We start from the raw sequence: 913,879 nt of genomic DNA on the forward strand, positions 1-913,879 counted from the left end.
CCTGCCCCCGCAGGGCGGCGTCCAGCTCCAGGTGTCCGTGGGCGCCCCGGACGAGACCGGCCGCCGCTCGCTGACCCTGCACTCGCGCCTGGAGGAGGCCCCCGACGGCACCTGGGGCGAGGGCGAGTGGACCCGCCACGCCACCGGTGTGCTCGCCGCCGGGGCCACCACTCCCGACGACAACCTGACCGCATGGCCCCCGGCCGGTGCCACCGAGGTCCCCGTGGACGGCCTCTACGACTGGCTCGCCGGGACCGGATTCGCCTACGGCCCGGTCTTCCAGGGGCTCCAGGGCGCCTGGCACCACGACGACCAGGTGTACGCCGAGGTGCGGCTGCCCGAGAGCGCCCGCGCCGAGGCCGAGCTGTTCGGGCTGCACCCGGCGCTGCTGGACGCGGCCCTGCACGCCGTGGGCATCGGCTCCCTCCTGGAGGACACCGAACACGGCCGCCTCCCCTTCTCCTGGAGCGGGGTCCGGCTGCACGCCGTGGGCGCCGCCACGCTGCGCGTCCGGCTCTCGCCCGCCGGTCAGGACGCGGTGGCCGTACTGGTGACGGACGAGAGCGGGGCGCCCGTCGCCTCCGTCGACTCGCTGCTGCTGCGCCCCGTCTCGCCCGACCAGGTGCACGCCGCGCGCGGGGCCTTCCACGAGGGGCTGTTCCGCGTCGAGTGGACCCCCGCCCCGGTGCCCGCCAACACCACCGTGGTGGCCGGGCAGTGGGCGGTGCTGGGCGCCGAGCACCCCGAGCTCGCCATCGCCCTGCCCACCGCCGCCGGGTACGCCGACCTGGCCGCGCTCGGCGCGGCCGTGGACGCCGGGGCCCCGGTGCCGGAGGCCGTCGTCGCGCCGTTCCTCGCGGGTGACACCGGGCTTCCCGTCGAAACCGCCGTGCGCGAGGCCCTGCACCGCGCGCTGGAGCTGGTCCAGAGCTGGCTCGCCGACGCCCGCTTCGAGGGCTCCCGGCTGGTGATCGCCACCCGTGGCGCCGTGGCCACCTCGACGGACGCCGACACCGAGGATCTGGCCCACGCCCCGCTGTGGGGTCTGCTGCGCTCCGCGCAGTCCGAGAACCCGGACCGCTTCGTCCTGGCGGACCTCGACGGCACCGACGAGTCCTACCGGGTGCTGTCCGCCGCCCTGGCCACCGGCGAATCGCAGCTCGCCGTCCGCGCCGGGACCGTCGTCGTACCGCGGCTGGCCAAGGTCGCCTCCGCCGCCGAGCGGACCGCCCCCGCCCTCGACCCCGAGTCCACCGCCCTGGTCACCGGCGCCACCGGCACCCTCGGCGGCCTCGTCGCCCGCCATCTGGTGGCCGAGCACGGCATGCGCCACCTGCTGCTGCTCAGCAGGCGCGGGGGAGACGCCCACGGCGCCGCCGAACTCGTCGCCGAGCTGCGCGCGGCGGGCGCCGAGGTCACCCTCGCCGCCTGTGACGTGGCCGACCGCGACGCGCTCGCCGGGGTGCTGGCCGCCGTTCCGGCCGAGCACCCGCTGACCGCCGTGGTGCACACCGCCGGTGTGCTGGACGACGGCGTCATCGGCTCGCTGACCGCCGAGCGCGTCGACCGCGTCCTGCCGCCCAAGGTGGACGCCGCGTGGAACCTCCACGAGCTCACCCGCGACCTCGACCTGTCCGCGTTCGTGCTGTTCTCCGCCGCCGCCGGTACCCTCGGCGGCCCCGGCCAGGCCAACTACGCGGCCGCCAACGCCTTCCTGGACGCGCTCGCCCACCGGCGCCGCGCCCAGGGGCTGCCCGCCACCGCCCTGGCCTGGGGCCTGTGGGCCGAGCGCAGCGGGATGACCGGCGACCTGGACGACACCGACATCCAGCGCATCACCCGCGCCGGAGTGGCCGCCCTCTCCTCCGAGGAGGGCCTGGCCCTCCTGGACACCGCCCTCGCCGTGGGCGACCCCACGCTCGTCCCCATGCACCTGGACCTGGCGCCGCTGCGCCACGCCGATGCCACCATGGTCCCCGCGCTGCTGCGCGGCCTGGTGCGGGCCCCCGGCCGCCGCGTGGTCGAGGCGGGCGGCGGCGCGGCCCCCGGCGGCCTCGCCGACCGGCTCCTCGGGCTGTCCGTCCCCGAGCGCGACCGGCTGCTGCTGGAGATCGTCCGCGGCCAGGTGGCCGCGGTCCTCGGCTACGCGGGCCCGGAGGCCGTCGGCTCGGCACGCGCCTTCAAGGAGCTGGGCTTCGACTCGCTCACCGCCGTCGAGCTGCGCAACCGCCTCGGCGCCGTCACCGGCGTACGGCTCCCGGCCACCCTCGTCTTCGACTACCCGACGCCGACCGCGCTCGCCGGTTTCCTGCGCACCGAGATCCTCGGCGACCAGGCCGACGAGGCCGCCGCGGCCCCGGCCGCCACCGTGGCCGTCGCCGACGACGAGCCCATCGCCATCGTCGGCATGAGCTGCCGCTACCCCGGCGGGGTCACCAGCCCCGAGGAGCTGTGGCAGCTGGTCACCGGCTCGGTGGACGCCATCTCCGGCTTCCCGACCGACCGCGGCTGGCAGCTGGAGGGGCTGCTGGGCGACGACCCCGAGCAGACGGGCACCAGCGCCACCATCGAGGGCGGATTCCTCTACGACGCGGGCGAGTTCGACCCCGACTTCTTCGGCATCAACCCGCGCGAAGCCCTCGCCATGGACCCGCACCAGCGGCTGCTGCTGGAGAGCTCCTGGGAGGCGTTCGAGCGGGCCGGGATCGACCCGGCGACCGTACGCGGCAGCAAGACCGGCGTCTTCGCGGGCGTCATGTACCACGACTACCTCTCCCGGCTGACCGCCCTGCCGGAGGGCCTGGAGGGCTACCTCGGCACCGGTACGGCGGGCAGCGTGACCTCGGGCCGGGTGGCGTACACCTTCGGTCTGGAGGGCCCGGCGGTCACCATCGACACGGCGTGCTCGTCGTCGCTGGTGGCGCTGCACCTGGCCGCGCAGGCACTGCGCAACGGCGAGTGCACCATGGCCCTCGCGGGCGGTGTCACCGTCATGTCCACCCCGGACACCTTCATCGACTTCAGCCGCCAGGGCGGGCTGTCGGCCAGCGGCCGCTGCAAGTCCTTCGCGGCCGACGCGGACGGCACCGGCTGGGGCGAGGGTGTGGGCATGCTGCTGGTGGAGCGGCTGTCGGACGCGAGGCGGAACGGTCACAAGGTGCTGGCGGTCGTGCGGGGCACGGCGGTCAACCAGGACGGTGCGTCGAACGGTCTGACGGCACCGAACGGCCCCTCCCAGCAGCGGGTGATCCGTCAGGCCCTGGCGAACGCACGCCTGTCGGCGTCCGAGGTGGACGCGGTCGAGGCGCACGGTACGGGTACGACGCTGGGCGACCCGATCGAGGCGCAGGCGCTGCTCGCCACGTACGGCAAGGAGAAGACCGAGGACCAGCCGCTGTGGCTTGGCTCGATCAAGTCCAACGTCGGCCACACCCAGGCCGCCGCCGGTGTCGCGGGCATCATCAAGATGGTGCAGGCCATGCACCACGGCGTACTGCCCCGGTCGCTGCACCTCGACGAGCCCTCGCCGCATGTGGACTGGGCGGCGGGCGCGGTGTCGCTGCTGAGCGAGGCGCGGGAGTGGCCGGAGACCGGGCGGTCCCGCCGGGCCGGTGTCTCCTCCTTCGGCGTCAGCGGCACCAACGCGCACGTCATCATCGAGCAGGCGCCGGAGACCGAACCGGCCGGGGCCCCCGCGCTTCCGGCGGTTCAGCCGTCCGTGCTGCCGTGGACCGTGTCCGGGAAGAACGCCGACGCGCTGCGGGCACAGGCCGAGCGGCTGCTCGCCGACCTGGAGCGGCGGCCGGACGTCTCCCCGACCGACCTGGCGTACTCGCTCGCGACCTCCCGCGCCGCGCTGGACCACCGTGCCGTCGTGGTCGGCGGCGACCGTGCGGCGCTGATCTCGGGCCTGGAGGCGCTGGCGCGCGGCGAGTCGGCCGCGGGGCTGGTCCAGGGCTCGGTGGCGGAGGGCAAGGTGGCCTTCCTGTTCACCGGCCAGGGCAGCCAGCGGCTCGGCATGGGCCGTGAGCTCTGCGACGCCTACCCGGTGTTCGCGGAGGCGTTCGACGCCGTGTGCGATGAGCTGGACGCGTATCTCGAACAGCCGCTGAAGACCGTGGTGTTCGGGGAGGACGCGGCGGTACTGGACCGGACCGGGTTCACCCAGCCCGCGTTGTTCGCGGTCGAGGTGGCGTTGTTCCGGCTGGTCGAGGCGTGGGGTCTGCGGCCCGATTTCCTCTCCGGGCACTCCATCGGTGAGCTGGCCGCCGCGCATGCGGCGGGTGTGCTGTCGTTGGCCGACGCGGCGAAGCTGGTGGCGGCGCGTGGGCGGTTGATGCAGGCGCTTGCCGAGGGTGGCGCGATGATCGCGGTGCAGGCGTCGGAGGACGAGGTGGCGCCGCTGCTGAATGAGCGTGTCTCGATTGCCGCGCTCAACGGGCCGTCGTCGGTGGTCATCGCGGGTGATGAGGACGCGGCTCTGGAGATCGCTTCCGGTTTCGAGGCGCGGGGCCGTAAGACCAAGCGGCTCACCGTGAGTCATGCGTTCCACTCCCCGCGCATGGACGGCATGTTGGACGCCTTCCGCGAGGTGGCGCAGGGGCTGTCGTACGAGGCCCCGCGCATCCCGATCGTCTCCAACCTGACGGGCGAGCTGGTCTCCGCCGAGGAGATCACGAACCCCGAGTTCTGGGTGCGCCACGTCCGCGAGGCCGTCCGCTTCCTCGATGGCGTACGGACGTTGGAAGCCCAGGGCGTCACCACCTACCTCGAACTCGGCCCCGACGGTGTCCTCACCGCCATGGCGCAGGAGTGCGTCACCGACGCCGACGCGGCCGGTTTCGCCGCCGCGCTGCGCAAGGACCGCGCCGAGGCCGAGACCGTCGCCACCGCCCTCGCCGCCCTGCACGTCCGTGGGGTGACCCCGGACTGGGCCGCGTACTTCGCCGGGACCGGCGCCCACCGCGTCGACCTGCCGACCTACGCCTTCCAGCACCGCCGCTTCTGGCTGACGTCCCCCGCGGGCTTCGTGGGCGACGTCGAGTCGGCGGGTCTGGACCGGGCCGACCACCCCCTGCTGGGCGCGGCCGTGCCGCTGGCGGACTCCGACGGCTTCCTGTTCACCGGCAGGCTCTCCCTCGAAAGCCACCCGTGGCTGGCCGACCACGCCGTCATGGGCACCGTTCTGCTGCCCGGCACCGCCTTCGTCGAACTGGCCATCCGCGCCGGTGACCAGGTGGGCTGCGACCGGCTGGACGAGCTGACGATCGAGGCGCCGCTGGTGCTGCCCGAGCGCGGCGCGGTCCAGCTCCAGATCGTCGTCGGCGCCCCGCGGCAGGACGGGCACCGCACGCTGGAGCTGTACTCGCGGGCGCAGGACGCGCCCGCCGAGATGCCGTGGATCCGGCATGCGAGCGGTGTGCTGGTGGCCGGTGGCCCGCGGCCCTCGTTCGACCTGACGGCGTGGCCGCCGCAGGGCGCCGAGCCCGCCGAGGTCGAGGGGCTCTACGAGCACCTGGCGCGGGGCGGCTTCGCGTACGGGCCGGTGTTCCAGGGGCTGACGGCGGCCTGGCTGCGCGGCGACGAGGTGTTCGCCGAGGTGCGGCTGCCGGAGGACCGCAAGGCCGACGCGGGCGGGTTCGGGCTGCACCCGGCGCTGCTGGACGCCGCGCTGCACAGCACGTTCGCCCGCGCGGGCGGCGATGAGCAGGGGCGGCTGCCGTTCTCCTGGAGCGGGGTGTCGCTGCACGCGGTGGGCGCCGACGCGCTCCGGGTCCGGCTGACCCCGGCCGGTGCCGACGGCGTGTCGCTGGAGCTGGCCGACGGCACGGGTGCCCCGGTGGCCTCGGTCGAGCAGCTGGCGCTGCGCCCGGTCTCGGCCGGGCAGCTCGCCGAGGGCCGCTCCGCCGCGTACCACGAGTCGCTGTACCGGCTGGACTGGGCCACCGTGCCGATGTCCACCGAGAGCCCGGCCGCGTCGTGGACGGTGCTCGGCGAGGGCGCGCCCGCCCCGCTGACCTCCGGTGCGGCGATCCACGCCGACCTGGACGCGCTGGCCGCGGCCGGGGACGCGCCCGCGTACGTCCTGGCCTGTCTCGACCCGCGCGGCGCCACCGGGGACGAGGTGACCGCCGCCGTCCACACCGCCACCCAGCGGACGCTGGCGCTCGTCCGGGCGTGGCTGGCCGACGACCGGTTCGCCGCGTCCCGGCTGGTGCTCGTCACCCGGGGCGCGGTCGCCACCGCGGGCGACGCCGGAACCCACGACCTGGCGCACGCCCCGGTGTGGGGTCTGGTGCGCTCGGCGCAGTCGGAGAACCCGGACCGGCTGGTGCTGGTGGACCTCGACGGCACCGACGCCTCCTACGAGGCGCTGGGCGCCGCGCTCGCCTCCGGCGAGCCGCAGTTCGTACTGCGCCGGGGCGCCGTGCACGCCCCCCGGCTGGCGCGCACCGCCGCCGCCGGGCCCATGGTGCCGCCGCCCGGAGAGCCGGCCTGGCGGCTGGACATCCAGGACAAGGGCACCCTGGAGAACCTCACCCTGCTGCCCAGCCCGGAGGCCGCCGCGCCGCTGGAGGCCGGGCAGGTGCGGGTCGCGGTCCGGGCCGCCGGTGTGAACTTCCGCGATGTGCTCAACGCGCTCGGCATGTACCCGGGTGACGCCGGCCTGATGGGCAGCGAGGGCGCGGGAGTCGTCCTCGAAACCGGCCCCGGGGTCACCGACCTGGCGCCCGGCGACCGGGTGATGGGCATGCTGCCCGGCGGCTTCGGCCCGCTGGTGGTCGTCGACCGCCGCATGATCGTGCCGATGCCGGAGGGCTGGTCGTACGCCCAGGCCGCGTCCGTGCCGATCGTCTTCATGACGGCCTACTACGCGCTGCGCGACCTGGCCGGCCTCCGGGGCGGGGAGTCGCTGCTGGTGCACGCCGCCGCCGGTGGTGTCGGCATGGCCGCCGTGCAACTGGCCCGCCACTGGGGCGTGGACGTCTACGCCACCGCCAGCCGGGGCAAGTGGGACACGCTGCGCTCGCTGGGGCTGGCCGACGACCGGATCGCCTCCTCCCGCGACCTGGCCTTCGAGGACACGTTCCGCGAGGCCAGCGGCGGTCGCGGCGTGGATGTCGTACTGGACTCGCTGGCCCGGGAGTTCGTGGACGCCTCGCTGCGGCTGCTGCCGCGCGGCGGCCGGTTCGTCGAGATGGGCAAGACCGACGTCCGGGCGCCGGAGGAGGTCGCCGCCGCCTACCCCGGCGTCTCCTACCAGGCGTTCGACCTCACCGAGGCGGGCCTGGACCGCATCCAGGAGATGCTGGGCGAGCTGCTTGAGCTGTTCCGGCAGGGCGCGCTGCGGGCGCTGCCGATCACCGCGTGGGACCTGCGGCAGGCCCCGGACGCGTTCCGCTACCTCAGCCAGGCCCGCCACATCGGCAAGGTCGTGCTCACCGTGCCCGCCCCGTGGAACCCGGACGGCACCGTGCTGATCACCGGCGGCACCGGCACCCTGGGCGGCCTGGTCGCCCGGCACGCGGTCACCGAGCGCGGCGTACGCCGCCTGGTGCTCACCAGCCGCCGCGGTGAGCAGGCCGCGGGCGCGGCCGAGCTCGCCGCCGAACTGCGCGAGCTGGGCGCCGAGGTCACCATCGCCGCCTGCGACGCGGCCGACCGGGACGCGCTCGCCGCCGTCCTGGCCGACATCCCCTCGGTGCGTCCGCTGACCGCCGTCGTGCACACCGCCGGGGTGCTGGACGACGGGGTGATCGACGCGCTGACGCCGGAGCGGCTGGAGAAGGTGCTGCGCCCCAAGGTGGACGCGGCCGTCAACCTGCACGAGCTGACCCGTGACCAGGACCTGGCCGCGTTCGTGCTGTTCTCCTCGGCGGCGGGGACGTTCGGCGGCCCCGGTCAGGCCAACTACGCGGCGGCCAACTCCTTCCTGGACGCCCTGGCCCGCCACCGCCAGTCCCAGGGCCTGGCCGCCACCTCGCTGGCCTGGGGCCTGTGGGCCGAGGCCAGTGGGATGACCGGTGAGCTGGAGGCCACCGACAAGTCCCGGATGACCCGCTCCGGGGTGCTGGGGCTCTCCTCCGACGAGGGCCTGGCGCTGTTCGACGCCGCCCAGGAGGTGGGCGACGCGTTCCTGGTGCCCATGCAGCTCGACCTGGCGCCGCTCACCGGCGCGCCCATCGAGATGGTGCCGCCGCTGCTGCGCGGCTTGGTGCGCGGCGGTACGACCCGCCGCACCGCCGAGTCGGGCGCGGCCGGGGACGGCCCCTCGCTGGTGGAGCGGCTGGTCCGGCTGGACGCGGCCGAGCGCGAGCAGACCCTGCTCGACCTGGTGCGCGCCCAGGTGGCCGTGGTGCTCGGCCATGACTCGCCGGACGCGGTGGAGGCCGGCCGGGCCTTCAAGGACCTCGGCTTCGACTCGCTGACCGCGGTGGAGTTCCGCAACCGCCTCGGCGGCGCCGCCGGGCTGCGGCTGCCCGCCACGCTGGTCTTCGACTACCCGACGCCGACCGCGCTCGCCGGATATCTGCTGGAGGAGCTGCTCGGCTCCGAGGCGGCGGCGGCCGTGCCCGCGCGGGCGGAGGGCCCGGCGGGCGCCGGGACGGACGAGGACGACCCGATCGCCATCATCGCGATGAGCTGCCGCTTCCCCGGGGATGTGCGCACCCCCGAGGACCTGTGGGAGCTGCTGGCCGAGGGCCGGGACGGCATCGCCCGGCTGCCGGAGGACCGGGGCTGGGACCTCGACGCGTTCTACGACCCGGACCCGGACCGGCCCGGCACCTCGTACGCCCGCGAGGGCGGCTTCACTTACGACGCCCACCACTTCGACCCGGCGTTCTTCGGCATCAACCCGCGCGAGGCGCTGGCCATGGACCCCCAGCAGCGGCTGCTGCTGGAGACCACCTGGGAGTCCTTCGAGCGGGCGGGCCTCGACCCGGGGGCGCTGCGCGGCAAGCAGGTCGGTGTGTTTGTCGGCCAGATGCACAACGACTACGTGTCCCGGCTGCACACCGTCCCCGAAGGCGTCGAGGGCTACCTCGGCACGGGCGGCTCCAGCAGCATCGCCTCCGGCCGGGTGGCGTACACCTTCGGCTTCGAGGGCCCGGCCGTCACGGTCGACACGGCGTGTTCGTCGTCGCTGGTGGCGCTGCACCTGGCGGCGCAGGCGCTGCGCAACGGCGAGTGCACGATGGCGCTCGCGGGCGGTGTCACCATCATCACCACCCCCGACGTCTTCACCGAGTTCAGCCGCCAGCGCGGCCTGGCCAGGAACGGCCGCTGCAAGCCGTTCGCGGCGGCCGCCGACGGCACGGCCTGGGGCGAGGGTGTGGGCATGCTGCTGGTGGAGCGGCTGTCGGACGCGAGGCGGAACGGTCACAAGGTGCTGGCGGTCGTGCGGGGCACGGCGGTCAACCAGGACGGTGCGTCGAACGGTCTGACGGCGCCGAACGGCCCGTCGCAGCAGCGGGTGATCCGTCAGGCGCTGGCGAACGCGGGTCTGTCGGCGTCCGAGGTGGACGCGGTGGAGGCGCACGGTACGGGTACGACGCTGGGCGACCCGATCGAGGCGCAGGCGCTGCTGGCCACGTACGGCAAGGAGAAGACCGAGGACCAGCCGCTGTGGCTGGGCTCGATCAAGTCCAACTTCGGCCATACGCAGGCCGCCGCCGGTGTCGCGGGCATCATCAAGATGGTGCAGGCGATGCGGCACGGTGTGCTGCCGAAGTCGCTGCACATCGATGAGCCGTCACCGCATGTGGACTGGGCGGCGGGCGCGGTGTCGCTGCTGAGCGAGGCGCGGGAGTGGCCGGAGACCGGGCGTCCGCGCCGGGCCGGTATCTCGTCCTTCGGCATGAGCGGCACCAACGCGCACGCCATCATCGAGCAGGTGCCGGAGCCCGAGGAGGCCGAGGCTTCCGCGCCGCCGTCGGGCGTGCCGTCCGTGCTGCCGTGGGTGCTGTCCGCCAAGACCCCCGAGGCGCTGCGCGCCCAGGGGGCCCGGCTCCGCGCCCATGCGGCCGACCGCCCCGAGCTGTCCCTGGCCGACCTCGGCCACTCCCTGGCCACCTCCCGGGTGCTCTTCGAGCACCGGGCGACCCTCGTCGCCCGGGACCGGGACGCCTTCCTGGCCGGTCTCGACGCCCTCGCCGAGGGCCGCACCACGACCGGGCTGGTCGAGGGCGCGGTGGCCGAGGGCGGCAAGCTGGCCGTCCTGTTCACCGGCCAGGGCAGCCAGCGGCTCGGCATGGGCCGCGAGCTCCACGACGCCTACCCGGCGTTCGCCGAGGCGCTGGACGAGGTGTGCGACGCGCTGGACCCGCACCTCGAACGGCCCCTGAAGACGGTGATGTTCGGGGACGACGCGGAGCGGCTGGACCAGACCGGCTTCACCCAGCCCGCGCTGTTCGCGATCGAGGTGGCGCTGTTCCGCCTGGTCCAGGCGTGGGGCGTGAAGCCGGACTTCCTCTCCGGCCACTCCATCGGCGAACTCGCGGCGGCCCATGTGGCCGGTGTGCTCTCGTTGGCCGACGCGGCGAAGCTGGTGGCCGCCCGTGGGCGGTTGATGCAGCGGCTGCCGGACGGTGGCGCGATGATCGCCGTCCAGGCGTCCGAGGACGAGGTGACCCCGCGGCTCGGCAAGCGTGTGAGCATCGCGGCCGTCAACGGCCCGACCTCGGTCGTGGTCGCGGGCGACGAGGACGCGGCACTGGAGATCGCGGCGGCCTTCGAGGCGGAGGGCCGCAAGACCAAGCGGCTCACGGTCAGCCACGCGTTCCACTCGCCCCATATGGACGGCATGCTGGACGCCTTCCGCGAGGTGGCGCTGGGGCTGACGTACCAGGCCCCGCGCATCCCGATCGTGTCCAACCTGACCGGGAAGGTGGTCTCCGCCGAGGAGATCATGACGGCTGACTTCTGGGTGCGCCACGTCCGGGAGGCCGTCCGCTTCCTCGACGGTGTCCGGACGATGGAGGCCCAGGGCATCACCACCTACCTCGAGCTGGGCCCCGACGGTGTCCTGACCGCCATGGCCCAGGACTGCGTGACCGACGCCGACGCGGCCGCCTTCGCCGCCGCGCTGCGCAAGGGCCGCCCCGAGGCCGAGACGCTGCTCACGGCGATCGGCACCGCCCATGTCCGGGGCGCCGCCGTGGACTTCGGTCCGCTGTTCGCCCCGTACGGCCCGCGGCTGGTCGATCTGCCGACGTACGCCTTCCAGCGCCGCTCGTTCTGGCTGGACGCCGGACCCGCCGGCGGGGACGCCACCGCGATCGGCCTGCACGCGGCGGGCCACCCGCTGCTGGGCGCCGCCGTGGAACTGCCCGACTCGGACGGCATCGCCTTCACCGGACGGCTCTCCCTCCAGACCCAGCCCTGGCTCGCGGACCACGCCGTCATGGGCACGGTGCTGCTGCCCGGCACCGCCTTCGTGGAACTGGCCCTGCGCGCCGGGGACCACGCGGGCTGCGACCGCCTGGACGAACTCACCCTGGAAGCCCCCCTGATCGTCCCCGACCAGGGCGCCCTCCAACTCCGCCTCTCCCTCGCCGCCCCCGACGACACCGGCCGCCGCGCGCTCACCCTGCACTCCCGCGCCGAAGGCGCCCCGACGGACGAACCGTGGCTGCGCCACGCCACGGGCGCGTTGGCGGCGGGCACGGTGGAGACTCCGTTCGACCTGACCGCCTGGCCGCCCGCCGAGGCGGAGCGCATCGACACCGACGGCCTGTACGAGGGCCTGGCCGAGGCGGGCTTCGCCTACGGCCCGGTCTTCCAGGGCCTGACCGCCGCCTGGCGACGCGGCGACGAGGTGTTCGCCGAGGTACGCCTGCCGGAGGACCGCACGTCCGACGCCGCCGCGTTCGGCCTGCACCCGGCGCTGCTGGACGCCGCACTGCACGCACTGGGCCTGAGCGCGTCCGAAGAGGGCAACGGCCAGGGCCGCCTGCCCTTCTCCTGGACCGGAGTATCCCTGCACGCGGTGGGCGCGTCGGCCCTACGAGTGCGGCTGGACGGCACGACCACAGGCACGGTGACCCTGGAGCTGGCCGACACAACGGGCGCTCCGGTGGCATCGGTCGGGGGCCTGGCCCTCCGCACGATCTCCCCGGACCAGCTGAGCGCCACCCGCCCGGGAGCCGCGTCCGACTCCCTCTTCCACCTGGACTGGCTCCCGGCCCCGGCCCAGCCCACCGACGTCACCCCCAACCGGTGGGCAGCAGTAGGCCCGGACACCCTGGGTCTCCAGACCTACGCGGATCTGGACGCACTGGCAGAGGCGGTCGCCTCCGGCACGCAGCTCCCGGAATACGTCGTGGCCGACCTGACAGCCCCGGGCCGGGCACATCAAGCCCGTCCGGTGCTTGAGGACCGGGGTCCGGGGGCGGAGCCCATGGTTTCGGGAAGGGGCGGGATTGGGGAAAACCCCTCGCCCGCCGAGACGGCGCACCAGGCCACCACCCACACCCTGGCCCTCCTCCAGAAGTGGCTGACCGAAGACCGCTTCGCAGCCGCCCGCCTGGTCATCCTCACCTCAGGAGCCGTAAGCACCGGCACGGACACCGCCCCCGCCACCGACCCGGCCCAAGCCGCCATCTGGGGCCTGGCCCGCTCCGCCCAAGCGGAGAACCCGGACCGCATCGTCCTCGTGGACACCGACGCCAAGGGCAAGCCCCAGGACACCCTGGCCACCGCCCTGGCAACGGGCGAACCCCACGTCGCCCTCCGCGACGGCGCCCCCCGGGCGCCAAGGCTGGCCAGGGCCACCGTGGCGACGGCGACGGAGAACCAGGCGCCCGAGTGGAACGCGGACGGCACCGTCCTCCTCACCGGCGCCACCGGCACCCTGGGCACCCTCCTGGCCAAGCACCTGGTCACCGAGCACGGCGTACGCCACCTCCTCCTGCTCAGCCGCCGCGGCGAAACCGCCCCCGGCGCCGCCGAACTCACCACCGAACTCACCGAGCTGGGCGCCGACCCCCACTGGGCGGCCTGCGACGCCGCCGACCGAAACGCCCTCGCCGAGGTCATCGCGAACATTCCCGCCGACCACCCCCTCACCGCCGTGATCCACACGGCAGGCGTCCTGGACGACGGGGTGATCGGTTCGCTCACCCCCGAGCGCATGGCTACCGTCCTCCGCCCCAAGGCACACGCGGCGTGGAACCTCCACGAGCTGACCCAGGAGGCGGACCTGTCCGCGTTCATCCTGTTCAGCTCGGCCGCAGGCGTCTTCGGCGGCCCCGGACAGGGCAACTACGCGGCGGCCAACGCCTTCCTGGACGCCCTCGCCCAGCACCGCCGCGCGGGCGGCCTGCCCGCCACCTCCCTCGCCTGGGGCCTGTGGTCGGTGGCCGGAGGCATGGGCGGTGAGCTGGACGAGGCCGAGATCGCCCGCATCCGGCGCGGCGGGGTCGGGGTACTCACGGCCGAGAGCGGCATGGAGCTGTTCGACGCCGCACAGGGCGTCGCACAGAACTCGGACGAGGCCCTCCTCGTACCGCTGCCGCTCGACATGGCCGCCCTCAGGGCACAGGCAGGGAGCGGCATGCTGCCCGCGCTCTTCCGCGGCCTCGTGCGGGCCCCCGCCCGCCGCGCCGCCGAGTCCGCGGCGGCCGCCGCGGCCGGTGCCGAGGCGCTGCGCGAACGGCTCGCCGGGCTCTCCGAGCCCGAGCGCGAGGAGGTGCTGCTGGAGCTGGTGTGCACCCAGGTGGCGGCCGTCCTCGGCTACCCCGGCCCGGAGACGGTCGACCCGGCCCGCTCGTTCAGTGAGGTCGGCTTCGACTCGCTCACCGCGGTCGAGCTCCGCAACCGTCTCAACGCGACGACCGGAGTCCGCCTCCCGGCGACGCTGGTCTTCGACTACCCGACCCCGGGCGCACTGGTCGAGTACCTCAGGGGCGAGATCCTGCCGGACGACGCGTCGGCGGTCACCTCGCTGCTCGCGGAGCTCGATGGGCTGGAGAGGTCCCTGGCCCTGGCCGGAGCCGCCCCGGACGACGAGGGCCGGAGCAGGGTCACCGCGCGGCTTCAGGCCCTGCTCGCGCAATGGAATGACAACCGAGGACCGGAAGACGGCGCCGGAGTCGCCGAGGAACTGGAGTCCGCCACGGACGACGACCTCTTCGACTTCATCGGCAAGGAATTCGGGATCTCCTGAAGTGACCGCAGCCGGCGCGAAGTGACAAGGCCTTCCGGATTCCTCGAGAGGGAAACGCACGTATGAATGAGGAAAAGCTCCGCTACTTTCTCAAGCGGGTGACCGCCGACCTGCACGAGACCCGGCGCCGCCTGCAAGAGGTGGAGTCGGAGGACCAGGAGCCCATCGCGATCGTCGGCATGAGCTGCCGCTACCCGGGCGGGGTCGGCTCGCCCGAGGATCTGTGGCGGCTGGTGTCCGAGGGCGGGGACGGCATTTCCGAGTTCCCCACCGACCGCGGCTGGGACATCGGGCGGCTCTTCGACGACAATCCGGACGGCGCGGGCACGAGCTATGTCCGGGAGGGCGGTTTCCTCCACGACGCCAACTACTTCGACCCGGCGTTCTTCGGCATCAATCCGCGCGAGGCCCTGGCGATGGACCCCCAGCAGCGGCTGCTGCTGGAGACCACCTGGGAGGTGTTCGAGCGGGCGGGCATCGACGCCACCTCCGTGCGCGGCACCCGTACCGGTGTCTTCGCGGGCGTCATGTACCACGACTACGCCTCGCGGCTGCGCGCCGTGCCGCCCGGCGTCGAGGGCTACCTCGGCACGGGCGGCTCCAGCAGCATCGCCTCCGGCCGGGTGGCGTACACCTTCGGACTGGAGGGTCCGGCGCTGACCGTCGACACGGCGTGTTCCTCGTCGCTGGTGACCCTGCACCTGGCCATGCAGGCGCTGCGCAACGGCGAGTGCTCGCTGGCGCTCGCGGGTGGTGTCACCGTGATGTCGACGCCCGGCACGTTCACCGAGTTCAGCCGCCAGCGCGGGCTGTCCTTCGACGGCCGCTGCAAGTCCTTCGCGGCGTCCGCCGACGGCACCGGCTGGTCCGAGGGCGCGGGCATGCTGCTGGTGGAGCGGCTGTCGGACGCCCGCCGCAACGGCCACAAGGTGCTGGCCGTCGTCCGTGGCTCGGCCATCAACCAGGACGGCGCGTCCAACGGTCTGACCGCGCCCAACGGCCCGTCCCAGCAGCGCGTCATCCGCCAGGCGCTCGCCAGCGCCCGGCTGACGGCCGACCAGATCGACGTGGTCGAGGCGCACGGCACGGGCACGACGCTGGGCGACCCCATCGAGGCGCAGGCGCTGCTCGCCACGTACGGCAAGGAGAAGCCCGCCGAACGGCCGCTGCTGCTCGGCTCCATCAAGTCCAACGTCGGCCACACCCAGGCCGCCGCCGGTGTCGCCGGGATCATCAAGATGGTCAAGGCGATCGAGCACGGCTATGTGCCCAAGTCCCTGCACATCGACGAGCCGTCGCCGCACATCGACTGGTCGGCCGGGGCCGTCTCGCTGCTGACCGAGGGCCGGCCGTGGCCGGAGACCGGCCGTCCGCGCCGCGCCGCCGTGTCGTCGTTCGGCATCAGCGGCACCAACGCCCATCTGATCATCGAGCAGCCCCCGGCGGAGGACCCCGAGGGCGAGGAGCCCGCCGAGGGCACGGTGGCACCCGCCGAGGCCACGGTTGTCCCCGCCGAGGAGACGGCCGCGCCCCGCACCCTCCTCCTCCTGCCGTGGCTGGTGTCCGGCAGGGGCGAGGACGCGCTGCGCGCCCAGGCCGCCCGGCTCCACGCCTACGTGGCCGAACGCCCGGATCTTGACCCGGTGTCCCTCGGCCACTCCCTGGCCACCACCCGCGCCGCCCTGGAGAACCGCGCCGCCGTCATCGCCGGTGACCGCGCCACCTTCCTCGACCGCCTCGCCGCGCTCGCCTCCGGCGAGCCCGCCGCCGGGGTGGTCCAGGGCGTGGAGACCCGGGGCAAGCTGGCGTTCCTCTTCACCGGCCAGGGCAGCCAGCGCCTCGGCATGGGCCGCGAGCTCTACGAGACCTACCCGGCCTTCGCCGAGGCGCTGGACGCGGTGTGCGCCGCGCTCGATCCGCGCCTCGAACGGCCGCTGAAGGACGTGCTGTTCGGGGACGACGCCACCGCGCTGGACCGGACCGGCTTCACCCAGCCCGCGCTGTTCGCCATCGAGGTGGCCCTCTTCCGCCTCGTCGAGTCCTGGGGCCTGAAGCCGGACGTGGTCTCCGGCCACTCCATCGGCGAGATCGCCGCCGCGCATGTCGCGGGGGTGCTCTCGCTCGACGCCGCCGCCCTGCTGGTGGCGGCCCGGGGCCGCCTCATGCAGCGGCTTCCGGGCGGCGGCGCGATGATCGCCGTCCAGGCGTCCGAGGACGAGGTGGCGCCGCTGCTCACCGACCGGGTGAGCGTCGCCGCGCTCAACGGCCCGACGTCGGTGGTCATCGCGGGCGACGAGGACGCGGCTCTGGAGATCGCTTCCGGTTTCGAGGCCGAGGGCCGTAAGACCAAGCGCCTCACCGTCAGCCACGCGTTCCACTCGCCGCTGATGGACCCGATGCTGGAGCCGTTCCGCAAGGTCGCGGAGAGCCTGACGTACGAGGCCCCGAAGATCCCGGTGGTCTCCAACCTCACCGGCGGCATCGCGCCCGCCGCGGAGATCGCCACCGCCGACTTCTGGGTCCGCCATGTCCGCGAGGCCGTGCGCTTCCTCGACGGCATGCGCACGATGGAGGCGCAGGGCGTCACCACCTACCTCGAACTCGGCCCGGACGGTGTGCTGTCCGCGCTCGGCCAGGAGTGCCTGGCGGGCGAGTCCGAGCACGTGGCGTTCGCCCCCGCCCTGCGGTCCGGCCGCCCCGAGGCCGAGACCCTGACCACCGCCCTGGCCACCCTGCACACCCGGGGCACGGTCCCCGACTGGGCGGCGTACTACGCGGGCACCGGCGCCGAGCGCGTCGAGCTGCCCACGTACGCCTTCCAGCGCGAGCACTACTGGCTGGACGCGGGCACCGCCTACGGCGACGTCTCCTCCGTCGGCCTCGGCACCGCCGACCACCCGCTGCTCGGCACGGCCGTCTCCCTGGCCGACGCGGAGGGCTTCCTCTTCACCGGGCGGCTCGCGCTGGACACCCATCCGTGGCTGGCCGACCACGCCGTCATGGGCGCGGTGCTGCTGCCCGGCACGGCGTTCGTGGAACTGGCGGTGCGCGCCGGTGAGCAGGCCGGATGCGATCTGGTGGAGGAGCTCACCCTGGAGGCCCCGCTGATCCTGCCCGAGCGGGGCGGGGTCCAGCTCCAGATCGCCGTGGGCGCCCAGGACGACACCGGCCGCCGCACCCTGGCCCTCCACTCCCGCCCCGACGAGGCCGGAGACGACGAGCCGTGGCTGCGGCACGCCACGGGTGCCTTGGCGGCGGGCACGGTGGAGAGTTCGTTCGACCTGAGCGCCTGGCCACCCGCCGGAGCGGAGCGCATCGAGACCGACGGTCTGTACGAGGGCCTGGCAGAGGCGGGCTTCGGCTACGGCCCGGTCTTCCAGGGCCTGCGCGCCGCCTGGCGCACCGACGGCGCGGTCTACGCCGAGGTCGCCCTCCCCGAGGACGCCGACCCCGGCGCCGCCCTCTTCGGCCTCCACCCGGCCCTGCTGGACGCCGTCCTGCACACCATCGGCCTCAGCGACCTGACCGAGAACCCGGGCCAGGGCGGACTCCCCTTCTCCTGGAGCGGCGTCCGCATCCACTCGGTGGGCGCCGACACGGTACGCGTCCGCCTGTCGTCAGCGGGAAACGGCACGGTGTCCCTCCAACTCGCGGACGTGACGGGCGCCCCGGTGGCCACGGTGGACCGCCTCGCCCTCCGCACGGTCTCCCAGGACCAACTGACCACCCCGGGCACCGCCCCCGACGCCCTGTTCACGGTGGACTGGACCCCCGTCCCGGCAACGTCCGAGCCGCTGCCCGAGGACAACTGGACGACGATAGGCCCCAACACCCCCTACCCGGACCTGTCAGCCCTGGCCAGGGCCATCGATTCCGGCACCCCGCCGCCGGAGTACGTAGTGGTGCCCCTGAACCAAGCCGGTCCGGCAAATCAAGCCCGTCCGGCGATTGAGGACACGCCCGAAGGGCGTACCCATCCGCACGCAGACGGCGCGGCACTCGAATGCCCGGGTGCGGCATCTCCAGCCCGTCCGGCGCTTGAGGACCGGGGTCCAGGGGCGGAGCCCATGGTTACGGGAAGGGGCGGGATTGGGGAAAACCCCACCGAAGCCGCACACCAAGCAACAACCCAAGCCCTCACCCTGCTCCAGTCCTGGCTGGCCGACGACCGCTTCGCGGACTCGCGTCTCGTGGTCGTCACCTCCGCGACCGACCTGGCCCACGCCGCCGTCCGCGGCCTGGTCCGCTCCGCCCAGTCGGAGAACCCGGGCCGTCTGGTCCTGGTCGAAGCCGACGCGGACACCTCGTTGAAGTCCCTAGCGACGGCCGTCGCAACCGGCGAACCCCAGGTGGCCGTGTTCAACGGCGAGATCCGGGCGCCGAAGCTGGCGCGGGCAGGCGTGGACGCCGACCGGGAGACCCCCGAGTGGAACCCCGACGGCACGGTCCTGATCACCGGCGCGACCGGCACCCTCGGCACCCTCTTCGCCCGCCACCTCGTAACCAACCACGGCATACGCCACCTCCTCCTCGTGAGCCGCCGCGGCGAAAACGCCCCCGGCGCCGCCGAACTCACCGCCGAACTCACCGAGCTGGGCGCCGAAGCCCACTGGGCCGCCTGCGACGTAGCGGACCGGGACGCCCTCGCCGCAACCCTCGCCACCATCCCGGCCGAGCACCCCCTCACCGCCGTCGTGCACACCGCAGGCGTGCTGGACGACGGCGTGATCGCGTCCCTCACCCCCGACCGGCTCACCACTGTCCTCCGCCCCAAGGCGGACGCGGCCTGGAACCTGCACGAGCTGACCCAGGACGCGGACCTGTCCGCATTCATCCTCTTCAGCTCGGCCGCCGGCGTCTTCGGCGGCGCTGGCCAGGGCAACTACGCCGCGGCCAACGCCTTCCTGGACGCCCTCGCCGAGCACCGCCGCGCGGGCGGCCTGCCCGCCACCTCCCTCGCCTGGGGCCTGTGGGCCGAGCCCGGCGGCATGGCCGGAGACCTGGACGAGGCGGAACTCGCCCGCCTCCAGCGCGGAGGCATCGCCGCCATCACCGCCGACCAGGGCCGAGAGCTGTTCGACCTGGCGAACGCCACGGACAGCGCGCTGCTGGTCCCCATGCCCCTCGACCTGGCCGCCCTCCGGGCACAGGCAAGCGCCGGAATGCTGCCGCCGCTCTTCCGCGGACTCGTCCGCGTCCCGCCCCGCCGCGCGGCCCAATCCGCCGCCGCGAAGGATGGCGCGCTCGCCCAGCAGCTGGCCGGGGCGGCGTCCGAGGCCGAGGCCGAGGCCATCGTCCTCGGCCTGGTCCGTACGCAGGTGGCGGCCGTGCTCGGCTACGCCGGGCCCGAAGCGGTCGAGCCCCAGCGCGCGTTCAGCGAGGTCGGCTTCGACTCGCTCACCGCCGTGGAGCTGCGCAACCGACTGACCGCCGTCAGCGGCGTCCGGCTCCCCGCCACGCTGATCTTCGACTATCCGACCCCCGCCGCCCTCGCCGCGTATCTGCGGGCCGAGGCCCAGGGGAGCCAGGAGGACGCGGCGGAGCCCGTGGCCGCCGCCACCGCACACGACGACGACCCGATCGCGATCGTGGCGATGAGCTGCCGGTTCCCCGGCGGGGTGACCTCGCCGGAGGACCTGTGGAAACTGGTCACCGACGGCGCGGACGCCATCACCGACATGCCCACCGACCGCGGCTGGGACATCGAGTCGCTCTACGACGACGACCCCGACCAGCAGGGCACCAGCTACGCCCGCAACGGCGGGTTCCTGCACGACGCCCACCACTTCGACCCCGTCTTCTTCGGGATCAGCCCGCGCGAAGCCCTCGCCATGGACCCACAGCAGCGGCTGCTGCTGGAGACCACCTGGGAGGCGTTCGAGCGCGCGGGCATCGACCCGGCGACCGTGCGCGGCAGCCGGACCGGTGTCTACACGGGCGTCATGTACAACGACTACGGCACCCTCCTGCACCGCGCCCCCGAGGGCCTCGAGGGCTACATGGGCACCGCCAGCTCCGGCAGCGTCGCCTCGGGCCGGGTGTCGTACACCTTCGGTCTTGAGGGTCCGGCGGTCACGGTTGACACGGCGTGCTCGTCGTCGCTGGTCACCCTGCACATGGCGGTGCAGGCGCTGCGCAACGGCGAGTGCTCGCTGGCGCTCGCGGGCGGTGTCACCGTGATGGCCACCCCCGGCACCTTCGTGGCCTTCAGCAAGCAGCGCGGCCTCGCGACCGACGGCCGTTGCAAGCCCTTCGCCGCGGCCGCCGACGGTACGGCCTGGGGCGAGGGCGTCGGCATGCTGCTGGTCGAGCGGCTGTCGGACGCGAAGAAGAACGGCCACCCGGTCCTTGCCATCGTGCGTGGCTCGGCGATCAACCAGGATGGCGCGTCCAATGGTCTGACGGCGCCCAACGGCCCGTCCCAGCAGCGTGTCATCCGGCAGGCCCTGGCCAACGCGCGGCTGTCCGCCTCGGAGGTGGACGTCGTGGAGGCACACGGCACCGGTACGACGCTGGGCGACCCGATCGAGGCGCAGGCGCTGCTCGCCACCTACGGCCAGGAGCACACCGAGGACGAGCCGCTCTGGCTGGGCTCGGTGAAGTCCAACTTCGGCCACACCCAGGCCGCGGCCGGTGTCGCCGGGATCATCAAGATGGTCAAGGCCATCGAGCACGGCGTGCTGCCGAGGACCCTGCACGTGGACGAGCCGTCCCCGCACGTGGACTGGACGGCGGGCGCGGTGTCGCTGCTCACCGAGCAGACCGAGTGGCCGGAGACCGGACGCCCGCGCCGGGCCGCGGTGTCCTCGTTCGGCATCAGCGGCACCAACGCGCACACCATCATCGAGCAGGCCCCGGCGGAGCGGCCCACGGCCACCGACACGGCCGCACCCGAGCCGGGTCCGCTGCCGTGGATCCTGTCCGGCAGGAGCGAGACGGCGCTGAGCGCCCAGGCCGAGCGGCTGCTGGCCCACCTCGACGCCCACCTCGACGCCCACCCGGGACCGCGCCCGGCCGACGTCGGCTACTCCCTGGCCACCACCCGTGCCGTCCACGACCAGCGCGCGGTGCTGGTCGGCACGGACCGCGAGGACTTCACCCGCGCCCTGACCGCGCTCGCCCGGGGCGAGGCGGCGGCCCAGCTGGTGCGGGGCACCGGGACGGCCGGCAAGACGGCGTTCGTGTTCCCGGGGCAGGGGTCGCAGTGGGCCGGTATGGCGGTGGCGCTGATGGACACCTCGCCCGTCTTCGCGTCCCGTATCCATGAATGCGCCGCCGCGCTCGCGGAGTTCACCGACTGGTCGCTGGTCGATGTGTTGCGCGGCGCGGAGGGCGCGCCGTCGCTGGAGCGCGTGGATGTGGTCCAGCCGGTGCTGTTCGCGGTGATGGTGTCCCTCGCCGAGCTGTGGCGCTCGTTCGGGGTCCGGCCGTCCGCCGTGGTCGGCCACTCCCAGGGCGAGATCGCGGCCGCGTGCGTGGCCGGAATCCTGTCGCTGAGGGACGCGGCCCGTGTGGTGGCGCTGCGCAGTCAGGCGATCGGCCGGGTGCTCGCGGGCAAGGGCGGCATGGTGTCGGTGGCGCTCCCGGTGGCGGACGTACGGGAGCGCATTGCCCCCTGGAGCGAGGAGCGCATCTCTGTCGCGGCCGTCAACGGCCCCTCCTCGGCGGTGGTCTCGGGCGAGCCGGAGGCACTGGACGAGCTGCTCGCGTCCTGCGAGGCCGATGAGGTGCGGGCGCGCCGGGTGCCGGTGGACTACGCCTCGCACTCCGCGCAGGTGGAGCTGCTCCGCGAGGAGCTGCTGGAACTGCTGGCCCCCGTACAGCCCAGGGCGGCCGAGGTGCCGTTCCTCTCGACCGTCACGGGGGAGTGGGTCGACGGCTCCGAGCTGGACGCCGAGTACTGGTTCACCAACCTCCGTCGCACCGTCGAGCTGGAGAGTGCCGTCCGCCGCCTGCTGGACGAGGGCTTCGGAGCCTTCATCGAGTCCAGCGCGCACCCCGTCCTCACCATGGGTGTGCAGGAGACCGCCGAGGACGCGGGCCGTGAGGCCGCCGCGATCGGCTCGCTGCGCCGCGACGAGGGCGGCCTGGTCCGCTTCCACACCTCGCTGGGCGAGGCGTGGACGCGTGGCGTGGCCGTGGACTGGGAGGCGGTGTACGAGGGGACGGGCGCGGCCCGTGTCGAGCTGCCCACGTACGCGTTCCAGCACGAGCGCTACTGGATCGAGGTGCCGCTCTCGGTGGGCGACGTCGCCTCCGCCGGTCTCGGCGCCGCCGGGCATCCGCTGCTGGGCGCCGCCGTCGAACTGCCCGACTCCGACGGCTTTCTGCTCACCGGGCGGCTCTCCCTCCAGACCCACCCCTGGCTCGCCGACCACGCCGTGTCCGGCACCGTGCTGCTGCCGGGGACGGCCTTCGTGGAGCTGGCGATCCGCGCCGGTGACCAGGTCGGCTGCGATCTGCTGGAGGAGCTGACCCTGGAGGCGCCGCTGATCCTGCCCGCCCGGGGCGGGGTCCAGCTGCGGCTGACCGTCGGCGCGCCCGACGAGAGTGGCCGCCGGGCGCTGGAGGTCTACTCCCGCCCGGAGCCGGACGCGGACCGGGGCGGTGCCCCGGACGGGCCCTGGAGCCGCCACGCCGGCGGCGTGCTGGCCTCCGGTGACGCCACCGACGGCGGAGCGGACCTGTCCGTATGGCCGCCCGCGGATGCCGTCGCGCTCGACGTGGACGACCTCTACGAGCGGTTCGCGGCGGGCGGCTTCGGCTACGGCCCGGCGTTCCAGGGGCTGGAGGCCGCCTGGCGGCGCGGCGAGGAGGTCTTCGCCGAACTGCGCCTGGACCAGCGGCAGCACCGCGACGCCGCGCTGTTCGGGCTGCATCCGGCGCTGCTGGACGCCGCGCTGCACGGGGTCGCGCTCGGCGACTTCCTGGGCGCCGGGGCCGACGGCATCCGGCTGCCGTTCTCCTGGAGCGGGGTCACCCTCCACGCGGCGGGCGCCACGGCGCTGCGCGTACGGATCGCCCCGGCCGGTCCTGAGGCGGTCGCGCTGACCGTCGCGGACGGATACGGCGGCGCGGTCGCGTCGGTGGACTCCCTGGTGCTGCGGCGCATCGCCCCGGAGCAGCTACGCGCGGCCCAGGTGACGTACCACGACTCGCTGTTCCGGCTGGAGTGGGCGCCGGTGCCGGCGCCCTCGGCGGCCCCCGGGGCCCTCCGCTGGGCCCTGGTCGGCGAGCAGGCCGCCGCGAACGGCGGGGACCCCTTCGGCCTCGTCGAGGCGCTGGAGTCCATCGGCGCCGAGTGTGCCGTCTTCCCCGATCTGACCGAGCTCGCGGCCGTGGTGGCCTCGGGCAGCCCCCGGCCGGATGTCGTCCTGCTCCCGCTCACGGGCCCCGCCGGTGGCGGTGGCGGCCATCTGGCGGAGGGCGCGCGGCTGGCCACCCACGCGGCGCTGGACACCGCGCAGTCGTGGCTCGCGGAGGAGGGCCTGGCCGGGGCGCGGCTGGCGTTCGTCACGCGCGGGGCGGTCGCCACGTCCCCGGACGCCGAGGTGTCCGACCTGCCGCACGCGCCCGTATGGGGGCTGATCCGCACCGCGCAGACCGAGAACCCGGACCGGTTCCTGCTGCTCGACCTGGACGACGAGGGGGCGTCGGCGGACGTGCTCATGGCGGCCGCGGCCGGCGGCGAGCCGCAGCTCGCGGTCCGCGCGGGCGCCCTCCACGCGCCCCGGCTGGCCCGGGTCGCCGCTCAGGAGGGGGACCGGGCGCCGGAGGGGCTGCCGGAGTTCGACCCGGACGGCACGGTCCTGATCACCGGCGCCACCGGTGTCCTCGGCGGACAGCTCGCCCGCCATCTGGTGGCCGAGCGCGGTGTGCGGCATCTGCTGCTCAACAGCCGCCGCGGCCAGCGCGCCCAGGGGATGCCCGAGCTGGTCGACGAACTGACCGCGCTGGGCGCCCAGGTGAGCGTGGCGGCCTGCGATGTGGCCGACCGCGAGGCGCTGTCCCTGCTGCTGGCCGAGGTGGACCCGGCGCATCCGCTCGCCGCCGTCGTCCACACCGCCGGAGTGCTGGACGACGGGCTGCTGCCCGCGCTCACCCCGGAGCGGATCGACACGGTCTTCCGGCCGAAGGTGGACGCGGCGCTCAATCTGCACGAGCTGACCCTGGACCTGGGCCTGAAGGCGTTCGTGGTGTTCTCGTCCGCCGCCGGTACCTTCGGCGCGCCGGGCCAGGCCAACTACGCGGCCGCCAACACCTTCCTGGACGCCTTCGCCGCGCACCGCCGCTCCGCCGGGCTGCCCGCGCTCTCGCTGGCCTGGGGCCTGTGGGAGCAGCGCAGCGCGATGACCGGCGGCATGGCGGACGCGGACGTGGCCCGTATGGAGCGTTCCGGGATGGCGCCGCTGACCTCGCGGGACGGTCTGGAGCTGTTCGACACGGCGTGCTCGGTGGGAGGTGAGGCGGTGCTCGTACCGCTGCGCCTGGACATCGCGCCGCTGCGCGAGCAGGCCGCCGAGGGCGCGCTGCCCGCCGTCTTCCGCGGGCTGGTCCGGACCCCGGCCCGGCGCCGTACGGTCTCCACCGGCGCGGCCGACACCGGCGGCCCCTCGCTGGCGCGGCGGCTGGCCGGGCTGGCCGGGGCGGAGCGCGAGCAGGCCGTGCTGGACCTGGTGCTCGGCCAGGCCGCCGCGGTCCTCGGCTTCGCGGACCCGGAGGCGGTGGGCGCCGCGCGGGGCTTCCTGGAGCAGGGCTTCGACTCGCTGACCGCCGTGGAACTGCGCAACCGGCTGGGCGCCGCGAGCGGGCTGCGGCTGCCCCCGACGCTGCTGTTCGACCACCCGACGCCCGAGCTGGTCGCCCGGCAGCTGCTCGCCCAACTGGCCGGTGCGGTGGCCGCCGAGGGCGGCGCGGTGTCGGACGCGGCGCGGGACGAGGCGGCGGGCGCGGAGCCGTCGGCCGTGTTCGGCGCGATGATGCGGGAGGCAGGACAGTCCGGTCGGCAGGAGGAGTTCACCCGCCTGCTGATGGATCTCTCTCGCTTCCGGCCCTCGTTCGGATGCGCCGCCGAGCTGGACAGGGCGCCCGCGCTGGTGCGGCTCGCGCGCGGTGAGACCGGGCCCGCGCTGGTGTGCTTCTCCTCGATCCTGTCGATCGGCGGCCCGCACCAGTACGCCCGTTTCGCCGCCGGATTCCGCGGTCACCGGGACGTCCTCGCACTGGGCAACCCCGGCTTCGTCGCCGGGGAGCGGCTTCCGGCCAACCCGGAGGCGGTGGTCGAGGCGCAGGCCGAGGCGGTGCTGCGGGAGACCGACGGGGCGCCGTTCGTACTGCTGGGTCACTCCTCGGGCGGGCTGCTCGCCCATGAGGTGGCCGCGCGGCTGGAGAGCACCGGGGTCTTCCCGGACGCGGTCGTCCTGCTCGACATCTACTCCCACGACCGGGACGCGGCCGTCGCCCTCCAGCCCGGCCTGAGCGCCGGGATGGACGAGCGGAGCGCGGGCCAGGTGCCGGTGGACGACACCCGGCTGCTGGCCATGGGCGCGTACTTCCGGCTGTTCGGGGAGTGGCGGCCCAAGGAGGTCAAGACGCCGACCCTGCTGGTCCGGGCCGGGGACCGGCTCTTCGACTGGTCCCGCGACGGCGACTGGCGGTCGTACTGGCAGCTCCCGCACACCGCGCTCGATGTGCCGGGCAACCACTTCACGATGATGGAGGAGCACGCCGCGACGACGGCACGGGCCGTGGCGGACTGGCTGTCCTGACGGACGGACGGCCTGTTGCCACCCCACAGGGGTGCCAACAGGCCGTCGTCGTGTTCAGAGGAGCTTGAATCGGCCGGGGTTGTTGTGGTGGCGATGGCGGGGGCACTGGCACGGTGGCCACGCCTGCCCCAATGAGTAGGTGTCGCTCTGCTTCCCGTTGAGGACGGTCACCATCGCGCGCCGGGTGGTGACGATCCCGTTGTGCGCCACGGTGTAGACGCGCATCGTCATCTTCGGCCGTTCGTCCCGGTCAGGCCGGTTGTCGGCCATCAGCGGTCCTCCGCTCCCGGCACGGGGGCGAGGAGTTGGAGCAGGCTGCGCAGGCTCCGCTTCACCGCGCCGAGGTGGTAGGTCAGTTCTTCGGGCGTGGCATCGGCCAGATCGAGGGTTTCGGCTCCCGTGAGGGTCTGTCCGGCGACGATCACGACAGCCTGCTCAAGGCCGTCGCGGGTGGGCTTTCCGGCCACGACGCACGCGGGGCACAGGCCCGAACGCGGCTCGGTGGGGGCGTGGGGCCCGAAGTCGCCGGGCTTGGCGCACAGAGCGCACCCGGGGGAGAGGACGGGAGTGACCCGTCCGCTGGCGGTCACCGGATCACCACCATCCCGTGCGGCGCACACAGCAACTCCACCCGTGGACGGCTCTTGCACCGCTGTTCGTGCGCGATGGCGTAGGGCCGGACCATGCCCGCCTCGTGGCCGTCCGGCGGACCGGAGATCACCCGGAACTGGAGGGTGGAGGTGTCCCCGTGCGCCGCCGACGCGGCCCCAGCGGGCACGCCGGACACCAGCACCGGGCGTGGCGTCGGCGCGTCCCGGCGCCGCACGGTAGGGCGGTCGTCGGCAGCATCGGCGTCACGGTGACGACCGGACGACGGCAACAGCAGCCGCAGCAGCGCTTCGAAGATCCACGCGATAGCGTGGGCCATACTCATCAACCTCCAAGCGGCTGAGGGTCACGCCCCCGGACCGGTCGCACGGTCGCGGGGGTCTGTCTCGTGGCCTGTCGGGTACGTATCCCGACCCTTGTCCTGCGGGGGTTGGGGCCGGCGTGGCCCGTTTCCCGTGTCGGGCGACAGTAACCGCGGTATAACCGTGCGTAAGCACGCGAAGTGCGTGCATGACCGGCGAATTTCTGCGAGGTCGTGATGGACACCAGCGGAATTGGTCGGCGTATCGCCTACTGGCGTGGCCGACGGTGCTTGACTCAAGCGGAGTTTGGCGCCTTGATGGGTAAGTCCCGACGGTGGGTGCAGGACATCGAGGGCGGTCAACGGCAGTCCGATCCGCGGTTATCTGTCCTGGAGCGTGCGGCGGAAGTGCTTCACGTGCGCCTTGAGATGCTGCTGTCCGATCGAGACATGCGGGCAGATACCGAGTGTGTCGACGCGGCGGAGCTTGCGGAGATCCGTGCTACGTTGCACCGGCACGACGTCTTGACCGGGGCTTTCGTCGAGCCAGACCCCGTGGACATGGATGCGCTACGGCGAAACGTGGCCTACGGGTGGATGGCGTTTCAGGCGTCGGACTATTCGCCGTTGGGTCGTGTCCTGCCACCGTTGATCGTGGACGCCAACCGCGCCGCCGTACAGGCCAGTGGAGATGCGCTGCGCTCCGCACAGGCACTGCTGACGCTGGTGTATCAACTCACGGTGGCGGCTGCTACGAAGTTCGGGGATGACGCGCTGGCGTGGCACGCGGCGGACCGGGCCATCATGGCGGCCGAGCGTTCCGGGGACGCCGTTGCCATCGCGGGAGCTGCACGGCACGTGTGCGACGCGATGTTCCACCGTGGGAACAGTCGTGAAGCGGTCGACTTTGCCACCGCGACGGCCAGTCGGCATGAGCGGGATCTTGTACGCAGCTCCCAGGGGCTCAGCGTTCTGGGCATGCTGTACCTGAAGGCGTCCATGGCGGCGGCCCACGCCGAACACCGCGGCCAGGTTCCGGACCTTCTCGAAGCGGCCGGGGACGCTGCCGAACGGCTTGGTGCCGACGGCAATGCCCTGTGGACCGCTTTCGGCCCGACCAACGTCAGCATTCATCGCGTCTCGGCCCTCGCGCGCATGAACGACGGGGCCGACGCCGTGGCCGCTGCCGTTCAGATCGAGCAGACCGGCCTGAACGCTCTGCCTCGCGAGCGCCGCGCGGCCCACTTGGTCGACGTGGCCCGTGGCCTCACACAGGCTGGACGCCGCGAGGAAGCGGTGACGAAGTTACTCGAAGCCGAGCGGGAGGCACCGGAAGAGGTGCACTGCCGTCCGCGGACCCGGCGGCTTGTCGAGGACCTTCGCCTACTCGGTGCCGGTTCGGCCGAAGGACGCTTGCGGGGGCTCGCCGGCCGTTGTGGACTTCCCGCATGACAGATTCCCGTGTGCTCTACCTGATCGCCTGCGCTGCTCCGCCTGCTCAACGCATCAGAACCGGTATCGAGAAGGCGCAGGCAGCGGGGTGGGATGTGTGCCTGGTACTCACCCCATCGGCCGCTCGGTGGCTTGATGAGGAACTGCCGGAATTGGCCGAACTGACCGGGCACCCGGTGCGCACGGCGTACAAACTGCCGCAGCAGGCGGACGTCTTCCCGCCACCTGACGCTCTTCTCGTGGCCCCGGCCACCTTCAACACGATGAACAAATGGGCGCAGGGCATTGCTGACACGCTCGCGCTCGGACTCGTCACGGAAGCCATCGGGCTGCAACTTCCAGTGGTCGCCCTGCCGTATCTCAACCAGGCACAGGCAGGACATCCGGCCCTGGGGCGCAGCGTTGACTTCCTACGGGCCAATGGCGTCACCGTTCTTCTTGGGGGAGACGGATTCACTCCGCACATCCCCAAGCAGGGCAACGTAGATGCCTACCCGTGGGATGTGGCCTTGGCCGCCCTTAGCCCTCGGCACGGACCCGGTCGAGGTACTCATGACGATCGGAGAGGCTGACGTGCACCGACGCCGGTTCCTGACTGCCTCCGCCTACTCCATGGCCGCCACCGTGCTGCCGCTGGGCTACGTCAAGGAGATGGCCGAACGCACCGCTGCCGCCCGCGGCGGAGCCGTCATCGGCGCCGCGGAGGTCAGCGCGGTGCGTGACATGGTGGGGCTGTTCGCCGAGATGGACGAACGCCTCGGCGGCCAGCACGGACGGGCCGCGTTCGTGCAGAACCTCATCACCGACATCGTGCCGCTGTGCCAGGCCCGCTTCCGCAACGACGACCTGCGCTGCCAGATGCTCTCCGTCGCCTCCTCCGCCGCCCACCTGGCGGGATGGAAGGCATACGACTCCGGAGAGCAGGGCCTGGCGCAGCGGTACTACATGCAGTCCTTCGCCCTGGCGTTGGAGTCCGGCGAACCCGGCCAGGACGGGTTCGTGATGTGCACCATGTCTCAGCAGGGCATGAAACTGCACCGCCCCGAACACTGCCTCGATCTAGCCGCGAGCGGCCTCGCCCGTGCCCACGACCAGGTCCCGGCCCCCGCCCGGGCGTTGTTCCACATCACCCACGCCCACGCCCTGGCCAAGACCGGTCAGCGCCGCCAGGCCGTCGCCGAGATCGAAGCCGCCCGCACCGCCCTGGACACAGGCCGCGGCGACCAGGTCCCGTTCTGGGCCCTGGCCTGGGGCCCGCCGGAGGCGACCGTCGTCTCCCGCACCGCCAAGGTCCTCGAAGACCTCGGCGATCATCGGCGTGCCAGCCAGTACTACGCCCACGCCGCCGCCTCCCGCCCCTCCGATACCTACGCACGCATCGTCGCCCTGGATCTGGTCGCCGCCGCCGAGTCCCAGCTCAACCAGGGCAGCGTCGAAGAGGCATGCGCCACCTGGAGCCGGGCTATGGACCACATGGACGGCGTGGCCTCCGCCCGCACCCGCAAGGCGGTACGGAACATACGCCGCAACCTCGCCCCATACCGCTGCCGCGGGTTGCGATGCGCCGCTGACCTCGATGAACGCGCCACTAGCTTCCTCACCCGCGTCTGACCGACAACGGGCCCTAGGCACCCGGTCGTCTTCTGTGATGTGGGGTTCGCTGCCCAGTCTCCGGGCTGAGCGGATCAAGATCGCTCCCTTGGATCGCACCCGATGCGTCGGGGGTGGCTCCGGTCGTCTGCCACGGGCATGCGGAAACGACCAGGGCCGGGACCGTCCGCCCCGGACCGCTCACGAGCGTCGGGGCAGGGACGGACGGCGGTCTCAGGGCCGCGTGAAGCGGTCGGGGTTGTTGTGGTCGTGATGGCGGGGGCACTGGCACGCGTGGGGCACGAGGGCCGGGCAGCGGAGATCCGGCAGTACGAAGGGGCGTCATCCCCGGTCTCCAGACGCCGGAGCGGGTGACGTTTGTCGCGGAGCGGCAAGCCGGCCTCGTCCGGACGCCCCCGCCGCTGCTCTTCGTGATGCTGGACGAAAGCCTGTGTCCGTCGGCCCATCGGCGAACCCGTCGTCATGGACGCCCAGTTCGCACGGCTGGTCGAGTTGGCCGAGTTGCCGAACACTGTGCTCCAAGTCGCACCTCAGTCGTGCGGGTCTCGGTTCAGGATCGGGTCTCGGTTCAGGTCGGTATGGGCTTCTCGGCTCGGTCGGGTGCGGGTTTCGTCTCGCGCCTTCGGCGCAATTGAGCAGCGGCGGCGGGGGCGGGGGGCTCGCGCCGCGTCGCCGGGCGCCGGGCCGGTGGATGCGAGCGCCGGTGGCGGCACCTGCGCCCGGGAGCTGGGGCGGATACCGGACTGACGGCCCCTCCGAGCACCCCTCGATAAAACGCTTGATCTGAAGCAACTAATTTGGCAAACGTTTTGGAGAGGGGTACCCCCAACCCCTCCCGCTGTCCGGCACCGCCCCAGCCCTCGGCCAGGGGAGCCGCCACCGGCGCCTGCATAGAGGTCGCCGAGAACCTCGTCGCCTCCGCGGCGTGGTCCCCGTTCGTGGCAGCAAGGACCCGCACGGCCCAGCGCTCATGTTCGAGCTGACCGCCTGGTCCTCGTTTGTCTCTGCCGTCAGGCGCGGGGAGTTCCCCACCACCTGACCCATCCAGCAACCAGCCACCGAAGCGATCGGCCCCCGGAGCCGTCGTCGTATCGAAAGCGACGAAGCAGGCCGCCTTGCCCCAGTCGGCCGCGTTCGCCGTGGTGGCCTCGGCCCACAGCGCCAGCAGCCGCGTGTACTCCTTGGCGACGCTTACAGAACGTCGACGTTCGCGCCGGAGAGCCGGTTTCGACAGTCGAGTACATACGGCGCGTGCTCAAGGACGGTCTCGTAGTCGAATGCCGCGTGGTCCGTGAGCAGTACCACGGCGTCGGAGGCCGCGATCTCCTCCGCGGTCGCCTCTACTCGGGTCAGGCGTGCGTCGGTGCGGATGTCATCCACGACGTGCGGGTCCGCGCCGCGCACCTCGGCGCCGAGGCCGAGCAGTAGCTCAGCGACACGCGCCGACGGCGACTCGCGGGCGTCGGCAGTGTCGGGCTTGTAGGCCAGGCCGAGCAGCAGGACACGAGAGCCACTGACGGCCATGCGACGCGTGTTGAACGCCCCCATGAGCCGCCGGACCACGTAGTCGGGCATGTGGTTGTTCACATCGTTGGCGAGTTCGACGAACCGGAACGGGACGCCGACCGTGCGTTCCACCTTCCACGACAGGAATGACGGGTCGATCGGCAGGCAATGTCCGCCGACGCCGGGGCCGGGCGTGAATCTCATGTACCCGAAGGGCTTGGACGCGGCGGCGTCGATCGCCTCCCAGATGTTCACGTTGAGCGATTTGGCGAGCATTGCCATCTCGTTGATCAACGCGATGTTGACGTGTCGGAAGGTGGTCTCCAGGAGCTTGGTCAACTCGGCGGTGCGCGGGGACGAGACGGGGACGGTGCGCTCGACGATCTGGTCGTAGAACGCCTTGACGGCCTCCCGGGAAGTGGAGTCGACGCCAGAGACGACCTTCGGGGTGTTCTCCAGGTGCCAGCGCGCATTGCCCGGGTCGATCCGCTCGGGGCTGTAGCCGAGGTGGAAGTCCGTACCAGCGCTCAGGCCGGACTCCTTCTCCAAGATCGGTAACATCAGCTCCTCGGTGGTCCCCGGGTAGGTTGTGGACTCCAGGACCACGGTCGCGCCGGGGCGCAGGTGCGCGCCCACCGTGTGGGCACAGGACTCGATGTAGGTCAGGTCGGGCACGCCGTCCCGCAGCGGGGTCGGCACGGTGATCACCGCGATGTCGAACCCGGCCAGCGCGGCGGCTTCGGCGGTCACGGAGTAGGACCCGGAGTCCCGCACTGCGCGGAGCCGCGCGGACGCCACGTCCTCCACATACGACTGGCCGGCGGCGATCTGCTGAACGCGGTGACGGTCCACGTCGTAACCGACGACACGGTGGCCCACCTCTGCGGCGCGCACGGCCAGCGGCAGCCCCACGTAGCCCTGACCAGCGACAACAACATGCATGGCAGCTCCTACTACAATTCCAGTGCTTGAATGGACCGTCGTCCCTGGCCTGGCAAGGAGAAGCGCTGTGCCCCTGGTTTCTGTCGTGATGCCCGTGTACAACTCGGCAGCCACTCTCGGTGCAGCGATTCGATCAGTGCTCACGCAGACCTACAGCGAGCTGGAGCTTCTGGTCACCGACGACAAGTCTTCCGATGGATCTATGGACCTGCTCATGGAATTTGCCCGGCAGGACAAGCGCGTCATGCCGGAATCGGCACCCGAACGGGGTGGTGCGGGCCGGGCGCGGAATCTCGCTATTGAACGGGCCAGGGGGGATTACGTCGCTTTTCTTGACAGCGATGATATGTGGCTTCCGAAGAAACTTGAGCGGCAAATCGACTTCGCGGCGACGGCTAATGCGCCTTTGACGTTCACCTCCTACTACAAGATGGACGCCGACTACGACGGCGAGAGCACCGATTTCGTCCCGAACGGGCGTGTGATTCGGGCGCGAGAGCACGTGGACTATCGCGCGATGCTGGTCCAGGATCACATCGGGGCTCTGACGGCCATGTACGACCGCACCGTCCTTGGCACGAGGCTGATGCCGGAGATGCGTAAGCGACAGGACTACGCCTTGTGGCTGTCGATCATGCGTGACGGTCATGACGCCCGCGGTCTACCCGAGCCGCTGGCGGTGTACAGGGCCCACCGCGCGGGATCGCTGTCCTCGAACAAGCTGTCGCTCGTCCAGTACAACTGGACGCTGTACCGGGAACACGAGCGGCTGTCGGTTCCCCGGTCGACGCGGGCGTTGGCCGGGGCTGTGTGGCAGTCGCTGCGTAATTCGCGGATCTAGGGCTCTCGGCGGCCCCGGCCAGCCGTCCGCCTACACCACCTACGAGGCGATTGGGCCGGTGGTGCCTGCACTGCGCAGGAACAGTTGGAGCAGCAGGCGTCGGTGCTCGGGCGCAACGTCGGCCTGGCCGTCGCCGAGCGGTTCGCGGCCGTGAACCCAGTAGTGCTGGTTCACGATCAAGAAGTCGCCGCGTTGGAGCGTGAAGGCGACCTGTCCGGCGATCATCTGGTCCGCGAGTTCCTTGGCCGCGTGGGCATGTGCCTCATCGAGTCCGGACTCGGCGAGCATCTTGGCGGTGAACCGAACAAATCCGCGGTCTGCGGGTTCGCCGTCCAGGACTGGGAAAGGCTTGTACTCCTCGCCGACGTCGGACAGTTCAAAGAACGATCCGTACCTGTATGCCGCGTCGGTCAGGAGAGCGCGGCTTGATGGCGTCAAGCGCGATACGGCGGCGCGGGCATCGGAGAGGATGCTTGCACCGGCACCGAGCGGGTCGGGTCGGACGCACAGAAGCGTCGTGTAATCCGGGGGCTGGGTCGCGTTGACCAGGTCCATGTGAAATGCGTTGTACCCCGTACCGGTGGACAGACCGGGATTGGCATTGAGATTGGTCCCGATCTCCTTCCACAGCGGCCACCGCTGGAAAGGCTGAAAGGGGATCGCCACTTCGGCAAGAATCGCCATTGCCAAGCGTAGAAACTGGTCCCCGACCCCCAGTGCCTGGGCGATGTTCCGCAGACGCACCACGGCGTATCCGGCACCCGTCCCGCTTAACGTGGAGAGAAGGGAGCCCCTAAATTCATCGAATAGCGGAGTTGAATCCAGTTTGGCCCGGTACCGCTCGATCGTGGAATCCGCCAGGAACGTGCCCTTCACGCTCCAAGCGGGGAGGGCGCTTCCGAGATCGATGAGAGCTTCCTCAAGCTCGCTTGGCAGATCGATGAACAAGCCCTCGCTCGCCACATGATCGAACGTCGGTTCCATCTCCGTATCTCCTCATCAGGGAGTGGCCGAGCCTGATGCCCGGACCTTTGGTGGGAGTGCGGTCGGCGGTCAGCTGCCATACATCGGGAGCAACCGGCGTCGTACGGCATGGATCCTCATGCACTGCCAGGTATGGGCGGAAGCGCCTTCCACAGGCCTCCGTATGCCTCCATATGCCTACGTATGCCTTCTTCCGCAGGAGGCTTGCGGAGCGCTCGCGGACGTGCACGACACTGACCCAAGTGGGTATGTCCCACATAGGGCCCTTGAGATGGAGGACCACGCATGGCCGAGGCCGGCGTGCTTGACCAACTGGGCTGCCCCGACGGCGCCGCGTTTCTGCGTCAAGTAGCCGCGCGCCATGCCTCCCTGGGCTTCGGGGCCATGGCCACCCGCCCAGAGAAGTACTACCGGTGGTGCTCCGGAGTGCGCCCCGAACGCAAGGCCGAGACCGCCATGATCCACATGCTCGAAGTGCCTCTCTGGCGAGCTCGCGAGCTGGGCTGGCCCCACTGGCTGCGCCTCGCCCTCACCGACGACGACCGCGCACTCACCGCCGCCCCATGGACACCGGCCGGATCGCTTCAGGCGATGGACCACCTAGAAGAACTGGACCACCACGGAAGGCTGGCAGACATGGAACGCCGGGCATTCATGATGATCAGCAGCAGCGCGCTGACCGCCACACTCACGAACTGGGCCGCAGCGTCCCCAGCCCAGGCGATCCGCTCCGCCGAGCAATACCCACGCATCGGCGACAGCACCACCGACCTGATCGACGGCCGACTCGATCATCTGCGCCGACTCGATGACCGCATCGGGTCCGCCCAGGCGTACCGACTGGCCAGCGCGGAACGCTCCATGATCAGAGACGCCCTCAAAGACGCCTCGCACGCCGAATCGACCAAACGCCGCCTATTCGCCGTCGCCGCTGAGGCCAGCCGCATCTGCGGCTGGTCCGCTTTCGACTCCGGCCGCGCCGACATCGCCGAACTGCACTACACGGCAGCCCTGCACTGCGCGACGAGCGCCAGTGATCCCGTCGTCGCCGCCAACACCCTCAACTTCTGGGCCATGCTCCGCTACAGCAAAGGCGACACTGCCGGGGCACTGGACATCGTCGACCAAGCGCTCCGCACCGCCCAGCAGACCGGCTCGCCGCGCCTGACCGCCATGCTCCACGCCCGCGCCGGCCGCGCACACGCCAAGGCCGGAGACGAGCGCTCCAGCCGCCGCGCCGAAGACACCGCCTTCGCCACCTACAGCCATGCCGACCGCACCGATGCCGATCCACCGTGCGTCTACTGGGTCGACGCCACCGAACTCCACAGCTGGGCCGCCACCAACGCCCTCGACCTCAACGCCCCCCGACGCGCCCTCACCCACCACGCCGCCATCGCCGCCGCCCAGCAGCAGGATCAGCGCTACGACAGCACCGCCTACCCCCGCTCCGCAGCACTGCGCCTGACACGCAAAGCCGACGCTCACCTCGCCATGTCCGATGTCGACGCCGCCGTACTCACCGCGGAACAGGCGCTGCACCGGATGGGAGGCGTCACGTCATCCCGAGGAAGCAGCATGCTCGCCGACCTGCGAACCAAACTTGGGTCGTACCAGCGCGTGCCCGCAGTCGCGGACTTCCTCGAGCGCACGGTCTAGTCGTCCTGGCACGTGGGCACTGCGGCGCAGTTCGGACATCCCGATCACGCCAACGCCCCGTCAACTCGGAAGAGTCACGGGGCGTTGAGCGGAGTACTGCCGCCGCAGCGCGTTACGCCGTCATCAGCGCCTGCGGGCGGGTCGCGAGCGCTTGCCCGGACCCACCGTCACCACCTCGAAGTTGGACTTGGTGCGGTCCAGCCGGTGGAAGAGGTTGTCCGGCCCGGTGATGTACATCTTCGACACCCCGGCGCCCTTCAGCGTGTCCACCACCTTCGGCCAGTGGATCGGCAGATCGAAGGTGTCCAGCAGCATCGTGCGCAGCCCGTCGGCCGTGGTCACGATGGTGCCGTCCTGGTCGGTGACCACGGGCAGCTTCGGGTCGAGGATGTCGTACTTGGGCAGGATCTCCTCGGCGGCCCGGCGCCGCAGCTCCGCGAACGCGGGCGCGTGCACCGCCGGGACCATGGTGTACATGGAGTAGCCGCTGGCCTGGCTGATCGCCTTCTTGAACCACTCCAGCTCCGTCTCGCGCAGCGACACCATGAAGAAGCCGTCGTCGAGATAGCCGGAGTAGTCGTACCACTCATCGCGCTCGCCGAGCTCGGTGAGGATCTCCGCCAGCTTCTCCCGCGGAGTGCGGACGAAGGTGTGGGTGACCGCGTCCTGGTACTCCTCGGCGAAGTACGCGTGCTCACAGCGGGCCAGCTCCGCGGTGAGTCGCACCACCTCGGGGAACGGCAGCGAACTGACGTAGGCCGCGGCCGCCTTCTGCCCGAAGCTGGGGCCCACGCACAGGTCGGGGACCAGTCCGTGCTCCTGCTCCGCCCGGTCCGCCGAGGCCATCGAGTTCACCAGGAAGGCGATCTGGGTGGCCTCGGAGTAGTCGTCTTCGCAAGTGCGGAGCTGGTCGAAGACCGAGTAGCCCAGCGCCTCGTCGGCCTCGGCGAGCCGCTTCCGGGCGAACGGGTCGAGCGTGAGGAACCTGCCCACCTCGGAGAAGCCGGAGGGTCCCATGCCCGGGAAAACGATGGCTGTCTTCGTCTGCTCGGATGCCGTCATGGTGTGGTGCCTTACTCTCGAGTCCTGCCGCGACTCAGTCCTGCGCCCGGCGGTTGAAGCCCCGGATGCCGATCATCCCGAAGATCAGGATGGCCGCCCCGATGGCCGAGAAGCAGATCCACAGCGGGATCGACTCCGGTGTCTTCGGCCCGGGGGTCAGCAGCAGTCCGCGCATCGCCTCGGTGACATAGGTCAGCGGGTTGAAGGTGCACAGCACCTGGAACCAGCGGACGGTCTCCAGGCTCCGCCACGGGAACTGCGTGGCCCCGGTGAACATGATCGGGGTCAGCGTCATGGCGAAGACGATGGAGATGTGACGCGCGGGCGCCAGGGTGCCCAGGGTGAGGCCGACGCAGCCACCGACGAGTCCGCCGAGGCTGAGGATGCCCAGCGTCACCGGCATCTTGTCCAGCGGCCAGGAGACGTCGTCCAGCAGCGCCAGACCGATCGGGATCATGACCAGCGAGCCGATCAGACCGCGCATCGCGCCGAAGACCGCCTTCTCCACCGCCACCAGTGCGACCGGGATGGGCGCGAGCAATCGGTCCTCGATCTCCTTGGTCCAGGAGAAGTCGATGGCCAGTGGCAGCGCTGTGTTCTGCAGGGCGACCAGGAAGCTGTTGAGCGCCACCACACCGGGCAGCAACACCTGCTGGAAGCCGGGCTGGGTGAAGCCGATCTCGCCGAGCACCTTGCCGAAGACGAACAGCATGAAGAACGGTTCGACGATGACCTGGCCCAGGAAGGGGCCCATCTCGCGGCCGGTGACGAAGATGTCGCGCCACAGGATGAAGAAGAACGTCCGCCACCGGTTGGCGCGGCGCCGGTGACGCCCGCCGCGGCGCTTGGAGTCGGGCAGCTCGAGCTCGAGTTCGGGCTCCGGCTCGGGCTCCACGAGGGGTGAACGGGCGTCGGCCGCCGCGATGATGGCGTTCAGCGCGGCCTTGGCGTCCTGCGCGGCCTGGGAGGCCGACGGAGCCGGTATCGGCTTGATGACCAGCGTCAGGGTGTCGCCGATGTCCCCGCTGCCGTGCGGGGCGCCCATGCCCCTGGGCTCATGGTGCCGGTGCTCCTGCGGCCGGCTCTCGTGGTGCCGGGGGTCATGCGGCCGGTTCTCATGCTTGACCGGCGCGTTCGGCGCGGCCTTCTGGACCTCGGCGCCCGGACGTGGGGCCTGGACCTCGGCGCCCGGACGTGGGGCCTGGGCCTCGGGACCGGGACGCGGGGCGGACGGCTTGGACCGTACGAGCACGGTCCGGGTGTCCTCGAAGCCGTCGTCCTCGGCGGACTTGGGGTCGACGCTCCGCGGATCGGTGGCCCCGGTCCCGTCCGGCTTGGCGCCGGGGGTCCTGGGGTCGGCGGGCCTGCGTGTCGCTGAGGACCGCTCACCGCCCCGGCCGCCGCCCTGGTGCGGAGGCGTCGCCGCGCCGGTCGCGGGCTGCTCCCCGGCGGCCTTGCCGCCGTGGGTCCCGTCGGTCGATGACGTGGGTCGTGAGGAGGAGCTCATCGCATCTCCTTCCCCGTCAGGTCGACAAAGACGTCTTCCAGGCTCGCCTTGCTCACATTCAGGTCCTTGATTTCGCACTCGGTGTCGGTCAGGGCCTTGATGACCGTGGGCAGAAGCACGGAGGACGGCGCGTTGCTGTAGACCTTCATCCGGAAGGTGCCGTCGTTGACGGCCGCGGCCCCGGCGCCCTGCATGAGGGCGGCCATGTCGTCCTCGGCCTGGAGCACCTCGACCCGCTCGGCGACCCCGAGGCCCTGCACCATGTGGACCACGCCGTTCATGCCGGAGTACGGCGGGCGCACCGTGACGGTCAGCGCGGTGTTGCTCATCCGGCTGGTCAGCGCCTCGGGGGTGTCCAGGGCGAGCAGCTTGCCGTGGTCGACGATGCCGATCCGGTCACAGAGCTTGGACGCTTCCTCCATGTCGTGGGTGGTGATCACCACCGTGACGCCGCGGGTCCTGAGCTCGGCGACCCGGTCGCGCACGAAGATCTGGGACTGCGGGTCGAGGCCGGTGGCCGGCTCGTCCAGGAACAGCACCCGGGGGCGGTGCATCAGGGCCCGTGCGATCATCACGCGCTGGGCCTGACCACCGGAGACCTGATCCGCCCGGGCCTTGGCGTGGTCGGAGAGACCGACCCAGTCCAGGCTCTCGTCCGCGAGGCGGTTGCGCTCCGAGCGCGAGAGACCGTGGTAACCGGCGTGGAAGGTGAGGTTCTGGCGGATCGTCAGCGACCGGTCGAGGTTGTTGCGCTGCGGCACGACGGCGAAGGACTGCCGGGCCACCGCCGGCCTGGCCACCACGTCGACGCCCTGTACGAAGGCACGTCCGCCGCTGGGCGCGACACGGGTGGTCAGGATGCCGATGGTGGTGGTCTTACCCGCTCCGTTGGGCCCGAGGAAGCCGAAGACCTCACCGTGCCTGACGGTGAAGCTGAGATTGTCGACAGCCGGAACGGGCCGGCCGGGGTACTTCTTGACCAAGCCGTCGACAACGACGGCGAAATCAATAGGACGTGTTGTGTTCATCGCTGTCGTCGCACCGATTTAATTGGCTTGAGGAGACCATTACTTTGCACATGTTTAACACGACGGCTTGACTCCTGGCCCCTAACTGCCCCCAGATTAGGGGGTAGTGGCACGGGTGAGGGGGCCTTAGGGGGCGCCCACCTGTGTCCCGCGCCACGTCGGGACGGGCGCGGTACCCGCATATAGCGCGTACCTCGAATAGCGGTTACTAGGGGTTGTGGCCCAGGAGAAGGGCTCATAGCCTCACGGAGTCAGCATCTCGGACGAGCGTGGTCGACGCGCCCCACCGTGCACTCGTGCCCGGCCCCTCAGTGCAATCGCGGGGATGTACTCCTTGAGCCAGATCAAGCCCGATGATGTGGGCCTTATTCGGATATTGCAAACGGAAACTCCGAGCAGTTTCCGGCTGATCTGTTTCCCGGAATCCGCCCACTCCACCGCGTACTACCTCTCACTGTCCGAGCTTCTGCTGCCCACGGTGGAGGTGTTGGCGATCCAGTACCCCCTGTATGCCGGGCTCGAGGACGATGAGCGGCTGACCGACTCCGCCGACCTCGCGGACCGGATTTTCGGTGCGCTGGGGGAGTGGATGGACCGCCCGCTGGCCTTCTTCGGCCACCGGGCCGGTGCCGATCTCGCCTACCGCGTCGCCGAGCGCCTGGAACGGGAGACCGGGACGCCGCTGCTGACCCTGTTCGTCTCCGGCCGGACCGCGCAGTGGGGCATGACCCTGGGGCCCCCGGCGCTCGGCTGCCGGATCGTCGCCCTCGCCGGTGAGGGCGACCCCAAGACCCCGCTGCGCGGCGTACGGGCCTGGCGGCGGCGGACGAGCGGACGATTCGACCTCGAGGTGTTTCCCGGTTCCCGCTACTACCTCGACTCGAGCCGGAGAGAGGTCGTCAACCTGGTGCACGACCAGCTGCTCTCCCAAGTCCCCGTCGACGCCGAGTGGGAAGCCGGCGCCGAAGACCAGGGAGCCTAGGGGGACCCGCCCAGGGCTGCCCGTACTCCTGAGCGAAAAGGAAAAGAGTACGTTCGATGACCGCGAAGATCTACGCGCTCGACTCGGTGCAGACCCTGGCCGACTTCGAGCTGGACGCGCTGCGCGTCGCCGATGTGATCCGCGAGCACGGGGTGACCCACGGCGACCGCGTCGTCTTCAAGGCGGGCAACTCCGCCGCCTACGTGAGCGTGCTGTTCGCGCTCATGCACGTGGGAGCCTCCATCGTCCTGATCGACCAGCAGGAGCACCCGGACGAGACCCGGCGGATCGCCGGGCGCACCGGCGCCGCGATCGCCTTCGTGGACGACGACGCCCCGATACACGACGACATCCGTACGGTGAACCTCTACGAGCTGATCGCCCCGGCCGCCGGGCGCCCGCTCACCACCCGGGAGCTGTCCTTCGACGCCTGGGCCGACCGGCGCGACGGCCTGATCATGTGGACCTCCGGCTCCACCGGCGAGCCCAAGGGCGCCGTCAAGTCCGGCGTCAAGTTCCTCACCAACCTGGAGCGCAACGCCGCCCAGGTCGGGCACCGGCCGGACGACGTACTGCTGCCGCTGCTGCCCTTCGCCCACCAGTACGGGCTGTCCATGGTGCTCATCGCCTGGCTCACCCGCTGCTCGCTGGTGATCGCCCCGTACAAGCGCCTGGACCGGGCCGTCCAGATGGCCGGACGGACCGGCGCCACGGTGATCGACGCCACCCCGTCCAGCTACCGCACCATGCTCAACCTGGTGGGCCGGAAGCCGTCGCTGCGGGCCCAGTTGGAGGGCGTCCGGATGTTCTGCTCGGGCGCCGCACCGCTGGACGGCGCGCTCTCCGAGCGCTACGTGGCCGAGTTCGGACTGCCGCTGCTGGACAGCTACGGCAGCACCGAGCTGGGCAACATCGCCTTCGCCACCCTGGAGAACCCGGTCTCCTGCGGCCGGGCCATGGACGGCATCAAGCTGCGCGTCATCGACGAGGACGGCCACCCGGCCGCCCCCGGTGAGGCGGGCGAGATCGAGGTCGACACCCCGGACGCGCTCGAGGGCCACCTCGCCGCGGACGGCACCATCGACGCCGTGCCCACCGGCTGGCAGTCCACCGGCGACCTCGGCTATCTCGACGAGGAGGACAACCTCTTCGTCCTGGGGCGGAAGTTCGCGGTGCACCGCTCCGGCTACACGCTCTACCCCGAGCTGATCGAGCGGAAGGCGGCCCTCGCCGACATCTCCACCCGGATCGTGCCGCTCCCCGACGAGCGCCGCGCCGGTGATGAGCAGCTGGTCTTCTTCGTGGAGGACGAGGAGCTGCGGGACGCCAAGCACTGGCGGGAGCGGCTGTGCCAGGTGCTCCCGGTCTACGAACAGCCCAACCGGGTCGAGGTGCTGGAGAACTTCCCGCTCAACCGCAACGGCAAGCCGGACAAGCGCCGCCTCGAGCAGCTGGCCCAGGGCCTCGCCCAGGGCTGAGACATGACAGGGGGAGCCCGGCGCGCGACGGCTCCCCCTGTGCGTGACGCCGTGGCCGTCAGTCGTACGGAAGCTCCAGCGGCGCGAAGGTGTCGAAGAGATCGCCGGGGCCGGGGTTGTCCGGATGGGTGGTGCCGCCGAGGTGGCGGAGCACGCCCCACACCGCGTTCAGCGCCGTGGTCACCGCTCCCTCGGCGAAACCGGCCGTCCAGGAGACATCGTCCCCGCACAGGAAGAAGCCCTGCTGCGCCGGATCCGTCCCGTCCTGCATGAACTGGGTGAACAGCCGCCGCTGATAGCGGTAGTGGCCGGGCAGATTGTTCTTGAAGGCCCCCATGAAGCGGGGCTCGGTCTCCCAGGTGACGGTCAGCGGCCCCGCGATGATGTGCGACCGGATGTCCACATCCGGATAGATCGCGGCCAGTTTGGTCAGCAGCGTGTCCAGCCGCTCCTCGGCGGAGAGCGTGGCGACCTTCAGCGAGTCGTCGTTCCAGGTGTACGACAGGCACATGACACCGGGCCGGTCGGGTCCGTCGTCGAACAGATAGACCCCGCGCGGCATCCGGTCGGTGAGCGTCATGCTCATCGCGTCGTGGCCGGTGGCCGGGTCGGTGTCCCGCCAGAACGGCCGGTCGACCAGGACGAACAGCTTGGACGCGCCCATGTAGTGGGTGCGCTCCACCGCCGTCCACTGCGGAGTGGACAGCAGCGTCGGATCGCAGTCGACCCGGTTCAGCAGCGTCCACACATGCGGGCTGAAGACCACCGCGGGAAACTCGCGCTCCTCGCCGCTCTCGTCCGTCACCCGGATGCCGTCGGCGGTCCGCCGCAGCCGGGTGACCGCGGGCCGGGGCCGGCCGCCGTGCAGGGAGGCCAGCGAGGTGCCCCGCGGCCAGTGCGCGAGCGTCTCGGGCCGGTGCTCCCACAGCCCGTTCGGCACCTGGGAGGAGCCGCCGACTATGCCCACCTGATTGTCGTCGGCCTCGGTGACCACGACGCGCAGGATCTCCAGCACCGAGTTGGGGAAGTCGGTGTCCCAGCCGCCGGTGCCGAAGCCCACCTGGCCGAAGATCTCCCGGTGGCGGAACGACTGGAAGGTGGAGGAGGTGGCGAGGAAGCCGTAGAAGGACTGGTCGTCGAACTCCTTGACCAGCGAGTTCCATACGGTCTTCAGCGTGCTGACGTCCCGCCGCTGGATGGCGTCCCGCAGCGTGGCCAGGTCGGCCCGCTCCTGGAGCGCCTTGTCCCAGGCGTCGGCGACCTCCTGGTAGACCTCCGGGAGCTCGCCCGTGGTGCGCGCCCGGTCCTGACCGCCGTTCAGATCGATGAGCGTGCTCGCGGTGGCCGGTGCCAAAGGATTAGGGAAAGGACGAGTGGACAGGCCCAGCAGATCGATGTAGTGGAACAGCGATCGGGCGGCGACGGGAAAGCGCATGGCGCCCATCTCCGCCTTGTATTCCGGATTACCGGGGAAGGGCGTGGAGCGCATCCGGCCGCCCAGTTGCTCCGCTTCATAAAGAACTGGGGAAAGCCCTAGTCGTAGAAGCTCATAGGCCGCGGTCAGTCCGGACATCCCGCCGCCGATGACGGCGACTTCGGTTCCATGCATCGCAGCAGGCAGGACGCCCAAACCCGCTGGATGGGACAGCCATCTGTCGTAGGAAAAGGGGAAATCCGGCACGAGCATCGTCGTGGCGGACGCGGTGGCGCACGTCATGGCATCAACCTCGTCGGGGCCGAGTGGCTTCGCGGGGAGATCAGGCGGTATAAGCGACATCGAAATCCAGGCTCGCGGGCAGTTCTCGGCGCTGGCTGATGTTGATCTTCCGGTAGACACGGGTCAGGTGTTGTTCCACCGTGGAGATCGTGATGAAAAGCTTAGCGGCGATCTCGCGGTTGGTGTAGCCGGAAGCTGCTAGTGCTGCCACTCGACTTTCTGCATCGGAGAGTTCGGAAAAGGCGGCGGTATCCTCCCCGGTACGTGCCGCCTCCGACAGGGCCGAACGGGCCGGAGTGCGCTGCAATGAGCGGGACAGCTCGTCGGCACCGCAGCTGTCCGCGAGCCGCAGCGCCCGACGGGTCATCAGCCGGCTGGTGTCCAGATCGCCGAGCTGCTTGTGCGCCTCCGCCAGATCCGCCAGCGCCCGCGCCATCTCGTACCAGCCGCCGCTCGCCTGGAGCACCCCCACCGCCTGCTGGAGCAGGGCGATGCGCTCCTGTCGCGGCCGGGTGGCGGCCAGGATCCGCAATGCCGCGCCCCGGGTGCGCGAGGAGGACTCCCCGGCCAGCTCCAGCTGCTCCTCCGCCAGCCGCGCCGCCCGCTCCTGGCCGCCGAGCGTCAGCCAGGTCTCGGCGGCGCCGAGCCGCCAGGTCAGGGTGGCGGGGGAGTCCAGGCCCCAGTCGGCCATCTTCTCGCCGCAGGCGCGGAAGTCGGTGAGGGCCGCGTGCTGGCGGCCGGTGGCCAGCTGATGCCGGGCCCGTGCGTAGAGGTAGTGCAGCCCGAAGCGGTTGCGGTACATCTCGTCCGGCACCGGGCGGGCGAGCAGTTCGGCCGCCGCGTCATGGTTGCCCATCGCGGTGTGGGCGTTGATCAGCATGCCCAGCGGCATGCCGACGGTGACGCCCCAGCCGCGCGCCGGAAGCTCCTCCAGCGCCCGCTCGGCGTACCGGACCGTGTCCCGCAGCCGTCCCACGCGCAGCGCGACCTGGGCCCGCAGCACGCAGAAGTAGGCCAGCAGCGCCTTGGCACCGCGCTCCGAGGTCTCCTCGATCAGCCGGTCGCACCAGGTGGTGGCGGTGGCGTGGCGGTCGGCGTACACCAGCGTCTGGAGCGCGGCGTGCACCGTCAGCATCGTCCGGTCCGAGAGCGGGACGGTCTCCAGCACCCGCTCCGCGGCCCGTACGGCGCGCTCGTCGACCCCGCGGCTCAGCACGGTCCGCAGCGCGCGGAACGCGGTCAGATGGGGCGACTCCGGGGTCTGGTCGGGCGACAGCGGGACGTCCCACGGGCCGTCGTCGGCCTCCCCCCGGTCCAGGAAGGGCCGCAGTTCGGGGTGGTCGGGGTAGGTGGAGGACAGGGCGAGCCGGATGGCGCGCAGCCCGGTGTCCAGCTCGGTGCCCGGGTGCTCGGCGGCGGCCCGGCTGAGCTGCTTCAGCGCGGCGGCCGCCTCGTCCATCCGGCCCAGCCCCAGCAGCCCGATGACGACAGGGATGGTCTCGGGGGCGGGCAGCAGCCCGCTGCCCGCCGGACCGGCCAGCGACTGCAGCCGCCGCATCTGGGACAGCGGGTTGAACGGCCACATGGCCTGCACCATCGTGGCCTGGAGCTGCAGCGCCTCGCGCTCGTCGGTGGTGTAACGGTCGGCCATCTGGAGGCAGTTCATGGCCAGTTCCCTGCGGTCCGCGGCGATGGCGTGCACGGCCGCGTCGCACAGCGCCTGCGTGATCCACTCCTCGACCGGCTCGGGCCCCTCGTGGCTGAGCAGATGGCGGGCCACGTCGATGGGGTCGGCGCCCTCCTCGTACAGCAGCCGGGCGGCCCGGTGGTGCAGCGGGCCGAGCTCGTGCAGCTCCAGGTCGTCCAGGAGCACGGTGCGCACCGCGTCGCTGCGGAACCGCCCGCCGTGCAGGATCCCGACCTCGGTGAGCAGCGCGACGGACTGCCGGACCAGCCGCTCCTCGACCTCGATCAGCCTGCTCAGCAGGGGAACGGACGTGGCGTCACCCAGCAGCGCGATCCCATGGGCCACCCGGCGGTGGGCCGGACCGCCGCGGTAGACGCAGGACAGCGCCGCCTGCCGGAACAGCTCCCCGGCCACCGGGGCGTCCGTGCCGGGCGCGGGGTCGAGGGGGCCGCGGGTGAGGCGGGAGAACCGGTCGTCCAGCAGACCGCGCAGCAGCAGCAGATTGCCGCCGGTCATCTCGTGGTACGCGGCGGCGTGCAGCCCGGCCTCCTCGGTGCCCAACTCCTCGATCAGCAGCGTGGAGACGCCCGCTACGGTGAGCGGGGCGAGCCGGACGTGGCACACCTTCGGCTCGTGCAGCAGCTCGTCCAGGGCGGTGGCGGCGGGGCCGGTCAGCGACCCGCGGCTCACCACGACGGACAGCGCCTCCGAGCGGCAGCGCCGGATGCCGTACGCCAGGCAGCGCAGCGACGGCAGATCGGCGAACTGGACATCGTCGATGGCGATCAACAGCGGGGCGTCACCGGTCAGTTCGTCGAGGGTGCGGTGGAAGTCCTGGAGCAGCGGGAGCTCGGCCTGGTCCGGGCCGTTCGGGTCGCGGAGCGCCTCGAGGCCGGGGCGCGGCCGGGAACGCTGAAGATGGGTCGGCATGCCCTGGTAGAGCTGCTCGAGCACGGCGTAGGGGAACTTCTGCTCCGAGGCGGAGGCGACCGCGGGCAGTACCCGGACGCCGCGTCCGCCCGCCGTATCCGTCACGGTGTGCAGAAGTGCGGTCTTTCCCGATGTCACGGCGCCGCTGATAACGGCGAGCCGGCTTCCCTCGCGGGCGCCCTCGAAGAGGAGCCGATTGAGCCGGGCTATCTCCTGATCGCGCTCCACCAACACGTACGAAACACCTTCCCCGATTTTCCGTGTGCGCAGGGGTCTTGAAAGCGAATCACCGTGCATGGCGCACCTGGTAATGCATCGTCCCCCGAGATTTGAAAATACCGTGCCGCTGTTCGGGTCCCCTGTCCCTTCCGTTACTGCACCCTGTGCGGCGGCGTCACTGCTCTGCGTTATGTCGCGTGTTCCCCGCCCCACCCGGCCTGGTTGGGCATGCCAACCCGGGGTCACGGGTATGGGGTGGATGCGCACTCTAGCAGTGCCGTTGGTACGAAAAGATGACCGTCTCGTCACGGGAGAAACTGTTCGATTACGGTTTCGTCCCCAGGGTCGAGTTGTGAAGCCCGGAGCCGACTCTCAGATCGGGCCTCGTCGCTGGTAGTTGGGGGGTTCCTGAAGGTAACACCCCTGTCGGATGTGAAAGTTGCGCAAAGGTGCAGGAAGCGGCTGAACCTTGAGTTCGCCCTCTCGCATCCCGTTGTGTGTGTTTCCCCTGTTCGATGGTCGGAGTCATCGTCGCCCGGGGCATCCATTAGCATCGCCGCGGCCACCGAATCGACCGCGGTGTGTCATGGACCACTATGGGAACGGCTACTAGGGAAACAACTAGTTGTCCGAGCGAGGAACGGGAGGAAGTGCGCGTGGTCAACCAGAAGTTGACATTTGTCGTCGGCACCGGACGGTGCGGTTCGACGGCTCTGTCTCAGATTATCAATATTCATCCGGATGTTCTCAGCATCAATGAATTGTTCGCCAGTATTCCCGACTCGGAGATACTGGACGAGGCCCCGCTGAGCGGTGTGGAATTCTGGGGATTTCTGTCCAGGCCCAATGTGGTCACCAATAGCATGATCAAAAACGGCGCCATCCCGCCCGAGTTCCTCTACCACAGGATGCCCAAGCGGCGGTTCGACGCGAAGACCACCGGTATCCCGGCCATCAGCGTCATGGTGCTGCCCCATCTGACCGACGACCCCGACGCGCTCTTCGACGAGTTGGCGGCCGAGGTCACCACCTGGCCCACCCGCCGTCCGGCAGACCACTGGACGGCCCTCTTCGCCACCCTCGGCGCACGGTTCGGCAACCCCGGAGCCGTCGTCGAGCGCACCGGCCTGTCCATCGGCCGTGTACCCGAGATGCACCGGGCCTTCCCCGAGGCGCGCTTCTTGCACCTCTACCGACAGGGCCCCGACTGTGCCGTCTCGATGAGCCGCCACTTCAGCTTCCGGATGATCCCGATGCTGTGGGAGATGGCCATCCACTGCGGTCTGGAGACCCCGCGGCAGCTGACGCCGCAGCACGCGGCCCAGCTCCCGCCCGACCTGGCCCCGCTGCTGAGCGACGCTTACGACCCGGCGCTGGTGTGGGAACGTCCCATCCCGATCGGCGCGTTCGGCACCCTGTGGTCCGAGACGATCATCGACGGTCTGAGGAAGCTGGAGGCGGTCCCGGCGGAGCAGCGCGCCGCGCTGTCGTACGAGAACCTGCTGGAGGAGCCGGAGAAGGAGCTGATCCGGCTCGCCGAGTTCATCGGGGTGGAACCGCACCGCGACTGGCTGGACGCGTCCATCGCCCACCTCGACGGTGGCCGACCGGGCGCGGCGAGCAAGCTGGCCGAGGAGGAGCTCACCTCGCTGCTGGAATCCTGTAGCCCGGGGACGCGGGCGCTGGCCGCCCACCAGTAGGGCGCATGTCGTCACCCGGCGGCGGCCGCCCTCCTGGAGGCCGGTCGCCGGGTGGCGCCCTGCCTCCCCCGGAGTTCTGCTGGGTTCCCGCCCCGAGGGAGCTTCCCCGAGAGGGGCCCATACGTCCTGGACACGCCGTGGCGGGACATCCATAGCCGGTGCCTATCATCGTGGTGTGCAGTTGCATCAGCTGCGTTATTTCGCCACCGTCGCGGAGACCCGGCACTTCACCCGCGCCGCGGAGCTCCTGCATGTCGCCCAGCCCTCGCTGTCCCAGCAGATCCGCGCCCTCGAACGGGAGCTGGGAGCCGATCTCTTCCACCGGGCGCGCGGCAATATCGCCCTCACCGACGCGGGAGAGGCCCTGCTGCCACTGGCCCGCCAGATCCTCGCCGACACCGAGACCGCGCACCGCGAGGTCCAGGAGGTCGCCCAGCTGCGGCGCGGCCGGGTGCGGCTGGGGGCCACGCCGAGCCTGTGCGCCAGCTTCGTCCCCGATGTGCTGCGCCGCTTCCACGACGAGTTCCCGGGCATCGAGCTGATCGTGGACGAGGGCGGTTCCCAGGATCTGGTCCGCACACTCTCCGCGGGCGAGCTGGACCTCGCGCTGATCATCACCCCCGTGCTCGGCCAGGCCCCCGCCCTCGCCGCCACCGAGCTGCTGCGGGAGGAGCTGGTGGTGGCCTCCTCGCCCGCGTCCCCACCGCCCACCCGGCGCCGGCGGATCCAGGTCGAGGATCTGCGGGACCGGCCGATGGTGATGTTCCGGCGCGGCTACGACCTGCGGGAATTCACCACGGCGGCCTGCCGGGCGGCCGGTTTCGAGCCGTCCTTCACGGTCGAGGGCGGCGAGATGGACGCGGTGCTGGGCTTCGTACGGGCCGGGCTCGGCATCGCCGTACTGCCGGGGATGGTGGCGGCCCGGTCCGGGCTGCGGATCACCCCGTTCGCGGGCCACGACATGCGGCGCACCATCGCCGTCGCCCACCGTAAGGACGTCGCGCCGCCCCGGGCCGCGCGGGAGCTGCGCCGGGTGATGCTGGAGCATCTGCGGACGGCGGCCGCGGGGGAGTTCGGCCTGCCGCCGACCACGACGCGACTGCTGCCGTAGCGGAGTGGGGGCGGCGTGAACGGTAAGGGCGTCGCGGGCGGAAGGCCGCCCGGGGGTCGGTGATCAGCCCCAGATCGCGTGGGCCAGCCCCCCACCCGCGAAGGCGGCGCCCACCCCGACCACCACACTCAAGCCGGCATTCGCCACGGCGAAGAGCCGGGCGCCCTCCTCGGCCAGCCGCAGGGTCTCGTACGAGAACGTGGAATACGTCGTCAGCGCCCCGCACAGCCCAGTGCCCAGCAGCAGTTGCGACTGCTGGGACGCCGCTCCCGCCGTCGCCGCGCCGGTCAGCAGGCCCAGCACCAGACAGCCCACCATGTTGACCAGGAACGTGCCCCACGGGAACACCGAGTCATGCCGTGTCTGCACCGCCCGGTCGGTCAGATAGCGCAGTGGGGCGCCGACCATCCCGCCCGCGATCACCAGCAGCCAGTTCACCGGGCCCGCCCCCGGGGGTGCACGATCTCGACCGGGTCGACCACCACGAGGCCGTCACCCACGATCTCCTCCAGCTCGGGCAGGAAGGACCGCACTCGCTCCTCCGTATCGATGATCACGACGGCCATGGGCAGATCCTCGCCGAGCGACAGCAGCCGCGAGGTGTGGATCAGGGACGAGGAGCCGTACCCCTCGACACCGCGGAACACGCTCGCCCCCGCGAGCCCCGCGCGATGGGCGCGGTGCACGATCTCGGCGGACAGTGGTCTGCGGTGCCACGTGTCGTTCTCGCCGATGAAGACGGTCAGCCGCAGCGCGGGCTCGCCGGTCACCGGGCCGCCCTCCCACCGGAGCCGCCGTACGCGCCGAGGACGCGTCGGGTCGCCGCCACGGCCGCCCATACGGCCGTCATCGCCACCACGAGCGTGCCCAGCAGATAGCCGAAGGCGATCGCGATACGGCCGTCCTGGATCAGCCGGGTGAAGTCCACGGCGTACGTCGAGAAGGTGGTGAAGCCGCCGAGCACACCGGTGCCGAAGAAGGGCCGCACCAGCCGGTGGGCCGTCCACGTCTGGGTGATCAGCACCAGGAAGACGCCGATGATCGCGCAGCCGACGGCGTTGACCAGCAGGATCGTCCAGGGGAAGGCGCTGGAGGGGGTCGGCCACAGCAGCGACGCGCCGTAGCGGGCCGTCGCCCCGAGCGCGCCGCCCACCGCCACCACACCCACCACGGGGCCCTGCCCTCGCCACGGGCTGTGCCGGGCGGGCGGGACCGGGCCGGTATCGGGGTCGATGGGCTCGTCCACCACATCTGACCGTGAGCTGCCCATAGGGCTCAGATTACGTCGTGACGTGGACACCGGCCGACCGGGGACGAAGGGGAGGGATGGGAGGGGATGGGCGCCTTACGGTCGCCGTATGGGCGCCTTACGGAGGAGCCCGTCAGTGATCCCGGCGCGCCACGAAGTCGCACAGCGCGTGCAGAACCCGGGTCGCCGGACCGTCCGGCAGTCTGTTGGCCGCGGTGCGGGCGCGCAGCAGCCGGGCGTGCATCACCGTGCGCGCCTCCGCCAGCGCCCCGCAGCGGTGCAGCAGCGCGACGGCCCTCGGCAGCCCGGCGCCCTCCGAGCCCGCGGTGGCGGCGGTCAGCAGGGTGCGCAACTCGCCCGCCTCCGGCCGCTCGTCGGCCAGCGCCAGCAGCACCGGGAGGCTGGCGACCCCGATCGCGAGATCCTTGCCCTGTTCCTTGCCGGAGACCTCGGAGGTGGAGGTGATGTCGAGGATGTCGTCGGATATCTGGAACGCGATGCCCAGATGTTCCCCGTATTCGGCGAGCGTCTGGACGACATGCTCCGGGGCGCCCGTCCGGACCGCACCCAGCTGCAGCGCCATGGCGATCAGCGCGGCCGACTTCCCGGCCACCACCGTGAAGTAGTGGGAGAGCGGATCGTCGTCGTCCGAGGGGCCGACGAGTTCCCGTATCTGGCCCATGATCAGCCGATTGGTGACCTTGGACTGCAACCGTATGGTCTCCGGGCCGAGTTCCGCGGCGAGCTGGGCCGCCTTCGACAGCAGCCAATTGCCCGCGAGGACGGCGGTGGTGTTGCCCCAGCGGGCGTTGACGCTGGGGACTCCGCGCCGGGTGCGGGCCTCGTCCATGACGTCGTCGTGGTAGAGCGAGGCGACGTGCACCAGCTCGGCCAGGGCGGCGGCCTTCACGGCGGCGGATGGGGCGGCGCCAACCGGCGCGCCCGCGCCGAACTCCGCGCCCACCAGCGCCAGCAGCGGGCGCAGCCGCTTGCCGCCGGGGCCGAAGAGATGTCCGGCGACTTCGGCGACACAAGGGTCCTGGGCCTCGGCGGCGAGAGCGCGCAGCCACTCCTCCGAGGCGTCCATTCCGCGTTCCAGCCGGGCCGTGAGCGCGGGGTCGCCGATGGTGAGCTCCATGGCCATGGAGCCCCTGGGCTCGGTTCTGGCGGACGCGACCATGCCGCGGACCGTAGGCGAGGGCCACCCCGGAACCCCGAATTCCGTCAGGAAGGTGCCATTTTCCGTATCCCAGGCTTTTCCCCAGGCCCTCGGTAACCCGTCGGCGGGTGCCCGCCCCCTGCCGGTACCGTCAAGCTCGTCGACGCCGACCGTGAGCGAGGAGACCAGCGATGAGCAACCCCTTCGAGAACCCCGACGGCCGCTATCTCGTGCTCGTCAACGAGGAGGGGCAGCACTCGCTGTGGCCCGCCTTCGCCGAGGTCCCGGCGGGGTGGACGGTCGCCCACGGCGAGGACGACCGCCAAGCGTGCCTGGACTACGTCAATGAGCACTGGACCGATATGCGCCCCACGAGCCTGATCAACGCGATGGACGGCACCACGGCCTGATCAACGCCATGGACGGCACCACGACCCTGATCAACGCCGTGGACGGCGCCTCGGCCTGACCGCGTCCGCACGCGGTTGGCAGTTTCCGGTCATATCTCTTCCCTTCTTGGCGCCGCATGGCCGTAACGCGTGCCTTACGGTCGCCACGGTGCTCACGGCGTTACGTTGGCGAGGTGACGGACACGAACGTCGACCTTCCGGCGACCATGCGGGCATGGGTGGTCCCCACCCCGGGCCGGATCGAGCAGGTGGAGCTGCCGGTTCCACGCCCGGCGGAGGACGAGCTGCTGGTCCGGGTCCGGGCCTGTGGCGTCTGCCGCACCGATCTGCATGTCCGCGACGGGGATCTGCCCCCGCACCGCAGCCCCGTCGTCCCCGGTCACGAGGCGGTCGGCGAGGTCGTCGCGGCAGGCTCGCGGGCGCACGGCCCCGGCCCCGGAATCCGGCTCGGCGTCCCCTGGCTGCGGAGCACCTGCGGCCGCTGCCGCTACTGCCTCCGGGCCCAGGAGAACCTGTGCCCGTTCTCCGAGTACACCGGCTGGGACGCGGACGGCGGCTACGCCGAGTACGTCACCGTACCGGCGGCCTACGCCTATGAGCTGCCCACCGGATACCGCGACGAGGAGCTCGCCCCGCTGCTGTGCGCCGGGATCATCGGCTACCGCGCGCTGTGCCGGGCCGACCTCCCGCCGGGCGGTCGGCTCGGCATCTACGGCTTCGGCGGCTCGGCGCACCTCACCGCCCAGGTCGCCATCGCGCAGGGCGCCGTCGTCCACGTCCTGACCCGCTCATCCGCCGCCCGCGCGCTCGCCCTGGACCTCGGTGCCGCCTCCGCGAACGACGCCTACGACCGCCCGCCCGAGCCGCTCGACGCCGCCCTCCTCTTCGCCCCGGTGGGCGAACTGGTCCCGGTCGCCCTGGAGTCCCTGGACGCGGGCGGCACACTGAGCATCGCCGGGATCTACCTCACCGACATCCCGTCACTCGACTACGAGCGGCATCTCTTCCGCGAACGCACCGTCCGCAGCGTCACCGCCAACACCCGCGAGGACGGCCGCGAGTTCCTCGCCGCGGCCGCCGAGCACCGGATCAGCGCCACGGTCACGCCGTACCCCTTCGACCGGGCGGACGCCGCCCTCGACGACCTCGCCGCCGACCGCGTCAACGGAGTGGCGGTCCTGACGATGCCGCACTAGGGATGACCCCGGGGCTGGGTCTGGCCCCGGGGGCCTGGACCTGGGAAACCCTGGTACCTCGGCCCGTGGCCCCGGCACCTCAGGAATTCGACCAGCCGCGGCGGCACAGCACCAGGCGGTAGCCGTCCGGGTCCTCGATGGTGACGCCCCATTCGTTCCAGTACGGATTGGGGGAGGTGACGCGGGTGCCGCCGTGCTGGGTGAGGCGGTCCACCAGCTCCTCGGGGACCGGTTCGTCGAGGTAGATCACCAGCAGATCCTCCTCGGTCGGCCGGGGCTCCACGGGGTGGGCCGCCTCGTGGACGAGCTCCAGATGCCAGGAGGCGTCCGGCCGGCCCACCATCAGCAGATCGTGCTCCCCGGCCCGGTCACCACCCTCGACCCGGTACACCACGCTCAAGCCCAGCCCCGCACACCAGAAGCGCTCCGCCGCCGCGAGGTCGCGCGAGGGGCGGGCGATGCGGATGTGGCTCTGACCGTCGGCGGGCATGGGCGCCTCCTTCGTCGTGGCGGAACACATTGACGGCGCCGTGATCGCCGGGCCGCGCCCTGAGCCTAGGGACGCGCCCGCCGCGGGGGCATCGGCCGCGCGCCGGGCCTTCCCACGGCCGTGGGACCTACGACCGCGGACCGGTCACCTCGCCCGTGGACCGGTCGCATCGCCTCTCGCGGACCGGTCACCTCACTCCGGCGCCCCCGGACGGCGGCCGAGCGGGCTGATGCGGCGGTATCCCGCCCGAGCGTTGACGATGCGGGCGAGCGCGGTGCCCGCGACGGCCGCCGCCATGAGACAGGCGAGCCAGCGGGCGTCGCGGCCGCCCGCCCAGGAGAGCTGCCCCGCGGGCGGAATGGCGAAGCCGTTGAGGAACAGCCAGCACAGCCCCGCCGTACCGGGCGCCGCGACGAAGCGCGCGCACAGCCCCAGCAGAGCGGCCAGCAGCGAAAGCGCGACCAGGGCGAACATCGGGCGGCCGTGGCCGCCGAGGAAGTTCAGGGTCGCCACCAGCACCAGTGCGCCCAGGAAGGCCCCGCCCCAGATGACGGGAGTGGCGACCGGATCGGGGACTGGCCTGATCCCGGTGGAGAGCCGCCTCCACTCGATCATGGGCACCACCCCTCCTCTGGGCGCCATCCTCTTCGTGGATCGATGGCCCACCCCACCCATACGCGGTCGGCATCGTCCCATCGCACCCTCGCACACCTGCCGTCATTACCAATTCTTTGCCATTCGTTAGGGTGGCACAAGAATCGAGCGACGAGAGGGATGATTGTGGGCGCTCCGCGCATGAGCAGTACGCCATTGCCCGGCATCGGGGTTCGCTACGACCTGACGACACGAGAGAGCAGGCGGCTTTCGGTCATCGCACATCGCGACGGCGGACGGACGCTGAGCGCGTACCGGAACGAGGACCCCGATGAGTGTGCCCTGTCCACCAGGCTGACCCCAGCGGAAGCGGAGGCGCTCGTCGGGGTGCTGATGCCAAGTCATCACAGCCCGAATCTGCTGTCCACCACCGAGTTGGGGCTGGTGGCCGAGCGGATCGAGCTGTCGACCACGTCGTACTGGAACGGGAGGGTGCTGGGCGAGACGCGGATGCGGACGGAGACCGGTGTCTCGATCGTGGCCGTGCTGCGCAGGGCGGAGGCGATCCCCTCCCCGACCCCCGACTTCCGGCTGGCCGGTGGGGACGAACTGATCGTGATCGGCACCCGCGAGGGCGTGGAGACGGCCGCGGCGATACTTGGGCGGGAGTGAGCCCATGCATTCGTCTGCCGTCTTTCTGATCGAGTTCGGCGCGGTCATCCTGTGCCTCGGGCTGCTGGGGCGGCTCGCCGGGCGGCTCCGGTTCTCTCCGATCCCGCTGTATCTGCTGGCCGGACTGGCCTTCGGCGAGGGTGGGCTGCTGCCGTTGGGGACGAGCGAGCAGTTCGTCGCGACCGGCGCCGAGATCGGCGTCATCCTGCTGCTGCTGATGCTCGGGCTGGAGTACACCGCCAGCGACCTGGTCAGCAATCTCAAGACCCAGTACCCGGCCGGGCTCGTCGACGCGTTGCTCAACGCCCTGCCCGGCGCCGTCATGGCCCTGCTGCTGGGGTGGGGGCCGGTGGCCGCCGTCGTGCTGGCCGGCGTCACCTGGATCTCCTCCTCCGGCGTCATCGCCAAGGTGCTCGGCGATCTGGGCCGGCTCGGCAACCGTGAGACCCCGGTGATCCTCAGCATCCTCGTCCTCGAGGATCTGGCGATGGCCGTCTATCTGCCGATCGTCACCGCCCTGCTGGCCGGTGCGGGCCTGGCGGCGGGCAGCGTCACCCTGGCCATCGCCCTCGGCGTGGCGGGTCTGGTGCTGTTCCTGGCCGTCCGCTACGGGAGGCATATCTCCCGCTTCGTCTCCAGCGACGACCCCGAGAAGCTGCTGCTGGTGGTGCTGGGGCTGACGCTGCTGGTGGCGGGGATCGCACAGCAGCTCCAGGTGTCGGCGGCCGTCGGCGCGTTCCTGGTGGGCATCGCCCTGTCCGGGGAGGTCGCCGAGGGTACGCACCATCTGCTCAGCCCGCTGCGGGATCTGTTCGCCGCCGTGTTCTTCGTCTTCTTCGGCCTGCACACGGATCCGGCCAGCATTCCCCCGGTGCTGCTGCCCGCCATGACGCTGGCCGTCCTCACCGCCGGTACGAAGATCGCCACTGGCTACTGGGCGGCGCGCCGGGCCGGGATCTCGGCCCGGGGCCGCTGGCGGGCGGGCGGCGCGCTGGTGGCCCGGGGCGAATTCTCGATCGTCATCGCGGGGCTCGCCGTCACGGCTGGTATCGAACCGTCGCTCGGACCGCTGGCCACGGCGTACGTCCTGATCCTGGTCGTCCTTGGCCCGCTCACCGCCCGCTGGACCGAGCCCGTCGCCCGGCGGGTCACGGCCCGGCTGGCGGCGCGCCGCGAGCCCGCTGTCGCCGCGGCGGTCGAGGGCGGCGGCGATGGTGTGGCGAAGGAGCCGCGAGAGGCGGTGGACGACCCGGACGCGGTGGGGCGCCGCTCATAGCCGTTCGTCGGCGCGTACAGGGAGGGCCGCGGGAAGATCCGTGGCCCTCCGCGTCGCTCCGCGGCTCAGTCCCCGCGCTCCGTGGCTCAGCCCCGGTTCCCCTCCCCGGACCCCGGGCCCCCTAAGTCTCTTCTGTCCCCCAAGCCCTCTAAACCCTCTAAGGCACCCAGATCACGCAAGTCACCCAAGCCCGCTAAGTCACCTAATCCGGCTAAGTTCCCTAACGCGTCGCCGAGCCCGGCCGCGACCATGCCGCCGCCCACGGCCCCACTCGCCGCCGTACCGGCCGTGACGCCCGCGCTGCCCGCGATGCCCGCGATGCCCGCGATGGCCGCACCGGAGCGGCCATCGCGGGCGGTATGCGTCGCGCGGGATTCGATGAGTGCCCGGACCCAGGAGTCGACCTCATCGGTCCAGTCGCGCTGCTCGAGGCCCTCGTTGCGCACGGTGTGGCGGCCCAGGGCGCCAGAGCCGCCGCCGCGCTTGTCGGCCTCCAGGACGACTTCCATGCCGTCGGGCCCGGCGAGAAGGGTCAGCGCGATCTCGTTCACGTCGTGGAGGTACTGAGGGGCGGGGGTGAGCTCGATCTCCTGGTGGAAGGGGAGCCGCTGCCCGGTGCCCGCGATATGGGCGAGCCGCAGATCGGCGGCGACGAGGCCGAAGCCGAGCCGCCCCAGCGCCCCCAGCACGGCATCCTGGACCGGCAGCGGGCGCACGATCAGCGGCTCCGGATCGCCGTGGTCCCTCACGCCCGCCGCCGCGAGCTCGACCCGGACGCCCAGGACGACGCCCAGCGGCTGCCCGGACACCTCGGTGAGCGGCGTTTCCCACGGTATGTGGATGGTGAACGGAATGTCTCTGTGCTCTCTCGCGTCGAGCCGGAACCCGCCGCCGAGCCGGAGGCGGTCGAAGACCACATCACCCTCGTCTTCCTCGCCGCCGTACCCGGCCCCGACTCCGGCGACCAGCTCCAGCGCGAGGTGCTCGAAGTCACAGGCGCTGCCTCCGCCCCGGAGCCGCACATGCCCCCGCACCACCCCACCGGGGCGCACCGGCTCCCGGTCCAGGACCGTGTCCACGACGGGCCCGCCGACCCCGAGCGAGCCGAGCACTCGTTTGAACACCATCGCGGCGTTCACTCCTTCACTGTCACTGTGATCGTTCTCTGTTTCGTGTGGGGGCGTTCGTTCCTGAGTTCCGTGGGGGGGCATGCGTGGAACGAACGAGAAGGTAAAGGGATTCCCATGTACGCGTCCTGGGGCGGCAAAACCAGCCAGAGGCGATGCGGTCCCCGTCGCCGACGTCCCCGACGGCACGGTTCGGTGTTCATCCGCTCACGGAGAGCTATCTGAATGGGTCCTCCGGTCATGGGTAACTCGGGTCGGGCCCGCGGAATCCGGCGCGGCTCATCTCAGCGGCTCATCTCAGCGGCTCATCCCAGAGGACGGGAGAAACCGATGTCACGTGTGCGACGGGTGAGATCGGCGCTGCTGAGCGCCGTGGCAATCGTCGTGAGCGCGGGAATCCGGCGATGGCGGCGCAGATCGGCCCGCGAGCCGCGCCCAGGACTCCGGTGAATGACCCGGCCTCTACGGCGAGTCGGGTCCGAATCGCCATTCCGCTTCGGGTAATGGTGGGCGAATCGATACAACGAATTCGTCGGCCGGTGTCGCCGGCCGCCCACCCATGCAGACGGCCGAGGAGCGGACACGGACATGGCGACGACAACCAAGCCCGAATTTGAAGCTCCCGCGGAACCCACCAAACTCGGCACCATCGTGGTCGACTGGCTCACCACCACGGACCACAAGAAAATCGGACACCTGTACTTGGTGACCGCGTTCGGTTTCTTTCTGATCGGCGGCCTTCTGGCCATGATCATGCGGGCCGAACTCGCCCGGCCCGGACTGCAATTGATCAGCCCGGAGCAGTACAACCAGGCTTTCACCCTGCATGGCACGCTGATGCTGCTGTTCTTCGCCACGCCGGTCTTCGCCGGATTCGCCAACGAGATCATGCCGCTCCAGATCGGCGCCCCGGATGTCGCCTTCCCCCGGCTGAACATGTTCTCGTACTGGCTCTTCCTCTTCGGCGGGCTGATCGTGATCGGCAGTCTGCTCACCCCCGGCGGCGCGGCGGACTTCGGCTGGACGGCCTATACGCCGCTCAGCAGCAAGGCGCGGACACCGGGCGTGGGCGGCGACATGTGGGTGATGGGTCTCGCTCTCTCCGGCTTCGGGACGATCCTGGGCGCCGTCAACTTCATCACGACCGTCGTGTGCATGCGCGCCCCGGGAATGACGATGTTCCGGCTGCCCATCTTCACCTGGAACATCCTCTTCACTTCGATCCTGGTGCTGCTCGCTTTTCCCGTCCTGGCGGCCGCCCTGCTGGTGCTGGAGGCGGACCGAAAATTCGGCGCGGTCGTCTTCGAGGGGGCCAACGGCGGTCCGGTGCTGTGGCAGCACCTCTTCTGGTTCTTCGGCCATCCCGAGGTCTATATCATCGCCCTGCCGTTCTTCGGCATCATCACCGAAATCATTCCGGTGTTCTCCCGCAAGGTGGTCTTCGGATATATGGGTCTGGTGGGCGCCACCATCGGCATCACCGGTCTCTCCGCGACGGTGTGGGCCCACCATATGTTCGCCACCGGAGCGGTGCTCCTGCCGTTCTTCTCCTTTATGACGTTCCTCATCGCGGTGCCGACCGGGGTGAAGTTCTTCAACTGGGTCGGCACCATGTGGCGTGGGTCCCTCTCCTTCGAGACGCCGATGCTCTGGGCCATCGGCTTCCTGGTCACCTTCCTCTTCGGCGGGCTTACCGGGGTGATCCTGGCCTCGCCACCGCTGGATTTCGAGGTCCACGACAGCTATTTCGTCGTCGCCCACTTCCACTACGTGGTCTTCGGCACGGTGGTCTTCGCGATGTTCGCCGGATTCTATTTCTGGTGGCCCAAGTTCACCGGCAGGATGCTCGACGAACGTCTCGGCAAGATCCACTTCTGGACCCTGTTCGTCGGCTTCCACACCACCTTCCTGGTCCACCACTGGCTCGGCGTCATCGGCATGCCGCGTCGCTATGTCGACTATCTGGCCGCCGACGGCTTCACCACGCTGAACACGGTCTCCACCATCGGCTCGTTCCTCCTCGGCCTGTCCACGCTGCCGTTCGTCTACAACGTGTGGAAAACCGGGAAGTACGGGAAGCGGGTCGAACTCGACGACCCCTGGGGATGGGGCCGCTCCCTGGAATGGGCCACCTCCTGCCCCCCGCCCCGGCACAACTTCCTCACCCTGCCGAAGATCCGCTCCGAATCCCCCGCCTTCGACCTCCACCACCCCGAGGTCGTCCCCCATGAGGTCCCCACCACCAACCGGCCGCCCCTCTCCGAGGCCATGGGCGCCCCGGTTGACCTCGGCACCGAGGACGACCGCACCGGCGGCGGACCGGGCCCCGAAGCGGGCGACGACACCGGGGGCCGCGAGGACTGACCCCCGTTGGTTTCCCATGCCCGCCGAATTGCCGCTGAGATCGGCTCAATCACGAGGACGACGACCTGATGCGCCCCTGGGCGATCGTCCGGGACTGACGGGACGGGACTCGAGGACTACTCGCGTCTGGGGCTATATGTGCTCTCAACGGCGAGAAGACCCCCTCCGCTACGTGCGTAGAGGAGAGGGCCCAGTGCGCCCCCGGCAGGACTCGAACCTGCGGCCAAGCGCTTAGAAGGCGCCTGCTCTATCCACTGAGCTACGGGGGCCGGTGGTGGTCATGGAGCGGGTGAGCCCCCGGTGCCTGCGGGGCCGGCGGGGCGGCCGTGGTGCGGGTGGCCGGGCTCGACGGACCGTGACCTTGCCGGGACAAGGATAGGGCTCCTTGCACCTCGCCCCGGTTGCTTCACCTCCGTGGCACGTTGTGGAGGTTCGGTGAAGCGGTCTGATAATCGCAGGCAGGTCCGAAACTTGCATCGTTTTTCACGCCTCAAGGAACGGGTGTTGTGCACTCGTTATGCCCGTGCCCCTGTCGTCACGTCTGCCTCATGCTCCTTTTAGGGTGATCCGGGTGGGTCTCTTTGACGCGCACGAGTGAGCATACGCTTCAAAAAGACACCAAAAGCGGGCATTCTTCATCACGTGGCGATCTTGGATGTACGGCCCCGGCTGCTCGACGCGCTGACCTCACTGCGTGACCGTGTCGACGCCGCTCGGTTTCCGCTCCCCCTTCCCGGCGCCGACCGCGCTCGCCGTAGCCGTGCCGAGCTGCTCGCTCAACTGGACGACTACCTCGTGCCCCGGTTGCGCGCCCCCGAAGCGCCCCTCCTGGCGGTAATCGGGGGATCGACGGGTGCGGGCAAGTCCACCCTGGTCAATTCGCTGGTCGGCCGACGAGTCACCGAGGCCGGTGTGTTGCGGCCCACAACGCGTACGCCGGTGCTGGTGTGCCACCCCGACGATCAGGCCTGGTTCGCCGGGCAGCGGGTACTGCCGCGGCTCACCCGGGTGTGGGTGCCGGCGCAGGGGGAGCGGGCGGAGAGCGCGTACGACGAGGAGGGGCGGGCACAGGAGGGGCCGGCGGCGCTGCGGGTGGAGACCGACCCGGGGCTCGCGCGGGGGCTCGCCCTGCTCGACGCGCCCGACATCGACTCGCTGGTCGCCCGGAACCGCGATCTGGCCGCGGAGCTGATCTGCGCGGCCGACATCTGGGTGCTCGTCACCACCGCCACCCGATACGGCGACGCCGTCCCCTGGCATCTGCTGCGTACCGCCAAGGAGTACGACGTCACCCTCGTCACCGTCCTCGACCGGGTGCCGCACCAGCTGGCCGCCGAGGTCTCGCGGCAGTACGCCGGGCTCCTTACGGCGGCCGGGCTCGGCGATGTCCCGCGCTTCACCATCCCCGAGCTCCCCGAATCCGCGGGCGGTGGCAGTGGGCTGCTCCCGGCCACCGCCGTCGCCGCCCTGCGGGCCTGGCTCACCCAGCACGCACAGGATCCGTACGCCCGTACCGTCGCCGCCGCCCGTACGGCCGCCGGGACGCTGGCCTCGCTGCGTGCCCGGATGCCCGCGCTGGCCGGGGCCGCGGCGGCGCAGCACGCGGCCGCGGTGCGGCTGATCCAGCGGGTCGAGGGCGCGTACGGGGAGGCCGGGGAGCGGGTGCGGCGCGAGATCGCGCAGGGGGCGCCGCTCGCGGGCGGTGCGCTCACCCACTGGCACGGGCTGCCGCACGGCAGCGCCCCCGATGAGCTCCTTACGGCTCTCACCGACTCCCTGGCCACCCTGCTGCGCAGCGCGGCCGCCACGGCTGACGAACGGGTCGCGGAGGCCGGGAGGCAGGACCCGGCCGCGCGGGTCGGGCTCGCCCCGTGCGACGCGCGCGGCGCCGCCGAGCGGATCGGCGTGGCCGTACGGCACTGGCGGCGCTGCGCCGAGGAGCTGGCCGAGGAGGAGGCCCGGGCCCGGATCGCCGAGTGCGGGGGCAACTGCGTGCCCGAGGAGATCGCCGCCCTGCTCGCCGCGTCCCTCCTGGGCGGACGCCGCGCCCGTAAGGCGGGCGAGAAGCTCGCCGAGACCCTGGGCGCGCATGCGGCGTTGCGCCTCGGCGACCGCGGCGGACGGCTGCTCGACGGCTGTGTCACACGCGCCATGCGGGCCGAGCGCGACCGCAGGCTCGCCCCTCTGGAAGCCCTGGACATGTCACCGGAACACCAGGTCGAGCTGATCGCCGCGCTGTCCGTACTGCAGAAGGAGAGGTGACCGTAGGTGACGGCCACGGAGTGCAACGGCGGCAACGAGGGCGGCGGGAGCTGCGGGGGAGACCGGGCGGCGGGGGTCCGCCACACCTGGGACGACGGCCTGATCGCCCGGCGGGCGCACCGCCGGGCCGCCGGGCGTGCCGCGGGCCGCCCGGCCCGTGCGATGGACCAGGAGGCGGCGGAGGAGGCCGCACCGGACATCCCCGGCGCCGCGGCGGGCTACTTCCCGGAGGAGGAGACCGGGCGACGGTCCTTCGGCGGCCCTCCGTACGCCGTGTACCAGGCCGGTGTCCGCAGCTTCGCCACGGGCACCCTGCGGCCCCGTCTGGAGGCCCTGCGCCAGCTCGTCGGGCTGTCCCGGTCCCGGCTCGAGGGGCGCGCGCTCGCCGGGGCCGCGCGGGTGCTCGACGAGGCGGACGCGCGGGGACGGCATCCTTACGGGCACACCGTGGTCGCCGTCGCCGGGGCCACCGGAAGCGGTAAGTCGACACTGTTCAACGCCCTCGCCGGAGCCCCCCTCTCCGAGACCGGGATCCGCCGTCCGACCACCGCCACGCCCCTCGCCTGCGCGTGGACCGACCACGCCGACGGCCTGCTGGACCGGCTCGGCATCCCGGCGGTGGACCGGCGCAACCCGGGCTATCCGTACGACCCCGCGCTGCGCGGCCTGGTCCTGCTCGACCTGCCCGATCACGATTCGGCCGCCCCGGGCCACCGGGAGCGGGTGGACCGGCTGCTGGGTCTCGTGGACGCGGTGGTGTGGGTGGTGGACCCCGAGAAGTACGCGGACGCGGTCCTCCATGAGCGCTATCTGCGGCCACTCGCCGGATACGCCGAGGTGACCTTCGTCGTGCTCAACCAGGTGGACCGGCTCCCGGGCGAGGCCGCGGACCAGGTGCTGGACGATCTGCGGCGGCTGCTGGACGAGGACGGGCTCGCGCTCGGGGAGCACGGGGAGCCGGGAGCGGCCGTGCTGGCCCTGTCCGCGCTGACCGGCGAGGGCGTCGGGGAGCTCCGTGAGACGCTCGCGCGGCTCACGGCCGAGTGCGGGGCGGCCGAGCGCCGGCTGTCGGCGGACGTGGACGGCACGATGACGCGGCTGCGGCCGCAGTATGTGGCGGACAGCGGGCCGGTGGGGCTCACTGAGCGGGCGCGGGCGGAGTTCGAGGACCGGCTGGCCGAGGCGGCGGGCGCGGGCGCGGCCGGGAAGGCGGCCGAGCGCGCCTGGCTGAGGGACGCGGAGTGGGCGTGCGGAACGCCCTGGGGGCGGTTGAGGGCGAGGAAGGGCCGTGCTTCAGGGGGCTCTCGAGGCGGCTCTCGGGGCTCGCGAGCCCACGGAGCCGGGAAGTGGACGGAGATCCCGGGAGCGCGGGCACGCACGTCGGCGGTGGAGGCGGTCACGGCGCGCCCCGCGGTGGAGGAGGCGGTACGGGCGCTCGGGGACGAGGCGACGGCCGGGCTGCCCGGTCCATGGGCCCAGGCCGTCCGGGAGGCGGCGGGATGGGGCGGCAGGGGGCTGGCGGAGGCGGTGGACGAGGCGGTGGCGGCCGAGACGGCGCATCGGCGGCCGGTCCGGCCCGTGTGGTGGTCGATGGTGGCGGCGGCTCAGGTGACCGTGCTGCTGGTGCAAGTGATGGGGGTGCTGTGGCTGTTGGGCGCCATGGCAGGGGTGTTCGGCGGGCCGGGGTGGTGGATGCCGGCGCTGCTGGTGATGGGCGGCGCGGCGGTCGGCCCGACGCTGGCGTGGGGCTCCCGGGCGGCCGCGCGGGGGCCCGCCCGGCGCCACGGCCGGTCGGTGGAGGGCCGCCTGCGGGAGGCGGCGGCCGAGTGCGGGCGCAGACGGGTACTGGAGCCGGTGGAGACGGAGCTGGCGCGGTACGGGGAGGTACGGGCACAGTACGTGGTCGCGGCGGGCGGGGCGTGACGGGCTACGGGTGTCCGGCGGACCACGCGGCGGCCCCGCGTATCGATGCTTTCCCCTCCCCGCCCCTTCCCGCGGCACGCATTTGCGGCTCCGGTGCGTGGCAGGGGCTCCGCCTCTGGACCCCGGGGGTCTGGGGCGGAGCGCCGCCCCTTCCCGCGGCCGCGTATCGATGTTGCGGGAAGGGGCGAAGCCACGGGCCGGGGTCTGGGGCAGATGTCCCGGTTTCGGGAAGGGGCGGGGAGGGGGGCTGCCCGCCGCAGGCGTCACCATCCGTCGGACACCCCCAGCTCGGCGTGTCGGGTGGGGGCTGACGGCCGGGGGCCTGGCGGTCCGGGTGCGGCGGGCGGTCACTCGTCCGGGTGGCCGAGTTGTCCACAAACGCGGGGTCGTGCACAGGCCCCGGCGGGGTTTCGTGATGCCGGGCAGCATGGTCCACGAGCGGCATGGCAGAGCCGCGAAGTGATGGGGGAGGCGTGGCCGGTGAACGAGAGCTGGGTGACCGTGGTGGGCAATGCCGCGACGCGGCCGGACTTCTGGGAGACGGCGGCGGGTGTCGCGGTGGCCCGGTTCCGGCTTGCGGTGACGGTGCGCCGCTGGGACCGGGGGCGGGACGCGTGGGCGGACGCGTACACGAGTTTCTACACGGTCTGGACGTGGCGGTCGCTCGCCGCGAATGTCGCCGGGTCGGTATCGCTCGGCGAACCCCTCGTCGTCCATGGGACGTTGCGGGTGCGGGAGCGCGAATGGGACCGGGAGCGAGAGCGGGAGAGGGACCGGCCGCTTCAGGGAGGCGGAGGAGGGGGAGAGGGAGCGGTCGGTGTGGCCGCGCCTCCGGCCCCGGTTGGGGATTCAGGTGGCGGGACGTATCAGCCCAGGCGCTGGGTCACCGCGGAGATCGACGCGGTGGCGGTCGGACACGATCTCACGCGGGGTACATCCGCATTTCGTCGGGTTTCACAGGCCAAACCGCTTCTAAACACGCCGACCGGGGCAACTTCCCCATGAGCGGCCGCGACTACGGGAGATTTATCGATAATCCCAGGTCATATGGAATCCGGGGATTAGATAACGATTCCGATTCGGATCGGTTGGGTCTAGGTATTACCGGGGAACGTTCGGTTCCTTTCTCCCTAGGATCCCTGCGTGCCCAACGGGGGTTCCTGAGTTTTGAGTTCGCTGGCGAGGCGCACCAACTGACTGGCGCTCGCCCGGAGGGGAAACCATGATTTCTGTAAGGAGGCGGGGCGCTGCCCGCCTTGCGGCCGCCGTTCTGGCGTCCGGCCTGGTCGCTGCGGGTGCGATAGTCACCGCAGGCACCGCCGCCGCCGATGACGCGCCCCCGAGCCAGGGCGGTGCGACCGCCACGCTGGGCGGTCTCAAGACGTTCGACAAGGCCGTCATCCACGACAACGGCAAGGACCAGCAGGTCGGCGCCGGTCTCTTCGAGATGTCGGTCGACAATGGCGGTTCCATCCAGACGTACTGCATTGATCTGCACAACCCGACGCAGAGCAAGGCCAAGTACGAGGAGAAGTCCTGGGCCGAGACGTCCCTGGCGAACAACCCCAACGCGGGCAAGATCAACTGGGTTCTGCAGAACTCCTACCCGCAGGTGAACGACCTCGGCGCGCTGGCGAAGACGGCGGGCACCGGTCCCCTCACCGAGAAGACCGCCGCCGCGGGGACGCAGGTCGCCATCTGGCGCTTCTCCGACAACGCGAAGGTGGACGCGGCCGACCCGCAGGCCGAGAAGCTGGCCGACTACCTGGAAAAGAGCGCGCAGAACCTCCAGGAGCCCAAGGCGTCGCTGAGCCTGGACCCGCCGGCCGTCTCCGGCAAGGCCGGTGAGCGGCTCGGCCCGGTCAAGGTCCACACCAACGCCGACAGCGTCACCCTGGCCCCGGGCGCCGAGTCCGCGGGCGGCGTCAAGCTCGTCGACAAGAGCGGCAAGACCATCACCAGCGCCGCCGACGGCGGCGAGGTGTACTTCGACGTCCCGAAGGGCGCGTCGGACGGCTCCGCCACGCTGACCGCCCAGGCCGCCACCAAGGTTCCGGTGGGCCGCGCGTTCGCCAGCGCCACCAAGAGCCAGACGCAGATCCTGGCCGGGTCCAGCGAGAGCACCGTCTCCGCCACCGCCACCGCGAACTGGGCGAAGAAGGGCGCGGTCCCGGCGGTCTCCGCCGAGAAGGACTGCGCCAAGGGCGGTGTGGACATCACGGCCACCAACAAGGGCGACGAGGCGTTCACCTTCGAGCTGCTGGGCCAGAAGTACACCGTCGAGGCGGGTCAGTCGAAGACCGTCACCGCCCCGGTGAAGGAGGACCAGAGCTACAAGTTCACCATCTCCGGTCCTAACGGCTTCGAGAAGACCTTCTCCGGCGTTCTCGACTGCAAGACCTCCAGCAGCGGCGGCGGCAGCGACACCCCCTCCTCGCAGCCGAGCCCCGCGTCGGCCGGTGGCAGCACCGGTGGTGACACCTCCGGTGGCGACCTCGCCGAGACTGGCAGCAGCAGCAACACCCCGATGATCGCGGGCATCGCCGTGGCGCTGGTCGTGGTCGGCGGCGGCGCGATCTTCTTCGTCCGCAAGAAGAAGGCGACCGCGGGCGAGTGAACGCCGGGGCGGCGACGCCAGGGCGGCAGTGATCGCTGAGTGAAGCGACGGTCACCGGGTGTGGTGATCATCGAAGAACGCGGTGATGGAGGGCCGGAGCCTCATGGAGGCTCCGGCCCTTCGTGTCACCGGGGGACGGCGAATGCCGTACCCATGCCGCACGCCGGACCAAACGGGTTTCCGCCTCGGGCGGGCTGTACGGCAAGATGGCTGTATCTACCCTCACGCGGTGGACTCGCCACGGATACGAACCCGCGGCGGAGCCGCACCTCGATACCTACCAGATTGCCGGACGGTTTCTCTTGGCTGAGTTCATCTACACCATGCGCAAGACGCGCAAGGCGCACGGCGACAAGGTGATCCTCGACGATGTCACGCTGAGCTTTCTGCCCGGCGCGAAAATCGGTGTCGTGGGCCCCAACGGCGCCGGTAAGTCGACGGTGCTGAAGATCATGGCCGGCCTGGAGCAGCCGTCCAATGGTGACGCCTTCCTCTCACCCGGCTACAGCGTCGGCATCCTGCTCCAGGAGCCCCCGCTTGACGAGTCCAAGACCGTGCTGGAGAACGTCCAGGACGGCGTGGCGGTCACCAAGGGCAAGCTGGACCGCTTCAACGAGATCGCCGAGCAGATGGCGACCGACTACAGCGACGAGCTGCTCGAGGAGATGGGCAAGCTCCAGGAGGACCTGGACCACTCAGGCGCCTGGGACCTGGACGCCCAGCTCGAGCAGGCCATGGACGCCCTCGGCTGCCCGCCCGGCGACTGGCCGGTCACCACCCTCTCCGGCGGTGAGAAGCGCCGTGTCGCGCTCTGCAAGCTGCTGCTGGAGGCCCCCGACCTGCTGCTGCTGGACGAGCCCACCAACCACCTCGACGCCGAGTCCGTCAACTGGCTGGAGCAGCACCTCGCCAAGTACGCGGGCACCGTCGTGGCCATCACCCACGACCGGTACTTCCTGGACAACGTCGCCGAGTGGATCCTGGAGCTCGACCGCGGCCGCGCCATCGGCTACGAGGGCAACTACTCCACCTACCTGGAGAAGAAGCAGGCCCGGCTGAAGGTCGAGGGCCAGAAGGACGCCAAGCGCGCCAAGCGCCTCAAGGAGGAGCTGGACTGGGTCCGCTCCAACGCCAAGGGCCGCCAGGCCAAGTCCCGCGCCCGGCTGACCCGTTACGAGGAGATGGCCGCCGAGGCCGAGAAGACCCGGAAGCTGGACTTCGAGGAGATCCAGATCCCGCCGGGGCCGCGTCTGGGCAATGTCGTGGTCGAGGTGGAGAACCTCTCCAAGGCGTTCGGCGAGAAGGTCCTGATCGACGACCTCTCCTTCACCCTCCCGCGGAACGGCATCGTCGGTGTCATCGGCCCCAACGGCGCGGGTAAGACTACGCTGTTCAAGATGATCCAGGGCCTGGAGACCGCCGACGCGGGCAGCATCAAGGTCGGCGAGACCGTCAAGATCTCCTACGTCGACCAGAGCCGCGCCAATATCGACCCCAAGAAGACGCTGTGGGCGGTCGTCTCCGACGAGCTCGACTACATCAACGTCGGCCAGGTCGAGATGCCCTCCCGCGCCTATGTCTCCGCCTTCGGCTTCAAGGGCCCGGACCAGCAGAAGCCGGCCGGGGTGCTCTCGGGCGGTGAGCGCAACCGCCTCAACCTCGCGCTCACCCTCAAACAGGGCGGCAATCTGCTGCTCCTCGACGAGCCCACCAACGACCTCGACGTGGAGACCCTCTCCTCGCTGGAGAACGCGCTGCTCGACTTCCCCGGCTGCGCCGTGGTCGTCTCCCACGACCGCTGGTTCCTCGACCGCGTCGCCACGCACATCCTGGCGTACGAGGGCGAATCCAAGTGGTTCTGGTTCGAGGGCAACTTCGAGTCGTACGAGAAGAACAAGGTCGAGCGGCTCGGCCCGGACGCGGCCCGTCCGCACCGCGCCACCTACAAGAAGCTGACCCGGGGCTGAGTGGATGGCACGCCATATCTACCCCTGTCCCCTGCGCTGGTCCGACATGGACGCGTTCGGCCACGTCAACAACGTGACCTTCCTCCGCTATCTGGAGGAGGCCCGAGTCGACTTCATGTGGCGGCTGGCGCCGGGGAACGGGAGTGACGCGTTCACCGGTGGCGTCGTCGTGGCCCGGCACGAGATCGACTATCTGAAGCCCCTGGTCCACCGGCACCGTCCGGTGACGATCGAGACCTGGGTGACGGAGATCAAGGCCGCGTATCTCACCCTGCGCTATGAGATCAAGGACGAGGACGCCCTGTATGTGCGTGCCGCCACCCGCATCGTGCCCTACGACCTCGACCAGGAACGCCCGCGCCGGGTCACCCCGGAAGAGGAGAAGTTCCTGACCGAGTACCTGGAGCCGGACCCGGTGAGGAAGGGCGCCGCGAAGAAGGCGTCCAAGGCGTCCACGAAGCCCGCCGGATCCGCCGATGGCGCCGAGCGGGCGGAGGCGGAGGGGGCCCTCTCGGTATGACGGCCCCCAGCCAGGAGCTCCACTTCGCCGACGCCGGGGAGGCGGCCGACCTCGCCGCCTTCCTGGCCCGGCTGATCCACTACGACCGGGCGGCGGCGGTGCGGCTGCAGGCGGGCGGCGGTGTGCTCGCCGTCTTCGGCCGGCCGCCGTCCTTCGAGGTCCTCGCGATCCGTACGGCGAGGCTCGGGGCGATCGTGAGCACCGAGGCCGCACCGGACACGCCGCATTCGTCGGCCGGGGCGGGCGCACTGGATACGACCGTCTCGGCGGGCGAGTTCGCGGACGCGCTGGACACGGCGCGGGCCGCGCGGACCGCCGACGGGCCCGAGGGCCGTGACCGGGGTGACCGGGGCCTGGTGGTCACCGTGCCGCAGGCCGTCACCGGCCCGCCATGGGCCGGGGTGCTGCCGCCGCGCGGCGGCTGGCGCCGGGTGAACGGACTGCCGGGCGTGAACGAGGTGCGCGGGGCGGTCACCGCCGCCGTCGCCGAGTTCCGGGCCCGTGATGCGGCGCTCCCCGAAGAGCGGCGTACGCGTGCCGAGCGCGACCGCATCGGCCATGAGATCTGGTCCCGCACCCTGGGCGACACCGGGCTCCCGCTGCGCGCCGTGCACGCCGCCCAGTCGCTGGGCTTCCTGCGGCCGGTCCGGGCGGCGGCACCGGCCGTCACCGCCCGCGGGAGCGGCGTGGCCACCGCGGCGCCCGAACCCCTGGCGCTGCTCGCCGCGGGCGGCTGGCTGCGGCTGCGCACGCCGTACGGTTCGATCGCGGTGCGTACGCAGGGCCTGTCCGGCGGTCTGTCCGGGCTGTCCGTCACGCCCGCCTGAGCCCGCCGGTCAGCCCGCGGGGTCAGTCCTCCAGGTCAGCCCTCCGGGGCAGTCCTCCAGGTCGATCCGCCGGGTCAGCCCTCCGTGTTGATCATGGAGGCGGCGGCGTAGGTGAGGTAGTGCCACAGCTGGCGCTCGAGCTCCGGGGCGAGCTCCAGCTCGTCCACCGCGTCGCGCATATGGCGCAGCCAGGCGTCATGGGCGGCGCGGTTCACGGTGAAGGGGGCGTGGCGCATGCGGAGCCGGGGGTGGCCGCGGTTGTCGCTGTAGGTGCGGGGGCCGCCCCAGTACTGCATCAGGAAGAGTGCGAGTCGCTCCTCGGCCGGTCCCAGGTCCTCCTCGGGGTACATCGGCCGGAGCACCGGGTCCTCCGCGACCCCCTGGTAGAAGCGGTGGACCAGACGCCGGAAGGTTTGCTCGCCACCGACCTGCTCGTAGAAGGTCTGCTCCTGAAGTGTGCCTCGCGGAATCTCTTTCACGCCTCCATGCTCTCAGACGCCCCCGTCTGGAAAAGGGGGCGTGGGTAGCGGCCGGAGGCCGGGCGCAGGAGAGTGGAGTCATGGGCAGCACGGGCGGGAGCACACGCAGTGCGCCGGACGCCGCGGAGCGTGTGGCGCGGCGGAAGCCCGCGGGCCGGGAGGCCGATGGGTGCGCCGAGGAGGCCGCGGCGCTGCGGACCGGGCTGGTCCGGGAGATCGTGGCGGGCGGCGGACTCACCGACCCCGCCTGGCGGGCGGCCTTCGAGGAGGTGCCACGCCATCTGTTCGTGCCCTACTACCACGAGGCGGGGGACGCGGCCACGGCGGCCGCACCGCCGGGCGCCAAGACGGCAGGGGCGGCAGGAGTCGGGGAGGCGGGTGCGGCGCACGGGACGGTCGGCTGCACCCGGCTGTGGCGCGACGACCCCCACCCGCTGCGCCGGGCCCGCTGGCTGGCCGGCGCCTACGCGGACGCCCCGCTCGCCACGCGGGTGCGCGACGGCGAGCTGATCACCTCCAGCAGCCAGCCGTCGCTGATGGCGCGGATGCTCCAGGCGCTCCAGGTGCGGGACGGGGATCGGGTGCTGGAGATCGGCGCGGGCACCGGCTACAACGCCGCGCTGCTGGCCCATCGGCTCGGCGACGCCCACGTCACCACCCTCGATCTCGACCCGGAGATCACCGAGACCGCCCGCAACCATCTGGCCGCGGCCGGATTCCGCCCCGCGGTCGTCACCGGTGACGGGGCGCGCGGCTGTCCGCTGCACGCTCCCTACGACCGGATCATCGCCACCTGCGCCGTGGCGTCCATCCCGTCCGCATGGCTCGGTCAGTGCCGGCCGGACGCGCTGATCCTGACGCCGCTCGCGACCGGGCTGATCGCCCTGAGGGTCGCCGACGCCCGTCATGCCGAGGGGCGTTTCCTGGCCATGCCCGCGTACTTCGTCCCGCTGCGCGGCAGCGGCGCGCCGCCTCAGGCGCCCACCCACGGGCTGCCGTCCCGGCCGCTGCTGGACGACTCCTTCCGCTTCCTGCTGAACGTGGCCGCGGGCCATATGGAGCCGGTCGAAGCCCTCGCGCTGTGGGAGCACGAGGGCAGGCCGGGGCGGGAGCGCTACGGGGTGACGGTGCGGGGCGAGCGCCAATGGGCCTGGCTGGACGACCCGGAGGGCGCCTACGGCTGGCCGCTGGGCCCTCCCGGCCGTCTTGAGCCCGTCCGGGGCCTCAGCCCCGGCGCACCGTGATCGTCGTCCAGGCGCCGACGTGGACGCGGTCGCCGTCCCGGAGCGGGACCGGTACGAACGGCTGGATCGGCTCCTCGCCGCCATTGACCGTCGTGCCGTTCGTCGAGTCCTGGTCGACGACCGCCCAGACGCCGTCGGGCTGCTGGACGAGGAGCGCGTGCTGGTGCGAGACGCCCGGGTCCTCGGGCGGCCTCCCGAGGTCGATGTCGGGGGCCTCACCGGTGCTGTGACGGCGCCGGCCGATGGTGATCTGCTGGCCGTTGAGCGGCAGCTGCTGCTCGGGGGAGTAGGCCGGGAGGTTCAGCCCGGCGGCCTCCGGGCCGCTGCGGTTCATCATCGCCATGAAGTACTCACGGTCCGGGGCGACGACGGCTATCCAGTTGCCGGGCGCCTGCGCCGGGGCCCCGCCCTGGCCGAACTGGGCGCCGCCGGGGTGCTGCTGTTGCGGAGCACCGGGGTGCTGTTGCGGAGCACCGGGGTGCTGCTGCGGGGCACCGGGGTGCTGCTGCGGCGGCTGGTGGCCCGGCCCCTGCTGCTGGGGCGGCGGGGCGTACCCCTCGTTCCCGTATGGCTGGGCCGGGGGCGCCGGGGCCTGGGGGTAGCCGTAGCCGTACTGCGGGGCCTGCGGCGCTCCGTGGCCCGGGGCGCCCTGCTGCGGGGCGCCGTGCGGGGGCGTGCCCTGGTGCGGCGCGCCCCCCTGCGGCGGCGGAAGCGTCCAGTCGCTGTCGCCGCCGAAGCCGGAGGGCTGACCGCCGCCCTGTGTCGGGTGCGGGCCCTGCGGCCCCCCGGGCCCGGGCTGTGGCGGCCCCGGCTGCTGCGGCGGCGCGTAACCGCCCTGCGGCGGGCCGTACGGAGACGGGGTGTGCGTCTGGAAGTTGAAGCGGCACTCCTCACAGAACGGGGCCTGCGCCTCACGTGGCGTACGGCACTGCGGGCACAGCTCCTGCTGCTGTGCCGGATAGCCGTAGCCGCCCGCGCCGCCGGGCGGCGGTGGGCCGCCCGGCCCCGGACTCCCGTAGCCACCCGGTGGCACGGGAACACCGGGACCGTTCGGCATGGGCGGAGGTGGCGGGACGGCGCCGGAGGGCATGGGTGTCCCCGACATCCGGTGCCCACACACCTCGCACCAGTCGTCGGCCGCCGATTGGTGGCCGTTGGGACAGGTCGGCATGTCGGATCCCCCTCTGTGGCGTTCTTGGCGTTTCTGCCGAGAAGAGCTACGTGAGTGCTGGTTATGTGCTACTTCTTAACGCGAACTGTCTTGGTGGAGCGCGTTTCGAGTGTCATCTCGTCCGCCTCCGCGACCTTCGCCTTCAGTCGCACAGTACCTGCCGCCACGTCGAGCACGTCCACCACCTTCGCAAGCAGTTTCGCCGTGTCCTCGTTCCCCGATGTGGCCGCCAGCTGTACGGCACGTCCCAGCTTCGCGGTCGCTTGTTCGGCATCGCCGGACTTGCGGGCATTCATGCCCTGTTTGATGGCCTGTGCCAGTTCGGCCTGGCCCGTATAGTGCGCTACCTGCGGATTCATCGCGGTGGAGACGGCCAGGTCATCGGTCCACATCGCGCGCACCAGCCCCTGAGCCAGAGCGCTGGGCGGGCTGCCGACCCCGTCGGGCACGGGCTGGACCAGGGAAACCCTGGCCGCGAGCATCTCCTGGCCGACCTCGGCCGCCGGAACCCTCACACAGAGGTGGTAGTCGCGGGACTCATCGCCCCAGGACCCGGTGGGGTAGTCGCCCGCGCGCGGACCGGCCTCGACGCGCCGGGCGGTCAGATCCTCGACCGTCGGTGCGACCTGTTTCACATACGCCACCTCGGCGCCCTTGGGGGTCCACAGCCGGAGGCTGACGTCGGCGATCTCCTTGCCCATCGCCGTCTCCATCATCCGCGTGAAGTCCGCGGCGAGCCCGGCGGGGTCGGCGACGATGTCCGCCGTACCGAGCAGGGCGGCGGCGATCCCGGTGACCTCCTCGACCTCCCAGTCCGTGCCCACTCCGCGGGCGTCACAGGTGAAGCGGCCCGCGCAGGCGTCGAGCACGGTTCTCAGCCGCTGCGGCTCCTCGTGCTCGTTCCGCCCGTCGGTGAGCAGGATGCCGTGCCGTATCGCGGCATCGGCGGAGCCGAGCAGCAGATCGGCCTGGAGCAGCCAGGTGCCGATCGCGGTGCCGCCGCCCGGACTCAGACCCCGCAACGCCTCCTTGGCCTGGGCGCGGGTGAGCGGATCGGCGATGGCCAACTGTCCGTTCCCGGGGAATACCTCGACCGCCTTGTGGGTGCCCGCCACCACCGAGAAGGCCACGCCGTCGCGCACGGTGTCGATCGCGGCGGCGGTCGCGTCCCGTGCGTGGCGCATCTTCGTCGGCGGATAGTCCATGGAGCCGGAGCAGTCCACCATGATCACCACGGCCGCGCGGGGCGAGCCGCCGCCCCGGCCGGGGGCGCTGTCGTATGCGCCGGGAGCGTCCTCGTACCCGGCATGGGCGGGGGCGGGTACCGGCCGCCCTGCCGTGGCCCCGCCGCCGGCCGAGGTGACGGTGATGATCGCGTTCACCTCGCGGCCTCCCTCGGGGAGGTACTCGTTCTGGTAGACCTCGACCGAGAACCGCGGCGCCTCGGGCGTGGAGAAGTGGGCCATGTCATCCGCTCCTTGGCGACCGTCAGGCGGATCCTGCCCGGCCCGGGGCAGCGGGGAACGGCACGACCGCCACTGTTACGTTGTCGTGGCCCCCGCCGTCCAGGGCGTGACCGACCAGGAACTGCGCGCTGTTCAGCGGCCGGGCGCGGGCGTCCGGCGGCACCGCGTGGGCCATCTGCTCCGCCGATTCGGCGTAGTTCCACAGCCCGTCGGTGCACACCACCACGACGCCCGGCCGGTCCGGCTTGTACGAGGCGGTGTGGGGCTCCAGCTCATAGGCGTCCGCCCCGAGCCAGCCGGTGATGGCGTGGGCGCGCTCGTCCGCGTACGCCTCCGCCTCCGACATCAGCCCCGCGGCCACCATCTGGGCCGCCCAGGAGTCGTCCTCGGTGAGCCGCGCGGGCGGGGCCGTACGGTCGTCGGGGACCCAGTAGGCGCGGCTGTCCCCGACCCAGCCGACGGTGAGGATGTCGCTGGTGACGACGGCGCTGACGATGGTGCACGCCGGTGCGTTCTGATGGCGCTGCCCCTCGTGGTGGGGAACGGCCGCGCCGGAGTCCAGGGCCAGGGAGTTGACCGCGTCGGCGGCGGCGATGATCGCCTCGTTCATGGCCTGCTGGGGGTGGGCGCCGCGGGGCAGCGAGGTGCGCAGCGCCTGGCTCGCGGCCTGGGCCGCGGCGGCCGAGGCCTCGTCGGGGCGGGTGGCCGAGGAGACCCCGTCGCACACCACGGCGACCGTGACCGGTGAGCCGTCGGGCAGCGCGGCGGTGGACACCGAGAACGCGTCCTCGTTGCGGTGGTGGCGCAGCCCCCGGTCGCTGGCCGCCGCGATCCCCTCCAACTCCGTTTCCATATGGTCGCGTGTCCGTGCCTGGGCGTGTCCGCAGCGCTCGCAGTATCCGTCCTGGTCGATGGTGCCCTCCTGGCACGCGGCGCACCGGGGGCGGTGCTCGTCGCCGGGCAGCCGGGGGTCCGCCCCGGTGCCGGTGCCGGGGCCCGTGCTGCTCGCCGCGCTGGTGTGCGTACTCGCGTTGGTCTCCGGGTGGATGGCGGACTCGCCGGGTGCCTCGGGCGCGCCGAGCGCCGCCGTGGCCCTCGGGTCGGCCACCTGGCCGTACCCGCCGGAGGCCGGGGCCGCCAGCTCGTAGTCGTCCGGCTCGGGCTCCGGGTGGGTGGACCGCGCCGCCCCGTTCACCCGCGGCGGCGCGGGCAGGCCGCCGTGCGCGTCCGACCGGTCGGCGATCGCCTCCGCCGAAAGGGCGGCCTCCGCTGCCAGCGCGGCCGCCACCGTCAGATCGGCACCGCACTGATCGCAGTATCTGTCCCCTGCCTGCGGCGGCTCATCACAGGCCGGGCAGGCTGACAGCTGGGGCGGCTGCGGCATCTGCGACATCGATCACACCCACGTCCTGGGGCGGAAACGGTTGGCCCGCTCCACCAGTTCGATCCTCTCCTCGCCTCGCTGGGCGAGTCTGGCGAGTACACGGTACGAGCGCTCCAATCCGAAGCGCAGCCCGCGCTCGTCCAGGCTGCTGCCGAGCAGAGGCGGCCGGTTGTGTCCCGGGGGTGCCCCGCTGCTGCCGGACAGTACCCAATCCAGGGCGCTGCCCAGGACCTCCGTACGCAGCCGCTCGCGCCGCACCGCGTCCAGACCGAACTCGCCCAGCCGCTCGACCTGGACCGCCGAGGCCGTCAGATCGCTCAGCAGGGCGTCGTACGGGGCGCGCTGGCGCAGCCGGGCCCGTACGGCGGCGACCCGCGCCGCCGTGTAGTGGATCGAGGACTCCGGCACCGACTCCAGGGCCCGCACCGCGCCCGGACGGTCCCCGGCGCACAGCAGCACCCGGGCGAGGCCGAAGGCGGCGCTCACGAAGCTCGGGTCGGTGGCCCAGACCAGCCGGTAGTACTCCGCCGCGTTGTCCAACTGGCCCAGCACCTCGGCGCAGACGCCGAGCGCCAGCTTCGGCGCGGGCTCACCGGGGAACGCGTCGTAGACGGCGTCGAAGGAGAGCGCGGCCGTCTCGCGGTCACCGGTGGCCAGCGCATGCAGCCCCCGGTACCAGACGATCCGCCAGTCGTCGCTGTACGCGGCCTCCAGACCGGTGAGCGCGACGCCCGCGTCATGCTCCTGGGCCAGCTCCAGCTGGGCGCGCACCCGGCGCAGCCGCAGCTCGACCGAGTCCACGGGCGCGGTCCGCAGCGCGGCGCTCACCTCGGTGGGGTCGGCGGCCAGCAGACCGGCCAGGAACCCGGCGTTGGGATCGTCGGAGTCCACCAGCGGCACTGGGAGCGCCAGCGCGGTGGCCCGTCCGTCCAGCGTGGTGATGGCGGGCAGCGGCAGGGCCAGCGGGCCCGGCGGGCGCTGCGCGGGGATGGCGGGCGCGGTGGCGCCCCCGTCGGCGGACCGGGCACCCAGCAGGGACGGATCCTTTCCGTCGTCGGCGAACAACTCGGTGTCAACGACGCGCGGTTCCGGCCCGAAGAGCGTGGACAGGGCCGGCCGGGGCCGCCCGGTCTGCAGCGCCACGACCTCCCGCAGCACACCGGTCAGTTGGTCGGCCATCTCCCGCGCGGAGGCGAAGCGGCGCCCCGGGTCGGGATCGGTGGCCCGCACCAGCAGCCGGTAGAAGGATTCGTAAGCCCGGAAGACCTCGATGTGCTCGGGGTCCGGCAGGCTGTCCACGTAGACGTTCGTATAGCCCTGGAAGTCGAAGGTGAGCACGGCCAGGGTGCGCGCCACCGTGTAGAGGTCGGAGGAGATCGACGGGCCGGACTCGGAGATCTCGGGGGCCTGATAGCCGACCGTGCCGTAGATGGGGCTGTCGTGGTCGTCCATCCGCCGGACCGCGCCCATGTCGATCAGCTTGAGCTGGTCCTGCTGCTGAATGGCGTTGTCGACCTTGAAGTCGCAGTAGAGCAGATTGCGGCTGTGCAGATGGCCGAGCGCCTCCAGCGCCTCGATGCCGTAGGCGCACGCCTGCTCCACCGGCAGCGGATCGCGGCGGCCCTCGGTGGTGCGGCGGGCGTTGGCGATGTCCTTCAGGGACTTGCCGCCCACGTACTCCATGACGATGTAGCCGTCGAGGCTGCCGGTCCGCTGGTCGAGGTGTTCGACGAAGTTGTAGATCCGGACGATGTTGGAGTGCTCGATCTCGGCGAGGAAGCGGCGCTCGGAGACGGCGGCCGCCAGGGCCTCCTCGTCGCCCGTGTCCAGCAGGCCCTTGAGGACCACCCAGCGGTCCGACACCGCGCGGTCGATGGCCAGATAGATCCAGCCGAGCCCGCCGTGCGCCAGACAGCCCGCGACCTCGTACTGGCCGTGGACGATGTCACCGGGGGTCAACTTCGGTACGAACGAGTACGGATGGCCGCACTTGGTGCAGAACCCCTCGGTGCGGCCCGGCCGTTCGCCGCGGGCGCGGCCCACCGGGGCGCCGCAGTCCCCGCGGCTGCAGAACCGCTTGCGCTCGGGGACCTCGGGGTCCGCCAGCACCGCCGTCCGCGGATCGGGGCGCGGCACATCGGGGACGCTGACCAGACCGGCGCCCAGGGCGTTCCGCCCGGAGGAGGCCGAGGTGGAGGAGCGGGAGCTGCGCACCGAGACCGAACGGGACGAGGTCCGCCCGGACATGGAGCGGGACAGCCGCCCGGACACCGAGCGCCGGGACGAGGAGGAGCGTGCCGAACGCGACCTGCCCGAGGCGCCGGACGAGGAGTCCCAGCCGGTCGCCGAGGAACCCCCGCCGCGCGCCGAAAAACGCCCGCTCCGCGCCGACGAGCCCTCGCTCCGAGCGGACGAGCCCTCGCTCCGGGACGAGGAGCTTCCGCCCCGCCCGGCCTGCCCGGTGATCCCGGTGGGCGGTGAGGCCACCATCCCCTGCGGTGAGACGACCGGGGCCATACCGCAGACATCGCAGTACAGCTCGCCTCCGCCCACGTCCTCGTAGGACCCGCCGCAGTCACGCCGCTGGCAGGCGACGACCGCCGCATTCATTCCGTGCCTCCCTCGATGCCTTGCCCGGCCGGGCCCGTCTGGCGTGGCACCAGGGCCTCGGCCGCCGCCTGCTGGTAGCGCAGCACGGCCTGCTCGGCCGCCCGCAGATCACACGGGGCGCTCCACAGCATCCGGCGGGCCACGTCATACCGCTCCACCAGGAACGGATCCTCCGCCATGCCATGGCGGGCGACCTTCGCCTTGTACGCGTCGAGACGGCCGCGCAGCTCGGCGCGGACCGCGAGCGGCGCGGTGACCGCGGTCAGCGACTCGCGGGCCCGCAGCAGCTCGTCGTCGGCGCGCTGCTCCAGGCTCTCCAGCAGCGGCGAGAGCCGGTGCCACTGTGAGCGCCTGCGATAGTCGGCGGCGGCGACCAGCTGCTCGTGCAGCGCGGTCGGCGGGCCGCTGACGGCCGGAACCTCCGATGCCGCGATCTTCGCGAGCACCTCACCGCGCGCCTGGCGCGCCTCCGCCAGGGTGCGATCGGCGCGGGAGAGCACATCGCGCAGCCGCATCAGCCGCCGCTCGGCGTCCTGCCGCACGTCCAGGACCGCCTCGATCTCCCTTCGCACATCCTCCAGGGCGCGGGCGGCGCGGTCATAGCGCTCGGTGTCGGGGCTGCCGCCGCCGGGCGCGGAGCTCCCGCTGGCCGGTTTCCAGAAGGCCAGCGGGTCGGAGACCACTTCGGCGCGCAGCGCGGTCAGCTCGGCGGTGATCTGCTCCAGATCGTCCCCCGAGGGGTGCTCACCGGGGCGCACCCCCACGGAGTGGGCCAGCGAACGGGTGCGGTGCAGCTCGGCGGAGAGCATGTCGATCCGGGCGGGCAGCGCGGACCATATGGCGTCGGCGCTGACGATGACGTCGATGGCCTCCGCGTACCAGCGGTTCATCCGGTCGACCAGCCGGTCCAGGCCCAACTCCTCGCTGAGCAGGGGCGAACCGCCGAGGGTGGCGCTGCTGGGCAGGGTGATCGCGGTGCCGCACAGCAGCTCGGTGAGCTCGGCCAACTCGTCCTGCGTCGGCCAGCGGTGACGGGAGCGCACCTCACGGGCCCGGGTGAGGGCCTCGGTGTACGCGTCGAAGTAGCTCCACAGGAGAGAGATGGCCTGCTCGGTGGTGGACCAGCGGTCCTTGGTGACGCCCGTGAGCTCGGCGCCCTCGAGGAGCCTTCTGCCCGCGTGGTCCTGGAGGGCGAGCAGCGAGGACTCGATCGCCTCGTGTTCGGCGGCGAGCTTCGCCAGTGCGCGGTCCACCTCCTCCCGGCCCATGACCGGGCCGTCGGGTGCCCCCGCGAAACTGGGGAAGGGTCCCGGGACCCCCATCGATCACCTCTCCATGTCCGTAACCGTTATGTGATCCGTCCGCTGCGTCATCCCTACGCGTGTGAGGCGGGTGCTAATCCTTGCCGGTCCGTGATCCTTGCTCTTGCCCGATGTGTCCGGGCCGTCGTGCTCGTGCGCGCGGATCCTCGTCCGCTCTGGTCCTTGTCCGCGCCAGTCCTTGTATCCGCGCCAGTCCTTGTCCGCGCTAGTCCTTGTATTCGGGAACGGGCGGCGTCGGGTTCTCCTGCGCCGTGCTGAAATCCTTGGCGAGCCACTTCTGGTAGGCCTGCATCCAAGGGCTGCCTGCCCCGCCCTGGCGGTAGTCCTCCAGAACCTTGTTGACCCGGCGTACCAGGTCGTCGTCGTCCTTGTTCATCGCCACGCCGTAGAACTCATCGGTGAATCGCGAGCCGACCAGCTTGACGGAGGGGTCCTGGGCCGCCTGGCCGGCCGCCAGCGCGTTGTCGGTGATCACCGCGTCCACCTGGCCCAGTTGCAGTCTGACCAGGCAGTCCAGCTGGTTGGGGACGGGCTTCACCTTGATCGCGCCCAGATGCTCGGCCCCGGTGTCCGGCTTGTCCAGCTCGGCCTCGGCGGTGGAACCCTGCGCGGTGCAGACCTTCTTGCCGCGCAGCGTCTTGTTGTAGCCGGTGATGGACGAGTCGTCGGGGACCAGCACCTGCTGCCCGGCCTGGAAGTACGCGGTGGAGAACGCCACGTCCTTGATCCGGTCGCAGTTGATGGTCATGGTGCGCACCACGACGTCGACCTTGCCCTGCTGGAGGGCCTTGATGCGCTGACTGGTGGGTATGGTGCGGAAGATGACCGCGTCCGGATCGCCGAAGATGTCGTCGGCGATGGCCCGCACCAGGTCGATGTCGAAGCCGGTGAGGTCGCCGGTGGCCGGATCGCGGTATCCCCAGCGGTAGCTGTTCTGGTCGACGCCGGCGATCAGCTTGTTGAGCTTGTGCCCGTTGACCTCCCGGTTCTTGATCCGCTTGATGGCCGGGCCGCTCGCACTGGACGGGCGCAGGCTCGCCTCGGGATCGCGGCAGCTGTCCGCCGCCGCGGCCTCGGCGCCGGTCCGCACGGTATGCGGCTGCCGCGCACCGCCCTTGCTGTCGCCGTCCCCGCCGTCGTCCATCATCGCCGGGACCGCGATGGCCGTGGCCACGCCCAGGGCGCATACCGTCACCGCGGCGGCCGATCGCAGCGATCGCATGCTTCCGCCCCCCATCGTCCTCATCGGTACTCCGACAGTCTGCGGCCTATGCCCAGCACCGCTCCCGCGGCTCCCAGCACGGCCAGCACCCCGGCGCCCAGCGCCATGGCGGTGAACGCGCCGCGTCCGGCGTCGGCGGCCTGCTGGAACTCCCGCTGCTCGTGGTCGAGGGCCTTGGCCAGCTGGCTGTCCACCGCGTCGAAGGACTCGCCGGTGCTGTCCTCGGCGCCGATGACCTTCGTCAGCGCCGTCTTGTAGTCGCCCCCGTCGTCGGCGGCGCGGGCGGCCTTGTGCCGCACCTGCCACTCGTGGATCCGGCCGCCGGCCTTCTCCACCGGCTCGCGGCCCTCGTCGTCGTCGGCGAGGGCGCGCGCCTTGTCCAGCAGACTGCCGTCCGAGGGACGGTCGCCGGACGCCTTGCCCACGAGCGCGGACATCCGCGAGCCGTAGCTGACCTCGTAGGCGTCCTTGCCCTTGTCGGCGCCGTCCTCGTCCACGACGACCGCGCCGCGCGCCACCAGGGTCAGGTTCTCGTCGGCGCGGGCCCGCAGGGAGTCGATCCGCGCCTCGTTGAGCACCTGGAGGGACTTCGCCCCGTGGTCGTTGGAGTCGCTGAGCTGGGTGCTGGCGACCGCGTGGCCGACCACCAGCCACAGCATCACCACCGTGGAGGCGGCCGTGGCGGTGAGCAGACCGCGGCTGAGCACCCGGTTGGTCCGGTGGAACTCACGGCGCTGGGCCCAGCCCAGCGCGCCCAGGGCGACCAGGCCGGTGGCGATCGCCACCCACGGCCATGCCTCGGCGTCCTCGTAGTCCTCCCCGAGACGGGCGGTCTCCGCCTGGTAGAGCCTGCCCGCGGCGGGCAGCAGCTTGTCGCGCATGGTGTCGTTGGCATAGCGCAGATACGCGCCGCCCAGCGGCAGCCCCTGGCGGTTGTTGGCGCGCGCGGAGTCGATCAGACCGGTGTAGACCGGCAGCAGCTGATTGATCTTCTGTATCTCGTCGCGGGCGGAGGACGAGCCCTCGGTATTGGCCGCGGCCCGCACCAGCAGCTTGGACGCGGTGTCGATGTCCCGCACGAACCGCTGCCGGACCTGGGGAGGCTCCTGGCCGCCCGCCAGGAAGCCTCCGGTGGCCGTGGTGTCCGCGTCGGCGAGGGAGCGGTAGATCTGCGCCGCGTCGGCGCTCAGCGGCTGGCTGCGCTCGGCCACGGCGTCCGCCGCGGTCTGCCGGTCGGAGACCTGCCAGGCCGTGACCGCGCCGAACGCGATCACCAGCGCGGCCAGCACCGCCCCGATGACGCGCAGCCTGCCGGGCTCGGTCGTCGCCGCCGCCCGCGCCCGGTCGAGCCCCTCAGCCCACGCGGTCCGCGGCGGGGCCGCGGGCGCGGGCGGCGGTGCGGCTCTGCCGGTGGTCGGCGGGTATGACACAAGACCTCCCCCTTGGCCCGGATTCCTGGATGGTGTCGCGGTCGGTGTCGCAGCAGTATGGACCGCGGCGCCAGGAGAGGTCACCGGTCGAGCCTGGATCTTGTTCGGATCGCGATCTTCCCTCCCCTTTTCATTACGCTTCGGAAGGACTTTCGGTTCCACTTTCCGTGCCATCAGCTGCGGCGGTGTCGTCAGCCGGGGTGGTGTCATGGGCCGGGGCGGTGCCATCGGCCGGGGTGGTGTCATGAGCCGGGGCGTAGTGCGCGCGCAGCCGGGCGTACGCCGATTCCGGCGCGCCGGTACGGTCCAGCCCCAGCAGCGCGGCGCCGAGCACCGGCGGTGCGGTGACCACCCGCGGCTCGGCCTTCGGGGCGCGCTCCGCGAGCAGTTCGCGGATCCGGTCGTCCAGCAGCGGATGGCGGGCCGCGAGCACCCCGCCGCCCAGCACCACCGGGGTCTCCTCGCCCAGCAGATCGAGCCGGCCGAGGGCGACCACGGCCATGGTCACCACTTCCTCAGCCTGGCGGTCGACGATGGCCCGTGCGATCTCGTCGCCGGCCCCGGCCACCGCGAAGAGCACCGGCGTCAGCTCATGCCGCCGCCCCGACTCCAGACGGCCCAGATGCAGCGCCTCGATCAGCTCGTACATGGTGGTCAGGCCGAAGTGCGCGGGCAGGGCGCGCGCCAGCTCGGTCGGCGCGCCGCGGCCGTCCTCCGCACGCGCGCCCCACCACAGCGCCTCCTCCGACAGATAGCCCCCGCCGCCCCAGTCGCCGGAGATCCGGCCGATGGCGGGGAAGCGGGCCACCCGGCCGCCGTGACCGATCCCGGCGCAGTTGATGCCCGCGCCGCAGACGACGGAGACGCCGGTCGGCTCGCCGTTGTCCGCGACTCCGGACCGCAGCAGGGCGAAGATGTCATTGGCGACCGTGACGGTGGCGCCCCAGCCGCGCTCGGCCAGGACGCCCGTCAACTCCTCCTCCTCGCTGGGCAGATCGACGTTGGCCAGACACGCCGAGACATGCCCCGCGGGCGGTGGACCGGCCCGGCCCGCCTGCCGCGCCACCTCCTCCACCAGCGGCGCGAGCGAGCCGACGGCCTGCTCGGCCCCCACGACGGGCGGCCGGAAGCCGCCGCCGCGAGCCGTGCCCAGGACGGAGCCGTCCGGGCCGACGAGTGCCACGTCCGTCTTGCTGTTGCCCGCGTCGATCGCCAGGACCGACCCGTCCGGCGGGGACGCGGACGAGGGGGAAGAGGACGAAGGGGAAGGGGTCGATACGGACTGGGTCAGGCCCACGCCAGATGCTCCCGGTTGTGCGCGATGAGGTCGTCGGTCAGCTTCTCGGCGTATTCGATCTGGCCGATGAGAGGATGGGACAGCAGCGCCTGGAAGACCCGCTCCCGGCCCCCCTTCAACGCCGCCTCCAGCGCCAGGTGTTCGTACGCGGTGACATTCGCGACCAGACCGGCGAACAGGGGCTCGAGGGGGCGCACGGGCAGTGGCTTCGCGCCCTGCGCGTTGACGGCCGCCGGGACCTCGATCACCGCGTCGTCCGGCAGGAAGGGCAGGGTGCCCTCGTTGAACGTATTGACGATCCGCACCTCGCCGGTGTCGCCCAGCAGGGACGAGGTCAGATCGACCGCCGCCTCGGAGTAGAACGCCCCGCCGCGCTTGCCGAGCAGCTCGGGCTTCTCGTCCAGCGCAGGATCGCCGTACATGTCCAGCAGCTCCCGCTCGATCGCCGCGACCTCCGCCGCCCGGGACGGCTTGCTGCGCAGCTCCCGCACCACCGCGTCGTGCTGGTAGTAGTAGCGCAGGTAGTAGGAGGGGACGACACCGAGCCGGCTCACCAGCGTGCGCGGCATCCGCAGATCCTCGGCGATCGCCTCGCCGTGCTCCGCGAGCAGCTTGGGCAGCACGTCCTCGCCGTCGGTGCCGCCGACGCGCACCGCGCGCTCCCAGGTGAGGTGGTTGAGGCCGACGTGCTCCAGCGTCACCTCGCCGGGGTCCACGCCCAGCAGCTTGGCGAACTTCCGCTGGAAGCCGATGGCCACATTGCACAGGCCGACCGCCCGGTGCCCGGCCGTGAGCAGCGCCCGGGTCACGATCCCGACCGGGTTGGTGAAGTCCACGATCCAGGCGTCGGGGTTGCGGCGGCGCACCCGCTCGGCGATGTCCAGCACCACCGGGACGGTGCGCAGCGCCTTGGCGAGCCCGCCCGCGCCGGTGGTCTCCTGGCCGACGCAGCCGCACTCCAGCGGCCAGGTCTCGTCCTGGTTCCGCGCGGCCTGACCGCCGACGCGCAGCTGGAGCAGGACCGCGTCCGCGCCGTCCACGCCCGCGTCCAGGTCGTCGGTCCAGGAGATGGTGCCCGGGTGGCCCTGCTTGGCGAAGATCCTGCGGGCCAGCCCGCCGACCAGCTCCAGCCGGTCGGCGGCCGGGTCGACCAGGACGAGCTCCTCCAGCGGGAGCACGTCCCGCAACCGGGCGAATCCGTCGATGAGTTCGGGGGTGTAGGTGGACCCACCCCCCACGACTGCGAGCTTCAACCCTTGACTCCTGTCAGTGTGACGCCTTCGACGAAGGCTTTCTGAGCGAAGAAGAAGACGATGATGACGGGGGCCATGACGAGCAGGGTCGCGGCCATCGTCAGATTCCAGTTGACGCTGTGCGCGCTCTTGAAGCTCTCCAGGCCGTAACTGAGCGTCCAGGCGCCCGGATTCTGCGAGGCGTAGATCTGCGGGCCGAAGTAGTCGTTCCAGCAGTAGAAGAACTGGAACAGCGCGACGGCCGCGATCCCCGGTTTGGCCATCGGGATCACGATGCGCAGCAGCGTGCCGAATTCGCCGCTGCCGTCCACCTTCGCCGACTCCAGGTACTCCCGGGGAATCGTCAGCAGGAACTGGCGCAGCAGGAAGATGGAGTACGCGTCGCCGAACGCCATCGGGATGATCAGCGGCCACAGCGAACCCGACAGATGCAGCTGCTGGGCCCAGACCAGATACATCGGTATCACGATCACCTGCGGCGGCAGCATCATCGTGGAGATGACCAGGATCATGGCGGTGCGGCGGCCGCGGAAGCGGAATTTGGCGAGGGCGTAGGCCACCGGAATGGAGGAACAGACGGTGAAGAGGGTGCCGAGCCCGGCGTACATCAGCGAATTGCGCCACCAGTCCAGGAAGCCCGGGGTGTTGAAGACATCGGCGTAATTCGACCAGTTCCATTCGGTGGGCCACAGGTCGCCGCTCAGCGCCTGGTCGTCGCTCATCACCGAGGTCAGGAAGACGAAGACGAAGGGCAGGATGAAGAAGAGCGCGGCGGCGATGGCGACCGTGTGCACGGCGATCCAGTGCAGCGCGGCGCGGCGGCGGGCGGCGGGGGCGGGGGAATGTCCGGTGGCGGGGCGCGCGGGCGCGGGCGGCGCCGAGAGGGCGGTGGTGGCGGTCATGGTGAATCGGTCCTCTCAGTCCTCGGCTCAGTCATCGGCCGACAGCAGTCCGGCACGCTTGCGCATCAGCAGCGTCGTCACGGCCATCGCGATCGCGAACAGCACGAGCGAGAGCACGCAGGCGGCTCCGGTGTTGAAGTTCTGGAAGCCGAGCGAGTAGACGAGCTGCGGCACGGTGAGTGTGGAATGGTCGGGATAGCCGGGCTGGATGACCGATCCGGGCCCCACGCTGACCCCGGAGGCGAGCTTTCCGGCGACCAGCGCCTGGGTGTAGTACTGCATGGTCTGGACGACGCCCGTCACGACCGCGAACATCACGATCGGAGTGATCGACGGCCAGGTCACATAGCGGAACTTGTGGAAAGCTCCGGCGCCGTCCAGCTCGGCCGCCTCGTACTGCTCCTTGGGGACGTCCAGCAGGGCCGCCATGAAGATGACCATGAGATCCCCGATGCCCCACAGGGAGAGCAGTACGAGGGACGGCTTGGCCCAGGCCGGGTCGTTGAACCAGTTCGGGGCGTGGATCCCGATGCTCCCGAGAACGTCGTTCACCGGACCGGTACCGGGATTGAGAAGGAAGACGAAGGCGACGGTGGCCGCCACCGGAGGCGCGAGATACGGCAAATAGAAGGCGGTGCGGAAGAATCCCACCCCGGACTTCACCTTGGTGACCAGCAGCCCGATGCCCAGGCCGAAGACGACCCGCAGCGCCACCATGACCACGACCAGCCAGAGCGTGTTCCACAGCGCCGGCCCGAACAGCGGCATCTGCTCCAGCACATAACGCCAGTTGCGCAGCCCCACGAAGGTCGGGGCCTGGATCTGGTTGTAGTGCATGAAGGAGAAGTAGACGGTGGCAACGAGCGGATAGCCGAAGAAGACGGTGAAGCCGACCAGCCAGGGCGAGAGAAAACCGAGGGTGCGCAGCCGCTCGCGCCGGGCTTTACGGCGCAGGGCGGGGGCGTTCGTCAAGGTGGCCATGTCGCACTCCGTCAGTTCTGTGCCTGGAGATTGTCGGCGTCTATCTCGTCATCGAGTTTTCGTAGCCCCGCGTCCAGATCGTGCACCTTGCCCGCCTCGACGCCGTAGGAGAAGTCCTGCAGCGAGGTGACGTACTGACCACCGTTGATCGAGGGCGGCAGGGCGGTGCTGTAGCGGTTCTGCGCGATATCGAGGAAGGCCCGGAAGGTGGGATCCGAGTCCAGCTTCGGGGAGGTGAGCGCCGCCTTCGTGGACGGCACATTGTGAATGGCGTTGGCGAAGGCGACCACCTGATCGGTGTTGGCGGTCAGGAACTTCACCAGCTCCCACGCGGCGTTCTGATGGGTGCTGCTGTGCGCGATGCCGACCACCGTGCCGGTGAGATAGCCCCGGCCATAGGTCTCGGGCCGGTCGTCGGGCACCGGCAGCGGGGCGGTGCCCCATGTGAACTTCGCGCCCTTCATGAAGAGCCCGCGCCATTCGCCGTCCATGTGCATGGCGAGCTTTCCGGTGAGAAAGGCGTTCTGGGACGACATCTCATCACCGAAGGAAGTACGGAACGTCTCCAGCGGGCCATACCCGCCCTGGCTCCGCATCAGCTCCGCGGTGGTGGCGTAGAAATCCTTGACCGCCTTCCCCTTCGCCAGCCGCGCCTTGCCGTCCTTGCCGAAATACGTGGGGCCCCACTGGGCGAGGAACCGGTCCGGGCTGTTCTGGTAGAGCCGGAAATTGGGCATGAAGCCCACCCGCTCATAGCCGCCGCTCTTGGTGCGCTTGGTCAGCTTCACGGCGTCGCGCCGCAGCTCCGACATGGTGCGGGGCGGCCGTTTGATGCCTGCCTCGGCGAAGGCGTCCTTGTTGTAGTACATGCCGTACGCGTCGGCGAGCAGCGGGAGGGCGCACTGGGCGCCCTGGTAGCTCGTGTAGTCCAGCAGCGTTTTCGGGAAGACCTTGGCCTTGTCAAGACCGGTCTTCTTCATGAACGGATCGAGGTCCACCCACATCCCGGAGGAGCAGTACTGCCCCACATTGTTGGTGGTGAAGGAGGAGACGACATCGGGGGCGTCGCCGCCGCCCGCCCGCAGCGCCTGGTTCACGGTGGCGTCGGTGACATTCCCGGTGGCCTCCACCTTGATATTGGGGTGGAGCTTCTCGAACCGGGCGATACTGGCATCGATCGCCTTGACCTCGCTGTCCTCCGACCAGCCGTGCCAGAACTTCAGCGTGACCGGCTTGGTCGGATCGTCCTCGGCGCTGCCGGTACTGGGATTGGCGCAGCCCGTGAGGAGCAGGGCGCCGGCGCTCAGTGCTGCGGCGAGAGCGGCCAGTTTTCGTGCCATGGGGAGACTTCCTTTACTGCGGTACAAGGGGGACGGCAGGGGAAGCGGCGGTGCGGGGCGCCGGACAACGGACAAAGGGGAGAACGGACAGAGCCTCAGAACGGACAGAGCCTCAGAACGGACAGAGCCTCAGAACGGACAGAGCCTGAGAACGGATAGAGGGGAAAGGGGAAGGGGCGTACGGGGTGGTAGGGCGGCGCCCGGTGGATCAGGCGTCGAACCGGGCGGTGTCGAAAACGGTCTGACGGGCATCGGCGACCGCCGTCCGCAGCGCGCCGATGAGAATCGGATCCCCCTCGATCTCACTGATCCGCAGCTGCGGCCGGGGCAGTGCGAGACCGGTCATCTCGGCCTCGACCAGCTGACGCAGCCGGTCCCCGCCGGCCTGCGCGACCTCACCCGAAAGGACGACCAGCTCCGGGTCGACCACGGCGACGACGGAGGCCAGCCCGGTGGCCAGCCGACGGGCCAGCTCGGTCAGCACCTCGTCACCCGGGCCGGGGGTGCGCAGCGCGGCGGAGAGCGCCTTGGTGGCGGTGGGCGCGTCGATCCCGTGGTCGCGGGCGAGCTCCACGACGGCGGGTGAGCCGACCAGCTTCTGGAATCCCCCGCCCCCGTCCGGCCGGGCGGCGGCGTCCGGTCCGCCCCGGGCCAGCGGGGCGCCCGGCAGCGGCATATAGCCGATCTCCCCGGCCCCGCCGGTGGCACCCCGCAGCAGGGTGCCGTGGAGCACGATGGCCGCGCCGACCCCCTCGTCGGCCCAGACCAGCGCGAAGTCGTCGAAGTCCTGGGCGGTGCCGTGGTGCTGTTCGGCGATGGCGGCGAGGTTGACGTCGTTCTCGATGACGATCGGCGTGTGCAGCACCTCGGCCAGGTCGTCCCGCAGGGTGCGGGACTGCCAGCCGGGCAGATGCGGGGCGTAGCGCAGCGTCCCGGTGCGCGGGTCGAGCGCGCCGGGGGTGCCGATCACGGTGGAGTGCAGATCGTCCCGGCCGAGCCCGGCGGCGGCCAGCGCCCCGTCCACCGCCTCGACGACCAGCTCCCCGGTCCGGTTGGTCACGCTCGCGTCGGTCGCCGGAGCCGTCACCCGGTGTTCACCGACCACCTGGCCGGTGATGTCGGCGACGGCGGCGGTGATGCCCTCCTGGTCCACGGCGAGCGCGGCCACATGGGCGGCGGCCGGATCGATCTCGTACAGCTGCGCGTTGGGCCCCGGCCGTCCGGTGACGTTCCCGGTGGTGCGGACCAGGCCGACGGACTCCAGGCGGGTCAGCAGCTGGGAGGCGGTGGGCTTGGAAAGACCGGTCAGCTCCCCGAGCCGGGTCCGGGTGAGCGGTCCGTGGGCGGCCAGCAGCTCCAGCGCGGCGCGGTCGTTCATGGCGCGGAGGACGCGGGGGGTCCCGGGTGTGCCGCCCTGCGTATTGCTGCCGGGTGATACGGCCATGGTGATGCCCCCGTCTCACTCTGTTAAGAAAGTTTCCTATTGATGAATAGCAAGCTAGGGGGCGGACCGGGGCGGCGTCAATGGGTCAAAGGCGGGCTTTCCTTGGCGGGTTCTTGGCGAAGAGATGGATGATCCATGTACCTGGCATGGACAAGTCACCGTAAGAGTGGCCCCCGGTGGGGTGCCTGTGATCGTCAGCCCCCGCTGTCATGCGACGACTCGAATCGCGAGGGGGCTAGGTGAGATCTATTTCTTCCCGGGAGCGCACGGCCCGTTCCAGAAAACGCACGGCTCTGGGGCTGGCGGCGGCGCTGCCGTTGGTGGCCGGTGCGCTGGCGCTCGGCATACCCACGGCCCAGGCCGACTCCGCACCGCACGGCCGTGACACCCTGAACGGCACCAAGCCCGCCTGGGCGACGGCGCGTTCCGACCGCGGCGCGACCGATGACGGCAATAAGGTCACCGCGCGCGTCTATCTGGCCGGACGGGACGCCAGGGGGCTGGCCGACTACGCCAAGGCCGTGTCCGACCCCTCCTCGCCGGACTACGGCACGTTCCTGTCGGCCCGGCAGACCCAGTCACGTTTCGGAGCGACACGGCAGCAGAAGGACGCCGTGACCGCCTGGTTGAAGGGCGCCGGGCTCGAGGTCACCGGCGGCAACCAGCACTATCTGTCGGCCACCGGCGAAGTCTCCGCCGCCGAGCGGGCGTTCGGCACCCAGCTGCACAACTACACCAAGGACGGCAAGGTCTACCGGGCGCCGTCGAACGCGGCCACCGTGCCCGCCTCGCTCCACGGCGCCGTGCTGACCGTCGTCGGCCTGGACAACGCGCCCAAGCGGGCCAAGCACGACGAGACCCTCCCGCCCCCCGGACCGGTCTTCAAGAACGCCGGGCCGTTCTCCTCCTCCTACGGTTCCCGGACCGACCGGAGCCTGCCCTCGGCCTACGGCGCCAAGCAGCCGTACGCGATCAAGGGGTACACCGGCAAGCAGCTGCGCGCCGCCTATGGCGCCAAGAGCCGCAACACCGGTAAGGGCGTCACCGTGGCCATCACCGACGCCTTCGCCTCGCCCACCATCGCCGCGGACGCCACCCGGTACGCCAAGCGCAACGGCGACCCGGGTTACCGCAAGGGCCAGTTGACGCAGGTGCTGCCGGCCGACTACCGCTACACCGAGGAGTGCGACGCCGGCGGCTGGTACGGCGAGGAGACCCTCGACGTCGAGGCGGTGCACGCGGTGGCGCCCGCGGCCGACATCGTTTACGTCGGCGGAGCCTCCTGCACCGACGACGATCTGCTCGACTCGCTCGCCAAGGTCGTCGACAACCGGCTGGCCGACATCGTCTCCAACTCCTGGGGCGATGTGGAGGCCAACGAGACGCCGGACGTGGCCGCCGCCTACGACCAGATCTTCCAACAGGGCGCGGTCGAGGGCATCGGCTTCTACTTCTCCTCCGGTGACAACGGCGACAATGTGGCGTCCACCGGCACCAAGCAGGTCGACACCCCGGCCAACTCGGCATGGGTGACGGCGGTCGGCGGCACCTCCCTGGCCGTCGGCAAGGGCGAGAAGTACCAGTGGGAGACCGGCTGGGGCACCACCAAGGCCACCCTCTCGGCCGACGGCACCAACTGGGACGCGCTGCCCGGCGCGTACACCTCCGGCGCCGGAGGCGGCACCAGCAAGACCGTCGCCCAGCCCTTCTACCAGCGCGGAGTGGTCCCGGACGCGCTCGCCCTGGCAGACGGCGGCACGGCCAAGCAGCGGGTGACCCCGGACATCGCGGCCGTGGCCGACCCCAACACCGGCTTCCTGGTGGGCCAGACGCAGACCTTCCCGGACGGATCGCTCCAGTACGGCGAGTACCGCATCGGCGGCACTTCGCTGGCCGCGCCCGTGATCGCCGGTGTGCAGGCGCTCGCCCAGCAGGCGCGCGGCGGCCAGCCGATCGGCTTCGCCAACCCGTCGCTGTACGACCGGTACGGCACCGCCTCGTACCACGATGTGACCGACCACCCGCTGGGCGCCGGTGTCTCGCTGGGCGTGGTCCGGGTCGACTACGTCAACAGCCACGACGACACCGACGGGCTGGTGACCTCGCTGCGCAGCCTCGGCCGGGACAGCTCGCTCCACGCGGTCGTGGGCTATGACGACGTGACCGGTGTGGGCACGCCCGCGGCCGGCTACCTCACCTCGTTCGGCGGACACCACCGCCGCTGAGCGGCCGGGTCGGACGCGGCTCCCGTCCCGTTCCGGGGCGGGAGCCCCGTCATGTCCGCCGCGCTCACTTCGTCGCGGGCGGCGGCACCGTCGCGGAGGGGGTGGCGGCCGGACCGGCGCCGGGAGCGATCGGGCTGGCCGCCGCCGACTGCGGCGAGTCCGGGTTGGCCAGCGCCGACGGCGCCGCAGTGGTGGCGCTCGGATCGACGGTGTCGGTCTGGAGCTCCGGATCCAGAGGCCGGCCGACGAGTTGGATGCCCGCCTCGTTCAGCGCCTTCTTGATCCGCCAGCGCAGCTCCCGCTCGACGCCGAGCGCCTTGCCGGGCATGGTCCTTGCCGACACCCGCACGATCATCGAGTCCAGATAGACCGCGTCGAGGCCCAGGACCTCGATCGGCTCCCAGAGCCGCTCGTTCCACGGCTCCTCCTTGGCCATGTCCACGCCCACCTGCGTGATCACGGCCCGGACCTGCTCCAGATCCTCCTCGGCCCGGACCTGGACATCGAGCGCGGCCGTCGCCCAGCCCTGGCTGAGGTTGCCGATCCGCTTGACCTCGCCATTGCGCACGTACCAGATCTCGCCGTTGTCCCCGCGGAGCTTGGTGACGCGCAGACCGACCTCGATCACCTCGCCGGAGGCCACCCCGGCGTCGATCGTGTCGCCGACCCCGTACTGGTCCTCGAGGATCATGAAGACACCGGAGAGGAAGTCGGTGACCAGATTGCGGGCGCCGAAACCGATCGCCACCCCCGCGACCCCGGCGCTGGCGAGCAGCGGAGCCAGATTGATCTCCAGCGCGGAGAGGATCATCAGCCCCGCGGTGCCCATGATCAGGAACGAGGCCACGGAGCGCAGCACCGAGCCGATCGCCGCGGACCGCTGACGCCGTCGCTCCACATTGACCAGCAGCCCGCCGAGCGCGGTGCCGTCGACGGCCTGGGCCGTGCGGTTCATGCGCTCTATCAGCTTGGTGATCGCCCGCCGGACGACGGACCGGAGCACGAAGGCGATGATCAGGATCAGGGCTATGCGCAGCCCGATGCCGAGCCAGGTGGACCAGTTCTCCTCCACCCAGCCCGCGGCGTTCGTGGCGCTCTTCTGCGCATCGTCGAGAGTCGTGGGACGAGGCGTCGAGTCAGCGGCCAGAGCAGCGGACCAGAACACAGCAGAAACCCTTCGTATGCGACATGCCCGCACGGATCGCCCGCGCACGCAACCTCTCACACAGTAGCCGGGCGCGAGATGCGCCGTTCCTGTGTTCGAGAGCGCGCGAGCGCGGTCAGGGGGCGCATTCGAGCGGGTCCGGAGGCGGCAATTCCACCTTCTGCCCCGGCCGGGGGCCGTGCGGCGGCACCAGCCGGAGCGGGCCGTGATTCTTGCCACTTCGCGGTGGTATCCCGCTCCCCGCGCACCTCGTTCGCAAGGGCGCCGGAAGGCCGCCAGGGCGGTGGTCAAGCGGTCGGTGTCGCCGCCGTGTACGGGGGGTATACGTGCGGTACGCGGAAATGCCTCTCAACCGTTAACCCGGTGATAGTGGCGTTCCGGCCAGGGTTCAGGGGAAACTGGGGGAGATCGTCCCGGCGCGAGCCACGCGCCGCCGGCGTACAAGGAGGCCCCCGTGCCGCATGTCCTGGTCCTCAACGCGTCGTACGAGCCCCTCGGCGTCGTACCGCTCCGCCGCGCGCTCATACTCGTCCTCAATGACAAGGCCGTCAGCCTCGAGGACTCAGGCGCCCTGATGCACAGCGCGACCCGTGTGATCCCCGCACCCAGCGTCGTCCGGCTGAAGCGCTTTGTGCGGGTGCCCTTTCGTGGCCCCGTCCCGCTCACCCGCCGCGCCCTGTTCGCCCGCGACGGCGGCCGATGCGCCTACTGCGGTGGCGTCGCAACCAGCGTCGATCACGTCATCCCGCGCAGCCGTGGCGGGCAGCACACCTGGGAGAACGTGGTCGCCGCGTGTCGTCGGTGCAATCACGTCAAGGCTGATCGCCATGTCGCCGAGATCGGCTGGCGGCTGCGCCATCAACCCGCGCCGCCGTCGGGGCTCGCGTGGCGGATCATCGGCACGGGGCATAGGGACCCGCGCTGGATGCCATACCTTCAGGCATACGGCGCGGAAGACGCCATGGCCCGGATCGACGGCAAATCTGCCTGAGAGACCGGGCCATTACTGTGTCTGCTCGCGGAAGCCCCTGGGTCCTGTCCGGCGGATCCTCACGGACCCGTCAAGGTCCGCCGGACAGGACCCAGGGGGGAACAGCCCGCCGCAGGCGTCAAGATCCGTCGGACACCTCTAGTCCTTCCGCACCGCGTAGGCGGCGACTGACCAGAGGGAGTAGCCGAAGCGGGTGGCGCGCTCGACGCCCTGGACGCGGATGAACCGCGTGTCGGGGGCGTCCATGCCGATCGACTCCAGGCCGCCCTTCCCATGGGCGACCGTCGCCGCGTCGCGCCAGGTGCGGCCGTCCTTGGAGACCTGGACGCGGTAGCGGGAGGCGTACGCGTCCTGCCAGTTCAGCTCCAGGCGGCCGATCCGGGCCGGGTGGGCCAGCTCCAACTGGAGCCAGGCGCCGTCCTCGGCCCGGGAGGACCAGCGGGTGTCCGCCTTGCCGTCGATCGCGGCGGACGCCGGGAAATCGGCGGTCTCATCGCCGGATGAGGTCGCCTTCGTGCCCTCCGCACGGGCCAGGTCCGGGCCGCCGGTGTGCGGATGCGCCCTTAACGTCAGCATGCGCTGCTCGGACCCGAAGCGGACCGGGAGGGAGTAGCTGCCCGGCTTGGTGCCCTTGGCCACCGATATCTCCAGCCGGGCGGTCGCCGTACCGCCGCGCGGGGCCGTCACTCCGTCGGGGGCGCGGACGGTGATGCCGCGCGGCGCCTTCACCGTAAGGTCGCCGTCCACGTCGCCGGGGCGGTGGGAGACCAGCTGGGCCTCGACCACGGCCGCGTCGCCGCCTATCTGCGCGTCCGCCGTTTTGTGGGACAGCGTGAGCCCGGCGTCCGGGGTGTCGCCGAACCAGGGCGTGATCTCGTGCACGGCGGGCGGGGTGGTGCCCTCCGGCCAGCTGAGCCGGATCGCGTCCGCCGACAGGTCCTTGTCCCCGTCCGCCGCCCTGACCTGGGTGAAGCCGCTGCCGGAGAGGGCGCCGATGCGGCGCCAGCCCTCACCGGGGACATGCGCCTCGACGGTGCCGGGCGCGGCGTCCTGGACCCGGGCGGTGAGCGCGGAGACGGAGGCGAGCGGACGGCTGCGGCCGAAGCGCACGGTGACCGGGCGGCCGGGCGAGGACACCTCGGTGGCGGCCTTACCGTCGGCCGCCGCGCGGTCCTCCTTGCCGGTCCGCAGCCCCAGCTCCGGTGTCCGGTCCACACCCGACCAGGCGTCCGCGCGGACCAGGGCCTTGGCGAGGAAGGGGTCGAGGACGCCCTTGCCGACCGTGACCCGGCTGTCCCCGATCCTCTCGCGCAGCGCCTCCACCGCGAGCTGGGCCTTCCAGGCCGCCGCCCCGTCGCCGCGCGCCTGGGCGGTGAGCATGTCCACGGCCCGCACCCCGGCGTCGCCGTACCGGCTCAGCTGGTCGAGCCAGGGCCGCACATCGTCGCCCAGCGTGCGGGAGAGCCGCTCGGGGGCGTCACGCATCGTCGTGAAGGCCTCGCGCAGCCGGTCGGCCGAGCGCTCCAGCCGCTCCACGTCCGTACCGCCCAGGGCCGTCCAGAACGCGTCGATGAGCGGGCGCAGATACGCGGACTCGTCACCGCCGAGCACCGAGGAGGCGTCGTTCCCGGCGAGGGCGCGCAGGGCGGCACGGGTCTTGGTGTCGTTCCCGGCGAGGTCGTCGATGGCCGCCTGCCAGGACTCCTGGGGGCGGTAGCCGCGCGGGTTCCAGGCGAAGTCGGCGGCGGTGAACAGCGGGATCCGGGAGGCGGTCGGCTGCTCCATGGCGTTGGCCAGCAGCGCCGCGGACTGGGTGGCCACCGCCGGGTCGCGGCCGGTGTACGGGCCGAGGAAGATCCGGTCCTGCGCCCAGTCGTTGACCGGGTAGTTGTCCATGGTGACCAGGCGGTGGCCGAACGCCGACCGGGCACCGGCCAGCTCGCCCCCGGTGATGGTCCTGGGCACCACCCCGACCCCGGTCCAGGCGACCTCCACACGCTGATCGAGCGCCCCGGACAGCGCACGCCGGAACTCGGTGTCGCCGTCCTGGTAGTACTCGGTCGGCATCAGGGACAGTGGGGCCGAGCCTGGGTAGCGGTCGGCCAGATGGCGGGCGAGCGCGCCTGCCACCTTGGCCTGCGCGGTTGCGGCGGCCTCCGGGCCGGAGCCGAACTCATCGGCGTCGGCGCCGCAGTGCCACTCGCTGTAGCTGACGTCCTGGAACTGGAGCTGGAAGGAGCGCACCCCGAGCGCCCACATGGCGTCGACCTTCCGCAGCAGCGCCTTGAGGTCCTTCGAGGACGAGAAGCACATCTCCTGGCCGGGAGAGACCGCCCAGCCGAGGGTCACATGGTTGGCCCGTGCGCGCGTGGCCAGCTCGCGGAACTCCTCGCGCCGCTCGGCCGGGTAGGGGTCGCGCCAGCGGGCCTGCCGGTAGGTGTCGTCGCCGGGCGCGTAGAGATAGCGGTTCTGCTTGGTGCGGCCCATGAAGTCGAGCTGGGCCAGCCGGTCGCGGTGCGACCACGGGGAGCCGTAGAACCCTTCCGTCGTCCCCCTTACGGCCGTCGCGGGCCAGTCGCGGACGGTCACCCCGGCGAAGGCGGAGCCCCGGCCCTCCCGCTTCACCAGCAGCTGGCGCAGGGTCTGGACGGCGTGGAAGAGCCCGTCCGGGCCGACGCCGGACAGCGCGACCGTGGGCTGCCCGTCGACCGGGCCCGTGGCCAGGAGATAGCCGCCGGAGGGGAGGTCGCCGCGCTCGGGCGCGCGCAGGGCGCGCAGCGCGTTCGTCGCGCCCTTACCGCCGACGTGTACCACCAGGCCGCGCGCAGGGGCCCTGCCACCGGGTGTGGCCTCGTCGACGGTGCGCACCCCCGCGTCATGCAGCAGGCCGCGCAGCGCGTCCAGGGCGTACGGATCGGCGTCGCCGTCGGCTATGAGCGTGGCCTCGTCTCCCAGGGCCACCTCCGACCCCCGCGCCCGCAGCGACTGGGGGCGCGGCCATACGGGCGGTGTCCCCTCACTGCTGTCGCGCTCCGGTGTGGCGGCGCCCGGGGCGCCGTGGTCCACCGGTGCCGCGGTGGCCGCCGGGGCACCGCCGAGCAGCCCCCCGATGACCGCGGCGGCCATGGCCGTCGCGCCCGCTGCCCTGGGCCTCTTCCCCCCGAACTGCACGGGCCCCTCCTCGATCCAGATAGCCGGTCCCCGTAGATATGGCGCCGATAGGCGTGAGCCCACCACCAGGCCGGTGAGGGTGTCAACGCGAACGACCGAAGTGTCGGCATTGCCGCATGCGCCGCGCCTCGGGCCGCCTGGCGCCGCGCCTCGGGCGGCCCGCGCCGGGCGCGGCACGCCCGGCGCAAGTCTGACGGATGAAGGGCGGTCCTGTTCGTAAACTCTGTGCCCCTGGTCCCTTCGCGCAGTGAAATCGCCGCCCAGAGGGGATGTGACCTACAGCACGTCCGGGGGGCGTTTACGTCTGCGCCCGTCCGGAGTGGGTAGGGCTCGGGATGACCCACTGCCGACAACCCCACGGAGGTCCGTGTGGCCGCGTCAGCTCAACTTCTGTTTCCCCTGTCCAAACCCGGCCCCGAGGCGTCCATCGAACCGGATCCCTTCGACGGGGTCTCCGACCCCGACTGCGGACTGTGCGGCTTGGACGGCTTCGGGTCCGGAAGCGCCACCGAGGCGCCCCTCACCAGCGAGCCTCCGCTCGCCGACAACATTCCCCTGACCAGCGAGCCTCCGCTCGCCGCCGAAACTCCCCTGACGAGTGAGCCGACCGCCGTCCTTACCGGCGCGGGCGCGGGCTGTGAGCCGATGGAGTACTGATGGGCAGAGCGCGGCTCGCCGAGCTGCACGGTGTCGCCACCTCCTACGACCCCGCCCCGGGCCGCACCGTCCAGGTGCCCGAGGACACGGTCGTCGCCGTGCTCGCCGCGCTCGGCGTGGACGCCTCGACCCCCCGAGCCGTACGCGAAGCGCTGGACCGGCACGACGGCCGGCGGCGCGACCGGCTGCTGCCCCCCTGTGTGGTGGTGCGCCCCGGCAAGGTGCCCCGCCTGAGCCTGCCCGAGGGCACGGCGCTGCGGGTGTGCCCCGATGACGGCGCACCGCACCCACGGGGGCGGGCGGCCGCGCGGGCGTTACGGGCCGATGGCCCCCTGAAGAAGGGCGCCCACGAGAAGGGCGCCCATGAGAAGGGTGTCCTGGACCGTGCCCTTACGAATGGTGTTCTCACGGACGGCGTTCTTACGGATGGTGTCTTTGCGGATGGCGGCGCCACCGCCGATGGCCTCCTTACCGCGCTCGCCGCACTGCCGCCCGGCGCCCACACCCTGCTCGCCGAGGCCCCCGACGGCCGCCGCGCCACCGCCCCCCTCATCGTGGCCCCCGACCGGATGCCGTTGTCCCCGGTCCGCAGCCATGGCTTCCTGGTGCAGCTCTACTCACTGCTCTCCGCGCGCTCCTGGGGCATGGGCGACCTCGGCGACCTGGCCGATCTGGCCGCCTGGTCGGGGCGGGCGCTCGGCGCCGGCTTCGTCCAGATCAACCCGCTGCACGCCGCCGTGCCCGGCACCCCGGCCGCGCCCACCGACCCCTCGCCGTACCGCCCCTCCTCGCGGCGCTTCCCCGACCCGGTCCATCTGCGGGTCGAGGACGTGCCCGAATACGCCCATCTGCGCGGCCGCGCCCGTGAGCGGGCGGATCAGCTGCTGGAGGCCGCCGCCGCCCTCCGTGACTCCGTCCTGCGCGAGGGTGCCCTCATCGACCGGGACGCCGTCTGGGCCCTCAAGCGCGAGGCGCTGGAGCTGGTGCGGACGGTCCCGCTCAGCCCCGGCCGCCGCGCCGCTTACTGCGACTTCCTCGCCGAGCGCGGTCAGGCCCTGGAGGACCACGCCCTGTGGTGCGCGCTCGCCGAGACCCACGGCCCGGAATGGCGCGCCTGGCCCGACGGCCTGGCCGATCCGCGCTCCGCGGGCACCGCACGGGCCCGGGTCGAGCACCTGGACCGCACCGACTTCCACTGCTGGCTGGCCTGGCTCACCGATACCCAACTGGCCGCCGCCCAGCGCGCCGCGCGCGAGGCGGGCATGGGCATCGGCCTCGTCCACGATCTGGCGGTCGGGGTCCATCCCTCGGGTGCCGACGCCTGGGCGCTTCAGGACGTCTTCGCCTCCGGCATGTCGATCGGCGCGCCCCCGGACGCCTTCAACTCCCGGGGCCAGGACTGGGGCCTGCCGCCGTGGCGCCCGGACGCCCTCGCGGCCACCGGCTACGCCCCCTACCGCGATCTGCTGAGCGGCCTCTTACGGCACGCGGGCGCGCTCCGTATCGACCATGTGATGGGCCTCTTCCGGCTGTGGTGGGTGCCGGAGGGGCGGGAGCCGACCGAGGGCTGTTACGTCCGCTACGACGCGGAGGCGATGCTCGGAGTGCTCGCCCTGGAGGCGCACCGGGCCGGGGCGGTCGTCATAGGGGAGGACCTGGGGACGGTCGAGCCCGGTGTACGGGAGGAGCTGGAGCGGCGGGGGGTGCTGGGCACCTCGGTGATGTGGTTCGAGCGGAACTACGACGGGACGGGCGCCGCGCGGCCGCTGGCGCCGGAGGAGTGGCGGGCGGACTGCCTGGCCACCGTGACGACCCACGATCTGCCGAGCACGGCCGCCCGGCTCACCGGCGACCATGTCGAGCTGCGCCACCGGCTGGGCCTGCTGAGCCGCCCCCTGGCCGAGGAGCGCGCGGCGGACGCGGTGGAGGTCGCCGAGTGGCTGGGGCTGCTGGGGCGGCTCGGGCTGCTGCCGGAGGGGCCGGGCGACGAGGAGGCGGTGGTCAAGGCGGTCCACCGCTTTCTGCTGCGCACCCCGGCGAAGATGGTGGGCGTCTGGCTGCCGGACGCGGTGGGGGACCGCAGACCGCAGAATCTGCCGGGCACCTGGGATCAGTACCCCAACTGGCGGCTGCCGATCGCCGATGCCGAGGGGCGCCCGATGTCCCTGGAGGAGCTGGTCGCCTCGCCCAGGCTGCGCGCGCTGATGGACGAGGTGGCCCTGTTGGCGCCTCGTGGCCATTCCGGGGTATCCGGCGGATCGTGACGCCTGCGGCGGGCTGTTCCCCTCCCCGCCCCTTCCCACAACTGAGGCTCCGCCCCACGCCCCGGACCGTGGCTCCGCCCCAGCCCCCGGTGCGGGGCTCCGCCGCAGGCTCCGGAGTGGGCTCCGCCCCGAGCCCCGGAGTGGGGCTTCGCCCCAGACCCTGGCGGGGCTCAGCCGCCCCAGGCTCCGGAGTGAGGCTCAGCCGCCCCAGCCCCGGAGCGGGGCTCTGCCTCGGGTCCCGGAGTGGGGCTCGGCTCCGGACCGGGGCTCTGCCCCCCCGGAGCGGGGCTCCGCCCCACCCCCCGGACGGGGGCTCCGTCGACCCAGGCTCAGGCTCCGGGGTTCAGGGGTGGAGCCCCTGACGCGCGGCGGGGGCCTTGTAGTGGGTGCTCTACTCCACATAGGTGGGACCTCTGTCGTGGGCGGTCTCCCCAGAATGCCTCTGCTCTGCCAGGCTGTCATGGACACCGCCATAGAGATCCGATCAATGCCGATCGGAGACCTGGAGGGGACCATGGCCCGACCTCTGGCCGGAATGCCCGGCACCCACAGAAACCGCGGACGGCGGCGTGCGCTGCTCGCGCTCCGTGCCCTCGCCCTGGCCGCCCTCGCGGCCGCCGCCGTCCCTCCCGCCCCCACGGAGGCCGCCACGGAGGCCGTCGCGCGGGCCGGATGCGAGGGGCCCGTCACCCCCGCCCCGCAGCAGGTCGTCGAGGACTGCGACACCCCCGCCCGCATCATCGACAAGGCCGCCCACACCGTTCCCACCCCCGGGCAGCGGGCCTGGCAGCAGCGCGAGATCACCGCCTTCACCCACTTCGGCATGAACACCATGACCGGCCGCCAGTGGGGTTCCGGGGCCGAGGACGAGAAGCTCTTCGACCCGCCCGAGCTCGCCATGGACCAGTGGATGCGGGCGTACAAGGCCGCCGGTGCCCAGCAGGTCATGCTCACCGCCAAGCACCACGACGGCTTCGCGCTCTACCCGAGCCGCTACACCGACCACGACGTCGAGGCCAGCCCCTGGTGGACGAAGGGCCCCGGCGGCCGGAATCCCGACGGTGATGTCCTGGGCGCGTACGTCAAGGCCGCCCGTAAGGCGGGACTCAAGGTCGGCGTCTATCTCTCGCCCGCCGACGGCGCCGAGCTGCCGCACGCCTGGCACGCCCAGTGGGTCGAGAAGATCCGCGAGAAGCAGCAACACGGCGAGGAGCTGTCGCTGCCCGAGCGGATGGCCCTGGAGGACGGCGACCGCGCACCCGCCGGCCAGGGCCGCTACGGCAACGGCAGCAAGCCCACCGAGCGCACCATCCCCACCCTCGTCCCCGGCGACGACCGGGCGGACAAGGTCGCCTCCGGCGCGCTGCCCACCTTCCGCTTCGCCGCCGACGACTACGACGCGTACTACCTCAACCAGATCTACGAGATCCTGACGCAGTACGGCCCCATCGACGAGTTCTGGCTGGACGGCGCCAACCCATGGGGTGGCGCGGGCGTCACCCAGCACTACAACGTCAGGAACTGGTTCGAGCTGATCCACGCGCTCTCGCCGAACTCGGTGATCTTCCAGGGCGCCCAGGGCGTGCGCTGGGTGGGCAACGAGGACGGCATCGCCCGGGAGACCGAGTGGTCGGTGACCCCGTCCGAGGTCGACCCGTGGACCGTCATCGGCGGCGGGCTGCCCAATGACTCCACCGACGCCGACATCGGCTCGCGCGCGAAGCTGACCGCGCCGGGCGTGCGCTATCTGCAGTGGTACCCGGCCGAGGCCGATGTCTCGATCCGCCCCGGCTGGTTCCACGACCCCGCGGAGCGGCCCAAGACCCCGGACCAGCTGATGTCGCTGTACGAGCGCAGCGTGGGCCGCAACGCCTCGCTGCTGCTCAATGTCCCGCCCGCGAAGAACGGCCGGATCGACGACGCCGATATGGCCTCCCTTACGGCCTTCGGCAAGGCCGTAAGGACGACATACGGCACCGGCTCCCGGCCGGCCCCCGGTCATCCGGTGACCTTCGACCGGGTGCGGCTCGGCGAGGACATCCGCCAGGGGCAGCGGGTGGAGGAGTTCACCGTGCAGGCCCGGGTGGCGGGGACCTGGCGGGACATCGCCTCCGGGACGACCGTCGGGGCCCGGCGCATCCTTCCGCTGGCCGCACCCGTCACCGCTGACGGGCTGCGGATCCGCGTCCTCGCCTCGCGCGCCGCGCCACGGCTGCTGCCGCCCACGGTCCACCTCGGCGAGGCGGGCCGCCGCTGAGCCGGCGATCGGGGGCCATGTCATGGTCATCTCAGCACCGTGTTAAAGGCCACCCCGGGCACGCGGCGCCGGGGGGCGTCGGATAGCTTGAGTCCGTGAGCAACAAGGTCAAAAAGAACGCCGTGCGCGCCGGTGCAGTCATCGCCGCGACGACGGCGATGCTGCTGATGTCGTCCCCCGCGTTCGCGCTCACCCGCGACGACGGTGACGACCCGGGTCCGGGCCTGAGTGTCGCCGAGACACTGGGCCTCTATGTCGCTGCTCCGATCATCCTGTTCCTGGTGATCGCGGGTCTGGTGATGGCGGGAGACAGGAAGTCCCCCAAGCAGACCGACTGACGCGATCGATCGACGAAGCGCGCACGCCGCTGCGGAGCGCCCCGGCCATCCGGCCGGGGCGCTTTTGTTGTGTACGGGGCGAATCGCTCGCGGCGGCGGACCGGTTCCGCCGGCCCGGATCGGGGCAAGTGGGGGCGCGTCACGCCGAGTTCACCGCGCGCCATCCACAGGCCCTGGCCTGTTTATTTTCGCTTTAACCTACGGTGTCGTAACCTACGGGTCCGTAGGTATAGCCCGTCGCCCCCGTCCCCTGGAGCCCCCACCGTGACCCTCGCCCCTACCCACCGCCACGGTCAGGCCGTCTGGAGCGACACCCAGCTCCTGTACGCACTCGAAGAGGTCGTCGAGACCGAGCTCAACCGGCATCTGAAGGTCGCCAAGGAGTGGATGCCGCACGAGTACGTCCCCTGGAGCGACGGCCGGAACTTCGACGGGATCATGGGCGGTGAGGCATGGGCACCCGACCAGTCCAAGGTCAGCGGTGTCGGCCGGATAGCGCTTGTGGTCAACCTCCTCACCGAGGACAACCTCCCCAGCTACCACCACGAGATCGCGACCCTCTTCGGCCGGGACGGCGCCTGGGGCACCTGGGTCCACCGCTGGACGGCGGAGGAGGGCCGTCACGGCATCGTGATGCGCGACTACCTGCTGACCAGCCGCGCCGTCGACCCGGTGCAGCTGGAGCGGTTCCGCATGGAGCACATGTCCGAGGGCTTCGAATCGGACAACCAGCACAGCATGCTGCACACCGTGGCGTATGTCGCCTTCCAGGAGCTGGCCACCCGCATCTCGCACCGCAACACCGGCCATCACTCCGGCGACCCGGTCTGCGACCGGATGCTGGCGCGCATCGCCACCGATGAGAACCTGCACATGATCTTCTACCGGAACCTGCTCGGGAAGGCGTTCGAGCTGGCCCCCGACCAGACCATGTGCGCCGTCCGCGATGTGGTGGTCAACTTCCGCATGCCGGGCCACGGGATGCCCGGCTTCGAGCGCGCCGCCGCCCAGATCGCCATCGGCGGCATCTACAACCTGCGCATCCACCACGACGACGTCCTCCAGCCCGTGCTGCGCTTCCTGAAGGTCCTGGAGATCGGCGGGCTCGGCCCGGAGGGGCTCAAGGCGCAGGAGGAACTGGGGCTCTACATGGGCGGACTGGACGATCAGGCCACCAAGTTCGACGAGCGGCGCCAGGCGCTGCTGGCCCGTCGCAGGGCCCGTGCCGAACGAGCGTGATCACTCTGGCACCATCGGGTGATGGTCGAACATTCATCGCAAGATGCGGCGGTGGATCCGGAAGCCGAAGCGGCCCGGCTGAGGGCCGCGGCGGCGGCCGGGAAGCCGGGCGCGTACCGGGCCTACGCCGAACTCCTCACCGGCCTGGGCCGCTTGGACGAGGCCCTGCCGTGGTGGGCCAGAGCCGCCGACGCCGGGGACGCGGACGCCTCGCGCACGCTCGCGATCTGCCATAAGGACCGCGGCGAGTTCGCCGATGCCGAGCGGTGGTACCGCACGGCCGCCGATCGCGACGGCGGCTGTGCGTTCGGTCTTGCCCGGCTGCTTCAGGAGGCCGGTGACACGGCCGGCGCCGAGCGGTGGTACGAGCACGGGGCCGCGCTCGGCAGCGTCGAGTGCAAGACCAACGGGGCCGTGCTGCTGGCCGCCCGGGGCGTGTGGGACACCGCCCTGGAGCGGCTGGCCGAGGCGTCCGCCGAGGGCGACGACGTCGCCGCCCACAGCCGCCGGGCCATCCAGAACATGCTGAGGGACCTGGACGGCTGGCGCGCGGCACTCGCCCGGGCGGAGGCCGAGGGCGACCCCGAGGAGGCGTACGAGGCGCTGCGCGAGCTGCTCGACCCGGAGCGCAAGGCGATGTTCGAGCGTTACCCCCGGATGGTCGCGGAGGCAGAGGCGCTGTACGCCCGTGCGGCCGCGGTCGGCGGCGCCAAGGCGCTGGTGGACCAGGCCCTCTTCATCGCCCGCGACGACGGCCGCTGGGCCGAGGCCCGCGCCCTCGTCGAACGCGCCCATGAGCGGGGCTACGACGGCGCGGCATACGTCCTCGGCGTCTGGGCCGAGGAGAACGGCGAGCTCCGCACCGCCGAGGAGTGGTACCGCACCGCCGACGCGGCGGACGGCGGCCACATGTGGGCCTGCTTCAACCTCGGGGTGCTGTGCGTGCGGCAGCGGCGGCTGGAGGAGGCGGAGCGGTGGCTGCGGGCCACGGGGGTCGACCGTGTCGACGAGGAGGAGGGCGCGCACCCGTTCGACGAGGGCGAGGAGCGGATCGTCGCGGCGCTGCGGGACATCGCCGCGATCCGGGCCGACCCCGAGCGGATGCCGCCCGCTGAGTGGGAGGAGCGGCTGCCCGGGCTGCGGGCCCGCGCCGAGGAGGGCGGCCCGGACGCCTGGTTCGCGTACGCCGACGCGCTGGACCGGCTGCACCGGCTCCCGGAGGCCGCCGAGTGGTACCGCAAGGCGGGCACTCCGCGCGCCCTGCTCGCCCTCGGGCGGATGCTGTACGAAGGGGGCGGCGCCAAGGGGCTGCGGATGGTGCCGTACTACGAGCCCGCGGCGGCGGAGGGGGACGCCGGAGCGGCGTATGACATCGGCCGGATCCACGACGAGGCCGGGGACCGGCGTACCGCCCAGATCTGGTTCCGCCGGGCGGCCGACCTGGGGCATGGGCGCGCCGCGTGGTGGCTGGGCTGGACGTCGGAGGAGCGCGGCGGGGATCCGCAGCACGCCGAGCGGTGGTATGTGCGCGCCGCGCGCAGCGGTCTTGTGCCGCCCGCGTTTCTGGCGGGGCGGAGCATGGTGCGGCGAGGGGCGTGCGCGGAGGCGGAGCCGCTGTTGAGGGTCGCGTGTGAGGGGGAGCATGAGGAGGCGCCGTACTGGCTGGCGGAAGCGTTGCGGGGGCTGGGGCGGGCGGAGGAAGCGGAACGCTGGCTCCAGGTCGCCGCTGAGGCATACCCGGACCTCCTCCACCAATACGGCGAAATGGCCCGCCTAGCCTTACGAGACCCTGGCTGAGCCGGTTTGTGGGCAATCGTTCCGCGGGGCGGGACGATTGCCCACAACCGGGAACAGGTTGCCCACAACCAGGTATCCGCGGCGCAGTGCGGGGCGTTCGGCCCCGCACTGCGCCGCGCCGTGGTCAGCTCGCGGCGGCGTCAGCCGCCTGTGCCCGTAGCGCACGGTCGACGCCCGCCCGCGACTCCGTCACCAGACGCCTCAGCGCCGCCGTCGGTTCGGCAGACGCGAGCCACGCGTCCGTGGCCTCCAGTGTCTCCGGCGCGACCTGCAGCGCCGGGTACAGCCCCACCACGATCTGCTGTGCCATCTCATGGCTGCGGCTGTTCCAGATGTCCTTCGCCACCGCGAAGTACTTCTCCGTGTACGGCGCCAGCAGCTCCCGCTGATCGGTCTGGACGAAGCCGCCGATCACCGCCTCCTGCACCGCGTTCGGCAGCTTGTCGCTCTCCACGACCGAGGCCCACGCCTCCGCCTTGGCCTGCGGCGTCGGCCGCGCGGCCCGCGCTGTGGCGGCGTGCCGCTCGCCCGCGGAGGTCTTGTCGCGCTCCAGCTCCGCCGCGATCGCGGCCTCGTCGGCACGCCCCGTGGCGGCGAGCCGCTCCAGCAGCGCCCAGCGCAGCTCGGTGTCGACGGCCAGGCCCTCGATCGTCTCGGTGCCCTCGAGCAGCCCGGAGACCAGGTCCAGCTGGGCGTCGGTGCGGGCGGTCGCCGTGAAGGCCCGCGCCCAGGCCAGCTGGTGGTCGCTGCCCGGTGCCGCCGCCCGCAGGTGGTCGAGCGTGGCCTCGGTCCACTGGGCCAGGCCCGTCTCGCGCCAGTCCGGCGCGGCGTACAGGTCCAGGGCCAGCTTCACCTGGCGGTGCAGGGACTGGACGACGCCGATGTCCGACTCCTTGGCGATGCCCGAGAGCACCAGTGCGAGGTAGTCGCGGGTGGCCAGTTCGCCGTCGCGGACCATGTCCCAGGCCGAGGCCCAGGACAGCGCGCGCGGCAGCGACTCCTCGAAGTCGCCGAGGTGCTCGGTGACCACGGCCAGCGAGTCCGGGTCCAGCCGCACCTTCGCGTAGGTGAGGTCGTCGTCGTTGAGCAGGATCACCGCGGAGCGCTTTGTGCCGGTCAGCTGCGGTACCTCGGTCAGCTCGCCGTCCACGTCCAGCTCGATCCGCTCGGAGCGGATCAGCTTGCCGGTCGGGTTCAGGTCGTAGAGGCCGATGGCGATGCGGTGCGGCCGCAAGGTCGGCTCACCCGTGGCGCCCTGCGGAAGCGCCGGGGCCTCCTGCCGCACCGCGAAGGAGGTCACGGTGCCGCTCGCGTCCGTCTCGATCTCCGGCCGCAGCACATTGATGCCCGCTGTCTCCAGCCACTGCTTGGACCAGGTCTTCAGATCGCGTCCGCTGGTCTCCTCCAGCGCGCCGAGCAGGTCCGACAGCCGGGTGTTCTTGTAGGCGTGGCGCTTGAAGTACGCCTGGACGCCACGGAAGAACTCGTCCATCCCGACGTACGCGACCAGCTGCTTGAGCACCGAGGCGCCCTTGGCGTACGTGATCCCGTCGAAGTTGACCAGGACGTCGTCCAGATCGTTGATCTCGGCCATGATCGGGTGGGTGGACGGCAGCTGGTCCTGCCGGTAGGCCCAGGTCTTCATGGAGTTGGCGAAGGTGGTCCAGGAGTGCGGCCACCTGCTGCCCGGCGCGTGGGCCTGGCAGGCGATCGAGGTGTAGGTGGCGAACGACTCGTTCAGCCACAGGTCGTTCCACCACTCCATGGTGACCAGGTCGCCGAACCACATATGGGCCAGCTCGTGGAGGATGGTCTCGGCGCGCGTCTCGTACGCCGCGTCCGTCACCTTGGAGCGGAAGACATACTGGTCGCGGATGGTCACCGCGCCCGCGTTCTCCATCGCGCCTGCGTTGAACTCCGGCACGAACAGCTGGTCGTACTTGGCGAACGGGTACGCGTAGTCGAACTTCTCCTCGAACCACGCGAAGCCCTGCCGCGTCACCGCGAAGATCGCGTCCGAGTCGAGGTACTCCGCGAGCGAGGGACGGCAGTAGATGCCCAGCGGCACCGAGCGGCCGTCCTTCTCGTAGGAGCTGTGCACGCTGTGGTACGGGCCGACGATCAGCGCGGTGATGTACGTGGAGATGCGCGGGGTCGGCTCGAACCGCCAGACGTTGTCCTTCGGCTCCGGCGTCGGCGAGTTCGAGACCACCGTCCAGCCCTCGGGCGCCGTGACGGTGAACTGGAACGTGCCCTTCAGGTCGGGCTGCTCGAAGTTGGCGAACACCCGGCGGGCGTCGGGCACCTCGAACTGGGTGTAGAGGTACGCCTGCTGGTCGACCGGGTCGACGAAGCGATGCAGCCCCTCACCGGTGTTGGTGTAGGCGCAAGTAGCGACCACCCGCAGCTCGTTGCGCCCGGCCAGCAGCCCCGGCAGGGCGATCCGCGAATCCTTGAAGACCTCGTTCGGGTCGAGCGTGTCGCCGTTCAGCACCACCTCGTGCACCGCGGGCGCCACCAGGTCGATGAACGACTCCGCGCCCGACTCGGCGGCGTCGAAGCGCACCGTGGTCACGGAGCGGTAGGTACCGCCCTCCTGGGCGCCGCTCAGGTCCAGTTCGATCTCGTACGCGTCCACCGTGAGGAGGCGCGCCCGCTGCTGCGCTTCCTCCCTTGTGAGGTTGGTGCCAGGCACGTCGGCTAACTCCCGTTCGTCATGTGCGGTACGCCATGCGTCAGGCGGATGGCCATCCTCGCACGTCGGGCGGTCAGTGCCGGTAGACCAACGTGTCCACGAGCGGACGCCGGGAGGGGAGCGGGCAAATCGGCCGCTCCCCTCCCGGGCGAATCGTGGTCGTCAGGTCAGGTCGGCCGCCACCAGCTCGGCGATCTGCACCGCGTTCAGCGCCGCGCCCTTGCGCAGGTTGTCGTTGGACAGGAACAGCGCGAGACCGTGCTCGACCGTCTCGTCCACCCGGATCCGGCCCACATAGCTGGGGTCCTGGCCCGCGGCCTGGAGCGGGGTCGGGATCTCCGAGAGCGCCACGCCCGGGGCCGCGGCCAGCAGCTCATAGGCGCGCTCCACGCTGATCGGACGCTCGAAGCGGGCGTTCACCTGGAGCGAGTGGCCGGTGAAGACCGGGACCCGGACACAGGTGCCGGACACCTTCAGCTCCGGGATCTCGAGGATCTTGCGGCTCTCGTTGCGGAGCTTCTGCTCCTCGTCGGTCTCGAACCGGCCGTCGTCGACGATCTTCCCGGCCATCGGGAGCACATTGAACGCGATCGGGCGGGCGTACACCCCGGGCTCGGGGAACTCCACCGCGGCGCCGTCGTGGGTGAGCTCGGCCGCGCGGTCGGCGGTCTTGCGGATCTGGCCGTCGAGCTCGGCCACGCCGGACAGCCCGGAGCCGGAGACGGCCTGGTAGGTGGTGGCCACCAGGGCGGTGAGCCCGGCCTCGGTGTGCAGCGGGCGCAGCACCGGCATGGCGGCCATGGTGGTGCAGTTCGGGTTGGCGATGATGCCCTTGGGGCGGTCCACCGCGGCGTGCGGGTTGACCTCGGCGACCACCAGCGGCACCTCGGGGTCCATCCGCCAGGCCGAGGAGTTGTCGATCACGACCGGGCCCTGGGCGGCGACCTTCTCGGCCAGTGCCTTGGAGGTGGCGCCGCCGGCGGAGAACAGGACGATGTCCAGACCGGAGTAGTCGGCCGTGGCGGCGTCCTCGACGGTGATCTCGGTGCCGCGCCACGGGAGCGTACGGCCGGCCGAGCGGGCGGAGGCGAACAGCCGCAGCTGCTCGGCCGGGAAGTCACGCTCGGCGAGCACCCTGCGCATCACTCCGCCGACCTGGCCGGTCGCTCCGACGATTCCGATCCTCATATCAGCCCTTTTCCTTGGTTGTGCCTGTTCGGGGCGCCTACCCTCCTGGCAAGTGTCTCAGGCGGGTCCGTTACCGTCCCGTGATTTATCCCACGGCGGGGATCGGCTCCCGGATATGGCGGGGGCGGTTCCCAGATCCGATGAACGCCGAGTGAGCGGAAGAATTCCTGTTCACAAGGGCGCGATGACCGTTTGCTACCGCCAAGATCCACGTGTGGAGATCGGCGACCCGCGTTGCCGCCTCGTTCACTCCCAGGCCATCCCCGATGCCAACGATCCAGGTGAGGACAGCCTCGCTGTCCGCCCGTCACCGCGTGTCCACTCGGGGAGATCGCGCATGTCCCGCATACGGTCCGTACGGTCCGCCGCAGCTGCCGTCGCCACCCTCGACCGGCGCACCTTCCTCGCCGCCGCCACCGCCACCGGTGCCACGGCCGGCCTGGGAATCGCCTTCGGTCCCGGCAGCGGCTCGGCCGGTGCCTCGCAGCCCGCCACCGCGCACGCCGCGGGCCGCCGGGTGGTGCAGGCCCCGGCGGCGCCCTCGACGGCCGGTACGACGCTGGAGACGTTCTCGGCCGCACACGGCGCCACCGGCTACCGGCGGCTTGCCGACGGCCCCGCCTGGGCCCGTGAGGTCCGCACCGAGATCACCGGCGCCAAGGGCGGCCGTGAGGACCGGCGCACCGCGCTCGCCTCCTTCGTCCAGCTCACGGATCTGCATCTGACCGACGTCCAGCACCCGATGCGCTACGAGTTCCTGCGCTCCGGGCGCACCGGGGCATGGCGGCCGCACGAGGCGCTGACCGTCGCCGGGGTCGCCTCGCTCATCGAGCGGATCAACGGGCTGCGCGGCGGACCGGCCACCGGGGCGCCGCTGTCGTTCGTCATGACCACCGGCGACAACACCGACAACAACGCCAAGATCGAGCTGGACTGGTTCCTGACCGCCATGAACGGCGGGCGGATCACCCCCAACACCGGCGATCCGCGCCGCTACGAGGGCGTCCAGAACAGCGGGCTCAAGGAGTTCTGGCACCCCGAGGAGGCGCTGCGCGACGCCGACAAGAAGGCCGGCTTCCCGCGCGTCGACGGCTTCCTCGAGGCCGCGCTGCGCACCGTCAACAGCCCCGGGCTCCGGTTGCCGTGGTACTCCACCATCGGCAACCACGACGATCTGGCGGGCGGTGTCTACTCCCTCGGCCACGACTACTACACGGACTTCGCCACCGGGAAGCGCAAGCTGGAGATCATCCCGGCGGCCGCCGCGGAGCGGCTGTTCAAGGGCACGCGCGTCGGAAACGACCCCAAGGGCGTCCAGATGAAGGCGCTGCTGGACGCGCACGCCAAGGACATGCGCACGGTGACCCCCGACGAGCGCCGCGCGCCCTTCACCCAGACCGAGTACCTGGCCGCGCACCTCGACCCGGCCGCCACGGGCTCCGGACCGGTCGGCCACGGCTACACCAAGGACAACCTCGAGCAGGGCACGCTCTACTACTCGTTCCGGATCTCCGAGAACATGATCGGCATCAGCCTGGACACCACCGACCCGGGCGGCCACTACACCGGTTCGCTCGGCACCGCCCAACTGCGCTGGCTGGAGCGGACGCTGAAGGCGCACAAGGACGACTACGTGATCGTCTTCAGCCACCACTACAGCCGCACCCTGGACAACATGAACCACGACCCGGGCCGCCCGGGCGAGGCCCGCCACGGCGGGGACGAGGTCGTCGCCCTCTTCCAGCGCCACCCCAAGGTGCTGGCCTGGATCAACGGCCACAGCCACCAGAACGAGATCACCCCGCGCGGCACCTTCTGGGAGATCACCACCGCCTCGCATGTGGACTTCCCCCAGCTGGCCCGGGTGTTCGAGGTCGTGGACAACCACGACGGCACGATCTCCCTGTTCACCACGCTCATCGAATCGGCCGCGCCGCACCGCACGGACTTCTCGGACCTGTCCCAGACCGGGCTCGCGGCCCTCTACCGCGAGCTGTCCTTCAACGCGCCCGGCGCCAGCCAGAAGCTGGCCGGCGACGCGACGGACCGCAACACCGAGCTGCTGCTGCGCAAGCCCTGAGCCGTCCGGCGGGCGCCTCAGCGCGGCAGGACCACCACATAGGAGGCCGGTTCGCGGTCGGCCGCCGCGATCAGGGCGGTACGGACCACCGCGGCCTGCTCCTCCGGTGACTCCCGGAGCTTCTTCGGGGTCACGCGCACGACCGTGATCCCGAGCCGCTCCAGGTGCTCGCGCTTGCGGCCGAAGCCGCCGCGCCAGACCTCCTCGTCCTGGCGCGGAGCCCGGGCGTCGATCTCCACCGCCACCGCCTGCTCATGCCAGTAGGCGTCCACCCCGCCGAGGCCGGGACCGCCGGGCAGCCGCAGCTCCACGTGCCACAGCGGCTCGGGCAGATGGTGGCCGCGCACCATGTCGTACAGCCGCCTCTCGGCGATCGCCCGGCCCTCGGCGAGCAGCGCGTCCACGGCGTCCACGACATGCGGCCGGGACAGCAGCCGGGCCGAGTTCAGCTCCGCGACGACGGCCGCGGCCTCGCAGTGGCCGTGGCGCACGGACTCGGTGAGCAGTCTGCGGACCAGTACGGCGTCGGTGAGCCGGGCGACGGCGTCGGCGAGGGCGCGGGCCACCGGGGCGGTGGGCACGCCCGCGAGGTACTGGGGGGCGGGCAGGGTGCCGGCCCGGACGAAGCGGACGAAGCCGGTGGCGCGCAGCCGCCGGGTGCGCGGCACGAGGACGTCGATGTGGTCGAGAGACGCCAGCGGGGGAGCGGAGGAGAAGTGGCACAGGGCGAGCGCCGCCAGCCCGGTGATCATCGCCTCGCCGCCCGGCTCGCCGCCGCCCGGCTCGCCGCCGCCCGCCGACCCGTCGGCCCCCTGGCCACGGCTCGCGGTGTACAGCAGCGCGGCCAGCAGCCGCTCCTCGCTGGTCGCGGGGCCCGGGTGGAGCAGATGGACGCCCGGCAGGATCTGCTGCCAGGGCCCGCCGGTCCGGCAGCGCTCCGCGGCGACGGACGCGGTCACACCGTGCTCGCGCAACTGACGTGTCGTCAGGACCCGGCGCTGGACGTCCGAGAGGTGGTGGAGGGGGCGGGGGGACAGCGGCGTGTTGTGGCTCATGCCTCCGCCATTCCCGCGCCCGGTCCACCGGCTAACCGCTGTTACACAGTCGTCGACAAAAGCGGACAACACCGCACTAAAGTACGGCAGTTCGAATGCCGAAAAGAGCTCCCCTCTTCTCCCGGAGGAGCTCCCCCTTCGGTCGAATCTTCTCCCGGAGGAGCTCCCGCTTCGGTCGAATCTTCTCCCGGAGGAGCTCCCGCTTCGGTCGAATCTTCTCCCGGAGGAGCTCCCGCTTCGGTCGAATCTTCTCCCGGAGGAGCTCCCGCTTCGGTCGAATCTTCTCCCGGAGGAGCTCCCGCTTCGGTCGAATCTTCTCCCGGAGGAGCTCCCGCTTCGGTCGAATCTTCTCCCGGAGGAGCTCCCGCTTCGGTCGGACGTTCGCGTCAGGCGGCCGCCCTCGCGTCGCACTCCTGGCCGCGCAGGGCGCGGGCGAGGTCGTCGCGGGCCTCCAGGACCAGTCGGCGCAGCGCGGGGGCCGCGTCCGGGTGCCCGTCCAGCCAGGCGTCGGCCGCTTCCAGGGTGCGGGTGTCGCCCTGGGCGGCCGGGAACAGCCCGCGCACGATCGCCATCCCGATCTCGATCGACCGCTCCTGCCAGACGCGCTCGATCACCTCGAAGTAGCGGGGTGCGTACGGCGCCAGCAGATCCCGCTGGCCCGGCTGGTCGAAACCGGAGATCGTGGCCTCCACCAGGGCGTTGGAGAGCCGGTCGGACTCCACCACCGCGTCCCAGGCCTCGGCCTTGACCGCGGCGGAGGGCCGGGCGGCCAGGCACCGCACCTGGTGGCGCTTGCCGGAGGCGGTGTCGTCGCGGGCCAGCTCGGCGGCGATCAGCGCCTCGTCGGCCTGGCCGCTCGAGGCCAGCGCGGCCAGGAACGTCCAGCGCAGCTCCTGGTCCACATCCAGCCCGTCGATCCGGGCCGTGCCGTCCAGCAGCCCGCGCAGCAGCCGCAGCTCGGACTCGGCGGCGGCCACCTGTGCGAAGAACCGCGCCCAGGCCAGCTGATGCCCGCTGCCCGGCTCGGCCAGCCGCAGCTCGCTCAGCGCGCCCTCGGCCAGCCGGGCGGCGGCCTCCTCGCGCGCGTCCGGCGCCGAGTAGTCGTGCAGGGCGGACAGCGCCCACGCCTGGACCATCTGGAGCACCCCGATGTCGCTCTCGGCCCCGGCGAACCGCCGCACCAGCTCCAGATAGTCGCGTGCGGGCAGCAGCGCGTCACGGGTGAGGTTCCACAGCGCGGACCAGCTCAGGGCGCGGGCGAGCGGATCGGTCAGCTCGCCGAGGTGCTCGCGCAGAGTGTCCAGCGAGCCCTCGTCGAAACGGATCTTGCAGTAGGTGAGGTCGTCGTCGTTGACCAGGACCAGATCGGGCCGGGAGGCGCCGGTCAGCTCGGGGATCACCGTACGGGGGCCGTCGACGTCCACCTCGGCGCGGGCGTAGCGCACCAGGGCCCCGGGGCGCTCCCCGGCCGGGGCCTCCTTGCGGTACAGCCCCACGGCCACCCGGTGCGGCCGTAGCGTCGGATGACTGTCGGCGGCCTCCTGGACCACCGCCAGCTCGGTGATGTGCCCCTCGGCGTCATAGGTGGCCTGCGGGGTCAGCACGTTCACCCCCGCGGTCTCCAGCCAGGCGCGCGACCAGGTGGCCATGTCCCGCCCCGAGGTCTCGCCGAGCACCGACAGCAGGTCCGACAGCCGGGTGTTGCCGTACGCGTGCCGCTTGAAGTAGCGCCGCGCGCCCTCCAGGAAGGCGTCCTGCCCGGCATAGGCCACCAGCTGCTTGAGCACGGACGCGCCCTTGGCGTAGGTGATCCCGTCGAAGTTGAGCTTGGCGTCCTCCAGGTCACGGATGTCGGCCGTGATCGGATGGGTGGACGGCAGCTGGTCGGCGCGGTACGCCCATGCCTTGCGACGGTTGGCGAAGGTGATCCAGCCGTCGGTGAAGCGGGTCGCCCCGACCAGCGAGAAGGCCCCCATGAAGTCCGCGAACGACTCCTTGAGCCACAGGTCGTCCCACCACTCCATGGTCACCAGGTCGCCGAACCACATATGCGCCATCTCGTGCAGGATGACGTTCGCCCGGCCCTCGTACGACGCCTTCGTGACCTTGCCGCGGAAGATGAACTCCTCGCGGAAGGTCACACAGCCCGGGTTCTCCATCGCGCCGAGGTTGTACTCCGGCACGAACGCCTGGTCGTACTTGCCGAACGGGTACGGATAGTCGAAGTGGTCGTGGAAGAAGTCCAGGCCCTGCTTGGTGACGGTGAAGATGTCGTCCGCGTCGAAGTGCTTGGCCAGCCCCTTGCGGCAGAGCGCGCCCAGCGGGATCTCCAGCGCCGAGCCGTCCGGCAGCGTGCGGCGGTAGAGGTCGCTCTCGTAGTGGTACGGACCGGCGACCACGGCCGTGATGTACGTCGAGATGGGCCGGGTGGTCACGAAGTGGCTGGTCGCGGCGGCGTCGTCGGCACCGGACGGCTCCACCCGGTCCACCGCCCCGTTGCTCAGCACCGTCCAGCCCTCCGGGGCGGTCACCGAGAAGGTGAACGGGGCCTTGAGGTCCGGCTGTTCGAAGTTGGCGAAGACCCTGCGGGCGTCGGCCGGCTCGTACTGGGTGTAGAGGTAGACCTCGCCGTCCTCCGGGTCCACGAAGCGGTGCAGCCCCTCGCCGGTCCGGCTGTACGCGCACTGCGCGTCCACCACCAGCTCGTTCTCCGCGGCGAGACCCTCCAGCGCGATCCGGGAGCCGTCGAAGACCGCCGCCGGGTCCAGCTCCCGCCCGTTGAGCCGCGCCGAGGTCACCGAGGGCGCCAGCAGATCGGCGAAGGTCGCGGCGCCCGGCTCGGCGCAGCGGAAGCGGATCGTCGTGGTGGAGCGGTAGGTGCGCGGCCCGGACCCGGTGTGCTCACCCACCGCGGACCGCAGATCGAGCGCCACCTCGTAACCCTCGACGGCCAGCAGCTTCGCCCGCTCACGGGCCTCGTCACGGGTCAGGTTCTCACCGGGCACGACGCGGCTCCCTCGCCAATGTCTCGCATCTCGGATTTCGGACAGCGGAAATCATGTCACGGGGCACCGACACGCGGCATCGGGGAATGAGCCGCCTCCCGTGCGCGTTGCCTGAAGGAGCCAGCTCTCTATTCGTTTGCTATATCAACGCGCCCGCTTGAGGAGAAACCGTGACCGAGACTGCCAAGACGCCCGCCGATTTCTGGTTCGATCCGCTGTGTCCCTGGGCCTGGATGACCTCGCGCTGGATGCTCGAGGTGGAGAAGGTGCGCCCGGTCGAGGTGCGTTGGCACGTCATGAGCCTGGCCGTGCTCAACGAGCCCAAGCTGGATGAGCTGCCCGAGGAGTACCGCGAGCTGCTGAAGACCGCCTGGGGCCCGGTCCGGGTCTGCATCGCCGCCGAGCAGAAGCACGGCAGCGAGGTCCTCGGCCCCCTCTACACCGCCCTCGGCACCCGCTTCCACAACCAGGGCCTGGAGAAGAACCGCGAGACGATCGTGGCCGCCCTCGAGGAGGCCGGTCTCCCCGCCGAGCTCGCCGACTTCGCCGACTCCGACGCGTACGACACCGAACTGCGCGCCTCCCACAAGGAGGGCATCGACCTGGTCGGCCAGGACGTGGGCACCCCCGTCATCGCCGTCCCGGGCTCAGACGGCGAGCAGATCGCCTTCTTCGGCCCCGTGGTCACTCCGGCCCCCAAGGGCGAGGCCGCCGCCAAGCTCTGGGACGGCACCCTGATGGTCGCCTCTATCCCCGGCTTCTACGAGATCAAGCGGACCCGCACGGTCGGCCCGATCTTCGACTGATCCCTTCTCCGCCGCCACGGCAGGGCCCCCGCGCGAGTCGACCGCGCGGGGGCCCTTTCCCGTTCTCCATCGGCTTCCGTCGGTTATCCGTCGGCTCAGCCGCGGCGGCCCACCAGCTTCCAGGCGGCCGGGAGCGCGCCCATCGCCAGGGCGGCCTTAGGGACTGTCTCCGGTTGTGATCAAGCCCCGGGGTGGGGGCCGGTCCGATAAGACTGTGCTGTGACGCGTGCGCAACTCACCGACCTTGAGTGGGAGTTCATCGAGCCGTTCCTGCCGGTCGGCAGGTTCGGCCCGTACCCCGAGCGGCTGCGTGAGCAGTTCGAGGGGGTGATCTGGCGGTTCCGCACCGGCAGCCAGTGGAGAGAGATGCCCGAGCGGTTCGGCGCCTGGCAGACCGTCTACAACCGCTTCATGCGATGGCGGGACGCGGGCGTCTTCCAGACCCTGCTGGACGAAGCGATCGCCGAGGCCGCCCGCAGGGACGAGATCGACATGTCCCTGGTCAGCGTGGACTCCACCACCACGCGGGCCCATCACGACGCCGCCGGCATGCGGGTCAGCGAACAGACTCTGGCCGCACTCGAGGAGGCAGCCTCGCAAAAGGGGGAGCATCGCAGGGACAAGGCGGGCAGGACGGCGAAACCGATCCGGTCCGGGCCGAACGCCGGCGCATCCGCTTACGACAGCGGGCCCGGCTGAAGGCCGCCCTGCTCGGACGGTCGCGCGGCGGGCTGACCAGCAAGATCCACCTGGCTGCCGACCGGCGGTGCCGGCCGATGGCGCTCCTTCTGACCGCCGGACAGGCCGCCGACAGCCCGCAGTTCATCCCGGTTCTGAGCAAGGTACGGGTCCGTCTGCCGGTCGGCCGTCCCCGCACCCGGCCGGCTGCCGTGGCCGGTGATAAGGCCTACTCCTCCCGCGCCAACCGAGCCCATCTGCGCAAACGCCGCATCAAGGCAGTCATCCCGGAGAAGAGGGACCAGGCCGCCAACCGCAGGAAGAAAGGCAGCCGGGGCGGCAGGCCCGTCACCCACAATGCCGATCTCTACCGCGACCGCAACACGGTCGAGCGGGCCATCAACAGGATGAAGGACTGGCGAGGCATCGCGACCCGCTACGACAAGACGCCCGAGAGCTACCTCGCCGGACTCCATCTCCGCGCAGCGACCATCTGGATCAGCAGCATCCTGAAAGCCCAATGATCACAACTGGAGACAGTCCCTAAGGGCGTCACCGATCAGGAAGGGGGTGAGCCCGGCCGCGATCGCCTCACCGAGGGAGATATGGGTGGCCAGCGCCAGGTACGGGACGCCCACGGCGTAGGTGACCGCCGAGCCGACCGCCATGGTGCCCGCGGTGCGCAGCACCCCGCGGTCACCGCCGCGCCGGGCGAGCGCGCCCACCACGGTCGCCGCCAGCAGCATGCCCAGCACATAGCCGAACGACGGCATGGCGGCGCCGGAACTGGACTCGGCGAACCATGGCACGCCCGCCATGCCGACCAGGGTGTACAGCGCCAGCGACAGGAAGCCGCGCCGGGCGCCCAGCGAGGTGCCCACCAGCAGGGCGGCGAAGGTCTGGCCGGTCACCGGCACAGGCGAGCCGGGGACGGGCACCGAGATCTGGGCCGCGAGGCCGGTGAGCACGGCGCCCCCGATGACCAGCGTGGTGTCGCGGGCCAGGACGCGCCGGGCGGGAAAGACCGCGTCCGCGAGGACCGTACCGGGTGTGGCGGCGGCAGAAACAGTGCTCATCAGCGATGCTCCCAGGTCAGAGGGTGGATACCGGGACGCTAACCCAACGCGCGGCCCGCGGACACCGTCGGATGACCACAAAGCCGGACGCATCGGCTTGGCGGCTTCTGGCAGAGGTCCCTGATACGGAGCGTGACGCGAGTGTCCGATATCCAGAAAAGATTGTCCGCGATGTTGTCCCCGTAGAACACGCCCTTCACACTGGGGACGTTTTGCATCCGCCACCGGCGCTCGTCGTAAGGGACAGAGAAGAAGAATGAACCGGACACCCGCGTCCTCGGCGCCATCCGGCGCCGCCGAGGCGACCGGCACGGGCGCGACCGCCACGCCGCCGCTCTCCCACGGCCTCAAGCAGCGTCATCTGTCGATGATCGCCCTCGGTGGCGTGATCGGCGCGGGGCTGTTCGTCGGCTCCGGCGCCGGAATCGCCGCCGCCGGTCCGTCGATCGTGGTGGCCTACGCGCTGTCCGGGCTGCTGGTGATGCTCGTGATGCGGATGCTCGGCGAGATGTCGGCGGCCAATCCGGCCTCCGGCTCGTTCTCCGTGCACGCCGAGCGGGCGATCGGACCGTGGGCCGGGTTCACGGTGGGCTGGATGTTCTGGATCCTGCTGTGCGTGGGCATCGCCGCCGAGGCGATCGGCGCGGCCGGGATCATGGTCCAGTGGTTCCCGGGCAGCGAATCCTGGATGTGGGTCGCCCTCTTCATGGCGATGTTCTGCGGCACGAACCTCGCGGCGGTCAGCAACTTCGGCGAGTTCGAGTTCTGGTTCGCCGCGCTGAAGATCGCCGCGATCACGATCTTCCTCGTCCTGGGCGTGCTCGCGGTCCTCGGCGTCCTGCCGGGCACCGACGCCCCGGGCGGCTCCCATCTCAGCGGCGACGGCGGTTTCCTGCCCAACGGGGTGAACGGCCTGGTCGTCGGCCTGCTGGCCTCCGTCTTCGCCTACGGCGGCCTGGAGACGGTGACGATCGCGGCGGCCGAGTCCGAGAACCCCGTCAAGAGCGTCGCGGGCGCGGTGCGCACCGCGATGTGGCGCATCGCCCTCTTCTACGTCGGCTCGATGCTGGTCGTGGTCACGCTCATCCCGTGGAACGACAAGTCCGTGGTCGAGGAGGGCCCGTACGTGGCCGTGCTCAACCACCTCGACATCCCCGCGGCCGGCGACATCATGAACGTGATCGTGCTGATCGCACTGCTCTCCGCGATGAACGCCAACATCTACGGCGCCTCCCGGATGTCCTACTCACTGGTCACCCGTGGCGAGGGCCCGGCCTTCCTGGGCCGGGTCACCGGCGGTGTGCCCCGCCTCACCGTGCTCGCCTCCTCCTTCTTCGGCTTCGTCGCGGTGCTGCTGAGCTACTGGTGGCCGGAGACCATCTTCAAGTGGCTGCTCAACATGGTCGGCGCCGCGGTGCTGGTGGTCTGGGGCTTCATCGCCGCCGCCCAGCTGCGGATGCGCAGCCGCTTGCAGCGGGAGGCCCCGGAGAAGCTGGTCGTGAAGATGTGGCTCTTCCCCTACCTGACCTGGGTCGCGCTGGCCGCCACGGTCGGGGTCCTGCTGCTGATGCTGCGCGAGAGCGACACCCGCAGCCAGCTGTACGCCACGGCCGTGATGGCGATCGCCCTCGCGATCATCGGCTTCGTACGGCAGCGGGTGGCGGCGAAGCGGAGCTGAGCCCACACCACCCCGCGCGCATGGAGGCGGGGCGGGTCCTCGATCGGAGGACCCGCCCCGCCTTTCGTCTTTGGGTCCGAGTCTCCTTTGGACCCGAGCCTCCGGTTCCGGCTGGCGGGAATCACTCTTGCTGCTAGCGTGTACTTGCAAGTTGATTGCAATAAGCGGTCCGAAGGGCTTCGCATGGCCATCTACACACTTCCTGAACTTCCGTATGACTACTCGGCGCTGGCCCCGGTCATCAGTCCCGAGATCATCGAGCTGCACCACGACAAGCACCACGCCGCGTACGTCAAGGGCGCGAACGACACGATGGAGCAGCTCGCGGAGGCGCGGGACAAGGATCAGTGGGGCTCGATCAACGGGCTCGAGAAGAACTTGGCCTTCCATCTGTCCGGCCACATCCTGCACAGCATCTACTGGCACAACATGACCGGTGACGGTGGCGGCGAGCCGCTGGAGAGGGACGGGGTCGGGGAGCTGGCCGACGCCATCGCCGAGCACTTCGGCTCCTTCGCGGGCTTCAAGGCCCAGCTGTCCAAGGCCGCCGCCACCACCCAGGGCTCGGGCTGGGGCGTGCTGGCGTACGAGCCGGTCAGCGGGCGGCTGGTGGTCGAGCAGGTCTACGACCACCAGGGGAACGTGGGGCAGGGCTCGGTGCCGATCCTGGTCTTCGACGCCTGGGAGCACGCCTTCTACCTGCAGTACAAGAACCAGAAGGTGGACTTCATCGAAGCCATGTGGAAGGTCGTCAACTGGCAGGATGTGGCGCGCCGTTACACGGCCGCCAAGGAGCGTGCCCACAACCTGCTGCTCGCGCAGTAATGGACCTCCTGCTCACGTGATCGTCTTCTCAACTTTCACGGGCAGGCGGAAAAGGGGCCCCCGCGCGGTCGACTCGCGCGGGGGCCCTGCCCCGTTCAGCCGCCGACGGCCTGGACGCCGCCGGTGCCCGGGAGGTCCTGGACGCTGATGGCGTCCGGGCCCCCGCTCACGGTCACGGTGTTGGTGCCCTTGGCCAGGGAGAGCAGGACGGAGACGGTGCGGCGGGCGGTGGCGGAGCCGGTGGGCGGCAGGGCGAGCGTGGTGGCGTACTGGCCGCCGACGCGCAGGGTGGCGGTGCGCGGGGAGGTGCCGCCGTTCGCGTAGGTGATGTCGGCCAGTTTCAGCCCCGCCGTTTTGGCGGTGACGGTGAAGGAGCCGGTGGTGCTCTGGTACGCGGTGCCCGGGGCCTCCGTGCCCGAGACGGTCAGCAGCATGGCCTCCCCGGCCGGGACGGTGGCCGTGTAGCCGCCGCTGTGGCTGCCCACCGAGGCGCGCTTCCAGAGGTCACGGACGGAGGCGGCGGCGCCGGTCAGCCCGAGGTCGGTCCAGCGGGCGGTGATGGGCTTGGCGGCGGAGGTGCGGTTGAGCAGCAGCACGGCGCGCTTCCCGGTGCCGGACAGCACCTTGGCGTACACCTGCAGCCCCGCGGCGTCCTCGGCGACCTTCACGCCCTGGAGTCCGCGCGGGTCCTGGTCGACGGCGATGACCTCGGGGTTGGTGAAGACGCCCGCGGTCTCCCGCGTCATGGTGGTGAGGTCGTTCCCGGCGAGCAGCGGGGCGCCGGAGATCGCCCACAGGCTCATATGGGTGCGGTCGAGCGTGGCGTTGGAGCCTTTCATGCCGACCATGAGCATGTCCGGGTCGTTGTAGTAGCCGGTGTGCTGGGCGGTGGGGTGCAGGCCCTGGTCGAAGTTGGACAGCATCGCGGTGGCCGAGGGCGTCTGCCCCCAGTAGATGATGTCGGTGCTGGTACGCCACAGATCGCCCACGCCCGGGGCCCAGTTCCACGGCCGCCCCGAGCCCCATTCGCACAGCGACAGCACCAGGCGGCGGCCGGTGACGGCGGTCGCCGCCTTGTTCGCCTCGCTGATCGCCCGGTAGGTGGCCTCCTGGTCGAGCCCCTCGTCCTGGCCCCCGCACCAGTCGACCTTGACGTAGTCGAAGCCCCACTCCTGGAAGGCCCGCAGATCCTGCTCGTAGTGGCCCTCGCTGCCGCTGCCCGGGGCGGGCGGGGTGCCCGGCGGGGTGGGATAGAAGTAGCCGCAGCCGTTCTTGCCGGCGTCGGTGTAGATCCCGGCCTTGAGCCCCTTGCTGTGGATGTAGTCGGCGATGGCCTTCATCCCGCCGGGCCACTGCTCGGTGTCGACGGTGATGTCGCCCTCGCTGTCGCGGGTGCCCCACCACCAGCCCTCGTCGATGTTGACGTACTCGTACCCGGCCTCGGCCATGCCGGAGGACACCAGGGCGTCCACCTGGGCCTTGATCGTGTCGTAGTCGATCTGGCTGGCGAGGCTGTTCCAGGAGGCCCAGCCCATGGGCGCGGCGGGTACGTCGATCTGCGGGGCGGCGGCCAGGGGCTTTACGGCGGCGCGGGCCGCGTCGGCCGGGGGCGCCGCGTACGCGACGGTACCCACCCCGGTGGCGGTCAGCAGACCGGCCAGCAGCGCCCCGGCCAGGCGCCTGGGCCGTGACCGTTCGGGGCGGGATAAGCGCGGCAGGCAGCGGAGGCGGCGAAGGACGAGACGCATGAGCAACCCCATTCGATATGTCGAACCATGTTCGCGATATGGGCCGTAGCCGGTCTCCGAAGGATTCTGTGGACCCGGTCGTTCGGTGACAAGAGGTGTGCGTGGGCAAACTGTCCCCTGACGCCACCCCGCCCCGAGGGAGTCCTTACCGTGTCCGCTTCACCCCACCGCGCCGACCAGGCGCCCCTCGACGAGGAATGGCGGCTGCGCCGCGAACTCGCCGCCGTCTACCGCCTGGTGGCCCACTTCCGGATGACCGACCTGATCTTCACGCATATCTCCGCCCGCGTCCCCGGGCCCGAGCACCACTTCCTGATCAACCCGTACGGCCTGCTCTTCGAGGAGATCACCGCGTCGAACCTGGTCAAGGTCGACCTCTCCGGCCGCCCCGTCGAGGACACCCCGCACCCCGTCAACCCCGCCGGTTTCGTCATCCACAGCGCCATCCACGCCGCCCGTCCCGATGCCCACTGCGTCCTGCACACCCACACCAAGGCGGGCTGCGCCGTCGCCGCGCAGGAGGACGGTCTGCTCCCGCTCAACCAGATCTCCATGGAGTTCTACGGCAGGGTCGGCTACCACGGCTACGAGGGCGTCGCCCTCAACCTCGCCGAACAGCGCCGTCTCGTCGCCGACCTCGCCGGCCACCCCGCGCTGATCCTGCGCAACCACGGTCTGCTGACCGTCGGCGAGACCCCGGGCGAGGCGTTCCTGCGGATGTACTACCTGGACAAGGCGTGCGAGATCCAGACCACGGCCATGGCCGGCGGCGCGAAGCTCACCACGCCCGACCCGGACATCTGCGAGCTCACCGCCCGCCAGCTGTCGGGCGAGGACCACGGTTCCGACTTCACCGACGACCAGGCGTACACCCTCGCCTGGTCCGCCCTCCTCCGCCTCGTGGAGCGCGTCGCGCCCGACCACCGGGACTGAGGCCGACGGATCAGACCGAAAGCAGCCGCCACGGCGAGGCCCCCGCGCGGATGGCTCGCGCGGGGGCCCGGCCGGGGCTTGCGGGGGTCAGCGCGCCGGTTCCGGCTCGCGTCCCCGGCTCCGGCGTAGTGCTCGGGCGGCCATCGGGCCGGCCAGGGCGAGCAGGGACAGGAACAGGATCGCGGCGGAGAGCGGACGGGTGAAGAAGATCGTCCAGTCGCCCTCGCTGAAGGCCATCGCGCGGCGGAACTGGGTCTCCGCCATCGGGCCCAGTACGGCGCCCAGGATCAGTGGGGCGACGGGATAGCCGGCGCGGCGCATGCCGAAGCCCAGCAGGCCGAAGAGCACCGCGATGCCGAGGTCGACCGCGTTCTGGGACAGGGCGTACACCCCCAGGGCGGCGAAGACCAGGATGCCCGCGGTGAGCAGCGGGCGGGGCAGCCGGAGGAGCTTCACCCACAGCGGGATCAGCGGCAGGTTGAGCACCAGCAGCATCACATTGCCGATGTAGAGGCTGGCGATCAGCGTCCAGACCAGCGCCGACTGGGTCTCGAACAGCTGGGGTCCGGGCTGCACGTTGTACATCTGGAACGCGATCAGCAGCACACCGGCCGTCGCCGAGGTGGGGATGCCCAGCGTCAGCAGGGGCATCAGCACCCCGGAGAACGCGGCGTTGTTGGCGGCCTCGGGACCGGCCACACCCTCGATGGCGCCCTTGCCGAACTCCTTCTTGTTCCGGGACAGCCGCTTCTCCACGTTGTAGCTGAGGAACGTGGGGATCTCCGCGCCGCCCGCGGGCAGGGCGCCGATCGGCAGCCCGATCGCCGTACCCCGCAGCCACGGCTTCCAGGACCGCCGCCAGTCCTCCGGGCTCATCCCGATCCTGCCGCCCACCGGGAGCATCTGCTCCTCGGGCGCCCGTCGCATCCGGGCCGCGGTGTAGAGCGCCTCCCCGATCGCGAAGAGGCCGACGGCGACGGCCACGATCTGGACGCCGTCGTACAGCTCCGGCACCCCGAAGGTGTAGCGCGCCTGGCCGGTGAGGCTGTCGATGCCGACGAGCCCGATGGCCAGGCCGAGGAAGAGGCTGCACAGCCCGCGCGCGGGGGCCTCGGCCACGACCGCGGTGACCGTGGCGAAGGCCAGGACCATCACCGCGAAGTACTCCGCGGGCTGGATCTTCTCGGCGATCTGCGCCATGGCAGGGCCCGCGAAGGTGATCCCCACGGTGGAGATCGTGCCCGCCACGAACGATCCGATGGCGGCCGTGGCGAGCGCGGCCCCGGCGCGCCCGGACCGGGCCATCGGATGGCCCTCCAGGGTGGTGGGGACCGACGCCGTCTCGCCGGGCACGTTCAGCAGGATCGCCGTGGTGGAGCCGCCGTACATCCCGCCGTAGTAGATGCCCGCGAAGAGCACCAGCGCGCCGGTGGGGTCGAAGACGAAGGTGAGCGGGAGGAGCAGCGCCACCGTGGTGGCGGGGCCCAGGCCGGGCAGCACGCCGACCAGCGAGCCGAGCGTGCAGCCCGCGAACGCCAGCAGCAGGTGCAGGGGGCTGAACGCGCTGCCGAAACCGCCCATGAGGTCGTTGAGGACATCCATGGTCAGAACGCCAATCGGACGATGCCGGGCGGCAGGTGGATGCCCAGCAGACGGTCGAAGAGGAAGTACACGGCCAGCGCGAGCACCAGGCCGATCAGGGCGTCACGGAGGATCCGGCGGCTGCCGAGCACCCGCGCGACCAGTGCGAAGAGCACGGTCGTCGACTGCCAGTAGCCACAGGGGGCCAGCGCGAACAGATAGCAGACCAGCAGCGCCAGCAGGGCCGCCACCGGACGCCACTCGGTCAGCCGGGCCTCCTCGCGCGCCTGCTCGGTCAGCGCCGGGTCGCTGCCGCGGAACGCCTGGACGACGGCGACCGAAGCCGAGACGCACAGCCCCACGCCGACCAGCAGGGGGAACGCCCGGGGGCCCACGTCCTGGTCGATGGCTCCTTCGGGGATGGCGAAGGCCCAGCCCAGCACGGCCACGCCCGCCGCGAGGAAGAGAAGGGCGGCTATCCGGGGGCTCCAGGGCCGCTCGTCGGGTGGGGACGTGCTGTCCGCGGCACGGTTCGCCGCGCTGTCCGGTGCCGGGTTCGCCGCGGCGTCCGGCGTCAGGTTCGCCGCCTCGTCCCGCGCGCTCACCGCCTCGTCGTGCGCGCTCATGACCCGAGCCCCACGGCCGTGAGCGCCTGGCCGACCTGGCGCTGCTGCTTGTCGATCAGGGCGCCGTACTTCTTCCCCGGCACCCACACGTCCTTCCAGTCGTTCTGCCGCAACGCCCGCTTCCAGCACGAAGTCCGGCGCATCCGCTCCACCACCCTCACGATCGCCCGCTGTTCTTCGTCGCTCAGCCCGGGCGGGGCCATGACCCCGCCGACGCTCACCACGGACTCGTCCCCGTAGCCGAGTTCGCCGAGGGTGGGAGCGTCGATGCCCTCGGGAGCCTTGCCGCCGCTGACCGCGAGGACCCGCAGCTTCCCGGCCTCGATCTGCGGCCGGACCTCCGTCAGCGTGGAGATGCCGACCTTCGAGGCCCCGCTCAGCAGCAGGTTGAGCACCTCTCCGCCGCCACCGGTGGGCACATAGGTGACCTTGCGCGCCGAGACGCCCTCGGACTTGGCGAGCCCGGCCACCGTGATGTGGTCCGGGCCGCCCAGCGACCCGCCCACCCAGGAGGTCCGCTTGGGGTCCTTCCGCATGGCGGCCAGCACCGAGCGCAGGTCGTGGAAGGGGGAGCGGGCGGGCACCACGATCACGGAGGTACTCACCGTGAGCCCCGCCACGGGGGTGAGCTCGGACAGCTTCACGGGGGAGTGGTTCTGGATGGCGCCGCCGATCATGGTCACCGTGTCCATGGTCATCAGCTGGTACGGATCGCCGTCCCGCCCCGCCATCCGGGCGAGCCCGATGGTGCCGCCCGCGCCCGGGGCGTTGGTGACCGTGACGTCCTCGTCGATGATCTCGCAGCCGGTGAGCGCGGAGCCGATACCGCGCGCCCGCGAGTCCCAGCCGCCGCCGACGCTCCCGGGAGCGAGGATCGAAAGACCCCGGGACGGATAGTCGGCGACGGCGCCCGAGTCGTCCAGCGAACCGATGGTGCACGCACTGCTCACCGTGGCCACGAGGGCGACCACCGCTGCCAGACGAGGGCCGTTCCTGAGGAGAGGAGGCATTGGGGACGCTCCAGGCGAGGGAGGGGAGGGAGGGGAAGCCGAAGTGGGCTGGAGCTTGCGCCTCCGCCGACGGCCCGTACAAGACGATTGACTCGAAGGCATCAATGGCCGACGCTGCCCGGATGCCCGTCGTGATCGAGCTGGGGTCCGCCCCGGAGCACCGCATCAGCACCCGTCTGTCCCCGCTCGCCGAGCTGTGCGCCTGTCTGCACGCGCTGGACGGGCCACGCCACCATCCGGCCAGCAGGCGCTGGGTGGGTGCGGTCCTTCAGGGCGCGGACGAGCGGCTGCTGGAGCGGGCCGGCGGATGGGCGCCGCTGTGGGGCGCCTTCCGCGCCCGCTATCTGCTGCCCCTCGCGCCGGGTCCGGAGCGCGAGCTGGAGGAGGAGCTGGCGGAGGTGGCGCGGCTGGACGAGGAGACGTTCGCGACCATGACCGAGCAGGCGCTCGTCGGCAAGAACGGGCACGGTCCGGGGTCCGGGCACGGTCCGGGGTCCGGTCACGGCCTGGGCTCCGGTCATGGCCCCGGCTCCGGTCACGGCCTGGGGTCCGGGGCCCGGCGCGGCGGCCGGACGCCGGAGCGCTTCCTGGCCCGGCTGCGGCAGCTCTCCGAGCGCCGGTTCGCCCTGGGGCTGCGGCTGCTGGCCGATCCGACCGGATTCCGCGACGGCCTCCTCGCCTTCCTGTCCGCCGTGGCCGAGGAGGTCTTCGAGGCGGAGTGGACGCGGCTGCGCCCCGCCCTGGAGGCCGACGCCCGGGTCCGCTCCCATGAACACTCCCGCTACGGGGCGGCGGTGCTGGCCGGATTCCCCACCGCCCGTATGGAACAGGACCCGCCCCGGGTGGTCTTCGACAAGCTCTACAATGCGCGGGCCAGCCTCGCCGACAGCCCCTGTCTGCTGGTCCCGTCGCTGCACATCAACCCGCATCTCGCGATCAAGCACTATCCCGGCTACCCGGTCGTGGTGCAGTACCCGGTGCGTGACGGGGCGGGTGCGGAGCCGACCGCCCTGGACGTGGTGATGCGCGGGCTGCGGGCACTGGACGAGCCGCTGCGCATCCGGATGTGCCGGGCGCTGCTGCGGCAGTCGATGACGACGACGGAGCTGGCCACCCAGTTCGAGATGACGCCGCCGCAGATGTCGCGGCATCTGCGCAAGCTGCGGGAGGCCGGAATGGTGCACACCCACCGGGAGGGGGCGCGGGTGCACTACCAGCTGGACGAGGCGGCGGTGCGCAACCTCGGCGTCGACCTGCTCTCCGCGCTGCACCGCTGAGAAAGCTCTCCGCCCCGCGCAATCGGGAAAGTATCGGCGGAGGTATTGACGCTCAGGCGGCAATCATCTTGAGCGTGCGCCGACCGTTGCGGATCGTGGCGGCACCCGCGACGGCAGAAGGAAGCGATACGTGACCACCCCCCGCGTCAAGACCACCAAGGCGTTCTACCGCACCGGCTCCACCACCTGGTTCGCCTCCCGGCACGATCAGCGGTTCTCGTACGGCCTGCACATCCCGTCCGTCCACGAGACCACCGACACCCCGCTGCCGCTCATGGTGATCCAGCACGGCACCGGGCGCACCGCGTCCCAGTACCGGGACGCGATGGCTGAGTTCTCCGAGCGGCACGGCTGTGTCGTGCTCACGCCGATGTTCCCGGCGGGCATCGACGACCCGGAGGACCTGCACAACTTCAAGTTCATCGAGTACCGCGGCATCCGCTACGACGAGCAGCTGCTCGCGATCGTGGCCGAGGCGGGGGAGCGGTTCCACATCGACACCGAGCGCTTTCTGCTTCAGGGCTTCTCGGGCGGCGGGCAGTTCGCGCACCGCTTCCTGTATCTGCACCCCGACCGGCTGTGCGGAGTGTCCATCGGCGCGCCCGGCCGGGTCACGCTGATCGACCCGGACCGCGAGTGGTGGCTGGGTACGAAGGGGTTCGAACAGCGCTTCGGGGCCCCGCTGCGGCTCGAGGACATCCGTAAGGTGCCCGTGCACATGGTGGTCGGGGCGGAGGACACCGAGACCTGGGAGATCAACAACCCCGGTGACTCCAACTGGATGGACGGCGCCGACGCCGTCGGGCGCACCCGCGTGGAGCGCATCACCGCGCTGCGGGACAACTACACCGAGCTGGGCATCGACGTCACCCTCGACATCGTGCCCGGGGTCGGGCACCGGGGGATGGGGGTGCTGGACGCGGTCCGGCGCTTCGCGGAGCGGGTCCTTCCGCGCGTCGTCTGAGCCCTGTGGGACCGGTGCGCCCATAGACACGGCTGTGCCCACCACGCCATAGATACGGCTGTGCCCCCGGGCGGCGGCGATGATCGGCCGCCACCCAGGGGCACGGGGGAATCAGAATCAGCGGAGCGCGGTTCCTACGGGGCCGCCCGCTCCTTGGGGGCGGGGTCCGAGGAGGCGGCCGGGGCGGGGCCGCGGCCAGCGGTGAGGCGGTCCTTGACCAGGGCGATGGCCACCACGAGCACGGCCACCAGCGCGGAGAGGATCACCTGCTCGCGCCCGTCCTTGTCGGTGAGCATGTAGACCAGGACGAACGAGATCATCGCGATCGTCGCCCAGGTCAGATACGGGAAGAGCCACATCCGGACGATCAGCTTCTCGGGGTTCTCGCGAAGGATCATCCCGCGCATCCGCAGCTGGCTGAAGCAGATCACCAGCCATACGAAGAGCGCCACCGCACCCGAGGAGTTCAGCAGGAAGGTGAAGACGGTGTCCGGCCACTGGTAGTTGAACCACACCGCGACGAAGCCGAAGACGACCGAGCCGAGGATCGCGGCCTGCGGGACGCCGCGGGAGTTGGTGCGGGCGAAGGCGGCCGGGGCGTCGCCGCGCTGGCCGAGCGAGAAGGCCATGCGGGAGGCGGTGTAGAGGCCGGAGTTCAGACACGAGAGCACGGCGGTCAGCACGATGACGTTCATGATGTCGCCGGCGTGCGGTATGCCGACCGAGTCGAGCGCCGCGACATAGCTGCCCTTGTCGGCGATCGCCTTGGAGTCCCAGGGCAGCAGGGTGACCACGACGAAGATCGAGCCCAGGTAGAAGACCGCGATACGCCAGATCACGCTGTTGGTGGCCTTGGTGACCGCCCGCTGCGGGTCCTCGGACTCACCGGCCGCGAGGGTGACGATCTCGCTGCCCATGAAGGAGAAGACCACCAGCAGCACACCGGTGAGGATGGCGCCCGGCCCGTTGGGCAGGAAGCCGCTGTGGTCGGTGAGGTGGGCCAGGCCCGCGCCCTCGTTGTTCGAATGCGGCAGCAGCCCGAACACCGCGAGCCCGCCGACCACGATGAACGCGGCGATCGCCACGACCTTGATCCCGGCGAACCAGAACTCGAACTCACCGTAGGAGCCGACCGAGACCAGGTTAGTCGCGGTGAGCACCACCATCACGATCAGGGCCCAGCCCCACTGCGGGACGGCCGGCCACCAGCCCTCCAGGATCTTGGCGCCGGCGGTGGCCTCGACCGCCAGCACCACGACCCAGAAGAACCAGTACAGCCAGCCGATGGAGAAACCGGCCCAGCGGCCGAGCGCCCGGTCGGCGTAGGCGGAGAAGGAGCCGGAGGTGGGATTGGCGGCGGACATCTCGCCGAGCATCCGCATGACGAAGACGACCATGAGGCCGACCAGCGCATACGAGACGAGAATGCCGGGGCCGGCCTTGGCGATACCCGCACTGGAGCCGACGAAGAGGCCGGCGCCGATCACGCCGCCGATCGCGATCATCGAAAGATGGCGGTTCTTGAGTCCCGCCTTGAGGCCGTCGGGCGAGCCCGGGTCGCCGGGGGGCCGCTGCTGCTCCGGCGTGGTCGCAGGTTGTGCGCTCATGTGCTCGATTCCTTTGCTCTCGCGTTACGAGCGACGCCAGTGAATCTCAGGAGGTCGGCCAGTTGAACCTTTGAATCCAGATTGTTACTTGAGGTTTTCATGAGGTTCTTTGGCATTACAGGGATTTATGCGACGCCTACCCTGGGGGGCGAGGTCCACACGGCCATGACAGACTCGGTACATGCGCGTGTACCTCGGCTCCGACCATGCCGGTTTCGAACTCAAGAACCACCTCGTGGAGTGGCTCAAGGCGGCCGGCCATGAGCCCGTCGACTGCGGCCCGCACCTTTACGACGCCCAGGACGACTACCCGCCGTTCTGCCTGCGCGCCGCGGAGCGGACCGCCGCCGACCAGCGGAGCCTCGGCATCGTCATCGGCGGATCCGGCAATGGTGAGCAGATCGCGGCGAACAAGGTCAAGGGGGTGCGCGCGGTACTGGCCTGGAGCGAGGAGACCGCGGCCCTCGGCCGTGAGCACAACAACGCCAATGTGGTCAGCGTCGGCGCCCGGATGCACACCCAGGACGAGGCCACCAAGTTTGTCGAGATTTTCCTGAACACCCCGTACTCGGGCGAGGAGCGGCACACCCGCCGTATCGAGATGCTCAACGGTTACGAGTCCACCGGCGAGCTGCCGCCCATCCCGGCCCACCACCCGCAAGGCGACTGATGCCCGAAGGGCATACCATCCACCGGCTGGCCGCCGACCACCTCGAGACCTTCGGCGGCCGGCCCGTCCGGGCCACCAGCCCCCAGGGGAAGTTCGCCGACGGCGCCGGGCTGATCGACGGCCAGCCGCTGCGCCACGCCGAGGCGCACGGCAAGCACCTCTTCCTGGACTTCGCGGCCACCGGCTGGGTCCATGTCCACCTGGGGCTCTTCGGTACGTACACCTTCGGCCCGGCCCCCGCCCCGCCGCCCACCGACACCGTCCGGCTGCGGCTGGCCAACCCCGAGGGGTACGCGGATCTGCGCGGCCCGGCCGCCTGCGCGCTGATCACCGACGGCGAGAAGCGGGTGATCCACGACCGGCTGGGCCCCGATCCGCTGCGTCCGGCGGACGACGGCGAGCGGGCCTGGGCCCGGATCTCCCGCAGTCGGGTCAGCGTGGCCGCGCTGCTCATGGACCAGAAGGTGATCTCCGGCGTCGGGAACGTCTACCGCGCCGAGGTGCTCTTCCGGCACGGGATCGACCCCTACCGGCCCGGCCGTGCGCTGACCCGCGCCGAATGGGACGCGATATGGGCCGATCTGGTGGCGCTGATGCGCGACGGGGTGCGGAACAACCGGATCGATACGGTCCGCCCCGAGCACACCCCCGAGGCGATGGGCCGCCCGCCGCGCGTGGACGACCACGGCGGCGAGGTCTATGTCTACCGGCGCGCCGGACAGCCCTGCCACATCTGTGGTGGCGAGATCCGCACCGCCGATCTCGCCGCCCGCAATCTCTTCTGGTGCCCTGACTGTCAGAGCGCCTGAGCTCTCAGAAGCCGTGGGGCAGCCACGGGGCGACCGGGGTCGCGAACGCGGTCGTGGCCTCCGTAAGGGCGCCCTGACGGGTCTCCTGGACGCGCCCCGCACCCGCCAGCGCGGTCAGCGGGACGCCCCCGAGATACGCCGCTCCCAGGTCCCGCACCCCGAGCCGGAGATCGGGGGCGTCGTCCGTGCGCTCGCAGGAGGCGCCCTTGGCGTCGCCGCTCAGCCGCCAGCGCCCCTCGTTCCAGGGGCAGAAGGGGTCCGTGACCTCCAGGACGGTCTCCACGGGCGTGGTGTACGTCCGCGCCTCGAGCGCGGCCCCCACGTCCACCAGGCGGACGAACAGCGAGTCGCGCAGCCTTACGGCGCACCGCCGGATGTCCGAGACCAGGAGCTGCCAGGGATCGTCGACCGGGCGGGGGCCGGTCCCGATCACCGAGGTCAGGTCGAGATCGAAGAGAAAGCGCCACAGCGCCGCGTAGGACGCCGGGTCCAGGGCCTCCAGGTCGCGCAGGACGACCGTGCCCTTCGGCCCGGCCAGATCCCAGCCGGGCTTGACCGCGAACCGCACATAGCCGCTGACCTCGCCGCCCGACTCGGCCAGCACACAGCGCAGCGGGGACGCCCCCTCGCGGTCACCCGGCGGGTCCAGCAGCGGCACCCGCTCCCAGCCGGGGATCCGCTCCAGCATGCCCGGCCGGGTGCGCACCCGCCGGGCGTAGACGGCCTCGCACGCCTCGACGGCGGATTCCAGGGGCACGGCGCGCAGCCGTACGTCGTCGGTGCCTTCGGGGACGGTCAGCCGCACCCGAGTGGTGTCGATCTCGGCGTAGGCGTTCTGCGTGGCCGCGCCATAGCCGAACCGTCCGTAGATGTCCGGTTCCGACGCGGTCAGAACGGCCAGCGGCTCATCGCCCGCCGCGCGGATGTCGTCCAACTGCCGCCGCATCATGGCCCGGAGCACCCCGCGCCGCCGGTGCGTGGCCTGCACGCTCACCATCGTGACCCCGGCCGCCGGGACGATCCCGCCGCCCGGGACCGACAGCCGGAAGCTGAACAGCCCCGCCGTGCCGACGATGTCGGCGCCGTCCCACGCGCCGATCGAGCGCTCGCATTCGGTCAACTCCCGCCAGAGCGCGGATTCCTCCGGCGCTTCGGGAACTCCGCCGAATGCGAGTGCCAGTTTTCCGTACCAATCATCCCAAATCGATGGGTCGAGCACGCGCAGCTCAGTCCTCATATTCCCATCCCTAGCAGCCGTTTCCCGCACACGCGAACGAATTTCGCTTACGATTGCCCCCCTGGCTGGGTGGTTCAACGCGCCACGAATCGACGCGCGTCCGAACGGGTGGGTAGGGTCCCGATGCAATGACTGGCGGCGTGGACACTCCGTGGGCCCGGATGCGCAGAGTTCTGCACCGGGCTCGCACAGGCGTGCGCAAAGCCGGAGTGGACTACTTCCGGGGTGAGGGCTCCGACCGGCTCGCCCTGACCGCGCTGCTCCTCGGCGTCCCCGCCATCGCCGGAGGCACCATCGCCCAGCCCGACTGGTGCTCCCCGTCCGCCCTCGTCCTGCCCATCGTCGCGGGCGGGCTGCTGCTGCGCCCCGCCAGCCTGCTCGCCCTGTACGCGGCGGCCGCCACGGCCCTGATCGTGGAGTCAGCCGTGCTCGGCCCGTACACCGAGGAGGACGCCTCCTCCCGGGTCACCCCCGGCACCATCCTGGTCGTCGCCGCCGTCGGCTTCTTCGGCCTGCTGATCGCCCAGTTCCGCAGCCGCGTCGGAGTGCCCTGGCGGCGCGGCGGCACCATGCTCTTCGACCTGCGCGAGCGCATCCGCGTCCAGAGCAAGCTGCCCAACCTGCCGCGCGGCTGGCATCGCGAGATGGCGCTGCGCCCGGCCGGCGGGCAGTCCTTCTCCGGCGACTTCGTCGTGGCCGCCCGCACCGGCGGCGGCCGCACCCTCGAGGTCGTCCTCACCGATGTCTCCGGCAAGGGCATGGACGCCGCCTCGCGCGCCCTGCTGCTCTCCGGCGCCTTCGGCGGCCTCCTCGGCTCCCTGCCGCCACACGGCTTCCTCCCGGCCGCCAACGGCTATCTCCTGCGCCAGGACTGGGACGAGGGCTTCGCGACCTCCATCCATCTCGTCCTCGACCTCGACAGCGGCGATTTCGAGCTCTTCTCCGCCGGACATCTGCCCGCGCTCCAGCTGAGCGCGGGCACCGGCAAATGGGAGGAGAAGTCCGCCGACGGCCCGCTGCTGGGCGTCTACGACGGCGCCCAATTCGACCCCACCAAGGGCACGCTGCGGCCCGGTGACGTCCTGATGCTCTTCACCGACGGACTCGTGGAGACCGCCGACCGGGACATCAGCGAGGGCATCGACCACCTCACCGGCGAGGCGGACCGCTACGTCGGCTCCGGCTTCCACGGCGCGGCCTGGCACCTGATCGAGACGGTCGCGAAGGACGTCAACGACGACCGCGCCCTGCTGCTGATCTGCCGCCAGTAAGGGCGCCTCGCGTCCGCCGGTAGGGAAATCACCGGAATGAGTGAGAACAAGCTCACCGCGTTGTGCCGCGCCCGCCCCGGGACCCTGCCCTCGCGGGCGCCTGGGCCGTCGAGGGGGCCCGCTGGGCCGCTCACCTGGGCTACGACCGCCTGGCCCGTGCGGCGCTACCTTGAGCCGTAGAAGAGCCGTAGAAGAGCCGCAGAAGAGCCATGGAAGAGCCGAGAAAGGGCTGGCCCGTGGGGATCCGCGGTCCAGCCCTTTGCGTCGTTGGCGGCCGTTGGCGCGCTAGGCCGCCGTCGTCGTACGGCTGCGGGCCTGTTCGGCGGGGTCCTTACGGAAGGCCCAGGCCATCTTCGGCTCCATGGCGAAGCGGAAGGCGCGCTGGACGGGCGGCGTGCACAGCACGGTGACCACGGTGGCGGCGATGATCGTGACCGTGATCTCCCCCAGCGGCTTGTGCAGCCACTGGTAGTCGTCGAACCAGCCCCAGAACCGGGAGCCCTTGGCCAGGAAGCCGTGCAGCAGATAGCCGTACAGCGTTCCGGCGCCCAGCACCGTGAACCACATATGGCGCCGCGGCACCCAGGCGAAGAAGCAGCTGACGAGCACGACGGAGCAGCCGAAGAGGGCGAGCGTCATCACCGGGCCGGTCCACGGCGGGGCGCCCAGCTCCTGGACGCTGTCGCGGTGGTAGAACCACGCCGAGCTCATCCGCGGCGCCGCCCAGTAGGCGAACAGGAGGGCACACGCGAAGATCGGCACCGACGCGATCCGCACCGAGCGGCGGCGGATCATCTGGAAGTGCTCGGGCTTCATGCACAGGCCGAGGATGAAGAACGGCAGGAACTGCAGCAGTCGCTGCATGTCCAGGTCGTCGCCGATGTCGGGCGAGACCGCCGCGAGCGTGGCGACGGCGAGCGCGAGCGGGAGCGGCCAGCGCACCAGCTTCCAGATCGGAGTGGTCAGCCGCCATACGAACAGCGCGACCAGGAACCAGGTGAGGTACCAGGGGTCCAGCAGGCTGAAGTCGTACGTCGGGTCGTCGTCCGCCCAGCGCTTGAACAGCGTGTACGCGACCTCGAAGAGCACATAGGGCACCGCGATGCCGGTGATCAGGCGCTTGAGCCGGTCCGGCCGCATGTCGAAGCTGCGTGAGAAGTAGCCGGAGATCACGATGAAGGCCGGCATGTGGAAGGTGTACACGACCATGTACAGCGCTTCCGCGGTGCGGCTGCTGTCGGTGAGCGGCTCCCAGGAGTGGGCCATCGCGACCAGCACGATCGCGAGGTACTTCGCGTTGTCGAAGAACGCGTCCCGCTGTTTGGGCTTCTGTCCGGCGGGGGAGGCGGCTGGCGGGGTGGTCGCCTGCTGCCCTGGTTCTTCGGTCCGCGGCGAGGGGGGAGTGGGCGCCGCCTCCTGGGGGAGCGGGGTCCGCTGATAACCGTGCGGGCGCAGGGAGTTGGTCACAGGCCCTCCCACCAGGAACTGGGGGAGACCACCCGGCACCTCACTGCGCGTGGGGGAGTCATGGCAGCGTGAAACATCTGAGGCACGATAGCGCTGAAACCTGTATTGCGTAAAACCTCGTTCAGTTTGCTTTCCGTTCATAGCCTTCGTATCGCGGCCGATAGTCGGCCCGGGTAAGTCGGCCGAGGGGTCGACAAAGCGATGCGATCATTCGATATCCGGGCACAGACTGTCCGTTCTGGTGGCCTTCATCCCGCTTAATTGGGGCATATGCCCCGCAGGAGGCTCTGGCGGAATGTCTGATTCATTGATGTTTTGTCACCCTGCCGAGTGACCGCCGAGTGAATTCCGAATTCCTGCCCGAGATCATCCGGGGTGATCGGAATTCACCGGCCGGGCGGCCCGCCGAGTTGTGGGGAGTGTCACCCGTAACCCTTTGAATGAACGGTTACCGGACGGGTACCGGAGGGGTGGGTGTCGTGTGCACATGTGACCGTTTATCGCTCCACCCCACTGCTGGGCGGCGGGAGTTGATGGCACGATGGTGGCTGCGGGGGTGTGCGGGGTCGCGTGCTTCCGGGGCCTGTGAGACGTGTGCGACCGAGGGTGGGATGTTGTGGCCATTTCCCTGTCATTGGTACTGCTGGTGGGCATCATCCTGGTGTTCATGATCCGCAATGGCCGGGTCAAGTGGGGACCGGCCCTGGTCGCGATCCTCTTCGGGTTCCTGCTCGCCTCGTCCAATGTCGCGCCGGACATCCAGAAGTTCCTCGACTCGGCCGCCGAGGCCATCGCCGACATCAACCCCTGATCGCGGATCCCTGGGCCTCCGCCCCCGCGTCCCGGGGCGGGCGCGCCCGGACGCGCGAGTGTGCGCAAAAGCGAACGGCCCGGCTCCGGGGAACTCCCCGGGCCGGGCCGAAAGCCGTGGAGCGGGCGACGGGAATCGAACCCGCGTAGCCAGTTTGGAAGACTGGGGCTCTACCATTGAGCTACGCCCGCACACGCCGCGTACACGGATGCACCGGTCGCCCGGACACCTCCGCCCGGGCATGATCACCCGGATCGCGGCACGGGATGCATCGTAGCGGTTCCCGGCCGTTCCCCGCACACCCTTGCCCACCAGTCGAATAACCGGCAGCCGGGGCGTCCGCGGGCATGTACCCTACGTGTCGCACCGACGGGGTGTGGCGCAGCTTGGTAGCGCGTCCGCTTTGGGAGCGGAAGGTCGTCGGTTCGAATCCGGCCACCCCGACCATCCACAGACGTCAAGATCGCGTTGTGGGGCCCGTCATGCTTGCGGTTACTATGCAAGCTGCGTGTCTGTGTCTTTTTAACCGGACGCGAATCCGCTGCGACGCGACAGCGCACCGCAGCTGAACACCACACGTCAGCCCCCAAGGAGACCGAACCGTGAAGAGCGCCGTGGAGAACCTGAACCCGACCCGGGTTCGGCTCACTGTCGAGGTGCCCTTCGAGGAGCTCAAGCCCAGCCTCGACGCGGCGTACAAGAAGATCAACCAGCAGGTCACGGTGCCTGGGTTCCGCAAGGGCAAGATCCCGGCCCGCATCATCGACCAGCGGTTCGGCCGTGGCGCCGTGCTGGAAGAGGCCGTCAACGAGGCGCTCCCGAAGTTCTACACCGACGCGGTCAACGAGGGTGAGCTGAACCCGCTCGGCCAGCCCGAGGTCGACATCACCGAGCTCAAGGACAACGAGCTGCTGACCTTCACCGCCGAGGTGGACATCCGCCCGGCGATCGAGATCCCGGACTACTCAGGCATCGAGGTCACCGTCGACTCCGTCGAGGTCTCGGACGAGGACATCGACAAGTCCGTCGAGCAGCTGCGGGAGCGCTTCGCCACCACCAGCCCGGTGGAGCGAGCCGCCGCCGACGGCGACATCGTCGTGGTCGACCTCGAGGCCAAGGTCGACGGCGAGGTCCTGGAGGACGGCGTCGCCACCGGCGTCACCTACACCATCGGCTCGGGTGAGCTGCTGGACGGCATCGACGAGGCCGTGACCGGCCTGGAGGCGGGCGGCGAGGCCACCTTCACCTCCGAGCTCAAGGGCGGCTCCGCCCAGGGCAAGGAGGCCGAGGTCTCGGTCAAGGTCTCCGAGGTCAAGGCCCGTGAGCTGCCCGAGCTCGACGACGACTTCGCCCAGCTGGCCAGCGAGTTCGACACCCTCGAGGAGCTGCGCGGCGACAGCCGTGAGCGCCTGGAGCGGTCGAAGAAGTTCGAGCAGGCCACCCAGGCCCAGGAGAAGGTGCTGGACGCCCTGCTGGAGCTGGTCGAGGTGCCGATCCCGGAGAAGCTGCTCCAGGACGAGATCAACACTCGTAAGCACAACCTCGAGCACCACCAGCTGGGCCAGATGGGTCTGAACCTCGACTCGTACCTGGAGATGCAGGGCAAGACCGCCGAGGAGTTCGAAGCCGAGCTCAAGGAGCAGGCCGAGAAGGGCATCCGGACCCAGTTCGTCCTCGACGAGCTGGTCAACAAGGAGCAGCTGTCCGTCGGCCAGGAGGAGCTCACCGAGCACCTCATGCGCCGCGCGCAGTCCTCCGGCATGAGCCCGGACCAGTTCGCCCAGGCCGTCGTCGAGGGCGGCCAGGTCCCGATGCTCGTCGGCGAGGTCGCCCGCGGCAAGGCGCTGGCCGTGGTGGTCGAGGCCGCCAAGGTCGTCGACGACAAGGGCGAGACCGTGGACCTGGACGACGAGGAGGACGAGACCGGCGAGACGGTCGAGGCCACCTCCGAGACCGCCGAGGAGCCCGCCGCGGCCGAGGCGGAGGCCGCCGAGGCGCCCGCGGAGTCCGAGGAGAAGCAGGACAAGGCCGAGAGCTGATCTACGGTTCGCTCCACAGCCCGTACGAACGGGCCCGAACGTCTGCGCGCGTCCGGGCCCGTTCGTGTTCCGCGACGCCGGTCCGGTGCCGGGACATGCGCTCAGAGCGAACAGTTCCTGATGCGGGATGGCGCCCGCCGACCAGCGCGTTAGGGTCCGTAGATACGAGGCAGGGGAGTCTCGCGAGCCCGCCGACCAGATCGGCGGCCAGGCCCCACGCCCCAGAAGAAGACGCTGAGACGGCCAGTCAGCCGTCAGAGACGAGCAGGTGGATACGTGACGAATACGATGCCTTCCGCCGCCGGCGAGCCGACCGTCGGTGGCCTCGGCGACCAGGTCTACAACCGGCTGCTCGGTGAGCGGATCATCTTCCTCGGCCAGCCGGTCGACGACGACATCGCCAACAAGATCACGGCTCAGCTGCTCCTGCTCGCCGCCGATCCGGAAAAGGACATTTACCTCTACATCAACTCCCCGGGCGGCTCGATCTCGGCGGGCATGGCGATCTACGACACCATGCAGTACATCCAGAACGACGTGGTCACCATCGCCATGGGCCTCGCCGCTTCGATGGGCCAGTTCCTGCTGAGCGCGGGCACTCCGGGCAAGCGCTTCGCGCTCCCCAACGCCGAGATCCTGATCCACCAGCCCTCCGCGGGCCTGGCGGGTTCCGCCTCGGACATCAAGATCCACGCCGAGCGACTGCTGCACACCAAGAAGCGCATGGCCGAGCTGACCGCCTTCCACACCGGTCAGACGGTTGAGCAGATCGTCCGTGACTCCGACCGCGACCGCTGGTTCTCCGCCGACGAGGCCAAGGAGTACGGCCTGGTCGACGACGTCATGACGTCCGCCTCCAGCGTTCCGGGCGGGGGCGGCACCGGGGCCTGAGGCCCGCCGTCCCGTAGCCGACCTCCAGCCCTCAGATCGCCACAGGATGGTGAAGACCCAGATGAGCAACTTCCCCGGCAGCGGCCTGTACACCGGCCCGATGGCCGAATCCCGCTATGTCGTTCCGCGTTTCGTCGAGCGCACCTCCCAGGGCATCCGCGAGTACGACCCGTACGCCAAGCTCTTCGAAGAGCGCGTGATCTTCCTGGGCGTCCAGATCGACGACGCCTCCGCCAACGACGTCATGGCGCAGCTGCTGTGCCTGGAGTCGATGGACCCGGACCGTGATATCTCGGTCTACATCAACTCTCCCGGCGGCTCGTTCACCGCGCTGACCGCCATCTACGACACGATGCAGTTCGTCAAGCCCGACATCCAGACGGTGTGCATGGGCCAGGCGGCGTCCGCCGCGGCCGTGCTGCTCGCCGCCGGAACGCCGGGCAAGCGGATGGCGCTGCCCAATGCCCGGATCCTGATCCACCAGCCGTACAGTGAGACCGGGCGCGGTCAGGTCTCCGACCTGGAGATCGCGGCCAACGAGATCCTGCGGATGCGCGCGCAGCTCGAGGAGATGCTGGCCAAGCACTCCACGACGCCCATCGAGAAGATCCGTGACGACATCGAGCGGGACAAGATCCTCACGGCCGAGGAGTCCCTGGCGTACGGTCTTGTCGACCAGATCGTCTCCACCCGTAAGACGTCGGTCGGCCTCGGCTGAATCTTCGGTGGAAACACCCCCCTTGGACCGAGTAGCTCCAAGGGGGGCCCGAACCGGGGGCCCGGCAAGGTACCGTCATAGAGGGCTGAGGGCCCCGGCCCACGGGAAAGAAGCAGAAAGCGCAGCGCAAGCACCCGGTTCCGCGCAGCAAAGCGGATCCAAGGCGAAGGGGAAGCACCTCGTGGCACGCATCGGTGACGGCGGCGACCTGCTCAAGTGCTCGTTCTGCGGGAAGAGCCAGAAGCAGGTGAAGAAGCTCATCGCGGGCCCGGGTGTGTACATCTGCGATGAATGCATCGATCTCTGCAACGAGATCATCGAGGAGGAGCTCGCCGAGACCTCCGAAGTGCGCTGGGAGGAACTCCCCAAGCCGCGCGAGATCTATGAATTCCTCGAGGGCTATGTGGTCGGCCAGGAGGCCGCCAAGAAGGCGCTCTCGGTCGCCGTCTACAACCACTACAAGCGGGTCCAGGCGGGCGAGAACGGCGGCCACAACCGCGACGACGGCATCGAGTTGGCCAAGTCCAACATCCTGCTGCTCGGGCCCACCGGCTCCGGCAAGACGCTGCTCGCGCAGACCCTCGCCCGGATGCTCAACGTGCCCTTCGCCATCGCCGACGCCACCGCGCTCACCGAGGCGGGCTATGTCGGCGAGGACGTGGAGAACATCCTCCTCAAGCTGATCCAGGCCGCCGACTACGACGTCAAGAAGGCCGAGACGGGCATCATCTACATCGACGAGATCGACAAGGTGGCCCGCAAGAGCGAGAACCCCTCGATCACCCGCGATGTGTCCGGCGAGGGCGTTCAGCAGGCGCTGCTGAAGATCCTGGAAGGGACCACGGCGTCGGTGCCGCCGCAGGGCGGCCGGAAACACCCGCATCAGGAGTTCATCCAGATCGACACCACGAATGTGCTGTTCATCGTGGGCGGCGCCTTCGCCGGTCTGGAGAAGATCATCGAGTCGCGGGCGGGTGCCAAGGGCATCGGATTCGGTGCCACGATCCGCTCCAAGCGCGAGATCGAGGCGAGCGACCAGTTCCAGGAGGTCATGCCCGAGGATCTGGTGAAGTTCGGAATGATCCCGGAGTTCATCGGCCGTCTCCCGGTCATCACCTCCGTCCACAACCTCGACCGCGAGGCGCTGCTGCAAATCCTCGTCGAGCCGCGGAACGCCCTGGTGAAGCAGTACCAGCGGCTGTTCGAGCTCGACGGGGTGGAGCTGGACTTCGACCGCCCGGCCCTGGAGGCCATCGCCGACCAGGCGATCCTGCGCGGCACGGGGGCCCGGGGCCTGCGCGCGATCATCGAGGAGGTGCTGATGTCGGCGATGTACGAGGTGCCGTCCCGCAAGGACGTGGCCCGCGTCGTCATCACCGAGGACGTCGTGCACTCCAATGTGAACCCCACGCTGGTGCCCCGCACCCGCGGCACCGAGCCGGGCGAGCGGCACGAGAAGAGCGCGTAGCCGCTCCCGCACGCGCAGCCGCCCCGCTGAGGGTGTACGAAGAGGGCCCCGGTCTCCCGGGGCCCTCTTCGTGTCGTACGCGCCCTGTGGCCGCCTTACGGGCGGTTCAGGCGGGCTTGCGGGTGTCCTGGTAGATGCCCGCGGTCACCTTGGCGAAGGACTCCATGTCGGCGTCCGACGCCGAGGTGTTCTCCGCTTGGACGTCGAGCACCATCGCCGCGTCCGTCTCCTCGGCCCAGACGCAGGCCGGGGCGTAGATCCGGTCGTAGAGCTTGACCACCTCGCACTCCACCGACGGGCCGTCAGCGCCCTTCGGCCGGAACCGCTTGCGCTTCCGCTCCACCGTGGGGGAGCCGTCGCCGCCCGCGAAGCCCTTGAACATCTCGTCGCGGACCGTGTCCGGGTCGCTGATGTCGCCGTACATACCGGAGAAGGCGAGCCCCGAGTTGTCGTCGTCCGACCGCTTGTACTGGGCCAGGACCGAGGTCGCGCCCTCGGGCATGCTGCCCTGCACGCTGGTGCCCTCGTTGTCGAGGTCGTCCGTGCCCTTGTCCAGCGTGTAGGTGCCGTCGGCGAGCGTCTTGGGGGTGACCAGCTTCATCGCCTTCGGGCCGTCGTCGCCGCCGGACAGCACCACGGCGCCGGTGACGATCGCGCCCACCACCACGAGCCCGGCCACCGTCACCGCGATGATCTTGGTGCGGTTGCCGCCCCCGCCGGCCGCGGGCGGCGCGGGGTAGGGCGGCCGGCCGTAGGGACCCGCCTGCTGCGGGTAGCCGTAGCCCTGCGGGGGCTGCGCCTGCGGATAGCCGTACCCCGGCGTCTGCGCGTACGGGTTGGGCTCCGCGGGCCGCTGCTGCCCCCCGCCGTACGGATTGGGCTGGGCGCCCCCGTACGGGCCGGGTCCGCCGCCGTAGGGCCCCGGCGGCGGTGGCTGGTTGTGGCTCATGGCTGTGGGGGTCCCCCTCCGGATCGGCTGTGGCCTGTGAACTGCGCGGCCCGCTCGGCTACTTGATCTCCACGCGCGCGTCGTTGCGGACCTTCGCGGTGATGTCACCGGCCTCGTCGAGCGACATGCCCTTGCCGGACAGCGCCGCGGCCGCGTCGGAGACGACCACATAGGCCACCGTGCTGTTGTCGCCCCACATGCAGATCGGGATCGAGAAGCCCTTGGTGGGTATGCCGCTGGAGCCGGAGTCCCCGGTCGGGGTGAACTTGGTGTTCTGGCACTTCATCACGGCGTTCTCGAAGCCGCTGGGCGTCACCGTCTCCGGGCTGCCCACGAGCTCGGCCTTCATCCCATTGCTGGTGGAGGGGTCCTTCTCGGCCTCTTGCGCGATCTTCGAGAAGGCGCCGTCGACGACCGCCTCGGGGTCCTTCACCTCGCCCCAGACGCCGTTGAGCTGCAACTGCTTGGCGCTCATGCCCTCGCCGGACTTGTACTCCGCGCTCTCGGTCTTGGGGTTGGTGACGCCGAACTTCTCGAAGTCGTCCGCGTCCGAGGAGGTGAGCCCGCCCCCGCCGGAAGAGCTCTTGGTGTAGTCGCCGGCCACCGTCGCGGGGGTGGTGAGCTTGTACCGCTTGCCGTCGTCGGCGACCTTACCGCCGCCGCCACCGCTGTCGTCCCCGCCCTTGAACACCAGGACGCCGCCGACGACCGCGGCCACCACGACCACCGCGCCGATCGCGATCGCCAGGCCCTTCTTCTTGCCGCCGCCCTGGCCCGGGCCCGGCTGGTACGGCCCCGGCATGCCCGGCTGGCCGTACGGCTGCTGCTGGGCGTACGGGTTGGGCTGCTGGCCGTAGGGGCCCGGCTGGCCCTGCGGCTGCCCGGGGTAGCCGTAGCCCTGCTGGGGCGGCTGCTGCGGCTGTCCGTAGGGACCCGGCTGACCCGGCTGCTGCGGGTAGCCGTAGCCGGGCTGGCCGGCCGCTCCACCCTGTCCGTAGGGACCCGGCTGTTGGGGCTGCTGGCCGTAGGGGCCCGGCTGGTTGTAGCTCATCTGTATCCCTCGTTAGAAATCGTGCTGTTGTGTTGCCATGCGCCGGCCGCGGGCTAGCCGTCGATCTCGACGCGCGCGTCCTTGCGCACCTTGGCCGTGATGCCGGCGGCGTCCTCAAGGGACATGCCACCACCGAGCACCGCGGCCGCCGGATCCGCCATGACCGTGACGCCCAGGGTGTCCTTGTCGCCCCAGACGCACGCGGGGGCCTCCATGGATCCCTGGTCCGAGGTGAACTTCATGGACTGGCACTTCAGGACGTCCCCGTCGAAACCGTCCGGCGAGAACGTCTGGGGGCTGCCCTTGGCCTGCGCGGTGCCGTTGTCCTGCAGCGTCTTGACGATGACCGCCAGCGCGAGGTCCGCGCCACGCCGCGGGTCGGTCACCTCGCCCCAGACGCCGGTGAACTTCAGCATCTCCTTGCCGGAGGTCTGGTAGTCGGCCGCCACCAGATGCGGGTCCTTGACGACCGGCACCTGCTGGAGGTCCTTCCGGCCCGCCGCGGACAGATCGCTGTCGTCCGTGCCCGAGCCCTGGCGCTCGTAGTCCGAGGCCACGGTGTCGGGGGTGGTCAGCTTGTACGGGCCGCCGCTGCCGCCGCCGAACAGCGCGAACGCCCCCGCACCCAGCGCCGCCACGATCACCACCGCGCCGACCGCGAGCCCCACCTTCCTGCCCTTACCGTTGCCACCGGCCGTCGGCCCCGGGGGCGGCGGGGTCTGGGGCCCGCCGTAGTAGCCCGGACCCTGCTGGGGCGCGGGGGCCTGCTGGGGCGGCTGCGGCGGCTGACCGTAAGGGTTCGCGGGCTGTCCATACGGGCCTGGCCTGCCCTGCGGCTGCCCGGGGTAGCCGTAGCCCTGCTGGGGCGGCTGCGGCGGCTGTCCGTAGGGACCGGGCTGCTGCGCGTACGGATTGGGCACGGGAGGCTGACCGGCGCCGTACGGCCCTGGCTGGCCCCCATAGGGGCCGGGCTGCGGCGGCGGCTGCTGATGGCTCATGTGCCTCTCCTTATGCGCATGACAGGTTCCAAACATCCTTCCCGACGCCCTCGGGGGCCTTGGCGCCGGGGCCACAACGGGTTCGTAACGGAAGGCCGCGGCCCTTTAGACTGCGGGCGTGACCGAGAACTCTTCGCAGCGCCCCACGAGCGGGCCGAACAGCCACCCCGAACTGCCGACCCAGTACGCGCCGGCCGATGTAGAGGGGCCGCTGTACGAGCGCTGGGTAGAGCGCGGTTACTTCGAGGCGGACGCGAAGAGCGACAAAGAGCCCTACACCATCGTCATCCCGCCCCCCAATGTGACCGGCTCGCTCCACCTCGGCCATGCCTTCGAGCACACGATCATCGATGCGCTCACCCGGCGCAAGCGAATGCAGGGCTTTGAGACGCTCTGGCAGCCGGGGATGGACCACGCCGGTATCGCCACGCAGAACGTGGTCGAGCGCGAGCTGGCCAAGGAGGGCGTCTCCCGCCACGACCTGGGCCGCGAGGCGTTCGTCGAGCGCGTCTGGCAGTGGAAGAGCGAGTCCGGCGGGCAGATCTCCGGGCAGATGCGGCGCCTGGGCGACGGCGTGGCCTGGAACCGCGAGCGCTTCACCATGGACGAGGGGCTCTCCAAGGCCGTCCAGACGATCTTCAAGCGGCTCTACGAGGACGAGCTGATCTACCGCGCCGAGCGCATCATCAACTGGTGCCCGCGCTGTCTTACGGCCATCTCGGACATCGAGGTGGAGTACGACGACGATGACGGCGAGCTCGTCTCGATCCGGTACGGCGATCTGGAAGAAGGGGCGGCGCGTAGCGCCTCGGTTGAGGGTGGTGGCGGGCGACGGGCGGGCGCGTCCATCGTCGTCGCCACGACCCGTGCCGAGACGATGCTGGGCGACACCGCGGTCGCCGTCCACCCCGGCGACGAGCGCTACCGCCACCTGGTCGGCACCGAGATCGAGCTGCCGCTGACCGGCCGCCGGATCCCGATCGTCGCGGACGAGCACGTCGACCCCGCGTTCGGCACCGGCGCGGTCAAGGTCACCCCGGCCCACGACCCGAACGACTTCGAGATCGGGCAGCGGCACGGCCTGCCGAACCTGACCGTCATGGACGAGCACGCGGTCATCACCGCCCACGGCCCCTTCCAGGGCCTGGACCGGCTGGAGGCGCGCAGCGCCGTCGTCGGCGCCCTGCGCGCCGAGGGCCGCATCGTGGCCGAGAAGCGCCCGTACACCCACTCCGTGGGCCACTGCTCGCGCTGCAAGACCACCATCGAGCCGCGGCTGTCCATGCAGTGGTGGGTCAAGGTCGGACCGCTGGCCAAGGCCGCGGGTGACGCGGTCCGCGACGGCCGGGTGAAGATCCACCCGGAGGACATGTCGAAGCGCTACTTCGACTGGGTCGACAACCTCCACGACTGGTGTATTTCGCGCCAGCTGTGGTGGGGCCACCGGATCCCGGTCTGGTACGGGCCGAACGGCGAGGTCGTCTGCGTCGGACCGGACGAGCAGCCGCCGAGCGGCGAGGGCTGGCACCAGGACAGCGACGTCCTGGACACCTGGTTCTCCTCCGGCCTGTGGCCGTTCTCGACGCTCGGGTGGCCCGAGCGGACCGAGAGCATGGAGAAGTTCTATCCCAACTCGGTCCTGGTCACCGGCTACGACATCCTCTTCTTCTGGGTCGCCCGGATGATGATGTTCGGCCTGTACGCGATGGACGGCACCCCGCCGTTCCACACCATCGCGCTGCACGGCATGGTCCGTGACCAGTTCGGCAAGAAGATGTCCAAGTCCTTTGGGAACGCGGTCAATCCGCTGGACTGGATGGACACCTATGGATCGGACGCGGTCCGCTTCACCCTGGCCCGGGGCGCCAACCCCGGCGTGGACGTCCCGATCGGCGAGGACTGGGTCCAGGCGTCCCGCAACTTCGCCAACAAGATCTGGAACGCGACCCGCTTCGCGCTGATGAACGGCGCCACGGTCGAGGGCGAACTGCCCGCCCCCGAGCGGCTGTCGGCCACCGACCGCTGGATCCTGTCCCGGCTGAACGCGGTGGTCGCCGAGGTCGACGCGTACTACGAGGACTACCAGTTCGCCAAGCTCTCCGACGTCCTCTACCACTTCGCGTGGGACGAGGTCTTCGACTGGTACGTCGAGCTGTCCAAGACCACCTTCGCCAAGGGCGGCGCCGAGGCCGACGCCGCGCGGCGCGTCCTCGGCGAGGTCCTGGACGTCACGCTGCGGCTGCTGCACCCGGTGGTCCCGTTCGTCACCGAGAAGCTGTGGACCTCGCTGACCGGCCAGGAGTCCGTCGTCATCGCGGACTGGCCGGGCGACAGCGGCTTCCGGGACGAGGCGGCCGAGCGGGAGATCGAGAACCTCCAACAGGTGGTCACCGAGGTCCGCCGGTTCCGCGCCGACCAGGGCCTCCAGCCCGGTCAGCGAGTCCCCGCCCGGCTGGAGCTGTCCGGCACCTCGCTGGCCGCCCATGAGGACGCGATGCGCTCCCTGCTGCGCCTCCAGCCGGCCGGTGAGGACTTCACCGCCACCGCGTCGCTGCCGGTCGCGGGCGCGACCGTGGCGCTGGACCTGTCCGGCGCGATCGACGTCGAGGCCGAGCGCAAGCGGCTGGCCAAGGATCTCGCCGCGGCCGAGAAGGACAAGGCGCAGACGACCGCGAAGCTGTCCAACGAGGGCTTCCTGGCCAAGGCCCCCGACCATGTCGTGGAGAAGATCCGCACCCGGCAGGCGACCGCCGAGGCCGATATCGCCCGGATCACAGCCCAGTTGGCGGCCCTCCCCAAGGGCTGACCACCGAGGAGTAGCGATCGCACCACAGCGCCCCCGCCGGAATCCGGCGGGGGCGCTTGTGCGTTGAGGTGTGTGTGATGTGCCACAGGCACCCCGGAGAAGCCTCACGGGGCCCCCGAGAAGCCCCACAGACGCCTCACAGGCACCACACAGCAATGCCCCACCGGGAACCAAACACTGCCTTCAGGGAGTTATCCGGCCGTACGTCCCGGAAGGAGCTCCCCCTCCATGAACAAGCCGCTGAGAAGGGCATCGGTGTTCTCGCTGCTGCTCGTGCTGGCCCTGCTCGCCTGGGTCACCTATGTGCAGTTGGCAAGAGGCGACAGTCTCCGGGAGGACCCGCGCAACGCCCGGGTGGCCATCTCCGAGTACGCCGGGCCGCTGGGCGACATCATCGCCGGCGGCAAGCCGGTCACCGGCTCGGCCGCCACCAAGGGCGACCTGAAGTACAAGCGCACCTACACGGACGGGAAGCTCTGGGCGCCGGTCACCGGCTACGCCTCCCAATCCTACGGCAGCACTCAGGTGGAGGCCCTGGAGCGGCAGGTGCTCGACGGCTCCGACAGCCGGCTGAAGAACCCGCTCGAGGCGGTGACGCGGGAGCGGTCCAAGCCCGGCGACGTGATCACCACGATCAACCCGGCCGTGCAGAAGGCCGCCTACGAGGGGTTGGGGAACAAGACCGGCGCGGCCGTGGCGCTCGACCCCACCACCGGCGCCGTCCTGGGCCTGGCCAGCACCCCCTCGTACGACCCCGGCACCTTCGCGGGCTCCTCCACGGCGGACCAGAAGGCGTGGACCGCGCTCCAGAAGGACGACAAGCAGCCGATGCTGAACCGCGCGCTGCGCCAGACGTACCCGCCGGGCTCCACCTTCAAGGTCCTGGTCGCCGCCGCGGCGCTGGAGAACGGGCTGTACCCGTCGGTGGACGAGCCGACCAAGAGCCCGGATCCGTACCGGCTGCCGGGCACGGTCACCGATATGCACAACGAGAACAGGTCGGCGCCCTGCGAGAACGCGACGATACGCACCGCCCTGGAGTACTCGTGCAACACGGTCTTCGCGAAGATGGCCGTGGACCTCGGCCAGTCCAAGGTGGCGGCGGAGGCCAAGAAGCTGGGCTTCGACGACACCGAGCTGGACATCCCGGTGCGCGCCGCGAAGAGCACCTACCCGAGCGGCATGAACGACTCGCAGACGGCCCTGACCGGTATGGGGCAGTTCGATGTGACGGCCACTCCGCTGCAGATGGCGATGGTCTCCTCGGCCATCGCGAATGACGGCAAGCTGATGACCCCGTACGAGGTCGACCGCACCACGGACGGCAGCGCGTCCGCCCTGGACCGGACCTCGGCCAAGACCTACAGCCAGGCGATGTCCCGGCACACCGCGTCCGAGCTGCAGTCCGCGATGCGGACGGTCGTGGACCAGGGCACCGGGACCAACGCGAAGATCCCCGGGGTGACGGTGGGCGGCAAAACCGGCACCGCCCAGCACGGTGAGAACAACAGCGCCAATCCGTACGCGTGGTTCATCAGTTACGCGGACGCCGGCGGCGGCCACAAGGTCGCGGTCGCGGTGGTGGTCGAGGACAGCGACGCGGCCCGCGCCGACATCTCCGGCGGCGGTCTGGCGGGCCCGATCGCCAAGTCGATGATGAAGGCGGCATTGGTCGGCGAGTGAGCCGAAGGGGCGCGTCGCTGTCGAAAGGGAGTCGCGCGCAGGGAGCGAGGAACGAGCGACCGAGCACGTCGACCGTCGACAACGACATGAGCGCCCCGGAGGCGAGCCGCCTTGTCACAGATACCGGCTCGTGACCTGGGTGGGGATGGCGCTGGGCCGGGTTGTCCCCCCTCCCTCGTAGACTGGTCGGCGTGAGCGAGGAGCGCCCCCATGACGAGTCCGACGAGTTCGAAGAGATCGTCGGAGCCGAGACCGACCGCGACCCCGATCTGGCGGTGATCGAGGCCGGCAGCCGGACGCTGCGTGCGCAGTCCGGGCCGCCGCAGGGGGACGGTATCCCGGCCCGCCCGGCCGACCCCGAGGTGGACCGCGCCCTGCGGGAGGTGGAGGGCGAGCTGGCCACGCGCTGGCCGGAGACCAAGCTGGACCCGTCGCTGGTGCGGATCGAGTCACTGATGGACATCCTGGGCTCGCCGCAGCGGGCCTATCCGTCGATCCACATCACCGGTACGAACGGCAAGACCAGCACCGCCCGCATGATCGAGTCGCTGTTGGGCGCCTTCGAGCTGCGCACCGGCCGCTACACCAGTCCCCATGTCCAGTCGATCACCGAGCGGATCAGCCTGGACGGGGCGCCGATCTCCGCCGAGCGGTTCATCGAGACGTATCAGGACGTCCGGCCGTACATCGAGATGGTCGACGCCCAGCAGGAGCACCGGCTGTCCTTCTTCGAGGTGCTCACCGGCATGGCGTACGCGGCCTTCGCGGACGCGCCGGTGGACATCGCGGTGGTCGAGGTCGGCATGGGCGGCTCCTGGGACGCCACCAATGTGATCGACGCGGGCGTCGCGGTGATCATGCCGATCTCGCTGGACCACACCGACCGGCTCGGCACCACTCCGGAGCAGATCGCCGTCGAGAAGGCCGGCATAGTGAAGCAGGACGCCACCGTGGTGCTCGCGCAGCAGCCGGTGGAGGCCGCTTCCGTGGTGCTCAAGCGCGCGGTCGAGGTGGATGCCACGGTCGCCCGTGAGGGCATGGAGTTCGGTGTGCTGTCCCGGGAGGTGGCGGTCGGCGGCCAGCTGCTGACCCTGCGCGGCCTCGGCGGGGAGTACACCGATGTCTTCCTCCCACTGCACGGCGCCCATCAGGCGCACAACGCGGCGATGGCGCTGGCGGCCGTGGAGGCGTTCTTCGGCGTCGGCTCCCAGCACGCCCGTCCGCTCGACATCGACACCATCCGCTCCGCCTTCGCCTCCGTGACCTCGCCCGGCCGGATGGAGGTCGTGCGCCGCAGCCCCACCGTGGTGCTGGACGCCGCGCACAACCCCGCGGGCGCCCGTGCCGCCGCCGCGGCGGTCACCGAGTCCTTCGACTTCAGCCGGCTGATCGGCGTGGTCGGGGCGAGTGACGGCAAGGACGTGCGCGGTCTGCTGGAAGCCTTCGAGCCGATCTTCGCCGAGGTCGTCGTGACCGGCAATTCCAGCCACCGCGCCATGGACCCGGACGAGCTGGCCGCGATCGCCGTCGAGGTCTTCGGCTCCGACCGGGTCCAGGTCGAGCCGCGGCTGGACGACGCTCTGGAGGCCGCCATCACCCTGGCGGAGGAAGAGGGCGAATACGCCGGAGCGGGCGTTCTGGTGACCGGGTCGGTGATCACGGTCGGCGAGGCCCGGCTCCTCCTGGGAAAGGGCTGATATGCGAACGCTGTGCGCTTCCACCCTCATCGGCGAGTTCTTCGTGATCGGCTTCGCCGGGCTGGTCGCGATGAAGACGTCCGGGCTGTCCATGGGCACCGTCTGGACGGTCAGCGGAATCGCCATGGGGCTGTGTGTGCTGCTGTGCGGGCTGCTGAGCCGTCCGGGTGCGGTGCAGATCGGCTGGGCCCTGCAGATCGGGCTGGTGCTGAGCGGTTTCGTGGTGCCCACCATGTTCTTCCTCGGGGCGGTCTTCGCCGCGTTGTGGTGGGCCTCGGTCCACTTCGGCCGCAAGGTCGACGAGGCCAAGGCGCGGTTCGCCGCGTCCTCGGCCGCCTCGCCTGACACTGCGTGACATGGCCGTCGTTCCCCCATGTAGCCTCTGCCTCACAGCCTCGCCGCATGTCTTTTCCCAAAGGAGCCCGCACCGTGAGCCAGCGCACGCTCGTCCTGCTCAAGCCCGACGCCGTCCGACGCGGACTGGTGGGCGAGATTCTGGGGCGGATCGAGAAGAAGGCGGGCTGGACGATCAGCGCCCTCGAGCTGCGTCAGCTGGAGCGTGAGGTCCTGGAGCAGCACTACGCCGAGCATGTCGGCAAGCCGTTCTACGCGCCGCTGGTGGAGTTCATGGCCTCTGGTCCGGCCGTGGCGCTGGTGGTCGAGGGTGAGCGGGTGATCGAGGGCGTCCGGGCGCTGGCCGGGCCGACCGACCCGATCGCCGCGGCGCCGGGCTCCATCCGTGGCGATTTCGGCACCATCGTTCGGGAAAACCTGATCCATGCCTCCGACTCGGCGGAGTCCGCCGAACGGGAAATCAAGATTTTCTTTCCCGGGCTCGCCTGATCCCGATCCGATCGTTACTGATCGGCCATCAGTTTGATCATCAGCTTGCCACACCCCTGCTGACCTGGGGGCGGCCGAATTACCCGGCCGCCCTTCGGCATATGCGAGCCGATCGGGGGAACGCATCTCCGCGACACGACGTCACCATTAGAGGAGGCGGGGTCGTGTTCTGCTGACAATGGCGGAGGACCCCCGCAGCGTGTTCGAGCGGGCGTGACTACGATGAAGTCTCTGCGCCTCGCAGCGCACACCCATCCTGCCGACCTCAAGCAAGCAATCGCTCCAGCAGGGAAGGCCTGACGTATCCTCATGGGGAACAACATGTCGTTCATCGGCCGTGACATGGCTGTCGACCTCGGGACCGCCAACACGCTGGTGTACGTCAGGGGCCGCGGGATCGTCCTCAACGAGCCATCCGTCGTCGCCATCAACACCAACACCGGCGGAATTCTCGCCGTGGGCGCCGAGGCGAAGAAGATGATCGGCCGCACCCCTGGCAACATCGTCGCTGTGCGTCCGCTCAAGGACGGCGTTATCGCCGACTTCGAGATCACCGAGCGGATGTTGCGGTACTTCATCCTCAAGATCCATAAGCGACGGTATCTCGCCCGGCCCCGAGTGGTCGTCTGTGTGCCGTCTGGTATCACCGGGGTCGAGCGCCGCGCCGTCATCGAGGCGTCCACCCAGGCGGGCGCCCGTCAGGTGCACATCATCGAGGAACCCATGGCCGCGGCCATCGGCTCCGGCCTTCCGGTCCACGAGGCCACCGGCAACATGGTCGTGGACATCGGCGGCGGCACCACCGAGGTCGCCGTCATCTCGCTGGGCGGCATCGTCACCGCGCAGTCCATCCGGGTGGCGGGCGATGAGCTGGACAACGCGATCATCCAGCACATCAAGAAGGAGTACAGCCTGCTGCTCGGCGAGCGCACCGCCGAGAACATCAAGATCACCATCGGCTCGGCGTACGAGGGCGACGAGGAGGAGCACACCGAGATCCGCGGCCGTGACCTCGTCAGCGGCCTCCCCAAGACCGTGGTGATCTCCGCCGCCGAGGTCCGCAAGGCCATGGAGGAGCCGGTCAACTCGATCGTCGACGCGGTCAAGACCACCCTCGACAAGTGCCCCCCTGAGCTCTCCGGCGACGTCATGGACCGCGGCATCGTGCTCACCGGCGGCGGTGCGCTGCTGCGCGGCCTGGACGAGCGGCTGCGCCGCGAGACCGGGATGCCGATCCACATCGCCGAGGACCCGCTGGACTCCGTCGCACTCGGGTCCGGCAAGTGCGTGGAGGAGTTCGAGGCGCTCCAGCAGGTGCTGGACGCCCAGCCCCGCAGATGACAACCCGGCGGACCGGCCGTACGGGTGGTTGGCTGCCCGTGCGGCGGAACGCTGATATACAGGCATAAGGCTCCCCAGGACCGACCGGTCATCACATCCCCGGCACCGGTCCGACTTCGACGAGGAAGGCACGTCGCCGCACGTGAGGGACACACGAGAGAGCCGGCTGCTCCTGGTGCTGCTGGTCGCCATCGCGTTCGCGCTGATCACGGTGGATATCCGCGGCGGCGAGGACTCACCCCTCGACGGCGCCCGGCACGCCGCCGCTTCCGTCTTCGGGCCCGTTGAGGACGGCGTCGCCTCCGCCGTGGACCCGGTCGGCAACGCGGTCGCGGCCGTACGGGAATCCGGTGACCGGCACGACCGGGTCCGCCGGCTGGAGGAGGAGAACACCAAGCTCAAGCAGCGGCTCGGCAACAACGCCCGCGACCGCGCCCGCTCCGCCGAGCTCGACAAGCTGCTCAAGACCGCCGGCGCCGGTCAATACGGCATCAAGGGCGCCCAGGTCATCGGCATCGGCGCCGCCCAGGGCTTCTCCTGGACCGTCACCATCGACATGGGCAGCGGTGACGGCATCCGCCGCGACATGACCGTCATCAACGGTGACGGGCTGGTCGGCCGGGTCACCACCGTCGGCTCCTCGACGGCCACCGTGCTGCTCGCGATCGACCCGGACTTCACCGTCGGCACCCGTATGGAGGGATCGGGCGAGCTCGGTTTCGCCACCGGGCGCGGCGACCGCTCGCTCCATGTGCAGCTCCTCAACGGCAAGGCCCGGATCAAGAAGGGCGACCGGATGGTCACCTTCGGCTCCCAGGCGGACAAGCCGTTCGTCCCCGGCGTCCCGGTCGGCAAGGTCGTCGGCGTCGATCCCACCGGGGGCGATCTGACCCGCACGCTCCGGGTGCGCCCGTATGTCCGGTTCAGCAAGCTGGACATCGTCGGGGTCGTCGTCCAGCCGCCGCGGGACAACCCGCGGGACAGCGTGCTCCCGCCCAAGCCCGCGAAGCCCAAGCCGACGCCCACGGTCACCGTCACGGCCAACCCCTCCGCCACCGCCACCAGCCCGGCCGCCAACAGGAGCTGACCGATGCTGCACCTCAACCGGATCGTCCTGTCGACCTGCCTGGTGGTCTTCGCCCTCGTCGTCCAGATCTGCGTACTGGCCCGCCTCCAACTGCCCGGCGCCGTTCCGGACCTGTTGCTGCTCGTCGTGCTCGGTCTCGCGCTCGTCTACGGCCACACCGGCGGCGCGCTCATCGGCTTCGGCGCGGGGCTGCTCGCCGACTTCGCCCCGCCGGCCGACCACGCCGCGGGCCGCTACGCCCTGGTGCTCTGCGTCATCGGCTATCTGGCCGGGCTCGCCAAGCCGGAGACCGGCCAGCTCAGGTCGGCCACCGGGCCGATGCTGGTGGTCGTGGCGGCGGCCATCGGCGCCACGCTGCTCTACGCCGGGGTCGGCATCCTCGTCGGCGACGACGCGGCCCGTCAGGTGGGCCTGGGCAAGCTGCTGTTCACCGCGGCCCTCTACGACCTGCTGCTGGCACCCTTCACGGTGCCGCTGATCATGGGGCTCGCCAGACGGAGCGAGAACGATCCGATGGCCGACAGCGCGGGCGGTGGCGAGAGCCCGTCCCGCTGGATCAGCACGGCGGGCGGCGTCAGCACCGGCCGGATCGGCCGGATGAGCCGGCTCAGGCGGCCGGGCCGGGCGCCCCGGATCGGCAGCCAGCGCGGCGGGCTGCTGGCCCGCACGGGGAAGAACAGGACGGCACGCATCAAGGGGGTCAAGCGCCTGTGAGCAACGCCCTCCCGTCGCTCGCCGCCCTCCTGTCGCTCGCCGCCCTCCTGTCGCTCGCCGCCCGCCCGTCTCCCACCGCCCGCCCGTCTCCCGCCGCCCGCCCGTCTCCCGCCACCGCCCTCAGGGGACGCCATGAGTAATATTCCTGAGACCGGCCGGACCTCCCGGGTCACCATCCGGCTCGTCGCCCTCCAGATCCTGGTCTTCTCGCTGCTGCTGACCCTCGGCGGACGCCTGTGGTACCTCCAGATCCGCAATGGCGACGAGTACACCGCCGAAGCCGCCAACAACCACGTCCAGCAGGTCGTCCACCCCGCCGTGCGCGGTTCCATACTGGACGCCCGCGGGGTGCCGCTGGCCGACAACGAGACCCGTCTGGTGGTCTCGGCCAGCCGTACCGAGCTGATGAAGATGCCGGATGACGGCAAGGCCGTCCTCACCCGCCTCGCCGACGTCCTGGGCATGAAGCCCAAGGACGTCATGGACAAGGTCCGGCTGTGTGACGCCAAGACCCCGCAGCCCTGCTGGAACGGCTCCCCGTACCAGCCCATCCCGATCACCGACGAGGCCAGCGCCAAGCAGGCGCTCCAGATCCGCGAGCGCGAAGAGGACTTCCCCGGCATCAGCGCCGAGCCCACCGCCGTGCGCCGCTACGCCGCGCCCGCCGGTTCCAACGCCGCCCAGGTGCTCGGCTATCTCTCCCCGGTCACCGATGAGCAGGTGAAGGAGGCCGAGCACACCAAGTCGCCCCTGCTCCGCTCCGACCAGGTCGGCAGCAACGGCCTCGAGCGCCAGTACGACAGCGAACTGCGCGGCAAGGCGGGGGTGACCCGCTACGAGGTCGACAACCTCGGCCGGGTCATCGGCCAGCGGGAGAGCCAGCGGGCCCGCCCCGGCGACAACGTCGTCACCAGCATCGACTCGCGGGTCCAGGCCGTCGCGGAGAAGGAGCTGGACCAGGCGATGCGGGACGCCCGCAAGCAGCACGACCGGAACACCGGCACCAACTACAAGGCGGACTCCGGCGCGGTCGTGGTCATGGAGGCCAAGACCGGCCGGGTGGTGGCCATGGCGTCCAACCCGACATACGACCCCAACGCCTGGGTCGGCGGCATCTCCGGCAAGGACTACAAGCAGCTCACCGGCAAGAAGTCCAACTACCCGCTGCTCAACCGGGCGATCCAGGGCCAGGCGGCCCCCGGCTCGATCTTCAAGGTCATCCCGACGACCGCCGCGGTCAACGCCGGCTACGACTTCAACGGCCCCTACGCCTGCACCAGCTCGTTCAACATCGGCAGCCAGGTCTTCAAGAACTTCGAGTCCGAGAACTACGGCGGGATCAGCCTCGGCCGCGCGCTGGAGGTCTCCTGCGACACCGTCTTCTACCGGATCGCCTACGACGAGTGGAAGAAGGACGGCGGCAACAAGCCCAAGAAGAAGCCGGGGGACTGGTTCTACCGGACCGCCCACCAGTTCGGCCTCGGTAAGGAGACCGGGATCGACCTGCCCAACGAGGTCACCGGCCGGATCCCGGACCGCCAGTGGAAGAAGGACTACTGGAAGGCCAACAAGGACGCCTGGTGCAAGACCGGCAAGAAGGACGGGTCCTACGGCCAGCGGATCGCCTACGAGAACTGCCTCGAGGGCATGAAGATGCGCGCCGGTGACTCCGTGAACTACTCCATCGGCCAGGGCGACACCCTCGTCACCCCGATCCAGATGGCCACCATCTACGCGGCCATCAGCAACGGCGGCACGCTCCACGACCCGAGCGTCGGCAAGGCGATCGTCAGCCCCGACGGCAAGGACATCCAGGAGATCAAGCCGAAGGCGCACGGCAAGCTGCCGATCAGCGCCAGTCTGCACAAGAGGATCGACAGCGCGCTCGCGGGCGTCGCCACCCGGGGCACCGCCGCCTGGCGGTTCCAGGGCTGGCCGCAGAGCAAGATCCCGATGCACGCCAAGACCGGTACCGCGGAGGTCTACGGCAAGCAGACCACCTCGTGGTTCGCCACGTACACCAAGGACTACACGGTCGTCATGACGATCTCCCAGGGTGGTACCGGCTCCGGCGCCTCCGGCCCCGCCGTGCGCAAGATCTACAACGCGCTGTACGGGGTCGACGCCAAGGGCGGCATCGACAAGAAGAAGGCGCTGCTGCCCCAGCCGCAGGCCAAACTGCCGAAGATCTCGTCGGACGGCTCCATCGAGTCCCAGCCGCTCGGCAAGCAGTTCGAGGCGGCCGCGCGGGAGCGGCGGCGGGGAGCTGATTCATGAGCGCGTCCACGCATGGCTACTCCGTCCGCCGCTTCACCCCGGAGCGCGGCGCCTGGAGCAAGCTCATGGCGCGCGACTCGGTCGTCCGCCGCCTCGACTGGGTGCTGCTGCTCACCGCGCTGGCACTGTCCGCGATCGGCGGGGCGCTCGTCTACTCCGCCACCCGCAACCGCACCGAGCTGAACCAGGGCGACCCGTACTACTTCCTGGTCCGGCACGCCCTCAACACCGGCATCGGGCTGCTGCTCGCCATCGGCACCATCTGGCTGGGCCATCGCACCCTGCGCGGCGCGGTCCCGGTCCTCTACGGGCTGTCCGTCCTCCTCGTCCTCGCCGTGCTCACCCCGCTGGGCTCGACGATCAACGGCGCCCACGCGTGGATCGTGGTCGGCGGCGGATTCTCCCTGCAACCGGGTGAGTTCGCCAAGATCACGATCATCCTGGGGATGGCGATGCTGCTGGCCGCGCGCGTGGACGCGGGCGACCGGCTCAACCCCGACCACCGCACCGTCGTCCAGGCGCTCGGCCTGGCCGGACTGCCCATCGCGATCGTGCTGCTGATGCCGGACCTCGGCTCGGTGATGGTCATGGCGATGATCGTGCTCGCCGTGCTGCTCTCCTCCGGCGCGTCCAACCGCTGGATCGCGGGGCTCATCCTCACGGCCGTGGTGGGCGCGCTGCTCGTCTGGCAGCTGCACGTCCTCGACCAGTACCAGATCGACCGCTTCGCCGCCTTCGCCAACCCCGCGCTCGACCCGGCCGGGGTCGGCTACAACACCAACCAGGCGCGGATCGCGATCGGCTCGGGCGGGCTCACCGGTAAGGGGCTCTTCCACGGCACCCAGACCACCGGTCAGTTCGTCCCCGAGCAGCAGACCGACTTCGTCTTCACGGTCGCGGGGGAGGAGCTGGGCTTCCTCGGCGCGGGCCTGATCATCCTGCTGCTGGGGGTCGTGCTGTGGCGCGCCTGCCGGATCGCGCGCGACACCACGGAGCTGTACGGGACCGTCGTCGCGGCCGGGATCATCGCCTGGTTCGCCTTCCAGTCGTTCGAGAACATCGGGATGACGCTGGGCATCATGCCGGTGGCCGGTCTGCCCCTGCCGTTCGTCTCCTACGGCGGGTCCTCGATGTTCGCCGTATGGATCGCGATCGGGCTGCTCCAGTCGATCCGGGTGCAAAGGCCCGTATCGGCCTGATCCGTCCGACAGGGCTCCCATTCGCCGGTCTCGGGGGATTACATTCACGTCATGGTGGACGTGACACGGGAGATCGAGCGTAAGTACGAAGCCACCGAGGACGGCTGCCTACCGGACCTGACCGGGGTCGCCGAGGTCGCGGGCGTGACGGACCAGGGCGTCGTCACGCTCGACGCCACGTACTACGACACCGCCGATCTGCGGCTCGCGGCCGACGGCATCACGCTGCGCCGACGCACCGGCGGTGACGAGGGATGGCATCTCAAACTGCCCGTGGGCCCGGACGCGCGGGACGAGATCCGCGCTCCGCTCTCGGACACGCTGCCCGCCGAGCTGGCCGGGCTCGTACGCTCCCGCACGCGCGGCGCCGAGCTGGTGCCGCTGGTCCATCTGCTGTCCGAGCGGCACGTCAAGCGTCTGGTGGACGCCGAGGGGGTGCCGCTCGCCGAGCTGTCCGCCGACCACGTCACGGCGCGGCGGCTCGCACCGGAGCCCGGGGAACCGGTGCGCTGGGCCGAGGCCGAGGTGGAACTGGCGGAGGGCGGCGCCCCGGCGCTGCTGGACGCCCTGGAGCCGCATCTCGCGGACGCGGGGCTGCGGCGGTCGGCCGCCCCCTCGAAACTGGCCAGAGCGCTGGCGCAGACCGACCCGGACCGGCGCGGTAAGAGGGCCAGGAAGCAGAAGGGGCCCGCGGGACCGGTGAAAGCCCCGAAGGAGCGGCGGGAGAGGGGAATCAAGCCCAAGAAGGCCACGGCAGGCGATGTGGTGCTGGACTACCTGCGCCGTCAGGTCACCGCGATCGTCACGCTCGACCCCGCCGTACGCCTGGAGACCCCCGACTCGGTCCACGGGATGCGCGTGGCCACCCGCCGGATGCGCAGCGCCTTCCGCTCGTACCGCGGGGTCCTGGACCGGACCGTCACCGACCCCATCGGCGCCGAGCTGAAATGGCTGGCCGCCGAGCTCGGCGTCGACCGGGACCGCGAAGTGCTCACCGCGCGCCTCGACGAGCGGCTCGGCGAGGTGCCCGTCGAGCTGCGGCTCGGCCCCGTGGCCGCCCGGCTGCGCGTCTGGTCGCACGCGCGCCGGGGCGGCTCGCGCGAGCGGCTCCTCGGTGTGCTGGACGGTGACCGCTATCTCGCGCTCTTGGACGCCCTCGACGCGCTTCTGGCCGCCCCGCCGCTGCGCCCCGCCGCCGCCCGGCCGTGGGCGGAGGTGATTCCGAAGGCCGTGCTGGGCGACTACGACCGGCTCTCCGGCCGCATCGAGGCCGCCCTCGCCACACCCGCCGGGCCGGACCGCGACGTCACCCTTCATGAGGGCCGTAAGGACGCCAAACGGGTCCGTTACGCGGCCGAGGTCGCCCGCCCGGTGCTGGGGAAGCCCGCCAAGGCGTTCGCCGCGCTGATGGCCGAGGTGCAGGAGCTGCTCGGCGACCACCAGGACAGCGTGGTCGCCCGGGAGGCGCTGCGCGAGCTGGCCGTCGAGGCGCACGGCGCGGGTGAGAGCGACTTCACCTTCGGGCTGCTCTATGGGCGCGAGGAGGCGCGGGCGGCCGCCCGCGAGCGTGAGCTGCCGGACCTGTGGGCCGAGACCTCGCGCAAGAAGCACCGGGCGGACCTGGAGGCCTGACCGGGCGGACCGGGAGACCTGATCCGTGGCGAGGGCGCCCGGCGGGGCAGGTAGCCTTGAGGGTCACCCCTGTCAGCTTCACGAAAGTCCGCGATGTCTGTCGAGTCGGTCTTCCCACAGCTCGAGGCCCTGCTGCCGCATGTGCAGAAGCCCATCCAGTACGTAGGCGGTGAGCTCAATTCCACCGTCAAGGACTGGGACTCCTGCGACGTCCGCTGGTCGCTCATGTACCCGGACGCCTACGAGGTCGGGCTCCCCAACCAAGGCGTCATGATCCTCTACGAGGTCCTCAACGAGCGCGAGGGCGTGCTCGCCGAGCGCACCTACAGCGTGTGGCCGGACCTCGAGGAGCTGATGCGCGAGCACAAGGTGCCGCAGTTCACCGTGGATTCGCACCGCCCGGTGTCCGCGTTCGACTTCCTCGGCGTCTCCTTCTCCACCGAGCTGGGGTACACCAACCTGCTCACCACGCTGGACCTCGCCGGTATTCCCCTGGACGCCGTGGACCGCACCGAGGACCACCCCGTGGTGGTCGCGGGCGGCCACGCCGCGTTCAACCCCGAGCCGATCGCCGACTTCATCGACTGCGCGGTGATCGGCGACGGTGAGCAGGCCGTGCTCGACATGACCGGGATCATCCGCGCCTGGAAGGCCGAGGGCCGACCCGGCGGCCGCGATGAGCTGCTCTTCCGCCTCGCCCGCACTGGCAGCGTCTACGTCCCGAAGTTCTACGACGTGGAGTACCTGGCCGACGGGCGGATCTCGCGCGTGGTGCCGAACCGCTCGGGCGTGCCGTGGCGGGTGTCCAAGCACACCGTCATGGACCTCGACGAGTGGCCCTACCCCAAGCAGCCGCTGGTGCCGCTGGCCGAGACCGTCCATGAGCGGATGTCGGTGGAGATCTTCCGCGGCTGCACCCGGGGCTGCCGCTTCTGCCAGGCGGGCATGATCACCCGCCCGGTGCGCGAGCGGTCGATCACCGGGATCGGCGAGATGGTCGACAAGGGGCTGAAGGCCACCGGCTTCGAGGAGGTCGGCCTGCTGTCGCTGTCCTCCGCCGATCACACTGAGATCGGCGACATCGCCAAGGGCCTCGCCGACCGGTACGAGGAGGACAAGATCGGCCTGTCCCTCCCGTCGACCCGGGTGGACGCCTTCAACATCGACCTCGCCAACGAGCTGACCCGCAACGGGCGCCGCTCGGGCCTCACCTTCGCCCCCGAGGGCGGCAGTGAGCGCATCCGTAAGGTCATCAACAAGATGGTCTCGGAAGAGGACCTCATCCGTACGGTGGCCACCGCGTACGGCAACGGCTGGCGGCAGGTGAAGCTGTACTTCATGTGCGGTCTGCCCACCGAGACCGACGACGACGTGCTCCAGATCGCCGACATGGCCACCAAGGTCATCGCCAAGGGCCGCGAGGTGTCCGGCAAGAACGACATCCGCTGCACGGTCTCCATCGGCGGCTTCGTCCCCAAGCCGCACACCCCCTTCCAGTGGGCCCCGCAGCTGAGCGCCGAGGAGACCGACGCCCGGCTGGAGAAGCTGCGCGAGAAGATCCGCGGCGACAAGAAGTACGGCCGCTCGATCGGCTTCCGCTACCACGACGGCAAGCCCGGCATCGTCGAGGGCCTGCTCTCGCGCGGCGACCGCCGGGTGGGCGCGGTCATCCGCGCCGTCTACGAGGACGGTGGCCGCTTCGACGGCTGGCGCGAGCACTTCAGCTACGACCGGTGGATGGAGTGCGCCGAGCGGACCCTGCCCGACTTCGGCCTCGACGTCGACTGGTACACCACGCGCGAGCGCACCTACGAGGAGGTCCTGCCCTGGGACCACCTCGACTCGGGCCTCGACAAGGACTGGCTGTGGGAGGACTGGCAGGACTCCCTCGACGAGACCGAGGTGGACGACTGCCGCTGGACCCCCTGTTTCGACTGCGGCGTCTGCCCGCAGATGCAGACCGAGATCCAGATCGGCCCCACCGGACGGAAGCTGCTGCCGCTGTCGGTGAAGTAGCCGAGTAGCCGTACTCCGGTGACATGGCGGTCGCGCGGTGACGTAGCCGGTCCGGCGGTGATGAGGCCGGTCCGGCGGTGACGTAGCCGTCCGGCGGCCCTCCGTCACCGGGCCGCCCGCGCCGCCCACAAAGTAGGCTGGAAGACATCGGGGCCCCATGGCCCTGGTGTTCGACGGCAAGGAAGCACAAGGAGACAGTCCCCTGGGCAAGCGACAGCCCGAAGGCCCGCCGCCCGCACCCGCGGTGCAGCGCATCCGTTTGCGTTACACCAAGCGCGGCCGCCTCCGGTTCACCAGCCACCGCGACTTCCAGCGCGCCTTCGAGCGAGCGCTGCGCCGCGCCGAGGTGCCGATGGCGTACTCGGCCGGGTTCACCCCGCATCCGAAGGTGTCCTACGCCAATGCCGCACCCACCGGCACCGGCAGCGAGGCGGAGTACCTGGAGATCCAGCTGACCGAGGCGCGCGACCCCGAGAAGCTGCGGGCGGTCCTCGACGAGTCGCTGCCCGAGGGCCTCGATGTGATCGAGTCCGTGGAGGTCCGCACCTCGGGGCTCGCCGACCGGCTGCAGGCGTCCGTATGGGAGATCCGGCTCGACCAGGTCACCGCGGCGGACGCCGAGCGGGCCGTCGCGGCCTTCCTGGAGGCCGACACGGTCGAGGTGGAACGCCGGACGAAAAACGGGTTGCGAACCTTCGACGCCCGTGCCGCGGTGGCCCGGCTGGAGACGCTTCCGGCTCGGGCCGATAGGCCTGGCGACGGTGGCTGTGCGATACTGCGGCTGGTGGTACGGCATCTGACACCTGCCGTGCGACCCGACGACGTCCTGTCCGGTCTCCGCGCTACGGCCGACCTGGCGCCGCCGGTCCCCGCAGCGGTGACCAGGCTGGCGCAGGGGCTGCTCGATGAGGAGTCCGGCACGGTGACCGACCCGCTCGCGCCCGATCGCGAGGCAGTTCAGGCCGCTCCATCCACGGCCGCCGAGCTGACCGCCGCGATGGCGCCGGAAGGTCCCGCGTAGGGCCGCCGTCGATGCGCCGCCGACGCACTTGGGAGCCACCCGGGTCCGGCTGGCGCACTGACCAGAAGACTTTCGCCGGTCCCGGCAGATCCGGTCCCGGCGAGCGAGACGACAGCTCCCGTGCGGCGACCGCGCCCCGGACGGCGGCACCCGCGCACAGTGTGCGGGTGGCCGGCCGGAAGCAGGCGCGGCGCCCGGGAGCGTGACGGGAGAAACGCCCGCATGCTCGAACCTATTGAGCCGACCCAACCTGTCCAGCCCCTGGGGTCATCCGCGCCGCGTGCCGCGGTACCCGGGGAACCCATCGAGAACACGCCCAGCGACACGCTGCCGCCGCGCCGCCGCCGCGCGGCCTCCCGCCCGGCCGGTCCGCCGTCCGGCGCGGTGAGCGAGGCCGAGGTCACCACGCCCTCGGCACCGGCCATAGCCGCTGAGCAGACCGGTGCCTTCGCCGCCGCCGAGGCCGCTTCCGAGCCCGTCGCCGCCGGTGCCGCCATGGCCACCGCGAGTGGATCCGTATCCGGGTCCGACACCGAATCCGCCGCTCCGCCCGCCCGTACGCGGCGCCGGGTCGCCCGCAAGGCGACCGCCCCGGCGGGTTCGCCGGAGGCCGCGGAGACCGTGGTCCCGGCCGACGCCGGGCGTGGCGGCGAGGAGGCCGAGGCCGGCGCCGAGCCCGTGGTGGAGGCCGCCGCCGAGGCCGCTCCGGCCGCCCGTACGCGTCGCCGTGCCACCCGTAAGGTGACCGCTCCGGCCGGTGCCCCCGCGGAGTCGGAGGCCGCGCCGCCGAACGAGCCGGAGGAGGCGGAGGAGCCCGAAGAGACCGAGGAGTCCGCGGCGGCCGCCGAGGCCGAGGCCGAGGTCGAGACCGTGCCCCCGGCCCCCGCCCGTACGCGCCGTCGTGCGACCCGTAAGGCCACCGCCCCCGAGGGCGCGCCGCAGGCGGAGGCGGCCGACGCGGACGCGTCGTCTGCGGCGGCCGCTGGTGGCAGTGGTGACGAGGTCACGGCCCCAGCCGCAGTCGCAGCCGATGCCCAGGCCGATGAGGCCCCGCGTGCCCGTACGCGCCGCCGTGCGGCCCGTAAGGCGACCGCTCCGGCCGGTGCCCCCGCGGAGTCGGAGGCCGCGGAGGTCGTGCCGCCGAAGGAGCCGGTGGAGACCGAGGAGGCCGCGGCGGCTGCCGAGGCCGAGGCCGAGGCCGTGCCCCCGGCCCCCGCCCGTACGCGTCGCCGTGCGACCCGTAAGGCCACCGCCCCCGCCGGAGCGTCCGCGGAGGCCGAGGCCGCCGAGGAGCCCGCCGCCGAGCAGCGCGGCGAGAGCGCCGAGGAGACCGCCGGTACGCGGGCCGAGGCCGAGGCGCCGCGCGCCCGCACCCGCCGCCGTGCCACCCGGAGCACCGCATCCGCCGCCGAGGAGCCGATCGGCGCTCAGGAGCCGCAGACCGCCGAGGGCGAGGCCCCGGCCGCCGAGGCCGCTTCCGAGCCGGAGCCCGCGCCCCGTTCGCGGCGCCGGGCGGTCCGCCCGCCCACGGCCGTGTTCCAGGCGCCCGTCTTCACCGAGCCGGTCTTCCAGACGCCGGAGAGTGCCGCCGCCGAGGCCGCCGCCGCGCTGGAGGAGCCCGAGGAGGAGGACGAGGAGCAGCCGACGGCCGAGGCCGTCGAGCCCGAGGCGCCCGCCGGCCGCCGCCGGCGCCGCCGCCGTGGCGCCGCGCCCGCCGAGGAGCAGCCGGAGGCCGCCGAAGAGCCCGAGGCCGCCGAGGAGGGCGAGACAGAGGCCGAGGCCGGTCAGCCCGAGGGCGAGTCCGGCGAGGAGGAGTCGGGCGACCGCCCGGCCCGTCGCCGCCGCCGTGGCGGCCGCCGTCGCCGTCGTGGCGAGACCGCCGAGGCCGAGGGCGCCGAGGGGCGTTCCGAGACCGGTGAGGGGTACGAGGACGAGTCGGCCGCCGAGGGCGAGGGCGCCGAGGAGCAGAGCGAGGGCCGGGACGAGTCGGGCGCCGAGGCCGGTGAGCCCGGCGGCTCCAGCAGCAGCCGCCGTCGCCGTCGCCGCCGCCGTCGCAGCGGCGACGCCGCCGAGACCGAGGCGACCGGTGACGACCCGGAGCGCACGGTCGTCAAGGTCCGCGAGCCCCGGGAGCGGCGCGGCAAGGAAGCCGAGTCCAGTGCCGACGAGGTGCAGTCGATCAAGGGGTCGACGCGTCTGGAGGCCAAGAAGCAGCGCCGTCGCGAGGGCCGTGAGCAGGGCCGCCGCCGTGTGCCGATCATCACCGAGGCCGAGTTCCTGGCCCGCCGCGAGGCGGTCGAGCGGGTCATGGTCGTCCGGCAGAACGGCGATCGCACCCAGATCGGGGTGCTGGAGGACAACGTCCTCGTCGAGCACTTCGTCAACAAGGAACAGGCCACCAGCTACGTCGGCAACGTCTACCTGGGCAAGGTCCAGAACGTGCTGCCGTCGATGGAGGCCGCCTTCGTCGACATCGGCAAGGGCCGCAACGCCGTGCTGTACGCGGGCGAGGTGAACTTCGAGGCGCTGGGGCTCTCAGGCGGGCCGCGCCGCATCGAGACCGCCCTGAAGTCCGGCCAGTCCGTGCTGGTGCAGGTCACCAAGGACCCGATCGGCCACAAGGGCGCCCGGCTGACCAGCCAGGTCTCCCTGCCCGGCCGCTACCTGGTGTACGTGCCCGAGGGCTCGATGACCGGCATCAGCCGCAAGCTGCCCGACACCGAGCGGGCCCGGCTGAAGCAGATCCTCAAGAAGATCGTCCCCGAGGACGCGGGCGTGATCGTCCGCACCGCCGCCGAGGGCGCGAGCGAGGAGGAGCTGTCCCGCGATGTCGCCCGGTTGCAGGCGCAGTGGGAGGAGATCAAGAAGAAGGCGAAGAGCGGTAACGCCCCGTCGCTGCTCTACGGCGAGCCCGACATGACCGTCCGGGTCGTCCGCGACATCTTCAACGAGGACTTCTCCAAGGTCATCGTCAGCGGTGACGACGCCTGGGAGACCATCCACGGCTATGTCTCGCACGTGGCGCCCGACCTCGCCGACCGGCTCCAGAAGTGGACCTCGGACGTCGATGTCTTCGCCACCTACCGGATCGACGAGCAGCTGATGAAGGCGCTGGACCGCAAGGTCTGGCTGCCCAGCGGCGGCTCGCTGGTGATCGACCGGACCGAGGCGATGGTCGTCATCGACGTCAACACCGGCAAGTTCACCGGCCAGGGCGGCAACCTCGAGGAGACGGTCACCAGGAACAACCTGGAGGCGGCCGAGGAGATCGTGCGCCAGCTGCGGCTGCGCGACCTCGGCGGCATCATCGTGATCGACTTCATCGACATGGTGCTGGAGTCCAACCGCGATCTGGTGCTGCGGCGGCTGCTGGAGTGCCTGGGCCGGGACCGTACGAAGCACCAGGTGGCGGAGGTCACCTCGCTCGGCCTGGTCCAGATGACCCGTAAGCGGGTCGGCCAGGGGCTGCTGGAGTCCTTCTCCGAGTCCTGTGTGCACTGCAACGGCCGCGGCGTGATCGTCCACATGGACCAGGCGTCGTCCGCCGGCGGCGGTGGCGGCAAGCGCAAGAAGAAGAAGTCCGCTGCCGGTGCCGTTCAGCAGCAGGAGCGGGCCGCCGCCGCTGCGGCCGAGGCCGAGGCCGAAGCCGAGGCGGAGTCCGAGGACGTCACCGAGGCGGCGGCCGAGATCGCGGCGGAGGCCACCCAGCCCAAGGCGCTGCCCGAGCCGGTCTTCGCGGCCGACGAGGAGCTGTACAGCAGCGCCGCGGAGGCCGAGGCCGCCGCGACCCGTGGGCGTACGCGCCGCCGTGCCACCCGTAAGGTGTCCGCCCCGGCGGGCGCCCCGAAGGCCGCCAAGGAGCCCGAGGGCGTGGTGGTCGTGGTGGCCGACGAGCGCCGGGAGGCGGCCCAGGCGGAGCCGGAGGCGGCCGCCGAGGCCCCCGCCGCTCCCGCCGAGGAGCCGGCCCCGCTCGAGGGCGTTCCCGCGCCGCGTACGCGCCGCCGTGCGACCCGTAAGGTGAGCGCCCCCGCGGGCTCGCCGACGGGTTCCGAGGAGGCGGCCGTGGTGGTCGTGAGCGGGTCTTCCGTGGAGCCGGAGCCGGAGCCGGAGTCCGGGTCGAAGCCCGAGCCGGAGGCGGCGCCCGAGAGCGCGTCCGCCGAGGGCGAGGCCGAGACCGCGGCACCGGCGAAGAAGACCGCCCGTAAGGCGGCCAAGAAGGCGCCCGCCAAGAAGACGGCGGCCAAGAAGACCGCCGAGAAGAAGACGGCGGCGAAGAAGACGGCCGCCAAGAAGACCACGGCCAAGAAGACGACCGCCAAGAAGACGGCGGCGAAGAAGACCGCGGCGGCGGAGCAGCAGACTCCGCAGTCGGTCTCGGCCGCGGCCGACGACTGACCCGGCCGCCACCCGGCCGACCGGAGGGCACACTGTCACGTGACAGTGTGCCCTCCGGGCTCTGGTAGCCTTGACCCTCGGCGTCTGTACGCCAAACCCCTGAGCACATCCCTTCCGCTTCGCCGGAAGAGGCCGTTCGGCCGATGGTGAGTCGCATGATCACTCGGTTGTCACGACCCCTCGTGGGTCGTGTTGGGCGGCTGGCATCAGAGGTCCGTTTTCTAGCGAGAGAGTGAGAACCGCGTGTACGCAATCGTGCGCACCGGCGGCCGCCAGCAGAAGGTGGCCGTGGGCGATGTCATCGAGGTCGACCGTCTGGCCGGCAACAAGGTCGGCGACACCGTCGAGCTTTCCACTCTGCTCGTTGTCGACGGCGATGCCGTCACCAGCGACCCGTGGGTCCTGGCCGGTGTGAAGGTTCACGCCGAGGTCGTCGACCACCACAAGGGTGGCAAGATCGACATCCTGAAGTACAAGAACAAGACCGGCTACCGGAAGCGGATCGGCCACCGTCAGCTGCACACCGCGCTGAAGATCACCGGCATCGACCCGGCTGCGAAGTAAGGGACTGAGAAGAGATGGCACACAAGAAGGGCGCATCGTCCACTCGGAACGGTCGCGACTCCAACGCCCAGCGGCTCGGCGTCAAGCGCTTCGGCGGCCAGGTCGTCAACGCGGGTGAGATCCTGGTCCGCCAGCGCGGCACGCACTTCCACCCGGGCACGGGTGTCGGCCGCGGCGGCGATGACACGCTGTTCGCGCTGGCCGCCGGTGCGGTGCAGTTCGGCACCAGCCGTGGCCGCAAGGTCGTGAACATCGTTCCGGTCGCTGAGTAATCAGCCCGGGCGATATCGCACAGCCTTTTCCGAGGGCGGACCGCTCTTCCCGTGACGGGAAGCGGGTCCGCCCTCGGCGCGTTACGAGCGTGAGGCACATCAGAACATCCCCGAACCCGTAAGTAACTGGAGGCACCCGTCATGACCACCTTCGTGGACCGCGTCGAACTGCATGTCGCCGCGGGTAACGGAGGCCACGGCTGCGCCTCCGTGCACCGCGAGAAGTTCAAGCCGCTCGGGGGACCGGACGGCGGCAACGGTGGCCGGGGCGGCGATGTGATCCTGGTCGTGGACCAGTCCGTCACCACCCTGCTCGACTACCACCACAGCCCCCACCGCAAGGCCACCAACGGCAAGCCCGGCGAGGGCGGCAACCGCTCCGGCAAGGACGGCACCGACCTGGTCCTGCCGGTCCCGGACGGCACCGTCGTCCTCGACAAGCGGGGCAACGTCCTGGCCGATCTGATCGGGCAGGGCACCACCTACATCGCCGCCCAGGGCGGCCGCGGCGGCCTCGGCAACGCCGCGCTCGCCTCGGCCCGCCGCAAGGCCCCCGGCTTCGCGCTGCTGGGCGAGCCGGGTCACTCCGGCGACGTCATCCTGGAGCTCAAGACCGTCGCGGACGTGGCCCTCGTCGGCTACCCGAGCGCCGGCAAGTCCTCGCTGATCTCGGTGCTTTCGGCGGCCAAGCCGAAGATCGCCGACTATCCGTTCACCACGCTGGTGCCCAACCTCGGTGTGGTCACGGCCGGTTCTACCGTCTACACCATCGCCGACGTCCCCGGCCTGATCCCGGGCGCCAGCCAGGGCAAGGGCCTCGGCCTGGAGTTCCTGCGCCATGTCGAGCGCTGCTCGGTCCTGGTGCACGTACTGGACACCGCGGCGCTGGAGTCCGAGCGCGATCCGCTGACCGACCTCGATGTCATCGAGGCGGAGCTGGCCCAGTACGGCGGTCTGGACGACCGGCCGCGGGTCGTCGTGCTCAACAAGGTCGACATCCCCGACGGCAAGGACCTCGCCGACATCATCCGGCCCGATCTGGAGGCCCGCGGCTACCAGGTCCTCGAGGCCTCCGCGGTCGCCCATCTCGGCCTCAAGGAGCTGTCCTTCGCCCTGGCGAAGATCGTCGCGGAGGCGCGGGAGGCGAAGCCGAAGGAGGAGGCGACCCGGATCGTCATCCGGCCGAAGGCCGTGGACGACGCGGGCTTCAGGGTCGTCGCCGAGGAGGGCTTCTACCGCGTGCTGGGCGAGAAGCCCGAACGCTGGGTCCGCCAGACCGACTTCGCCAACGACGAGGCCGTGGGCTACCTCGCCGACCGCCTGGCGCGCCTCGGCGTCGAGGAGGAGCTGATGAAGGCGGGCGCCCACTCGGGCGATGAGGTCGTCATCGGCCCCGAGGACGACGCGGTCGTCTTCGACTGGGAGCCGAGCCTCGCGACCGGCGCGGAGATGCTGGGCCGCCGTGGCGAGGACCACCGCTTCGACACCCCGCGCCCGGCCGCGCAGCGGCGGCGGGACCGGGATGCCGAGCGGGACGAGGCGGACGAGGAGTTCGACACGTTCAAGCCGTTCTGAGGGCCGCGCGGCCGTAGCCGGGCGCCCCTGCGCGTCCCCGGACGCTCCGGGGCACCCGCGCGGGCTCTGAGCGGGCTTCTCGGCGCCGCGCGGCAGGTGGCACGGCGAAGGGCCCGGGAGGGATCTCCCGGGCCCTTCGTCACGCTCTCCGTGCCTGCCGTCGGCTCGGACCGTCTTACGTCGGACCGTCGGACGTCAGACCGTCGCGGTCTCCTCCGGCTCCGCCGAGCCGGACTCCAGCTCCATCTCCTCCGCCGCGTCCCGGGCCTCGCGCTGCGAGGGGATCTCGTCGGTGAGCCGGGTGGCCATCCGGGCCCGGCGCTCGTCGGCCTTGCGGCACAGATCCTGCGTGGCCCGGTCGAAGCGCACCAGCGACGGCGGGTCGGACGGGCCGAGCAGATGCACCTTCAGCTCCGCGCGGGCACCCGCGAGGGTGTCCTTCTCGGGGTCGCGGACCGCTTCCAGCAGTCCGGTCACGCCCGCGGCTTCCGGTGTGAGGATCGTGGCGGCGCGCACCGTCGGGAAGCCCGCCCGGAACTCCTCCTCCGTCATCCCGCTGGTGTTCGCCACGGCGTACGGCTTCTCGCTCGTCAGGTAGTCCGAGACCACGCTGGAGACATCGCTGATCAGCACGTCGGCCTGGTTGAAGCAGGTGAAGATCGCCGGACGCGGACCGGTGATGATCTGGTGCTCCCAGACCGGCAGCGAGGCCCAGTAGGCGCTCTCCCAGGCGGCGGTGGCCGCGGCGACGGCCGCCGCGCGGTCGCCGTCCGGGGCCCCCTGGAGCTTCATGCGCTCGATCTCGTCCGCGCTGGGGCGGAAGGAGGTGCTGGTGAGCCGGTTGAGCTCATCGGCGCACCGGGCCAGCTCGGCGGCGGCCTCCGCGCCGGGGCGGTCGCCGCCGCGCTTGGTGTTGGCCTCGGCGATCATCGCCTTGATGCGGTCGTTGGCGCGGCCCGCGCGCGGGTCCACGGAGCCGGTCATGGGGTGCGGCTTGTACAGCAGGCGCACCTTGGGGTCGGCGAGCAGCTCGCGGACGATGTTCTCACCGGCCAGGATCACCGAGGTGTTGCCGGGGTTCCCGTCCCAGCCCTCCCAGGTCGGCGCGTACAGCACCGTCGTCAACTCACCGGTGGGCACGCCCGCGTAGGGGCGGATGGGGGCCAGCTGCGGTCGCCCGACCTCCACGACGTCCTTGTCCTCGACGCCGATGTCGGCGAGCTGGTAGCGCTCGCGCGCCGCCGGGCCCGCGACCCACACCTCGTCGTACGCCTTGGCGTACGGGTTGCAGCTGGAGAGCTTGTCGCTCTCGCCGTGGTTGATGAACGCGTGCTTGATCGAGGGGATGCGCAGCACCTGCGAGGTCTTGCCGGAGTTCGCCGGGTGCAGCAGCACCTTGAGCGTCGAGTGCTCCAGCCGCATCAGATGAGCGACCTTGGGGAGGCAGACGATCGGTACGTCCGTGGCCTCGATCTTCTGCACCATGAACCGCTCACGGAGCACGATGATCGGCTTGCCGTCGAGCGCGGCGAGCGTGGAGAGCCACATGTTCGCCTGGTACGCCGAGGAGTTGCCGCCCGAGAAGTACATGCCCACGGTCGGCTGGTAGTCGGCCAGCCACTGGTCCAGCCAGCGCAGGGCCGTGGCCTCGTTCGCCACGCGCTTGCGCGGCAGCAGCCAGCTGGCGAGGTGGGCCGTGCCGCCGATGCCGATCAGCAGCGCGATCGTCAGGCCGACGCCGCCCCAGATGGCGTCCTTGGTGGCGGCGGTGATCAGCAGACCGGCGGTGACCGGCGCGGCCAGCCGCAGCAGACGGCGCCCGTGCTGACGGGCGAACAGCCGCGGCGGGGCCTCGCTCAGGCGCAGCGCGGAAGCGTCGATGTTGCGCGTGACGAACGGCAGCTGCCGGGTCCGGCGGACCAGGATGGCCGCCGCCTGGCAGGCGAAGTGCACCAGGTAGAAGAGCAGCAGCCCCACGGTCAGGGGCGCCTGCTCGTGCAGGGGATTGATGCCCTCGATGCGCAGCAGCCCGACCATGATGAGCATGTCGCGGAACAGCTGGCGCACCGTGACGTCGAGGCGGATCTTCCCCAGCAGCGACAGCAGACCGGGCTGCTTGTGCTGCAGGAAGAGATCGAGCGCGAGACCGCACGCCGAGGCGGCGATGAAAAGCGGTACGTTCGGAAGCACGGCGCCGACGAGCTGTGTGGCGAAGAACACGAGCATCGCGAGCAGCGCCGTCAGCTGTACGACCCGGCGTGGGGCGATTCCGGCAGAGGGCACGGGGAGGGCTCCTGGCAGGAGGGCAACGGACTGGGGGGACCCCTGACCGTATGCCGACGCCCCGCCCGGTGACAATCCGCGCCGGTGCCAACCGGTCGCAATCGGTGTCAAAGGTCCCCCGAGAGGTGTCCGCGGGGCGCTCATGGCGACGGGTGAGGCGGTGTGCGCGGGCGGTGTCCGGAGGCTGAAATGCCGAGGCGGGACGCGGCTCGTCTGTCGTAGATTGCCCCCTTGTCATGATGAGTGTGTAAGGCATGCGTTTCTTCGGGGCGTGTGATGGGCCGGGGACGAACGAGGGAGCGGCGTGGCGGAGCAGGACGGGTCGGCGGTACGGGACGAGGTGGCCGCCGCCCGCAGGATCGTGGTCAAGGTCGGCTCGTCCTCCCTCACCACCGCGGCGGGGGGCCTGGACGCGGACCGTGTGGACGCGCTGGTCGACGTGCTCGCCAAGGTGCTCGACGGCGGCGGTAAGGGCGACGGCGGCAGGGACGGCGACCGTAAGGGCGGTGACGGTAAGGGTGGCGACGGTAAGGGCGGCGCGAACGGCAAGGAGATAGTCCTGGTCTCCTCGGGCGCCATCGCCGCCGGGCTGGCGCCGCTGGGCCTGGACCGGCGCCCCCGCGACCTCGCCCGCCAGCAGGCGGCCGCGAGCGTCGGACAGGGGCTCCTGGTGGCCCGCTACACGGCCTCCTTCGCGCGCTACGGGCGCCGGGTCGGCCAGGTGCTGCTCACCACGGACGACACCAGCCGCCGCGGCCACTACCGCAACGCCACGCGCACCCTGGACCAGCTGCTGGCCATGGGCGCGCTGCCGATCGTCAACGAGAACGACACGGTGGCCACGGACGAGATCCGGTTCGGTGACAACGACCGGCTCGCGGCCCTGGTCGCCCATCTCGTCCGGGCGGATCTGCTGGTGCTGCTCTCCGATGTGGACGGCCTGTACGACGGGGACCCCAGGACCCCCGGCACCTCCCGGATCGACGAGGTCCGGGGCCCTCGGGACCTGGACGGCGTCTCCATCGGCAGCGCGGGCCGCTCCGGGGTGGGCACCGGTGGCATGGTCACCAAGGTCGAGGCGGCCCGGATCGCCACCGCGGCCGGGGTCCCGGTGGTGCTCACCTCCGCCAGCCGGGCCGGGGACGCCCTGCTCGGCCGCCATACGGGCACGTTCTTCCACCGCACCGGCCGCCGCTCGGCGAACCGGCTGCTCTGGCTCGCCCACGCCTCCGCGCCACGTGGCGCCCTCACCCTGGACGACGGCGCGGTACGGGCCGTCGTGGAGCGCCGCACCTCGCTGCTGCCCGCCGGGATCGCGGCCGTGGAGGGTGAATTCACCGCCGGTGACCCGGTCGAGCTGAGGGACACCGAGGGCCGTCCCGTGGCCCGTGGACTGGTCAACTTCGACGCCAAGGAGATCCCGCAGCTGATCGGCCGCTCGACCAGGGACCTGGCCCGCGAGCTCGGCCCGGCCTATGAACGCGAGGTGGTCCACCGCGACGACCTCGTCGTCCTGGACTGAGCCGTTCCGGCGGCACGGCACCCTCGCGGGGACACCTCCCAGCGGTAGCCGGGGGAGAACGGAGCCGCCGGAAAATAACCCCCCTCCGAAAAACCTCAAAAGCGCCCCGCGGGCGGGCGTGGGCTGGTCAACTTTGTTCAACGGGGTCGCGCGGGGCAGCGCGCCGGCTGTGGGAGACGCGGCGGAGTCCGAGCGGAAGGCCGCGGCCATGGCACCGTCATGAGATGCTCCGCCCGCGCGTGAGCGGAGCAGCGAGTTACAGGAGGCCGTCGGTGAGACGAGGGCGCCCGGGGGCGTCGCCCAGAGGGGCGGCGGAGCGCACCCTGACCAGTGTCGGAGCGGGCGACGCCGGGTCCGGCGACGCCGTGGCGCACGATGCCGGACGGGGCGAGGCGTCCCGGCTGTGGCACATCACCCTCAGTGTCTCGGGGAGCGAGGCACCGCTGCCGGAGGTCCGCAGGGCGCTCGAGCAGCTGGCCCATGACCATCCGTTCCTGCTGACCAGCCGCTACGCCAACGATCACGCCGAGATCCGCTACTGGGAAGAGGCCCGTGATCTGCATGACGCCGCGGCGGTCGCGCTGCGGCTGTGGGGCGAGCACCGGGCCTCGGCCAAGCTGCCGCCCTGGGAGATCGTGGGGCTCGAGGTCATCGACCGTGATACGTATCACCAACGGGTCGCGGAGGGATACGGGCCGCCACCGGCCTCCCCGGTGGGCGTGCATCCGTTCTGAGGACGGATGTGCGACGCCGAGATGTGAGAATGCCATCTCGAACTGCGGAATAGTGCGTGGATCTCCGCTCCCGGCTCAGTACGCTTCGGGCATGACCAGCGCACCCACGTCGCCGCTCACCGACCCCTGGCCGAAGTCCCCGGTCCTTCAGACCGCCTACCGGGCCCAGGTCGCGGCCGCCGATCTCGCGCCACTGCCGCGCGCCGTCAAGGACGACGCGCTGCTCGCGATGGCCGACGCCCTGGAGGTGCGCACCAAGGAGATCGTGGAGGCCAACGCGACCGATGTGGAGCGGGCCCGCGAGGCCGGCACCAGCGACGCCATCGTGGACCGGCTGACGCTCACCCCCGAGCGGGTGCGGGCCATCGCCTCCGATGTCCGCGACGTGATCGCGCTGCCCGACCCGGTCGGCGAGGTGGTGCGCGGCTCCACGCTGCCCAACGGGATCGACCTGCGCCAGGTGCGCGTTCCGCTCGGCGTCGTCGGCATCATCTACGAGGCGCGGCCGAATGTGACGGTGGACGCCGCGGCGCTCTGCCTGAAGTCGGGCAACGCGGTGCTGCTGCGTGGCTCCTCGTCGGCGTCCCACTCCAACGCCGCGCTGGTGAAGGTGTTGCGCGACGCCGTCGGCGGGGCGGGGCTGCCCGCGGACGCGGTGCAGCTGGTGCCGGGCGAGAGCCGGGAGTCGGTGCGTGAGCTGATGCGCGCCCGCGGCCTGGTGGACGTGCTGATCCCGCGTGGCGGCGCGTCCCTCATCCGTACGGTCGTCGAGGAGTCCACGGTCCCGGTCATCGAGACCGGCACCGGCAACTGCCATGTGTACGTGGACGCCGACGCCGACCTCGACATGGCGGTCGAGATCCTGGTGAACTCCAAGGCCCAGCGGCCGAGCGTGTGCAACGCGGCGGAGACGCTGCTGGTGCACCAGGACATCGCCCCCCGGTTCCTGCCCCGCGCCCTGGACGCGCTGGCCGAGGCCGGGGTCACGGTCCACGCGGACGAGCGGGTCATGGCGTTCGCGGAGGGCTCCAAGGCCACGATGGTCCCGGCGGTGGTCGACGACTGGGAGACCGAGTACCTGTCGTACGACATCGCGGCGGGCGTCGTGGACTCCCTGGAGGCCGCGGTGAGCCACATCCGCCTGTGGTCCTCCGGGCACACCGAGGCCATCGTCACGACGTCCCAGCAGGCCGCCCGCCGCTTCACCCAGCTCGTGGACTCCACCACCGTCGCCGTGAACGCCTCCACGCGGTTCACCGACGGCGGGCAGTTCGGCTTCGGCGCCGAGATCGGCATCTCCACCCAGAAGCTGCACGCCCGGGGGCCCATGGCGCTGCCCGAGCTGACCTCGACGAAGTACATCGTCACCGGCGACGGCCACACCCGCTGACTCACCCGTTCGGGGGATGGTCGATTTCCGGCGCCGCTGGGGTGGATCTTCCCCCGAATACCATTTCACCCTGCCCAAATTGACCCGTCCGGTCTACTCTGAATGGGTGCCGGACGACGTGGGGGGCAAGCCGTTCCCGGACGGCGACGAGCCCGACGACCGCAGCCACGGCGAGACGAACGACGAGTTCGCCGCCGTGGTCTTCGACGAGGACTTCGTACGGTCGGCCCCGATCCATGAGCCCACCGCCATCGAGCGGATGCTGGCCGCCGCCGAGGCCCGTGCCGAGGCCGAGGCGTCCCGGCGCCGCAGGGCCGGTGTCGCGCCCGAGGACGAGCTCTTCGAGGACGGGTACGGGGCGGAGGCCGACTTCTACGGCGCGAACGACCCCGCCGGGCGCTTCGGTCCCGGTCGGGACGGGGACGACGACTACGGCCCTTATGGGCGCTACGGCAGCGCGGGGCGCCCCTACCGCGGCCATGCCCGCTGGCACCGCCCGGTGGCCTGGCTGCTGGCCGTCCTGATGGGCATCGGAGTGGTCGCCCTGGCCTTCACGGCGGTCTACCGGGGTGCCTCGGGCAACCGCCAGGACCCCGCCCCGCCACCCGCCACCAGCGGTGTCGACGGCTCGCCCTCGGGGCAGCCGCGCCTGGAGCCCTCGGCGTCGGAGTCGGCCCCGGAGCCGACCGGGGCCAAGGGTTCGACCGCCTCCGCCGTACCGCCGTCGCGGTGACGCCCTCGCACCTCGCTAGCACGTCGCGGCGTATGGGGCGTTTCCTCCGCACTCGCCTCCCAAGTTGTGGAGTACCACCGCGTTTACCGTCGCCCCTGGCGACCTACTCTTGAGATATGACCGGGCGTGGAGACCCTCCCGAGGGGACACCCGAGGGCGTCCCGGGAGGTGGTGAGGACGAGTACCGCTCCGTCGTGTTCGACGAGTCGTTCGTCCGTGCTGCCCGGCTCCAGGAGTTCTCCGCCGACGAGCGCATGGGCGAGCACGCACAGGCGGTGCGCAGCCGGCACGCCTGGGCCAGGGCCGGGGCGTCGCGCCAGGCCGTCGCGCTCGTCCTGCTGATCGCCGTCGCCTTCGCGGCGGCCGTCTACATGGGGGTGCGCCACCCGTACCAGACGCCGCAGCCGCAGACCGTGGAGCCACTGCACAGCAGCGTGGTGCCGCTCGCGCCGCGTGGGGAGGTGCCCGGAGGGCCGCCGGACCGGCTGTTCCGCAACAGCCCGGCCGCCGAGTTCCGCACCGGCGCCCAAGGGGTCACCGTGCCCGGTGCCCGCCGCACCCAGAGCTTCTCCGAGAGCCAGGTGATGACGGCGCTCACCACCGCCAAGGACTACCTGGTCAAGTCCGCCATCGACCCGGGTGTGCTCACCGGCGGCCCGGTGCAGTCCGTAAGGATGCTGCTGGATCCCGCCCAGCAGACCCAGTTCGACCAGAGCTTCCAGCACCCGGTCGACGACGGACGGCATGCGGCCACCGGCTGGCTGAACCGCTTCAACCCGGCCGAGGTGACCCTGGCCGACACCCCGGTGCGGGTCCGCGGCACCCTTACGGTCATCGAGCGCAGCGCCGCGACCCTGGAGGTCGCCGCCGACCATGTCTTCGTCTACGCGCTCCAGCCGGCCCATGAGCGCGGACCGGACCATGCCTCGCTGTTCACCGTGCGCCGTGAGACACGGTTCCGCTTCGACCGGGACGATCTGCGCGACCACCATCTGGAGCTGGTGCAGAGCACCGCGCTGGCGGGCCCGCAGGCCTGCGCCGCGAACGCCTCCGGCTATCTGCGGCCGATGCTCGCCGGTCAGAGCGCCAAGGGCGACGCCCCGACGGGCACCGACCCGTACACCACGGGCCGGACCACGGTGTCGCTGTGCGGCGTCATGGCCCCCGGGACCCAGCCCGCCGTCGACGGGCGGTCCTGAGGGCCGCCAGGGGCCGTCTCAGCGCTGTGGCGGGGTGTCCCCGGGCCCGTCGTTCCCCGGTCGCTCCTCCGGCCCGTCTCCGGGGCGCTGGTCCCCGGTCGTGTCCTGAGCCCCGCCCCGGGGTTCGTCACGGCGCTCCTCCCGGGGCGGCGTGCCCTCCTCCGCGGTCTCACCGTGCTTGCCCGCGCCGCCGGTGAACCGGTCGCGCAGCTTGCTGCCCAGGTCCCCGGCGCCGCCCGCCACGTCCCTGACGAAGGCGAACAGCGGGTCCTTGCTGTTCCGGACCGACTCCGCGTAGTGGCTCGCGGACTCCCGGAACGAGTCGCTGACCGAGGTGTCCCGGTCCTCGCCGCGGCGCGGGTAGTGGCCGTCCATGAGCCGCTGGTAGTCGCGGGTCGCGGCCCACTTCTTGAGCTCGGCGGCGCGCACGGTGGTGAACGGATGGCTGCGCGGCAGCATGTTCATGATCTTGAGGACGGAGTCCCGCAGATCGCCGCTCGACTCGTACTCCTCCGCCTGCTCCAGGAAGGCGTCCACGTTCATCTCATGGAGGTGATGGCCGCCCGCGAGCTTCATCAGCCCGCGCATCGAGGCCCGCAGATCCTGCCCGACCAGCAGCCCCGCCCGGTCCGCCGAGAGCTCCGACTTCCGGAACCACTCGCGGAGCGCCGTGACCAGCGCCAACACCGCCACATTGCCGAGCGGAATCCAGGCGACCTTCATGGCGAGGCTGGTGAGGAAGAGCAGTATCGTCCGGTAGACCGAGTGCCCCGACAGCGCATGGCCCACCTCATGGCCGATGACCGCCCGCATCTCCTCCTCGTCGAGCAGCTCGACCAGACCGGTGGAGACCACGATGATCGGCGCGTCCATGCCGATGCACATCGCGGTCGGCTGCGGGTTCTGGGTGACGTACATGGCCGGGACCCGCTCCAGGTCCAGGATGTAGCAGGCGTCCCGCAGCATGTCGTGGAGATGGGTGAACTGCCGCTCGCTGACCCGCACCGAGTCGGAGAGGTAGAGCAGCCGCAGACTCCGCTCGGGCAGCAGACCGCTCATCGCCTTGAAGACGGTGTCGAAGCCGGTCAGCTTGCGCAGCGCGACCAGCGCGGAGCGGTCCGCCGGATGTTCGTACGCCCGTGAGGAGATCCCGGGGAACCGCCGCCGCTCCCGGCCGGGCACATGCTCCCGGGCGTCTCCTGTCCCGTTTCCACCACCGGTCTCGTGGCTGTCGCTCATGTCGCCCCCTCGTTGATTGCCCGCTCGACGGGGAGCCCGGTCCGGGCTCCTCGTCCGGCGGCCCCCAGCCTAGGCCCTGAGCGCCTGGGGGTTAGCGTGGAGACATGCCCGAAATGACTGGCCTCACCGAAGCCCTCGCCGCCACCTCCCACAGCAACGACGGCCCGGGAGCGCTGCTGCGCATCGTCATCGTGGTCGGCGTGGTGGGCGCCGCCCTGCTCGCCTGGTTCCTGCTGCGCGGTTACAAGCAGGACTGAGCGGTACAAGCAGGCAGGACTGAGCGGTTACAAGCAGGACTGATACGAGCGGGGCTGCCACCGGCAGGACGGACATCGGGACCGAAAACCGCCTCGCATACGATGTGGCCGACGTGTTGTGACGCCTAGACCCGGATAGGTACTGCCGCGATGACCGCTTTCAGCACCGCACATGCCGCCCTGACCACGCTCGCGTCCGAGGGCGGTGAGCACACCGATACCCACCCGAGCATCAGCCCCTTCATGACCGGCGGTGCGGCCCTGGTGATCCTCTTCCTGCTGCTGTGGATCACCACGCGCTTCAACCGGGACCGCTGACCTGGGCGATTGCCCCTATGGGCCCCGGCTCCGGGCCGGGCCCAGTAGGGTCTGCACGCATGGAAGAGCAGAAAGGGTCCGGCAAGCGGCGACTGGGTGTGATGGGCGGGACGTTCGACCCGATCCACCACGGCCACCTGGTCGCGGCGAGTGAGGTGGCCTCGCAGTTCCACCTCGACGAGGTGGTGTTCGTGCCGACCGGGCAGCCCTGGCAGAAGAGTCACAAGAAGGTCTCCCCGGCCGAGGACCGCTACCTGATGACGGTCATCGCGACCGCCTCGAACCCGCAGTTCTCGGTCAGCCGTATCGACATCGACCGCGGCGGGCCCACCTACACCACCGACACGCTCCGGGAACTGCGCGCGCTCAACGGTGACGCCGATCTGTTCTTCATCACCGGGGCCGACGCACTCAACCAGATCCTCACCTGGCGCGACGCCGAAGAGCTCTTCTCGCTGGCCCACTTCATCGGGGTGACCAGACCCGGGCACATACTGGCCGACCCGGGGCTGCCGGAGGGCGGGGTGTCGCTGGTGGAGGTCCCGGCTCTGGCGATCTCGTCATCGGACTGCCGGGCGCGGGTCGCTCATGGCGACCCCGTCTGGTACCTGGTGCCGGACGGCGTGGTGCGCTACATCGACAAGCGCGAGCTGTACCGGCACGACTGCTGAAGGGGTACCGGTGAACGACCGGCAGGATCCGTACGACCCGTACGCACAGGACCCGTATGGCCAGGAGCCGCAGATCTACGGCTATGACGCCTATGGGCGTCCGGTTTACCAGCCGCAGGCGGAACAGCAGCAGAGTTACGACCCGTACGCGCAGCAGCAGGCGCAGTACGGGGAGCAACAGCGGCAACAGCAGCAACACGACGGGTACGGGTACGACCCTTACGGCCAGCCGCAGCATTACCAGCACCAGCAGCCCCAGCAGCAGTCCCAGACGCAGAACTACGACCCGTACGCCCAGCAGCAGCAACAGCAGCAGTACCAACAACAGCCACCGCAGGGCTACGGCTACGGCTACCCGCAGGCGGCAGCCGCCCCGACCGTCCCCCCGCAGCGCGAGGAGCCCGGCCCGGAGCCGAACCCCTACGAGGAGCTGAGCCCGGAGCAGCTGCGTCCCGGGTCCGAGCCGCCTCAGGCCGGGGAGCCCCGTTCCACCGGGCCCCGGTCCGCGGAGCGGAAGCGTCCCGGGGGTGCCGATCAGCAGGAGTACCACACCGAGCAGTTCTCCTTCGTCGAGGAGCAGGACGAGGAATCCGACGACGTCATCGACTGGCTGAAGTTCGCCGAGACCCGCTCCGAGCGGCGTGACGAACGCCGTCGTAAGGGCCGCAACCGGCTCATCGCGCTCGTCGTGGTCCTGGTCCTCGCCGCGGCGGGCGGGGTCGGTTACCTCTGGTACGCGGGCAAGCTCCCGGGGCTGTCCGACGACGGCCAGGACCAGGCGGCCGCGGGCGGTCCGCAGAAGCGCGATGTGATCGTCGTCCATCTGCGCGAGACCAAGGGCGGCCGCACCTCCACGGCCCTGCTGGTGGACAACGAGACCACCAAGAAGGGCACCACCGTCCTGCTGCCGAACTCGCTGGCCGTCTCCACCGAGGACGGCGCCTCCACCACGCTCGGCAAGTCCGTGACCGACGAGGGCTCGGACTCCACCCGGGACTCGCTGAGCACCCTGCTGGGGTCGAAGATCCAGGGCACCTGGCGGCTGGACACGCCCTATCTCGAGAACCTCGTAGAGCTGGTCGGCGGGATCAGCCTCGACACCGACGCGACCGTCCCCAGCCCCCAGAAGGGCGAGGACCCCCTGGTCGAGCGGGGCAAGGACCAGATCGTGAGCGGCCAGGCGGCCGTGGCGTACGCCACCTACCGCGCGCCCGGTGAGGCACAGTCCAAGCAGCTCGCGCGGTTCGGGCAGGTCATGCACGCGGCCCTGAAGAAGCTCTCCAGCGATGCGAAGGGCGCCACCAGCACCGTGGAGTCGCTGGCTCAGATCCCCGACCCGTCGCTGTCCGAGCAGCAACTGGGCGCGTCGCTGGCGAAGCTGGCCGGACAGGCCAAGAGCGGTGCGTACGACACCGCGATGCTGCCGGTCCAGCCGGACGGGACGCTCAGCAGCCAGGCGACCGACCATGTGGTCAAGGACATCCTGGGCGGCACGGTCAAGAACTCCGACAAGAGCACCGCACCCCGGGTCAGCGTGACCAACGCCGGAGGCCCCAAGGACGCGTCGAGCGCCGCGCGGGTGGCGCTGGTCAACGGCGGCTTTACGGTCGTCACGGCCACAGAGGGCGGCGATGCGCAGTCGGCCTCGCGGGTGACCTACGCGGACAACGCCCAGGCGGGCCAGGCCAAGGAAGTCGCCAAGACGCTCGGGCTGCCGGAGTCGGTGGTGCGGAAGGGCAAGGGCGCGGCCAACGCGGACATCACGGTCCTCCTCGGCCCGGACTACGACGCCACGGGCTGAGGCGGCCGGGACGGGCCGGGCGGCCCGGACCGCGGCCGCCCGGCGTGACGGTGGGGCGTGAGACCCTGGGGGGAGCCAGATCTTCGAGGTACCACCGACCGAAAGCCTTGCCTGTGACCGCCACGGACCGCTCCCTCGAGCTCATCAACGCCGCCGCCCAGGCGGCCGCCGACAAGCTCGCGCACGACATCATCGCGTACGACGTCAGCGATGTGCTCTCCATCACCGACGCCTTCCTGCTGGCCTCGGCGCCCAACGACCGCCAGGTCAAGTCGATCGTCGACGAGATCGAGGAGCGGCTGAACAAGGACCTGGGCGCCAAGCCGGTGCGCCGCGAGGGCGACCGCGAGGCCCGCTGGGTGCTGCTGGACTACGTGGACATCGTGGTGCACGTCCAGCACAGCGAGGAGCGGGTGTTCTACGCCCTGGAGCGGCTCTGGAAGGACTGCCCGCAGCTGGAGCTCCCGGCCGACGCCGAGGCCACCCGCGGCAAGGCGCAGGAGTACGCGCAGGCGCAGGGCCCGGACGGCGGCGCGGGCGGTGAGCTGAGCTGAACGGCACCCAAGGCGCCCGTGGCCGCCGCATCGTCCTGTGGCGCCACGGCCAGACGGCCTGGAACATAGAACGCCGCTTCCAGGGCTCCCTGGACATCGAGCTGACCGACACCGGTCTCGCGCAGGCGCACCGCGCGGCCCGGCTGCTGGCCGCCCTGAAGCCGGACGCGATCATCGCCTCCGATCTGAAGCGGGCGGCGGCCACGGCCGCCGAGCTGTCCGCCGTCACGGGTCTGTCGATCGCACATGACGCGGGCCTGCGGGAGACCTACGCGGGCAAGTGGCAGGGGCTGACCCACGAGGAGATCATCGGACGCTTCGGCGAGGAGTACGCGGCGTGGAAGCGCGGGGAGCCGATCCGGCGCGGCGGCGGTGAGCTGGAGACCGAGGTCGCCGACCGGGCGGCGCCGGTGGTGCTCGAGAGCGCCGACAAGCTGCCGGACGACGGCACGCTCGTGGTGGTCAGCCACGGCGGCACGATCCGCACCACCATCGGCCGGCTGCTCGGCCTGGAGCCCCGCACCTGGGAGGCGCTGGGCGGCCTGTCCAACTGCTGCTGGTCCGTTCTGGGCGAAGGCGCGCGGGGCTGGCGGCTGCTGGAGCACAACGCCGGGTCGCTGCCCGAGCCGGTGCTCGGCGACGACGACTGAGCGGATTTCCTTTCCCGGCAGGTCACCGGCTATGCTCCTTCTCGTTCGAAGCGCTCCGGCGCGGAGAAGAGCGGGGCTATAGCTCAGTTGGTAGAGCGCCTGCATGGCATGCAGGAGGTCAGGAGTTCAATTCTCCTTAGCTCCACAGGACCAGGGTCCCGTCTCCCTCACAGGGAGGCGGGACCGCTGCTTTCCGTACCGCTTCCGGCCCGGGTCTCCGCCGTGGCTCTCTCCTCCAGCAGTACGGAGAGCGGCTTGGCGTGCATCGTGCAGCCGATCAGCGGGTCGTGAAGGAGGCGCACCCGCCGCACATGGTCACGGCTCTCCTCGTCACAGGGCGTGTAGACCACGATCCGGGTCTCCGGCACCCCGCTGACCTGCATCGAGGTCGAGGTCAGCCGGATCTCGCCGACTGAGGCGTGCCGCACCACCTTGATCCGGGAGCCCGGCGGGGCCACGTCCCCGCTCTGCCACAGCCGGGCGAAGTCGTCACTGGCCTCCAGCAGCCGGGCTATGAAGTCCTCCCAGGCGGGCTCGCCCACATGGCGTCCGTACCCGCCGCGCAGCGTGGCCACCAGGAGCGGCAGCTCCTCGTCGAGGTTCACATAGGGGGCGCAGCAGCGGCGGGCCACGAACAGCTGCCACAGGGCGTTCCGCTCGGAGGCGGCGGAGAGCAGCATCTCCGGGAACAGGCCGCCGTACGCGGCATTGGCGGCCAGGACGTCGTAGCGGGCGTTGTAAACCACCGCCGGGAGCGGGTCGAGCGCGTCGATGATGCCCTGCACCTCCGGGCTCACGCTGCGTGGATCGCGCTCGCGGCCGGGCACATACGGCACCTCGGCCAGGTGGTAGAGGTGCTCGCGCTCGGTCTGGTCCAGCCGCAGGGTGCGCGCGACCGCGTCCAGCACCTGCACGCTGGCGTTGATCGGGCGGCCCTGCTCCAGCCAGGTGTACCAGGTCACGCCGACGCCGGAGAGCTGGGCGACCTCCTCGCGGCGCAGCCCCGGGGTGCGCCGCCGCAGACCGGGCGCCATGCCCACGTCGGCGGGGGTCACCCGGGCACGGCGGCTGCGCAGGAAGGCGGCCAGCTCGGGCCTTCTGCGCCGAGTGTTCGCGGTCATCGTCGCTCTCCCCATCCCCCGTGCCGTCGGGCCGCACGGGCGGTCCCCCGTCGAGCCGTACGGTTCCCCCGTCGAGCCGTACGGTCCCATGCTCCCGGGGGCGGCGGGCGGCTGCCAGGTGCTGCCACTACCAGCATCGGCGGGCTCTCGTTACCGGTATCCGCCCGGCCGCAGGCTCGACCCATGAGACACACCACCCCGACCACCCTTCCTCCGACGGGGGACCTCGGTGGATCCAGTAAAGGCGAGACCACTGACAACCGGGTCAATGGCAGCTCGGCCGCCGACCACCGGGCCGCGCGGCGCCCTGCCTCCCGGCGCCCTCCGCGCCCCGGCTGGCTGCTCGCGATCGTCCTCACCGGCCAGCTCATGGCCGTCCTCGACGTCTTCATCGTCAATATCGCCGCCCCGACCGTGCGCGCCGATCTGCACGCCTCCGGCGCCGGGCTGCAACTTGTCATCGCGGGCTACACCGTCTCCTACGCCGTGCTGCTGATCACCGGCGCGCGGCTGGGCGCCCTGATCGGCCACCGGCGGATGTTCCTGACCGGGCTCGCGGTCTTCACCGGCGCCTCGCTGGCCTGCGGGCTCGCCGCCACCACCGGGCAGCTGATCGCCTTCCGGTTCGTCCAGGGCGCGGGTGCCGCGCTGATGCTGCCGCAGGTGCTGAGCCTGATCCAGCGGACGTTCACGGGCGGTTCGCGGGCACGGGCGCTGGGCGCGTACTCCGCGGTGCTGGCCTCAGGCGCCGCCGGCGGGCAGATCCTGGGCGGACTGCTGGTCGAGGCCGATCTGCTCGGCTCCGGCTGGCGCCCGGTCTTCCTGGTCAACGTGCCGATCGGGCTCGCGCTGCTGGCCATTGGCCCGAGGCTGCTGCACGACCCGGCCGATCCGCCGCGTCCCGCCGATCCGCCGCGTCCCGCCGAGGCCCCGCGCCCGGCCGACACGCCGCGCCCTCGCGGGGAGGGCGCGGCCGTCCGCCGGAGCGGCCTGGACCTGCCCGGTCTGGTGCTGCTCGCGGCCGCCGTGCTGCTGTTCACGGTGCCGCTCGTGCTCGGGCAGGAGCGGGGCTGGCCGCTGTGGTGCTGGATCACGCTCGGGCTGAGCGCGGTCCTGGTGGCGCTCTTCGCCGCGTACGAGACCCGGCTGGCCCGGCGCGGCGGGGCGCCGCTGATCTCCCCCAGGGTGGCGCGGGCGCCGGGGATACCGCTCGCGGTGATCCGTATCGCACTGGGGATGGCGGCCAACGCGGGGTTCCTGTTCGCCCTGACCCTCCATGTGCAGGGCGGGCTCGGCTACAGCCCGCTGCGGGCGGGGCTGACGTTCGTCCCCACGGCGGTCGCGTTCGGCGTCGTGGGCCTCAACTGGCAGCGGCTGCCCGCCCGCTGGCACGCCGCCACCGTCCCGGGCGGATTCCTGCTGGCGGCCGTCTCGTTCGCCGGGACGGGTCTGGCCCTGCGCGACGGCACGGACGGCGGCCCATGGCTCCTCGTCGCCCTTACGGCTTCCGGCGCGGGGCTCTCGCTGGCCTACAGCCCCCTGCTCACGCGGACGTTGGCGACCGTAAGGCAGCAGGACGCGGCGGACGCCAGCGGGGTGCTGGTGACAGCGGCTCAACTCGGCCTGCTCACCGGCGTCGCGGTCTTCGGGGCGGTGTTCCTGGGCGCCGCGGACGATACGGTGCCCAGTGCGGATGCCTCCGCGGACGCCCTGTGGGTGACCTGCGTCGCCTTGGCCGGGGCCGCGCTGTGCGGAGCGCTGATGAGTCTGGTGAGACGAGTGGGGCATCTCCGCTGACCTGCGCGTCGTCCCGTGGCAGAATCGGACGGCCGGAGGGGGATGGGGCCGACACGTCCGATGGGGAGGGCAGGTGGGATGCGGACCAGCATCCTCGATGCGATCGAGGACCCGTCCCGCAGGGCACGAGCGGGCATCGTGTGCCCGTCCTGCGGCTCCGGACACGTGGCACAGGTCCTCGGTGACAACGGCGGTGTTTCCTACGTGTGTACGGCCTGCGGCCATAGCTGGAGCTGAGTGAGATGGGAGCCCACAGCCGGAAGTGCGACTGGTGCGGCACCGGTACACCGATCGTCCGCGACATGGAGCCGCTCAACTCCGACTACCAGTACTGGTGTGCGGAGTGCGCACGGGCGCTGATCATCAGGGGCGATCCCATCGAGACCTACCGCGAGCTGGAAGGGGAGCCGATCTACGGCCGGCTCCTCGATGAGCACTGCACGCTGAAGCGTTTCTATTCGTTCGCGACGGCGTAACGGAGATCTGCTCCGGCCTCCGGCTAATCGATTTGGCGGAAGGCCGGGGCGTCCGTGTAATGTAGGCGTCGCCGCCAGGGAAACCGGGCGGAGCGAGACCTGGGGCTATAGCTCAGTTGGTAGAGCGCCTGCATGGCATGCAGGAGGTCAGGAGTTCAATTCTCCTTAGCTCCACATCAAAGAGGCGGGTCGTCCGTAAGGGCGGCTCGCCTTTCGTTTCGCGTGACGAGGGTCACCACCTCCGTGCGGCCGGTCTGCGCCCTGCGGTAACCTGGCCGCATGCGTGCCGTACGCCTTCTGCTTAGCGGGCCGCGCTGATCAGTACCGACCGAGTAGCTCCGGTCGGCATCAGCGCGGCGTCCCCTCCTGTGCGAGGGGTCTTTTTGTTTCGGAAGCAGGGATCCGCTGCGTTGCCGCAGGCAGAGACGACCGATGGAGCTTTGAGGACCATGAGCGAGACCAATGCCGCGGCCGAGGTGGCCGCGCCGCACCGCTACACGGCCGCCCTGGCCGCCGACGTCGAAGCCCGCTGGCAGGACTTCTGGGACGCGCACGGCACGTATGAGGCGCCCAACCCGAGCGGCGACCTGGCCGGCGACGCCGAGGCCGCCGCCCGGCCCAAGAAGTTCGTCATGGACATGTTCCCGTACCCCTCGGGTGCGGGGCTGCACGTGGGCCATCCGCTGGGCTACATCGCCACCGATGTGTACGCCCGCTACCACCGCATGACGGGCCACAACGTCCTGCACACCCTGGGCTTCGACGCCTTCGGCCTGCCCGCCGAGCAGTACGCGGTGCAGACCGGCACCCATCCGCGGGTCAGCACCGAGGCCAACATCGAGAACATGCGGCGGCAGCTGCGCCGGCTGGGCCTGGGCCACGACCAGCGCCGCTCGTTCGCCACGATCGACCCGGACTACTACAAGTGGACCCAGTGGATCTTCCTGCAGATCTTCAACTCCTGGTACGACCCGGAAGCGAAGACGGCGCGCCCCATCGACACCCTGGTCCAGCGGTTCGCCTCCGGTGAGCGCCCCACCCCCGACGGCCGCCCCTGGGCCGAGCTGACCGAGTCCGAGCGCGCCGACATCCTGGGCGACTACCGCCTGGCCTACGCCTCGGACGCGCCCGTCAACTGGTGCCCCGGCCTGGGCACCGTGCTGGCCAACGAGGAGGTCACCGCGGACGGCCGCTCCGAGCGCGGCAACTTCCCGGTCTTCAAGGCCAAGCTGCGCCAGTGGAACATGCGCATCACCGCCTACGCCGACCGGCTGCTGGACGACCTGGACGAGCTGGACTGGCCCGAGGCCATCAAGCTGCAGCAGCGCAACTGGATCGGCCGCAGCGAGGGCGCCCGGGTCGACTTCCCGGTGGCCGAGAACCCCGATGCCAGGATCACGATCTTCACCACCCGCCAGGACACCCTGTTCGGCGCCACCTACATGGTCCTGGCACCCGAGCACCGCCTGGTGGACGAGATCGTCCCGGACGCCTGGCCCGCGGGCACCCACGACGTCTGGACCGGCGGACACGCCACCCCGGCCCAGGCCGTCGACGCCTACCGCAAGCAGGCCGCGGCCAAGTCCGACGTCGAGCGGCAGGCCGAGGCCAAGGAGAAGACCGGCGTCTTCACCGGCGCGTACGCCGTCAACCCGGTCAGCGGTGAGCGGGTGCCGGTCTTCATCGCCGACTACGTCCTGATGGGCTACGGAACCGGCGCGATCATGGCCGTTCCGGCGCACGACGGCCGTGACTTCGCCTTCGCCCGAGCCTTCGAGCTGCCCATGCGCTGCGTCGTCGAGCCCTCGGACGATCGCGGCACCGACCCCTCCACCTGGGACGACGCGTTCGGCTCGTACGATGCCAAGATCGTCAACTCGGTGGGTGACGGCATCTCCCTGGACGGCCTGGGTGTGACCGAGGCCAAGGCCCGGATCACCGAGTGGCTGGAGTCCCGGTCCATCGGCGAGGGCACCGTCAACTACCGGCTGCGTGACTGGCTGTTCAGCCGTCAGCGCTACTGGGGCGAGCCCTTCCCGATCGTCTACGACGAGGAGGGCGTGGCCCACCCCCTGCCCGAGTCGATGCTGCCCCTGGAGCTGCCCGAGGTCGAGGACTACTCGCCGCGCACCTTTGACCCGGACGACTCCGACACCTCCCCGGAGACCCCGCTGTCCCGGAACGAGGAGTGGGTCAACGTGGTGCTGGACCTGGGCGACGGGCGCGGGCCGCGGCCGTTCCGCCGCGAGACCAACACCATGCCCAACTGGGCCGGCTCCTGCTGGTACGAGCTGCGCTACCTGGACCCGCACAACAGCGAGCGGCTGGTCGACCCCGAGGCCGAGCGCTACTGGATGGGGCCGCGCGAGGGGCAGCCGCACGGCGGTGTCGACCTGTATGTGGGCGGCGCCGAGCACGCGGTGCTGCATCTGCTGTACGCCCGGTTCTGGTCCAAGGTGCTGTTCGACCTGGGGCATGTCTCCTCGGTCGAGCCGTTCCACAAGCTGTACAACCAGGGCATGATCCAGGCGTATGTCTACCGGGACAGCCGCGGTATCGCCGTCCCGGCCGCCGAGGTCGAGGAGCGGGACGGCGCCTACTGGTACAACGGCGAGAAGGTCACCCGGCTGCTGGGCAAGATGGGCAAGTCCCTGAAGAACGCCGTCACGCCGGACGAGATCTGCGCCGAGTACGGGGCCGACACGCTGCGGCTGTACGAGATGGCCATGGGCCCGCTGGACGTCTCGCGGCCCTGGGACACCCGCGCGGTCGTCGGTCAGTACCGGCTGCTGCAGCGGCTGTGGCGCAATGTCGTCGACGAGGGCACCGGAGAGGTCACCGTCGTCGACACCGAGCCCGACGAGGCGACGCTGCGCGCCCTGCACAAGGCGATCGACGGCGTTCGGCAGGACATGGAGGGCCTGCGCTTCAACACCGCCATCGCCAAGATCACGGAGCTGAACAACCACGTCACCAAGGTGCGCGAGGTGCCCCGCTCGGTGGCCGAGGGCCTGGTGCTGCTGATCTCGCCGCTGGCCCCGCATGTCGCGGAGGAGCTGTGGCGTCGGCTGGGCCACTCCGGGTCGGTCGTCCACGAGTCCTTCCCGGTCGCCGATCCGGAGTACGTCGTGGACGAGACCGTCACCTGTGTGGTGCAGGTCAAGGGCAAGGTCAAGGCCCGGCTGGAGGTCGCGCCCTCGGTCTCGGACGAGGAGCTGGAGGCGCTGGCGGTGGGGAACCCGGCGGTGGTGGCGGCGCTGAACGGCGCCGGTATCCGTAAGGTCATCGTGCGCGCGCCGAAGCTGGTGAACATCGTTCCGGCCTGATCGGCTTCTCATATGTGGGCGGGTTGGGGGTTCGTCAGGAACCTCTGGCCCGCTCGGCGCGTTTACGCTGAGAGGACGACCGCCACCGTGCCGTGACCGCCGCCCCAAGGAGCGCACATGGAAGCCATCTGGATCCTGTTGACGCTTTTCGTCCTGATCATGCTGGCGGGGGTCTATGGGGTCGTCCGCGGGGTCAGGGCGGCGAAGCGCGGTATCGACCGTACGGTTCACCAGGCCCGTGTCACGGTGGAGGAGACCAGACTCCGGGCCCGGCAGCTCGCCCAGCCTGGGGCGGCCGGTGAGCTCGCCCAGCTGCGGCTCTCCCTGCGCGGCTCGATGCGCGCCACCGGTCAGGCGCTGCAGGCGGCCGCCCCGCAAGACCGCTCCCTGTCGGAGTCGTTGGGCCTGTTCCAGCGGCTGAGCACCCATGCGCTGGACCTGGAAGCGGATCTGAAGCGGCTGGAGCAGGAGCCCGACAGGGCCAGGCTCGCCGCCCTGCTGCCCGAGATGCGGGAGCGTACGCAGCGGATCACCCATTCGGCCGACTCGCTGCGCTGGGCGGTGCAGGAGCGGACACATCGGATGGCGCACGACGATCTGGACTCGCTGGGCCGCGAGATCGAGATGGAGGCGGGGGCGCTGCGGCACTGGACGGCGGTGGAGCCCGACGAGCCGTTGACGGCGCCCGAGGCGGGTTCACGACCTGGGTCCGAGGCGAGGGTGCGCTCGGGGCCCGAGTCGGGGCAGGAGCCGGAGCCGCCCCGGCCGTCGCTCGGGGCGAGGCCGAATACGGAGCCCCAGGTGTGGCAGAAGCCCTGGCAGCAGTCCCCCCGTCCCGAGAACACGGCCTGAGACCCCGGAACCCGGAACCCCGGAACCCGGAACCCCGGAACCCGGAACCCCGGAGCCCGGGAACCCCTGAACGAACCCGGTCTGAGAACAGGATCTGAGTCACGTCTGAACAGGGCATGATCGGCAAGGCAATTGATCATCCGGTGGGGTCGCGCTGTCGGCAGGCGCCATCCCCGGATAACCTCCCAGTCATGTCCCGCCATGTCGCGATCGTGACCGATTCCACGGCGTACTTGCCGCAGGATGCGATGGAGCGGCACCGCATCACCGCCGTGCCGCTGACGGTGGTGCTCGGAGACCGGGCCCTGGAGGAGGGCACCGAGATCTCGGCCCGGTCCCTCGCGCAGGCGTTGCAGAAGCGGAAGCCGGTGACGACGTCCCGGCCCAGCCCGGAGATGTTCGCGGCCGCCTATCGGGCCGCCGCCGAGGAGGGCGCGACGGGGATCGTCTCCCTGCATCTGTCGGCCGAGTTCTCCGGCACCTACGACGCGGCGGTGCTCGCGGCGCAGGACGCGCCCGTTCCGGTGCGGGTGGTGGACAGCGGAATGGTCGCGATGGCGCTCGGCTTCTGCGCGCTGGCGGCGGCCGGGACGGCGGAGGGCGGCGGCACGCTGGACGAGGCCGTGGCGGCGGCGGAGAAGCGGGCCGACGGCACGGCCGCCTACTTCTACGTCGACACCCTCGACTACCTGCGGCGCGGCGGCCGCATCGGCGCGGCCCAGGCCCTCCTCGGCTCGGCGCTCGCGGTCAAACCGCTGCTCCAGCTCGACGAGGGGCGGATCGAGCTGCGGGAGAAGGTCCGCACCGCCTCGAAGGCGATCGCCCGGCTCGAGGAGATCGTGGTGGAGCGGGCCGGCCGGAGCCCGGTGGACATCGCGGTGCAGCATCTGGCGGCGGGCGAACGGGCGGCGGCGCTCGCGGAGCGGCTGCGGGAGCGGGTGCCGGGGCTGGCGGAGCTGTATGTGAGCGAGGTTGGCGCGGTGATCGGGGCGCATACCGGGCCGGGGCTGCTGGGGGCGGTGGTCTCTCCGCGATAGCGGAGGGCGGGGGTGGCTCTTCACTCGGCGGGGTGACGGAGTTGTCCACAACGCGGGGGTTGTCCCCGGAAATTGATGCGAACCAGCGCGATCGGCTCCATGTGCCTACCGTCAGGAGGCATGAGGTCACGATCACGCACGGTAGTCACGGGCCCGGGGCGGGGCCGCCATCGCGACGGCGGGGCGGGCCGCCGCCCACACCCGCCGTCCGGCACGGGCCTGGTCGGCGCCGGAAGCCGCCACCGCAGCGCCCACCGCCAGACGCACCCTGCCGCATCCTCACACGCGAGCCGCGCTGCGGCGCTCTTCGCCACGGCCTCGTCGGCGCCTCGGGCATCCCCGGTGGCGGTCGGGCCCATGGCTCTGGGCAGCAGGGACGGACCGAAGGGCGTCGTGGGGTCGGCTGTGGCCGTGGAGGAGGTACGGAACGGGGAGCCGCCCGAGGACGGGCACGAGGGCTGGCACGAGGAGGGGCCTGAGAACGCGTCCGAGAACGCCTCCGTGGACTCGTGCGAGAACGGGTCCGAGAACGCTCCGCTGCGCCGACGCGACCGGGCCGGGCTGGCCCTGCGCGAGCGGCTGCCGGTGTGGCTTCAGCTGCGCTGCGGCATGGAGCTGAAGACGGTCGTCGCCCTGGCGGTCGCCCTGCTCACCGCGGTGGCCTTCGCGGCCTACTACTTCTGGACCGGCCGTCCCCAGACCGTGCGCGCCCCGGACCCGGAGCCCCCGCGCGCCGCGCCCTCAGAAACCGGCCCGACGCCGGGCGGGCAGCTCACCTCGTCCGGCGGCGGCCGGAAGGTCGTGGTGGATGTGACGGGCAAGGTCCGCCGCCCCGGCCTGCGCGAGTTGCCGCCCGGGTCCAGGGTCGCCGACGCGCTGGAAGCGGCGGGCGGGGTACGGCCGGGCGCCGACCTGAGCGGGCTGAACCGCGCCCGCCCGCTGGTGGACGGGGAACAGATCGTGGTCGGCGCCCCCGCGGCCGGACCACCGGCGCCGGGCGCGGCACCCGGTGGCTCGAACCCACCCAACGCACCCAACGCACCCAACGGGCCAAGCGCACTCAACGGGCCCAACGCACCCAACGCACCGGCCGGGCCGGGGGCACCCGGTGGCTCCATCAGCCTGAACTCCGCGACCGCCGAACAGCTCGACACCCTGCCGGGAGTGGGCCCCGTCCTGGCCCGGCACATCATCGACTACCGCACCCAGCACGGAGGTTTCCGCTCCATCGATGAACTCCGCGAGGTGAACGGCATCGGCGAGCGCCGGTTCGCCGACCTGCGCCCGCTGGTCCAGCCATGACGTCCGCGCAGACCCCGCGCACCCGCGCCCCGGTCCATGCCGCGGCCGCGTCCCCACGCGGTGCGTCGCACCCACGACAGGAAGGCCCACCCGACCTCCGCCTGGTACCCCCGGCCCTGGCCGCCTGGGCAGCCGCGGCACTGGCCCTGGACGCACCGCCCCTGGCGGTCGCCCTCGCCTGCGCGGCAGCCACCCTCCTAGCGGCGGCCCTGCTCCTCCGGACCCGCCGACGAGCCCCGGCACCGGGCGGCCGACGCCACGGCCCACCCCGCCCCCGCCACGGACCGGACGCGTCCTCGCCGGCACCGCTCCCGGAAGACCCCAACCTGCCGGGGCGGCAAGCCACTTCACCACCACGCGCTGCCGCCTGGCGTGGGCGCCGTATGGCAGGAGCGGTCGCCGCATCGCTGTTGTGCGGGGCCGCTGCCGGGGCGGTCGCCGGGCTGCACGGGGCGGACGTACATCGCGGCCCCGTCCCCGCACTCGCCCGGGAGTACGCGGAGGTCACAGCCGAGGTGACCGTCACGGGGGACCCACGGCTCACTCGGCCACGGGTGCGGGGCGCGGCGCTCGCGCCCGCGTCCGTGGTCCTGGAAGCAGAGGCCCGCCAGGTCACCGGCCCCGGCGGCACCATGACCGCCACCCGCGCGCCCGTCCTGCTCACGGTCCACCCCAGGTCCGGAAAGGAGCGGACGGCCTGGCTCGGGCTGCTGCCGTCCACGCGTCTGCGCGTCCACGGCCGGCTGGCGCCGCCGTTGCGCGGCGGGGACCGTATCGCGGCCGTAGTGCGCGTAAGCGGCGGGCCCCCGAGGGCCACGGGCCCGCCCAGCGCGGTCCAGCGGTTTGCCGGGCGGCTGCGCGCCGGGCTGCGCACCGCGACCGACGGACTCTCCCCGGACGCGCGGGCGCTGCTCCCCGCGCTGGTCGTGGGGGACACCTCACGGGTGCCACCCGAGCTGGACGAGGCGTTCCGGGCCACGGACATGCTGCACCTCATGGCCGTCTCCGGCAGCAATCTGACGCTGGTCCTCGCACTGCTCACGGGCCCGCCGCAGCTGGCCGGGCGGGCCGAGCGGCGCGGTCTCGCGGGCGCGCTCGGCATCCGGCTGCGCACCACCGCCCTCCTCGGCGGCGGGCTCACGCTCGCCTTCGTCATCGTCTGCAGACCCGAGCCCAGTGTGCTGCGCGCCGCCGCCTGCGGGCTGATCACCCTGCTCGCCCTCGGCACCGGCCGCCGCCGCTCCCTGCTCCCGGCCCTGGCCGCCGCCGTCCTCGCGCTCGTGCTCTACGACCCCTGGCTGGCCCGGAGCTACGGCTTCCTGCTCTCCGTTCTGGCCACGGGCGCCCTGCTCACCATCGCTCCGGGATGGAGCGCGGCCCTCCAGCGCCGTGGCGTACCGCCCCGGGTGGCCGAGGCGCTGGCGGCCGCCGGCGCAGCCCAGGCGGTCTGCGCACCGGTCGTCGTGATGATGGCCGCGCGAGTGAGCCTGGTGGCGATCCCCTGCAACCTCATCGCCGAGGTGGCGGTAGCCCCCGCCACCGCCCTCGGCTTCGCCGCGCTCGCGGCAGCCGCCGTCGCACCGCCGCTCGCCCAGTGGATCGCCTGGCCGGCGGGCTGGCCCGCCGAGTGGATCGCCCAGGTGGCCCGGACCGGCGCGGCGCTGCCCGGAGCCGAGGCGGACTGGCCGGACGGCTGGACCGGCGCGCTCCTGCTCGCCGCCGTGACTCTGGCCGTGCTCTTCGCGGGCCGCCGACTGCTGCGCCACCGCCTGCTGTGCGCCGTATGCGCACTGCTGGTGCTGCTGGCCGTCATACGCCCGGCACCCCTGGCCCGGGTCATCACCGGCTGGCCACCGCCCGGTTGGCGGATGGTGGCGTGCGATGTCGGACAAGGTGACGCCCTGGTCCTGGCCGCGGGCCCCGGCACGGCCGTCGTCGTGGACACCGGCCCCGAGCCACGAGCCGTCGACCACTGCCTGCGCTCCCTGGGCGTCGTCCGGATCCCGCTCCTGATCCTGACCCACTTCCATGCCGACCATGTGGCCGGGCTGAGCGGTGCGTTACGCGGCCGCGCGGTCGGTGCGATCGAGGCGACCGCCCTGGAAGAACCACCGGGCCAGGCCGAGTTCGTACACCGCAAGGCCCGGTCGGCGCATATCCCGGTCATCCCGGCGCGGCCAGGGGAGCGACGACGCTTCGGCCCGCTGTCCTGGCAGGTCCTATGGCCCGCCCAGCCCCCCGGCCAGTCCCCCGGCCAGTCCCCTGGCCAGCCACCCGGCCCGGCCGCGACCGAGGGCCCGAACGACGCGAGCGTCACCCTCCTCGTCCGCACGGCGGGCCTGACCCTGCTCCTCCTGGGCGACCTCGAGCCCCCCGCCCAGCAGGCCCTGCTGGCGACGCACCCCGCCCTGCCCGAGATCGACGTTCTCAAGGTCGCCCACCATGGCTCGGCCTACCAGGACCCACAGCTGCTCCGACGCCTCAGTCCCCGCCTTGCCCTGATCTCGTGCGGCGCCGACAACCCCTACGGCCATCCCTCGCCCCGCACCATCGCCTCGCTGCGCGCCCAGGGCGCCGCCGTACTGCGAACCGACACCGACGGCCCCATCGCGGTCACGCACGACCGGGGCCTGCGCGCGGTCCTCGGAGGCCGTGGCGCGGGCACCCATGGGTCGGCCTGAAACACCCCGAAGGGGAGGGACGGGCCTGCCGCAGAGGGCGGTGGGTTGAACCCCCTTGGAGGTGGTGATGGTGGTCGGCTTCTTCAGGTCGTCCGTCACAAAAGAAAAAAGGTGGCGCGGCGGTCTCGTGGAGCGCTTCGCGGTATCCCTAGTGGCGCGAGCCGTCTGGGCAGCGATCGTTGAGGCTCTACGTCACGACTAAGCGGTTTCGGCCGCGAGTAGGGCGCCAGAGGTCTTCCCTTCGACCCTGGCGCCTCAGTCATGTCCGCGGCACGCGTCAGTGGTGGTGGCCGTGGCGGCCGAGAGTCTCCACGGGGGTCGCGCCGGGGCGGGTCCACTGCGGCACGGGGCGGCTGGTCGGGCCCCAGGTGGCGTTCCCGTCCGCGTCCGAGCGCCAGGACCAGCACGGGACGCGCCCCTCGGGACGGCCCTCGGGGTTGTCCTCCCATGCCTCGCCGCGGCCGTAGGGCGTCATGTCGAGGAGGCCGAGGGACCCGTTGACCCGCTCGTTGCCGCGGCCCGTCGTGGAGTAGGTGAGGAACACGCGGTCGCCGTCACGCAGATAGCAGGTGAGGTAACCCATGTCGCCGCCGGCCGGCCCGTCCACGCCGCGCACCGAGTACCAGGGCTGGGTGTAGCCCATGAACTCGACGTAGGAGGCCACCTCGTCCCAGCGGCCCGTGGTGAGGACGGCGAACGAGACACCGCGCGCGTTGAGGTAGTCAGCTTCCCTGAGATGCCAGGCCGTGGTGGTGCAGCCCTCGCACTGCCCCTGGTGCGGCGCGCCGTCGTACCACATGTGCTTGTAGACCACGAGCTCGTCGCGGCCCTGGAACAGGTCCAGGAACGGGACCGGGCCGTCGGGTCCGACGACCTCGACCGTCCCGTCGAACTCCACCATCGGCAGTCGGCGGCGGGCCGCGGCGATGGCGTCGCCCTCGCGGGTGTGGGCCTTCTCGCGGACCAGCAGCTCGTCACGGGCGGCCTGCCAGGTGGCCAGGTCGACCACGGGCGGGCGGCCGGGCAGCGAGGTGGTCGGGTCGTCCGGTGTGGCCGTCATGGTGTCCTCCGTGGTGTCTCGTACCGGGCGGCGTCGTACGGCGTTCTACGACGGTCACCAGAAGAGACTCCCGGCCCGGCCGGAACTCATCGCGACAGGGAGCGCCCCGCCGCTCAGACGCGGTCCAGGGGGCGGTGGGGTTCGGCGGGGAGCTCGGCCTGGATCGGGTCGCCCGGGCGGATCGTGCCGCCCTCCCGCACGACGCTCATGACTCCGGCCTTGCGGATGATGTTTCCGGCCTCGTCGCGGCCGACGACCTGCTTCAGGAGGCCGTTCTGGAAGTGGTCGATCTGCAGGCAGGGGTTGCGGAGGCCGGTGACCTCAAGCACTGCCTCGTCGCCGATGCGCAGCAGGGTGCCGACGGGGAGGGCGAGCAGGTCGATGCCGCGGGTGGTGATGTTCTCGCCCAGGTCACCGGGCAGCACCTTGAAGCCCTCCGCACCGACCTCCGCGAAGAGTTCTTGGTAGATGAGGTGGACCTGGCGCAGGTTCGGCTGGGTGGGGTCCTGGGCGACGCGGGAGCGGTGTTTGACCGTTACGCCGGCGTGGACGTCGCCCTCGACCCCGAGGCCGGTGAGCAGGGTGATGCTGTCCCGGTTCGGTTTGGTGAACGAGTACTCGCCGTTGCTGCTGACTGCCGTCACAGTTCCGTTCATCCTCGGAGCCCCCTCTTCCGTGACCACGATTGGTTACGACACCAGTCTCGGACGCTATTCGGCCTCCAGCCACCCGTCGTACTCGTCCGCGAGCGCGTCCAGCGCCATCGGGTCCAGCCCGCCGACCGGGTCCTCGATCACCACCAGCCACTGGGCGTCCTCGGCGTCGTCCTCGCCCGCCAGGGCGTCCCGCACCAACTGGGGCTCCTGGGTGATGCCGAAGCGCTCGGGGAGGGCCTCGGCCACCTCCTCCGCCGCGTCGCGGTCGGGGAGCACCAGGATGTGCCGGGCGTGCCGGGCGCCGGTCAGTCCTTCATCGATCACCGGAACATTGTCGGACATCCGGGCGGCGGGGCTGTCGGTGGTCCGTGGGATGCTGGACCGCGATGGCCAGGAAGACGACGACCGACGATCCACTCGCCCCGGTGACCCTCGCCGTGGGCCAGGAGGAGCTGCTGCTCGACCGCGCCGTGCAGCAGGTGGTGGCGGCCGCGCGCGCGGCCGACCCCGACACCGATGTGCGCGACCTCATGCCCGACGCGCTCCAGCCCGGCACCCTTGCCGAGCTGACCAGCCCCTCGCTCTTCGCGGAGCGCAAGGTCGTGGTGGTGCGCAACGCACAGGATCTGTCGGCCGACACGATCAAGGACGTGAAGGGCTACCTCGGCACCCCCGCCGAGGAGATCACCCTGGTGCTGCTGCACGCGGGCGGGGCCAAGGGCAAGGGGCTGCTCGACGCCGCCCGTAAAGCCGGGGCGCGCGAGGTCGCCTGTCCGAAGATGACCAAGCCCGCCGACCGGCTGGCGTTCGTACGGTCGGAGTTCCGCGCCACCGGCCGGTCCGCCACCCCCGAGGCGTGCCAGGCGCTGGTCGACGCCATCGGGAGCGATCTGCGCGAGCTGGCCAGCGCGGTCTCCCAGCTGGTGGCCGATGTCGAGGGCACGATCGACGAGGCCGTCGTCGCCCGCTACTACACCGGCCGCGCCGAGGCGTCCAGCTTCACCGTCGCCGACCGCGCCGTCGAGGGCCGCGCGGCCGAGGCGCTGGAGGCCCTGCGCTGGGCCGTCTCCACCGGGGTGCCGCCGGTGCTGATCACCAGCGCGCTGGCCCAGGGCGTCCGGTCCATCGGCAAGCTGGCCTCCGCGCCGCGCGGCGCCCGCCCCGGCGACCTCGCCCGTGAGCTGGGCATGCCGCCGTGGAAGATCGACCGGGTGCGGCAGCAGATGCGCGGCTGGTCGGCGGACGGCGTGGCGATCGCGCTGCGCGCCGTCGCGGAGGCCGACGCGGGGGTCAAGGGCGGCGGGGACGATCCGGAGTACGCCCTGGAGAAGGCCGTCGTCACGATCGCCCGAGCCGCCCGGGCGGGCCGCCGCTAGCGGCTAGCCGCCAGCCTGGGCGGGGGGTAGGGGGGTTCGTTCCCCACCCCGCCCCTCCCCGAACCGAGGCTCCGCCCCGGGCCTGGCTTGGGCTGCGCCCTGGGCCTGGCTTGGGCTGCGCCCCCGCCCCCGCTTGGGTTCCGGCCCGGGGCTCACCTTGGGCTGCGCCCCCGGGCCGGGAACACGGGGCTCGGTCCCGGGCGTTGGCTGGGCGTTCGGTCCGTTGCGCGCTTTGATGGGTGGGTGGCTCCTCCCCCTTACCCCTTCATCTTCTCCAGCGTCGCCTTCGCGCTCTTCCTGAGCATCTCGGTAGCCTCCTCAGGCGTCTTGGCCGAGGCGCTGGACGAGGTCGACACATACTCCGACCAGGTCGACTGATAGGTCATCCAGCCGTCCCGCACGGCGAGGATCACATAGGCGCCGGTGTTGGAGGTGCTGCTCTTGCTCTCCTGCCTCACCACATACGCCTCTTCGCCCAGCCCCTTGACCGGGCTCACCTCATAGCTGTAGGTGGACGTCTTCTGGTCCTCGTACGCCCGGTACTGGGCCTCGAACTCGGGGCCGGGGTCGGTCTTCTTGTGCAGCGACGCCGTTGTGTAGAGCCACACCGAGGAGTAGTCGCTGCTGCTCGCGCCGCTCGGCTCGAAGTCGATGTTGCAGGTCATCGAGTCCAGCGCGGGGTTCTCGGAGCTGCTGTGCTGGGGGTTGGACGACGAGCCGCTCTCGTCCTTCCGCTCGTACCCGGAGTCCTCGATGGCCTGGGAGTCCGTCGAGCCGCACAGGTTGGTCGTATAGCGGTAGCCCGCGAGATCGGCCTCGGCCTCGTTCCCGTCGAAGCCTCCCGTGGCGAACAGCACCCCGGCCCAGACCGCCGAGGCGACGACGGCCCCGCCCAGCCCCCACAGCCAGCCCTTGCCGCCGCGCCCGCCCCCGGCTCCCGGGCCCATGGGCGGCACCCCGGGAGGCGTGCCCGGCGCGCCCATCGGGCCGTAGCCGCCGCCCAGGGGGACGGAAGGCATCGTCGGCTGGGCGGCGTACGGATTGTGCTGGGGCGGCTGGGCCTGGGGCGGCACCTGCCCGTACGGACCGGGCGGCGGCCCCTGCGGCGGGCTTTGCCCCGGCCCCTGCGGCGCGCTCTGCGGCCCGCTCTGCGCCGGGCTCTGCTGAGGCGGCTGAGGCGGTTGGGGCGGCTGCGGCGGCCCGTACGGATTGGGTGTTTCCCCCGATGTCGACATGACGTGAACATACCCGAATTAAGCGCGAAAGCCCCGCGCTGTCCTGGGGGAAAGGACAGGCGCGGGGCCTTCGTGTCGATCAAGTGCGCCACACCCGCGTGGCGAACGCAGGCCGCGTGCGGCGCGGTACCGCTGAAGGGGCTGAAGAGGCTCTCGACTGCCGGTCGGAGCGGGTGAGAGGGACCGCTGTGTCCAAACCGGCTGGAGACCAGCCCCGGAAGGCGCGTCAGCCTTCGAGGTCAGCCCGAAGGCGTCAGCCCTGGATGCTGGAGACCTGCTGGGCGAGCGCCGACTTCTTGTTGGCGGCGTTGTTCTTGTGCAGAACGCCCTTGCTGACGGCCTTGTCGAGCTTGCGCCCGGCGATGCGGATGGCCTCGGCGGCCTTCTCGGCGTCACCGGCGGCCACGGCCTCGCGGGTGCGGCGGATGGCGGTCTTCAGCTCGGACTTGACCGCCTTGTTGCGCAGGCGCGCCTTCTCGTTCGTCTTGTTCCGCTTGATCTGGGACTTGATGTTCGCCACGTAAAAGCCTTCGCAGGTTCGTTGGGTTTCACTTGCTTCGTGGTGCGTCCGCGCCCATCGAGACGTCCATGAAGACGTCCGTGAGGACGTCCACGGCGCCCCTCATGGAGATGTCCTTGGAGATCTCCATGAAAGAGGGGGCACGAGACACAGTCGGCCAGGTTACCAGCAGGGTCCATGGCGTCCCAAACCCGGAAGAGGTCGCCATTCATGGGACCATGGACGGGACTGACCCATACCGATAACACCGAGTCCCGCCTAGACACAGGACCCTGCGTGCCCGCGACCCCTACCAATGTGCCGGAGCCGAGCCGTACCGACCCGGCTCTGATCCGTAACTTCTGCATCATCGCGCACATCGACCACGGCAAGTCGACGCTCGCCGACCGCATGCTCCAGCTGACCGGGGTGGTCGAGCAGCGGCAGATGCGCGCGCAGTATCTCGACCGCATGGACATCGAGCGCGAGCGCGGCATCACGATCAAGTCCCAGGCGGTCCGGCTGCCCTGGGCGCCGACGAAGGACGAGGGCGGCGAGCCCGCCACCCACATCCTCAACATGATCGACACCCCCGGCCACGTGGACTTCACCTATGAGGTCTCGCGCTCCCTCGCCGCGTGCGAGGGCTGCATCCTGCTGGTCGACGCGGCCCAGGGCATCGAGGCCCAGACCCTCGCCAACCTCTATCTGGCGATGGAGCACGACCTCACGATCATTCCCGTCCTCAACAAGATCGACCTGCCCGCCGCCCAGCCCGAGAAGTACGCCGCCGAGCTGGCCCACCTCATCGGCTGCGACCCCTCCGACGTGCTGAAGGTCTCCGCCAAGACCGGCGAGGGCGTGGCCGAGCTGCTGGACCGGGTCGTCAAGCTGGTGCCCGCCCCGGTGGGCGTCCACGACGCCCCCGCCCGCGCGATGATCTTCGACTCCGTCTATGACGCCTACCGGGGCGTCGTGACCTATGTGAAGGTCGTCGACGGCACGCTCAGCAAGCGCGAGCGGATCAGGATGATGTCCACCGGCGCCGCCCATGAGCTGCTGGAGATCGGCACCAACTCCCCGGAGATGACCCCTGCCGACGGGCTGTCCGTGGGCGAGGTGGGCTATCTGATCACCGGTGTGAAGGATGTCCGCCAGTCCAAGGTCGGTGACACGATCACCCAGGTCAGCGGTGGCGCGCAGGAGCCACTGGGCGGCTACAAGGACCCCAAGCCGATGGTGTTCTCGGGGCTGTATCCACTGGACGGCTCGGACTACCCCGAGCTGCGCGAGGCCCTGGACAAGCTCCAGCTCAACGACGCCGCGCTGGTCTACGAGCCGGAGACCTCGGCGGCGCTCGGCTTCGGCTTCCGCGTCGGCTTCCTCGGGCTGCTGCACCTGGAGGTCATCCGTGAGCGCCTGGAGCGCGAATTCAATCTCGACCTGATCGCCACCGCACCCAATGTGGTCTATCGGGTGGAGATGGAGGACGGCACCGAGCACACGGTGACCAACCCCAGCGAGTTCCCGGTGGGCAAGATCGACACGGTGCATGAGCCGGTCGTCCGGGGCACCATCCTCGCCCCGAGCGAGTTCATCGGCGCGATCATGGAGCTGTGCCAGAACCGCCGCGGGGTGCTGCTCGGCATGGACTACCTCTCCGAGGACCGGGTCGAGATCCGCTACACCCTGCCGCTCGCCGAGGTCGTCTTCGACTTCTTCGACCAGCTGAAGTCCAAGACCCGCGGCTATGCCTCGCTCGACTACGAGCCCACCGGTGAGCAGACCTCCGAGCTCGTCAAGGTCGACATCCTGCTGCACGGCGACAAGGTGGACGCGTTCTCGGCGATCACCCACAAGGACAAGGCGTACGCGTACGGCGTACGGCTGGTCGCCAAGCTGCGCGAGCTCATCCCGCGGCAGAACTTCGAGGTGCCCATCCAGGCGGCCATCGGCTCCCGGGTGATCGCCCGTGAGACGGTCCGTGCCATCCGTAAGGACGTCCTCGCCAAGTGCTACGGCGGTGACATCTCCCGTAAGCGGAAGCTGCTGGAGAAGCAGAAGGAAGGCAAGAAGCGGATGAAGATGGTCGGCAGCGTGGAGGTGCCCCAGGAGGCCTTCATCGCGGTGCTGTCCTCCGACTCCGACGGCAAGGACTCCAAGGCGAAGAAGTAGGACCCGGCCCCGGGAGAAAAGGCCCCAAGGCCGGAGCACCGGGGACAGTGTGGTCGGCGGGCCCGGCGTGCTGGACGCGCCGGGCCCGCCGCCTTCCGGGGCTGCTCTTGGGCATCTTGTGAGAACAACGTGACCCGGCCCCCTTACGCCGTAAGGATTCGGCCCCTACCCTGATCACCTACTCGAAGGTTACTCGCGAGTCACCAAGCAATGATGCGGGCCCCGGAGGATGCCGTGACCGACACACAGAACTTGCTCGAGAACCGGCCGCCGTCCCTGGCGACGCACTTCCTCCAGCGCGTCGAGGCGACACCGGACAAGGAGGCGTACCGGTATCCGGTGCCTCCTGCCTCGGGCACGGGCCCCGATGAGTGGCGGCCGCTGACCTGGCGGGAAAGCGCGGATCGGGTCTTCGCCATCGCCGCCGGGCTGATCGATCTGGGCATCCGCCCCGAGGAGCGGGTGGCGCTGGCCTCCTCGACCCGCGTGGAGTGGATCCTGGCCGACCTCGGCGTGCTGTGCGCGGGCGCGGCCACCACCACGGTCTACCCGACCACCAACGCCGACGAGACCTCCTTCATCCTCTCCGACTCCGGCAGCCGGGTGCTGATCGCCGAGGACGCGGCGCAGCTCGCCAAGGTGCGGGCACAGCGCGAGGAACTCCCCGAGCTGGTCCATGTGGTGGTGATCCAGGCCGACGACGCGATCCCCGCCGCGGACGACCCCGAGGGCTGGGTGCTCTCGCTCGCCGAGCTGGAGAAGCGGGGCACGGCCCTGCTGGAACGGCAGCCGGAAGCCGTACGGGAGCGGATGGACGCCCTGCGCAGCGATCAGCTGGCGACGCTCATCTACACCTCCGGTACCACCGGGCGCCCCAAGGGCGTACGCCTGGCGCATGACTCCTGGTCTTACATGGCCATTGTGATCGGTAATCAGGACGGACTGCTCTTCCCCGACGATGTGCAGTACCTGTGGCTGCCGCTCGCGCATGTCTTCGGCAAGGTGCTGACGGCGGGGCAGATCTACGTCGGCCACACCACGGCGGTGGACGGCCGGGTCGACAAGATCATCGACAATCTGCCGGTGGTCCGGCCGACCTATATGTGCGCCGTGCCGCGGATCTTCGAGAAGGTCTACAACGGGGTGGCCCAGCGGGCGCGCGAGGGCGGAGCGGCCCAGTACAAGATCTTCCAGTGGGCGGCCGAGGTCGCCCGGGACTACGCCAGGGTCTCTCAGGACAACTTCCGCCGCACCGGCACCGCCTCCGTGCCCTTCGGCCTCCGGGCCCAGCACGCGGTGGCCGACAAGCTGGTCTACGGCAAGCTGCGCGAGGCGTTCGGCGGCCGGCTGCGGGCCGCGGTGTCCGGCTCCGCCGCGCTCGCGCCCGACATCGGCTACTTCTTCGCGGGCGCCGGGATCAATATCCTGGAGGGCTACGGCCTGACCGAGTCCAGCGCCGCCAGCTTCCTCAACCCGGCGGACTACCGCACCGGCACGGTCGGCAAGGCGTTCCCGGGCCTGGAGGTGCGGTTCGCCGAGGACGGAGAGGTGCTGCTGCGCGGCCCCGGCATCATGCAGGGCTACCACGGGCTGCCGGAGCTGACCGCCCAGGTGCTGGAGTCCGACGGCTGGTTCCACACCGGGGACATCGGCGAGCTGTCCCCCGACGGCTATCTGCGGATTACCGACCGCAAGAAGGACCTGATCAAGACCTCGGGTGGCAAGTACGTGGCCCCGGCGGAGGTCGAGGGCCAGTTCAAGGCGGTGTGCCCGTTCGTCTCCAACATCCTGGTGCACGGCGCCGACCGCAATTACTGCACCGCGCTGATCGCCCTCGACGAGCCCACGATCATGAAGTGGGCGGGCGACCACGGCCTCGGTGGCAAGACCTACGCGGAGGTCGTGGACACCGATGAGGTGCGGGAGCTGATCGGCGGCCATGTGCAGCGGCTCAACGACGGGCTGCAGCGCTGGCAGACGATCAAGAAGTTCCGGCTGCTGCCCCGCGATCTGGACGTGGAACACGGGGAGTTGACGCCCAGCCTGAAGCTCAAGCGACCGGTCGTCGAGCGTGAGTACAAGGATCTGATCGAGGACATGTACGCGGGCGCGCGGGAGGTTTAACGGGCAAGCATACGACCCCGCACCGGATTTCAGGTTGACCGGCCCGCCGGACACATGAATTTTCCCCTTATCGCGGTTCACTTGCGTAACCCGGTGCATATGAGGGCGGTCCGTCTGCCACTCTGTCCGTGCCGGATACGGTTACGCACACGGCGTTATGACGGAGCTTCTTCAGGAGCCGCACAGTGGGGACGTCATCTTCTGCCACTTCTGGTGGGTCGGTTGAGGGCGGTGGGGTGGTTCTACCGGTCGGGGGTGGGGTCGGCCCCGTCCGTACCAGCGCATCGGCACGCGTCAGCCTGCCCTGCAGTCCGCTCGCGGCCTCGGCCGCGCGCCGGTTCGTCCGCACTGCCCTCGCCGACTGGGCCGCGCTCGAGGTCCCGGCCGCCGACCGGGTCACCGAGCAGGTGGCGGACGAGGCCGTACTGCTGGTGAGCGAGCTGGTCACCAACGCGGTGGTGCACGCCGGCACCGCCGTCGAGGTGAGCTGTGCGCTGGATGTGTCGGACCGCGAGGGCGAGCCGCCGTCCCTGGTGGTGGAGGTGACCGATCACCATCCCACCCGGGTGGTGCGCGGCGATCCGCCGGATGCGGACGAGCCGCCGGAGTACGCCGGGGGCCACGGGCTGCGGCTGGTGGCCGAGATCGCCGAGTCCTGGGGGACGACCTACCGGCGGGCGACCAAGTCGGTGTGGTTCCAGATGGCGGTGGCGCCCACGGGCCAGACAGCCGCGGGCGGCATGGGTTCGGCCTTCATGGACGCCGCGGCCGCCGTGGACGTCGGGGATGCCGCGGACGCGGCGAACGCGAACGCGGCCGGGTCGGACGGCGGCTTCGGGGCGGGGGTCGTCCCCGGGGACCTGGAATCCGTTTCCGAGGGCCTGGGGGCCGTCGGTGAAGGCCGTAAGGAGGCCGTCGAGATCGTCGCGCCCGCGCAGGGCCTCGTACCGGTCCGCCGCGACCCCGAGTGGATCCAGCGCGGCGCGCTCTCCTTCCTCGCCGAGGCGTCCGATCTGCTGGCCGGGCAGTTCGACGAGGACATGGTGACCTCGCTCGCCGGGCAGCTGCTGGTGCCCCGGCTCGCCGACTGGTGCGCGATCTGGCTCGACTCCACCAGCGGCCCGCCGCGTCTCGCCCGGGTCTGGCACGCCAGCGAGGGGCGCATCGAGGGCCTGCGGCAGGTGCTGGAGAAGGAGCCGCCCCATGTGCCCACCGCGGTCCGCGGCAGCGCCATGGAGTGGCCCTGGCCGGCCGACCCCGCCGCGTACGGGCCCGGTGGCGCGGCCCTCGCTTGCCGGCTGGTGGCGGGCGGCCGCGCGCTCGGCACGCTGCTGCTGGGGCGGGCCGGGCTGGTGCGGATGCCGGCCGAAGTGGTCGGCCTGATCGAGGACTTCGCCCGCCGCGTCGCCCTGGCGCTCGCCTCCGCCCGCCGCTACACCCGCCAGGCGACCATCAGCCGGGTGCTCCAGCGCGGGCTGCTGCCGTCCGTGATCCCGCGGATCCCCGGGGTCGAGTCGGCGGTGGTGTACGAGCCGACCGGCGAGATCTCCGCCGGGGGCGACTTCTACGACGTCTTCCCGGCCGGTGACGGCCGCTGGTGCTTCGTCCTGGGCGACGTCTGCGGGAACGGCCCGGAGGCAGCCGTGGTGACCGGCCTCGTCCGGCCCTGGCTGCGGCTGCTCGCCCGCGAGGGGTACGGCGTGGGAGAGGTCCTGGACCGGCTCAACCAGCTGCTGGGCGAGGAGGCGGTGGAGCAGGCCGTCGAGGGCGCCGCGGAGGCCGTGGTGGCCGGTGTGGAGGCCGTGGGAGGCCCCGCCGGGGTCGTGGAGCTGGTCGACGGCGGCCTGATCGGAGGCGCGGGGCTGCCGGCGGGCGGCGGGATCGCGCGGTTCCTGTCGCTGCTGTACGGGGAGCTGGAGCCGCTGGGCGACGGCCTGGGGGTGCGCTGCACGCTGGCCAGCGCGGGGCATCCGCTGCCGCTGGTGCTGCGGCCCGACGGCGAGGTACGGACGGTCGCGGCGCCGCAGATATTGCTGGGCGTCGTGGACGATGTGTCGTACGAGAGTGAATCGTTCGATCTGACGCCCGGGGAAACGCTGCTCTGTGTGACGGACGGGGTGACGGAGCACCGATCGGGCGACCGGCAGTTCGACGACGAGGACGGCTTGGCGGCGGCGTTCGCGCTGTGCGGAGGGCTGAGCGCGCGGCAGGTCGCGGAGCGGGTGCGCCGGGCGGTGGACGAGTTCGCGGCGGAGCCGCCGGACGACGACCTGGCGATGCTGGTCCTGAAGGTGCTCTAGGGCGCGGCCGGTGCTCCAGGGGTGTCCGGCGGGTCGTGAGGCCTGCGGCGGGCTGTTCCCCTCCCCGGCCCTTCCCACAACTGGGGCTCCGCCCCAGCCCCCGGCCGCGTCGCAGGTGGCGCGGTCGGCGCCTTGCTCTGGGGTGTCCGGTGCTCTAGGGGGGTCTGGCGGGTCGTGGGGCCTGCGGGCGGGCTGTTGCCTTCCCCGGCCCTTCCCACAACTGGGGCTCCGCCCCAGCCCCCGGCCGCGTCGCAGGTGGCGCGGTCGGCGGCTGGCCGGTGAGCTGATCGCGGCGACGGTCGGCTCGTCGGCCCCGGGGTCCAGGGGCGGAGCCCCTGGTAGCGGGAAGGGGCGGGGAGGGGGAAAGGGGGCCGCGGCGGCTGGGCGCCGTCTCGTGGTCCCGGGTGGCCCCGGTCGTGCCGGACAATGGGGGCATGCCTTCCGTATTGCCTGATGGTGAGCCCATGCCCGAGGACGGCGCACTGCCCGCGACCGCTTTGGCGGGGGCGGAGCGGCGGCCGCTGGGGTTCTATCTGCACGTGCCGTACTGTGCCACCCGCTGCGGCTACTGCGACTTCAACACCTACACCGCCAGTGAGCTGCGCGGTTCCGGCGGTGTGCTCGCCTCGCGGGACAACTACGCCGAGCAGGTCGTCGAGGAGGTACGGCTGGCGCGGAAGGTGCTGGGGGACGATCCGCGGACCGTGGAGACCGTGTTCGTCGGCGGCGGGACCCCGACCCTGCTCGCGGCGGCGGACCTCGGGCGGATGCTGGGGGCGATACGGGACGAGTTCGGGCTGGCCGAGGGAGCCGAGGTCACGACCGAGGCCAATCCGGAATCGGTCGATCCGCGGTATCTGGCGGAGCTGCGGGAGGCGGGGTTCAACCGGATTTCCTTCGGGATGCAGAGCGCCCGGCAGCACGTCCTGAAGGTGCTGGACCGTACGCACACCCCGGGCCGCCCGGAGGCGTGCGTGTCCGAGGCGCGGGCGGCCGGATTCGGCCATGTGAACCTGGACCTGATCTACGGGACGCCCGGCGAGAGCGACGCGGACTGGCGGGCCTCCCTGGAGGCGGCCCTCGGGGCGGGCCCGGACCATGTGTCGGCGTACGCGCTGATCGTGGAGGAGGGCACCCAGCTGGCGCGGCGGATCCGGCGCGGCGAGGTGCCGATGACCGACGACGATGTGCACGCGGACCGCTATCTGATCGCCGAGGAGACCCTTACGGCCGCCGGGTTCGCCTGGTACGAGGTCTCCAACTGGGCCACCTCGCCCGCCGGGCGCTGCCGCCACAACGAGCTGTACTGGCGCGGCGCCGACTGGTGGGGCGCGGGCCCCGGCGCACACAGCCATGTGGGCGGTGTGCGGTGGTGGAACGTGAAGCACCCCGGGGCGTACGCACAGGCCCTGGGCGAGGGCCGGTCGCCGGGCGCGGGCCGGGAGCTGCTGTCCGCCGAGGAGCGCCGGGTGGAGCGGATCCTGCTGGAGCTGCGGCTGGCCGAGGGCTGCCCGCTGGAGCTGCTGCGCCCGGCCGGGGCGGCGGCCGCGGCACGGGCCCTGGGGGACGGTCTGCTGGAACCGGAGCCGTACGGGCGCGGGCAGGCCGTGCTCACGCTCCGGGGGCGGCTGCTGGCGGACGCGGTGGTGCGCGACCTGGTGGACTGACCGGGCATCCCCGCTGACGCGGGGACCACGACCTGCCGGGCGTGTCGACGAGTTGATCGAGGGAGCACCTTCGCGGTGGCGGAGCGAAGCGGCCGGCGCACCATTTGTGTCAACGAGAGGCCGCGGGCGGGTCACCGCCCCGCGGTGACGTGATCGATCAATTCCTCCACCCGCCCCAGGAGCTCCGGCTGGAGGTCCTTGTAGGAGTGGACCGAGGACAGGATCCGCTGCCATGCGGCCCCGGTGTTCTCCGGCCAGCCCAGGGCCCGGCAGACGCCCTTCTTCCAGTCCTGGCCGTGCGGCACCGTCGGCCAGGCCGGGATGGAGAGGGCGGACGGCTTCACGGCCTCCCAGATGTCGATGTAGGGGTGGCCGAGGACCAGCACATGCTCCCCGGTGACCTGTGCGGCGATACGGGACTCCTTGGAGCCTGTCACCAGATGGTCGACGAGGACGCCGAGCCGGGCGTCCGGGCCGGGGGCGAAGTCGTCGACGATGGCGGGCAGGTCGTCGACGCCCTCCAGGTACTCCACGACGACGCCCTCGATGCGCAGATCGTCGCCCCAGACCCGCTCGACCAGCTCCGCGTCATGGCGCCCCTCGACGTAGATGCGCCCCGCGCGGGCGACCCTCGCACGGGCTCCCGGCACGGCGATCGACCCCGAGGCCGTGCGCTGGGGCGCGCTGGGGGCGGCCGCGCGCGGGCGTACGAGGGTGACGACACGCCCCTCGAGCAGAAAACCGCGCGGCTCCATGGGGAAGACGCGATGTTTGCCGAAGCGGTCCTCCAGAGTGACCGTCGGACCCTGAGCGGTCTTCTCGCAGCGGATCACGGCACCACAGAATCCGGTGGTGATCTCCTCCACGACGAGGTCCGGTTCGGCGGGGACCTCGGGGGCGGGCCGCTGCCGCTTCCAGGGCGGGGTCAGGTCCGGGTCGTACTGTCGCATCCGGATGACGATAGCGCGCGACGGCCACCCGCTCCCGCAGCCGCACAACTAGGGCCCTTCTGACGGATCTCCGCGGCGTCGCGACGCCCGGCACGCCCTCTCGCCCCACCGCGCGAAAACCCAAGTAGCTCCGCTACGAGGGCTTCCGCGCGGCACGCCGAGAGCACGCTCCCCCAGCTACCGCTGGGAGGTGCCCCCTGACGCCGCTCCTTCCTCCACGGAGAGACGCCGCTCCTTCCTCCACGGAGATCCGTCAGAAGGACCCTAGGTGAACTGCCAGGGGTGTCCGGCGGATCGTGACGCCCGCGGCGGGCTGTTCCCTCCCCGCCCCCTCCCAGCGGCGGACACCCCTAGGCGAACGACTAGAGTGCGGCTAGCCGGACACGCCGAAGCGGGCGGCCAGTTCGTCGCGTTGGGCCCGTACGAACGCGGCGTCCACGACGGAGCCGTGCCCCGGGACGTACCGCGCGTCCGCGCCGCCGAGGGCGAGCAGCCGGTCGAGCGCGGCGGGCCAGTGGCCGGGGATCGCGTCGGGCCCGGCCTGGGGCGTGCCGGACTCCTCCACCAGATCACCGCAGAAGACCACCTCGGGCCGGCCGGGCACCAGGACGGCCAGGTCGTGGGCGGTGTGACCGGGCCCCACATTGGCCAGCAGCACCGTACGGTCGCCGAGGTCGAGGGTGAGCTCCCCGCAGACCAGGTGGTGCGGGGAGGCCAGATGGTCCACGGCCTCGGTGGCGGCGTCCCGGTCCACTCCGTGGCGGATCGCGTCCTCGCGCAGTGTCTCCCGCTCACGGCGCAGCAGCTCGTCCAGTCCCGTGGCCCCGTAGACCTCGCAGCCCGCGAAGGCGGCCGAGCCCAGGACGTGGTCGAAGTGCGGATGGGTGAGCGCGATCCGGGTGGGGCGGCGGCCGGTCAGCCGGGTGATCCCGGAACGCAGCTCGGCCCCGGCGCGCAGGGTCGCGCCGGTGTCCACGACGAGGATGTCGGTCCGTCCGACGACCACGCCGACCGTCTCGTCCCACTCCGGCAGCCGACGGCGGGCCACACCGGGCGCGAGCCGCTCCCAGCCCGCCTCTTCCCAACACGTCTCCATACCGCGACGCTAGCTCAACGGGGATGGGGGAGAGTTGCTGCCAGCGGCGGCTCTTGCCCATGCCACCGCCCCCCGCCGTACACTGGCGGAGGGGTTCTGGCACTCGTGCCCGGTGAGTGCCAGGCGGACGACCTGATGAGACCGCTGGACTGGAGGTGCGCGGGGTGCTCAGCGAACGCAGACTCGAGGTGCTGCGTGCCATTGTCCAGGACTATGTGGGGACGGAGGAGCCGGTCGGTTCCAAGGCACTCACCGAACGGCACCGGCTGGGCGTCTCCCCGGCCACGGTGCGTAACGACATGGCCGCTCTGGAGGACGAGGGTTTCATCGCCCAGCCGCATACGAGCGCCGGGCGGATCCCCACGGACAAGGGCTATCGCCTCTTCGTGGACAAGCTGGCCGGAGTCAAGCCGCTGTCCAGCCCGGAGCGGCGGGCCATCCAGAACTTCCTGGACGGTGCGGTCGACCTCGACGACGTGGTGGGGCGCACGGTCCGGCTGCTGGCGCAGCTGACCCGGCAGGTGGCGGTGGTGCAGTATCCGTCGCTGACCCGTTCGACGGTGCGCCATGTGGAGCTGCTCCCGCTGGCCCCGGCCCGGGTGATGCTGGTGCTGATCACCGACACCGGCCGGGTGGAGCAGCGCATGGTCGACTGCCCCACCCCGGTCACCGAGGGTTCGCTCGCCGATCTGCGCGCCCGGCTCAACAGCCGGGTCGTGGGGCGGCGTTTCGCGGATGTGCCGCAGTTGGTGCAGGATCTTCCGGAGTCCTTCGAACAGGAGGACCGGGGGACCGTCTCGACCGTACTGGCGACCTTGCTCGAGACGCTCGTGGAGGAGACCGAGGAGCGGCTGATGATCGGCGGCACCGCGAACCTCACGCGTTTCGTGCATGATTTCCCCCTGACGATCCGGCCCGTTCTGGAGGCACTCGAGGAGCAGGTCGTCCTCCTCAAGCTGCTGGGCGAGGCCAAGGACTCGGGTATGACCGTGCGGATCGGGCATGAGAATGCTCACGAGGGGCTCACCGCCACCTCGGTCGTCGCGGTCGGCTACGGTTCCGGCGACGAGGCGGTCGCCAAACTCGGCGTGGTCGGACCGACCCGCATGGATTACCCCGGAACGATGGGAGCGGTACGCGCAGTGGCACGTTACGTCGGACAGATCCTGGCGGAGTCGTAAGTGGCGACGGACTACTACGCAGTCCTGGGCGTGCCTCGTGATGCCTCGCAGGACCAGATCAAGAAGGCATTCCGGCGGCTCGCCCGCGAGCTGCATCCGGACGTGAACCCGGATCCGAAGACCCAGGAGCGGTTCAAGGAGATCAACGCCGCTTATGAGGTCTTGTCGGACCCGCAGAAGAAGCAGGTCTACGACCTGGGCGGGGACCCGAACGCCGGGCCGGGCGGCGGTGGCGCCGGCGGCTTCGGCGCGGGTTTCGGCAACTTCTCCGACATCATGGACGCGTTCTTCGGCACCGCCTCGCAGCGCGGTCCGCGTTCCAGGACCCGGCGCGGTCAGGACGCGATGATCCGGCTGGACGTGGAGCTCAGCGAGGCCGCGTTCGGGACCACCAAGGACATCCAGGTCGACACCGCGGTCGTCTGCACGACGTGCAGCGGCGAGGGCGCGGCGCCGGGCACCTCGGCGCAGACCTGTGACATGTGCCGTGGCCGCGGTGAGGTCTCCCAGGTGACGCGGTCCTTCCTGGGCCAGGTCATGACCTCGCGGCCGTGCCCCCAGTGCCAGGGCTTCGGCACCGTGGTGCCGACCCCGTGCCCGGAGTGCGCGGGCGACGGCCGGATCCGCTCGCGGCGCACCCTTACGGTGAAGATCCCCGCCGGTGTGGACAACGGCACCAGGATCCAGCTGGCCGGCGAGGGCGAGGTCGGTCCGGGCGGCGGCCCGGCGGGCGACCTGTACGTGGAGATCCACGAGGTGCCGCACCCCGTCTTCCAGCGGCGCGGCGACGACATGCACTGCACGGTGACGATCCCGATGACCGCGGCGGCCCTCGGCACCAAGGTGCCGCTGGAGACGCTGGACGGCCTGGAGGAGGTCGACATCCGGCCCGGCACCCAGTCCGGCCAGTCGGTCCCGCTGCACCAGCGCGGCGTCACCCATCTGCGGGGCGGCGGCCGGGGCGACCTGATCGTGCACGTCGAGGTGACCACCCCGACCAAGCTCGACCCGGAGCAGGAGGAGCTGCTGCGGCGGCTGTCCAAGCTGCGCGGCGAGGAGCGCCCGACCGGCGAGTTCAAGCCGGGGCAGCAAGGGCTGTTCTCGCGGTTGAAGGATGCGTTCAACGGGCGGTAGGCGCTTCGGCCGGGGGTGCGGGGGTTGCCCCCCGGGGGAGTGCGGCAAGCCGGGGCAGCAAGGGCTGTTCTCGCGGTTGAAGGACGCGTTCAACGGGCGGTAGGCGCTTCGGGCCGGGAGACGGCCCGCGCGGCGCCGCTGATCTCCGCGGCGCCGTGATCCGGTGGTGAGCCGGTGCGGAGGGCATGACACGATGTGGCCATGTCCTCCGCGCTGACCGATCTTTACCGGTACCCCATCGTGCAGGCGCCGATGGCGGGTGGAGCCTCCTGCCCGCAGCTTGCCGCCACCGTCTCCGAGGCCGGTGGCCTCGGTTTCCTCGCCGCCGGCTACAAGACGCCGGAGGCGATGTATGAGGAGATCAAACAGCTGCGGGGGCTGACCGACCGGCCCTTCGGCATCAATCTGTTCATGCCGCAGCCGCCCAACCCGGACCCGGCCGCCGTCGCGGCCTACGGTGAGCGGCTCGTGGGCGAGGCGGCCTGGTACGAGACCCCGCTGGGCGACCCGGAGTCGGGCTCGGACGACGCGTACGACGCCAAGCTGGCCGTGCTCCTCGACAACCCGGTCCCGGTCGTCTCGTTCACCTTCGGCTGCCCGACCCGAGCCGTCCTCGACGCCCTCGCCAAGGTCGGCACCCGTACGGTCGTGACCGTGACCTCGCCCGTCGAGGCGCAGACCGCCCAGTGGGCGGGCGCCGACGCCGTCTGCGTGCAGGGCGTGGAGGCAGGCGGTCACCAGGGCACGTACAGCAATGACCCGGCCGCGGACGGGATGGGCGTCGGGCTCGGGCTGCTGTCGCTGATCACGCTGGTCCGTGAGTACGTCCAGATCCCGATCATCGCGGCGGGCGGGATCATGCGCGGTTCGCAGATCGCCGCGGCGCTGGCCGCAGGCGCGGTCGCGGCCCAGCTGGGGACCGCGTTCCTGGTGTGCCCCGAGTCCGGGGCGAACGCCCTGCACAAGCAGGCGATGACGGATCCGCTGTTCGGCCGCACCGAGCTGACCCGCGCCTTCTCCGGGCGCCCGGCCCGGGGCCTGGTCAACCGCTTCCTGCGTGAGCACGGCCCGTACGCCCCCGCCGCCTACCCCCAGCTGCACCACATGACCTCGGGCCTCCGTAAGGCGGCCGCGAAGGCGGGAGACCCCCAGGGGATGGCGCTGTGGGCCGGGCAGGGCCACCGGCTGGCGCGTGAGCTGCCCGCCGCGCGGCTGGTGGAGACGCTCGCGGTGGAACTCGACGCGGCGCGGGCCGCGTTGGGCCTTCAGCCCCAGCGGGGTGCGGTGTCGTGACCGCCCCGGTGTTCGTGGCCGATTCCCTGGCGGGGGCGGCCGCGGGGGCCCGGGTCCGGCTGGAGGGCCCGGAGGGGCGCCACGCGGTGTCCGTAAGGCGGCTGCGCGTCGGTGAGCCGGTGGTGCTGACGGACGGTCACGGTACGGGCGTCCAGGGCACCGTGGCGGCCGTCGAGGGCAAGGACAGGCTCGAGGTCGCGGTGGACGAGGTGCGCCGGGAGACCGCCCCGGATCCGAGGATCACCGTCGTCCAGGCGCTGCCCAAGGGCGACCGGGGCGAGCTGGCGGTGGAGACCATGACGGAGACCGGCGTGGACGCCGTCGTGCCGTGGTCGGCCGCCCGCTGCATCACCCAGTGGAAGGGCGAGCGCGGCCTCAAGGCGCTCGGCAAGTGGCGGTCGACCGCGCGCGAGGCGGGCAAGCAGTCGCGTCGGCTGACCTTCCCCGAGGTGACGGACGCGATGACGACCCGGCAGGTTGCCCGGTTTCTCGCCGAAGCCCAGTTCGCCGCCGTGCTCCACGAGGAGGGCGGGGAACCGCTCGCGACGGCCCAACTGCCCGCGAGTGGCGAGATCGTGCTGGTCGTCGGGCCCGAAGGGGGCGTGTCCCCCGAGGAGTTGGCGGCCTTCGCCGAGGCGGGCGCGCGGCCGTACCGGCTGGGCCCGAGCGTGCTGCGCACCTCCACGGCGGGAACGGCGGCCGCCGCGCTGCTGCTCGGCCGCACCGGCCGCTGGGGGTGAGGGGCCCGTCCGGGACCCCTCGCCGGGTACGCCGGCACCTGGCCGAGGACGGCCTTCCGGTTCGCGTCGGCCGATGGGAACCTACCCCCTATGGGGGTATGGAGCCAGGCAAGGCAGGCACGACGGACACGGCAGGCGAGACGGGCACGGCGGACAGGACGGGGACGGACGCTCTTCGCCGTCGCGGCGGTCGGCGCGGCGGCGGCCGCGGTGACGGCATGCGAGCCGACCGGCGGCGGCATCAGCTCCGTGACGGTCGCGATCACCACGGACCAGGTCGCGACCGAGGCGCTGGAGCGGGGTGGTGTCGGCGTCCGCTGGATGAGCTGCAACGCCGAATTCAGGCACGGCCGTACGGCGGGTGCCGCTTCGCCCTCGCAGAGCGAGCGGGCCGGGGGGACCCGGGCCGGGGAGACCGACGCACGGGTGGACTGCCACGGCAGGACCGACAACGACAAGGACGTCAGGGTCAGGGGCCGGGTCACCTACGTCCGGGAGGACCACTGCGTCCGGGGCGACTTGACCGGCCAGGTGGACGGCCGGAAGGTCTTCGAGGCGAATGTGATCGGGGAGTGCCAGGGCGGTGGCCGGGACACCGAGAGCCCCCGGCCGACCCGCAGTCCCCCCTGGGAGCACCGGACCACGGAGGCTCCCGAGCCGACCCGCAGCCACCCTTGGGAGCACCGGACGACCGAGGCCCCTGAGCCGACCCGCCGTCCTCCCTGGGAGCACCGGACCACGGAGGCTCCCGAGCCGACCCGCAGCCACCCTTGGGAGCACCCGTCCACCGAGGGCGGCGCCGGTCAGGTCGGTGCCGATGACGGTGCCGGTGACGACGGTAAGGGCGACACCGGGGGCGGTGGCCGGAGCGAATAGGCCGCGATCGCTTCCGTCGGCAGGCCCTCCCGGTACCATCCGGACCGTACGTGCCGACGATCCGTGAGGAGCCACCGGTGGCGGGAGAACCCCAGGCCGACTGCCTGTTCTGCAAGATTGTGTCGGGGGAGGTGCCGGCCACCGTGGTCCGCGAGACGGACACCACCGTCGCCTTCCGCGACATAAACCCCCAGGCGCCCACCCACGTCCTGGTGATCCCCAAGGCGCACCACCCGGACGCCGCCTCCCTCGCGGCGGCCGACCCGCAGGCCACCGCGGATGTGCTGCGCGAGGCGGGCGCGGTCGCCGCGGATGAGAAGCTCGACGAGACGGGCTACCGCGTGGTGTTCAACACCGGCTCCGGCGCCGGTCAGACCGTCTTCCACGCGCATGCCCACGTCCTGGGCGGCCGCGGGCTCAACTGGCCCCCCGGATAACCCTTGTCCGCGCGGGAACTGATCGTCCTCGGCACCGCCAGCCAGGTGCCGACCCGGCACCGCAACCACAACGGCTATCTGCTGCGCTGGGACGGCGAGGGCCTGCTGTTCGACCCCGGCGAGGGTACTCAGCGCCAGATGGTGAGGGCCGGGGTCGCCGCCCATGACATCGACCGGATCTGCGTCACCCACTTCCACGGGGACCACTCCCTGGGCCTGGCCGGGGTGATCCAGCGGATCAACCTCGACCGGGTGCCGCACCGGGTGACCGCCCACTACCCGGCGAGCGGACAGCGGTTCTTCGAGCGGCTGCGCTACGCGACCGCCTACCGCGAGACGGTCGCGCTGACCGAGGAGCCGGTCGCCGGTGACGGCGCGGTGCTGGCCCGCACCCCCGCGTACACGCTGGAGGCCGCCCGGCTCTCGCACCCCGTCGAGTCCTACGGCTACCGGCTCATCGAACCGGACGGCCGCAGGATGCTGCCCGAGCGGCTCGCCGCGCTCGGCGTCCGTGGCCCGGAGATCGGCCGGCTCCAGCGGGACCGGGTGCTGGAGGTCGAGGGGCGCACGGTGGCGCTCGAGGAGGTCAGCGAGGTGCGCCGGGGTCAGCGCTTCGCGTTCATCATGGACACCCGGATGTGCGACGGCGCCGACGCCCTGGCGCAGGGGTGCGATCTGCTGGTCATCGAGTCGACCTTCCTGGACGAGGAGGAGGCCCTGGCCGTCGAGTACGGGCATCTGACCGCCGGGCAGGCCGCCCGGCTCGCCGCCGGGGCGGGGGTTCGGCACCTGGTGCTGACGCACTTCTCGCAGCGCTACGGCGACCCCTCCGAATTCGAGCGCCAGGCGCGGGACGCGGGGTTCGACGGGGAGCTCACGGTCGCCCAGGACCTCATGACCGTGGCGCTGCCCAAACGGCGCTGAGGGCGCTCCGCCGGGGCCGCCGGGACCGATGACCGCCAGGGTGACGGTGGGCCGGACCCCGGCCCGTTGTCGGTGCCATCGTGCACACTGGCCGCACCCGTATCCGACGGCGGAGGCGGACCGGCAAGACCTGGGAGAGCGCGGTGACGACACACGGCGGCGACAAGCTCACGGCGGCGGGCTACCACCTGCTCGACCCGCTCGCGGACGTGCGCCGCCCCGGCGACGCGGACTGCGACGTCTATCTCACCGGCACGGTCTTCCTGGACATCATCTTCACCGGTCTTGACAGCGCCCCGGTCCGCGGCACCGAGTCCTGGGCCCGCGGCATGGGGTCGAGCCCCGGCGGCGTCGCCAATATGGCCACCGCCCTGGCCCGGCTCGGCCTGCGCACCTCGCTCGCCGCCGCCTTCGGCGACGACCACTACGGGGACTACTGCCGGGACGCCCTGGACCACGGCGAGGGCATCGACCTCTCGCTGTCCCGCACGATCCCCGGCTGGCACTCCCCGGTGACCGTCTCCATGGCCTACGAGGGCGAGCGGACCATGGTCTCCCACGGCCATGAGGCCCCGCCGCCCGAGGAGCCCGCGCCCAGCTGCCCGCCCCCGGCCCGCGCCGCCGTGGCCTCCCTGGTGCCCGGCCGCGGCCAGGAGTGGGTCGCCGAGGCCGCTCGCCGTGGCAGCAGGGTCTTCGCGGACGTCGGCTGGGACGACACCGGCCGCTGGGACCCGGCCGACCTCTCCGAGCTGGAGCACTGCGAGGCGTTCCTGCCCAATGCCGAGGAGGCGATGCGCTACACCCGCACCGACTGCCCGCGTGCCGCCGCCCGGGCCCTGTCCGACCTGGTCCCGCTGGCCGTCGTCACGCTCGGCTCCGAGGGGGCGTACGCGGTCGACGGCCGCACCGGCGAGACCGCCGAGGTGCCCGCGATCTCCGTGGAGGCCCTGGACCCGACCGGGGCCGGGGACGTGTTCGTGGCCGGTTTCGTCACCGGCACGCTCGCCGGGTGGCCGCTCGCCGACCGGCTGGCCTTCGCGGGGCTGACCGCCGCGCTGTCGGTGCAGGAATTCGGCGGTTCGCTGTCGGCGCCCGGCTGGGTCGAGATCGCCGCCTGGTGGCAGCACGCCCGCGCCTACGACGACCAGCCCGCCCGCGCGCTGCGCCGCTACGCCTTCCTCGACCGGCTGCTCCCGGCCGCCGCCCGCCCCTGGCCGCTGCGCCGGGCCGTCCCGACGATCGGTTTCCGCCAGGCGTAGCGCGGGGCGCGGACCAGGGGTGGCGGGCCCCGGGTGTGTGGGGCGATGAGCGGATAGGAGTAAAAGGGCTCGGGTGTTGTCGGTGCTCCGTCGTACCCTGGAACCCAAGGTTGTCGAGCGGCGAGAACCCTTGTATCGGGAGGTAGAAGCAGGCCAGAGAGCCGGCCCATGACGCAACCAACCACAGCACCGCAGGCGCATGCGCAGTTCACGGTCCCGAACAAGCACCCCATGGTCATGGTCCTGGGATCCGGTGATGCGCTGCTCCGTGTGATCGAGAACGCGTTCCCGGCGACCGATATTCATGTACGGGGCAACGAAGTCAGCGCCACCGGGGACCCGAAGGAAGTAGCCCTGGTCCAGCGTCTGTTCGATGAGATGATGCTGGTGCTCCGCACCGGTCAACCGATGACGGAGGATGCGGTGGAGCGCTCGATCTCCATGCTGCGCGCGGCCGAGAACGGCGAGAGCGGGGTGCAGGAGACGCCCGCCGAGGTGCTCACCCAGAACATCCTCTCCAACCGCGGCCGCACCATCCGCCCCAAGACGCTCAACCAGAAGCGCTATGTCGACGCCATCGACAAGCACACGGTCGTCTTCGGCATCGGCCCCGCGGGCACCGGCAAGACCTATCTCGCCATGGCCAAGGCGGTCCAGGCGCTGCAGTCCAAGCAGGTCAACCGGATCATCCTCACCCGGCCGGCGGTCGAGGCGGGGGAGCGGCTGGGCTTCCTGCCCGGCACCCTCTACGAGAAGATCGACCCGTATCTGCGGCCGCTGTACGACGCGCTGCACGACATGCTCGACCCCGACTCGATCCCGCGCCTGATGGCCGCGGGCACGATCGAGGTCGCGCCGCTGGCGTATATGCGTGGCCGTACGCTCAATGACGCGTTCATCATCCTCGACGAGGCCCAGAACACGAACCCCGAGCAGATGAAGATGTTCCTCACCCGGCTCGGCTTCGACTCCAAGATAGTGATCACGGGCGACATCACCCAGATCGACCTCCCCGGCGGGACCAAGAGCGGTCTGCGCCAGGTGCGGGAGATCCTGGACGGCGTCGAGGATGTTCACTTCTCCATGCTCACCAGCACCGACGTGGTCCGTCACAAGCTGGTCGGCCGGATCGTCGACGCATACGACCAGTACGACAGCCGCAACGGAAAGTAACCACGACCCCCATGGCGATCGACGTCAACAACGAATCCGGTACCGATATCGACGAGCGGGCGGTGCTGGACATCGCCCGCTACGCGCTCGCCCGGATGCGTATCCACCCGCTCTCCGAGCTCTCGGTGATCGTCGTCGACGCCGACGCCATGGAGCAGCTGCACATCCAGTGGATGGATCTGCCGGGTCCGACCGATGTCATGTCCTTCCCGATGGACGAGCTGCGCCCGCCGGCCAAGGACGACGAGGAGCCCCCGCAGGGCCTCCTCGGGGACATCGTGCTCTGTCCCGAAGTGGCCAAGAAGCAGGGGGAGGAGGCGCCGACCGGGCACTCCATGGACGAGGAGCTCCAGCTGCTCACCGTCCACGGCGTCCTCCACCTCCTCGGCTATGACCACGAGGAGGCGGACGAGCGCGCCGAGATGTTCGGCCTCCAGGCCGCCATCGTCGACGGCTGGCGCGCGGAGCAGGGCGTCACCGGCCCCTCCCCGGCCCCCACCGTCCGATGAGCGCGCAGCTCGTCACCGCGGCCGTCCTGCTGGTCGTGGTGGCCTGGCTGGCGGCCTGCGCGGAGGCCGGTCTCGCCCGCACCACCCGGTTCCGCGCCGAGGAGGCCGTGCGCTCCGGGCGCCGGGGCAGCGCCAAGCTGATGCTCGTCGCCGAGGACCCCACCCGCTATCTCAATGTGGCCCTGCTGGTCCGGGTCGCCTGCGAGGTCGCGGCGGGCGCGGTCGTCACGTTCGCGAGCCTGCGCGAGTTCCCCGAGACCTGGAAGGCGCTGACCGTCGCGATCGGCGTGATGGTCCTGGTGTCGTACGTGGCCGTCGGCGTCTCCCCGCGCACCATCGGCGCCCAGCATCCGCTCAACACCGCGACCGTCGCCGCCTATGTGCTGATCCCGCTGGCCCGGGTCATGGGCCCCATCCCGCCGCTGCTGATCCTCCTCGGTAACGCGCTCACGCCCGGCAAGGGCTTCCGCAAGGGCCCGTTCGCCTCCGAGGCCGAGCTGCGCGCCCTGGTGGACCTCGCCGAGCAGGAGTCGCTGATCGAGGACGAGGAGCGGCGCATGGTCCACTCCGTCTTCGAGCTCGGCGACACCCTGGTGCGCGAGGTGATGGTGCCGCGCACCGACCTCGTGGTCATCGAGCGCTTCAAGACCATCCGGCAGGCCCTCACCCTCGCGCTGCGCTCCGGCTTCTCCCGGATACCGGTCACCGGGGAGAACGAGGACGACATCGTCGGGATCGTCTACCTCAAGGACCTGGTCCGCAAGACGCATATCAACCGCGAGGCCGAGACCGAGCTGGTCTCGACCGCGATGCGGCCCGCCGCCTTCGTCCCGGACACCAAGAACGCGGGCGATCTGCTGCGCGAGATGCAGCAGGATCGCAACCACGTGGCCGTGGTGATCGACGAGTACGGCGGCACGGCCGGGATCGTCACCATCGAGGACATCCTCGAGGAGATCGTCGGCGAGATCACCGACGAGTACGACCGCGAGCTGCCGCCCGTCGAGGACCTCGGCGACGGCACCCACCGGGTGACCGCCCGGCTCGCCCTGGGCGACCTCGGCGAGCTGTACGGCACGGATCTGGAGGACGAGGACGTCGAGACGGTGGGCGGGCTGCTCGCCAAGGCGCTGGGCCGGGTGCCGATCGCGGGCGCCAGGGCCGAGGTGGACGTCCCCGGGGGCGGTGTGGACCCCGCGCTCAAGGCGCTGCGGCTGACCGCCGAGTCCCCGGCGGGCCGCCGCAACCGCATCGTCACGGTGCTGGTCGAGCCGGTCCGCGAAACCGCAGCGGCCGAGCCGGAGTAGTCCCCGAGCAAGCCGTGACGCGGCCCCGTCCACACCCCGTGGGCGGGGCCGCACTGTGCTCCGGCCCGGCCCGGCCCGGTCCGCCTCCCGTGCTCCCGCCGTACGCGCCGGGGCGCGGCACCCGCCCCCACGACAGCGGGCCGTCGCGCCAGCGCATCGCCAACGCGCGGGCCGCGCTGCGCCATCTGGGTGGAATAGCCGTCCGCTCCCTGGCCCATCTGGCGTAGGCGCCCGCTTACTTGCAGATACCGACTGGTGGGTCGCCCATACCTCTGTCGGGGGACAGTCGGCCTCTCTGCTTTGACGTAGACGGGTCGACCGTATGGGCACCCCCGTACAGAGGCCATGGCTCCGCGCGGCACGCGTCGCGCGGAGCCGGGCGGCTCATCCCCCTGAGCTCAGGAAAGGGCGGCCGCTTCCATGTCCATCACCGCGGTGACCTCCGTACCGAATCCCTCCGTCTTCGGCGAATCCGTCACCTACACCGCCACCGTCACCGGCATCACCGCCGGGACCCCTCCGTGGGGCGACGTGACCTTCGTCATCGCCGGAGGCCCGACCCTCGGCCCCGTGACACTCACCCAGACCGGGCCCGACTCCGGCACGGCCAGCGTGACCGACTCCACGCTCGCCGTCGGCTCCCATCTGGTCACGGCGAACTTCGTCAACTCGAGTGATCCGCTGGACAATTCGTCCGGCACGACCATCCAGCAGGTCAACCAGGCGGCGACCGCCACCACCGTCACCTTCGTCCCGCCCGCGCCCGTCTGCGGCGAGAGCGTGACCCTGACCGCCAACGTGGCGGCGGTGCCCCCGGGCAGCGGCACCCCCACCGGTACGGTCACCTTCATCATCAGCGCGGACGGGCCCACGGTGACCGGGACCCTCGACGGATCCGGGAACGCCTCCGTGACCGTCCCCGCCCTGAGCGTGGGCACGCACCAGGTCGCCGCGTTCTACAACGGCGACACCAACTTCGCCACCTCCAACTCGCCCTTGACTCCGCTCACCGTCAGCCCGGCGGCCTCGACCACGACCCTCACCATCTCCCCGGCCTCGCCGGTGTGCGGTGAGACGGTGACCCTGTGCGCCCAGGTGGCGGTCGTCGCTCCCGGCACCTGCACCCCGACGGGCACCGTGACGTTCACGGTCGCGGGCGGTCCGACCCTGACCGGGACGTTGAACGCGAGTGGTCAGGCGTGTGTGACGACTGCCGCCATCCCGGTGGGGCCCCATGCCGTAACGGCCACCTACGGCGGCAACGGGAACGTCTCGGGCTCGACCGGCACCGGATCGGTCACGGTCGGTCAGGGGGCCTCGACCACGACCCTCACCATCTCCCCGGCCTCGCCGGTGTGCGGTGAGACGGTGACCCTGTGCGCCCAGGTGACGGTGTCGCCGCCGAGCACCTGTACGCCCACGGGCACGGTGACGTTCACGATCGCGGGTGGTCCGACGTTGATCGGGACGTTGAACGCGAGTGGTCAGGCGTGTGTGACGACCGGTGCGATTCCGGTGGGTACTCATGCGGTGACGGCCACGTACGCGGGCAACACGGGCGTGGCGGGTTCGTCGGTTTCCGGGTCGGTCTCCGTCGGCCAGGCCGCGTCCACGACCGCGCTGACCATCACGCCCGCCTCTCCGGTGTGCGGTCAGTCGGTGACCCTGTGCGCGCAGGTGACCACGACGCCGCCGGGGACGTGCAGTCCGACCGGGACGGTGACGTTCACGATCGCGGGTGGTCCGACGTTGATCGGGACGTTGAACGCGAGTGGTCAGGCGTGTGTGACGACCGGTGCGATTCCGGTGGGTACTCATGCGGTGACGGCCACCTACGCGGGTGACACCGGTGTGGCGGGCTCGTCGGCTTCCGGGTCCGTCACCGTCGGCCAGGCCGCGTCCACGACCGCGCTGACCATCACGCCCGCCTCTCCGGCGTGCGGCCAGTCGGTGACCCTGTGCGCGCAGGTGACCACGACGTCGCCCGGCACCTGCGCGCCGACCGGGACGGTGACGTTCACGATCGCGGGCGGTCCGACGTTGATCGGAACGCTGAACGCGACCGGTCAGGCGTGTGTGACCACCAGCGCCATTCCGGTCGGCACCCACGCGGTGACGGCCACCTACGCGGGTGACACCGGCGTCGCGGGCTCGTCCGCCTCCGGGTCCGTCACGGTCAACCAGGGCGTCTCCACCACGACGCTGAGCTTCCTGCCCTCCTCGCCGGTGTGCGGCCAGCCGGTGACCCTGTGCGCCCAGGTGACGGTCGCGGCGCCCAGTACCTGCACCCCGACCGGGACGGTCACGTTCACGATCGCGGGCGGTCCGACCCTGACCGGAACGCTCGACGCGACCGGTCAGGCGTGTGTGACGACCAGCGCCATTCCGGTGGGCACGCACGCGGTGACGGCCACGTACGCGGGCAACACGGGCGTGGCGGGCTCCTCGGCCTCCGGATCCATCACCGTCGGCCAGGCCGCGTCCACGACCGCGCTGACCATCACGCCCGCCTCCCCGGTGTGCGGCCAGCCGGTGACCCTGTGCGCGCAGGTCACCACGACGTCGCCCGGCACCTGCGCGCCGACCGGGACGGTGACGTTCACGATCGCGGGCGGTCCGACGTTGATCGGAACGCTGAACGCGACCGGTCAGGCGTGTGTGACGACCAGTGCCATTCCGGTGGGCACGCACGCGGTGACGGCCACGTACGCGGGCAACACGGGCGTGGCGGGCTCCTCGGCGTCCGGCTCCGTCACCGTCGTCCAGGCGACCACCACGACCGTGCTCACCTCCTCGCCGAACCCGTCCACTCCCGGCCAGAACGTGACCTTCACCGCCACCGTGACCGCGGTGCCGCCGGCGACGGGCACCCCGACCGGGACCGTCACCTTCGTGATCAGCGGCGGGCCCACCCTCATCGGCACGCTCAACGGCGCGGGACAGGCCACCGTCAACACCAGCACCCTCACCACCGGGGCGCACACGGTCACCGCCACCTACGGCGGCGACACCTGCTTCGCCGGTTCCACCTCACCGACGATCACCCAGAACGTGGCCGTGGCGCCGACCGGGACCACCGTGACCGCCACCCCGGCCACCATCCGGCTGCGGATCAACGGCACGTTCGTCATCCCGACCCTGAGCGCGACACTGAGGGACGCGTCGAACAACCCGATCCCCGGCCAGACCCTCACCTTCGTCGCCAACTCCTCACTGGGCCCGATCGCGCTGGGCAGCGCGGTCACCAATGCCAGTGGTACGGCGACGCTCAGCAATGTCGCCGTCCCGTCGACGGTGATCACCGCCTCGACGTACACCGCCTCCTTCGCGGGCGCACCGGGCCTGAGCCCGTCGTCGGGTTCGGCCTCGCTGACCTTCCAGCCGCTGCCGCTCCTCCCGTAGGGCGCCTGAGCCCCTGAGCACAACCGCACAACCGCACAACCGCACACCCGCGTACCGCCCGCGCCGGGCCGCCGCACCGCGGCCCGGCGCGGGCCGCCGTGTGCCCACCGGAGTCACCGCCGGTCAACGCCCCGCATATGCTCGTCCGCATGAGCGAAGCAGCGCAGTTGGACCCCGAAGACCGCAAGATCATCACGCTGGCCCGCTCCGTGCGGGCCCGCAACTCCGTGCCGGAGGGCGCCGCCGTCCGCGACGAGACGGGGCGTACGTACGTGGCCGGGACCGTGGCCCTCGACTCGCTGAAGCTGAGCGCCCTCCGGACCGCCGTCGCCATGGCCGTGGCGAGCGGTGCCACGTCCCTGGAGGCCGCGGCGGTGGTGACCGACGCCGAGAGCGCCTCGGAGGAGGACCGCGCGGCCGTCCGGGACCTCGGCGGGGCCGGGACCCCGGTGCTGCTGGCGGGCCCCGACGGCACCCTGCGGGCCACGCTGGACGCCTGATCCGGCCCGCCCGCGCCCGGCGGTCGTACGAGGCCGGGACGGCTGGTCCGAGCGGGTCGGGGCATCGGGGAGAATGGGGGCCATGACTGCCGGTACCTCCCCGTCCCCGACCGAGCAGCGGGAGACCCCGCACCGCTCGGGCTTCGCCTGCTTCGTCGGCCGCCCCAACGCGGGCAAGTCGACCCTGACCAACGCGCTGGTGGGGACGAAGGTCGCGATCACCTCGAACCGCCCGCAGACCACCCGCCACACCGTCCGCGGCATCGTGCACCGCCCCGACGCCCAGCTGGTGCTCGTCGACACCCCCGGTCTGCACAAGCCGCGCACCCTGCTCGGCGAGCGGCTCAACGATGTGGTGCGCACCACCTGGGCCGAGGTCGACGTCATCGGCTTCTGCCTGCCCGCCGACCAGAAGCTGGGCCCCGGCGACCGCTATATCGCCACCGAGCTCGCGGGGGTCAAGAAGACCCCCAAGGTCGCGATCGTCACCAAGACCGACCTGGTCGAGCCCGAGCAGCTGGCCCAGCAACTGATCGCCGTCGACCGGCTCGGCAAGGAGCTGGGCATCGAGTGGGCCGAGATCGTCCCCGTGTCGGCCGTAGGTGACCGGCAAGTGAATCTGCTGGCGGATCTGCTGGTCCCGCTGCTGCCCGAGGGCCCGACGCTCTACGCCGAGGGCGACCTCACCGACGAGCCCGAGCAGGTCATGGTGGCCGAGCTGATCCGGGAGGCCGCGCTGGAGGGCGTACGGGACGAACTGCCGCACTCCATCGCGGTGGTGGTGGAGGAGATGCTGCCCCGCGAGGGCCGCCCCGCGGACCGGCCGCTGCTGGACATCCACGCCAACCTCTACATCGAGCGGCCCAGCCAGAAGGGCATCATCATCGGCCCCAAGGGCCGCCGCCTGAAGGACGTGGGCACCAAGTCCCGCAAGCACATTGAAGCGCTGCTGGGCACGCCGGTCTTCCTCGACCTGCATGTGAAGGTGGCGAAGGACTGGCAGCGTGACCCCAAGCAGTTGCGGAAGCTGGGGTTCTGAGCCCGGCGCGCGGGGCTCGGTGCGTCCGCCGCGGCCTCGGCCTCGGTGCGTCCGCCGAGGCCGCGCGGCCCTTACGCGCCTTCCTTCAGCACCGCGCGGATCAGTTCCCGCTGGGCGTCGCTCAGCTGGGGATCCGCGGTGTGGACGGTGCGGCCGTCGACGGTGATCTCGTACTGGAAGCCGTCGGGCACGCCGCGGGCGGCCGTGGTGTGGCCGGTCTCGACGGCCTGGTGGGCCAGGGCGTCGAGATGGGTGGCGTCGGGCCGGCCGGTGGTGTCCAGCTCGGCCCGGCGCTCGATTCCGGCGAATCCGCCGGTGCGGGTGACGGAGATGCGCATGGCTCCATCACTACCCGATGGCGTGCCCTAGCGCGCGCCCACGTGGGCCCGCAGATCGGTGATGCCCACCCCGGCCCATGCCTCCCGCACCGCCGACTGCTCCTCGCCCTCGCCGTACCGGGCGTGCGCCGCGGCCACCGTGAGCTGGGCGAAGTCGGCGAACTGCGCGTCGGAGGCCAGATCGCCGCCGGTCAGCACGTCGTACCAGATCTGCCCGGCGCGCTCCCAGGCGTTGCCGCCCAGGGCGGTGGCGGCGAGGTAGAAGGCGTGGTTGGGGATGCCGGAGTTGATGTGGACGCCGCCGTTGTCACGTGAGGTGCGGACGTAGTCGTCCATGGTGCCCGGCTGCGGGTCCTTGCCCAGCACATCGTCGTCGTACGCCGTGCCCGGGGCCTTCATGGAGCGCAGGGCCACCCCGGTGACCCGGTCCGTCAGCAGCCCCGCGCCGATCAGCCAGTCGGCCTCCTCGGCGCCGAGGCCGAGTACATGCTGCTTGACCAGGGAGCCGAAGACGTCGGACATCGACTCGTTGAGCGCCCCGGACTGGCCGAAGTACTCGAGGTTGGCGGTGTACTGCGTGACGCCGTGGGTGAGCTCATGGGCCATCACGTCGACCGGGAGGGTGAAGTCCTGGAAGACCTCGCCGTCCCCGTCGCCGAAGACCATCTGCTCGCCGTCCCAGAAGGCGTTGTTGTAGTCCTCGCTGTAGTGGACGCTCGCGTTCAGCGGCAGCCCCGAGTCGTCGATCGAGCGCCGGCCGTACGCCTTGAAGAAGAGCTCGAAGGTCGCGCCGAGCCCGTCGTACGCGCGGTTCACCGAGTCGTCCCCGCTCGCCTGGTCGCCCTCGCCGCGCGTCTCCCTGCCGGGCAGCGAGGTCCGGTGCTGGGCGTCGTAGATGGTGCGCTGGGGCTTGTCGGAGGGAGCGGCCGCCCGCGCGGCGGGGACGCCGCGCACGGTGGTGATCCGGCGGCGGGTGCGCTGGAGGGCGTCGTGCTCGAGCGTGCGGCGGGCGGGATCGGCCAGCGAGGCGTCCTCGGCGTGGGACAGCTTGTCCAGGACGTGCGGCGGCACGATCGTGCAGAAGGCGGTGTGGTGGTGACCGCGGGCAAGGCGGGCATTGGCATTGGCGTCCATGGCTGGCAATGTCGCATCGCGTGACGTCGGTGTCACGCCTTGCGGTCATGATTGCTGAAATCGAGTGGAAGATGTGTATTCCTCCGAAGCACATGCTTCGGTCCGCATAGTGATACGGGTCCGCCCGGCCCGTGCGTCTCGGTTAGGCTGCTCTCCATCATGCGTTTCGGGCTGCTTCTTCTTAGCTGCCGCGGCGAGGGCCTGTAGTCGAACGGCCGACCCCCTCCCCGCGGAGTTCGGCGTTGCTCTGATCACGCCCCGTCGGTCGCCCCAGGACTTCCGCGACAGCGGATTCGTCCAGCGGACAGCGGACTATCCAAGGAGCCCCGCGCACCATGACTCACTCCGATACGCCCGGCCATTCCGAGACCTCCGGCCCGGACGCGATCTCCGGTGACGGCGTCGGCCGTCCCACCCCCATCACCGCCGCGAGCGTCACCCAGCGCCCCTCGGGGATGCCGATCCACAAGTACGGCCCGTACGAGGCCGTCGACATCCCGGACCGCACCTGGCCGGACAACCGCATCACCGTCGCCCCGCGCTGGCTGTCCACCGATCTGCGGGACGGCAACCAGGCGCTGATCGATCCGATGTCCCCGGCCCGCAAGCGCGAGATGTTCGACCTGCTGGTGCGCATGGGCTACAAGGAGATCGAGGTCGGCTTCCCCTCCTCCGGCCAGACCGACTTCGACTTCGTACGGTCGATCATCGAGGAGGGCGCGATCCCGGAGGACGTGACGATCTCCGTCCTCACCCAGGCGCGCGAGGAGCTGATCGAGCGCACCGTGGAGTCGCTGCGCGGGGCGCACAAGGCCACCGTGCACCTGTACAACGCCACCGCCCCCACCTTCCGCCGTGTCGTCTTCCGCGGCACCCGGGAGCAGGTCAAGCAGATCGCGGTGGACGGCACCCGGCTGGTGGTGGAGTACGCCGACAAGATCCTCGGCGGTGACACGGTCTTCGGCTACCAGTACAGCCCGGAGATCTTCACCGACACCGAGCTGGACTTCGCCCTGGAGGTCTGCGAGGGCGTCATGGACGTCTGGCAGCCCGAGGAGGGCCGCGAGATCATCCTGAATCTGCCGGCCACCGTCGAGCGCTCGACCCCGTCCACCCACGCGGACCGCTTCGAGTGGATGTCGCGCCATCTGTCCCGGCGCGAGCACATCTGCCTGTCGGTGCATCCGCACAACGACCGCGGCACCGCCGTCGCCGCCGCCGAGCTGGCGATCATGGCCGGGGCGGACCGCATCGAGGGCTGCCTGTTCGGGCAGGGCGAGCGCACCGGCAATGTCGACCTGGTGACGCTGGGTATGAACCTGTTCTCCCAGGGCGTCGACCCGCAGATCGACTTCTCGCAGATCGACGAGATCCGCCGCACCGCCGAATACTGCAACCAGATGGAGATCCACCCGCGCCACCCCTACGCGGGCGATCTGGTCTACACCGCCTTCTCCGGCTCCCACCAGGACGCCATCAAGAAGGGGTTCGAGGCGCTGGAGGCGAGCGCGGCCGAGCAGGGCAAGACGGTGGACGAGATCGAGTGGGCCGTCCCGTACCTGCCCATCGACCCCAAGGACGTCGGCCGCTCCTACGAGGCCGTGATCCGGGTGAACTCCCAGTCCGGCAAGGGCGGCATCGCCTATGTCCTGAAGAACGACCACAACCTGGACCTGCCGCGCAGGATGCAGATCGAGTTCTCCAAGACGATTCAGGCCAAGACCGACGCCGAGGGCGGCGAGGTCACCCCGGGCCAGATCTGGGCGGCCTTCCAGGACGAGTACCTGCCGACCGAGGACAACCGGTGGGGCCGGATCTCGCTGCGCAGCGCGCAGACCTCGACCACCAGCGAGGGCACCGACGCGCTCACCGTCGAGGCGGTCGTGGACGGCGCCGGGACGGTGCTGACCGGCACCGGCAACGGCCCGCTGGCGGCCTTCTTCGACGCCCTGGCCGCGATTGACGTGGACGTACGGCTGCTGGACTACTCCGAGCACACCCTGAGCGAGGGCGCCGCGTCGCAGGCCGCCGCGTACATCGAGTGCGCGATCGACGGGCAGGTGCTGTGGGGCGTCGGGATCGACGCCAACATCGTGCGCGCCTCCCTCAAGGCCGTCGTCTCCGCGGTGAACCGGGCTCGCCGGTGATCCTTACGGAATCCTTCGGATTCCTTCAGATTGGGTAAGTGATCTTTCACCGGCCTGATCGGACGGGGTCATCACCCCGTTGACCTGGTCACCCACATGGGCCCCGTTCACCCCGCGAGGTGGGCGGGGCCTCGGGTTTGGCCTGTTGTCTCCGTTCGGGGTACTGACGTCACATCATGGATGTGGCTAGCATCACGTCAACGCGGCAACGTGGCCGAAGCGTTATGGAGGTGTGACGTGGTGCACCGGCGAGCCCGCCGTGACCGGGACCTGTGTGTGGTAGGCGTACGCACTCTGTGGCGGACCGTCGGCGATGGTGAGTTCTTCTGCCCCGAGTGCGGGGGTGACCGCAACTACCGCCGCCGTACCGGCCGTCGCCGCATCGTGGTGCTCGGCCTGCCGGTGCTGCCACGCGGACCGGTCGCGCCCATCGTGGAATGCGCGGCCTGCGGCAGCCGCTACGGCACGGAGGTGCTCGACCACCCCACCACGACCCGCTTCTCCGCGATGCTCCGCGACGCGGTGCACACCGTGGCCCTCGCGGTCCTCGCCGCGGGCGGCACCGAGGCGACGGCGGTCCGGCAGGTCGCGGTCGGCGCGGTGCGCGCCGCCGGGTTCGCCGACTGCAGCGAGGAGCAGCTGCTCGCGCTCATCGAGGCCCTCGCCGCCGACACCGGGCGGCTGCCGGGCGCGTGCGGCGAGCGGGACGGCCTGGACCCGTGCGGTACGGCGCTGGCCATCGAGCTGCACGAGGCCCTGGAGCCGCTGGCCCCGCATCTGGCCCCCACCGGCCGGGAGGCCATCCTCCTCCAGGGCGCCCGGATCGCCGTGGCCGACGGCCCGTACCGCCCGGCCGAGCGCGCGGTCCTGGAGACGGTCGGCCGGGCGCTGATGATCTGTCCCGACGACACGGCCCGCCTGCTGGCGGCCACAAGGGCGGCGTTCTGAGCGGAGGGTTCCGGTCCGCTCTCCGTACTCCCCAGGGAGTAATCGCCCCCTCCTCGCCCCCGGCGCAGTAGCCGCCATCTCCGTCGTCGGCGCGAGGTATCGGCGCCCGGGCGCCGGAAGCCTGGGGGCATGCAGACGACATCGTCAGGGATCGCTGGAGAACCCCAACAACCGGAGGCGCCACCGCCCGCCGCGGTTGGCGGCAAGCGGCGGCGCTCGCTGCCCTGGGCGGTCATCGCCGGCTGGGTGCTGCTGCTCCTCGTCGCCGTCCCCTTCGCGGGCAAGCTGGAGGGCGCCAAACGGGACACGGCCGTCGACTACCTCCCGGCGGGCGCCGACTCCACACAGGTGGCCCGGCTCCAGGAGCGGCTGCCCGGTGGCGACACCATCGACCTCGTCCTCGTCTTCCACCGCGACGGCGGGCTGACCGACGCCGACCGTAAGGCGGCCGGCGGGCGGGTCGCCGAGGTGGCGGGGCGCCATGACCTCGTCGGCGGCACGGCGCCGCGCGCCGTGCCGTCCAAGGACGGCACGACCGTGATGTACCCCATGGCGCTCACCGGCCTGACGGACGAGAAGGAGCGGGCCGACGCCGTCAAGGACGTCCGCGCCGAGCTCGCCTCCCATCCCGAGGGCCTGACCGTCCAGGTCGGCGGTCCCGGGGCGCTCAGCGCCGACTCGCAGGAGGTCTTCGCCTCCACCGACGGCACGCTGATGTTCGCCACCGCCGGGGTGGTCGCCCTGCTGCTGATCGTCACCTATCGCAGCCCGCTGCTGTGGCTGGTGCCGCTGGGGGTGGTCGGTGTCGCCGCCATGGCCGCGATCGCGATCGTCTACGGCCTCGTCCAGGGCTTCGACCTCATCGTCACCAGCATGAGCTCCTCCATCATGACGGTGCTGGTGTTCGGCGCGGGCACCGACTACGCCCTGCTGATCGTGTCCCGCTACCGCGAGGAGCTGCGCCGCCACCGCGCCCCGTACGACGCGATGCGCGAGGCCCTGCGCGGCTGCGGTCCGGCGGTGCTCGCCTCCAGCGGCACCGTGGCGGCCGGGCTGCTGTGTCTGCTCGCCGCCGACCTCAACAGCAGCAGCGGACTGGGTCCGGTCGGCGCGGTCGGGGTCATCTGCGCGCTGGCCGCGATGATGACGCTGCTGCCCGCGGTGCTGGTGCTGCTGGGGCGCCGGGTGTTCTGGCCGCTGATCCCCGTCTACGGCAGTGAACCGCGGGCGACCCGGCGCGGGTTCTTCGAGGCGATGGGCGACTCGGCCCGCCGCCGGCCCGGTGCCGTGCTCCTCGGAGGTGCCGCGCTGCTGGGCGTCCTCGCCCTCGGGGTGCTCAATCTGCCCGGCGATCTCAAGCAGGAGGACACCTTCACCGACAAGCCCGAGTCGGTGGCCGCCACGCAGACCCTCGCCGATGCCTATCCGGACAGCAGCAGCCAGCCCATCAGCGTGATGGCGCGCACCGCGGGCGCGGACGAGGTGCTGCGGCGGGCACGCGGCACGGAGGGGGTGGCGCGGGCGGACGCCGGGCGCAGCGGCGGCGGCTGGACGGAGATCGACGTCTTCCCGCGGGGCGCCCCGCAGTCGGCGGACGAGACGGCCGCGCTGCACGCGCTGCGCTCCGGTCTGGTGCGGGTCGAGGGTGCCGACGCGCTGGTCGGCGGACCCAGCGCCCAGCAGCTCGACCTGAAGGACACCAACGCCCGCGACCGGATGCTGGTCATCCCGCTGGTGCTGATCGCCGTACTGCTGATCCTCGCCGCCCTGCTGCGCGGCCTCGTCGCGCCGCTGGTCCTCGTAGTCGCCGTGGTGGCGGTGTGGGGAGCGGCGATGGGGCTCGGCGGGCTCTTCTTCGGCCCGGTCTTCGGCTTCGCCGGGGTCGACCCCGGGCTGCCGCTGCTCTCCTTCGTCTTCCTGGTCGCCCTCGGCGTGGACTACGGCATCTTCCTGATGCACCGGATGCGGGAGGAGTCGCTGCGCGGGGCGGAGGTCCCGGACGCGGCGGTGACCGCGCTGCGCACGACGGGCGGGGTGATCGCCTCGGCCGGTCTGGTGCTGGCGGCGACCTTCGCGGTGCTGGCCACGCTGCCGCTGGTGATGCTGGTCGAGATGGGGTTCGTGGTGGCGGTCGGCGTGCTGCTCGACACCTTCCTCGTACGGACGTACCTGGTGACGTCGGCGAGCCTGCTGCTGAAGCGGTGGGTGTGGTGGCCGGGCGCCCTCTTCCGCCGTACGCCCGCCTCGCCGGACCCGGCCGCCCAGGACGGACCCGCCGCCGGGTCCCGCCCGGAACCGGCCGTACGCGGCGGCTGACGCCGTCCCTCGGCCCGGACCGGCCGTACAGGGGACGGCCGGTCCGGGCTCCGGGACACCCTTCGTACCGCCCTATGGGGCGCATACAGCCCTATGGCAGCCCTATGGCAGCCCTATGGCAGCCCTATGGCAGCCCCATGTGGCCCCATGGCAGCCCTATGGCTCGGCCCGAGGCGGATCCCCGAGGATGGAGCCCGTGCCCGTACCTCCTACGACCCACTCCGCGCCCAACGCGCCCGAGCGCGCCGCCGACGCCCGGCACCCCGCCGCGCGCTCCGCCGTCCACCGCGCGATCGCCTCCGCGTCGCGTGCCCTGCACAACGGCCCCCGCCCCGCGGAGGCCCCGGAGGAGGCCCGCAAGCGGCGGCGGGTGGACGCCCGGATCGCCGGTGCGGTGCTGGTCCTCCAAGTGGTCCTGGCGCTGCTCAACCCCGACCGGAACGGCCACCGCCCGGACGCGTTCGGCTGGGCGCTGCTCGCCGCCAGCGCCACGGTGCTCATCGGGCGGCGGCACAGCCCGATGGTGGTCACCGTGATGGTGGTGTTCATGGTCGGGCCGTACCACGCCATGGACAACGTCCACCTCGCGGTCGTCCCGGCCGGGCTCCTCGCCGTCTACACGCTCGCCGTCATGGGCCCGCCGCTGCGGTCCTTCCTCACCGTCACCGTCGTGATCTCGATCATGGTGTCGGTGATGGCCCTGAGCGGGAAGCCGCACGCCGGTCTCGACATGCTGCGCACCTCCGGCTGGGTGCTGTCGGTCGTGGTGATCGGCGAGGCGGTCCGCATCCACCGCAAGTACATCGCCGCGATCCTGGAGCGGGCCGAACGCGCCGAGCGGACCCGCGAGGACGAAGCGGCCCGGCGGGTCGCCGAGGAGCGGCTGCGCATCGCCCGCGATCTGCACGATCTGCTCGCGCACAGCATCACCCTCATCGGCGTCCAGACCTCCGTCGCGGCGCATGTCCTGATCGCGGACCCCGAGCGGCTGGACCGCGAGGCGATGGCCAAGGCGCTCGACTCGATCGCCGACACCTGCCGGGACGCCCGCGCCGAGCTCCGGGCCACCCTCCAGGTGCTCCGCGGCGGCACGGGCGGCGACGCCGACCGCGCGGACGAGGAGGGCACCGGACCGCTGCCGGGGCTCGCCGGACTCGCCGACCTGGCCGCGGCGGCGGAGGCGGCGGGCGTCCGTGTGGACCTTACGGTCGACGTGGAGGCGTCCGAACTGTCGCCCGCCGTGGGCGCCGCCGCGTACCGGATCGTGCAGGAGGCCCTGACCAACGCCGTCCGCCACGCGCCCGGCACAAGGGTGCGGATCACGCTCGTACGGGACGAGGGGGAGCTGAGCGTCGCCGCAGTGGACGACGGCCCCGGGGGCGAGGAACCGCCCCTTACCGCGCCCGTCGAAACGGGCTACGGCATCGTGGGCATGCGCGAGCGGGCCCGCAGCGTCGCGGGCACCCTGTCCGCGGGACCGCGCGAGGACGGCCCCGGCTTCGCGATCAGGGCCGCGCTGCCGTGGGGGAGGGGTGGCCCGCCCGGCGGCCGTACGGGCACCGGCACCGGCACCGGCACCGACACCGGCACTGGCGCTGGCGCCGGTACCGGCACTGGCCCTGTCACCAGTACCGGACAGACCGCCGCACCGCCCAGGGAGGCCACCGCATGACCACGCCACCGGACCCGCCGATCAGGGTGTTGCTCGCGGACGACCAGACGCTGGTCCGTTCCGCCTTCGCCATGCTGGTCTCCTCGGCCCGCGACATGGACGTGGTCGGGCAGGCGGGCACCGGCCGCGAGGCCGTCGAACTGGCCCGCACCGCCCGCGCCGACCTCGTGCTCATGGACATCCGGATGCCCGATCTCGACGGCATCGAGGCCACCCGCCGCATCGCCGCCGACGAGGATCTCGCCGGGGTCAAGGTGCTCGTGCTGACGACGTACGACACCGATGAGCACATCGTCGAGGCGCTGCGCGCGGGCGCGTCCGGCTTCCTGGTGAAGGACACCCGGCCCGCCGAACTCCTCGACGCCATACGGACCGTGGCGGCGGGGGAGTCCCTGCTCTCGCCCGGCCCCACCGCCCGGCTCATCGCCCGTGTCCTGCGCCTGCCGGAGGCCCCGCCGCCCGGCGTTCCCGCGCCCGCCGCACTGGCCGCGCGCTCCGAGCGCGAACGGCAGGTGCTCGCCCTCGTCGCCCGGGGCCTCAACAACGCCGAGGCCGCGCAGACCCTCGGCCTCTCGCCGCTCACCACCAAGACGCATGTCAGCCGCATCATGGGCAAGCTGGGCGCCCGCGACCGCGCCCAGCTTGTCATCGTGGCCTATGAGTCCGGCCTGGTCACGCCGACTTGTCGGTCGGAATCTCCTTGATCTCGGCCGTCGGGGCGTTCTTCTCGAAGGGCGTCAGGGAGCGCCGAACAGCGCGCGGCACGGCTCCAGTCCGGCGATCTCGACCGGGGTGGCGCGGTGCTCCTCCCAGGCCGCGCGGTCCAGCCGCAGCCGCTGAAGGGTGCGGGCCTCGCCCCTTACGGCGAGCACGGACAGCCCGTCGGGGCGGTAGCCGAGCCGCCGGGACACCCCCAGCGAGCGGCCGTTCTCCACCATCGCGCCGGAGACCAGCGACAGCGCGCCCAGCCCCTCGAACGCCAGGTGCGCCACGGCCGCCCGCATCTCCGTGCCCAGCCCCTTGCCCTGGTGGGGGGCGCCCAGCCAGGAGCCGGTCTCGGCCTCCCGCGTGATGGCGAACTCGGTCGCGAACAGGTCCTGCCGCCCGATCACCGCCCCCTCGTGCAGCACCGCGAGGCTCAGCGTCCACTGCTCCGGCCGCCATTCGGCGATCGTGCGGAGCACATGCTGGAAGGTGGCGCGTCCGCGCTCTTCCGGGGGCGCGTCGGTCCACGGGACGCCGAAGGGCATCTCGTCCGGGTCGTGCACCCCGCCCGCCGCGACCGCGGCGAGTTCGTCGAGCAGGGGGGTGTCGGGAAGCCGCAGCTCCAGGCGTGGCGTACGCAGGCGAAGACCGTACAGGGGCCAGTAATGGGGGTCCATGACGGGAGGCTGCCGGAGCCGCGGCCGCCGAGTCGAACCAATTACGGCCGACCGCGTGGCCCGCCCCGCGCGTGGGCGCACAATTGGTTTGCCGTAGTGCGGCGTTCGGACGCATCCTGACCCGATGTTGATCCGACGAGAGACCCGCTCCGACATCGACGCCGTACGGACCGTCACCTCGGCCGCGTTCGCGAAGTCGGACACCTCGGACGCCTCGAGCAGCTCGAACCCCCCACCTCCGATCGAGGCCACACTGCTGGACGAGCTCCGGATCAGCGACGGCTGGCTCCCCGCGCTGTCGTTCGTCGCCACCGGCGACCGCGGCGAGGTGATCGGACATGTCGTGTGCACCCGCGGCCATGTCGGCTCCGACCTGGCCCTCGCCCTCGGCCTCGGCCCGCTCAGCGTGCACCCCGCCCATCAGGGCCGTGGCGTGGGCCTCGCGCTCGTCCACGCGGTGCTCGGCGCCGCGGACGCCTTCGGCGAATCGCTGGTCGCCCTGCTGGGCAGCCCCGCCTACTACGGCCGGTTCGGCTTCCGCCCGGCGGTCGAGTACGGCATCACGGCCCCGGATCCGGCCTGGGGCGAGTACTTCCAGGTCCGGACCCTGACCGCCTATCAGCCGACCGTCAAGGGCCCCTTCAGGTACGCCGAGCCGTTCGACCACGTCTGACGCGGCAGGAGCCGAGGCTCACTGCAGCGCGTCGGGCGGCGGCAGCCGGACGATCTGCTCCCGGTCCACCGACTCCACGCCGTCCACCGCCTCCAGCACCGGGATCCGGTCCTCCGCGATCGTCCCGGACAGCGAGCCCAGGATCGGCTGTTCACCGGTGACCGTCAGCCCGACCCGGCGCGCGGCCTCCACGACCTGGGCGAACCGGTCCGGATCGACCGAGAGGATGACCCCGACCGGCCCGGACCGTGCCGTCTGCCCCATGGCGCCGCCGCTCACGGAGCCTGGAGCAGACCCGCGCCGATGTCCGCGCCCGGTTGCGCCAGCGGATGGGCGCCGGACAGCAGACGGGTGGTCAGGTCGGCCGCCGAGGCCTCCGGATGCGCCTGCGCCAGCAGCGTGACCACACCGGCGGCATACGGCGTCGCCATGCTCGTGCCGCTCATCGTCTGGTACGTGCCGTCGGGCGCGGCCGAGAAGATGTCGACCCCGGGCGCGGCGATATTGACCTCCCCGCCCGCGCCGTTGATGGCGCCGCAGGAGAAGAACGCGGTCCCCAGGTCCTTGCCGAGCGCCGCCACCGCCAGGATGGACGGGCAGTTGGCGGGCCGCCCCACCGGCGCCACGAAGCCGGGCCGCCGGCTCTCGTTGCCCGCCGCGGCCACGATCACGGTGCCGCGCCGCAGCGCGCGCCGCGCCACGTTCTCGTAGGTCTGCGGGAACAGCTCGCCCGGCTCCACCGGAGCCCCGAGCGACATGGAGACCACCCGGGCGCCCTGGGCGACCGCCCAGGCCATCCCCGCCAGGATCTCGCCGTCGGAGCCCACGCCCTGGTCGCTGAGCACCTTGCCGACCAGCACCCGGGCCTCACCGGCCACCCCGTACCGGGGCGCGTGCCCTGGCTTGGCCGGACCGGCCACGGTGCCGACGCAGTGGGTGCCGTGGCCGTGGCCGTCCTCGACGCTCGCCCCGGACACGAAGGAGGCGGTCGCCTCGACGCATCCGGTCAGATCCGGGTGGTCGGTGTCCACCCCGGTGTCCAGCACGGCGACCTTCACCCCGCTGCCCGTCAGATGCGACCAGTTGGCGCGGATCCCCTGGAGCCCCCAGGTGGTGTTCCGCTCGTCCCACGCCGGTCCCAGTGAGGTGGCGAGCTCGGCCCGGGTGTGCCGGGACACCTCGTCATCGTCGCTGCGGTACGTCGGGAAGAAGCCGGTCAGCGTGCGCTGCGGCTCCGTGATCACCGACGCGTACACCACGCGCTCCGGCTCCGTCGCGATGATCGTCGGCTCCGCCTCCGCCGCGGTGACCAGCGCATGGCGCTGGTCCGGCCGCACATCGACGACGGCGACGCCGAGTTCGTCGAAGACCACCGACACATCGGCGCGCCCCAACAGCTCCGCGGCTCCGGGCTCGGCCCCGCGGACGCGCTCCACGGACGAGATCCCCACGGACGAGCGCAGCGCCTCCATACCGCGGTCGGGCTCCTGCTGATCGAGCAGGACCACATACCGCCCGGTGTACTCGGTCTGCCGCGCCCCCGGCGCCATACCGGCCCGCTGCCGCGGCCGCTCCCCGTTCGGTTCCTTACCCATGGGCCCCACGGGCCCAGGTCCGTTCGTCATTGCCTTTCTCCGCTCCTGTGCGCGGTCTGTGTGCTCCCCTGTGCTCCCCGGGATGTCTCACCCGCCCCCACAGCCCCCCGAGCCCCACATCTCCCTTATGCCCACCGTCACCCCCTGCGTTTGGGCCCGCAACTCGGAGCCGGGGCGCCCCCGCACACCGATTGATCCGGAGCGGCCATTGGGCGAGGCGAACACGTGCGGGTATAAGGGACGGCACGGGGAGCGGGGACCGAGGGGCCGGGGGAGAACTGCTTCATCGACCTCAAGAGCCTGGGCAGGCGCGGGGCCGCGGCGGCTGAAGGGCGATGAGCCACCGGGCTGGTTCGACCGCGAGCTCCAGGAGGGCCGTTGCGTGGTGCTGCCTTACGGCCTCGACGAGGTGGCCCGCGAGGAGGACCGGCGCCATGTGGCCAAGTGGGTCGGGGAGCAGATCGAGCAGTACGAGGGGAACGACTTCGTCCTCACCTCACGCCCCCACGGCTATGCGAGCGCGCCGGTCAACCGCGCCGGAGTGCTCCAGGTCGTCCCGGCGCCGGCTGATGACGGCCGTGACGGTCGTGCCCAACGAGACAATCGTGCTGGTCCGCGCGTGACCTGCCGGCCCGGTCCGGCCGACCGCCACCGGCGACGCGCGGCCCGCCGTCCCCGGCGGCCACCGGTCGGAGCGTTCGCTCAGCCGCGCGGCCGCGGCCACTCCTGCTCGGCGGCCCAGGCCGCGAAGGAGGTCCAGGCGACACCGGGGAAGTCGGCGCGCAGCCGGGGCAGATCCACGTCGTAGCCGGTCTCCGCCAGGAAGGTGAACATGGCCCCCATGTCCGCGCTCGCCTTACGGACCGTGTCCAGCGGCACCTGGCGGTACTCCACCGGGCCACCGGCCGCCGAGGCGAGCGCCTCGGCCATCTGCCGGGGGGTGGGCGCGTCGCTCGCGACCTCCACCCGCCGCCCGATCCACCGCCCGGGGTCGGCGATCACGGCGGCCACCACCGCGCCCAGGTCGCGCAGGGCCGCCTGCTGGAGCGGTCTGTCACCGGGGAGCGCGAGCGGCAGCACGCCCTGGGCGATGTCGTCCCGGCTGCCCAGGGCGTTCTCGTAGAAGTACGTCGGCGCGACCACGGTCGACGGCAGACCCGCCGCCTCCAGGTTCCGCTCGATGATCGCCTTGCTGTCGAAGTGGGGGATACCGGTGGAGCGGTCCGCCGAGGCCACCGAGGCGAGCACCAGATGCGCCGGCGCGGCCCGGCCGGCGGCCTCGATGATCGCCTGCCCCTGCCGTACCTCGGCGTCCGTGCCCGACTCGAACGGCGTCGTCACCGCGAACGCCGCCGACGAGCCCTCGAAGGCCGCCGTCAGCGACGCGGCGTCGCTCAGGTCGCCGACGACCACGTCCACGCCCTGCTGGGCGAGCCGACGTGCCTTGGGCTCCTCGCGGTCACGGACCACGGCCCGGACGCTGTGGCCCGATGACAGCAAGGCCCGTGTCACCGCGCCGCCCTGGCCGCCGGTGGCACCCAGCACTGTGATCATCAGTACTCCGTAGAACAGCCGAGACCCACGGCGTCGGAACGCCGTGGGGCATGTTCAGCCCCGTGGGACCCATGGTCGTACAGGATCGGTCGGCGGGCGGGAGACGCGCCGGTCGGCGGCGACGCCGGTCGGCGGCGGCGAGGCGCATACCGAGGTGAGCGCCCGTCACGCGTCGCTCGGCGCGGCGCGCCGCTCCAGCACCTGCGAGACGGCGCGGGCGATGCTCTCGTCGAGGCGTTCGCCGAAGGCGGCCTCGGCGAACTGGGCGAAGCGGGCCACCACTTCGGCGCTCGCCCGACACCTCGACGCCGTCGTCGACGCGCCCACCGGGGGACGAACAGGATGTGCCGCGCTGGCGAAGGCCAGGTGCGGACCGACGAAGTCGAGCATGGTGTGACCCCCGTACAGCACCATACCGACTTCCATCGGACGTGCGGCGTCCGTCTCCACGGATGCTCGCCGGCGCCCCGCAGGAGGACGCCGGACCTCACCCGAACTGACCGGGCTGGTAGCCCCCGGCGGGCTGCTGGACGATGACGTTCAGCCGGTTGTAGGTGTTGATGACGGCGATGATCGACACCAGTGCGGCGAGCTGCTCCTCGTCGTAGTACTTGGCGGCGTTCGACCACGCCTCGTCCGTGACACCACCGGCCGCGTCGGCGATGCGGGTGCCCTGCTCCGCCAGCTCCAGGGCGGCGCGCTCGGCGTCGGTGAACACCGTGGCCTCCCGCCAGACCGCGACGAGGTTGAGGCGCGTCGAGGTCTCCCCGGCCTTCGCGGCGTCCTTGGTGTGCATGTCGGTGCAGAAACCGCAGCCGTTGATCTGGCTGGCGCGGATCTTCACCAGCTCCTGCGTCGCGGCCGGCAGCGCCGAGTCCGAGATCACCTTGCCCGCGGCGTTGAGGTGCTTCAGGAAGGTGCCGAGGAGCGGGTTGCCGAAGAGGTTCAAGCGAGCGTCCATGATGGGCTCTCCTATGCGATTGCCGTGGTTACACCTCCCTGACGGAACGGCTCGGAGAGATGTGACAGGACCGGATGTGACCTGCGTCTCTCATGGCGGGGGCGCCGCTCAGGGCGTGGATTCGGCCGGAGCGCTTCCGGAGCGCTTCCGACGCGCTTCCGGAGCGCTTGATCAACTTCTCGGCCTCGCCGCCCCGTGGAGGGCCTAGTGCGTCAGCGTGTACCAAGCGGTGCTGCCCACCGTGATGCACACGGCCCAGGCCCACCGAAGCGCTTTGGGGGAGATGCGGACGGAGAAGGTCACGTGCTCGTCGAGGTTGACCTCGAGGTGGCGCCGGCGCTTGCGTTCGGCCATGCGGATTCTCCTTGGATTTCGTGGCCCTCGGCCATGTGCCGGGGCCCGCCTGGTGAGGGACTGACGGGGTGTTCGGCTCCAACTGCCAGGAAGGGGGGAACACCACGTCGGAACGTACGCCTGCCCGCGGACAGGTGTCGTGTAGTTAACGCAGCCAAGTCGCTCGGCGCAACTAAACCCGCACTAACCACTGACAAAGCGTCAGCCGTCAGCTGTCGGAGGGTGACACTACAATTCCCCTCCGCTTCAGGGACATTGATCCGCATAGCTCTCATCGCCGACCATAGCGGCCATACTTACCGACGGGTATTCCGCAACTTTGCGATTGGAAGCGAACGTAAATGCACTTAACGCGTCAGTTGGGCCCGTGTTCGGTATGGCCAACGCCACATTCCAGGTGAGGATGAAACCCCCCACAAGCCGCTTGCCCGGCGTATTCGGCGCGTCTTCGCGAAAGCGTCATGTCCGGTATGGGGTGCGGCGCCGCTCAGCAGGAGTTTTTTGCTCTCCGGCGGCGGCCAATTGCCGCTCAAATTGGCGGCTGCCCGCTGCCCGGCTAAGTGATTGCCCGAGCGATCTATCCATGGCCGATGCAACGTGGTGATCGCGAATGCAAATCACCTGCGGATGGTGTGCGCGAGCGGTGCGCAATGACCGGTGTTGGCCGGAAACCGCCGCCCCTCCCTTCCTGGCAGTTGGAGCAGGGGCGGCGGCCCTCACCAGACGTGGAGAACCACGCCCGCTTACTTCGTCGTTGACCCCACGGATGTGCGGACAGCGTCGCTGTTCCGGCCTCCGCCCAGTCAACGACTGGACCGAGGATAGTGTTTTTCTGTGGGGTTCGGATGCACTACAAGGGGTGAATATGTGTTATTCGCAACACTGTTCTGGCCGTTCAGAAGAATGAAAAACCTCGACTCCGGACCCGATCTCCCGGTGCGTTCTGATAGCGGAACCTCTGATCCCACCAGGGCATCGAGGTGCCGCATGGTGAGCATGTGGCCGGTTTTCGTCACCCCCTAATAGGGTGGCCGCAATTGCCGACGGGCGCCCTCGGTGACCGACTTACTCGAGGCTGGTGGGCAGGTCGCGGGAACCGGCGGGCCGGTCGCGCGTCGCGGTTCGGCGGGCGCGGTGGTTGGCGACGTTGACGCGGTTGCCGCACAGTCCGGGCATGCAATAGCGGCGGCTGCCGGGCCGGGTGGTGTCGATGAACGCTCCCCGGCAGGTGGGTGCGGTGCACGGGCGGAACCGCCGCTCGCCGAGGGTGTGGACGACCCCGAGGACGCCCATGCCGCAGATCAGTGAGAGAGCGTCGGCGATGGTCGCCCCGTCCCGGAGCGGGACGGCCCACCGGATGCGGCCCTCGTGTGCGGGGTCCGGTATCAGGGTGGCGCCCCGGGCGGACGAAGTGAGCCGGGTGGCACCGGCGATGAGGCGGTCGCGGTCGGGGTGATCGATCAGGTCCCGCACGGTGGTCCGCAGCGCGTGCACCGCGTGGAGGTCGGCTGGGCGTCCCCGGCGGGCGAGTTCGGCCAGCGCGCCCGGGGCGTCGTCGTCACCTCCGGGCCGGTCGCCGTGCGGCTCGGTGAACGCGACGAGGGCGGCCAGGTCGGGCAGGCGGTCGTCGCCGCGCCAGACCTCGGCGGTGGTGTTGACCAGCTCGGTCGCGATCCCCGCCGCCCAGACGTAATCGTCCAACGCCACTTGCATCGCTGACGCACTCCTCGCTACGTTCGGCTAAACACAACTTTAACCCTTACGTGTCGCGCCGACCGCCGGCCCCCCGCCCCAGTCCCAGCCTCAGCCCCGCCCCCCTCCCGCTCCGTCAGGAGACCTTGCCCATGTCAGATCTGGAGATCGACGCCGTCGTCTTCGATGTGCTCGGCACGCTCGTCGACGAACCCACCGGCATCCGCGCCGGTATCCGTGAACTCGCCCCGGCGCTCGACGATTCCGGGGTCGAGCGGCTGTTGTCGCTGTGGCAGCGGCATATCGACCGCGAGCAGCGCCGCATCCTCGACGACGCCCGGCCCTACGTCACCACCGAGGTCCTCGACCGCGAAGCCGCCCGGCTCGTCGCCGACGCGGCCGGAGTCGACGACCCGGCCGCCGTGGCGGCGCTGGCCCTGTCCGGCCGTCGGCTCCCGCCGTGGTCCGACACGGTGGCGGGGCTGGCCCGGCTCGCCGGGCGGTTCCCGCTGATCGGCCTCTCCAACGCGAGCCGGACGGCGCTGCTGGGGCTCAACGCCCACGCCGGACTGCGCTGGCACCAGGCTCTGTCCGCTGAGGACGCCCGCACCTACAAGCCGGATCCGGCGGTCTACGAACTGGCCGTCACCGTCTCCGGACGGCCGCCGGAGCGGCTGCTGATGGTCGCCGCCCACGCCTGGGACCTGCGCGGTGCACAGGCTCTCGGACTGCGCACCGCCTACGTCGCCCGCCCCGTCGGCGACCCGCCCAGCCCCTCGGACCGGTTCGATCTGCACGCCGACGGCCTGGCCGATCTGGCCGATCAACTCGATTCAACTCGATAGAGCATCGGCGCCAACTACGCGGAGGACGCGGTCTTCGTCACGCCCTCCGGTGTGCTGCGGGGCGAGACCGTGCGCTACACCCTGGTGGCCGTAGGGGGCTGAGCCACGGCGAAACCGCCTGGGCCGGTGGTCAGCGCACCAGGGGGAGGAAGACCGTGTCCACGATCTCTTCGAGGGTGTCGTCGGGCACGGGGGCGAAGGTCGTCAGGATTTCGTGGCGCAGCAGGTCGAAGGGGAGCGACTTGACGCGTTCGGTGAGGCCTTCCGGTTTGATCTCGCCACGGTCGATGGCGCGGCCGAAGAGTGCGTCGAGAGCTTCCGCGCGTCCCGTCACGAGGGGGTCGCGCAGCTCGCCGGGGCTGTTTCCGGTCGCCTGGTGGTAGTCGGCCAGGCGCATGCTCATGATGGTGATGAACTGGACGCGGGTGGAGTTGATCTCCCGCATGAGGGTGAGGATGTCCTCCCGCAGGCTTCCCGTGTCGGGAACGTCGAGGCGGGACTCCTTCAGGGTGTGGACGATGGCTGCCCGGACGAGGTCGTCGCGGTTGGACCAGCGGCGATAGAGAACGGGCGGGCTGGTGCCGGCGCGCTTGACGACGGCGTCCATGGTGAACCTGGCGTAGCCGGTGTCCGTGAGTTCTTCCCAGGCCGCGTCGAGGAGCGCCTTCTCCAGTGCCGCTCCGCGGCGTCGCTCGGGCATGCGTTCCTCCCTTAGATAGACTTGCCTTTCTTATTCTAGCGCCCTACTCTGGCCGCCGTAAGATAGACAGCTATATCTTAAGGGTGGCCGTTCATGAGCACTCCCCCCAACCGGTCCGACCCCGCAGCGACGGCGGCGGACCCCGATCGCGTGAATCCCGAGCGCGTGGACCCCGATCGCGTGGACCCCGCCGTGTGGCGCATGGCGATCACCCTCATCGTTGGCGCCCTCGCCGTCGTCTTCGACACCACCATCGTCAGCGTCGCGCTCAACGACCTGGCGAGGGAACTCGATGCCCCGCTGTCCACCATCCAGTGGGTGAGCACCGGCTATCTGCTGGCGGTATTCGTCACCATCCCACTCGCCGGATGGGCCCAGTCACGGCTCGGCGGCCGACATCTGTGGATCGCGGCCCTGGTCGTCTTCCTGCTCGGCTCGATCCTGAGCGCGCTGGCGTGGGACGCGACCAGCCTCATCGCCTTCCGCGTCGTCCAGGGCGGCGCGGGCGGCCTCATGATGCCGCTCATGGCCACGCTCCTCATGCAGGCCACCCAGGGCCGCAATATCGGCAAGGTCATGGCCATCATCACCGTGCCCACCGCACTCGGCCCGATCCTCGGCCCGGTCCTGGGCGGCCTCATCCTGCATCTGGCCGACTGGCGCTGGCTGTTCTTCGTCAACATCCCCTTCTGCGTCGTCGGCGCCTGGCTCGCCTGGCGCGATCTGCCCAACGACCGACCGGCGCCCAACCGCTCCCGCGCCCGCCTGGACACCGTCGGCCTGCTCCTGCTCTGTCCGGGCTTCGCCGCCCTCGTCTACGGCCTCTCCCAGGTCGAGGGCAGCGCGGGCTTCGCCGACGCCAAGGTCCTCATCCCGCTGATCGGCGGACTCGCCCTGGTCGGGGGCTTCACCGCCTGGGCGCTGACCCGCACCACCGGCGCCCTGGTCAATGTGCGGCTGTTCCGCCACCGCGCGGTGGCCTCCTTCGCCACCCTGCTCCTCCTGGGCGGCATCTCCCTGTACGGGTCGATGATGCTGCTGCCCCTGTACTTTCAGCAGGTCCGCGGCGAGGACGCCCTCGGCGCCGGACTGTTGCTCATCCCGCAGGGTGTCGGCGCGCTCCTCGCCCGCGGGCTGGCGGGTGCGTACACCGATCGCATCGGCCCCCGCGGGGTCGCCTTCGCGGCGTTCGCTTTCGTCGCCGCGGCCACCGTGCCGTTCGCCTTCGTCACCGCCGGTACCAGCGAAGTCCTGCTCATGGCCGCGCTGTTCGTCCGCGGCATCGCTCTGGGCGCCGCCATGATCGCGCCCATGGGCGCCGCGTACGTCGGTCTTGAACACGGGGAGATCCCCGACGCCAGCGTCATCACCCGCGTCGCCCAGCAGCTCGGCGGCGCCGTGGGCATCGCCGTCCTCGCCGTCATCCTCCAGCACAGCACCGGTGACGCCCACACCCCGGGCGCCCTGGCCGACGGCTTCGGCACCGCGTTCTGGTGGTCGGTGGCCCTCACCGCCGTCGCCGTCCCGCTGTGCCTGCTCCTGCCCAGCCTCCCCGAACCGGCGGCCCCCGACGCCACCGCCGAAGCGGAAGCCGCCGCCAAGGCCTGAAACGCGACCGCGCAGTCCAATCGCGCACCCCACCCCACATATCGAGGAGTACCCATGACGATCTCGCTCCGCCCGGGAGTGTCGCTTGCGTCCCCCTGGTCCCCGGGTCACACCCGGGTTAGCGGACCGTTAGCGGGGCGGCAGTCTTGCGGTAGGGGGCCCGACCAGAGTGGGTGACGCACCGAAGAGATCACCACACCGATTGCCCCTGGGGGGACCCGAAATGAGCTCCAGCACCGTTGTCCGCACCGTTCGTCGCCGCACCCTGCGCGTTGCCGCCGCGGTCCTGATCGCAGCCGCCGGCTTCAGCCTGACCGCCTGCAACGACTCGGACGCCAACGCCTCGAAGCCCGCGGCCTCCGCCGGGTCCAGCAGCGCGGACTCCTCCACCGGAGCGAAGGGCTCCGACGCCAAGGCCGACACCGGGGCGGGCACTGAGAGCAAGGCGGGCGCCGAGGACAAGGCGGGCGCTGAGGACAAGGCGGCATCCCCGGACCGCACCGAGACCCTGGCGGACGGCAGCACGGGCGAGATCTACGAGCTCGGCGACCAGGAGTATCGCCTCAAGATCGTCAACGACGGTGACGTCCTGGCCACGTTCGAGACGGACGGGCAGGACGCCGGGCTCGACGCCAACGGCATGTATGTCGTGCTCACCAGGGGCGGCGAGGTCCAGTCCTGGATGGGCGGCGAACACAGGGCGCCGGGCACCTTCGACCTCGAGGGCTGGACGGCCAAGGTAACGAAGGTCGGCGAGAGCCACTACCGTGCGGAGATCATCGGTCACGGTGACGTCATGGGCACGATGGAGGCGAACGGGCACGACGCCGGGCTCAACGCCAACGGCGTGTACATCGTGCTCAGCACCCGCGGTGTGATCAGCGCCCACGAGTAAACGTCAATGCCCGCCCGGCCGCGGCGGTGGAGCCACCTTCCGGTGACTCCACCGCCGCGCTGACTTTCCGGGTTCTCTCCGTAGACTGACGGCATGGCATGCCGTATCAGTGAGCTGGTCCTCGACTGCGTCGACCCCGAGCGGCTCGCCGCGTTCTGGAGCGATGTCCTCGGCTACGTCGAACTCGGCCGGGAGGACGACGGAAGCATCGAGATCGGGCCGCCCGACGCCGGCTTCGGCGGCTTGCAGCCCACCCTCGTCCTCAGCCCCAGCAGCGACCCCCGGCCCGAGAAGCTCCGACTGCACATCGACGTCAACGCCACCGACCGCGACCAGGACGCCGAGCTGGAGCGGCTGCTCGCGCTCGGAGCCAGGCCCGCCGACGTCGGTCAGACCGGCACCGAGAACTGGCACGTCCTGACCGACCCCGAGGGCAACGAGTTCTGCCTCCTGCACCGTCGGCTCCAGCAGGCGTAGGGGCGGCGGTGAGGCGCTCGAAAACCAGTGGCAGAGCGCCGCTGTGCCTCATTACCGTGCTGCCGACCCAAGTCGGCTAGTCAAGGACGTGCCGTTGTACACCGTGTGAGACCTCCCAAGCGCTGATTTGTCGCGTGTCGCGCATATGCGCCGCGCTCCTTTTTGCTGCGGATTTCTCACTGAAACCGGTGTACTTCTGTGCTCAATAACTGGGTGGTCATGCCCACCTGCCTGCCGCTCGTTCTCCGCCGATGCCACGCGTGCGCGTCCGAGCGCTTCCGGGCAAGCGGTAAATTCCGCGTCAACGCCAACCACAAGCTCATCGACGCCTGGCTCCTCGTGCTCTGTACCACCTGCGGGGAAACGGCGAAGCTCACGGTCCTGGAGCGGATGAACGTGCGTTCCGTACGACCCGAGCTGCTGGACCGGCTGCATGACAACGACCTTGGACTGACAGCCGAGTTGCTCCAGGATCCGGTCGTACGGCGCCGCAATCGCATCGCCCTCGACTGGAACAACGCCTGGCGCCTCGACACCGGCGGATCGGATCACCTGGACCGCGAGGTAATCGATGTCTCGGTCCGCTTCGCGGCGCGGATCCCCGTCCGGCCGGTGCGACTGATCGCTGAGGGCTGCGGTCTTTCGCGGGCCGAGGTCGAGAGACTGATCACGGAGGGCAGACTCGTTTCGGCGGTCCGGCTGAGCGCCAAGCTCACCGGCGACTTCACCTTCACGCTCAAGCGCTGAGCCCTCCTTGGGACCAGGGCCTGTCCGGCACGATCCGCCGGGCAGGCCCAACGGGGTGTCCGCGGCGTGGCAGGGCTTCCCCTCCAGGACCCAGACCCCAGACCCCAGACCCCAGGCCCCAGACCCCGGGGCCTGGGGTGGAGCCCCAGTTGCGGGAAGGGGCGGGGAGGGGAACAGCCGCCGCAGGCGCCAAGGTCCGCCGGGCAGGCCCTAGTCCCGGAACGAACCGTCCGCCCTGCGCGCGTGCCTGGACAGCAGGTGCCCGCACTGCGGGCAGTGCCGCCTGAACCCCTTCTTGACCAGATAGCTGATGCCGATCGTCACCACATGCATCAGCCCCACCGCCGCGTTCTGGAGCAGCCGCCCCAGCCACGACCTCGTACACGTCTCACAGTCCCGGCAGCCTGCCGCCATGGCGTATCCCCCCAACTCGTCGCTGACCTGCCCCGCACCACCAGTGTGCGCAATGGAGAACGCCGCCGAGCCGCCAACTGCCCTCCCTCCGCCGGGTTGTGACCGGCCCAGATCGCGTCCAGCACACGGTTGTGACATCGCGGCAGCGACATCGCACGGGGCATGACGTAGATCACAGAGAAAGGGTGACAGGGTGTTGTCGCGGACGGCTGCGAACGTCGGTGGCATGACGATCACAGATATTGGCGGCATGACGATCACGGATGAGGACTGCCTCGCCGAAACCCTGGCCTTCAACGAGAAGTTCGAGGCCGACGCGGCGAGCCAACCCGCCCGTGGGCGGGTGCCGAGCGCGGCCACACTGGCACTCCTGCGGCGCAACCGGCTCGGCGCCGACACCCCACCGGTGAGGCTGGAGCAGGGCCAGGACCGCGTCGTCGCGGGCGGGGTGAAGGTGCGGACGTTCGTGCCGGACCGTGTCGACGGCGTGTATCTGCACATCCATGGTGGCAGCTGGGCGTTCGGCGCCGCGGACGGGCAGGATGAAAGGCTCTGGCGGCTTGCCGTGGAGGCACGGCTGGCGGTGGTGAGCGTGGAGTACCGCCTGGCGCCGGAACACCCGTTCCCCGCAGGGCCCGACGACTGCGAAGCGGTCGCCCGGTGGCTGGTGGAGCACGCCGCGGCCGAGTTCGGTACGGAACGGCTGCTGATCGGCGGTGAATCGGCCGGTGCCCACCTCAGCGTCCTGACGCTGCTGCGCCTTCGTGACCGGCACGGCATCACCGGCGCGTTCCGGGCGGCGCACCTGCTCTTCGGCCCCTACGACCTGTCGATGACACCGAGCCTGCGGCTGTTCGGCCCCCGACCGCTGCTGAGCAACACCGATTCGCTCCGGGGCGCCTATGAGCTGTTCACGCCGGGGATGGGGGCGGAGCAGCGCCGCGACCCCGAGGTCTCCCCGCTCTTCGCGGACCTGGCCGGTCTGCCACCCGCCCGCCTCGTCGTCGGCACCGAGGACCCGCTGCTGGACGACTCCCTGTTCCTGGCCCAGCGTTGGCGGTCGGCAGGCGCGCCCGTACGGCTCGACGTCATCGCCGGCGCGATGCACGGCTTCACCCTGTTCCCCCTCACCATCACCGAGCGGGAACAGCGGCGCGAGCGGGACTTCCTGGCCACCGCGTGACGGTGGCGTCCCACCGCGTGACGGTAGCGTCGGCCCCATGAACCGCACCGCCCGGCTGTACGCACTGGTGGAGGAGTTGCGCGCGGCCGCGCCACGGCCACTGACGGTCGCGGCGCTCGCCGCGCGATTCGACATCAGCACCCGCACGGTGCAGCGCGACCTCCAGACGCTGATGGAGACCGGCGTTCCGGTGCGCACCACACCCGGGCGGGGCGGGGGCTGGTCCATCTCCCCGGAGATGACCCTGCCCCCAATCCACTTCACCGCCGAAGAAGCCTCCGCACTGACCGCCGCACTCGCCGCTGTCGGCCCCGCCACCCCCTACGCGGGCGCGGCCCGCACCGCGGCCCAGAAGATCGCGGCCTCGATGACCGGCCCCGCCTCGACGGCGGCCCGCGAACTCGCCGCACGAATCGTCACGCGGCCGACCCGGACCGACTCCGAGATCCGCACCGCCGTGGAACAGGCCCTCACCCACAACGTGGCGCTGCGGCTGTCCTACACCGACGCGTCCGGACGCGAAACCGACCGCGTCGTGGAACCGTCCGGACTCCTCACCGCCGAAGGCCGCTGGTACCTCATCGCCTGGTGCCGCACCCGCCGCGCCGGCCGAGGCTTCCGCCTGGACCGCATCACCGCGGCGACCCCCACCGATGAACAGGCCCAGCCCCACAACCTGACCGACCTCCTCCTCGGCTCAACCGCCACCGACGCGGTCCGGCCCACCACACTGGCTTCACTGGCCCCGCAAAACGACACGGAGTCCCGTTCGCGGAGACTGAATGCGTGATTCCCCGGCTACCTTTGCCTCGATTATGGCGATGGTGGGGGTGTGGTGGGGATGGAACCGGATCCGACGGGGATGCTTGAGCGACCGGGGAAGCGGCCTCGGAAGCTGATCTTCCGGCTGCTGGTCGCCTTGAGTTTGGCCGCCCTCGTCGGGTGGGGCCTGTGGCAGTACCAGGAAGCTGAGCGGTTGGTCACGGGGGACCGGGCCGACGTGCTGGATGTACGGCGGTGCTCCACTCACAGCTACAAGGGCACCCCGCAGTACACCTGCCGCGCGACATGGCGGTTCTCCGGCGGGCGTACCGGCGAGGGGGACGTCGACGCGGGCGCCGAGCCGACGAGGAAGGGCGCCACCGTGTTCGCCGGCGATGACTGGGGATACGGCTCGCGTGGCAGGCTGCTGGACTCGGTGCTGCTGAAGGGCGGGGTCTATCTGCTGATACTCGGCGAACTGGCCGTCTTGCTGGTCATCTCCCGGTTCGGGCTCAGGCGCGGCTACACGCTGCCGCGCGTCCGCTGACCCCCCGTGGATCCATCCGGAGGCGAGCCGGTCCTCTCCAGCCACTCGCACTCACTTCGGAGCGCTCGCGCGCACCATGAGGGTGCCGACGTCTTCCGGCCTGGGCGCGGGGAGCACGCGGGCGTCGATGTCGACGAACCCGGTCCGCTTGAGCAGGTCGGCCCACCACTGTGGCGGGTACGACCAGCGCAGGAGGGTGAGCTTGCGGCCCGCGAGACCGTTCCCGTACATCGGCTGCGGGCCGTAGTAGCCATCGAGCGGCTCGGCCTGCGAGAAGTCAAGGGTGCCGCCTGGGCTGAGGCGCTTGGCGATCAGTGGGATCAGGTCGTCGGGGTCGGTGAACCAGAGCGCGCCCCAGATGGAGAAGACCGCGTCGTACGTACGAGCGAGGTACACGGCCTCCTTGCCCTCGGCGCAGCCCAGCTCCAGCGCGGTACGCGGGCTGCCCAGGAACTCCTCGCCGGGGCCGTGCCCGTCGTACTGGGTCCACGCGAAGGTCTCAACGTCAGGCGTCGGCTGCTCGCCCTCCTCGCGGTACGGCTTGTAGGTGTCCCAGTACTCCGGCAAGGTGGTCGACTCGCGCGGCATGGGCGTCCTCCCTCTGATCATTCGGTGACTGGTTCGCGGAGCTCGAACCAGATGTGTTTGCCGGTGGGGCGCAGCCCGTTCTCCCAGGTGACGCCCCATGCGTAAGCCAGCTCCCGCATCAGGAACAGCCCGCGCCCGCCCTCCTCGTCGGGCGCCGCGTCGCGGGGGTACGGGTGGCGTTCCGGGGAGCCGTCGCGTACGGCGATCGTCGCGATGCGGTCGCGGACGAGGGTGTCGATGTGGATCAGCTGGGTGTTGGTGTGCTGATTGACGTTCGTCACGGCCTCGGAGACCAGGAGTTTCGCCGTGTCCGCGAGGTCGTGCAGGTCGTTGGCCTGGAGGAGGGCGGCGATGGCGTCGCGGCAGACCCTGGGGCTCTTGGGGGAGTTGGGGGCGCTGAACCGGTAGGCGTACGGGGGTTCGGCGGTTTCAGGCATGGTGGTGCTCCCAACGCGGTGCGTAGTTGATTCCTCACGCTGTGATGGGCACCATAGAGCATGTCGGGTAACGGGTTCCACCGTTATGGTGGAACCTGTATGGATCTGGAAGGGTGACAGGGTTGCCTGGGTGCGTAGGGAGGAGTCCGCATGGGGCAGAGGGTGGCCACGACCGCGAGGCAGCGACGCCTCGGAACGGAGCTGCGCAAGATGCGCGAGCGGGCCGGGATGAGCGTCGCGGAAGCCGGTGAGCACCTCGGCGTGAACCGGACCCGGATCAGCAACATCGAGGCCGCGCGGTTCGGGGTGAGCGAGGAGCGGATCAGGACGCTCGCGACCATCTACTCCTGCATGGATCGGGCCTACATCGACGCCCTCGTGGCCATGAACGAGGAGCGCGTCCGCGGCTGGTGGGAGGACTATCGCGGCAGGACACCCGCGAGCGCACTCGATCTGGCCGAACTCGAGCACCACGCGGTGGCGATGCGTTCAGCGCAGATCATGCATGTTCCGGGCCTCCTTCAGACGGAGGACTACGCGAAAGCCGTGTTCGCCACGGCCACGTCCAGGCCCACTGCCGCGCAGTTGCGGGCCAGCATTTCGTATCGACTGAGGCGCCGAGATGTGCTGGACCGGGATGATCCGCCGCACTGCACTTTCCTTATCCATGAGGCCGCGCTGAGGATGAGGTTCGGCGGTCCGAAGGTGATGCGAGGGCAGCTGGAGCATCTGATCGAGTCATCGGAGCGGGATAACCTGACCGTGCGAGTGGTCCCGTTCTCGGCCGGCGGGTTTTCCAATCCGGGCATCAGCATGCTCCATGTGTCCGGACCGGTCCGGCGGCTGGACACCGTCCAAGCCGATACGCCCTCGGGTTCGGCCTTCCTCGACTCGGAGGCTCACCTGGAGCGCTACGGCCGTATCTTGGACCAAATGGAAGCCCTGGCGCTCACGCCAGAGGACACGGTCGGCTTCATTCACGAGATAACGCAGCAACTTTGACCCCACGGAGATGCCCTGACATGTACTGGCGCAAGTCCTCGTACTCGGGGGAGGACGCTGAGCACAACTGCGTCGAGCTGGCCCAGGTCCCGAACGTCACCGCGATCCTCCTCCGCGAGAGCGACCAACCGCAGACCGTGATCGCGACCACCCCCGCCGCCCTCCGGGCGCTGGTCCGGGCCGTCCGGGCCGGGCGGTTCGATCAGCTGTCCCGCTAGGGGACAATGGGCGCCATGAGTCTGTTCCGCGACGACGGCATCGTGCTGCGCACCCAGAAGCTGGGCGAGGCGGACCGGATCATCACCCTGCTCACCCGTAACAACGGCCGCGTCCGCGCCGTGGCGCGGGGCGTGCGGCGGACGAAGTCGAAGTTCGGGGCGCGGCTCGAACCGTTCAGCCATGTTGACGTGCAGTTCTTCTCGCGCGGTGGTGGCGAGCTGATCGGTCGCGGGCTGCCGCTGTGTACGCAGAGCGAGACCATCGCTCCGTACGGTGGGTCGATCGTCACCGACTACGCCCGCTACACCGCCGGTACGGCCATGCTGGAGACGGCCGAGCGGTTCACCGACCACGAGGGCGAGCCCGCCGTACAGCAGTATCTGCTGCTCGTCGGCGCGCTGCGCACCCTCGCCGCCGGAGATCATGAGCCGCATCTCGTCCTGGACGCGTTTCTGCTCCGTTCCCTCGCCGTGAACGGCTACGCACCGAGTTTCGACGACTGCGCCAAGTGCGGGATGCCCGGTCCGAACCGGTTCTTCTCGGTCGGCGCGGGCGGGGTCATCTGCGGAGAGTGCCGGGTGCCCGGAAGCGTCGTACCCTCGGCGGAGTCGCTGACGCTGCTGGGCGCGCTGCTGACCGGGGACTGGGAGACGGCGGACGCGTGTGAGCTGCGGCATGCCCGGGAGGGCAGCGGGCTCGTGGCGGCGTATTTGCACTGGCACCTGGAGCGGGGACTTCGGTCGCTGCGGTACGTAGAGAAGTAGCAGTAGCAGCACAGAGAGCAAGGGCTGAGGGAGACATGGCAGGCATCGCAGGACGCGGGTTTCTGGGCCGACAGCGGCGCGAGTACCGGACCCCGGAACCGCACCCGTCCGGCGCCCGGCCGCCGAAGATCCCCGGTGAGCTGGTGCCGCAGCACGTGGCCTGCGTGATGGACGGCAACGGCCGCTGGGCCAAGGAGCGCGGGCTGCCGCGCACCGAGGGGCACAAGGTCGGCGAGGGCGTCGTGATGGACGTGCTCAAGGGCTGCCTCGAGATGGGGGTCAAGAACCTCTCCCTCTACGCCTTCTCGACCGAGAACTGGAAGCGCTCGCCCGACGAGGTGCGCTTCCTGATGAACTTCAACCGCGATGTCATCCGCCGCCGCCGCGACGAGATGGACGCGATGGGTGTGCGGATCCGCTGGGCGGGCCGGATGCCGAAGCTGTGGAAGTCGGTGGCGCAGGAGCTCCAGGTCGCTCAGGAGCAGACCAAGGACAACGACGCCATGACGATGTACTTCTGCATGAACTACGGTGGCCGTGCGGAGATCGCGGACGCCGCGAAGGCGCTGGCGGAGGACGTCCGGGCAGGCCGCCTCGATCCGTCGAAGGTGAACGAGAAGACGTTCGCGAAGTACCTCTACTACCCGGACATGCCGGATGTGGATCTCTTCCTGCGCCCGTCGGGCGAGCAGCGGACGTCCAACTACCTGATCTGGCAGAGCGCGTACGCCGAGATGGTGTACCAGGACGTGCTGTGGCCGGACTTCGACCGCCGCGACCTGTGGCGGGCGTGCCTGGAGTACGCCTCGCGGGACCGTCGCTTCGGCGGGGCGATCCCCAACGAGGAGCAGCTGAAGAAGGACTCCCCGTCCGCGTAAGCGGTAGCAGCGCGACCCTCTTACTCCGCCGCCACGATGCGCTCCACCGCGGCCGCCACCAGCTGATCCCGCTCCGCCTCCGTGAACACGTCCGGCAGGGTGAGCTGCTCGACGATCAGCCAGTTCAGCGCCAGCATGAGCAGCTTGACGGCCGTGGCGTCGCCAGGGAGGCCCGACTCCTCGTGGTACGCGACGTTGGCGTCGAGGTCGGCCCGGACCCGCTCGGTGAGGACCTTGCGCAGCCCGGGTCGGCGGGTGGCCTCGAGGCGGAGTTCCAGCAGCGCGAGATAGCCGGTGCGGAATGCGGCGACGCGGCTGACGAGCTCACGCATCAGCTCCGCGTAGGTCTCCCGGTCGCGGCCCGCCGCCCGCTGGCGGGCGATCGTGGCCTCGTCGGGCTGGAGCCGCTCGTAGACCCGGGCGCCGGCCTGCGTGAGCACGTCGTCGCGGCTGCCGAAGTAGTTGGACGCGGTCCCGGCGGGCACGGCGGCCTCGGCGTCCACCGCGCGGAAGGTCAGGCCGCGTGCTCCTTCCCTGGCCAGCACCTCGATCGCGGCGTCCACGAGGGCGGCGCGCCGCTGGTCGTTCCGTCTCACCATTGACACCACTCCAGCTGTAGTACTACGTTTCAACCACTACAAGCAGAGTACTATGTTTGGAGCGGCCAGAGATGCGAAAGCTCGTGTACTACGTCGGTATCACGCTCGATGGCCGCATCGCGGGCCCCGGCGGCGAGTACGACTTCTTCCCGGGCGGCGACGAACGGCAGTCCGCCGCCTACTCGAACTGGACCAACGCGCTGTTTCCCGAGACGGTCCCGACCGCCTACCGCGCGGCGGTCGGCCTGGCCGACGCGCCCAACCGCCACTTCGACACCGTCGTCATGGGCCTCGGCAGCTACCGCCCCGCCCTCGACGCGGGGATCACCAGCCCGTACGCCCACCTGCGCCAGTACGTGGTGTCCAGCACGCTCAAGCCCGACACCGACCCGGCCGTCACCGTCGTCCCGGGCGACCCGCTCGCCCTCGTGAGAGAGCTCAAGCGGGAGGACGGCGCGGGGCTGAACGTATGGCTCTGCGGTGGCGGCAAGCTGGCGGGCGCCCTGCTGCCGGAGATCGACGAACTGGTGATCAAGAACTACCCCGTTGTCGCGGGTGCCGGGATTCCCGCCTTCGACGGCGCCTTCGATCCCACCGTCTTCGACGTCGCCGAGCGCACGGCCTTTCCCAACGGCGTCACCCTCACCCACCTCACCCGTCGTTGACCAGGGGCTCTGGCTCACCGCTCATTGCCCGCCCGCAGCCAGGCGAGGTACTCGGCGACCGCGCGCTCGGTGTCGTAGGCGGGTTCGTAGCCGGTGTCCTGCCACGGCCCTCGGGACGCGGTACGGGGCGCGTGCTGGGGGCGAGCACTCTTTACTCGCTGTAGAGGCGACATTGAACGGTCCGTGATGGTTGCCGCCCTACCCTGGAAGCTTTGTACGACGAACGCTCAGTTCAGCGGGGGAGGCGTCGCATGGGCAGCGGCGGTGGGCACGGCGGTGGCAAGGTTCTGGACATCAAGGTGGCGGACATCAAGTCGGTCGCGCCGACCTTTCATCACCAGGCGGTGAAGCTGAGTGAGGCGCTGACCACGCTGATCTCGACGCTGGACGGCTATGGCGAGCCGTGGGGGGACGACAAGCCGGGGAAGGACTTCGGCAAGCAGTACAAGCCGAACCAGAAGCACGTCGAGTCGGCGGCCGGGATTCTCGTTCTCGGGCTGACCAGTATCTATGAGGCGATGAACGACATGGCGGATGGTCATGTCGACAATGACAAGCTGATCGAGGGCATGTTCACCAAGGCCAAGCACGGCTCCGCCCATGGGCCGGGCGCGGGCGGGCATCGGTGAGTTTCGGGAGCGATATCGAGGACAAGGCCAAGGCCCTGCTGATGAAGCTGGGCATGTGGTGGCCGGATGCCAATTCCGGCACGCTGCGCCACGCCGCGGACGCCTGGCGGACGTTCGCCGACAGCGTGGACGATGTGCGGGTCGCCACGAACAAGGCGGCCACGACGCTCATCCACCACAACAAGGGCGAGGCGATCGATGCCTTCGAGACCTTCTGGGGGCGTTACGCCAAGGGCAAGGACGAGGGCTGGCTGAGCAACCTCGCCAAGTCGGCCCGGAACATGGCCAAAGCGCTGGACAAGTTCGCCGACACGGTCGATGACGCGATCGAGAAGCTGTGGACGCAGATCAGCATCGATGCCGTCGCACTCGTTGGCGGCGGGCTGCTGACCATCGTCACCGGGGGCGCCTCCGATGGAGTAGCGGCGGAGATCATCGCCATGGCCGCCGGCCTGGGCGTCGCCGTGGAGGAGTCGGTCGCCATCATCGCGGCGGAGATGCTGACTGGCGCGGTCTTCACCAGTGTGCTGTCGGTGACGATCGACGCGGCGGTGGCCCAGCCGGTGAAGATCGCCCTGGGGCAGCAGCAGGGTTTCAGCCTGGACGAGGTCAACCAGGCCGCCAAGGACGGCATGATCGACGGCGGCATCTTCGGCGCCGGGCTGGGGGTGCTCAAGCCCGGTGTGACGCCGAAGCTCACCGGCGTCCCGGACCTGCTCAAGCCGCCGAAGGTGCCCTCGATGCGCCCGAATCTCGTGGAGGAGGGTCCGGCCGCGCGCCCGGCCAAGAAGTGCCCGTGCACGGGTGAGCCGATCGACATCGCGACGGGCGCGATGCTGATGGAGCACGCCGATCTGACGCTGCCCGGTTCGTTGCCGCTGGTCTTCGAGCGCACCCATGTGTCCTCGTACCGGGGCGGGGTGTGGTTCGGCCCGACCTGGGCCAGTCTGCTGGACGAGCGGGTGCAACTGGACGCGGAGGGTGTGGTGTTCGCCGCCGCGGACGGGATGCGGCTGGTGTATCCGGTGCCGGAGCCGGGGGTGCCGGCGCTGCCCGTGAAGGGCGCGCGGTGGCCGCTGGAGTGGGACGGCAAACCGGACGGTGTCATGACGGTCACCGATCCGGAGGCGGGTGTGGTGCGGACGTTCGTCCGTCCCGCGGCCACGGAGGAGCCGGGCGCGGTCTATCTGGTCCTGGAGAGCCTGCAGGACCGCAATGGCGCGCGCATCGACATCGAGCGCGCTCTGAGTGGCGCGCCGCTGGCCGTGCGTCACTCCGGGGGCTACTACCTGGCCATCGATACCGAGGGCGAGCGGGTCACGGCGCTGCGGCTCCTCGACGAGCCGCCGTCGGTCTACGAGCCGGAGCGGGGCCGCGGGGGCGGCACGGTGGTGATGCGCTACGGCTACGACGAGGCGGGCAACCTTACCGAGGTCATCAACTCCAGCGGCGAGCCGCTGCGGTTCACCTACGACGGTGAGGGGCGGGTGACGTCCTGGACGGACCGCAATGGCACGTCGTTCCGGTACGTCTACGGGCCGGACGGGAGGGTGGTGCGCACCGAGGGCAGCGACGGCGTCTTCAACGGCAGCCTGGAGTACGACGACGAGGCCCGGACGACCGTCTACACGGACTCGCTCGGCCACCGCACGGCGTACCGGTACAACGCCGACGGTCAGCTGATCGAGGAGACCGATCCGCTGGGCCACACCACGCTGACGGAATGGGACGCGCGCGGCGACCGTAAGGTCGCGGTGACGGACCCCCTGGGCCGTACCACCCGCTACGCGTACGACGAGGACGGCAACCTGACCGGCGTCACCCTGCCGGACGGGGCGCGGGCGGAGGCCACGTACAACGACCTGTGCCTGCCGGTGGAGGTCACCGAGCCGGGCGGCGGGACGTGGCGCCACACGTATGACGACACGGGGAACCTTCTCTCGACGACCGATCCGGCGGGGGCGACCACGGCCTACCGCTACACCGAGCGGGGCCACTTGGCCGAGGTGACGGACGCGCTGGGTAGCACCACGCGTCTGACCCCGGACCCGGCCGGGCTGCCCATTGCCGTGACGGACCCGCTGGGGCACACCACGAGCGTCCGCCGGGATCCCTTCGGCCGGGTGGTGGAGGTGACGGATCCGCTGGGCCGTACGACCCGTATGGGTTGGACGACCGAGGGCAAACCGGCGTGGCGCCAGGAGCCGGACGGGGCCAGGGAGAGCTGGATCTGGGACGGCGAGGGCAACCTCCTCACCCACACGGACCCGGCGGGCCACACCACCCACCAGACCTCCACCCACTTCGACGTACCCGCGACCCGTACGGAGCCGGACGGCGCGAGGTACGCGTTCGCCTACGACACCGAGCTGCGCCTGACCGAGGTCACCAACCCCCAGGGCCTGACCTGGACCTATACCTACGACCCGGCGGGCCGGCTCACCTCCGAGACCGACTTCAACGGCCGCACCATCGGCTACACCCACGATGCGGCGGGCGACCTGCTGTCCCGCACAGGCGGCGCGGGCGAGACGCTGCACTTCACCCGCGACGCGCTGGGCCGCACGACGGAACAACGCGACGAGGCGGGCGCACGGACGACGTACGCCTACGACGCACAGGGCGCCCTGACCCAAGCGAGCAACGCCGACTCGGTGGTGACTCTCGAACGGGACGCGCTGGGCCGAGTCCTGTCAGAAACGGTCAACGGCCGGAGGACGACGTACGCGTATGACGCCGTGGGCCGCCGCACCGAACGCACGATGCCCTCGGGTCTGCGGAGCGTCTGGACCTACGACGAGTCAGGCCGCCCCACTCAACTGGCCGCGGGCACGTCAGGGGCCTTGACCTTCACGTACGACGCGGCGGGCCGCGAGACGGAACGCCGCATCGGCGAGACGGTGAGCCTGACCCAAATCTGGGACAGAGCAGACCGCCTCACCACCCAGACAATCGCCAAGGGCCGTGGCAACGAGGCGAACCGGATCCTCCAACACCGCTCCTACGCCTACCGCCCGGACGGCTACCTCACCGAGATCCGCGAGCTGACGTCAGGCACCCGACGCTTCGATCTCGACCCGGTCGGCCGCGTCACCGCCGTCCACGCGCACGGCTGGACCGAGACGTACGCCTACGACGCGGCGGGCAACCTGACGCGCGCTACGGCCCCGGGCCATGAGGCGCCCGGCGACCGCGAGTTCACCGGCACGTTGATCCACCGATCGGGCCGCACGTCTTATGAGCACGATGCCCAGGGCCGCCTGATCCGCCGCACTCGCAAACTCCTCAACGGCCAGACCCGCACCTGGACCTACACCTGGAACCCCGAGGACCGCCTGACGGACGCGACAACTCCGGACGGCGACCACTGGCACTACACATATGACCCCCTCGGCCGCCGCGTATCCAAACAACGCCTGGCCGAGGACGGCACGGTGGCGGAATCGGTGACCTTCGCATGGGAAGACACCCGCCTGGCCGAACAATCCACACCGGAGGGCAACCACACCACCTGGGACTACGCCCCGGACACCCACCGCCCCCTGACCCAAACCGACCACACGTCACTGGTGCGTGAGCCCGGCGAATCCCTCATAGAGAAATTCACCGGCGCCGATGACGACACCACGCCGCGCTTCCATGCCATCATCACGGACCTGGTCGGCACCCCAACGGAGTTGGTCACCGCGGCCGGTGACCTGGCCTGGCAGCACCGCACCACCCTCTGGGGTACGGACTTCCCCTCCCCGGTAAGCCCGGATGCCGTTGACTGCCCCCTCCGCTTCCCCGGCCAATACGCCGACCCCGAAACGGGCCTGTACTACAACTACTTCCGCCACTACGACCCGGAGACGGCCCGCTACGTCACCCCCGACCCCCTGGGCCTCGCCCCAGCGCCCAACCCGATCGCATACATCGGAAACCCGTACTCCTGGACCGACCCACTTGGGCTGAATCCTTGTGCCCCCAAGGGGTTCGAATCGGGCACCCAGCTGGGCGACACGAGTAAGCTCGGTGGATGGATCCCCGCGAAGGTTCCCGATGAAGCGATGGAGTCCATCAATGATGTCAAAAAATATGGCCGAGACGCTACGGGCTGGGGCTCTCAATGGCACGGGCCGAACCTGACAATGGAGCCGTTCAGTAATAGCGGAAAGAACGGCGCCTACCGCCTTCCGACGCATGATGCTTCGGGTAACCCGATCACTTACCGAGAATATGGTGCGCCAGCGTCGAGCTCGAACCCCAAGCCGGGAGGCGAAAGGACGGTGTGGGGGAGCGATGGCTCCATCTACTACACCCCGACGCATTACCAGACTTACATCGTCGTGGAGAGTCCAAAGTGGTGATGGAGCAGAACCTCTGGATCGAAATCAAGCCCTGGCTTCACCTCGTGGGCCCCGATGCACATGCGCCGTTGCGTTCATTGCAGCCTTTGCCGGGCCGGACGTTCGCTGCATGGATGGATGGAAGCGAGATGGCCAACCTCGATGGAGTATTTCAAAGTTTTTGGGACGATTTTCGGTTGCCTGATTACTTTGGGTGGAATCTTCCCGCGTTGAATGACTGCCTGCGGGATTTGAATTGGCTTCCTGCGGACCAATACTTTCTCTTTATCGAAGATGCGCATAAGATCCTGACCGAAGATCAGGGGGAGTTGTGTGAATTCCTGAACATCCTGGATAGGGCTGGGTCCAAATGGTCCTATGTGGGGCGATCTGTCGATGGAGCGGCCAGGGCGAGGTTCCAAGTCGTCCTTTCTTGCAGCGAGGAAGGGATTAAGTACATGCGGGAACTCGCGGCCAGCCTGCAGTAGTGGAAATAATGACGACAGTTGGGCGCCGGTCCAGACATCTACAAGCAGCTGAACGTGATGCACTGAACAAGCTCCTTTCAGTGCGATTCCCCGGTGCTGAGCAATTGAGGCAGCAGGTTCCTCAAGCGCGTGTCGTCGGTCGCTGGGGGAGCGATTCCCCCAGCGTGGACCTCAAAGTGGTTGAGCCTTTTCCGCCTGCGGAGGTCCCCAACGGTGTGATCCCCGCTACTGGCGCTGTGAAGGACTCCTCCGGAGAGTTGGTCGGCGAACTGCTGCTATGGGTAAGCGATGGGAGTCTGTCGGCTCTGGAGTACTCCTGGTACACCGACGAGGCCCCGACGGCGCTGCCTGATCCGGGCGACGTGACCGTTGCTGTGCAGCACTAAATGGGGCGGGCGCATGAACGGTGTCGCCGCTCTGGCGAGCGTGATTGCGACCGGACGACTTCACGGCGTCGGCATTGGATCGTCCCTCGAAGAGGTCGATCAGGCAGTGAAGGCTGACTTCATCGAAGTGGCCGACGAGGGGCACAGAACGCTCCGCAGGGACTACGGATTCGTGGAGCTCTACTTCTCCGGCGGCCCGGGGGAGTGGAGCATGACCAGCGGCATGATCGAACTGCATCGACTGGCGGCTGATGACCAGGGCATGGCAGCGGAATGGCGCCGTGACACGGGCGTGGAGTTCCCGGAGTACTGCCCCTGGAGCGAACTGCGGGAGGAACTGTCGCGAACCCCCGACGCGCCTGATATCGATCTTCGTCCTCAAGGCGGTTATCTCGAATACCGAGTACCGGAGACCAAGGTCTCCGTGCTGGTGGTGGATAGCGAGGAGGAGCGTGACGACTGCCCGGGGCATGGGGACGTCTGGAGCCTGAGCCTGGGCTGATGGCATCGGAGGGAGTACGACGTCAGCCCACCAAAGCCTTGCTGGACGTGCTGACGTCGCACTCGACCACCGACCGGTGGGTTATCCGGCTTCCTCGACCCCGGCGCGGGCAACCCGCCCCCGGGATGCCGCGACGGCGGCGACCGCCGTCGCGGCCAGGGCGGCGCTGACCCACGCCGCGTCCCGGTAGTCGCCCGTCGTCCCGGTCGCGGCGCCCGCGATCAACGGGCCCAGGAAGGCCCCCGCGTTCAGCGCGACCGTGGCGAACGAACCGCCCAGCGAGGGGGCTTGGGGCGCGACATGCATGACGCGCGCGACGAGCGTTGAGCCGACGCCGAACGACAGGGCGCCCTGGACGATCGTCACGACGAAGAGCGGGGCCGTATGCGCACTGGTCGCGGCCAGCACCGCCCAGCCCACCGGCAGGACGCACAGCGCCAGGAGCAGGCCCCTCCCGAGCCCGCCGTCGGCCGTACGCCCGGCCGTGGTCACCCCCACGAACGCGCCCGCCCCGAACGCGGCGAGGAGGGCGGGGACGGCGGCGTCGGGGAGGTGGGCGATGTCCGTGGCGATGACGGCCAGGTAGGCGAAGGTCGCGAAGGTCGCCCCGTTCACCACGGCCGCGAGGACCATCGCCAACCGCACCGGACGCGACCGCAACGCACCCGCCTCCCGCCTGATCGAGACGTCCGCCCGACCCGCCGCGTCGGCGGGCGCCTGACGGAAGACCAGCGCCAGCGCGGGCAGGCACAGGGCGGCCACGGCCCAGAACGCGGAACGCCAGCCGGACCAGTCCCCGAGCAGCGCCCCCGCGGGGACACCCGCGACGCACGACAGCGTGACCCCGGACAGCAGGACGGCGGTGGCCCTGCCGCGCCGCTCCGCGGGGACCAGTGTCGTCGCCACGGACATCGCGACCGCCAGAAAACCGGCGTTGACGACCGCGGCGACGACACGCGTTCCGAAGAGCACGGCGAAGTCCGTCGTGACCGCCCCGATCACATGCACGACGACGAACGCCGCCAGAAAGCCCGCCAGCGCGCGCCGCCGTGGCCAGCGCGCGCTCAACACGGCCATCACCGGCGCGCCGACGATCATCCCGATCGCATACGCGGACGTCAGACTCGCCGAGGCCCCCACCGATACGGACAGGTCGCGGGCGATTCCCGGTACGAGACCGGACAGCATGAACTCGGACGTCCCTTGCGCGAAGACGGCGAGCGCGAGGACATAAAGGAAGACAGGCAAGAGGTCGACTCCAGCGATGAATGAGCGAATGCGGGCAAGAGCGGCCGCGTGCTGGATGTCGGACTACGTCATGAGCCCGAAGCGGAACCAGACACACGGAGTCGTGTCCGGTCGCTGGAAGCGAGATCGACCCAGAAACCAGGTCGGTGGACCCAGAGTGGACCCGGAAATGAGGTCAGTGGTCAGAGAACGACTCGCCGCCGAACGACCGGCGGCTCCGTTCTGTCTGATTCAGGGCTCATCACGTCGGGCACCGTACCCACAACGCCCACCGAGATCAATCCGATTTCGGCGCGCCCCAGCCCCTCCGGTACGCGGCCCAGTCACCCGGCGTCGCCGCGAAGTCCACATACAGCGCGACGCCGAACCGCTCGCGGCGCGCGTCCTCGCGGCTCAGGCCGAGGCGGGCGCCCCGGACGGCGGCCGCCACCGTCTCGGCCGATTCGTGGTGGCCGATGTCGTCGGTGTGGAAGGCCGGGAGGCCCATCAGCAGGTCGGTGCCGCGCGGGGTCGCCTCCAGGGCCAGTCGCGTCTGCTGCGCCACATAGCCTCCGTACAGGCTCTCCATGGGCATCGCCGTGTCGTAGGACATCACCGCGATCTGATCGACCCGGCGGGCGACCGCGCCGAAGTACGACTGCGACCACCACTTGGGGTGACCGGCGACGAAGCCCGCGACGGAGTGGAGGGAGGGGAGCGGGTCGATCTGGTGGGCGGCCACCGACAGCGGTGCGCGGTGGGCGCGGGTGACCGCGTGCACATCGTCCAGCAGCGACAGGTAGTCCCGGTCGCCGGAGTGCAGCGGCTCCAGATCGAAGTGGACGCCCGCGAACCCCGCGTCCAGCACCTGGCGCGCCGAGCGCACGACGCGTTCGCGCGTCGCCCGTTCGCCGAGGTCCAATCCCGTCTTGCCCTCGGTGGACAGCACGTCGCCGAGCCATGCCTGAACGCGCACCCCGGGCAGCTCCCGCCGCACCGCCTCCACCAGCCACCGGGCCTTCGGATAGCGCGCCGCGGGCAGGCCGCCGTCATGCTCCAGCGGGCCCGCGTGTACGTACAGATCCCGGATGCCGGTGCCGCGCATCCGCTGGACCAGCTCGGCCAACTGCGCCTCACCATTGCGCCCGTCCACCCAGGCATGCCCCAGCCACACCGCGTCCCGCTCACGGGTCCGCGTCCCGGGCGCGGGATCCCCCGCGTACTGCAGCCGCAGCGACACCCCGGCGGTCAGAACGGGCACCACCAGCAGCACAGCGGCACCCGCCGCCAGCCGCTTGGGCCACTTCAGCCGCGGATGCGTCCAGCCCCGCACAAACGCCACTCGCCCCCGCCCGAACACGGACACCGCTCGGCGCAGCACGCGGACAGGGGTGCGGCCGGGGTTTTCCGAGGGCATCGGCGGTCAGCCTCCGTCGTAGGACACGACCGTGCCGCGCAGGGCGTCGGCGACGCGTGACCCGAGGTCGTAGTCGCAGAGGTTGACGGTCCAGTTGCCGGCCGTGACCAGGGTCGCGGGCACGCCCTTGTAGGCGATGGCCTCGCGCAGCGCCGCGTTACGGTCCGCGTCCGAGCCGTGCAGGGCGAGGGTGGCGCAGTTGGGCGAGCCGGTGTCCTTGCCGGTGGTGCAGGTCAGGACGGTGTCCGAGCGCTGCTTCCGGTCGTCGCAGCCCACCGCCGCCGCGAGGTCGTCGGCGAGGGCGCCGACGGTTCGGTAGCGGGGGGCGCGGGGGATGTCCGGGAGCGGATAGTCGGGGATCTTGGCCTTCTTGGGCGGCAGTACGACGCCGCCGAGAGCGGCCGCGATCCGGTTGGCGAAGCGGGGCTCGGTGACCCATACGAACCAGTGACCCGCGGCGACCAAGGTGTGGCTGGTCGGTGGCGCTCTGTGGGAGGCGATGGAGTCGCCGACATCGTCGCGGCTGAACTTCTTCGGATTAAGCACCTGGATGTCGTTCTCGAACTTGACGCCGTCGATGACGGAGGCGCATCCGAGGCCGCTTCCTCCGGCACTGCCGCCCTGCGAGCGGCGGGTGATCTCGCATGGGATACCCCCTGCTTCGAGGGCTTCCACGACCGCGTCGGCGTCCGTGTACTCGGGCTTCGTGGGCACATTGCCCGGCATCGTGGCGCTCGGGCTGGGCGACGAGCCGGTGCCGCCCTGCGTGGTGTTGCCGCACGCGGCGAGGACGGCCATGGCCACCCCCGCCGCGAACACGCTGATCACTCGCTTCATGAACTCACTTCTTCAGGGGTCCTAGCCCGTCGCCGAGGGACGCGGTGTGAGACCGGGGCTGGGCTCGGTCGGCTTCTTGTCGCCGCCCCCGCCGCCTCCATCGTCGTTCTTGCCACCCGAGGACGGTGGGGTGGGGGACTTCCCGGGCTCCGGCGACGGAGTACCGGGCTCCGGCTCGCCGGTCCCGGTGCCGGGCGTCTCACCGCCGTAGATCGGGTCGACGGTGAACGAGTGCCCCTTGGGGGTGGCGCCCTCCAATTGCTCCAAGGCCTTCTGGCGCTCCTCGTCGCTCAGGGCCTCCCACGCCCTGGCGTCCTCGAGACGCGGCTGGAGCTTGTCCCAGTTCTCGCCGCGGGTCTTGATGTCGCCCCCTCGGTGGTCCGAGTCGTCCCCGTACTGCTCGTTCTTCTCGCGGACGTCGGGAGTGTCGGCGGCGTAGAGCACGAACAGCTGCTTGTCCGTGTCCGAGCCGTACGGATTCTTCCGCAACTCCTGGAGGTAGTACGCGCTCAGGCGGATGTCCTCGTTGGGGTTCTCCTCGATGTACTTGGTGAGTTGGGCATCGCTGAGGTCTCCCAGATAGGTGCCGTCCGGCGTGGTGAACGCCTGTCGGTGTTGACCGATCACATTACGGGCCGTCCCCAGCTTCATATGCGTGATACCGAGCGACTTGTCCGGCTTGATCGTCTGCTGGAGCGTCCAGTTGAACATCCTGCCGATGCTCGGCAGGAGACCACGGCCGTCCTTGTCGTAGTTCTGGTACCACTGCTGCTCCTGCCAGAGGATCGACAGCAGCAGCGTCTTGCTCATTCCGGTCTCCTTCGCGGCCCGTTCCACGGCGGCGAGCTGCGCGGGGGAGACATTGATCGGATGCGGGCCGTCGGGCGCTCCCGTCAGGCGCAGTGCGATGGCCAGCGGGCTGTTCTTCTTCAGCGCCTCCTTGACCAGCTTCGGGTCGGAGATCTCCGTGAGGCCTCTGATGGTCCGCAGCGCGGCCGACGCCGTGGTGTCGGCCTTGGTCGCGCGGGACAGGGCGCCCTCGATGATGCCCTGGGCGTGCCGGACCGGCTCCGACTGGCTGTCGTCACCTTGTCCGGAGGCCACCGGCTTGGAGTGGGAGACGCGACCGCTGTCGTCGACGGTCAGCTCATGGTCCGTGGCGTAGCCCAGCGCGCTGCTCAGATCGCGCTGGGCGGCCTCGATCTCGTCGGCCAGGTCGTCGTAGACGCGGCACAGCTCGCGCAGCGCCAGATGCGCCGCCTCGTAGTCCTCGGCGTGTTTGACGAAGGTGCGGCGGGCTGCGAGTCCCGCGTCGGACACCCACTGCTTCTCGATCGTGCGGGCCACGTCTTCGCGGGCGAAGGTGCCGATCTCCTCGCAGTGCTTGGCGGCGCTGAGGGCATCGGTGGCGGCGTCGCGCCAGGCTTGCGGGCTCGCGGAGCGGAGGTCGGGTACGGAGACCATCAGGCACCCTCCAGCCAGCGGGCGTCCTTGCGGAGTTCCGCCTCGATGGAGAGGTCGGTGTCCATGTAGTCGTCCATGGCGTCCGTGATGGCGGCGGCCGCTTCCCTCGCCGACTTGCCGAGCTCGTGCAGACGGTTGCGCCATGCCGTGACGCACTCCTGGTTGGGCTTCGCGACCGCCCAGCCCGAATGGGCCTTCCCGGCGGCCTCGGGGTCGTCCAGCTTGATCTTGTTCTGCCCCGTCGCGCTGGCGGTGTGGAAGGCACCCGCGGTCTTCTTCGGGGACGGCGGATCGACGAAGAGGCCCGGCAGCCCCGGTAGATCAGGAAACAAGGACATCAGGCTTCCCCCAAGTAGCCGTAATGTTCATGTACTTGGCACCGTACTCGGTGCCCCGCCGAAGGGCGGGGTGCCACGCGTACGGGGCGTGGTTTCAGTACAAGGCTGTGACGGCCCCGGGGGGAAGCGGACCGCAGGGTGACCCTGTGGAGTGGGGAGTGACCCCGCGGAGTGAGGGGTGACCCCGCGGAGTGGGGGTCAGCCCTGGGAGGCCTTGGCCGCGGCGCAGTCGCCGCAGGTGCCGAAGATCTCGATCGTGTGGGCCACGTCCACGAAGCCGTGCTCGGCGGCGATCGCGTCGGCCCACTTCTCGACGGCGGGGCCCTCCACCTCGACCGCCTTGCCGCAGACGCGGCAGACCAGGTGGTGGTGGTGCTCCTCGCTGTTGCACCGGCGGTAGACCGCCTCGCCCTCCGTGGTGCGGAGCACGTCGACCTCGCCGGCGTCGGCGAGGGACTGGAGGGTGCGGTAGACGGTGGTCAGGCCGACCGAGTCGCCACGGTGCTTGAGCATGTCGTGGAGCTCCTGCGCACTGCGGAACTCGTCCACCTCGTCCAGTGCCGCCGCCACCGCGGCGCGCTGCCTGGTGGACCGGCCGCGTACTGGGGGACCGGCGGTCGCCACAGCTGCCTCCTCAACCTCGCATGCTCCGTCGCTCTCGGGGCCCGTTCCGCGCCCACCGCGCTTTCTGCCCGGCCATTGTGCCAGTTATCGCTTGGGTAGCGGACGGGAGTGACGGGATGGGCGATGGAGCCGGGCATTGGCCGGGCAGTGGACTACGAGCGTGGACTACGAGCGTGGACTACGAGCGTGGACTACGAGCAGTGGACTATACGAGTACATCATCCCTCAGGGTGCATCGTTCCTCGGCCGTGGCCACCCGCCCCGCGCGTCTTTTCGCCAGAGGCGCGGCCAGGGCCGTGATCAGGGCGAAGACGCCGATGGCGAGGACGACGATGCTCGCGCCGGGCGGGACGTTCTTGTAGAACGAGAAGACCGTGCCGGACAGGGTCACCACGACGCCGATGGTGATCGCCAGGGCGAGCGTCATCGCGAAGCCCCGGGTGGCCTGCTGGGCGGCGGCGACCGGGACCACCATCAGGGCGCTGACCAGGAGCAGGCCCACGACGCGCATGGCGACGGTGACCGTGACGGCCGCGGTGACGGCCAGCAGCAGATTGAGCGTGCGCACCGGGAGGCCGGTCACCCGGGCGAACTCCTCGTCCTGGCAGACCGCGAACAGCTGGCGGCGCAGCCCCAGGGTGATCACCACGACGAAGGCGGCGAGCAGGGAGATCGCGACGACGTCCTGGGGGGAGACCGTGGTGATCGAGCCGAAGAGATAGGTGGTGAGGTTGGCGTTGGAGCCGGTCGGCGAGAGGTTGATCAACAGCACACCGCCCGCCATCCCGCCGTAGAAGAGCATCGCGAGCGCGAGATCGCCGCGGGTCTTGCCGTACCAGCGGATCAGCTCCATGAGGATCGCGCCGAGGGCGGAGACGACGACGGCGGTCCACACCGGGTTGGTGCCGGTCAGGAAGCCGAGGGCGACGCCGGTGAGGGCGACATGGCCGATACCGTCGCCCATGATCGCCTGACGGCGCTGGACGAGGTAGATGCCGACGGCGGGCGCGGTGATGCCCACCAGGACGGCGGCGAGCAGGGCCCGCTGCATGAAGGCGTAGTCGAGGATCTCGAGCATCTCAGGTCAGCAACCCTGTCCGGATCGGTTCGGCGTCAGGCGCCGCATGGGGATGGACGTGATCGTGGCCGGGCAGCGCGTGCTGGCCCACGGCCTTGGGCGGCGGTCCGTCGTGGACGACGCAGCCGTCACGGAGCACCACCGCGCGGTCGATCAGCGGCTCCAGCGGACCGAGCTCATGCAGGACGAGCAGGACCGTGGTGCCGCCGGCGACCTGCTCGCGGAGGGTGCCCGCGAGGATCTCCTGGCTGGCGAGGTCGACCCCGGCCATCGGCTCGTCCATGATCAGCAGCTCCGGTTCGCCCGCGAGGGCGCGGGCGATCAGTACGCGCTGGTGCTGACCGCCGGACAGGGCACTCACCGGGTCCCGGGCGCGGTCGGCCATGCCGACGAGCTCCAGGGCCCGCTGAACGGCCGCCCGGTCGGCCTTGCGCGGCGGCCCGAACCGGCGGCGGGCCAGCCGCCCCGCCGAGACGACCTCGCGCACGGTCGCGGGGACGCCGCTGGCGGCGGTGGTGCGCTGCGGTACGTAGCCGATCCGGGCCCAGTCGCGGAAGCGGCGGCGGGGGATGCCGAAGAGGGCCAGCTCACCGCCGCTGAGCGGCACCTGGCCGACGATGGACCGTACGGCGGTGGACTTGCCCGAGCCATTGGCGCCGAGCAGCGCCACGACCTCACCGCGGCGGACGGTCAGATCGATACCGCGCAGCACGGGGCGGCCACCGAGGGTGGCCGTCGCGCCGCGCAGGGATATGGGGTCCGCGGCCGGGCCCTCGGCCACCCCGGATTCCTCCCGGACGACCCCGGATTCCTCCCGGGCCACCCCGGATTCCTCCCGGACGACCCCGGATTCCCCGGCCACCGATTTCCCGGCCCCGGATCCCCCGGCCGCCCCGGATTCCCGGGTCTCCTCGGCTTTCATGGCTTCCTCCGTCACTTGGCGCCCAGCGCCTTCTTCAGCGCCTTCAGATTGGCTCGCATCACCTGGACGTAGTCGTCGCCCTTGGACTTGGAGCCGATGCCCTCGATCGGGTCCAGCACATCGGTCCGCAGATGGAGATCGCCCGCCAGCGTCCTGGCCGTGCGGTCGCTCACCAGGGTTTCGAAGAAGACGGTGTTGACCTTGTCCTTCTTGGCGATGGTGTGCAGCCCCCTGACCCGGGCGGGGCTGGGCTCGGACTCGGGGTCGAGCCCGGAGATCGCCTCCTGCCGCAGGCCGTAGCGCTCGGCGAGATAGCCGAAGGCGGCATGGGTCGTGATGAAGGTGTCCGAAGAACGGCCCTTCAAACCGCTCCGGAAGTCCTGATCGAGCGTGCTCAGCTCCTTGACCAGGGCGGTGGTGTTCTTCTTGTACGTCGTGGCGTGATCGGGGTCGGCCTTCTCCAGCGCCTTGCCGACGCCCTTGGCCACCTGGGCGTAGCGCACCGGGTCAAGCCATATGTGGGGGTCGGCTGCCGCGTCGCCGGAGTGGTCGTGCCCCTCGTGCGCATCCTCGCCCTCGTGCCCCGTCTCGCCCTCGCCGCCGTGTTCGTGCTCGCCCTCGACCTCCGTGCCGTGGTCCTCCAGCGAGGTGTATGAGGCGGCGTCCGCGACCTGCTTCGGCTCGGCCTGGGCGATGGCCCGGTCCACGGAGGGCTGGAGGCCCTTGAGGTAGACCACCAGACCGGCCTTGCTGAGATCGGCGGTCTGCCGGGGGCTGATCTCCAGATCGTGCGGTTCGACGCCCGGCTTGGTCAGGGAGGAGACATGGACGGCGTTCCCGCCGATCCGCTGGGCGAGGAATTGCATGGGATAGAACGACGCCACCACGTCCAGCTTGCCGTCCGTCCTTCCGTCTCCGGCGTTGGTGGAGCAGGCTGTGAGGGTGGTCAGACCCAGTGCGGCGGCTCCCACGAGGGCGGTCGTGGGCCTGAGGCGGCGTATGTTCATGACTCTCATTTTCAACAAAGATGGAAACGATTGTCAACAACTGTCCTCTTGTTGATCGCTTCGGCTATCGATTTGATCCGGGGGGTGCCGCCGCCGGTAACCTGAAGCATTCGCTTCGTCGTCAATGTCGTCATCAATGAAGAGAGCACCGTGGCCGCCGACAAGATCGACACCATCGTCAGCCTCAGCAAGCGCCGTGGCTTCGTCTACCCGTGCAGCGAGATCTACGGCGGCCAGCGCGCCGCCTGGGACTACGGACCGCTCGGTGTGGAGCTGAAGGAGAACATCAAGCGGCAATGGTGGCGTTCCACGGTCACCTCGCGTGACGACGTCGTCGGACTCGACTCGTCCGTGATCCTGGCCCGTGAGGTGTGGGAGGCGTCCGGCCACGTCGCCACCTTCACGGACCCGCTGACCGAGTGCACCTCCTGTCACAAGCGGTTCCGCGCGGACCACCTGGAGGAGGCGTACGAGGCCAAGCACGGCCGGCTCCCCGAGAACGGCCTGGCCGACGTCAACTGCCCGCACTGCGGCAACAAGGGCAGCTTCACCGAGCCCAAGCAGTTCTCCGGGCTGCTCGCCACCCACCTCGGCCCGACCCAGGACTCCGGCTCGGTCGCCTATCTGCGCCCCGAGACCGCCCAGGGCATCTTCACCAACTTCCTCGCGGTCCAGCAGACCTCGCGCAGGAAGCCGCCGTTCGGTATCGCGCAGGTCGGCAAGTCGTTCCGCAACGAGATCACGCCGGGGAACTTCATCTTCCGTACGCGTGAATTCGAGCAGATGGAGATGGAGTTCTTCGTCAAGCCGGGCGAGGACGAGAAGTGGCACGAGTACTGGATGGAGCAGCGCTGGAACTGGTACCGGGACCTCGGTCTCCAGGAGGCGAACATCCGGTGGTACGAGCACCCCAAGGAGAAGCTCTCCCACTACTCCAAGCGCACCGCTGACATCGAGTACCGCTTCAACTTCGGCGGCTCGGAGTGGGGCGAGCTGGAGGGTCTGGCCAACCGCACCGACTTCGACCTGAAGGCGCACTCCGCGGCGTCCGGCCAGGACCTGTCGTACTTCGACCAGGAGGCCGGCGAGCGCTGGACCCCCTACGTCATCGAGCCGGCGGCGGGCGTGGGCCGCGCGATGCTGGCCTTCATGCTCGACGCGTACGTCGAGGACGAGGCGCCCAACGCCAAGGGCAAGATGGAGAAGCGCACCGTGATGCGGCTCGACCCGCGGCTGGCGCCGGTCAAGGTCGCGGTGCTGCCGCTGTCCCGCAACCCGCAGCTCTCGCCGAAGGCCAAGGGGCTCGCCGCGGACCTGCGCAAGCACTGGAACATCGAGTTCGACGACGCGGGCGCGATCGGCCGCCGCTACCGCCGCCAGGACGAGATCGGCACGCCCTTCTGCGTCACCGTGGACTTCGACACCCTCGACGACAACGCCGTCACCGTGCGCGAGCGCGACACGATGAAGCAGGAGCGGGTCTCCCTCGACCAGATCCAGTCCTACCTCGGCGGCCGTCTGATCGGCTGCTGACCCGGTCCGGGCCACCGCGCCCGGATCACGGTCCGGGTGATCGCGCCCGGATCACGGGTACCGGACACACACCCGACGACGGGCTCCGGCGCCGCGGACGCGAGATCCGTGGCGCCGGAGCCCGTCGACTCGGAAGAACCGGGGGGTTCACCAGTCGTGCGAGGCGTGACGCATCACATCACCGCCATCCACGAGGACGGCACGGTCTTCGAGGTGAGCTACGGCTACGGTCCGCGGCAGCGGCGGCTGCTCGGCTGCCGGCACTGCGACTGGCAGGAGCGGATCACCTACGGCGGCGCCCGGCACAAGGGGCTCGACCACCTCGCCCAGGCACACGGGGCCCTCGGCTCGCCGCGGATGACCGCCGACGCGGCGGCGCGCCGGCAGGTCGTCCTCATCATGCTGGCCTGTTTGGCGGTGGCCGCGGTCATTCTGTGGTGGGCCGCGTCTCAGGGGTGAGCCGGCGGTCGTCGCGGACGGTCCGCCGTTCCCGGCCGAGGGCCGGCGCCGTGCACACCGCCGCCAGCGGCAGCTCCGCGCAGAGGGCCATCGCGACCGCCGCCTGAAGGGGCGCGGGGCTGCTGTTTCGATGTGCGGCTCCGCCGCGGGGTTGTGTCGATGTGCGGCTCCGCCGCGGGGTTGTGTCGATCTGCGGCTCCGCCGCGGGGGCCCCGCCCCTGGACCTCGGGCGGGACGGCGCGGATGGGCGCGGGCGTTCGCCCGGTCATCCGCCGCGCCAACGTGCCGACCGCGACCAGCCCGCCGGTGCAGGCGTTCACGGCGGCGCCGGTCGGCTCGTCGACCCCGGGGTCCAGGGGCGAGGCCCCCCGCGGCGGAGCCGCGGATCGGCAGGTGTCGGGAAGGGGTGGGGCGGGGAAGGCATCGATGTGCGGCTCCGCCGCGTGGCCCGCCGCAGGCGCCAAGACCCGACGGACACCCCTCAGCGGGCCCGCAGACCGTCCAGCAGCAGCTCGCAGACGGCCGCGAAGGCCGGGTCCATGTCCGGCTCCGACCACCGCGGCGCGTAGACGGGGTCGTGGAACTGCGCCGTCGCGTCCCACAGCGCCCGGCCCGTGGCACGGGCGTCCCGCATCGTGAACTCCCCGCTCGCGATGCCGCTTTCGACGATCGTGGTGAGCTGGTCGATCATCGTCTCGACATGGCGCGCGGCGATCTCGCTGTTCTCGGTGGCCAGCGCCAGATACGTGGCGAAGAGCTCCGGATCGACGCCCGCCTTACGGCGCTTGGCGGCGAACAGGGTGAGCAGCCAGTCCTCCAGCCGGTCGGCCGCCGGGCCCTTGGCGCGGGCGATGCGGGACAGGCTGTCGTGCTCCTGGTCCAGCCACCGCGCGGTGACCGCCTCGCGCAGCGCCGTCTTGGAGCGGAAGTGGCGGTAGACGCTGCCGTGGCTGACCCCCAGCGCCCGGGCCACGTCCACCACCGTGGCCTTCGCGGGGCCGTAGCGGCGCAGCACGTCCTCGGTGGCTTCGAGGATGCGGGCGGGCGTCAGGGGGGTCTCGGGCGGCGGCGGCATCGGGTCCCTTACTTCTTCTCGCTGTCGAGGGCGGCCATCTGGGCCTCCGGGTAGCGGTCGCCCGCGGCGGCGTCAGCCGGGACGGCGTCCTCGATGGCGGCCAGGTCGTCGGCGTCGAGCGTAACGTCAAGCGCGCCCAGGGCCTCGGCCAACTGGTCGCGGCGGCGGGAACCGACGAGCGGGACGATGGCGGTGGAGCGCCGGACGCCCTGCGCGAGCACCCACGCGATGGCGATCTGGGCGACGCTGACGCCCTTGGCGTCGGCGATCTTGCGGAGGGCCTCCACGAGTTCGAGGTTGCGGTCGAGGTTCTCGGCCTGGAACCGCGGGGCCCTGCTGCGGAAGTCCTGGGCGTCCGTGGTGCGCTCCCGGCTCCAGTGGCCGCTGATCAGCCCGCGCGAGAGCACTCCGTACGGGGTGATGCCGATGCCCAGCTCACGGCAGACGGGCAGGATCTCGTCCTCGATACCGCGTGCGAGCAGTGAGTACTCGATCTGGAGATCCGAGATCGGGGCGACGGCGGCGGCCCGCCGGATGGTCTCGGCGCCCACCTCCGAGAGGCCGATGTGCCGTACGTAACCCGCCTGTACGGCCTCGGCGATGGCCCCGACCGTCTCCTCGATCGGGACGGCCGGGTCGAGGCGGGCGATGCGGTAGATGTCGATGTGGTCGGTGCCCAGCCGCTGGAGCGAGTACGCGAGGAAGTTCTTAATGGCGGCGGGGCGGCCGTCATGGCCGGTCCAGGCGCCGTCCGGGCCGCGCAGGGCGCCGAACTTCACGCTGGTCAGGGCGCGTTCGCGGTGGGTGGCGGGGGCGGTGCGCAGGGCCTCGTTGATGAGCAGTTCATTGTGGCCCATGCCGTAGAAGTCGCCGGTGTCGAGCAGGGTGATCCCGGCGTCGAGGGCGGCGTGGATGGTGGCGATGGACTCGGCGCGGTCGACGCCGGCGCCGTACATGGGGGACATGCCCATACAGCCGAGGCCGATCGCGGAGACCTGGGGGCCGGTGGTGCCGAGTTGGCGGTTCTGCACGGGGGTGCTCCTTGGGATTCCGGGTTGGGGTGTCCAAGGAGAGAATGACATGTGCGATGACAGATTTCAATATCTGTCATCGCCTACCAGTCACCCCGTCCGGTTGTTCCACTTGTTCCGCGACCCGTTCCGCGACCCGTCCGCGACCTGTTCCGGCGAGCTCCTTACGACACCTTGCGCGGCAGTCGCAGGCTCATCAGCAGGGTCAGCGCGATCGCCCCCAGCTGGGCCGCGAGCGTGATGACCAGCGCGTCGCCCATGCCCGCCGACGACCCCAGGGACAGAAAGAGCGTGCCGAGCGTCGCCACGCCCAGCGCCAGCGCCGACTGCTGGGTGGTGACCATCACGCCGCTCCCCACCCCGGCCCGCTCGTTCGGCACATCGGCCAGCACGATCCGGATCAGCACCGGAAGCTGCAACCCCTGCCCGAACCCGGCCAGCGCGACCCCCGGCAGCCGCCCGGCCAGCGACAGATCCGGCCAGTCCCGCCATACGGCCAGCATCAGCAGCGCGATGCCCGCCGCCTGGATCAGCCCGCCCGCGGTCACCACACGGCTGCCGTACCGGCCCACCAGACGCGGCCCCATCAGCGAGGCCACGAAGAACGTCGTGGCCATCGGCGCCAGCGCCAGCCCGGCCTCCACCGGCCCGTACCGCAGCCCCTGCTGGAGCGCGACCGCGATGACGAACATGAAGCCGCCGAAGCCGATCGAGAACGGCACCACCATCGCCAGTCCGCGCCGCAGCCCGGGCAGGGCGAACAGGCTCGGCGGCAGCAGCGGCGTCCTGCCCGCCCGGTCCGCGCGTCGCTCCACGACGTAGAACGCGGCGGCCACGAACGGGAACGCGCCCAGCCCCAGCCAGGTCCACAGCGGCCAGCCCGCCGCCCGTCCCTCGGTCAGCGGCACCATCAGCGTGATCAGAGACAGCGCCAGCAGCACCGTGCCCGGCACGTCCACCGGCGCGGGCCGGTTGGAGCGGGTCTCGGGGACCGTACGGACCGCGAGAACCAGGCCGATCAGCGCGACCGGCACATTGACCAGGAAGACCGCGCGCCACCCGGTGCCCGCGATGTCCGCGGCCACCAGCACACCGCCCAGGATCTGCCCCGCGACCATGGACAGACCGGCCGTCGCGCCGTACATGCTGAGCGCGCGGGCGCGGCGCGAACCGCTGGTCGAGGAGTGGATCGTGGCCAGCACCTGCGGCAGCATCAGCGCGGCCGAGGCGCCCTGCGCCACCCGTGCGCCCACCAGGCTCCACGCGTCCGGCGCGAGCCCGCAGGCCAGCGAGGTCAGCCCGAAGGCCGCCATCCCGGCGAGGAAGAGCCGGCGCCGCCCGAAGGTGTCGCCCAGCCGCCCGCCGAGGACCAGCAGCACCGCGTACGCCACGCCGTATCCGGCGACGATCAGCTCCAGTACGGCCGGACCGGCGTGGAGGTCGTGGTCCATGGTGGGCAGGGCCACATTGACGATGAAGAAGTCGATCAGCGGCAGCGCCGCGCCCAGCAGCACGGTGAACAGCCCGAGGGGGCTCAGCGCGGGTCCGGAGGAGGTGCGGGTCCGCCCAGGGGTCTTCCTCGCGCCTGGGGCGGCGGTTCTCGTTCGTATCGTGGATATCTGCGTTTCGGTCACGCCTACGAAGATTCCTCGTCGCTCAGGCTGGTACCAGAGTGTCTTTATCCTGGTACAAGAACTACCTGGCAACCGGCTGAGCCCTCGGGCACCCTGGAGCCATGACCACGATGGTGCGGGACGCGACAACCGGAGCCACGGCCGAGAGCAGGAGTGTCGGCGCCGGATCAGAGCGCTCGGAGGCGAGCGACCCGAGAAGAGGCGAGCTGGCCGCGTTCCTTCGCAGCCGGCGGGAGCGGATCACGCCCGAGCAGGTGGGGCTGCCCCGGGGCCGCCGCCGGCGCACCCCCGGGCTGCGCCGCGAGGAGGTCGCGCAGCTCTCGGCCGTCGGCGTGACCTGGTACACCTGGCTGGAGCAGGCCCGCGACATCCACGTCTCGGCGCAGGTCCTCGACGCCATCGCCCGTGCGCTGCTCCTGGACCGCAGCGAGCGCGCCCATCTGTTCGCCCTCGCGGGGGCCATCGACCCGACCCCGGCGAGCGAGTGCACGGGCATCCCGCAGTCACTGCAGCTCATGCTGGAGCGGCTCGAGCCGTTCCCCGCCTGCGTCCAGAACAGCCGCTTCGACCTGCTCGCCTACAACCGCAGCTACCGGCTGCTGATGTGCGACCTGGACCGGGTGGCGCCGGAGGACCGCAACTGCCTGTGGCTGGCCTTCACCAACGACGAGTGGCGTTCCAGCCTGGTGGACCGGGACGAGACGATCCGGCTGATGGCGGCCAAGTTCCGCGCCGTCATGGCCGAGCATGTGGCCGAGCCCGCCTGGAAGGCGATCGTGAAGCGGCTGGAGGAGGCCTCGCCGGAGTTCCGGGAGATCTGGGCCCGGCATGAGGTGATCCGGCCCGGCGACAAGATCAAGGTCTACCGTCAGTCGAAGGTGGGCATCCTCCGGCTGGCCTCCACCAGCCTGTGGACCGGCCCCCAGCAGGGCTCCAAGCTGCTCACGTACACCCCGGCGGACGTGGAGACGCAGGAGCGGCTGGAGCGGCTGCATGCGCTGGCGCTCGCGGAAGAGGCCACGACGGGGGAGGCGGCCCCGGCGACGGTCTGATCCGCCGGGGCCGGGGGCGGCCTCGTTGCGCATCGCGCCTTACGGTGCGTCCGGCGGGGCGGATCTTTCCCCTCCCCGCCCCTTCCCGAAACCAGGGGCTCCGCCCCCGGCCCCCCGTTCTCCGGGGCTCCGCCCCTGGCCCCCGTTGGCTGGGGCTCCGCCCCTCGGACCCTCGTTTCCTGGGGCTCCGCCCCTCGGGCTCCCCGTGACCAGGGGCTCGGCCCCTGGCCCCCTGTTTCCTGGGGCTCGGCCTCTGGGCCCCTGTTTCCTGGGGCTCGGCCTCTGGGCCCCTGTTTCCTGGGGCTCGGCCTCTGGGCCCCTGTTTCCTGGGGCTCGGCCTCTGGGCCCCTGTTTCCTGGGGCTCGGCCTCTGGGCCCCTGTTTCCTGGGGCTCGGCCTCTGGGCCCCTGTTTCCTGGGGCTCGGCCCCTCGGGCCCCCGTTTCCTGGGGCTCCGCCCCTCGGATCCCCCCTTTCCTGGGGCTCGGCCCCTGGGCCCCCGTTGGCTGGGGCTCGGCCCGTGGACCCCCGTTGCCAGGGCTCCGCCCCCAGACCTCCTGCATCCCGGGGCTCCGTCCGCCCCTGGGCTCCGGGGGGCGGGGCGTCGCCGGGAACGGCCGTGCCGGTGGGGCGGTTGCGGTCGGTGTCGACGGGGGGCCGGGTGGGCGCCTTCGCGCATTCGGGTCGTCTGCCGGGGTCTGGGGCGGAGACCCACCACGCGGCGGAGCCGCATATCGATGCTGCGGGAAGGGGCGGGGAGGGGAACAGCCCGCCGCAGGCGGCACGGTCCGGCGGATGCCCCCTCGCGCCCACTACGCCTTCGCGTTCGCCGACGTCTGCCCCGTCGGCGCCCCCTCCTCGAACAGCGCCGCCGCGTGCCGCGTCGTCTTCTCGGCCCAGTGGCCCGTGGTCACCAGCCCCAGCAGCAGGATGACGGCACCGCACGCGGCGATGATCCACCACGCGGGGCGGGCCGCGTCCACGAACGACGCGGCGGCCGCGGGGGAGGCGGCGTGTCCCATCCCGCCCGCCGCCGCCGACGCGGCGCCCGCCGCCAGCACCGCGCCGATGACCGCGACGCCGAGCGACTGGCCCACCTGTCGGCTGGTGGAGGCGACGGCCGCGGCCACCCCGGCCTGGGTGCGGGGCATCCCGGAGACCGCCGTATTGGTGATGGGCGCGTTGACCATGCCGAAGCCGAGGCCGAACAGCACATAGCCGATCAGCAGCCCCGCATCGCTGGCCTGGGCGTCGAAGACGGCGAACAGGACCCCGCTGGCCGTTATGGCCACCCCGGCCACCAGCATCGACGGCCGTGGCCCGCGGGCGCCCACCAGCCGCCCGGACAGCGGCGCGCAGACGAAGCACATGAACGCCATGGGCAGCATCCACAGCCCGGCGTGCAGCGCGTTGAGCCCGCGCACGTCCTGGAGGTAGAGCGTGTTCATGAAGAGGTAGCCGCCGAGCGCCGCGAAGGCGCACACCGCGACGACCGTCGCCCCGCTGAACGGCACGCTGTGGAAGAACCGCACATCGATCAGCGGCTCCTCACGCCGCCGCTCGTAGCGGATCAGCGTGAGCAGTCCCACGGCGGCGATCCCCGCGCAGGTCGCGATCAGCGGCGAGTCCCAGCCGCGGTCCGGCGCCTCGATGATCGCGTAGGTGAGGGTGCCCAGCACCGCGATGACCAGCAGCTGGCCGATGGGGTCGGCCCGGCGCGGCTTGGGGGCACGCGACTCGGGGACGTAACGGGCGGTGAGGAGCAGCGCCGCGAGCCCGACCGGAAGGTTTATCCAGAAGATCGAGCGCCAGCCGATGGACTCCACCAGCAGTCCGCCCACGATCGGCCCGGCCGCCATGCTGATGCCGACGACCCCGCCCCAGGCCCCGATGGCGCGGGCCCGCTCCCTGGGCTCGGTGAAGACGTTGGTGATGATCGACATGGCGACGGGGTTGAGCATCGAACCGCCGATCGCCTGCACCATGCGGAAGATCACCAGCGCTTCCAGATTGGGCGCGAGGCTGCACAGCCCCGATCCGAGGGTGAAGATCACCAGCCCGGTCTGGAAGGTGCGCTTGCGTCCCACCCGGTCGGCCGTCGACCCCGAGAGCATCAGCAGGGCGGCGAGGACCAGGGTGTAGGCGTCGATCGTCCACTGCATTCCCGAGACGGAGGCGTGCAGATCACTCCGAATCGAGGGCAGCGCGACATTGAGGACCGTGTTGTCGAGACTGACGAGCAGCAGGCTCATGCAGCAAATCGCCAGCACAAGCATGCGCCGCCGATGGCTGAGCTCACGCATGGTTGAACGCTACATCGATACCGTCGGTGTGGCGGTCATCACCGCCCTGTCGATCCCTCTCGCGGGTGCGGGACACGTTCCCTCCCGCGGGTGCGGGACAATGAGAGATCGGCCCCGCCCTGCCACCGTAGTACGCACGAGGAAGCTGATCCCATGACGCAATCGCCGCAGACGCCGCACACGGAGCGGACGCAGCTGCGGATCGGACCCCATACGGTCCAGCCGCCGGTCGTCCTGGCACCGATGGCCGGGATCACCAACGCTCCGTTCCGCACCCTGTGCAGGGAGTTCTCGGGTGGCAAGGGGCTGTTCGTCAGCGAGATGATCACTACCCGGGCGCTGGTGGAGCGGGACGCCAAGACGATGCGGCTGATCCACTTCGACGGCACCGAGAAGCCGCGCTCCATCCAGCTGTACGGGGTGGATCCGGTGACCGTCGGCAAGGCCGTCCAGATGATCGTGGACGAGGAGCTCGCCGACCACATCGACCTCAACTTCGGCTGCCCGGTGCCCAAGGTGACCCGTAAGGGCGGCGGTTCGGCGCTCCCGTACAAGCGGCATCTGCTGCGCTCGATCCTGCGCGAGGCCGTGACCGCGGCGGGCCAGCTGCCGGTGACCATGAAGATGCGCAAGGGCATCGACGACGACCACATCACCTATCTCGACGCGGGCCGGATCGCCGTCGAGGAGGGCGTGACCGCGATCGCCCTGCACGGCCGCACCGCGGCCCAGCACTACGGCGGCACCGCCGACTGGGAGGCGATCGCCCGGCTGAAGGAGGCCGTCCCCGAGATCCCGGTGCTGGGCAACGGCGACATCTGGTCCGCCGACGACGCGGTCCGGATGATGCGCGAGACGGGCTGTGACGGCGTGGTCGTGGGGCGCGGCTGCCTGGGGCGGCCGTGGCTCTTCGGCGACCTGGTGGCCGCGTTCGAGCCGGGCGGCGGGACGTCGGTGTCCGGCCCCGGGACGTCGGTGTCCGGCCCCGGCGCGTCGGTGTCCGGCCCCGGCGCGTCGGGGTACGCGCGGCCGACGCTCAAGGAGGTCGCGGCCGTGATGCGCCGCCACGCCGAGCTGCTCGCCGAGTGGCTGGAGGACGAGGAGCGCGGCGTGATCGACTTCCGTAAGCATGTCGCCTGGTACACCAAGGGCTTCTCGGTGGGCTCGGAGATGCGCAAGCGGCTGGCGATCACCTCGTCCCTCGCCGAGCTGGACGCCCTGCTGGCCGAGCTGGACCTGGACCAGGAGTGGCCCCCCGGCGCGGACGGCCCGCGCGGCCGCACCTCCGGCCGCAACCGCGTGGTGCTGCCCGACGGCTGGCTGGACGACCCGTACGACCGCGCGGGCGTCGGCGCGGACGCGGAGCTGGACACCTCGGGCGGCTGAGCCCGGTAGACCGGGGCGTAAGGCGGGTAGGGGCCGTAAGCCGGGTGGACCGGGCGCGAGCCCGGTAGTCCGGGGGTCACACGGGGTCATCACCGGTTAAAGTGATGGGCTCGTGGTCGCGGTGGGATCTGGACGATCTGGGGGGATCGGTGACAAGCGTCGTCTTCGTCCACGGCACGGGGGTCCGGGCCAAGTCGTACGAGAAGAGCCTCGCGCGGGTCGTGAGCGGCCTGGGACGGGTGAGAGCCGATATCCGGGTCGCCCGCTGTTTCTGGGGCGAGGAGCACGGAGCCTCACTGGGGCTCGGCGGGGCGTCGCTCCCGGTGCGCACGAAGAACCGCGGCGTCGGCGCTGACGGCGCGCTGGACGAGGACGATCCGCTGGCCGTATGGGCGCTGCTGGAGGTCGATCCGCTCGCGGAGCTGCGGGAGTTCGCGCAGGCGGCGCACGACGACGGCGAGGAGGCGGGCTTCGCGCCCGGCCGTGTCGACCCCTGGGAGACCGTCGCCGACAAGGTGCGCGGCCTGACGCTGGAGCCGGTGGCACCCGAGGCGCGGGAGTCCGGTGGCAGCCTGCCGCGGCTGATCGCGGATCTCGCGCCGCATCTCGACGAGGCCGCCGGCCGCGTGGCCGACGAGATCTCCGGCAGTCTGGGCGGCACCTCGCCCGCCGACGGCATCGAGCCCATCGCGGCCCGCGCCGTGTACGCCCTGGCCGTCCGGCGCGCCGAGGGCCCGTACGGCGACGACGAGCCGCTCGCGGTGGACGGCGCCGACCGCGACACCGTCGTCGGCGCGCTCAGCGATCAGCTGGGCGGCACCGACCGGGGAGGATTCGTCGCCGGTGCCGCGAAGGGCGTCGCCGTACGGGCGTTCAACGCCTACGTTTCGCCGTTCTCCTGGCTGGCCCAGGCCCAGCGGGGCCGGATCACCACCAAGTCCGTCCCGGCCAGTGGCGACATCCTCCGCTACCAGGTGCGCGGCGCCGGGGTGCGCGCCGCGATCCGGGCGGCGGTGCGCGACGCGGTCGAATCGGGGAACGGCCCGGTGGTGCTGCTCGCCCACAGCCTCGGCGGTATCGCCTGTGTCGATCTGCTCGCCGAGCCCGATCCGCCCGCCGGGGTGGAGCTGCTGGTGACGGTCGGCTCCCAGGCGCCGTTCCTCTACGAGCTGGACGCGCTGACCGCGCTGCGCCGCGACGAACGGCTGCCCGGCGCCTTCCCCCGCTGGATCAACGTCTACGACGAGCGGGATCTGCTCGGCTTCGTCGGGGAGAAGGTCTTCCCCGGCCGGGTCACCGATCTGCGCGTCGACACCCGCCAGCCCTTCCCGCGCGCCCACACCTCGTACTTCGCCCACCAGCGGCTGTACGACCTGCTGGCCCCGGAGCTGCCGAAGTGACAGCGGTCGAGCACGACTGGCGCCGCACCCACGCCGTGATCGTGGCGGTCGAGCAGTACAGCGGCAGCGACGGCTGGACCCTCGACGGTCCGGTGAACGACGCGCTCGCGATGCGGGCCTGGCTGACCGGGCTGGGCGTGCCGGCGGAGAACATCCGTCTGCTGGCCTCGCCCACGGAGGGGAACAAGGCCGCCGTGGAAGCGGCGGACCGCGACTACCGCCCGGCGAACGGCCACATCATCCGTAAGGTCTTCATGGAGGAGCTGAGCTCCCTCGACGCGGACCGGCTGTGGATCTACTGGGCGGGGCACGGCGTACAGGCCCCGGGAGGCCGATGGAGCCTGCTGTACCCGGAGACGCGGGACCGGGACATGGTGGGTCTCGACGCGCTGAACCTGATGACGCTGCTGCGCACCGAGCATCTGCCGAAGCGGGGCGTGGACCGGGTCACCGTGATCATCGACGCCTGCTGGCAGGCCCTTCCCCTCCGCACCCACCTGATGGTCGCCAAACCGGACGAGCTCACCACGAAGCCGGAGATCAACAACGCCCGCGAGATCTACTGGATGCGCGCCTGCCAGCCCGGGGCGGTGTCCAAGAACCAGCAGGGCGCGGGCCTGTTCACCTCCGTGCTGTTACGGCAGCTCGAAGCGGCCTCCGCCGGCGGCGTGGCGCCGGACCTCGACCGGGTGTGGCAGGGGGTCCAGGACGAGTTCGAGCGGCTGGGCCGGGAAGAGGGCCTGCGGCAGTTCCCGACCGTGCACATCAGCAGGGGGGACCGGAACGGCGAGGACATCCCGCTCGGCCCGCCCCGATCGCCGCTGGACGAGCAGCAGCGGCGGGAGCGCGGCAAGCTGATCCACGCGATCGGCGCGCTGCTGGGGGCGCATCCCGGCCGCGCGGCGGAGGCCGTCGTCGGGCTCTGCGAGCAGTTCACCACCGACCCGCCCACCACGACGCCTCCCTCGGCCGAGGAGCTGGTCGACTGGGCGCTGGAGAACCCGCACGGCACCGTCACCCTTCTCGCGGAGCTCAGCGCGCGGGCCCCGGTCCGCACGGAGATCCGCAAGGCGTGCCATGTGCTCCAGAGCCAGTGGCTGACCCGCGCGGAGTACACGGAGCTGGCCGGGCTGCTGGAGCGGCTGGGGCAGCGGGGGCGGTGCGACCTCGCGGAGGAGGCCCGGGCGCTGTTCGGCCTGGCCGATCTGCCGTTCCACGATCCGGCCCGGCTCGCCGACGCGCTGGAGGAGCTGCTGCCCAAGCCGGACCGGCTTCCCCAGCTGCTCAGGGTCGTGGAGCGCTTCGCGGCCGTCGACGACGGTCCGGTCGCCGCCGATCTGCGTGCCTGGTCGCTGCGGTGCGCCGAACGGCTGGGGCTGAAGGGCCAGCTGATGGAGCGGCGCGGCGAGGCCATGGAGTACGCCGAGGCCGTCAAGGCGGCCGGGCTCGCCCAGGACCAGGGGGCACCTCCCAGCGGTAGCCGGGGGAGTGTCCAGATCCGGCTCCACCCGTCCACCGGGCCCGGACAGCGGCGTGCGTACGAGGTGTGGACGCGGCGCGGCGAGGACGTCCACGCCCTGGCCAAGGTGGACACCCCGGCCTCACTGGACGAGATACGGGGCGGCCTCGAAGCCCTGCTGAGCGCCCAGACCTACGCCCCGGACACCCTGGTGGAGTTCTTCGTCTCCGCCACCGACCTCGAACTGGCCGTGCACCAATGGCAGTTCGCCCAGCCCGTCAAGCGCCATCTGGGCACGGACTATCCGGTCGTCATGCGCTGCACCGATTTCCGCGAACCCCAGCGGCACGATCTGTGGAAGCGCCGCTGGAACCGGGTCGGCACCGCCGGGACCCAGGAGCTGCGCTGGCTGCCGGGCCATATGGACTGCGGTGAGGTGTACCGCGTCGTCCAGCAGTCCATGGACACACCGGGCGCGCTGACGACCACCCCCTCACGGGCCCGTGCGGACCTCTTCAACGCCTGTCTGTTCGGCGGAGTGCCCGTCCTCATATGGCACGGCGATGCGGAACCGTCCATAGCGGAGGACGAGATACGCGAACTGCTCGGCGATGAGCGGCCCCTGCGCTCCCTTCCCCAGCGGCTGCGTGAGCTCCGGTCCGACAGCGACCCCTACAAGAGCCACCACGGCAGCCATATGGCCCTCCTGTGGGACGATCCGCACCGCCCGCTCCCCGACCAACTCGACCTGTCCGCACCCTGAGGAGAGACGAAGAAGATGGCACAGGACTGGAGGCTCTTCCAGGGCGGCGACACCCGGCCCCACAAGGTGGAGACCTGGCCCCCCGCCCCGCCGTGGCGGCGCTTCGGCGATGACGCGCGGCGCCGGGACAAGAAGCGGCCGCTGCCGTACCTGATCTCCGACGAGGACCGCGACGTCGTCAACATGGCGCTGCATCTGCACCGCCCGCTGCTGGTCACCGGCCGTCCCGGCACCGGCAAGTCGACCCTGGCCCACGCCATCGCCCGCGAGCTGATGCTGGGCGAGGTGCTGCACTGGCCGGTCAACAGCCGCTCCACGCTCACCGAGGGCCTCTACTCGTACGACGCTGTCGGCAGGCTGCGCGAAGCCTCCCTCAAGCGGCGCGCCGACGAGAGTGCCGGGACCGAGCCGGACATCGGCGACTATCTGCGGCTCGGCCCGCTCGGCACCGCGCTGCTGCCGGCCAAGAAGCCGCGGGTGCTGCTCGTGGACGAGCTCGACAAGGGCGATGTCGACCTGCCCAATGACCTCCTTACGGTCTTCGAGGAGGGCGAGTTCGAGATTCCGGAGCTGGCCCGCCTGGGGGAGGGGAAGAGGGTCCAGGTGCAGTACGCCGGCTCCCGGGAGAAGGCCGGGATCACCAGCGGCTGGGTCAGCTGCTCCGTCTTCCCCGTCGTCGTCATCACCAGCAACGGCGAGCGCGAGTTCCCCCCGGCGTTTCTGCGCCGCTGCGTCCGGCTCGACCTCAAGCAGCCCGACGAGGCGCAGCTCCAGCGAATCGTCACCATGCATCTGGGCGAGGAGGTCGGCGCGCGGGCCCAGGAGCTGATCGCGGACTTCGTGTCCCGGCGCAGCGAGCGGGAGCTGGCCACCGACCAGCTGCTCAACGCGGTCCGGCTGCGGTCCTCCGGGGTGCGGGTCGACCAGGACGTCCTCGACAAGCTGTTCCGCTCGCTGAACGAAGTCGACGCGCAATGATCGAGCGGCTGTGCGCCCTGCTGGAGGACGCGGGGGTCGAGCTCTCCGAGGTGGAGCTGCGCGACGTCCTGTGGTTCGCCGCCACCACCGCCCCGGCGCGGGGCGAAGGGGACGGCGAGGAACCGCCGCCGTCCAGGCGTTCCGCCGCTCCCCCCTCCGGCGCGGCCGACGGCGAGGACGAGGCGAAGGGCGCCCAGCGACAGCCCCCCGGGGCACTCACCCCCGGCGAACCCGAGCCAGGACCCCTCGTCCCCGCAGGGCTCTACGCCCCCGGCGCCGCGCGCCCCGCCGCGGCCCGCCCGGCCCGAGCCATCGGCGTCCGGGGCGTCCGGGCGCTCCCCGGGACGCGCCGGCTCTCCCGCGCGCTGCGGCCGCTGCGGCGCAGTGTGCCGTCCCGTACGTCCTTCCGCGTCGACGAGACCGCCACCGCCGAGTGGATCGCCGAGACCGGTCTGCCGGACGTGGTGCTGCGCCCCCGCCCGGAGCGCTGGCTGAGCGTCGCGCTCATCGTGGACGACGGCCCGTCGATGGTGCTGTGGCAGCAGCTCGCCGCCGAGGTGCGCGCACTGCTGGAGCGGCAGGGCGCCTTCCACTCCGTACGCACCTACGGCCTGGACAGCTCCCACGAGGACCGACCGGTGCTCAGGGCGCGCCCGTACGCCCCCGGCGCCCCGCGCCGCACCGCCCGCCAGCTCACCGACACCTCCGGCCGCACCGTGATGCTGGTCCTCTCGGACGGGGTGGGCCCGGGGTGGCGCGGCGGCGCGATTCCGCGGCTGCTGCGCCGCTGGGCCCGCCACTCACCGGTGGCGGTGCTCCAGCCGCTGCCCGCGCGGATGTGGCCCGAGCGCGGTATGCCCACCCAGCGGCTGCTGGTCGACGCGGGCGGCCGCGAGGGCGCGCCCGGCCGCGCGCTGACGGTGCGCCATCCGGTGCTGCCGCGCGGCCTGGTGTCGTACGACGGCACCCCGGTGCCCGTGCTGGAGCTGGCCGAGGGCGAGCTGGGCAGATGGGCGGCGCTCACCGGTACGGGTGGCGGCGGCGAGCCGCTGCCGGTGATGCTGCTGGACGGCGCCGAGAAGCCGGTGGCCGCGCGGGCCACGGCCCAGGTCCCCGAGCCGACGGCCGGGGAGCGGCTGCGTCGCTTCCGCGCCGCCTCGCCCGAGGCCCAGCGCCTGGCCGGGGCGCTGGCCACGGTCCATCCGCTGACCCTGCCGGTGATGCGGCTGATCCACCAGTCGGGCGCGGGCCGTGGGGAGCGCTTCCACCCGGCGCAGCTGGCCGAGGTGTTCCTGGGCGGGCTGCTGCGCAGACGGGAGGGGAGCGCGGAGGAGTACGAGTTCCACCCCGGCGTCGCGGATCTGCTGCTGGACGCGGTCCGGACGTCGGACGCGCTGGAGACGGCGGCGCAGGTCACCGAGTTCCTGCTGCACCGCCAGGGCAGCGGCCCCGAGTTCCGCGCCAGGCTCTCCGGCGACCACGGGGACTCCCGCGTCGCCGAGGAGGCCCGCCCGTTCGCGGCGGCGTCACCGGAGCTGCTGTCGCGGCTGGGGCTGGTGGAGGACGCGGCGGAGGAGGAGCCGCCGCCGCGGCCGAAGGCGCCGGAACGGCAGCCGGTGGTACCTGCCGCCGCCTTCCCACCGCGCTCCTACACCTCCGAGCGCGTCCAGCCGCCGGTGATGGCGGTTGTGCGGCGGATCGCGGCGGATGACGGGTTGCCGAAGTCGGTGCGTGACCACGTCGAGAACATGCTGGACGAAGCCGATGAGCGGAGCGAGGAAACCGGCTGGCAGGGGGTGCGGCGCCTGCCCGACGTGGCCGAGCAGCTCATCGACGCCGGGTGGCGGGAACATGTGGACGAACTGCGGGAGACGGCCCGGGAGCAGATCGAGGGGCTCAGATCCCTGGACGACCTCGAATCCCGCAATCTCCGTGGGCATCTGGCGCTCACGCTGAACTATCTCGGAGAGCACGACGAGGCGGAGCGCGAGCTGCGCGAGGTGGTCGCGATCTCGGGGAGGGTGCACGGCGTCGAACACGACTACACGCTCTTCGCCCGCGGCTACCTCGTCGAGCTGCTGAGCGACGCCGAGCGGACCGAGGCGGCGGAGGAGGAGTGCCGCACCCTGATCGAGGCATGGGAGCGGCGGGAGGGTGACGACGACCGGAAGCACGCCGAGGCCAAGCACCTGAGGCGTGGGCGCCTGTTGTTGGACCTCGGGCGAGTGGAGGAGGCCGAGGAGGAATTCCGTATCTCGGTGTCCAGGGCGCGGGAACTGTACGGGCTCACCAGCTTCGACACCGTCAACGCACGTGCCTGGCTGTCCACCGCGCTGCGGCGGCTGAAGCGATTCGACGAGGCGGAGGCCGAGATGCGGGCGGCGGCGGACGAGTGCGCCGCGTCGGCGGAGTCGGAGGTGGACCCGCCCCTGATGACGGCGCTCTTCACGCTCGGCGACATCCTGGACCTCAGACAGCGCAACGAAGAGGCGGAGGCGCTGTGGCACGACCTGGTCCACAGGACGTCGGAGGGCCTCAGCCCCGGCCACTGGCGGGTGCGCCGGGCGCGTCGCAACCGCGTCAACTGCCTGCGCGCCCTGGGGCGGTACGAGGAGGCGGAGTCCGAGGCCGACGCGCTGGTGGCGGAGTCGTTCGCCGCCGTCGGGGAGCGGCACGACGAGTCGCTGACCGCACTGCGGATGCGCGCGTTGGTCCTGGACGACCAGGGGCGGCACGACGAGGCGCTGGCGGCTTGCCGTGACCTTCTGGAACGGCAGACCGCCGTGCTCGGGGGCGAGCATCACAACACCCTCAACACCCGGCACCAGCTGGCGGCCAGCCTGGGGAGGGCCGGACGACATGAGGAGGCGCTGGCGGAGTACACCGAGGTGCTCCAAGGCCGCATCCGCGTCTCGGGGCCGGACGCCCAGGCGACGCTGGTGGCGCGATACAGCCGTGCCGGGGCCCTGACGCGCGTCGAGCGCGTGGAGGAGGCCGAGCGGGAGTACCGGCTGACCATGGAGGGGGAGGCCCGGGTGCTGGGTCCTGACGACCCGAGCGCGCTGCTGACCCTCTTCCAACTCGCCGCCCTGCTGCGCGATCAGGAGCGCTACGAGGAGTCCGAATCCTTGTTCCGCCGAGTGGTCGAGGGGCGCACCCGGTCCGTGGGGGCCGTGGCCAAGGAGACGCTGGCGGCCCGGCACAGCCTGGGCAATGTGCTCAACAAGCGGGGCCGGTTCGCCGAGGCCGAGACGGAGATCCGGGAGACGCTCGCGGCCCGGCAGCGCGTCCTCGGGCCGGAGAACGTCAACACTCTCTGGACCCGCCACAACCTCGGCACCACCCTCAAGGGCCTCGGCCGCCTCGACGAGGCGGAGGCCGAATGGCGGGCCGTGCTCGAGGTCTGCGAGCGCGTCCTGAGCGATGAGCACAACTGCACCGTGAAGACCCGCGAGGCCCTCGCCGGGCTGCGGGAGCCCGGGGACGACCAGGCGTCCTGAAATATGGCGCGATTCGTTCGCGGGAAGCGGCGGGCCCCGGTCCTCTGATGCGGAGGGGGCCGTATCAGGGGACCCGCGGAGGAGCCGCCCCTCGCCATCCGCGGAGGTGGTCGGCCACCCCTCCCGGCGTGTCGCTCATCTGAGCGTGGCCCCTCTCGTTGTATCCAAAAGGCGAGACAATGGGCCGTGACAAGGCGTGATTCTCGCCACTCTGATCGGGTCATCGCTCAGATGAGCGGCGCCCGAGGGGTGAACCGGCGGCATTCCGCTGTGCTCACCTCTCCAATGCGTGGCACTCAGTGCCACCCACTTGATGTTCGACACCTCGAACCATCGGTTACGTATAGTGAAATTCCAAGCGTCCATCACGGGCGGAGGGTGGGTGTGCGTTCGAGGCTTTAAGGCATCTCGTAGGAGTCTCGTTCGGGCGCCGCACTTTCGAACACGTGGCAGGCGGGTGGTTACAGCCGTATGACGGTGGAGTGGACCTGCTCAGGGGCCTTTGATCTGGGTACGCTCCCCGCCGTCAGGGCAGCCGAGCCGAGGAGATCGAGTCCCGTGCCGGAAACACAAGATCAGCAGAAGTTCGTTTACGACTTCACCGAGGGCAACAAGGATCTCAAGGACCTGCTCGGCGGGAAGGGGGCCAACCTCGCCGAGATGACCAATCTCGGTCTCCCCGTGCCACCGGGCTTCACCATCACCACCGAGGCCTGCAAGGTCTACCTGGACAGCGGCGCGGAGCCCCCGGCCCTGCGCGACGAGGTGAGTGCGCACCTCGACGCCCTCGAAGCGAAGATGGGCAAGAAGCTCGGCCAGGCGGACGACCCCCTCCTCGTATCCGTACGGTCCGGCGCCAAGTTCTCGATGCCCGGGATGATGGACACCGTCCTCAACATCGGCCTTTCGGACCAGTCCGTGGCCGGGCTTGCCGCGCAGGCGGGTGACGACCGGTTCGCCTGGGACTCCTACCGGCGCCTCATCCAGATGTTCGGCAAGACCGTGCTCGGCGTGGACGGCGACCTCTTCGAGGAGGCCATCGAGCAGGCCAAGCGCGCCAAGGGTGTCACCGTCGACGTGGACCTCGACGCCGCCGACCTCAAGAAGCTGGTCGGCGAGTTCAAGGAGATCGTCGCCAAGGAGACCGGCCGGGGCTTCCCGCAGGAGCCGCGCGAGCAGATGGACCTCGCCGTACGAGCCGTGTTCGACTCCTGGAACGGCGACCGTGCCAAGCTCTACCGCCGCCAGGAGCGCATCCCCCACGACCTCGGCACCGCGGTCAACATCTGCTCCATGGTCTTCGGCAACCTCGGCCCCGACTCGGGCACCGGCGTCGCCTTCACCCGCGACCCGGCCAGCGGCCACCAGGGCGTCTACGGCGACTACCTCCAGAACGCCCAGGGCGAGGACGTGGTCGCGGGCATCCGCAACACCGTGCCCCTCGCCGAACTCGAGCAGATCGACCAGCGGTCCTACGACCAGCTGATGCAGATCATGGAAACCCTCGAGACGCACTACAAGGATCTGTGCGACATCGAGTTCACCATCGAGCGCGGCAAGCTGTGGATGCTCCAGACCCGCGTCGGCAAGCGCACCGCCGGGGCCGCCTTCCGGATCGCCACCCAACTGGTGGACCAGGGGCTGATCGACGAGCCCGAGGCGCTGCGCCGGGTCAACGGGGCGCAGCTCGCGCAGCTGATGTTCCCGCGCTTCGACCACGAGGTGGCCTCCGGCGACACCGTGCAGAAGATCGGCCGGGGCATCGCCGCGTCCCCGGGCGCCGCCGTCGGCAAGGCCGTCTTCGACTCGTACACCGCCGTCAAATGGTCGCGCTCGGGCGAGAAGGTCATCCTCATCCGCCGCGAGACCAACCCCGACGACCTCGACGGCATGATCGCCGCGGAGGGCATTCTGACCTCGCGCGGCGGCAAGACCTCACACGCCGCCGTCGTCGCCCGCGGCATGGGCAAGACCTGTGTGTGCGGCGCCGAGGAGCTCGAAGTCGACACCAAGCGGCGCCGGATGACGGTGCCCGGCCGGGACGGCAAGGACGGGATCGTGATCGAGGAGGGCGACGTCGTCTCGATCGACGGCTCCTCCGGCAAGGTCTACCTCGGCGAGGTCCCGGTCGTGCCCTCGCCGGTCGTGGAGTACTTCGAGGGCCGGATGCACGCGGGCGCCGACGACGCCGACGAGCTGGTGGGCGCGGTGCACCGGATCATGGCGTACGCGGACCGAGTACGCAGGCTGCGCGTACGGGCCAACGCGGACAACGCCGAGGACGCCGCCCGCGCCCGCCGGTTCGGCGCCCAGGGCATCGGGCTGTGCCGCACCGAGCACATGTTCCTCGGCGAGCGCCGGGAGATGGTCGAGCGGCTGATCCTCGCCCACACCGACGAGGAGCGGGACACGGCGCTCGACGGGCTGCTGCCCCTCCAGAAGAACGACTTCGTCGAGCTCTTCGAGGCGATGGACGGGCTGCCGGTCACCGTCCGGCTGCTCGACCCGCCGCTGCATGAGTTCCTGCCCGACATCACCGAGCTGTCGGTGCGCGTCGCGCTCGCCGAGTCCCGCAAGGACCACAACGAGAACGATCTGCGGCTGCTCCAGGCCGTACACCGGCTCCATGAGCAGAACCCGATGCTGGGCCTGCGCGGGGTGCGGCTGGGCCTGGTCATCCCCGGCCTGTTCGCCATGCAGGTACGGGCGATCGCCGAGGCCGCCGCCGAGCGCCGCAACGCCAAGGGCGACCCGCGGGCCGAGATCATGATTCCGCTGGTCGGCACGGTCCAGGAGCTGGAGATCGTCCGTGAGGAGGCCGAGCGGGTCATCGCGGAGGTCGAGCAGGCACGGGGCGTGGACCTCAAGCTCACCCTCGGCACCATGATCGAGCTGCCGCGCGCCGCGCTGACCGCCGCTCAGATCGCCGAATCCGCCGACTTCTTCTCCTTCGGCACCAACGACCTCACCCAGACCGTCTGGGGCTTCTCCCGGGACGACGTCGAGGCCAGCTTCTTCACCGCCTACCTGGAGAAGGGCATCTTCGGCGTCAGCCCGTTCGAGACCATCGACAAGGACGGCGTCGGCTCCCTCGTCCGCGACGCCGCCCAGGCGGGCCGCGCCACCCGCCCCGACCTCAAGCTGGGGGTCTGCGGTGAGCACGGCGGCGACCCGGAGTCCGTCCACTTCTTCCACGAGGTGGGCCTGGACTACGTCTCCTGCTCCCCGTTCCGCATTCCCGTGGCCCGCCTGGAGGCCGGCCGGGCGGCGGCCAACGGCCGGTGAGAGCCGGTAGGAGCCGGTAAGGCCACCGGAGTCGGCGCCGGGAACACCCACCCTCACCCCCGGCATCGGCTCCGGATCTCAAAGGGGGCGGCACCTTGTGCGGAGGTGCCGCCCCCTCTCACTCCCCCCACGGGAGCTGTTGCCGCGCGCATCGGCTACGTGCGGCAACACAAGTGCCCAGTCGCCGTAACGTACTCGTCACCCCCCACGGGAACGAGCAAACTGGCTCTGAGCACCGCCTGTTGAATTCCGGACGGCCCTCGGGAGTTTTTCCCGGTGGCCCCCGGTTTTCCTGGAGAACAGCTTTCCTCTTCCGGGCTCCGCGCCGCTCCCCGTTTCACATCTGGCTAAAAGGGCGTGGTGACTGACCGTGCCAGCGTGCATACTCATCGGTGATCGGGGGGCGATCGCAATGTCACGTGTGGGGGTCTGGTGCTCCGTGTTCATTTCAGTGAACTCGATCTGGCCCGGCTGCGGATGGCGGTCCGCCCGGACGCGCTCTGGGAAACCGTTTTAAGTTTCCATCGGCTGCGGGAGAACCGGGCCGAGACCGTATACGGGAAATGGCGTTCCGAGGCGCGAAACCGACTCAACGGCGAAGCGCGGCTGCTTGCGCCGCTCATTCCGTCGCGCGGCTATTTCCCGGACTTCCTGACACCCGCCGAAGGGGTAATCGGTTGCGATGCCGCGATGTCCGCGCTGCGCGCCGTCTCGGGTGAGCGCTTGCACACGGAACTGGCCGGGCTTCCGGCGGCCCGGGCGCTCCCGGGGTGGATACGGGATCTGGCGCAGGGCGAGCGAAGATCGCTGGACCGCCTGATCAGCACGCTGCGCGCCTACCACCAGGCCGCCGTCGCCCCGTACTGGCCGCATATCCAGGCCCGGATCGAGGCCGACCGGGTGGCCCGGGGCCGTGCCCTGCTGGACGGGGGCGCCGATGGGTTGCTGGCCTCGCTGCCGCCGACGATGCGGTGGCGGGCGCCCGTGCTGGAGGTCGACTATCCGGTGGACCGCGATCTGTGGCTGCGGGGGCGGGGGTTGCTGCTGTTGCCGTCGTTCTTCTGCCGGGGGACGCCGGTGACCTTCCGGAACCCGGATCTGACGCCCGTTCTGGTCTACCCCGTCGAACACGCCCGGTGCGGTCTGATACCCCGCCCCGAGCAGCGGTCCGCCGTCGCGTCCGGGTCCGGGGCCCGGTCCGAGGCCGGGGCCCGGTCCGGGTCCGGGGCCGCTCAGACGCTCGGCAAGCTGGTCGGGCAGACCCGCTCCGCGGTGCTGCTGGAGGTCGGCGGCGGCTGTACGACCAGTGAACTCGCCCGCCGGGTGGGCGTATCGCTGGCCTCGGCCAGTCAGCACGCCAGTGTGCTGCGGGAGGCGGGCCTGGTGCACACCCTGCGCCAGGGCAGCGCCGTCCTCCACACGCTGACCCCGCTGGGGGCGGCGCTGCTGCGGGGCGGGGCGCCGGGGGAGCGCGTCTTCGGGGTACCGGCGGCGCTGCCGCCGGTCGCCACGAGCGGACGGGGGCCGTCAGGGCGCGGATGAGGTTTTCCGGCCCTCGGCCATGTCGTGGTCCTCAGCAGTCCCCGGCGTGGCCCCGGTGGCCAGTTCGCCGGTGGCCACCTTGCTGTGCCGACGGCCCCAGCAGAGGTAGATCAGCAGTCCGGCGGCCATCCAGCCCACGAACCGGGCCCAGGTGATCAGCGGCAGATTCCCCACCAGCAGCAGACACAGCAGCACCGCGACGGCGGGGACGACCGGCACCCACGGGGTGCGGAACCCCCGCCGCAGACCCGGCCGGGAGCGGCGCAGGTACACCACTCCGACGCAGACGACGATGAAGGAGGTCAGCATGCCGATGTTGCCCAGCTCGGCGAGGTCCCCGATGGGCAGCACCGCCGTCATGAACGCGACCAGCAGCCCCAGGGTCCAGGTGATCCGGCGCGGGCTGCGGGTCACCGGGTGGACATGGGAGAACCACTCGGGCAGCAGCCGGTCGCGGCTCATCGCGAGGAACACCCGGCTCTGCCCCAGCAGCATGATCATCACGACCGTGGTCAGCCCGCAGATCGCGCCGATGCCCACGATCCGCACCGCCCAGTCCGCGCCCGCCGCCTTCAGGGCGCCGGTGATGGGGGCCGCGTTGTCCAGCTTGGAGTAGTGCTGCATCCCGGTCACGGTCAGCGCGACGGCCACGTAGAGCACGGCGCAGACGGCCACGGTGGACAGCAGCGCGATGGGCAGGGTGCGCTGCGGCCGCTTGGCCTCCTCGGCGTTGCTGGCCATGATGTCGAAGCCGGAGTACGCGCCGAAGACGATCGCGCCGCCGGTGAGGATCCCGGCCATGCCGAACGTGGCGTCCGCGCCCAGCCCGGCCCAGCCCAGCAGCGGCTGCTCCCACATGTCGCCGTCGCCGCCGACCGGTTGGGACGCCGGGATGAACGGCGACCAGTTGGCCGCGTCCACATGCGTCACCCCGATCGCGAGGAAGAGGACGATGGCCACGAGCTTCACCACCGTCATCACCGTGTTGATCCGGGAGGTGGTGCGCACCCCGGAGGCCAGGATGGCGGTGAGCACCAGGATGACCAGCACGGCCGGGACGTTGACGGCCGCGTCCGGGCCGGAGACGGAGGCCGGGATGTGGACCCCGAACGTGGCCAGGAAGTCGGTGACGTACTGCGACCAGCCACTGGCCACCGCGCCCGCGCCCATCGTCATGTCGAGGATGAGGTCCCAGCCGATCAGCCAGGCCACCAGCTCCCCGAGCGAGACATACGCGAAGGTGTAGGCGCTGCCCGCCACCGGGACGGTGCTGGCGAACTCCATATAGCACAGCGCCACCAGGGCGGTGGCGACCGCGCCGATGGTGTAGGAGAGCGCGATGCTCGGTCCGGCGTAGTTCGCGGCCGCGGTGCCGGTCAGTACGAAGATGCCCGCGCCGATGGTGACGCCGATGCCCATGAGGGTCAGCTGGAGCGGGCCCAGGGCGCGGGCCAGCCGGGTCTCCGGGTTCGCCGCGTCCTCGATGGTGGCTTCGATGGATTTGTTGCGCATGGCGGTGGTCACTCCTTCGCTGGCCCGTGCGTAAGCGCTCCGCAGGAAGTGCCGCGAGGTGCGGTCGTTCATCCGCGGCTGTGTCGTGGCTGGTCGCGCCCACGCGGCGGAGCCGCACATCGACACGGCCCCGCGCCCCTTCGGGCGCATCCGAACCGCACCGGACTTCCTCGAGGCCTCAGGCCCCGAGCAGCCCGGGGAGGCGCTCGGCCAGTCGTTCGTAGTCGGGAACGGTGTTGTAGAGATGGGCCGAGAGCCGCAGGAAGCCCCGGCCGTCCCAGGAGGTGATCGCGGTCTCGATGCCGGCGTCGGCCGCGATCCGGCGTTGCAGTACGTGCGAGGACTCGTGGTCGGTGGCGAGCCCGGCGGGCAGCGGGATCAGCCGCATCGCCGGGGCCTCGCTGCCGCCGACGGCGGTCAGATCCGCGTCCAGGGCCTCGGCCAGCAGCCCCTGGGCCACCTCGGCGAGCTTGGTCATCCGGGCGCGGGCGGCGTCCCAGCCGTACGTCTCCTCGATGAACTCCAGTGAGCGCGGCGCCGCGAGCCAGGCGGTGAAGTCCGAGGTGCCCTGGACGTCGAAGCGTTGCGGGAACGGGTCCGGAGCGCCCCAGGAGTCGGTGAGCGGCCACAGGGCCTGGGCGTCGGGCCCGCGCGCCACCAGCGCCGCCGTACCGCGCGGCGCACAGCACCACTTGTGCAGATTGCCCACCCAGAAGTCGGCGTCCTGCGCCAGGCCGACCGGATCGGCCAGCATGCCGGGCGCGTGGGCGCCGTCGACCAGGACCTTCGCTCCGGCGGCGTGGGCGAGCCGGCTGATCTCCGCCACCGGGAACAGCCGGGCGGTGGCCGAGGTGATCTGGTCCACGATTACCAGCGCGGTGGTCTCGCTCAGCGCCCCCGCGAAGACGGCCGCGACCTCCTCGGCGGTCGCCTCCAGCGGAATGTGCAGCGTCCGCACCCGGGCGCCGGCCCGCTCGGCGGCCCGCGCCGTGCCCATCGCCACCGCGCCGTAGGCGTGGTCGGTCAGCAGCACCTCGCCGCCGGGCGGCAGCGGCAGGCAGCCCAGGACGGTGCTCACCCCGGCGCTGGCGTTGGCCACCAGGGCGGTGTGCTCCGCCGGGACCCGCAGGAACCGCGCCACGGCGGCGCGCGCCTGCCCGACCCGCTCGGGCAACTCCCGGAACCACGCGTCCGGGTTGGTCTCCATCTCCTCGCGCAGCGCCCGCTGAACCTCCTGGACGGTGCGCGGCACGGCGCCGAACGAGCCGTGGTTGAGATGGACGACCGAGGGATCGAGCGTCCAGTGCGACGACGGGGTGGTCATGAGTCCCTTCCTCGTTCTGGTTGGCTTAGTTGTCCGATGACTTCTTTGAGCTCCCGGGAACGGTAGAGGGGCGAGACCGTTCTGAACAGGGGCTCAACGTAAATTGGAGGTAACGAAGCCGACCGGTAGCATGAAGTCATCTAATGACTTGGCCGGAGCTGGTCAGGAAGGGGTGGCGGGATGACCGCGACGGACGAGGCGGCGGACGGGCTCCGCGCCATGATCGCCAAGGGTGAGCTGTCGCCCGGGCAGCAGCTTCCCGCCGAGCCCGAGCTCTGCGCGCGGCTCGGCGTCTCACGCGGATCGCTGCGCGAGGCGGTGCGCTCCCTCGCCGCCCTCGGGCTGCTGGAGTCCCGCCACGGCTCCGGCACCTTCGTATCGGCGCTGCGCCCCGGGCAGATGCTGGCCGGGTTCGCCGCCACCGTGGACGTCCTGCCGCTCGACGGGCTGCTGGAGCTGTTCGACGTCCGCCGCCCCCTGGAGGCCCAGGCCGCCGCGCTCGCCGCCGCCCGCGCCGACGAGCGGGTGGTCGCCCGGCTGCGCGAGGTGCAGAAGCGGCTGGCCGTCTCCGAGGACGAGACGGAACGGCACGAGCTGGACCGGGAGTTCCACTCCACCCTCTGCGAGGCGAGCGGCAACGAGGCGCTGGCCGCCCTCGCCGATGTGCTGCGCGCCCGGGGCAGCCACTACAGCATCTACGACGCCGCCGAGGCCGACACCATCCGGCTGGCCAGCGACCTCGGCCACGAGGCGCTGATCAACGCCATGGCCGCCCGCGATCCGGCGGCCGCCGCCGCGGCCGCCACCGCGCATCTGTCCCAGACCGAGGTCTGGCTGCGGCGGTACGCCCCGCTGCCGGACGACGGCCAGGCCGCCGGATGAGCCGCCTCAGTCGTCGATGCCCGTGCGCTCGACGCCCGCGACGATATAGCGCTGGAGCACGAGGAAGACCACCAGCAGCGGCACGATCGACACCGCCGCCGCCACGAACAGCTCATGGAGGTTGACGGTCTGAGCGGTGGTGAACGTCGACAGCGCCACCTGCACCGTCCACGCGTCCCGGTCCTGCCCGATGACCAGCGGCCACAGGAAGGAGTTCCAGGCGCCGATGAAGACGATCGTGCCCACCGCCGCGAAGACCGGCCGGGAGTTCGGCACCACGACCCGCCAGTACGTACGCCAGTAGCCCAGCCCGTCCACCCGCGCCGCGTCCTCCAGCTCCCGGGGAAAACCCAGGAAGTACTGGCGGAAGATGAACGCCGCGACCGCGCTGAACAGCGTGGGCACCACCAGACCGCGCAGCGTGGACACCCAGCCGAGCGAGCTGACCAGCACGAAGCTGGGCACGAAGGTGACCGCCGCCGGGACCATCAAGGTGCCCAGGATCCAGTAGAAGACCACATTGGCGTAGGCGTACGGAATGCGCGCCAGGCCGTACCCGGCGAGCGAGGCCAGCAGCAGGGTGCCCACGGTGGTGAGGACCGCGATCAGCGAGGAGTTGAGCAGCGCGTGCGCCATCGGCACATTGGGGTCGTCGAACAACTCGCTGACATTGGACCAGTGCAGCTCGCCCGGGAAGAACGTCCACCCCGGCGAGGTGATGTCCGCCTCGCTCGACAGACCGTTGCGCACCAGCAGATAGAACGGGATCAGGAAGACCAGCGCGAGCGCGAGCAGCAGCACCAGCCGCACGGCGCGCCCCACGCCGACGAGGGCGTCCCGGACGTCGCGTGCGTTCCGGCGCCGGACGTCGCGTGCGTTCCGGCGCCGGGCATCGCGCGACTTCGGGGGAGTGGGCATCAGTCCTCCTTCCGGCCCAGGCCGAACCAGCGGGCCTGCACCACCGTCACCACGGCGATGATCAGCGCCAGGATCACCGCGCCCGCACTGCCCAGGCCCAGGTTCTGCCCCTGGCCCAGCGCCGTGTAGTAGAGGTAGACCAGCGGCGGGCGGGCGTAGGGCGGATAGCCGCGCGAGTCCGACAGCAGGTTGTAGAACTCGTCGAACGCCTGGAAGGCGTTGATCACCAGCAGCAGCACCACCGCGACCGAGGTCGCCCGCAGCTGCGGAAAGGTGATGTGCCGGAACACCTGCCAGCCGGGCCGCGCCCCGTCCACGGCCGCCGCCTCGTACAGCCGCGGGGAGATGCGCTGGAGCCCGGCCAGGAACAGCACCATGTAGAACCCCGCCTGGAGCCACAGCCTTACGGTCACGATGACCAGCCAGTACCAGGGCGGGTCCGTGGTCGACAGCCAGGCGATCTGATCGGCGCCGAACCAGTCCAGCACGGTGTTGGCCAGCCCGAAGCGCACCCCGTTGAAGATCGACATCTTCCAGATCAGCGCCGCCACCACATACGAGCACGCCACCGGCAGGAAGAACACCGACCGGAAGAACGCCTGCGCCCAGCGCAACCGGTTGACCATCAGCGCGAGGGCGAGGGAGAGCGCGTAGGTGGCCGGGACGATGAACGCCGTGAAGACCAGGAAGGTCACCAGGCTGTCGGTGAACGCGTCGTCGCCCAGCATCGCCGTGTAGTTGTCGAAGCCGACGAAGTCCGTGGGCGAGACGGTGTTGTGCGCGTCGAAGAAGCTGAGGTAGACGCTCCAGGCCAGCGGGACGTAGGTGAAGAGGGTCAGCCCCAGGACGAACGGGCCGACGAATATCCAGAACCACAGATGGCGGTTCTGCGGGCCCAGGAGCCTTCGGGCGAACGTCCCCCGCATCAGCTCTTCTTCTTCACGCGCCGCAGCTCGGCCTCGGTCGTGCGGACCACCGACCGCAGCTCGCCGTCCGGATCGGTCCCGCCCTTGATGATCCGGCTCAGCGCGTCCTGGTACGCCGTACGGCTCGCGGAGGTCCACAGCAGCGGCTCGGCGTGGCCGTGGTCGGTGACGTAGCGCACCGCCTCACCGGCCGGGCCCTGCCGCAGCTTGGCCGCCTTCGTGGCCAGCGAGATCCGGGCGGGGATGTGGAAGCCGTAGCGGAGCGCGAAGTCCTCCTGGTAGTCGGTCCGTTCCACCCACAGCCACTTCACGTACGCCTTCGCCAGCGCCTTGTCCCGGGCCCGGGCGCTGACCGCCGCCCCGTACGCGCCGACCGGCACCGCGGGCGCGCCGTGCGCCCCGTCCCGGGGGAACGGCAGCACCCCGAAGTCGTCCCCCAGCGCCTTCTTCACCTGCGGCAGCGCCCACAGCCCGGACCACTGCATGGCGGTGAGCCCCTGGGTGAACGCGGCCGGATCCGACCAGTCGGAGGGCGCGCCGAGCAGCAGCGACTTCTCGGCGTAGAGCTGACGCAGCTTCCCGAGCGTCCGGGCGGCGGCCGGATCGTCGAAGCCGACCTCGCCGTCCTCGGTGACCAGGGTGAGCCCGGCGGCGTTGAGCGGGGTGCCGCCGAGGACGCCGGGGCCGCCGTCATTGCCCAGGAAAAGCCCCTTGACGTCCTTGGTGGTCAGCTCCTTCGCCGCGTCGATCAGCGCGTCGAGGCTGCGCGGCGGCTCCACCCCCGAGGCATCGAGCATGCTCTTGCGGTAGTAGAGCAGCTGGGTGTCGATGACCTGCGGAACGGCCCAGATCTTGCCCTGATACGTCTTCGGGGCGAGCACGGCCGGGTTGAAGTCGTCCTTCGCCTCGCTGAGGAGATCGGTGAGGTCGACCACCTGACCGCCCTGGATCTGGTCCAGCGTCGGGCCGTTGACCTCGAAGACATCCGGGCCGGACTTCGTGAGCAGCGCGGCGGCGGTCTGCTGGTCGTAGTTGCCCGGCCGCCACTGCACCTGGACGTTCGCCTTCAGATACGCGTCGGCGTAGCGCCTGACGGCCTGTTCGGTACCGGGCTCGCCGTACTGGTGGTACCACTGCTTGATCACTGGCTGGCCGGCGTGGTCATCGCCGTCCCGCCCGGTGTTGGACCCACAGGCGGAGGCGAGCGCGCCTGTGAGGGCCAGCCCTCCGCCCGCACCCAGCAGCCTTCGGCGGCTCATGGACATTGGCGTGCGCCCCCTCGTCTCCCGGTCTCGGTCTCCCGGTCTCCCGGTCTCCGTACGACCCAACGATCAACGATGGAGGCGGATTACGACAGAGGTGTTGCGGGGGGATGTCACTTTTCGGTATCGGAATGTGACGCTGAGTCGACGTCGGTGTCGAGCCTGGTGTCGAACTCGGTGTCGAGCCCGGTGTCGATCTCGGCGTCCATGTCATCGAAGACGCGCTGGGCGGTGGCGAAGGCCGAGTTGGCGGCCGGGACGCCGCAATAGATCGCCGACTGGAGCAGCACCTCGCCGATCTCCTCACGGGTCAGCCCGTTGGTGAGCGCGGCCCGGATGTGCATGGCCAGTTCGGCGTCATGACCGTGGGCGATCAGCGCGGTGAGGGTGATACAGCTGCGGGTCCGCCGGTCCAGCCCGTCACCGGTCCAGATCTCGCCCCAGGCGTAACGGGTGATGAAGTCCTGGAAGCGGGCGGTGAACGGCGTCGTCCGGGCCACCGCGCGATCCACGTGCGCGTCCCCGAGGACGGCCCGGCGCGCCGCCATCCCGGCGGCGTGGCGTGAGGCGTCGTCCCGTGGGGGTGCTGGGCTGTTGAGGTGGTGGGCGAGCAGCGCCCCGGTGACCGCCTCCGGCCGCTCCACGCCCGCCAGGTGGGCAGCCCCGGCGACCTCGAGCAGGCTCGCGCCGGGCACCGCGTCGGCGATTCGGCGGGCGTGGGAGGGCGGGGTCGCGGGGTCGTCGCGACCGGCGACGACGAGGGTGGGCGCCGTGATCTTCTCCAGGTCGGCCGTCATGTCGTACGCGGCGAGAGCGTCACAGCAGGCGGCGTAGCCCGCGCGGTCCGTGGCCCGCAGATCCTCGATCAGCGCGGCGCCGACGGGCGTGCGGGCGAAGTCGCGCGAGAACCAGGTGCCGGGGCGGCTCGCCACCATCGCCTCCGTCCCCTCGGCCCGTACGAGCGCGGCCCGCTCACGCCAGACGGCGGGGTCGCCGAAGCGGGCCGAGGAGCAGACGACGGACAGGCGGCTGATCCGCTCGGGGTGGTGTGCGGCGAGATGCAGCCCGACCGCGGCGCCGATCGAAATCCCCGCGTACGCGAACCGCTCCCACCCCTGATCGTCGGCCAGCCGCAGTACGAGAGCGGCGAGATCGTCGATGGTGGCCGAGCCGTCCGAGGGCAGCAGCGTGGTGGGGGAGCCGCCGTGGCCGGGAAGATCCCAGCGCAGTACGCGGTGCCCCCGGGCGAGCGGGGTGAGCTGGGGCTCCCAGACGGCGAGGGAGGTGCCGAGGGAAGGGCCGAGGATGAGGGGTGGGGCGGTGGGGGGTCCGGTGAGGTTGTGGTGGGGTAGGGCGTTGGTCATGGGGTGGGTGCTCCGGTGGGTGGGTGGTGTTGTCCGGTGGGGTGTTTGCCCCTGCCCCTTCCCGAACGATGGGCCGCGCGCCTGGGGCGGGCCTGGGGCTTCGCGGTCTGTGTTGCCAGCCACTCCGGCGTTTGAGGAGCGGGGTCCGGGGCGGAGCCCCGGCGGGGGTGTGGGGGCGGAGCCCCCGCGGTGGGGGACCGGGGGTGTCCCCCGGTTCGGGAAGGGGCGGGGTGGGGGATGGGCCGCCGGAGGCGTTTACGCATGGCGGGCCAGAGCGCGTCCCACCAGGGCGGGGGCCGCGCCCACATACGTGGTCGGGTCGGTCAGTTCGCGCAGACGGTCAGGCGGCAGGACGCCCGATAGCGCTTCGGCCAGCCCCCTCCCCTCCCGAGCCGCCTCCGCCAGGATTTCCTTCGCACGAGCCCGGCCGAGCCCCGGCGCGAGCGCGGCGATAAGGCGTTCGCTGACGATCAGGCCATCCGTCAGCCCCAGGTTCGCGGCCATCCGGTCAGGGAAGACCCGCAGCCCGGAGGCGAGTTCCGCGGCGTCATGGGCGGCACCCCCGGCGAGCCGCAACAGCTCCCGCAGCGGCTGCCACTCCGCATGCCACGCCCCACCCGGCCGTTCGTCCTCCGCGGCGAGCGAGCCGAGCAGGGTCGCGGCGAGCCCCGGGGCCTGACGGGCCGCGGCGGCCATCAGCGTGGCACGCACCGGGTTCGACTTATGAGGCATGGCGGACGAGCCACCCCCCGCCCCCTCCGCCACCTCACCGATCTCCGTCCGCGAGAGCACCAGCACATCAGCCGCCATCTTCCCCAGCGCCGCCACGGCGAAGGCGAGCGCGGTGCCCAGGTCGGCGACGGGGGTGCGCAGGGTGTGCCACGGCAGTTCGGGTTCGGCGAGGCCGGTCTCCTCGGCGAACCGGCCCAGCAGCGGAACGCCGCCGTCGAAGGCGGCCAGCGTGCCCGCCGCACCGCCCAGTTGCGCGGGCGGCCGCAGCGCCGTGAGCCGGTCGCGGGCGTCCAGGACGAGCGCCCGCCAGCCCGCCGCCTTCAGCCCGAAGGTGGTGGGGACGGCGTGCTGGGTGAGGGTGCGGCCGGGCATCGGGGTGTCGCGGTGCGCGGCGGCGAGCCGCGCCAGCTCCGCCGCCGTACGCTCCAGATCGGCCACGATCAGCGGCAGTGCCCGCGCCGCCACCAGCATCGCGGCCGTGTCCACGATGTCCTGGCTGGTCGCGCCCCGGTGGACGTACGACGCGGCCTCGGCGTCCGTACGGGCCACCGCCGCCGTGAGATCGGCGACCAGCGGGATGACCGGGTTGCCTCCGGAGCGGGCGCGCAGCGCCAGATCGCGTACGTCGTACAGCTCGACGCGGGCCGCGCCCGCCACCACCTCCGCCGCACCGGCCGGTGCCACCACCCGCGCCAGCGCGGCCTCGGCGTCCAGCATGGCTTGCAGGAACGCCGTGTCGCCCGTGGCGGCCGCCACCGCCGACCCGGCCCGCACCGGTGACAGCAGCCCCACGTCGTCGCTGTCGGAAGTACCAGGACTAGTGGAACTCAAGGAAAACCGTCTCTCCTTCGCCCTGAAGACGGATGTCGAAGCGATAGGTCCCCGGCGGGGACGCCGCCGTCGCCACCAGCGTCTCGCGGCGCGCCGGATCCAGCGAGGCGAGCAGCGGATCGGCGGCGTTGGCCTCGGCGTTCTCGGGGAAGTACACGCGGGTGAAGAGGTGGTGCAGCAGCCCCCGGGCGTGGACGCACACGCTGATGTACGGCGCGGCGGGCGCGGCCGGGCCGCCCGGTGGCAGCGTACGGGCCGTCCAGTGGCCGTCCGCGTCGGTGGCGATGCGGCCGAAACCGGTGAAGTCCACGCCGTTGCGCCCGAGAAAGCCGCCGGTCACCGGGTCGCGCCGCATCGACCCGCCCGCCCCGGCGAGCGAGCCGTCCGGGCCCGCCTGCCACAGTTCCACCAGCGCGTCCGGGACGGGGGCGCCCTCGCCGTCGCGGACATGGCCGTGGAGCGTGATGGCGCCGGGGTGGCCCTCCGGGGCCATCTCGCCGCCGCCGGGGAAGGGCAGGGCGTAGCCGTAGAAGGGGCCCACGGTGTGGGAGGGGGTGGGCGCGAGCCTCTCGGCGGGGGCGAGCCCTTCGGCGGGCGCGAGCTTCTCGGCGGGGGCGAGCCCCTGCGGGGGTGCGAGCCTCTGCGCGGGTGCGAGCCTCTCGCTCATCAGCGCCCCTCCTCGATCCACGTGGCGGACGGCCCGTCCAGCACGATGTCCCAGCGGTAGCCCAGCGACCACTCCGGCCGCGACAGCCCGTGGTCGTAACGGGCGACCAGCCGCTGCCGCGCCGAGTCGTCCGTCACCGACTGCAGGATGGGGTCGTAGGCGAAGAGCGGATCGCCGGGGAAGTACATCTGGGTGACCAGCCGCTGCGTGAACGCCGCGCCGAAGACGGAGAAGTGCAGATGCGCCGGACGCCAGGCGTTCTCGTGGTTGCGCCATGGATACGCGCCCGGCTTGATGGTGGTGAAGTGGTACGAACCGTCGTCGCCGGTCAACGTCCGCCCCACACCGGTGAAGTTGGGGTCGAGCGGCGCGGGGTGCTGATCGCGCAGATGGGCGTAGCGGCCGGACGCGTTGGCCTGCCACAGCTCGATGAGCTGCCCCCGGACGGGGCGGCCCCGGCTGTCCAGGAGCCGTCCGGAGACGGTGATCCGCTCGCCGAGCGGCTCGCCCTGGTGCTGCACCGTGAGGTCGTTGTCGATCGCGGTGATGTCGGTGTGGCCGAAGACCGGGGTGTGCAGCTCCACGGTCTCCGGGTCGCCGTGCACCGCGACCAGTGGCTGTTTGGGGTGGCGCAGCACACTGCTGCGGTACGGGGGGAAGTCGCGCGGCGGGTGGTCGGTGGCGGGAGCGCCCTCGGCGCGCGCCTTGTCGTACGACTCCCGTATGTGCGCGAGTTCGCCGTCGATGTCGGACTGGGTGAGAGCCATGTCTGCCGTCAGCCTTACCTTTCCAGCCTTACGGTTCCGGGCCTTGCCATTCGGGCCTTGCCGTTCCGGATTACCTCTCCAGGACGAGGGCGAGGCCCTGTCCGACGCCGATGCACAAGGTGGCCAGGCCCGTTCCCGAGCCGCGAGCGGCGAGCTGATGGGCGACGGCCCCGGTGAGCCGGGCGCCGGAGGCGCCGAGCGGATGGCCGATGGCGATGGCGCCGCCGCGCGGGTTGACGATGTCGGGGTCGAAGCCCGGGTCCTGGGCCGACCACTCGGCCAGGCAGCCCAGCACCTGCGCGGCGAAGGCCTCGTTGAGTTCGAGGGTGGCCATATCGGCGAACGAGCGGCCCGCCTTGGCGAGGGCGCGGCGTACGGCCTCGACCGGGCCGAGCCCGAAGTACTGCGGCTCGATACCGGTGACGGCCGAGGCGCCGATCCGGGCCAGGGGCTCGCGTCCGGTGGCCTTCAGCCCCTCCTCGTCGACGAGCAGCAGCGCGGCCGCGCCGTCGTTGAGGGGCGAGGAGTTGCCCGCGGTGACGGTGCCGCCGGGCTTGCGGAAGGCGGGCTTGAGCTTGGCCAGGGCCTCCAGCGAAGTGTTCTCGCGGATGGTCTCGTCCCGGACGAGCTCGGTGTCCGGATACGGCAGCACCTCGGCCTCGTACGCCCCGTCCTTCCACGCCCGCGCCGCCTTCTCATGGCTGGCGAGCGCGAACGCGTCCTGTGCCTCGCGGGTGATGCCGTGCTTGTCGGCGATCAGCTCGGCGCCCTCGCCGAGGGCGACGGTCCACTCGGGCGGCATGTCCGGGTTGGTCATCCGCCAGCCCAGAGTCGTGGAGTACATCTGCTGATGCCCGGCGGGGAAGGCGCGTTCGGGCTTGGGCAGCACCCAGGGGGCGCGGCTCATCGACTCCACACCGCCCGCGAGCGCGATGTGCGCGTCGCCGACCGCGATCGCGCGGGCGGCCTGGAGCACGGCCTCCAGGCCCGAGGCGCAGAGCCGGTTGACGGTCGCGCCGGGCACGGTGACGGGCAGCCCGGCCAGCAGCACGGCCATGCGGGCGACATCGCGGTTCTCCTCGCCCGCGCCGTTGGCGTTGCCGAAGTAGACGTCGTCGATGCGCGCCGGGTCCAGGGCGGGGGTGCGGGCGAGCAGGCCGCGCACCACATGGGCGGCCAGGTCGTCGGGGCGCACCCCGGCCAGGGCGCCGCCGTAACGGCCGATGGGGGTGCGGACGGCGTCGACGATATAGACGTCACGGCAGACGTCACGCGAGGTGGTCATCGGGTCTCCTTCCCGGGCTTCGCGCTCCCGGGCTTTCCGGGCTTCCCGGCGGCCTTGAGGGCGCGCAGCGCCGCCAGCTCTCGGGGGGCGGGCGGCTCGGTGGTGCCCACGGTGCCGGCGACGGTCAGCTCCCAGCCGGTGGCGGCCCGAACCCGCTCCACGGTGACGCCCGGGTGTACTTCGGTGAGCACCAGCTCGGCGGTGGTCGGGTCGGGGCGCAGGACGCCCAGGTCGGTGATGACGGCGGTGGGTCCGGCGCCCGGCATGCCGAGCTTCTTACGGTCGCCGGGGCCGCCGCCGTGGCCCAGGGTCGTCACGAAGTCCAGCCGCCGCACGAAGTTGCGGGTGGAGTGGCGCAGCACCATGAGCACCTTGCCGCAGTTTGAGGCGATCTCGGGGGCGCCGCCCGCGCCGGGGAGGCGGCCCTCGGGCTTGTCCGGGCCGCGGTCCACGACGGTGGTGTTGATGTTGGCGTAGCGGTCGACCTGGGCGGCGCCGAGGAAGCCGACGTCGACCCGGCCGCCCTGGAGCCAGTAGTTGAACATCTCCGGCACCGGGACCACCGCGTCGGCCGTGTCGGCGAGTTCGCCGTCGCCGATGGAGAGCGGGAGCCGGGTGGGCTTGGAGCCGATGGTGCCGGACTCGTAGATGAGCACGAGGCCGGGGTTGACGGTGGCGCGGGCCAGGTTGGCGGCGGTGCTGGGGAGGCCGATGCCGACGAAGCAGGTGGTGGCGTCGGCGAGCGCGCGGGCGGCGTTGACCTCCATCAGCTCGTCGCTGGTGAAGCCGGTGGTCCCGGTGGTCCCGGTGGTCTCGGTCGTCCCGGTCGTCCCGGTGGGGGTCGCGGTCATCGGGTGAGAGCTCCCTCGCTGTCGCGCACGTTGTCGCGCACGTTCTCCTCGATCCACGTCAAGAACGCCTCGCGGTCGCGGGCGATCGGGTCCCATGCCTGGTAGAAGTCGTTGTCGCGGGTCGAGTACCCGGTGGCGTAGGAGGGGTGGGCACCGCCGGGGACGACGGACACCGCGTCGATCACCCACGTCGGCAGGACGATCCCGCCGGGACGTGGCGTCAGCTCCTCGACGATCTCCTCCACGGTCACCAGCACTCGGTCCGCCGCGAGCGCCGCCTCCTTCTGCACCCCGGTCAGCCCCCACATCTGCACATTGCCGGCCCGGTCGGCCTGCTGGGCGTGGATGACGGTGACGTCCGGGTTGAGCGCCGCGACGGCGGCCAGCTCCTCCCCGGTGAACGGGCAGACGACGGTGGAGACGGTGTCCGTACGGGTCGGGATGTCGCTGCCGCGATAGCCGCGCAACACGGCGAACGGCAGCTTGGAGGCGCCCGCCACATAGCGGTTCGCCATGCCCGCGTGGCTGTGCTCGTCCAGCTCCAGCGGCCGCGGCCAGCCGTTCTCGACGGCGTCACGGAAGCGGTGCAGCGAGCCCACGCCGGGATTGCCGCCCCAGGAGAACACCAGCTTGCGGACGAGTCCGGCGCCGATGAGCTGGTCGTAGATGACGTCCGGGGTCATCCGGACGAGGGTCAGATCGGTGACGCCCTGGCGGATGACCTCGTGCGCGGCGGCGTACGGGATCAGGTGGGTGAATCCCTCCATCGCGACGGTGTCGCCGTCGTGGACGAGGTCCGCAACGGCGTCCTGGAGGCTTCGGATGTCGGCCATCGTCACTCCGCGGGTCGGGATGCTCAGTGTGCTGACTAATGTGGTGTCGGTTTCGCACGCTGCCATTGGCTGGTGCGCTCGTCAAGGGAGTCTAGGTCGAATGTCGGCCTCTCGACATGGGGTCTTCCACAGGGCAGAATCACTCAGTGCACGGAGTAATGAGCAATCCAAGCCGGGAGGCGCGGCATGGGCGGCGCGGTCGATCTGAACACGCACCCCGGGCATCTGGCCCGCCGCTTCCAGCAGGCGCACTCCCTGCTGTGGGGCGCGATGGTCTCCGAGGAGACCACCTCGCCGCAGTTCGCGGTGGTCAACGCGCTGATCGAGAAGCCGGACATCGACCAGCGGACGCTGAGCGAACACGTCCACCTCGACCGCTCCACCATCGCCGACCTGGTCGCCCGGCTGGCCCGGCGCGGCCTGCTGGAGCGGGTGCGCGACCCGAACGACGGCCGCCGCAACGTCCTGCGGCTGACGGAGGAGGGCATCCGGGTCCACCGAAAGCTGGTCACCCGGACGTCCCGGATGAACCGGGTCTTCCTGGCCCCGCTGGACGAGACGGAGCGGGAGACTCTGCTGCGGTTGATCGCCCGGGTCGCGGACGCGGCGGAGGAGCTGCGTAAGGCGCCCTAGGACGGCACTGGCCTTAGGGGGTGTCCGGGGCGTCGGCGGTAGCGGTGTCGTGGTCGGAGGGGTGCTCGGCCAGTTCGGTGGCCCAGGTGGCGGACCAGTCGACGAGCGGGCTGAGCGCTGTGTGGGCCTGTCGTCCCAGCGCGGTGAGGGCGTAGTGGCCGTCGGTGGTCTGGTGCACCAGACGTGCCTCGATGAGCTCGACGAGGCGTTGACGCAGCACGCTGGAGGACATGTTGCCGCAGCGTTCGCGCAGGGCACGGAACCCCAGGGCGCCTTCGTGCAGTTCCCACACCACGCGCAGGCTCCATCGCCTGCCGAACAGATCGAGCGCGGCCATGAGAGGGCGTCCGGTGGTTGAGCCGCGCACCGGCCGTCCTGGTGTCGGTGTGGCCATTCTCGGTCCTCCTGCGCCCCTGTAGATCCACAACCCCTGGCGTTTCGGATTCCGAAACATTAGCATCGCCGCGTGATTCGGAAATCGAAACACCCTGTATGAGGAGGACAGCATGACGACGTTGACCACACCTCTGTGTCGGCGACTGGGCATCGAGGTACCCGTGGTGCAGGCGCCCATCGGATCCGCGGTCACCACAGAGCTGGTGGCTGCGGTGGCGGACGCGGGAGGACTCGGCACCCTTGCGCTGACCTGGGTCACCGCCGAGGAGGCGGTGCGCCGGATCCGGCAGGTTCGACGGCTGACACGAAGGCCCTTCGCCGCGAACCTGGTGCTGGACTTCCCAGTCGACGAGCTTCTCGACGCCTGCCTGGCGGAAAGCGTGCCGGTCATCTCGACGTTCTGGGGAGATCCCTCGGCCGTCGCCGAACGCGCCCACTCGGCGGGTGCCCTGCACCTCCACACGGTCGGTTCCGTCACCGAGGCCGAACGCGCCGTTGCCGCGGGCGTCGACGTGATCGTGGCCCAAGGGTGTGAAGCGGGCGGCCACATCCGTGGGGAGGTCACCACGATGGCGCTCGTGCCCGCGGTCGCGGACGCTGTGCACCCGGTGCCGGTCATCGCGGCCGGCGGCATCGCCGACGGACGCGGGCTCGCCGCCGCACTGGCTCTCGGGGCCCAGGCCGGATGGCTGGGCACCCGATTCCTGACGGCATCCGAGGCGGACACGCACGAGGTCTACCGTCAAGCCGTGATCCAGGCCGCGCCGCAGGACGCGGTCCACACGCGGTGCTTCGACGGCGGCTGGCCCAATGCCCCGCATCGTGCGCTGCGCAACTCCACGCTCCGCGCCTGGGAGGCCGCGGACCGTCCAGCCGTGCCGAACCGACCCGGCGAAGGCGCCGTGGTGGCCCGGAGTGCCGACGGACGGGCCTGGTCGCGTTACGACGACATGGTCCCCGTGCCCGGCATGTCGGGCGACGTGGAGGCTCTCGCCCTCTACGCGGGCCAGAGCGCCGGGCTTGTCCATGACGTCGCCCCGGCGGGCCGCATCGTGACGGACATCGCCGCGGATGCCGCGGCCCTCATGAGGCGGACGCGGACCCCTGACGACACTGTCGCGTCCCCGCACACCACGTCGCTACAGCGGTGAGCCGCACTGCGAGATCGCTGGCGGACTCACCACCCATCCTCTGAACAACTCGGCGACGAGCCCGAACCCCGCCACCAGCAGGACCCACCGGACAGGACCTGACTAAGGGGCCGATGGACCCGTAGCGATGATGACCGTGGCGTCCAGGTCGTCGCTTTCGGCCAGCCGGGGCTCCAGGCCGCTGTCGGCCACGATGGCCATGGCCGTGGGCGCCTGCCGTTCGCTCGTCTCGAAGAGGAGCGAGCCGCCCGGGGTCAGCCAGCCGCCCGCCCCGGCGGTCACACGGCGCAGGACGTCCAGCCCGTCCGCGCCGCCGTCCAGCGCCACGCGCGCCTCATGGACCCGGGCCTCCGGCGGCAGCAGCCCGACCTCCTCGGTGGGCACGTACGGGACGTTGGCCAGCAGGACGTCCACGCGGCCGCGCAGTGCGGCGGGCAGCGGATCGTACAGATCGCCCTCGTACACCGTGCCGCCCGCCGCCCCCACGTTGCGCCGCGCGCAGCGCACCGCGACGGGGTCGATATCGGCCGCGTACAGCTCCACCTCACCCAGGGCCGAGGCCATCGCGGCGCCCAGCGCGCCAGAGCCGCAGCACAGATCGACCACGACGGCCCCGGGCCGGGCCAGCGGTACGGCCTGCTCGACCAGGAACTCGGTGCGCCGGCGCGGTACGAAGACCCCGGCGTCGATGGATATCCGAAGCCCCCGGAAGTCCGCCCAGCCGAGCACATGCTCCAGCGGCAGCCCGGCGGCGCGCCGGTCCACCATGGCCTCGATCTCGGCCGGGACGTGGGCCACGGAAAGGATCAGCCGCGCCTCGTCCTCGGCGAACACGCACCCGGCGGCACGGAGCCGGGTGACGACGGCGGAAAAGGTGGCAAGTGAAGGTGAAGCCGACATGGAAGCCTGGAAGCCTTTCGGGATCCCTGGGGCGCTCCCGGCAGTCAGCTATCCCGTGTATCCCCGCGGCGAGAGCACCCAGCCTGAACTGGCGTTGATGGGTCTCACCTCCTCGGTGCGTACGGGTGGGGCCACAGTACCCGATGCCCGGCGCCGTGGCGGTCACGATGCGTCCGGGGTATCCGGGGTGTCCGGGGCACGGAAGGTGCGCCGGTACGCCGACGGGGCGACCCCCGCCTCCGCCGCCAAGTGCCGCCGCAGCGAGGTGGCGGTGGCGAAGCCGACCTCGTGGGCGACCCGTTCCACCGGCAGGTCGCTGGACTCCAGCAGGTGCCGCGCCCTCCGCAGCCGCTGCTGGGTCAGCCAGCGGCCGGGGCTCAGACCGGTCTCCTCCCGGAAGCGCCGGGCGAAGGTACGGGTGCTCATCGCCGCATGCGCGGCCAGCTCGTCCAGCGACAGCGGCAGTTCCAGCCGTCGCAGCGCCCAGTCGCGGGTCGGCCCGGTGCCGGTGTCGCCCGCCGGCGGCAGCGGCCGCTCGATGTACTGCGCCTGCCCGCCGTCCCGGTACGGCGGTACGACGCAGCAGCGGGCGACCTGGTTGGCCACCTCGCTGCCGTGGTCCTGGCGCACCAGGTGCAGGCAGACGTCGACCCCGCTGGCCGCCCCCGCGGAGGTCAGCACGTCACCGTGGTCGACGAAGAGCACACCGGCGTCGAGCTCGACCCGGGGGAACAGCTCCCGGAAGTGGTCGGTGAGCGCCCAGTGGGTGGTGGCCCGCCGCCCGTCCAGAAGACCGGCGGCGGCCAGCAGGAAGGCGCCGGTGCAGATGGACACCAGACGGGTGCCGGGGCGGACGCGGGCCAGGGCGGCGAGGGCCTGCGGGTCCGGGGCGGCGGCCGAGTCCCGGGAGATCGCGTACGGGGGGATGACCACGGTGTCCGCCTCGGCCAGCACCTCGGGGCCGTGCCCGGGGGTGACGGTCAGGTCCGAGTCGGTGCGCACGGGCTGCCCGTCCACGCTCGCGGACAGCACCTCATAGCGGCCGCCGGCGGACCCCAGGACCCGGTGCGGGATGCCGAGTTCGAAGGGATAGACGCCGTCGAGGGCGAGGACGACGACCTTGTGGGCGCCGGGCCGCGGGGCCGGGTGCATCCGGCGGTCCAGTCCGGCCGCGCGGTCGGCGAGGTCACGGGCCAGGGAGGGCGCGGCGGGCGCGGGGCGGGGGCCGGGAGTGCCGCGGGCTCCGGGAACGCGGTGGGCGGCAGGGTCGATGGGCATGGCAGGAATGTATCGGACGATGACCTTCTGGCCATCGTCCCGGGCCGGACCGTACGGCCAGGATCGAGGCATGACTTCGACGGACACCCCTGAGAACCCCGACTCCCCGGACCGGGCGGTCGCCGCGGACTCCCCGGACCAGAGGGCAGCCACGGACTCCCCGCACCCCGCCGCTCCGGACGGCGCCCCCGTGATGCTCGCCCTGCACCAGACGGCCCTCGGCGGCCCCGAGGTCCTGCGGCTGACCGAGCTTCCGCGGCCCACGCCCGGCATTGGGGAGATCCTCGTCGCCGTGCACGCGGCCGGACTCAACCCCACGGACTTCAAGCACCGAGCCATGAGCATCTTCCTGCCGCCCCCGCCGCTGACCCTCGGCTGGGACGTCTCCGGCACCGTGGTGGAGACCGGCCACGGTGTCACCCTCTTCAAGCCCGGTGACGAGGTGTTCGGCATGCTGCCCTACCCGTACGGGGCCGGCTCCCACGCCGAGTACGTGACCGGCCCCACCCGCGCTTTCGCCGCCAAGCCCGCCGGGATCGACCACGTCCAGGCGGCTGCTCTGCCGCTGGCCGCGCTCACCGCCTGGCAAGCCCTCGTCGAGACCGCGGACCTCCGAGCCGGGCAGCGGGTGCTGATCCACGCCGCGGCCGGCGGTGTCGGCCATCTCGCCGTACAGATCGCCAAGGAGCGCGGCGCGCACGTCACCGGGACGGCGAGCGCCCCCAAGCACGACTTCCTGCGCGAGCTCGGCGCGGATGCCTGCATCGACCACCGCTCCGAGGACTTCACCGACACCGACGAGCGCTACGACGTCGTCCTCGACGCCCTCGGCGGGGAGAACGCCGTCCGTTCCGTGAGCGTGCTCCGCCCCGGCGGCACCCTCGTCACCCTGCTGCCGGGCGCCGAAGACACTCAGGCTGCGGCGGAGAAGGCACAGGTCCGCGCCGCCCACCTGGCGGTTGAGCACGACCAGGCCGGGATGCGCGCCATCGCCGACCTCGTCGACCGGGGCAGGCTCCGCGCCCACGTCTCCGGCACCTTCCCCCTCGCCGAAGGCGCCCGCGCCCATGTCCAGGGGGAGACCGGCCGCACCACGGGCAAGCTGGTCATCACCGTGCGGACGTGACTCAGGACTCAGCCCGCGAGCGCCTCGTACCGCACCCCCGTCAGCCGCTCGGACGCGACCCACAACCCTCGCCCCGCCGTGTCGCTGAGCGTCCACTTGGCGCGGGCCGAGCGGACGGGGGAGCCGCGCAACAGCCCCTGGAGCGGCGGGCCGAAGAAGTCGTCCTGGCGGACGTCCGGGCCGGTCGCCGCGTACAGGACGGGGAGTGTGCCCTGCTCCGGGCTCTGGGCGAAGTAGCGGTTGCCGATCTCCATGAACCGCTCCTTAGCCCGGTGGCCCTCCATCTTCGGCGCGGCGGACATGAGGTTGGTCGCGGCGTAGCCGGGGTGCGCGGCGGCCGCCACCAGGCGGACGCCCGCCGCGCGCAGCCGGTGGGCGAGCTCGTGGGTGAAGAGGAGATTGGCGGACTTGGAGCGGGCGTAGGCGACCCAACGCCGGTACCCCCGCTCCATGTTCAGGTCGCGCGGGTCCACCGTCCCCAGCATGTGCATAAAGCTGGAGACGGTGACCACCCGCGCCCCCGGACCCGCCTCCAGCAGCTTCGGCAGCAGCAGCCCGGTCAGCGCGAAGTGACCCAGGTGGTTGACGCCGAACTGCATCTCGAAGCCATCGGCGGTCCTGCGGTGCGGGAGGGCCATCACGCCCGCGTTGTTGATCAGCAGATCGAGCCGGTCGCCCTTGTGCTCGGCCGCGAAGGTCCGTACGGACGTCAGGTCGGCCAGGTCCAGCGGCGCGACCGCCACCCGCGCGCCCGGCACCTGCGCCCGGATCCGCTCCGCCGCCTCGACCCCCCGCTTCTCGCTGCGGCACCCGAGCACCACCCGCGCACCGCGCCGCGCCAACTCCCGTGCGGTGACGAAGCCGAGCCCGCTGTTGGCGCCGGTCACGACGGCGGTGCGGCCGGTCTGATCGGGAATGTCGCTCGCGGTCCAGCCCTTCATCACTCGCTCCTTCGCGGTCTGTCGCGTCTGTCGCGACCTGCGCCACGCGCCGGTAGCCCCGTGTGTCCGGCGACAGCCTAAGGGCGGGGACGTGAAGGTGCGAGGTGTGCGGGCCCGCACTCGAACCAGACGTCCTTGCCGCAGGGCCCACCGGCCGTCAGGCCGTCCGCGACACCAAGGACCGGGAACGTGGCGCCCTGCTCTTCGAGCCGTCCGCCTGGCAGGCGTTCGTGGATGCCGTCCGAGGCGGCGAGTTCGACAACTAGGAGAGCGCCGCGCCTGCCGCCCCTGCCGGGGCTGACCGGGTCGGTCGGGTGCGGCGCCGTCTCGCGCCTTCGGCGCAATTGAGCAGCGGGGCAGGGGTACCCGGCGCGGGTCGCGTCGCCGGCCGCCGGGCCGGTGGCGGCTCCGGCGCTCGGAGGTTGGGACTGTTGCCGGGCTGCCGCACGGCAGGGGGCGGGGTACCCCCCCCGGAAAACGTTTGACAAATTAGTTGCTTCAGATCGAGCGTTTTTTGGAGGGGTACCCCGAGGGGCCGCCCCGGGACCCACCGGCTCGCAGTCCGGAGGGGCCTCGGGTACCGAAGGGGGAAGCCGCCACCGGCGCCCACACCCGCCGACCCGGCACCCGGCGACGGTGCCGCGCTCCCCACCCCCTGCCCCGCTGCTCAATTGCGCCGAAGGCGCGAGACGAAAGCCGCACCCGGCCGGGCGCAGCAGCCCAGCGCGGAGCCCCGGAGCCCCCGTAGCCCCGGCCGAGGGCTGGGCTGTCGGACCGATGAGCGATGATCTCCCCACTGCGAATGCGACGGGGGAACAGGGAGGTCCGATGACGACCGGCGCGTGGACGGCCATGGATGACCGGGGCGTGGTGCCCGCGCTGGGCGGGCTCATCGACGGTACGGGGATGTGGCGGCCCGGGGCGCTGGCCTGTATCGAGCGGAACGGCCGGTTTCTGACCGGGACGTGGGACCCGCCGGGCGCCGAGGATCAGGACCAGGACCAGGGACGGGGCCAGGCCCAGGGGCGGGGCCAGGGACGGGGTGAGGGCGAGGACGGGCCCGGGATCGCCGGGGAAGGGTCGTGGGTGCGGTTCATCGGGCGGATCGGGGCCGTGGCGCTCCGGGCCGCCGTCGCGTCCACCCGCCCCGAGCGGCGCGAGCGACTTCTGGCGCTGCTGGAGATGTGGGCGGAGAGCCCGTTCGCCGATCCGGCCGCCCGGCTGCGTACCGGGATCGTGGTCACCGAGCGCCTGGCGGTGCGCGACGCGCGCGGGGCGGCCGTCAGCGTGGGATGGGGTCGTGAGGGGCGGCGCCGGTTCGTCGAGTTGCGGACGGGGGACGCGGAGCCGCCCCGCCTGGGGGAGATCGAGGAAGTCGCCGATGTGCCGCGCGGCTGGGGGAGCCCCGAGCAGCTGCGGCGACTGGTGGCGCTGGTCCGCGAGCGGGGGCCGGCCCCTTGGGGCCGGGAGGCCGTGGCCCTGCTGCGGGAGCGCACGGGCATGGGGCGCCCCGCCGCGTCCCTCGCGCTCGCCGGGTTCCTGCAGCGGATGTACGTCCCCTTCCTGGACGCCGACGAGCGGGCGACCCTGCGGCTGAAGGTGGCCGAGGCCGAGGACGGCGCCTCCGAACTGGCCCGGCTGACCGCGCTGGAGCGGCTGGAGCTGCTCGCGGACGTACTGCCCGAGGACCCGGCCGAGCTGTGGGAGCCGGACGGGATGCGCGGGGTGGCGGAGCGGCTCGCCGAGGCGTGGCAGGCGCGGCGCGGCCGGCGGGCCGTGGTGCCCGAGCGGACCCTCAAGGCAGTCGTGGAGCTCCAACTGCTCCGCCTCTCGGCGGCCGAGTTCTGCGCGGCGTTCACCCACCCCGCAGCCGAACCCGGGCTCAGCGCGCCCCTCGACACCTGGATCAAGCAGAGCGAGCACGGCCCGCTGCTCACCGACGCCCGGTGGGACATCATGCGATTCGAGGACCGCCTGCACTCCATCGTGCCGCACCTGGCCTGGGTCTACGCCGAGCTTCCCGCCGGAGACCCGGTCCGCGAGGGGCTGCCAGGACTCGTGCGGCTGCTCCTGGAGCGACTGGACCACCCGGGGCTGCTGCTGCGCGCCGGGCACCCCGCCGCCGGTTCGGGGCGTACGGTCGCCGAGCTCCAGGAGCGGTTCGGGTTCCGGCCGTACGCGGGCCCCGAGCGGCTGGACGTGGCGAGCATCGACGACGGGCTCACCGTCATCACGGACGGTACGGTCGGCCGCAGGGGAGACCGGTCCCCGCCCAGGGTGCACTTCCGCCCCGCGTTCTACGGCGACGACGAGCGCTCAAGGGCCCTGGCGGCCCTCACCTCCGGCTTCGGCCGCGAGGACCTCCCCCTGGTCGAGTGGCTGCGCGGCCCGGTCTGCGCGCGCATCGCCGAGCGGGTCGAGGGCGCGTCGCTGCCGGTCGGGGCGTACGAATCCAACCCGGCGGCCTCCGCGCCCGACCTGGTGGCGAGGGTCGCCGGCGCGCTCGGCCTCGACGAGGACGCGGCGGCGCTCCACCTCCAGCTGCTGGCCCTGCCCGCGCCGACCGACCGCAACGTCCGCACCTGGAACGGGTGGCAGACCGCCCGGCACCAGAAGGCGGCCGCCGCGCTGGTCGAGCGCGGCCTCGTCATCGAGGACAAGCGCCCCAGGGCGGGCCGTCAGGTCTTCCTGCCGGGCGAGTGGATCCACGCCAAGAAGCCGTACCAGCCCATGGAGGCGTGGAAGGCGGAGCTGATCGGGCTGCGGCGCTCCTACAACCGGCGGCTGGAGAATCCGCTGCCGCTGCCCACCCGCACCCTGCCCGAACTGTTCGCCCACGCCTGGTCGTTGGTGGAGAAGGGCGAGGGGCCGGTCTGAACGGGCTCTCGGCCTCGTGGGGCGAACGGGCTCCTCGGCCTCGTGGGGCGAACCGGCCCCTCCGCCTCGTGGGGCGAACCGGCCCCGGGCGCCCTTCCGTGGCGCTACTTCACCCGCACCTCGCACACCATCCGCCGCCGGTGGTCCACCGTGCGCTCGGGTCCGGTCAGCGTCAGCGGCACGGTGTGCCGTACGCCGGAGTCGGCGCTGGAGGAGGCCAACCGCAGCTCCAGGGCGCCCGGTTCCACCACCCTCGTCCCATCGGCGCCCAGCGGATACGAGGCGAGGTCGGCGTGGAAGGTGAAGTGGACCTCGGCGGACTCGCCCGGCCGCAGCGGAACCCGTGCGTAGCCGATCAGCCGGGACACCGGGCGGGCGATACGGGCCACCGGATCGTGCAGATAGAGCTGCACGACCTCCGTCCCGGCCCGGTCACCGGTGTTGCGCACGGTCAGCCGGACCGTGGTCTCCCCGTCGGTCGGCACATCGGTCGCGTCGGCCTCCGGGCGCTCCCAGGCGAACGAGGTGTACGACAGCCCATGGCCGAAGGGGAACAGCGGGGTCGGGTCGATCGAGCTGGCGTCGCCGCGCAGCCCGAGCGGCGGCTGCGCGTACGTCCAGGGCTGGCCGCCGGACGTGTACGGAACGCTCACCGGCAGTCGGCCCGAGGGGTTGACGCGCCCGCTCAGCACCCCGGCGACCGCCGGGCCGCCCTCCTCACCGGGGAAGAACGCCTGCACGGTGGCGGCCAGCAGGCGCGACCAGCGGCCGAGGGCGTACGGCCGTCCGGTGAACAGCACCAGCACCACGGGGGTGCCGGTGGCCACCAGCGTGTCCAGCAACGCCCCCTGCTCACCGGGGAGTTCGAGGTCGGCGGCGTCACAGCCCTCGCCCGAGGTGCCTCGGCCGAACAGACCCGAGCGGTCGCCCAGCACGGCGACGCACACATCGGCGTCCGCCGCCGTCCTGGCGGCCTGTGCCAACCGGCTCTCGGCGGTGAGCGCCGCCGCACCGGCCGAGGCCACGCCCCCCGCGTCCCCGGCGGACGCGGCCGGGCCGGGCGCGGCGCACCCCTCGGCATGGGTGATCCGCGCACCGGGCAGCTCGGCGCGCAGTGCGGCGAAGAGCGTCGGCACCTCGATGCCCAGGGGCAGTCCGGGGTGCTCCACCCCGACGTGGCGGGGGAAGGTGTAGCAGCCGAGCATGGCGGCGGGGTCGTCGGCGAGCGGGCCGACCACCGCGATCCGGGCGTCCGGCGCCAGCGGCAGCACATCGCCGTCGTCGGCGAGCAGCACCACCGACTCCTCGGCCAGCTCCCGCGCGACGGCCCGCATCTCCGGGGGATCGAGAGCGAGATCGAGGTCGGGGTCGAGGTCGAGATCGAGGTCGGGGCCGGGGTCGAGGTCGGCGGGCCCCGCGGAGTCCACAGCCCCCGCGAGCGCCGACGGCACCGGCGACCAGTCCGCATCCAGCAGCCCCAGCTCGCACTTCTGCCGCAGCACCCGCAGCGCCGCCCGGTCCACCAGCGCCTCGTCCACCTCCCCGGCCCGTATCGCGTCCCGCAGGGGGGTGCCGAAGCAGCGCACCGCGGGCAGTTCCACGTCCACCCCCGCCGCGAGGGCGAGTCCGGCCGCGCGGCCCCGGGTGTCGGCCACCCGGTGGGCCAGCTCCAGGAAGGACACCCCGAAGTAGTCGGCGACGACGGTGCCGGTGAAGCCCCAGGTGTCGCGGAGCAGTTCGGTCAGCAGCCAGGGGTTGGCGGCCGAGGGCACCCCGTCGAGGTCGTTGTAGGAGTGCATCACCGACCGCGCGCCGCCGTCCCGCACCGCCAGTTCGAAGGGCGGCAGGATGACATCGGCCAGCTCCCGGGGGCCGATGGAGACCGGTGCGTGGTTGCGGCCGCCCCGGGAGGCGGCGTAGCCCGCGAAGTGCTTGAGGGTGGCGACGATCCCGGCGGACTCCAGGCCGCGGACGTACGCGGTGCCGATGGTCGCGACGAGATAGGGGTCCTCGCCGATGGACTCCTCCGTACGGCCCCAGCGCGCGTCCCGCACCACGTCCAGCACCGGGGCCAGCCCCTGGTGGATACCGGCGGACCGCAGCGAACCGCCGATCAGCTCGGCCGCCCGCCCCACCAGCGCCGGGTCGAAGGACGCGCCCCAGGCGAGCGGGGTGGGGAAGACGGTGGCGCGCCAGGCGAAGAAGCCGGTCAGACACTCCTCATGGGCCAGCGCCGGGATCCCGAAGCGGTTCCCGGCGGTGATCCGGGCCTGCAGGCGGGCCAGCGCGGCGGCGCCCTCGGCCGGTTCGACGGGGGAGGTGCCGAAGGGGCGGGTCAGCTGGCCGATGCCGTGCGGGAGGAGGCCGTCGAGGTCCACGGCCTCGGACACCTCGTGCTGGAGCGGGGCGACGTCCTCACCCTCCTCGGACTCGGACCCCGGCCAGACGCCGACGAGTTGGGCCAGCTTCTCCTCCAGCGTCATCGAGGAGAGCAGGGCCGCCGCGCGGTCCTCGGCGGAGAGGGAGGTGTCCTGCCAGGGCTGAGGCATGAAGCTCCTTGTCGAGGTGGGAGAACGGCTTGCGTGGAGCGCGTGGGCGGCCTATTTGCCGCCCACGCCCATCAGTCCACTGATCAGCTGACGGCGGGCGAAGAGATAGACCAGGAAGATCGGGACGATGGAGAGCACCACGGCGGTGAGCAGCGCCGGGGTGTCCACCCGAAACTCGCCCACGTAGTCGTAAAGCCCCAGGGTCAGCAGCCGGTTGCTCTTGGACTGGGTGAGCAGCAGCGGGAAGAGGAAGCCGTTCCAGGCGTGCAGCGCCGACATCACCCCGACCGTGGAGATCCCGGACCGCGACAGCGGCACCACGAGCTGGAGCAGCACCCGGGTCGGGCTCGCCCCGTCCAGCGCCATCGACTCGTACAGCTCCTCGTCGATGTCGCGCATCGTGCCGACCAGGATCAGCACGCTGACCGGCAGGGAGAAGGCGGCCGTCGGCAGGATCACCGCGAGCAGGGTGTCGTACAGATGGAGCTTGGTGATGACCAGATAGACCGGGATCACCACCGCCTGGGAGGGGATCGCGAGACCCAGCAGGAAGATCTGGAAGATCCGGCGGGAGGCGCGGCCGCGGGCGCGGACGACGGTGTAGCCGACGGTCACCGACAGCGTGATCACGATCGCCGCGCACACGACCGTGACCAGCGCGGTGTTGAGGAGGTAGGAGAGGAAGTCGGACCGCAGCACCCGCCGGTAGTTGGCGAGCGTCGGATGGTCGGGCAGGGCCAGCGGGCCGTCGTCGATATAGCCGTCGCGGGTCTGGAAGGTGGCGGCCACCAGGACGTACAGCGGCAGTCCGACGATGCCGAGCCAGATCAGGGAGCCGAGCCCGGCCGGGTAGTTGGCGCGGGGCAGACCCCGGCGGCGGAGGCGGGGGCGAGGGGCCGCCGGGGTCTTGTTCGGCGTACGGACGCCGTTCAGGGGGCGGTTCGGACGGGGATTCGGGTGGTCGTGCAGGACGTCGGTCACATCCCCTCCCGGGTGCTGCGCATCGCGGCGAAGCCGGTGAGCCGCACCAGCAGCAGCGAGACGGTGGTGGCGACCACGACGAGGATGGTGGCGACCGCGCTGGCGTAGCCGAGGTCGAACGCCTGGAAGCCGTTCTTGTACATCAGATACGGCACGATCGTGGTGTCCGTGCCCGGCCCGCCCTTGGTGAGGATCAGGACGGTGTCGAAGAAGGTCAGCGCGCCCACCACCATGATCACCGAGGAGGTGACGATGGTGTTGCGCAGCTGGGGCAGGGTGATCGAGAAGAACTGCCGTACGGTCCCGGCGCCGTCGATCGCCGCCGCGTCGTAGAGCGAGCGCGGGATGGCGCGGGCGCCGCCCTGGTAGATCAGCGTGTGCAGCGGGATGAACTGCCAGGCGGTGACGAAGAGGATCGCCCCGAAGGCGCCCTTGGAGCTGCCGAGCAGATCGCCGTCCGCGAAGCCCAGGGCGGGCCCGATGTCGGCGATCAGACCGAAGTTGGGGTCCAGCAGCGACTTCCAGACCAGCGCGAGCGCCACGGAGGAACCGAGCAGCGGCAGGAAGAAGATCGCCGACAGTACGGCCCGGTTGCGCTGCCGACCGGCCGCCCATACGCCCAGCAGCAGCGCGAGCGGGGTCTGGAACACCCAGGTCAGCACGGTGAGGATCAGGCTGAGCCAGATGGCCTGATGGGTCTCCGGGTCGTCCCACAGCCGGGACCAGTTGCTCATCCCGGTCCAGCTCGGGGTGCCGATGCCGTCCCAGTCGGTGAAGGCGAGGGCGCCGACCAGGACCATCGGCGCCACCGCGAAGAAGACGAAGAACAGCGCCCCGGGGAGGGCCCAGACGACGCCGGGCCGGCCGACCCCGGCCCGCCCGACGCTCGCCCGGCCGACGCTCCGGCGTGGCTCGCGCGCCGGACGCCGCTCGCGGGTCGCGGCGTCCGCCATCACATGCCCTTCAGAGCGTCGACGAACCCGGCCGGGCTGAGCTGCCCGTTGAACAGCTTCTGCACGGCGGTGTGCAGCGGCGGGGTGTACTTGGCGGGCAGCGCCTGGTCCCAGGAGAGCGTGAAGTCGGGAGCCTGCTTGACCAGGTCGTACTGGAACCGCGCATAGTCGGGGTTCTCGTGCTCGGCGAGCAGGGAGGTGGCGTCGGAGGTGGTGGGGACGTCCCCGTTGGCGATCAGGTCCTTGGAGTAGTCCTGCTTCGCCGCGAACTTCACGAACTCGATCGCCGCCTTCTGCTTGGCGCCCTTCACCTTGGCGTTGACCGACCAGTAGTTGGTCGGGTTGCCGACGACGCTCTTGGGGTCACCGCTGCCCCCGGGGACCGCCGGGAAGGTGGTCCAGCCCAGCCCCGACTTGGCGAACGCGGGCTGGTTGGCCTTCTGGTTGGCGTACTCCCAGCTGCCCATCAGATGCATGGCCGCCTTGCCCTTGGCGAAGAGGGTGGAGGCCCCGTCGGCGGTGTAGTTGACCGACTTGTAGTTCTTGCCGAACGCGCCCCGGCCGACCAGGTCCCTGACCGTCTGCGCGGCCTTGAGCACCGCCGGGTCGTCCCACGCCGCCATGCCCTGGCTCTGGATCTTCTGGAACACCCCGGCCCCGCCGTAGCGGTCCACCAGGTACTCCACCCACATCAGCTCGGTCCAGGCGTCGGTGCCGGCCAGCGCGAACGGGGCGACGCCCTTGCCCTTGAACGTGTCGATGAGCTTCAGCAGATCGTCCCAGGACTTCGGGGGCCTGGCCCCGGCGTCCCCGAAGACGTCCTTGTTGTAGAAGAGGATCACCGGCTGCATCCCGCGCATCGGGATCCCGTAGTGCTTTCCGTCGATCGCGCCCGCGTCGAGGATCGTGGGGATGAACGCCTTCTTCAGCCGCGCGTCCTTGGCCATCGCGGGGTCCAGGTCGAGCAGCATGTCCTTCTTGACGAACTCACTGATGCTGCCGCCGCCCCAGTTGAAGAAGATGTCCGGGGCGTTGGGCGTGCCCATGGAGGTGCGCATCTTGTCCGAGTAGCCGTCGCCGGGTACCTGGGTGAGCTTCACCTTGATGTCGGAGGTCTTGTTGAACTGCTTGACGACCTCGCGCTGCACCTTGGTCGAGGCGTCCTGGTAGACCCAGACGTCGAGGGAGTCGTCATCCGAACCCCCGGGCCCGCCGCTTCCGCAGCCGGCGAGTGCCGTTCCGACCAGCAGCACGGCCGCTGCCAGGGTGGACGCACGAAGGGTGGACCTTGACCGAGGTATGCGCATCGTGTGCCTTCCGGAAGTTGCCCGATAATTCTCGGAAGCGGTTGCGTGGAAGGTATGGGGGTGCTGATGCGGTGTCAAGGGGTCCGGCACCGACCGGCTTTCTTTCCCCGCCCCGCCCCTTCCCGAACGGGGGGACACCCCCGGCCCCCACCGCGGGGGCTCCGCCCCCACACCCCCGCGGGGGCTCCGCCCCCACACCCCCGCGGGGGCTGCGCCCGGGGCCCCACCGGGGTTGCGCCCGGGGCCCCACCGGGGTTGCGCCCGGGGCCCCACCGGGGTTGCGCCCGGGGCCCCACCGGGGCTGCGTCCCGGACTCCGTGAGGGCTGCGCCCTCTGATCGCGTCGCGGCTGCGTTCCCACACTCCCGTCGGGGCTTCGCCCCGGATCTCGCGTGGGCTCCGCGAGGGCTGCGTCCCGGGCTCCCGTCGGGGCTGTGCCCCCGCCCCTGTGGGGGTTGCGTCCCGGACTCCGTGAGGGCTGCGCGCTCTGATCTCGTTGCGGCTGCGTTCCCACACCCCCCGTCGGGGCTTCGCCCCGGATCCCGCGTGGGCCCGTCGGGGCTGCGCCCCGGGCCCCGCGAGGGCTGCGCCCCGGACTCCGTCGGGGCTTCGCCCCGGGCCCCGTGACGGCTGCGCCCTCTGATCGCGTCGCGGCTGCGTTTCCACACTCCCGTCGGGGCTTCGCCCCGGATCCCGCGTGGGTCCCGAGTCCTCTGATCTCGTCGGGGCTGCGCCCCCGCCCCTGTCGGGGTTGCGTCCCACACCTTCGCGGGGGCTGCGCCCCCGCCCCCATAACGCCCTTCGGGCGTGTCCTCAATCGCCGGACGGGCTGGATTTTCCAGCCCGTCAGGGGGCACCTCCCAGCGGTAGCTGGGGGAGATTGAGGACCGGGGTCCGGGGCGGAGCCCCGGCGGGGGCGGGGGCGCGGCCCCCGTTCGGGAAGGGGCGGGGTGGGGGATCAGCCCTCGGCGGGCGGGGCCGTGCTGGCGCGGATGATCAGCTGGGTGGCCAGTTCGACCCTCGGGGACTCGATCTCCTCCCCCCGCGCCTGCCGCAACACCGTACGGGCGGCCAACTTGCCCATGTCCGCCAACGGCTGGCGGATCGTCGTCAACGGGGGCGCCGACCAGCGGACCTCGGGAAGGTCGTCGAAGCCGATGACGCTCACATCCTCCGGAACCCGCAGGCCCCGCCGCCGCAGCGCCTCGATCGCGCCCAGCGCCATCTGGTCGCTGGACGCGAAGATGGCGGTCGGCGGGGTGGGGCCGGACATCAGCTGGTCGCAGCCGTGGAAACCGGACTCGTGGTAGAAGTCGCCCTGCGCGACCAGAGCCTGGTCGAACGGCACCCCGGCCGCCTCCAGCGCCGCGCGATGGCCGTCCAGCCGCGCCCGGCTGCACAGCAGCCTCGGCAGACCGGCGATCAGCCCGATCCGCCGGTGGCCGAGGCTCAGCAGATGTTCGGTGGCGGCCAAGCCGCCCGCCCAGTTGGTGGCCCCCACGGTGGGCGCGTCCAGCGCCGGGGAGCCGGCCGGGTCGACGACCACGATCGGCACGTTCAGCCGCCGCAACTCCTCGTGGACCACCGGCTCCAGTACGGACGTCACCAGGATCACCCCGTCCGAGGCGCGGGCCCGCAGGTTCTTCAGCCACTGCCGGGCGGAGCCCGCGCGGCCGTGGATCGCCGAGACCACCGTGCCCACCCCGTCCTGATGTGCGACGTCCTCCACACCCCGGATGATCTCCACAGCCCAGGGGCTGTCCAGGTCGTTGAAGACCAGGTCCACCAAGGCGGCGCGGTCGCCGGGCGCGCTCTGGCGGCGGCGGTAGCCGTGGAGCCGCAGCAGGTCCTCGACCCGGGCCCGGGTCTCGGGCGAGACGTCCGAACGGCCGTTGACCACCCGGGAGACCGTGGGCACCGACACCCCGGCCTCCTGGGCGATGGCCGTGATCGTCACCTTGGGCCGGGCGCTGCCCTCGGTGCCCCTGCTCTCCGTAGCCATTACCGCCTCCTCCGTTGACGGGAGTCACCCCCGCCTCTTGCTTCCCGGGGACGCAACCCTCGGAACCTTGCAGAAGTCTTCCGGAAAACCGGATCGGACGTGAAGAGGCGAGAGAGGGACGTCCCCATGAAGCTCCTGAGCTTACGCAGCGCCGCCCGGCCGACCTCCACCGTCCCGGCCTCCACCGTCCCGCCTCCACCGTCCCGGGCACCGCGCCACCCGTAATCTCGCCACCCGTAATCTCGTCACCCGGAATCTCCTCTCCCTCAGGTGTAAGAAAGCGCGGCCCTCGACCACTGCATGGTGAGAGAGCCGAGATGAGGAGACGGCGTGACCGACGCCCAACGCTTTCGGGACCTTTACGAGGAGTGTCATCCCCGTGTGCTGGCCTACGCGACCGGCCTGGTGGGCCGGCAGGTCGGTGAGGACATCACCAGCGAGACCTTTACGGTCGCCTGGCGGCGGATGCGGGACATCCCCACGCCACCGCTGCCGTGGCTGCTCGGCGTGGCCCGCAATCTGACCCGCGAGCTGCGGCGCCGCGACGGCAGGCAGTACGCCCTGGCCGCTCGGGAGGCCCAGCGCGTCATCGCCTCCGGCGCCCAGGTCGAGGACGTGGCCGCGGGGGTGGCCGAGCGCGCGGTGGCGCTGGAGGCGCTGGCGGGGCTGTCCGCCGCCGACCGCGAACTGCTGACGCTGGTCGCCTGGCACGGGCTCGGCCCGAGACAGGCGGCACGCGTCCTGGGCTGCTCCACCGCCACGTTCTCGGTGCGGCTGCACCGGGCCAGACGGCGGCTGGAGCGGGCCGTGGACGCGGCCGGACCCTCTCGCGACCCTCGCGACCCTCGCGACCCTCGCGACTCCCGCCCGAAAGCGACAGTGAAGGAGCACCGACATGGCACGTAAGCGGCCCGATGTCATGAAGACGCTGGCGGACGCCCGGCCCCCGGAGCTCGATCCGGAGCGCCTGGCCGGTTCGGAACGCGCCCGGCACGACCTGATCACCATCCTGGCGAGCAGGCCCGACGCCCCAGAATCCCGCCGGTCCGCCCGGCCGTTCACCTGGCGGTGGGCGCTGCCGGTCGCAGCGACGGCGGCCGCGGCCGGGGTGCTGGTCGCCACCCTGCCGGAGGGCGGCTCCGGCGCCCGGGACACCCGCGGTTCCCGCGCCACCGCCGGACCCACCACGGACGGCCCCCGGCACACTGCCGAGAGCGGCCGCCTGGCGCTGCTCAACGTGGCCGCCCGGGTGGATCGCACGGCGGACGAGGGCACGTACTGGCAGACGACCACGCGGTCGTCCTGGATCGGCGTCGCCTCCGCGGCCGAGTCGACCTTCGCGGTGGTCTCCTCCGAGACATCGCGGTGGTCCTACGGGGTGCGGCCCGGTACGCGGAGCCTGTGGGTCTCGGGGATCGACGCCACCACCGAGCCCCGCACCGAGCGCGACACGGCGCGCTGGCGGGCCGCCGGATCGCCGAAGGACGTGACGCTCGCCGCGTCCGGGTCGGGCGGCAAGCTCGGTCTGCGGCTGGAGCCGGGGGCGAGGAAGCGGCCGACGGTGGACCGGATCAACAGCGGCGACAAGATCGCCGCCCTTGGCGCGCGCAATGTGAGCTACGCGGAGCTGCGGAAACTCCCCGGCGACAGCGCGAAGTTGAAGGAGGTGCTGGCGGACCTGTACGAGGAGGACCGTGGAAGCGAGATCTCCGGCCGCACCGAGTGGATGTGGCGGCAGGCGGCCGGGCTGATCGGCCTCCCGGTCAGGCCCGGGGTCCGGGCCGCCGCGTACCGCGTCATCGCGGATCTGCCGGGCATCCGGTCGCTCGGCGAGGTGACCGACCCGCTGGGCCGTAAGGGGGTCGGCTTCGCCCTGCCGGCGACCGCCCGGCCCGACTACGGGACCGCGCGGTCGGAGCTGATCGTGGACCCGGCGACCGGGGCCCTGCTGTCCGACCAGGAGGTGCTGACCAAGCCGAACGCGAAGGCCGCCGAGGCGGGGCTCACGGCGGGCACGGTGGTGAACTACACCGCCACGGTGGAGTCGGAGTGGAGCGACCGGCAGCTGAAGGCCCCTGAATGACCGGTCGGGGCGAGCTGTAAGAACGGGCGGGCGGCGGCCATTTCCTTCTGAGAACCCCACCCGAGCAGAAGGACGGTCATGGACAGAACGGCAGGACGGCCCGTAACCCGCCGGACGCGGCTGCGCACGGCGGTCGCGGTGTGCGCGGTCGCACTCGGCACGCTCGCCACCCTCGGCACCCCCGCGAACGCCACGACCGGCGCCACGCCCAGCGCCTCGTCCGACCGGACGGCCCGCGCCGACACCCCGTGGAAGCTGCGGACGCCGCTGAGCGAGACCGCCTCGCGGGAGTTCTGGGACGTCGCCGCGACCGGCGCCGAGGACGCCTGGTCGGTGGGTCGCACGACGGACGGTGCCGATGGGCCCGCCCCCCTGATCAGGCACTGGAACGGCAGCACATGGGCGGACGTGCCCGCCGCCTCCACCGACGGCAGGCCCGCCCAGCTGGAGAAGGTCGCCGCCGCCGCGCCCGACGACGCCTGGGCGGCCGGCAGCCTGGCCGACAACACCTCCGCGCCGATCGTGCTGCAGCACTGGGACGGCGAGAAGTGGACGAAGGTCGGCCACGCGGCGCCCGCGGAGGGGTCCCTGAGCTTCGTCGGCGACCTGGCCGCGTTCGGCCCGAAGTCGGCCTGGCTGACCAGTTTCGACTGGGATCCGAACGGCGACGCTCAGGTCTCCCGTCTGGAGCGCTGGACCGGCTCCGGATGGGAGAAGGCGTCCCTCCCCGCCGCCCCCGGCGGTGGCGAGGTACAGCCCTGGGACATCACCGGCACCGGCCCGGACGACGTATGGGTCACCGCGAGCGCCATGACCGGCGAGGTGTCCGTACCGCTGCTGTACCACTGGAACGGCAGCGGCTGGACGGTCCGCGAGGTGCCGGCCCCCGGCGAGCACCCGACCGGCTGGGTGGCCAACCACGCTGTGGCCACCGGCCGTAACTCGGTCTACGTCGTCGGGAAGACCAACGACCCGCAGTCGCCCACGGCCACCATGGCCACCCGCTGGACCGGCGGCCGCTGGCAGTCGCTCCCCGCGCTCCCCGTCGGCGAGGCGAACGCCGCGGGCGCGGACGGCGCCGGGCGGCTGTGGATCGCCGGCTGGGCCCCGGGCAACCCCCACTCCGTACTGGCCCGTTGGACCGGTACGGGGTGGGCGACCGAGGAGCTGCCCGCCGACGTCACCGAGCACAGCGAGATGTCCACGGTGCTCGGCGTCGCGGGCGTCCCCGGGACGAAGGGCGTGCTCGCCGCGGGGACGGCAGGCTGCGCGAGCGACCCCGTCCAGTGCGGAGTCCTGGTCTCACGCGACCTGGGCTGACACCCCGGGACCTGGGCTGACACCTCGGGACCTGGGCCGACGCCTCGTCTCATGCGACCCGGGCCGACACCTTGTCTCAGGCGACCTGGGCTGACGCTTCGTCCGCGCCCGCCCGGGTACGGGTCGCGTACGCCTGGACGACGACCCCCTCGTCGTCCAGGCACCGCCCCGTCGCCAGGTCGAAGCGCTGCTTCAGCAGCGGGGAGGCGACGAACGGCCGCCCGCCCGCCGAGCCCAGCAGCCCCCGGGAGAGGACATACGCCCCGGTGAACGGGTCGCGGTTGGCGATCGCGTACACGCGCCCCGAGCGGTCAAGGAAGACCGCCACCTGGGCGCCGTCCGGCAGCAGTGCGGCCACCCCGCGCCCGGGGGTCAGGTCGGTCAGCTCGCAGACGGTGAACCAGCGCTGGTCGACGAGGAGTTCCACGCGGACCGCGGTCCGCTCGGCTGCCATGGGCGTCATGGGTGCCATGGTCATCGGCTGGCAGTCCCTTCGAGAGTACGGACGGGGAGGGTGGGTCCTGACAGGATCGTCAGGTCCGGCTTGACCTGGTCGCGCTCGGGCACGAACTTCACCGTCGGGTCGGCCGCGCCCGGCGCGTTGACGAAGGAGACGAAGCGCCGCAGCCGCTCGGGGTCGCCCAGGGTCTCGGCCCACTCGTCGCGGTAGCCGGTCACATGGTCGGCCATCATCGCCTCGAGTTCGGCGCACAGCCCCAGTGAGTCCTCGACCACCACCTCGCGGACGTGGTCCAGACCGCCCTCGATCCGCTCCAGCCAGGCCGAGGTGCGCTCCAGGCGGTCCGCGGTGCGGATGTAGAACATCAGGAACCGGTCGATGAGCCGGATCAGCTCCTTGTCGTCCAGGTCCTGGGCGAGCAGATCGGCGTGGCGCGGATCCGCCCCGCCGTTGCCGCCCACGTACAGGTTCCAGCCGTTGGACGTGGCGATCACGCCGAAGTCCTTGCCGCGCGCCTCGGCGCATTCGCGGGCACAGCCGGAGACGGCCGACTTGAGCTTGTGCGGTGAGCGCAAGCCCCGGTAGCGCAGCTCCAGGTCGATGGCCATCCGGACCGAGTCCTGCACTCCGTAGCGGCACCAGGTCTGGCCCACGCACGACTTCACGGTGCGCAGCGCCTTGCCGTACGCGTGGCCGGACTCGAAACCGGCGTCCACCAGCCGCGCCCAGATCAGCGGGAGCTGGTCCACCCGGGCGCCGAAGAGGTCGATCCGCTGCCCTCCGGTGATCTTCGTGTAGAGCCCGAAGTCCCGGGCCACCTCGCCGATCACGATCAGCTTCTCCGGGGTGATCTCCCCGCCGGGGATCCGGGGGACGATCGAATACGACCCGTTGCGCTGGAGGTTGGCCAGGAAGTGGTCGTTGGTGTCCTGGAGGGCCGCCTGCTCGCCGTCCAGGACATAGCCGCTCGCGCCCAGGGTCGGGGCCAGCGAGGCGATGATCGAGGCCACGGCGGGCTTGCACACCTCACAGCCGTCGCCCTCCCGGGCCTCCGCCCGGCCGTGGCTGTCCAGCAGCTGGGCGTAGCTGGTGATGCGCAGGGTGCGGACGATCTCGTACAGCTCGGCGCGGGTGTACGCGAAGCAGCCGCACAGCCCCTTGTCCACGCTGACCCCGCTCGCCTCCAGCTCGTCGTTGACGAGCGAGGTGAGCGCCTTGACGCAACTGCCGCAGCCGGTGCCCGCCTTGGTGCACTTCTTCACCTCCGGGACGGAGGTGCAGTGGTGGTCGGTGACGGCCGAACGGATCGCGCCCTTGGTGACGTTGTGGCAGTTGCAGATGACCGCCTCGTCCGGCAGCGCGGAGGGGCCGAGGGCGGCGGGTGCGCCAAGCCCCGCCGGGAGGACGAGCTGCTCGGCGCTCACGGGCGGCACCGAGCCGGTGAGGGGGCGCAGCATGCCGTACGCCTCGGCGTCGCCGACCAGCACCCCGCCGAGGAGCGCGCCGTCGGCGCCCACCACGAGCTTCTTGTAGACGCCCGTGCGGGAGTCGGAGTAGACGACGTCCAGGCAGCCGTCGGCGGTGCCGTGGGCGTCGCCGAAGCTGGCCACGTCGACGCCGAGGAGCTTGAGCTTGGTGGAGGTGTCGGCGCCGGTGAAGCCCTCGTCGGCGGGGGTATCGGCGATCTCGCGGGCCGCCACCTCGGCCATCTCGTAGCCGGGCGCGACCAGCCCGTACACCCGGCCGTCGGCGGCCAGCGCGCACTCGCCGATCGCGTACACCGCCGGATCGCTGGTGCGGCACGTCTCGTCCACCGCGATGCCGCCGCGCTCGCCGACCTCCAGGCCACAGTCCCGGGCCAGTTGATCGCGGGGGCGCACGCCCGCCGAGAAGATGACGAGGTCGGTGTCGATGGACGAGCCGTCGGACAGCGTCATGGCGGTGACCGCGCCGTCGCCGTCCGCCGTGATCTCCTTACCGCCGACGCCGGTGTGCACGATCAGGCCCATGTCCTCGACCGTCCGGCGCAGCGCGGCGCCGCCGCCCTCGTCCACCTGGATGGCCATCAGGCGCGGGTTGAACTCCACGATATGGGTGGTGAGCCCGAGCCCCTTGAGCGCACCGGCGGCCTCGAGGCCGAGCAGCCCGCCGCCGACGACGATGCCGGACGAGCGGTCCTTCGCGTACTCCTCGATCGCGAGCAGATCCTCAACGGTCCGGTAGACGAAGCAACCGTCGCTGTCCTTGCCGGGCACGGGCGGGACGAACGGATACGAGCCGGTGGCCAGCACGAGCGTGTCGTAGGCGACGGTCAGCCCGGATTGGCTGGTCACGGTGCGGGCGTCGCGGTCGATGACCTGGGCCGGGTCGCCCAGCCGCAACTCGATGCCGTGGCGTGCCATGAAGCCGTCCTCGACGAGCGAGAGCTCGTCCGGGGTGCGCCCGGAGAAGTACGAGGTCAGCTGGACACGGTCATAGGCGGGGCGGGGCTCCTCGCAGAACACGACGACGCGGGCGGTCTCCGTGACCTTCCGCTCGGCCAGCGCTTCGAGAAACCGCTGGCCGACCATGCCGTGGCCGATGAGCACGATGGTGGGTGCGGCGTTTCCGGCGTTTCCGGCGTTCTCGGCGGTTCGGGGATTCGATGCGCTCATCGTCAGGACCCTCCGTCGTTGGTCAACAGGTGGAGCAAGGGGGTGGCGGGGAGCGGCTCATCGCTCTCCCAGGTACGGGCGAGCGCGCCAACGGTGCCGAGATCGCCGAGAAGAATGCCCCCGAGCAGGCGGTCACCGCGGACCACGACTTTGCGGTACGTGTTGCGGGTGGCGTCGGTGAGGTGAATCACGTCGTCGCCGGGGGCGGGGGTGGGGTTGCCGAAGGCAGCGAGATCGAGGGGGCCATCGGTACCCGACGGGCTCGCTCCGGCGGAGCCGGGCGCTGCGGTGAGCGTGAGCCGGGTGAGCGTGCGGGTGCCGTGGTACCGGGGCGCGGTCTCGCCGCCGGATGCGGCCCGGTGGCCGCGTTGTGCCCACGCAGCGGGGTCGGCGGGTACGGCGTCCGTGCCCACGAACCGGTCCCCAGGTGCGGGTTCCGGGGCGGCGGCCTCCTGGGGGGCTGGGGGGCGGGGCCCCGTAGGTTCGGGGAGGGGCGGGGTGGGGGAGAGCAGGCGCGCCAGCACGTCCGCCTGTTCCTGGGCGGCGCCCGCCAGGCCGTACACGACCCCCGCGTGCTCCGCGCAGTCGCCCACCGCGAACACCCGCGGATCACTCGTCCGCAGCTCGTCGTCGATCATGACCCCCCGCGCCACGTCCAGCCCAGCGGCCACCGCCAAACCGACCCGTGGCCGGACCCCGCACGCCAGCACGACCAGGTCCGCCTCCAGGACGTATCCGTCGGCCAGGTCGACGCCGCTCACCGCGCGCCCGCCGTCCACCGCGCGCGTGCGCAGGCCGCGGACGCGGCACTCCGTGTGGACCTCCACGCCCAGCGCCGCCATATGCCGCCGCAGGACCCCTGACGCGCCCGGGTCCAGCTGGCGCTCCATCAGGTGCTCGCCCTGCTGCGCCAGGACCACCTGGGCGCCGCGCTGGGCCAGCGCACGCGCGGCGGAGACCCCCAGGAGCCCGCCGCCGATGACGACGGCCCGCGCCCCGGGGCGTACGGCGGCGCCGAGGGCCAGGCAGTCGTCCATGGTGCGGAAGGCGTGGACGCCGTCCGGAAGCTCGTGGCCGTCCGGTTCGAACAGGCCGCGCAGCGGTGGCAGCACCGGGTTGGAGCCGGTGGCCAGCACCAGCGCGTCGTACGGCACGCGGCGGCCGTCGTCGCAGACCACCTCCGCCGTGGGGCGGTCGACGCGCACCACCCGCACCCCGCTCAGCCGCCGTACCCCGGCGGCGGGGGCGGGGAGCGCGATGACCTCCGGGGCGTACCGCCCGGCGAGTACCTCGGCGAGCAGCACCCGGTTGTACGCGGGGTGCGGCTCCTCACCGATGATCGTGACCTCGACGGCGAGCGAGCCCGGGCCCGCGCCCCGCGCGGCCAGCTGCTGCGCCAGCCTCGTACCCGCCATGCCGCCGCCGACGATCACCACCCGGCGGCGGCCCGGCCTCATCGGCTCCCTGTACGACTCCATGCCAGGAAGCCTGCGGGGTGCCTGTTACCCAGCCGCATCCCCGCCGTTTCCCGTAGGCAACGCTGCCCTCAGCGCGCTCCCTCAGCCGCTGTGAGCCACCCCGGGCGTCCCCAGCCGGATGGGCAGCCGCCGCGGGCTGTTGCCCACGAAGCTGGGGTGGGGGACCAGCTCCTCGTCGGGGATCGCCAGATCCAGCGCGGGGAAGCGGGTGAAGAGGGCTTCGAGGGCGATCACGGCCTCCATGCGGGCCAGCGGGGCGCCCAGGCAGAAGTGGGCGCCGTGGCCGAAGGACAGATGGCGCGCGCCCCGGGTGACGTCGAAGCGGCCGGCGTCCGGGCCGTACGCCCGCTCGTCGCGCCCGGCGGCGGTGTACGAGACGAGCACGGGCGCGCCCTTGGGGATGACCGCGTCCCCGACCGGGAGGTCCCTCGTGGTGTAGCGGAACGGGAAGAAGGACACCGGGCTGTCGTACCGCAGCGTCTCCTCGACCACATCGCTCCAGCTCGCGGCCCCGGAGCGGACCAGATCCAGCTGATCGCGGTGGTTGCACAGCGCCCGCACCGCGTTGGTGATCAGGTTGAGCGTGGTCTCGTGCCCGGCGATGATCGTCAGCATCAGCGTGCCGATCAGCTCCTCCTCGCTGAGCCGGTCGCCGTCCTCCTCACGGACCGCGATCAGCGCGCTGGTGAGATCGTCCCCGGGGTCCTGCAGCCGGGCAGCGGCCACCTGGCCGAGGATCGCCACCATCTCGCGGTTGGCGGCCGGGACCCGATCGGCCGCGGTCTGGGTGGAGACGATCTCGTTGGAGAGCTCGTGCAGCCGGTCCTGGTAGTGGTCGTCGACGCCCAGCAGCCGGCAGATCACGTTCATGGGCAGCGGCAGCGCGAAGTGGCGGCGCAGATCGGCCACCCCGTCCGGATCGGCCGCGGCGGCCTCGCCCAGCCGATCGAGCAGCGTTCCGGTCAGCTCGTGGACCACCGGGCGCAGCGCCTCCACCCGGCGCGGGGTGAACGCCCGGGTCACCAGGGACCGCAGCCGCTTGTGGTCCTCGCCATCCGCGGTGATCATGCCGCGCACGGTGGCGAAGGTACGCATCGGCCAGCCGGGCGGGAGCTCGTCGTTCCGCAGCGCGGCGAAGTGGCAGGCGTTCTTGGCCACGTCGGGGTGGGTGACGAAGTCCTTCAGCTCCTCGTGCCGGGTGATGGCGTATGCCGGTACGTCACCGGGCAGCAGGACCGGGACCGCGGCCCCGCGGGCGCGCAGCTCTTCGTTCACCGCGTGCTGGCGCGCCCCGGTGGGGTCCAGGCGGTGCGGTGCGGCGGGGTCGGCGTGCGACACGGGGCATCGGCCGTCGGTCATCTGCTGTCTCCTGCGGGGGAGTCGGGGGTCGGGGCCGGTCGGTCGGGGGTCGGGGCCGAACCCGGACCCGAAGCCGGGGCGTCGGCGGCCAGCTGCGGCGCGGAGAACCGCACCGGCAGCTTGGCCAGGCCCTTGGACCACGGCGAGGTGATCCACGGAAGCTGCTCCTCCGGCACCGCGATCTCCATATCGGGCAGCCGGTGGCGCAGCGTGTCCACGGCGGTACGGGTGATCAGCCGGGCCGGATCCCGCGCCGGGCAGCCGTGCGGGCCCGCCCCGAAGGCGAGGTACGAGCGGTTGCCGACCACCGGACGTCCGTCCTCGGGCAGCACCTCGGGGTCCGCGTTGGCGCCCGCGAGGCCCAGGATGAGCATGTCCCCGGCGCGGATGTCCTGGCCGCCGAAGCGCAGATCGCGGGTGGCGTAGCGGCCGGGGAAGTTCTGGGTGGGCGGCTGGCGCCACAGCACCAGGTCCAGGGCGTCGTCCACGGTGAGGTGGCCGCGGGCCAGCGAGGAGCGGAACGCGGGGTCGGTGAGCAGGATCTGGAGCGTGGAGGCGATCCAGTTCACGGTGGTGTTGTTGCCCGCGACGATGATCACCACGAGGTTGTGCAGCACCTCCTCGTCGCTGAGCCCGACGGGGTGCTCCAGCAGCCAGGACGTCAGGTCCGCGCCCGGCCGCCGCTTCTTCCCGGCGATCAGCTGGAGCAGGATCTGGCCCATCCGCTTGTTGGCGCCGGTGGCGGCCACGGTCGGGGCGACGATCGTGGTGAGCGTCTCGACCAGCCGGGCCCCGTTCTCCTCGTCGAGGCCCAGCAGTTCGGTGACGACCTGGAGCGGCAGGAGGCGGGCGTAACTCTCGACCAGATCCGCCGCGTGCTGGTCGGCGAACCCGGCGACCAGCCGCTCCGCGGTGGCCCGCACCCTGCGGATCAGCTCATGGCCGTTGACCCGCCCCAGCGCGTCGGCCACCGCCGAGCGCATCCGGCGGTGCGCCGCGCCGTCCGCGAACAGCAGCGCCGGGCGCCAGCCCACCAGCGGCATCAGCGGCGAGTCGGCCGCCACCCGGCCCTCGCGCAGCGGGGTCCAGCGGCGCGGGTCATGGGAGAAGTACTGCTCGTCGCGGGTGAGATGGAGCAGCTCACGGTGGCCGATGACCAGCCATGCCTCGACCCGGGGCGCGATCTCCACCGGGACCACCGGACCGTGGTCGCGCCGCATCCGCTCGTACAGGTCGGTGAGCGGACCGTCGAGCGCGGTCCCGTACAGCGGCACCCGGGAGGCGGCCCGGGCGGTCACGACGCCTCCGTCAGCGTCTCGATCAGATGCGAGACGAGCGAGATCAGCGCCTGGACCGAGGACTTGTGCTCCCGGGCGTCACAGATGACCAGCGGGGTGTGGGGGAGCAGATCGAGCGCGGAGCGCAGATCGTCCTCGTTGTGCGGAGTGCTGTCCGGGAAGGCGTTGACGGCGACGGAGAACGGCACATCCAGGTCCTCCAGATGCCCGATCGCGTCGAAGGACGCCTCCAGATCGCGGGTGTCGACCAGCGCGAGCGCGCCCAGCGCGCCGCGCGCCAGGTCCTTCCAGGCGGGCAGGAACCGCTGCTGGCCGGGGGTGCCGAAGAGGTACAGCACCAACTCGCCGCCCAGGGTGATCCGCCCGAAGTCCAGCGCGACGGTGGTCGTGGTCTTCGACGGCCGCACCTTGGTGTCGAGCCGGGCCCCGGCCTGGCTCATGGTCGCCTCGGTGGAGAGCGGCTTGATCTCCGACACCGTGCCGATCAGCGTGGTCTTGCCGACGCCCATCGGGCCGACCACCAGGATCTTGGCCGCCCCGGCCACGCTGGACTCCACGTACATGACGGGGGTGTCGTCCATGTCATCCATGTCGTCCGTATCGCCCGTCTCGTCCGTATCGCCTGTCTCGTTGGTGTGGTCTGTGCGGGTCGTGCGGTCCGCGTGACCCGGGTGGGCCGGGTGGGCCGTGTGGGCCGTGTGGTGGTCGGTCCTGGTTGTGCCGTCCGTACCGGCCATCGAGATCTCAGAGCTTGCTCTCAAGCCCATCGAGCACCTTCCTCAGCAAGTCCAAATCGGCACGTTTTCGCTTGACCACCCGGATCGGCGGACGCGCCACGATGTGCCCCCAGTCGATGAGATCCGCGAGCAGCACCTGCACCACGGCCGGTGGCTGACCGAGATGGGCGGCGACCTCCGCCACCGACAGCAGCCCCTGGCAGAAGTCGGCGATCCGCCGGTACTCGGGCTGGAGATGCGGCGGCAGCGCGCTCCCGGACGCCACGACAAGCGTTTCCAGCGGCAGAGCATCCCGTGAGGAACCGGCACGCCCCCGTGTGATCACATAGGGGCGCACCGCGGCCGTGGTGCGTTCCTCGCCGGGTCGGCTCATGACGTCGGGCGGCCCATCGGCTCCCGCGGCTGGCTGCTCAGATGGGCACCGATCTTCGCGACCAGTAACTGCATCTGCTGAGCCACCAGGCCGACATCCGCCTCCGTGTCGGTGGCCACCCCCAGCGAGGCGCCCTGACCGGCCGAGGTGAACAGCACGAACCCGCTGTCGGACTCGATCATCAGCTGCCGCACCCCGGCCTCGTCGCCGAACAGCAGCGACACCGTGGACTGGCTGGTGACCGTGAGCGCGGCACAGGCGGCGGCCAGCGACTCGGCCTCGGCCACCCCGAGCCGGGACACCTCGCCGGTCAGCCCCTCGGCGGAGTCATGGCCCATGCGCAGACCGTCCTCCGAGACGACGACGGCATGCCGCACCCCGGGGATCCCCGTCAGCGGACGCAGCATCCATCCCACGTCGGGCAACCTGGATATGGTTCCGGCCACTACCGGCCTCCCTCTCGGTCTTCTCGGTCCGGACTCGATTCATCCTCGGGCGGTACGGTCTCCGCTTCCGTCTCCGTCTCCGCCTCCGCTTCCGCGCGCCCGCGGCGGGTGCCGGAGACGACGCTGGTGATGGAGGCGCGGGCGGCCTCGGGTGTCCAGGGGGCCGCCGCGGCCGGCGGGGTGGGCGCGGCGCGGGCGGGGGTGCCGGAGGCGGTGGCGAGGCCGACCGCGTCGGCCCCATCGGCCCCATCGGCCACGTCGGTGGAGGAGGCCGGGGCGGAGCCGGAGGCCGACGCGGCTCCGGCGGCCGGGCGGCGGCGGTTGCGGCGCCGGGGCAGCCCGGTGCCGAGGGGCGCGGGGGCGTCGGGCGCGTCGGGGACGTCGTCCACGGACACGCCGTTCAGCAGACCGCCCCCGGCGGGGTCGGCGGCGGCCGTGCCGAGCCCCGCGCCGCCCGCGTCCTGGTTCACCGTGCCGACGACCACGGGCTCCACGACCACCGGTTTGTGGTCCGCCGCCCGTACGGCGCTCGGCTGCTCGGTCAGCAGCCGGTGCGGTACGAAGACCACCACCCGGGTGCCGCCGTACGCCGACGCCGTGGACAGCTCGACGCCGAAGCCCAGCTCCCGCGACCAGCGCCCCACACAGGCGAGCCCCAGCCGGGGCACCGCGCCCAGCTGGGCCAGGTCGAGACCGTCCCGCAGCTGGCCCACGGCCTTCTCCAGCACGTCCGGCGGCATCCCGAGCCCCGCGTCGTCGATCTCGATGACCGCGCCCGCCGCGACCTCGCGGATGGCGACCGCGACCTGGGTGCGGGAGGGGGAGAAGACCGTGGCGTTCTCCAGGAGTTCGGCCACCGCGTGCATCAGGCCCTCCACGGCGGGGGCCACCGCGTAGAGGGTCTGACCGCCGTGGACGTCCACCCGGCCGAACTCCACGATGCGCGACTGCGCGCCCCGCACACAGTCGAAGAGCGACACCGGCCGGGTCTCCCGCCGCGCGGGCCAGATCCCGCACATCACCAGCAGCGTCTGGGCCTTGCGGGTCATCTGGGCGGCGGCGTGGTCCGCCTTCATGACCTCGCCCATCAGCCCGGCGTCCTCGACATACTGCTCCAGGCCGTCGAGGACCTGCTGCTGCACCATCGACATGGCGTGCATATTGCGGGCCACGGACTCGAACGACGCCTGGACGGAGTCGCGCAGGATCCGCTCCCGGCGCGCCGCCTCGTCCAGATCGGTCTGTACGGCGGCCAGCCGGGCGACCTCCTCGCCGCGCTCGGCCGCCAGCGCCCGCTCTTCGGCCGCATTGGCTCGTTCCCGCTCGGAAACGGCTCGTTCTCGCTCGGTCGCCCTACGCGCGTCCGCGAGCGCGCGGCGAAGTCTGACCACCCAGGTGAGGCACAGTGCTAACACCAGTACCAGCACCGCGGACGCGGCCAGCACGACGGCCCCCGTCCCCGACAGCACCTTCGACACCTCCATCTGGGACACGGCCAAGAAAGGGCAGATACTACTGACCAACTGATCAGTCTGGTCCGGTAGTTGCCAAACTCTCACGACTGGGCAGCCGTGTCGGCACCGGGGTCGGGCCCGGCTATGCCGCCCGGGGCAGGCGCAACAGCAGGCGAGCCCCGCCCCGCGGGCTGGTGAGCACCGTAAGGGTGCCGCCGTGGGCGTGAGCGATGTCATTGGCGATGGCGAGGCCGAGACCGGTGCCGCCGTCCTGGCGGGCCCGGGCATCATCCAGCCGGGTGAACCGCTCGAAGACGCGCTCGCGGTCGCATTCGGGGATGCCGGGGCCGTCGTCGTCCACGGCCAGTTCGACCATGCCGCCCTGGACCGCCACGGTGATGGAGACGCTGGTGCGGGTGTGGCGGCGGGCGTTGTCGGCGAGGTTGGTGAGCAGCCGGGACAGCTGCACCCGGCTGCCGGTCACGACGGCGGCCCGGTCCTGGTTCCCGGAATTCGTGGGGTGGTCCCCGGTCTTCGTGGGGAGACCCCCGGCCATCGTGGGCTGGTCCATCGTGAGCGCGCCCGGGTGGCGCCGTACCTCCTCGGCCGCCAGCGCCCCGAGGTCCACCGCGGCCTTGGGCGGCGCCTCCTGCGCGTCGAGCCGGGCGAGCAGCAGCAGATCCGAGGCGACGGCCTGGAGCCGGTCGGTGTCCCGCAGCGCCTTGTGCACGGCGGCCGGCCAGTCGGTGCGCGACGGGCGGGCCAGGACCAGCTCGAGCTGGGCGCGTACGGCCGCGATGGGGCTGCGCAGCTCATGCGAGGCGTCGGCCACGAACTGCCGCTGCCGGGTCATGGCCCGGTGCAGCCGGTCCAGCGTGGCGTTCATGGTCCGGGCCAGCCGGTGGATCTCGTCCCGCGCCCGGGGCACCGGCACCCGGCGGTGCAGATCGCGCTCGGTGATCTCGGTGAACTCCTGCCGCATCGCGGCGACCGGGCGCAGTGCGCGCCCCACCAGCAGCCAGGTGAGCCCCGCCACGAACAGCACCAGACCGGCGGCCGCTGGGGCGGCCTGGCGCAGCATCAGCCCGGTGGCGCTGTCGAGTGAGGTGGTCGAGGGGCTCACCGTCACGCTGTACGGCCGCCCGGCCTCGACGGTTTCGGTGGATTCAGTGGATTCGGCGGGTTTGGTGGGTTCGGCGGGCTCGGCCGGTTTGGTGTGGAGCCCCGGGAGCCCGGCCGACCCCTGCGAGGCGGCATCCGCCGGGGCCGTGGGGGTGACCGTCCGGCCGGAGGCGTCCTTGATCGTCACCGCGCCGGGGGCGACGATGTATGCCCGCTGCGGCATGGCCCGGGTCTTCAGCTGGCCCTTGATCGCCACGGCGGCGTTCCTGGCGTCCAGATCGGCGCTGGCACGGAGGTTGTGCTGGAGGGCGAGCACCAGTGCCAGCATGCACAGCGCGATCGCGAAGGCCACGGTCCCGGCGGCCGCCAGCACGGCCTTGGCGCGCACGCTCAACCCGGAGGTCAGGCGCGGGCGGTGGGTCCGTGTGCCCTCCGACTCCCGCTGCCCGTGCGCCATGTGCTCCGCGTCCGCGCTGCGTATCGAGCCCGCTGTGTGCCCCACCGTTTCACCCTCCGTCGCGGGCCAGCAGATAGCCCGCGCCCCGTATCGTGCGGATCGACCGCCGTCCGTACGGCACATCGATCTTCCGGCGCAGACTGCGGATGTAGACCTCGACGAGGTTGGCCCCGCCGTCGTACGCGGCGTCCCATACGCTCTGCACGATCTCGGACTTGGAGACCACCTGCCCGGCGCGCCGCGCCAGGTACTCCAGCACGGCGAACTCCTTGGCCGTGAGCGTGACCTCGTCCGTCCCGCGCGCGCAGGCCAGCGCCGCGGGCTCCAGCCGCAGATCGCCCAGCTCCAGCACCTCGGGCCGGTCCAGCCCGCCGCGCCGCACCAGGGCGCGCACCCGGGCGATCAGGACGACGAAGGAGAACGGCTTGGTCAGATAGTCGTCCGCGCCCACGTCGAGCCCATCGGCCTCGTCGTACTCGCCGTCCTTGGCGGTGAGCATCAGGATCGGCGTCCAGTCGCCCTCCTCGCGCAGCCGCGAGCACAGCTGATAGCCGGAGCACCCGGGGAGCATCACATCCAGCACGATCGCCGCGTACTCGCCGGACCGGGCCAGCGCCAGGCCGCTCAGCCCGTCGGCCGCCGTCTCGATGGTGAAACCCTCCTGCTCCAGGCCCTCGGTGAGCAGCTCGCGGAGTCGGGCGTCATCTTCCACCACCAGTATGCGCACGCGGTCAGGATGGCACGGGCAAGCTGAGGCCCCGCTGAAACCGGCACCGTTTCAGCGGGGCCTCAGGTGATTCAGCGAGGACTCAGCATCGGTGCGCCACGGTGAGTGCGCCGACGGATCAAGGATCCTTCGGCAGCCAGTTCCACTCCCCGAACGAAGGAGAGCTGTGCCCATGTCCCGTACTCTGCCCCGTTTCTCGGCCGCGAAGCGGCGCGGTGTCGTGCTCGCCGTGGCGGCGGGCGCCCTGGCGCTGGGGGCCGCGGCCCCCGCCTCGGCCTCTGCCTCCCAGTCCTCCTCGGCGTCGGCCTCCGCCGCCAAGGGGAAGACGTCCCAGGGTCCGGCCCTCTGTGTGATCCGGGCCGACGACGACAGCGCCAAGCCGACCAAGCCGACCACGCCGGGTAAGCCGGCCAAGCCGGGCAAGGTGGTTGAGCATGCCAAGACGGTCAAGCTGACCGATGCGGGCAAGGCCGCCGGTAAGAAGGCCGTCGCGGTGTCGAAGGACCGCTCCCGCGGGCACGACGACACCTGCGTCGTCATCCCCGCCTTCCCGACCGACCCCGGGAAGACCTGCAAGGTCGTGGTGATCAAGCGTGGCGCCGGGAACTCGGACTCCGTCCCCGCCTTCCCCGCGAAGCCGGGTAAGCCCACCACGCCCGCCAAGCCCGCCAAGCCGGGCAAGCCCGCCACGCCCGCCAAGCCCGGGAAGCCCCTGCCCACCAAGCCCGGTAAGCCGGGCAAGCCGGGCAAGGTCTGCGTGATCGTCGTGTCCAATGACGGGCACCGGGCCACCAAGCCGTCTTCGGACGCGAAGACCACGGCGGTCGAGGCGACCCGCGCGACCCGCTCCTGATCCACCGGCCGGCCAAGTGGGGGGTCGGCCGTCAAAAGGCCCGGCGCGCACGGCGCGCCGGGTCTTTCCGCGCGCCGTGAGACCGTGTCGGCGACCGGGAAGCGTACGACGAGCGAAGGCGTTCACACGGCATGTCGATCATTCACAAGACCACGATGAGCCCGACCAAGTTGGAGCTCCTGACCCCGTGGCTGCCCCAGCAGCCGTGGTACGCCGCCGCGCGGCGCCCTCCGGAGCTGTCCCGGGTCGGCGGCTTCCGCCTCGACGACCCGGAGGGCGAGGTGGGGATCGAGTTCATGGTGGTCCGGGACGACGCCGGTGACCGGCCCGCCTGGTACCACGTTCCGATGACCTATCGCGCCGCGCCGCTCGACGGAGCCGAGCGGGCCCTCATCGGCACGACCGAGCACGGGGTGCTGGGGCAGCGGTGGATCTACGACGGGCCGTATGACCCGGTGCTGGTGGCCCAGTTGATCGCGCTCCTCCAGGGCCGCGCCGAACCGCAGGCGCAGAGCGAGTCCCACACCCCGGATCCGTCCGTCACGGCTGAGGTGACCGGAGCCGGGTTCGACGTCCCGGCGGGGGCCGCGGAGGCTCCGGCCGTCGCGAACCGTCCGGACGGCACCCGTCTGCCGCTGGGCGACGGGGGTCCCGCCCTCCATGTGACGCGCGTTCTGCGTCCGGAGTCCGGTGCGGAGTCCACCGGGATCCGGGGCCATGTCAGCGCGGGCTGGCGGCTGTCGGAGGGCGGCGAGGCCCGCGGCCGGTACGTCGTCCTGTACGACGGCGACACGGCGCCCTGACACTCCGAACGCCCCTCACGGGTCAATAGATCCAATGAATTGACGCCTTGGAGGCGAAGCGAGGCGATTCCGTGCCGCTATATTGACGTGTTCCGCTCATAGATCCTACCTTTCCCGGGCCAGCACTCCACGAGTTCCAGCAGGGTTCCAGCAAGGTTCCGCAGGGAGGGACATGTCGGAGTACGTACGCTCACGCATCCGGACCGTCCGCAAGGCCCGTAGGGCGGCCCCGAGAGCCGCCGCCGTCGCGGCTGTCTTAGCCACCCTCGGCGCCGCGTTCGGCGGCACCGCCGACGCCGTCGCGCGCGGGCCCCGTCCCGCCGCCGATGTCTATGTCGCACCCAACGGCGACGACCGCGCCCCCGGCACCCGCGCCGCCCCCGTCCGCACCCCCGAGCGCGCCCGCGACCTCGTACGGAAGCGTGTCCCGCACCAGAGTGCCGACCTTACGGTGCATCTCGCGCCGGGCACGTACCGCCTCACCCGTCCGCTCGTCCTCGACTCTCGTGACTCCGGGGGCAATGGCCATCGCGTCATCTGGCAGGGCGGCAAGGGCACCGTGTTCAGCGGTGGGCGGGCGGTCCGGGGCTGGCGGCCGGTCAAGGGCAGCGCCGGGCTGTGGTCGGCGCCCGCGCCCGCCGGGCTGGACAACACCCGACAGCTGTATGTGAACGGCGTCCGCGCCCAGCGGGCGCGCGGGCCGATCCCGGTGACCCTCACCGCGACCGACACCGGTTACACCGCGTCCGCCGACACCCTCGCCCGCTGGCGCAATCCGTCGGACATCGAGTTCGTCTACCCCAGCGGTGAGGCGCTGTGGAACATCCGGCAGTACGGGCTCGGCCCGTGGACCGAACCGCGCTGCCCCATCGGCTCGATGACCGGCACCACCCTCACCATGGCCCAGCCGTGCTGGGACAACTCCACCAGGCGCGTGGAGTTCCCCGACATCCCCGGCCGCAGCATCAACATGGTCGGCCCCGCCAAGCTCACAGGCGGCGCGCTGCCCGGCTATGTCGAGAACGCCTTCGAGGTTCTGGACCAGCCCGGGGAGTGGTACCTCGACCGGCACACCCGCACCGTCTACTACCGCCCGCGCTCCGGGGAGAATCCGCGCACCGCCGACGTGGCGGCGCCGGTCCTGGAGAAGCTGGTCGACGGGCGGGGCACCGGGCGGGCGCCGCTGCACGACATCGCCCTGCGCGGTATCGAGTTCTCGTACGCCACCTGGCTCACCCCCTCCTCGCCCGAGGGCTTCTCCGAGGTGCAGGCGGGCTATACGGTGACCGGCCCGGAGGGCTGGAAGACGCAGGGGCTGTGCGAGTACACCCCGGGCGGCACCTGCCCGTACGCGTCCTGGACCAAGATGCCCGGCAGCGTGGCCATCAGCCACGGCCGTGACATCGAGTTCTCCGACGACGCGTTCACCCACCTCGGCGCGGCCGGGCTCGAACTCGGCACCGGGACGCGGAACGCGACCGTACGCGGCAATGTCTTCACCGACATCTCCGGCAACGGCATGGAGATCGGCGGGGTGGACGCCCCACGGCCGGGCAGCGACGCCGACCTCACCCGCGAGGTGTCGGTGACGAACAACCACCTTTACGCGCTGCCCCGCGAGTACCACGGCGGCGTCGCCATCCTCAACGGCTACACCCAGGACAACACCATCGCCCACAACCAGATCGACCATGTCGCCTACTCGGCGATCTCGATGGGCTGGGGCGGCTGGCCCGACAAGATCGGCAAACCGGCCACCGCCAATGTCTCCCGCGACAACAGGGTGTCCAACAACCTCATCTTCGACTACATGCAGGCACTCGACGACGGCGCCGGCGTCTACACCCAGGGCCTCACCGGAAGCTCCCTCGACAACGGCGAGAAGATCACCGGCAATGTCATCCACGACGGGTGGGGGCTGGGCCGGACCGTCTACACCGACAACGGCTGCACCTATGTCACGGTCGAAGGCAATGTCCTCTACGGCGCTCAGGCCAACGTCCTCAGCGCCCACGTCGACTACCGCGACGACCTCGGCAACAACGACCCGACCCGCATCGTCGGCAACTACTGGGAGCAGGGCGATCCCGACGGGAACGACAAGGGCGTGGTGACCAGCGGCAACCACATCCTGGACGATCCGTCCGAGGCACCGGCCGACATCGTGGCCGGGGCCGGTCTCGAACCCCGCTACCGGGGGCTGCTCGGCCGCACGTTCGCCGCCGACTCCGTGCCCGAGGCGCCCACCCGCGTGGGGGACTTCGCGGCGGACGGATCGGTGTACGTCACCTGGAACCCGTCGTACGTCGAGGGTGGTTCCTCGGTCACCTCGTACACGGTGACGGCTTCGGGCGGTTCGCGGTCCGTCTCCACCACCATCCCGGCCGCCGACTTCAAGCGCACCGCCTACGCGGTCGTCCGCGGGCTCGACAACGGGACCTCGTACACGGTCACCGTCACCGCCCGCAACAAGGCCGGGGTGAGCGAGGTGTCCCTCCCCGCGGCCCCCGTGACGCCCACCGCCGGCGGCCCCGGCGCCCTGCCCGGCGTCCCCACCGGGGTCAAGGCCAACGCCGACGCCACGGCGGCGAGGCTCTCTTGGACCCCGCCCAAGACCACCGGCGACACCCCGGTCATCGGCTACCGCATCACCGTCTCCGACGGCCGGGGTATCGCCGTGACCGGCCGCGACGTCCTGGTCTCCCAGCCCCGGGCCAAGGGGATGCTGCGGGTGATCGGCAAGCTGCGCCCGGCCACCGCGTACACCTTCTCGGTCGCGGCACTGACCGCCACGGGCGCCGGTCCGTCGGCGGATGTGTCCGTCACGACGTCGAACGAGTAAGGGGGCGAAAGCTCAAATTCTGCTCTGAAACGGCACTCATCAGGGTTCATCACCGTTCAGAAAGACAAAACTGACAGTACATGAACAGTTCGGATGGACGGGGGCATTCCGATGTGTGCCATGACGAGACGCCCGGACCTTTATGACATCGCCTATCTGGTGGGCGGGCGGCCGTGGGTGATCCAGACCCTCCTGATAGCGCTCCAGGAGCGGGATGTGATCACCCTCCGGCGCTCCCGGATCCGCGCCACGGCGGGGGCGGGGGCTGAACACTCGGGGGCCGAGCATCCGGGGGCCGATCATCCGGGGGCCGAGCACCCGATAGAGCGGGCGCTCATCGCGCTGTGCCCGCGCTCGAGGCCAGTGGACCAGGTGGTCCCCGCGCTGCTCGGCGGACCCGAGCTGGCGGAGATCCGGCACCGGCTCACGGCTGACGGACTGCTCACCCGTCTCCGGGGCCGCCCCACCCGCATGGGCAGGCGCCGCGTGGCAGCGGCCGTGCGGGAGGGGACGCTCCCCCCGTACGTCTTCTACGGCCCCGTCGTCGTCCCGGAACCGGCCCGGCGCAGGGCCGTCAGCGACGCGATACCCATCCCGACCGGCGGCCCGGCCTACTGGGACCGGAACCTCCTCATCGCCTACGACCCCGAGTACCTCGACCAGGAGTCCTTCTACACCGCGCACGGATGGGGCGACGACCGTGGCGGGAGCCATGGCGGCGACTACGGCGGTCACGGCGGTCACGGCGGTCACGGGGGCGACTACGGCGGTGGCCACCACTCCTGCGGTGGTGGCGGTGGCGGCGGCAGCGACTAGGGGGTGTCCGCCGGAGGTGACGCCTGCGGCGTGCTGCTCCCCGCCCCGCCCCTTCCCGAAACTGGAGCTCCGCCCCAGACCCCGGCCGCCTCGCAGGTGGTGCGATGGGCGCCCCCGGCCGGTGAGCTGATCGCGGCGACGGCCGGCTCGCCGCCTTCCGGGGTCCCGGGGTGAGGTGACCTCGGGGTTCCGTCCCGGACTCCGGCCGGAGAATGCGGATGTGCGCGGTCATCCGCTGTGCCGGTGCGCCGGCCGCGACCGGCCCGCGGACGCGGGTGTTCACGCCCTCGCCGCCCGCCACGCGCACGCGCCGGCCCCCTGCCCACCGGTCGGCTGCTCGACCCCCGCGTCCCAGGCGGCCCGGCCGGTGAGCTGATCGCGGCGACGGCCGGCTCGCCGCCCTCCGGGGTCCAGGGGCGGAGCCCCTGGTAGTGGGAAGGGGCGGGGAGGGGAGAGACCCGCTGGCCCCGCCGCCCCAGTGCGCTTGGAGGGTGTCCGGGGCTTCGCCCAGGCCCCAGGCCTCAGGTCCCGGGGTCCCGGGGTCCCGGGGCGGAGCCCGTGCCACGCGGCGGAGCCGCATATCGACGCTGCGTCAGGCGGTGGCCGCGTCCTCGTAAGGCGTGGGACAGCCATGCGTGGCGGTCACGGCCGTCAGTAGCACCACCGAGTCCTCCAGCGCCCGCAACCCGTGCCGTTCGTGCGGCAACTCCTGCACCTGGCCCGCGATGAGATCGAACCGGTCACCGCCGCCGGTCAGCCGTACATGCCCGTGCAGCACCTGGAGACTGGCCGCCGGGGGAGCGTTGTGCTCGTCGAGCTCGCAGCCGGAGACCATGGCGATCACGCTCTGCCGCAGCGGGCCGTCGTGCAGGAACAGATGTGCGCTGCGCCCGTGCGGATCGGCCTTGGCCTGGTCCAGATGGTGGCGCGCGAGCGTGGTGAGGTCATCCATGAGTGCCCCTCGATCGGTCCGGTCTGATCGTCGGCGGGTTCCCTCAATCCTCACCGGCTAGCGTGGTGGGCGCCAGTCCGCAGCCGTGCCGTGCAACCGCCCCGTGGAGAGAGGTACCGCAGCAGTGGCCGACTACCTGACCGTACTGACCACCACCGACACCCCCGAGAAGGCCGAGGCGCTGGCCCGTGGGGCGATCGAGGCCCGGCTGGCGGCCTGTGCGCAGATCAGCCAGCCCGTGACATCCGTGTACCGGTGGGAGGGGGAGGTCGAGACGGCGGCCGAGTGGCAGGTGCTGTTCAAGACCACCGCCGCGCGCTACGACGAGCTGGAGGCGCATATCCGCGAGGCGCACGACTACGAGACCCCCGAGGTCATCGCGACGCCCATCGTGAACGGCAGCGAGGATTATCTGGCGTGGGTGGTGTCGGAGACGACCATCGGCTGACGGCGATCGGGGGCCGGGGCGCGGCCTCAGGGAGGTCCGGGGGCAACCGCTCAACGCGCGCCCGAGCCCCGCTCCGCCAGCGCCTCCTCGATCCCCCGCTCCCGTGGCCCCAGGAAGTGCGGATCCGGCTCGAACGCCGCGTCCAGCGCGGCCTTGCTCGCCGCCACGACCTCCCGCGTGCCACCGAAGTACCAGGTCGCATCGTGCGGCTCGTCAACCGCGACCCCGTACGCGTCGATCCCCGCCGCCCCGCACAGCGCCAGCGCCCTGCGGACGTGGAACCCCTGGCTCACCAGCACCGCCTTGTGCACCCCGAAGACCCGCCGGGCCCGGGCGCAGGAGTCCCAGGTGTCGAATCCCGCGAAGTCGCTCACGATCCGCCGGTCCGGGACCCCGCGCCTGACCAGATACGCGCGCATCGCGTCCGGCTCGTCGTAGTCATGGCGGCTGTTGTCGCCCGTGACCAGCAGCGCATGGACCCTGCCGGCCTTGTAGAGCCGTACGGCGGCGTCCAGCCGGTGCGCCAGATACGGCGACGGCTCCCCGTTCCACAGCCCTGCCCCGAAGACCACCCCGACCGGGGCCGGGGGCACATCGGCGACCGTATGGATCCGGTCGTCCGTGCTCAGCCGCAGCCAGGTCGCGGGGAGCAGGGCCAGTACGCAGACGAGGACGCCCCCCTGCACCAGCCGCCGCCACCCCCGCCGTGTCCTCGGCAACCGCCCCCGCACCCACCCCAGCATGCGTGCCCCCTCTCCGCCTCACTGATCAGCTCGCGCTGTGTGACGCCGGAGAGGGGGATGGCGGTTGCCTCGAACTACTTGGTGGCTTCGGCCTCTTCCGGCTGATCCACGAAATCGGTCGTGTCGAGATCGAAGTCGAACGGAGCGGGAATGGGCAGCGGCTTGCCGAACGGGACCGTCATCCGGGCGAGGTAGCCATGGTCCGACGGATCCCAGAAGGCCGTGATCTCCTCGGTCTGCATGTCGAGCACGAGGTACACCGGCACATGGCGACCGTAGACCTCGAGCTTCTCCTGCCAGTCGACATCCCGGGTGGAGACGGACGTGAGCTCGGCGACGAGGGACAGCGCCGCGCCGTCCACATGGCGCGCGTCGCCCACGAATGCCTTCAGGTCCGCTACATGGAGATCCGGCCCGTAGGCGCGCTCGGATGTGGGGAAGCTGAAGAGGAAGGGGGAGGTGTCGGGGTCGTGGCCCTCGGGAACATGGGGTGCGAGCTGTAGGCGCAGTGACCTCATGTGCCGCTTGTAATACGGCCTCGACCACGGCGACACGACGATCTTCCCCCTGATGAGTTCGGCCTTGTAGCCGTCCGGTGTATCCAGTTCCTCCGTGGCCCGGAGCAGTTCCTCGAACCCCGTCAGGGGCTCCTCTCGGGGCTGCTCGGCTGCCGGTGTGCTTTCTGTGGTCATCGGCCGCTCCAATATCGCGGTCACCGCGTCCTCCATCTGCTACGGAGCGTACTGTTTCGCTCACCGTAGCGACGGCCCCCCGGTGGTATCCGTCTTCCGTTCGTATTACCCCCACAAGGGTGATGCATCCGCTCCCGCATAGTCTTGACCAGCCGTTTCGCCCCACCAAAAACCAGCAGGTGATCTCCGCCATGCCCCCGATTCCCACCGCAGAGCTCCATCTCCATATCGAGGGCACCCTGGAGCCCGATCTGGCCTTCGCGCTCGCCGGGCGCAATGAGGTCGAGCTGCCGTTCGCCACCCAGGAGGAGCTGCGGGCCGCGTACTCCTTCGGCGACCTCCAGGACTTCCTGGACCTCTACTACGCGCTGATGACCGTGCTGCGCACCGAGGACGACTTCGCCGACCTCACCAACGCGTATCTGGCCCGCGCCCGTGCGCAGGGCGTACGGCATGCGGAGATCTTCTTCGACCCGCAGGCGCACACCGCGCGCGGCGTGGAGATCGACACGGTCATCCGCGGGATCGGCCGCGCGCTGGACGCCGCGCCGCGCGCGTACGGCATCACCACGCGCCTGATCATGTGCTTCCTGCGCGACGAGAGCGCCGAGTCGGCCCTGGCGACCTTCGAGGCGGCCCGCCCCCACCTGGACCGGATCGCCGCCGTCGGCCTGGACTCGGCGGAGGTCGGGAACCCGCCGTCGAAGTTCCGCGAGGTGTACGCGCTGGCGCGGCGGGCCGGGCTGAAGTGCGTCGCGCACGCGGGAGAGGAGGGGCCGCCCGCGTATGTGTGGGAGGCGCTGGACGTCCTCGGCGTGGACCGCGTCGACCACGGGGTGCGGAGCCTGGAGGACGAGGCGCTGGTGGCCCGGCTGGTCGCGGACCGTACCCCGCTGACCGTCTGCCCCCTGTCGAACGTCCGGCTGCGCGTCGTGGACCGCATCGAGGACCATCCGCTGCCCGCGATGCTGGACGCCGGTCTGCTGGTGACGGTCAACTCCGACGACCCCGCCTACTTCGGCGGCTACGTGGGCGACAACTACACCGCCGTACGGGACGCGCTCGGACTCGACGAGGCCACCCTGCGCGCCCTGGCCCGCAACTCCTTCCAGGCCGCCTTCCTGGACGAGGAGACGCGGGCGGCGTACCTGAAGGAGGTCGAGAGCTGGAGCCGAGGCTGACCGGAAGCGGTCAGCCCCCGGCGGGCTCCAGGCGCACCGCGCACACCTTGAACTCCGGCATCCGCGACACCGGATCCAGCGCCGGGTTCGTCACCGTGTTGGCCCGCCCCGGCCCCGCCCAGTGGAACGGCATGAACACCGTGTCCGGCCGGATGTCCCGGCTGATACGGGCCGGGGCCACGGCGCGGCCGCGCCGGGAGACCACCGCGATCGGCGCGCCCTCGTCCACCCCCAGCCGCTCGGCGAGCAGCGGGTGGAGCTGGACGTAGGGGCCGGGCGCGGCCTCGTTGAGCTCGCCGACGCGCCGGGTCTGGGCGCCGGACTGGTACTGGGCCAGCACCCGGCCCGTCGTCAGCAGCACCGGATACTCGGCGTCCGGCTCCTCGGCCGCCGGGCGATGGCTGACGGGGGCGAAGCGGGCCCGGCCGTCGTCCGTGGCGAAGCGGTCGAGGAAGAGGCGGGGGGTGCCGGGGTGCGGGCGGGCCCCCGCGGTTATGGAGTCGGCCGGTATGGAGTCGGCGGGGTTCACGGCGTCGGCAGGGCTCACGGCGTCGGCAGGGCTCATGGAGTCGGCCGGGCTCACGCATTGGGCCCCCTCCGAGTCGTCCCGTTCCGCGCTCTCCGGGCAGGGCCAGAACACCCCGTCCTCCTCCGCGATCCTCCGGTACGTGATGCCCGAGTAGTCCGCGGGGCCCCCGGCCGAGGCCCGTCGCAGTTCCTCGAAGACCTCCTCCGCGTCCGCCGGGAACCCCTTCTCCCAGCCCAGCCGGGCCGCGAGCGCGCTCAGCACCCACAGGTCCGTCCGGACGCCCGGCGGCGGGGTGAGGGCAGCCCGGCGGAGGAGGACCCGGCCCTCCAGATTGGTCATGGTCCCGGTCTCCTCGGCCCACTGGGCCACCGGCAGCACCACGTCGGCGAGCGCGGCGGTCTCCGAGAGCACGACGTCCGCGACCGCCAGGAAGTCCAGGGACCGCAGCCGGGACTCCACATGGGCCGCGCGCGGGGCGGAGACCACCGGGTTGGAGCCCATCAGCAGCAGCGCCCGGACGTCCCGTCCGAGCGCGTCCAGGAGTTCGTAGGCGCTGCGCCCCGGCCCGGGGAGGTCGTCGGGTTCGACGCCCCACACGGCCGCCACATGGGCGCGCGCGGCCGGATCGTCCAGCTTGCGGTAGCCGGGCAGCTGATCGGCCTTCTGGCCGTGTTCGCGGCCACCCTGGCCGTTGCCCTGGCCGGTCAGACAGCCGTAGCCGGACAGCGGGCGGCCCGCGCGGCCGGTGGCCAGACACAGGTTGATCCACGCGCCCACGGTGTCGGTGCCCTTGGACTGCTGCTCGGGTCCGCGGGCCGTCAGCACCATGGAGCTCTCGGCGTCGCAGAACATCGTGACGGCCTTACGGAGCTCAGGAACCGGGACGCCCGTGATCCGCTCCACCAGTTCCGGCCAGTGGGCCATCGCGGCGGCCCGCGCCTCGGGCCAGCCGCTGGTGCGCCGTTCGACGAACTCCTCGTCCACCCGGCCCTCCGCGACCACCAGGTGCAGCAGCCCCAGCGCGAGCGCCAGATCGGTGCCGGGGCGCGGCGTCAGATGCAGATCCGCCTGCTCGGCCGTGCGGGTCCGCCGGGGATCGACCACGATCAGCCGGCCGCCCGCCTCCTTCAGCTCGGTCAGATAGCGCAGCGCGGGCGGCATGGTCTCGGCCAGGTTCGAGCCGACGAGGACGACGCATCCGGTGCGGGCCACGTCCGCCAGCGGGAACGGCAGCCCTCGGTCAAGACCGAAGGCCCGCTGATGGGCGGCGGCGGCCGAGGACATGCAGAACCGGCCGTTGTAGTCGATCTGTGAGGTGCCGAGCACCACCCGGGCGAACTTGCCCAGCGCGTACGCCTTCTCGTTCGTCAGCCCACCGCCGCCGAAGACGCCCACCGCGTCGCGGCCGTACGCCCGGCGGGTGGACTCCAGGCCCTCGGCGATCCGGTCGAGGGCCTCCTCCCAGGTGGCCGGTTCGAGCCGACCGGTGTCAGGGCGGCGGACCAGCGGCTCGGTCAGACGCACCCGGGAGGAGAGCACGGCGGGCGCGGTGCGGCCCTTACCGCACAGCGCGCCACGGTTGACGGGGAACGCGGTGCGCTCGACGACCTCGACACCGACCGGCCGACCGCCCGGCCCGTCACCGGGTCCGCCGCCCGGCGGCAGCGGGCGCAGTGCCATACCGCACTGCAGCGAACAGTAAGGGCAGTGCGTATCGACGGGGTCGGAGGAGGCGGGGGAGTGCTCCCCGGGAACCGGAACGTGCGCCATGTGAAGGAGCGTGCTACGGCCGTGTTACAGCCCGAGTCACCTCGCATTACGCCTGCGGGAAGCGGACCTCAGCACGGCGCCGGACGGCCGGTGAAGTCGACGCAATCACCTGTGACGGCCACGCAATGGCGGTGCAATCTGCCGCTGCCAGGCTCTCGTCATGACGCCCCACGCCGCTCCTCCCGGTCCGCCTGGTCCTTATGGCCCTCGTGGTGCTCATGGCCCTCTCGGTCCTCATGGCCCCGACGGCACGGCGGACTTCGACAGTGCCCAGCAGATCATGACCCGGTTCACCGCCCAGCTCACCACCCAGCTCGACCGGCTGGGCCCCCACGGCGTCCCCCGGGGCGGCCGCGATCGCCCGCCGACGCTCGTCGCCGTCGCCCACGGCAGCCGGGACCCCGAGGCGCTGCGCACCGTGAACGCCCTCCTGGACCGCGTCCGCGCGCTCCGCCCCGGGCTGCCCGTACGCCTCGGCCATATCGAGCTCAACCGGCCGCTGCTGACCGACACACTGGCCGCGCTGCGCGGCGAGGCGGTGCTCGTCCCGCTGCTGCTGAGCCGCGGCCACCACATCAAACGGGACATCCCGGACGCCGTCGCCGCCGCGCCCCACCTCACCGCCCGGATCGCCGCCCCGCTCGGCCCGGACCCGCTGCTCGCCGAGGCACTGCACGCCCGGCTGGCGGAGGCGGGCCGACGCGCCGCGGTTCCGCACGGGACGGGCGGCGGCGTCGTCCTCGCCGCCGCGGGCTCCCGCGACCCGGACGCGGCCGTCGACACGGCCCGTACCGCCGCCCTGCTCAGCGCCCGGCTCGGCGGGGTGCCCGTGCTGCCCGGCTACGCCTCCGGCTCCGGTCCCTCCCTGTCCGAGGCCGTGCGCGCCCTGGCCGCGCTCGGCCACGACCGGATCGCGGTCGCCTCCTACTTCACCGCGCCCGGCCGTTTCGCGGCCCAGTGCGCGAGCGCCGCCCCGGGCCTCGCGGCCGCCCCGCTCGGCGCCCATCCGGCGGTGGCGCGTCTCGTACTGCGCCGTTACGAACAGGCGCTGGCCTCTGCGCCCTTGTCACACCCGGCGGCTACCGTCGGTGTATGAGACCCAGCGCACCCCCTGAACCGGAACCGGATCCGGCCGACTCGGCCGGTGCCGCCCCGACCGGTGCCGTCCCGGCCGGTGTCCCCGAGGCCGGCCCCCGCCGCGTCCCCGGCTATGCCGCGGCGGATCTCGAGCGCTGGGCGCCCGAGCCCGACAAGCGGCCGGGCCGGACCGCCTTCCAGCGGGACCGGGCGCGGGTGCTGCACTCCGCCGCGCTGCGCAGACTGGCCGGAAAGACCCAGGTGGTGCCCGCCTCACCGGCCGCCGCCCCCGGACCGGCCGGGCTCGCCCCGGCCTTCGACGCCACGCCCCGCACCCGGCTGACCCACTCCCTGGAGTGCGCCCAGGTGGGCCGTGAGCTGGGGGCCGCCCTCGGCTGCGACCCGGATCTGGTGGAGACGGCCTGTCTCGCCCATGACCTCGGCCATCCGCCGTTCGGGCACAACGGCGAGCGGGTGCTCAACGAGATCGCCGAGCCCTGCGGCGGCTTCGAGGGAAACGCACAGTCGCTGCGGCTGCTGGCCCGGCTGGAGCCGAAGCGGTTCCTGCCCGACCGGGGCACCGGCGGGCCGGTGAGCGTCGGGCTCAACCTCACCCGCGCCGCGCTGGACGCCGCCACCAAGTACCCCTGGTCACGCGGCGGCCATCCGCACAGCCCCCGCTCCCCGAAGTTCGGGGTCTATGAGGACGACGTCCCGATCTTCGAGTGGTACCGGCAGGGCGCCCCCGAGGGCCGTACGACGTTCGAGGCCCAGGTCATGGACTGGTCCGACGATGTCGCCTACTCCGTCCACGACGTCGAGGACGGGCTGCACGCGGGCCATCTGAACCCCGCGAGCCTGCTCGCCGAGCCCGAGCGCCGCGAGGTTTTCGCCGTCGCCGCCGACCGCTACGCCCCGGGGGCCGAGCCCGACGAGCTGGCCGAGGCGCTTGACCGACTGCTGGGCCAGGAGTGGTGGCCGCACGGCTACGACGGCTCGTCCGTCGCCCAGGCCCGGCTCAAGGACGCCACCAGCCAGCTCATCGGCCGTTTCTGCCTGGCCGCCGAAGGCGCCACCCGCGCGGCGTACGGCACGGGCCGCTTCACCCGCTACCACGCCGAGCTGGTCGTCCCCCGCGCCACCCGCCTGGAGTGCGCGGTCCTCAAGGCGGTCGCCGACCGGTATGTGATCCAGCGCGCCGACCAGGAGCTGTTCCGGGCCGATCAGCGCGTGGTCATCGCCGAGCTGGGCGAGGCCCTGATCGCCCGCGCCCCCGACGGCCTGGACCCCCAGTTCCGCGCGCTCTTCGACGCGGCCGGGGACGACCGGGGCCGGCTGCGGGCCATCGTCGACCAGATCGCCTCCCTGACCGACACCTCGGCCCGGGGGCTCCACGCCTGGCTCACCGGTTGAAGCCGCTCCACGCCCGGCTCACCGGCTGAAGCCAGAAGCCAGAAGCCAGAAGCCGGAAGCCAGAAGCCAAAAGCCGGAAGCCAGAAGCCGGAAGCCGGAGGCCGTCCGCCGGATACGGCTTCCGCGCACACATACGGCCTACCGGCCCTTCCGGACGCACGCGCGGTGCGGGAGGCTCCCCTGTGACACAGCTTTCGGCACATCCTCTCGGCACGGCTTTCCCGGCACAGCGTTCAGGACGGCTTTCGGAGCGCACGACCTGACACGACCGGGGTAAGGCACTCATAGAGGAACCGCTCGGCACCGCTCGGCAGCGAGGAGGACACAAGTGGTGGACGCACACCAGACATTCGTCATCGTCGGAGGGGGCCTGGCCGGGGCGAAAGCCGCGGAAACCCTTCGAGCGGAGGGATTCACCGGGCGGGTGATCCTCATCGGTGACGAACGCGACCACCCCTATGAACGGCCCCCGCTCTCCAAGGGCTTCCTCACCGGCAGCCAGGAGCGCGACAGCGTCTTCGTCCACGAGCCCGCCTGGTACGCCCAGTCCGATATCGAGCTCCACCTCGGCCTGCCCGCCGTCCACCTGGACCGCACCGCCAAGGCCGTGACCCTGGGCGACGGCACCCGGGTCCACTACGACCGGCTGCTGCTGGCCACCGGCGCCGAGCCGCGCCGCCTCGACATCCCCGGCACCGATCTGGCCGGGGTCCACCATCTGCGCCGGCTCGCCCACGCCGAGCGACTCAAGGGCGTCCTCACCACCCTCGGCCGGGACAACGGCCAGCTGGTCATCGCGGGCGCGGGCTGGATCGGCCTCGAGGTCGCGGCCGCCGCCCGTGGCTACGGCGCCGAGGTGACCATCGTCGAGCCCGAGCCCACCCCGCTCCACCCCGTCCTCGGTCCCGAGCTGGGCGCCCTCTTCGCCGACCTCCACGGCGAGCACGGCGTCCGCTTCCACTTCGGCGCCCGCCTCACCGAGATCACCGGCCAGGACGGCATGGTGCTGGCCGCCCTCACCGACGACGGCGAGGAGCACCCCGCCCACAGCGTGCTGGCCGCCATCGGCGCCGCCCCGCGCACCGCCCTCGCCGAGGCCGCGGGCCTGGAGGTGGTGGACCGCGCGGCGGGCGGCGGGATCGCGGTCGACGCCTCGCTGCGCACCAGCGACCCGGACATCTTCGCGGCGGGCGACGTGGCCTCCGCCCCGCTCGCGTTCCTCGAAGGCACCCCCGTACGGGCCGCGCTCCCGCCGACCGCCCGGCTGCGCGTCGAGCACTGGGCCAACGCGCTGAACGGCGGCCCGGCGGCGGCCCGCGCCATGCTCGGCCAGGACGTCGCGTACGACCGGGTGCCGTACTTCTTCTCCGACCAGTACGACGTCGGCCTGGAGTACTCCGGCTACGCCCCGCCCGGCAGTTACGACCAGGTGCTGGTGCGCGGCGATGTCGGCAAGCGGCAGTTCGTCGCCTTCTGGCTGAACGACGGCCGCCTGCTCGCGGGCATGAACGTCAACGTCTGGGATGTCACCGAATCGATCCAACGGCTCATCCGCGGCGGTCAGCAGCTCGACCCGGCGGCCCTGGCCGACCCGGCCGTCCCGCTGAACTCGCTGCTCCCGTAGCCCCCCGGGCAGGTATTCGCCGGGGTCCGGCAGGCGGCGGACAGCCTTGTCGGACCCCGGCCGTAGAATTCGGGCGTGGCAGGCAGGATCAACGATGACGACGTGAAGGCGGTACGGGCAGCGGTCCCGATCGACGCCGTCGTATCCGAATACCTCCAGCTGCGGAACGCGGGGGGTGGCAATCTCAAGGGCCTGTGCCCCTTCCACGACGAGAAGAGCCCGTCCTTCCAGGTCAGTCCCAGCAAGGGCCTCTACTACTGCTTCGGCTGCCAGGAGGGCGGCGACACGGTCGACTTCATCATGAAGATCGACCACCTCTCCTTCGCCGAGACCATCGAGCGGCTGGCCTCCCAGTCCGGGATCACCCTGCGCTACGAGGAGGGGGGCTACACCCCCGGCCGCCAGCAGGGCGAGCGCACCCGGCTGGTCGAGGCCCACAAGGTGGCCGCGCAGTTCTACGTGGAGCAGCTGGACCGCCCCGAGGCGGAGATCGGCCGCACCTTCCTGGCCCAGCGCGGCTTCGACCAGGCCGCGGCGCAGCATTTCGGCGTCGGCTACAGCCCGGCCGGCTGGGACCACCTCGTCCGCTTCCTGCGCGGCCGTGGCTTCACCGACAAGGAGCTGATCGTCTCCGGGCTCGCCCAGGAGGGCCGCCGCGGCCCGATCGACCGCTTCCGGGGCCGGCTGATGTGGCCGATCCGGGACATCGCCGGTGAGGTGGTCGGCTTCGGCGCCCGAAAGCTGCGCGAGGACGACAACGGCCCGAAGTACCTCAACACCCCCGAGACCCCGCTCTACCGGAAGTCCCAGGTCCTCTACGGCATCGATCTCGCGAAGAAGGACATCGCCAAATCCAGCCGGGCGGTGGTGGTCGAGGGCTACACGGACGTCATGGCCTGCCATCTCGCGGGGGTCACCACCGCCATCGCCACCTGCGGCACCTCGTTCGGCGGCGATCACATCAAGATCCTCCGACGGCTGCTGATGGACAACTCGGGCGCGGAGGTGATCTTCACCTTCGACGGCGACGCGGCCGGGCAGAAGGCGGCCCTGCGCGCCTTCGAGGACGATCAGCGGTTCGCCGCCGAGACCTCCATCGCGATCACGCCCGACGGGATGGACCCATGCGAACTCCGCCTGGCCCGCGGCGACGAGGCCGTGGCGGACCTGGTCGACACCCGCACCCCGCTGTTCGCGTTCGCCCTGAAATCGATCGTCTCCCGCTACAACCTGGACACCGAGGAGGGCCGTATCGCCGCGGTCGACGAGGCGGTGCCGGTCGTCGCGGCGATCAAGAACCCCGGGCTGCGGGACCGCTATGCGATCCGGCTGATCGGGATGGTCGGCATCGCCACCCAGGCGGAGGAGCAGTCGATCGTCCGCCGGGTGCGCGGGCTGGCCCGCAGCAGGCAGAACGGCGGGCCGGGCGGCCCGGAGCACGGGGGCCGCGGCGATCAGCGGGGCGGCGGCCCGGGTGGCGCCCGGTACGGCGGCCGGGGCGACCAGCGCGGCGGGGGTCCGGGCGGGCCCGGAGGCCCTGACGGGGGCCCCGGCGCCGCGGGCGCGCCGCCGGTCCCGCGCGGTCCCGCCCTGAATCTGCGCAGCCCCGCCCATCGCGTCGAGCGCGAGCTGCTCAAGCTGGCGCTGCAACACCCCCATCTGGTCTCCCCGGCCTTCGACGCCTACGGCATCGACGAGTTCACCGCCCCGCCGTACGCGGCGGTGCGCCGCGCCATCGAGGACGCGGGCGGCGCGGCCGCCGCGGACGACGACTATCTCGCCCGGGTCCGGGAGGCGGCGCCCGACGACACGGTCCGGGCGATGGTCACCGAGCTCGCCGTCGAGCCGCCGCACACCCGCCGGGACCCGGACGAGGTGTACGCGGGGGTGCAGTTGGTGGCCGTCCGGCTGGCCGCCGTGAACCACCGCGTGACCGAGGTGCGGGGCACCCTCCAGCGCCTGGGGCAGCACGCCGACCCCGCCCACCTCGCCGCCGTGCAGAACGAGCTGTGGGTGCTGCAGCAGTACGGCCAGTCCCTCCGGGACCGGGGCGCGGCGGCGCTGTAGGAACGAGCGGGCGCTTGGGCCGGGCGGCTCGGGGCGGCCGGGGCGGCAGCGGCGGCCGGGGGTGGCGAGGGTCGGTGGACGGGTTCCGGCCAGCAGGTTCGTGCTCCGGCGGGCGGGCCGGAGGGCTCGCTGTAGTCGCCGGGTAGTCGTACGGTCACGGGCCGCTGAGCAAAAAGTGCCCGCACGCCCCTCGTGGCGGGCCTGTGTCGTACTCCACACTGGGATGCGGTGCCTGAGTCCTCGGAGCGCGGCGGTCTTGGCCGGGTAGGGCCGGAATCCCCCGCAGAGTCGCTCAAGATGTACGGGACGGACGGCGGCGCGGCCGCCGTGCCGTACCCGATCGTTCTGCCCCCTCAGCAGCGATCACCCTGGAGGTCGCCCCCGTGCAGACCCAGACCCTCACCGACGCGGCCCTCGCGGCGCACCCCCTGTCCCCCCACTCGCCCCGCGCCACAGCGGTAGCGCCGGCCATGCCCGAGGACTCGGCGGACCTCGCCCCGGAAGGCGTACCGGATACCGGCCAGGACACCGCACCGGACCCCATGGCCGAGCTTGCCCCCGACACCGCCACGGCCCCCGCGCCCGACGGCGCCGCCCCCGAAGCGGAACCCGCGGAGCCCGTGGAGCCCGCCGAACCTGTCGAACCGGTCGAGGCCGTGGAGCCCGTAGAACCGATCGAGCCGCCCGCCCGCGCCGACACCAGCGGCCCCTCCGCCGACCTCTTCCGCCAGTACCTCCGCGAGATCGGGCGGATACCGCTGCTCTCCGCGGTCGAGGAGGTCGAGCTGGCCCGCCGGGTCGAGGCGGGCCTCTTCGCCGAGGAGAAGCTCGGCAACGCCCCCGACCTCGACACCCAACTCGCCCTGGACCTGGACCGGTTGGTGGTCCTGGGCCGGATGGCCAAGCGCCGGCTGATCGAGGCCAACCTCCGCCTCGTCGTCTCCGTCGCCAAGCGCTACGTCGGCCGCGGTCTGACCATGCTCGACCTGGTCCAGGAGGGCAACCTCGGCCTGATCCGCGCGGTCGAGAAGTTCGACTACGCCCGCGGCTACAAGTTCTCGACATACGCCACCTGGTGGATCCGCCAGGCCATGTCCCGCGCCCTGGCCGACCAGGCCCGGACGATCCGGGTCCCGGTGCATGTCGTCGAGCTGATCAACCGGGTGGTCCGGGTCCAGCGCCGGATGCTCCAGGAGCGCGGCTACGAGCCCACCCCCGAGGAGGTCGCCGCCCATCTCGACCTGCTCCCGGAGCGGGTGAGCGAGGTGCTGCGGCTGGCCCAGGAGCCGGTGTCGCTCCACGCGCCGGTGGGCGAGGAGGACGATGTCGCCCTCGGCGACCTCATCGAGGACGGCGACGCGGCCTCACCCGTGGAGTCCGCGGCCTTCCTGCTGCTCCGCGAGCACCTGGAGGCCGTGCTGTCGACGCTCGGCGAGCGTGAACGCAAGGTGGTGCAGCTGCGGTACGGACTGGCCGACGGCCGCCCCCGCACGCTGGAGGAGATCGGCCGGATCTTCGGGGTGACGCGGGAGCGGATCCGCCAGATCGAGTCGAAGACGCTCAACAAGCTTCGCGACCACGCCTTCGCCGATCAGCTGCGGGGCTATCTGGACTAGGGCCTGTCTGGGGTTGTGATCTGGGCTCGCGGGGCGTGGCACGCACGCTCGCCGCGTTGCCGAAATGCCCTAGTAGCTCCGCTACGAGGGCCTTCCGGCGCCTTGCGATCGCACGCACCACGCCCCGCTCCCCGATCCAGATCACAACCCCAGACAGGCCCTAGGGCCTGCCCACGCAGGCTGGCCCGAGACCTGCCCGGCCCCAATCCCACGGCCTCACATGGCCCCGTACCCACCGGCCCCGTACCCGTCGGCCGTCCCATGGCCTACGGCCTCCGGGGCTCCCGGCTCGACGGCCCCGGACCCCAAGGCCTCCGGCTCAAAGGCCCCGGGGTGGATCTGCTCCCGTACTGCCACGTACTGCTGCCGCACCGACTGCCCCACCGGCAGATCCTCGCCCGGCTCGAAGACCTGGCCCGCCGCGGCCGGCCAGCGCGGCGGCTCATGCGGCGAGTGGGTGCCGTGCGAGACGCCCAGCGCCCACGCCGCCTGCCGGGCCGCGCCCAGCGCGGCGTAGTCGGCGGGCTGGACCACCACGACCTGCGCGCCCAGCACCGCGGGCGCGATCGCGCGGACGGCCTGGAGGTCGGCCGCGGGTCCGAGCAGGAAGACGCGCCGCACCTGGACGCCGCGCCCGCGCAGCACGTCCAGCGCGTCCGCGAGCCCGCACAGCATCCCCTCGAACGCGGCCCGCGCCAGATGCTCGGGCTTCATCGACTCGCGCCGCAGCCCGGTCAGCGTCCCGGCCGTATGCGGCAGGTGCGGGGTCCGTTCGCCCTCCAGATACGGCAGCAGCACCAGCCCGTACGACCCCGGGGTGGACTTCATCGCGAGCGCGGAGAGCCCCTCGAGATCCGTGCCCAGCAATTCCGCCGTACCGCGTAGCGCCCGTACCGCGTTGAGCGTATGGACCACCGGTAGATGCATGCCGGTGGCGTCCGCGTACGACAGGATCGTGCCGGTCGGATCGGCCAGCGCCTCATGGTGGACGGAGAAGACCGAGCCGGAGGCGCCCAGGGAGATCACCGCGTCCCCGACCCCGACCCCGAGCCCGAAGGCGGCGGCCATGGTCTCGCCCGTACCGGCGGAGATCAGCAGCCCCTCGGGGGTGTGCCCGGCGGCGTCGGCCGGGCCGATGACCTCCGGCAGCCGCACCTGGTGACCGAGGGCCAGCTGGACCAGGTCGGGGCGCCAGGATCCGTTCGCCGCCGACCAGTAGCCACTGCTGGAGGCCGTACCGCGGTCGGTCGTACGCCGCACCGGCCGCCCCAGCAGCTGCCACACCAGCCAGTCGTGCGGCTGCATCAGCTCGGCCACGCGGTGCGCCGCGTCCGGCTCGTTCCGCGTCAGCCAGCGCAGCTTCGCCACCGGCTGCGAGGCGGTCGGCACGGCGCCGACCGCCTGGGCCCAGGCGGTACGGCCGCCGAGCGCCTCGGTGAGGTCGGCGGCCGCGGACTGGGCGCGCTTGTCGTTGCCCACCAGCGCGGGGCGCACCAGCACCCCGCCCGCGTCCAGCGCCAGCAGCCCGTGCTGCTGCGCCGAGACGCCGATGGCCTGGACCCCCTCGAGCAGCCCGCCCTCGGCGGCCTCGCCGAGGGACATCAGCCACGCCTGCGGGTCCACATCGCCGCTGCCGCCGACCGGATGCGGGGCGTACCCCTGTTTGATCACGGCACCCGTATCGGTGTCACAGACGACGATTCGTGTGCTCTCGGACGAACTGTCCAACCCGGCGACTATCCCCATGGATCAGATCATGCCACCGCCGGGTCTAGGTGTTGCTGGTGCCCCAGTCGTCCTCGCCCACCGCGCGGGCGTCGCGCTGCCCGATCTTCTCGCGCAGCGGCCGGACCTTGTCCAGCGCCCGCACGGCGGCATGCCGGCCACCTTGCGCGGCCGATTCGGCGGTATTGCGGACGGCCGGGTTCCGTGCGAACTTCTGCGCGCACGCGCGCAGCTGTTCGTACCGCTGGCGGCCGGCTCGCGTGCCCAGTACGTAACCCACAGCCATCCCGGTGATGAACGTCAGCCGGTAGCGCATCGACCTGCCCTTCTCGCTGTCCTTCACAACTGGACCCCGGGGTCGTGCCGCACGTCTACCCGCCCGCGCCGCAGATCACCCACGATCATCTAGAAGATCATCCCTGGATCGGCGGAGGTTCGCCCGAGGGTGGACGCGGCGAACCGATTGGCGGAGCACCCCCCTGCTTGCGCTAATGTATGTGTCGCAGCGAGCGCACGCCGTCCGGGAGATCCGGGCGGGGCCACGGTCGCGGCACATGGAGCAATCCCCTGTAGCTCAATTGGCAGAGCAGCCGGCTGTTAACCGGCAGGTTACTGGTTCGAGTCCAGTCGGGGGAGCTCGGTCCCCTGTAGCTCAATTGGCAGAGCATTCGGCTGTTAACCGGAGGGTTACTGGTTCGAGTCCAGTCGGGGGAGCAGTGAGGAGGACCCCTTGTGGGGTCCTTTTTCATTTCCGGCCCCCTCCGGGCGTGATCTACGTCATGATCGCAGCCAGGGGGCCTCCCAGCGTCGGCCCTCCGAAGCAGCAGATCGTATGAGCGGCTATGCTGCGGCAGACGGCGCGCGCAGATGTGTACGACGCGCCGTTACGGGGCGGTAGCTCAGCCGGTTAGAGCAGCGGACTCATAATCCGTCGGCCGTGGGTTCGAGTCCCACCCGCCCCACCAGGGCACTACGCGGGCAGACCCATCCTGACCTGCGCAGACATATGAACGGGAGTCGCCGCGCCGACGCGGGGACTCCCGTTCATCCGTTCAGACCAAGATCAAGTGGCCCTACAGTGGCCCGAAGGACCCGCCAGTGGCCCAGGTGGTGTCCGAAGGTGACTACGCGGCCTTCCGGGACCGTCGCGAAGACCGCCCATCGGCGCGGCCTCGCGAGCTGCCGGGGCGGGTGCTGGGACCGGCGGACGGGCCCCATCGGGAGACGTCCGGCCCATCCGGTCGGGCGATGAAGAAGCGGAGCAGCGCAAAGTGCGGCCGCTGATCCTCCGGGTACTGATCGTTCAGGTTCTGGATCCGAAGGATCTCCAGTTCGCGATCGGCGCAGTGGTCCCGGACCCACTTGAGGGCGGCGTCGGCGGCGTGCTCCTGGCCCCGGCCGACAGTGCGGATCTCTCCGAGCAGGGGGCGCTGAGGCCCGGTCTGTGTCCCGACGACCCATGTGTTTCCGGTGCCGCGGGCGCCGTGGGCGAAGATGACGGCGACGTCGCCTTGGAACGCCTCATCGGAGATCTCCAGCTCCTGCTGGACGTCGTACGCGACCTCGCGAGGCACGACGGACAGCGTGGACTCGGCCTCGGTGCGCATCACCTCGGGCAGCACGCTGGTGTAGGTATCCGAGGTGATCTGGCGCGAGGAGTGGCCCAGCCTCTCCTGCACGATCTTGATGTCGTTCTTGGCCAGCAGCGACAGCGTCGCAGAGATGTGCCGGAGGTCGTGCAGCCGTACGGGCGGCAGGCCGGACAACTCCACCAGACGCTTGAAGCGCCGCGACACCCAGTCGGGGTGCAATGCCTCCCCGTTCTCGTGCGTCCATACCCGGGCCGACTCGATCCAGGCGTCGACCCCGGCCCATTCCTCGCGGTCCCTCGCCTGCCGCTCCCGCCAGCGGCTCAGGACTTCGCCGTGCTCCAGGCTCAGCCAATTGGTCCGTACACTCTCTGCCTTGGGCGTTTCTCCGTACTGGCGGTAGGCAACCTCCACTATCTGTGCCGAGATGCGCAGCCAGAGGGCGTCGAGGCTGACTTCGGACCATGGCAGCGCGCACATCTCGCCGCGCCGCGGGCCGGAGAAGACGAAGGTGTACCACAGTGAGTACAGACGGTCGTCTTTGACGAAGTCGAGGAACTGCCCCGTCTGTCCAGGTGTCCACACCATGACGGGGCCCGGCTTCTCGCCCGTCTTCTTCCAATGCGCGATACGTTCAGGGGTCCATACGAGTGGCTTGGGGCGCGTGACGGCTGGCAGCTCGACAAGCTGAGCCCAGTTCTTTGCGAATGCCTCCTCCGTTTTGATGCCCCAGGACAGGGCGGAGCTGAGCGTGTCGTTGATGCGGTGCATCGTTGCGGCGGAGGTGACTTTCCTCAGCCCCTTGCGGCCCTCGCGTAGTGCCTGGTTCGCGGCCAGGTACTCCTTGCGCGTCCGGCGCCGCTCTTCCTTCTTTCCGGCCGCACGCACCCAGGCGGTGTGGGCAGCATCTCGTGCCTGGGTCAGCTCGTCGACGCGTAGGCGGTGGAGCACGCGCTCGGCGTTCTCCTTCTGTATGGCGTCGTACATACGGTCCAGATGACGAACTCGGAGGTCGCGGCGCTTGATGTGCCCAAGGTGCGGTCCGAGGTAGAGGGTGATGTGCTCCTCGTAGCCGTGGCGGGTGGTGCGAGCCAGGGACTTCTTGGCCTTGATCCAACGCCCCAGGAATTCGCCCATGGTCTCGTCGGACAGCACGTCTGTACCGAGCTCTGCTTGCTTGTAGACCTTCTTGGCCTTCTCCTCGGCCTTCTCCTTGGTGGGGAAGCCGCTGAGGCGGACTCGCTGGCGCTTCCCGTTCTTCCCGCGCTCAAGCTCCAGCGTGAAGGCCCACGAGCCGTGTCCCTTCTTGCCGAGCTTCGGGCACGTCAGGCCGATGGACCCGATCTTGGGTGTGCCGTCGTCGTTCAGTACAGGGTTGCCCTTCTTGTCGATGAGCGGCCCCTCGCACTGGCATCGCCGGTAGAAGTTCGGCGAGTACATCTGACCCCCTGCTGCCGACTGCCCCGCAGTCGGCTTTGCTTGTGCGTACGTGTCCGTACGAGTCCGGTGTGATCTGTCTTCATCTTGCTGAGGCTGTCGGACACTGTTGTAAAGTCGTGCGCAAGTTGGCGCGGGGGAGGATGCGACCAACGACATGGCTGCTCAGGAGGCAGGCGAACAGGCTCCGTCCGGAGCGATGGGACTGGAGGAGCTGCTGGCTCTTCCAGCCACGGTGAACGTGACAACTGCTGGCCGGGCCCTCGGGATCGGCCGCGACAAGGCGTATGAACTGATCCGATCAGGACGGTTCCCGGTTCGGACGCTCCCGCTGGGTGGCACGATCCGTGTGCCGACGGCAGAGCTGTGGAAGATCCTCGGCTTGGATGCACGAGACTGAGCGTGGGTGACGTACGGATATGAGGTGTGTTGTTGCTTTGCAACAGTGTGACCTATCTTCGGTAAACTTGGTGTGGTAAGGGGGTCGGCTAGGTCAAGGAGTCCAGGGCATGCCTCGGCTATATGGGTTCGACGACATGGCGCACGAGAGGGTGCGCGAGAGCGAGGCCGCGCCCTTGCGGCAGGCCGCTAGCCGCCGCTACCAGAAGCAGACCTTTGAAGCGATCACCGAGTGGATGAACGCCGAGGGCTACCGGACAACCCGAGGAGGCCCTTGGCGGCCGTCTGTTCTGGCGAACGTCCTCGACCACCCAGCGATCGCCGGGCTCGCTGAGGACGCGGACGGCAACCTGGTGGACTCAGGGGGACCGCGAATCATTCCCCCCGAGGTCTTCAAAGCCATCCGGGCCATGCGGCCGAAGAACGATCCGACCCATCGTCGGGCTGAACAACGTGAGTACCTCACGCCGGGCGAGCTTGCCGATTGCGGCTTGTGCGGCGGGGTGGTCGGCTCATCCCCTGCGAACAGTGGGAGCCGGGGGTACCGCTGCCTCCCCAACAGGCCACAGCACCCGGGCGGCTGCGGCAAGGTCCGCATCAACGCTGACCTGTTCGAGACCTACGTCGCTGAGCATGTACTGGCTGAGCTGGCCAAGCCGGAGGTCAGCGCATTGATCGCGCAGGCGCGTGACGAGATCCTGGCAGAGGCAGCCGAACTTCGTGCCCAGGTGAAGGCTGACAAGGCGCGGCAGAAGGAGCTCGGCGAGAGCTACGCTCGCTCGCCGGAGCTGTCCCTGAGCGCCTTCCGCGCCGCTGACAAGCAGTTGACCAATCAGATCCGGGAGAACGCCACTCAGGCCCGCTTCCTCGAGCAGGTTCAGCACGTGCCGGTGGGGGACGTACCGGACCTGGTCCGGTGGTGGAAGCATGCCCCGCTGGTATCGAAGCAGGGTGTGCTGACCCTCATGCTGGAGCGGATCACGGTCTATCCGGCTGCCGCACGAGGGTCGCGCACCGTGGACGGGGATCGCGTCGCGCTGACGTGGCGGAAGTGGAACCCCTCTCAAAGGGATACCGCCGTCACCGCAGGGTGACGGGGACCGCCTTGAGCGCGCGTGAGCGGAAAGAGACACGCCACTGCAACTGCTGAGGAGGAACGGCGAGATCCAACTGGGGGAACCGGCGAAGCAACGTATCGAGGGCGATCTGGATCTCCATACGAGCCAGCGGGGCACCGAGGCAGTAGTGCATGCCCTGGCCGAGGGCCAGGTGGGCCTTGTCCTCGCGGCGGATGTCGAACACATCCGGTGAGGGGTATCGCTCAGGGTCCCTGTGCGCAGAGGCCAAGCAGAGCATGACGGTGTCGCCCGCGGGGATCTGTGTGCCCCCGATCTCTATGGGCTCCGTGGGGAAGCGTCGAATGGCCATCTGGTTGGGGTGCGCGTAACGCAACAGCTCCTCGACGGCTTCGGGCAGCAGGTCGGGCTCAGCACGCAGCTCTGCGACCTGTTCCGGGCGCTGGAGGAGGGTGACCAGGCCAGCACTGATCAGATGCTGGGCGTTCTCGCTCCCGGCCATCAGGAGCAAGAAGGCGAGAGAGACGAGCTCGTCCTCCGTGAGTTGATCGCCCTCGTCTCGCGCAGCGATGAGTGCCGAAAGCATGTCGTCGCCGAGGGCCCCTCGTCGGGTGGCGACGAGGTCCAGGAGGAAAGCGTGGATGTTCTCCACGGCGTCTTTGATCTGTTGGGGGCTTTCGGGCGTGAGCATGCTGCTCACCCATGTGGAGAAGCGGCGCCGGTCGGCATCGGGCACCGCGAGCAGGTCGCCGATTACCACGAGCGGCAGGGGGAGGGAGAAGGTCGAGACGAGGTCTCCGCCCCCTTGGCTGGCCAGCTCATCCGCGAGACGGTCGACCGCGGCCTGGACGCTTCCGCGCAGGCTCTCAACCCGGCGCGCGGTGAATGCTTTCGACACCAGGCGACGCAGGCGCTGATGGTCCTCGGGATCGACGTTGAGGAGGTTGGCGTCCAGGGCCGGCGGGAGGGAGAAGCCCTTGTACCCAATGCCGGAATCTCGCTTGTTCACTGACAGCCGTGGATCGGTGAGCCCGGCACGTACGTCCTCTTCTCGGACCACGAGCCAGATCGGTGAGCCGTCTGGGAGCGCGACCCGGTGTACGGCGCTTTCCTCGCGAAGCTGTGCGTACCTCGGATAGGGATTGTCGAGGAACGCAGCGTCGAAGGGCTGGGGGAGGTGTCCTTCCGGGACGCGGGTCATCACGTGGGCTCCTGCGTGGTCGGGCGGCTGTCAAACGTACGGGTGAGGACGGCCGCGACGGTGGGGGAAGCGTCGAAGGCGCGGGCGACCTTGCGCTGAAACGTGATCTCGGTAGCGAGGTCCTGCGGTTCGGCTTCAAGTGGCGAACTCGGGTACTCCATCGGCCGAATCCCTCGGTCCTTCGACTGCATCGCTGCTGCGAGCTGAGCGGCTTCAACCGTCGCGGCAAGCTCCTCGTCCCGGAGGCCAGCAGCCATGGCCTGTTTCCGGGCCTCCTCAGCGACAGCGGGCGTCATCCAGGTGCGTAGGTTCCACTGGGCGTCCCGGATCTCCACCACGAGTCGGTACAGCCGGGTTCGTATATCGGCGTCGCCCGGATTGAGCACTACATCCGGTGCGTGCGATGTCACTTTCGAATGCAGGGGGGCGAGCTGGCGATACGCCCGGCGGTAGTCGATCCACGCCCACACCCGGCTGACATGGCGCCCCCAGTCCGGGATCGTCCAACCGACGGTCTTGGTGACGGTCGAGACTGCGACACCGATCTGAGCCGCCGGTTCCCATCCGTGTCCGGTGGTCTCAAACAGCCCTGCGATGACATCTGCGAGACGAGAGCCGATGTAGACGAGTTGGAGCGGCAGGGACAGTGCGATCAATATGAGGCCGCGCCGAAGCCACGGAGTCGGGGCGACCTTGGCATAGCGCCAGCCAAGTATGCCTACGTCGACCTGATTCACCGTGTGCCCCGTCAGGTAAACGATCATGTAGACGGGATAGTAACGAGCATTCGTGACTGCGAAGTCATCAGGCCGTTCGCCGAAGCTTGATGCCAAGCAAAACAGCGTCACCATCGTGGTCAGGACGAGGGCGAGAAATACGAGGCGCGGTACGGATTTACGCCAGGCGATGTGTCGCTCGTGGCTGAGGTGGAGCAGTACGAGCTGCTGGCAGGCAGCTGACAGAATGACTGTGCTTTGTGAGAGTAGCCCCGATAAGTTGACGATGCCGGCCGCCTGACTGATTTCCACCCAGACTGGTGGGGTGGAGATGGTGAATGTGATAGTCAGGAAGAAGAAGTTACCGAGTAGCGCGACCTGCGTAGGGGACCGGTCCGTACGGAGGACTCTCAGCTTGTAGAAGAAGGCGAGCAGTGATATCGCGGCAGCTGTGGGGTATAGGTAGTTATTCACTTCTGTCTCGTTGAGTGGGCTTCTCCAAGGCGGACAATCGTGCCACCAGTTCCTCTGCCTCTGGTGGGATGTCCCAGGTACGCTCAACGGCCCATGTACTGATGCGCCGACCGATGATGGACCCGACATACTCTGCTTCCTGCTCGGCCTCCGAATTTGAATGGTCTCGACCGAGTACGCGGCGGACCAGTTCCGGGTCGAGGGAGGGCAGGAGGAGCCGAGAGGCTTCAGGAGTCATCACAGGCGTGGTCTCGTGATCACATATAAAGTGCCCCAGCTCATGGAGCATCACTTGGTGCTGATGCACTGGGGCGAGGCGATCCTCAACCACGATGAAATCTCGGTCATTAGCAGACACCAACAGGCCATCGGGGCTGCCGCGGGGGAGCGTGAGGGTAATGACATGGATCGGGCGGCCGTATAAACGACCGAGCCGGGCGCAGAGGTCCTCAACAGTGAGGGGCTGATCACCGGTTAGGCCGATAGCGCGTACCCGCTCCTCGCATCGTCTTTGTAGGGCCTTGCTGTCTTGGCTGGTATCTCTACGTCGCCAACGCATCACCATCACGACACTAACTATCGGTCTCGTCGGGGTGGTGGTACGGAATATCCTGCAAGGTGTCCTGCGCTTTGGCTGCGGAGTCAAGGATTCCTCTGAGCAAGCCGGTCAGCTCTTTGAGCGAATCAGAAGGAAGCGCCGCTGCACTGGGCTTCCGCAACGCCACGCTTTCGACCCCTTGCTGTTGCAGCTCCCTAAGCGTGTCGAACTCGGCATTGACCTCACGGAACACCTGGTCATCGAGGAAATAGGCATCTCGCGTGATCCCCAGCGATGAGGCCACCTTGACGAGCGTTTCGATCGTCAGATTGGAACCACTGGCCGACTCAGCCTGGGCGAGTGTGCGCTTGGAGACTCGGGCCCGTTCAGCCAGCGCGGCTAGGGTGAAGGGCCCCTCGGGGTGGTGCTGCCGGACGTAGCGCAGGCGTTTGGCCACCGCTGACTTAGCCTCATGGATTCGCTCGTCAGTCGACTGCTCCGCCGACACCGACTCCTCTGGGCTTGTCCTGTCCATGCCGCACCTCCTCGGTGCAACACGATGCATCACCATCGCAGCATAGTGCAACATGGCACCTGATCAAGTCCTTCCACTTGAAGGGTAGTCAGGTGCGGATATGGAGCTGACCTGCGGGCCTTCCGTACGGTGCGGGCTCGGATCCCGTCGAGATGCTGGGGTGTGCAAGGGGAGCCTCACGGCTGTGCGAATGCGGACATGTTGGGCGCATGGGCTCTTGGATATGTGGAGATCTTGAAAGGGTGCCGGGTCGGGGTGGCGGGAACGTCTCGGCGTCAGGCAGGAAAGTCGATCGCGCCTCGGGGACGGCTGGGTGGCGGGGGTTCCTCGGTCCCGGGGCGGGCGTGTCAGTTGCTATGTGTGAGAGGAGTCCATGTCCGAGTTGGACGAGCGTCGGGTCGCCGAACTGGCGAAGCGGCCTGCGCAGGTGCTCGAGGGTGGGGGGAATCAGTCGGCGGCCCGCGAGGAAGCGCGCAAAGTCCTGGAGGTCCAGGCGGCGATGCGGTCCGAGGGGGAGGGGGCTGACGGTTCGGAGGGAGTCGGTGGGTGACTCGGCGCTGTTCATCCTCCGCCGAAAAGATAGGTGACAATGTTGAATGGCTGCTGTAGCTTGAGCTCAGGCGGGTACGGCAGCCGCAGGATCCCGCCCGGTGGTGCCACTTCGAGTGGCACCCTCCCTGCTCCTCGCGGGTGGCCGACCCCCCGCGCCCCGCCCGCGAGGAGTTGGTCGCGTCGGTGCGGCCTGTGGGGTGTGTGGGGCAGGGCCCGCCACGGCAATTCGTCGTGGCGGGCTCGCTTGTTCCCGGGGTGTCGACGCGTTGCGCCCGAAGGGGCGGGGGTCGGGCGGGCGCGTGCAATGCGGTGAATTCAATTCTAGAAATAAAGAGAAATTCTTGAATTCAGGAAAGAATTGAAACTTGCTTTAGAGGTGAATGCCATTAAGATATAAGTACAAGAAACCAACCGGAAACCAAATTGGTTTTCCTTGAATTTGGAAAGGTGCGGGAATCGTGTTTGCCGACCTCAAGATTGATGAGATCGCCCCCAACCCCGAGCAGCCCCGCAAGTTCTTCGACGAGGAGAAGCACAAGGAACTGAAGGGCAGCATCGAGGAGAACGGGCTCCTTCAGCCGGTCGTTGTCCGCCCGGTCGAGGGCGCAGAGACCCCCTACATGCTGATCGCAGGCGAGCGTCGGTGGAGGGCCTGCAAGGCCATCGGCGAGAATGTCATCTCGGCCAACATCCTCAAGGACACTGACGACGAGACAGCGTACGTCCTCGGCATTGCGGAGAATGTAGGCCGCGAAAACATGACGATCATGGAAGAGGCCGGTGCCTACGCCGACCTGGCCGCCGCCGGCTGGGACCCCCTGAAGATCGCCAAGCGGTTCGGCAAGACTGAGACCCACATCAAGTGGCGGCTGGGCCTCCTGACTCTGCGCCAGGAGGTCAGCGAGATGGTCGACAAGGGGCAGATCAAGCCCAACCTGGCCTGGCACATCGCCCAGCTCAACCCGGGCAACCAGATGGTCGCGGCTACCCGATACGTGCGCGGCGACTTCGACAGCGAGGCGGAGGCGCAGCACTTCGCCAACGGGCTGAAGATGATGGAAAAGCAGACTTCCCTGACCGGCGAGCAGACCCCCGACGCCGAGACGCAGGAGTCTCGCAAGGCCCAGAAGGCGAAGGCTAAGGATGGACTCGGCAAGGCCGAGGAGGTCCTGCTGCCTCTCCTGGAGGAGCTGGCCGAGAAGAAGCCCGAGGACCTGGCCGTCATTCTCGGCGACGACCTCACCCGTCACGTGAAGGTCATCGGCAAGCTCTACAGCCAGGTCCAGCTGGTCCGCAACCTGCTGAGCAAGGCCCAGGGCATCCAGCGTGCGATGGAGGCGGACTTCAACCGCAAGGCGCTGGAAGTCCAGAAGGAGGCCGAGGCCGCGAAGAGCAAGGGCGCAGAAGCGGAGGGTAAGGCCGAGGAGGAAGAGACGGCCAGCGCAGAGAAGAAGCCCGACGCCGAGCCTGTCGCTAAGAAGACGACAGCCAAGCCCACGGCTCCCCGTTCCAAGGCTCGCCCGGCCGCGAACACCACCCCCCGGAAGGCGACCGCGCAAAAGAAGTCGGAGGTCAAGCCGGTGGCCAAGGAGCCGGAGGCGGCACCGGCGAAGTGAGGGGGTGAGGGGGCGCGGCAGTGGCGGCGCCCCTCCGTCCTCACCTGAACTGCGGTGGGCGTGGTCGGGATATCCGGCCACGCCCTCTGCGTGTGCTGCACCCCTCAAGCCGAGGGGTGTGGATGCTGGTCAGTCGCGCCAAGCCCGCAAAGCCCTGTGGGCTCGACGTCACTCAGATCCATACGGGCCTGAGCGGGTGTCGCCTAAAACCCGGGCCGTTGGCGTAGGCGTCTGCGCGCCCGACCGTTGAGAAATACGAAAGGAAGCAACTGCGTGCTAACCCTGTTCACTAACCGCTACCAGGCGTACCAACCCCCGCAGGGAGTGCCGGTGCGTATCACTGTGGGGGCTCCCCGTTTCCAGCTCACCTATCAGCTCAGGCACGTGGTGCGCGAACTGGCACCTCGGAGGGAGTATTTCTCCAAGCCGCTGCCGGAGTTCACTTCGGTCTACCGCGCGGACCTGGACAGTCTGGGAGCGGCACGGGTCGCCGCGCGGTTGCAGGAGATAGCCGAGGTGGAGAAGGAACACAGGCTGGTCCTGCTCTGCTTTGAAGACCTGACGGACCCGGCGCAGTGGTGCCACCGCCGGATCTTCGCAAAGTGGTGGAAGGACGTCACGGGTGACGAAGTCCGCGAGCTGGGCCCGCTGGCAGACCGCTATGAGCAGGGCACGTTGATGTAAGGGCGCGGCTTGTCCGCAGTCCTCTCGCGCACCGCAGCGCCCGGTCATGCATTCGCTCGGCCGGGCGCTGCGGTTTACGCATGCCCTTGCGGGCGATCCGCACTCCGATGCGCTCGCCGTGACTATTTTCGCAGGTCGGGTCGATCATGCGCCTTGTCGGCGTGCAGGGCTTGAAGCGTCGGCTGCCATCTGCTTCAGGCCGCTGTAGTTGGACGGACTGAATCCTGACAGGCCATCGCCTCAGACCCGGGCGCTACCTCTCGTGGCAGGAGCCGCGAAGGGCGGAGAGTCGCCCCACATCGGCGGGGAGCACGCAAGGCGCTCAGCACCAGCCGTCAGGCTGCCGGATCACCCCCGCGTTGGCGCGGAGGGTTGTTGCTCAAACTTGGTGTCTGCGAGCGCGGACGGAACACCCCCACATCAGCGGGGGAGAACGCCTCCCTCCAGTACTCCGAGGACTGGCAGTGCGGAACACCGCCGCGTCGGCGGGGAGGAAGATCACGCGGAAGCCGGCGGCCTGGAGCGCGGCGGAACACCCCCACCTGGGCGAGGAGGACGAGTTCGAGGCATCGGAGATACCCGTGAGGAACGGAACATCTCCTCATCGGCGGGGAGGGCGGATCAGGAAGACCAGGGCAGCCGCCGTGGCCGGAACACCCCCGTCGGTGGGAAGGACTCGTACGTCGGCACGGCGTTGCGGATGGGCTTCGGAGCACCCCCACGTCGGCGGGAAGCACAGGTGGACCACCAGCGACCGCAGGAGCTCACTCGGAACACCCCCGCGTCGGCGAGGACCACGCGAACCGTGACAACACATGGCGCTGGGACCGCTTCCTCGTCAGGCAGGCCGTCCGAACACCCCCGCGTCGGCGGGGAGTACGTCTATGAGGACGGCGCTCCGGCCGTGCTGTTCGGAATACCCCCGCGTCGGCGGGGAGCACGGCCAGCGTCGTACGGGTGAGGTGGTCGACGACGGACCACCCCTGCGTCGGCGAGGAGCACAAGCAGACGCTGAACCACGACCTCCCGCCGCTCGGAACACCCCCACGTCGGCGGGCAGCATCCTGGCGTCCAGCTCGCATCGAGATTGGTGATCGGAACCCCGCATCGGTGGAGAGCACCTGGTGTTGAGACCGATCGCGCCGCCGGTCATCGGATCACCCCCACGTTGGCGGGGAGCACGACGGCACCGAGAAGGTTAAGGCGACGGTGGCCGGACCCCACGTTGGCGGAGATCACCCAGGGATTCTGACCATGAGGGAGCCCCAAACCGGAACACCCAAGCGTCGGCGGGGAGCACAAGAGAAGGTAGAACCCCTTGGGGACCTCTGTCGGAACACCCCGCGTCGGCGGGGAGCACGTCGCCACGGGACTGGCCGCAATCGGCTTCAGCGGAACACCCCCGCGTCGGCGGGGAGGACTAGACCTTGGCCAGGGTGTTCACGTCCTGCCACGGAACACCCCCGCGTCGGCGGGGAGCACGACGTTGGCGATCATGGGTTATTAAATGTGCGTGGAACACCCCCGCGTCGGCGGGGAGGACGCGGTCAACGTCCTGGTTTGGTCGTAGGTCTGCGGAACACCCCCGCGTCGGCGGGGAGGACCAGCCCTACCCCCTCGACGTCGAGCGGTACCCCGGAACACCCCCGCGTCGGCGGGGAGGACCGCCAGCGTCGCAGCGTCGACATCCTTGCCACCGGAACACCCCCGCGTCGGCGGGGAGGACGACGAGCGCATGGTTTTCCTCGCCATGAACAGCGGAACACCTCCGCGTCGGCGGGGAGGACGTCGACGCGGACATCTGCTCGGTCTGCGAGCTCGGAACACCCCCGCGTTGGCGGGGAGGACGCGAGCATCCGCATGAAGGCGTCGACCACGGCCGGAACACCCCCGCGTCGGCGGGGAGGATGAAGACGAGTGGGGTCCATCGAGGTACCGCACCGGAACACCCCCGCGTCAGCGGGGAGGACAGCCATCCGGCCCCCTCTCAGAAGGCAACGAGTGGAACACCCCCGCGTCGGCGGGGAGGACGGCGTATACGTCCTCCCAATATCCAAGCGGGCCGGAACACCCCCGCGTCGGCGGGGAGGACGGCATCACGTCCAGGACGGGCTGACGCTGCGTCGGAACACCCCCGCGTCGGGGGGAGGACTCTCCGGCGTTCTTCTACTAGGGCTCGGTCGGCGGAACACCCCCGCGTCGGCGGGGAGGACATTCTGAAGTACTTCAGAACACCTCTTGACTTCGGAACACCCCCGCGTCGGCGGGGAGGACGCATCATCTTCGTCCACGTACCCGATGAGCGCCGGAACACCCCCGCGTCGGCGGGGAGCACGCTGACCGTGAAGAAGCTGACGGAGAAGCCCACGGAACACCCCCGTGTCGGCGGGGGGCACGAGGACGTCGCCCGGCGGGCGCGCACCTAGCGCGGAACACCCCCGCGTCGGCGGGGAGCACAACGACACGGCGATGGTGTGCCGGTGGTTCTCCGGAACACCCCCGCGTCGGCGGGGAGCACGCTCCCTGAGGAGCTGAGCCAGCCCTCGGGAGCGGAACACCCCCGCGTCGGCGGGGAGCACGCCCCGATCAGCCACCTGCGAGTCGCCACGATCGGAACACCCCCGCGTCGGCGGGGAGCACACCACTTGGCAGTGGCACCCGTCGTGGTATCGCGGAACACCCCCGCGTCGGCGGGGAGCACTCCTGGGCCGTGCCCATGCGATAGCCAGCGGTCGGAACACCCCCGCGTCGGCGGGGAGCACCATGCCGTGGGAGACGGCGAGGCCGTGGGGGTCGGAACACCCCCGCGTCGGCGGGGAGCACCGACTCGACGACTGGAGCCCGGAAGCGCCGCTCGGAACACCCCCGCGTCGGCGGGGAGCACATGAACGTGTCCCATCCCTCGGTGTGGGGCCACGGAACACCCCCGCGTCGGTGGGGAGCACGGACAGGCCGGCGCCCTCGTTTCCTCGCTCGGCGGAACACCCCCGCGTCGGCGGGGAGCACCGTGTGAAGCTGGATCAGCCGAGACGCCAGCGCGGAGCACCCCCGCGATGGCGGGGAGGACTGGGCCGTGCCCTTGAGTCCAGACGGCGCTACCGGAACACCCCCGCGATGGCGGGGAGGACGTCCACGGCTCCGACGAGGCACCCCGCGCCACCGGAACACCCCTGCGATGGCGGGGAGGACGCTGGACGCTGTGACGATGACCTGTGCGATCTCGGAACACCCCCGCGATGGCGGGGAGGACTCGCCCCGACCATGGCCGAGGCCGAGCTGATGCGGAACACCCCACGATGGCGGGGAGGACGAGGCGTTGGGCGTGCCAGAAGGAACGCCCGGCGGAACACCCCCGCGATGGCGGGGAGGACTCCAGGAGCTTCGAGTACGAGGTGGCCCAGTCCGGAACACCCCCGCGATGGCGGGGAGGACCGCACTCCCAGCAGTGGACGGTGATCAGCTGACGGAACACCCCCGCGATGGCGGGGAGGACAGAGCCTGACCAAGGAACATCGCCGACGTGCTCGGAACACCCCCGCGATGGCGGGGAGGACGGCACCCAGGACACCGGCCTATCCCGCGGCACCGGAACACCCCCGCGATGGCGGGGAGGACGTCAGCCCGGAGCGCACCTCCGTGGTCCAGCGCGGAACACCCCCGCGATGGCGGGGAGGACGTGTACGTCGATGCCCTTGTGGACTACGGGGACGGAACACCCCCGCGATGGCGGGGAGGACGACGCGCTGGAGGAGTACGACGACAAGCTCACCGGAACACCCCCGCGATGGCGGGGAGGACGGGCGACGCGAGATGCGCGCCACGGTTCATGGCGGAACACCCCCGCGATGGCGGGGAGGACGGGCGACGCGAGATGCGCGCCACGGTTCATGGCGGAACACCCCCGCGATGGCGGGGAGGACCCGTCCTCCTGTTCAACGACAGGGACGTCCAGCGGAACACCCCCGCGATGGCGGGGAGGACGGACAGGCTCACCCCACAGGCGGCGGCGGCCTCGGAACACCCCCGCGATGGCGGGGAGGACCACCGTGAGCGTGACCAGGTACAGGCCGTGGTCGGAACACCCCCGCGATGGCGGGGAGGACCAGTACCCGACCGGTACGGCGGGGTCGCGGTTCGGAACACCCCCGCGATGGCGGGGAGGACCGGTAGCCGCGGGCGGACCATCCGACGTACAGCGGAACACCCCCGCGATGGCGGGGAGGACTCACTCAAGGGGTTGGGGGGTGGCTTCAAAGGCGGAACACCCCCGCGATGGCGGGGAGGACGGCAAGGCCGCGATCTGGGTGATGGGCCAAGGCGGAACACCCCCGCGATGGCGGGGAGGACGACTGCAGGACGAGCAGCACGTTGCCGCGGGTCGGAACACCCCCGCGATGGCGGGGAGGACGGCTGCGGTCCGGGGTCCTGCCGGTACGCCTCCGGAACACCCCCGCGATGGCGGGGAGGACAGGCGGCCCTCTTCGGCGAGCCGCTTCATCTGCGGAACACCCCCGCGATGGCGGGGAGGACTCGAGCTGCGGGAGAAGGTCCGCACCGCCTCGAGGAACACCCCCGCGATGGCGGGGAGGACATCCACGCCGGTCGGGGGGACGTCGAAATCGCCGGAACACCCCCGCGATGGCGGGGAGGACGTCTGCCCGGCCTTCGGGTAGGAGAAGAACGCCGGAACACCCCCGCGATGGCGGGGAGGACACTGGCCGCGGAAACCACCCACTCGCCTCAGCAGGAACACCCCCGCGATGGCGGGGAGGACTGTACCTGGTCGAAGCCCTCGTTCACCAGTTGCGGAACACCCCCGCGATGGCGGGGAGGACGCTCACGCTGCGGCCTTTTTACCCCTGGCTGCCGGAACACCCCCGCGATGGCGGGGAGGACGACGACCCCATGCATAGGGTGGCCGTCGAGATCGGAACACCCCCGCGATGGCGGGGAGGACAGGGGGCACTGGGTGTCGACCTGTGGGGCGGACGGAACACCCCCGCGATGGCGGGGAGGACCTCACGCGTCCCCCTCATTGAACAGTTTGTTGCGGAACACCCCCGCGATGGCGGGGAGGACCCACTGCTCCAGCAGCAGCCCCCACGTCAGGTCGGAACACCCCCGCGATGGCGGGGAGGACACCACTCTCACCAAGCTCGGCCGTAAGCACGGCGGAACACCCCCGCGATGGCGGGGAGGACGCCGTGGTCGCCTTCTCGATCTCCGCGCGCAGCGGAACACCCCCGCGATGGCGGGGAGGACGGTCGGCGGATTGGCGATCGTGATCCGATCCCCGGAACACCCCCGCGATGGCGGGGAGGACTCGAAGTGGGCGCTGGCGTGGTGGTCGGCCCACGGAACACCCCCGCGATGGCGGGGAGGACCGACCTCATCTGTTCAACGCGAGCAAGAGTTCCGGAACACCCCCGCGATGGCGGGGAGGACTCTTCCTGACCTGCACCTTAAGAGGGGCTTTGCATTTCCTTGACTTTTGGTGGTGCGGTCATGCGGATCAGGGTGAGCCCGTCGAAGTCCTCGGGGACGCGGCGGCGGGTGCCTGCGGTTCGGATGGCGTAGCCCTGTTCGGTGGGGGCCGGGTGGACGAGGACGGCAGCGCCGTTGCCGACGGTTTGGGTGACGGCTTGCCATAGTTCGTCGCGGACGCGGGCGGAGACGCTGCCGACGAAGATGCCGGGGACGACTTCGCTGGTCCAGCGGCTGAGGGCACCTCGGAGGTGGTCGGGGACGGCGGTGGTGGCGATAACCAGCATGGAGGCCATCAGTCGCCTCCTGCTGCGTAGTTGATGCCTGCGGGCAGGACGCCGACTTTGGGGTCCCAGAGGTGGACCATCTGGGCGTCGCGGCGTTCGGGCCGTTCGTCCTCGTCGTCCTCCCCCGCCACGGCGTTGCCAGTGTTGGTGTGGTCGGGGGCCAGTAGGTTCTGCACGTCGCGGACGATGCGTGGCAGGAGCCGCAGCAGGCGGAGGTCTTCGCGGAAGCGGCGGCGGGCTTCCTGCTCGGGGTTGGTGGAGTTGTGGAGGGCGAAGGCGATGGGGAGTGTGGTCTCGGCTTTGTAGAGGTCGGCGATGTCGTAGACGAATGCGTGCTGGGTGCCGGCGTGGACGAATCCGAGGGCCGGGGAGATGCCGAGGGCGAGCAGGGCTGCGTGGACGATGCCGTAGAGGCAGGTGTTGGCGGCGGACAGGGCCAGGTTGACGGGGTCCTGGGAGTCCCATTGGTCGGGTCGGTAGTTGCGGCGGAAGCGGCCGATGCCGTGCTGTTCCGCGAGGATCTTGTAGAAGGCTTTCATGCGCTGGCCTTCCATGCCGCGCAACTGCTCCAGGGTGACGGTTTGGGGGAGGGCGGCGTCCTTGAAGCGCCTCTCGTACATGCGGATGGCGACGTCGAGACGTTTTGCGGGGTCGGACCAGCAGGTGACCTGCTGCTCGAGCCAGTGGGTGGTGAGGGAGTCCGGGAGGATTCCGGCGTAGGCGCGCACACCTCCGGCGCCGACGCAGACGACGCTGGTGCCGTGCCGGGCCAGGGTGGTCAGCGCGGGAGTGGTGATGGAGACGCCGGGCCCGAGCAGGAGGCAGGAAAGGGCTGCGGTGGGTACGTAGACGAGGTCGATGCGCTGGGGGTCGACCTGAATCTGGGCGCAGACTCCAGTGCCGTCCTGGACGACGCGGACCATGTCCAGGTAGAGGAAGGACAGGGAGTCGGCGACCCTGGGCAGCATGGCGAGAGTAGGGGAGGCGAGGCGTCGGCGCGCATCGCCTCCCCTTTTCGGCGCGCTCATGCGGTGGTGGAGGGGGCAAGGCTGAGGAGTCCGGCACCGTAGGGTTTTCCGCGTCCGATGCCGTTCAGTACGGCGTCGCGCAGAGCATCGGGGTCTGTGATGGTGGCTGTTCCGTCGTAGCGAATGAGGCTGTGCCTCATCCCGGGGGTGTTCTGTCCTCGGGGGCGGACCGGCTGCATGGTGGTGGGCGTCAGGATGTGCGGCTGGAGGCCGGCGTCGGTGGCGCGTCGCAGCCACCACTGGTCGGCGTCCGCGCCGGACAGCGGCACGATGCGGCCGCGTTTTCCTTTTTCTTCCAGGGAGAGCCGTTCCCGTTTGGCGGGGTTGAGGACGATGCGGTAGCGCACTGCCAGCCCTTTGCGCAACGCGGTCAACATCGGCGTCAGGCTCTTGGTCTCGGCCTGCCCGTATCCGCTGGGCAGGAGGGAGGGGGCGAGCTGGGCGGCCTGGACGAGGAGGGTGCTGGAGGTGTCGGTCTCGTCCAGGCGATAGAGGACGCCTGCCCGTTGGCGTGGCGAGTCGCCGAGGCCATCTGGGACCATCCGCATTACCGTCTTGTGCATCTGGGTGGCGTCGCGCAGGTCCCTCTGCACCTCACGGCTGTAGGGGTTGAGGCGGATCCGAGCGATCACCGGGTGGTCGTTCATGCGCTTCCCTCGGCGTGGGCGTAGTCGATCAGGCGCGTGAGCAGGGTGTGCTGAGGGCCTGCCAGGTCTCGGTGCACCGGCTCCACGGTGCGATAAAGGCGACGGCCGATGTGAGTACGTCCTTCCTGGGCGAAGCTCACCGGGACGTCGTTGATGTCTATGGCATCGGCCGCCCCGTCGCGGGGCGGCTGTTCGTGGAGGAACTCCACCGCGATGGTGTCGCCTTCCTCCTGGCGGGACGAGGTGCGGCTGAGGGGGACCGCGGTGCGCAGTTCTCTCTCCGGGTCGTCGATGTGGCTGCGCAGGAGGAACGGCTCGTCCGGTGCGCAGGAGCGGCGGCCGAGGTAGGGCGCCCAGTGAGGGCGGCGCAGCGCCTGGGCGAGCTGTTCGACCGTGTCGTCGGGTGCTCTGACGGCGACGACGAACACCGCGTCGGCGAGGTAGTGGCGGCGGGTGACGACGGCCGCGCCCTTGTTGCCGCCACCGCTGGTGGCGGCGGTGCGGGCTTTGGGGAAGCCGCCGCCGACCGTGTGGTAATCCACCAGCCGCACGCCAGGACGGTCCACCCGTACGGTGAGCCGCACGTCCTGATACCGGTCCAGGCCACCGTCGCCGCGGCCGATTCCCTGGGCGGCGGCGAACATCCCGATCAGTGCCGAACGGGTGGGGAAGGCGGCGGTGTCCCGCACGGGGGTGAAAACCGACCGCTCCCCCCAGGACTGGAGGGGCCCGGCCAGCCGCAGCAGCAGTCCGCTCACTGCTGCCCCTCCGCGTCCGAGCCGGAGGCGGGGAGGGCTGCGTCCACGGCGGCCTCGATGAGCTGGTGGTAGGAGGCGTGCGCCTGGCCGAGGCCGGTGAACTTCTCCTCGGGGTCGATGACGGTGTGTCCGTGGAAGGGCCGGTTGCGCTCGCCGGTCAGGCGGTTGATGTTGCGGGTGTAGGCGTCCAGCGCGGTGCGGGAGGGGCGGGAGAAGCCGCCCTGGATGTCCGAGGCGACCGGGGTCTCGAAGGCCGCGGCCAGAGACAGCGGCCGGTGTTCGCGCACCGCGAGGTAGGCGAGGTCGGGGAGGGTGTGCGGGGCGGTGCTGTTCTTCTTGGCCTGCGGCAGGGACAGCAGGAAGTGTTCGGCGAAGGAGGCGAGCACGGTCTGGGCGGCCTTGGCATCGCCTTCGAGGTTCTTCAGCAGGTCGGTGATGTTGACGGTCGCGTACCGGTAGAAGACACCGGCGCTGAACTCTGCGGTGTCGAGGTGGCCGCTGCCGGTCTCGGCTTCACCGAGCCAGTCGTCGACCGCGGTGAAGTAGTCGCGCTGTGGCTCGGCCGCGTGGGTGGTGAAGGCGTGTGCGACCTGGGCGGCGCCATCCACGTTGGCGTCGGGGAGTTCGGCGAGCATGCGGCCCAGCAGGCCGATGGAGGCGGTGCGCTGCTTGAGGATCGTCTCGATCCGGTTCGGGGGCAGCAGTTGGCCAGGGTCCTCCTTGCCCTTGGCCTTGGTCTTTTCCTTGGCCGTCTGCTGCGCCTCCAAGCCCTTCTCGAGAGCCTCCCGGTGCTCGGTGCACACCACGGCGAGTTCCTCGATGGCGGCCTCGGGCAGGAACAGCAGTACCGAGGTGTGGCCGGCCTTCTCCGTGCCAATGCCCTTCTTGCCGGCGCTCGCTGCGACCTGGGCTCCGGCGAACGCGGCCAACTCTGCCTGCCAGCCCGCCTTCTGTAGCGCCTGCTGCACCTTCACGGGCACCATGCGGGTGCGGGCGGCCTTCTCTCCGAGGTCCTGCTCGACGCCGTGCCTGATGACACGCTTCCAGGACTGGCTGGAGACCCGGATTCGCAGCGCGTTGCCGTAGCGGACCTGCTTGGGCGAGCCGAGGTCATCGCGGTTGAGGTTGGCGACCGGCACCGATTGCAGGGCGCTCAGGTCCAGGTAGAGGGTCATCGCTTGTTCTCCTCGGGAAGATCGGTGGTGGGGTCGGCCTCACCGGTGTCGGTGCGGAAGTAGCTGTCGAGCCAGCGGGTGGCGATGCGGTCGCGGTCGTGGTTCCACCAGGACAGGTCCTTCAGCAGGACCGCCCAGTCGACCGTGATGCCGCCGCCGGTGAGCTGTGCGAGCAAGGCGGGCAGGCTCCGGTGGACGGCGTCGCTGCTCTGCCGGGACATCAGGTGCAGGGCGCCTTCCGCCGTGTTCGGTTTGAAGACGCCCTTGGCGACGGCCTGACCGAGCGAGGCCCCCAGGTTGGGGCGCTGATGCCAGGCGGTGGCGCTGGTGTCCCCGGGGGTGTCCTGGCGGGCACTGCGCGGGCGCGCCGCGATCAGTGAAGCGACGCCGTAGTAGGCGCGCCGCACATCGCCGTAACCGTGGTTGTCGTTGTCACGGAGCCACGGAACCAGGTGGCGGTGCATGTAGTTGCACCGCTCGACTGGCAGGCCCAGACCTCTGCGCAGCTCGGCCCGTTGCCTGTTGTCCTGGCACAGGCTGTGGACGTAGGAAACGAATTTGTCGTACTTGGGCGGAGCAGGGGCCGCCGCGGAATCGGTCATGAGACATTCCTGGTCAGAGGCATGGTGATGGGCTGAACTCGCCGACCGCACGGCCAGCGTGAAAAGGGAACCGGCGAGCGAGAACGTCAGCTGGCTGAGGCGGGCTGGGGGTCGAGCAGGGCGAGGAGGAGCGAGCGAGCCCGGTGACGGGCGCGCGCCACCCGGATGTCTGCCCGGTTCGCCGGGCCGATCGCCTCGTCAAGCGCGGTCATAGCCGCGTGGACGAACGGCTTGACGACCTGATCGGCGCACCGCTCCGGCTTGGCCAGCTGCCAGAACTCCTCTTCGGCCGTGGGCCAGTACCGGGTGAGCGCGGCGGATGCCCACGGGCCGGGCTTGCGCGCATCGAGCTTGATCTTCGCCTTGGGCGAGAGGTCGACGGCGGTATCCGTGGCGATCTTCCAAGCAACCCTCGCAGCCCAATCGAGCCGGTCACCGACCTGCTCGGCCGAGGCGTGGCAGCGTCTGATGTGGTGTGCCATTTCCGCGTCGTTCTCCTCCAGCCACCGCAGGACCGGCGGAGTCGTCGAGCGGAACCAGACGCTGTCCTTCTGCTGGCCGTCCTGGTCGAAGCCGTAGGCGCGCACCCGCAGAGCAGGCAGCAGTGTCCGCGGCAGGCCCTGCAAGGACGGCGGCCGCTGAGTGTCCTGTCGGCTGTCCTTCAGCAGCAGCGCGTCCAGGTCCCGCCACAGAGCCCGGGCTCCATCGGCCTCCCGCGGCTGGAACTCCCCGTCCTTCCTCCGGTCCAGGATCTGGAAGGGATCCCGCACCTGCCGGGGCGGCTCGTGCGTGGACCACGTGAGGTACGCGTCGGTCACCGACCGGCCATCCGGCGACGGCACCAGCAGAACGGCGTGACGGAACCGACCAGTCAGCATCCTGCCCGGCCACGTGATCGGCGGGAGCGGCCGCAACGGAACGCCGAGGTCATCCTCCTCCCACGGGCAGGCGTCGTCGGACTCCCAGTCCACCTCGGCCTGTGGGCTCGGCACCGCCAGCACCAGAGTGGTGAACAGGTCCGGCGCCCAAGCGAAGTACGACACGGTCTTCCGTAGCGGCGCCGCATCTCCGCTGCCCGCCCGCACACTGGTGATCCGCCGCGGCGTGCACTGTCCGGACGGGCCGTAGTACAGCTGCGCGATCAGATGCCAGGCAGCCTCTGCGGCCGGAACCGGCTCGGGAGCGGTGTCGGTGAAATGTCCGAACAGCACTGCCCCGTTGATGCCCGTCGGACGGCCCATCACCAGTTTGTTCACGCCGGACGGATTCGGACCGCCCTTGGCGTCCACGCACTCTGCACGCAGCCTCGGGTCCTGCATGAAAGGCCGCTCGGAGTCGAACAGGTCGAACCGGCCCGACGGCACCTCCTTGTCGAAGTAGCCGTCCACCGCATCCGGATCGAACCGGCCGGCCTTGAGGACCCGCAGGCGCAATGCCAGCCAGTCATCGATGTCCTCGGCGACTTCGGCGTCGTCGAGTCGTACTCCGCCGTTCGCGGCGATCCGGGCCGCCATGACGGCCAGGATGCGCATCAGACCGGCCGCCGCCGGCGGCACCGGCAGCTCCAAGTCCGCGATCTCGTGGGCGCGCTTGAACAACGCCCGTAGCCCAAAGCGCGCCGACTCCCCGGTCAGCAGACGGGCCGGAATCCAGGGCTCATTCCTCAGGTCGAACCCCCCAGTCATGACATCCCCCCTTCAGGAAAACGGATCTTCACGACGCATGCACGGCAAAGCCCCCCAACTGACCGCTCGGGCGTCGTAATGGCATTCAAACAGGCACCACTGACAATCGGGGCCTGTCTCAGTAATCGCATCACTCGGAGGTGTTCGCAGCTGCTTCATGAAGGTCGAAAGGTAGGGGCCTGGGGAAGAGATCAGCTTGCGAAGCGCGGCGGCGCTTCGATATATCTCGGCGCCAGCGACGGGGAGTCGGTCCGTCCATCGCGATCGTCATCGGCATGAAGCCAGACCCTGTCACGGTAGGGTTCTGTAGCGGCCTTGCTCCTGGGTGCTGTCGAGGCCCATCGCCGTCTCTCCCGGTGGCCTCTCCGTGGGCACGTGCCTCCGAACTTCGGGATCGGGCATGCCCCCTGCCGATGTGGGGGTGTTTCGCCGGGCCACGTCCGTCAACCGCGAACCAGGCCAAGGTCCGCGTCGAGGCGCAGTGTCTTGTCGCCGACGTGCACTGTCTGGACGATTCCTGCCTGCACCGGCTGATAAAGGACGCGGAGGTCCCCCAGCATCGGGTGTTCCATCCAGGACCCCGGCGGACTCACACCGTCCCCGTCCGGGCTGTGAAGCCAGTCGAAACGCACAGGAATCGTGCGACGCATCACCTTGCGCACAGCTGCGGCCGACACGCGCTCTCCCTCAGATGCTGATGGCAGCGACTCCTTGCCCTCCGGGTCGAGTGTCACGCGCCCGTCCTCCTGGACGAAGGCGCACAGCAGGCGGACCGAGTCGGCACCGAGCCGGGTGGACAGTTCCCACTCGTCCTCTTCGCCTTCCAGATGATGCAGGTCGACAAGCTGGGCAACCTGTCGCGCACGGAAGACAGCCCGCAGGCCGGCCATGCTCCGCTCGGCCGTCTCCTTGCCCTTGTGAGCCACCCACGCCTTCCCCGCAGGGCTGCCGGGGTCATCCCAGTCGAACTGCTCGCCGTCACCGTGGACAGCCTCCACAAGTGCTTGCACATCGTCCGGGACGGAAATGGTCCCGTCCTCGAGCTCCGCAAGCTTCCGGGAGGTGGCGCCGAGCAGAAACTCGGAATACACCTCGCCCCACTGCACCGGCACCTTCCCGCCGCCAGCCATCGGGTCGAGCACGACCAGGCGCGGCCCATCAGCCCACGCCGGGCGCCCACCCCCCTCGGGATATCCGTAACGGGCCCAGTGATTCTCGTGCCTCCAGCACCGGCCAGCCCGCTGCAACAGCAGGGACAGCGGCGCGAGGTCGCTGATCACAATGTCGGCGTCCAGGTCGAGCGACTGCTCAACAACCTGCGTAGCAACGACAATCCGTCGCCGTGGCCTCGGGCCCTTGCGCCCCAGACCGTCGGTGACGTCACGCGTACGCTGCTCGCGCACGTCCCCCGGGAAGCGAGCGTGGAGCAGCTGCACACTCCCTCCCTCGGCATGGGAGCGCCGGTCGAATTTTCTGCACAGCCGCCGGTACGTCTCCTGCGCGTCGCCGACCGTGTTGCACACCACCAGGGCTGTGCCACCGTCCCCCTCGGCCACCGGCTGTACCAGCCGCTCGATCACCGCCATCCGGTTCCGAGACCCTCCCTGCGAACCGTGCACGACCCGTTCCACCGTGACGCCCAGCCTCATGCGCCGGGCGCGGGCCTGCTCCTGCCGCCGAGCCTGCGACATCTGCGTGCACCGGCCACTCTCAGCGTCCACGTACAGCCATCCGGGGTACGGGGCCGGAAACACCCGCTTGCGCAACGCCTTTGTCGAGTGACCCGCGCCCTGCAAATACTCCTTGACCAACCGGTCGCTCACCGAAGCCGGCAGGGTCGCCGACAACAGCACCACCGGCACCCCGTACGCTCCGAGCCAGTTCAGCAACCGGCCCAACAGCACCTGCATGTACGGGTCGTAGGCGTGTGCCTCGTCCACGATGAACGTCTTGCCCGACAACGCCAGCAGGCGCAGCGCGTTGTGCCGCACCGGCAGAACCGCCATGAGCGCCTGGTCGACTGTGCCGACCGCGAACTGCGCCAGCAGCGGCCGCTTGGCCCCGCGCAGCCACCGCTGCGGCCGCATGTCCGCCTCCCTGCGGTGGTGCCCGGCCGCAACCTCATCGCCGTCGCAGGTCACCACCGCCTCACCCGCAAGGCCCTCATCGGCGTAGGCACTGTTGAGCCAGGCCATACTGTGGACCAGCGTCAGCCCAGCGTCCTGACCCGACTGATTCAGCAGAGCCTTGGTGACCCGACCATGCATCTGATCGCTTGTGGCCATCGTCGGCAGTAGAAACGCATACCCCCGCGTCCCGAACCTCTGTGACAGGACCCGTTCGGCCTCCAGCGCCGTCTCGCTCTTCCCGTCCCCCGGCGCCGCGGTCACCAGCAGAATCCCACCACGCTCCCCCTCCCCGACTGCCGTCGGCAACTCGTCCATGACCGATCGCTGCAACGGGTTCGGCTCGCCGATGATGCCGTACGCCTCGGCGAACTCCTTGCGCTCCAACGACACCGGAGCCAGCCCGGCATCTCCAAGAAGTTGAGGCGCATCCACCTGTGAACGGCGGAAATGCTCGACCAGTGACGGCTCGGGTTCCCGCTGACGTCGCCTTAGGTAGGTCTCCTGGCTCACCAGCCAGTCTGCAAGAATCACCACACCAGTCACCAGCACCGCGGCCGGCGCCTTGAACGACTCCGGCGCCACCGGGAACCCCAACACCTCATGCACCGCGACGGCATGCGCGACACGCTGCCGACTCCACGCCTCCCCACCGAGGAAGCCCGGATCGACACTGTCCTCGACTTGGTGGAAACGGCCGTGATGGCCACCGATGATCTCGGCCAGCCGCTGAGCGACCTTCTGCTCCTCGTCCTCTTCGAAACCCAGCGCCAACAGCACCTCTGCCGCAGCCGCCATACCAGCGACATCGTGGCCGACACGATCCGCGCTCATCTCCTCGCTGTCCGCACGCAACGCCGCACTGAGGTGCTGGACACCATGCCGTGAACAAAACTGGAACCCCGAGAGCTTGCCGATGTCGTGCAGCCCGGCACACAGCCCGACCAGAGCCCGGGCACGCTCCAGCTCGCTCCCCAGCCCCATCCCCTCGGCAATCCGGACCCGCTGGTTCTCCGACAGGTAGACGTCCCACAGATGCAACGCCATCGCCACCGCATCAAGAAGATGCCTCGCCAGCGGATACGGAGGCCACTCCGGATCCAGGCCCCGCGACTTCCCCCACGCAGACTCATCCAGCGCATCCTGCTCGCGCATCATGGCGTTTTCCTCCCACTTCAACACTGGCTCGCGTCCCGCCACACGGTGGGAGGTCGCTCCGCCGACCGATCCAAGCACCCGCCACTGACACCTTGACCCGACTGCTGTCCTCCGACGGCCTTCCCGTCGAGCGTCGCCCTTCCCGAACGTGCCTTGGATAAAGTGGGCATGGTGCAGTCCCCGAAGCGTTTTACCTCACCCGACGTAGCAAAGAACGAGCAAAGTCGTTCTTAAGCCGCAGGTCAGAAAGTCCTCCCCGCCGTCGCGGGGGTGTTCCGTCGCCGGGCTGCTCCACCGACCAGCCGTTGTGGTCCTCCCCGCCGTCGCGGGGGTGTTCCGACCCCCAAGGGTTACGACAGCGGCGGCTGGCTGTCCTCCCCGCCGTCGCGGGGGTGTTCCGATGGGCGGACGTCCGGCATGCCCGGACGCAGGGTCCTCCCTGCCGACGCGGGGGTGTTCCGCCGAAGCTGCTGCTCGCCACCGATACCACGGGGTCCTCCCCGCCGACGCGGGGGTGTTCCGTGGGCCACCCGTGAGGACCTGATCGAGCACAGGTCCTCCCCGCCGACGCGGGGGTGTTCCGTCGGCGACCAGGACGTCATGCAGCCGGGGGTCGTCCTCCCCGCCGACGCGGCGGTGTTCCGCCGACGAGACCCGTGTTCGGCGCGCTGGTACGGTCCTCCCCGCCGACGCGGGGGTGTTCCGATAGGCGGCATTCATATCGAGACCAGTCACAGGTCCTCCCCGCCGACGCGGGGGTGTTCCGGCTCGCCGCGCTGGAGCCGGGGCAGGGTGTTCGTCCTCCCTGCCGTCGCGGGGGTGTTCCGGCCAGCCGTACGAGGACGCCTGCAACCTCGGCGTCCTCCCCGCCGTCGCGGGGGTGTTCCGGCATCTCGCAACGGCTCCCGCGCCAGTTGGTGGTCCTCCCGCCGTCGCGGGGGTGTTCCGGAGATGGACCCCAAAGCACCGGCCCCGGCCGCGTCCTCCCCGCCGTCGCGGGGGTGTTCCGTCGGGGTCCTCGGTGAGGAAGGCGTGCTGGCGGTCCTCCCCGCCGTCGCGGGGGTGTTCCGCAGGAGAACGACGAGCGACTCCTGACCATGGTGTCCTCCCCGCCGTCGCGGGGGTGTTCCGCAGGTCCGGCCCACCATCGACACTGGCTACGTGTGCTCCCCGCCGACGCGGGGGGTGTTCCGTCGATGGGCCCGCCTTCATCCGCCACGGCCGGGTGCTCCCCGCCGACGCGGGGGTGTTCCGCATGAGATGGAGCGGGCTGTGGTCCGTCTCCGGTCCTCCTCGCCGACGCGGGGGTGTACCGATCAGGCCGCAGTCGTGGCACTCGGCCACCTCGTCCTCCCCGCCGACGCGGGGGTGTTCCGGTCCGGGCTGCGCATGGGAAGCAGGTCACCCGGTCCTCCCCGCCGACGCGGGGGTGTTCCGACGGGCGGCCGTACCTCCCGGAAGGAGCGCACGTCCTCCCCGCCGACGCGGAGGTGTTCCGCGCGTGCCGCCGGAGACCGACCAGCAGGGCCTGTCCTCCCCGCCGACGCGGGGGTGTTCCGTCAGGGTGGGGCACCGACGTGGAGTCTGAGACGTCCTCTCCGCCGTCGCGGGGGTATTCCGGCGGTGATGGTGCCGGCGACGAATCCGGTGGCGTCCTCCCCGCCGACGCGAGGGTGTTCCGCGTTACGCACGGGTACGGTGCGGTTACGCAGGGTCCTCCCCGCCGACGCGGGGGTGTTCCGAAGCCGATGCACCTGGAGCCGTGGGACAACTGGTCCTCCCCGCCGTCGCGGGGGTGTTCCGTCATGGGTCGCCGACCAGTGCCTGCTTGCACAGTCCTCCCCGCCGACGCCGGGGTGTTCCGCCGACACCCGCGAAGCGGCCAAGGACACGCTGGTCCTCCCCGCCATCGCGGGGGTGTTCCGACCGGTCTGGCGCTTACGGCGTCGACCAACCGGTCCTCCCCGCCGTCGCGGGGGTGTTCCGACAGCACGGACCTCCGCGCTGTCGGCGACCTGGTCCTCCCCGCCGTCGCGGGGGTGTTCCGTCGTGGGCGCTGGACACCGCGCTTGAGCCGTAGTCCTCCCCGCCGTCGCGGGGGTGTTCCGACGTTCATGTTCCTCGACGCTCCGCAGGTCCAGTCCTCCCCGCCGACGCGGGGGTGTTCCGTAGACAGTGAAGGTGATCCGGCCCGGTAGTCCGTCCTCCCCGCTGACGCGGGGGTGTTCCGGTTCCAGTGCTCGTACGGATCCGGGAGTCCTCGTCCTCCCCGCCGACGCAGGGGTGGACCGCCCCACATGCCGTACAGCGAGACGCTCATCGAGGTGCTCCCCACCGGCGTGGGGGCGGACCGCTGGAGGTTCGACGTGAAGGTAGCCGAGTCGCCGTGCTCTCCACCGACGTGGGGGCGGACCCGCTTTCGGGGTACCAGACGAGGGACCATGGATAGATGACATTCTTGAGAGATGTCATTTGCTTCTTGTGTTAGGTTCCAGCACGGCGCCCGGCCCGGCATTTGCGTTGTCGTTCCTCGTTATCGCAGTACCCAGGAGGCGAGAGATGTTCCAGGGCACCATCCCGGGCCCCATGCGCGCCATCGTGCGCGAGACCGCCGGAAGTTGGCCGTGCGGAGACGTCTACGTCCCGTGCTGCGGAAACTTCACGATCGAGCGCAGTGTGGCTGGCATGGGCTTCGCGCTCCACTCCTCGGACGTCTCGATCTACACGACGGCCATCGGCCGGTGGCTCACCCGCCAGCCCGTAGGCATCCGGCTGCGCGAGGAGAGCACAGAACATCTCGGCTGGCTGGCTGGTTCCCTGGATGACGGCGTGGGAACGGTCGCCACGCTCATGCTCGGCACCCGCTTCCTCGCCAGCGTGGGGCGCGAAGGACTGTGGCACGAGCGGGTGGTGCGCTCCTATCGGGAGCAGTGGGAGGCCAAGCACGCGGAGACGGTGCAACGGCTGTCCGGTTCCGATGTCGAGCTGGCCTCCTACGAGGTCGAAGATGTTCGCTCGTGGCTCCAGAGGGTGCCCCGCGATGCTCCTGTGTGCTCCTTCCCTCCTTTCTACGGCGGCGGGTACGAGAAGCTGTATGAGCCGCTGAACGAGCACTTCACCTGGGACTCCCCGGAGTACGAGCCGCTGTCGGATGCTGATGTGGTGGACGTGCTCGGCGCGATCACCGACCGGCCCTACTGGCTGACCGCCTCCAACCACGACGTGCCCGACCTGCACCGGTACCTGCGCGGCGTTATCAAGGCCACTCCCCGCGCCGCTCCCTTCTACGTGTACGCCAGCGAGGCACCCACCCGGATTGTCGCTCCCCGCCAGCCCATCGAGCCGGTCAGGACGCCCCGGCTGCGCTGCGGTGACGAACTGGTCGGACCGATCAAGCTGGCGATGCTCAAACCCGGCCAGTTCAATGCGCTGCGCTCCCGGTACCTAAACCCGCGCATCGCACCAGGCGCGGCGAACCTCGCGGTCGCGGTCAAGGACGGGACCGGGCGCATCCTGGGCGTGTTCGCGATGGCACCCAGCAGCTACACCCCGGATGAGGCATACCTGCTCAGCGACTTCGCGGTGGCGCCGACAGACTACCCGCGCCTGTCGAAGCTGATCGTGCTGGCGGCGACCAGCACCGAGGCGCAGCTTCTGTGCCAGCGGGCCTTCTCGCGCCGGATCCGCGCGGTGTCCACCACGGCGTTCAGCAACAACCCGGTGTCGATGAAGTACCGCGGGCTGCTGAAGCTCACCAAGCGCGGCCCGTCGAACGAGGACGGCTGGAAGTTCCAGCTCCAGTACCAGGGGGCGATGGGCGAGCACGGGCTCGCCGAGGCCCTGGAGAAGTGGGCGAAGCGGTGGGGCGCCCGGACGACACAGACGGAGGTCTGACCATGGAGGAGACGACGCCGCTTGCCCCGCCGCAGATGGTGCAGGGCGACCCGCGCACACTGACCCTGCTCGACCTGAACGCGCGGTTCTTGCCGCACGAGCAGTTCCGGCAACTGGTGGCCAACATCCAGCGGGATGGGCACCTCACCTCGACTCCGTTGGTGTGGAACGACACCGAGAGCGGGCGCCTGATCGTGCTGTCCGGCAACCATCGGACGCTGGCGGCGATCGAGGCCGGACTGGAGCAGATCTGGTGGATGCAGATAGACCAGCCGTTGCCCCGCCAACGGCAGATTGCGCTCCAGCTCTCGCACAACGCCATCGCGGGCCAGGACGACCCGGCCATCCTCAAGGAGCTGTACGAGGAGCTGGAGTCGGTGGAGTGGCGGCAGTACACGGGCCTGGACGACAAGACACTGGATCTGTTGGAGAAGGTCGATGTGGCCAGCCTTGGGGAGGCGAACCTCGACTTCGCCTCCGTGCAGCTGATGTTCCTGCCCGACGAGCTGGAACGTGCTGAGGCGGCCTTCGACGCAGCTCGGGACACGGGCGCCGCTGATCAGCGGTGGGTGGCTGGCCTGGAGCAGTACGAGCCGGTGCTGGACGCGCTGGAGACCTCTCGTGCGGCGTACAAGGTCGGCAACAGCGCGACCGCGTTCGGCGTGATCCTCGCGGTGTTCGAGCGGCACCTGGGTGAGCTGGCGGAGGGATGGTTCGACACGGGCTCGGGAGAGGCGCACCGAGGCGGAACGGCGCCGCTGGAGACGGTGTTCGGCGTACGGGCGGTGCCGGTGGAGACGGCGGCCGCGATCCGGGCTGTGATCGACCGGTTGGTGCGTGAGGGCAGCGTGCCGGAGAACGAACCGTGGCGGGCGCTGGAAGTCCTGGCCGCACGGGAGCACTAGAGACGGCCGCTGGCGAGGAGGTGAGCGGTGGCTGAGAGCCCCGTAGAGCCCTGGGAGCGGCAGAGTGGAGAGTCGCCCCAGGCGTTCGAGGCGTTCGCGGCCTACCGCGATCTGGGGGCGGCGCGGAGTGTAGCGAAGGTTGCGGGAGAGTTGGGTAAAAGCCGCACGCTGCTCTTTCGCTGGTCGCGGCAGTACGCCTGGGTGATGCGGGCGGCGGCGTACGACCGCGAGCAGGACCGGGTGTTCCTTGCAGAGCAGCGGCAGGCACGACGTGACGTTGCCCGTCGGCACGCCAAGATCGCGCAGGCGGTGTTGGGGAAGGCGGTGGCGAGGCTCCAGGCTCTCGATCCGCGCGAGCTGTCCGTGTCCGAGCTGCTGCGCTACTTCCAGGTGGCGGCCGAGATCGAGCGGCGGGCGATCGGCGAGGAACCGTCCGGAGCTGAAACGAGCGTGGGCGAACAGGGCACGCATGTTGCTGCCTTGACGGATGAGGAGCGATGGGCCCGGATGGATCAGCTGCGGCGGGAGCTGGAGCGCCGGCTGTCAGAGGGCATGCGGTGAGCCGGGGCCGGGCCAAGCGGCAGATGATCGCCAGCCTCGCGGATCCCGGGGTGATGAGCCTTGAGCAGTTGAAGGCTGAGGTTGCCGAGCTGGTACGGGCTGATGAGCTGTCGGCGCGCCGGTGGGCGTGTGAGGTGCCGGACTGCGATGGGTTGCCGCATGAAGGCTGGTTGCACCATCACGCGCGGGCGGCGCAGCGGCGGCCGTCGTGGCTGTGGACGGTGTGGATGCTGCTCACCGGCCGTGGCTGGGGGAAGTCGCGGACGGCTGCGGAGGCGGTGCGGGAGTGGGCGAAGACGCCGGGATTGCAGATCGCGGTGGTGGCGAAGAATGCCACGCTGGTGCGGGACATCTGCTTCGACTCCCCGAAGTCCGGGCTGCTATCGGTGTTCCCGCCCGGGGACGTGGCGAAGTACAACTCGTCGCTCGGCGAGACGACGCTGCGGCTGAAGAACGGCACGCTGATCCGGGGCTTCGGCGCGGAAACGCCGGACAACCTGCGCGGCTGGGCGTTCGACAAGGCGTGGTGTGACGAGTACGCGGCCTGGTCGCGCCACACCGCCCAGGAGGTCTACGACATGCTGTGGTTCTGCCTCCGCGAGGCGGAAGCCCCGCAGGTGGTGGTCTCCACGACGCCGAAGCCGCTTCCGCATGTGAAGCGGCTGGTTGAGCGCGGACGGGCGCAGGAGAAGGCGCACCGGGAGGGCGGGGAGCCGCCGCGGGTAGTGCTCACCCGCGGGCACATGCGGGAGAACGACGCGAACCTGAGCCCGGCGGCGCGGGCGGAGCTGGAGGAGGAGTACGCCGGCACCCGGCTGGGTCGGCAGGAGCTGTCCGGCGAGCTGCTGGAGGACGTCGAGGGCGCTTTGTGGAAGGGGTGGATGCTCGAAGTCGAGGGTTTCCGGCCCAGACTGGAGCACCTGCCGGACCTTCAGCGCCTGGTGGTGGCCGTCGACCCGGCGACCAAGAGCCATGAGAACGCGGACATGACCGCCTTCACCGTCGCTGGGCGCGGCTGGCCGGTGGAGACGATGTTCGGTGACGATCGGCCTCGCGGGTATCTGCTGCACTGCGAGCAGGATCGGCACACCCCGACGCAGGCGATGAAGCGGGCCGCCGCGCTGTATCACGAGCACCGGGCGGACTGCGTGGTGATCGAGGCGAACAACGGTGGTGACTACCTGCCCGCTCTGCTGGAACAGGTCGACCCAACGGTGAATTGGCGAATCGTTCACGCGACCCGTGGAAAGCGGGCGCGGGCGGCTCCGGCAGCGCAGCTGTATGAGCAGGCGCGTGTGCATCACGTGGGCTCGGCGCGCCTGTTCGCGGAGCTGGAGGAGCAGATGACGACGTTCGTCGGGCAGGGCGAGACGGAGGACTCGCCGGACCTGCTCGACAGCGCGGTGTGGGCGCTGTGGGATCTGTTCCTTGATCCGACGATGCCGCCGCCGCGTGGAGGCGACGACCAGCGGCTGAGTGGTCGGCGTTGAGTACTTCGGATGGGGCGACCGCCCGGAGGAGGTGTGCAGACCCGAAAGGGCCGAGTCGCAGTTTTGTGCACCGCTTGTAGTTCGAACGGACCATCTTGCCGCAGGGAAAGGAGCAGTCCATCACATACCGGACCCTCTGCGGATGGTTTTGGCAGCTTGGCCTCTCGGGCTCGATAGGCTGTGGCTCCCTTCGTGAAGCCGTATGTCGGCGGAGCTCTCGTAGTGCGTAATCCGACACCGCTACGGGTGCTTCAACGACAAGTCGGCTTCTGCGAGAGGGAAGAGGTATGAGGCATGACCGAGCTTGCTCCGTCCGACATCCAGCCGGAGGAACCGTTCGACCATGGGCGCAAGCCCCGGGCCGAGCAGCAGGCAGTGGTGGAGCGTCATAGCAGTGAACGCCGCACTCCGCGGCTGCGGGAGCGGTTCCTCGAAGGCATGGCCTCTGGGGTTGGTGAGACGGTCGGCAGGATTCTGGTCGGTCTCGTCGTCCTTGGCGTTGTCGCCATCGTCGCCCTCTTCTGAGCACAGCAGAACGGCCCGCACCTGAAAGGCGGGGCCGCTGTTGTCACTGCTGGTGACGTATTGCAATTCGGCGTCTGTCGTTCCTGAGCGTAGGAAACTGGGGAGCGGCAGGCGCCGTTTCATGTCCGTAGCCCGCTCCGTGATCTTCGGGACTTGCTGTCCAGTGAGGCCACGGCCTAGGCCATCGGAGGTGGCACAACCATAACAGGATGGGGGGCTGGGGCTTATCGGGTTTGAACCGGTGCGGGTGACCAACGCCGTTTGCGGCCGCCGTAGGCCAAGTGGCGTGCCGTTACGCTGATGACCCGGCGCGGGGCCGTTAACGGGAGGGAACTGTTCCCGATGGGCCTGCGCCAATTTGTGATCGATGCATGGTCGTGGCTGAGCTACAAGCCGGTGATGGCTGAAGCTGGCCGCCCGGGAAGCCGTGCGTTTCCTGAGCTGGCCAGGACGTGGGTGCCGCCGCACGAGTTGCGGCGGCTGGCCGCGTACAAGGTGCTGGCGTCGTATGACAACAACCAGGCCGGGCAGCTTTCTGCGGCCGGCGGTGATGTCGGGGCGCTGGAGCGGCGGGAGTTGGGTGACGCTGCCAACCTCGTGGACACCGCGCTCGGCTATCTGCTGGGGTCGGAGCAGAAGGTCGCGGTTGAGGGGGCGGAGCACGCCGACGACGAGACGCCGACGCCGGGTGCTGCGGAGGCTGCCGCGGTGCAGGAGCGACTGAGGGCGTGGGCGGACAAGGAGCTGCTGACGTTCCGGGTGCAGCAGGCGGAGCGGGCGGCGGTGCTTCTTGGGGACTCGGTGATGGTGCTGGCGTGGAACCCGCAGAAGCGGCGGCCGACGCTGCGGGTCTACGATCCGGGGTTCTTCTTCCCGCAGTGGGACGACGAGGACGACGATTTCCCGAGCCGTGTGCATCTGGCGTGGGAGTTGGCGGCGGATGACGAGGCCGGGTTGAAGGCCCGCGTACGGCGGGTCACCTACGAGCTGGGGCCGGTCTCCCGGGACGGCGAAGAAGGTGATGGGACTGGGGTGCGGCAGTATCCGTGGGAACCCGGCCGGGCCTCTAACGTGACGTGCTACCTCACCGATGCCGAGTGGCTGCTGGACGACTTGAAGAACGGCGAGACGCTGGATCGCCTGCCGTTGGGCAAGGCCTCGTACCGGGTGCGGGCGGACGGTACGGAGCTGAATCGGCTGGATTTGATGATCGACTTCGTGCCGGTCGTACACCTGGCGAACACGATCCCGGATGGCGGGGAGCACTGGGGGCGTTCGGTGCTGGCGCGGGTGTTGCAGGCGCTCGATGAGCTCGCGGCGACGGACTCGGACAGTTCGGCGGCATCGGCAACGACGGGCACGCCGATCATCGGGCTGGCCGGCGCGCGGCTGCCGGTGGACCGGGCAACGGGCAAACCGGAGAAGCTGACGGTTCAGGCCGGCGCGGTCTGGCAGCTCGGCGAGACGGGGCGAATGGACGCGCTGGACACCTCGCCACAGTTGGCGGAGCTGCGCTCCCGGGTGGAGCACCTGCTGGACCGGATCGCGGCCAACAGCCGTGTCACGGCGGCCGGGCTGGGGACGCTGGACGCCTCGGAGGTGCCCTCGGGGTACGCGCTGAAGCTGGCGCTCGGACCACTGGACGCGTTGGTGGGGATGATGCGTCTGGCCCGGGAGCACAAGTACCGGTTGCTGTTCAAGATGGTGCAGCGGCTGTACCAGGCGGGCCGGGCCGAGGGCTGGACGGCCGGGGACTCGCTCCCGGCGCGGTTGTCGTGGGCGCCGCACACACCGACCGACCGGGCTGCGGTGCTTGAGGAGGTCGTCCAAGCGTACGGAGCCGGGGTCATCTCGCTGGAGACAGCGGTGGCGATGTTGGTTGAAGCTGGCTACCCGATCAAGGATGCGGCGGAGGAAGTGGAGCGCATCCGCGCGAAGGCCCAGGAGGAGGCATCAGCACGGATGGCGGAGGCAGTGGCCCGCCGCGGGGATGTGGATGAAGAGTCGGGGGACGAGGAGGAGCCGAGGCGCGACGTCGGTGGAGGCGGAGAGCCGTCGAGGAGCAGCGGCGGGCGGCCTGTGCCATTCGGGTTCGCGTCTGCCAGCGGGCGGCACCAGGCTTTGTCGTCAAAGGACGATCTCGGGCGACGCACAGCAGTTGGATAATACATCGTTACGAATTGCCCGATGCCTAGTGAAAGTTCGTTCGACCGCTGTTGCCAACCTCATTGCATGGGCGTAAGCGGCTGGGCGACCGGAGGGTTCTTAGCGGGATCGTGTGGAATTTCCGTACGGGTACGGCCTGGCGGGACGTGCTCGAGCGGTTCGGGTTGTGGGCCACGCTTCACACTCGGTTCTGGCGCTGGGCCAAGCACCTTCGAACGGATGCTCCGGGCCGCCCAAGTACAGGCGGACGGGGTCGGCGACCTTGAATGGCTGGTCCCGGTCGACTCCACCGTGGTGCGTGGCCATCAGCACGCCGCCGGGGTCCGAAGAAGGGGGCGCAGCCCCCCTCCGACGTTCCAGGGGCGGCCTGACCAGCAAGAATCGCCTCGCGGAGTTTCAACCGGCTCAAGCAATGGCGCGGTACCGCGACCCGGTACAACAAGACGCCCGAGTCCTACCAGACGGCCGTCACCCTCGCCTCGCTCCTGATGTGGGCGTAAGATGCCGCAACAACTCCTAAAAAGAACAGCGCGGTTGGCTGGAAGGCTGCGGACGGGCTTCAGTCGCTCCCCACCTTCTTGACCCAAGTTGAGTACTGTCGCAACAAGTTGACGAGCAATCTACGTGACTGGGGTGGCGTTACCACTTGCCTGGGCCGCAAATGCAGCTGTGAGGTGTGATGTCGGATTTCCCGCCCAAGACGACGCTCAGTCCGGCCGAACTCTCCGAACTGGTCGATTTCCTGGACGACTACACCACGAATATCCTCGGTGCCTTGAGCATGGGAATCGGGTCTCTCGCAAGCGTGTTGACTCCCTCGGCGGTGACGTGGCCGCATGCGTTCCCGAAGATCGACAGGTCGACAGCAGAGGAGATGGTGCCGGAGCTTCGGTCCTTGCGGAAGTCCGTCTACCACGCCGGGCGTGCCGCGCTCGATCTCCCAGACGACCTCGTGCGGGCAGCCGAGGTCGGGCGTCAAGTACTGGAGAAGCTGCACGGGGTCCCGGTGACGTTGTCCGGTGAGGAGCGTCGGCGGGTCCCGAGCGTCACCCAGCAGGGCGGACCGCCGAGTACCAACAACAGCGTGGTTGGTGGAACGCATCGGAACTTGATTCAAGCGGGCAGCATCGCTGGCGGCGTTCACGTGCACCCGACCGTGGGCGACGATGTCGGCGACCTGGAGAACCCGATCGTCGTCGGCGTGGAAATCCACCCGCGCGAGTGGCACGCGGACCTCGTCGTGGACGCCTCCCCGCCCCGTCCCATGGCGCCGAGCGGCAGCGTGTACGTAGTGACGCTACAGGCGCGGACCACGCGAGCGGTGATCCTGCACCGGGCCCGGTCCGTGATCGTTTCTCGCCGCCAACCACGACGGGCTTGCTATCGAGCCCACATTCGCGGCCCTCTGGAGCCGAGGAAGTTCTCCCTCGACCTTGAGGCGGGCCAACCGGAGTTAAGGCCCGAGGGGGTGGATTTTCCCCTGACGATCAGCTCCGTCGATCCGGAGCAACTCTGGATCGAGCCGGCGGTGGGTGCTGAAGAGGTCGGCTGGCGGCTGGAGATCGACTGGACCTGCCTCGATCATCACGGAACAGCCGTTATCGACTATGGCGGCGATCCGTTCGAGACGTATCCTCCTGAAGTCCTGTTCACGGAAGGGGGTGCGTCCTCCCGGCTCCGCACCGGCTGCAGTCTCATCCAACATGAGCCGGACTGCCCCGCGCTGCACCTGCCGCATGACGTTAAGCCGTCCGTCTACGGTCCTGTGGCGCCGCATCGGGCACACGGCTGACCTAGCGAGCGATCGAACGCCAGGCGTCGTGGGGTAGACGGAAGTTTGACGACAGGACTTAGTCGTCGGACGGTAAGCGGTAGTGCTGTCGGCGGCCATGGCTAGACTGATCGATAGCGCGGGGGTGCGCACCTGGAGGAGTTGTATGGTCCGGCCCCTGCCGCCGCGCCACCCTGTCGGTTTTCGCCGTGACGGGCGCCCGATCTTTCCGATTCTCGGTGCCTCGTCTGAGGACGAGGTGAACGAGCGCCTGGACGACGCCGAGGACGGCGGCCAGGAGCAGCAGGTCACCGTCACCCAGGACCGCTTGGGCAAGATGCTCACGCGGGAGAAGGCTCAGGGGGAACGTGCTGCGATCAAGCGGCTGCTCTCGACTCTGGGGTTCGATACGCCGAAGGCCCTGACGGAGTTCGTCACCGTGCAGCGGGAGGCTGAGCAGGCCGCGCTGTCGGAGGTCGAGCGACGGGAGCAGGCCGCTGCCGAACGGGAGCTGCAAGCCGCACGCCGTGAGGAACTGGCCGCCGAACGGGAGAGCGCGGCGATCCGCCGAGCGGCGCTGGTGGCGCTGGGTGCGGAAGGCGACGACCTCACCGACGCTGAGCGGCTACTGGCCGTCGATGACGAGGACGCCGACGAGGCGCAGATACACGCGGCGGCCGAGGCCCTACGTTCCAGACGGCCGGAGCTGTTCGGCGAGGTGCGCCGCTCGGTACCGGCGGCCCCGGCGGGCGCTCCGGCCGGACGAGGTCCCTCGCGGACAGCGTTGCCGCAGAAGCCGGGTGCGGCCGGGCTGGAGATGGCCCAGCGCCGTGGCCTGATCCCGGAGTTCAGCGACGTCGCGAGCTGACCGGTAGCACGTACAGGGGACCACGCCCCTTCTCCCCGTGGACGGCACTGCCCTGGAGGGCGGTGTGCGGAAGCTGACCGCATCGTCCATGGAGACAGAGCATGTCCATTCAGCCTGTTGAGTCCTCGCAGTACCTGACCGCCAACCGGGAGTGGCTGGCGTCGCTGCACGGCACCGACCAGACCGACACGATCACCCTCGACCTGACGCTGTTCACCGAAGGGGTGCACTACGAGTGCGGGGATGGCTGCGACCCGTACGGCCGGGTCTTCTCGGGAGTGCCGGTCGGCAAGGTCGCCGAGTCGGGCCTGTACGGGCCGTATGACCCGGAGGCGCACTGCGGGCGTCAGGTGTTGCGCGGCTTCGTGATCGCCGAGGCGCCGTTCGCGCCGGGGCAGACACGGGTTCCGGCCGCGCTGCTGTGGCACGGGGTGGTTAAGGCGTCCAAGGTGCCCGGTGGTATCGACTTGTCGCAGCTGACGTGGCACCCGCGGGCCGCGCTGATCCGGTTCGTGTGAGTGGGGCCTGACCTGTGTCGATTCAGGACCTGCTGAAAGACGTGGGCGTTGTCGATCTGACAGCGTTCGCGCGGGCGATCCCTTCTCCGAAGGACTTCCTCCTGACACAGAAGATCTTCCCGACGCTGGTGCTGCGGGAGGTCAAGTGGCGGGTGAAGGACTCGGGCCGGTACGTGAACGTGGCGAAGTACCGGGCGTTCAACGCGAGCGTGCCGTTCGCCACCCGTGAGGCGTGGCAGACCTCCCGTGAGGGGGCGCTGCCCGCGCTGGGCCAGAAGCTGATGGTCTCCGAACAGGAACAGATCCTCCTGGAAGCCTCGCACGGCTCGGACCAGGATCGGCTCATCGAGTTGCTGTACGACGACGTCGAGCGGCACGTCGAGGCGATCCAGTCACGTCTGGAAATGGCCGCCGGCGACGTGCTGGCGGATGGGAGGTTCTCGCTGGTGCAGGAGAACGGGCTGACGCTGGAGGTCGACTGGAACGTCCCCGCGGCGAACATGCCGGTCGCGCAACGGCCATGGTGGGACCCGGAGTCGGACCCGATCGCGGACGAGCTGCGGTGGATCCAGCACCTGGACGACGTCGGCGCGCCGGAGCCGGAGCTGGTGGTCACCAGCCGGAAGGCGTTCTCGTACCTGGCGGCGAACAACGCCTACCGGGCGGCGTACTACGGCAGCGTAAACCCGTCGACGACGCCGACGGCGACGCTCACGCCGCAGCAGATCAACGTGGTGCGCGGTAACTACTCGCTGCCGCCGATCACCTTCTACAAGGTGCAGGTGCGGGTGGACGGCAAGCCACGCAAGGTGCTGCCGGAAGACCTGTGGTGCCTGATCCCCCCAGACCGGGAGAAGTGGGCGCAGACCCAGATCGGTGTGACGGCCGAGGCGCTGGTGCTCTCGCGTGGCACGAACCCGGAGATCATCCGCGAGGACGCGCCGGGCATCATCATCACCCGCGGGGTCCAGGACGACCCGGTGCAGATCTACACCAAGGGCGCGGCGGTCGGCATGCCGGTCATGCACACCCCGGACGCGCACATCGTGGCGAAGGTCCTGTGATGCCAGTGCTTCGACTGAAAGCCGCCGTGTACGTGCAGGACCCGGCCACGCGCGAGGAGCTGATCCTCCTGCCCGGCGAGGAACCCGAACCCCGCCTCGCCGCCCTGGTAACAAATCGCGACGCATGGGAGGTCCCGCCCGAGGACGGCGGGCCGGAACCGATCGCAGTCGGCGAGCCGGACCCGACCGCAGAGAAGACGGTCCAGCCGGAGCCCGAGGAGGTCGGCGGGGGCAGTGCGAAGAAGTCGCCGCCTCGCCGCGCTCGGTCTGCTTCGGCGTCGTCGTGACCTTCGGCCCGCCACTGGGAACGCCTCGGTGGCGGGCCACTCCCGTACAAGAGGAAGGGCAGGCTGGTGGATGAGTTCCAGCGGTCGTGGCTGCTGGCGCAGCTCGGACCGAACACGGACCCGGCTGACCTGGAGCGCCGGTTCTTCCGGCTGCGGTCGGTTCGGGCGGTGGCGCTGGAGGTGTTGGGAGAGCGGAGAGCCAAGCTGCTTGGCGACCCGCTGAAGGTCACCGTCGATGGCGTCGTGACCATGGATCTGCAAGAGAACTTGCGCGGCATCGAGCGGCAGATCGAAGCCGTAGGTCAGACTCCGGCTCCTGACGACCGTGAAGATGAGAGCGAGGAGGGGACTGCTCTTGCGACGTCGGTCATGATGCCGGCGCGCCGCTACCGGTAGATCAGTGCTGTTCAGGTGGAAGTCGGAGGGACGGAGGGAAGTATCGGCGGCTACCACGCATCCATGAGTTGATCGTTAGTGCACTGTTCTGTGGACGGTGCTATCCATTGCCGCGCCAGCTGGGCAAGATCAGCACATGAGGATTCTGGTCATTGGCGGAACGTGGTTCCTGGGCAAAGCCATCGTGCAGAGCGCCTTGTCGCAGGGGCACGAGGTCACCACCTTCAATCGTGGCCGGTCAGGGGCCGACGTGCCGGGCACTGAGGCCGTGCATGGCGACCGAACGGTGCGCGAAGATCTGCTGAAGTTGGCTCAGCGAGGTCCGTGGGACGCGGTGATCGACACATCCAGCTCGGAGCTTCCCCCGCGTGACGTGCTCTTGTCCGCAACGTCTTTGGCGCGCCAGGCCCGACGCTGGGTGCACATTTCCACCGTGTCCGTGTACCAGGGGTGGCCGCACGAGGCGCTGACTGAAGGGTCGCCGCTGCTTAAGTGCCCCGCCGATGCCGATGAGTCATTCGGCTACACGGGCGCGGACGGGAGCCCCACCAAGTACGGCTTTCAGAAGGCCGGTGGGGAGCGCGCCGTGGTGCAAGTTTTCGGCGATGCTGCTGTGTTCCTGCGGCCCGGCGTGATCTTGGGTCCTGGGGAGTACATCGGCCGCCTGCCCTGGTGGCTGGAGCGCGCCAAGCGGGGCGGGAGCATCCTGGCGCCCGCCCCGGCCGAGCAGCGAATTCAGCCTGTTGACGTCCGTGACGTCGCGGACTTTGCGCTGCGCCAGGCCGCCGGTTCGGTCAGCGGGGGCTTCAATGTGACTCACCCGGACGGCATCGCATTCAGTGACTTCCTCCACCAGTGCCTGCACGCAACCGGGGGTGACGGCACGCCCGTGTGGGTTGAGCCCACTGTGTTGGCCAAGCACGGTGTGAAGCAGTGGACTGAGATGCCGCTGTGGCGAACGCACGCCGGAGTGTGGGCGGTGGATTCTCAGCGTGCCGTGGAAGCTGGGTTGCGTTGTCGACCGATCGCCGAATCCGTGCGCGATACGTGGCAGTGGTGGGCCGCCGACGGGCGTCCCGTGGACCACCCGCGGTGGGCAGAACACGGGATCGCGCCGGAGAAGGAGGCGAGGATTCTCGCCGCGCTTTGATCAGGCTTCGACAGCCAGCTGGTGGTTCCCGAGTTGGTAGGGCGCCGATGCGCGGGTGAAGTCCTCGATGCGCTCGCGGAGCTGCGTGGGTAGATGAGCTCCGTGGAAAGCGGGCTGGGACAGGTAGCGACGGACCTGGGCGGCGCGTACCAAGATGCCCGTGATGCGGTGGTCCCCGGGGATGGCCCAGATGGGCTCAAGGGCCTCAGCTGCGCCATCGACGTCTCCCGAGATGAGACGCGCCAGTGCAAGGTCGGCGGCCGCACTGCCGAGGACATGCGTGGCCCGGCTTGTGGGGTCTTTCTCCGAGAGCAGCGCCAGTGCCCGGCGGGCCGTGGCCTCGGCTTGTGCTCCGTTGCCGATCAGGAGTGCTGTTGAACTGTTGGACATGGCCAGCCGTTCATCGGGGAAGCCGAACTCGCCGCCTACTCCGTCGTGCAGGTCGTCACGGTCGCCAAGGCCCGTGTCCTCGGACTGTCGGATCGCCCGCTGCGCAGATTCCACGTCGCCCAGGTGCCCGAGGGCGCGGGCCTGAATGGCCAGGAGACGGCGCTTTGCGACGTCACCGAGCCCGCCATGCGACAGAGCATTACGGGCTTTGACGATAGCCTCCGTTGGCTCGCCGGCGTGGTAGGCGATATACGCGAGAGAGCCGTCCGCAAAGGCTTGTAGTGGGGCGAACCGCGCGCTCTCTCCGTACAGTGCGGCCGTACGCGCCAATCGCCTGGCTCCGGAGAGAGAGCCGAGGTTGAAGGCGGCGGCCGAAAGCAAGGCCACTGCTTGGCCGCACAAGATCAGTAGCTCTTGCTGCTGGGCTGGAATCTGCGTGCGATCGCGGTGCCGCTCTGCTTCCTGCCGAAGTTCCTCAGCCTGCCTGAACACGGTGAGTGCAGGGCGGGCGTGGTACTCCTGTGCGAGAGTTCCTATCCTATCGCGGAGCTGGTCGATGGTGGTGTTGGAAATCGACGCCGTGGCGGTGCTGTCAGCGTCTTCGTGGGCTTCACGTGCTGTCATGAGGATCTGCTCTTCCAGGTCGAACGCGGGTACCTGGGGGTTTGTCGCAGGTGGGGGTCCGAATAGGGCTTCGACGTCGTATCCGGGGAACATCGCCTCAAGGACGAGGCAGGTGTCGGCGGTCGGTAAGCCCTTCAGCTTCCCAGCCGTCCAACGCCTGAACTGTGTCTCACCACAGGTCGGATTGCTTGTTCCCTTCTTGACGACCTTGTCGGCTGTTTCATTGAACTGCGTTTCGAAGGTGGCGTAGGTCATCCGTCGTTGAGTGACCAGCAGCTTCAGCAGCGTCCTCGGTGTTTCGTTCATGCCACCCCCAGTAGATGCGCCGCAGTGCTGCGGCGCTCCTGCGGATCAATCCCTCCTGGTGAAGGGGATACCGCGCGCTCGTTCTCCTGCAACCAGGGTTGTTGAGAAGCCACGCCAAAGCTACTGGTAGGCCACCTCGCTCACCCGGAAGAACCTCAAAGGCCACCTCCTAAGTCATGGTGAGGCCACCCCGAGCAGGAGCAACCTGGGCCCCTCATCGCTCAGAGTGCTCGATCAACCACGAACATGGGAATCAGGGAGTCTTCCGTGAAGCCGCAGATCCAGCGTGCAGCTCGCCACCGACGCGGCCTGATGGAGCTCGGGAACGGACGGAAACGCATGGTGGCGGATGGCGGTAACGACGCTAAGCCCCTCCTCCGCCAGTGTGCCTCAGTTCGGAGGCCACATTGATGACGACCTATGTGTGGCCCCCCAAGTCCCGTGATGGGTGTGCCTTGGTACATGCGTACACGGACGTGCTCGGCTGGCCCTTATTCGTTGGCACAGAACCGGTGCTGCCCGGCGAGGTTGAAGACGCCTTCGTCCACAATCCCAGCACCGTGGTGCTGGCTGCCTGCGCTGAGTTCGACGCCGTGTCCGTCCCGCGCAAAGCCGCTGCGGAGGCGCTCGTCAGGCTCGACAGGAAAGGGAAGGTCGTGCCCTGCCTCCTGCACGGCGACACGGGCACGTTTTTGGCCGCGCGCGGTACCGGACCCTGTGCCTCCACGCTCCCCAGCGTTCAGGTCACGACTGGCCGGGATGCGCGGATCATCCTGCCGCCGACCATCGGGGCCCGCTGGGACACTCCGCCTTGGCACCCCACCGAACGGGCCCCACTGGAACTGCCCAACGCCCGTGTCCTTCGCTCCTTCCTTGGTGAAGGACTGCGTTTCTATGGGCTCGGCTAGATGGGGGCCAGGCCGTGATGGTGGTGACCACGACGCCCGTGGAAGCAGGAGCGGTTGGGCTGATCACGCGAGCCAGACCCTTGTACCTCGCGGAGCTGCTCGACATATGCCGGGAGGTACTCGGCCACGTCCGTCAGGCGGGCTGGTACGCCCGATGGCCTGGTACATCAGTGCCGCTTCCCGACCGTGTCAACCAGACGCACGTCTGGTGAGGGCCGCCGCCCCTGCTCCAACTGCCAGGAAGGGAGGGGCGGCGGCAAAACCAGGCGTGACGTGGACCCATTACTCCCTCTTCGGCACCTACTTCCCGTTCCCCCGCGGAGTCACAAGGCCGCCGAAGAGGGGCTCTACTCGCAAAGCACATTCCGAAGGGATTGAACATGCGTCGGGATCAGCACCTTTCCCCCGCCGGCGGGATGCTGCCGGTCAACTCCAGTGCTGTCCTTCGGTGTCCACGACCGCGCCAGTACTTCGCGGGCACCGTGCGCGTGCCGTACATCGCTGCGTGGACAGGCGAGAATGCGCTCCCGGCTGTGATCACGACGCGACACGGTCGTGGCGGTATGGGGATCGGTTACGCAGACGAATACGGCATCGCCGACCGTCGCCGGGGCGTGCTGTGGATCAGGGTGCCGGTCAAGCACGGGGTTGGCGCGCCACTGCTCGGGCGTGTGCACGCCTTGCGTCAGAGGCAGGCGATGAATCACATGCTGTGTCAGTTCTGCGGCAGACCCACTGATGACCGGCCAGATGGGCGGTATCTCTTCTTGCTGCACGCGGCCAGCGGCAAGTCGATCGCAGATGGGGAGAGGACCGCCACGCCACCTGTGTGTGATGGCTGTGCCGTTGAGGTGTGGGGCCGTCCTTCCGTGCGGAGGGAGTGTGCAGCGGTGTGGGTGGAGGAGGCCACAGCCTGGGGTGTGGCCGGGATTGTGTACGCGCCAGAAGCCCTCAGGCCGGTGCCCAACGGGGACGGCGAGCCGTTCACGCTCCTGCCGTACGACGACCCGCGGCTGCCTTGGACACTCGCCTGTCGCGAGGTTGTCGCGCTCCACGGCTGCGCGGCCGTGGAAACCTTGACGATCTGGCGGAGCACACCGCCGCCTGAGCCGTCGATCCCCATGTCAGCGCACCAATACGTGTCGAAACCGGAAGGGTCATGGTGACCAGGCAACAGCGCCAATCGCCGGGCCGTTTGAGGCTGTCTGCTCGCGAGCGCGAAGCCCTCCAGCTCACAGCGAGCGGTATGACGCCGGCTGAAGCAGCCGCGCAGATGGGCGTGTGTACCTCCAGGGTGAACGACTGCCTGCGGTACGCCTCGGCCAAACTCCACTCGCCCGAGCGGCCGGGTGCCGTACACCGGGCCTACCTGCTGGGGGAAATCCCCCCGCCTGAGCACACAAACGACGGTGTGGGCCTCGTGCTCAGTACGGGGCAGCACGAAGTTCTCCGCGGCTTGGCGGGCGGCCAGGATCTGGGATGGATCGCTGCGAACAGCGGGGCGCATGTGGACGTCGTGCGTAGGGATATGCGTGCACTGATGGCGCTGATGGACGCCAGAACCACGATGCATCTTATTCGCCGTGGGTGGGAGCTCGGCCTGCTCGGACCGACACGGAAGGAATTGTCCAGTCCCTCGCCTGTCCGGAGTCCTGGGTGAACTCCGGACGGGACTTGCCGGTCAGTGACTCATGGGCAGTTCGCCATCGGCTCTCAGAGCCTCGCCTCAGCTGCTCATCCATCACGATCGCAGCCGGAGTCTCTTCGGCGACCGTCATTAAGTACGAGCCAGCGTCTTTTAGGAATTCAGCCATGACTGCCAAGTTGGAAGACCTTCCTCGTGTGCCGCGAGGGAAACGGCTTATGGGGAAGGACCGCGAAAGTTTCCGCGAGAGCGTTAGTAACGTCTATGAGAGTGACCCCGACGTGAGTATTCGGGATATAAAAGATGTCACAGGGCGCTCGTTCGGATTTATTCGCAAGATACTCATTGAAGCGGGTGTAGAGCTGCGCTCACGCGGCAGGTCGAACCGCAAACCGGGAGCAATGCGATCATAAGGTCGCGTGCACTCCGTGCGCTCGAATGGCTGGCCTGTCGAGGGGAGATGGTGACGATTACTGCTCCGGTTGTGGTGCAGAGCCGAGTCGGTGTGCTCAACAAGGCTTGTGCGATTCTCGCTGTGCTGGAAGAGGAGCCGGCGTGTCTTGGCACGGTGATTTCAGAAACTGGCCTGAAGCGTCCCACGGTGCATCGACTCGTTCTCGCTATGGAGAAGCTGGGCCTGCTTGAGGCCGACCAACAGGGGCGGTTCTTTGCCGGGCCGAGGCTGATCGGCCTGGCAATGGCGGCGCAACAGGCGGTCGCTGACCTTGAACTGCGGCAGGAACTCAGTGCACTGCGAGCCACAACCGGCGTACGGTCCGTCCGTCTTGAACGGCGTTGCGGCGATCAGCGGGTCTGCATCGCCGAGGACCATCGAATCAAGTCGTCGGCCAGTGGGCGCAATCGGTCCAGGGTGGTGGCGATGGGGGAAGACCCCGTATCACGTGTCTTCCTCGCACGGCGAGGGCTCAGCCAAGGTCACGCAGCATGGAGCGATGCCGCTGCGTGCTCCGGGACACGGTGTCGCGGCTGGGTGCAGGGTGTTGCCGACGGGGGCCTGGTTCTGGCGGTGGCGGTGGGAGGCGGCGATGGGGACCTGTCCGCTGTCCTGTCGCTGTCCAGCCCCTTGCAGCGGACACGCCGCGAAGCCTCGTACGGCCGCGAGGTGATCACGGTCGCGACGGAGGCTGCCGCCCGCATCTCTGACCGCCTCCGTGCCAAGGAGGCGACCGGTTTGGTCAAGGGGCTGGAGGACCGCGCCCGGGGAGTCGGACCACAGTCCGCCGAATAGACCCCGCTCGGGGCACCGGTCGACACCGCTCCCGGTGCCCCGAGCGGTATCACACTCCCAGCGCGGAATAGGTGGAGCACGACGTATTGCGCTGGGTTCATGTAAGAGATCAGGTACTCACACAAGGAGAGGTAAGTGACAGTCCTCGCTTCCGAGCCGCTGCTGGAGCAGCAGGCGAATCTGATGCGGCACCTGGCCGAGGTGCTCAAACAGCATGAGATCGGCGGGTCCTTCCGGCTCATGTTCGTACCGTCGGAGCTGGAGATCTCCGATGACGAGGTCCTGGTCCAGGCCGTGAATCAGGAGAAGCGCGTGGTCGAGATTCGTCCTCGCGCGCTGACCGAACTCAGTACGGGCGACGTCCTTCATGCAATGCAGGTCATCGATCCCACTGACGAATCGCTCACCGCCCGTGGCCCGGGACCTTTTGGGAAGGACTGCAAGGTGTCGCTCAGGCTGAATGGATCCAGGGGACACCTGTACGCGACTTAGGAGCATGGGTCGGTGGACACTCATTCGCACCACGAAGTGGCCTTCAGCTTCCTCGCCCGCCTTGGCGCGGTAATGTGGCCAAGGCTCATGGCAAGCCAGCCCGTACACGTCCAGCAGGTATTTGATACTGCGTGGATCGAGAGCGTGCCTCTGCCTTTGGCGGAACAGAAGGCGGCAGGTCAGACAGTTGCGCTAGTCGATGGCATGGACTTCCACCGTAAGGTGGATCAGGATGCGATTGACCGTGCTTATCGGGAGCGGCAACGTACTCGGGTCTACGAGAGCCTGGACGTTCGCAGTGACGGATGGTTCAGCGTTGTCACGCACCGACTGACCGCGTTGATAGGTCGCTGTGTGGTCTGTACCGCCTATGAGTCACATGCTGGAGACCGAAATCTCGGCGCACACGATGATGAATGGCTCGGCGTGATCACCCAAATGTGGGGTGCGAAACGCTGGCTTGTCTGGCCGGAGACAACTGGTGCACCCGAGGAGATAGTCACCAGGGCTGGAGATGTGCTGATCCTGCCGCAAGGGGTGAAGCATGAGGTGAACACCCCAGGATCCCCTGGCTATTCGGTGCATCTGGTGTTCGCCATCACGGACGAACCGGTGTGACACTTCCAAGGCAAGGTGGCCGCTAGCACCCCGTGGGCGCCGACAGATAGGTCGCCCCGGCCGAGCCCTGGCTGGCCGGGGCGACCGACAGAAGCCCTCTCGCGGCAAATCCGACCGAGTGTCAGCAGCGCACTCACCTCGCAAAATTCCTTTCTCGCTCCCATAGAGAAACCCCCAATGGGCTGTGGGGCGGTTTTCCACAACCAGTCACTACGAAAGGTGTGGTTCGCACGGTGAGGGGCCGGCCGGCCCCAGCACCCCAGCCGACGACTGCGGTCGTGGCTGCACACCCAAGGCGGGCCATCGCGGCCCGTGAACGACGGTGAACACGGTGTTTGCGCACCCGGCTGATGTCGATGACGGCAGCCGGGTGCGGGGGCCCCGTGCTCCCCTGCTCGCGCGTCGCGCAAGCAGTATCGCCCAGTATCTCGGAGGTACTGAGATGAGCGTTCCGATAGCCGAGCCAGCCGCCCAGGCCATCAAGCCGACCACCGTCACCCTCCCGTTCTCGGATGAGGACTGGGAGCTCGAGGTTTCGATTACGGACGCCCCGCATCCTGTGGCGTCGGACTCCTGCGACACCAGCGACGGTTGCGAGTCGTCGTGCGCTTCCTCCTGCACTAGCGACTGATCGACGCCCAGCAGCAGCCGCGCCCTGCGGGCCGGATACTTTCCCGGCCCGCAGGGCAACCCCAGCCCAGCGAGGACGAACGATGACGCGGACCAGACCTCTCCAGCGCGGTGACGTGCTCCTCCTGCGCGCCGCCGTCGCTCCTTTCAATGAGCAGCGCACGCGATGGCCCTCGCCGGACGACCCGGCTGATTGCTGCCGGTGGCTTGCCGAGGTGTGGGCCGATTCGGACTTCGCCACCGCGGTGCGCGCCGCGACGCCGCGTCTTGTCCGCGCGGTGGAGCAGGCCGTGAATGATCTGACGAGGTCACCGACGAAGATCCGCAGGGCGGTCACCGCCACAGTCCGTTATCTGCTGCGCGCCACCGGACGCCCGACTCCGTTCGGCCTCTTCGCCGGAGTGGCTACCGCATACTGCGGCCCCGCCATGGTCCGGTTCAGTGTCGAACACCGTCCGGTAGCCCGTCCGGACACACTCTGGCTCGACCACGTCCGCCGCGATCTCCGGTGTCGCCCCGATGTCCTGCCCCACCTGATCGTGGCAGCCGATGACCTGACGGTACGGCGGGGAGACACGCTCGAACGGCCGTTGCCCGGGGGCCGTACCGCGACCGTCCGCCTTACTGGGCCGCTGGCAGCCATCCTGGAGATGGCCGCCGCGCCGGTGCCGTATCCGCAGGTTGTGGACCGGCTTATCACGATGGGCGGTTCCGCTGCCCAGGCGGCACACATCCTCGCCACAGCACTCGGCGCAGGATTGCTGACCACGCAACTCCACGCACCCATCACAGACACGGACCCACTCGGCCACCTTCTTGGTGTGCTGGAGCCGGTCACGACGCAGCTGGAGCCCGAGACCGTTGACGTCCTGCGCGAGCTCAGGGACGTACACCGGCTGCTGGACAGGCACAACACGGCCGGGGACCAGTCGACAACGCGGGAGATCCGGGACCGGGCCGAGCGCAGGATGACCGCGATCAATGATGCCGGTCGTGTGCGGCTGAGCGTGGACCTTCGTCTCGATGCCACCGTGCAGATTCCCGCTCCCGTCTTGGACGAGGCCGAAGCCGCGGCCCATGCCCTGCTCCGGCTCACTCGCCACCAGGGCGAGCGGCCCGCCTGGGCTGCGTACCACAGCGTGTTTTGGGACCGGTACGGCGCAGGCAGTCTCGTTCCCGTCCGGGACGCTGTCGATCTCGCCGCCGGAGTGGGACTTCCCGCTGGTTTCGCCACCTCGCTCTGGCCCGAGCCGTCGACCAAGGCGCTGCCCCGGGACGAGCTGCTGATGCGCCGGGCGTGGCAGGCGGCTGTGATCGGCGAGCAAGAGATCCGTCTCTCGGACGCTGACATCGAGGAACTGAGCCGCACATCGCACGGAGGCGCCGAGGAACCAGCGGTCGCGCCACACGTCGAGATGAGCGTGCGGGTGTACGCCGAGAGCCAGCAGGCTCTGGACCGCGGAGACTTCACCCTGTCCGTCCGCCCCGCGTGGAGTACCGGGAACCTTACCGGCCGGTTCGCGGCCACCTTGCGTGATGGCGGACTGCGCGAGGCGTACGGGAAGCTGCCCACCCTGGTCGACGGGGCGCTCGCCGCCCAACTGTCCTTTACCCCCCTCTACCCGCATGCTGAGAACGTCGCGCGCACGCCGGCGTTCCTGCCGTATGTGATCCCGTTGGGTGAGCATCGCCCGCCCGGCGCAGACCTGATTTCGCTGGACGACCTCGCTGTGCTGTCCACCGGCAAGCGGCTGCACCTGGTCAGCCTCTCCCGCCGCCGAGTCGTCGAGCCCGTCGTCCTGCACCCGCTCGCCCTGGAGAAACAGGCACCCCCGCTGGCCCAGTTCCTCGCCCAACTTGGGCGGGGCTTCGCCACCGCCTGGACCCAGTTCGACTGGGGCCCGCTCGCCGCCGGGATGCCGTTCCTGCCCCGCGTCCGGTACCGCAAGGCCCTGCTCACCCCGGCCCGCTGGCGGCTGGCAGCGGGCGACCTTCCGGCCGGATCCTTCGACCACGCCTGGCACGAGGCCCTGACCGACTGGGCCCACACCTGGAGGTGCCCCCGCGCCGTCGAGCTACGGGAAGGCGACCGCACGCTGCGCCTGGACCTGCGCGTGGCTCTGCACGCGCGGCTGCTGTTCGACCACCTACGGCGGCACGAGAGCGCCGACCTGTACGAGGCCGCTGGGGAAGAGGATCTGGGCTGGATCGGACACGCGCACGAGATCGTCCTGCCGCTCACCTCCACCCGGCCGCCCCTGCCGGCCCCGGACATCCAGGACGCGCCCGTGGTCACCAACCGGACGCTGTCCGACCCCGGCAGCGACCGGCCGTGGGTGCAGGCCAAGCTGTTCACCGCTCCCGCCGCCATGGACCAGATCCTCGCCCGCACGCTCCCCGACTCCCTGGAACAGCTCGACATCTGGTTCGTCCGCTACCGCTCGCTCCTGGAGGAGAACCACCTGCGGCTGCGCATCGCCGCCCCTGACCCCGCTGCGCACGCCACGATCACCCAGACCATCGTCAGCTGGGCCCGGCATCTCCAAGACGACGCCCTCGCTTCACGTCTCGTCTTCGACGGCTACCGGCCCGAAACAGGGCGCTACGGCACCGATGCCGCGATGTCAGCCGCCGAGGAGGTCTTCATCGCCGACAGCAGCGCCGTCCGCTACGCCCTGGCAGACCTGCCGCGAACCGACCGGCGCCTGCTGTGCGTCCTCGGCATGGTTGATATAGCCCTCGGCCTCCTCGGCGAGGACGACGGTACGAACTGGATGGCAACGAATCCCGCCCCAGGGATCGGCCTGCCAGCCGTCACCCGAGCCGTCGCTCAGCAGACCCGCGCCGGGCTCCAAACACGACCGTCCGGCTGGACACCACGGCTCGACGCCGCGAGCACCGCACGGCGCAACGCCCTGCACCGCTACCGCAAGCACCTCGCTGATGGGCAGATCACCACCGTGCTGGAGTCTCTTCTGCACGTGCACCACAACCGGTGCATCGGACCGGATCGCGAGTCCGAAGCCGCATGCCGTCACGCTGCCCGCCAAGCGTGCCGCACCGTGTGGATACGGAGGGCCGATCAATGACCGCGCACGCCCACCACCTGGGCACCGGACTGGCCGGGACGTTCCTGCGCCGAGCCGTGCTGGCCCACAGCGACGGCGCGTGGGAGGCAGCACACCGCGTCGCCCGCGACGTCTCCACCCAGCCCGCCACCGCCCACCCGGACGATGCGAGCCTGTACCGCGGGGCACCCGCCCTCGCCTACGCCCTGCACACCGCCAGGCACCCGGCCTACCACTCCGCACTGGAAACCCTGGACGAGACGGTCGCAGGGCTGGTCCGCGCCAAGCTCGCGGCGGCACGCGAGCGCATGGCAGCCGGTCAGCCGCCACGGATGCGGGAGTACGACCTGATCAGCGGCCTCACCGGGCTCGGCGCCTACCTCCTGCACCACCGGACACGCCCGGAGCTGCTGGAGTACGTGCTGCGCTACATCGTCCGGCTGCTCCTCCAGCCCGTCACGGTCGACGGCCACACGCTCCCGGGCTGGTGGACCTCTGACAGTCCCAACGGCCAACCCGAGCTGGCATGGCCGTACGGCCATGGAAACTTCGGGCTCGCGCACGGCGTCGCGGGCCCCGTCGCCCTCCTCGGACTGTGTGGCCGCGCCGGGTTCCGCGTGCCCCGCCAGCAGCACGCGTTGGTGCACGCCTGCCGGATGCTGGAGCAGTGGTCGTCTTCCGTCCCGGCCGGAGGCGCGGCCTGGCCCGAGACCGTGACAGCTGACCGGTGGCACCAGGGGCCACCCTCCGCCACGCCTCCGGGCAGGCCCTCATGGTGCTACGGAACCCCGGGCATCGCCCGCGCCCTGCAACTGGCTGCTCTCGCCTGTGATCGCCCCTCCGGACGACGTCACGCCGAGCGTGCTCTGGCCGCCTGCCTCAACGACCCCAGCCAACTTGGCTCACTCAACGACGCGACGGTCTGTCACGGCTGGGCGGGACTCGCTCTGGTCGTCGCCGTGGCGGCCGCCGACGCCGCTCCCGGCAGCCCGCTCCCAGGGCAGGTTCCCCTTCTGCGTGACCTGCTGGCCGCCCATCTCGATGAGCATCCGATGACGGACACAGCTGGTCTGCTCACCGGCTCGGACGGCACCCTCCTCACCCTTCACACCCTCAGCCCCACCCGGCGCGTTTCACCAACCTGGACCACGTGCCTCCTCCTCAACTGATAAGGAATCGAGCGTGAACAGCACCCCGACCATCGATGACCTCCGCAACGCACTCGTCGACCAGATTCTGGCCAAGCGGCCGCTGCCTCCCCGCGTCGAGCGAGCCCTGCGCACCGTTCACCGGGAAGTCCACCTTCCCGGGGTGGACCCGGCCGTGGCCTACAGCAACCGGGCCATCACCATCAAGGAGAACCCCGAAGGGCCGCTCGCCCTCTCCTGCGCCTCCGTGCCCTCCACCGTGGCCATGATGCTCGGCCAGCTCGACGCGCAGCCCGGCGATCACATCCTGGAAATCGGCGCGGGCACCGGCTACAACGCCGCTCTCCTCTCCGAGATCGTCGGTGAGGACGGCGAGGTCACCACCATCGACATCGATGCCGACGTCACCCAGCACGCCCGCGACGCCCTCACCAAGGCCGGATACCAGCACGTACGGGTCATGGAGCGCGACGGTCTGGAGGGGGCACCCGATTACGGCCCTTACACCCGCATGATCGGCACCGTGGGCTTCTGGGACTTCCCCGCCGCATTGCGCGACCAGCTCATCGACGGCGGCCGGTTCGTCCTCCCACTGCGCTGGCGCGGACAGACCCGCTCCGTCGTCCTCAACCGCCAGGGCGAGGCTCTGCTCTGCAATGACATGGAGCTGTGCGGCTTCGTACCCATCGTCGGCCAGGACGGCGAGCGCACCATCGAGCTGGCCGACGGCACCGTCAGCGTCCATCACGACCAGGACCAGGATGTGGACCCTGCCCGGCTGAACGACGCACTCACGCAGTCGGCTGCCGAGACGTGGTCGGACGTCCGAGTCGGCGGGGAGGAGTCTTTCGACGGGATCTGGCTGCGGGCGACCGCGTTCGAGGACACCGTCTGCCGACTCGAAGCCACCCGCGCCGCTGTGGAGAGCGGCCTGCGCCGCCCCGTCATCATCGGACGAAGCCCCGCGCTGGTTGCTGGGGGTTCCCTGGCGTACCTGATCTCCAAGCGCGACGACACGGACCCCGAACGGCCTTCGCTCCTCGGAGCCGCCTATTTCGGCCCCGACGGCGCCGACCTGGCCAAGCGCCTCGTCGCGCACATCACGGCATGGGGAGCCGATCGCACCGCCACGCCCAACCTGGCGATCTACCCTGCGGGTACGCCGGACAGCGACCTCCCGGCAGGCCACGTCATCGAAAAGGCCGAATCCCGCGTCGTCCTCACGTTCGCGTAGAAGGACCGGCGAGGCAGCCTGCACGCGGTCCGATTGACCGTTCCTCCCGAGCGGACTGGCCTGTCCGACAGCCCTCCTATCGTCGGCTGAATGGATCAGACGAACGGCACGGACACCACCCGGCGCGTTGCGATCACCGCCTGGGGTGGTCGGGCTGGCATCGAGGTGGACGGTGCTCGGATCGATCCGAGCACCGTCAAGGCGTACTCCGTAAGCCACGTCGCCGGGGAGCATCCGGAGGTACTGCTGCACGTCGCGGACAGAGGTGAGACCCAGTGGGCTGGGATGGCCCGTGTTGCAGTCGCCGATCTCCCCGATCCCGGGCCAGCAGCAGCCGTGTTCCTCGACGCGATCGACCCGGAAGCCCTGGAGCGTGCCGCGCTGGCCCGGCCGGACCTCGGCACCGAGCCGTACTCGCTGACGAAGGCGATGCTCACCCAGCTCGGGGAGTGGGCCCGTGGCCTTTGACGTGGACGGCGTGCGCCGCGTCGTCGGTCGCCTCATGGACGACAAGCTGGAGGCATGGCGGGACAGCGCGGGCCGTACAGACGACGTGCTGGACGAGACCACCGGCAAGCTGGTCCCGCCGACACCGGATGAGGAACTGGTCTGGGACGGGCTCGGCGCGGTGATGCCGCTCGGCCGCCCGGCCATCACCCAGCCCGTGGAAGGGGCCGTTGCCGTCGAGCCGCCGACCACCGACTACCAGGCCGTGCTACCCGTCGATGCTCCCGCGTTGAGGCGCGACGACGTGATCCGTGTCGCCGGTTCTGTCCGTCCCGGAGGCCCCCGCGACCCGCTGTTGATCGGCCGCCGGTTCCGCGTCTCCGACGAAGCAGTCGGTACCTACAGCGTGGTCCGTATCGTCCGGGTCCAGGTGATCGGCTGATGACCCCGGCGAACCCACATCCCAACGCCCACCCGGACGCGACCGCCTTTCGTGACCCGATCGCGCTGGCCGCCACGCTCGCCCGCATGGGTCCAGCGACCCGTGCCCGCACGCGGACGATCACCCGTCACCACGCCATGCTGCTGCGAGTCCGCATCCAGCGGAACGCCAGTGGCAGGCCCGGCCCAAACGTGATCACCGGCCAGTACCGGGCCTCCTGGGACGTGCGGCTGCGTACCGGAGGCGGGGAGGTGACTGCGGAGGTGTTCTCCGACGCACCGCAGGCGAGACGGCTGGAGTACGGCTTCGTCGGCGTAGACAGCCTCGGGCGGCACTACCGGCAGCCGCCGTTCCCACACGTCGAGCCCGCATTCCGGCAGACCGAACCGGCGTTCATCCAGGCCCTGGCGGACGGGGTGCTGCCGTGACCGCCCGCCTGCCGGTGACCCGCACGCTCGCCGCTCTGGTGGAGCACGCCACCGGCCGCCCCTGTGGCATCGGTGAACTCCCGCGTGTGCAAAGGAAACCCGGATGGGAGGTCGCGTCCACCCCGTACACCATCCTCGACTCGTTGCCCGCCGAGTTCACGGGCCCGCCGCTGTGGGACTGGCACGCCGATGCCGCCTGGTCCTACCAGATCACGTCGGTCGGGGAACGAGTCGATCAGGTGGAATGGCTGGCCGACCGCGTGCGCGTCGGCGTTGTCGGCCGGACCGGAGGTCGCTGGAGCCACGACCTGCATATTCCTGGAGTCCTCGTCGCCGACCGGGAGTTGACGTACGACGCCGGAGGGGAGCCCTCGGTGTCGGCGGCAGGCGCTATCGTGTCCTACGTGCAACGGGTCACGATCACCGTGACCCCGGCGGCATGAACGCTTTCCCTCACCGCGGAGGCCCGCGCGGACGCTAGGCCCTCAGGCCAGGCGAACCCCTTTGAACCTCAAGGGGCAGGGCCTCGGCACGGGACGCTGCCCCAGAAGTGGGAGCGGACCTGTGTCCCTGAAGAAGCCGTCTACTCAGACCCGATTCCTGCGGCGCGGCATCTCCAAGATCTACTGGATCAAGAAGGTCAACGATCCCAAGCGGCCGACCCGCCGGGAGATCTCCGAGCCCAACCGGTTCGACCTCACCCAGGCCGTCTCGGACATCGAGGGTTGGGCGTTGGAGAACGACCCGATCGAGACGCCTGACATGGGGAGCACCTTCAACTCCTCGATCCCGGGCAACGACAAGGCGGAGAACAGCTCCCTCACCTTCTATGAGGACCGGTTCAGCGACGCGATCGAGCAGCAGCTTCCCAAGGGCGCCAAGGGCTACGTCGTGCTGCTCCGCAAGGGCGATATCCCTGGCTCCCGGTCGGTGGACGTGTTCCCTGTACAGGTCGCCACCCGTGCCGCGACGTACAGCACCGGCAACGAGGCTGCCAAGTTCAAGGTCGACTTCACGATCACGGAGGAGCCCTCGCTCGACGCCCCGGTGCCCGAGGGCGACTATCACACTCTTCCGAAGCCGGACGAGAACTGCGACGACGACCACGAGCACGGTCACGGTGACGGCGACCACGTCGACGTCACCGTCGTGAGCAGCAGCGCGACCACCGCCACCGTCCACGAGCACGGTGACGAGGACTGAACATGTCGCGCCCCGCACAGGCCAAGCGCCTGTCCCCTCCCCGCGAGACCTCGGCGGAGGGGGCCTGGGCGGCCAAGATGGACCGCCTGCGTCGCCGCGCCCGCGCCCAGAACACGCTCCGCATCTGCGACGACGATCAGCTGCGTCAACGGTTCGATGAGGCCGAGCAGGCCGCTCAGCGAGCCCGCTTCCTGGCCGAGGCCAACCCCGATGACGAGGCGGCCTCGCGGCAGGCAGCCGACGCCGCTGCTGCGTTGGAGAAAGCCCGTACCGCGCTGGACAGTGCCTCGGACTTCCTCACCTTCCTCGCCTTGCCGCGTCCCGCGCTGGAGGAGCTGATCTCCCAGCACCCGCCGACCGATCAGCAGGCCCAGGAGGGGGCCGTGTTCAACCCGGACACGTTCCCTGCGGCGCTTGTCTCAGCCGCTTCTCTCGACGGCATGAGCTGGGAGGAGGCCGAGGAACTGCTGAACACGTGGTCGGCGCCGGACGCCAACGCCCTATGGGAAGCGGCCTGGCAGGTCCAGCAGGAGAGCAGGGTGGAGCTGGGAAAAGGCTGAGCCGTGACGCACAGCTGAGGTCCGAGCTGGAGCTGTGCGCCGCGTACGCCATTCCCCACTCGCAGTTTCTCGGCGGGGATGGCCGGTGGACCGAGCTGGACCGGGTCAAGGCGCTGGCCTGGGCGGAGTGGCAGCGGGCGGTGTGCCCCCAATGCCACACCCGGCTGGAGGAGTGGGACGCCAAGCGCGGCGGAGACCCGCATGCCTACGTCACCGACACTCTGCGCTGCCCCGGCTGCGAGCTGATCGAGCAGGAACGCGACCACGTGCCGGGGGACCGCTCCGGCTACGGCGTGAAGATTCAGCTTCTCCCTCGCGAGCTGCACCGCGACGACACCTGATCAACCGCGTATGACGTAAGGAGGCCCAGGGCGGTGGCCGGGTTCACACTGACCGTGGCGATGCGCGCCGAGGTCCGCGACCTGATCGCGGGTTTCCGTGCTGCCTCTGGTCAGGCACGCACCTTCGCCGACCGCACCGACGCCGCCAACCGCTCCCTGGTCCGCTTGGACGCCAATGGCGCACGTCTGGCGAGCCAGTTCGCTGCGCTGAACCGCTCCAGCCGTGCAGCCGTCGGCGAGCTGAACCGCATTGCCGTACGTGCCGCGGCCGCCCGCGCCAGCCTGCGGGCGGCCGGGGACGACGGGGCCCGCTCCATGTCCCGCCTCCAGCGGGCTGCGGCAGGCGCGGGCCGGCGCGGCGTGGCCACCACGAACATGCTCTCCGGCGGCGGCCTGCTGCTGGGGGCGGGCGCCATGGTCGAGGAGGGCAACCGCTACCAGCGGCAGATGAACCTGTTCCGGGCCGTTACCTCGGCAACCGCCGCGCAGATGAAGCGCGCCGCCGTCGTGGCACAGGAGCTCGGCAACGACCTGACCTTGCCGGGCTCGACCGCGGCCGATGCCGCCGAAGGCATGGTCGAGTTGTCCAGGGCTGGTTTCCGCGCGGACCAGTCCATCGACGCCGTACGCGCATCGCTCCAGCTCGCGGCAGCTGCCGACGTCAACGCCGCCACGTCCGCCCGATATTTGGGCGACATCATGGACCAGTTCGGTCTCGGCGCTGATCAGGCTTCGAGAGCGTCGGACACGCTGGCGGCCACGGCGAACAACGCCTCGGGCTCCATCACCGACATCTACTACTCGATGCGGTACGCGGGGCCAGTGGCGAACGCGCTCGGTGTCTCGCTCCAGGACACCGCCGCCGCGGTTGGCATGCTCGGCAAGGCGGGGATTCTCGGGCAGACGGCGGGCACGTCGCTTCGAGGGATCTTCGCGAATCTCGCGGCACCGACGCCGCAGATGAAAAACGCGCTCAAGGACCTGGGCATCCAAGCATGGGACGCGCAGGGGAATTTCCGTGGCTTGCGCGTAGTCATCGATGGCCTGTCGAAGGCCGAACACGAACTGTCCCAGAAGGACTTCGCCGCTGGAGTCACCCGCGCGTTCGGCAAGCCCGCGCTCTCCGGAGCGGCGGCGCTCGCCCACCAGGGCACCGAGTCCTTCGACGCGCTGTCCGTAGCCGTACGACAGACCGGGGCTGCCGCGACCATCACCGCGTCACGTGGTCAGGGTCTGACCGGCGCGATGACGCAACTGCGCACCCAGGCCCGGCAGACCGGGCTCGCACTGTACGAGGGCATGGCACCGGGCCTGGAATGGGTCACTCGACTCCTGACGCGCGGCATGGCGGGTGCCACCCCGTACCTGACCACCGCGCTGGAGTACGGCCGCAACCTCGCTGTTCTGTACGGCCCGGAACTCAAGGCCAAGGCCGGGTCTGGCCTCGGCGGACTCATCGAGGAGGCCCAGGGACTACTCGGACCACTCAAGGAACTGGGCGCACACACCCTGGCCACCGGCCTGAACCTATTGATCAATGCCGCCCGGACCCTCGGTGACGTGCTTCGCCATGCGGCCGACGGTGTGGAACCGATCATGCACGCCATCGCCACGCTCGGAGAGGGCGGCGGCGCCGCGACCGGCACTCTCGACATCATCGCGACGGTCGCCAACGTGGCGATGGACGCTGTCTCCGGCCTGTCCACTGTGCTGGTCCCGATCGGCCACGTCGTGGGCGGACTTGTCAGCGCCTTCGGCGCGCTACCTGCCCCCATCCAGTCGGCTGCCCTGGCCATGTTGCTATTCCGCCGCGCGCAGCCGACCCTGACCAGTCTGGCGACCACCGTGAGCGGGCCGGTTCGGTCCAGCTTCCAGTCTTTCGCCCAGCAGATGCGGGTCCAGCAGGCTCTCGCCGCTACCTCCGGCGTCACGCTCTCCCGCTACGGCGCGGCGTGGGCCACCCTCCAGGCACGCGTGGGGTTCCTCGGGAGCATGACCTCCGCGTTCCGTAGCGCGACCGGCGCGGGCGCCACGTTCAGCGGCACCCTCAACGGGATGACGCGCGCGGCCGGATCCGGCTTGCGATCGGCACTCGGCGGCATCACCAATGCACTCGGTGGACCCTTCGGAGTGGTCATGGCGGGCGTGTCGGTCGGCCTGGGCCTGCTCGCCTCCCGGCAGCAGCGTGCAGCGCAGGCTGCTGCCGAACACCAGCAGCGCATCTCTTCGCTGACTGCCGCCCTGCGCGAGTCCGGCGGACAGATCAACAGCGATGTGCGCGGGCAGGCCGCCCAGATCCTCCTGGACACCAAGACCAGCCAGGGCCAGCTCACCAAGGTCATGGATGAGGCCGGTGTGCCGCTCGCGACGCTGACCGATGCCTATCTGGGACAGGGCACATCGCTCGACGCTTTGCAGAGGAGACTCCAAGCCACGGCGAACGCCCACCGCGAGTACAAGAATGTGGCGGGAGGCAAGGCCAGCGTCCTCGACTACACCGACGTCGGACAGCAGTACAAGGACGCCGCTGACGCCCTCGGCAGCGTCAAGGGTGAGATGGCCGAGTCGGTCAAGAACGCCAAGGAGCTGGCGAAGGCGACCCGTGGCGCCGGGGACGGCACGTCCGCCTACGACCGGCTGAAGAGCGCAGTCGGTGGCTTGGCGGACGAGACCGCCGATGCCGATACCCGCACTCGATCCCTCAAGAGCGCCCTCGACCTGTTGTCGGGCGGCCAGATCTCGCTCCAGGCCGCGAAGGCGAAGGTCAACTCAGCCGTCCTGGACCTGAAAGAGGGAGGCAAGAACCTCAACCGTGACCAGGGCTACGGCGGAAAGCAACTCGTCAACGACGACCGGACGCTCAACACCACCACGAGGAACGGACAGCAGCTCTACACCCAGCTCACCGCTCTGTCCGACGCGGCGGCCGATGCCTCGGTGGCGACGTTCGACCTCGCCCAGCGCAATGGCGAGGCGCTGCCGGCCGCGCTCGCCAAGGCCCGCGGAGAGATGAGCCGTGCACGTGCCGAGGCGATCAGGGCCGCGCAGAGCTACGGCCTCACCCGAGCCCAGGCCGAAGGCGTCGCCGACAGCCTTGGTCTGCTGCCGTCGAAGGTGTCGCTGCTGCTCCAGACGAAGGGCATGGACAGCACCCTCGCGAACCTGATCGCGGTCCAAGCCGAATTCCACCGGCTCCCCAATGCCAAGACCATCAAGGTCGACTCCTTGAGTGATGGCGCGCAGAAGAAGCTGCGCAGCCTCGGCTTCACGGTCAAGACGGTGCCCGGCACCCGCCAGATCAGGATCACGGCGCCAACGGCCGCGGCACGGAAAAGCCTGGACGGACTGATCGACAAGCTCGGTCGAACCCCGAACAGCAAGAACGTCCACGTCTCCGCGCCGACCGCAGCGGCCATCAAGAGCTTGTCGGCGGTCCAGGCCAAGATCAGAACTACCCCCGGAGCGAAGTCGGTCATCGTGCGCGCTCCTACGGCTCGCGCTCGGAAGGAGTTGCAGGCGCTCGGCTTCCGGATCGAAAAGGTCCCCGGCTCCAAGAACGTCAGGGTCATCGTGCCGACCAGCGGGCCTCGTAAGGCGGCCGACTCGATCCAGAGCAGGATCAATGCGCTGCGCGGCAAGTCGGTGACCGTCACCACTCGGCACGTGAATGTCCTGGAGACAATCCGCAAAGCACCGTCCGACACGGCCGACGCCCTACGCCGACAGGCCGAGAACCTGACCAACCACGCTCGGGGCGGTGTCGTCGACTACTACGCGGACGGCGGCATCACCGGCGGACCGCGCCGGGAGAATCACGTCGCCCAGATCGCACCGGCCGGGAGCTACCGCATATGGGCGGAGCGGGAGACCGGTGGGGAGGCATACGTGCCTATGGCCCCCGCCAAGCGCGAGCGGAGCAAGGCCATTGTCGAGACCGTGGTCGACCGGTTCGGCGGCCAGGTCGAGTGGTACGCCAACGGTGGCGTCAGGGGAGCCCGCGGCCGCGACTACGCCCCGATGCTCGCCAGCTCCTTCAAACAGGCCCGCAGCGTAGCGGCGATGGCGGGCGTCGTGCGCGCCTTCGACCTCCGCACCGGAAGCGACCGTGCCCGCACCCGCGTGGTCGACGCCCGCGCTGGTGGCCGGGTCCAGGTCGTCGTCGTGCGGGAGCAGCAGCCGCTGATCGGCTCGATGCCGGTCACCGTCACCGACAGCGCCGCCACACCTGAGCAGATCGGCTCCGAAATGATGCGCACGCTGCGCAACGCGCAGCGGGGCGGGAGAGTGTGATGACCACAGCACCGAACAGGGTCGGCCGCCCCGAACTGGCCGCGTGGCAGTACGAGATCGGCGGTGTCGTGCTCGGCACCGGGAGCTACGTCCCGATCGGCAACGTCGAAGGGCTCGGCGCGCCCGCGCCCAGGTCGCAGGACGCCGACAACTCCAACAGCGACGGCACCACCCCAGGACGGGACTTCTATGGACCGCGCCCCCTGCGGTTCGAGGCGGGCATCAAGACGCCTGGCGACCCGGTGAAGGCTGCCGAGATCCTCGCTCGGCTGGAACGGGCCCTGGACGCCCCGGAGGCGCGCACCACCCCGGACGGTCGCCACGTCCTGCGCGGACGGTGGCCCGGCCACTCGACACGCCGTATGTACGGTCGACTTCGCCGCATGGAGGCCACCAGCATGGCCAACGCGGTCCACGGGTGGATACCGCTCGACCTGGAGTTCGTGGGCCTGGACAACCCCTGTTGGTACGACGACGAGGTGTCGAAGCTGACCCTCGGCCTCGACCAAGCGGCCCGCGGCCACGGCGGGGACCGCACCGTCGATGAGGCGATGGGCCGCGCCGCCGCGTGCCGCCGTCCGGCTGATCCTCGCCGTCGCCCAGCCGATGACCGGCCCGGCTGGGTCACCAACCACGGCGACGTGCCGACGCACCCCAGCCTCCGCGTGCACGGACCGGTCACCGCCCCGCGGATCTGGAACGCCGATACGCGCCGCGTCCTCGAACTCGACGTCTCGCTGCGCGAGGGCGAGTGGGTGGAGCTGGAGACCCGGCCCGGCACCTGCTGGGCCCTGCGCAACGGCACCGTCAACGTCGCCAACCACCTTGAGCCCGCGAGCCGTCTCGACCTGTTCACTCTCCCGCCCGGACGGTCCGAGATCGCGTGGAGCGCGCACGACCCGTCCGGCACCGCGCGCCTCGAGGTGACGTGGCGGTCGGCGTATACCACCCTGTGAACGGAGAGCACTCGTGACGCTGCAACCCCCCATGATGGTGCGCGGGGCCGACCACTCCGCCCGTGCGCTGCGCCTGATGATCCGCGATCTCGCCCGGGGCCGGCAGGGCGTTGCGGAGAGCGAGGACCTGAAGGTCCGCCCGCTGGAGACCCCTGGCCCCGGAGTCCGCGTTGGTGACGGCTCGGCCCTCATCCACGGCGCCCGTCCGTGGCAGGGGGCCTACACGCAGAGCAACATCGGTGATGCCGTGGTGGCCGTCGAGCCGACCGGCCCGTTCGCGCGTACCGACTTGATCGTCCTGCGGATCGAGGACCCCGAGTGGGAAGGGGAACGCGACCCCCATACGCAGGAGATTGGCTACTTCCACGTCGTCAAGGGCGTGGCCCATGATGCCTCCGCCGTCCCCGAGGGGATGACCGGCGTCGCCCTGGCCCGCGTTGCCCTGCCGCGCAACACCGCGGCGATCACCGCCGACATGATCACTGACCTGCGCCAGATCGCGAACCCGCGCACCGAACGCATCCTGCGCACCGTGCACCCGACGAAGACGGAGGAGGTGCCTGGCAAGCACGGCCAGTGGGCGGCATGGCCCGAAGAGGCCGCCTGGGCCCTCGACGTCCCGGCTTGGGCGACGACGGCCACCATCGTCGTCACCCTTAGCGGTCTGCGCGCGGAGGCGGGCTCCGTGTACGCCGAGCTGCGGACCCGGCTCGGGAAGCGCGCTGCGAAGCCGACCGTCGTGGACGACGACGGGACGACGACCCGCCGCTCCAGCGCGACCCTGGCCGACACCCTCGCCGTGCCGCCCGCTTACCGGGGCACCCGCCAGCACCTGGCCGTCGAGATCAACCAGAACGACAAGTACGGGGACGGCGAGCTGACGGTGGCCAAGGGCACGACGGTGACGCTCGATGTCGCCTTCACGGAAGGGCCCGCCTGACGATGGCCGACTACCGCTACATCGTCGCGCGGGCCGCGACCGGTGACGTCCTGCACTGGAACCTCCCGCTCGGCGAGGTCGAGTACGGCCCGGAGATATCCGGGCCCGGCTCGCTGAAGGCGACCCTGCCAACCTCATTCCGCCGCTCGCTGAGCGACACGCTCGACGCTGGCGACACGGTGCTTCTGGTCGAGCGCAACGCCCGCCTCGACTGGGGCGGCATCCTGTGGCGCGCCGAGCCGGAGGGCAACACCCTGCCCGTCGAAGCCTCCGGCTTCACGAGCTACCTCCACCGCCGCTTCGACCTGCACGGCAACCTCGACGGCCGCGGCCCGTACATCGAGGCCGACCCGTGCCAGGTGATCCGCGATGTGTGGGCCTACGCCCAGGCCCAGCCGGACGGCGACCTCGGCGTGAGCGTGGACGACACGAAGTCGAAGGCGAAGACCGGCACCGCGAAGGACCCGTACACCACCGCGAAGACCGACCCGCGCAACCTCGGCGAGATGGTGGACGAGATGGCCGAGACCGATGACGGCCTGGAGTGGTCGGAGACAGCGACGTGGCGCGGGCGCCGAGCCGAGCGGCGCGTCATCCTTGGCGCGCCGCGGCTCGGCCGACTCCGGGAGGACCTGACGTTCACCACCGGCGCGAACGTCGTCGGCACCCCGCACGTCATCAAGGACGCCGACTCCTACGCTCAGTGGGTCATCGGGCTCGGCGCGGGCGAGGGCAAGAAGCGCAAGGTCGTCGTGGACGGCGTACGTAACGGCCGCCTGCGCCTGGAGTACCGGCTGGAGACCAGCGAGAAGGACGAGGCCAAGCTGAAGCAGCGGGCCCGCCGCGAGCGGCTGGCTCGTCAGGTCCTTCCCGCCCTGACCGAGCTGGAGATCATCGACCACCCGGCTGCTCCGGTCCACTCGCTGAGAATCGGGGACGACGTACGGGTCCGCCTGTTCGAGCCGCATACCGAGTTCGACGGCTGGTGCCGCCTCGTCGGCTGGACCGTACGGCCCGGTGACGGCGAGACCGCCGAGCGCGTGACTCTGAAGTTGGAGCGCACCAACAAGCCCGAGGACGAGGCGGGCGACGGAGAGGAGCAGTAGATGCCGGACACGATCGCCACCCTCGGCCGCCGACTGGCCAGGCTGGAGAGGCGGGTCACCACCCTGGAACGCGCCCGCCGCGCGCCGTACCCGGAGTGGCGAGATCTCCCGCTCACCGGCGACACCACCATCGCCGACGAAGAACAGCCACCACAGTTCCGCGCCAACCCCTGGGGCACCACGGAGTTCTGCGGCCGGATCGGACTGACCGGCGACCGCGCGACGGACGAACAGCTGGTCGCGCTGCTCCCCGAAGGTTACTGGCCGGAAGCACCGCGCACGGTCGACGTCGCCTCCGACGCAGCCCGGCGCACCCTCCAGCTCGACGTCGATCCCAAGGGCCTGGTGCGGCTGCGCGTCCAGGGCGGGGGAAGCGTCCGCGCATCCTGGATCAGCCTCGACAGCGCGTCGATCCGAACCGACCGCGACGGCACCTGACCGGCGGCGCCCGGCTCCTGGCCGGTGCTCCGCCGGTAGCATGACGCCTGGGTGACCCTCCACCCGCTTCGCACTCCCGAGGGACCGGACCGCCGTGGCGGCCACGGCAGACCGCCATCCGGCGCAGGGGAGAAGGACGAAGCGCGTGGCTACACCGCTGAGCGCGGACAGGTTTCTGTCTGTGCTGAAGGGCGCCGGGCTCGGCGTGGTCGAGCACGGCAAGTGGCGCACCCACAACCGGAACACCCACGGCAACTGGGGCCCGGCGAACGGCGTCATGATCCATCACACGGGGCCGTACACCTCCGAGAAGGACATGGTGGAGCTGTGCCGGACCGGCTACCAGGACTTGCCCGGACCGCTCTGCCACGGCGTGATCGACCGCTCCGGCACCGTCCACCTCGTCGGCTACGGGCGCTGCAACCACGCCGGGATGGGCGACACCGACGTTCTGCTCGCAGTCATCGCGGAGAAGAAGACCCTCCCGCGCGACAACGAGGCGGACACCGACGGGAACAGGCACTTCTACGGGTTCGAGTGCATCAGCACCGGGAGCCATCCGTGGCCGGCGGCCCAGCTCGACGCGATGGCCCGAGCGGCGGCGGCCATCTGCCGCGTCCACGGCTGGAATGAACACTCCGTCATCGGTCACAAGGAGTGGCGGCCAGGGAAGCCGGACCCGGGCGGCATCGACATGGACGACTTTCGCGCTCGGGTCGCCCGCCACCTCAAGGACGGCGGTAGGCCGAAGCCGGACCCCAAGCCGAAGCCGAAGCCGGACCCGAAACCCAAGCCGACGCCGAAGTACGCGGCGTACCCAGGCGAGCACTTCTTCCGCAACGGGCGCTCCTCGCCGGTGATCGCCGCGATGGCGAAGCGACTGATCGCAGAGGGCTGCGACAGCTACGAAACGCCGCCCGGCCAGGTGTGGAACGACGCGCACCGTCGCTCGTACGCCGCCTACCAGATCAAGCGCGGCCACCACGGTGCGGACGCCGACGGCATCCCCGGCCCCGAGACCTGGGCAGACCTCCGCGTCCCGCACCAGGCCGGTGCCCCCCAACCGAATCCGACCACCCCGGACCAGGAGCACGACCCCATGCCGCAGGCCCTCGCCGACATCGCTGAGCGCACCGTTGCCACCTACCTTCAGTCGCTGCTGGGCCTGATGGTCGCCGCCAGCACGACGGACATGGTGTCCCTGTCCGCATGGCAGGCCGCTGCGGTCTCCGCGATACCCGCCGCGCTCAGCGCGTTGAAGTCCACGCTCGGCACTGCCCTGGGCCGGCCCGGAACAGCGTCCTGGCTGCCGGTGAAGCGCGACCCGGCCACGCCGAAGCACTGACCGGTCGGCGACGAAAGAGAAGGAGGGAGCCGTGCCTGAGGAACAGGTCGCGCTCGCCCTGGCCGAGCTGCGTCAGGCGCTGGAAGTCGGGTTCGCTCGCATCGACGGGCAGCTGGCTCTCATCGTCCAGCGCAGTGACCAGACGGACAAGGCGCTGGAAGAGCTGGAGGAGCGGGTCGCCGCACTGGAGAAGGGGCGGTGGCCGCTTCCGACCCTGGCCGTCCTCGCCAGCGTCACCGCCGTGGCGCTCGCCATATTCGAGGCCGCGCGTAACTAACTGTCCCCGGTATCGCGGTTGCATACCGTGTTGGGTTCGAGAGGTTGCTCAGCAGCATAAGAGAAGGCCCCGTCTCGCGACGGGGCCTTCGGGCCTCTTGGAAGACCAAGGCGATGGTACCAAGGGTTAGCCTTCGGTCCCCGCCACAGTCTGCTGCGCTGCGTCGCTTCGTGGCCAGCCAGAGCTGCGAATGGTCACCTATCGCTGCGCGTCACGGGCCAGGTGTTCCACGCCGACTGACCGTTGCCTACTAGCGCGCGGAACGCTTCCGCTGAGCCCGTTCGATGCGGTCCAGGACCTCCGAGATCAGCACCCCGCGCAGTCGCTCGGCCTCGGCCACCTGGTCGCGAAGGGAGTCGATGGCTTCGACGGGAATCCCCTCGGCCCGGGCCTGCGCCGCACGGCGAATCTCATCCCCCAAGCGTTCAAATGCGGTCAGAGGCAGGGCGAAAGGGTTCGTCAACCCGTTGGTCGCCAGATACGCATTGAGTTCGTCTCGGAACAGACGTCGAGGCTCGGGAACCCGTGGTCTCCTGAAGCGGCGCCCCATCAGACTCCCGTCGGAAATCGGGATCAACCAACCGTCCAGTAGAACGCTGTCCGCCGCATCTTGCAGGTCGTCGAGGGCGCTGGACATGGCGGAGGTGAACTCACTGACCTCGACTCGGTGATCATCTGCCAGTGCGGCGACAGCCTCTCGCTGGAGCTTGACCACTGCGCGCGCACTACTACGGACCCGAATCAGACGGTTGATCTCATCCTCTGCCTCTGCCCGATTGCGATCGCGCGTCGCATTCCTGTTCTGGAGCAACGGAGCCGTGACGGCTGCTCCAGCGCCCAGCAGCGCGCCCCCTAATGCCCCGACCAATCCGTAGAACGCCGCGGTGTCCGCCATGCAGACATGATCCGGGGTCGTACTCATGCTCGGTCAAGCCCCAGCGACACGAATCAGGCGGTGCCAAAGTTCGATGGCACACACTCGCGTTCATCAAGGTTCGTTGGCACGCACTCAAGATCCGGTGGCACACGCGTGAACGACGGATCGCCGTCCAATCTGGAGCTGCTGCACCAAGCGTGGCGTGCGACGCCACGGCTACTCTTCCGTCGTCACGCGTGAGCGCCGAGCGGAGGATGGGGCATGGTTGGCCGTAAGCCGTACCTGGTCGGGCACCAGGAGTTCGCCGCGCTGTACCGCGTCGATCCGAAGCAGGTGGCGCAGTGGCTGGCGCCGAGCCGCGGTGTGCTGGACCCGTCGACCGCCTTGGTGGTTAGCGGGGTACGGTACTGGCCGCTCGGTTTCGCGGCTGGGTGGGGCGCGACGACCCCGCGGTTCCGGCAGGTCGATCTGAGCATCAGGGCGCAGCTCATCGCGGAGCAGGGCGAGGGCTGGGAACCCAACCTGTGTGATGAACTGCCGCCGATTGTCGGCCAGCAGGAGATCATCGAACTGTTCCACCTGCCCGCCCAGGGGAACCTCGCCACGACCATCGCGACAGGCCGGTTTACGGCGCACGACTGGCTGCTGTCCGGGTCGAGGCTCTGGATGCTGGACACCGTCCTAGCCGCTGTCCCAAAGCTCCGAGAGAGCGCACGGAGCCTGCCTTGGGATATCGACGAGGAGGTTGTCACAGCCTTGCGCGATGGCACATACGACGGCCCCGGCAGCCGTGTTCTGACCCGAGGTCGCCATGCCCGAAAAGCCGTCTGACCTGGACAGAAACTGTACTTAGCCTCGAATTGCCAATAAAATATAAGTAATCCCCCTTCGGGGGTTCGCGATTCACCAAGGAGGCAGAAGTGCAGTTCATCGCCACGCAGAGCGGCCGGGGGGTGTGATCATGAGTGCCCGCGAGGCCCTGGTGCTGGAGGGGGCTCTCTCGCTCTACGTGCTGAAGTGCCCCGACTCGAACCTCGCCGTCCGGGCCCTGGAGGCGGCGTCGGCAGCCAATGAGGCTCGCGAAGCGTGTATGGAGGACGCGATTGAGCGGACCTCCGCCTGAGCCTGGCCAGGGCTTGAAGTTGCGGCTGTAGTGGGTGGGGTTGATCGCCCGTTCGCTTGCCCGCAAGATAGGTGACATTCTTGCAAGCAGTCATTAGGGGGTGGGTATGGCAGACATCCAGGACGAGATACCGGGCCTGGTCATCCACACCGTGAGGCAGCCGGATGGACAGCCAGCGTCCATCCAGGCGCAGTTCGAGTCGTTCCACCAGCTCAACCCCTGGGTGCTGCGCGCATTGGAGGCCCTGACCGCCGACTACTTGGAGCGCGGAGCGAGCCGCGTCGGTATCGGGATGCTCTTCGAGGTCCTGCGCTGGCGCTACGCCACGGCGACCGAGGGCGACGAGTTCCGCCTCAACAACAACTTCCGCAGCCGGTACGTCCGGCTGCTCATCGAGCGGCACCCCGAATGGGCGCGCGCTTTCGAAGTCCGCAGTCTGCGGGCCGACTGAACCAACCCTCTTGGAGATGAAGGACCGATGAATCAACCGACCGAGCAGCAGGGCATCGACGCAACGTCGGCTGGCCCAGCGCCGACCAACCCCGATAAGCAGCCCGACCGCAGCGTCTCCCAGAGTGCCGTCGTGCTGCGCGCCGACCAGATGGAGTTCGACGCGCGTCAGGTGGCCGCCCTGTCGCTGATCAGCCCCGGCCTCACCCAGGCACCGCGCGCACAGCTGGCCATCTTCTTCCACTTCTGTGTGAGGTCTGGGCTCGATCCCTTCGCCCGGCAGATCTACATGATCGGGCGCACCAACTGGAAGGCGGCCGACGACCCGGACGAGCCCGAGAAGACCTGGACCATTCAGACCGGCATCGACGGTTTCCGCGCCGTCGCCCACCGCGCGGCGACGAAGGCCGGGGAATCGATCTCCTACGAGGACACCGTCTACTACGACTCCGAGGGCAACGCCCACGAGGTCTGGCTTTCCAAGGAGTACCCGACTGCGGTCAAGGTCACTGTCCTGCGCGGCACCAGCCGGTTCCCGTTCATCGCCCGATGGGACGAGTTCGCCCCGACGTACTACGACCGCAAGCAGAGCGCGTACGTCGTCGCGAAGATGTGGCGGCAGATGCCCGCCCACATGCTCCGCAAGTGCGCTGAGGCAGGTGGCCTGCGGATGGCCGCTCCCCAGGACCTGTCCGGCGTGTACGTGGACGAGGAGATGGCGCGGGCCGACGCCGAAGCCGTCGTCCGCGAAGCGGAGGACGCGACCCGGGCCTTGCGAAAGGCCGCCGGACTTGAGGCGGGCGACGACAAGGGCGAGGACGCGAAGAAGGCGTCTGCCAACGGCCCCGAGGCCGTGGACAAGGACGAGGCCACGAAGAAGCCCGCGCCGAAGAAGCGGGCGCGAGCCACGAAGAAGGCTGCCCCCACGCCCAAGCCGGACGCCGAAGCCGAGCCCGACGAGGCCACGCCCCCGGCGAAGCGTGCACCGCGGAAGCGGGCCGCCTCCCCGCGCCGCGCCGCCACCTGACCCCTGCCGACACCGGGTGCCCTCCCGTCTTCGGCGGGCGGCACCCCACCCTCTTGGAGATCACAGTGACCACTATGGCTATCGCCCCTGAGCGGCCCGTCAGCCTGTGGCCCGCCGCTCACGCTGCGGACTCGCGCCGTCCCCGCTCCCAACAGACCAAGCTCGGAGCCAGCGACACCGTGTGTGCACGCCGGGCCGGGTACCTTCTGCACGGCCGCACCCCAACAGACGTCGGCGAGAAGCGGAAGGCGATCCTCGGGACCTGGCTGCACGACGGGATGCTCGACGCCGCCCGCGAGGAGTACGGCTGGCTCGTCGAGCGCCGCGTGGAGGACGAGACGGTCCGGGGCCACATCGACGCCGTCCAGCTCGACAGCACGACCGCCGCCCGGCTCCCGAAGCGGCTGCGCCCCACGCTCCCAGCGGAGGAGACGACCGTTGAGGACGTGAAGACCAAGAGCACGTACCAGTGGGACAGCGTCCTGCGGTACGGCGCGAGTCAGGCCGAGCTGCGGCAGGTGTATCTGTACGCCGACCTGCTCGGCACGGAAGGCTTCGCCAGTGTCAGGGGCCAGCGGCAGCTCGCCCAGCTCGGCCCCGTGCCGGTCGCCCGTATCCGCTTCCGGTTCATCAACCGCGACAACGGCGACGACCACATCCAGGAGATCGCCTACGAGGCCGACCGAGCCCGTCGCGCCCGCTGGTGGGTCCAGCAGGTCCGGGCGGCTGCCTCACCCGAGGAACTGCCGCGCACTTTCCAAGGGCCGGGCATCTCCGTGATCTGCGACCACTGTCCGTTCCGTACCGCGTGCTGGGGTCCGCTCGTCGCCGGGCGCTCGTCGCAGAGCCAGCTCATCCACGACGACGAGGAACGTGCGAAGGCGCTGGCCGAGTACGCCGAGGTCTCCGAGCAGATCAAGCCGCTCAAGGACCGGCAGAAGTTCCTCCGAGCCAAGCTCGACGGCTCCGAGCCGGGGGTCTACGGCGACAACGTCCTGAAGTGGAGCGGCGGTAACCCGACCAAGGTCGATGACGTCGAGGCGATGGTCTCGCTGTACCGCCGTGCCGGGCTGGAGGTGCCGATGGCACCGGACGTGGCGGCGATGAAGGCCAAGCTCAAGCAGGTGGGCATTCCTGTACCCACGCGCCTCGACCACGACCGGCGGACCACGGTGAGCATCAACGTCACTGCCAGGAAGAAGCCCTGAGCGTGCCACCTGGCGGGGCCGGGGTCGGTGTGCCCTGTCCCCGCCCCGGAGCGGCGCGAACGGGGCGCGACACGGAGAGTGCCGGTGAGCATTCAACTGATGGTGGTGGCCGCCTACTTGCCGAAGGAGGTGATCAACACGACGCAGAAGCTGGTCCTCATGAAGATCGCGGATTCGGCCGATGACCAGACCAGGCTGGCCCGGCCCGGTTTGGAGCGGATGATGGCCTGGGCCGGCGTGGGAGAGAAACAGGTCATCACGGTGGTGACGCAACTCGTCGGGCTCGGCCTGGTCGAGCGGGTCACGATCGGCCGTGTCGGGCGCCGTGCCGAGTACCGGGTGTTCCCGCACGGTGTGCCGCCGGTCCCGTCGACGGAGGAGCTGATCGAACGGCGCCGTGCGGCGCAGCGCGCCCCGACGAACCCTCGGCTGGCCCGGAAGACCTGGCGCCGCAAGCCGTCGTCAGCGGCCCGCACACAGCGGGACGTTGCCGCACGGGAAGAGACGCGGGCCTCTGCCGAGCCGGGTCCGGAACCAGGGTTGCCCCAGGGAAACCCTGATTCGGCTCGGGGCAGGGTTGCCGTGGGGGAACCCAGTGGGTTGCCGCAGGGAAACCGGGCGGGTTCCCCTGGGGAAACCCCTTCTCTTCCTTCTTCTTCCTCTTCTCTTCCTCACCCCCCTACCCCCACGGCTGACGCCGCAGGGGAGCCGGGGGCGGGGCGCGGGGCGCAGCAGCGGGCGGGCTGCCCGAAGCACGCCGAGCCCGTGGCGAACTGCCGAGGGTGCGGCACGAACCCGCGTGCTGGGCGCGAAGAGGCGCGGCGTGAGGCGGCCGACCGCGAGCATCGCGACCAGCAGGACTGGCTACGAGAGTTCTTCGTCGAGCAGGAACGCCGCGTGGCCAAGACGGACCCCCAGGCCCTGGAAATGGCCCGCCAGCGGGTGCGCGACCTGGCCCGCATGGGACGCGAGAAGGGAGCCAACTCCCGTCGCAGACAGGGGCGTTAGCGAGATCGCCAACATTGACGCCCGCCATTAAGATATAAGTAAGGTTCGGAACTGGCCGAACTCACCAACCTCTTGGAGATCACCTTGACCGACATGCTCACTCCCGCCCCCGATGCTTACGTCGTGGTCGCTGAAGTGATTCATGGCCCGCACCTCGCTCCGCGAGTCGGTGACGGCCTGTTCTGCTCGGCCGAGTGCGCCGAGTACGGCGTCCGCGAGCTCGTTCGCGACCTGAGTAGGGAGGAGGGCAGCAGCGGCTTCGTCCTGCCCCACGAGGGGCGCATGATCGGCTGCGTTGTCACCCGTGGGGGCCGGATGTGGTCCGTGCAGATCCTCGCACGCAGTGAGCTGCCCACCCTCTGACGCTCACTTCACGTCAGGTAGGTGACATTTTTCAAATGGTGGGCGCACCTTCTGTGCGCCCACCGCGCACACCCTCTTGGAGACCAGAACATGACTACCATCGCGGCTCTGCCCAACCACGACCGCACCACCGACCCGATGTGGCAGCAGCTGTTCTACGGCTACAGGCACGTCATCACCCCGCTGCGCTACGCGGGCTGGGTCACCGACGTCGAGACCAGCGGCGGCGAGTTCTACGTCCGCGCCGACCTGCGAGACGGCACGGAACTGATCATCGCCTCAGAGCACAGCCTGCCCGTCGACCCCGCCGAGGTGACCGGCTGGACCGCCATCCGCCAGGACACGGAGCACACCAGCAAGCACACGGTCCTGTACGACTCGACTCCGAATGGTCCTCAGCGCCACCACGGCAACAGTCTGATCCCGCTGATGGCCCGCATCGACGGCCTCGACCTCCCCTGCCACGCGCCCCGGCTGTTCGTCTCGGCTACGCACAACGCGCCGTACGGCATAAACCACAACTCGACTGCCGGGACCGAAGGCGCGGCGGGCGCCCTCGCCCGATTCACGGAGTGGTCGCGACAGCTAACCGACTTCGAGGGGTACCACCGCGTCTGGCAGCGGCCCGAACGGGATGGCTACCCGCTGGCGTTGTTCGAGAGGGACGGATACATCACCACCCTCCGTGTCACCCGCAGCAATGACTGACCGGTCACGCCGCGCACCGCGCCCCACCGGGTGCGCGGACCAGTGATCTGGCTGCTGATCGTGTGCGTCCTCGGCCTGACGGCGTTCACCGCACTCGGCATCGAGGACAGCCGCAACCTCCACGCATCACGCGCCTCCGAACAGTCCTGACCATGGCCGCCCGGCCCGCGAACCGGGCCGGGCGGCCCCACCTCTTGGAGACCACGACCGTGCCCCGATCTATCCACCTGCTCTGCGGAGCGGGGGGAGATGGCCAAGGTGTGCTCGAAGCCGGGTTCGAGCCGATCCTCGGGATCAATCACTGGCAGACCGCCGTCGACACCGTCGAGCTCAACCACCCGAACGCAGCAGCGCGTTGCGCAGACATCCAGAACTACCCCATGCGTTGGCTACCGAAGGCCCTCTTGCTGTGGGCCTCGGTCATCTGCACCGAGGTCAGCCCCGCTGGCGGGAGGAAGCGCCCCGACCCCGTGCAGGACGCCCTCTTCGAGGAAGAAGAGCAGTGGCGCGAACTGCCGCCTGAAGCATTCGAGAAGACCCGCGTGACCGCCTGGTGCGTGCTGCGCGCCGCCGAGGCGAAGCGGTTCCCCTGCGTCGTCGTGGAGAACGTCGTCGAGTTCATCACCGACTGGCTCTTGTTCCCCGAGTGGATCCGCGCCATGAAGAAGCTCGGCTACCGGGTCCAGATCGTCTCGGTGTCCTCCGCGCACATCGGCTCGGAGACCAACTTACGCGCCCCGCAGTGGCGCGACCGCGTGTACATCGTCTTCACCCTCTCCGGCATCCGTCGCCCCGACCTCGCGCCGCGCCCGCTGGCCCACTGCTTCAAGTGTGGGCTGGACGTCAATGCGCGCCAGAGCTGGCGCGACCCGCGGGTGAAGTACGGCAAATACCAGCAGCAGTACGACTACCGGTGCCCGCGCAGCCACTGCGGTCACGCGCTGGTGGAGCCGTATGTTCGCCCCGCCTCCGACGTGATCATGTGGGACAACATCGGCCAGCGGATCGGGGACCGAGCCAAGCCTCTGGTGCCCAACACGATGCGCCGGATCGCAGCCGGGCTGGCGAAGTTCCCCTACGAGCCGTCCGTCGTCACCCTCACCCACGGCAAGGACGGCACCGACCGCGCCTTCGCCCCGCACACCCGGCCGCTGCCAACCCGCACGGCCAAGCTCGGCGAAGCCCTGCTCGTGCCGGTCGGCGGCTCGTGGAACGACACCGCCTCGCCAATCGAGGAGCCGATGCGCACCAGGACCACCCGCGAGAGCGAAGCCCTCGTCACCGTGGACCCGTTCATCGTGGAGTTCCGCAAGAACTGCGACGCCGCGCCCGTCGACGCCCCACTCAGCACCATCGCCACCGCCCGGCATCACGGCCTGGTCGTGCCCGACGGCGATGTCCGCACCCGGGCGCGCAACACCCTGGTGATCCCGTACCGGCGGGCCGCGCCGAAGACCGCGGGCGTGCCCCTGCACACCCTGTCGACTCGCGATTCGGCGGCCGTCGTGCGCAGCGCGCCTGCCATCGAGGACTGCTACTTCCGGATGCTCCAGCCCAGAGAGCAGTTGTCGGGCCAGCGGTTCCCCGAGACGTACGAGGTCGTCGGCACCCAGGCCGCCCAAACCCAGCAGGCCGGCAACGCCGTGAGCGTCAACGTTGCCCACTGGCTCGGCGAACGTCTGATGCCCGTCCTCGCCTGACCTGCTCCCCCTCCCCGAAGAAGAAGGGACACCCCTGCCATGACACCGGCAACCCACGATGCAGTGGCCATCCTCGCCCAGCAGCGAGAGGAGCTGGCTCACGCGCGCCTCCGAGCCGAACGTGCCCACTGCCTGGGCATCATCGACCACCTTGCCGCCAAGATCCGTGCCCGCTGCCCCGAGGCCGTCTACGTCGCGATCGACCGCAGCGCCGAAGACCGCACTGTCACCGTCTACGGCGTGCTCGGCGAGCAGCCGAGCCCGCTCGGAGCGTGCCCCTGGCTGTGGGACGGCACCGAGACCGGGCATCCGCTCAACGAGATCGACTCGGACATCATCCTGGACATCGAGTACGCACTCCTGCCCCCGACTTCACCGGTGTGGGCGCTCGTGCGGCGCAACATGGGTATGGACGGCAGTTGGCTTCTGGAGCTGCCCCCGGCCGACCGCGCGGCCCGCGTAGCTGAGCTGATACGCGGGCACCACCCTGCGGCGACGGCGGTCATCGTGGACAGCCGCGCAGGCGGGGGCCGCGTCGTCGGGGTCATCGAGGAGCAGTCGGACGGTAAGGCTACCGCTCCCGTGGCTCGGCCCCGGCTCAGCAGCGCGTGCGACGACGCCCTCACTCGTCTCGTGGCGCAGGTCTTCCTCCTCCCGCCGCTGGCCGACCGTTACCTGAGGCCGATACCGCGCGACTTCACCCATCCCTACGGCTCCAACGTCAGCGTCAGCGATCAGGTCCGCCTGCTGCTGCTGCCGACCGCCTAGCGAACGGGAGGAGGAGCAGATGAGCGGCAATGGGTGGGTCGGTGAGGCCCCCTGCGCCGGGGACGTCCGCTTCACGTCCGAGGAGACGGCGGCCGAAGCCCCGACAGAGCCGCTGGTCCTCTCCCTCCTCGCTGCCTGCCAGGGCTGCCCGTTCCGGTCGCCGTGCATCGACCTGGTCATGCCGAGCATGAGCCTGTTCGACGGCGTCTGCGGCGGGCGGCTTTGGCGAAACGGCCGAGTCCTCGCGACCTGCGAGGGCGCGCGGCCCGCCGAACTGCGTGTGCGCGGTCGGCGCCCGATCACCCACGGCACCGAAGCCGGGGCCCGTGCCCACAACCGGCGCGGGGAGAGCGCGTGCGCCCTGTGCCGGGAAGCCGGACGGCTCGCCCAACGGGCCCGCCGGGCTCGCAAGCGTGCCACCGGCGCCTGATCACCGTCCCTACAACTCCTACGGAGAAAAGCATGTTCACCATCAAGGCCAGCGATCTGGCGGCCATCCTCGACCGTGTTGCCCCGCACCGGTTCCGGGCGGACGACGCCGCCAACGACCTCGACGCCCTGATCCTCGACTGCACACCGGGTCACCTCCATGCGGTCGCATGCAGTGACCGAACGCTCGCCGTCGCTCGTACTTCCGTCGCGGGCAGCGTGTGGACGGCACCGGTCGGTTACAGCGATGCCGCCGCGCTGCGCGCCTGGCTGGAGTCCTCCAAGCGCGTCACCGTCGAGCACGTCACCAGCGACCGCCACCAGCAGCTCCGCTTCACCGAAGGCCCCGCGCAAATCACGGTCCCTGCCGCGCCCCACGTCGGCCGCCTGTCCTGGCGTGCGCTGCTGCGCCTCGTGCTCGATGCCCGCGACCACTCCCTGGCCGTCGGCCGCCCCGTGCAGCTCAATGCCGACGACTTCGCGCTGTGGGGGAGCGCCTGCAAGGACGGTGAGGCGATCGAGTTCAGCTCCCTGGGGCCTGTGGGGACGCTGGTGACCGCCGGGCCGGACTTCCTCGGCCTTCAGGCCCCTCACACCTGGGACGGCCCGACGCCGGGCGAGGGGTGGTCCTCTTCGCTGCGCACTCGCTTGTTTCTCTTCGCTGGGGCCTTCCTCGAGGTCGGGGCGCGGTATGCGGACTGCACGCGGACGGTGTGGGTCGTGCCCGCCCGGCCCGGCCCAGGCGAAGAGCCGACGTTGGTCTCTGCCGACGACGCGGCCGCCACCCTGCCGATCTCCCAGGTGCTCGCGGTCGGGAAGTTCCTGACCCGGCTTCCCGGCTGACAAAAGGTAGATGACATTCATGGATGATTCCTTGCTCTCTCGCGCCGCGCGGTGCGACCACGACGCGGACCCCGGCTTCGGGCTCAGCACTCTGCCTGCCGCGTGGCGCGCCCGCCCCTCAACTCCTGCGGCACAGCCAGCGATCCGAAAGGAATGCCCAGTGAACAAGGCCCAGCTCATCAACGTCGTGGCCAAGGCGACTGGCAACCGCGCTACGGCAACGCTCGCCGTGGAAACCGTGCTCGACGCCATGGTCCGCGCCGTTGCCGCCGGGGAGGTCGTCTCCGTCACCGGCTTCGGAAGCCTGACCCGGGAGGAGCGCCCGGCCCGCACCATACGCAACCCGAACACCGGCGAGCGGATGCAGGTCGGCGCGAGCTACATCGTGAAGTTCCGTCCCGGCGCCCGGTTCAAGGACCTCGTCGCAGGCCGCCGCGCGATGCCCGAGAGCGGCAACTGCGTCCGGAAGGACCCGAAGACGCCCAAGGTCGCCCGTCCGTAACCCGCTGCACACCAGGGGCCGTCCCGGCACGCGCCGGGACGGCCCCGCCGAAGGAGCGCGATATGAACGACCATTCCGTGGGCGTAGAGGTCGACACGACCGCGAAGTGGCTGGAGGAGCGGGGTCTGTCCGGTGCGGCCCGTCTGTTGCGGCGCGTTGCCCGTCAGAGGGACGACGCCGTGAGCCAGCTCAGCCTTTGCCCCGCCGCAGGACCCGCGTACCCGGCGGGCGGCACCGGGCACACTGCTCCGCGCGATCTGGACGCCGCCGCCGAAGCGGCGATGCTGCGCACCGACCTGGCCCGCCTCCAAGCCCTGGCTGAGCGGGCCGGTTGGGTGCCCGAGCCGGACGCGAAGCGCCTGTGGCGCTGGCGTGACGGCTGGTGGGAGCTGAGCCACCGCCGCAAGAACCCGAAGGACGGTTACCACGACACCGGTTGGTACCTGTGGGGGCCGGTCGGCAGCTACGACGGCGAGTGGGCCGACCGTCACAAGGGGCCGGCCATGGCCGAGGCGGAGCGCCTGATCACCAAGCACCGTGCCGCGACCGGGGAGGGGCAGTGGTGAGCGGCCAGAAAGAGCTGGTCAGCGCCCGAGCCGTGCACGGCCCCGAGCCGGTCGGAAACTTCCGACGGCCGAGGTGATCCGGCGCGCGGGAGGTGCCGCGTGACCGCCGACGCCCCGTGACCCTGTCGAGCGTGGCCACGATCCTCGCCGCGATGGGGCTCGACTGGCTCGGCTACCCGCCGATCCCGGTCCCCGACGCGCACCGGCGGGCGTTGTGCCGGTTCCGATGGCCCGATCTCATTCCAGCAGCCGCAAATTAGGGAATTGAATTGCGGAAATTAAATTTGCATTCCATCGGGTATTTCTTGCTCTTAGGGTATTTGCCATTAAGATATAAGTAAGGAATTCGGGAAATACCCGAATGGAAAGGGGATTTGGGAGTGGAAATCAGTAACCACGGATGCGGCTGCGAGTGCAACAGCGGCGGCTTCTGCGGTGGCTGCGGCCACGCCGGATGTGGCGGACGCCGCTAACCGGCCCCGAACCCCGTCAACACCCCGCGCCCCCGGCCCACGCCGGGGGCGCGCTCAAACGCAAAACCTCTTGGAGACCACCACCATGAACCACAGCCGAGGAGTTCACCTCCTGGCAGAGCTGATCGACGTCGACCCCAGTCACGTCGCCCGCGCGGTGAGCACCGCAGCACGAGCCCACAGGGCCATCCACGAAAGCTGCCTTCATGAGCTGACTGGCGAACAGCTCCGGCGTCTTGTCGAACGCGATCGCTTCGCCGTCGCCATCGTCGCGAACCTCGCCATGCGCTTCGCAGGCCGCAGCGAGGACGCCCTGCTCCTGATGGACATCTACCGCGCCAGCGTAGGCACCCAAGCTCACCCCGTGCCGATCCGCAAGGGCGTCGGCACGCGGCCCGAACACCACGACCACCCCTACGTACAGCGGGCGATCCGCATACTCCAGGCAGCTGGCCTGCCGCCCATCCATACCGACGGCATCCACGCCCTGCGCTGGGGCTTCCAGGTGCAACCGGCAGGCGAGGAACTCCCCGGCTGGGTCTTCATCAACCCCGACCCCGATTGCGACGAGCGCACCGGCTTCGCCGGAGGCCGAGGCGGCTACCTCGCCGTCATGCGGTGGGCCGGGTGGGGCGTGATCACCGAACCCGTGTACGAGGGCCTGCTCGCCGCCGTCCACCCCGACCACCGGAACAACACCTTCCCCGCCCCCTCGAACTCCTGACCCCCGCCCGTGCCTGGGGCCGCACCACGCGGCCGGCACGGCCACCCAGAAAGACACCAGACCGTGAAGCTCCCCATCGACGACGCCACCCTGGCGTCCTGGGCCGACCTGCTCGGCCTCACCGACGAGCAGACCACCGCGACCCTCGCCGAGATCGAGGAGACCCTGCGCATCGGCTACGAGAATCGCCCCGACGCGCTGCGCGACACCAGCTTCGACCAGCTCATCAGCGACATGGACGCCGACGAGGCGGCCCTGTTCTTCCTCATCAGCGGCCTACGCCAGTCCGGACATGCCGAAGCCGCGTACGCGGTCGAGGTCCGCAGCATCTTCGCCACCCCCCGGGACCTCCAGCAGACCAGCTGACCCCGCACCCATAACCCATCCACACGCCGCCCCGGCTGCGCGCCGCGCACCGGGGCGGCCCCATGCGCGCCCGCAGAAAGGAATCTGCTCCGTGTCCGACGCCTTCTTGCCCCGCGCCGCGGCCCCTGCCGCCGCACGGCCCGCCCCCTCGTGGGCGAAGAAGCCCCCACCCAAGTCCAAGGCTCGAACCCGCGGGAAGATCACCGCCCGCCGCTACGCTGCCCCCCGCGACCGGCATGAGCACGCCCGCAAGATCGCAGAGAACGTCCTCGACGCCTGGTATCAGTCCTTCGGCGGCAGCAGCATCGACGTCCCCCTCGGCACCGTCGCGGGGCTCTCACTGCTGCGCAACGTCCCCGGCTTGGCGGACTGGATGCTCAACCTCCAGCCCGAGGAACTCCCGCAACTGCTCAAGGAGATCTACCTCGGCCACTGGATCAAGCGCCCCGACCTGATCAACCGCGCGATACGACTCCATGACTGGGCCTGGAACCCCGACCCTGACAAGCAGCAGCTCCGCGCCGTCCACGCCGTCACCCGCGTCGCCATCAACACCGGACTGCTCGACCTCACCGGCCACGACGACCCCTGGCAACGCTCCGAGACCGATGTCCTCAGCCCTCTACTCACCGGCCTGCGCCACAAGAGCGACAAGAAGTGGCGCGGCGAGTACCACACTCCGGCCTGCGTCACCGACCTGATGGCCAACATGACCGTGGACAAGGACTTCGCCCAGCCCGGCATGACCATCCGCGAACCCGCCGTCGGCTCCGGCACGATGTTCCGCTCAGTCGCCCAACGTCTGCGTGACCTCGGCCTCAACCCGCACGACTTCCACTGGTACGGCAACGACATCGACTCGCTGTCCGCCGGGTGCGCCGCCATCAACGCGATCATCTGGGACCTCGGCCCGCGCTGCCTCATCGGCTGCGCCGACTCCCTCGCCCCGGACGACGACTACGCCAAGACTCGCGCCGAAGCGAAGGAAGCCTTCGAGCAGCGCGACCGGTACATGGAGACCGCCAGCACGATCGTCGCCTGGCGCCGCGCCCTGGACCTGGTCGACCAGCTCATGCCCAGCGAAGGCAACGCCGCGTGACCGAAGCCGATCCCTTCGCCCGGCCCGGCACCACCCCGACACCACGTCGTCGACGCCCGGCCTTTGCCGGACCCCGCGACGAGGTCGACGTGCCGCCCCTCGGCCACATCGCCCCCGACCTCGACCCGCCGTGGAGCAAGGAGGACACCGACACTCCCGACCGCACCGCCTCCTACCAGCACCCCGAAGGTCACCGCGTTGGCCTCCGCGTCCAGTCCCGCGGCCTTGCCATCCAGACCTGGATCACCGCTGGCCCGGACCTGCCGCCGATCCCTGACGGCACCGACATCGAGCGGGCCGAGGCGCAAGCCGCCAACGACGCCCGGCTCCAGCCCGGCCGCACCTGGCACACCGTCTTGGCCACCCGAACAAGCAAGGCCCTGGCCGCCGACCTCGGCGTACTCGTCTGCGAACGGCTGCTCCCCGCTCTCACGAACAAGCCACGCGGCATTCCCGCCCCGGCGCCGCCCGCCCGCATCGGGCAGCCCGACACCGCCCCGCAGAAGGAAGGAACCCAGAAGTGAGCACGCCCAACAACACCGTGCAGATCACCAGTTTGCCCGACCTCGCCCAGATCCTGCCGTACCTCCTCGGCCACTACCCGGACGACAGCATCGCCCTCCATGCCCCCGGCCCCGACTTCCTCGATGGGCCGACCATGACCTGCCCTCTCCCCGAGGACATCACCGAGTGGCAGGCCACCGCCGAGCACGCCGCCCGCCAGTTCGTTGCCTACGCCCACGACCGGAGGCACGACCCCGCCCAGGGCATCGTCATCTACCTCTGCCGCGAACCGCGCCCCGGCCAGAGCCCCGAGGAGACCGCCGCGCTCCTCGCCCCCGTCGGCACCTGGCTCACGAACGAGTTCGCGGAACTCCGCGCCACTGTCCTCCGAACGATCGGGCTCGTGGCGAACCGGTGGTGGGCCTACGAGTGCGACATCGACGGGTGCTGCGAGGGCGAACCACTGCCGTCTCCTGACGACCCCACCAGCGTCGCCGCGCAGATGACCCGCCTCGGCCGTACCCCCGGCCCCCGCACCCGCGACATCATCAAGGAGTTCCAGGCCACGGCGGACCCCAGCTTCCTCAAGGACCTGCACATCGCCGCCCTCCGCTTCAACTCGCGGTGCGCGACCAATGCCGGACGCGACGCGACACTCATGACGACGTTGAACCAGATCGACGCCGCCATGAGCCGGTTCCGTGACGGGGCGACCATCCTCAGCAGGCCCTTGATCACGCAGCTCATCGTCGGCCTTCAGGACGACGCCGCCGTGGAGGCCGGTATGGCGCACGCCGAGGACGGCAACCTCCCCCACGCCCGACGCCTCTGGGCTTACCTCGCCCGGCACTGCGCCGAACCGTTCGAGCCGGAGAGCGTGCCCATCCTGACGCTTTTCGCGTTCGTCGCCTGGCGGCAAGGCGACCTCATCGCGGCCCGACTCGCCCTGCGCGACGCCATCACCACCGACCCCGACTACGAGCTGGCCACCGGCATACACCTCGGCATCAACGACGGCGAGGACCCCCGAGAATGGCTCGCCTCCGCCCGGGAGGGCAGCACCCACCGCGCGACGTACCTCCAGCACGCCGTCCAAGTCGCCAGTGAGTACAGCCCCACTGACACCAATGTGGCGCGGTACCGCGAAGCCCTCGACGTGGCCACCGTCAGCTACCTGCCTCAGGACCTCACCGACGACCAGAAGATCCTCGCCCGCCACAACACCGCCGACATCATCGACGGAGCCCTAACCGACTTCCGCAACGGCCGACCTCAGCTCATGGACGAGATCGCCGCGCGCATAATCGTCGACCTGCAAGACCGGGAAACCAGGGACGCCGCACTGTCCATCGGTGAGGAGAACGATCTCCCCTACGAACGGCAGCTCTGGGGCTACCTCGCGCGGCGCTGCGTACCGCCGCACACCGACAAGGCCCCGCCGCTCCTCACCCTCCTCGGCTGGGTCGCCTGGCGACAGGACGACACCGTCACCGCCGCCCACGCCTTCGCGGACGCCCTCGACATCGACCCCAGCTACGACCTCGCCAGGTTCCTGCTCGACGGCATCCACACCGAGTGCGACCCTGCCGCGCTCTTGGCAGCATTCCGGGACGCTGCAGCGCGATTCGCCGCGAGCCGAGCGGATCTCGACACCCTCTGATGACCACCACGGTGGCAGACGTCCTCTCAGTGCTGCTGCGTCCGGTCGAGGTCTTCGCTTCGCATCCCTGAGCCCGAGTCACCGCCCCCCGGCCGCGTTTGCGGATCAGGTGAAGTCGACGCCCCTTTCGCTGATCCTGACCGACACGTTGTGCCAGGCCGCGGGGGACACGTGGGGGTTGAGGAACTGGCAGTCGTACCCGGTGTCCTCGCCCACCTTCACGACCTTGAACGCCGGCATCCGGTCGCAGCGCAGCTCCCAGCCGGGCTCGTGGTAGCCGTCCCAGAACCGGCTGTACACGGCCTCGGACTTCAGCACCGTCGTCCCGTGGGCGCTGACGCCGTACTCGACAAGAAAGTCGCTCTCCCGGTACGTGGAGGGGACGGAGACGGTCCAGTGGACGTTCACCCCGTCGTATTTGACGGTGCACTCCGTCTTCTTCCCTGCCGCCAATTGCACACCGCCGTCGGCGCACCATGCGCTCGTCCGGCCCTTGAACTGGGTCATGAGCAGCGTCTTCTGGCGGAGTGAGTACAGCACCTTCTCGGTCGCCGAGGCGCCCAGACCGGGGTCGGGCGGCAGGAGCTTCTCCACCTGGTCGAGGCCGGAGACGAAGCCCTGGTACGTCTTCGTGACCCTGACCGGCAGTGCCTGGCCGGACGGTGAGGGGCTCCCCGTGGGGGTGAGGGTGGGGAAGGGGAAGGACGAGGCGCTCGGGCTCGGGACCGGTGCGGAGGCGGAGTCCTTGCCGCCGTCCTCGCCGGAGGAGGAACCGGAACAGCCGCTCATCACCGCCGTGGCGATCACGCACAGGGAAAGTCGTGCCCAGACAAGGTCCATGGGACTACTGATACCAGCTGCGCCCGGCAGGGGGCCGCGAGTCGAAACCGCAACGGGCTTGTGGGTCAGGCGTGCTGAACGCCTCCGTGCGGTTGCGGCAGGGAAGACGGCCGGCGGGTGCGCGGACGTGCTACTGCTTGGCGACTGCGACGGGGGAAGATGACCGTATGCCGCAGTTCAGCACACCCCAGGTGCGATTCCACCGCTCGGCCATAGCCCCCCGGAGAGGCCACCACCAGCCCGACAGCCCCAGCGGCAAGCGCGAAACGGGCAGCACGTCACTTACCGCTCTCTGAGACGTCACCTGCTATCCGCTGTCCATCCCAAGCTATCCCCAGCGACGAGGAGTTGAAATGTCGTGGGAGCGCGTTGCGGGAGTAGGCAGGGGGCGGTCTGCCGGGCCGCCGGCCGGGGGGATCAGGGTGACAACGCTACGAGGTGCGGCACCAAGGCCCGCGAGCCCGACGTGATCCAAACGAGAGACCCTAGCCGTCCAGCCGCCCAAGAAGACCGCACCTGTGAAGGCGATCCCTGACGTACTGCCACTCCCCGAACACGACGGCACGGAGGCAGCATGAACGGGGAACCGCGCGTACCCTGGAAACGGCGGCTGACCTGCAAGAATCCGCTCGGCTCTACCTCGGGCACAGGGGGCGGGAGCCCGCTTCGCCGGTAAGGCACTCCGCTGCTCGCAACTTCGACTCAGCAACCGATACTCGTCGATGACCTGCGCCATCACACTCTGCGGTGCTTTGTCGCTGACTGCATAGCTCGGGTGTGGGGCTCACGGTGGCCCGCATGTGGCCCCAGTGGCCCGTAGGTGGCCGGAAGGGCCGGGAAAGATCAGGAAAGGATTGGCATGGCCGGCATAAAGAGAAGGCTTTGACCTGCGAAAACGTGAAGAGGAAGCCAAGATCGGGAAGATCGCGGACGATCATGAAAGGACTCATAATCCGTCGGCCGTGGGTTCGAGTCCCACCCGCCCCACCGGGCACCACGCGGGCAGGCCCCATCCTGACCTGCGAAGACATAAGAACGGGAGTCGCCGCGCTGACGCGGGGACTCCCGTTCATCCGTTCAGACCAAGATCCAGGGGACACACAGGGGCCCGGCGGGCGCCGGTTTGGCCGTGAGCGGCCTACGCGGCCCCTTGATCTTGCTCGCTGGCCTCGGGACCACTCGGAGAGACGGGAACCGGAGTCCATCCGGCCAGTCCTGTCATCTGCCGCGACGTCCGCCGCATCAAGGGGATCCGCGGGATCCGCGGTATCAGCAGACCAGGGACCGGCTCAGCGGGCCTGAGCGCAGATGACGGCCGCGGGGCTCGGCGTCCGTCAGCCGGCCGGCCTCGACGACGGGGCGGCCGCCCACCATGACGGTCTCCGGCCAGCCGGTGACCGTCATGCCCTCGTACGGCGTGTAGTCCGTGGCCATGTGCAGGCCTGTGCTGTGGACGGTCCGGGTGGCTGTGGGGTCCCAGATCGCCAGGTCCGCGTCCGAGCCGGGCGCGATGATTCCCTTGCGGGGGTACAGGCCATTGAGCCTGGCCGGGTTGGCGCACATCAATTCGACGAAGCGGCCCGCCGGCAGGCCGCCCTTGAGCACCAGCTCGCTGAAGATCACCGGCATACGGGTCTCCACTCCCGGTAGACCGTTGGGCATCGCCCGTACGTCGTGGCTCACCGATTCCTTCTGGGCCGTGTCGTAGCAGCAGTGGTCGCTGCCGACGGTGGCGACCTGACCCATCAGAACCCGCGAGCGCAGCCCGGCGACGGTGCCGGCGGCGCGCAGCGGGGGGCAGCACACGAACCGCTCCGGGTGCGGGCCCGCGTACGCCGTGTCGTCCAGGACGAGATGATGGGCGACGGTCTCGGTGAAGGCGCGCACCCCTCGGCTGCGGGCGCGCGCCACCAGGTCGACGGCCTCGGGCGTGGACTGGTGCACGAAGTACACGGGGGCCGCGACCGATTCGGCGATGGCGAGGATCTCGGCGACGGAGGCGTTCTCGGCCAGCTCCGGCCTGGTGCCGGCGTGGTGGCAGGCACTGATCGCGTCGGCCGCTTCACCGCGTTCCTGCACGTCGGAGATGATGTGGTCGGCCTCGCAGTGGATGACCACCATGCCGCCGAGGTCCCTCAGCGTGGTCATCACGTTGAGGATGGTCTTCTCGTCGGCCATGGTCTCGCCGCGGTAGGTGGTGAACATCTTGACCGTGACGATGCCGTCGGAGGTCAGTGAGCGCAGCTGCTCCGGCACGGTGTCGTCCCACTGGACCACGCACGCGTGCAGTGCGCTGTCGCACAACCCCCGCCCCGCCTTGGCGCGTTGGGTTGCCGCGACATCGGCCGGGTTCTGCCCGGGGCGGGGGATCGCGAAGTCGACGATCGTGGTCGTACCGCCGAAGACAGCGGCGGTCGTGGCCTGCCGGTAGTCGTCGAGGGAGGTGAAGTCCCCCGAGGTGAAACCGACATGGCAGTGCGGGTCCACCCCGCCGGGCAGTACGAGGCGTCCGGCGGCGTCTATCTGGGTGATGCCGGGCGGCTGTGCGGAACGGTACGCGCCCGGTTCCACCACCCCCAGGACCTTTCCGCCGCCGACCAGGACGTCCGCGGCGCCCTGCCAGTCGGCGTTGACCACGGTGCCGCCTCGGACGACGAGGTCGATCGGTTCGGAAGGGGACATGGTGAGCCTCCAGTAAGAGGGACGGCGGTCAGAGCGTGGCGAGGTAGGCGTGCCAGCCGCCGTGGGCGGTGATGTCGAGGACACCGGGGGCCGTCAGCGCGGAGGCACGCATACGCATCGAGAAGGAACCCGATCCGTCCTCCAGGGTGATGACGCCCAGTTCGAGTTCCTGGGGCTCCGCGGGGAGCAGCTGATCGCGCAGCACCTCGTAACTGACTTCGTACACCTCGCCGTTGATCGCCGCGCCGCCCTCCGTGACCGGGTGCAGGCCGGGGAACTCGTCGCGTACGGAGAAGAAGCGGTAGGCGGGCGCCGTGCGGGCGGGGCCGAGCGGGCGGGCGTCCTCCAGCGCGTGGTTGAGGCTGCCTCCGGACATCGCCTGGCCGTTGACGAACATCTTCAAGGTCATGAGTGAGTGCCTTTCAGGGCGATACGGGAGTGGTGGCGGCGTCGTACAGCAGGCGGCCGGGGCCCAGGTCGTCCACCGGGTCGGCCGGAGGCTCCCCCGCGATCTGGCGGCACAGCGTGTCGCCCCACACCGGGGCGAGGGTGAACGCGTACGTGCCGCCCGCGACGAAGAACCCGGGGTGCCCGGGGACTTCGCCGATCACCGGCATCTCGTCCGGGGTCGCCGCCAGTGGTCCGGCCCACATGCGCAGCAGGCGCAGCCCGCCGAGGAACGGCAGGATCCGCCCGGCCTGGGCGAGGTTGCCGGCCATGCTGACGGGGCTGACGGTGCTGCGGCCCGCCATGTCCAGCCCGGCGGCGGGCCAGCCGCCGCCGATCAGCAGGTTGCCGGCACTGACCTGCTTGACCGACATGCCCTCGCCGATGTGCTGGACCAGGTGGTGCATCACCGGCGGCACCCGCACGGTTACGTGCATCTGGATCGCGACCGGCGACATGCGGACGTGGATTCCGGCCAGCTCGGAGATCTCGGTGATCCACGGGCCGGCCACGTTGACGACCGAGGGCGCGGTCCAGCTGCGGTCGCCCGAGAGCACCTGGTAGCCGTCGCCGACCCTTTGCACGCCGGTCACCGGGGTGAAGGCGTGCAGTTGGGCGCCGAGGCGGCGGGCGGCGGTCAGATAGGCGGGGGTGATCAGGAGCGGGTTGGCATATCCATCCAGCGAGCACCAACTGGCGGCGCGCACGCGGTCCGAGAGCAGGGGCATGTGCTTGCGGGCCTCGTCGCCGGTGAGCACTTCGGTGCGGATGCCCGCCCGGTGTTCCCACTCGTGCTTCTCCCTCAACTCCGCTTCCTGTGCGGCGGTTTCGGCGACCATGAAGCCGCCGCCGCGGCGCAGTTCCACGTCCGCGTCGAGACGCTCCTCGACCTGGGACCAGTGTTCGGACGCCCGGCGTTGCAGTGGCAGCAGGCGGGCGCTGTCGACCGGGACCTCTTGGCCCGGGCGACGGGTGTGGATGGCCTGGATGTGGAGGTTGCCCGCGGTGGTGCCGGAGCCTTCCCTGTTGGGGGCGCCGCGCTCCAGTACCACGACGCGGTAACCGCGTTCGGCGAGGTGGAAGGCGGTACTGGCGCCGAGGATACCGGCGCCGATGACGATGACGTCGGGCTGTGCGTCGGTCACTGGTCCGTCACCTCCCGCCCTTCGACCGTGGTGGCCATGGGCAGCGGTCGCAGTGGCATACGGGCCGCGAAGCACTCCGCTGCCCGGTCCGGCCCGGAGCCCCGCGCGGCCAGCGCCGCGACGATGTGGCCGCATTCGCGGCCCTGGCAGGGGCCCATACCGGCGCGGGTGGCGGCCTTGGTGCCGTGCAGGTCGTTCCAGCCCGTCGCGACGGCTCGCCGGATCTCGCCTGCGGTGACTCCCTCGCAGCGGCAGACCTGGGTGGCGTCGGAGATGTCGGCCACGGCGTCGGCGGGCAGGGGGTAGAGGCGGTCGGCCAGCGCCGCGAAACGATCCAGGGCGCGGGCCCGGCGTCGGAGGCCGGCCACCCGCACGTTCGCGGGTCCGGGTGCCAGACGGCGCAGGATCGCGTGGGCGGCGAGCTGTCCTCGTACGCCTGCCGCATGCACGCCCGCGATGCCGGCGCAGTCCCCGGCGACGTACAGCCCGTCCACCGAGGTCGCGCCGTCCGCGTCCACGACCGGGAGCCGCTCCGTGCCCGCCGGGTCGGGTTTGGTACGGCAGCCCAGCAGCCGGGGGAGTTCGGTGCTGGGGCGGAAGCCGAAGCCCACGCACAGCGCGTCGGTCTCGACCCGGCGGACGCCGCCGTCCGCGCTGCCGATGTCCACGGCGGTGACCTGGGTGTCGCCGTACGCCGCCAGTACGCGGGAGCCCTGCTCGACGCGGACGCCGTGGCGGGCGAGGGTCAGCAGGTAGCGGGCGGCCTCCGCGAGCCGCGCAGGCTGCCGCAGGGCGCCGCCGATCGCAGCGGCCCGAGGGCGGTACGGGTGGTTCAGCTCGAGCAGCGCCTCGATCCCGGCGCCCGCCTCCAGCAGGGCGCAGGCGACCGGGAGCAGGAACGGCCCGGTCCCGGCGAGCACCACCCGTCGGCCCACGGGGACCCGGTCCATGGTGGCCAGATGCAGGGCGAACCCGGGGGTGACCACACCCGGCAGCGTCCACCCGGGGAAGGGCAGGGTGCGTTCGTACGCGCCGGTGGCGGCGAGCGTGGCACGGACGCGCACCCGTCCCAGGGCGCCGGTGCGCACGTCGCAGGTGAACAGGGTGCGGCCGGCGTCCTCGGCGCCCCAGACCAGGGTGCCGGTACGACAGACGACTCCGGCGGCCCGTACCTGGCGGATCAGTTCGGTGCCGCGTGGGCGGAAGTCACCGAAGGTGGCGGCGAGTTGCTCGGCCCGGCGCTTGTAGTACTGGCCGCCGAGGGTGTCGGACTCGTCGAGCAGGACCACGCGCAGTCCGCCCCGGGCGAGGACCAGCGCCGCGTGCAGTCCGGCGGGCCCGCCGCCGACCACCGCGACGTCCGTCTCCGACTCCTCGGTGTGGTCAGCCATGCGCGGCCGTCGGCACGGGCTCGGTGTGGGTGCGGATGTCGGTGCCGTCGGCGACATGCGCGGTGCAACTGCGGGAGCCGGGGCGGCCGTCGATCGTCACCTCGCACTCCAGACAGACACCCATTCCGCAGAACGGGCCGCGCAACTGACCGTTGACCGGGTTGCGGCGCAGCGGCCAGATGCCGGCCGCGACCAGGACCGCGGTCACGGACTGGCCCGCCCATGCCTGGCTGGGGGTGCCGTCGATGGTCACGGTGACCGTCTCCGGCAGGGGGCTGGTGCTCATGGCTGTGCTCACAGGGCTCAAGGGGGGTGGGGGGTTCACAGGATCCGCTCCAGGAACTGGCGGGTGCGTTCGTGTTCCGGCGCGGAGAAGAACAGGTCCGGGGACTTGTCCTCCACCACCAGGCCGTCGGCGATGAACACCACCCGGTCGGCCGCCGCGCGGGCGAAGCCCATCTCATGACTGACGACGATCATGGTCATGCCCTCCTCGCGGAGCCGGACCATGACGTCGAGCACCTCGCCGACCATCTCCGGGTCGAGCGCCGACGTGGGTTCGTCGAAGAGCAGCAGTTCGGGGCGCATCGCCAGGGCGCGGGCGATGGCCACCCGCTGCTGCTGGCCGCCGGAGAGCTGGGCGGGGTAGGAGCCGGTCTTGTCGGCGAGGCCCACCATGGTCAGCAATTCGCGGGCGGCGGCGCGGGCTTCGGTCTTGGGGACGCCGTTCACGTGCACGGGGCCGGAAGCCACGTTGTCCAGGGCGGTCATGTTCGGGAACAGGTTGAACTGCTGGAACACCATGCCGGTGCGCCGCCGCTGGACGGCGGTCCGGCGCTCCCGCAGGGGGACCTGGCGTCCGTCCCGGTCGCCGTAGCCGATGCGTTCGCCGCAGATGCTGACGGTGCCCGAGTCGGGGGTCTCCAGGTGATTGAGGGTGCGCAGGAACGTGCTCTTGCCGCCGCCCGACGGACCCAGGACGAGGACGACGTCGCCCTGCCGGACGGTCAGGTCGATGCCCTTGAGGACCTCGACTCCGCCGTACGACTTGCGGACCTGGCGCGCTTCGACGACCACGGGTGCGGCTGTCTGCTCGACGGTCATCGGGGCTCCAATTCGAGTGCCGGTACGGCGGCGCTCTTGACGCGGCGGCTACGGCGGCTACGGCTCGGCCCGGTCTGGTGGCCGCGGCCGACCCGGACCTCCAGCCACCTCTGGACCAGTCCCCACAGGGTGGTCATCGCCAGGTAGTACAGGGCCGCCGCGGTGAGGCCCTCCAAGACGCGGAAGTTGGTCTGGACGGCGAACTGGGTGCGGCGCAGCAGTTCTTCGGCGGAGATCACCGAGACGAGCGTGGTCGTCTTGAGCAGGCCGTTGAAGCTGTTGCCGAGCGGCGGGACCATCACCCGCAGCGCCTGCGGCATGACCACCACCCGGAACACCTTCCAGGGCGGCATGCCCAGCGCGCGGGCCGCCTCGGACTGGCCGCGCGGGACCGAGAGGACCCCGGCGCGGACGATCTCCGAGAGGTACGCCGCCTCGTTGAGGACCAGGCCGGTCAGCGCCGCGCTGATCACGCCGAGGCGCAGGCCAACCTGGGGCAACCCCGTGTAGATGATGACCAGTTGGACCAGCAGGGGGGTGCCGCGCATCAGCCACACGTAGAAGCCGGTGACGATCCGGATCGGCGCGATCCGGGACGCTCTGCCGAGCGCCACGAGCACAGCGAGCGGAAGGGCGAGCGCCATGCTGACCGCGGTCAACCAGATCGTCGTCCAAGCTCCCTGAATGAGCTGAGGATTGCTGAGGAAGGAGAAGAAGGCATCCCAGGACCACATGGCTCTCGCCCTTCGCTGGTTACTTCGCGCTGATCGCGCCGGTGGTCACCTTGAGGTCGCCGGTGTAGGCCGTGACGCCGTATTTCTTGAACAGCGTGGCCAAGTAGCCGTTGTCACGGAGTGTGTTGAGCGCGCCCGCGACCGCGTCGGCGGGCTTCTGCTTGCCGAAGCCGAGGGCGAGCGGCGCGGGATTCATGCCCTTCACCGCCGTCTCGAAGCGGCCGTCCTTCTGGTAGTGGCTGGTGACCGACTCGACGATGGCCACGCCTTCGACCTGGCCCGCGGACAGCGCCTGGTAGGCGTCGGCGGTGGTCGTGAAGGTGCGGATGGTGACCTGCGGCTTCCCGGCCGTCTTCAGTTTCTTGTTGAGCGCGGTGAGGGTGTCGAACTCGTAGCCCGGGGCCTCCACGGCGATGGTTTTGCCGGACAGGCCGTCCTCGGAGGTGATCTTCTTCGGGTTGCCCTTGGCGACGGAGATGGAGACGCCCTGGATCTCGTACGGGACGAGCGTGACGGTCTTGGCCCGCTCCGGTGTGTAGAACATGCCGGTGTCGATCATGTCCCAGCGTCCGGACTGCACGCCGGGGATCTGCGCGTCGAAGGGGATGTTGACGAACTTCGGGGTGAGACAGAGGAGTTTGGCTATCTCGTTGCCGAGGTCCACCCGCATGCCGACGATCTTGTTGGAGGCGTCCAGGTACTGCATGGGCGGCAGGGTCGCGTTGGTCGAAATCGTCAACGTGCCCGCCTTGACCAGGTCCGACTTGCCCACCTTGGGCGTGCAGCCGGTCGGGGCCGCGGCGGCGGACGACGAGGACGAGTCCTCGCTGCCGCAGGCCGCCACGGTCACAAGCAGGGCGGCGGAGGAGGCGGCGATGAGAAGTCTGCGCACGGTCGGTTCACCTTTTTCCGGTGCTGGTGGAACAGGGATGCAGCCCGGCCTCGTCGAGCGCCGCGGACAGGCCGAGCAGCGCGGACGGGTCCTCCAGGGGGAGCAGCGGGGGGCGTACGTGCCCCCCGGGCTGCCCGAGCAGCCGCATGGCGGCTTTGAGCTGCGAGGTGGGTGAGGCGAACCGCGAGCTGTAGTCGTCGTTGACGAGCAGGTTCACAAGCCGTTCGTAGCGTGCGGACCATTCCCGGGCCCGGTCGAGGTCACCGGCCCAGTAGGCCTCGTAGAAGGGGACGGCGAAGAGGGCGCCGAGGCCGCCGCCGTCGATGTTTCCGGCGCCGCCGAACTCGGCCATGACGGCCATGCCCCGGCGGTGGATGAAGCGGCCGAAGACCTGGACCTTCCCGGCCAGGGCGGCGCAGGTGTCCGCGACCTTCAGCTCGTCGCCGGAGCTGTCCTTGACGGCCACCACGGTGTCGAGTTCGGCCAGCTTGGCCAGGGTGTCGACCGTGATGTCGACGGCCGTGCCGCGCGGCCAGTTGTAGACCATGAGCGGCAGGTCGACCGCCCGGGCGAGGGTGGCGTAGAAAGCGTGGATCTCGTCCTGGCTCGGATGGACGTAGGGCGGCGGGGTGGTGAGGATGCCGTCCGCGCCGATCGAGCGGGCGTGCTCGCCGTATCGCGCGGACTCGTCCGCGGTGTACGCGCCGCAGCCGATCACCACCGGTATCTGTCCGGAGAGTTCGGTGACCGCGATCTCGGCCACCCGGCGGCGCTCGTCGGGGGTCTGCGAGAACCACTCGCCGGTCGTGCCGTTCACCAGCACCCCGTGTACGCCGTGTTCCGTGTACAGCCGCAGCAGTTCGCGCCAGGCGCTCTCGTCGAGCGAGCCGTCGGCGGCGAACGGCGTGGGTGCGGCCGGCCAGTAGCCGCGCCAGGAGACGGCACCCGTGGGGGTCATGGTGAGCTCCAATCGAGTATCTGTCCCTTCAGGACGCCTTCAGGACGCCACCTTGTGGGATCGATTGCACAGAACCGTCGCAGCCGGTCCGTGCGAGGTCAACCTCGGATTGGCCTGAAGTTGTCGGAGAAACGTAATTTTTACGCCACTGACTTGAAGGTGTCTGACATGATGACGCCCATCGACTCGGGGTGTGGAGAGTCGTATGGGATCGATTTCATGATCGGAGGTGGACCGGTGGCGGTCACCTTGGACCAGGTGGCGGACGCTGCGGGGGTCTCCAAGAGCACGGCCTCGCGAGTGCTGAGTGGCTCCAGCCGGGTCAGCGACCGGACGAAGCGCGCGGTGCAGTCCGCGGCGGAACGCCTCGGCTACCGCCCGAACCGGATCGCCAGCGGACTGCGTACGCGGCGCAGCAACCTCATAGGGCTAGTGATCACCAACCTGGTGAACGCCTCCTTCCACACCATCACCGGGGTGCTCCAGCAGCGGCTGGACGAGTGCGGCTACCAGGTGCTGCTGTGTGTCACCGACTCCGACCCGGTGCGCGAACGCCGTTACCTGGACATGCTGTTGGACCACCGCGTCGACGGCCTGATCATCGTGGGCACCGGCGACAACACCGCGACGGTCCAGCAGGTGAGCGCGGCCGGCATCCCCGTGGTCAACCTGATGCGCACACCTGACGGCGCTCCCGGTGACTCCGTGATGGCCGGCGACCGGGAAGGCGCCGAACTCGCCGTCCAGCACCTGCTCGGCCTCGGACACCGGCGCATCGCCTTCATCGGCGGCCCGCCGGGCGTCGACTCCGGACGCGACCGTTACATGGGATTCGCCGCCGCCCTGACTGCCGCCGGACTCGAACCCGAACCCACGCTCTGCGCACGTGGCCCGTACACCGTGGCGTTCGGCGCGGAGGCGGTCATGCGGGTGATGGCCGGGGACGACCCGCCCACCGCGTTGTACAGCGCCAACCACGAAGCGACGTTCGGGGCGCTCGGAGCCCTGGTGCAGCTCGGCGTCCGGGTGCCGGAGCAGCTCTCTCTCGTGTGCCACGAGGAGGCGCCCTGGTTTCCGTACTGGCACCCGCCGATCACCGTCGTCGACAACGGCGCCCGCGACCTCGGCGAACTCGCCGCGGAGCAACTCCTGCGCCGCATCGACAGCCGCCCCGACAACGGTGACCCCGGCCCGGAGCGCGTCGGCCGGCTCATCCGCGTCGGCTCCCGACTGGTGGTACGCAGCTCGACCACGGCCCCGCGTCGGCCGAGGTGATGGCCGGTTCCTCGGTCAGCCGACCTGTCTGCTCCTGCGGTCCTGCCCGGGCGTCGTGCCGTACTATCCGTCGGTTCCGGCGCCGGTTCCGGGCCCGGCGGGCGGTGCGGGCCGCCGGGAGCGGCAGGCCCCTGGGCGGCGCCCAGTCATCCAGGCCCGGATGATCAGCGGCTGAGCGGACGCCGTCGAGGGCGGCTTCCGATTCGGTTGCCGCGGAGCGCACGGGAACGCTTCAGCACTCGGCTTCTTCTGGAGTGAGCGACTCTCGCTGGGCGGTCTGTGCGACGCGAGCGAGGAGGGTGCGCAACTGCTCGGCGTCCTGGTCCCCAAGGTCGGTGAGGAGGCGGGCTTCAGCGGCGGCGAGGCTGCGGCGCACGTGCTTGAGCCGGGCGCGTCCGGTGTCGGTGAGCAGGACCTGGCGTGCGCGGCGGTCGCGCGGGTCGGGCCGGCGTGTGATCAGTTCGTGCGCTTCGAGGTCGTCGAGGAGGTACGTCATCACCGTGCGGTCCAGGCTGACCTCTTTTGCCAGCGCGAGCTGTGAGGGCGGCTCGCCACTCGCCAGGGCGACCAGGACGAGGTAGCCGCGCGCGCCTCCGGGGAGGTCGGCGACGGAGTCGGTGGCGACGCGGCGGAACGCGGCGCCGACCATGCGGATCGCCCATCCAAGATCGGTGTCCAGGGCCAGGTCACCGCCCTCGCCGCGGGGCTTCTTGTGCTCGTAATCGGTTGCGCTCACCCGCGTAGCCTAGCACGAACCTGCTACACGGCAGATGTTCTTGCGAACAGAACATCTGCCGTGCATAGTGGATCGGGCAAGGGCGCCTTGCGGCTGATCCACGCAAGGCGGCGTCATGACCACAGCAGGGAAGATTTCAATGAGCACTGGCACCGCTTTGCAGGGCAGCACCGCACTCGTGACCGGGGCGACGTCGGGTATCGGCAAGGCCGTCGCGCAGAACCTGGCCCGTCAGGGTGCCAAGGTCGTGCTGCACGGGCGTGACCAGGCCCGGGGCGAGGCCCTGGTGAAGGAGATCGCGGCCGAGGGCGGCGCCGCCCGGTTCGTCGCCGCTGACCTCACAGACTCGGCCGACACGCTGCGCCTGGCCTCCGAGGCCGGCGACGTGGACATTCTGGTGAACAGCGCGGGCCTGTACGAGTTCACCCCGACGGCGGCGACCGACGCCGCGAGCTTCGACCGGCAGATCGCGGTCAACACCCGCGCCCCCTTCCTCCTGGCCGGCGCGTTGGCGCCGGGCATGGCCGAGCGCGGGCATGGCTCGATCGTGATCGTCGGCTCCAGCGCGGCCCGTATGCCCGCCCCGGTCGGCGCCGCCTACGGGGCCTCCAAGGCCGGCGCGGAAATCCTCACCCGCTACTGGGCGACCGAGTTCGGCGCCTCCGGCGTGCGGGTCAACACCGTCTCGCCGGGCCCCGTGCACACCGAGGGCACGAAAGCGATGCTCGGCGAGCACATCGCGGCCCTGGACAAGGCCAACGCGCGCGGCCGGGCCGGTGACCCCACCGAGATCGCCGAGATCGTCTCGTTCCTGGTCAGCCCGGCCAGCAGCTACGTCAACGGCGCCGTCCTCTTCGCCGACGGCGGCGAACTCAGCGCCCTGCCCGCTTGAGGAACGGTGCGATGGACGTCTTCGTCATCGGCGCCACCGGCTTCGTGGGCGGCGCCGTCGCACGGCACCTGGCCGCGCACGGGCATCAGGTCACGGGCCTGGCCCGCACCGGCCCGGCCGCCAGCACCCTCGAAGCCCAGGGGATCGTCCCGTTACCCGGGGATCTGGATGCCCGGCGCTCCGCCGTCGTCGAGGCGGCGCCGCGCGCCGATGCGGTCATCTACGCGGCCCAGGCCGGTCCGGAGCAGGAGACCGCGACCGTCGAGGACTTGACCCGCGCCCTGGCCGGGACGGGCAAGACGCTGCTCTTCCTCTCCGGCAGCGGCGTGCTCATGCAGCGCACCGCGGGCGCGTGGAGCCAGGACAGCTTCGCCGAGCACGACCCCTTCACCGTCGAGCCGTTGGCCGCCTTTCGAAAGGCGGCCGAGGACACCGTCCTGGCGGCCGCCACTGACGGGCTGCGCGGCATGGTCATCCGCCCCGGAGTGATCTGGGGCCCCGGCGACCATGGCCAGGTGCCGATGACCTACCAGTCGGTCGCGGCGACCGGGGCGGCCAACTACGTCGGGCCTGGACTGAACGTGTACAGCCACGTCCACATCGACGACGTGGCCCGCCTGTTCGCCCTCGCCCTGACAGCGGGACGGCCGGGAGGGCTGTACCACGCGGTGGCGGGGGAAGTGCCCAACCGCTGGATCGCGGAACGGGTCGCGGCCGACCTCGGCGTCGAGCCCCGCAGCGTCACACCGGAGGAAGCGGCCGGAATCTGGGGCGAGTTCGGCGCCCTCATCATGGCCGCTTCCAGCCGGATCCGAGCCGTCACCACGCAGCAGGAGCTGGGGTGGCGACCCGAGCACACCGACATGCTCTCCATGATCGGCGAAGCCCGCCTGCGGGAACTCGCCCACCACGGCGCATGACCGGCGCTTCGCCGCTATGTGAACAGCGGCGAAGCGTCCCCAGCACCTGGCAACTACCAGTCGGAACAACCCCGATGCCCATCTCCACCGTGGAAGAGAACGCTTATGAGAACGCCCAACTGGCTTCCTGGGGGCTTCAAGATCCAGAGGGTCGCCACCAACGGAACGACCCTCTCAGTTGCCGTCGGCGGCAGCGGACCGGTCCTGGTCCTGCTGCACGGCTGGCCGCAGACCTCGCGCGCGTGGGCACGCGTCATGCCGGCCCTCGCCGCTACCCACACCGTGGTCGTCCCCGATCTGCGGGGCACCGGCGCCAGCGACCGTCCCGAGGACGGATATACGAAGGTCAACCAGGCGCGCGACATGCGCGGGACCCTGACGGCGCTGGGCCTGAGCGGTCCGGTGTCCGTGGCCGGTCACGACATCGGCTCGATGGTCGCGCTGGGGTGGGCGGCTGCCCACCCCGAGGACGTCTCCCACCTCATTCTGGTCGACTCCATCCTTCCCGGCCTCGGTCTGGAGGAGGCGATGAACGTCGCCGAGGGAGGCATGTGGCACTTCGGCTTCTTCATGACGCCTCACGTGCCCGAGATGCTCTTCGACGGGCACGAACTGGAGTTTTTCACCGCCACGTTCACCGCCATGTCCAACCCCGGCACCTTCAGCCCCGAAGACCTGTCGGCCTATGCGGAGGAGTACACCGGGCGGGAGCGGCTGCGCGGCGGTTTCGAGCACTACCGCACGCTTCTCGAGGACGGGCGGGAGAACCGGGCCCTGCTGGCCGGCCGAAAGCTGCTCATGCCCGTCCTGGCCGTCGGCACCACCCACTCGGGCAGGGCCACCGCGGACGCCCTGCTCCCTGTCGCGGACAACGTGCACAGCGCGGTCGCGCGGACGGGACACTTCGTCGCCGAGGAAGACCCGGACTGGTTCACCAAGACCGTCACCGAGTTCATCGCCTGATCTCCGGGGAGGGCGCCGGGCTGATCCAGAGACCCCTCTCCGCCGCTATCCGCGCCGCTCGTGGCGGTGCCACTCGCGTCCACCGTCGCGAGAGATCCACAGCCCTTCGCCCTTCACCAGGTCGTACGTCGCCGTCGTCGCGTCCGCGATGCCGTAGAGCGTTGTGCCGTCGACGGTCAACGACGTGAAGGTCGCCGGTGTCTTCAATTCGTGGAAGGCGTTGTTGGCGCGGTCGTCGGCGAGCCAGTAGCGGCCGCCTTCCTCGCCGACGAGCAGCCGACCGTCCGCGAGCGACTTCAGGACCAGCGACTCCGGGCCGCGCTTCAGATCCCTCCAGGGGATGTCGCCGGCGAGGACCGTCCGCCAGTGTTCGCCGCCGTCCGTCGTCAGCAACAGGCCGCGCACGCGCTCGCCCCGGATGAGGGACAGTGCCGCGGTGCCGCCCCGCGCGGCGAGGACGCCACCCGTGTACGGCTTCGGGACGGCTCTGGAGCCAAGGGTGTGACCGTCGCGCTGCCATACGACGCGGTTGGGGTCTTCGGTCAGGGGCTGGTCCAGGCTCCAGACCGTGCCCCGTTCGTCGACGGCGAAGCGGATGGCGGAGTCCGGCACTCCGGCCGGGGGTGCCACGGTACGGGTGGCGGGGCGATAGATGAGGGTCGGCTCCGGTTCGGCGAGCAGGAGATCGCCGGGGCGGGTGCGCGACGGGGTCTCGGTGATGACGGCCTTGTGCGGCTTGCCGCGTACGTCGAGGGCGTACGCTCCCTCGGGCCCCTCGCCCGGCGGCACCCGTACGAAGCCCCCGCGCACCCCCTTGAACGCGGGCGGCGCCGCCTCCGCGTCCGCGTGTTCGGCGTGCTCGGCGACCGTATGGCCGTCGGGCCCGACGATGCGCCAGGCGGTGGCGGCCGGCCCCTCGTCGTCCTCGACGTTGTCGGCCTTGTACGTCAGGAGCAGCGAGCCGTCGTGCGCGCGGGCCACGTCGGTGGGTGCCCCGGCCGCCTCGATGACATCGGCGGGGCGCGGGTGAGGGTCTTCGATGACGCGTCTGTACTTCGCCTCACGGTCCCCGGAATTCCCGTCGCCGGAGCCACTCGTGCCGCAGGCGGTCAGCGCCAGCGCCGCACTCGCCGCGGCCATGAGTCCGGCCGTCCGCCTCCCGTGTTTCCCCAGCCACACCATCGGCACATCCTCACACGACTCACGTCCTTTGCGGAAAGCGCGAAGCGCGACCAGAGTGAACGTATGCGTAAGGACATTGGCGCCGTGCCGACAGTGGCCGGGCGCTTCGGATGGGGGGCGGGGCCCGATGAGTGACGCACCGCTGGCGGGTGCCCTGCGGCTGCCGGACGGCTCATGGGTCAGGGGGCGCGGTCTGCGGAATCCGCGGCCGGAGGGGCCGCTGCCCGGGTTCGGGCTGTATCTGGGGTCCACCCGGTTGCGCCGGCGGCATGACGGGGAGCTGGGGTGGGAGCGCGCATGGGTCGAGTGGCCCGATTTTCTGCTGCCCCGTGACCGTGACCTGGCCGTACGGCAGATTCGCGCACTGCACTCGCGGGCGCGGGCGGGCACGCCCGTGGAGGTCGCGTGCGGGGGCGGAGTCGGCCGGACCGGGACCGTCATCGCCTGCCTGGCCGTCCTGGCGGGGGTGAGCCCCGCCGACGCTGTCACCTGGGCGCGCACCCACCATCACCACCGGGCCGTCGAGACGCCTTGGCAACGGCGTTGGGTGGCTCGCTTTCCGGCCGGCTGACGTGGACATAGAAGGCCCGGCGGCCCTCAGTTCGCAGCCGGGGAAGCGGTGTCGTCGGCCTTGACGTCGAAGTTGATCTGGTCTCCATCGACAGAGGACACCGTGACCGATACGCCCAAGGTGCTGCCGTCGTCCGCTGTGAGCTTGCACCGGGTGGTGTTACCGACCTTGCCGACGAGGTCCTCGGGGCAGGCGACGTTCGGCTTCGGCTGGCCCGTTGTGGCGGCGAGCTTTTCGGCGACTACGGTGGCCAGCTTGTCCGCGGACAGTTTCGGCGTGGACTTTTCGACGCTGACCGAGGCCGAGCAGCCCACGAGCAGCACGCCGGCGGCCACGGCCGAGAGGATCGGAGTCGCCGCGGACAAGCGGGTCGTGGTCATAGTGGGCTCCGGTCTGTGGGGATCATGACAAGAAGAGGCCGGAAGCATACTTGGAGGACGCAAGAGCGGGAGCCGCCGGGGCCGCCGCGGCGGCCCCCGCTCTCCCGTTCGGTTCCATGGTTTGGTCAGCCCTTCACCGCGCCGGAGAGCATGCCGGAGATGAAGTGCCGCTGGAGGAAGACATACGAGGCGACGACCGGCAGGGCGACGATGATGGACGCGGCCGCCAGTACGGAGTACTGGGTGGTGTGCTCGCTCTGGAAGAAGGCCAGGCCGAGCGGTGCGGTGCGCTTGCTCTCATCGGTGATCATGACCAGCGGGAGCAGGAACTCGTTCCAGGTCCACATGAACACCAGCATCGCCATCGTCAGCAGCGCCGGACGGCTGGTGGGCACCAGGATCCGCCACAGCAGCCGCCAGTCGGACGCCCCGTCCAGGCGCGCCGCCTCGATGACGCTGACCGGTACCGAGCGGAAGAAGTTGCGCATCCAGAAGACGCCGAAGGCGAGGGACTGGGCGGTTTGCGGGAGGATCAGCGACCAGTAGGAGTCGGTGAGTCCGGTGTCGCGCAGATTGAAGTAGAGCGGGATGACGAAGGCCTCGGGCGGCACCATCAGCCCGATGAGGGTGACGTAGAAGAGGGCTGATCGGCCGGGGTAGTCGAAGTGCGCGAAGGAGAAGCCCGCCAGGATCGCCAGGACGGCCGTCAGGAGCACCACCGAGACCGCGACCAGCAGGCTGGAGGTCAGATAGGTGGCGAAGTGGCCCTGGCGCCAGGCGGTGGAGAAGTTGCCGAGGTCCAGGTGGTCAGGCCAGGTGAAGGAGGGCCCGGACGCCGCGGCGGGGGTCAGCGCGGACGACACCACGCCGATCAGCGGCAGCAGGGCCAGCACGGCGAAGAGGGTGAGGATGGCATAGTTGAGCGCCCGTTCGCGGCGGGAGATCATGTCTCGTCCTCCTGTGGCTGGACCTTGGTGATCAGGAAGGTGAGAAGGAGGATCACCGCGGTCAGGGTGACGGCGATGGCGCAGGCCGAGCCGACCTGGCCGGTGCCGAAGGCCCGGTTGTAGACCTCGTAGGCGGGCAGGCTGGTGGCGTTGCCCGGACCGCCGTGGGTGGCGACGTACACCAGGTCGAAGGTGCGCAGGGCGGCGATCACGGTGAGGGTGAGCGCGACGGTGATCTGCCCGCGCAGTCCGGGCAGGGTGACGGCGAAGAACTCCCGCACCGCGCCTGCCCCGTCCAGCTTCGCCGCCTCGTACAGCTCCGCCGGGATCTGTCCGATACCGGCGATGAACAGCACCAGGCACAGGCCGATCTCCAGCCAGGTGCCGATGAGTCCGACGGCGGGCAGGGCGGTGGAGAAGTCGCCGAGCCAGGGGCGGGCGACCGCCTCCAGTCCGATGGCGCGCAGCGCGGTGTTGAGGACGCCGTCGGGAGCGTAGATCGCCGTCCAGGCGGTGGCGGTCACGACCATGGCGACCACCTGCGGCAGGAAGATCATCGCGCGGAAGACGGAGACGCCGCGCAGTCGGCCGGCCCGCGTGGTGACCGCGGCGAGCATCAGGGCGAGCGCGATCGGGATGACGGAGAAGAACAGGATCAGGACGAAGGAGTGGAGGAAGCCCGCGCGCAGCTGCGGGTCGCGGGCGATCTCGGTGTAGTTGTCGAACCCCGCCCAGGTGGAGACGGAGATCCCGTCCCAGTGGAAGAGGGAGATCTGCACCAGCTGTCCGAGCGGGACCAGCAGGAAGACCGTGAGGACGAGCAGGGCGGGAAGGGCGTAGAGGTAGCCCTTCCACTGGATGACGCGGCCGCGGCGCCGGACCGGCTCCCGGGTGGGGGCGCCGGCCGGGCGCTTGCGTGCCGTCGGGCGATGTGCGGTGGCGGCCATGAGAGGGGGTCTACCTGCTGTTCTGGAAGGAGGAGTAGTCGGACTGGAGTCGGCTGGTGAACGCCTTGGGGGTGAGGTGTCCGGCGGTCAGCTCCTGGACGGCGGCGGTGAGGGTGTCGTAGAAGGTCGGGGTGGTGTAGTCGAGGTAGGGGAGCAGTCCGTCCTTCTCGCTCACGGCCTTCCACCGGGTGAGGATGTCCGCGTCGACGGTGCCGGGCGTCGGCTTGTAGTCGGCCGGTGGAAGGGCCGGCAGGTTGCCGTGGGTGGCCGCGGCCTTCATGCCGTTCTTGTTGACGAGGAAGTCGATGTACGCGCCGGCGACGTCCGGGTGCTTGGACTTGGAGGTCACGGACCACGCGAGGCCCTCGCCGCCCTGGGTGAGCGGGGGCTGTCCGGCGGCGGGGCTGAGCGCGGTGAAGCCGACGTTCTTCTTCATCTTCGGGGCGAGGACGGCCGACTGCCAGGTGCCCTCCAGGAGGAACAGGGACTTGCCCCGGCCGAAGGAGTCGACGGCCTGGTCCTTGCTCTTGCCGTTGAATCCGGAGCCCAGATACCCCTTGTCGGCCCAGCGGCGCAGCGTGGTCGCGGCCTTGAGGGTGCCGGAGTCCGTCCACTTGGCGTCGCCCTCGTCGAAGACGAGCTTGCGGACCTCGGGCTTTCCGGCGGCGAGGGCCTGGATGACGCCGAAGATGTGGATGCCGGGGCTCTTGTCGGCGTCGCCGTAGGAGAGGGGTTGCAGGCCCGACGCCTTGGCCTTGGCCAGTGCGCTCTCGAAGCCGGTGAGCGTGGTGGGCAGGGGCAGGCCGAGCGACTTCAGCTTGGCCTTGTTGTAGTAGACGCCGATGATCTCACCGGTCTGCGAGACGCCGTACAGATTGCCGGTCTCCCAGGTCTTGCCGTCGGGGGTGAAGCGGTTGAGGTCGAGCAGCTGGGACGGGAAGGCGGTGTCCCAGCCGTAGGCCTTGGCGTAGCGGTCCACCGGCTGGAGCAGCTTGGCCTTCACGAAGGCGCCCATGTCGGGGTAGCCCTGGTTCGCCTGGACGACGTCGGGCGGGTTGGCGGAGGACAGCGCGAGTTTCAGGGTGGTCTTGAGGTCGGCGAAGGACCGGGAGACGCGCTTGATGGTGACGTTCGGGTACTTCGCCATGAACGCCTTGTTGAGCGCCTCTGTGGAGGCGTTGGCGCCCGGGTCGGTGTTCTGGTCCCACACGGTGAGGGTGACCTTCCCGGCCTTGGCGGGGTCGGTGGCGACGGGGCCGGAGGTCTTGGCGCCGGTGGCCGATCCGTCGCTGGGGCCGGGGGAGCAGGCCGCGACACCGGTCAGGACACCGGTGGCGAGCGCCGCCGCGGCTATGAGGCGCCGACGGGGGCGTCGTGGGGTTCTCTCGGCCATGGGGTGGTCCTCCTGGTGCTGGGGGTGCGGTTGGTGCTGGGGGTGCGGCCGCCCGGGGCTGAGGGGGTGGCCGCCTGGGGCTGGGAGTTCGGCCGTACGGGGATGGAGCGGCGTCTGTCGGAACGGGGATGGAGCGGCGTCTGTCGGATGTGGCGGGGCGGTCGTCCGACCGGCGGGACGCGGTCGTCCGACCCGAATCGGATCGCGGGAGACCCGACCCGGATCGCGGGAGCTACGGCCTGATCGCACGGATGCGGACGAGGTCCGCGTCGGGGATCCGGGGCGTGCGTTCGAGGAAGGCGTCAATCGCCTCCCAGCGCGGTGCGCTGTTCGCGCCGCCCAGGTTCTGCACCGACAGGGCGGCGCACAGTCCGGCGAAGCGGAGCCGGGTGGCGAGGGGCCAGTCATGGTTCAGGCCGGTGATCAGTCCCGCGGTGAACACATCACCGGCGCCGGTGGGATCGACGGCCGGCACCCGGGGAACGGCGACCCGGACCAGCTCGCCGGTGGCGCCGTCCACCGCCACCGCGCCGTTCCCGCCATCGGTCACGACGACGTCGGGCACATGGTCGGCGAGCACCTTCACGGCGTCCTCGACCGTGTCGGTACGGGTGTAGCTCGTCGCCTCGACGGCATTGCAGACGAATACGTCGACCTCGGCGAGCCGGGTGAGCAGATCCCGTGACCACTGGCCGGTGGGGTCCCAGCCGACGCCGCCCACCACCCGGGTGCCGCGGGCGCGGAACTCGGCCGCCCAGGCGGGCAGCGGCCGTCCGATCCCGAGTTGCAGAAAGCGGACGGCGGGCAGCTCGCCGTCCCACACCTCAGGGCGCAGGGCCCCCTTCTCCTCGTAGGTGAGGAAGGCGCGGTCGTGTTCCTGGGTCACCGCGACCGTGACCGGGGTGTGCACGGCGGGATCGCGGCGCAGCCAGGTCGGGTCCAGGTTCTTCTCGGCCGCGAGCCGGGCGGCGAGATGCTCGCCGAAGAGGTCGGTGCCGAGCACCCCCAGGATCCCGGTCCGCAGTCCGAGGCGGGCGGCGGCGACGGCGCGGTTCGCGGTTCCCCCGGGGGAGACGGCGAACCGGTCGGCGTACACCTCGGTTCCCGGGGTGGGGAGATGGGGGATGCCGCCGAAGACGAGGTCGCAGAAGACCTCGCCGGCGAAGAGCACGTCGAGCACGGAGACCGCCTCTTTCCGGTGCGACCACGGTGAAGTGCTCAACTATGAGCACTGCCCCTACGGAATGACAAGAGTCGATCAGTAACGAGAATGTCTCTGGGATTCCATGACTGACTTCAGTCATGCGGTGCTATCGTCAATGCGTGACCTCACGCAAACGACATGCGAAGATCGTCGAGTCACTCCGGTCGACCGGGGTGGCCTCGGTACGCGAGCTCGCCGAAAACCTCCAGGTCAGCGAATCCACGATCCGCCGGGACCTGATCCTCCTCGACCGCAACGGCGAGCTGGTCCGTACCTACGGTGGAGCGGCCCTGTCGCCGCGTGGGACCGCGGAAGCCGCCGGTGCGGAGGCGGCGCCCGAGACCCCGTTCAACCTGGTCATCTCGCGTGACGAGGCACTGAAGGAGGCGATCGCCGAGGAGGCCGTGAAGCTGGTCGAGGACGACAGCGTGATCGTCCTCGACATCGGAACCACGCCCCTGGCCATCGCCCGCCGGCTGCGGGGCCGTCCCGTCACCGTCATCACCAGCAGTCTGCCGGTGCTCGACGTACTCCGCGACGACGACGCCGTACGGCTGGTGATGCTCGGTGGCGTGCTGCGCCGCAACTATCAGTCCCTGGTCGGCTCCCTCACCGAGCAGGCACTCCGCCAGGTCAGCGCCGACCTGCTCTTCCTGAGCTGCACCGGAGTGCGGCCGAACGGCCATGTGGTGGACAACATGGCCGTCGAGGCCCCCCTGAAACAGGCCATGATCGAGACCGCTGGAAAGGTCGTCCTGGTTGCCGTCGAGACCAAGTTCCCCGGCACCGGATCGCTGCGCGTGTGCTCGCTCGCCGACCTCGACGTCCTGATCACCACCAGCGGTGCCGACCCCAACACGCTCCAGCTCTGCCGCGAGGCGGACGGAAAGGTGATACTCGCATGAAGTTGACCGTCCTCGGCGGCGGCGGATTCCGCGTGCCATACGTCTACCAGGCCCTGCTGCACGATCAGGGTTCCCCCCGTATCGACGATGTGTGGCTGTACGACACCGACCCGGCCCGGCTCAAGGCCATGGCCGAGGTGCTCGCCCAGTTCGCCGACGGCCATGCCGAAGCGCCCAGGGTGACGGTCACCACGTCGCTCGACGACGCCCTGGAGGGCAGCGACTTCGTGTTCGCCGCCATCCGCGTGGGCGGGCTGGCGGGACGGATGTGCGATGAGCGGGTCGCCCTCGACCTCGACGTCCTCGGCCAGGAGACCACCGGCCCGGGCGGCTTGGCCTATGGGCTGCGCACCATCCCCGTCATGCTCGACATCGCGCACCGGATACGGCGCCTGGCCCCGCACGCCTACGTCATCAACTTCACCAACCCGGCCGGCATGATCACCGAAGCGATGCAGAGCGTCCTCGGCGATCGGGTCCTCGGCATCTGCGACACGCCGTCAGGTCTGGGCCGCCGCATCGCCACGACCCTCGGCCTCGACCCGTCCCGGGCCCAGTTCGACTACGTCGGTCTCAATCACCTCGGCTGGATGCGCCGCGTTCTGCACGACGGCGAGGACATCCTGCCCCGGCTGCTCGCCGACGAGCAGCGCCTCGGCGACCTGGAGGAGGGCGTGGTCTTCGGGCGCGAGTGGCTGCGCGACCTCGGCGTGATCCCCAACGAGTACCTGTACTACTACTACTTCAACCGGGAGGCCGTACGGTCCATCCTCGACGCTCCGCAGACCCGCGGCGAGTTCCTGGCCCGCCAGCAAAAGGAGTTCTACCAGCGGGTGACGGAGGCCGCCGCGGGCTCGGCCGTGTCGCTGTGGCGGAAGACCATCGCCGACCGCAGCGCCAACTACATGGCGGAGGCCAAGGGCGCCGTTCAGGGAGAGGCCCAACCGAACGAGGACTTCCGGCCGGACCCCGCGCATCAGGGGTATGCCGGGGTCGCCCTCGCGGTGATGGCCGCGATCAGCCGCAATGAACGCGCCACGATGATCCTCAACGTGCGCAACGGGACCACCGTCTCCGGCCTCCCCCACGACGCCGTCGTCGAGGTGCCCGTGACCGTTGACGCGAACGGTGTCCACCCGCTCACCATCACCCAGCCCGATCTCCACCAGACCGGTCTGATGCAGCAGGTCAAGGCGGTCGAGCGGCTCACCATCAGCGCCGCTGTCACCGGCTCCCGGACCGATGCCGTGAAGGCGTTCTCCCTCCACCCGCTGGTCGACTCGGTGACCGTCGGCCGCAAGCTGCTCGACGGCTACATCGACCGCATCCCCGAAGTGGCCGAGGTCTTCAGCGGCCGGACGTCCTAGCGGCGCCCAGCGGCGCCCAGCGGCGCCCAGCGGCGACAAGGCCCGGCGGCCCCCTTGGCCGCCGGGCCTTGGGGGCTCAGCCGTGGGAGACGGTCAGCCCGTAGAAGCCGACGCGCGCTCCGTTCGTCGTGCTGTCGGAGGACGACTGGTTGTACGAGCCCGCCTTGAAGTACTGCTTGTACGGGAAGAAGGACGACGGGATGTCGTAGTGCGTCGTGCTGCCGTTGACCGTCAGGTCGATGGTGTCGCCGCCGGAGACGCCGATCGTGTAGTTCCATGTCTTGCCGACCGACACATGGCCCACGTTGTGCAGCGTCTGGCCACCGTCGGGGGAGTTCTCGGTGCCGAGGACGATGTCGCCGTTGGCGCGGTAGTACAGCTCCACCAGCGGCTTTGTGGAGGAGCCGCCCGAGCCGAGGTGGATCTGGCCGACGCAGACGTTCTTCGTCACCGACACCACGCGCAGCGTCGCCTGCAGCTTGTGCGAGCCGCCGAGCGACCAGTCCGCGGCGCCGCCGTCGCGGTTCATCTCGCGCAGCTCGGAGCGGGCGTAGTTGGAGTTCGGGGTGGTGACGCCCTTTTCGGGCGCCCAGAACGTCATCGCCCCGTCGCGCTTGTCGGTGTAGAAGTAGTCGTCCTGGAATCCGCTCGCCCCCTGGAGCCGGGACGAGGGGATGGTCGTCGGCTTGCCGGGAGAGCCGACCGGCTCCTGGAGTTGCCACACCGACAGGTCGAAGTTGCCGCCCGGCGCCTTCGACGGGTCGGCGAAGGCGGCCGTGGGGGAGGCGCCGGCGGGGCCCGCGAGGGCCAGGCCACCGATGACGGTGGTCACGGTCGCCAGCGCGGTGAGCAGCGTACGGATGCGCATGGGAATTGCCTTCCCGTGGGGGGTTGGTATGGACCGTGGTCCATGTATATGAAGTTGGTGTTTCGTTGTGAACGCCGAGATGTGACGAGACGGTAGAGTCGTGGTGTGTCCGCGTCAATCCTCCTGGGCGGGTTCGGTGGGGTGCCGGGCGACTGAGGCCCCATCAAGCGGTGAGCGGACTGACGCGCCGCTTCGCGAAAACACTGACGCACCGCCTCGCGAAAACATGACGCGCCGCTTCGCGAAAACCATGTGTCACCCGGCCACGCCGTGCGCTATGTTCCGCGTGGCGATTCCACTATCTGTCAAAGGACTGAAGCCCATGGACTCGGCGTCCCCCAGCGGCCGCCGTCGGCACTGAGCGATCGGTGCCAACAATCCGTCTCCTCACGGCGGCCCCACATATCCGTACACCGCTTCCTTCCGCGGCGCCTTCCGCCGCGTTGATCCGTGAGGTCACTTCACCATGGGCACTGACGTCCAGAGTTTTGCCGTAGCCAACCTCCGCCGCCGCCCCGTGCTTGTCGAGGTCGGGGGCTTTGTGGCGGGGATCGATCCCGGTACCACCAGCCCGTACATCAACTACGCGACCCCGCTTCCCGGCGCCCGGCCCACCGCCCGGGACGTCATGGAGCTGATCGGGGCGTTCCGGGTACGCGGGCTCAAGCCCCGGCTCGAGTTCGCGCCGGACGCCGCGCCCGCCGTGGAACCCGCGCTGCGGGAGGCGGGGTTCGGCGTGGAGGCCACGCACGCGTATCTGGTGTGCACTCCGGAACGGCTCGCCGTTCCGCGGGGCACGGCGGCCGTTCCGGTGGCGGCTCCGGCCACGGACGAGGACTACCGGGCGATCGACGCCGCGCTGGCCGAGGCGTTCGCCAGTGAGTTCGCCGCCTCCGAGGAGGGAGCGGCCCGGCTGCGCCGCGTCCAGGAGGACGGCGGCGCGGTCCGGTTCGTCCGGGCGCCCGACGGGGGCTGCGCCGGCGGGGCCACCTGCTCGGCTCCTGCCGTGGGCACCGCCGAACTGGCGGGCGTGGGCACCCGTCCCGCCTTCCGCGGCCGGGGCATCGCCGCCGCGGTCACCGCCGCGCTGACCGGGACGATGTTCGCCCGGGGCGCCCGGTCGGTCTGGCTGGAGTACTCGGGCGAGGGCTCCCGCCGCGTCTACGAACGGGTCGGTTTTCAGCCGCGGGGGACTCGTCTGTACATGAGTCTCGAGAGCTGACGTAAGGGGGGCGGATCTCTCCCCTCCCCGCCCCTTCCCGCTACCAGGGGCTTCGCCCCTGGACCCCCGGGGTCCGGGGTCGGAGCCCTGCCATGCGGCGGAGCCGCGTATCGATGCCGCGGGAAGGGGCGGGGCCCCGATCCGGGGCCGGGGGCGGGGTCTGGGGTCTGGGGTCTGGGGGCGGGGCCCCACGCGGCGGAGCCGTATATCGTCAGGTGTCGGGAAGGGGCGGGGAGGGGAACAGCCGGCCGCAGGCGTCAAGCCCCGTCGGACACGTCCTGGCGCGGGGCCGCCGCCTCCAGCTCGTCCACGCTCCCGGACATGATCGTGCGGATATGGGCGGTGAGATGCTCGATCGGCCAGTCCCACCAGGCCAGGGCCAGCAGCCGGGCGATGTCCCCGTCGTCGTAGCGGCGGCGGATGAGCTTGGCCGGGTTGCCGCCGACGATCCCGTAGTCGGGAACGTCGTCCACCACCACGGAACCGGAGGCGATGACCGCGCCGTGGCCGATACGCACGCCGGGCATCACCATCGCCCGGTATCCGAACCAGACGTCATGGCCGACCACGGTGTCGCCCCGGCCCGGCAGGCCGGTGATCAGGTCGAAGTGGTCGGCCCATGAACCGCCCATGATGGGGAACGGAAACGTGGACGGGCCGTCCATGCGGTGGTTGGCGCCGTTCATGATGAACCGCACCCCTTCGCCCAGCGCGCAGAACTTCCCGATGACCAGCCGCTCCGGCCCGTAGTGGTACAGCACATTGCGGGTCTCGAACGCGGTGGGCTCATCCGGGTCGTCGTAGTACGAGAACTCCCCGACCTCGATCAGCGGCGAGGTGATCAGCGGCTTGAGCAGCACCACTCGTGGCTGCTCGGGCATCGGGTGCAGCACGGTCGGGTCGGCGGGTATGGCCGGCATCGCACATCGCCCTTTCTCGTCGCGGGTCAGGGGCCAGGGGGCAGGGGCCAGGGGCCAGGGGCCATGATCGCAAGGTCGGCGCCCGGTGTCGCGTGTATTTGGCGGGGGCGGCCGAGAGGCAACCCGAGCGCGCTCGCTGGAGTCCTTGAGCGGTGAAGCCCGTCCTTGAGGGTGAAGCCCGTCCGCTCGATCCGCCTTGCGAGGTGTCGCCGTGCGTTCGCCCGTTCCCGTCGCCGCCGTGGCCGTGTCCGTGCTGCTGCTCGCCGGGTGCAGCGAGGTCGGCCACGAGGGGCGGAGGCCGGTGGACGGGCCCACCAAGGGGGCGGCCGGCGCCCCACTCGGGGACTTCAACGGCGACGGTTACGACGACTTCGCCACCGCCATCCGCCCCACCAGCGCCTCCCGGGGACCGTTGCCCGCCCGGCTCGCGGTGGTCTACGGCGGGGCGCACGGCCTCGACCCTCGGCACCGCCTCGTCGTGGACGGCGCCGAGGACGACTACGTGGGCCCCCTGCTGCGCACCGATCTGGACCGGGACGGATTCACCGACCTGGTGACGGCGCGGTTCCGGCACCGGCACGGGAGTCCGCCGCGGGCCGAGCGGACGGGGGAGACGGTGGTGCTGCGCGGCGGCCCCCGAGGGCTGGCCGCGCCGCGCCCGCTCGGCGGCGGCGCGGCCGGGCTCCTGGCGCTGGCCGTGGGGGACTTCGACGGGGACGGCGCGGCCGACCTGCTGGCCTCGGCGGCGGACGATTGGGGGGACGGCTGGGATGACGGCCGGGGTGACCGCCGGGGTGGCCGGGGTGTCGGCCGGAGTGCCGTACGCGTGCTGTACGGGCCGTTCGGCGCGAAGGCTCACCCCGCCCGTACCGCCCCGCTCCCCACCGGCCCCACCGAGCGGCCCCGCCGCGGCGCACCCGCCACCGCCACGGCCGGGGACTTCAACGGCGACCACCGCACCGATGTGGTGCTGACCTACCGCTACGGCCTCGGCCAAGCGGACCAGCCGGAACTGGGTGACACCGCCCCCCTCGACACCCCCGTCGCCCACTACCGCGGCGGACCCAGGGGCCTGGTGCGGGACAAGCGGCCCGAGGCACGCCTGGCCCACGCCCTGGGCACGGAGGACGGACCGCGCGAGCCCGCGGCCGGGGACGCCGACCACGACGGGGTCGACGATCTGCTCGCGCCCGGCCAGGGGACGCTCGGCCCCGGCCGCCACCGCGGCTCCGGACGGCTGACCGTCGTCCACGGCGCCAAGTCCGGTCTGGGCCGGGGACGTGCGGATCTCACCGTCGATCAGTCCGCCCCGGGCATGCCCGGTGACGCACGGCGCGGGGACGGGTTCGGCGGCTCCCCGGCCGTCGGCGACATCACCGGCGACGGCCGCCCCGACCTCGTCGTGGCCACCCCGGAGAAGAACAACGGCAACGGCCGGCTCACCCTGCTGCCCGGCTCACGGCACGGGCGCGGCGGCGAGTACGCCCCCGACCCGGCCAAGAGCCCGTACCGGGGGCACGGCGGGGAGCACCGCGGGGAGCAGTCCCTGGACCTGGACACCCCGGGGGTGCCCGGTCGGCACACCCCGTACGGCTTCGACGCCTTCGCCCCGCAGCCCCCGCTGCTCGACGTCGACGGGGACGGACACGAGGACGTGGTCGCCGCCGCGCCCGGCTACGGCCGCGGCAGGACGGGCGGCTTCTGGATCTTCCGGGGGACCGACCGCGGGCTCTCCACCAGGGACGTACGCCGCTTCACCCCCGCCGACCTGGGCATACGCTTCCGGGCGGGCTAGCTCTCGGGCCAGCTCTGGAGACGCCGCCACCCCGCCACCGGCCCGGAATAACGGCGGGCGGTGGCGGGTTACGGTGCATGTGGCATCTGCCGACGTACGGAAGCGGGTAACGCAGGCATGAGCACTAGCACCGTCGAGCTCACCAAGGACAACTTCGACGAGATCGTGTCCGGGAGCGAATTCGTCCTGATTGATTTCTGGGCCTCCTGGTGCGGGCCGTGCCGGATGTTCGCGCCCATCTACGAGAAGGCCGCCGAGCGCCACCAGGATCTGCTGTTCGCCAAGGTCGACACCGAGGCCCAGCCCGAGCTGGCCGCCGCCTTCGACATCCAGTCCATCCCCACGCTGATGATCGTGCGGGAGAACATCGCGGTCTTCGCCCAGCCCGGCGCCCTCCCCGAGCCGGCCCTGGAAGACCTCATCGGCCAGGCCCGCGACCTGGACATGGACACGGTGCGCGCCTCCATCGCCGCCGCGGCGAACGAGAAGCACGCCATCGACAAGGAGAAGGAGCAGGGCGTCGCGGGCGAGGAGAAGGCATCCGGCGGCCGTGGCTGAGCTGCTGCTGGTCCGGCACGGCGAAACCGAGTGGAGCCGGTCGCACAAGCACACCAGCTGGACCGATCTGCCCCTGACCCCGCGCGGTGAGGAGCAGGCACGGGCCCTGCGCCAGCCGCTCGCCGCACGGAAGATCGGGCTGGTCCTGGTCAGCCCGATGGAGCGGGCCCTGCGGACCGCGCGGCTCGCCGGGCTCGAGGAACCCAACCTCGAGCCCGATCTGCGCGAATGGGACTACGGCGGCTACGAGGGCATCACCACCGACGAGATCCACCGCACCCGCCCCGACTGGAACCTGTGGACCGACGGCGTGCCGTCGGCCGGTCCCGACCACCCCGGTGAGTCACCCGAGCGGATCGGGGCCCGGGTGGACCGGGTGCTCGCCCGGATCGCCCCCGAGCTGGAGTCGGCCGACGGCGCTGATGTGGTGCTGGTGGCGCACGGCCACGTGCTGCGGGTGCTCACCGCCCGGCGGCTGGGCCTGCCCCCGTCCGCCGGTGCGCTGTTCCGGCTCGACACCGCGACCGTCAGTCGACTGGGAAGTGAGCATGGTCGCCCGGCCATGGTCGCCTGGAACGTAGGCTCGGAGTCGATCTCCGGACAGGGCGCCACCGGAAGCGGTAGCACCCCCGCCGGTTGATCACCTCCGACCGTATACGCATATCGCACGTCCGACAGGAAGCAGGGAACAGCGAGCATGGCAACGACGCGTACCGCGCACACCGTCTGGCAGGGCAATCTGGCCGAGGGCAAGGGGACCGTCACCTTCGACTCCTCGGGCATCGGCGAGCAGCCGGTCTCCTGGCCGTCCCGCGCCGAGCAGGCAGGCGGCAAGACCAGCCCCGAGGAGCTGATCGCGGCGGCCCACTCCAGCTGCTTCTCGATGGCGCTCTCGCACGGCCTCACCCAGGCGGGCAACCCGCCCACCCAGCTGACCACCCAGGCCGAGGTCACCTTCCAGCCCGGTACCGGGATCACCGGTATCCACCTCACCGTCGAGGGCACGGTGGAGGGTCTGGACGAGGCCGCGTTCACCGCGGCGGCCGAGGACGCCAAGAAGAACTGCCCGGTGAGCCAGGCGCTCGCCGGTACGGAGATCACGCTGTCGGCGAAGCTGGCCTGACGTCCTCCATACGCTGCAGCAGTCCCCAGGTGAACTCCGCCACATAGTGGCGGAGTTCACCGTTCTCCGCCTCCGGCGCGTCGAAGGCGAGCCGCCAGCGGGTGGGCGCCGAGCCCTCCATGGGCCGCGCGGGGGCGAAGGCGCGCGCCACCTCGTCCACCGTGCAGGACCAGGGCGCGAGGTCGGCGGCCGTACGCAGCCGGGGTCCGGGGGCGCCCGGAGCGCGCACCAGCCACTCGTTCCACACCGCCCCGTTCGGCGCGGTGAGCACCTCGAACCGCAGATCCGGCCACAGCGGCACGGACCAGCTCAGCGCCTCGCAGGTCAGATCGCCGATCCGGCGGGTGGCGGTGGACTCGGGCGGGCCCAGCACGGAGCGGTAGCGGGCCACTGCCGAGCGACGCCGCGGCGAGCGCTGCATGGCCTGCCAGCGGCGGTTGGCCTCGCGCATCACCGCACGCCCGAACCCCAGCTCGCGCAGTGCGTCCTCGACCAGCCCCGGCTGATGGTCGGCCATCCGGCGCAGCAGCACGAGGACGAAGGGGAAGGGGGCGGGGAACGAGTCGGGCTGAGCGAATGAGCCGGGCGCGGAATCCATGGCTCCTATCGTGGCGTACGGGGTCGCCGTGCCGGGGCGTAAGGGCTCGCCGTGCCGGGGCGTACGAACTCGCCGTGCCGGGGCGTAAGGGGGCGTCCTCCTCCGGTGGCGCAAGCGCTTTCCGGCGCATCGTGCCTTTGCCGGACCATTGCCGGGGGAAGTCCCCTCCGCATAACCTGTGTTCGCGATACCGGCCACCGGCCGGAATCTCGAACGCTTGCCATCTGAACCAGAAGGGGAGGGCGAGCACTATGGGACGCCTGGTGCCCGCGGTGACACGGGCTCTGGACATACTCGAGCTCTTCCTGGACGGGGACGGCACGCTCTCCGCACCCGAGATCACCCGTCGGCTCGGACTGCCCCGTACGACGGTCCATGAGCTGGTGACCACTCTGGCCGCCCGCTCCTATCTGGTCCAGCTTCCCGACCAGCCCGGCCGCTATCGGCTCGGGGTGCGGCCGTACCAGCTGGGCAGCCGCTACGCCGAGCAGCTCGACCTGGCCGCCGAGGGCCAGCAGGTGGCCCGGAGCGTCGCCGAGACCTGCGACGAGACCGTGCATGTCGCGATCCTCGAGGGCATGGACGTCATCTACATCGCCAAGGTCGACTCCACCCACGCCGTCCGCATGGTCTCCGCCGCGGGCCGCCGACTGCCCGCCCACTGCACCTCGGTCGGCAAGATGCTGCTCGCCTCCCTCCCGGAGGACGCCCTGGCCACGCGGCTGTCCGGCGATCAGCCGCTGGCCGCGATGACGGACAACAGCATCACTTCCCCCGACGAACTGCGCCGCCACCTCGCCACCGTGCGCGAGCGCGGCGTGGCCGTCGAGCAGCGGGAGTCCAACCCGGATGTGAACTGCGTGGCGGCCCCCGTACGGGACTCGGCGGGGAAGGTGGTCGCGGCGCTGTCGATCTCGGTGCCGACGATCCGCTGGAGCGATGAGCGCCAGGCCGAGCTGGAGCAACTGGCGGCCAAGGGCGCGGGTGAACTGTCGGTGCGGCTGGGACATCGGAGGCGGGACATATGAGCACACGGCCATCGCTCGAGATCGCGGTGCGCGCGAGCGCCGTGCTCGGTGAGGGACCCACCTGGGACGCCGCCGCGCAGCGGCTGATCTGGGTGGACATCCTCTCCTCCCGCGTTCACACCTACGACCCCGCCACCGGCCGCCGCACCACCCTGGGCACCGAGCAGCACGTCGGCGCCGCCAAGCCCCGCGCGGGCGGCGGCCTGGTGGTCAACCTCCGCGACGGCATCGGGATATACGGGGCGGACGGCGGCTTCGACTGGCTGCTGCGCGAGGCGGTCCCCGGCCGCCGGGGCAATGACGCCGCCGTCGCGCCCGACGGCTCGCTCTGGGCGGGCACCATGCGCTACGACGAGGGGGCCGGCGGCGGCACGCTCTCCCGGATCGGGTCCGACGGCTCCCATACGGAGTTCCTGCCGGAGGTGACGGTCAGCAACGGCATCGGCTGGAGCCCGGACGGCCGCCTCATGTACTACATCGACACCCCCACCCGCCGTATCGACGTCTTCGACGTCGAGGACCCCGGTGGTCCGGTGGTCTCGGGCCGGAGGCCGTTCGCCGAGGTCGAGGAGGGCGCGGGCTTCCCGGACGGGCTGTGCGTGGACGCCGACGGAGCGGTGTGGGTCGCCCTGTGGGACGGCGCCGCGATCCGTCGCTACGCCCCTGACGGGACACTCGATCGGGTGGTGGAGCTGCCGTTCCCGCGCCCCACCGCGTGTGCCTTCGGCGGGGCGGACCTCACCGATCTGTATCTGACCTCGGCACGCGTCGGCCTCGGCGCCTCCGCGCCGCCGCTCGCCGGGTCGCTGCTGGTCATCCAGGGTGTGGGGCAGGGTCTCGCGCAGCCCGCCTTCGGCGGCTGAGCGGGGCCGGGCGGGCCCCGGCCGTCGCCGGTTCGCCGGAAGACAGGGGCCTGACGAGGGCTTTCGTACGGTTCTTTGCACAGGATCCTCACACCCCGCGTCCTGTTGACCTACCCGTTGGTCACATAACCTGCCCGGCGAAATGGATTACTGCTCTCCGTGCCGCCGCCATCTCAACGGTGCCGTCTCCTGCCCTGGATGCGGGAGGCCCGTCGAGGAACTCGGGCCGCCCTCTGTCGCGTCGGACGCGGCGGACGGGGGCGCCGGGGACGAGGCGTCCGCCACCGCCACGCGGGCGGAACGGCGGGCGGACCGCCGCGCGGCCCAGGTTTCCCGTGGCTCCGGCACCACTCGCGCCTCGCGCCGGAAGCCCAAGTCCCGGGGCCTCTTCGGCCGCCGCGCCCGTCGCGCCCGCCGGGGCCGGGGACGCCGGGTGGCGATCCTGGCGTCGGTGCTCGGCCCGGTGCTGGTCGCGGTGTTCGTGGCCGAGCTGGCCACCGAGGGGCACTGGCGGGAGTCCTCCCCGGCGCCCAGGCGGCAGGAGCCGGTGGCCGACCGCGACGGCGGGGTGACCGAATCCGCCGAGACGATCGTCCAGGACACGACCGGCCCGGGTGCGGGGCCCTCGGCGGGGGACGGCGAGGAGCGAGACCCATCCCGGGACGGGGACAAGGACGGCAAGAAGTCCAAGGGCGAGAAGGACGACACCTCGCCCGATCCGGACGACGCCTCGTCCTCCGACCCGTCGGACGACTCCCCGTCGGCCCCGGGCGGCTCCGGGGTGACCCATCGGCCCACCACCCCGCCGAAACCGAGGCCCACCGCCCCGGCGACCGTCGCGCCGACGCCGACCCCGACGCCCACGGAGACGTGCCAGCGCTTCCTGTGGTGGTGCACGTAGGGGGCGCACGGCGGGTCGATGCCTGCGGCGGGCTGCTCCCCTCCCCACCCCTTCCCACAACCGGGGCTCCGCCCCAGACCCCGGGCGGGGCTCCGCCCCGGTTCCCGAGCGGAGGCTCCGCTCCGGCTTCCGAGCGGCGCTCCGCTCCGGTCCCCGGAGCCGGGGTTCGCTCCGGTCCCTGGGGTGGGGGTTCGCCCGGGGGTCCCGGAGACGGGGCTCCGCTCCGGTCCCCGACTGGGGGTTCGCTCCGGTCCCCGGAACCGGGGCTCCGCCCCGGTTCCCAGGCTGGGGGTTCCCTGAGGCCCCGGATCGGGCTCCCGCCTGTCCTCGGAGCCGGGGCTCCCGTCCTGGTCCCCGGGCCGAGGGTTCCCTGGCCCCGGGTCGGGCTCCGCCCCAGAACCCGGGTTGGGGCTCCGCCTCTTCCCGCTGTATCGATATGCGGCTCCGCCGCGTGGTGGGGCTCCGCCCCAGAGCCCGGGGTCCAGGGGCGGGGCCCTTGGTATCGGGAAGGGGCGGGGAGGGGAAAGATCCCGTACCCCGGGCGTCCCGGCGATGGGCCTGCGCGACGCGCTGCGGCGCGGGCCTTGCAACGCGGCTCTACGGCGCGGTGCCCAGCATCCGTTTGAGCAGGTCGCGCAGCACCGTCCGCTCCTCGTCCGAGAGCTCCGCCAGCGGTTCGCGCGCGAAGTCGAGCGAGCCCCGGAGCCGTTCGGAGGTCTCGCGGCCCGCCTCCGTGGCGGCGGCCAGCTTGACCCGGCGGTCGGCCGGGTCAAGGCGGCGCTCGGCGAGGCCGCGCGACTCCAGGCGGTCCACGATCCCGGTGACGTTCGACGGCTCGCACTTCAGCTGCTGGGCGAGCCGCCGCATCGGCGTCGGGCCGCCGGTCAGCAGGCTCAGCACCCGGGCCTGGGCCCCGGTCAGGGAGTGCTTGGCCGCCGCCTCCTCGTATTCCTCGTGATAACGGGCCACGATGGTGCCGATGAGCTCGACGACCTCGAGGGTCAGCGGGTCGATGCGGGGCGTCATGCCCACCAGGGTACCCATTTACTTGACAACATGAAATATCCAGCAGCATGATTGTTTCATCCGCTGAAACGTAGGAGAGGCCCCTTCCATGTCCGTCATCCCCACCACCGGCCGTGAATGGCACCTGGTCGCCCGCCCCCAGGGGTGGCCGAAGCCGGAGGACTTCGCGCTGCGCGAGGCCTCGGTATCCGAGCCGGGCCCCGGGCAGGCACTGGTCCGTAATCTCTACATGTCGGTGGACCCGTACATGCGCGGCCGCATGAACGACGTGAAGTCGTACACGCCGCCGTTCCAGCTGGACCGGCCGATGGAAGGCGGCGCGGTCGGCAAGGTCGTCGCCTCCAACGCGGAGGGCATCTCCGTCGGCGACCACGTCCTGCACTTCGGCGGCTGGCGTGAGTACGCCACGGTGGACGCCAAGAGCGCCGTCAAGGTCGACCCCGAGGTCGCCCCGCTCCCCGCCTACCTCGGGGTGCTCGGCATGCCCGGCCTCACCGCCTACGCGGGGCTGCTGGAGGTCGCCTCCTTCAAGGAGGGCGACGCGGTCTTCGTCTCGGGCGCGGCGGGCGCGGTCGGCAGCGAGGTCGGCCAGATCGCCAAGCTCAAGGGCGCCTCGCGGGTGATCGGCAGTGCCGGTTCGGACGAGAAGGTCCGGGTGCTGCTCGACGAGTACGGCTTCGACGCGGCGTTCAACTACAAGAGCGGCCCGGTCGCCGACCAGCTGAAGGAGGCCGCGCCGGACGGAATCGACGTCTACTTCGACAACGTCGGCGGTGAGCACCTCGAGGCCGCCATCGGCCGCCTCAAGGTGCACGGCCGGGTCACCGTCTGCGGCATGATCTCGCAGTACAACGCCACCGAGCCGACCCCCGCCCCGCGCAACCTCGCGATGGTCATCGGCAAGCGGCTGCGGATCCAGGGCATGCTGGTCGGGGATCACCAGCACCTTCAGGAGCAGTTCTTCCAGGAGGTCGGCGGCTGGATCCGCGAGGGCAAGCTGCACTACCGCGAGACGGTCATCAAGGGTGTGGACAACGCGGTGGACGCCTTCCTCGGGATGCTCCGTGGGGAGAACACCGGCAAGATGATCGTCGCCTTCGAGGACTGAGTCTTCGAGCGCCGAGTCTTCGAGCGCCGAGTCTTCGAGTACGGAGTCTTCGAGGACTGACGGTTCATGTAACGACGGTTCATGGACCGATGGTTCGGCCGCCCCTGCCACCCGTGTGGCAGGGGCGGTCCCGGCTATCGCAGCACCACCGTCGTCAGCGAACGCCCCGGCAGTTCGACCGCCAGCCGCCCGTCGCGCACCCGCGCGGTTCCGACGCGGCTGAGCGCGTGCGTCTCGTCCGTCCGGTAGACCGCGCCCCGCGCGTCACCGCCCCTACCTCCTCCGCCCCGTAGCGCGTAGTCCGTGCGCACCGGCTCCGCACCGGTGTTGAGGATCTCCAGGACCCGCCTGCCGTCCCGGTTCCGGAAGGCCGTCGTCTTGACTCCGTCCGCCCCGGAGTCCGCCGCGACCCGTACCGCCCCGGGCCGGATGAAACGGCTGTACGCGGCCAGGGCCCATAGCCGCTTGGAGACGTGGTAGTCCGGGCCGTCCAGCTGGATCAGGCCCCGGGTGGCGCCCACCGACGCGCCGAACCAGTACACATACCCACTCGCCCCCGCGTCCGCGAGCGTCGTGTGGATCGCCTCCGCCACCGCCAGGCCGTCATAGCCGCTGTCGTCGTCCCATGCCTCGTTCCACGTCGTCCCGTTGGGGCTCCACTCCGACATCCAGGTGCGGCGGGTCGTCGGCAGCGGCTGGTCGGAGGGGGTGACATAGGGATGGCCCGTGTGCACCGCGACCTGGCCGGCCGCCTCCTCGTCGGCCTCGATCGCGGCGGAGAACGACGCCTGCTCGTCCCATCCGGCCGCGTCGCAGCACAGCAGATTGATCCCGGCCCGCCGCACCGTGGGGCCGATCGCCTTGATCACCTCGACCGCCTGTTCCGCGGTGAACCGCATCGAGGCGTAGGACGTGGCGAGGTCCGGCTCATTGGTGAAGCCGAGATCGGTGATGCGTACGCCCTCCTGGCGGTAGAACTTCGCGTACTGCACCAGGTAGTCGGCGTACGCCCGTCGCCACTCCGCCTTCAGCGTCCCGCCGTATCCGTCCGTCCCGTTCGTCTTCATATAGCCCGGCGCGCTCCAGGCGTCGGCGTAGAAGCGCTTGACGCCGTACCGCCGCGCCTCCTTCGCCAGCCACACCTGGCCGCCGTCGTCGCCGTCCCACTCATAGCGCGGGGGCGCGTCCGGGCCGCCCGGGTCGGTGGGCTGGATGGACTTCATGTGGTCGTAGACCTCGTCGGAGGACGAGCCGATGCCGAGCCGCAGAATGCTCAACCCGGCGCCCGTGGCGCGGTTCAGCAGCAGATCCAGCACCTCGCGCTGGTGTTCCGGGGTCAGGCCCTGTGCGCCGTGCATCAGATCGGCGCGCTGGAACGCCTGGGAGAAGCCGAAACCGTCGATGGGCTGGAGACGCCTTCCGAAATCCACGGTGCCGCCGCGGAGTGGTGCCGCGGCGGCGGACGGTGTGATGAGCGGGAGCAGTGCGGCGGCGAGCGCGCCGACGAGGGCTGTGCGGACCGAAGTGATCACGAAAACTTCCCTTCCCGGCTCCGAAAAGTTCCGGAACGTTTCCGTAACGTCGGCCGCACGCTAGAGGCGGCGGTGAGGTGGGTCAAGGGATCGCTCACGAGGTGATGGGTCGGGGGCACGCGGGTACCCGGGGAGCCGAAAGAGCTCGGAGCGACGGGAAACTCGGAGCGACGGGAAACTCGGAGCGACGGGAAAAGCGACGGGAAAGGTGGCCCCATGTCCACGACGCCCGGTCCGGAACAGCCTCGGTCCGCCGCGCAGGTGCTGGTGGCGGTGAGCGGAGTCTCGCGGGACGACGCCGAGGCCGTCTTCGGCGTGTTGCGCACGGCTTACGCGTCCGACCAGGCGACGGCGAACCTTCCGCAGGACGCGGGGGAGGGGCGCCCCACGGTGTGGACGTCCGTCTTCGAGGTGACCGACCCGCGCGCGGAGCCACGCCCGGCCTCCCTTACGGCCCCCGTCACCGCCGACCTCCAGGGCGGCCCCGTCCCGGTGCGGCGGATGGCGGACGTCCTGGCCCGCGCCTTCGAGGTACGCGAGCAGGGCGCGGTGGCGGGCGACCAGGAGCGGGAGCTCCGGCTGAGGCTGTCCAACACCGGGATCCGCCCGTCGTAGCGTGCGTGGCGAGCGGGGCCGGGTGCCCGGCGGGGCAGCGAACCCATAAGAGGCAGCGAACACACAAGGGGCAGCGAACACATAATCGGTTGCCTGTCGGCGACGGCGGCGGATGCAATGTCCGGCATGGTCACCCAGGCGCGCCCGCCACGGCGGGATGGATCATCCGTCCGGATCGGCGCTCTCGCTCCGCTGACCCGACCCGGCTGGGCCGGGGCGGGGCAACACCTGCTCGCGGGCCTTGAGCTGGCCGTACGCGACGTCAACGACGACGGCGGGATCGCCGGAAGCCCACTCGAGCTGGTGGTCCGGGACACCGCGGCCGATCCTCGGAAGGCCGCGGCGGCCGTGGACGAACTGGCCCGTCTGGGCGTGGCCGCCTTGGCGGGGGAGTACCACAGCGTCGTCGCTCGTGCCGCCGCCACCCGGGCAGACGCGCTCGGCCTGCCGTTCCTCTGCTCGTCGGCGGTTCTCGACGCGCTCACCGAACAGCCGACGGACTGGGTCGCGCGTCTCCCCCCGGCGCAGTCCCACGGCTGGCGGATCTACGCGGACTTCCTCCTCGGCGCGGGCCACCGCCGCATCGCCGTGGCAGCCGAGCCGAGCGTCTACTGGGCATCCGGGGCCCGCGTTCTGCGGGACCGTCTCGCTCCACGCGGCGGCACCGTCATCGAACTCGACATGCGCGCGCTCGCCCCCGCGGCCCTGTGCGACGAACTCGTCGCCCATCGCGCGACGGCCCTCCTGCTCCTGGTCGGCCACCCGGAGCCGGCCGTGTCGATCGTTACCGCCGTCCGCCGCGACCAGCGCCTCGCGGAGATCATGATGGGTGCTCCGGCCGGGCAGCCGGAGTTCGCCGAATGGGCGACGTCGCTGGGTGAGGACGGCGCCGCGATCCCGTTCCTGCGCTACCTGCCCGAGCGCCTCAGCCCACTCGGCGCGCGAGTCGAGAGGGCCCTCCGCGAGCGGCTGGCCGCGGCGCCCTCCTTCGTCGCCTTCGAGGGCTATGACACGGTCGCCGTCCTCGCCGAGGTGCTGCGTTCTCAGGGCACGGACCGGGCGCGCGTCGCCGCGTCCTGGCCGCGCGTCGCGGTCGAAGGCACCCGCGGGCGGATCCGGTTCTCCCGCACGCCGGGCAGCGGCGTGTGGCAGTGGACCTGGCCGCCGATCCAGGTCGTCGACCGGGATCCGGCGGAACCCGATCGCTTTCGGATCCTTCGCATCGGCTGAGCGAGCACGGAGGTCCGGCCGCCCAGCGCCTCCGCTCACCGGGTGCCGGGGCCGGTGGGGCACAGTGCGTGGTCGATCAGGGCGCCGGCCGCGTTCTCCTGGTCCAGGACGTGCTCCGGGGTGTCACCACGCGCCTCGGACATGGAGACCACGGCGCTTCGCCCGCCGTCGTCGGTGACGCCGTTGAGGGTGATGTAGCCGCCGTCCCCGCCCTCGTGGCTCCAGTAGGTTCCGCCGCAGCTCAGGGGACGCTCGACCAGGCCCAGCCCGTATCGGCCGCCGGGCCACAGCCGTTGGACCTCGGCGCTCACGGGGACGGTCCGCTTCATCTCGGCCAGCTGCCGCGGCGGCAGCAGGCGGCCCGCGAGCAACGCGCGGAGGAAGCGGTTCTCGTCCCGCGTGGTCGTGACCCACGAAAGGTTCCCGTGGTCCACCGGTATCTGGTCGGTGACGTCCACCACGGAACCGGGGCCGAAGAGCTGGTAGGCCCTGGCGTGCGGCCGGGGCAGGGTGGGCGAGGTGCCCATCCAGCGGGTCCGGTCGAGGCCGAGCGGGCGCAGCACGCGGTTCTCGATCTCCTGGTGGGCGGGGCGACCGGTGGCCTTCTGGATGATCATGTCGAGCAGGACATAGCCGGTGTTGGAGTACGCCCAGCCCTCGCCGGGCGGGAAGTCCGGCGCATGGGCCATGGCGCGGGCCACCAGCCGCTCGGGGCTGTGGACGTCGTGGCGCTGCTGGTAGTACTCCTCCGGCGTGGTGTATCCGGGTAGGTCGTCGTGGATGCCGCTGGTGTGCTGGAGCAACTGGCGGAGGGTGATCCGGCTGCCGTCGTTGCCGTTGCCCCGCACCACTCCTGGCAGCCAGTGGTCGACGGTGTCGTCCAGGGAGAGTTCGCCCTCGGCCACCAGCTGGAGGACCACGGTGGCGACCAGCGTCTTGGACGTACTGGCCATGCGGAAGTAGCCGTCGGGAGGGACCGGGCGGCCCGTGTTCAGGTCGGCGGTGCCGCTGGTGGCGACCGACTGCCGGCCGTCGGGCGCGATCGCGCGGGCCTGCACACCGCTGACACCGAGGGCGTGGATCGCCTCGGTGTCCTGGCGCAACCGCTCCCCGGGGGAGCGACCGGCGGGCTGGGCGGCGGCGGTGGCCACCTCGGCGGCGAGCAGCGTAGCGACACCGAGTGCCACGGCGAGGCGCCTTCGCGGAGTCGAAGTCATGGCCGAACGCTAACTTCGGCCCCCGGCGGGGGCGATCCGGCGCACCCCAGGATCGGTAGGGGGATATCCCCCCAGTACCGGCCGCGCAGCATGGGCCGCCCGGTGCGGGCCCCAGCACAGGCCCCCAGCACAGGCCGCCCAGCGCGGGCCGTCCAGCTCGGGCAACCCGACGCCGTCCTGCCATTGACGCACGCCGTGACGAGATCTTACGGTCGCGTTCGAAGAAACGAGCGCTGGTCGATATGTCGAATAGTCGCGCGGGCGCGCATATGCGCAGTCGCGACACCCGAAGAGATGGGCCGTCATGCCGCAGACCGATTCCGCCCGGTTCACCCTCGACCCCGCCTTCACCGTCGGCGACGTCAACCCCCGCCTCTTCGGCTCGTTCGTCGAGCACCTCGGACGCTGCGTCTACACCGGCATCCACGAGCCGGGCCATCCGGCCGCCGACGAGGCCGGGCTGCGTACCGATGTCCTCGCGCTGATCCGGGAGTTGGGCGTCAGCGTCATTCGGTATCCGGGCGGCAACTTCGTCTCCGGCTACAAGTGGGAGGACGGTGTCGGGCCGGTCGAGGAGCGGCCGCGGCGGCTCGATCTGGCCTGGCGTTCCACCGAGACCAACCGGTTCGGGCTCTCCGAGTACATCGACTTCGTCCGTAAGGTCGACGGCGAGCCCATGATGGCGCTCAACCTCGGCACCCGCGGCGTCGCCGAGGCCCTCGAGCTCCAGGAGTACGCCAACCACCCGTCCGGCACCGCCCTCGCCGACCTCCGGATCGGCCACGGCGACAAGGATCCGTACGGCATCGGGCTGTGGTGTCTGGGCAATGAGATGGACGGTCCCTGGCAGACCGGTCACAAGACGGCCGAGGAGTACGGACGGCTCGCCGCCGAGACCGCCCGCGCGATGCGGCAGATCGACCCGGGCGTGGAGCTCGTGGCATGCGGCAGCTCCAACCAGTCGATGCCGACGTTCGCCACCTGGGAGGCGACGGTCCTCACACAGACCTACGACCTGGTGGACCACATCTCCCTGCACGCTTACTACGAGGAGCGCGACGGCGACCGCGACTCCTTCCTCGCCTCGGCCGTGGACATGGAGTCCTTCATCGAGAACGTCGTCGCCACCTGCGATCACATCGGCGCCCGGCTGAAGTCGAAGAAGAGGATCAACCTCTCCTTCGACGAGTGGAACGTCTGGTACCAGACCCGCTACCACAACGCCGAGCCGCTCAACTGGGAGGAGGCCCCGCGCCTCCTGGAGGACAACTACTCCGTCACCGACGCGGTCGTGGTCGGCTCGCTGCTGATCGCCCTGCTCCGCCACGCCGACCGCGTCACCGTCGCCTGCCTCGCCCAGCTGGTCAACGTCATCGCCCCGATCATGACCGAACCGGGCGGCCCCGCCTGGCGGCAGACCACCTTCTACCCCTTCGCGCAGGCGTCGGCGCACGGGCGCGGGCGGGTGCTGCGGGCCGACGTCGACAGCCCGACGTACGAGACCCCCGTCTACGGCGAGGTGCCGCTGCTGCACGCCACCGCCGTGCTCGACGAGTCCACCGGCGCGGTCACGGTCTTCGCGGTCAACCGCGACCAGCACCGGCCGCTCCCGCTGGAGATCGCCCTGCACGCCCTCCCCGTGACCCGCGTGGTCGAGCACACCGTCCTCGCCGACGCCGATCCCGAGGCCCGTAACACCCTCACCGACCCCGAGCGCGTCATCCCGCGTCCCGGCGAGGGCACGGAGCTCGCGGACGGCGCCCTGCGCACCACGCTGGAGCCGATGTCCTGGAACGTCATACGCCTGGTCTGAGCATCCGGGCGCGAAGGGCCCCGCCCGGAGTGCCGGGCGGGGCGTGGACGGGACGGGGGACGGGGACCGGGACGGGGTGCGGCGGCCGGTCAGGCGTCCGGGTCGACGCCGACCGTGAGCGTGCCGCGATAGCCGGCGGACGGCGTGCTGCCCAGCGCCGTCACGGCGAGCAGCCCGGCGGCGGTGCCGCCGTTGCCGTAGATGCCGTCGGCGGACAGGGGAGTGCGGGGGACGGTGTTGGTGGAGTACGGGGAGAGCTTGGCCACCGCCTCGGTGATCTTCTCGTCGAAGAAGAGCTGACCGGTGTGGATCTCGTTGCCGCCGGTGAACGAGCCGTCCGGGGTGAGCGTGACACCCGTGTGCACCTTGAGGTGGACATGGACGCAGCGGCCCCGGTACCAGCCGGGGTAGATCCCGGTGAGCTTGGCCACCCCGTCGGTGCCGGTGAGCACGCCGCCGCGCAGGAACTTGCCGTTGTCCGGCTCCTGGTGGCCGTTGTTGCCGACGAAGCCGGAGTACTCGCCGAGCGCGTCGCAGTACCAGATCTCCACGAGCGCCTTGTTGAGCGGCGCGCAGGTGGCGGTGTCCACGGCGGTGAGGACGAGCTCGAGCGGGACTCCCTTCTTGTCCTCGGCGACGTCTGCGCGTACGAGGGCGTGGTCGAGGTAGTACGGGCCCTCGGTGAGCTCCTTGGTGAGCGTGCAGATGGCGGCGGTGCCGCGGGTGCCGGCGGCCGTGGTGGTCCCGGTGGCCGCGGATCCGGCGGCCGTATCACTCGCCGCGGCCGACTCCGGGCGGGCGGCGGCCGTGCCCGCGCCGATTCCGATGGCCGCCGCGGCGGCGCTTCCGGCGAGCAGTACTCTTCGGCGCCCCATGGGGGAGGGGGATAAGTCTGTCATGGGCATGGAAAGATAGGGGTGATTCCTGTGGGGCGCCTGTGGGTTCGGCAAAGTCCCCGCCCGTCAACTCTCGATACGGCCAACTCCCTTGTTCTGTCCGGGTGTTGACAGCGCAACAAGCGCTTACTAGCTTCTTCCGGGATGGCCGCTGTCCGCCGGGGCGATCCTGACCACATCGCCCGGCGCCGGGGCCCCGCACCGTCAGAGCCGCAACCTTTGGCGATCTCCACCGGCCTTTGTGATCAGCGTGCTTGCCGCTCACCCTCGCTCATCCCGCAAGCGATTACCCTCCCGTGTGGAGATCCTCCGAACGAGAGGACTCCCCCATGCGCTCGACGCACGACCACGGCACCACGGACGACGGCGATGTCATGGACGTCACCCGCGTCACCCCCCGCGACCGACGCCGGCTGACCGCGGTCGCCGCCGGCGTCACCGCGGCGCTCGCCCTCGGCGGCCTCTCCACGGTCTCCGCCCATGGCGCGGACTCGGCCGACTCCGCACGCTCCGCCACGGACACGCGTCCCACCGCCGAGACCACCCCCATCGGCTTCGGCGCCGGGACCACGGGCGGCGGGAACGCCGCCGCCACCACCGTGACCTCCCTGGACGCCTTCAGGACCGCCGTCACCGGCGACAAGGCCAAAGTGGTCAAGGTCTCCGGGCTGATCTCCCTCACCGGTCAGGTGGACATCGGCTCCAACACCACCGTGCTGGGCGTGGGTTCGGGCTCCGGCTTCACCGGCGGCGGACTGCGGCTGAAGGAGTCGACGAACGTCATCGTCCGCAACCTCGACATCAGCAAGCCCCGGAAGCCGTCCGACGGCATCACCGTGCAGAAGTCCACCAAGGTGTGGATCGACCACAACACCTTCTCGGCCGACCGCGACCACGACAAGGACTACTACGACGGCCTGCTGGACATCAACCACGGCTCGGACAACATCACCATCTCCTGGAACAAGTTCGCCGACCACTTCAAGGGCAGCCTCGTCGGCCACAGCGACAACAACGCGAGCGAGGACACCGGTCACCTCAAGGTGACGTACCACCACAACTGGTTCTCGGACGTGTACTCCCGCATCCCCAGCCTGCGCTTCGGCACCGGCCACTTCTACGACAACTACGTCCAGGGCGCGGAGACCGGTGTGCACTCCCGGATGGGCGCGCAGACGCTGGTCGAGAACAACGTCTTCCGCGACACCGAAGTGGCCGTCACCACCAGCCGGGACAGCGATGTCGACGGCTATGCGGTGCTGCGCGGCAACGACCTGGGCGGGGCGGCCACCGAGGTCTCCCGGACGGGCAGCTTCACCACCCCGCCGTACGCGTACACGGCGGAACCGGCGTCCTCCGTGGTGGCCACCGTCACCGCCCAGGCGGGCGCGGGAAAGCTCTGAAACGCGTCAGCGCCGGTCCCAGGGGGCCGCGCGTCAGCGCCGGTCCCAGGGGGCCGTCAGGAGGGCAGCACCCACATGGGGTTGGCGTAGAACCACAGATCGCGCCATGGATCCGCGTCGCCCGGCACATCCATCGCCGGGCCGTGCGGATCCACCGCCGCGCCCCGCGCGCCCACCGCCACGCGGTTGCCGTCGGTGCCGCGCAGCCGTACGTACAGCGGGCGGTCCACGGGGCCGAGGTCGTAGGAGAGCCGGACCGTTCCCGCCGTGCGGCCGATCTCGAACGATTTCACCACGCGGGTGCGCGGCGCCGCGAACGTGTCACGGTCGTCCACCGCGCCCGTGACCTCACCCCGGATGACGTCGACCCGCGCCAACTTCGGTACGAACCCCGCCCAGTTGGGGCCGTTCGCCAGGGCGATGTCCAGCTCCAGCCGGACCCGGGTGCCGCGCTCCACGTGCAGCGTGCCGCCGAGGGTGACCGAACGCCCCCGGCCGCCACTCCCGCCACCGCCGAGCCGCGCGTCCAGGCCGCTGATCAGCCCGCCGTGGTCCACCCACACCCGGCCCGCCCGGATGCCGTCCATGACGGCGGCGTACGAGAAGTCCTCGGCGCCCACATGGGTGCGGCTGTACTGGCCCGGCCAGTAGTCGTTCTCCTCCAGGTCGAGCCCGCCCGCGTACACCGGGTCGTTCTGCCGTCCGTTGGTCTCGTAGTCGCTGCCGGGGCCGCGCATCGCGGTGTCGGCGTAGACGTTGTGGGAGTCGGAGTTGGCAGTGATCCACCACGGCTTGCCCTCGCTGAGCAGGCTGTCCCACAGCCCGCCCACCGTGGCCGTCATCCAGTCGAAGCCGCCCCAGGTGCGGTACGACTCGGCCGGGTACGCGGCGAAGGACTGCGGCCCGGGGGCGTTCTCGTACAGCCCGCGCGCACCGCCCGGACCGTGCGCGGAGGCCGGGATCCCGGCGGCCTGGTGGCCCGGCGCGCCCTCCATGCCCACGGCGATGTGCGGCTGGGCGTCCCGCCAGCCCCGGATCTCGTGCGGGGAGTCCAGGCCCTTGCGGGCGGGGTGGTTGGCGAGCATCAGCGCGGCCCTGACGCGCCGCCGGCGTACCGCGTCGGAGAGGAAGTCCAGCCCGGCGATGGCCAGGGCCTCGTTCCGCGGGGTGGAGTCCCCGGCGTTCTTCACCGATCCGTCGAAGGAGGTCTCGAACTCCTTGAGCACCGCCACCTCGTCACGGCCGGGGTGGACGAAGACCGTGCCGTGCTCGGCGCCCGGGATGTTCCACTCCAGCCCCTGGAAGACCAGCGCGTCCCGGTGGGTCGCGCGCGCCTCGCGGATGTCGGGGTTGACCTTCTCGACCCCGATCCGGGCGTGGGTGACATTGCCGTGGTCGGTGATCACCATCCAGTCCAGACCGTGCCGGGCACCCTGCCGCACCTGGTCGATGACCCGGTACTTGCCGTCGTTGCTGTACTGGGTGTGGATGTGGTGGTCCCCGGCCAGCCACAGATAGCCGCCACCGGGCCGGGAGCCGGGCGTCGCCGCGCCGTTCGCCGCGACGGCGCGCGCGGTGCCGCCGTCCAGCACGCTCACGGCGCCGAGCCCCGCGCCCAGCAGCCCCGCGCGGCGCAGCATCGAGCGCCGGGAGAGCTGATCGGGGGTCAGCTCGTCGTCCCGTACGGACAGGTCGAGGGCCGGGGGCAGGCTGTGCACCGCGAGTTCATCGTGAGGGTGGTGATGTCTGGGGGCCATGAGCGCGAAGGTAAGGACCGCGGTTGAACACCAGCCGAACACCGCACGCCCAACAGCCCATCGTCAGCGGTTCATCAGCCGAGAGGACGCTCCCTTGAGACTCATCGGACGCTCAGCCATCACACGTTTAGCCGTCGCCGCCGCGGCGGTGCTCACCCTCTGCGCGACCGCGACCCCGTCCGGCGCCACATCCGCGGTGGCGGACACCCGGGCCCCCCGCGCCACCTCGGGCACGTTCAACGTGCTCACCTACAACGTGGCCGGGCTCCCCGAGGGCCTGTCCTCCGGCCATCCCGCCAAGAACACCCCGCTGATCTCGCCCCGGCTCGGCGCGTACGACATCGTCAACGTCCAGGAGGACTTCAACTACCACGCCGCGCTCTACGCCGGTGACGACCATCCGTACCGCACCCCCACCAGCGGTGGCGCCGGTTTCGGTGACGGCCTGAACACCCTCTCCGACCTGCCGTACGACGACTTCGAGCGGGTGAAGTGGAACAGGTGCAACGGCACCGACTGCCTCACCCCGAAGGGTTTCACCCTCGCCCGGGTGCGGCTGGCCGAGGGCGCGTATCTCGACCTGTACAACGTGCACACCAACGCGGGGACGACGGACGCCGACCTCGCCGCCCGCCGCGCCAACATCACCCAGCTCTCCGACTACATCACCGCCCACTCCGCCGGTAACGCGGTGCTCGTCATGGGCGACACCAACACCCGCTACACCCGCGCCGCCGACAACATCCGCGACCTCGCCACCCGCAACGGCCTCACCGACGCCTGGGTGGACCTCGTGCGCGGCGGCTCGGCCCCGCCCGCCGGTTCCGACGCCCTCGTCTGCGACCCGGACAACGTCACCGACACCTGCGAGGTCGTGGACAAGGTCCTCTACCGCTCCGGCCCGCTGCTCTCCCTCACCGCCACCCGCTACCACAACGCGCACCCGGCCTTCCTCGACGCCGACGGCGAACCGCTGTCCGACCACTATCCGCACACCGTGGACCTCTCCTGGCGCACCCCCGACGCGCTGCGCGCCAGCGACCAGTTCGGCGGCCCGCACGGCACCGCCTTCAACGACGCCGACGACCTGCCCGCCACACCGCCCGCGCCCCGCACCCTCACCCTGCGCGGCAGCTCCCGGCTGGACGCGGTGTCCCTGGCCCTGGACGGCGGGGTGACCCTCACCCACGGCGGCACGGGCGGCACCCCGGTCTCCCTCACCCTCGGCCCCGCCGAACACCTCACCTCCGTCACCCTCACCCGGGGCCAGAAGGACGGCCGCACCCGTGTCTTCTCGGCGGCGTTCACCACCGACACGGGCCGTACGGTGACGGCCGGAACGCCCACGTCGGACACCGTCACCTACACCGCCCCCGCCGGCTGGCGGATCGTGGGCTTCACCGGCCGCGCCGGTGACGAGATCGATAAACTCGGCGTCCTCTTCGCGCCACGCTAGGCCAGTAGGCTTCGGCCCATGCGTGATCTTGTGAATGGCTTCGGTTATCTGATGAAGGGGCAACGCTGGGCGGCCCGGCACGGGAGATGGTGGGGGTTCGGCATGATTCCCGCCCTGATCACCCTCGTGGGATACGCGGCGGCCCTCGTCGCCCTCTTCTTCTGGACCGATGACGTCATCGCATGGGCCACGCCCTTCGCCGACGACTGGTCCTCACCCTGGCTCGGCGTCTTCCGCGGCGCGCTCTCGATCCTCTTCGCCGCCACCTGCCTCTTCCTCGCCATCATCACGTTCACGGCGGTCACGCTGCTGGTCGGCCAGCCCTTCTACGAGTCGCTCTCCGAAGCGGTCGACCGCTCCGAGGGCGGCGCGGTTCCCGAGTCCGGGATGTCGACCTGGGCGGAGCTGTGGATAGGGCTGCGCGAGGCCATCGCGCTGCTCATCCGCGTCGCCCTCTGGAGCGTGCTGTTCTTCGCGCTCGGCTTCATCCCGGGGGTCGGCCAGACCGTGATCCCCGTCCTGGCCTTCTGCGTGACCGCCTTCTTCCTCACCGAGGAACTGACCTCGATCGCCCTGCTGCGGCGCGGCATCCTGCTGAAGGACCGCCGCCGCATGCTCCGCTCCCGCCGCCTCCTCTCCCTCGGCTTCGGCGTCCCCCTGTCCGTCCTCTTCCTGATCCCGCTGGTCGCGGTCTTCCTGATGCCGGGCGCGGTCGCGGGCGCGACGCTGCTGGTACGCGACCTGACGGGCGAGGACGAGCCCGCGACCCCGCAGGGCGAGACGGCGGCGGGCACAGCGGGCGCCTTCAACGGCTCGTAGCGGCGGACCCCGAGTGACGGCCCGGTTGGTCCGCCGGACAACGCCCCCGGCGGACCAACCCGGGTCGCGTGCCGACTACCGGGCAGCGGGCATGTTGCCGTCGCGCCAGTCGTTCACACGCTTCCGGATGCTGGGGACCATGGGGAGCGCGTCAACCTCCGCGGGCTCGAACCAGCGGACATCGGTGGACTCCTCGGAGACCGCCAGTTGCCCGGCCACAGGACGTGCCACGAAGCAGACGGAGAACTCTTGGCGTACCTCGCCATCGTCGTAAGCGAAGACGTGACGGGGGTTGGTGTAGGTGCCGACGATGCCGACGATCTCGACATCAATCCCGGTCTCTTCGCGCGTCTCCCGAATCGCGCAGTCCGGCAACGACTCTCCGATGTGCATAACACCGCCAGGAAGCGCCCACATGTCGTTGTCCCGCCGGCGCTGAAGCAGGATGCGCCCCGCATTGTCAACAACGACGGCGGAAGCAGCGGGAACCAGGCTGTTCGCGGCTGGGGCACTCGGGTCGTCCTCATAGTCCCGCCTAGCCATCACCTTCCCCTTCCCATACCGGACTGCCTCGTCTCCACAGTTCGGCTGAGCGGCGCTGACTGGGCATGATGTGCGCCGACCGGGCCTCAGGGGCTCACCCCTGGACGACGCCGCGAAGCGGGCCGCCAGGTTCGGCCTGAGCCACCAGCTCCGCAGCATCGAGAGCATCAGGATGTCGACCGAGGGGGTATCCGGCCCCCGGGTGACGGTGACCAGGGAGACAGACGAGTGACAGACAATCAGCGGGGCATCACCGAAGACCAGCGTCAGCAGGCCAAGCTGATCTGGGACTACCACCAGATGCACCACCAGGTGCGGCCATGCGATGTTGCGATCGGCCTGGGCAGCCACGACCTCGGCGTGCCTGCCTTCTGCGCCCGGCTGTATCGCGCCGGGCTCTTTCCAGCCCTGGTCTTCACCGGCGGGCCCAACCCCACCGCCCCGGAGCGATTCCCCCGCGGCGAGGCGGTCCACTTCCGCGAGCACGCCATCGCACTCGGCGTTCCCGGGGAAGCGATCCTGCTGGAGCCCAAGGCCCGTAACACCGGCCAGAACATCACCTTCTCCCGCGAAGTCCTGGCCGCCACCGGGATGACGCCAGAGACCGTGTTGCTGGTCTCCATGCCCTATATGGAGCGACGCTCCTTCGCCACCGCCCGCAAAATGTGGCCTGAGACCGAAGTGATCTGCGCGTCGGAGCCACTGGAGTTTGACGACTACCTCAAGAGCATCGGCGACGAGAAGCTCGTCACCGACGATCTTGTCGGCGACCTCCAGCGGGTGATCGAGTATCCGAAGCTCGGGTTCGCCACAGAGCAGGACGTCCCGGAGGACGTGCATGCCGCTTTCGAATCTCTCATCCGCGACGGCTTCACCAGCCGCCTCATCTCCTGACCTCCCGCCTCCCGCCACGGTGGGGAATATCTGTTCCTGGTCGACGGGTGACGCGGGCGCGCAGGGTCGCTTTCTGCTTCCGGCCGGGCCCTTGGCTCTGTTGCTCGCCGAGCGCCCGGTCCGCGGCGTCAACGGGTCGTAGCGGCGACCACGGTGAGGACCGAGCGCACCTGGGCGGTGATGGCCTCGCGGTTGTGGACGAAGTCCGGGTCGGTGACCTGTCCCGTGGCGGGGTCGGTGTTGCCCGGCCCGAACTGCAGGACGGGGGTGTGGAGATGGCCGCCCGGGGCCTTCAGGCCGACCGCGTCGCGCAGCAGCGTGGCGCGGTAGGCGATCTCGTTGGAGAGGTAGTCGCCGCCACCGCCCGCGCGGGCCGTCGAGCCGGGGGTCGGGCCGTCCGGGCGGACCACGGGCGTGGAGCCGCCCGCCGGGATCTCGGTGACCTCGGTGTGGTCGTAGACGGGGACCGGGCCGGTGTTCGCCGCGACGATCCGCTCGTAGGGGAGGGTGGTCGTCGTCCACTGCGGTTGGGGGTGCGGGGTCGGTACACCGGACGGGATGGGCACGGTCTCGGTCCGGGAGACGTTCGCGTTGTCGGGGTAGCCGCCCCGCCAGGCGCCGTTGGTGCGCTCGACATCGAAACGGCCCACCCGGCCCTGGCTCACCGTCATAAACGCGTCCACCCGGCGCGGCCCCGACCGGAAGGCGGGCAGCAGCGTCCGCTCGACCGTGCCGTCCGCGAAGTCCGCCCAGCGGACGGGGAAGACGGCCGTCTCGACGCGGGCCGGGCCGCTGTCCGTGCGGATCGTCGTCCCGTCCAGCGCGAGCGCCGCCGCGCCGGAGGGGTTGGATCGGCGCACGTCGGCGTCCAGCTGGAACGGGTCGAAGCCGGTGACCACCATGCGCTTGATGTTCGTACCGGCCGGGAGGTCGAGCGAGTCCTGCCCGCGTGAGGTGCGCTCCAGCGTGTCGAGGAGCGCGGCGCGGCGGGCGTCGGTGAGCGGGAAGCCCGGCTGCCACTGGCCGAGCGCGCGGGTCATCCCGAGCCGCGCCCAGTACAGCGGCCGGTCGTCGTCCCGGCTGAGGTCCCCGCCCGCGGGCCCCCGGCCCTGTACGCGGTCCACGGCGCGTTTCCACAGCGCCCGGCCCTCGCGGGTGATCACACGCTCGGCCTCGGCGGCGGAGTGCGTCCCCGCCAGGGCGCGGGCGAAGTCCGGTGCCACGTCGTCGAACCCGCTGCGGCGCAGGATCTCCTGGGGCGCGGCCTTGTCGAGCCGCTGCTCCTCGACGGTGGGGGTGGCCGTGGCGTCCGGCGCGGCCACGGCGGGGGTGGCGATGGCCAGGGAGACGGCGGCCACGGCGACCAGGGTGTGTATCGGTCTCATACGGGTCCTCTCGGGTGAGGATGAGGGTGGGGGTGGGGGTGGGGGCGAGGGTGGCGGCGACGGATGACGGGGGCTGGGGCTGGTCCCGGGGGAAACGACAACCCCTCCCGTCCCGCGCTCTTGAGCACGGGACGGGAGGGGAACCGATGAGCTACAGGGCCGCGCGGCGGAGCCGCTCAGCGCGTCGAGAACGAGTGCACCGTCGTCGACCGGTAGGTCTGCCCCGGCCGCAGCACCGTCGAGGGGAACGACGGCTGGTTCGGCGAGTCCGGGAAGTGCTGGGTCTCCAGGGCGAAGGCGTCGCCCTGCCGGTAGACCCGTCCCGATGTGCCCGCGAACGTGCCGGTCAGGAAGTTGCCGGTGTAGAACTGCACGCCCGGCTCGGTCGTGGCGATCCGCATCACCCGGCCGGACTCCGGCTCGGTCACCGTCAGGAAGTGTTCCGGACGGCTCGTGATGCCCTTGTCCAGCACGAAGTTGTGGTCGATCCCCTGCCCGTAGAGCACCTGCTGGTGCGCCTCCCGGATGTCCCGGCCGATCTCCTTGGCGCGACGGAAGTCGAACGGGGTCCCGGCCACCCTGGCGAGTTCGCCGGTGGGGATCAGGGTCTTGTCGACCGGGGTGTAGCGGCTGGCGGCGATCTCCAGCCGGTGGTCGTAGACGGAGCCGCTGCCCTCCCCGGCCAGGTTGTAGTACGTGTGGTTGGTGAGGTTCACGACCGTCGCCTTGTCGGTCGTGGCCTCGTAGTCGATGCGGAAGTCGCCCGCCGCCGTGAGGGTGTAGTCCACGCGCACGGTGAGCGTGCCGGGGTAGCCCATCTCGCCGTCGGGGCTCACCCGGCGGAGGGTGAGCCCCACGTCCGCGCCCTTGCGGAACGGCTCCACGGACCAGACGTGCTTGTCGAAGCCCTTGTCGCCGCCGTGCAGGCTGTTCGGCCCGTCGTTGATCGGCAGCTGGTACTTCTTGCCGTCCAGCGTGAAGGTGCCGCGTGCGATGCGGTTGCCGTAGCGGCCGATGAGGGCGCCGAAGTACGGGCTGTCCGCCACATAGGAGTCCAGGTCGTCGAAGCCGAGCGACACATTGGCGCGGCGGCCGTGGCGGTCGGGGATCTCCAGGGCCTGCACGATGCCGCCGTAGCTGAGCACGCGCAGCCGGGTGCGGCCGTTCTCAATCGTCCAGCGGTCGACCCGCGTGCCGTCCGCGAGCGTGCCGAAGTGCTCCTTCACCGCGCCTCCCTTGCCCGCGGAGTCCCCTCCGCCGGCTCCGTGAGCGGTGCCGGTCGTGGCGGCCGAGGCCGCCAGTCCGGCCGCCGCCGCCGTGATCACCGTGCGTCTGCTCGTGGTCATATGCGGCTCCAAAGGCTAGATCCATGAGGGACAGCTGATGGGTTACGACCCGACCTTGCGCTTGTTCCAGACATCGAAGCCGACCGCGGCCAGCAGCACCAGACCCTTGATCACCTGCTGGTAGTCGGTACCGATGCCGACCAGCGACATACCGTTGTTGAGCACGCCGAGCACCAGACCACCGATGATGGCGCCGAGCACCGTGCCCACACCGCCGCTGGCCGAGGCGCCGCCGATGAACGCGGCGGCGATGGCCTCGAGCTCGAAGTTGAGGCCCGCACTGGGGGTGGCGGAGCCCAGCCGGGCGGCGAAGACCAGACCGGCGAGGGCGGCCAGCACACCCATGTTGACGAAGACCAGGAAGGTGACGCGCTTGTCCCGGACGCCGGACAGCTTGGCCGCCGGCTGGTTGCCGCCGAGGGCGTACACATGCCGTCCGACGACGGTGTTGCGCATCACGAAGCTGAAGATCACGAAGAGCCCGGCCAGCACCAGCAGCCCGTACGGCGCCCCGTGCCAGCTGGACAGCGTCATGGTGAAGGCCATCACGGCGGCCACGATCGCGGCGCACTTGACGAAGAACAGCCCCAGCGGCACCACCTCCAGCTCATAGGCCGCCCGCTGCTGCCGGCCCCGCCACTCCTGCCAGACGGCGGCGGCACACACGACGAGGCCGATCACCATGGTGGGGTTGTGGTACTGCGTGTACGGGCCCATCTCCGGGATGAACCCGGTGCTCAACTTCTCGAAGCCGTCGGGGAACGGCGACAGCGACTGCCCGTCCAGCAGGATCTGGGTGCCGCCGCGGAAGGCCAGCATGCCGGCCAGGGTGACGATGAAGGACGGGATGCCTATGTAGGCGATCCAGAACCCCTGCCAGGCCCCGGCCACCGCGCCCAGCAGCAGGCACAGGACGACCGCGAGGCCCCACGGCATATCGTGTTTGATCATCATCGCGCCGGCGGCCGCGCCGATGAAGGCCACGAGCGAGCCGACCGACAGATCGATATGCCCCGCGATGATCACGATCATCATGCCGATCGCGAGGATGAGGATATAGCCGTTCTGCTGCACCAGGCTGGTGACGTTGCCCGGCCGCAGCAGGATGTCGTCCGACCAGATCTGGAAGATGACGATGATCAGGGCGAGCGCGACCAGCATCCCGTACTGGCGCATATTGGACCGCACGCTCTCCAGGAGCAGCGTCCCGACGCTGGAGGAGCCCTTGGCCGGTGGTGGGGCCGGGCTCTCGGTCTTCTGGGTGGCCGTGCTCATCCTTCGTCTCCTCTGTCCCTCGTCATGTGGCGCATCAGAACTTCCTGCGTCGCCTCGGCCCGGGGAACCTCCCCGGTCAACCGCCCGGCCGCCATCGTGTAGATCCGGTCGCACATCCCCAGCAGCTCGCCCAGCTCGGAGGAGATGAAGATGACGGCCTTGCCCTGGGCCGCCAGATCGTTGATGACCGTGTAGATCTCGTACTTGGCCCCGACGTCGATGCCACGGGTGGGCTCGTCGAGGATGAGCACTTCGGGACCCGCGAAGATCCACTTGCTGAGGACGACCTTCTGCTGGTTGCCGCCGCTGAGCCGGCCGACCCGCTCGAAGACCGTGGGCGCCTTGATGTTCATGGTGGTGCGGAACCGCTCGGCGACCCGTGACTCCTCGTGCTCGTTGACCACGCCGCGGCGCGCCACCTTGGTCAGCGAGGAGAGCGAGACATTGCGGCTGATGGTGTCGTCGAGGTTGAGGCCGAAGGTCTTGCGGTCCTCGGTGACGTACGCGATGCCGTGGTCGATCGCCTCCGGGACGGTGCGGGTACGGACCTCCTGGCCGTCCCGGAACACCCGGCCGCCCGCGTAGCGCCCGTACGCCCGCCCGAAGACGCTCATGGCGAGCTCGGTGCGGCCGGCGCCCATCAGCCCGGCGATGCCGACGATCTCACCGCGCCGTACGTTCAGCGACACCCCGTCCACGACCTTGCGCTGCTGGTCGATGGGGTGGTGGACGGTCCAGTCCTCGACGGCCAGGGCCACCTCGGAGGCGTCCTCGCCCTCGTACGGGGTGCGGTCGGGGAAGCGATGGTCGAGGTCGCGGCCGACCATGCCGCGGATGATGCGGTCCTCGGAGATCTCGGGGCTGGCCTCGGGGGTCTCCCGGACGGTCAGGGTTTCGATGGTCTGGCCGTCGCGCAGGATGGTGACGGAGTCGGCGACGCGGCGGATCTCATTGAGCTTGTGGGAGATCAGGATGCAGGAAATGCCCTGCGCCTTGAATTCCAGCAGCAGATCGAGGAGCTTTCCGCTGTCCTCGTCGTTGAGCGCCGCGGTCGGCTCGTCCAGGATGAGCAGCTTCACCTCCTTGGAGAGCGCCTTGGCGATTTCCACCAGCTGCTGTTTGCCCACCCCGATATCGGTGACACGGGTCTGCGGCGAATCCGTCAGACCGACCCGCTTGAGCAGCGCGGTGGCGTGTTTGAGAGTCTCGTTCCAGCTGATGAGGCCGCGCCGGGAGTGTTCATTGCCGAGGAAGATGTTCTCGGCGATGGACAGATAGGGGATCAGCGCCAGTTCCTGATGGATGATGACGATGCCGCGCTGCTCGCTCGCGCGGATGTCCTTGAAGGCGCACGCCTCGCCGTCGAAGAGGATCTCGCCGTCGTAGCTGCCGTGCGGATGTACCCCGCTGACCACCTTCATCAGGGTGGACTTTCCCGCGCCGTTCTCCCCGCAGAGGGCGTGGATCTCACCCTGGCGGACGTGGAGATTGACCTGGGAGAGCGCCTTGACACCGGGGAACGTCTTGGTGATGGAACGCAATTCGAGAATGGTGCTCATAGCCCGGTACCGCCCTACTTCAGCTGCGACGCGGTGTAGTAACCCTGGTCGACCAGCACCTGGGTGTTGGACTTGTCGACGCTGACCGGGTTGAGCAGGTAGGTCGGCACGACCTTCTTGCCGTTGTCGTACGACTTGGTGTCGTTGATCGGGGGCTTGCCGCCGGTCAGCTCCGCCTTGGCGATCTGCACGGTGGCCTTCGCCAGCTTGCGCAGATCCTTGTAGATGGTCTGCGTCTGCTGGCCCCGGATGATGGACTTCACGGAGGCGAGCTCGGCGTCCTGACCGGTGACCACCGGATACGGCTTGGCCTTCGTGCCGTAGCCGGCGCTCTTGAGCGCCGACAGGATGCCGATGGACATGCCGTCGTACGGCGAGAGAACGGCGTCCACGTCGTTGGTGCTGTACGCCTTGTTGAGCAGGTCCTCCATGCGGTCCTGGGCGGCGCTCCCGCTCCACTTCTCGGTGTAGAGCTGATTGAGACTGGTCTGCTTGGAGCGGACGACCAGCTCCTTCTTCTCTATGTACGGCTTGAGCACGCTCATCGCGCCGTTGTAGAAGTACCGGGTGTTGTTGTCGTCCGACGACCCGGCGAACAGCTCGATGTTGAAGGGGCCCTTCCGGCCCTTGGCCAGCCCCAGCTTGTCGACGATGTACTGGCCCTGGAGCCTGCCGACCTTTTCGTTGTCGAAGGTCGCGTAGTAGTCGACGTTCTCCGTGCCCAGCAGCAGCCGGTCGTAGGAGATCACCGGGATGTTGGCGTCATGGGCCTGCTTCAGGACGTCGTTGAGCGCCCCGCCGTTGATCGGCGCGATCACCAGCAGCCGATGACCCTTGGTGATCATGTTTTCGAGCTGGGCCACCTGGGTGCGGACGTCGTCCTCGCCGAACTGCAAGTCCGTCTTGTAGCCCGCCGCCTGGAACTGCTTGGCCACATTGCGGCCGTCGGTGATCCACCGCTCGGAGGACTTCGTCGGCATCGCGATGCCGATCGTGCCTCCCTTTTCCTTGCTCTTGTACCGGCTGCCGCCGACCGCCTCCTGGCCACAGGCCGTGGCGGTCAGCGAGAGCGCGAGGAGGCCGGCGCCTATCGCCGCGGCTCGTGCTCCTCTTACCGTGCGCATGGTGTTGGGGTCCTTCCCTGGGGCGTCATTGCTTCAGGAACTGGGGAGGTCCGCGTCGGCGGTGAAACGCCGCAGCGGACCCGGCAGCCGGGAGCCGAGCGGGGACATCCCGCCGTCCGCGCCCAGCCGGGTGAGCAGGTCGAGCACGAGCCGCCCGCGGCGCACCCGCTCACGGGCGCTGCCCAGCGCCACGTCGCGCAGCTGGGCGCCGTACGGGTAGATCCCCGGGGATTTGCTGAGCCCGAACTTCAGATAGATGGGGGCGCCGCGCCGGATCAGCTCCGCCGCGTCATAGAGCCGGACGTAGCCGCCGAGGTCGTCCGGGGCCTCGACGTAGAAGTCCATCGGGGCGCGGGAGACCCGGCGGATCTCGGTGAGGTGCTCCAGCGTCAGGTCCGAGGGGATGTTGATGGAGTCGGCCCCGAGCCGCTCGTACACCGCGAACGAGGCCGGGTTGACCGGGCCGACGAGCGCGGACAGCTTGAAGGTGGTGTCCGCGGGCAGCTCGCCGCTCGCCCGCAACCGGTTCAGCAGCCACAGCACCCCCTCGTCGGCCACCAGCAGGCACTTCACGCCCAGCGAGACCGCGCGCAGCGCGTCCTCCACACAGCCGGCCACCGCGTCATGGCCACGGGCGCGCAGGCCCCCGCCGCCGGAGTCGGAGCGGGTGGCGCCGCCGATGTCCCAGGTGCCGCGGGGGCCGGTGAACAGGCACAGCTCGGCGTTCCGCTCGGCGCAGCACTCCACCATCTCGGTGATCTCGGCATCGGTGAGCATCCAGACGCCGCTGCCCTGGCTGATCCGGTGGATCGGCACATCCAGCCGCCCGGCCTCCTTGAACACGGTGGCCAGCGCCTCCGGGCCCTCGACGGAGGGGATCTCGGTGCGCCAGGTGCCGCCGTCGGGGAAGGTGTGCGCGGAGGCGTCGGCGGGGTCGGGGGCGGGCGCGGCGTGGCCGAGCGAGGCGAGGGCCGCGTCGGCGGGGCGGCGGGGGCCGGAAGAGGCGGGTGAGGCGGCGGTCACGGTGCTCCCTGTGGAGTGATGGCCGGTGGTTCGGCGTCCGGCTGGTGCTGCCCAGGACATCGTTGTCCTAGTGGGGCTGGGGTGATGACTAGAGACGGGCCGGAGGACTGGTGGGATGACTGGAGTCGGGTCCGAAAGGCTGGTGGGACGACCGGAGTCGGGGGCGGGAGGCTTGACGCGGCGAGGTTTGGCACAGCGAGGCTCGATCCATGGGCTAGTCGAGGCCCCGCGGACGCAGCAGCACCTTGCCGACGGCCGGATCGCCGCTGCCGACCAGCTCGATCGCCGAGGCGAAGTCGGTCAGCGGCAGCTCATGGGTGATCAGCGGCCGCAGGCTCAGCAGCCCGGCGTCGAACACCCGTACGGCGTGCGACCAGGCGGCGGGCGGGGCCCCGAAGACGGTCTGCACCTCGATCTGGCGGACCACCAGATCGGTGGGGTCAAGACCCTCCGCGCCCGCCGCCGGGATGCCGGTGAGCACCAGCCGGCCGCCCCGGCGCAGCAGCGAGGCCGAGGTACGGGCGGCGGAGGCCGATCCGGCGGTCTCGATCACCACGTCATAGCCCGAGAGCTGGTCGGACAGCTGGTCCCGGGAGCGGAACTCGGTGCCGCCGAAGGACAGCGACAGCTGCTCCCGGTCCGGGCGGGTGCCCACCACCAGCAGCCGCGCGGGGGAGACGGCGGCGAGGAACTGCACGGCGATCATGCCGAGCGTGCCGGTGCCGACCACCGCGACCCGCTCACCGGGCTGGGTCCGGGCCTTGAGCGCCGCAGCGGCGACGCACGCGGCGGGCTCGAGCAGCGCGGCCGCGCCCAGGTCGGCGTCGTCGGACAGCGGGTGCAGCAGCCGGGCCGGCAGGGCCAGGGTGTCGGCCATCGCCCCGGGCTGGGTGAAGCCGGTCTCCTCGTACCCGGCCGTGCACAAGGTGGTGTCCCCGGCGTGACAGCGGTCGCACACCTGGCAGTTGCGGAACCCCTCGCCGACGACCTTACGGCCGACGAGCGCCTCCGGGACGCCCGCGCCGACCGCCTCGACCGTCCCGGACCACTCATGGCCGGGGGTGACGGGGTAGCGGACGTATCCCTCGGGCCGGTTGCCCTGGTACAGCTCGCGGTCGCTGCCGCAGATCCCGGAGGCGTGCACCCGCACCCGCGCGTCGCCGGGGGCGGGCGCGGCCTCTTCGGCCGCGGTGCCGGTCTCGACGAGACGGAACGCGCCGGGGGCGTCGAGGACGAGCGCGGTCACTGCCGTCCGCCCTTCGGGTCCCGCTTCTCCCAGCCCTCGGCCCACAGGTCGAAGTGGGCCTGCTGCTGGGGGAATTCGGCCGCCGCGTCGGTGTCCAGCTCCACGCCGAGGCCGGGCTCGTGGGAGAGCTGGAAGTAGCCGTCCACGACCTGCGGGGCGCCCTTGACCACCTTCTTGATCTCCGCGTCGGCGAAGTCGTTGAAGTGCTCAAGGATCTTGAAGTTCGGGGTGCAGCCGGCGACCTGGAGCGACGCGGCGGTCAGCACCGAGCCGCCCACGTTGTGCGGGGCGATCAGGACGTAGTGGGTCTCGGCCGTGGCGGCCAGCTTGCGCGTCTCGCCGATGCCGCCGATGTGGCCGACGTCGGGCTGGATGATGTCGGCGGCCTGCGACTCGAACAGCTCGCGGAACTCGATCCGGTCGTGGATGCGCTCGCCCGTGGCGATCGGCAGCCGCGTCTTCTCCGCCACCTTCGCGAGCGCCTTGAGGTTCTCCGGCGGCACCGGCTCCTCCAGCCACGACGGGTGGAAGCGCTCCAGCTCGCTCGCGATCCTTACGGCCGTCGCCGGGCTGAACCGCCCGTGCATCTCCACCAGCAGCTCGGTCTCCGGCCCGATCGCGTCCCGCACGGCCTCCACGAGGGAGAGCGAGTGCAGGGTCTCGGCGTGGTCCAGCTCGAAGTGGCCGGTGCCGAAGGGGTCCAGCTTCAGCGCCCGGTAGCCGCGCTCGACCACCGTGGAGGCCGCCTTGTGGAACGCCTCGGGCGTGCGCTCGACGGTGTACCAGCCGTTGGCGTACGCCTTGACCCGGTCTGTCACCTTTCCGCCGAGCAGCTGCCAGACGGGCACCCCGAGCGCCTTGCCCTTGATGTCCCAGCAGGCCATCTCCACACAGGCGATGCCGGACATCACGATCTCGCCCGCCCGGCCGTAGTCGCCGTACTTCATCCGCCGGACCAGGTCCTCCACCGCGAACGGATCCGAACCGGCGAGGTGATTGGTCTCGGCCTCACGCAGATAGCCCAGCAGCGCATCGGTCCGCCCGAGCATGCGGGTCTCGCCGACGCCGGTGATCCCCTCGTCCGTATGGACCTGCACATAGGTGAGATTGCGCCAGGGGGTGCCGACGACATGCGTACTGATACCGGTGATGCGCACAGCAATCGACCCTTCGCGGTGTTCGATATTTCGTCACTCGTTCGAAATCTTGACGTGACGGTAGTGAGAGCCTGTCAAGGGTGTCAATGGTTGTGCGTCGAATGACGTTCGAACGTGACAACCCATCATGACCGATCAAGAACCATCATGACCGATCATTTCGCTGGGCAACATGTCTGCCGGAATGTTCGTTGGAGACGCTGTGGCGCGGGGCTCGGTCTCTCGTGTGCGAGAGCAAACGGGCCGAGGTGACCTCTCGTACATGGAGGACGGCGTCGCACCAGTCCGCGAGCGATCCGCCGGAGAGGTGGTGGGCGGCATCGTCGGCCGGGTCGTAGCCAGGACCGAGCAGGCGTGTTCTGGTCGGCGTGGCGAACCAGGCCCGCACGGGAGCCGGGCTGTCGGCGCGCGGGTCCAGGAGGTGGGCGTCCAGTGCGGTGCCTCCCAGGATCGCGTCAGCGAACTCCGCCGGCGGCTCCGGTACCGGACCGGATGAGCGTGATCCTTGATCCATCTGTCACCATCTCGGTCATGGCCGGACCCCCTTGATCGGAATTGGTTGGTTTCGGAAACGCGCCCGGTCGTGGCCGACACGGCGAGAGCAGGCACGGACATGAACCAAGGTTGAGGTCAAGCCAAGGGGGGACGGCGGCTACGAACCGCTTCGCTGTGCCCGCACCAGTACCTCGCCCGCCGTCGTCCGGTCGTACAGAACCGATCGCCCCGCCCGGCGCCTGCGGACCAGGCGGGCCTCGCGCAGGACGCGCAGATGGCGGCCGATCGAGCCCAGGGTCTGGCCGGTGAGGGCCACCAGATGGGTGGTGCTCTTCGGGGTGTCGAGGAGGAGCAGGACGCTCGCGCGGGACGGGCCGAGGAGGCGGGCGAGGGGGTCGGCGGTCGGCTGCGGGTCGGGCACGGCGAGGGCACCGGCGCACGGGTAGATCACGGCGTAGCGGTGCGGCGCGTCCCAGGAGACCCATCCGGCGGCGGGCGTGACGGGGACGAAGAGCAGCTGGGCGCCGTGGACCGCGCGGGGCGGGTTGTCGTGGGCGTTGATCTGCAGCCGGCTGCCGCCCAGCCAGCGCATCCCCGGCCGCATACCGTCCAGGACGGCCGCCCAGCCGCCCTGGCTCACCTGGCCGGTGCGCGCCACCACATCGGCCTCGATGATCCGGCGGCGGTGCGGCCAGGTGGGCCGTACGGCCTCCGCCCACACCCACTCCAGCAGCTCCGCGAGGAGCCCCGGCAGATCGTCGCGGCGCAGCGCCGCCGGGAGCGGGGAGCGGCCCAGTGAGACCGTGAGGTCGGAGCGGGCGGCGGCCGGGGCCGTCGTACGGACGCGGGCCAGCTCCTCCTCGAAGGACGGCTCGCCCTCGCCGGGCGGCGCCTGGGTGAGGAAGTCCGCGAGCCAGGTCCGGCCCAGCGCGGCCCGGACGAGCAGCGCGGTCACCGGGTCGTCGGCCAACCGCGCCCGGTAGGCCGGCAGATGGGCGTCGAGCCAGGCCCGCTCGCCCGGGTGCGCGGCGCTCGCCCGCTCCAGGGTGATCAGGGCGGCGGTGGTCTCGGCCAGGGCGGAGAGGACGAACCGGCCGCCCGCGAGCGTGTCCGCGTCCACCAGCCACAGCCCCATCCGGCCACCCCCGCCGCCACCCGTGGTCGCGCCTCGTCCCGCGTCGTTTCGCGTCCGCGCGAAACATTAACGCCGCCGCGCGGCGACTCCCGAGCCTGAAGGCCATGCGCACATATCGAGAAGTGTTCCGGGCCCCGGAGTTCACCCCGCTGTTCCTGGTGTCCGCCACCCAGGTGGCCGCCTCCACGGCGAGCGGACTCGCCCTCGCCACCCTGGTCTACGCCGCGACCGGCTCACCACTGCTCTCCGCGCTCAGCATGTTCGGCCCCTCGCTCGCCCAGGTGGCGGGCGCGCTGGCGCTGCTGTCGGCGGCCGACCGGCTGCCGCCGCGCGCCGCGCTGTCCGGGCTGTCGGCGCTCTTCGCCCTGGGGACCGCCGCGTTGGCCCTCCCCGGGCTGCCCGTGGCGGCCGTCCTCGCCATCGTCTTCGGGCTGGGCGCGGCGGCCTCCCTCGGCGGGGCCGTCCGCTACGGGCTGCTCACCGAGATCCTGCCCAAGGACGGCTATCTGCTGGGCCGTTCGGTGCTCAACATGTCGGGCGGCACCATGCAGATCGGCGGATACGCGGCCGGTGGCCTCCTCGTGACCGCCCTCTCGGCGCGCGGCACCCTGCTCACCGCCGCCGCGCTGTACGCGCTGGCCGGGGCCACCGCCCGGTTCGGCATGAGCGGGCGCGCGGCACGGGCCGGCGGACGGCCGTCGGTCGCCGAGACCTGGCGCGTCAACGCCCGGCTGTGGTCCTCCGCGCCCCGCCGCCGTGTCTACTACGCGCTCTGGGTGCCCAACGGGCTGATCGTCGGCTGTGAGTCCCTCTTCGTGCCCTACGCGCCCCGGCACGCCGGGCTGCTCTTCGCCGTGGGCTCCCTCGGCATGCTGATGGGGGACCTCCTCACCGGACGGCTGCTGCCGCCGCACCGGCGGGAGCGGCTCGCGGCGCCCCTGCGGCTGCTGCTCGCCGCGCCGTATCTGGTCTTCGCACTGCACCCGCCGCTGCCGCTCGCGCTGGCCGCCGTCGCCCTCGCCTCGATCGGCTTCTCGGCCACGCTGGCGCTCCAGCAGCGGCTGATGGCCCTGACACCGGACGAGATGAGCGGCCAGGCCCTGGGGCTGCACTCCTCCGGCATGCTCACCATGCAGGGCGTGTCCGCGGCCCTCGCGGGCGCGCTGGCCCAGCCCACCTCGCCGGCGGTGGCGATGGCCACGCTGGCGGCGGTCTCCGTGGCCGTCACCCTTGCCCTGGCCCCGGGGCTGCGGGGCGATCCGGCGGCGGCACGCCCGCGCGAAGCGGCCCCGTCGGAGGAGGCGGTCCGGGAGTGAGCACCGTAAGGGCGCGGATGAGCACCGTAAGGGCGTCACCGGGGGCGACCGGTCGCGGGGCCGTGGGGTCAACCGGGCGCCCGGCGGCCACCCGTTGGGCGGTGCCGGACACGCCGCACGGGGGTGAGGTTCCCCCGGACGGGTTCGGGCGCCCGGTAGCTGTACGGGCAACTGAACTCCCGCCCCAGGAGGTACGTCCATGCGCAACCGCCGCCGCGCCCTCGGCGCCCTTACCGTTCTTCTCATGGCGGCGCCTGCCGCCCACGCCGCGCCTGCCGCCCACGCCGCGCCCGCCGCCCACGCCGCGCCCGCCGCCCACGCCCGGCCCGACGGGCCGCGTCTGCCCCTGCCCTGGACCGACGATCTGACCATCGACCGCACCGGGGACGTCACCCCGGACGGATCCGTCACGCTGTACGGCAGCTACCGATGCGTCCGGGAAGGGATGGAGTACTCGCGGGCCAGCGTGCTCGTCACCCTCACCCAGGGCCGGGAGCGCCACGGCCTCGGTGGCTATGGCGCGGTCTGCGACGGACAGCGGCACCGCTGGCTGATCGACGCGGTGGACGTGGGGCGGTACGAACCGGGACCGGCGGACGCCGAGATCACGCTGTTGAGGTTCGACACCGATGGCTCCTTCGTGCCGATGCCGAGGAACGCGGCCGGGGTCGAGCGGGGGGTCAGGCTGGTGGGCGGCGACGGCTGAGCCACCGTCACGAGACGGCCCGCCCGCACGGCCGTCACGCCTCGGCCGCTTCGTCTCCCTGCCCCAGCAGGGAGACGAAGGCCCGGAAGAGGGCGGGCATGTCCAGCGCGTCCCGGTCGTGCAGCCACTGGAACTGGAGCCCGTCCATCACCGCCACCAGCAGCGGCGCGGCGGCCTCGGGGGTGAGCCCGCCGGGGAGCCGGTCGCCGAACTCGCCGCGCAGGATGGCCGCCATGTCGGCGCGCACCTTGTCATAGCGCTGGGTGAAGAAGCCGCGCGCGGGGTGGTCGTCGGTGACGCTCTCACCGAGGAGCGCGGAGAAGGTCTGGACGACGCCGGGGCGCATCGCGTTGTACTCCACCAGCGAGGCGAGCAGGTCCAGCGGCCATACGTGCCCTCCGTCGCGCCGCGCGGAGCCGGTGTCCCACTGGTCGCGCTCCTCGAGCACGGCGATGAGGAGCGAGTCCTTGGTGGGGAAGTAGTGGAGCAGCCCCTGTTGGGTGAGGCCCACCCGCTCGGCGACCGCGCCGAGGGTCGCGCCTCGGTAGCCGCGCTCGGCGATCACTTCGAGCGCGCAGCGGACGATCTCCGCCCGTCGTTCCTCACCACGTCTGGTACCGCGCTCGGTCGCCCTCTCCATGCCCGTACCGTAGAGCATGTTTGATAACGAGTCGATAACGGTACCTACCTGGCGACAGGTTCTCGGGTCCACGATGGCCCCGGACGAGGACCGGACGGGACCCGCACCGGGAGGGGCGAGCGATGGCGGACGCGATCGGCGAGGGTGGCGAGGGCGGCGAGGGGCGCACGGCCGAGGCCGTGGAGAAGGCCCTCGGCCTGCTGGATCTGGACACCAAGGCGCGGCTGCTGTCCGGGCAGGACATGTGGAGCCTGCCCGCCGTTCCGGCGATCGGGCTGCGCTCCCTGGTGATGTCGGACGGCCCGATCGGCGTCCGTGGCGTCCACTGGACCGCCGACGACCCCTCCGTCGCCCTGCCCAGCCCCACCGCGCTCGCCGCGACCTGGGACCCGGAGCTCGCCCGGCGGGCGGGGCGGCTGCTCGCGCAGGAGGCGCGGCGCAAGGGCGTCCATGTGCTGCTCGCGCCCACGGTCAATCTGCACCGCTCCCCGCTGGGCGGCCGCCACTTCGAGGCCTACAGCGAGGATCCGTATCTCACCGGCGAGATCGGCACCGGCTATGTGACGGGTGTGCAGGACGGCGGAGTGGGCACCACCGTCAAGCACTTCGTGGCCAACGACGCCGAGACCGAGCGCTTCACCGTCGACAACCGGATCGCCGCGCGGGCGCTGCGCGAGCTGTATCTCGCGCCCTTCGAAGCCATCGTCAAGAACGCCCGCCCCTGGGGCGTCATGGCCGCCTACAACGGGGTCAACGGCTCGACCATGACCGAGCACCGCGAGCTTCAGCAGGGGGTGCTGCGCGGCGAATGGGGCTTCGACGGCTTCATCGTCTCCGACTGGATGGCGGCCCGTGACACCGTGCGGGGGCTCAAGGGCGGGCTCGATGTGGCGATGCCCGGCCCGCGGACCGTCTACGGCGAGGCGCTGGCCGCCGCGGTGCGCGATGGCCAGGTGAGCGAGGCGGAGCTGGACGAGGCGGTGCGGCGGCTGCTCACCCTGGCCGCCAGGGTCGGCGTCCTGGACGGCGCGGCCCCGGCCGTCGCCCCCGCCGACCGGCCAGGCCCGATCGACGGGGACGTGCTGGCCCGCGAGATCGCCCGGCGCTCCTTCGTGCTGCTGCGGAACGAGGGCGCGGGCGGCCGGGAAGCGGTGCTGCCCCTCGACCCCGGCGCCCCCGGCGGGGTGCGGTCGCTGGCCCTGATCGGCGCCGCGGCGCGCGATGCCCGGGTGCTGGGCGGCGGCTCGGCGGTGGTCTTCCCCGACCATGTGGTCTCACCGCTCGACGGGCTGCGGGCCGCCCTGCCCCCGGGCGTCGAGCTCAGCTACGCCGTGGGTGCCGACCCCACCGATGAACTCGCCCCCGCCGCCCAGGGCTTCGAGCTGCGCGCCGTGGTCCGGGCCGCGGACGGGCGGGTGCTGGGCGAGTCCCGGCTGGCCGGCGGGCAGGTGCAGTGGATCAGCGACTTCCCCGACGGGGTGAGCTTCCAGGAGCTGCACACCGTCGAGACCGTCGGCACCTTCACCCCGCGCGAGAGCGGCGCCCACTCCTTCGGCACCAGGGGGCTGGGCGGCCTCCGGCTGGCCGTGGACGGCAAGGTGCTCTTCGAGGGGGAGCAACACCCGGCGGACGTCGGCGACCCCTTCGAGGCCTTCATGGGCTCGCCCGTGCCCCGGGGCCAGGTGGAGCTCACGGCGGGCGAACCGGTGGAAGTCAGCCTCACCTGCGCGGTGGCCCGCCCCGAGGACGCCCTTCTCGACGCCGTCTCCTTCAGCCTGCTGCACCGGGCCCCGGAGCGGGACGCCGAGGAGCTGATCCAGGAGGCCGTCGCCGCGGCCTCGGCGGCCGAGGCGGCCGTGGTGGTGGTGGCCACCACCGAGCGGGTCGAGAGCGAGGGGTTCGACCGCGGGCATCTGCGGCTGCCGGGCCGTCAGGACGAGCTGGTGCGCCGGGTCGCCGCCACCGGCACCCCCACCGTGGTGGTGGTCAACGCGGGCTCACCGGTCGAGATGGCCTGGCGGGACGAGGTCGCCGCGGTGCTGCTGAGCTGGTTCCCGGGCCAGGAGGCGGGGGCCGCGCTCGCCGACGTCCTGCTGGGCGCGGAGGAGCCCGGCGGCCGCCTGCCCACGACCTGGCCCCAGCGGCTCGAGGACGCCCCGGTCAGCACGGTCACGCCCAGCGAGGGCCGACTGGTCTACGACGAGGGCGTGTTCATCGGCTACCGCGCGTGGGAGCGGCGGGAGGGGACCGCTCCGGCGTACTGGTTCGGCCATGGCCTCGGCTACACGGACTGGGCGTATGAGGCGATGGACTTCACCCCCGCGGAGGGCGACGGCGAGGCGCTGGGCACGGTGACCGTGCGGGTCCGCAATACGGGTGCCAGGACGGGCCGTGAGGTCGTGCAGATCTATCTCGCCGTGCCCGGGGACGACGGGGTGGAGCGGCCGGTGCGCCGCCTCGCGGGCTTCGCATCGGTGGACGCGGCCCCGGGGGAGACGGCGGAGGCGACCATCCCCGTGCCCCGCCGGGCGGCGGAGATCTGGGACGAGACGAAGGGCGCCTGGCGCCTGATCCCGGGCACCTACGCGGCGGAGGCGGGCCGCAGCGTAGCCGACCGCCGCCTGTCGGCCCCGGTGCCCGTGCAGCCGACACCCTGAGCCACGCCGCCCGACACGCGCCGAGGCCGCTCGCGTCCACCAGCCAGAGGACGCCCGACGATCCGCGCCGCCTACGGCAGGCTGTCCCCTCCCCGCCCCTTCCCGAACCTGGGGCTCTGCCCCAGCCCCCGGAGCACCGGGGCTGCACCCCAGGCCCCGGAGGGGCGGGGCTGCACCCCTGCGCCCGGGGGCCAGGGGTGCAGCCCCTGCCGGGCGGCGGAGCCGCACGAAGGGAGGGGGCCCGCGTCCCGCGCCCGGCTTCCGGGCCCCGGCCGGGAGCCGGGCGCGGCCGGGGTCAGGGTCAGGGCGCGGTGATGCGGCGGTAGGCCATGTCGGCCAGTTGCGCCTGGCCCGCCTTGCTGGGGTGGAACCAGTCCCATTTGCTCAGCTCATGCGTGGTGAAGCGGTACTTGTGCACCGCCGGGTCGTACCGGCACAGCACATCCCGCCCACACACGTCCTTCAGCACCTTGTTGTACTCGGTCACCCGGTCCGACACCCGCTGTCGGCGGTCGTTGGAGGCCGCGTCCAGGTCCTGGGAGTCCTTCAGCATCGACGGGCAGATGCCCAGCTTCCAGATCTGCCGCCCGAAGACGTTCTTGCGCCCTTCCGACCACAGCCGCTTCAGATCCGGCACGCTGGCCACATACACCTGCGTCTTCGGCAGATCACGGCGCAGCCGGGTGAGCGCCGAGGTGAAGGTGGTGCGGAACTGCTCGGGTGAGGTCATGTCGTCCACCGAGTCCCGGCAGGCGTCATTGGCGCCGATCATCACGGTGATCAGCTTCGGCCTGCGGGCCGCGGCCGCCTCGATCTGGCCGGGGAGGTCGGCCACGACCGCGCCGGTCTTGGCGAAGTTCCAGGCGTGGGTCCCCGCGTCGGCGGTGGCGGAGGGCAGCAGCCGCTGGGCGAGGCTCCGCACATCGGTGCCGGTGGACCACGACACCTCGGGGCAGTCGGAGAGCACCGAACAGGCGTCGAAGCCGCGGGTGATGGAGTCGCCCACGGAGGCGATCGAGGTCGGCCGGGTGTTCCAGACGATGGACCGCTTGGCGCCGGGCGTCTTCCCCGCGCGGGTCGGCCCGTGCCGTGAGGGGTCGTCCGAGCTGCCGAAACAGCCCGCTGAGCTCAGCACGGCGGCGGTGGTGAACAGCACCATGCCCGTGCGTCCAGCGGTGCGCCCGGTGGGGCGCGGGGACGGGCGCACGATCGTACGCGTGGTCGAGGAAGCGGCCGCCGATCGCTTCCGGCGTGTCGCGCTGACCCGCATGGCTGTTCCCCCTCCGGCTGTTGGGTGATATCTGTCCGGACCGACGGTACGTCACTCCTCCGGCTGGCTCGCACGGTACGTTTTTCTTGCGCCAGATGAGCGTCGTCCCGGCGACAAGGCGCGCTATGCGGTACCAGCACATTACGCCCCGTCACATCCTGTCCACTTTCTAGAGAATTCTGCACGATAAATTTCACTGAAGGTGACGTCGAGACTGGTGTGGGAGTGATCACTAGGGCAGAATGTGATCCGATGTCCCGGGCGGGACCGGTACGGGCGCGAGGCCGCTGGGGAAGGCGCACCTCGAACCGCACAGGAGGCACCGGTGACGACCCGTGGAGTTCTGTATGTGCATTCCGCTCCGCGCGCGCTGTGCCCGCACGTCGAATGGGCCATCGCGGGCGTCCTCGGCGTGCGTGTCACCCTCGACTGGATCAAGCAGCCGGCGGCGAACGGCACCTGGCGTGCCGAGTTCTCCTGGCAGGGCGAGGTCGGCACGGCCTCCAAACTGGCCTCCGCGCTCCGCGGCTGGCATCTGCTGCGCTTCGAGGTGACCGCCGAGCCCTGCGCCACCGCCGAGGGCGAGCGCTACAGCTCCACCCCCGAACTCGGCATCTTCCACGCCGTCACCGGAATGCACGGCGACATCCTGATCCCCGAGGACCGGCTGCGCGCCGCCCTCGCCCGCTCCGCCCGCGGCGAGAGCGACCTCGAGGCGGAGATCGCCAAACTGCTCGGCAAGCCCTGGGACGACGAGCTGGAGCCGTTCCGCTACGCGGGTGAGGGCGCCCCGGTCCGCTGGCTGCACCAGGTCGTCTGAGCACCTGACGCGCCGCCATCCCTTTGGCCGGGACCCCGCTCCGGGTTTTAGCGTGGCGGAATGACCGAACAACACCCGGCAACGTCCGTCGCGGTCCTCGGCACCGGCATCATGGGTTCCGGAATGGCCCGTAACCTCGCCCGCTCCGGGCTCGAGGTCCGTGCGTGGAACCGCACCCGATCCAAGGCCGAACCGCTCAGCCAGGACGGCGTACGCGTCACCGACACCCCGGCCGAGGCCGTGGACGGCGCCGATGTCGTCCTCACCATCCTCTACGACGGCGCCGTGGCGCTCGAGACGATGCGGCAGGCCGCCCCCGCGCTGCGCCCCGGAACCGCATGGGCCCAGGCCACCACGGCGGGGCTGGAGGCGCTGGAATCACTCGCCGCGTTCGCCCGTGAGAAGGATCTCGTCCTCATCGACTCGCCCGTGCTCGGCACCAAGCAGCCCGCGGAGAACGGACAGCTGCTGGTGCTGGCCGCCGGGCCGGTGCCCGTCCGCCCGGTCGTCTGGCCGGTCTTCGACGCCATCGGCAGCCGTACGGAGTGGGTCGGCGACAGCGCGGAGGGCGCCGCCGCCACCCGGCTCAAGCTGGTGCTCAACAGCTGGGTCCTCAACGTCACCCACGCCACCGCCGAGGCGGCCGCCCTCGCCAAGGGGCTCGGCGTGGACTGGCAGGGCTTCCTGGACGCGGTCGAGGGCGGCCCGCTGGACAACGGCTATATGCGGGTCAAGTCGGCCCAGGTGCTCCGGGGCGACCTGGAGCCCAGCTTCGCCACCAAGACCGCCGAGAAGGACGCCCGGCTGATCGTGCAGGCCGGGGAGCGCGCCGGAGTGCGGCTGGACCTGGCGGCCGCGGGCGCGGAGCGGTTCCGCCGCGCGATCGAGGCGGGCCACGGCGACGAGGACATGGTGGCCTCGTACTTCGCCAGCTTCGACGGCGAAGCCCCCTGAGCCGACACACCGGCTGACACACCGACGGCCCGCCCCCGGCCGGAGCCGGAGGCGGGCCACCCCCACGTATCAGGGCGTTGGACCAGCGGCGCGTCAGACCGTGCGGAAGGCCAGCACCACATTGTGGCCGCCGAAGCCGAACGAGTCGTTCAGCGCCACGATCGGGCCCTCGGCCGGCAGCGCCCGCGCCTCGCCGGTCACGATGTCCGCGTCCGCCTCCGGGTCCAGCGAGCCGATGTTGATCGTCGGCGGGGCCAGCCGGTGGTACAGCGCGAGCACGCTGGCCACCGTCTCCACACCGCCCGCGCCGCCGAGCAGATGGCCCGTCATGGACTTGGTGGCGGAGACCGCCATGTGGTCCACGTCGTCGCCGAACACCTTGCGCAGCGCCTTGATCTCCGCCAGGTCGCCCTGCGGGGTCGAGGTCGCGTGCGCGTTGACGTGCGCGACCTCGGCACCGCTGATGCCGGTGTTCTCCACCAGGTTCTGCAGCGCGTTCCCGATGCCGTTGCCGGACGGCTCCGGCTGGGTGATGTGGTGGGCGTCGGCCGAGATGCCCTGGCCGATGGCCTGCGCGTACACCCGGGCGCCACGCGCCGCGGCGTGCTCGGCCGACTCCAGGACGATGGCGCCCGAGCCCTCGCCCATCACGAAGCCGTTGCGGTCGACGTCGAACGGGCGCGAGGCGCCCTGCGGGTCGTCGTTGCTCTTGGACATCGCCATCATGTTGCCGAAGGCGACCATGGGCAGCGGGTGGATGGACGCCTCGGTGCCGCCCGCGACGACCACGTCGGCGCGGCCGGTGCGGATCATCTCGATGGCGTAGCCGATGGCCTCGGCTCCGGAGGCGCACGCGCTCACCGGGGTGTGCGCGCCCGCGCGGGCGTTGAGGTCGATGCTGACGTTCGCCGCCGGGCTGTTGGGCATCAGCATCGGCACGGTGTGCGGGGAGACCTTGCGGACACCCTTCTCGCGCAGCACGTCGTACTGGTCGAGCAGGGTGGTGACCCCGCCGATACCGGACGCCACGACCGCGCCGAGCCGGTCGGGGTCGATCGAGGAGTCCTCGCCCGCCCTGGCGGTGAAGCCCGCGTCCGCCCATGCCTCACGAGCCGCGAGCAGCGCGAACTGCGCGGAACGGTCGAGCTTGCGGGCCTGCGGACGCGGAATGATCGTGCCCGGCTCCACCGCGATCTTCGCGGCGATGCGGACCGGCAACTCGGCCGCCCATTCCTCCTCCAGAAGGCGGACGCCGGACCGGCCGGCCAGCATGGCCTCCCAGGTCGACGGGGCGTCGCCACCCAGCGGCGTCGTGGCACCAACACCGGTGACGACCACGGTGCGATTGGTCGAGTTCACAGGAATTCCTACTCCACGTGTAGAAGGTGCTGGACCTGCCACCGCACGGGCGGCGACGACCGGCCTTGATACGGGCTCAGCCCTGGTGCTTGAGGATGTAGTCGACGGCGTCGCCGACGGTCTTGAGGTTCTTGACGTCGTCGTCCGGGATCTTCACGTCGAAGCGCTCCTCGGCGGCGACGACCACCTCGACCATGGACAGCGAGTCGACGTCCAGGTCGTCGGTGAAGGACTTGTCCAGCAGGACGTCCTCGGTCGGGATACCGGCGATCTCGTTGACGATCTCGGCGAGACCCTCGAGGATCTCTTCCTGAGTGGCGGCCATTGCGGCGCTCCTTCTTCGGTGTGTTGCGGTGGTGGCGCAGCGTCCGACTTCTGTGGAGCTGCGTGGATATGGACTATGGAGCCTAAGGGAGGGTAACGACCGTCGCTGCGTAGACGAGACCCGCTCCGAATCCGATGACGAGCGCGGTGTCGCCGCTCTTCGCCTGCCCCGTCGCCAACAGCCGCTCCATGGCGAGCGGAATGGAGGCGGCCGAGGTGTTGCCGGTGGTCTCCACATCACGGGCGACCGTGACGTGCTCCGGCAGCTTGAGGGTTTTGATCATCGAGTCGATGATCCGCATATTGGCCTGGTGGGGGATGAACGCGTCGAGCTCGTCCGCGCTGACCCCGGCCTCGTCCAGGGCCTGCTGGGCGACCTTCGCCATCTCGTAGACGGCCCAGCGGAAGACGGCCTGGCCCTCCTGGCGCAGCGCCGGGTAGCGCACGTCGGCGGCGTTCTGCTCGCGGTAGACGTCCCAGGGCAGCGTCTGGGTGATGGTGTCGGACTTGTCGCCCTCCGAACCCCAGACGGTCGGGCCGATCGCGGGCTCCTTGGAGGGGCCGACCACCACGGCGCCGGCGCCGTCGCCGAACAGGAAGGCCGTCGCCCGGTCCTCCAGATCGGTCAGGTCCGAAAGCCGCTCGACCCCGATGACCAGCACATGCTCCGCGGTGCCATCGGTGATCATGCCCTTGGCGAGGGTCAGTCCGTAGCCGAAGCCCGCACAGCCCGCCGAGATGTCGAACGCGGCCGGCTTGCCGGTGCCCAGCAGATGCGCGATCTCGGTGGCGACCGCCGGGGTCTGCTTCAGGTGCGAGACCGTCGAGACGATCACGGCGCCGATCTGCTCCGGCGTCAGACCGGCATCGGCGATGGCCTTGCCTCCGGCCTCCACGGACATGGTGGCGACCGTCTCGTCCGGACCGGCCCAGTGCCGGGTGGCGATGCCCGAACGGGAGCGGATCCACTCGTCGGAGGAGTCGATGTGCTTGAGGATCTCCTCGTTCGGCACCACCCGGGTCGGACGGTAGCCACCGACGCCGAGAATGCGCGCGTACGGGGCGCCCTTACTGGGCTTGATCTTCGCGGTCATGCTTCTCGGAGCTCCTCTTCGGCCGGTGTGTCGACGGGGACGGCGTGCTCCTCGATCAGCGCACGCGCCGTGTCGAGATCGTCCGGAGTCTTCAGCGCCACATTGGTGACGCCCGGCAGCGCGCGCTTGGCGATGCCGGTGAGCGTGCCGCCCGGGGCCACCTCGATGAGCCCGGTGACGCCCAGCTCCTGGAAGGTCTCCATGCACAGATCCCAGCGCACCGGGTTGGACACCTGGGCGACCAGCCGCTCGATCACCCCGGCCCCGGTCGCCACGACCCCACCGTCCCGGTTGGAGACGTAGCGGGTGCGCGGATCGGCCACCGGGACCCCCGCGACCAGGGCCTCGAGGGCGGCGACCGCCGGGGCCATGTGGTCGGTGTGGAACGCGCCGGCCACCTTGAGCGGTACGACGCGGCGCACCCCCACGGGCTTGTCCTCGGCCAGCGCCGCCAGTTGCTCGGCGGTGCCCGCGGCCACGATCTGCCCGGCGCCGTTGACGTTCGCCGGGGTCAGTCCGTGCTTGTCGAGGTGGGCGACGACATCGTCCTGCTCACCACCCAGTATGGCGGCCATTCCGGTCTCGGTGCGGCTCGCGGCCTCCGCCATGGCGAGTCCGCGGCGGCGGACCAGCACCATGGCCGCCTCGTGGTTGAGCACACCGGAGGCCACGGCCGCGGTGATCTCGCCGACGCTGTGGCCCGCGACCGCGCCGATACGGCTCGGCAGCTCCGCGAGACCGCTCGTGCCCTCGGCGCCCTCGCCGAACAGCGCGTGGGCGGCGACCAGACCGGCGGCCACCAGCAGCGGCTGGGCCACCGCGGTGTCGCGGATCTCCTCCTCGTCGGCCTTGGTTCCGTAGTGGATGAGGTCCAGGCCGGAGACGGCCGACCACCAGGTCAGACGTTCGGTGACGCCGGGGAGGTCGAGCCAGGGGGTCAGGAAGCCGGGCTTTTGAGCACCCTGGCCGGGAGCGACGAGTACGAGCACTCTCACACTCTCTCTTGCGGACGGGTCGAATCGCCCGTGAGGACAAGGACGAAGAACCGACAGGGGAATTGTGGGGGTCCAACAAACGGTCAGGGCAATATGTTCGCGTCGGCGAGACGTCCCAGGATCAGGGCTATGCGCAGAGTAAACGCCGACCTGACGTCGGAAGGTGACCATCCGGTGACGTCCGTCACACGTCGTAGCCGGTAGCGGACGGTGTTCGGGTGAACGAAGAGCATCCGGGCCGCGCCCTCCAGACTGCTCGCCTGTTCGAGGTACACACTCAGCGTCTCGAGCAGCGCCGAACCGGCTTCCTCCAGCGGTCTGTAGATCTCCTCCACCAACTGCTCACGGGCAGCCGGATCCCCGGCCATCGCACGCTCGGGCAGCAGATCGTCGGCGAGCACCGGACGGGGCGCGTCCGGCCAGGCGGTGCACGCCTTCAGCCCGGCCGCCGCCGCCCCCGCCGAGCGGGTCGCGGCCAGCAGGTCGGAGACCACGGGACCGGCCACCACCGGACCCGGGGCATACGGCCCGATCAGCGCCTTCGCCGCCTGGAGCGGATTGTCCGAGCCGCCCGCGACCACCACAAGACGGTCGCCCAGCACGCCGGTGAGCACCTGAAGCTTGGCGTGGCGGGCGGCCCGCCGGATCGCCTCGACGGTCAGCTCACTGTCCCCGTCCGGGGCGGTGCCCAGCACCACGCACACATGTTCGGGTGAGTTCCAGCCCAGGGCGGCCGCGCGGGACAGCGCCCCCTCGTCCGCCTCGCCGGACAGCACCGCGTTGACCACCAGCGACTCCAGCCGGGCGTCCCACGCGCCGCGCGCCTCGGCGGCCTGCGCGTACACCTGGGCGGTGGCGAAGGCGATCTCCCGCGCGTACACCAGCAGCGCCTCGCGCAGCACCGACTCATCGCCCGGGGCCGCCACGTCGTCGATCGCCGACTCCATGACCTCGATGGTCGTGCGGACCATCTCCACGGTCTGCCGCAGGGTGATCGCCCGGGTCAGCTCGCGCGGGGCGGTGCCGAACACATCGGTGCTGATCGCCTGGGGTGCCTCGGGGTGGCGAAACCATTCGGTGAAGGCCGCGATGCCCGCCTGCGCCACCAACCCGATCCAGGAGCGGTTCTCGGGCGGCATCGCCCGGTACCACGGCAGCTGCTCGTCCATGCGCGCGATGGCGTTGGCGGCGAGCTTCCCGGAGGACTTCTCCAGGCGGCGCAGGGTGGCACTGTGCGGATGCGGGGTGTTCGAGGCTGGTTCAGGCACGAGGACAAGACTGCCTTATCGGATGGTGAGCGCTGGGGGCGGGAGGTGTACGCGGGGGTAGGGACATGGGCGGGGCGGACGGTCAGGGGCGCACTACCGTGGACCGGGTGATGTGGATACAGCGGTCCGGTGCACGGTATCCGGGTGGGGAGGGCGCGGGCATCGAGACGCGCCACGCCTTTTCCTTCTCTGGGTACTACGACCCCGGCAATGTGCGGTTCGGCTCGCTCGTGGCCTGCAACGAGGAGCGGCTCGCCCCCGGCGCGGGCTTCGCCGAACATCCCCACCGCGATATGGAGATCGTCACCTGGGTCGTCGAGGGCGAGCTCACCCACGAGGACTCCACCGGCGCGCGGACCGTCGTGCGCCCCGGCGACGTCCAGCGGCTCAGCGCCGGAAGCGGAGTACGTCACACCGAGCGCAACGCGGGCGCCGAACCGCTCACCTTCGTCCAGATGTGGCTGATGCCGGGCCCGGGCGCCGCCACGGACCCGGCGTACGAGGTGGTGCGCGGCATCGCCGACGGCACCCCGTACGCACTGGAGCGCACCGAGGCGGTGCTGCATGTGCGGCGGCTGGTGGACGGTGAGCGCACCGCCCTGCCGGACGCGCCGTGGGTCTACGCGCACGCGGTGCGCGGCGCGGCCCGGATCGACGGGGAGACCCTCACGCCCGGCGACGCGGCCCGGATCTCCGCCGCGGAGGGTCTTGAGGCGCGCGCCGAGGGCCCCGCCGAGCTGCTGATCTGGGAGATGCACGCGGAGCCGGGCTACGGCTGAGGGGCTACGGGGTGTCCGCCGCGTGACACGGGCTTCGCCCCTGGACCCCGGGGTCTGGGGCGAAGCCCCAGTTTCGGGAAGGGGCGGGGAGGGGCCGGCCCGCCGCAGGCGTCACCATCCGCCGGACACCCGCTATCCCAGCTCGGCCAGGACCGCGTCGGTGAACGTGGGCCAGGCCTCGATCGCCCACGGGCCGAAGGCCCGGTCGGTCAGGGCCACACAGGCGGCGCCCGCGTCCGGGTCCACCCAGAGGAACGTCCCGGACTGGCCGAAATGCCCGAAGGTGCGGGGCGAGGAGGAGGCGCCGGTCCAATGCGGCGACTTGCCGTCGCGTATCTCGAACCCGAGCCCCCAGTCATTGGGCCGCTGATGTCCGTAGCCGGGCAGCACACCCGTGAGACCCGGGTGCACCACGGAGGTGGCCCCGGCCAGCGTCTCGGCCGCCAGCAGCCGCGGGGCCTGCAGCTCCGCCGCGAAGCGCACCAGGTCGTCCACGGTCGAGACGCCGTCCTTGGCGGGCGAGCCGGGCAGGTCGGTGGCGACCATGCCGAGCGGCTGGAGCACCGCCTGGCGCAGATACTCCGGGAACGGGATGCCCGTGGCCTTGGCGATGTGGTCGCCCAGCACCTCGAACCCGGCGTTGGAGTAGAGCCGGCGGTTGCCGGGCGCGGCGACCGAGCGGTGCTCGTCGAAGGCGAGCCCGGAGGTGTGCGCCAGCAGATGGCGCACCGTGGAGCCCTCGGGCCCCGCCGGCTCGTCCAGCTCCACCGCGCCCTCCTCGACGGCGACCAGCGCGGCGTAGGCGGCGAGCGGCTTGGTGACCGAGGCGAGGGGGAACCGATGGCCGGTCGGGCCGTACGATCCCGCCAGGGTGCCGTCCGGGCGCACGACGGCGGCCGCCGCCGTCGGAACCGGCCAGTTCTCGATCATCCGCAGGCTCTCCATGTCCCAGAGCCTACGGGGTGTCCGTCGGAGGCTCTTTCCCCTCCCCGCCCCTTCCCGTACCAGGGACTCCACCCCTGGACCCCGGGGGCGGGGAGCCGACTTGGGCGTTCGCGGGGTGAGTGGCTGCGTCGGCGGGCTGGTCGTGGTCGGCGCGGCGGGTGGCCGGGCGGGGGTCCGTGCGTATCCGGGTCGTCCGGCCGGGGTCTGGGGCGGAGCCACAGTTGAGGGAAGGGGCGGGGAGGGGAGCAGCCCGCCGCAGGCGCCAAGGTTCCCCCAAATCTTCGCTTGCTTGGAGTGCACTCGAAGTACATAGCGTTGACGACGTCGACGAGGTGTGCGGATCCGCGACCTGCGAGAGGTGAATCGGCATGACCGTGATGGAGAGCGCCCCGGTGAAGGCGCGGAAGAACTGCGCGGGGAGGGTAGGCCACCCCCGGCCCACCGGGCAGGACCGATACTCGATCAGTGAGGTCGTCGCCTACACCGGGCTGACGGCGCACACCCTGCGCTGGTACGAGCGGATCGGGCTGATGCCGCATGTGGACCGTACGCACACCGGCCAGCGCCGCTTCACCAACCGCGACCTGGACTGGCTCGACCTCGTCGGCAAGCTGCGGCTGACCGGGATGCCGGTCGCGGACATGGTCCGCTACGCCGAGCTGGTGCGGGAGGGCGAGCACACCTTCGCCGAGCGCGAGGAACTGCTGACCACGCACCGCGAGAACGTGCGGGAGCGGATCGCCGAGCTCCAGAGCACGCTCGAAGTCCTCGACTTCAAGATCGATGTCTACGCTGACGCCCGGAGGGCGTCGGAGAGGTTTGACCCCGTATGAGCGACCGCACCAACGAGACCATCGCGACCGTCGGCCTGGGGACCGGCGGACCCGAGGTCGGCGTCCAGGGCCTGGGCTGCATGGGCATGAGCTGGGCCTACGGACCGACCCACGACGAGGCGGAGGCGCGGGCCACGCTGGAGCGGGCCCTGGAACTGGGCGTCACGCTCTTCGACACCGCCGATGTCTACGGCTTCGGGCGGAACGAGGAGTTCATCTCCCCCTTCGTCCGGGCCAACCGGGACCGGATCACCCTGGCCACCAAGTTCGCCATCGAGCGCGACGAGAGCGCCCCGTTCGGCCGCCAGCGGATACGCAACGACCGCCCGTACATCCGCCAGGCCGTGGAGGGCAGCCTGCGCCGCCTCGGGGTGGACCACATCGACCTGTACTACATGCACCGGCGCAACCCCGAGGTGCCGCTGGAGGAGAGCGTCGGCGCCATGGCCGAGCTGGTGGCCGAGGGGAAGGTCAAGCACCTCGGGTTGAGCGAGGTCACGGCGAACGAGCTGCGCGCGGCGCACGCGGTGCACCCCATCGCCGCGGTGCAGTCGGAGTGGTCGCTGTTCAGCCGCGACATCGAGGAGAGCGTGGTCGGGGCCGCCCGGGAGCTGGGCGTCGGCCTCGTGCCGTACTCGCCGCTCGGCCGCGGCTTCCTCACCGGCTCCTTCGTCCAGGCCGAGCAGGAGCTGGGCGAGGACGACTTCCGCCGCCGTCAGCCCCGCTTCACCGGCGACAACGCGGCCGCCAACGCCGCGCTGCTGGAGCCGCTCCGGAAGATCGCCGAGGCGCGCGGGGCCACGCTCGCCCAGATCGCGCTGGCCTGGGTGCAGCAGCGGGCCCAGGTGCACGGGCTCGCCGTGGTGCCGATCCCCGGCACCCGCACCCGGGCCCGGATCGAGCAGAACACCGGCGCGACCCGGATCGAACTGAGCGCGGACGAGCTGGCCGCGCTGGAGCCGATCGCCGGACAGGTGGCGGGCGCCCGCTACGCCGACATGAGCGCGACGAGCGCGGGCCGCGAATAGCCCGCGGCGCCGGGCCGCGTGGCGGGCGCCGAGGGCCGCGCCGCCGGGGACGGCGGTCAGCTGAGGCCCTGGCGGCAGTCCGGCCCCGTGCCCGGACCGCCGCCGTCCTCCTCCGCGCACCGCACGCCGTCGAAGTCCCCCAGCGCGATCCGCGAGAAGTTGCGCAGCGAATCCGTACCCGGCGCGAAGTAGCCGGTGTGCCCGTGGGCGCTCTCGGAGGAGACCACCCGGGCGCCGAAGGACGGATCGGTCGGGTCGTCGCCGTGGCCCAGGCCCAGGAAGTCATAGCCGGTCACCCGGCGGATCCAGTCGGTGCGGTCCCGCGCCGCCCAGACCCGGGCCCCGGTGCGCAGGGCCTCGGCGCTGTCCGCGCGCATCCCCGGGCTGCCCAGCACCACCAGGTCGGAGACGCGGGCGCGGTCCATCGCGGAGGCGGCGAGACCGCACACCACCGAGCCGTAGCTGTGGCAGAACACGGCGGGCGGGGCGTCGGCGGTGGCCGCGGTGGTCACGGCGAGCCCGGCCAGAAACCGGTCCAGGCGGGGCGCACCCGCCTTGGCCAGTCGGCTGGTGGCGGCGTCCGGGCCCAGCCCGACCGGGGTGGTGTAGCCGACCCAGGCGATGACGGCGGTCGGGGTCGCGGGAGCGTCCTCGGCCATCCGCGCCCGCAGCGACCGGGCCATTCCGGCCGGGGCGCCGTACGGGTCGCCCGTGCGGTCGAAGTCGTCCAGGTCGATGTCCGAGCCGGGCACGATCACGGCCGTGCGGCGGGCCGCCGCCAAGTCCCCGTAGACCTCCGCCACCTGGCCGCGCCCGCGCGGATCGAAGGCGAGGATCTGGCGGCCGGGCTCCAGCAGCGCCGCGTACCGCTCGGCGAGCGGGCTCTTCGGGTCGGCCTTGCGCTCCTTGTGCCAGGCGGCCCGGATCGCCCGGGCGTTGGCCTCGTACCGCAGGCTCAGCGGTGCCCCGTCCAGATTGCCCACCACCTCGGGGTGCCGGATGACCAGCGCCTTCCGCTGGACCTCGGTGAGCCGGTCGAAGAACCGGGCGATCCCGGCGGGTGAGGCGGTGGCCGGATCGGGCAGCTCGCGCCCGGCCCCGCTCAGCGAATGGTCCGCCAGCCATGCGGAGGTCCCCGGCGGCGGCCCGGTGATGGCCTGCTCCTCGTGGGCCACCGTCCAGCCGGCCGTCCCCGCCATGACGGTGATGGTGAGCGCCGCGGTGATCAGGCGTCGTGCGTAGTGCCTGGTGCGTAGCGTCTGGGACATGGCGGCGGCTTTCCCTCTTCCGGCAGCGGTTCCGTCGGCGGTTCCATGAGTGGTTCCGCCGGTGGAACCGTCGGTGGTTCCATCGGTGGCGAGGGAAAGGTAGAGAGGTGTCGGGTGGCGGTACGTCACCCCCCGGTGCCAAGTGGGATGTCATACCCCAGTAGGGGGTGGTTGCCCGGCCGGGGTCACTGACCCGGTGTCACCAGGCCCGACTCATAGGCGAAGATCACCGCCTGGGCGCGGTCGCGCAGCCCCAGCTTGGCCAGCACCCGGCCGATGTGCGTCTTCACCGTCTGCTCCGCGAGCACCAGCGACTCGGCGATCTCCTGGTTGGACAGACCACGGGCGATCAGCTCCAGCACCTCGGTCTCACGCGGCGTCAGTCCGCTGCGCCGCAGGGCCGGGCCGTCGCGGCGCGGGGCGGGGCGCTGGCGGGCGAAGTCGGCGATCAGCCGGCGGGTGACGGACGGGGCGAGCAGCGCCTCGCCCGCCGCCACCACCCGGACCGCGGAGATCAGATCGGCCGGCGGGGCGTCCTTCAGCAGAAAGCCGCTGGCCCCGGCGCGCAGCGCCTCGTAGACGTAGTCGTCCACGTCGAAGGTGGTGAGCATCAGGACCTTGGGCCGGTGGGTGACCCCGCGTGGCGGGTCCAGCAGCCGGCGGGCCGCCTCGAGCCCGTCCATCTCGGGCATCCGCACGTCCATCAGCACCACATCGGGGTGGCTGCGGCGGCTGACCTCCACGCCCTCCCGTCCGTCCGGTGCCTCGCCGACGACGTCGATGTCGCTCTGCGCGGCGAGCAGGGCGGCGAACCCCGCCCGCACCATCGCCTGATCGTCGACGATGATCACCTTGATGGTCATGAGGGGTCCGTCTCTTCGAGGTCTACCAGGGGGAGGCGGGCCGCGACGCGGAAGCCGCCGTCGGCCAGCGGGCCGGTGTCGAGCATGCCGCCGACGAGCCGTACCCGCTCGACCATGCCGACGAGGCCATGGCCGGTGCCGCTGGTCTCCAGGGGTTTGGTGGGCGCGCTGTGGGCCGGGCCGTTGACCACCAGCAGGGTCAGCGCCGAGCCGTCCTCGGCGGAGATGGCCACGCGGGTGGCGGCGCCCGGTGCGTGGCGCACCACATTGGCCAGCGCCTCCTGCACGATGCGGTACGCGGACAGCCCCACGGCCTGCGGCAGCGGTTCGAGCTCGGCCACGTCGTCCGCGATGGTCAGCGTGGTCGGTATCCCGGCCCGTACCGTCGCCTCGACCAGCTGTGGCACCTGCCGCAGCCCCGGCTGCGGTGCCCGCTCCCCGCGGGTCTCCTCGCTGCGCAACACGCCCAGCAGCCGCCGCATTTCGGCGAGCGACTCCCGGGCGGTGGCGGCGATGGTGGAGAACTCCCGCTCCGCCTCGGACGGCAGACCGCCGATCCGGTACGGGGCGCTGTCCGCCTGCACGGTGATCACCGACATGTGGTGGGCGACCACATCGTGCAGCTCACGGGCGATCCGGGTGCGCTCCTCCAACAGGGTGCGATGGGCCCGTTCGGCCTCGCTGATCGTCTCCTGCTCGGCCAGCCGCCGCTGGGCGTCCCCGCGCTCGCGCAGCGCCCCGGCGACGAGCAGCACCACGCCGCTGAGCACGAACAGCACCACATTGCTGCCGTTGCTCTTGTCCGGGAAGGCCATGCCGAGCGCCAGTCCCGCGGTGCCGGTGACCAGCCACACCGCCACCAGGGTGCGGCGCGGTTCGCGCAGCGCGAGGGCGAGCAGCAGGAAGAGATAGCCGATGATGGCGCCCGGCAGCCAGGGCCACACCCGGTTCTCCAGGTGGTCCGCGGTGCCGAGCACCACCAGGGCGCAGACCAGGTCGGAGAGGAAGACGATCCACCACGCCTGGAGGGGGCGGGTGACGGACAGCAGCAGCGGGCTGCCCTGGACGATGCCGAGCAGCGTGGCGACGCCGCCGCCCACCCCGTAGTCATGGGAGAGCATCTGGGCGGTGGTGGGGACCAGGATCGTGGTGAGGACCATCGCCACGCCGTACGGCACCCTGCGCAGCCAGTTCCTGGGCGACTGGGCGAACAGCGGTGTCGCCGGATAGCTGGGGGTCACCAGGGCCCGGGCAAGGCCGCCCGCCTGCCGCCGGGCGGCCTTGGGCAGGCTCTCGTGGGCGGTGGAGGACGCGGTGGAGGACGCGGCGGTCGATGAGGCGCCGGCGGCCTCGCCGGCCGGTGCGGAGGAGGGACCGGACACTTACAGCTCCGCCAGCAGCTCGGCCTTCTTCGCGCTGAACTCGTCGTCGGTCAGCAGCCCGGCCGTGTGCAGGTCGCCCAGGTGACGGATGCGCTCGGCGATGTCGGCGGGGTCGCGGCGCGGCGCGGCGGCCCGGTTCGGGGCCGGGGCGCCCTCGGCGCACGGCACGGGGGAGGAGGCCCGTATGGCCTCCAGGACGGCCGCGGCGAACGGCAGCGACTGGTGGACGAGGCCGTAGCCCATCCCGAAGACGACGGCCGCCGGGTCCCGGTCGGGGCGGTCGGCGGGCTGGTCCTCGGCGGAGCGCCGCAGCAGCCGCAGATGGCCGTGGCCACCGCCCTTGGGGGAGACCTTGCCGGTGCCGTTCCTGGCCGTGCCGTCCTTGGCGGAACCCCCTTTGGCGGCACCGGCCTTGGCGGCGCCCTCCTTGGGGGCGGTGCCCGCCGAGCCGCGGCTCTCCGGCGAGCGCCACTCCACACCGGTGAGTTCGTCGATCCGGAAGCGCTGGTCCCCGACCTTCCACTTCTCCGAGGAGGCACCGGTCCAGAACCAGCGGAAGGAGATGGCCTTGCCGTCGAACGACGCCTTGCCGTCGTACGCCTTGAAGGACAGCGGCGGCGGGGGCACGGTCACCAGATGCGCCTCGGCCGCGGTGTCCGCCTCGGGGCCGAGGGAATCGCGTATCCGCTCGGCGTAATAGTCGGCGAGGGTCTCCCGCTCGGCCGGCAGCACCAGGCGGTACGGGTCGTACGCCTCCCTGAGCTGGCCGTCGGCGGCGTCCATCAGTGGGTCGGCGCCCGGTCTTGGCACGGCGCGCAGCACCACCGTTCCGCGTTTGCCCACGGCGAGCTCCACCCCGGACAGCGCCTCGAAGGGGATGCGGCGTTCGCCGAGCGCCTGAAGCAGCTTCGGCGTGCGGATCCCCCGTTCGAAGCGGATGAGCATGGAGTCGGTGTCGAACTCCCAGACGGTCTGAAAACCGGCCAGCACATCACCCATGCGGCTCATCGTATGCGGCGGTGGCCCGCCCGTCCCCCTTTGAGGCTACGCGCGTCACTAGAGTTTCCGGTGTTTATGCCGGGCGTCAGCGTAGCCCCGCGGTGCAGTCGTCGCCGTCGCCGCAGCTCACGGACTGGACAGCACCGATTCCCACCCGCGCGAAGTTGTCCAGGCTGGTCGTGCCCGGTTCGAAGTATCCGGCGTGTCCATCCGCCCCGTCCGCGGCCAGCACCCGGGCGCCGAAGCCGGAGGAGACCGGGTCCGCGCCGTGGCCCAGCCCGCCGAACTCCAGATGCGGAATGTCCTCGATCCAGTCGCCGGAGTCGCGCATCGCCCACACCCGGGCGCTGGTGCCCAGATCGGAGACGTGGCCGGCGCGCATCCCGGGGCTTCCGGCCACCGCGATGTCGGTGACCTTGGGCGGCAGATCGCGGGCGGCGACCCCGCACACCACCGAGCCGTAGCTGTGGCACATCAGCGAGACCCGGGAGAGCGAGGGCAGCGCGTTGACCAGCGCGCGCAGCCGCACCGCGCCCTGGGCGGCCAGCTTGCCGGTGGCCGCGTCCATGCCGATCCCGGCCGGGGTGGTGTAGTCGGCCCAGGCGATGACGGCGGTCTTGGTGTCCGGGGCGTCGGCCCGCTCGTTGTCGTAGAGCGCGCGGGCCATCCCGACCGTGGCGGTGTACGGGCGCCCGGTCTTCTGGAACGTCAGGATGTCGGTGTCCACGCCCGGCACCACGATCGAGACCCGGTTGGCGTGGGCGAGGTCGCCGAAGACCTCGGCGGCCCGGCCGGCGCCCGAGGGGTCGAACGAGAGGATCTGCCGCCCGGCACCCAGCAGGTCCTCGTAGCGGTGCATCCGGCGTGTCGCGTCCGAGCGGCCCATCGGGGTGAGCCGGGGGTCGTGGATCCGTTTGCGCTCATCGGCGCGCGCCTTGAACAGGGCGACGCGGTTGGCGCGGTAGCGCAGGGCCACCGGCGCGCCGTTGAGATTGCCCACGGCCAGCGGATAGCGCCGCACCACCCGGTCCGTCTGGGCCTTGGTGAGCGAGTCGAACCAGCGGCCGAGGACGCGCGGCGAGCCGTACGGGTCGGGCAGCGCGCGGCCGCCGAGCGATCCGTGGCGCCAGGCGTCCATTGACGCGGAGAGCGCGTCCTGGGCTCCTCTGTGGCTCCGTATGGCCGTCCAGCCGGTCGTGGCGAGGAGGACGAAGACCACCGCCAGCGCGAGCAGGGCGCGCCAAGCGGTGGAACCGGGGGAGGGGGAGCCGAGCTCCGAGAAGGAAGTCACCGCGGGACACCCTAGGAGAAGCGCGGCGCCGCGTGCCAAATCCCGTGATTGATATCACGTTTGAAAGCGGGAATGCTTGGGAGCTATGCCGGGATTGATGCTATTTGTCCCATTTCTCCGCGAGGGTGGGACCCACGTAATCAAGATGGAACGCGGTGAGGTCTCGCAATGTGACGACACTGTCCTCCTCACCCTCGGTCCACAGCTTCCCGGCCACCCGGATCACCCCGCCGAACATCGCGACCACCAGCCGCGGCCGCGGATCGGCGTCGATGTCCAGCCCCTCGCGGCGGGCGATCTCGCGCGCCAGCCGCTCCTCCATCTCCGCGGTGCGGCGCAGATGGACCGCGAGCAGGCTCGGCGTGGACTCGATCACCCGGTACATCCGCATATGGAGCTCGGGCGGCACCAGCTGCTCGATGGCCTCCCCGATGCTCCCCCAGGCGTCGAGGATCGCGCCGCGCAGCGCGGCCAGCGGCGCCTCGCCCGCGGGGCGCCCGCACAGGGCGGCGAAGAAGTGACACTCGGCCGCCTCCTGGCTCGCGAAGGCGACCTCCTCCTTGTTGGCGAAGTACCGGAAGAAGGTGCGCTGGGAGACCTCGACCGCCTCGGCGATCTCGTCGACCGTCGTCCGCTCGTATCCCTGACGGGTGAACAACTCCAGTGCGGAGCGCACCAGGGCGCTTCGCGTCCGCTGTTTCTTGCGCTCGCGCAGCCCGGCCGGTGGTGGCGCCGCCGTGCCCGCCACTGCCTCGTCCGTCGTCACCTATCGGCTCGCTTTCTACCGGTGTGGGGCCGCGTCGCGGCTGCTCAGGATACCTGTGACAAAAACGTCAGCTACCGGCGGATGAATCGGTTTGTCAATTGTCAGACGCTGACATTAGCCTCCGGACATGACCTCTTCGACCACCGTCGCCGATTCGGCGTCGGAACCTCCCATAGCCGATGCCCCGAAGGGGCTTCGGGGTCATCCATGGCTGACGCTTCTCACCGTCGCCCTCGGCGTGACGATGGTCGCCCTCGACGGCACGATCGTCGCCATCGCCAACCCGGCCATCCAGAAGGACCTCGGCGCCTCGCTCGCCGATGTGCAGTGGATCACCAATGGCTATCTGCTGGCCCTCGCCGTCGCGCTGATCACGGCGGGCAAGCTGGGTGACCGCTTCGGCCACCGGCAGACCTTCCTCATCGGCGTCATAGGCTTCGCCCTCTCCTCGGCCGCCATCGGCTTCTCCGGCGAGGTGTCGCTCGTCGTGGCGTTCCGGGTACTGCAGGGCCTGTGCGGCGCGCTGCTGATGCCCGCGGCGCTCGGGCTGCTGCGCGCCACCTTCCCCGCCGAGAAGCTCAACATGGCCATCGGCATCTGGGGCGCGGTGATCGGCGCCTCCACCGCCGCCGGGCCCATCGTCGGCGGACTGCTCGTCGAGCACGTCAACTGGCAGTCGGTCTTCTTCATCAACGCGCCCGTCGGCGTGCTGGCCGTGGTCCTCGGTCTGCTGCTCCTGGTGGACCACCGCGCCGAGAAGGCCCCGCGGTCCTTCGACCTCCCCGGCATCGTGCTGCTGTCCGGTGCGATGTTCTGCCTCATCTGGGCGCTCATCAACGCCGCCGACTGGCACTGGGGCGACCAGCGCACGCTGCTCTTCCTGGGCCTGGCGGCGGTCTGCTTCGCCGTTTTCGTCTTCTGGGAGAACCGGACGGCGGAGCCGCTGCTGCCGCTCAGCATGTTCCGCTCGGTGCCGCTGAGCGCGGGCACCGTGCTGATGGTGCTGATGGCCTTCGGCTTCATGGGCGGCCTGTTCTTCGTCACCTTCTATCTCCAGAACGTGCACGGGATGAGCCCCGTCGACAGCGGGCTGCGGCTGCTGCCGCTCACCGCGATGATGATCGTCGCCTCGCCGCTGGCCGGTGCGCTGATCACCAAGTTCGGGCCGCGTACACCGCTGGTGATCGCCATGGCGATCACCGCCGTGGCGATGTTCGGCATGTCCCGGCTGGACGTGAACAGCGGCGGCCTCGAGATGGCCGTGTGGTTCGCCCTGCTGGGCCTCGGCCTCGGCCCGGTCATGGTCGGCGCCACGGAGGTCATCGTCGGCAACGCCCCGATCCAGCACGCCGGTGTCGCCGGCGGCCTCCAGCAGGCCGCGATGCAGGTCGGCGGCAGCCTCGGTACGGCCGTCCTGGGCGCGGTCATGGCGGGCCGGGTGGACAGCGCGCTGCCGGACAAGTGGGCCGGCGCCGGGCTGCCGCCGATGCCCAAGGGCGCGGAGTCCAAGGCGTCGGACGCGGTCGAGGTCGGCATCGCCCCGGTCCCCAAGGGCACTCCGCCGGAGGTCGCGGGCAAGATCACGGCCGTCGCGCATGACACCTTCGTGTCAGGGATGGGGCTCGCCTTCACGGTGGCCGCCGTCGTCTCGGCGGTCGCGGCGCTGGTGGCGGCCTTCACCAAGCGCGGTGAGAACGCGGACGCGTCCGGGGGCGCCGTCCACATCTGACCCCTCGCGGTCAACCCCCTATCAGGGTGGACCTTGATCGACCCCATGGTGGCGAACGGGAGCCGGCGGACAGGCTGGCTCCCGTTCTGTTCTTTCCACACGGGGAGCGAAAGCGTTATGCGCAAGATCATTACGGCCACCGTCTCGGCCCTGGCCCTCACCGCCACTCTCGCCCCGGCCGTGGCGGCGGCCGGGCCCGCCGCCCCACCGCGGCTGGGGAACTGCGCCGCCGGGCAGCTGTGCCTGTGGCGGAGCGGCGGCTTCACGGGGGCGCGCCAGACCCATGAACTGGCTGACGTCGACATCGAAAGCTGTGTCCCCCTGCCGTCCGGCACCACCGCCGCGGCCCTGGCGAACCGTACGGGCCGCCCGGTGACGGCCTATCAGAGCCGCGAATGCGCCGAGACGGCCGAGTTCCACACCTACCCCACCGGCACCTGGGCCCCCGAAACCCCGTACCAGGTCCGGGCCTTCAAGATCTGGGAACGCTGACCGGCGGTCCGGGGCCCACACCGGATCCCGCCCCCGGGTGCGGGCCTGGGGCCTGAATGTTCCCCGACCCGCCCCTTCCCGAACCAGGGGCTCCGCCCCTGGACCCCGCACGCCCTCCGGGCCTGTCCTCAAGCGTCCCGCCGGACGGTGGTGGGTGGCCCCGCCACCGTCCGGCGGGACGGCCGATCCGGCCGGCTCCGCCGCCATCGGGGCCGGCGGAAGTGCCGGGCGCGGCGCCTGGGCCGGAGCACCGAGCCAACCCCGGTCCCGAGACCCGGGCTCCGGGGTTTCGGGACCGCGGGTCAGGGGCCTGGGGTCCGGGTCCGGGCTGGGTCCGGGCCGGGTCCGGGGGGTCTGCGATCTGGGGTCCACGTCTGGGAGCCGGGGGTCCGGGGTCTGTGGATTCCGGGGTCGACGTCCGGCGGGGTCTGGGATCCGGGGTCTGGGATCTGTGGTCTGGGGGCCGAGCCCGGGGGTCTGTGGATTCCGGGGTCGACGTCCGGCGGGGTCTGGGATCCGGGGTCTGGGATCTGTGGTCTGGGGGCCGAGCCCGGGGGTCTGTGGATTCCGGGGTCGACGTCCGGGGCCGACGTCCGGGATCCGGGGGTCCGGGGCGGAGCCTCTGGGCCCTGCGGTGGGAGGGCGGGGGCGCCGCGCCCCCGCCCTTCACATACCCCTGGCGCCCGGGGCGCAGCCCCGGGCGCCAGGGCATCGGGGCACACGACGACGCGGGGCGGGCTGGACACCTCCAGCCCGCCCCGCGTCACGGCCAACTGCCGTCGAAGACGGCTACGCGTCGCCGCCTGCCGGGCCCGGGTCGGCGGCGGCCACGTCCAGGAGCTGGTAGCGGTCGATCGCCTGCTTGAGGGCCGAGCGGTCGATCTTGCCGTCGCGGGCGAGCTCCGTCAGGACGCCGAGCACGATCGACTGGGCGTCGATGTGGAAGAAGCGCCGCGCCGCGCCGCGGGTGTCGGCGAAGCCGAAGCCGTCCGCGCCCAGCGACTGGTACGTGCCGGGTACCCAGCGCGCGATCTGGTCGGGAACCGCCCGCATCCAGTCGGAGACGGCCACCTTCGGGCCCTCCACGTCCGCGAGCTTCCGGGTGACATACGGAACGCGCTGCTCCTCCTCCGGGTGGAGCAGGTTGTGCTTCTCCACCTCGACGGCGTCCCGGCGCAGCTCGTTCCAGGACGTGGCCGACCACACGTCCGCCTTGACGTTCCAGTCCTCGGCCAGGATGCGCTGGGCCTCGATCGCCCACGGCACCGCGACACCGGAGGCGAGGATCTGCGCCGGTACGGAGCCCTTCTCGCCCTGCCGGAAGCGGTAGAGGCCCTTGAGGATGCCCTCGCGGTCCACGTTTTCCGGCTCGGCCGGGTGCTGGATCGGCTCGTTGTAGACGGTGAGGTAGTAGAAGACGTCCTCACTGTTCTCGCCGTACATCCGGCGCAGGCCGTCCTGGACGATATGGGCGATCTCGAAGCCGAACGCCGGGTCGTACGCGACGACCGCCGGGTTGGTCGAGGCCAGCAGCTGGGAGTGGCCGTCCGCGTGCTGGAGACCCTCACCGGTCAGGGTCGTACGACCGGCGGTCGCGCCCAGTACAAAGCCGCGCGCCAGCTGGTCGGCCATCTGCCAGAACTGGTCACCGGTGCGCTGGAACCCGAACATCGAGTAGAAGACGTAGACCGGGATCAGCGGCTCGCCATGGGTGGCGTACGCGGAGCCCGCCGCGATCAGCGAGGCCGTACAGCCCGCCTCGGAGATGCCGTCGTGCAGCATCTGCCCGGTCGGCGACTCCTTGTAGGCGAGCAGCAGCTCACGGTCGACCGACTCATACATCTGGCCCAGCGGCGAGTAGATCTTCGCCGAGGGGAAGAGCGAGTCCATGCCGAAGGTGCGGTACTCGTCGGGCGCGATCGGCACGAACCGCTTGCCGATCTCCTTGTCCCGCATCAGGTCCTTCAGCAGCCGCACGAACGCCATGGTGGTGGCGATCTGCTGCTGACCGGTGCCCTTCTTCAGCGTGGCGTAGGTCTTGTCGCCCGGCAGCTGAAGCGGCTTGGCGCGCACGACACGGGTCGGCGCGTAGCCGCCCAGCGCCTTGCGGCGGTCGTGCATGTACTGGATCTCCTCCGAGTCCCGGCCCGGGTGGTAGTACGGCGGGAGGCCGGACTCCAGCTCCTTGTCCGGGATCGGCAGGTGCAGCCGGTCGCGGAAGCGCTTGAGGTCGTCGACCGTCAGCTTCTTCATCTGGTGGGTCGCGTTGCGGCCCTCGAAGTTCGGGCCGAGCGTCCAGCCCTTGACGGTCTGCGCGAGGATCACCGTCGGCTGGCCCTTGTGGGCCTTGGCCGCCGAGTACGCCGCGTAGATCTTCTTGTGGTCGTGACCGCCGCGGCCCAGGTGCAGGATCTGGTCGTCGGTCATGCCCTCGACCATCTTGCGCAGCCGCTGGTCGTCACCGAAGAAGTGGTCGCGGATATAGGAGCCGGTCTCGGTCGCGTACGTCTGGAACTGACCGTCCGGCGTCGTGTTCAGCCGGTTGACCAGGATGCCGTCGCGGTCCTGCGCCAGCAGTGGGTCCCAGGTGCGGTCCCAGACCAGCTTGATCACGTTCCAGCCGGCGCCGCGGAACTGCGACTCCAGCTCCTGGATGATCTTGCCGTTGCCGCGCACCGGGCCGTCGAGCCGCTGGAGGTTGCAGTTGACCACGAAGGTCAGGTTGTCCAGGCCCTCACGGGCGGCCAGGGAGAGCTGGCCGAGCGACTCCGGCTCGTCCATCTCGCCGTCGCCCAGGAACGCCCAGACATGGGAGTTGGAGGTGTCGGCCACGCCGCGCGCCTCCATATAGCGGTTCATCCGCGCCTGGAAGATCGCGCCGAGCGGGCCCAGGCCCATGGAGACCGTCGGGAACTCCCAGAAGTCCGGCATTGACCGCGGGTGCGGGTAGCTGGACAGCGCGTGACCGAGCTTGGACTTCTCCTGACGGAAGCCGTCCAGATGGTCCTCGCTCAGCCGGTCGAGCAGGAAGGCGCGGGCGTAGATGCCGGGGGAGGCATGGCCCTGGAAGAAGATCTGGTCGCCGCTGTCGTGGTCCTTGCCGCGGAAGAAGTGGTTGAAGCCCACGTCGTACAGCGAGGCGGACGAGGCGAAGGTGGCGATGTGGCCACCGACCCCGATGCCGGGGCGCTGCGCCCGGGAGACCATCACCGCCGCGTTCCAGCGGGTCGCGTTGAGGACCTTGCGCTCGATCTCCTCGTTGCCGGGGAAGAACGGCTCGTCCTTGGTGGCGATGGTGTTGACGTAGTCCGTGCTGCGCATCTCGGGCACGGCGACGCGCTTCGCGCGGGCGCGCTCGATCAGGCGAAGCATCAGGTAGCGGGCACGTTCCCGGCCTCGCTCATCGACGGCTGCGTCGAGCGAGTCGAGCCATTCCTGGGTCTCTTCGGGATCGAAGTCCGGGACCTGGCTGGGAAGGCCGCCAATGATGATCGGGTTGCGATCGGATCCGGAAGCCACGCTATTCCTTCGCTTTTCGGTCGTGCTGTGCACGGACATGGATTCGTGCTCTGCTGCTGTCGCGCCGTTCTCCATCGTGTACCTCGGGTACGGGATACGTCACCTCTACCCAGTGGTAACCATTGCCAGGTGAGACGGGCGCTTCGGCGGCCGTCTCACGCGCGACGGCCGAATCGCAACCTTACGCCCACGACCGGGGTCGTCTGCGTACGACCGTTCGGCACGGGAGCGGCGTAGGGTGGCTACACACACACGTAAGCCGGACATCTTCGGGCAATCCGGTCGGCCGTGCGCCGTTGCGTGCCGTTCCTCCATGATGGGAGTTGCGGCGACACGTCAACGTTTGGGCGGGATCGCTGGCCGGGTACTTGCGCGATCCGCCCGGCCCGTGTGGACTACGCCCAAGCCCTCGCGTACGCGCGCGGGGCGCACAGACTCGAAGAGTGAATGAAAGATGACAGGAGGCAATCCGTGAGCGCGACCGCGGACCACGCGGAGGAGCGGACCAACCCTGCCGCGAGGCTGGGTTTTCAGCCCGAACAGGTGGTCCAGGAGATCGGCTACGACGACGATGTCGACCAGGAGCTCCGCGAGTCCATCGAGGAGATCACCGGCCAGGAGCTCGTCGACGAGGAGTACGACGATGTGGCCGACGCCGTTGTGCTGTGGTTCCGGGAGGACGACGGCGACCTGACGGACGCGCTGGTGGACGCCATCCAGATGATCGACGACGGCGCACCGGTCTGGCTGCTGACACCCAAGACCGGCCGTGACGGCTATGTCGAGCCGAGCGACATCAATGAGGCGGCGACCACCGCCGGCCTGTCCCAGACCAAGAGCTTCAACGCGGGCAAGGACTGGACGGGCAGCCGCCTGGTCACGCCCAAAGCCGCGCGCAGCGGCAAGCGCTGAGGCCGGCGAATCCACACCCCAGAGCCCCCCTCCGTTCCCTTACGGAGGGGGGCTCTGAGCGTAGGCTGGGCCGCGCAACACATGATCAATTGAAAGCTTGATCATGTCGAACATGATCTTCCGAACGTGAGCGAAGGGATGGCTTCCATGGCGATAGAGGTCGGCGCGAAGGCCCCTGACTTCCAGCTGAAGAACCAGCACGGCGAGTCGGTCAGGCTCTCCGACTTCCGGGGCGAGAAGAACGTCGTACTGCTCTTCTACCCGTTCGCCTTCACCGGCGTGTGCACCGGCGAGCTGTGCGCGCTCCGCGACGAGCTGCCGACGTTCGTCAACGACGACGTCCAGCTGCTGGCGGTCTCCAATGACTCGCCCTTCAGCCTGCGGGTCTTCGGCGAGCGGGAGGGCCTTGAGTACCCCCTGCTGTCGGACTTCTGGCCGCACGGCGAGACCAGCCGCGCCTACGGCGTCTTCGACGAGGACAAGGGCTGCGCGGTGCGCGGCACCTTTGTGATCGACAAGGAGGGCGTGGTGCGCTGGACGGTCGTCAACGGCCTGCCCGACGCCCGGGACCTGAACGACTACGCCAAGGCCCTGGAAGCCCTGTAGCCAAGGCCCGGCGAAACCCGGTAGCGGCCGGGAACCGCTCACTAGGATCGACGCGTTGATCCTGATGGGAAACCTTTGATGAAGGGGCACGCAGTGCTCCTGACGAACCTTTTTTGGGAGGACTCGTGGGAGTCAGCCTCAGCAAGGGCGGCAACGTCTCGCTGACCAAGGAAGCCCCGAACCTGACCGCGGTCGTCGTGGGTCTCGGCTGGGACGCCCGTACCACCACGGGCACGGACTTCGACCTCGACGCCAGCGCCCTGCTGACCAACGCCGAGGGCAAGGTCGGCAACGACCAGAACTTCGTCTTCTTCAACAACCTCAAGAGCCCCGACGGCTCCGTGGAGCACACCGGTGACAACATCACCGGTGAGGGCGAGGGCGACGACGAGCAGATCAAGGTGAACCTGGCGGGCGTCCCCGCCGATGTCGCCAAGATCGTCTTCCCGGTGTCGATCTACGACGCCGAGACCCGTCAGCAGAGCTTCGGCCAGGTGCGCAACGCCTTCATCCGCGTGGTGAACCAGGCCGACGGCAATGAGCTCGCCCGCTACGACCTCTCCGAGGACGCCTCGACCGAGACCGCCATGGTCTTCGGCGAGCTGTACCGGAACGGGGCGGAGTGGAAGTTCCGCGCCATCGGTCAGGGGTACGCCTCGGGTCTGCGCGGCATCGCGCAGGACTTCGGCGTCAACGTCTGAGCGACGTCCGAACGGGCCGTCGAAGGCCGTCGAAGGCCGTCGACAGGGCAATCATTCCGGCGCCGCACCCCCCGCGCCCCAGAGGCAGGGGTGCGGCGCCGGACGCGTATCACCCATGCAACACCGCGGGGAGGAAACAGCATCATGGGCGTCACACTCGCCAAGGGGGGCAATGTCTCCCTCTCCAAAGCCGCTCCGAATCTCACACAGGTGCTGATCGGCCTGGGCTGGGACGCGCGCTCCACCACCGGGGCGCCGTTCGACCTCGACGCCAGCGCCCTGCTGTGCCAGTCGGGGCGGGTGCTCGGCGATGAGTACTTCATCTTCTACAACAACCTCAAGAGCCCCGAGGGCTCCGTGGAGCACACCGGCGACAACCTCACCGGCGAGGGCGAGGGTGACGACGAGTCCCTGCTGATCGATCTGGGCAAGGTCCCGGCCGAGGTCGACAAGATCGTCTTCCCGGTCTCCATCCATGAGGCCGAGGCCAGGCGCCAGACGTTCGGGCAGGTCAGCAACGCCTTCATTCGGGTGGTGAACCAGGCGGACGGCCAGGAGCTGGCCCGCTACGACCTTTCCGAGGACGCCTCCGGCGAGACCGCGATGATCTTCGGCGAGGTCTATCGCTACGGCGGCGAATGGAAGTTCAGGGCCGTGGGACAGGGGTACGCGTCGGGTCTGCGAGGCATCGCTCTAGACTTCGGAGTCAACGTTTCGTAAAACCGCGTAAAGTGCGCGGGGGAGACCTTACGACGAAGGATTGGGTAGGCAGTGCTCCTGAAAACCTTTGGGTGGTCGTTCGCCGTCACGGCGATCGGTCTGGCCCTGGCCGGCGTCCTCTGGGGGTGGCAGGGGCTCGCCATCGTCGGGATCCTCTCGATCCTGGAGATCTCGCTCTCATTCGACAACGCGGTCATCAACGCGGGCATTCTGCGCAAGATGAACGCCTTCTGGCAGAAGATCTTCCTGACCGTCGGCATCCTGATCGCCGTCTTCGGTATGCGGCTGGTCTTCCCGGTGATCATCGTCGCCGTCACGGCCAAGATGAGCCCCATCGAGGCCGTCGATCTCGCGATCAACGACAAGAACCAGTACGAGCACCTGGTCACGGCGGCGCATCCGGCGATCGCGGCCTTCGGTGGGATCTTCCTGCTGATGATCTTCCTCGACTTCATCTTCGAGGAGCGGGACATCAAGTGGCTGGGGTGGCTGGAGAAGCCGCTCGCCAAGCTGGGCAAGCTGGACACGTTCTCGATCGTGGTCGCCCTGATCGGACTGCTGATCGCCGCCACCACCGTGGCCACCGACGTGGCCCACGGCGGCGGTGACAAGAGCGCCACCGTCCTGTTGTCCGGCGTCGCCGGTCTGCTCACCTATCTGATCGTCGGCGGCATCTCCGGCTACTTCGAGGACAAGCTCGAAGAGGAGGAGGACGAAGACGAGGACGACGAGGCCGGTGCGGCCGGGGGCGAGGGCGACGAGGGCGCGAAGGCGGCCACGAACGCCCAGCTCAACGGCAGCGGCGGCCGTGGCTCCAGCGGCGCCTCCGTGGTCGGCCTGGCCGGCAAGGCCGCGTTCTTCCTCTTTCTCTACCTTGAGGTCATCGACGCGTCCTTCTCCTTCGACGGAGTCATCGGCGCTTTCGCGATCACCAACGACATCTTCGAGATGGCGCTGGGTCTGGGCATCGGCGCCATGTACATCCGGTCGCTGACCGTCTTCCTGGTCCGCAGGGGCACCCTGGACGACTACGTCTACCTGGAGCACGGCGCGCACTACGCGATCGGCGCGCTGGCCGTGATCCTGCTGGTCACGATCAAGTACGAGATCAACGAGGTCATCACCGGCCTGGTGGGCGTGGTGCTGATCGCCGCCTCGTACTGGTCCTCGGTCCGGCGCAACCGTAAGGAGGCGGCCGCCGGGGAGGATTCGGAGGCCAAGACGGAAGTCACCTCCGGAGTCTGACCGCCGGGGTGTGACGCGGCGGCGTTTGCGGAACGCTCTGAGCGGGGCGGCCGAGGTCTTCGGATCTCCCGGCCGCCCCGCGGCGGTTGAGCGGGTGGCAGGCGGCTTGTGGGGCTGTTTCCGGGGCAGCCTTCTGCCAGCCGAGGCAGCGAGCGACGAAGGGTGGGGTGCGCACCATGGCGTTCTGGAGCAACTGGGGACGGTCCGCATGGCGTCAGTTCGACAGCGGTGACGCGTCCGGTGTGGTCGAGCTGACCAAGCGGCACGCGTCGATCTCGCTGACCAAGCAGGGGGCCGCCACCGGCAATCTGCGCATCAACCTCTCCTGGCAGATGCGCACCTCGGACTTCAACAGCAGGCCGAGGCGCGGCTCGCTGCGCCATCCGCTGCAGATGTTCAAGCCCGAGCCGGTGCAGGCCCAGGGACCCGCGTTGGTCAATGTCGACCTCGACCTCGCGGTGATGTACGAGCTGAAGAACGGCGCCAAGGGCGTGGTGCAGCCGCTGGGCGAGTTCTTCGGCAATCTCAACGAGGCGCCATACGTCAAGCTCAGCGGCGACGACCGGTTCGGCTCCGGGTCCGGTGAGACGGTCTACGTGAACATGGACCACAAGGACGACATCAAGCGACTGCTCGTCTTCGTCTACATCTACGACGGCACCCCCGCCTTCGACCGCACCCACGGCCTGGTCACCCTCTATCCGAGCAATGGGCCGCGGGTGGAGATCGCACTCGACGAGCGCGCCCCGCAGGCGCGCTCCTGCGCCGTCGTGCTGATCGAGAACATCAAGGGCGAGATGATGGTCCGCCGCGAGGTGAAGTACGTCTACGGCTTCCAGGCGGAGCTGGACCGGCTGTACGGCTGGGGCCTCCAGTGGGGCCGGGGCTACAAGTCCAAGGTGTGACCCGGCTCACCCGCCGGGCCCCGACCCCGTCTTTCCTTACCTGTTCTGGAACTGCGGGCCCTGCGGCGGCAGGACGAAATGGGGGTCCGGCACCTGGGCGGGGATCGGCGGCGGGGGCGGCGGCACCGGCCCCGTCGGCTGCACCTGCTGCGGATAGCCGTACGCGGGCGGCTGCGGATAGCCGTATCCCGGCTGTGGCTGAGGCTGTGGCTGCGGATAGCCATAGCCGGGCTGTGCCGGGGCCTGGGCGGGCGGCTGTGGATACCCGGTGCCCGGGGCCTGCGGGGGCGGGGGCGGGGGCGGCACCTGCGACGGCACATAGGCGTAGCCGCTGTCGCCCCGCGCGGCGGCGGGGTGCATGGGCTGGGTGCGCTGTGGATCCCAGGGGTCGGGCGACACCGGGTGCGGATAGCCGTACGCCGGGGGATGGGCCTGGGTCGTCGCGTCGGAGGGCGACGGGACCGGAGTGCCGGGGGCCGAAACGGGGGGTGCGGATGTCGCGGCGGCCGCGGCCGCGGGCTCAGGGGCGGGGGCCGGGGCTTCGGGGGCGGCGGCGGGCTCGGGTGCGGCGATGGCCTCCGGCTCGGCCGCGGCGTCGTCCTCCGGGCCGCCCTCGCCGTCCTCCACCGAGATCCCGTACTGCGTGGCCAGCCCGACCAGCCCCGACTCATAGCCTTGCCCCAGGGCCCGGAACTTCCAGCCGTCGCCGCGCCGGTAGACCTCACCGCAGATCAGCGCGGTCTCCTTGCCGGTGTCCGGCAGCACCGCGAAGATCGCGACCGGCTCGGCGTCGGCCGCGTCCGGCGCACCGGGCGAGGCGTCGTACAGCAGCAGGCTCAGATCCCGTACCTGCCCGAAGGTGCCGCCGTCGGCGGACGCGGCGATCAGCAGCCGGCGGATCTCCGGCTCCAGCCCGACCAGCTTGGCCTCGATGGTGTCCGTCAGCGCGTCCTGGTTCGGCTCCTTGGGCAGATGCCGGACCAGACCCGAGGGGTGCTGCGGCTGGTTGTAGAAGACGAAGTCCTCGTCCGAGCGCACCCGGTCGTCCGGCCCCAGCAGGAGCGCCGAGGCGTCCACGTCGGGTACGTCCGTGCCGGGGGTCCAGCGCAGCACCGCGCGTATGGCCGTGGCCTCCAGCGGGATGTTCGATCCCTTCAGCATCGCCTGCGTCATGGCGGCAATCCTGCCTTCCCGATGGGTGCGGGGACAACGCAGGGTACGCGGCGGTCGGCAGTGCGGGGGTGGTACGGGGCGGCAGGGCGGGCATGCCGGACACCACGCGGACGCACATGGGTTACGTGATTTTCACGCCCTTGGGGAACTTTTGACCCATGGCCGCACGTACGATTATCGGCCAACCGCGGGTCAGGGTGACCGAGGCGGCGTACCGGCAGTGCGGGGAGTTGTATGCGGCATTTCGAACATCTACCCGTCGAGGTGCGAGCCAACCTCTTCCACCGGGAGCCCGGTGAATTCAGCGCGGACTCGCCCACCCGGACGCTGGCCGTCGCCCTCGGCGCCACCTTGTACTGCCCGGCGACCCGGCCCCGGCTGGCCGAGGACATCGTCAAACAGGCAGGTCGTGGCGTGGTCTCCATGGTGCTGTGCCTGGAGGACTCCATCGACGACGCCGAGGTGGCGGGCGCGGAGGAGAACCTCGTACGGCAGTTCTCGGAGCTGTCCGGGCGCGGCTCGGGCACCTCGCTGCCGCTGCTCTTCATCCGGGTCCGCACCCCCGAGCAGATCGTCGATCTCGTCTCCCGCCTCGGAGCGGGCGTGCGGCTGCTGTCCGGATTCGTACTGCCGAAGTTCACCGAGGAGCGTGGCGGGGCCTTTCTCGAGGCGCTGATGTCGGCCGAAACCGCCCAGGTGACCGAGGCGTTGGGCGGACGGCGGCTGTTCGCGATGCCGGTCCTCGAATCGCCCGAGCTGATGCACCGCGAAACGCGCACCGACAGCCTCAGCGGCATCAGCCGGATCGTCGACAAATACCGGGAGCGGGTGCTGGCGCTGCGGCTCGGGGTCACCGATCTGTGCTCGGCGTACGGGCTGCGCAGGGCTCCCGACATGACCGCCTACGACGTCCAGCTGGTCGCGTCCGTGATCGCGGACGTGGTGAACATGCTGGGCCGGGCCGATGGCACGGGCTTCACGATCACCGGACCGGTGTGGGAGTACTTCAAACCGCATGAGCGGATGTTCAAGCCGCAGCTGCGGATCAGCCCCTTCAGCAGCGGCCGCGCCGAGTCGCTGCGCACCGCGCTGATCGAGCACCACATGGACGGGCTGCTGCGCGAGATCGAGCTGGACCGGGCCAACGGCCTCCAGGGCAAGACCTGCATCCACCCCACCCATGTGGCCCCGGTGCACGCGCTCTCCGTCGTCAGCCACGAGGAGTTCAGCGACGCGGTGGACATCCTCGAGCCGCAGCGCTGCGGGGGCGGTGTGCTGCGCTCCTCGTACACCAACAAAATGAACGAGGTGAAGCCGCACCGGGCCTGGGCCGAGCGGACCCTGCGGCGCGCGGAGGTCTTCGGGGTGGCCCGGGAGGATGTGAGCTTCGTGGAGCTGCTGGCGGCGAGCCTGCGGACGTAGAGCGAACCGGGCCCGGCACGGGCCCGGGGACGAGGGACGACGGAAACGAGGCGCAGGGCGGCGTGAGCGTGGACAACGTGTGGTCGGGACAGTGGGTCGCGGACCGGCTCGGAGTACGGCTGGCCGGGGCCGGGGCCGGGGCCGGGGCCGGGGCCGGGGCCGGGGGCGGGGGCGGGGATGGCGACGGCGGCGCGGAGCTGCGTGAGCTGCTGGGGCTGGCCCTGCGGCGCAACCCCAAGCGGGCGCATCTGCTGGTCTCCAACGTGCTCGGCAAGCACGTCCCGCAGCGCCCCGCCACCGTCCACGGCGCGGGCGTGCGGCTCGGCCGCCGGGTGCGGGAGCTGCTGGGCGACGAGGCGGCGGCGCGCGCGGTGGTGCTCGGGTACGCGGAGACCGCCACCGGCCTCGGCCACAGCGTGGCCGACGGGCTCGCCCTCGCCCCGTACCTCCACTCCACCCGACGCCCGGTCCCGGGTGTCGCCACGGTGGGCGGCTTCGAAGAGGAGCACAGCCACGCCACCTCCCATCTGCTGCTCCCCGAGGACCCCGGGTTCCTGGCCTCGACGGGCCCGCTGGTCCTCGTGGACGACGAGTTCTCCACCGGCCGTACGGTCCTCAACACCATCGCCGCCCTCCACCGCCGCTTCCCCCGCGACCACTATGTGGTGGTCGCCCTGGTGGACATGCGCTCGCCGGACGACCGCGCCCGCCTGGACGCCTTCGCGGCCGACCTCGGCGCCCGCGTCGACCTGGTCGCCGCCGCGGCCGGAGCGGTGCACCTCCCCGATGACGTCCTGGAGCGCGGCGCGGAGCTGGTGGCCGCGCACGAGGCGGCCGCCGAGGACCGTAAGGCGGCCCCTGAGGGCCGTGAGGGTGTCGCCGAGCACCGTAAGGCCGCCGCCGGGGGCCGTGAGGGTGCCGCTGAGGGCCGTAAGGCGGCCGCAGAGGGCCGTGAGGGCGCCGCTGCCCCCGACGCGGACACCTCCGCCGTCCGCGTGGACCTCGGCTGGCCCGAAGGGCTCCCGGACGGCGGCCGCCACGGCTTCACCCCCACCCACCGCACCCGCCTCGAAGCGGCCCTCCCCACCCTGGCCACCCGCCTCGCGGCGGCGCTGCGGGAAACCCCGGACGCCTCCGCCGCGCCGGCCGATACCGCCCCGGCGGCGCCTGCGGGACACTCCGTGCCGGACCCGGACCACCCAGCTGCGCAAGACGCACCGGCCACGGCTGCCGACGACCCGGCGGCAGCCTCGCGCCGGGCCGCGCCCGCCCCGGGCGGGCCGGGCGGCGACGCGGGCGGCCCCGGCACCGGTGGCGCCCCCACCCCGCCCCGCCCGCTCCGTCGCGTCCTCGTCCTCGGGTTCGAGGAGCTGATGTACGCGCCGCTGCGGATCGCGGAGGCGCTGGACCAGGTGCTCGACGGCGTAGAGGTGCGGTATTCGACGACCACCCGCTCGCCCGTGCTCGCCGTCGACGACCCCGGATACGCGATCAGGACCCGGCTGACTTTCCCCGCGCACGACGAGCCCGCCGACGGTCCCGGCCCCCGCTACGCGTACAACGTGGCGCCCGGCGCCGACCCCGGCCGCCGCTTCGACGCCGTCGTCGCCGTCGTCGACTCGACCGCCGACACGCCCGCGCTGCACGCCCCCGACGGGCTGCTCGCCGGCTTGAGCGCGCACACGGACCGGCTGGTGCTGGCCGTGGTGCCGTCCTACCGCCCCCAGACCCCACCCACCCCCCGCACCGTCCCCGAACGACAGGCACCGCCCATGCACCAACCGTCGTACGAGCCCCTGCGCGGGCCGGACTTCTCGTCCTACGCGCCCGAAGAGGTCGGCTGGCTGCTCCAGGACTTCTCGCACGTCACCCTCGAGGCGCCCACCGAGGAGCGGGAGGAGGCGATCCAGAGCGGGGGCGCGCACTACGCCGAGTCACTGCCCGTGGAGTACCAGCCGAGCGAGCGCTACCAGGAGCTCTTCCGGGCCGCCCTCGACACCTCCGCCGCCCGGATCGCCCGCGCGGTCGGCGCGGTCACCGAGACCGTGCTCGCCGAGCGCTCCCCGCGCCCCGTCCTCGTCTCGCTCGCCCGCGCCGGTACCCCCGTCGGGGTGCTGATGCGCCGCTGGGCGCACCACGCCCACGGGCTGGACCTCCCGCACTACGCGATCTCCATCGTGCGCGGCCGTGGCATCGACACCGCCGCGCTGCGCTGGCTGGCGGACCACCACGACCCGTCCGATGTCGTCTTCGTCGACGGCTGGACCGGTAAGGGCGCCATCACCCGCGAGCTGTCGGACGCCGTCGCCCCGTACCCGGACTTCGATCCGCGGATCGCGGTCCTCGCCGACCCCGGTCGCTGTGTGGACACCTACGGCACCCGGGACGACTTCCTCGTCCCTTCCGCGTGCCTCAACTCGACCGTCTCCGGGCTGATATCGCGCACCGTGCTCCGCGCCGACCTCGTCGGCCCGAACGACTTCCACGGCGCGAAGTACTACCGCGAACTCGCCGGCTCGGATGTCTCCGAGCACTTCCTGGACACCGTCTCGGCCCGCTTTGCCGAAGTCACCGAGGCGGCCCTGGCCGACGCCGGGCGGCTCGCGGCCACCGACCGCACCCCCACCTGGGAGGGCTGGGCCGCGGTCGAGAGGATCAGCCAGGAGTACGGCATTCACGACATCAACCTCGTCAAGCCGGGCGTCGGCGAGACCACCCGGGTGCTGCTGCGCCGCGTCCCGTGGAAGATCCTCGCCCAGCGCGGCGCGGGCGCGGACCTGGACCATGTGCGGCTGCTCGCCGAGCAGCGCGGAGTGCCGGTCGAGGAGGCCGACGACCTCCCGTACACCTGCGTCGGGCTGATCCACCCGCGCTACACCCGGGGCGCCACCGGGGCCGACGGAAAGACGGTCGGCACGGCTTCCTACAAGACGGTCGACACGGCTTCCGACAAGGCGGCCGACAAGGCGAACACCGCGGACACGGCGGGCATCGCCGCCGGCAGACACGAGAGAACGGTGGCGGCACGATGAGCGTTCTGGTGGCAAGCGACCTCGACCGCACCCTGATCTACTCCGCGGCCGCGCTCGGCCTCGAGATGCCGGACGCCGAGGCCCCGCGGCTGCTGTGCGTCGAGACGTACGAGGGCAAGCCGCTGTCGTACCTGACCGAGACCGCCGCCGGACTGCTCGCCGAGCTGGTCCGCACCTCCGTCTTCGTCCCCACGACCACCCGCACCGTCGAGCAGTACCGCCGCATCCGCCTCCCCGGCCCCGCCCCCCGCTTCGCGATCTGCGCCAACGGCGGCCAGCTGCTGGTCGACGGCGAGCCCGACGCCGACTGGCACCAGCGGGTGCGCAGCGCCCTCGACGACGGATGCGCCCCCCTGGAGGAGGTGCGCGCCCACCTCAGCGCCACCGCCGACCCCGCCTGGCTGCTCAAGGAGCGGGTGGCCGAGGAGCTGTTCGCCTATCTCGTGGTGAGGCGGGAGCTGCTGCCCGAGGGGTACGTCAAGGAGCTCACCCAGTGGGCCGATCCGCGCGGCTGGACGGTCTCCCTCCAGGGCCGCAAGCTCTACGCCGTGCCCAAGCCGCTCACCAAGAGCGCGGCCGTCGCCGAGATCAAGAGCCGCACCGGAGCCGACGAGGTGCTCGCCGCGGGCGATTCGCTGCTCGACACCGATCTGCTGCTCGCGGCCGACCGCGCCTGGCGCCCCGGCCACGGCGAACTGGCCGACATCGGCTGGTCGGCGCCCCAGCTGACCGTGGTCGAGGAGAAGGGCGTCGCGGCGGGCGAGGCCATCGTCCGCGCCCTGGGGACACGTTCCTCCGTCACCTGGGCGCGCGCCCGCAGCCAGATCATCCGCGCCGTCTCCCGCGGCCGGGACTGACCAGCCGCACCGCCACCCATCCCAGCACCGCGAGCCCGGCCGCGCCCAGCACCGCCTTCGAGTAGACCGAGACGTAGTCCGTGACGTCGCGCCAGTTGTCGCCCAGCGCGTAACCGGCCAGGACGAACACGGAGTTCCAGATCGCGCTGCCGAGGGTGGTCAGGGCGAGGAAGACCGGCAGGGGCATCCGCTCGATACCGGCCGGAACCGAGATCATGCTGCGGAAGATCGGCACCATGCGGCCGAAGAAGACCGCCTTGGTGCCGTGGCGTCCGAACCAGCGCTCGGTCCGGTCGATATCGGCGGGCCTGACCAGCGGCAGCCGCTCGGCGATCGCGACGGTCCGCTCCCGGCCGAGCAGCGCGCCCACCCCGTACAGCGCGAGCGCGCCCACGACCGAACCGGCGGTCGTCCACAGCAGCGCGGCCACCAGGCTCATCCGCCCCTGCCCCGCCGCGAACCCGGCGAGCGGCAGGATCACCTCGCTGGGCAGTGGCGGGAAGAGGTTCTCCAGGGCGATGGCGGCGCCCGCGCCCGGCGCCCCGAGGGCGTCCATCAGGCCGGTGGCCCAGTCGGTGATCCGATCAGTCATGGCCGGAACGCTAGGAACCGGCCGCACCCGGCGGCCATGAGGCCGACCGTCCGGTTCCCCGGCCGTCCACCGCACCGGCAACCTGCGGAAATCCTCAGTGTCCCGGCCGGTCCCGGCCGCTAGCGTTTCCACCATGAGTGCCACCACGGGGAGATGGCCGCGGCGCGCTGCCCGGCGCGCCGCCGGGCTGCTGGCGGGGGCCGGTACGGCGCTCGTCGCGCTGCCGTTCCTGGCGGCGGTGGGGCTGACCCTGCTGTCCGTGCCCTGGCCGGGCGCGCGGCAGTGCGTACTGCGGCCGTTCACGGCGGGCGCGGCGCGGCTGACCGAGCTGGAGCGCCGCAGACTGGCCCGGTTCCTGGACATCGAGATCACCTCCGACTACGGCGGCCGCCAGGCGCTGCGCTACCTCGCGGCGCGCACCGCGGTCGGGCTGCTGGGCGGTCTTGTGCTGCTGGCCGGGCTTGCCGGCATCGCCTACGGCACCTTCCTCCTCTGGGGCTGGCTGCTCGGCTACGCCTTCCACGACCTGGTCAGCGTCGTGACCAGCGGTGTCGGCGGCCTCTTCCTGCTGTTCCTCGCCGTCCAGGGGGCCCTCGGCGTGGCCGGCCTCGAGGCGCGGCTGGCGCGCGACATCCTCGGCCCCGAGACCCAGGACGCGCTGCGGCACCGCATCGAGGAGCTGGCCGCAAGCCGCGCCGGGGTCGTCGAGGCGGTCCACGACGAACGGCGCCGCATCGAGCGCGATCTGCACGACGGCGTACAGCAGCGGCTGGTGGCACTCGGCATGCTGCTCGGCCGGGCCCGCCGCAGCCAGGACCAGGTCAAGGCGCGCGCCCTGCTGGCGCAGGCCCACGAGGAGAGCCGCCAGGCGCTGGACGAACTGCGCGAGGTGGCCTGGCGGGTCTACCCGACCGCGCTGGACGAGGCCGGGCTGCGGATCGCCCTGGAGACGGTCGCCGAGCGCTCGGCCATCCCCGTACGGCTCGACTACGGGCTCACGGCCGAACCGGTCACGGCGGTGCGCACCGCCGCGTACTTCGTGGTGGCGGAGGCGCTGACCAACGCCCTCAAGCACTCGGGCGCGGCCCGCATCGACGTCTCGCTGACGGCCGTGGCCCCTGGCACGCTGACCGTCCGCGTCACCGACGACGGCACCGGCGGCGCCGACCCGGCGGGCGGCGGTCTGCTCGGCCTGGCCCGCCGGGTCGCCGCCCTCGACGGCCGGCTGCGCGTGGTGAGCCCGCCCGGCGGCCCCACCACCGTCACCGCGGAACTGCCCGCCCCGTCCCTGGGCGGTGTGGTGTGCGGGTGATCCTGGCCGATGACTCGACCCTGCTCCGCGAGGGCCTGGTGCGGCTGCTCGCCGAGGAGGGGCACGAGGTGGTGGCGGCGGTGGGGGACGGCGCCGCGCTGGTGGCGGCGGTCGAGGCGGCACCGGACGTGGACGCGGTGGTCGTGGACGTACGGATGCCGCCGACGCATACGGACGAGGGGCTGCGGGCGGCGCTGGAGATCCGGCGGCGGTGGCCGGGGGTGGGCGTGCTGGTGCTGTCGCAGTACGTGGAGAAGCGGTACGCGACGGAGCTGCTGACGGGGGAGGGGGCGGCCGAGACCGACGGGCTCGGGGCTCCCGGGGCGCGGTCCGGGGGAGTTGGCTATGTGCTCAAGGACCGGGTGGTGCAGGTCGACGAGTTCCTCGACGCGCTGGAGCGGGTCGCCACGGGCCGCGCCGCCTTCGACCCGGAGGTGGTCCGCAGACTGCTCGCCCGCTCCACCCGCACCGACCCGCTGAGCCGCCTCACCCCGCGCGAGCGGGAGGTGCTCGACGCGATGGCCCAGGGGCACACCAACGCGGCGATCGCCGAGCGGCTGTATGTGTCCCGCAGCGCGGTCGAGAAGCACATCAACGCCATCTTCGAGAAGCTCGAACTGCCGGGGAACGCGGGGTACAGCCGCCGGGTGCTCGCCGTACTGCGCTATCTGGGAAGCTGAAGCTGAAGCTGATTGGATCGGAACCGGACTGGACCGGACCGGACTGGAACGGAACGGACCGGACCGGACCGGAACGGAACCGGTCGGGGAGCCGAGGAGCCGAAAGGGAGGCCGTGATGGCCGAGAGCAAGAGCACACCGATCACGGCCGAGCTGTACGACTACGTCCTGCGGCACAATCCGCCGCTCGACCCGGTCCTGCGCGAGCTCGTCGAGGTCACCCACCGCGATCTCCCCGGTCACGCCGGGATGCAGTCCGCCGAGGAGCAGGCCCCGCTGCTGGCCTTCCTGGTCCGGCTGACCGGCGCCCGCCACATCGTGGAGGTCGGCACCTTCACCGGCTTCTCCGCGCTGGCCATGGCCCAGGCGCTGCCCGCCGACGGCCGGTTGGTCGCCTGCGATGTGTCGGCGGAGTGGACGTCGTACGGCCGGAAGGCGTGGGCCAAGGCCGGTGTCGAGGACCGTATCGACCTGCGGATCGCGCCCGCGCTTGACACGCTGCGCGCGATGCCCGCCGAGCCGCATGTCGATCTCGCGTATCTCGACGCGGACAAGCAGAACTACATCCCGTACTGGGAGGAGCTGGTCCCGCGGATGAACCCGGGCGGTCTGATCGTCGCGGACAACGTCTTCTACCACGCGCAGGTCATGGAGGCGACGCCGTCGCCCGGGGGCGCCGCGATCCAGGCGTTCAACGACCATGTGGCGGCGGACGCCCGGATGGAGGCGGTCATGCTCACCGTCGCCGACGGCCTGACGCTCGCGCGCCGGGTCGGCTGAGCCGCCGGTCGGGTCAGCTGAGCCGCCGGTCGCGGATCCGCTGCCGGACCCGGGCCCAGCGCCCCTTGGGCTGGTCGGTGGGCTCGCCGCCCCCGGGCTGATCCAGCTTGCCCCACTTGCCGGGCGGCTGACCGGACCGTTCAAGGGGCCCGCCCGGGGTGCCCGGGGCCTCGGGTGTGAGCGGGGCGCCGGGCCGGAGGGCCGTACCGCCCCGTTCGGCGGCGCGCTCCCGCGCCGCGATCAGCTCACGCGCGTGGGCGGCCTCGCGCTCGGCCTGCTCGGGGTGGCGGGTCACCCAGTACGGATTGTCATGCGGCAGCCCGCCGCTGACCCGTCCGTACATCCCGAACCACATCAGCAGCAACCCCACCACAAAGCTGAACAGCACGTTCTGCATCCGGAACGCCAGGAAGTTGTACGGGGTCTCCAGCAGCGCCAGATTGACGAACCCGCTCAGCAGGAAGAGCAGCCCGAGCACCATATTGAGCGTCGAGGCGAAGTTGCCGCCGATGAGCATGCCGATGATGAGCAGCAGCCCGACGGCGACGGAGAGCACACTCAGCGTGTCGTTGGTGTTCAGTCCGGCGACCGTGTCCCCGCCGGTGTCGAAGAAACCGACCCGGTGGATCAGGCCCAGGATGCCGAAGGCGACGAGCACCAGTCCCATGAGCCCGGCGCCGACGCGATAGACCTTGCTGAGCCGGTGATCGACGGGCAGATGCTCATTGAGCGTGGTGTGCGCGCCGAGCCGCTCCGGGAAGTGCCGTGCGACTCCGGCGGGATGAGGACCGATGGGGGAGGGGCGGCCCGTAGCCATCTCCGGCCTCCTTGCTGCTGGCGACGCCGGGCCTCGGCCGTGCGCTCTTCGCGGTCGAGGCCGTACCCGTGGACCGGCACCTCACCGGCGCGTACACGACGTACACGCGCACAACCGGAGGCGCGGCACGGGTACGTATCTCCAGGATCCGCCCCGGTCCCCCAAGGCTCAACCGCAGCAACCGCCGCCGCAGCAGCCGCCACCGCCACCGCTGGACGGGGGCCGGGCCGGGGAAGCGGAGGACGACGAGGACGCGGCGCCGGTGACGGCCACGGTGGACAGCAGCTTCACCGTGTCGTCGTGCCCGTCCGGGCAGGACGCGGAAGCGGAGGACTCGGCCATGGGTCGGTTCAGCTCGAAGGTGGTGCCGCAGGCGCGGCAGCGGTACTCGTAGCGAGGCATGGCAGGAGCATAACCACCGAACCGCAGGTCAGCCCCCCGAATGAGCCCTGGTCTTCTGGGCTCTGGTCTTCTGGGCACTGTGCTTCTGAGCTCTGGGCTTCTGAGCTCTGGGCTTTGCGAGGGCTCAATGCCCCCCGCCCCGCTCGTCCCGGATCTCCTGGACGACCCGGCCGGCGGTCTGCCGTACGGCCTCGGTCTCGGAGAGGAAGTGCCACCAGTCCGGATGCCGCCCCTCGAGACCCGCGATGGCCCGGTCCAGGCGCTCCACGGCGTCGTCCAGCGGGCGCGCGTGGCGCGGATCGGGGGTGCTGCGCCCGGCCATGGCCAGCCGCTGCGCGTCACGGATCGCGAACCGGGTGCGCTCGATCTCCTTCTGCTGGTCGTACGACACCTCGTCCAGCCGCCGCAGCCGGTCCCCGGCCGCCGAGACGGCCTCGTCCGTACTGTTCAGCAGCGCCCGTACGGTGGCCAGCAGCGCGGTGGCATCCGGCCAGCGCTGCTCCTCGCGCGCCGCCTGTGCCTCCTTGAGCTTCTCCTCGGCCTGCGCCACATCCCGCGCCGCCTGCGCGGGGACGGGCTGCAGATCCTGCCAGCAGGCCGCCGCGTACCGGCGGCGCAGCTCGCTGAGGACGGGCTCGACCCCGGCCGCCCGGGTGGTGATCGCCTGGGCGCGGGTGCGCAGTGACACCAGCCGCTTGTCGATCTCCGCCGCCCGCTCCGGCAGCCGCTCGGCCTCCCCGCGCACCGCCTCGGCCTCGCGCAGCACATCATCGGCGCGCCGCAGGGTCTCCTGCACACCGTGCTGCCCGGCCCCCTGGTTGAGCTTGGTCAGCTCGGGCGACAGCGCCGCCAGCCGGGCCGCCAGATCGTCCGCCCGCAGCCCCGACGCACGCACCGCGTCCAGCGCGTTACTCGCCGCGAGCAGCGCCTGCCGCGCCCGCTCCACGGCCGGCGCCAACCGCGCCAGCCGCGTCTCGGCCTGCTCCAGCAGCGGCCCCAGCCCCTGCGCGAACCGGTCCAGATCCGCCTTCGTCCGCTCCAGCGCGTCCTTCGCCCTGGTCAGATCGGTCCGGGCCCGGGAGGCCGTCGTCGCGTCCAGATCGTCCCGATCCAGATCGTGGGCGTCCACCGCCGTGATGTAGTCCTGGCTGACCTGGTCGATCCGCCGCTCCAGCGCCGAGAAGTCGCCCGCCGTCCGGCGCGCGGCGGGCGAATCGTCCACGGCGGTGATCGTCTCTATGGAGATCCGCAGATCCCGCTGCGCGGTGTCCAGCTCATAGAACGCCGCCGCCGCGGCATCCTTCGCCGCCTGCGCCTCCGCCCGCTGACTCTCCCCCCGCCCCCCGAACCACCGACGCCCCCCGCCCCCACCGGCGAACGACAACGACCCCACCGCGACCAGCAACGGCACGGGCAGCAGCACCAGCCCGAGCACGGAGGGACCACGCGAGCGCCGCCCATGGGCGGGAGGGGCGAGACGGACAAGGCGGATGAACGGGCCAACACGGACGGCCGGGCGACGCGGAAGGCGCAGACGGCGCGGAAGGCGCGGACGGCGCGCTGGACGCGCAGACTCTGCAGATGACGCCGCCACTTCCCGCTCCCGATGGATCGCCCAGGTCCGAATGTCATTCTCCCACCCGACACTGACGAGCACAGCGCTCGGTTCGGTTCGCGATCTGCGGACTTCTCCCACCCGAGTGCACCCCCTCCGCGGCGCCCTCCGCACCCATCCACACGATTGCGGCACCACCCCGGAAACCCTGTAGGCTGACAGCCCCCTGGGGCGCATAGCTCAGCGGTAGAGCGCTGCCCTTACAAGGCAGATGTCGGCGGTTCGAACCCGTCTGCGCCCACAGTGATTGACCGCAGGTGAGAGTGCGATTCGGTCCCTCAACCCGTTTGAGTTGAGGGACCGTTCATGCTCGGATGCCACATAGATGCCACATCCCCAAAGGATCATGCTCTGCAACGAGGTGTAACCCTGTGCGACAGGGGTACGCAGTTCGTAAAGTGAGACTCCGAGGGGTGGCGCTGCGCCCGATCCAGCGTCGGGATCCGCGATATCCGATCACCGCAGGGACGCAAGAAGCTGGACCGTGAGCGGGAGGAATACTTCCGGCTCATGGATCAAGGTGTGAGCGGCCGGGAGGCATGCCGGATCGTCGGCATCAACCGCCGCACCGGCAAGCGGTGGCGCAACGGCACCGCCCCGACGAATGGCCAGTACCGGCCCCACGCCGCCGAGGCCCGCCGACCGCGCCCCAAGCCCAGCAAGATTGGTACGAACCCGCAGCTGCGCGACTTCGTCCAGGACTGCCTCGGCCAGCGGTGGAGCCCGGAGCAGCAGCGTTCCGCCCGCGCGCCACGGGGGCGCCGATGGGACCGTGGGCAGACTCAGGCCGTGGCGCGGACGAGCATGGTGCCGATCTTCCGAGAGCCAGCTGGCGCAGGCAGCACCCGTGCGGTCGCTCTGGCGAACCCGTGCTCGCGCAGAATCTTCGCCCAGCTCGGTGGTTCGTAATCCCACCGCTTCACCACCAGCGGGTCCTCGTCCTCGGACCTGGTGATGTACGACGCCTGACAGCCATAGCAGCCCTCGACAGGCGGGCGCTGGGAGAAGGCCAGCACGCCGCCCGGACGGAGGCGCTCACGAATCGCCGGCAGCAGGCGGGTGGGGTCGGTGAACCACACCGCGCCGAAGACGGAGAACACCGCGTCGAAGTCGTCCGTGGAGCGGGCCAGGAAGTCGAGGGCGTCCCCCTGGTGCAGCTCCAACCCAACGGCATCAGCCCATCGGGCGCTGGCGGCCCTGAGTTGGGCCAGGGACAGGTCCACGCCTACGGCCCGCGCGCCGAGTGTTGCGACGTGCGCGAGGTTGCCGCCCTTTCCGCAGCCGAGCTCCAAGACCACCGAGCCGCGGCTCATACCGAGGATCTCGGCACCGGGGCCGTGGTCGGAGTACTGCGTCCAGTTGAACCACGTCGTCTCCCCGGCGGCGTTCACTGGCCGCCGCTGGGGCTTCTGCTGCGCGTAGGTGTCCCAGGCGGTCTCCGCCATGCGCTCTCCGGTCCCGTAGGCCAGCCGCCCGGTGGCAGTGCCGGGCGGCTGGCGGCGTGCTTACGTCACTTCTTGCCGCTGTTGGGGCTGTCGCTGCAACCCGCGTGACACTGGCTACAGTCGGCCGCTTCGGGCCAGAGGTCGGTGTCCACCGCGTACCCGGCGGTCGCGATGGCGTCGAGGATGCGCTGCCTCGCTGCCGCAGCTGTGCCGCGCTTGCCTTCCGCTGGGTCTGTGGGGACGTGGTGGATGAAGTGTCCCGCAACGCGCTGGCAGAAGTCGGCGTAGTCGCGGGTATGGAGGATGAAGGTGTGCCAGCCGATGTCGATGGTCTTGCTGGGCGTCAGAGGCTGGCTGGTGTTGTTGGCGCAGGCGGCGATCCGCTCGGCGAGCGGCAGCGCGATGTCGTGGTCCTTCACGATGCGTGTGGCGAGCCGGTCGAGGAGATCTGCACTGAGGAGCGTCCTGGCGTCGGCAGCGGTGCCGAGCGGCCGTTCCACGGTGACGGTCACATTGCCTCCTATGTTGGATGACCTGGTCTGGCCCTGCTGGACGGGACTCCGGCCCGCGGTCCGGGCCGGAGTCCCTTCGCCCCTGCCTTGCCGGTGGCCGTGTCTGGCTGTATCGACCGGTAGGGGGTCTTGGAGGGCGGGCCGCTGGCGGCGAAGTCCGGCCCGGGGCGGGGGACCCCGGGGCACCAGCGACCCACCCGGTTTATGGGGCGGGGGTGCTGACGAAGCAAAACCAGACCGCGAGCACCAGCAGCGCGGGGATCACGCAGAGCAGGAGACCCATCCGGGCGGCGCGGAAGGCGAGCAGCCCTGCCCACACGACGGTGGAGTGTCGACGGTGCCTCATCCGGTACCTCCCGAACTCTTCCGGCGGGGTGGAGGTGGCTGCTCGCGCCTGACGTGCTTGCACCGGTCCTGCCGCACGCCTGTCACCGTGGGATAGCGGACCGTGCCGCAGGTGGCGCACTCAGCCCGCCAGGCAAGGTGTGCGCCGCCCGGGTACGGGACCAGCGGCACGTAGCCAGCCGCACGGATACGCCGCTCGGCCCACTCGGCGCGCTGTCGGGGAGACGACGACCTCGTCCAGGCGCTCACCCATGACCACCACCCTGCTCAGCCGCACCAGCACAGAGCGGCCGGCATACGTACAGTTCGACGGCCTCTTTGGTGACGCCTCCGCAGGTCCACACGACCGTGCCGAGCAGCTGGTCGGCGAGCAGCCGCTGCCCGCACAGGGCGCAGTCCCAGCCGTGAAGTTGGGGCCCGGTCAGGGTTTCGGGGTCCGGCAGCGGTATGCCCGGGAGCAGGGAGGGTTGTGGGTAGGCCGTCATCGGGACCACTGCCCCTCGTGCTCGGTCGCCGCCGCGCTGGTGAGACTCCGCGACCGCCCCTTGGAGTAGAGCGGCGCGTGCGGGGGGGGGGCAGGCGTAGGTGACCATGCCGACGTCGCTGCGGCCATCCTCCACGTCGACCGGGATGGGCTCGTCAGTGGGCAGCTTGCAGTGGTAGCAGAGTTGACGGCCCTCGGGCACGCGGCCGTACTCGGCGCGGTCGGCCTCGGCCAGTGCCTCCCGCAGCCTCCAGGTGTCGGTCAGGTAGTGGTCGGCCGAGAGCGGCACGCGCCAGTGGGTGCGCGGGCCCTCGGTCCAGGAGACGGGCGGCACGCCTAGGTAGGTGCTTTCATCGGCCAGCTCGATGAGGACGCGGACTTGCCGCAGGCGCCACCTCTCAGCGGTGCCCACGGCGACGAGCCAGTACAGAGGGCCGTGCTTGTCCTGGATGACGGCACCGGTCTCAGCGCCGAGAGCCTTGAGCGCGCGTTCCCCGATGGTCGGGGCTGCGCGGACGGCGTCCCACCATCTGCCCACCGGTAACGCCTCAACGTCGTCGGTGTTCGGCGGTGTCCACGGAAAGGGTCTGGCCCTCATACCGCGCCTCCCGGAGACGCGCCGAGAAGAAAGGCGAGACGAAGAGCAGTACCGCTCTCGTCGCCACGCTCGCCGAGCTCATACCCCCAGTTGGTGACATAGCGTCCCCCCTGGTCGGCGATCTCCTCCACCAGATTGGCGCTGAACGGATTTGCCACACACAGCTGGGCACCCTTCGCCACTATCGACAGTCCGTAGGCTTTCAGTCGATCGGCGAGGTCGCGGTAACCGGATGCGTCCATGCATCGATGTCATCGCACCAGTAGTCGCGACGGGATATGACAACCTATGACACGGAGTGGATCATGAATCGGGCTGTGGCCATCACCGGTACTCGGTCGACAGCACATCGGGATCTCGCCAGCTACACCGAGCTATTCGACAACTACCTCCACCCCTTCGCGGATTCCGACGCCCACTTCTACATCGGAGGGGCCAAGGGCATCGACAGCCTGTCCCTGTTGTGGCTGGCCGGGAACACGGAAGCACGGATCACGATCGTCGTCCCTGGCACCGTCCAGCAGCAGCCCGCTGAGGCGCGACAGGCCATCACCCGCACGCGCGGCCGAATCACGAAGGTGATCGAGCTGGGCGCCGAACAGCTCCGTATGCCCGCGTTTCACGCTCGGAATCGGTGGATGGTCGACCACTCCGACATGGTCATCGGATTCCCCCTGTCAGGCCCTCATGGGGCCTCTGGGACTTGGCAAACCCTCGATTATGCAGCGCAGCAGGTGAAGCCACACCTAATCGTGCCCGTGTGACGGGGATCACCGGCATGATGAGGGCATGAGCACGTGCGAATCTCGTGGCGCTGCTGCCCTCAAGTCCCTCCGTAAGGCGCGAGGCTTGTCCCTGGCCGACATGGCGCGGGCGCTCGTCGAGACAGCGCGTCGACTCGGCCAACCGCTCGACTCCTCGGCCACGAGCGTGCAACGGTCCGTTGCCCGGTGGGAGAGCGCGAAACGCCCCATTCTCCCCAGCGATCGGTACCAGCTGCTGCTCGCGCACCTCTACGCCCGCGACGCCGATGGTCAGATCGTGTTCGGTTCCGGAAGTGACTTCGCCCAGCTGCTCGATGCCCTCGCCCACCTGGGCGCGGCAGAGACGCAGCTACGTGAGCTGCGCGCCCTGCTCGTACGCACGGCCACCGACGGCGGCGCCGGGCTGCTCGCCCTACTCGGACCCACGACTCAGCTATCGATGGCGGCCGCGCTCGCCGATCCGGCGCGCGTGGACGATGCGCTACTCGCCGGGATGCGGGCGGCCGTTGGCGACGTCAATGCACAGGTGGGCTCGTTGCCTTTCGCCCGGCTGCAACTACTGCTCGCCCCGGTGATCGAGTCCTGTCAGCGGCTGCTGGCCGGCGGCGTGCCCGAGCCGCTGCAGCCTGAGCTACGCACGGTCGCGGCGCAGGCGTATACCCTCGCCGGGCGGCTGTCGTTCGAGACCCGGGATGACCAGGCGTCCCGCGCGCTCTACGCGACCGCCACCGACGCGGCAGGACAACTCGGTGCCCCGTGGCGCCGGGCAGTCGTGCACATGAGCCATGCCCTGGTCACGCTCTACTCGGTACCAGGCATCGAAGCGGCCCGTGAGCTGGTCGACGCTGCGGTGCGCGATGCCCGTACCGGCGACAGCATCCGCGTGCGGGCCCGGGCACATGCGCTACAGGCCGAGATCGCTGCCCGGTCGGGCGCCGAGCGGCACGCGCAGACCGCGCTGTCGCTCGCCTGGTACGACCTCGACCGCGACGTAGACGGCGATCCGGCACCAACGAGCTTCACTGCTGATCATCTACGCGGCTTCGAGGGCCTGTGCGAGCTGTATGTAGGAGAGGCGGCGGTCGCTCACGACGTCTTCGCCAGCGGCGCGGAAGCCCTGGACACGCCGCGTGAGCGGGTGCAGCGGGCCATCGTCTCCACCGATCAGGCCCTGGCCTGTATTCGCCTCGATGCGTCGGAGAGGGCCGCAGACCTCCTGCACGCCTGCGTCGATTCGGCAGCTAGCACCGGCGGGCGGGTACCGGCGTTGCGCCTGCGTCAGGCGCGTAAAGAGCTGCGTCCGTGGCGGCGCGAGGGTTTCGTCGCCGATCTGGATGATCACCTCATCGACGTACTGGGAAGCTGACACGACAAAAGCCCCCTCGCCCGGCCCAGAGGTCAGACGAGGGGGTTAGCCAGGGGCATGGACTTTCACGTCCGGAATTAAGGGTCAAAGCCGCCGCCGATCGGGAGCGAGCGCCCCGGCAGCGTCACGCTCACCCTGCGGCCCTGCTGGGACGCAGAAGCGCTTCCTCAAGTGGTGGGACACGGCATAGCAGCCTTGGGGAAGGAACATTGGCCCGTCGGCGGCTGGCCGAGGTTTACGAGACTCGCATGCCGCCGTCGACGGAGAGGACCACTCCGGTGACGTAGGAGGCGCGGTCGCTCAGCAGCCAGGCGGCGGCCTCGGCGACCTCCTCGGGCTCGGCCGCGCGGCGCAGCGGGGTGTGCGCGTTGAGCTGGTCGATGACGCCCGGCGATTCCGCTTCCCAGCCGCGCATCATCTCGGTCAGCGTGGTGCCGGGGGCGATGGCGTTGACGCGGATGCCTTCCGGACCGTAGGCGACGGCGGCCGACTCGGTGAGGCTGTGGACGCCTCGCTTCATCGCGCTGTAGGCGGGCAGTACGGGGTTGCCCCTCCAGCCGCCGACGGACGAGGTGTTGACGATGGCGCCCGTGCCGGCGGTCGCCCGAATCGCGGCGACCTGGGCGGCCAGGGCCAGCCAGACGCCCTTGAGGTTGACGCTGTACTGCTGGTCGAAGTCCGGCTCCCGCACTTGGTCCATCGGGCCGATCTGCTGCGTGCCGATCGCCCCGTTGTTGAAGGCGACGTCGAGTCGGCCGTACACCTCCACGGTGCGGTCGACGGCGGCGCGCACGCTTGTCGCGTCCGCCAGGTCGCACACCGCGTACTCCGCGGTGCCGCCCGCCGCCCGGATCTGTTCGGCCACCGCTTCGAGCTGGTTCTCCGTGCGGGCCGCGAGCAGGACCCGGGCGCCTTCCCGGGCGAACAGCCGCGCCGCGGCGGCGCCGATGCCGCGGCCGGCTCCGCTGATGAAGGCGACCTTGCCGGTCAGCAGACCCGACGCGGCGGGGGTGGGGGTGTCGGTGGTCTGTGTGTTGTCCATGCCGACGAGCCTGTGTCCGGCCGCGCGCCCTCATCCAGGCACCGGCGGTACCTGGATCGGCTTGGTCGGCCCCGTGCACACTCGGGGACATGGACAGACGTGAGCTGGCCGGTTTCCTGCGCAGCAGGCGCGAGCGGATCACCCCTGCCGATGTGGGGCTGCCCGCCGGGCCGAGGCGCCGTACCCCGGGGCTGCGACGCGAGGAGGTGGCGCAGCTGGCGTACATCTCGACCGAGTACTACACGCGGCTGGAGCAGGCCCGTGGCCCGCGCCCCTCGCGCGAGGTGCTGGCCGGTCTGACCCGTGCCCTGCGCCTGTCGGACGCCGAGCGCACCCACCTGCACTACCTCGCCGGTGCCCCGCCCGCCCCGCCGTCGGGACCCTCCCGCGAGGTGCGCCCGAGCATCCTGGACCTGCTGCGGCGGCTGCCGTACGCCGCGGCACTCGTCCTGTCCGCGGCCTATGAGGTGATCGCCCACAACGACCTGGCGGCCGCCCTCCTGGAGGACTTCTCCGCCCTGCCCCGGCACGAGCGCAACTTCTTGCGCCGTACCTTCCTCGATGCGCGCGTGGGGGAGCGGCAGTGGTACAGCCGGTCCGGTATGGAGATTTTCGGCCGCAATGCGGCCCGGCACCTGCGGGCCGCCGCCGCTCGCTACCCCGACGACCCCGAAGTGGCCACGCTGGTGGATGACCTGCTCACCGGCAGCGCGGAGTTCGCCCGGCTGTGGGCCGCCTACGAGATGTCGGTCGAACCCGCCCCGCACAAGACCTTTCGGCACCCCCTGATCGGTCCCCTCACGCTCAACTGCGATGTCCTGGACATCGCTGACCGGGACCAGCGAGTCGTGATCTACACGGCCGATCCCGGCTCCCCGGCGGAGGAGGCTCTGCGGCTGCTGTCGGTGATCGGCACACAGCGCATGGACGTACCCGGCTGACCGCGGCCTCCGGCGGCCGGTCGGTTCACGCATGGAAAAAACCGATCCCGCGGCGACCTCGAAGTCGATGCCGTCGAGCACGACTTTGTCGCCATATGCCTTGCGCAGCCCGGAAACCGCGATCGCCGAACTCTTCATGCCCCATACGGTCTCGGCCAGGCCTGACACCCGCCTGTCACGCCCCTGACATGAGGCCTGACATGGCGTGGTGCCCTGACCGGCCGTCGCGGAGGTCAATACGTGAAGCGACTCACGGTCTCCGGGTGGATGACGAGCCGGGTCTGCTCCGTGGCCAGGATCTCGGCGAGGTCATCGGCACGGGCCGGATCGTCGAGGTCCCAGTAGCGAGCGGCCAGACGGGCGCACAGCTCGTGTGCTCCGTCGGACTCCACCGTGGTGCGGCCGGCGACCGACAGCCAGCGCTCGCGTTCACCCACGGGGGCGGCGACGACGATCGAGGCGCGGGGGTCGCGGCGCAGGCGCCGCACCTTGAGCGAGTCCGGGGCCGTGAACAGCTGGATCGTGCCCTCGGCAGTGGCCTCGAACCACACCGGCCGGGGCTGTGGCGGGATCGGCCCCTCGGCCACGGACAGGAACCCGTGCAGGGGGCGGCGGAGGAAGTCGAGGTCCTGGGCGGTCAGCGAACTGGCGTCGGTGCTCATCACGGCCTTTCGGATAGGTGAGGGGGAATGGCGGAACGGGTGTTCCGAGGACGATGGTCAAGCGGCTCGGTCAACCGCTGTCGGGGCGCCCCAGGCTCCCGCCGCCGCGGCCCGTACGGCGTAGTCCTCGAAGGACCGGGGCGCCCGTCCCAGCACGGTGGCGAGGTCGTCAGTCGTCCCGGCGAGCAGCCCGCGTTCCATCAGTACGAACATCTCGGCCACGTGGTGGGCGTCGTCCTCGCTCAAGCCCTCCTCGACCAGCGTCGCGGCGTACTCGGCGGGGGAGACCTGCCGGTAGGTGAGGGGCCGCCCGGACGCCCGGGAGATCAGCTCGACGGCCGAGCCGAAGGTGAGCGCACGCGGTCCGGTCAGCTCGTAGACCCGTCCGGCGTGCCGACCGGGCTCGGTCAGCACCGCGGCCGCGGCGTCGGCGACGTCCTCGACGTCGATGAACGGCTCGGGTACCGCGCCGGCCGGGAGCGCCAGCTCCCCGGCGACCAGCGGGGCGTGGAAGACGTCCTCGTCGAAGTTCTGGGCGAAGTTCGACGACCGCAGGACGGTCCACTCCAGCGCCGAACCGCGCACGGCATCCTCGGCCGAGCGCATGTCCAGTCCGAACGCGGAGTCGCCCCAGGAGTCGGCGCCGCGCCCGGAGAGCAGGACCAGCCGCCGCACCCCGGCGGCCTCGGCCCGGGCCACGAACGCGTGCACCGGGCCCGGTACGCGCGGGGGCACCACGTAGACGACGGCGATGTCCCGCAGGGCCGCGTCCCAGCTGCCGGGGTCGGACCAGTCGAACCGGATCCGGCTCGACCGGGAGACGGCACGCACCGGCGTGCCGCCCAGCCGCAACCGGGCGGCGACCCGTCGGCCGGTCTTGCCGGTCGCGCCGAGGACGAGAGTGGTGTCGTTGCTCATGACGCCGATTGAACACGGCCGATTCGGACGAACCCATGGGTGAAGAGCCGGATCACCTGTGTATTCGTCCAACCTCACCGAGGTGGACGCGTTCAGTGACCTGATCCGCGGGGTGCGGGACGATCGTCGTACGCGGCCCTGGGACGTTCACCTTCGTCGACGAGGTCGGCACCCGGGCCGAACCGATCGCCTGCGGCGAGCACCGCGCCACGCCCGAGCAGGGCGGGACCAGGCGCCGGCGTGACGACGGCGGGGACGCCGGTGGCATGTCCGGCCCCGTGCTGGACCACCTCGCCGCCGAGGTCGCCGTCGACACGCCGGGCCGGCAGGTCGTCCTCGACCGGCTGCTGGACTGGCTGCTGGTCCGCACGCTGCGCGAGTGGTTCGACCGACCCGGTGGTGAGCCCCCGGCCTGGTGGGCCGCCCGGCGGGACCCGGTGGTCGGCCACGCGCTGCGGCTGCTGCCCGCCGAACCGGCGGCACCATGGACGGTCGCCGCGCTCGCCGGGCGCACCGGGGTGTCGCGTTCGACGCCGGCCAAGCGGTTCGCCGACCTGGTCGGCGAACCCCCGCTGACCTACCTCACCCACCGGCGCATGACGCTCGCGGCGGACCTCCTGGTCGACCGGGAGGCCGCGACGTCGTCAGTCGCCATGGGCGACCGGCTCGGGACCGGCGTCGAGCGCGTCGAGCACCGCGTCGCCGTTCGCCCTCGCCCACTCGGTCAGCATGTGGATCGGCTCGATCAGCGTCGCCCCGAGCGGGGTGAGCTCGTACTCGACGCGGGGCGGCACCTCGGCGTAGGCGTGGCGGCGGATGAGCCCGTGCGCCTCGAGCCGTCGGAGCGTCTGGGTGAGCATCTTGCGGGAGATGCCGCCGATCAGCTCGATCAGCTCGCCATGGCGCACCGGGCCCTCGCTGAGGCCGTAGAGCACGACCGCCGTCCACTTGTCGGCGATCAGCTCGATCGCCAGACGCCCCGGACAGTCGGCGAGGAAGGAATCACCGGGACCGAAACCGCTCATGGCGCCAAAGGTACCCGCGCCAGAGGTACCTGCCGGTTCCTATCGGAAACCTAGCGTGGGTTCTCCCCTTCCCCCAAAGCCAGGAGAGTCATGCGAGTCATCACCCAGCAGACGCTCGGCGGTCCCGAGGTGCTCACCATCGTGGACGCGCCCGAGCCCCAGCCCCTCCCGACCGAGGTTCTCGTCCGCGTCAAGGCGATCGGGCTGAACCCGCTGGAGGCGCGCCTGCGCGCCGGCGATTTCCCCCCGCTGCTCGGCCCGCCGCCGTTCATCCTCGGCTGGGACATCAGCGGTGTGGTCGAGGAGGGGTCGCTGACGTATCGGTTCAGGCCTGGCGACGAGGTGTTCGGGATGCCGCTGTTCCCGCGGGCGGGGAGCGCGTACGCCGAGGTCGTGTCGGCGCCGGCGTTGCACCTGGCACCCAAGCCGGCGTCGCTCTCGCACGTCGAGGCGTCGGCGCTGCCGGTCGTCGGGCTGACGGCGTGGCAGGGCCTCGTCGATCTCGGCGGCGTGACCGAGGGCGACCGCGTCCTGGTCCACGGCGGTGGTGGCGGGGTCGGCCACGTCGCGATCCAGATCGCGAAAGCGCTCGGCGCGCACGTGATCGCGACCGCCGCCGGGAGCAAGCGGACGTTCGTCGAGGGGTTCGGCGCCGACGAGGTGATCGACTACACGGCCGTCGACTTCACCGAGGCGGTCCGCGACATCGACGTCGTGCTCGACACGATCGGCGGCGACACCGCCGAGCGGTCGCTCGAAGTGCTCCGCCCGGGCGGTCACCTGGTGACGGCGGTCGCCGAGGAGGATTCGGGGCTCGCCGCCAAGTACGAGGCGGCCGGCATGCGCTTCAGCGGCATCGCGGTCGACCCCGATCCGGTCGCCCTGCGAGGTCTCGTCGAACTCGTCGAACAGGGCAGGCTCCGGGTCCACGTGCAGGAGACGTTCCCGTTCGAGCGCGTCGCCGACGCGCACCGACTGCTCGACGGCGGTCACCTCCAGGGCAAGCTCGTCCTCACTGTCTGATCCCATTGCCGCGGGCGGCGGTAGCCGTGTCCCCTGTCACCGTGCGGCTTCGACATCACCGTCCGCACAACCGGTCCAATGCCGACTGGCTCTCCTCATCCGCGGCGCGGTAGAGCAGCAACCGCTGGTCCGGATCTTGAAGTGGCATCAGCACTTCGAAATGCAGTGTGAGCACACCGGCGTCAGGATGCCGTATCACCTTGTGCCCGCGGCCGTTGACCTTGACGTCTCGCTCGGCCCACAAGCGCGCGAATTCCTCATCATGAGTGGTGAATTCGGCGATGAGGTCGGTCAGCGCCTTGTCCTCCGGATACGCGGCCCAGGCGGCACGCAGGTGGGCGATTCCCTCCCGCACGACGCGTTCGCGGTCGACATAGAACTCGCGTATCCGCGGATGCATCAGGCACAGCCACATCGCATTGCGCTGCGCCGGCGGCAGGGTGTCGAAATCCAGGAGCAGCTTCGCCATTTCGCCGTTCCAGGCCAGGATGTCGTAGCGGTGGTTCAGCAGCATGACCGGCAGCGGCGACAGGTCGGCGACCAGCCGGGCCAGCGGCGGCACCGCGGTGGTGGCGGGCTTGTCGGCGTCGCGGGGGCGGCGCTGCTGGGCCAGATCGAAGAGGTAGACGCGTTCGTCGGGGCCCAGGCGTAGCGCCCGGGACAGCGCCTCCACCACGTCCGCTGAGGGCCGCAGCCCGCGGCCCTGTTCCAGCCGCACGACGTAGTCGATGCTGACCCCGGCCAGTTCGGCGACCTCTTCGCGGCGCAGTCCCGGGGTCCGCCGGGACCGCCGACGCGACGGCAGGCCGAAATCGTCCGGGTTCAGGCGTTCGCGCCGGGTCCGTAGGAACGCGGCCAACTCCTGTGTCGCGTCCACGGTGCGGGTCGTCATGGTCGATCCAACGATCAGGGTAGGACTGGCATTCCCAGGAACTTCCTTCCCTTATCCCCGGCTCGCGGCGGCCACAGGCTTGTTTTCGACAGCGGATCACAAGCACAGGAGGACACGATGTCGCTCACCCTCGACACCTATCGGCTGCTGGGCCGCTCCGGACTACGGGTCTCACCGCTGGCGCTGGGCGCGGCGACCTTCGGCACCGAGTGGGGCTGGGGCGCCGAGCAGGACGAGGCGCGCAAGCTGTTCGACCTCTACGTCGAGCGCGGTGGCAACTTCATCGACACCGCCAACACCTACACCAATGGCAGCTCCGAGCGCCTGCTGGGCGAATTCACCCGCGACAACCGCGAAAGCCTGGTGCTGGCCACGAAATACACGACGCTGCGCCGTCCCGGCGATCCGAATTCCGGGGGCCCGCATCGCAAGAGCCTGTTCGCGTCGGTGGAAGCCAGCCTGCGACAGCTGAATACGGACTATATCGATCTGCTCTATCTGCACGTGTGGGATTTCACGACGCCGGTTGAGGAGATCCTGCGCGGCATGGACGATCTGGTCCGGCAGGGCAAGGTCCTGTACGTGGCGATCTCCAACGCCCCGGCCTGGCAGGTGTCGCGCATGCAGGCGATCGCCGACTTGCGCGGCTGGTCACCGCTGGTCGCGCTGCAGATCGAATACAACCTGATCGAGCGCACCGGGGAACGTGACCTGATCCCCATGGCGCGCGAGATGGGGCTGGGTGTGGTCCCGTATTCACCGCTGGCCGGCGGGGTGCTCACCGGCAAGTACAGCCGCGACGACCTGACCGCGACGAACGTCGCGTCCGGTGACGGCACCCGCAAGAGCTTCAACTTCGCCTTGGGCACGCTCACCGAACGCAACCTCGCCATCGCTGATGTCCTGAAGGAGGTCGCCACGGAACTGGGCCACACACCCGCCCAGGTCGGACTGGCCTGGACCCTGCGGAACCCGAGCGTGACAGCGCCGATCATCGGCGCACGCACCCCCGAGCAGCTGGAGAGCAATCTGGGTGCCCTGGAGGTCGACTTCACCGCCTCCCAACTGGCCCGCCTGGACGAGGCCAGCGCGATCGAACTCGGCGCCCCGCACGGCCTGCTCGCCAGTGACCACATCCGCAATGTGACCCAAGGCGACCTGAAGATCGAAACCCGCCGCTGATGCCGATGGTGGTGGCAGGGCTCAGCGACTCACCGCGCTGGGCTCCCTGGACCCGTAGAAGCAGGTCCGGTCGTCCGGGCCGATGTATCTCCAGGTCCAGTTTCATCATGCCGTCGAGGAACTCTCGTTCCAGGTCCCCGGTGTCCTGCAGGCACGCGTCGGCGTCCGCGCGGGCAGCGGAGAGGGTCCCGAACAGCCGTCGCTCCTCGAACCAGTCGGAATGGGAGATACGGCCCTGTTCGTGCAGGACGGCGAAGCCATAGGGGCGTCGGCTGATCGGATCGCCCGCCCCGGCGGGCGGCGGCTCGTCGGGTGTCACCTCGAGCTGCTCAAGGCGCTCATGCGCGGTGCCGTCCCACGGATCCCTTCGCAACGCTTCCTCGTACGCGGCGATGGTGGAACGTCCGATGGCGATCGTGGCCGCGACCTCGGCATCGGCGATCTCGGCATCGGCGGGCGCCGCGCCGCCGGGCGCCGCCCGGCCCGCGACCGAGTCGTACAGACGTCCCGCCTCGGCCAGCCGGTCGGCGATCTCCTCCGTACCGTCGTCGAACCAGAGCCGCCGCCAGGAATCGGCGAGCAACTGCCCTGCCCGCACCAGGCGAGCTCCCCCCGTCGTCATCGACCATGGGGCGGCACGCCACCCCATCCGGGGAGGTCCTCCGCTCGGGCCGACCCGAGATCCTTCGCGGGCCCGATGCCGCGTTCCCGAGGCGGGAGCCACCATGCTGGTGGAGACCTGCGAAGAGGAGCGCATCATGTCGTACCCGGAATTCCTCGAATACCCGGAGCCCCGCTACCACGGTGACAAGGGCGAGGTGAACGCGGCCTTTCGTCCGGCCAATACCCCGCCCGACATCTCCTCACCCGGTGGCAGCTCTACGCACTACCTCGCCACCAATGAGTCGACCGGTGGTGAATTCGGCCTGTACAAGCTTGAGTTGGGCGCACGGGCCGCCGGAGCGAAGGCCCACTTCCACAAGGCGATGTCGGAGTCCTTCTATATTCTCTCCGGCGAGCTTGAGCTCTACAACGGCGAGAGGTGGGTCACGGGCCGCGAGGGCGATTTCCTGTATGTACCGGTCGGCGGTCTGCACGCCTTCAAGAACGTGACCGACGAGCCCATGTCCATGCTTCTGCTCTTCTCCCCGGGCGCCCCGCGCGAGGAGTACTTCGAGCGGGTCGCGGAGATGTCGCAGCGCGGTGGCGAGGAACTCAAGCGCTTTCGTATCCGGCACGACAGCTACTTCGTGGAGGATTTCGAGCCCGAGGGGAAGTAAGAGAGTAGGCCCGAGAGGAAGTAGGAGAGTAGGGGAGTGGGGAAGTAGGGGAGTAATCGCCATATGGGCTTGCCCGCGCGTCATGCGCTGACGCGCGGGCAACACACTCTTCGCGCTCTCCGCTGCGGCCCCTCAGCGCAGGGCTGTGGGTATCGAGCCCTCACCCACTCTGCGAGCTTTCGGGTACGCCGAGCGAGTGCCAAGCCGACCAGTCGTTGTCGTTGCCGGCGACATTCTGCCAGGCGCACCTGATGGTGCCGTCGCCGAAGAGGGCGAAGACCTCCAGTCGGCCATCGGCGTTCGAGGCGACCACCGGGTCGCCGATCACGAGCGGGTGGCCATCGCCGCAACCGAGGTCCAGGACGCGCCTGCTTCCGGCCACCCGGTCGCACAGCAGCTCATAGCTGGACCGGCCGTCCGGAGCGCGACCGCGGCCGAAGGCTTCCGCGGTCACCGCTGGGTGCTCAGCGTGGAACGCCCGCAGGAATGCCTCTTGCGACGCGGTAGTCGTCACTCACTCAACTTACGGCGGTCACGGGGTCATCGGGCGCGATCCTTTCCGATGGACTCGCTGAACGCCCTGACCAGGCCATGGGGCGCGTCGTCGCCGAACATGAGCTCGTCGCTGCCGACACCTTCGGCGGCGACCTCGGCGCTGCGGGGGAACATGGTCCGCTCGTATTCGGCGAGCGCGGTCTCGACGTCGTCGGGGTGCGCGGCGAGGGCCTTGCCGAGTTCGGCGCCGTCGAGCATGGCCAGGTTGGCGCCTTCGCCGTTCGGGGCCGTGAGGTGGGCGGCGTCGCCGACCAGGGTCACCCCCGGCACCCGATCCCACCGGTGCTCGATCGGCAGGGCGTAGTGGGGGCGCAGGACCGGCGGGGTGTCGCCGTCGGTGATCAGCGCGGTGAGCTCCGGTGCCCAGCCGTCGAATTCCCGCACTATACGGGCGGTGGCCGCGGCGGCATCGGTGAAGTCGATCGCGGCGAACCAGTCCTGGGACCTGGGGAGCAATACGTAGGTGTGCAGGGTGTCGCCGCTTTCCCGGTGCGCGTGGATCGCCCTGCCCGGCGCGTGCGCCATCATCGACCCGCCGCCGACCGCTTTGGCGGCGGCGGGGTGCCGGGTGTCGGCGTCGTACAGATACGTCTCGACGAACGACAGGCCGGTGTACTCGGGCATGGCGCTGGACAGCAGCGGCCGGACCCGTGACCACGTGCCGTCCGCGCCGACCAGCAGGCTCGTGACGACGGTGCCGCCGTCGGTGAACGTCACCTCGTGGCGGCCCTCACCGAGGGCACGCGTCCCGCTGACCTTGTGGCCCCACTGGACGGTGCCGGCCGGGAGCGAATCGAGCAGCATCTGCCGCAACTCGCCGCGTTGCACCTCGGGGCGTCCCCCCGTGCCGTCGTCGGCCTGCTCGAACAGCACGGTCCCTTCCCGGTCCAGGGCCCGGAGCGCCTGGCGGCCCTCCAGGACCAGGCCGCGGAACTCGTCCATCAGGTCGGCCGCCCGCACGGCCAGTTGACCGTTGTAGTCGTGGATGTCGAGCATCCCGCCCTGCGAACGCGCCATCGGGGAGGCCTCCGCCTCGTAGACGGTGGCCGGGATGCCGTGGACACGCAGGACGCGGGCGAGCGTGAGCCCGCTGAGTCCGGCGCCGATGATCGTGACGGGAGTGCGCATCGTGACTACTCCTTCGGAGTCGAGGCCGCCCGGCGCCAACCCGGCCAACCTCCCTGGTATGCCATTCCAGCATTGGAACGTCGCTCCATAATGGAACGTCGCTCCATGCTGGAACAACACTCCAGTCATGTCAAAATGGCCGCATGGCACCACGGACACGCCGGTCACAGCGGCGCACAGAGGCGCTCACCCGCGAGCGCATCGTCGAGGCCGCCGTCGAACTGCTCGACACGGCCGGCGAGGGCGGGCTGACCTTCCGGGCGCTGACCGAACGCCTCGCCACCGGGCCAGGGGCGATCTATTGGCATGTGGCGAACAAGGAAGAGCTGCTCGACGCCGCGACCGGCGCGGTCGTCGCCGCCGCTCTGGCCGCCGAACCGGCCGAGCGGGCCGAGTCCGCCCGGCCCGCCGGATCCCCTGACTCGCCGCAGGACAAGATCCGCGCCATCGCGTTCGGCCTGTTCGACGCGATCGAGGACCACCCGTGGCTCCCCACGCAGCTCGCCCTCCAGCTCTCCCGCAGCCCCTGGGGTTCGGTGACGCCGCAGATCTTCGAAAGCATCGGCCGTCAGGTCCGCGCGTTGGGCGTGCCCGAGGGCCACTGGTTCACGGCGGCCTCGGCGCTGGTGCACTACATCCTCGGCGCCACCGGCCAGAACGCCGCGAACGACGCGAGCGCCCGCACCCTCGCCTCCGACGTGGACCGCGCCGAGTTCCTCGACGCCGCGTCGAAGGCATGGGAAGAGCTCGACCCCGACGACTACCCGTTCATCCGTGCCGTCGCGGCCCAGATGCGCGAGCACGACGACCGCGAGCAGTTCCTCGCCGGGATCGACCTCGTCCTCACCGGCATCAGGGCTCTCCACCTGCCCAGCGAACAGGGCCGCACCCCACCACCCGCCACCTGAGCGGGGTGAGGCCCGGCGTGGACGGCGGGATCCGCCTCGCCGAGGCGTGAGGGGAGTTGACGGTGGCCGAGCACGCCTGGCGCACTGCGCTGATCGCCTTGATCAGCGCGGTGCTCGCTGGTGAGACCCGGCTGCGGTGGGACGCTGCGGGGCCTCGGGCCGGGCGCTACCCGGTGCGGAGCCTGCGGGCCGGCAGGGTGTCAGAAGGCGCGCATGTTGGACAGGATCTCGCCCGCGCTTCGGGTCGCGGAGGGCGCGTGCTTGTGCTGGGGGTCACGAGGGGGTGCGGGGTGACCGGCGGCTGGGCGGCATGCTAGCCGTCCCGGGGTCTGGGGGCCTGGGCCGGGTTCGCTCGCCGGAGTTGGTTTCAATTGATACCGTATCGAACGAATGAGTGGCTGTAATGTGACCCCATGAGCGCCGATCTCCCTCACCACACCACCGCCTCGCGGGCGACCGGCCGTGCCGGGGATGCCTCGCCCTTCGCGCTCGGCTTGCTGCTGCGTCGGGCGCACTGGCGGGCGGCGGCGGTGATGACGGAGGCGCTTCGGCCGCTTGGCATTGAGTTGCGACACTTTGCCGTGTTGATCGTGCTGGTCGACCGCGGGCCTACGGTGCAGCGGGATCTGGCGGCGGCGACGGGGACGGACAAGGCGGGGATCATGCGCGTTGTGGACGACCTGGAGCGCAAGGGGCTGGTTGTGCGCAAGGCCGTGCCGGGGGACCGGCGGGTGCGGGCCGTGGAGATCACGCCTCAGGGGCTTGAGCTCTTCGACGCGGCCCATGTGGCGGCGGAGCCGCTGGCCGAGCGGCTGGTCGGCGAGCTGGGGTCCGATGAGGCCGAGCGGCTGAAGGATCTGCTGACCCGGTTTGCCTATCCCGCGGAGGGTGGGGCGTAAGGGCGTTATGCGTCGGCCGTTGCCTGGGATGGAGTGAGTGGACGCCGTGTGACGGCCTTGCCTCGGTGAGGCGTCACGCGGCGTCCATGGCGCCTGGGGCTACGCGGGCAGGCGCTACGCGCTCCGCGGTGGGGTGCGGGCGGCGCGGTGTAGCCCGCGGACCAGGCGTCGGCGGTGATGTGGGGGCGGGTTCGGCGGCGAGGTCGTGGTAGATCACCGTGCCCTCCGGGTGCTGCTCCTCCCATGCCCTGCGGAAGGCGGCCGCGACCGAACGGGACGCGGACGCCTCGCCCGGACGTACGGACGAGTCGATGTGCAACAGCGTGACCATGGACTTTCTCCCATGAGTGCTCGGTGATGGTTGCGAGTGCGATGGTATCGAATGATACAGTTTCGATCGTAGCGAAGATGTGGCGCCTTGAGCAGATGGGAGATGGGCGATCTTGGATGTCTACGAGGCCGTCACGAGCCGGCGGGCGGTGCGGGGATTCACCGACCGGCAGGTTCCGCGGGAGGTGCTGGAGCGGGTGTTGTCCGCCGCGGCTTGGGCGCCGTCCGCGTCGAACCTCCAGCCGTGGCACGCCTACGTGCTGACCGGCGGGCCGCTGGCCGAGCTCAAGAAGCGGGCCGGTGAGCGGCTGGACGCGGGCGACGCCTGGGACGGACCGGAGTACGAGCAGTACCCGCCCGCGCTGAAGTCCCCGTACCGCGAGCGCCGAGCCGCATTCGGCGAGCAGCGCTACGGCGCGCTCGGGATCCCCCGCGAGGACCTGGAGGCGCGCCAGCGGGCCGCCTCCGCGAACTGGCAGTGCTTCGGCGCGCCCGCCGCCCTGTTCTGCTATATCGACCGCGACCTGGGCGGACCTCAGTGGTCCGACGTCGGCATGTTTCTGCAGACCGTCATGGTGCTGCTCCGCGCCGAAGGGCTGCACAGCTGCACGCAGATGGCGTGGGCGAAGTACCACAAGACCGTCGCGGAGATCGTGTCGCCGCCGGAGGGGCTCATCCTCTTCTGCGGCATGTCGATCGGGTACGAGGACGTCGCCGCGAGTCACCCCCGTACGGGGCGGGCGCCGCTCGGCGAGACGGTCAGGTTCGTCGACAGCTGCTGAGGCGACGGCTGCTGAGTCGACCGCTGCTCAGCCGACGGCTGCTGAGTCGACGGCTGCTGAGGGGCGAGGGGTCTCAGGCCTGCGGGGTGGTCAGCCACGCGCTGACGCGGGCCAGCGCGGTGGGGCCCGAAGTGGTGGCCACGTCCTGGGCCAGGTCGGCGATCGAGACCGTACGCAGCGCCTCTCGCCAGGCCGCGTCCGCGCCGCCCATCACACGGGCGATCGGGCACGGGGTGGTGCATGCCTCGGCGGGGGTGGCCAGCGGGCCGCGCTGGCGGATCTCCGTGCAGGTGAACGCCGGGCTGGGGCCGTCGACCGCCTCGACCACATCGAGCACGGTGATCGAGGCGGGCTCCCGGGTGAGGACGTAGCCGCCCGCCTTGCCCTGGACCGAGCGGACGAGCCCGGCCCGGGAGAGCGCCTGTAGCTGTTTGGCCAGGTAGCTCGCCGATACGTCGTGCAGTTCCGCAAGCCTGGTCGCGGGGATGGGCTCCTCGACGGATGTGAGCACGACGCAGCAGTGCAGGGCCCACTCGACTCCGCCGGACATCTTCACCCGCCCCACTCTAATCAGCTCGCCGATCAGCCCGCTTACTCGGACAACTTGTGTCCGGGTATTTTCTCGGACAAGATGTGTCCGAGTTTGATGGGCGGCGCGGCCACGTGGTTCATGCGCCGTATCCAGGCAGGCGCCGTGCGCCCATGCGGGCGCCCATGCGCAGCACTCCGACGAAAGGCATGTCATGAAGTTCGCGGTCATCGGCGGTACCGGGCTGATCGGGTCCCAGGTCGTCAAGAATCTGAACGCCGCCGGACACGAGGCGGTGCCGCACGCGCTGTCCACCGGCGTCGACATCATCAGCGGTCAGGGGCTGGACGAGGCGGTCGCGGGAGCCGACGTCGTCGTCAACCTGACGAACTCCCCGACCTTCGACGAAGCCTCCCCGGCCTTCTTCAAGACCTCGATGGACAACCTGCTGGCCGCGGCCCGGAAGGGCGGCGTCGGCCACTTCGTGATCCTCTCGATCGTCGGCGTGGACCAGGTGCCGGAGCTGGACTACTACCGGGCCAAGGCGCTCCAGGAGGAGATCCTCGCGGCCGGGCCGATCCCGTACTCGATCGTCCGGGCGACGCAGTTCATGGAGTTCATGGACGCGGTCCTGTCCTGGACCGCCGACGGCGACACCGTCCGGCTGCCCGCCACGCCGATCCAGCCGATCGCCGCCAAGGACGTGGCCGCGGCGGTGACGGAGGCCGCCGTGGGCGCCCCGCTGCGGGGTATTCGCAACGTCGCCGGACCCGAGGTCTTCCCGCTGGACGAGCTGGGCCGGATCACCCTGGCCCAGAAGGGCGACCCCCGCACCGTCGTCACCGACCCGGCCGCCGGGATGTTCGCCGTCGTCCAGGGGGACGTCCTGACCGACACGGATGCCCAGTTGGCCCCCACCCGTTACGTCGACTGGCTCTCCTGACCCGCGCGCGGTACTCGCGCGCGGCCCGGAGAAGCCGAGCCTCGGCCCGCCCGGCGTTACGGCCCCGGCGGGCGGGGCTCGATGTTGTGGTTGAGCCGGAAGACGTTGTCCGGGTCGTACGGGGCCTTCACGGCGGCCAGGTGGCGGCCGGGCGCGGGCGTCGTCGGCCTGGTCGTCCCACAGGCCGATGGGGTGCACGGTCCACGGCGACGCGCGCCACGGCGACGCGCGCCACGGCGACGCGCGCCACGGCAGCGGAAACTCGGAGGGCCCCTTGGTCACGGCCCCGCCCTGCGGGAACAGCGCATGCTGAGAGTGGGGAGGGGACGATCACGTCGGGGGCGTGCTCGTTGATCATCTCCGCGTCGTGGCCGAGGTGCGGCAGGGGAGCGGCGAGGTCGCGGGCCTGCTCCTCGTGGCCGATGTACGTGTCCGGGGCGCGTCGGGAACGGCGCTCAGCGGGCATCTACCCCGGCTGGGGACCCCTGAGGCTTCGGGGCCTACGGCCGGTACGGCCGTTGCCCGCGCCGTTGAGGGGGAGCAGCGACTCCAGGGTGGCGCCCCGCACCCAGGCGCCGAGGAGGTTCCGGTGCAGGGCGAGGATCCCGTGCTTCATCGCGAGCTTCTCCGCCTCCCGGGTGAAGGCGCAGGTGGCGACGTACACCGCGACGTCCGCGCCGTGTTCGGCCTTCGCGGTGCCGAGGAACTTCTGCATATCGCCGCTCGACACGGTGCGATGGGGTGCGTAGTGCTTGCACTGGATCACCAGCAGGCGGCCGTCCGGCATGCGGCCGATGACGTCCGCGCCCAGGTCGCCCGACTTCCCGGAGACGACGACCTGGGTGCAGCCGTCCCGGCGGCACAGCTCCGCGACGTAACTCTCGAACCGCTGCCAGGTCATGGCGTCCACCTCGGCCATGGACCGCTCACGTGCCGCGTTCTCCTGCTCGGTCTGCCAGGCCCGGTGCTGCGCCACGGTACGCAGACGCGTTTTCCGCAGCCACCAGCCGATGGCGCCGAACAGGCCGACGAGGACGACCCCGAGGACATACGGCCATACCGTCTTCCAGGTCAGGGCCAGCGCGAGGGCCGCCACCGCGCCGCCGCTCCAGGCCGTGCGGCGCAGTCGTGCCTTCAACCGCCGTAATGCCGCTTTACGTCCCCGTCGTTGTCGTTGTCGCGGTCGCCCTCGAACGGTCATTGTCTGCGCCCCCCTGTCGGCTCGTTTCCCGCCCCCGCAGTGTCGGGAGCGGCGGGACGTCCCCGCAAGACCGCCCCTCGCGCGGCGGCCGGGTCTGCCGTGGGCGAATCTGCTGCGGGCCAAGATTCCTTACGGAGCAGGCGAATTGGGTCGATGGTGAAAGGACCGCGGCGGTGTGGGTCGCGGTATTCACAGGGAGGTCCGATGGGAACATTCGCCACCGGCTGGGAGCCGGCAATGAGTCCGCGAGCCGCGGACGGGGACACGGCACCCACGCGGTTCGACGATCACCTGGCCGCGCAGCTGCTGACCCAGCGCATCGTCTTTCTCGGAACGCAGGTGGACGAGGTGTCCGCGAACCGGGTGTGTGCGCAGATGCTGCTGCTGTCGGCCGAGGACCCGCGGTCGGACATCAGCCTCTACGTCAATAGCCCGGGCGGTTCGGTGACGGCGGGGCTGGCGATCTACGACACGATGCGGCTGATTCCGAACGACGTCTCCACGCTCGTCATGGGATTCGCCGCGAGCATGGGGCAGTTTCTGCTCACCGTGGGCACGACGGGAAAGCGCTACGCGCTGCCGAATTCCCGCATCATGATGCATCAGCCGTCCGCCGGTATCGGGGGGAGCACGGCCGATATCGCGATTCAGGCCGAGAATCTGGAATTCATGAAGCGGTCGATCGAGCGGATCACGGCGGAGCACACCGGGCAGAGCGTGGAGACGATTTCGCGCGACGGTGACCGCGACCGGTGGTTCACACCGGAGCAGGCGAAGGAGTACGGAATGGTCGATCGGGTCGTGGAGTCGCTCGCGGACGTACGGCCCGCCGGTACGCGGCGCAGGATGGGGATCTGATATGGGGCAGTACACGATTCCGACGGTTGTCGAGCGCACCACGCAGGGGGAGCGGGCGTACGACATCTACAGCCGGCTGCTGTCCGAGCGGATCATCTTCCTCGGTACGGAGATCGACGACGGCGTCGCCAACGTCGTCATCGCGCAGCTGCTCCACCTCGAATCGTCGAGCCCGGAGCAGGAGGTCTCGATCTACATCAACTCACCGGGCGGCTCGTTCACCTCGCTGATGGCGATCTACGACACGATGACGTTCGTGTCCGCGCCCATCTCCACGTTCTGCGTGGGACAGGCGGCCTCGACCGCGGCGGTGCTGCTGGCCGGGGGAGACCCCGGGCGGCGGTTCGTGCTGGAGCACTCCCGGGTGCTGCTGGGGCAGCCGGTGAGCGGCGGTGCGCAGGGCACGGTCTCGGACCTCAGCCTCCAGGCCAAGGAGATGCTCCGGATCCGCTCGCAGGTCGAGGAGGTGCTGGCACGCCATACGCCCCACGACGCCGCCACGCTCCGCGCCGATATGGACCGCGACAAGGTCTTCACGGCGGAGGAGGCGGTGGCGTACGGGCTCGCCGACGAGGTGCTGAGCCGACGGATGGCCCGGGGATTCTGAGGGCTCGGTGCCTCAGGCGGCCAGGCGTACGTCGCCCTGCCGCCCCGCGTGCCGGGCCCCGCGGTCCGCGACGGACGTGCCGGAGGTGGCGGAGGTGACGGACGTGGCGGAGGTGGCGGAGGTGACGGACGTGGCGGAGGTGACGGACGTGAGGGACGCGACCGACGTCGCCGCGCCGTCGCGCCGCCGCGGGCCGGAGACGAGCCGGATCAACTCGCCCTGGGCCATCGCGAGAAGGTCGGCCAGGCCCAGGCCGAGTGCGCGGGCGGCGGCCGCGAGGACCTCGGACGACGCCTCCTTGCGGCCCCGTTCGAGCTCGGAGAGGTACGGCATCGAGATACGGGCCGCCTCGGCCACGTCCTTGAGCGTGCGCTGCTGGGTGAGGCGCTCGCGCCGCAGCACGCCACCGACGACATCCCGCCACAAGGGCTCCTTCACCGGCTCCCGGCCGGGCTGCTCCGGTCCGCCCGGAGTACCCGGGGTGCCCGGGGTGCCTGGAACGGCGGGGGCGGCCGCGGGGGTTCCGGCCCCGGCGGTGGCTCCCGCCCGGGGCGCCGGGTCCGCGGTGGCCGGACGCAGGGGAATGACGCGGGCTCGGTTCGACGCGTGGCTGCTCACCCCCTCAGGGTAGGAGCGTCGCGCCCCACGGGAAGGGGGCAGCGTTCTGCCGTTGGCGAATCGCTCATGCGTTCGGCGTGGGGCGGATGGCGCGAACCGGGCGCGCACACCCGGCGCATCCCCGGCGCGGAGCCCCGTTGTCAGTGCCGGGCCCTAGCGTATGGCTGTCCTTATTCACGCTTGCTGGGCTGCTTGCGTAACTCGGACACGGCGGGGGCCGGGCCCAACAGCGCGGGTCCGGCCCCCGACGGAAAGACGGTTCGACGCCAGGCGGCGATCTTCGTGGGCCGGGCGGGGTCGTCGCGCCCGTGTCCAACCGGGGTACGGCCCGCTATCGCCTGTCCGGGGAGCCGCGGTCGCCCTCGGGTGGGCGGGGCTCGTCCGGGGTCAGGCGGAAGACGACGTCGGCCAACTGGGCGCAGACGCGCTCGATCTGGCGTCGGGTGGCGTTGCGTTCGGTGATGATCGCGGACAGGAGCAGGGCCGTCAGGGCCGTGGAGCCGTTGAACGCCTGGAGGGTGACCATCCGGGCCGTGAGCGAGTGGTGGGAGAACGGGCCGGTGCCCTCCGCCGTCGAGGCGATCGCGAGGACCGTGACGATGAGCGAGCACGGGGCGGCGCCGGCGAGCTGGAAGCGCAGGGCGGCCCAGATCAGGAACGGGAAGACCAGGAAGAGCAGACTGACCTCCGCCCGCATGGCCACCAGCGTGACGGCCGCCGTGCCCAGCAGCAGGGCCGCCGTCTCCAGCAGGCGGTACGGACCGGCGCCGCGCGGGAGCCGGGTGCGGTGGAGCACCAGCAGTACGGGGGTGATCACCAGGACGCCCATCGCGTCGCCCGTCCACCACACCGACCAGGCCGTCCAGAAGTCATCCGCGGTGAGCGCGCCCGACAGCAGGAGCGCGACCGTGCCCACCGTGGCGCTGATCAGCATGCCCGCCAGGGCGCCGAGGAAGACCAGGACCAGCGCGTCCCGCAGCCGGTCCACGGCGGGCCGGAAGCCCACCCGCCGCAGCAGCAGATACGAGCAGATCGGGGCCAGGGTGTTGCCCGCCACGATCGCGATGACGGCCGGGGCCGACGGGCCGATGGGGGCGTTGACCGCGACGGCGCCCAGGGCGATGCCCGGCCAGGCCATCGGGCCCAGCGTCAGCAGACAGGCCAGCGCGATGCCGGTCGGCGGCCACAGCGGGGTGACCTGACCGCGCACCAGCTCCTGGAGCAGTCCGATCCTGGCGCCCGCGTAGTAGAGGGCGGCGACGGCCACGAGCCGCAGCGCGGTGGCGCCGTGACGCCGGAGGCTGTTGTTCCGCCGGATCCCCATGTCGCGCGCCACAGTCGCCATCAGACTACGGGCGTCCTCGGACGGCGCGGCTGACACGCGGCCACCGGGGCCGGGCTCGCCCGTACGCAGCACGGCCGACACCCCGGGCGTCCGCTTCCACCACATGGTCACCGTGTCGCTCGGCGGCACCGGCACCATCGGCCATGTCGTCAACAACACGGGTGGGCCCGCCAATTCGCAAGGCTCGTTGTGCGGTCGCCGATGCTCACTCGCGCACAGACGCCGCGCCCGCGATACGACCCCTTCCCGGGGGTATCGCGGGCACGCATATGCGCAGCGGGCTTGCCCACCCGAAGCGGGAGACGTCACCGTTGTCCCCCACGGGCACGCGCCGCGCGCCCGTATTCGACTGGGACCGGAGGTGCCATGGGACCGATCGTTCCACCCCTCGTTCCACCGTACGAAACCGTCGGCGACGGGCCGCACCATGTGATGGCGGTGCACGGCTGGTTCTCGGACCGGGCCGCGTACGCCGCGATGCTGCCGCACGTCGACCGGCGCGGGTTCACCTATGTGCTGCCCGATCTGCGCGGCTACGGCGAGGCGCGCGACATCCCCGGCGCGTACACCACCGGCGAGGCCGGGGGCGATCTGCTCGCGCTCGCCGATCACCTCGGCTGGGAGCGGTTCTCGCTCATCGGCCACTCGATGGGCGCGGCCGTCGTCCAGCGCGTCCTGGCGGCCGCCCCGGACCGGGTCCGCCGGCTGGTCGGGGTCGCGCCGGTGCCGGCCAGCGGGGTGCCGATGGAGGGCGAGCAGTGGCAGCTGTTCGCGGCCGCCGCCGACCGCCCGGAGAACCGCCGGGAGATCATCGACCTCACCACCGGCGGCCGCCACCCGGCCGCCTGGCTGGATCTGATGGTGCGGCACTCAGTGGAGCACAGCGACCCCAAGGCGCTCCGCGCATGGCTGGACTCCTGGGCGCTGGAGGACTTCCACGAGGACATAGCCGGTGCCCAGGTGCCGGTACGGATCGTGGTCGGCGCCCACGACCCCGCGCTCACCGCCGAGGTGATGCGGCAGACCTGGCTGCGCTGGTACGTCAACGCCGAGCTGGTGGAGCTGGAGTACGCCGGGCACTACCCCGCCGATGAGACACCGCAGGAACTCGTACGGGCCGTGGAGGACTTCATCACGGCCGACGCGTAGCCGCCGGTGAGGAGCCGGAGGCGGGCCCGGACGGATCGCCGGAGGGGGAGGCCGGTGTGGAGGGTGAGGCGGAGGCACTGCTGGTGTGCTTCGCCTCGCTCTCCTGGTACCTCTTCTCGCTCTTCCGGTACTTGGGCAGCAGCTCCTTCAAGATCTTGTCGACATACTCCCGCGTCTCGAGGATCTTCGGGATGCCGCGCGCCCGGAGCACCGCGTTCGGCCCCGCGTTGTACGCCGCGAGCGCGAGCCGGGTCGCCCCGAGCCCGGCCTTGCCGCCCGGGACCACCTTGACCACGTCGTACAGATGGCACATGTAGCGGGCCTGTGAGGGGATGGCGTCGCGGGGCTCCCAGACGTCGGCCTTGCCGTCGCCGTCGCCGTCCTGGCCCCACTCCTTCCAGGTGACCGGGGAGAACTGCGAAATGCCCTGGGCGTGCCCGGAGTCCGCGTCCCGGCGCCAGCCGCTCTCCGCGTCGATCTGGGCGGCCAGCAGCGGCACGCTCAGCGGGGAGCAGGTGCGGACCGCCGCCTCCACGACGGGGCGCCTGGCATCGGGGATCACCGGCAGCTCGGGCTCCGAGGGCTCGGTGAGGTGCCGTACGACCAGGACCGCGGCGACGACCAGGGCGAGGCCGGCGAGGAACGCGGCGACCATCCCGGCGGCGCGGGTCAGCATGCCGGAACGGGCACGATGGGGGTACGCATGCAGGGACCGTAGCCGGTATCGCGGGCCGATCCGTAATCGGTCGCCGACACGGCCCTACCGCGCCTGGTGGGCACCGGACAGCGGCTGCCCGGCCGGACCCGCGGGGAGCGGTCCTGCCTCACCCTCACCCGGACGCTTCATCACATACGCGGCACCGGCGCCCGCCGCGAACAGCGCGAGCACCGAGACCGCCGTGCCGAGCCAGGTGGCGCCGAGCCACTGGCCACCGACATAGCCGAGGGCCACGCTGTACGCCGCCCAGGCCAGCCCGGCCACCGCCGACCACGGCAGGAATTCCTTCACCCTCCGGTGGGCCGCGCCCGCGCTCAGGCTGACGACCGAGCGTCCCGCGGGCGCGAAGCGGGCTATCACCACGAGCGGACCGCCGCCACGCACCAGCGCGGTGCCCAACTTCTCCTGGGCGGAGGTGAGTCGGCGGGAGCGGGCGATGGCGCGGTCGAGCCGGTCGCTGCCGCGCCAGGCCAGCCGGTAGGCGACCATGTCCCCGAGGACGGAGGCGGTCGCGGCACACAGCATCAGCCCGAACATGGCGGGGAAGTCGGCCGCGCCGGCCTGGCGCACCACACCGACGGCGTCAACGGTGGTGCCGGCGGCCGCGGTGGCGGCGGTGATCACCAGAACTCCGCTGGGCAGAACGGGCAGGAAGACGTCGAGCAGGACGGATGCCCCGATTACCGCATAGATCCATGGGGTGTTGGTCAGCGACCCCAAATGTTCCAACAACGTTCTACTCCCGATCCCGGTCCCCCCGCTGCGCATGTCGCCGGGAAGCGGCAGGCGTCAGCCTGTAACAGCCATACAGCGTACGCCTGTGACTGAAGAGGATAACGGTAAGGGGTGTGATGATGTTGTTCGAATCACGCCATGCGGGGCGTTCGACCCCGCATGGCGTGATGGGCGACGTGATGTCGAATGCGTGGAACTGACGGCTGGACGAGGTGCCGTCCGGCTGTCGTCCGTCAGACCCGGGACGGCTCGCGCGGCGTCTCCGGCGCCGCCTCGCTCGCGCGGGGCGAGCCGAATATCCGGTCCAGCGCCCAGGGGCCGGGCCCGGTGAAGACGAGCAGCAGCAGGGCCCAGCAGAACATCGCGGCGGGCTCGCCGCCGTTCTGAATGGGCCACAGCTTCTCGGGCTGGTGCTCGTGGAAGTACGCGTAGGCCATCGAGCCCGAGGAGATGAAGGCCGCGCTGCGGCTGCCGACGCCGAGCATCACCAGTGCGCCGCCGACGAGTTGGATGACGGCCGCGTACCAGCCCGGCCAGGTGCCGGCCTCGATGGTCTTGCCGGTGCCCATCATGCCGCCGAACCAGCCGAGCAGCGACGAGGCGCCGTGGCAGAAGAACAGCAGCCCGACCACGATGCGGAAGAGGGAGAGGACATACGGCTTGGCGCTGTCGAGCGCCTCGCCGAGGGTGCGGGGGGTGGTGGAAGAAGGCATGGGAGGGGAGCTCCTTGCTCCTGGGGACGGAGAACAGCGGAACGCCAGGTTAGGTTCCCCTCATCTTTTGTTGCAAGTTCAAGTTCCTGCCAATGTGAGTGCCCCGGGGGCCCTTTTCCGACGTCCTGAACCCGCTCCTCAGAGCCCCACGGCGCACATCAGGGCAGCTTCCTGCCGAGGCTCCCGCGCGGTCGTCACGCGCAGCACCGCCCGTGCCACCGCGTCCGTGTCGCAGAGGGTGACGGAGTTGACGCCCGGCCGCGCGCCCGCGGCCGTCACCCAGTGGACCCCCTCGGTCGGCACCCCGAGGGCGAACCGCCGCGGATGCGGGCGGCCCTGGGCGTCCACCAGCCGGTAGGGGGCGGTGGTGACGTCGAGGCCGCCGGTCTCATAGCCCTCCACCCAGTGCGGACGGCCCTGCCCGGTCTCCAGCAGATGGATCAGCAACTCATCGGCGGTCCGGCGCACATCCGGCTCCGGCAGCCGCGCCTCGATCAGCGTCGTGACCGCCACCGGCGGACCCGGCACCTCGGCCGACCGCGCGGCGAATCCGGCCTCGTCAGCCCCTTGGCCCGGACTTTCCAAGGTCACTTCAAGTCGTGGGCCGAGGACGTCCAGGATGCCCGCCTCGATCAGCGCGGCCATCTCCTCGATCCGGCGGCGCGGCGGGCCGATCGAGAGGAAGGCGTTGAGCGGGGTGTACCAGCGGTCCAGATGGGCACGGCGGGACGCCCCCGTCAGCCCGCCGTGGTCGACGATCAGACGCACCTCGTTGCGGAGGTCGCGCAGCACGTCGAGGGCGGCCTTGACCGGGCCCTCGACATTGCCCAGCCGTGCGTGCGCCACGTCCTGGTGGGCGTAGGCCAGCAGCCACCGCCGGAATTCGTCACGCCCCGTGAACCGGCGTCCGCGGTACGGCTTGGCCACCGCCTCCCAGGACCAGCGCTCCGCCTCCGGAATGCCGTACTCCGCGAGTACGGCGGCCTCTTCGGGGCTGCCGTGCTCGGTGGCCAAAAAGTGACGCCTGAAGCGTGCTGGGGTGAACGGGGTGGGGGTTCCGGAGCCGGACTCGGGGGCTTCCGGGGCGGTCGAGGCCTCCGGGGTGGCCGTGGCTTCCGGGGTGGCCGGGGCGTGGGTGTCGGGCGCGCGAAGGACCAGCAGCGCCTCGTAGTAGACCGTCTCGGCCTCCTTGGCCACGAGGGGCCATATCTCGGTGAGGAAGTCCGGCGGATCGCCGGCGTCCGCGCGCTTGCGGAAGTGGCCGAGCACATCGGGGGTCAGCAGCAGCGGGGTGTGCCGGCCGCACGGCCCCTTCGCGTTGTCGCCCCGCGCGTGGTACGGGATGCCGCGCCGCGACCCCGCGTACAGCCGTGGCTCGAGCCCCGAGGGCCGGTAGACCAGGCCGCCGTGCGGGTGGGGGACGAACGTGCCGCCCCGGCCCGCCGTCAGCAGCGCCAGGTGGTCGAAGAAGTTGAGGCCGAGGCCGCGCAGCAGCACCGGCTCGCCCGGCGCGATGAGCGACAAGTCGACATCGGCGGGGTTGGCGGGCGGGTAGTAGCGCAGCCCGCGCCGCTCCGCGTGGGCCGCGTACCGCCGCTCCGTGGCGTCGGTGGCCGTCGGCAGGTGGCCCTGCGCCAGGACGACCGCGCGCAGCCCCTCCAGACGGCTCCCGTCATCCAGCGTCAGCGCCTGCGCGCCGTCGGCCCGTTCCTCCAGCCGTACGGCGCGGGCCCGGTGCACCCGGACGGTCACGGTGTCCGGCGCGCCCCGCACCACCTCGCCGAACACCCACTCCAGATAGCGGCCGTAGAGCGCGCGGCTGGGGTAGTCGTCCGGGCCGAGGCCGGGCGCCAGGCCGCGCGCGGTGACCCATTCGTACAGGCTCGGCCCGGTCCGTACCGGTCCGCCGCATTCGACGCTCGCATCGGTGAACAGGGTGACCTGCGAGGCCACGGTGTTCATCAGCAACTCGTCCGGCTGGGCGGTGCGCCAGACCCGTCCCGCGCCGGGCGGGGAGGGGTCCACCATGTGCACGGTCAGCGGGGTGCCGGGCGCCAGCTCCGGGGCCGAGGCGCACAGGCGCTCCAGCACGCTGGTGCCGCGCGGCCCGGCGCCGACGACGGCTATCGCGTGAGAGTCTCCGGCCAAGGCTGTGTCTCCCGGGGCAGATGTGACGCAGGATGCGCGCCCATCATGCCGCCCGCTCCACACGAATCTCCCCGGTCTCCGGAACCTGCCGCTCCGTTGTGGCCTGTATCACGGACGTACGCCGCCATCACGTGACGTAGGCCGCCATCACGTGACGTACAGGGCCATCCCGTGACGTACAGAGCGGAACGGTGCCCAAGGGGCGGCGCTCAAGGGGTCGGCCGGCCCGCCCAGTCCGTCTCCAGCGCCGTCACCAGCCGGGCGCCGCCCGCGGGGTCCGACTGCGCCTGGTCCAGCCGCAGATGCGCGGTACGGCCCCGGAGGGTCAGCGTCATCAGCTGGTTGCCGAACCAGGGCCCACCCGTCTTGCGCCAGCTCAAGCGGGGGTGCGGCACCCGCCCATGGCGCCGGAACGCCCGGCCCAGGGCGCGCCCCGCCGCGCTCCAGCCGAAGCGGAAGCCGAGCCGTATCGAGGCGTAGATGCTGTTGTGGACCGGGGAGCAGGTCAACTGGCGCACCTGGCTGCGGGGTGGCCGGGACGGCCACCGCGACCAGTCCGGAGTGGCCACATAGGCGTGGTGCACATCGCCGGAGAGCACGCTGATCGTGGCGGGTGCGCCCGGCGCGCCGCCCACCGCGGCGATGGTGTCGGTGAGCGCGTCGAAGGACTCGGGGAACGCGGCCCAGTGCTCCAAGTCACCGCGCTGCCGCAGGTCCTCGGCGATCCGCGCCCAGCGCCCACCGCGTCTGCCGCCGCACACCGAGGCGTTCCACGCCTCCACGTCATGCACGAAGTGCGGCAGCAGCCAGGGCAGCGAGGTGCCGAGCAGCAGATGGTCGTAGCCGCCCTCGTGGTGACCGCCATGACCCTCTTCGTGGCCGCCGGAGGCCGCCCCGGGCTCCTCCGGGCCGGGGAAGCCGCCCACGCCCTCCATGGCCTGCTCGCGCACCCAGGCGAGCTCCTTGTCGGTCAGCATCGCCCGCCGCCCCTCCTCGAGCACCCGCGCCGCGCGGGTGTCGACCATCAGCAGCCGGGTGCGGCCGAAGTCGCGGCGGTAGCTCCAGCGGGTGTACCCCGGATCGGCGTCGGCGCGGGCGGCGAACTCCCGCAGCGCCTCGGTGCCGTCCTCCGCCGCGCGCACCTCCGCGTAGAGCGGGTCGGCGGCCAGCTCGATCGGGGAGAGGTTGCCCAGGTGCTGATGGACCCAGTAGGACATCAGCCCGCTCAGTATCCGCTCCCGCCACCACGGAGTGGCGCGCATCCGGCGCTGCCACGCCTCGCTGGTGTTCCAGTCGTCGATGACATCGTGGTCGTCGAAGATCATGCAGCTGGGGACGGTGGAGAGCAGCCAGCGCACCTCGGGGTCCAGCCAGGACTCGTAGTAGAGCCGGGTGTACTCCTCGTAGTCCGCCACCTGCTCGCCCGGCGGCTCGCTCAGATCGCGGCGCTCGGCCAGCCAGCGGCGGGTCTCGGCGGAGGTCTCGTCCGCGTACACCTGGTCGCCCAGCAGCACCAGCACATCGGGGCGCGGGGCCTCCGGGGCGCGGGCGAGCGCCTGCGCGAGGGTGTCGAGCGCGTCGGGCCCCACGGGGTCGTGCGAGGCGTCGGAGGGCGGTGCGGCCCACCGGCAGGAGCCGAAGGCCACGCGCACGGGCGCGGGGTCCGTGGGGTCGGCCCCCGGGGCCGGGGTGCGGATGGTGCTGTCGGGGAACGGGGAGTCCGGCAGCGGCCAGACCTGTTCGCCGTCCAGCAGCACCCGGTAGGCGGTCTCGCCGCCCGGCCGCAGCCCGGTGACCGGGATCAGGGCGTAGTGGTGGCCCGCGATCCGCCAGGTGCGGGCGGTGCCGCCCGCGCCGTCGGCGCACCGCACCTCGGCCTCACAGGGCCGGTCGGCCTCGACCCAGACGGTCGCGCCGGTGCCGGTCTCCCAGTCGACATGGCGCAGCAGTGGTCCCAGGCGCAGCCCGGCCATCCGGACCTCCTCCGTCGTTCTTCGATGTGCTCGTCATGCGTACGGTACGGAACGACGGAGGAGGTGCGGCGGTTCCTCCGGCCGGTGCGCCGGATGGAGCGGTGTCTCAGCGCGGTGTCTCGGCGCGGTGTCTCAGCAGCCGTTGAGGATGCCGCTGAGCGCGGACTTCTCGGCCGAGTCGAGGGTGAGCTTGTAGGTGTACTTCACCGAGACCCACATGCGGGCGTACATGCAGTGGTAGGCGCTCCGGGGCGGCAGCCACTCGGCGGGGTCCTGGTCGCCCTTGGACTGGTTGACGTTGTCCGTCACGGCGATGAGCTGGGAGTGGGTCAGGTCGTTGGCGAACGACTGGCGCTGGGCGGTGGTCCAGCTGTTGGCGCCGGACTTCCACGCCTCGGAGAGCGGCACGACGTGGTCGATGTCCACGTCGCCGGAGGCGGACCAGGTCTCGCCGTCGTACTCGGAGTACCAGGTGCCGCTGGTGGCCGCGCAGCTGGAGTCGGTCTGGACGTTCTTGCCGTCGCGCTTGAGGACTTCCTCGCGGGTGTTGCAGGCGCCGCTCTGGGTGATCCAGTGCGGGAACTTGTCGCGGCTGTAACCGTCGGACGAGCCCTCGGCCTTGACGGTCAGCGAGGCCAGCTGGGTACGGGCGGTGGCGGCGCTGGGCGGAGTGGGCGGGGAGGCCTCGGCGGCGGGCCCGCTCAGTACGAGCGTGCCCAGCAGGGCGACGAACCCGCCGAAGACGGAGGCGCGACGCGCGTAGACGCGACGGCGAGAAGACGTGTCCGACATGCGAACTCCCTTGAGGGTGGGGGGTCGTTGGCCACTGGTGCTCGGCCATGGTTGCGGCGCCGGGTTGCTGTGGGGTGGGCGCCAGGTAACAGAGTGACGACGCGGTCATGTCAACGCAAGGGGTTCCGGGAGGCAGTTGGTGCCACGCACCCGCCCCGGCGCGGCCGCCGCGCGCTCGCGACGCGCCCACGTATCGCGTGTGCCCGCGCCCGTGTCAGTGGCGTTGCCGCCGGTCAGCGCCGTGCCCCGGGGGCGGAGCTCGCGGCTCCGCCGCCCGGCGCGCGCAAGTCGCCTGTGAGCCGGGCGCGCGAGGGGCGATGGCGCTCCGGGCGGCCCGGCGGTGTCCGGCGGCCCGTGCCGCCCACGGCGGCCTGCTCCCCTCCCCGCCCCTTCCCGAAACCGGGGCCCCGCCCCAGGCCCCGAAACCGGGGCTGCGCCCCGGGCCCCGGGCCGGGCTGCGCCCCAGATCCCGGGTCGGGCTCCGGCCCTGGCCCCGGGTGGGGCTCCGGCCCTGGCCCCGGGTCGGGCTCCGGCCCTGACGCCGGGCCGGGCTCCGGCCCTGACCTCGGGTTGGGCTCCGGCCCTGTTCCCGGAACGGGGCTGCGCCCCAGGCCCCGAAACCGGGGCTGCGCCCCGGGCCCCGGGCCGGGCTGCGCCCCAGATCCCGTGCCGAGCTCCGGCCCTGACCCCGGGTGGGGCTCCGGCCCTGGCCCCGGGTCGGGCTCCGGCCCTGACGCCGGGTGGGGCTCCGGCCCTGGCCCCGGGGCGGGCTCCGCCTCAGATCCCGGGCCGGGGCTTCGCCCCTTCCTGGGGTCCAGGGGCGAAGCCCCTGGTATCGGGAAGGGGCGGGGAGGGGAAAGCCGGGCACCCCGTGGGGCGCGCTGCCGCCGGGGCTCGACCGGAGGGCCCGGGGGCTGGGTGCGGCGGGGGGTCCCGTATCCTTGGCGGAAGCAGAAGGGGAGTAGCTCCTCGCCGGACCGTCGACATACTGCCCGCCCCTCGAGGTGCGGGCCGGCGCCCGGAGCGTACGGATCACCGCGCGACGCGGAGGCCGTGCGCCAGCGAGACCTTCGGCCGCAGTGTCCGACGCTGCCGTGCCGAAGCGATCCCTCCCCCGGGGCCCTTGGCGCGGCCCGATCTACGAGGTATCCATTCCGTGTTCAGCATCACCATCGCCGCCGTGGTCTTCGGCGTCGTCTTCCTTGCCGAGCTGCCCGACAAGACCGCCCTGGCCGGGCTGATGCTCGGCACCCGCTACCGCGCGTCGTACGTCTTCGTCGGCGTGGCCGCGGCCTTCGCTCTCCACGTGGGGCTCGCGATCGCGGCGGGCAGTGTGCTCACCCTGCTGCCGCACCGCCTGCTCCAGGCGATCGTGGGAGTGCTCTTCCTCGGGGGAGCGGCGATGCTGCTCTTCAAGAAGGACGACGACGAGGAAGAGATCCGCAAGCCCGCCGACCAGAGCTTCTGGAAGGTCTCCGGTGCGGGCTTCACGCTGATCCTGATCGCCGAGTTCGGCGATCTGACCCAGATCATGACCGCGAACCTCGCCGCCCGCTACGACGACCCGCTGTCGGTGGGCGTCGGCGCGCTGCTGGCCCTGTGGGCCGTCGCGGGACTGGGCATCGTGGGCGGCCGCACGCTGATGCGGTACGTACCGCTGCGGCTGATCACCAGGATCGCGGCCCTGGTGATGCTGGCGCTGGCCGGTTTCAGCCTGTACGAGGCCGTCGCGGCCTGACCGCCCGGGCGTCCGGGGCGCGAACGCCGCACGGCGTGGGCCCCGGCGCTCAGTCCGAGAAGCGCTCAGTCCGAGAAGTGCAGCCGCATCGTGCCGTCGGGCTGGGCCTCGATCCGCACCTGCTCCAGGTCCCGCACATGCGCGTCCGGGGCGTGGGCCCCGGCGCGCGGGCCGATGCCGACGATTCGCATTCCGGCCGCCCGGCCCGCCGCGATGCCTGCCTCCGAGTCCTCGAAGACCACGCAGTCGGCGGGGGCGAAGCCGAGCTCGGCCGCGCCCTTCAGGAAGCCCTCCGGGTCGGGCTTGCTCGCGCCGACGCGCTCCGCGGTGACCCGTACCTCCGGCATCGGCAGTCCGGCGGCGCCCATGCGGGCGCGGGCGAGGGCCTCGTCGGCGGAGGTCACCAGGGCGTGCGGGAGTGCGGCCAGCGCGGCCATGAAGGCGGACGCGCCGGGTACCGGCACGACGCCGTCGAGATCGGTGGTCTCCCGCTCCAGCATCCAGCGGTTGTCCGCCAGGTTCCGCTCCACCGGGCGGTCCGGGAGCAGCGCGGCCATCGTGGCGTGGCCCTGCCGGCCGTGGACGACCTTGAGGACCTGCTCGGGGTCGAGCCCCTGCTCGGCGGCCCAGATCCGCCAGTAGCGCTCGACCACGGCGTCCGAGTTCACCAGGGTGCCGTCCATGTCGAGGAGGAGTGCGCGGGCGGTGAGGGACATCGGGACTCCTGGTCGCGAGCGCGGAGTGCGGACCGCGGAAGGGCGCAACGGAAAGGGAAACAAGCGGCTCCGCCCGCCGGTCAGGGAAAACGGGCGGAACCACTTTGTTCATTCACGATACAAAGCGGGGCCGCTATGCGCCAGGGGGTGGGGCCCCTCAGGTCGTGTCCGACGGATCGTGCCGCCTGCGGCGGGCTGTTCCCCACCCCGCCCCTTCCCACAACTGGGGCCCTGCCCCAGCCCCCGGCCAGGGCTTCGCCCCAGCCCCCGCCGGGGCTTCGCCCCCAGCTCGCCGCTGGGGTCTGGGGCGGAGCCCCAGTTTCGGGAAGGGGCGGGGAGGGGAAAGGCCCGCCGGACCTCGTAGGGCTTGTGCTTCCGCGTCCCCCTACGGCTCGTCGGTTCTCGATTCGAGGTCGCGGCGGGTGTTCTCGCCGTAGACGCCGTCCGGATCGCCCGTGATGTCGTGCTGGTCCTGGTAGCTGGAGACGATCCTCCGCAGTCCCTCGTCGTACTTCCCGTCCGCCACACCGATGTACTGCAACAGCTGGGTCAGCCGCTTCTGGAGCTCGACCACCTCGGCCCCGCTGTCGCCCTCGCGCAACACCGGCGGGCCGGGCGGCTCGGGCGTGTCGGACGGGGCGGAGGTCGGGCCGTCGGACGCGCTCGGCTCGGGCTTCGTCGCCGAGCCGGTCGCGGAGGCCGACGCCGAGGGGCGGGCCGAGCCCGAGGGGCCACCACCGTGGCTCGGGGCCGCGCCGGCCCGCGCCGAGCCGGACGCGGAGGGGTGGGGCGTCGCACTCGACGAGGGGGAGCCGGACGACGTACCGGGTCCTTCGGCCGGCAGCTCCTCCTCGGCCGGAGGGCTGACGGTGCTGTCGGCGAGGGTGCGATCGCTCGCGCCGCCGCCGCTGCCGTCCTCCTTGTGGTCACCGCCGAGCAGACCGGTGCCGATCGCCAGCGAACCGGCCACCGCCACGGCCGCCGCGCCCGCGAGCACGGCCGCCACGACCTTGCGCTTGCTCTTGCGGTGACGGCCGGGGCCGGGGGCTTCTCCGTCGGCGTCGTCGACAGCCTCGTCCCCCTCGTCCCCGCCGGGTCTCACGTCCCCGCCGGGTCTCTCCTCGACGCGGTCGATCACCCGCGTCTCCTCGCCGTTCCCCTTCCCGGCGTTCCCGGCGTTCCAGGCGATTCCGGTGCTTTCCCCTCTCGTCGCCTTCTCTGCCGCCGTCTCCGCCGCCTTCTCCGCCTCCTCGAAGAGGCGCAGATCGCGCGGATCGGGGCCGGCCCGGCGCTCCTCCGGGCGCGTCACCTGGTGGTTCGGCCGGGTCTGGTCATCGGTCGCACCTGCCGTCGCGGTGGACGCGGCGGCGCGTTCGGCACACGTACAGCCGGGGCGGCCGTTGGCGCGCGCCGGTGCGAAGCAGTGCGGGCAGGACTCTGCCGTCACGGAACTTTCCCTCCCTGGAGTTCGCAGCGATTATGCGCATCCGATCGCCCTCCGCGCAGGTGTTCGCCCGCCGTGCGGACCGGTCCGGCGGGCCGTAACAGGGCATAAAGGTGAGGATGGGATGAGGATGAGAATGCGGAGGGGACGGAGGGGAGCGAGGAGGAGTCGCCATGGCGCGGGACGCCGGCAGCCCGGCTCCGGCCCCAGGAGGCCCGGGAACCCCCGGCGCCGTGGCCCCCGGCCCGGGAGGAGACCGGCCGCGGCGCGCGGTCCTCGTGGCCATCGGCGCGCTGCTGCTCGGCATGCTGCTCGCCGCGCTCGATCAGACGATCGTCTCCACCGCGTTGCCCACGATCGTCAGCGACCTCGGCGGCCTGGAGCATTTGTCCTGGGTCGTCACCGCCTATCTCCTCGCCTCGACCGCGGCCACCCCGCTGTGGGGCAAGCTCGGCGACCAGTACGGCCGTAAGAGGCTCTTCCAGACCGCGATCGTCATCTTCCTGATCGGCTCCGCGCTGTGCGGACTCGCCGGGAACATGGCCGAACTCATCGCCTTCCGCGCGTTGCAGGGGCTGGGCGGCGGCGGCCTCATGGTGCTGTCGATGGCCATCGTCGGCGATATCGTCCCGCCCCGTGACCGCGGCCGCTACCAGGGCCTCTTCGGCGCCGTCTTCAGCGCCGCCAGCGTGCTGGGGCCGCTGCTGGGCGGGGTGTTCGTGGACCGTCTCAGCTGGCGCTGGGTGTTCTACATCAATCTGCCCCTCGGCATCGTCGCGCTCCTCGTCGTCGCCTCCGTCCTGCACATCCCGGTGCGCCGCACCTCGCACACCATCGACTACCTCGGCACCTTCCTGATCGCCGTGGTGGCCGCCGCCCTGGTGCTGATGACCTCCCTCGGCGGGGTCACCTACGGCTGGGGCTCCTGGCAGATCGTCGGGCTCGCGGTGGTCGGCATGGTGCTGCTGGCCGCCTTCGTACGAGTGGAGACCCGCGCGGCCGAACCCGTGCTGCCGCTCACCCTCTTCCGCAGCCGCACCTTCACGCTCTGCGCGGTCATCGGCTTCATCGTCGGCTTCGCGATGTTCGGCAGCATGACCTATCTGCCGACCTTCCTGCAGATCGTGCAGGGCGTCTCGCCGACCACGTCCGGCCTCCATCTGCTGCCGCTGGTCCTCGGCACGCTGGTCTCCTCCACCGTCTCCGGCCATCTGGTCAGCCGCACCGGCCGCTACAAGGTCTTCCCGGTCCTGGGCACCGCGGTCACCGCCGTCGGGCTGCTGCTGATGCACCAGCTGCGGGAGTCCAGCGGGGTGGCCGAGATGAGCGCGTACTTCTTCGTCTTCGGCTGCGGTCTCGGCCTGGTCATCCAGGTACTGGTGCTGATCGTGCAGAACTCCGTCCGCTATCAGGACCTGGGCGTCGCCACCTCCGGCGCGACCTTCTTCCGCTCGATCGGCGCCTCGTTCGGCGTCTCCGTCTTCGGCACGATCTTCGCCAACAACCTCGGCCCGCACATCGCCGACGCCCTCGCCGGACGGCGTCTGCCGCCCGGAGTCACCCCCGGCGCCCTCACCTCCGACCCCCGGGCCCTCGGCCGACTGCCCCCGGCGGACCAGGCCGCCGTCCGGCACGCGTTCTCCGTCTCCATCACCGACGTCTTCCTGTACGCGGTGCCGGTCGTGCTGCTCGCCTTCCTCCTCGCCTGGTACCTCCGGGAGGAGCCGCTGCGCGCCAGCGTCACCGCGCCCGACGGCAGCGAGATACTCGCCAGCAACCCCGTGGAACGCACCTCGCGCGACGAATGCGCCCGCGCGCTGTCCCTGCTGGGCAGCCGGGAGGGCCGCCGTAAGGTCTACGTGGACATCACCCGGCGCGCCGGTCTCGACCTCAGCCCCGCCGCGAGCTGGATGCTGCTGCGCATCCAGCACTACGGCTCGGTCGAACCCGCCCTGCTCGCCGAGCGCACGCCCGTACCGCTGCGGGCCATTACCGAGGCGGTCCGGCAGGTCGAGGCGCGGGGCCTCGGCCGCCGCTACGGGCTGGAGCTGATCCTCACGGACGACGGCCGCGAGATCGCGACCAGGCTCTACCGGGCCCGCGAGGCATCCCTCGCGGAACTCCTGGGCGACTGGTGGTCACCGGACCGCCCGACCGACCTGACCGAGCTGGTGGACGAGCTGACGCGGGAGCTGTGCGGCTCGGACGCGGAGCAGCCGAGGGAGGGCACGCCCCGCCCGGACCACCGCAGACCGCCGCCGCCGCGTGGGTAGCCCCCTCCGGGTCCGGAAACCGCGGCCCCGCGACCGACGTGCTGCTTCAGCCGCTGTGGCCGAGGACGGCGGTGACTCGTATCTCGACACGCATCCCCGGGGCGCCGAGGGCTGACACCCCGACCTCCGTCCAGATGGGCGCACGGTCGCCCATGCGCCGGCGGAACTGCTCCACCATGACCCGGTTGTGGTCCTCGCCAATGGAGTCTGCGGAGGTGGGGACGTGGTACGAGGTCACGGCGATGACATCGCGCCAGGTGGCGCCGGTCGGTGCGAGGGTCCGCTCGACGTTGTCGAATGCCTGGACGATTTCGTCCTCCAGTGTCTCGGGGAAGTTCCAGGCGTCGTCCCATCCGCCCTGTCCCGAGGTTTCGACGCGGTCTCCGGTGCGCACCGCCTGGCTGTAGTGCATGGCGGCCAACTGCGTCTCGCCATAGCCGGGGGTGACGAAGAAAATCGGCTCGTCCGTGGCGGTTGCAGGCATGGGAAATCCTCTCGATTGACTTCACGCGTGTAGTGAACGTATCACGCGAACACTTCATGCATGAAGTGACAGCCGCTTGGTGCCGCGACAGCTGCTTGGTAAGGTTGACCGCATGACCAGCTCCTCACCTCCGAACGGCGGCGGTGAAACACCTCCCGACGAGCCGCCATGGCTCACCGCGGCCGAGAAGGAAGCCTGGACCGGGCTGGTCTCACTCGTCCTGCTGTTGCCGGGGCGGCTGGAATCGCCGCTTCAGCGTGAGGCCGGTCTGACGCTCTTCGAGTATCTGACCCTCAGTCATATCTCCGAGACCCCGGAGCGCCGTCTGCGGATGAGTGAACTGGCGTACCTCGCGAACGGCTCGCTCTCCCGTCTGTCCAATGTCGTCAAACGCTTCGAGCAGCGCGGATGGGTGGAACGCTCCCCCGATCCCGACGACGGCCGCTTCACGATCGCCGCCCTGACCGACGCCGGCTACAAGGTGGTTGTCGCCGCGGCGCCCACGCATGTGCGGGCGGTGCGTCAGCTGGTGCTCGACCCGCTGACCGCCGCCGACCAGCGGGCCCTGGCCCGCATAGCGGCCAAGCTGCGGACGCGCCCGGTCGACTTGACCTAGGTCTGCTGTTCGGGTGGATTGTCGGGCGGACCGGGGGCGATGCCCGGCACCCGGAGCACCCCGCGGCACCTCGCCTCAGCCCAGCTCCTTGGCCATCCAGACCTCGGCGTACGGCCCGTCCGTGAAGGCCGGAACCTCCCGGTAGCCGTGCCGTGCGTACAGCCCACGGGCCTCGACCAGATCGAGACGGGTGTCGAGCACGATCCGCCCGGCGCCCAGTTCGCCCGCCGCCGCCTCGACGGCCGCGAGCAGCGCGGCGCCCCCGCCCAGCCCCCGCTTGGCGGGCCGTACGTATACCCGCTTCAGCTCCGCCGTGCGCGCGTCCATCAGCCGCACCCCCGCACATCCGGCGAGTTCGCCCTCATGGTGCGCCAGCAGGAACGCGCCCTGCGGCGGGGCGAGATCGTCGCTGGGCATCTCGGTGAGCGCCTGCTCGATCTCCTCCGGGGTCGAGTTCCGCTCCTCGTGGAGCTGGTAGTAGCGGTCGGCGACATCGACGAGGTACTCGCGCAGCAGCATGGCCGAGACGGGGTCGTCGACGGGCCGCGCGACGACCGTCCACGCGGGGGAGACGTCGGCGCGCTCACCGGCTTGGGCATGGGGCGTACTCGTCATGGTCCGCATCCTGGCACCCGCCACACCTCTGACGCACCGCAGTTTGAGGGCCGAGGACCGGGCTACCCGAAGAGAGGAGCCCCCCCGAACGCGAAGGGGGAAGCCAGCGGGAAGGCAGAAGCAGACCATGTCAACTGGTGCGATCAGCATCGTGGTTGTCGTCGCGGTCGTCCTCGCGGCCGCGCTCGTCATCCGCGTCGTCCGCGCGGGCGCCGGGCGTGAGGAACGCGCTCTGCGACGCCGCTTCGGGCCCGAGTACGAACTGAACGTCGCCCAGCACGCGGGCGACACCAAGGCGGCGGAGCGGGAACTCGAGGAACGGCTGCGGCGGTACGGCGATCTGAGGACCGAGCCCCTGTCCGGTGAGCTGCGTGAGCGGTACGTGGCCGAGTGGGCCGGTACGCAGGAGATGTTCATCGAGTCTCCGGAACATGCGGTGACCGGCGCCGATCAGCTCCTGGCCCGGCTCGCCCACGACCGTGGCTACCCGTCGGGCCATTACGAGGAGCAGGTGGCGGCGCTGTCCGTACACCACGCCGACCACGTCCAGGGCTACCGGCAGCTCCACGACACGGCCGCCCGCGCCCGCGAGGGGCGCGCGGACACCGAGGAGCTGCGCGAGGCCGTGGTGCACGCCCGGCCGTTCTTCGAGGATCTGGTCAGGCCGCCGCACCACGGCGCCCCGACCGGCTCCGAGGCCGCGCGGCAGCACCACCACGGCGAGCGGCGGAGCGGGCGGAGCGGAAGCGGCCTCCGGAGGTGGCTGCCAGGGGCCGGGACCGGGGCGCGGACGGGTACGGGGACGGGCCATACGCGGTTCGGCCACACCAGGAAGGGCGGCGCGTGGTGACGGACCCGACCGACCCGACCGACCCGGCCGACCCGGCGGAGAACGACGGGCAGCGGCGCCATGGGCTGGAGCAGCATGAAGTGGCTCCGCTGCCCCAGCGGCCGGGCCGCACGGAGGCGGCGGAACCGATGACGTCCTGGCACGCGCCGATGCCGAAGCACGAGTCGACGCCGACGCCGACGCCGACGAACGGGAGTCGGCCCACGCCGACGAACGGGTCCTCCGCCCAGCCGTCGGGCGAGCCGTCGAACACCCCGAACGGCCCCAGCTTCCCCGTGCTGCCCACGAGCGAGCACGACAAGCTGACCCAGCGGCTGCGGTACGCGGTCAGCGGCTTCGTGGACTCCCCACGCGGCGCCGTGGAGGAGGCCGACGCCCTGCTCGTGGAGGTGGCAGCCCGCCTCACCGACCTCCTGGCCGAGCGCCGCGCCACCCTCCGTGCCGCCTGGCACGAGGACGACGCGGCCAGCTCGGAGACGGAGGAGCTGCGTCTGGCGATGCGGGGCTACCGCAATGTGCTGGAGCGCCTCATCAGCATGTGAGAGCCCCAGCTCACCCTTTGGCCGCCGCCCGGGGCCCCTCCGGGCGGCGGCCAAAGGCGTATCGGGCGGCGGGGCCTCGTAAATCGTTCGTGGTGGGGGCGGGGCTCGGCCTACCGTGGCGCGGTTGTGGTCACGCGGGGTTCATGGAGGGCCGGGGGCGATGAGGGCGTACAGCGGGTGGGTCGACGAGGGATTCGGCGGCGTCGCCGACGTGTTCGCGCGGAACTTCGAGGAGTTTCCCGAACTCGGGGCGGCCGTCACCGTCTTCGTCGGCGGGCGCAAGGTCGTGGAGCTGTGGGGCGGGGTCGCGGATGAGGGGAGTGGGCGGGGGTGGGAGCGGGACACCGTCGTCCCGGTGTTCTCCTGCGCCAAGGGCCTGGTGAGCGTCTGCGCCCACCTCCTCGCGCAGGAGGGGCGGCTGGACCTCGACGCCCCGGTGAGCCGGTACTGGCCGGAGTTCGGCCGGTACGGCAAGGAGGCCATCACCTGCCGGATGGTCCTCGGGCACCGGGCGGGGGTCCCCGTGCTCGACGGGGTGCTGACGTTCGAGGAGATCGCCGACTGGGCGCCGGTGATCCGGGCCGTCGAGGAGCAGACGCCGCTGTGGGAGCCCGACACGGCGTACGAGTACCACGGCCATGTCTTCGGCTTCCTCATCGGCGAGGTCATCCGGCGGATCACCGGGCACACCCCGGGCGCGTACTTCCGCCGGGCCGTGGGGGACCCGCTGGGGCTGCGGGCCTGGATCGGGCTGCCCGGCGCGGAGATGGACGGGCGGGCCCGGCTGGTCGAGGCGGAGGGGCGGCCCGGGATGCCGGGGCCCGAACATCTGCTGACCCGCATCGTGACCATGAACGGCGCGCTGGTCTTCCCCGGCCTCGACGAGCCGCACGGCTGGAACGACCCGGCGCTGCTCGGCATGGAGCTGCCCGGCGCCGGCGCCACCGCGTCGGCGAGCGGGCTCGCCGGGCTGTACGCGGCGGCCGTGACCGGCCTCGAGGGCCATCGGCGGCTGCTGGCCCCCGAGACCGTGACGAACGCGGTCCGCGAGGTCTCGTCCGGCAAGGGCTGGCTGGGCTTCGACATGGGGGCGCGCTGGGGGTCGGGCTTTCTGCTCGACTCGCCGTCCTTTCGGCCGATGCTGGGGGAGCGGAGCTTTGGCAATGACGGGGCGGGTGGGCAGTTCGCCTTCGGCGATGATGAGTTCGGGGTGGGCTTCGCGTATGTGGCCAACCGCATGATCGGGCACGGTGATGCGAGGGCGTCGCGGCTCGTCGCCGCCGTGCGGGAGCGTTTGGGCGGTTGATCGTCCCCCACCCCGCCCCTTCCCGAAACGGGGTCTCCGCCCCCGCCCCGGCGGGGCTCTGCCCCGGGCCCCGCTCCTCAATCGCCGGAGGGGCTGGGATGGGTAACGCCGCGGCATCGATGCGGCTCCACCGCGGGGCAGGGGCTCCGCCCCCGGACCCCGGGGTTCGGGGTGGGGCCCCAGCCGGGTTCGGGGCGGTGCCCCGGCGGGGTTCAGGGTGGGGCCCCGGCGGGCTCCGGGGTGGAGCCTCTGCGGGGTTCGGGGCGGTGCTCCTGCGGGGTTCGGGGTGGCGCCCCGGCGGGGTTCGGGCGGTGCCCCGTGCGGGCTCCGAGGTGGTGCTCCTGCGGGGTTCGCGGCAGAGCCCCAGCCGGGTTCAGGGTGGAGACCCAGCGGGGTCTGGGGCTGGGCCCCAGTTTCGGGAAGGGGCGGGGAGGGGAACAAGCCCGCCGCAGGCGTCACGAGCCCCCGGACACCCTCTACGCCGCATCCCACAGCTCGGGGCTGTGCGACTTCACCAGCGCGTCGATCCGCGCCAGTACCTCGCCCACCGGCAGTGGGTCCAACCGGCGGCCGTCCCGCAGCCGCAGGGCCACCCGGCCGTCGGCGGCCTCCCGGGCGCCCAGCACGGCCTGGTACGGGACCAGGCGGGCCTCCCGGACGCGGGCGCCCAGGCTGCCGTGGTCCGGGCCGGCGAGCTCCGCGCGCAGGCCGAGCTCATCGCACCGCCGGACGATTTCCCCGGCCCCCGCCAGCTCGGTCCCGGAGATCGGCAGGACCACCAGCTGAGTGGGGGCCAGCCAGGCGGGGAAGGCCCCGCCGTGCTCCTCGATGAGATGGGCCACGGCCCGCTCCACACTGCCGATGATGCTGCGGTGGACCATGACCGGACGGTGCCGGGCGCCGTCCGGGCCGATGTAGTGGAGATCGAACCGCTCGGGCTGGTGGAAGTCGACCTGGACGGTGGACAGGGTGGACTCGCGTCCGGCGCCGTCGGCCACCTGCACATCGATCTTGGGGCCGTAGAACGCGGCCTCGCCCTCCACCGCCTCGTACGGCAGCCCGGAGCGGTCCAGGACGTCGGTCAGCAGGGCGGTCGAGCGGCGCCACAGCTCGGGCGCGGCGACGTACTTGCCACCGGGGCCCGGGAGGGAGAGCCGATAGCGGGCCGGGGTGATGCCGAGCGCCTCGTACGCCCGGCGGATCATCTCCAGGGCGGCCCCCGCCTCGTCGGCGACCTGGTCCAGGGTGCAGAAGATATGGGCGTCGTTGAGCTGGATGGCCCGGACCCGGGTCAGCCCGCCGAGCACCCCCGACAGCTCCGAGCGGTACATCCCGCCCAACTCGGCCATGCGCAGCGGCAGTTCGCGGTAGCTGTGGCCTCGGGAGCGGTAGATGACCGCGTGGTGGGGGCACAGGCTCGGGCGCAGTACGACCTGTTCCGCGCCCAGAGACATCGGGGGGAACATGTCGTCGCTGTAGTGCTGCCAGTGGCCCGACAGCTCGTACAGCTCCCGCTTGCCGAGCACCGGCGAGTACACATGCCGGTAGCCCGCCCGCCGCTCGGCGGCGCGGATGTACTCCTCCAGGGCGTGCCGTACGGTCGCGCCGGCGGGCAGCCAGTACGGCAGGCCCGCGCCGATCAGCGGGTCGGTGTCGAACAGGCCCAGTTCACGGCCCAGCTTGCGGTGGTCGGACATCGCGGTCTCCTCGTCAACGTCGGTGGACATCGGGCGAGTGACCGCACGGCGAAGCCCCGGGGCACTCGCCCCGGGGCTTCGGATCAGAACATCGATCAGCGCGCCGGGACACTCTCCGGCGTCGTCGTCATCGCGGTCGCCATCGCAATGGTCATCGCAGCGCGCTTCATGCCGCTCAACCTAGCAAGGCCCGGCGCGGCCCGCCCGGTGATTTTCCGGGCGTACGCCACGCCGGGCCACGGCCCGCACCCGCGGTACCCGCTACGCCAAGCGGTGCCCACCACGCCAAGCGGTACCCGCTACGCCCCCTCCGGCAGCAGCTCCCCCACCGCGTCCCGCCACGCGGCCCGCGTCGCGACCGCCTGCCGCCACGTACGCACCGCCTTCGGCGGCATCCCGACGGCCAGCACACCGGCCACCCGGTCCCCGGAGCGGTAGACGGCCAGGAACTTCCGCTCCTCCAGCTCGCCCTCCACCACCGCGACCTCCTCATGGCCGCGCAGATACCCGTGCGCCTGGATGCGGAAGTCGTACTGGTCCGACCAGAAGTACGGCACCGGAGCGAACGGCCGCCGCTCGTCCGGGCGGAGGAGGTTGCGGGCCACGGCCATGCCCTGCTCGGTGGCGTTGGTCCGGTGCTCGATCCGCATCGCCGTGCCGAACAGCGGATTGTGCCAGCGGGCCACGTCCCCCGCGCCGTACACACCCGGCGCGGCGGCGCTGTACTCGTCGCACTCCAGGCCGTCGCCCAGGGTGAGCCCACTGCCCTCCAGCCAGCCGGTGTTGGGCACCGAGCCGATCGCGACCAGCACCTCGTCGGCCTCGACGAGCGTGCCGTCCGTCAGCCGTACCCCGCCGTCGGCCACCTCGGCCACCGCGACCCCGGTGCGCAGATCCACGCCGTGGTCGTGGTGGGCCTGGGAGAGCATCCGGCCGACCCGCTCGCCGACCGCCGGGGCCAGCGGCACCGGCGCCGGTTCCAGCAGCGTGACCTCCGCGCCCAGCCCCCGCGCGACGGCGGCGGCCTCGGCGCCGAGGAACCCGGCGCCGACCACCGCCAGCCGCCGCCCCGGGCCCAGCCGGTCCCGCAGGGCCAGGGCGTCGTCCAGGGTGCGCAGCACATGCGCCCGCTCCCCGCCGTCGCCGGGCAGTCGGCGCGGGCGGACGCCGGTGGCGATGACCAGGCCGTCGTACGGGACCCGCGCCCCATCGGCCAGCGCGACCGTACGGCCCGCGAGGTCGAGCCCGGTCGCGGCGACGCCGAGGCGCAGTTCCAGGCCGAGCGCGTCCAGATCGGCGGGGGCGCGCAGCGGCACCCGGTCGGGTTCCCACTGCCCGCCGAGGATCTGCTTGGACAGCGGTGGCCGGTCGTACGGGTGGTACCGCTCATCGCCGATGAGCGTGAGGGTGCCCTCGTAGCCCTCCCGGCGCAGCGTCTCCGCCGCCGCAAGACCGGCGGCGGAGCCACCGACCACCACCACGTGCTTCACTTCTCGATCACCCGTATCGCCGCCGCCGGGCAGATCACCGCGGACTCCCGTACATCGGCGTGGAGTTCGGGCGCGGGCCGTTCGTCCAGCAGGACCACGATGCCGTCCTCCTCCCGCTGGTCGAACACATCGGGCGCGATCATCACGCACTGACCCGACGCCACACACTTGGGCACATCGACTTCCACACGCATGGTGACTCCCTTGCCTTCGCCGCTGCCGTCCGCGCCGCCTTCGCCGCTCATGACGTCCAGGTGACGGGCAGCTCGTAGACGCCGTAGACCAAACCGTCTTCCTTGAAAGGTAGTTGGTCGACTCCGGTGGCCAGCCGCAGGGTGGGGATACGGCGGTAGAGCGTGCCGTAGACCACCTGGAGCTCCATCCGGGCCAGCGGCTGGCCCAGGCACTGGTGGACGCCGAAGCCGAACGCCATATGGCGGCGGGCGTCGCGGCTGATGTCCAGCCGCTCGGGCTCGGCGAAGACCTCCGCGTCCCAGTTGCCGGTGCCGGTGTAGATGATGATCCCCTCCCCGGCGCGGATGGTCTCGCCGCCGATCTCGATGTCATCGAGCGCGACCCGGCGGCGGCCGTTGTGCACGATGGTCAGATAGCGCAGCAGCTCCTCGACGGCTCGGGCGACCACCTTCGGGTCCTCGGTCTCCCGCAGGACGGCGAGCTGGTCGGGGTTCTCCAGCAGGGCCACGGTGCCGAGGGCGATCATGTTGGCGGTGGTCTCATGGCCCGCGATCAGCAGCAGTACGCCCATGTTGGCGGCGTCGCGCTGGGTCAGCTCACCGGCCGTGACCCGGGCGGCCAGCTCGGAGAGCATGTCGTCGGCCGGGTGGGCGAGTTTGGCGGCGACCAGCTCGTCCAGATAGTCGGTCAGCGCCTCGTTGGCGCCGACCACCTCCTCGACCGTGGAGTGACGGTTGATCAGCAGCGAGCTGTTCCGCTGGAAGAAGTCGTGGTCCTCGTACGGCACCCCGAGCAGCTTGCAGATCACCAGCGACGGCAGCGGCAGTGCGAGTGCCCGCACCAGGTCCACCGGGGTCGGCCCGGCCAGCATGGTGTCGATCAGCTCGTCGGTGATCTTCTGGATCTCGGGCCGCATCGCCTCGATCCGCTTGATGGCGAACGGTCCGGTGACCATCCGGCGGATCCGGGCGTGCTCGGGGTCGTCCATGGTGACGAAGGACCGCCGCCGCCGGGCGTTCTCGCGGAAACCGGCGCTCGCGTGCGGATACCCGGGCCGCGAGTTCTCGGCGCTGACCCGCGGATCGGCGAGCAGCGCGCGCTGGTCGGCGTACCCGGTCACCAGCCAGGGGGCGCTGCCGTCCCACAGCCGTACGCGCGCGACCGGCCGTTCGGAGTGCAGCGCCCGTGCGGTCGGGGGAGGGGCGAAGGGGCAGCCGGTCGCCCGTGGCATCGGAAACTCCGGAAGCGGCTCTTCCGCCTCGGGCGCGGTCTCTGCCAGCGTCTCGGTCATGTCTCTCCTCGGGTGGGGGTTCCGATGGGAGCGGAGCGTGAACCTTCGGGTGGGTCGGTGGGGACGGGTGTCCTGGCGTTACGGGGACACGGACCTTCGCGTTACGGGGTCTTCCGGGTCCGAGAACCTCCGCGTTCCGGGGACGTGATGACCAGCGAACCAGCTCGACCTGACTCCCCCCGGTCAGTTTCCTGACGAAACGCTGACAATGGGGAAGGCCACGGTGACCGTGGTGCCGCGGCCCGGTGCGCTGCTGACGCTCACCTCCCCGCCGTGCCGCTCGACCACCCGCCGCACGATGGTGAGGCCGATGCCGCCGCCCAGCTCGATCGGGCCGTCCTCGTCGCGCGGGGAGGTGAGCCGGGCGATGTCCCGCGGGCCCATGCCGGGCCCCTGGTCGCTGACCGACAGCTCGACGCGCGGCGTTCCGCCGGTCCCGTTCCCGTCCCCCGTTTCGTTCCCGTCCCCCGTCCCGGTCCCGTCCCCCGCCCCGTTCCCGTCCCCGGCCACCTGGCCGCGTACCGCCACGGTCACCGGGGACCCGGCGGGGGTGTGGCGCAGCGCGTTGTCCAGCAGATTGCGTACGGCGTGCCGCAGCATGCGGTTGTCGGCGACGACGGTCGCCCGGCCGGAGTTCTCGCGGGCGATGGGGCGTTCGGGGTCGAGCAGCCCGAGATCCGCCACCGCCTCGTCCGCCACGTCCCGCAGATCCACCGGCTCCCTCTCCAGCGGCCGTACCCAGGAGACGTCCGCACGGGGGAACACCTGCTGGACCGCCTGGTGCATATGGTCGGCCTCGTCCTGGATCCGGCGCAGGGCGCGCACCATCAGCTCGGGGTCGTCGCTGAGCCCTTGCAGCGGGAGTTCGGCCCAGCCCCGGATGGTGGTGAGGGAGGTGCGCAGCTCGTGCAGCAGGACCTCCAGCCGCTGCTGGCGCTCGTGCGTGCTCATCCGGAGGCGAGTCCGCCGAGCCAGTAGCCGAAGCCACGGCGGGTGTGGATCAGGGCGGGTCCGGCCTCGTCGACCTTGTGACGGAGGCGGGAGACCAGCTTCTCGATGGCGTTGTCGCCGTAACGCCGGTGGTCCGCCACCCACAGATGCTCGCCGATCTGTTCCTTGGACAGCACCTGCCCGGCGTTGACCAGCAGATAGCGGAGCAGCCGGAACTCCGCCGGGGTCAGCTCCAGCGCCCGCCGCCCGCGCCGCGCCTGACGGGTCGTCTCGTCCAGCACCAGATCCGCGTACGTCGTCGGCGGCTCCTCCCGCCGCCGGTTACGGGTGCGCAGCAGGGCGTGCACCCGGGCCAGCACCTCGCCGATCCGGAACGGCTTGGTGACGTAGTCGTTGCCGCCGATGCCGAGGCCGGTGACCAGCGAGTCGAGCGAGTCGCGGGCGGTGAGGAAGAGCACCGGCGGATGGTTCTCGTCGGCCGCCACCAGGCGTCGGCACACCGTGAAGCCGTCCAGATCGGGCAGCATCACATCGAGGATCACCAGGTCGGGCCGGTCCCGCCCGACCCGGTCGAGCGCCTCTCCGCCGGTGGCCGCGGTACCGACCCGGTAACCGGCCAGCTCGAGGGTGGTCGAGAGCAGTTCGGCGATTCTCGATTCATCGTCGACGACCAGGATGCGCTGCCCGTTGCCACGGGCCGGCGCTGGTTTCTCGCTGACACTCCCGTACACGCCATGACACTACTTGACTGTTCCTCAGCCTGAAAGCGGGGATTTCAGCCTTCAGGGGTGTTGAGGATTCCTGACTCAGGCAGCTTGGCCGCACTGCGTGCGGCCAAGTCTCACGCCTTCAGCGCCAACCGGGGTCAGACCTGCCCGGATGAGCATCACGCGGGCGGAGTTCTTGTCTCTGGGCGAGACGGTTCCGCACGTGGTGCGGGTGTGGGTGCGCTCACCCAGCGGCAGTGCGTGCTCGGCTCTCGCTCCGCAGTGCGCGCAGTCCATCGTGGTGTGCGCGGGATGTACCAGGTGCACGGTGCGTCCGTGCTTTCGGCCCATTTCGATTAGGGCCTTCTTGGCGGCGCCGATGGCGGCGTCGGCGGCCTTGCGCGCCATCGAGGTTTTGGTGAGGAACTTCGGACGAAAGTCCTCTACCGCGATGGCGTCATGGTCGCGTACGACTCTCTTGGCCCACTTGCGGCCGGTGTCCGCACGCTGTCGGGCGACCTTCTTGTGTAGCTTCGCTCGCAGCTTCTTCGCCTCGCGGTAGCGTTTGGAGGCGGCCTGTCCCTTCTCCGGCTTGCGGCGAGCCATCATCCGGTCATAGCGGTTCAGCTTGGCTTTGGCCCTCTTGCCGTGCGCGGAATGGGGAAGGTCATGGGCATCTGAGGTGGTGGTTGCGGTCTCCTTCACGTCCCAATCCACACCGATCACCCGCCCGGTAGCGGGTAGAGGTGAGACCTGGGCAGGGACGACGAAGCCGGCGTACCAGTGCCCAAGACTGTCCCGGTACACGCGCACGCTCGATGGGTCGGCTGGCAGCTCACGCGACCACACCACGGTCAACACGATGCCCCCGGCCAGATGCTGCCCCGTCCTTCAGCCGGAAACCCCGCTTCGTGTAGTTCAAGGTCGGAGCGGCGTCGCGCTTCTTCTTCCATTTCGGCATCCCGGCCCGTTGCTTGGCCGGTAGTCCGTCCTTGATGTCTTTCTGTGCCTTGGCGCGTGATTTACCGAAGTCCCGAATGATCTGCTGTCGGGGAACACTTGAGCCGTCGCGCAACCACGGGGTCATCGCGCGGGCTTCGGTCAGCATCTTGTCGAGCTGGGCGGGGCCGCAGGTCTGCTTGCCGCTGGAGGTACTCTTGTTCCGCAGGTGCACGGCTTTGGATTTGGCGACGCATTCGTTCCAGATCCAGCGACATCGATTCCACTCCGCGAGCAGAGCCGTGTGGGCGGTCGACGACGTGCGAAGCCGATAGGTGTACCGAACCGGCCCAACCCCGTCGTTTTCCTTTAATACTGCCATATTGCCATTACTCTAGCATTATGGTCATGTACGGCAGCGCCATATCAGCCTTGCCGTCGCGCACATGACCAGCGCGGTCGGCGGCCCCGCCGAACAGGATGTCCACCCGGCGTGCGTCGGGCTGACGGGCATACGCGGTGAGGATCCCGGACAGCGGATCGGCATCCCCGGCGGACTTGATCACCAGCCGCAGACGCGCCTCGGTCTCGGCGGCCGGGCGTGCACCCTGGGCCGCGGCGCTCAATTTCGTTCTCAGCCCCGGAGCCGAGGATCTCATCCAGTGCTGGTGGCCCGGCACCCCTAGTGAGCGGGGATGCCCCGCCGGAATCCGCGTATTGGTGGAACCGGTCGGGCCAGGACTTTCCTGAAGGGTCCGGACCAGTGCACGGGGCACTGCCATGTGCGCATCGCGGCCACCGGCCGCATCCGCCGGAGTCGGCATCCTGGGCGGAGCTCCGCCCGCGCTGCTCGGTTAGCATGATCCGAACTCACGACGAGCGCCCCCATCGCCCGCCCTTCACCGGAAAACCGTGCTATCCGGTGCGAAGAGTGACCTACAACCCACATCGAGCAAATCGGCCAAACAATTGATATCTATAGCATCGCGGATGTTTTCGCGAATAAACAGCCGAATGACGTTCGCCGCGTGGCGCGGGCCACGGGCGGTGCTGTGGGCTGTGGCGGGTGTGGCGGTCCTCGGGTTCCTCGTCGCGCTGGAGATCACCGCCCGACGTTACGGCCTGCCGGGGCCGATGACCAATCAGGTGCAAGAGGTGGTAATCGCCCCCAAATCGGGCTTCCTGCTGTACGCCGGTATGGGCTTGATGATGGTGGTGCTCACCTGGCGGGAGCGGTTCATCGCCGCCGGTGCCGCGATCGGCATCGACATCGTCATCTTCCTGGTGCGGTGGGTGGCCGACGCGAAGGTGACCGAAGGACACCCCTTCGGCAACGGCGCGCTGTGGGTGTTGCTGGGCTGTGCGGTCATCGCGGTCACACGCCGCACCGGCCGGGAACGCGCCCTGCTGCTGAAGGGCGTCGGGCTGGGCCTGCTGCTGGTGGCGGGCCGCAAGACCGGCGACACCTGGCTGCTCATCACGGCGAAGTCCCGCCCGACGGTGCTCGATCCGTACCTGGCGACCGCCGATCACGCACTGGGCAACCCGTCGTGGCTGGCAGGCCGGATCGTCGAGGCCATGGGCCCGATCGGCGCCCATGTTCTCGACTACGTCTACATTCAGCTTCCGGTGGCCGCGGTCGTCGTCTCGATCTACCAACTGCGCAAGGTGGCGGTCGAGCGCCGCTTCCCGCGCCACCATCTGGTGCGCACCTTCCTCGCCATCGGCCTCCTCGGTCCGGCCATCTACATGGTCTTCCCGGTGGTCGGACCGATCTTCGCCTACGGCGCCGGGGCCTTCGGTACCGGCGGCGAGCACTGGGCGCTGGCCGACCTGTGGCCGCACACGCCGCCGCCCATCAGCGCCCCGCACTCGATGCCGTTCGACGAGATCACACCACGCAACTGCATGCCCAGTCTGCACACGGCGTGGGCCACCGCGATCTTCATCCATTCCCGCCAGGGCCCGCGGTTCCTGCGGTTCGCGGGAACGTTCTGGCTGGTCGCCACGCTCGGCGCGACGCTGGGATTCGGCTACCACTACGGTGTGGATCTCGTCGCGGGCGTGGTGTTCGCGCTCACCATCGAGGCGGCGCTGCGCTCGCTCGCACGTGGCTGGGACCGCTCGGGGACCCAACTGGTCGCCCACGGTGCGGCGGTCTTCGCCGCGCTCCTGGTGGCCTATCGCTATCTGCCGGTGGAGATGGCGAGACATCCATGGGTGTTCGGACCCCTGCTCCTGCTGGCCATGGGCTCGGTGATCCACGGCTATGTACGGACCACCAGGCTGTGGGAGCCGAAGGCCGCACCCGCGCTGCAACCGGAACCGCGGCCCGAACTGGTGTGAGCCGTGCTGACCGTAAGGCGGCCATGAGGCGGCCACGGGGCGAGGGCGGTTAGCGACGCGTTAGCCGATCGGCAGGGGATCATCAGCGGCGGCGGACAGCCTGGCTGGGACAGGCCCCGAACGACGGGGACCGCCCGCGCCACAGGGGGAGACTCAATGCCACGCCGCATCGCCCGCCGGCACGCTCGCAACGCCGCCGTCGCCACGGTGGCCGCCATCGCCGCCTTCGGGCTGGCCGCCTGCCAGGACACTTCGGACGGTACCTCCGCAGCCGCGTCCTCCACCGCGTCCCAGGACTCCGCCTCCCAGGGCTCCGGCTCCCCCGGCGCCGAGGCGAAGAACGGGGAGGGCGGCGCGGCGGCCCTGCAGAAGACGGACCCCAAGCCGCTGCGCGACGGCACGGGCCTCTACCCCCGGGCGATCCGTCTGGAGCACAGCGGGAAGGACAACGGCCGCGTGCTCGCCTCGACCGTCGTCCCCAACGGCGGCAACGGCATCGGCGCCATTCAGGAGAGCACCGACGGCGGAGCGAACTTCAACCAGGTGGGCACGGTCGCCGACCCCAAGCCCGCCGACGGCGGCAAGGGGCTGTGCTGCGCGACCCTCTACGAACTGCCGCAACAGGTCGGTGACATGCCGGCCGGAACGCTGCTGTGGGCCGCCTCCTTCGGCCAGGACGAGCCCGAATCCAGCCGCCATATGTCGATTCGGGTGTTCAAGAGCACCGACGTGGGCCGCACCTGGAGCTCTCTGTCCACGGTCGCCACCGCGCCGAACGCCAACGGGCTGTGGGAGCCGGAGTTCTCCATCGACGCCGACGGCAACCTGGTCTGCCACTACTCCGACGAGACCGATCCGAACCACAGCCAGAAGCTCGTCGCCGTACGCTCGCGGGACGGCGTCTCATGGGACGGCCCGCAGGACACCGTCGCCAGCGCCCCGGTCTCCGACCGCCCCGGGATGGCGGTCGTACGGAAGGTGCCGGACGGCAAGTACGTCATGACGTACGAGATCTGTTCCGAGGACCCCAAGTTCTCCTGCGTCGTGCACGTTCGCACCTCTTCCGACGGCTGGGACTGGGGCGACCCCGCCAACCTCGGCACCCGGCCCGAGACGGCCGACGGCAAGTACTTCAGGCACGCGCCGACCCTGGCCTGGGCGCCGGAGGACGGAAATCCGCAGGGCAAGCTGCTGCTGGTGGGACAGGTGATGTACAACGCGGACGGCAGCAAGGCCGAGGGCAGCGGGCGCACCGTCTGGACCAACAGCAAGGGCGGAGAGGGCGCCTGGAAGGAGATCCCGGCCCCCGTCGCCGTGAAGTCCGACAAGATCGACTTCTGCCCCAACTACAGCTCCAGCCTCCTGCCTTCGGCCGACGGGCGCCAGCTGCTGGAGATCGCGACCGACTACGACGGGGAAGTGTGCCGCCCGTACCACGCCACGGATGGCATGTGACCGGGCCGCCGGCCCGGCCCGGAGACGGCCCGCGCCGTCCTGACCCCGAACCGGTACGCGGACATCGAGGTCCACCGCTGGCAGTTCGGCGGGCGGCCGTCATGACCCGCCCCTCCATGGGGCCCGATCACTCGCGAAGTCGAGAACGGTACGCGCCCGGGGCCATGCCCCGGGCGCGTCGGAAGGCACGGCTGAAGGCGTGCGGAGAGCCGTATCCGACCGCGCTGGATATCGACTCGACCGGCTCGTCGGTATCGCGGAGCCGGACGGACGCCAGGTCGATGCGCCACTGCGTCACGTACGCGCCCGGCGTCTGTCCGAGGGCGGACCGGAAGTGCCTGGACAGTGTCGCCCGGGAGACGCTCGTCGCGGCGGCCAGGGTCTCCGTGGTCCAGGGGTGTTCCGGTTGGGCGTGGACACATGCCAGGGCGTCGCGCACGACCGGATCACGCATCGCGCCCAGCCATGAGCCTGACTGTTCCTCCGGGTGGCGGGCCAGCCAGGCGCGTACGAACTGGACGAGCAGAAGGTCGACGATGCTGTTGACGGCGGCGGTGGTGCCGATCTGGGGCTGTGCGAGTTCCGCCGTGAGGAGTTCGACGGTCCTTCTGAGCTGCGCGTTCTGGCGGGCTGTGACGTGCATCGGCCGGGTGAGGGAGGTGAGCACCGGTGTGCTCACCTCCGGGTCCTGCTCATAGTGCAGGACGATCACCTCTGTCTGCACCGGCGCCGAGCCCAGCCGCAGGGCTCGGCCATCGCCAAAAGCACGGGCCGCCGCCTCACGGTCGCAGGAACCCATCGTCACGCTGGCGCCGCCGGCTATCCCGTGTGCGGTGCCCGGCGACACCAGGACGGCGTCTCCGGCCCGCGCCTCCAGGGGCTTCTCGCCCGGGACGTGAAGCCACATCGTGCCGCGGGACACCATGTGCAGTGCCGCTCCTGGATAGGTGTCCAGCCACAGGCCCCAGGTTCCTCCGGCCTTCAGCATGACCCCGAGCGCCCCACGCGCACCCGAAACACGCAAGACCTCCGCCAGCACGTCCATGGGTCCATTCTCGTCCAGCGTCGCGAGCCGCCCACCGGCGGGAGGCGGCACATGTGTCGTCGTTCACAGCTTCAGGCCACGTCAAGAACGATCTTTCCGTGCACCTTCCGGGCGAACAGCGCCTGGACGGCGTCGTCCACCTCCTTCCAGTCGCCTCGCAGTCCGACCGGTGCCGAGAGCCTCCCGGCGGCCATGAGGCCCAGCAGGTCCGTCAGCTCCCCGCTGGTCGGCGTCATGTCGCCGTAGGTGGCGATGGTGCGGGGTTCGCCGAAGCCGAACAAGGCCCCTGACGGGAACGTGGTGTCCTGCCCCGAGGAGTAGCCGACCAGGTGGATGGTGCCGCCCTCGGCGAGGGAACTCCACGCCTGGGCCACCAGTGGCCCGCCGACCGTGTCCAGGACGAGGTCGAACCGGTCCCCGGTCTCGGCCAGGTCGGTCAGGACCTCGTCGGCGCCGAGTTCGCGGAGTCCGGCGGCCCGGTCCGGCGAACCGACGAGTGCCGTCACCCGGGCGCCCGCCAGCGCCGCCAGTTGGACGGCGAAGTGCCCCACGCCCCCGCTGGCGCCGGTGACCAGGACGTTGCGCGCCAGCAGGGAACGCTTGCGCAGCACCCGGAGTGCGGTGACTCCGGCGATCCCCAGCGCGGCGGCGTCGGCCAGATCCACGCCCTCGGGGACGGTGCCGAGCGAGGCGGGGTCGACTGCCACCCGCTCCGCCCACGCGTGGGGAGCCATTCCCACCGCGACGCGCGTACCTTCGGGCGGCCCCGAGCCGTCGGACGCGGCGCGCACCACGACGCCGGCCGCGTCGTGACCGTGCACAGCGCCGGCCGGCCACTGGTGCGCGTAATTCAGCTCTCCGAAGTTGAGACCGATGTGCCGTATCTCCACCAACGCCTCACCGGTGGACGGCACGGGCTCATCGACATCGGCGAACCGGACGGGTCCGGCCTCGCCGTGATCGACCACAAGGGCGCGCATAGGGTGTGCTTCCTTCTCTCGCGGATGCGCCTGAACACTCGGCGCGGTAGCGGGCGGCAGCGGATCGAGTGCGCGAACGCCGCACCGCCGCCTCCGTAAAACCCTTACGCACGGCCAGGACGGCGACCAGTCCCGGGAGAATCAATCAGTTGACGATCTGTGCCAGCGAACCGCCGGCCCCCTGGCCAGGGGGCCGGCGATGGTTGTCAGGGGCCAGGGTCAGCCTTGCTTGGGCGCGGCCTGCTGGACGACCTCGAAGGACCACAGCGTGGAGCCGGACGCGGCGGGCTTCTGCTGGGGGGCGTCCTCGCCGCCGCGCTGATGGGCCGCCTTCATCGGGCCCTCCATCCACGCCTGGAAGTCCTCCTCGCTGCGCCAGCGCGTATAGACGAGGTACTGGTCGGTCCCCTCGACCGGCCGCAGCAGTTCGAACCACTCGAAGCCGTCGGAGTTCTCGACCGTCCCGGCCCGTGAGGCGAAGCGCTTCTCCAGCACCTCGCGCTGCTCCTCCGGGACCGCCAGCACATTGATCTTGACGATGCTCATGCCCACCATCCTGCCGCATCACCAGGGCAGGCCGCGGGCTGCGACGCCAGGGCCTGTCCTGCGGACCGGTTGCCGCCGGACACCCCGGCTCGCGAAGAGCCGAAGCCTTCGGCGATCAGTCGCACCGGCCGCACGGATAGCCACGCCGCAAGGCGGACCGAGTCCCGGCCACGCCGGGCACAGGCGCCCACCGGCCGCGGTGTGACCGGTGCGGCGGCGGACCGTACGGCGACTGCCAGGCAGGCCGGTCGGTCCGACCCGGGCCGCCCGCGTCGCGGCGCCGTACGACCGGGTCCTGGAGCAGTCCGGCCGGCAGGCCGGGGCCGTTGTCGCGCCCGGAGGCGCACCTGTGGCAACGGCGGAGAACGATCGGCAGGCAGGTGGGCACAACCACCCAGTTTTTGGACATGGAGTTACACCGCTTCCCATGAGAAGACCGCAGCGAAAAGGAGCACGGCGCACAGGTGCGACGCGCGATGGATCGGCGCTCGGGGGTCTCACTCGGTGTACAACGGCTCGTCCTTGACGGGGTGACTGCGGGCGGCAGCACGGTAACGGCACACGGGAGCGCGGCTCCACTGATTTTCGGTGTGAGGACCAGGGTCAGTGGCTGATGACGACCTTGCCGAAGCGTGGCCCCTTCTCGAAGTGCGCGAACGCCGCCGGGGCCTCCTCGAACGGGAAGACGCGGTCGATGACGGGCCGGAGCCGGTGTTGGCCGATGGCCTTGTTCATCCGTTCGAAGTCGCTCCGGCTCCCGACGCTGATCGACCGGAGAGTCGCGGCGCGACGGAAGAACCGCGTCACGTCCATGCCGCCGCCCGCCGCCAGATTGCCGACGAGGGCGATCTGCCCGCCCCGGGCGACGGCGTCGATGGACTGGGAGAGCGTTCCGGCGCCGCCGATCTCGACGACGCGGTCGGCGCCGCCGCCGGTGAGTTCCCGTACCCGCGCGCCCCACTCCGGTGTGCTGGTGTAGTCGACGACATCGGATGCGCCGAGGGCGCCGAGACGTTGGGCCTTGGCGGCGCTGGATGTCGTGGCCAGGACGCGGGCACCGGCCAGGTGGGCGAACTGCAGCGCGAAGACCGATACCCCGCCCGAGCCCTGGACCAGGAGAGTGTCCCCCGGACCGACTCCGCTCACGGCCGACCACGCGGTGAGCGCGGCACACGGAAGCGTGGCGGCTTCCTCGAAGGACAGCTGGTCCGGCACGGCGACCAGGCTCTGTTCGTCCAGGGCGAGGTATTCGGTGAGCCAGCCGTCGCGGTGCGTGCCGCGCAGCTGCCCCCACTCGGGGAACGGACCGTACAGCCAGGTCGGGTGGAAGGTGCCCACGACACGGTCTCCGACCCGGAACCGCGAGACCCCCTCCCCGACTGCCTCCACCACGCCCGCGCCGTCGGAGAGCGGGATGCGCCCCGGCGGCACGTCGACGGGGTACCGGCCGGTGACGATGAGCAGATCGCGTGCGTTGAGGGAGCCGGCCTTCACCCGTACGAGCACTTCGCCCGCTGAGGGGCTCGGCACCGGGCCCTCCGCCGACTTGATCAGGCTGCCGTCCGTTCCCATCTGGAATATGCGCATTTCCTACCCTTCGTTCGTATGTCGCCTCCACGATAGACACGCCCGGCTGGACGATCTGTATCTTGGCGTCCATCGTTTGGCGCAGATCGTCCAGGAGGGATCGGGGGAGACCAAAGGGAGTGGAGAGGGATCCGATTGACGACCTCCTCGCCACGATGAAGATCGAGGACGCCCGGTATGTGCGGGTGGACGCCCGTGCGCCCTGGGGAATCTCGTTCCCTCCCCGGGACCTCGCCCGGCTGGTCCTGATCTCCCGTGGTGCGTGCCTGCTCGTCGCGGACACGCTCGCCGGGCCGCAGCGGCTGGAGACGAATGACTGCTTCCTGGTCCGAGCGGGGGTGAGTTTCACGCTTCAGGACGAGGCGGGCAGCGAGGTCGTCGACTGCGACGGGCTGATCTCCCAGGCCCCCGGCGACGCGGCGCGGGTCGGGGGCGACGGTGAGCTCACGCAGATCGTCTCCACCCGGTTCGCCTTCGACGCCGTGGCGGCGGAACCGCTCTTCGCGCTCCTGCCGCCGGTGTTCCGGCTGAATCTGGACGACGTGACCGGTCAACTCCTGCGGACCACGTTCGACCTCATCGCGCGGGAGAGCGCGGCGGGCGGGCTCGGTGGTGGCTTCATCATGAGCCGGCTGTCCGATGTGCTCTTCGTCCAGGCGCTGCGGACGTGTTGTACGGATGTCGGCGGCGGGACCGTCGGCTGGATCGCCGCGCTGCGGGACCCGCGGCTGGCGGTCGCCATGCAGGAGTTGCACGCGGACCTGGCCCATCCGTGGACGGTCGACGAACTCGCCCGCATGGCGGGGATGTCACGCTCGGCGTTCGCCGCCCTGTTCAAGGAGAGGACGGGGGACACCCCACTGGGCTACCTCACGGCATGGCGCATGTACCGGGTCAAGGTTCTGCTCCGCGAGACGCCGCTGAGTGTCCAGGAGATCGCCGTCCGAGTCGGATACGACACCGGCAGCGCGTTGAGCCGCGCCTTTTCGGGCAGGGAGGGTGTCACCCCCGGCACCTGGCGGAAGCGGAAGCTGACGGGCCATTGAGCCGTCATGGCCTTTGAGTCGTCATGGTCTTGGCGCCGGGCCCTCAGCCGTGCAGCCTCAGACCCTTCGTGACCTTGTCCACCTGGCCGCGCGGCCCGTAGACGGCGAGGCCCACCAGGTTCAGGGCGTCGGCCTCGACGGCGCGGACCGTGGCGCGGTTGTCGTCCTCGTTGTCGGTGGCGAAGAGTTCCTCGGTGTAGAGGGACATCGGCAGGTCGCGGGAGAGGGCGCGGGCGTGGGTGCGGGTGAGGGCGGGGGCGTCGGCGGTGTAGACGAGGGCCGGTTCGCGGAACATCGGAAGGTAGACATTGCCCGAGGCGTCCTCGTACGGCTTGCCGACGATCTCGTCCGAGGCGTGCGCCAGGCCGCTGGAGAGGAAGGCGGTCACGTTCAGCTTCTGCCAGTCGGCGAGGTCGGAGCGGACAATGACGGCGATCTTGGTGTCGAAGCGCATGCCGTCACTCTCGCCACTGCCGCGACCTGCCGTCTTGAACGCTCGTGCGCCACGGCACAATGGATCCGTGGCTGGAGTCGGAGAAGGGGAGCGGGGCCGGGAGGACTGGGCCCGGTACTGGCGCGATCCCGACCGGCCCGTGGAGGCCATGCACGCGCACTTTTTCAGCCATCGGTTCCATCCCCACAGCCATGACACCTACTCCTTCGCCGTGACCGAGGTCGGCGCCCAGCGCTTCCGGTGCCGGGGTGCGCTGCGCACCAGCGGGGCGGGGATGGTGATGGTCTTCAATCCCGACGATCCGCATGACGGGGAGGCGGCCGCCGAGCTGGGCTACAAGTACCGCATCGTCCATATAGGTCCCGATGTGGTGCGGAATGTCCTCGCCGATGTGGCCGGCAGCGCGGACGGCCGGGCGGCGCTGCCGCTGTTCGACCGCCCCGTGGTCTCCGATCCCCTGCTGCCCCGCGCCCTGCTGCGGCTGCACACCGCCCTGGTCGGCGGCGCCGGGCCGCTGGTCCGGGACGAGCGGCTGACCGCGGCCGTCGGGGCGATGGTGCGGCGCGGGGCCACCGGGCCGCTGTCGGCCCGGGAGCTCCCGGACGGGAGCGGTGAGCAGGCGCGGGCCGCGCGGCGGGCCAGGGCGCTGCTGGAGGGGTGTTACGCGGAGGAGATCCCGGCGGCGCGGCTCGCGGAGGCCGCCGGGTGCAGCCGCTTCGCGCTCTACCGGGCGTTCCGCGCCGCGTACGGGATGGCGCCGAGCGACTTCCAGCGGCAGCTCCGGCTGCGCCGGGCGCGCGGGCTGTTGGTGGCGGGCAGCAGCGCGGCGGAGGCCGCGGCCCAGGCCGGGTTCGCCGACCAGAGCCACTTCCACCGCTGGTTCGTGCGGTGCTTCGGAGTGACGCCGGGAACATTTCAGCGCGCGGCGAGTCCCGATTCGCGGCGCACCCCCCGGCCCTGATGAAATTGGCCCGGACCGTACGGACCCTCGCGGAGCGCAAGGACCCTGCCAAAGTCTGACATCTTTCGGACAACCCCGGACGACAGTCAGGTGAAGAGGGGGTGTTCCGCGTCTGAGTAGTGGGCTCAGTAGGGTCTCCAAACATCCGGGACAGATGAAGAGGGCGAGTGGGGGAGCGGCACGGCGTGGCGAACGTGGAGCGGAGCGGACTGGGGAGAAGCCCGGACACGGGGCCGGCCCCCGGCGCCGTAGGGGCGCGGACGTCACGGACCAGAATGGGGCTCGTGGCCCTGTGGCTCCTGGCGGGCGTGCTGGCGGTCCGTCAGGCGGCGGCGGTGCTGCGGCTGCCGCCCGATGAGCGGCTGACCGATCTGGAGACCTGGATCGGCGACCAGGGCGTGCTGCATGTCAGCGGGTCGCTGTACGACGGGGACTCCTTCACCGGCACCCCGTTCTCCGGGCTCGTCCTCAAACCGCTGACCCGGGCCGCCGAGCAGAGCCTCGGGGTCGCCTGGACCTTCGGCACCCTGCTGCTGGTCGTGGTCCTCGGGCTGGTGGTGGCCCGGTCGCTGCCCGGCCCGGTCTCCCGCCGCACCTCGCTGATCGCCGCACCGCTGGCCATCAGCCTGCTGGTGCTGTCGCTTCCGGTGCGCAACACCTTCACCCTCGGCCAGACCAGCGTCATCCCGGTGCTCCTGGTCGTCCTCACCGTGCTGCCCAGAACCTCCGGGCGGCAGGCGGGTGTGCTCATCGGAGTGGCCGCGGCGCTCCAGCCCGCGCTGCTGCTGTTCGCCGTCGTGCTGTGGCTGGTCGGGCGGCGCCGGGCCGCCCTGCTCGCGGGCGCCACGTTCGCCGTGTGCACCGCGCTCGCCTGGGCGGCCATGCCGCACGACTCGGGGACGTACTGGGGGCACCACATCGGCGGCTTCGGGCTCGGCGCCCCCGCCGACAGCCTGGCCAACCAGTCGCTGCACGGGCTGCTGCTGCGCATCGGCGTCGAGGGCCCGGTGGAGCTCGCGCTGCTGGCCGTGCTCGCGGTCGCGGTCATGGTGATCGGCCTGCGGCGCGCGGTGCGCTACACGAGGGACGGGCAGCTGCTGCTCGCCGCCGCCATCACCGGCAGCGTGGCGCTCGCGGTCTCGCCCACCTCCTGGCAGCACCAGCAGCTGTGGATCCTGCTGGCCGTGGTCGGCCGGGTGGGGCGGCGCGGCTCGGACCGGCTGGTGTGGCCGGTTCTGGTCGTACTGGCGATGTCGCTCAACCGCACCGCGCTGCTGCCCGACATCGAGATCCTCGGCCATATCGGCTACAACGCGCCGCTGCTGGCCGCGCTCGCCGCCGCCTGTCTGGTGCCGTTCCTCTCCCGTACCTCGCCGCGGTGGGACGACCCCGAGCCGACGCCGGTCGCCGAACCGGCCAGGAGCCGCTTCGCCTGGGTGCCGCTGCTGCGCGTCCTCAAGCGGCCGCTGTCCCGCCCGAACCTGATGCTCGAGCTGATGCTGATCCGCGTCGGCTACTTCGCCTACTCCTGGATCCGCGGCCACGCCCCGGACGAGCGCGGTGTGGCCGAGGGGCACGGAGACCAGGTGCTCACCCTCGAGGGCTGGCTGCACATCGACATCGAGCACTGGTTCAACGCCATCGTGGCCGACACCGGATGGCTCAAAGACTTCATGAACTGGTACTACAGCACCTTCCACTTCCTGATTCCGCTGTCCCTGCTGGGCTGGCTGTATCTGCGCCGCCCCGCGACCTACCGCTGGGCCCGCACCCCGCTGGCCTTCGCCACGCTGCTCGCCCTGGTCGGCTTCTGGCTCTACCCGCTGGCCCCGCCGCGGCTGATGGGGCTCGGCTACGTGGACACCGCGCACGGTCCGCAGGATCTGAGCAACCCGGACTTCGGCGCGCTCACCAAGCTGTCCAACCAGTACGCGGCCATGCCGTCGCTGCACGTGGGGTGGTCGCTGTGGTGCGGGGTGGTCATCGCGATCGTGGCGCCGTACGTCTGGGCGAAGGTGCTCGGCATCCTGTATCCGCTGCTGACGACGGCGGTCATCGTGGGCACCGCGAACCACTATGTGCTGGACGCGATCGGCGGCGCGGTCATCGTCACGGCCGGGTTCGCGCTCCAGTACGTGTTCCTCGGCGTGGGCGGGCGCCCGCACGAGGAGGCGCCACCGCTGTCGGCGGCGATGGGCGCCGCGGTCGCCCGCGCCAGGGGGCTGGTCCCGGGGCTGGTACGGCAGCGCGGTGGACCGCACGACGACGCCGAGACCTCGGAAAAGGGCCGGTCAGGGGTGGGTGAGTCCCCCGAAAAGGGGGCCGGGGCTCGCGTTGAGCGGCATGACCAGCGGGTCTAGCGTGGTGAGAAGGGGGCGGAAAGTCGGACAAGCGCGTGAGACGGGGGGAGCCGGGAATCGAGACGGGGAGCGGGGACCCCGACCGAGGAGGGATCAAGGATGTCCTTGGTGAAGGCAGTAACCGCGGCGGTCGCGATGGGCGCCTCAATGGCTGTCGCGACACCCGCGGTGGCCGCGCCCCCACACCCCTTCGTCTTCGTCCACGACAGGTTCCAGCCGGCGTCGGAGGCGAAGCACGCCGGTGCGGTGACGTACGACAAGTCGCTGGTGCCGACGTCCGCGTCGGTGTTCATCGCGGAGGCGCGGCTGAGCGGCAAGGGCATGAAGAACCACCACGAAGGTGGGGAGGGCCGCGGCCACTACCCGATGCACAAGGGCACGTTCGTGTTCATCAGCGTGCGTGGCCTCGCGGCCGATCACCACTTCGGGATCCACGTCCACACGAAGCCGTGTGGCACCAAGCCCGACTCGTCGGGGCCGCACTACCAGAACAAGCAGGACCCCAAGCAGCCCTCGACCAACCCGGAGTACGCCAACCCGCACAACGAGGTGTGGCTGGACGTCACCACCAGCAGCTCCGGCAAGGGCTGGGCCAAGTCCTGGGTGAAGTGGAACTTCCGGCCGGACGAGGCCCGTTCCGTGGTGATCCACAAGCATGCGACGGGCACCACGTCGGGCAAGGCCGGGCAGGCGGGCACCCGGGTGGCGTGTGTGAACGTGCCGTTCAAGTAGCGGCGTTCCGCGCATCGCGCGGCGCTCGGTGGAGGGCGGGCAGGCCTCACGGCGGCAGCAGTCCACCCTCCACCGAGGCGTCCCTGATCTCCTCGTACAGCGCGCGCAGCGTCTCGCTCACGGCCACCCGCGGCAGATGCAGCCCGTCCAGCGCCTCGGCGTCCACGGGAGCGTGGCTGTCGGTGGCCATGTCGCCCCAGCCCTGGCCGGTCAGACAGCGCATCAGGGCGGGGTCGAGCCGGTCCACCCCGCGCACCAGGCACGCCTCGGGCGTACGGCCCTCCTCGTACTCCCGCCACAGCGCGAGGAGTTCGGCTCCGAGCGGGGCGGGGAGCGAGGCGAAGCGCGGCGGTTCACCGCCCGCGGCACCCCGCTCCACCGCGTCCATCTCGACGAGGTCGTGCATCAGGCAGAGCTTGAGCATCTTGGTGAGGTCGAGCCGCTGCCCGGCCTCGCGCTCGAACTCGGCGTGCAGGATCCAGCTCACCATCGCCAGATGCCAGGAGTGCTCCGCGACGCTCTCCTTGCGCTCCGGAGTGGCGTTGTTGGCGCGCTCGATCTCACGGAGGCGGGCGGTGAGGGCTATGAAGTCGAAGAGTCTTCGACGGTCGCCCGCCGCACCGTGCGGGCCGTACATCTCGCTCATGGCGGTCAGTGTGCCCGCGCCCGGTGGGTTGTGGGACTCCTGGCGCGGCACGAACAGCTTACGCGCAGGTCACCGTGAGCTCCTTACACGTAGGTCACCCTGAGCTCCTTGATCCCGTTCAGCCAGGCCGAGCGCAGCCGCCGGGGCTCACCCGCGAGCCGGATGTCCGGAAGGGTGTCCGCGATGGCGTTGAAAATCAGCCGGATCTCCAGCTCCGCCAGGCTCTTGCCGAGGCAGAAGTGCGGTCCGCCGCCGCCGAAGCCGAGGTGGGGGTTGGGGTCGCGGGTGATGTCGAAGACCTCCGGGCCGTCGAAGACCTCGGGGTCGTTGTTGGCGGAGGAGTAGAACACGCCGACCCGCTGTCCCGCCTCGATGCGCTGCCCGCCGAGCTCGGTGTCCTGGGTGGCGGTGCGCTGGAAGGACATCACGGGGGTGGCCCAGCGCACGATCTCGTCGGCGGCGGTGGCGGGGCGCTCGGCCTTGAACAGCTCCCACTGGTCGGGGTGGGTGAGGAAGGCGTGCATCCCGTGGCTGATGGCGTTGCGCGTGGTCTCGTTCCCGGCGACGGCGAGCAGCAGTACGAAGAAGCCGAACTCGTCCGAGCCCAGATTGCCCTCGTCCTCGGCGGCCACCAGCCGGCTGACGATGTCCTTGGCCGGGCACGCCTTGCGGTCGGCGGCGAGGTTCATGGAGTACGAGATCAGCTCCATGGCCGACTCGGCGCCGATCTCCTCGGTGATGGCCAGCTCGGGATCGTCGTACGCGACCATCTTGTTGGACCAGTCGAAGATCTTGGATCGGTCCTGCTGGGGGACGCCGATGAGCTCGGCGATCGCCTGCAGTGGCAGTTCGCAGGCCACATCGGTGACGAAGTCCCCGCTGCCGCTCTCCCTGGCCCCGGCCACGATGCGGGTGGCGCGGTCGCGCAGGGCGTCCTCGAGGGCGCGGATGGCGCGCGGGGTGAAGCCGCGCTGGACGATCTGGCGGACCCTGGTGTGCTCGGGCGGGTCCATGTTCAGCATGATCAGCTTCTGGACGTCGATCTGATCGCGCTGGATGTGCTCGTTGAAGCGGATGATCGCGGTGTTGGCGTGGGAGGAGAAGATCTCCGGCCGGGTGGAGACCTCCTTGACATCGGCGTGACGGGTGACGGCCCAGTAGCCGTCGTCGTCGAAGCCGGCCACGCCGTGTGGCTGGGGGATCCAGCACACGGGCGCCGTCCGCCGCAGCCGGGCGAGCTCCGGGAGTGGCACCCGATGCTGATGGAGGTCGGGGTCGGTGAGGTCAAAGCCTTCGGGGAGCGCTGGGCAGGACATCGGCCACTCCAGGGATCTGACGGCCTATCAGAAGTGTCCGCAAGGTAGTAACGGGTTCTACAAGTAGCAAGAGAAATCGCGGCCATTGTTTCGGGGGATCGATGCCCCTCTTGGTCCGCTCAACCCCTGCACAACCCTTGCGCCGCCGGGCCGGGTCTCAGCAGACTGAGCTGAAGAACTAGAACGCGTACTAGTTCTGACTGCGGGCGCTGCCGGGAGCCCCGTGGATGCGATGAGAGGACGAGACAGCCATGGCCGCCGAACCCGTCATCGTCGAAGCCGTCCGCACGCCCATCGGCAAGCGCGGAGGCGCGCTCGCCAACCTCCACCCCGCCTATCTGCTCGGCGAGACCTACCGCGAACTCCTCGCCCGCACCGGCATTCAGCCCGACTGCGTCGAGCAGATCGTCGGCGGCACCGTCACCCACGCCGGGGAGCAGTCGATGAACCCCGCGCGCACCGCCTGGCTGACCATGGGGCTGCCGTACGAGACCGCGGCCACGACGGTGGACTGCCAGTGCGGCTCTTCGCAGCAAGCCAATCATATGGTGGCCAACATGGTCGCCACCGGTGTCATCGACATCGGCATCGGTTGCGGCGTCGAGGCCATGTCGCGGGTGCCGCTGGGCAGCGGCTCCAAACACGGTCCGGGCAAACCGTTCCCCGAGGAGTGGAACGTGGACCTGCCCAATCAGTTCCAGGCCGCCGAACGCATCGCCCGCAACCGCGGCCTGACCCGCGGACACGTGGACGCCCTCGGGCTGATCTCCCAGGAGCGGGCGGCGCGCGCCTGGGCCGAGGAACGGTTCAAGCGCGAGACCTTCGCCGTACAGGTGCCCACGACCGACGAGGAGCAGACGGCCGGCGAGGGCATGTGGCGCGCCGTCGACCGGGACGAGGGCCTGCGCGACACCAGCATGGAGGCGCTGGCCGGACTCAAGCCCATCATGCCCACCGCCGTGCACACCGCGGGCAACTCCTCCCAGATCTCCGACGGCGCCTGCGCGGTCCTGTGGGCCTCCAAACGCATGGCCCGCGCCCTCAAACTCCGCCCCCGCGCCCGCATCGTGGCCCAGGCCCTGGTCGGCACCGATCCGCACTTCCACCTGGACGGCCCGATCGACGCCACGAAGGCGGTCCTGGGCAAGGCCGGGATGACCCTGAAGGACATCGACCTGATCGAGATCAACGAGGCGTTCGCCTCGGTGGTGCTGTCCTGGGCGCAGGTCTTCGAACAGAACCTGGAGAAGGTGAACGTGAACGGCGGCGCGATCGCCCTGGGGCACCCGGTGGGGGCCACGGGGGCGCGCCTGATCACGACGGCGCTGCATGAACTGGAGCGCGCGGACAAGGAGTTCGCGCTCATCACGATGTGCGCGGGCGGGGCGCTGGCCACGGGCACGATCATTCAGCGGCTGTAGGGGGCGGTCGGGCCGCGGTCGCGGCCGGCGGCGTTGCCCGCCCTGACCGCCGTCCGCCCTGGGCGGTCACGGCCGAAGCCGTCGGTGTCGTGTGGGATGCGCTGGAGGAGGCCGACTCGCCGTCGCATGCGGACGGAGTTCGAATAGGCCCCGAAAACCCTCAAGCAGATGGACGGCTCCGCGGGAACTCCCAGACGCCGGACCTACCCCCGGGAGCACAGGCCGAGCGCCTGGACGGGCACATCGTGACCCGGCCCGGTCGGTCAGCCGCCGGACGCGGCGCTGACCTCGCCCTCCAGCGCGACGGGATATCGAGCGTGCGGCCCTCGGCCGCCAGCCGGGCCCGCAACGCCCGAACCGCGGTCAGCGCGGGGTAGGTGTGGCCGCCGGTACCTCCGCCCGTGACGATGAGGCGGAAGGAGTGTGGCTATGGTCGAGCGCTGATCGACCGGAATCCGAGGCTCGGATTTCGGCGGTATCGATTCCTCGGCGGTGCCCCTTGGGGCGCCGCCGTTTTCGTATGCCTGGAATCGTCAATCCACGGTGACCCGCCTTCGCTGTAACGGGGGCTGTGTCGCATATGAGTTCATGTAGGACGAGCAGATGAAAAGCCTTTAAGGGCAGCTAATCTCTGGGATGTCATCGGATTGGCCGCTTGGGATGATTTGTCATGAATCACCCCTCGTGCGGCCGGAGTCGAAGGGAAGCGACGACATGTCAGCTCGCCGAATGCTCACCGGTACGTTCCTGGGGCTGGGAGCCCTGGCCCTGGCTGCCACGGCGGTCGCCCCGGCGGCCAACGCCGCGCCCGTCCCCGTGACGGGCCTCAACTGCGACGGCGATACCTATAAGTGCACGGCCAACCTGCGGTTCGGTGACGGCAGGTGGGTCGCGCAGTGGAATGTGAACGTCTTCCACCAGAGCGCGGCGAGCCATCAGCGGGCCACCGGGTCGGCGGACGCGCTGCGCACCGCTGCGGCCCCGGTCCCGGTCACGACCCTCACCTGTGATGGGGACACCTACAAGTGCACCGCCGGGCTGCAGTTCGGCGACGGCGGGTGGGTCGCCCAGTGGAACGCCAATGTGTTCCACCAGGCGGTGACCAATGCCGTGCCCGCCGCGTCGGCGAAGACGGTCAAGGCTCCGCGGGAGGCCGCCGCCCCGGTGCCGGTGACCGCCCTGAACTGCGACGGTGACACCTATAAGTGCACGGCCAACCTGCGGTTCGGCGACGGCAGGTGGGTCGCGCAGTGGGACGCCAGCGTCTTCCACCAGAACTGACGCGCCACCAGCAGTAATCAAGGGCCCGGTGCGGACAACGCGCCGGGCCCGCTCGGTTACCCGTCCTCGAACGCCACCGGCGCCTCGAAGGCCGCGCGGCGGGTGGCGCGGCGCAGCGCTCGCAGCACCGGTCCGCCGAGGGTGAGGGTGAGCACCATCGTGACCACGGCGCGCGGCAGGTCCCAGCCCAGCGAGGTGGCCAGGCAGTACGCCACGAAGCGGGCGAGGTTCTCGCCGAGTGGGTCGCCGGGGACGTAGGAGATCCCCGAGGCCACGCCCTGCATCAGGGTCCAGCCCTGGAGGTTCATGACCGTTCCGTAGGCCACGGACGCCACCGCCCCGTACCCCGCGAGCAGCAGCGACTCCGCCCGGCCGGGCGGCCGGGCGGCGCCGGGGAGCAGCCCCGCGCCCATCGCCACCCACCCCATCGCCAGCATCTGGAACGGCATCCACGGGCCCACCCCGCCCGTGAGCAGCGCGGACGCGAACATCGACACGGCGCCGAGGACAAAGCCGAAACCGGGGCCCAGCACCCGTCCCGACAGCACCATCAGGAAGAACATCGGCTCGATCCCGGCCGTCCCCGCGCCCAGCGGACGCAGGGCCGCCCCCGCCGCCGCCAGCACTCCGAGCATCGCGACGGCCTTGGCGTCCAGACCGGTGTCCGCGATGGTCGCCACGACCACGGCCAGCAGGAGTGGGAGCAGCGCGGCGAACAGCCAGGGCGCGTCGGCGGCGTGGGTGGTGATCCCCGAGTCGCCCGGGGCGAACAGCGGCCAGCCGAAGGCGACGACACCGATCGCGGAGACGAGGGCGAGCGCCGCCACCGAGCGCGGGCCGAGGCGTATGGCCTTCGTCCCGCCGCCGCGTTTCCGCTCCGCCCGGTGCGGCCCGCTCAGTGCTGTCCCGCTCATGGCGCTCCCTCCAGTGCCTCGCGCACCTGTGGCACCGTCAGCCACGGCAGTGGGGCCAGCACCTTGGCCACCTGTGGGGCGAAGGCGGGGGAGGAGACCACCACCTCGGCCGTGGGACCGTCCGCGACCACCTCGCCCTCGGCCAGGATGACGACGCGGTGGGCGAGTTCGGCCGCGAGTTCCACGTCGTGGGTGGCCAGTACGGTCGCGTGGCCGTCCGCGGCCAGCCCGCGTACCACCTCCACCAGACGCGCCTTCGCCGCGTAGTCCAGCCCGCGCGTGGGCTCGTCGAGCAGCAGCAGGGGCGGCCGGGCGGTGAGAATGACGGACAGGGCGAGCGCCAGCCGCTGCCCCTCCGACAGATCGCGCGGATGGGCGGTGTCCGCCACCTCCGGCAGCAGCCGGCCGACCAGCTCACGGCAGGTGCCGGGCGCGGCGCCCGCGTCCTGGTCGGCCGCCGCGCACTCGGCGGCGACCGTGTCCGCGTAGAGCAGATCGCGCGGCTCCTGCGGTACGAGGCCCACCTGGCGCAGGAGTCGGGCGGGGCGGGTGCGGTGCGGTACGACCCGGTCCGGGCCGACGCGCACCGAGCCCGAGGCGGGTTCGTACAGCCCGACCAGGCTCGCCAGCAGCGTGGACTTGCCCGCCCCGTTGCGTCCCATCAGCGCCACCGTCTCGCCCGGCCGGACCGTCAGGTCCACCCCGCGCAGCGCCTCCACCCGGCCGTGGCGTACGGACAGCCGCGCCACCTCGCCCACCGGCCCGCCCGGCGGCGGATCGGCCACCGCCCGCGGGGTGAGCGGCGCGAGCCGGTCCCGCAGCGGTCCCGCCTTGCGGCGCGCGTCCCGTACGGACAGCGGCACCGGCGGCGGCCACCCCGCGAGGCCGCCCAGCGCCACCACGGGCGGCTGGACGGGCGACACCGGCAGCAGCTCGGCCGGTGAGCCGGTCAGCGGGGCGGCGCCGGGGGAGGGGAGCAGGATCATCCGGTCCGCGTACTGCGCCACGCGTTCGAGGCGGTGTTCGGCCATCAGGACCGTGGTGCCCAGGTCGTGCACCAGCCGCTGCAACACGGCCAGCACCTCCTCCGCCGCGGCCGGGTCCAGCGCCGAGGTCGGCTCGTCCAGGACCAGGACGCGGGGGTGGGTGGTGAGCACCGAGCCGATCGCCACGCGCTGCCGCTGCCCGCCGGAGAGCGTGGCGATGGGACGGTCCCGCAGCTCGGCGAGGCCCAGCAGGTCCAGCGTCTCCTCGACCCGGCGGCGCATGGTGTCCGGGGCGACACCGAGCGACTCCATGCCGTACGCCAACTCGTCCTCGACGGTGTCGGTGACGAAGTGCGCGAGCGGATCCTGGCCCACGGTGCCGACGACGTCGGCGAGCTCGCGCGGCTTGTGGGTACGGGTGTCCCGGCCCGCCACGGTGACGCGGCCGCGCAGGGTGCCACCGGTGAAATGCGGTACGAGACCGGAGACGGCCCCGAGGAGTGTCGACTTACCGACCCCGGACGGGCCCACGAGCAGACACAGCTCGCCCTCGGGGACGGTCAGATCCACCCCCGCGAGGGCGGGCCGCGCCGCACCGTCGTAGTGGACCGAGACCTGCTCAAAGCGGATCACTGCGTGGCCTCCTCGGGCCCCGCCCCGGCTCGCGCGTCGCCTTCGGCGCGGGGCGGGGTGTATGCGGTGGGGTGGTGGTCGGGACGTGGGCCAGGGGCCGTATCCGCGCGCGGTCCCGCCGCCGTGCCGCCCGGTCCCGGTTGCGGTCCCGGCCCCGGCTCGGCAACGGGCCGGGTGCTCCGGCCAGGGCCCGGAGACTCCGAGCGCTGTCGATCCCGGCCCGGGGCCGGTGCGGCGGGGGCGTTGGCCGTTGGGAGGGGCTCGGGGGGAGTGGGCTGTGGCGGGGGCGGGGCCGCTACTGCCGGGAGCAGACCCAGCAGCACCCCCGCCGCCGGCCACAGCGGCAGCGTCGGTGCGGTGAGCGGGACGACGGACGGCTGGAGGGCCTGTGGGGCGTACGAGGCGGCAGCGATCATCAGTGCCGCGACCGCCGCTCCCGACCCCGCCACCAGCCATGCCCGGACGCCCCAGCGGTCCGGGCGGTAGCGGCTGCGCACCGAGCGGCGGCCGCCCAGCCACAGGCCGCCGAGCGCGGCGGCGAGTCCGGCGAGCAGCAGCGGCAGACCGTAGCCCGCGCCCTCGGCCGCGAGCAGGCCGTACGTACCGCAGCAGACGCCGAGCAGCCCGCCCAGCGTCAGCGCGGTGGTGGTACGGGCGACGGCGGGCGGGACCTGGGCGGTGCGGCCGTAGCCGCGCGCGTCCATCGCCGCCGCCAGGGCCACCGAGCGTTCCAGCGCGCCCTCCAGCACCGGCAGTCCGACCTGGAGCAGCGCCTTCACCCCGCGGTCTGGGCGGCCGCGCAGCCTACGGGCGGAGCGCAGCCTCGTCACGTCCGCCACCAGATGGGGCGCGAAGCTCATCGCCACCACGACCGCGACCCCGGCCTCGTACAGCGCGCCGGGCAGCGACTTGAGCAGCCGCGCCGGGCTGGCGAGGGCGTTCGCGGCGCCGACGCAGATCAGCAGGGTGGCCAGCCGCAGCCCGTCGTACAGCGCGAACACCAGCCCCTCGGCCGCCACCCGGCCGCCGATGCGCACCCCCTGCGCCCAGTGGGGCAACGGGACTTCGGGGAGCGTGAAGAGCACCCGCGTCCCGGGGATCGGCGAGCCGAAGAACAGCGCGAAGAACAGCCGGATGGCCAGCACCACGAGGCCCAGCTTGAGGAACGCGAGATACGAGCGGGCCCATGGCGCGTCCGTGCGGCGCACGGCCACCACATAGCCCGCGACGGCGATGAGCAGCCCGAGCAGCAGCGGGTTGGTGGTCCGGGACGCGGCCGTGGCCAGCCCGAGCGCCCACAGCCACCAGGCCCCGGCGTGCAGGGCGCCTCCGCCGCGCGGGGTACTGCCGACCCGCCGGACGCGGAACCCGACGCCGCGGTGGCGCGGGGCGGTGGCCTCGGGCGTGGTGCGCGGTGGCATGGCGGTCTTCCGTGTGCTCATACGCGGCGGCGGCGCGCCTGCCAGACCGCCGCGGCGCCCAGCAGCACGACGGCGGCGAGCCCGCCGATCAGCCCGGCCGAGGGGCCCGAGCCGCCGTCGTCCGCCTTGCCGCCGTCGCCCTTCGGGGCGGCGTGGGCGTCCACGGAGGTGCTCACCTTGTCCCCGCAGCCCGTCTCCGGATAGCCGGAGATGGCGCACAGCAGCGCGGCGGAGTTGTAGCGCAGCGGCTTCGCGACGGCGGCGAGCGCCTCCCCGGCGGACGCGTCCTCGCCGACCCGTGCGCACTCGGTACGGGGTGCGGGCGGCGTCCGGCGGTCGGGTGCGTCGGTGGCCGTGCCGAAGTCGATGACCACCGCGACCCGTTTGGTGCCGTCCGTGGCCGGGGTGTCGGCGCAGACGGCGGCGAAATCGGCCATGCCGCGAGGCCGGGTGGCGTCGTCGGAGTCCTCGCTGACCGCGTAACGGAAACCGATCATGTCGCCATCACCGGGCCGCGCGGAGGAGGGCTCCTGGGTGGCATAGCTCCAGCTGCCGCCGTCCCCGCCCCGCTGCCAGAACGACCAGTAGCGATACCCGTCGGCGGCCTGGGCCTGGCCCGCGCCGAGCATCGCGAACAGGGCGACGGCGGGCAGCACCAAGGCGACAGCGGACAGCAACAGCCGGGCCGCGCGGCCGCACCAGGCGAAACGCGCTCGGGCGTGGCGGGTGCGCGGGACCGAAGCCGCCCCGGTGCGGACCGATGCCACGTCTGTGCGTGGGCTCACAGCTGTCGCCTCTTCCGGCCGCTCAGCAGGAAGCCGATGCCCATGCCGGCGACCGCGCAGACGCCGACCGTCCACCAGACGCCGCCGACTCCGCCGTCGTCGTCCTTCTTCTCGCTCTTACTGCTTCCGTCCGACTCCGCGCCCGGGGCCGCCGCCTCGGGCTTCGGGCCGGTGGCGTTCAGCTGCCGGACGAGGTCGGCACCGCCGAAGTCGCGGGGGTCGGCACCGGCCGCGTGGGCCGCGAGGACCAGTTTGGCGAGGGCCCCGGGGTCGCCCTTGGCCCAGGCCGCCGCGCCGCTGCCCTTGCTCTGGAGCCACTGGAGGGGCTTGCCCGCGGCCGCGCTGTGTTCCCCGGCGGCGAGCGCGACCACCGCGTCGGCCGTGCCGCCGAAGTCGGGCTGGTCCTTGGCGCCGGGCATCGCGGACTTCAGGTGCGTACCGGTGTCGGACATGACGCGGGAGAGGTGGGCCAGGGCGGCCTCGGCGGCGTCCTTGGGCGAACCGGCTCCGCCCTTTCCGCCCGCGCAGCGCAGTGGCTTCGGCTCGGCGCCACTGTCCTTGCCGACGGTCTCGAAGACGAAGCCCTTGCCCTGTGCGGCCAGTGCGGCGCTCGCGGTGGCCAGCTCGTTGGCGACGGGCTTGCCCTTGGCGGCCGTGTACGCGAACGCCCCGCGCTCCTCCGCCTTCGCCGAGCAGTCCAGTTGCAGGCCGAGCAGAGCGTCGTACGGGGACTTGCCGCCCTTGCCCGAGGCCGACGTCACCTTCGCCGGGTCCTGGCCGGTGGCGGCGAAGGCGCCGACCGCCGCCGCGGTGGAGTTGGCGTCGCTCGGGCCGCCCGGGTTCATGCCCCAGCCACCGTCGTCGTTCTGGTGGCGCTTCAGCCAGCCGATGCCCTTCTCCACGGTGCCGGAGCGCCCGCCCACCGCGGCCAGCGCCTGGACCGCCGCCGCCGTCGCGTCCGTGAACTCGCCCTTCTTCGGGTCGCACGCCTTGGACGTGTCCGCGCGGTACGCCGCGAAGCCGCCGTCCGCGCAACTCTGCCCGGCCAGCCAGTCGATGGCCGACTTCGCCGGGGTGACGCCCACCGCGTCCTGGGCGAGCAGCGCCAGCGACTGCCGCCACACCCCGTCGAACTTCGGGTCCTTGGCGCCGTAGAGCCCCTCGGCACGCCCGGCCGGTCCGTCGTCGGCCACGGCGGCAGGCGCGGCGGCCGCGCCCAGTGCGGCGCAGAGGGAAAGAGCCGCCACGCTGCGGCGAATGTTCATGGCTGTGGTGCCTCTCGGTCGGTGGACGGGCGCACGCAGCCGCGCACGGCCGTCCAGCCGCGCCGCACGCGGAACGCTCCGCGGCACGCCTGGCACCCGGCTCAGCTCCGCATACCTCGACGGTGCCGCCACCGGTCGTCCGGCGGCGGGAGCCTGCGTCGTCGCGCCCGCCCGGGTGTTCCGGCTCGTACGCCCCGCGGGGCGCGCTCACGGTTGCGGGTCAGCGCCGGAATCGCACCGGCTTCCCCCGATCGGACGCGTATGAAGTTTACGGACAGCTTATCCGCCGACTTGTCGGGCGCCTTCAGCCGCCCACCGCTCGCCGTCGCCAAAAAGGCTGTCGCCCCGGACGACCGCGAGACAGCGCGTCGTCGTGCCGTCCTCCTCCTCGATATCACGGCGGTGCGCGAAGCCGAGCCGGGTGAGCAGGTTCAGCGACGCCTCGTTGGCCGCCATGACCGTGGCATGCACCTCGCTCAGCCCGAGCGCGCCGAAGCCGTGGCCGACGACCGCCTCGGTCAGCTCGGTCCCCAGACCGCGCCCCCACGCCTCCGGCGTCAGTGCGTAGACGATCTCGTGGCCGCCGACGGCCTCGGTCGGCTTGATCTCGGCGTGGCCGACGTACCGGCCGTCCTCGCGGACGGCCCATACGTCGAACAGCCCCCGGGCGTAGACCTCGGTGAAGATCCGCCCGAACAGCGCCCGGCCCTCGGCCTCCGGGGCGAGCCTCCCGTCCGGTGCGCAGCGTCGGGGTCATGCGCCGCGACGCTACGCGGCCGGGCAGCACCCGGCAATCCGGTAGTGCGCGCCCAGCGGTCCGGCCCGACTGCCCGCGCTCCCGGCCGTCCGCTACCCGCGGCGCCACCACTGGGCCAGGGACTTCCACCAGCGGCGCCGGGCCTCGTGCTCGGCGCCGGATTCGGGCTCCGGCTGCGGCTCCGTGGTGGGGGTCGCGGAGTCCGGCGAGGGCGTGGTCCCGCCGGGGCCGTCGCCGTCCGGGGCGTCCGCGCGGGTGACCGTGGGTGTCCGGCCCACGGCCCCGGAGATGGCCGCGGTCGCGGCCGCCGCCATCTCGGCCAGTGCCTCATCGGACTTGGCGGCCGTCCGGGGAAAGCGCACCGGCAGCGCGGCCAGGGCCCGGTGGAAGGGACCGGGCCGCCACTCCAACCGCTCGGCGGGAACGGCGAGTTCGAGATCGGGCAGGCGGTCGAGCAGCTTCTCGACGGCCACGGAGGCGATCAGCTGCGCCGGGTCCTTCGCGGGGCAGGTGTGGGGGCCCGCGCTCCACGCCAGATGGGCCCGGTTGCCGCGCCGGTTCGACAGCAGATACGGGTCGTTGTTGGCGGCCGCGAGGCTGATGACGACGGGGTCGCCCTTGGGCAGCCGGTGTCCGTCGACCGTGACGTCATGGCGCGGGTAGTGGACGCAGAAGTTGGCCAGCGGCGGGTCCTTCCACAGGACCTCGTTGAGCGCGTCCTCGATCAGCATGGTGCCGCCCGCGAGATCGCCCCGGAACCGTTCGTCCGACAGCAGGAGCAACAGCCCGTTGCAGATCAGGTTCTGCTGGGGCTGGGTGCCCGCGCCGACGAGGACGACGATCTGGTGGATCAGCTCCTCGTCGGTGAGCTCGGCGGGGTGGGCGATCAGCCAGGACGTCATGTCCGGGCCCGGATTCTCCCGCTTGAGGGCGATGAGCTGGAAGAGGGTCTCCGCGAGGAGCGCGTTGGCCTGCTCGGAGTCCTCGGTGACGTCGAAGAGCGCCGAGAGCGCCCGCACCAGCTTGTCGCTCAGCTCGGGCGGGCAGCCGAAGAGCTGGTTGAAGACGAGCAGGGGGAGCCGGGCGGAGTACTCCTTGAGCAGATCGGCCTCGCCCTTGGGGCCGAAGAGGTCGATAAGGAAGTCGGCGCTCCGCTCCACGTAGCGGCGCAGCGCGTGGACGTCCAGGCGGTCGAGGGTGTCGGAGATCGCCGAGCGCAGCCGGTGATGCTGCTCGCCGTCGCTGCACAGCGCGTTCGGCCGGTACATCATCATCGGCACCACGGGGTTGTCCATGGGGATGGTGCCGTCGGTGAGCGCCTGCCAGTGGCGCGCGTCCTTGGAGAACGTCTCGGGGCCGCGCAGGATGTCCAGCGCGGTCTGATAGCTGGTGACGAGCGAGACGGGGACGCCGGGGGCCAGCTCCACGGGCGCGATGCGTCCGTGTTCTCGCAGGCGGGCGTAGGCGGCGGACGGGTCGGCGGCGAACTCGGGGCCGTGCAGCGACTCGAGCCCGTGCCCGGCCGGGGCCCGGCCGGAGTGGGCGGGGCAGCCCGGGGGCGGTGTCGGGTCGGCCGTGGGACCTGGTATCGGGTCGGAATCGCGGATGGGGCTCGTCACGCATGCTCCTGCTGATACGGCTGTTACGGGGGGTGTCCGGCTGTATACGCCAGGTCGGGTAAGGCTAGCTTCCGGTTCGTCGGACCGGCACCCCATACGTCACTCAAATCGCTTGGTACATCACAGGATTGCCGCCCGGCACCGCTTCCGCCCTGCCCAGCTTCACCAGCCGGCGCAGATGCGCCTCCGCCTCCGAGACCGCGATATTGCGGGAGCCGAAGGGGATCTGCTCCCACGGGCGGTTCCACTCCATGGCCTCGGCCAGCCGCCACGGGGTGAGCGGGGTGGTGAGCAGTGCCAGCAGCCCGGCCAGCCGCTCCTCGTGGTGGTCCAGCAGTGCCCGCACCCGCGCCGGGGCGTCGGTGAAGGCGTACTGATGGGCGGGGAGCACCTCGGCGGGGGCGAGGGCGGCGACGCGTTCGAGGGAGTCGAGGTAGTCGCCGAGCGGGTCGGTGACCGTCATGTCGTCGGGGTCCTCGTAGAGCCCGATATGGGGGGTGATCTCGGGCAGCAGATGGTCCCCGGAGAACAGGCGGCCATGGCCGGACAGGCCCTCACCGGCCGCCGGATGGGCCTCTTCGAGGTGGAGGCAGACATGGCCGGGGGTGTGGCCGGGGGTCCAGATGGCGCGCAGCCTCCGGCCCGCCAGATCGAGGAGTTCACCGGGGACGATCTCGCGGTCGGGGAGCGCGGCCCGCTGCCCCGGGAGGCGCGTACGGCCGGACGCGCGGGTGGCGCGCAGCGGGGCCAGATGCTCCTCGGGCGCCCCGGCCGCGGCGAGCTTCTCCTCCAGGTAGTCCAGCCAGCGGGAGGGCTCGGCCTCCCGGGTGCGCCGGACGACCTGGGCGTCGGCGGTGTGCATGGCGATCCACGCCCCGGACGCCTCCCGCACCTGGCCGGACAGCCCGTGGTGGTCGGGGTGGTGATGGGTGACGAGGACGCCGTGGACATCGGAGACGGAGGCGCCGCACGCGGCGAGCCCGGCGGTGAGGGTGTCCCAGGCCGTGGGGTCGTCCCAGCCGGTGTCGATCAGTACGGGGCCGCGGTCGGTGTCGAGGAGGTGGACCAGCGTGTGCCCGAGCGGGTTGTCGGGGATCGGGACCGGGATGCTCCACACTCCGCCGCCATGGTCGGTCACCTGCGTCACCTGCGCCATCGGCTCCCCCTCTCCTCGACACAAGCATTGCCCACTATAGCTAGAACTGGTATCAGTTCTGATGCAGCGTCAGATATTGGCCGCCTCCATTGGCGGGCCCGGCCCCGGACGGGCCGACCGTACCCACCCGTACCCCCTCAGTCGGACCCACCCTCAGTCAGACCCACCCCCTCAGTCATCGGCCGGAAGGCATCAGCGATGAACGACCTCATCGAGCACGGGCAGCTCTTCATCGGCGGCGCGCTGGCCGATCCGGCGGGCGAGGACACCATCGAGGTCGTCTCGCCGCACACCGAGCAGATCATCGGCCGGGTGCCGCACGCCTCAAGCGCCGATGTGGACCGGGCCGTCGCGGCGGCGCGGACGGCGTTCGACGAGGGCCCCTGGGCCCGGATCAGCCTGGACGAGCGGATCGCGGTGGTCACCCGGATCAAGGACGCCATCGCCGTACGCCATGAGGAGATCGCCCGGGTCATCAGCGCGCAGAACGGCTCCCCGTACTCCTGGAGCGTCCTCGCCCAGGCGCTCGGCGCGATGATGGTGTGGGACGCCGCCATCACCGTGGCCCGCGACTTCGTCTACGAGGAGCGGCGGGCCGGGGTGCTCGGCCCGCTGCTGGTGCGGCGGGAGCCGGTCGGGGTGGTCGCGGCCGTGGTGCCGTGGAACGTACCGCAGTTCGTGGCGGCCGCGAAGCTGGCGCCCGCGCTGCTCGCGGGGTGCTCGGTGATCCTCAAGCCGTCGCCCGAGACGCCGCTGGACTCCTACATCCTGGCGGAGATCGCGGCCGAGGCGGGGCTGCCCGAGGGGGTGCTGTCGATCCTTCCGGCCGACCGCGAGGTCAGCGAGTACCTGGTCGGCCACCCGGGCGTGGACAAGGTGTCGTTCACCGGCTCGGTCGCGGCCGGCAAGCGGGTGATGGAGGTGGCCTCGCGCCAACTGACCCGGGTCACGCTGGAGCTGGGCGGCAAGTCGGCCGCGGTGATCCTGCCGGACGCGGACCTGGAGGCGGCCGTCGCCGGGATCGTGCCCAACGCCTGGATGAACAACGGACAGGCGTGTGTGGCCCAGACCCGGATCCTCGCGCCGCGCGCCCACTACGACGAGATCGCCGAGCGGTTCGCGGCCGCCGCCTCCGCCCTGGTCGTCGGCGACCCGCTGGATCCGGCCACCCAGGTCGGGCCGCTGGTGGCGCGGCGGCAGCAGCGCCGTTCGCTGGACTACATCGCGCTGGGCCAGCGGGAGGGCGCCAAGGTGCTGACCGGCGGCGGCCGCCCGGAGGCCCAGCAGACCGGCTGGTACGTGGAGCCCACGCTCTTCGGCGACGTCGGCAACGACATGCGGATCGCCCGTGAGGAGATCTTCGGCCCGGTGATCTGTCTGCTGCCGTACGGGGACGAGGAGGAGGCGGCCCGGATCGCCAATGACTCCGACTACGGGCTCTCCGGCTCCGTCTGGACGGCGGACGTCGGGCACGGCATCGACTTCGCACGGCGCGTCCGCACCGGCACCTACTCCGTCAACACCTTCAGCCTCGACATGCTCGGGCCGTTCGGCGGCTACAAGAACTCCGGTCTGGGCAGGGAGTTCGGCCCGGAGGGGTTCTCCGCGTACCTGGAGCACAAGATGATCCACCTGCCCCAGGGGTGGGACGGGGAGCCGAGCTGATGGGGGACCGCTGGCGGATCGAGGTGGACCGTGGCGTGTGCATCGGCTCGGGGATGTGCGTGAGCACCGCCCCCGGTGGCTTCCGGCTCGACGGGGCGCGGCAGGCGCATCCGGTCGAGACGGAGGCCGACGCTTCCGAGGCGGTGCTGGCGGCGGCCGAGGGCTGCCCGGTCGAGGCGATCGCCATCCGGCTGTCGGAAACCGGTGAACAGGTCTTTCCCCCCGACGAGTAGCTCTCCTGGCCGCCGAGTGGCTCTCCCGGCCGCCGCCCGCCGGTTCACCAGCCCTCGTACCGCGATATCAGACCCAGCCCTCGCACTGCGATATCCGTATGGCGTCCACGCGGTTGCGCGCCCCGGTCTTCCGGGTGATCGCGGCCAGGTAGTTGCGGATCGTCCCGGTGGACAGATGCAGCGTACGGGCGATCTCCGGTATGGAGGCGCCGTCGGCGGCCAGCGACAGCACACCCAGCTCCCGCTCGGTCAGCGGGATCTTGGCCGCCCGGAGGAAGCCGTAGCCGAGCGCTTCGTCGACGTACCGCTCCTTCTTCGCCACCTGCCGGATGGCCTCGACCAGCCGTTGCGGCGGGGCGTCCTTGTCGACGTAGCCGAGTGCCCGGGCCTCATGCGCGCGGCGCAGCGGGCCCGGCCGCTCCGAGTTGACGAGCACCAGCAGTCCGCAGTCCCCGCCCGCCCCGGAGGCGGATGCCGTGAACTTCCCCCACTCGCCCTTCCGTGCCGCCTTGTCGGCCGCCGGGCTGTCCGTGTCCACCACGCACACCTGCGGCTGTAAGGAACGGGCTCTGCCACGCGCGTCGCGCCAGGAGCACGCGGCCGCCTCGATGTCTGGTTCGGCCCCTATCACGGATGCCAGGGCCGATCGCAGCAACCCTGACTCGTGTACCAGAAGTAACCGGATCACGAACTTCTCCACCCCCCACGATGCCGTTCTCTCGTCGCGCGCCGTTGTCGCTCTGTCGCGCGCCGTTCATGAATACCGGGATTGAGTAGGGCGTGAACGCGGAATTTGAGCCAATAGGGGGCGCAAGGGCGCACAAACCCCTTCCAGAAGCTCGAAGGGGCGCAGGAATTGGTGTGCGCGCCCCTGATGTACCGTCCGTCCGGCTATCGGGCGGGGGTGGGTGCGGTGAGGTCGATCAGACGGCAGACGGTCTCGATGTCGATCTTCACCTGGGCGATCGAGGCCCGCCCCGAGAGCCAGGTGATCAGCGCCGAATGCCAGGTGTGCTCGATGACGCGGACCGCCGAGAGCTGCTCGGTCGTCGGGGCCTCGGCCAGGCCCATCGCGTCGAGGATGATCGCGGTGGTGAGCCGGGAGACCGTGTCCACCTCCGGGCTGACCGACCGGTCGGCGAAGGTGAGCGCGCGCACCATCGCGTCGGCCAGATGGGGTTCGCGCTGGAGCGCGCGGAAGGCGCGCATCAGCGTCTGGGCGACCCGGGCGGCCGGTTCCTCCTCGGTCGGCGGCCGCTTGCGCAGCGTCTCGTGCATGTGCTGGAGCTGATCCTGCATCGTGGCGACCAGCAGATGGACCTTGGAGGGGAAGTAGCGGTAGAGGGTGCCGAGCGCCACTCCGGAGTTCTCCGCGACCTCGCGCATCTGGACCGCGTCGAAGCCGCCTCGGCTGGCCAGCCGGGCGCTGGCGTGCAGGATGCGCCGGCGGCGCGCCTCCTGCCGCTCGGTCAGCTGCAGGGCGGCCGGCTTGACTTCTGCGGTCATTTGTCCCACTTCGAATGTGTTGCGTCTGCGGGTCGGCGACAAGCGGACATCGTGCATGATGACAGGGCCGTTCCGGGCCTGCGAGGCACTGGAACCCGTTCTAGGCTAGCGCGGGTCCTCCCCGAAGCGCCCGTGTCCGCGCAGTTGAGGCACGTTGCCGCCGAGTGGCGCTCGCGGTCGCGCCTGCGGGGCCGCACCCGGTGCGCACCCCGTCGTCAACTTCTCCTCAGGTTCCGGCTACCGAGTGGTAGGGATCACCTGCCCCGACCCTGGAGAGGTCGCCCGGGGCAGGTATCTTCGTGACTCCTCAGGGGATGCATTAGTGAAACTTGTTCTAGATAAACGGAAGCGGATACGCTCCCGCTGAACTGCACCAAGGAGGGGGCGCGAGTGACCGCAGAGGCCGCGCAGGAGACCGGGGCCGACCCGCTTCGAGCAGCACCCCCCACCGCCACCGGGGAACGGCCGCTGCGCATCGCGCTGCTCAGCTACAAGGGGAATCCGTTCTGCGGGGGCCAGGGCGTCTATGTACGCCATCTCTCCCGCGAACTCGCCCGGCTCGGCCACACCGTCGAGGTCATCGGCGCCCAGCCGTACCCGGTGCTCGACACCGAGGAGGGCGTCACCCTCACCGAGCTGCCCAGCCTGGACCTCTACCGCCAGCCCGACCCGTTCCGCACCCCCCGGCGGGGTGAGTACCGGGACTGGGTCGACGCCCTGGAGGTCTCCACCATGTGGACCGGCGGCTTCCCCGAGCCGCTCACCTTCAGCCTGCGCGCCCGCCGCCATCTCGCCGCGCGCCCCGGCCAGTTCGACGTCGTCCACGACAACCAGACCCTGGGCTACGGGCTGCTGGGCCTGGAGAAGCTCGGCTTCCCGCTGGTGACCACCATCCACCACCCGATCACCGTCGACCGACGGCTGGAGCTGGACGCCGCCGACGGCTGGAAGCGCCGGTTCTCCGTGCGCCGCTGGTACGGCTTCACCCGGATGCAGAAGCGGGTGGCCCGGCGGCTGCCCTCGGTGCTCACCGTCTCCGGCTCCTCCCGCCGGGAGATCGCGGAGGACCTCGGGGTGCGGCCGGACCGGATCCATGTGGTGCACATCGGCGCGGACACCGGCCTGTTCTCGCCCGACCCCGCCGTCCCGGAGATCCCCGGCCGCATCGTCACCACCTCCAGCGCGGATGTGCCGCTGAAGGGCCTGGTGTATCTGATCGAGGCGCTCGCCAAGGTCCGCACCGAGAACCCCGGGGCGCATCTGGTCGTCGTCGGCAAGCGGCCGGAGGAGGGGCCGGTGGCCACCACCATGGCGCGCCACGGGCTCGAGGACGCCGTCGAGTTCGTCAAGGGCATCAGCGACGCCGAACTGGTGGACCTGGTGCGCGGCGCCCAGATCGCCTGCGTTCCCTCGCTGTACGAGGGGTTCTCGCTGCCCGCCGCCGAGGCCATGGCCACCGGCACCCCGCTGGTCGCCACCACCGGCGGCGCCATACCCGAGGTGGCCGGGGTCGACGGCGAGACCTGCCTGGCCGTACCGCCCGGCGACGCCGACGCGCTCGCCGTGGCCCTGACCCGGCTGCTGGGCGACGCCGACCTCAGACGGCGGCTGGGCGCGGCCGGCCGGGAACGGGTGCTGCGGCGCTTCACCTGGGAACAGGCCGCCCGCGGCACCGTCGAGCAATACCGCCAGGCCATCGGCGCCTCGGCGCGGACCGCCGGCCGCCGCTGAGCCCCGGCTCCACCCCGTATCTCTCCCGCCCCCCGACCTCTCCCGCCTCACGAATCCGCCGGACGAAAGCAGACCCCCGTGCTGACCGTCGATTTCTCCCGCTTCCCCCTCGCCCCCGGCGATCGCGTCCTCGACCTCGGCTGTGGCGCCGGACGGCACGCCTTCGAGTGCTACCGGCGCGGCGCCCAGGTCGTGGCGCTCGACCGCAACGGCGAGGAGATACGCGAGGTGGCCAAGTGGTTCGCCGCGATGAAGGAGGCCGGTGAGGCCCCGGCGGGCGCCACCGCCACCGCCATGGAGGGCGACGCCCTCGCCCTGCCCTTCCCCGACGACAGCTTCGACGTGGTCATCATCTCCGAGGTGATGGAGCACATACCCGACGACAAGGGTGTGCTCGCCGAGATGGTGCGAGTGCTCAGGGCCGGCGGCCGGATCGCCGTCACCGTGCCCCGCTACGGCCCGGAAAAGGTCTGCTGGGCGCTGTCGGACGCCTACCACGAGGTCGAGGGCGGCCACATCCGCATCTACCGCGCCGACGAGCTGCTGGAGAAGATGCGCGAGGCCGGACTGCGGCCGTACGGCACCCACCACGCCCACGGGCTGCACAGCCCCTACTGGTGGCTCAAGTGCGCCTTCGGAGTGGACAACGACAAGGCGCTCCCGGTGCGCGCGTACCACCAGCTGCTGGTGTGGGACATCATGAAGAAGCCGCTGGCCACGCGGCTCGCCGAGCGCGCCCTGAACCCCGTCATCGGCAAGAGCTTCGTGGCGTACGCGACCAAGCCTCACGCCCCGCGTGAGGAGCGGGCGTGACGGCGCTCGGACCGCCCCCCGGCCCCCGCCCCGGCCCCGGCACCGAACGGCTCGCGCTGCCCGGGGTGCTCAGCCCCGAGCAGGTGCTGCGCACGGTCCAGGGCATCGCCGCCGTCCAGCGCGCGGACGGCGCCATACCGTGGTTCCGCGGCCACCACCTCGACCCCTGGGACCACATCGAGTCCGCGATGGCGCTGGACGCGGCGGGCGAGCGGGAGCGCGCCACGGCCGCCTACCGCTGGCTGGCCCGGCACCAGAACCCCGACGGCTCCTGGTACGCGGCCTATCCCGACACCCCGGACGGCGTGGCCGCCGCCGACCCCACCGACCGCGGCCGGGAGTCCAACTTCTGCGCCTACGTGGCGGTCGGCGCCTGGCACCACTACCTCTCCACGGGCGACGACGCCTTCCTCGACCAGATCTGGCCCACCGTCTTCGCCGCCGTCGAGTTCGTGCTCGGGCTGCAGCAGAGCGGCGGCCAGATCGGCTGGCGGCACCGCGCCGACGGCACCGTGGACCCCGACGCCCTGCTGACCGGCTCCTCCTCCGTCTACCAGGCGCTGCGCTGCGCCCTGGCCATCGCGGAACACCGCGAGGAGCCCCAGCCCGACTGGGAACTGTCGGCCGGGCTGCTCGGCCATGCCATACGCCACCACCCCGAGCGGTTCCTGGACAAGCACCGCTACTCGATGGACTGGTACTACCCGGTCCTCGGCGGCGCGGTCACCGGCGCCGCCGCCAAGGAGCGCATCGAGGAGGGCTGGGACCGCTTCGTGGTCCCCGGGCTCGGGGTGCGCTGTGTCTCCCCCAACCCCTGGGTCACCGGCGGCGAGAGCTGCGAACTGGCGCTCGCGCTCTGGGTGATGGGGGAGTCCGACCGCGCGGTGGACATCCTGCGGTGGATCCAGCCGACGCTGCGCGCCGAGGACGGCATGTACTGGACCGGCTACGTCTTCGAGGACGACGCGGTCTGGCCGGAGGAGCGCACGACCTGGACGGCCGGGTCGCTGCTGCTCGCCGTGGCGGCGCTGGGTGGCGACGAGGCGACCACGGCCGTCTTCGGCGGCGAGCGCCTGCCGCGCGGCTTGGACTCGGACTGCTGTGCCTAGAGCGCGCCCAACGGTTCGTGCCGCCTGCGGCGGGCGTGCTCCCCTCCCCGCCCCTTCCCGAAACCGGGGCTCCGCCCCAGACCCCGGGTCCAGGGGCGGAGCGCCTCTGCCACGCGGCGGAGCCGCATATCGGTGCGCTCCGTAGGGGCGCGGGGAACTGCGCGATCAGCCACGATGGTGTCGCGGACGGTCGACGGCAGGTTGGGGGACTTCCGGCGGAGCGCTTACGGGGTGTCCGGCGGGCTGCTTGGGCGGAGCCCCTGGTAACGGGAAGGGGCGGGGCGGGGAACGGCCCGCCGCAGGCGCCGAGATCGCGCTCAGCCGCGGCGGAGTCGGCCCGCGATAGCGTGTCCGATGAAGAGGTACACCACGGCCGGGAGGCCGTAGTTGAGGACGGTCCGGAGCCAGTCCGTGTCCATCGTGAAGAGGTCATGGGACCAGCTCGCGAGCCAGCTCGCCGCGTCATGGACCACCGTGACGAGGTCGTTCGCGCGGTTGGCGTCGAGAAGGGCGAACAGGATCCAGAGGCCGAGGATGACGGCCATGACGTCCGCGACGACCGCCACGACGGTCGCCGCCTGGTTGCTTCCATGGCGATAACTTCGTGACATGCCTCACGTGTTGCCCCGCGAAGCGAAGCCAAACTCAGCGCGGCCGCACACCCGTACGACGCGTTTCAGCCCGCCAGCTCCGCCAGCACCCGCAGCGTCGAGAGGTCCGGCGCCAGCGCCAGCAGATCCGTGATCGGGCCCTTGCGCCACAACTCCAGCCGCTCCGCGATCCGCTCACGCGGCCCGACCAGCGAGATCTCATCGGCGAAGGCGTCCGGCACGGCCTCGATCGCCTCCGCGCGCCGCCCCGCCAGGAACAGCTCCTGCACCCGGCGCGCCTCGGCCTCGTAGCCGAAGCGGGCCATCAGATCGGCGTGGAAGTTCCGGGCCGCGTGGCCCATTCCGCCGATGTAGAAGCCGAGCATCGCCTTGACCGGCTTCAGCCCCTCCGCCACATCGGCGCACACCCGCACCTGTGTCATCGGCGCCACCATGAAGCCGTCCCGGGCGTCGGCCAGTGTCGCCTGGTAGAGCTCCGTCCGCGAGGGCGACCAGTACAGCGGCAGCCAGCCGTCGGCGATGCGCACGGTCTGTGCGATGTTCTTGGGCCCTTCCGCCCCGAGCAGCACCGGGAGGTCGGCGCGCAGCGGATGGACGATGGGCTTGAGGGGTTTGCCGAGACCGGTGGCGTCCGGACCGGCGTAGGGGTGCGGGTGGTAGCGCCCGTCGAGCCGCACCGGCGCCTCGCGGTTCAGCACCTGCCGGATGACCTCGACATACTCCCGGGTCGCCGTCAGCGGGCTCTTGGGGAACGGGCGTCCGTACCAGCCCTCGACCACCTGCGGTCCGGACAGCCCCAGCCCCAGCATCATCCGGCCGCCGGAGAGATGGTCCAGGGTGAGCGCCTGCATCGCGGTGGCGGTCGGGGTGCGGGCGGCCATCTGCGCGACCGCCGTGCCGAGCGCGATCCGGGTGGTGTGGGCGGCGAGCCAGGTGAGCGGGGTGAAGGCGTCCGAGCCCCAGGACTCGGCGGTCCACACCGAGTGGTAGCCCAGCCGCTCCGCCTCCTGGGCGAGTTCCAGATGGTGGGGGTCGGGGCCGCGGCCCCAGTAGCCGAGCGCCAGACCGAGCCGCATGGAAGCCCCCTCGTTCCGCCGGACAGGGTGGAGAACGGCGGCTGACGACACGTCAGCCACACACCGGCCGGACTGTACGGGCCGGGGCCGCACATGGCAACGGCCCCTCGCCCGAGCGTTCGGGCGAGGGGCCGTTGCCATGTCATGCGACGCACACGGTCGTGTCATGCGACGCGCATACGCGGGTCAGCCGCGCTGGATCCCCGTGGTGTCCTGGAGCACACCGCGGCGGCCGTCCTGCGTCTGGGCGACCAGCGCCTGACCGCGCTGCTCCACCGCGAGGTACCAGGTGCCGGGGGCCAGTTCGGCGATGGTGCTCGACGAACCGTCCTCCGCGTACAGCGGACGGGCCACCGGCACCGCGAACCAGAACGGGGCGAAGTCCCCGCCACCCGCGGCCGGCGGGGTGGGGGCCGGAGCCTGCTGGCCGCCGAAGGACTGGCCGGGCTGCGGCTGGCCGGGCTGGCCGGGCTGAGGGGTGCCGTACGGCGCGGGGGCGCCGGGCTGGGCGCCGCCCGGACCCGGGTAGCCGTACCCCGGCTGCGGGCCCTGGGCACCGTACGGGGACGGGGCCGGGGCGGAGGCGTTCATCAGCGGGGCCTTGAGAGCCGGGACGCGCTGGGCGAGCAGCGCGACGGCCGCCATCGCCAGGGTGGCGATCAGGCCGAGGATCTGCCCGACGCCCTTGTCGACTCCGTCCGGGCCACCGATGATCGTCCACAGCGAGCTCCAGGCCGCGAAGACCGCGAGCGCCGAGCCCCACTGCTCGAGCGAGAGCCCGAAGAGGTTGCGGCCCGCGGGCTGGAAACGCGCGGAGACGATGAGCGCCGCGGCGATCACGCCGGCCAGGAAGATGGATGGCAGTACGGGAAAGAAGTCGGACTTCCATCCGTTCTCACCGGCGTCCTTGCAGAAGCTGCTACCGCCGCAGTCGACGGTGTAGAAGTCGAGGAAGGAGGCGATGAACAGCAACACCGCTGCTCCGATCACCACGCCGTCGCCTCGAGTGAGCGAGCGGATGTTCAACGTGAGGTCCTTTGTCGGTTTCGTCTGTACGAGCGCTGCCGCCAGGCGCGATAGCGCGAAGGCGTCGGGGGTGGGCCCCATCGTACGGGTGAATCCGCCCGCCGAGACCGGGGGTGTCCCATCGGTATCCCGCTCGTGACCTCCCGTTCGGTTGTGGCGGCGCTACTCGTTCAAGAAGTCCGTAATGCCCTGTGCGATACCGCGCGCCGCGCGCTCGCGCCACGCCGTGTCGGTCAGTTCGGCGGCGTCCTGGGAGTCGCGCATGTTGCCGCACTCGATGAACACCTTGGGGACGGTGGAGAGGTTGAGCCCGCCCAGGTCGCCCCGGACGTCCAACCCGCTGCCGTCGCCGATGTACTCCGCGGGCGCACTGCCGGTGGCCTCGGCGAATTCGCCGCGCAGCCGCTCGCCGAGTCGGCGGGACGGCGCGGTGATGGCGGAGGTGTCCGCGCCGCCGCCCCGTACGGACTTGGGCAGGATCACATGGAAGCCGCGCTCCCCGGCGGCCGCGCCGTCCGCGTGCACGGAGACCACGGCGTCGGCGTGGGCCTTGTTGCCGATCTCCGCGCGCTCGTCCACGCACGGCCCGTACGGCCGGTCGCCGTCCTGGGTGAACCGCACCGTGGCGCCGCGCGCTTCGAGCAGGGTGCGGGCGCGGCGCGCCACATCGAGGGTGAAGGACGCCTCGGGGTAGCCGGAGTTGGTGGCCGTGCCCGTGGTGTCGCACTCCTTCTTCTCGGTGCCGATGTCCACGAGCCGGGCGATCCGCGAGGCGTGGTCGCGATTGCGCGGATTGTGCCCGGGGTCGATCACCACGACCTTGCCCTTGAGGGGCTTACCGGGCGCCCCGGGCTTGCCGGATTCCCCGGACGGAGTGGTCGGCGCGGACGGGACGGACGCGCCGGACGACGGGGGCGGCGGGGAGGACGTCGAGGAGGTCGTGGGCCCGCCCGCCCCGTCCGCGCCGTCGTCCTTCGAACCGCCCAGCGAGCTCCACAGCAGCCAGCCGACGAAGCAGGTCGGTATCAGCGCCACCAGGACGATGGCGAGGGTGCCGCCGCGGCGACCGGGCGCTGGAAAAAAGCTGCCGTTGGACACGCGGGCGATGGTAGCGGCCCGGCCGATGCGCCTCGGGCGGCGGGCGGCTCGGGCGGCGGGCGGCTCGGGCGCCGGGCGGCTCAGGCGGGCGTGGCGGCCGCGGTGCGGCGCAGGACGCGGAGCGAGCGGGTGGCGGAGACCTCGGTGAACGCGCCGGAGGCGAGCGCGCGGCGGTAGATCCGGTACGGCGCCCGGCCGCCGTCGGCCGGGTCGGGGAAGACGTCGTGGATCACCAGCAGCCCGCCCGGCGCGACATGCGGTGCCCAGCCCTCGTAGTCGGCGCCCGCGTGCTCGTCGGTGTGCCCGCCGTCGATGAACACCAGCCCGACCGGCTTCCCCCACACCGCCGCGACCTGCGGGGACCGCCCGACCATGGCGATGACGTGGTCCTCGAGGCCCGCCCGGTGGAGGGTGCGGCGGAAGGTGGGCAGCGTGTCCATCCGCCCCACCTCGGGGTCCACCACCTCCGGGTCGTGGTACTCCCAGCCCGGCTGCTGCTCCTCGGAGCCCCGGTGGTGGTCCACGGTCACGGCGACCGTCCCGGCCGCGCGGGCGGCGTCGGCCAGCAGGATCGTGGAGCGCCCGCAGTACGTGCCGACCTCCACCAGCGGCAGCCCCGGCGCCGCCGCCCGCACGGCCGCGGCATACAGGGCGAGCCCCTCGTCCAGCGGCATGAAGCCCTTGGCCGCCTCGAAGGCGTCGAGCACGGTGCGGTCGGGGGCCGCGGGCGCGGCGGCGGCAGCAGACTGAGTCACCCGCTCATCCTGCCGCACCGCCACCGGTCCACGGTGCCCGGGGGCACGCCCCCTCGGTGGGCCGTTCCTTCGCGTTTGAGCTGGTTTCGCCTAGGGAAATCACTGGACTTTTCCGATGCGGGGCAGCGGTTCGACCGCGGTCCGGGTATTCACCCTCCACTGATTCCCGGTGCCGATGCGCCCTGGTGCTGCCCCTCACTCGACGTCGTGGCCCCTGAAGGGCCGTGACCGAGCGCGGCTTCACCGGCCGGCCGGCACGGTGCCGACGATCCATAGTCCGATGTGGCCGTCCAGGCGCTCGGAGCGCCGTTGCTCCGTGAAAGGTGGATCATGACCAGTGCGCCAACCGCACGAGCGGAAGAGCGGGATCTCGCCCGGCTGGGCAAGCTCATCGAGGCCTCGGAGAAGCGGCTCGTCGACCGGATGCGGCGGTCGTTCGAGCTGCGGGAGGCCGCGCGTGCCACCCTCGCCGGGGGCGTCGCCTCGTCGTGGCAGGACGCCGAACCCGGTGCGATCTGGATCGAGCGGGGCGAGGGCGGGCGGGTCCGGGACGCCGACGGCACCGAGTACGTCGATCTGCACGGCGGTTTCGGGGCCAATCTGGCGGGCCACGCCCACCCGGCCATCGTCGGCGCGGTCGAGCGGCGGGTGCGCCTTGGCACCCACTTCGGTCTGCCGACCGAGGATCTGATCGCCGTCTCACGGCTGTTGGCGGAACGCTTCGGCCTGCCGTTGTGGCGGTTCGGCAACTCCGGGACCGAGGCCACCATGGACGCCGTCCATCTGATGCGGGTGGCCACCGGCCGCAAGAAGATCATCAAGGTGGAGGGGGCCTACCACGGACACCACGACTCGGTTCAGGTGTCCACGTTCCCCCTCCCGGGGCAGGGTGACATCGGACCGGACCACCGGCCGCGCTCGGTGCCGTCCGGGCCGGCGTACTTACCGGAGTCCGCCGATCTGACGCTCGCCGTGCCGTTCGGCGACATCGACGCGGTGCGCACCGCACTGGAGGAGAACCCGGATTCCGTCGCCGGAATGATCGTCGAGCCCGTGATGCTGAACATCGGCGTGGTCCTCCCGCCCCCGGGCTACCTCGCCGCACTGCGCGACCTGCTGCACGCCCACGGTGCGTATCTCGCCTACGACGAGGTGAAGACGGGTCTGGCGGTGGCGCCCGGCGGAGCCACCGAGCTGCTCGGCGTCACCCCCGACCTCGTATGCCTGGCCAAGGCGCTCGGCGGCGGACTCCCCTGCGGGGCCATCGGCGGCACCGCCGCACTGATGGAACTGATCGCGGACAACAGCTATCAGCAGGTCGGTACGTTCAACGGCAACCCGATGACCATGGCGGCGGCCCGCGCGATGCTGACGGAAGTCCTCACCCCCGGGGCATACGCGCATCTGGAGGCCCTGCGCACCACCATCGTGACCGGCGTGAGCGAGCTGATGGCGCGCTACGGCATCCCGGGCCATGTCGTCTCCGCCGGGGCCAAGGGCGCGGTCATCTTCACCGACCGGCTGCGCGGCTACCGCGACTTCCTCCGCTCGCCCGCCCCGTGGCGGCGCGCCCACTGGCTCTACCAGGTGGGCGGCGGGGTCCTGCTGCCGTCGTGGGGCAAGTCCGAGCAGTTCACCCTGTCGGTGCAGCACACCCGGGACGATGTGCGACGGTACGTGGCCAACTTCGAGCGGCTGTGCCGGGATGTGCGCGGGGGCGCCCCGGGCGGTGTCCGCTGATGGCCGCCGGGGAGTGGGAGAAGTCCGCACAGGGGGGCATACGGGAGCCGGAGTCGGTCCGCACCGTCGCCGTCGTCGGCACCGGCCTCATCGGAGGCGGCTGGGCCGCGCACTTCCTGCGGATGGGCTATGACGTCATCGCCCATGACCCCGCGCCGGGCGCCCCCGACGGGCTGAACGCGCTGGTGGACCGCGCCTGGCCCGCCGTGGAGCGGCTCGGCCTCGCCGACGGGGCGCGGCGGGACAGGCTGAGCTTCACCGGCTCCCTCTCCGAGGCGGTGTCCGTGGCCGACTTCGTCCAGGAATCCGTCCCCGAACGGCTGGATACGAAGGTCCGAGTGCTGGCCGCGATCGACGCGGCGGCACCCCGAGGCGTCGTGGTCGCCTCGAGCACATCCGGCTTCGCCATGACCGATATGCAGACGGCGTGCCGCACCCCCGGACGGTTCGTGGTCGGCCATCCGTTCAACCCGCCCTATCTCATCCCCCTGGTGGAGGTGGTCGGCGGCCGGGCCACCGACCCGGCCGCGGTCGCCTGGGCCGACCGCTTCTACCGCCACACCGGGAAGACGCCCCTGACCCTGGACCGGGAGCTGCCCGGGTTCATCGCCAACCGCCTCCAGGAGGCGCTGTGGCGCGAGGTGCTGCACATGGTCGCCGCCGGTGAGGCCACCGTCGGCCAGGTGGACACCGCGATAGTCCACGGTCCCGGGCTGCGCTGGGCGCTGCTGGGGCCGTGCCTGACCTCCCATCTGGCGGGCGGCCCCGGCGGGATGGCCCATATGCTCGACCAGTTCGGCCCGGGGCTGCTCGACCCCCTGACCAGGCTCGACGCCCCCGAGCTGACGGAGGAGCTGTACGAGCGGATGGTCACCGGAAGCGAGGAGGCGGCAGGGGGACGGTCCGTGGCCGAACTGGTCGAGGAACGGGACGCCTTTCTGATCGATCTGCTGCTGCTCCTGGAACGGCACACCCGGCGCTGGGGCCGCCGCGCGGAGCCGTCCGCGCCGCCGCCCTACCCGGCGGACGCCCTGCCCGAGGACGCCTTACCCAAGGAAGCCTGATAGCGGAGCTGTGGCAGCCGGTCGACGGTCACCAGCCCCGGCTCCGCCCGGACGACGTCCGGGATCCGGTTGATGAGCGTGGTGCAGGTGGTGTCCCGGGTCATCACCCGGTCGTTGCGCAGGTGCAGCGTCGGCCGCCCGGTGGCGCGCCACTCGTTGAAGTCCGTCTCGCCCGCCTCGTACACCTTGCCGGTCGAGCTGATGACCAGGTCCACGCCCTCCTCGGTGTGCAGGGTGTCGGTGTCGGTGTAGCCGAGCAGCCTGCCCTCGGCGATGTCCTTGCCGAGCGCCGCACAGGGAGTCGTCCTCGCGGCGACGAAGGGCGTGGTCCGGGTCTCCGGCCGCCCCGGTGTCAGCCCGATGGCGGCGGCCAGGGCGTAGAGCGCGGTCCGGCCGAAGGTGGGTTTCCGGGCGGTGCCCGCGAGCCATTCGCCGAACTCCGCCACCGTGCTGTCGACATGCTGCTGCCGCGCCACGGCCGGCCCGAAGTCGTCCACGTTCCAGGACAGTTCGCCCTCCACCGTGTGCAGCGTCTGGGCCGAGCCCGCCAGGACGGAGACCAGGCCGACCCAGTAGGTGTCCTGGTGTCCGGTGCCGGTCACGGTGACCCCGTGCCGCTTGGCGAGCTCGTCCAGTTGCCGCGCCCGCGCCCCGGAGGTCGGGAACGGGTACAGCATCTCCTCGGCCAGCGTGAGCACATTGGCGCCCGCTCGGACGATGGTCGCGTAGATGTCGTACATGGCCTGGTTGAGATAGGTGTCGACGGCGACCGCCACCGCGTCCGGCGCGGTCTCCGCGAGCGTCTCCTCGGCGTCGCAGCGGACCGGGACCCCGAGCGGGGGAAGGCCCGCGAGGGTGCCCAGGTCCTTGCCCACCTTGTCGGAGCCGGGCCGGGTGATCGCGGCGACGATCGGCACTCCGCGCTCGTGCAGCAGCCTGGTGATGTGCAATCCCATGGCCCCTGGACCGTAGATGGCGACTTTCGTGGCGCTGTCGGTCATGCTCTCCTCCGGTGTTGCCGGCTCGACGAGGGATTTCCTTCGTAGGTCTACTAGGTCTTGCGCCCTGCCGAAATGCGCCGAAACGCCGATGCGTACGACGGGTTCCGGATGCGAGCATCGCCGTCATGTCCACCCCAGCGCCCCTCCCCTCGGAAACCGCAGCCACCGCCCGGCCCCCGCGCGCCTCGCCCCCGGTCTGGGCGGTCCTGCTGGCCGCCTGCTCCGGGCAGTTCCTGGTGGTGCTCGACATCTCGGTGGTGAACGTCGCGCTGCCGTCGATGCGTACCGACCTGGGGCTCGGCGGGACCGCGCTGCAATGGGTGGTGAACGCCTACGCGCTCACCTTCGCCGGGTTCCTGCTGCTCGGCGGGCGCGCGGCCGATCTCTTCGGGCGCAAACGGGTCTTCCTCGCCGGGCTCGGCCTGTTCACCGCGGCCAGCCTCGCCGGTGGCGTCGCCCAGGAGCCCTGGCAGCTGATCGCCGCCCGCGCGCTCCAGGGCCTCGGCGCGGCCGTGCTCTCCCCGGCCACCCTCACCATCCTCACCACCACCTTCCCGACCGGCGCGGCCCGCACCCGGGCCATCGGCACCTGGACGGCGGTCGGCGCGGGCGGGGGCGCGGCGGGCGGGCTGGTCGGCGGTGTGCTCACCGAGTATCTGTCCTGGCGCTGGGTGCTGCTGGTCAATGTGCCGGTCGGGGTCGTGGTGCTGGCGGCAGCGGCGGTGTGGCTGACCGAGGGCCGCTCCGGAGTGGTACGGCGGCTCGACATACCGGGCGCGGTGCTGGTCACGGCGGGCGTCGCGGCGCTCGCGTACGGCATCGTGCAGACCGAACCGCACGGCTGGACCGCCGCCGCCTCCCTCGTACCGCTGCTCGCCGGGCTTGTGCTGCTCGCGGTGTTCGTGGCCGTCGAGGCGCGTACGCGGGAGCCGCTGATGCCGCTGCGGCTGTTCCGCGTCCGGGCGGTGTCGGCGGCGAACGCGGTGATGGTGGTGTGCGGCGGCGGCATGTTCGCCATGTGGTACCTCATGTCGCTCTACCTGCAGAACGTGTTGCACTTCAGCCCGGTCAAGGCCGGGCTGGCCTTCCTCCCGCACAGCCTGTCGATCGTCCTCGGCTCGAAGCTCGCGCCCCGGCTGATGGCCCGGATGGACGGCAAACCGCTGGCGATCGCGGGCGGTTCGCTGGCCGTCGTCGGCTACGCGTGGCAGAGCCGGATGGGCGCCGACGGCACCTACGTGGGGACGGTCCTGGGCCCCGCGATCATCATGTCGCTCGGGAGCGGGCTGATGATGACCCCGCTCGCCGCCTCCGCCACCTCCGGAGCCGCCCCCTCCGAGGCGGGGCTGGTGTCCGGGCTGGTCAACACCTCACGGCAGATCGGCGGCGCGCTCGGCCTGACGGTGCTGGCCACGGTCGCGGCCGAGCGGATCACGGCGCACGGCGGGGCCGGACCGGAGGCGCTCGCGGCCGGGTACGGTCACGCCTTCGTCGTGGCCACCGGGATCATCGCGACGGCGGTGGTGCTGATGGCCGTCCTGCTGCCGCGGACGCCCGCGGTCACCCGCGGCGGCTCCTCGTAGCCGACTTACAGCCAGCCGTTCCGGCGGGCGGCGCGGACGGCCTCCATGCGGTTGCGGGTCTGGGTCTTGCCGATGGCCGAGGAGAGATAGTTGCGCACGGTGGCGGGGGAGAGGTGCACCCTGGCCGCGATGTCCGCCACCGTCGCCCCGTCCACCGCCGCCGAGAGCACATCGCGCTCGCGCTGCGTCAGCGGGTTGGGGCCCGCGCTGAGGGCGGCGGCGGCCAGGCCTGGGTCGATCACCCGCTCACCGGCCAGCACCCGGCGGATCGCCACGGCCAGCTCCTCCACCGGGCCGTCCTTGACCAGGAACCCGGCCGCCCCCGCCTCCATCGCCCGGCGCAGATAGCCGGGGCGGCCGAAGGTGGTGAGGATCAGCACCTGGCACTCCGGCAGCGCCTCGCGCAGCGCGGCGGCCGCGTCCAGACCACTGCGGCCGGGCAGCTCGATGTCGAGCAGCGCCACATCGGGCCGGGTCTCCAGGGCCCGGGGCACGATCTCGTCCCCGTTCCCGAGCTGCGCGACGATCGCGAAGTCGTCCTCGAGCCCGAGCAGCAGGGCGAGGGCGCCCCGCATCATCCCCTGGTCCTCGGCGAGCAGGAGCTTGATCACGCCTGTCGCATCCTGCACGCCCTTCGCGTCTTCCGCCTCGTTCACGCCGTCCGGGCTCCCTCGACCTCGGCCTCCACCACGTCCTCCGTATCCACCGGCAGTTCGGCGACGAGCCGGAAGCCCCGGCGCCCGCCGGGGCCGGACTCCAGCGAGCCGCCCGCCGTGGACAGCCGCTCGGCCAGGCCCTTGAGCCCGGTACCGCCGACCTCCGGACTGCCGTCCGCGTTCGTACCGGTGGCACGGGAGCCTACGCCGACCCCGTCGTCCGTGATCTCCAGCCGAACCCGGTCCATGCCGCTCCGCACCTCGATCTCGCACCGGGACGCCCCGCTGTGCCGCACCACATTGGTGACCCCCTCGCGGACCACCCACCCCAGCAGCGCCTCGGTCTGCGGGGCCAGCGGCGGCCCCTCGCGGCGGACGACGGCCTCGATACCGGCGGCGTCCAGCGCCGAGCGGGCCCGGTCCAGCTCGGTGGCCAGGCTGCCCTCGCGATAGCCGGTCACGGCCTCGCGGATCTCGGTGAGCGCCTGCCGCCCCACCGCCTCGATGTCCGCGGCCTGCCCCAGCGCGGCCTCCAGGTTCTTCGGGGCGAGCCGGCGCACCGCCTCCGCCTTGACCACGACGACCGACATGGTGTGGCCGAGCAGGTCGTGCAGATCGCGGGAGAACCGCAGCCGTTCCTTCTCCACCGCCGTACGGGCCAGCTCCTGGCGGGTCGCGCGGAGCTGGGCCACGGTCTCGAAGAGCGACAGGATGGCCGCCGTCACCAGACCGGACAGCATGGTGCCGTAACTGACCGTGAGCGAGTCCGAGGGGCCGCCGCGGAGCCCGGCGATGATTCCTGAGGAGGCGGACAGGGTGAGGATGACGGGCCCCAGCTGCCGCCTCCCCCCGCGCAGCACGATTCCGGAGGCCAGCGACAGCAGCGGGAAGCACAGCAGCCAGTTCCCGGCGTAGCCGATGCCCAGCGCGTAGGTGACCGCCGCCAGCCCGGCGAGCGCCAGCGGCGGGGTCCTGGTGTGGCGGCGGCGCTCGTCGAGGGCGGTGAAGACGGTGGTGAGGTAGAGCGCGATGAAGGCCGCCACCCCCGCTCCGCCGAGCCAGGGCAGCGGCGTCTTCTCCTTGAAGAGCGCCTGTACGTCCCCCGTGAGCATGAAGAGCCAGGGCACGAAGGCCCGGCGGCCCGGTGGCTTGAGGCGTTCGATGCGCGCGGCGGTGGCATACATGCGTCCGACCTTATGGATCCCCGTATGAGCTGGGCAGATGCGGATGTCGGGGGATGGCCGTGACATTTGTCCCAGGGTCTTCGTCACCCGGCCAACCGCTACCTGACGGGCCGTCAGCAGAGGGCGTCGACACCCTTCCCCCTTCGGGGCGATTGGGCTATACAGGGTGCCATCGGCTAGAACGCGTTCTACATGTCCACGCGGACGACGCGACCCTGCCGACCAGCGACGACCCCGGCGCGGCCGACGGTGCGGACGGGCGGGCCGGGGTCTTCGGACCGTGGACCGGCGAGCGGACCAAGGAGTGGTGTCGCCCTATGCCCATCGATGTCGCGAAGGCCGTCTCGGCCGAGCCCCGGAGCACGGCTCTCATCTGGGGGCAGAAGGACATCCAGCTCTACCACCTGGGCATCGGCGCCGGAATCCCCGCCACCGACCCCCAGGAGCTCCGCTACACCCTGGAGAGCAAGCTCCATGTGCTCCCCAGCTTCGCGACCGTCGCGGGCGGCGGGATGGCGGTCGCCGGGGGCCTGGCCGCACCCGGTATCGACGTCGACCTCGCCGCCGTCCTGCACGGCGGCCAGACCGTCGAACTGCACCGGCCCATCCCGCTCGGCGGGGACGCCACCCAGACCTCGAAGGTCGCCGCCGTCTACGACAAGGGCAAGGCGGCGGTCATCGTGCTGCGCTCCGACGTGGCCGACGCGGACGGTCCGCTGTGGACCTGCGACACCCGGATCTTCGTCCGGGGCGAGGGCGGCTTCGGCGGTGAGCGCGGCCCATCCGACCGCCTGGAGCCCCCGGCCCGTGAGCCGGACCGCACCGTGGAGCGGGCCATCCGCGAGGACCAGGCGCTGCTCTACCGGCTCTCCGGGGACTGGAACCCGCTCCACGCCGACCCCGAGTTCGCCAAGGTGGCGGGGTTCGAGAAGCCCATCCTGCACGGACTGTGCTCGTACGGGATGGTGCTCAAGGCGGTCGTGGACACGGCGCTGGACGGGGAGGTGGCCCGGGTGCGCTCGTACACCACCCGCTTCGCCGGGGTGGCCTACCCGGGGGAGACCCTGCGCGTCCGGATGTGGCAGGACGAGGGGCGCGTCCAGGTGACGGCGACCGCCGTCGAGCGGGACGACGCACCGGTCCTCACCGACACCATCGTCGAACACACCTGAGATCACGCCACACCTGAGATCACGCACGCTCGACATCACGAGGAGCCGCTGTGCGCGCAGCCGTACTGCACGAGACGGGACAGGACAAGCTCGAAGTCCTCGACGACATCGAGGCGGTGGGCTTCGGCCCCGGCAAGGTCCGGCTGCGGCTGAGGGCCACCGGGCTGTGCCACTCCGACCTCTCCGCGATGGCCGGGGTGCTGCCGCAGCCCGCGCCGTTCGTCCCCGGCCACGAGGGCGCGGGCGAGATCGTCGACGTGGGTGACGGGGTGACCGGGCTGAGCGCCGGCGACCGGGTGCTGGTGTGCTGGCTGCCCGCGTGCGGCGGCTGTCCGTCCTGTCAACGCGGTCAGACCGAGCTGTGCATGACCGGGTTCATGAACGCCGGAACCCCCAACTTCCGGCGCCCGGGCGGCAGTCCGGAGGACGTCTTCGGGATGTCCGGGACCGGCACCTTCGCCGAGGAGATCGTCCTGGCCGCGCCCTGCGCCGTGCCGATCCCCGACGACGTCCCGTACGACATCGCGGCCCTCATCGGCTGCGGGGTGACCACCGGGCTCGGGGCCGTCTTCAACACCGCCCGGGTGGAGGCCGGTTCCTCGGTCGCGGTCATCGGCTGCGGCGGGGTGGGCATCAGCGTCATCCAGGGGGCGAGGGCGTCGGGCGCCGCGCAGATCGTCGCTGTCGACCCCGTGGAGTCGCGGCGCGAGGCCGCGCTGCGCTTCGGCGCCACCGAGGCGGTGACCCCGGACGGTCTCGACACCGCCAAGAACGGCGTCACGGCGGGCGAGGGCTTCGACTACGTCTTCGAGGTCGTGGGCCGCTCCGCCACCGCCCGCCGGGCGTACGAGATCACCCGGCGCGGCGGCACGCTGTGCGTGGTCGGCGCCGGGGCGCTGGACGACTTCCTCCAGTTCAACATGTTCGAGCTGTTCTTCGACGAGAAGCGGATCCTGCCCTCGCTGTACGGCGGCGGCGATGTGCTCCGCTCCTACCGGCGCACCATCGACCTGTGGCGGGCGGGCCGGATAGACCTCGAAGGGCTGATCACCCACCGGGTGCGGCTCGGCGAGATCAACGACGCGATCGGCCAGATGCGGACCGGGGAGGCGCTGCGCACATGCATCGAGATGTGACGGGCCCGCTGACCGGGAGGACCGCGATCGTCACCGGCGCCGGGCGCGGCCTCGGCCGCGCCGAGGCCCTGGAGCTGGCGCGGCTGGGCGCCAGTGTCGTCGTCAACGACTACGGACAGGGCGGACGCGACGGCAGCGGCGAGGCATCGGCGGGCCCCGCCGAGCAGGTGGCCGAGGAGATCCGCGCGGCCGGTGGCCGGGCCACGGCCCACGCGGGCGACGTGGCCGACCACACGCAGGCGGGCGAGCTGGTCCGGCTCGCGATCGACACCTACGGCGCGCTGGACATCCTGGTCAACAACGCGGGCATCCTGCGTGACCGGATGGTCTTCTCGATGAGCGAGGACGAGTGGGACTCGGTGATCCGGGTCCATCTCAAGGGCCACTTCAACACCATCCGCTTCGCCGCCGCGCACTGGCGCGAGCGGTCCAAGGCGGCGGACGGCGGCCCGGTGCACGGCCGGATCGTGAACACCTCCTCCGAGGCGTTCCTCGTCGGTTCGCCGGGCCAGCCGAACTACGCGGCGGCCAAGGGCGGCATCGTCGGGCTCACCACCTCCACGGCGGCTGCCCTCGCCAAGTACGGGGTGACGGCCAACACCATCTGCCCGCGCGCCCGCACCCGGATGACCGAGGACGTCTTCGCCGGCTTCGAGCGCCCGGAGGACGGCCGCCTCGACGCCCTCGCCCCCGAACACGCGGCCCCGCTGGTCGGCTATCTCGCCTCACCGGCCGCGGCCAAGGTGAACGGCCAGGTGTTCGTGGTGCACGGCGGCATGCTGGCGATCCTGGAGCGGCCGAAGGTGGCGGCGAAGGTGGACGCGAAGGGGGACGCCTTCGACTTCGAGGAGCTGGACGCGGCGCTGACGCCGTACTTCGCGGAGCGGGGCGGGGAGGGCTTCGCGGCGGTGGAGGTGCTGGGGCTCAAGCGGGGGTGAGGTGCCGTTCGGCCGGAGGAGGGCCGGCCGGGGGCACCCCGCGATCGCCGGACGGGCCGGACTTCCGGGGGGAAATCCAGCCCGTCCCGCGATCGGGGACGGCCCTGAGGTGCCTACGGTCCTGAGGTCGTGAGGGTCCTCGGGGTCCTCAGGAGCCGTTCTCGTTCGGGCGACGGTGGCGGCCGTGGGCCGGTGCCTGGGTCTCCTCGGACGCGGCCTGCCCCCGGTGCTTGCCCTGAGCGCCATCGGCCTGGGCCGCGGCGGCGTCCCGCGGGCGCGCCTGGGTCGTGTCGATGTGGGTTTCGGACATGGTGGGTACGTCACCCCGTCAGATCGCTTGTACTGTGCGAAAGGGGCTGGCCACGATGTCGCACGACGTTCCATGCGCATTACCCGAGGCGTCCCGCACGCGGACGGAACGCGGGACTGCGCAGCCCCTGGCCGAGTCTAACCAATCGGGTGATCCCGGACCCAGCGGGGTGGCCGGGGCCGGGGTGGCCGCGCGAGCGGCGCCTGCTGGAGCGGTACGGGCCGCAGGGCGGGGGTCAGACCGGTCCCGGGAGCGGGTTCCGGCTCGGGCCCCATCTCCTGCTCGACCCCGGCCCACGACCCGGTCCCACCCCACGGCTCGACCCCGGACCCGCACTCGGGCTCCGGCACCCGCTCGTGCACGGGCAGCGGCGTCGGCTCGTCCACGGGCATCGGCACCGGCCGGTGTACGGCCAACGGCGCCCGCTCCCGCAGCGGCATCGGCTCGGGCGCCCGGGACGGCGTCGGCGTCGGCTCGGCTACCGGCCCGGACGCCCGCACGGGGACGGACGCGCCGGGCCCGCCGACCCGGGTCCACGGTGTGATCCTGGTCGCGGCCCCGGCCGCGGGCGTCGTCGTCCGCGACGCCTGAACGACCCGCGCTTCGGCCGGAACCGGACCGGATCTGCGTGTCACCGGCGCGACCCGCCGCGCCCCGGCCGCCTCGTCCGGCTGCCACGGAGCCGTCGCGTCGTCCCGTTGCCACAGCGCTTCCGGCGTCCGGGCCGGGGTCGGGCCGGACACCTCCGCCACCGGGCCGGAGGGCTCGGTCATCGGGGTCACGCGCGCGATCCGCCGCGCTCCCGTCGCGTCGTCCGGCCCCCACGGTGCCGCCGTGTCGCCCGGTCTCCAGGGCCCCGCCGTGTCGTCCCGCCCCCTCGGCCCCGTCGGTTCTTCGGGTCTCCACCGCGCCTCCGCCGACCCGAACGACGCCACCCCTGACGGTTCCGCCGCGCTCGCGGCGTTGTGCGTGGCGCCGCTCGTACCGCCCGGCGCCGCCGACACCCATGAGCCCCCCGAAGGCCTCGGCGCCGCCCCCGCCGCCCCGGATGGGCGGACCCGGGCCAGCCCGCAGGGCACCTGGGGGGTGACGTACGGCAGGCACAGCTCGCCGCCCCTCGTCCACAGGCCCGCCCCCGGGAGCCAGCCCTCCGGGGCCGGGAACTCGCGCAGCCGCCGCTCCGCCGGGCGCCATACGCCCACCCACGGCCGCCCGGTCCCGCCGCCGGACCCGGAGCCGCCCCGTCCGTCGATGCGGAAGGCGACCGCGCACACCTCGGGTGTCAGCACCTGCCCCGGCTGCACCGCGAACGGCGTGGCCTCCGACCACCCCGCGGGCCGCAGACAGTCCGGGAACCGCACCGGCCGGGTGCTGCCCAGCACGCCCCACCCCAGCCGCCGCTCGCCGGGCGCGTCGGACCGTACGAGCAGCAGACCGCTGTCGGGGTCGGCGAGCAGCAGCCGGTCGTCGCTGCGCTCGGTGATCTGGAGCAGCGGGCTGGTCTCGCCGCCGCGCCGCAAGTCGACCACCACGGTCTTGGTGCGGCCGTCGAGTTCGCGGTCGAGGGCCAGCAGCCGGCCCGTACGGTCCAGCCAACTGCCGCCCGTACAGCGGCCGGGCACCTCGGCCAGGTGCTGGGGGGCGAGGACGCCGCCGCCGAACAGCAGCCAGACGGAGGTGGACCGCGGCCCGCGTCCCAGCGCGAACGCGCACAGGCCGCCGGGCGCGGGCGGCAGCAGCGAGACCTCGGCGCCGTCGATGCCGCCGAGCGGACGCTCACCGGTGCCGGGGCCGGTCGGGTAGAGCAGCGAGAAGGCGTGGTGGCCGGCCACCTGGCGGTGGATGAGCACCTGCCCGTCGGCCAGTGGCAGCAACTCGCTGTCCGGCTCCTCGGGCTGGGCGGCGGGCAGCGGTACGGCGTAGGGCTCCGGGCCGTCCAGCGTCCAGCGCTCGGGGTACCAGCAGCCCGCCTCCCCGCTGAGCGCGAGCCGCGCGCCGTACGAGCGGTCCGAGGCGATGGTGAAACCCCCTCGTGGCCGGTCGCCGACGCCCCCGGTGAGGGCGGTGTCGAAGGCACAGGCAGTCATCGGTCAGTCACCTCCGGCCACTGAACGTAGTTTTCGCACGTCCTGCCGAAGGCCGTAATGGGCGAGCTCCACCCGTAAGTGTGGCTCTTGCCCGATTCGCCTGAGAGGTCGGGGGTGAATGTGCTGTAAGCGACGCGGGGATGGTTTGTGATTAAAGTAAGGCACACCTAAGTGCGATCGGCGCGCTCGTGGACACGGGCGCGCCCGGCTATCCCTGGAGCTCCGTCATGTCCCTGCGCGCCCGCGGCAGTGCCGCCCTCGCCCTCGCCCTGGCCGGGGCGCTCTCCCTCACCGCCTGTGGATCCTCGGACGGCGGCGCGGGTGGCGGCAAGCGCGATGGCGGGGGCGGGAAGTCCGTCGCCCAGGGCGGCAAGGACTTCGGCAAGGCGGCCGAGGAGACCGCGAAGCTGGGCACCGACGCGCGGCCCGGCGCGTTCCCCCGCACCATCACCCACGCGATGGGCGAGACCGAGCTCAAGAGCAAGCCGAAGCGGGTCGTGGTGCTCGACGTCGGCGAGCTCGACAACGTGGTCTCGCTGGGGCTGAAGCCGGTCGGCTACGCCCCCTCCGAGGGCGACCAGGCCATGCCCGACTACCTCAAGAAGGACGCCGGGAACCCGAAGAACGTCGGCACCATCAACAACCTCAACCTCGAGGCCATCAACGCCCTCCACCCCGATCTGATCCTCGGCAGCAAGCTGCGCGCCGAGCCGCTCTACGACGAGCTGAAGCAGATCGCCCCGACCGTGTTCTCCATCCGCCCCGGCTTCACCTGGAAGGAGAACTACCGCCTCAACGCCGCGGCCCTGGACCGCACCGCCGAGGCCGAGCGCAACCTCGACGCGTACGAGAAGAAGGCCGAGAAGCTGGGCGAGGACATCGGCGCGGACAAGCCGACGATCACCATGCTCCGCTTCATGCCGCAGGCCACCCGGCTCTACGCCAAGGCGTCCTTCATCGGCACCATCCTCCAGGACGTCGGTCTGCCGCGCCCGAAGAACCAGCAGATCAACGATCTCGCCGCGGAGATCGGCCCGGAGCGGATCGACGAGGCCGACGCCGACTGGATCTTCACCGGTGTCTACGGCGACCCCAAGGCCACCAAGCGCGACCAGGCGCAGTCCAACCCGCTGTGGAAGAAGCTGAAGGCGGTCAAGGCGGGCCGGGCCAAGAACGTGGACGAGGAGACCTGGTACCTGGGCCTCGGCGTCACCGCCGCCGACCGGGTCCTGGACGACCTGCGCGGCTACCTCGTCCACTGAGCCCGCCCCTTCGGACCGTCGCACGGACGCCCTCGGGGCCGTCGCGCTGAGTGAAGGCCGGGGCAGGGCTCAGCCGTGATCCGGGAGGTAGCCTTGCCCCGTGCCCGCACTCAACGACGTCCTCGCCGCACTCGACGCCCTCTGGCCGCCCGAGCGGGCGGAGCAGTGGGACGCCGTCGGCACGGTGTGCGGTGAACCCGACGCCGAGGTCACCCGCGTGCTGTTCGCCGTCGACCCGGTTCAGGAAGTGGCCGACGAGGCGGTGGATCTCGGCGCCGATCTGCTGATCACCCACCATCCGCTCTATCTGCGGGGGACGACCACGGTCGCCGCCTCCACCTTCAAGGGCCGGGTGGTGCACACCCTGATCAAGCACGACATCGCCCTGCATGTCGCGCACACCAACGCCGACACCGCCGACCCCGGCGTCTCCGACGCCCTCGCCGGCGCGCTCGACCTGCGGATCGTCGGTCCGCTGGTGCCCGACGCGACCGACCCCGAGGGCCGCCGGGGGCTGGGCCGGATCTGCGAGCTCGACCACCCCGAGACGCTGCGGGAGTTCGCCGAGCGCGCCGCCGCCCGGCTGCCCGCCACCGCGCAGGGGATCCGCGCCGCGGGCGACCCGGACCGTAACGTCCACCGGGTGGCCGTCAGCGGCGGCTCCGGCGACAGCCTCTTCGACGCGGTGCGCGCGGCCGGGGTCGACGCGTTCCTCACCGCCGATCTGCGCCACCACCCGTCCTCGGAGGCGCGGGAGCACAGCGATCTCGCCCTGCTGGACGCCGCGCACTGGGCCACCGAATGGCCCTGGACCGAGCAGGCCGCGGCCCAGCTGGACGAGATCTCCGACCGGCACGGCTGGGGTCTGCGGACGCATGTCTCCCGTATCGTGACCGATCCCTGGACGGCCCACGCCGCGGCCCCCGCCGCCCCTCGCTCGACTCCCTGACCTCGTTTCCGTCCCACTCGACTCCCCTGGAGCCCCACGCTGAATGCCGCGCCCGCCGATCAGATCCGCCTCCTCGACGTCCAGGCGCTCGACGTCCGGCTGTCGCAGCTCGCGCACAAGCGCAGGACGCTGCCCGAGCACGCCGAGATCGAGAGGCTGAACGCCGATCACACCCAGCTGCGCGACCTGCTCATCGCCGCGCAGACCGAGGAGAGCGACACCGCCCGCGAGCAGACCAAGGCGGAGCAGGACGTGGAGCAGGTGCGCCAGCGCGCCGCCCGCGACCAGAAGCGCCTGGACTCCGGGGCCGTCACCTCGCCGAAGGACCTGGAGAACCTCCAGCACGAGATCGCCTCCCTCGCCAAGCGCCAGGGCGACCTGGAGGACATCGTCCTGGAGGTCATGGAGCGCCGGGAGTCCGTCCAGGAGCGGGCCGCCGAGCTGACCGAGCGGGTGGGGTCCCTCCAGTCGAAGATCGGTGACGCCACCGCGCGCCGGGACGCGGCGGCCGAGGGGATCGACGCCGAGATCGCGGCCGTCACCAAGGAGCGCGAGGTGATCGCCGGGACCATCCCCGCCGATCTGCTGAAGCTCTACGACAAGCTGCGCCAGCAGCAGGGCGGCGTCGGCGCGGCCCGGCTCTACCAGCGGAGCTGCGACGGCTGCCGCCAGGAGCTCGCCATCACCGAGCTCAACGAGGTGCGCTCGGCGGCCCCCGACACGGTGCTGCGCTGCGAGAACTGCCGCCGGATCCTGGTCCGTACGCCCGAGTCGGGGCTGTAGGCCGATGGCGCGGCGCTTCATCGTCGAGGCGGACGGCGGGTCCCGGGGCAACCCCGGGCCGGCCGGCTACGGCGCCCTCGTGCGCGACGCCGAGACCGGTGAGACGCTCGCCGAGGTGGCCGAGTACCTGGGCACCGCGACCAACAACGTGGCCGAGTACAAGGGCCTGATCGCCGGGTTGCGGGCGGCGTACGCCCTGGACCCGGCGGCCGAGGTCCGGGTGCGGATGGACTCCAAGCTGGTCATCGAGCAGATGTCGGGCCGCTGGAAGATCAAGCACCCCGATATGCGGCCGCTCGCCGCCGAGGCCCAGGGGATCGTCCCGCCCGGCCAGGTGAGTTACGAGTGGATCCCGCGCGAGAACAACAAGCACGCGGACCGGCTCGCCAACGAGGCGATGGACGCGGGCAAGCGGGGCGAGCGGTGGCGGCCGAAGGTGCCGCCCGGCGGCACGCTGGCGCCGGGCGCGCCGGAGGCCGCCGCACCCGCCGACGACGCCCTCGCCGAGCCCGCCGCCACGGGCGCTCCGGCGGTGGGCTGGGGCTCGGCGGATCTGGGCACCCCCGCCACGTTCGTCCTGCTCCGGCACGGGGAGACCCCGCTCACCCCCGAGAAGCGCTTCTCGGGCAGTGGCGGCACCGACCCGGCACTCTCCGACGTGGGCCGCCACCAGGCCGAGCGGGTGGCGGCGGCGCTCGCCGCACGCGGCACCATCCAGGCCGTCGTCGCCTCACCGCTGCGGCGCTGCCGGGAGACCGCCGAGGTGGTGGCCCGCCGCCTGGGCCTGGACGTCCGTGTCGAAGAGGGGCTGCGGGAGACGGACTTCGGCGCCTGGGAGGGCCTGACCTTCGCGGAGGTCAAGGAGCGCTACCCGGACGACCTGGACGCATGGCTGGCCTCCACGGAGGTGGCCCCCACCGGCGGCGGCGAGAGCTTCGCGACGGTCACCCGCCGGGTCGCGCTCGCCCGCGACAAGCTGATCGCCCGTTACCCGGCCCGTACGGTGCTGCTGGTCACCCATGTCACCCCGATCAAGACCCTGGTCCGGCTGGCCCTGGGCGCCCCGCCGGAGTCCCTGTTCCGCATGGAGCTCTCGGCGGCCTCGCTGACGGCGGTGGCGTACTACGGGGACGGGAACGCCTCGTTGCGGCTGCTGAACGAGACGGCGCATCTGCGGTAGGGGCTGACCGCGGTGGCGGTCACGGTGCCGGTTGTGGCGGTTCTGTCACGGTGCCGGTCGCGGCGGTTCTGTCACGGTGCCGGTTGTGGCCGCCGTCACCGCCGCAGCGCCGCCGCCTCCCGGGCCAGCGACTCGACCCGGGCCCAGTCGCCCGCCTCCAGCGCGTCCGGTGGCAGCATCCAAGTGCCGCCCACGCAGCCGACGTTGGGGAGCGACAGATATCCGAGGGCGTTCGAGGCGTTGACCCCGCCCGTCGGGCAGAAGCGGGCCCGGGGGAGCGGCGAGGCGAGCGCCTTCAGATACGCGGTGCCCCCGGCCGCCTCCGCCGGGAAGAACTTCATCTCCTCGACCCCGCGTTCCAGCAGCGCCACGACCTCCGAGGTGGTCGACACCCCCGGCAGATACGGCAGCCCGGACGCGTCCAGCGCCCCCAGCAGCCGGTCCGTCCAGCCGGGCGTGACCAGGAAGCGCGACCCGGCGGCGACGGCCGTCTCCAGCTGCTCCTGGGTCAGGACCGTACCGGCGCCGACGACCGCGTCCGGGACCTCGTCGGCGATCGCCCGGATCGCGTCCGCGGCGGCGGGCGTCCGGAAGGTCACCTCGATCGCGGGCAGCCCGCCCGCCACCAGCGCACGGGCCATCGGAACCGCGTCGGCCACGTCATGGACGATGACGACGGGGATGACGGGGGCGAGGTCGAGCAGCGAGGAATCCGGGGAACCGGGGGAGGGCGCGGTGCTAGTCACGGCGCCCATCCTGCCCGTGGGGCGGCGCACTGCGCAATGGTGGTTGCGCATGTCGCAACGAACGCCTAGAGGGCGGCGGGACCGGGCGCCCCAGCCCGGAACGGGCGGCCGACCCACACACCGCCCGAGTACGGGCCTACACCTCCGTCACCACCACATCCAGCCCCCACGCCCGCCCCGCCCGCTCCGGCGGCGCCGACTCCACCACGTACCCCAGCCCGCGCAGCGCGTCCACCAGCTCCCCGGGGTCGTCCGGTTCGGCGCCCGCGGTCAGCAGGTCCCGTACCATCCGGCCCTTCGTCGCCTTGTTGAAGTGGCTGACGACGGACCGCTTCTCGACCCCGTTCACGATCTTCGACTGGAGCACCCGCACCGTCGCCGTCCGCTCCGCGACCGCCCCCTTGGGCTTCCACGCCGCCGCGTACGCCGCCGAGCGCAGGTCCAGCACCAGCCCGTCCCCGGCGGCCTCCGGAAGCACCTCGGCCATCGGGGTCCGGGTCCGCCAGTACGTGCCGAGCGCGCCGAGCCCCGGGAGCTTCACGCCCATCGAGCAGCGGTAGGAGGGGATACGGTCGTCGATCCGTACGGCGCCCCACAGCCCGGAGAAGACCAGCAGCGACCGCCCCGCCCGGCGACGGGCGGGGGCGGGCAGCGTGGCCAGCCCGAGCGCGTCGTACAGCACACCGGTGTAGATCTCCCCGGCGGGCCGCGCCGCGGCCTCCCGCAGCGCCGCGTTCTTGGCGATCTCGCCGCGCAGCCCCTCGCTGAGCCCCAGCGCCTCCGCGGCCTTCGCCTCGTCACCCGAGCAGAGCGACACCAGCTCATCCAGCACCTCCGCCCGCGCCCCGCCCAGGCCCGGCAGCGACAGCGATCCCAGGTCCAGCGGGGACCCGGCGCCTCCTGTGGCCTTTCCCTCGGACGGCGGCAGCAGGACGAGCACGGTCTCTCCTCGAAGGTCGAATGGTCGTCGGCGACGGGGCGCGGGGCGGGCCCGGAAAACCCGGACCCGCCCCGCCCCGCAGCCTACGGCCAACCGCTGCGGGGTGTCCGGCGGGTGGCAGGGCTCCGCCACTGCGGACCCCGGGGTCTGGGGCGGAGCCCCAGTTGCGGGAAGGGGCGGGTAGGGGAAAGCAGCCCGCCGCAGGCGTCACGACCCGTCGGACACCCCCTGGCGCAGCCAGACCGTCGTCCGCGCGGGCACCCGGTCCCCGTCGAGCGGACCGCTGGCCAGCACCACCTCCAGGCCCTCCGGCAGCGGCACCGGAACCGCCGACAGATTGCTGAGGCTGTGCCAGCCGGTGGAGCGCCGGAAGTGCAGCACCCCCGCGCTCAGCTCATCCACCGAGCCGACCCACTCCACGCCCTCGTCGCCGCCCAGCGCGCGGCGCAGCCGCAGCGCCTCCCGGTACAGCTCCAGCGTGGAGCCCGCCACCCCGTTCTGCGCCTCGGCCGACAGCTCGCCGAAGTACTCCGGCTGCGGCAGCCAGGAGCCCCCCGCGCCGAAGCCGAACGACGGGCCGGACCGCGTCCACGGCAGCGGCACCCGGCAGCCGTCACGGCCCTTGATCCGCCGGCCGCTGCGCTCCCAAGTCGGGTCCTGGAGCGCCTCCCGGGGCAGCTCGGCCACCTCCGGCAGGCCCAGCTCCTCGCCCTGGTACAGATACGACGACCCAGGCAGCGCGAGCATCAGCAGCGTCGCGGCACGTGCCCGGCGCAGCCCCAGCTCCCGGTCGGCCTCCGGCTCCCGGCCGTCGGCGAGCAGCCACGCCTCCCGTCCCGCCCGGCTCAGCTCGTCGGGGAGCGCCAGCCGGGTGGCGTGCCGGATCACATCGTGGTTGGAGAGCACCCAGGTGGCCGAGGCACCGGCCGTACGGGCGTCGTGCAGCGCGCTGTCGATGGCGGTGTGCAGCGCGGGCGCGGACAGCGGGGTGTAGAGGAAGTCGAAGTTGAACGCCTGGCCCAGTTCGTCGGGGCTGGCGTACGGCGTGCGGCGGGAGTTGCGGACCCATGCCTCGGCGACGGCGATCCGCGGCGGCTCGTACTCGTCCATCACCTTGCGCCACGCGCGGAAGATGCCGTGCACCTCATCGCGGTCCCACAGCGGATGGCTGCCGTCCTCGGGCAGCTCGTCCGGGTCGTAGCTCCGTACGTCCCCGATGTCGCGCAGCGGTTCGGCCAGATCCTTGGCCAGGCCGTGGGCCACGTCGACGCGGAAGCCCGCCACGCCGCGGTCGGACCAGAAGCGCAGCGTGGTGAGGAAGTCGGCGCGCACCTCCGGGTGGTCCCAGTTCAGGTCCGGCTGCTCGGGCGCGAACAGGTGCAGATACCACTGCCCGTCGGGCAGCCGGGTCCACGCCGGGCCGCCGAAGCAGGAGATCCAGTCGGTGGGCGGGAGCGAGCCGTCCGGGCCGCGACCGTCGCGGAACACGTACCGCTCCCGGGCGGCGGAGCCGGGCGCCGAGCGCAGCGCCTCCTGGAACCACGCGTGGTCGCTGGAGGTGTGGTTGGGCACGATGTCGACCATGACCTTCAGCCCGAGCCGGTCCGCCTCGGCGACCATCCGGTCGAAGTCGTCCAGGGTGCCGAGGCGCGGGTCGACATCGCGGTAGTCGGCCACGTCGTAGCCGCCGTCGGCGAGCGCGGACGGATAGAACGGGCTCAGCCAGACGCAGTCCACGCCGAGGTCGGCGAGGTACGGCAACCGGGAGGTGATACCGGGCAGATCGCCGATGCCGTCCGCGTTGGAGTCGGCGAAGCTGCGGGGGTAGATCTGGTAGAAGACGGCCTGCCGCCACCAGTTGGGGTCCGAGGGCTGAAGGGTCACGTGGTCCTCGCGGTGATGGGACGATACGGATGCGAATGCGAATCGGTGAGGGCCATCAGGAACTCCGCCCAGGTGGCGAACACCCCGGCCGTGAACAGCCCCGGCCGCGCCGGCGGAAGGATGACGGAGACCACCGTGCGCAGCGGATTCGCGCCGTCCACCGTGGCCGCCTCCTCCAGCGCCCGTGCCACCCCGAGCAGATAGTTGTGCAGGATCCAGATGGAGAAGGGCAGATTGAACGCGACGTAGGGGACACGGCACGCTGTGCGGGTTCGTAGGCGACGGTGACAACTCCGGAGCGGCCGGAGCCTCCGGGTCCTCCGGAGCCTCCAGACCCTCCGGAGCGGCCGGAGCTTCCGGATCGGCCGAGCACACCGCCGCCCGCGTCGGCGAGGAATTCGGTGACGACGCTTGGTCCCGCACGCGGTGGTGAGACCGGCGGTCATGGCGAGGCTGCCAGCGCTTGCAAGCGGCGTTCTGCGGCTCAGAACCATGCGCCCGCCTCTCGTTCCCGTCAGGGCTGCCTCTCTGACAGCGTTTGCAAGCTAGGCGGGGGCGATAAGGAGTGTCAACGGTCCGGTCAGCGGAAAATCAAGGATCGTGGGGCTACGGCTGAGTGACAGCGTTGCCAGAATCCACCGGACGGTGCCTGCCGAGGAAGGAGGGCCGCGTGCTACCGTCCCGCCATGTCCGCAGCTTCCGACAGACCCGCCGGTGTGACCGGACCGGCGACCCCGGACAGCGCTGTCACCGGCGTCCCGTGCGGCGTCCCGGGTCAACAACCGGCCGGTGCCGACGGCCACCGGGGCGAGGCCACGATGGCCGACGTCGCCGAGCGCGCGGGCGTCTCCGTCTCCACGGTCTCCCGGACCCTGCGCGGACTGTCCAGCGTGTCCCCGCAGACCCGCGACCGGGTCGAAAAGGCCGCCCGCGAGCTGTCGTTCGCCATCTCGCGCAGCGCCTCCAGTCTGGTCACCGGCAAGACGCGGCGGATCGCCGTGCTCACCCCGCACCTGGATTCGTGGTTCCTCGGCAACACCATCGCCGGGGTGAGCGGGGTGCTGCGCGAGGCCGAGCTCGACCTGCTCGTCTACAGCGTCACGGACCTGGCCGAACGCGGCGCGTTCTTCGACCGGCTGCCCGCCCGGCGCAACGCCGACGCGATGCTGGTGACCTGCTTCGACCTGACCCCGGAGGAACGGGCCCGGTTGGACGCACTCGGCATGCCCGTGGTCTTCGTCAGCCAGCATGTCCCCGGGCGGCCCAGCGTGTACATCGACGACGTGGACGGCGCCCAGCGCGGCATGCGCCATCTGCTCAACCTCGGCCACCGCCGTATCGCCTTCCTCCAGTCCAGCGACGACACCGGCTTCTACTGGAGCTCCAAGGAACGGCTCACCGGCTACCGCAAGACGCTGGAGGAGGCCGGGCTGCCGTACGACGAGGAGCTGGTCCTCTACCCCGTCGCCCGGCACCGCCGCGGCATCCGCGAGGCCGTCGGCCACCTGCTGAGCCTGCGCAACCCGCCCACCGCCGTCTTCGCCGAGTCCGACGAGGTGGCGATCGAGGTGATGGGGGTCCTGCGCTCCTCCGGCGTCGACGTCCCCGGCCGGATGTCCGTACTCGGCTTCGACGACCACCACCTCGCCGAATGGCTCGACCTCACGACCGTCGCCCAGCCGGTCGAGGACATCGGCCGCGCCGCCGCGGAACTGGCCCGCTCGATCATCGATGCCCCGGAGGCCGACCCCACCCGCCACGTGGTCTTCCCCACCCGAGTCATCCCCCGGGGCAGCACGGCCCCACCGACCCCGCCCACGGCGGGAGCCCAGGCGGATCCACCCCACCCGCGCAACCCCTGACGATGCCCCCAGGCCCCAGATCCCCGGCCCGACCGGCCCGACCGGGGGCCGCCCGTCCGCCGGGTATCATGGTCAACACGGCGGACGAGCCGGCCGGGCGGTCGCGTCGGGGTCCTTCAGGGCCCCGCCGAGGAACGTCCGGGCTCCACACGGCAAGGTGGTGGGTAACGCCCACCCGGGGTGACCCGCGGGACAGTGCCACAGAAAACAGACCGCCGGACGCCGCGAGGCGACCGGTAAGGGTGAAACGGTGGTGTAAGAGACCACCAGCGTCCGGGGTGACTCGGACGGCTCGGTAAACCCCACCTGGAGCAAGGTCAAGAGGAGCCGCCGCACGGCGGCTCTGCGCGGACGATCGAGGGCTGCCCGCCCGAGTCCGCGGGTAGACCGCACGAGACCGGCGGCAACGTCGGTCCTAGATGGATGGCCGCCTCCCCGAGGGCCGCGAGGCCCCCGGGAGACAGAACCCGGCGTACAGGCCGACTCGTCCGCCTTCAAGGCCCTGACCAGGGAATATGCCCTGTCCGGGGTGCTCGGCCAGGCCGCCGCACTTCTCTCTTCTACCTGGGGCTCCCGGGACTTCCCGCGCGGGTGTGCACTCGTTGTGCACTGGGTCCGCTTGCCCGCGCCCCTGTCCAGCTCGCTGGGCGGGGGGCTTTGACATGCTCGGAGATCACCGCCCGCCCCGCGACTCTCTCGCGGCTCCGGACGGCATGCGCAGGCTGTCGCGGCGGGTGGCCAACGACGAGGCCGCGTTGCTGGAACTGATCGCGGATGTCCTCGCGCTGAGCGAGGAAGAGCCGGTGGCACCACTCGGCAAAGCCTCAGAGGATCACTTCAAACCGTCACCGGTGGATCGAGGCTTGGCCCAAGATGTGCAATACCGGTCACTCTGATGTTCTGTGGTCGTTGGGTGGGGTGTGCCAAGGCTCGGACAGGTGGAGTTGTCGGCAGACGAGCGCTTGGCGGATCGGCTCGCCCTTGGGGGCTGACCCGAGCGTTTCCGCCGGAGGACCGCCTACCGAGTGGCCTGAAGTCGAGTCGGCCACATGACACCGTTGCCCGGTGGGCAGCACAAGCTGGACCATGACATCGAGAGCCTTGCCGCAAGACCGTCGCCGTGAATGGAGTTGTCGTGCAGATCGGAGAGTTGTCCGAACGCACTGGGGTCAGCCGCCGGTCCATCCGCTACTACGAACAAAAGGGGCTGTTACAGGCGCAGCGGAGCGACAAGGGGTGGCGTGAGTACGACCACCTTGCGATCAACCGCGTGCTGAATGTGCGGGAGCTCCTGAAGTCCGGACTCACCGTGGAGGACATCCAGCGGGTCGCTCCCTGCCTGGACATGGATGTCACCGACTTCATGTCGTGCAGCAACGCCGATCACGCTGTGTCGATGTATGAAGAGCGACTGGCGGTGATCGACGAGAAGATGGCGATGCTGAAGCGGCACCGGGAGCAGCTCCTCCAGCGTATCGCCACGCTCAGGACGCAGGCAGGAGCGGATCAATTCGGGGAGTTGCTGAAGCAGGCCCAGGGCGTGTGAATGGCCTGTCGGCCCCCGGGATTCCGACCACCTGGCGCAGGTCCGGTCATCACGGGGGCCGAGTACGCCGTCTCCGTATGGGTGAGGATCAGACGTCGCCGCGAGCGGGGTAGGCGTTCGAGATGACGAAGTTCATGCCCTCGATCAGCTCGTCCAGCGGGGGGCGCCCGAAGGGCATGTTCGTGATGGCGGCGTAGTACAGCTCCTGGTCCGGTTTGACCAGGAAGAGTCCGGGTTCGCTGAAGTGCTGGGGTTCGTGTTCATTCGCGGCGGCCGACACGAAGAGACCCCACTCCCGCATCGCGGACACCCGTAACCCATAACCGACGGGAACCTTCCGCAGACCCCACTCGGATTGGGCCCGCTCGGCTCGCTGTCGCGAATCCGCGCTGACGGCGACCGGATGGACACCCATCTCCATCAGCTCGTCAACGCGACTCTCCAGCCGGGACAGTTGCCCCCGGCACGCCGGACAGTGCAGACCGCGATAGAAGACGATCATGGTGAAGTTACGCGGGGAATTCTGGTCCGTCAGACTCCAGGTTCCGCCCTCGGCCAGCGGCACGGAGAGGTCCGGGGCCTTCGACCGCGGGCGAGGAGGAGCGGGCACAGGTGTGATGCTCACGCGAATGATTCCTTCCAAGGGTCGGCGATGTTGTGCGCTCATTCGTGCTCATTGTCGTGCGCTCGCGAGCCCGGGAACGTGGGTAGACACGTAGGCACTCGGACACTCGAACGAGAAGACGCATCGAAATTCTGAAATGCGCGAACTCGAAAACGGCATCTGAATGCGACTTCTGCGGGTTTGCGCCATCACACCTGACCACTCCGCTCGCTGGGCTGTCAACTGAGGGGGACTGGTCTCGGATTCACCGCTGACGGCTCCTCGGGGACGGGTGACTCAAGCTCTCCGGCGCTGCTGCTTGACCTTGACACCAGTGTCACCACCTAGCGTGTGTCCACGTCCAGGGCAGCACGGCATTTCTCCAGCCGACCGGCTGAACGCGTCATCGTCGAGGTCCGGACATATGCGTCCGGATGGGCGGTGCCGCGACGCGACCATGTCCACACCGCCACAGGAATCAGTTCAGGCGATGAGCGAGGGTAAGCCCTCATTCCGGCATGGAGCTCAACGTATGCGAGGTGGAGGTTACCCACTATGAAACGCAGCCTTCCCAGCTGGCTGTTCGTGCTCTTCATGACACTGCTGGCCACGGCAACCGATGAATTCATCATCGCGGGCGTTCTCAAGACCGTCGCGGCGGATCTCGATGTCAGCGTCTCCGCCGCGGGTCAGTTGGTCACGGTGTTCGCCGTGGTGTACGCAGTGGGAGCGCCGACACTGGCCGTGATTTTCGAACGCTTCCCCAAGCGGCTCGTGATGATCGCGGGTTTGGCGGTCTTCGTACTGGCCAATGCCTCGGCCGCGGTCGCTCCGGGCTACTGGTTCCTCATGGCCGCTCGGGTCCTTGCCGCGCTGGCGGCGGCCATCGTCACCTCGGCGGCCTTCACGACGACGGCGATGGGCGCCCCCGAGGGCATGCAGGGGCGGTACTTGGGTGTCGTCACAGCCGGTATGACGGCGGCTCTGTTCACCGGCGTACCTGTCGGATCCTGGCTCGGCGGGGCGTTCGGCTGGCGCGCCACCTTCTGGCTGATTGCCGGGGTCGGTACGGTCGCGGCAATCGGGTTGGCGGTCACGGCACCTAAGATCGCGGGCAGCACTCCCGCCCCACTGAGGGAACGTCTCGGTCCGCTGCGCGATATGGCGGTTCTGCGCCTGGTGACCGTCACGTTCCTGGCCGCCAGCGGTGGCCTGATGTTCTACACCTACCTCGGTGAGTTCACCGCCGCGGTGGCGCACGGTTCCTACGGACTGCTGTCGGTCATGCTCTTCATCGTGGGTGTCGCGGGTCTGGCCGGAGCACTGCTGGCCGGCCGTGCCGCGGACGGCATGGGACCGCGACGGAGCCTGCGCCTGGTGATCGGAGGGCACGCCGTGGCCCTGGGGCTTCTCGCGGTGCTCGGTTTCAGCGGTATCGAGAGCACCATCGTGCTCGGCGCCGTCGTCGCCTTCTGGTCCGTGTTCGCCTGGGGGCTCAACCCGCCGATCCAGGGCAGCATCCTGGGCGCGGCCGGCCCCCAGGTCGGCATGACGGCCCTCGCTCTCAACATCAGCGGCCTCTACCTCGGCACCGGTGTGGCCGGCGCGGTCGGAGGAGCCATCATCAGCGTCTCGGACGTCACCTACGTTCCCGTGGCGGCCGCCGTGCTGATGGGTCTGTCCTTCCTGCTTACGCCGGGTCGCGCACCCTCCGAAGCGGCCGCCCAACCGTCGTCCGACCAGGTTGGCGATGTGAGCGCGTCGCAGACCGCCGGTGCCTGAGGTTCCCCGGTTCCCGGCGCCGACCGGGGAAGAGCGGCTGCTGGTGCGGAGACCCGTGCCCGGCCGTTCTCCCCGGCGGTGCCCCGGTGTCCCTGGTGATCTCCCCGTCCAGCTCCCGGAGGCGCCGATCGGCCTGCCCACATGGGTATACCGAACGCATGGTGTGGACCCGGCACGATGTAGCAGCCCTATTGGGTCTGGAGCGGTGAGCGCGGTATACGGGAGACTCATCCGACTGGACGGGTGACGGGCCAGAACCAGAGGCGGAATCAATGCGGGACAGTGCCGTTACCGTGCGAGCGATCCGCGGTGCGACTCAGGTCGATGTGGATGAAGCGTGGGAGATACGCAGGGCCACGAGGGAACTCCTCGCGGCGGTGTTCGAGGAAAACGATCTACAGCCCGAATCCGTGATCAGTATCTTCTTCACTGCCACTCCGGATATCGTCAGCGATTTCCCCGCACTCGCCGCGCATGAATACGGGCTCGCCGATGTCCCCATGATATGCGCGACGGAGATGAACGTGCCGGACGTGATGCCACGAGTCATCAGGGTCCTGGCACATGTGATATCCGACCGGCCGCGTTCGGCCCTCCGTCACCCGTATCTGCGAGGCGCGGCCGCCATCAGGCCGGAGGCGGTACTGGAGAAACGGAAGCGTTCAGGGAACATCGGCAGGAACGTGACGCTGTGAGCAACACAACGCCACGCCGCAGCACCCTCCAACTCGTCAGGGAACGGCGGGACCGCGGTCAGCTGGCATGTGCGGACGCCGCCCGGTAGACCAGCCCTTCCCGCAGCGCCTTCGCCACCGCCGACGTACGGTTCGGCGAATTGAGCTTTGCCAGGATGTTCGTGACCAGGCGCTTGATGCTGTGCTGCGAAAGGCGCAGCCGGCTCGCGATCTGCTTGTTGCTCAGCCCGTCAACGAGCAGGACCAGGACCTCTTGCTCTCTCGGCGTCAGATGGATCGGCACCTGGTCCGAGCCGGCCGAATAGGGTTTGCTCGCGCGCTTCAGAAGCTTCTTCGTCAGTTCGTGCGGCATGGGGACCTCGCCGACGACCATGCGCCGCAGAGCGTCACCGAGGGACTCGGCGCACAGCTCATGTTCGGACAGAAAACCGTGCGCGGGCGCGGCGGCGATGTACGACACGCACTCATCGGGTACGCCGTTGAGGAGCAGTAGTGTCTTACTGTCCTCCGGTAAGCGGGCGATGAAGACGGACGGTGCTTCATCGAGTTCCTTGATCGGAACGATGAATATGTCGATGTTCGCCCCGGCGGCGGCCGCGAGCTCCGCAGCCCCTTCGTAGATGGTGAATGAGTCCACAAAAGGAATTCGCTGTAGCAGCTGTTCAAGACCCAGTCGACGGAACTCGTTCTCGCTGGATACCGCTACGGAAATATTCGTGATCATCGGCGCGTCTCCCATCGCTTTCGTTTTTGTGTGAGGCGGATTGATCGGGAACTGCTCAGTGATCACGCGGCCGCGACTGACCGTGGCGACGGCGTGATGAGTCAGCGATCTTGGTCTACGCCCTGGAGAGGTGCGCCGCGCCGGATTCGTTGAAGATTCAACTGTGATATACGGTCACACTGCGGGCCCCTAGGCAGTGATCGGCGCGTGGCGCTACCGGCATGTGCCCATGACGGGCACCCCCCCCGTGGCCTTCACCTCCCCCGTCCGGCCAACGCGATGGGCCTTCGCGTTGGCACGGTACAGGTACCCGCGGCTATGTGCGCTACGGAATTTCGACACTTTGTCGGTCGGTATCGGCCCCGGTTGGTCACTGCCCTGCATGCTCACGGCCCATGCGTATCTCCGATTTCCGTTACCCAGCCCATCTCATGGCCACCGAAAAGGTCCCATGGAGCAGTGGTTCATCATAAGGATGCCTATCCGCTCAATAGCCGTATATTCCATGCCATGCCGGGCATATGCCCGCAGCCTGTCCGTGTGCGCCAGATGGGGCGCCCATTCGGGGAACCCCGTCTGTCGGATCCCGGGACAACCTTCGGGTAACCCTTCGGGGCTTACGCGCAACCTGTGACAGTCGGCAACATCGGGGCCATTGATTCGGACACCCCCAAGGCCGGGACGCTGCAAGGTGAGGTACGGCATGACCATTCCGCCAATTGATCTCGACAGCTCGGAAAGCGGCGAGGTGGACGGAATGGCGCGCACTCTTGACGCCGCCCGCCGGATCGTAGGTCCCAACGCAGTGTGCGAACCGGCGGCCGGAAACGTGGGAATGTACAGCTCCCGAACCGTGTACGGTGAAATCCGGCCGTCGACCGTTGAACAGGTTCAGCGACTGGTCGAGCTTTTCGATTCACCCGAAGTACCCTGCGGACTCCACGTTGTCAGTACCGGACACAACTGGGGGCTGGGGTCTCGGGAGCCCGCGCTCGACCATGCCGTCACCTTGCATCTCGGCGAACTCGACGAGATCCGCGGCATCGACGTCGACAAGGGCTGGGCGGTCATCGAACCGGGCGTCACCCAGGGACAGCTCGCCGAACGGCTCACCGGCACCCGGCGCATGCTCAATGTGACGGCCTCCTCCGCACACACCAGCGTGATCGGAAACGGCCTGGACAGAGGAGTGGGGCTCCGTCAGCAGCGTGTCGACGACCTGGTGGGCCTTGAGGTGGTCATCCCCAGCGGGCAATTGATCCATGTGGGCTGGTGGCCGGAGGACGATCGGTCCACGGCCGTGTATCCCCACGGACTCGGGCCGTCACTCCTCCCGCTCTTCTCACAGTCCAATCTTGGAGTGATCACCGCGGCGGCCGTCCGTCTGCTCCCCAGGCCCGAGGCCCAGCGGACGATCAGGCTCAGCTTCAGCCGGGACCAGCTGGTCGGGGCAGTCGACGAGATGCGCCGATGGGTCGCGCACGGGTTGGTGGGCGGTGTGCTGAAGATCTACGACGAGGTCTCCGCCGAGTTCTACGGAGGGAAGGTCGGGGAGTTCTTGGCGCATCTGTGCGTTGACGGCACCTCCGGCTCAGTCGATCTGCTCTCCGAGGTGATCGCCGGGGAAGCGGCCGCCAGCGGTCTGTTCTCCGAGATCACCCGCTCGGACCGCTCCCCGGCCGATGACGATGTGGTCGTGAAGATGGTCGAGAGTGCCTACTCCGGTGACCCGAGCTACAACGACGCGATGCTCCAGGCCACTTTGGGACAGCCGGCCCACCGGGTGGACGCGGAGGGATTGGGCTGGCTGTTCTTCCTCCCCATGATTCCGTTCTCCGGGGAGGCCGTCGCCCACGCGCACGCACTGCTCACGGTCATTCACGCGGAGACCGGAGTACGCGCCGGCTGTACCGTCAACGCGCTCAGCAGTGACCTCATCGACTTCGTCGTCACCATCAGATTCCAGCGCGACCCGGCCGAAGCGGAGCGTGCGCACCGTGCGCTGGACCGTGCCTACGCGCTCTTCTCCGAAGCCGGGTTCATCCCTTACCGCCTCGATGTCGACCATACGAAGTGGATCAACAGGCTGAGTCCCGACGCGGGGGCGCGAGAGGTCGCCCGGCGTCTGAAGACCTCGATAGACCCGAATTCGGCCATCGCGCCCGGCAGGTACGCCTAACGGCGAAGCCACACTCAGCAAGCCCGAGCAACCGCTGAAAATGGGGGGTAGAAGTGCCGACGAAGCGTATTCGCGTCGTCCTGTTCTCGGAGGTGAACTCCAAACTGGGAGCACCGTTCCTGGAGGTGCTTGCGGCCCATCCGCAGGTCGACCTGGTGGGCGTGGTGACCTCCCGGCCAGGCCGGCTCTGTTCCTATTTCGTGGACGATCCGCAGCAGGTGGACCTCGTGGCACAGGCCGAGAGGCTGGCGATCAGAGTGTTCCGGCCCGCGAAGGTCAACTCTCCCGAATCGCTGGATGACTTGCGCTCCCTGGCGGCCGACTACTTCATCGTGGGGAACTACCAGCAGATCCTCAAAGAGGAACTGCTGGATCTGCCCAAGGTTACCTCCGTCAACTTCCACCCGAGCCCGCTCCCTCGTTATGCGGGGCTGGCGCCGTTCTACTGGATGGTGCGCCACGGGGAGCGGTTCGGGGCGGTGTCAGCCATCGAGATCACCCCTGGTATCGATGCCGGCCCCCTTCTCATGCAGAAGCCGATGCCGCTCACCGGGCAGGAGACCGCGCTCAAACTCCGCACGGCCCAGGAACAGCTCAACATCAGGATGCTTCAAGAGCTGATACCGCAACTCGTCGACCGAACCTTCGCCAGAACACCTCAGGACGAGGCGCTGCGCTCATATTTCGGGCGCCCCACCGACGAGGATTACCTGCTCGACTTCACCCGGGACGCGGAGTCGGTGCGCAGAGCGGTCCGGGCCGGCTATCGCCATCCCGGCGCCTACACCATCGGGGCGGACGGGGCACGGACGGTTATCTTGAGGGTGGCCGTCTCCGGCCGTAACTGCCGCGCTTCGCTCGAATCGCCCGGGACGGTACGACGTTCGGACACCGGCCTGTTCATCGCGTCGCGGGACGACTGGCTGCAGGTCATCAGCATTGAGCGCGACGGGGTGGAAGTACTCATCGGCGATTACGAGTCGGCCATGCCGCACGGCGCGGTGCTCGGAGACGCAGGGCTGCTGGTATCCGCATGACCGTCGGGCGCGCGTTCACGCCTCCCAGAGGGAACAGCATGGTTGACAGCTTCCCCGACCAGGACGCGCTGAGAAATGTTCTGGGCCATTTCACCACCGGAGTCACGGTCGTCACCACCATGACGGCCGTCGGACCGATCGGCATGACGGCGAACTCGTTCAGTTCGGTGTCACTCGATCCTCCGTTGGTCCTCTTCTCGGTATCCAGGGCATCGCAGCTCTGCACTCATTTGACAAAGACGGGAAGCTTCGCGGTCAACATCCTCAACGCCGAGCAGCAGAATCTGTCCCGACAGTTCTCGCGCCCCGGCCTGCATCGGTTCGGTGGCATGTCATGGACCCGCTGGATGACCGGGGCGCCGATTCTGCCGGATGTCCTCGCCGTCATCGAATGCGTGGTCACGGACATCCATGAGGGTGGCGACCACTTCATCACGGTGGGCAGGGTCGTCGAGGCCGGGCTGAGAGCCGCGGAGGAGAGAAGGCCGCTCATCTTCTTTCGGGGGGCCTATCGCGAGTTGTCCCGCGCCGACGAGCGGCCCAGCCGACTGGAGTAGTCCATCACAACCCAACGGGGAGAGTGCGTCTTGTTACAGCATGCTCAGTTGGCCCTCGCCAAGGATGAGAACCTGGAGCTCACGCTCAAGGTTCTCCCGGCGATCGTGGTCATTCTCGCCGCCTCCGCTCTGTGCGGGCGCCTGGCACTGCTGGTCAAACAGCCCCGGGTCCTCGGAGAGATGGTCGCCGGCGTGCTGCTCGGACCGACTTTCTTCGGCGCCCTGTTTCCCGGCGTGCAAAAGAATGTCTTCGCCCCCGAGGTGACACCGGTGCTCTATGTGCTGAGTACTATCGGCCTCACTCTGTTCATGTTCCTGGTCGGGGCGGGACTCGACCACGAAGGCGACGGAGAAGGGAAGTCCGTCCGCCAGGCCGGAGCGCTCGCCATCTCGGGTATCGTCCCGTCGCTGCTGCTCGGCGTCGGCGCGGGCTATCTTCTGCACGACAGGTTGTCCCGGTCCGACGTCGGTGCGTTCGAGTTCGCGCTGTTCATCGGAGGTGCCCTCTCCATCACCGCGTTCCCCATGCTCGCGCGCATCCTGTACGAGCGCGGACTGGAGAACTCGCGGCTGGGCAGGATGACGCTGCTGGGAGCCTCCATCGACGACGCGGCCGCCTGGTGTTTCCTCGCGCTTCTCTCCGCGATGCACGCCAACGCCGGGGCCGGACAGGCGCTGCGTACCATCGGCCTGTCCCTGGTTTTCGTTCTGGTCATGCTCTTGGTGGTGCGCAAGATCCTGCAGCCGCTCGGAAACCGAGTGGAGCGGACGGGGACATTGGGGTTCGACCAGATGTACCTGGTCCTCGGCGTCGTGCTCCTATCCGGCTACTGCACCGACTACATCGGGATCTACTCGGTGTTCGGGGGATTCATCGCCGGTCTCTCCATGCCGCGGAACCCGGCTTTTCGTGAAGCGCTGCACAGCCGAATGATGGACCTGGTCTGTGTCCTGCTGCTCCCCATATTCTTTGCTTTCTCCGGGCTCAATACCCAGCTGGCCGGTGTGACCGGATGGTTCATGATCGCCTCATTCATCCTGGTGCTCGCCGCAGGATTCATCGGAAAGTACTTCGGGTGTGGACTCGCGATGCGAGCGGTTGGCTTCTCCTGGCGCGAGTCATGGGCCGTCGGCGGGTTGATGAATGCCAGGGGGCTCATGATCCTCATCTTCATCAATATAGGGCTGGCCCAGGGAATCATCAGCCAGGATGTGTTCTCCATGCTGGTTCTGGTGGCCGTCCTCACCACCGCCGCCGCCATGCCGCTGTACCGGCTCGCATTGCCGGAGCAGTTGGAAGCCGGTCTCTCTCCGGAAGCGGAAGCGCGGCGCACTGGCGCGGCCGAAGGAACGCCGGGCGACAAGGAATTGATATCGCTCGACTCGAAGTAGGACTCGAAACAGAAGGCGTACACCGGTACCTCGGTCCGCTGCGACGGATGACGGCGGGCTCATCGGGGAAGACAGCCGGCTCATCGGGAAGGAAGGCAGAAGGTATGAGTGAGATCCTGCGTGAAGAATTCGATGTCGTGATCATCGGCGGCGGGCCGGCCGGTGCAACGGCCGCAGCGGAAATCGCCAGAGAGGGGCGTTCGGTTCTTCTGCTGGAAAAGACCCCGTTTCCGCGGTTCCATATAGGTGAGTCGCTTCTGCCTTATATGGCGGGACTGCTGGAGCAGATGGGGCTCCTCGAAGAGTTCCGTGGCAACGGGTACGTCCCCAAGTGCGGCGCCGAGTTCACCGACAGCATCGGCATGTTCCGGCGCGTCTCGTTCGAGGACCAGGGGCCGGGGCGCCATCACAGTACGTTCCAGGTCGAGCGTGCCCACTTCGACAACGCGCTGCTCCAACACGCCCGTGCGGCTGGTGCTCAGGTACTGAACCCCGCCACCGCCGATGAACTCCTCATCGAAGACGGACGCGTGGTCGGGGTCCGCTACCGGTACGAGGGGCGCACTCATGAAGTCCGCGTACGGTATCTGGTCGACTCCAGCGGTCGCAGTGGCAAGATCGCTCAGGCCTTCGGCCTGCGCCGCAGCGTCGACCAGCTCCGCATGGTCGCCCTCTACCGTCACTTCACGGGGCTCAGCGAGTCCGCGAACCCCGGCGAGCAGGGCGACATCCAGATTGGCAACCACGATGACGGCTGGGTGTGGGCCATCCCCGTATGGGAGGACACGATCAGCATCGGCACGGTGATGCACCGGGACACCTTCCGCAAGGGCGAGCCCGAGAAGATCTTCGATGACCACCGGAGCCGGATTCCGCGTATCGCCCAGCGGCTGCGCGGCACACGGCCCGCCACGAAGATCCGTATCGAGACGGACTACTGCTATCTCTCCGAACAGCTGGCGGGCCCGGGGTGGTTCATGGTCGGTGACGCCGGCTGCTTCGTCGACCCGATCTTCTCGGGCGGCGTCTATCTCGCCATGGTGACCGGCAGGGAGGCCGGCCGGAACATCGTCGCCGCGCTGGAGAACCCTGGTCGGATCGAGCAGTTGCAGGCCTCGTACGAGAGCTTCTACAAGACTGGATACGACACCTACTTCCGGCTCATCCACGGCTTCTACGACTTCAAGTTCAACTTCGGCGAGTACCGCAGTCAGCTCCCGGAGTACATCGAGGAGCGGCAGGTGTCGCTGCTGCTGGCCGGCGACTTCTGGAGCCAGGGCAACGCGTTGGCACGGCATCTGCGGGACGAGCGGCGCTGGGACACCTTCGCCCCCTTCGAATACTTCTATGGCTGTCCCGTCTACCCGAACCTGGAACTCCTGGAAAGGGTCGATACCGGTGTGTGACCGCTCATGACCGGTCCTTACCTTCCGTGACCGGTCGGGAACCATGCCTGGGCGGACGGCAGCCGCCCGTCTGCGAGACCGGCAGCTTCTCGCACAGTGTTCCGATGTGCGGGAAGCCGCCCCATGAGGGAGACACGATGAACCGTTCGTACAGCGATGTCGTCGTCATAGGCGCCGGACCGGCCGGGCTCGTACTGTCAGAGGTGCTGGCACGACGAGGCATGTCCGTCACGGTGGTGGAACGGCAGAACGATCCCGCACGGAGCCCTCAGGGCGCCCTGCTGCAGCCAGTGACGCTCGATCTGCTCCACCGCCTGATCGAATTCCGGCATTCTGTGGAACTAGAGGGTTCTATCACCGCCATAGAGGAGTACAGCCCCGAGGAGCAGATCTTCGCCGGTTCCTTCGAAGATCTGCCCGGGGCTCCCGTGGGGTACGCCCTGAACGTGACACAGGGCATGTTGCGGAAGTCCCTGCTCGATCGAGTGGGCGAGCATCCGTCGGTCGCCGTCCTCGCGGGTACCCAGGTCCGTCGGCTGGAACGCACCGAGGCGGGGAATTGCCGGACGGTGGTGGCACCGGTCGACGATCCTGACCACCAGCTCACGCTGCGGTCGCGCTGGCTGATCGCAGCGGACGGAAAGCAGTCCGAAACCCGGGAGATGGCCGGCATCGACACCCGTCTCGAAGGCGCCGACCACACTCTTTCACTGGTCCCGGTGCCCACCCCGGAAGACTACCCGCGAACGATCCGGGCACATCGCCGCACGGACGGTATGGCCACGACGGTTCCCGGCGCGTCCCCCGGACTGACCTATGTCTTCACGCACCTGATGGGCCGCGAGGCCACACCCGACCAGGTCGCGCAATGGTGCCGCACGGTGCTGCGAGACGAGGACCGACCCCTGGCCGACGCACTCAGGTCGAACGCGCTACTGGACCGGGTCATCACCATCACCCCTCAGATCGTCAGCGCATCGGCGTGGAGGCGTGAAGGGGTGCTGCTCCTCGGGGACTGTGCGCACGGTATGCACAACATCGGTGGCCAGGGCGTGAACACGTCCATCCAGGACGCGCTGCTGGTCGCGGAGGCCCTCTGCCGTCACGCGGAAGACGGCGACAGCGGACCGATCGACGACTTCATCGCGCTGCGGCGCCCCTTCATCGACGAGTTCCAGACCGCTCAGCAGAAGCTCGGCAGCGGGTTCTGGCCGGCGAGTGGCAGCACCAGCTGGTTCGAGAAACGCTTCGAGGAGCTCAGCCTCGGCCAGGCCGGGTTGCGGACGGCGTGGCGCGATGTGATCTTCTAGCGCTCCGCTGGTTCACCTTGTCCGGGGCAGTGGCGGCGGCTTCCCGTTCACTGATTTGGGGGTGTCTGTTGTCGTTCGGCGGGTGGGAATCACCTGGATGTGGATGAAGCGGTGCGCGTGGCTGATCTCCCTTTCCTGGGTGTGGATGTGGAGGTCGAGCGGCTGGTGCTCGCGGATGTCGAGGTCTGTGTCTCCGTACGGTCCTGAGCCGCGTCGGCATCTTGTCCCGAGTGCGGGCAGAGATCGTCGCGGGCGCACTGCTACTACGAGCGGTGCCTGGCCACCGTCCCGCCGCCGGCCGGCACGTGCGGATCAAGCCGCGGGCACGGCGCCTCGTCCGTGGGAACACCTTCTGTACCCATCGGGCCTTCGCCCAACGTGAACTCGGCATCCATGGGCGGCCCCGTCCGCTGGTGTTACGGACCCGCGAGCGGTATCAGCAGATCCATGAACGCATCGAACGGGCCGCCGTCGGCGATCACCATTGTCTTCTCGACGGCATCTTGACGGACGGCTACCGCGAATCGGCCAATTCCTGGGCCGACTTGCTCCTGAGGAGCACGCCCAACCATGACCGGCTTCGGCGCTTACCGCACGCGCACCCACACCCCCGGGCAGCTCCCGGGCCGACCGGCAGTGACCCAATCGTGCTATGGCGGTCCGTCAAGGGGGGTGTCCTCCGTGACGGAATGTCAGATGATGGGCTCCAGCGAGAATCACGCGTAGTCACGGGGGTGGGCATGGAGGCTTCGGAACTCGCGGTCATGGCAGTGGGGGTGGTTGTCGCTGCTGCTACTGGGGCAGCGACTGCTGTCGGAGAGGGGGCTGGGGCGGCGGTCACCGAGCTGGTGCGCACCCGTTTCGCGGGCACGGAGCGGGGACGTGCGACCTTGGAAGAGCTCGACGCCGGCTCGAGCCCGAGAGCGCGAGCCGATGCGCAGGACGTGCTGCGAGACGAGATCGAGGCGGATCCGGAGCTGAGACGGCAGCTGGAGATGCACCTGTCCACTCTTTCCACGCGCACCGAGAACAGCGTGGTGATCACGGGCGGCCGGTTGTCGCGCAGCCCCATTTCCCTCGGCCCGCTGACCATCAACAACACACCCAGTGCCCGTGCCCTCCTGGTCGCGGCAACGGCCCTGCTGCTGGCCCTGCTCGCACTTGGCGTTTACGGCGGGGTGCAGCTCCTTACTCCCGATGACTCCCCTAAAAGCTCCCGGCAGTCAGAGCCGAGCGACGCTCCATCAGGCGCGCTCAGCGGCAACGAGGGGAGCGGTGGCACCACTCCGCCCAGCGAATCGGGCGGGGCCGACCGCAAGAACACCGCGCTCAACGAGGCGGCAGTCGTTGAAGTGACCCTCCCCGACTCCGGCAGTCTGCCCTCTGGCTGGGAGGCGACGCAGGACAAAGAGATCAATGCGGGCGTGCCCAGCGACTGCAGTTCGTGTACGGGGGCTTTGTACACCGGCACCGTCCCATTTGAAAATACAGACTCAGGCGAGGCAGCCCTCTTCTACATCCAGGCTTATGACACCGCCGACCACGCCGCCCAACGCTTCGATGACGTCCGAGCGGGCAAAGACGAACACTCCGACGGACTCGAGCCGATGTCGCTGCAGCCCATGGGCGACAAGAGCGTCGCCTACCGGGCAAAGATCGTCAATGCCGGGCGGGCGGAAGCGGGCGTGCTCGTGGGTACCGTCGTCACCTGGGTCACGTACCGAACGCCGGATAGTTCCCTCGACCCCGCTGCCCTTTCCTCCTTCGCCCAGATGTTGGCCGAGCGGGCCCAGCAGGCCCAGGACGGGACGATCCCTCCCGTCGCCAGAGTGGAGTTCTGACCGGCAGAAGCCGAAGGTCCGTTCGTTGGGTAGTTCAGGCCGCCTGATCCTCAGGCCGTTCAACGAGGTGTACGTGTTCGAATCGGGCCCCGGTCCGGACGGGGACGGGTCGCGGCCCACGGCCGGCGACGGCGTCCGCGACGATCACAGCCAGGTCTCCGTTGTATGTAGTGTGCGGAAATAACAAGAAGCGAGCGAATTGCGGACCAGCTGGACCGGCACTGGCACAAGAACCTGCGGCCGCGGCTGCACGGTCTTGCCGATGAGGAGTACTTCTGGGAGCCGGTGCGTGGCTGCTGGAGCATTCGCCCACGTGGCACGTCGGCCGCACCGATGTCGGCAGGTTCGGGGGAGTGGACGATGGACTCCGCGTCCCCTGACCCGGTGCCGGCGCCGGTGACCACGATTGCCTGGCGGCTGGCGCACATCATCGTCTCCTGCCTGGGCTATCGGGTCGGATGGCACTTCGGCGGTCAGGACGTCGACTCCCGGACATTCGCCTACGCGGGGACCGCCGACGAGGCGCTCAAACAGCTCGATGAGACGTATGGGAGATGCGTCTCCCAGTTGCCGGACCCGATGGCCGCCTTCTCCTCCTGGGTGAACGGCGCCTGCTCCAGGAAAGACCGGGCGATCCCGCCGCTGGTGTCCAGGAAGGGGAAGCCGCCGGGCCGTGTCCCGAACGTGTACGGGTAGTCGGTCGAGTACAGCATGCGGTCCGTGCCGACGACCTCCGCCGTCCACCGCAGATAGCGCTCGCTGACCGTGCCGCTTCCCGCGACCCAGAAGTTCTGGCGGAAGTAGTCGGCCAGGGGGCGCTCCAGCTTCGCCGCGTGTCGCAGGATCCCGATGTGGTCCAGGTAGAACAGGACGACCTCGCCCCAGTGCCCCGCGTTCACCTGAAGATCGGGGTGGCGGTCGAAGACGCCGGAGAAGATCATCCGCAGGTACTGCACGCCCAGGTCGTAGTACCAGCCCAGCCCGGCGGTCGCGAGCATGGGGCCCACTCCGTGGGGCAGTCCCGAGTGGTACGCCTCCTGGACCGCCCGCACCGGGGTCTGCGGGTGGAAGTGCAGCGGCACCCGGAGCCGCTCGGCGGTGGCGTAGAGGTCGTCGAACTCCGGTGCGTCAGCCGGCTTGTCGCCGGTGCGTCCGTACAGCATCGCGCCGCGGAAGCCCAGCCGTGTGACCGCGCGTTCGAGTTCCGCCGCGGCGGCTTCGGGTGACGGTGTCGGGATGGCCGCCAGCGCCTGGAAACGCCGCGGGTGGGCCTGGACGACCTCGGCGAGCGCGTCGTTCGCCGCTCGGCGCCGGTCACGCGCAGCGTGTCGAGTGCCGATGCCTCGCGTGTGTCGGCCGCGGCGGAGTAGACGATCATCGACTGGTCGGTGTCCGGCGGCAGGAGCGTGTCACAGTCCAGGACGGGGCGCCCCACGGCAGGGGGTGACGCGACGATTTGCGCTGGAGTCGACTCCAGCTTTTAGCGTGAGGGTATGGCTGACTCCTCCGAGCCGGACCGGATCGGCATCCGCGCTGTGTCGGAGCTGACAGGGCTGAGCATCGACACATTGCGCTGGTACGAACGCGAAGGTCTGCTGCCCCTCGTCGAGCGAGGCCCTGGCGGACGGCGCCGCTACCCGCCCGCCGCGATCCGGTTCATCCGCCTGGTGCAGGCGCTGCGCCGCACCGGCATGTCGGTGGACGACGTGCGGGCCTTCGTGCGGATGGGCTCGGGCCTGGAATGGCACGACAGGCGTACGGCCCTCCTGGAGCGGCACGCCTCGGCCATCGAGCAGCAGATCGGTCAGTTGCGTCAGGACCTTGCGGTGGTGCGGGAGAAGATCGCGCACCACCGCGACCTGAAACGGCGCGGTCTGGACTGCGAGGACGAGATCGGCACCGCCGCCCCCGGCGCACTCCCTCCGGGCGAAGCGGGCCCGCGAACGGCGCGAACGACGAAAGACGGGAATTAAGCATGCGTAAGGTCAGCGGATGGGCGGCGCACGCACAAGGCGCGGCCGTGGCCCCATGGGACTTCGAGCGCCGGGAGCCCCGGGACAGGGACATAGCGGTGCGGGTCCGCTACTGCGGTGTGTGCGCCAGCGACCTGTCCGCGATCCGCCACGGCGACCCGGCCGCCTTCCCGCTCGTGGCGGGTCACGAGATCGTCGGGGAGGTCAGCGCGGTCGGCGACGCGGTCTCGCGGTTCTCGGTCGGCGACCGGGTCGCGGTGGGCAACATCGTCGACTCGTGCCGCACCTGCCCCGCCTGCCGCGCCGGCCGGGAGAACTGGTGCCACGAGGGAGTCACCCTGACCTACGGGGGCGTCGACCGCGTCGACGGCTCCCGCACCCAGGGCGGATACTCCACCGAATACGTCGTTGACGAGCACTTCGCCTACCCGCTGCCGAGCGGGCTGGATCCGGCGGGAGTGGCCCCGCTGATGTGCGCGGGCGTCACCACCTACGTACCGCTGCGCCGCTGGGGCACCGGCCCCGGCCGGACGGTCGGCATAGTCGGCATGGGCGGCCTGGGCCATATCGCCCTCCAACTCGCCCACGCCATGGGCGCCGAGGCCGTGCAGTTCACCACCTCTCCCGACAAGGCCGCCGAAGCACGCCGACTGGGCGCCGACGACGTGGTCTTCTCCCAGGACGAGCAGCAGATGGCCGCGCAGACGGGGCGCTTCGACCTGATCCTCGACACCGTCGGAGCGCCGCACGCCCTGGAGCCCTATCTGAGCGCCCTGGCAATCGACGGGACCCTCTGCCTGGTCGGCATCCCGGAGCAAGACCTGCGGCTCAGCGCCCTCAGCCTGATCGTCGGCGCGAAGAACCTGGCCGGCGCGGGCAGCGGCGGAACCGCCGAAACCCAGGAGATGCTCGACTTCTGCGGCGCACACGGCATCACCGCCGAAACCGAGATCGTGCCCGCGCACGACGTCAATACCAGCCTCGACCGGCTGGCCCGCAACGACGTGCGCTACCGCTTCGTCCTCGACCTGGCCTGATGCGCGGCGTGAGGTGTCGCACGGAGGGGTGTGATGTGTCGGGGGCCGGGTAAGCGCGCCGCGATCATCGCTTGAGATGCCGAGGCAGTCGGTACACACAGGGCGAAAAGCATGACCGGAAAGGAGGCGACATGTCGTCGAAGCGACGTCGTAAGAAGAAGGCCCGTCGTAAGAACGGGGCCAACCACGGTAGCCGTCCCCAGTCCTGACCTGGGGCTTCTGCCGAGTGACGGTGACGGGCTCCCCGGGCTCCCCGAGCGCGTGGTGCGCCACCGCGTGCCGGGCGCGGGGAGCCCCGGCGGCGGACCTTTCCCCTCCCGGCCCCTTCCCGTTACCAGGGGCAGAGCCGCTGCCGTGCGGCGGAGCCGCGTATCGGTGCCGTGGGGAGGGGAGCGGCTCGCCGCAGGGGTCGAGATCCGTCGCGGACACTCCCTAGTGGCCCCTAGTGGTGGTGGCCTTCGCAGAGGGCCGTCTGGACGGCGGCCTTCATATCGGCGTCCTGGGCGTCCGTGCCGCCCGGGTTGAGGTTCACCATGACCGTCGCCTGCCTGCCGTCGACCGTGGCGCCGCCCACCGTTCCGTAGCCGAGGATGTCGCCGCCGTGGCCCCAGTAGAGGCCGCCGCAGGGCAGTGGCCTGCTCTCCAGGCCGAGGCCGTACGCCCGGCCGTCGGGGTTGCCGGTCGGGCGGGTCCTCATCATCTGCCGCAGTTGTGCCGGGCGCAGCAGCTTGCCGCGTACGAGTGCGTCCAGGAAGCGGTTGAGGTCGGTGCCGCTGGAGATCATGCCTCCGCCCGCGCCCGCGACCGAGGGGTTGATCGCGGTGATATCCATGAGTGGCGCGTTCTCGCCCGGCCGGGCGTAGCCGCGTGGATGCGGCCCTGGGATCGTCGGGTCGTCGTCCGGTACGTACGTCTCGTGCAGCCCGAGTGGCGTGACGATGCGCCGGTGGATCTCCTCGCCGTACGTGTGGCCGGTGACCCTTTCGATGAGCAGGCCGGCCAGCAGGTAGTTGGTGCTGGAGTAGCGCCAGCCGGTGCCGGGCTCGAAGGTCGGGGGGTGGGCGAGCGCGATGTTCACGAGGTCGCGGGTGTCGTGGTGGGCGAGGGGGTCCTTGAGGATGTCCTGTGGGGTGAGGTGGTCGAGGATGTCGGGCACGCCGCTGGTGTGCTGGAGCAGCTGGCGGACGGTGATGATCCGCCCGTCGTTCCCGTGTCCGCGGATGACACCGGGCAGATAGCGCTCCACCGGCGCGTCGAGGGCGACGCGATGCTCTCCCACCAGCTGGAGCACGACCGTCGCCACGAACGGCTTGGTCATGCTGCCGATCCGGAACCTGCTGTCGCGGCGCATTGGCGCGTGGCTCTTCATGTTCGCGACGCCGCTGGTCAGGACCGCGCTGCCGTGCCGGTTCCGCGTCTCCAGGAGCGCTCCGGGCGCGCCGTCGACCGTGGTCAGCCGGTGCAGGATCTCGCGCAGGCGAGGGGTGTGGTCGGCGGCGGTGTTCTGCCGCGGCGCGTCGTGATGCGTCGGCGCCACCGCCGCGACACCCTTCGGGGCCGCCACCGCCACGTCCTTCGGTGCCGCCGCCGCGACACCCGCCACCACCGCCAGGGTGAGTCCGCCACTCAGTACACGCCTGCGCTTGACCACGTTCATGTGATCCCCCTCGAAGCCCCATCGCGACCGAATGGTCACGTTAGAGACCGCCGAGCTCGGGATCGATCCGGCCAGCCACCCCCATCGCCCTGGGGACAACCCCACCCCCCTCGATCAGAGCAGTTCGAGCAGCGCGTCGGTGAACTCCTCGGTGGTGGCCGTACCGCCCAGGTCCGGGGTGCGGACGGGGGTCTTCGCCAGGACGGTCGCGATGGCGTCGGTGACGCGGGTGGCCGCCTCGGGGTGGCCGAGGTGGTCGAGCAGCATGGCGGCGGACCAGATCGCGCCGAGCGGGTTGGCGATACCGCGCCCGGCGATGTCGGGGGCGGAGCCGTGCACGGGCTCGAACATGGACGGGAAGTCGCGTTCGGGGTTGAGGTTGGCCGCGGGGGCGATGCCGATGCTGCCGGCGACCGCGGCGGCGAGGTCGCTGAGGATGTCGCCGAAGAGGTTCGAGGCCACGACGACGTCGAAGCGCCGCGGGTCGAGGACGAACTTGGCGGCGAGGGCGTCGATGTGCTCCTGGTCCCAGGCCACCTCCGGGTAAGCGGCGGCGCGTTCGGCCACCAGCTCGTCCCAGAAGGGCATGGTGTGGATGATGCCGTTGGACTTGGTGGCCGAGGTGAGCCGGCCGCCGCGCCGCTCGGCGAGGGAGAAGGCGTAGTCCAGGACGCGGGTGACACCCTTGCGGGTGAACACCGCTTCCTGGACGGCCATTTCCTCCGGCAGCCCCCGCCCGAGGCGGCCGCCGATCTCGCCGTACTCGCCCTCGACGTTCTCCCGGACGACGACGAGGTCGACATCGCCGGGGCCCGCGTCGCGCAGCGGGCTGGGCACGCCCTCGAAGACGCGGATGGGGCGCAGATTGACGTACTGCTGGAAGCCCCGGCGGATGGGGATCAGCAGTCCCCACAGCGAGACATGGTCGGGGACGCCGGGGTAGCCGACCGCGCCGAGCAGGATCGCGTCATGGCCGCGCAACTGGTCAAGACCGTCGTCGGGCATCATCGCGCCGAGCTCGGCATAGCGCTCGCAGGACCAGTCGAACGTCTCGTACGTGAAGGCGAGGCCGTGCCGGGCGGCGACGGTGTCCAGGACGCGGCGGGCGGCCGGGATGACCTCGTTGCCGATGCCGTCGCCGGGGATCAGGGCGATGCGGTGGGTGGTGGTCGTGCGGCGGTTCGTCATGGAGGGGATTGCAGCAGGGGAGCGACTTCCGCGTCCAAGACGCAGATCGCATGGGTCTTATAGGTCCGCCCTATGAGACTCCACGGCGGTGCCGACGAATGCCTCCGCCGCCGGTGTCAGCCGGGCCCGCCTGCTGACCAGGGCGATATGCAGGCTGGTGCTCGGCTCCAGGTCCAGGACCAGGGCCCCCGCCCGCTCCGCGAGGCCGCGCCAGGCGTCGGCCACCACGGCCAGGCCGACGCCCCGCAGCACCAGCGGCAGGATCGACACCCGGTGCTCGGTCTCGACCACCACGGTCAGCGCCACGCCCTCGGCCACCAGATCGTCGACGTACCGGCGCATCCCGGTGCCCTTCTGGCCCACGATCAGCCGGTGCCCGGACAGCTGCTCATGGCGCACCGGCACTCCGGGGCGGAACGGCCCGTCCGGCGGTGTCAGCAGCACGAAGCGCTGCTCGACCAGCGGATAGGTGTGCACATCGCCCTGCGGTACGGGGTCGGGGGAGGCCAGCAGACCCAGCTCGCACACGCCGGTGCGCACCATCTGAGTCACATCGTGCGGGGTGAACGCGGCCTGCACGCGTACGGACACCGCGGGATGGGCGCGGGCGAAGCGGTCGATCAGCCCCGCCAGCGGTTCGACGGCCTGGGAGGGCGGGGCCGCGATGTCCACCCGGCCGCCGCGCAGTCCGTGCACCGACTCCACACTGGCCCGCGCGAGCTGGAGGCTGCGCACCGCCTCCCGCGCCGGTCCGATCAGCGCCGTGCCCGCGTCGGTGAGTACCGCCCGGCGGCCGATGCGGTGGAAGAGGTCGCTGCCCAGGTCGCGCTCCAGGGCGCGGATGGCCTGGGAGAGGGACGGCTGGGACAGATACAGCGCGGAGGCGGCCCGGTTGAACCCGCCGTGGTCCACCACGGCCAGGAAGTACTCCAGCTGCCGCACATCCACCGCGCCGCCTCCCCGCGCCTCGCCGCTCCCGCCACCTCCGGTACCTCTGGCGCCGTCAGCGACCTCGGCACCCTCGGCGCCCGGCACGTCCATAGGTGTTGCTTATAAGCATTGTCGTCAACGGGTCGTGGACGCGCACCGCGGGCGGCTGCTGGGATCGGGTCATGAGCGAGCAGCCGCTGGACGACTTCGACCGCCGCACCGTCCACGTCGAGGGTGTGGGAATCAACGTACGCACCGCCGGGGAGGGGCCGCCGGTCCTCCTCCTGCACGGCTATCCGCAGACCCATATGATCTGGCACCACATCGCCCCGGCGCTCGCCGCCACCCACCGCGTGGTCCTGGCCGATCTGCGCGGCTACGGCGACAGCGACAAGCCCGTGTCCGACGCCGAGCACACCCCGTACTCCAAGCGGGCCATGGCACGCGACCAGCTGCTGGTGATGCGGGAGCTGGGCTTCGACCGGTTCGCGGTGGTCGGTCACGACCGGGGCGGCCGGGTCGCGCACCGTCTGGCCCTCGACCATCCGCGCGCGGTCTCGGCGCTCGCGGTCCTGGACATCGTGCCCACGCGGTACGTCTTCCAGCACGCCGACAAGGACTTCGGTCTCGGCTACTTCCACTGGTTCTTCCTGGCGGCGGACCACGGCATCCCGGAGCACCTCATCGGCCAGGACCCCGCGTTCTGGATCCGCACCCGGATGGGGGCGCGCCACCGGGGCGGGACCCCGTTCGACGAGGCGGCCCAGGCCGAGTACATCCGCTGCTTCTCGGATCCCGCGGCCATCCACGCCAGCTGCGAGGACTACCGCGCCGCCGCCTCCATCGACCTGGTCCACGACGACGCGGACGCCGCTGCGGGCCGCCGGGTCACCGCACCGCTGCTGGCCCTGTGGGGCGCGCACGGTTTCGTCGGCCGCCACTACGACGTACCGGAGGTCTGGCGCGGCTACGCGGACGATGTGCGCGGGCACGCGCTGTCGTGCGATCACTACCTCCCGGAGGAGGCGCCGGACGAGACGCTGCGCCATCTGCGGGCGTTCCTCGGGGACCAGGGGAGCGCCTGATCGGGGCTCACGGCGCCGCCTGGAGGTTCTGCTCCGGTGCGGCCGTCTCCTCGGCCGGGTCGGCGGCCCCGCGCGTCTCCCGCGCCAGTGCCACCGTGACCACGGTGAGCGCGCTCATCAGGGCGATGAAGACCACCACGCCTGTGACGCTGTGGTCGAACCAGAGCAGCAGGGCGGACGCGAGCATGGGCGCGAGACCGCCGGTGAGCACGGTGCCGATGTTGTTGGCGATGCCGACCGCGCTGAACCGGACCGTGGTGTCGAAGAGTTCGGCGAAGAACGCGGGCTGGGAGCCGAGGACGGCGGACTGACCGATGCCCAGGGTGAGGAAGAGCGCGAGCCAGATGGCCCAGGTGTGTCCGCCGTCGAGCACGGTGAAGAACGGCCATGCGGCGGCCAGCAGTACCAGGGCCCCGCCGATCGAGACCGGGCGCCGCCCGACGCGGTCGGAGAGCGCGCCGAAGGCCGGTACCGTCACCAGCTTCACGGCCGCGACCAGCGAGATGCCGCTGAGGAGTGCGGCGGTCGGCAGTCCGCGGTCCTCGGCGTAGGTGACCGAGAAGGTGCCGAAGACGTAGTAGCCCGCGTTCTCGGCGGCGCCCGCGCCGATCACGATGAGCATCTCCTTGGGGTAGCGGCGCCAGGCGGTGACGCAGCGGCTCTCGGCGATCCGCTGCCGCAGCGGGCGGCCGGACGTGGCGGAGGGGCCGGATGTCGCGGCGACGGAACCCGCCTGCCGCACCTGCTGGAATTCGGCGGTCTCCGGCAGCGAGCGGCGCACCCAGAGGCCGAAGAAGGTCAGGCCCGCGCTGAGCAGGAAGGGAATCCGCCAGCCCCAGGCGAGGAAGGCGTCCTCGGACAGCAGCCCGGTGGTGAGCGCGAAGGCTCCGGTGGACAGGAGGGTGCCGGTGCCGGTACCGATCGCGGGCAGTGAGGTGAGCAGCCCGCGCCACTTGGGCGGTGCGTTCTCGAAGAGGATAATCAGCGCTCCGGTCTTCTCGCCGCCCGCGGCGAAGCCCTGGACGAAGCGCAGCAGTGTCAGCAGCACCGGCGCGGCGACGCCGATCTGCGCATGCGTCGGCAGCAGGCCGATGGCCGTGGTGGCGAGTCCCATCAGCAGCAGGGTGGCCACCAGCACGCCTTTACGGCCCTGAGTGTCGCCCCGCTCTCCGAAGTAGGCGCCGCCCAGGGGCCGGGCGAGGAAGCCGATGGCGAAGGTGCCGTAGGCGAGGACCGTGCCGACCAGCGGATCGCTGTCCGGGAAGTAGACCTTGTTGAAGACGAGGGCGGCCGCGGTTCCGTAGAGGGCGAAGTCGTACCACTCCACCGTGGTGCCGAAGACGGCGGCGAGGGCGACCTTGGGCTGGAAGACCGGCCTTCTGGTGGCGGAACTGCCGGTGTGCGTCATTGGGGGACTCCCTTGTCACCGTGGATCGAGTACCACTGTGTGGTTCGCTTGTGCCACTTGATGGTTCGGTGATGTTATGGAGGCACACACCCCGTGGCAAGGGGTCACACCCCGATTCGCGCTGGAGGTCCTCCGTTGAGCACGCCCGCCCCCGCCGCCCCGCCACCCCTGCTCGACGGCATCCGGGTCCTGGATCTGACCAATGTCCTCGCCGGGCCCTTCGCCGGATATCAGCTCGCCCTGCACGGCGCCGACGTCCTCAAGGTCGAGATGCCGGGGACCGGGGACCTGGCCCGCCAACTGGGCGCCGACCGGCAGCTGAGCGAGGATCTGCTGGGCGCGTCGTTCCTGGCCCAGAACGCCGGGAAGCGTTCGCTCACCCTGAACCTCAAGGAGGACGAGGGGCGCGCGGCCCTGCTGCGCGCGGTGCGGGAGTCCGACGTCCTCCTGGAGAACTTCCGCCCCGGGGTGATGGACCGGCTGGGCGCCGGCCGCGAGATCCTCATGCGGGAGAACCCGCGGCTGATCTACTGCGCCGTCTCCGGCTTCGGCCAGACCGGACCGCTGCGCGCCCGGCCCGCCTACGACCAGATCGTGCAGGGCCTCTCCGGGATGATGAGCGTGACCGGCACCCCCGAGGTCAGCCCGCTGCGCGCCGGTTTCCCGGTGGCCGACACCCTGGGCGGCATGGCCGCCGCCTTCGCCGTGGCGGCGGCCCTGGTGCGCCGGGAGCGCACCGGAAGCGGCGCGTATCTGGACGTCTCGATGCTGGAGGCCGCGCTCACCGCGATGGGGTGGGTGACCTCCAACTACCTGATCACCGGACGCCCGCCGCGGCCCATGGGCAATGAGAACGTCACCGCCGCGCCGTCGGGGACCTTCCGCACGGCGGACGGATACCTCAACATCGCGGCCAACCGTCAGCGGCAGTTCGCCACCCTGTGCCGGCTCATCGGCCGCGCGGAACTGCTGGACGACGAGCGGTTCGCGCATCCCGCGGACCGCAAGGCCCACCGCGAGGAGCTGCGCGCCGAGATCGAGAAGGGGCTCGCCGAGCGGACCGCGGGGGAGTGGGAGGAGATCCTCGCCGACGCCGGGGTACCGGCGGCGCGGGTGCTGTCCGTACCCGACGCGCTGGGTCTTGAGCAGCTCGCGGAGCGGGACTTCGTCCGCACGCTGCCCTTCCCGGACGGGCGGACGCGCGAACTGCGCGTCCTGGGCAGCCCGTTCCGGGTCGACGGCGCACCGGCGGCCGCCCCCGCCCCGCCACCGCTGCTGGGCCAGCACACCGACCAGGTCCTGGCCGAACTCGGCTACACCCCGAAGGAGATCGACGCGATGAAGGAGCGTGGCGCGATATGACCCGCCCGTCCGGAGAGCCGGAGGCCACGACGGTTCCACAGGACGTCACCGACTGGTGGGCCACCGCCGTCAGCCGCATCCGGCCGGGCGAGATCCTGCTGCGCGGCTACCCGGTCGAGCAGCTGATCGGCCAGGTGTCGTTCGCCGAGACCGTCTGGCTGCTGCTGCGCGGCGAGTTGCCCACCCGGACGCAGGGCCGGTTGCTGGAGGCCGCGCTCGTCGCCGCCGTCGACCACGGGCCCCAGGCCCCGTCGATCGCCGCGGCCCGGATGGCGGCCACCTGTGGACTGGGGCTGAACAACGCGGTGGCCACCGGGGTGAACCTGCTGGGGGACGTGCACGGCGGGGCCGGTCAGCAGTGCATGGGGGTCCTGGCCGGGCTGGAGGAGGCCGCGGCCGAGGGGGCGGACCTCGACGACGCCGCGAAGAACCTGGTGGCGGAGTACCGCGCCACGGGCTCCCATGTGCCCGGATTCGGCCACCGCTTCCACCCGTACGACCCGCGCCGTACCCCGCTGCTCGACCTGGTGGGCGCGGCGGTGGCGGACGGCGAGGCGCCGGGCTGGGCGCTGCGCGCGGGAACGGCCCTGGAGCGGGCGCTGACGGAGGGCCGCAGCCGTCCCGTGCCGATGAACATCGACGGCGCCACCGCCATCGTCTACAGCGAACTCGGCTTTCCGCCCGAGCTCGGGCGCGGGCTGTTCGTGCTCTCCCGCAGCGTGGGCATCCTCTCCCACGCCTGGGAGGAGAAGTCCGGCGGGGCCAGGATCAAGGGCCCGCTGCCCCGGCGGCTGCTGCCCTCGTACGAGGGCCCGGCGCCCCGGAACCTCAACCGGCCGGAGAGCGGCGGGAACAGCTCCGGGAGCGCGTGAACGTCAGCCGCTCCCGCCGAGGAACCGCAGCTCCGACAGCCGCTTCGCAGCCTCGGCCAGCGCCGGGCGGAACGACTCGACGCGCTCCTCGGTGAAGCGGCTGGTGGGCCCGCCGAGGCCCACCGCCGCGACGACCTGTCCGGCCGCGTCGGTGACCGGGGCGGCCACGGCCGACACCCCGTCCTCGCGCTCGCCGTGGCTGACCGCCCAGCCCCGCTCCGCGGCGAGGCGCGCCCGTGTCGCCAGGACGGAGGTGAAGTCGGGGCCGCGCCCGGCCGCCGCGGCCACGCGGCTCAGGGTCCGGGACGAGCCGCCGATGAGCAGGACGTGCCCGGAGGCACCGGCCCACAGGGGCATCTCCTCGCCGACGCGCACCACATGGCGCAGCTGCTGGGTGCCCTCGTGCTGGGCGACACACACCCTGGAGCCACCCTGGCGGATGTAGATCCGCGAGGATTCGCCACCCGACCGGACCGAGAGGAGGCGCAGACACTCCACCGCCTCCGGGGGCAGCCGCCAGGCGTCCTGGGCGAGCGCCGCCCAGCGCAGCAGTCCGGCGCCGGGGGTGAGCCGGCCGTCCCCCCGGCTCCACAGCAGCCCGCGCTGCTCCAGCGTGGCCACCAGCCGGACCACGGTGGACTTGGCCAGTCCGGTGGCGTCCGTCAACTCCCGTACGCTGCGGGAGCGGTGGGTCTCGTCGAACAGGGCGAGCAGATCCAGTGCGCGCAGGACGCTCCGTACGCCCTCGCCGCCCTCTCCGGTCGCCGTCCCCATCGCCGTCCTCCTCGCCGCGCACCGCATAAGCCGCCTATCGGTGCGACGGTACCACCAGGCGGCCCAGCGTAGGCGGGAGTCGGCTACGCCGGTATGACGGCGACCAGGTCGGCCGGCATCCTGCCCCGGAGGTCATCCCACTCGCCCTCGCTGATGTGGCGTTGCAGGGCCTCCAGGACGGTGTGGACCAGCTGTTCGGTGTCGCCCTGGATCGAGTACGGGAAGTCGTGCCGGATCCGCTGGAAGAACTCCTCGCTGTGCATCTTCACGGGCGTTTCCGCGGGCCTCCACCCTTCGAAGTAGATGCCGCGCACCAGCATCGGGAGCTGTGCGCCGAACTGGACGGCCTCGTCCACCGTCAGCCGGTCCCGCAGCTGGTGCAGCACCGCGCGCAGGGCGGCGTAGGACTGTTTACGGCGCTCCTTGGGCCAGCCGTACGCGTCCTCGATCTCCTTGAGGAGCCGGTTGGTCTTGTCGACGGTCGTGTCGAACGCGGGAAAGCCTGTGGCAACCATCGTGTTCGTCCTTTCGGTGCCCGTGGCGGCCGCCCGGCGGGGCGGGGGCCGCCACGGGGTGGGAGAGTCTCAGAAGCCTCCTGGCTGTTGCGGCTGTTGCTGCTGGCGTTCCTGCTGTCGCCGGCTCTCGCCCTCGATGCTCTCGGTGATCTCTATGTGGCGGGGCTTGGCGGTCTCCGCCTTGGGCACGGTGATCGTGAGGATGCCCTCGGACATGCCCGCCTTGACGCCCTCGGTGTTCACCTCGCTCGGGAGCAGCAGCCGGTACTCGAAGCGGCCGGTGCGGCGCCCGCCACGGCGCAGGACGCCCTTGCGCTCCCGTTCCTTGACCTCCCCGGTGACGGTCAGCTCCTGGCCGTTGACCTCGATGTCGATCTCCTGGCGCCGGACGCCGGGGAGTTCGAGTTCGACGTGGTACGCCTCGTCCCCCTCGGTCACATCGGCGGCGGGTGTCCACGTCGCGAGTCCGGGCACCGCGGCCCCGCCGACCGTGGATTCGAGCAGCCCGCCCATCTGGCTGAGCAGGTCGTCGAACTCCGCCAGCGGATTGCGCGCCCAGACCCGGGGCCGGTCCATCGCGCCTTGGCGCTGCGGTTGGGGTCGTCGTGCGGGTGTGCTCATCGCCCTTCACCTCCGGTCGTATGGTGTGGATGTGTATGGGTAGCGGATGGGTGTCCACTGGTCCGCCCCGAACATGCGCGCCTGGAGCACACCGCGCTCGGCGAGTTCGGAGCCTGGGGTCCCGGCCGGGCCGGAGCCGACGACCAGCAGATCGCTGACCGGGACGCGGCGCGGCAGCGTCTCGGCCTCCGGGGGTCGGTCCTCGCCCGACATCAGGCCATGGCCTCGTGGGCGAAGCACCACCGCCAGGTCTCGCCCGGTTCCATGGGCTCGACGATGGGGTGTTCCTCGGCGTACGCGTGGGACCGGGCGTGCTTGAGCGGCGAGGAGTCGCAGCACCCCACGTGCCCGCAGGTCAGGCAGAGCCGCAGATGGACCCAGGGGGACCCCAGGCGCAGGCACTCCTCGCACCCCTCGGGGGTGCGCGGGGAGACCTGGCGCACCATCGACAGATGTGGATCGGGCTCGATGGCCATGGCGTTCACCCTTTCTCGTTTCCAGGATGAGCAGGGACGGGACGGCCCGCACCTCGGACCGCTGGGCGGCCCGGGGGGTGCGGCCGATGACGGGGCGGGACGGTCCGGTGCGGCATGGCGCTCACGCGGCCTTCCCGAGCCCGGCGATCTCCGGCTGCCGTTCGTAGCTGACCGCCAACTCGCCGTGCCGGCCGTCCACCTTGACGGTGGCGCCCTCTTCGACGTCGCCGCGCAGCAGGGCGCGCCCGATGTGGGTCTCCACCTCGTGGGAGATGTAGCGGCGCAGCGGGCGGGCCCCGTACACCGGGTCGTAGCCCTCGTGGGCGATCACCTCACGCCCGGCCGGGGTCAGCTCGACGGCGATCAGGCGCTCGGCCAGCCGCTTGCGCAACTCGTCGAACCGCAGCTCCACGATCCGCTCGAGCTGGGCCTCGCCGAGCGGCTTGAACAGCACGATGTCATCGACCCGGTTGAGGAACTCGGGACGGAAGTGGCCGCGCAGCTCGCTCATCACCAGGCTCCGGGCGTCCGGCTTGAGCTCGCCCTCGGAGGTGACGCCGTCCAGCAGGTGCACCGAGCCGATGTTGGAGGTCATGATGATCACGGTGTTGCGGAAGTCCACCAGCCGCCCCTGGGCGTCGGTGATCCGGCCGTCGTCCAGGACCTGGAGCAGGGTGTTGAAGACATCGGTGTGGGCCTTCTCGATCTCGTCGAAGAGCACCACCGAGTACGGCTTGCGCCGCACCGCCTCGGTGAGCTGGCCGCCCTCCTCGTAGCCGACGTACCCCGGCGGGGCGCCGACCAGCCGGCTGACCGTGTGCCGCTCCTGGTACTCGCTCATGTCCAGACGGATCATGTTCTCCTCGGTGTCGAAGAGCGCGGCGGCCAGCGCCTTGGCCAGTTCGGTCTTCCCGACGCCGGTGGGGCCGAGGAAGATGAACGAGCCGATCGGGCGGCGCGGGTCCCGGATGCCCGAGCGGGCCCGGATGATGGCGTCGGAGACCAGCTTGACCGCCTCGTCCTGGCCGATGACCCGCTCCTGGAGGATCTGGTCCAGGCGCAGCAGTTTCTCCCGCTCGCCCTCCTTCAGGCGGGAGACCGGGATCCCGGTCCAGGCGGAGACGATGTCGGCGATCTCCTCCTCGGTGACCGCCTCGCGCAGCAGCCGGTGCGTGCCCTGCTTGGCGGCCAGCTGCTCCTCCTCGGCGGCCAGCTTGCGCTGAAGCTCCTGGAGCCTGCCGTAGCGCAGTTCGGCGGCGCGGCCCAGGTCGTAGGCGCGCTCGGCCTCCTCGGCCTCGCGGCGCACCTCCTCCAGCTCCCGGCGCAGATCCTGCACCCGTCGGATGGACTGCCGCTCGGCCTCCCACTGGGCGTGCTTGGCGTCGGCCTCGGCGCGCAGATCGGCCAGCTCCCGGCGCAGCTCCTCCAGCCGCTGCCGGCTGGCCGGGTCGGGCTCCTTGGACAGCGCGGCCTCCTCGATCTCCAGCCGGGTGACCCGGCGGGTGATCCCGTCCAGTTCGGCGGGCATGGAGTCGATCTCGGTACGCAGCCGGGCGCATGCCTCGTCCACCAGGTCGATGGCCTTGTCCGGCAGGAACCGGTCGCTGATGTAGCGGTGGCTCAGGGTGGCGGCGGAGACCAGCGCGGTGTCCTGGATCTTGACGCCGTGGAAGACCTCCAGACGCTCGCGCAGGCCGCGCAGGATGGAGATGGTGTCCTCCACACCCGGCTCGTCCACCAGCACCATCTGGAAGCGTCGCTCCAGCGCGGCGTCCTTCTCGATGTGCTTGCGGTACTCGTCCAGGGTGGTGGCGCCGATCATGTGCAGCTCGCCGCGGGCCAGCATCGGCTTGAGCATGTTCCCGGCGTCCATGGCGCCCTCGGCGGCCCCCGCCCCGACCACGGTGTGCAGTTCGTCGACGAACAGCAGGATCCGCCCCTGGGCCGAGGTGACCTCGGTGAGCACGGCCTTGAGCCGCTCCTCGAACTCCCCGCGGTACTTCGCGCCGGCCACCAGGGACCCCATGTCCAGGGCGAAGACGGTCTTGTCGCGCAGCCCCTCGGGGACGTCGCCGCGGACGATGCGCTGGGCCAGGCCCTCCACGATGGCGGTCTTGCCGACGCCGGGGTCGCCGATGAGTACGGGGTTGTTCTTCGTCCTGCGGCTGAGGATCTGCGTCACCCGGCGGATCTCGGCGTCCCGGCCGATCACCGGATCCAGCTTGCCCGAGCGGGCCTCCAGGACCAGGTCCCGGCCGTACTTCTCCAGCGCCTCGTACGCCGCCTCGGGGTTGGCGGAGGTGACCCGCTGGCTGCCGCGCACCTGGGTGAGCGCGCCCAGGAAGGCCTCCTTGGTGACGCCGTGCTCCTTGAGTACCCGCCCCGCCGCGGTGGCGGACCCCTCCTCGGTGAGCGCGAGCACCAGGTGTTCCACCGAGACGTACTCGTCCTTCAGGCGCTTCGCCTCCCGCTCGGCGGTGTCCAGCAACTGGGAGAGGCGCTGGGTGATGAAGACCTGTCCGGGGGCGGCGCCGGGGCCGGTGACCCTGGGCTTGCGCGCCACCTGCGCCTCCAGCAGGGTGCGCACCGCTTCGGGGTCGGCGCCCACCTGGGTGACCAGTCGCGGGATCAGACCCTCCGGCTGATCGAGCAGGGCCAGCAGCAGATGCTCGCCGTCGACCTCGGTATGGCCGTAACCCTGGGCCCTGGTCTGCGCGTCCTGGAGGGCTTCCTGGGATTTCTGGGTGAGGCGGTTCATGTCCATGGCGGTTCTTCACTCCTCGCGCCACCGCGGCGCAGTTCGGCTTCGAGCCGGTTGATGCGGTCGAGCAGATCGAGCACCAGACCGATGGAGGCGTAGTTGAGGCAGAGCCCGGTGTGCAGCCGCTCGACGCGGGCCAGCGCCGCCGGGGCGTCGAGGGCGAACACCAGCCGCCCGGCGGCGTCGCGCTCGGCGTCGACCAGGCCGAGGGCGACGAAGCGCCGGATCAGGTCGGGGTGGAGCCCGGTGCGGCCGGCCACGGTCTCAAGCGAGAGCCTGCGCGCGGGCACCAGCTCGTAGTGGACGGACGTCACGGGCGGGTACCTCGTATCCGTCCGCGTCGTGGTCGCGTGTGTGCTCATCGCTCCCTCCGGGGGTCGAAGGAGGAGATGCGGCCCAGCTCCTCGAACAGCTCCCGCTCCCGGGAGCCGAGGTGGGGCGGCACCATGACGCGGATCTCGGCGTACAGATCGCCGTCGGGGCCGCGCGGGTTCGGCATGCCCTCGCCGCGCAGCCGCAGCCGGCGGCCGCCGGAGGAGCCGGGCGGGACGGTCACCTTGGCGGTGCCGCCGGGCGTGGGTACGGGGACGGTCGCGCCGAGCGCGGCCTCCCAGGGGGACACCGGGAGCGTCACATGGACGTTCCGGCCGTCCAGCCGGAACCGCGGATGGGGCTGGATACGCACCCGTAGGTACAGATCCCCGGCCGGTGCGTCACCGGTGCCCCGGCCGCCCTGCCCGGCCAGCCGGATGCGCTGCCCGTCGAAGACGCCCGGCGGGACGTTCACCTCGAAGGTGCGCTGCCCCGTGGGCCCGGCCAGGGTGACCCCGCGGCGCCCGCCGCGGTACGCGTCCTCGACGGTGAGCGGCAGCTCCGCCTCCTGGTCGGCCCCGGGGATGGTGACGCCGCCCGCGCCGCCCGGCCCCGCGCCGCCACCGCCGAAGAACGCGCCGAACAGGTCCTCGAAGTCCACCCCCTCGCCCCTGGCGTCCTCGCCGAAGCCACGGGTGAACCGCACCCGGCCGCCGTCGCCGGCCGTCGTCCAGCCGCGGAAGCCACCGCCGCCGCCTCCGGCACCGGCGCCGACGCGCTCCTCCCAGTCCTCGGGGATCTTGCGGAAGTCCTCGCCGAACCGGTCGTAGCGGGCCCGGGTCCTCGGGTCGGAGAGCACGCTGTAGGCGTCGTTGAGCTCCTTGAACCGCTCCTCGGCGTTCGGGTCCTTGTTCACATCGGGGTGATGGCGGCGGGCCTGGGTGCGGAACGCCTGCTGGATCTCGTCCTGGCTCGCACCCCGGGAAACCCCGAGCACCTCGTAGTAGTCCCGTGCCATGGCCGTCTCACTCCCGCTTCGCCACGGCCACGGCCACCGGCCGCAGTTGGCGGCCGGGCTCCCCGTAGCCGGGGCGCAGCACCTGGACCACGGTGCCCGGTTCGGCCTCGGGGTCCTCGACCACACCGACCACCTCGTGCCGGGCCGGGTCGAACGGCACCCCCGTCTCGCCCTGCCGCTCGTAGCCGAGCCGGGACAGGGCGGCCACGGCCTGGTCGCGGATGGCCTTGACGCCCTCGACGATCGAGCCGGGGTCGGCCTCGGCATGGGAGAGGGCCAGTTCGAGGTTGTCGACGACGGGCAGCAGGGCCACCGCCGTACGGGCCCGCTCGGCGGCCCGCTCCCGCTCCAGCTCCCTGGCGTGGCGCTTGCGCAGGTTCTCCAGGTCGGCCAGGGCCCGGCGCCAGCGGTCGTCGAGCTCGGCCAGCGCGGCGGCCTGCTCGTCGGCCCGCTCGTCGGCCTCGCCGACGGCGGGGCCGCCGGCCGCGTCCGGGCCGGGGCCCTCCCCGCTCGCGCCGCGCGCCTCCACGGCGCCCGGGGCGGGCAGATCCTGCTCCTGCTCCGGCTCCGGTTCCGTCACGGCGCCCTCCGGCACCGGGTCGGGCTGCTGCGGTTGAGTGGACATGGCGGCCTCTCGGTGAGCCTTCGTGGGATCGGCCTGTGCGGTCTTCGTGGGATGTGGCTTCGTGGGATGTGCCTTTGTCGGTTCGGCCTTTCGGTTCGGCCCTTGCCGATTCGGTCAGCCCTTGTCGAACTCGGCGTCGATGACGTCCTCCTCGTCTCCGCCTCCGCCGCCACCGGTCCCGGTGCCCTGGGCGCCGCCCACCCCGGGGCCGCCGGTCGCGCCGCCCGGACCCGCGCCCGCACCGGCCACCTCATGGGCGGCCAGGCCCGCGTGGACCTGCTGGAGTTCGGAGGTCAGCGGCCTGGTGCGGTCGGTCCCGGCCTCGTTCCTGACCGCCTGGCGAGCGTCGTGCACCAGCATCTCGGCGCGCGATCTCTCATGGGAGGGCACCGTGTCGCCCAGTTCGGAAAGGCGCTTCTCGACCTGGTAGGCGGTGGCGTCCAGTTCGTTGCGCGCGTCCACGGCCTCGCGCAGCGCCCGGTCCTCGCCGCGGTTGCGCTCGGCCTCCTGAACCATCCGCTCGACCTCGCCGCGTTCGAGGTTGCCGGTCTCGCTGATCTGGACGGACTGCTCCTTGCCGGTGTCCCGGTCCCGCGCCGTGACATTGAGGATGCCGTTGGCGTCGATATCGAAGATCACCTCGACCTGCGGTTCGCCGCGCGGCGCCGGGCGGATGCCGGTCAGCTGGAAGCGGCCGAGCACCCGGTTGTCGGCGGCCCGCTCGCGCTCGCCCTGGAGGATCACGATGTCCACGGCCTGCTGGTCGTCCTCGGCCGTGGAGAAGGTCTCGGTGCGGCGCACCGGAATGGTGGTGTTCCGCTCGATGATCTTCGTCATGACGCCGCCGCGGGTCTCGACGCCCAGCGACAGCGGGGTGACATCGAGCAGCAGGACATCCTTGACCTCGCCCTTGAGCACCCCGGCCTGGATCGCGGCGCCCAGGGCCACGACCTCGTCGGGGTTGACGCTCATATTGGGCTCCTTGCCGCCGGTCAGCCGGCGGACCAGGGCCTGTACGGCGGGCATCCGGGTCGAGCCGCCGACCAGGATCACCTCGTCGATGTCGCTCTCGCCGGCCTTGGCGTCGGCCATGGCCTGCCGTACCGGGCCCAGACAGCGCTCCACCAGATCGACGGTGATCTGCTCGAAGGTGGACCGCATCACGGTCTCGGTCAGATGCTTGGGACCGGAGCCGTCCGCGGTGATGAACGGCAGGTTGAGCTGGGTCTGGGTCACCGAGCTCAACTCGGTCTTGGCCTTCTCCGCGGCCTCGAAGAGCCGCTGGAGCGCCTGTGGGTCCCGGCGCAGGTCGATGCCGTTCTCCTGCCGGAACCTGTCGGCGAGGTGGTCGACCAGCCGCCGGTCGAAGTCGTCGCCGCCCAGGTGGCTGTCGCCCGCGGTGGAGCGGACCTCCACCACTCCGTCCCCGACGTCGAGGATGGACACGTCGAAGGTGCCACCGCCGAGGTCGAAGACGAGGACGGTCTCATGGCCCTTCTTGTCCAGGCCGTAGGCGAGGGCGGCCGCGGTCGGCTCGTTGATGATCCGCAGCACGGTCAGACCGGCGATCTCACCGGCGTCCTTGGTGGCGCTGCGCTGCGCGTCGTTGAAGTACGCGGGCACCGTGATGACCGCCTCGGTCACCCGCTCGCCCAGCTGCTTCCCGGCGTCGTCGGCCAGTTTGCGCAGCACCTGGGCGCTGATCTCCTCCGGCGAGTACAGCTTCTCGCGCACCGTGAAGCGGGCGAGGCCGCCCTCGTCCGGGACGACGTCGTAGGCGACCGCCTTGGCCTCGGCGGAGACCTCGTCGTAATGGCGGCCGATGAACCGCTTGGCCGAGTAGATGGTGCCCTTGGGGTTGAGGATCGCCTGGCGCCGGGCCAGCTGCCCCACCAGCCGTTCACCGGTGTCGGTGAAGGCCACCACCGACGGTGTGGTGCGGCTTCCCTCGGAGTTCGGAACGACCGAGGACTCACCGCCTTCCCACGCGGCGATCACCGAATTGGTGGTGCCCAGGTCGATGCCGACTGCCTTGGCCATGGCAACTCCTTCCGGGGGCGGCCGCGGGCCGCATACATCGCCCGGTCGGCCGCGGAAGCGGATCGAGGAACGGGGCCTCTCCTTCCAGGGTGACAAATCGGACAGGAATCGGCCCCTGCGCCCCGGGGTCGAATATCGGTGGCCCGAATGGGCCCATGGGACGGGGGAGCCGGGGCCGGTCCCCTCAGCCGGTGGATCTGGTCCCCTCAGCCCGCGGAGCCCGTGCCCCTCAGCCCGTGGAGACGTCCTGCTCGACCCAGATCGTCTTGCCGTCCGTGCTCTGCCGGGTGCCCCAGCGCGTCGCCATCTGGGCCACCAGCATCAGGCCCCGGCCCCCCTCGTCGAAGACCCGGGCCCGCCGCATATGGGGTGCCGTACTGCTGGCGTCGGAGACCTCGCAGATGAGGTCGCGGTCGCGGATCAGCCGCAGCCGGATGGGCGGGCGGCCGTAGCGGATCGCGTTGGTGACCAGTTCGCTGACGATCAGCTCGGTGGTGAAGACGGCCTCCTCGAGACCCCAGTCGGTCAGTTGCTCGGTGGTGCTCCGGCGGGCCTCGGCGACGGCGGGCGCCTCCGCCGGGATGTCCCAGGTGGCGACCCGGTCGGAGTGGAGCGCCCGGGTGCGGGCGAGGAGCAGGGCGATGTCGTCGTCCGTGTGGGCCGAGGGCAGGGCGCGCAGGACGTCGTCGCAGAGCGCGTCCAGGGACGGCGCGGGGCGGCTCAGGACGTCGCGCAGCGTCTCGAGCCCGTCGCCGATCTCGCGCTCGCGGCCGTTGATCAGGCCGTTGGTGTAGAGGGCGAGGATGCTGCCCTCGGGCAGCTCCGTCTCCATGATCTCGAAGGGCAGTTCACCAAGGCCGAGGGGCGGACCGATGGGCGGGGTGAGCACGTCGGCGGTGCCCTCCGGGCTGATCACCAGCGGCGCGGGATGGCCCGCCGCGGCGATGGAGCAGCGGCGCGAGACCGGGTCGTAGACCACGTACAGACAGGTGGCGCCGAAGGACCAGAAACGCTCGGTCCGCTCGTCCGTGTAGAGCCGGGTGACCATGTCGTCGAGGTGGGTCAGCAGCTCCCCCGGCGGCAGATCGATATCGGCCAGGGTGCGTACGGCGGTGCGCAGCCGCCCCATGGTGGCGGCCGCGTGGATGCCACGCCCCACGACATCGCCGACCACCACGGCGGCGCGGGCGCCGGACAGCTGCATCGCGTCGAACCAGTCGCCGCCCACCCCGGCCCAGGCGCCCGAGGGCAGATAGCGCGAGGCGATCTCCAGCGCGGTCAGCTCGGGCAGCCGCTGCGGCAGCAGACTGCGCTGGAGGGCCTCGGCCGTCCTGCGCTCGCGCAGATAGCGGCGGGTGTTGTCCACACAGACGGCCGCCCGGGCGGTGAGCTCCTCCGCCAGCAGCGTGTCGTCGTCGGTGAAGGGCGCCGGGGTGCGGTGGCGGGCGAAGAGCGCCGTGCCGAGGGTGACCCCTCGGGCGCGCATCGGCGTCACGATCACCGAGTGCACTCCGTGCTCGCGGATCCGGGCGGCCCGGCCGGGGTCCTTGTTCTCCCAGCTCGCCAGCAGGGACGGCGTCACCTGGTGCCGTGCGGCCCGGCCCCTGAGCAGGCAGGCCGCCGTGGGGGAGTGCGGGGGATGGGTGGCCAGGTCCCCGACGTCGGCCAGCGCCTCGGGGGCGCCGTCGAGCACGGACCGGTGGGCCGCGCGCCGCAGGGTGACGGGCTCGCGCAGCGGCCCCTCCGGGGGCTCGTCGCCCTCGTGGAGGAAGGTGAGCAGATCGACGCTGGCGAAGTCGGCGAGCCGGGGGACCGCCACCTCGGCCAGCTCCTGGGCGATCCGGTCCAGGTCCAGATGGCTGCCCAGCCGCGCCCCCGCCTCGTTGAGCAGCTGGAGCCGCTGCCGGGCCTCCTGCTCGGCGGTGGTGTCGCGGGCCGCGAAACACACACCGCGCAGCCCGCCGGTGCGGTTGGCCAGCGGGGCCAGCGAGACCGACCAGGCGTGCTCCTGGCGATCGCCCGGCTCCCGCAGACGCGTCTCCAGCTCCAGCCGTTCGCCGCTCTCCAGCACCCTCCGCATGGCCCGCTCGACCCGGTCGCTCTCCCCGTGGCCCACCAGCTCCGTCAGCCGCAGCCCGCGCATCTGCTCCTCGCTGCGGGCGGTGGCGGCCTGCATATAGGCGTTCGCCCGCGCCAGTCGCAACTCGGTGTCGAAGAGCGCCAGGGCGCAGGGGCACTGGGCGAAGGCGTGGTCCGCGGGGGTGACCAGCTCCTGTGGTTCCGGGGGCGCGGCGGAGACCAGGAGCCAGCCCGCGGGGCCGTCGTCCGGCGGGCCGCGGTGGGCCAGCAGCTCGACCTCCAGCGGATGGCCGTCCCGGTGGCACAGCGCGATCCGGCCGCTCCACCGGGGCCCGTGGGCCAGGCACGGCCCGGCGCCGCCCTCGCCGGTGTCCCCGCCGCTGTCCCGGGCGGTGCCCCCGCCGCTGTCACCGGCGGCCGGCTCGGGGCGCAGCTTGGCGCGCAGCTCGGCCGCCGGCCGCCCCACGACCTCCTCGGCGCGGTAGCCCAGCAGCCGCCGAGCGCCCTCGCTCCACCCGGTCAGCACGCCGTGGTCGTCGACCGTGGCCGTGGCCAGGCCGGGGGCGCCCGGCGGCGGATCCGGCCGGACGCGGGGGGCTGTGGGGTCGGGAGGTGTCGTCATCGGACATCGGGTCGACGGCTCATGGACCCGGCGGATGCCACTCGATCATCAAAATCGTGGCGTCGTCGCTGAGTTCGCTGTGCCGGTAGTCGAGGATCGCGTGGATGAGCAGGCGCAGCACCTCGGGGGCGTTCTGCCCGGCGGCCGTCGAGCGGATGATGTGGTCGGCGAAGCGCTCCAGGCCGAACTGCTCGCCTCCCTCGTCGCGCGACTCCACGACCCCGTCGGTGTAGAGCAGGACGCGGTCACCGGGCTCCAGCGTCGTCTCATAGATCTGGCGGGGCGCGTCCGACAGCCGCGCGGGCAGCCCCAGCGGCGGTTCGGCAGGCCGCTCCAGCTCCTTGTCCAGCAGCCGCTGGCGGCGGATGACCAGCGGTGTGGGGTGACCGCAGTTGGACCAGCGCAGCGCCCCGCTGGGCATGTGCAGCTGGAGGAAGACACCCGTGCAGAACTGGTCCGGAAGCCATTTGGCCAGCGCCTCGTCCACGGTGGTGACGAGCGCCGCCAGGTCGGCGCCGGTGCGCCGGGCGTTGCGGCTGCCCGCCATCGCCACGGAGGTGGTCAGCCCGGACGCCAGGTCGTGGCCCATCGCGTCGAGGATCGTGGCGTGCAGGACGTCCTCGGTGAACGAGTGGTCGAAGGCATCGCCCCCCAGCTCGTACGCGGGCTCCACGACGGCCGTCGAGACCACCCGGCCGGTGCCGATGGAGCGGGGCGGGAGGAAGGCCCGCAGCATCTCCGTGGGCAGCTGCATGGACCGGGTGCGGGTGCGCTGCGCGAAGGTGTCGATATAGGTCCGCTTGGACGTGATGACCAGGGCCAGGAGCGAGGCCAGCGTCCGGCAGCGCCAGAGTCTGAGCCCGTCCAGGGAGGCCATCCGCAGTTGCAGGACTCCGAGCCGCTCCGCGCCGTTCATCAGCGGCAGCCATACGGTGAGCCCGCCCGTGCCCTCCTCCTCGACCCGCACCGAATCGGTGCGGTAGGCGAATCCGGCCAGGGAGTGGTCGAGCTCCAGGCGCGGCTCGCCCTCCTCGAGCGGCATCAGCAGCCGCTGCCGGAGGTCGATCAGGAAGACGACCGCGCGGCCCAGGTTCATGGCCTCGGTGTAGCGGTCCACGGCCACCGGGAGCTCCGCCGGTGATGCCTCGTGGGTGGCCCTGAGCAGCTCCTCCAGCGACTGCTCAGCGCTCTCGGCCGAGGTCGACACGTTCGCGTCCACCATGCGGTCAACCTTACGGCGGCGGGCCCCGCGACGCCCGGGGGGCCACGGGGGCACGGGGTCACGGGGGTACGGGGGTCACGGGGGCGTGGGCACAGGCTCCCGGGCGACGGCGGCGGGTTCGCGCGGGGGCTCGCCGGGGGCGAAGGCCTCGCGCGCGACGGCTTGGTGTACGACGGTCTCCAGGGCGACCTGGCGTACGGCGGTCTCCAGGGCGGCCTGGCGTACGACGGTCTCCAGGGCGGCCCGGCCTACGGCGGTCTCTCGTACGGCGGTCTCCGGTGGGGCCATGGCGGCGTCGCGTACGGCGGGCTCCCGTACGACCACGGTGTCCTCGCGCGTCCCCACCCCCGACCGCGGAGCCCGGGAGAGCAGGACCACCCCGCGGGCGGCCGCCGCCGCGCCCATGGCGGCCAGGGCCCAGCCGCCCGGGCCGCCCCGGAACCGCTCGTCCAGCAGCACGATACCGATGGCGGCCGCCGCCACCGGGTTGGCCAGGGTCAGGGTGGCCAGGGGCGCGCCGAGGCCGCTGCCGTAGGCGCTCTGGGACAGCAGCAGACCGCTCACCGCGAAGACCGCGACCAGCACGGCGACGACCGCGGCCCGCCAGGACACCAGGGCCGCCTCGGGGGCGCGGGAGTCGGCAAGCGCCACCGTGAGGGTCTGGGTGAGCGCCGAGGCGACGCCGGAGGCGACCCCGGACGCGGTGGCGAACCGCAGCCCCCGGCCCGGCGTGCCGCGACCCCCGTGTCCCGGCCGGACGCACAGCCCGATGAACGCCAGCACGACGGCCGCGAGCCCGACCGCCTCCGGCAGGCTCAGCGTCTCGCTCGGGGTCTCCCCGGCGGTGACCGGCAGCAGGGCGCCGAGGCCGAGCAGCGCGAGGACCACGCCCCGCCACTCGTCCCGGAGCACCCGCCGCCCGGCGAGCCGCGCGCCCAGCGGGACGGCCGCCACCAGAGTCAGCGCGCCGAGCGGCTGGACCAGGGTGAGCGGTCCGTACCGCAGCGCGGCCACATGCAGCAGGGCACCGGTGGAGTTGAGGCCGACCGCTCCCCACCAGGCGCCGCGCAGCAGCAGCCGCGGCATGCGGTCCGGCCGGCCGCCCGCGGCCAGCCGCTCCTGGGCCACGGCCGCGGTCGCGTAGGCGACGGCCGAGGCGAGCGCGAGCGCGACGGCTATGACGGTCGGGTTCATCCACCGTGCCTTCCTCTGGGCACTGTCTGCCTGCCTGCCACCAACGGCACTATCGGCACACAAACGTATCGATACAAGAGTGTACCGGTGCGGAGGCGTATCGGTACAAGGGCGTATCGGTACGCGGATGTGTCGGTACACTGCGTGGTCGGGGAGGGAGCCGGAGTCCGGTGGACCGAGGAGGAGGACCCGATGGCGACGCAGAGCCCGGAGACGGACGCGCCGCAGCGCCGTTCCAAGATCACCCCCGAGCGGGAGCAGGAGTTCTATCAGGCGGTCCTCGAACTGCTCCAGGAGGGCGGCTACGAGGCCCTCACCATCGAGGCGGTCGCCGCCCGCACCCGCGCCAGCCGCTCCACCCTCTACCGGCAGTGGTGCACCAAGCCCCAGCTCGTCGTCGCCGCGCTGCGCTCCTGCAAGCGCCCCTTCGCGCTGGAGGGCATCGACACCGGTTCCCTCGCGGGCGACCTGCGCGCCGTCGCGGAGGCGGTGGGCGAGGCGGGAGAGGTGTGCGGCGGTGACACCGCGCTGGTGTACGCCCTCGGGCACGCCGCGCTGCAGAACCCCGATCTGCTCCAGGCGCTGCGCGCCGCGCTGATCGAGCACGAGGTGAAGACGATCCAGGCGATGGTCCGCCGGGGCGTGGAGCGCGGCGAGGTGGCCGCGGACAACCCCGCCCTCGAGTTCGTCCCCACCCAGCTGATCGGCGCGATGCGGGTCCGCCACCTGCTCGAGGGGCGGGCGGCCGACCGCGCGTATCTGACGCGCTTCCTCGAAGCGTCGGTCTTCCCCGCGCTCGGGCTGGCGCCTTAGGGGTTGTCCGGCGGGTCTTGCCCCCGTAGGGCCGCCGGTCCTTCGGGCCGCCCCGTAAGGCCTCGGCCGGGCCCCTTCTGTCCGCGCTGCCGGGCCGTCGTCAGATAAGGGGCGGGCGGCCCAGCTTGGTCATGTGCCACACCGTGCGCCAGTGCATCGGACGGCGCCGCCCGCAGCTGGTGCGCAGGCCCTCGAGGAAGCCGCCCGCCCAGGCCCGCAGCCCGGTCAGGGAGCGGGTGCGGACGAGCGTGAGCAGCGTCCAGGTGGCCAGGTAGAGCGGCGCCAGCGGCAGCGGCAGGTGGCGGCGGGCCAGCCAGACCCGGTTGCGGGCGGTCATCCGGTGGTAGACGGCGTGCCGGGCGGGGGAGGTCCGGGGGTGCTGGAGCAGCAGTTCGGGGGCGTAGACGACCTTCCAGCGCGCGTCGAGCGCCCGCCACGCGAGGTCGGTCTCCTCATGGGTGAAGAAGAACTCGTCCGGCCAGCCGCCGATCTGCTCCAGCATCGCCATCGACAGGGCGTGGCCGCCGCCGAGGAAGGTGGTCACCTCGCCGCCGCGCATCGGGTCGGACGCGCGCAGCCGGGGTACGTGGCGGCGCTGGGTCTCGCCCGTCTCGTCGGCGATGCGGAAGCTCACGATGCCCAGGCGCGGATCCTCGGCGTACAGATCGCGCACCCGGCGGAAGACGTCGGCGTCCACCAGCAGCCCGTCGTCGTCGAGATCGACGACCACGTCCACGTCGCCGAACTCGCGCAGCCGGCGCCAGGCGACGTTACGGCCGCCCGAGACCCCGAGGTTCTCCGTCAGCTCGACCGTGGTCACCTCGCCCGGGAACTCCGGGAACTCCGGGAGTGGGGAGCCGTTGCCGACGACCACGACGCGCGCCGGGGGTACGTCCTGCTTCGCGACCGACTCCAGCAGGGCGGCCACCTCTCTGGGCCGGTTGCCCATGGTCAGGACGGCGATACCCAGGCGTGGTTCGGGGGCGGCGGACACGGTGGGACTCCAGAGTTCGGTTGCGATGCCCGCGATCGTAACCGTTCACTCAGAAGGACACTTCCGTACGGCTGATGTTCATCAAGGACTGAGCAACGAGCTTCAAAGTCTGAGCAAGACAATCAGCTCAGCAAGACAATCAGCCGTCGAGTGCGGCGAGCGCCTTCTTGGCCGCGCCGATGGCGCCCTTACGGATGTCATCGGAGTCGGCGGCCTTGTGGCTCTCGAAGTCGCCGCCGTTGTAGGTCACGGTGACCGTGGCGTTGTCCTGGTGGACCGTCACCACGGCCTCGCGTATGCCCTGGTCGTCGTCCTCGGTGGTCTTCTCGGTCACCGAGGCGTCGTCGCCGAGGCCGGGCACCGCGCTGCCGCCCTCGCTCTTCTGCTTCCCCGCGACGCTCTTGATGTCGTAGGCGATGTCCAGCCAGCGGTAGTCGAAGTCGTCCAGCGCATGCCAGGAGCAGCCCGTACGGCGGTTGAGGTCGCTGGACTTCAGCTCGTTCCCGGCCGGTTTGGCGCCCGGCACCAGATCCTTGATCATCGACTCCGGGAGGACCGTGCACGCCTCCTCGGGCGGCTTGGCGTAGCGCGGCGCGGCGGCGCCGGTCGCGGGGGCCGAGGTCTGTGGGGAGGGGCCCGCCGGGGTGGCGCTCGTATCCGAGTCGTCCGACGTCGTCATGGCCACTCCCACGGCGGCGAGGACGGCTACGGGCAGCAGACGGGCGACCAGGGTGAGCGGCAGAGAACGCACGGCGGTCTCTCTTCGTTCGGATGCCGGTGTGGGGCGGTGTTGGGCAGTGTGGGGCAGTGGTGGGGCAGCGGTGAAGCATGTGGCGCGGTGGGAAACGACCCTGCCATATCGAGCGGTCCTCGAACAGTCCGGGGGGTGGCGAGGGGGCGCCCGGGAATCGCTGTGCCGATGGGGTGAATTGCCCGCATCCTCACATTATCTCCACAATCGGAGGGTTATCTACGACGGGTGACGTTCCCTCATCCGTCAGCCGCGGCCGATGTACGGCATCGCCGTCGCCATGACCGTCGCGAACTGCACATTCGCCTCCAGGGGCAGCGACGCCATATGCCGCACCGTACGTGCCACGTCCGCGACGTCCATCACGGGCTCGGCCACCACCTCCCCGCTCGGCTGCGGCACACCGGCGGACATCCGCTCGGTCATCTCGGTCGCCGCGTTGCCGATGTCGATCTGCCCGCAGGCGATGCCGTACCGGCGCCCGTCCAGCGACAGCGACTTGGTGAGCCCCGTGATGGCGTGCTTGGTGGCCGTGTACGCCACGCTGTCCGGCCTGGGCACATGCGCCGACAGCGAGCCGTTGTTGATGATCCGTCCGCCCCGGGGATCCTGATCGCGCATCAGCCGGAACGCCGCCTGTGCGCACAGGAACGCCCCCGTGAGGTTGGTGTCCACGACCGACCGCCAGTCCTCGTAGGCCAGATCCTCCAGCGGCACCCCACGCGGGCCGAAGCTGCCCGCGTTGTTGAACAGCAGATCCAGCCGCCCGAACCGCTCCCGCACCGCCGCGAAGAGCGCGTCCACCCGCTCCGGACTGGCCACGTCCGTCGGCACCACGGGGGCCGGGGGGCCGCCACCGGCCAGCCGCGCCGTCTCGGCCAGGGCCTCCTCGCGGCGTCCGGCCAGCACCACCGACCAGCCCGCCTCGAGGAGTTCGAGCGCCACGGCCCGGCCGACCCCGGACCCCGCGCCCGTCACCACCGCCACTTTCGACACCACCGACACACGTCCATCGCTCATGGCGCCGCAGCGTACGCCACGTCAGTTCACCGTGTCGGCACGCCGATTCGCGGTAAAGGTCCCTTCCGGCAATGGAGCTCACCGAGCGGTCATATCGATGTCGTGTCCACGCAAACGCCCGGCCGTCCCCCGGCACTCCAATTCCTCTGACGCCACGAGCCAGGGGAGAGCACATGGCACACGACTCGCATCAGCGGGCCATACGAGCCGCGGCCGCAACGTTCGGACGCCGCCGCTTCCTCACCGTGACGGGAGCCGCCGCCGCGCTCGCCTTCACCACCAATCTGCCCAGCGCCCACGCCGCGCAGGTGTCGCCGCGCGCGCTCGCCGACAACCCGTTCACGCTCGGCGTGGCCTCCGGCGATCCGCTGCCCGACGCCGTCGTGCTGTGGACCAGGCTGGCGCCCCGCCCCTACGAGCCGGGCAACGGGCTGCCCGAGGAGGGCACCGTCAAGGTCGAGTGGGAGATCGCCCGCGACGAGAAGTTCAGCCGCGTCGCCCGCCGGGGGACCACCACCGCGCACGCCGAGTTCAACTACACGGTGCACGTGGACGCCAAGGGGCTCGAGCCGGGCCGCGTCTACTGGTACCGCTTCAAGGCCGGGAACTGGACCAGCCCGGTGGGCCGCACCCGCACCACCCCCGCCCTGGGCGCCAAGGTCCAGGAGGTCCGCTTCGGTCTGGTGTCCTGCCAGGCGTACCACGACGGCTACTTCACCGCCTACCGCCACCTGGCGCAGGAGGACCTGGACGCCGTCTTCCACGTGGGCGACTACCAGTACGAGTACGCGGTCAACGCCGCGGGCGGCGCCCGCAACTACACCGACCGCACCCTCCCCGCGCACTTCAACACCGAGACCATGACGCTCGGGGACTACCGGCTGCGCTACGCGCTCTACAAGTCCGACGAGGACCTCCAGGCCGCCCACGCCGCCTTCCCCTGGTATGTCACCTGGGACGACCACGAGACCGAGAACAACTACGCGGGCGACATCGACGAGAACGGCGGCCCGTCGGACGAGTTCCTGATCCGCCGGGCCGCCGCCTACCGGGCGTACTGGGAGAACATGCCGCTGCGGATGCCGCAGCAGCCGAGCGGCGCCGACATGCGGCTCTACCGCCGCTTCCACTACGGCAAGCTGGCCCAGTTCGACATCCTCGACACCCGCCAGTACCGCTCCAACCAGGCGTACGGCGACGGCTGGCAGTACCCGGGGCCGGAGTCCGAGGACCCCTCGCGCACCCTCACCGGCGCCACCCAGGAGCGCTGGCTGCTCGACGGCTTCCAGCGCTCCACCGCCACCTGGAACGTGCTGCCGCAGCAGGTCACCTTCTCCCAGCGGAAGAACACCACGGCCGCGCGCTCCAAGCTCTCCATGGACTCCTGGGACGGCTACCCCGCCTCCCGGGAGCGGATCCTGGCCGGTGTGGAGAAGGCGGGCCTGGCCAACTTCGTCGTCCTGACCGGCGATGTCCATGTGCACTACGCCTTCGACATCAAGAAGGACTTCGACGACCCGGGCTCCCGGACCCTGGGCGTGGAGTTCGTCGGCACCTCCGTCAGCAGCGGCAAGGACGGCGCCGACAAGCCCGACAACTGGGCCACCTACATGGCCGCCAACCCGCATATGAAGTTCTACAACGGCCGGCGCGGCTATGTGACGGTCTCGCTGGACGAGGAGCGGGCACGGGCCGACTACAAGACTGTCTCCGCGGTCACGACCCAGGGCGCGCCGCTCACCACGGCGGCGTCGCTCGTCAGCGAGGCCGGGAACCCCGGCCTGAAGCAGGTCTGACGGGCGGGCGGGCCCGGTGCGCACCCCAGCGCCGGGCCCGCCCCGCTCATGCCTCGTCCTCGTTTGTGTCCGCGTCCGCTCCCGGATACCGCACCCCCAGCCGCTTCCGCGCCGCGTCGAGGGTCCGCATCACCGCCAGCGTGCCGTCCAGCGGCACCAGCGGGGACTCCGTCTCGCCCGCGCGCAGCGCGCGCATCACCTCCGCCGCCTCCCGCTGGTAGGAGCGCATCCCGTCCACCGCCGTGATCTCCTCCGGATCCCGGCCGGGCCGGTGCAGTACGAAGCGCTCGGGCTGGAAGAAGCCGCGCGGGAACTCGATCCGCCCCGCCGTGCCCGTCACCGCCGCCGTCATCGGCGTATCGGCGGTGATCGAGCAGGACAGCAGCGCCACCGCCCCGCCGTCCCAGCCCAGCGCCAGGCCCGTGTTCACATCCACGCCCTCCGGGGAGAGCTGCCCCACCGCCCGCACCTCGTCCGGCTCGCCGAGCAGCAGCTGGGCGAAGGACACCGGATAGACGCCGAGGTCCAGCAGGGCGCCACCGCCCAGCGCCGGATCGCGCAGCCGGTGGTCCGGGGGATACGGGCCGGGCAGCCCGAAGTCCGCGTGGACCGCCCGGACCTCGCCGATCGCGCCGTCGTGGATCAGCTCGGTCATCCGGCGGACGACCGGATCGCAGTACGTCCACATCGCCTCCATCAGGAAGCGGCCCCGGGTCCGGGCGAGGTCCACCAGCTCCTGGGCCTCGCGGACATTGAGCGTGAACGGCTTCTCGCACAGCACCGCACGCCCCGCCTCCAGACACAGCCCGGCCGCCGCCCGATGGGCCGAGTGCGGGGTGGCGACATAGATCACATCGATGTCGTCATCGGCGGCCAGCTCCTCCCAGCCGCCGTAGGAGCGGGGTATCCCGAACCGCTCCGCGAACCGCTTCGCCGACTCCGGGCTGCGCGATCCCACCGCCATGACCTGCGCGTCCGCCATCTCCAGCAGATCCGTGGTGAACGACGCGGCGATCCCGCCGGTCGCCAGGATCCCCCACCGCACGGGCTCGGCCTTCGGTCCGGACATCCTCACCTCTGGCTTATTCGGTCGTGAGCACTCCAATTCAGCTGAGAGCATAGACAACGATTCAACGACTCATGGAAGGTCAGCATGCAGCAGCCCGGCCAAACGGCCGCCGCTCCCTCCCGGGCTCCCAGACCCGAACTCTCTTCTCCCCCCTTCTCCGCCGCCGCGCCCCAGGTCACCGCTCCGCTGACCGCGCAGCGCCGTACGAGCCTCCTCGTCACCTTCGTCCTCGGCGGGCTCACCGCTCTCCCCGCCCTCTCGATGGACATGTACCTCCCGGCCCTGCCGGAGGTCACCGACGCGCTCCACAGCTCCGCCGCCACCGCCCAGCTCACCCTCACCGCCTGCCTGATGGGCATGGCGCTCGGCCAGCTCGTCGTCGGCCCGATGAGCGACAAGTGGGGCCGCCGCCGTCCCCTCCTCATCGGCATGGTGATCTACGTCATCGCCACCGCCATCTGCGCCTTCGCGCCCACCGCCGGGCTGCTGATCGGGTTCCGGCTGCTCCAGGGGCTCGCGGGGTCGGCCGGGATCGTGATCGCCCGCGCCGTCGTCCGCGACCTGTACGACGGCATCGCGATGGCCCGCTTCTTCTCCACCCTCATGCTGATCTCCGGCGTCGCGCCCATCGCCGCGCCCGTCATCGGCGGGCAGATCCTGCGCTTCACCGACTGGCGCGGCGTCTTCGTCGTCCTCACCGTGATCGGCGCCCTGCTCACCCTCGTCGTCTGGCGCTTCCTGGGCGAGACCCTGCCCGCGGAGCGCCGCCACGACGGCGGGCTCGGCCAGACGCTCCGTACGATGCGCGGGCTGCTCGCCGACCGCGTCTTCGCCGGATACATGCTCGCGGGCGGCTTCGCCTTCGCCGCCCTCTTCGCCTATGTCTCCGGTTCGTCCTTCGTCGTCCAGGAGATCTACGGCGCCTCGCCGCAGACCTTCAGCCTCCTCTTCGGCCTCAACTCGATCGGCCTCATCGGCATGGGCCAGATCAACGGCCGGGTGCTCGTCGGCCGCGTCAACATGGACAAGGTGCTGGCCGTGGCGCTGACGCTGATCGCCCTCGCGGCGACCGCGCTGCTGATCCTTTCCGCCGGGGTCTTCGGCAAGGCCGGTCTGGGGCCGGTCGCGGCCTGCCTGTTCGTGCTGATGTCGTCGATGGGTCTGGCCATGCCGAACACCAATGCCTCGGCGCTGATGCGCACCCCGCACGCCGCCGGTTCCGCCTCCGCGCTGCTGGGCACCTCCACCTTCCTGCTGGGCGCGGTCGCCTCCCCGCTGGTGGGGATCGCGGGCGAGACCACGGCGGTGCCGATGGCCGTCGTCCAGCTGGGCTGCGCGCTCGCGGCGATGGCCTGCTTCATGGGACTCTGCCGTCCGTGGCAGCGACGTACGAAGCGCAGCGTGACCGTGGTCTGACCCGGCTGCTGGAGACCGTCAGGGCGCTTCCCGAGGGGGAGCGCCCTTGGTGTTCCGGGGTGGCGCTGGCGGCCGGGACCGGCTCCGGCCCGCTGGCCGAGGAGTGTTTCGGCTGGGCGGTGCGCCACGCGGCCTACGACGAGACCTCCGACCGGGGCGTGGAGCTGCCGCGCGAGCGGTGGGCGCCGGTGCGCCGCGACACCGTCTTCGACCTCGCCTCGCTCACCAAGCTGTTCACCACCATCGTGGCGCTGCGGGCCGTCGAGCGCGGGCTGATCTCGCTGGACGGGCGGGTGGCCGCGTACGCCCCGGAGTGCACGGCCGCCGCCGAGCACGGCATCGCCGTGCGGCAGCTGCTCACCCACACCTCCGGGCTGATCCCCGAACTGCCGCTGTACGAGGAGGACGGGCGGGAGCGGGCGCTGGCCCGGCTCGCGGCCGAGCCGCCGACCACCCCGCCCGGCACCGCTCGCCGCTACTCCGACCTCAACTTCCTGCTGCTCCAGCGCGTTCTGGAGCGGTCGGCCGGGCAGCCGCTGGACCGGCTCGTCCAGGAGACGGTCACCGGCCCGCTGGACATGACCGACACCCGCTTCAACCCGCCCGCCTCCTGGCTCCCCCGGATCGCGGCCACCGAGGACCAGCGACGGCCCTGGGGCAAGCTGGACCGGGGGATGCTGCGGGGCGTGGTGCACGACGAGAACGCCTGGGCGCTGGGCGGGGTCGCGGGGCACGCCGGGCTCTTCTCGACGGCCGGGGACCTGGCCGTGCTGTGCCGGGCGCTGCTGGCCGGGGGCGGGCCCGTGCTGTCGCCGGAGTCCACCGAGCTGATGCTGACCGCGCCTGGGCTGGGCTTCGAGGTCGACCAGCCGTGGTTCATGGGCGAGTTGGCGGGACGGGGCGCCGCGGGGCACACCGGGTTCACCGGGACCAGCCTGGTGGTGGACCGGGCCCGCGGGGCCTATCTGGTGCTGCTCGCCACCACCGTGCATCCGCGCCGTCGCCCCGGCGACAGCGCGCCCCGCGCGGCGGCGGCCACGGCGCTGGCCCGCGCCCTGGGCTGACGGCGCCGACCCGTGCCCTTGGCTGACCTGCTCTGGCTGACCTGGTCTCACCAGCCGGTGATGTCTGGACAGTTGGCCTGATCCGTTCGCTTGGTTAGCCTGTGCAACTGCCGTGTACCCCCGGACGGCCGCGCTGCTCCACCGCCACGAGGAAGACCGCTGTGACGAACCTCCAGGACCCGCAGGACTCTCCGGCCCCTCCGGCCCCTCCGGCCCCTCCGGCCCCTCCGGAACCGCCGGGCGCGGAGGCCGCGCCCCGCGACCCGGGCCCGGCGGTGCCGCCCCCCGGCTGCCCCGCCCACGCCGACCCCTCCCACACCGGCCCCGCACTGCTGTACGGGGAGCGGTACCTGCGGAATCCGGCCGAGAGCTATGAGCGGATGCGGCGCGACCACGGACAGGTCGCCCCGGTCCTGCTGGAGTCCGACGTCCCCGCCTGGCTCGTCCTCGGCTATCGCGAGATACGCCAGGTCGTCACCGACGTCCAGACCTACGGCCGCGACTCACGCCGCTGGAACCGCTGGGACGAGGTGCCTTCCGACTGGCCCCTCATGCCCTGGGTGGCCCACAGCCCCATGATCCACTTTACGGAGGGGGACGAGCACCGGCGGCGCTCGGCGGCCGTCAGCGACGCCCTCGCCTCCGTCGACCCCTTCGAACTGCGCCGGCACTGCGAGCGCTTCGCCGACTCGCTGATCGACAAGTTCGTCGGCAGCGGCAAGGCGGACCTGGTCTTCGACTACGTCTATTCGGTGCCCGCCCTCGCCATGGGCACGATGTACGGCCTGCCCGAGGACCAGCTGGAGTACATGGCGGAGGCGGTGACCGTCTCGCTGCTCTCCAACGACGAATCCATGGCGGCCCAGCAGCGGGCCGCCGAGGTGGTACAGCGGCTGGTGGCGGCCAAGCGCGAGGAGCCGGGCCCGGACGTCACCTCCCGGTACATCGCCAACTCCCCGGACCTCACCGACGAGCAACTCGTCGGGGACCTGATGGTGATGATCGCCGCGGGCATGCCCGCCACGTCCTACTGGATCGGCAACACCGTCCGGCTGATGCTCACCGACGACCGGTTCACCATGACCCTCGCGGGCAACCGCCGCAGCATCGGCGAGGCCATGAACGAGGTGCTGTGGGCGGACTCCCCGCTCCAGAACGTCATCGGCCGCTTCGCCACCCGGGACACCACGCTCGGCGGCCAGCGCATCCGCGCCGGCGACCTCCTCGTCCTCGGCTTCGCCGCCGCCAACGCGGACCCGCTGCTGTGGCCCGACTCCACGGTGGGCTACGCCGGGAACAACGCGTATGTGTCCTTCTCCGGTGGCGACTACGGATGCCCGGCGCATGCGCCCGACCTCGGCAAGATCATCTCGGAGACGGCGATCGAGGTGCTGCTCGACCGGGTGCCGGACCTGGAGCTGGCGGTCGAGCCCGGTGAGCTCCAGTGGATGGACTCCCTCTGGTACCGCTGCCTGGTCTCCCTCCCGGTCACCTTCACCCCCGCCCCGGCCCCGGGCTAGGGGGCTTCGGCTCGTGATCGCCTGCGGCGGGCTGTTTCCCCTCCCCGCCCCTTCCCGAACCTGAGGCTCTGCCCCAGACCCCGGGGCAGCAGCGGAGCCGCATATCGATGCTGCGGGAAGGGGCGGGGTGAAGGGGCGCGGGGAACTGCGCGACCAGCCACGACGGCGCCGCGGACGATCGACGGCAGGTCGGGGCTTCCAGCGGTACCAGGGGCTTCGCCCCCGGACCCCGGCGTCTGGGGCGGAGCCCCGGTTCCGGGAAGGGGCGCGGAGGGGCAGCCCGCCGCAGGCGTCACGGTCCGGCGGAGCTCTTAGCGGAGCGCCCGGCGGGGTGGTTCCTCCTCGGGTGGCCAGACATCGCCCCAGGACACATCGCGGGCGGCCCGGTACAGCGGCCCCTGACGCTTGGTCACCGTGGCGCGCCGCAGCCCCTCCTCGGGCGCGCACAGGTCCAGCAGCACCTGGCCCTTGCGGATCTGCGGACGGCGCACCACCCGCGCCCCGGCGGGTGCCGGGTCGAACCGTACGGCCGCGACATAGCTGAACTTCTCGTCCTCGTACGGCAGCGAACCGCCCTTGACCCGCCGGTGGAGGGAGGAGCGGCGGACCCGGGTGGCGAAGTGGCACCAGTCGGCGCCGGGCTCGATCGGGCAGGACGCGCCGTGCGGGCAGGGGGCGACGATCCGCAGCCCGGCCGCCAGCAGCCGGTCCCGGGCCTCGCGGATCCGCAGATAGCCGTCCGGGGTGCCCGGTTCGACCAGCACCACGGCCTGCGCCGCGCGCGCCGCCTCGGCCACGACGGCGTGCCGGTCGGTCCCGGTCAGCTCGCCCAGTACGTAGCTGACGGTGACCAGGTCCGTCCCGTCCGGCAGCGCGAGGCCGTCGCCGATGGCCCGGCGCTGCCACCGGGCGGTGCGCAGCGCCTCGGAGGGCGCCTGCCGGGCCAGTTCACGGCCGAGGGCCAGCGCGGGTTCGGCCCAGTCCAGGACCGTGGTGGTGTGCCCGGCCCGCGGCCAGGCGGCGGCCACCGCCCAACTGGCCGCGCCCGTACCGCCGCCGATGTCGATGTGCGCGGCCGGGGCCCAGTCGGGGGTACGGGCGCGGAAGGCGTCGAGGGCGGCGCGCACGGCCTCGAAGGTCGCGGGCATCCGGTACGCGGCGTAGGCGGCGACGTCGGAGCGGTCGCGCAGCACGGGCGCGTCGGTCGGGGTGCGCCCCCGGTAGTGGCCGATCAGCCGGTCGACCGCCTGGGCCGCCTGGCGGGGCGGCAGACCGTCGAGGAGTCCGGCGAGCGCGGTGTGGGGCGTCTCGTCGGTGGGGGCGGCGTCGGGGGCGTGCATTCGGGGGATTCTACCGGCGGGAGGGGGCGCCTTCGGCGCCTGGGCCGGGCCTCTCGCGGGGGCCGCGCTGCCCTGGGCGGCGCCCTCCCGGCCCGAGCCGGGTACCTCCCGCCCGGTCCGCTCCCCCAGGGCCGCCCCCGCCGCGCGGACCGGGGGCCGGGCCACCGCCCAGCCCGGGGCCGCTGGTCGGTCCGCGTGCCCACCGCCGGGCCCTGCTGGTCGGCCCGGGCGACACCGGCGGCGGCCTGGGTGTGGCCGACGCCCACCGCCGACTGCCGCTCATCCGCCGCTGGGCGCCCGCGGCGTTCGTACGGGCGTGGAGATCAGTCGTCGCGGCGCGTCCGTGATGATGCCGTCGCAGCCCAGCCGCAGCATCCGGTCCCGCTGCGCCGGGGTGTCCACGGTGTGCGCCCATACCCGAGGTATCCCGGAGGCGACGGCCCGCCGTACGTCCTCATCGCGCGCCCGGTAGTCGACGTCCAGCAGATCGACGGCTCCGCGCCAGTCGCGCGGGGTGTCGGTGCGCATCTGCCGGGCGGACCGCCACAGCTGGGTCAGCAGCCCCTTGCGGTGGGCCTCGCGGGCCACCTCGGGGCGGTTGCTGTTGACGTAGACGGAGTGGATCAGCCCCCGGTCGCGGATCATCTTCGCCAGCCGCGGCAGGCTCTCCGGGTCCTTGGCCTCCACCATCAAGGTGATCCGGCCGCCGAACCGGTCCAGTACCTCGGCGACGGTCGGCGGCCGCTCGGGCCGCCAGGTGCCGCGCAGGGAGGGGTCGGGGCGCAGCCGGACGTCGCGCCACTGGGCGGTGGTCAGGGCCCGCACGGGCCCGGTCCGGTCGGTGGTGCGGTCCAGCGTGGCGTCGTGCATCACCACGAGCGTGCCGTCCGCCAGCATGCGGCTGTCGAAGTCCAGTACCTGGACGTCATGCCTGCTGAAGGCGCTGGCCAGCCCGGACATGCTGTTCTCGGGCACTTCCAGGGCGCCGCCGCGGTGCGCGGTGTAGACGACGGCCGGCTTACGGGACGACGGCGTCGTGAGCGCGGGCCGGAGGCCGGAGCGCGCCGGTTCGGCGGCCGGGGGTATGAGGCGTCGTACGGACGGACGGGCGGTGGGGTGGGCCGCGACGGCCGCCGGTATGGACAGGCCGAGCACCACGACGGCGGTCAGAAGATGCCTGCTGATCATAAATGGAACGCTAGGGGCGTGGCATCCGTTATGCCCTGATATCGACACCCGGTCGGGGTGCTCTCACCCACCCCGGATGCGGACACCGGCCACTTCCGGAGCAGGATGGTGGCAGCATTGACCGGGTACCGGCGGTACCGCCGGGTGCCGGCGGTGAAGCGAGGCGATAGATGGAACGCAAGGGCAGGTTCTCCCAGTGGCTGCGTCGGCCGAGGAGCGGAGCGGGCGGCGACCAGGGCACGGGAGCGGGCGCCGGGGGCGTCCGCGAGGATCTGCTCATGGCCGCCGCGGCGGCGGGGTTCCCGCTCGCGCCGGCCGCGTACCCCTCCGGTTACGGCTGTTCCTGTGACCGCATCGGCTGTCCCACCCCGGCCCGCCACCCCGTCTCGTTCGCCTGGCAGACCCAGGCGACGACGGACCCGGACAAGGTCGCGCAGTGGCTGCGCGCCGATCCGCGGGCCAACTTCATCACCGCCACCGGCATCGTTCACGATGTGCTCGACGTGCCCGCGGACGCGGGGCGGCTGGCCCTGGAGCGGCTGGGGGAGGCCGACGTCGAGGTCGGGCCCGTGGCCACGAGCAGCGGCGATCTCCAGCAGGGCCGGATGCTCTTCTTCACGGCCACGCGGGGTACGCCCGACGACGAGGACGAGTGGTGGCCCTGTGAGCTGGACTGCCATCCGGAGACGATGGATGAGCATCCGGGGCTGCGGTGGCACTGCCGGGGGAGCTATGTGCTGGTGCCGCCCGCGAGGTTGCCGGGGGACGGGCATGTGGGGTGGGTGCTCGGGCCGGAGCGGGCGCTGCCGGATCCGCTGACCTTGCTGGAGGCGCTCACCGATGCGTGTGCCCGCTTCGCGGGCGAGGATCGGGAGACAGCCGCTTGGCCCATGGGGCGGTAGGGCAGGGGTGTGGGCAATCGTTCCGCGGAGGGGGCACCTCCCAGCGGTAGCTGGGGGAGGGACGGGTGGGCACACCCACCCACCGGCCCGCACCCGACAACGAAACCCTACGGGCCTATTCGCCCTTCGCCGCCGTTACGCCCTCCAGGCGGTTCAGGAAGACCACCTTCGGGTCCGCCGCGTCCTTCGCCGGGACCCGTACCGCCGACTCCGCGATGCGGGTCAGCGTCACCGCCTTCTTCGCCTCCCCCGTCATCAGCGCCTTGATCTGCGGATCCGGGTTGGGCCGGAACCCCTTCGCCATGGTCTGCTTCTGCCGGTGGTGCGAGGTGAAGAACACGATCGCCCCGCCGTCCGAGGTGCGCAGCCCCACCGGGGCGTCCCCTGCGCCCTGCGCCGGACTGTCGATGTACTCGGTCCAGAACTTCGGCGTGCGCAGGTACTTCTTCCGGGTGTCCCGCAGCCCCGACGTGGACTGGCCGTCGGCGAAGACCGAACCCTTGCCCGTCATCAGGTAGTCGGCGTACTCCGCGCTCAGCTTGTCCGGCCGGGTGGCCAGCCTCGGGGCCGGCCCGGCGGCCCGGACCGGCTTGGCCCAGCCGTCCTTGTCGGTCGCGAAGTCCGGGACCTCGTCCTGGCTGAGGATCGACAGATACGCGGCCTTCCACGGCTCATCGGCACCGCCACGGGTGAAGACGAACAGCCAGCGGTTGTCGTCGCGGTTGCTGTCGGTGTCCGCGACGAAGAACTTCGGCCAGCCCACCTGCTTGGGGATGCGGTAGGTGACGTCGGACAGCTCCAGCGACGGGTACTTGGGGTTGCCGTCGGGCGAGCTCGCGTGCTGGGCCTTGAGGTCGGCCGTGGTGATGGCCTCCAGCGGGCCCGTCTCCACCTGGCTCGCCAGCGCCGGATCCAGCTCCCGGTACGCCTTGTTGTATGTGTCGGTGAACCGCTCGAGCGCCTTGGGCGCCTCAGCCTTGTCCACCGACGGAATGTTCTCCCGCTCGCCGTGCACCGTCATGCACCCCGTGAGCGTCATCCCCAGCGTCAGTACCACCGCTGCGGTCGGAACTGCCAGCTGCCGACGGGGCGACCTGCGTGTCATGGGGCTCCGGCTCCCGATTCGTGGGGGCTGCTGTGGACGGCGACACCCTACCGGGGCGGAGGAACAGCGCGAGCGTGGGGACCAGGTAGAGCGCCCACATCCACACCTGGAGCCAGGTCGGGTCCGGCTGGAAGTTGAAGACGCCCTTCAGCACCGTGCCGTACCAGGAGTCCGGCGCGATGGTGGAGCTGATGTCGAAGGCCAGCGAGTGCAGCCCGGGCAGCCAGTCGGCCTCCTGGAGGTCGTGGAAGCCGTACGCGAGCACCCCCGCCGCCACCACGACCAGCATCGCACCGGTCCAGGTGAAGAACCTCGCCAGGTTGATCCGCAGCGCGCCCCGGTAGAACAGCCAGCCCAGCACCACCGCGGTGACCAGGCCAAGGACCACGCCGATCAGCGGGTCCGCCGTACCGTCGTTGCTCGCCCGCACCGCCGTCCACACGAACAGCGCGGTCTCCAGGCCCTCCCGGCCGACCGCGAGGAAGGCCGTGGCCACCAGCGCCCCGGTGCCCATCGCGAGCGCCGCGTCCAGCTTGCTGTGCAGCTCGGACCTCAGATGGCGGGCGGTGCGCCGCATCCAGAACACCATCCACGTAACCAGGCCCACCGACACGATCGACAGCGAACCGCCCAGCGCCTCCTGCGCCTCGAAGGTCAGCTCCTGCGAGCCGAACTCCAGCGCCGCGCCGAAGGACATGCTCAAGGCAACCGCGACGGCGATCCCGAGCCACACCGGGCGCAGTGCTTCCCGGCGCTCGGTCTTGACCAGATAGGCGACCAGGATGCAGACCACCAGGCTGGCTTCGAGCCCTTCGCGCAGACCGATCAGGTAATTGCCGAACACGAGGTTCGCCTTCCTTGTCGAGGGTTCCTGGAGGAGGTCGAGGGTTCCTGGCAGGGTCCGTCAGGAGAACAGCGCCCTGCCCCACCAGTCGTCCGCGTCCCGGACGCCCGGCGGGATGGCGAAGAGCGCCGAACCCACGTGCTGGATGTACTCGTTGAGCGCGTCGGTCCGCGCCAGCCGCCGCTGTACGGGCACGAACCCGTCCCGTACGTCGTGCTGGTAGGCGAGGAAGAACAGCCCCGCGTCGAGCCGTCCCAGACCGTCCGTGCCATCGGTGAAGGAGTAGCCGCGGCGCAGGATCCGGGCCCCGCCGTTGGAGTCCGGATGCGCCAGCCGGACATGCGCGTCCGGCAGCATCGCCTTCAGGTTGGGCTCGTCGTGCTCGCGCTGCCTGCCCTGCGGCGCGCCCTCGCCCTTGTCCCGGCCGAAGACGTCCTCCTGCTCCTTGAGCGAGGTGCGGTCCCAGGTCTCGATGTGCATCCGGATGCGGCGGGCCACCAGATACGAGCCGCCGGCCAGCCACGCCGGGCCCGCCTTCCGGCTCACCCACACATGCTTGTCCAGGGCGGCGGTGTCGGTGCCCGCGATGTTCCGGGTGCCGTCCTTGAAGCCCATCATGTTGCGCGGGGTCTGCGCGTCCGGCGTGGTCGAGGACGTCTTGCCGAAGCCCAGCTGCGACCAGCGGATGGCCACCTTGCCCATGCCGATCCGGGCCAGGTTGCGGATGGCGTGCACGGCCACCTGCGGATCGTCCGCGCACGCCTGCACACACAGATCGCCGTCGCTGCGCGCCGGGTCGAGGTTGTCGCCGGGGAAGGCGGGCAGGTCGATCAGCGCCTCGGGGCGGCGGTCGGCGATGCCGAAGCGGTCCTTGCCCTTCTTGTCCGTGAACAGCGTGGGCCCGAAGCCGATGGTGAGGGTGAGCCGGGACGCCTTGAGGCCCAGTGCCTCGCCGGTGTCGTCCGGCGGGGCCTCCGCCAGATCGCTCACCGCGCCGCCGCCGACCGGGTGCCCCTGGGTCATCCGGGCCGCCGCCTTCGTCCACTCCTTCAGCAGCGCGATCAGCTCGGCGCGGTCGTCGGTGGTGATGTCGAACGCCGCGAAGTGCAGCCGGTCCTGCACCGCGGTGGCGATCCCCGCCTGGTGCGCCCCGTGGAAGGGCACCGCGGCGCCGCTGTCCGCGACCGCCCGGGTGTCGTCCGCGTCGCCGCCGAGCGCGGCCGCCGCGCCCCCGGCGGCCGCGGCGCCGAGCGCGAGCCCGGCGCCGCCCCAGCCGATCAGCGCCCGGCGCGAGGGAGCAGCCGTACCGGTCTCGCGCGAGGGAGCCGTACCGGTCTCGTCGGTCATGCCCGGCCCCCTCACTTGGCGACGACGGCCGCGGCGAGCCGGGAGAGCGGCTCGGCGAGCGCGTTGACCGCGTCGGACAGCTTCTTGCGCTGGGATTCCGAGACGGTGTCGTACGACACGAAGCCATCGCCCTCGCGGTACCGGTCCAGCAGCTTCGTGACGGCCGCGAACTGATTGTCGAGCTCCTTGGCCAGCTCCGGATCGTGTCCGGCCGCCACCGGCTTGAGCAGCTTGTACGAGGTCTCGGCGCCCTCGACGTTGGCCTTGAAGTCCACCAGGTCGGTGTGGCTGTAGCGCTCCTCCTCACCGGTGACCTTGCCGGTCTGCACCTCGTCCAGCAGCTCCTTGGCGCCGTTGGCCATGCCGGTGGGGGTGATGTCGGCGGTGCCGACGCGCTTCTGCCAGTCCTTCAGATCCTTGATGAGCTGGTCGGCGAGGTCATGGTCGGCCGCGGTGATCTTCTTGGTCTGCCACAGTGACTTCTCCAGCCGGTGCCAGCCGGTCCACTTCTGGCCCTTCTCCAGGCCGTCCTCGCGCACGTCCACCTTGGGGTCGATATCGCCGAAGGACTCGGCGACCGGCTCGGTGCGCTCCCAGCCGACGCGCGAGGGGGCGTAGAGCTTCTTGGCGCCCTCGAGGTCGTCCTTCTTGACCGCGTCGGCGAACTTCTGGACCGCGGGCAGCGTGTCATCGGCCTGCTTCTGGGCGTACGTCCGGTACGCGGCCACCGCCTTGTCCAGCCGCGGATCGCGCTGGGGCAGCTTGCCCTCGCCGGTCGCGGACACCTTCTGGCGGATGCCGTGACCCTTCATCCCGGGCTTGCAGGCGATCTCGTACGAACCGGCCTTGACCTCGGCGTTGATCGAGGCGCGGGTGCCGGGGCCGATGTTCTCCCGCTCGGTGACGATCCGGTCGCCCGGGGCGTAGACATAGACCTCGGTGACCTTGGAGCCCTTGTTCTCCACCGCGAGCTTCACATGCCCGGCGGGGAAGGAGGTCTTGGAGACCTCGCACGCGCTGTCGGAGGCGGTGACCTGGATGGCGTCCGAGTCCTTGGCGTCGGACTTCTGGGCGCATCCGGCGACGGCGGTGATCGTCGTCAGTGCCGATATCGCGGCGACAACGGAGGTGCGAGCGGCTCGCATACGGGCTCCAGACGGAATCGGGACAGGCGGGGCAGGACGGACGTACGGCGGCGGATAAGGCTGCCCTAACTTAACTGAGCCTTGCCTGTGTGGATCCTGTGTAAGGTCAAGGAGTGCCCTGCGGATGGCAAAGATTTGGCCAAGGTGGCTGATTTGATGCGGTTCGCAGTCCGGGAAGAGTGACGCACGCCTCTTATGGGCGCGGCGCCGTTACGGGCGAGGCGCTTTCGTGGGGTCGCGCTCTCGTGGGCGCGGGCTTGGGCACGGCCTCGGCGGCCGTTGGCGTGGGCGCCCCGCTCAGGCGCTGATCCGGAACTCCTCGGCCAGCTCCCGGAAGATCCCCGCGTTCAGCGCGTAGGCGCGCTTGCACTCCTCCACGACGCGCTGCTTCTCCAGATCGTCCACCGGCAGCGCGTCCAGCAGCGCGCGGTACTCCCGCTTGAACGCGGCGGGGTTGGCTATCGACTCGAAGACGTAGAACCGCACCCCGTCGCCCTTGCGGTCGAAGCCCCAGGTCTTCTCCGCCGTGTCCCGGACGATCTGGCCGCCGGACAGGTCGCCCATATAGCGGGTGTAGTGGTGGGCGACATAGCCCGCGGGCCAGTCGCGGGCGCACTCCGTGACCCGCGCCGCGTACGCCGCCGTGGCGGGCAGCGCGGTGAGGCCGCTGCGCCAGTCGGGGCCGCCGAAGTGGGCCAGGTCGCGCTCCAGCTCGGCCAGACGGGCCAGCTCCGGCCGGAGGAAAGGGCCCGCCACGGGGTCCGCCGCGAGCGCGTCGGCCGGAGACTCCAGGGCGCGGTAGACGAACCACAGCTGCTCGGAGTAGCGGCGGTAGGCCGCCACCCCCAGCCGTCCACCGAGCAGATCGCTCATGAACGACGAGCTCCCGACGTCCGAGTGCGCTTCCCGTGAGGCGGTGCGGATCTGGGCGGAGAACTCCACGGTGGACCTCCGGGGCCGAGGTATGTAGGTGAGCCTTACCTAAGTAGAGGCCATCGTCTACGTCAATGCTTTCCCGACAAGCTGTCGGTAAAACAACCGCTGAAAGACCGGCTACCGTCACACGCGTCCGTTCGGCTGTCGGCTACCGGGATCCATTCGCGGTGCATCGGGCTTGAAGCCCGGTGGTGATGCGAATCTGAGGGTGGCGACGCGGAGTGTTGCCGCATCTGGTTCCGGCGGAGCCGGGCAGGGGCTCACACCGGCCGGTTCTGTTGCTCGATGTACTGCCTGACCACGGAGAGCGGGGCGCCGCCGCCGGTCCCGGCGAAGTAGGAGCCTGGCCATGGTTTGTTGACCCGCCAGCAGTGGCGTACCAGGTCTGGGAATGCCTGGCGCAGGCGGCGTGAGGAGGGGCCCTGAGAGAGTTGGCGAGCTTGGTGGCAGCGACCTTGGGCGGGAAGTTCACCCACAGCGGAACATGGCGTTGAACTCCGCCAGTTCGTACTCGAAGTCCGCGCAGGCCGACCGCGTGATCTCCTCCATTCGCACCAGGTGAAGTCCGTGAACACGTTGTGCCGGAACTTTGCCAAAGGCCAAGTGCACGTGCGTCACGAAAGTACAGTGCTGACCAGTTCTGATCTCCTGTATCTCTCCCATAGCTCAAGTGCGTACGGTGGCTCTCATGCGGCTTCGGTACAGCTTTCGCCTGTACCCGAATCACGCCCAACGCGGCGCGTTGGCACGGGCATTCGGGTGCGCCCGCGTCGTCTTCAACGACGCCGTGCGCGCCCGCGAGGACGCCAGAGCGGCGGGAGGCCCGTTCCCGAAAGCCGGGGAGCTGTCCACGCGCCTGATCACCCAGGCCAAACAGGCCAAGGCCCGCTCCTGGCTGGGTGAGGTCTCCGCAGTCGTGCTCCAGCAGTCCCTGCGCGACGCTGAGACGGCCTACAAGAACTTCTTCGCCTCCCTCAAGGGCGAGCGCAAGGGACCCAAACTGGGGGCGCCGAGGGTCAAGTCCCGCAAGGATGCCCGGCAGTCGATCCGGTTCACCGCCAACGCCCGCTGGTCGGTAACCGGCAGCGGACGACTGAGCCTGCCGAAGATCGGGGCCGTCAAGGTGAAGTGGTCGCGCACCCTGCCCACCACCCCCACCTCCGTCACCGTGATCAAGGACGCGGCCGGAAGGTACTTCGCCTCCTTCGTCATCGACACCGACCCAGCTGCCGACGCCGCCCGGATGCCCGACAGCGATCGGACCGTCGGCATCGACCTGGGGCTGACGCACTTCGCGATCCTCGACGACGGCACGAAAATCGACTCTCCGCGATTTCTACGCCGCGCGGAGAAGAAGCTGAAGAAGGCCCAGCGGGAGCTGTCCCGCAAACAGAAGGGATCCAGGAACCGGCAGAAGGCCCGCCTGAAGGTCGCCCGCGCGCATGCCCGCGTCGCCGACGCGCGCCGTGACCGACCAGTCAGACCTGCTCGTACTGCGGCCACGTGGACGGACCCAAACCCCTCCATATCCGGGAATGGACCTGCCCCGCTTGCGGAGCCCTCCTCGACCGGGACATCAACTCCGCACGCAACGTGAAAAAGGCCGCCGGACTGGCGGTATCGGCCTGTGGAGCGCTGATAAGACCAGAACCCGTTCTGGCACAGCGCAACGAAGCAGGAAGCCACGGATTCCCTCCCGAAGCCTGTGCCGCGTAGCGGCACAGGCTTCGGGAGGGAAGGCCAGAATCCTCGGACTTCAGTCCGAGGAGCAAGTCAAGGCAGAGTGAGGATCTCCGCCCCGGTCTCGGTCACCACCAGAGTGTGCTCGAACTGCGCCGTCCGCTTGCGGTCCTTGGTGACCACGGTCCAGCCGTCCTCCCACATGTCGTACTCATGGGTGCCGAGCGTCAGCATCGGCTCGATGGTGAAGGTCATCCCCGGCTTGATCTCGGTGGTGTGGTGCGGGCTGTCGTAGTGCGGCACGATCAGGCCGGAGTGGAACGAGGTGTTGATCCCGTGGCCGGTGAAGTCGCGGACCACGCCGTAGCCGAAGCGCTTGGCGTACGACTCGATGACCCGCCCGATGATGTTGATCCGGCGGCCCGGCTTGACGGCCTTGATCGCGCGGTTGAGCGACTCACGGGTGCGCTCGACGAGCAGCCGCGACTCCTCGTCCACCTCGCCGCACAGGTAGGTGGCGTTGTTGTCCCCGTGCACCCCGCCGATGTAGGCGGTGACGTCGAGGTTCACGATGTCGCCGTCCTTGAGGACGGTGGTGTCGGGGATGCCGTGGCAGATGACCTCGTTGACCGAGCTGCACAGCGACTTGGGGAATCCGCGGTAGCCCAGCGTCGAGGGGTACGCGCCGTGGTCGCACATGTACTCATGGGCCACCCGGTCCAGCTCGTCCGTGGTGACCCCCGGCGCGATCAGCTTGGCGGCCTCCTCCATCGCCCGCGCGGCGATCCGCCCGGCGATCCGCATGCGCTCGATCGTCTCGGCGTCCTGGACCTCGGGCCCGTCGTAACGAGTGGGGCCCTCCTTCCCGACGTACTCCGGACGCGGGATCGAGGCGGGCACGGTGCGGGTGGGGGAGAGCGTCCCCGGGACTAGAAGCGACTGGCCAGACATATCAGCGAGTGTATCGGCGGCGCATGGGGCAGCATGGCCGCAAGGGAGTACGAGCGGAAGGTCGGGGCCGGGATGGCGCTGTTCAGGAGAGGTACCGCCGGCAGGCCCGGCGAGTGGTACTACTGCATCAAGCACCAGAAGGTCGAGGCGGGCCCGGAGTGCCGCGCCGCCGACCGCCTCGGCCCGTACGCCTCGCCGGAGGAGGCCGCCCGCGCGATGGAGACCTCGCGCGAACGCAACGAGGAGTGGCGGAACGACCCGCGCTGGCGCGACGACGAGCCCCCGGCGACGGACTGAGGCCGCCGCCCTGGGGGCGGGCGGGGCCTTCCCCCGGTGCCGTGAGCCTTACCGGGTGCGGGAACTTCTCCGGGTGCGGAGAGCGCCCCCGGGTGCCGGGTGCTTCCGGGTGCGGAGAGCTTCTCCGGGTGCGGGGCGCCGGGGGCAGCGGCCGTGTCCGGAGACCGGGCCGCCGACCGCCTCGGCCCGTACGCCTCGCCGGAGAAGGCTGCCCGCGCGATGGAGACCGCGCGAGAGTGCGAGCCACCGGCGGCGGGCCGAGGCTTCCCGGGCGCCGTGAGCTATCCCGGGTGTCGGGCGCACGGCGCCTGACGATCAGCCGGCGGCGGGGCGGAGCTCGCGCGCCTCGCGCGCCTGGCGGGTGTGCCCGGGGCAGCGCCAGGGCCAGCGGGCCGACCGACGCCACACAGGCCGGCCCGCCGGACCACACCGAGGCCCCGTACGCCCACCCAACCGAATTGCGGCCCGTGGGCCGCAGTCCGTACGCCCCTCACCAATGCGCCGGTGGCGGCGCCGCCAAGTGTTCGGCCAGCCGGGCCAGCCGGTCCTGGAAGCGGCGGCGGCCGGGACGCGGCAGGCTGTTTTCGCCGGCGGCCGCGCTGACCAGGTGCTGGAGGGTGTCGAGGTCGAGTTCGCCGCTCTCGGGGGCGGAGAGGGCGTCATGGGCCAGGGCGTGCAGCTCGGCGGCGCCGCCGTCGAGGGCGAGCACGGTGGCCCCGCCCCGGCGGGCGTCGTTGACCCGTTCCAGCAGCCCGGACCCGGGGTCGCCCGGCGCGACCACCAGCAGGGTCTCCCCGCGGCCCGCCCGCTCCAGCCGCCCCAGCCCGACCGCCAGGTGCGCGGGGACGGCGGTGCCATCCGGCACCCGGTGGCGGACGAGGGTGGGGGACAGCTCGGGCAGCCCGGACCAGGCCGCCTCGTCGTCGAGGTGCGCGGCCAGGTGCCACGGTTCGTAGGCCTCGCTGCCGACCAGCAGCAGCCCGCCCGCGCGCGGTCCGACCGAGGCCCGTAGCGAGCCCGCGAAGCGGCGGGTGGCCTGGAGCCATTCCGTTCCGGCGAGGACTTCGCGCAGCAGCGCGACCCTTACGGCGTCCATGGCATCCGGATCCTGCCCGGACCCGCGCCCGGACGGGCGCGATTCGGACCCGGCTCACCCGTTCGGGGCATATGCGGTGGGCATGCCGTCAGCCCGTTCCGTGTCCGGTGCCCACGCGCACCGCGTCCGCGTCTCCAACTGTTCATGCGCCGTCTCTTGACGCTCTGTAAGGCAAACCCTAAGGTCGCCGCACACAAGGGACGTCCTACGTCCCATTTATCTGACTCGGCACTCGATTGCGACGGGGCATCGGGAGGTCTGGTGACAGTCGACACGGGGGCGGCACGCTCGTACGAGGTGTCCGTTCCGTTCCGGGCGGGGGCCGAGGGCTATGCGAGCTACCGGATCCCGGCAGTCGTGCTGACCCACGACGGCACCGTCCTCGCGTTCGCCGAGGGCCGGGTGGACTCCTCCGCCGACGACGGCCATATCGACCTCGTGCTCAAGCGGTCGGCCGACGGCGGACGGACCTGGGGCGCCTTACAGGTCGTGGCCCGCAACGGCGACGGAACGGCGGGCAACCCCGCCCCCGTCGTCCTCGACGGCGGCCCGAACGACGGCCGCGTCCTGCTGGTGCACGTCCGCAGCGCCGCCTCCGCGACCGAGGACCGGATCCGGCGCGGCGAGGTGAGCGCGGCCGACGGGCGGCGGGTGTGGCTGACGTACAGCGATGACGACGGCGCGAGCTGGAGCGGGTCCCGCGAGATCACCGCGAGCACCAAGCGGCCCGAATGGCGCTGGTACGCCACCACCCCCGGCCACGCCCTCCAGCTGCGGTACGGCCCCCACGCGGGCCGGATCGTCATCCCCGGCAATCACTCCCTGCCGCCGACCGTCCCCGGCGACGACGGCACCGAGGGCCGGTACAACGGCGGGCACGACCTGCTCAGTGACGACGACGGCGCCACCTGGCGGATCGGGTACGTGGACGACAACCCCGACGGCTATGTCAACGTCAACGAGACCACCGCCGCCCAACTCCCGGATGGCCGGGTCTACTTCAACACCCGTACCGACGCCACCGCGCCCGGCACCCGCGCCGACGCCCACTCCGGCGACGGCGGCGCCACCCTGGACCTCCCCTTCCGGCCGCAGGCCGGTCTGGTCGCCCCCGTCGTGGAGTGCAGCGTGCTGCACCTCGGCGAGCCGGACGCGCTGCTCTTCTCCGGCCCCGCCGACCCCGCGTACCGGGCGCTGATGACCGTCCGCACCAGCTTTGACGGCGGCGTCACCTGGCGGCCGAGCCACACCGTGAACGGCCTGCCCGCCGCATACTCGGATCTGGTCCGGCTCGACGACGCCACGGTCGGACTGCTCTACGAGACCGGCGACTTCAGCGCCTACTCGACCATCACATTCCGGCGCATTCCGACGGAGGAGCTGGTATGAGCGACACCGCAAGAAACCGGAACACCCGGACGCACGGCACGCCGCGCCGCGCCGTCCTCGGCGGCGCGGCCGCCGCGGCCGCCGGGTTCGCCCTCGCGGGCTGCGGTTCGGACGATGACGGGGGTGATGAGCCCAAGGGCCGCAAGAAGGGCGAGAAGATCACCCTGACCTTCTGGTCCTGGGTGCCGGGCATCGACAAGCCCGTCGCCCTGTGGAACAGCAGGAACCCGGAGGTGCGGGTCAAGGTCGAGAAGGTCTCGGCCGTCGACGGCGCCCAGTACGCCAAGATGCACGCCGCCATCAAGGCGGGCAATCCGCCGGACCTCGGCCAGATCGAGTACCCGGTCGTGCCCAGCTTCCTCATCGACAACGGGCTGCTGGACCTGACCAAGTACGGGGTCGCCGACCACAAGGACAAGTTCATCGGCTGGCAGTGGCAGCAGTCCGTCTTCGGCAAGGCCGTCTACGCCGTACCGCAGGCGTCCGGTCCGATGGGCCTGTTCATCCGTCAGGACCTCTTCGAGAGGTGGGGCATAGAGCCGCCCGCCACCTGGGACGAGTACGAGGCGGCGGCCACCGCGATCCGTAAGAAGGGCGCCTGGATCGAGACCTTCTCGGCCACCAACGGCAACCGCTTCGCGGGGCTCGCCTGGCAGGCCGGGGCGCGCTGGTTCGGCACCGAGGGCGACACCTGGACCGTATCCATCGACGACGAGCCCACCCGTAAGGTCGCCGACTACTGGTACGGGCTGGTCCGCCGGAAGCTCATCAAGACCATCCCGGACCGGCAGAACGCCTGGTACAAGGACGTCCAGACCGGCGACATGGCCTCCTGGCTCGGCGCCAGCTGGGGCGATGCCCTGCTGGTCGGCAACGCCCCCAAGACCGCGGGCAAATGGCGCGTGGTGCCCATGCCGCAGTGGAAGAAGGGCGACGCCGCCTACGCCAACTGGGGCGGCTCCACCACCGCGGTCTTCGCCAAGAGCAAGTACCCCAAGGACGCGCTGGCCTTCGCGATCTGGCTCAACACCGACCCCGAGTCGATCAAGCTCCTGATCGAGAACGGCTATGGCACCCCGGGCGCCAAGCAGGGCTACACCACCTCCCAACTCGATGTGCACAAGGACTTCTTCGGCGGCCAGGAGTACAGCGAGGTCTTCGACGAGGCGAGCAAGGGCGTGGACACCAGCTGGAAGTGGGGCCCCGCCACGGACACCCTCTACCAGCGGCTCGGCGACGCCTTCACGGCGGCCATCGGGGACGGGTCCGACTTCCGCTCCGTGCTGAAGAAGGTGCAGGGCCAGACGATCACCGATCTGAAGGAAAAGGGCCTCCAGGTGAAGGCCGGGTGAGGCGGATGAGAGGAGCCCCCCGCCGCCTCACCAGGACCGAGGCACGCGGCGCCCGGGCGGCTTCCGGGTTTCTGCTGCCCTTCCTCGCGCTCTTCCTGCTGTGCTTCATCGCCCCGATCGCGTACGCCCTCTACGAGAGCCTGCTGAAGGTCGAGCGCACCGGGCCGCTCGGCCTCGGCGGGGAGACCAAGCAGGTGTGGGCGGGGCTGTCCAACTACGCCCACGCCCTGGAGGACGACCGGTTCACGGCGGGCTTCGGGCGGGTGCTGCTCTTCGGCGCCGTCCAGATCCCGGTGATGATCGCCTTCGCCACCGGGCTGGCGCTGCTGCTGGACGCGGCGTCCGCGCGCTGGGTGGGCTTCTTCCGGACCGCCTTCTTCCTGCCGTACGGGGTGCCCGGTGTGATCGCCTCGATCCTGTGGGGCTTCCTCTATGTCCCCGGGATCAGCCCGCTGGTGGAGATGGCCGATTCGGTGGGCTGGAACGTGGACTTCCTGGGCCGCGGGGCGGTCCTGTGGTCGATCGCCAACATCGTCACCTGGCAGTTCACCGGCTACAACATGCTGGTACTGATCGCCCAGCTGAAGGCCGTCCCCGGCGAGCTGTACGAGGCGGCGCGGATCGACGGGGCGAGCGCCTGGCAGGTGGCCCGGCACATCAAGCTCCCGCTGATCCGGCCCGCGCTCGTGCTCACCACCGTCTTCAGCCTCATCGGCACCCTCCAGCTCTTCGCCGAGCCGAAGGTGCTCAAACCGCTGAGCAACTCCATCGACTCCGGCTACACCCCCAATCTGGCCGCCTACAACGAGGCGTTCACCAGCAACAACCAGCACATCGCGGCGGCCGAGGCGGTGCTGCTCGCCCTCGTCGCCTGCGTGCTGTCCTTCGGCTTCCTGAGACTCGTCGGACAGCGGGGGAAGGACGGCGAGAGCGGATGAGCGAGGCGAACGACCTGACCGGCGGCGTGGTCGTCGGCGAGCCCGGCGGGCCCACGGACGGGGCCGCGCGCGGGGGGCCCGAGGCGCCCGGCGACCGGCCCGGTGCGGGCCGCCGCCGCGCGGCGAAGGGCCGGGAGGGTCTTGAACCCCCCTTGCGGCACCGCATCATCACCGCCTCGCTGCTCACCGTCGCCGCCCTCTACTTCCTGACCCCCGTCTACTGGCTCGTGGTCTCCTCCACCAAGTCCAGCAGCGACCTCTTCGGCACCTTCGGCTTCTGGTTCCACGACCCGCACCCGCTGGACTATCTGCACCGGGTGCTCACCTACGACGACGGCGTCTACGTCCGGTGGTTCGCCAACAGCCTGATGTACGCGGGCGTCGGCGCGCTCGCCGCCACCCTGCTGTCGGCCGCGGCCGGCTACGCCCTGGCCAAGTACCGCTTCCCCGGCCGGGAGGGCATCTTCAACGTCATCCTGGCCGGAGTGCTGATCCCGGGCACGGCGCTCGCCCTCCCGCTGTATCTGCTCTTCAGCGAGATCGGCCTGGCCAACACCTACTGGGCCGTGCTGATCCCGAGCGTGGTCAGTCCGTTCGGGGTCTATCTGTGCCGGATCTACGCGGCCGCCGCCGTGCCGGACTCCCTTCTGGAGGCGGCGCGGATCGACGGCGCGGGGGAGGCCCGGATCTTCTCCACACTGGGGCTGCGGCTGATGACCCCGGCGCTGGTGACCGTCTTCCTGTTCCAGTTCGTACACATCTGGAACAACTTCTTTCTGCCGCTGGTCATGCTCTCCGACTCCGACCTCTATCCGATCCAGCTCGGTCTGACGTCCTGGCAGGGGTACGCGGACCGGCAGCCGGAGCTGTACCAGTACACGGTCGGCGGGGCGTTCCTGTCCGTGCTGCCGCTGATGGTGCTGATGGGCGTACTCCAGCGGTACTGGCGCACAGGGCTGACGGAGGGGAGTGTCAAAGCGTAAGAGACGTCACCGTGAAGGTGGTCGCGGTGCGTGACAGGATCACTGTCATGACAACTCCTGATGCCACGAACTCCGCGTCCGACGCCCCCGCGAAGAAGGCCCCCGCCAAGGACCCCTGGGACCTCCCCGATGTGTCCGGCCTGACCGTCGGTGTCCTCGGCGGCACCGGCGACCAGGGCCGCGGTCTCGCCTACCGGCTGGCCAGGGCCGGTCAGAAGGTGATCATCGGCTCGCGCGCCGCCGAGCGCGCGCAGACCGCGGCGCGGGAGCTGGGCGGCGCGGAGCTCGGCATCGAGGGCGCGGACAACGCGGAGTGCTCGCGCCGCAGCGACATCGTGATCGTCGCGGTCCCGTGGGACGGCCACGCCAAGACGCTGGAGGGGCTGCGCGAGGAACTCGGCGGCAAGCTGGTGATCGACTGCGTCAACCCGCTGGGCTTCGACAAGAAGGGCGCGTACGCGCTGCGGCCGGAGGAGGGCAGCGCCGCCGAGCAGGCCGCCGCCCTGCTGCCGGACTCCCGCGTCACCGCGGCCTTCCACCACCTCTCGGCCGTGCTGCTCCAGGATCCGGAGGTCGAGCAGATCGACACCGATGTGATGGTCCTGGGCGAGTCGCGCGCCGACACCGACGTGGTCCAGGCGCTTGCGGCCCGCATCCCGGGCATGCGCGGGGTCTTCGCGGGCCGGCTGCGCAACGCCCACCAGGTGGAGTCCCTGGTGGCCAATCTGATCTCGGTCAACCGCCGCTACAAGGCCCACGCGGGCCTGCGCGTCACGGACGTCTGAGGGCGGCCCCGCGGGCTTGCCCACACGCGGGGCGCGGGCTTGCCCACACCCGGGGCGCCCGGCCCCTCCGGCGGCGCATGGGGGACAATGGCGGGGAATGACACACCCCCCGACAGGAGCCGACCCCATGCCCCGCCTCGCCCTCTGCACCCTGGCCGTCTGCGTGCTCGCGATCGCCGCGGCCGTCGTGTCCTTCGCGCGGGGGAGCTGGCTCGGCATCGTCTGGATCCTGATCGCCGGAATCTCGTCCAACATGGCCTGGTACTACCTCCGCAAGGCCCGCGCCGACCGCGCCGACCGCGAGAGCACGAGCGCCGAGGGCTGAGGCCCGGGGGATCCGCTGAGGGGTGTCCGGCGCGTCGATATGCGGCTCCGCCGCATGACAGGGGCTCCGCCCCTGGACCCGGGGTCTGGGGCGGAGCCCCGGGTCTTCCGGGTCTGGGGCGGAGCCCCAGTTGAGGGAAGGGGCGGGGAGGGGAACAGCCCGCCGCAGGCGCCCCCTAGGAGCGGAACCCGGCGATATCGGGCTCGCCCTGCCAGAAGCGGAAGAACTCCTGCCCCCAGTAGGTGTCCCACTCCGATACGCCCAGCGCCCGCATCACCGCGTCGATCGCGTCGAAGAACGCCTGGTTGACCTCGGGTATCCACAGGATCCCGAAGACCGCGAGCAGCCCGAACGGCGCGTACGGCTCGACCTGGCGCCTGATGCGGTACGACAGCCACGGCTCGATCACCCCGTACCCGTCCAGGCCCGGCACCGGCAGGAAGTTCAGGATCGCCGCCGTGACCTGGAGCAGCGCCAGGAAGGCGAGCGCGAAGCGGAAGAGCTCCGGCACCCGGTCGGTGGCACCGAGCCAGAACGGCGCGGTCAGCGCGGCCGCGAACAGCACATTCGTCAGCGGTCCGGCGGCCGAGATCAGGCTGTGCTTCCAGCGCCCCCGGATCCGGTGCCGCTCGATGAACACCGCCCCGCCCGGCAGCCCGATCCCGCCCATGATCACGAAGATCACGGGCAGCACGATGCTCAGCGCCACATGGGTGTACTTCAGCGGGTTGAGGGTCAGATAGCCCTTCGCGCCGATCGTCAGATCCCCGCCGTGCAGCGCGGTGCGCGCATGGGCGTACTCATGCAGACAGAGGGAGACGATCCAGCCCGAGACGACGAACAGGAACACCGCGAAGCCGGGGCTCGCGGAGTACTCCGTCCACACGGCCCACGCGGACACGACCATGATCGCGAACAGACCGAGGAAGACAGGGCTGATACGCCGGTCATGGCGGCTGATGGCGGTGGTCATCGGGTGGGGTCTCCGTACGGGAAGGTGGGCACTGACGGAAGAACGGTGATCAGTGTGCGCGGAGTTCCGGGCGAAAGGGAACGGACGTGATCAGCGCCACGCGGGAGGGCTGCCCAGCGGCTAGTCTGAGAACAACCTGGCCAGGGAGGAAGCATGACGATCATGGAGGACCGGGCGGTGGAACTGCATGAGCAGATTCGGCTGCCCCGGAGCATGCGGCTGCGGCTGACCAGGAACGGACTGACGTTGGTACCCATTACCCAAGAGCACTGGAAGACCCAGCAGCGCATCGCACTCCAGATCGAGGAGCGTTTGCCGGGCTGGACAGCGGTGGGCGAGTTCAGCGTGGTGCCGCCCCGGGAGGGCTACAGCCCGGAACCGGACGTGTCGGCCGTGCCGAGTGACAAGATCCCCCCGGGTGCCAGCAAGTTCCCGGAAGACCTGCTCCGGTTCGTCGTGGAGGTCGTCTCCCCGGAGAGCGAGGAGCGAGACTACAGCACCAAGGCCGATCACTACGCACTGCGCGGCATCGAGGCGTACCTCGTCGTCAATGTGCTCACCGGCCGCTGGACGCTGCTGACCCGCCCACGGGACGGGAGCTACCGGCACACCGTGACCGGCGACTTCGGCGAGAAGATCGAGATCCCGGTGGATGACCAGACGCTGGTCCTCGACTCATCGGAGTTCGTGCGGGTGGTGCGAGCCTGAGGCGGATGTCCCGCAACGCGCGGCGTCGACAACAATGGGCCCGTGCGCTACGGCATCCTCGGCACCACCCAGGCCCGCCACGACGACGGCACCCCCGTGGACGTCGGCGGGGCGCGGCTGCGTGCGCTGCTGGCGGCGCTCGCGCTGACGCCCGGACGGGCGCGGACCACCGGGGCGCTCATCGGGGAGATCTGGGACACCGATCCGCCCGCCGACGAACACGGCGCGCTTCAGGCGCTGGTCGGGCGGTTGCGGCGGGCGCTCGGCAAGGACGCCGTGGAGTCCGTTCCGGGCGGGTACCGGCTGAGCGCCGACCCCGACGACGTCGATCTGCACCGCTTCGAACGGCTCGCGGAGGAGGGCGCCCGCGCCCTCGCCGACGGCGATCCGGCCAAGGCCGTCGATCTGCTCGACGCCGCCCTCGCGCTGTGGCGCGGGCCCGCGCTCAGCGATCTGCCCGACGCCACCGCGCCCGCCGCCCGCGCCGAGGCGCGACGGCTGGACGCGCGGCGCGCCCGGCTCGCCGCCGACCTCGCCCTCGGCCGCGCCGACCACGCCCTCCCCACGCTCACCGGGCTCTGCGACGCCCACCCGCTGGACGAGCCGCTGCGCGCGCTGCACATCCGTGCCCTGCGGGACGTGGGGCGGGTGGCGGAGGCGCTGGCCGCGTACGAGGCGATCCGTACGGAGATCGCCGAGCGGCTGGGCGCCGACCCGGGGCCGGAGCTCCGGGCGCTCCACGCCGAGCTGCTGGCGGTGACCGGCGAGGGGGCTGCCGGGCCGCCGAGCCCCGGTTCGCCGGAGCCCGTACCGGCCGCCTCCGGCCGCACCGGTGGTGGCAATCTGCGGGCCAGGCTGACCAGCTTCGTCGGGCGCGAGGCCGATCTGGCGGCGCTGCGCGGCGATCTGGCCCAGCACCGGCTGATCACGCTCCTCGGGCCCGGCGGGGCCGGGAAGACGCGGCTGTCGCAGGAGGCCGCCGAGGCGGTCGCGCCCGGCTGGCCGGACGGGGTGTGGCTGGCCGAGCTCGCGCCGGTGGACGACCCCGAGACCGTTCCGGAGACGGTCCTCAGCGCGCTCGGGGCGCGCGAGACGGTCATCCTCGGCACGGCGGCCGAGGGGCTGCGCGCCGCCACCGACCCGACCCTGCACGATCCGCGCGCCCGGCTCATCGAGCACTGCGCCCCGCGCCGGATGCTGATCGTGCTCGACAACTGCGAACACCTCGTGGCGGCCGCGGCCCACCTCGCCGAGTCCCTGCTCGCCCAGTGCCCCGGGGTCACCATCCTGGCCACCAGCCGCGAACCCCTCGCCGTCCCGGGCGAGTTGGTCCGTCCCGTGGAGCCGCTGCCCGACCCCGTCGCGCTGCGGCTGCTCCAGGACCGGGGCGCGGCGGCCCGGCCCGGGTTCCGTACCGAGGACGACCCGGCCGCGTGTGCCGAGATCTGCCGCCGCCTGGACGGGCTGCCGCTGGCGATCGAGCTGGCCGCCGCGCGGCTGCGGCTGCTCACCCCGCGACAGCTCGCCGACCGGCTGGACGATCGCTTCCGCCTCCTGACCAGCGGCAGCCGTACGGCGCTGCCCCGCCAGCAGACCCTGCGCGCGGTCGTCGACTGGTCCTGGGGCCTGCTCGACGCCCCCGAACGCACCGTGCTCGCCCGGCTGTCCGTCTTCGCGGGCGGCTGCGGGCTGGCCGAGGCGGAGGTGGTGTGCGGAGACACCGAAGGGCACATCGAAGAGCACATCGAAGCCGTGGACCCCCGCGATGTGGCCGCCCTGCTCGGTTCCCTCGTCGATAAATCGCTCGTCGTCACCGCGCCCGGAACGGACGCCGGAGCCGAGCCCGGGGCGGACGGGGAGATGCGCTACCGGCTGCTGGAGACCGTCGCCGAGTACGCGGCGGAGCGGCTGGACGAGTCCGGCGAACGGGCCGCGGTCGAACGCCGCCATCTGGTCGCCTACCGGGAGCTGGCCCGTACCGCCGATCCGCTGCTGCGCGGCCCGGCACAGCGCCACTGGCTCCTCCGGCTGGAGACCGAGCACGAGAACCTGCGCACCGCGCTGCGCCGGGCCGTGGCCGCCCGCGACGAGCAGGAGGCGCTGTGCCTGGTGCTCTCGCTCGGCTGGTTCTGGCATCTGCGCGGCCATCGCGTCGAGGCTCACCACTGGGCGACCGCCGCGGCCGAGCTCGGGCCGAGCCCCTTCGCACCGCCCGTGACGCCCGCGCCACCGCTGTACGTCAGCTGTATCGCCGCCCCGCCGCCGATGGAGCCCGAACTGCTGGAGGAGGCGCGGCGCGGGGCGCGGCTGTTCGCGCTGTCCAACATCGACGGCGACCTCCAGGCCGTGGTGGGCGACGACACCCGGCGCGAGTTGGAGGGCATCGTCTCCGCCTACCGGCCGGGGCTGCCCCAGTCCTGCCGTCTGCCGGGCGTGCTGTGGTTCTTCGCGGTGGTCCTCAAGGGTGACTTCGCCCTGTTGCGGGGGATGGCCGACGAGGCGGTGCGCACCTGCCGGGAGCTGGGGTACGCATGGGAGCTGGCGTTCAACCTCCAGCTGCGGGCAAGGGTTCACAACGAGCGCAGCGGCGAGCACGAGAGCGCGATCCGCGACACCGACGAGGCCCTGGAGATCTTCCGCCGGATCGGTGACGTATGGGGCACGGCGGAGGCGCTGGCCGGCCGCGGCGAGACCCGGGGACAGCGCGGCGAGGGCGCGGCCGCGGCCGAGGACTACCGTGCGGCGATCCGCTGCGCCCAGGAGCTCGGGGCCCATGAGCAGGTGCTGTTCCTCCGCTCCCGGCTGGCCGGGGTCTTCGTGGAGCTGGGCGACGAGGAGGAGGCCGCGGAGGGCGAGCGGATCCTGCGCGAGGTGGCCGGGCAGCGGCAGCACGCCGAGGCGCTGTCGTACGCCCGGATCCATCTGGCGCTGCGCTACGGGTCCACGGGCCGCCTCGCGGAGGCACGGGCCCTTCTGACCACGCTGCACGGGGAGTTCGAGGGCCGGGCGCTGCGTCTGTTCGCGGGCATGGTGGAGGGGCTGCTGGCCTGGCTCGACCTGCTGGAGAGACGGCCGGGCGACGCCCTGGAGAACGTGCGCCGCGCGCTGGCGAAGTCCGCCGGCCGGATGACGGACCTCATCGCGCCGTACATCCCGGTGACCCAGCTGCTCACCGGGGCCGAGGCGCTGAGCGGCCTCGGCGGCGCCGAGCGGGCCGGGACCGCGGCGCGGCTGGTGGGGGCGTACGACGTGCTGCGCGAGGCGCAGTACTACCGGAAGTCCACCGTCGAGCGGACGGGCCGGGAGCGCACGGTGGCCGCGGCGCGGGCCGAACTCGGGGACGCCGCGTACGAGCGGGCCTACGCCGAGGGCACCGGGCTCACGCTGGAGGAGGCCATCGCACTGCTCTGACCGGGCCCGCCCGGCACTGCTCCGGCCGGGCTCGACCCGGGCCCGGCGGCGACATGGCAACGATCGGGCGCGTCCCCCGTGGGACGCGCCCGGCCGGTGGTGCGGGGGACGCGGACCATCAGCTCGTCTTGATGCGGAACCTGCGCACCGCGAGCGGCGCCACGACCACCGTGAGGGCCACCGCCCAGCCCAGGGTCACCATCACCGGTTCGGCCACCGCGCCATGGCCGCTGGTCAGCGCCCGTGCGGCGTCCGCGAGTCGGGACAGCGGGTTGAACTCGGTGAAGGACCGCAGCCACCCCGGCATGGTGGCGGTCGGGGCGAAGATGGAGGAGCCGAACTGGAGCGGCATCATGACTATGAAGCCCAGACCGCTGACCGCCTGCGGAGTGCTCAGCGACATGCCCAGCAGCATGAAGACCCAGGTCAGCGACGATCCGAAGACCACGGACAGCGCCACTGCGGCCAGCAGCTCCACGGGCCCGGTCTCGAGCTCGAAGCCCATGATGAAGCCCATGATCAGCAGGATGACGGTGGACACCAGCATCCGGCCGGCCTCCACGATCAGCTTGGCGATCAGCACCGAGGAGCGGGCGATGGGCATGGTGCGGAAGCGGTCCATGACGCCCTTGTTGAAGTCGTCATTGACGCCGATGCCGATCGACATCGCGATGTTGAGCCCGCCCATGGCCATCAGACCGGGGATGAAGTAGTTGACGTACTCGGAACGGTTGCCGCCGGCCATGGCGCCGCCGAAGACATAGGTGAACAGCAGCGCGAAGACGATCGGCTGGGCCAGGGCGTCGAACATCGCGAACGGTTCGTACCTGATCTGCATGACGTAGCGCCGCACCAGCGCGCCGATGTGGCGCAGATTGGCGCGGGGGCCGATCCGGCCGTCGCTCTTCCCCCGTACGGGCGCGGTCATCGTGGCCGTACTCACGCGGCGACCTCTTCCAGCGTCTTGTTGTCCTGCGGTGTGGACGCCTTCCGGCCGGTGATGGCCAGGAAGACCTCGTCCAGGCTGGGCAGTTGGGTATGGATCCCGGAGATCGCGAAGCCGCGCTCACCGAGCAGACCGATCAGGGCGGTCAGCTGCTCATCGCTGGCGATGGGCACATTGACCTGGCCCTCCTCCACGTCGGCGATCGCGCCGCCGATGCCGTCGAGCCCCGCCTGGCTGATGGCGCCGACCATGCGGTGCAGCTCACCGGGGTCGGCCGGGCGGATCTGCAGGGTGCGGCCGCCGGTCTTGGCCTTGAGCTCGTGCACCCGGCCGCTGGTGATGACCCTGCCCCGGTCGATCACCGTCAGGTTGTCGGCGAGCTGCTCGGCCTCCTCCATGTACTGCGTGGTCAGCAGCACGGTGGCGCCGTCGGCGACCATCCGCCGGACCTCGTCCCACACCTCGTTGCGGGAGTGCGGGTCCAGACCGGTCGTGGGCTCGTCCAGATAGAGCACCGAGGGCCGGCCGATCATGGACGCGGCCAGGTCGAGCCGGCGGCGCATACCGCCGGAGTAGGTACGCACCCGGCGCTTGCCCGCCTCGGTGAGCGAGAACCGCTCGAGCATGGCGTCCGCCCGGGCCCGCGCCTCCCTGCGGGAGAGATCGAGCAGCCGCCCGATCATGTAGAGGTTCTCCCAGCCGGGGAGCTTCTCGTCGACCGAGGCGTACTGCCCGGTCAGCCCGATGGTGCGGCGCAGCTGCCGGGGCTGGCGCATCACGTCGTACCCGGCCACCACCGCGGTGCCGGCGTCCGGCACCAGCAGGGTGGACAGACACCGGACGACTGTCGTCTTGCCGGCGCCATTGGGGCCCAGCACCCCCAGGACGGTGCCCTCCGGCACGTCCAGATCCACTCCGTCGACGGCTTTGGTGTCACCGAAGTGCTTGACCAGCCCCCGAACTTCGACGGCGTTGCCGTCCCTGATCCTGTGTTCCCGTCGCGTCATGCCGCCCACGATGTCAGCCGTCACCGACAGACCACCGACAAGCGGCAGACAGCCCGCCGACGGGGGAAGATCGGCGGGCTGTCGTCGTACCGCAGTGGCTCGTGGTGTCCAAGCGCTCCGCTGGAAGTGCCGTGATGCGTCGTCGGCCGTCTGCTGCGCCGTCGTGGCCGGTCGTTCCTCCGGCCTGCTCAGTGGAAGGAGTGCTCCTCGGCCGGGTAGGCCCCGCCGACGACGTCCTCCGCGAAGGCCCGCGCCGCGTCGCCCAGGCCCTGACGCAGCTGGGCGTACTGCTTCACGAAGCGCGGCACCCGGCCGTCGGTCATGCCCGCCATGTCCGTCCACACCAGCACCTGGGCGTCGCAGTCCGGACCGGCGCCGATGCCTACGGTGGCGATGTGCAGCGACCGCGTCACCTCGGCGGCCAGCTCGGCCGGGACCAGCTCCAGGACGACCGCGAACGCGCCCGCGTCCTGGACCGCCTTCGCGTCCCGCAGCAGCTGCTGGGCCGCCTCCTCGCCGCGCCCCTGGACCGGGTAGCCGCCGTAGGCGTTGACGGACTGCGGGGTCAGGCCGATATGCGCCATGACCGGGATGCCGGACTGGACCAGCAGCTCGATCTGATGGGCGGAGCGCTCCCCGCCCTCCAGCTTCACCGCGCCCACGCCCGCCTCCTTGACCAGGCGGGTGGCGTTGCGCAGCGCCTGGACCGGGCCCTCCTGGTACGAGCCGAAGGGCAGGTCGCCGATGACGAGGGCGCGCCGGGTGCCGCGGACCACGGCGGCGGACAGCAGGGCCATCTCGTCCATGGTGACGGGCACGGTGGACTCGTAGCCCAGATGGCAGTTGCCCATCGAGTCGCCGACCAGCAGCACCGGGATGCCCGCCTGGTCGAAGACGGAAGCGGTCATCGCGTCGTAGGCGGTCAGCATCGGCCACTTCTCGGCGCGCTCCTTGGCGGCCGCGATGTCACGGACGGTGATGCGGCGGGAGCCCGTGCCCCCGTAGAGCGCCTTCTCGGACTGCTTTCGCGCAGGACTGACGTGCGTCATCGCTACGGCTCCTGTTCATCATCTCGAGGCGCCCTGACGGCGTCCCCGGACCAACCCCATGCTGGCACGGCTCCTGCCGGGGCGAAAGTGGGCCCGGATCGCAAAGATTTTCCAATACGAGACGGTCTCGTATCGTAAGTCGCCTAGTCTGGGCGGCATGGCAAGCCCATCCAGCGCCCAGGGCGTCCCGGCCGGGTCCGGCGTCCCCGAGGCGATCCACCGCAGACGCTGGGCGATCCTCGTCGTCCTGATGTTCAGCGTGCTGGTCGTCGTCCTCGACAACTCGATACTCAACGTGGCGATGAAGACCATCGCCTCGCCGAAGCCCACCGGGCTCGGCGCCACCCAGAGCCAGCTCGAGTGGGCGATCAACTCCTACACGCTGGTCTTCGCCGGGCTGCTGTTCACCGCGGGGATCCTCGGCGACCGGATCGGCCGTAAGAAGGTCCTGCTCGGCGGGATGGCGGTGTTCGGCATGGGCTCGGTGTTCGCCGCCTTCTCCGGATCGCCCGGTGAACTCATCGGCTTCCGGGCGCTCATGGGGCTTGGCGCCGCGTTCGTGATGCCCGCGACCCTCGCCATCCTGGTCAATGTCTTCGAACGCGAGGAGCAGGCCAAGGCGATCGGCATCTGGGTCGCCGCCGTGGGGCTGGCCATCGCCATCGGCCCGATCACCGGTGGACTGCTGCTCGAGCACTTCTGGTGGGGTTCGGTCTTCTTCGTCAATGTGCCGATCGTGATCGTCGGACTGATCGCGATGGTGGTGCTCGTCCCCGACTCCAGGGACCCCGCGCCCGGCCGGGTGGACCCGCTGGGCGTGCTGCTGTCCGTCGTCGGGCTCGTCCTGCTGGTCTACGGCATCATCAAGGGCGGCCAGCTCGCCGACTTCACCGACGCCCAGGTGCTGGGTTCGATCGCCGCCGGGCTCGCCGTCCTGGCCCTGTTCGTGGTGCACGAGAAGCGCAGCGACCACCCGGCCATCGATATCGGCTACTTCCGCAACCCCGCCTTCTCCGCCGCCATCGCCGCCGTCGCCCTGGTCTTCTTCGCCCTCATGGGCGTGACCTTCTTCATGGTCTTCTACACCCAGAGCGTGCGCGGCTACAGCGCCCTCGAATCCGGGCTGCTGATCCTGCCGCTGGCCGTGGCGCAGCTGATCTTCGCCCCGCGCGCCCGGCTGGTCGTCGAGCGGTTCGGCGCCCGCGCGGTGTGCACCTGCGGGATGCTGCTGGTGGCCGCCACCATGTCGGGATTCCTGCTGCTGGGCGTGGACACCCCGATCGTCGTGCTCGAGGTGCTGTTCTTCGCCCAGGGCACCGGAATGGCACATATCATGCCGCCGGTGACCACCGGGATCATGCAGGCGCTGCCGCGCCAGAAGGCCGGCTCCGGCTCTGCCCTCAACAACACCTTCCGGCAGGTCGGCGGCGCGCTCGGGGTCGCGGTGCTGGGCTCGGTGCTCTCCACCGCCTACCGCGACCGGATCCGGGACACCCTGGCCGCCGTGCCCGGACTGCCCGCATCCGTGCAGCGCTCGGCGGGCGAGTCCGTCGAGGCCACCATGGGGGTCGCCGAGAAGCTCGGGCCCAGGGGCCAGGCGCTGGTGGGCCCGGCCCAGGACGCCTTCGTCCACGCCATGCACATCACCGCCCTCGGCTCCGCAGGCGTCGCCGTCCTCGGCGCGCTGGTCGTGCTGGCCTTCCTGCCCGGCAAGGAAGGTTCCGGCCGGGCCCCCGACGACGGGCGGCCGCATTCGCGGGAGGAGGCGTCGGCCGACCGATGACCGCACCGGAGAGCTCCGCGCCCAGGCTCCGCGGCCGCCCTCGTAGCCCCGCCACCGACGCCGCGATCATCGAGGCCGCGCTGCGGCTGCTGGAGGAGGGCGCCTCGGTCGGCGGGCTGTCGATCGAGGGGATCGCCCGCGAGGCGGGGGTCGGCAAGGCCACCGTCTACCGCCGCTGGCCCGGTAAGGACGCGCTGATGCTCGATGTGCTGCGCTCCCTGGAGGAGCCCAGCCCCGAGCCGTCCGGGGTCTCGGTGCGCGACGACCTCGTCGCCATCCTGGAGTTCATGCGCCGGCGCGGGCTCGCCAAGCGCAACTCCGCCCTGCTGCGCAGCGTCATCACCCAGATGCACGCGCACAAGGAGCTGTGGCGGGCCTACGACGAGAACGTCATAGCGGCCCGCCGCGCGAGCCTGCGCGCCGTGCTGCGGCGGGGCCGGGAGAGCGGTGAGATCCGCGCCGATGTGGATCTGGAGCTGCTCGCCGACCTCTTCACCGGCCCGATGCTCGCCCGCGCCATGCTCCACGAGTGGAAGGAGCTGCCGGAGGGGCTGGCCGAACGGATCGTCGACACGGTCCTCGAAGGGGTCTCCCCACGCCGTTGAGGACCGCTGAGCGGTTTGTGCCCGTTGTGTCACAACACCCCCTCCCGGGCCGGGATGTGGAACTCGGGGCCGTCGTCCCATCGTCCCCGGACAGGGAGCACCCCAACCGGGGGCGTCGGGAAAAGCCCTGGTCATCACCTAGGGTCGTAGTCCAAGGCGCGGCAGTTGAGGCAGTGAGGGACAGCGAATGACGCAGGCGCACACGCAGGAGACGGGACAGCTCGGGGACGCGCCCCAGCGATCGGGCTCCCGGATCGGCCGCCTGTTCGACCGGCTCCGGAACGATCCCGGCATCTGGCGGCGCGGACTGGTGCTGGCGGCGATCGCGGTCCTGCTCGCCCTGGTCATGATCTTCCACGCCGACATCCCCAACCGGGTGGGCAACCTCGGCTCGCTGCTGGAGACGTTCCTGCCGTGGCTGGGCCTGTTCCTTCCGGTGCTGCTGGTGCTCGGTCTGGTGCGGCGGTCGGCCAGCGCCGTGCTGGCGCTGGTGCTGCCCGTCGCCGTCTGGCTGAACCTCTTCGGCGGACTGATGTTCTCCGACAAGTCCGGCAGCGGCGGTGAGCTGACCGTCGTCACCCACAACGTCAACGCGGAGAACGCCGATCCGACCGGCACCGCGAAGGACGTGGCCGCCTCGGGCGCCGATGTGGTGGCCCTGGAGGAGCTGACGGACTCGGCCGTGCCGACGTACGAGCGGGCCCTGGCCGGCACCTACCGCTACCACACCGTGCAGGGCACGGTGGGGCTGTGGAGCAAGTACCCGCTGTCCGGCACCAAGCCGGTGGACATCAAGCTGGGCTGGACGCGGGCGCTGCGCACCGCCGTCGCCACCCCGCGCGGTGAGGTCGGCGTCTATGTGGCCCATCTGCCCTCGGTCCGCGTGAAGTTCAACGCGGGCTTCACCGCCGGGCAGCGCGACGACAGCGCCGAGGCGCTGGGCCAGGCCATCGCCCGGGAGCCGCTGAACAAGGTGATCCTGCTCGGCGATCTGAACGGCACGATGAACGACCGCGCGCTCGCCCCCGTCACCGCGCAGATGCGGTCCGCCCAGGGCGCGGCGGGCGACGGCTTCGGCTTCAGCTGGCCCGCCTCGTTCCCGATGGCGCGGATCGACCAGATCATGGTGCGGGGGCTGGACCCGGTCTCGGCGTGGGCGCTGCCCAGGACCGGCAGCGATCACCTTCCGCTGGCGGCGTCGGTCGACTACTGAGCCTGGGCCGCTTGGGGGGTCTGCTGAGCTGAGCCTGTGCTGCTCGGGGCCGTCTGCTGAGCTGGGCCTGTGCCGTTTGGGGCCGTCTGTTGATCCTGTGCTGCTTGGGGGGTCTGCTGTGCCTGTGCTGCTCGGGGCCGCCGGGTGACACAGCTCACGGGGCGCCCGGCGAGATCTTACGTGCCGTTCATCTTGGAGATCTCCTCGGGAACATTCTGCGTGAGAGACTTTGTTCAGCTAGAGAACATATGCATCCCCGCACGTTTCTCCTTCGTTTGAAAGGTCTCTCATGCCCCTGGCCCTGCTCGCCCTTGCTGTGAGCGCCTTCGGCATTGGTACTACCGAATTCGTGATGATGGGCCTGCTGCCCAATGTCGCGGATGATCTGGACACCTCGGTGCCCACGGCCGGATACCTCGTCTCCGCCTACGCCATCGGGGTCGTGGTGGGTGCTCCGCTGCTGACCGCCCTCGGCTCTCGTATCCCGCGCAAGCGGATGCTCGTGTTGCTCATGGCGCTCTTCACGGTCGGCAACCTCGCCTCCGCCCTCGCCCCCAACTTCGGGCTGCTGATCGCGGGCCGGGTGCTCGCCGGGCTGCCCCACGGCGCGTTCTTCGGCGTCGGCGCGGTGGTCGCCGCGCGGCTGGTGACCGAGGACCGGAGGGCCCGCGCGGTCGCCACCATGTTCCTCGGGCTGACCATCGCCAACATCGTCGGCGTCCCCGTGGCCACCCTGCTCGGCCAGAACCTCGGCTGGCGCGCGACCTTCCTGGTCGTCGCCGCGATCGGCGTGGTCGCCATGGCCGCGCTCGCCCGGCTCGTTCCGCGGATCTCCCCCGAGCAGCACGGCGGGCTGCGCCAGGAGCTCGGCGCGCTGCGCGACCGCCAGGTGCTGCTGGGGCTGCTCACCGCCGTCTTCGGCTTCGCCGGTGTCTTCGCCGTCTACAGCTACCTCGCCTCGATGATGACCGAGGTCACCGGGTTCGGGGAGTCGACGGTCACCCTGGTGCTGGCGCTGTTCGGCATCGGCATGACGCTGGGCGCCCTGGTCGCCGGTCCGCTCACCGACCGGGCGCTGCGGCCGACGCTCTACGGCTCGCTGGCCGCGCTGGCCGCCGTGCTCGTGGCCTTCGACTTCACCGTGCATGTGAAGTGGGCGGCGCTGCTGTCGGTCGTGGTGCTGGGCGCGGTCGGCTTCATGACCACGACCCCGCTCCAGATGCTGGTGATGAACAAGGCCCAGCACGCCCCGACGCTGGCCTCCGCCTCCAACCACTCCGCGTTCAACCTGGCCAACGCCGGTGGCGCGTGGCTCGGCGGCGTCGCCATCGCGGCGGGCTGGGGCTGGACCTCCCCGACGCTGGTCGGGGCGGTGCTCGCGGTGATCGGTCTCGCAGTCGCGCTGATCGCGGGGCTGACGGATCGGGGGCCGGCGGGTGGCTCGCGGGTTGTTGCGAGTAGTGAGTCGCTGCCGCAAATGTCTGAGGTGGGCTGAGCTCAGCGCTCCGTTGGAGTGGGAGGCGTGCGGCGGGCGCTGTTCCCCTCCCCGCCCCTTCCCGAAACCGGGGCTCCGCCCCGGCCCCCGAGTCCAGGCGCGAAGCCCCACCATGCCGCTCCGCCACGGCCAGGGGCCCCCGCCCCCGGGACCCCGGGGTCGGGGCCCCGGTTTCGAGTTTGGGGCGGGGAGGGGAAAGATCCGCCGCACCTCCGTAAGCGCCGCTGTCTGAGGCGCCGTCGATCGTCCGTGGCACCGTCGTGGCTGGTCGCGCCCACGCGGCGGAGCGGCGGAGCGGCGGAGCCGCGTATCAACACAGCCCCGCGTCCCCTTCAGCGCGCTCCCGGACCCTTCTCGCTTGACTTTGACATCGATGTGAGGCTTTAGCGTCCCCGTCATCAGCCGTGAAACGTAAGGACACACCTGATGACCAGCACCTCACCCCTGGCCCGCATCGTCCGGGGCACCGGCCCCGGACTGCTGCTCGCCCATGGCGGGACCGGCTCCATCGAGGGGAACTACGGCCCGATCCTGGACGGTCTCGCCGAGCGTCACCGCGTGGTCGGCCCCGACTATCCCGGCTCCGGCCGCACCCCGCGCGCGAGCGGGCCGCTGGACCTCGACACCCTCGCCGATCAGCTGGTGGCCACGGCCGTCGAGGAGGGCCTGGACACCTTCGCCATCGCCGGATACTCCCTCGGCGGGCCGGTCGCCCTGCGTGCCGCCACCCGCCATCCGCAGCGGGTCACCGCGCTGGTGCTGACCGCGACCTTCGCCCATCCCAGCGCCCGGATGCGGCTCCTGGTGGACGACTGGCTGCGCCATCTCCGTTCGGGCGACCAGGAGGCGACCGCCCGCTGGACGGCGCTCATCGGCGCGGGCGCGCCCTATCTGGACCGGATGACGCCCGAGCAGCTCGCCACGGTGATCGAGGGCGCCCGCGTCTCGGTGCCGCCCGGCGCGATCGACCAGGTCGAACTGGTCGGCCGGATCGACGTTCGCGAGGATTTGGGCCGGATCCGGGTGCCCACCCTGGTGATTTCCACGACGCTGGACGCGATGGCCACGCCGTACCACCACCGTCAGGTGGCGGACGCGATCCCCGGGGCGCGCCTCGCCGAGCTGGCGTCCGGCCATCTGCCGTTCGCGGAGGCGCCGGATGCGTGGCTGGGCCTGATCAGGGCGTTCCTGGACGCCCAGGGGGCGGGGGCGCGGTCATAGGGCGCCGTGCGTAACGCCGCCCAAGAGGCTCAGACGGGCCAGGAGCCTCAGACCTGTTCCCGCCAGCGGTTCGTGATCGGCAGTCGGCGGTCCTTGCCGAAGCCCTTCGCGGAGATCTTCGTGCCCGGCGGGTACTGCCGGCGCTTGTACTCGGCGGTGTCCACCAGCCGCAGGATCCGGGTCACCAGCGCGTCGTCGTATCCCGCCGCCACGATCTCGGTACGCCCCTGGTCACGGTCGACATACAGCTCCAGGATCCGGTCGAGGACGTCGTAGTCGGGGAGCGAGTCGGTGTCGACCTGGCCGGGGCGCAGCTCGGCGCTCGGCGGCTTGGTGATCGAGTTCTCGGGGATGGGCGGGGTCTGGCCCCGCTCTTCCGCCGCACGGTTACGCCATTTCGACAGGCGGAAGACGGAGGTCTTGTAGAGGTCCTTGATCGGGCCGTACGCACCGACCGAGTCCCCATAGAGCGTGGAGTAGCCGCAGGCCAGCTCGGACTTGTTGCCCGGGGCGAGGACGATGTGGCCCTCCTGGTTGGAGATCGCCATGAGCATCGTGCCGCGCAGCCGCGACTGAAGGTTCTCCTCGGCCAGCCCGATGAGGCCCAGGGAGCCCATATAGGCGTCGAACATCGGGGCGATCGGGACGGTGCGGAAGTTCAGCCCGGTGCGCCGCGCCAGCTCGGCCGCGTCGTCGACCGAGTGCTCGGAGGAGTAGCGCGAGGGCATCGCGACGCCGTACACGTTCTGCGCGCCGACCGCGTCACAGGCGATGGCGGCGACGAGCGAGGAGTCGATCCCGCCGGAGAGCCCGATCAGCACACTGCGGAAGCCGTTCTTCGCCACATAGGCCCGCAGCCCCACGACCAGCGCCGTGTAGATCTCCTCGTCGTCCCCGAGCCGCTCGGCCTCGCCGCCCGCGAGCTCCGGCTCATAGCGGGGCAGCGGGTCGGCGGAGAGGATGACATGGTCGATGCGGAGCCCGTCGTCCACGACCCCCTCGGGGACCGAGCCCGGGTCGGCGGCGGGCAGATCGAGGTCGAGCAGCACACAGCCCTCGGCGAACTGCGGGGCCCGCGCGATGACTTCGCCGTCCCGGTCCACGACGATCGAGTCGCCGTCGAAGACCAGCTCGTCCTGGCCGCCGATCATGGCCAGGTACGCGGTGGTGCAGCCCGCCTCCTGGGCCCGCTTGCGCACCAGGTCCAGCCGGGTGTCGTCCTTCTCCCGCTCGTACGGCGAGGCGTTGATCGACAGCAGCAGCCCGGCCCCCGCGGAGCAGCTGGCCGGCACCCGGCCGCCGTCCTGCCACAGGTCCTCGCAGATGGCGAGCGCGACGTCGACGCCGTGGACGCGGACCATGGGCAGGGTGTCGCCGGGCACGAAGTAGCGGAACTCGTCGAAGACGCCGTAGTTCGGCAGATGGTGCTTGGCGAAGGTCAGGACGACCGCGCCCCGGTGCAGCACGGCGCCCGCGTTCTGCGGCGACCCGGCCGGCTGGCCGTAGCGCCGGGCGCGCTCGCTGCGGTCGAGGTAGCCGACGACCACCGGCACCTCGCCCAGCCCCTCGGCGTTCAGCCGCTCGGCGAGCGAGTGCAGCGCGGCGCGCGAGGCCTCGACGAAGGACGAGCGCAGCGCCAGGTCCTCGACGGGGTAGCCGGTCAGCACCATCTCGGGGAACGCCACCAGATGGGCGCCCTGCTCGGCGGAGTGCCGGGTCCAGTGGAGTATCGATTCGGTGTTGCCGTCGAGGTCGCCGACGGTCGAGTCGATCTGGTTCAGAGCGAGGCGAAGTTGAGGCACGCGCCCAGTGTAATCGTCTGTCTGACGCGATAGCCGGGGGTGTCTCCCTTCTCACGCCGGACCAACCGTGTCCGGTCTCACGCCGGGCCCACCGTGTCCGGTCTGACGCCGGACCAACCGTGCCCGGCCCCTTCGCCTCCGGGGCCCGGGCCTTGCCCGCCGCGAGCGGCTACTTCTGGTAACCGAGGATGGTCATCATCCCGGACTCCGAGTGGTAGACGTTGTGGCAGTGGACCATCCACAGCCCCGGGTTGTCGGCGTCGAGGTCCACGTTCACCTTGTGGTGCGGCAGCAGGACCGTGGTGTCCTTACGGGGGCCGCCGTCCGGCAGCGCGAAGGTGTGGCCGTGCAGATGGACCGGATGCCACATGTCGGTGCCGTTGATGAACGAGATCCGCACCCGCTCACCCTCCCGCACCGGATAGCGCTGCGAGGGGTCGTACGGCCGGCCGTTGATCGCCCAGTCCCAGCGCCGCATCGAGCCGGTGAGCCGCATCCGGATGATGCGGTCGGGCTCCTTGGGCGTCAGCCGGACGTCCTCCGCCGCCTTCAGCCGGTCCGCGGTGAGCAGCTCGCCGTCCAGCTCCTTGGGGCGCGGGAACTTCACCGGGTTCTTGCCACGGGTGCGCAGCACCGCCATCGCGGACCGCCCCTTGCCCTCGGCGATCACGGCGAGCGGGAAGACCCCGTCCTTGACGGTGACCAGCACGTCGTAGCGCTCGCCCATCCCCAGCAGCAGCGCGTCCGTCTTGGCCGGTACGACGGGGTAGCCGTCGGTGTGGGTGACGGTCATCCGGTGGCCGCCGAGGGCGACGCGGAAGGCGGTGTCGCCGCCCGCGTTGATGATGCGGATACGGACCCGGTCGCCGCGCTTGGCGCGGAAGACCTGCGGGGACTCGGGGCTGCGGCCGTTGACCAGGTAGTAGGGGTAGGTGACATCGCCCGCGTGGCCGCCCAGCAGGCGGCTCTCCATGGGCGCGGCCTTCTTCCGCGCCGTGGACCGGGTCCGGTCGCGCTTGGAGGTGCCCGTGGCGGTGCCTTTGGCGGTGGCCTTGGCTGTCGCCGTGGCGCTGGCCCTGGCTGTCGCCGTGGCCTTGGTGGTGGCCTTGGCCCCGCGCTTGCCGTCGCCTGCCGTGGAGCCATCGCCCATCGCGCCGTCGTCCATCGAGCCATGGCCCATCGAGCCATGGCCCATCGCATGGCCGCCCGCGCCGCCCTTGCCCGCGTTCAGCCGCTCGAACTCCTTGTCCGGGGTGCGGCCGCCCACCCCGTCGAGCCAGTCGTCCAGGACGACGACCCACTCCTTGTCGTACGTCAGCGGCTCCTTCGGGTCCTCCACGATCAGCGGTGCGTAAAGCCCCCGGTCCAGCTGGACGACCGAGTGCGGATGGATCCAGTACGTGCCCGGGTAGACCGCGGTGAAGCGGTAGTCGAAGGCGGCGCCGGTCTTGATCGGCCGCTGGGTCACCCCGGGGACGCCGTCCATGTCGTTGCGCAGCCGGACGCCGTGCCAGTGCAGCGTGGTGGGCTGCGGCAGGTTGTTGGCGAGGGTGAGCGCGATCGTGTCGCCCGCCGTCACCCGGATCTCCCGGCCCGGCACCTGGTCCTCGTACGCCCATGACGTCACCTTGCGGGCGCCGATGTCCAGGGTGGTCGCGGTGGCGGTGAGCCGGAAGGCGCGTACCGGGCCGGGGCCCCGCCGCCGCTCGGTCGCGGCGACCTCCGGGCCGTGGGGGGAGACGTACTGCGCCGGGGTGTCGTCCGCGGGCGCGCCGGGCCTGGCGGGGGCGCCCATCGCGTTGCCGTCCACGCCGTCGGGGCCTCCGGCGCGGGGGCGGGGGCCGGGGGAGCCGCAGGCGGGGAGCAGACCGCTGCCCGCGGCGGCGATGCCCGTGCCTAGCACGGCACGGCGAGTCTTTTCGTGCATGAGTCAGTACCCCATTGGTGATGTGTGCCGGATGCGTGAGGGTCGGCGCGTCCACCGCCTCGCCGGGAGGGCGGGCGATGGACGCGCCGCTCTATGCGCCGCATCAGCGATCGGCTCTGGGGTGAGGGGCCTCGGTGCATCGCCGCCTCCATCTGACCGTTCAGATCATCATCCGACGGTTTGATCATCGTGATAATCGGCACCCTACCCCCAAGGGGTATGGACCCCCGGCAGGCGCCACGCAGGGGGCAGAACGGTCGGGTCCGGGACCGGCCGGGTGAAAGTACGATGCACCCATCGTGGTGAGGTGAGGGGAGGCCGGGGCGACCGGACGAAACCTCCGTGAAATCCCGCCGCGTGATACTGGGGATGCGGAAGGTGCCCCGCGCCCGCGCAAAGAGCCGTTTGACCTGCAAGGATTGGGGACCATGGATAAGCAGCAGGAGTTCGTGCTCCGCACGCTCGAAGAGCGCGACATCCGGTTCGTACGGCTCTGGTTCACCGATGTGCTCGGCTTCCTGAAGTCCGTGGCCGTCGCGCCGGCCGAGCTCGAGGGCGCCTTCGACGAGGGCATCGGATTCGACGGCTCCGCGATCGAGGGCTTCGCCCGGGTCTACGAGTCCGACATGATCGCCAAGCCGGACCCGGGGACGTTCCAGATCCTGCCCTGGCGCGCCGAGGCCCCCGGGACCGCTCGGATGTTCTGCGACATCCTGATGCCGGACGGCTCCCCGTCCTTCGCCGACCCCCGCTTCGTCCTCAAGCGCATCCTCGCCAAGACCTCCGACCTCGGGTTCACCTTCTACACCCACCCCGAGATCGAGTTCTTCCTGCTCAACCAGAAGCCGGTGGACGGCACCCGCCCGGTGCCCGCCGACTCCTCGGGCTACTTCGACCACACCCCGCAGAACATCGGCATGGACTTCCGCCGCCAGGCGATCACCATGCTCGAATCGATGGGCATCTCGGTCGAGTTCTCCCACCACGAGGGCGCCCCCGGCCAGCAGGAGATCGATCTGCGCTACGCCGACGCGCTCTCCACGGCCGACAACATCATGACGTTCCGCCTGGTCATGAAGCAGGTCGCACTGGAGCAGGGCGTGCAGGCCACCTTCATGCCCAAGCCGTTCTCGGAGTTCCCCGGCTCGGGCATGCACACCCACCTCTCCCTCTTCGAGGGCGACCGCAACGCCTTCTACGAGTCCGGCGCCGAGTTCCAGCTCTCCAAGGTGGGCCGCTCCTTCATCGCGGGGCTGCTGCGCCACGCCGGGGAGATCTCCGCCGTCACCAACCAGTGGGTCAACTCCTACAAGCGCATCTGGGGCGGCTCCAAGCGCACCGCCGGCGCGGGCGGCGAGGCCCCCTCCTACATCTGCTGGGGCCACAACAACCGCTCCGCCCTCGTCCGCGTCCCCCTCTACAAGCCCGGCAAGACCGGCTCCACCCGCGTCGAGGTCCGCTCCCTGGACACCGGCGCCAACCCCTACCTGGCCTACGCGGTCCTCCTCGCCGCCGGCCTCAAGGGCATCGAGGGCGGCTACGAACTCCCGGCCGGCGCCGACGACGACGTCTGGGCCCTCTCCGACGCCGAACGCCGCTCCCTCGGCATCGAGCCCCTCCCGCAGAACCTGGGCGAGGCGATCGACCTCATGGAGCGCAGCGAACTGGTCGCCGAGACGCTCGGGGAGCATGTCTTCGACTTCTTTCTGCGCAACAAGAAGCAGGAGTGGGAGGAGTACCGCTCCGAGGTGACCCCGTTCGAGCTGCGGAAGAACCTGCCGGTGCTGTAAGCGCAGGTCAGACCGGCGTTCTCGGCGTACCGCCGGCCCGGCACAAGAGGACCCGGACGGACCGTGCGGGTCCTCTTTCATCGGCGTTCGCACATACGCGCTATGCCGTCCTCTGCAGGTTCGGTTCTTCCCACCTCGGGGTCGCTTAGGCTCGTCAGCGGCGCCTTTGATCACGGGTGTGCTGGTGGTCGAGCGGCGCGGAGTCGACCAGGGACGGGAGGCGGCGGGATGGCCGTACCGCAGGGACGCAGGAGCAGCAATATCACCCGGCTGCTGCGGCACGGTTTCACCGACGCCTCGGCCGCGCAGCGGCTGCTGGACGCGTCCGAGCTGGCCTCGGTACGGGACGACTCCGTATTGCTGGAGGCGCTCGGCGCGACCGCCGACCCCGATCTGGCGCTGCTCGGGCTCGTCCGGCTCGTCGAGGCGCTGCCCGAGGAGGACGCGGAGGAGAAGGAGGACGGCGGGCAGCGGGCCGGGTCCCGGCAGGCGCTGCTGGACACCCTCGTCACCGCCAAACCGCTGCGCGACCGGCTGCTCGGGGTGCTCGGCGCCTCCGAGGCGCTGGGCGACCACCTCGCCCGTCACCCGGGCGACTGGCACGCCCTGGTGACCTACGAGTCGGCCGATCTGCACCCGGCCACCCCCGAGTTCGAGCGGGCCCTGGCCGAGGGGGTCTGGGGCGCGCCCGGGGCGGGGATGCCCCGGCCCGACGCGCTGCGCGTCGCCTACCGCCGGGCGCTGCTGGCCATCGCCGCCCGCGATGTGTGCGGCACCACCGACATCACCCAGACGGCCGCCGAGCTGGCCGACCTGGCGACCGCCACGGTGCGGGCCGCGCTGGAGATCGCGGCCGAGGAACAGCCGCAGGACGCCGCCGCCTGCCGGCTGGCCGTGATCGGCATGGGCAAATGCGGCGGCCGCGAGCTCAATTACGTCTCCGACGTGGACGTGATCTTCGTGGCGGAGGCCGTCGAGGGCGTTGAGGAGGGCGAGGCGGTACGGGCCGCCACCCGGCTCGCCTCGCGGCTGATGCGCGTCTGCTCCGACGTCACCGTCGAGGGCACCATCTGGCCCGTCGACGCCAACCTCCGCCCCGAGGGGCGCAACGGCCCGCTGGTGCGCACCCTCTCCAGCCATCTGGCGTACTACCAGCGCTGGGCCAAGACCTGGGAGTTCCAGGCGCTGCTGAAGGCACGTCCCATGGCGGGCGACGCCGCGCTCGGCCAGGCGTACGTGGACGCCCTCGCGCCCATGGTCTGGCAGGCCGTCGAGCGCGAGAACTTCATCCCCGACGTCCAGCAGATGCGCCGCCGCGTGGTCGAGAACATCCCCGTGTCCGAGGTCGACCGCGAGCTCAAGCTGGGCCCCGGCGGCCTGCGCGACGTCGAGTTCGCCGTCCAGCTGCTCCAGTTGGTGCACGGACGGTCCGACGACTCGCTGCGCAGCGGTACGACGCTGGACGCGCTCGCCGCCCTGGCCGCCGGCGGCTATGTGGGGCGCACCGACGCCGCCGCGCTGGACGACGCGTACCGCTTTCTGCGCACCATGGAGCACCGACTCCAGCTCTACCGGCTGCGCCGCACCCATCTGATGCCCGAGGGCGAGGCCGACCAGCGCCGCCTCGGCCGGTCGCTGGGGTTCCGCACCGAGCCGGTGACCGAGCTGGGCACCGCCTGGCGGCGGCACGCCCGCGAGGTGCGGCGGCTGCACGAGAAGCTCTTCTACCGGCCGCTGCTGGACGCCGTCGCCCAGCTCCAGCCCGGTGAGATCCGGCTCAGCTCCGAGGCGGCCGGTCAGCGGCTCACCGCCCTGGGGTACGCGGACCCGGCCGATGCGCTGCGCCACCTGGAGGCCCTGGCGTCCGGGGTGACCCGTAAGGCGGCGATCCAGCGGACGTTGCTGCCCGTGCTGCTGGGCTGGTTCGCCGACTCCGCCGACCCGGACGCCGGGCTGCTGGGATTCCGCAAGGTCTCGGACGCGCTGGGCAAGACGCCCTGGTACCTGCGGCTGCTGCGCGACGAGGGCGCCGCGGCCGAGAACCTGGCCCGGGTGCTCTCCGCCGGGCGGCTCGCCCCCGACCTGCTGCTGCGCGCCCCCGAGGCGGTCGCCCTGCTCGGCGACCCGGAGGGGCTGCGCCCGCGCGGCCGGGCCCATCTGGAGCAGGAGGTGCTGGCCGCGGTCGGCCGCGCCGACGGCGCCGAGCAGGCGGTCGCGGCGGCGCGCGGGGTGCGGCGGCGCGAGATGTTCCGTACGGCGGCCGCGGACATCATCGAAAGCGCCCGGCTGGCCAACGGCGAGGTGCGCCCGACCGTGAGCTGGCCGCCGTCGGGCGATCAGACGCCGGGCCGGGCCACCGGGGCGGCCGCCCCCGCACCGGCCAAGGGACCCGAGGTGCCCAGCGCCCTGCGGGACTCCGAACCCCATGTGCCGGCCCGGCCCGCCGCCCCCGCCGCCGAACCGCCCGTGGACGACGCGATGCTGATCGACATGGTCGGCGACGCCCTCTCCGATCTGAACGCCGCGACCCTCGCCGGGGCCCTGCGCGCCGCCGTCCGCGACACCTGGGGCGATGAGCTGCCCACCCGCTTCGCCGTCATCGGCGTCGGCCGCTTCGGCGGCCATGAGCTCAGCTACGGCTCGGACGCCGATGTGCTCTTCGTCCACGAGCCGCGCGAGGGCGCCGACGACCAGGAGGCCGCCCGCGCCGCCTTCGCCGTGGCCAACGAGATGCGACGGCTGCTCCAGCTCCCCACCGTGGACCCGCCCCTGCTCATCGACGCCGATCTGCGCCCCGAGGGCAAGTCCGGGCCGCTGGTGCGCACCCTCGCCTCGTACGCCGCCTACTACCGCCGCTGGGCGCTGGTCTGGGAGAGCCAGGCGCTGCTGCGCGCCGAGCCGGTGGCGGGCGACCCCGGGCTCGGCGAGCGGTTCATCGAGCTGATTGACCCGCTGCGGTACCCGGCCGAGGGGCTGGGCGAGGACGCGATCCGCGAGATCCGGCGGCTCAAGGCCCGGATGGAGTCCGAGCGGCTGCCGCGCGGGGCCGACCCCACCACCCACGCCAAGCTGGGCCGCGGCGGTCTCAGCGACGTCGAATGGACCGTCCAGCTGCTCCAGATGCGCCACGGCTGGGCCGAACCCGGACTGCGCACCACCCGCACCCGCGAGGCCCTGGCCGCCGCCCACGCCGCCGAGCTGATCTCCACCGAGGACGCCCAGACCCTCGACGAGGCGTGGATCCTCGCCAGCCGGGTCCGCAACGCCGTCATGCTCGTCCGGGGCCGCCCCGGCGACACCTTCCCGACGGACGTCCGCGAACTGGCCGCCGTGGGCCGCCACTTGGGCTACGGCCCCGGCCACGTCGGCGAGATGCTGGAGGACTACCGCCGCACCACCCGCCGGGCGCGGGCGGTGGTGGAGCGGCTCTTCTACGACTACGAGAGCTGAACCCGCCGCTTTGCCGCCAGGTCAGCCGTCCGAGGGCAGGGTGACGCGCAGCGGGCCGCAGCCGATCCGGTCGGCCTCCGCGGCCACATAGCGGGGGAGGATCGTACGGATGTCCCCGGGGTGGTTGCCGTCCTCCGCCCGGACCAGGAAGGTGACCTGGCCGGTCTGGCACTCGGCCTGGAACAGCCCCATGTCGTCGCGGACGAAACCGTATCCGTCCTGCTCACCGGCCTTTACCCGGCCCTTGGCGCCGTCATGGGACAGCCGGTCGTAGAGCATCGCGAGCCGGGGGTCCCCGATCGTCATCAGCCGCAGCCCGGGGTGGCCGAAGAGCACATCGCGGTCGCAGGTGCGCACCGGGCCGTCGCCCCGGGTCACCACGGCGCCGCCCCTCCCCTCACGTTCGAACGCGGCCGGGACCCGCAGCCCCTTGATGCCGCACATCGCGTCCTTCTTCTCGTCCACGAACCGCGGCGGCCCGGACATCCGGCGGACCGGGTCGGCGATCTCGCCCGTGCACCCTTGGTCGGCCATGTAGTGGTTGACCAGCTTGACCACGGCGCGGGCGAGCGCGTCGCGGGCCTCGGTGTCCACCTCGTCGTCGTAGACGGTCCAGCCGGTCTCCATGTCGATCACGGTGGGGCCGCTGTTGACGTCCAGCCCGCTCGGCCGGCCGATGCAGCCGTCGGGCACCGCGAGCCAGGCCCGGGTGTCCGAGGCCATCCCCAGCAGCCCGTCGCCCAGCGGGGTGAGCCGCGCGGACAGGAACTCATCGGCCCACCGGTCGCCCGCGTCGCCGAACCCGGTGTCCAGCTGGTGCGTCTCGACCGTGATCCGCCGCCCGCGGGGCGACGTCAGTCGGCATGCGCCCGAGGGGCCCTCGGAACCGATGCGATCGGTGGTGATGGGCACCTCGGAGGTCTTGATGTCCCGTTTGCCGTCGAACAGCGCCGCGACGTCGTCCCTGCTGAACGCCCCCCAGCAGGCCCGGTCCTCCGCGAACGGACCCGCCTCGGCCCGCCAGGCCACCCCGGCGCCGCCGAGCAGCGCTCCCACGACGGCTCCGACCACGGCCATGATCACGGCCAGCCGCGGCCGGGAGCGGGCCACGCGCTGCCAGTGCCACCAGGGGCGGCGCCGCTCGTGCAGCGGCACGCGGGTGCTGTCGTCGCTGCTTTCGCCGCTGTTCTCGTTCTCGGAATCGTTCATCGGCTGGAACCCCCGGGTGCGATGGGCGCGCAACCGACGCGTCGCGCCACGGCGTCGGCGAAGGCGGCGAGGTACGGAGTCGTCTCGTGCAGGGAGGGGGCGAGCATCAGCACGGTGAGCGGGCGCCCCGCGCAGTCGGCCCGTACGACCTTGTAGTCGTCGGCGAAAACCCCCGTACCGCGCCAACCGCGCGCCGGTGCCTTGCTGCCCGTGGCCCCGTCGAACAGCGCGGAGAGCCGCGGCTGGGCCACCATCAGGGCGTCGAAGTACCGGCCCTCACCGGCTTGCGTCCGCACCGAACAGGACTGGAGATCCCGGGTGACCGCGCCGACCTGGTACTCCAGGTCGCGGGCCGCCTCCTTGTCGAACTCCAGGCCCCTGATCCGGCAGGCCCGGGTGAAGAAGTCCTCATCGTCCTCGGGCAGTGTGGCCATCGGCGAGACGGCCTCGAGCGGCTTCGCCGGGGCGCAACCCGCCTTCTCCATCGCGCCGTTGGCCGCCGCGACGAGCAGCCGGGCCACCGACTGGGAGCCGCCGAGCCCCGCGTCGCCCGGCAGGGTGGAGTCGCTGTATTCCGACCGCGCCATCGAGTCGAGCGTCACCGCGGTCGGCCGCCCGTCCTCGGTGTCGCATCCCTTGGGCAGCACCAGCAGCGCCTGCCGGCCGTCGGTGGCGCCCGGCAGCCCGTCGGGCAGTGGCATCGCCCGGTCGCCGAGGTAGCCGCCGATCCACTCCATGCGCTCCGCGGCGCCCTCGGGCGCGGGCCCGTAGGTGACCGTGATCTCGGTCTCCTCCACGACCTTGCCGCCGTCGCTGTCCGCGCGCTCGGAGCGGAGCGCCACGGTGCACCGACCGCGCTGGCGCCGTGGTGTCGGCACGGTCTCCTTGGACGTACGGCTGGCGTTGTCCTCGTCCAGCGCGTCGCCGCTCAGGAAGTCCGGCCCGCTGTCCTCTTTCCACGCACCCCAGCAGTAGGTGTCTTTCCCGTCGAACGGCCAGGTGTCCGTGGCCCAGGTCCCGACCCCGGCCGCCACCAGCACCGCGACGGCGCCACCGACCGACACGGCCCGGCGGCGTGCGCCGCCCATCAACTGTTTCATCAATGACCTTCCCCCGTGTGGCCGCCGATCCTACTCAGCGGCTCCGCGCACGACGTGAAGAGGTCATGGCCATTCCGTGGGCGTCAGCGGCTGCTCGCGGCGGGCGGGTGGTCGAGCCGCACGCTGATGGTGACGCGCCCCTCGCCGTCCACCCGAGCGACCGCGTGCCCGGTCCGGTCGGCGCGTTCCGGTGCTGGGGCCGGTGGCGCGGTGCGGGTTTCGTCTCGCGCCTTCGGCGCCATTGAGCATGGGGGCGGGGATGGGGGCGCGGGCCTCGCCGCCGGCCGACGGGCCGGTGGTGGTGGGCCCCGTGGCGGCTACTGCGGTCCTGGGCTGGGGCCCGGCCGGACTGACGGCCTCTGGGTACCCCCTTTCAAAAAACGCTTGATGTGAAGCAACTCATTTGTCAAACGTTCTCCAGGAGGTACCCCCACCCCCCGGCGGTCCGGCATCGGCACAAGCCCCTGAGCACGGGAGCCGCCACCGGCTCCGCCGCTGACGGGCCGCCGCCCGGCGACGCCGCATGCGCCCCCCACCCCCGTCCCCCATGCTCAAAGGCGCCGAAGGCGCGAGACGAGACCGTCAGCCGCCCGACGGCTCCCAGACCGCGCAGTCGTGGGCGAAAAGCACACGGCGGGGATCGAAGCCGATGAGGCGGTCCAGCCAGGGGCGGTACGGGGGGAGGGGAGGCGCCATGCCGTCGAGGGCGGCCGTGCGGGCCAGGTGGTCCGAGGTGAACTCGGAGGCGAAGTCATGAGCCTGACCGGCGAGGATCACCGTGCCGTCGGACTGGCGGACGGCCAGGGACTGGTGGCCGTCGGTGTGGCCGGGGGTGGGGATGATGTGGACGCCCGGCCAGATCTCGGCCTCCCCGGTGAGTTCTTCGTAGCCGGCGCCGGGGAAGTCCAGTAGCTCGTCGAACGTGTAGTCGCCCCCGCGAGCGGTGGCCAGCTCCACGTCCTGGACCAGGATCGGCGTACCGCCCAACAGGGGGTTGCCGCCGCAGTGGTCGAAGTGGAGGTGGCAGTTCACGACGAGGGAGACGTCCGCGAGGGCTGCCCCGGCCGCCGACAGCGCCTCCGGAAGGGCGCGACGGCGAGGGCGGTAGTGCGCCTCGGTCTCGGGGTCGGCGGCGCCGATGCCGGTGTCGAAGAGGATCAGCCCCCGCTCGTGCCGCACCAGATAGGCGAGCACCGGCTCGACCCGTGGCCGCGGTCCGCCGGTTTCCGAGGCGGGGCGGACGAAGTAGCCGAGGTCGAGGCGGCGTACCGCTGTGTCGTTGGCCATCTCGCCATGGTCGCGCGGCGCGTAGCGTGCCCGCTCGGGGCTCTGCCGGGAGCAGAGGTCCGAGGAACATCCGTGTCAGGTCGGGCGCTGAGCGTTCGTCGGTCCTGGTAGGCGGTTCAGGCAGGTTGTGCGGTGCAGTGCTCGGCCAGCGCGCGTAGGCCCGTGGCGAAGATGTCGTCCCGGAAGGACTTTGTCAGTTCGCCGGCATCGGACGGGGCGCAGTCGAACACCACCGACCAGCCGACGAAGGCCTCGCCGGTCGCGGTGAGCGGCAGGACCTGCATGGTGGCTCGGTAGAAAACCACCGGGTACGGCGAGCTGATGATGTCGTACGTGAGCGATCTACTGTGATCGTCAAGTGCCACGAGCGTTTCCACAACGGATTTCCCGTCGGCCATGAGAAGGGTACGGACGGTGCCGACGCGGTCAGGTGCGTCTCCGTCGAGCAGAGTGCTGCGCGCCACAGCGGGTTGCCAGTTCGCCAGACCGCCGAAGTCGCGCAGGGTGTGCCACACGGTTGTGGCATCGGCCGGGATGACGGCGCTGGCATACGCTTCGGGCATTGGTGTTCTCCTGTATCGGATGGGAACGGCCTTCGGTTCGAGTGGACCTTGCTGAGGTCTCCGCCCTGCCTGTGCGTGTCCTGGGCACTGGCTCGGTGAATCCGGCCACGGGTACTTCCGTGGGGTCGGTGCCGCTCGTCATGCCAGCGACGCTAGGGGCGCGATCGCTGACGTGGGAGGGTGCGCTGCGGCCACCCGGTATGACACACCGTGATGAGGCTGCTACGGGAACCGTCCTCGGGGCTGGTCGGAGGGGTTGTTCGCCCCATCGACGGCTGGTCTGGCGGTAACGCCGAGTGAGGAGCGACGGCCGGGCCGCGTGGGTCCATCGCACCCATCCACCCGCCCGTTCTCCTGCCTAGTCTGGTTCGCATGGACGGAGACAACGGACTCGGTGACTATCTGCGTGCTCGCCGCGACACGACCATGCCACGGGATGTCGGATTCCCCGACGACGCGTCTCGGCGGGTGTCCGGCCTGCGTCGGGACGAGGTGGCGCTGCTCGCCGGGGTGAGCACGGACTACTACATCAGGCTGGAACAGGGCCGGGAGCGGCATCCGTCCAAGCAGGTGCTCCAGGCGATCGCCCGGGCACTGCGGCTCGACGAAGCCGCCACGACCCATCTCTTCCGGCTCGGCCTGAGCGCTCCCTGGCCGTCTGTGCGAGCGACCACGACGGTCGGTCCTGACCTGCTGAGGCTGATGGACAGCCTGCGGCAGCTGCCCGCGTTCGTGGTCGGCTCGGCCCAGGACGTGCTTGCCTCCAACGCGATGGCGCAAGAGCTGTACCGGGGTTTCACCCGCTACGACAACCTACTGCGGATGATCTTCCTGGATCCCTTCGCCCAGGAGTTCTACGGAGACTGGGAGAACGCGGCGGCCGTTGCGGTGAACAATCTGCGCGCGTCGTCGGCGCAGTTCCCGGATGACGAGCGCATCGAGCGCGTCGTCGGCGAACTCAGCGTCCACAGCCCCGCGTTCGCGACTTTGTGGGCACGCTACGAGATCCGTCCGCGCACGCAGGAGGACAAACACTTTTGCCACCCGCGGGTGGGTGAACTGCGTCTGCACTTCGAGGCCCTGGCCGTCACCAGTGCTCCTGGACAGCACCTGTCCGTCTACAGCGCCGAGCCCGGCAGTGCCAGCAGCGACGGCCTGATCCTGCTCCGCCGGCTGGCCGAGCAGAGCACCGCTCCAGAGAAAGGAAACGTACATTCATGACCGACCCCGTCGCCCACGCCGCCGGCCGTTTCGAGATCGCCGGCAAGAAGGTCGCCCGGCTCGGCTTCGTCCCCTGGGCTCCGGTGGGCGCCGGCGAGCTTGCCAGGCCGGGCGGCCCGGTCGACCGCATCTCCTCCGCACACGGCGCCACCCCCTCCCAGGTCGCACTCGCCTGGCCGGCGGCGGATCGGTGGGGTCATCAGGGGCGGTCTCCGGCGTCAGGCGAACGCAGGTAGTTGTAGACCGTGGCGCGGGAGACCCCCAGGAGTTCGGTGACCACCTGGACCGAGTGCTTCACCTGGAGGTAGCCGCTGGTCTTGAGGGTGCGGACGAGTTCCTTCTTGGCGGGGGTGCCCAGGCTGCGCGGGGTCTGGCCGCGGGCGGCGGCGAATTCCTCGATGACGGTGCGCAGTTCCGCGGCGGTGCGGGCGCGGAGGGTTTCGGTGAGCGGCTGTTCCTGCTCATCGGTCCGGACGAGGTTGTTGAGGCTGCGGGCGACGCTCGCGAAGAGGGAGACGTCCAGGTTCAGGCAGATGGCGGCGACGTACTGGCCCGCGCTGTTCTTGATGCCGATCGAGGTGCTCTTCGCCGGGCGGCCGTCCGGGAAGCGGTTGGCGTAGTTCTGGACGATGTCGGGGAAGCCGGGGTCCCGCATCCGGGCCAGGCCCAGCTCGGTGGCGGACTGGCCCACCTCGCGGCCGGAGAGATTGCTCTCGATGGCGCGGATGGACTGGTCGGCGTTGCGCAGATCGTGGAGGACCACCTCGCACAGCCCGGGGAACATCCGGCCGAGGGCGACCACGATCTTCTCGGTCTCGCGGAGCAGCAACTCGTCCTCGGGCGTTCCCGTCGCCTCCTGACGCCTCTCCTCGGTCATCGCTCATCGCCCTCCGGCGCGAAGAGCTCCGTCATCGTCGGCGTCGCCTTCAGCCCCGAGCCGGTCAGCAGCACCACCGTGGTCTCACCGGGGCGGATCGCGCCCCGGGCGCGGAAGACCTCGATCGCGGCGGCCGCCGTCGCGCTGGTCGGCTCCGCGTAGAGCCCCGTCGCGGCCAGCCGGCGGACCGCCGCGGCGATCGCGTCCTCCGGGATGGCCGCCATGTCGCCGTCCGAGCGGCGGATGGCGCGCAGCACCTCGGGGAAGCGGACGGGTTCGCGGATGGCCGTGCCCTCGGCGATGGTCGGGGCGTGGAGAGACGGCACGGGGGTCTCGGTGCCCGCGCGGAACGCGGCGTGCAGCGGGGCGCAGTGGGCGGGCTGGGCCACCAGCAGCCGGGGGCGGTGGGCGATCTGGCCCGCGGCGAGCAGTTCGGAGAAGCCGAGGTCGCAGCCGAGCACGGTGCTGCCCGCGCCCGCCACGGTCACCACGGCGTCCGGTGCGGTGAAGCCCAGGTCCTCCCACAGCTCGTACGCCAGGGTCTTGGTGCCCTGGAGGAAGAAGGGGTGCCAGTTGTGGCTGGCGTAGTACGTATGGGCCGACTGGCGCAGCGCCTCCGCCGCGGTGGCGTCGCGGCCGCCCGGCACCAGCTGGACCTCGGCGCCGTAGGCCCGGCTCTGGAGGACCTTCGCGGGGGAGGTGGTGGCGGGGGCGATGATCCGGGCCCGGATGCCGGCGGCGGCGCAGTACGCGGAGACGGAGGCCCCGCCGTTGCCGGAGCTGTCCTCGATGACCTCGCGTACGCCGCGCTGGGCGAGGAGCGAGATCATCACGCTGGTGCCGCGGTCCTTGAAGCTGCCGGTGGGGCTGAACCACTCCAGCTTGAAGAGAATCCGATCCTCCCCCCAGCTCTTTTCGACCAGCGGGGTGCACCCTTCTCCCAGTGACACCGGGGCGTCGATGCGTACCGGGAGGGCCGCTCGGTAGCGCCATAGTGACCGGGCCCCGGTGTCCACCTGCTCGCGGGTGATGCCGGGCAGTGCGGAGACGGTGAGGGGAGCCCCGTCATCGCCGCACCAGCGGGGGTCGTCGATCGGGTAAGTGGCGCCGGAGCGCTCGTCGACGTAGCGGGGTTCGGATCCTGGTTCAGCTCGCACCTTGGATATTTTGTTTAGTTGTGTATATCCAGTCAAGGGCGTGACGGGCTGCTCGAGCCCACGGCGAGTGCGGTGCGAGGGCCGCTCAAGGGTGGGCGAACAGCCGTTCCAGCACTACCGCGACCCCGTCGTCCTCGTTCGCCGGCGCCACCTCGTCGGCCATCGCCTTCAGTTCCGGGTGGGCGTTGCCCATCGCGACCCCATATCCGGCCCAGCCCAGCAGCGGGATGTCATTGGGCATGTCGCCGAACGCGATCGTCTCGGCGGGGGTGAACCCCATGCGGTCGGCGGCCAGTTGGAGCCCCACCGACTTGTCCGTCCCGGCCGGGAGCACCTCGATCATGCCCTTCTCGGAGTGGGTCACCGCCACCTCGCCCGCGCCCACCCGCTCCGCGGCCGCCGCGACCAGCCCGTCCGCCACCGTCCGGTGGCGTATCAGCACCTTCTCGATCGGCGCCGCCCACAGCTCCTCCCGCTCGGCCAGCCCCCACTCCGGACGCATCCGCTCGGTGAAGCGGGAGGTGACGACGAAGCGGTTCTCGGGCGCCGCGGTCACCACGGCGAGCTCCAGCGGCCCCGCGCCCAGCGCCTCCTCGGTGCGCTCCACCACCGACCGGGCCAGCTCCCGGTCCAGCGACGCGGAGACCAGCAGCCGGTCCGCGGAGGCGTCGTACAGCTGCGCGCCCTGTCCGCACACCGCGAGCCCCCGGTAGCCGACCGCCACCAGGAACTCCCGGCAGGACGCGGCCGGGCGCCCGGTGACCACCAGATGCCGCGCCCCGGCGGCCCCGACCAGGGCCAGCGCCTCACGGTTGCGCGGCGAGACCGTCAGATCCCCGCGCAGCAGGGTGCCGTCGAGGTCGGTGGCCACCAGCGGGAAGCGGGGCCGCCCGGCGGTACGGGGCCGGGGGAGCAGCGCGCCCGGGGACTCGGGGGCGGATTGGGAAGTGGATACGGAAGAAGCGGCAGCGGCCGCGGCGTCGGCGGTGTGCACGGTGGCCGGTGGTCCCTTTCGTCACGCTCATCGTGCTCATTCCGCGTCGAATCAGCGCGACACATGGAGCCCCTGAACCATGTCGACATGTGAACTCATGTCGACCTTGCGGAACAGAGAATGGCGGCTCCGTGGGGGACGATCAAGCCGTGCAGATCACGGCCACCTGCCTCGGCAGCCGGTACGGCAGCGAGCCGTACCACGCGCACGACAGCGCGAAGCCGAAGGAGAGACAGATGACCCCGCCGACCGCGTCCATCCAGAAGTGGTTGGCGGTGGCGACGATCACCAGCAGCGTTGCCGAGGGGTAGAGCAGCCCCAGCGCCTTCACCCACACCGGGCGCGCCAGCGTCGCGATGGTCAGACCGCACCACAGCGACCAGCCGATGTGCATCGAGGGCATCGCCGCGTACTGGTTCGACATAGCGGCGAGGTTTCCCGAGGCCATCGAGCCCCAGGTGTTGTGCACCACCACGGTGTCGATGAAGTGGCCGCCGCTCATCAGCCGGGGCGGGGCCAGCGGAAAGAAGTAGTAGCCGAGCAGGGCCACACCCGTGGTCGCGAAGAGCGCCAGCCGGGTGGCGGCGTAACGGCCCGGATGCCAGTGGTAGAGCCACACCAGCACGCCGAGCGTGACGATGAAGTGGAGCGTGGCGTAGTAGTAGTTCATGCCCACGATCAGCCAGCTGACCGAGTCGATCGCATGGTTGACGCCCCGCTCGAAGGCCATTCCGAACCGGTGCTCCCACTCCCAGATCCAGCTCGCGTTGCGCAACGCCTCCGGCCGCTGCTCCGGGACGGCGTTGCGGATCAGCGAATAAGTCCAGTAACTGACGGCGATGAGGACGATCTCGAACCAGAGCCGGGGCCTTCTGGGGGTACGCAACCGGTCCATCAGGGTGAGGCCCGGTGCCCGCTCCGCGTCGGTGTCCGCGATGGGTGCCGGGGTGGCTGTACGGCCTGCCGTGGTCCTGATCGTCGCTCCACCCATAGGGCAACAGTCTGCCAGACGACGTCCACCCGCAGATCATCCGCGGCATCGGGTCTTCGTTGCTTATGTCCTGGTCCGGGGGGTCCTCCAAGGGGCGTATGCCCCTATACGTCGCCCCCGGCCGCCCGGTTCCGTGCCTCCACGCCGTGGGCCGACGCCGTGGAGCCGCGCACCACCAGTTCGGGCAGGAAGACGAACTCGCTGGGCGGGGCCGGGGTGCCGCCGATCTCCTCCAGCAGCGCCCGCACCGCCGCCTGTCCCATCGACTGCACCGGTTTACGGATCGTGGTCAGCGGCGGATCGGTGAAGGCGATCAGCGGGGAGTCGTCGAAGCCGACCACCGAGACGTCCTGAGGGACCGCAAGACCCTGCTGCCGGGCCGCCCGGATGGCGCCCAGCGCCATCATGTCGCTCGCGCACACCACAGCCGTACAGCCCCGCTCGATCAGCGCGGTCGCCGCCGCCTGACCGCCTTCCAGGGTGTACAGCGAATGCTGGATCAGCTCCTCGGACTCGGCCGGGGAGAGCCCCAGCCGGTCCCGCATCGCCTGCTGAAAGCCTTCGATCTTGCGCAGTACGGGTACGAATCGCTTCGGCCCGAGCGCGAGACCGATCCGGGTGTGCCCGAGCGAGACCAGATGAGTGACCGCCAGCCCCATCGCCGCCCGGTCGTCGGGGGAGATGAACGGCGCCCGCACCTTCGGCGAGAAGCCGTCCACCAGCACGAACGGCACGCCCTGGCCGCGCAGCTGGTCATAGCGCTGCATATCGGCCGAGGTGTCCGCGTGCAGCCCGGAGACGAAGATGATCCCGGCCACGCCCCGGTCCACCAGCATCTCGGTCAGCTCGTCCTCCGTCGAGCCGCCGGGGGTCTGGGTGGCCAGCACCGGGGTGTAGCCCTGCCGGGTGAGCGCCTGCCCGATGACCTGGGCGAGCGCGGGGAAGATCGGGTTCTCCAGCTCGGGCGTGATCAGTCCCACCAGTCCGGCGCTGCGCTGCCGCAGCCGCACCGGCCGCTCATAGCCGAGGACGTCCAGAGCGGCGAGGACGGACTCGCGGGTGGCCGCCGCCACCCCCGGCCTGCCATTGAGGACGCGGCTGACGGTGGCTTCGCTGACCCCCGCCTGGGCTGCGATGTCAGCAAGCCGTGCGGTCATGGAGTGGGACTGTACCGGTCGCGTGTCAGATTGCCCACCACGCGCACGAATCAGGCGGAATGCGCACGGTTCCGGCCTTGTACGCCAGCGGCGCCGACGAGAGCAGCGCACGCCCCGGAACCGGCAGTTCGACCTCCTCCCCGAGCGTGTTGAGCGTGCACACCAGGCCGGGCCGGGACAGCGCGAGCACCCCCGCGGGGGCGTCCAGCCAGCTCATCGGGCCATCCCCGAGGCCCGGCAGCTCACGGCGCAGCGCGAGCGCGTCGCGGTACAGCTCCAGCGTGGAGCCGGGGTCGCCGGTCTGCGCCTCGACGGACAGCTCGGCCCAGTCCTCCGGCTGGGGGAGCCAGCTGCCGCCGGGGCCGAAGCCGTAGGAGTCGCCGGAGCGGGTCCAGGGCAGGGGCACCCGGCAGCCGTCGCGGAAGCCGTCCTGACCGTCCTGGCCCTCCTGCCCGTCGGCGGAGGTGCGGAAGAAGGCCGGGTCCTGGCGCAGCTCGTCCGGCAGCTCGGTCACCTCCGGAAGGCCCAGCTCCTCGCCCTGGTAGAGATAGGCCGAGCCGGGCAGCGCCAGGATGAGCAGGGCCGCGGCACGGGCGCGGGCGAGCCCCCGCTCCGGGTCGCCACCGGCTCCGTCGGCGTAGCGGGTGGTGTGCCGGACCACGTCGTGGTTGGAGAGCACCCAGGTGGTGGGGGCGCCGACGGAGCCGGTGGCGGCCAGCGACTCGTCGATCACCTCGCGCATCGCGGCCGCGTCCCACGGGCACTTCAGGAACTGGAAGTTGAACGCCTGGTGCAGCTCGTCGGGGCGTACGTAGAGGGCCAGCCGCTCGGCGGTGGGCGCCCATGCCTCGGCGACGCCGATCCGGTCACCGGGGTAGGAGTCCAGCAGCCGCCGCCAGGAGCGGTGGATCTCGTGCACCCCGTCCTGGTCGAAGAACGGCAGCACCTGGGAGCCGATCAACTTGGCCTGTTCGGTGCGGCCGATGTCGGGCAGCCCGGCGGCCTTGACCATGCCGTGCGCGACATCGATACGGAAGCCGTCCACGCCCAGATCCAGCCAGAAGCGCAGCACCGAGTCGAACTCCGCGCGGACCTCGGGGGAGTCCCAGTTGAGATCGGGCTGCTGGGGGGCGAACAGGTGCAGATACCACTCGCCGGGGGTGCCGTCCGGAGCGGTGGTACGGGTCCAGGCGGGGCCGCCGAAGACCGACTCCCAGTCGTTCGGGGGCAGTTCGCCGTGGGCGCCGCGGCCGGGGCGGAAGTGGTAGCGGGCGCGGGCCGCGCCGCCGGGCCGCCCGGCCAGCGCCTCGCGGAACCACGGGTGCTGGTCCGAGCTGTGGTTCGGGACGACATCCACGATCACCTTCAGCCCCAGCTCATGGGCGGTGCGCACCAGGTCGTCGGCGTCGCCGAGGGAGCCGAAGAGCGGGTCCACGGCGCGGTAGTCCGCAACGTCGTAGCCGCCGTCGGCCTGCGGGGAGGCGTAGAAGGGGGTCAGCCAGACGGCGTCCACACCCAGCCCGGCGAGGTGCGGCAGCCGCTCCCGCGCCCCGCGCAGATCGCCGATCCCGTCGCCGTCGCTGTCGGCGAAGGAGCGTACGTACACCTGGTAGATGACGGCGTCGCGCCACCAACCGTGGCCTTCGGACGGGCGCGCCGGCTCGGTGGCAAGGGAGGTCGTGAGCTCCTGGGTCATGGCGCGAACGTAACAGCTCTGCAATGGCTTGCGGAAGAGCTTGCAGGGCGCGCGGGTGCCCTTCGGGGGCGCTCCGGTCGTGCTGTGAGCGTATGTCAAGCGCCGTAACGGGAGCGGAGCGGCTACCACGGGGACACGTGGACGTAACGATGCCGGGCGCCTTGCAGAAATTTGCCGCAAGGTCTTTCGACTGGCCTGCGGCCCTGTTACGTTCCTCCGCAACTTGGGGCCGCGAGGGAGCGGCCGGCTTTGGAGGAGTTCAGATGCGACGTGGCATAGCGGCCACCGCACTCGTCGCGGCCATGGCGCTCGCGGCGACGGCATGCGGCGGTGACGACGGCGACAGCGGCGACAAGAAGTCCGGCGGCCATCTCTCCGGCACCGTGACGTACTGGGACACGTCGAACGACGCGGAGAAGGGCACGTACAAGGAGCTCGCCCTGGGCTTCGAGAAGAAGCACCCCGACGTCAAGGTCAACTACGTCAATGTGCCCTTCGGCGACGCGCTGGCCAAGTTCAAGAACGCCGCGGGCTCCGGCGGCTCCGGCGCGCCCGATGTGCTGCGCACCGAGGTGGCCTGGACCCAGGACCTGGCCAACATCGGCTATCTCGCCCCGCTGGACGGCACCCCCGCCCTCGCCGACCAGTCCGACTATCTGCCCAAGGCGCTCGCGGGCGCCGAGTTCAAGGGCAAGACCTACGCCGTACCGCAGGTCATCGACACCCTCGGCCTCTTCTACAACAAGAAGTTGCTGAAGGACGCCGGGGTCCAGCCGCCCAAGGACTGGACCGAGCTCAAGGCCGCCGCCAAGAAGATCAAGCAGAAGACCGGCAAGACCGGCCTCTATCTGCGGGGCGACGACGCCTACTGGTATCTGCCCTTCATCTACGGCGAGGGCGGCGACCTCCTCGACACCGGCGCCAAGAAGGTCACCGTCGACGACGAGCCCGGCATCAAGGCGTTCGCGGCCGCCCGCGACCTGGTCACCTCCAAGGCGGCGGAGACCGACGCCACCGACGGCTGGGACAACATGCAGAACGCCATCAAGAACGGCGACGTCGCGATGACGATCAACGGGCCGTGGGCGATCGAGGACACCCTGGCGGGCAAGGCGTTCAAGGACAAGTCCAACCTCGGGGTGGTCCCGGTCCCGGCCGGCAGCAAGGGCCAGGGCGCCCCGCAGGGCGGCCAGAACCTCACCGTCTACGCGGGGTCGAAGAACCTGGACGCCTCCTACGCCTTCGCGCGGTACATGAGCTCGGCCGAGGTGCAGGCCAAGACCACCGAGAAGCTCTCCCTGCTGCCCACCCGCACCTCCGTCTACTCCAACAAGACGGTCGCGGCGAACCCCAATGTGAAGTTCTTCAAGGCCGCGGTCGACAAGGCCGTCGAGCGCCCCTGGATTCCCGAGGGCAACAGCCTCTTCCAGGCGATCCTGGTGCAGTTCCCGGGCGTCCTCACCGGCAAGACCTCACCGGAGAAGGCCGCCAACGCGGTCGGTGACGCGTACCGCAAGCTCCTCAAGGGCGACTGGAAGTAGGGCCGGCGACGATGGCTGTCGACACCAGCCGGCCGCTGGACCCGGCCGCGGGCGCGAAGGGCGCCCGCGGCCGGGGCGGCCGGGTTCGCAAGGCCGGCACCCCACCGCCGCGCCGGATCCGCGACGTGCTCGCCCGCCACTGGTACGCCTGGGCCATGGTCGCGCCCGTCGTGCTCGTCATCGGGCTGATCATCGGCTATCCGCTGATCCGCGGCGTCTATCTGTCGCTCACGGACGCCAACGAGGCCAACGTCGAGCGCACCATCGGGATGAACCACATCCCCGCCACCTACCAGACGGTCGGCCTCGACAACTTCCAGGCGATCCTCGATGACCAGGTCTTCTGGGACCGGCTGAGCTGGACCGTCACCTGGACCGTCAGCTGTGTGGCGCTCACCTTCGCGATCGGCCTGGGCCTGGCCGTGCTGCTCAACCGGCGGTTCGCCGGGCGCACCCTCTACCGGTCGCTGCTGATCCTGCCGTGGGCCGTCCCCGCCTTCGTCTCCGTCTTCGCCTGGCGGCTGCTCTACAACGAGAAGAACGGCATCCTCAACAAGGTGCTGCACGGCGGCGGGATCGACGCGGTGCCCTGGCTGAACGACCCCACCATGGCCAAGGTCTCGGTGATTGCCGTGAACATCTGGCTCGGGGTGCCGTTCATGCTGGTCGCGCTGCTCGGCGGGCTCCAGTCCATCCCCGGTGAGCTGTACGAGGCCGCCGAGATGGACGGGGCGAGTCCCTGGCAGCGGTTCCGCCACATCACCCTGCCCGGACTGCGCTCGGTCAGCTCCACCGTGATCCTGCTGTCGACCATCTGGACGTTCAACATGTTCCCGGTGATCTTCCTGCTGACCCGCGGCGGACCCGGCGACTCCACCGAGATCCTGGTGACGTACGCCTACCGGCTCTCCTTCGTCAACAGCCCGCGCGACTTCGCCGGCGCCTCGGCCTGGGGCGTGCTGATCCTGCTCATCCTCATGCTCTTCGCGGTGATCTACCGCCGTTCGCTCCGCAAGCAGGGAGAGGTCTGGTAGCCATGCGCGACCAACGACGCGGCCCGCTCGCCTCCGTCGGGCTGCACACCACGCTCGTCATCGCCTCCGCGGTCGCGGTCTTCCCGCCGCTGTGGCTGGTGGTGACCTCGTTCAAGCCCAAGAGCGAGGCGTTCAGTACCGATGTGGTCAAGGACCCGACGCTGCGGAACTACCAACACGTCCTGGGCGACACCGAGTTCCTGACCTGGTTCGGCAACTCGCTGTTCATCGTGGTCATCACCACGCTCCTGGGCGTCTTCGTCGCGGCCACCACCGGCTACGCCGTCAGCCGCTTCCGGTTCCCCGGGATGCGCCCGCTGATGTGGCTGCTGCTGATCACCCAGATGTTCCCGGTGGCCATCCTCATCGTGCCGCTGTACAACATCATGTCGACGCTGGGCTGGCTCAACCAGCCGATCTCGCTCATCGTCACCTACCTCACCGTGGCCGTGCCGTTCTGCGCCTGGATGATGAAGGGCTTCTTCGACACCATCCCGGTGGAGATCGACGAATCGGGCCGGGTCGACGGGCTCAACCCCTTCGGGACCTTCTGGCGGCTGGTCGTCCCGCTGGCCAAGCCGGGGCTCGCGGTGACCGCGTTCTACACCTTCATCACCGCCTGGGCCGAGGTGGCCTACGCCTCCGCCTTCATGACGGGGGAGGACCACCTCACGCTCGCGGCGGGGCTCCAGACCTTCGTCAACCAGTACACCTCCGACTGGGGCTCCATGACGGCCGCCGCCGTCATGATCGCCATCCCGGCGGCGCTGGTGTTCTCCTGGGCCCAGCGCCATCTCGTGGCGGGGCTCACGGCCGGGGCGACCAAGTCGTGACGAGTCCGTTGGCGGCGGGCCCGTTGGCGGCGGGCGCGCGGGAGGCGGGCGGATCCGCGGGAGGCCCATCCGCGGCGGGCGGATCCGCGGGCGGCCCATCCGCCGTGGGCCCACCGGGGGCAGGCCCGCCGGGGGCGCCGCCGCGGCTCGCCGATATCGCCGCCCAGGCCAAGGTCAGCGAGGCCACCGTCAGCCGGGTGCTCAACGGCAAGGCGGGCGTGGCGGCCACCACCCGGCAGCGGGTGCTCGCCGCCCTCGACGTCCTCGGCTACGAACGGCCGGTACGGCTGCGGCGGCGCAGCGCCGGGCTGGTCGGCCTGGTCATCCCGGAGCTGACCAACCCGGTCTTCCCCGCCTTCGCCCAGATCATCGAGCAGGTGCTGGCCGGTCATGGCTACACCCCGATCCTGTGCACCCAGATGCCCGGCGGCGCCACCGAGGACGAGCTGGTGGAGCAGTTGGAGGAGCGCGATGTGGCGGGCATCGTCTTCATGTCCGGACTGCACGCCGACACCACGGCGGACCCTGCCCGCTATGCCCGGCTGGCCGGGCGCAAGGTGCCGTTCGTGCTGATCAACGGCTATCACGAGGACATCCAGGCCACGTTCGTCTCGCCCGACGACCGGGCGGCCGCGCGGATGGCCGTCCGCCACCTGGCCGCGCTCGGCCACCACCGGATCGGCCTCGCGGTGGGGCCCGCCCGCTATGTCCCCGCGCTGCGCAAGGTCGAGGGGTTCCTCGCGGCGAGCGCGGAGCTGCTGGGCCGATCGGCGGACGAGGCACGGGAGCTGGTGCGGCATACGCTCTTCAGCGTGGAGGGCGGGCAGGTGGCGGCGGCCACGCTGCTGGACCAGGGCTGTACGGGCGTCGTGTGCGGCAGCGACCTGATGGCGCTCGGGGTGATCCGGGAGGCGGCCCGGCGCGGGCTGCGGGTGCCGCACGATGTGTCGGTGGTCGGCTTCGACGACTCCCCGCTGATCGCCTTCACCGATCCTCCGCTGACCACCGTCCGCCAGCCGGTGCAGTCGATGGCGACGGCGGCGGTGGGGGCGCTGCTGGAGGAGCTGGCCGGAAACCCGGTCCAGCACACGGAGTTCGTCTTCCAGCCGGACCTGGTCGTGCGCGGCTCCACGGCCAGGCCGCGCTAGGGCCTGTCTGGAGTATCCGACGGCCCGTACCGCCTGCGGCGGGCTGTCCCCCACCCCGCCCCTTCCCTCAACTGGGGCTCCGCCCCAGCCCCCGTCCGGTGAGCTGACCATGGCGACCCTCTGGGTCCCAGGGGGGAGCGAACCCGGGGCTTCGCCCCGGGTCCCGGCCGGGCGACCCGGATGTCGCGCGGGCGTCCGCCGCGCTGGCGTGCCGACCGGGACCAGCCCCCGGTGTGGGTGTTGACGGCCTCGCCGCCTGCCGCGAGCAGCGCCCGTCCCGCGGACGCCCTGGTCGGCTGCTCACCGGTCGGCCGCTCGACCATCGCGCCACAGGCGGCGCGGTCGGTGCCCTGGCCGGTGAGCTGATCGCGGCGGCGGTCGGCTCCTCGGCCCCGGGGCGGAGTCCCTGGTAGCGGGAAGGGGCGGGGAGGGGAAAGATCCGCACGCCGGGTACCCCGTAGCGGGCACCCCGTGGGAAAACCGATCCGACCGGCCGGGCGCGTGGGGCCCGTTGACCGGACCCCCGGCCGGCCGGATCGGAGAACGTGGTTGAACGTAACACCGCCGCAATTGCTTGCGAAAGGTCTTGCAACAACGAAAACTCGCGAGTACGGTCCCGTCACCACCCCACCACTGACGTCTTGCAGCAAGAACCTTCAACTGGCCTTACGGGCATGGCGCGTTGCCGTACGAGGCTCGATCGGCACCCCCGAACTCCCCCCACGGAGGAACGATGGCCAGCAGCCGCATACCCCTTGCCACCGCACTCGCCCTCGCGGCGAGCGCGGTGACGCTCGTCGCACTGCCCCAGACCGCGAGGGCGACACCGCCCGGCACCAAGGACGTCACCGCCGAACTCTTCGAGTGGAAGTACGACTCCGTCGCCAAGGAGTGCACCAGCACCCTCGGCCCCGCCGGATACGGCTATGTCGAGGTGTCCCCGGCCACCGAGCACATCCAGGGCGGCCAGTGGTGGACCTCCTACCAGCCCGTCAGTTACAAGATCGCCGGACGGCTCGGCGACCGCACCGCCTTCAAGAACATGGTCGACACCTGTCACGCCGCGGGCGTGAAGGTCGTGGCCGACGCCGTCATCAACCACATGTCGGCCGGATCCGGGACCGGCACCGGCGGTTCCTCGTACACCAAGTACGACTACCCCGGGATCTACCAGCCCCAGGACATGGACGACTGCACCGCGCAGATCAGCAACTACCAGGACCGCTGGAATGTGCAGCACTGCGAGCTGGTGGGCCTCGCCGACCTGGACACCGGTGAGGAGTACGTCCGTACCCGACTCGCGCAGTACCTGGGCGACCTGCTCTCGCTCGGCGTGGACGGCTTCCGCGTCGACGGTGCCAAGCACATCCCGGCGGACGATCTGGCCGCCATCAAGAGCCGGCTGAGCGACCCGGGCGTCTACTGGAAGCAGGAGGTCATCTACGGCGAGGGCGAGGCGGTCTCGCCGACGGAGTATCTGCGCAACGGCGATGTGCAGGAGTTCCGCTACGGCCGTGACCTCAAGCGGGTGTTCCGGAGCGAGAAGCTGGCGTATCTGAAGAACTTCGGCGAGGGCTGGGGCCATATGGCGAGCGGCCAGTCCGGTGTCTTCGTCGACAACTGGGACACCGAGCGCAACGGGTCCACCCTCACCTACAGAGACGGCGCCGACTACACCCTGGCCAATGTCTTCATGCTGGCCTGGCCGTACGGGTCCCCGGACGTCCACTCCGGCTACGAGTTCAGCGACAACGACGCGGGCCCGCCCAACGGCGGTGCGGTGGGCGCCTGCTACCAGGACGGCTGGAAGTGCCAGCACAAATGGCCCGAGATCATGAGCATGGTCGCCTTCCGCAACACGGCCCGGGGCGCCTCGGTGACCAACTGGTGGGACAACGGCAACAACGCCATCGCGTTCGGACGCGGCGACAAGGCGTACGTGGCCATCAACCACGAGAGCGGCTCCCTCACCCGGACCTTCCAGACCTCGCTCCCGGCGGGCGGCTACTGCGACGTGCAGAGCGGCAAGTCCGTCACGGTCGACTCCTCGGGCCAGTTCACCGCCACGCTGGGCGCCAATACGGCGGTGGCCCTGCACACGGGCGCCCGTAGCTGCGGGTAGGCCGCCGCCTTCACCCGCGGGCCCGGAGCCAAGGGGCTCCGCCCCTGCCCCGGGGTTCTGGCTTGGGCCCGGGGTTCTGGCTTGGGCCCGGGGTTCTGGCTTGGGTCCGGCGGTCCGGCTTGGGCCCGGGGTTCCGCCCCTGGGCTCGGCCCGTGCCCCGGACTCCGGACCCCGGACCCCGTGCCCCGTGCCCCGGACCCCGGGCACGGCCCCGGGCCCCCTGCCCGGCCGTCGCCCCGGGCATCAGGCACCGCACCAGGCCCCGGGCTCCGCCCCCGCCCCGGGCATCGAATCGCCCCCGACGTTCTCCTCGCTCCCCGGGCGGGGCCGGAGAGCGCCTCCGCCCCCGCCCGGGGAGCGGGGGCGCGGAGCCCACACCCACACCACACCTCAAGGAGCCACCAGCCCCGTGAAACCCCCGAGAGCCACCCTCTTTCGCACCGCCGCCGCGCTCGCCACCCTGGCGCTGGGCGCGGCGGCCGTGCCCGCCGTTTCGCAGACCGCCCGGGCCGCGGCCACCAAGACTCAGGCCGCCACCGCCGAGGCGCAGTGGATCGACCGCGCCACCGTCGTCTGGAAGGTCGAGCACACCGCCGCGACCGCCGAGGAGCTGCGCTCCGCGGGCGGCGGCACGCTGCGGCTGGCCCCGGCCGCGCTGACCGGAGCCCAGAAGGCCGCCTATCCGCACCTGGCCGACCGCCCCGCCTATCGGCTCGACCCGCGCGACCGCGGCAAGGCCGCCACGGCGCTGCGCGGCCCGCTCAGCGCCGTCCAGCGCGCGGCCGACGACCGCGACCACGTACTGCACCGCACGGGTGTGCAGATCCCCGGCGTCCTGGACGACCTCTACGCCGACCGGGCGCGCCGGGCCCGCCTCGGCCCGGTCTTCCACGGCGGCCGACCCACCCTCTCCGTCTGGGCGCCGACCGCCCAGAGCGTCTCGCTCGACCTCGACGGGCGCACCGTCGCCATGCGCCGGGACCCCGGCAGCGGGGTGTGGAGCGTCACCGGGAGCCCCGAGTGGCGGGACAAGCCGTACCGCTACCGGGTCCGGGTCTGGGCGCCGAGCGTCGGGAAGACCGTCACCAACGAGGTCACCGACCCCTACTCCACCGCCCTGACCGCCGACTCCGCCCGCAGCCTGGTCACCGACCTCGCCGATCCCCGGCTCGCCCCCGCCGGCTGGGCGTCGCTGAAGAAGCCCAGGGCCGTCCCGCTGCGCGACGCCCGCATCCAGGAACTCCAGATCCGCGACTTCTCCATCGCGGACCGCGGCAGCGCCCACCCCGGCCAGTACCTCGCCTTCACCGACCGCGGCTCGGACGGGATGCGGCACCTCACCCGGCTGGCCCGGTCCGGCACCTCGTACGTCCACCTCCTGCCCGCGTTCGACTTCGGCACCGTCCCGGAGCGGCGGTCCGACCAGGCCCGGCCCGGCTGCGACCTGGCCGCCCTGCCCGCCGACTCCGACCAGCAGCAGAAGTGCGTGGCCCAGGCCGCCGACAGGGACGGCTACAACTGGGGCTACGACCCGCTGCACTACACCGTGCCGGAGGGGTCCTACGCGAGCGACCCGGACGGCCCGGCCCGCACCCGCGAGTTCCGGCGGATGGTGCAGGGGCTGGCCCACGCCGGGCTGCGCACTGTCATGGACGTGGTCTACAACCACACCGTGGCCGCGGGACAGGACGACAAGTCGGTGCTCGACCGCATCGTGCCCGGCTACTACCAGCGACTGCTGGACGACGGCAGCGTGGCGACCTCCACCTGCTGCCCCGGCACCGCGCCCGAGCACGCGATGATGGGCAAGCTGGTGGTGGACTCGATCGTCACCTGGGCCCGTGATTACAAGGTTGACGGCTTCCGGTTCGATCTCATGGGCCACCACCCCAAGGCCAACATCCTGGCCGTGCGCAAGGCACTCGACGCCCTGACCCCCGCCAAGGACGGGGTGGACGGCAAGTCGATCATCCTCTACGGGGAGGGCTGGAACTTCGGAGAAGCGGCCGACGACGCCCGCTTCGTCCAGGCCACCCAGCGCAACATGGCCGGTACCGGCATCGCCACCTTCAGCGACCGGGCGCGGGACGCGGTGCGCGGCGGCGGGCCGTTCGACGAGGACCCCCGCGTGCAGGGCTTCGCCTCCGGGCTCTTCACCGACCCCAACGGCTCACCCGCCAACGGCGGCCGGGACGAGCAGCGGGCCCGGCTGCTGCACGCCCAGGACCTGATCAAGGTGGGGCTCTCCGGCAACCTCGCCGACTACACCTTCACCGACACCGGCGGACGCCGGGTCAAGGGCTCCGAGGTCGACTACAACGGCGCCCCGGCCGGTTACGCCGCCGCCCCCGGCGACGCGCTCGCCTACGCCGACGCCCATGACAACGAGACCCTCTACGACGCGCTCGCCTACAAGCTCCCCGCCACCACCTCGGCCGCCGACCGGGCCAGGGCCCAGGTGGTGGCCCTGGCCACCGCCACCCTCTCCCAGGGCCCGGCGCTCAGCCAGGCGGGCACCGATCTGCTGCGCTCGAAGTCGCTGGACCGCAACTCCTTCGACAGCGGGGACTGGTTCAACGCCGTCCATTGGGATTGCGCGTCCGGCAACGGCTTCGGCCGGGGGCTGCCCCCGGCGGCGGACAACGAGCCCAAGTGGCTGTACGCCAAGCCCCTGTTGACCAATCCGGCGGTACGTCCCGGCTGCTCCGAGATCACGGGCGCCTCGGCGGCCTACCGGGATCTGCTGCGGATCCGCACCACGGAGAAGGCGTTCAGCCAGACCACGGCGGAGGGGGTGCGGCGGGCGCTGTCCTTCCCGCTGTCCGGGACCGGGGAGACGCCGGGCGTCATCACCATGCGGCTCGGCCGGCTCGTGGTGGTCTTCAACGCGGCCCCGTCCCGGCGGTCGCAGACCGTCCCCGCCCTGGCAGGGGCCCCGTACGCTCTCCACCCGGTACAGGCGCACGGCGCCGACGCCACGGTGAGGACGTCCGGCTACGAGCGCGCGACCGGAACCTTCACCGTCCCCGGCCGCACGGTCGCCGTCTTCACGGTGGCGGGGGCCGTCGGGCGCTGAGGGGGTGTCCGGCGGAGCGTGGCGCCTGCGGCGGGCTGTTCCCCTCCCGCCCCTTCCCTCAACTGGGGCTCCGCCCCAGACCCCGGAGTCCAGGGGCGGAGCTTCTGCCGTGCGGCGGAGCCGCATATCGATATCGCGGGAGAGGGGGAAGGCCTGCTGGCTCTGCCGCCTCAGTGTGCGTCAGCCGCTGGCCTCAGCGGCCGGGCCCTGGCGTCTTGGTGTGCTTGCGTGTCAGGGGGGTGTTCGGGGCTTCGCCACGGGCGCCGGGGTTCAGGGGCGGAGCTTCTGCCGTGCGGCGGAGCCGCATATCGATACCGCGGGAAGGGGCGGGAAAGCATCGATATGCGGCTCCGCCGCGTGGTCCGCCGCACCCCCTGGCGCAGGGGCGCAGCCGCGCCCGCCTTGGCGGGGAGGCGCTCTGAAGGGGGCGGGGCTGTGTCGGTGTGCGGCTCCGCCGCGTGGGCGACCAGCCACGACGGCGCCGCGGACGATCGACGGCAGGTCGGGGCACTTCCAGCGGAGCGTCAGCGCAGCGGGCCCATCCGGTCACCGTTCGCCAGGCGGGCCTTGAGGTCGGCGCGGGCGCCTGCCTTGGCGGGGAGGGTCAGGCCGCGGCCGTAGGAGCGGCCCCGGACGCCGCCGGTGGCGACGATCCCGGTCACCTGGCGGCTTCCGGCGGCCAGCAGATACCAGTGGCCGGACCGGGCCTTCCACAGCACCCCCGCCAGCACCCGCGGCTCGCGCGGGCCGCAGGCGGGGGAGTTGTCGGCGCCGGCCGCGACCGCGCCCGCCTTGCCGCGGCGGGTGTCCCACGGCTGGAACTGGGCCAGGACCTTGCTGCCCGTGCCCCGCCAGGTGTCGGCGCGGGTGCACAGCCAGGCGGCGTGGCCGCCCGCCTCCGGCAGGGCCTGGGCGGCGAACCGCCAGGCGTTGACCGAGCGCACCCCGCGCGCCCGCATCATCGCCAGCCGGCATCCGGTCCTGGCCCAGCTCGCCCGGGCCGCCCGCCCCGCCACATCGCGCACCCCGGCGCCCGGGGTGCCGTAGGTGAGCCGGGCCGGGGCCAGTTCGCCGAGGTCGGCCACGAGCCGCGAGCCGAACTGGAGCGCGGGCCAGCCACGGCAGGGGCGCAGCCGCGGAACGGTGCGCACCGGGTCGGTCACCCCGTCCCCGGTGCGGCGCAGCAGGCGCGGCGCCCCGGCCGGGTGCAGCAGGTCCCGCACCCAGGCGTGGCGCACCCATGGGGCGGTCAGATAGCGGACGTTGCCGTCCGTGCGGCTGAGGACCAGGGCGGTCGAGGTGCCCGCGTCCGCGGCGTCCAGCCGGGCGAAGTCCAGCGCGACCGCGCCGCCCTCACTCGCCTCCGCGTACCGCGCGACCCGCAGCCCGTCGTACAGCAGCACCACCGTGGCCTGGTCCACCTCGCCCGCGAACAGCAGCTGTGGCGGCCCCGACGGCGGTCCGGACTGCGTGCCCATGGTGGCCGACACCCGCACCGAACGGCCCGGCCGCGCCCAGACGGCCAGCGCGCGGCGCAGCAGCGCGGTGTCCCGGACCCGGTCGCCGCGCGCGGGCCAGGAGGAGAAGTCGGCGCGGGACGCGGTGCGCCAGGCGTCGGGCGCGGCGCGGGTCAACCTGCCCGGGTCCAGGGCCCGTTCGGAGGCGGGATTGCGGGCGTACGAAGGCGCGGCGGCGCCGCTCGGCCCCCAGCCCCGCCCCGGCATTCCCAGCAGCGTCCCGCACACCACCAGCGCCACCACGGCCACCAGCACCGCCCGCAGATGCTGACGGCGGCGCATCAGATCGGTGGGCCGCGCCTGGAGCGAACACGGGTCGAACTCGGCGGACTCCAGCAGCGATTCGTCCCGGCTGCCCGCCGGGTCCGGCACCGACTCCGCCTCGTCCACCGCGTCCCGCGCGTCGGCGACCCCCGCGGCGCGCAGCAGGGCGCGCGTCTCGTGCTCGTCGAGCTGCTCCAGCTCCAGCAGGGCGTACGCGGCGCGGCCGGGGCCGGACAGCTCCGACAGCGCCTTCTCCAGGGCGAGTTCATCGGCGCCGCCCGAGCGCGGGAACAGTCGCAGCCCGAACACCTGCGGCAGCACCGGGGGCCGCTGCCACCAGGGCCGCTGCCGGGCGGCGCGCAGCGCCAGGCGGAGCACCCGCAGCCGCACATAGGCGTAGCCCGTGTCGGCCCCCGGGCCCCTCGTCCCGCGCTGCCAGGGCAGTTCGACGTCGGGGTGCGGGTCCGGGCCGGTGCCGTAGCCCCGGTTGCGGGGCAGCGCGCGCTGGGCGAGGGCGTGTGCCGCGAGCACCCGGCGGGTGCGCCCGATGCCCGGCGGCAGGATGAGATACGCGAGCCGCACCAGCCGCGGATAGTGCTCGACGATGGCGGCCTCGGCCTGCTCGACGTCGATCAGGCCGGTGGTTTCGTCGTCGGTGGCGACTGTCGCCTGGTGCTGGTCCACGTGTCGTGAACGAGTGGCGGGCCGGGTTGGTCACCTACGGGGGTGTCCGGCGCCACTTGGCGCCTGCGGCGGCCTGCTCCCCTCCCCGCCCCTTCCCGAAACTGGGGCTCCGCCCCAGACCTCGGACCGGGGCTCTGCCCTCAGGCCTCGGACCGGGGCTCCGCCCTCAGGCCCCGGACCGGGGCTCTGCCCTCAGGCCTCGGACCGGGGCTCCGCCCTCAGGCCCCGGACCGGGGCTCCGCCTCAGACCCCGGACCGGGGCTCCGCCTCCAGCTCCCGAGGGTCCATGGGCGGAGGCCCTGCCCTGTGGCGGAGCTCCTGCCACCCGGCGGAGCCGCTGTCACCCGGGGGCGGCGAGCCGACCGGCGGCGCCGTGAACACCCGCACGGCGGGCTGGTCGCGTCGGCGCGGCGGACGACCGGGCCGGCCGGGGGCTGGGGCGGAGCCCCAGTTGTGGGAAGGGGCGGGGAGGGGAGCAGCCCGCCGCAGGCGTACGCGTACCGCCGGACACCCGCCGAGCCCCGCCCCGCCACCGACGCCACCCCGCTACCGCGTACTCGTCCTCCAGCCGCTGAACTCGACCGTCCCCCGGGCGCCCGTGCCCCCGCTCGCCGCGCTCATGAAGATCCCGGCGTCCTGCGCGGACGCCCCGCCCGGCGCCGTCACCGTGGCCACCTTCCGCCAGCTCGCGCCGTCGTCGGTGGACAGCTCGCCGGTGTAGGAGGTGGCGGCGGTGCGGGTCAGCCGCAGCAGTACGGGCGCCTTGACGCCGGTGATCCGCTGGTAGGTGTCCAGCGTGCCGTCGCCGCCCGAGTCGTACGACAGGACGACGCCGTTGGCCGGGGTGACGGAGAGGTTCACAAAGCCGGGGGAGCCCGCCGTGGCGAGGTCGTCGCGGACGATGATCCCGGCCCGCGCCCAGGGCCCGGTGGCGGCCTGGGCGTCCACCTTCACGGTCATGGCCGTGCCCACCGTAAGGACGCCGTCGCGGTAGACGGAGCCGAATTCGGCGGTGCCCTTCCACAGGTCCTGGCCCGCGCCGTCGATCGCGAACCGCTCGTTCAGCTGGCCGAAGGCCGCACCGCTGTTGGTGACCGTCTTCAGCCCGTCCGCCAGCGGCCCGGCGATCCACAGCGTCCCGGTGCGCACGGCCCGCACCCGCTCCTCGCCCCGCGGCCCGTACGTCACGCCCAGCTCGTACGGCAGCGGCTCGAGCGGGTGCTGCAGCGGCTCGTCGGGCGCGGTGGCCCGCCAGCGGACCTCGCCGGTGCCGCCTGCCGGGACGCCCGGCAGCCGGGTCGGCCCGTCCGGGGACGGGTCGAGCCCGGTCACGGTGAGGTCGAAGTCGACGTGGCCGGTGGGGCGCAGCCCGCTCACGTTGCGGAGGGCGGCGGTGAGGGACGCGGAGCCGCCGGGCGGCAGGGTGGCGGGCTCGGCGGTGACGGCCGGCGTGCCCTGGTACGGGGCCTTGGCCAGCGCCTCGTACACCCGCTGGGCGGTGCGGTGGGCGTCCGCCGTCGGCCGCACGGGGTAGCTCTTGCGCTCGCGCGTCCACGGCTCCTCGACGGCGAACCAGTCGAAGGCGCGCGGCGTGCGGTCCTCCGCCAGCGCGTCCTCCAGCTCGTCCAGATAGGACTGCCACTGGGGGAGGTGGAAGTCGGCGATGAGACCGCTCCAGTCGCGGTTGGCGTAGTTGGCCAGTTTGCCGCCGTCGGCCGTGGAGCGGTCCGCCCAGGTGGTGATGAGGGTGCGCGCGGCCCGCTCCAGCTGGGCCGACTCCTCCTCGCCCGACGCCATTCGCTTGGCGTCCTCGAGCCATGGGCCCAGCAGGAACCGCCGGTGGGCGCCGGTCATGTCGTCGCTGAGCCGCATCAGCTTGAGCCACAGCCGGGACAGCGTCCGGAAGGCCGTGCGGTCCTTACGGTCGTAGGCGTCTTTCAGCTGCGGGATCAGCTGCCAGGAGCGGTTGGCGAGCGCCTGCCGGGCGATGTCGGTGAGGTCGTGGCGGTAGGCGTCGCTGTCGCGCAGCCCGGCGCGCACGCCCAGCAGCGCCGCGAAGGCCACGTCGAACCCGGCCGGGTCGAAGGCGGGGGTGTGGGTCGCGTAGTTGGTGCCCGAACGCGCGGTCAGGGAGGGCCGGGCGGCGAACACCGAGTCATGCGGGCGGCCGTCCTTGCTGCTGATCTCGTACGCGGTGTCGCGCAGCGCGGCGAACGCCTCCCGGGCCCTGTTGTCCCGCCCGCCGTAGCGCACATCGGCGTAGGAGCGGAACCACTCGGCCCGGTCCACCGCCTCGTCCCGCCACGCCAACTCGCTGAACAGCTCCAGCGCGGCCGGATCCCGCTCGACCGCCTCCGGCATATACGCCGTGCCGACCAGCTTGCTGCCCGGTTTGTCGCGCCATACGGTGAACCGCTTGGTCCACATGTGGGTCTTGGCGCCGATCGTGGTGCGGCCGCCGAAGTTGGGGATGGTGCCGAACGCGTACGGCACCGCGCCCCAGTCCTGCTCCCGGTCGGTGACGGTGTCCAGGTCCGAAAGACCGTCCACGATGAGCATCCGGTCGTGGTCGACGGCGTCCAGCAGATCGCGGCGCGGGTTCTCCTGCCAGCCGAGGATCACCCAGGTGGCGCCGGGGCGGGCGGTTTGGAGCGAGGTCTCCACGGCGCGGGCGGCCTCCGGCACGGGGACGTCACCGGGGTCGCCGCCCTCGTGCAGCAGATCCATCTTGAACAGCTCGGCCTCGCCGAACAGTTCACCCTGATGGCGGTAGAAGGCGGCGGCCACCTTCCGGAACACCTCGGTGCGCGGATCCAGCCAGTCGGGTCGCCTGAGCCCGTTCCAGTCGCCCTGCGGGACCGTACGGCCCCCCGGGTTGCGGTCCGCGAAACCGTCCGGGACGGTGCCGAAGTAGCCGGGGAACACCGGCCGCATGCCCAGCTCCCGCAGCCGGTCGGCGATCCGCCGCCCCAGCTCGGTGCGCTTGGCCAGGAGCGCGGTGGACACCGGGCCGCCGTATCCGCTCATGTTCTGGAGCAGCCACCACGGCTGGTGGGAGGGGGCGGGGAGCCAGGCGCGCGCCTCGGCCTCCGTATAGCCGAAGTCCTGGAGCAGCCGGTGGTAGACACCCTCCTGACCGGCGGTGACCAGCAGTTCGTTGCAGCCGTGCAGGGCCGCGATGTCGATCAGGTGCTCCCAGCGGTCCCAGTCGGCGAACGGCGCGGTGTAGCCGTCATGGGTGTCGTTGAACGCGAAGCGGTGCGGAAGCGCGGTCGAGCGGGTGACGCGCCGGGCGGGCGCGGGCAGCTTCCCCGGCAGGTTCAGCTGATCGCCGGACCAGGTGATCTGGGCGTGGCAGGTGTACTTGAGGTACCAGTGCACCCCGGTGAGCAGCACCGCCGGGCTGGTCCCGGAGACCGTCAGCCGTCCCGCGGACCCGCCGACCTCGAACCGCTCCTCATCGCCCCGCTTCTCCAGCGCCACCAGCCGGAACTGATCGGCGTGCGCCGGCAGCAGCCGCCGCAGGGCGGCGCGCGCGGGAGCGGTGTCGAACGCGGTCACGGCGGTGTCCTGTGCGTCATGCGGTTCGTCGGCCATCGCCGGTAACCCGCTCCCCAGTGTGGCCCCGGCCCCCAGTGCTCCGGCGGTTCCGATCAGCGTGCGTCTGCTCAGGTCGCTCATGCGCCCCCCAACGGACAACGGCCAATGGGTCATATGGACAAGGCACTTAACCAGCGTTGTGGGGTGGGAGCAATGGGGCGCACGGGAGGCCGGTGAAGGCCGACCGGCTCCGGCGGGCCGGGGCAGGCACGGTCGACCGGCTCCGGCGGCTCAGCCCCGGTCGAGGTAGGCGAGCACCGCCAGCACCCGCCGGTTGTCGTCGTCCGACGGCGGCAGGCCGAGCTTGCCGAAGATGTTGGAGGTGTGCTTGGCGACCGCCCGCTCGGTGACGACCAGCCGCGCCGCGATCGCCGTGTTCGACCGTCCCTCCGCCATCAGCTCCATCACCTCCAGCTCCCGCGGCGTCAGCCGCCCCAGCGGCCGGTCCTGGGCGCGCCGGTCCAGCAGCTGCGAGATCACCTGCGGATCCATCGCCGTGCCCCCGGCGGCGACCCGCCGCACCGCGTCGATGAACTGATCGGCGTCGAAGACCCGGTCCTTGAGCAGATATCCGATGCCCCCGCTGCCGTCCGCGAGCAGCTCCCGCGCGTACAGCTGCTCCACATGCTGCGACAGCACCAGCACCGGCAGCCCCGGCCGCGCCCGCCGCGCCGCCAGCGCGCACTGCAACCCCTCGTCGCTGAACGACGGCGGCAGCCGCACATCCACCACCGCCACATCCGGATCCAGCTCGGCCAGCGCCTTGCTCAGCTCGGGCCCGCTCTCCACGGCGGCCACGACCTCGAAGTCGTACGCCTCCAGCATCCGCACCAGCCCGTCCCGCAGGAGGAAGAGGTCTTCGGCGAGGACAACGCGCACGGCGGCTCCAAGACTTCGTCGGGCCCCTGGGGTGGGGGACGTGACCGAATCCGACGAATGTACCGCTGTGCGGTGAGCGGGAGGGGAACCGTTCTGCCGGATTCCGCGTAATGTCCTCTTGACCTGCTGCCGGCTGGTGGCGGGCGAACGAAGGGGGAGCCGGTGCTGGGTCGGATGCGGGTGATGGCGGGCGTGGCGGTGTCGCTTTCGGTGGCGCTGGTGGCGTGCGGGCCGGAGAAGGAGAAGGAGTGGACGGGGGCGGAGCCTTCGAAGGGGTCCGCGGCCGAGGCCGCGCGGTTCGCGCCGTTGGTGCGGCTGGCCAAGGGGGAGTCGCTGTTGCCGATGGACGCGACGCGGTTCATCGGGCGGTCCGCGCTCCGCTTCGACCACGAGGGCTTCTGCCGTGACGAGGGGCCGGTGGCCGATCCGATCGACCCGCGGCGGTTGGGGAGTAAGGACAACTCCTACCAGCACGCGGAGGTGCAGCCGGGGAAGTCGTCGTCCAAGCCGGTGTCCTGCCCCGGACACGGGGACAAGTGGCGCACCTCGACCGAGGCCGACGGCGGTTTCTATCTCGACCCGCCGAAGGAGGTGCGGAAGGGCGAGGGCACTGACGCGCCGGTCTACTGGGAGTACCACAACCACAAGACCGACCCGAAGCGCGCGGCGTACGTCTACTGGTTCTTCTACGCCTACAACAACCTGACCCCGGGCAACCGGCACGAGGGCGACTGGGAGCGCGTCGCGGTCCAACTGCGCGACGGCAAGCCGGAGGCGGTGACGTTCGCGAAGCACGGCAAGGATACGTGCAGCGTGAAGTGGTCGGAACTGGATCCGCAGGACGGGCATCCGACGGTGTACTCGGCGCGTGGTTCACACGGCTCCTATCCGACCGATAAGAACCAGTGGGTGAACGGCACGCTCGATCGGCCCTCGAAGGGCGGCGCCGAGTGGCGCACTTGGGAGCACGCCCGCGCCGCCAACCGCGAGCCCTGGTGGGGGTACGCCGGGTGGTGGGGGTCGCAGCAGCATGTGAGCGGATTCAACGGGCCGATGGGCCCGCGCCCGGGGCGTCTGCTGTCGGGCATCTTCACCGACGACAGCTGCGGGCCCGCCGACAAGCCGCCGACGGATCCGCCCAAGGACCAGCCCACGGACCAGCCCACGGATCAGCCCACAGAACAGCCCACGGACCAGGCCGCGCCCAGGACGAAGGAAGGGGCGATCCGGCGGTACGAGGAGTATCTGCACGCCGTGGGCCGGGAGGACATCAAGACGGTCTGCGAGGTGGCCGGGCCCGCGGCGAAGCAGGCGGAGGACCAGGGGTTCGGTCCGTGTACGTCCACGTTCCTCGTCACGTTCCAGATGATCTCGCCTACGCAGAAGAAGGCTCTGCAGACCGCCACGGTCGATCCGCGGAAGGTCGTCGTACGAACCCCCGATAAGTTCGACATTCCGGCCGATGCGGTCAAGGCCTCCGTCACCTTCTCCGAAAACGAGATCGGGACCAGCACCCTGGAGTACATGAAGGACGACTGGTACATCACCGACTGAGCGCGCGGCGCGGGTGCGTCATCGGGCGGCGCCCTGCGCCGAGAGGGCGCAGGGGATCTCCATCGTCACCATGGTGGGCCCGCCGACCGGGCTGCTGACCGCGAGAACCCCGTCGAACGTGCCCAGCCGCCGCTCGACGCCGCTCAGCCCGCCGCCCGGGGTGATCTCCGCGCCGCCGCGGCCGTCGTCGGTCACGGTGACGCGCAGCATGCCGTCCTGGTGGTGGACGTCCACCCACATCCGCGAGGCGCCCGCATGCTTGGCCGCGTTGGTCAGCACCTCGCTGACCGCGAAGTACGCCGCCGACTCGACCGGTTCCTCGGGGCGGCCGGCAAGGTCCACGTCCACCTCCACCGGCACCGCCATCCGCAAGCCCAGCGCGCGCACCGCGTCCCCCAGGCCGCGCTCGGCCAGTACGGGCGGATGGATGCCGCGGACCAGGTCGCGCAGCTCGGCCAGGGCCTCGGCGGAGTTCGTACGGGCCGCGGCGAGCAGCTCCCTGGCCTTGGCCGGGTCCTTCTCGATCAGCGCCTCCACGGTGCCCAGGCTCATGCCCATCGCCACGAGCCGGGCCTGGGCGCCGTCGTGCAGATCGCGCTCGATGCGGCGCAGTTCGGCGGCCGAGGTGTCCACGGCGTCGTGCCGGGTCTCGGTGAGCCGCCGCACCCGCTGCTCGAGCGCCATATGCGGGGTCGGGTCCAGGAAGGAGCGCGCCAGCAGGAAGTGGCCGCGCAGCAGGACGGGGGAGAGGACCGAGCCGAGGGCGAGGAAGCCGACACCGACCGGGACGGCCAGCAGGGCGGTGCCCAGCGAGTCGATGGGCAGGAACGCGTACCAGTAGGTGCCGCCCGCGTCCACGATCGGCTGCCACACCCCGGCGGCCAGTACGAACCCCTCGAGCCCGTACGGCATGAAGACGAAGGCCAGCAGTGCGATGGCGTACCCGGCCGTCATGTCGACCTGGAGCCACAGCAGATCGCGCCAGGTGGCCGGGTCCTTCAGCAGGAAGGTGCACAGCTCGACCTGTCCGGTGACCCCGGAGCGCCGATCGGCCGGCAGCGGGCGGTACGGCAGCTGGATCCGCACATCGGACCAGGCGGCGGCCAGCAGCCGGCGCCGATTGGCGTGCGCCCGCACCGCGCGGATCAGCGGAGGGGTGGTGAACACCCCGATGCCCAGCGGGATGAAGCTGATCGACAGGATCGTCAGCACGGACAGGGTGATCGACACCAGCGCGAGCCAGGAGACGGCGAACCCCCGTGCGCAGGCCGTCAGCGCTCCACGTGCCCTCATCCGGCTTCCCCCTCGCTGGTCGGAATGTGGTGCCCGCACCGGCGGGCCATCTCAGTGTGTCAGCGGCCCGCCGCCCGGACACGGGGGCCGGACACCGTCCCGGGGTGTACCTGGCACCACCTCCCCGCCTCGCCCTATGGCTCGGCGACAGGGTGGCTGCCCGGCTGGGGCGCGGACCTGCGGATTTCTAGTGTCGTGGCATGACCTGTTCCGTCCGTACCTCACGGGGAGAGACGCCATGAGCGCAACGAGGAAGGGCCTGGCCGTGCGGCTGGGCGGGTGGTCCACCCGCCACCGCAAGACCGCGATCACCGGATGGCTGCTGTTCGTCGTGGTCGTCGCCGTGGTCGGGGGAATGTCGGGGTCCCGGCAGATGACCAACTCCGAGAACAGTACGGGCGATTCCGCACGCGCCGAGAAGATCCTGGAGGACGCGGGCCTCCAGACCCCGGCCGGCGAGATGGTGATGCTGCGCAGCGACCGCCCGGACGGCTGGCGGGACGCGGCCCGCGATCTCTCGGCGCGCCTGGAGCGTACGGGCGAGACGGTGCGCGTGCAGCCCCCGGTGCGCTCGGAGAACGGGCGGGAGGCACTGATCAGCTTTGAGATGAAGGGCGACCCGGACACGGCCGGGAAGCGGGTGGAGCCCGTCGTCGAGGCCGTGGAGAAGACCGAATCGGACCATCGGGGCGTCGTGGCCTACGAGTTCGGCGACGCCACCGCCCAGCATCGGCTCGACGACATGCTGACCGACGACTTCAAGAAGGCCGAGCTGACCGCAGTACCGCTGGCGCTGGGCATTCTGCTGGTGGTCTTCGGGGCGCTGGTGGCCGCGCTGCTGCCGCTGCTGCTCGCGGTGACCGCCTGCCTCGGCAGCTTCGGACTGCTCGCCCTCGTCAGCCATCAGCTGCCCGTGTTCGACTCCACCAACTCGGTGATGTTCCTGGTGGGCCTGGCAGTCGGCGTCGACTACTCGCTGTTCTACCTGCGGCGGGAGCGCGATGAGCGGGCGGCGGGCCGGGACGCCGGGACCGCGCTGCGGATCGCGGCCGCCACCAGCGGCCGGGCGGTGCTGATCTCCGGGGTCACGGTCATGCTGGCGATGGCCGGGATGTTCCTGTCCGGGCTGCTGCTGTTCCACGGCTTCGCGGTCGCCACCATCCTGGTCGTGCTGATGGCGATGCTCGGCTCGGTGACCGTGCTGCCCGCGATGCTGTCCTGGCTGGGCGACCGGATCGACGCCGGGCGGGTGCCGCTGCGCAGCCGCCGCCGGAAGAAGGGCGTACACACCGGCGGTGGCCTCTCCGGCAGGCTGATGCGGCCGGTCCTGGCCAAGCCGAAGCTGTTCGCCGCCGTATCGGGCGCGCTGCTGCTGGTGCTGTGCGCGCCCGCCCTCGGGATGAAGACCGAACAGCTCGGCCTGGAGAAGCAGTTCGGCTCCGACGCCGCCATCACCGTGGCGTACCAGGAGATCACCGGCTCCTTCCCCGGCGGCCCCGCGCCGGCCGAGGTGGTGCTGCGCTCCGACGAGATCGACTCCGCCCGCTTCGACGCGGCGGTGGCGGACTTCAAGAAGGAGCTCGCCGCGTCCGGGCGGTTCGGGAAGACGGTCGACGTCGAGGCCCACCGTACGGAGGGGGTGGCCCGGATCGAGGTGCCGCTGGCCGGGGACGGTCAGGACGCCACCTCCCGGCGCGCCCTGGACACGCTCAAGGAGGATCTGGTGCCGAGGATCCTCGGACCGGTCTCCGACCAGGTGCATGTGACCGGTGAGCTCGCCTCCAGCCGCGACTTCAACGACCAGCTGAAGACGGACATCGCACCGGTCTTCCTCTTCATCGCCGCCGTGACCTTCGTGCTGATGCTGCTCTGCTTCCGGTCGCTGCCGATCGCGATCGTCTCCATCCTGCTCAACCTGCTGTCGGTGGGCGCCGCGTACGGCACGATGACCGCCGTCTTCCAGCACGGCTGGGGCGCGGAGTGGCTGGGGATGGAGCCGGCCGGGGCGATCGAGGGGTGGATGCCGCTGTTCGTCCTCGTCATCCTCTTCGGGCTGTCGATGGACTACCACGTGTTCGTGGTCTCGCGGATCCGGGAGGCCCATGAGCGGGGGCTCGCCACCCGGGACGCGATCCGCGAGGGCATCCGGACGACGGCCGGCTCGGTCACCGGGGCGGCCGCCATCATGGTCGCCGCGTTCGCGGTCTTCGCGCTGCTGCGGATGCAGGACATGCAGCAGATGGGCGTCGGGCTCGCGGTCGCGGTGCTGGTGGACGCCACGCTGGTGCGGATGGTGCTGCTGCCCTCGGTGATGGCGCTGCTCGGCGAGCGCAACTGGTACCTGCCGCGCGCCCTGCGGTGGCTGCCGAACGTGAGCCACGGTGAGGAGCCGGTGGAGCGGCCCCGACCGCCGCTGGTGGGGGCGGGCCGCTGAGGTTCCGGATCCGCTGAGGTGCCGGATCCGCTGAGGTTCCGGATCCGCCGAGGTGCCGGATCCGCTGAGGTCCCGGCCCCGCACCGCACGCGCCCGCCGTGGCGGACAGGCCGTCGGCCTGCCCGGCACGGCGGGCGTCAGGGTTCATGGACGCGTTCAGACGGTGGGCACGTACTTGTACCCCACCCGCCGCACCGTCACGATCGTCCCCCGGTGCTCGGCGCCCATCTTGCGGCGCAGCCGGGCCACATGGACGTCGACGGTCCGGCCGTCGCCGACATGGCCGTACCCCCACACCGTGGTCACCAGCTGATCGCGGGTGTGCACCCGGTGCGGATGGGCGACGAGATGGCTCAGCAGCTCGAACTCGAGGTACGTCAGGTCCAGCGGCCGCCCGGCGATCTCGGCGGTCCGCTGGTCGGGGTCGACCCGGATCAGCTCGTCACCCGTCACCGCCGGAACCCCCTCCGTGGGCGGCTCCGCCGCCTCGGGTACCTGCCGGTCGGCCGGGACCAGCACCAGATAGCCGACCATCGGCGGATGGCCGGGGAGCGCGGGCACGGTGTGCGGGGGAGCGGGCAGCCAGGTGGCGCCGGGGTGCAGCAGATCGGCGACCGGTGGCACCTCGTCGGGTGCGACGGCTCGCAGCCGCTGGCGGGCGGGAGGGACGGATGGGCTGGTCGGGGCCGCTGGAGCGGAGGCGGAGGCGGACGACAGGCCACGGAGGTTCGTCATGAGGTCAGCTCTTTCGCGCGAGAGGGCGTCAGTGGACGTCGTGCGCGCGGGCTGGGCGGCCGGGCGGAGAGGTCAGCGGCCGAGCGAGCGGGCCCGCGCATCGGATGCGCGGCAACACTCGCGGTCGAAGTGGTGCGCCTGCCGGGACGGCCAGAACGGCTCGAGGTCGTAACGACCCGTCGCGATGTCATGGAGGCTGGCCATGGCCCTATTGAAGCAGATACCGGGCCCGGAGCGCTCGGCCGTTGACCGGGAAGAGGTGCGACGATGCCCCGGTAAGAGGCCCCGCGCGGAAAGCTTCCGCAGGCCGCCGCGTACCCCTTGAGGAGCGCAAGCCCATGCCGCACATCGTCGTCGAATACTCCGACACCCTGACCGACGCGTTCGACCGCCCCGGCTTCGGTGCCGCCCTGCACCCGGTGGTCGCCAAGACCGTCGACACGGCGGTGGCGGGCTGCAAGACCCGGTTCCGGCGGATAGAGGAGTCCCATCTCGCGGACGGTGCCGATGACCTCGCCATGATCCACATCGAGGTGTCGATCCTGTCCGGGCGCGACGCGGAGACCAAGCGGGAGCTGTCCGCCGCGGTGATGGGGGTGGCGCGCGCCCATGTGTCGCCGGTGCCGGGGCTGACCGTGCGGACCACCGTCGACGTGCGGGATCTCGACCGGGACTGCTACGAGAAGCACGAGGCGGTCCATCCCGCCTGAACGGAGGCGCACGATACACCTTCGCGAGCAATTCCGGCATCTACCTATATACCAAGGCGAGGCGCACAATGGGGGTGCGGTGTTTTTACCGCACTGTGCGGTCAGACTTGCATGGATCGAAGGAGGCGAGTCGAATGGCCGACGTCTCACGTGCGAGAGGCGATATAACGGGCCACCCCGACGTGTCCGAGATGCGGGAGCGCTACGCACGCATGATGGACGCGCGGGACGTTGTCTTCCTCGACGGGCCGGTGCTTCTCGCCGGTCTGTACTTCGCCATCTCTCCCTGGGTGGTGCACTTCTCCGGCGCCAGCCCCAACCTCACGGTCAACAACCTCGTCCTCGGTATCACCATCGCCCTGCTGGGGCTCGGCCTCACCACGGCGCCGAGGAGGATGTACAGCCTGTGCTGGGCCATGTCCGCGATCGGTGTATGGATGATCATTTCTCCCTGGGTGGTCGCCCGGGGCGCCGATGCCGGGATGATCGTGAACAATGTCGTCGTGGGTGCCATCACCTGCCTGTTCGGCCTGATCGCGGCCGGCATGGTGATGCGGAAGGGCAGGGAAACCTGACCGGACGCTGAATCACCGAACCGTCTGGACAACGGCGAAGGCCGTCCACCGCATACCCTTCGGGGCCGTGCGGCGGACGGCCTTCACACGTTGACCCCGCCCTGGTGCGGGGCTTTTGCACGGGCTCTTGTGCGGGGCTTTTGTGCGTGCTTTTGTGCGGGTCTCAGCCGATCGGCTCGGGCAGCGGGACCACGTCGTAGGAGCACTCGATGGTCCGGCCGGTGGCCGGGTCGCCCAGCTCCACCCGCCAGCGCCCGGCGAACTGGTCCACGCCCTCGGCCATCGGGATGGTGCCGGAGATCAGCACGGTGCCGGGCACCAGGTCACCGCGTTCGCGCAGCACCTCGACCCAGTACGCGGGCGGCAGCAGCTCGGCCAGGGTGCCGCTCTGCACCTCGGTCTCCTCACCCTCGTGAGTGACCCAGGCGCGGAGCGTCAGATCGTCGAGGCGGGGCGCCACATCGGACAGCCGCCAGGCACGCGTGGCCAGCACATCCGGGGCCGCGTTCTTGCTCCAGGCCACGCCGTGGACCTCCAGCTCCCGGTCGGTGTGGTCGCAGGCCGCGGTCAGCAGCAGTTCCCCCTCCGCGGCCACGACCAGCGCCCACTCGGCCTCGCCCGAGGTGCGGGCGTGCTGCACGCTGACGCGGCCGGTCTGCTGGGCCAGGTAGGGGGCGACCGGGTAGAGGGCGGGTGTCACGGAGGGTGCGGGCACGCCCAGCTCGGCGAGCTCGGCCACATGGGCGGCCACATCCTCCTGGCTGCGTCCCGCGTAGCCCGCGTTGAGCACCTGGACGACCTCCACGTGGTGCAGGGAGCCATCGGGGAGTTCGAAGGTGAGCGAGGACGGGGCGGACTGTGCTGTGGGCTGCGACGGCTTCGTTGTCATGGCTGCTGTGTTCTCCAGGGCGCGGTGGGGCTTGTGGGGGCGATCTGCGGTTTCTGTGCTTGCCGGGCGGTGACCCGCTGCCGCGGGTGACCGCGCATTTCGCGGTTTCGAAGCGGTTAACTTCCTCCGGAGGGGTTGCGCATACGCTTGGTATACAAGAAGTATGCCGGAAGGCCGATCCGCGCAACCCCTACCCCTCGCACCACCACGAAAACGCCACGTACCATCCCGTAAGCCTCATGCACCACCTCGAGGACGGAATATGCAGCCCACCGCATCGAGCGCACCGCCACCCCGGGCCGACCGGTCCGGGGTCCGTCGCGCCTTCGTCGCCAGCCTCACCGGCACCGCCCTGGAGTGGTACGACTTCGCCGTCTACTCCGCCGCCGCGGCCCTGGTCTTCGGCGATCTCTTCTTCCCCTCCAAGGACCCCACCACCGGCACCCTGCTGGCGTTCTCCACCTACGCCGTCGGCTATGTCTCCCGGCCGCTGGGCGGCTTCGTCTTCGGACGGCTCGGCGATGTCATCGGCCGCAAGAAGGTGCTCATCGCGACGCTCGTGCTCATCGGCGGCGCCACACTGCTGATCGGGCTGCTGCCCACCTACGCCACGGTCGGCGTCGCGGCCCCGGTCGCGCTGGTGCTGCTGCGCTTCGCGCAGGGCGTCGGCGTCGGCGGCGAGTGGGGCGGCGCGGTGCTGCTGTCCAGCGAGTTCGGCGATCCGCGGCGGCGCGGCTTCTACGCCTCCGCCGCGCAGGTCGGCCCGCCGGCGGGCAATCTGCTGGCCAATGGCGTCCTGGCCGCGCTGGGCGCGGCGCTGACGGAGGACCAGTTCACCAACTGGGGCTGGCGGGTGGCGTTCCTGCTCTCCGGGCTCCTGGTGGTGTTCGGTCTGTGGATCCGCGCCAAGCTGGAGGAGACCCCGGTCTTCAAGGCGATGGAGGCCGCGCAGGACCGCCCGGAGGCGCCGCTGCGCGAGGTGTTCACCACCCAGCCGAGGGCGCTGACCGCCGCGATCCTCAGCCGGGTCGCCCCCGATGTGCTGTACGCGATGTTCACCGTCTTCGTGCTCACCTACGCCACCGGGGAACTCGACATGTCACGCGGCTCGGCGCTCACCGCCGTGCTGATCGGCTCCTCGCTGCAGATCGTGCTCATCCCGCTGGCCGGGGCGCTCTCGGACCGGGTCAACCGGCGGTTGCTGTACGTGGGCGCCGCCGTGGCCGCCGGGGTCTGGCCGTTCCTGTTCTTCCCGCTGGTCGCGGACGGCAGTTGGGCGCTGCTCACCCTCGGGGTCGTCGGCGCGCTGGTGATCCACTCGCTGATGTACGGGCCGCAGGCGGCCTTCATCGCCGAGCAGTTCTCCCCGCGGCTGCGCTACACCGGCTCCTCGCTCGCCTACACCCTCGCCGGGCTCATCGGCGGCGCGATCGCGCCGCTGCTCTTCACCACGCTGCTCGGGGCCTATCACGCCTGGGTGCCGCTGGCCATCTACATCGCGATCACCGCCGCGGTCACGGTGGCGGGCCTCTGGCTGGGCCGGGACCCGTCGACCGCCGAGGAGGAGGAGCCGGAGCCGCTCCCCGTCGGCCACAACACCGCCTCCACGACCGTGTCCTGACCGCCGCCCTGCCCGGTCCGTCCTGCCCCGTCCGTCCTGTCCCGCCCCGCCCCGCCTCACCCCGCCCCGCTTCGCGGAGCTGTAAAGCGAGCCGTACCGGGGAAGGGGCGGGATGGGACCGCGTACCCTGCCGGGATCACCAACCCCGACCGCACTCCGACGCTCCCGACGAGGGCCGCACCCCGACCCTCCGACCAGGAAATGAGGCAAGCACCCGCCATGCCCCTCCGCATCGCACTGAGCCAGATCACCACGGGCCCGGACCCGGCGTCGAACCTCGCCCTGCTGCGCGAGGAGAGCCGGCGGGCGGCGGCTGCCGGAGCGCGTCTGGTCGCCTTCCCGGAGGCGGCCATGGCCTGCTTCGGCACCCGGCTCGGCCCCATCGCCGAACCGCTGGACGGCCCCTGGGCCACCGAGGTCCGGCAGATCGCGAAGGACGCCGGGCTGGTGGTCGTGGCCGGGATGTTCACCCCGGCGCCCGACGGCCGGGTGACCAACACCCTGCTGGCCACCGGCCCGGGGGTGGAGACCTCCTACGACAAGATCCATCTGTATGACGCCTTCGGCTTCGCCGAGTCCAAGACGGTGGCCCCGGGCTCCGAGGTGGTGACCTTCGACCTCGACGGCGTCCGGATCGGCCTGGCCACCTGCTACGACGTACGGTTCCCCGAGCTCTTCCGGGCCCATGCCGACGCGGGCGCGGTGCTCTCCCTGCTGCCCGCCTCCTGGGGCGCGGGGCCCGGTAAGCGCGAGCAGTGGGAGCTGCTGACCCGGGCGCGGGCGCTGGACGCCACCGTATGGCTGGCGGCCGTGGGCCAGGCCGACCCGGAGGCGTCCGGCGTGACCGCCACGTCCTCCGCGCCCACCGGTATCGGCCACAGCGCACTGATCGGCCCCGACGGCACCGTACGGGAGCGGCTGGACGCGGGGCCGGGTCTGCTGGTGGGGGAGGTGGACACCGAGGAGGTCACCGCCGTGCGCCGCACGGTGTCCGTCCTGGCCAACCGCAGGCTGGGCGGACAGTCATGAGCGAGGCCGGGCGTACGACCATGGGCGAGGCCGGGCGTACGACCATGGGCGAGGCCGGGCGTACGGCCATGAGCGGCACCGCCGGGGCCAAGCCGGAGCACGAGTTCCATCTGCCCGTCGCGCCCTGGCGGCGGCCGCCGGGCGCGGCCGCGGGGGTCAGCGAACAGATCCTCGCCGCGGACGGGAGCGGCACCCACACCACCGCACTGGTGCGCTGGGAGCCGGGGACGGACACCTCTCCGTCCGGGGTGGTCCGCCACGACGGCTGGGAGGAGGTCTATCTCCTCGAGGGCAGCATGCGCGATCTGACCCTGGGGGAGACCTTCTCGCGCGGCTTCTACGCCTGCCGGCCGCCGGGGATGCCGCATGGCCCCTGGGTCTCCGAGGAGGGCGTCACCATGCTGGTGATCACCTATCCGGACGCGACGGCCGGGCGGTGACGCACCCCCGGGCAGTGCCTCACCCCGGGCGGTGAGTCCCCCGGGCGGTGGCTCACTCCCGGGCGGTGGCTCACCCGGCGAGCAGCACCTTCAGCGTCGACCCCAGATGGGCGCTGATCGCCGCGCGGGCCGCCTCCGGGTCCCCGGAGGCCACCGCGTCCAGGATCGCCCGGTGCTCGCCGAGCACCTCCTCCTGGCGGCCGGTCTGGGTGTAGAGGGCCACCACCCCGGCCCGGATCTGGCGGCTGCGCAGCCCGTCGTAGTGCCGGTTGAGGAGTTCATTGCCCACCGCGGCGATCATGGTCGCGTGGAAGAGGTGGTCCACGGCGATGAACTCCTTGGCCTGCTCCGGCCCCATCAGCTCGCGCTGCCGCTCCAGCAGCTCCGTCAGCTTCTCGACCGGCACCGTGCCCGCCTCGATGGTCCGCTCGGCGGCGTGGCGCTCGACGATCCCGCGCAGCTCCATCAGCTCGGTGATCTCCCGGCCGGAGAGCGGGGCGATATGCGCACCCCGCTTGGGGACCAGCTGGACCAGGTCCTCGGCCGCCAGCAGGAGCAGGGCCTCGCGGATCGGGGTCCGGGAGATGCCGATCCGGTCGGCGATCTCCTGCTCGGTGAGGAACCTGCCCTGCATGTCGGGATCGGTCAGTACGGTCTCCTTGAGGAACGCGTACGCCTTTTCTCGTCCGGACTGCGCTGGCACTGGGCCCCCATGCTGCTTCGCATACAATTCGTATACGAAAATTATCACGGACCGGTGGCCGCGTCGGGGGAGTCGGGTATCCAGGAGCCCTCCACGGCCCCCGCGACGAGGACCACCTTTCCGGCGACGGTGCCGGACTCGGCCAGCCGCATCGCCTTCGCGGCGTCGGAAAGCGGAATCCTCGCCGCCACCAATGCGGTGAACTCGCCCTTCGCCATCAGCTCCAGCACCTGCCCCAGGTCGGTGCGGATCCGCCCCTGGAAGGCGGCCAGACGCCGCCGCCCGGCCCAGAGGTTGAAGAAGTGCGCCCGCCGTCCGTTCGGCAGCAGGTTCCACAGGGTCAGCCGGGCGAGCAGCTTGAGCACCGGGGCCCGCGACGAGCCGGGGACGTCCCGGGTGGCCGCCGTGCCGTAGGAGACCAGCGTGCCGCCGCGGGCGAGCAGCCGGAAGGAGTCCACGATGCCCTCGCCGCCGATGTGGTCGAAGACCGCGTCGACACCGCCCGGCGCCAACGCCCGCACCCGGGCGGGCAGATCCGGATCGCGGTAGTCGAGCGGGGTGGCGCCGAGGGCGTGCACCGCGTCGTGGTGGCGGGGCGAGGCGGTGCCGATGACCTTGACGCCCGAGTGGCGGGCGAGCTGGACCAGAGTGGTGCCCACCCCGCCGTTGGCCCCGTGGACCAGCACGGTCATCCCGGGGCGCACCTTGGCCACGCGGTGGAGCATCTGCCAGGCCGTGATCCCGTTGACCACCACCGTCTCGGCCTCGGCCGCGTCCACCCCCTCGGGGACCTCCACCAGATCGCCCGCGTCGACGAGGGCGTGACTGGCCCAGCCGCCGATCTTCGTGAGCGCCGCGAACCGGCGCCCCCGCAGGGCCTGATCCACCCCGGGGCCGGTCGAGACCACCGTGCCCACCAGGTCATAGCCGGGCACGAAGGGGAACGGCGGCTGGTCGTAGTACTTCCCGCGGCGCATCTGCTGCTCCGCGAAGGAGACCCCCGACGCCTCGACGGCCACCAGTGCCTGCCCGGGACCGGGCTCGGGCAGCGGGCGGGTGCGGAGCTCGAGCCCTTCGGGCTCCACCCGGCCCGGCAGAACGACTTCGGTGATCATGGCTGACCTCGTTTCGAAGTGAGGTGCCCTCGTGGTTGTGAGAGCTTCTAACCAAACAATGAACCTGTTACTCTCGAGGTGTCAAGTCCGAGTTCGAAGGCCCACACGGGAGGCGCGTCCATGGCGACAGCACGGCGAGAGCGCTATCGCAAACAGACCCGGGAGGAGGCCAAGGCCGTGGCCCTGGCCCAGCTGGCCGAGTCGGGCACGGCGGGCATCTCGGTGAACGCGATCGCGAAGGCGATGGGGATGACCGGCCCCGCGCTGTACCGCTATTTCGCGAGCCGGGACGAGCTGCTGACCGAGCTGATCACCGACACCTACCGCGATCTGGCCGAAACCCTCGCCCAGGCCGTCGCCGACGCCGCCCCCGCCGACCGCTTCCGCGCCATGGCCCGCGCCCTGCGCGACTGGGCGAAGCGCCAGCCCGACCGCTATCTGCTCATCTACGGGACCCCGGTGCCCGGTTACCACGCGCCGCCGGAGACCGCCGAGATCGCGGGCGGGATGATGCGGACCATCGTTGACGCCTGCTCCGCCGTCGGTGATGCCGATGGCGCCACCGCGCGCGGCGCCACCACGAGCCACGAGCGGCAGCCCCTCACCGAGCTCGAGGCCGAGTTGGCGCGCCATCTCGAGGGCGTGGGCTCCTGGGTGCCCGGGGAGGAGCCCGGCGGTGAGCTGAAGGGCCGTGCGCTGCGCACCTGGACCCGGCTCCACGGCGTGATCAGCCTTGATGTTCAAGGCCAGTTCGCGGGCATGGGCTTTGATCCCTCGGTCCTCTTCGAGGCCGAGATCGACGCCCTGGTGCGGGGCGGCTGAGGTGCCCCGGTCCGAGCTGCCCGCCCGGCGGGCCCGGCGCACACTGGAGGGACACCGGAGCGCGACGGGGAGCGGAGGCCGCGATGGAGCAGGGTGAGTTCGATGTGGTCGTGGAGATCCCGGAGGGGTCCCGCAACAAGTACGAGATGGACCATGAGACCGGCCGGATCCGGCTGGACCGGATGCTGTTCACCTCGACGAAGTACCCGGCCGACTACGGCTATGTCGACCACACCCTCGGCCGGGACGGCGATCCGCTGGACGCCCTCGTCACCGTCGCCGAGCCGACCTTCCCCGGCTGTGTGATCCTCTGCCGTGCCATCGGCATGTACTGCATGCGCGACGAGCAGGGCCCGGACGAGAAGATCCTCTGCGTCCCGGCCCATGACCCGCGCTACGTCGGCGTGCAGGACATCGACGATGTCCCCGAATTCGACCGTAAGGAGATCACCCACTTCTTCGAGGTCTACAAGGACCTCGAGCCCGGCAAGTCCGTCGAGGGCTCCCACTGGGAGGGCCGCGACCGGGCCTACGCCGAGATAGCCTCCTCCCGCGCCCGCGCGGCCGAAACCGGCCGGTTCCAGAGCCCCTGAGCGGGACCGGTGGCGCCGTGCCCCTGAGCAGGGCCGACGCTCAGGGCACCGCCTCGCGCGGCGTCGGTACCCCGCGGTCGTTCTCCGGCACCCCGCGGTCGTTCCGCGGCTCCCGCAGCTCCCGGAACAGCCCGGGGCACCCCGTTCCCGCGCCACCTCGGCACATCCCGGGAGATCCGCGGGGAGAGCCGGCCGGAGATGTTGCTGACCGCGATGCCCAGCAGCGCCCGCGGCCCGGCCGCCCCCGCCAGCACGACGATCGAGGGCAGCGCGTCCCGGAGCCCCGGCAGCGCCTGGCACACCACCAGCGCCACCACCGCCGTACGTCCACCTTCCAGGCCAACGCCGGCGAGCGACGCACCAGTTGGGGCAGTCGGCGGGCCATGCCCCGGGCGGACCCGGGCGCCCGGGGTTACGGCGAGGTCCACCGATCGTGGAGCGCGTCCGGTGCGTCACGCGACCGGGAAAAGCGCTGGAGCCGCGCGCCGTTCGCATGCTTCGATGCGCTTCATGGTGTCCATCGACCGACTGCTCGCCTTCGCGGCCATGTCCTTCCTGCTGATCGTGATCCCCGGTCCGAGCGTGCTCTTCGTGGTCGGCCGGGCACTGGCCCAGGGCCGCCGCGCCGCGCTGACCACGGTCGTCGGCAATACGCTCGGGGCGTATGCGCTGGTCGTGGCCGTGGCACTGGGCGTCGGATCGGTGGTGGAGCGCTCGGACCTCGTCTTCACCGCGCTGAAGCTGGTGGGCGCCGCCTATCTGGTGTACCTGGGGGTCAAGGCGGTGCGGCAGCGCCGCTCGCTCCAGGCCGCCTTCACCGGCGACGGCCCCGCCCACGGGGGCCTGCGGACGCTGTGGGAGGGGTTCGCGGTCGGTGTGGCCAACCCCAAGACGATCGTGTTCTTCGCCGCCGTACTGCCCCAGTTCGTCGACCGCGAGCAGGGACATGTCGTACCGCAGATGCTGCTGCTCGGGCTGGTCTTCAACGCCATCGCGGTGGTCTCCGACAGCGTCTGGGGCCTGGCCGCGGCCACCGCCCGCACCTGGTTCGCCCGCTCCCCGCGGCGCCTCGCCATGGTCGGCGGTGCCGGCGGACTATCCATGATCGGCCTCGGCGTCACCGTCGCCGCGACCGGCCGAGCGGACTAGGGCCCTTCTGACGGATCTCCGCGGCGTCGCGACGCCCGGCACGCCCTCTCGCCCCACCGCGCGAAAACCCAAGTAGCTCCGCTACGAGGGCTTCCGCGCGGCACGCCGAGAGCACGCTCCCCCAGCTACCGCTGGGAGGTGCCCCCTGACGCCGCTCCTTCCTCCACGGAGATCCGTCAGAAGGACCCTAGCCCCGTATGGACTGTATGGACTCCGTCCGGATCAGGCCGCTGTGCTCCGACGACCTCCCCTCCGCCGAACGCGCCTCGGCCACCACCTTCCTCGAGGCCGACCGCCGCAGCAGGAGGGTCGGCGAACCCGAGCCCCGGCCCCGCCCGGCCGCCGCCTCCCGGCAGTGGATCGACCGGATGCGCCACTTCCTCATCGAGGACCCGGGCGGCTGCTGGGTCGCCGTGGACGAATCCGAAGGCGACGACGGCGTCATCGGCTTCGCCATCTCCCAGAACCGCGGCCCGTTCTGGTTCCTCGCCACCTACGGCGTGCTCCCCGGCCACCAGGCCAAGGGCATCGGCCGACGCCTCATGGACGCCGCCCTGGCCCATGCCGACGGCCGCCAGGGCATGTTCTCCTCCAGCGTCCACCCCGGGGCGACCCGGCGCTACCGGCTCGCCGGGTTCTCGCTCCACCCCCAGATGCGCATGGTCGGCACCGTCGACCGCGCCACCCTCCCCGCCATCACCGGCGTCCGTGAGGGACGGGACGACGACATCGACTGGATGAACCACCTCGACCGGCGGCTGCGCGGCGCCGGCCACGGCCCCGACCACACCTATATGCGGGGCACCCTGCGGCTCGTCGTCTCCCGCGCCTACGGCAGACCGGGCTATGTCTACATCGACGACCAGGGCCGCGCCGCCCTCCTCGCCGCCGCCCACCCGGCCACCGCCCAGGACCTGCTCTGGGAGGCCCTGGCCACCTCCAGCGGCGACACCCTCGTCAACTGCATCACCCCGGCCAACGAATGGGCGGTCGACGTCGGCCTGGCCGCCCGCCTCGACATCGGCCAGGAGGGCTATCTGGCCCTCCGCGCCATGCCGCCCCCGGCGCCCTACCTGGCCAGCGGCCAATTCCTCTGACGCGACGCGACGCGACGCCACGCCACGCCACGTGCCCCGCGTGCGCGGGCAGTTGAAGGCCGTAGCCGCGCGCCGCGCATGGGGTGGGAGGTGCGCTGGGGGAGGGGGTGGGCGCTGCGCCGTATGGGGTAATTCGGGGGCGTATCTATGGTGTTGGTGGCATGTCGCGCGCCTACTGGTGCTAAAGACCGGTGGGTTTCACATCTGCCGGGGGACGGCGAGGCGCGCATCCCGCGCCGAACGCCATAAGCGCGCACCCCCCAACCCCTGATGCGCCGCCACGTGTCGCGGTCACGGCCCGCGTGGCGAGCAACGGCCCACCACCCCACCCCACTTGGAGGGCCATCATGGCTTCACCCACGATCACCCTGGTCACGGCGGCACCGAACCCCGCCGTGTCCGGGCAGTCGGTCACGCTCACCGCCACCGTGATACCCGTCGGCGCCGGAACGCCCACGGGCACCGTCACCTTCGTGGTCAGCGGCGGTCCCACCCTGACCGGGACGCTGTCCGGCGGGACCGTCTCCGTCACCGCGAGCGGTCTGAGCGTCGGCGCCCACATCGTCACCGCCACCTACAACGGCGACGCCAACTTCACCCCGTCCACCGGCACCACGGCCGTCGTCGTGATCCAGGCGTCGACGACGACATCGGTGACGTCGGCGCCGGACCCCTCGACCCTGGGGCAGCCGGTGACGTTCACCGCCACGGTCACCCCGATCGCGCCCGCCACCGGGACCCCGACCGGCACGGTCACCTTCGTCATCAGCGGCAGCGGGGGCGGTTCGTTCACCCAGGCGCTGTCGGGCGGCATGGCCACGCTCACCCTCAGCACCCTCGGTGCCGGCCCCCACACCGTGGTCGCCATCTACGGCGGCGACGCCAACTTCCTGCCGTCCACCGGCACCGACACCCACACCGTGACCCCCGGGCCCGCGGCCACGACCACGACGCTGACGTCCTCGGTGAACCCGTCCGTGTTCGGGCAGCCGGTGACGTTCACCGCCACGGTCACGCCGAACGCGCCCGCCACCGGGGTCCCGACCGGCTCGGTCACCTTCGTGATCAGTGGCAGCGGGGGCGGTTCGTTCACCCAGCCCCTGTCGGGCGGCACGGCGACGTTCACCACCAGCGGACTGGGCGCGGGTTCGCACACCGTGACGGCCAACTACGGCGGTGACACGAACTTCGCCGCGTCGTCGGCGACGCTGACGCAGGTGGTGAACCCGGCGCAGACGATCACCTCGCTCAGTTCCAACCCCAACCCGGCCGAGGCGGGCTCGCCCATCGACTTCGTCGCCTTCGTGGCACCCGTCGCGCCCGGCGACGGCACCCCGACGGGCACGGTCACCTTCACCCTCACCAACGGCTCGGTCACCATCACGACCCAGCGGCCCGTGGACGCCTTCGGATTCGCCTTCGTCTCCGACGCGGAGCTGCCGGAAGGCGAGTGGGACGTCAGCGCGGTCTACTCGGGCGACGCCAACTTCGGAGCCTCGGGGGTCTCCGAATACACACAGATCGTCACCGGAGCCTGAGCCACGGCCACGATCACGACCTGACCGCACAGCACTGAGTCCCGCCACTGCCCGAGAGGGGCGGTGGCGGGGCCCAGCCATGCGGCGCCGAGGGGCATCCCGGCGCATACATGCCCTCTATGGGGGTAAATGTGAAGTGTGTCCGGCAAGACGCCACGATGGGGCACGCTCGTGCTGGCCGTCCTCGTCGCCCTGACCGCGGTGCTGCTCACCGCCGGGGGCGCCCATGCCGAAACGGATGTGAACAAGATCGGCAAGGCGCTGCGCAGCAGTCCCGTGTACGTCGATCCCGGCGCCTCCGACGCCCTGAGCGCCGGACAGGCCCGTGCCCTGGTGGCACACATCCGCACGGCGGATGTGCCGGTCTATGTGGCCGTTCTGCCCGACAACCCCGCGTACGGCGGTGAGCGCGTCTTCGGGCGGCTGCGCGCCGCCGTCGACCGCCCCGGCGTCTACGCGGTGGCACTCGGCTCCTCCTTCGGGGCGGCCTCCGACACCTCGGTGCTGCCCGGACGCACCTCGCAGGCGCTGGCGGAGCGGAACCTGCGGCAGCACCCGCACGACCTCGCCGCGGTCCTGAACGGCTTCGTGACCGACACGGCCACCGCGATCCACGACCGGACCGGCCAGGGGAGCGACGGCGACCAGGGCGCGCGGGGCTCCACCTTGTCGGTGGGGGACGCGGTGGCGGTGCTGATCGTCCTGGCCGCCGTCGGCGGAAGCGGCCTGTACCTGGTGCGGCGCACCCGCAAGCAGCGCCGCGAGCGCGAACGGGCCGAGCTGGAGCAGGTGCGCGGCGCGGTCGAGGAGGACATCACCGCGTACGGCGAGCGGCTCGGCGGGACCCGCTTCGACCCCGCCGACCCGGCGTCCACCCCCGAGATGGCGGACGACTACGGCCGCGCCCTGGACGCCTACGAGGAGGCGAAGGCCAGGTCCGCCGCCGCCCGGCGGCCCGAGGACGTACGCCCGGTGACCGAGGCGCTGGAGGAGGGCCGCTTCGCGCTGGCGGTGCTCGACGCCCGTCGCGAGGGCGGCCCGCTGCCCGAGCGGCGCCCACCGTGCTTCTTCGACCCGCGCCACGGCCCCTCCGTCCGGGACGTCCCATGGGCACCCCCGGGCGGCACCCAGCGCTCCGTACCCGCCTGCGCCGCGGACGCCACCCGCATCGACGACGGCCGCTATCCCGACGCCCGCACCGTCCCGGTCGGCGGCGACCGGCGCCGCCCGTACTGGGACGCGGGTCCGGCCTACGGGCCCTGGGCGAGCGGCTACTTCGGCGGCTACGGCTCGATGCTGCTGCCCGGGCTGCTGGTCGGCACCCTGCTGGGCGGGTCCCTCGGCCCCGACTACGGGACGGGTGCGTTCGACGGTGGCTTCGGCGACGGCGGGGACGGCGGCGACTCCGGCGGCGGCTTCGACGACGGCGGTTTCGGCGGTGGCTTCGGCGACGGCGGTGGCTTCGACGGTGGCTTCGGGGGCGGCTTCGGCGACGGCTGACCCCCGCCCTGTGCGCGCTGCGTACGCGGGGCCCTGACCACGGCGAACGCGCGCCGCACGGGGCGGGTGGTGTGCGCGGGGAAGGCCGCCGAGCGCTGCGCCATCCGGGGTAATCCGGCGGCACATCTCTGGCGGTCGGCGGTGAGTCGCGCGCCTACTGGTGCTACAGACCGGTGGGTTCCACATCTGCCGGGGGACGGCGACGCGGGATGCCCCCGTGCGGATCGCCGTATGCGCGCACCCCTGACCGTCGATGCGCCGCCGCGCCTCGTTCCCGCATGCGTGGCGAGTAACGGCCCACCACCCCACCCCACTTGGAGGGCCACCCATGGCTACGTCCACGATCACCCTGGTCACGGTCTCACCCAACCCCGCCACCTTCGGACAGTCGGTCACGCTCAGCGCCACCGTGATCCCGCTCGGCACCGGAACCCCCACCGGCGATGTCACCTTCGTCATCACCGGTGGTCCCACCCTGACCGGGACCCTGTCGGGCGGTACGACCTCGGTCACCGTCCCCAACCTGAGCGTCGGCGCCCACGCCGTCCTCGGCAACTACAACGGTGACGCCAACTTCTCACCCTCCACCGGCGCCAACGTCATCCTCGTCGTCCAGTCGGCCACCACCACGTCGGTGTCCTCGTCGCCGGATCCGTCCACGCAAGGGCAGTCGGTGACGTTCACCGCCAACGTCACTCCGGTCGCGCCCGGTGCGGGCGTCCCGACCGGGACGGTCACCTTCATCATCGGCGGCCTCGGTGGCGGCGCCTTCGTCCAGCCGCTGTCGGGGGGCGTCGCGACGCTGTCCCTCAACACCCTGGGCGTCGGCACCCTCCCCGTGATCGCCCTCTACAACGGCGACACCAGCTTCCTGCCGTCCTCCGGCACCGACACCCAGACCGTCAACCCGGCGGCATGACCCCTCCCCGCACCACCGAGCCCCCGCCCCCGCCCATCGGGGCGGTGGCGGGGGCTCGGACGGAGCCGGAAGGGCTCACAGCGCGCGCACGGCTCACACGTCGAAGTAGAGCTCGAACTCGTGCGGGTGCGGACGCAGCTGGAGCGGGGCGATCTCGTTGGTGCGCTTGTAGTCGATCCAGGTCTCGATCAGGTCGGAGGTGAAGACACCGCCCTGGAGGAGGAACTCGTGGTCGGCCTCGAGGGAGTCGAGGACGGCCGGGAGGGAGGTCGGGACCTGCGGAACGCCCGCGTGCTCCTCGGGGGCGAGCTCGTAGAGGTCCTTGTCGATCGGCTCGGCCGGCTCGATCTTGTTCTTGATGCCGTCCAGACCCGCGAGGAGCAGGGCGGAGAAGGCCAGGTACGGGTTGCCGGAGGAGTCCGGGGCGCGGAACTCGACGCGCTTGGCCTTCGGGTTGGAGCCGGTGATCGGGATACGCATCGCGGCGGAGCGGTTACGCTGCGAGTACACCAGGTTGACCGGCGCCTCGAAGCCCGGGACCAGGCGGTGGTAGGAGTTCACCGTCGGGTTGGTGAAGGCCAGCAGCGACGGGGCGTGCTTGAGGATGCCGCCGATGTAGTAACGGGCGGTGTCCGACAGGCCCGCGTAGCCCTGCTCGTCGTAGAAGAGCGGGGCGCCGCCCTGCCACAGCGACTGGTGGACGTGCATGCCCGAGCCGTTGTCACCGAAGATCGGCTTCGGCATGAAGGTCGCGGTCTTGCCGTTCCGCCACGCCACGTTCTTGACGATGTACTTGAAGAGCTGGAGGTCGTCGGCCGCGGCCAGCAGCGTGTTGAACTTGTAGTTGATCTCGGCCTGGCCGGCGGTGCCCACCTCGTGGTGCTGGCGCTCGACCTGGAGACCGGCCTTGTTCAGCTCAAGGGTGATCTCGGCGCGCAGGTCGGCGAAGTGGTCGACCGGCGGGGTCGGGAAGTAGCCGCCCTTGTAGCGGACCTTGTAACCGCGGTTGTCCTGAAGCGCACCGGTGTTCCAGGCGCCGGCCTCGGAGTCGATGTGGTAGAAGGCCTCGTTCGACTTGGTCTCGAAGCGCACGCTGTCGAATACGTAGAACTCGGCCTCGGGGCCGAAGTACGCGGTGTCCGCGATGCCGGTGGAGGCGAGGTACGCCTCGGCCTTCTTGGCGATGTTCCGCGGGTCACGGCTGTACTGCTCGCCCGTGATCGGGTCGTGGATGAAGAAGTTGATGTTGAGGGTCTTGTCCCGGCGGAACGGGTCGACACGCGCCGTGGAGAGGTCGGCACGCAGCGCCATGTCCGACTCGTGGATCGCCTGGAAGCCGCGGATCGACGAGCCGTCGAAGGCCAGCTCCTCGTTCGGGTCGAACGCCTCCGCCGGTACGGTGAAGTGCTGCATGACGCCGGGAAGGTCACAGAACCGGACGTCGACGAACTTCACGTCCTCGTCCGAGATGAACTTCCGAGCGTCGTCGGCGTTCTGGAACATCCAACTCCTCCTAGCCCGGCCGCGGTGGGACGGGGATATGTCCGGTGGCGCGATTCCATGTGCGGTGGCGCGCTCCCGCCGACCATAGGCAGACGGGATTTCCCGGGCATGACCCATTTGTTTCACCCAGGTTAACCGGCTCAAGGGTGGCTGCGGGGGCCTCGTGGCCTCGGAAAAGGCGTCGTACGGGGTCGCGGGAACCGCTGGGAAGGGGTCCGGCCGGGGGAACGTATGCCGTCGCAGTAACGTAGACGGGTGGACAAGAGGCAAGCAATCGGATCGTGGCTTTCCGGGCCCCGCGCGGCCGCCGAGGAGATGGGCGTCGACTTCGGCTACCGGGGCCAGGGCCTCGGTCTCCCCGAGAGCGGACCGGGCTCCATCGCGCCGCTGGGACGCCGTTTCGGGGCGCTCTTCATCGACTGGGGCCTGTGCCTGCTCGTCTCCTACGCGCTGCTGTCCGGCCGTGACGCCCAGGTCGCCGGGAACTGGGCGCTGCTGGTCTTCCTGGCGCTGAGCCTGGTCACCGTGGGCACCGTCGGCGCCACCCCCGGCAAGCTGCTGCTGAAGCTGCGGGTCGTCGGCGAGGGCGGGGTGCGGCTGAGCCTGCCGCGGGCCGTGCTGCGCAGTGTTCTGCTGGTGCTGGTCATCCCGGCGGTGGTCTGGGACCGCGACACCCGCGGGCTGCACGACCGGCTCTCCCGCGCGGTGCAGATCAGGGTCTGAGTCCGTCGTACGGATCAGGGGCCGAGCCCGCGGATTGTGTACAACGGCGTGACATACGAAACGGCGGCCTGGACAGAGAGTCCCGGCCGCCGTCTCGCATCCGTTTCGGTGAGGGAGGCGCTCAGCGCCCCTTCGGCATCCGCATCCCCTTGGGCATCGGGCCCTTTGGAATCGGCATGTTGCTCATCAGGTCGCCCAGCGCGCGCAGCCGGTCGTTCACCACGGTGACCTGCGCGCCCGGCAGCACCCGGGGGAGCTTCAGCAGTGTGGTGCGGAGCTTCTTGATCTCGACCTGGCCCTCGCCGGAGCCGACGATCACATCGTGGACCGGGACGTCCGAGACGATGCGCGCCATCTTCTTCTTCTCGGCGGCCAGCATGCCCTTGAGCCGGTTCGGGTTGCCCTCGGCGACCAGCACGACGCCCGCCTTGCCCACCGCGCGGTGGATGACGTCCTGGTTGCGGTTCATCGCCACCGCGGGGGTCACCGACCAGCCGCGGCCCACGTTCTCCAGCACCGCCGCCGCCGCGCCCGGCTGGCCCTCCATCTGTCCGAAGGCGGCCCGCTCGGCACGGCGGCCGAAAATGATCGCCATCGCGAGGAAGGCCAGGACGAAGCCCAGGATGCCCAGGAAGATCGGGTGGCCGATCCAGAAGCCGATCGCGAGAAGGACACCGAAGGTGACAATCCCCACGCCGGCGACGACAAGTGTGACCTTCGGGTCGACCCGCTTGGTCATCTTGTAGGTCAGGGCGATCTGCTTCAGCCGCCCGGGGTTCTCGGATGTTTCCTTCCTCGCCATACAGCGAAGTTTACGTGGCCTGGGAAGCCCCGGTGGACACGGCCTCCAGCACGTGTTCGGCCTCGTCCCGGTCCTTGGCCCGGCGCCGGTCCTCGAGCACGGCCGTCCAGGCGTTGCGGCGGGCGGTGCGCTGCCCGCCGCGCAGCAGCAGACCCTCCAGGGCGAGGAGCGCGTCGGTGACGGACGGGCGTACGGGCGCAGCCGGCATGGATACCCCTCGGAAGCGGCGGATGATCGCTGCGCACTACGTATAAGCAGTGCGTGGCTTAATCGTTACCCAATGGTGTTACCAGTGCGTGACTGGCCGGTCAAACACCGATGAAGCCCTGCTGGGGCCCGTATTCCGCCCTTGACCTGCGACGTTCTCAAAGGCCTCGAATCTGTGTGTGCTCGCAATCACACAGCGTGTTGCTCACACGGCCGACCGCCGACGGAACGTGACGGCGGCGCGACGACGGAGGGTCAGACAGCCTGAGAAGTCACCGCGACATTGCGCCGCTCGATGGCCTGCTGGTACAGACGGCCGGCGCGGTACGAGGAGCGGACCAGCGGGCCGGACATGACACCGGCGTAACCGATCTCCTCCGCCTCCTCCTTGAGCTCCACGAACTCATGGGGCTTGACCCAGCGCTCCACGGGGTGGTGCCGGGGGGACGGCCGCAGATACTGGGTGATGGTGATCAGCTCGCAGCCCGCGTCATGGAGGTCCTGGAGCGCCTGGCTGATCTCCTCGCGCTCCTCGCCCATGCCCAGGATCAGGTTGGACTTGGTGACCAGACCGGCCTCGCGCGCCTTGGTGATCACTTCGAGCGAGCGCTCGTAACGGAAGCCGGGGCGGATGCGCTTGAAGATCCGCGGCACGGTCTCGACGTTGTGCGCGAGCACCTCGGGACGGGCCGAGAAGACCTCGGCGAGCTGCTCGGGGACCGCGTTGAAGTCCGGGATCAACAGCTCCACACCGGTGTCCGGCATCAGGGAGTGGATCTGGCGCACGGTCTCCGCGTAGAGCCAGGCGCCGCCGTCCTCCAGATCGTCACGGGCCACGCCGGTGATGGTCGCGTACTTCAGCTCCATGGTGCGTACGGATTCGGCCACCCGGCGCGGCTCGTCGCGGTCCAGCGCCTGCGGCTTGCCGGTGTCGATCTGGCAGAAGTCGCACCGCCGGGTGCACTGGTCGCCGCCGATGAGGAAGGTCGCCTCGCGGTCCTCCCAGCACTCATAGATGTTCGGACAGCCCGCCTCCTGGCACACGGTGTGCAGGCCCTCCCGCTTCACCAGGCCGTGCAGCTCGGTGTATTCGGGACCCATCTTCGCCCGGGTCTTGATCCACTCGGGCTTGCGCTCGATGGGGGTCTGGCTGTTCCGGACCTCCAGGCGCAGCATCTTGCGTCCGTCGGGTGCGACTGCGGACACGTCCGGCACTCCTCTTTGCTTGGCTCTGCTTGGCGGCCCGGCGTGGCGAGTTTGCCGGCGGGCTTGTCAATCGTCGGCGGTCACCAGGGTACGCCCGTGGTTCGTACGGATTTACGTCCAGGGCAACCGAACGCTGCGAGGACGCATTCCCGCGGGGGCCGTCCCGGAAGGGCCGGAACGGCCCGGGAGGGTCAGACCGCTCGCGGCAGCGGGACGGAGGCCTCCAGGACGTCCCGCAGATGCCGCTCGACCACCGGCAGCACCTCGGCGATCGGCACATCCCGGCCCAGCTCCTCCGAGAGCGAGGTCACACCCGCGTCCCGGATGCCGCACGGCACGATCCGGTCGAACCAGGTGTTGTCCGGATTGCAGTTGAGCGAGAAGCCATGCATCGTCACGCCCTTGGCGATCCGCACCCCGATGGCGGCCAGCTTGCGGTCCTCGCCGCGCTGCCCGGCGTTGGACGGGGCGTACTCCGGCCCGTTCAGCCGTGCGTCGAACTCCTCGTCCTCCAGCCGGGGGTCGAAGTCCAGCTTCAGCCCGCCGAGCGCGGGGCGCTGGTCCACCGGGTCGCCCAACACCCACACCCCGCTGCGGCCCTCCACCCGGGTGGTCTCCAGACCGAACTCCGCACAGGTGCGCAGCAGCGCGTCCTCCAGACGGCGGACATGCGCGATGACGTCCACCGGGCGCGGCAGCTTGAGGATCGGATAGCCGACCAGCTGGCCCGGGCCATGCCAGGTGATCTTGCCGCCGCGGTCCACGTCCACCACCGGGGTGCCGTCCAGCGGGCGCTCACTGTCGGCCGTGCGCCGACCCGCCGTGTAGACCGGGGGGTGCTCCAGCAGCAGGCAGGTGTCGGGGATCTCGTCCGCGAAGCGGGCGGCGTGCACCCGGCGCTGCTCCTGCCACGCCTCCTCGTAGTCCACGGCGTCCGCGCCGAAGCCCAGGTGGACGTAGGCAAGCGCCGATGAACCGGGGGCCGACCCCGGGGAAGACGTGGTCACGGCGGTCACGGCAAGCTCCTTCTCGACCCGCGTCGGATGGGGTGGCGGAGCCTCGCGGCGGCGCCCCCGCCACTGTACGACCGTGTTCCCTTACGTCCGCACCCGGCTCGTTCTCACACGATCGGATGAATGCCGCCGGACGGCCGCGATCAGCCCTCGAGCGACGGTTACATTCGCGCCGTTCCACAGAGCGATCAGGGAGACCGGCAGGCTGATGACGGAACGACCCCCGCAGCGCATTCCCAATCGTCAGCTCGCCGCGCTCATCGCCGAGGCTGGCTTCTCCAACGCCGGGCTCGCCCGGCGGGTGGACCAGCTCGGACTGGAGCACGGTCTGGACCTGCGGTACGACAAGACATCGGTGACACGGTGGCTGCGCGGACAGCAGCCACGCGGCACCACCCCGGCGCTGATCGCCGAGGTGTTCACCCGGCGGCTGGGACGCCGGCTGACCGCCCAGGACCTGGGCCTGGACGCGTGCGCGCCCGTCTACGCGGGGCTGGAGTTCGCCGCCACCCCGCAGGAGGCGGTGGACATCGTCAGCGGGCTGTGGCGCAAGGACTCCGGGAGCCATGCGGAGCTGCGGAAGATCGCGTTCACCCCGGCGGGTCTTGTCGTCCCCAGCCGCGACTGGCTGATCGGACGGCCCGACGACCGGGTGGCGCGCGGCGATCCACCGGCGGGGGCCGCCCCGGCGGGGGCGGCGGTGGGCGCCGGGGCCGGGCCGGGGGCCGGTGGCGCCGGGGTCGCCGGGGCGGCCGGGGCCGGGCGGCTGCCCGCGCAGGGCGGCCCGGTGGGCGGCCCAGCGGGAGCGGCACTGGGGCGCGCGGTCGGTCAGAGCGCCCATGGCGCTCATGGCGCCCATGGCGCCCATGGCCCGCACGGCGCCCATGGCCCTCAGGGCCGGGCGCCGCTGCCCCGCCAGCGGCGCCACGACCGCGACCGGCGCGGCCCGGGCTACCGGGTGACCTCCGGCGACATCGCGGCCCTGCGCTCGGTCGGGGAACTGTTCGCGACGCTGGACCAGACGTACGGCGGCGGCCACGCCCGGCAGGCCCTGGTGCGCTATCTCGAGCACGAGGGCGAGCCGATGCTGCGCGGCTCGTACAACGAGGCGACCGGGCGGCGGCTGTTCGGCGCGATCGCCGATCTGACCCGGCTGGCCGGATGGACCTCGTTCGACATCGCCGCCCATGGCCTGGCGCAGCGCTACTTCGTGCAGGCGCTGCGGCTGGCGCAGGCGGCCGGGGACCGCACGTACGGCGGCTATGTGCTGGTCACGATGAGCCGCCAGGCCGTCTACCTCGGCCATGGGCGGGAGGCCGTACAGCTGGCCCGGGTGGCCCAGCAGGGGGTCGGCGGCGGCGCCCCGCCGGTGCTCCAGTCGCTGCTGCACGCGATCGAGGCGCGCGGCCACGGCGTGCTGGGCGAGGTGCGCGCGTGCACCGCCTCGCTCGCCCGCGCCGAGCGGTCGCTGGAGGCGGCCCGGCCGGGGGACGAGGTGCCGTACTGGGCGCGGCTGTTCGACGAGGCGCAGCTGGCGGACGAATTCGGCCACTGCCACCGCGATCTTCAGCAGTACCGCGCCGCCGCCCAGCACGCGGAGCGCTCCCTCCGGCTCCACGGCGCCGGGTTCGCGCGCAGCCGGCTGTTCTGCCGGGTGGTGCTGGCGACGGCGCGGCTGGGCCTCGGCGAGCTGGAGCAGGCGTGCCAGCTGGGCGCGGAGGCGGCGCAGCAGGCGTCGGAGATGCGGTCGGTGCGGGCGGCGGAGTACGTACGCGACTTCGAGCGCCGCCTGGAGCCGTACCGCGACGCGGCACCGGTACGGGGCTATCGGGAGCGGGTGGCGGCGCTGGGGTAGGGGGGCGGCTGGGGTGGGGGGCCTGCCGCCGCTCAGGCGTCCAGCACGACGCCGAAGGCGCGCTCCAGACCGGTGCGGCCGGCATCGGTCAGGTTGATCACGCGGCGGCGGCTGCCACGGCGGATCCAGTCCAGCGCGAAGAGCCGGTCCGTCAGGGCGGCGCCCAGCGCCCCGGCGAGGTGGTGGCGCTGCTCGGTCCAGTCCACGCAGTAGCGGATCAGCTGGCGGCGCCCGGCGAGTTCGTCCGCGTCCACGCCGAACGCCGCCAGCTCCGTGCGCCCCGGGGCCGTCAGCCGGTACGTGGTGTCCTTGCCCGGGGCGGAGAGCCGGTCGCCCTCCGCCGTCTCGGGGTGGAAGCGCCCGTCGCCGCCCTCCAGGACCCCACGCTCCAGCAGCGCCGCCATCAGGGCCACGCCGAGGGCGCCCGCGACATGGTCGTAGCAGGTGCGCGCCCGGCGCAGGGCGTGTGCGTGGGTGCTCTGCCGCAGTGAGGTGACGGGCAGCGGCGGGGCGATCCTGGCCAGCGCCTCGAGTGCCTCGCCGACGGCGGGACCGGTCAGCCGGTAGTACCGATGCCGCCCATGCCGCTCGACCCGCACCACCCCGGCCTCCAGCAACTTGGCCAGATGTCCACTCACCGTGGAAGCACTGACCCCGGCCTCACCGGCCAGCACGCTGGCGGGCAGCGCACGCCCCTCCAGCAGCGCCCGCAGGACGCGGGCACGGGACGGGTCGGCGATCGCCGCGGCCGCGCGGGCGATGTCGGCGTCACGGGCATCCGTGGTGGTGGCCATGGCTCCAGCGTAGGACGGGGTCGCTTCGGCGGGGGCCGAAGTGTGGCGGGGCAGGCCGGGGCAGGGAGCGTGTCCTGGGGCACACCATGATTCGGTCCGTACCGAAGGGTTCTGGAGTGAGGCTGGGGGCATGAGGACGTACCGCTCCACACACCGGCCTCCGCGATCCTCGGACCCGCCCGTGGCGGGTGCGGTGCGGAAGGGGCCGCTGCTTGCCATCTGCCTCGGCTACTTCCTGGTCATCCTCGACGTCACCGTCGTCAACGTGGCCGTGCCCCGCATCGGCGCCGGGCTGGGGGCCGGGCAGGGGGCGCTGCAGTGGATCGTGGACGGGTACACGCTCGTCTTCGCCGGGCTGTTGCTGCTCTGCGGTGGGCTGGGGGACCGGCTGGGCCATCGGCGGGTGTTCCTCGCCGGGCTCGGGCTGTTCACGGTGGCCTCCGCCGCGTGCGCGCTCGCGCCGGGCGCCGGCTTTCTGGTCGGCGCGCGGCTGGCGCAGGGGGCCGGGGCGGCGACCATGGTGCCCGCCTCGCTCGCGCTGCTCGGGGCGCTGCATCCCGAACCCGGCGCGCGGGCAAGGGCGTTCGGGGTGTGGGGCGGGATCGCGGGGGTCGCGGCCGCGGCCGGGCCGGTGCTCGGCGGGGTGCTGGTGTGGGGCGTGGGCTGGCGGACCGTGTTCCTCGTCAACATCCCGCTGGGCGCGCTCGCCATCTGGCTCACCGTCCGCCATGTGCCCGCCACGGGCCCGCGCTCGGAGCGTCCGCCGCTGGACCTCGCCGCCCAGCTCACCGGCGTCGGCGCGGTGGCCGCCCTGACGGCCGGGCTGAACGAGGCGGGCGGGCGCGGCTGGACCGATCCGCTGGTGCTCGGCGCGCTGGCGGCCGCGCCGCTCGCGGGGGCGCTGTTCCTGTGGCTGGAGCGGCGCGCGGCGGCGCCCGCGCTGCCGCCGCGGCTGCTGACCGGTTTCCGGTTCCCGGCCGCCCTGGCCGTGGGGGTGCTGCTCAACCTCGGCTTCTACGGGCTGCTCTTCCTCAGCACCCTCTACTTCCAGCGCCACCGGGGCTGGGACCCGCTCGCCACCGGTCTGGCGCTGCTGCCGATGGGGGCGCTGGTCGCGTTCGCCTCGCCGCTGTCCGGGCGGGTCGCGGCGCGCGTCGGCACCCATGTCCCGGCCGTGGCCGGACTGCTGACCGGGGCCGTGGGGCTGCTCGGCTGGGCGGCGGTGGGACCGCACACGCCGTATGCGCTGCTGGTCGTGCCGCTGCTGCTGACCGGGTTCGGCACCTCGTTCACCATGCCGTCGGCGACGATCGCGGCGATGGAGGCCGCGCCGCACGAGGTGCGCGGCGCGGCGTCGGGCGCGTTCAACGCGGCGCGGCAACTGGGCAGCGCCATCGGCGTGGCCCTGTTCGGAACCCTCGCGGCAGACTCCGCGAACTCCGCCTTCTACGCCGGGATGCGGCTGTCCGCCGTGATCGCGGCCGGATGCTTCGGGTGCGGCGCGATCCTGGCGGCGCTGTCGGGGCCCGCCGTCCGTACCATGCCCAACGCCTCCGCCACGGACGCGTCTTGACGCGCAGTCGCGCAGCGCGCGGGCCCCGGTGACCCTGCTGCCCTGCGGGCGTGCCCCAGGCCGCCACGGCGGCACCGGGCCGGGCCCGGTGCCGGAACTCGCGCCGGACCCGACCCCCGGCGAGGCGCCCAGCCGGACCAGCCGCGTGCCGCCCAGCCGCGTGCCGCGTGCCGCGTGCCGCGGGGGAGCCTGGGCTTCGGTGGGCCCGCCGAGCACTGTGGGCCCGTACCGTCGGTCAGGCTGCCGTGGGGGGGCAAGGACTCGGGACCGGTGTCGGACCCTGGAGCCCGGCGAGACGCCCTGCCGGACCAGCGGCGCGCCGCCCAGCCGCGTGCCGCGTGCCGCCTGCTGCGTGCCGCGCGGGAGCCTGGGTCGGGCCGCCGCGGCGCGGGTGCCAGCCTTCCCGGGCTGCGAGCTGTGAGCCGCTGGGGCCGCGGGTAAGGCCGCCGTGGGGCAGGGCGCCGGAGCCCGCGCGGGCCCGGCTCCTGGTGGGGCGCAGAAGCCGGGCGCGCCGTCTCCGGGCGCGAGCAGCCGTATGGGAGCCTGAGCCCTCGCGGGCGCGCGGCGGGTCGGGCCGCCGCGGCGCGGGGGCCGGTCTTCCCTGGCCGCGGGCCGTAACGGGAGCCTGACCTCAGCGGTGAGCCCCCGCAGGGGCCCCGCGTCAGGCCGCCGCGGCGGGCAAGGTGCCCGAATGCGCGTCGGAGCCCGAGTCGGGTGGGGCGCCGAAGTCGCTGAGGACTGCTCGGGCGGCTCGGCGGCCGGAGGCCAGGGCGCCTTGGACCGTGCTGGAGTCGCGGTGGTCGCCGCAGACGTACAGGCCGGACAGCAGCCGCACCGGACGGCGTGGGTCGTGGGGTGCGGGCATGGCCGGGACGGCGTACGGGTCGTGGTGGGCGGCCAGCAGGTCCCAGTCCGCCGTCGACGTTCCGTACACCGCCGCCAGTTGGGCCCGGACGGCCCGGTCGAGCTCGGCGGTCGGCAGCGCGGCGGAGGCGCCCAGCACCGTGGAGGTGATCAGCACCCGGCCGGGCGGGGTGCGCGAGGGGTCCACCTCGCTGGTCACCATGGTGTGGGCCACCGGGCCCTGCCCGCCCGCGGCGAGTATCAGCGCGGGCTCGCGCAGCGGCGGCCGGTCGACGGTGTGGTGCACCACCGTGACCGGGTGGAAGGCCGGTACCCGCAGCCCGGGCAGCAGCCCGGCCGCGTCGTGCGCCCCGGTGGCCACCAGCACCGCACGGCAGCCGAACTCGCCGTGCTCGGCGGTGGCCACGGCCGTGGTGGAGGCCGATACGGCCCGGACGCCCGTACGGACCGTCCCCGGCGGCAGGGCCGCCGCGAGCAGTTCGGGGACGGTGGACGCGCCGCCGGCCGGGAGGCAGAGGCGGCCGCGTGCGTAACCGCGCAGCGCGAGGTCGGCGCAGCGGCTCGAGGTGGTGAGGTCCGGGTCGCTCAGCAGTGAGACGAGCAGCGGACGCAGTACCCCCTCGACCGTACGAGCAGGTAGGCCCCGCCCCCCCAGGGTCTCGGAGACCGGCCGGTCGGGGCGGGCGAGCAGGCGGTCCGCGGGCAGGGCGGCGAGCCTGCCGAGCGCGGCACCGAGTCGGGCCTGATCGAGCCCGCTGCCGAGCGGCGCGCGGGCGGCGTTCGCGAGGGCGCGTGCCGTGGTGAATGCGCCCCTCATGCTCCGGGGCGTGTCCACCCGGTGCGTACGGCCCTCGCTGTGGACCAGCACCCCCTGGGCGAAGGGGCGCAGGGCGAGGGCGCCGAGCCCCGGAGTGCGCCGCAACTCCGGGAACGAGGTGTTCATCAGATGGCCGGTGCGGTCCAGCCGGAAGCCGTCCACGGTCTCGGTGGTCATCCGTCCACCCACGTGGGGCGCGGCCTCGAGCACCGTGACCGCGACTCCCGCGTCGGTCAGCCGATGGGCCGCGGCCAGTCCCGCGAGCCCGGCGCCGACGATGACGACGTCCGTGCGGTGCGCGCGCTTGAGCACGTGTCCTCCCCGAGGTCGGTGCGTCCGTCACGGGGGCTGCTGCCCCGACCGGCGGTCCGGATGCGTGGGTCCCGCGAGTCGGCTCGGCGAGACGGTCTTGACAGTACGGACAAAAACGGTCGATGCCAGACGCGCATCGACCGGGCACGGGCGCACACCGGTCGCACACCAGTCGCACACCGCCATCGAACGGTCCACGGCCGGGGAAGGAGAGAGAGCGGGGGAGAGCGGGAGGGGGCGCGGAGCGCCCAACTCCCCTATCTGAGCGCTGCCTTGATCGCCTCTTCCACATGCGGGCAGGCGAACGTGAAGCCGGAGTCCAGGAGGCGGCGAGGGATGGCCCGGACGCTGCCGAGGACGTCCCCGGACATCTCGCCGAGGGCGATCCGCAGCGCGGGCGCGGGGACCGAGAAGAGCGTGGGGCGGCCCAGTACCCGGCCCATGGCGGCCGTGATCTCGCGGTTGGTCACCGGCGTCGGCGCGGTGAGGTTGACCGGCCCGCTGAGCTCGGGCGTGTCGAGGATGTGGCGCAGCGCGGCGATGTGGTCCCGCAGCGCGATGAAGCTCCAGTACTGCCGGCCGCTGCCCATCCGCCCGCCGAGGCCCAGCTTGAACAAGGGGAAGAGCTTCCCCCACGCCCCGCCCTCGGCGGAGACCACCAGACCGGTCCGGGCGAAGACCGTACGGACGCCCGCCTCCTGCGCCGCGGTCGCCGCCTCCTCCCAGTCCTGGCAGAGATCCGGAAGGAAACCGTGGCCGGGGGGCGCACTCTCGTCGACCGCGCGCTCCCCGGTGTCACCGTAGAACCCCACCGCGCTCCCGCTCACCAGCACCCGCGGCGGGGTGTCCAGCGAGGCGATCGCCTCGGCGATGGCGGCGGTGCCCAGCACCCGGCTGTCCCGGATCTCCTTCTTGTACGCGTCGGTCCAGCGCCGGTCGCCGACGCCCGCGCCCGCGAGATGGACCACGGCCTCACAGCCCATCAGCCCGGAGGTGTCCACCCACTGCCGCCGCGGGTCCCACTCCACCTCGTCCTCCGCACGCGGTGGACGCCGCACCAGACGCACCACCTGGTGGCCGTCCTCGCGTAGCGAGCGGACGAGTGCCGTGCCGATGAGCCCGGAGGAACCGGTGACCGCGATACGCATGGCCCCATCCTGCCCTCGATCACGGGAGGGATGTCGGACAACGGGCGGGCGTGGCACGGTGATCCACCTGCCCCGGCCCTACGACCTGCCCCGACCCCCAACCGTCCCCACCGTCCCGGCGGGCCGAACGGCTCGTGCCGCCGACCCGCCGGCCTGGTCAGATCAGGCCCTGAAGCGCTCCCACAGCCGCGGATACCGCTCCGCCAGCACCGCCTCGTTCTCGAAATCGAGGGGCTCCCCGATCGGTTCCCGGGGGGTGGGCGAGAGCCCCAGCTCCGGCAGGGGCGCGCCGGTCAGCCGCTCGTACGCCTCGTCCGCCGCGTACCCCAGGTCCTCGCAGTCGCCGTCCACCTGCTCGTCGAAGTCCTCGAGCAGATCGGCGAGCGCGTCCGGATCGTGCAGCGCGCCCTCGAAGATCTCCCGGCCCTGGCCGATCAGCCAGTAGCGGAACGCCTCGAACGCGTCGTCGCCGACCCCGCCGAGCAGCACCCAGGCGGCGCCCCACACATCCCAGCGGTACGCCCGGTTGGAGCGGGCCTCGAAGTGCCGGGCGAAGTCCAGCACCGCGTCGGGGTCGAGCCGTGACAGCTGCTCGACGAGCAGGTCGGACTGGTCCTCGGGGTCGCCGTCCGCGGCCTCCCGAGCGCTGTCGACCAGCCCCCAGAACTCCGTCTCGTCCATCATCACGGGACCAGGATCGGCCCTCCCGCCCACCCCCGCACGCGGAACGGGCCGGATGCGGCCGCCCCGCGATACCGGACAGCGCGTGTCGGATTTCCCTGCGATGGTCGATCCGTGGCCGACCCGGGTCGACCACATCACCCAACACGGCATTCCACCGAGAGGACGTAGTGGACGTGAGCACACAGGGCGCACTGGCGGGCCGGGTCGCGCTCGTCGCGGGGGCGACACGCGGCGCGGGCCGGGCGATGGCCGTCGAGCTGGGGGCGGCCGGGGCCACCGTCTACGCGACGGGGCGCACCACCCGGGACCGGATCAGCGAGGTGGGGCGGGCCACCGAGACCATCGAGGAGACGGCGGAGCTGATCACGGCCGCCGGCGGCACGGGCATCGCGGTGCCGACCGACCACCTCGAGCCCGAGCAGGTCCGGGCGCTGGTGGAGCGGATCGACCGGGAGCAGGGCCGGCTGGACGTCCTGGTCAATGACGTATGGGGCGGTGAGGCGCTGATCGAGTTCGGCAAGAAGACATGGGAGACGAATCTGGCGGGCGGGCTGCGGATGCTCCGGCTCGGCGTCGAGACCCACCTCATCACCAGCTACTACGCACTGCCGCTGCTGATCCGGAACCCGGGCGGGCTGGTGGTCGAGGTGACCGACGGAAGCGAGGAGTTCAACAGGACGTACCGGCTGAACCTCTTCTACGACCTCGCCAAGAACGCCCCGATCCGCACCGCCTTCGGGCTCGCGGAGGAGCTGAAGGAGTTCGACGGCACGGCGGTCAGCGTCTCGCCGGGCTTTCTGCGCTCCGAGCAGATGCTGGACCACTTCGGGGTGACGGAGGAGAACTGGCGGGACGCGGTGGAGAAGGAGCCGCACTTCGCCATCGCCGAGTCGCCGCACTTCGTCGGGCGCGCGGTCGCCGCGCTCGCCGCCGACCCGGACCGGGCGCGGTGGAACGGCATGTCCGTCTTCAGCGGGGAGCTGGCCAAGGTCTACGGCTTCACCGATCTGGACGGCTCCCGGCCGGATGCCTTCGGCTACTTCCGGGACGTCGTCTTCGGCGGTGAGGAGGGCACGGCGGCCGACTACCGGTAGAACCGCACGGTCACTGGTACAGCTCCGCCGTACGGCGCGCCGCCTCCGCGAAGAGCGCCCGCAGCTCCGGCGGCCCCAGCACCTCCGCGTCCGGGCCGAGCCCGAGCAGCTGGGCGAGGGCGACCTCGTACGACTCGACGGGCAGGGTGACGGTGAGCCGCCCCTGCCCGTCGGGCTCCCCGGCCTCGCGTACGGCCTCCTCGGCCGCCACCCGGTCCGTGACATGCGGCAGCCGCCGGGCCCCGGCCGGGGTCAGCCGTACGACGGCCCGCTCGCGCAGGATCGAGCGGGCGAACTGCTCGGCCCGCTCCTCCCAGAAGGCGGGCAGGTCGAACTCCTCGTCCCGGGTGAAGCGGGCGCCGGTCGGTTCGACGGCGGCGAAACGATCCACCCGGTACACCCGGAAACCGCCCTCCGCACGGGCCGCGAGATACCAGACGCCCGCCTTGAGCACGAGCCCGTACGGTTCCAGCTCCCGCCGGACCTCCGCGTCCCGGCGCCGGTAGCGGACGGCGATCCGCAGATCGTCCCAGACCGCGTCGGCGATGCCCGGCAGCAGCTCCGGCGCCTCCGGCTCGCGCCACCAGCCAGGGGCGTCGAGATGGAACCGCTGGGCCACCGTATGGGAGGCGTCCCGCAGCTCGGGGAGCAGTGCGGCGGACACCTTCAGCCGGGCGGCCGAGGCGGCGTCCGCGAGCCCCATCTCGCGCAGCGCGGAGGGCACACCGGACAGGAACAGCGCCTCGGCCTCGGTCCGCCCGAGGCCGGTCAGCCGAGTGCGGTAGCCGCCGATGAGCCGATAGCCCCCGGCCCGGCCCCGGTCCGCGTAGACCGGGATCCCCGCCTCGGACAGCGCGGCCGCGTCCCGCGTCACGGTGCGCTCGGAGACCTCAAGCTCCCGCGCCAGCTCGGCCCCCGTGATCGAGGGCCGGGCCTGGAGCAGAAGCACCATCTTGATGAGCCGAGCAGCACGCACGGCCCCATGATGCCGTGCTCTCGGGCGAGCGGCGGACCATGGCGGGCTCGCGGCCGTAGCGCGCCCGGCCGCGTCCGGGGCGGGCCCCGGCCTTGCGCGGCCCGTCGACGAAACCGGGGGCCCGGCCCCCGGCCCTGCCGGGGCTCCGCCCCTGGACCCCGCTCCTCAAACGCCGGAGGGGCTGGATTGCCGGCTGAGCGGGCGGGCGTCCGCGCACTTCCGGTTGTCCGGCTGGGGGCTGGGGCGGAGCCCCAGTTGTGGGAAGGGGCGTGGAGGGGAGCAGCGCGCCGCGGGCGTCACCGGGCCCCGCGACCGGGGCGGTGCCGTCAGACGCCGTACCGCTCCGCGGCCTCCTTGGGAGCCGTGGCGCGGACCGCGCCCTGGCGGGCGAGGCGGGACAGGGCCGCCACCACGATGGCCGGGGCGTCCACGCCGAAGTGGCGGCGGGCGGCCTCGCGGGTGTCGGAGAGGCCGAAGCCGTCCGTGCCCAGCGAGTACCAGTCCTGCTCGACCCACTGGCTGATCTGGTCGGGGACGGCGCGCATCCAGTCGCTGACGGCGAGGACCGGGCCCGGTGCGCCTGCCAGGGCACGGGTGACGTACGGGACCCGGTCTTCGCCCTTGAGCTGCGCCGCGTCACAGGACAGGGCGTCGCGGCGCAGCTCGCTCCAGGAGGTGGCGGACCACACGTCGGCGGCCACGCCCCAGTCGTCGGCGAGGAGTTTCTGGGCCTCCAGCGTCCAGTGGACGGCGGTGCCGGAGGCGAGGAGCTGGATACGGGGGGAGTCCTCGGCCGGGGCCGTGGCCTCCTGGTAGCGGTACAGGCCCTTGAGGATGCCCTCCTCGACCTCTTCGCCCTCAGGCATCGCCGGCTGGACCTTGGGCTCGTTGTAGACCGTCAGGTAGTAGAAGACGTCCTCGGCCTCGGGGCCGTACATCCGCCGCAGACCCTCCCGCACGATCGCGCCCACCTCGTAGGCGAACGCCGGGTCGTAGACGAGCGCCGCCGGGTTGGTGGAGGCGATCAGCGGGGAGTGGCCGTCGGCGTGCTGGAGGCCCTCGCCGGTCATCGTCGTACGGCCCGCCGTGGCGCCGATGAGGAAGCCGCGGCCGAGCTGGTCGGCCAGCGCCCACATCTGGTCGGCGGTGCGCTGCCAGCCGAACATCGAGTAGAAGATGTAGAAGGGGATCATCGGCTCGCCGTGGGTCGCGTACGACGTCGCGGCGGCGGTGAAGTCGGCCATCGAACCGGCCTCGGTGATCCCCTCGTTGAGGATCTGACCGTTCGCGGCCTCCTTGTAGTACAGGAGCTGATCACGGTCGACCGGGTCGTAGGTCTGGCCGAGCGGGGAGTAGATCCCGGCGGTGGGGAAGAGCGACTCCATGCCGAAGGTCCGCGCCTCGTCCGGCACGATCGGCACCCAGCGCTTCCCGGTCTCCTTGTCCCGCATCAGGTCCTTGACCAGCCGGACGAAGGCCATGGTGGTGGCGATCTCCTGGCTGCCGGAGCCCTTGGCGAGCGCCTGGAACGGCTTCGCGGACGGCTCGGGCAGGGCCACCGGGTGGACCCGGCGGGCCGGGGCCGGGCCGCCGAGGGCCGCACGGCGCTCCTGGAGGTAGCGGACCTCGGGGGAGTCGGGGCCGGGGTGGACGTACGGCACGAGGGCGTCGTCCAGCTCGCTGTCCGGGATGGGGAGTTCGAGGAGGTCCCGCATGGCGCGGAACTCCTTGCCCGTCAGCTTCTTCATCTGGTGGTTGGCGTTGCGCGACTCGAAGCCGGGGCCCAGCGTCCAGCCCTTGACGGTCTGGGCGAGGACGACGGTCGGGGCACCCTTGTGCTCCACGGCCGCGCGGTACGCCGCGTACACCTTGCGGGGCTCATGGCCCGCGCGCGAGGTGTGGAAGCACTCGGTGAGCTTGGCGTCGGTGAGCCCCTGTGCCAGCCGGGCCAGCTCCGGGTCGGCACCGAAGAAGTGCTCGCGGATGTAGGCCGCGTCGCGGATCGCGTACGTCTGGAACTGGCCGTCCGGGACCTCGCGCAGCCGGCGGACCAGCGCGCCCGAGGTGTCCAGCGCGAACAGCTCGTCCCAGGCGGAGCCCCACAGCGACTTGATCACGTTCCAGCCCGCCGCGCGGAACTGGGCCTCCAGCTCCTGCACGATCTTGAAGTTGGCCCGGACCGGGCCGTCGAGGCGCTGGAGGTTGCAGTTGATGACGAAGGTGAGGTTGTCCAGGCCCTCGCGCCCGGCCAGGGCGAGCGCGGCCGTCGACTCCGGCTCGTCCATCTCACCGTCGCCGAGGAACGCCCATACGTGGGAGTTCGCGGTGTCCTTGATACCGCGCGCCGCCAGATAGCGGTTGAAGCGGGCCTGGTAGATCGCGGAGATCGGGCCGAGCCCCATCGAGACGGTGGGGAACTCCCACAGCCACGGCAGCCGGCGCGGATGCGGATAGGACGGCAGACCGTCGCCGCCCGCCTCGCGGCGGAAGTGGTCCAGGTGGTGCTCGGTCAGCCGCCCGTCGAGGAAGGCGCGGGCGTAGATGCCGGGGGAGGCGTGGCCCTGGATGTAGAGCTGGTCGCCGCTGCCTCCCCCAGTCTTCGACCCGGAGGTGCCCCCCGCCTCCTTGCCCCGGAAGAAGTGCTGGAAGCCCGTCTCGTAGAGCCAGGCGGCGGAGGCGAAGGTGGCGATGTGACCGCCGAGGCCGTCACGGCTGCCGCGGGTGACCATCGCCGCCGCGTTCCACCGGTTCCAGGCGGTGATGCGGCGCTCCATGGCCTCGTCGCCCGGGAACGCGGGCTCGGCGGCGGTCGGAATGGTGTTGAGGTAGTCCGACTCCAGCAGGGGCGGCAGCGCGAGCCCGGCGCTCTCGGCGCGCTCCAGGGTGCGGCGCATGAGGTACGAGGCGCGCTGCGATCCGGCCGCCCGGGTGACGGCGTCCAGGGAAGCGCCCCACTCGGCGGTCTCCTCGGGGTCACGGTCGGGAAGCTGGTCGAGCGCACTCGGCTGCGTGCGTGCGAGATCGGTCATGGAACTAACGGTAAGACTGATCGATGATCGATCAAAGCGCTGCCAAGGAAAAAGTGCTCCGTAAGCCGAAATTGGCATTCCGTGCCGCGAAACTAGGCACGCGGTGCACAGCCGAGGACATGCTCCTTGACCAGTTCGCCGACCCGCGGATCCCGCCGTCTGAAGGCGTCCACCACCGCCTGGTGCTCCTCCGCGTACGACTGCTGGACGGTGCCCAGCCAGCGGATCGACAGCGTCGTCCAGATCTCGATGCCCAGCGACTCCCAGGTGTGCAGCAGCACGCTGTTGCCCGACGCCCGCACCAGCTCCCGGTGGAACGCCACGGTGTGCCGGACCTGCGCCTCCCCGTCGGCCGTGCGGTCCGCCTCGTACAGCGCCCGCACCTCGGGCTCCAGGGCGGAGGTGTCCTCGGCCAGCACGGGCGCGGCCAGCTCCGCCGCCATCTGCTCGAGCCCGGCCCGCACCGGATAGATCTCCTCCAGGTCGGCGGCGGTCAGATTCCGCACCCGGACGCCCTTGTTCGGCGCCGACTCGATCAGCCGCAGCGACTCCAGCTCCCGCAGCGCCTCCCGTACGGGCGTCTGGCTGACCTCCAGCTCGGTGGCGATCCGGCGCTCCACGATCCGCTCGCCCGGCTTCCAGCGGCCGCTGACGATGCCCTCCACGATGTGCTCGCGGATCTGCTCGCGCAGCGAGTGGACGACGGGCGCGGCCATGGGGGACTCCTTAGAACCAGCGGTGAACAGCTGCCATTATCCCGGCTGTGCGGTAATGAAAACCGCGCCCCGCACGGGAAGCCCGTGCGGGGCGCGGCAGGGAAACCGAGGTGGGGATCAGAGCCCGAGGTCCACCTCGAACTCACCGGCCTCCAGGATCTCCTTGACGGCCGTCAGGTAGCGGGCCGCGTCGGCACCGTCCACCAGGCGGTGGTCGTAGGAGAGCGCCACGTACGTCATGTCGCGCACCGCGATGGTCTCGCCCAGCTCCGGGTGGTCGATGACCACCGGGCGCTTGACGGTCGCGCCGATGCCCAGGATGGCGACCTGGTTCGGGGGCACGATGATCGTGTCGAACAGCGCTCCGCGCGAGCCGGTGTTGCTGATCGTGAAGGTGGCGCCGGACACCTCGTCCGGGGTGATCTTGTTGGAGCGGACCTTGCCCGCCAGCTCCGCCGTCTTCTTGGACAGACCGGCGATGTTGAGGTCGCCGGCGTTCTTGATGACCGGGGTCATCAGGCCCTTCTCGGCGTCCACCGCGATCCCGACGTTCTCCACGTCGAAGTACGTGATGGTGTTGTCGTCCTCGTTGATCCGGGCGTTGATGGCCGGGTGGGCCTTCAGCGCCTGGACGGCGGCCTTCACGAAGAACGGCATCGGCGAGAGCTTGACGCCCTCGCGCTGGGCGAACGCCTCCTTGGCCCGGGCGCGCAGCCGCATGACCTTGGTGACGTCCACCTCGACCACGCTGGTCAGCTGGGCCTGGCTGTGCAGGGCCTTCATCATGTTGTCGCCGATGACCTTGCGCATCCGCGGCATCTTGATGGTCTGGCCGCGCAGCGGGGACACCTCCTGCGGGGCGGCCTTCGGCGCGGCGGCGGCCGGCGCCTGGGCCTTGGCGGCCTTGGCGGCCTCCGCGGCGGCGATGACGTCCTGCTTGCGGATGCGGCCGCCGACGCCGGTGCCCTTGACCGTGGACAGGTCCACGTTGTTCTCGGCGGCGAGCTTGCGCACCAGCGGGGTGACGTAGGCGCCCTCGGCCTCGGGGGCCGCGGGAGCCGGGATGGTGGCGGCCGGGGCCGGGGCGGGCGCCGGAGCGGCCGGGGCCGGCTCGGGGGCGACCGGCTCCGGGGTGACGGCCTGCGGCGCCGGGGCGCTCGGGGCCTGCGGGGCCGGGGCGGGCGCCGGGGCCTCCTGGACCGGCTCGGGAGCCGGGGCGGGGGCGGCCGGGGCCTCGGCGGGCGCGGCGGCCGGAGCGGCACCGGCGGCACCGATCACGGCCAGCTTGGCGCCGACCTCGGCGGTCTCGTCCTCGCCGACCAGGATCTCCAGCAGGGTGCCCGCGACCGGGGCCGGGATCTCGGTGTCGACCTTGTCGGTGGAGACCTCGAGCAGCGGCTCATCGGCCTCGACGGACTCGCCGACCTCCTTGAGCCAGCGGGTCACGGTGCCCTCGGTCACGCTCTCGCCGAGCGCGGGAAGGACCACATCGGTGCCCTCGGCGCCACCGGCCGGAGCGGCGGCGGCAGGGGCGGGGGCGGGCGCCTCGGCGGCGGGCGCCGGGGCGGGCTCGGGCTGAGCCGCCGGAGCGGGCTCGGCCGCGGGGGCGGGGGCTTCGGCCGGGGCCGCGCCGCCGTCGTCGATGACGGCCAGCTCGGCGCCGACCTCGACCGTCTCGTCCTCGGCCACCTTGATGGACGTCAGCACACCGGCCGAGGGGGCCGGGATCTCGGTGTCGACCTTGTCGGTCGACACCTCGAGCAGGGGCTCGTCGGCCTCGACGCGCTCACCTTCGGCCTTGAGCCAGCGGGTGACGGTGCCCTCGGTCACGCTCTCGCCGAGCGCCGGCAGGGTTACGGAAACCGCCATGGTGTTCGGTTGCTCCTTAACGATCTTTGGATGGTTCGCGCTCGGGATGAGTCAGTCGTGGGAGTGCAGCGGCTTGCCGGCCAGGGCCAGGTGGGCCTCGCCGAGCGCCTCGTTCTGGGTCGGATGGGCGTGGACGAGCTGCGCGACCTCGGCCGGCAGCGCCTCCCAGTTGTAGATCAGCTGAGCCTCGCCGACCTGCTCGCCCATCCGGTCACCGACCATGTGGACGCCGACGACGGCACCGTCCCGTACCTGCACGAGCTTGATCTCGCCCGCGGTCTTGAGGATCTTGCTCTTGCCGTTGCCCGCGAGGTTGTACTTCAGAGCGACGACCTTGTCCGCACCGTACAGCTCCTTGGCCTTGGCCTCGGTGATGCCGACGGAGGCGACCTCGGGGTGGCAGTAGGTCACCCGCGGCACGCCGTCGTAGTCGACCGGCACCGGGTTCAGACCGGCCAGCCGCTCGGCCACCAGCATGCCCTCGGCGAAGCCGACGTGGGCCAGCTGGAGGGTGGGGACCAGGTCGCCGACGGCGGAGATGGTCGGCACGTTGGTCCGCATGTACTCGTCGACGAGGACATAGCCGCGGTCCATGGAGACCCCGGCCTCCTCGTAGCCGAGCCCCTGCGAGACCGGGCCGCGGCCCACGGCCACCAGCAGCAGCTCCGCCTCGAAGGTCTTGCCGTTCTCCAGCGAGACCTTGACGCCGTCGGCGGTGTACTCCACGCCCGAGAAGCGGGAGCCGAGGGAGAAGTTGATGCCGCGCTTGCGGAAGGCGCGCTCCAGCAGCTTGGAGCTGTTCTCGTCCTCGACCGGGACGAGGTGGGGAAGCGCCTCGACGATGGTGATGTCGGCCCCGAAGGACTTCCACGCGGAGGCGAACTCGACGCCGATGACGCCGCCGCCCAGCACGATCGCGGACTTCGGCACGCGGTCGAGCACCAGCGCGTGGTCGGAGGAGATGACGCGGTTGCCGTCGATCTCCAGGCCGGGCAGGGACTTCGGCACCGAACCGGTGGCCAGCAGGATGTGGCGGCCGGTGTAACGCTCGCCGTTCACATCGACGGAGGTCGGGGAGGACAGCCGGCCCTCACCCGTCACATAGGTGACCTTGCGGGAGGCGATCAGGCCCTGCAGACCCTTGTACAGGCCCGAGACCACGCCGTCCTTGTACTTGTGCACACCCTCGATGTCGATGCCCTCGAAGGTGGTCTTCACACCGAATTCCGAGCCCTCGCGGGCCTGGTCGGCGAGCTCACCGGCGTGCAGCAGTGCCTTGGTGGGGATGCAGCCACGGTGCAGACAGGTGCCGCCCAGCTTGTCCTTCTCGATCAGGGCGACGTCCAGACCCAGCTGCGCGGCGCGCAGGGCAGCGGCGTAACCGCCGCTACCGCCTCCGAGGATCACTAGGTCGAAAACGGTGCTGGCGTCGTTCGCCACGTCACGTCCTCCATGCATGGTGCGCCGGGGCCGGCCGTTGGTCGGCCGGGCGGCGGCGTGTGTTCGGCCGCTTCTTACGTCGGCCCTGGTGTCGGGGGCCCTGTCCTGCCGGGACAACATCTTCGCACTTGTTGGGAGGAGGCGGGACGCGGGGCCGCTGTGTGAGAAATCTCCAGACCCCAGTTCAGGGGTTACCGCTGCGTATCCGGAACGCGAAGCCCCGTCGATTTCGTTGAGGGCGAAATCGACGGGACTTTCGGCCTACGGCGCGGGCGTCTCATACGGTCGCGATGCGTTGCCGCGACATGTCGCTGTGTCGCGGGGCCTACGGGGGTATCCCGGCGGATCACGCGCCGGAGCCGCGTATCGAACCACGCGGCGGAGCCGCATATTTATTCATGCGTCGGAGTCGCGTATCGATTCACGCCGCGCAGCCGCATATCGATTCACGCGGCGGAGCCGCATATCGACACTTCCCCCTCCCGCCCCTTCTCGCTGCCAGGGGCTCCGCCCTGGACCCCGGGGTCTGGGGCAGACCTCGGCTCAGCCGAGGTCGCCGTCGGCGGTGCGCTCGGCCAGCCGCACCAGGGTGCGGACCGCGGTGCCCGTGCCGCCCTTGGGGGTGTAGCCGAACGGACCGGACTCGTTGAAGGCCGGGCCCGCGATGTCCAGGTGGCCCCAGGTGATCCCGTCCGCCACGAACTCCTTCAGGAAGATGCCGGCCACCAGACCGCCACCCATGCGCTCGCCCATGTTCGCCAGATCGGCGACCGGCGAGTCGATGCCCTTGCGGAGGTGGTCGGGCAGCGGCATCGGCCAGGACGGCTCACCGGCCTCCTCCGCGACCTCGTGGAGCGTGGTGCGGAACGCCTCGTCGTTCGTCATGATCCCGAACGTGCGGTTGCCCAGCGCGAAGACCATCGCCCCGGTCAGCGTCGCCACGTCCACGATCGCGTCCGGCTTCTCCTCACCGGCCCGGGTGATCGCGTCGGCGAGCACCAGCCGGCCCTCGGCGTCGGTGTTCAGCACCTCGACGGTCTTGCCGCCGTACATCGACAGCACATCGCCGGGGCGGGTGGCCGAGCCCGACGGCATGTTCTCGGCCAGCGCCAGCCAGCCCGTCAGATTGACCCGCAGGCCCAGCTTCGCGGCCGCGACGACCGCGGCGAACACGGCGGCGGCACCGCTCATGTCGCACTTCATCGTCTCGTTGTGACCCGCCGGCTTGAGGGAGATGCCGCCCGAGTCGTAGGTGATGCCCTTGCCCACCAGTGCGAGCGTCTTCTCGGCCTTGGGGTGGGTGTACGCGATCCGGACCAGCCGCGGCGGGGCCTCCGAGCCCTGGCCGACGCCGAGGATGCCGCCGTACCCGCCCTTCTTGAGCGCCTTCTCGTCCAGCACCTCGGTCTTGAGGCCGTGCTCCTTGGCGGCCGCGACCGCCTCGGCCGCGAAGGCGGCCGGGGTGAGCAGGTTGGACGGGGTGTTGATCAGGTCGCGGGCGCGGTTGACCTCCGCGACGAGGGCGGTGGCGCGCTCTACGGCCGCCTTGTACGCCTTGTCGCGCGGCTTGCCGCCGACGAGGGCGACCTCGGCGAGCGGCCCGTTGTTCTTCTTGTCCTTGTCCTTGTCCTTGGCGTTGCCGCCGTTGCCGTTGCTCTTGTCGTACGTGTACGCCCCGAGCAGCGCGCCCTCGGCCACGGCGGTGGCGCCGGCCGGGTCCTCGATCGGCAGCGCGAACGCGCCCTTCTTCGAACCGGACAGCGCGCGGGCGGCCGCGCCCGCGGCCCGGCGCAGCGTCTCGGCGTCATAGCCGTCGCCCTTGGCCGGGACCTCGCCCAGCCCGACCGCCAGCACGACCGGGGCCTTGAGGCCGGACGCGGCGGGCAGTTTGGTCACCTCGCCCTCGGCGCCGGTCGCGCCGAGCGTCTCCAGAACGGCGGCCAGCTTCCCGCCGAACGCCTTGTCCACGGCCTCGGCGCCGACAGCGACGACGGGGCTCTTGGCCCCCTTCGCCACACCGACGACGACGGCGTCCGCGCGCAGTGCCGCGGCGGACGAGGTGCTGAGAGTCAGAGCAGTCACAGTGGTCGGGTCCCTCTTCCGGTAGTTCGTCGGCCGTCATGGATTGGTTGGCCGCGCCCCTCCGCATCGTATGCCCAGGCCCTATTCAGGGCTCAGTTCTCCCCCGGCTACCGCTGGGCGGTGGCCGAGGCCGGAAGGGTCGAGCACCGGGCGCGACGTGGCACTGAGAGCTCCACAGAGGCGTGCCCTGGGGCTTACCCGCTACGGGTGACCGGGATAGCCTTCCGCGCGATGGACACCACGCCGGAGCCGCCGCAGCCGCAACCGCAGCCGTCCGCACGCCCGCCGGAGGCCGGGCCCGAGCGGCCGGAGAGCTCGGAGCCCTCTGAGGGCGCGGAGCAGCAGCCAGACCGGCCGGAGCATCCGCCGCGGCCCGGCTACGATCCGCCGCCCGCGCACGCTCCGCGTGCCCCCTGGGGCGACGGGGTCCGCTTCGCGTTCGGCACGCTCACGGTGCTGCCCGTGCGGGGCACGCGGTGGGACCGGGAGGCGGCGCACGCGGGGATGCTGTGCGCTCCGCTGGCCGGGCTGGCCGTGGGGCTGTGCGCGGCCGCGGTGGGTGGGGTGTTGCTGTTCCTGGGCGGTGGGGCGCTGCTCGCGGCCGTTGCCACCGCCGCGATACCCGCCGTACTGACCCGCGGCCTCCACCTCGACGGGCTCGCCGACACCGCGGACGGGCTCGGCAGTGGCAAGCCCGCCGAGGACGCGCTGCGCATCATGAAGCGGTCGGACATCGGGCCGTTCGGTGTGATCACGCTGCTGTTCGTCCTGCTCGGGCAGGTGGCGGCCCTGGCCGAGCTCTACGGGCAGGACTGGGCGCACGGCGCGGTCGGTGCGGCCGTGGCCGGTGTCGCCGCGCGTTGCGCCCTGACGCTGGCGGCCCGCGTGGGGGTTCCGGCGGCGCGGCCGGAGGGGCTGGGCGCGGCGGTCGCGGGCAGTGTGCCGTGGCGTTCCGCCGGGGTCGTGGCGGCGGTGACGGTGGTGGGCTGCGCGGTGGTGGCCGTTCCGTTCGGTCCGTACGCCGTCGTCCGTAACGCCTTCGCCGCACTGGCCGCCCTGGCGGCCGCCGAACTCCTCCTGCACCACTGCCACCGCCGTCTCGGCGGGGTGACCGGCGATGTCTTCGGCGCGCTGGCGGAAACGGCCGCCACCACCGCCCTGGTGGTCCTGACCTTCGGCTAGCGCCTGCCCCTAGGGTCCTTCTGACGGATCTCCGTGGCGTCGCGACGCCCGGCACGCCCTCTCGCCCCACCGCGCGAAAACCCAAGTAGCTCCGCTACGAGGGCTTCCGCGCGGCACGCCGAGAGCACGCTCCCCCAGCTACCGCTGGGAGGTGCCCCCTGACGCCGCTCCTTCCTCCACGGAGATCCGTCAGAAGGACCCTAGTCGTCGCGCTCCGGGAGTTCCGCGTGCAGGGCCGCGGCCGCCTGTACGAGCGGCAGGGCGAGCAGCGCGCCCGTACCCTCGCCGATCGTGACGCCGTGGTCGAGCAGCGGGGTGAGGGCGATGCGGTCGAGGGCCTTCTCCTGGCCCGGTTCGCCGCTGGCCTGACCGGCCAGCCACCAGTCCGGGGCGCGGAACGCCACCCGCTGGGCGACCAGCGCGCAGGCCGCCGAGACGACGCCGTCGAGGATCACCGGGGTGTGGCGTACGGCGCTCTGCAACAGGAAGCCGGTGATCGCGGCGAGGTCGGCACCGCCGACGGTGGCCAGCAGCTGGAGCTGATCGCCGAGCACGGGGCGGGCGCGGCGCAGCCCGTCGCGGATGGCGGCGCACTTGCGCATCCAGGCCAGGTCGTCGATGGCGGCCCCGCCGCGGCCGGTGACCACGGACGCGTCCGTACCGCACAGCGCGGCGATGAGCGTGGCCGCGGCGGTCGTGCCGCCGACGCTGAGGTCACCGAGGACGAGGAGGTCCGTGCCGGAGTCCGCCTCCTCGTCCGCGATGGCCATCCCGGCGCGGAAGGCCCGCTCGGCCTCGTCCAGGGTGAGCGCGTCCTCGACGTCGATCCGGCCGGATCCGCGGCGTACGCGGTGGCGGGTGACGTCTTCGGGGAGATCCTCGGGGTCGCAGTCCAGGGCCATGTCGATGACTCGGACGGATGTGCCGAGGCGGGCGGCCAGGATGGCGGCCGGGCTCTCGCCGTCGAGCACGGCGCGGACCAGACGGTGGGTGCTCCTGGCGGGGCGGGCGGAGACGCCGAGGTCGGAGACGCCGTGGTCGCCCGCGAAGAGGACGACGCGGGGCTGCTCGATGGGCTTGACTGGCACCCGCTGCTGAGCGGCGGCCAGCCACTCGCCCAGTTCGTCCAGCCGCCCGAGCGCACCCGGCGGCAACGCGAGCCGCTCGCGGCGCTCCTCGGCGTCACGCCGGATGCCCCCGTCGGGGCGCTCGATCAGGTCGACGAAGTCATCGAGATTGAGAGCACTCACCTGGCGAACCCTACCGGGCGCCCCGGGAACCGGTACGGCGTCCGTCCGTTGAGCCCCGCGCGGCCCCCGCGCGGCCCCCGCGCGTAGGTAGGCCGGGCACAGGCGTAGGCAGGCCGGGCACAGGCGTAGGCGCAGGCTGGGCACAGACGTAGGCGCAGGCTGGGCACAGGCGTAGGCGCAGGCGCAGGCTGGGCACAGGCATAGGCGCAGGACGGACACGGAGCGGGGCCTGCGTCGGCCTACTCGGCTCGGCTGCCCGCGCCGCCGTCTCGCGCCTTCGGCGCAATTGAGCAGCGGGGGAGGGGGTGGGGGGGCGCGGGCCGCGTCGCCGGGCGCCGGGCCGGTGGAGCGCGGGGTCCGTGGCGGCTCCGGTGCTCGGAGGCTGGGAGCCTTGCCGGGCTGCCGGGCTGCCGGGCTGCCGGGCTGCCGGGCTGCCGGGGTCGGGGTACCCCCTCTCAAAACGTTTGACAAATTAGTTGCGCCAGATCAAGTGTTTTCGAGAGGGGTACCCGGAGGGGCCGCCCCGGGGCCGACCGGCCCGCAGTCCGGAGGGACCTCGGCCGCCGAAGCGGGAGGCCGCCACCGGCGCCCGCCTCCGCCGTCCCGGCGCCCGGCGGCGGTGCCGCGCCCCCCACCCCCTGCCCCGCTGCTCAAATGCGCCGAAGGCGCGAGACGAAAGCCGCACCCAACCGAACCGAGCAGCCCCGCACACCCCACACCGCCCCGCACACCCCACACCGCCCCGCGTGCCCAGCACCCCGGCCCGCGATCAGCCGCGCAGCGGCAGGGGCTGACCCGCCACCACCAGCAGCACCTGCTCGCACTCCTCGGCGAACGCCGCGTTCAGGCGGCCCAGTTCGTCGCGGAAGCGGCGGCCGGAGGCGGTCGCGGGGACGATGCCCGAGCCGACCTCATTGCTCACCGCGACGACCGTACGGGTCGTGGCGCGGACCGCCGCGACGAGGGCGGAGACCCGTTCGTGGAGGGCGCGTCCGCCGTCGTGTGTCCACTTCTCGTCGTCCCAGGCGCTCACGGAGTCCATCGCGTCGGTGAGCCACAGCGCCAGGCAGTCGATGAGCAGCGGTGGGCCGTCCTCGGCGAGCAGCGGGGGCAGGTCGCAGGTCTCGGTGGTGCGCCAGGAGCCGGGGCGGCGGTCGCGGTGGGCGGCGACGCGGGCGGCCCACTCGGGGTCGCCCTCACGGGTGCCGCCCGTCGCGACGTACAGGACGTCGGGGAACGCGGCCAGCCGCCGTTCCGCCTCGAGGGACTTGCCGGACCGGGCGCCGCCCAGCACCAGCGTGCGGCGCGGCAGGTCCGGCACCGCGTGGTACTCGCCGACGATCAGCGTCTGCCCGTCCGGCACCGCCCGCGCGCCCGCCGTGGCGAGGCGGCGGTGCAGCTCCCGGCCGGGCGGGGTGGTGTGGTCGAGATGGACGGCCAGGACGTCGGTGGTGGCGTCCACGGCGCCCGAGGAGCGCAGGGCGGCCAGCGCGTCGGGGCGGCCCAGCACGTCGAGCAGCACCATGTCGTACGGCTCGGCCGGGTCCGGGAGCCCGGCGGCGGTCGCGCCCGGCGGGAGGTACAGCAGCCGGGTGCCGTCGGGGCCGGTGACCTCGTAGCCGGTACCGGGGGAGTCCAGCGCGACCGCCCGTACCCGGTGCCCGCTGATCAGGGACAGCATGCGGCCGTCCGGCACCCGCCCCGGCGCCGGCAGCCCGGCCGGGAACTCGACGGCCGGACCCGCGTGCGGATGCGAGAGCAGCACCTGGCGGACGCCCACCAGCGAGTACCCGGCCCGCGCGGCGGCGAAGGCGGCCCCCGGGGTGAGGTCGATCAGCAGCGCGCCGTCGATCAGCAGCGAGGTGGCGGCCCGTGCCTCCTCGCCGACGGCGGCGGCACAGGCGGCGCAGGGACAGCCGTGGCGCGGCAGCCCGTCGGGGGCCCCGGTGCCCAGAAGAGTGAGTTCCACGCCCCGATCGTCTCGCGTCCGTTCCCACGGGTCGCGCGGGGCCACCCCGTACGGAGTGATCAGTCACCTAGGCTGCGGGCAGACATCAGCTGTGGACCGGCGGGTATCACCCGTGGGTCGGCGGGATGGAGGAGGCTGGAATGGCGTGGACATGGCGGTTCGAGAAGTCCGACGGGGCGGAGACGAAGCCCGCGGTGCAGCCGGAGGAGTTCCCGACCCAGGGGGACGCGGAGTCGTGGATCGGCGAGGAGTGGCGGGAGCTCCTCGAGGGAGGCGCGGAGCAGGTGACGCTCTTCGAGGACGGTAAGAAGATCTACGGCCCGATGAGCCTGCGCGCCGAATAGACAGAGCCGAATAGGCAGAGCCGAATAGACAAACAAAGCCGAATAGACAAAAGCGCGGGGTGGCGGTCCTGACCGCCACCCCATCCCGGCCCCGGCTCGGCTCCGGCTCTGCCTCGGGTCGGCCCCGGATCAGCCGCGCACCCCGCACAGATGCAGTAGCGCCGCCACCGCCCGGTAGGGATCCGTGCGGCCGGCCCGCTCCTCGGCCGTCAGCAGCCGCTCCCACTCCGGGGAGTCCGGCGGCTCCGCGTCGTCCGGGGCGAGGTCGGTGAAGACCCGCACGCCGTACCAGGCGCGCAGCGGCGCGCCGATCGCGGTGAGGGTCTCGGTCAGCTCCTCGCGCCGGTCGGCGCGCACCGGCAGCCCGATCCTGTTGGTGTACGAGGGGGAGTCGAAGGCGGCCAGCGCGGTGTCGAAGTCCCCGGCCAGCCCCGGCCGCATCGCCAGCGCGTCACCGTTGCGCACCAGCAGGGAGAGCAGACCGCCGGGGGCCAGCACCCGGGCCAGCCCGGCGAGCAGCGGATCCGGTTCCGGCACGTACATCAGCACGCCGTGGCACAGCACCACATCGAAGGTGCCCGGCAGGAAGTGTGCCCCGGTCTCCCGGCCGTCGCCCTCGAACAGCCGCACACGTCGTCGGATGCCCTCGGGCTCGTCGGCGAGCGCGGTGCGGGCCGCCTCCAGCATGGTGGCGTCGGACTCCAGTCCGGTCACCTCATGGCCCGCGCGGGCCAGCCGCAGGGCCTGGGTGCCCTGGCCGACGCCCACGTCGAGCATCCGCAGCCGCTGCCCCACCGGGAAGCGCGCGGTGATCTGCTCATCGAGCTGGTGGGCGACCAGCGCCTGCCGGACGGTGTTCCGCAGGCCCCCGAGGCGGCTCAGCCAGCCGGCCGCCCCGCCGGTGAAACCGGAGGATTGGCCGCTCAGGGCCGCTCTCCGCGCTTGACCTGCGGCTTGGGCAGCCGCAGTCGGCGCATCTGGAGGGTGCGCATCAGGGCGTACGCCACCGCGCCGCGCAGATTCTCGTCGGGGAAGCGCTTGCGCAGCTGCCGCTTGAGCTGGACGCCGAGGACGAGGGAGTTGACCACGATGAGGACGATGACCACCATCCACACCAGCAGCACATAGCTCTGCATGGCGCCGGCCCGGATCATGCTCAGGACCAGGATGACCACCGCGAGCGGCAGGAAGTACTCGGCGACGGAGAACCGCGAGTCCACGTAGTCGCGGGCGAAGCGCCGCACCGGACCCTTGTCGCGGGCCGGCAGATACCGCTCGTCACCCCCGGCCAGCGCCTGGCGCTGCTTGGCCAGATCGGCGCGGCGGGCCTCGCGCGCACGCTTGGAGGCGTCCTTACGGTTGGCCGGCGTCTTCGCCAGGCTGCGGCGCTGCGACTGGGCCTCGCTCCGCTTGGGAGTGGGGCGGCCCTTGGGCGCCTGCGGGTCACGGGTCTGCTGCGGCTGGTCCGCGGTCACCTTGGTGGTAGCGGCCTGCTCATCCTTGGAACGGCTTCGGAACACAAAGCCCAAGGGTACGGGTTGCGGGGTGTGCGCCCCAGCCTCTGGGGGAACGATCAGGCAACGGAGTCCCGCCCTAATCGGGACACAGGGGGCGCACTCCTCCTTGCGCCGGAGGCTCCCACCGTCTGATCGTCCTGCAGGAGGAGCGCGAGCGGGCTCGAACAGTGCGGTAATGGAAGCAGGGCCCGTAGGCTGGGTCTGTTGGAGTGCCGGAGTCACACGTCCGTCAGAAGGGGGCGCGCGAGGCCCATGAGCGGTGTCATGAAGCGTATGGGGATGATCTTCCGCGCGAAAGCCAACAAGGCCCTGGACCGGGCCGAGGACCCGCGCGAAACCCTTGACTACTCGTACCAGAAGCAGCTGGAGCTGCTCCAGAAGGTGCGCCGCGGTGTCGCCGACGTGGCGACCTCGCGCAAGCGCCTTGAGCTGCAGCTCAACCAGTTGCAGGGCCAGTCCGCCAAGTTGGAGGACCAGGGCCGCAAGGCGCTCGCGCTCGGCCGGGAGGATCTGGCCCGCGAGGCGCTGTCCCGCCGTGCCGCGCTGCAGCAGCAGGTCACCGACCTGGAGACCCAGCACCAGACGCTCCAGGGCGAGGAGGAGAAGCTGACCCTGGCCGCCCAGCGGCTCCAGGCCAAGGTCGACGCCTTCCGTACGCGCAAGGAGACCATCAAGGCCACCTACACCGCGGCCCAGGCCCAGACCCGCATCGGCGAGGCGTTCTCCGGCATCTCCGAGGAGATGGGCGACGTCGGCATGGCGATCCAGCGTGCCGAGGACAAGACGGCGCAGCTCCAGGCGCGTGCGGGCGCGATCGACGAGCTGCTGGCCTCCGGCGCCCTGGACGACCAGTCCGGTATGGCCAAGGACGACATCGCGGCCGAGCTGGACCGGATCTCCGGTGGTACGGACGTGGAGCTGGAGCTTCAGCGGATGAAGGCCGAGCTGGCCGGCGGCAGCCCGCAGCAGGCGATCGAGGGCGGCAAGACGGACGAGTCCCAGCAGTCCCGGACCCAGCACAAGTTCGACAAGCAGTAGCCCGCGCCCCCGCCTGGGCGAGGTCTCCAAGGAGGTCGTCATGATCGTACGGATCATGGGGGAGGGCCAGGTGCGGGTGGCCGAGAGCCATCTGCCCGGACTGAACAGGCTCGACGACGAGCTGCTCGCGGAGATCGAGGGCGGCGATCACGAGGGCTTCCGGAGGACCCTGGGCGCGCTGCTGGGCGCGGTGCGCTCGGCCGGTGAGCCCCTTCCCGACGACGTGCTCCAGCCGTCCGAGCTGATCCTCCCCGGCGCCGACGCGACCCTCGAGGAAGTCAAGGCGATGCTCAAGGACGACGGCCTCATTCCGGGCTAGTGCGGCGCGCTCCCGGATCCACACTCCAGCACAGGTCATACCTCCTTTCACCGGCCGGGTACGGGCCGCCCATGAAGCCGGGCGGCCCCCCGCGGCCCTTACGGTTGGATTCCGTGACTCCCCTCGCCGTCGGGCCGGGCCTGGCCCGTCCGCACCGCTGGCTGTGCGCCCACCCCCGTGCCCTGGACACCCTGGTGGCGCTGGGGGTCCTCGCGCTGATCCTGATCGGCGCGGTGGCCGGCCCGCGCATGCGCCACCAGCCGCTGGGCGCCTTCTTCGTGCTGCTGGCCGTGCTCGCGGCCGCCTCACTGGTGCTCCGCCGCGATCTGCCCCGCGGGGTGCTCGCCTTCAACGTCGCCCTCACCCTCACCGAGCTGGTCACCAATGACGTGGGCCCGCCGCGCACCTCGATCGTGTTCGGGGTCGTGGTGGCGCTCTACACCGTGGCGGCCCGCACCGACCGCCCCACCACCTGGCGCGTCGGAGCCGCCACGGCCGTGCTGCTCACCGGCGCCGGGATGCTCTTCGCGCTCAACCCCTGGTACTCACAGGAGAATTGGGGCCTGTTCGCCTGGACCGGGCTGGCCGCGGCCGCCGGTGACGCGGTGCGCAGCCGCCGTGCCTATGTCGCCGCCATCGAGGAGCGGGCGGTACGCGCCGAGCGCACCCGCGAGGAGGAGGCGCGCCGCCGGGTCGCCGAGGAGCGGTTGCGGATCGCCCGCGAGCTGCACGATGTCGTGGCGCATCACATCGCGCTGGTCAACGTCCAGGCCGGGGTCGCCTCCCATGTCATGGACAACCGCCCGGACCAGGCCAAGGAGGCGCTCGCGCACGTACGGCAGGCGAGCCGCTCGGCGCTGGAGGAGCTGCGGGCCACGGTCGGCCTGCTGCGGCAGTACGGCGACCCGGCCGCCCCCACCGAACCGGCCCCCGGCCTCACCGTCCTGGACCAGCTCGTGGACGGCTTCGTACGGGCCGGGATGCGGGTCCGGGTCCGGGCGGAGCCACCGGAGAAGCTGGGTCCGCTGCCGGGCTCGGTGGACCTCACGGCCTACCGCGTGGTCCAGGAGGCGCTGACCAATGTGCACAAGCACGCCGGGCCCGGGGCCACGGCCGAGATCCGCATCGCCCGGGCCGCGGACGCGCTGGAGGTCACGGTCGAGGACGACGGGGCGGGGACGCGGACCGAGGGCCCCGAGGAGGCGCCGGAGGGCGCGGAGGGGGCCGGGCAGCCCCGGGCGGACGGGTCGGAGCCCGGCGGCGGACACGGCCTGCTGGGGATGCGCGAGCGGGTGACCGCGCTGCGCGGCAGCTGCGAGGCGGGAGCCCTGCCCGAGGGCGGTTTCCGGGTGCGGGTGAGACTTCCCCTGCAGCCGCGTAGGGGAGGGGACTCATGACGATCAAGGTGCTGCTGGCGGACGATCAGGCGCTGCTGCGCAGCGCGTTCCGCGTCCTGGTGGACTCCGAGCCGGACATGGAGGTGGTGGGCGAGGCGTCCGACGGGGCGGAGGCGGTGGACATCGCCCGGGGACGGGGCGCCGACGTCGTCCTGATGGACATCCGGATGCCCGGTACGGACGGGCTGGCCGCCACGCGCATGATCACCGAGGATCCGCAGCTCAAGGACGTCCGGGTGGTCATGCTGACGACCTTCGAGGTGGACGAGTACGTGGTGGACTCGCTGCGGGCGGGGGCCAGCGGTTTCCTCGGCAAGGGCGCCGAACCCGATGAGCTGCTCGCGGCGATCCGTATCGCGGCGGCGGGCGAGGCGCTGCTGTCCCCGGCCGCGACCAAGGGGCTGATCGCCCGCTTCCTGGCCCAGGGCGACGGGAGCGGCGGCGAGGACGCCTATGACTCCTCACGGCTGGACGCCCTGACCGTGCGCGAGCGGGAGGTTCTGGCCCAGGTGGGCGGCGGGTTGTCCAACGACGAGATCGCCGCCCGGCTGGAGGTCAGCCCGCTCACGGTCAAGACGCATGTCAACCGCGCGATGGCCAAGCTGAGCGCCCGCGACCGCGCCCAGCTGGTGGTGATCGCCTACGAGACGGGGCTGGTCCGCGCGGGCGCGTAGGGGCGTCCACCGGACCTTTCCCCTCCCCCAGCATCGATATGCGACTCCGCCGCGTGGCAGGGGCTTCGCCCCTGGACCCAGGCGGGGGCTGGGGCGGAGCTCCAGTTGTGGGAAGGGGCGGGGAGGGGAAAGCGGCCCGCCGCAGGCGTCACGATCGGGCGCCCCGCCCCCATCGCCGGACGACCCTGCCTACGGCAGCGCCAACATCCGCTCCAGCGCCAGCTTGGCGAAGTGCTCGGTCTCCTTGTCGACCTGGATGCGGTTGACCACCTTGCCGGCCACCAGCGACTCCAGCGCCCACACCAGATGCGGCAGATCGATCCGGTTCATGGTCGAGCAGAAGCAGACCGTCTTGTCGAGGAAGACGATCTCCTTGCCCTGGTCGGCGAAACGATTGGCCAGGCGCCGTACGAGGTTCAGCTCGGTGCCGATCGCCCATTTCGAACCGGCGGGGGCGGCCTCCAGGGCCTTGATGATGTACTCGGTCGAGCCCACGTAGTCGGCCGCCGCCACGACCTCGTGCTTGCACTCGGGGTGCACCAGCACGTTCACACCCGGTATGCGCTCGCGCACATCGTTGACCGAGTCCAGCGAGAAGCGGCCGTGCACCGAGCAGTGGCCGCGCCACAGGATCATCGTGGCGGCGCGCAGCTGCTCGGGGGTGAGCCCGCCGTTCGGCTTGTGCGGGTTGTAGACGACGCAGTCCTCCAGCGACATGCCCAGGTCGCGGACCGCCGTATTGCGCCCCAGGTGCTGATCGGGCAGGAACAGCACCTTCTGGCCCTGCTGGAGCGCCCACTCCAGCGCCCGCTGGGCATTGGAGGAGGTGCAGATCGTGCCGCCGTGGCGACCGGTGAACGCCTTGATGTCGGCGGAGGAGTTCATATACGAGACGGGCACCGTCACATCCGCCACGCCCGCCTCGGTGAGCACCTCCCAGCACTCGGCGACCTGCTCGGCCGTGGCCATGTCGGCCATCGAGCAGCCGGCCGCCAGATCGGGGAGGACGACCTGCTGGGCGTCGCCCGTGAGGATGTCGGCGGACTCGGCCATGAAGTGCACACCGCAGAAGACGATGTACTCGGCGTCCGGCCGCGCGGCCGCGTCCCGGGCGAGCTTGAAGGAGTCTCCGGTGACATCAGCGAACTCGATGACCTCGTCACGCTGGTAGTGGTGGCCGAGCACGAAGACCTTGTCCCCGAGCTTCTCCTTGGCCGCGCGGGCGCGTGCCACCAGATCCGGGTCGGAGGGCGCCGGGAGGTCTCCCGGACACTCCACACCGCGCTCGCTCCGGGGGTCGGCCTCCCGGCCGAGAAGCAGCAGAGCGAGCGGGGTCGGCTGCACGTCGAGGGGCTGGGCGGTGGTCACGTCACGCACCCTTCTTTCTTCGCTGGGAACCCTAATCGTCAGAATGACGCTATCTATCATAGCTCCTTCACGTCACGTTGACGAGAGGCATTGTGTCGATGTGACGCATTCCGGTGTGTCCGCCCGTATGCGAGCATGAAGGGCAACAGGAGATAGGCGCTTGGGCCCGGAATGAATCCGGGACGCCGTTGGTTGGTTCCAACGGCAAGCAGTCCGTACGACCCGGGAGAGAAGCAGATGACCGTTCAGGACGAGACCACCGCGAGCGAGGGCATCATCCTGTCCGACGCCGCCGCGTCGAAGGTCAAGAGCCTGCTGGAGCAGGAGGGCCGTGACGACCTCGCGCTGCGCGTCGCCGTCCAGCCCGGCGGCTGCTCCGGCCTGCGCTACCAGCTCTTCTTCGACGAGCGCTCGCTCGACGGCGACGTCGTCAAGGACTTCGGCGGCGTGAAGGTCGTGACCGACCGCATGAGCGCCCCGTACCTGGGCGGTGCCTCGATCGACTTCGTCGACACCATCGAGAAGCAGGGCTTCACCATCGACAACCCGAACGCCACGGGCTCCTGCGCCTGCGGCGACTCCTTCAGCTGAGCCCCCGGGCGCGGCGGAGTAAACAGCGCAGCGGAAGGGGGCGGGCCCGTCGGGCCCGCCCCCTTCCGGCTGTCCTGAGCCGTTCGCTCACTTCCGCAGCGGCACCGTCTCACCGGTGGCCCCGTCCACGACCTTCCGGCCGTCCAGCGGCTCCTTCAGCGTCACCTTCCGCTCCAGCTGCTTGGCGATGAGGATGCAGGCCCGCCCCGGATGCTTCGGCTTGCTCTCGAGGTCCAGCGTCACCTTGTCGGAGGTCTCCTTCGCGGAGACCGAGTAGGTGTTGCAGACCCCGCCCCAGAAGCGCAGCGTCAGGGTCTTGCCGTCCACGCTGTACGAGGTGAGGTGATCCGGCTTGGAGGTGCTGTCCCCCTTGCCCGGCGAGGGGGAGTGGCCCGGCTCCTTCGCCTTCTTGATGAACTCCGGCTTCACCGCGGGGTAGGGGAGGGTGACCGCCACCCGGTTGGTCCCGGTCGGCTTGGTCTCGAAGATCCACGACGGCACCAGCGCCCGCCGGCCGTCCACCATGTGCGAGGCGAGGCCGAACGTCACCGTGCGCACGCTCACCTTGCCCGAGGGGCCGTCGCTCCTGCCCGACGTCGAGTTCAGCCGCTGGAGCGCCTGCTCCGCGCTGAGCACCGGATAGCTGTCGTCCTCCTTGGGCTTCGACAGCGTCCCGCTGCCGCCGACCAGCCGGCCGTCGGCGCCGACCTGGAGATTGGTGCCCCAGCCGTAGGTGGGCAGATCGCCCACCTTCGGATCCGCGTTCACCATCCGGACGGCGCCGTAGAGGCCGCTCGCGTCCAGCTTGGCGTCCGACAGCCCGAGCGCCTTGAGCACCGGCTCGGCGGCGCTCTGGGCCTTCTCCTCGGAGACGGCCTTGTCGCGGCCCTCGGCGGCGCCGTTGTCACCGCGCTTGTCGCCGTCGCGGTAGGTGGGGCAGCCCTTGTCGGGCTTGTCCGCCCCGTCGCCCTTGTCGGTCCGGGTGCTCTGGGGCGCCTTCTTCCCGTCCGGGTGGACGCAAGAGGTGTCGCCCGGCGCCCCGTAGCGGGAGTACGACCAGCTGCCCGGCCCGGTCCGGCTCACCCGCAGCGTCGGGCCGCTCGCGTCCGGGGCGCCGCCCACCTTCCAGTACCCGTGGTCGGCGCGGGGGCTGCCGGAGACGTCCAGGGCCTTCGCCAGCCGCGCCACATCGGCCTTGGTGACCTTCGGGTCGGTCAGATACACCGGGGCCTCGTCGGGCCCGTCCGGCAGCTTGCCCGTCACCACATAGCGGCCGCCGTGCGGGTCGGGCTCGCCGGGCGCGATGCCCTCGTTCCCGCCCCGCTCTCCGCCCGGGGAGGCGTAGGCGTCCAATGCGAGGGGTTTCGGCGATCCGTCCTCGCCCGACGCGCCCGGACCCCGGGTGCCGCCGTCCGCCGCGGTGGAGGCCCAGTAGGCGCCGCCACCACCGGCGATCAGCACCGCGGCCGCCACCGAAACGACGGCCAGCGGCGAGCGCCGGCGCACACGGGAAGTGTCGTCGTCGGGGGTCTGCGGGATGTCGGTGTCCTCGGTGCTCACCGTTTCGCTCCTTCGGCTCCGCTCACGTTCTACGGTCCCATCCCTCGCGAGGAGATGCCGATGAGACGGAGCCGGGGCGCGGCCGGTTCCTTCAATCGCCGTAGTCGGACATCCCGGCCAGCAGATCGGCCGAGGTGGCGGGCACCGTGACCCCCCGGATGCGGGAGGCGGCGACCGGGGGGACGGGCCTGGTGGGAGCGGCCGATACGGTGACCCTCCAGTGCGGCGCCATCCGTGCACCGTCGCCGCGCAGCTCCTCCAGATTTTCGGGCTCGATGGCCCCGGTGGCGGGAAACGCGGGGGTGAGGTGCTGGGGCATGATGCCTCCCGGTCCTTGGGTGTCGCCGACGCGTCCCCCGTGTCCACGCACCGTATTCAGCTGGTGTCGGTGAAAAAAGACCTACTATTGGGTAGTTTCTTCCGTTCGTATGGACCGGGCCGAGCAGATAGCGTGAAGCGTCCGATCTCTCCGCCACGCAGGAGCGACTCAGTGCGTATCGCCGTAACCGGCTCCATCGCCACCGACCATCTGATGTCCTTCCCCGGCCGTTTCGCCGATCAGCTGGTCGCCGATCAGCTGCATACGGTCTCCCTCTCCTTCCTGGTCGACACCCTCGACGTCCGCCGCGGCGGAGTCGGCCCCAACATCTGTTTCGGCATGGGCGTGCTGGGTCTGCGCCCGATCCTGGTCGGCGCGGCCGGCGAGGACTTCGCCGACTACCGCGCCTGGCTGGACCGGCACGGTGTGGACACCGCGTCCGTGCGGATCTCCGAGGTCCAGCACACCGCGCGGTTCGTCTGCACCACCGACGCCGACCACAACCAGATCGCGTCCTTCTACACCGGCGCCATGAGCGAGGCCCGCCAGATCGAGCTCCAGCCGGTCGCGGAGCGCGTCGGCGGCCTCGACCTGGTGGTGATCAGCGCGGACGACCCGGAAGCCATGGTCCGCCACACCGAGGAGTGCCGCTCGCGCGGCATCGCCTTCGCCGCCGACCCCTCCCAGCAGCTCGCCCGCATGGACGGGGAGGACATCCGGCTGCTGATCGGCGGCGCGGAGTACCTCTTCACCAATGAGTACGAGGCCGCGCTGATCGAGACCAAGACCGGCTGGACCGCGGACCAGATCCTCGCCAAGGTCGGCACCCGCGTCACCACGCTCGGCGCGCAGGGCGTGCGGATCGACCGCGAGGGCGAGGAGCCCGTGGTCGTCGGCTGCCCGGAGGAGGAGCAGAAGGCCGACCCGACCGGCGTCGGCGACGCCTTCCGCGCGGGCTTCCTCTCCGGCCTGTCCTGGAACCTCCCGCTGGAGCGGGCCGCCCAGGTGGGCTGCATGCTGGCGACGCTGGTCATCGAGACGGTCGGGACGCAGGAGTACGAGCTGCGCCGCGGCCACTTCATGGAGCGCTTCGCCAAGGCGTACGGCCATGACGCGGCGGGCGAGATCGCGGCCCACCTCCCCTGAACCCGTGGGGCGCCCAGGGGGCCCTCGCCCCCTGGGCGCCGTCTTCCAGCCCCTCCGGCGTTTGAGGAGCGGGGTCTGGGGCGGAGCCCCAGTTTCGGGAAGGGGCGGGGAGGGGAGCAGCCCGCCGCAGGCGGCACGCCCCGCCGGACACCCCTAGGTGCGGCGGCGCACCCGGTACGCCACGCCCCGCTCGGCCGGCCGCTCGCCCTCGTAGGTCTGGCCGCGCATCTCGCACCAGGCCGGGATGTCCAGCCGGGCCGCTTCGTCATCGGCCAGGACCGTCACCAGCCCGCCCACCGGCACCTCGCCGATCACCTTGGCCAGCTCGATCACCGGGATCGGGCACCGCTTGCCGAGTGAGTCGACGACGAGCTCGGGCTCGGGTTCCGGCTCGGGGGCCGGGCCGGCGGCGGCTTCGGGCGGTTTCGGGGCGCCCAGGCGCTCCCGTACGCCCGCCACCACCCCCGGCAGCGCCTCCAGGAACCGGTCCACGTCCGCCCCGGCCGTACCGCGTGGCAGCGAGACCCGCACATTGCCCTCGGACAGCACCCCCATGGCCCGCAGCACATGGCTCGGGGTCAGCGTGGAGGAGGTGCAGGAGGAGCCGGACGAGACCGAGAACTCCGCGCGGTCCAGTTCATGGAGGAGCGCCTCTCCGTCGACATAGAGACAGGAGAAGGTCACCAGGTGCGGCAGCCGCCGCTCCGGGTCGCCGACCACCTCGACATCCGGCACCAGCTCCGGCACCCGCGCCCGGATCCGCTCCACCAGCCCCCGCAGCCGCTCCGCCTCGGCGGCGCCCTCCGCCCGGACGGCCCGCAGCGAGGCGGCCGCGGCGACGATGGCGGGGAGGTTCTCGAACCCGGGGGAGCGGCCCGACTCCCGCTCGTCGGCGGGCTGGACCGTACGGAAGCGCACCCCCTTGCGCACCGCGAGCAGCCCCACCCCCGCAGGACCGCCCCATTTATGGGCACTTGCGGTCAGAAGCGACCAATTGCCCTCTATGGGGCCCCAGCCGAGCGACTGCGCCGCGTCCACCAGCAGCGGTACGTCCGCCGCCGCGCACTCCTCGGCGGCCTCGGCCACCGGCTGTACCGTGCCGACCTCATGGTTGGCGGACTGCAGACAGGCCAGCGCCACCCCGCCCGGGGCCTCCCGCAGGGCCGCCGCGTACGCGTCCGGCGCGACCCGCCCCGTACGGTCCACCGGGACCTCGGTGACCGTACCGCCGTCCGCCTCGTGCGCGGCCGCCGCGTGCAGCACCGAGGAGTGCTCCACGGCGGAGACGATCAGATGGCGACCGGCGCGCCGCCGTCCCGCGAGCGCCCCCGCGATGCCGTCGTGTACCGCGCGGGTCCCCGAAGGAGTGAAGACGAGCTCGTCCGGGCGGCACCCCACGGCCTCGGCGGCCGTCTCCCGCGCCGCGTCCAGCAGCAGCCGGGCCCGCCGCCCCTCCCGGTAGAGGCGCGAGGGGTCGGCCCACCCCTCGTCGAGCGCGGCGAGGAGCGCCTGCCGGGCGACGGGGTGCAGAGGGGCGGATGAGGCCGCGTCGAAGTAGGGCACGTAGGAAACGCTAGTCGCCGGGACCGGCGAACGGACGGCCATGGCCCCGCCCAGGATCGCACCGGGCCGGAACCGGGTTCGCACCGGGCCCGGAGCCGGGGCCGGAACCCGGGCCGCGCCCGGCCGGAACAGGCCGCCGGAGCCCGGGATTCCACCCCTTCGTGGAGCGCCCCGGCGCGTTGGGCACCCTCCCCGCGCGACCCCAAATGGCGTCCAGTAGGGTTTGGTCCGCATAAACATCCAAACCCCTGCCCGCACCGGGCCGGCGACCGACCAGACAGACGGCCGCGGCCGACCGCGCGGGCGAGACTCTCGGGAAGGCGCTACGTGAGTCCCAACGGCTCCGACCGCTCGTCGCGGCGCCCGGTGCGGCGGAAGCTGCTGCAGGCGCTGGCCGCGGGCTTGGTCCTGGCGACCGCCACCGGTTGCACATCCAAGGACTTCCCCCGCCTCGGAATGCCTACCCCCGTCACGGAGGAGGCGCCGCGGATCCTCTCCCTGTGGCAGGGCTCGTGGGCGGCGGCGCTCGCCACGGGCGTCCTGGTCTGGGGCCTGATCATCTGGGCGGTCATCTTTCACCGTCGCAGCAGGACCAAGATCGAGGTTCCCGCGCAGACCCGGTACAACATGCCGATCGAGGCGCTGTACACCGTGGTCCCGATCATCATCGTCTCGGTGCTGTTCTACTTCACCGCACGCGATGAGAACGCGCTCCTCAAGACCTCCAAGAAGCCCGACCACGTGGTCAACGTGGTGGGCTACCAGTGGAGCTGGGGCTTCAACTACATGGAGAACGTGGACGGGTCCACCGCCACGCCCAAGCAGGAAGCCAAGGAGATCTCCGCGATCCCCAAGCGCATGCTGAACGCGGTCCCCAAGGGCGCCGAGGGCGTCTACGAGGCGGGCACGCCCGGTGAGCGGAACCCGCAGACCGGCAACCCGGGCCCGACCCTGTGGCTGCCGAAGGGCGAGTCGGTCCAGTTCATCCTGACGTCCCGCGATGTGATCCACTCGTTCTGGGTGGTCCCCTTCCTGATGAAGATGGACGTCATCCCGGGTCACACCAACCGCTTCGAGGTCACTCCGAACCGCGAGGGCACCTTCAAGGGCAAGTGCGCCGAGCTGTGCGGCGTCGACCACTCCCGGATGCTCTTCAACGTCAAGGTCGTGTCGCCGGAGCGTTACCAGCAGCACCTCAAGGAGCTGGCGAAGAAGGGCCAGACCGGCTACATCCCGGCGGGCATTGAGCAGACGGACGCCGCCAAGAACGCGGAGACCAGGACATCGTGAGCATCCTCAACGAACCCCAGGGTGCCGGCACCACCGCCTCGCAAGAGCGGCAAACGCCGGTACGTCGGAAGCAGCCGGGCAATGTCGTCGTCAAGTGGCTGACCACCACGGACCACAAGACGATCGGCACGCTCTACCTCGTCACGTCGTTCGCGTTCTTCTGCATCGGCGGCCTGATGGCGCTCTTCATGCGCGCCGAGCTGGCCCGTCCGGGTACGCAGATCATGTCGAACGAGCAGTTCAACCAGGCGTTCACCATGCATGGCACGATCATGCTGCTGATGTTCGCCACCCCGCTGTTCGCGGGCTTCACGAACTGGATCATGCCGCTGCAGATCGGTGCGCCCGATGTGGCGTTCCCGCGGCTGAACATGTTCGCGTACTGGCTGTACCTCTTCGGCTCGCTGATCGCGGTGGGCGGGTTCCTGACCCCGCAGGGCGCGGCCGACTTCGGCTGGTTCGCCTACTCCCCGCTGTCGGACGCGGTCCGTTCGCCGGGTATCGGCGCGGACATGTGGATCATGGGTCTGGCCCTCTCCGGCTTCGGCACGATCCTCGGTGCGGTCAACTTCATCACCACGATCATCTGCATGCGGGCTCCGGGCATGACGATGTTCCGGATGCCGATCTTCACCTGGAACGTGCTGCTGACCGCGGTGCTGGTCCTGCTCGCCTTCCCGGTGCTGGCCGCCGCGCTGTTCGCCCTGGAGGCGGACCGTAAATTCGGGGCGCATGTCTTCGACGCGGCCAATGGCGGAGCGTTGCTCTGGCAACACCTCTTCTGGTTCTTCGGCCATCCAGAGGTTTACATCATCGCGCTGCCGTTCTTCGGCATCATTTCCGAGGTCATTCCGGTCTTCTCCCGGAAGCCGATGTTCGGTTACATCTCCCTGATCGCCGCGACCATTTCGATCGCCGGTCTCTCGGTGACGGTGTGGGCCCACCACATGTATGTCACCGGCGGAGTGCTACTGCCGTTCTTCTCGTTCATGACGTTCCTCATCGCGGTGCCGACCGGTATCAAGTTCTTCAACTGGATCGGCACGATGTGGAAGGGGTCGCTGAGCTTCGAGACCCCGATGCTCTGGGCGGTCGGCTTCCTGATCACCTTCACCTTCGGTGGTCTGACCGGTGTGATCCTGGCGTCGCCGCCGATGGACTTCCACGTCTCCGACTCGTACTTCGTGGTGGCCCACTTCCACTACGTGGTCTTCGGCACCGTGGTCTTCGCGATGTTCGCCGGATTCCACTTCTGGTGGCCGAAGATGACCGGCAAGATGCTGGACGAGCGGCTCGGCAAGATCACCTTCTGGACGCTGTTCGTGGGCTTCCACGGCACGTTCCTGGTGCAGCACTGGCTGGGTGCCGAGGGCATGCCCCGTCGGTACGCCGACTACCTGGCGGCCGACGGCATCACCACGCTGAACACCATCTCGACCATCAGCTCCTTCCTGCTGGGCCTGTCGATCCTGCCGTTCCTCTACAACGTCTGGAAGACCGCCAAGTACGGCAAGAAGGTCGAGGTCGACGACCCCTGGGGCTACGGCCGTTCGCTGGAGTGGGCGACCTCCTGCCCGCCCCCGCGGCACAACTTCCTCACCCTGCCGCGGATCCGCTCCGAATCCCCGGCGTTCGACCTGCACCACCCGGAGATCGCGGCGCTCGACCAGCTCGAGAACCACGGTGCGCCTGACGATGACAAGGCCCTCGCGGGTGGTAAGGAGGCCGGCAAGTGAAGGTCCAAGGCCGGATGTTCATCTGGCTGGCCGTCTTCATCCTCGTCATGGCGATCGTCTATGGCGTGTGGTCGAAGGAGCCGGCCGGCACCACGGCGCTCTTCCTGGCCTTCGGGCTGAGCATCATGATCGGCTACTATCTGGCCTTCACGGCCCGCCGGGTGGATGTCGGTGCGCAGGACAACAAGGACGCGGATGTCGCGGACGACGCCGGCGAGCTGGGATTCTTCTCCCCGCACAGCTGGCAGCCGCTCTCCCTCGGCGTCGGCGGCGCCATGGCGTTCCTGGGCGTGATCTTCGGCTGGTGGCTGCTCTTCTTCTCGGCCCCGATCATCATGGTCGGTCTCTTCGGCTGGGTCTTCGAGTACTACCGCGGCGAGAACGCCAACCAGTAGCCCTGACCGGCTGATATGAGCGGGGCCCGGACACCTCCCCAGGTGTCCGGGCCCCGCTCGGCGTCGCGGGCCCGTACGGCCCGCCGGGCCGCCGGTTCACTCCGGTGCCTCACTCCGCGCGCCGTTCCGGGACCCCGTTCTTACGTTGGCTCCATGAGCCACACACCTCGATCACTCAGAAGCCGGGCGGTGCTGACCTGCGCACTGCTGGTGGCGCCGCTGATAGCGGGTCTGAGCGGATGCGGGGGATCCCCCGACCCCCTGTCCGCCAAGCCGTACGACGCCGCCGATCAGATCTCGTTCAGCGGTGACGGCGACGGCCGTAAGGCCAATCCGGACAAGCCGCTCGAAGTGACGGCCAAGGACGACGACAGCCGGATCACGGATGTCACGGCCACCGACGCCGCGGGCCGCTATGTCCGGGGTGAGCTGACCGACGACGGCAGGCACTGGCGCAGCACCGTGCCGCTGGCCGCGGGCGCCCACTACACGCTGAAGGTGTCCACGGAGGACTCCAATGGCGCTCCGGGCCGCCGTACGGTCGACTTCACCACCAACTCCGCCCACCGGCTGCTGAAGGTCACCTTCGGCCCCAAGGCGGGGGAGTACGGGGTGGGGCAGCCCATCACGGCCAAGCTGAGCCGGCCCGTCAAGGACCCCTCGGCCCGCGCCGTGATCGAGCGCGCCCTGAAGGTGGACTCACGGCCCGCGGTGGAGGGCGTCTGGCACTGGGTGGACAGCCGGAACCTGCACTACCGTCCGCAGGAGTACTGGCCCGCCCACGCCACCATCACGGTGCACTCCAACCTCAAGGGCATCCGGATCGGCGGCGGGCTCTACGGTGGCGAGGCCAAGTCGCTGCGGGTGACCACCGGCGACCGCCTCGAGGCCCTCACCGACTCCGGCACCCACCAGATGACGGTGAAGCGCAACGGGGTGCCGATCCGGACCATCCCGATCACCACCGGTATGCCCGGATTCGACACCCGGAACGGCATCAAGGTCATCCTGGCCAAGGAATCCGCCGTACGGATGACGGGCGCCAGCATCGGGCTCGGCGCGGGCTCCTACGACCTGATGGTCTACTGGGCCGCCCGGGTCACCAAAAGCGGTGAATACGTCCATGCCGCGCCCTGGTCCACCGGTTCACAGGGCTACGCCAACGTCAGCCACGGCTGCACCGGCATGAGCACGGCGAACGCCCAGTGGTTCTTCAACACCGTGCGCCTGGGGGACATCGTCCAGGTGGTGCACAGCAACGGAGACGACATGGCGACATTCGACAACGGCTACGGCGACTGGAACATGGCCTGGGCGGACTGGCGCAAGGGCAGCGCCGTCGCCTCCGGCCAGTCCGACGCCACCCCCGCCGACTCCGCCCGGCTCCGGCCCCAGGTCTGAGCGGACGGTGCGGACGGTGAGGTCAGGCGCCCACGGCGAGCCGCTTGCGGAGCAGCCCGGCCAGCGCGTCCGCCAGGGCCACCGGGTCCACCGGATGCGTGACCGCGGCCTCCGCGCGGCTCCAGGTGGCCAGCCAGGCGTCCTGCGGGCGGCCGATGAGCAGCAGCACCGGCGGGCACTGGAAGATCTCGTCCTTGATCTGCCGGCAGACGCCCATCCCGCCCGCGGGCGCCGACTCACCGTCCAGCACGCAGGCGTCGATGCCGCCCTCCTCCAGCGCCGAGAGAACGGCCGGGAGGGTGGCGCACTCCAGGAATTCCACCGGGGGCACATCGGCGGCGGGCCGGCGCCCGGCCGCCAGGCGCACCTGCTCGCGGGTGCTTACGTCATCGCTGTAGACCAGCACCGTTGCGGTGGGCCGCATCATGACCTCCGGACGAAGTAAGTGATCTGCCGGGCTCCTGAGGCGGATGCTACTCCCGTACAGCCGTCCGGAGGAGGGGGTGTACGGATCTCTCCCTCCTTCGGGGGACTGTCCGGAACAGCCCCGACGAGCAGGGTCGATGTCCTTGAGGCGGCCCTTGACACTCCGAACGGGACCCCCGGGAGTGAGCGCTGGATAAGCGACCGACATAATGTCGGTCGTGGCGACAGCAACAGCAGTAGAAACCGGGCACGCGCACCCGTCGGTCAACCGGCCGAACCTCACCAGCGTCGGAACCATCATCTGGCTGAGTTCCGAGCTGATGTTCTTCGCGGCCCTCTTCGCGATGTACTTCACCCTGCGATCGGTGACCGGAGCCGAGCACTGGAAGGAAATGGCGTCCTCGCTGAACTTCCCGTTCTCGGCGACGAACACCACGATCCTGGTGCTCTCCTCCCTCACCTGCCAACTCGGCGTCTTCGCCGCCGAGCGCGGCGACGTGAAGAAGCTGCGCTCCTGGTTCGTGATCACCTTCATCATGGGCGCGATCTTCATCGGCGGTCAGATCTTCGAATACACCGAGCTGGTCAAGAAGGACGGGCTTTCGCTCTCCTCCGACCCCTACGGCTCGGTGTTCTACCTGACCACCGGCTTCCACGGCATGCATGTGACGGGCGGCCTGATCGCCTTCCTGCTTGTCCTGGGCAGGACGTACGCGGCCAAGAGGTTCACCCACCAGCAGGCGACGGCGGCCATCGTCGTGTCCTATTACTGGCACTTCGTCGATGTCGTCTGGATCGGCCTCTTCGCCACGATCTACATGATCAAGTAAGCCGGTCACCGCACCGGAACCACGTCCTTAACAGCATCGACGCAGAAGATCCTGACACCGGGGTAATCCGTGAAAAAGCTCTCCGCACGACGGCGCCATCCGCTGGCTGCGCTCGTCGTCCTACTCTTCGCGCTGGCGGTCACTGGGGGGCTGTACGCCGCGTTTTCGCCGAGCGAGGCGAAGGCCGACGACAGCTCCGCCCAGTCCCTCGCCATCGAGGAGGGCAAGAAGCTCTATGCCGTCGGCTGCGCCAGCTGCCATGGCACGGGCGGTCAGGGGACCTCTGACGGCCCGAGCCTGGTCGGCGTCGGCTCCGCCGCCGTGGACTTCCAGGTCGGCACCGGCCGCATGCCCGCGCAGCAGCCGGGCGCCCAGGTGCCGAAGAAGAAGAAGATCTACTCGGACGCCGAGACCGAGCAGCTCGCGGCCTACATCGCGTCGCTCGGCGCGGGTCCGGTGACGCCCGCCAAGAGCGAGTACAGCCCGGACGGCGCGGACGTCGCGAAGGGCGGGGAGCTCTTCCGTACGAACTGCGCGCAGTGCCACAACTTCGCCGGTAAGGGTGGTGCCCTCACCAACGGCAAGTTCGCGCCGGCTCTCGACGGGGTCAGCCCCAAGCATCTCTACGAGGCCATGCAGACCGGCCCGCAGAACATGCCCTCCTTCCCCGACACCGTGATGCCGGAGAAGAACAAGCAGGACATCATCGCCTACCTCGACACGGTCAACAGCGACAAGAGCAAGACCCCGGGTGGTCTTGAGCTCGGCGGGCTCGGCCCGGTGAGCGAGGGTCTGTTCGGCTGGGTCTTCGGCATGGGCGCGATGATCGTCCTCACCATCTGGGTCGCCGCCCGGACCGCAAAGGCCAAGAAGTCATGAGTAGCCACGAGATTTCAGAAGCAGAAGACAAGCTGCCGGAAGCGCGGGGGGCCGAGAGCGCCGTAAGGTCGGCCGAGGACCCGTTCGCCGACCCGGGGCTGCCCCCGCACGAGCACCGTAAGCAGGACATCGACGAGCGGGCCGCGAAGCGCTCCGAGCGCACCGTCGCCCTGCTCTTCACGGTCTCGATGCTGGCCACGATCGCCTTCATCGCCGCGTATGTGGCACTCCCGGTCGACAGGTACATCTACGTCTTCCCGATCGGGCACATCAGCGCGCTGAACTTCGCGCTGGGGCTGACGCTCGGCATCGCGCTGTTCACCATCGGCGCGGGCGCGGTCCACTGGGCCCGCACCCTGATGTCCGATGAGGAGATCGCCGACGAGCGCCACCCCATCGAGGCCAGCCCCGAGGTCAAGTCGAAGGTCCTCGAGGAGTTCGCCACCGGCGCCAAGGAGTCCGGCTTCGGCCGGCGCAAGCTGGCCCGCAACACCCTCTTCGGCGCGCTGGCGCTGGTGCCGCTCTCCGGCATCGTGCTGCTGCGGGACCTCGGTCCGCTGCCGGGCACCAAGCTCCGGCACACCAAGTGGGCCAAGGGCAAGCGGCTGATGAACTACAACACCATGCAGCCGCTGCGCCCCGAGGACATCGCCGTCGGCTCGCTCACCTTCGCCATGCCCGAGGGCATGAGCGAGGAGCAGCACGACTTCCAGACGGAGATCGCCAAGGCCGCCCTGATGCTGGTCCGGCTCCAGCCGGAGAACATCAAGGACAAGCGCGAACTGGACTGGTCGCACGAGGGCATCGTCGCGTTCTCCAAGATCTGCACCCACGTCGGCTGCCCGATCAACCTCTATGAGCAGCAGACCCACCACGTCCTGTGCCCCTGCCACCAGTCGACCTTCGACCTCTCCGACGGTGGCCGAGTGATCTTCGGTCCGGCCGGTCACGCGCTGCCGCAGCTGCGGATCAGGGCCAACGACCAGGGGTACCTCGAAGCCATGGGCGACTTCTCGGAGCCCGTCGGTCCTGCTTACTGGGAGCGCGGATGAGTACTACAAGCGACAGCGCCGCGCAGCGCCGGGGCAAAGCGCCCGCGGGTGAGCGCGTCGCGGACTGGGCCGATGGCCGGCTGGGCATCTACAGCCTGGCCAAGGCCAATATGCGCAAGATCTTCCCGGACCACTGGTCCTTCATGCTGGGCGAGGTCTGCCTCTACAGCTTCATCGTCATCATCCTCACGGGTGTGTACCTGACGCTGTTCTTCCACCCCAGCATGTCGGAGGTCGTCTACGAGGGCCCGTACGTCCCGATGCAGGGCGTGCGGATGTCCGAGGCGTTCCAGTCGACCCTCGACATCAGCTTCGAGGTGCGGGGCGGTCTGCTGATCCGGCAGATCCACCACTGGGCCGCGCTGGTCTTCCTCGCCGGCATGTTCACCCACATGATGCGGGTGTTCTTCACCGGTGCGTTCCGCAAGCCGCGTGAGATCAACTGGCTGTTCGGCTTCCTGCTGTTCTTCCTCGGCATGCTGACCGGCTTCACCGGCTACTCGCTCCCCGACGACCTGCTCTCCGGCACCGGTCTGCGGTTCATCGAGGGTGTGTTCCTGTCGATCCCGGTGGTCGGCACGTACATCTCGATGTTCGTCTTCGGCGGCGAGTTCCCCGGCACGGACCTCATCGCGAGGCTCTACCCGGTCCATGTCCTGCTGCTGCCGGGCATCATGCTCGGCCTGCTGGTGGCGCACCTGATCCTGGTCTTCTACCACAAGCACACGCAGTACCCCGGGGCCGGAAAGACCGAGAAGAACGTCGTCGGCATGCCTCTGCTGCCGGTCTACATGGCCAAGGCGGGCGGCTTCTTCTTCCTGGTCTTCGGTGTGATCGCGGTCCTCTCCGCGGTCGCGACCATCAACCCGATCTGGACCATCGGCCCCTACCGGCCCGACCAGGTGTCCACCGGCGCCCAGCCCGACTGGTACATGGGCTTCGCCGAGGGTCTGGTCCGTGTGATGCCCGGCTGGGAGATCACCGCCTGGGGTCATACGCTCGTCCTGGGCGTGTTCATCCCGATCGTGCTCTTCCCACTGGTCCTGTTCGCGATCGGGCTCTACCCGTTCATCGAGTCCTGGATCACCGGCGACAAGCGTGAGCACCACATCCTGGACCGCCCGCGCAACGCCCCGACCCGTACGGCCTTCGGTGTCGCCTGGATCACCGCGTACTTCGTGATGCTGGTCGGTGGCGGTAACGACCTGTGGGCCACCCACTTCCACCTGTCGATCAACTCGATCACGTGGTTTGTGCGGATCGCCTTCTTCGTCGGCCCGGTCCTGGCGTTCATCGCCACCAAGCGGATCTGCCTCGGCCTCCAGCGGCGCGACAAGGACAAGGTGCTGCACGGCCGTGAGACCGGCATCATCAAGCGGCTGCCGCACGGCGAGTTCATCGAGGTCCACGAGCCGCTCCCGCAGGACCAGCTGCACGCGCTCACCCAGCACGAGCAGCCCGAGCCCTACGAGATCGGCCCGGCGGTCGACGAGAACGGGGTCAAGCGGAAGATAAAGCGCTCCCAGAAGCTCCGTTCGAAGCTCTCCAAGGGCTACTACGGCGGGGACAACGTCATTCCGAAGCCGACCCGAGAGGAGTACCACGAGATCACCAGCGGCCACGGCCACCACTGATCTCCCGGTACCCCTTCAGCGACCGGTTTCTTCATACAGCGACGCCACAGACCAGGGCCCCGGCCCGGACCACACGGTCCGGCCGGGGCCCCGGCCGTGCGGCCGATAGGCTTGCGACGGGCCGCTGAAGTGCGCGGACCCCTTCCCTGCCCACCCCCACGGATCCAGGAGCGGACCATGGACGTTGTGACCCCCGCCGGAGGCGACAGCACCGCGACGGCCCGCACCTGGCCGGACGTACTGAGCTTGCTGATCGCCGGTCGTGACCTCGATGCCGACGACACCGCCTGGGCCATGGACCGGATCATGCGGGGCGAGGCCACCGACGCCCAGATCGCCGGTTTCGCGATCGCGCTGCGCGCCAAGGGCGAGACGGTCTCCGAGGTGGCCGGTCTGGTGCGGGCGATGTACGAGCACGCCCGGGTGATCGAGGTGCCCGGGGCGACCGTGGACATCGTGGGCACCGGCGGCGACCGCGCCAAGACCGTCAACATCTCCACCATGTCCGCGCTGGTCGTCGCCGGTACCGGCGCACGGGTGGTCAAGCACGGCAACCGCGCCGCGTCCTCCGCCAGCGGCGCCTCGGATGTGCTGGAGAAGCTCGGCGTCAATCTGGACATCACCCCCGAGCGGGTGGTCGAGGTCGCCGAGGAGGCCGGGATCACCTTCTGCTTCGCGGTGAAGTTCCACCCGTCGCTGCGGCATGTCGCCTCGGCCCGGCGCGAGCTGGGCGTCGCCACCCCGTTCAACCTGCTCGGCCCGCTGACCAACCCGGCGAAGGTCACCTGCCAGGCGACCGGGGTCGCCGACGCCCGTATGGCGCCCATCATCGCCGGGGTGCTGGCCGAGCGGGGCTCCTCCGCACTGGTCGTCCGGGGTGACGACGGGCTGGATGAGCTCACCGTGACCACGACCTCCCAGGTGTGGGAGGTCCGGGACGGCGCCGTGCGCCAGGAGACCTTCGACCCCCGGGACGTGGGCGTCGAGCGGGCCCCCGTGGAGGCCCTGCGGGGCGCTGACGCCTCGTACAATGCCGATGTGGCCCGCCGGCTGCTGGCGGGCGAGCGGGGCCCGGTCCGGGACGCGGTGCTGCTGAACTCGGCGGCGGCGCTGGTGGCGCTCGAGCCGGACCCGGGGGACAAGCCCCTGACGGACCGCATCGGGGCGGGTGTCGCGCGGGCCGCCGAGTCGATTGACTCGGGCGTGGCGCGCGACGTCCTGGAGCGATGGGTCCGGGCCACTCACGCCTGAGCGCTCCGCTGGGAGTGCCCTGATATGCCGTCGATCGTCAGCGGCGCGGTCGTGGTCCGGCGAACGCCGTACGGCGCCCATGGTCTGTCCGGGATGCGGACAGGGCATGGGCGCCGGCGTCTGACATGGCATACTCCTGCCCAGGTCACGAGCGACAGCGACTACGGCCCCGGCCCGCTGTCCGGCAACCCTCCGTCCGTGGCGGGGTGCCCCGGGTGATGACCAGGCCGCCAGGCAGCGAGGCCGGCGGCAAGCGCGGACCCCTCGCACTAGGGGTCCTGGTGGTCGAGGGAGTTCTTCCGTGATGCAGCGAATGCGCTAGGGCCGAGCGGCCCGTCTCTCCTCAATGTGCTCCGCGCGGTGCGGCCGTGCGTCGAGCGATTCTCCGCGCCCTTACGGCTGGCTCGCCGCCGCCGTTTCCGTGCGCGTCACGCATTCCTTCGACCCCTTCGGGAGACTTCGCCATGTCCGCGCGCCCCGCTGCCACCGCCACCCTCTCTGCTACCGCCACCGCCTCTGCCACCGCTTCCACCTCCGCCGATTCCTCCGTCGCCGCCTGTGAGCCGCTGCCCGTGCTGGGCGGCGATGTCCTGGTCCCCCTGGTCACCGGTGGCGAGGTGACCTACGCGGCGCTCGACTACGCCGCCAGCGCCCCCGCGCTGCGGCGCGTCTGGGACGACATCGCCGCGTACGCGCCGTACTACGGCAGCGTGCACCGCGGGGCGGGCTACCTCTCGCAGCTGTCCACCGACCTCTTCGAGAACAGCCGTAAGGACGTCGCCGCCTTCCTGGGCTGCCGCGAGGACGACCAGGTCGTCTTCACCCGCTCCACCACCGATTCGCTCAACCTCCTGGCCGCCGCGGCACCTCCGGGCACCGAGGTCTTCGTCTTCGAGACCGAGCACCACGCCTCGCTGCTGCCGTGGGAGCAGCGGGAGGACGTCACCGTCCGCTACCTCAGCGCCCCGCGCTCCCCGCGGCAGGCGGTGGAGACGCTGGAGAAGGCGCTCGCGGGGCGCGCCGAGGGCCCGGCGCTGGTGTGCGTGACCGGCGCGTCCAATGTGACCGGCGAGCTGTGGCCGGTGCGGGAGCTGGCCGCGGCCGCGCACGCCCACGGCGCCCGTATCGTCCTGGACGCCGCGCAGCTGGCCCCGCACCACCCCGTGGACATCGCGGAGGCGGACGTCGACTGGGTGGCCTTCTCCGGGCACAAGCTGTACGCGCCCTTCGGGGCCGGGGTGCTGGCCGGACGGGCGGACTGGCTGCGGGAGGCCCGGCCGTATCTGGCGGGCGGCGGCGCCAGCCGTAAGGTCACGCGCAGGGACGACGGCGGCGTCGACGTCGAGTGGCACACCACCGCCGCCCGGCACGAGGCGGGCTCGCCGAACGTCATCGGCGTCTACGCGATCGCGTCGGCCTGCAAGGCGCTGACCGAGGCCGGTTTCGAGGGCCTGGTCGCCCGTGAGCGGCAGCTGATCGAGAAGGTGCGGGCGGGTCTTGCCGAGGTGCCCGAGGTGCGGGTGCTCTCGCTGTTCGGCGACGACGCGCCCCGGGTCGGCGTGCTGTCGTTCGTGGTGGAGGGCTGGAACAGCTCCCACTTCGCGGCGGCGCTCTCCGCGGAGTACGGCATCGGCGTACGCGACGGGCTGTTCTGCGCCCATCCGCTGGTCCGCACCCTGCTGGACAGCGAGCCCGACGAGCCGGGCGAGTGCGGCGCGCCCGAGGCCGCGCCGGGGGAGCGGTCGCTGAACGCGATCCGCGTCAGCTTCGGGGCGGGCACCCCGGACGAGCATGTGGAGCGGTTCGTGGGCGCGGTGAAGGAACTGGTGCGCGAGGGCGCCCGGTGGAGCTACCGCACGGAGGACGGCCGCTGCGTCCCCGACCGCGGCTGAGGCCCAATGGGCCTCCGGCCCAGGAGTCCGGGGCGGCCGGGCCCTGCGGGGATTCCGGCGGGGGCTCTTTCCCCACCCCGCCCCTTCCCACAACCAGGGGCTCCGCCCCTGGACCCCGGGAGATCGACGAGTCGGCCGTCGCCGCAGTGAGCGCCTGCTGCGGTGGGCTGATCGCGGTCGGCGCGCCGACGCGGCGGATGGCCGCGCGGAGGCCCGCGTGCATCCGGATCGTCCGGCACGGGTCCAGGGGCAGGGTCCCTATTTCGCTTGCCCCCTGGGTCCCGGGGGGTGGCGGGGTGGCCGTTGCTGTCGTGAATGCCTGCACCGGCGGGCTGGTCGCGGTGGGCGCCCCGGCGGGCGTCCGGGTTGTCCGGCCGGGGTTTGGGGCGGAGCCCCGGTTTTGCTTGGGCCCTGGGGTCCGGGGGGCGACGAGCCGATCGTCCCGCGATCAGTTCACCGGGGCCAGGGTGCCGACCGCGTCGCCCTGCGACGTGGCCGGGGGCTGGGGCGGAGCCCCCACGCGGCGGAGCCGCATATCGGTGCTGCCGGGAAGGGGCGGGGAGGGGCGGGGAGGGGAGCAGCCCGCCGCAGGCGTCACGCGCCGCCAGACACCCTCTAGGGACTGTCTCCAGTTGTGATCATTGGGCTTTCAGGATGCTGCTGATCCAGATGGTCGCTGCGCGGAGATGGAGTCCGGCGAGGTAGCTCTCGGGCGTCTTGTCGTAGCGGGTCGCGATGCCTCGCCAGTCCTTCATCCTGTTGATGGCCCGCTCGACCGTGTTGCGGTCGCGGTAGAGATCGGCATTGTGGGTGACGGGCCTGCCGCCCCGGCTGCCTTTCTTCCTGCGGTTGGCGGCCTGGTCCCTCTTCTCCGGGATGACTGCCTTGATGCGGCGTTTGCGCAGATGGGCTCGGTTGGCGCGGGAGGAGTAGGCCTTATCACCGGCCACGGCAGCCGGCCGGGTGCGGGGACGGCCGACCGGCAGACGGACCCGTACCTTGCTCAGAACCGGGATGAACTGCGGGCTGTCGGCGGCCTGTCCGGCGGTCAGAAGGAGCGCCATCGGCCGGCACCGCCGGTCGGCAGCCAGGTGGATCTTGCTGGTCAGCCCGCCGCGCGACCGTCCGAGCAGGGCGGCCTTCAGCCGGGCCCGCCGTCGCAAGCGGATGCGCCGGCGTTCGGCCCGGACCGGATCGCTTTCGCCGTCCTGCCCGCCTTGTCCCTGCGATGCTCCCCCTTTTGCGAGGCTGCCTCCTCGAGTGCGGCCAGAGTCTGTTCGCTGACCCGCATGCCGGCGGCGTCGTGATGGGCCCGCGCGGTGGTGGAGTCCACGCTGACCAGGGACATGTCGATCTCGTCCCTGCGGGCGGCCTCGGCGATCGCTTCGTCCAGCAGGGTCTGGAAGACGCCCGCGTCCCGCCATCGCATGAAGCGGTTGTAGACGGTCTGCCAGGCGCCGAACCGCTCGGGCATCTCTCTCCACTGGCTGCCGGTGCGGAACCGCCAGATCACCCCCTCGAACTGCTCACGCAGCCGCTCGGGGTACGGGCCGAACCTGCCGACCGGCAGGAACGGCTCGATGAACTCCCACTCAAGGTCGGTGAGTTGCGCACGCGTCACAGCACAGTCTTATCGGACCGGCCCCCACCCCGGGGCTTGATCACAACCGGAGACAGTCCCTAGCCGTCCAGGCCGATCGCGAACGCCGCCTCCAAGTCGTGCTGCGAGTACGTCCGGAAGGCGATGTGGGTCTCGGTCGAGGCGACCCCCGGCAGCTTGCTGATCTGGCCCGTGATGATGTCCGCGAGATCGTCGTGCCGGGCCACCCGAACCATCGCGATCAAATCGTGCGCGCCGGTGACCGAGTAGACCTCGCTCACACCCTCCAGCGCGGCGATCTTCTCGGCGGTCTCCGGGATCTGGTCCACGTTGGTCTTGATGAGCACGATCGAAGTGATCACGGCTGGCTTTCTCCCTCACTGGGCCTGGCTGCGCCGCCCACTCTAGCCGTCCGCCCGAACCGGGCCCACGCGTAGAGAAAGCCGAGCGTGAAGCCCACGAGATGGGCGAGATAGGCGACGCCGGGGCGGTCGTCGGCCTGCCGGGCGGCCAGCCACTGGAGGGCCACCCAGAAGATCAGCACCGCCCAGGCCGGAAAGCGCAGCGGGAGGAAGAGCAGGAACGGGAAGAGGCTGGTCACCCGGGCCCGGGGAAACAGCCACAGAAAGGCGCCGAGCACCCCGGAGATGGCCCCGGAGGCGCCCACCAGGGACTGGGCCGAGTCGGCGTGCGCGGCGGCGTACCCGAGCAGCGCCAGATAGCCCGTGGCGAGGTAGAAGACGGCGAACTGGAAACGGCCCATCCGCTCCTCGGTCATCGCGCCGAAGACATAGAGGAACAGCATGTTGCCGAGCAGATGCAGCCAGTTGCCGTGCACGAAGAGCGCGGTCAGCGGGGCGAGCGGCTGATCGGGGTCGCCGCTCCACAGGGCGCTGGGCACCACCCCCCAGCGCTCGAAGTACGTGGACTGGGCCTCCACCAGCCGCCCGCCCGAGCCATAGCCGGGGTTGAGCCCCGAGGCCGGTCCGAGGACGAAGATCAGGCAGCAGCTGACGATCAGGCCGTACGTCATCCAGGGGCGGCCGGGCCCCGCCATCCAGGGGCGGTGGCGCCCCGACGACGTCTCGATCATGGGCAGATCATTCCGTACCGGGCACAACCTCCACAGAGCGCCTCGCCGCGCTCCGCCGGGTCGTGGGGGCGGACCGGGCCCGGCACGGGCCAGGGCTCAGGCCGTAGGGTTACAGGACGCCGCCGACGAGCCGAGAAGCGAGGACCCGCAACCATGGCCGTGCCCCTGCCGACCACCCAGACCCGCTGGCGTTGCACACTGTGCGGCAATCTCACCCGGTTCGATGTGACCCGCTCGACCAGAGCCGTGGAGTATGTGCATCTCGACTTGGCGGGGGAACCCAGAGTCGAGGAACGCGAGGTGCTCAGTGAGACCATTGAGTCAGTGCGTTGTCGCTGGTGCAACGCGGTCGACCAGGTCGAACTCGTGGAGCGTCCGAACACCGGCCAGAGCGCCTGAGAACGGAGCGGTGACAGGTGGTGGAGCGGACCGGTGACCCCGGGGCGGCCGGTGACGCCGAGGGCGTCCCCGAGGCGCTGGACCGCCCCCTGCCGGAAGGGGTGCGACGGCGCGTGGTGGCGCTGGTCGCGGACGCCTTCGGCGGTCTGACGGTCACCGAGCTGCCCACCCAGCTGCGGCAGTACGCCCGTTTCACCCCGACCCGCCGCGCCAAGTTCGCGGGCAACGCCATGGCCGCCGCGGTGGAGAGCGACCCCGTCTTCCGGCAGCGGATCGCGGGACGGCTGCGGGAGACCCAGCGGGAGCTGGCCGAGGCGATCGAGGGCGGTTCGCCGCCCGCCGCGGCCGATCCGGTGGATGTCGCGGCGGTGGCGTATGTGCTGCGCCCGGTGGGCTGGGTCAAGCTGGTCGAGGCGGCGGGTGAGGAGGCCCAGCGGGCCTCCGCCGAGCGGGCCGGTGAGGAGGCGGCGCGCGAGCTCCAGCGGCTGCGCGACGAGCTCGCCGAGGCCAAGGCGGCCACCCGGCACGAGACGGAGCGGACGCGCACCGAGCTGGAGTCGGCCCGCAAGGAGAACGACGTGCTCCAGCGCAAGCTGCGCAGCGCGCAGAGCGATGTGAAGCGGGGCGCGGCCGCGCTGCGCAAGATCGAGGCGGAGCTGGAGTCCGTACGGTCGGAGGCGGCGGCCCGTCAGGCCACCGCGGACAGCGAGGCACGGCGGCTGCGGGCCCGGCTGGCGGAGGCGGAGTCGGCGCTGGAGGCCAGCCGGCGGGCGGTGCGCGAGGGGCGCAGCGTGGAGGACATGCGGCTGCGGCTGCTGCTGGACACGATGCTGGACGCGGCGCAGGGGCTGCGGCGCGAACTGGCCCTGCCGCCCGCGTCGATGCGCCCGGCGGACACGGTGGACGCCGTGGAGCCGGGGAAGATGACGCCGAAGGACATAGCGACCAGGGCGCTGTCGGAGATGGACCCGGCGCTGCTGGACCAGCTGCTCGCGCTGCCCCAGGCACATCTGGTGGTGGACGGCTACAACGTCACCAAGACCGGCTATCCCACGATGCCGTTGGAGAAGCAGCGGCTGCGGCTGCTGGGCGGTCTTGCGGTGCTCGCGGCCCAGACGGGCGCGGAGATGACCTGTGTCTTCGACGGGGCGGAGCTGGCCGCTCCGGTGCTGCTCGCGCCGCCGCGCGGGGTGCGGGTGCTGTTCAGCAAGCCGGGTGTGACGGCCGACGAGTTGATCCGGCAGCTGGTCCGGGCCGAGCCGCCGGGCCGTCCGGTGGTGGTGGTGTCCACCGACCGCGAGGTGGCCGACGGGGTGGCACGCGCCGGAGCGCGCCCCGTGGCATCGGCGTTGCTGCTGAAGCGACTTGCCCGTTCCTGAGCCGTCGTGGCCCGAGTCGTCCCGCCCCGTGCCCCGGTTGCCCCGTTTCTCCGTTCCGCGGCTGAACTGCCCGAATCACTTTGAATTGACTTCACAAGTCTGACCCGGGGCACTTGTGGTGTCAGCGGAGCGTCATCGACCATCACTGCCTGTACGATATTTGTAAAAGATGCCTCCGCAGACCGACTTTTTTGCCGTCGGGATTTGAACGGATCACGGCGGGGTCACTATGGTCAGCTCGAACCTTCGCGCGGTTGATCACCCATCCGGGGTGACAGCGGAGGTACCGCCGAGTCCGCGCCCTGTCGCGGAGCCGGGGCTCACAACCCCCCAACTCCCGGTAGGCGGCTGGAGGAAGAAGGAGCTCGCCTTCGTGGCGTCCCACCGTCGACCCAAGCAGCCGAGCCGCACTCGGGTAACCGTCCTCACCGCGACCGCGGCCGCCGCCGTCGCTCTCACTTCCCAGGCCGCCCAGGCCGCTCCGAAGCAGGACAAGAAGGACGTCAAGGAGCAGGTCGACAAGCTCTACGAAGAGGCGGAGCAGGCGACCGAGAAGTACAACGGCGTCAAGGAGAAGCAGGAGAAGCTGGAGAAGCAGGTCGGCGAGCTCCAGGACAAGGTGGCGCGCGGCCAGGAGGATCTGAACAAGCTGCGCAACGGCCTGGGTTCGATGGCCACCGCCCAGTACCGCTCCGGTGGGATCGACCCCTCGATGCAGCTGCTCCTCTCCTCCGACCCGGACACCTACCTCGAGAAGGCGTCCACCCTCAGCCAGCTGAGCGGCAAGCAGGCCGAGTCCCTGCGGAAGATCGCCGACAAGCAGCGCACCCTCAAGCAGCAGCGCGAGGAGGCGTCCACCAAGCTCCAGGACCTTGCCGACACCCGTAAGGCGCTCGGCAAGAAGAAGGACGAGATCCAGGGCAAGCTGTCCAAGGCCCGGAACCTCCTCAACACCCTCACGGCCAAGGAGCGCGCCAAGCTGGCCGCCCAGGACGCCGAGCGCGCCAACCGGTCCAGCGAGCGCGTGGACCTCGGCAACGAGGTGCCCGAGTCGGGGCGTGCCGCCGCCGCGCTGGCCGCCGCCAAGACGAAGATCGGCCTCCCGTACGTCTGGGGCGCGACCGGTCCGTCCTCCTTCGACTGCTCCGGACTCACCGGCTGGGCCTACCAGCAGGCCGGGGTGCAGCTGCCGCGCATCTCCCAGGACCAGGCGAACGTCGGCACCCGCATCAGCCGCGGTGAGCTCAAGCCGGGTGATCTGGTGCTCTTCTACGGCGACCTGCACCACATAGGCCTCTACGCGGGCGGCGGCCAGGTGCTGCACGCGCCCAAGCCCGGTGCCGGTGTGCGCTACGAGTCGATGGACAACATGCCGTTCCAGTTCGGCGTCCGGGTCTGATCCGGAAGTCCTGCGAACCAGGTTTCAAACCGCCTCAACTGCAATCCTTTCGGGCGAATCTCCAGCGCCCTCGCTGATCCCCCGCCCCGCCGGTGACCTGCGTCAGTCGGCGGGGCGTCAGTGTGCCCGCACCTCACGGCCGTTGGACCGTGGGTGGCGCCACGGCTACTGTCTGCCCGCAGTTCTCAGCCCGACACTGCGGAAGGGAGTGCGGCTTCCCATGGCGTCCCGTCGCCGCGTCGCGAAACCCCGGTCCGGCCGGGCCACCGTCCTCACCGCCGCCTCGGCGGCCGCGGTGGTCACCGCCGCCGCGCTGTCCGCCGTGCCCGCCGGTGCCGAGCCGCACGACCCGGCGGGCCGTCCGTCCGCCCGGTCCGCCGGCGACCGGATCGCCACGCTCTACGCCCAGGCCGAGCGGGCCACCGAGCGCTACAACGCGGCGGAGACGCGCACCCGGGCCCTGCGCCGCCAGGTCGGCCGGGTCCAGGACCGGGTCGCCCGCGGCCAGGATCGGGTCAACCGGATGCGGACGGCGCTCGGCGCCCTCGCGGGCGGCCAGTACCGCACCGGCGGGATCGACCCGGGCCTCGCCCTGCTGCTGTCCGGGGACCCGGCCCACTACCTCGACCGGGCCGCCACCCTGGAGCGGATCACCAGCCGTCAGACCGCCCGGCTGCGGGTGCTCCAGGGCGCCCAGCGGACCCTGCGGCAGGAGCGCGCGGAGGCCGCGGCCAAGCTGGTGAAGCTGGAGCACAGCCGTAAGGAGGTGGCCCGCCACAAGCGGGCGGTCCAGCGCCGGCTGGCCACGGCGCGGCGGCTGGTGAACGCGCTGCCGCCGGGGGAGCGGGAGAGCTACGCACGCCGCGCCTCGCGGGCGGGCGGACGGGAGCACGGAGCCCTCGCCGGGCTGATGCCGGGCGCCCTTCCCGGTGGCCGCTCCCCTTCCGGTTCCGATTCCGGTTACCGCCCCGACGAGCTCCGTGGGGGCCTGCCGGGCGGGCCGCACACCGTGCCGTCCTCGGGGCGGGCCGCCACGGCGTTCGGCGCGGCACGGGCGGCCCTGGGGCTGCCGTACGCATGGGGTCAGTCCGGTCCCACCGCCTTCGACTGCTCCGGGCTGATGCAATGGGCCTACGCCCACGCCGGGGTGGCCATTCCGCGCACCTCCCAGGCACAGGCGCACGCCGGGCAGTCGGTGCCGCTCTCCCAGGCCCGCCCCGGCGATCTGGTGGTCTACCGCTCCGACGCCAGCCATGTGGCCATGTACGCGGGCAACGGGCAGGTGATCCACGCCCCTTACCCCGGGGCGCGGGTCCGGTACGACCCCGTGGGTATGTTGCCGATCTCTTCCGTCACTCGCGTCTGAAGCCGGCGCGCGGGCTCGTACGATCTAAGACGTGGCGGGTCGGTGGAGATCGGGCGGATGGCGGGCGCTGCTGTGCCTGCCCCTGGTGGGCGCGTTCTCCCTGACCGCGCTGAGCGGCTGCGGCCCCGTCCCCGCGCCCGACGACCCCGAGGGGCGCGACGGCCGGGCCGTGCAGCGCATGCTGGACCAGCGGGCGGCGGCGGTCCGGGAGCGGGACGCGGACGGCTTCCTCGCCACCGTCGACCGCGGCTCGGCCGGCTACCTGGCCGAGCAGCGGCGGGTGTTCCGGCAGATGTCCGCCGTACCGCTGCGCTCCTGGACCTACCGCCTGGTGCGCACCGGCGGCTTCGAGCCCGCGCGGGTCGGCGGCCGCAGCCTCGCCGCGCAGGTCGAACTCCGGTACCGGCTGAAGGGGTACGACACCGCGCCGGTCGTCTCCGCCCAGTACCTCACCCTCGCCCGGCGCGGCGGGCAGTGGTACGTCGCCTCCGACGACGGTGTGGTGGACGGCAAGCGCGGTATGGAGCAGCTGTGGGACCAGGGCACGGTCGACGTCGTGCGCGGCGCCCACAGCCTCGTCCTGGGCGTCGGCCAGGACCGGCGGGTGCTGCGCGCGGTCGCCGACACCGCGGACCGGGCGGTGCCCGTCCTGGGCCAGGTCTGGCCCCACCAGTGGGCCGGGCGCGTCGTGGTCGAGGTCCCCGCCTCCCTGGGCCGGATGGCCGCCCTGCTCGGCGCCTCGGCGGACGGCTACCGGGGGATCGCCGCCGTCACCACGGGCGAGGTCGGCGGAGCCGGTGACGAGACCCCCGCCGACCGCGTGATCGTCAACCCCGATGCATACCGGGTCCTCGGCGACTTCGGCCGACGCGTCGTGATCACCCATGAGACGGCCCATGTGGCCACCCGCACCGCCACCAGCGCCGCCACCCCGCTCTGGCTCTCCGAGGGCTTCGCCGACTGGGTGGGCTATCGCACCCCGGGCCGCACCCCCCGCCAGATCGCCCCCGAACTCACCGACGCCGTCACCGCCGGGCACCTGCCCACCGCGCTCCCGCGCGACGACGACTTCCGCTTCGGCAGCGACCCCGACCGCCTCTCCCGCGCCTATGAACAGGGCTGGCTCGCCTGCCGCCTGATCGCCGACACATGGGGCGAGAAGAAGCTGGTCGAGTTCTACCGCGCGGTGGGCCGGGCGCATGAGCGCTCGGGCGCGGTGGAGTCGGCGCTGCGGAAGGTGCTCGGGGTGAGCGTGCGGGAGTTCACGGAGCGGTGGCGGAAGTACGTGGCGACCGAGCTGAGCTGAGCCCCGCGCCCTGTGAGTGTGCGACCGAGCTGAGCCCCGCGCCCTGTGAGTGTGCGACCGGGCTGGGCCCAGCCCCGGGCCCGTACGCGGCGACCGAGCCGGTACTGTCGGCCACGATGGACAAGACCCTGCTCGTGACCAACGACTTTCCGCCCCGCCCCGGCGGCATCCAGGCGTTTCTGCACAACATCGCGCTGCGCCTGGACCCGGACCGGATCGTCGTCTACGCCTCCACCTGGAAGCGCGGCCGGGAGGGTGCCGAGGCCACCGCCCGCTTCGACGCCGAGCAGCCGTACCCGGTCGTCCGGGACCGGACGACCATGCTGCTGCCCACCCCGCGCGTCACCCGCCGCGCGACCGCGCTGCTGCGCGAGCACGGCTGCACCTCGGTGTGGTTCGGCGCCACCGCGCCGCTGGGGCTGATGGCCCCCGCGCTGCGCGCGGCCGGGGCACGGCGGCTGGTGGCGACGACGCACGGCCACGAGGCGGCCTGGGCGCAGCTGCCCGCCGCACGGCAGCTGCTGCGGCGGATCGGCGGGGCCACGGACACCCTCACCTATCTCGGTGAGTACACCCGCTCCCGTATCGCCGCCGCGCTCGACCCCCGGGACGCCGCCCGTATGGTCCAACTCCCGCCCGGTGTGGACGAGAAGACCTTCCACCCCGGCTCGGGCGGCGATGAGATCCGGGCCCGGCTGGGCCTGGCCGAGCGGCCCGTCGTGGTCTGTGTCTCCCGGCTGGTGCCGCGCAAGGGGCAGGACACGCTGATCCGGGCCATGCCGCGGATCCTCCAGCGGGTGCCGGACGCGGTGCTGCTGATCGTCGGCGGCGGGCCGTACGCGAAGGATCTGCGCCGCCTCGCGGAGACCACGGGCGTGGCCGGGTCGGTGCGGTTCACCGGCCCCGTCCCCTGGGAGGAGCTGCCCGCCCACTACGGCGCGGGCGACGTCTTCGCCATGCCCTGCCGCACCCGCCGTGGCGGGCTGGACGTCGAGGGCCTCGGCATCGTCTATCTGGAGGCGTCCGCGACCGGTCTGCCGGTCGTCGCCGGGGACTCGGGCGGGGCGCCGGACGCGGTGCTGGACGGCGAGACCGGATGGGTCGTACGGGGAGACTCCGCCGAGCAGAGCGCCGAGCGCGTCGTGACCCTGCTGGAGGACGCGGAGCTGCGCCGCCGCATGGGCGAGCGGGGCCGCGCCTGGGTGGAGGAGCGCTGGCGCTGGGATCTGCTGGCCGACCGTCTGAAGTCGCTGCTCTGACGCCCGCGGCGGGCTGCTCCCCTCCCCGCCCCTTCCCGGCACCTGACGATACGCGGCTCCGCCGCGTGTGCGGCCCGGCGGCCATCAGTCTCGGTAGAGGGCCTCGATCTCCGAGGCGAAGTCCTTCGCCACCACGTTCCGCTTCAGCTTCAGCGAGGGCGTCACATGCCCGGAGTCCTCGGTGAACTGGGTCGCCAGGACGCGGAACTTCCGGATCGACTCCGCCTTGGACACCGCCGCGTTGCCGTCGTCCACCGCCCGCTGGATCTCCGCCAGCAGGTCCGGGTCCTCCCGCAGCTCGGCCACCGTCACGCCCTCGGGCTTGCCGTGCTCGGCCGCCCAGCGCGGCAGGAACTCCTCGTCCACCGTGACCAGCGCGCCCACGAAGGGACGGCCGTCGCCGACGACCATGCACTCGGCCACCAGGGCATGGGCCCGGATCCGGTCCTCTATCACCGCCGGGGCGACGTTCTTGCCGCCCGCGGTGATGATGATCTCCTTCTTCCGGCCGGTGATGGTGAGGTAGCCGTCCTCGTCGAGCGTGCCCACGTCCCCGGTGTGGAACCAGCCGTCCGACAGCGCCTCCGCCGTGGCCGTCTCGTTGTTCCAGTACTCGGTGAAGAGGTGCTCACCGTGCAGCAGCACCTCGCCGTCGTCGGCGATGCGCACCACCGTGCCGGGCATCGGCTGCCCGACCGAGCCGATCTTCTGCCGGTCCCAGGGGTTGAAGGTGGTCGCCGCGCAGGACTCCGTCAGGCCGTACCCCTCCAGGACCGTGAAGCCGATGCCCCGGTAGAAGTGGCCCAGCCGCTCGCCGAGCGGCGCCCCGCCGGAGATGGCATGGGTGGCCCGGCCGCCCAGCACGGCCCGCAGCTTGCTGTAGACCAGCCGGTCGAAGACCTTGTGCTTGAACCGGAGCCCGAAGGACGGGCCGTCCGGGGCGTCCAGCGCCTTGCTGTACTCGATGGCGGTGTCGGCCGCCTTGTCGAAGATCTTGCCCTTGCCCTCGGACTGGGCCTTCGCCCGCGCCGAGTTGTAGACCTTCTCGAAGACGCGCGGTACGCCCAGCACCAATGTGGGCCGGAACGCGGCGAGTTCATCGGTCAGGGACTTCACATCCGGCACATGGCCGAGCTTGATCGGCGCCAGTACCGCCGCGATCTCCACCAGCCGCCCGAAGACATGGGCCTCGGGGAGGAACAGCAGCACCGACGACTCACCGGTGTTGAAGATCGGCTTGAGCCGCGCCACCGCGTTGCCGCACTCGGCGAAGAAGCTGCGGTGGGAGAGCACACAGCCCTTGGGGCGGCCGGTGGTGCCCGAGGTGTAGACGATGGTGGCGGGGGAGTCGGCGTTGGCGATCGAGGAGCGCTCGTCCACCTTCTCCTCGGGGACGTGCTCGCCCAGCTTCCGCAGCGTCCCGATGGCGTCGCCCTCGATCCGCCAGACGTGCTTCAGGGCGGGCAGGGTGTCCCGGACGGCCTCGACGGCCGCCTCGTGGACGCCGGTCTCGACCAGCGCGGCCACCGCGCCCGAATCGCTGAGGATCCACTGGACCTGCTCCGGTGAACTCGTCTCGTACACCGGCACGGTGACCCCGCCCGCGCTCCAGATGGCGAAGTCGAGCAGCGTCCACTCGTAGCGGGTCCTGGACATCAGGCCGACCCGGTCGCCCGGCTCCACACCGGCCGCGATCAGTCCCTTGGCGGCGGCGCGCACCTCCGCCAGGAACGCGGTCGCGGTCACGTCCTCCCAGCGGTCGTCGACCTTGCGGCCGACCACGGCGACATCGGGATGCTGTGCGGCATTGCGGCGGATGAGATCCGTCAGATTGCCGTCGGCCGGAACCTCGTACAGGGCCGGAAGGCTGAACTCGCGCAAGACTGCTGCTCCTCGTGGGGCGCCGGCGCCGCTACAGGGCATGGGGGGTGGTGGACGGCCCGGACGTTACCCATCGGTACGCTTCCGGGATAGGGGTTCCTGCCCAGATGTTTGATGCGTCACACACCGCCTTCGTGCTGCCCGCAGACTAGTCGACGGGCGCCACGTCCGCTAAGGAACCGCAGGTAGACGCGGGGCGGTGCAGCCAGAACACCTTACGGGCGCGGGCCCTTACGTCTTAGGGTGACACGCATGCGAGTCCACGTGGTGAGTGACGTGCATGGCAACAGTGAGGACCTCGAGAAGGCCGGTGACGGGGCGGACGCCCTGATCTGCCTCGGTGACCTCGTTCTCTTCCTCGACTACGCCGATCACTCACGTGGCATCTTCCCTGATCTCTTCGGGGTCGAGAACGCCGACCGGCTGGTCGAACTGCGCACCGCCCGCCGCTTCGAGGAGGCCCGGGCGCTCGGCAACCGGCTGTGGGAGGGGCTGGACCGCAACGCGGCGATAGAGGCCGGGATCCGCCGCCAGTACGCCGAGCTCTTCGCCGCGTTCCCCACTCCGACGTACGCCACCTACGGAAATGTCGACATGCCGTCACTGTGGCCGGAGTACGCCCAGTCCGGCACCACCGTCCTGGACGGTGAGCGCGTCGAGATCGGCGGGCTGGTCTTCGGTTTCGTGGGCGGCGGGCTGCGCACGCCGATGCGCACCCCCTACGAGATAGACGACGAGACCTACGCGGCGAAGATCGCGGCGCTCGGCGAGGTGGACGTGATCTGCACCCACATCCCGCCGGACGTGCCGGACCTCTGCTACGACACCGTCGCCCGCCGCTTCGAGCGCGGCAGCGCCGCCCTGCTGGAGGCGATCCACACCGTCCGTCCCAAGTACTCCCTCTTCGGCCATGTCCATCAGCCGCTCGTCCGCCGTATGCGGATCGGGGCCACCGAGTGCGTCAATGTCGGACACTTCGCCTCCTCCGGCACCCCCTGGACCCTGGAGTGGTGACCCGCGCGCGGTAGCCTTCAGCCGCAGAGGACCCATGCGGCGGACCGGTACGGAGGAGCCACGGCGATGGCGGAACACACCAGCTCGAGCATCACGATCGAGGCGGCCCCGGCCGACGTGATGGAGGTGATCGCCGACTTCGACCGTTACCCGGAGTGGTCCGGTGAGGTGAAGGAGGCCGACATCCTCACCAAGGACGCCCAGGGGCGCGCCGAGCAGGTGCGGATGCTGCTCGACGCCGGCGCGATCAAGGACGACTACACCCTCCAGTACAGCTGGACCGGGGACGACCAGGTCAACTGGTCCCTGGTCAAGTCCCAGATGCTGCGCACCCTTGACGGCTCCTACCGGCTGTCGGCGCGCGAGGGCGGCAAGAGCACCGAGGTGACGTACCAGCTCACGGTCGACGTCAAGATCCCCATGCTCGGCATGATCAAGCGCAAGGCCGAGAAGGTCATCATCGACCGCGCGCTCGCGGGCCTGAAGAAGCGCGTCGAGGGAGCCTGACCCGCCCGGACCGCCCCGGACCATTCCGGGCCGCCCCGGACCATCCCGGGCCCCGACGGTGCCCGGGGTGATCCACGGTGCGGGGTACGCTCCGGCGGGTGCGGATCACCGGACCCGCGCCGCGCACACCGACGTAACCCCCTGCCGGAGGCTCTCTTCATGCGTACGGTCCTCGTCACCGGCACCGGCGGCGCGGGCCGCACCACCGTGGCCGCCGCGACCGCCCTCGCCGCCGCCCGTGAGGGGCGGCGGACCCTGCTGCTCACCGCCGACTCCGACGGCACCCCCGAGGCGCTGCTCGGCATCGGCACGCCGCGGTCCGTCCCCGGGCGCACGGCGGACCGGCTGCCGTGGTCCGTACCCGTCGAGCTCGTGCCGGGGCTGTGGGCCGCTCGGGTCGTCACGGATGAGTGGTTCCGCGGTGAGCTGACCGCCCTCCAGGACCGCGGCCACGGCCTGCTCGACCTGCTCGGCGCGACCCCGCTGGACGGCGAGGAGCTGACCGCCCTGCCCGGGGTGGAGGCCATCGCGCTGCTGCGCGCCCTGCGCGCCGCCCAGACCGCCCCGCCCGGCACCGGCTGGGACGTCCTCGTCGTCGACATGCCGCCCGCGCCGGACACCGTCGCGCTGCTCGCGCTGCCCGAGCAGCTGCGGCGCTATCTGCGCCGGCTCATGCCCGCCGAGCGGCAGGCGGCCCGCGCGCTGCGGCCGATGCTCGCCCAGCTGGCGGGGGTGCCGATGCCCGCGCAGAAGCTGTACGAGACGGCCGAGCGCTGGGAGCGTGAGCTGGCCGCCGTCCAGGGGGTGATCGAGTCCGAGGCCACCACGGTACGGCTGGTCGTGGAGCCCGGACCGCTCGCCGACCGGGCGCTGCGCACCGCCCGCGCCGGTCTGGCGCTGCACGGCTGCCGGGTGGAGGCGGTGATCGCCAACCGGCTGCTGCCCACCGGCACCTCCGACCCGTGGCTCGCCGCGCTGTCGGGCCAGCAGCAGGCCGCGCTCAAGGAGCTGTACGAGCAGTGGGCCCCCGCCGTCCCGGTCCGTGAGCTGCCGCATCTGGGCCGCGATCCGCACGGCCTCGGCGAACCGCGGCCCGCCGAGCCGCACTCCGCCGAGCCGCACTCCGCCGAGCCGCGCCCCGGCGACGGCGCTCGGCGCGCCCCGGCCGGGCTCGCCGATCTCGCCGATCTCGCCGGGGCCGTCGGGGCGCCCGGGGCGCGGCCCGACCGGCCCGCCCCCGACCCCTGGACCGTCGAGGACCGGCTGGCCGAGGACGGGGTGCTGCTGTGGCGGCTGCCGCTGCCCGGCGCCGACCGCGACGGGCTCTCCCTGGTGCGCCGGGGCGATGAACTGATCGTCACCGTCGCGCCGTTCCACCGGGTGCTGCCGATGCCGTCCGCCCTGCGCCGCTGCACCGTCTCCGGCGCCGGGCTGCGCGACGGATGGCTCCAGGTGCGCTTCACTCCCGACCCGGACCTGTGGCCGAAGCGGCTCTGACCCCCGCGCCCACGACGGCCGGTCTCCGGCTCTGATCCCGCCCCCTCCTTCGGGTAACGTCGGTCACAAGCCCGGATGAACGTCACCGGGCAGTCAGCATCCCCGCCGCAGGAGTTCGCCATGAGCGATGCCACCGAGCGCCCCCCGGAGCCCCCGGTCACCGATGGGCCGGTCACCGAGACCGACCCCGATGCCTGGGAGCGCGCCTGTGAGGAGGACCTCGCCGCCGAGCGGGCCAGGCAGCGGGCCCGGCAGACCACCGAGGAGCCGGGAACCGTGGCCGAGGAGTTCCTCAAGCTGGCCGACGCGCTCGCCGAGAAGGTCGCCCAGGCGCCGATCGCGGGGACCGCGGTTCAGGGGGCCGTACAACAATTGATCGCACAGGCGAAGGCCGGCGTGGAACCGGTCATAGAGCGCAATCCAGAGGTTTTCGAACACCTCGCCAGTGCCGGATCCGAGCTGCTCGCCGCCTACCGCGCCGCCGTGACCGGCCAGGAGCGACGCTGGACCCAGGGCGCCGAAGGCGATTCCAAGGGCAGCGGCGAGGAATCCGAGAGTTCGAGTAGTGAACACATCGACCTCGACTGAGCGCCACCTCCGGTACCGTTAGCCTCGGCGGGGTTCGACCAAATAACTGAGGGACTCATGGGACTCACCATCGGCGTCGACATCGGCGGCACGAAGATCGCGGCCGGCGTGGTCGACGAAGAGGGCTCGATTCTCGAAACGAGCCAGGTTTCGACCCCGCACACTCCCGAGGGAGTCGTCGACGCCATCGCGGACGCGGTGCGCATCGTCAGCGAGGGGCATGAGATCGAGGCCGTCGGCATCGGCGCGGCCGGCTATGTGGACGACAAGCGCGCCACGGTGCTCTTCGCGCCCAACATCAACTGGCGGCACGAGGCGCTCAAGGACAAGGTCGAGCAGCGCGTCGGCCTGCCCGTCGTGGTGGAGAACGACGCGAACGCCGCGGCCTGGGGCGAGTACCGCTTCGGCGCCGGGGTCGGCCATGACGACGTCGTCTGCATCACCCTCGGCACCGGCCTCGGCGGCGGCATCATCATCGGCGGCAAGCTGCACCGCGGCCGGTTCGGCGTCGCGGCCGAGTTCGGCCACATAAGGGTCGTCCCGGACGGACTGCTGTGCGGCTGCGGCAGCCAGGGCTGCTGGGAGCAGTACGCCTCCGGCCGCGCCCTGGTCCGCTACGCCAAGCAGCGTGCCGCCGCCACCCCGGAGAACGCCACGGTCCTGCTCGGCCTGGGCGACGGCACCTCCGAGGGCATCGAGGGCAAGCACATCAGCGACGCCGCCCGCCAGGGCGACCCCGTCGCCATCGACTCCTTCCGCGAGCTGGCCCGCTGGGCCGGGGCCGGGCTCGCCGACCTCGCCTCGCTCTTCGACCCCTCGGCGTTCATCGTCGGCGGCGGGGTCTCCGACGAGGGCGATCTCGTCCTGGAGCCGATCCGCAAGTCCTTCCGGCGCTGGCTGGTGGGCAACCAGTGGCGTCCGCACGCCCAGGTGCTCGCCGCCCAGCTCGGCGGCAAGGCCGGGCTCGTCGGCGCCGCCGACCTGGCCCGCCAGGGCTGAGAGGCGAGGGGGGAAAGTGCCGCTCGCGGACCTGCCCGGATCCACCACCGGCCCGGACGCGGCGGTGGTGCGGGTGCTCAGCTACAACATCCGCTCGATGCGGGACGACCGTGAGGCGCTGGCCCGGGTGATCCGGGCCTGTGCCCCCGACGTCGTCTGCGTCCAGGAGGCGCCGCGCTTCTTCCGCTGGCGCAAGGCCGCCGCCTGGCTGGCCCGGGAGACCGGCCTCGTGTACACCACGGGCGGGGCCACCGCCGCCGGTCCGATGATCCTCACCTCGCTGCGCGCCCATGTGGAGCGCGCCGAGGACACCCTGCTGCCGCGCGTCCCCGGGCTGCACCGGCGCGGTTTCGCCACCGCCGTGCTGCGCTTCGGCGGCGGCCACCGCGACACCGGCCTCCGCGACACCGGCCGCCCGGCGAACGGCCGCCCGGAGGGCGGTGACGGCAGCGGCGTCCGGCTCGGCGTGGTCAGCTGCCATCTGAGCCTCGCCGAGGCCGAGCGTTACGAGCAGGCCGGGATGCTGCTGGACCATGTGACCGCGCTGGACGTCCCGTACGCCATCGCGGCCGGTGACATCAACGACCGGCCGGACGGCCGCGCCTTCCGCCGGATCGCGGGGAAGCTGCGGGACGGCTGGGCCACCGAGCCCTGGGGGAGCGAGGCCACCTTCTCACCCAAGGACCCGCGTCGGCGCATCGACGGGGTCTTCGCCTCGGAGGGCATCGAGATCATCGGCTGTGGGGTCCCGGCCGGGCTGCCGGGCGTCACCGACGCGGACCTCCGCGCGGCCACGGACCACCTTCCGGTGCTGGCCGCGCTCAGGCTGCCCCGGGTGTCCCCGGCCTGAGCGGCCGGGCATGAGACCGGAGCCGGGGCGCGCCCGGCTCCGGAGCGCCGGGGTCAGACGACGGCGCCGCGCCCCGGGTCGTCGTCCTCGTCCTCGTCGTCGTCCTTCATCCGCAGCACCAGCGTGACGAAGCCGCCGAGGAAGCCGCCGACGCCCAGCGTGGCGATCCACCAGACCATCTCCACCTGGAACAGCACCACTCCGAGCAGCAGCAGCGGCCCGCCCAGCACTCCGAGCCAGGCGAAGCGGGAGGTGGTGTCGGACTCGGGCAGCGGAGGCGGCTCGGGCGGGACGAAATGGCCCTCGTCAATCTCGTCGAAGTCGTCCTCGGACGGCTCTTCGGGCTCCCAGTCGCGGGGGCCCACGCCCGGGGCGTAGACGATGAAGCCGCCCGGCTTCTCGGTCTTGTCGGGCTTGGTCAGCCCGCCCGTGGCCGCCTCGCCGTCACCGGACCCCTCGGCGTCGGTGTCGGCGTCGGTGTCCGCCGCGGACCGGCGGTCCCGGTCCCGCTCCTCGTCGAGGTTCTCGGCGGCGGGCCATCGCTCGGCGCCCGGCGGGTCCTGCGGTTCCTCCCCGTACGCGGCGACGATCGCGGCGAAGGCGGCGTCGTCGTCCCGCCGCGCGTCCGCCTCGTGTCCATTCGAGTCGTGCTCAGCCACTGGCCGCCGCCCCCTCCTTTCCGCTGCCCTTCCCGAGGCCGGTCCGGGTGGTGTCTTCACCCATACCCGCCGTCAGCCGGGTGATGAACGTGTCCGTCTCCTCGAAGATGAACTCGGCGTCGTGGTCCAGCGTGGCCACGTGGTAGCTGCGTTCCAGCAGCCGCTCGCTGACGTCCCGCGAGGACACCTGACTCAGGATGCGCTCGGAGTCGGCCGGCGGCACCACATGGTCCTGGGGGCTGTGCATCACCAGCAGCGGCTGGGTCACCTGCGGCAGTTCGGCGTCGACCACCCGGTAGAAGCGGCGCATCGAGTGCACGGCGTGCAGCGGCATCCGCTCGTAACCCGACTCCCGCGCGCCCGGCTTGGCGATGTCGCTCACGATGCCCTTCACCGACGGCACCAGATGACGCAGCACCGGAAGGGCGACGGCCAGCGGATCGTGGATGCGGTTGGCCGGATTCACGACGGCCACGCCGCTGATCGCCGCGCCGTGCTGGGCGGCCAGCCGCAGCGCGAGCGCCCCGCCCATCGACAGACCGCAGACGAACACCCGCTCGCAGACCCGGAGGAGCCTGCCCAGCTCGCGGTCCACCTCCGCGTACCAGTCCTGCCAGCCGGTGACGGCGAGATCCTGCCAGCGCGTGCCATGGCCGGGAAGCAGCGGAGCTACGACCGTCAGACCACGGGCCGCTAGGTGGTCGGCCCAGGGCCGAACGGACTGCGGGGAGCCGGTGAATCCGTGACAGACGAGGACGCCGATCTCTCCGCCGTCGTGGCGGAACGGCTCGGCTCCGGGCAGGAGCGGCACCACGGATCTCCGTTCACTGGGGAAGCGGGCTCGGGTCCTCAGCGTACGCGGCGCGCCGCATACGGGGTAGGCAGGTTAAGGTCTCCTCGTCGGATACAGGAGGTCCCGGTTGTTCTACAGCGCAATGAAGCTGTCGGTGGGTGGCGCGTTGAAGCTCACCTTCCGGCCCTGGGTGGAGGGGCTGGAGCACGTCCCCGCCGAGGGCCCGGCCATCCTCGCGAGCAACCACCTCTCCTTCTCCGACTCCTTCTTCCTGCCCGCGGTGCTCGACCGCAAGGTCACCTTCATCGCCAAGCAGGAGTACTTCACCACCCCCGGCGTCAAGGGGCGGCTCACGGCGGCCTTCTTCAAGGGCGTCGGGCAGCTGCCGGTGGACCGCTCGGGCTCGCGCGGCGCCGGCGAGGCCGCCATCAACGCGGGCATCGATGTGATCAAGCGCGGTGAGCTCTTCGGTATCTACCCCGAGGGCACCCGCTCGCCCGACGGGCGGCTCTACCGGGGCAAGCCGGGCGGTCTGGCAAGGGTCGCGCTCGCGACCGGCGCCCCGGTGATCCCCGTGGCGATGATCGACACCGAGAAGATCCAGCCCCCCGGCAAGGTCATGCCGAAGCTGATGCGGCCCGGCATCCGGATCGGCAAGCCGCTGGACTTCAGCCGCTACCACGGCATGGATGGCGACCGCTTCATCCTGCGCTCGGTGACCGACGAGGTCATGTACGAGATCATGAAGCTCTCCGGCCAGGAGTACGTGGACGTCTACGCCACCGCCGCCAAGCGGCAGATCGCGGAGGCGGAGGCGGCCCGGAAACAGGCCGAGAAGAAGCAGGCCGAGGCCGAGAAGAAGCAGGCCGAGAAGGAGAAGGACAAACACAAGTCCGGCGCCTAGCCGCGCCGGCACCGGGGGTGGGGGACGTTGACGGAGCGGTCCAAACGGGAGCGCGCCGGGGGCGGGCGCGTGGTGCGGATGTCCGTCGAGCAGCCGCTGTGGCAGGCGTTGACCGCCTACCGGGTGCTCACCCTGCTCTACGCGCTCGGCCTGTGCGTCTACTCCTTCGACGACTACGACCATCCGATCGGCGCCGTGGTCTACATGGCGGTGCTGACGCTGTGGACGGCGCTCACCTTCCGGATGGTCGCCTCGGCCGAGCGCTGCACCCGGCGGTTCCTCGTCGGCGACCTCGGCATCGCGGTGACCGGCATTCTGCTCACCCCGCTCGTGGACAGCCACGACCGGATCGCCGAGGGCACCCCCACGCTGCCTTCCATATGGACGATGGGCGCGGTCCTCGGCTTCGCCATCAAGGGCGGCTGGCGCTGGGGCGCCTCGGCCTCCACCGTGGTCTGCGCCGCCAATGTGATCGAGCGCGGCGGATTCGCCCAGGACACCGTCCACATGCTGTCGCTGGTGTGGGTGGCGAGCGTGGGCATCGGCTATGTGATCGAGGTGGCCCGCGCCAGTGAGCGCACCCTCGCCCGCGCGCTGCGCATCGAGGCGGCCACCCGGGAGCGGGAGCGGCTGGCCCGCGACATCCACGACAGCGTGCTCCAAGTGCTCGCCATGGTGCAGCGGCGCGGCGCCGCGATCGGCGGCGAGGCGGCCGAACTGGGCCGGATGGCGGGGGAGCAGGAGATCGCGCTGCGCACCCTGGTCTCCACCGGTCTTGTGGCCCGGCCGCGCACGGGGGACGACGAGACGGAGGCCGTAGCCGACCCGGGCGGCCCGCCGGACGCGGTGGACCAGCCGGTCCCGCCCTGTCCGCCCGACCCCGGGCGCTCCGACGGCGGCCCCTGCGATCTGCGGGCCCTGCTGGCCCCGCACGCCGGGTCCCGGGTCACCTTCTCCGAGCCGGGTGCCCCGGTGCTCCTCCCGGCGGGCGTCGCCGGGGAGTTGGCCGCCGCCGTCGGCGCCGCCCTGGACAACGTACGGGTCCACGCGGGAGAGGACCCCCACGCCTGGATCCTGCTGGAGGACGAGCCGGACGTGGTGACGGTGACCGTACGGGACGATGGCCCCGGCATCCCCGAGGGGCGGCTGGCGGACGCGGAGGCGGAGGGCCGCCTGGGGGTGGCCCTGTCGATCCGGGGACGGCTGCGCGACCTCGGCGGCACCGCCGAGTGGATCTCGGCACCGGGGCAGGGCACCGAAGTGGAGTTGACGGTTCCGAAGGCGTCGGCGAAGAAGGCGAAACAGAAGGGGGAAGCGGCGCGATGACCGCTCAGCACGACGGCCGCCCGGTGACGGTGATGGTGGTCGACGACCATCCGATGTGGCGCGACGCGGTGGCCCGGGACCTGTCCGAGGCCGGGTTCGACGTGGTGGCCACGGCCGGGGACGGACCACAGGCGGTCCGCCGGGCCAAGGCCGCCGGGCCCGACGTCCTGGTGCTCGACCTCAACCTGCCCGGACTGCCGGGGGTCGAGGTGTGCAAGGAGGCCCTCGCCGACCGCCCCGAGCTGAGGGTGCTGGTGCTCTCCGCGAGCGGTGAGCACGCGGACGTCCTGGAGGCGGTCAAGTCCGGGGCCACCGGCTATCTGCTGAAGTCGGCCAGCACCGAGGAACTGCTGGACGCGGTGCGCCGTACGGCGGCCGGCGACCCGGTGTTCACCCCCGGCCTCGCGGGCCTGGTGCTCGGCGAGTACCGGCGGCTCGCGGGCGAGCCCGCCCCCACCGCCGCCGACCAGCCCGCCGCCCCGCAGCTCACCGAGCGTGAGAGGGAGGTGCTGCGGCTGGTGGCCAAGGGGCTTTCGTACAAGCAGATCGCCGAGCGGCTGGTCATCTCGCACCGTACGGTGCAGAACCACGTCCAGAACACCCTCGGCAAGCTCCAGCTGCACAATCGGGTGGAGCTGGTCCGCTACGCCATCGAGCGCGGGCTGGACGACGCCTGACGCCGTCCGCCCGCGACCGGTGACACCGCGTCACCCGCTCGCCCCTCGTACGGGTGAAGTTCAAAACCAACTCCCTTGATCCACGCGGGAATCGTCCGACGCCCCATCCCGTGTGACCTGGATCACCGTTAGCGTGGCTCTCCGTACCGGGCCCAATCACGGGATTCCACGGGAGAAGGGAAGAAACGATGCGGGTCGGAGTGCTGACCGGCGGCGGTGACTGCCCCGGGCTCAACGCGGTCATCCGCGCCGTCGTGCGCAAGGGCGTACAGGAATACGGCTATGACTTCATCGGCTTCCGGGACGGCTGGCGAGGCCCTCTCGAGAACGACACCGTTCCCCTCGACATCCGCGCGGTGCGCGGCATCCTGCCACGCGGCGGCACCATCCTCGGCTCCTCCCGCACCAACCCCCTCAAGAGCGAGGACGGCATCCGCCGGGTCAAGGAGACCCTGGTCAAGCAGGAGGTCGACGCGCTGATCGCGATCGGCGGCGAGGACACCCTCGGCGTCGCCGCGCGGCTCTCCGGAGACTACGGCCTCCGCTGTGTCGGCGTCCCCAAGACCATCGACAACGACCTGTCCGCCACCGACTACACCTTCGGCTTCGACACCGCCGTCAACATCGCCACCGAGGCCATCGACCGGCTCCACACCACCGCCGAATCGCATATGCGCGTGCTCGTCGTCGAGGTGATGGGCCGTCACGCCGGGTGGATCGCCCTGCACTCGGGGCTCGCCGGCGGCGCCAATGTCATCCTCCTCCCTGAACAGCGCTTCGATGTCGACCAGGTCTGCGCCTGGGTCGAATCCCGCTTCAAGATCCGCTACGCCCCGATCGTGGTCATCGCCGAGGGTGCGATGCCCAGGGACGGCGACGCCGTCCTCAAGGACGACACGCTGGACTCCTTCGGCCATGTCCGGCTCTCCGGGGTCGGCGAGTGGCTCGCCAAGGAGATCGAGAAGCGCACCGGTAAGGAGGCCCGCACCACCGTCCTCGGCCATGTCCAGCGCGGGGGCACGCCCAGCGCCTTCGACCGCTGGCTCGCCACCCGCTTCGGGCTGCACGCCATCGACGCGGTCCGGGACGAGGACTTCGGAAAGATGGTCGCGCTGCGCGGCACCGACATCATCCGGGTACCGCTTGCCGAGGCGACCGCGCGGCTCAAGACGGTCGATCCCTCGCTCTACGCCGAGGCCGAGGTCTTCTTCGGCTGAGGCCGTCTGGGTGCAGTACGGCGATGGGCCGGGCGCGGAAGCCGCACCCGGCCCATCGTCACGCCGCCCCCCTTGGCGGCCGGGCCTCTCGGGCCAGCCGTCCCTCGGGCCTGCGGGCCCTTCAGACCAGCACGGCCGCCAGCAACTCCGTCACCAGCGCCGCCCCGTCCCGTGACAGCACCGACTCCGGGTGGAACTGCACCCCGGCGAAGCCCGGCCCGCGCAGCGCGTGCACATCGCCGGTCGCCCGGTCCCGGCTCAGCTCCACGCGGTGCATCGCCAGCTCCGTCTCCGCCGCCTCGTCGCAGCGCGCCGTGAAGGTGTTGTAGAAGCCGACGGTCTCCTCGCGCCCGAAGAAGTCGATCCGCTCCTGTGCGCCCTGGAACGGCACGTCCTTGCGGACGATCTCCAGCCCCAGCTCGGCCGCGATCAGCTCGTTCCCCAGGCACACCCCCAGCAGCCCGTGCCGGTGCCCGGCCACCAGCTCGGCGGCCAGCGCCCGCAGGAACCGCATCTTCGGATCGGCCGTGTCGTTCGGGTCACCGGGACCGGGGCCGAGCACCACGGGCCCCCGATGCGCCAGCGCCGCCTCGCGCACCCCCGGCTCGTCGTACCGCCGCACGGTCACGGTCAGCCCCGAGGTGCGCAGCAGATGCGCGAGCATCGCGGTGAAGGTGTCCTCGGCGTCGATCACCAGGGCATGCCCGGACAACCCCCCGATCCGGGGCTCCTCGGGGGCTTGCATCCGCAGCCAGAACGGCGCCAGGTCCGCCCGCCGCGCGTCCAGCGCCGCCCGTACCCGCGGATCGTCCGCGAGCCGTGGCCGCGGGCCCTCCGCCTCCGGCCGTACGGGCGCGGGCCGCACGCCCAGCGCGGTCAGCACCCCGGCCGCCTTCGCATGCGTCTCGGCCACTTCGCCGCTCGGGTCCGAGTGGCGGACCAGCGTGGCGCCGACGGCCACCCTCAGCGATCCCCCGGCGTCGATGTCGGCGGTGCGGATGAGGATCGGCGAGTCCAGGGTCTGGGCGCCGCCGCCGTCCCGTCCGATCAGCGCGAGCGCCCCCGCGTAGTAGCCACGGCCACCGGGCTCGTACCGCTCGATCACCCGGCACGCGTTCTGCACCGGGGAGCCGGTGACGGTCGCCGCGAACATCGTCTCGCGGAGCACCTCCCGGACGTCGAGCGAGGAGCGGCCGCGCAGCTCGTACTCGGTGTGCGCGAGGTGCGCCATCTCCCTGAGCCGGGGCCCGATCACCGTCCCGCCCATGTCGCCGACGGTGCACATCATCTTCAGCTCCTCGTCCACGACCATGGACAGTTCCTCCACCTCCTTGCGGTCGTGCAGGAACTCCAGCAGCCCCTCGGCGCCCGGCCCGCCCTCGGGGTAGCGGTACGTCCCGCTGATCGGGTTCATCACGACCGTCCTCCCGGACATCCGCACATGGACCTCGGGGCTGGCCCCCACCAGCGTCCGCCCGTCCGCCAGCCGCACCACATACGTCCAGTAGGCGCCCCGCTCCCCGGCCAGCAGCCGCCGGAAGAGCGCGAGCGCGTCGGTACTCGCGAACCCCGGGATCTCGCCCCGGAACGTCCTTCGGATGACGAAGTTGGCGCCCTCGCCGGTGCCGATCTCGTCCTCGATGACCCGGCTCACGATCTCCGCGTACGCGTCGTCATCCACGTCGAACGCCCCGTCCTCGACCCGCACCGGATGGCCGGGCAGCGCCTCCAGCGCCTCGGCGAGCGGCAGCTCGTAGCCCTCCTCCGGGCGCAGCACGGCCAGCGGGGTCCCGTCGTCGCGCACCTCGAACCCGCGCTCGCGGATCTGCCGGAACGGCACCAGCGCGAGGGCGTCCGCCACCGGGGCGCCGCCCCGCGGGGTCCCGGTCGGCAGCGGGATGTCGGCCAGCCGCTCCACCTCGCCGACCGGGCCGAGCAGCACCTCCACGGTGTCGGGCGCCCGGCCGGGGGTGCGTCGGTGCAGCAGGGCGAAGGGCGGCGCGTCGTCGGAGAGCAGCCGTGCGACGACGGCCTGGGCCTGGGGGTTCTGCATGGCGGGTGATTCCTTCCGGAATGAGGAACGACCCGCGGAAACGCCGAAGGCCGCCCCTCGGGCGGCCTTCGCGAGATCTTGGGAGTGCGCGATTCAGTGGGCCGCCGGATGAGCGGTCCACCACCAGGTCATGGTCAGTCGCGCGTGCATGTCGAGGACCCTACAGGATCAGTTCCAGGGGTTGGCGGGCTGATCGTCGATCGCGGTCCAGAAGCGGGTGCCTTCGGGTACGTAGCCGTACGCCCAGAAGGACCAGCCACCGCTCGCCTCCAGGTTGGCGCCGTACCGGCCGTCGTGGAACTCGGCCTCCCGCCAGTCCGCGCCGTAGTACCGCGCACAGATCGCGTCCGCCGCGGCCCGGCTGGTCAGCGACTTGCCCAGCACGGGCGGCGTCGCTGCCACGGTGCCGCGTGCCCAGCCCGCGTAGAAGTCCGGGGTGATCCCACCGGGCACGGCGCTGCCGTTGACTCTCAGGCACAGCATGGGGAGTGTCGCCGTGGCCGCGGTGTCACCGTTGTACGCGTCGGTCGCGGAGTCCGCGCCCACCCTGACCGTGCCGTCGGTCCCCTTCGCGAGCACGGTCCAGGTCATCCCGGACGCGATGGCCGATGAGTCCGCCTGGGCGGGTGTGGCGCCCAGCGACATCAGTACGAGCGAGGCGGCGGCCGCGAAGGCGGCGGCACCGCGGCGGAGCAACTTCCTCATGGGGCACTCCTTCGGAATGGGCACCGGCCACGGGAGTGGGCCGGTCACCCGAACAGCGTCCGAGGAGCGCACGGTTCCATCACGACATCTTCACGGGCTGTCCGTAAATGGCTGGAGGATGCCCGAACGCCCGTTCTTGCGCGACGCGTCCTGCGTGTGCTGGGTGCGGCCGTGTCTCACCCTGTGGGCAGCGGGCTGGACGGCCGTGGAGACCCCGTAACCTTGTGCGGGTGACCGTGAACGCTGAAACCCACGCCGGTGGCCACACCTGGCAGTCTCTTCCCGCGGCGCAGCAGCCCGACTGGCCGGACCGAGCGGCTCTGCGCGATGTGATCGCTGAGCTCGAGTCCTATCCGCCGCTCGTCTTCGCGGGCGAGTGCGACGCGCTGCGGCACCGCCTGGGGGCCGTGGCGCGGGGCGAGGCGTTTCTGCTCCAGGGCGGTGACTGCGCCGAGGCATTCGACGGCGTGGGCGCCGACCAGATCCGCAACAAGCTGAAGACGCTCCTCCAGATGGGCGCGGTGCTGACCTACGCCGGGTCCGTCCCGGTGGTGAAGGTGGGCCGGATCGCCGGGCAGTACAGCAAGCCGCGCTCCAAGCCGACCGAGACCCGGGACGGGGTGACCCTGCCCACCTACCGTGGCGACTCCGTCAACGGGTTCGAGTTCACCCCCGAGGCGCGGATCCCGGACCCGCAGCGGCTGAAGCGGATGTACCAGGCGTCGGCCTCGACGCTGAACCTGGTGCGCGCCTTCACCACCGGCGGCTACGCGGACCTGCGGCAGGTGCACGCCTGGAACCAGGACTTCGTCAAGTCCTCGCCCTCGGGTCAGCGCTACGAGGCGCTGGCGCGCGAGATCGACCGGGCGCTGGCCTTCATGAACGCCTGCGGGGTGGACCCGGAGGAGTTCAAGACCGTCGAGTTCTTCTCCTCGCACGAGGCGCTGGTCCTGGACTACGAGACGGCGATGACCCGCACCGACTCGCGCACCGGTGAGCTGTACGACGTCTCCGGGCACATGGTCTGGATCGGCGAGCGCACCCGGCAGCTGGACGGGGCGCATATCGAGTTCGCCTCCAAGGTCCGTAACCCGGTGGGCGTGAAGCTGGGCCCGACGACCACGCCGGAAGAGGCGCTGTCGCTGATCGAGCGGATCGACCCGGACCGCGAGCCGGGCCGGCTGACCTTCATCACCCGGATGGGCGCGGACAAGATCCGCGACAAGCTGCCCAATCTGGTCGAGAAGGTGACCGCCTCCGGTGCGCAGGTCGCCTGGGTCTGCGACCCGATGCACGGCAACACCTTCGAGGCGGCGTCCGGGCACAAGACCCGCCGCTTCGACGACGTGCTCGACGAGGTCAAGGGCTTCTTCGAGGTCCACAAGGAGCTCGGCACCCATCCGGGCGGCATCCATGTGGAGCTGACCGGCGACGATGTCACGGAGTGCGTGGGCGGCGGCGACGAGATCTTCGTCGACGATCTGCACCAGCGCTACGAGACGGCGTGCGATCCGCGGCTCAACCGCAGCCAGTCGCTGGACCTGGCGTTCCTGGTGGCTGAGATGTACCGGGACCAGTAGGGCACGACCAGTAGAGATCACAAAGACGCAGGTGGGGCGCGGATCACAGGGATCCGCGCCCGCTGTGCGTTGTGGGGGTCCGGCGCGGCAGGTAAGGTAAGGGTTACCTCACTGATCAATGCCATTATCGACGCCACCGCTGGAGAGCCCGTGTACGTCTGCTCATGCTTCGGGATCACCGAGCAGCAGGTGCGTCAGCACGCGGAAGCGGGTGCGTGCACCCCGCGCCAGATCGCCGGTGCCTGCAAGGCGGGCACGGACTGCGGATCGTGCGTGCGGAAGATCCAGGCGCTGCTGGGCCGCGGTGCGTGCCCCCGGCGCGAGGCGCTGGACCCGGTCGTCCTGACGACGGCCGCGACGACGGCATCCGCTGCCGCTTCCCTCCCGGGGTCGACGGCGGCCGAGGCGGCCTGACCGGCGGACCGTTCGGCCCGACCGGCGGCCGGTTCGATCGCCGCGAGTTCCGCCGCCGCGAGTTCCGCCACCGCGGGCTCAGTGGCCCTTGCCGCTCCCGGAGTAGTTGTCGCCGTTGTCGCCGGGCTGCTCGATCTGCTGGGCGATGTAGAGGGGCTCACCGAGCTTCTCGATCAGCTCCAGCTGGGTGTCGAGATAGTCGATATGGAGTTCCTCGTCGGCGAGGATGTACTCGAAGAGATTCGCCGACGTGATGTCCGCTTTGGACCGCATCAGCTCGATGCCCCGCTTGAGGCGGTCGATCGCCTCGATCTCCACCTGCCGGTCGGCCTGGAACATCTCGGTCAGCGTCTGGCCCACCCGGACATGGAAGAGCCGCTGGTAATTGGGCAGCCCATCCAGAAGAAGGATGCGGTCGGTGAGGATCTCCGCATGCTTCATCTCGTCGAAAGACTCCGACCGGGTGTATTTGGCAAGCCGAGTCCAGCCAAAGTGGTCCTGCATCTTTGAGTGCAGAAAGTACTGATTGATCGCGGTCAGCTCGCCGGTCAGCTGCTCGTTGAGGAACTCGAGGACCTCGGGGTCACCCTGCATCGGAGGGGCTCCTTCCAATCCGATCGGGAACGGCAGGTTCCGCGCATCGTCGCACCGCGCCTGTTGGGGCGTCCAGTAAGTGCACGCTTAGTACGAGTTGTTCCCGTCCCCGATGCCCTGGTCACGACCACCCCCGGCGGTCTGAGACCATGGAGCCCATGGGTCAGTCGGAAAGCCGCGAGGGGGAGCTCGCGAAGCTGCCTCCTGGGCAGCGACTGCAGCGCGGTTGGCCGGTTACGCACTATGGGCCGGTCCCGAAGTTCAAGCCGGACCGATGGGAGTTCCGGGTCTTCGGCGCCACGGCGGACGGCGAAAAACACTGCTGGACGCATGAGGAGTTCTCGGCCCTGCCGTACTCGACGGTCGTGGCCGATCTGCACTGCGTCACCAAATTCAGCATGCTCGACGCCGAATGGGGCGGGGTTCCCTCGCTGGAGATCGCGAGGCTCGCACCGCCGGCGCCCGATGTCACCCATGTGATGGTGTGGGCCGAATACGGGTTCAGCTCGAATCTGCGGCTGTCCGACTTCATGGCGGAGACCACGATTTTCGCCACCCACAAGGACGGCGAGCTGCTCACCGCGGAGCACGGCTTTCCGGTGCGGCTGGTGGTGCCCCATCTGTACGCCTGGAAGGGCCCGAAATGGGTGCGCGGGGTCGAGTACATGACCGCCGACCGCCGCGGCTTCTGGGAGGAGCGCGGCTACCACAACATCGGCGACCCCTGGACGGAGAAGCGCTACTCCTACCAGGAGGAGCCGGGCGACGGCCCGGAGCTCTAGGGCCCTTCTGACGGATCTCCGTTGGAAGAAGGACCCTGGGCCGGGCCGCCGGGTAGCGATGTTCGGGCGCGCCGCCGTGGCGTGGTCACCCGTGGCGCGGTCAGTGGTATTGGTGGACCACCGCATGCCCCTTGCCCCGACCGATCATCCACCTGTTGACCGGCGTGGTGACCAGGAACGCCACCACGAACGACAGGGCCAGGCTGAGCCAGAAGAGAACGTCCGACAGTGTCGCGTCCATCGCGCCCGGGAAGACGACGATCGTCGCGTTGTCGGCCAGCTCCATGATCGTGATCGATACGGTGTCGGCCGCCAGCGCCACCCGCAGCGCGCTGCGCGTATCCAGCCCCGCCCGCAGCACGCCCCGCATCGTCAGGGAGTAGCCGAAGACGAAGGCGAGCACGATCGCCAGGATCATGGTCGGGACGTTGTGCCAGGCCAGGGCCGTGCCGATGGCCATGCCCACGACCTCGCCGATGGCGCAGCCGGTGAGGCAGTGCAGGGTCGCCTGGGCTGCCATCGACCAGCTCGTCGTGCCCCCGTGGTGCTCATGGTCATGGTCTTGGTGCTCATGAGGTCCGCTCTGTGTGTGCTCATGCTGTCGCATGTCCGTACCCCCAGCGGTGATCGCGGATTCGTCGACCACTGTCAACGCTATACCCCCTAGGGGTATTCCTCAATGCGCCGGGCGCGTTCTCAGGTCACCCCGGCGCGCAGTTCCTTCAGCCGGGCCACATCCGCCGCATGCCCCTCCGTACCGCCCGGTGTCTCGATCACCAGCGGCACCCCCTCGGTCGCGGGGTGGGTGAACAGCTCGCGGAACGGCTCCGCCCCGATGTGCCCGGCGCCGATGTTCGCGTGCCGGTCCTTGTGGGCGCCGACCACGTCCTTGGAGTCATTGGCGTGGATCAGCCTGAGCCGCCCCTCACCGGCGACGGCCACCAGCTCGTCCAGCGTCTGCTTCACACCGCCCGGGGCGGCGAGGTCATGGCCGGCCGCGAACACATGGCAGGTGTCCAGGCAGACACCGAGGCGTGGGTGCCGGTCCAGCGCCTCGAAGTACGGCCCCAGATCCTCCACCAGCGCGCACAGCGAGGTGCCCTGCCCGGCGGTCGGCTCCAGCAGCAACCAGGGGTCGTCGTCCCGGGTCAGCTCGTCCAGCAGCGGCAGCACCCGCTCCCGTACCTGCGCGATCGCGGTGGCACGCGGGCGTCCCCCGGTCGCCGAGCCGGTGTGGACGACCACACCGAGTGCGCCGATCTCCCGGCCGCGCCGGAGCGAATGGCGCAGGGACGCGACGGAGCGCTCGGCCGTGGCCTCGGTGTGCGAGCCAAAGTTGATCAAGTAGGGGGCGTGGACGTACACCGGTATCGACCGCTCGGCGCAGCCGACGCGGAACGCCTCGTCCTGGGCGGGCGTACCGGCGGGTGTGGCCCAGCCGCGCGGATTGGCGACGAAGACCTGGACGGTCTCGGCGCCGATGTCGGCGGCGTGCGCCAGACCGACAGTGGCCAGGCCGCCGGCTACCCGGATATGGCCACCGATGGGGTTGCGGATGGTATGCGTACTCACGCCATCAAGGGTCCCAGGCGCGAAGGGCCCCCGTTGCCGCCCCTCGGTGAGGTCAAGGCCCCCGGGCCGGGAGCCGCTGTCGGTGGGCGCCCCTACTGTGACGTACATGACTCTGCTGAGCTTTGACCGTCGCTGCTCCGAGATCGTCGCCCAGACCCAGCTGCTGCGGGGCTCGGTCGAGGGCGCGGATCTGACCCGTCCCGTGCCCACCTGCCCCGGCTGGAGCGTCGGGCAGCTGCTGCGCCATCTCGGCGGGACCCATCGGTGGGCCGAGGAACTGGTGCGCACCCGGGCCACGGAAGCGCTGCCCGATGAGCACTTCCGTGATCTGTCGCCGTACGCGGAGGAGGACCCCGCCGAGCTCGCCCCCTGGCTGGTCGAGGGCGCCCAGATGCTGGCCGACACGCTGCGCGAGGCGGGGCCCGAGGCGCGGCTGTGGACCCCGGTGCCGGACTTCGGGCAGGTCGCCGGTGGGCGCGCGGACTTCTACGCCCGCCGCTTCACCCATGAGACCGCGATTCACCGGGCCGACGCGGTCCTCGCCCTCGGCGCGGAGTACACCCTCGACCAGGAGGTGGCACTGGACGGGTTCGACGAGTGGCTGGCGCTCGGCTCGCTGCCGATGCACTTCGAGGTCCACCCCTGGATGCGCGAGCTGCTCGGTCCCGGCCGCACCCTGCACTTCCACGCGACCGACACCGCGCCGGAGGTGGCGGCGGAGTGGGTGGTCGACCTCACCGGCGACACGATCATCTGGCGGCGGGCGCATGAGAAGGCCGCGGTCGCGGTGCGCGGGCCGCTGACCGACCTGCTGCTGATCATCTACAAGCGGCGCCCGGCCCGCGGTGCGGGCGTGGAGATCCTGGGCGATGAGAAGCTGCTGGACTTCTGGCTGGAGCGGGTCAGCTTCGGATGAGCCGCCGGACGGATGGCGTTGGCCGTCCGGCCGCCGCCATCCGTCCCCGAGCCCTCAGAACACGCCGCCCTTGGTCCTGATGGTGATCGTGCTGCCCTTGGGCGCCTCGTCGCCGCCCTCCACCGACTGGTCCTGCACCTTGTCCCCGGGGAACAGCAGCGCCTTCTCGACGTCCACCTCGAACCCGGCGTCCTCCAGCTCCGCCTTGGCGTCGTCCACGTTCATCCCCGTGACGTCCGGCACCTCGACCATCTGCACGCCCTTGGAGATGGTCAGCGTCACCGTGTCGCCCTTGGCGGCCTTGTCGTCCGTCGACGGGGACTGCTCGGCGACCGAGCCCTTGTCCTCCTCCGAGAACACCTGCCGCTCGGCGATCTTCACCTTGAAGCCCTCGTCCTCCAGCGTGGACCGGGCCTCGTCGACCGAATCGCCCACCACATCCGGGATGTCGACCGGTTGGCCCCTGCTGACCACGATCGACACCGGCGTCTCGGGGCGGCGCACGGAGTCGGGCCCCGGGCTGGTCGAGAGGACCGACCCCTGGGCCGTCTCACTGCTGAAGCGGCCGGTGACCTTGCCGACCGTCAGCCCCTGGTCCGCGATCTTCCGCCTGGCCTCGGCGAGCGGCATGCCCACCACATTGGGCACCTCGGCCCGTGGGCGCCCCTGGGAGACCCGGATGGTCACGGTGCCGGTGTCGCGGACGCGCTCGCCCGGACCGGGCTTGGAGCCGATGACCTTCCCCTTGGGGATGACATCGCTGAACTCGTTGACGACCTTCACGTCGAGACCCGCGGCGTGCAGCTTCTTCTCGGCCTCCGCCTGGGTCTTCCGCAGCACCGGCGGGACCTCGGTGAACTGGCCGGCGCTGATGTACCAGATCCCGACGCCGAGGGCGATCGCCAGCAGCACCGCGGCGGCGATCGTCACGATCCCGCGGCGCGGCAACCGGCCCCGGCCGCCGCGGCCGCCCCCGCGGTGCCCCTGTTGCCGGGGCGGTTCCGGGGGCAGCTCCAGACGGCTGGTGTGGTTGAGCTGGTCCTGGTCCTGGACGGCCGCCGCCGGGCGCGGAATCACCGCCGTACGGTTCTCGGACCCGGCCGAGTTGTCCTCCTTGGCCTGCGGCGGCACCGCGTCCAGCTGGTCGTCGGTCAGCGCGGCCCGCACCGCGCGGGTCGTGCTCAGCAGCGCGACGGCGTCGGCGGGGCGCGCGTCGACGGCGCGCGCGGTGGCCGAGGCCACCAGCGCGTCCAGCTCCGGGGCGACCCCGGGCGCGAGGGCGGAGGGCGGCGGGACGTCCTCGTTCAGATGCTGGTAGAGCACCTGCGCCGGGGTGCTGCCGCCGTGCGGCTTGGCGCCGGTCAGCATCTCGTACAGCACCACACCGCAGGCGTAGACATCGGCGCGGGTGTCGGCCGTGCCGTGCTCGATCTGCTCGGGCGCGAGATACGAGACGGTGCCGAGGACACTGCCGGTGGAGGCGCTGGTGTTGGTGTCCACCGCCCGGACCAGTCCGAAGTCGGCGACCTTGACCCGGCCGTCGTCCCCGATCAGCACGTTCTCGGGCTTCATGTCGCGGTGGACGAAACCGGCGCGGTGGGCCGCGCCGAGCGCGGCCAGCACCGGCTCCAGGATGTCCAGCGCGGCGCGCGGACGCAGTGCCCCGCGCCCGCGGAGCACATCGCGCAGGGTGCAGCCCGAGACGTACTCCATGGCCAGATAGACATGGCTGCCGTCGGTCCCCTGGTCGTAGACGGCGACCACGTTGGCGTGCGCGAGTCTCGCGACGGACTTCGCCTCCCGGATGAAGCGCTCGACGAAGGCGGCGTCGGAGGCGAGGCCCTGATGCATCACCTTCAGCGCGAGCACACGGTCCAGCCGGGTGTCGACGGCCCGGTAGACCGTCGCCATCCCGCCAACGGCGATGCGCGCCTCGATGCGGTAGCGGCCGTCGAGCTCCTGCCCGACGAGGGGGTCCTGGAGGGTCGTATCCACGGAGGAAGTCTACGAGGCGCCGATATCGGCCAGGACCGCCCGCCTCAGGTGGGGCGGGCACTGCAGCGGAACGGTGACATCGGCGGGTCAGTTGTGCGACGCGGCGGCGATCGCGGCCAGCTCCTCCAGCGCGGAGGTCCAGGACAGCGTGGCGTACTCGGCGTGCTTCGCCTTGGCGTCGTCGGGGACGGCCAGGGCGCGGATACCGCTCTCCGCGAACCGCAGCCGGGTGCCCCGCCCCTCGGGCGAGAGCGCGAACTCCACGAGGGTGGCTTCGCCGGGGTCCGAGGGGGCGTGATCGGGCTCCAGGGCCAGCCGGAAGCGGAAGAGGGCATCCGGAACCGCCCGCTCGACCATGCCGTGGAACTCTCCGTGCTCGTCCCAGCGGAACCGGAGCCGCCCGCCGGGGTGCGGATCGATCTCGCAGCCGCCGGGGGCATACCAGGCGCGGATGTACTCGGGCGTGGTCAGCACCCGCCACACCCGGTCGATCGGCGCCGGTACGTACACCTCGCGCTCGATCCGGTCGTCCACGGTCACGGTCACGGCGACCACCTCCGGGCTGTGGGCTGCTCCCTCCCTCCACGGTAGGCCCCCGAGGGGCCCGGACACCGGCTGGCGAAGGCCAGGAGCCCTGGCCGAACGTGCGGGACCTGGCCGAACGCCCAGGGCGTAGCCGAACGCCCAGGGCCCAAGCAGGTCAGAGGAAGTCCGCTACGGTTCGGGCAGCGCCCCGAAGGGGCGCGGGGCTGTGTCGATATGCGGCTCCGCCGCGTGGGCGCGACCAGCCACGACGGCGCCGCAGTCGGCCGACGACGCATCCCGGCACGTCCAGCGGAGCGCTTAGCCGAAGGCCGGGCGCTCGGGGTCCAGGGCGGCCAGGCCCTCGGCCGGGCTCGACGCCTCGGCGAAGTGGCGGCGCGGGATCCGGCCCGCCCGGTGGGCCAGTCGCCCCGCCTCCACGGCGTGCCGCATCGCCCCCGCCATCAGCTCCGGCTCCCGGGCCCGGGTGACGGCCGAGGCGAGCATCACCGCCGCACACCCCAGCTCCATGGCCAGCGCGGCGTCCGACGCCGTGCCCGCGCCCGCGTCGAGGATCACCGGCACGGTGGCGCGTTCGGTGATCAGCTGGAAGTTGTGCGGGTTGCGGATACCGAGCCCGGAGCCGATCGGGGAGCCGAGCGGCATGATCGCGGCGCAGCCGACGTCCTCCAGCTTCCGGGCCAGGATCGGATCGTCATTGGTGTACGGCAGGACCGTGAACCCGTCGTCCACCAGGATCTCGGCCGCGTCCAGCAGCTCGATCGGATCGGGGAGCAGGGTGCGCTCGTCGGCGACCACCTCCAGCTTGACCCAGTCCGTGCCCAGGGCCTCCCGGGCGAGGCGGGCGGTGAGCACGGCCTCACCGGCGGTGAAACACCCGGCGGTGTTGGGCAGCGGGCGGATCCCGTGCCGGTCGAGCACGGAGAGCACCGACCCCTGCACCGTGGGGTCGAGCCGCCGCATCGCGACGGTCGTCAGCTCGGTGCCGGAGGCCAGCAGCGAACGCTCCAGGATGTCCAGACTGGGCGCGCCGCCCGTGCCCATGATCAGCCGGGAGCCGAAGTCGGTCCCGGCGATGGTCAGCGGATCGGGCGTGGCGAGCGTCGCGCGGTCGGCGGCGCCGTGGGCCGTCGTGGCGTCGGGGGCGTCGGGGGCGGTGGTGACGGCTGTGGTGGCCGGGGCGGCCGGGGCCGCCGGTGTGGTCGGGGTGGTCGCGGTGGTCGTGGTGGTCGTGGTGGTCTTGGTGGGAGCCATGGTGGGGATCAGCCTCCTTGGACCGCGGTGAGGACCTCGACGCGATCGCCGTCGCCGAGCGAGGTCGCGGACCACTGGGTGCGCGGGACAACCGTCTCGTTGACGGCGGCGGCGACACCCGAGGGCGCCTGGGTGAGGGTCGCGACGAGCCGGTCGAGCGTGGTGCCCTCGGGCACCTCGCGAGGCTCGCCGTTGACGGAGACGGTCATGTGTGCTGCTCCTGTGCTGGGGAGTGCGCGGCGCCGGGGGCACCGGGAGAGGAAGTCGCCGAGGGGGCCGCGAAGCGCCGCGGGCTGAACGGCCGGGCCTCCGGGGGGAGTTCTCCGCTGGTGAGGGCCTCGGCCATGACATCGCCGGTGATCGGGGTGAGAAGCACACCGTTGCGGAAGTGACCGCTGGCCAGCAACAGCCCCGGCAGCGCGGTCGGGCCGAGCATCGGGGCGTTGTCGGGGGAGCCGGGGCGCAGCCCGGCGGACGTCTCCACCAGCGGCAGTTCGGTGATGCCGGGCACCACCTCATGGGCGTCCCGCAGCAGTTCGTACACCCCGCCCGCGGTGACCGTGGTGTCCCAGCCCAGCTCCTCGCTGGTCGCGCCGATGACCAACTCGCCGTTCTCTCGCGGCACCAGGTACACCGGCGCGCCGCGCACCACGGCCCGTACGGTCCGGGAGAGGAACGGCGCGTACCGCTCGGGCACCGACAGCCGCACCACCTGTCCCTTGACGGGCCGTACGGGCGGCAGGACGTCCTCGGGAACGCCCGCGAGCCGTCCGCTGAGGCTTCCGGCGGCCAGTACGGTCCGCTCGGCGGCCAGGCGCGTACCCCCGGTCAGCTCGACCCCGGTGGCGCGGTCGCCGTCCAGCAGCAGCCGCTCCGCGCGGTCGCGGTGGAAGGCGACCCCGGCCCGCTCGCACGCGGTGAGCAGCGCCGCCGTCAGCCGCCGCGGATCCACCTGGTGGTCACCGGCGACACGCAGCCCGCCGTGTACGCCCGGCGCGAGCATCGGCTCCAGACGGCGGCATTCACGCCCCGTCAGCCACTCGGACTCCAGCCCGAGCCCCTGCTGGAAGGTGTGGAGCTCGCGCAGATGGGCGCGGTCGTCGGCGTCGAACGCGACGGCGAGCGTGCCGCACGCGCGGTGGCCCACGTCCTGGCCGCCGGCCTCCTCGAGCTCGGCCACGAAGTCCGGATAGCGGCGTGCGGAGGCCATGTTGAGGCCGAGCAGGGTCTGCTCGCCGTAGTGCAGCTCGGTGACGGCCGCCAGCATCCCGGCCGCGACCCAGGCGGCTCCACCGCCGGGCGCGGGGTCGACGAGCGCGGTGCGCAGCCCGCGCTGGGCCGCCCGCCAGGCCGTGACCAGCCCGATGATGCCGCCGCCGATGACGAGGGCGTCGTAGCGTCCGCCGGTTGGCGGCCCGCCTGATGTTTGAGGTCCGTCGTCGTGACCGTGACCGTGACCTGGTGCGTGCGTGGACACGGTGCCCCTCCCTTCGCCGGCATGACCCGGATCAGGTTCGTACGGTCGGAGGCCGTCCCAGCCTCCCTCTCAGCCCGGTCCGCCCGGGCTCCCGCGAGTGCTCTGTCCCGCCACCCTAGTACGTGCCCCGAATCGCCCGAAAGAGCGGCCGTACACCAGGAAACCCAGCTCCTCACCCAGCCCCTCCGACGGGTGAGGAGCGGGGTCGGGGAGCCCCGCACTCCCAGCCCCTCCGACGGGTGAGGAGCGGGGTCGGGGGCGGCCCCGCACTCCCAGCCCCTCCGGCGTTTGAGGAGCGGGGTCGGGGGCGGAGCCCCGGCAGGGGGCGAGGGGGCGGAGCCCCTTCGTTTCGGGAAGGGGCGGGGTGGGGGCTCACCGCCGGAGGCGCCCACAACCCGCACCCCTGGTCCGGCCCCCGTCCGCCCCCACCCCGCTTTGTGTCCGACCTCTCGTAAGCCGCTCTCCAGTCCGCCCCACCAGCCGCAATACAGTGATCGTGTGAGCGATGAGACGACGACGAAGCCGTCCTCGAACGGCGCCGGACAGCGCGTGGTGATCGTCGGCGCGGGCATGGCGGGGGTGCAAACCGCCGTCGCGCTGCGCGAACACGGCTGGACCGGGGAGATCGTCCTGCTGGGCGCGGAGCCCCACCAGCCCTACGACCGGCCCCCGCTGTCCAAGGCCGTACTGCTCGGAAAGGCCGAGGGCTCGACGCTCGACGTGGACTTCGCCGGGCTCGGCATCGGGCTGCGGCTCGGCGTCGAGGTCACCGGCCTGCGCCCGGACAAGCGGCTCGTCGAGACCGCGACCGGCCAGCTCCTGTACGACGTCCTGGTGATCGCCACAGGCGCCGAGCCGATCCCGCTGCCGGGCAGCGAAGGAGAGCCCGGCGTCCATCTGCTGCGCACGCTGGACGACGCCGAGCGGCTGCGCCCGGTGCTCGCCCGGCAGCGCGAGATCGCGGTCGTGGGGGCGGGCTGGATCGGCGCGGAGTTCGCCACCGCGGCGCGCGAGGCGGGCTGCGCCGTGACCGTGGTCGAGGCCGCGGACCGGCCGCTGGCGGGCGCGCTCCCGGCCGAGGTCGCGGCCCCCATGGCGGCCTGGTACGAGGACTACGGCGCCCGGCTGGTCACGGGCGCCCGAGTGGCCTCCGTCGACGAGAGCGGGCTGCTGCTCGGCGACGGCACCCGGCTGCGCGCCGGCGCGGTGGTCGTCGGGATCGGGGCCCGGCCCGCCACGGACTGGCTCGCGGGCTCGGGCGTGGAGCTGGCCGAGGACCGGTCCGTCGTCGCCGACGACCGGCTGCGCACCTCCGCGCCGGACGTCTACGCGGTCGGCGACTGCGCCTCCTTCCCGTCCGCCCGCTACGGAACGCGGCTGCTGGTGCACCACTGGGACAACGCGCTCCAGGGCCCGCGCACCGTCGCGGCCAATGTGGTGGGGAGCCGGACGGCCGCTCACTTCCCCGGTGTGGTGTACGACCCGGTGCCGTACTTCTGGTCCGAGCAGTTCGGGCGCTTCGTGCAGTACGCCGGGCACCACTCGGAGGCCGACGAGCTGGTCTGGCGCGGCGATCCGGCCGGTGCCGCCTGGTCGGTGTGCTGGCTGCGCGAGGGCGCCCTGGTCGCCCTGCTGGCCGTCGGCCGTCCGCGCGATCTGGCCCAGGGGCGCAAGCTGATCGAGCGTGGCGCCCGGCTGGACCGGACGCGGGCCGAGGACCCCTCGGTGCCGCTGAAGTCGGCCATCCGCTGACCGGCGGGCCGACCGCCGATCGGCCGTCGGCCGGGGCGCCCGGGGGCGGGGCGGGCGGCCCGCTCGGCGGACGCCCGGCTACCCACTGTCAGTCCCAGATGGCAGGCTTGTTCCGTGACCGAGATTGACGCAAAGATCGATGCTCTCGTCCCCGCCTGGCTCACCCTCCCCGACGTCGCCGAACGACTGGGGGTCGAGGTGACACGCGTCCGGCAGCTGGTCAAGGAGGGCCAGCTGATCGCCGTGCGCCGTGGCGAGAACAGGGTCCTTCAGGTGCCCGAGGAGTTCATCGGTGACGGAAAGGTCGTCAAGGGCCTCGTGGGGACCTTGACGCTTCTGAAGGACGACGGCTTCAGCGACGAAGAGATGCTGGAGTGGCTCTTCACCCCTGACCCAAGCCTGCCCGGCACCCCGGCACGGGCCCTGAGCGAGAATCGCGGTACGGAAGTGAAGCGGCGCGCTCAGGCCCTCGCCGTCTGACGCCGTCTGACACCGTCACCCTGATCGCAACCTGATCGGACCCTGATCGCATCTGGCGTACGGGCCGGGCTCCGCTCACGGCCCGTACGCCGCCCGACCCTCCGGGGGGCCCATGTCCACCACCGCCACCGCCACCGCCACCGCCACCGCTCGCGAGCAGCTGGCCGACGCCCGCCTCTATCTGTGCACCGACGCCCGGAAGCGCCAGGGTGATCTGCCGGAGTTCCTGGACGCCGTCCTGGAGGCGGGGGTGGACATCGTCCAGCTCCGGGACAAGGAGATGGAGGCGGCCGAGGAGCTGGAGCACCTCCAGGTCTTCGCGGACGCCTGCCGCCGGCACGGCAAGCTGCTGGCCGTCAACGACCGGGCCGACATCGCGGATGCCATCGGCTCGGATGTGCTCCATCTGGGTCAGGGCGACCTCCCGGTGCCCGCGGCGCGCGCGATCCTCGGCGAGGGCGTACTGATCGGGCGCTCCACCCACGCGGAGGCGGAGGTGGACGCGGCGGCCGTCCAGCCCGGTGTGGACTATTTCTGCACCGGCCCCTGCTGGCCCACCCCCACGAAGCCGGGCCGCCCCGCACCGGGGCTTTCCCTGGTGCGTTACGCCGCCGCGCTGGGCACGGAGCGGCCATGGTTCGCTATCGGCGGAATCGACGCCTCCAACCTGGACCAGGTCCTGGAGGCGGGGGCCCGCCGTATCGTCGTGGTCCGGGCCATCACGGCCGCCGACGACCCGGCGGGGGCGACGGCCGAGCTGGCGAAGCGGGTCCGCGCGACGGCCTGACCGGGTCCGGCCCGACTGGGTCCGGCCCGACTGGGTCCGGCCTGACCGGGTCCGGGTTGACCGGGATGGATCCGGTCCGACCGGGATGGGGCCCGGCCCGAACCGGCGTGGGGCCCGCCCCGCGGCCCGGTCCTGCTCTTCACCCGGGCTTCACCCACCTTTCATCCGGCCCGGCCCGTCCGCCGGTCGAAGGCGTACGGAACTGTCCGCACTGCGGACAGGAAGCTGGCAAAACCCCCATATCTCCGAGGTCGGGTGGGCGTAGCCGGGCCGGGTCGATAGCCTGCGCATATGGCCCTAGGCACCGCTTCCACCAGGACCGATCGCGCCCGGACCGTGCGTGATCTGCTCGCGTCGGGCGAGCAGTCGTATTCCTTCGAATTCTTCGCCCCCAAAACGGCGAAGGGCGAGCAGACGCTGTGGAACGCCATCCGCAGGCTGGAAGCCGTCTCGCCCACCTTCGTCTCCGTGACCTACGGAGCCGGCGGTTCCTCCCGCGAGGGCACCGTGCGTGTCACCGAGCGCATCGCGACGGACACCACGCTCACCCCCGTCGCCCATCTGACCGCGGTCAATCACTCCCGGGCCGAGCTGCGCAACATCATCGGGCAGTACGCCGGCGCCGGGATCCGGAACATGCTGGCCCTGCGCGGCGACCCGCCGGGCGATCCCATGGGGGAGTGGATCCAGCACCCCGACGGTCTCACCTACGCCGCCGATCTGGTCCAGCTGATCAAGGAGTCCGGCGACTTCTGTGTCGGCGTGGCCGCGTTCCCCGAGATGCACCCGCGCTCGACGGACTGGGACACCGACATCCGTCACTTCATCGACAAGTGCCGCGCGGGCGCCGACTTCGCCATCACGCAGATGTTCTTCTACCCCGAGGACTATCTGCGGCTGCGCGACCGGGTCGCCGCAGCGGGCTGTACGACACCGATCATCCCTGAGATCATGCCGGTCACGAACGTCAAGCAGATCGAGCGGTTCGCGCAGCTCAGCAATGCGGCGTTCCCGCCCGAACTGGCCGAGCGGATCCTGGCGGTGAAGGACGACCCGGCGGCTGTACGCTCGGTAGGGATCGACTACGCCACGGAGCTGTGCGCGCGGTTGATGGCCGAGGAGATCCCCGGGCTGCACTTCATTACCCTGAACCACTCCACGGCGACGCTGGAAATCTACGAGAATCTGGGACTGCATCAGCGGTCCTGATGACGGCAGCCGACGGGCGGCCGCATTGAGAGGGGCGGGCATGGGCTGGACGGTCCTCTACATCGCTTTCGGCGTCGTCGCGCTATGGCTGCTGGGAGAGGTCCTCCTGCAGTACAAGGCGCGGCTCCGCTGGCGGCTGCTGGCCTTCGTCGGCTTCCTGGGCGTGGTCCTCGGTGTGCTGATTCCGTCGGTTCCGGTGATCGGTGCGGGCGCGATCGCCTTCGCCGTCGGCCAGACGTATGTGACCCTCTCCTTCCGGCGCGGTTTCGCCGCGGGCTGGGCGCTGAGCGGCGGGCTGCCGGGGCTGCTCGGGCGCGAGGGGAGGAGCGTCCGGCCGGACGACGCGGACAAGGAGCCGATCCTCGAGGTCTCCGACCTGGAGGCGGTCCCGGCGGCGCCGCCGGAGCCGCCCGCGTACCAGCCGCAGCCGATGCCCGACGACACCGGCGAGTACGGCGTCTACGACGAGCCGTCCCCCTTCACCCCGGCCTCGGGCGCGTACAGCGAGGCGACGGCGGACGGCTACAGCGCGTACGAGACGTACGGCGGCTACGGCGCGCAGCAGGACCACAGCCAGGGGCAGGGCCACAACTACGGCCAGGACGTCTACGCGGACCAGATGGGCCAGGCCGGGCAGTACGGCTATGGGAACGAGGCGTACGCGGCCTACGGCCAGGACCCGTACGGCGGCGCCCAGCCCCAGGCCCAGCCCTACGACCAGCAGACTTACGACCAGCAGGCGTACGGCCAGCAGCAGTACGCCGACCAGTACGCGGCCTACGGCCAGCAGGATCCGTACGGCGGGACCTACGGCGGCGGCGACCACTGGGCGGCCGAGGCCGGCTACGCCCCGACGGACCCGGCGTACGACGTGATGCAGTCCGGCGGGCTCTGGGTGCCGCAGCAGCGCGAGGGCGACGCCGCGCCCCCTGCGGACCAGCAGGCGTATCCGTACCAGCAGCAGGGCCAGGACCAGGGCTACCCCCAGGGCTTCGACGAGCAGTACCGCTACTGAGCTCCGCCGACAGGTGGGTGCCGCTCCCGGGAGCGGCACCCACCTGCGCGTTTCCAGGGCCCGCACCGCGGGTTTCCCGGGCCCGCGCTACGGCTGGGACGCGCCGCCCGGGCCGCGCTACTGGGAGCCGCGCCAGTCCCCGCCCTCGACGATCAGCCCGGCCACCAGCGCGCCCGACATCCCCGCGTGGGCGAGCCCGCCGCCCGGATGGGCCCAGCCGCCCGCCAGATACAGACCCGGTATCCGGGTGGCATTGGCGGGCCGCAGAAACGCGCCGTCCGCCCCGGCGAGCACCGGGCCCGGAACACCACCGCCCCGGGCGCCCGTCTCCGCCTCGGTGTCGGCGGGGGTGCGGACCTCATGCCACAGCAGCCGCCCCCGCAGATCCGGTATCGCGGCCTCGGCGGCCGTGATCAGCCGCTGGGCGTCCTGCTCCGCCGCCGCGCCGTCCGCCCAGTCCACCGGGCCGTGCGGGGCGACGACGGCGGTAAGGGTGACGGCCTCGTGCTCCGCGTCCGGGCGCGCGGTGGGGTCGTCCGGACGCAGCACGGTCACCGTGGGGCGGGGGCAGGGCTCGCGGAGCCCCTGGCCGTCGCCGAAGACGGCGGCCAACTCCGCGTCGCGGTCCGGGGCGTGGACCACGGTGCGGTGCGCGGTGTCCTCGGGGCGGGCGCCGCGCAGCGCCAGAAAGACGGTCAGCCGCCCCGGGGTGCCGCCGCCCGCGCCGGGCTCCGGCCGCACGTCCCCCTCCCGCCAGGGCTGCTGCCCGCCGAGCAGTGGGGGCAGCAGCGCGGGGTCGATGCCCGAGACCACCGCGTCGGCCTCCGCGACGCTGCCGTCGGCCAGCTCCACACCCGCCGCACGGCCGTCCTTCTCCACGATGCCGGTGACCTCGGCATCGAAGTGGAATTCCACCTTCCGCTGACGGCAGCGCTCGTGGAGGGCATCGGCGAGCACCCGCATCCCCCCGCGCACATACCAGGTGCCGAACGTCTGCTCGACGTAGGGCAGCACGGTGGCCGCGGCGGGGGCTGAGCGCGGGTCCAGGCCGTGCGCCAGCGCATGGCTCTCCAGGAGGGCCACGGCGCGCGGATCCCCCAGCTCACGGCGGGCCACCTCGGCGAGCGTGGGCGGCCCGGCGGTGCCGCCCCGGCGGAACAGGCCGCCGAGCCGGCCGCGCCGCACGGGGGCGGCCGGATAGGGGTCGCGGCCCAGAACCCGCCAGTCGGCGCGCAGCGGCTCCTCCAGGAGCGGTCTGCGGGTGGCGTCCCACACCCCGCGCGCCCGGTTGACCAGATCGCTCCAGCGCTCGCCCGCGCCCGCGCCGAAGGCGCCGTCCAGCGCCCGGAGCACCCCGGCGCGCGAGGCGTTGGGCAGCCGGACGTCCGTGCCGTCGGCGAAGAGGTGCCGGCTCGCCGGGTCGACCTGGACGAGCTCCACGCTCTGCTCCAGGGTCTGCTTGCCGGTCTTCACGAACAGATCCCGGTGGACGGCGGGCAGATGCAGCAGCCCCGGGCCCGTGTCGAAGCGGAAGCCGTCCCGCTCGAAGCGGCCGACCCCGCCGCCATGGGTGCGCCCGCGCTCGTACACCACCACCCGGTGGCCCGCCACGGCCAGCCGGGCGGCCGCCGCCATGGCGCCCATCCCGGAGCCGATCACCACAATCCGTGCCATGACCGCGACTTTATCCGCCCCCACCGACAGCCGGGTCACCGTGCCTGGGGACGAACGCGCAGAGCTGAGTACGCGTACTCAGCCGGGGAGATGAGTAGCCGCGCGGATGGGCCGCCACCTGCGCGGACGAGAGAGTGGAGCACACGGAAGGGCACGCGCCGCACCGCCGGCACGGGGCGGCGGAACGGCGCGGGCCCGGACGAAAGGTGGGAGTCACCGGGAGTCTCCGGACCAGGAGTCTCCAACGGGGGAAGTTCGGGGGAGTTACGGGGGGAGGCGCTGTTCCGGTCAGGTCGATGAAGGTCGATCTGCCGGAACAGCGCCTTCTGCTTTCACCCCGAGGCCACGGTCCCGCCGACGCGGCCCTGCAGCAGCCGTGACAGCGCCGCGTGCACATCCTCCAGCGACCGCTCCGGCTGATAGGACTGCCAGTCCAGCGCGGCCACCAGCACCATCCCGAACAGCGCCGAGGCCGTCAGCGGGATGTCGATGTCCTCGCTGAGCTCATGCGTGGCCACCCCGGCCCGCAGCTCGGCCTCGATCACCGCTATGGCCCGCTGCCGGACCATCATCAAGGTGGACTGCCAGGCGCGGTTGGTGCGCCACAGCTCGGCCACGTACAGCTGGGTCAGCGACGGATAGCGGGAGATGAAGTCCAGCCCGGCCCGGACCATGGCGTCCAGCGCGTCCACATGGCTGCCGCCGCGCTCGGCGTTCTCGTCGGCGGCGGTCTGGAGCGAGGCGGTCAGCAGCTCGATGCCGTGCCGCAGCAGCTCCTCGAAGAGCACGGTCTTGCTGGCGAAGTTGTAGTAGACCGTGCCCTTGGCCACCCCGGCCCGCTCGGCGATCTCGTCCACGGTGGTGGAGGAGAAGCCCTGTTCGGCGATGAGGGTGACCGCTGCCTCGAAGAGTTTCTGCCGGGTGGCCTGGCGGCGCGTGCTGCTGCTGTCCATGGCGCCGATTCTGCCCGCTGTCGATGTTATCCCGCTCACAGGCTCAGCTCCGGGTGCAGCCGGTCCACCGTCCACACCTGCCGGCGCCGCGCCGACCACGCGGTGAGCGCCAGGGCGGCCGCGGTGAATCCGAGGAGCACTCCGCAGGCCAGCCACACCGGTCCGAGTCCGCCGCCGGTGATCAGCCGGCGCAACCCGTCCACCACGTAGGTCATCGGCAGGAAGGGGTGGATGGCGTTGAAGAAGCGCGGACTGGTCTGCACCGGATAGGTGCCGCCCGCCGAGGTCAGCTGGAGCATCAGCAGGGCCAGTACCAGGATCCGGCCGGCCGGTCCGAAGCGGGCGTTCAGCCACTGCACGATCGCCGCGAAACAGGCCGTCACCAGCATCAGGAAGCCGAGCGTGCCCGCGGCCCGCACCATCTCGAGGCCGATCGCCCAGTGCAACACCGCCATCAGGGCCGCCGTCTGGAGCACACCGATCGCGGCGACCGGGAGCCAGCCCGCGAACGCGATCCGCCAGGAGGATGCGCCCGCCGCCAGCGCGCGCCCGTTGAGCGGCTGGATCAGCATGTAGGCCACCATCGCGCCGACCCACAGGGAGAGCGGGATGAAGTACGGGGCGAAGCCCGTGCCGTAGTTGGGCGCCTTGTGCAGCGCCTGGTTGACCAGCCGCACCGGATCCGACATCACCTGCGTACGGGCGTCCCGGTCCTGCTTGCCGTAGTCGGGGATCTTGGCCGCGCCGTCGTGCAGACCGCCGGAGAGCTTCCCGGAGCCGTCCACGAGCCGGTACATCCCGCCGCCCAGGGCGTCCGCGCCGCCGCGCGCCTTACCGACGCCACTGTCGAGGTCGGAGGCGCCGGTCTTGGCGGTGCCCAGCCCGGTGTGCAGGGTTCCGGCGCCCTTGGCGACCTTCCGCGCCCCGGAGTTGAGAGTGTTGACCTTCCGTACGGCGGAGTCGAGGTCGGTGTCCAGGTGCGGGGCGTTGTGCGCGAGCCAGAGCGCCTGGTCGTGCAGATCGTCCAGATGGCCGCCGAGGGTGTCGAGTTGGCCGGTGTGGTCCTTGACCAGCTTGTTGACGTCCTCGGCCACATCGGCGGCGGTGTCGGCCGCCGCCACCGACTTCTTCAGCGCGGGGCAGTCCGGGTCGGTGGGCACCGCGCCCTCGCAGCGGGTCCGGTAGTCGGCGGCGAGGTCGTCGGACGCCTTACGGGCCTTGGTGGCCGCCGTGGAGGTCTTCTCGGGCAGGGTGTCGAGGTTGTCGGACGCCTTCTGGGAGGCGTCGGCGACCAGTTGGGAGATGTCCCCGATCTCCTTGCCGTGCTCCTTGAGGAACGGGCGGACCTTGGCCGCCACGCCGTTGACCTTGTCGGACAGGGACTGGGTGCCGTCGGCGACCCCGCCCGCGCCGGTCTCGAGCGTCCCGGAGCCCTTGTAGAGCGTGCCGAGCCCGGACTTCAGATCGCGACTGCCCTCCTTGGCCTTGGCCAGGCCCTTGGCGAGGTCGTCCGCGCCCTTCTTGGCCTTGCCGATGCCCTTACCGAGCTTGTCGGCGCTGTTGGCGGCCTTCTCCGTCTCGCCGTGGATGTCGGCGAAGGAGATGAAGATGTTGTCGTAGAAGCCGCGGGACGCCTTGGAGGAGGCCGCGGCGCGCACCTCGGAGAAGACCGAGCGGGAGATCTGGCCGACGATGTAGTTGTTGGCGTCGTTGGTGCGCACCTTGAGGGCGCCGGTCTCCGGGGACTTCCCGGAACTGGAGGCGATGTGCCGGCTGAAGTCCGGGGGAACGGTCAGCGAGAGGTAGTACGTGCCGTTCGCGACGCCCTTACGGGCCTCGGCGGCGCTCGTGGGGTGCCAGTCGAAGGTATCGCTGCCGAGCAGCTTGTCGGTGATGTCGTCGCCCGCGGTGAGGTGCTCGCCCTTCACGGTGGCGCCGGTGTCCGAGTTGACGAGGGCGACCGGGATCTTGTTCAGCTTGCCGTACGGATCCCAGAAGGACCACAGGTACAGCGCGCCGTAGAGCAGCGGCAGCAGGAGCAGGGCGGCGAGCGCCGCGCGCGGCAGCTTGCCCCTTCCGAACCGCTTCAGCTCAAGCGCGGCGAGTTTCGGCGAGCGCATCCGCCGACCCCTCCTCGTTCTCGTCGTGTGCGTGTTCGTCGGTGGCGGGCGCGTCGGCCTTCTGGTTCCGGCGGGCCCTCGCGCCGCTCTCGCCGTTCTCGGCGGCGCTGGTGCGCGCGGTGCGGACCACGACCGCGCCGCGCGGAGCCTGGCTGCACACCGCGAGGACCGTGGTGCCGTCCGCCGCGATCTCCCGCAGCAGCGCCCAGGCCCGCTCGCGATCGTCGTCCGAGAGCTTCAGGTCGGCGTCGTCGACGGCCAGCAGCCGCGGCCGGGCGATGAGCGCGAGCGCGATCGACAGCCGCAGTGCCTCCAGCCGCTCCAGGTCCCGTACGGCCGTACGCGGCCCCTTGGGCAGCGTGTCGAGGTCCAGCCCGGCGGCCGTAAGGGCGGCGTCGATCGCGGCCCGGGACGCGGCGGCCCGCTCCCGGCGCGGGCGCAGCAGCCCGCGCGGGGAGTCGGCGAACCGGCGCCGCAGCAGGGCCCGCTCGCGCAGATGCTCGGCGACCGTGAGCACCGGGTCGAGCTCGGTGACGCCCGGCACATGCGCGAGCGCGCTGATCCGGCGTATGCGCGCCATTTGTTGGGGCACTCGGAAGCCACCGACATGGCCGTATCCCTCGGTGGGGCGCATCCGGCCGGTGAGCGTGAGCAGCAGGGAGGTGCGGCCCGAGCCCGACGGGCCCTCGACGGCGATCAGCGCACCCGGGTCGGCGGCGACGTCGGCACCGCGGAACGCCCAGCCGTGCGACGCCCTGACGCCGAGCCCCTCGGCCGTCACCGCCGCCCCGGTCTCCGTTTCTGGGGTGCCCCCCACACAGATCACTTCCTTGCATTTTTGAACTGACTGGTCAGTGCAAAAACCAGTATGGGGCATGGCCGGACGAGGCGTGGCACCGGGGGCGTTCGCGCTGGTCAGGGCCGATTGTCAGTGGTGTGCCCCACGATGGCCCCATACGGCGGTCGCTTTACCACACGAGCGGCCACCACGCGACGACAGGAGGTTCGTCATGGCCAGTACCGCCGCAGCGCGCCGGCACCGTGCCGCCGCCCCTGCCCCCTCGTTGACCGGTCCCGCGAGCGATGTCCACCCCGTGCTGCGCCGCGCGTCCGCCCCGCCCGCCGCCGCGGCCCTGCTCACCCAGGCCCATGAGGGGCTGGAGGAGGCCGCCGCGCTCGAGACCCCCAACGAGCGCTTTGCGACCGCGCATCTGGCCGCCCTGCGCACGGCCGCCGCCGTGCTCGCCGTGCGCGGCCGCCCCGAGCCCACCGCACGCCGCCGCGCCCGGATCCGCAGCGCCTGGGAGGTGCTGCCCGAGGTCGCTCCCGAACTGACCGAGTGGAGCGCCCTGTTCGCCTCCGGCGCCGAGCGCCGGGCCCGCGCCGAGGCGGGGATACAGGGCGCCGCGAGCCCGCGGGACGCGGACGATCTGCTGCGCGCCACCGCGATGTTCCTGCGCCTGGTGGAGCGCATGCTGATGCTGCAGCCAGCCCTGCCCCACCAGAGGCCGGACGACGAGCCGGGCCCGCCGGGGGCCTGAGGGGCGGCCCGGTATCGGCGCGGGGGCGGTCCGATAGGGGCGTGGGCGGTCGGGTACCGCGCGTGGGCGGTCGGGTACCGAGGGGGCGGTCGGGGTCCGCTGGGGGCCGGTATCCGTGTGACGCCGGTCCGCTGGCCGCCTCGGCGTCGCCCGCCCCACGGAGGCAATAGGCTGGGAGCGCCGACGTTCAGCAAGCCGTCGTCACCGCCTCCGGGCAGTGGCGGCACCGCGCCGAGGAGCCACCCGCCGTGTCAGACCCGCAGCGCCCCCGTGCGTCCCTCCGTACCGCCGTGGTCTGGGAGGTCCTGAAAGACGCCCTGGAACGGCGGGCCAAGGCCACGGGCCGGGAGCCCGCCGGGGGCGAGGCCGTGCACGGCGCGCTGGACGTCCTGGACACCGGCGGCGGCAGCGGCAATTTCGCCGTCCCCGTGGCC

General features: G+C 71.2%; 778 protein-coding genes, 9 tRNA genes, 1 other RNA gene, 16 pseudogenes, 4 CRISPR repeat arrays and 3 riboswitches (2 of these 811 running past the window's edge). Of the genes and pseudogenes, 433 read left to right on the top strand and 371 right to left on the bottom strand.

The window, feature by feature from the left end; all coding sequences use genetic code 11:
- Together ACMTAK_RS32210 and ACMTAK_RS32215 are read left to right on the top strand one after the other, a co-directional pair.
- Positions 1–14,167: the 3' portion of an SDR family NAD(P)-dependent oxidoreductase gene (locus tag ACMTAK_RS32210; protein ID WP_413809415.1), read on the top strand. It extends 3,017 nt beyond the left edge of the window; the window shows 14,167 of its 17,184 coding nt (coding positions 3,018–17,184); its start codon lies beyond the left edge, outside the window; it ends in the stop codon at positions 14,165–14,167.
- Between the two features lie 62 nt (positions 14,168–14,229).
- Positions 14,230–25,935, top strand: coding sequence for a type I polyketide synthase (locus tag ACMTAK_RS32215; RefSeq protein ID WP_413809416.1), 11,706 nt, complete (start codon positions 14,230–14,232; stop codon positions 25,933–25,935).
- A 54-nt stretch (positions 25,936–25,989) separates the two neighbouring features.
- On the opposite strand, the gene ACMTAK_RS32220 is transcribed toward ACMTAK_RS32215, so the two are convergent.
- Genes ACMTAK_RS32220 through ACMTAK_RS32230 form a run of 3 tightly spaced genes read right to left on the bottom strand, consistent with a single transcriptional unit; the run spans position 25,990 to position 26,863 of the window.
- Entirely contained in the window at positions 25,990–26,205 is a 216-nt protein-coding gene (locus tag ACMTAK_RS32220; RefSeq protein WP_413809417.1) for a hypothetical protein, read from the bottom strand.
- On the bottom strand, positions 26,205–26,525 hold the full coding sequence (locus tag ACMTAK_RS32225; protein WP_413809418.1) for a hypothetical protein: 321 nt from the start codon (positions 26,523–26,525) through the stop codon (positions 26,205–26,207). Before ACMTAK_RS32225 ends, ACMTAK_RS32220 begins: the two co-directional genes overlap by 1 nt.
- Positions 26,522–26,863: a hypothetical protein gene (locus tag ACMTAK_RS32230; RefSeq protein ID WP_164433242.1), complete on the bottom strand. Its 342-nt coding sequence runs from the start codon at positions 26,861–26,863 to the stop codon at positions 26,522–26,524. The genes ACMTAK_RS32225 and ACMTAK_RS32230 overlap by 4 nt, the downstream gene beginning before the upstream one ends.
- Before the next feature lie 219 nt (positions 26,864–27,082).
- On the opposite strand from ACMTAK_RS32230, the gene ACMTAK_RS32235 reads away from it, so the two are divergent.
- The 5 genes from ACMTAK_RS32235 to ACMTAK_RS32255 all read left to right on the top strand — a co-directional run bounded on the left by ACMTAK_RS32235 (position 27,083) and on the right by ACMTAK_RS32255 (position 30,947).
- On the top strand, positions 27,083–28,297 hold the full coding sequence (locus ACMTAK_RS32235; RefSeq protein WP_413809419.1) for a helix-turn-helix domain-containing protein: 1,215 nt from the start codon (positions 27,083–27,085) through the stop codon (positions 28,295–28,297).
- Positions 28,294–28,869 (top strand): flavoprotein, encoded by a 576-nt coding sequence (locus ACMTAK_RS32240; RefSeq protein ID WP_164433255.1) that lies wholly within the window; start codon positions 28,294–28,296, stop codon positions 28,867–28,869. Before ACMTAK_RS32235 ends, ACMTAK_RS32240 begins: the two co-directional genes overlap by 4 nt.
- Positions 28,850–29,908, top strand: a complete 1,059-nt coding sequence (locus ACMTAK_RS32245; protein ID WP_413809420.1) for a hypothetical protein — start codon at positions 28,850–28,852, stop codon at positions 29,906–29,908. The genes ACMTAK_RS32240 and ACMTAK_RS32245 overlap by 20 nt, the downstream gene beginning before the upstream one ends.
- A 462-nt stretch (positions 29,909–30,370) precedes the next feature.
- Positions 30,371–30,655 carry a hypothetical protein gene (locus ACMTAK_RS32250; protein WP_413809421.1) on the top strand — a complete coding sequence of 95 codons (285 nt, stop codon included), beginning with the start codon at positions 30,371–30,373 and terminating at the stop codon, positions 30,653–30,655.
- Between the two features lie 178 nt (positions 30,656–30,833).
- On the top strand, positions 30,834–30,947 hold the full coding sequence (locus ACMTAK_RS32255; RefSeq protein WP_413809422.1) for a DUF397 domain-containing protein: 114 nt from the start codon (positions 30,834–30,836) through the stop codon (positions 30,945–30,947).
- 152 nt (positions 30,948–31,099) lie between these two features.
- Here ACMTAK_RS32255 and ACMTAK_RS32260 read toward each other — a convergent pair whose 3' ends face one another.
- Positions 31,100–32,356 carry a nucleotide sugar dehydrogenase gene (locus ACMTAK_RS32260; RefSeq protein WP_413809423.1) on the bottom strand — a complete coding sequence of 419 codons (1,257 nt, stop codon included), beginning with the start codon at positions 32,354–32,356 and terminating at the stop codon, positions 31,100–31,102.
- A 67-nt stretch (positions 32,357–32,423) separates the two neighbouring features.
- Between ACMTAK_RS32260 and ACMTAK_RS32265 the strand changes: the two genes are divergently transcribed.
- A complete protein-coding gene (locus tag ACMTAK_RS32265) occupies positions 32,424–33,197 on the top strand; it encodes a glycosyltransferase family 2 protein (RefSeq protein WP_413809424.1) in 774 nt (257 codons plus the stop codon).
- A gap of 39 nt (positions 33,198–33,236) precedes the next feature.
- Here ACMTAK_RS32265 and ACMTAK_RS32270 read toward each other — a convergent pair whose 3' ends face one another.
- Positions 33,237–34,181, bottom strand: a complete 945-nt coding sequence (locus ACMTAK_RS32270) for a TauD/TfdA family dioxygenase (protein ID WP_413809425.1) — start codon at positions 34,179–34,181, stop codon at positions 33,237–33,239.
- Positions 34,182–34,466: 285 nt separating this feature from the next.
- Here ACMTAK_RS32270 and ACMTAK_RS32275 point away from each other — a divergent pair, with 285 nt between their 5' ends.
- A complete protein-coding gene (locus ACMTAK_RS32275) occupies positions 34,467–35,840 on the top strand; it encodes a transcriptional regulator (RefSeq protein ID WP_413809426.1) in 1,374 nt (457 codons plus the stop codon).
- 123 nt (positions 35,841–35,963) lie between these two features.
- On the opposite strand, the gene ACMTAK_RS32280 is transcribed toward ACMTAK_RS32275, so the two are convergent.
- Genes ACMTAK_RS32280 through ACMTAK_RS32290 form a run of 3 tightly spaced genes read right to left on the bottom strand, consistent with a single transcriptional unit; the run spans position 35,964 to position 39,437 of the window.
- Complete coding sequence (locus ACMTAK_RS32280) at positions 35,964–36,902, bottom strand: ACP S-malonyltransferase (protein WP_413809427.1); 939 nt, start codon at positions 36,900–36,902, stop codon at positions 35,964–35,966.
- A 34-nt stretch (positions 36,903–36,936) separates the two neighbouring features.
- Complete coding sequence (locus ACMTAK_RS32285) at positions 36,937–38,409, bottom strand: ABC transporter permease (RefSeq protein WP_413809428.1); 1,473 nt, start codon at positions 38,407–38,409, stop codon at positions 36,937–36,939.
- A complete protein-coding gene (locus tag ACMTAK_RS32290; RefSeq protein WP_413809429.1) occupies positions 38,406–39,437 on the bottom strand; it encodes an ABC transporter ATP-binding protein in 1,032 nt (343 codons plus the stop codon). Before ACMTAK_RS32290 ends, ACMTAK_RS32285 begins: the two co-directional genes overlap by 4 nt.
- A 376-nt stretch (positions 39,438–39,813) precedes the next feature.
- On the opposite strand from ACMTAK_RS32290, the gene ACMTAK_RS32295 reads away from it, so the two are divergent.
- Together ACMTAK_RS32295 and ACMTAK_RS32300 are read left to right on the top strand one after the other, a co-directional pair.
- The gene (locus ACMTAK_RS32295; protein WP_413809430.1) at positions 39,814–40,419 is read left to right on the top strand and encodes a thioesterase II family protein; all 606 of its coding nucleotides are present in this window, start codon (positions 39,814–39,816) and stop codon (positions 40,417–40,419) included.
- Between the two features lie 56 nt (positions 40,420–40,475).
- Complete coding sequence (locus ACMTAK_RS32300) at positions 40,476–41,897, top strand: class I adenylate-forming enzyme family protein (protein ID WP_413809431.1); 1,422 nt, start codon at positions 40,476–40,478, stop codon at positions 41,895–41,897.
- Positions 41,898–41,955: 58 nt separating this feature from the next.
- On the opposite strand, the gene ACMTAK_RS32305 is transcribed toward ACMTAK_RS32300, so the two are convergent.
- Positions 41,956–43,614, bottom strand: a complete 1,659-nt coding sequence (locus ACMTAK_RS32305) for a flavin monoamine oxidase family protein (RefSeq protein ID WP_413809432.1) — start codon at positions 43,612–43,614, stop codon at positions 41,956–41,958.
- 40 nt (positions 43,615–43,654) lie between these two features.
- Entirely contained in the window at positions 43,655–46,465 is a 2,811-nt protein-coding gene (locus ACMTAK_RS32310) for a helix-turn-helix transcriptional regulator (RefSeq protein ID WP_413809433.1), read from the bottom strand.
- A gap of 581 nt (positions 46,466–47,046) precedes the next feature.
- On the opposite strand from ACMTAK_RS32310, the gene ACMTAK_RS32315 reads away from it, so the two are divergent.
- Together ACMTAK_RS32315 and ACMTAK_RS32320 are read left to right on the top strand one after the other, a co-directional pair.
- Complete coding sequence (locus ACMTAK_RS32315; RefSeq protein WP_413809434.1) at positions 47,047–48,150, top strand: sulfotransferase; 1,104 nt, start codon at positions 47,047–47,049, stop codon at positions 48,148–48,150.
- 175 nt (positions 48,151–48,325) lie between these two features.
- Entirely contained in the window at positions 48,326–49,261 is a 936-nt protein-coding gene (locus tag ACMTAK_RS32320; protein WP_256650884.1) for a LysR family transcriptional regulator, read from the top strand.
- 63 nt (positions 49,262–49,324) lie between these two features.
- On the opposite strand, the gene crcB (ACMTAK_RS32325) is transcribed toward ACMTAK_RS32320, so the two are convergent.
- From crcB (ACMTAK_RS32325) to ACMTAK_RS32340, 4 genes are all read right to left on the bottom strand, one after another.
- Positions 49,325–49,699, bottom strand: coding sequence for a fluoride efflux transporter CrcB (crcB, locus tag ACMTAK_RS32325; RefSeq protein WP_413809435.1), 375 nt, complete (start codon positions 49,697–49,699; stop codon positions 49,325–49,327).
- The gene (locus ACMTAK_RS32330; protein WP_413809436.1) at positions 49,696–50,031 is read right to left on the bottom strand and encodes a DUF190 domain-containing protein; all 336 of its coding nucleotides are present in this window, start codon (positions 50,029–50,031) and stop codon (positions 49,696–49,698) included. Before ACMTAK_RS32330 ends, crcB (ACMTAK_RS32325) begins: the two co-directional genes overlap by 4 nt.
- Entirely contained in the window at positions 50,028–50,531 is a 504-nt protein-coding gene (crcB, locus tag ACMTAK_RS32335; RefSeq protein WP_413809437.1) for a fluoride efflux transporter CrcB, read from the bottom strand. The genes ACMTAK_RS32330 and crcB (ACMTAK_RS32335) overlap by 4 nt, the downstream gene beginning before the upstream one ends.
- 112 nt (positions 50,532–50,643) lie before the next feature.
- The gene (locus ACMTAK_RS32340; protein ID WP_413809438.1) at positions 50,644–51,690 is read right to left on the bottom strand and encodes a polyprenyl synthetase family protein; all 1,047 of its coding nucleotides are present in this window, start codon (positions 51,688–51,690) and stop codon (positions 50,644–50,646) included.
- Positions 51,691–51,860: 170 nt separating this feature from the next.
- On the opposite strand from ACMTAK_RS32340, the gene ACMTAK_RS32345 reads away from it, so the two are divergent.
- Positions 51,861–52,079, top strand: a complete 219-nt coding sequence (locus ACMTAK_RS32345) for an MbtH family protein (protein ID WP_413809439.1) — start codon at positions 51,861–51,863, stop codon at positions 52,077–52,079.
- Between the two features lie 206 nt (positions 52,080–52,285).
- Positions 52,286–53,275, top strand: a complete 990-nt coding sequence (locus ACMTAK_RS32350) for a zinc-binding alcohol dehydrogenase family protein (RefSeq protein WP_413813059.1) — start codon at positions 52,286–52,288, stop codon at positions 53,273–53,275.
- A 79-nt stretch (positions 53,276–53,354) separates the two neighbouring features.
- On the opposite strand, the gene ACMTAK_RS32355 is transcribed toward ACMTAK_RS32350, so the two are convergent.
- Both ACMTAK_RS32355 and ACMTAK_RS32360 read right to left on the bottom strand, forming a co-directional pair.
- Positions 53,355–53,765: a VOC family protein gene (locus ACMTAK_RS32355; protein WP_413809440.1), complete on the bottom strand. Its 411-nt coding sequence runs from the start codon at positions 53,763–53,765 to the stop codon at positions 53,355–53,357.
- Between the two features lie 192 nt (positions 53,766–53,957).
- A complete protein-coding gene (locus ACMTAK_RS32360) occupies positions 53,958–54,380 on the bottom strand; it encodes a hypothetical protein (protein ID WP_413809441.1) in 423 nt (140 codons plus the stop codon).
- A 180-nt stretch (positions 54,381–54,560) separates the two neighbouring features.
- Between ACMTAK_RS32360 and ACMTAK_RS32365 the strand changes: the two genes are divergently transcribed.
- Complete coding sequence (locus ACMTAK_RS32365) at positions 54,561–55,031, top strand: cation:proton antiporter regulatory subunit (protein WP_413809442.1); 471 nt, start codon at positions 54,561–54,563, stop codon at positions 55,029–55,031.
- A gap of 4 nt (positions 55,032–55,035) precedes the next feature.
- A complete protein-coding gene (locus tag ACMTAK_RS32370; RefSeq protein ID WP_413809443.1) occupies positions 55,036–56,307 on the top strand; it encodes a cation:proton antiporter in 1,272 nt (423 codons plus the stop codon).
- An 86-nt stretch (positions 56,308–56,393) separates the two neighbouring features.
- Here the strand turns inward: ACMTAK_RS32370 and ACMTAK_RS32375 are convergent, their stop codons facing one another.
- Complete coding sequence (locus tag ACMTAK_RS32375; protein ID WP_413809444.1) at positions 56,394–57,434, bottom strand: sporulation protein; 1,041 nt, start codon at positions 57,432–57,434, stop codon at positions 56,394–56,396.
- A 588-nt stretch (positions 57,435–58,022) separates the two neighbouring features.
- Here ACMTAK_RS32375 and ctaD (ACMTAK_RS32380) point away from each other — a divergent pair.
- Complete coding sequence (gene ctaD, locus ACMTAK_RS32380; protein WP_413809445.1) at positions 58,023–59,798, top strand: aa3-type cytochrome oxidase subunit I; 1,776 nt, start codon at positions 58,023–58,025, stop codon at positions 59,796–59,798.
- A 196-nt stretch (positions 59,799–59,994) separates the two neighbouring features.
- Here ctaD (ACMTAK_RS32380) and ACMTAK_RS32385 read toward each other — a convergent pair.
- Positions 59,995–60,067 (bottom strand) — tRNA-Arg (locus ACMTAK_RS32385).
- A gap of 382 nt (positions 60,068–60,449) precedes the next feature.
- On the opposite strand from ACMTAK_RS32385, the gene ACMTAK_RS32390 reads away from it, so the two are divergent.
- The 7 genes from ACMTAK_RS32390 to ACMTAK_RS32420 all read left to right on the top strand — a co-directional run bounded on the left by ACMTAK_RS32390 (position 60,450) and on the right by ACMTAK_RS32420 (position 69,914).
- The gene (locus ACMTAK_RS32390) at positions 60,450–62,060 is read left to right on the top strand and encodes a dynamin family protein (RefSeq protein WP_413813060.1); all 1,611 of its coding nucleotides are present in this window, start codon (positions 60,450–60,452) and stop codon (positions 62,058–62,060) included.
- Between the two features lie 6 nt (positions 62,061–62,066).
- Entirely contained in the window at positions 62,067–63,983 is a 1,917-nt protein-coding gene (locus ACMTAK_RS32395; protein ID WP_413809446.1) for a GTPase, read from the top strand.
- Positions 63,984–64,445: 462 nt separating this feature from the next.
- Complete coding sequence (locus tag ACMTAK_RS32400) at positions 64,446–64,988, top strand: single-stranded DNA-binding protein (RefSeq protein WP_413809447.1); 543 nt, start codon at positions 64,446–64,448, stop codon at positions 64,986–64,988.
- Between the two features lie 217 nt (positions 64,989–65,205).
- Positions 65,206–66,600 carry a Cys-Gln thioester bond-forming surface protein gene (locus ACMTAK_RS32405; RefSeq protein WP_413809448.1) on the top strand — a complete coding sequence of 465 codons (1,395 nt, stop codon included), beginning with the start codon at positions 65,206–65,208 and terminating at the stop codon, positions 66,598–66,600.
- Positions 66,601–66,902: 302 nt separating this feature from the next.
- Positions 66,903–68,567 (top strand): energy-dependent translational throttle protein EttA, encoded by a 1,665-nt coding sequence (ettA, locus tag ACMTAK_RS32410; protein WP_262699937.1) that lies wholly within the window; start codon positions 66,903–66,905, stop codon positions 68,565–68,567.
- Positions 68,568–68,571: 4 nt separating this feature from the next.
- Positions 68,572–69,087 carry an acyl-CoA thioesterase gene (locus ACMTAK_RS32415; protein ID WP_413809449.1) on the top strand — a complete coding sequence of 172 codons (516 nt, stop codon included), beginning with the start codon at positions 68,572–68,574 and terminating at the stop codon, positions 69,085–69,087.
- A complete protein-coding gene (locus ACMTAK_RS32420; protein WP_413809450.1) occupies positions 69,084–69,914 on the top strand; it encodes a serine/threonine-protein kinase in 831 nt (276 codons plus the stop codon). The genes ACMTAK_RS32415 and ACMTAK_RS32420 overlap by 4 nt, the downstream gene beginning before the upstream one ends.
- A gap of 74 nt (positions 69,915–69,988) precedes the next feature.
- Here the strand turns inward: ACMTAK_RS32420 and ACMTAK_RS32425 are convergent, their stop codons facing one another.
- The gene (locus ACMTAK_RS32425) at positions 69,989–70,393 is read right to left on the bottom strand and encodes a globin (protein ID WP_201849460.1); all 405 of its coding nucleotides are present in this window, start codon (positions 70,391–70,393) and stop codon (positions 69,989–69,991) included.
- Positions 70,394–70,473: 80 nt separating this feature from the next.
- Here ACMTAK_RS32425 and ACMTAK_RS32430 point away from each other — a divergent pair, with 80 nt between their 5' ends.
- On the top strand, positions 70,474–71,637 hold the full coding sequence (locus ACMTAK_RS32430; RefSeq protein WP_413809451.1) for a methyltransferase domain-containing protein: 1,164 nt from the start codon (positions 70,474–70,476) through the stop codon (positions 71,635–71,637).
- Here ACMTAK_RS32430 and ACMTAK_RS32435 read toward each other — a convergent pair.
- The 13 genes from ACMTAK_RS32435 to ACMTAK_RS32495 all read right to left on the bottom strand — a co-directional run bounded on the left by ACMTAK_RS32435 (position 71,618) and on the right by ACMTAK_RS32495 (position 89,459).
- Positions 71,618–72,808 (bottom strand): FHA domain-containing protein, encoded by a 1,191-nt coding sequence (locus ACMTAK_RS32435; RefSeq protein WP_413809452.1) that lies wholly within the window; start codon positions 72,806–72,808, stop codon positions 71,618–71,620. The two genes, ACMTAK_RS32430 and ACMTAK_RS32435, sit on opposite strands and share 20 nt — an antisense overlap.
- 68 nt (positions 72,809–72,876) lie before the next feature.
- Complete coding sequence (locus ACMTAK_RS32440; RefSeq protein WP_413809453.1) at positions 72,877–74,274, bottom strand: vWA domain-containing protein; 1,398 nt, start codon at positions 74,272–74,274, stop codon at positions 72,877–72,879.
- Positions 74,275–74,296: 22 nt separating this feature from the next.
- Complete coding sequence (locus ACMTAK_RS32445) at positions 74,297–75,667, bottom strand: protein phosphatase 2C domain-containing protein (protein ID WP_413809454.1); 1,371 nt, start codon at positions 75,665–75,667, stop codon at positions 74,297–74,299.
- A 3-nt stretch (positions 75,668–75,670) separates the two neighbouring features.
- Positions 75,671–78,268, bottom strand: coding sequence for a serine/threonine-protein kinase (locus ACMTAK_RS32450; RefSeq protein ID WP_413809455.1), 2,598 nt, complete (start codon positions 78,266–78,268; stop codon positions 75,671–75,673).
- Positions 78,265–79,590, bottom strand: coding sequence for a coiled-coil domain-containing protein (locus tag ACMTAK_RS32455; protein WP_413809456.1), 1,326 nt, complete (start codon positions 79,588–79,590; stop codon positions 78,265–78,267). The genes ACMTAK_RS32450 and ACMTAK_RS32455 overlap by 4 nt, the downstream gene beginning before the upstream one ends.
- 205 nt (positions 79,591–79,795) lie before the next feature.
- Entirely contained in the window at positions 79,796–80,812 is a 1,017-nt protein-coding gene (locus ACMTAK_RS32460) for a glutamate ABC transporter substrate-binding protein (protein WP_413809457.1), read from the bottom strand.
- A gap of 20 nt (positions 80,813–80,832) precedes the next feature.
- Positions 80,833–82,242: a hypothetical protein gene (locus ACMTAK_RS32465; RefSeq protein ID WP_413809458.1), complete on the bottom strand. Its 1,410-nt coding sequence runs from the start codon at positions 82,240–82,242 to the stop codon at positions 80,833–80,835.
- Between the two features lie 133 nt (positions 82,243–82,375).
- The gene (locus tag ACMTAK_RS32470) at positions 82,376–83,458 is read right to left on the bottom strand and encodes an N-acetylglucosamine kinase (RefSeq protein ID WP_413813061.1); all 1,083 of its coding nucleotides are present in this window, start codon (positions 83,456–83,458) and stop codon (positions 82,376–82,378) included.
- 71 nt (positions 83,459–83,529) lie between these two features.
- Entirely contained in the window at positions 83,530–84,792 is a 1,263-nt protein-coding gene (locus ACMTAK_RS32475) for a 6-phospho-beta-glucosidase (protein ID WP_413809459.1), read from the bottom strand.
- A complete protein-coding gene (locus tag ACMTAK_RS32480; RefSeq protein WP_413809460.1) occupies positions 84,789–85,694 on the bottom strand; it encodes a carbohydrate ABC transporter permease in 906 nt (301 codons plus the stop codon). The genes ACMTAK_RS32475 and ACMTAK_RS32480 overlap by 4 nt, the downstream gene beginning before the upstream one ends.
- Before the next feature lie 27 nt (positions 85,695–85,721).
- Positions 85,722–86,675 carry a carbohydrate ABC transporter permease gene (locus ACMTAK_RS32485; RefSeq protein WP_413809461.1) on the bottom strand — a complete coding sequence of 318 codons (954 nt, stop codon included), beginning with the start codon at positions 86,673–86,675 and terminating at the stop codon, positions 85,722–85,724.
- A gap of 11 nt (positions 86,676–86,686) precedes the next feature.
- Positions 86,687–88,015 (bottom strand): ABC transporter substrate-binding protein, encoded by a 1,329-nt coding sequence (locus ACMTAK_RS32490; RefSeq protein WP_413809462.1) that lies wholly within the window; start codon positions 88,013–88,015, stop codon positions 86,687–86,689.
- Between the two features lie 208 nt (positions 88,016–88,223).
- Positions 88,224–89,459 (bottom strand): ROK family transcriptional regulator, encoded by a 1,236-nt coding sequence (locus tag ACMTAK_RS32495; RefSeq protein ID WP_413809463.1) that lies wholly within the window; start codon positions 89,457–89,459, stop codon positions 88,224–88,226.
- 239 nt (positions 89,460–89,698) lie between these two features.
- Here ACMTAK_RS32495 and ACMTAK_RS32500 point away from each other — a divergent pair, with 239 nt between their 5' ends.
- Positions 89,699–91,684: a S53 family peptidase gene (locus tag ACMTAK_RS32500; protein WP_413809464.1), complete on the top strand. Its 1,986-nt coding sequence runs from the start codon at positions 89,699–89,701 to the stop codon at positions 91,682–91,684.
- 64 nt (positions 91,685–91,748) lie between these two features.
- On the opposite strand, the gene ACMTAK_RS32505 is transcribed toward ACMTAK_RS32500, so the two are convergent.
- Positions 91,749–92,849, bottom strand: a complete 1,101-nt coding sequence (locus ACMTAK_RS32505; RefSeq protein WP_413809465.1) for a mechanosensitive ion channel family protein — start codon at positions 92,847–92,849, stop codon at positions 91,749–91,751.
- Positions 92,850–93,303: 454 nt separating this feature from the next.
- Between ACMTAK_RS32505 and ACMTAK_RS32510 the strand changes: the two genes are divergently transcribed.
- Positions 93,304–93,840 carry an HNH endonuclease gene (locus tag ACMTAK_RS32510; protein ID WP_020871293.1) on the top strand — a complete coding sequence of 179 codons (537 nt, stop codon included), beginning with the start codon at positions 93,304–93,306 and terminating at the stop codon, positions 93,838–93,840.
- A gap of 138 nt (positions 93,841–93,978) precedes the next feature.
- On the opposite strand, the gene ACMTAK_RS32515 is transcribed toward ACMTAK_RS32510, so the two are convergent.
- Positions 93,979–96,966 carry a beta-N-acetylglucosaminidase domain-containing protein gene (locus ACMTAK_RS32515; protein ID WP_413813062.1) on the bottom strand — a complete coding sequence of 996 codons (2,988 nt, stop codon included), beginning with the start codon at positions 96,964–96,966 and terminating at the stop codon, positions 93,979–93,981.
- A gap of 414 nt (positions 96,967–97,380) precedes the next feature.
- Here ACMTAK_RS32515 and ACMTAK_RS32520 point away from each other — a divergent pair, with 414 nt between their 5' ends.
- From ACMTAK_RS32520 to ACMTAK_RS32545, 6 genes are all read left to right on the top strand, one after another.
- The gene (locus tag ACMTAK_RS32520; protein ID WP_413809466.1) at positions 97,381–97,668 is read left to right on the top strand and encodes a hypothetical protein; all 288 of its coding nucleotides are present in this window, start codon (positions 97,381–97,383) and stop codon (positions 97,666–97,668) included.
- Positions 97,668–99,932 (top strand): 4-alpha-glucanotransferase, encoded by a 2,265-nt coding sequence (gene malQ / locus ACMTAK_RS32525; RefSeq protein WP_413809467.1) that lies wholly within the window; start codon positions 97,668–97,670, stop codon positions 99,930–99,932. Before ACMTAK_RS32520 ends, malQ begins: the two co-directional genes overlap by 1 nt.
- 535 nt (positions 99,933–100,467) lie before the next feature.
- Complete coding sequence (locus ACMTAK_RS32530; RefSeq protein ID WP_413813063.1) at positions 100,468–102,189, top strand: alpha-L-fucosidase; 1,722 nt, start codon at positions 100,468–100,470, stop codon at positions 102,187–102,189.
- 95 nt (positions 102,190–102,284) lie between these two features.
- The gene (locus tag ACMTAK_RS32535; RefSeq protein ID WP_413809468.1) at positions 102,285–102,527 is read left to right on the top strand and encodes a hypothetical protein; all 243 of its coding nucleotides are present in this window, start codon (positions 102,285–102,287) and stop codon (positions 102,525–102,527) included.
- A gap of 264 nt (positions 102,528–102,791) precedes the next feature.
- The gene (locus tag ACMTAK_RS32540) at positions 102,792–103,766 is read left to right on the top strand and encodes an acyl-ACP desaturase (protein ID WP_413809469.1); all 975 of its coding nucleotides are present in this window, start codon (positions 102,792–102,794) and stop codon (positions 103,764–103,766) included.
- Between the two features lie 51 nt (positions 103,767–103,817).
- Positions 103,818–105,563: an SEL1-like repeat protein gene (locus tag ACMTAK_RS32545; protein ID WP_413809470.1), complete on the top strand. Its 1,746-nt coding sequence runs from the start codon at positions 103,818–103,820 to the stop codon at positions 105,561–105,563.
- A gap of 124 nt (positions 105,564–105,687) precedes the next feature.
- Here the strand turns inward: ACMTAK_RS32545 and pepN (ACMTAK_RS32550) are convergent, their stop codons facing one another.
- Positions 105,688–108,258 (bottom strand): aminopeptidase N, encoded by a 2,571-nt coding sequence (pepN, locus tag ACMTAK_RS32550; protein WP_413809471.1) that lies wholly within the window; start codon positions 108,256–108,258, stop codon positions 105,688–105,690.
- Between the two features lie 162 nt (positions 108,259–108,420).
- On the bottom strand, positions 108,421–109,446 hold the full coding sequence (locus ACMTAK_RS32555) for an aspartate-semialdehyde dehydrogenase (protein WP_413809472.1): 1,026 nt from the start codon (positions 109,444–109,446) through the stop codon (positions 108,421–108,423).
- Positions 109,447–109,783: 337 nt separating this feature from the next.
- On the opposite strand from ACMTAK_RS32555, the gene ACMTAK_RS32560 reads away from it, so the two are divergent.
- On the top strand, positions 109,784–111,526 hold the full coding sequence (locus ACMTAK_RS32560; RefSeq protein ID WP_413809473.1) for a TIGR03767 family metallophosphoesterase: 1,743 nt from the start codon (positions 109,784–109,786) through the stop codon (positions 111,524–111,526).
- Between the two features lie 17 nt (positions 111,527–111,543).
- Here the strand turns inward: ACMTAK_RS32560 and ACMTAK_RS32565 are convergent, their stop codons facing one another.
- The gene (locus ACMTAK_RS32565) at positions 111,544–112,581 is read right to left on the bottom strand and encodes a hypothetical protein (protein ID WP_413809474.1); all 1,038 of its coding nucleotides are present in this window, start codon (positions 112,579–112,581) and stop codon (positions 111,544–111,546) included.
- Between the two features lie 386 nt (positions 112,582–112,967).
- Positions 112,968–115,586: an aminopeptidase N gene (pepN, locus tag ACMTAK_RS32570; RefSeq protein WP_413809475.1), complete on the bottom strand. Its 2,619-nt coding sequence runs from the start codon at positions 115,584–115,586 to the stop codon at positions 112,968–112,970.
- Between the two features lie 170 nt (positions 115,587–115,756).
- Here pepN (ACMTAK_RS32570) and ACMTAK_RS32575 point away from each other — a divergent pair, with 170 nt between their 5' ends.
- Both ACMTAK_RS32575 and ACMTAK_RS32580 read left to right on the top strand, forming a co-directional pair.
- Positions 115,757–116,392 (top strand): mycothiol-dependent nitroreductase Rv2466c family protein, encoded by a 636-nt coding sequence (locus ACMTAK_RS32575; protein WP_413809476.1) that lies wholly within the window; start codon positions 115,757–115,759, stop codon positions 116,390–116,392.
- Between the two features lie 219 nt (positions 116,393–116,611).
- Positions 116,612–117,594 (top strand): annotated as a pseudogene (locus ACMTAK_RS32580) (IS5 family transposase).
- On the opposite strand, the gene ACMTAK_RS32585 reads toward ACMTAK_RS32580, so the two are convergent.
- Positions 117,595–118,146: a biotin transporter BioY gene (locus ACMTAK_RS32585; RefSeq protein WP_413809477.1), complete on the bottom strand. Its 552-nt coding sequence runs from the start codon at positions 118,144–118,146 to the stop codon at positions 117,595–117,597.
- Positions 118,147–118,402: 256 nt separating this feature from the next.
- Here ACMTAK_RS32585 and ACMTAK_RS32590 point away from each other — a divergent pair, with 256 nt between their 5' ends.
- Positions 118,403–119,824 carry an amino acid permease gene (locus ACMTAK_RS32590; protein WP_413809478.1) on the top strand — a complete coding sequence of 474 codons (1,422 nt, stop codon included), beginning with the start codon at positions 118,403–118,405 and terminating at the stop codon, positions 119,822–119,824.
- Between the two features lie 183 nt (positions 119,825–120,007).
- Positions 120,008–120,649 carry a superoxide dismutase gene (locus tag ACMTAK_RS32595; protein ID WP_413809479.1) on the top strand — a complete coding sequence of 214 codons (642 nt, stop codon included), beginning with the start codon at positions 120,008–120,010 and terminating at the stop codon, positions 120,647–120,649.
- A gap of 95 nt (positions 120,650–120,744) precedes the next feature.
- Here ACMTAK_RS32595 and ACMTAK_RS32600 read toward each other — a convergent pair whose 3' ends face one another.
- Positions 120,745–122,397, bottom strand: a complete 1,653-nt coding sequence (locus tag ACMTAK_RS32600) for an alpha-galactosidase (RefSeq protein ID WP_413809480.1) — start codon at positions 122,395–122,397, stop codon at positions 120,745–120,747.
- Positions 122,398–122,547: 150 nt separating this feature from the next.
- Here ACMTAK_RS32600 and ACMTAK_RS32605 point away from each other — a divergent pair, with 150 nt between their 5' ends.
- Complete coding sequence (locus ACMTAK_RS32605) at positions 122,548–123,330, top strand: class II aldolase/adducin family protein (RefSeq protein WP_413809481.1); 783 nt, start codon at positions 122,548–122,550, stop codon at positions 123,328–123,330.
- Positions 123,331–123,417: 87 nt separating this feature from the next.
- On the opposite strand, the gene ACMTAK_RS32610 is transcribed toward ACMTAK_RS32605, so the two are convergent.
- Genes ACMTAK_RS32610 through ACMTAK_RS32620 form a run of 3 tightly spaced genes read right to left on the bottom strand, consistent with a single transcriptional unit; the run spans position 123,418 to position 126,547 of the window.
- A complete protein-coding gene (locus ACMTAK_RS32610; protein WP_413809482.1) occupies positions 123,418–124,932 on the bottom strand; it encodes a tripartite tricarboxylate transporter permease in 1,515 nt (504 codons plus the stop codon).
- Positions 124,933–124,934: 2 nt separating this feature from the next.
- On the bottom strand, positions 124,935–125,537 hold the full coding sequence (locus tag ACMTAK_RS32615) for a tripartite tricarboxylate transporter TctB family protein (protein WP_413809483.1): 603 nt from the start codon (positions 125,535–125,537) through the stop codon (positions 124,935–124,937).
- Positions 125,534–126,547: a Bug family tripartite tricarboxylate transporter substrate binding protein gene (locus tag ACMTAK_RS32620; protein ID WP_413809484.1), complete on the bottom strand. Its 1,014-nt coding sequence runs from the start codon at positions 126,545–126,547 to the stop codon at positions 125,534–125,536. The genes ACMTAK_RS32615 and ACMTAK_RS32620 overlap by 4 nt, the downstream gene beginning before the upstream one ends.
- A 122-nt stretch (positions 126,548–126,669) precedes the next feature.
- Between ACMTAK_RS32620 and ACMTAK_RS32625 the strand changes: the two genes are divergently transcribed.
- Together ACMTAK_RS32625 and ACMTAK_RS32630 are read left to right on the top strand one after the other, a co-directional pair.
- Complete coding sequence (locus tag ACMTAK_RS32625; protein WP_413809485.1) at positions 126,670–127,824, top strand: DUF5937 family protein; 1,155 nt, start codon at positions 126,670–126,672, stop codon at positions 127,822–127,824.
- 130 nt (positions 127,825–127,954) lie between these two features.
- Positions 127,955–128,788 (top strand): hydrolase, encoded by an 834-nt coding sequence (locus ACMTAK_RS32630; protein WP_086879868.1) that lies wholly within the window; start codon positions 127,955–127,957, stop codon positions 128,786–128,788.
- Between the two features lie 134 nt (positions 128,789–128,922).
- Here ACMTAK_RS32630 and ACMTAK_RS32635 read toward each other — a convergent pair whose 3' ends face one another.
- On the bottom strand, positions 128,923–130,395 hold the full coding sequence (locus ACMTAK_RS32635; protein WP_413809486.1) for an amino acid permease: 1,473 nt from the start codon (positions 130,393–130,395) through the stop codon (positions 128,923–128,925).
- 181 nt (positions 130,396–130,576) lie between these two features.
- On the opposite strand from ACMTAK_RS32635, the gene ACMTAK_RS32640 reads away from it, so the two are divergent.
- Both ACMTAK_RS32640 and ACMTAK_RS32645 read left to right on the top strand, forming a co-directional pair.
- Positions 130,577–131,065: a ribose-5-phosphate isomerase gene (locus ACMTAK_RS32640; RefSeq protein ID WP_413809487.1), complete on the top strand. Its 489-nt coding sequence runs from the start codon at positions 130,577–130,579 to the stop codon at positions 131,063–131,065.
- A complete protein-coding gene (locus ACMTAK_RS32645) occupies positions 131,065–131,874 on the top strand; it encodes an Fpg/Nei family DNA glycosylase (RefSeq protein ID WP_413809488.1) in 810 nt (269 codons plus the stop codon). Before ACMTAK_RS32640 ends, ACMTAK_RS32645 begins: the two co-directional genes overlap by 1 nt.
- A 4-nt stretch (positions 131,875–131,878) precedes the next feature.
- Here the strand turns inward: ACMTAK_RS32645 and ACMTAK_RS32650 are convergent, their stop codons facing one another.
- Complete coding sequence (locus tag ACMTAK_RS32650) at positions 131,879–133,111, bottom strand: GNAT family N-acetyltransferase (RefSeq protein ID WP_413809489.1); 1,233 nt, start codon at positions 133,109–133,111, stop codon at positions 131,879–131,881.
- A 128-nt stretch (positions 133,112–133,239) separates the two neighbouring features.
- Between ACMTAK_RS32650 and ACMTAK_RS32655 the strand changes: the two genes are divergently transcribed.
- Positions 133,240–134,382 (top strand): PP2C family protein-serine/threonine phosphatase, encoded by a 1,143-nt coding sequence (locus ACMTAK_RS32655; RefSeq protein WP_413809490.1) that lies wholly within the window; start codon positions 133,240–133,242, stop codon positions 134,380–134,382.
- Positions 134,383–134,667: 285 nt separating this feature from the next.
- Here ACMTAK_RS32655 and ACMTAK_RS32660 read toward each other — a convergent pair whose 3' ends face one another.
- Positions 134,668–135,849, bottom strand: a complete 1,182-nt coding sequence (locus tag ACMTAK_RS32660; protein ID WP_413809491.1) for an acyltransferase family protein — start codon at positions 135,847–135,849, stop codon at positions 134,668–134,670.
- 616 nt (positions 135,850–136,465) lie between these two features.
- Here ACMTAK_RS32660 and ACMTAK_RS32665 point away from each other — a divergent pair.
- Positions 136,466–136,660 carry a hypothetical protein gene (locus ACMTAK_RS32665; RefSeq protein ID WP_037945927.1) on the top strand — a complete coding sequence of 65 codons (195 nt, stop codon included), beginning with the start codon at positions 136,466–136,468 and terminating at the stop codon, positions 136,658–136,660.
- Positions 136,661–136,777: 117 nt separating this feature from the next.
- Here the strand turns inward: ACMTAK_RS32665 and ACMTAK_RS32670 are convergent.
- Positions 136,778–136,851 (bottom strand) — tRNA-Gly (locus ACMTAK_RS32670).
- Positions 136,852–137,030: 179 nt separating this feature from the next.
- Between ACMTAK_RS32670 and ACMTAK_RS32675 the strand changes: the two genes are divergently transcribed.
- The 5 genes from ACMTAK_RS32675 (at position 137,031) to clpX (ending at position 141,776) form a co-directional block, all read left to right on the top strand.
- Positions 137,031–137,107, top strand: a tRNA-Pro gene (locus ACMTAK_RS32675).
- A gap of 155 nt (positions 137,108–137,262) precedes the next feature.
- On the top strand, positions 137,263–138,699 hold the full coding sequence (tig, locus tag ACMTAK_RS32680) for a trigger factor (protein ID WP_413809492.1): 1,437 nt from the start codon (positions 137,263–137,265) through the stop codon (positions 138,697–138,699).
- A 288-nt stretch (positions 138,700–138,987) separates the two neighbouring features.
- Positions 138,988–139,590: an ATP-dependent Clp protease proteolytic subunit gene (locus tag ACMTAK_RS32685; protein WP_171072767.1), complete on the top strand. Its 603-nt coding sequence runs from the start codon at positions 138,988–138,990 to the stop codon at positions 139,588–139,590.
- A gap of 46 nt (positions 139,591–139,636) precedes the next feature.
- The gene (locus tag ACMTAK_RS32690) at positions 139,637–140,308 is read left to right on the top strand and encodes an ATP-dependent Clp protease proteolytic subunit (protein WP_413809493.1); all 672 of its coding nucleotides are present in this window, start codon (positions 139,637–139,639) and stop codon (positions 140,306–140,308) included.
- 181 nt (positions 140,309–140,489) lie between these two features.
- A complete protein-coding gene (clpX, locus tag ACMTAK_RS32695) occupies positions 140,490–141,776 on the top strand; it encodes an ATP-dependent Clp protease ATP-binding subunit ClpX (RefSeq protein ID WP_020871331.1) in 1,287 nt (428 codons plus the stop codon).
- Positions 141,777–141,882: 106 nt separating this feature from the next.
- Here clpX and ACMTAK_RS32700 read toward each other — a convergent pair whose 3' ends face one another.
- From ACMTAK_RS32700 to ACMTAK_RS32710, 3 genes are read right to left on the bottom strand one after another with little or no spacing between them, the layout of a single operon-like run.
- On the bottom strand, positions 141,883–142,725 hold the full coding sequence (locus ACMTAK_RS32700) for a hypothetical protein (protein ID WP_413809494.1): 843 nt from the start codon (positions 142,723–142,725) through the stop codon (positions 141,883–141,885).
- Positions 142,726–142,783: 58 nt separating this feature from the next.
- Positions 142,784–143,776, bottom strand: coding sequence for a hypothetical protein (locus ACMTAK_RS32705; protein ID WP_413809495.1), 993 nt, complete (start codon positions 143,774–143,776; stop codon positions 142,784–142,786).
- Positions 143,777–143,829: 53 nt separating this feature from the next.
- On the bottom strand, positions 143,830–144,774 hold the full coding sequence (locus ACMTAK_RS32710; protein ID WP_413809496.1) for a hypothetical protein: 945 nt from the start codon (positions 144,772–144,774) through the stop codon (positions 143,830–143,832).
- Between the two features lie 118 nt (positions 144,775–144,892).
- Between ACMTAK_RS32710 and ACMTAK_RS32715 the strand changes: the two genes are divergently transcribed.
- From ACMTAK_RS32715 to obgE, 18 genes are all read left to right on the top strand, one after another.
- A complete protein-coding gene (locus tag ACMTAK_RS32715; RefSeq protein ID WP_413809497.1) occupies positions 144,893–147,580 on the top strand; it encodes a valine--tRNA ligase in 2,688 nt (895 codons plus the stop codon).
- 228 nt (positions 147,581–147,808) lie between these two features.
- Entirely contained in the window at positions 147,809–149,263 is a 1,455-nt protein-coding gene (locus ACMTAK_RS32720; RefSeq protein ID WP_413809498.1) for a peptidoglycan D,D-transpeptidase FtsI family protein, read from the top strand.
- Positions 149,264–149,454: 191 nt separating this feature from the next.
- Entirely contained in the window at positions 149,455–150,960 is a 1,506-nt protein-coding gene (gene folC / locus ACMTAK_RS32725; protein ID WP_413809499.1) for a bifunctional tetrahydrofolate synthase/dihydrofolate synthase, read from the top strand.
- Position 150,961: 1 nt separating this feature from the next.
- Positions 150,962–151,315, top strand: a complete 354-nt coding sequence (locus tag ACMTAK_RS32730) for a DUF4233 domain-containing protein (RefSeq protein ID WP_413809500.1) — start codon at positions 150,962–150,964, stop codon at positions 151,313–151,315.
- Between the two features lie 74 nt (positions 151,316–151,389).
- Positions 151,390–151,803 carry a nucleoside-diphosphate kinase gene (ndk, locus tag ACMTAK_RS32735; RefSeq protein WP_413809501.1) on the top strand — a complete coding sequence of 138 codons (414 nt, stop codon included), beginning with the start codon at positions 151,390–151,392 and terminating at the stop codon, positions 151,801–151,803.
- Positions 151,804–152,124: 321 nt separating this feature from the next.
- On the top strand, positions 152,125–153,144 hold the full coding sequence (locus ACMTAK_RS32740) for a rod shape-determining protein (RefSeq protein ID WP_037946248.1): 1,020 nt from the start codon (positions 152,125–152,127) through the stop codon (positions 153,142–153,144).
- A 142-nt stretch (positions 153,145–153,286) separates the two neighbouring features.
- On the top strand, positions 153,287–154,231 hold the full coding sequence (gene mreC / locus ACMTAK_RS32745; RefSeq protein WP_413809502.1) for a rod shape-determining protein MreC: 945 nt from the start codon (positions 153,287–153,289) through the stop codon (positions 154,229–154,231).
- Between the two features lie 6 nt (positions 154,232–154,237).
- On the top strand, positions 154,238–154,945 hold the full coding sequence (gene mreD, locus ACMTAK_RS32750) for a rod shape-determining protein MreD (RefSeq protein WP_413813064.1): 708 nt from the start codon (positions 154,238–154,240) through the stop codon (positions 154,943–154,945).
- Positions 154,942–155,085 (top strand): hypothetical protein, encoded by a 144-nt coding sequence (locus ACMTAK_RS32755; protein ID WP_413809503.1) that lies wholly within the window; start codon positions 154,942–154,944, stop codon positions 155,083–155,085. Before mreD ends, ACMTAK_RS32755 begins: the two co-directional genes overlap by 4 nt.
- On the top strand, positions 155,078–157,222 hold the full coding sequence (gene mrdA / locus ACMTAK_RS32760; RefSeq protein WP_413809504.1) for a penicillin-binding protein 2: 2,145 nt from the start codon (positions 155,078–155,080) through the stop codon (positions 157,220–157,222). Before ACMTAK_RS32755 ends, mrdA begins: the two co-directional genes overlap by 8 nt.
- Positions 157,219–158,421: a rod shape-determining protein RodA gene (gene rodA / locus ACMTAK_RS32765; RefSeq protein WP_413809505.1), complete on the top strand. Its 1,203-nt coding sequence runs from the start codon at positions 157,219–157,221 to the stop codon at positions 158,419–158,421. Before mrdA ends, rodA begins: the two co-directional genes overlap by 4 nt.
- Before the next feature lie 51 nt (positions 158,422–158,472).
- Positions 158,473–160,053, top strand: a complete 1,581-nt coding sequence (locus tag ACMTAK_RS32770) for a CYTH and CHAD domain-containing protein (protein ID WP_413809506.1) — start codon at positions 158,473–158,475, stop codon at positions 160,051–160,053.
- 93 nt (positions 160,054–160,146) lie between these two features.
- Positions 160,147–162,069: a TIGR03960 family B12-binding radical SAM protein gene (locus tag ACMTAK_RS32775; protein ID WP_210943995.1), complete on the top strand. Its 1,923-nt coding sequence runs from the start codon at positions 160,147–160,149 to the stop codon at positions 162,067–162,069.
- Between the two features lie 244 nt (positions 162,070–162,313).
- Positions 162,314–163,090 (top strand): TIGR03936 family radical SAM-associated protein, encoded by a 777-nt coding sequence (locus ACMTAK_RS32780; RefSeq protein WP_413813065.1) that lies wholly within the window; start codon positions 162,314–162,316, stop codon positions 163,088–163,090.
- Positions 163,091–163,312: 222 nt separating this feature from the next.
- Complete coding sequence (locus ACMTAK_RS32785; RefSeq protein ID WP_413809507.1) at positions 163,313–167,485, top strand: Rne/Rng family ribonuclease; 4,173 nt, start codon at positions 163,313–163,315, stop codon at positions 167,483–167,485.
- A 243-nt stretch (positions 167,486–167,728) separates the two neighbouring features.
- Entirely contained in the window at positions 167,729–168,049 is a 321-nt protein-coding gene (gene rplU, locus ACMTAK_RS32790; RefSeq protein WP_413809508.1) for a 50S ribosomal protein L21, read from the top strand.
- A gap of 14 nt (positions 168,050–168,063) precedes the next feature.
- A complete protein-coding gene (gene rpmA / locus ACMTAK_RS32795; RefSeq protein WP_020871349.1) occupies positions 168,064–168,321 on the top strand; it encodes a 50S ribosomal protein L27 in 258 nt (85 codons plus the stop codon).
- Positions 168,322–168,462: 141 nt separating this feature from the next.
- Positions 168,463–169,896: a GTPase ObgE gene (gene obgE, locus ACMTAK_RS32800; protein ID WP_413101231.1), complete on the top strand. Its 1,434-nt coding sequence runs from the start codon at positions 168,463–168,465 to the stop codon at positions 169,894–169,896.
- A gap of 195 nt (positions 169,897–170,091) precedes the next feature.
- Here obgE and ACMTAK_RS32805 read toward each other — a convergent pair whose 3' ends face one another.
- Positions 170,092–172,179, bottom strand: coding sequence for a hypothetical protein (locus ACMTAK_RS32805; RefSeq protein ID WP_413809509.1), 2,088 nt, complete (start codon positions 172,177–172,179; stop codon positions 170,092–170,094).
- A 304-nt stretch (positions 172,180–172,483) separates the two neighbouring features.
- Here ACMTAK_RS32805 and proB point away from each other — a divergent pair, with 304 nt between their 5' ends.
- From proB to ACMTAK_RS32830, 5 genes are all read left to right on the top strand, one after another.
- Complete coding sequence (gene proB / locus ACMTAK_RS32810) at positions 172,484–173,701, top strand: glutamate 5-kinase (protein WP_051572562.1); 1,218 nt, start codon at positions 172,484–172,486, stop codon at positions 173,699–173,701.
- Positions 173,702–173,973: 272 nt separating this feature from the next.
- Positions 173,974–174,435: a hypothetical protein gene (locus tag ACMTAK_RS32815; protein ID WP_063893219.1), complete on the top strand. Its 462-nt coding sequence runs from the start codon at positions 173,974–173,976 to the stop codon at positions 174,433–174,435.
- Positions 174,436–174,526: 91 nt separating this feature from the next.
- Positions 174,527–175,825 carry a glutamate-5-semialdehyde dehydrogenase gene (locus ACMTAK_RS32820; protein ID WP_413809510.1) on the top strand — a complete coding sequence of 433 codons (1,299 nt, stop codon included), beginning with the start codon at positions 174,527–174,529 and terminating at the stop codon, positions 175,823–175,825.
- 106 nt (positions 175,826–175,931) lie between these two features.
- The gene (locus ACMTAK_RS32825; protein WP_413809511.1) at positions 175,932–176,558 is read left to right on the top strand and encodes an SCO2584 family spore wall biosynthesis protein; all 627 of its coding nucleotides are present in this window, start codon (positions 175,932–175,934) and stop codon (positions 176,556–176,558) included.
- Between the two features lie 116 nt (positions 176,559–176,674).
- On the top strand, positions 176,675–177,757 hold the full coding sequence (locus tag ACMTAK_RS32830; protein WP_413809512.1) for an SCO2583 family membrane protein: 1,083 nt from the start codon (positions 176,675–176,677) through the stop codon (positions 177,755–177,757).
- An 18-nt stretch (positions 177,758–177,775) separates the two neighbouring features.
- Here the strand turns inward: ACMTAK_RS32830 and ACMTAK_RS32835 are convergent, their stop codons facing one another.
- Positions 177,776–178,996, bottom strand: a complete 1,221-nt coding sequence (locus ACMTAK_RS32835) for a M48 family metallopeptidase (RefSeq protein ID WP_413809513.1) — start codon at positions 178,994–178,996, stop codon at positions 177,776–177,778.
- A gap of 104 nt (positions 178,997–179,100) precedes the next feature.
- Between ACMTAK_RS32835 and ACMTAK_RS32840 the strand changes: the two genes are divergently transcribed.
- The 7 genes from ACMTAK_RS32840 (at position 179,101) to ACMTAK_RS32870 (ending at position 183,392) form a co-directional block, all read left to right on the top strand.
- The gene (locus tag ACMTAK_RS32840) at positions 179,101–179,253 is read left to right on the top strand and encodes a hypothetical protein (protein WP_044575378.1); all 153 of its coding nucleotides are present in this window, start codon (positions 179,101–179,103) and stop codon (positions 179,251–179,253) included.
- Positions 179,254–179,403: 150 nt separating this feature from the next.
- Entirely contained in the window at positions 179,404–179,571 is a 168-nt protein-coding gene (locus ACMTAK_RS32845; RefSeq protein WP_037945979.1) for a hypothetical protein, read from the top strand.
- Between the two features lie 59 nt (positions 179,572–179,630).
- A complete protein-coding gene (nadD, locus tag ACMTAK_RS32850) occupies positions 179,631–180,242 on the top strand; it encodes a nicotinate-nucleotide adenylyltransferase (RefSeq protein ID WP_037945980.1) in 612 nt (203 codons plus the stop codon).
- 10 nt (positions 180,243–180,252) lie between these two features.
- Positions 180,253–182,043, top strand: a complete 1,791-nt coding sequence (locus ACMTAK_RS32855; RefSeq protein WP_413809514.1) for an LCP family protein — start codon at positions 180,253–180,255, stop codon at positions 182,041–182,043.
- A gap of 113 nt (positions 182,044–182,156) precedes the next feature.
- The gene (gene rsfS / locus ACMTAK_RS32860) at positions 182,157–182,597 is read left to right on the top strand and encodes a ribosome silencing factor (protein ID WP_020871362.1); all 441 of its coding nucleotides are present in this window, start codon (positions 182,157–182,159) and stop codon (positions 182,595–182,597) included.
- Complete coding sequence (locus tag ACMTAK_RS32865) at positions 182,594–183,247, top strand: histidine phosphatase family protein (RefSeq protein ID WP_413813066.1); 654 nt, start codon at positions 182,594–182,596, stop codon at positions 183,245–183,247. The genes rsfS and ACMTAK_RS32865 overlap by 4 nt, the downstream gene beginning before the upstream one ends.
- Before the next feature lie 72 nt (positions 183,248–183,319).
- Positions 183,320–183,392, top strand: a tRNA-Ala gene (locus ACMTAK_RS32870).
- Positions 183,393–183,414: 22 nt separating this feature from the next.
- On the opposite strand, the gene ACMTAK_RS32875 is transcribed toward ACMTAK_RS32870, so the two are convergent.
- Positions 183,415–184,368, bottom strand: coding sequence for a helix-turn-helix transcriptional regulator (locus ACMTAK_RS32875; RefSeq protein WP_413809515.1), 954 nt, complete (start codon positions 184,366–184,368; stop codon positions 183,415–183,417).
- Positions 184,369–184,551: 183 nt separating this feature from the next.
- Between ACMTAK_RS32875 and ACMTAK_RS32880 the strand changes: the two genes are divergently transcribed.
- The 6 genes from ACMTAK_RS32880 (at position 184,552) to ACMTAK_RS32905 (ending at position 191,856) form a co-directional block, all read left to right on the top strand.
- Positions 184,552–186,165, top strand: a complete 1,614-nt coding sequence (locus tag ACMTAK_RS32880; RefSeq protein ID WP_413809516.1) for an MFS transporter — start codon at positions 184,552–184,554, stop codon at positions 186,163–186,165.
- A gap of 242 nt (positions 186,166–186,407) precedes the next feature.
- Positions 186,408–186,641 carry a hypothetical protein gene (locus tag ACMTAK_RS32885; RefSeq protein ID WP_030835565.1) on the top strand — a complete coding sequence of 78 codons (234 nt, stop codon included), beginning with the start codon at positions 186,408–186,410 and terminating at the stop codon, positions 186,639–186,641.
- A 101-nt stretch (positions 186,642–186,742) separates the two neighbouring features.
- Positions 186,743–186,815 (top strand) — tRNA-Ala (locus ACMTAK_RS32890).
- A gap of 275 nt (positions 186,816–187,090) precedes the next feature.
- The gene (gene leuS / locus ACMTAK_RS32895; RefSeq protein WP_413809517.1) at positions 187,091–189,967 is read left to right on the top strand and encodes a leucine--tRNA ligase; all 2,877 of its coding nucleotides are present in this window, start codon (positions 187,091–187,093) and stop codon (positions 189,965–189,967) included.
- Between the two features lie 117 nt (positions 189,968–190,084).
- Complete coding sequence (locus tag ACMTAK_RS32900; RefSeq protein ID WP_413809518.1) at positions 190,085–190,819, top strand: hypothetical protein; 735 nt, start codon at positions 190,085–190,087, stop codon at positions 190,817–190,819.
- Positions 190,820–191,010: 191 nt separating this feature from the next.
- Positions 191,011–191,856 (top strand): DegV family protein, encoded by an 846-nt coding sequence (locus ACMTAK_RS32905; RefSeq protein WP_413101220.1) that lies wholly within the window; start codon positions 191,011–191,013, stop codon positions 191,854–191,856.
- Positions 191,857–191,988: 132 nt separating this feature from the next.
- Here the strand turns inward: ACMTAK_RS32905 and ACMTAK_RS32910 are convergent, their stop codons facing one another.
- Positions 191,989–192,123, bottom strand: a complete 135-nt coding sequence (locus ACMTAK_RS32910; RefSeq protein WP_413809519.1) for a hypothetical protein — start codon at positions 192,121–192,123, stop codon at positions 191,989–191,991.
- Positions 192,124–192,213: 90 nt separating this feature from the next.
- On the opposite strand from ACMTAK_RS32910, the gene ACMTAK_RS32915 reads away from it, so the two are divergent.
- Together ACMTAK_RS32915 and ACMTAK_RS32920 are read left to right on the top strand one after the other, a co-directional pair.
- The gene (locus ACMTAK_RS32915; protein ID WP_413809520.1) at positions 192,214–193,158 is read left to right on the top strand and encodes a helix-hairpin-helix domain-containing protein; all 945 of its coding nucleotides are present in this window, start codon (positions 192,214–192,216) and stop codon (positions 193,156–193,158) included.
- Positions 193,155–195,839 carry a ComEC/Rec2 family competence protein gene (locus tag ACMTAK_RS32920; RefSeq protein ID WP_413809521.1) on the top strand — a complete coding sequence of 895 codons (2,685 nt, stop codon included), beginning with the start codon at positions 193,155–193,157 and terminating at the stop codon, positions 195,837–195,839. The genes ACMTAK_RS32915 and ACMTAK_RS32920 overlap by 4 nt, the downstream gene beginning before the upstream one ends.
- A gap of 277 nt (positions 195,840–196,116) precedes the next feature.
- Here the strand turns inward: ACMTAK_RS32920 and ACMTAK_RS32925 are convergent, their stop codons facing one another.
- From ACMTAK_RS32925 to ACMTAK_RS32935, 3 genes are all read right to left on the bottom strand, one after another.
- Positions 196,117–196,899, bottom strand: coding sequence for a DUF899 domain-containing protein (locus tag ACMTAK_RS32925; RefSeq protein WP_413809522.1), 783 nt, complete (start codon positions 196,897–196,899; stop codon positions 196,117–196,119).
- A gap of 113 nt (positions 196,900–197,012) precedes the next feature.
- Entirely contained in the window at positions 197,013–197,555 is a 543-nt protein-coding gene (locus tag ACMTAK_RS32930) for an MOSC domain-containing protein (RefSeq protein ID WP_413809523.1), read from the bottom strand.
- 54 nt (positions 197,556–197,609) lie between these two features.
- A complete protein-coding gene (locus tag ACMTAK_RS32935; RefSeq protein ID WP_413809524.1) occupies positions 197,610–197,897 on the bottom strand; it encodes a hypothetical protein in 288 nt (95 codons plus the stop codon).
- Between the two features lie 44 nt (positions 197,898–197,941).
- On the opposite strand from ACMTAK_RS32935, the gene holA reads away from it, so the two are divergent.
- Positions 197,942–198,931, top strand: a complete 990-nt coding sequence (holA, locus tag ACMTAK_RS32940; RefSeq protein ID WP_020871375.1) for a DNA polymerase III subunit delta — start codon at positions 197,942–197,944, stop codon at positions 198,929–198,931.
- A 257-nt stretch (positions 198,932–199,188) separates the two neighbouring features.
- On the opposite strand, the gene ACMTAK_RS32945 is transcribed toward holA, so the two are convergent.
- Together ACMTAK_RS32945 and rpsT are read right to left on the bottom strand one after the other, a co-directional pair.
- The gene (locus ACMTAK_RS32945) at positions 199,189–200,166 is read right to left on the bottom strand and encodes a hypothetical protein (protein WP_413809525.1); all 978 of its coding nucleotides are present in this window, start codon (positions 200,164–200,166) and stop codon (positions 199,189–199,191) included.
- A gap of 253 nt (positions 200,167–200,419) precedes the next feature.
- Complete coding sequence (rpsT, locus tag ACMTAK_RS32950) at positions 200,420–200,686, bottom strand: 30S ribosomal protein S20 (RefSeq protein WP_262700020.1); 267 nt, start codon at positions 200,684–200,686, stop codon at positions 200,420–200,422.
- 276 nt (positions 200,687–200,962) lie between these two features.
- Here rpsT and lepA point away from each other — a divergent pair, with 276 nt between their 5' ends.
- The 4 genes from lepA to hemW all read left to right on the top strand — a co-directional run bounded on the left by lepA (position 200,963) and on the right by hemW (position 208,931).
- Complete coding sequence (gene lepA, locus ACMTAK_RS32955) at positions 200,963–202,840, top strand: translation elongation factor 4 (protein ID WP_413809526.1); 1,878 nt, start codon at positions 200,963–200,965, stop codon at positions 202,838–202,840.
- A gap of 234 nt (positions 202,841–203,074) precedes the next feature.
- Positions 203,075–204,964: an AMP-dependent synthetase/ligase gene (locus ACMTAK_RS32960; RefSeq protein WP_413809527.1), complete on the top strand. Its 1,890-nt coding sequence runs from the start codon at positions 203,075–203,077 to the stop codon at positions 204,962–204,964.
- 236 nt (positions 204,965–205,200) lie between these two features.
- Positions 205,201–207,264: a SpoIIE family protein phosphatase gene (locus tag ACMTAK_RS32965; protein ID WP_413809528.1), complete on the top strand. Its 2,064-nt coding sequence runs from the start codon at positions 205,201–205,203 to the stop codon at positions 207,262–207,264.
- A gap of 434 nt (positions 207,265–207,698) precedes the next feature.
- Positions 207,699–208,931: a radical SAM family heme chaperone HemW gene (hemW, locus tag ACMTAK_RS32970; protein ID WP_413809529.1), complete on the top strand. Its 1,233-nt coding sequence runs from the start codon at positions 207,699–207,701 to the stop codon at positions 208,929–208,931.
- Between the two features lie 131 nt (positions 208,932–209,062).
- Here the strand turns inward: hemW and ACMTAK_RS32975 are convergent, their stop codons facing one another.
- Entirely contained in the window at positions 209,063–209,881 is an 819-nt protein-coding gene (locus tag ACMTAK_RS32975) for a DUF3097 domain-containing protein (protein WP_413809530.1), read from the bottom strand.
- A 373-nt stretch (positions 209,882–210,254) separates the two neighbouring features.
- Complete coding sequence (locus ACMTAK_RS32980) at positions 210,255–210,977, bottom strand: MBL fold metallo-hydrolase (RefSeq protein ID WP_413809531.1); 723 nt, start codon at positions 210,975–210,977, stop codon at positions 210,255–210,257.
- A 164-nt stretch (positions 210,978–211,141) separates the two neighbouring features.
- On the opposite strand from ACMTAK_RS32980, the gene hrcA reads away from it, so the two are divergent.
- From hrcA to era, 15 genes are all read left to right on the top strand, one after another.
- Positions 211,142–212,158: a heat-inducible transcriptional repressor HrcA gene (gene hrcA / locus ACMTAK_RS32985; protein ID WP_413809532.1), complete on the top strand. Its 1,017-nt coding sequence runs from the start codon at positions 211,142–211,144 to the stop codon at positions 212,156–212,158.
- Positions 212,159–213,292 carry a molecular chaperone DnaJ gene (dnaJ, locus tag ACMTAK_RS32990; protein ID WP_413809533.1) on the top strand — a complete coding sequence of 378 codons (1,134 nt, stop codon included), beginning with the start codon at positions 212,159–212,161 and terminating at the stop codon, positions 213,290–213,292. It abuts the gene before it with no gap.
- Positions 213,293–213,493: 201 nt separating this feature from the next.
- A complete protein-coding gene (locus tag ACMTAK_RS32995) occupies positions 213,494–214,585 on the top strand; it encodes a nitronate monooxygenase (protein WP_413809534.1) in 1,092 nt (363 codons plus the stop codon).
- The gene (locus tag ACMTAK_RS33000; RefSeq protein ID WP_413809535.1) at positions 214,582–215,325 is read left to right on the top strand and encodes a 16S rRNA (uracil(1498)-N(3))-methyltransferase; all 744 of its coding nucleotides are present in this window, start codon (positions 214,582–214,584) and stop codon (positions 215,323–215,325) included. Before ACMTAK_RS32995 ends, ACMTAK_RS33000 begins: the two co-directional genes overlap by 4 nt.
- Before the next feature lie 210 nt (positions 215,326–215,535).
- Positions 215,536–216,201, top strand: a complete 666-nt coding sequence (locus ACMTAK_RS33005; RefSeq protein WP_413809536.1) for a hypothetical protein — start codon at positions 215,536–215,538, stop codon at positions 216,199–216,201.
- 77 nt (positions 216,202–216,278) lie between these two features.
- Positions 216,279–216,638 carry a histidine triad nucleotide-binding protein gene (locus tag ACMTAK_RS33010; protein WP_201849647.1) on the top strand — a complete coding sequence of 120 codons (360 nt, stop codon included), beginning with the start codon at positions 216,279–216,281 and terminating at the stop codon, positions 216,636–216,638.
- 3 nt (positions 216,639–216,641) lie between these two features.
- Positions 216,642–217,562: a ribonuclease Z gene (locus ACMTAK_RS33015; RefSeq protein WP_413809537.1), complete on the top strand. Its 921-nt coding sequence runs from the start codon at positions 216,642–216,644 to the stop codon at positions 217,560–217,562.
- Positions 217,563–217,705: 143 nt separating this feature from the next.
- On the top strand, positions 217,706–218,821 hold the full coding sequence (locus ACMTAK_RS33020; protein ID WP_413809538.1) for a carbohydrate kinase family protein: 1,116 nt from the start codon (positions 217,706–217,708) through the stop codon (positions 218,819–218,821).
- 168 nt (positions 218,822–218,989) lie between these two features.
- Positions 218,990–219,994 (top strand): PhoH family protein, encoded by a 1,005-nt coding sequence (locus ACMTAK_RS33025; protein WP_121824230.1) that lies wholly within the window; start codon positions 218,990–218,992, stop codon positions 219,992–219,994.
- An 11-nt stretch (positions 219,995–220,005) separates the two neighbouring features.
- The gene (gene ybeY / locus ACMTAK_RS33030) at positions 220,006–220,503 is read left to right on the top strand and encodes an rRNA maturation RNase YbeY (protein WP_020871394.1); all 498 of its coding nucleotides are present in this window, start codon (positions 220,006–220,008) and stop codon (positions 220,501–220,503) included.
- Complete coding sequence (locus ACMTAK_RS33035; RefSeq protein WP_413809539.1) at positions 220,500–221,810, top strand: hemolysin family protein; 1,311 nt, start codon at positions 220,500–220,502, stop codon at positions 221,808–221,810. Before ybeY ends, ACMTAK_RS33035 begins: the two co-directional genes overlap by 4 nt.
- 38 nt (positions 221,811–221,848) lie before the next feature.
- Positions 221,849–222,037 carry a hypothetical protein gene (locus tag ACMTAK_RS33040; protein ID WP_413809540.1) on the top strand — a complete coding sequence of 63 codons (189 nt, stop codon included), beginning with the start codon at positions 221,849–221,851 and terminating at the stop codon, positions 222,035–222,037.
- Between the two features lie 193 nt (positions 222,038–222,230).
- Positions 222,231–225,212, top strand: a complete 2,982-nt coding sequence (locus ACMTAK_RS33045) for a beta strand repeat-containing protein (protein WP_413809541.1) — start codon at positions 222,231–222,233, stop codon at positions 225,210–225,212.
- Positions 225,213–225,361: 149 nt separating this feature from the next.
- Positions 225,362–225,712, top strand: a complete 351-nt coding sequence (locus ACMTAK_RS33050) for a cytidine deaminase (RefSeq protein WP_121825133.1) — start codon at positions 225,362–225,364, stop codon at positions 225,710–225,712.
- 82 nt (positions 225,713–225,794) lie between these two features.
- Complete coding sequence (gene era / locus ACMTAK_RS33055) at positions 225,795–226,751, top strand: GTPase Era (RefSeq protein ID WP_413809542.1); 957 nt, start codon at positions 225,795–225,797, stop codon at positions 226,749–226,751.
- Between the two features lie 71 nt (positions 226,752–226,822).
- Here the strand turns inward: era and ACMTAK_RS33060 are convergent, their stop codons facing one another.
- Together ACMTAK_RS33060 and ACMTAK_RS33065 are read right to left on the bottom strand one after the other, a co-directional pair.
- Positions 226,823–227,089: a protealysin inhibitor emfourin gene (locus ACMTAK_RS33060; protein ID WP_413809543.1), complete on the bottom strand. Its 267-nt coding sequence runs from the start codon at positions 227,087–227,089 to the stop codon at positions 226,823–226,825.
- A gap of 27 nt (positions 227,090–227,116) precedes the next feature.
- Entirely contained in the window at positions 227,117–228,223 is a 1,107-nt protein-coding gene (locus tag ACMTAK_RS33065; protein WP_413809544.1) for a M4 family metallopeptidase, read from the bottom strand.
- Positions 228,224–228,558: 335 nt separating this feature from the next.
- Here ACMTAK_RS33065 and leuA point away from each other — a divergent pair, with 335 nt between their 5' ends.
- The 5 genes from leuA (at position 228,559) to ACMTAK_RS33090 (ending at position 236,010) form a co-directional block, all read left to right on the top strand.
- On the top strand, positions 228,559–230,370 hold the full coding sequence (gene leuA, locus ACMTAK_RS33070) for a 2-isopropylmalate synthase (RefSeq protein WP_413809545.1): 1,812 nt from the start codon (positions 228,559–228,561) through the stop codon (positions 230,368–230,370).
- A gap of 237 nt (positions 230,371–230,607) precedes the next feature.
- Positions 230,608–231,318 (top strand): TerB family tellurite resistance protein, encoded by a 711-nt coding sequence (locus tag ACMTAK_RS33075; RefSeq protein WP_044575485.1) that lies wholly within the window; start codon positions 230,608–230,610, stop codon positions 231,316–231,318.
- Between the two features lie 129 nt (positions 231,319–231,447).
- Positions 231,448–233,634: an MMPL family transporter gene (locus tag ACMTAK_RS33080; RefSeq protein ID WP_413809546.1), complete on the top strand. Its 2,187-nt coding sequence runs from the start codon at positions 231,448–231,450 to the stop codon at positions 233,632–233,634.
- 187 nt (positions 233,635–233,821) lie between these two features.
- Entirely contained in the window at positions 233,822–235,306 is a 1,485-nt protein-coding gene (locus tag ACMTAK_RS33085) for a sensor histidine kinase (RefSeq protein ID WP_413809547.1), read from the top strand.
- Entirely contained in the window at positions 235,303–236,010 is a 708-nt protein-coding gene (locus ACMTAK_RS33090) for a response regulator transcription factor (protein ID WP_413809548.1), read from the top strand. Before ACMTAK_RS33085 ends, ACMTAK_RS33090 begins: the two co-directional genes overlap by 4 nt.
- 33 nt (positions 236,011–236,043) lie before the next feature.
- Here the strand turns inward: ACMTAK_RS33090 and ACMTAK_RS33095 are convergent, their stop codons facing one another.
- Complete coding sequence (locus ACMTAK_RS33095) at positions 236,044–236,688, bottom strand: GNAT family N-acetyltransferase (RefSeq protein ID WP_413809549.1); 645 nt, start codon at positions 236,686–236,688, stop codon at positions 236,044–236,046.
- Positions 236,689–236,812: 124 nt separating this feature from the next.
- Between ACMTAK_RS33095 and ACMTAK_RS33100 the strand changes: the two genes are divergently transcribed.
- Complete coding sequence (locus ACMTAK_RS33100; protein WP_413809550.1) at positions 236,813–237,361, top strand: GNAT family N-acetyltransferase; 549 nt, start codon at positions 236,813–236,815, stop codon at positions 237,359–237,361.
- A gap of 18 nt (positions 237,362–237,379) precedes the next feature.
- Here the strand turns inward: ACMTAK_RS33100 and ACMTAK_RS33105 are convergent, their stop codons facing one another.
- The 7 genes from ACMTAK_RS33105 to ACMTAK_RS33135 form a co-directional block, all read right to left on the bottom strand.
- Positions 237,380–237,625, bottom strand: coding sequence for a hypothetical protein (locus tag ACMTAK_RS33105; protein ID WP_413809551.1), 246 nt, complete (start codon positions 237,623–237,625; stop codon positions 237,380–237,382).
- Positions 237,626–237,636: 11 nt separating this feature from the next.
- The gene (locus tag ACMTAK_RS33110; RefSeq protein WP_413809552.1) at positions 237,637–238,956 is read right to left on the bottom strand and encodes a S8 family peptidase; all 1,320 of its coding nucleotides are present in this window, start codon (positions 238,954–238,956) and stop codon (positions 237,637–237,639) included.
- A 702-nt stretch (positions 238,957–239,658) separates the two neighbouring features.
- Positions 239,659–240,510 carry an NmrA/HSCARG family protein gene (locus tag ACMTAK_RS33115; protein WP_413809553.1) on the bottom strand — a complete coding sequence of 284 codons (852 nt, stop codon included), beginning with the start codon at positions 240,508–240,510 and terminating at the stop codon, positions 239,659–239,661.
- Between the two features lie 165 nt (positions 240,511–240,675).
- The gene (locus tag ACMTAK_RS33120; protein ID WP_413809554.1) at positions 240,676–240,924 is read right to left on the bottom strand and encodes a hypothetical protein; all 249 of its coding nucleotides are present in this window, start codon (positions 240,922–240,924) and stop codon (positions 240,676–240,678) included.
- Between the two features lie 73 nt (positions 240,925–240,997).
- Complete coding sequence (locus ACMTAK_RS33125; RefSeq protein WP_413809555.1) at positions 240,998–241,471, bottom strand: carboxymuconolactone decarboxylase family protein; 474 nt, start codon at positions 241,469–241,471, stop codon at positions 240,998–241,000.
- Between the two features lie 204 nt (positions 241,472–241,675).
- On the bottom strand, positions 241,676–241,825 hold the full coding sequence (locus ACMTAK_RS33130) for a hypothetical protein (protein WP_020871413.1): 150 nt from the start codon (positions 241,823–241,825) through the stop codon (positions 241,676–241,678).
- Between the two features lie 1,065 nt (positions 241,826–242,890).
- Positions 242,891–243,538, bottom strand: coding sequence for a CGNR zinc finger domain-containing protein (locus tag ACMTAK_RS33135; protein WP_413809556.1), 648 nt, complete (start codon positions 243,536–243,538; stop codon positions 242,891–242,893).
- A 131-nt stretch (positions 243,539–243,669) separates the two neighbouring features.
- Here ACMTAK_RS33135 and ACMTAK_RS33140 point away from each other — a divergent pair, with 131 nt between their 5' ends.
- Entirely contained in the window at positions 243,670–244,362 is a 693-nt protein-coding gene (locus ACMTAK_RS33140; protein WP_413809557.1) for a haloacid dehalogenase type II, read from the top strand.
- Between the two features lie 130 nt (positions 244,363–244,492).
- Here the strand turns inward: ACMTAK_RS33140 and ACMTAK_RS33145 are convergent, their stop codons facing one another.
- A complete protein-coding gene (locus ACMTAK_RS33145) occupies positions 244,493–245,062 on the bottom strand; it encodes a TetR/AcrR family transcriptional regulator (RefSeq protein WP_413809558.1) in 570 nt (189 codons plus the stop codon).
- A 201-nt stretch (positions 245,063–245,263) separates the two neighbouring features.
- Here ACMTAK_RS33145 and ACMTAK_RS33150 point away from each other — a divergent pair, with 201 nt between their 5' ends.
- From ACMTAK_RS33150 to ACMTAK_RS33165, 4 genes are all read left to right on the top strand, one after another.
- Positions 245,264–246,670, top strand: a complete 1,407-nt coding sequence (locus ACMTAK_RS33150) for an MDR family MFS transporter (RefSeq protein ID WP_413813067.1) — start codon at positions 245,264–245,266, stop codon at positions 246,668–246,670.
- Between the two features lie 223 nt (positions 246,671–246,893).
- Positions 246,894–247,565 carry a hypothetical protein gene (locus ACMTAK_RS33155; protein WP_413809559.1) on the top strand — a complete coding sequence of 224 codons (672 nt, stop codon included), beginning with the start codon at positions 246,894–246,896 and terminating at the stop codon, positions 247,563–247,565.
- Positions 247,566–247,658: 93 nt separating this feature from the next.
- Positions 247,659–248,042 carry a VOC family protein gene (locus tag ACMTAK_RS33160; RefSeq protein ID WP_413809560.1) on the top strand — a complete coding sequence of 128 codons (384 nt, stop codon included), beginning with the start codon at positions 247,659–247,661 and terminating at the stop codon, positions 248,040–248,042.
- 198 nt (positions 248,043–248,240) lie between these two features.
- Positions 248,241–248,789 carry a DUF1062 domain-containing protein gene (locus ACMTAK_RS33165; protein WP_413809561.1) on the top strand — a complete coding sequence of 183 codons (549 nt, stop codon included), beginning with the start codon at positions 248,241–248,243 and terminating at the stop codon, positions 248,787–248,789.
- Between the two features lie 210 nt (positions 248,790–248,999).
- Here ACMTAK_RS33165 and ACMTAK_RS33170 read toward each other — a convergent pair whose 3' ends face one another.
- Positions 249,000–249,203, bottom strand: coding sequence for a hypothetical protein (locus tag ACMTAK_RS33170; protein WP_413809562.1), 204 nt, complete (start codon positions 249,201–249,203; stop codon positions 249,000–249,002).
- Positions 249,204–249,453: 250 nt separating this feature from the next.
- Here ACMTAK_RS33170 and ACMTAK_RS33175 point away from each other — a divergent pair, with 250 nt between their 5' ends.
- From ACMTAK_RS33175 to ACMTAK_RS33185, 3 genes are all read left to right on the top strand, one after another.
- Entirely contained in the window at positions 249,454–250,386 is a 933-nt protein-coding gene (locus ACMTAK_RS33175; protein WP_413809563.1) for an alpha/beta hydrolase, read from the top strand.
- A 37-nt stretch (positions 250,387–250,423) separates the two neighbouring features.
- A complete protein-coding gene (locus ACMTAK_RS33180; RefSeq protein ID WP_413809564.1) occupies positions 250,424–251,176 on the top strand; it encodes a helix-turn-helix transcriptional regulator in 753 nt (250 codons plus the stop codon).
- A 72-nt stretch (positions 251,177–251,248) separates the two neighbouring features.
- On the top strand, positions 251,249–251,695 hold the full coding sequence (locus ACMTAK_RS33185) for a hypothetical protein (RefSeq protein ID WP_413809565.1): 447 nt from the start codon (positions 251,249–251,251) through the stop codon (positions 251,693–251,695).
- A 51-nt stretch (positions 251,696–251,746) separates the two neighbouring features.
- Here the strand turns inward: ACMTAK_RS33185 and ACMTAK_RS33190 are convergent, their stop codons facing one another.
- Together ACMTAK_RS33190 and ACMTAK_RS33195 are read right to left on the bottom strand one after the other, a co-directional pair.
- Positions 251,747–252,283, bottom strand: coding sequence for a methyltransferase domain-containing protein (locus ACMTAK_RS33190; protein WP_413809566.1), 537 nt, complete (start codon positions 252,281–252,283; stop codon positions 251,747–251,749).
- A gap of 17 nt (positions 252,284–252,300) precedes the next feature.
- The gene (locus ACMTAK_RS33195; protein WP_413809567.1) at positions 252,301–252,720 is read right to left on the bottom strand and encodes an ATP-binding protein; all 420 of its coding nucleotides are present in this window, start codon (positions 252,718–252,720) and stop codon (positions 252,301–252,303) included.
- A gap of 150 nt (positions 252,721–252,870) precedes the next feature.
- Here ACMTAK_RS33195 and ACMTAK_RS33200 point away from each other — a divergent pair, with 150 nt between their 5' ends.
- From ACMTAK_RS33200 to ACMTAK_RS33215, 4 genes are read left to right on the top strand one after another with little or no spacing between them, the layout of a single operon-like run.
- Positions 252,871–253,722 (top strand): helix-turn-helix domain-containing protein, encoded by an 852-nt coding sequence (locus ACMTAK_RS33200; protein ID WP_413809568.1) that lies wholly within the window; start codon positions 252,871–252,873, stop codon positions 253,720–253,722.
- Positions 253,723–253,742: 20 nt separating this feature from the next.
- A complete protein-coding gene (locus ACMTAK_RS33205; protein ID WP_413809569.1) occupies positions 253,743–253,940 on the top strand; it encodes a DUF397 domain-containing protein in 198 nt (65 codons plus the stop codon).
- A gap of 15 nt (positions 253,941–253,955) precedes the next feature.
- Positions 253,956–254,705, top strand: a complete 750-nt coding sequence (recO, locus tag ACMTAK_RS33210) for a DNA repair protein RecO (RefSeq protein ID WP_044575559.1) — start codon at positions 253,956–253,958, stop codon at positions 254,703–254,705.
- A 44-nt stretch (positions 254,706–254,749) separates the two neighbouring features.
- Positions 254,750–255,583 carry an isoprenyl transferase gene (locus tag ACMTAK_RS33215; protein ID WP_413813068.1) on the top strand — a complete coding sequence of 278 codons (834 nt, stop codon included), beginning with the start codon at positions 254,750–254,752 and terminating at the stop codon, positions 255,581–255,583.
- A gap of 20 nt (positions 255,584–255,603) precedes the next feature.
- On the opposite strand, the gene ACMTAK_RS33220 is transcribed toward ACMTAK_RS33215, so the two are convergent.
- Positions 255,604–256,182, bottom strand: coding sequence for a TetR/AcrR family transcriptional regulator (locus ACMTAK_RS33220; protein WP_413809570.1), 579 nt, complete (start codon positions 256,180–256,182; stop codon positions 255,604–255,606).
- Positions 256,183–256,253: 71 nt separating this feature from the next.
- Here ACMTAK_RS33220 and ACMTAK_RS33225 point away from each other — a divergent pair, with 71 nt between their 5' ends.
- Positions 256,254–256,847, top strand: a complete 594-nt coding sequence (locus tag ACMTAK_RS33225) for a dihydrofolate reductase family protein (RefSeq protein ID WP_413809571.1) — start codon at positions 256,254–256,256, stop codon at positions 256,845–256,847.
- A gap of 14 nt (positions 256,848–256,861) precedes the next feature.
- Here the strand turns inward: ACMTAK_RS33225 and ACMTAK_RS33230 are convergent, their stop codons facing one another.
- Positions 256,862–257,020 carry a hypothetical protein gene (locus ACMTAK_RS33230; RefSeq protein WP_413809572.1) on the bottom strand — a complete coding sequence of 53 codons (159 nt, stop codon included), beginning with the start codon at positions 257,018–257,020 and terminating at the stop codon, positions 256,862–256,864.
- A gap of 78 nt (positions 257,021–257,098) precedes the next feature.
- Between ACMTAK_RS33230 and ACMTAK_RS33235 the strand changes: the two genes are divergently transcribed.
- From ACMTAK_RS33235 to ACMTAK_RS33250, 4 genes are all read left to right on the top strand, one after another.
- The gene (locus tag ACMTAK_RS33235; protein ID WP_413809573.1) at positions 257,099–257,476 is read left to right on the top strand and encodes a hypothetical protein; all 378 of its coding nucleotides are present in this window, start codon (positions 257,099–257,101) and stop codon (positions 257,474–257,476) included.
- The gene (locus ACMTAK_RS33240) at positions 257,473–261,825 is read left to right on the top strand and encodes an RHS repeat-associated core domain-containing protein (RefSeq protein ID WP_461773827.1); all 4,353 of its coding nucleotides are present in this window, start codon (positions 257,473–257,475) and stop codon (positions 261,823–261,825) included. The genes ACMTAK_RS33235 and ACMTAK_RS33240 overlap by 4 nt, the downstream gene beginning before the upstream one ends.
- Positions 261,825–262,292 (top strand): barstar family protein, encoded by a 468-nt coding sequence (locus ACMTAK_RS33245; RefSeq protein WP_413813070.1) that lies wholly within the window; start codon positions 261,825–261,827, stop codon positions 262,290–262,292. Before ACMTAK_RS33240 ends, ACMTAK_RS33245 begins: the two co-directional genes overlap by 1 nt.
- Positions 262,293–262,691: 399 nt before the next feature.
- A complete protein-coding gene (locus tag ACMTAK_RS33250; RefSeq protein ID WP_413809574.1) occupies positions 262,692–263,180 on the top strand; it encodes a hypothetical protein in 489 nt (162 codons plus the stop codon).
- 81 nt (positions 263,181–263,261) lie between these two features.
- On the opposite strand, the gene ACMTAK_RS33255 is transcribed toward ACMTAK_RS33250, so the two are convergent.
- The 9 genes from ACMTAK_RS33255 to ACMTAK_RS33295 form a co-directional block, all read right to left on the bottom strand.
- On the bottom strand, positions 263,262–264,428 hold the full coding sequence (locus tag ACMTAK_RS33255) for a Cmx/CmrA family chloramphenicol efflux MFS transporter (protein WP_413809575.1): 1,167 nt from the start codon (positions 264,426–264,428) through the stop codon (positions 263,262–263,264).
- 277 nt (positions 264,429–264,705) lie between these two features.
- Positions 264,706–265,824 carry a glycoside hydrolase family 18 protein gene (locus tag ACMTAK_RS33260; RefSeq protein ID WP_413809576.1) on the bottom strand — a complete coding sequence of 373 codons (1,119 nt, stop codon included), beginning with the start codon at positions 265,822–265,824 and terminating at the stop codon, positions 264,706–264,708.
- 6 nt (positions 265,825–265,830) lie between these two features.
- On the bottom strand, positions 265,831–266,661 hold the full coding sequence (locus tag ACMTAK_RS33265; RefSeq protein ID WP_413809577.1) for a hypothetical protein: 831 nt from the start codon (positions 266,659–266,661) through the stop codon (positions 265,831–265,833).
- Positions 266,662–266,682: 21 nt separating this feature from the next.
- Entirely contained in the window at positions 266,683–268,125 is a 1,443-nt protein-coding gene (locus ACMTAK_RS33270) for a hypothetical protein (protein WP_413809578.1), read from the bottom strand.
- The gene (locus ACMTAK_RS33275; protein WP_020871448.1) at positions 268,125–268,463 is read right to left on the bottom strand and encodes a hypothetical protein; all 339 of its coding nucleotides are present in this window, start codon (positions 268,461–268,463) and stop codon (positions 268,125–268,127) included. The genes ACMTAK_RS33270 and ACMTAK_RS33275 overlap by 1 nt, the downstream gene beginning before the upstream one ends.
- Before the next feature lie 198 nt (positions 268,464–268,661).
- Positions 268,662–269,087 (bottom strand): Fur family transcriptional regulator, encoded by a 426-nt coding sequence (locus ACMTAK_RS33280; RefSeq protein ID WP_413809579.1) that lies wholly within the window; start codon positions 269,085–269,087, stop codon positions 268,662–268,664.
- A gap of 205 nt (positions 269,088–269,292) precedes the next feature.
- Positions 269,293–270,165, bottom strand: coding sequence for a metal ABC transporter permease (locus ACMTAK_RS33285; RefSeq protein ID WP_413809580.1), 873 nt, complete (start codon positions 270,163–270,165; stop codon positions 269,293–269,295).
- A gap of 1 nt (position 270,166) precedes the next feature.
- Complete coding sequence (locus tag ACMTAK_RS33290; protein WP_413809581.1) at positions 270,167–271,087, bottom strand: metal ABC transporter ATP-binding protein; 921 nt, start codon at positions 271,085–271,087, stop codon at positions 270,167–270,169.
- An 11-nt stretch (positions 271,088–271,098) separates the two neighbouring features.
- Complete coding sequence (locus ACMTAK_RS33295; RefSeq protein ID WP_413809582.1) at positions 271,099–272,094, bottom strand: metal ABC transporter substrate-binding protein; 996 nt, start codon at positions 272,092–272,094, stop codon at positions 271,099–271,101.
- 150 nt (positions 272,095–272,244) lie between these two features.
- On the opposite strand from ACMTAK_RS33295, the gene ACMTAK_RS33300 reads away from it, so the two are divergent.
- On the top strand, positions 272,245–273,627 hold the full coding sequence (locus tag ACMTAK_RS33300) for a glycine--tRNA ligase (RefSeq protein WP_413809583.1): 1,383 nt from the start codon (positions 272,245–272,247) through the stop codon (positions 273,625–273,627).
- A gap of 165 nt (positions 273,628–273,792) precedes the next feature.
- Positions 273,793–274,086 (top strand): hypothetical protein, encoded by a 294-nt coding sequence (locus ACMTAK_RS33305; protein ID WP_413809584.1) that lies wholly within the window; start codon positions 273,793–273,795, stop codon positions 274,084–274,086.
- 481 nt (positions 274,087–274,567) lie between these two features.
- On the opposite strand, the gene ACMTAK_RS33310 is transcribed toward ACMTAK_RS33305, so the two are convergent.
- From ACMTAK_RS33310 to ACMTAK_RS33320, 3 genes are all read right to left on the bottom strand, one after another.
- A complete protein-coding gene (locus ACMTAK_RS33310; protein ID WP_413809585.1) occupies positions 274,568–275,161 on the bottom strand; it encodes a TetR family transcriptional regulator in 594 nt (197 codons plus the stop codon).
- 8 nt (positions 275,162–275,169) lie between these two features.
- Complete coding sequence (locus tag ACMTAK_RS33315) at positions 275,170–276,192, bottom strand: aldo/keto reductase (RefSeq protein WP_413809586.1); 1,023 nt, start codon at positions 276,190–276,192, stop codon at positions 275,170–275,172.
- Between the two features lie 164 nt (positions 276,193–276,356).
- A complete protein-coding gene (locus tag ACMTAK_RS33320) occupies positions 276,357–277,826 on the bottom strand; it encodes an MFS transporter (protein ID WP_413809587.1) in 1,470 nt (489 codons plus the stop codon).
- Positions 277,827–277,927: 101 nt separating this feature from the next.
- Here ACMTAK_RS33320 and ACMTAK_RS33325 point away from each other — a divergent pair, with 101 nt between their 5' ends.
- Positions 277,928–278,878: a helix-turn-helix transcriptional regulator gene (locus ACMTAK_RS33325; protein WP_413809588.1), complete on the top strand. Its 951-nt coding sequence runs from the start codon at positions 277,928–277,930 to the stop codon at positions 278,876–278,878.
- Positions 278,879–279,687: 809 nt separating this feature from the next.
- Here ACMTAK_RS33325 and ACMTAK_RS33330 read toward each other — a convergent pair.
- Positions 279,688–281,178, bottom strand: coding sequence for an MFS transporter (locus ACMTAK_RS33330; protein WP_413809589.1), 1,491 nt, complete (start codon positions 281,176–281,178; stop codon positions 279,688–279,690).
- 153 nt (positions 281,179–281,331) lie between these two features.
- Here ACMTAK_RS33330 and dusB point away from each other — a divergent pair, with 153 nt between their 5' ends.
- The 7 genes from dusB to ACMTAK_RS33365 all read left to right on the top strand — a co-directional run bounded on the left by dusB (position 281,332) and on the right by ACMTAK_RS33365 (position 295,491).
- On the top strand, positions 281,332–282,564 hold the full coding sequence (dusB, locus tag ACMTAK_RS33335) for a tRNA dihydrouridine synthase DusB (RefSeq protein WP_413809590.1): 1,233 nt from the start codon (positions 281,332–281,334) through the stop codon (positions 282,562–282,564).
- Positions 282,565–282,713: 149 nt separating this feature from the next.
- Positions 282,714–283,964, top strand: coding sequence for a lipase family protein (locus ACMTAK_RS33340; RefSeq protein WP_413809591.1), 1,251 nt, complete (start codon positions 282,714–282,716; stop codon positions 283,962–283,964).
- The gene (locus ACMTAK_RS33345; protein ID WP_413809592.1) at positions 283,961–286,186 is read left to right on the top strand and encodes a VMAP-C domain-containing protein; all 2,226 of its coding nucleotides are present in this window, start codon (positions 283,961–283,963) and stop codon (positions 286,184–286,186) included. Before ACMTAK_RS33340 ends, ACMTAK_RS33345 begins: the two co-directional genes overlap by 4 nt.
- Before the next feature lie 15 nt (positions 286,187–286,201).
- A complete protein-coding gene (locus tag ACMTAK_RS33350) occupies positions 286,202–287,164 on the top strand; it encodes an AAA family ATPase (protein ID WP_413809593.1) in 963 nt (320 codons plus the stop codon).
- Complete coding sequence (locus ACMTAK_RS33355) at positions 287,161–290,664, top strand: SAV_2336 N-terminal domain-related protein (RefSeq protein ID WP_413809594.1); 3,504 nt, start codon at positions 287,161–287,163, stop codon at positions 290,662–290,664. The genes ACMTAK_RS33350 and ACMTAK_RS33355 overlap by 4 nt, the downstream gene beginning before the upstream one ends.
- Positions 290,665–291,222: 558 nt before the next feature.
- Positions 291,223–293,949: a pyruvate, phosphate dikinase gene (gene ppdK, locus ACMTAK_RS33360; RefSeq protein WP_413809595.1), complete on the top strand. Its 2,727-nt coding sequence runs from the start codon at positions 291,223–291,225 to the stop codon at positions 293,947–293,949.
- Between the two features lie 432 nt (positions 293,950–294,381).
- Positions 294,382–295,491, top strand: coding sequence for an ArsR/SmtB family transcription factor (locus ACMTAK_RS33365; RefSeq protein ID WP_413809596.1), 1,110 nt, complete (start codon positions 294,382–294,384; stop codon positions 295,489–295,491).
- Here the strand turns inward: ACMTAK_RS33365 and ACMTAK_RS33370 are convergent.
- Positions 295,477–297,003, bottom strand: coding sequence for an APC family permease (locus ACMTAK_RS33370; RefSeq protein WP_413809597.1), 1,527 nt, complete (start codon positions 297,001–297,003; stop codon positions 295,477–295,479). The genes ACMTAK_RS33365 and ACMTAK_RS33370 overlap by 15 nt on opposite strands.
- Before the next feature lie 178 nt (positions 297,004–297,181).
- Positions 297,182–298,327 (bottom strand): aminotransferase class V-fold PLP-dependent enzyme, encoded by a 1,146-nt coding sequence (locus tag ACMTAK_RS33375; RefSeq protein WP_413809598.1) that lies wholly within the window; start codon positions 298,325–298,327, stop codon positions 297,182–297,184.
- Between the two features lie 180 nt (positions 298,328–298,507).
- Between ACMTAK_RS33375 and ACMTAK_RS33380 the strand changes: the two genes are divergently transcribed.
- Positions 298,508–299,209 (top strand): FadR/GntR family transcriptional regulator, encoded by a 702-nt coding sequence (locus tag ACMTAK_RS33380; protein WP_413809599.1) that lies wholly within the window; start codon positions 298,508–298,510, stop codon positions 299,207–299,209.
- Between the two features lie 6 nt (positions 299,210–299,215).
- On the opposite strand, the gene ACMTAK_RS33385 is transcribed toward ACMTAK_RS33380, so the two are convergent.
- From ACMTAK_RS33385 to ACMTAK_RS33430, 10 genes are all read right to left on the bottom strand, one after another.
- The gene (locus ACMTAK_RS33385) at positions 299,216–300,127 is read right to left on the bottom strand and encodes a carbohydrate ABC transporter permease (protein ID WP_413809600.1); all 912 of its coding nucleotides are present in this window, start codon (positions 300,125–300,127) and stop codon (positions 299,216–299,218) included.
- The gene (locus ACMTAK_RS33390) at positions 300,127–301,053 is read right to left on the bottom strand and encodes a carbohydrate ABC transporter permease (protein ID WP_413809601.1); all 927 of its coding nucleotides are present in this window, start codon (positions 301,051–301,053) and stop codon (positions 300,127–300,129) included. Before ACMTAK_RS33390 ends, ACMTAK_RS33385 begins: the two co-directional genes overlap by 1 nt.
- Positions 301,053–302,318: an ABC transporter substrate-binding protein gene (locus ACMTAK_RS33395; RefSeq protein ID WP_413809602.1), complete on the bottom strand. Its 1,266-nt coding sequence runs from the start codon at positions 302,316–302,318 to the stop codon at positions 301,053–301,055. The genes ACMTAK_RS33390 and ACMTAK_RS33395 overlap by 1 nt, the downstream gene beginning before the upstream one ends.
- A gap of 110 nt (positions 302,319–302,428) precedes the next feature.
- Positions 302,429–303,679, bottom strand: coding sequence for a bifunctional 3-oxoadipate enol-lactonase/4-carboxymuconolactone decarboxylase PcaDC (pcaDC, locus tag ACMTAK_RS33400; RefSeq protein WP_413809603.1), 1,251 nt, complete (start codon positions 303,677–303,679; stop codon positions 302,429–302,431).
- A 255-nt stretch (positions 303,680–303,934) separates the two neighbouring features.
- Positions 303,935–305,242, bottom strand: coding sequence for a 3-carboxy-cis,cis-muconate cycloisomerase (gene pcaB, locus ACMTAK_RS33405; RefSeq protein ID WP_413809604.1), 1,308 nt, complete (start codon positions 305,240–305,242; stop codon positions 303,935–303,937).
- Positions 305,229–305,909 carry a protocatechuate 3,4-dioxygenase subunit alpha gene (pcaG, locus tag ACMTAK_RS33410; RefSeq protein ID WP_413809605.1) on the bottom strand — a complete coding sequence of 227 codons (681 nt, stop codon included), beginning with the start codon at positions 305,907–305,909 and terminating at the stop codon, positions 305,229–305,231. The genes pcaB and pcaG overlap by 14 nt, the downstream gene beginning before the upstream one ends.
- Positions 305,909–306,676 (bottom strand): protocatechuate 3,4-dioxygenase subunit beta, encoded by a 768-nt coding sequence (gene pcaH, locus ACMTAK_RS33415; protein ID WP_413809606.1) that lies wholly within the window; start codon positions 306,674–306,676, stop codon positions 305,909–305,911. Before pcaH ends, pcaG begins: the two co-directional genes overlap by 1 nt.
- Positions 306,677–306,746: 70 nt before the next feature.
- On the bottom strand, positions 306,747–307,961 hold the full coding sequence (locus tag ACMTAK_RS33420) for a thiolase family protein (protein ID WP_413809607.1): 1,215 nt from the start codon (positions 307,959–307,961) through the stop codon (positions 306,747–306,749).
- Positions 307,958–308,728 (bottom strand): CoA-transferase subunit beta, encoded by a 771-nt coding sequence (locus ACMTAK_RS33425; protein ID WP_413813071.1) that lies wholly within the window; start codon positions 308,726–308,728, stop codon positions 307,958–307,960. The genes ACMTAK_RS33420 and ACMTAK_RS33425 overlap by 4 nt, the downstream gene beginning before the upstream one ends.
- A gap of 80 nt (positions 308,729–308,808) precedes the next feature.
- Complete coding sequence (locus ACMTAK_RS33430) at positions 308,809–309,645, bottom strand: CoA transferase subunit A (protein ID WP_413809608.1); 837 nt, start codon at positions 309,643–309,645, stop codon at positions 308,809–308,811.
- 186 nt (positions 309,646–309,831) lie between these two features.
- Between ACMTAK_RS33430 and ACMTAK_RS33435 the strand changes: the two genes are divergently transcribed.
- A complete protein-coding gene (locus ACMTAK_RS33435) occupies positions 309,832–310,278 on the top strand; it encodes a MarR family winged helix-turn-helix transcriptional regulator (RefSeq protein WP_413809609.1) in 447 nt (148 codons plus the stop codon).
- 13 nt (positions 310,279–310,291) lie between these two features.
- Here ACMTAK_RS33435 and ACMTAK_RS33440 read toward each other — a convergent pair whose 3' ends face one another.
- Positions 310,292–310,672: a winged helix-turn-helix transcriptional regulator gene (locus ACMTAK_RS33440; protein WP_413809610.1), complete on the bottom strand. Its 381-nt coding sequence runs from the start codon at positions 310,670–310,672 to the stop codon at positions 310,292–310,294.
- Between the two features lie 112 nt (positions 310,673–310,784).
- On the opposite strand from ACMTAK_RS33440, the gene ACMTAK_RS33445 reads away from it, so the two are divergent.
- Positions 310,785–311,825: an NAD(P)H-dependent flavin oxidoreductase gene (locus ACMTAK_RS33445; RefSeq protein ID WP_413809611.1), complete on the top strand. Its 1,041-nt coding sequence runs from the start codon at positions 310,785–310,787 to the stop codon at positions 311,823–311,825.
- A gap of 102 nt (positions 311,826–311,927) precedes the next feature.
- Here the strand turns inward: ACMTAK_RS33445 and ACMTAK_RS33450 are convergent, their stop codons facing one another.
- Positions 311,928–312,725: a putative protein N(5)-glutamine methyltransferase gene (locus tag ACMTAK_RS33450; protein ID WP_413809612.1), complete on the bottom strand. Its 798-nt coding sequence runs from the start codon at positions 312,723–312,725 to the stop codon at positions 311,928–311,930.
- A gap of 162 nt (positions 312,726–312,887) precedes the next feature.
- Positions 312,888–314,003, bottom strand: a complete 1,116-nt coding sequence (locus tag ACMTAK_RS33455; RefSeq protein ID WP_413809613.1) for a GlxA family transcriptional regulator — start codon at positions 314,001–314,003, stop codon at positions 312,888–312,890.
- A gap of 70 nt (positions 314,004–314,073) precedes the next feature.
- On the opposite strand from ACMTAK_RS33455, the gene ACMTAK_RS33460 reads away from it, so the two are divergent.
- Positions 314,074–315,129 carry an NADP-dependent oxidoreductase gene (locus tag ACMTAK_RS33460; RefSeq protein ID WP_413809614.1) on the top strand — a complete coding sequence of 352 codons (1,056 nt, stop codon included), beginning with the start codon at positions 314,074–314,076 and terminating at the stop codon, positions 315,127–315,129.
- Between the two features lie 8 nt (positions 315,130–315,137).
- Here ACMTAK_RS33460 and ACMTAK_RS33465 read toward each other — a convergent pair whose 3' ends face one another.
- Positions 315,138–316,070, bottom strand: coding sequence for an oxidoreductase (locus ACMTAK_RS33465; RefSeq protein WP_413809615.1), 933 nt, complete (start codon positions 316,068–316,070; stop codon positions 315,138–315,140).
- Positions 316,071–316,174: 104 nt separating this feature from the next.
- Here ACMTAK_RS33465 and ACMTAK_RS33470 point away from each other — a divergent pair, with 104 nt between their 5' ends.
- Both ACMTAK_RS33470 and ACMTAK_RS33475 read left to right on the top strand, forming a co-directional pair.
- Entirely contained in the window at positions 316,175–316,336 is a 162-nt protein-coding gene (locus ACMTAK_RS33470; protein WP_413809616.1) for a DUF397 domain-containing protein, read from the top strand.
- 562 nt (positions 316,337–316,898) lie between these two features.
- Positions 316,899–318,947 carry a hypothetical protein gene (locus ACMTAK_RS33475; protein WP_413809617.1) on the top strand — a complete coding sequence of 683 codons (2,049 nt, stop codon included), beginning with the start codon at positions 316,899–316,901 and terminating at the stop codon, positions 318,945–318,947.
- Between the two features lie 104 nt (positions 318,948–319,051).
- Here the strand turns inward: ACMTAK_RS33475 and ACMTAK_RS33480 are convergent, their stop codons facing one another.
- From ACMTAK_RS33480 to ACMTAK_RS33500, 5 genes are all read right to left on the bottom strand, one after another.
- On the bottom strand, positions 319,052–321,496 hold the full coding sequence (locus ACMTAK_RS33480) for a beta-xylosidase/alpha-l-arabinosidase (protein WP_413809618.1): 2,445 nt from the start codon (positions 321,494–321,496) through the stop codon (positions 319,052–319,054).
- A 51-nt stretch (positions 321,497–321,547) separates the two neighbouring features.
- Positions 321,548–322,363 carry a carbohydrate ABC transporter permease gene (locus ACMTAK_RS33485; RefSeq protein ID WP_413813072.1) on the bottom strand — a complete coding sequence of 272 codons (816 nt, stop codon included), beginning with the start codon at positions 322,361–322,363 and terminating at the stop codon, positions 321,548–321,550.
- Positions 322,364–322,473: 110 nt separating this feature from the next.
- A complete protein-coding gene (locus tag ACMTAK_RS33490) occupies positions 322,474–323,430 on the bottom strand; it encodes a carbohydrate ABC transporter permease (RefSeq protein WP_413809619.1) in 957 nt (318 codons plus the stop codon).
- Positions 323,430–324,737, bottom strand: coding sequence for an extracellular solute-binding protein (locus ACMTAK_RS33495; protein ID WP_413809620.1), 1,308 nt, complete (start codon positions 324,735–324,737; stop codon positions 323,430–323,432). Before ACMTAK_RS33495 ends, ACMTAK_RS33490 begins: the two co-directional genes overlap by 1 nt.
- 957 nt (positions 324,738–325,694) lie before the next feature.
- Positions 325,695–326,738 carry a LacI family DNA-binding transcriptional regulator gene (locus ACMTAK_RS33500; RefSeq protein ID WP_413809621.1) on the bottom strand — a complete coding sequence of 348 codons (1,044 nt, stop codon included), beginning with the start codon at positions 326,736–326,738 and terminating at the stop codon, positions 325,695–325,697.
- Between the two features lie 330 nt (positions 326,739–327,068).
- Between ACMTAK_RS33500 and ACMTAK_RS33505 the strand changes: the two genes are divergently transcribed.
- From ACMTAK_RS33505 to ACMTAK_RS33515, 3 genes are all read left to right on the top strand, one after another.
- The gene (locus ACMTAK_RS33505; protein WP_413809622.1) at positions 327,069–327,644 is read left to right on the top strand and encodes an RNA polymerase sigma factor; all 576 of its coding nucleotides are present in this window, start codon (positions 327,069–327,071) and stop codon (positions 327,642–327,644) included.
- A complete protein-coding gene (locus ACMTAK_RS33510) occupies positions 327,634–328,821 on the top strand; it encodes a CU044_5270 family protein (RefSeq protein ID WP_413809623.1) in 1,188 nt (395 codons plus the stop codon). Before ACMTAK_RS33505 ends, ACMTAK_RS33510 begins: the two co-directional genes overlap by 11 nt.
- Positions 328,822–328,899: 78 nt before the next feature.
- Positions 328,900–330,141, top strand: a complete 1,242-nt coding sequence (locus tag ACMTAK_RS33515; RefSeq protein ID WP_413809624.1) for a hypothetical protein — start codon at positions 328,900–328,902, stop codon at positions 330,139–330,141.
- A 76-nt stretch (positions 330,142–330,217) separates the two neighbouring features.
- Here the strand turns inward: ACMTAK_RS33515 and nirD are convergent, their stop codons facing one another.
- The 11 genes from nirD to ACMTAK_RS33570 all read right to left on the bottom strand — a co-directional run bounded on the left by nirD (position 330,218) and on the right by ACMTAK_RS33570 (position 342,706).
- Positions 330,218–330,619, bottom strand: a complete 402-nt coding sequence (nirD, locus tag ACMTAK_RS33520) for a nitrite reductase small subunit NirD (RefSeq protein ID WP_413809625.1) — start codon at positions 330,617–330,619, stop codon at positions 330,218–330,220.
- Positions 330,616–333,255, bottom strand: a complete 2,640-nt coding sequence (gene nirB, locus ACMTAK_RS33525) for a nitrite reductase large subunit NirB (RefSeq protein ID WP_413809626.1) — start codon at positions 333,253–333,255, stop codon at positions 330,616–330,618. Before nirB ends, nirD begins: the two co-directional genes overlap by 4 nt.
- A 2-nt stretch (positions 333,256–333,257) precedes the next feature.
- The gene (locus tag ACMTAK_RS33530; protein WP_413813073.1) at positions 333,258–334,691 is read right to left on the bottom strand and encodes an NAD(P)/FAD-dependent oxidoreductase; all 1,434 of its coding nucleotides are present in this window, start codon (positions 334,689–334,691) and stop codon (positions 333,258–333,260) included.
- Between the two features lie 123 nt (positions 334,692–334,814).
- Complete coding sequence (locus ACMTAK_RS33535) at positions 334,815–336,092, bottom strand: cytochrome P450 family protein (RefSeq protein ID WP_413809627.1); 1,278 nt, start codon at positions 336,090–336,092, stop codon at positions 334,815–334,817.
- Positions 336,089–337,390 (bottom strand): cytochrome P450, encoded by a 1,302-nt coding sequence (locus ACMTAK_RS33540; RefSeq protein ID WP_413809628.1) that lies wholly within the window; start codon positions 337,388–337,390, stop codon positions 336,089–336,091. The genes ACMTAK_RS33535 and ACMTAK_RS33540 overlap by 4 nt, the downstream gene beginning before the upstream one ends.
- Positions 337,387–338,127, bottom strand: coding sequence for a GTP-binding protein (locus ACMTAK_RS33545; protein WP_413813074.1), 741 nt, complete (start codon positions 338,125–338,127; stop codon positions 337,387–337,389). Before ACMTAK_RS33545 ends, ACMTAK_RS33540 begins: the two co-directional genes overlap by 4 nt.
- A gap of 7 nt (positions 338,128–338,134) precedes the next feature.
- The gene (locus tag ACMTAK_RS33550) at positions 338,135–338,500 is read right to left on the bottom strand and encodes a DUF742 domain-containing protein (protein ID WP_037946190.1); all 366 of its coding nucleotides are present in this window, start codon (positions 338,498–338,500) and stop codon (positions 338,135–338,137) included.
- The gene (locus tag ACMTAK_RS33555; protein WP_121824213.1) at positions 338,497–338,946 is read right to left on the bottom strand and encodes a roadblock/LC7 domain-containing protein; all 450 of its coding nucleotides are present in this window, start codon (positions 338,944–338,946) and stop codon (positions 338,497–338,499) included. Before ACMTAK_RS33555 ends, ACMTAK_RS33550 begins: the two co-directional genes overlap by 4 nt.
- A complete protein-coding gene (locus ACMTAK_RS33560; protein WP_413813075.1) occupies positions 338,946–340,430 on the bottom strand; it encodes an ATP-binding protein in 1,485 nt (494 codons plus the stop codon). The genes ACMTAK_RS33555 and ACMTAK_RS33560 overlap by 1 nt, the downstream gene beginning before the upstream one ends.
- A 112-nt stretch (positions 340,431–340,542) precedes the next feature.
- Positions 340,543–342,024 (bottom strand): sensor histidine kinase, encoded by a 1,482-nt coding sequence (locus ACMTAK_RS33565; RefSeq protein WP_413809629.1) that lies wholly within the window; start codon positions 342,022–342,024, stop codon positions 340,543–340,545.
- Between the two features lie 4 nt (positions 342,025–342,028).
- Complete coding sequence (locus ACMTAK_RS33570) at positions 342,029–342,706, bottom strand: response regulator transcription factor (protein ID WP_020871501.1); 678 nt, start codon at positions 342,704–342,706, stop codon at positions 342,029–342,031.
- A 172-nt stretch (positions 342,707–342,878) separates the two neighbouring features.
- On the opposite strand from ACMTAK_RS33570, the gene ACMTAK_RS33575 reads away from it, so the two are divergent.
- From ACMTAK_RS33575 to ACMTAK_RS33590, 4 genes are all read left to right on the top strand, one after another.
- Positions 342,879–343,559 carry a hypothetical protein gene (locus ACMTAK_RS33575; protein ID WP_413809630.1) on the top strand — a complete coding sequence of 227 codons (681 nt, stop codon included), beginning with the start codon at positions 342,879–342,881 and terminating at the stop codon, positions 343,557–343,559.
- A 131-nt stretch (positions 343,560–343,690) separates the two neighbouring features.
- Positions 343,691–344,362: a maltokinase N-terminal cap-like domain-containing protein gene (locus ACMTAK_RS33580; RefSeq protein WP_413809631.1), complete on the top strand. Its 672-nt coding sequence runs from the start codon at positions 343,691–343,693 to the stop codon at positions 344,360–344,362.
- 172 nt (positions 344,363–344,534) lie between these two features.
- Positions 344,535–347,204 carry a fibronectin type III domain-containing protein gene (locus ACMTAK_RS33585; RefSeq protein ID WP_413809632.1) on the top strand — a complete coding sequence of 890 codons (2,670 nt, stop codon included), beginning with the start codon at positions 344,535–344,537 and terminating at the stop codon, positions 347,202–347,204.
- A gap of 120 nt (positions 347,205–347,324) precedes the next feature.
- Positions 347,325–348,020 (top strand): TIGR04222 domain-containing membrane protein, encoded by a 696-nt coding sequence (locus ACMTAK_RS33590; RefSeq protein WP_413809633.1) that lies wholly within the window; start codon positions 347,325–347,327, stop codon positions 348,018–348,020.
- A 592-nt stretch (positions 348,021–348,612) separates the two neighbouring features.
- Here ACMTAK_RS33590 and ACMTAK_RS33595 read toward each other — a convergent pair.
- A complete protein-coding gene (locus ACMTAK_RS33595) occupies positions 348,613–348,972 on the bottom strand; it encodes a cupin domain-containing protein (RefSeq protein ID WP_413809634.1) in 360 nt (119 codons plus the stop codon).
- Positions 348,973–349,096: 124 nt separating this feature from the next.
- Here ACMTAK_RS33595 and cutA point away from each other — a divergent pair, with 124 nt between their 5' ends.
- Positions 349,097–349,420, top strand: a complete 324-nt coding sequence (gene cutA / locus ACMTAK_RS33600; RefSeq protein WP_020871507.1) for a divalent-cation tolerance protein CutA — start codon at positions 349,097–349,099, stop codon at positions 349,418–349,420.
- A 50-nt stretch (positions 349,421–349,470) separates the two neighbouring features.
- Here cutA and ACMTAK_RS33605 read toward each other — a convergent pair whose 3' ends face one another.
- Together ACMTAK_RS33605 and ACMTAK_RS33610 are read right to left on the bottom strand one after the other, a co-directional pair.
- The gene (locus ACMTAK_RS33605; protein ID WP_413809635.1) at positions 349,471–350,163 is read right to left on the bottom strand and encodes a SanA/YdcF family protein; all 693 of its coding nucleotides are present in this window, start codon (positions 350,161–350,163) and stop codon (positions 349,471–349,473) included.
- A 74-nt stretch (positions 350,164–350,237) separates the two neighbouring features.
- Positions 350,238–350,879, bottom strand: a complete 642-nt coding sequence (locus ACMTAK_RS33610; protein WP_413809636.1) for a Uma2 family endonuclease — start codon at positions 350,877–350,879, stop codon at positions 350,238–350,240.
- Between the two features lie 167 nt (positions 350,880–351,046).
- Between ACMTAK_RS33610 and ACMTAK_RS33615 the strand changes: the two genes are divergently transcribed.
- A complete protein-coding gene (locus ACMTAK_RS33615; protein ID WP_413809637.1) occupies positions 351,047–352,036 on the top strand; it encodes an adenosine deaminase in 990 nt (329 codons plus the stop codon).
- Between the two features lie 10 nt (positions 352,037–352,046).
- Here ACMTAK_RS33615 and ACMTAK_RS33620 read toward each other — a convergent pair whose 3' ends face one another.
- Positions 352,047–354,335, bottom strand: a complete 2,289-nt coding sequence (locus ACMTAK_RS33620; protein ID WP_413809638.1) for a molybdopterin oxidoreductase family protein — start codon at positions 354,333–354,335, stop codon at positions 352,047–352,049.
- A 280-nt stretch (positions 354,336–354,615) separates the two neighbouring features.
- Here ACMTAK_RS33620 and ACMTAK_RS33625 point away from each other — a divergent pair, with 280 nt between their 5' ends.
- The 5 genes from ACMTAK_RS33625 to ACMTAK_RS33645 all read left to right on the top strand — a co-directional run bounded on the left by ACMTAK_RS33625 (position 354,616) and on the right by ACMTAK_RS33645 (position 362,132).
- Positions 354,616–355,431 carry a sirohydrochlorin chelatase gene (locus ACMTAK_RS33625; RefSeq protein ID WP_413809639.1) on the top strand — a complete coding sequence of 272 codons (816 nt, stop codon included), beginning with the start codon at positions 354,616–354,618 and terminating at the stop codon, positions 355,429–355,431.
- The gene (locus ACMTAK_RS33630) at positions 355,428–356,825 is read left to right on the top strand and encodes a deoxyguanosinetriphosphate triphosphohydrolase (protein ID WP_413809640.1); all 1,398 of its coding nucleotides are present in this window, start codon (positions 355,428–355,430) and stop codon (positions 356,823–356,825) included. Before ACMTAK_RS33625 ends, ACMTAK_RS33630 begins: the two co-directional genes overlap by 4 nt.
- A 328-nt stretch (positions 356,826–357,153) precedes the next feature.
- Positions 357,154–358,449, top strand: a complete 1,296-nt coding sequence (locus ACMTAK_RS33635; protein ID WP_413809641.1) for an NAD(P)/FAD-dependent oxidoreductase — start codon at positions 357,154–357,156, stop codon at positions 358,447–358,449.
- A gap of 75 nt (positions 358,450–358,524) precedes the next feature.
- Positions 358,525–360,516 (top strand): DNA primase, encoded by a 1,992-nt coding sequence (gene dnaG / locus ACMTAK_RS33640; RefSeq protein ID WP_413809642.1) that lies wholly within the window; start codon positions 358,525–358,527, stop codon positions 360,514–360,516.
- 383 nt (positions 360,517–360,899) lie between these two features.
- The gene (locus ACMTAK_RS33645; protein ID WP_413809643.1) at positions 360,900–362,132 is read left to right on the top strand and encodes an RNA polymerase sigma factor; all 1,233 of its coding nucleotides are present in this window, start codon (positions 360,900–360,902) and stop codon (positions 362,130–362,132) included.
- Positions 362,133–362,348: 216 nt separating this feature from the next.
- On the opposite strand, the gene ACMTAK_RS33650 is transcribed toward ACMTAK_RS33645, so the two are convergent.
- Positions 362,349–363,878: an FGGY family carbohydrate kinase gene (locus tag ACMTAK_RS33650; RefSeq protein WP_413809644.1), complete on the bottom strand. Its 1,530-nt coding sequence runs from the start codon at positions 363,876–363,878 to the stop codon at positions 362,349–362,351.
- Between the two features lie 25 nt (positions 363,879–363,903).
- Positions 363,904–364,173 (bottom strand): YtxH domain-containing protein, encoded by a 270-nt coding sequence (locus tag ACMTAK_RS33655; protein ID WP_413813076.1) that lies wholly within the window; start codon positions 364,171–364,173, stop codon positions 363,904–363,906.
- Between the two features lie 247 nt (positions 364,174–364,420).
- Between ACMTAK_RS33655 and ACMTAK_RS33660 the strand changes: the two genes are divergently transcribed.
- From ACMTAK_RS33660 to ACMTAK_RS33670, 3 genes are all read left to right on the top strand, one after another.
- Positions 364,421–364,493: transfer RNA gene (locus ACMTAK_RS33660), tRNA-Asn, on the top strand.
- Between the two features lie 5 nt (positions 364,494–364,498).
- Positions 364,499–364,571: transfer RNA gene (locus tag ACMTAK_RS33665), tRNA-Asn, on the top strand.
- A 174-nt stretch (positions 364,572–364,745) separates the two neighbouring features.
- Positions 364,746–364,822 (top strand) — tRNA-Ile (locus ACMTAK_RS33670).
- A 159-nt stretch (positions 364,823–364,981) separates the two neighbouring features.
- On the opposite strand, the gene ACMTAK_RS33675 is transcribed toward ACMTAK_RS33670, so the two are convergent.
- Positions 364,982–366,886 carry a tyrosine-type recombinase/integrase gene (locus ACMTAK_RS33675; RefSeq protein WP_413809645.1) on the bottom strand — a complete coding sequence of 635 codons (1,905 nt, stop codon included), beginning with the start codon at positions 366,884–366,886 and terminating at the stop codon, positions 364,982–364,984.
- A gap of 154 nt (positions 366,887–367,040) precedes the next feature.
- On the opposite strand from ACMTAK_RS33675, the gene ACMTAK_RS33680 reads away from it, so the two are divergent.
- Both ACMTAK_RS33680 and ACMTAK_RS33685 read left to right on the top strand, forming a co-directional pair.
- Positions 367,041–367,283 (top strand): DNA-binding protein, encoded by a 243-nt coding sequence (locus ACMTAK_RS33680; RefSeq protein ID WP_413809646.1) that lies wholly within the window; start codon positions 367,041–367,043, stop codon positions 367,281–367,283.
- A gap of 109 nt (positions 367,284–367,392) precedes the next feature.
- Positions 367,393–368,376 carry a recombinase family protein gene (locus tag ACMTAK_RS33685; RefSeq protein ID WP_413809647.1) on the top strand — a complete coding sequence of 328 codons (984 nt, stop codon included), beginning with the start codon at positions 367,393–367,395 and terminating at the stop codon, positions 368,374–368,376.
- Here the strand turns inward: ACMTAK_RS33685 and ACMTAK_RS33690 are convergent.
- From ACMTAK_RS33690 to ACMTAK_RS33705, 4 genes are read right to left on the bottom strand one after another with little or no spacing between them, the layout of a single operon-like run.
- Entirely contained in the window at positions 368,363–369,559 is a 1,197-nt protein-coding gene (locus ACMTAK_RS33690; RefSeq protein WP_413809648.1) for a cytochrome P450 family protein, read from the bottom strand. The genes ACMTAK_RS33685 and ACMTAK_RS33690 overlap by 14 nt on opposite strands.
- Entirely contained in the window at positions 369,559–370,749 is a 1,191-nt protein-coding gene (locus ACMTAK_RS33695) for an MAB_1171c family putative transporter (protein WP_413809649.1), read from the bottom strand. Before ACMTAK_RS33695 ends, ACMTAK_RS33690 begins: the two co-directional genes overlap by 1 nt.
- Positions 370,742–371,314: an ImmA/IrrE family metallo-endopeptidase gene (locus ACMTAK_RS33700; RefSeq protein ID WP_413813077.1), complete on the bottom strand. Its 573-nt coding sequence runs from the start codon at positions 371,312–371,314 to the stop codon at positions 370,742–370,744. The genes ACMTAK_RS33695 and ACMTAK_RS33700 overlap by 8 nt, the downstream gene beginning before the upstream one ends.
- 7 nt (positions 371,315–371,321) lie before the next feature.
- Positions 371,322–371,822: a helix-turn-helix domain-containing protein gene (locus ACMTAK_RS33705; RefSeq protein WP_413809650.1), complete on the bottom strand. Its 501-nt coding sequence runs from the start codon at positions 371,820–371,822 to the stop codon at positions 371,322–371,324.
- Positions 371,823–372,195: 373 nt separating this feature from the next.
- Here ACMTAK_RS33705 and ACMTAK_RS33710 point away from each other — a divergent pair, with 373 nt between their 5' ends.
- From ACMTAK_RS33710 to ACMTAK_RS33720, 3 genes are all read left to right on the top strand, one after another.
- Positions 372,196–372,372: a hypothetical protein gene (locus tag ACMTAK_RS33710; protein ID WP_413809651.1), complete on the top strand. Its 177-nt coding sequence runs from the start codon at positions 372,196–372,198 to the stop codon at positions 372,370–372,372.
- Positions 372,373–372,832: 460 nt separating this feature from the next.
- Positions 372,833–373,990: a ParB/RepB/Spo0J family partition protein gene (locus ACMTAK_RS33715; RefSeq protein ID WP_413809652.1), complete on the top strand. Its 1,158-nt coding sequence runs from the start codon at positions 372,833–372,835 to the stop codon at positions 373,988–373,990.
- Between the two features lie 330 nt (positions 373,991–374,320).
- Complete coding sequence (locus ACMTAK_RS33720; RefSeq protein ID WP_413809653.1) at positions 374,321–374,674, top strand: DUF488 family protein; 354 nt, start codon at positions 374,321–374,323, stop codon at positions 374,672–374,674.
- A gap of 1,392 nt (positions 374,675–376,066) precedes the next feature.
- Positions 376,067–376,767: a CRISPR direct-repeat array (repeat unit 29 nt).
- A 91-nt stretch (positions 376,768–376,858) separates the two neighbouring features.
- Positions 376,859–377,925: direct repeats of the CRISPR family, unit length 29 nt; unit sequence CGGAACACCCCCGCGATGGCGGGGAGGAC.
- 91 nt (positions 377,926–378,016) lie between these two features.
- Positions 378,017–380,119: a CRISPR direct-repeat array (repeat unit 29 nt; unit sequence CGGAACACCCCCGCGATGGCGGGGAGGAC).
- 17 nt (positions 380,120–380,136) lie between these two features.
- Here ACMTAK_RS33720 and cas2e read toward each other — a convergent pair.
- The 8 genes from cas2e to cas3 form a co-directional block, all read right to left on the bottom strand.
- Positions 380,137–380,454: a type I-E CRISPR-associated endoribonuclease Cas2e gene (cas2e, locus tag ACMTAK_RS33725; RefSeq protein WP_119988055.1), complete on the bottom strand. Its 318-nt coding sequence runs from the start codon at positions 380,452–380,454 to the stop codon at positions 380,137–380,139.
- Positions 380,454–381,413, bottom strand: coding sequence for a type I-E CRISPR-associated endonuclease Cas1e (gene cas1e / locus ACMTAK_RS33730; protein WP_413809654.1), 960 nt, complete (start codon positions 381,411–381,413; stop codon positions 380,454–380,456). The genes cas2e and cas1e overlap by 1 nt, the downstream gene beginning before the upstream one ends.
- 56 nt (positions 381,414–381,469) lie before the next feature.
- Positions 381,470–382,120: a type I-E CRISPR-associated protein Cas6/Cse3/CasE gene (gene cas6e, locus ACMTAK_RS33735; protein WP_413809655.1), complete on the bottom strand. Its 651-nt coding sequence runs from the start codon at positions 382,118–382,120 to the stop codon at positions 381,470–381,472.
- Entirely contained in the window at positions 382,117–382,878 is a 762-nt protein-coding gene (gene cas5e / locus ACMTAK_RS33740) for a type I-E CRISPR-associated protein Cas5/CasD (protein ID WP_413809656.1), read from the bottom strand. Before cas5e ends, cas6e begins: the two co-directional genes overlap by 4 nt.
- Positions 382,875–384,053 carry a type I-E CRISPR-associated protein Cas7/Cse4/CasC gene (gene cas7e / locus ACMTAK_RS33745; protein WP_413809657.1) on the bottom strand — a complete coding sequence of 393 codons (1,179 nt, stop codon included), beginning with the start codon at positions 384,051–384,053 and terminating at the stop codon, positions 382,875–382,877. The genes cas5e and cas7e overlap by 4 nt, the downstream gene beginning before the upstream one ends.
- Positions 384,050–384,655 carry a type I-E CRISPR-associated protein Cse2/CasB gene (casB, locus tag ACMTAK_RS33750; RefSeq protein ID WP_413809658.1) on the bottom strand — a complete coding sequence of 202 codons (606 nt, stop codon included), beginning with the start codon at positions 384,653–384,655 and terminating at the stop codon, positions 384,050–384,052. Before casB ends, cas7e begins: the two co-directional genes overlap by 4 nt.
- Positions 384,656–384,741: 86 nt before the next feature.
- On the bottom strand, positions 384,742–386,340 hold the full coding sequence (gene casA / locus ACMTAK_RS33755) for a type I-E CRISPR-associated protein Cse1/CasA (protein ID WP_413809659.1): 1,599 nt from the start codon (positions 386,338–386,340) through the stop codon (positions 384,742–384,744).
- A gap of 443 nt (positions 386,341–386,783) precedes the next feature.
- The gene (cas3, locus tag ACMTAK_RS33760) at positions 386,784–389,624 is read right to left on the bottom strand and encodes a CRISPR-associated helicase Cas3' (RefSeq protein WP_413809660.1); all 2,841 of its coding nucleotides are present in this window, start codon (positions 389,622–389,624) and stop codon (positions 386,784–386,786) included.
- A 249-nt stretch (positions 389,625–389,873) separates the two neighbouring features.
- Positions 389,874–390,756: direct repeats of the CRISPR family, unit length 29 nt; unit sequence GTCCTCCCCGCCGTCGCGGGGGTGTTCCG.
- Positions 390,757–392,183: 1,427 nt separating this feature from the next.
- Between cas3 and ACMTAK_RS33765 the strand changes: the two genes are divergently transcribed.
- From ACMTAK_RS33765 to ACMTAK_RS33835, 15 genes and pseudogenes are all read left to right on the top strand, one after another.
- Positions 392,184–393,518, top strand: a complete 1,335-nt coding sequence (locus tag ACMTAK_RS33765) for a putative antirestriction adenine methyltransferase (protein ID WP_413809661.1) — start codon at positions 392,184–392,186, stop codon at positions 393,516–393,518.
- Positions 393,519–393,520: 2 nt separating this feature from the next.
- Entirely contained in the window at positions 393,521–394,423 is a 903-nt protein-coding gene (locus ACMTAK_RS33770) for a ParB N-terminal domain-containing protein (RefSeq protein ID WP_413809662.1), read from the top strand.
- A 27-nt stretch (positions 394,424–394,450) separates the two neighbouring features.
- Positions 394,451–394,984: a hypothetical protein gene (locus ACMTAK_RS33775; RefSeq protein ID WP_413809663.1), complete on the top strand. Its 534-nt coding sequence runs from the start codon at positions 394,451–394,453 to the stop codon at positions 394,982–394,984.
- Positions 394,981–396,474, top strand: coding sequence for a phage terminase large subunit family protein (locus ACMTAK_RS33780; RefSeq protein ID WP_413809664.1), 1,494 nt, complete (start codon positions 394,981–394,983; stop codon positions 396,472–396,474). Before ACMTAK_RS33775 ends, ACMTAK_RS33780 begins: the two co-directional genes overlap by 4 nt.
- 294 nt (positions 396,475–396,768) lie before the next feature.
- A complete protein-coding gene (locus ACMTAK_RS33785; protein ID WP_364011305.1) occupies positions 396,769–396,999 on the top strand; it encodes a hypothetical protein in 231 nt (76 codons plus the stop codon).
- Positions 397,000–397,341: 342 nt separating this feature from the next.
- Positions 397,342–399,165, top strand: coding sequence for a phage portal protein (locus ACMTAK_RS33790; protein WP_413809665.1), 1,824 nt, complete (start codon positions 397,342–397,344; stop codon positions 399,163–399,165).
- A 47-nt stretch (positions 399,166–399,212) separates the two neighbouring features.
- Positions 399,213–399,431 (top strand): transposase, encoded by a 219-nt coding sequence (locus ACMTAK_RS33795; protein WP_413813078.1) that lies wholly within the window; start codon positions 399,213–399,215, stop codon positions 399,429–399,431.
- Positions 399,424–399,544: pseudogene (locus ACMTAK_RS33800) on the top strand (IS5/IS1182 family transposase); the annotation flags it as partial. The gene ACMTAK_RS33795 and the pseudogene ACMTAK_RS33800, both read left to right, overlap by 8 nt.
- A gap of 300 nt (positions 399,545–399,844) precedes the next feature.
- On the top strand, positions 399,845–400,957 hold the full coding sequence (locus tag ACMTAK_RS33805) for a hypothetical protein (protein ID WP_413809666.1): 1,113 nt from the start codon (positions 399,845–399,847) through the stop codon (positions 400,955–400,957).
- A gap of 238 nt (positions 400,958–401,195) precedes the next feature.
- Entirely contained in the window at positions 401,196–401,804 is a 609-nt protein-coding gene (locus ACMTAK_RS33810) for a hypothetical protein (protein ID WP_413809667.1), read from the top strand.
- Between the two features lie 101 nt (positions 401,805–401,905).
- Positions 401,906–402,322, top strand: coding sequence for a head decoration protein (locus ACMTAK_RS33815; RefSeq protein ID WP_413809668.1), 417 nt, complete (start codon positions 401,906–401,908; stop codon positions 402,320–402,322).
- A 14-nt stretch (positions 402,323–402,336) separates the two neighbouring features.
- Positions 402,337–403,386, top strand: a complete 1,050-nt coding sequence (locus ACMTAK_RS33820) for a major capsid protein (protein ID WP_413809669.1) — start codon at positions 402,337–402,339, stop codon at positions 403,384–403,386.
- Positions 403,386–403,673 (top strand): hypothetical protein, encoded by a 288-nt coding sequence (locus ACMTAK_RS33825; RefSeq protein WP_413809670.1) that lies wholly within the window; start codon positions 403,386–403,388, stop codon positions 403,671–403,673. Before ACMTAK_RS33820 ends, ACMTAK_RS33825 begins: the two co-directional genes overlap by 1 nt.
- 66 nt (positions 403,674–403,739) lie before the next feature.
- Complete coding sequence (locus tag ACMTAK_RS33830) at positions 403,740–404,069, top strand: hypothetical protein (RefSeq protein WP_413809671.1); 330 nt, start codon at positions 403,740–403,742, stop codon at positions 404,067–404,069.
- A gap of 136 nt (positions 404,070–404,205) precedes the next feature.
- Positions 404,206–405,219 carry an NAD-dependent epimerase/dehydratase family protein gene (locus tag ACMTAK_RS33835; protein WP_413809672.1) on the top strand — a complete coding sequence of 338 codons (1,014 nt, stop codon included), beginning with the start codon at positions 404,206–404,208 and terminating at the stop codon, positions 405,217–405,219.
- Here ACMTAK_RS33835 and ACMTAK_RS33840 read toward each other — a convergent pair whose 3' ends face one another.
- Positions 405,220–406,539 carry a tetratricopeptide repeat protein gene (locus ACMTAK_RS33840; RefSeq protein ID WP_413809673.1) on the bottom strand — a complete coding sequence of 440 codons (1,320 nt, stop codon included), beginning with the start codon at positions 406,537–406,539 and terminating at the stop codon, positions 405,220–405,222.
- Between the two features lie 410 nt (positions 406,540–406,949).
- Here ACMTAK_RS33840 and ACMTAK_RS33845 point away from each other — a divergent pair, with 410 nt between their 5' ends.
- Entirely contained in the window at positions 406,950–407,447 is a 498-nt protein-coding gene (locus tag ACMTAK_RS33845; RefSeq protein ID WP_413809674.1) for a hypothetical protein, read from the top strand.
- Positions 407,448–407,794: 347 nt separating this feature from the next.
- On the opposite strand, the gene ACMTAK_RS33850 is transcribed toward ACMTAK_RS33845, so the two are convergent.
- A complete protein-coding gene (locus ACMTAK_RS33850) occupies positions 407,795–408,223 on the bottom strand; it encodes a hypothetical protein (RefSeq protein WP_413809675.1) in 429 nt (142 codons plus the stop codon).
- A gap of 1,036 nt (positions 408,224–409,259) precedes the next feature.
- Here ACMTAK_RS33850 and ACMTAK_RS33855 point away from each other — a divergent pair.
- From ACMTAK_RS33855 to ACMTAK_RS33960, 22 genes and pseudogenes are all read left to right on the top strand, one after another.
- Positions 409,260–409,505 (top strand): helix-turn-helix domain-containing protein, encoded by a 246-nt coding sequence (locus tag ACMTAK_RS33855; protein ID WP_413809676.1) that lies wholly within the window; start codon positions 409,260–409,262, stop codon positions 409,503–409,505.
- Between the two features lie 47 nt (positions 409,506–409,552).
- Positions 409,553–410,341: a helix-turn-helix domain-containing protein gene (locus ACMTAK_RS33860; RefSeq protein ID WP_413809677.1), complete on the top strand. Its 789-nt coding sequence runs from the start codon at positions 409,553–409,555 to the stop codon at positions 410,339–410,341.
- A gap of 135 nt (positions 410,342–410,476) precedes the next feature.
- A complete protein-coding gene (locus tag ACMTAK_RS33865) occupies positions 410,477–410,833 on the top strand; it encodes a hypothetical protein (RefSeq protein ID WP_413809678.1) in 357 nt (118 codons plus the stop codon).
- Between the two features lie 12 nt (positions 410,834–410,845).
- Complete coding sequence (locus ACMTAK_RS33870; RefSeq protein ID WP_413809679.1) at positions 410,846–411,451, top strand: hypothetical protein; 606 nt, start codon at positions 410,846–410,848, stop codon at positions 411,449–411,451.
- Positions 411,452–411,893: 442 nt separating this feature from the next.
- Positions 411,894–412,082, top strand: coding sequence for an FxLD family lanthipeptide (locus ACMTAK_RS33875; protein WP_413809680.1), 189 nt, complete (start codon positions 411,894–411,896; stop codon positions 412,080–412,082).
- Positions 412,083–412,164: 82 nt separating this feature from the next.
- Positions 412,165–415,170, top strand: coding sequence for a lantibiotic dehydratase (locus ACMTAK_RS33880; RefSeq protein ID WP_413809681.1), 3,006 nt, complete (start codon positions 412,165–412,167; stop codon positions 415,168–415,170).
- Positions 415,167–416,318 (top strand): lanthionine synthetase C family protein, encoded by a 1,152-nt coding sequence (locus ACMTAK_RS33885; RefSeq protein WP_413809682.1) that lies wholly within the window; start codon positions 415,167–415,169, stop codon positions 416,316–416,318. The genes ACMTAK_RS33880 and ACMTAK_RS33885 overlap by 4 nt, the downstream gene beginning before the upstream one ends.
- 13 nt (positions 416,319–416,331) lie before the next feature.
- On the top strand, positions 416,332–417,531 hold the full coding sequence (gene fxlM / locus ACMTAK_RS33890; protein ID WP_413809683.1) for a methyltransferase, FxLD system: 1,200 nt from the start codon (positions 416,332–416,334) through the stop codon (positions 417,529–417,531).
- Positions 417,532–417,621: 90 nt separating this feature from the next.
- Entirely contained in the window at positions 417,622–417,999 is a 378-nt protein-coding gene (locus ACMTAK_RS33895) for a hypothetical protein (protein WP_413809684.1), read from the top strand.
- Entirely contained in the window at positions 417,989–418,420 is a 432-nt protein-coding gene (locus tag ACMTAK_RS33900; protein WP_413809685.1) for a DUF6093 family protein, read from the top strand. Before ACMTAK_RS33895 ends, ACMTAK_RS33900 begins: the two co-directional genes overlap by 11 nt.
- A complete protein-coding gene (locus ACMTAK_RS33905; protein ID WP_413809686.1) occupies positions 418,420–418,848 on the top strand; it encodes an HK97 gp10 family phage protein in 429 nt (142 codons plus the stop codon). The genes ACMTAK_RS33900 and ACMTAK_RS33905 overlap by 1 nt, the downstream gene beginning before the upstream one ends.
- Positions 418,845–419,291 carry a hypothetical protein gene (locus ACMTAK_RS33910; protein ID WP_413809687.1) on the top strand — a complete coding sequence of 149 codons (447 nt, stop codon included), beginning with the start codon at positions 418,845–418,847 and terminating at the stop codon, positions 419,289–419,291. Before ACMTAK_RS33905 ends, ACMTAK_RS33910 begins: the two co-directional genes overlap by 4 nt.
- A gap of 121 nt (positions 419,292–419,412) precedes the next feature.
- Positions 419,413–420,051 (top strand): phage tail tube protein, encoded by a 639-nt coding sequence (locus ACMTAK_RS33915; protein WP_413809688.1) that lies wholly within the window; start codon positions 419,413–419,415, stop codon positions 420,049–420,051.
- 2 nt (positions 420,052–420,053) lie between these two features.
- On the top strand, positions 420,054–420,611 hold the full coding sequence (locus ACMTAK_RS33920; RefSeq protein ID WP_413809689.1) for a hypothetical protein: 558 nt from the start codon (positions 420,054–420,056) through the stop codon (positions 420,609–420,611).
- The gene (locus ACMTAK_RS33925) at positions 420,554–420,952 is read left to right on the top strand and encodes a hypothetical protein (protein ID WP_413809690.1); all 399 of its coding nucleotides are present in this window, start codon (positions 420,554–420,556) and stop codon (positions 420,950–420,952) included. Before ACMTAK_RS33920 ends, ACMTAK_RS33925 begins: the two co-directional genes overlap by 58 nt.
- A 33-nt stretch (positions 420,953–420,985) precedes the next feature.
- Positions 420,986–425,242 (top strand): phage tail tape measure protein, encoded by a 4,257-nt coding sequence (locus tag ACMTAK_RS33930; RefSeq protein WP_413809691.1) that lies wholly within the window; start codon positions 420,986–420,988, stop codon positions 425,240–425,242.
- Positions 425,242–426,198: a phage distal tail protein gene (locus ACMTAK_RS33935; RefSeq protein ID WP_413809692.1), complete on the top strand. Its 957-nt coding sequence runs from the start codon at positions 425,242–425,244 to the stop codon at positions 426,196–426,198. The genes ACMTAK_RS33930 and ACMTAK_RS33935 overlap by 1 nt, the downstream gene beginning before the upstream one ends.
- 13 nt (positions 426,199–426,211) lie before the next feature.
- A complete protein-coding gene (locus ACMTAK_RS33940) occupies positions 426,212–427,138 on the top strand; it encodes a hypothetical protein (protein ID WP_413809693.1) in 927 nt (308 codons plus the stop codon).
- Between the two features lie 2 nt (positions 427,139–427,140).
- On the top strand, positions 427,141–428,244 hold the full coding sequence (locus ACMTAK_RS33945; protein WP_413809694.1) for a hypothetical protein: 1,104 nt from the start codon (positions 427,141–427,143) through the stop codon (positions 428,242–428,244).
- A complete protein-coding gene (locus ACMTAK_RS33950; protein WP_413809695.1) occupies positions 428,245–428,682 on the top strand; it encodes a hypothetical protein in 438 nt (145 codons plus the stop codon).
- Between the two features lie 145 nt (positions 428,683–428,827).
- Positions 428,828–429,730 (top strand): annotated as a pseudogene (locus ACMTAK_RS33955) (peptidoglycan-binding protein); the annotation flags it as partial.
- A gap of 328 nt (positions 429,731–430,058) precedes the next feature.
- Entirely contained in the window at positions 430,059–430,304 is a 246-nt protein-coding gene (locus tag ACMTAK_RS33960; RefSeq protein ID WP_413809696.1) for a hypothetical protein, read from the top strand.
- 250 nt (positions 430,305–430,554) lie between these two features.
- Here ACMTAK_RS33960 and ACMTAK_RS33965 read toward each other — a convergent pair whose 3' ends face one another.
- A complete protein-coding gene (locus tag ACMTAK_RS33965; protein ID WP_413809697.1) occupies positions 430,555–431,199 on the bottom strand; it encodes a hypothetical protein in 645 nt (214 codons plus the stop codon).
- 243 nt (positions 431,200–431,442) lie between these two features.
- Here ACMTAK_RS33965 and ACMTAK_RS33970 point away from each other — a divergent pair, with 243 nt between their 5' ends.
- From ACMTAK_RS33970 to ACMTAK_RS34060, 19 genes are all read left to right on the top strand, one after another.
- On the top strand, positions 431,443–432,012 hold the full coding sequence (locus tag ACMTAK_RS33970; RefSeq protein ID WP_413809698.1) for a hypothetical protein: 570 nt from the start codon (positions 431,443–431,445) through the stop codon (positions 432,010–432,012).
- Between the two features lie 130 nt (positions 432,013–432,142).
- A complete protein-coding gene (locus tag ACMTAK_RS33975) occupies positions 432,143–432,304 on the top strand; it encodes a hypothetical protein (RefSeq protein ID WP_413809699.1) in 162 nt (53 codons plus the stop codon).
- A 106-nt stretch (positions 432,305–432,410) separates the two neighbouring features.
- Positions 432,411–432,755, top strand: a complete 345-nt coding sequence (locus ACMTAK_RS33980; RefSeq protein WP_256114427.1) for a hypothetical protein — start codon at positions 432,411–432,413, stop codon at positions 432,753–432,755.
- A 27-nt stretch (positions 432,756–432,782) separates the two neighbouring features.
- Entirely contained in the window at positions 432,783–433,781 is a 999-nt protein-coding gene (locus ACMTAK_RS33985; RefSeq protein ID WP_413809700.1) for a recombinase RecT, read from the top strand.
- A 74-nt stretch (positions 433,782–433,855) separates the two neighbouring features.
- The gene (locus ACMTAK_RS33990) at positions 433,856–434,989 is read left to right on the top strand and encodes a PD-(D/E)XK nuclease family protein (RefSeq protein ID WP_413809701.1); all 1,134 of its coding nucleotides are present in this window, start codon (positions 433,856–433,858) and stop codon (positions 434,987–434,989) included.
- 99 nt (positions 434,990–435,088) lie between these two features.
- Complete coding sequence (locus tag ACMTAK_RS33995) at positions 435,089–435,997, top strand: helix-turn-helix domain-containing protein (RefSeq protein WP_413809702.1); 909 nt, start codon at positions 435,089–435,091, stop codon at positions 435,995–435,997.
- Between the two features lie 93 nt (positions 435,998–436,090).
- On the top strand, positions 436,091–436,360 hold the full coding sequence (locus tag ACMTAK_RS34000; RefSeq protein WP_413809703.1) for a hypothetical protein: 270 nt from the start codon (positions 436,091–436,093) through the stop codon (positions 436,358–436,360).
- A 90-nt stretch (positions 436,361–436,450) separates the two neighbouring features.
- Positions 436,451–437,068, top strand: a complete 618-nt coding sequence (locus ACMTAK_RS34005; RefSeq protein ID WP_413809704.1) for a hypothetical protein — start codon at positions 436,451–436,453, stop codon at positions 437,066–437,068.
- 152 nt (positions 437,069–437,220) lie between these two features.
- Positions 437,221–438,768: a DNA cytosine methyltransferase gene (locus ACMTAK_RS34010; protein ID WP_413809705.1), complete on the top strand. Its 1,548-nt coding sequence runs from the start codon at positions 437,221–437,223 to the stop codon at positions 438,766–438,768.
- Positions 438,769–438,807: 39 nt separating this feature from the next.
- A complete protein-coding gene (locus ACMTAK_RS34015; RefSeq protein ID WP_413809706.1) occupies positions 438,808–439,536 on the top strand; it encodes a hypothetical protein in 729 nt (242 codons plus the stop codon).
- Between the two features lie 19 nt (positions 439,537–439,555).
- Complete coding sequence (locus ACMTAK_RS34020; RefSeq protein WP_413809707.1) at positions 439,556–439,966, top strand: hypothetical protein; 411 nt, start codon at positions 439,556–439,558, stop codon at positions 439,964–439,966.
- A 32-nt stretch (positions 439,967–439,998) separates the two neighbouring features.
- Complete coding sequence (locus tag ACMTAK_RS34025; protein ID WP_413809708.1) at positions 439,999–440,808, top strand: hypothetical protein; 810 nt, start codon at positions 439,999–440,001, stop codon at positions 440,806–440,808.
- 160 nt (positions 440,809–440,968) lie between these two features.
- Positions 440,969–441,310, top strand: coding sequence for an HU family DNA-binding protein (locus ACMTAK_RS34030; protein WP_413809709.1), 342 nt, complete (start codon positions 440,969–440,971; stop codon positions 441,308–441,310).
- A 62-nt stretch (positions 441,311–441,372) separates the two neighbouring features.
- A complete protein-coding gene (locus tag ACMTAK_RS34035; RefSeq protein WP_413809710.1) occupies positions 441,373–441,876 on the top strand; it encodes a hypothetical protein in 504 nt (167 codons plus the stop codon).
- Positions 441,877–442,434: 558 nt separating this feature from the next.
- A complete protein-coding gene (locus ACMTAK_RS34040; RefSeq protein ID WP_413809711.1) occupies positions 442,435–443,073 on the top strand; it encodes a hypothetical protein in 639 nt (212 codons plus the stop codon).
- 63 nt (positions 443,074–443,136) lie between these two features.
- The gene (locus tag ACMTAK_RS34045; protein ID WP_413809712.1) at positions 443,137–443,439 is read left to right on the top strand and encodes a hypothetical protein; all 303 of its coding nucleotides are present in this window, start codon (positions 443,137–443,139) and stop codon (positions 443,437–443,439) included.
- Positions 443,440–443,530: 91 nt separating this feature from the next.
- The gene (locus ACMTAK_RS34050) at positions 443,531–444,538 is read left to right on the top strand and encodes an N-6 DNA methylase (protein ID WP_413809713.1); all 1,008 of its coding nucleotides are present in this window, start codon (positions 443,531–443,533) and stop codon (positions 444,536–444,538) included.
- Positions 444,535–445,062: a hypothetical protein gene (locus ACMTAK_RS34055; protein WP_413809714.1), complete on the top strand. Its 528-nt coding sequence runs from the start codon at positions 444,535–444,537 to the stop codon at positions 445,060–445,062. Before ACMTAK_RS34050 ends, ACMTAK_RS34055 begins: the two co-directional genes overlap by 4 nt.
- Positions 445,059–446,702 carry a DUF4192 family protein gene (locus ACMTAK_RS34060; protein WP_413809715.1) on the top strand — a complete coding sequence of 548 codons (1,644 nt, stop codon included), beginning with the start codon at positions 445,059–445,061 and terminating at the stop codon, positions 446,700–446,702. The genes ACMTAK_RS34055 and ACMTAK_RS34060 overlap by 4 nt, the downstream gene beginning before the upstream one ends.
- 105 nt (positions 446,703–446,807) lie before the next feature.
- Here the strand turns inward: ACMTAK_RS34060 and ACMTAK_RS34065 are convergent, their stop codons facing one another.
- From ACMTAK_RS34065 to ACMTAK_RS34110, 10 genes are all read right to left on the bottom strand, one after another.
- On the bottom strand, positions 446,808–447,542 hold the full coding sequence (locus tag ACMTAK_RS34065) for a hypothetical protein (RefSeq protein ID WP_413809716.1): 735 nt from the start codon (positions 447,540–447,542) through the stop codon (positions 446,808–446,810).
- A gap of 1,269 nt (positions 447,543–448,811) precedes the next feature.
- Positions 448,812–450,224 (bottom strand): dihydropyrimidinase, encoded by a 1,413-nt coding sequence (gene hydA, locus ACMTAK_RS34070; protein WP_413809717.1) that lies wholly within the window; start codon positions 450,222–450,224, stop codon positions 448,812–448,814.
- A 28-nt stretch (positions 450,225–450,252) separates the two neighbouring features.
- Positions 450,253–450,633, bottom strand: coding sequence for an allophanate hydrolase-related protein (locus ACMTAK_RS34075; protein ID WP_413809718.1), 381 nt, complete (start codon positions 450,631–450,633; stop codon positions 450,253–450,255).
- A gap of 13 nt (positions 450,634–450,646) precedes the next feature.
- Positions 450,647–451,816, bottom strand: coding sequence for an NAD(P)/FAD-dependent oxidoreductase (locus ACMTAK_RS34080; RefSeq protein ID WP_413809719.1), 1,170 nt, complete (start codon positions 451,814–451,816; stop codon positions 450,647–450,649).
- On the bottom strand, positions 451,813–453,207 hold the full coding sequence (locus ACMTAK_RS34085; RefSeq protein WP_413809720.1) for an FAD-dependent oxidoreductase: 1,395 nt from the start codon (positions 453,205–453,207) through the stop codon (positions 451,813–451,815). The genes ACMTAK_RS34080 and ACMTAK_RS34085 overlap by 4 nt, the downstream gene beginning before the upstream one ends.
- Positions 453,200–453,493 (bottom strand): (2Fe-2S)-binding protein, encoded by a 294-nt coding sequence (locus ACMTAK_RS34090; RefSeq protein WP_385201420.1) that lies wholly within the window; start codon positions 453,491–453,493, stop codon positions 453,200–453,202. The genes ACMTAK_RS34085 and ACMTAK_RS34090 overlap by 8 nt, the downstream gene beginning before the upstream one ends.
- A 35-nt stretch (positions 453,494–453,528) precedes the next feature.
- On the bottom strand, positions 453,529–454,311 hold the full coding sequence (locus ACMTAK_RS34095; protein ID WP_413809721.1) for an amino acid ABC transporter ATP-binding protein: 783 nt from the start codon (positions 454,309–454,311) through the stop codon (positions 453,529–453,531).
- On the bottom strand, positions 454,308–455,045 hold the full coding sequence (locus tag ACMTAK_RS34100) for an amino acid ABC transporter permease (protein ID WP_413809722.1): 738 nt from the start codon (positions 455,043–455,045) through the stop codon (positions 454,308–454,310). Before ACMTAK_RS34100 ends, ACMTAK_RS34095 begins: the two co-directional genes overlap by 4 nt.
- Before the next feature lie 19 nt (positions 455,046–455,064).
- Positions 455,065–455,937, bottom strand: coding sequence for an ABC transporter substrate-binding protein (locus ACMTAK_RS34105; protein ID WP_413809723.1), 873 nt, complete (start codon positions 455,935–455,937; stop codon positions 455,065–455,067).
- Positions 455,938–455,944: 7 nt separating this feature from the next.
- Entirely contained in the window at positions 455,945–456,895 is a 951-nt protein-coding gene (locus ACMTAK_RS34110; RefSeq protein ID WP_413809724.1) for a dihydrodipicolinate synthase family protein, read from the bottom strand.
- Positions 456,896–457,132: 237 nt separating this feature from the next.
- Here ACMTAK_RS34110 and ACMTAK_RS34115 point away from each other — a divergent pair, with 237 nt between their 5' ends.
- The gene (locus ACMTAK_RS34115; protein WP_413809725.1) at positions 457,133–458,170 is read left to right on the top strand and encodes a LacI family DNA-binding transcriptional regulator; all 1,038 of its coding nucleotides are present in this window, start codon (positions 457,133–457,135) and stop codon (positions 458,168–458,170) included.
- Positions 458,171–458,402: 232 nt separating this feature from the next.
- Here the strand turns inward: ACMTAK_RS34115 and ACMTAK_RS34120 are convergent, their stop codons facing one another.
- The gene (locus ACMTAK_RS34120) at positions 458,403–458,906 is read right to left on the bottom strand and encodes a MarR family winged helix-turn-helix transcriptional regulator (RefSeq protein WP_413809726.1); all 504 of its coding nucleotides are present in this window, start codon (positions 458,904–458,906) and stop codon (positions 458,403–458,405) included.
- Positions 458,907–459,045: 139 nt separating this feature from the next.
- Between ACMTAK_RS34120 and ACMTAK_RS34125 the strand changes: the two genes are divergently transcribed.
- From ACMTAK_RS34125 to ACMTAK_RS34135, 3 genes are all read left to right on the top strand, one after another.
- Positions 459,046–459,798: an SDR family NAD(P)-dependent oxidoreductase gene (locus ACMTAK_RS34125; protein WP_413809727.1), complete on the top strand. Its 753-nt coding sequence runs from the start codon at positions 459,046–459,048 to the stop codon at positions 459,796–459,798.
- 11 nt (positions 459,799–459,809) lie between these two features.
- Positions 459,810–460,718: an NAD-dependent epimerase/dehydratase family protein gene (locus tag ACMTAK_RS34130; protein ID WP_413809728.1), complete on the top strand. Its 909-nt coding sequence runs from the start codon at positions 459,810–459,812 to the stop codon at positions 460,716–460,718.
- Positions 460,719–460,823: 105 nt separating this feature from the next.
- Positions 460,824–461,681 (top strand): alpha/beta fold hydrolase, encoded by an 858-nt coding sequence (locus ACMTAK_RS34135; RefSeq protein WP_413809729.1) that lies wholly within the window; start codon positions 460,824–460,826, stop codon positions 461,679–461,681.
- A 45-nt stretch (positions 461,682–461,726) separates the two neighbouring features.
- Here ACMTAK_RS34135 and ACMTAK_RS34140 read toward each other — a convergent pair whose 3' ends face one another.
- A complete protein-coding gene (locus ACMTAK_RS34140) occupies positions 461,727–462,821 on the bottom strand; it encodes a hypothetical protein (RefSeq protein WP_413809730.1) in 1,095 nt (364 codons plus the stop codon).
- A 169-nt stretch (positions 462,822–462,990) separates the two neighbouring features.
- On the opposite strand from ACMTAK_RS34140, the gene ACMTAK_RS34145 reads away from it, so the two are divergent.
- Entirely contained in the window at positions 462,991–463,434 is a 444-nt protein-coding gene (locus ACMTAK_RS34145; protein ID WP_413809731.1) for a protein-tyrosine phosphatase family protein, read from the top strand.
- 26 nt (positions 463,435–463,460) lie between these two features.
- On the opposite strand, the gene ACMTAK_RS34150 is transcribed toward ACMTAK_RS34145, so the two are convergent.
- The 5 genes from ACMTAK_RS34150 to ACMTAK_RS34170 form a co-directional block, all read right to left on the bottom strand.
- Complete coding sequence (locus ACMTAK_RS34150; protein WP_413809732.1) at positions 463,461–463,814, bottom strand: DUF4333 domain-containing protein; 354 nt, start codon at positions 463,812–463,814, stop codon at positions 463,461–463,463.
- 125 nt (positions 463,815–463,939) lie between these two features.
- Complete coding sequence (locus tag ACMTAK_RS34155) at positions 463,940–464,761, bottom strand: carbohydrate ABC transporter permease (RefSeq protein ID WP_413809733.1); 822 nt, start codon at positions 464,759–464,761, stop codon at positions 463,940–463,942.
- Positions 464,758–465,708: a carbohydrate ABC transporter permease gene (locus ACMTAK_RS34160; protein WP_413809734.1), complete on the bottom strand. Its 951-nt coding sequence runs from the start codon at positions 465,706–465,708 to the stop codon at positions 464,758–464,760. The genes ACMTAK_RS34155 and ACMTAK_RS34160 overlap by 4 nt, the downstream gene beginning before the upstream one ends.
- A 10-nt stretch (positions 465,709–465,718) precedes the next feature.
- Complete coding sequence (locus ACMTAK_RS34165) at positions 465,719–467,101, bottom strand: extracellular solute-binding protein (protein WP_413809735.1); 1,383 nt, start codon at positions 467,099–467,101, stop codon at positions 465,719–465,721.
- A gap of 232 nt (positions 467,102–467,333) precedes the next feature.
- Positions 467,334–468,323 carry a carbohydrate kinase family protein gene (locus tag ACMTAK_RS34170; RefSeq protein WP_413809736.1) on the bottom strand — a complete coding sequence of 330 codons (990 nt, stop codon included), beginning with the start codon at positions 468,321–468,323 and terminating at the stop codon, positions 467,334–467,336.
- 101 nt (positions 468,324–468,424) lie between these two features.
- On the opposite strand from ACMTAK_RS34170, the gene ACMTAK_RS34175 reads away from it, so the two are divergent.
- Complete coding sequence (locus ACMTAK_RS34175) at positions 468,425–469,210, top strand: DeoR/GlpR family DNA-binding transcription regulator (protein ID WP_413809737.1); 786 nt, start codon at positions 468,425–468,427, stop codon at positions 469,208–469,210.
- The gene (locus ACMTAK_RS34180) at positions 469,207–470,577 is read left to right on the top strand and encodes a 6-phospho-beta-glucosidase (RefSeq protein WP_413809738.1); all 1,371 of its coding nucleotides are present in this window, start codon (positions 469,207–469,209) and stop codon (positions 470,575–470,577) included. The genes ACMTAK_RS34175 and ACMTAK_RS34180 overlap by 4 nt, the downstream gene beginning before the upstream one ends.
- A gap of 76 nt (positions 470,578–470,653) precedes the next feature.
- Here the strand turns inward: ACMTAK_RS34180 and ACMTAK_RS34185 are convergent, their stop codons facing one another.
- Complete coding sequence (locus tag ACMTAK_RS34185; RefSeq protein WP_413809739.1) at positions 470,654–471,445, bottom strand: polysaccharide lyase family 7 protein; 792 nt, start codon at positions 471,443–471,445, stop codon at positions 470,654–470,656.
- Positions 471,446–471,911: 466 nt separating this feature from the next.
- On the opposite strand from ACMTAK_RS34185, the gene ACMTAK_RS34190 reads away from it, so the two are divergent.
- Positions 471,912–472,667, top strand: a complete 756-nt coding sequence (locus ACMTAK_RS34190) for a GNAT family N-acetyltransferase (RefSeq protein ID WP_413809740.1) — start codon at positions 471,912–471,914, stop codon at positions 472,665–472,667.
- Positions 472,668–472,924: 257 nt separating this feature from the next.
- Here the strand turns inward: ACMTAK_RS34190 and ACMTAK_RS34195 are convergent, their stop codons facing one another.
- Positions 472,925–473,587, bottom strand: a complete 663-nt coding sequence (locus ACMTAK_RS34195; protein ID WP_413809741.1) for a CatB-related O-acetyltransferase — start codon at positions 473,585–473,587, stop codon at positions 472,925–472,927.
- A 211-nt stretch (positions 473,588–473,798) separates the two neighbouring features.
- On the opposite strand from ACMTAK_RS34195, the gene ACMTAK_RS34200 reads away from it, so the two are divergent.
- From ACMTAK_RS34200 to ACMTAK_RS34215, 4 genes are all read left to right on the top strand, one after another.
- Positions 473,799–475,382: an FG-GAP-like repeat-containing protein gene (locus ACMTAK_RS34200; RefSeq protein ID WP_413809742.1), complete on the top strand. Its 1,584-nt coding sequence runs from the start codon at positions 473,799–473,801 to the stop codon at positions 475,380–475,382.
- Between the two features lie 117 nt (positions 475,383–475,499).
- Complete coding sequence (gene trxA / locus ACMTAK_RS34205; protein WP_413809743.1) at positions 475,500–475,940, top strand: thioredoxin; 441 nt, start codon at positions 475,500–475,502, stop codon at positions 475,938–475,940.
- Positions 475,933–476,580: a histidine phosphatase family protein gene (locus ACMTAK_RS34210; RefSeq protein WP_413809744.1), complete on the top strand. Its 648-nt coding sequence runs from the start codon at positions 475,933–475,935 to the stop codon at positions 476,578–476,580. Before trxA ends, ACMTAK_RS34210 begins: the two co-directional genes overlap by 8 nt.
- Before the next feature lie 57 nt (positions 476,581–476,637).
- Positions 476,638–477,063 carry an OsmC family peroxiredoxin gene (locus ACMTAK_RS34215; protein WP_413809745.1) on the top strand — a complete coding sequence of 142 codons (426 nt, stop codon included), beginning with the start codon at positions 476,638–476,640 and terminating at the stop codon, positions 477,061–477,063.
- Here the strand turns inward: ACMTAK_RS34215 and ACMTAK_RS34220 are convergent.
- Positions 477,038–477,661, bottom strand: a complete 624-nt coding sequence (locus ACMTAK_RS34220) for a hypothetical protein (RefSeq protein WP_413809746.1) — start codon at positions 477,659–477,661, stop codon at positions 477,038–477,040. The two genes, ACMTAK_RS34215 and ACMTAK_RS34220, sit on opposite strands and share 26 nt — an antisense overlap.
- Before the next feature lie 251 nt (positions 477,662–477,912).
- On the opposite strand from ACMTAK_RS34220, the gene ACMTAK_RS34225 reads away from it, so the two are divergent.
- The 3 genes from ACMTAK_RS34225 to ACMTAK_RS34235 all read left to right on the top strand — a co-directional run bounded on the left by ACMTAK_RS34225 (position 477,913) and on the right by ACMTAK_RS34235 (position 480,453).
- Positions 477,913–478,689 (top strand): IclR family transcriptional regulator, encoded by a 777-nt coding sequence (locus ACMTAK_RS34225; RefSeq protein ID WP_413809747.1) that lies wholly within the window; start codon positions 477,913–477,915, stop codon positions 478,687–478,689.
- The gene (locus ACMTAK_RS34230; RefSeq protein WP_413809748.1) at positions 478,686–479,552 is read left to right on the top strand and encodes an SMP-30/gluconolactonase/LRE family protein; all 867 of its coding nucleotides are present in this window, start codon (positions 478,686–478,688) and stop codon (positions 479,550–479,552) included. The genes ACMTAK_RS34225 and ACMTAK_RS34230 overlap by 4 nt, the downstream gene beginning before the upstream one ends.
- Positions 479,553–479,694: 142 nt before the next feature.
- On the top strand, positions 479,695–480,453 hold the full coding sequence (locus ACMTAK_RS34235; protein WP_413809749.1) for an SCO2400 family protein: 759 nt from the start codon (positions 479,695–479,697) through the stop codon (positions 480,451–480,453).
- A gap of 597 nt (positions 480,454–481,050) precedes the next feature.
- Here ACMTAK_RS34235 and ACMTAK_RS34240 read toward each other — a convergent pair.
- Positions 481,051–481,479 carry a MarR family winged helix-turn-helix transcriptional regulator gene (locus ACMTAK_RS34240; protein ID WP_413809750.1) on the bottom strand — a complete coding sequence of 143 codons (429 nt, stop codon included), beginning with the start codon at positions 481,477–481,479 and terminating at the stop codon, positions 481,051–481,053.
- An 88-nt stretch (positions 481,480–481,567) separates the two neighbouring features.
- Between ACMTAK_RS34240 and ACMTAK_RS34245 the strand changes: the two genes are divergently transcribed.
- Positions 481,568–482,587, top strand: coding sequence for an NADP-dependent oxidoreductase (locus ACMTAK_RS34245; protein ID WP_413809751.1), 1,020 nt, complete (start codon positions 481,568–481,570; stop codon positions 482,585–482,587).
- Positions 482,588–482,721: 134 nt separating this feature from the next.
- Here ACMTAK_RS34245 and ACMTAK_RS34250 read toward each other — a convergent pair whose 3' ends face one another.
- A complete protein-coding gene (locus ACMTAK_RS34250) occupies positions 482,722–484,119 on the bottom strand; it encodes a glycoside hydrolase family 30 protein (RefSeq protein ID WP_413809752.1) in 1,398 nt (465 codons plus the stop codon).
- 216 nt (positions 484,120–484,335) lie between these two features.
- Here ACMTAK_RS34250 and ACMTAK_RS34255 point away from each other — a divergent pair, with 216 nt between their 5' ends.
- Both ACMTAK_RS34255 and ACMTAK_RS34260 read left to right on the top strand, forming a co-directional pair.
- The gene (locus tag ACMTAK_RS34255) at positions 484,336–484,734 is read left to right on the top strand and encodes a hypothetical protein (protein ID WP_413809753.1); all 399 of its coding nucleotides are present in this window, start codon (positions 484,336–484,338) and stop codon (positions 484,732–484,734) included.
- A 117-nt stretch (positions 484,735–484,851) separates the two neighbouring features.
- Positions 484,852–485,964 carry an ABC transporter substrate-binding protein gene (locus ACMTAK_RS34260; RefSeq protein WP_413809754.1) on the top strand — a complete coding sequence of 371 codons (1,113 nt, stop codon included), beginning with the start codon at positions 484,852–484,854 and terminating at the stop codon, positions 485,962–485,964.
- Between the two features lie 35 nt (positions 485,965–485,999).
- Here the strand turns inward: ACMTAK_RS34260 and ACMTAK_RS34265 are convergent, their stop codons facing one another.
- On the bottom strand, positions 486,000–487,181 hold the full coding sequence (locus ACMTAK_RS34265) for a serine hydrolase domain-containing protein (protein WP_413809755.1): 1,182 nt from the start codon (positions 487,179–487,181) through the stop codon (positions 486,000–486,002).
- Between the two features lie 304 nt (positions 487,182–487,485).
- On the opposite strand from ACMTAK_RS34265, the gene arfA reads away from it, so the two are divergent.
- Entirely contained in the window at positions 487,486–488,994 is a 1,509-nt protein-coding gene (gene arfA, locus ACMTAK_RS34270) for an arabinosylfuranosidase ArfA (RefSeq protein ID WP_413809756.1), read from the top strand.
- An 89-nt stretch (positions 488,995–489,083) separates the two neighbouring features.
- On the opposite strand, the gene ACMTAK_RS34275 is transcribed toward arfA, so the two are convergent.
- Positions 489,084–489,899, bottom strand: a complete 816-nt coding sequence (locus tag ACMTAK_RS34275) for an intradiol ring-cleavage dioxygenase (RefSeq protein WP_413809757.1) — start codon at positions 489,897–489,899, stop codon at positions 489,084–489,086.
- 365 nt (positions 489,900–490,264) lie between these two features.
- On the opposite strand from ACMTAK_RS34275, the gene ACMTAK_RS34280 reads away from it, so the two are divergent.
- Positions 490,265–491,293, top strand: coding sequence for a pectate lyase family protein (locus tag ACMTAK_RS34280; protein ID WP_413813079.1), 1,029 nt, complete (start codon positions 490,265–490,267; stop codon positions 491,291–491,293).
- Positions 491,294–491,349: 56 nt separating this feature from the next.
- On the opposite strand, the gene ACMTAK_RS34285 is transcribed toward ACMTAK_RS34280, so the two are convergent.
- Positions 491,350–493,050 (bottom strand): PHP domain-containing protein, encoded by a 1,701-nt coding sequence (locus ACMTAK_RS34285; RefSeq protein ID WP_413809758.1) that lies wholly within the window; start codon positions 493,048–493,050, stop codon positions 491,350–491,352.
- Positions 493,051–493,144: 94 nt separating this feature from the next.
- On the opposite strand from ACMTAK_RS34285, the gene ACMTAK_RS34290 reads away from it, so the two are divergent.
- The gene (locus tag ACMTAK_RS34290) at positions 493,145–494,506 is read left to right on the top strand and encodes a jacalin-like lectin (RefSeq protein ID WP_413809759.1); all 1,362 of its coding nucleotides are present in this window, start codon (positions 493,145–493,147) and stop codon (positions 494,504–494,506) included.
- Positions 494,507–494,524: 18 nt separating this feature from the next.
- On the top strand, positions 494,525–495,325 hold the full coding sequence (locus ACMTAK_RS34295; RefSeq protein ID WP_413809760.1) for an EI24 domain-containing protein: 801 nt from the start codon (positions 494,525–494,527) through the stop codon (positions 495,323–495,325).
- 75 nt (positions 495,326–495,400) lie between these two features.
- On the opposite strand, the gene ACMTAK_RS34300 is transcribed toward ACMTAK_RS34295, so the two are convergent.
- Entirely contained in the window at positions 495,401–495,868 is a 468-nt protein-coding gene (locus ACMTAK_RS34300) for an NUDIX hydrolase (RefSeq protein ID WP_413809761.1), read from the bottom strand.
- A gap of 228 nt (positions 495,869–496,096) precedes the next feature.
- On the opposite strand from ACMTAK_RS34300, the gene ACMTAK_RS34305 reads away from it, so the two are divergent.
- On the top strand, positions 496,097–496,762 hold the full coding sequence (locus ACMTAK_RS34305; RefSeq protein ID WP_413809762.1) for a YdcF family protein: 666 nt from the start codon (positions 496,097–496,099) through the stop codon (positions 496,760–496,762).
- 128 nt (positions 496,763–496,890) lie between these two features.
- Here ACMTAK_RS34305 and ACMTAK_RS34310 read toward each other — a convergent pair whose 3' ends face one another.
- The 10 genes from ACMTAK_RS34310 to ACMTAK_RS34355 all read right to left on the bottom strand — a co-directional run bounded on the left by ACMTAK_RS34310 (position 496,891) and on the right by ACMTAK_RS34355 (position 508,507).
- A complete protein-coding gene (locus ACMTAK_RS34310; RefSeq protein WP_413809763.1) occupies positions 496,891–498,147 on the bottom strand; it encodes a pyroglutamyl-peptidase I in 1,257 nt (418 codons plus the stop codon).
- Between the two features lie 176 nt (positions 498,148–498,323).
- Positions 498,324–499,493 (bottom strand): aldose epimerase family protein, encoded by a 1,170-nt coding sequence (locus ACMTAK_RS34315; protein ID WP_413809764.1) that lies wholly within the window; start codon positions 499,491–499,493, stop codon positions 498,324–498,326.
- Between the two features lie 42 nt (positions 499,494–499,535).
- Positions 499,536–500,768, bottom strand: coding sequence for a multiple monosaccharide ABC transporter permease (mmsB, locus tag ACMTAK_RS34320; RefSeq protein ID WP_413809765.1), 1,233 nt, complete (start codon positions 500,766–500,768; stop codon positions 499,536–499,538).
- On the bottom strand, positions 500,765–502,327 hold the full coding sequence (mmsA, locus tag ACMTAK_RS34325) for a multiple monosaccharide ABC transporter ATP-binding protein (RefSeq protein WP_413809766.1): 1,563 nt from the start codon (positions 502,325–502,327) through the stop codon (positions 500,765–500,767). The genes mmsB and mmsA overlap by 4 nt, the downstream gene beginning before the upstream one ends.
- A 14-nt stretch (positions 502,328–502,341) precedes the next feature.
- Positions 502,342–503,451, bottom strand: coding sequence for a multiple monosaccharide ABC transporter substrate-binding protein (gene chvE / locus ACMTAK_RS34330; RefSeq protein ID WP_413809767.1), 1,110 nt, complete (start codon positions 503,449–503,451; stop codon positions 502,342–502,344).
- Positions 503,452–503,484: 33 nt separating this feature from the next.
- Positions 503,485–504,474, bottom strand: a complete 990-nt coding sequence (locus ACMTAK_RS34335; protein WP_413809768.1) for a hypothetical protein — start codon at positions 504,472–504,474, stop codon at positions 503,485–503,487.
- 214 nt (positions 504,475–504,688) lie between these two features.
- Positions 504,689–505,720 carry a zinc-dependent alcohol dehydrogenase gene (locus ACMTAK_RS34340; RefSeq protein WP_413809769.1) on the bottom strand — a complete coding sequence of 344 codons (1,032 nt, stop codon included), beginning with the start codon at positions 505,718–505,720 and terminating at the stop codon, positions 504,689–504,691.
- Entirely contained in the window at positions 505,717–506,877 is a 1,161-nt protein-coding gene (locus tag ACMTAK_RS34345; protein ID WP_413809770.1) for a mandelate racemase/muconate lactonizing enzyme family protein, read from the bottom strand. The genes ACMTAK_RS34340 and ACMTAK_RS34345 overlap by 4 nt, the downstream gene beginning before the upstream one ends.
- 145 nt (positions 506,878–507,022) lie before the next feature.
- Positions 507,023–507,391: an erythromycin esterase family protein gene (locus tag ACMTAK_RS34350; protein WP_413809771.1), complete on the bottom strand. Its 369-nt coding sequence runs from the start codon at positions 507,389–507,391 to the stop codon at positions 507,023–507,025.
- A 138-nt stretch (positions 507,392–507,529) separates the two neighbouring features.
- Positions 507,530–508,507 carry an ArsR family transcriptional regulator gene (locus ACMTAK_RS34355; RefSeq protein WP_413809772.1) on the bottom strand — a complete coding sequence of 326 codons (978 nt, stop codon included), beginning with the start codon at positions 508,505–508,507 and terminating at the stop codon, positions 507,530–507,532.
- Between the two features lie 104 nt (positions 508,508–508,611).
- On the opposite strand from ACMTAK_RS34355, the gene ACMTAK_RS34360 reads away from it, so the two are divergent.
- The gene (locus ACMTAK_RS34360) at positions 508,612–509,823 is read left to right on the top strand and encodes an MFS transporter (protein WP_413809773.1); all 1,212 of its coding nucleotides are present in this window, start codon (positions 508,612–508,614) and stop codon (positions 509,821–509,823) included.
- Positions 509,824–510,022: 199 nt separating this feature from the next.
- Positions 510,023–510,529, top strand: coding sequence for a DUF6299 family protein (locus ACMTAK_RS34365; protein WP_413809774.1), 507 nt, complete (start codon positions 510,023–510,025; stop codon positions 510,527–510,529).
- Positions 510,530–510,563: 34 nt separating this feature from the next.
- Here the strand turns inward: ACMTAK_RS34365 and ACMTAK_RS34370 are convergent, their stop codons facing one another.
- The gene (locus ACMTAK_RS34370; RefSeq protein WP_413809775.1) at positions 510,564–511,169 is read right to left on the bottom strand and encodes a TetR/AcrR family transcriptional regulator; all 606 of its coding nucleotides are present in this window, start codon (positions 511,167–511,169) and stop codon (positions 510,564–510,566) included.
- Between the two features lie 122 nt (positions 511,170–511,291).
- Between ACMTAK_RS34370 and ACMTAK_RS34375 the strand changes: the two genes are divergently transcribed.
- Entirely contained in the window at positions 511,292–513,826 is a 2,535-nt protein-coding gene (locus tag ACMTAK_RS34375; protein WP_413809776.1) for a glycoside hydrolase family 3 protein, read from the top strand.
- A 301-nt stretch (positions 513,827–514,127) separates the two neighbouring features.
- Here ACMTAK_RS34375 and ACMTAK_RS34380 read toward each other — a convergent pair whose 3' ends face one another.
- On the bottom strand, positions 514,128–515,096 hold the full coding sequence (locus ACMTAK_RS34380) for an SGNH/GDSL hydrolase family protein (RefSeq protein ID WP_413809777.1): 969 nt from the start codon (positions 515,094–515,096) through the stop codon (positions 514,128–514,130).
- A gap of 325 nt (positions 515,097–515,421) precedes the next feature.
- On the opposite strand from ACMTAK_RS34380, the gene ACMTAK_RS34385 reads away from it, so the two are divergent.
- Together ACMTAK_RS34385 and ACMTAK_RS34390 are read left to right on the top strand one after the other, a co-directional pair.
- The gene (locus tag ACMTAK_RS34385; RefSeq protein ID WP_044575947.1) at positions 515,422–515,916 is read left to right on the top strand and encodes a DUF3145 domain-containing protein; all 495 of its coding nucleotides are present in this window, start codon (positions 515,422–515,424) and stop codon (positions 515,914–515,916) included.
- Positions 515,917–515,976: 60 nt separating this feature from the next.
- Positions 515,977–516,870, top strand: coding sequence for an NAD(P)-dependent oxidoreductase (locus ACMTAK_RS34390; protein WP_413809778.1), 894 nt, complete (start codon positions 515,977–515,979; stop codon positions 516,868–516,870).
- A 93-nt stretch (positions 516,871–516,963) separates the two neighbouring features.
- Here ACMTAK_RS34390 and ACMTAK_RS34395 read toward each other — a convergent pair whose 3' ends face one another.
- The 5 genes from ACMTAK_RS34395 to ACMTAK_RS34415 all read right to left on the bottom strand — a co-directional run bounded on the left by ACMTAK_RS34395 (position 516,964) and on the right by ACMTAK_RS34415 (position 521,910).
- Positions 516,964–518,229 (bottom strand): beta-ketoacyl-[acyl-carrier-protein] synthase family protein, encoded by a 1,266-nt coding sequence (locus tag ACMTAK_RS34395; RefSeq protein WP_413809779.1) that lies wholly within the window; start codon positions 518,227–518,229, stop codon positions 516,964–516,966.
- A gap of 76 nt (positions 518,230–518,305) precedes the next feature.
- A complete protein-coding gene (locus ACMTAK_RS34400; protein WP_020871568.1) occupies positions 518,306–518,554 on the bottom strand; it encodes an acyl carrier protein in 249 nt (82 codons plus the stop codon).
- An 82-nt stretch (positions 518,555–518,636) separates the two neighbouring features.
- Entirely contained in the window at positions 518,637–519,647 is a 1,011-nt protein-coding gene (locus ACMTAK_RS34405) for a ketoacyl-ACP synthase III (protein ID WP_413809780.1), read from the bottom strand.
- On the bottom strand, positions 519,644–520,636 hold the full coding sequence (locus ACMTAK_RS34410; protein ID WP_413809781.1) for an ACP S-malonyltransferase: 993 nt from the start codon (positions 520,634–520,636) through the stop codon (positions 519,644–519,646). Before ACMTAK_RS34410 ends, ACMTAK_RS34405 begins: the two co-directional genes overlap by 4 nt.
- Positions 520,637–520,725: 89 nt before the next feature.
- Positions 520,726–521,910: a PucR family transcriptional regulator gene (locus ACMTAK_RS34415; RefSeq protein ID WP_020871571.1), complete on the bottom strand. Its 1,185-nt coding sequence runs from the start codon at positions 521,908–521,910 to the stop codon at positions 520,726–520,728.
- Positions 521,911–522,020: 110 nt separating this feature from the next.
- Between ACMTAK_RS34415 and ACMTAK_RS34420 the strand changes: the two genes are divergently transcribed.
- On the top strand, positions 522,021–522,689 hold the full coding sequence (locus ACMTAK_RS34420; RefSeq protein WP_413813080.1) for a pirin family protein: 669 nt from the start codon (positions 522,021–522,023) through the stop codon (positions 522,687–522,689).
- 132 nt (positions 522,690–522,821) lie between these two features.
- Here the strand turns inward: ACMTAK_RS34420 and ACMTAK_RS34425 are convergent, their stop codons facing one another.
- Positions 522,822–523,634 carry a serine hydrolase domain-containing protein gene (locus ACMTAK_RS34425; protein WP_413809782.1) on the bottom strand — a complete coding sequence of 271 codons (813 nt, stop codon included), beginning with the start codon at positions 523,632–523,634 and terminating at the stop codon, positions 522,822–522,824.
- Positions 523,635–524,002: 368 nt separating this feature from the next.
- On the opposite strand from ACMTAK_RS34425, the gene ACMTAK_RS34430 reads away from it, so the two are divergent.
- Complete coding sequence (locus ACMTAK_RS34430; RefSeq protein WP_413809783.1) at positions 524,003–524,467, top strand: MerR family transcriptional regulator; 465 nt, start codon at positions 524,003–524,005, stop codon at positions 524,465–524,467.
- Positions 524,464–525,495, top strand: coding sequence for an aldo/keto reductase (locus ACMTAK_RS34435; RefSeq protein ID WP_413809784.1), 1,032 nt, complete (start codon positions 524,464–524,466; stop codon positions 525,493–525,495). Before ACMTAK_RS34430 ends, ACMTAK_RS34435 begins: the two co-directional genes overlap by 4 nt.
- 56 nt (positions 525,496–525,551) lie before the next feature.
- Here the strand turns inward: ACMTAK_RS34435 and ACMTAK_RS34440 are convergent, their stop codons facing one another.
- The 6 genes from ACMTAK_RS34440 to ACMTAK_RS34465 all read right to left on the bottom strand — a co-directional run bounded on the left by ACMTAK_RS34440 (position 525,552) and on the right by ACMTAK_RS34465 (position 532,064).
- Complete coding sequence (locus ACMTAK_RS34440) at positions 525,552–526,763, bottom strand: alpha/beta hydrolase (RefSeq protein ID WP_413809785.1); 1,212 nt, start codon at positions 526,761–526,763, stop codon at positions 525,552–525,554.
- A gap of 185 nt (positions 526,764–526,948) precedes the next feature.
- A complete protein-coding gene (locus ACMTAK_RS34445; RefSeq protein WP_201855546.1) occupies positions 526,949–527,626 on the bottom strand; it encodes a response regulator in 678 nt (225 codons plus the stop codon).
- Positions 527,623–529,008, bottom strand: a complete 1,386-nt coding sequence (locus tag ACMTAK_RS34450; protein ID WP_413809786.1) for a sensor histidine kinase — start codon at positions 529,006–529,008, stop codon at positions 527,623–527,625. Before ACMTAK_RS34450 ends, ACMTAK_RS34445 begins: the two co-directional genes overlap by 4 nt.
- A complete protein-coding gene (locus ACMTAK_RS34455) occupies positions 529,009–530,007 on the bottom strand; it encodes a DUF4429 domain-containing protein (protein ID WP_413809787.1) in 999 nt (332 codons plus the stop codon).
- A gap of 85 nt (positions 530,008–530,092) precedes the next feature.
- Positions 530,093–531,298, bottom strand: a complete 1,206-nt coding sequence (locus ACMTAK_RS34460) for an alpha/beta hydrolase (RefSeq protein WP_413809788.1) — start codon at positions 531,296–531,298, stop codon at positions 530,093–530,095.
- Positions 531,299–531,398: 100 nt separating this feature from the next.
- On the bottom strand, positions 531,399–532,064 hold the full coding sequence (locus tag ACMTAK_RS34465) for a TetR family transcriptional regulator (protein WP_413809789.1): 666 nt from the start codon (positions 532,062–532,064) through the stop codon (positions 531,399–531,401).
- A 127-nt stretch (positions 532,065–532,191) separates the two neighbouring features.
- On the opposite strand from ACMTAK_RS34465, the gene ACMTAK_RS34470 reads away from it, so the two are divergent.
- Together ACMTAK_RS34470 and ACMTAK_RS34475 are read left to right on the top strand one after the other, a co-directional pair.
- On the top strand, positions 532,192–533,793 hold the full coding sequence (locus tag ACMTAK_RS34470; protein ID WP_413809790.1) for an MFS transporter: 1,602 nt from the start codon (positions 532,192–532,194) through the stop codon (positions 533,791–533,793).
- Positions 533,794–533,910: 117 nt separating this feature from the next.
- A complete protein-coding gene (locus ACMTAK_RS34475) occupies positions 533,911–534,285 on the top strand; it encodes a peptidase inhibitor family I36 protein (protein ID WP_413809791.1) in 375 nt (124 codons plus the stop codon).
- A 789-nt stretch (positions 534,286–535,074) separates the two neighbouring features.
- Here ACMTAK_RS34475 and aceE (ACMTAK_RS34480) read toward each other — a convergent pair.
- Positions 535,075–537,804, bottom strand: a complete 2,730-nt coding sequence (gene aceE, locus ACMTAK_RS34480; protein ID WP_413809792.1) for a pyruvate dehydrogenase (acetyl-transferring), homodimeric type — start codon at positions 537,802–537,804, stop codon at positions 535,075–535,077.
- 471 nt (positions 537,805–538,275) lie between these two features.
- Between aceE (ACMTAK_RS34480) and ACMTAK_RS34485 the strand changes: the two genes are divergently transcribed.
- The 6 genes from ACMTAK_RS34485 to ACMTAK_RS34510 all read left to right on the top strand — a co-directional run bounded on the left by ACMTAK_RS34485 (position 538,276) and on the right by ACMTAK_RS34510 (position 542,893).
- Positions 538,276–538,716, top strand: a complete 441-nt coding sequence (locus ACMTAK_RS34485; protein ID WP_014060347.1) for a DUF3052 domain-containing protein — start codon at positions 538,276–538,278, stop codon at positions 538,714–538,716.
- A gap of 147 nt (positions 538,717–538,863) precedes the next feature.
- On the top strand, positions 538,864–539,322 hold the full coding sequence (locus tag ACMTAK_RS34490; protein WP_413809793.1) for a peroxiredoxin: 459 nt from the start codon (positions 538,864–538,866) through the stop codon (positions 539,320–539,322).
- 125 nt (positions 539,323–539,447) lie between these two features.
- Entirely contained in the window at positions 539,448–540,023 is a 576-nt protein-coding gene (locus ACMTAK_RS34495) for a TerD family protein (RefSeq protein WP_009718272.1), read from the top strand.
- Positions 540,024–540,167: 144 nt separating this feature from the next.
- Entirely contained in the window at positions 540,168–540,743 is a 576-nt protein-coding gene (locus ACMTAK_RS34500; protein ID WP_037962224.1) for a TerD family protein, read from the top strand.
- Positions 540,744–540,794: 51 nt separating this feature from the next.
- Positions 540,795–541,988: a DUF475 domain-containing protein gene (locus tag ACMTAK_RS34505; RefSeq protein ID WP_413809794.1), complete on the top strand. Its 1,194-nt coding sequence runs from the start codon at positions 540,795–540,797 to the stop codon at positions 541,986–541,988.
- Between the two features lie 176 nt (positions 541,989–542,164).
- Complete coding sequence (locus tag ACMTAK_RS34510; RefSeq protein WP_413809795.1) at positions 542,165–542,893, top strand: TerD family protein; 729 nt, start codon at positions 542,165–542,167, stop codon at positions 542,891–542,893.
- A 36-nt stretch (positions 542,894–542,929) separates the two neighbouring features.
- On the opposite strand, the gene ACMTAK_RS34515 is transcribed toward ACMTAK_RS34510, so the two are convergent.
- Positions 542,930–544,066, bottom strand: coding sequence for a TerD family protein (locus ACMTAK_RS34515; protein ID WP_413809796.1), 1,137 nt, complete (start codon positions 544,064–544,066; stop codon positions 542,930–542,932).
- A 234-nt stretch (positions 544,067–544,300) separates the two neighbouring features.
- Here ACMTAK_RS34515 and ACMTAK_RS34520 point away from each other — a divergent pair, with 234 nt between their 5' ends.
- The 3 genes from ACMTAK_RS34520 (at position 544,301) to ACMTAK_RS34530 (ending at position 549,377) form a co-directional block, all read left to right on the top strand.
- The gene (locus ACMTAK_RS34520; protein WP_413809797.1) at positions 544,301–545,488 is read left to right on the top strand and encodes an HpcH/HpaI aldolase/citrate lyase family protein; all 1,188 of its coding nucleotides are present in this window, start codon (positions 544,301–544,303) and stop codon (positions 545,486–545,488) included.
- A 62-nt stretch (positions 545,489–545,550) separates the two neighbouring features.
- Positions 545,551–548,520, top strand: a complete 2,970-nt coding sequence (locus tag ACMTAK_RS34525) for a phosphoribosyltransferase (RefSeq protein WP_413809798.1) — start codon at positions 545,551–545,553, stop codon at positions 548,518–548,520.
- Positions 548,517–549,377: an HAD family hydrolase gene (locus ACMTAK_RS34530; RefSeq protein WP_413809799.1), complete on the top strand. Its 861-nt coding sequence runs from the start codon at positions 548,517–548,519 to the stop codon at positions 549,375–549,377. The genes ACMTAK_RS34525 and ACMTAK_RS34530 overlap by 4 nt, the downstream gene beginning before the upstream one ends.
- Here ACMTAK_RS34530 and ACMTAK_RS34535 read toward each other — a convergent pair.
- On the bottom strand, positions 549,346–549,969 hold the full coding sequence (locus tag ACMTAK_RS34535; protein WP_044575994.1) for a DedA family protein: 624 nt from the start codon (positions 549,967–549,969) through the stop codon (positions 549,346–549,348). The two genes, ACMTAK_RS34530 and ACMTAK_RS34535, sit on opposite strands and share 32 nt — an antisense overlap.
- Positions 549,970–550,102: 133 nt before the next feature.
- Here ACMTAK_RS34535 and ACMTAK_RS34540 point away from each other — a divergent pair, with 133 nt between their 5' ends.
- The 3 genes from ACMTAK_RS34540 (at position 550,103) to ACMTAK_RS34550 (ending at position 552,740) form a co-directional block, all read left to right on the top strand.
- A complete protein-coding gene (locus ACMTAK_RS34540; RefSeq protein WP_413809800.1) occupies positions 550,103–551,281 on the top strand; it encodes a sensor histidine kinase in 1,179 nt (392 codons plus the stop codon).
- Complete coding sequence (locus tag ACMTAK_RS34545) at positions 551,272–551,961, top strand: response regulator (RefSeq protein ID WP_413809801.1); 690 nt, start codon at positions 551,272–551,274, stop codon at positions 551,959–551,961. The genes ACMTAK_RS34540 and ACMTAK_RS34545 overlap by 10 nt, the downstream gene beginning before the upstream one ends.
- Positions 551,962–552,077: 116 nt before the next feature.
- Positions 552,078–552,740, top strand: coding sequence for an O-methyltransferase (locus ACMTAK_RS34550; protein WP_413809802.1), 663 nt, complete (start codon positions 552,078–552,080; stop codon positions 552,738–552,740).
- Positions 552,741–552,753: 13 nt separating this feature from the next.
- On the opposite strand, the gene ACMTAK_RS34555 is transcribed toward ACMTAK_RS34550, so the two are convergent.
- The 3 genes from ACMTAK_RS34555 to ACMTAK_RS34565 all read right to left on the bottom strand — a co-directional run bounded on the left by ACMTAK_RS34555 (position 552,754) and on the right by ACMTAK_RS34565 (position 555,394).
- On the bottom strand, positions 552,754–553,557 hold the full coding sequence (locus tag ACMTAK_RS34555; RefSeq protein WP_413809803.1) for a DUF4383 domain-containing protein: 804 nt from the start codon (positions 553,555–553,557) through the stop codon (positions 552,754–552,756).
- A gap of 168 nt (positions 553,558–553,725) precedes the next feature.
- Complete coding sequence (locus ACMTAK_RS34560; RefSeq protein WP_413809804.1) at positions 553,726–553,959, bottom strand: FmdB family zinc ribbon protein; 234 nt, start codon at positions 553,957–553,959, stop codon at positions 553,726–553,728.
- 124 nt (positions 553,960–554,083) lie between these two features.
- A complete protein-coding gene (locus ACMTAK_RS34565; protein ID WP_413809805.1) occupies positions 554,084–555,394 on the bottom strand; it encodes a coiled-coil domain-containing protein in 1,311 nt (436 codons plus the stop codon).
- Positions 555,395–555,743: 349 nt separating this feature from the next.
- Between ACMTAK_RS34565 and ACMTAK_RS34570 the strand changes: the two genes are divergently transcribed.
- Together ACMTAK_RS34570 and ACMTAK_RS52705 are read left to right on the top strand one after the other, a co-directional pair.
- Positions 555,744–555,815 (top strand) — tRNA-Val (locus ACMTAK_RS34570).
- 200 nt (positions 555,816–556,015) lie between these two features.
- A pseudogene (locus ACMTAK_RS52705) lies at positions 556,016–556,306 on the top strand (helix-turn-helix domain-containing protein); the annotation flags it as partial.
- Between the two features lie 50 nt (positions 556,307–556,356).
- Here ACMTAK_RS52705 and ACMTAK_RS34575 read toward each other — a convergent pair.
- The 5 genes from ACMTAK_RS34575 to ACMTAK_RS34595 form a co-directional block, all read right to left on the bottom strand.
- A complete protein-coding gene (locus ACMTAK_RS34575; RefSeq protein ID WP_413809806.1) occupies positions 556,357–557,019 on the bottom strand; it encodes a class I SAM-dependent methyltransferase in 663 nt (220 codons plus the stop codon).
- 65 nt (positions 557,020–557,084) lie between these two features.
- Entirely contained in the window at positions 557,085–557,531 is a 447-nt protein-coding gene (locus ACMTAK_RS34580) for a glycine-rich domain-containing protein (RefSeq protein ID WP_413809807.1), read from the bottom strand.
- Between the two features lie 202 nt (positions 557,532–557,733).
- Entirely contained in the window at positions 557,734–557,877 is a 144-nt protein-coding gene (locus tag ACMTAK_RS34585; protein WP_413809808.1) for a hypothetical protein, read from the bottom strand.
- Positions 557,878–558,121: 244 nt separating this feature from the next.
- Positions 558,122–558,958: a hypothetical protein gene (locus tag ACMTAK_RS34590; RefSeq protein WP_413809809.1), complete on the bottom strand. Its 837-nt coding sequence runs from the start codon at positions 558,956–558,958 to the stop codon at positions 558,122–558,124.
- Positions 558,955–559,200: a hypothetical protein gene (locus ACMTAK_RS34595; RefSeq protein ID WP_413809810.1), complete on the bottom strand. Its 246-nt coding sequence runs from the start codon at positions 559,198–559,200 to the stop codon at positions 558,955–558,957. The genes ACMTAK_RS34590 and ACMTAK_RS34595 overlap by 4 nt, the downstream gene beginning before the upstream one ends.
- Before the next feature lie 36 nt (positions 559,201–559,236).
- On the opposite strand from ACMTAK_RS34595, the gene ACMTAK_RS34600 reads away from it, so the two are divergent.
- Both ACMTAK_RS34600 and ACMTAK_RS34605 read left to right on the top strand, forming a co-directional pair.
- Positions 559,237–559,722, top strand: coding sequence for a hypothetical protein (locus ACMTAK_RS34600; RefSeq protein WP_413809811.1), 486 nt, complete (start codon positions 559,237–559,239; stop codon positions 559,720–559,722).
- A gap of 25 nt (positions 559,723–559,747) precedes the next feature.
- Positions 559,748–561,088, top strand: coding sequence for a hypothetical protein (locus ACMTAK_RS34605; protein WP_413809812.1), 1,341 nt, complete (start codon positions 559,748–559,750; stop codon positions 561,086–561,088).
- Positions 561,089–561,323: 235 nt separating this feature from the next.
- Here ACMTAK_RS34605 and ACMTAK_RS34610 read toward each other — a convergent pair whose 3' ends face one another.
- Positions 561,324–562,130, bottom strand: a complete 807-nt coding sequence (locus ACMTAK_RS34610) for an SDR family NAD(P)-dependent oxidoreductase (protein ID WP_413809813.1) — start codon at positions 562,128–562,130, stop codon at positions 561,324–561,326.
- A gap of 89 nt (positions 562,131–562,219) precedes the next feature.
- Here ACMTAK_RS34610 and ACMTAK_RS34615 point away from each other — a divergent pair, with 89 nt between their 5' ends.
- Positions 562,220–563,071, top strand: a complete 852-nt coding sequence (locus ACMTAK_RS34615) for a helix-turn-helix transcriptional regulator (protein WP_413809814.1) — start codon at positions 562,220–562,222, stop codon at positions 563,069–563,071.
- Between the two features lie 233 nt (positions 563,072–563,304).
- Here ACMTAK_RS34615 and ACMTAK_RS34620 read toward each other — a convergent pair whose 3' ends face one another.
- Both ACMTAK_RS34620 and ACMTAK_RS34625 read right to left on the bottom strand, forming a co-directional pair.
- A complete protein-coding gene (locus tag ACMTAK_RS34620) occupies positions 563,305–563,733 on the bottom strand; it encodes a pyridoxamine 5'-phosphate oxidase family protein (protein WP_413813081.1) in 429 nt (142 codons plus the stop codon).
- Positions 563,734–563,790: 57 nt separating this feature from the next.
- On the bottom strand, positions 563,791–564,651 hold the full coding sequence (locus tag ACMTAK_RS34625) for an NAD(P)H-binding protein (RefSeq protein ID WP_413809815.1): 861 nt from the start codon (positions 564,649–564,651) through the stop codon (positions 563,791–563,793).
- A 119-nt stretch (positions 564,652–564,770) separates the two neighbouring features.
- Here ACMTAK_RS34625 and ACMTAK_RS34630 point away from each other — a divergent pair.
- A pseudogene (locus ACMTAK_RS34630) lies at positions 564,771–565,292 on the top strand (cupin domain-containing protein); the annotation flags it as partial.
- Between the two features lie 3 nt (positions 565,293–565,295).
- On the opposite strand, the gene ACMTAK_RS34635 reads toward ACMTAK_RS34630, so the two are convergent.
- Complete coding sequence (locus ACMTAK_RS34635; RefSeq protein ID WP_413809816.1) at positions 565,296–565,676, bottom strand: winged helix-turn-helix transcriptional regulator; 381 nt, start codon at positions 565,674–565,676, stop codon at positions 565,296–565,298.
- Positions 565,677–565,766: 90 nt separating this feature from the next.
- Here ACMTAK_RS34635 and ACMTAK_RS34640 point away from each other — a divergent pair, with 90 nt between their 5' ends.
- Complete coding sequence (locus ACMTAK_RS34640; protein ID WP_413809817.1) at positions 565,767–566,699, top strand: NADP-dependent oxidoreductase; 933 nt, start codon at positions 565,767–565,769, stop codon at positions 566,697–566,699.
- A gap of 55 nt (positions 566,700–566,754) precedes the next feature.
- On the opposite strand, the gene ACMTAK_RS34645 is transcribed toward ACMTAK_RS34640, so the two are convergent.
- The gene (locus ACMTAK_RS34645) at positions 566,755–567,591 is read right to left on the bottom strand and encodes a helix-turn-helix transcriptional regulator (RefSeq protein WP_413809818.1); all 837 of its coding nucleotides are present in this window, start codon (positions 567,589–567,591) and stop codon (positions 566,755–566,757) included.
- Between the two features lie 117 nt (positions 567,592–567,708).
- Between ACMTAK_RS34645 and ACMTAK_RS34650 the strand changes: the two genes are divergently transcribed.
- Together ACMTAK_RS34650 and ACMTAK_RS34655 are read left to right on the top strand one after the other, a co-directional pair.
- On the top strand, positions 567,709–568,773 hold the full coding sequence (locus ACMTAK_RS34650) for an aldo/keto reductase (RefSeq protein ID WP_413809819.1): 1,065 nt from the start codon (positions 567,709–567,711) through the stop codon (positions 568,771–568,773).
- Between the two features lie 758 nt (positions 568,774–569,531).
- On the top strand, positions 569,532–570,053 hold the full coding sequence (locus ACMTAK_RS34655; RefSeq protein ID WP_413813082.1) for a cupin domain-containing protein: 522 nt from the start codon (positions 569,532–569,534) through the stop codon (positions 570,051–570,053).
- A 160-nt stretch (positions 570,054–570,213) separates the two neighbouring features.
- Here the strand turns inward: ACMTAK_RS34655 and ACMTAK_RS34660 are convergent, their stop codons facing one another.
- Positions 570,214–570,567, bottom strand: coding sequence for a hypothetical protein (locus tag ACMTAK_RS34660; protein ID WP_413809820.1), 354 nt, complete (start codon positions 570,565–570,567; stop codon positions 570,214–570,216).
- 26 nt (positions 570,568–570,593) lie between these two features.
- Complete coding sequence (locus ACMTAK_RS34665; protein ID WP_413809821.1) at positions 570,594–571,736, bottom strand: FAD-dependent oxidoreductase; 1,143 nt, start codon at positions 571,734–571,736, stop codon at positions 570,594–570,596.
- A 143-nt stretch (positions 571,737–571,879) separates the two neighbouring features.
- Between ACMTAK_RS34665 and ACMTAK_RS34670 the strand changes: the two genes are divergently transcribed.
- Positions 571,880–572,644: a TetR/AcrR family transcriptional regulator gene (locus ACMTAK_RS34670; RefSeq protein ID WP_413809822.1), complete on the top strand. Its 765-nt coding sequence runs from the start codon at positions 571,880–571,882 to the stop codon at positions 572,642–572,644.
- 413 nt (positions 572,645–573,057) lie between these two features.
- On the top strand, positions 573,058–573,543 hold the full coding sequence (locus tag ACMTAK_RS34675) for a MarR family winged helix-turn-helix transcriptional regulator (RefSeq protein WP_413809823.1): 486 nt from the start codon (positions 573,058–573,060) through the stop codon (positions 573,541–573,543).
- Positions 573,544–573,677: 134 nt separating this feature from the next.
- Here ACMTAK_RS34675 and ACMTAK_RS34680 read toward each other — a convergent pair.
- A pseudogene (locus ACMTAK_RS34680) lies at positions 573,678–573,874 on the bottom strand (NAD(P)H-dependent oxidoreductase); the annotation flags it as partial.
- Between the two features lie 112 nt (positions 573,875–573,986).
- On the opposite strand from ACMTAK_RS34680, the gene ACMTAK_RS34685 reads away from it, so the two are divergent.
- Positions 573,987–574,655 carry a nitroreductase gene (locus tag ACMTAK_RS34685; RefSeq protein WP_413809824.1) on the top strand — a complete coding sequence of 223 codons (669 nt, stop codon included), beginning with the start codon at positions 573,987–573,989 and terminating at the stop codon, positions 574,653–574,655.
- Between the two features lie 73 nt (positions 574,656–574,728).
- On the opposite strand, the gene ACMTAK_RS34690 is transcribed toward ACMTAK_RS34685, so the two are convergent.
- Complete coding sequence (locus tag ACMTAK_RS34690; protein WP_413813083.1) at positions 574,729–575,205, bottom strand: RrF2 family transcriptional regulator; 477 nt, start codon at positions 575,203–575,205, stop codon at positions 574,729–574,731.
- A 193-nt stretch (positions 575,206–575,398) separates the two neighbouring features.
- On the opposite strand from ACMTAK_RS34690, the gene ACMTAK_RS34695 reads away from it, so the two are divergent.
- Positions 575,399–576,127 carry an SDR family oxidoreductase gene (locus ACMTAK_RS34695; RefSeq protein WP_413809825.1) on the top strand — a complete coding sequence of 243 codons (729 nt, stop codon included), beginning with the start codon at positions 575,399–575,401 and terminating at the stop codon, positions 576,125–576,127.
- 56 nt (positions 576,128–576,183) lie between these two features.
- Here ACMTAK_RS34695 and ACMTAK_RS34700 read toward each other — a convergent pair whose 3' ends face one another.
- Together ACMTAK_RS34700 and ACMTAK_RS34705 are read right to left on the bottom strand one after the other, a co-directional pair.
- The gene (locus ACMTAK_RS34700) at positions 576,184–576,258 is read right to left on the bottom strand and encodes a BBE domain-containing protein (RefSeq protein ID WP_413813084.1); all 75 of its coding nucleotides are present in this window, start codon (positions 576,256–576,258) and stop codon (positions 576,184–576,186) included.
- Between the two features lie 335 nt (positions 576,259–576,593).
- Positions 576,594–577,265 (bottom strand): restriction endonuclease, encoded by a 672-nt coding sequence (locus tag ACMTAK_RS34705; RefSeq protein WP_413809826.1) that lies wholly within the window; start codon positions 577,263–577,265, stop codon positions 576,594–576,596.
- Positions 577,266–577,532: 267 nt separating this feature from the next.
- Here ACMTAK_RS34705 and ACMTAK_RS34710 point away from each other — a divergent pair, with 267 nt between their 5' ends.
- Together ACMTAK_RS34710 and ACMTAK_RS34715 are read left to right on the top strand one after the other, a co-directional pair.
- Entirely contained in the window at positions 577,533–578,186 is a 654-nt protein-coding gene (locus ACMTAK_RS34710; protein WP_262703774.1) for an ATP-dependent Clp protease proteolytic subunit, read from the top strand.
- 1 nt (position 578,187) lies between these two features.
- A complete protein-coding gene (locus ACMTAK_RS34715; protein WP_413809827.1) occupies positions 578,188–578,793 on the top strand; it encodes a ClpP family protease in 606 nt (201 codons plus the stop codon).
- Between the two features lie 12 nt (positions 578,794–578,805).
- Here the strand turns inward: ACMTAK_RS34715 and ACMTAK_RS34720 are convergent, their stop codons facing one another.
- Positions 578,806–579,411, bottom strand: a complete 606-nt coding sequence (locus ACMTAK_RS34720) for a helix-turn-helix domain-containing protein (RefSeq protein ID WP_413809828.1) — start codon at positions 579,409–579,411, stop codon at positions 578,806–578,808.
- Between the two features lie 331 nt (positions 579,412–579,742).
- Positions 579,743–580,735, bottom strand: coding sequence for an MASE1 domain-containing protein (locus ACMTAK_RS34725; RefSeq protein WP_413813085.1), 993 nt, complete (start codon positions 580,733–580,735; stop codon positions 579,743–579,745).
- Positions 580,736–581,122: 387 nt separating this feature from the next.
- Here ACMTAK_RS34725 and ACMTAK_RS34730 point away from each other — a divergent pair, with 387 nt between their 5' ends.
- Positions 581,123–581,905 (top strand): alpha/beta fold hydrolase, encoded by a 783-nt coding sequence (locus ACMTAK_RS34730; RefSeq protein WP_413809829.1) that lies wholly within the window; start codon positions 581,123–581,125, stop codon positions 581,903–581,905.
- On the opposite strand, the gene ACMTAK_RS34735 is transcribed toward ACMTAK_RS34730, so the two are convergent.
- The 6 genes from ACMTAK_RS34735 to ACMTAK_RS34760 all read right to left on the bottom strand — a co-directional run bounded on the left by ACMTAK_RS34735 (position 581,889) and on the right by ACMTAK_RS34760 (position 588,984).
- A complete protein-coding gene (locus tag ACMTAK_RS34735; RefSeq protein ID WP_413809830.1) occupies positions 581,889–582,581 on the bottom strand; it encodes a lytic transglycosylase domain-containing protein in 693 nt (230 codons plus the stop codon). The genes ACMTAK_RS34730 and ACMTAK_RS34735 overlap by 17 nt on opposite strands.
- 84 nt (positions 582,582–582,665) lie before the next feature.
- Positions 582,666–583,355 (bottom strand): DedA family protein, encoded by a 690-nt coding sequence (locus tag ACMTAK_RS34740; protein ID WP_413809831.1) that lies wholly within the window; start codon positions 583,353–583,355, stop codon positions 582,666–582,668.
- A gap of 236 nt (positions 583,356–583,591) precedes the next feature.
- Positions 583,592–584,071 carry a DoxX family protein gene (locus ACMTAK_RS34745; RefSeq protein ID WP_413809832.1) on the bottom strand — a complete coding sequence of 160 codons (480 nt, stop codon included), beginning with the start codon at positions 584,069–584,071 and terminating at the stop codon, positions 583,592–583,594.
- 138 nt (positions 584,072–584,209) lie between these two features.
- The gene (locus ACMTAK_RS34750) at positions 584,210–586,219 is read right to left on the bottom strand and encodes an FAD/NAD(P)-binding protein (protein ID WP_413809833.1); all 2,010 of its coding nucleotides are present in this window, start codon (positions 586,217–586,219) and stop codon (positions 584,210–584,212) included.
- Between the two features lie 209 nt (positions 586,220–586,428).
- Positions 586,429–588,192 carry an alkaline phosphatase D family protein gene (locus tag ACMTAK_RS34755; protein ID WP_413809834.1) on the bottom strand — a complete coding sequence of 588 codons (1,764 nt, stop codon included), beginning with the start codon at positions 588,190–588,192 and terminating at the stop codon, positions 586,429–586,431.
- 132 nt (positions 588,193–588,324) lie between these two features.
- Positions 588,325–588,984: an HNH endonuclease family protein gene (locus ACMTAK_RS34760; protein ID WP_359739273.1), complete on the bottom strand. Its 660-nt coding sequence runs from the start codon at positions 588,982–588,984 to the stop codon at positions 588,325–588,327.
- 1,156 nt (positions 588,985–590,140) lie between these two features.
- Here ACMTAK_RS34760 and ACMTAK_RS34765 point away from each other — a divergent pair.
- Positions 590,141–590,722 (top strand): TMEM165/GDT1 family protein, encoded by a 582-nt coding sequence (locus ACMTAK_RS34765; RefSeq protein ID WP_413809835.1) that lies wholly within the window; start codon positions 590,141–590,143, stop codon positions 590,720–590,722.
- Between the two features lie 65 nt (positions 590,723–590,787).
- Here ACMTAK_RS34765 and ACMTAK_RS34770 read toward each other — a convergent pair whose 3' ends face one another.
- Both ACMTAK_RS34770 and ACMTAK_RS34775 read right to left on the bottom strand, forming a co-directional pair.
- Positions 590,788–591,438, bottom strand: coding sequence for an HAD-IA family hydrolase (locus ACMTAK_RS34770; protein WP_413809836.1), 651 nt, complete (start codon positions 591,436–591,438; stop codon positions 590,788–590,790).
- Between the two features lie 385 nt (positions 591,439–591,823).
- Positions 591,824–592,885: a peptidoglycan-binding domain-containing protein gene (locus ACMTAK_RS34775; protein ID WP_413809837.1), complete on the bottom strand. Its 1,062-nt coding sequence runs from the start codon at positions 592,883–592,885 to the stop codon at positions 591,824–591,826.
- 170 nt (positions 592,886–593,055) lie between these two features.
- Between ACMTAK_RS34775 and ACMTAK_RS34780 the strand changes: the two genes are divergently transcribed.
- Positions 593,056–595,155: an MDR family MFS transporter gene (locus ACMTAK_RS34780; protein WP_413809838.1), complete on the top strand. Its 2,100-nt coding sequence runs from the start codon at positions 593,056–593,058 to the stop codon at positions 595,153–595,155.
- A gap of 46 nt (positions 595,156–595,201) precedes the next feature.
- Here the strand turns inward: ACMTAK_RS34780 and ACMTAK_RS34785 are convergent, their stop codons facing one another.
- The gene (locus ACMTAK_RS34785) at positions 595,202–595,639 is read right to left on the bottom strand and encodes a Rid family hydrolase (protein ID WP_413809839.1); all 438 of its coding nucleotides are present in this window, start codon (positions 595,637–595,639) and stop codon (positions 595,202–595,204) included.
- Between the two features lie 112 nt (positions 595,640–595,751).
- Here ACMTAK_RS34785 and ACMTAK_RS34790 point away from each other — a divergent pair, with 112 nt between their 5' ends.
- Positions 595,752–596,255 carry a MarR family winged helix-turn-helix transcriptional regulator gene (locus tag ACMTAK_RS34790; RefSeq protein ID WP_413809840.1) on the top strand — a complete coding sequence of 168 codons (504 nt, stop codon included), beginning with the start codon at positions 595,752–595,754 and terminating at the stop codon, positions 596,253–596,255.
- 75 nt (positions 596,256–596,330) lie between these two features.
- Here ACMTAK_RS34790 and ACMTAK_RS34795 read toward each other — a convergent pair whose 3' ends face one another.
- Complete coding sequence (locus ACMTAK_RS34795) at positions 596,331–596,870, bottom strand: GNAT family N-acetyltransferase (RefSeq protein WP_413809841.1); 540 nt, start codon at positions 596,868–596,870, stop codon at positions 596,331–596,333.
- 127 nt (positions 596,871–596,997) lie between these two features.
- Here ACMTAK_RS34795 and ACMTAK_RS34800 point away from each other — a divergent pair, with 127 nt between their 5' ends.
- From ACMTAK_RS34800 to ACMTAK_RS34810, 3 genes are all read left to right on the top strand, one after another.
- Entirely contained in the window at positions 596,998–597,720 is a 723-nt protein-coding gene (locus tag ACMTAK_RS34800) for a hypothetical protein (RefSeq protein WP_413809842.1), read from the top strand.
- On the top strand, positions 597,714–598,262 hold the full coding sequence (locus ACMTAK_RS34805) for a hypothetical protein (RefSeq protein WP_413809843.1): 549 nt from the start codon (positions 597,714–597,716) through the stop codon (positions 598,260–598,262). Before ACMTAK_RS34800 ends, ACMTAK_RS34805 begins: the two co-directional genes overlap by 7 nt.
- Positions 598,263–598,422: 160 nt before the next feature.
- On the top strand, positions 598,423–599,568 hold the full coding sequence (locus tag ACMTAK_RS34810) for a serine hydrolase domain-containing protein (RefSeq protein WP_413809844.1): 1,146 nt from the start codon (positions 598,423–598,425) through the stop codon (positions 599,566–599,568).
- 476 nt (positions 599,569–600,044) lie between these two features.
- Here ACMTAK_RS34810 and thrS read toward each other — a convergent pair whose 3' ends face one another.
- The 8 genes and pseudogenes from thrS to ACMTAK_RS34850 form a co-directional block, all read right to left on the bottom strand.
- A complete protein-coding gene (thrS, locus tag ACMTAK_RS34815; protein WP_413809845.1) occupies positions 600,045–601,295 on the bottom strand; it encodes a threonine--tRNA ligase in 1,251 nt (416 codons plus the stop codon).
- Between the two features lie 269 nt (positions 601,296–601,564).
- A complete protein-coding gene (locus ACMTAK_RS34820) occupies positions 601,565–602,755 on the bottom strand; it encodes an NAD(P)/FAD-dependent oxidoreductase (protein ID WP_413809846.1) in 1,191 nt (396 codons plus the stop codon).
- On the bottom strand, positions 602,752–602,949 hold the full coding sequence (locus ACMTAK_RS34825; RefSeq protein ID WP_413813086.1) for a ferredoxin: 198 nt from the start codon (positions 602,947–602,949) through the stop codon (positions 602,752–602,754). The genes ACMTAK_RS34820 and ACMTAK_RS34825 overlap by 4 nt, the downstream gene beginning before the upstream one ends.
- 47 nt (positions 602,950–602,996) lie before the next feature.
- Positions 602,997–604,241, bottom strand: coding sequence for a cytochrome P450 (locus tag ACMTAK_RS34830; protein WP_413809847.1), 1,245 nt, complete (start codon positions 604,239–604,241; stop codon positions 602,997–602,999).
- Between the two features lie 183 nt (positions 604,242–604,424).
- On the bottom strand, positions 604,425–605,192 hold the full coding sequence (locus ACMTAK_RS34835) for a sensor histidine kinase (RefSeq protein WP_413809848.1): 768 nt from the start codon (positions 605,190–605,192) through the stop codon (positions 604,425–604,427).
- Complete coding sequence (locus tag ACMTAK_RS34840) at positions 605,189–605,923, bottom strand: response regulator transcription factor (RefSeq protein ID WP_413809849.1); 735 nt, start codon at positions 605,921–605,923, stop codon at positions 605,189–605,191. The genes ACMTAK_RS34835 and ACMTAK_RS34840 overlap by 4 nt, the downstream gene beginning before the upstream one ends.
- Positions 605,924–605,998: 75 nt before the next feature.
- Positions 605,999–607,220 (bottom strand): annotated as a pseudogene (locus ACMTAK_RS34845) (RNA-guided endonuclease InsQ/TnpB family protein).
- 7 nt (positions 607,221–607,227) lie between these two features.
- Positions 607,228–607,464 carry a hypothetical protein gene (locus tag ACMTAK_RS34850; protein ID WP_413809850.1) on the bottom strand — a complete coding sequence of 79 codons (237 nt, stop codon included), beginning with the start codon at positions 607,462–607,464 and terminating at the stop codon, positions 607,228–607,230.
- Between the two features lie 388 nt (positions 607,465–607,852).
- Here ACMTAK_RS34850 and ACMTAK_RS34855 point away from each other — a divergent pair, with 388 nt between their 5' ends.
- The 3 genes and pseudogenes from ACMTAK_RS34855 to ACMTAK_RS52710 all read left to right on the top strand — a co-directional run.
- Positions 607,853–609,184: a phosphatase PAP2 family protein gene (locus ACMTAK_RS34855; RefSeq protein WP_413809851.1), complete on the top strand. Its 1,332-nt coding sequence runs from the start codon at positions 607,853–607,855 to the stop codon at positions 609,182–609,184.
- Between the two features lie 156 nt (positions 609,185–609,340).
- Positions 609,341–610,639, top strand: coding sequence for a sialidase family protein (locus ACMTAK_RS34860; RefSeq protein WP_413809852.1), 1,299 nt, complete (start codon positions 609,341–609,343; stop codon positions 610,637–610,639).
- Between the two features lie 6 nt (positions 610,640–610,645).
- Positions 610,646–610,744, top strand: a pseudogene (locus ACMTAK_RS52710) (YciI family protein); the annotation flags it as partial.
- Positions 610,745–610,766: 22 nt separating this feature from the next.
- On the opposite strand, the gene ACMTAK_RS34865 reads toward ACMTAK_RS52710, so the two are convergent.
- The 4 genes from ACMTAK_RS34865 to ACMTAK_RS34880 form a co-directional block, all read right to left on the bottom strand.
- On the bottom strand, positions 610,767–611,684 hold the full coding sequence (locus ACMTAK_RS34865; RefSeq protein ID WP_413809853.1) for an AraC family transcriptional regulator: 918 nt from the start codon (positions 611,682–611,684) through the stop codon (positions 610,767–610,769).
- Positions 611,685–611,755: 71 nt separating this feature from the next.
- Positions 611,756–612,664, bottom strand: coding sequence for a zinc-binding dehydrogenase (locus ACMTAK_RS34870; RefSeq protein ID WP_413809854.1), 909 nt, complete (start codon positions 612,662–612,664; stop codon positions 611,756–611,758).
- A gap of 219 nt (positions 612,665–612,883) precedes the next feature.
- Positions 612,884–613,210: an antibiotic biosynthesis monooxygenase family protein gene (locus tag ACMTAK_RS34875; RefSeq protein ID WP_262703744.1), complete on the bottom strand. Its 327-nt coding sequence runs from the start codon at positions 613,208–613,210 to the stop codon at positions 612,884–612,886.
- A 603-nt stretch (positions 613,211–613,813) separates the two neighbouring features.
- Positions 613,814–614,797, bottom strand: a complete 984-nt coding sequence (locus tag ACMTAK_RS34880; protein WP_413809855.1) for a zinc-dependent alcohol dehydrogenase family protein — start codon at positions 614,795–614,797, stop codon at positions 613,814–613,816.
- A 119-nt stretch (positions 614,798–614,916) separates the two neighbouring features.
- On the opposite strand from ACMTAK_RS34880, the gene ACMTAK_RS34885 reads away from it, so the two are divergent.
- On the top strand, positions 614,917–615,843 hold the full coding sequence (locus ACMTAK_RS34885) for an AraC family transcriptional regulator (protein WP_413809856.1): 927 nt from the start codon (positions 614,917–614,919) through the stop codon (positions 615,841–615,843).
- 43 nt (positions 615,844–615,886) lie between these two features.
- Here ACMTAK_RS34885 and ACMTAK_RS34890 read toward each other — a convergent pair whose 3' ends face one another.
- Positions 615,887–616,297, bottom strand: a complete 411-nt coding sequence (locus ACMTAK_RS34890; RefSeq protein ID WP_413809857.1) for a DUF2000 family protein — start codon at positions 616,295–616,297, stop codon at positions 615,887–615,889.
- 148 nt (positions 616,298–616,445) lie between these two features.
- Between ACMTAK_RS34890 and ACMTAK_RS34895 the strand changes: the two genes are divergently transcribed.
- The 3 genes from ACMTAK_RS34895 (at position 616,446) to ACMTAK_RS34905 (ending at position 620,350) form a co-directional block, all read left to right on the top strand.
- On the top strand, positions 616,446–617,258 hold the full coding sequence (locus ACMTAK_RS34895) for an AraC family transcriptional regulator (RefSeq protein WP_413813087.1): 813 nt from the start codon (positions 616,446–616,448) through the stop codon (positions 617,256–617,258).
- Positions 617,259–617,533: 275 nt separating this feature from the next.
- Positions 617,534–619,618: a bifunctional glycosyltransferase 87/phosphatase PAP2 family protein gene (locus ACMTAK_RS34900; RefSeq protein ID WP_413809858.1), complete on the top strand. Its 2,085-nt coding sequence runs from the start codon at positions 617,534–617,536 to the stop codon at positions 619,616–619,618.
- Between the two features lie 99 nt (positions 619,619–619,717).
- On the top strand, positions 619,718–620,350 hold the full coding sequence (locus ACMTAK_RS34905) for a superoxide dismutase family protein (RefSeq protein WP_413809859.1): 633 nt from the start codon (positions 619,718–619,720) through the stop codon (positions 620,348–620,350).
- Between the two features lie 46 nt (positions 620,351–620,396).
- Here ACMTAK_RS34905 and ACMTAK_RS34910 read toward each other — a convergent pair whose 3' ends face one another.
- Both ACMTAK_RS34910 and ACMTAK_RS34915 read right to left on the bottom strand, forming a co-directional pair.
- Complete coding sequence (locus ACMTAK_RS34910) at positions 620,397–620,996, bottom strand: HD domain-containing protein (protein WP_413809860.1); 600 nt, start codon at positions 620,994–620,996, stop codon at positions 620,397–620,399.
- A gap of 83 nt (positions 620,997–621,079) precedes the next feature.
- Positions 621,080–622,312, bottom strand: coding sequence for a cytochrome P450 (locus ACMTAK_RS34915; RefSeq protein WP_413809861.1), 1,233 nt, complete (start codon positions 622,310–622,312; stop codon positions 621,080–621,082).
- A 251-nt stretch (positions 622,313–622,563) separates the two neighbouring features.
- On the opposite strand from ACMTAK_RS34915, the gene ACMTAK_RS34920 reads away from it, so the two are divergent.
- Together ACMTAK_RS34920 and ACMTAK_RS34925 are read left to right on the top strand one after the other, a co-directional pair.
- Positions 622,564–623,733 carry a steroid 3-ketoacyl-CoA thiolase gene (locus ACMTAK_RS34920; RefSeq protein WP_413809862.1) on the top strand — a complete coding sequence of 390 codons (1,170 nt, stop codon included), beginning with the start codon at positions 622,564–622,566 and terminating at the stop codon, positions 623,731–623,733.
- Between the two features lie 714 nt (positions 623,734–624,447).
- Entirely contained in the window at positions 624,448–625,014 is a 567-nt protein-coding gene (locus tag ACMTAK_RS34925) for a hypothetical protein (RefSeq protein ID WP_247616631.1), read from the top strand.
- Between the two features lie 56 nt (positions 625,015–625,070).
- Here the strand turns inward: ACMTAK_RS34925 and ACMTAK_RS34930 are convergent, their stop codons facing one another.
- The 8 genes and pseudogenes from ACMTAK_RS34930 to ACMTAK_RS34965 form a co-directional block, all read right to left on the bottom strand.
- Positions 625,071–625,928: an ECF transporter S component gene (locus ACMTAK_RS34930; protein ID WP_413809863.1), complete on the bottom strand. Its 858-nt coding sequence runs from the start codon at positions 625,926–625,928 to the stop codon at positions 625,071–625,073.
- Positions 625,925–627,547: an ABC transporter ATP-binding protein gene (locus ACMTAK_RS34935; RefSeq protein WP_413809864.1), complete on the bottom strand. Its 1,623-nt coding sequence runs from the start codon at positions 627,545–627,547 to the stop codon at positions 625,925–625,927. Before ACMTAK_RS34935 ends, ACMTAK_RS34930 begins: the two co-directional genes overlap by 4 nt.
- On the bottom strand, positions 627,544–628,989 hold the full coding sequence (locus ACMTAK_RS34940; protein ID WP_461773828.1) for an energy-coupling factor transporter transmembrane component T: 1,446 nt from the start codon (positions 628,987–628,989) through the stop codon (positions 627,544–627,546). The genes ACMTAK_RS34935 and ACMTAK_RS34940 overlap by 4 nt, the downstream gene beginning before the upstream one ends.
- Positions 628,986–629,597 carry an SCO2322 family protein gene (locus tag ACMTAK_RS34945; protein WP_413813088.1) on the bottom strand — a complete coding sequence of 204 codons (612 nt, stop codon included), beginning with the start codon at positions 629,595–629,597 and terminating at the stop codon, positions 628,986–628,988. Before ACMTAK_RS34945 ends, ACMTAK_RS34940 begins: the two co-directional genes overlap by 4 nt.
- 152 nt (positions 629,598–629,749) lie before the next feature.
- Positions 629,750–631,018, bottom strand: a complete 1,269-nt coding sequence (locus tag ACMTAK_RS34950; protein WP_413809866.1) for a prenyltransferase/squalene oxidase repeat-containing protein — start codon at positions 631,016–631,018, stop codon at positions 629,750–629,752.
- 173 nt (positions 631,019–631,191) lie between these two features.
- Positions 631,192–631,266, bottom strand: a riboswitch (cobalamin riboswitch).
- 31 nt (positions 631,267–631,297) lie between these two features.
- A pseudogene (locus ACMTAK_RS34955) lies at positions 631,298–631,735 on the bottom strand (GNAT family N-acetyltransferase); the annotation flags it as partial.
- 132 nt (positions 631,736–631,867) lie between these two features.
- A complete protein-coding gene (locus ACMTAK_RS34960; RefSeq protein WP_413809867.1) occupies positions 631,868–633,394 on the bottom strand; it encodes a cytochrome P450 in 1,527 nt (508 codons plus the stop codon).
- Between the two features lie 103 nt (positions 633,395–633,497).
- Entirely contained in the window at positions 633,498–634,550 is a 1,053-nt protein-coding gene (locus ACMTAK_RS34965) for an MBL fold metallo-hydrolase (protein WP_413809868.1), read from the bottom strand.
- Between the two features lie 198 nt (positions 634,551–634,748).
- Between ACMTAK_RS34965 and ACMTAK_RS34970 the strand changes: the two genes are divergently transcribed.
- Positions 634,749–636,215, top strand: a complete 1,467-nt coding sequence (locus ACMTAK_RS34970; protein WP_413809869.1) for an aldehyde dehydrogenase — start codon at positions 634,749–634,751, stop codon at positions 636,213–636,215.
- Positions 636,215–636,448: a ferredoxin gene (locus tag ACMTAK_RS34975; RefSeq protein WP_413809870.1), complete on the top strand. Its 234-nt coding sequence runs from the start codon at positions 636,215–636,217 to the stop codon at positions 636,446–636,448. Before ACMTAK_RS34970 ends, ACMTAK_RS34975 begins: the two co-directional genes overlap by 1 nt.
- 67 nt (positions 636,449–636,515) lie before the next feature.
- Here the strand turns inward: ACMTAK_RS34975 and ACMTAK_RS34980 are convergent, their stop codons facing one another.
- Positions 636,516–637,136, bottom strand: a complete 621-nt coding sequence (locus ACMTAK_RS34980) for a response regulator transcription factor (protein ID WP_413809871.1) — start codon at positions 637,134–637,136, stop codon at positions 636,516–636,518.
- Positions 637,137–637,339: 203 nt separating this feature from the next.
- Entirely contained in the window at positions 637,340–637,954 is a 615-nt protein-coding gene (locus ACMTAK_RS34985; RefSeq protein WP_413809872.1) for a TetR family transcriptional regulator, read from the bottom strand.
- 390 nt (positions 637,955–638,344) lie between these two features.
- On the opposite strand from ACMTAK_RS34985, the gene ACMTAK_RS34990 reads away from it, so the two are divergent.
- The 3 genes from ACMTAK_RS34990 to ACMTAK_RS35000 all read left to right on the top strand — a co-directional run bounded on the left by ACMTAK_RS34990 (position 638,345) and on the right by ACMTAK_RS35000 (position 641,607).
- Positions 638,345–639,685, top strand: coding sequence for a glycosyltransferase family 4 protein (locus ACMTAK_RS34990; RefSeq protein WP_413809873.1), 1,341 nt, complete (start codon positions 638,345–638,347; stop codon positions 639,683–639,685).
- A gap of 78 nt (positions 639,686–639,763) precedes the next feature.
- Positions 639,764–640,498 (top strand): class I SAM-dependent methyltransferase, encoded by a 735-nt coding sequence (locus ACMTAK_RS34995; protein WP_413809874.1) that lies wholly within the window; start codon positions 639,764–639,766, stop codon positions 640,496–640,498.
- Positions 640,495–641,607 (top strand): prenyltransferase/squalene oxidase repeat-containing protein, encoded by a 1,113-nt coding sequence (locus ACMTAK_RS35000; RefSeq protein WP_413809875.1) that lies wholly within the window; start codon positions 640,495–640,497, stop codon positions 641,605–641,607. Before ACMTAK_RS34995 ends, ACMTAK_RS35000 begins: the two co-directional genes overlap by 4 nt.
- A 317-nt stretch (positions 641,608–641,924) precedes the next feature.
- On the opposite strand, the gene ACMTAK_RS35005 is transcribed toward ACMTAK_RS35000, so the two are convergent.
- The 5 genes from ACMTAK_RS35005 to ACMTAK_RS35025 form a co-directional block, all read right to left on the bottom strand.
- Positions 641,925–642,218 (bottom strand): hypothetical protein, encoded by a 294-nt coding sequence (locus ACMTAK_RS35005; protein WP_043237004.1) that lies wholly within the window; start codon positions 642,216–642,218, stop codon positions 641,925–641,927.
- 65 nt (positions 642,219–642,283) lie between these two features.
- Positions 642,284–643,294 carry an LLM class F420-dependent oxidoreductase gene (locus ACMTAK_RS35010; RefSeq protein ID WP_413809876.1) on the bottom strand — a complete coding sequence of 337 codons (1,011 nt, stop codon included), beginning with the start codon at positions 643,292–643,294 and terminating at the stop codon, positions 642,284–642,286.
- A gap of 186 nt (positions 643,295–643,480) precedes the next feature.
- Positions 643,481–644,320 carry a hypothetical protein gene (locus ACMTAK_RS35015; protein WP_413809877.1) on the bottom strand — a complete coding sequence of 280 codons (840 nt, stop codon included), beginning with the start codon at positions 644,318–644,320 and terminating at the stop codon, positions 643,481–643,483.
- 162 nt (positions 644,321–644,482) lie between these two features.
- Positions 644,483–645,418 carry an N-acetylmuramoyl-L-alanine amidase gene (locus tag ACMTAK_RS35020; protein ID WP_413809878.1) on the bottom strand — a complete coding sequence of 312 codons (936 nt, stop codon included), beginning with the start codon at positions 645,416–645,418 and terminating at the stop codon, positions 644,483–644,485.
- Between the two features lie 80 nt (positions 645,419–645,498).
- Positions 645,499–646,173: a class I SAM-dependent methyltransferase gene (locus ACMTAK_RS35025; RefSeq protein ID WP_413809879.1), complete on the bottom strand. Its 675-nt coding sequence runs from the start codon at positions 646,171–646,173 to the stop codon at positions 645,499–645,501.
- A gap of 330 nt (positions 646,174–646,503) precedes the next feature.
- Between ACMTAK_RS35025 and ACMTAK_RS35030 the strand changes: the two genes are divergently transcribed.
- Both ACMTAK_RS35030 and ACMTAK_RS35035 read left to right on the top strand, forming a co-directional pair.
- The gene (locus ACMTAK_RS35030) at positions 646,504–647,913 is read left to right on the top strand and encodes an aspartate aminotransferase family protein (protein WP_413809880.1); all 1,410 of its coding nucleotides are present in this window, start codon (positions 646,504–646,506) and stop codon (positions 647,911–647,913) included.
- On the top strand, positions 647,913–648,977 hold the full coding sequence (locus ACMTAK_RS35035) for a 3-hydroxyacyl-CoA dehydrogenase NAD-binding domain-containing protein (RefSeq protein WP_413809881.1): 1,065 nt from the start codon (positions 647,913–647,915) through the stop codon (positions 648,975–648,977). Before ACMTAK_RS35030 ends, ACMTAK_RS35035 begins: the two co-directional genes overlap by 1 nt.
- Here the strand turns inward: ACMTAK_RS35035 and ACMTAK_RS35040 are convergent.
- The gene (locus ACMTAK_RS35040) at positions 648,929–649,978 is read right to left on the bottom strand and encodes a dihydrodipicolinate reductase (RefSeq protein ID WP_413809882.1); all 1,050 of its coding nucleotides are present in this window, start codon (positions 649,976–649,978) and stop codon (positions 648,929–648,931) included. The two genes, ACMTAK_RS35035 and ACMTAK_RS35040, sit on opposite strands and share 49 nt — an antisense overlap.
- Positions 649,979–650,103: 125 nt before the next feature.
- On the opposite strand from ACMTAK_RS35040, the gene ACMTAK_RS35045 reads away from it, so the two are divergent.
- Positions 650,104–651,561: an MFS transporter gene (locus tag ACMTAK_RS35045; protein WP_413809883.1), complete on the top strand. Its 1,458-nt coding sequence runs from the start codon at positions 650,104–650,106 to the stop codon at positions 651,559–651,561.
- A 5-nt stretch (positions 651,562–651,566) separates the two neighbouring features.
- Here the strand turns inward: ACMTAK_RS35045 and ACMTAK_RS35050 are convergent, their stop codons facing one another.
- Both ACMTAK_RS35050 and ACMTAK_RS35055 read right to left on the bottom strand, forming a co-directional pair.
- Positions 651,567–652,172 carry a response regulator gene (locus ACMTAK_RS35050; RefSeq protein WP_413813089.1) on the bottom strand — a complete coding sequence of 202 codons (606 nt, stop codon included), beginning with the start codon at positions 652,170–652,172 and terminating at the stop codon, positions 651,567–651,569.
- A gap of 41 nt (positions 652,173–652,213) precedes the next feature.
- Positions 652,214–653,401 (bottom strand): sensor histidine kinase, encoded by a 1,188-nt coding sequence (locus tag ACMTAK_RS35055; RefSeq protein ID WP_413809884.1) that lies wholly within the window; start codon positions 653,399–653,401, stop codon positions 652,214–652,216.
- Between the two features lie 317 nt (positions 653,402–653,718).
- On the opposite strand from ACMTAK_RS35055, the gene ACMTAK_RS35060 reads away from it, so the two are divergent.
- Genes ACMTAK_RS35060 through ACMTAK_RS35070 form a run of 3 tightly spaced genes read left to right on the top strand, consistent with a single transcriptional unit; the run spans position 653,719 to position 656,647 of the window.
- Positions 653,719–654,573 carry a MaoC/PaaZ C-terminal domain-containing protein gene (locus ACMTAK_RS35060; RefSeq protein ID WP_413809885.1) on the top strand — a complete coding sequence of 285 codons (855 nt, stop codon included), beginning with the start codon at positions 653,719–653,721 and terminating at the stop codon, positions 654,571–654,573.
- A 50-nt stretch (positions 654,574–654,623) separates the two neighbouring features.
- Positions 654,624–655,709, top strand: a complete 1,086-nt coding sequence (locus ACMTAK_RS35065) for a Zn-dependent alcohol dehydrogenase (RefSeq protein ID WP_413809886.1) — start codon at positions 654,624–654,626, stop codon at positions 655,707–655,709.
- Entirely contained in the window at positions 655,694–656,647 is a 954-nt protein-coding gene (locus ACMTAK_RS35070; RefSeq protein WP_413809887.1) for a 3-oxoacyl-ACP reductase, read from the top strand. The genes ACMTAK_RS35065 and ACMTAK_RS35070 overlap by 16 nt, the downstream gene beginning before the upstream one ends.
- A 148-nt stretch (positions 656,648–656,795) precedes the next feature.
- On the opposite strand, the gene ACMTAK_RS35075 is transcribed toward ACMTAK_RS35070, so the two are convergent.
- Together ACMTAK_RS35075 and ACMTAK_RS35080 are read right to left on the bottom strand one after the other, a co-directional pair.
- The gene (locus tag ACMTAK_RS35075; protein ID WP_210947434.1) at positions 656,796–656,957 is read right to left on the bottom strand and encodes a hypothetical protein; all 162 of its coding nucleotides are present in this window, start codon (positions 656,955–656,957) and stop codon (positions 656,796–656,798) included.
- Between the two features lie 929 nt (positions 656,958–657,886).
- Positions 657,887–659,044: pseudogene (locus ACMTAK_RS35080) on the bottom strand (hypothetical protein); the annotation flags it as partial.
- Positions 659,045–659,271: 227 nt separating this feature from the next.
- Between ACMTAK_RS35080 and ACMTAK_RS35085 the strand changes: the two are divergent.
- From ACMTAK_RS35085 to ACMTAK_RS35100, 4 genes are all read left to right on the top strand, one after another.
- A complete protein-coding gene (locus ACMTAK_RS35085) occupies positions 659,272–660,306 on the top strand; it encodes an ABC transporter substrate-binding protein (protein WP_413809888.1) in 1,035 nt (344 codons plus the stop codon).
- Between the two features lie 100 nt (positions 660,307–660,406).
- A complete protein-coding gene (locus ACMTAK_RS35090; RefSeq protein WP_413809889.1) occupies positions 660,407–661,255 on the top strand; it encodes a Nif3-like dinuclear metal center hexameric protein in 849 nt (282 codons plus the stop codon).
- A gap of 39 nt (positions 661,256–661,294) precedes the next feature.
- Entirely contained in the window at positions 661,295–662,038 is a 744-nt protein-coding gene (locus ACMTAK_RS35095) for a zinc ribbon domain-containing protein (protein WP_413813090.1), read from the top strand.
- Positions 662,039–662,042: 4 nt separating this feature from the next.
- Positions 662,043–663,218: a bifunctional RNase H/acid phosphatase gene (locus ACMTAK_RS35100; protein WP_413809890.1), complete on the top strand. Its 1,176-nt coding sequence runs from the start codon at positions 662,043–662,045 to the stop codon at positions 663,216–663,218.
- A gap of 95 nt (positions 663,219–663,313) precedes the next feature.
- On the opposite strand, the gene eda is transcribed toward ACMTAK_RS35100, so the two are convergent.
- From eda to ACMTAK_RS35120, 4 genes are all read right to left on the bottom strand, one after another.
- The gene (gene eda, locus ACMTAK_RS35105; protein ID WP_413813091.1) at positions 663,314–663,973 is read right to left on the bottom strand and encodes a bifunctional 4-hydroxy-2-oxoglutarate aldolase/2-dehydro-3-deoxy-phosphogluconate aldolase; all 660 of its coding nucleotides are present in this window, start codon (positions 663,971–663,973) and stop codon (positions 663,314–663,316) included.
- Positions 663,974–664,100: 127 nt separating this feature from the next.
- Positions 664,101–664,904 carry a peroxide stress protein YaaA gene (yaaA, locus tag ACMTAK_RS35110; protein ID WP_413809891.1) on the bottom strand — a complete coding sequence of 268 codons (804 nt, stop codon included), beginning with the start codon at positions 664,902–664,904 and terminating at the stop codon, positions 664,101–664,103.
- 207 nt (positions 664,905–665,111) lie between these two features.
- Complete coding sequence (locus ACMTAK_RS35115; protein ID WP_413809892.1) at positions 665,112–666,788, bottom strand: glycoside hydrolase family 13 protein; 1,677 nt, start codon at positions 666,786–666,788, stop codon at positions 665,112–665,114.
- Positions 666,785–667,282 carry an ABC transporter permease subunit gene (locus ACMTAK_RS35120; protein WP_413809893.1) on the bottom strand — a complete coding sequence of 166 codons (498 nt, stop codon included), beginning with the start codon at positions 667,280–667,282 and terminating at the stop codon, positions 666,785–666,787. The genes ACMTAK_RS35115 and ACMTAK_RS35120 overlap by 4 nt, the downstream gene beginning before the upstream one ends.
- A gap of 192 nt (positions 667,283–667,474) precedes the next feature.
- Here ACMTAK_RS35120 and ACMTAK_RS35125 point away from each other — a divergent pair, with 192 nt between their 5' ends.
- From ACMTAK_RS35125 to ACMTAK_RS35140, 4 genes are all read left to right on the top strand, one after another.
- Entirely contained in the window at positions 667,475–668,650 is a 1,176-nt protein-coding gene (locus ACMTAK_RS35125) for a LacI family DNA-binding transcriptional regulator (protein WP_413809894.1), read from the top strand.
- Positions 668,651–668,735: 85 nt separating this feature from the next.
- Positions 668,736–669,141, top strand: an RNA gene (gene rnpB, locus ACMTAK_RS35130) — RNase P RNA component class A.
- A 243-nt stretch (positions 669,142–669,384) separates the two neighbouring features.
- The gene (locus tag ACMTAK_RS35135) at positions 669,385–669,546 is read left to right on the top strand and encodes a hypothetical protein (protein WP_413809895.1); all 162 of its coding nucleotides are present in this window, start codon (positions 669,385–669,387) and stop codon (positions 669,544–669,546) included.
- A 239-nt stretch (positions 669,547–669,785) separates the two neighbouring features.
- A complete protein-coding gene (locus ACMTAK_RS35140; RefSeq protein WP_413809896.1) occupies positions 669,786–670,196 on the top strand; it encodes a MerR family transcriptional regulator in 411 nt (136 codons plus the stop codon).
- A gap of 88 nt (positions 670,197–670,284) precedes the next feature.
- Here the strand turns inward: ACMTAK_RS35140 and ACMTAK_RS35145 are convergent, their stop codons facing one another.
- Positions 670,285–670,821, bottom strand: a complete 537-nt coding sequence (locus ACMTAK_RS35145; RefSeq protein ID WP_413809897.1) for a redoxin domain-containing protein — start codon at positions 670,819–670,821, stop codon at positions 670,285–670,287.
- Positions 670,822–671,355: 534 nt separating this feature from the next.
- On the opposite strand from ACMTAK_RS35145, the gene ACMTAK_RS35150 reads away from it, so the two are divergent.
- Together ACMTAK_RS35150 and aroH are read left to right on the top strand one after the other, a co-directional pair.
- On the top strand, positions 671,356–672,582 hold the full coding sequence (locus tag ACMTAK_RS35150) for an MFS transporter (RefSeq protein ID WP_413809898.1): 1,227 nt from the start codon (positions 671,356–671,358) through the stop codon (positions 672,580–672,582).
- A gap of 272 nt (positions 672,583–672,854) precedes the next feature.
- Positions 672,855–673,277, top strand: coding sequence for a chorismate mutase (gene aroH / locus ACMTAK_RS35155; protein ID WP_413809899.1), 423 nt, complete (start codon positions 672,855–672,857; stop codon positions 673,275–673,277).
- A gap of 58 nt (positions 673,278–673,335) precedes the next feature.
- Here the strand turns inward: aroH and ACMTAK_RS35160 are convergent, their stop codons facing one another.
- Positions 673,336–674,067, bottom strand: a complete 732-nt coding sequence (locus ACMTAK_RS35160; RefSeq protein WP_413809900.1) for a response regulator transcription factor — start codon at positions 674,065–674,067, stop codon at positions 673,336–673,338.
- Between the two features lie 769 nt (positions 674,068–674,836).
- Between ACMTAK_RS35160 and ACMTAK_RS35165 the strand changes: the two genes are divergently transcribed.
- The 8 genes and pseudogenes from ACMTAK_RS35165 to ACMTAK_RS35200 form a co-directional block, all read left to right on the top strand.
- On the top strand, positions 674,837–676,180 hold the full coding sequence (locus ACMTAK_RS35165) for an FAD-binding oxidoreductase (protein ID WP_413809901.1): 1,344 nt from the start codon (positions 674,837–674,839) through the stop codon (positions 676,178–676,180).
- A gap of 53 nt (positions 676,181–676,233) precedes the next feature.
- Positions 676,234–677,217: a methionyl-tRNA formyltransferase gene (locus ACMTAK_RS35170; RefSeq protein WP_413809902.1), complete on the top strand. Its 984-nt coding sequence runs from the start codon at positions 676,234–676,236 to the stop codon at positions 677,215–677,217.
- Positions 677,214–677,774 (top strand): flavin reductase family protein, encoded by a 561-nt coding sequence (locus tag ACMTAK_RS35175; protein WP_413809903.1) that lies wholly within the window; start codon positions 677,214–677,216, stop codon positions 677,772–677,774. The genes ACMTAK_RS35170 and ACMTAK_RS35175 overlap by 4 nt, the downstream gene beginning before the upstream one ends.
- A gap of 48 nt (positions 677,775–677,822) precedes the next feature.
- Positions 677,823–679,166, top strand: coding sequence for a cation:proton antiporter (locus ACMTAK_RS35180; RefSeq protein WP_413809904.1), 1,344 nt, complete (start codon positions 677,823–677,825; stop codon positions 679,164–679,166).
- A gap of 104 nt (positions 679,167–679,270) precedes the next feature.
- Positions 679,271–680,572, top strand: coding sequence for an NAD(P)/FAD-dependent oxidoreductase (locus tag ACMTAK_RS35185; protein ID WP_413809905.1), 1,302 nt, complete (start codon positions 679,271–679,273; stop codon positions 680,570–680,572).
- Between the two features lie 137 nt (positions 680,573–680,709).
- Positions 680,710–681,882 carry an FAD-dependent oxidoreductase gene (locus ACMTAK_RS35190; protein ID WP_413809906.1) on the top strand — a complete coding sequence of 391 codons (1,173 nt, stop codon included), beginning with the start codon at positions 680,710–680,712 and terminating at the stop codon, positions 681,880–681,882.
- 890 nt (positions 681,883–682,772) lie between these two features.
- A complete protein-coding gene (locus tag ACMTAK_RS35195) occupies positions 682,773–683,723 on the top strand; it encodes a hypothetical protein (RefSeq protein ID WP_413809907.1) in 951 nt (316 codons plus the stop codon).
- Positions 683,724–683,903: 180 nt separating this feature from the next.
- Positions 683,904–684,278: pseudogene (locus tag ACMTAK_RS35200) on the top strand (DinB family protein); the annotation flags it as partial.
- Here ACMTAK_RS35200 and ACMTAK_RS35205 read toward each other — a convergent pair.
- A pseudogene (locus ACMTAK_RS35205) lies at positions 684,224–685,078 on the bottom strand (amidohydrolase family protein); the annotation flags it as partial. The pseudogenes ACMTAK_RS35200 and ACMTAK_RS35205 sit on opposite strands and share 55 nt — an antisense overlap.
- A gap of 138 nt (positions 685,079–685,216) precedes the next feature.
- Here ACMTAK_RS35205 and ACMTAK_RS35210 point away from each other — a divergent pair.
- From ACMTAK_RS35210 to ACMTAK_RS35220, 3 genes are all read left to right on the top strand, one after another.
- Positions 685,217–685,696, top strand: coding sequence for a MerR family transcriptional regulator (locus tag ACMTAK_RS35210; protein WP_413809908.1), 480 nt, complete (start codon positions 685,217–685,219; stop codon positions 685,694–685,696).
- Between the two features lie 2 nt (positions 685,697–685,698).
- Entirely contained in the window at positions 685,699–686,733 is a 1,035-nt protein-coding gene (locus tag ACMTAK_RS35215; RefSeq protein ID WP_413809909.1) for an NAD(P)-dependent alcohol dehydrogenase, read from the top strand.
- A 131-nt stretch (positions 686,734–686,864) separates the two neighbouring features.
- Positions 686,865–686,942 carry a 50S ribosomal protein bL37 gene (locus tag ACMTAK_RS35220; RefSeq protein ID WP_370443954.1) on the top strand — a complete coding sequence of 26 codons (78 nt, stop codon included), beginning with the start codon at positions 686,865–686,867 and terminating at the stop codon, positions 686,940–686,942.
- A gap of 233 nt (positions 686,943–687,175) precedes the next feature.
- Here the strand turns inward: ACMTAK_RS35220 and ACMTAK_RS35225 are convergent, their stop codons facing one another.
- The 3 genes from ACMTAK_RS35225 to ACMTAK_RS35235 form a co-directional block, all read right to left on the bottom strand.
- Positions 687,176–688,390: a serine hydrolase domain-containing protein gene (locus ACMTAK_RS35225; protein WP_413809910.1), complete on the bottom strand. Its 1,215-nt coding sequence runs from the start codon at positions 688,388–688,390 to the stop codon at positions 687,176–687,178.
- 114 nt (positions 688,391–688,504) lie between these two features.
- Positions 688,505–689,578, bottom strand: coding sequence for a tartrate dehydrogenase (locus tag ACMTAK_RS35230; protein WP_413809911.1), 1,074 nt, complete (start codon positions 689,576–689,578; stop codon positions 688,505–688,507).
- Positions 689,579–689,635: 57 nt separating this feature from the next.
- Positions 689,636–690,526, bottom strand: coding sequence for a LysR family transcriptional regulator (locus ACMTAK_RS35235; RefSeq protein WP_413813092.1), 891 nt, complete (start codon positions 690,524–690,526; stop codon positions 689,636–689,638).
- Between the two features lie 164 nt (positions 690,527–690,690).
- Between ACMTAK_RS35235 and ACMTAK_RS35240 the strand changes: the two genes are divergently transcribed.
- Positions 690,691–691,593: an alpha/beta fold hydrolase gene (locus ACMTAK_RS35240; protein ID WP_413809912.1), complete on the top strand. Its 903-nt coding sequence runs from the start codon at positions 690,691–690,693 to the stop codon at positions 691,591–691,593.
- Positions 691,594–691,600: 7 nt separating this feature from the next.
- On the opposite strand, the gene ACMTAK_RS35245 is transcribed toward ACMTAK_RS35240, so the two are convergent.
- On the bottom strand, positions 691,601–693,001 hold the full coding sequence (locus ACMTAK_RS35245; protein ID WP_413809913.1) for an MFS transporter: 1,401 nt from the start codon (positions 692,999–693,001) through the stop codon (positions 691,601–691,603).
- 135 nt (positions 693,002–693,136) lie between these two features.
- Between ACMTAK_RS35245 and ACMTAK_RS35250 the strand changes: the two genes are divergently transcribed.
- Positions 693,137–694,363 carry a CaiB/BaiF CoA transferase family protein gene (locus ACMTAK_RS35250; RefSeq protein ID WP_413809914.1) on the top strand — a complete coding sequence of 409 codons (1,227 nt, stop codon included), beginning with the start codon at positions 693,137–693,139 and terminating at the stop codon, positions 694,361–694,363.
- Positions 694,360–695,235, top strand: a complete 876-nt coding sequence (locus ACMTAK_RS35255; RefSeq protein WP_413809915.1) for a citryl-CoA lyase — start codon at positions 694,360–694,362, stop codon at positions 695,233–695,235. Before ACMTAK_RS35250 ends, ACMTAK_RS35255 begins: the two co-directional genes overlap by 4 nt.
- Before the next feature lie 3 nt (positions 695,236–695,238).
- On the opposite strand, the gene ACMTAK_RS35260 is transcribed toward ACMTAK_RS35255, so the two are convergent.
- The 13 genes from ACMTAK_RS35260 to ACMTAK_RS35320 form a co-directional block, all read right to left on the bottom strand.
- A complete protein-coding gene (locus tag ACMTAK_RS35260) occupies positions 695,239–696,009 on the bottom strand; it encodes an IclR family transcriptional regulator (protein ID WP_413809916.1) in 771 nt (256 codons plus the stop codon).
- Between the two features lie 83 nt (positions 696,010–696,092).
- Positions 696,093–696,524 (bottom strand): DUF2267 domain-containing protein, encoded by a 432-nt coding sequence (locus ACMTAK_RS35265; RefSeq protein ID WP_413809917.1) that lies wholly within the window; start codon positions 696,522–696,524, stop codon positions 696,093–696,095.
- A 69-nt stretch (positions 696,525–696,593) separates the two neighbouring features.
- Positions 696,594–697,145: an Hsp20/alpha crystallin family protein gene (locus ACMTAK_RS35270; protein ID WP_413809918.1), complete on the bottom strand. Its 552-nt coding sequence runs from the start codon at positions 697,143–697,145 to the stop codon at positions 696,594–696,596.
- Between the two features lie 6 nt (positions 697,146–697,151).
- Positions 697,152–697,358 carry a hypothetical protein gene (locus ACMTAK_RS35275; protein WP_413809919.1) on the bottom strand — a complete coding sequence of 69 codons (207 nt, stop codon included), beginning with the start codon at positions 697,356–697,358 and terminating at the stop codon, positions 697,152–697,154.
- On the bottom strand, positions 697,358–697,621 hold the full coding sequence (locus ACMTAK_RS35280) for a UBP-type zinc finger domain-containing protein (protein ID WP_413809920.1): 264 nt from the start codon (positions 697,619–697,621) through the stop codon (positions 697,358–697,360). The genes ACMTAK_RS35275 and ACMTAK_RS35280 overlap by 1 nt, the downstream gene beginning before the upstream one ends.
- 121 nt (positions 697,622–697,742) lie before the next feature.
- On the bottom strand, positions 697,743–700,385 hold the full coding sequence (gene clpB / locus ACMTAK_RS35285; RefSeq protein ID WP_413809921.1) for an ATP-dependent chaperone ClpB: 2,643 nt from the start codon (positions 700,383–700,385) through the stop codon (positions 697,743–697,745).
- Positions 700,376–700,744 carry a chaperone modulator CbpM gene (locus tag ACMTAK_RS35290; RefSeq protein ID WP_413809922.1) on the bottom strand — a complete coding sequence of 123 codons (369 nt, stop codon included), beginning with the start codon at positions 700,742–700,744 and terminating at the stop codon, positions 700,376–700,378. Before ACMTAK_RS35290 ends, clpB begins: the two co-directional genes overlap by 10 nt.
- Complete coding sequence (locus tag ACMTAK_RS35295) at positions 700,741–701,712, bottom strand: DnaJ C-terminal domain-containing protein (protein ID WP_413809923.1); 972 nt, start codon at positions 701,710–701,712, stop codon at positions 700,741–700,743. The genes ACMTAK_RS35290 and ACMTAK_RS35295 overlap by 4 nt, the downstream gene beginning before the upstream one ends.
- 7 nt (positions 701,713–701,719) lie before the next feature.
- Positions 701,720–702,337 carry a nucleotide exchange factor GrpE gene (locus tag ACMTAK_RS35300; protein WP_413809924.1) on the bottom strand — a complete coding sequence of 206 codons (618 nt, stop codon included), beginning with the start codon at positions 702,335–702,337 and terminating at the stop codon, positions 701,720–701,722.
- Positions 702,338–702,451: 114 nt separating this feature from the next.
- Positions 702,452–704,377: a molecular chaperone DnaK gene (gene dnaK, locus ACMTAK_RS35305; protein ID WP_413809925.1), complete on the bottom strand. Its 1,926-nt coding sequence runs from the start codon at positions 704,375–704,377 to the stop codon at positions 702,452–702,454.
- Between the two features lie 229 nt (positions 704,378–704,606).
- On the bottom strand, positions 704,607–707,078 hold the full coding sequence (locus ACMTAK_RS35310) for a SpoIIE family protein phosphatase (RefSeq protein ID WP_413809926.1): 2,472 nt from the start codon (positions 707,076–707,078) through the stop codon (positions 704,607–704,609).
- Positions 707,079–707,097: 19 nt separating this feature from the next.
- A complete protein-coding gene (locus ACMTAK_RS35315; RefSeq protein ID WP_413809927.1) occupies positions 707,098–708,300 on the bottom strand; it encodes a PP2C family protein-serine/threonine phosphatase in 1,203 nt (400 codons plus the stop codon).
- 75 nt (positions 708,301–708,375) lie between these two features.
- Entirely contained in the window at positions 708,376–709,494 is a 1,119-nt protein-coding gene (locus ACMTAK_RS35320; protein WP_413809928.1) for a DMT family transporter, read from the bottom strand.
- Between the two features lie 192 nt (positions 709,495–709,686).
- On the opposite strand from ACMTAK_RS35320, the gene ACMTAK_RS35325 reads away from it, so the two are divergent.
- Positions 709,687–710,307, top strand: a complete 621-nt coding sequence (locus ACMTAK_RS35325) for a TetR/AcrR family transcriptional regulator (protein WP_413809929.1) — start codon at positions 709,687–709,689, stop codon at positions 710,305–710,307.
- A 100-nt stretch (positions 710,308–710,407) separates the two neighbouring features.
- Here ACMTAK_RS35325 and ACMTAK_RS35330 read toward each other — a convergent pair whose 3' ends face one another.
- From ACMTAK_RS35330 to ACMTAK_RS35340, 3 genes are all read right to left on the bottom strand, one after another.
- Positions 710,408–711,301, bottom strand: coding sequence for a glycosyltransferase family 2 protein (locus ACMTAK_RS35330; RefSeq protein WP_413809930.1), 894 nt, complete (start codon positions 711,299–711,301; stop codon positions 710,408–710,410).
- 139 nt (positions 711,302–711,440) lie between these two features.
- Entirely contained in the window at positions 711,441–712,052 is a 612-nt protein-coding gene (locus ACMTAK_RS35335) for a hypothetical protein (RefSeq protein ID WP_413809931.1), read from the bottom strand.
- Between the two features lie 246 nt (positions 712,053–712,298).
- Positions 712,299–713,072 carry an SDR family oxidoreductase gene (locus ACMTAK_RS35340; RefSeq protein ID WP_413809932.1) on the bottom strand — a complete coding sequence of 258 codons (774 nt, stop codon included), beginning with the start codon at positions 713,070–713,072 and terminating at the stop codon, positions 712,299–712,301.
- Between the two features lie 173 nt (positions 713,073–713,245).
- On the opposite strand from ACMTAK_RS35340, the gene ACMTAK_RS35345 reads away from it, so the two are divergent.
- Entirely contained in the window at positions 713,246–714,868 is a 1,623-nt protein-coding gene (locus ACMTAK_RS35345; RefSeq protein WP_413809933.1) for an alkaline phosphatase D family protein, read from the top strand.
- Between the two features lie 46 nt (positions 714,869–714,914).
- Here ACMTAK_RS35345 and ACMTAK_RS35350 read toward each other — a convergent pair whose 3' ends face one another.
- Positions 714,915–715,937: a Gfo/Idh/MocA family protein gene (locus ACMTAK_RS35350; protein ID WP_413809934.1), complete on the bottom strand. Its 1,023-nt coding sequence runs from the start codon at positions 715,935–715,937 to the stop codon at positions 714,915–714,917.
- An 84-nt stretch (positions 715,938–716,021) separates the two neighbouring features.
- Here ACMTAK_RS35350 and ACMTAK_RS35355 point away from each other — a divergent pair, with 84 nt between their 5' ends.
- The 3 genes from ACMTAK_RS35355 to ACMTAK_RS35365 all read left to right on the top strand — a co-directional run bounded on the left by ACMTAK_RS35355 (position 716,022) and on the right by ACMTAK_RS35365 (position 719,937).
- On the top strand, positions 716,022–717,353 hold the full coding sequence (locus ACMTAK_RS35355) for a multidrug effflux MFS transporter (RefSeq protein WP_413809935.1): 1,332 nt from the start codon (positions 716,022–716,024) through the stop codon (positions 717,351–717,353).
- Positions 717,354–717,412: 59 nt separating this feature from the next.
- Positions 717,413–718,417: a serine hydrolase domain-containing protein gene (locus ACMTAK_RS35360; protein WP_413813093.1), complete on the top strand. Its 1,005-nt coding sequence runs from the start codon at positions 717,413–717,415 to the stop codon at positions 718,415–718,417.
- Between the two features lie 161 nt (positions 718,418–718,578).
- On the top strand, positions 718,579–719,937 hold the full coding sequence (locus tag ACMTAK_RS35365; protein ID WP_413809936.1) for a cytochrome P450: 1,359 nt from the start codon (positions 718,579–718,581) through the stop codon (positions 719,935–719,937).
- Between the two features lie 311 nt (positions 719,938–720,248).
- Here the strand turns inward: ACMTAK_RS35365 and ACMTAK_RS35370 are convergent, their stop codons facing one another.
- Positions 720,249–721,277: a small ribosomal subunit Rsm22 family protein gene (locus ACMTAK_RS35370; protein WP_413809937.1), complete on the bottom strand. Its 1,029-nt coding sequence runs from the start codon at positions 721,275–721,277 to the stop codon at positions 720,249–720,251.
- 279 nt (positions 721,278–721,556) lie between these two features.
- Positions 721,557–722,465 (bottom strand): glycerophosphodiester phosphodiesterase, encoded by a 909-nt coding sequence (locus tag ACMTAK_RS35375; RefSeq protein ID WP_413809938.1) that lies wholly within the window; start codon positions 722,463–722,465, stop codon positions 721,557–721,559.
- Positions 722,466–722,635: 170 nt separating this feature from the next.
- Here ACMTAK_RS35375 and ACMTAK_RS35380 point away from each other — a divergent pair, with 170 nt between their 5' ends.
- Entirely contained in the window at positions 722,636–723,367 is a 732-nt protein-coding gene (locus ACMTAK_RS35380) for a bifunctional DNA primase/polymerase (RefSeq protein WP_413809939.1), read from the top strand.
- Positions 723,368–723,482: 115 nt separating this feature from the next.
- On the opposite strand, the gene ACMTAK_RS35385 is transcribed toward ACMTAK_RS35380, so the two are convergent.
- From ACMTAK_RS35385 to tnpA, 6 genes and pseudogenes are all read right to left on the bottom strand, one after another.
- Positions 723,483–724,388 carry an SCO2278 family lipoprotein gene (locus ACMTAK_RS35385; RefSeq protein WP_413809940.1) on the bottom strand — a complete coding sequence of 302 codons (906 nt, stop codon included), beginning with the start codon at positions 724,386–724,388 and terminating at the stop codon, positions 723,483–723,485.
- Entirely contained in the window at positions 724,339–725,316 is a 978-nt protein-coding gene (gene efeU, locus ACMTAK_RS35390; protein WP_413809941.1) for an iron uptake transporter permease EfeU, read from the bottom strand. Before efeU ends, ACMTAK_RS35385 begins: the two co-directional genes overlap by 50 nt.
- 60 nt (positions 725,317–725,376) lie before the next feature.
- A complete protein-coding gene (gene efeB, locus ACMTAK_RS35395; RefSeq protein WP_413809942.1) occupies positions 725,377–726,663 on the bottom strand; it encodes an iron uptake transporter deferrochelatase/peroxidase subunit in 1,287 nt (428 codons plus the stop codon).
- A gap of 11 nt (positions 726,664–726,674) precedes the next feature.
- Positions 726,675–727,808, bottom strand: a complete 1,134-nt coding sequence (gene efeO / locus ACMTAK_RS35400; protein WP_413809943.1) for an iron uptake system protein EfeO — start codon at positions 727,806–727,808, stop codon at positions 726,675–726,677.
- 297 nt (positions 727,809–728,105) lie between these two features.
- The gene (locus ACMTAK_RS35405; RefSeq protein ID WP_413809944.1) at positions 728,106–728,750 is read right to left on the bottom strand and encodes a biliverdin-producing heme oxygenase; all 645 of its coding nucleotides are present in this window, start codon (positions 728,748–728,750) and stop codon (positions 728,106–728,108) included.
- Positions 728,751–729,004: 254 nt separating this feature from the next.
- A pseudogene (gene tnpA, locus ACMTAK_RS35410) lies at positions 729,005–729,407 on the bottom strand (IS200/IS605 family transposase).
- A gap of 25 nt (positions 729,408–729,432) precedes the next feature.
- Here tnpA and ACMTAK_RS35415 point away from each other — a divergent pair.
- Positions 729,433–730,460: pseudogene (locus ACMTAK_RS35415) on the top strand (RNA-guided endonuclease InsQ/TnpB family protein).
- A gap of 57 nt (positions 730,461–730,517) precedes the next feature.
- Here ACMTAK_RS35415 and map read toward each other — a convergent pair.
- Positions 730,518–731,375, bottom strand: coding sequence for a type I methionyl aminopeptidase (gene map, locus ACMTAK_RS35420; protein ID WP_413809945.1), 858 nt, complete (start codon positions 731,373–731,375; stop codon positions 730,518–730,520).
- A 72-nt stretch (positions 731,376–731,447) separates the two neighbouring features.
- Here map and ACMTAK_RS35425 point away from each other — a divergent pair, with 72 nt between their 5' ends.
- Entirely contained in the window at positions 731,448–731,672 is a 225-nt protein-coding gene (locus tag ACMTAK_RS35425; RefSeq protein WP_413813095.1) for a hypothetical protein, read from the top strand.
- A gap of 490 nt (positions 731,673–732,162) precedes the next feature.
- Here ACMTAK_RS35425 and ACMTAK_RS35430 read toward each other — a convergent pair whose 3' ends face one another.
- Positions 732,163–732,768, bottom strand: a complete 606-nt coding sequence (locus tag ACMTAK_RS35430) for a hypothetical protein (protein ID WP_413809946.1) — start codon at positions 732,766–732,768, stop codon at positions 732,163–732,165.
- Between the two features lie 261 nt (positions 732,769–733,029).
- Between ACMTAK_RS35430 and ACMTAK_RS35435 the strand changes: the two genes are divergently transcribed.
- The 6 genes from ACMTAK_RS35435 (at position 733,030) to ACMTAK_RS35460 (ending at position 738,540) form a co-directional block, all read left to right on the top strand.
- Positions 733,030–734,157, top strand: coding sequence for a sialidase family protein (locus ACMTAK_RS35435; protein WP_413809947.1), 1,128 nt, complete (start codon positions 733,030–733,032; stop codon positions 734,155–734,157).
- Positions 734,154–735,509: an ABC transporter substrate-binding protein gene (locus ACMTAK_RS35440; RefSeq protein WP_413809948.1), complete on the top strand. Its 1,356-nt coding sequence runs from the start codon at positions 734,154–734,156 to the stop codon at positions 735,507–735,509. Before ACMTAK_RS35435 ends, ACMTAK_RS35440 begins: the two co-directional genes overlap by 4 nt.
- A gap of 5 nt (positions 735,510–735,514) precedes the next feature.
- On the top strand, positions 735,515–736,447 hold the full coding sequence (locus ACMTAK_RS35445) for a carbohydrate ABC transporter permease (protein WP_262703317.1): 933 nt from the start codon (positions 735,515–735,517) through the stop codon (positions 736,445–736,447).
- Positions 736,444–737,430, top strand: a complete 987-nt coding sequence (locus ACMTAK_RS35450; RefSeq protein ID WP_413809949.1) for a carbohydrate ABC transporter permease — start codon at positions 736,444–736,446, stop codon at positions 737,428–737,430. Before ACMTAK_RS35445 ends, ACMTAK_RS35450 begins: the two co-directional genes overlap by 4 nt.
- A gap of 47 nt (positions 737,431–737,477) precedes the next feature.
- Entirely contained in the window at positions 737,478–738,215 is a 738-nt protein-coding gene (npdG, locus tag ACMTAK_RS35455) for an NADPH-dependent F420 reductase (protein WP_044582051.1), read from the top strand.
- A gap of 127 nt (positions 738,216–738,342) precedes the next feature.
- Entirely contained in the window at positions 738,343–738,540 is a 198-nt protein-coding gene (locus ACMTAK_RS35460) for a hypothetical protein (protein ID WP_413809950.1), read from the top strand.
- A 175-nt stretch (positions 738,541–738,715) separates the two neighbouring features.
- Here ACMTAK_RS35460 and ACMTAK_RS35465 read toward each other — a convergent pair whose 3' ends face one another.
- On the bottom strand, positions 738,716–739,513 hold the full coding sequence (locus ACMTAK_RS35465; protein ID WP_413809951.1) for a site-2 protease family protein: 798 nt from the start codon (positions 739,511–739,513) through the stop codon (positions 738,716–738,718).
- A 153-nt stretch (positions 739,514–739,666) separates the two neighbouring features.
- On the opposite strand from ACMTAK_RS35465, the gene ACMTAK_RS35470 reads away from it, so the two are divergent.
- Positions 739,667–740,221, top strand: coding sequence for a Uma2 family endonuclease (locus ACMTAK_RS35470; RefSeq protein WP_413809952.1), 555 nt, complete (start codon positions 739,667–739,669; stop codon positions 740,219–740,221).
- Between the two features lie 42 nt (positions 740,222–740,263).
- Positions 740,264–743,632 (top strand): BTAD domain-containing putative transcriptional regulator, encoded by a 3,369-nt coding sequence (locus ACMTAK_RS35475; RefSeq protein WP_413809953.1) that lies wholly within the window; start codon positions 740,264–740,266, stop codon positions 743,630–743,632.
- Between the two features lie 118 nt (positions 743,633–743,750).
- On the opposite strand, the gene ACMTAK_RS35480 is transcribed toward ACMTAK_RS35475, so the two are convergent.
- From ACMTAK_RS35480 to panB, 3 genes are all read right to left on the bottom strand, one after another.
- Positions 743,751–744,575 carry an ABC transporter permease gene (locus ACMTAK_RS35480; RefSeq protein WP_413809954.1) on the bottom strand — a complete coding sequence of 275 codons (825 nt, stop codon included), beginning with the start codon at positions 744,573–744,575 and terminating at the stop codon, positions 743,751–743,753.
- Entirely contained in the window at positions 744,572–745,585 is a 1,014-nt protein-coding gene (locus tag ACMTAK_RS35485) for an ATP-binding cassette domain-containing protein (RefSeq protein WP_413809955.1), read from the bottom strand. The genes ACMTAK_RS35480 and ACMTAK_RS35485 overlap by 4 nt, the downstream gene beginning before the upstream one ends.
- A gap of 188 nt (positions 745,586–745,773) precedes the next feature.
- A complete protein-coding gene (panB, locus tag ACMTAK_RS35490; RefSeq protein WP_413809956.1) occupies positions 745,774–746,634 on the bottom strand; it encodes a 3-methyl-2-oxobutanoate hydroxymethyltransferase in 861 nt (286 codons plus the stop codon).
- Between the two features lie 157 nt (positions 746,635–746,791).
- Between panB and ACMTAK_RS35495 the strand changes: the two genes are divergently transcribed.
- From ACMTAK_RS35495 to ACMTAK_RS35515, 5 genes are all read left to right on the top strand, one after another.
- A complete protein-coding gene (locus ACMTAK_RS35495) occupies positions 746,792–748,417 on the top strand; it encodes an MFS transporter (protein WP_413809957.1) in 1,626 nt (541 codons plus the stop codon).
- The gene (locus ACMTAK_RS35500; protein WP_413809958.1) at positions 748,414–749,022 is read left to right on the top strand and encodes a TetR/AcrR family transcriptional regulator; all 609 of its coding nucleotides are present in this window, start codon (positions 748,414–748,416) and stop codon (positions 749,020–749,022) included. Before ACMTAK_RS35495 ends, ACMTAK_RS35500 begins: the two co-directional genes overlap by 4 nt.
- Before the next feature lie 187 nt (positions 749,023–749,209).
- A complete protein-coding gene (locus tag ACMTAK_RS35505; protein WP_413809959.1) occupies positions 749,210–750,235 on the top strand; it encodes an endonuclease/exonuclease/phosphatase family protein in 1,026 nt (341 codons plus the stop codon).
- Between the two features lie 289 nt (positions 750,236–750,524).
- Positions 750,525–751,730: an MFS transporter gene (locus ACMTAK_RS35510; protein ID WP_413809960.1), complete on the top strand. Its 1,206-nt coding sequence runs from the start codon at positions 750,525–750,527 to the stop codon at positions 751,728–751,730.
- A 426-nt stretch (positions 751,731–752,156) separates the two neighbouring features.
- Positions 752,157–752,951, top strand: a complete 795-nt coding sequence (locus tag ACMTAK_RS35515) for an alpha/beta fold hydrolase (protein WP_413809961.1) — start codon at positions 752,157–752,159, stop codon at positions 752,949–752,951.
- A gap of 47 nt (positions 752,952–752,998) precedes the next feature.
- Here the strand turns inward: ACMTAK_RS35515 and ACMTAK_RS35520 are convergent, their stop codons facing one another.
- Both ACMTAK_RS35520 and ACMTAK_RS35525 read right to left on the bottom strand, forming a co-directional pair.
- Positions 752,999–754,753 carry an NAD+ synthase gene (locus ACMTAK_RS35520; protein WP_413809962.1) on the bottom strand — a complete coding sequence of 585 codons (1,755 nt, stop codon included), beginning with the start codon at positions 754,751–754,753 and terminating at the stop codon, positions 752,999–753,001.
- A 169-nt stretch (positions 754,754–754,922) separates the two neighbouring features.
- Complete coding sequence (locus ACMTAK_RS35525; protein WP_413809963.1) at positions 754,923–756,680, bottom strand: multicopper oxidase family protein; 1,758 nt, start codon at positions 756,678–756,680, stop codon at positions 754,923–754,925.
- Between the two features lie 428 nt (positions 756,681–757,108).
- On the opposite strand from ACMTAK_RS35525, the gene ACMTAK_RS35530 reads away from it, so the two are divergent.
- Both ACMTAK_RS35530 and ACMTAK_RS35535 read left to right on the top strand, forming a co-directional pair.
- Positions 757,109–758,470 carry a glutamine synthetase family protein gene (locus tag ACMTAK_RS35530; RefSeq protein WP_167501255.1) on the top strand — a complete coding sequence of 454 codons (1,362 nt, stop codon included), beginning with the start codon at positions 757,109–757,111 and terminating at the stop codon, positions 758,468–758,470.
- 228 nt (positions 758,471–758,698) lie between these two features.
- Complete coding sequence (locus ACMTAK_RS35535) at positions 758,699–761,920, top strand: bifunctional [glutamine synthetase] adenylyltransferase/[glutamine synthetase]-adenylyl-L-tyrosine phosphorylase (protein WP_413809964.1); 3,222 nt, start codon at positions 758,699–758,701, stop codon at positions 761,918–761,920.
- A gap of 21 nt (positions 761,921–761,941) precedes the next feature.
- Here the strand turns inward: ACMTAK_RS35535 and ACMTAK_RS35540 are convergent, their stop codons facing one another.
- The 4 genes from ACMTAK_RS35540 to ACMTAK_RS35555 all read right to left on the bottom strand — a co-directional run bounded on the left by ACMTAK_RS35540 (position 761,942) and on the right by ACMTAK_RS35555 (position 766,079).
- On the bottom strand, positions 761,942–763,129 hold the full coding sequence (locus ACMTAK_RS35540) for a hypothetical protein (protein ID WP_413809965.1): 1,188 nt from the start codon (positions 763,127–763,129) through the stop codon (positions 761,942–761,944).
- Positions 763,126–764,229 (bottom strand): hypothetical protein, encoded by a 1,104-nt coding sequence (locus ACMTAK_RS35545; protein ID WP_413809966.1) that lies wholly within the window; start codon positions 764,227–764,229, stop codon positions 763,126–763,128. Before ACMTAK_RS35545 ends, ACMTAK_RS35540 begins: the two co-directional genes overlap by 4 nt.
- Positions 764,230–764,811: 582 nt before the next feature.
- Positions 764,812–765,516 (bottom strand): MBL fold metallo-hydrolase, encoded by a 705-nt coding sequence (locus tag ACMTAK_RS35550; RefSeq protein ID WP_413809967.1) that lies wholly within the window; start codon positions 765,514–765,516, stop codon positions 764,812–764,814.
- 116 nt (positions 765,517–765,632) lie between these two features.
- Positions 765,633–766,079 (bottom strand): SRPBCC family protein, encoded by a 447-nt coding sequence (locus tag ACMTAK_RS35555; protein WP_413809968.1) that lies wholly within the window; start codon positions 766,077–766,079, stop codon positions 765,633–765,635.
- A 372-nt stretch (positions 766,080–766,451) separates the two neighbouring features.
- Between ACMTAK_RS35555 and ACMTAK_RS35560 the strand changes: the two genes are divergently transcribed.
- Entirely contained in the window at positions 766,452–767,300 is an 849-nt protein-coding gene (locus ACMTAK_RS35560; protein ID WP_413809969.1) for a helix-turn-helix domain-containing protein, read from the top strand.
- Positions 767,297–767,536, top strand: a complete 240-nt coding sequence (locus ACMTAK_RS35565) for a hypothetical protein (RefSeq protein ID WP_413809970.1) — start codon at positions 767,297–767,299, stop codon at positions 767,534–767,536. Before ACMTAK_RS35560 ends, ACMTAK_RS35565 begins: the two co-directional genes overlap by 4 nt.
- Here ACMTAK_RS35565 and ACMTAK_RS35570 read toward each other — a convergent pair.
- From ACMTAK_RS35570 to ACMTAK_RS35595, 6 genes are all read right to left on the bottom strand, one after another.
- On the bottom strand, positions 767,500–768,177 hold the full coding sequence (locus ACMTAK_RS35570) for a helix-turn-helix transcriptional regulator (RefSeq protein WP_413809971.1): 678 nt from the start codon (positions 768,175–768,177) through the stop codon (positions 767,500–767,502). The two genes, ACMTAK_RS35565 and ACMTAK_RS35570, sit on opposite strands and share 37 nt — an antisense overlap.
- Positions 768,174–769,334 carry a threonine synthase gene (locus ACMTAK_RS35575; RefSeq protein ID WP_413809972.1) on the bottom strand — a complete coding sequence of 387 codons (1,161 nt, stop codon included), beginning with the start codon at positions 769,332–769,334 and terminating at the stop codon, positions 768,174–768,176. Before ACMTAK_RS35575 ends, ACMTAK_RS35570 begins: the two co-directional genes overlap by 4 nt.
- Positions 769,335–769,419: 85 nt before the next feature.
- The gene (locus ACMTAK_RS35580; protein WP_413809973.1) at positions 769,420–770,328 is read right to left on the bottom strand and encodes an HAD family hydrolase; all 909 of its coding nucleotides are present in this window, start codon (positions 770,326–770,328) and stop codon (positions 769,420–769,422) included.
- A 142-nt stretch (positions 770,329–770,470) separates the two neighbouring features.
- On the bottom strand, positions 770,471–771,319 hold the full coding sequence (locus ACMTAK_RS35585) for a phosphatase PAP2 family protein (RefSeq protein WP_413809974.1): 849 nt from the start codon (positions 771,317–771,319) through the stop codon (positions 770,471–770,473).
- Between the two features lie 104 nt (positions 771,320–771,423).
- Positions 771,424–772,476 carry a LacI family DNA-binding transcriptional regulator gene (locus tag ACMTAK_RS35590; RefSeq protein WP_413809975.1) on the bottom strand — a complete coding sequence of 351 codons (1,053 nt, stop codon included), beginning with the start codon at positions 772,474–772,476 and terminating at the stop codon, positions 771,424–771,426.
- 25 nt (positions 772,477–772,501) lie between these two features.
- Entirely contained in the window at positions 772,502–774,172 is a 1,671-nt protein-coding gene (locus tag ACMTAK_RS35595; RefSeq protein ID WP_413809976.1) for a glycoside hydrolase family 13 protein, read from the bottom strand.
- 263 nt (positions 774,173–774,435) lie between these two features.
- Here ACMTAK_RS35595 and ACMTAK_RS35600 point away from each other — a divergent pair, with 263 nt between their 5' ends.
- The 7 genes and pseudogenes from ACMTAK_RS35600 to pulA form a co-directional block, all read left to right on the top strand.
- Positions 774,436–775,713: an extracellular solute-binding protein gene (locus ACMTAK_RS35600; protein ID WP_413809977.1), complete on the top strand. Its 1,278-nt coding sequence runs from the start codon at positions 774,436–774,438 to the stop codon at positions 775,711–775,713.
- A gap of 11 nt (positions 775,714–775,724) precedes the next feature.
- Positions 775,725–776,747 carry a carbohydrate ABC transporter permease gene (locus tag ACMTAK_RS35605; protein ID WP_413809978.1) on the top strand — a complete coding sequence of 341 codons (1,023 nt, stop codon included), beginning with the start codon at positions 775,725–775,727 and terminating at the stop codon, positions 776,745–776,747.
- A gap of 2 nt (positions 776,748–776,749) precedes the next feature.
- Positions 776,750–777,580, top strand: coding sequence for a sugar ABC transporter permease (locus ACMTAK_RS35610; protein ID WP_413809979.1), 831 nt, complete (start codon positions 776,750–776,752; stop codon positions 777,578–777,580).
- Positions 777,581–777,684: 104 nt separating this feature from the next.
- A complete protein-coding gene (locus tag ACMTAK_RS35615; RefSeq protein ID WP_413813096.1) occupies positions 777,685–778,728 on the top strand; it encodes a LacI family DNA-binding transcriptional regulator in 1,044 nt (347 codons plus the stop codon).
- Positions 778,729–778,961: 233 nt separating this feature from the next.
- The gene (locus tag ACMTAK_RS35620; RefSeq protein WP_413809980.1) at positions 778,962–779,141 is read left to right on the top strand and encodes a hypothetical protein; all 180 of its coding nucleotides are present in this window, start codon (positions 778,962–778,964) and stop codon (positions 779,139–779,141) included.
- 320 nt (positions 779,142–779,461) lie between these two features.
- Positions 779,462–780,850 carry an alpha-amylase gene (locus tag ACMTAK_RS35625; protein ID WP_413809981.1) on the top strand — a complete coding sequence of 463 codons (1,389 nt, stop codon included), beginning with the start codon at positions 779,462–779,464 and terminating at the stop codon, positions 780,848–780,850.
- A 538-nt stretch (positions 780,851–781,388) separates the two neighbouring features.
- A pseudogene (gene pulA, locus ACMTAK_RS35630) lies at positions 781,389–783,926 on the top strand (pullulanase-type alpha-1,6-glucosidase); the annotation flags it as partial.
- 524 nt (positions 783,927–784,450) lie between these two features.
- Here the strand turns inward: pulA and ACMTAK_RS35635 are convergent.
- The 3 genes from ACMTAK_RS35635 to ACMTAK_RS35645 all read right to left on the bottom strand — a co-directional run bounded on the left by ACMTAK_RS35635 (position 784,451) and on the right by ACMTAK_RS35645 (position 790,870).
- The gene (locus ACMTAK_RS35635; RefSeq protein ID WP_413809982.1) at positions 784,451–786,391 is read right to left on the bottom strand and encodes a hypothetical protein; all 1,941 of its coding nucleotides are present in this window, start codon (positions 786,389–786,391) and stop codon (positions 784,451–784,453) included.
- Positions 786,392–786,937: 546 nt separating this feature from the next.
- On the bottom strand, positions 786,938–790,072 hold the full coding sequence (locus ACMTAK_RS35640) for an alpha-N-acetylglucosaminidase (RefSeq protein ID WP_413809983.1): 3,135 nt from the start codon (positions 790,070–790,072) through the stop codon (positions 786,938–786,940).
- A 150-nt stretch (positions 790,073–790,222) separates the two neighbouring features.
- Complete coding sequence (locus ACMTAK_RS35645) at positions 790,223–790,870, bottom strand: LuxR C-terminal-related transcriptional regulator (RefSeq protein ID WP_413809984.1); 648 nt, start codon at positions 790,868–790,870, stop codon at positions 790,223–790,225.
- Positions 790,871–791,032: 162 nt separating this feature from the next.
- On the opposite strand from ACMTAK_RS35645, the gene ACMTAK_RS35650 reads away from it, so the two are divergent.
- Positions 791,033–792,424 carry a PT domain-containing protein gene (locus ACMTAK_RS35650; RefSeq protein ID WP_413809985.1) on the top strand — a complete coding sequence of 464 codons (1,392 nt, stop codon included), beginning with the start codon at positions 791,033–791,035 and terminating at the stop codon, positions 792,422–792,424.
- Between the two features lie 18 nt (positions 792,425–792,442).
- On the opposite strand, the gene ACMTAK_RS35655 is transcribed toward ACMTAK_RS35650, so the two are convergent.
- Complete coding sequence (locus ACMTAK_RS35655) at positions 792,443–793,717, bottom strand: sensor histidine kinase (RefSeq protein ID WP_413809986.1); 1,275 nt, start codon at positions 793,715–793,717, stop codon at positions 792,443–792,445.
- 238 nt (positions 793,718–793,955) lie between these two features.
- On the opposite strand from ACMTAK_RS35655, the gene ACMTAK_RS35660 reads away from it, so the two are divergent.
- The gene (locus ACMTAK_RS35660; protein WP_413809987.1) at positions 793,956–796,151 is read left to right on the top strand and encodes an MMPL family transporter; all 2,196 of its coding nucleotides are present in this window, start codon (positions 793,956–793,958) and stop codon (positions 796,149–796,151) included.
- A 156-nt stretch (positions 796,152–796,307) separates the two neighbouring features.
- Here ACMTAK_RS35660 and ACMTAK_RS35665 read toward each other — a convergent pair whose 3' ends face one another.
- Together ACMTAK_RS35665 and ACMTAK_RS35670 are read right to left on the bottom strand one after the other, a co-directional pair.
- Positions 796,308–796,886, bottom strand: coding sequence for a winged helix-turn-helix domain-containing protein (locus ACMTAK_RS35665; protein ID WP_413809988.1), 579 nt, complete (start codon positions 796,884–796,886; stop codon positions 796,308–796,310).
- Positions 796,887–796,958: 72 nt separating this feature from the next.
- On the bottom strand, positions 796,959–797,090 hold the full coding sequence (locus tag ACMTAK_RS35670) for a hypothetical protein (protein ID WP_256649896.1): 132 nt from the start codon (positions 797,088–797,090) through the stop codon (positions 796,959–796,961).
- A 134-nt stretch (positions 797,091–797,224) separates the two neighbouring features.
- Here ACMTAK_RS35670 and ACMTAK_RS35675 point away from each other — a divergent pair, with 134 nt between their 5' ends.
- Together ACMTAK_RS35675 and ACMTAK_RS35680 are read left to right on the top strand one after the other, a co-directional pair.
- Positions 797,225–797,596 (top strand): 5-carboxymethyl-2-hydroxymuconate Delta-isomerase, encoded by a 372-nt coding sequence (locus tag ACMTAK_RS35675; protein WP_413809989.1) that lies wholly within the window; start codon positions 797,225–797,227, stop codon positions 797,594–797,596.
- 134 nt (positions 797,597–797,730) lie between these two features.
- Positions 797,731–798,171 carry an SPW repeat protein gene (locus ACMTAK_RS35680; protein WP_413809990.1) on the top strand — a complete coding sequence of 147 codons (441 nt, stop codon included), beginning with the start codon at positions 797,731–797,733 and terminating at the stop codon, positions 798,169–798,171.
- 163 nt (positions 798,172–798,334) lie between these two features.
- Here the strand turns inward: ACMTAK_RS35680 and ACMTAK_RS35685 are convergent, their stop codons facing one another.
- Complete coding sequence (locus ACMTAK_RS35685) at positions 798,335–799,060, bottom strand: DUF2848 domain-containing protein (protein WP_413809991.1); 726 nt, start codon at positions 799,058–799,060, stop codon at positions 798,335–798,337.
- 262 nt (positions 799,061–799,322) lie between these two features.
- Between ACMTAK_RS35685 and ACMTAK_RS35690 the strand changes: the two genes are divergently transcribed.
- From ACMTAK_RS35690 to ACMTAK_RS35700, 3 genes are all read left to right on the top strand, one after another.
- Positions 799,323–800,681: an MFS transporter gene (locus ACMTAK_RS35690; RefSeq protein WP_413809992.1), complete on the top strand. Its 1,359-nt coding sequence runs from the start codon at positions 799,323–799,325 to the stop codon at positions 800,679–800,681.
- A 219-nt stretch (positions 800,682–800,900) separates the two neighbouring features.
- Positions 800,901–801,710, top strand: a complete 810-nt coding sequence (locus ACMTAK_RS35695) for a carbon-nitrogen hydrolase family protein (RefSeq protein ID WP_413809993.1) — start codon at positions 800,901–800,903, stop codon at positions 801,708–801,710.
- A complete protein-coding gene (locus ACMTAK_RS35700; protein WP_413809994.1) occupies positions 801,707–802,150 on the top strand; it encodes a cupin domain-containing protein in 444 nt (147 codons plus the stop codon). The genes ACMTAK_RS35695 and ACMTAK_RS35700 overlap by 4 nt, the downstream gene beginning before the upstream one ends.
- Before the next feature lie 70 nt (positions 802,151–802,220).
- On the opposite strand, the gene ACMTAK_RS35705 is transcribed toward ACMTAK_RS35700, so the two are convergent.
- Both ACMTAK_RS35705 and ACMTAK_RS35710 read right to left on the bottom strand, forming a co-directional pair.
- Positions 802,221–802,853: a GntR family transcriptional regulator gene (locus ACMTAK_RS35705; RefSeq protein WP_385217446.1), complete on the bottom strand. Its 633-nt coding sequence runs from the start codon at positions 802,851–802,853 to the stop codon at positions 802,221–802,223.
- Between the two features lie 44 nt (positions 802,854–802,897).
- A complete protein-coding gene (locus ACMTAK_RS35710; protein WP_413809995.1) occupies positions 802,898–803,968 on the bottom strand; it encodes a medium chain dehydrogenase/reductase family protein in 1,071 nt (356 codons plus the stop codon).
- Between the two features lie 120 nt (positions 803,969–804,088).
- On the opposite strand from ACMTAK_RS35710, the gene ACMTAK_RS35715 reads away from it, so the two are divergent.
- The 7 genes from ACMTAK_RS35715 (at position 804,089) to ACMTAK_RS35745 (ending at position 811,586) form a co-directional block, all read left to right on the top strand.
- The gene (locus ACMTAK_RS35715; RefSeq protein ID WP_413809996.1) at positions 804,089–804,790 is read left to right on the top strand and encodes a TetR/AcrR family transcriptional regulator; all 702 of its coding nucleotides are present in this window, start codon (positions 804,089–804,091) and stop codon (positions 804,788–804,790) included.
- 83 nt (positions 804,791–804,873) lie between these two features.
- The gene (locus ACMTAK_RS35720; RefSeq protein WP_413100736.1) at positions 804,874–805,383 is read left to right on the top strand and encodes an inorganic diphosphatase; all 510 of its coding nucleotides are present in this window, start codon (positions 804,874–804,876) and stop codon (positions 805,381–805,383) included.
- Between the two features lie 510 nt (positions 805,384–805,893).
- Complete coding sequence (locus ACMTAK_RS35725; RefSeq protein ID WP_413809997.1) at positions 805,894–806,532, top strand: LysE family translocator; 639 nt, start codon at positions 805,894–805,896, stop codon at positions 806,530–806,532.
- Positions 806,533–806,729: 197 nt separating this feature from the next.
- Positions 806,730–807,629, top strand: coding sequence for a GNAT family N-acetyltransferase (locus ACMTAK_RS35730; RefSeq protein ID WP_413809998.1), 900 nt, complete (start codon positions 806,730–806,732; stop codon positions 807,627–807,629).
- 347 nt (positions 807,630–807,976) lie between these two features.
- A complete protein-coding gene (locus tag ACMTAK_RS35735; RefSeq protein WP_413809999.1) occupies positions 807,977–809,167 on the top strand; it encodes an Ig-like domain-containing protein in 1,191 nt (396 codons plus the stop codon).
- Positions 809,168–809,305: 138 nt separating this feature from the next.
- Positions 809,306–810,667: a hypothetical protein gene (locus ACMTAK_RS35740; RefSeq protein ID WP_413810000.1), complete on the top strand. Its 1,362-nt coding sequence runs from the start codon at positions 809,306–809,308 to the stop codon at positions 810,665–810,667.
- 328 nt (positions 810,668–810,995) lie between these two features.
- Complete coding sequence (locus tag ACMTAK_RS35745; protein WP_413810001.1) at positions 810,996–811,586, top strand: Ig-like domain-containing protein; 591 nt, start codon at positions 810,996–810,998, stop codon at positions 811,584–811,586.
- Positions 811,587–811,679: 93 nt separating this feature from the next.
- On the opposite strand, the gene glnA is transcribed toward ACMTAK_RS35745, so the two are convergent.
- On the bottom strand, positions 811,680–813,089 hold the full coding sequence (gene glnA / locus ACMTAK_RS35750; RefSeq protein ID WP_413810002.1) for a type I glutamate--ammonia ligase: 1,410 nt from the start codon (positions 813,087–813,089) through the stop codon (positions 811,680–811,682).
- Between the two features lie 255 nt (positions 813,090–813,344).
- Here glnA and ACMTAK_RS35755 point away from each other — a divergent pair, with 255 nt between their 5' ends.
- On the top strand, positions 813,345–813,812 hold the full coding sequence (locus ACMTAK_RS35755; protein ID WP_262706007.1) for an RDD family protein: 468 nt from the start codon (positions 813,345–813,347) through the stop codon (positions 813,810–813,812).
- A gap of 121 nt (positions 813,813–813,933) precedes the next feature.
- On the opposite strand, the gene ACMTAK_RS35760 is transcribed toward ACMTAK_RS35755, so the two are convergent.
- The 4 genes from ACMTAK_RS35760 to lipB all read right to left on the bottom strand — a co-directional run bounded on the left by ACMTAK_RS35760 (position 813,934) and on the right by lipB (position 817,043).
- Positions 813,934–814,614, bottom strand: coding sequence for a DUF4191 domain-containing protein (locus tag ACMTAK_RS35760; RefSeq protein ID WP_138911032.1), 681 nt, complete (start codon positions 814,612–814,614; stop codon positions 813,934–813,936).
- Between the two features lie 10 nt (positions 814,615–814,624).
- Entirely contained in the window at positions 814,625–814,822 is a 198-nt protein-coding gene (locus ACMTAK_RS35765; RefSeq protein ID WP_044576703.1) for an SCO2195 family GlnR-regulated protein, read from the bottom strand.
- 254 nt (positions 814,823–815,076) lie between these two features.
- Positions 815,077–816,027 (bottom strand): lipoyl synthase, encoded by a 951-nt coding sequence (gene lipA / locus ACMTAK_RS35770; protein WP_262706009.1) that lies wholly within the window; start codon positions 816,025–816,027, stop codon positions 815,077–815,079.
- A gap of 191 nt (positions 816,028–816,218) precedes the next feature.
- Positions 816,219–817,043, bottom strand: coding sequence for a lipoyl(octanoyl) transferase LipB (gene lipB, locus ACMTAK_RS35775; RefSeq protein WP_413810003.1), 825 nt, complete (start codon positions 817,041–817,043; stop codon positions 816,219–816,221).
- A gap of 205 nt (positions 817,044–817,248) precedes the next feature.
- Between lipB and ACMTAK_RS35780 the strand changes: the two genes are divergently transcribed.
- Positions 817,249–818,895, top strand: coding sequence for a regulator (locus ACMTAK_RS35780; RefSeq protein WP_413810004.1), 1,647 nt, complete (start codon positions 817,249–817,251; stop codon positions 818,893–818,895).
- Between the two features lie 32 nt (positions 818,896–818,927).
- Here ACMTAK_RS35780 and ACMTAK_RS35785 read toward each other — a convergent pair whose 3' ends face one another.
- Complete coding sequence (locus ACMTAK_RS35785) at positions 818,928–819,689, bottom strand: ArsR/SmtB family transcription factor (RefSeq protein WP_413810005.1); 762 nt, start codon at positions 819,687–819,689, stop codon at positions 818,928–818,930.
- A 130-nt stretch (positions 819,690–819,819) separates the two neighbouring features.
- On the opposite strand from ACMTAK_RS35785, the gene ACMTAK_RS35790 reads away from it, so the two are divergent.
- On the top strand, positions 819,820–821,262 hold the full coding sequence (locus ACMTAK_RS35790) for an MFS transporter (RefSeq protein ID WP_413810006.1): 1,443 nt from the start codon (positions 819,820–819,822) through the stop codon (positions 821,260–821,262).
- A 661-nt stretch (positions 821,263–821,923) separates the two neighbouring features.
- Here the strand turns inward: ACMTAK_RS35790 and ACMTAK_RS35795 are convergent.
- The 3 genes from ACMTAK_RS35795 to ACMTAK_RS35805 all read right to left on the bottom strand — a co-directional run bounded on the left by ACMTAK_RS35795 (position 821,924) and on the right by ACMTAK_RS35805 (position 825,084).
- A complete protein-coding gene (locus ACMTAK_RS35795) occupies positions 821,924–823,255 on the bottom strand; it encodes an NAD(P)/FAD-dependent oxidoreductase (RefSeq protein WP_413810007.1) in 1,332 nt (443 codons plus the stop codon).
- A gap of 257 nt (positions 823,256–823,512) precedes the next feature.
- Positions 823,513–824,403 (bottom strand): TIGR01777 family oxidoreductase, encoded by an 891-nt coding sequence (locus ACMTAK_RS35800; protein ID WP_413810008.1) that lies wholly within the window; start codon positions 824,401–824,403, stop codon positions 823,513–823,515.
- A gap of 162 nt (positions 824,404–824,565) precedes the next feature.
- Entirely contained in the window at positions 824,566–825,084 is a 519-nt protein-coding gene (locus ACMTAK_RS35805) for a DUF4240 domain-containing protein (RefSeq protein WP_413813097.1), read from the bottom strand.
- Positions 825,085–825,260: 176 nt separating this feature from the next.
- Between ACMTAK_RS35805 and ACMTAK_RS35810 the strand changes: the two genes are divergently transcribed.
- Positions 825,261–826,181 (top strand): SDR family oxidoreductase, encoded by a 921-nt coding sequence (locus tag ACMTAK_RS35810; protein WP_413810009.1) that lies wholly within the window; start codon positions 825,261–825,263, stop codon positions 826,179–826,181.
- A 10-nt stretch (positions 826,182–826,191) separates the two neighbouring features.
- On the opposite strand, the gene ACMTAK_RS35815 is transcribed toward ACMTAK_RS35810, so the two are convergent.
- From ACMTAK_RS35815 to ACMTAK_RS35840, 6 genes are all read right to left on the bottom strand, one after another.
- Complete coding sequence (locus tag ACMTAK_RS35815) at positions 826,192–827,157, bottom strand: helix-turn-helix transcriptional regulator (RefSeq protein WP_413810010.1); 966 nt, start codon at positions 827,155–827,157, stop codon at positions 826,192–826,194.
- A 326-nt stretch (positions 827,158–827,483) separates the two neighbouring features.
- Complete coding sequence (gene aceE, locus ACMTAK_RS35820; RefSeq protein WP_413810011.1) at positions 827,484–830,186, bottom strand: pyruvate dehydrogenase (acetyl-transferring), homodimeric type; 2,703 nt, start codon at positions 830,184–830,186, stop codon at positions 827,484–827,486.
- A 92-nt stretch (positions 830,187–830,278) separates the two neighbouring features.
- Positions 830,279–830,902: a GntR family transcriptional regulator gene (locus ACMTAK_RS35825; protein WP_020871983.1), complete on the bottom strand. Its 624-nt coding sequence runs from the start codon at positions 830,900–830,902 to the stop codon at positions 830,279–830,281.
- 117 nt (positions 830,903–831,019) lie between these two features.
- Complete coding sequence (gene sucB / locus ACMTAK_RS35830; protein WP_413810012.1) at positions 831,020–832,771, bottom strand: 2-oxoglutarate dehydrogenase, E2 component, dihydrolipoamide succinyltransferase; 1,752 nt, start codon at positions 832,769–832,771, stop codon at positions 831,020–831,022.
- A gap of 51 nt (positions 832,772–832,822) precedes the next feature.
- Positions 832,823–834,211, bottom strand: coding sequence for a dihydrolipoyl dehydrogenase (gene lpdA / locus ACMTAK_RS35835; RefSeq protein WP_413810013.1), 1,389 nt, complete (start codon positions 834,209–834,211; stop codon positions 832,823–832,825).
- Between the two features lie 543 nt (positions 834,212–834,754).
- Positions 834,755–836,293 carry a leucyl aminopeptidase gene (locus ACMTAK_RS35840; protein WP_413810014.1) on the bottom strand — a complete coding sequence of 513 codons (1,539 nt, stop codon included), beginning with the start codon at positions 836,291–836,293 and terminating at the stop codon, positions 834,755–834,757.
- A gap of 231 nt (positions 836,294–836,524) precedes the next feature.
- Between ACMTAK_RS35840 and ACMTAK_RS35845 the strand changes: the two genes are divergently transcribed.
- Complete coding sequence (locus ACMTAK_RS35845) at positions 836,525–837,475, top strand: adenosylcobinamide-GDP ribazoletransferase (protein WP_413810015.1); 951 nt, start codon at positions 836,525–836,527, stop codon at positions 837,473–837,475.
- A gap of 200 nt (positions 837,476–837,675) precedes the next feature.
- On the opposite strand, the gene cobT is transcribed toward ACMTAK_RS35845, so the two are convergent.
- Together cobT and ACMTAK_RS35855 are read right to left on the bottom strand one after the other, a co-directional pair.
- Entirely contained in the window at positions 837,676–838,725 is a 1,050-nt protein-coding gene (gene cobT / locus ACMTAK_RS35850) for a nicotinate-nucleotide--dimethylbenzimidazole phosphoribosyltransferase (protein ID WP_413810016.1), read from the bottom strand.
- Between the two features lie 769 nt (positions 838,726–839,494).
- On the bottom strand, positions 839,495–840,694 hold the full coding sequence (locus ACMTAK_RS35855) for a bifunctional adenosylcobinamide kinase/adenosylcobinamide-phosphate guanylyltransferase (RefSeq protein WP_413810017.1): 1,200 nt from the start codon (positions 840,692–840,694) through the stop codon (positions 839,495–839,497).
- Between the two features lie 140 nt (positions 840,695–840,834).
- Here ACMTAK_RS35855 and ACMTAK_RS35860 point away from each other — a divergent pair, with 140 nt between their 5' ends.
- Entirely contained in the window at positions 840,835–841,038 is a 204-nt protein-coding gene (locus ACMTAK_RS35860) for a hypothetical protein (protein ID WP_020871990.1), read from the top strand.
- A 129-nt stretch (positions 841,039–841,167) separates the two neighbouring features.
- Here ACMTAK_RS35860 and ACMTAK_RS35865 read toward each other — a convergent pair whose 3' ends face one another.
- Together ACMTAK_RS35865 and ACMTAK_RS35870 are read right to left on the bottom strand one after the other, a co-directional pair.
- Positions 841,168–841,902, bottom strand: a complete 735-nt coding sequence (locus ACMTAK_RS35865) for a class I SAM-dependent methyltransferase (protein WP_413813098.1) — start codon at positions 841,900–841,902, stop codon at positions 841,168–841,170.
- A gap of 59 nt (positions 841,903–841,961) precedes the next feature.
- Positions 841,962–842,558 (bottom strand): DUF3043 domain-containing protein, encoded by a 597-nt coding sequence (locus tag ACMTAK_RS35870; RefSeq protein WP_413810018.1) that lies wholly within the window; start codon positions 842,556–842,558, stop codon positions 841,962–841,964.
- A 249-nt stretch (positions 842,559–842,807) separates the two neighbouring features.
- Between ACMTAK_RS35870 and ACMTAK_RS35875 the strand changes: the two genes are divergently transcribed.
- From ACMTAK_RS35875 to ACMTAK_RS35890, 4 genes are all read left to right on the top strand, one after another.
- Complete coding sequence (locus ACMTAK_RS35875; RefSeq protein WP_413810019.1) at positions 842,808–843,593, top strand: PspA/IM30 family protein; 786 nt, start codon at positions 842,808–842,810, stop codon at positions 843,591–843,593.
- A gap of 40 nt (positions 843,594–843,633) precedes the next feature.
- Positions 843,634–843,912 (top strand): PspA-associated protein PspAA, encoded by a 279-nt coding sequence (gene pspAA / locus ACMTAK_RS35880; protein WP_413810020.1) that lies wholly within the window; start codon positions 843,634–843,636, stop codon positions 843,910–843,912.
- A gap of 104 nt (positions 843,913–844,016) precedes the next feature.
- The gene (locus ACMTAK_RS35885; RefSeq protein WP_413810021.1) at positions 844,017–845,309 is read left to right on the top strand and encodes a sensor histidine kinase; all 1,293 of its coding nucleotides are present in this window, start codon (positions 844,017–844,019) and stop codon (positions 845,307–845,309) included.
- Complete coding sequence (locus ACMTAK_RS35890; RefSeq protein ID WP_413810022.1) at positions 845,306–845,983, top strand: response regulator transcription factor; 678 nt, start codon at positions 845,306–845,308, stop codon at positions 845,981–845,983. The genes ACMTAK_RS35885 and ACMTAK_RS35890 overlap by 4 nt, the downstream gene beginning before the upstream one ends.
- Before the next feature lie 189 nt (positions 845,984–846,172).
- Here the strand turns inward: ACMTAK_RS35890 and nadA are convergent, their stop codons facing one another.
- Positions 846,173–847,360, bottom strand: coding sequence for a quinolinate synthase NadA (gene nadA / locus ACMTAK_RS35895; RefSeq protein WP_413810023.1), 1,188 nt, complete (start codon positions 847,358–847,360; stop codon positions 846,173–846,175).
- Positions 847,361–847,588: 228 nt separating this feature from the next.
- Between nadA and ACMTAK_RS35900 the strand changes: the two genes are divergently transcribed.
- Entirely contained in the window at positions 847,589–847,942 is a 354-nt protein-coding gene (locus tag ACMTAK_RS35900) for a HesB/IscA family protein (protein WP_020871998.1), read from the top strand.
- Between the two features lie 87 nt (positions 847,943–848,029).
- Here the strand turns inward: ACMTAK_RS35900 and ACMTAK_RS35905 are convergent, their stop codons facing one another.
- Positions 848,030–849,502, bottom strand: a complete 1,473-nt coding sequence (locus ACMTAK_RS35905) for a hypothetical protein (protein ID WP_413810024.1) — start codon at positions 849,500–849,502, stop codon at positions 848,030–848,032.
- A gap of 91 nt (positions 849,503–849,593) precedes the next feature.
- Positions 849,594–849,821 carry a hypothetical protein gene (locus ACMTAK_RS35910; RefSeq protein ID WP_413810025.1) on the bottom strand — a complete coding sequence of 76 codons (228 nt, stop codon included), beginning with the start codon at positions 849,819–849,821 and terminating at the stop codon, positions 849,594–849,596.
- A gap of 171 nt (positions 849,822–849,992) precedes the next feature.
- Here ACMTAK_RS35910 and ACMTAK_RS35915 point away from each other — a divergent pair, with 171 nt between their 5' ends.
- A complete protein-coding gene (locus tag ACMTAK_RS35915) occupies positions 849,993–850,967 on the top strand; it encodes a carbohydrate kinase family protein (RefSeq protein ID WP_413810026.1) in 975 nt (324 codons plus the stop codon).
- Between the two features lie 153 nt (positions 850,968–851,120).
- On the opposite strand, the gene ACMTAK_RS35920 is transcribed toward ACMTAK_RS35915, so the two are convergent.
- Entirely contained in the window at positions 851,121–852,530 is a 1,410-nt protein-coding gene (locus tag ACMTAK_RS35920) for a cysteine desulfurase/sulfurtransferase TusA family protein (protein WP_413810027.1), read from the bottom strand.
- A 327-nt stretch (positions 852,531–852,857) separates the two neighbouring features.
- On the opposite strand from ACMTAK_RS35920, the gene ctaC reads away from it, so the two are divergent.
- The 4 genes from ctaC (at position 852,858) to ACMTAK_RS35940 (ending at position 857,352) form a co-directional block, all read left to right on the top strand.
- Positions 852,858–853,820: an aa3-type cytochrome oxidase subunit II gene (gene ctaC, locus ACMTAK_RS35925; protein ID WP_037949142.1), complete on the top strand. Its 963-nt coding sequence runs from the start codon at positions 852,858–852,860 to the stop codon at positions 853,818–853,820.
- Positions 853,817–855,556, top strand: a complete 1,740-nt coding sequence (ctaD, locus tag ACMTAK_RS35930) for an aa3-type cytochrome oxidase subunit I (RefSeq protein ID WP_256649943.1) — start codon at positions 853,817–853,819, stop codon at positions 855,554–855,556. The genes ctaC and ctaD (ACMTAK_RS35930) overlap by 4 nt, the downstream gene beginning before the upstream one ends.
- Complete coding sequence (locus ACMTAK_RS35935; protein ID WP_210948208.1) at positions 855,553–855,951, top strand: cytochrome c oxidase subunit 4; 399 nt, start codon at positions 855,553–855,555, stop codon at positions 855,949–855,951. The genes ctaD (ACMTAK_RS35930) and ACMTAK_RS35935 overlap by 4 nt, the downstream gene beginning before the upstream one ends.
- A gap of 153 nt (positions 855,952–856,104) precedes the next feature.
- A complete protein-coding gene (locus tag ACMTAK_RS35940; RefSeq protein WP_413810028.1) occupies positions 856,105–857,352 on the top strand; it encodes a L,D-transpeptidase in 1,248 nt (415 codons plus the stop codon).
- Between the two features lie 22 nt (positions 857,353–857,374).
- On the opposite strand, the gene ACMTAK_RS35945 is transcribed toward ACMTAK_RS35940, so the two are convergent.
- The gene (locus tag ACMTAK_RS35945; protein WP_037949235.1) at positions 857,375–857,776 is read right to left on the bottom strand and encodes a hypothetical protein; all 402 of its coding nucleotides are present in this window, start codon (positions 857,774–857,776) and stop codon (positions 857,375–857,377) included.
- A gap of 211 nt (positions 857,777–857,987) precedes the next feature.
- On the opposite strand from ACMTAK_RS35945, the gene ctaE reads away from it, so the two are divergent.
- From ctaE to ACMTAK_RS35975, 6 genes are all read left to right on the top strand, one after another.
- Positions 857,988–858,608, top strand: a complete 621-nt coding sequence (gene ctaE / locus ACMTAK_RS35950) for an aa3-type cytochrome oxidase subunit III (protein WP_020872008.1) — start codon at positions 857,988–857,990, stop codon at positions 858,606–858,608.
- A gap of 69 nt (positions 858,609–858,677) precedes the next feature.
- The gene (qcrC, locus tag ACMTAK_RS35955; protein WP_413810029.1) at positions 858,678–859,487 is read left to right on the top strand and encodes a cytochrome bc1 complex diheme cytochrome c subunit; all 810 of its coding nucleotides are present in this window, start codon (positions 858,678–858,680) and stop codon (positions 859,485–859,487) included.
- Positions 859,484–860,539 carry a cytochrome bc1 complex Rieske iron-sulfur subunit gene (gene qcrA / locus ACMTAK_RS35960; RefSeq protein WP_413810030.1) on the top strand — a complete coding sequence of 352 codons (1,056 nt, stop codon included), beginning with the start codon at positions 859,484–859,486 and terminating at the stop codon, positions 860,537–860,539. Before qcrC ends, qcrA begins: the two co-directional genes overlap by 4 nt.
- Entirely contained in the window at positions 860,536–862,173 is a 1,638-nt protein-coding gene (gene qcrB, locus ACMTAK_RS35965) for a cytochrome bc1 complex cytochrome b subunit (RefSeq protein ID WP_413810031.1), read from the top strand. The genes qcrA and qcrB overlap by 4 nt, the downstream gene beginning before the upstream one ends.
- A gap of 177 nt (positions 862,174–862,350) precedes the next feature.
- Complete coding sequence (gene trpD / locus ACMTAK_RS35970; RefSeq protein ID WP_413810032.1) at positions 862,351–863,424, top strand: anthranilate phosphoribosyltransferase; 1,074 nt, start codon at positions 862,351–862,353, stop codon at positions 863,422–863,424.
- A 143-nt stretch (positions 863,425–863,567) separates the two neighbouring features.
- Positions 863,568–863,686, top strand: a riboswitch (SAM riboswitch).
- A gap of 202 nt (positions 863,687–863,888) precedes the next feature.
- Complete coding sequence (locus tag ACMTAK_RS35975; RefSeq protein ID WP_413810033.1) at positions 863,889–865,316, top strand: aminotransferase class V-fold PLP-dependent enzyme; 1,428 nt, start codon at positions 863,889–863,891, stop codon at positions 865,314–865,316.
- Positions 865,317–865,954: 638 nt separating this feature from the next.
- Here the strand turns inward: ACMTAK_RS35975 and ACMTAK_RS35980 are convergent.
- From ACMTAK_RS35980 to ACMTAK_RS35990, 3 genes and pseudogenes are all read right to left on the bottom strand, one after another.
- Positions 865,955–866,937 (bottom strand): annotated as a pseudogene (locus tag ACMTAK_RS35980) (IS5 family transposase).
- A 59-nt stretch (positions 866,938–866,996) separates the two neighbouring features.
- Positions 866,997–867,278 (bottom strand): Lrp/AsnC ligand binding domain-containing protein, encoded by a 282-nt coding sequence (locus tag ACMTAK_RS35985; RefSeq protein WP_020872014.1) that lies wholly within the window; start codon positions 867,276–867,278, stop codon positions 866,997–866,999.
- Positions 867,275–868,009 carry a rhomboid family intramembrane serine protease gene (locus tag ACMTAK_RS35990; RefSeq protein ID WP_020872015.1) on the bottom strand — a complete coding sequence of 245 codons (735 nt, stop codon included), beginning with the start codon at positions 868,007–868,009 and terminating at the stop codon, positions 867,275–867,277. The genes ACMTAK_RS35985 and ACMTAK_RS35990 overlap by 4 nt, the downstream gene beginning before the upstream one ends.
- Before the next feature lie 153 nt (positions 868,010–868,162).
- Here ACMTAK_RS35990 and ACMTAK_RS35995 point away from each other — a divergent pair, with 153 nt between their 5' ends.
- The 6 genes from ACMTAK_RS35995 to ACMTAK_RS36020 all read left to right on the top strand — a co-directional run bounded on the left by ACMTAK_RS35995 (position 868,163) and on the right by ACMTAK_RS36020 (position 875,117).
- Positions 868,163–868,408, top strand: a complete 246-nt coding sequence (locus tag ACMTAK_RS35995; protein ID WP_413810034.1) for a hypothetical protein — start codon at positions 868,163–868,165, stop codon at positions 868,406–868,408.
- Between the two features lie 17 nt (positions 868,409–868,425).
- Positions 868,426–869,787 (top strand): NYN domain-containing protein, encoded by a 1,362-nt coding sequence (locus tag ACMTAK_RS36000; RefSeq protein ID WP_413810035.1) that lies wholly within the window; start codon positions 868,426–868,428, stop codon positions 869,785–869,787.
- 373 nt (positions 869,788–870,160) lie between these two features.
- Complete coding sequence (locus tag ACMTAK_RS36005; RefSeq protein WP_413810036.1) at positions 870,161–871,186, top strand: C40 family peptidase; 1,026 nt, start codon at positions 870,161–870,163, stop codon at positions 871,184–871,186.
- A 220-nt stretch (positions 871,187–871,406) separates the two neighbouring features.
- The gene (locus ACMTAK_RS36010) at positions 871,407–872,552 is read left to right on the top strand and encodes a C40 family peptidase (protein WP_413810037.1); all 1,146 of its coding nucleotides are present in this window, start codon (positions 871,407–871,409) and stop codon (positions 872,550–872,552) included.
- 31 nt (positions 872,553–872,583) lie between these two features.
- Complete coding sequence (locus tag ACMTAK_RS36015) at positions 872,584–873,858, top strand: hypothetical protein (protein WP_413810038.1); 1,275 nt, start codon at positions 872,584–872,586, stop codon at positions 873,856–873,858.
- A gap of 116 nt (positions 873,859–873,974) precedes the next feature.
- Entirely contained in the window at positions 873,975–875,117 is a 1,143-nt protein-coding gene (locus ACMTAK_RS36020) for a glycosyltransferase family 4 protein (protein WP_413810039.1), read from the top strand.
- An 84-nt stretch (positions 875,118–875,201) separates the two neighbouring features.
- On the opposite strand, the gene ACMTAK_RS36025 is transcribed toward ACMTAK_RS36020, so the two are convergent.
- Positions 875,202–876,998, bottom strand: a complete 1,797-nt coding sequence (locus tag ACMTAK_RS36025; RefSeq protein ID WP_413810040.1) for an AMP-dependent synthetase/ligase — start codon at positions 876,996–876,998, stop codon at positions 875,202–875,204.
- Between the two features lie 252 nt (positions 876,999–877,250).
- On the opposite strand from ACMTAK_RS36025, the gene ACMTAK_RS36030 reads away from it, so the two are divergent.
- The 6 genes from ACMTAK_RS36030 (at position 877,251) to ACMTAK_RS36055 (ending at position 882,453) form a co-directional block, all read left to right on the top strand.
- Complete coding sequence (locus ACMTAK_RS36030) at positions 877,251–878,012, top strand: metallophosphoesterase family protein (RefSeq protein WP_413810041.1); 762 nt, start codon at positions 877,251–877,253, stop codon at positions 878,010–878,012.
- A 66-nt stretch (positions 878,013–878,078) separates the two neighbouring features.
- Positions 878,079–878,519: an SRPBCC family protein gene (locus ACMTAK_RS36035; protein WP_413810042.1), complete on the top strand. Its 441-nt coding sequence runs from the start codon at positions 878,079–878,081 to the stop codon at positions 878,517–878,519.
- Between the two features lie 159 nt (positions 878,520–878,678).
- Positions 878,679–880,016: an ArsA family ATPase gene (locus tag ACMTAK_RS36040; protein WP_413810043.1), complete on the top strand. Its 1,338-nt coding sequence runs from the start codon at positions 878,679–878,681 to the stop codon at positions 880,014–880,016.
- A 120-nt stretch (positions 880,017–880,136) separates the two neighbouring features.
- Positions 880,137–880,604: a DUF5304 family protein gene (locus tag ACMTAK_RS36045; protein WP_413810044.1), complete on the top strand. Its 468-nt coding sequence runs from the start codon at positions 880,137–880,139 to the stop codon at positions 880,602–880,604.
- 57 nt (positions 880,605–880,661) lie between these two features.
- On the top strand, positions 880,662–881,603 hold the full coding sequence (locus tag ACMTAK_RS36050) for an ROK family glucokinase (protein ID WP_020872028.1): 942 nt from the start codon (positions 880,662–880,664) through the stop codon (positions 881,601–881,603).
- Positions 881,604–881,619: 16 nt separating this feature from the next.
- Positions 881,620–882,453, top strand: coding sequence for an endonuclease/exonuclease/phosphatase family protein (locus ACMTAK_RS36055; protein WP_413810045.1), 834 nt, complete (start codon positions 881,620–881,622; stop codon positions 882,451–882,453).
- Positions 882,454–882,506: 53 nt separating this feature from the next.
- Here ACMTAK_RS36055 and ACMTAK_RS36060 read toward each other — a convergent pair whose 3' ends face one another.
- Positions 882,507–883,112, bottom strand: coding sequence for a hypothetical protein (locus ACMTAK_RS36060; protein WP_413810046.1), 606 nt, complete (start codon positions 883,110–883,112; stop codon positions 882,507–882,509).
- Positions 883,105–883,923 carry an alpha/beta hydrolase gene (locus ACMTAK_RS36065; protein WP_413810047.1) on the bottom strand — a complete coding sequence of 273 codons (819 nt, stop codon included), beginning with the start codon at positions 883,921–883,923 and terminating at the stop codon, positions 883,105–883,107. The genes ACMTAK_RS36060 and ACMTAK_RS36065 overlap by 8 nt, the downstream gene beginning before the upstream one ends.
- A 124-nt stretch (positions 883,924–884,047) precedes the next feature.
- On the opposite strand from ACMTAK_RS36065, the gene ACMTAK_RS36070 reads away from it, so the two are divergent.
- The 4 genes from ACMTAK_RS36070 (at position 884,048) to ACMTAK_RS36085 (ending at position 888,029) form a co-directional block, all read left to right on the top strand.
- Positions 884,048–884,809, top strand: coding sequence for a lysophospholipid acyltransferase family protein (locus tag ACMTAK_RS36070; protein WP_413813099.1), 762 nt, complete (start codon positions 884,048–884,050; stop codon positions 884,807–884,809).
- 78 nt (positions 884,810–884,887) lie between these two features.
- Positions 884,888–886,135: a MacS family sensor histidine kinase gene (macS, locus tag ACMTAK_RS36075; RefSeq protein ID WP_413813100.1), complete on the top strand. Its 1,248-nt coding sequence runs from the start codon at positions 884,888–884,890 to the stop codon at positions 886,133–886,135.
- Complete coding sequence (locus ACMTAK_RS36080) at positions 886,132–886,812, top strand: response regulator (protein WP_413810048.1); 681 nt, start codon at positions 886,132–886,134, stop codon at positions 886,810–886,812. Before macS ends, ACMTAK_RS36080 begins: the two co-directional genes overlap by 4 nt.
- Positions 886,813–887,000: 188 nt before the next feature.
- Positions 887,001–888,029: a 6-phosphofructokinase gene (locus ACMTAK_RS36085; protein ID WP_413810049.1), complete on the top strand. Its 1,029-nt coding sequence runs from the start codon at positions 887,001–887,003 to the stop codon at positions 888,027–888,029.
- A 121-nt stretch (positions 888,030–888,150) separates the two neighbouring features.
- On the opposite strand, the gene ACMTAK_RS36090 is transcribed toward ACMTAK_RS36085, so the two are convergent.
- The 3 genes from ACMTAK_RS36090 to ACMTAK_RS36100 all read right to left on the bottom strand — a co-directional run bounded on the left by ACMTAK_RS36090 (position 888,151) and on the right by ACMTAK_RS36100 (position 890,787).
- On the bottom strand, positions 888,151–890,082 hold the full coding sequence (locus ACMTAK_RS36090) for an anthranilate synthase family protein (protein ID WP_413810050.1): 1,932 nt from the start codon (positions 890,080–890,082) through the stop codon (positions 888,151–888,153).
- A 93-nt stretch (positions 890,083–890,175) separates the two neighbouring features.
- Positions 890,176–890,232 (bottom strand): trp operon leader peptide, encoded by a 57-nt coding sequence (locus ACMTAK_RS36095; RefSeq protein ID WP_198268090.1) that lies wholly within the window; start codon positions 890,230–890,232, stop codon positions 890,176–890,178.
- Positions 890,233–890,250: 18 nt separating this feature from the next.
- The gene (locus tag ACMTAK_RS36100; RefSeq protein ID WP_413810051.1) at positions 890,251–890,787 is read right to left on the bottom strand and encodes a hypothetical protein; all 537 of its coding nucleotides are present in this window, start codon (positions 890,785–890,787) and stop codon (positions 890,251–890,253) included.
- Between the two features lie 230 nt (positions 890,788–891,017).
- Between ACMTAK_RS36100 and ACMTAK_RS36105 the strand changes: the two genes are divergently transcribed.
- Together ACMTAK_RS36105 and ACMTAK_RS36110 are read left to right on the top strand one after the other, a co-directional pair.
- A complete protein-coding gene (locus tag ACMTAK_RS36105; protein WP_413810052.1) occupies positions 891,018–892,367 on the top strand; it encodes a class II 3-deoxy-7-phosphoheptulonate synthase in 1,350 nt (449 codons plus the stop codon).
- A 150-nt stretch (positions 892,368–892,517) separates the two neighbouring features.
- Positions 892,518–892,781 (top strand): (2Fe-2S)-binding protein, encoded by a 264-nt coding sequence (locus ACMTAK_RS36110; RefSeq protein WP_413810053.1) that lies wholly within the window; start codon positions 892,518–892,520, stop codon positions 892,779–892,781.
- Positions 892,782–892,859: 78 nt separating this feature from the next.
- Here the strand turns inward: ACMTAK_RS36110 and bfr are convergent, their stop codons facing one another.
- Positions 892,860–893,375, bottom strand: a complete 516-nt coding sequence (gene bfr / locus ACMTAK_RS36115) for a bacterioferritin (RefSeq protein ID WP_413810054.1) — start codon at positions 893,373–893,375, stop codon at positions 892,860–892,862.
- A 158-nt stretch (positions 893,376–893,533) separates the two neighbouring features.
- Here bfr and ACMTAK_RS36120 point away from each other — a divergent pair, with 158 nt between their 5' ends.
- A complete protein-coding gene (locus ACMTAK_RS36120) occupies positions 893,534–894,157 on the top strand; it encodes a sulfite oxidase-like oxidoreductase (protein ID WP_413810055.1) in 624 nt (207 codons plus the stop codon).
- A 100-nt stretch (positions 894,158–894,257) separates the two neighbouring features.
- On the opposite strand, the gene ACMTAK_RS36125 is transcribed toward ACMTAK_RS36120, so the two are convergent.
- Both ACMTAK_RS36125 and ACMTAK_RS36130 read right to left on the bottom strand, forming a co-directional pair.
- On the bottom strand, positions 894,258–894,764 hold the full coding sequence (locus ACMTAK_RS36125) for a DUF4396 domain-containing protein (protein WP_413810056.1): 507 nt from the start codon (positions 894,762–894,764) through the stop codon (positions 894,258–894,260).
- A gap of 89 nt (positions 894,765–894,853) precedes the next feature.
- Positions 894,854–895,729, bottom strand: coding sequence for a deoxyribonuclease IV (locus ACMTAK_RS36130; RefSeq protein WP_413810057.1), 876 nt, complete (start codon positions 895,727–895,729; stop codon positions 894,854–894,856).
- Positions 895,730–895,835: 106 nt separating this feature from the next.
- Between ACMTAK_RS36130 and ACMTAK_RS36135 the strand changes: the two genes are divergently transcribed.
- Complete coding sequence (locus ACMTAK_RS36135; RefSeq protein WP_413810058.1) at positions 895,836–896,645, top strand: maleylpyruvate isomerase family mycothiol-dependent enzyme; 810 nt, start codon at positions 895,836–895,838, stop codon at positions 896,643–896,645.
- 54 nt (positions 896,646–896,699) lie between these two features.
- Here ACMTAK_RS36135 and pknB read toward each other — a convergent pair whose 3' ends face one another.
- The 5 genes from pknB to thiO all read right to left on the bottom strand — a co-directional run bounded on the left by pknB (position 896,700) and on the right by thiO (position 901,818).
- Positions 896,700–898,640, bottom strand: coding sequence for a Stk1 family PASTA domain-containing Ser/Thr kinase (gene pknB, locus ACMTAK_RS36140; protein ID WP_413810059.1), 1,941 nt, complete (start codon positions 898,638–898,640; stop codon positions 896,700–896,702).
- Positions 898,641–898,727: 87 nt separating this feature from the next.
- The gene (locus tag ACMTAK_RS36145) at positions 898,728–899,186 is read right to left on the bottom strand and encodes an SRPBCC domain-containing protein (protein WP_413810060.1); all 459 of its coding nucleotides are present in this window, start codon (positions 899,184–899,186) and stop codon (positions 898,728–898,730) included.
- A gap of 297 nt (positions 899,187–899,483) precedes the next feature.
- Positions 899,484–900,437 (bottom strand): thiazole synthase, encoded by a 954-nt coding sequence (locus ACMTAK_RS36150; RefSeq protein WP_413810061.1) that lies wholly within the window; start codon positions 900,435–900,437, stop codon positions 899,484–899,486.
- Positions 900,438–900,445: 8 nt separating this feature from the next.
- Positions 900,446–900,646: a sulfur carrier protein ThiS gene (gene thiS / locus ACMTAK_RS36155; RefSeq protein WP_020872049.1), complete on the bottom strand. Its 201-nt coding sequence runs from the start codon at positions 900,644–900,646 to the stop codon at positions 900,446–900,448.
- Positions 900,643–901,818, bottom strand: a complete 1,176-nt coding sequence (gene thiO, locus ACMTAK_RS36160) for a glycine oxidase ThiO (protein WP_413813101.1) — start codon at positions 901,816–901,818, stop codon at positions 900,643–900,645. The genes thiS and thiO overlap by 4 nt, the downstream gene beginning before the upstream one ends.
- 87 nt (positions 901,819–901,905) lie before the next feature.
- Positions 901,906–902,019, bottom strand: a riboswitch (TPP riboswitch).
- Positions 902,020–902,484: 465 nt separating this feature from the next.
- Between thiO and ACMTAK_RS36165 the strand changes: the two genes are divergently transcribed.
- The 5 genes from ACMTAK_RS36165 to ACMTAK_RS36185 all read left to right on the top strand — a co-directional run bounded on the left by ACMTAK_RS36165 (position 902,485) and on the right by ACMTAK_RS36185 (position 907,157).
- Positions 902,485–903,666, top strand: a complete 1,182-nt coding sequence (locus ACMTAK_RS36165; RefSeq protein WP_413813102.1) for an NAD(P)/FAD-dependent oxidoreductase — start codon at positions 902,485–902,487, stop codon at positions 903,664–903,666.
- Between the two features lie 114 nt (positions 903,667–903,780).
- A complete protein-coding gene (locus ACMTAK_RS36170; protein ID WP_037949046.1) occupies positions 903,781–904,146 on the top strand; it encodes an Rv2175c family DNA-binding protein in 366 nt (121 codons plus the stop codon).
- Positions 904,147–904,258: 112 nt separating this feature from the next.
- Complete coding sequence (thiE, locus tag ACMTAK_RS36175) at positions 904,259–904,933, top strand: thiamine phosphate synthase (protein ID WP_413810062.1); 675 nt, start codon at positions 904,259–904,261, stop codon at positions 904,931–904,933.
- 291 nt (positions 904,934–905,224) lie between these two features.
- Positions 905,225–906,142, top strand: coding sequence for a methylenetetrahydrofolate reductase [NAD(P)H] (gene metF / locus ACMTAK_RS36180; protein ID WP_413810063.1), 918 nt, complete (start codon positions 905,225–905,227; stop codon positions 906,140–906,142).
- Positions 906,143–906,182: 40 nt separating this feature from the next.
- A complete protein-coding gene (locus tag ACMTAK_RS36185) occupies positions 906,183–907,157 on the top strand; it encodes a hypothetical protein (RefSeq protein ID WP_413810064.1) in 975 nt (324 codons plus the stop codon).
- A gap of 117 nt (positions 907,158–907,274) precedes the next feature.
- Here ACMTAK_RS36185 and ACMTAK_RS36190 read toward each other — a convergent pair whose 3' ends face one another.
- The 4 genes from ACMTAK_RS36190 to ACMTAK_RS36205 all read right to left on the bottom strand — a co-directional run bounded on the left by ACMTAK_RS36190 (position 907,275) and on the right by ACMTAK_RS36205 (position 912,721).
- Positions 907,275–908,831 (bottom strand): phytoene desaturase family protein, encoded by a 1,557-nt coding sequence (locus tag ACMTAK_RS36190; protein WP_413810065.1) that lies wholly within the window; start codon positions 908,829–908,831, stop codon positions 907,275–907,277.
- A 332-nt stretch (positions 908,832–909,163) separates the two neighbouring features.
- A complete protein-coding gene (locus ACMTAK_RS36195) occupies positions 909,164–909,784 on the bottom strand; it encodes a TetR/AcrR family transcriptional regulator (RefSeq protein WP_413810066.1) in 621 nt (206 codons plus the stop codon).
- Between the two features lie 35 nt (positions 909,785–909,819).
- Complete coding sequence (locus ACMTAK_RS36200) at positions 909,820–911,904, bottom strand: YhgE/Pip family protein (RefSeq protein WP_413810067.1); 2,085 nt, start codon at positions 911,902–911,904, stop codon at positions 909,820–909,822.
- On the bottom strand, positions 911,876–912,721 hold the full coding sequence (locus tag ACMTAK_RS36205) for an ATP-binding cassette domain-containing protein (protein ID WP_413810068.1): 846 nt from the start codon (positions 912,719–912,721) through the stop codon (positions 911,876–911,878). Before ACMTAK_RS36205 ends, ACMTAK_RS36200 begins: the two co-directional genes overlap by 29 nt.
- Before the next feature lie 193 nt (positions 912,722–912,914).
- On the opposite strand from ACMTAK_RS36205, the gene ACMTAK_RS36210 reads away from it, so the two are divergent.
- Both ACMTAK_RS36210 and ACMTAK_RS36215 read left to right on the top strand, forming a co-directional pair.
- The gene (locus tag ACMTAK_RS36210) at positions 912,915–913,445 is read left to right on the top strand and encodes an SAV_6107 family HEPN domain-containing protein (RefSeq protein ID WP_164431912.1); all 531 of its coding nucleotides are present in this window, start codon (positions 912,915–912,917) and stop codon (positions 913,443–913,445) included.
- Positions 913,446–913,693: 248 nt separating this feature from the next.
- Positions 913,694–913,879, top strand: partial view of a methyltransferase gene (locus tag ACMTAK_RS36215; protein WP_198277192.1) — the 5' end (the start) only. 597 nt of this gene lie beyond the right edge of the window; only the first 186 of its 783 coding nucleotides appear in the window; it begins with the start codon at positions 913,694–913,696; its stop codon lies beyond the right edge, outside the window.

This window comes from Streptomyces lacaronensis, from assembly GCF_047337785.1.
Lineage (GTDB): Bacteria > Actinomycetota > Actinomycetes > Streptomycetales > Streptomycetaceae > Streptomyces > Streptomyces lycopersici.

Excerpts from the sequence above, each read along its gene's own strand:
- ACMTAK_RS32215 (WP_413809416.1), top strand. The coding sequence starts at position 14,230 with ATGAATGAGGAAAAGCTCCGCTACTTTCTCAAGCGGGTGACCGCCGAC.
- ACMTAK_RS32220 (WP_413809417.1), bottom strand. The coding sequence starts at position 26,205 with ATGGCCGACAACCGGCCTGACCGGGACGAACGGCCGAAGATGACGATG.
- ACMTAK_RS32230 (WP_164433242.1), bottom strand. The coding sequence starts at position 26,863 with ATGGCCCACGCTATCGCGTGGATCTTCGAAGCGCTGCTGCGGCTGCTG.
- ACMTAK_RS32235 (WP_413809419.1), top strand. The coding sequence starts at position 27,083 with ATGGACACCAGCGGAATTGGTCGGCGTATCGCCTACTGGCGTGGCCGA.
- ACMTAK_RS32240 (WP_164433255.1), top strand. The coding sequence starts at position 28,294 with ATGACAGATTCCCGTGTGCTCTACCTGATCGCCTGCGCTGCTCCGCCT.
- ACMTAK_RS32245 (WP_413809420.1), top strand. The coding sequence starts at position 28,850 with ATGACGATCGGAGAGGCTGACGTGCACCGACGCCGGTTCCTGACTGCC.
- ACMTAK_RS32250 (WP_413809421.1), top strand. The coding sequence starts at position 30,371 with ATGGACGCCCAGTTCGCACGGCTGGTCGAGTTGGCCGAGTTGCCGAAC.
- ACMTAK_RS32260 (WP_413809423.1), bottom strand. The coding sequence starts at position 32,356 with ATGCATGTTGTTGTCGCTGGTCAGGGCTACGTGGGGCTGCCGCTGGCC.
- ACMTAK_RS32270 (WP_413809425.1), bottom strand. The coding sequence starts at position 34,181 with ATGGAACCGACGTTCGATCATGTGGCGAGCGAGGGCTTGTTCATCGAT.
- ACMTAK_RS32275 (WP_413809426.1), top strand. The coding sequence starts at position 34,467 with ATGGCCGAGGCCGGCGTGCTTGACCAACTGGGCTGCCCCGACGGCGCC.
- ACMTAK_RS32280 (WP_413809427.1), bottom strand. The coding sequence starts at position 36,902 with ATGACGGCATCCGAGCAGACGAAGACAGCCATCGTTTTCCCGGGCATG.
- ACMTAK_RS32285 (WP_413809428.1), bottom strand. The coding sequence starts at position 38,409 with ATGAGCTCCTCCTCACGACCCACGTCATCGACCGACGGGACCCACGGC.
- ACMTAK_RS32290 (WP_413809429.1), bottom strand. The coding sequence starts at position 39,437 with ATGAACACAACACGTCCTATTGATTTCGCCGTCGTTGTCGACGGCTTG.
- ACMTAK_RS32300 (WP_413809431.1), top strand. The coding sequence starts at position 40,476 with ATGACCGCGAAGATCTACGCGCTCGACTCGGTGCAGACCCTGGCCGAC.
- ACMTAK_RS32305 (WP_413809432.1), bottom strand. The coding sequence starts at position 43,614 with ATGACGTGCGCCACCGCGTCCGCCACGACGATGCTCGTGCCGGATTTC.
- ACMTAK_RS32315 (WP_413809434.1), top strand. The coding sequence starts at position 47,047 with ATGGGAACGGCTACTAGGGAAACAACTAGTTGTCCGAGCGAGGAACGG.
- crcB (WP_413809437.1), bottom strand. The coding sequence starts at position 50,531 with ATGGGCAGCTCACGGTCAGATGTGGTGGACGAGCCCATCGACCCCGAT.
- ACMTAK_RS32340 (WP_413809438.1), bottom strand. The coding sequence starts at position 51,690 with ATGGTCGCGTCCGCCAGAACCGAGCCCAGGGGCTCCATGGCCATGGAG.
- ACMTAK_RS32345 (WP_413809439.1), top strand. The coding sequence starts at position 51,861 with ATGAGCAACCCCTTCGAGAACCCCGACGGCCGCTATCTCGTGCTCGTC.
- ACMTAK_RS32350 (WP_413813059.1), top strand. The coding sequence starts at position 52,286 with ATGCGGGCATGGGTGGTCCCCACCCCGGGCCGGATCGAGCAGGTGGAG.
- ACMTAK_RS32355 (WP_413809440.1), bottom strand. The coding sequence starts at position 53,765 with ATGCCCGCCGACGGTCAGAGCCACATCCGCATCGCCCGCCCCTCGCGC.
- ACMTAK_RS32360 (WP_413809441.1), bottom strand. The coding sequence starts at position 54,380 with ATGATCGAGTGGAGGCGGCTCTCCACCGGGATCAGGCCAGTCCCCGAT.
- ACMTAK_RS32365 (WP_413809442.1), top strand. The coding sequence starts at position 54,561 with ATGAGCAGTACGCCATTGCCCGGCATCGGGGTTCGCTACGACCTGACG.
- ACMTAK_RS32370 (WP_413809443.1), top strand. The coding sequence starts at position 55,036 with ATGCATTCGTCTGCCGTCTTTCTGATCGAGTTCGGCGCGGTCATCCTG.
- ACMTAK_RS32375 (WP_413809444.1), bottom strand. The coding sequence starts at position 57,434 with ATGGTGTTCAAACGAGTGCTCGGCTCGCTCGGGGTCGGCGGGCCCGTC.
- ctaD (WP_413809445.1), top strand. The coding sequence starts at position 58,023 with ATGGCGACGACAACCAAGCCCGAATTTGAAGCTCCCGCGGAACCCACC.
- ACMTAK_RS32400 (WP_413809447.1), top strand. The coding sequence starts at position 64,446 with ATGGGGGAGGCGTGGCCGGTGAACGAGAGCTGGGTGACCGTGGTGGGC.
- ACMTAK_RS32405 (WP_413809448.1), top strand. The coding sequence starts at position 65,206 with ATGATTTCTGTAAGGAGGCGGGGCGCTGCCCGCCTTGCGGCCGCCGTT.
- ACMTAK_RS32415 (WP_413809449.1), top strand. The coding sequence starts at position 68,572 with ATGGCACGCCATATCTACCCCTGTCCCCTGCGCTGGTCCGACATGGAC.
- ACMTAK_RS32420 (WP_413809450.1), top strand. The coding sequence starts at position 69,084 with ATGACGGCCCCCAGCCAGGAGCTCCACTTCGCCGACGCCGGGGAGGCG.
- ACMTAK_RS32430 (WP_413809451.1), top strand. The coding sequence starts at position 70,474 with ATGGGCAGCACGGGCGGGAGCACACGCAGTGCGCCGGACGCCGCGGAG.
- ACMTAK_RS32435 (WP_413809452.1), bottom strand. The coding sequence starts at position 72,808 with ATGCCGACCTGTCCCAACGGCCACCAATCGGCGGCCGACGACTGGTGC.
- ACMTAK_RS32440 (WP_413809453.1), bottom strand. The coding sequence starts at position 74,274 with ATGGCCCACTTCTCCACGCCCGAGGCGCCGCGGTTCTCGGTCGAGGTC.
- ACMTAK_RS32445 (WP_413809454.1), bottom strand. The coding sequence starts at position 75,667 with ATGTCGCAGATGCCGCAGCCGCCCCAGCTGTCAGCCTGCCCGGCCTGT.
- ACMTAK_RS32450 (WP_413809455.1), bottom strand. The coding sequence starts at position 78,268 with ATGAATGCGGCGGTCGTCGCCTGCCAGCGGCGTGACTGCGGCGGGTCC.
- ACMTAK_RS32455 (WP_413809456.1), bottom strand. The coding sequence starts at position 79,590 with ATGGGGGTCCCGGGACCCTTCCCCAGTTTCGCGGGGGCACCCGACGGC.
- ACMTAK_RS32460 (WP_413809457.1), bottom strand. The coding sequence starts at position 80,812 with ATGCGATCGCTGCGATCGGCCGCCGCGGTGACGGTATGCGCCCTGGGC.
- ACMTAK_RS32480 (WP_413809460.1), bottom strand. The coding sequence starts at position 85,694 with ATGACCGCCACCACCGCCCTCTCGGCGCCGCCCGCGCCCGCGCGCCCC.
- ACMTAK_RS32485 (WP_413809461.1), bottom strand. The coding sequence starts at position 86,675 with ATGGCCACCTTGACGAACGCCCCCGCCCTGCGCCGTAAAGCCCGGCGC.
- ACMTAK_RS32490 (WP_413809462.1), bottom strand. The coding sequence starts at position 88,015 with ATGGCACGAAAACTGGCCGCTCTCGCCGCAGCACTGAGCGCCGGCGCC.
- ACMTAK_RS32495 (WP_413809463.1), bottom strand. The coding sequence starts at position 89,459 with ATGGCCGTATCACCCGGCAGCAATACGCAGGGCGGCACACCCGGGACC.
- ACMTAK_RS32515 (WP_413813062.1), bottom strand. The coding sequence starts at position 96,966 with ATGGCCGCCGCGGTCATCGGGGGGCTGCTCGGCGGTGCCCCGGCGGCC.
- malQ (WP_413809467.1), top strand. The coding sequence starts at position 97,668 with ATGGGCAGAGCGCGGCTCGCCGAGCTGCACGGTGTCGCCACCTCCTAC.
- ACMTAK_RS32530 (WP_413813063.1), top strand. The coding sequence starts at position 100,468 with ATGCCCGGCACCCACAGAAACCGCGGACGGCGGCGTGCGCTGCTCGCG.
- ACMTAK_RS32555 (WP_413809472.1), bottom strand. The coding sequence starts at position 109,446 with ATGAGGATCGGAATCGTCGGAGCGACCGGCCAGGTCGGCGGAGTGATG.
- ACMTAK_RS32560 (WP_413809473.1), top strand. The coding sequence starts at position 109,784 with ATGTCCCGCATACGGTCCGTACGGTCCGCCGCAGCTGCCGTCGCCACC.
- ACMTAK_RS32565 (WP_413809474.1), bottom strand. The coding sequence starts at position 112,581 with ATGAGCCACAACACGCCGCTGTCCCCCCGCCCCCTCCACCACCTCTCG.
- ACMTAK_RS32585 (WP_413809477.1), bottom strand. The coding sequence starts at position 118,146 with ATGAGCACTGTTTCTGCCGCCGCCACACCCGGTACGGTCCTCGCGGAC.
- ACMTAK_RS32590 (WP_413809478.1), top strand. The coding sequence starts at position 118,403 with ATGAACCGGACACCCGCGTCCTCGGCGCCATCCGGCGCCGCCGAGGCG.
- ACMTAK_RS32595 (WP_413809479.1), top strand. The coding sequence starts at position 120,008 with ATGGCCATCTACACACTTCCTGAACTTCCGTATGACTACTCGGCGCTG.
- ACMTAK_RS32600 (WP_413809480.1), bottom strand. The coding sequence starts at position 122,397 with ATGCGTCTCGTCCTTCGCCGCCTCCGCTGCCTGCCGCGCTTATCCCGC.
- ACMTAK_RS32610 (WP_413809482.1), bottom strand. The coding sequence starts at position 124,932 with ATGGATGTCCTCAACGACCTCATGGGCGGTTTCGGCAGCGCGTTCAGC.
- ACMTAK_RS32615 (WP_413809483.1), bottom strand. The coding sequence starts at position 125,537 with ATGAGCGCGCACGACGAGGCGGTGAGCGCGCGGGACGAGGCGGCGAAC.
- ACMTAK_RS32620 (WP_413809484.1), bottom strand. The coding sequence starts at position 126,547 with ATGCCTCCTCTCCTCAGGAACGGCCCTCGTCTGGCAGCGGTGGTCGCC.
- ACMTAK_RS32625 (WP_413809485.1), top strand. The coding sequence starts at position 126,670 with ATGCCCGTCGTGATCGAGCTGGGGTCCGCCCCGGAGCACCGCATCAGC.
- ACMTAK_RS32635 (WP_413809486.1), bottom strand. The coding sequence starts at position 130,395 with ATGAGCGCACAACCTGCGACCACGCCGGAGCAGCAGCGGCCCCCCGGC.
- ACMTAK_RS32640 (WP_413809487.1), top strand. The coding sequence starts at position 130,577 with ATGCGCGTGTACCTCGGCTCCGACCATGCCGGTTTCGAACTCAAGAAC.
- ACMTAK_RS32645 (WP_413809488.1), top strand. The coding sequence starts at position 131,065 with ATGCCCGAAGGGCATACCATCCACCGGCTGGCCGCCGACCACCTCGAG.
- ACMTAK_RS32650 (WP_413809489.1), bottom strand. The coding sequence starts at position 133,111 with ATGAGGACTGAGCTGCGCGTGCTCGACCCATCGATTTGGGATGATTGG.
- ACMTAK_RS32655 (WP_413809490.1), top strand. The coding sequence starts at position 133,240 with ATGACTGGCGGCGTGGACACTCCGTGGGCCCGGATGCGCAGAGTTCTG.
- ACMTAK_RS32685 (WP_171072767.1), top strand. The coding sequence starts at position 138,988 with ATGCCTTCCGCCGCCGGCGAGCCGACCGTCGGTGGCCTCGGCGACCAG.
- ACMTAK_RS32690 (WP_413809493.1), top strand. The coding sequence starts at position 139,637 with ATGGTGAAGACCCAGATGAGCAACTTCCCCGGCAGCGGCCTGTACACC.
- ACMTAK_RS32700 (WP_413809494.1), bottom strand. The coding sequence starts at position 142,725 with ATGAGCCACAACCAGCCACCGCCGCCGGGGCCCTACGGCGGCGGACCC.
- ACMTAK_RS32705 (WP_413809495.1), bottom strand. The coding sequence starts at position 143,776 with ATGAGCTACAACCAGCCGGGCCCCTACGGCCAGCAGCCCCAACAGCCG.
- ACMTAK_RS32710 (WP_413809496.1), bottom strand. The coding sequence starts at position 144,774 with ATGAGCCATCAGCAGCCGCCGCCGCAGCCCGGCCCCTATGGGGGCCAG.
- ACMTAK_RS32720 (WP_413809498.1), top strand. The coding sequence starts at position 147,809 with ATGAACAAGCCGCTGAGAAGGGCATCGGTGTTCTCGCTGCTGCTCGTG.
- ACMTAK_RS32730 (WP_413809500.1), top strand. The coding sequence starts at position 150,962 with ATGCGAACGCTGTGCGCTTCCACCCTCATCGGCGAGTTCTTCGTGATC.
- ACMTAK_RS32740 (WP_037946248.1), top strand. The coding sequence starts at position 152,125 with ATGTCGTTCATCGGCCGTGACATGGCTGTCGACCTCGGGACCGCCAAC.
- mrdA (WP_413809504.1), top strand. The coding sequence starts at position 155,078 with ATGAGTAATATTCCTGAGACCGGCCGGACCTCCCGGGTCACCATCCGG.
- rodA (WP_413809505.1), top strand. The coding sequence starts at position 157,219 with ATGAGCGCGTCCACGCATGGCTACTCCGTCCGCCGCTTCACCCCGGAG.
- ACMTAK_RS32770 (WP_413809506.1), top strand. The coding sequence starts at position 158,473 with ATGGTGGACGTGACACGGGAGATCGAGCGTAAGTACGAAGCCACCGAG.
- ACMTAK_RS32775 (WP_210943995.1), top strand. The coding sequence starts at position 160,147 with ATGTCTGTCGAGTCGGTCTTCCCACAGCTCGAGGCCCTGCTGCCGCAT.
- ACMTAK_RS32785 (WP_413809507.1), top strand. The coding sequence starts at position 163,313 with ATGCTCGAACCTATTGAGCCGACCCAACCTGTCCAGCCCCTGGGGTCA.
- rpmA (WP_020871349.1), top strand. The coding sequence starts at position 168,064 with ATGGCACACAAGAAGGGCGCATCGTCCACTCGGAACGGTCGCGACTCC.
- obgE (WP_413101231.1), top strand. The coding sequence starts at position 168,463 with ATGACCACCTTCGTGGACCGCGTCGAACTGCATGTCGCCGCGGGTAAC.
- ACMTAK_RS32820 (WP_413809510.1), top strand. The coding sequence starts at position 174,527 with ATGACCAGCGCACCCACGTCGCCGCTCACCGACCCCTGGCCGAAGTCC.
- ACMTAK_RS32830 (WP_413809512.1), top strand. The coding sequence starts at position 176,675 with ATGACCGGGCGTGGAGACCCTCCCGAGGGGACACCCGAGGGCGTCCCG.
- ACMTAK_RS32835 (WP_413809513.1), bottom strand. The coding sequence starts at position 178,996 with ATGAGCGACAGCCACGAGACCGGTGGTGGAAACGGGACAGGAGACGCC.
- ACMTAK_RS32840 (WP_044575378.1), top strand. The coding sequence starts at position 179,101 with ATGCCCGAAATGACTGGCCTCACCGAAGCCCTCGCCGCCACCTCCCAC.
- ACMTAK_RS32845 (WP_037945979.1), top strand. The coding sequence starts at position 179,404 with ATGACCGCTTTCAGCACCGCACATGCCGCCCTGACCACGCTCGCGTCC.
- nadD (WP_037945980.1), top strand. The coding sequence starts at position 179,631 with ATGGAAGAGCAGAAAGGGTCCGGCAAGCGGCGACTGGGTGTGATGGGC.
- ACMTAK_RS32875 (WP_413809515.1), bottom strand. The coding sequence starts at position 184,368 with ATGACCGCGAACACTCGGCGCAGAAGGCCCGAGCTGGCCGCCTTCCTG.
- ACMTAK_RS32880 (WP_413809516.1), top strand. The coding sequence starts at position 184,552 with ATGAGACACACCACCCCGACCACCCTTCCTCCGACGGGGGACCTCGGT.
- ACMTAK_RS32885 (WP_030835565.1), top strand. The coding sequence starts at position 186,408 with ATGGGAGCCCACAGCCGGAAGTGCGACTGGTGCGGCACCGGTACACCG.
- leuS (WP_413809517.1), top strand. The coding sequence starts at position 187,091 with ATGAGCGAGACCAATGCCGCGGCCGAGGTGGCCGCGCCGCACCGCTAC.
- ACMTAK_RS32900 (WP_413809518.1), top strand. The coding sequence starts at position 190,085 with ATGGAAGCCATCTGGATCCTGTTGACGCTTTTCGTCCTGATCATGCTG.
- ACMTAK_RS32905 (WP_413101220.1), top strand. The coding sequence starts at position 191,011 with ATGTCCCGCCATGTCGCGATCGTGACCGATTCCACGGCGTACTTGCCG.
- ACMTAK_RS32915 (WP_413809520.1), top strand. The coding sequence starts at position 192,214 with ATGGCTCTGGGCAGCAGGGACGGACCGAAGGGCGTCGTGGGGTCGGCT.
- ACMTAK_RS32920 (WP_413809521.1), top strand. The coding sequence starts at position 193,155 with ATGACGTCCGCGCAGACCCCGCGCACCCGCGCCCCGGTCCATGCCGCG.
- ACMTAK_RS32925 (WP_413809522.1), bottom strand. The coding sequence starts at position 196,899 with ATGACGGCCACACCGGACGACCCGACCACCTCGCTGCCCGGCCGCCCG.
- ACMTAK_RS32930 (WP_413809523.1), bottom strand. The coding sequence starts at position 197,555 with ATGAACGGAACTGTGACGGCAGTCAGCAGCAACGGCGAGTACTCGTTC.
- ACMTAK_RS32935 (WP_413809524.1), bottom strand. The coding sequence starts at position 197,897 with ATGTCCGACAATGTTCCGGTGATCGATGAAGGACTGACCGGCGCCCGG.
- holA (WP_020871375.1), top strand. The coding sequence starts at position 197,942 with ATGGCCAGGAAGACGACGACCGACGATCCACTCGCCCCGGTGACCCTC.
- ACMTAK_RS32945 (WP_413809525.1), bottom strand. The coding sequence starts at position 200,166 with ATGTCGACATCGGGGGAAACACCCAATCCGTACGGGCCGCCGCAGCCG.
- hemW (WP_413809529.1), top strand. The coding sequence starts at position 207,699 with ATGCCTTCCGTATTGCCTGATGGTGAGCCCATGCCCGAGGACGGCGCA.
- ACMTAK_RS32975 (WP_413809530.1), bottom strand. The coding sequence starts at position 209,881 with ATGCGACAGTACGACCCGGACCTGACCCCGCCCTGGAAGCGGCAGCGG.
- ACMTAK_RS32980 (WP_413809531.1), bottom strand. The coding sequence starts at position 210,977 with ATGGAGACGTGTTGGGAAGAGGCGGGCTGGGAGCGGCTCGCGCCCGGT.
- ACMTAK_RS32995 (WP_413809534.1), top strand. The coding sequence starts at position 213,494 with ATGTCCTCCGCGCTGACCGATCTTTACCGGTACCCCATCGTGCAGGCG.
- ACMTAK_RS33025 (WP_121824230.1), top strand. The coding sequence starts at position 218,990 with ATGACGCAACCAACCACAGCACCGCAGGCGCATGCGCAGTTCACGGTC.
- ybeY (WP_020871394.1), top strand. The coding sequence starts at position 220,006 with ATGGCGATCGACGTCAACAACGAATCCGGTACCGATATCGACGAGCGG.
- ACMTAK_RS33035 (WP_413809539.1), top strand. The coding sequence starts at position 220,500 with ATGAGCGCGCAGCTCGTCACCGCGGCCGTCCTGCTGGTCGTGGTGGCC.
- ACMTAK_RS33045 (WP_413809541.1), top strand. The coding sequence starts at position 222,231 with ATGTCCATCACCGCGGTGACCTCCGTACCGAATCCCTCCGTCTTCGGC.
- ACMTAK_RS33050 (WP_121825133.1), top strand. The coding sequence starts at position 225,362 with ATGAGCGAAGCAGCGCAGTTGGACCCCGAAGACCGCAAGATCATCACG.
- era (WP_413809542.1), top strand. The coding sequence starts at position 225,795 with ATGACTGCCGGTACCTCCCCGTCCCCGACCGAGCAGCGGGAGACCCCG.
- ACMTAK_RS33060 (WP_413809543.1), bottom strand. The coding sequence starts at position 227,089 with ATGCGCATCTCCGTCACCCGCACCGGCGGATTCGCCGGAATCGAGCGC.
- ACMTAK_RS33065 (WP_413809544.1), bottom strand. The coding sequence starts at position 228,223 with ATGGACGCCAATGCCAATGCCCGCCTTGCCCGCGGTCACCACCACACC.
- leuA (WP_413809545.1), top strand. The coding sequence starts at position 228,559 with ATGACTCACTCCGATACGCCCGGCCATTCCGAGACCTCCGGCCCGGAC.
- ACMTAK_RS33080 (WP_413809546.1), top strand. The coding sequence starts at position 231,448 with ATGCAGACGACATCGTCAGGGATCGCTGGAGAACCCCAACAACCGGAG.
- ACMTAK_RS33085 (WP_413809547.1), top strand. The coding sequence starts at position 233,822 with ATGGAGCCCGTGCCCGTACCTCCTACGACCCACTCCGCGCCCAACGCG.
- ACMTAK_RS33090 (WP_413809548.1), top strand. The coding sequence starts at position 235,303 with ATGACCACGCCACCGGACCCGCCGATCAGGGTGTTGCTCGCGGACGAC.
- ACMTAK_RS33095 (WP_413809549.1), bottom strand. The coding sequence starts at position 236,688 with ATGGACCCCCATTACTGGCCCCTGTACGGTCTTCGCCTGCGTACGCCA.
- ACMTAK_RS33100 (WP_413809550.1), top strand. The coding sequence starts at position 236,813 with ATGTTGATCCGACGAGAGACCCGCTCCGACATCGACGCCGTACGGACC.
- ACMTAK_RS33105 (WP_413809551.1), bottom strand. The coding sequence starts at position 237,625 with ATGGGGCAGACGGCACGGTCCGGGCCGGTCGGGGTCATCCTCTCGGTC.
- ACMTAK_RS33110 (WP_413809552.1), bottom strand. The coding sequence starts at position 238,956 with ATGGGTAAGGAACCGAACGGGGAGCGGCCGCGGCAGCGGGCCGGTATG.
- ACMTAK_RS33115 (WP_413809553.1), bottom strand. The coding sequence starts at position 240,510 with ATGATCACAGTGCTGGGTGCCACCGGCGGCCAGGGCGGCGCGGTGACA.
- ACMTAK_RS33120 (WP_413809554.1), bottom strand. The coding sequence starts at position 240,924 with ATGGTGCTGTACGGGGGTCACACCATGCTCGACTTCGTCGGTCCGCAC.
- ACMTAK_RS33125 (WP_413809555.1), bottom strand. The coding sequence starts at position 241,471 with ATGGACGCTCGCTTGAACCTCTTCGGCAACCCGCTCCTCGGCACCTTC.
- ACMTAK_RS33130 (WP_020871413.1), bottom strand. The coding sequence starts at position 241,825 with ATGGCCGAACGCAAGCGCCGGCGCCACCTCGAGGTCAACCTCGACGAG.
- ACMTAK_RS33135 (WP_413809556.1), bottom strand. The coding sequence starts at position 243,538 with ATGCAAGTGGCGTTGGACGATTACGTCTGGGCGGCGGGGATCGCGACC.
- ACMTAK_RS33140 (WP_413809557.1), top strand. The coding sequence starts at position 243,670 with ATGTCAGATCTGGAGATCGACGCCGTCGTCTTCGATGTGCTCGGCACG.
- ACMTAK_RS33145 (WP_413809558.1), bottom strand. The coding sequence starts at position 245,062 with ATGCCCGAGCGACGCCGCGGAGCGGCACTGGAGAAGGCGCTCCTCGAC.
- ACMTAK_RS33150 (WP_413813067.1), top strand. The coding sequence starts at position 245,264 with ATGGCGATCACCCTCATCGTTGGCGCCCTCGCCGTCGTCTTCGACACC.
- ACMTAK_RS33155 (WP_413809559.1), top strand. The coding sequence starts at position 246,894 with ATGAGCTCCAGCACCGTTGTCCGCACCGTTCGTCGCCGCACCCTGCGC.
- ACMTAK_RS33160 (WP_413809560.1), top strand. The coding sequence starts at position 247,659 with ATGGCATGCCGTATCAGTGAGCTGGTCCTCGACTGCGTCGACCCCGAG.
- ACMTAK_RS33170 (WP_413809562.1), bottom strand. The coding sequence starts at position 249,203 with ATGGCGGCAGGCTGCCGGGACTGTGAGACGTGTACGAGGTCGTGGCTG.
- ACMTAK_RS33175 (WP_413809563.1), top strand. The coding sequence starts at position 249,454 with ATGACGATCACGGATGAGGACTGCCTCGCCGAAACCCTGGCCTTCAAC.
- ACMTAK_RS33180 (WP_413809564.1), top strand. The coding sequence starts at position 250,424 with ATGAACCGCACCGCCCGGCTGTACGCACTGGTGGAGGAGTTGCGCGCG.
- ACMTAK_RS33185 (WP_413809565.1), top strand. The coding sequence starts at position 251,249 with ATGCTTGAGCGACCGGGGAAGCGGCCTCGGAAGCTGATCTTCCGGCTG.
- ACMTAK_RS33190 (WP_413809566.1), bottom strand. The coding sequence starts at position 252,283 with ATGCCGCGCGAGTCGACCACCTTGCCGGAGTACTGGGACACCTACAAG.
- ACMTAK_RS33195 (WP_413809567.1), bottom strand. The coding sequence starts at position 252,720 with ATGCCTGAAACCGCCGAACCCCCGTACGCCTACCGGTTCAGCGCCCCC.
- ACMTAK_RS33200 (WP_413809568.1), top strand. The coding sequence starts at position 252,871 with ATGGGGCAGAGGGTGGCCACGACCGCGAGGCAGCGACGCCTCGGAACG.
- ACMTAK_RS33205 (WP_413809569.1), top strand. The coding sequence starts at position 253,743 with ATGTACTGGCGCAAGTCCTCGTACTCGGGGGAGGACGCTGAGCACAAC.
- recO (WP_044575559.1), top strand. The coding sequence starts at position 253,956 with ATGAGTCTGTTCCGCGACGACGGCATCGTGCTGCGCACCCAGAAGCTG.
- ACMTAK_RS33220 (WP_413809570.1), bottom strand. The coding sequence starts at position 256,182 with ATGGTGAGACGGAACGACCAGCGGCGCGCCGCCCTCGTGGACGCCGCG.
- ACMTAK_RS33225 (WP_413809571.1), top strand. The coding sequence starts at position 256,254 with ATGCGAAAGCTCGTGTACTACGTCGGTATCACGCTCGATGGCCGCATC.
- ACMTAK_RS33230 (WP_413809572.1), bottom strand. The coding sequence starts at position 257,020 with ATGTCGCCTCTACAGCGAGTAAAGAGTGCTCGCCCCCAGCACGCGCCC.
- ACMTAK_RS33235 (WP_413809573.1), top strand. The coding sequence starts at position 257,099 with ATGGGCAGCGGCGGTGGGCACGGCGGTGGCAAGGTTCTGGACATCAAG.
- ACMTAK_RS33245 (WP_413813070.1), top strand. The coding sequence starts at position 261,825 with ATGGAGCAGAACCTCTGGATCGAAATCAAGCCCTGGCTTCACCTCGTG.
- ACMTAK_RS33250 (WP_413809574.1), top strand. The coding sequence starts at position 262,692 with ATGAACGGTGTCGCCGCTCTGGCGAGCGTGATTGCGACCGGACGACTT.
- ACMTAK_RS33260 (WP_413809576.1), bottom strand. The coding sequence starts at position 265,824 with ATGCCCTCGGAAAACCCCGGCCGCACCCCTGTCCGCGTGCTGCGCCGA.
- ACMTAK_RS33265 (WP_413809577.1), bottom strand. The coding sequence starts at position 266,661 with ATGAAGCGAGTGATCAGCGTGTTCGCGGCGGGGGTGGCCATGGCCGTC.
- ACMTAK_RS33270 (WP_413809578.1), bottom strand. The coding sequence starts at position 268,125 with ATGGTCTCCGTACCCGACCTCCGCTCCGCGAGCCCGCAAGCCTGGCGC.
- ACMTAK_RS33275 (WP_020871448.1), bottom strand. The coding sequence starts at position 268,463 with ATGTCCTTGTTTCCTGATCTACCGGGGCTGCCGGGCCTCTTCGTCGAT.
- ACMTAK_RS33285 (WP_413809580.1), bottom strand. The coding sequence starts at position 270,165 with ATGCTCGAGATCCTCGACTACGCCTTCATGCAGCGGGCCCTGCTCGCC.
- ACMTAK_RS33290 (WP_413809581.1), bottom strand. The coding sequence starts at position 271,087 with ATGAAAGCCGAGGAGACCCGGGAATCCGGGGCGGCCGGGGGATCCGGG.
- ACMTAK_RS33295 (WP_413809582.1), bottom strand. The coding sequence starts at position 272,094 with ATGAACATACGCCGCCTCAGGCCCACGACCGCCCTCGTGGGAGCCGCC.
- ACMTAK_RS33310 (WP_413809585.1), bottom strand. The coding sequence starts at position 275,161 with ATGCCGCCGCCGCCCGAGACCCCCCTGACGCCCGCCCGCATCCTCGAA.
- ACMTAK_RS33325 (WP_413809588.1), top strand. The coding sequence starts at position 277,928 with ATGACCACGATGGTGCGGGACGCGACAACCGGAGCCACGGCCGAGAGC.
- ACMTAK_RS33330 (WP_413809589.1), bottom strand. The coding sequence starts at position 281,178 with ATGCGTGAGCTCAGCCATCGGCGGCGCATGCTTGTGCTGGCGATTTGC.
- dusB (WP_413809590.1), top strand. The coding sequence starts at position 281,332 with ATGACGCAATCGCCGCAGACGCCGCACACGGAGCGGACGCAGCTGCGG.
- ACMTAK_RS33350 (WP_413809593.1), top strand. The coding sequence starts at position 286,202 with ATGGCACAGGACTGGAGGCTCTTCCAGGGCGGCGACACCCGGCCCCAC.
- ACMTAK_RS33355 (WP_413809594.1), top strand. The coding sequence starts at position 287,161 with ATGATCGAGCGGCTGTGCGCCCTGCTGGAGGACGCGGGGGTCGAGCTC.
- ACMTAK_RS33370 (WP_413809597.1), bottom strand. The coding sequence starts at position 297,003 with ATGCGCAACAAATCCATCGAAGCCACCATCGAGGACGCGGCGAACCCG.
- ACMTAK_RS33375 (WP_413809598.1), bottom strand. The coding sequence starts at position 298,327 with ATGACCACCCCGTCGTCGCACTGGACGCTCGATCCCTCGGTCGTCCAT.
- ACMTAK_RS33380 (WP_413809599.1), top strand. The coding sequence starts at position 298,508 with ATGACCGCGACGGACGAGGCGGCGGACGGGCTCCGCGCCATGATCGCC.
- ACMTAK_RS33385 (WP_413809600.1), bottom strand. The coding sequence starts at position 300,127 with ATGCCCACTCCCCCGAAGTCGCGCGATGCCCGGCGCCGGAACGCACGC.
- ACMTAK_RS33390 (WP_413809601.1), bottom strand. The coding sequence starts at position 301,053 with ATGCGGGGGACGTTCGCCCGAAGGCTCCTGGGCCCGCAGAACCGCCAT.
- ACMTAK_RS33395 (WP_413809602.1), bottom strand. The coding sequence starts at position 302,318 with ATGTCCATGAGCCGCCGAAGGCTGCTGGGTGCGGGCGGAGGGCTGGCC.
- pcaDC (WP_413809603.1), bottom strand. The coding sequence starts at position 303,679 with ATGACCAACGCCCTACCCCACCACAACCTCACCGGACCCCCCACCGCC.
- pcaG (WP_413809605.1), bottom strand. The coding sequence starts at position 305,909 with ATGAGCGAGAGGCTCGCACCCGCGCAGAGGCTCGCACCCCCGCAGGGG.
- pcaH (WP_413809606.1), bottom strand. The coding sequence starts at position 306,676 with ATGGCTCTCACCCAGTCCGACATCGACGGCGAACTCGCGCACATACGG.
- ACMTAK_RS33420 (WP_413809607.1), bottom strand. The coding sequence starts at position 307,961 with ATGACCACCTCGCGTGACGTCTGCCGTGACGTCTATATCGTCGACGCC.
- ACMTAK_RS33425 (WP_413813071.1), bottom strand. The coding sequence starts at position 308,728 with ATGGAGGTCAACGCCGCCCGCGCGCTCGCCGACGCCACCACCTGCTTC.
- ACMTAK_RS33430 (WP_413809608.1), bottom strand. The coding sequence starts at position 309,645 with ATGGCCGACATCCGAAGCCTCCAGGACGCCGTTGCGGACCTCGTCCAC.
- ACMTAK_RS33435 (WP_413809609.1), top strand. The coding sequence starts at position 309,832 with ATGGGCGGCGCGGTCGATCTGAACACGCACCCCGGGCATCTGGCCCGC.
- ACMTAK_RS33440 (WP_413809610.1), bottom strand. The coding sequence starts at position 310,672 with ATGGCCACACCGACACCAGGACGGCCGGTGCGCGGCTCAACCACCGGA.
- ACMTAK_RS33445 (WP_413809611.1), top strand. The coding sequence starts at position 310,785 with ATGACGACGTTGACCACACCTCTGTGTCGGCGACTGGGCATCGAGGTA.
- ACMTAK_RS33450 (WP_413809612.1), bottom strand. The coding sequence starts at position 312,725 with ATGTCGGCTTCACCTTCACTTGCCACCTTTTCCGCCGTCGTCACCCGG.
- ACMTAK_RS33455 (WP_413809613.1), bottom strand. The coding sequence starts at position 314,003 with ATGCCCATCGACCCTGCCGCCCACCGCGTTCCCGGAGCCCGCGGCACT.
- ACMTAK_RS33460 (WP_413809614.1), top strand. The coding sequence starts at position 314,074 with ATGACTTCGACGGACACCCCTGAGAACCCCGACTCCCCGGACCGGGCG.
- ACMTAK_RS33465 (WP_413809615.1), bottom strand. The coding sequence starts at position 316,070 with ATGAAGGGCTGGACCGCGAGCGACATTCCCGATCAGACCGGCCGCACC.
- ACMTAK_RS33475 (WP_413809617.1), top strand. The coding sequence starts at position 316,899 with ATGACGACCGGCGCGTGGACGGCCATGGATGACCGGGGCGTGGTGCCC.
- ACMTAK_RS33480 (WP_413809618.1), bottom strand. The coding sequence starts at position 321,496 with ATGCCTCAGCCCTGGCAGGACACCTCCCTCTCCGCCGAGGACCGCGCG.
- ACMTAK_RS33490 (WP_413809619.1), bottom strand. The coding sequence starts at position 323,430 with ATGGCGGACGCCGCGACCCGCGAGCGGCGTCCGGCGCGCGAGCCACGC.
- ACMTAK_RS33495 (WP_413809620.1), bottom strand. The coding sequence starts at position 324,737 with ATGCGCATACCTCGGTCAAGGTCCACCCTTCGTGCGTCCACCCTGGCA.
- ACMTAK_RS33500 (WP_413809621.1), bottom strand. The coding sequence starts at position 326,738 with ATGGCTACGGAGAGCAGGGGCACCGAGGGCAGCGCCCGGCCCAAGGTG.
- ACMTAK_RS33510 (WP_413809623.1), top strand. The coding sequence starts at position 327,634 with ATGGCACGTAAGCGGCCCGATGTCATGAAGACGCTGGCGGACGCCCGG.
- ACMTAK_RS33515 (WP_413809624.1), top strand. The coding sequence starts at position 328,900 with ATGGACAGAACGGCAGGACGGCCCGTAACCCGCCGGACGCGGCTGCGC.
- nirD (WP_413809625.1), bottom strand. The coding sequence starts at position 330,619 with ATGACCATGGCACCCATGACGCCCATGGCAGCCGAGCGGACCGCGGTC.
- nirB (WP_413809626.1), bottom strand. The coding sequence starts at position 333,255 with ATGAGCGCATCGAATCCCCGAACCGCCGAGAACGCCGGAAACGCCGGA.
- ACMTAK_RS33535 (WP_413809627.1), bottom strand. The coding sequence starts at position 336,092 with ATGACCGACGGCCGATGCCCCGTGTCGCACGCCGACCCCGCCGCACCG.
- ACMTAK_RS33545 (WP_413813074.1), bottom strand. The coding sequence starts at position 338,127 with ATGGCCGGTACGGACGGCACAACCAGGACCGACCACCACACGGCCCAC.
- ACMTAK_RS33550 (WP_037946190.1), bottom strand. The coding sequence starts at position 338,500 with ATGAGCCGACCCGGCGAGGAACGCACCACGGCCGCGGTGCGCCCCTAT.
- ACMTAK_RS33560 (WP_413813075.1), bottom strand. The coding sequence starts at position 340,430 with ATGGAGGTGTCGAAGGTGCTGTCGGGGACGGGGGCCGTCGTGCTGGCC.
- ACMTAK_RS33575 (WP_413809630.1), top strand. The coding sequence starts at position 342,879 with ATGTCCCGTACTCTGCCCCGTTTCTCGGCCGCGAAGCGGCGCGGTGTC.
- ACMTAK_RS33580 (WP_413809631.1), top strand. The coding sequence starts at position 343,691 with ATGTCGATCATTCACAAGACCACGATGAGCCCGACCAAGTTGGAGCTC.
- ACMTAK_RS33585 (WP_413809632.1), top strand. The coding sequence starts at position 344,535 with ATGTCGGAGTACGTACGCTCACGCATCCGGACCGTCCGCAAGGCCCGT.
- ACMTAK_RS33590 (WP_413809633.1), top strand. The coding sequence starts at position 347,325 with ATGACGAGACGCCCGGACCTTTATGACATCGCCTATCTGGTGGGCGGG.
- ACMTAK_RS33595 (WP_413809634.1), bottom strand. The coding sequence starts at position 348,972 with ATGGATGACCTCACCACGCTCGCGCGCCACCATCTGGACCAGGCCAAG.
- ACMTAK_RS33605 (WP_413809635.1), bottom strand. The coding sequence starts at position 350,163 with ATGCTGGGGTGGGTGCGGGGGCGGTTGCCGAGGACACGGCGGGGGTGG.
- ACMTAK_RS33615 (WP_413809637.1), top strand. The coding sequence starts at position 351,047 with ATGCCCCCGATTCCCACCGCAGAGCTCCATCTCCATATCGAGGGCACC.
- ACMTAK_RS33620 (WP_413809638.1), bottom strand. The coding sequence starts at position 354,335 with ATGGCGCACGTTCCGGTTCCCGGGGAGCACTCCCCCGCCTCCTCCGAC.
- ACMTAK_RS33625 (WP_413809639.1), top strand. The coding sequence starts at position 354,616 with ATGACCCGGTTCACCGCCCAGCTCACCACCCAGCTCGACCGGCTGGGC.
- ACMTAK_RS33630 (WP_413809640.1), top strand. The coding sequence starts at position 355,428 with ATGAGACCCAGCGCACCCCCTGAACCGGAACCGGATCCGGCCGACTCG.
- ACMTAK_RS33650 (WP_413809644.1), bottom strand. The coding sequence starts at position 363,878 with ATGGGGATAGTCGCCGGGTTGGACAGTTCGTCCGAGAGCACACGAATC.
- ACMTAK_RS33655 (WP_413813076.1), bottom strand. The coding sequence starts at position 364,173 with ATGCGCTACCGGCTGACGTTCATCACCGGGATGGCTGTGGGTTACGTA.
- ACMTAK_RS33675 (WP_413809645.1), bottom strand. The coding sequence starts at position 366,886 with ATGTACTCGCCGAACTTCTACCGGCGATGCCAGTGCGAGGGGCCGCTC.
- ACMTAK_RS33680 (WP_413809646.1), top strand. The coding sequence starts at position 367,041 with ATGGCTGCTCAGGAGGCAGGCGAACAGGCTCCGTCCGGAGCGATGGGA.
- ACMTAK_RS33685 (WP_413809647.1), top strand. The coding sequence starts at position 367,393 with ATGCCTCGGCTATATGGGTTCGACGACATGGCGCACGAGAGGGTGCGC.
- ACMTAK_RS33690 (WP_413809648.1), bottom strand. The coding sequence starts at position 369,559 with ATGACCCGCGTCCCGGAAGGACACCTCCCCCAGCCCTTCGACGCTGCG.
- ACMTAK_RS33700 (WP_413813077.1), bottom strand. The coding sequence starts at position 371,314 with ATGGTGATGCGTTGGCGACGTAGAGATACCAGCCAAGACAGCAAGGCC.
- ACMTAK_RS33705 (WP_413809650.1), bottom strand. The coding sequence starts at position 371,822 with ATGGACAGGACAAGCCCAGAGGAGTCGGTGTCGGCGGAGCAGTCGACT.
- ACMTAK_RS33710 (WP_413809651.1), top strand. The coding sequence starts at position 372,196 with ATGTCCGAGTTGGACGAGCGTCGGGTCGCCGAACTGGCGAAGCGGCCT.
- cas2e (WP_119988055.1), bottom strand. The coding sequence starts at position 380,454 with ATGGCCTCCATGCTGGTTATCGCCACCACCGCCGTCCCCGACCACCTC.
- cas1e (WP_413809654.1), bottom strand. The coding sequence starts at position 381,413 with ATGCTGCCCAGGGTCGCCGACTCCCTGTCCTTCCTCTACCTGGACATG.
- cas6e (WP_413809655.1), bottom strand. The coding sequence starts at position 382,120 with ATGAACGACCACCCGGTGATCGCTCGGATCCGCCTCAACCCCTACAGC.
- cas7e (WP_413809657.1), bottom strand. The coding sequence starts at position 384,053 with ATGACCCTCTACCTGGACCTGAGCGCCCTGCAATCGGTGCCGGTCGCC.
- casB (WP_413809658.1), bottom strand. The coding sequence starts at position 384,655 with ATGACCGATTCCGCGGCGGCCCCTGCTCCGCCCAAGTACGACAAATTC.
- casA (WP_413809659.1), bottom strand. The coding sequence starts at position 386,340 with ATGACTGGGGGGTTCGACCTGAGGAATGAGCCCTGGATTCCGGCCCGT.
- cas3 (WP_413809660.1), bottom strand. The coding sequence starts at position 389,624 with ATGATGCGCGAGCAGGATGCGCTGGATGAGTCTGCGTGGGGGAAGTCG.
- ACMTAK_RS33765 (WP_413809661.1), top strand. The coding sequence starts at position 392,184 with ATGTTCCAGGGCACCATCCCGGGCCCCATGCGCGCCATCGTGCGCGAG.
- ACMTAK_RS33770 (WP_413809662.1), top strand. The coding sequence starts at position 393,521 with ATGGAGGAGACGACGCCGCTTGCCCCGCCGCAGATGGTGCAGGGCGAC.
- ACMTAK_RS33785 (WP_364011305.1), top strand. The coding sequence starts at position 396,769 with ATGACCGAGCTTGCTCCGTCCGACATCCAGCCGGAGGAACCGTTCGAC.
- ACMTAK_RS33790 (WP_413809665.1), top strand. The coding sequence starts at position 397,342 with ATGGGCCTGCGCCAATTTGTGATCGATGCATGGTCGTGGCTGAGCTAC.
- ACMTAK_RS33805 (WP_413809666.1), top strand. The coding sequence starts at position 399,845 with ATGTCGGATTTCCCGCCCAAGACGACGCTCAGTCCGGCCGAACTCTCC.
- ACMTAK_RS33815 (WP_413809668.1), top strand. The coding sequence starts at position 401,906 with ATGTCCATTCAGCCTGTTGAGTCCTCGCAGTACCTGACCGCCAACCGG.
- ACMTAK_RS33825 (WP_413809670.1), top strand. The coding sequence starts at position 403,386 with ATGCCAGTGCTTCGACTGAAAGCCGCCGTGTACGTGCAGGACCCGGCC.
- ACMTAK_RS33835 (WP_413809672.1), top strand. The coding sequence starts at position 404,206 with ATGAGGATTCTGGTCATTGGCGGAACGTGGTTCCTGGGCAAAGCCATC.
- ACMTAK_RS33840 (WP_413809673.1), bottom strand. The coding sequence starts at position 406,539 with ATGAACGAAACACCGAGGACGCTGCTGAAGCTGCTGGTCACTCAACGA.
- ACMTAK_RS33845 (WP_413809674.1), top strand. The coding sequence starts at position 406,950 with ATGACGACCTATGTGTGGCCCCCCAAGTCCCGTGATGGGTGTGCCTTG.
- ACMTAK_RS33855 (WP_413809676.1), top strand. The coding sequence starts at position 409,260 with ATGACTGCCAAGTTGGAAGACCTTCCTCGTGTGCCGCGAGGGAAACGG.
- ACMTAK_RS33860 (WP_413809677.1), top strand. The coding sequence starts at position 409,553 with ATGGTGACGATTACTGCTCCGGTTGTGGTGCAGAGCCGAGTCGGTGTG.
- ACMTAK_RS33875 (WP_413809680.1), top strand. The coding sequence starts at position 411,894 with ATGAGCGTTCCGATAGCCGAGCCAGCCGCCCAGGCCATCAAGCCGACC.
- ACMTAK_RS33880 (WP_413809681.1), top strand. The coding sequence starts at position 412,165 with ATGACGCGGACCAGACCTCTCCAGCGCGGTGACGTGCTCCTCCTGCGC.
- ACMTAK_RS33885 (WP_413809682.1), top strand. The coding sequence starts at position 415,167 with ATGACCGCGCACGCCCACCACCTGGGCACCGGACTGGCCGGGACGTTC.
- ACMTAK_RS33895 (WP_413809684.1), top strand. The coding sequence starts at position 417,622 with ATGGATCAGACGAACGGCACGGACACCACCCGGCGCGTTGCGATCACC.
- ACMTAK_RS33905 (WP_413809686.1), top strand. The coding sequence starts at position 418,420 with ATGACCCCGGCGAACCCACATCCCAACGCCCACCCGGACGCGACCGCC.
- ACMTAK_RS33920 (WP_413809689.1), top strand. The coding sequence starts at position 420,054 with ATGTCGCGCCCCGCACAGGCCAAGCGCCTGTCCCCTCCCCGCGAGACC.
- ACMTAK_RS33925 (WP_413809690.1), top strand. The coding sequence starts at position 420,554 with ATGGGAAGCGGCCTGGCAGGTCCAGCAGGAGAGCAGGGTGGAGCTGGG.
- ACMTAK_RS33935 (WP_413809692.1), top strand. The coding sequence starts at position 425,242 with ATGACCACAGCACCGAACAGGGTCGGCCGCCCCGAACTGGCCGCGTGG.
- ACMTAK_RS33945 (WP_413809694.1), top strand. The coding sequence starts at position 427,141 with ATGGCCGACTACCGCTACATCGTCGCGCGGGCCGCGACCGGTGACGTC.
- ACMTAK_RS33950 (WP_413809695.1), top strand. The coding sequence starts at position 428,245 with ATGCCGGACACGATCGCCACCCTCGGCCGCCGACTGGCCAGGCTGGAG.
- ACMTAK_RS33965 (WP_413809697.1), bottom strand. The coding sequence starts at position 431,199 with ATGGCGGACACCGCGGCGTTCTACGGATTGGTCGGGGCATTAGGGGGC.
- ACMTAK_RS33970 (WP_413809698.1), top strand. The coding sequence starts at position 431,443 with ATGGTTGGCCGTAAGCCGTACCTGGTCGGGCACCAGGAGTTCGCCGCG.
- ACMTAK_RS33975 (WP_413809699.1), top strand. The coding sequence starts at position 432,143 with ATGAGTGCCCGCGAGGCCCTGGTGCTGGAGGGGGCTCTCTCGCTCTAC.
- ACMTAK_RS33980 (WP_256114427.1), top strand. The coding sequence starts at position 432,411 with ATGGCAGACATCCAGGACGAGATACCGGGCCTGGTCATCCACACCGTG.
- ACMTAK_RS33985 (WP_413809700.1), top strand. The coding sequence starts at position 432,783 with ATGAATCAACCGACCGAGCAGCAGGGCATCGACGCAACGTCGGCTGGC.
- ACMTAK_RS33990 (WP_413809701.1), top strand. The coding sequence starts at position 433,856 with ATGGCTATCGCCCCTGAGCGGCCCGTCAGCCTGTGGCCCGCCGCTCAC.
- ACMTAK_RS33995 (WP_413809702.1), top strand. The coding sequence starts at position 435,089 with ATGGTGGTGGCCGCCTACTTGCCGAAGGAGGTGATCAACACGACGCAG.
- ACMTAK_RS34000 (WP_413809703.1), top strand. The coding sequence starts at position 436,091 with ATGCTCACTCCCGCCCCCGATGCTTACGTCGTGGTCGCTGAAGTGATT.
- ACMTAK_RS34005 (WP_413809704.1), top strand. The coding sequence starts at position 436,451 with ATGACTACCATCGCGGCTCTGCCCAACCACGACCGCACCACCGACCCG.
- ACMTAK_RS34010 (WP_413809705.1), top strand. The coding sequence starts at position 437,221 with ATGGCCGCCCGGCCCGCGAACCGGGCCGGGCGGCCCCACCTCTTGGAG.
- ACMTAK_RS34015 (WP_413809706.1), top strand. The coding sequence starts at position 438,808 with ATGACACCGGCAACCCACGATGCAGTGGCCATCCTCGCCCAGCAGCGA.
- ACMTAK_RS34020 (WP_413809707.1), top strand. The coding sequence starts at position 439,556 with ATGAGCGGCAATGGGTGGGTCGGTGAGGCCCCCTGCGCCGGGGACGTC.
- ACMTAK_RS34025 (WP_413809708.1), top strand. The coding sequence starts at position 439,999 with ATGTTCACCATCAAGGCCAGCGATCTGGCGGCCATCCTCGACCGTGTT.
- ACMTAK_RS34035 (WP_413809710.1), top strand. The coding sequence starts at position 441,373 with ATGAACGACCATTCCGTGGGCGTAGAGGTCGACACGACCGCGAAGTGG.
- ACMTAK_RS34040 (WP_413809711.1), top strand. The coding sequence starts at position 442,435 with ATGAACCACAGCCGAGGAGTTCACCTCCTGGCAGAGCTGATCGACGTC.
- ACMTAK_RS34065 (WP_413809716.1), bottom strand. The coding sequence starts at position 447,542 with ATGGACCTTGTCTGGGCACGACTTTCCCTGTGCGTGATCGCCACGGCG.
- hydA (WP_413809717.1), bottom strand. The coding sequence starts at position 450,224 with ATGTCCCCTTCCGAACCGATCGACCTCGTCGTCCGAGGCGGCACCGTG.
- ACMTAK_RS34075 (WP_413809718.1), bottom strand. The coding sequence starts at position 450,633 with ATGACCTTGAAGATGTTCGTCAACGGCCAGGCGATGTCCGGAGGCAGC.
- ACMTAK_RS34085 (WP_413809720.1), bottom strand. The coding sequence starts at position 453,207 with ATGGCTGACCACACCGAGGAGTCGGAGACGGACGTCGCGGTGGTCGGC.
- ACMTAK_RS34090 (WP_385201420.1), bottom strand. The coding sequence starts at position 453,493 with ATGAGCACCAGCCCCCTGCCGGAGACGGTCACCGTGACCATCGACGGC.
- ACMTAK_RS34095 (WP_413809721.1), bottom strand. The coding sequence starts at position 454,311 with ATGACCGTCGAGCAGACAGCCGCACCCGTGGTCGTCGAAGCGCGCCAG.
- ACMTAK_RS34100 (WP_413809722.1), bottom strand. The coding sequence starts at position 455,045 with ATGTGGTCCTGGGATGCCTTCTTCTCCTTCCTCAGCAATCCTCAGCTC.
- ACMTAK_RS34110 (WP_413809724.1), bottom strand. The coding sequence starts at position 456,895 with ATGACCCCCACGGGTGCCGTCTCCTGGCGCGGCTACTGGCCGGCCGCA.
- ACMTAK_RS34125 (WP_413809727.1), top strand. The coding sequence starts at position 459,046 with ATGAGCACTGGCACCGCTTTGCAGGGCAGCACCGCACTCGTGACCGGG.
- ACMTAK_RS34130 (WP_413809728.1), top strand. The coding sequence starts at position 459,810 with ATGGACGTCTTCGTCATCGGCGCCACCGGCTTCGTGGGCGGCGCCGTC.
- ACMTAK_RS34135 (WP_413809729.1), top strand. The coding sequence starts at position 460,824 with ATGAGAACGCCCAACTGGCTTCCTGGGGGCTTCAAGATCCAGAGGGTC.
- ACMTAK_RS34140 (WP_413809730.1), bottom strand. The coding sequence starts at position 462,821 with ATGGCCGCGGCGAGTGCGGCGCTGGCGCTGACCGCCTGCGGCACGAGT.
- ACMTAK_RS34145 (WP_413809731.1), top strand. The coding sequence starts at position 462,991 with ATGAGTGACGCACCGCTGGCGGGTGCCCTGCGGCTGCCGGACGGCTCA.
- ACMTAK_RS34150 (WP_413809732.1), bottom strand. The coding sequence starts at position 463,814 with ATGACCACGACCCGCTTGTCCGCGGCGACTCCGATCCTCTCGGCCGTG.
- ACMTAK_RS34155 (WP_413809733.1), bottom strand. The coding sequence starts at position 464,761 with ATGATCTCCCGCCGCGAACGGGCGCTCAACTATGCCATCCTCACCCTC.
- ACMTAK_RS34160 (WP_413809734.1), bottom strand. The coding sequence starts at position 465,708 with ATGGCCGCCACCGCACATCGCCCGACGGCACGCAAGCGCCCGGCCGGC.
- ACMTAK_RS34165 (WP_413809735.1), bottom strand. The coding sequence starts at position 467,101 with ATGGCCGAGAGAACCCCACGACGCCCCCGTCGGCGCCTCATAGCCGCG.
- ACMTAK_RS34180 (WP_413809738.1), top strand. The coding sequence starts at position 469,207 with ATGAAGTTGACCGTCCTCGGCGGCGGCGGATTCCGCGTGCCATACGTC.
- ACMTAK_RS34185 (WP_413809739.1), bottom strand. The coding sequence starts at position 471,445 with ATGCGCATCCGTACGCTGCTCACCGCGCTGGCGACCGTGACCACCGTC.
- ACMTAK_RS34190 (WP_413809740.1), top strand. The coding sequence starts at position 471,912 with ATGGGCACTGACGTCCAGAGTTTTGCCGTAGCCAACCTCCGCCGCCGC.
- ACMTAK_RS34195 (WP_413809741.1), bottom strand. The coding sequence starts at position 473,587 with ATGCCGGCCATACCCGCCGACCCGACCGTGCTGCACCCGATGCCCGAG.
- trxA (WP_413809743.1), top strand. The coding sequence starts at position 475,500 with ATGAGCACTAGCACCGTCGAGCTCACCAAGGACAACTTCGACGAGATC.
- ACMTAK_RS34215 (WP_413809745.1), top strand. The coding sequence starts at position 476,638 with ATGGCAACGACGCGTACCGCGCACACCGTCTGGCAGGGCAATCTGGCC.
- ACMTAK_RS34220 (WP_413809746.1), bottom strand. The coding sequence starts at position 477,661 with ATGGATTCCGCGCCCGGCTCATTCGCTCAGCCCGACTCGTTCCCCGCC.
- ACMTAK_RS34225 (WP_413809747.1), top strand. The coding sequence starts at position 477,913 with ATGGGACGCCTGGTGCCCGCGGTGACACGGGCTCTGGACATACTCGAG.
- ACMTAK_RS34230 (WP_413809748.1), top strand. The coding sequence starts at position 478,686 with ATGAGCACACGGCCATCGCTCGAGATCGCGGTGCGCGCGAGCGCCGTG.
- ACMTAK_RS34235 (WP_413809749.1), top strand. The coding sequence starts at position 479,695 with ATGGATTACTGCTCTCCGTGCCGCCGCCATCTCAACGGTGCCGTCTCC.
- ACMTAK_RS34240 (WP_413809750.1), bottom strand. The coding sequence starts at position 481,479 with ATGACGCCCCGCATCGACCCGCTGACCCTCGAGGTCGTCGAGCTCATC.
- ACMTAK_RS34245 (WP_413809751.1), top strand. The coding sequence starts at position 481,568 with ATGTCCGTCATCCCCACCACCGGCCGTGAATGGCACCTGGTCGCCCGC.
- ACMTAK_RS34255 (WP_413809753.1), top strand. The coding sequence starts at position 484,336 with ATGTCCACGACGCCCGGTCCGGAACAGCCTCGGTCCGCCGCGCAGGTG.
- ACMTAK_RS34260 (WP_413809754.1), top strand. The coding sequence starts at position 484,852 with ATGTCCGGCATGGTCACCCAGGCGCGCCCGCCACGGCGGGATGGATCA.
- ACMTAK_RS34265 (WP_413809755.1), bottom strand. The coding sequence starts at position 487,181 with ATGACTTCGACTCCGCGAAGGCGCCTCGCCGTGGCACTCGGTGTCGCT.
- arfA (WP_413809756.1), top strand. The coding sequence starts at position 487,486 with ATGCCGCAGACCGATTCCGCCCGGTTCACCCTCGACCCCGCCTTCACC.
- ACMTAK_RS34275 (WP_413809757.1), bottom strand. The coding sequence starts at position 489,899 with ATGCCCATGACAGACTTATCCCCCTCCCCCATGGGGCGCCGAAGAGTA.
- ACMTAK_RS34280 (WP_413813079.1), top strand. The coding sequence starts at position 490,265 with ATGGACGTCACCCGCGTCACCCCCCGCGACCGACGCCGGCTGACCGCG.
- ACMTAK_RS34285 (WP_413809758.1), bottom strand. The coding sequence starts at position 493,050 with ATGGCCCCCAGACATCACCACCCTCACGATGAACTCGCGGTGCACAGC.
- ACMTAK_RS34295 (WP_413809760.1), top strand. The coding sequence starts at position 494,525 with ATGCGTGATCTTGTGAATGGCTTCGGTTATCTGATGAAGGGGCAACGC.
- ACMTAK_RS34300 (WP_413809761.1), bottom strand. The coding sequence starts at position 495,868 with ATGGCTAGGCGGGACTATGAGGACGACCCGAGTGCCCCAGCCGCGAAC.
- ACMTAK_RS34310 (WP_413809763.1), bottom strand. The coding sequence starts at position 498,147 with ATGAGACCGATACACACCCTGGTCGCCGTGGCCGCCGTCTCCCTGGCC.
- ACMTAK_RS34315 (WP_413809764.1), bottom strand. The coding sequence starts at position 499,493 with ATGACCACGAGCAGACGCACGGTGATCACGGCGGCGGCGGCCGGACTG.
- mmsB (WP_413809765.1), bottom strand. The coding sequence starts at position 500,768 with ATGAGCACGGCCACCCAGAAGACCGAGAGCCCGGCCCCACCACCGGCC.
- mmsA (WP_413809766.1), bottom strand. The coding sequence starts at position 502,327 with ATGAGCACCATTCTCGAATTGCGTTCCATCACCAAGACGTTCCCCGGT.
- chvE (WP_413809767.1), bottom strand. The coding sequence starts at position 503,451 with ATGCGCACGGTAAGAGGAGCACGAGCCGCGGCGATAGGCGCCGGCCTC.
- ACMTAK_RS34350 (WP_413809771.1), bottom strand. The coding sequence starts at position 507,391 with ATGGATCAAGGATCACGCTCATCCGGTCCGGTACCGGAGCCGCCGGCG.
- ACMTAK_RS34355 (WP_413809772.1), bottom strand. The coding sequence starts at position 508,507 with ATGGGGCTGTGGCTGGTGGACGCGGACACGCTCGCGGGCGGCCGGTTC.
- ACMTAK_RS34360 (WP_413809773.1), top strand. The coding sequence starts at position 508,612 with ATGCGCACATATCGAGAAGTGTTCCGGGCCCCGGAGTTCACCCCGCTG.
- ACMTAK_RS34365 (WP_413809774.1), top strand. The coding sequence starts at position 510,023 with ATGCGCAACCGCCGCCGCGCCCTCGGCGCCCTTACCGTTCTTCTCATG.
- ACMTAK_RS34370 (WP_413809775.1), bottom strand. The coding sequence starts at position 511,169 with ATGGAGAGGGCGACCGAGCGCGGTACCAGACGTGGTGAGGAACGACGG.
- ACMTAK_RS34375 (WP_413809776.1), top strand. The coding sequence starts at position 511,292 with ATGGCGGACGCGATCGGCGAGGGTGGCGAGGGCGGCGAGGGGCGCACG.
- ACMTAK_RS34380 (WP_413809777.1), bottom strand. The coding sequence starts at position 515,096 with ATGCGGGTCAGCGCGACACGCCGGAAGCGATCGGCGGCCGCTTCCTCG.
- ACMTAK_RS34390 (WP_413809778.1), top strand. The coding sequence starts at position 515,977 with ATGACCGAACAACACCCGGCAACGTCCGTCGCGGTCCTCGGCACCGGC.
- ACMTAK_RS34400 (WP_020871568.1), bottom strand. The coding sequence starts at position 518,554 with ATGGCCGCCACTCAGGAAGAGATCCTCGAGGGTCTCGCCGAGATCGTC.
- ACMTAK_RS34405 (WP_413809780.1), bottom strand. The coding sequence starts at position 519,647 with ATGACCGCGAAGATCAAGCCCAGTAAGGGCGCCCCGTACGCGCGCATT.
- ACMTAK_RS34420 (WP_413813080.1), top strand. The coding sequence starts at position 522,021 with ATGTGGATACAGCGGTCCGGTGCACGGTATCCGGGTGGGGAGGGCGCG.
- ACMTAK_RS34425 (WP_413809782.1), bottom strand. The coding sequence starts at position 523,634 with ATGGAGAGCCTGCGGATGATCGAGAACTGGCCGGTTCCGACGGCGGCG.
- ACMTAK_RS34430 (WP_413809783.1), top strand. The coding sequence starts at position 524,003 with ATGACCGTGATGGAGAGCGCCCCGGTGAAGGCGCGGAAGAACTGCGCG.
- ACMTAK_RS34435 (WP_413809784.1), top strand. The coding sequence starts at position 524,464 with ATGAGCGACCGCACCAACGAGACCATCGCGACCGTCGGCCTGGGGACC.
- ACMTAK_RS34440 (WP_413809785.1), bottom strand. The coding sequence starts at position 526,763 with ATGTCCCAGACGCTACGCACCAGGCACTACGCACGACGCCTGATCACC.
- ACMTAK_RS34445 (WP_201855546.1), bottom strand. The coding sequence starts at position 527,626 with ATGACCATCAAGGTGATCATCGTCGACGATCAGGCGATGGTGCGGGCG.
- ACMTAK_RS34455 (WP_413809787.1), bottom strand. The coding sequence starts at position 530,007 with ATGGGTGATGTGCTGGCCGGTTTTCAGACCGTCTGGGAGTTCGACACC.
- ACMTAK_RS34470 (WP_413809790.1), top strand. The coding sequence starts at position 532,192 with ATGACCTCTTCGACCACCGTCGCCGATTCGGCGTCGGAACCTCCCATA.
- ACMTAK_RS34475 (WP_413809791.1), top strand. The coding sequence starts at position 533,911 with ATGCGCAAGATCATTACGGCCACCGTCTCGGCCCTGGCCCTCACCGCC.
- ACMTAK_RS34490 (WP_413809793.1), top strand. The coding sequence starts at position 538,864 with ATGGCGATAGAGGTCGGCGCGAAGGCCCCTGACTTCCAGCTGAAGAAC.
- ACMTAK_RS34500 (WP_037962224.1), top strand. The coding sequence starts at position 540,168 with ATGGGCGTCACACTCGCCAAGGGGGGCAATGTCTCCCTCTCCAAAGCC.
- ACMTAK_RS34510 (WP_413809795.1), top strand. The coding sequence starts at position 542,165 with ATGGCGTTCTGGAGCAACTGGGGACGGTCCGCATGGCGTCAGTTCGAC.
- ACMTAK_RS34515 (WP_413809796.1), bottom strand. The coding sequence starts at position 544,066 with ATGACGCAGGCGATGCTGAAGGGATCGAACATCCCGCTGGAGGCCACG.
- ACMTAK_RS34520 (WP_413809797.1), top strand. The coding sequence starts at position 544,301 with ATGCGGCATTTCGAACATCTACCCGTCGAGGTGCGAGCCAACCTCTTC.
- ACMTAK_RS34530 (WP_413809799.1), top strand. The coding sequence starts at position 548,517 with ATGAGCGTTCTGGTGGCAAGCGACCTCGACCGCACCCTGATCTACTCC.
- ACMTAK_RS34535 (WP_044575994.1), bottom strand. The coding sequence starts at position 549,969 with ATGACTGATCGGATCACCGACTGGGCCACCGGCCTGATGGACGCCCTC.
- ACMTAK_RS34540 (WP_413809800.1), top strand. The coding sequence starts at position 550,103 with ATGAGTGCCACCACGGGGAGATGGCCGCGGCGCGCTGCCCGGCGCGCC.
- ACMTAK_RS34550 (WP_413809802.1), top strand. The coding sequence starts at position 552,078 with ATGGCCGAGAGCAAGAGCACACCGATCACGGCCGAGCTGTACGACTAC.
- ACMTAK_RS34555 (WP_413809803.1), bottom strand. The coding sequence starts at position 553,557 with ATGGCTACGGGCCGCCCCTCCCCCATCGGTCCTCATCCCGCCGGAGTC.
- ACMTAK_RS34560 (WP_413809804.1), bottom strand. The coding sequence starts at position 553,959 with ATGCCTCGCTACGAGTACCGCTGCCGCGCCTGCGGCACCACCTTCGAG.
- ACMTAK_RS34575 (WP_413809806.1), bottom strand. The coding sequence starts at position 557,019 with ATGGCGGAGACCGCCTGGGACACCTACGCGCAGCAGAAGCCCCAGCGG.
- ACMTAK_RS34585 (WP_413809808.1), bottom strand. The coding sequence starts at position 557,877 with ATGAGGCACCGTCGACACTCCACCGTCGTGTGGGCAGGGCTGCTCGCC.
- ACMTAK_RS34590 (WP_413809809.1), bottom strand. The coding sequence starts at position 558,958 with ATGAGGGCCAGACCCTTTCCGTGGACACCGCCGAACACCGACGACGTT.
- ACMTAK_RS34595 (WP_413809810.1), bottom strand. The coding sequence starts at position 559,200 with ATGGACGCATCCGGTTACCGCGACCTCGCCGATCGACTGAAAGCCTAC.
- ACMTAK_RS34600 (WP_413809811.1), top strand. The coding sequence starts at position 559,237 with ATGACAACCTATGACACGGAGTGGATCATGAATCGGGCTGTGGCCATC.
- ACMTAK_RS34605 (WP_413809812.1), top strand. The coding sequence starts at position 559,748 with ATGAGCACGTGCGAATCTCGTGGCGCTGCTGCCCTCAAGTCCCTCCGT.
- ACMTAK_RS34610 (WP_413809813.1), bottom strand. The coding sequence starts at position 562,130 with ATGGACAACACACAGACCACCGACACCCCCACCCCCGCCGCGTCGGGT.
- ACMTAK_RS34615 (WP_413809814.1), top strand. The coding sequence starts at position 562,220 with ATGGACAGACGTGAGCTGGCCGGTTTCCTGCGCAGCAGGCGCGAGCGG.
- ACMTAK_RS34620 (WP_413813081.1), bottom strand. The coding sequence starts at position 563,733 with ATGAGCACCGACGCCAGTTCGCTGACCGCCCAGGACCTCGACTTCCTC.
- ACMTAK_RS34625 (WP_413809815.1), bottom strand. The coding sequence starts at position 564,651 with ATGAGCAACGACACCACTCTCGTCCTCGGCGCGACCGGCAAGACCGGC.
- ACMTAK_RS34635 (WP_413809816.1), bottom strand. The coding sequence starts at position 565,676 with ATGAGCGGTTTCGGTCCCGGTGATTCCTTCCTCGCCGACTGTCCGGGG.
- ACMTAK_RS34640 (WP_413809817.1), top strand. The coding sequence starts at position 565,767 with ATGCGAGTCATCACCCAGCAGACGCTCGGCGGTCCCGAGGTGCTCACC.
- ACMTAK_RS34645 (WP_413809818.1), bottom strand. The coding sequence starts at position 567,591 with ATGACGACCCGCACCGTGGACGCGACACAGGAGTTGGCCGCGTTCCTA.
- ACMTAK_RS34650 (WP_413809819.1), top strand. The coding sequence starts at position 567,709 with ATGTCGCTCACCCTCGACACCTATCGGCTGCTGGGCCGCTCCGGACTA.
- ACMTAK_RS34655 (WP_413813082.1), top strand. The coding sequence starts at position 569,532 with ATGTCGTACCCGGAATTCCTCGAATACCCGGAGCCCCGCTACCACGGT.
- ACMTAK_RS34665 (WP_413809821.1), bottom strand. The coding sequence starts at position 571,736 with ATGCGCACTCCCGTCACGATCATCGGCGCCGGACTCAGCGGGCTCACG.
- ACMTAK_RS34670 (WP_413809822.1), top strand. The coding sequence starts at position 571,880 with ATGGCACCACGGACACGCCGGTCACAGCGGCGCACAGAGGCGCTCACC.
- ACMTAK_RS34675 (WP_413809823.1), top strand. The coding sequence starts at position 573,058 with ATGAGCGCCGATCTCCCTCACCACACCACCGCCTCGCGGGCGACCGGC.
- ACMTAK_RS34690 (WP_413813083.1), bottom strand. The coding sequence starts at position 575,205 with ATGTCCGGCGGAGTCGAGTGGGCCCTGCACTGCTGCGTCGTGCTCACA.
- ACMTAK_RS34695 (WP_413809825.1), top strand. The coding sequence starts at position 575,399 with ATGAAGTTCGCGGTCATCGGCGGTACCGGGCTGATCGGGTCCCAGGTC.
- ACMTAK_RS34710 (WP_262703774.1), top strand. The coding sequence starts at position 577,533 with ATGGGAACATTCGCCACCGGCTGGGAGCCGGCAATGAGTCCGCGAGCC.
- ACMTAK_RS34715 (WP_413809827.1), top strand. The coding sequence starts at position 578,188 with ATGGGGCAGTACACGATTCCGACGGTTGTCGAGCGCACCACGCAGGGG.
- ACMTAK_RS34725 (WP_413813085.1), bottom strand. The coding sequence starts at position 580,735 with ATGGGGATCCGGCGGAACAACAGCCTCCGGCGTCACGGCGCCACCGCG.
- ACMTAK_RS34730 (WP_413809829.1), top strand. The coding sequence starts at position 581,123 with ATGGGACCGATCGTTCCACCCCTCGTTCCACCGTACGAAACCGTCGGC.
- ACMTAK_RS34735 (WP_413809830.1), bottom strand. The coding sequence starts at position 582,581 with ATGCTGACCCGCGCCGCCGGGATGGTCGCCGCGTTCCTCGCCGGCCTC.
- ACMTAK_RS34745 (WP_413809832.1), bottom strand. The coding sequence starts at position 584,071 with ATGCCTTCTTCCACCACCCCCCGCACCCTCGGCGAGGCGCTCGACAGC.
- ACMTAK_RS34755 (WP_413809834.1), bottom strand. The coding sequence starts at position 588,192 with ATGGCCGGGCTGCGCCTGGGACCACTGCTGCGCCATGTCGACTGGGAG.
- ACMTAK_RS34760 (WP_359739273.1), bottom strand. The coding sequence starts at position 588,984 with ATGTCGGACACGTCTTCTCGCCGTCGCGTCTACGCGCGTCGCGCCTCC.
- ACMTAK_RS34770 (WP_413809836.1), bottom strand. The coding sequence starts at position 591,438 with ATGTCCCTCACCGCCCGCGCACTCCTCCTCGACATGGACGGCACCCTG.
- ACMTAK_RS34780 (WP_413809838.1), top strand. The coding sequence starts at position 593,056 with ATGGCGCGGGACGCCGGCAGCCCGGCTCCGGCCCCAGGAGGCCCGGGA.
- ACMTAK_RS34785 (WP_413809839.1), bottom strand. The coding sequence starts at position 595,639 with ATGCCTGCAACCGCCACGGACGAGCCGATTTTCTTCGTCACCCCCGGC.
- ACMTAK_RS34790 (WP_413809840.1), top strand. The coding sequence starts at position 595,752 with ATGACCAGCTCCTCACCTCCGAACGGCGGCGGTGAAACACCTCCCGAC.
- ACMTAK_RS34795 (WP_413809841.1), bottom strand. The coding sequence starts at position 596,870 with ATGACGAGTACGCCCCATGCCCAAGCCGGTGAGCGCGCCGACGTCTCC.
- ACMTAK_RS34800 (WP_413809842.1), top strand. The coding sequence starts at position 596,998 with ATGTCAACTGGTGCGATCAGCATCGTGGTTGTCGTCGCGGTCGTCCTC.
- ACMTAK_RS34810 (WP_413809844.1), top strand. The coding sequence starts at position 598,423 with ATGAGGGCGTACAGCGGGTGGGTCGACGAGGGATTCGGCGGCGTCGCC.
- thrS (WP_413809845.1), bottom strand. The coding sequence starts at position 601,295 with ATGTCCACCGACGTTGACGAGGAGACCGCGATGTCCGACCACCGCAAG.
- ACMTAK_RS34825 (WP_413813086.1), bottom strand. The coding sequence starts at position 602,949 with ATGCGTGTGGAAGTCGATGTGCCCAAGTGTGTGGCGTCGGGTCAGTGC.
- ACMTAK_RS34830 (WP_413809847.1), bottom strand. The coding sequence starts at position 604,241 with ATGACCGAGACGCTGGCAGAGACCGCGCCCGAGGCGGAAGAGCCGCTT.
- ACMTAK_RS34835 (WP_413809848.1), bottom strand. The coding sequence starts at position 605,192 with ATGAGCACGCACGAGCGCCAGCAGCGGCTGGAGGTCCTGCTGCACGAG.
- ACMTAK_RS34855 (WP_413809851.1), top strand. The coding sequence starts at position 607,853 with ATGACGTTCGCCGCGTGGCGCGGGCCACGGGCGGTGCTGTGGGCTGTG.
- ACMTAK_RS34860 (WP_413809852.1), top strand. The coding sequence starts at position 609,341 with ATGCCACGCCGCATCGCCCGCCGGCACGCTCGCAACGCCGCCGTCGCC.
- ACMTAK_RS34865 (WP_413809853.1), bottom strand. The coding sequence starts at position 611,684 with ATGGACGTGCTGGCGGAGGTCTTGCGTGTTTCGGGTGCGCGTGGGGCG.
- ACMTAK_RS34870 (WP_413809854.1), bottom strand. The coding sequence starts at position 612,664 with ATGCGCGCCCTTGTGGTCGATCACGGCGAGGCCGGACCCGTCCGGTTC.
- ACMTAK_RS34875 (WP_262703744.1), bottom strand. The coding sequence starts at position 613,210 with ATGAGCATCGTCAAGATCAATGTGCTGGCGGTCCCGGAGGAGCAGCGC.
- ACMTAK_RS34880 (WP_413809855.1), bottom strand. The coding sequence starts at position 614,797 with ATGCGCATATTCCAGATGGGAACGGACGGCAGCCTGATCAAGTCGGCG.
- ACMTAK_RS34890 (WP_413809857.1), bottom strand. The coding sequence starts at position 616,297 with ATGCGCTTCGACACCAAGATCGCCGTCATTGTCCGCTCCGACCTCGCC.
- ACMTAK_RS34895 (WP_413813087.1), top strand. The coding sequence starts at position 616,446 with ATGCACGCGCACTTTTTCAGCCATCGGTTCCATCCCCACAGCCATGAC.
- ACMTAK_RS34900 (WP_413809858.1), top strand. The coding sequence starts at position 617,534 with ATGGGGCTCGTGGCCCTGTGGCTCCTGGCGGGCGTGCTGGCGGTCCGT.
- ACMTAK_RS34905 (WP_413809859.1), top strand. The coding sequence starts at position 619,718 with ATGTCCTTGGTGAAGGCAGTAACCGCGGCGGTCGCGATGGGCGCCTCA.
- ACMTAK_RS34910 (WP_413809860.1), bottom strand. The coding sequence starts at position 620,996 with ATGAGCGAGATGTACGGCCCGCACGGTGCGGCGGGCGACCGTCGAAGA.
- ACMTAK_RS34915 (WP_413809861.1), bottom strand. The coding sequence starts at position 622,312 with ATGTCCTGCCCAGCGCTCCCCGAAGGCTTTGACCTCACCGACCCCGAC.
- ACMTAK_RS34920 (WP_413809862.1), top strand. The coding sequence starts at position 622,564 with ATGGCCGCCGAACCCGTCATCGTCGAAGCCGTCCGCACGCCCATCGGC.
- ACMTAK_RS34925 (WP_247616631.1), top strand. The coding sequence starts at position 624,448 with ATGTCAGCTCGCCGAATGCTCACCGGTACGTTCCTGGGGCTGGGAGCC.
- ACMTAK_RS34930 (WP_413809863.1), bottom strand. The coding sequence starts at position 625,928 with ATGAGCGGGACAGCACTGAGCGGGCCGCACCGGGCGGAGCGGAAACGC.
- ACMTAK_RS34940 (WP_461773828.1), bottom strand. The coding sequence starts at position 628,989 with ATGAGCACACGGAAGACCGCCATGCCACCGCGCACCACGCCCGAGGCC.
- ACMTAK_RS34945 (WP_413813088.1), bottom strand. The coding sequence starts at position 629,597 with ATGCTCGGCGCGGGCCAGGCCCAGGCCGCCGACGGGTATCGCTACTGG.
- ACMTAK_RS34950 (WP_413809866.1), bottom strand. The coding sequence starts at position 631,018 with ATGAACATTCGCCGCAGCGTGGCGGCTCTTTCCCTCTGCGCCGCACTG.
- ACMTAK_RS34965 (WP_413809868.1), bottom strand. The coding sequence starts at position 634,550 with ATGGCGCAGGTGACGCAGGTGACCGACCATGGCGGCGGAGTGTGGAGC.
- ACMTAK_RS34970 (WP_413809869.1), top strand. The coding sequence starts at position 634,749 with ATGAACGACCTCATCGAGCACGGGCAGCTCTTCATCGGCGGCGCGCTG.
- ACMTAK_RS34975 (WP_413809870.1), top strand. The coding sequence starts at position 636,215 with ATGGGGGACCGCTGGCGGATCGAGGTGGACCGTGGCGTGTGCATCGGC.
- ACMTAK_RS34985 (WP_413809872.1), bottom strand. The coding sequence starts at position 637,954 with ATGACCGCAGAAGTCAAGCCGGCCGCCCTGCAGCTGACCGAGCGGCAG.
- ACMTAK_RS35005 (WP_043237004.1), bottom strand. The coding sequence starts at position 642,218 with ATGTCACGAAGTTATCGCCATGGAAGCAACCAGGCGGCGACCGTCGTG.
- ACMTAK_RS35010 (WP_413809876.1), bottom strand. The coding sequence starts at position 643,294 with ATGCGGCTCGGTCTGGCGCTCGGCTACTGGGGCCGCGGCCCCGACCCC.
- ACMTAK_RS35030 (WP_413809880.1), top strand. The coding sequence starts at position 646,504 with ATGACCAGTGCGCCAACCGCACGAGCGGAAGAGCGGGATCTCGCCCGG.
- ACMTAK_RS35035 (WP_413809881.1), top strand. The coding sequence starts at position 647,913 with ATGGCCGCCGGGGAGTGGGAGAAGTCCGCACAGGGGGGCATACGGGAG.
- ACMTAK_RS35040 (WP_413809882.1), bottom strand. The coding sequence starts at position 649,978 with ATGACCGACAGCGCCACGAAAGTCGCCATCTACGGTCCAGGGGCCATG.
- ACMTAK_RS35045 (WP_413809883.1), top strand. The coding sequence starts at position 650,104 with ATGTCCACCCCAGCGCCCCTCCCCTCGGAAACCGCAGCCACCGCCCGG.
- ACMTAK_RS35055 (WP_413809884.1), bottom strand. The coding sequence starts at position 653,401 with ATGTATGCCACCGCCGCGCGCATCGAACGCCTCAAGCCACCGGGCCGC.
- ACMTAK_RS35060 (WP_413809885.1), top strand. The coding sequence starts at position 653,719 with ATGCCCATCGATGTCGCGAAGGCCGTCTCGGCCGAGCCCCGGAGCACG.
- ACMTAK_RS35070 (WP_413809887.1), top strand. The coding sequence starts at position 655,694 with ATGCATCGAGATGTGACGGGCCCGCTGACCGGGAGGACCGCGATCGTC.
- ACMTAK_RS35075 (WP_210947434.1), bottom strand. The coding sequence starts at position 656,957 with ATGTCCGAAACCCACATCGACACGACCCAGGCGCGCCCGCGGGACGCC.
- ACMTAK_RS35085 (WP_413809888.1), top strand. The coding sequence starts at position 659,272 with ATGTCCCTGCGCGCCCGCGGCAGTGCCGCCCTCGCCCTCGCCCTGGCC.
- ACMTAK_RS35100 (WP_413809890.1), top strand. The coding sequence starts at position 662,043 with ATGGCGCGGCGCTTCATCGTCGAGGCGGACGGCGGGTCCCGGGGCAAC.
- eda (WP_413813091.1), bottom strand. The coding sequence starts at position 663,973 with ATGGGCGCCGTGACTAGCACCGCGCCCTCCCCCGGTTCCCCGGATTCC.
- ACMTAK_RS35120 (WP_413809893.1), bottom strand. The coding sequence starts at position 667,282 with ATGGTTCTGAGCCGCAGAACGCCGCTTGCAAGCGCTGGCAGCCTCGCC.
- ACMTAK_RS35125 (WP_413809894.1), top strand. The coding sequence starts at position 667,475 with ATGTCCGCAGCTTCCGACAGACCCGCCGGTGTGACCGGACCGGCGACC.
- ACMTAK_RS35150 (WP_413809898.1), top strand. The coding sequence starts at position 671,356 with ATGAAACGCAGCCTTCCCAGCTGGCTGTTCGTGCTCTTCATGACACTG.
- aroH (WP_413809899.1), top strand. The coding sequence starts at position 672,855 with ATGCGGGACAGTGCCGTTACCGTGCGAGCGATCCGCGGTGCGACTCAG.
- ACMTAK_RS35165 (WP_413809901.1), top strand. The coding sequence starts at position 674,837 with ATGTACAGCTCCCGAACCGTGTACGGTGAAATCCGGCCGTCGACCGTT.
- ACMTAK_RS35175 (WP_413809903.1), top strand. The coding sequence starts at position 677,214 with ATGACCGTCGGGCGCGCGTTCACGCCTCCCAGAGGGAACAGCATGGTT.
- ACMTAK_RS35185 (WP_413809905.1), top strand. The coding sequence starts at position 679,271 with ATGAGTGAGATCCTGCGTGAAGAATTCGATGTCGTGATCATCGGCGGC.
- ACMTAK_RS35190 (WP_413809906.1), top strand. The coding sequence starts at position 680,710 with ATGAACCGTTCGTACAGCGATGTCGTCGTCATAGGCGCCGGACCGGCC.
- ACMTAK_RS35210 (WP_413809908.1), top strand. The coding sequence starts at position 685,217 with ATGGCTGACTCCTCCGAGCCGGACCGGATCGGCATCCGCGCTGTGTCG.
- ACMTAK_RS35215 (WP_413809909.1), top strand. The coding sequence starts at position 685,699 with ATGCGTAAGGTCAGCGGATGGGCGGCGCACGCACAAGGCGCGGCCGTG.
- ACMTAK_RS35220 (WP_370443954.1), top strand. The coding sequence starts at position 686,865 with ATGTCGTCGAAGCGACGTCGTAAGAAGAAGGCCCGTCGTAAGAACGGG.
- ACMTAK_RS35225 (WP_413809910.1), bottom strand. The coding sequence starts at position 688,390 with ATGAACGTGGTCAAGCGCAGGCGTGTACTGAGTGGCGGACTCACCCTG.
- ACMTAK_RS35230 (WP_413809911.1), bottom strand. The coding sequence starts at position 689,578 with ATGACGAACCGCCGCACGACCACCACCCACCGCATCGCCCTGATCCCC.
- ACMTAK_RS35240 (WP_413809912.1), top strand. The coding sequence starts at position 690,691 with ATGAGCGAGCAGCCGCTGGACGACTTCGACCGCCGCACCGTCCACGTC.
- ACMTAK_RS35245 (WP_413809913.1), bottom strand. The coding sequence starts at position 693,001 with ATGACGCACACCGGCAGTTCCGCCACCAGAAGGCCGGTCTTCCAGCCC.
- ACMTAK_RS35255 (WP_413809915.1), top strand. The coding sequence starts at position 694,360 with ATGACCCGCCCGTCCGGAGAGCCGGAGGCCACGACGGTTCCACAGGAC.
- ACMTAK_RS35260 (WP_413809916.1), bottom strand. The coding sequence starts at position 696,009 with ATGGGGACGGCGACCGGAGAGGGCGGCGAGGGCGTACGGAGCGTCCTG.
- ACMTAK_RS35265 (WP_413809917.1), bottom strand. The coding sequence starts at position 696,524 with ATGGTTGCCACAGGCTTTCCCGCGTTCGACACGACCGTCGACAAGACC.
- ACMTAK_RS35270 (WP_413809918.1), bottom strand. The coding sequence starts at position 697,145 with ATGAGCACACCCGCACGACGACCCCAACCGCAGCGCCAAGGCGCGATG.
- ACMTAK_RS35275 (WP_413809919.1), bottom strand. The coding sequence starts at position 697,358 with ATGTCGGGCGAGGACCGACCCCCGGAGGCCGAGACGCTGCCGCGCCGC.
- ACMTAK_RS35280 (WP_413809920.1), bottom strand. The coding sequence starts at position 697,621 with ATGGCCATCGAGCCCGATCCACATCTGTCGATGGTGCGCCAGGTCTCC.
- clpB (WP_413809921.1), bottom strand. The coding sequence starts at position 700,385 with ATGGACATGAACCGCCTCACCCAGAAATCCCAGGAAGCCCTCCAGGAC.
- ACMTAK_RS35290 (WP_413809922.1), bottom strand. The coding sequence starts at position 700,744 with ATGAGCACACACGCGACCACGACGCGGACGGATACGAGGTACCCGCCC.
- ACMTAK_RS35295 (WP_413809923.1), bottom strand. The coding sequence starts at position 701,712 with ATGGCACGGGACTACTACGAGGTGCTCGGGGTTTCCCGGGGTGCGAGC.
- ACMTAK_RS35300 (WP_413809924.1), bottom strand. The coding sequence starts at position 702,337 with ATGTCCACTCAACCGCAGCAGCCCGACCCGGTGCCGGAGGGCGCCGTG.
- dnaK (WP_413809925.1), bottom strand. The coding sequence starts at position 704,377 with ATGGCCAAGGCAGTCGGCATCGACCTGGGCACCACCAATTCGGTGATC.
- ACMTAK_RS35310 (WP_413809926.1), bottom strand. The coding sequence starts at position 707,078 with ATGACGACACCTCCCGACCCCACAGCCCCCCGCGTCCGGCCGGATCCG.
- ACMTAK_RS35315 (WP_413809927.1), bottom strand. The coding sequence starts at position 708,300 with ATGGTGGACGCGAACGTGTCGACCTCGGCCGAGAGCGCTGAGCAGTCG.
- ACMTAK_RS35320 (WP_413809928.1), bottom strand. The coding sequence starts at position 709,494 with ATGAACCCGACCGTCATAGCCGTCGCGCTCGCGCTCGCCTCGGCCGTC.
- ACMTAK_RS35325 (WP_413809929.1), top strand. The coding sequence starts at position 709,687 with ATGGCGACGCAGAGCCCGGAGACGGACGCGCCGCAGCGCCGTTCCAAG.
- ACMTAK_RS35340 (WP_413809932.1), bottom strand. The coding sequence starts at position 713,072 with ATGAGCGATGGACGTGTGTCGGTGGTGTCGAAAGTGGCGGTGGTGACG.
- ACMTAK_RS35345 (WP_413809933.1), top strand. The coding sequence starts at position 713,246 with ATGGCACACGACTCGCATCAGCGGGCCATACGAGCCGCGGCCGCAACG.
- ACMTAK_RS35350 (WP_413809934.1), bottom strand. The coding sequence starts at position 715,937 with ATGTCCGGACCGAAGGCCGAGCCCGTGCGGTGGGGGATCCTGGCGACC.
- ACMTAK_RS35355 (WP_413809935.1), top strand. The coding sequence starts at position 716,022 with ATGCAGCAGCCCGGCCAAACGGCCGCCGCTCCCTCCCGGGCTCCCAGA.
- ACMTAK_RS35370 (WP_413809937.1), bottom strand. The coding sequence starts at position 721,277 with ATGCACGCCCCCGACGCCGCCCCCACCGACGAGACGCCCCACACCGCG.
- ACMTAK_RS35375 (WP_413809938.1), bottom strand. The coding sequence starts at position 722,465 with ATGATCAGCAGGCATCTTCTGACCGCCGTCGTGGTGCTCGGCCTGTCC.
- ACMTAK_RS35380 (WP_413809939.1), top strand. The coding sequence starts at position 722,636 with ATGGAACGCAAGGGCAGGTTCTCCCAGTGGCTGCGTCGGCCGAGGAGC.
- ACMTAK_RS35385 (WP_413809940.1), bottom strand. The coding sequence starts at position 724,388 with ATGACGGTGCACGGCGAGCGGGAGAACATTCCGTCGGTGGACAAGGCT.
- efeB (WP_413809942.1), bottom strand. The coding sequence starts at position 726,663 with ATGACCGACGAGACCGGTACGGCTCCCTCGCGCGAGACCGGTACGGCT.
- efeO (WP_413809943.1), bottom strand. The coding sequence starts at position 727,808 with ATGCGAGCCGCTCGCACCTCCGTTGTCGCCGCGATATCGGCACTGACG.
- map (WP_413809945.1), bottom strand. The coding sequence starts at position 731,375 with ATGTCTGGCCAGTCGCTTCTAGTCCCGGGGACGCTCTCCCCCACCCGC.
- ACMTAK_RS35425 (WP_413813095.1), top strand. The coding sequence starts at position 731,448 with ATGGCGCTGTTCAGGAGAGGTACCGCCGGCAGGCCCGGCGAGTGGTAC.
- ACMTAK_RS35430 (WP_413809946.1), bottom strand. The coding sequence starts at position 732,768 with ATGGACGCCGTAAGGGTCGCGCTGCTGCGCGAAGTCCTCGCCGGAACG.
- ACMTAK_RS35440 (WP_413809948.1), top strand. The coding sequence starts at position 734,154 with ATGAGCGACACCGCAAGAAACCGGAACACCCGGACGCACGGCACGCCG.
- ACMTAK_RS35445 (WP_262703317.1), top strand. The coding sequence starts at position 735,515 with ATGAGAGGAGCCCCCCGCCGCCTCACCAGGACCGAGGCACGCGGCGCC.
- ACMTAK_RS35450 (WP_413809949.1), top strand. The coding sequence starts at position 736,444 with ATGAGCGAGGCGAACGACCTGACCGGCGGCGTGGTCGTCGGCGAGCCC.
- npdG (WP_044582051.1), top strand. The coding sequence starts at position 737,478 with ATGACAACTCCTGATGCCACGAACTCCGCGTCCGACGCCCCCGCGAAG.
- ACMTAK_RS35460 (WP_413809950.1), top strand. The coding sequence starts at position 738,343 with ATGCCCCGCCTCGCCCTCTGCACCCTGGCCGTCTGCGTGCTCGCGATC.
- ACMTAK_RS35465 (WP_413809951.1), bottom strand. The coding sequence starts at position 739,513 with ATGACCACCGCCATCAGCCGCCATGACCGGCGTATCAGCCCTGTCTTC.
- ACMTAK_RS35470 (WP_413809952.1), top strand. The coding sequence starts at position 739,667 with ATGACGATCATGGAGGACCGGGCGGTGGAACTGCATGAGCAGATTCGG.
- ACMTAK_RS35485 (WP_413809955.1), bottom strand. The coding sequence starts at position 745,585 with ATGACGCGACGGGAACACAGGATCAGGGACGGCAACGCCGTCGAAGTT.
- panB (WP_413809956.1), bottom strand. The coding sequence starts at position 746,634 with ATGACGCACGTCAGTCCTGCGCGAAAGCAGTCCGAGAAGGCGCTCTAC.
- ACMTAK_RS35495 (WP_413809957.1), top strand. The coding sequence starts at position 746,792 with ATGGCAAGCCCATCCAGCGCCCAGGGCGTCCCGGCCGGGTCCGGCGTC.
- ACMTAK_RS35500 (WP_413809958.1), top strand. The coding sequence starts at position 748,414 with ATGACCGCACCGGAGAGCTCCGCGCCCAGGCTCCGCGGCCGCCCTCGT.
- ACMTAK_RS35505 (WP_413809959.1), top strand. The coding sequence starts at position 749,210 with ATGACGCAGGCGCACACGCAGGAGACGGGACAGCTCGGGGACGCGCCC.
- ACMTAK_RS35510 (WP_413809960.1), top strand. The coding sequence starts at position 750,525 with ATGCCCCTGGCCCTGCTCGCCCTTGCTGTGAGCGCCTTCGGCATTGGT.
- ACMTAK_RS35515 (WP_413809961.1), top strand. The coding sequence starts at position 752,157 with ATGACCAGCACCTCACCCCTGGCCCGCATCGTCCGGGGCACCGGCCCC.
- ACMTAK_RS35525 (WP_413809963.1), bottom strand. The coding sequence starts at position 756,680 with ATGCACGAAAAGACTCGCCGTGCCGTGCTAGGCACGGGCATCGCCGCC.
- ACMTAK_RS35530 (WP_167501255.1), top strand. The coding sequence starts at position 757,109 with ATGGATAAGCAGCAGGAGTTCGTGCTCCGCACGCTCGAAGAGCGCGAC.
- ACMTAK_RS35535 (WP_413809964.1), top strand. The coding sequence starts at position 758,699 with ATGGCCGTACCGCAGGGACGCAGGAGCAGCAATATCACCCGGCTGCTG.
- ACMTAK_RS35540 (WP_413809965.1), bottom strand. The coding sequence starts at position 763,129 with ATGAACGATTCCGAGAACGAGAACAGCGGCGAAAGCAGCGACGACAGC.
- ACMTAK_RS35545 (WP_413809966.1), bottom strand. The coding sequence starts at position 764,229 with ATGAAACAGTTGATGGGCGGCGCACGCCGCCGGGCCGTGTCGGTCGGT.
- ACMTAK_RS35550 (WP_413809967.1), bottom strand. The coding sequence starts at position 765,516 with ATGGCCAACGACACAGCGGTACGCCGCCTCGACCTCGGCTACTTCGTC.
- ACMTAK_RS35555 (WP_413809968.1), bottom strand. The coding sequence starts at position 766,079 with ATGCCCGAAGCGTATGCCAGCGCCGTCATCCCGGCCGATGCCACAACC.
- ACMTAK_RS35560 (WP_413809969.1), top strand. The coding sequence starts at position 766,452 with ATGGACGGAGACAACGGACTCGGTGACTATCTGCGTGCTCGCCGCGAC.
- ACMTAK_RS35565 (WP_413809970.1), top strand. The coding sequence starts at position 767,297 with ATGACCGACCCCGTCGCCCACGCCGCCGGCCGTTTCGAGATCGCCGGC.
- ACMTAK_RS35570 (WP_413809971.1), bottom strand. The coding sequence starts at position 768,177 with ATGACCGAGGAGAGGCGTCAGGAGGCGACGGGAACGCCCGAGGACGAG.
- ACMTAK_RS35585 (WP_413809974.1), bottom strand. The coding sequence starts at position 771,319 with ATGGGTGGAGCGACGATCAGGACCACGGCAGGCCGTACAGCCACCCCG.
- ACMTAK_RS35590 (WP_413809975.1), bottom strand. The coding sequence starts at position 772,476 with ATGACCGCACGGCTTGCTGACATCGCAGCCCAGGCGGGGGTCAGCGAA.
- ACMTAK_RS35595 (WP_413809976.1), bottom strand. The coding sequence starts at position 774,172 with ATGACCCAGGAGCTCACGACCTCCCTTGCCACCGAGCCGGCGCGCCCG.
- ACMTAK_RS35600 (WP_413809977.1), top strand. The coding sequence starts at position 774,436 with ATGCGACGTGGCATAGCGGCCACCGCACTCGTCGCGGCCATGGCGCTC.
- ACMTAK_RS35605 (WP_413809978.1), top strand. The coding sequence starts at position 775,725 with ATGGCTGTCGACACCAGCCGGCCGCTGGACCCGGCCGCGGGCGCGAAG.
- ACMTAK_RS35610 (WP_413809979.1), top strand. The coding sequence starts at position 776,750 with ATGCGCGACCAACGACGCGGCCCGCTCGCCTCCGTCGGGCTGCACACC.
- ACMTAK_RS35625 (WP_413809981.1), top strand. The coding sequence starts at position 779,462 with ATGGCCAGCAGCCGCATACCCCTTGCCACCGCACTCGCCCTCGCGGCG.
- ACMTAK_RS35640 (WP_413809983.1), bottom strand. The coding sequence starts at position 790,072 with ATGAGCGACCTGAGCAGACGCACGCTGATCGGAACCGCCGGAGCACTG.
- ACMTAK_RS35655 (WP_413809986.1), bottom strand. The coding sequence starts at position 793,717 with ATGAGGGCACGTGGAGCGCTGACGGCCTGCGCACGGGGGTTCGCCGTC.
- ACMTAK_RS35660 (WP_413809987.1), top strand. The coding sequence starts at position 793,956 with ATGAGCGCAACGAGGAAGGGCCTGGCCGTGCGGCTGGGCGGGTGGTCC.
- ACMTAK_RS35665 (WP_413809988.1), bottom strand. The coding sequence starts at position 796,886 with ATGACGAACCTCCGTGGCCTGTCGTCCGCCTCCGCCTCCGCTCCAGCG.
- ACMTAK_RS35670 (WP_256649896.1), bottom strand. The coding sequence starts at position 797,090 with ATGGCCAGCCTCCATGACATCGCGACGGGTCGTTACGACCTCGAGCCG.
- ACMTAK_RS35675 (WP_413809989.1), top strand. The coding sequence starts at position 797,225 with ATGCCGCACATCGTCGTCGAATACTCCGACACCCTGACCGACGCGTTC.
- ACMTAK_RS35680 (WP_413809990.1), top strand. The coding sequence starts at position 797,731 with ATGGCCGACGTCTCACGTGCGAGAGGCGATATAACGGGCCACCCCGAC.
- ACMTAK_RS35685 (WP_413809991.1), bottom strand. The coding sequence starts at position 799,060 with ATGACAACGAAGCCGTCGCAGCCCACAGCACAGTCCGCCCCGTCCTCG.
- ACMTAK_RS35690 (WP_413809992.1), top strand. The coding sequence starts at position 799,323 with ATGCAGCCCACCGCATCGAGCGCACCGCCACCCCGGGCCGACCGGTCC.
- ACMTAK_RS35695 (WP_413809993.1), top strand. The coding sequence starts at position 800,901 with ATGCCCCTCCGCATCGCACTGAGCCAGATCACCACGGGCCCGGACCCG.
- ACMTAK_RS35700 (WP_413809994.1), top strand. The coding sequence starts at position 801,707 with ATGAGCGAGGCCGGGCGTACGACCATGGGCGAGGCCGGGCGTACGACC.
- ACMTAK_RS35710 (WP_413809995.1), bottom strand. The coding sequence starts at position 803,968 with ATGATCACCGAAGTCGTTCTGCCGGGCCGGGTGGAGCCCGAAGGGCTC.
- ACMTAK_RS35715 (WP_413809996.1), top strand. The coding sequence starts at position 804,089 with ATGGCGACAGCACGGCGAGAGCGCTATCGCAAACAGACCCGGGAGGAG.
- ACMTAK_RS35720 (WP_413100736.1), top strand. The coding sequence starts at position 804,874 with ATGGAGCAGGGTGAGTTCGATGTGGTCGTGGAGATCCCGGAGGGGTCC.
- ACMTAK_RS35725 (WP_413809997.1), top strand. The coding sequence starts at position 805,894 with ATGGTGTCCATCGACCGACTGCTCGCCTTCGCGGCCATGTCCTTCCTG.
- ACMTAK_RS35730 (WP_413809998.1), top strand. The coding sequence starts at position 806,730 with ATGGACTGTATGGACTCCGTCCGGATCAGGCCGCTGTGCTCCGACGAC.
- ACMTAK_RS35735 (WP_413809999.1), top strand. The coding sequence starts at position 807,977 with ATGGCTTCACCCACGATCACCCTGGTCACGGCGGCACCGAACCCCGCC.
- ACMTAK_RS35745 (WP_413810001.1), top strand. The coding sequence starts at position 810,996 with ATGGCTACGTCCACGATCACCCTGGTCACGGTCTCACCCAACCCCGCC.
- glnA (WP_413810002.1), bottom strand. The coding sequence starts at position 813,089 with ATGTTCCAGAACGCCGACGACGCTCGGAAGTTCATCTCGGACGAGGAC.
- ACMTAK_RS35760 (WP_138911032.1), bottom strand. The coding sequence starts at position 814,614 with ATGGCGAGGAAGGAAACATCCGAGAACCCCGGGCGGCTGAAGCAGATC.
- ACMTAK_RS35765 (WP_044576703.1), bottom strand. The coding sequence starts at position 814,822 with ATGCCGGCTGCGCCCGTACGCCCGTCCGTCACCGACGCGCTCCTCGCC.
- ACMTAK_RS35780 (WP_413810004.1), top strand. The coding sequence starts at position 817,249 with ATGACGGAACGACCCCCGCAGCGCATTCCCAATCGTCAGCTCGCCGCG.
- ACMTAK_RS35785 (WP_413810005.1), bottom strand. The coding sequence starts at position 819,689 with ATGGCCACCACCACGGATGCCCGTGACGCCGACATCGCCCGCGCGGCC.
- ACMTAK_RS35790 (WP_413810006.1), top strand. The coding sequence starts at position 819,820 with ATGAGGACGTACCGCTCCACACACCGGCCTCCGCGATCCTCGGACCCG.
- ACMTAK_RS35800 (WP_413810008.1), bottom strand. The coding sequence starts at position 824,403 with ATGCGTATCGCGGTCACCGGTTCCTCCGGGCTCATCGGCACGGCACTC.
- ACMTAK_RS35805 (WP_413813097.1), bottom strand. The coding sequence starts at position 825,084 with ATGGACGAGACGGAGTTCTGGGGGCTGGTCGACAGCGCTCGGGAGGCC.
- aceE (WP_413810011.1), bottom strand. The coding sequence starts at position 830,186 with ATGACCGATCTCGCACGCACGCAGCCGAGTGCGCTCGACCAGCTTCCC.
- ACMTAK_RS35825 (WP_020871983.1), bottom strand. The coding sequence starts at position 830,902 with ATGGCCGCGCCCGTCGTCCACTCGCTGCGCGAGCAGATCCGCGAGCAC.
- sucB (WP_413810012.1), bottom strand. The coding sequence starts at position 832,771 with ATGGCGGTTTCCGTAACCCTGCCGGCGCTCGGCGAGAGCGTGACCGAG.
- ACMTAK_RS35845 (WP_413810015.1), top strand. The coding sequence starts at position 836,525 with ATGGACACCACGCCGGAGCCGCCGCAGCCGCAACCGCAGCCGTCCGCA.
- ACMTAK_RS35860 (WP_020871990.1), top strand. The coding sequence starts at position 840,835 with ATGGCGTGGACATGGCGGTTCGAGAAGTCCGACGGGGCGGAGACGAAG.
- ACMTAK_RS35875 (WP_413810019.1), top strand. The coding sequence starts at position 842,808 with ATGAGCGGTGTCATGAAGCGTATGGGGATGATCTTCCGCGCGAAAGCC.
- pspAA (WP_413810020.1), top strand. The coding sequence starts at position 843,634 with ATGATCGTACGGATCATGGGGGAGGGCCAGGTGCGGGTGGCCGAGAGC.
- ACMTAK_RS35890 (WP_413810022.1), top strand. The coding sequence starts at position 845,306 with ATGACGATCAAGGTGCTGCTGGCGGACGATCAGGCGCTGCTGCGCAGC.
- ACMTAK_RS35900 (WP_020871998.1), top strand. The coding sequence starts at position 847,589 with ATGACCGTTCAGGACGAGACCACCGCGAGCGAGGGCATCATCCTGTCC.
- ACMTAK_RS35910 (WP_413810025.1), bottom strand. The coding sequence starts at position 849,821 with ATGCCCCAGCACCTCACCCCCGCGTTTCCCGCCACCGGGGCCATCGAG.
- ACMTAK_RS35940 (WP_413810028.1), top strand. The coding sequence starts at position 856,105 with ATGAGCCACACACCTCGATCACTCAGAAGCCGGGCGGTGCTGACCTGC.
- ACMTAK_RS35945 (WP_037949235.1), bottom strand. The coding sequence starts at position 857,776 with ATGCGGCCCACCGCAACGGTGCTGGTCTACAGCGATGACGTAAGCACC.
- ctaE (WP_020872008.1), top strand. The coding sequence starts at position 857,988 with ATGTCGGTCGTGGCGACAGCAACAGCAGTAGAAACCGGGCACGCGCAC.
- qcrA (WP_413810030.1), top strand. The coding sequence starts at position 859,484 with ATGAGTAGCCACGAGATTTCAGAAGCAGAAGACAAGCTGCCGGAAGCG.
- qcrB (WP_413810031.1), top strand. The coding sequence starts at position 860,536 with ATGAGTACTACAAGCGACAGCGCCGCGCAGCGCCGGGGCAAAGCGCCC.
- trpD (WP_413810032.1), top strand. The coding sequence starts at position 862,351 with ATGGACGTTGTGACCCCCGCCGGAGGCGACAGCACCGCGACGGCCCGC.
- ACMTAK_RS35975 (WP_413810033.1), top strand. The coding sequence starts at position 863,889 with ATGTCCGCGCGCCCCGCTGCCACCGCCACCCTCTCTGCTACCGCCACC.
- ACMTAK_RS35990 (WP_020872015.1), bottom strand. The coding sequence starts at position 868,009 with ATGATCGAGACGTCGTCGGGGCGCCACCGCCCCTGGATGGCGGGGCCC.
- ACMTAK_RS35995 (WP_413810034.1), top strand. The coding sequence starts at position 868,163 with ATGGCCGTGCCCCTGCCGACCACCCAGACCCGCTGGCGTTGCACACTG.
- ACMTAK_RS36010 (WP_413810037.1), top strand. The coding sequence starts at position 871,407 with ATGGCGTCCCGTCGCCGCGTCGCGAAACCCCGGTCCGGCCGGGCCACC.
- ACMTAK_RS36020 (WP_413810039.1), top strand. The coding sequence starts at position 873,975 with ATGGACAAGACCCTGCTCGTGACCAACGACTTTCCGCCCCGCCCCGGC.
- ACMTAK_RS36030 (WP_413810041.1), top strand. The coding sequence starts at position 877,251 with ATGCGAGTCCACGTGGTGAGTGACGTGCATGGCAACAGTGAGGACCTC.
- ACMTAK_RS36035 (WP_413810042.1), top strand. The coding sequence starts at position 878,079 with ATGGCGGAACACACCAGCTCGAGCATCACGATCGAGGCGGCCCCGGCC.
- ACMTAK_RS36040 (WP_413810043.1), top strand. The coding sequence starts at position 878,679 with ATGCGTACGGTCCTCGTCACCGGCACCGGCGGCGCGGGCCGCACCACC.
- ACMTAK_RS36045 (WP_413810044.1), top strand. The coding sequence starts at position 880,137 with ATGAGCGATGCCACCGAGCGCCCCCCGGAGCCCCCGGTCACCGATGGG.
- ACMTAK_RS36050 (WP_020872028.1), top strand. The coding sequence starts at position 880,662 with ATGGGACTCACCATCGGCGTCGACATCGGCGGCACGAAGATCGCGGCC.
- ACMTAK_RS36070 (WP_413813099.1), top strand. The coding sequence starts at position 884,048 with ATGAAGCTGTCGGTGGGTGGCGCGTTGAAGCTCACCTTCCGGCCCTGG.
- macS (WP_413813100.1), top strand. The coding sequence starts at position 884,888 with ATGTCCGTCGAGCAGCCGCTGTGGCAGGCGTTGACCGCCTACCGGGTG.
- ACMTAK_RS36080 (WP_413810048.1), top strand. The coding sequence starts at position 886,132 with ATGACCGCTCAGCACGACGGCCGCCCGGTGACGGTGATGGTGGTCGAC.
- ACMTAK_RS36085 (WP_413810049.1), top strand. The coding sequence starts at position 887,001 with ATGCGGGTCGGAGTGCTGACCGGCGGCGGTGACTGCCCCGGGCTCAAC.
- ACMTAK_RS36090 (WP_413810050.1), bottom strand. The coding sequence starts at position 890,082 with ATGCAGAACCCCCAGGCCCAGGCCGTCGTCGCACGGCTGCTCTCCGAC.
- ACMTAK_RS36100 (WP_413810051.1), bottom strand. The coding sequence starts at position 890,787 with ATGAGGAAGTTGCTCCGCCGCGGTGCCGCCGCCTTCGCGGCCGCCGCC.
- bfr (WP_413810054.1), bottom strand. The coding sequence starts at position 893,375 with ATGCAGGGTGACCCCGAGGTCCTCGAGTTCCTCAACGAGCAGCTGACC.
- ACMTAK_RS36120 (WP_413810055.1), top strand. The coding sequence starts at position 893,534 with ATGGGTCAGTCGGAAAGCCGCGAGGGGGAGCTCGCGAAGCTGCCTCCT.
- ACMTAK_RS36125 (WP_413810056.1), bottom strand. The coding sequence starts at position 894,764 with ATGCGACAGCATGAGCACACACAGAGCGGACCTCATGAGCACCAAGAC.
- ACMTAK_RS36135 (WP_413810058.1), top strand. The coding sequence starts at position 895,836 with ATGACTCTGCTGAGCTTTGACCGTCGCTGCTCCGAGATCGTCGCCCAG.
- ACMTAK_RS36150 (WP_413810061.1), bottom strand. The coding sequence starts at position 900,437 with ATGGCTCCCACCAAGACCACCACGACCACCACGACCACCGCGACCACC.
- thiS (WP_020872049.1), bottom strand. The coding sequence starts at position 900,646 with ATGACCGTCTCCGTCAACGGCGAGCCTCGCGAGGTGCCCGAGGGCACC.
- ACMTAK_RS36165 (WP_413813102.1), top strand. The coding sequence starts at position 902,485 with ATGGCGGGGGTGCAAACCGCCGTCGCGCTGCGCGAACACGGCTGGACC.
- thiE (WP_413810062.1), top strand. The coding sequence starts at position 904,259 with ATGTCCACCACCGCCACCGCCACCGCCACCGCCACCGCTCGCGAGCAG.
- metF (WP_413810063.1), top strand. The coding sequence starts at position 905,225 with ATGGCCCTAGGCACCGCTTCCACCAGGACCGATCGCGCCCGGACCGTG.
- ACMTAK_RS36185 (WP_413810064.1), top strand. The coding sequence starts at position 906,183 with ATGGGCTGGACGGTCCTCTACATCGCTTTCGGCGTCGTCGCGCTATGG.
- ACMTAK_RS36190 (WP_413810065.1), bottom strand. The coding sequence starts at position 908,831 with ATGGCACGGATTGTGGTGATCGGCTCCGGGATGGGCGCCATGGCGGCG.
- ACMTAK_RS36195 (WP_413810066.1), bottom strand. The coding sequence starts at position 909,784 with ATGGACAGCAGCAGCACGCGCCGCCAGGCCACCCGGCAGAAACTCTTC.
- ACMTAK_RS36200 (WP_413810067.1), bottom strand. The coding sequence starts at position 911,904 with ATGCGCTCGCCGAAACTCGCCGCGCTTGAGCTGAAGCGGTTCGGAAGG.
- ACMTAK_RS36210 (WP_164431912.1), top strand. The coding sequence starts at position 912,915 with ATGGCCAGTACCGCCGCAGCGCGCCGGCACCGTGCCGCCGCCCCTGCC.